Annotated in this window: 623 protein-coding genes, 3 tRNA genes, 7 pseudogenes and 2 riboswitches; of the genes and pseudogenes, 348 read left to right on the forward strand and 285 right to left on the reverse strand. The window is 64.3% G+C overall.

Annotation, left to right across the window (positions count from 1 at the left end; genetic code table 11):
* From ACFZAI_RS20420 to ACFZAI_RS20445, 6 genes are all read right to left on the reverse strand, one after another.
* Positions 1-12,540, reverse strand: a 12,540-nt coding sequence (locus ACFZAI_RS20420) for a retention module-containing protein (protein WP_391568640.1), incomplete at its 3' end; no start/stop codon positions are given.
* A gap of 86 nt (positions 12,541-12,626) precedes the next feature.
* Positions 12,627-13,283 carry a response regulator transcription factor gene (locus ACFZAI_RS20425; RefSeq protein ID WP_391568641.1) on the reverse strand — a complete coding sequence of 219 codons (657 nt, stop codon included), beginning with the start codon at positions 13,281-13,283 and terminating at the stop codon, positions 12,627-12,629.
* An 18-nt stretch (positions 13,284-13,301) separates the two neighbouring features.
* Positions 13,302-14,723, reverse strand: a complete 1,422-nt coding sequence (locus tag ACFZAI_RS20430; protein WP_391568642.1) for an HlyD family type I secretion periplasmic adaptor subunit — start codon at positions 14,721-14,723, stop codon at positions 13,302-13,304.
* A gap of 7 nt (positions 14,724-14,730) precedes the next feature.
* The gene (locus ACFZAI_RS20435; protein ID WP_391568643.1) at positions 14,731-16,896 is read right to left on the reverse strand and encodes a type I secretion system permease/ATPase; all 2,166 of its coding nucleotides are present in this window, start codon (positions 16,894-16,896) and stop codon (positions 14,731-14,733) included.
* Positions 16,880-17,092 (reverse strand): hypothetical protein, encoded by a 213-nt coding sequence (locus tag ACFZAI_RS20440; protein ID WP_006226998.1) that lies wholly within the window; start codon positions 17,090-17,092, stop codon positions 16,880-16,882. Before ACFZAI_RS20440 ends, ACFZAI_RS20435 begins: the two co-directional genes overlap by 17 nt.
* 26 nt (positions 17,093-17,118) lie before the next feature.
* Positions 17,119-18,633 carry a TolC family outer membrane protein gene (locus tag ACFZAI_RS20445; RefSeq protein ID WP_391568644.1) on the reverse strand — a complete coding sequence of 505 codons (1,515 nt, stop codon included), beginning with the start codon at positions 18,631-18,633 and terminating at the stop codon, positions 17,119-17,121.
* Positions 18,634-19,159: 526 nt separating this feature from the next.
* Here ACFZAI_RS20445 and leuC point away from each other — a divergent pair.
* The 9 genes from leuC to ACFZAI_RS20490 all read left to right on the forward strand — a co-directional run bounded on the left by leuC (position 19,160) and on the right by ACFZAI_RS20490 (position 28,950).
* Positions 19,160-20,563, forward strand: coding sequence for a 3-isopropylmalate dehydratase large subunit (gene leuC, locus ACFZAI_RS20450; protein WP_391568645.1), 1,404 nt, complete (start codon positions 19,160-19,162; stop codon positions 20,561-20,563).
* Between the two features lie 27 nt (positions 20,564-20,590).
* Positions 20,591-21,241 carry a 3-isopropylmalate dehydratase small subunit gene (gene leuD / locus ACFZAI_RS20455; protein WP_006226995.1) on the forward strand — a complete coding sequence of 217 codons (651 nt, stop codon included), beginning with the start codon at positions 20,591-20,593 and terminating at the stop codon, positions 21,239-21,241.
* A gap of 31 nt (positions 21,242-21,272) precedes the next feature.
* Entirely contained in the window at positions 21,273-22,349 is a 1,077-nt protein-coding gene (gene leuB, locus ACFZAI_RS20460) for a 3-isopropylmalate dehydrogenase (RefSeq protein WP_391568646.1), read from the forward strand.
* A 278-nt stretch (positions 22,350-22,627) separates the two neighbouring features.
* Positions 22,628-23,758 carry an aspartate-semialdehyde dehydrogenase gene (gene asd, locus ACFZAI_RS20465; RefSeq protein ID WP_391568647.1) on the forward strand — a complete coding sequence of 377 codons (1,131 nt, stop codon included), beginning with the start codon at positions 22,628-22,630 and terminating at the stop codon, positions 23,756-23,758.
* Positions 23,759-24,014: 256 nt separating this feature from the next.
* The gene (locus ACFZAI_RS20470) at positions 24,015-26,012 is read left to right on the forward strand and encodes a FimV family protein (protein ID WP_391568648.1); all 1,998 of its coding nucleotides are present in this window, start codon (positions 24,015-24,017) and stop codon (positions 26,010-26,012) included.
* 3 nt (positions 26,013-26,015) lie between these two features.
* Complete coding sequence (gene truA / locus ACFZAI_RS20475) at positions 26,016-26,825, forward strand: tRNA pseudouridine(38-40) synthase TruA (protein ID WP_391568649.1); 810 nt, start codon at positions 26,016-26,018, stop codon at positions 26,823-26,825.
* Between the two features lie 51 nt (positions 26,826-26,876).
* Complete coding sequence (locus tag ACFZAI_RS20480; RefSeq protein ID WP_391568650.1) at positions 26,877-27,971, forward strand: TRAP transporter substrate-binding protein; 1,095 nt, start codon at positions 26,877-26,879, stop codon at positions 27,969-27,971.
* 61 nt (positions 27,972-28,032) lie between these two features.
* Positions 28,033-28,707 carry a phosphoribosylanthranilate isomerase gene (locus tag ACFZAI_RS20485; protein WP_391569175.1) on the forward strand — a complete coding sequence of 225 codons (675 nt, stop codon included), beginning with the start codon at positions 28,033-28,035 and terminating at the stop codon, positions 28,705-28,707.
* Between the two features lie 166 nt (positions 28,708-28,873).
* Positions 28,874-28,950, forward strand: a tRNA-Val gene (locus ACFZAI_RS20490).
* Positions 28,951-29,125: 175 nt separating this feature from the next.
* On the opposite strand, the gene ACFZAI_RS20495 is transcribed toward ACFZAI_RS20490, so the two are convergent.
* From ACFZAI_RS20495 to ACFZAI_RS20575, 17 genes and pseudogenes are all read right to left on the reverse strand, one after another.
* Positions 29,126-30,367, reverse strand: coding sequence for a tyrosine-type recombinase/integrase (locus ACFZAI_RS20495; protein WP_391568651.1), 1,242 nt, complete (start codon positions 30,365-30,367; stop codon positions 29,126-29,128).
* Between the two features lie 7 nt (positions 30,368-30,374).
* The gene (locus ACFZAI_RS20500) at positions 30,375-30,635 is read right to left on the reverse strand and encodes a helix-turn-helix transcriptional regulator (protein ID WP_391568652.1); all 261 of its coding nucleotides are present in this window, start codon (positions 30,633-30,635) and stop codon (positions 30,375-30,377) included.
* Positions 30,636-31,136 carry a hypothetical protein gene (locus ACFZAI_RS20505; RefSeq protein WP_391568653.1) on the reverse strand — a complete coding sequence of 167 codons (501 nt, stop codon included), beginning with the start codon at positions 31,134-31,136 and terminating at the stop codon, positions 30,636-30,638. It abuts the gene before it with no gap.
* On the reverse strand, positions 31,133-31,498 hold the full coding sequence (locus ACFZAI_RS20510) for a hypothetical protein (RefSeq protein ID WP_391568654.1): 366 nt from the start codon (positions 31,496-31,498) through the stop codon (positions 31,133-31,135). Before ACFZAI_RS20510 ends, ACFZAI_RS20505 begins: the two co-directional genes overlap by 4 nt.
* A complete protein-coding gene (locus tag ACFZAI_RS20515) occupies positions 31,495-33,279 on the reverse strand; it encodes an AAA family ATPase (RefSeq protein ID WP_391568655.1) in 1,785 nt (594 codons plus the stop codon). The genes ACFZAI_RS20510 and ACFZAI_RS20515 overlap by 4 nt, the downstream gene beginning before the upstream one ends.
* Before the next feature lie 9 nt (positions 33,280-33,288).
* Positions 33,289-33,459: pseudogene (locus ACFZAI_RS20520) on the reverse strand (DNA translocase FtsK); the annotation flags it as partial.
* Positions 33,460-33,531: 72 nt separating this feature from the next.
* Positions 33,532-34,437 (reverse strand): annotated as a pseudogene (locus ACFZAI_RS20525) (recombination-associated protein RdgC); the annotation flags it as partial.
* A 10-nt stretch (positions 34,438-34,447) separates the two neighbouring features.
* Positions 34,448-35,521: a hypothetical protein gene (locus ACFZAI_RS20530; protein WP_391568656.1), complete on the reverse strand. Its 1,074-nt coding sequence runs from the start codon at positions 35,519-35,521 to the stop codon at positions 34,448-34,450.
* Positions 35,522-35,523: 2 nt separating this feature from the next.
* A complete protein-coding gene (locus ACFZAI_RS20535) occupies positions 35,524-35,742 on the reverse strand; it encodes a hypothetical protein (RefSeq protein WP_391568657.1) in 219 nt (72 codons plus the stop codon).
* A gap of 8 nt (positions 35,743-35,750) precedes the next feature.
* Positions 35,751-36,557 carry a RecB family exonuclease gene (locus ACFZAI_RS20540; protein ID WP_391568658.1) on the reverse strand — a complete coding sequence of 269 codons (807 nt, stop codon included), beginning with the start codon at positions 36,555-36,557 and terminating at the stop codon, positions 35,751-35,753.
* 14 nt (positions 36,558-36,571) lie between these two features.
* The gene (locus tag ACFZAI_RS20545) at positions 36,572-36,763 is read right to left on the reverse strand and encodes a hypothetical protein (RefSeq protein WP_391568659.1); all 192 of its coding nucleotides are present in this window, start codon (positions 36,761-36,763) and stop codon (positions 36,572-36,574) included.
* Positions 36,760-37,044, reverse strand: a complete 285-nt coding sequence (locus ACFZAI_RS20550; RefSeq protein ID WP_391568660.1) for a hypothetical protein — start codon at positions 37,042-37,044, stop codon at positions 36,760-36,762. The genes ACFZAI_RS20545 and ACFZAI_RS20550 overlap by 4 nt, the downstream gene beginning before the upstream one ends.
* Positions 37,041-37,397 carry a hypothetical protein gene (locus ACFZAI_RS20555; protein WP_391568661.1) on the reverse strand — a complete coding sequence of 119 codons (357 nt, stop codon included), beginning with the start codon at positions 37,395-37,397 and terminating at the stop codon, positions 37,041-37,043. The genes ACFZAI_RS20550 and ACFZAI_RS20555 overlap by 4 nt, the downstream gene beginning before the upstream one ends.
* Positions 37,394-37,603 (reverse strand): hypothetical protein, encoded by a 210-nt coding sequence (locus ACFZAI_RS20560; RefSeq protein ID WP_391568662.1) that lies wholly within the window; start codon positions 37,601-37,603, stop codon positions 37,394-37,396. Before ACFZAI_RS20560 ends, ACFZAI_RS20555 begins: the two co-directional genes overlap by 4 nt.
* Positions 37,600-38,103, reverse strand: a complete 504-nt coding sequence (locus tag ACFZAI_RS20565) for a zinc-finger-containing protein (RefSeq protein ID WP_391568663.1) — start codon at positions 38,101-38,103, stop codon at positions 37,600-37,602. The genes ACFZAI_RS20560 and ACFZAI_RS20565 overlap by 4 nt, the downstream gene beginning before the upstream one ends.
* Before the next feature lie 186 nt (positions 38,104-38,289).
* Entirely contained in the window at positions 38,290-38,646 is a 357-nt protein-coding gene (locus tag ACFZAI_RS20570) for a hypothetical protein (protein WP_391568664.1), read from the reverse strand.
* Positions 38,647-39,089: 443 nt separating this feature from the next.
* Positions 39,090-39,449, reverse strand: a complete 360-nt coding sequence (locus ACFZAI_RS20575) for a helix-turn-helix domain-containing protein (RefSeq protein WP_391568665.1) — start codon at positions 39,447-39,449, stop codon at positions 39,090-39,092.
* 76 nt (positions 39,450-39,525) lie between these two features.
* Between ACFZAI_RS20575 and ACFZAI_RS20580 the strand changes: the two genes are divergently transcribed.
* Positions 39,526-39,804: a YdaS family helix-turn-helix protein gene (locus tag ACFZAI_RS20580; protein WP_391568666.1), complete on the forward strand. Its 279-nt coding sequence runs from the start codon at positions 39,526-39,528 to the stop codon at positions 39,802-39,804.
* A gap of 14 nt (positions 39,805-39,818) precedes the next feature.
* On the opposite strand, the gene ACFZAI_RS20585 is transcribed toward ACFZAI_RS20580, so the two are convergent.
* Positions 39,819-40,013, reverse strand: a complete 195-nt coding sequence (locus ACFZAI_RS20585; RefSeq protein ID WP_391568667.1) for a hypothetical protein — start codon at positions 40,011-40,013, stop codon at positions 39,819-39,821.
* A 148-nt stretch (positions 40,014-40,161) separates the two neighbouring features.
* Between ACFZAI_RS20585 and ACFZAI_RS20590 the strand changes: the two genes are divergently transcribed.
* Together ACFZAI_RS20590 and ACFZAI_RS20595 are read left to right on the forward strand one after the other, a co-directional pair.
* Entirely contained in the window at positions 40,162-40,671 is a 510-nt protein-coding gene (locus ACFZAI_RS20590; RefSeq protein WP_391568668.1) for a hypothetical protein, read from the forward strand.
* The gene (locus ACFZAI_RS20595; RefSeq protein WP_391568669.1) at positions 40,668-42,554 is read left to right on the forward strand and encodes a DNA cytosine methyltransferase; all 1,887 of its coding nucleotides are present in this window, start codon (positions 40,668-40,670) and stop codon (positions 42,552-42,554) included. The genes ACFZAI_RS20590 and ACFZAI_RS20595 overlap by 4 nt, the downstream gene beginning before the upstream one ends.
* A 14-nt stretch (positions 42,555-42,568) precedes the next feature.
* Here the strand turns inward: ACFZAI_RS20595 and ACFZAI_RS20600 are convergent, their stop codons facing one another.
* Positions 42,569-43,174, reverse strand: a complete 606-nt coding sequence (locus tag ACFZAI_RS20600) for a hypothetical protein (protein WP_391568670.1) — start codon at positions 43,172-43,174, stop codon at positions 42,569-42,571.
* Between the two features lie 116 nt (positions 43,175-43,290).
* Between ACFZAI_RS20600 and ACFZAI_RS20605 the strand changes: the two genes are divergently transcribed.
* From ACFZAI_RS20605 to ACFZAI_RS20620, 4 genes are read left to right on the forward strand one after another with little or no spacing between them, the layout of a single operon-like run.
* Positions 43,291-44,406 carry a DUF1376 domain-containing protein gene (locus ACFZAI_RS20605; RefSeq protein WP_391568671.1) on the forward strand — a complete coding sequence of 372 codons (1,116 nt, stop codon included), beginning with the start codon at positions 43,291-43,293 and terminating at the stop codon, positions 44,404-44,406.
* A complete protein-coding gene (locus ACFZAI_RS20610) occupies positions 44,403-44,627 on the forward strand; it encodes a hypothetical protein (protein ID WP_391568672.1) in 225 nt (74 codons plus the stop codon). The genes ACFZAI_RS20605 and ACFZAI_RS20610 overlap by 4 nt, the downstream gene beginning before the upstream one ends.
* On the forward strand, positions 44,627-45,118 hold the full coding sequence (locus ACFZAI_RS20615; protein WP_391569176.1) for a RusA family crossover junction endodeoxyribonuclease: 492 nt from the start codon (positions 44,627-44,629) through the stop codon (positions 45,116-45,118). The genes ACFZAI_RS20610 and ACFZAI_RS20615 overlap by 1 nt, the downstream gene beginning before the upstream one ends.
* Positions 45,108-45,668, forward strand: coding sequence for a hypothetical protein (locus tag ACFZAI_RS20620; protein WP_391568673.1), 561 nt, complete (start codon positions 45,108-45,110; stop codon positions 45,666-45,668). The genes ACFZAI_RS20615 and ACFZAI_RS20620 overlap by 11 nt, the downstream gene beginning before the upstream one ends.
* A 126-nt stretch (positions 45,669-45,794) precedes the next feature.
* Here ACFZAI_RS20620 and ACFZAI_RS20625 read toward each other — a convergent pair whose 3' ends face one another.
* Positions 45,795-47,828, reverse strand: coding sequence for an alkyl/aryl-sulfatase (locus ACFZAI_RS20625; RefSeq protein WP_391568674.1), 2,034 nt, complete (start codon positions 47,826-47,828; stop codon positions 45,795-45,797).
* Between the two features lie 281 nt (positions 47,829-48,109).
* Positions 48,110-48,439, reverse strand: a complete 330-nt coding sequence (locus ACFZAI_RS20630) for a hypothetical protein (RefSeq protein ID WP_391568675.1) — start codon at positions 48,437-48,439, stop codon at positions 48,110-48,112.
* Positions 48,440-48,612: 173 nt separating this feature from the next.
* Here ACFZAI_RS20630 and ACFZAI_RS20635 point away from each other — a divergent pair, with 173 nt between their 5' ends.
* The gene (locus ACFZAI_RS20635; RefSeq protein WP_391568676.1) at positions 48,613-49,404 is read left to right on the forward strand and encodes a DNA adenine methylase; all 792 of its coding nucleotides are present in this window, start codon (positions 48,613-48,615) and stop codon (positions 49,402-49,404) included.
* A 10-nt stretch (positions 49,405-49,414) separates the two neighbouring features.
* On the opposite strand, the gene ACFZAI_RS20640 is transcribed toward ACFZAI_RS20635, so the two are convergent.
* Complete coding sequence (locus tag ACFZAI_RS20640; RefSeq protein WP_391568677.1) at positions 49,415-49,789, reverse strand: hypothetical protein; 375 nt, start codon at positions 49,787-49,789, stop codon at positions 49,415-49,417.
* Between the two features lie 145 nt (positions 49,790-49,934).
* On the opposite strand from ACFZAI_RS20640, the pseudogene ACFZAI_RS20645 reads away from it, so the two are divergent.
* From ACFZAI_RS20645 to ACFZAI_RS20800, 32 genes and pseudogenes are all read left to right on the forward strand, one after another.
* Positions 49,935-50,561 (forward strand): annotated as a pseudogene (locus tag ACFZAI_RS20645) (putative metallopeptidase).
* Positions 50,558-51,082, forward strand: coding sequence for an HNH endonuclease (locus tag ACFZAI_RS20650; RefSeq protein ID WP_391568678.1), 525 nt, complete (start codon positions 50,558-50,560; stop codon positions 51,080-51,082). The pseudogene ACFZAI_RS20645 and the gene ACFZAI_RS20650 overlap by 4 nt, the downstream one beginning before the upstream one ends.
* A gap of 112 nt (positions 51,083-51,194) precedes the next feature.
* The gene (locus ACFZAI_RS20655) at positions 51,195-52,067 is read left to right on the forward strand and encodes a hypothetical protein (protein WP_391568679.1); all 873 of its coding nucleotides are present in this window, start codon (positions 51,195-51,197) and stop codon (positions 52,065-52,067) included.
* Between the two features lie 22 nt (positions 52,068-52,089).
* Positions 52,090-52,563, forward strand: coding sequence for a DUF2280 domain-containing protein (locus ACFZAI_RS20660; RefSeq protein ID WP_391568680.1), 474 nt, complete (start codon positions 52,090-52,092; stop codon positions 52,561-52,563).
* A complete protein-coding gene (locus ACFZAI_RS20665; protein WP_391568681.1) occupies positions 52,517-53,845 on the forward strand; it encodes a terminase in 1,329 nt (442 codons plus the stop codon). The genes ACFZAI_RS20660 and ACFZAI_RS20665 overlap by 47 nt, the downstream gene beginning before the upstream one ends.
* A 4-nt stretch (positions 53,846-53,849) precedes the next feature.
* Positions 53,850-55,220: a DUF4055 domain-containing protein gene (locus ACFZAI_RS20670; RefSeq protein ID WP_391568682.1), complete on the forward strand. Its 1,371-nt coding sequence runs from the start codon at positions 53,850-53,852 to the stop codon at positions 55,218-55,220.
* Between the two features lie 9 nt (positions 55,221-55,229).
* A complete protein-coding gene (locus ACFZAI_RS20675; protein ID WP_391568683.1) occupies positions 55,230-56,240 on the forward strand; it encodes a phage minor head protein in 1,011 nt (336 codons plus the stop codon).
* Between the two features lie 117 nt (positions 56,241-56,357).
* Complete coding sequence (locus ACFZAI_RS20680; protein ID WP_391568684.1) at positions 56,358-57,107, forward strand: DUF6651 domain-containing protein; 750 nt, start codon at positions 56,358-56,360, stop codon at positions 57,105-57,107.
* An 11-nt stretch (positions 57,108-57,118) separates the two neighbouring features.
* On the forward strand, positions 57,119-58,081 hold the full coding sequence (locus ACFZAI_RS20685) for a major capsid protein (RefSeq protein ID WP_391568685.1): 963 nt from the start codon (positions 57,119-57,121) through the stop codon (positions 58,079-58,081).
* A 50-nt stretch (positions 58,082-58,131) separates the two neighbouring features.
* Positions 58,132-58,614, forward strand: coding sequence for a HeH/LEM domain-containing protein (locus tag ACFZAI_RS20690; protein WP_391568686.1), 483 nt, complete (start codon positions 58,132-58,134; stop codon positions 58,612-58,614).
* A 9-nt stretch (positions 58,615-58,623) separates the two neighbouring features.
* Complete coding sequence (locus tag ACFZAI_RS20695) at positions 58,624-58,914, forward strand: hypothetical protein (RefSeq protein WP_391568687.1); 291 nt, start codon at positions 58,624-58,626, stop codon at positions 58,912-58,914.
* Positions 58,898-59,278, forward strand: coding sequence for a DUF4054 domain-containing protein (locus tag ACFZAI_RS20700; protein WP_391568688.1), 381 nt, complete (start codon positions 58,898-58,900; stop codon positions 59,276-59,278). Before ACFZAI_RS20695 ends, ACFZAI_RS20700 begins: the two co-directional genes overlap by 17 nt.
* Positions 59,275-59,724, forward strand: coding sequence for a hypothetical protein (locus ACFZAI_RS20705; protein WP_391568689.1), 450 nt, complete (start codon positions 59,275-59,277; stop codon positions 59,722-59,724). The genes ACFZAI_RS20700 and ACFZAI_RS20705 overlap by 4 nt, the downstream gene beginning before the upstream one ends.
* Positions 59,721-60,092: a hypothetical protein gene (locus ACFZAI_RS20710; protein ID WP_391568690.1), complete on the forward strand. Its 372-nt coding sequence runs from the start codon at positions 59,721-59,723 to the stop codon at positions 60,090-60,092. The genes ACFZAI_RS20705 and ACFZAI_RS20710 overlap by 4 nt, the downstream gene beginning before the upstream one ends.
* A 175-nt stretch (positions 60,093-60,267) precedes the next feature.
* Positions 60,268-60,792 (forward strand): LIC_12616 family protein, encoded by a 525-nt coding sequence (locus ACFZAI_RS20715; protein WP_391568691.1) that lies wholly within the window; start codon positions 60,268-60,270, stop codon positions 60,790-60,792.
* A 62-nt stretch (positions 60,793-60,854) separates the two neighbouring features.
* Positions 60,855-62,213, forward strand: a complete 1,359-nt coding sequence (locus ACFZAI_RS20720) for a DUF3383 family protein (protein ID WP_391568692.1) — start codon at positions 60,855-60,857, stop codon at positions 62,211-62,213.
* A 15-nt stretch (positions 62,214-62,228) separates the two neighbouring features.
* The gene (locus tag ACFZAI_RS20725) at positions 62,229-62,657 is read left to right on the forward strand and encodes a phage structural protein (RefSeq protein ID WP_391568693.1); all 429 of its coding nucleotides are present in this window, start codon (positions 62,229-62,231) and stop codon (positions 62,655-62,657) included.
* Positions 62,657-63,142 (forward strand): phage tail assembly chaperone, encoded by a 486-nt coding sequence (locus ACFZAI_RS20730; protein WP_391568694.1) that lies wholly within the window; start codon positions 62,657-62,659, stop codon positions 63,140-63,142. Before ACFZAI_RS20725 ends, ACFZAI_RS20730 begins: the two co-directional genes overlap by 1 nt.
* A gap of 148 nt (positions 63,143-63,290) precedes the next feature.
* On the forward strand, positions 63,291-65,864 hold the full coding sequence (locus ACFZAI_RS20735; RefSeq protein WP_391568695.1) for a tape measure protein: 2,574 nt from the start codon (positions 63,291-63,293) through the stop codon (positions 65,862-65,864).
* Positions 65,865-65,880: 16 nt separating this feature from the next.
* Positions 65,881-66,510, forward strand: a complete 630-nt coding sequence (locus ACFZAI_RS20740) for a phage baseplate protein (RefSeq protein WP_391568696.1) — start codon at positions 65,881-65,883, stop codon at positions 66,508-66,510.
* Complete coding sequence (locus ACFZAI_RS20745; protein WP_391568697.1) at positions 66,507-66,839, forward strand: phage baseplate plug protein; 333 nt, start codon at positions 66,507-66,509, stop codon at positions 66,837-66,839. The genes ACFZAI_RS20740 and ACFZAI_RS20745 overlap by 4 nt, the downstream gene beginning before the upstream one ends.
* Positions 66,826-67,743: a phage protein gene (locus ACFZAI_RS20750; RefSeq protein WP_391568698.1), complete on the forward strand. Its 918-nt coding sequence runs from the start codon at positions 66,826-66,828 to the stop codon at positions 67,741-67,743. The genes ACFZAI_RS20745 and ACFZAI_RS20750 overlap by 14 nt, the downstream gene beginning before the upstream one ends.
* Positions 67,740-68,435: a Gp138 family membrane-puncturing spike protein gene (locus tag ACFZAI_RS20755; RefSeq protein WP_391568699.1), complete on the forward strand. Its 696-nt coding sequence runs from the start codon at positions 67,740-67,742 to the stop codon at positions 68,433-68,435. Before ACFZAI_RS20750 ends, ACFZAI_RS20755 begins: the two co-directional genes overlap by 4 nt.
* Positions 68,435-68,803 carry a hypothetical protein gene (locus ACFZAI_RS20760; protein WP_391568700.1) on the forward strand — a complete coding sequence of 123 codons (369 nt, stop codon included), beginning with the start codon at positions 68,435-68,437 and terminating at the stop codon, positions 68,801-68,803. The genes ACFZAI_RS20755 and ACFZAI_RS20760 overlap by 1 nt, the downstream gene beginning before the upstream one ends.
* 21 nt (positions 68,804-68,824) lie before the next feature.
* On the forward strand, positions 68,825-70,276 hold the full coding sequence (locus ACFZAI_RS20765) for a hypothetical protein (RefSeq protein ID WP_391568701.1): 1,452 nt from the start codon (positions 68,825-68,827) through the stop codon (positions 70,274-70,276).
* On the forward strand, positions 70,276-70,938 hold the full coding sequence (locus ACFZAI_RS20770; protein WP_391568702.1) for a DUF2612 domain-containing protein: 663 nt from the start codon (positions 70,276-70,278) through the stop codon (positions 70,936-70,938). The genes ACFZAI_RS20765 and ACFZAI_RS20770 overlap by 1 nt, the downstream gene beginning before the upstream one ends.
* A 2-nt stretch (positions 70,939-70,940) precedes the next feature.
* A complete protein-coding gene (locus tag ACFZAI_RS20775) occupies positions 70,941-72,572 on the forward strand; it encodes a hypothetical protein (protein ID WP_391568703.1) in 1,632 nt (543 codons plus the stop codon).
* Complete coding sequence (locus tag ACFZAI_RS20780; protein ID WP_391568704.1) at positions 72,569-73,000, forward strand: tail fiber assembly protein; 432 nt, start codon at positions 72,569-72,571, stop codon at positions 72,998-73,000. Before ACFZAI_RS20775 ends, ACFZAI_RS20780 begins: the two co-directional genes overlap by 4 nt.
* Before the next feature lie 252 nt (positions 73,001-73,252).
* On the forward strand, positions 73,253-73,561 hold the full coding sequence (locus ACFZAI_RS20785; protein WP_391568705.1) for a hypothetical protein: 309 nt from the start codon (positions 73,253-73,255) through the stop codon (positions 73,559-73,561).
* Between the two features lies 1 nt (position 73,562).
* Complete coding sequence (locus ACFZAI_RS20790; protein WP_391568706.1) at positions 73,563-73,841, forward strand: hypothetical protein; 279 nt, start codon at positions 73,563-73,565, stop codon at positions 73,839-73,841.
* Positions 73,838-74,329: a hypothetical protein gene (locus ACFZAI_RS20795; protein ID WP_391568707.1), complete on the forward strand. Its 492-nt coding sequence runs from the start codon at positions 73,838-73,840 to the stop codon at positions 74,327-74,329. The genes ACFZAI_RS20790 and ACFZAI_RS20795 overlap by 4 nt, the downstream gene beginning before the upstream one ends.
* Complete coding sequence (locus tag ACFZAI_RS20800; protein ID WP_391568708.1) at positions 74,326-74,862, forward strand: DUF2514 family protein; 537 nt, start codon at positions 74,326-74,328, stop codon at positions 74,860-74,862. Before ACFZAI_RS20795 ends, ACFZAI_RS20800 begins: the two co-directional genes overlap by 4 nt.
* Here the strand turns inward: ACFZAI_RS20800 and ACFZAI_RS20805 are convergent, their stop codons facing one another.
* Complete coding sequence (locus ACFZAI_RS20805) at positions 74,863-75,039, reverse strand: DUF3606 domain-containing protein (protein WP_082386985.1); 177 nt, start codon at positions 75,037-75,039, stop codon at positions 74,863-74,865.
* Between the two features lie 539 nt (positions 75,040-75,578).
* On the opposite strand from ACFZAI_RS20805, the gene ACFZAI_RS20810 reads away from it, so the two are divergent.
* Positions 75,579-75,803, forward strand: coding sequence for a DNA-3-methyladenine glycosylase (locus ACFZAI_RS20810; RefSeq protein ID WP_391568709.1), 225 nt, complete (start codon positions 75,579-75,581; stop codon positions 75,801-75,803).
* Here the strand turns inward: ACFZAI_RS20810 and ACFZAI_RS20815 are convergent.
* The 7 genes from ACFZAI_RS20815 to ACFZAI_RS20845 form a co-directional block, all read right to left on the reverse strand.
* Positions 75,756-76,223: a CrpP-related protein gene (locus tag ACFZAI_RS20815; protein ID WP_391568710.1), complete on the reverse strand. Its 468-nt coding sequence runs from the start codon at positions 76,221-76,223 to the stop codon at positions 75,756-75,758. The genes ACFZAI_RS20810 and ACFZAI_RS20815 overlap by 48 nt on opposite strands.
* Before the next feature lie 226 nt (positions 76,224-76,449).
* Complete coding sequence (locus ACFZAI_RS20820; RefSeq protein ID WP_391568711.1) at positions 76,450-77,082, reverse strand: hypothetical protein; 633 nt, start codon at positions 77,080-77,082, stop codon at positions 76,450-76,452.
* Positions 77,083-77,176: 94 nt separating this feature from the next.
* A complete protein-coding gene (locus ACFZAI_RS20825) occupies positions 77,177-77,470 on the reverse strand; it encodes a hypothetical protein (RefSeq protein ID WP_391569177.1) in 294 nt (97 codons plus the stop codon).
* Between the two features lie 173 nt (positions 77,471-77,643).
* Positions 77,644-78,594 (reverse strand): hypothetical protein, encoded by a 951-nt coding sequence (locus ACFZAI_RS20830; protein ID WP_391568712.1) that lies wholly within the window; start codon positions 78,592-78,594, stop codon positions 77,644-77,646.
* Between the two features lie 677 nt (positions 78,595-79,271).
* Positions 79,272-79,529 (reverse strand): hypothetical protein, encoded by a 258-nt coding sequence (locus ACFZAI_RS20835; RefSeq protein WP_391568713.1) that lies wholly within the window; start codon positions 79,527-79,529, stop codon positions 79,272-79,274.
* Positions 79,530-79,575: 46 nt separating this feature from the next.
* Positions 79,576-79,791: a hypothetical protein gene (locus ACFZAI_RS20840; RefSeq protein WP_391568714.1), complete on the reverse strand. Its 216-nt coding sequence runs from the start codon at positions 79,789-79,791 to the stop codon at positions 79,576-79,578.
* A 9-nt stretch (positions 79,792-79,800) separates the two neighbouring features.
* Entirely contained in the window at positions 79,801-80,079 is a 279-nt protein-coding gene (locus tag ACFZAI_RS20845) for a hypothetical protein (protein ID WP_391568715.1), read from the reverse strand.
* Positions 80,080-80,250: 171 nt separating this feature from the next.
* Between ACFZAI_RS20845 and ACFZAI_RS20850 the strand changes: the two genes are divergently transcribed.
* The 4 genes from ACFZAI_RS20850 to ACFZAI_RS20865 all read left to right on the forward strand — a co-directional run bounded on the left by ACFZAI_RS20850 (position 80,251) and on the right by ACFZAI_RS20865 (position 83,067).
* Entirely contained in the window at positions 80,251-80,592 is a 342-nt protein-coding gene (locus ACFZAI_RS20850; RefSeq protein ID WP_391568716.1) for a hypothetical protein, read from the forward strand.
* A gap of 165 nt (positions 80,593-80,757) precedes the next feature.
* Complete coding sequence (locus tag ACFZAI_RS20855) at positions 80,758-81,417, forward strand: tetratricopeptide repeat protein (protein WP_391568717.1); 660 nt, start codon at positions 80,758-80,760, stop codon at positions 81,415-81,417.
* A gap of 62 nt (positions 81,418-81,479) precedes the next feature.
* On the forward strand, positions 81,480-81,875 hold the full coding sequence (locus tag ACFZAI_RS20860; RefSeq protein ID WP_391568718.1) for a YbaN family protein: 396 nt from the start codon (positions 81,480-81,482) through the stop codon (positions 81,873-81,875).
* Between the two features lie 250 nt (positions 81,876-82,125).
* Complete coding sequence (locus ACFZAI_RS20865) at positions 82,126-83,067, forward strand: alpha/beta hydrolase (RefSeq protein WP_391568719.1); 942 nt, start codon at positions 82,126-82,128, stop codon at positions 83,065-83,067.
* Here the strand turns inward: ACFZAI_RS20865 and ACFZAI_RS20870 are convergent.
* From ACFZAI_RS20870 to ACFZAI_RS20885, 4 genes are read right to left on the reverse strand one after another with little or no spacing between them, the layout of a single operon-like run.
* Complete coding sequence (locus ACFZAI_RS20870; protein ID WP_391568720.1) at positions 83,059-84,840, reverse strand: IlvD/Edd family dehydratase; 1,782 nt, start codon at positions 84,838-84,840, stop codon at positions 83,059-83,061. The two genes, ACFZAI_RS20865 and ACFZAI_RS20870, sit on opposite strands and share 9 nt — an antisense overlap.
* Before the next feature lie 39 nt (positions 84,841-84,879).
* Positions 84,880-85,896, reverse strand: a complete 1,017-nt coding sequence (locus ACFZAI_RS20875) for a TRAP transporter substrate-binding protein (RefSeq protein ID WP_391568721.1) — start codon at positions 85,894-85,896, stop codon at positions 84,880-84,882.
* Between the two features lie 29 nt (positions 85,897-85,925).
* Complete coding sequence (locus ACFZAI_RS20880) at positions 85,926-87,206, reverse strand: TRAP transporter large permease (RefSeq protein WP_391568722.1); 1,281 nt, start codon at positions 87,204-87,206, stop codon at positions 85,926-85,928.
* Positions 87,207-87,259: 53 nt separating this feature from the next.
* Positions 87,260-87,802, reverse strand: a complete 543-nt coding sequence (locus tag ACFZAI_RS20885) for a TRAP transporter small permease (protein ID WP_054422346.1) — start codon at positions 87,800-87,802, stop codon at positions 87,260-87,262.
* Positions 87,803-87,934: 132 nt separating this feature from the next.
* Between ACFZAI_RS20885 and ACFZAI_RS20890 the strand changes: the two genes are divergently transcribed.
* Positions 87,935-88,960 carry a LacI family DNA-binding transcriptional regulator gene (locus ACFZAI_RS20890; RefSeq protein ID WP_391568723.1) on the forward strand — a complete coding sequence of 342 codons (1,026 nt, stop codon included), beginning with the start codon at positions 87,935-87,937 and terminating at the stop codon, positions 88,958-88,960.
* A gap of 22 nt (positions 88,961-88,982) precedes the next feature.
* Here ACFZAI_RS20890 and ACFZAI_RS20895 read toward each other — a convergent pair whose 3' ends face one another.
* From ACFZAI_RS20895 to ACFZAI_RS20940, 10 genes are all read right to left on the reverse strand, one after another.
* Positions 88,983-89,876, reverse strand: coding sequence for a DMT family transporter (locus ACFZAI_RS20895; RefSeq protein ID WP_391568724.1), 894 nt, complete (start codon positions 89,874-89,876; stop codon positions 88,983-88,985).
* Positions 89,877-89,890: 14 nt separating this feature from the next.
* Positions 89,891-90,955: a histone deacetylase family protein gene (locus ACFZAI_RS20900; RefSeq protein ID WP_391568725.1), complete on the reverse strand. Its 1,065-nt coding sequence runs from the start codon at positions 90,953-90,955 to the stop codon at positions 89,891-89,893.
* Between the two features lie 19 nt (positions 90,956-90,974).
* Positions 90,975-91,265, reverse strand: coding sequence for a cupin domain-containing protein (locus tag ACFZAI_RS20905; RefSeq protein WP_391568726.1), 291 nt, complete (start codon positions 91,263-91,265; stop codon positions 90,975-90,977).
* Positions 91,266-91,304: 39 nt separating this feature from the next.
* Positions 91,305-92,936, reverse strand: a complete 1,632-nt coding sequence (locus ACFZAI_RS20910; RefSeq protein WP_391568727.1) for an ABC transporter ATP-binding protein — start codon at positions 92,934-92,936, stop codon at positions 91,305-91,307.
* Positions 92,937-92,945: 9 nt separating this feature from the next.
* Positions 92,946-93,785 (reverse strand): ABC transporter permease, encoded by an 840-nt coding sequence (locus ACFZAI_RS20915; RefSeq protein WP_391568728.1) that lies wholly within the window; start codon positions 93,783-93,785, stop codon positions 92,946-92,948.
* Positions 93,782-94,789: an ABC transporter permease gene (locus ACFZAI_RS20920; RefSeq protein WP_391568729.1), complete on the reverse strand. Its 1,008-nt coding sequence runs from the start codon at positions 94,787-94,789 to the stop codon at positions 93,782-93,784. Before ACFZAI_RS20920 ends, ACFZAI_RS20915 begins: the two co-directional genes overlap by 4 nt.
* A gap of 87 nt (positions 94,790-94,876) precedes the next feature.
* Positions 94,877-96,451, reverse strand: coding sequence for an ABC transporter substrate-binding protein (locus tag ACFZAI_RS20925; RefSeq protein ID WP_391568730.1), 1,575 nt, complete (start codon positions 96,449-96,451; stop codon positions 94,877-94,879).
* Between the two features lie 186 nt (positions 96,452-96,637).
* Positions 96,638-97,882, reverse strand: a complete 1,245-nt coding sequence (locus tag ACFZAI_RS20930; RefSeq protein WP_391568731.1) for a Zn-dependent hydrolase — start codon at positions 97,880-97,882, stop codon at positions 96,638-96,640.
* Positions 97,879-98,622: a FadR/GntR family transcriptional regulator gene (locus ACFZAI_RS20935; RefSeq protein ID WP_391568732.1), complete on the reverse strand. Its 744-nt coding sequence runs from the start codon at positions 98,620-98,622 to the stop codon at positions 97,879-97,881. The genes ACFZAI_RS20930 and ACFZAI_RS20935 overlap by 4 nt, the downstream gene beginning before the upstream one ends.
* Positions 98,623-98,829: 207 nt before the next feature.
* Positions 98,830-99,096 carry a hypothetical protein gene (locus ACFZAI_RS20940; RefSeq protein WP_175169837.1) on the reverse strand — a complete coding sequence of 89 codons (267 nt, stop codon included), beginning with the start codon at positions 99,094-99,096 and terminating at the stop codon, positions 98,830-98,832.
* 116 nt (positions 99,097-99,212) lie between these two features.
* On the opposite strand from ACFZAI_RS20940, the gene hemN reads away from it, so the two are divergent.
* Positions 99,213-100,643 (forward strand): oxygen-independent coproporphyrinogen III oxidase, encoded by a 1,431-nt coding sequence (gene hemN / locus ACFZAI_RS20945; protein WP_391568733.1) that lies wholly within the window; start codon positions 99,213-99,215, stop codon positions 100,641-100,643.
* Positions 100,644-100,674: 31 nt separating this feature from the next.
* Here hemN and ACFZAI_RS20950 read toward each other — a convergent pair whose 3' ends face one another.
* Positions 100,675-101,418, reverse strand: a complete 744-nt coding sequence (locus tag ACFZAI_RS20950) for a response regulator (RefSeq protein WP_391569178.1) — start codon at positions 101,416-101,418, stop codon at positions 100,675-100,677.
* 185 nt (positions 101,419-101,603) lie between these two features.
* On the opposite strand from ACFZAI_RS20950, the gene rfbD reads away from it, so the two are divergent.
* The 7 genes from rfbD to ptsP all read left to right on the forward strand — a co-directional run bounded on the left by rfbD (position 101,604) and on the right by ptsP (position 109,170).
* Positions 101,604-102,512, forward strand: coding sequence for a dTDP-4-dehydrorhamnose reductase (rfbD, locus tag ACFZAI_RS20955; protein ID WP_391568734.1), 909 nt, complete (start codon positions 101,604-101,606; stop codon positions 102,510-102,512).
* 386 nt (positions 102,513-102,898) lie between these two features.
* Entirely contained in the window at positions 102,899-104,851 is a 1,953-nt protein-coding gene (gene thrS / locus ACFZAI_RS20960; protein WP_054422332.1) for a threonine--tRNA ligase, read from the forward strand.
* A 20-nt stretch (positions 104,852-104,871) separates the two neighbouring features.
* Positions 104,872-105,423 carry a translation initiation factor IF-3 gene (gene infC, locus ACFZAI_RS20965; RefSeq protein ID WP_391569179.1) on the forward strand — a complete coding sequence of 184 codons (552 nt, stop codon included), beginning with the start codon at positions 104,872-104,874 and terminating at the stop codon, positions 105,421-105,423.
* Positions 105,424-105,580: 157 nt separating this feature from the next.
* Entirely contained in the window at positions 105,581-106,552 is a 972-nt protein-coding gene (gene gshB, locus ACFZAI_RS20970) for a glutathione synthase (protein ID WP_391568735.1), read from the forward strand.
* A gap of 17 nt (positions 106,553-106,569) precedes the next feature.
* The gene (locus ACFZAI_RS20975) at positions 106,570-106,971 is read left to right on the forward strand and encodes a PTS sugar transporter subunit IIA (RefSeq protein WP_054422329.1); all 402 of its coding nucleotides are present in this window, start codon (positions 106,570-106,572) and stop codon (positions 106,969-106,971) included.
* 116 nt (positions 106,972-107,087) lie between these two features.
* Entirely contained in the window at positions 107,088-107,357 is a 270-nt protein-coding gene (locus ACFZAI_RS20980) for an HPr family phosphocarrier protein (RefSeq protein WP_054422328.1), read from the forward strand.
* 22 nt (positions 107,358-107,379) lie between these two features.
* Complete coding sequence (gene ptsP / locus ACFZAI_RS20985; protein ID WP_391569180.1) at positions 107,380-109,170, forward strand: phosphoenolpyruvate--protein phosphotransferase; 1,791 nt, start codon at positions 107,380-107,382, stop codon at positions 109,168-109,170.
* Positions 109,171-109,342: 172 nt separating this feature from the next.
* Here the strand turns inward: ptsP and amt are convergent, their stop codons facing one another.
* Positions 109,343-110,581: an ammonium transporter gene (gene amt / locus ACFZAI_RS20990; protein WP_391568736.1), complete on the reverse strand. Its 1,239-nt coding sequence runs from the start codon at positions 110,579-110,581 to the stop codon at positions 109,343-109,345.
* Positions 110,582-110,613: 32 nt separating this feature from the next.
* Complete coding sequence (locus ACFZAI_RS20995) at positions 110,614-110,952, reverse strand: P-II family nitrogen regulator (protein ID WP_006218735.1); 339 nt, start codon at positions 110,950-110,952, stop codon at positions 110,614-110,616.
* A 587-nt stretch (positions 110,953-111,539) separates the two neighbouring features.
* On the opposite strand from ACFZAI_RS20995, the gene ACFZAI_RS21000 reads away from it, so the two are divergent.
* The 11 genes from ACFZAI_RS21000 (at position 111,540) to ACFZAI_RS21050 (ending at position 120,531) form a co-directional block, all read left to right on the forward strand.
* Positions 111,540-111,890 carry a DUF5339 family protein gene (locus ACFZAI_RS21000; RefSeq protein ID WP_391569181.1) on the forward strand — a complete coding sequence of 117 codons (351 nt, stop codon included), beginning with the start codon at positions 111,540-111,542 and terminating at the stop codon, positions 111,888-111,890.
* A gap of 167 nt (positions 111,891-112,057) precedes the next feature.
* Positions 112,058-112,309 (forward strand): accessory factor UbiK family protein, encoded by a 252-nt coding sequence (locus tag ACFZAI_RS21005; protein ID WP_054422324.1) that lies wholly within the window; start codon positions 112,058-112,060, stop codon positions 112,307-112,309.
* Positions 112,310-112,489: 180 nt separating this feature from the next.
* Positions 112,490-114,019, forward strand: coding sequence for a YifB family Mg chelatase-like AAA ATPase (locus tag ACFZAI_RS21010; protein WP_391568737.1), 1,530 nt, complete (start codon positions 112,490-112,492; stop codon positions 114,017-114,019).
* 324 nt (positions 114,020-114,343) lie between these two features.
* Positions 114,344-114,541 (forward strand): 50S ribosomal protein L35, encoded by a 198-nt coding sequence (gene rpmI / locus ACFZAI_RS21015; protein ID WP_006226956.1) that lies wholly within the window; start codon positions 114,344-114,346, stop codon positions 114,539-114,541.
* Between the two features lie 15 nt (positions 114,542-114,556).
* Complete coding sequence (gene rplT / locus ACFZAI_RS21020; RefSeq protein WP_006218741.1) at positions 114,557-114,916, forward strand: 50S ribosomal protein L20; 360 nt, start codon at positions 114,557-114,559, stop codon at positions 114,914-114,916.
* 77 nt (positions 114,917-114,993) lie between these two features.
* Positions 114,994-116,016, forward strand: a complete 1,023-nt coding sequence (gene pheS / locus ACFZAI_RS21025) for a phenylalanine--tRNA ligase subunit alpha (RefSeq protein ID WP_391568738.1) — start codon at positions 114,994-114,996, stop codon at positions 116,014-116,016.
* Positions 116,017-116,029: 13 nt separating this feature from the next.
* A complete protein-coding gene (gene pheT / locus ACFZAI_RS21030; protein WP_391568739.1) occupies positions 116,030-118,447 on the forward strand; it encodes a phenylalanine--tRNA ligase subunit beta in 2,418 nt (805 codons plus the stop codon).
* Between the two features lie 3 nt (positions 118,448-118,450).
* On the forward strand, positions 118,451-118,792 hold the full coding sequence (locus ACFZAI_RS21035; protein ID WP_006218744.1) for an integration host factor subunit alpha: 342 nt from the start codon (positions 118,451-118,453) through the stop codon (positions 118,790-118,792).
* Between the two features lie 58 nt (positions 118,793-118,850).
* Positions 118,851-119,294: a MerR family transcriptional regulator gene (locus ACFZAI_RS21040; protein ID WP_391568740.1), complete on the forward strand. Its 444-nt coding sequence runs from the start codon at positions 118,851-118,853 to the stop codon at positions 119,292-119,294.
* Positions 119,295-119,527: 233 nt separating this feature from the next.
* Positions 119,528-119,604, forward strand: a tRNA-Pro gene (locus ACFZAI_RS21045).
* Positions 119,605-119,784: 180 nt separating this feature from the next.
* Positions 119,785-120,531 (forward strand): PIG-L family deacetylase, encoded by a 747-nt coding sequence (locus tag ACFZAI_RS21050; RefSeq protein ID WP_391568741.1) that lies wholly within the window; start codon positions 119,785-119,787, stop codon positions 120,529-120,531.
* Between the two features lie 130 nt (positions 120,532-120,661).
* On the opposite strand, the gene ACFZAI_RS21055 is transcribed toward ACFZAI_RS21050, so the two are convergent.
* The gene (locus ACFZAI_RS21055) at positions 120,662-120,883 is read right to left on the reverse strand and encodes a hypothetical protein (RefSeq protein WP_391568742.1); all 222 of its coding nucleotides are present in this window, start codon (positions 120,881-120,883) and stop codon (positions 120,662-120,664) included.
* Between the two features lie 270 nt (positions 120,884-121,153).
* Here ACFZAI_RS21055 and ACFZAI_RS21060 point away from each other — a divergent pair, with 270 nt between their 5' ends.
* Positions 121,154-121,906, forward strand: a complete 753-nt coding sequence (locus tag ACFZAI_RS21060) for a hypothetical protein (RefSeq protein WP_391568743.1) — start codon at positions 121,154-121,156, stop codon at positions 121,904-121,906.
* A gap of 146 nt (positions 121,907-122,052) precedes the next feature.
* On the forward strand, positions 122,053-122,850 hold the full coding sequence (locus tag ACFZAI_RS21065) for an alpha/beta fold hydrolase (protein WP_391569182.1): 798 nt from the start codon (positions 122,053-122,055) through the stop codon (positions 122,848-122,850).
* Positions 122,851-122,874: 24 nt separating this feature from the next.
* Here ACFZAI_RS21065 and ACFZAI_RS21070 read toward each other — a convergent pair whose 3' ends face one another.
* A complete protein-coding gene (locus ACFZAI_RS21070) occupies positions 122,875-123,264 on the reverse strand; it encodes a hypothetical protein (RefSeq protein ID WP_054422314.1) in 390 nt (129 codons plus the stop codon).
* 98 nt (positions 123,265-123,362) lie between these two features.
* A riboswitch (yybP-ykoY riboswitch) is annotated at positions 123,363-123,532 on the forward strand.
* An 11-nt stretch (positions 123,533-123,543) separates the two neighbouring features.
* Here ACFZAI_RS21070 and mntP point away from each other — a divergent pair.
* From mntP to ACFZAI_RS21090, 4 genes are all read left to right on the forward strand, one after another.
* Complete coding sequence (mntP, locus tag ACFZAI_RS21075) at positions 123,544-124,107, forward strand: manganese efflux pump MntP (protein WP_391568744.1); 564 nt, start codon at positions 123,544-123,546, stop codon at positions 124,105-124,107.
* Between the two features lie 145 nt (positions 124,108-124,252).
* Positions 124,253-125,167 (forward strand): PhzF family phenazine biosynthesis protein, encoded by a 915-nt coding sequence (locus ACFZAI_RS21080; protein WP_391568745.1) that lies wholly within the window; start codon positions 124,253-124,255, stop codon positions 125,165-125,167.
* Between the two features lie 287 nt (positions 125,168-125,454).
* Positions 125,455-125,889: a GNAT family acetyltransferase gene (locus tag ACFZAI_RS21085; protein ID WP_391568746.1), complete on the forward strand. Its 435-nt coding sequence runs from the start codon at positions 125,455-125,457 to the stop codon at positions 125,887-125,889.
* 167 nt (positions 125,890-126,056) lie between these two features.
* Positions 126,057-127,076, forward strand: a complete 1,020-nt coding sequence (locus tag ACFZAI_RS21090) for a TRAP transporter substrate-binding protein (protein WP_391568747.1) — start codon at positions 126,057-126,059, stop codon at positions 127,074-127,076.
* Positions 127,077-127,080: 4 nt separating this feature from the next.
* Here ACFZAI_RS21090 and ACFZAI_RS21095 read toward each other — a convergent pair whose 3' ends face one another.
* Positions 127,081-128,034, reverse strand: coding sequence for a succinylglutamate desuccinylase/aspartoacylase family protein (locus tag ACFZAI_RS21095; protein WP_391568748.1), 954 nt, complete (start codon positions 128,032-128,034; stop codon positions 127,081-127,083).
* Positions 128,035-128,044: 10 nt separating this feature from the next.
* Positions 128,045-129,043, reverse strand: coding sequence for a Bug family tripartite tricarboxylate transporter substrate binding protein (locus ACFZAI_RS21100; RefSeq protein WP_391568749.1), 999 nt, complete (start codon positions 129,041-129,043; stop codon positions 128,045-128,047).
* Between the two features lie 133 nt (positions 129,044-129,176).
* Between ACFZAI_RS21100 and ACFZAI_RS21105 the strand changes: the two genes are divergently transcribed.
* The 3 genes from ACFZAI_RS21105 to ACFZAI_RS21115 all read left to right on the forward strand — a co-directional run bounded on the left by ACFZAI_RS21105 (position 129,177) and on the right by ACFZAI_RS21115 (position 131,302).
* Positions 129,177-130,052 (forward strand): MurR/RpiR family transcriptional regulator, encoded by an 876-nt coding sequence (locus ACFZAI_RS21105; RefSeq protein WP_391568750.1) that lies wholly within the window; start codon positions 129,177-129,179, stop codon positions 130,050-130,052.
* 172 nt (positions 130,053-130,224) lie between these two features.
* A complete protein-coding gene (locus tag ACFZAI_RS21110) occupies positions 130,225-130,479 on the forward strand; it encodes a hypothetical protein (RefSeq protein WP_391568751.1) in 255 nt (84 codons plus the stop codon).
* A gap of 229 nt (positions 130,480-130,708) precedes the next feature.
* Positions 130,709-131,302 carry a YSC84-related protein gene (locus ACFZAI_RS21115; protein WP_391568752.1) on the forward strand — a complete coding sequence of 198 codons (594 nt, stop codon included), beginning with the start codon at positions 130,709-130,711 and terminating at the stop codon, positions 131,300-131,302.
* Positions 131,303-131,425: 123 nt separating this feature from the next.
* On the opposite strand, the gene ACFZAI_RS21120 is transcribed toward ACFZAI_RS21115, so the two are convergent.
* Positions 131,426-131,659: a hypothetical protein gene (locus ACFZAI_RS21120; protein WP_315528211.1), complete on the reverse strand. Its 234-nt coding sequence runs from the start codon at positions 131,657-131,659 to the stop codon at positions 131,426-131,428.
* A gap of 116 nt (positions 131,660-131,775) precedes the next feature.
* Positions 131,776-132,246 carry an Lrp/AsnC family transcriptional regulator gene (locus ACFZAI_RS21125; protein WP_006226939.1) on the reverse strand — a complete coding sequence of 157 codons (471 nt, stop codon included), beginning with the start codon at positions 132,244-132,246 and terminating at the stop codon, positions 131,776-131,778.
* Between the two features lie 159 nt (positions 132,247-132,405).
* On the opposite strand from ACFZAI_RS21125, the gene ACFZAI_RS21130 reads away from it, so the two are divergent.
* From ACFZAI_RS21130 to ACFZAI_RS21150, 5 genes are all read left to right on the forward strand, one after another.
* Positions 132,406-133,317 (forward strand): DMT family transporter, encoded by a 912-nt coding sequence (locus ACFZAI_RS21130; protein WP_391568753.1) that lies wholly within the window; start codon positions 132,406-132,408, stop codon positions 133,315-133,317.
* A 68-nt stretch (positions 133,318-133,385) separates the two neighbouring features.
* Positions 133,386-133,610 (forward strand): hypothetical protein, encoded by a 225-nt coding sequence (locus tag ACFZAI_RS21135; RefSeq protein WP_391568754.1) that lies wholly within the window; start codon positions 133,386-133,388, stop codon positions 133,608-133,610.
* A gap of 343 nt (positions 133,611-133,953) precedes the next feature.
* Positions 133,954-134,166, forward strand: a complete 213-nt coding sequence (locus ACFZAI_RS21140; RefSeq protein WP_006218759.1) for a hypothetical protein — start codon at positions 133,954-133,956, stop codon at positions 134,164-134,166.
* Positions 134,167-134,314: 148 nt separating this feature from the next.
* Complete coding sequence (locus ACFZAI_RS21145) at positions 134,315-135,424, forward strand: AGE family epimerase/isomerase (RefSeq protein WP_391569183.1); 1,110 nt, start codon at positions 134,315-134,317, stop codon at positions 135,422-135,424.
* Between the two features lie 102 nt (positions 135,425-135,526).
* Entirely contained in the window at positions 135,527-135,742 is a 216-nt protein-coding gene (locus ACFZAI_RS21150) for a hypothetical protein (RefSeq protein WP_025135384.1), read from the forward strand.
* A gap of 130 nt (positions 135,743-135,872) precedes the next feature.
* Here the strand turns inward: ACFZAI_RS21150 and ACFZAI_RS21155 are convergent, their stop codons facing one another.
* Positions 135,873-136,808, reverse strand: a complete 936-nt coding sequence (locus ACFZAI_RS21155) for a LysR substrate-binding domain-containing protein (RefSeq protein WP_391568755.1) — start codon at positions 136,806-136,808, stop codon at positions 135,873-135,875.
* Positions 136,809-136,928: 120 nt separating this feature from the next.
* Here ACFZAI_RS21155 and ACFZAI_RS21160 point away from each other — a divergent pair, with 120 nt between their 5' ends.
* The 8 genes and pseudogenes from ACFZAI_RS21160 (at position 136,929) to ACFZAI_RS21195 (ending at position 144,057) form a co-directional block, all read left to right on the forward strand.
* Positions 136,929-137,921, forward strand: coding sequence for a Bug family tripartite tricarboxylate transporter substrate binding protein (locus ACFZAI_RS21160; RefSeq protein ID WP_391568756.1), 993 nt, complete (start codon positions 136,929-136,931; stop codon positions 137,919-137,921).
* A gap of 2 nt (positions 137,922-137,923) precedes the next feature.
* Positions 137,924-138,802, forward strand: a complete 879-nt coding sequence (locus ACFZAI_RS21165) for an N-formylglutamate amidohydrolase (protein ID WP_391568757.1) — start codon at positions 137,924-137,926, stop codon at positions 138,800-138,802.
* A gap of 160 nt (positions 138,803-138,962) precedes the next feature.
* Complete coding sequence (locus ACFZAI_RS21170; protein ID WP_391568758.1) at positions 138,963-139,298, forward strand: hypothetical protein; 336 nt, start codon at positions 138,963-138,965, stop codon at positions 139,296-139,298.
* 141 nt (positions 139,299-139,439) lie between these two features.
* Positions 139,440-140,471, forward strand: a complete 1,032-nt coding sequence (locus tag ACFZAI_RS21175; RefSeq protein ID WP_391568759.1) for an ABC transporter substrate-binding protein — start codon at positions 139,440-139,442, stop codon at positions 140,469-140,471.
* Positions 140,458-141,474 (forward strand): ABC transporter permease, encoded by a 1,017-nt coding sequence (locus tag ACFZAI_RS21180; RefSeq protein WP_391568760.1) that lies wholly within the window; start codon positions 140,458-140,460, stop codon positions 141,472-141,474. The genes ACFZAI_RS21175 and ACFZAI_RS21180 overlap by 14 nt, the downstream gene beginning before the upstream one ends.
* Positions 141,468-142,283 (forward strand): ABC transporter ATP-binding protein, encoded by an 816-nt coding sequence (locus tag ACFZAI_RS21185; protein ID WP_391568761.1) that lies wholly within the window; start codon positions 141,468-141,470, stop codon positions 142,281-142,283. The genes ACFZAI_RS21180 and ACFZAI_RS21185 overlap by 7 nt, the downstream gene beginning before the upstream one ends.
* A complete protein-coding gene (locus tag ACFZAI_RS21190; RefSeq protein ID WP_391568762.1) occupies positions 142,277-143,461 on the forward strand; it encodes a c-type cytochrome in 1,185 nt (394 codons plus the stop codon). The genes ACFZAI_RS21185 and ACFZAI_RS21190 overlap by 7 nt, the downstream gene beginning before the upstream one ends.
* Positions 143,462-143,524: 63 nt before the next feature.
* A pseudogene (locus ACFZAI_RS21195) lies at positions 143,525-144,057 on the forward strand (OsmC family protein).
* Between the two features lie 51 nt (positions 144,058-144,108).
* Here the strand turns inward: ACFZAI_RS21195 and ACFZAI_RS21200 are convergent.
* Positions 144,109-144,951, reverse strand: a complete 843-nt coding sequence (locus ACFZAI_RS21200) for a LysR family transcriptional regulator (protein ID WP_391568763.1) — start codon at positions 144,949-144,951, stop codon at positions 144,109-144,111.
* A 115-nt stretch (positions 144,952-145,066) separates the two neighbouring features.
* Here ACFZAI_RS21200 and ACFZAI_RS21205 point away from each other — a divergent pair, with 115 nt between their 5' ends.
* Positions 145,067-146,050 (forward strand): bile acid:sodium symporter family protein, encoded by a 984-nt coding sequence (locus ACFZAI_RS21205; RefSeq protein ID WP_391568764.1) that lies wholly within the window; start codon positions 145,067-145,069, stop codon positions 146,048-146,050.
* Between the two features lie 149 nt (positions 146,051-146,199).
* Here the strand turns inward: ACFZAI_RS21205 and ACFZAI_RS21210 are convergent, their stop codons facing one another.
* Both ACFZAI_RS21210 and ACFZAI_RS21215 read right to left on the reverse strand, forming a co-directional pair.
* On the reverse strand, positions 146,200-146,589 hold the full coding sequence (locus tag ACFZAI_RS21210) for a Rieske (2Fe-2S) protein (protein WP_391568765.1): 390 nt from the start codon (positions 146,587-146,589) through the stop codon (positions 146,200-146,202).
* Positions 146,590-146,640: 51 nt separating this feature from the next.
* Complete coding sequence (locus tag ACFZAI_RS21215; RefSeq protein ID WP_391568766.1) at positions 146,641-148,473, reverse strand: ABCB family ABC transporter ATP-binding protein/permease; 1,833 nt, start codon at positions 148,471-148,473, stop codon at positions 146,641-146,643.
* Positions 148,474-148,735: 262 nt separating this feature from the next.
* Between ACFZAI_RS21215 and ACFZAI_RS21220 the strand changes: the two genes are divergently transcribed.
* Positions 148,736-149,563 (forward strand): aldo/keto reductase, encoded by an 828-nt coding sequence (locus ACFZAI_RS21220; RefSeq protein ID WP_391568767.1) that lies wholly within the window; start codon positions 148,736-148,738, stop codon positions 149,561-149,563.
* A 126-nt stretch (positions 149,564-149,689) separates the two neighbouring features.
* Here the strand turns inward: ACFZAI_RS21220 and ACFZAI_RS21225 are convergent, their stop codons facing one another.
* Together ACFZAI_RS21225 and ACFZAI_RS21230 are read right to left on the reverse strand one after the other, a co-directional pair.
* Positions 149,690-149,887: a hypothetical protein gene (locus tag ACFZAI_RS21225; protein WP_391568768.1), complete on the reverse strand. Its 198-nt coding sequence runs from the start codon at positions 149,885-149,887 to the stop codon at positions 149,690-149,692.
* Positions 149,884-151,059 (reverse strand): PepSY-associated TM helix domain-containing protein, encoded by a 1,176-nt coding sequence (locus tag ACFZAI_RS21230; RefSeq protein WP_391568769.1) that lies wholly within the window; start codon positions 151,057-151,059, stop codon positions 149,884-149,886. The genes ACFZAI_RS21225 and ACFZAI_RS21230 overlap by 4 nt, the downstream gene beginning before the upstream one ends.
* Positions 151,060-151,305: 246 nt before the next feature.
* On the opposite strand from ACFZAI_RS21230, the gene ACFZAI_RS21235 reads away from it, so the two are divergent.
* A complete protein-coding gene (locus ACFZAI_RS21235; protein ID WP_391568770.1) occupies positions 151,306-152,019 on the forward strand; it encodes a metallophosphoesterase in 714 nt (237 codons plus the stop codon).
* 139 nt (positions 152,020-152,158) lie between these two features.
* On the opposite strand, the gene ACFZAI_RS21240 is transcribed toward ACFZAI_RS21235, so the two are convergent.
* The 3 genes from ACFZAI_RS21240 to ACFZAI_RS21250 form a co-directional block, all read right to left on the reverse strand.
* Positions 152,159-154,762 (reverse strand): penicillin-binding protein 1A, encoded by a 2,604-nt coding sequence (locus ACFZAI_RS21240; RefSeq protein ID WP_391568771.1) that lies wholly within the window; start codon positions 154,760-154,762, stop codon positions 152,159-152,161.
* Positions 154,763-155,012: 250 nt separating this feature from the next.
* Positions 155,013-155,840, reverse strand: coding sequence for an AraC family transcriptional regulator (locus ACFZAI_RS21245; protein ID WP_391568772.1), 828 nt, complete (start codon positions 155,838-155,840; stop codon positions 155,013-155,015).
* Between the two features lie 150 nt (positions 155,841-155,990).
* Entirely contained in the window at positions 155,991-156,128 is a 138-nt protein-coding gene (locus ACFZAI_RS21250) for a hypothetical protein (RefSeq protein WP_391569184.1), read from the reverse strand.
* Between the two features lie 107 nt (positions 156,129-156,235).
* Between ACFZAI_RS21250 and ACFZAI_RS21255 the strand changes: the two genes are divergently transcribed.
* Positions 156,236-157,333: an MFS transporter gene (locus tag ACFZAI_RS21255; protein WP_391569185.1), complete on the forward strand. Its 1,098-nt coding sequence runs from the start codon at positions 156,236-156,238 to the stop codon at positions 157,331-157,333.
* A 286-nt stretch (positions 157,334-157,619) separates the two neighbouring features.
* Entirely contained in the window at positions 157,620-158,864 is a 1,245-nt protein-coding gene (locus ACFZAI_RS21260) for a GGDEF domain-containing protein (RefSeq protein WP_391568773.1), read from the forward strand.
* Here ACFZAI_RS21260 and ACFZAI_RS21265 read toward each other — a convergent pair.
* A complete protein-coding gene (locus ACFZAI_RS21265; protein ID WP_391568774.1) occupies positions 158,854-160,761 on the reverse strand; it encodes a S9 family peptidase in 1,908 nt (635 codons plus the stop codon). The genes ACFZAI_RS21260 and ACFZAI_RS21265 overlap by 11 nt on opposite strands.
* Before the next feature lie 237 nt (positions 160,762-160,998).
* Here ACFZAI_RS21265 and ACFZAI_RS21270 point away from each other — a divergent pair, with 237 nt between their 5' ends.
* A complete protein-coding gene (locus ACFZAI_RS21270; protein ID WP_391568775.1) occupies positions 160,999-161,454 on the forward strand; it encodes a BPTD_2524 family lipoprotein in 456 nt (151 codons plus the stop codon).
* A 64-nt stretch (positions 161,455-161,518) separates the two neighbouring features.
* Here ACFZAI_RS21270 and ACFZAI_RS21275 read toward each other — a convergent pair whose 3' ends face one another.
* Complete coding sequence (locus tag ACFZAI_RS21275) at positions 161,519-161,935, reverse strand: PaaI family thioesterase (RefSeq protein WP_391568776.1); 417 nt, start codon at positions 161,933-161,935, stop codon at positions 161,519-161,521.
* A 104-nt stretch (positions 161,936-162,039) separates the two neighbouring features.
* Here ACFZAI_RS21275 and dinB point away from each other — a divergent pair, with 104 nt between their 5' ends.
* Entirely contained in the window at positions 162,040-163,122 is a 1,083-nt protein-coding gene (gene dinB / locus ACFZAI_RS21280) for a DNA polymerase IV (RefSeq protein WP_054422277.1), read from the forward strand.
* An 87-nt stretch (positions 163,123-163,209) separates the two neighbouring features.
* Here the strand turns inward: dinB and ACFZAI_RS21285 are convergent, their stop codons facing one another.
* The 19 genes from ACFZAI_RS21285 to ACFZAI_RS21375 form a co-directional block, all read right to left on the reverse strand.
* Positions 163,210-163,671, reverse strand: coding sequence for a GatB/YqeY domain-containing protein (locus tag ACFZAI_RS21285; RefSeq protein WP_054422276.1), 462 nt, complete (start codon positions 163,669-163,671; stop codon positions 163,210-163,212).
* A 66-nt stretch (positions 163,672-163,737) separates the two neighbouring features.
* Positions 163,738-164,178 (reverse strand): excinuclease, encoded by a 441-nt coding sequence (locus tag ACFZAI_RS21290; RefSeq protein WP_391568777.1) that lies wholly within the window; start codon positions 164,176-164,178, stop codon positions 163,738-163,740.
* A 52-nt stretch (positions 164,179-164,230) separates the two neighbouring features.
* A complete protein-coding gene (locus ACFZAI_RS21295) occupies positions 164,231-165,457 on the reverse strand; it encodes a beta-ketoacyl-ACP synthase (RefSeq protein ID WP_391568778.1) in 1,227 nt (408 codons plus the stop codon).
* Positions 165,457-166,188, reverse strand: a complete 732-nt coding sequence (fabG, locus tag ACFZAI_RS21300; protein WP_391568779.1) for a 3-oxoacyl-ACP reductase FabG — start codon at positions 166,186-166,188, stop codon at positions 165,457-165,459. Before fabG ends, ACFZAI_RS21295 begins: the two co-directional genes overlap by 1 nt.
* On the reverse strand, positions 166,185-166,646 hold the full coding sequence (locus ACFZAI_RS21305; protein ID WP_391568780.1) for a 3-hydroxylacyl-ACP dehydratase: 462 nt from the start codon (positions 166,644-166,646) through the stop codon (positions 166,185-166,187). Before ACFZAI_RS21305 ends, fabG begins: the two co-directional genes overlap by 4 nt.
* On the reverse strand, positions 166,643-167,842 hold the full coding sequence (locus tag ACFZAI_RS21310) for a beta-ketoacyl-ACP synthase (RefSeq protein WP_391568781.1): 1,200 nt from the start codon (positions 167,840-167,842) through the stop codon (positions 166,643-166,645). Before ACFZAI_RS21310 ends, ACFZAI_RS21305 begins: the two co-directional genes overlap by 4 nt.
* Complete coding sequence (locus ACFZAI_RS21315; protein WP_391568782.1) at positions 167,839-168,423, reverse strand: hypothetical protein; 585 nt, start codon at positions 168,421-168,423, stop codon at positions 167,839-167,841. Before ACFZAI_RS21315 ends, ACFZAI_RS21310 begins: the two co-directional genes overlap by 4 nt.
* Positions 168,424-168,431: 8 nt before the next feature.
* Complete coding sequence (locus ACFZAI_RS21320) at positions 168,432-169,679, reverse strand: NAD(P)/FAD-dependent oxidoreductase (protein WP_391568783.1); 1,248 nt, start codon at positions 169,677-169,679, stop codon at positions 168,432-168,434.
* Positions 169,680-169,720: 41 nt separating this feature from the next.
* Complete coding sequence (locus tag ACFZAI_RS21325) at positions 169,721-172,054, reverse strand: MMPL family transporter (protein ID WP_391568784.1); 2,334 nt, start codon at positions 172,052-172,054, stop codon at positions 169,721-169,723.
* A complete protein-coding gene (locus tag ACFZAI_RS21330; RefSeq protein WP_391568785.1) occupies positions 172,038-172,640 on the reverse strand; it encodes an outer membrane lipoprotein carrier protein LolA in 603 nt (200 codons plus the stop codon). The genes ACFZAI_RS21325 and ACFZAI_RS21330 overlap by 17 nt, the downstream gene beginning before the upstream one ends.
* Before the next feature lie 134 nt (positions 172,641-172,774).
* The gene (locus tag ACFZAI_RS21335) at positions 172,775-173,218 is read right to left on the reverse strand and encodes an acyl-CoA thioesterase (RefSeq protein WP_391568786.1); all 444 of its coding nucleotides are present in this window, start codon (positions 173,216-173,218) and stop codon (positions 172,775-172,777) included.
* A complete protein-coding gene (locus tag ACFZAI_RS21340) occupies positions 173,211-174,134 on the reverse strand; it encodes a glycosyl transferase (RefSeq protein ID WP_391568787.1) in 924 nt (307 codons plus the stop codon). Before ACFZAI_RS21340 ends, ACFZAI_RS21335 begins: the two co-directional genes overlap by 8 nt.
* Positions 174,131-174,883: a glycosyltransferase family 2 protein gene (locus tag ACFZAI_RS21345; protein ID WP_391568788.1), complete on the reverse strand. Its 753-nt coding sequence runs from the start codon at positions 174,881-174,883 to the stop codon at positions 174,131-174,133. The genes ACFZAI_RS21340 and ACFZAI_RS21345 overlap by 4 nt, the downstream gene beginning before the upstream one ends.
* A complete protein-coding gene (locus ACFZAI_RS21350; RefSeq protein WP_391568789.1) occupies positions 174,870-176,738 on the reverse strand; it encodes an AMP-binding protein in 1,869 nt (622 codons plus the stop codon). The genes ACFZAI_RS21345 and ACFZAI_RS21350 overlap by 14 nt, the downstream gene beginning before the upstream one ends.
* On the reverse strand, positions 176,702-177,250 hold the full coding sequence (locus ACFZAI_RS21355; protein WP_391568790.1) for a hypothetical protein: 549 nt from the start codon (positions 177,248-177,250) through the stop codon (positions 176,702-176,704). The genes ACFZAI_RS21350 and ACFZAI_RS21355 overlap by 37 nt, the downstream gene beginning before the upstream one ends.
* Positions 177,247-177,501: an acyl carrier protein gene (locus ACFZAI_RS21360; protein WP_054422263.1), complete on the reverse strand. Its 255-nt coding sequence runs from the start codon at positions 177,499-177,501 to the stop codon at positions 177,247-177,249. The genes ACFZAI_RS21355 and ACFZAI_RS21360 overlap by 4 nt, the downstream gene beginning before the upstream one ends.
* 17 nt (positions 177,502-177,518) lie before the next feature.
* The gene (locus ACFZAI_RS21365) at positions 177,519-177,779 is read right to left on the reverse strand and encodes a phosphopantetheine-binding protein (protein ID WP_054422262.1); all 261 of its coding nucleotides are present in this window, start codon (positions 177,777-177,779) and stop codon (positions 177,519-177,521) included.
* 5 nt (positions 177,780-177,784) lie between these two features.
* Positions 177,785-178,624: a lysophospholipid acyltransferase family protein gene (locus ACFZAI_RS21370; RefSeq protein ID WP_391568791.1), complete on the reverse strand. Its 840-nt coding sequence runs from the start codon at positions 178,622-178,624 to the stop codon at positions 177,785-177,787.
* Positions 178,621-179,403 (reverse strand): beta-ketoacyl synthase chain length factor, encoded by a 783-nt coding sequence (locus tag ACFZAI_RS21375; protein ID WP_391568792.1) that lies wholly within the window; start codon positions 179,401-179,403, stop codon positions 178,621-178,623. The genes ACFZAI_RS21370 and ACFZAI_RS21375 overlap by 4 nt, the downstream gene beginning before the upstream one ends.
* Before the next feature lie 134 nt (positions 179,404-179,537).
* Here ACFZAI_RS21375 and ACFZAI_RS21380 point away from each other — a divergent pair, with 134 nt between their 5' ends.
* The 7 genes from ACFZAI_RS21380 (at position 179,538) to ACFZAI_RS21410 (ending at position 186,659) form a co-directional block, all read left to right on the forward strand.
* Complete coding sequence (locus ACFZAI_RS21380) at positions 179,538-180,164, forward strand: 4'-phosphopantetheinyl transferase family protein (RefSeq protein WP_391568793.1); 627 nt, start codon at positions 179,538-179,540, stop codon at positions 180,162-180,164.
* Between the two features lie 107 nt (positions 180,165-180,271).
* Positions 180,272-181,489, forward strand: coding sequence for an NO-inducible flavohemoprotein (gene hmpA / locus ACFZAI_RS21385; protein ID WP_391568794.1), 1,218 nt, complete (start codon positions 180,272-180,274; stop codon positions 181,487-181,489).
* A 100-nt stretch (positions 181,490-181,589) separates the two neighbouring features.
* Entirely contained in the window at positions 181,590-182,027 is a 438-nt protein-coding gene (locus ACFZAI_RS21390) for an Rrf2 family transcriptional regulator (protein ID WP_054422257.1), read from the forward strand.
* A 106-nt stretch (positions 182,028-182,133) separates the two neighbouring features.
* The gene (locus ACFZAI_RS21395) at positions 182,134-183,381 is read left to right on the forward strand and encodes a D-amino acid dehydrogenase (RefSeq protein ID WP_391568795.1); all 1,248 of its coding nucleotides are present in this window, start codon (positions 182,134-182,136) and stop codon (positions 183,379-183,381) included.
* Positions 183,382-183,535: 154 nt separating this feature from the next.
* The gene (locus ACFZAI_RS21400; protein ID WP_391568796.1) at positions 183,536-184,462 is read left to right on the forward strand and encodes a DMT family transporter; all 927 of its coding nucleotides are present in this window, start codon (positions 183,536-183,538) and stop codon (positions 184,460-184,462) included.
* Between the two features lie 172 nt (positions 184,463-184,634).
* On the forward strand, positions 184,635-185,705 hold the full coding sequence (locus ACFZAI_RS21405; RefSeq protein WP_391568797.1) for a proline dehydrogenase family protein: 1,071 nt from the start codon (positions 184,635-184,637) through the stop codon (positions 185,703-185,705).
* 18 nt (positions 185,706-185,723) lie between these two features.
* A complete protein-coding gene (locus tag ACFZAI_RS21410; protein WP_391568798.1) occupies positions 185,724-186,659 on the forward strand; it encodes an AraC family transcriptional regulator in 936 nt (311 codons plus the stop codon).
* Here ACFZAI_RS21410 and ACFZAI_RS21415 read toward each other — a convergent pair.
* Positions 186,599-187,273 carry a flavodoxin family protein gene (locus ACFZAI_RS21415; RefSeq protein ID WP_391568799.1) on the reverse strand — a complete coding sequence of 225 codons (675 nt, stop codon included), beginning with the start codon at positions 187,271-187,273 and terminating at the stop codon, positions 186,599-186,601. The genes ACFZAI_RS21410 and ACFZAI_RS21415 overlap by 61 nt on opposite strands.
* Before the next feature lie 233 nt (positions 187,274-187,506).
* Between ACFZAI_RS21415 and ACFZAI_RS21420 the strand changes: the two genes are divergently transcribed.
* Complete coding sequence (locus ACFZAI_RS21420) at positions 187,507-188,403, forward strand: LysR substrate-binding domain-containing protein (protein ID WP_391568800.1); 897 nt, start codon at positions 187,507-187,509, stop codon at positions 188,401-188,403.
* On the opposite strand, the gene ACFZAI_RS21425 is transcribed toward ACFZAI_RS21420, so the two are convergent.
* Positions 188,360-189,655: an MFS transporter gene (locus ACFZAI_RS21425; RefSeq protein WP_391568801.1), complete on the reverse strand. Its 1,296-nt coding sequence runs from the start codon at positions 189,653-189,655 to the stop codon at positions 188,360-188,362. The genes ACFZAI_RS21420 and ACFZAI_RS21425 overlap by 44 nt on opposite strands.
* A gap of 123 nt (positions 189,656-189,778) precedes the next feature.
* On the opposite strand from ACFZAI_RS21425, the gene ACFZAI_RS21430 reads away from it, so the two are divergent.
* From ACFZAI_RS21430 to ACFZAI_RS21445, 4 genes are all read left to right on the forward strand, one after another.
* On the forward strand, positions 189,779-190,669 hold the full coding sequence (locus ACFZAI_RS21430) for a LysR substrate-binding domain-containing protein (protein ID WP_391568802.1): 891 nt from the start codon (positions 189,779-189,781) through the stop codon (positions 190,667-190,669).
* 24 nt (positions 190,670-190,693) lie between these two features.
* Positions 190,694-191,599: a LysR family transcriptional regulator gene (locus ACFZAI_RS21435; protein ID WP_391568803.1), complete on the forward strand. Its 906-nt coding sequence runs from the start codon at positions 190,694-190,696 to the stop codon at positions 191,597-191,599.
* 110 nt (positions 191,600-191,709) lie between these two features.
* Positions 191,710-192,339: a glutathione S-transferase family protein gene (locus ACFZAI_RS21440; RefSeq protein WP_391568804.1), complete on the forward strand. Its 630-nt coding sequence runs from the start codon at positions 191,710-191,712 to the stop codon at positions 192,337-192,339.
* 82 nt (positions 192,340-192,421) lie between these two features.
* A complete protein-coding gene (locus ACFZAI_RS21445; RefSeq protein WP_391568805.1) occupies positions 192,422-193,393 on the forward strand; it encodes a pyridoxamine 5'-phosphate oxidase family protein in 972 nt (323 codons plus the stop codon).
* Here the strand turns inward: ACFZAI_RS21445 and ACFZAI_RS21450 are convergent.
* Positions 193,390-193,845: a winged helix-turn-helix transcriptional regulator gene (locus tag ACFZAI_RS21450; protein ID WP_391568806.1), complete on the reverse strand. Its 456-nt coding sequence runs from the start codon at positions 193,843-193,845 to the stop codon at positions 193,390-193,392. The genes ACFZAI_RS21445 and ACFZAI_RS21450 overlap by 4 nt on opposite strands.
* A gap of 116 nt (positions 193,846-193,961) precedes the next feature.
* Between ACFZAI_RS21450 and ACFZAI_RS21455 the strand changes: the two genes are divergently transcribed.
* Positions 193,962-195,185: an MFS transporter gene (locus ACFZAI_RS21455; protein WP_391568807.1), complete on the forward strand. Its 1,224-nt coding sequence runs from the start codon at positions 193,962-193,964 to the stop codon at positions 195,183-195,185.
* Between the two features lie 54 nt (positions 195,186-195,239).
* On the opposite strand, the gene ACFZAI_RS21460 is transcribed toward ACFZAI_RS21455, so the two are convergent.
* From ACFZAI_RS21460 to ACFZAI_RS21485, 6 genes are all read right to left on the reverse strand, one after another.
* Positions 195,240-195,533, reverse strand: a complete 294-nt coding sequence (locus tag ACFZAI_RS21460; RefSeq protein ID WP_391568808.1) for a hypothetical protein — start codon at positions 195,531-195,533, stop codon at positions 195,240-195,242.
* A 1-nt stretch (position 195,534) separates the two neighbouring features.
* A complete protein-coding gene (locus tag ACFZAI_RS21465; protein ID WP_391568809.1) occupies positions 195,535-196,275 on the reverse strand; it encodes an ABC transporter ATP-binding protein in 741 nt (246 codons plus the stop codon).
* Positions 196,263-197,093, reverse strand: a complete 831-nt coding sequence (locus ACFZAI_RS21470) for an ABC transporter permease (protein ID WP_391568810.1) — start codon at positions 197,091-197,093, stop codon at positions 196,263-196,265. The genes ACFZAI_RS21465 and ACFZAI_RS21470 overlap by 13 nt, the downstream gene beginning before the upstream one ends.
* Positions 197,090-198,100, reverse strand: a complete 1,011-nt coding sequence (locus ACFZAI_RS21475) for an ABC transporter substrate-binding protein (RefSeq protein ID WP_391568811.1) — start codon at positions 198,098-198,100, stop codon at positions 197,090-197,092. Before ACFZAI_RS21475 ends, ACFZAI_RS21470 begins: the two co-directional genes overlap by 4 nt.
* 383 nt (positions 198,101-198,483) lie before the next feature.
* Positions 198,484-200,253 carry an acyl-CoA dehydrogenase gene (locus ACFZAI_RS21480; protein WP_391568812.1) on the reverse strand — a complete coding sequence of 590 codons (1,770 nt, stop codon included), beginning with the start codon at positions 200,251-200,253 and terminating at the stop codon, positions 198,484-198,486.
* 39 nt (positions 200,254-200,292) lie between these two features.
* On the reverse strand, positions 200,293-202,008 hold the full coding sequence (locus ACFZAI_RS21485) for an acyl-CoA synthetase (protein WP_391568813.1): 1,716 nt from the start codon (positions 202,006-202,008) through the stop codon (positions 200,293-200,295).
* A gap of 168 nt (positions 202,009-202,176) precedes the next feature.
* Here ACFZAI_RS21485 and ACFZAI_RS21490 point away from each other — a divergent pair, with 168 nt between their 5' ends.
* Positions 202,177-202,887, forward strand: coding sequence for a Crp/Fnr family transcriptional regulator (locus ACFZAI_RS21490; RefSeq protein ID WP_391568814.1), 711 nt, complete (start codon positions 202,177-202,179; stop codon positions 202,885-202,887).
* Here ACFZAI_RS21490 and ACFZAI_RS21495 read toward each other — a convergent pair.
* Both ACFZAI_RS21495 and ACFZAI_RS21500 read right to left on the reverse strand, forming a co-directional pair.
* Positions 202,884-203,627 (reverse strand): aspartate/glutamate racemase family protein, encoded by a 744-nt coding sequence (locus ACFZAI_RS21495; protein ID WP_391568815.1) that lies wholly within the window; start codon positions 203,625-203,627, stop codon positions 202,884-202,886. The two genes, ACFZAI_RS21490 and ACFZAI_RS21495, sit on opposite strands and share 4 nt — an antisense overlap.
* Before the next feature lie 16 nt (positions 203,628-203,643).
* Positions 203,644-204,111, reverse strand: a complete 468-nt coding sequence (locus ACFZAI_RS21500; RefSeq protein ID WP_391568816.1) for a MarR family winged helix-turn-helix transcriptional regulator — start codon at positions 204,109-204,111, stop codon at positions 203,644-203,646.
* 226 nt (positions 204,112-204,337) lie between these two features.
* On the opposite strand from ACFZAI_RS21500, the gene aceE (ACFZAI_RS21505) reads away from it, so the two are divergent.
* Complete coding sequence (gene aceE, locus ACFZAI_RS21505; protein WP_391568817.1) at positions 204,338-207,031, forward strand: pyruvate dehydrogenase (acetyl-transferring), homodimeric type; 2,694 nt, start codon at positions 204,338-204,340, stop codon at positions 207,029-207,031.
* A gap of 56 nt (positions 207,032-207,087) precedes the next feature.
* On the opposite strand, the gene ACFZAI_RS21510 is transcribed toward aceE (ACFZAI_RS21505), so the two are convergent.
* Positions 207,088-207,711, reverse strand: a complete 624-nt coding sequence (locus tag ACFZAI_RS21510) for a LysE family translocator (RefSeq protein ID WP_391568818.1) — start codon at positions 207,709-207,711, stop codon at positions 207,088-207,090.
* A 173-nt stretch (positions 207,712-207,884) separates the two neighbouring features.
* On the opposite strand from ACFZAI_RS21510, the gene gorA reads away from it, so the two are divergent.
* Positions 207,885-209,243: a glutathione-disulfide reductase gene (gorA, locus tag ACFZAI_RS21515; protein ID WP_391568819.1), complete on the forward strand. Its 1,359-nt coding sequence runs from the start codon at positions 207,885-207,887 to the stop codon at positions 209,241-209,243.
* Between the two features lie 18 nt (positions 209,244-209,261).
* On the opposite strand, the gene ACFZAI_RS21520 is transcribed toward gorA, so the two are convergent.
* Positions 209,262-210,083, reverse strand: coding sequence for a DUF72 domain-containing protein (locus ACFZAI_RS21520; RefSeq protein ID WP_391568820.1), 822 nt, complete (start codon positions 210,081-210,083; stop codon positions 209,262-209,264).
* A 228-nt stretch (positions 210,084-210,311) separates the two neighbouring features.
* On the opposite strand from ACFZAI_RS21520, the gene ACFZAI_RS21525 reads away from it, so the two are divergent.
* Positions 210,312-210,944: a LysE family translocator gene (locus tag ACFZAI_RS21525; protein ID WP_054422234.1), complete on the forward strand. Its 633-nt coding sequence runs from the start codon at positions 210,312-210,314 to the stop codon at positions 210,942-210,944.
* A complete protein-coding gene (locus tag ACFZAI_RS21530; protein ID WP_391568821.1) occupies positions 210,944-211,240 on the forward strand; it encodes a hypothetical protein in 297 nt (98 codons plus the stop codon). The genes ACFZAI_RS21525 and ACFZAI_RS21530 overlap by 1 nt, the downstream gene beginning before the upstream one ends.
* 15 nt (positions 211,241-211,255) lie before the next feature.
* Here the strand turns inward: ACFZAI_RS21530 and ACFZAI_RS21535 are convergent, their stop codons facing one another.
* Positions 211,256-212,989 (reverse strand): PLP-dependent aminotransferase family protein, encoded by a 1,734-nt coding sequence (locus ACFZAI_RS21535; RefSeq protein ID WP_391569186.1) that lies wholly within the window; start codon positions 212,987-212,989, stop codon positions 211,256-211,258.
* Positions 212,990-213,073: 84 nt separating this feature from the next.
* Between ACFZAI_RS21535 and ACFZAI_RS21540 the strand changes: the two genes are divergently transcribed.
* Together ACFZAI_RS21540 and ACFZAI_RS21545 are read left to right on the forward strand one after the other, a co-directional pair.
* Entirely contained in the window at positions 213,074-213,802 is a 729-nt protein-coding gene (locus ACFZAI_RS21540; RefSeq protein ID WP_391568822.1) for a GNAT family N-acetyltransferase, read from the forward strand.
* Entirely contained in the window at positions 213,793-214,683 is an 891-nt protein-coding gene (locus tag ACFZAI_RS21545; protein WP_391568823.1) for a DMT family transporter, read from the forward strand. Before ACFZAI_RS21540 ends, ACFZAI_RS21545 begins: the two co-directional genes overlap by 10 nt.
* A gap of 104 nt (positions 214,684-214,787) precedes the next feature.
* Here the strand turns inward: ACFZAI_RS21545 and ACFZAI_RS21550 are convergent, their stop codons facing one another.
* From ACFZAI_RS21550 to ACFZAI_RS21570, 5 genes are all read right to left on the reverse strand, one after another.
* Positions 214,788-215,684 carry a DMT family transporter gene (locus ACFZAI_RS21550; RefSeq protein ID WP_391569187.1) on the reverse strand — a complete coding sequence of 299 codons (897 nt, stop codon included), beginning with the start codon at positions 215,682-215,684 and terminating at the stop codon, positions 214,788-214,790.
* Between the two features lie 74 nt (positions 215,685-215,758).
* Positions 215,759-216,094, reverse strand: coding sequence for a co-chaperone YbbN (locus ACFZAI_RS21555; RefSeq protein ID WP_100855233.1), 336 nt, complete (start codon positions 216,092-216,094; stop codon positions 215,759-215,761).
* A 174-nt stretch (positions 216,095-216,268) separates the two neighbouring features.
* The gene (locus ACFZAI_RS21560) at positions 216,269-217,543 is read right to left on the reverse strand and encodes a Zn-dependent hydrolase (protein WP_391568824.1); all 1,275 of its coding nucleotides are present in this window, start codon (positions 217,541-217,543) and stop codon (positions 216,269-216,271) included.
* Positions 217,544-217,622: 79 nt separating this feature from the next.
* Complete coding sequence (locus ACFZAI_RS21565; protein WP_391568825.1) at positions 217,623-218,447, reverse strand: enoyl-CoA hydratase/isomerase family protein; 825 nt, start codon at positions 218,445-218,447, stop codon at positions 217,623-217,625.
* A 114-nt stretch (positions 218,448-218,561) separates the two neighbouring features.
* Positions 218,562-218,687: a hypothetical protein gene (locus tag ACFZAI_RS21570; protein ID WP_391568826.1), complete on the reverse strand. Its 126-nt coding sequence runs from the start codon at positions 218,685-218,687 to the stop codon at positions 218,562-218,564.
* Positions 218,688-218,692: 5 nt separating this feature from the next.
* Here ACFZAI_RS21570 and ACFZAI_RS21575 point away from each other — a divergent pair.
* Positions 218,693-219,649 (forward strand): annotated as a pseudogene (locus tag ACFZAI_RS21575) (SDR family oxidoreductase); the annotation flags it as partial.
* On the opposite strand, the gene ACFZAI_RS21580 reads toward ACFZAI_RS21575, so the two are convergent.
* Positions 219,541-220,338: a TetR/AcrR family transcriptional regulator gene (locus ACFZAI_RS21580; protein WP_391568827.1), complete on the reverse strand. Its 798-nt coding sequence runs from the start codon at positions 220,336-220,338 to the stop codon at positions 219,541-219,543. The pseudogene ACFZAI_RS21575 and the gene ACFZAI_RS21580 sit on opposite strands and share 109 nt — an antisense overlap.
* Positions 220,339-220,441: 103 nt before the next feature.
* On the opposite strand from ACFZAI_RS21580, the gene ACFZAI_RS21585 reads away from it, so the two are divergent.
* The 9 genes from ACFZAI_RS21585 to ACFZAI_RS21625 all read left to right on the forward strand — a co-directional run bounded on the left by ACFZAI_RS21585 (position 220,442) and on the right by ACFZAI_RS21625 (position 230,930).
* Entirely contained in the window at positions 220,442-222,064 is a 1,623-nt protein-coding gene (locus tag ACFZAI_RS21585; protein WP_391568828.1) for an acyl-CoA synthetase, read from the forward strand.
* A gap of 141 nt (positions 222,065-222,205) precedes the next feature.
* Positions 222,206-224,062, forward strand: coding sequence for a phosphoenolpyruvate carboxykinase (GTP) (locus ACFZAI_RS21590; protein WP_391568829.1), 1,857 nt, complete (start codon positions 222,206-222,208; stop codon positions 224,060-224,062).
* Between the two features lie 165 nt (positions 224,063-224,227).
* The gene (locus ACFZAI_RS21595) at positions 224,228-224,857 is read left to right on the forward strand and encodes a class I SAM-dependent methyltransferase (RefSeq protein WP_391568830.1); all 630 of its coding nucleotides are present in this window, start codon (positions 224,228-224,230) and stop codon (positions 224,855-224,857) included.
* Positions 224,858-225,083: 226 nt separating this feature from the next.
* The gene (locus tag ACFZAI_RS21600; protein WP_391568831.1) at positions 225,084-225,872 is read left to right on the forward strand and encodes an SDR family oxidoreductase; all 789 of its coding nucleotides are present in this window, start codon (positions 225,084-225,086) and stop codon (positions 225,870-225,872) included.
* A 66-nt stretch (positions 225,873-225,938) separates the two neighbouring features.
* Positions 225,939-227,189: a styrene monooxygenase/indole monooxygenase family protein gene (locus tag ACFZAI_RS21605; protein WP_391568832.1), complete on the forward strand. Its 1,251-nt coding sequence runs from the start codon at positions 225,939-225,941 to the stop codon at positions 227,187-227,189.
* Positions 227,186-227,704, forward strand: a complete 519-nt coding sequence (locus tag ACFZAI_RS21610) for a flavin reductase family protein (RefSeq protein ID WP_391568833.1) — start codon at positions 227,186-227,188, stop codon at positions 227,702-227,704. The genes ACFZAI_RS21605 and ACFZAI_RS21610 overlap by 4 nt, the downstream gene beginning before the upstream one ends.
* Positions 227,705-227,736: 32 nt before the next feature.
* The gene (locus ACFZAI_RS21615; protein WP_391568834.1) at positions 227,737-229,359 is read left to right on the forward strand and encodes a phytoene desaturase family protein; all 1,623 of its coding nucleotides are present in this window, start codon (positions 227,737-227,739) and stop codon (positions 229,357-229,359) included.
* The gene (locus ACFZAI_RS21620; protein ID WP_391568835.1) at positions 229,356-230,252 is read left to right on the forward strand and encodes a transporter; all 897 of its coding nucleotides are present in this window, start codon (positions 229,356-229,358) and stop codon (positions 230,250-230,252) included. The genes ACFZAI_RS21615 and ACFZAI_RS21620 overlap by 4 nt, the downstream gene beginning before the upstream one ends.
* A 78-nt stretch (positions 230,253-230,330) precedes the next feature.
* Positions 230,331-230,930, forward strand: a complete 600-nt coding sequence (locus ACFZAI_RS21625; RefSeq protein WP_391568836.1) for a LysE family translocator — start codon at positions 230,331-230,333, stop codon at positions 230,928-230,930.
* Between the two features lie 52 nt (positions 230,931-230,982).
* Here the strand turns inward: ACFZAI_RS21625 and ACFZAI_RS21630 are convergent, their stop codons facing one another.
* Together ACFZAI_RS21630 and ACFZAI_RS21635 are read right to left on the reverse strand one after the other, a co-directional pair.
* On the reverse strand, positions 230,983-232,014 hold the full coding sequence (locus tag ACFZAI_RS21630; RefSeq protein ID WP_391568837.1) for an AraC family transcriptional regulator: 1,032 nt from the start codon (positions 232,012-232,014) through the stop codon (positions 230,983-230,985).
* Positions 232,015-232,207: 193 nt separating this feature from the next.
* Positions 232,208-233,071 (reverse strand): pirin family protein, encoded by an 864-nt coding sequence (locus tag ACFZAI_RS21635; RefSeq protein ID WP_391568838.1) that lies wholly within the window; start codon positions 233,069-233,071, stop codon positions 232,208-232,210.
* 289 nt (positions 233,072-233,360) lie between these two features.
* Here ACFZAI_RS21635 and ACFZAI_RS21640 point away from each other — a divergent pair, with 289 nt between their 5' ends.
* The 5 genes from ACFZAI_RS21640 to ACFZAI_RS21660 all read left to right on the forward strand — a co-directional run bounded on the left by ACFZAI_RS21640 (position 233,361) and on the right by ACFZAI_RS21660 (position 239,714).
* Positions 233,361-233,483, forward strand: coding sequence for a hypothetical protein (locus ACFZAI_RS21640; protein ID WP_391568839.1), 123 nt, complete (start codon positions 233,361-233,363; stop codon positions 233,481-233,483).
* Between the two features lie 192 nt (positions 233,484-233,675).
* On the forward strand, positions 233,676-234,107 hold the full coding sequence (locus ACFZAI_RS21645) for a DNA-deoxyinosine glycosylase (RefSeq protein ID WP_391569188.1): 432 nt from the start codon (positions 233,676-233,678) through the stop codon (positions 234,105-234,107).
* Positions 234,108-234,683: 576 nt separating this feature from the next.
* Complete coding sequence (gene dsrO / locus ACFZAI_RS21650) at positions 234,684-235,445, forward strand: sulfate reduction electron transfer complex DsrMKJOP subunit DsrO (RefSeq protein ID WP_391568840.1); 762 nt, start codon at positions 234,684-234,686, stop codon at positions 235,443-235,445.
* Positions 235,446-235,464: 19 nt separating this feature from the next.
* On the forward strand, positions 235,465-236,520 hold the full coding sequence (gene nrfD / locus ACFZAI_RS21655; RefSeq protein WP_391568841.1) for an NrfD/PsrC family molybdoenzyme membrane anchor subunit: 1,056 nt from the start codon (positions 235,465-235,467) through the stop codon (positions 236,518-236,520).
* Positions 236,517-239,714, forward strand: coding sequence for a tetrathionate reductase subunit A (locus tag ACFZAI_RS21660; protein ID WP_391568842.1), 3,198 nt, complete (start codon positions 236,517-236,519; stop codon positions 239,712-239,714). Before nrfD ends, ACFZAI_RS21660 begins: the two co-directional genes overlap by 4 nt.
* A gap of 91 nt (positions 239,715-239,805) precedes the next feature.
* Here the strand turns inward: ACFZAI_RS21660 and ccmI are convergent, their stop codons facing one another.
* The 16 genes from ccmI to ACFZAI_RS21740 form a co-directional block, all read right to left on the reverse strand.
* A complete protein-coding gene (ccmI, locus tag ACFZAI_RS21665) occupies positions 239,806-241,155 on the reverse strand; it encodes a c-type cytochrome biogenesis protein CcmI (RefSeq protein ID WP_391568843.1) in 1,350 nt (449 codons plus the stop codon).
* Positions 241,152-241,610, reverse strand: a complete 459-nt coding sequence (locus ACFZAI_RS21670) for a cytochrome c-type biogenesis protein CcmH (RefSeq protein WP_391569189.1) — start codon at positions 241,608-241,610, stop codon at positions 241,152-241,154. The genes ccmI and ACFZAI_RS21670 overlap by 4 nt, the downstream gene beginning before the upstream one ends.
* A gap of 125 nt (positions 241,611-241,735) precedes the next feature.
* On the reverse strand, positions 241,736-242,257 hold the full coding sequence (locus ACFZAI_RS21675; protein WP_391568844.1) for a DsbE family thiol:disulfide interchange protein: 522 nt from the start codon (positions 242,255-242,257) through the stop codon (positions 241,736-241,738).
* Positions 242,257-244,284 carry a heme lyase CcmF/NrfE family subunit gene (locus tag ACFZAI_RS21680; protein ID WP_391568845.1) on the reverse strand — a complete coding sequence of 676 codons (2,028 nt, stop codon included), beginning with the start codon at positions 244,282-244,284 and terminating at the stop codon, positions 242,257-242,259. The genes ACFZAI_RS21675 and ACFZAI_RS21680 overlap by 1 nt, the downstream gene beginning before the upstream one ends.
* Positions 244,281-244,775, reverse strand: a complete 495-nt coding sequence (gene ccmE / locus ACFZAI_RS21685) for a cytochrome c maturation protein CcmE (protein WP_391568846.1) — start codon at positions 244,773-244,775, stop codon at positions 244,281-244,283. Before ccmE ends, ACFZAI_RS21680 begins: the two co-directional genes overlap by 4 nt.
* Positions 244,772-244,957: a heme exporter protein CcmD gene (ccmD, locus tag ACFZAI_RS21690; protein ID WP_391568847.1), complete on the reverse strand. Its 186-nt coding sequence runs from the start codon at positions 244,955-244,957 to the stop codon at positions 244,772-244,774. The genes ccmE and ccmD overlap by 4 nt, the downstream gene beginning before the upstream one ends.
* Entirely contained in the window at positions 244,954-245,727 is a 774-nt protein-coding gene (ccmC, locus tag ACFZAI_RS21695) for a heme ABC transporter permease CcmC (RefSeq protein ID WP_391569190.1), read from the reverse strand. Before ccmC ends, ccmD begins: the two co-directional genes overlap by 4 nt.
* A 56-nt stretch (positions 245,728-245,783) precedes the next feature.
* Positions 245,784-246,449 (reverse strand): heme exporter protein CcmB, encoded by a 666-nt coding sequence (gene ccmB, locus ACFZAI_RS21700; RefSeq protein ID WP_054426287.1) that lies wholly within the window; start codon positions 246,447-246,449, stop codon positions 245,784-245,786.
* Entirely contained in the window at positions 246,415-247,194 is a 780-nt protein-coding gene (ccmA, locus tag ACFZAI_RS21705) for a heme ABC exporter ATP-binding protein CcmA (RefSeq protein WP_391568848.1), read from the reverse strand. The genes ccmB and ccmA overlap by 35 nt, the downstream gene beginning before the upstream one ends.
* On the reverse strand, positions 247,181-247,816 hold the full coding sequence (locus ACFZAI_RS21710; RefSeq protein ID WP_391568849.1) for a cytochrome c3 family protein: 636 nt from the start codon (positions 247,814-247,816) through the stop codon (positions 247,181-247,183). The genes ccmA and ACFZAI_RS21710 overlap by 14 nt, the downstream gene beginning before the upstream one ends.
* Positions 247,817-247,833: 17 nt before the next feature.
* Positions 247,834-248,322: a nitrate reductase cytochrome c-type subunit gene (locus tag ACFZAI_RS21715; RefSeq protein WP_391568850.1), complete on the reverse strand. Its 489-nt coding sequence runs from the start codon at positions 248,320-248,322 to the stop codon at positions 247,834-247,836.
* Between the two features lie 19 nt (positions 248,323-248,341).
* The gene (napA, locus tag ACFZAI_RS21720) at positions 248,342-250,837 is read right to left on the reverse strand and encodes a periplasmic nitrate reductase subunit alpha (protein WP_391568851.1); all 2,496 of its coding nucleotides are present in this window, start codon (positions 250,835-250,837) and stop codon (positions 248,342-248,344) included.
* The gene (locus ACFZAI_RS21725) at positions 250,821-251,135 is read right to left on the reverse strand and encodes a chaperone NapD (protein WP_391568852.1); all 315 of its coding nucleotides are present in this window, start codon (positions 251,133-251,135) and stop codon (positions 250,821-250,823) included. Before ACFZAI_RS21725 ends, napA begins: the two co-directional genes overlap by 17 nt.
* Before the next feature lie 20 nt (positions 251,136-251,155).
* Positions 251,156-251,314 carry a periplasmic nitrate reductase, NapE protein gene (gene napE, locus ACFZAI_RS21730; protein WP_054426275.1) on the reverse strand — a complete coding sequence of 53 codons (159 nt, stop codon included), beginning with the start codon at positions 251,312-251,314 and terminating at the stop codon, positions 251,156-251,158.
* A 227-nt stretch (positions 251,315-251,541) separates the two neighbouring features.
* On the reverse strand, positions 251,542-252,396 hold the full coding sequence (locus ACFZAI_RS21735) for a 3-keto-5-aminohexanoate cleavage protein (protein ID WP_391568853.1): 855 nt from the start codon (positions 252,394-252,396) through the stop codon (positions 251,542-251,544).
* Positions 252,393-253,355 (reverse strand): 3-hydroxyacyl-CoA dehydrogenase family protein, encoded by a 963-nt coding sequence (locus ACFZAI_RS21740; protein ID WP_391568854.1) that lies wholly within the window; start codon positions 253,353-253,355, stop codon positions 252,393-252,395. The genes ACFZAI_RS21735 and ACFZAI_RS21740 overlap by 4 nt, the downstream gene beginning before the upstream one ends.
* Positions 253,356-253,477: 122 nt before the next feature.
* On the opposite strand from ACFZAI_RS21740, the gene ACFZAI_RS21745 reads away from it, so the two are divergent.
* Entirely contained in the window at positions 253,478-254,386 is a 909-nt protein-coding gene (locus tag ACFZAI_RS21745) for a LysR family transcriptional regulator (RefSeq protein WP_391568855.1), read from the forward strand.
* A gap of 60 nt (positions 254,387-254,446) precedes the next feature.
* Here the strand turns inward: ACFZAI_RS21745 and ACFZAI_RS21750 are convergent, their stop codons facing one another.
* The 6 genes from ACFZAI_RS21750 to ACFZAI_RS21775 all read right to left on the reverse strand — a co-directional run bounded on the left by ACFZAI_RS21750 (position 254,447) and on the right by ACFZAI_RS21775 (position 263,967).
* A complete protein-coding gene (locus tag ACFZAI_RS21750) occupies positions 254,447-255,553 on the reverse strand; it encodes a hypothetical protein (protein WP_391568856.1) in 1,107 nt (368 codons plus the stop codon).
* On the reverse strand, positions 255,553-258,282 hold the full coding sequence (locus ACFZAI_RS21755) for a T6SS effector BTH_I2691 family protein (RefSeq protein WP_391568857.1): 2,730 nt from the start codon (positions 258,280-258,282) through the stop codon (positions 255,553-255,555). Before ACFZAI_RS21755 ends, ACFZAI_RS21750 begins: the two co-directional genes overlap by 1 nt.
* Complete coding sequence (locus tag ACFZAI_RS21760) at positions 258,279-259,175, reverse strand: DUF4123 domain-containing protein (RefSeq protein WP_391568858.1); 897 nt, start codon at positions 259,173-259,175, stop codon at positions 258,279-258,281. Before ACFZAI_RS21760 ends, ACFZAI_RS21755 begins: the two co-directional genes overlap by 4 nt.
* The gene (locus ACFZAI_RS21765) at positions 259,172-261,283 is read right to left on the reverse strand and encodes a type VI secretion system Vgr family protein (protein ID WP_391568859.1); all 2,112 of its coding nucleotides are present in this window, start codon (positions 261,281-261,283) and stop codon (positions 259,172-259,174) included. The genes ACFZAI_RS21760 and ACFZAI_RS21765 overlap by 4 nt, the downstream gene beginning before the upstream one ends.
* Positions 261,284-261,392: 109 nt before the next feature.
* Positions 261,393-262,076, reverse strand: a complete 684-nt coding sequence (locus ACFZAI_RS21770; RefSeq protein ID WP_391568860.1) for a GntR family transcriptional regulator — start codon at positions 262,074-262,076, stop codon at positions 261,393-261,395.
* A gap of 115 nt (positions 262,077-262,191) precedes the next feature.
* Positions 262,192-263,967, reverse strand: a complete 1,776-nt coding sequence (locus ACFZAI_RS21775) for an IlvD/Edd family dehydratase (RefSeq protein WP_391568861.1) — start codon at positions 263,965-263,967, stop codon at positions 262,192-262,194.
* A 221-nt stretch (positions 263,968-264,188) separates the two neighbouring features.
* On the opposite strand from ACFZAI_RS21775, the gene ACFZAI_RS21780 reads away from it, so the two are divergent.
* Complete coding sequence (locus tag ACFZAI_RS21780) at positions 264,189-265,184, forward strand: Bug family tripartite tricarboxylate transporter substrate binding protein (RefSeq protein ID WP_391568862.1); 996 nt, start codon at positions 264,189-264,191, stop codon at positions 265,182-265,184.
* Positions 265,185-265,507: 323 nt separating this feature from the next.
* Positions 265,508-267,505 (forward strand): cyclic di-GMP phosphodiesterase, encoded by a 1,998-nt coding sequence (gene pdeR / locus ACFZAI_RS21785; protein ID WP_391568863.1) that lies wholly within the window; start codon positions 265,508-265,510, stop codon positions 267,503-267,505.
* A gap of 134 nt (positions 267,506-267,639) precedes the next feature.
* Here the strand turns inward: pdeR and ACFZAI_RS21790 are convergent, their stop codons facing one another.
* Positions 267,640-268,524, reverse strand: a complete 885-nt coding sequence (locus tag ACFZAI_RS21790) for a crotonase/enoyl-CoA hydratase family protein (RefSeq protein ID WP_391568864.1) — start codon at positions 268,522-268,524, stop codon at positions 267,640-267,642.
* Positions 268,525-269,057: 533 nt separating this feature from the next.
* On the opposite strand from ACFZAI_RS21790, the gene ACFZAI_RS21795 reads away from it, so the two are divergent.
* Positions 269,058-271,094, forward strand: a complete 2,037-nt coding sequence (locus ACFZAI_RS21795) for a TonB-dependent receptor (protein ID WP_391568865.1) — start codon at positions 269,058-269,060, stop codon at positions 271,092-271,094.
* A gap of 61 nt (positions 271,095-271,155) precedes the next feature.
* Here the strand turns inward: ACFZAI_RS21795 and ACFZAI_RS21800 are convergent, their stop codons facing one another.
* On the reverse strand, positions 271,156-271,899 hold the full coding sequence (locus tag ACFZAI_RS21800) for an SDR family oxidoreductase (RefSeq protein ID WP_391568866.1): 744 nt from the start codon (positions 271,897-271,899) through the stop codon (positions 271,156-271,158).
* A gap of 118 nt (positions 271,900-272,017) precedes the next feature.
* On the opposite strand from ACFZAI_RS21800, the gene ACFZAI_RS21805 reads away from it, so the two are divergent.
* Positions 272,018-272,929, forward strand: a complete 912-nt coding sequence (locus ACFZAI_RS21805) for a LysR family transcriptional regulator (RefSeq protein ID WP_391568867.1) — start codon at positions 272,018-272,020, stop codon at positions 272,927-272,929.
* Here ACFZAI_RS21805 and ACFZAI_RS21810 read toward each other — a convergent pair.
* The 7 genes from ACFZAI_RS21810 to ACFZAI_RS21840 all read right to left on the reverse strand — a co-directional run bounded on the left by ACFZAI_RS21810 (position 272,908) and on the right by ACFZAI_RS21840 (position 280,662).
* Positions 272,908-274,302: a GntP family permease gene (locus ACFZAI_RS21810; protein WP_391568868.1), complete on the reverse strand. Its 1,395-nt coding sequence runs from the start codon at positions 274,300-274,302 to the stop codon at positions 272,908-272,910. The two genes, ACFZAI_RS21805 and ACFZAI_RS21810, sit on opposite strands and share 22 nt — an antisense overlap.
* Before the next feature lie 129 nt (positions 274,303-274,431).
* Complete coding sequence (locus tag ACFZAI_RS21815) at positions 274,432-275,241, reverse strand: aminoglycoside phosphotransferase family protein (protein ID WP_391568869.1); 810 nt, start codon at positions 275,239-275,241, stop codon at positions 274,432-274,434.
* 48 nt (positions 275,242-275,289) lie between these two features.
* Complete coding sequence (locus ACFZAI_RS21820; protein ID WP_391568870.1) at positions 275,290-275,760, reverse strand: NUDIX hydrolase; 471 nt, start codon at positions 275,758-275,760, stop codon at positions 275,290-275,292.
* Positions 275,761-275,854: 94 nt separating this feature from the next.
* The gene (locus ACFZAI_RS21825; protein WP_391568871.1) at positions 275,855-277,117 is read right to left on the reverse strand and encodes an ABC transporter substrate-binding protein; all 1,263 of its coding nucleotides are present in this window, start codon (positions 277,115-277,117) and stop codon (positions 275,855-275,857) included.
* A gap of 138 nt (positions 277,118-277,255) precedes the next feature.
* Entirely contained in the window at positions 277,256-277,999 is a 744-nt protein-coding gene (locus tag ACFZAI_RS21830) for a GntR family transcriptional regulator (RefSeq protein ID WP_391568872.1), read from the reverse strand.
* A 2-nt stretch (positions 278,000-278,001) separates the two neighbouring features.
* Positions 278,002-279,618: an AMP-binding protein gene (locus ACFZAI_RS21835; RefSeq protein ID WP_391568873.1), complete on the reverse strand. Its 1,617-nt coding sequence runs from the start codon at positions 279,616-279,618 to the stop codon at positions 278,002-278,004.
* A gap of 3 nt (positions 279,619-279,621) precedes the next feature.
* Positions 279,622-280,662, reverse strand: a complete 1,041-nt coding sequence (locus ACFZAI_RS21840) for a cyclase family protein (RefSeq protein WP_391568874.1) — start codon at positions 280,660-280,662, stop codon at positions 279,622-279,624.
* A gap of 142 nt (positions 280,663-280,804) precedes the next feature.
* Here ACFZAI_RS21840 and ACFZAI_RS21845 point away from each other — a divergent pair, with 142 nt between their 5' ends.
* Positions 280,805-281,860, forward strand: coding sequence for a Bug family tripartite tricarboxylate transporter substrate binding protein (locus ACFZAI_RS21845; RefSeq protein ID WP_391568875.1), 1,056 nt, complete (start codon positions 280,805-280,807; stop codon positions 281,858-281,860).
* Positions 281,857-282,579, forward strand: coding sequence for an SDR family oxidoreductase (locus ACFZAI_RS21850; RefSeq protein ID WP_391568876.1), 723 nt, complete (start codon positions 281,857-281,859; stop codon positions 282,577-282,579). Before ACFZAI_RS21845 ends, ACFZAI_RS21850 begins: the two co-directional genes overlap by 4 nt.
* A gap of 59 nt (positions 282,580-282,638) precedes the next feature.
* Here the strand turns inward: ACFZAI_RS21850 and ACFZAI_RS21855 are convergent, their stop codons facing one another.
* Complete coding sequence (locus ACFZAI_RS21855; RefSeq protein WP_391568877.1) at positions 282,639-283,082, reverse strand: hypothetical protein; 444 nt, start codon at positions 283,080-283,082, stop codon at positions 282,639-282,641.
* Positions 283,079-283,966 (reverse strand): GlxA family transcriptional regulator, encoded by an 888-nt coding sequence (locus ACFZAI_RS21860; RefSeq protein ID WP_391569191.1) that lies wholly within the window; start codon positions 283,964-283,966, stop codon positions 283,079-283,081. Before ACFZAI_RS21860 ends, ACFZAI_RS21855 begins: the two co-directional genes overlap by 4 nt.
* Positions 283,967-284,068: 102 nt before the next feature.
* On the opposite strand from ACFZAI_RS21860, the gene ACFZAI_RS21865 reads away from it, so the two are divergent.
* The gene (locus tag ACFZAI_RS21865) at positions 284,069-284,743 is read left to right on the forward strand and encodes a DJ-1/PfpI family protein (RefSeq protein ID WP_391568878.1); all 675 of its coding nucleotides are present in this window, start codon (positions 284,069-284,071) and stop codon (positions 284,741-284,743) included.
* Positions 284,744-284,766: 23 nt separating this feature from the next.
* Here the strand turns inward: ACFZAI_RS21865 and ACFZAI_RS21870 are convergent, their stop codons facing one another.
* Positions 284,767-285,249, reverse strand: coding sequence for an Lrp/AsnC family transcriptional regulator (locus ACFZAI_RS21870; protein ID WP_175169941.1), 483 nt, complete (start codon positions 285,247-285,249; stop codon positions 284,767-284,769).
* Positions 285,250-285,391: 142 nt separating this feature from the next.
* Between ACFZAI_RS21870 and ACFZAI_RS21875 the strand changes: the two genes are divergently transcribed.
* Positions 285,392-286,015, forward strand: coding sequence for a LysE family translocator (locus ACFZAI_RS21875; RefSeq protein ID WP_391568879.1), 624 nt, complete (start codon positions 285,392-285,394; stop codon positions 286,013-286,015).
* Between the two features lie 65 nt (positions 286,016-286,080).
* Here ACFZAI_RS21875 and ACFZAI_RS21880 read toward each other — a convergent pair whose 3' ends face one another.
* Together ACFZAI_RS21880 and ACFZAI_RS21885 are read right to left on the reverse strand one after the other, a co-directional pair.
* The gene (locus ACFZAI_RS21880) at positions 286,081-287,967 is read right to left on the reverse strand and encodes an ABC transporter ATP-binding protein (RefSeq protein WP_391568880.1); all 1,887 of its coding nucleotides are present in this window, start codon (positions 287,965-287,967) and stop codon (positions 286,081-286,083) included.
* Between the two features lie 540 nt (positions 287,968-288,507).
* On the reverse strand, positions 288,508-289,758 hold the full coding sequence (locus ACFZAI_RS21885; RefSeq protein WP_391568881.1) for a flavin-containing monooxygenase: 1,251 nt from the start codon (positions 289,756-289,758) through the stop codon (positions 288,508-288,510).
* A 360-nt stretch (positions 289,759-290,118) separates the two neighbouring features.
* Between ACFZAI_RS21885 and ACFZAI_RS21890 the strand changes: the two genes are divergently transcribed.
* From ACFZAI_RS21890 to ACFZAI_RS21910, 5 genes are all read left to right on the forward strand, one after another.
* On the forward strand, positions 290,119-291,240 hold the full coding sequence (locus ACFZAI_RS21890) for an ABC transporter ATP-binding protein (RefSeq protein WP_391568882.1): 1,122 nt from the start codon (positions 290,119-290,121) through the stop codon (positions 291,238-291,240).
* 86 nt (positions 291,241-291,326) lie between these two features.
* Positions 291,327-292,325 (forward strand): NAD(P)H-quinone oxidoreductase, encoded by a 999-nt coding sequence (locus ACFZAI_RS21895; protein WP_391568883.1) that lies wholly within the window; start codon positions 291,327-291,329, stop codon positions 292,323-292,325.
* A 15-nt stretch (positions 292,326-292,340) separates the two neighbouring features.
* Complete coding sequence (locus ACFZAI_RS21900; RefSeq protein WP_391568884.1) at positions 292,341-292,955, forward strand: glutathione S-transferase; 615 nt, start codon at positions 292,341-292,343, stop codon at positions 292,953-292,955.
* A 10-nt stretch (positions 292,956-292,965) separates the two neighbouring features.
* Positions 292,966-293,436, forward strand: a complete 471-nt coding sequence (locus tag ACFZAI_RS21905; protein ID WP_391568885.1) for a type II 3-dehydroquinate dehydratase — start codon at positions 292,966-292,968, stop codon at positions 293,434-293,436.
* Between the two features lie 12 nt (positions 293,437-293,448).
* A complete protein-coding gene (locus ACFZAI_RS21910; protein WP_391568886.1) occupies positions 293,449-294,408 on the forward strand; it encodes a 2-hydroxyacid dehydrogenase in 960 nt (319 codons plus the stop codon).
* 44 nt (positions 294,409-294,452) lie between these two features.
* Here ACFZAI_RS21910 and ACFZAI_RS21915 read toward each other — a convergent pair whose 3' ends face one another.
* The 8 genes from ACFZAI_RS21915 to ACFZAI_RS21950 all read right to left on the reverse strand — a co-directional run bounded on the left by ACFZAI_RS21915 (position 294,453) and on the right by ACFZAI_RS21950 (position 301,270).
* On the reverse strand, positions 294,453-295,274 hold the full coding sequence (locus tag ACFZAI_RS21915) for an ABC transporter permease (RefSeq protein ID WP_391568887.1): 822 nt from the start codon (positions 295,272-295,274) through the stop codon (positions 294,453-294,455).
* Between the two features lies 1 nt (position 295,275).
* Positions 295,276-296,130: an ABC transporter permease gene (locus ACFZAI_RS21920; RefSeq protein ID WP_006227652.1), complete on the reverse strand. Its 855-nt coding sequence runs from the start codon at positions 296,128-296,130 to the stop codon at positions 295,276-295,278.
* A 119-nt stretch (positions 296,131-296,249) separates the two neighbouring features.
* The gene (locus tag ACFZAI_RS21925) at positions 296,250-297,275 is read right to left on the reverse strand and encodes a PotD/PotF family extracellular solute-binding protein (protein ID WP_391568888.1); all 1,026 of its coding nucleotides are present in this window, start codon (positions 297,273-297,275) and stop codon (positions 296,250-296,252) included.
* Between the two features lie 25 nt (positions 297,276-297,300).
* The gene (locus ACFZAI_RS21930) at positions 297,301-298,086 is read right to left on the reverse strand and encodes an amino acid ABC transporter ATP-binding protein (RefSeq protein ID WP_391568889.1); all 786 of its coding nucleotides are present in this window, start codon (positions 298,084-298,086) and stop codon (positions 297,301-297,303) included.
* A gap of 37 nt (positions 298,087-298,123) precedes the next feature.
* Positions 298,124-298,813, reverse strand: coding sequence for an ABC transporter permease (locus tag ACFZAI_RS21935; RefSeq protein ID WP_391568890.1), 690 nt, complete (start codon positions 298,811-298,813; stop codon positions 298,124-298,126).
* On the reverse strand, positions 298,803-299,516 hold the full coding sequence (locus ACFZAI_RS21940; protein ID WP_391568891.1) for an ABC transporter permease: 714 nt from the start codon (positions 299,514-299,516) through the stop codon (positions 298,803-298,805). Before ACFZAI_RS21940 ends, ACFZAI_RS21935 begins: the two co-directional genes overlap by 11 nt.
* Positions 299,517-299,638: 122 nt before the next feature.
* Positions 299,639-300,430 carry a transporter substrate-binding domain-containing protein gene (locus ACFZAI_RS21945; RefSeq protein ID WP_391568892.1) on the reverse strand — a complete coding sequence of 264 codons (792 nt, stop codon included), beginning with the start codon at positions 300,428-300,430 and terminating at the stop codon, positions 299,639-299,641.
* 42 nt (positions 300,431-300,472) lie between these two features.
* Complete coding sequence (locus tag ACFZAI_RS21950) at positions 300,473-301,270, reverse strand: Asp/Glu racemase (protein WP_391568893.1); 798 nt, start codon at positions 301,268-301,270, stop codon at positions 300,473-300,475.
* A gap of 318 nt (positions 301,271-301,588) precedes the next feature.
* Between ACFZAI_RS21950 and ACFZAI_RS21955 the strand changes: the two genes are divergently transcribed.
* From ACFZAI_RS21955 to ACFZAI_RS21980, 6 genes are all read left to right on the forward strand, one after another.
* Entirely contained in the window at positions 301,589-302,002 is a 414-nt protein-coding gene (locus tag ACFZAI_RS21955; RefSeq protein ID WP_391568894.1) for a RidA family protein, read from the forward strand.
* Positions 302,003-302,022: 20 nt separating this feature from the next.
* Positions 302,023-302,694 (forward strand): DUF1028 domain-containing protein, encoded by a 672-nt coding sequence (locus ACFZAI_RS21960; RefSeq protein ID WP_391568895.1) that lies wholly within the window; start codon positions 302,023-302,025, stop codon positions 302,692-302,694.
* Between the two features lie 175 nt (positions 302,695-302,869).
* On the forward strand, positions 302,870-303,895 hold the full coding sequence (locus ACFZAI_RS21965; RefSeq protein ID WP_391568896.1) for a LysR substrate-binding domain-containing protein: 1,026 nt from the start codon (positions 302,870-302,872) through the stop codon (positions 303,893-303,895).
* Between the two features lie 51 nt (positions 303,896-303,946).
* The gene (gene argE / locus ACFZAI_RS21970; RefSeq protein WP_391568897.1) at positions 303,947-305,122 is read left to right on the forward strand and encodes an acetylornithine deacetylase; all 1,176 of its coding nucleotides are present in this window, start codon (positions 303,947-303,949) and stop codon (positions 305,120-305,122) included.
* A gap of 244 nt (positions 305,123-305,366) precedes the next feature.
* Positions 305,367-305,753 (forward strand): DUF6152 family protein, encoded by a 387-nt coding sequence (locus tag ACFZAI_RS21975; RefSeq protein ID WP_391568898.1) that lies wholly within the window; start codon positions 305,367-305,369, stop codon positions 305,751-305,753.
* 18 nt (positions 305,754-305,771) lie between these two features.
* Positions 305,772-306,257 carry a DUF6644 family protein gene (locus ACFZAI_RS21980; protein ID WP_391568899.1) on the forward strand — a complete coding sequence of 162 codons (486 nt, stop codon included), beginning with the start codon at positions 305,772-305,774 and terminating at the stop codon, positions 306,255-306,257.
* A gap of 76 nt (positions 306,258-306,333) precedes the next feature.
* On the opposite strand, the gene ACFZAI_RS21985 is transcribed toward ACFZAI_RS21980, so the two are convergent.
* Complete coding sequence (locus tag ACFZAI_RS21985; protein ID WP_391568900.1) at positions 306,334-307,266, reverse strand: LysR family transcriptional regulator; 933 nt, start codon at positions 307,264-307,266, stop codon at positions 306,334-306,336.
* 105 nt (positions 307,267-307,371) lie between these two features.
* On the opposite strand from ACFZAI_RS21985, the gene ACFZAI_RS21990 reads away from it, so the two are divergent.
* From ACFZAI_RS21990 to ACFZAI_RS22005, 4 genes are read left to right on the forward strand one after another with little or no spacing between them, the layout of a single operon-like run.
* Entirely contained in the window at positions 307,372-308,583 is a 1,212-nt protein-coding gene (locus ACFZAI_RS21990; protein ID WP_391568901.1) for an FAD-dependent monooxygenase, read from the forward strand.
* Between the two features lie 42 nt (positions 308,584-308,625).
* The gene (locus ACFZAI_RS21995) at positions 308,626-309,363 is read left to right on the forward strand and encodes a class II aldolase/adducin family protein (protein WP_391568902.1); all 738 of its coding nucleotides are present in this window, start codon (positions 308,626-308,628) and stop codon (positions 309,361-309,363) included.
* Complete coding sequence (locus ACFZAI_RS22000) at positions 309,360-310,313, forward strand: 2-hydroxyacid dehydrogenase (RefSeq protein ID WP_391568903.1); 954 nt, start codon at positions 309,360-309,362, stop codon at positions 310,311-310,313. The genes ACFZAI_RS21995 and ACFZAI_RS22000 overlap by 4 nt, the downstream gene beginning before the upstream one ends.
* A gap of 49 nt (positions 310,314-310,362) precedes the next feature.
* Positions 310,363-311,337 carry a Bug family tripartite tricarboxylate transporter substrate binding protein gene (locus ACFZAI_RS22005; RefSeq protein ID WP_391568904.1) on the forward strand — a complete coding sequence of 325 codons (975 nt, stop codon included), beginning with the start codon at positions 310,363-310,365 and terminating at the stop codon, positions 311,335-311,337.
* Between the two features lie 737 nt (positions 311,338-312,074).
* Here ACFZAI_RS22005 and ACFZAI_RS22010 read toward each other — a convergent pair.
* Genes ACFZAI_RS22010 through pcaH form a run of 3 tightly spaced genes read right to left on the reverse strand, consistent with a single transcriptional unit; the run spans position 312,075 to position 314,805 of the window.
* Entirely contained in the window at positions 312,075-313,502 is a 1,428-nt protein-coding gene (locus ACFZAI_RS22010) for a 3-carboxy-cis,cis-muconate cycloisomerase (protein WP_391568905.1), read from the reverse strand.
* Positions 313,503-313,526: 24 nt separating this feature from the next.
* Positions 313,527-314,099 (reverse strand): protocatechuate 3,4-dioxygenase subunit alpha, encoded by a 573-nt coding sequence (gene pcaG, locus ACFZAI_RS22015; RefSeq protein WP_391568906.1) that lies wholly within the window; start codon positions 314,097-314,099, stop codon positions 313,527-313,529.
* 4 nt (positions 314,100-314,103) lie between these two features.
* The gene (gene pcaH, locus ACFZAI_RS22020) at positions 314,104-314,805 is read right to left on the reverse strand and encodes a protocatechuate 3,4-dioxygenase subunit beta (protein WP_391568907.1); all 702 of its coding nucleotides are present in this window, start codon (positions 314,803-314,805) and stop codon (positions 314,104-314,106) included.
* A 107-nt stretch (positions 314,806-314,912) separates the two neighbouring features.
* On the opposite strand from pcaH, the gene ACFZAI_RS22025 reads away from it, so the two are divergent.
* On the forward strand, positions 314,913-315,890 hold the full coding sequence (locus ACFZAI_RS22025) for a LysR substrate-binding domain-containing protein (protein WP_391568908.1): 978 nt from the start codon (positions 314,913-314,915) through the stop codon (positions 315,888-315,890).
* Between the two features lie 151 nt (positions 315,891-316,041).
* On the opposite strand, the gene ACFZAI_RS22030 is transcribed toward ACFZAI_RS22025, so the two are convergent.
* A complete protein-coding gene (locus ACFZAI_RS22030; RefSeq protein WP_391568909.1) occupies positions 316,042-318,798 on the reverse strand; it encodes an autotransporter outer membrane beta-barrel domain-containing protein in 2,757 nt (918 codons plus the stop codon).
* 113 nt (positions 318,799-318,911) lie between these two features.
* On the reverse strand, positions 318,912-319,859 hold the full coding sequence (locus tag ACFZAI_RS22035) for a LysR family transcriptional regulator (RefSeq protein WP_391568910.1): 948 nt from the start codon (positions 319,857-319,859) through the stop codon (positions 318,912-318,914).
* A 154-nt stretch (positions 319,860-320,013) separates the two neighbouring features.
* Between ACFZAI_RS22035 and ACFZAI_RS22040 the strand changes: the two genes are divergently transcribed.
* The gene (locus ACFZAI_RS22040) at positions 320,014-322,629 is read left to right on the forward strand and encodes a penicillin G acylase (RefSeq protein ID WP_391568911.1); all 2,616 of its coding nucleotides are present in this window, start codon (positions 320,014-320,016) and stop codon (positions 322,627-322,629) included.
* Here the strand turns inward: ACFZAI_RS22040 and cydC are convergent.
* Positions 322,601-326,365 (reverse strand): thiol reductant ABC exporter subunit CydC, encoded by a 3,765-nt coding sequence (gene cydC / locus ACFZAI_RS22045; RefSeq protein WP_391568912.1) that lies wholly within the window; start codon positions 326,363-326,365, stop codon positions 322,601-322,603. The two genes, ACFZAI_RS22040 and cydC, sit on opposite strands and share 29 nt — an antisense overlap.
* A gap of 93 nt (positions 326,366-326,458) precedes the next feature.
* On the opposite strand from cydC, the gene ACFZAI_RS22050 reads away from it, so the two are divergent.
* Positions 326,459-327,403 carry a LysR substrate-binding domain-containing protein gene (locus ACFZAI_RS22050; protein ID WP_391568913.1) on the forward strand — a complete coding sequence of 315 codons (945 nt, stop codon included), beginning with the start codon at positions 326,459-326,461 and terminating at the stop codon, positions 327,401-327,403.
* Positions 327,404-327,440: 37 nt separating this feature from the next.
* On the opposite strand, the gene ACFZAI_RS22055 is transcribed toward ACFZAI_RS22050, so the two are convergent.
* Genes ACFZAI_RS22055 through ACFZAI_RS22065 form a run of 3 tightly spaced genes read right to left on the reverse strand, consistent with a single transcriptional unit; the run spans position 327,441 to position 330,000 of the window.
* A complete protein-coding gene (locus ACFZAI_RS22055) occupies positions 327,441-328,229 on the reverse strand; it encodes an ABC transporter ATP-binding protein (RefSeq protein WP_391568914.1) in 789 nt (262 codons plus the stop codon).
* The gene (locus ACFZAI_RS22060) at positions 328,217-328,987 is read right to left on the reverse strand and encodes an ABC transporter permease (RefSeq protein ID WP_391568915.1); all 771 of its coding nucleotides are present in this window, start codon (positions 328,985-328,987) and stop codon (positions 328,217-328,219) included. The genes ACFZAI_RS22055 and ACFZAI_RS22060 overlap by 13 nt, the downstream gene beginning before the upstream one ends.
* Before the next feature lie 14 nt (positions 328,988-329,001).
* Positions 329,002-330,000: an aliphatic sulfonate ABC transporter substrate-binding protein gene (locus ACFZAI_RS22065; protein WP_391568916.1), complete on the reverse strand. Its 999-nt coding sequence runs from the start codon at positions 329,998-330,000 to the stop codon at positions 329,002-329,004.
* 263 nt (positions 330,001-330,263) lie between these two features.
* Between ACFZAI_RS22065 and ACFZAI_RS22070 the strand changes: the two genes are divergently transcribed.
* Genes ACFZAI_RS22070 through ACFZAI_RS22085 form a run of 4 tightly spaced genes read left to right on the forward strand, consistent with a single transcriptional unit; the run spans position 330,264 to position 333,730 of the window.
* Positions 330,264-331,451, forward strand: a complete 1,188-nt coding sequence (locus ACFZAI_RS22070; protein WP_391568917.1) for an NAD(P)/FAD-dependent oxidoreductase — start codon at positions 330,264-330,266, stop codon at positions 331,449-331,451.
* Between the two features lie 4 nt (positions 331,452-331,455).
* Positions 331,456-332,028 (forward strand): HutD family protein, encoded by a 573-nt coding sequence (locus ACFZAI_RS22075; RefSeq protein WP_391568918.1) that lies wholly within the window; start codon positions 331,456-331,458, stop codon positions 332,026-332,028.
* 23 nt (positions 332,029-332,051) lie between these two features.
* The gene (locus tag ACFZAI_RS22080) at positions 332,052-332,801 is read left to right on the forward strand and encodes an electron transfer flavoprotein subunit beta/FixA family protein (protein ID WP_391568919.1); all 750 of its coding nucleotides are present in this window, start codon (positions 332,052-332,054) and stop codon (positions 332,799-332,801) included.
* Positions 332,801-333,730: an electron transfer flavoprotein subunit alpha/FixB family protein gene (locus ACFZAI_RS22085; RefSeq protein ID WP_391568920.1), complete on the forward strand. Its 930-nt coding sequence runs from the start codon at positions 332,801-332,803 to the stop codon at positions 333,728-333,730. The genes ACFZAI_RS22080 and ACFZAI_RS22085 overlap by 1 nt, the downstream gene beginning before the upstream one ends.
* 11 nt (positions 333,731-333,741) lie before the next feature.
* Here the strand turns inward: ACFZAI_RS22085 and ACFZAI_RS22090 are convergent, their stop codons facing one another.
* The 3 genes from ACFZAI_RS22090 to ACFZAI_RS22100 form a co-directional block, all read right to left on the reverse strand.
* The gene (locus tag ACFZAI_RS22090) at positions 333,742-334,755 is read right to left on the reverse strand and encodes a LysR family transcriptional regulator (RefSeq protein ID WP_391568921.1); all 1,014 of its coding nucleotides are present in this window, start codon (positions 334,753-334,755) and stop codon (positions 333,742-333,744) included.
* 29 nt (positions 334,756-334,784) lie between these two features.
* On the reverse strand, positions 334,785-335,588 hold the full coding sequence (hutG, locus tag ACFZAI_RS22095; protein ID WP_391568922.1) for an N-formylglutamate deformylase: 804 nt from the start codon (positions 335,586-335,588) through the stop codon (positions 334,785-334,787).
* 188 nt (positions 335,589-335,776) lie between these two features.
* Positions 335,777-336,712 (reverse strand): LysR family transcriptional regulator, encoded by a 936-nt coding sequence (locus ACFZAI_RS22100; protein ID WP_391568923.1) that lies wholly within the window; start codon positions 336,710-336,712, stop codon positions 335,777-335,779.
* A gap of 122 nt (positions 336,713-336,834) precedes the next feature.
* Between ACFZAI_RS22100 and ACFZAI_RS22105 the strand changes: the two genes are divergently transcribed.
* The 3 genes from ACFZAI_RS22105 to ACFZAI_RS22115 all read left to right on the forward strand — a co-directional run bounded on the left by ACFZAI_RS22105 (position 336,835) and on the right by ACFZAI_RS22115 (position 339,860).
* Entirely contained in the window at positions 336,835-338,076 is a 1,242-nt protein-coding gene (locus tag ACFZAI_RS22105) for an MFS transporter (RefSeq protein WP_391568924.1), read from the forward strand.
* Between the two features lie 88 nt (positions 338,077-338,164).
* Positions 338,165-338,848 carry a MarC family NAAT transporter gene (locus tag ACFZAI_RS22110; RefSeq protein WP_391568925.1) on the forward strand — a complete coding sequence of 228 codons (684 nt, stop codon included), beginning with the start codon at positions 338,165-338,167 and terminating at the stop codon, positions 338,846-338,848.
* Complete coding sequence (locus ACFZAI_RS22115) at positions 338,835-339,860, forward strand: DUF4105 domain-containing protein (RefSeq protein ID WP_391568926.1); 1,026 nt, start codon at positions 338,835-338,837, stop codon at positions 339,858-339,860. The genes ACFZAI_RS22110 and ACFZAI_RS22115 overlap by 14 nt, the downstream gene beginning before the upstream one ends.
* Here ACFZAI_RS22115 and ACFZAI_RS22120 read toward each other — a convergent pair.
* Positions 339,857-340,492: a TetR/AcrR family transcriptional regulator gene (locus ACFZAI_RS22120; RefSeq protein ID WP_391568927.1), complete on the reverse strand. Its 636-nt coding sequence runs from the start codon at positions 340,490-340,492 to the stop codon at positions 339,857-339,859. The two genes, ACFZAI_RS22115 and ACFZAI_RS22120, sit on opposite strands and share 4 nt — an antisense overlap.
* Positions 340,493-340,659: 167 nt before the next feature.
* On the opposite strand from ACFZAI_RS22120, the gene ACFZAI_RS22125 reads away from it, so the two are divergent.
* Entirely contained in the window at positions 340,660-340,863 is a 204-nt protein-coding gene (locus ACFZAI_RS22125; RefSeq protein WP_391568928.1) for a hypothetical protein, read from the forward strand.
* A 98-nt stretch (positions 340,864-340,961) separates the two neighbouring features.
* On the opposite strand, the gene ACFZAI_RS22130 is transcribed toward ACFZAI_RS22125, so the two are convergent.
* The 3 genes from ACFZAI_RS22130 to ACFZAI_RS22140 form a co-directional block, all read right to left on the reverse strand.
* Positions 340,962-342,098 (reverse strand): porin, encoded by a 1,137-nt coding sequence (locus ACFZAI_RS22130; RefSeq protein WP_391568929.1) that lies wholly within the window; start codon positions 342,096-342,098, stop codon positions 340,962-340,964.
* A gap of 495 nt (positions 342,099-342,593) precedes the next feature.
* Complete coding sequence (locus ACFZAI_RS22135) at positions 342,594-343,880, reverse strand: LLM class flavin-dependent oxidoreductase (protein WP_391568930.1); 1,287 nt, start codon at positions 343,878-343,880, stop codon at positions 342,594-342,596.
* Positions 343,881-343,885: 5 nt separating this feature from the next.
* On the reverse strand, positions 343,886-344,668 hold the full coding sequence (locus tag ACFZAI_RS22140; protein WP_391568931.1) for a 3-oxoacyl-ACP reductase: 783 nt from the start codon (positions 344,666-344,668) through the stop codon (positions 343,886-343,888).
* A 107-nt stretch (positions 344,669-344,775) separates the two neighbouring features.
* A riboswitch (TPP riboswitch) is annotated at positions 344,776-344,881 on the forward strand.
* A 101-nt stretch (positions 344,882-344,982) separates the two neighbouring features.
* Between ACFZAI_RS22140 and ACFZAI_RS22145 the strand changes: the two genes are divergently transcribed.
* Positions 344,983-346,434 (forward strand): sodium:solute symporter family protein, encoded by a 1,452-nt coding sequence (locus tag ACFZAI_RS22145; protein WP_391568932.1) that lies wholly within the window; start codon positions 344,983-344,985, stop codon positions 346,432-346,434.
* A gap of 92 nt (positions 346,435-346,526) precedes the next feature.
* Here ACFZAI_RS22145 and ACFZAI_RS22150 read toward each other — a convergent pair.
* Positions 346,527-346,602: transfer RNA gene (locus tag ACFZAI_RS22150), tRNA-Ala, on the reverse strand.
* Positions 346,603-346,670: 68 nt separating this feature from the next.
* Complete coding sequence (xth, locus tag ACFZAI_RS22155; protein WP_391568933.1) at positions 346,671-347,453, reverse strand: exodeoxyribonuclease III; 783 nt, start codon at positions 347,451-347,453, stop codon at positions 346,671-346,673.
* Between the two features lie 541 nt (positions 347,454-347,994).
* Here xth and ACFZAI_RS22160 point away from each other — a divergent pair.
* The gene (locus ACFZAI_RS22160; RefSeq protein WP_391568934.1) at positions 347,995-348,408 is read left to right on the forward strand and encodes a type II toxin-antitoxin system VapC family toxin; all 414 of its coding nucleotides are present in this window, start codon (positions 347,995-347,997) and stop codon (positions 348,406-348,408) included.
* Here ACFZAI_RS22160 and ACFZAI_RS22165 read toward each other — a convergent pair whose 3' ends face one another.
* Entirely contained in the window at positions 348,409-349,212 is an 804-nt protein-coding gene (locus ACFZAI_RS22165; RefSeq protein WP_391568935.1) for a FadR/GntR family transcriptional regulator, read from the reverse strand.
* 408 nt (positions 349,213-349,620) lie between these two features.
* Here ACFZAI_RS22165 and ACFZAI_RS22170 point away from each other — a divergent pair, with 408 nt between their 5' ends.
* Together ACFZAI_RS22170 and ACFZAI_RS22175 are read left to right on the forward strand one after the other, a co-directional pair.
* The gene (locus ACFZAI_RS22170) at positions 349,621-351,057 is read left to right on the forward strand and encodes an aldehyde dehydrogenase family protein (RefSeq protein ID WP_391569192.1); all 1,437 of its coding nucleotides are present in this window, start codon (positions 349,621-349,623) and stop codon (positions 351,055-351,057) included.
* 113 nt (positions 351,058-351,170) lie between these two features.
* Entirely contained in the window at positions 351,171-351,875 is a 705-nt protein-coding gene (locus ACFZAI_RS22175; RefSeq protein ID WP_054426143.1) for a riboflavin synthase, read from the forward strand.
* A gap of 112 nt (positions 351,876-351,987) precedes the next feature.
* Here the strand turns inward: ACFZAI_RS22175 and ACFZAI_RS22180 are convergent, their stop codons facing one another.
* Positions 351,988-353,481, reverse strand: coding sequence for a M81 family metallopeptidase (locus ACFZAI_RS22180; protein ID WP_391568936.1), 1,494 nt, complete (start codon positions 353,479-353,481; stop codon positions 351,988-351,990).
* A 295-nt stretch (positions 353,482-353,776) separates the two neighbouring features.
* Here ACFZAI_RS22180 and speG point away from each other — a divergent pair, with 295 nt between their 5' ends.
* Complete coding sequence (gene speG, locus ACFZAI_RS22185) at positions 353,777-354,361, forward strand: spermidine N1-acetyltransferase (protein WP_006218930.1); 585 nt, start codon at positions 353,777-353,779, stop codon at positions 354,359-354,361.
* A 137-nt stretch (positions 354,362-354,498) separates the two neighbouring features.
* Here speG and ACFZAI_RS22190 read toward each other — a convergent pair whose 3' ends face one another.
* Complete coding sequence (locus ACFZAI_RS22190) at positions 354,499-356,652, reverse strand: heavy metal translocating P-type ATPase (RefSeq protein ID WP_391568937.1); 2,154 nt, start codon at positions 356,650-356,652, stop codon at positions 354,499-354,501.
* Between the two features lie 45 nt (positions 356,653-356,697).
* On the opposite strand from ACFZAI_RS22190, the gene ACFZAI_RS22195 reads away from it, so the two are divergent.
* The 10 genes from ACFZAI_RS22195 (at position 356,698) to lpdA (ACFZAI_RS22240) (ending at position 367,496) form a co-directional block, all read left to right on the forward strand.
* Positions 356,698-356,970, forward strand: coding sequence for a hypothetical protein (locus ACFZAI_RS22195; RefSeq protein WP_391568938.1), 273 nt, complete (start codon positions 356,698-356,700; stop codon positions 356,968-356,970).
* Positions 356,971-357,050: 80 nt separating this feature from the next.
* On the forward strand, positions 357,051-357,485 hold the full coding sequence (gene cadR, locus ACFZAI_RS22200) for a Cd(II)/Pb(II)-responsive transcriptional regulator (protein WP_391568939.1): 435 nt from the start codon (positions 357,051-357,053) through the stop codon (positions 357,483-357,485).
* 124 nt (positions 357,486-357,609) lie between these two features.
* A complete protein-coding gene (locus ACFZAI_RS22205; RefSeq protein WP_391568940.1) occupies positions 357,610-358,203 on the forward strand; it encodes a nitroreductase in 594 nt (197 codons plus the stop codon).
* A gap of 16 nt (positions 358,204-358,219) precedes the next feature.
* Entirely contained in the window at positions 358,220-358,738 is a 519-nt protein-coding gene (locus tag ACFZAI_RS22210) for a sigma-70 family RNA polymerase sigma factor (protein WP_391568941.1), read from the forward strand.
* 11 nt (positions 358,739-358,749) lie between these two features.
* Positions 358,750-359,703 (forward strand): FecR family protein, encoded by a 954-nt coding sequence (locus ACFZAI_RS22215; RefSeq protein WP_391568942.1) that lies wholly within the window; start codon positions 358,750-358,752, stop codon positions 359,701-359,703.
* Positions 359,704-359,768: 65 nt separating this feature from the next.
* Complete coding sequence (locus ACFZAI_RS22220) at positions 359,769-362,192, forward strand: TonB-dependent siderophore receptor (protein WP_391568943.1); 2,424 nt, start codon at positions 359,769-359,771, stop codon at positions 362,190-362,192.
* Between the two features lie 205 nt (positions 362,193-362,397).
* The gene (locus ACFZAI_RS22225) at positions 362,398-363,630 is read left to right on the forward strand and encodes a 3-methyl-2-oxobutanoate dehydrogenase (2-methylpropanoyl-transferring) subunit alpha (protein WP_391568944.1); all 1,233 of its coding nucleotides are present in this window, start codon (positions 362,398-362,400) and stop codon (positions 363,628-363,630) included.
* Between the two features lie 2 nt (positions 363,631-363,632).
* Positions 363,633-364,676 carry an alpha-ketoacid dehydrogenase subunit beta gene (locus ACFZAI_RS22230; protein WP_391568945.1) on the forward strand — a complete coding sequence of 348 codons (1,044 nt, stop codon included), beginning with the start codon at positions 363,633-363,635 and terminating at the stop codon, positions 364,674-364,676.
* Between the two features lies 1 nt (position 364,677).
* Entirely contained in the window at positions 364,678-366,090 is a 1,413-nt protein-coding gene (locus tag ACFZAI_RS22235) for a dihydrolipoamide acetyltransferase family protein (protein WP_391568946.1), read from the forward strand.
* 2 nt (positions 366,091-366,092) lie between these two features.
* A complete protein-coding gene (gene lpdA, locus ACFZAI_RS22240; RefSeq protein ID WP_391568947.1) occupies positions 366,093-367,496 on the forward strand; it encodes a dihydrolipoyl dehydrogenase in 1,404 nt (467 codons plus the stop codon).
* 46 nt (positions 367,497-367,542) lie between these two features.
* Here lpdA (ACFZAI_RS22240) and ACFZAI_RS22245 read toward each other — a convergent pair whose 3' ends face one another.
* Positions 367,543-369,636 (reverse strand): PEP/pyruvate-binding domain-containing protein, encoded by a 2,094-nt coding sequence (locus ACFZAI_RS22245; protein WP_391568948.1) that lies wholly within the window; start codon positions 369,634-369,636, stop codon positions 367,543-367,545.
* Between the two features lie 577 nt (positions 369,637-370,213).
* Positions 370,214-371,635 carry an argininosuccinate lyase gene (gene argH / locus ACFZAI_RS22250; protein WP_391568949.1) on the reverse strand — a complete coding sequence of 474 codons (1,422 nt, stop codon included), beginning with the start codon at positions 371,633-371,635 and terminating at the stop codon, positions 370,214-370,216.
* A gap of 148 nt (positions 371,636-371,783) precedes the next feature.
* Here argH and ACFZAI_RS22255 point away from each other — a divergent pair, with 148 nt between their 5' ends.
* The 3 genes from ACFZAI_RS22255 (at position 371,784) to ACFZAI_RS22265 (ending at position 375,775) form a co-directional block, all read left to right on the forward strand.
* The gene (locus ACFZAI_RS22255; protein ID WP_391568950.1) at positions 371,784-373,178 is read left to right on the forward strand and encodes a mechanosensitive ion channel family protein; all 1,395 of its coding nucleotides are present in this window, start codon (positions 371,784-371,786) and stop codon (positions 373,176-373,178) included.
* Between the two features lie 53 nt (positions 373,179-373,231).
* Entirely contained in the window at positions 373,232-375,298 is a 2,067-nt protein-coding gene (locus ACFZAI_RS22260) for an NAD(+) synthase (protein WP_391568951.1), read from the forward strand.
* Between the two features lie 138 nt (positions 375,299-375,436).
* Complete coding sequence (locus ACFZAI_RS22265) at positions 375,437-375,775, forward strand: P-II family nitrogen regulator (protein WP_006218942.1); 339 nt, start codon at positions 375,437-375,439, stop codon at positions 375,773-375,775.
* Between the two features lie 86 nt (positions 375,776-375,861).
* On the opposite strand, the gene gspF is transcribed toward ACFZAI_RS22265, so the two are convergent.
* On the reverse strand, positions 375,862-377,067 hold the full coding sequence (gene gspF / locus ACFZAI_RS22270) for a type II secretion system inner membrane protein GspF (protein WP_391568952.1): 1,206 nt from the start codon (positions 377,065-377,067) through the stop codon (positions 375,862-375,864).
* Between the two features lie 201 nt (positions 377,068-377,268).
* Here gspF and gspD point away from each other — a divergent pair, with 201 nt between their 5' ends.
* Together gspD and gspE are read left to right on the forward strand one after the other, a co-directional pair.
* Positions 377,269-379,647, forward strand: coding sequence for a type II secretion system secretin GspD (gene gspD, locus ACFZAI_RS22275; RefSeq protein ID WP_391568953.1), 2,379 nt, complete (start codon positions 377,269-377,271; stop codon positions 379,645-379,647).
* A complete protein-coding gene (gene gspE / locus ACFZAI_RS22280; RefSeq protein ID WP_391568954.1) occupies positions 379,644-381,071 on the forward strand; it encodes a type II secretion system ATPase GspE in 1,428 nt (475 codons plus the stop codon). The genes gspD and gspE overlap by 4 nt, the downstream gene beginning before the upstream one ends.
* 40 nt (positions 381,072-381,111) lie before the next feature.
* On the opposite strand, the gene ACFZAI_RS22285 is transcribed toward gspE, so the two are convergent.
* Genes ACFZAI_RS22285 through gspG form a run of 8 tightly spaced genes read right to left on the reverse strand, consistent with a single transcriptional unit; the run spans position 381,112 to position 386,334 of the window.
* The gene (locus ACFZAI_RS22285) at positions 381,112-381,870 is read right to left on the reverse strand and encodes a type II secretion system protein N (RefSeq protein WP_391568955.1); all 759 of its coding nucleotides are present in this window, start codon (positions 381,868-381,870) and stop codon (positions 381,112-381,114) included.
* Positions 381,870-382,475, reverse strand: a complete 606-nt coding sequence (gene gspM, locus ACFZAI_RS22290) for a type II secretion system protein GspM (protein ID WP_391568956.1) — start codon at positions 382,473-382,475, stop codon at positions 381,870-381,872. The genes ACFZAI_RS22285 and gspM overlap by 1 nt, the downstream gene beginning before the upstream one ends.
* Positions 382,472-383,464 carry a type II secretion system protein GspL gene (gene gspL, locus ACFZAI_RS22295; protein ID WP_391568957.1) on the reverse strand — a complete coding sequence of 331 codons (993 nt, stop codon included), beginning with the start codon at positions 383,462-383,464 and terminating at the stop codon, positions 382,472-382,474. The genes gspM and gspL overlap by 4 nt, the downstream gene beginning before the upstream one ends.
* Complete coding sequence (gene gspK, locus ACFZAI_RS22300) at positions 383,461-384,438, reverse strand: type II secretion system minor pseudopilin GspK (RefSeq protein ID WP_391568958.1); 978 nt, start codon at positions 384,436-384,438, stop codon at positions 383,461-383,463. Before gspK ends, gspL begins: the two co-directional genes overlap by 4 nt.
* Positions 384,435-385,061, reverse strand: a complete 627-nt coding sequence (locus ACFZAI_RS22305) for a type II secretion system protein J (RefSeq protein ID WP_391568959.1) — start codon at positions 385,059-385,061, stop codon at positions 384,435-384,437. Before ACFZAI_RS22305 ends, gspK begins: the two co-directional genes overlap by 4 nt.
* Positions 385,058-385,459 carry a type II secretion system minor pseudopilin GspI gene (gene gspI / locus ACFZAI_RS22310; RefSeq protein ID WP_391568960.1) on the reverse strand — a complete coding sequence of 134 codons (402 nt, stop codon included), beginning with the start codon at positions 385,457-385,459 and terminating at the stop codon, positions 385,058-385,060. Before gspI ends, ACFZAI_RS22305 begins: the two co-directional genes overlap by 4 nt.
* On the reverse strand, positions 385,446-385,934 hold the full coding sequence (gspH, locus tag ACFZAI_RS22315; RefSeq protein ID WP_391568961.1) for a type II secretion system minor pseudopilin GspH: 489 nt from the start codon (positions 385,932-385,934) through the stop codon (positions 385,446-385,448). The genes gspI and gspH overlap by 14 nt, the downstream gene beginning before the upstream one ends.
* Positions 385,906-386,334, reverse strand: coding sequence for a type II secretion system major pseudopilin GspG (gspG, locus tag ACFZAI_RS22320; RefSeq protein ID WP_035214085.1), 429 nt, complete (start codon positions 386,332-386,334; stop codon positions 385,906-385,908). Before gspG ends, gspH begins: the two co-directional genes overlap by 29 nt.
* Positions 386,335-386,617: 283 nt before the next feature.
* Here gspG and ACFZAI_RS22325 point away from each other — a divergent pair, with 283 nt between their 5' ends.
* The 4 genes and pseudogenes from ACFZAI_RS22325 to ACFZAI_RS22340 form a co-directional block, all read left to right on the forward strand.
* The gene (locus ACFZAI_RS22325; RefSeq protein WP_391568962.1) at positions 386,618-387,121 is read left to right on the forward strand and encodes a hypothetical protein; all 504 of its coding nucleotides are present in this window, start codon (positions 386,618-386,620) and stop codon (positions 387,119-387,121) included.
* Between the two features lie 3 nt (positions 387,122-387,124).
* A complete protein-coding gene (locus tag ACFZAI_RS22330) occupies positions 387,125-387,415 on the forward strand; it encodes a hypothetical protein (protein ID WP_391568963.1) in 291 nt (96 codons plus the stop codon).
* 87 nt (positions 387,416-387,502) lie between these two features.
* Positions 387,503-387,664 (forward strand): hypothetical protein, encoded by a 162-nt coding sequence (locus ACFZAI_RS22335; RefSeq protein ID WP_006218955.1) that lies wholly within the window; start codon positions 387,503-387,505, stop codon positions 387,662-387,664.
* A gap of 50 nt (positions 387,665-387,714) precedes the next feature.
* Positions 387,715-387,798: pseudogene (locus ACFZAI_RS22340) on the forward strand (hypothetical protein); the annotation flags it as partial.
* A gap of 51 nt (positions 387,799-387,849) precedes the next feature.
* Here the strand turns inward: ACFZAI_RS22340 and ACFZAI_RS22345 are convergent.
* The gene (locus tag ACFZAI_RS22345; protein WP_391568964.1) at positions 387,850-388,296 is read right to left on the reverse strand and encodes a hypothetical protein; all 447 of its coding nucleotides are present in this window, start codon (positions 388,294-388,296) and stop codon (positions 387,850-387,852) included.
* A gap of 262 nt (positions 388,297-388,558) precedes the next feature.
* Here ACFZAI_RS22345 and ACFZAI_RS22350 point away from each other — a divergent pair, with 262 nt between their 5' ends.
* From ACFZAI_RS22350 to ACFZAI_RS22370, 5 genes are all read left to right on the forward strand, one after another.
* Positions 388,559-390,538 carry a PhoX family protein gene (locus ACFZAI_RS22350; protein ID WP_391568965.1) on the forward strand — a complete coding sequence of 660 codons (1,980 nt, stop codon included), beginning with the start codon at positions 388,559-388,561 and terminating at the stop codon, positions 390,536-390,538.
* Between the two features lie 304 nt (positions 390,539-390,842).
* Positions 390,843-392,834 (forward strand): PhoX family protein, encoded by a 1,992-nt coding sequence (locus ACFZAI_RS22355; RefSeq protein WP_391568966.1) that lies wholly within the window; start codon positions 390,843-390,845, stop codon positions 392,832-392,834.
* 147 nt (positions 392,835-392,981) lie between these two features.
* Entirely contained in the window at positions 392,982-394,991 is a 2,010-nt protein-coding gene (locus ACFZAI_RS22360) for an alkaline phosphatase family protein (RefSeq protein ID WP_391568967.1), read from the forward strand.
* Between the two features lie 21 nt (positions 394,992-395,012).
* Positions 395,013-395,204, forward strand: a complete 192-nt coding sequence (locus ACFZAI_RS22365; RefSeq protein ID WP_391568968.1) for a hypothetical protein — start codon at positions 395,013-395,015, stop codon at positions 395,202-395,204.
* Between the two features lie 35 nt (positions 395,205-395,239).
* Positions 395,240-397,411: a phosphocholine-specific phospholipase C gene (locus tag ACFZAI_RS22370; protein ID WP_391568969.1), complete on the forward strand. Its 2,172-nt coding sequence runs from the start codon at positions 395,240-395,242 to the stop codon at positions 397,409-397,411.
* 85 nt (positions 397,412-397,496) lie between these two features.
* Here ACFZAI_RS22370 and ACFZAI_RS22375 read toward each other — a convergent pair whose 3' ends face one another.
* Positions 397,497-398,399, reverse strand: a complete 903-nt coding sequence (locus tag ACFZAI_RS22375) for a LysR family transcriptional regulator (protein WP_054426085.1) — start codon at positions 398,397-398,399, stop codon at positions 397,497-397,499.
* Between the two features lie 114 nt (positions 398,400-398,513).
* Between ACFZAI_RS22375 and ggt the strand changes: the two genes are divergently transcribed.
* The 9 genes from ggt to ACFZAI_RS22420 all read left to right on the forward strand — a co-directional run bounded on the left by ggt (position 398,514) and on the right by ACFZAI_RS22420 (position 410,060).
* On the forward strand, positions 398,514-400,142 hold the full coding sequence (ggt, locus tag ACFZAI_RS22380; protein ID WP_391568970.1) for a gamma-glutamyltransferase: 1,629 nt from the start codon (positions 398,514-398,516) through the stop codon (positions 400,140-400,142).
* A gap of 49 nt (positions 400,143-400,191) precedes the next feature.
* Positions 400,192-401,706, forward strand: a complete 1,515-nt coding sequence (locus ACFZAI_RS22385) for an ABC transporter substrate-binding protein (protein WP_391568971.1) — start codon at positions 400,192-400,194, stop codon at positions 401,704-401,706.
* A 137-nt stretch (positions 401,707-401,843) separates the two neighbouring features.
* Complete coding sequence (locus ACFZAI_RS22390) at positions 401,844-402,788, forward strand: ABC transporter permease (RefSeq protein WP_054426079.1); 945 nt, start codon at positions 401,844-401,846, stop codon at positions 402,786-402,788.
* Complete coding sequence (nikC, locus tag ACFZAI_RS22395) at positions 402,785-403,663, forward strand: nickel transporter permease (protein WP_054426077.1); 879 nt, start codon at positions 402,785-402,787, stop codon at positions 403,661-403,663. The genes ACFZAI_RS22390 and nikC overlap by 4 nt, the downstream gene beginning before the upstream one ends.
* A gap of 14 nt (positions 403,664-403,677) precedes the next feature.
* Positions 403,678-405,546 (forward strand): dipeptide ABC transporter ATP-binding protein, encoded by a 1,869-nt coding sequence (locus ACFZAI_RS22400; protein WP_391569193.1) that lies wholly within the window; start codon positions 403,678-403,680, stop codon positions 405,544-405,546.
* Positions 405,547-406,529: 983 nt separating this feature from the next.
* The gene (locus ACFZAI_RS22405) at positions 406,530-407,066 is read left to right on the forward strand and encodes a YaeQ family protein (protein WP_054426071.1); all 537 of its coding nucleotides are present in this window, start codon (positions 406,530-406,532) and stop codon (positions 407,064-407,066) included.
* A gap of 136 nt (positions 407,067-407,202) precedes the next feature.
* A complete protein-coding gene (locus tag ACFZAI_RS22410; RefSeq protein WP_391569194.1) occupies positions 407,203-407,802 on the forward strand; it encodes a TetR/AcrR family transcriptional regulator in 600 nt (199 codons plus the stop codon).
* A 109-nt stretch (positions 407,803-407,911) separates the two neighbouring features.
* A complete protein-coding gene (locus tag ACFZAI_RS22415; RefSeq protein WP_391568972.1) occupies positions 407,912-408,616 on the forward strand; it encodes an SDR family oxidoreductase in 705 nt (234 codons plus the stop codon).
* A gap of 7 nt (positions 408,617-408,623) precedes the next feature.
* Positions 408,624-410,060: an MFS transporter gene (locus ACFZAI_RS22420; protein WP_391568973.1), complete on the forward strand. Its 1,437-nt coding sequence runs from the start codon at positions 408,624-408,626 to the stop codon at positions 410,058-410,060.
* A 30-nt stretch (positions 410,061-410,090) separates the two neighbouring features.
* On the opposite strand, the gene ACFZAI_RS22425 is transcribed toward ACFZAI_RS22420, so the two are convergent.
* The 3 genes from ACFZAI_RS22425 to ACFZAI_RS22435 form a co-directional block, all read right to left on the reverse strand.
* On the reverse strand, positions 410,091-410,552 hold the full coding sequence (locus ACFZAI_RS22425) for a GNAT family N-acetyltransferase (protein ID WP_391568974.1): 462 nt from the start codon (positions 410,550-410,552) through the stop codon (positions 410,091-410,093).
* A 69-nt stretch (positions 410,553-410,621) separates the two neighbouring features.
* Positions 410,622-411,719, reverse strand: a complete 1,098-nt coding sequence (locus ACFZAI_RS22430) for a hypothetical protein (RefSeq protein WP_391568975.1) — start codon at positions 411,717-411,719, stop codon at positions 410,622-410,624.
* A gap of 25 nt (positions 411,720-411,744) precedes the next feature.
* Positions 411,745-412,386, reverse strand: coding sequence for a hypothetical protein (locus tag ACFZAI_RS22435; RefSeq protein ID WP_391568976.1), 642 nt, complete (start codon positions 412,384-412,386; stop codon positions 411,745-411,747).
* A gap of 178 nt (positions 412,387-412,564) precedes the next feature.
* Between ACFZAI_RS22435 and ACFZAI_RS22440 the strand changes: the two genes are divergently transcribed.
* The 13 genes from ACFZAI_RS22440 to ACFZAI_RS22500 are packed head-to-tail and all read left to right on the forward strand — an operon-like array spanning position 412,565 to position 426,350.
* Entirely contained in the window at positions 412,565-413,362 is a 798-nt protein-coding gene (locus ACFZAI_RS22440; RefSeq protein ID WP_391568977.1) for a GntR family transcriptional regulator, read from the forward strand.
* A gap of 19 nt (positions 413,363-413,381) precedes the next feature.
* Positions 413,382-414,587 (forward strand): ABC transporter substrate-binding protein, encoded by a 1,206-nt coding sequence (locus ACFZAI_RS22445; protein WP_391568978.1) that lies wholly within the window; start codon positions 413,382-413,384, stop codon positions 414,585-414,587.
* A gap of 8 nt (positions 414,588-414,595) precedes the next feature.
* The gene (locus ACFZAI_RS22450) at positions 414,596-415,468 is read left to right on the forward strand and encodes a branched-chain amino acid ABC transporter permease (RefSeq protein WP_391568979.1); all 873 of its coding nucleotides are present in this window, start codon (positions 414,596-414,598) and stop codon (positions 415,466-415,468) included.
* A 2-nt stretch (positions 415,469-415,470) separates the two neighbouring features.
* The gene (locus tag ACFZAI_RS22455; protein ID WP_391568980.1) at positions 415,471-416,439 is read left to right on the forward strand and encodes a branched-chain amino acid ABC transporter permease; all 969 of its coding nucleotides are present in this window, start codon (positions 415,471-415,473) and stop codon (positions 416,437-416,439) included.
* A complete protein-coding gene (locus ACFZAI_RS22460) occupies positions 416,432-417,187 on the forward strand; it encodes an ABC transporter ATP-binding protein (protein ID WP_391568981.1) in 756 nt (251 codons plus the stop codon). Before ACFZAI_RS22455 ends, ACFZAI_RS22460 begins: the two co-directional genes overlap by 8 nt.
* The gene (locus ACFZAI_RS22465) at positions 417,184-417,894 is read left to right on the forward strand and encodes an ABC transporter ATP-binding protein (RefSeq protein ID WP_054426051.1); all 711 of its coding nucleotides are present in this window, start codon (positions 417,184-417,186) and stop codon (positions 417,892-417,894) included. The genes ACFZAI_RS22460 and ACFZAI_RS22465 overlap by 4 nt, the downstream gene beginning before the upstream one ends.
* A gap of 2 nt (positions 417,895-417,896) precedes the next feature.
* Positions 417,897-419,210: a 3-isopropylmalate dehydratase large subunit gene (locus tag ACFZAI_RS22470; RefSeq protein WP_391568982.1), complete on the forward strand. Its 1,314-nt coding sequence runs from the start codon at positions 417,897-417,899 to the stop codon at positions 419,208-419,210.
* On the forward strand, positions 419,207-419,710 hold the full coding sequence (locus ACFZAI_RS22475) for a 3-isopropylmalate dehydratase (RefSeq protein ID WP_391568983.1): 504 nt from the start codon (positions 419,207-419,209) through the stop codon (positions 419,708-419,710). The genes ACFZAI_RS22470 and ACFZAI_RS22475 overlap by 4 nt, the downstream gene beginning before the upstream one ends.
* A 10-nt stretch (positions 419,711-419,720) precedes the next feature.
* Positions 419,721-421,400, forward strand: coding sequence for a hydantoinase B/oxoprolinase family protein (locus tag ACFZAI_RS22480; protein WP_391568984.1), 1,680 nt, complete (start codon positions 419,721-419,723; stop codon positions 421,398-421,400).
* Positions 421,397-423,460 carry a hydantoinase/oxoprolinase family protein gene (locus ACFZAI_RS22485; protein WP_391568985.1) on the forward strand — a complete coding sequence of 688 codons (2,064 nt, stop codon included), beginning with the start codon at positions 421,397-421,399 and terminating at the stop codon, positions 423,458-423,460. Before ACFZAI_RS22480 ends, ACFZAI_RS22485 begins: the two co-directional genes overlap by 4 nt.
* A gap of 9 nt (positions 423,461-423,469) precedes the next feature.
* Positions 423,470-424,078, forward strand: coding sequence for a cysteine hydrolase family protein (locus ACFZAI_RS22490; protein WP_391568986.1), 609 nt, complete (start codon positions 423,470-423,472; stop codon positions 424,076-424,078).
* On the forward strand, positions 424,075-425,493 hold the full coding sequence (locus ACFZAI_RS22495) for an FAD-dependent oxidoreductase (protein WP_391568987.1): 1,419 nt from the start codon (positions 424,075-424,077) through the stop codon (positions 425,491-425,493). The genes ACFZAI_RS22490 and ACFZAI_RS22495 overlap by 4 nt, the downstream gene beginning before the upstream one ends.
* A complete protein-coding gene (locus ACFZAI_RS22500) occupies positions 425,490-426,350 on the forward strand; it encodes an oxaloacetate decarboxylase (protein ID WP_391568988.1) in 861 nt (286 codons plus the stop codon). Before ACFZAI_RS22495 ends, ACFZAI_RS22500 begins: the two co-directional genes overlap by 4 nt.
* 76 nt (positions 426,351-426,426) lie before the next feature.
* Here the strand turns inward: ACFZAI_RS22500 and ACFZAI_RS22505 are convergent, their stop codons facing one another.
* Entirely contained in the window at positions 426,427-428,154 is a 1,728-nt protein-coding gene (locus tag ACFZAI_RS22505; protein ID WP_391568989.1) for a SulP family inorganic anion transporter, read from the reverse strand.
* Positions 428,155-428,390: 236 nt separating this feature from the next.
* Between ACFZAI_RS22505 and ACFZAI_RS22510 the strand changes: the two genes are divergently transcribed.
* Together ACFZAI_RS22510 and ACFZAI_RS22515 are read left to right on the forward strand one after the other, a co-directional pair.
* The gene (locus ACFZAI_RS22510) at positions 428,391-428,621 is read left to right on the forward strand and encodes a hypothetical protein (protein WP_391568990.1); all 231 of its coding nucleotides are present in this window, start codon (positions 428,391-428,393) and stop codon (positions 428,619-428,621) included.
* Positions 428,590-430,308, forward strand: a complete 1,719-nt coding sequence (locus ACFZAI_RS22515; RefSeq protein ID WP_391568991.1) for a SulP family inorganic anion transporter — start codon at positions 428,590-428,592, stop codon at positions 430,306-430,308. Before ACFZAI_RS22510 ends, ACFZAI_RS22515 begins: the two co-directional genes overlap by 32 nt.
* Before the next feature lie 71 nt (positions 430,309-430,379).
* Here ACFZAI_RS22515 and ACFZAI_RS22520 read toward each other — a convergent pair whose 3' ends face one another.
* Positions 430,380-431,000, reverse strand: coding sequence for a chorismate--pyruvate lyase family protein (locus ACFZAI_RS22520; protein ID WP_391568992.1), 621 nt, complete (start codon positions 430,998-431,000; stop codon positions 430,380-430,382).
* Positions 431,001-431,056: 56 nt separating this feature from the next.
* Between ACFZAI_RS22520 and ACFZAI_RS22525 the strand changes: the two genes are divergently transcribed.
* On the forward strand, positions 431,057-431,788 hold the full coding sequence (locus ACFZAI_RS22525) for a pseudouridine synthase (RefSeq protein ID WP_391568993.1): 732 nt from the start codon (positions 431,057-431,059) through the stop codon (positions 431,786-431,788).
* 68 nt (positions 431,789-431,856) lie between these two features.
* Here ACFZAI_RS22525 and ACFZAI_RS22530 read toward each other — a convergent pair whose 3' ends face one another.
* Positions 431,857-432,762, reverse strand: a complete 906-nt coding sequence (locus ACFZAI_RS22530; protein ID WP_391569195.1) for a LysR family transcriptional regulator — start codon at positions 432,760-432,762, stop codon at positions 431,857-431,859.
* A 260-nt stretch (positions 432,763-433,022) separates the two neighbouring features.
* Between ACFZAI_RS22530 and ACFZAI_RS22535 the strand changes: the two genes are divergently transcribed.
* Genes ACFZAI_RS22535 through adeC form a run of 3 tightly spaced genes read left to right on the forward strand, consistent with a single transcriptional unit; the run spans position 433,023 to position 439,023 of the window.
* Positions 433,023-434,243: an efflux RND transporter periplasmic adaptor subunit gene (locus tag ACFZAI_RS22535; protein WP_391568994.1), complete on the forward strand. Its 1,221-nt coding sequence runs from the start codon at positions 433,023-433,025 to the stop codon at positions 434,241-434,243.
* Between the two features lie 14 nt (positions 434,244-434,257).
* Entirely contained in the window at positions 434,258-437,437 is a 3,180-nt protein-coding gene (locus ACFZAI_RS22540; protein ID WP_391568995.1) for an efflux RND transporter permease subunit, read from the forward strand.
* On the forward strand, positions 437,437-439,023 hold the full coding sequence (gene adeC, locus ACFZAI_RS22545) for an AdeC/AdeK/OprM family multidrug efflux complex outer membrane factor (protein ID WP_391568996.1): 1,587 nt from the start codon (positions 437,437-437,439) through the stop codon (positions 439,021-439,023). The genes ACFZAI_RS22540 and adeC overlap by 1 nt, the downstream gene beginning before the upstream one ends.
* A 99-nt stretch (positions 439,024-439,122) precedes the next feature.
* Here the strand turns inward: adeC and ACFZAI_RS22550 are convergent, their stop codons facing one another.
* Positions 439,123-439,374 (reverse strand): GlsB/YeaQ/YmgE family stress response membrane protein, encoded by a 252-nt coding sequence (locus ACFZAI_RS22550; RefSeq protein WP_391568997.1) that lies wholly within the window; start codon positions 439,372-439,374, stop codon positions 439,123-439,125.
* A 110-nt stretch (positions 439,375-439,484) separates the two neighbouring features.
* Entirely contained in the window at positions 439,485-440,099 is a 615-nt protein-coding gene (locus ACFZAI_RS22555; RefSeq protein WP_391568998.1) for an SCO family protein, read from the reverse strand.
* 328 nt (positions 440,100-440,427) lie between these two features.
* Between ACFZAI_RS22555 and ACFZAI_RS22560 the strand changes: the two genes are divergently transcribed.
* Positions 440,428-441,180, forward strand: coding sequence for a class I SAM-dependent methyltransferase (locus ACFZAI_RS22560; RefSeq protein WP_391568999.1), 753 nt, complete (start codon positions 440,428-440,430; stop codon positions 441,178-441,180).
* A 50-nt stretch (positions 441,181-441,230) separates the two neighbouring features.
* Here ACFZAI_RS22560 and ACFZAI_RS22565 read toward each other — a convergent pair whose 3' ends face one another.
* The 4 genes from ACFZAI_RS22565 to ACFZAI_RS22580 form a co-directional block, all read right to left on the reverse strand.
* A complete protein-coding gene (locus ACFZAI_RS22565; RefSeq protein ID WP_391569000.1) occupies positions 441,231-443,297 on the reverse strand; it encodes a M3 family metallopeptidase in 2,067 nt (688 codons plus the stop codon).
* A gap of 170 nt (positions 443,298-443,467) precedes the next feature.
* Positions 443,468-444,319 (reverse strand): bifunctional methylenetetrahydrofolate dehydrogenase/methenyltetrahydrofolate cyclohydrolase FolD, encoded by an 852-nt coding sequence (gene folD, locus ACFZAI_RS22570; protein WP_054426013.1) that lies wholly within the window; start codon positions 444,317-444,319, stop codon positions 443,468-443,470.
* The gene (locus tag ACFZAI_RS22575; RefSeq protein ID WP_006219003.1) at positions 444,316-444,942 is read right to left on the reverse strand and encodes a response regulator transcription factor; all 627 of its coding nucleotides are present in this window, start codon (positions 444,940-444,942) and stop codon (positions 444,316-444,318) included. Before ACFZAI_RS22575 ends, folD begins: the two co-directional genes overlap by 4 nt.
* A complete protein-coding gene (locus tag ACFZAI_RS22580) occupies positions 444,939-446,693 on the reverse strand; it encodes a PAS domain S-box protein (RefSeq protein WP_391569001.1) in 1,755 nt (584 codons plus the stop codon). The genes ACFZAI_RS22575 and ACFZAI_RS22580 overlap by 4 nt, the downstream gene beginning before the upstream one ends.
* Positions 446,694-447,044: 351 nt before the next feature.
* On the opposite strand from ACFZAI_RS22580, the gene aceE (ACFZAI_RS22585) reads away from it, so the two are divergent.
* The 3 genes from aceE (ACFZAI_RS22585) to lpdA (ACFZAI_RS22595) are packed head-to-tail and all read left to right on the forward strand — an operon-like array spanning position 447,045 to position 453,236.
* The gene (gene aceE, locus ACFZAI_RS22585; protein WP_391569002.1) at positions 447,045-449,753 is read left to right on the forward strand and encodes a pyruvate dehydrogenase (acetyl-transferring), homodimeric type; all 2,709 of its coding nucleotides are present in this window, start codon (positions 447,045-447,047) and stop codon (positions 449,751-449,753) included.
* A 12-nt stretch (positions 449,754-449,765) separates the two neighbouring features.
* Positions 449,766-451,439: a dihydrolipoyllysine-residue acetyltransferase gene (gene aceF, locus ACFZAI_RS22590; protein ID WP_391569003.1), complete on the forward strand. Its 1,674-nt coding sequence runs from the start codon at positions 449,766-449,768 to the stop codon at positions 451,437-451,439.
* Between the two features lie 12 nt (positions 451,440-451,451).
* A complete protein-coding gene (gene lpdA, locus ACFZAI_RS22595) occupies positions 451,452-453,236 on the forward strand; it encodes a dihydrolipoyl dehydrogenase (protein ID WP_391569004.1) in 1,785 nt (594 codons plus the stop codon).
* A 209-nt stretch (positions 453,237-453,445) separates the two neighbouring features.
* Here lpdA (ACFZAI_RS22595) and ACFZAI_RS22600 read toward each other — a convergent pair whose 3' ends face one another.
* The 15 genes from ACFZAI_RS22600 to ACFZAI_RS22670 form a co-directional block, all read right to left on the reverse strand.
* Positions 453,446-453,637 (reverse strand): putative motility protein, encoded by a 192-nt coding sequence (locus ACFZAI_RS22600; protein WP_183011932.1) that lies wholly within the window; start codon positions 453,635-453,637, stop codon positions 453,446-453,448.
* 144 nt (positions 453,638-453,781) lie between these two features.
* On the reverse strand, positions 453,782-454,600 hold the full coding sequence (locus ACFZAI_RS22605; RefSeq protein ID WP_391569005.1) for a hypothetical protein: 819 nt from the start codon (positions 454,598-454,600) through the stop codon (positions 453,782-453,784).
* A 128-nt stretch (positions 454,601-454,728) separates the two neighbouring features.
* Positions 454,729-455,505 (reverse strand): TylF/MycF/NovP-related O-methyltransferase, encoded by a 777-nt coding sequence (locus ACFZAI_RS22610; protein WP_391569006.1) that lies wholly within the window; start codon positions 455,503-455,505, stop codon positions 454,729-454,731.
* The gene (locus tag ACFZAI_RS22615; RefSeq protein WP_391569007.1) at positions 455,502-456,314 is read right to left on the reverse strand and encodes a phytanoyl-CoA dioxygenase family protein; all 813 of its coding nucleotides are present in this window, start codon (positions 456,312-456,314) and stop codon (positions 455,502-455,504) included. The genes ACFZAI_RS22610 and ACFZAI_RS22615 overlap by 4 nt, the downstream gene beginning before the upstream one ends.
* A 36-nt stretch (positions 456,315-456,350) precedes the next feature.
* The gene (locus ACFZAI_RS22620) at positions 456,351-456,851 is read right to left on the reverse strand and encodes an acyltransferase (protein ID WP_391569008.1); all 501 of its coding nucleotides are present in this window, start codon (positions 456,849-456,851) and stop codon (positions 456,351-456,353) included.
* Positions 456,852-456,872: 21 nt separating this feature from the next.
* Positions 456,873-457,628 carry a cephalosporin hydroxylase family protein gene (locus ACFZAI_RS22625; RefSeq protein ID WP_342066592.1) on the reverse strand — a complete coding sequence of 252 codons (756 nt, stop codon included), beginning with the start codon at positions 457,626-457,628 and terminating at the stop codon, positions 456,873-456,875.
* The gene (locus tag ACFZAI_RS22630) at positions 457,629-458,453 is read right to left on the reverse strand and encodes an NAD-dependent epimerase/dehydratase family protein (RefSeq protein ID WP_391569009.1); all 825 of its coding nucleotides are present in this window, start codon (positions 458,451-458,453) and stop codon (positions 457,629-457,631) included. It abuts the gene before it with no gap.
* On the reverse strand, positions 458,450-459,694 hold the full coding sequence (locus ACFZAI_RS22635) for a methyltransferase domain-containing protein (protein ID WP_391569010.1): 1,245 nt from the start codon (positions 459,692-459,694) through the stop codon (positions 458,450-458,452). The genes ACFZAI_RS22630 and ACFZAI_RS22635 overlap by 4 nt, the downstream gene beginning before the upstream one ends.
* Entirely contained in the window at positions 459,691-460,248 is a 558-nt protein-coding gene (rfbC, locus tag ACFZAI_RS22640) for a dTDP-4-dehydrorhamnose 3,5-epimerase (RefSeq protein WP_391569011.1), read from the reverse strand. Before rfbC ends, ACFZAI_RS22635 begins: the two co-directional genes overlap by 4 nt.
* Positions 460,245-461,315: a CDP-glucose 4,6-dehydratase gene (gene rfbG, locus ACFZAI_RS22645; RefSeq protein ID WP_391569012.1), complete on the reverse strand. Its 1,071-nt coding sequence runs from the start codon at positions 461,313-461,315 to the stop codon at positions 460,245-460,247. Before rfbG ends, rfbC begins: the two co-directional genes overlap by 4 nt.
* A complete protein-coding gene (gene rfbF / locus ACFZAI_RS22650; protein WP_342066587.1) occupies positions 461,300-462,070 on the reverse strand; it encodes a glucose-1-phosphate cytidylyltransferase in 771 nt (256 codons plus the stop codon). The genes rfbG and rfbF overlap by 16 nt, the downstream gene beginning before the upstream one ends.
* Positions 462,067-465,474, reverse strand: coding sequence for a methyltransferase domain-containing protein (locus tag ACFZAI_RS22655; protein WP_391569013.1), 3,408 nt, complete (start codon positions 465,472-465,474; stop codon positions 462,067-462,069). The genes rfbF and ACFZAI_RS22655 overlap by 4 nt, the downstream gene beginning before the upstream one ends.
* A gap of 261 nt (positions 465,475-465,735) precedes the next feature.
* Entirely contained in the window at positions 465,736-467,418 is a 1,683-nt protein-coding gene (locus ACFZAI_RS22660) for a flagellin (protein WP_391569014.1), read from the reverse strand.
* 227 nt (positions 467,419-467,645) lie between these two features.
* On the reverse strand, positions 467,646-469,250 hold the full coding sequence (locus ACFZAI_RS22665; protein ID WP_391569015.1) for a methyltransferase regulatory domain-containing protein: 1,605 nt from the start codon (positions 469,248-469,250) through the stop codon (positions 467,646-467,648).
* Between the two features lie 67 nt (positions 469,251-469,317).
* Entirely contained in the window at positions 469,318-470,073 is a 756-nt protein-coding gene (locus tag ACFZAI_RS22670; protein ID WP_391569016.1) for an RNA polymerase sigma factor FliA, read from the reverse strand.
* A 429-nt stretch (positions 470,074-470,502) separates the two neighbouring features.
* Between ACFZAI_RS22670 and flhD the strand changes: the two genes are divergently transcribed.
* The 16 genes from flhD (at position 470,503) to flhF (ending at position 489,439) form a co-directional block, all read left to right on the forward strand.
* Entirely contained in the window at positions 470,503-470,826 is a 324-nt protein-coding gene (flhD, locus tag ACFZAI_RS22675; protein ID WP_006219025.1) for a flagellar transcriptional regulator FlhD, read from the forward strand.
* 31 nt (positions 470,827-470,857) lie between these two features.
* A complete protein-coding gene (flhC, locus tag ACFZAI_RS22680) occupies positions 470,858-471,439 on the forward strand; it encodes a flagellar transcriptional regulator FlhC (RefSeq protein WP_391569017.1) in 582 nt (193 codons plus the stop codon).
* Between the two features lie 118 nt (positions 471,440-471,557).
* Positions 471,558-472,427 carry a flagellar motor stator protein MotA gene (gene motA, locus ACFZAI_RS22685; RefSeq protein ID WP_391569018.1) on the forward strand — a complete coding sequence of 290 codons (870 nt, stop codon included), beginning with the start codon at positions 471,558-471,560 and terminating at the stop codon, positions 472,425-472,427.
* An 11-nt stretch (positions 472,428-472,438) separates the two neighbouring features.
* Positions 472,439-473,428 (forward strand): flagellar motor protein MotB, encoded by a 990-nt coding sequence (gene motB / locus ACFZAI_RS22690; RefSeq protein WP_391569019.1) that lies wholly within the window; start codon positions 472,439-472,441, stop codon positions 473,426-473,428.
* Positions 473,429-473,430: 2 nt separating this feature from the next.
* Complete coding sequence (locus tag ACFZAI_RS22695) at positions 473,431-473,811, forward strand: response regulator (protein ID WP_054425979.1); 381 nt, start codon at positions 473,431-473,433, stop codon at positions 473,809-473,811.
* A 30-nt stretch (positions 473,812-473,841) separates the two neighbouring features.
* On the forward strand, positions 473,842-475,986 hold the full coding sequence (cheA, locus tag ACFZAI_RS22700; RefSeq protein WP_391569020.1) for a chemotaxis protein CheA: 2,145 nt from the start codon (positions 473,842-473,844) through the stop codon (positions 475,984-475,986).
* Positions 475,987-476,003: 17 nt separating this feature from the next.
* Positions 476,004-476,504, forward strand: a complete 501-nt coding sequence (cheW, locus tag ACFZAI_RS22705; RefSeq protein WP_054425975.1) for a chemotaxis protein CheW — start codon at positions 476,004-476,006, stop codon at positions 476,502-476,504.
* Positions 476,505-476,596: 92 nt separating this feature from the next.
* Positions 476,597-478,300 (forward strand): methyl-accepting chemotaxis protein, encoded by a 1,704-nt coding sequence (locus ACFZAI_RS22710; protein ID WP_391569021.1) that lies wholly within the window; start codon positions 476,597-476,599, stop codon positions 478,298-478,300.
* A gap of 8 nt (positions 478,301-478,308) precedes the next feature.
* Complete coding sequence (locus ACFZAI_RS22715) at positions 478,309-479,163, forward strand: CheR family methyltransferase (RefSeq protein WP_391569022.1); 855 nt, start codon at positions 478,309-478,311, stop codon at positions 479,161-479,163.
* Between the two features lie 17 nt (positions 479,164-479,180).
* Positions 479,181-480,239 carry a chemotaxis response regulator protein-glutamate methylesterase gene (locus ACFZAI_RS22720; RefSeq protein WP_391569023.1) on the forward strand — a complete coding sequence of 353 codons (1,059 nt, stop codon included), beginning with the start codon at positions 479,181-479,183 and terminating at the stop codon, positions 480,237-480,239.
* A 49-nt stretch (positions 480,240-480,288) separates the two neighbouring features.
* Positions 480,289-480,678 (forward strand): chemotaxis response regulator CheY, encoded by a 390-nt coding sequence (cheY, locus tag ACFZAI_RS22725; RefSeq protein WP_054425971.1) that lies wholly within the window; start codon positions 480,289-480,291, stop codon positions 480,676-480,678.
* A gap of 8 nt (positions 480,679-480,686) precedes the next feature.
* The gene (gene cheZ / locus ACFZAI_RS22730) at positions 480,687-481,322 is read left to right on the forward strand and encodes a protein phosphatase CheZ (protein ID WP_054425969.1); all 636 of its coding nucleotides are present in this window, start codon (positions 480,687-480,689) and stop codon (positions 481,320-481,322) included.
* Between the two features lie 166 nt (positions 481,323-481,488).
* Complete coding sequence (locus ACFZAI_RS22735) at positions 481,489-483,042, forward strand: methyl-accepting chemotaxis protein (protein WP_391569024.1); 1,554 nt, start codon at positions 481,489-481,491, stop codon at positions 483,040-483,042.
* Positions 483,043-483,152: 110 nt separating this feature from the next.
* Positions 483,153-484,307, forward strand: a complete 1,155-nt coding sequence (gene flhB / locus ACFZAI_RS22740; protein WP_391569025.1) for a flagellar biosynthesis protein FlhB — start codon at positions 483,153-483,155, stop codon at positions 484,305-484,307.
* A gap of 3 nt (positions 484,308-484,310) precedes the next feature.
* A complete protein-coding gene (gene flhA / locus ACFZAI_RS22745) occupies positions 484,311-486,431 on the forward strand; it encodes a flagellar biosynthesis protein FlhA (RefSeq protein ID WP_391569026.1) in 2,121 nt (706 codons plus the stop codon).
* The gene (gene flhF, locus ACFZAI_RS22750) at positions 486,428-489,439 is read left to right on the forward strand and encodes a flagellar biosynthesis protein FlhF (RefSeq protein ID WP_391569027.1); all 3,012 of its coding nucleotides are present in this window, start codon (positions 486,428-486,430) and stop codon (positions 489,437-489,439) included. The genes flhA and flhF overlap by 4 nt, the downstream gene beginning before the upstream one ends.
* A gap of 76 nt (positions 489,440-489,515) precedes the next feature.
* Here the strand turns inward: flhF and ACFZAI_RS22755 are convergent, their stop codons facing one another.
* From ACFZAI_RS22755 to flgA, 3 genes are all read right to left on the reverse strand, one after another.
* Complete coding sequence (locus tag ACFZAI_RS22755; RefSeq protein ID WP_391569196.1) at positions 489,516-489,992, reverse strand: flagella synthesis protein FlgN; 477 nt, start codon at positions 489,990-489,992, stop codon at positions 489,516-489,518.
* 57 nt (positions 489,993-490,049) lie between these two features.
* Positions 490,050-490,343, reverse strand: a complete 294-nt coding sequence (flgM, locus tag ACFZAI_RS22760) for a flagellar biosynthesis anti-sigma factor FlgM (protein WP_391569028.1) — start codon at positions 490,341-490,343, stop codon at positions 490,050-490,052.
* Positions 490,344-490,470: 127 nt separating this feature from the next.
* Complete coding sequence (flgA, locus tag ACFZAI_RS22765) at positions 490,471-491,187, reverse strand: flagellar basal body P-ring formation chaperone FlgA (protein WP_391569029.1); 717 nt, start codon at positions 491,185-491,187, stop codon at positions 490,471-490,473.
* A 177-nt stretch (positions 491,188-491,364) separates the two neighbouring features.
* On the opposite strand from flgA, the gene flgB reads away from it, so the two are divergent.
* From flgB to ACFZAI_RS22845, 16 genes are all read left to right on the forward strand, one after another.
* Complete coding sequence (gene flgB / locus ACFZAI_RS22770) at positions 491,365-491,772, forward strand: flagellar basal body rod protein FlgB (RefSeq protein WP_391569030.1); 408 nt, start codon at positions 491,365-491,367, stop codon at positions 491,770-491,772.
* A 22-nt stretch (positions 491,773-491,794) separates the two neighbouring features.
* Positions 491,795-492,214 carry a flagellar basal body rod protein FlgC gene (gene flgC / locus ACFZAI_RS22775; protein ID WP_391569031.1) on the forward strand — a complete coding sequence of 140 codons (420 nt, stop codon included), beginning with the start codon at positions 491,795-491,797 and terminating at the stop codon, positions 492,212-492,214.
* Positions 492,215-492,234: 20 nt separating this feature from the next.
* Entirely contained in the window at positions 492,235-492,933 is a 699-nt protein-coding gene (locus tag ACFZAI_RS22780) for a FlgD immunoglobulin-like domain containing protein (RefSeq protein WP_391569032.1), read from the forward strand.
* 71 nt (positions 492,934-493,004) lie between these two features.
* Positions 493,005-494,489, forward strand: coding sequence for a flagellar hook-basal body complex protein (locus ACFZAI_RS22785; RefSeq protein ID WP_391569033.1), 1,485 nt, complete (start codon positions 493,005-493,007; stop codon positions 494,487-494,489).
* A 53-nt stretch (positions 494,490-494,542) separates the two neighbouring features.
* A complete protein-coding gene (locus ACFZAI_RS22790; RefSeq protein WP_391569034.1) occupies positions 494,543-495,304 on the forward strand; it encodes a flagellar basal body rod protein FlgF in 762 nt (253 codons plus the stop codon).
* A 63-nt stretch (positions 495,305-495,367) separates the two neighbouring features.
* A complete protein-coding gene (gene flgG / locus ACFZAI_RS22795) occupies positions 495,368-496,153 on the forward strand; it encodes a flagellar basal-body rod protein FlgG (protein ID WP_006224597.1) in 786 nt (261 codons plus the stop codon).
* A complete protein-coding gene (locus ACFZAI_RS22800) occupies positions 496,153-496,842 on the forward strand; it encodes a flagellar basal body L-ring protein FlgH (protein WP_391569035.1) in 690 nt (229 codons plus the stop codon). Before flgG ends, ACFZAI_RS22800 begins: the two co-directional genes overlap by 1 nt.
* A 2-nt stretch (positions 496,843-496,844) precedes the next feature.
* Complete coding sequence (locus tag ACFZAI_RS22805; protein WP_391569036.1) at positions 496,845-497,981, forward strand: flagellar basal body P-ring protein FlgI; 1,137 nt, start codon at positions 496,845-496,847, stop codon at positions 497,979-497,981.
* 5 nt (positions 497,982-497,986) lie between these two features.
* Positions 497,987-498,964: a flagellar assembly peptidoglycan hydrolase FlgJ gene (gene flgJ / locus ACFZAI_RS22810; protein WP_391569037.1), complete on the forward strand. Its 978-nt coding sequence runs from the start codon at positions 497,987-497,989 to the stop codon at positions 498,962-498,964.
* A 73-nt stretch (positions 498,965-499,037) separates the two neighbouring features.
* Positions 499,038-500,711 carry a flagellar hook-associated protein FlgK gene (gene flgK, locus ACFZAI_RS22815; protein ID WP_391569038.1) on the forward strand — a complete coding sequence of 558 codons (1,674 nt, stop codon included), beginning with the start codon at positions 499,038-499,040 and terminating at the stop codon, positions 500,709-500,711.
* 47 nt (positions 500,712-500,758) lie between these two features.
* On the forward strand, positions 500,759-502,018 hold the full coding sequence (gene flgL, locus ACFZAI_RS22820; protein WP_391569039.1) for a flagellar hook-associated protein FlgL: 1,260 nt from the start codon (positions 500,759-500,761) through the stop codon (positions 502,016-502,018).
* Between the two features lie 132 nt (positions 502,019-502,150).
* Positions 502,151-504,145, forward strand: a complete 1,995-nt coding sequence (locus tag ACFZAI_RS22825) for a methyl-accepting chemotaxis protein (RefSeq protein WP_391569040.1) — start codon at positions 502,151-502,153, stop codon at positions 504,143-504,145.
* 109 nt (positions 504,146-504,254) lie between these two features.
* Positions 504,255-506,114: a methyl-accepting chemotaxis protein gene (locus tag ACFZAI_RS22830; protein ID WP_391569041.1), complete on the forward strand. Its 1,860-nt coding sequence runs from the start codon at positions 504,255-504,257 to the stop codon at positions 506,112-506,114.
* Positions 506,115-506,143: 29 nt separating this feature from the next.
* Positions 506,144-506,614 carry a hypothetical protein gene (locus ACFZAI_RS22835; RefSeq protein ID WP_054425932.1) on the forward strand — a complete coding sequence of 157 codons (471 nt, stop codon included), beginning with the start codon at positions 506,144-506,146 and terminating at the stop codon, positions 506,612-506,614.
* Positions 506,615-506,749: 135 nt separating this feature from the next.
* Complete coding sequence (locus ACFZAI_RS22840; protein ID WP_391569042.1) at positions 506,750-508,480, forward strand: methyl-accepting chemotaxis protein; 1,731 nt, start codon at positions 506,750-506,752, stop codon at positions 508,478-508,480.
* A gap of 290 nt (positions 508,481-508,770) precedes the next feature.
* The gene (locus ACFZAI_RS22845) at positions 508,771-510,366 is read left to right on the forward strand and encodes a methyl-accepting chemotaxis protein (RefSeq protein WP_391569043.1); all 1,596 of its coding nucleotides are present in this window, start codon (positions 508,771-508,773) and stop codon (positions 510,364-510,366) included.
* A 72-nt stretch (positions 510,367-510,438) separates the two neighbouring features.
* On the opposite strand, the gene fliR is transcribed toward ACFZAI_RS22845, so the two are convergent.
* The 13 genes from fliR to fliF all read right to left on the reverse strand — a co-directional run bounded on the left by fliR (position 510,439) and on the right by fliF (position 521,871).
* On the reverse strand, positions 510,439-511,227 hold the full coding sequence (gene fliR, locus ACFZAI_RS22850; protein ID WP_391569044.1) for a flagellar biosynthetic protein FliR: 789 nt from the start codon (positions 511,225-511,227) through the stop codon (positions 510,439-510,441).
* Between the two features lie 43 nt (positions 511,228-511,270).
* Entirely contained in the window at positions 511,271-511,540 is a 270-nt protein-coding gene (gene fliQ / locus ACFZAI_RS22855) for a flagellar biosynthesis protein FliQ (RefSeq protein WP_391569045.1), read from the reverse strand.
* Between the two features lie 16 nt (positions 511,541-511,556).
* Positions 511,557-512,348 carry a flagellar type III secretion system pore protein FliP gene (gene fliP / locus ACFZAI_RS22860; RefSeq protein ID WP_391569046.1) on the reverse strand — a complete coding sequence of 264 codons (792 nt, stop codon included), beginning with the start codon at positions 512,346-512,348 and terminating at the stop codon, positions 511,557-511,559.
* Positions 512,349-512,376: 28 nt separating this feature from the next.
* Positions 512,377-512,700, reverse strand: a complete 324-nt coding sequence (gene fliO, locus ACFZAI_RS22865; RefSeq protein ID WP_054426346.1) for a flagellar biosynthetic protein FliO — start codon at positions 512,698-512,700, stop codon at positions 512,377-512,379.
* Positions 512,701-512,711: 11 nt separating this feature from the next.
* Positions 512,712-513,272, reverse strand: coding sequence for a flagellar motor switch protein FliN (gene fliN / locus ACFZAI_RS22870; RefSeq protein WP_391569047.1), 561 nt, complete (start codon positions 513,270-513,272; stop codon positions 512,712-512,714).
* Positions 513,265-514,272 carry a flagellar motor switch protein FliM gene (gene fliM / locus ACFZAI_RS22875; protein ID WP_391569048.1) on the reverse strand — a complete coding sequence of 336 codons (1,008 nt, stop codon included), beginning with the start codon at positions 514,270-514,272 and terminating at the stop codon, positions 513,265-513,267. Before fliM ends, fliN begins: the two co-directional genes overlap by 8 nt.
* A 2-nt stretch (positions 514,273-514,274) precedes the next feature.
* Positions 514,275-514,901 (reverse strand): flagellar basal body-associated protein FliL, encoded by a 627-nt coding sequence (fliL, locus tag ACFZAI_RS22880; RefSeq protein WP_391569049.1) that lies wholly within the window; start codon positions 514,899-514,901, stop codon positions 514,275-514,277.
* Positions 514,902-515,071: 170 nt separating this feature from the next.
* A complete protein-coding gene (locus ACFZAI_RS22885) occupies positions 515,072-516,460 on the reverse strand; it encodes a flagellar hook-length control protein FliK (protein ID WP_391569050.1) in 1,389 nt (462 codons plus the stop codon).
* A gap of 24 nt (positions 516,461-516,484) precedes the next feature.
* Entirely contained in the window at positions 516,485-516,934 is a 450-nt protein-coding gene (gene fliJ, locus ACFZAI_RS22890) for a flagellar export protein FliJ (protein WP_391569051.1), read from the reverse strand.
* Positions 516,927-518,408: a flagellar protein export ATPase FliI gene (gene fliI, locus ACFZAI_RS22895; RefSeq protein WP_391569197.1), complete on the reverse strand. Its 1,482-nt coding sequence runs from the start codon at positions 518,406-518,408 to the stop codon at positions 516,927-516,929. The genes fliJ and fliI overlap by 8 nt, the downstream gene beginning before the upstream one ends.
* Before the next feature lie 44 nt (positions 518,409-518,452).
* Complete coding sequence (fliH, locus tag ACFZAI_RS22900) at positions 518,453-519,196, reverse strand: flagellar assembly protein FliH (protein ID WP_391569052.1); 744 nt, start codon at positions 519,194-519,196, stop codon at positions 518,453-518,455.
* Positions 519,189-520,199: a flagellar motor switch protein FliG gene (gene fliG / locus ACFZAI_RS22905; protein WP_391569053.1), complete on the reverse strand. Its 1,011-nt coding sequence runs from the start codon at positions 520,197-520,199 to the stop codon at positions 519,189-519,191. Before fliG ends, fliH begins: the two co-directional genes overlap by 8 nt.
* Entirely contained in the window at positions 520,189-521,871 is a 1,683-nt protein-coding gene (gene fliF / locus ACFZAI_RS22910) for a flagellar basal-body MS-ring/collar protein FliF (protein WP_391569054.1), read from the reverse strand. Before fliF ends, fliG begins: the two co-directional genes overlap by 11 nt.
* A gap of 330 nt (positions 521,872-522,201) precedes the next feature.
* Here fliF and fliE point away from each other — a divergent pair, with 330 nt between their 5' ends.
* Positions 522,202-522,534, forward strand: coding sequence for a flagellar hook-basal body complex protein FliE (gene fliE / locus ACFZAI_RS22915; RefSeq protein ID WP_391569198.1), 333 nt, complete (start codon positions 522,202-522,204; stop codon positions 522,532-522,534).
* A 103-nt stretch (positions 522,535-522,637) separates the two neighbouring features.
* On the opposite strand, the gene ACFZAI_RS22920 is transcribed toward fliE, so the two are convergent.
* From ACFZAI_RS22920 to ACFZAI_RS22950, 7 genes are all read right to left on the reverse strand, one after another.
* Positions 522,638-523,441 carry a flagellar brake protein gene (locus tag ACFZAI_RS22920; RefSeq protein WP_391569055.1) on the reverse strand — a complete coding sequence of 268 codons (804 nt, stop codon included), beginning with the start codon at positions 523,439-523,441 and terminating at the stop codon, positions 522,638-522,640.
* 24 nt (positions 523,442-523,465) lie between these two features.
* On the reverse strand, positions 523,466-523,804 hold the full coding sequence (locus ACFZAI_RS22925; protein WP_391569056.1) for an EscU/YscU/HrcU family type III secretion system export apparatus switch protein: 339 nt from the start codon (positions 523,802-523,804) through the stop codon (positions 523,466-523,468).
* A complete protein-coding gene (locus ACFZAI_RS22930) occupies positions 523,804-525,183 on the reverse strand; it encodes a flagellar hook-length control protein FliK (protein WP_391569057.1) in 1,380 nt (459 codons plus the stop codon). Before ACFZAI_RS22930 ends, ACFZAI_RS22925 begins: the two co-directional genes overlap by 1 nt.
* Positions 525,180-525,530 carry a flagellar protein FliT gene (locus ACFZAI_RS22935; protein WP_391569058.1) on the reverse strand — a complete coding sequence of 117 codons (351 nt, stop codon included), beginning with the start codon at positions 525,528-525,530 and terminating at the stop codon, positions 525,180-525,182. Before ACFZAI_RS22935 ends, ACFZAI_RS22930 begins: the two co-directional genes overlap by 4 nt.
* A 47-nt stretch (positions 525,531-525,577) precedes the next feature.
* Complete coding sequence (fliS, locus tag ACFZAI_RS22940; RefSeq protein ID WP_391569059.1) at positions 525,578-526,006, reverse strand: flagellar export chaperone FliS; 429 nt, start codon at positions 526,004-526,006, stop codon at positions 525,578-525,580.
* 18 nt (positions 526,007-526,024) lie between these two features.
* Positions 526,025-527,413: a flagellar filament capping protein FliD gene (fliD, locus tag ACFZAI_RS22945; protein ID WP_391569060.1), complete on the reverse strand. Its 1,389-nt coding sequence runs from the start codon at positions 527,411-527,413 to the stop codon at positions 526,025-526,027.
* A 144-nt stretch (positions 527,414-527,557) separates the two neighbouring features.
* The gene (locus ACFZAI_RS22950; RefSeq protein ID WP_391569061.1) at positions 527,558-527,935 is read right to left on the reverse strand and encodes a flagellar protein FlaG; all 378 of its coding nucleotides are present in this window, start codon (positions 527,933-527,935) and stop codon (positions 527,558-527,560) included.
* Positions 527,936-528,077: 142 nt separating this feature from the next.
* On the opposite strand from ACFZAI_RS22950, the gene ACFZAI_RS22955 reads away from it, so the two are divergent.
* Complete coding sequence (locus ACFZAI_RS22955) at positions 528,078-528,815, forward strand: IclR family transcriptional regulator (RefSeq protein WP_391569062.1); 738 nt, start codon at positions 528,078-528,080, stop codon at positions 528,813-528,815.
* A 30-nt stretch (positions 528,816-528,845) separates the two neighbouring features.
* Here the strand turns inward: ACFZAI_RS22955 and ACFZAI_RS22960 are convergent, their stop codons facing one another.
* From ACFZAI_RS22960 to ACFZAI_RS22975, 4 genes are all read right to left on the reverse strand, one after another.
* On the reverse strand, positions 528,846-530,012 hold the full coding sequence (locus tag ACFZAI_RS22960; protein WP_391569063.1) for an acyl-CoA dehydrogenase family protein: 1,167 nt from the start codon (positions 530,010-530,012) through the stop codon (positions 528,846-528,848).
* The gene (locus ACFZAI_RS22965) at positions 530,012-531,259 is read right to left on the reverse strand and encodes a CaiB/BaiF CoA transferase family protein (RefSeq protein WP_391569064.1); all 1,248 of its coding nucleotides are present in this window, start codon (positions 531,257-531,259) and stop codon (positions 530,012-530,014) included. Before ACFZAI_RS22965 ends, ACFZAI_RS22960 begins: the two co-directional genes overlap by 1 nt.
* On the reverse strand, positions 531,256-532,227 hold the full coding sequence (locus tag ACFZAI_RS22970) for a Bug family tripartite tricarboxylate transporter substrate binding protein (protein ID WP_391569065.1): 972 nt from the start codon (positions 532,225-532,227) through the stop codon (positions 531,256-531,258). The genes ACFZAI_RS22965 and ACFZAI_RS22970 overlap by 4 nt, the downstream gene beginning before the upstream one ends.
* Positions 532,228-532,296: 69 nt before the next feature.
* Complete coding sequence (locus ACFZAI_RS22975; RefSeq protein WP_054426340.1) at positions 532,297-532,713, reverse strand: cupin domain-containing protein; 417 nt, start codon at positions 532,711-532,713, stop codon at positions 532,297-532,299.
* Between the two features lie 186 nt (positions 532,714-532,899).
* Here ACFZAI_RS22975 and folC point away from each other — a divergent pair, with 186 nt between their 5' ends.
* The 4 genes from folC (at position 532,900) to purF (ending at position 537,119) form a co-directional block, all read left to right on the forward strand.
* Positions 532,900-534,210: a bifunctional tetrahydrofolate synthase/dihydrofolate synthase gene (gene folC, locus ACFZAI_RS22980; RefSeq protein WP_391569066.1), complete on the forward strand. Its 1,311-nt coding sequence runs from the start codon at positions 532,900-532,902 to the stop codon at positions 534,208-534,210.
* A gap of 63 nt (positions 534,211-534,273) precedes the next feature.
* Positions 534,274-535,080 (forward strand): SPOR domain-containing protein, encoded by an 807-nt coding sequence (locus ACFZAI_RS22985; RefSeq protein WP_391569067.1) that lies wholly within the window; start codon positions 534,274-534,276, stop codon positions 535,078-535,080.
* Positions 535,080-535,568, forward strand: a complete 489-nt coding sequence (locus tag ACFZAI_RS22990) for a CvpA family protein (protein WP_391569068.1) — start codon at positions 535,080-535,082, stop codon at positions 535,566-535,568. The genes ACFZAI_RS22985 and ACFZAI_RS22990 overlap by 1 nt, the downstream gene beginning before the upstream one ends.
* A gap of 30 nt (positions 535,569-535,598) precedes the next feature.
* On the forward strand, positions 535,599-537,119 hold the full coding sequence (gene purF, locus ACFZAI_RS22995) for an amidophosphoribosyltransferase (protein ID WP_391569069.1): 1,521 nt from the start codon (positions 535,599-535,601) through the stop codon (positions 537,117-537,119).
* Between the two features lie 125 nt (positions 537,120-537,244).
* Here purF and ACFZAI_RS23000 read toward each other — a convergent pair whose 3' ends face one another.
* The 5 genes from ACFZAI_RS23000 to map form a co-directional block, all read right to left on the reverse strand.
* Positions 537,245-537,766 carry a M48 family metallopeptidase gene (locus tag ACFZAI_RS23000; protein ID WP_391569070.1) on the reverse strand — a complete coding sequence of 174 codons (522 nt, stop codon included), beginning with the start codon at positions 537,764-537,766 and terminating at the stop codon, positions 537,245-537,247.
* A 39-nt stretch (positions 537,767-537,805) separates the two neighbouring features.
* Positions 537,806-538,291: a disulfide bond formation protein B gene (locus tag ACFZAI_RS23005; protein ID WP_391569071.1), complete on the reverse strand. Its 486-nt coding sequence runs from the start codon at positions 538,289-538,291 to the stop codon at positions 537,806-537,808.
* A gap of 51 nt (positions 538,292-538,342) precedes the next feature.
* Positions 538,343-539,056, reverse strand: a complete 714-nt coding sequence (locus ACFZAI_RS23010) for a MarC family protein (RefSeq protein WP_391569072.1) — start codon at positions 539,054-539,056, stop codon at positions 538,343-538,345.
* A 118-nt stretch (positions 539,057-539,174) separates the two neighbouring features.
* Positions 539,175-541,781, reverse strand: a complete 2,607-nt coding sequence (locus tag ACFZAI_RS23015) for a [protein-PII] uridylyltransferase (RefSeq protein ID WP_391569073.1) — start codon at positions 541,779-541,781, stop codon at positions 539,175-539,177.
* 19 nt (positions 541,782-541,800) lie between these two features.
* Positions 541,801-542,622, reverse strand: a complete 822-nt coding sequence (gene map / locus ACFZAI_RS23020) for a type I methionyl aminopeptidase (RefSeq protein WP_391569074.1) — start codon at positions 542,620-542,622, stop codon at positions 541,801-541,803.
* A gap of 791 nt (positions 542,623-543,413) precedes the next feature.
* Here map and rpsB point away from each other — a divergent pair.
* From rpsB to ACFZAI_RS23115, 19 genes are all read left to right on the forward strand, one after another.
* Positions 543,414-544,163, forward strand: coding sequence for a 30S ribosomal protein S2 (gene rpsB / locus ACFZAI_RS23025; protein ID WP_391569075.1), 750 nt, complete (start codon positions 543,414-543,416; stop codon positions 544,161-544,163).
* 181 nt (positions 544,164-544,344) lie between these two features.
* Entirely contained in the window at positions 544,345-545,223 is an 879-nt protein-coding gene (gene tsf / locus ACFZAI_RS23030) for a translation elongation factor Ts (protein ID WP_391569076.1), read from the forward strand.
* A gap of 179 nt (positions 545,224-545,402) precedes the next feature.
* Entirely contained in the window at positions 545,403-546,119 is a 717-nt protein-coding gene (pyrH, locus tag ACFZAI_RS23035; RefSeq protein ID WP_054425864.1) for a UMP kinase, read from the forward strand.
* Between the two features lie 14 nt (positions 546,120-546,133).
* Positions 546,134-546,694 carry a ribosome recycling factor gene (gene frr / locus ACFZAI_RS23040; protein ID WP_377846709.1) on the forward strand — a complete coding sequence of 187 codons (561 nt, stop codon included), beginning with the start codon at positions 546,134-546,136 and terminating at the stop codon, positions 546,692-546,694.
* 179 nt (positions 546,695-546,873) lie between these two features.
* Complete coding sequence (gene uppS, locus ACFZAI_RS23045; RefSeq protein WP_391569077.1) at positions 546,874-547,638, forward strand: polyprenyl diphosphate synthase; 765 nt, start codon at positions 546,874-546,876, stop codon at positions 547,636-547,638.
* Positions 547,639-547,690: 52 nt separating this feature from the next.
* Entirely contained in the window at positions 547,691-548,548 is an 858-nt protein-coding gene (locus ACFZAI_RS23050) for a phosphatidate cytidylyltransferase (RefSeq protein ID WP_391569078.1), read from the forward strand.
* Positions 548,545-549,744: a 1-deoxy-D-xylulose-5-phosphate reductoisomerase gene (locus ACFZAI_RS23055; protein ID WP_391569079.1), complete on the forward strand. Its 1,200-nt coding sequence runs from the start codon at positions 548,545-548,547 to the stop codon at positions 549,742-549,744. Before ACFZAI_RS23050 ends, ACFZAI_RS23055 begins: the two co-directional genes overlap by 4 nt.
* A 43-nt stretch (positions 549,745-549,787) precedes the next feature.
* A complete protein-coding gene (gene rseP / locus ACFZAI_RS23060) occupies positions 549,788-551,119 on the forward strand; it encodes an RIP metalloprotease RseP (protein WP_391569080.1) in 1,332 nt (443 codons plus the stop codon).
* 53 nt (positions 551,120-551,172) lie between these two features.
* Positions 551,173-553,500 carry an outer membrane protein assembly factor BamA gene (gene bamA / locus ACFZAI_RS23065; protein ID WP_391569081.1) on the forward strand — a complete coding sequence of 776 codons (2,328 nt, stop codon included), beginning with the start codon at positions 551,173-551,175 and terminating at the stop codon, positions 553,498-553,500.
* Between the two features lie 109 nt (positions 553,501-553,609).
* Complete coding sequence (locus ACFZAI_RS23070) at positions 553,610-554,170, forward strand: OmpH family outer membrane protein (RefSeq protein WP_046807180.1); 561 nt, start codon at positions 553,610-553,612, stop codon at positions 554,168-554,170.
* Positions 554,171-554,187: 17 nt separating this feature from the next.
* On the forward strand, positions 554,188-555,285 hold the full coding sequence (gene lpxD / locus ACFZAI_RS23075; protein WP_391569082.1) for a UDP-3-O-(3-hydroxymyristoyl)glucosamine N-acyltransferase: 1,098 nt from the start codon (positions 554,188-554,190) through the stop codon (positions 555,283-555,285).
* 67 nt (positions 555,286-555,352) lie between these two features.
* Positions 555,353-555,808, forward strand: a complete 456-nt coding sequence (fabZ, locus tag ACFZAI_RS23080) for a 3-hydroxyacyl-ACP dehydratase FabZ (RefSeq protein ID WP_006223429.1) — start codon at positions 555,353-555,355, stop codon at positions 555,806-555,808.
* Positions 555,809-556,603: an acyl-ACP--UDP-N-acetylglucosamine O-acyltransferase gene (gene lpxA / locus ACFZAI_RS23085; protein WP_391569083.1), complete on the forward strand. Its 795-nt coding sequence runs from the start codon at positions 555,809-555,811 to the stop codon at positions 556,601-556,603. It begins immediately after the preceding gene.
* Positions 556,600-557,796, forward strand: coding sequence for a lipid-A-disaccharide synthase (gene lpxB, locus ACFZAI_RS23090; protein ID WP_391569084.1), 1,197 nt, complete (start codon positions 556,600-556,602; stop codon positions 557,794-557,796). The genes lpxA and lpxB overlap by 4 nt, the downstream gene beginning before the upstream one ends.
* Positions 557,783-558,391: a ribonuclease HII gene (gene rnhB, locus ACFZAI_RS23095; protein ID WP_391569085.1), complete on the forward strand. Its 609-nt coding sequence runs from the start codon at positions 557,783-557,785 to the stop codon at positions 558,389-558,391. The genes lpxB and rnhB overlap by 14 nt, the downstream gene beginning before the upstream one ends.
* A complete protein-coding gene (locus ACFZAI_RS23100; protein ID WP_391569086.1) occupies positions 558,388-559,176 on the forward strand; it encodes a TrmH family RNA methyltransferase in 789 nt (262 codons plus the stop codon). The genes rnhB and ACFZAI_RS23100 overlap by 4 nt, the downstream gene beginning before the upstream one ends.
* Before the next feature lie 109 nt (positions 559,177-559,285).
* Positions 559,286-559,747 (forward strand): DUF2846 domain-containing protein, encoded by a 462-nt coding sequence (locus tag ACFZAI_RS23105; RefSeq protein WP_391569087.1) that lies wholly within the window; start codon positions 559,286-559,288, stop codon positions 559,745-559,747.
* A gap of 66 nt (positions 559,748-559,813) precedes the next feature.
* Positions 559,814-560,242 carry a hypothetical protein gene (locus ACFZAI_RS23110; RefSeq protein ID WP_391569088.1) on the forward strand — a complete coding sequence of 143 codons (429 nt, stop codon included), beginning with the start codon at positions 559,814-559,816 and terminating at the stop codon, positions 560,240-560,242.
* Positions 560,239-560,709 (forward strand): DUF2846 domain-containing protein, encoded by a 471-nt coding sequence (locus tag ACFZAI_RS23115; RefSeq protein ID WP_391569089.1) that lies wholly within the window; start codon positions 560,239-560,241, stop codon positions 560,707-560,709. Before ACFZAI_RS23110 ends, ACFZAI_RS23115 begins: the two co-directional genes overlap by 4 nt.
* 64 nt (positions 560,710-560,773) lie before the next feature.
* Here ACFZAI_RS23115 and ACFZAI_RS23120 read toward each other — a convergent pair whose 3' ends face one another.
* Positions 560,774-561,601: a pyruvate, water dikinase regulatory protein gene (locus tag ACFZAI_RS23120; RefSeq protein ID WP_054425834.1), complete on the reverse strand. Its 828-nt coding sequence runs from the start codon at positions 561,599-561,601 to the stop codon at positions 560,774-560,776.
* 181 nt (positions 561,602-561,782) lie between these two features.
* Here ACFZAI_RS23120 and ppsA point away from each other — a divergent pair, with 181 nt between their 5' ends.
* The gene (gene ppsA, locus ACFZAI_RS23125; protein ID WP_391569090.1) at positions 561,783-564,146 is read left to right on the forward strand and encodes a phosphoenolpyruvate synthase; all 2,364 of its coding nucleotides are present in this window, start codon (positions 561,783-561,785) and stop codon (positions 564,144-564,146) included.
* Between the two features lie 87 nt (positions 564,147-564,233).
* On the opposite strand, the gene ACFZAI_RS23130 is transcribed toward ppsA, so the two are convergent.
* Positions 564,234-565,019: an AraC family transcriptional regulator gene (locus ACFZAI_RS23130; RefSeq protein WP_391569091.1), complete on the reverse strand. Its 786-nt coding sequence runs from the start codon at positions 565,017-565,019 to the stop codon at positions 564,234-564,236.
* Positions 565,020-565,135: 116 nt separating this feature from the next.
* Between ACFZAI_RS23130 and ACFZAI_RS23135 the strand changes: the two genes are divergently transcribed.
* Positions 565,136-565,900: an alpha/beta fold hydrolase gene (locus tag ACFZAI_RS23135; RefSeq protein ID WP_391569092.1), complete on the forward strand. Its 765-nt coding sequence runs from the start codon at positions 565,136-565,138 to the stop codon at positions 565,898-565,900.
* A gap of 28 nt (positions 565,901-565,928) precedes the next feature.
* On the opposite strand, the gene ACFZAI_RS23140 is transcribed toward ACFZAI_RS23135, so the two are convergent.
* Both ACFZAI_RS23140 and ACFZAI_RS23145 read right to left on the reverse strand, forming a co-directional pair.
* On the reverse strand, positions 565,929-566,774 hold the full coding sequence (locus ACFZAI_RS23140) for a bifunctional transcriptional activator/DNA repair enzyme AdaA (protein ID WP_391569093.1): 846 nt from the start codon (positions 566,772-566,774) through the stop codon (positions 565,929-565,931).
* A 94-nt stretch (positions 566,775-566,868) separates the two neighbouring features.
* Positions 566,869-567,606, reverse strand: a complete 738-nt coding sequence (locus ACFZAI_RS23145; RefSeq protein ID WP_391569094.1) for a glutamine amidotransferase — start codon at positions 567,604-567,606, stop codon at positions 566,869-566,871.
* Between the two features lie 169 nt (positions 567,607-567,775).
* Between ACFZAI_RS23145 and ACFZAI_RS23150 the strand changes: the two genes are divergently transcribed.
* From ACFZAI_RS23150 to ACFZAI_RS23160, 3 genes are all read left to right on the forward strand, one after another.
* On the forward strand, positions 567,776-568,213 hold the full coding sequence (locus tag ACFZAI_RS23150) for an NfeD family protein (protein WP_391569095.1): 438 nt from the start codon (positions 567,776-567,778) through the stop codon (positions 568,211-568,213).
* A 149-nt stretch (positions 568,214-568,362) separates the two neighbouring features.
* Positions 568,363-569,289: an SPFH domain-containing protein gene (locus ACFZAI_RS23155; protein WP_156336837.1), complete on the forward strand. Its 927-nt coding sequence runs from the start codon at positions 568,363-568,365 to the stop codon at positions 569,287-569,289.
* A gap of 25 nt (positions 569,290-569,314) precedes the next feature.
* Positions 569,315-570,508 carry a GGDEF domain-containing protein gene (locus tag ACFZAI_RS23160; RefSeq protein ID WP_391569096.1) on the forward strand — a complete coding sequence of 398 codons (1,194 nt, stop codon included), beginning with the start codon at positions 569,315-569,317 and terminating at the stop codon, positions 570,506-570,508.
* A gap of 1 nt (position 570,509) precedes the next feature.
* On the opposite strand, the pseudogene smpB reads toward ACFZAI_RS23160, so the two are convergent.
* Positions 570,510-570,995: pseudogene (gene smpB, locus ACFZAI_RS23165) on the reverse strand (SsrA-binding protein SmpB); the annotation flags it as partial.
* Between the two features lie 156 nt (positions 570,996-571,151).
* Between smpB and ACFZAI_RS23170 the strand changes: the two are divergent.
* The 7 genes from ACFZAI_RS23170 to ACFZAI_RS23200 all read left to right on the forward strand — a co-directional run bounded on the left by ACFZAI_RS23170 (position 571,152) and on the right by ACFZAI_RS23200 (position 576,675).
* Positions 571,152-571,586: a type II toxin-antitoxin system RatA family toxin gene (locus ACFZAI_RS23170; RefSeq protein ID WP_006219125.1), complete on the forward strand. Its 435-nt coding sequence runs from the start codon at positions 571,152-571,154 to the stop codon at positions 571,584-571,586.
* Positions 571,576-571,941, forward strand: coding sequence for an RnfH family protein (locus ACFZAI_RS23175; protein ID WP_391569097.1), 366 nt, complete (start codon positions 571,576-571,578; stop codon positions 571,939-571,941). The genes ACFZAI_RS23170 and ACFZAI_RS23175 overlap by 11 nt, the downstream gene beginning before the upstream one ends.
* A gap of 207 nt (positions 571,942-572,148) precedes the next feature.
* Positions 572,149-573,303, forward strand: a complete 1,155-nt coding sequence (locus ACFZAI_RS23180; RefSeq protein WP_391569098.1) for an acyl-CoA dehydrogenase family protein — start codon at positions 572,149-572,151, stop codon at positions 573,301-573,303.
* Entirely contained in the window at positions 573,300-574,475 is a 1,176-nt protein-coding gene (locus ACFZAI_RS23185; RefSeq protein ID WP_391569099.1) for an enoyl-CoA hydratase/isomerase family protein, read from the forward strand. The genes ACFZAI_RS23180 and ACFZAI_RS23185 overlap by 4 nt, the downstream gene beginning before the upstream one ends.
* A 102-nt stretch (positions 574,476-574,577) precedes the next feature.
* On the forward strand, positions 574,578-575,468 hold the full coding sequence (gene mmsB, locus ACFZAI_RS23190; protein WP_391569100.1) for a 3-hydroxyisobutyrate dehydrogenase: 891 nt from the start codon (positions 574,578-574,580) through the stop codon (positions 575,466-575,468).
* Between the two features lies 1 nt (position 575,469).
* Entirely contained in the window at positions 575,470-575,907 is a 438-nt protein-coding gene (locus tag ACFZAI_RS23195) for a PaaI family thioesterase (protein ID WP_391569101.1), read from the forward strand.
* A gap of 78 nt (positions 575,908-575,985) precedes the next feature.
* Positions 575,986-576,675, forward strand: a complete 690-nt coding sequence (locus ACFZAI_RS23200) for a VIT family protein (RefSeq protein WP_391569102.1) — start codon at positions 575,986-575,988, stop codon at positions 576,673-576,675.
* A 63-nt stretch (positions 576,676-576,738) separates the two neighbouring features.
* Here the strand turns inward: ACFZAI_RS23200 and ACFZAI_RS23205 are convergent, their stop codons facing one another.
* Positions 576,739-577,737 (reverse strand): YgfZ/GcvT domain-containing protein, encoded by a 999-nt coding sequence (locus tag ACFZAI_RS23205; RefSeq protein ID WP_391569103.1) that lies wholly within the window; start codon positions 577,735-577,737, stop codon positions 576,739-576,741.
* A gap of 153 nt (positions 577,738-577,890) precedes the next feature.
* On the opposite strand from ACFZAI_RS23205, the gene mltG reads away from it, so the two are divergent.
* The 12 genes from mltG (at position 577,891) to ACFZAI_RS23265 (ending at position 590,064) form a co-directional block, all read left to right on the forward strand.
* Positions 577,891-579,102, forward strand: a complete 1,212-nt coding sequence (gene mltG, locus ACFZAI_RS23210; protein WP_391569104.1) for an endolytic transglycosylase MltG — start codon at positions 577,891-577,893, stop codon at positions 579,100-579,102.
* Positions 579,099-579,734, forward strand: a complete 636-nt coding sequence (gene tmk / locus ACFZAI_RS23215) for a dTMP kinase (RefSeq protein ID WP_391569105.1) — start codon at positions 579,099-579,101, stop codon at positions 579,732-579,734. The genes mltG and tmk overlap by 4 nt, the downstream gene beginning before the upstream one ends.
* A complete protein-coding gene (gene holB / locus ACFZAI_RS23220; RefSeq protein ID WP_391569106.1) occupies positions 579,731-580,783 on the forward strand; it encodes a DNA polymerase III subunit delta' in 1,053 nt (350 codons plus the stop codon). Before tmk ends, holB begins: the two co-directional genes overlap by 4 nt.
* 68 nt (positions 580,784-580,851) lie before the next feature.
* Positions 580,852-581,622, forward strand: a complete 771-nt coding sequence (locus ACFZAI_RS23225) for a TatD family hydrolase (protein WP_391569107.1) — start codon at positions 580,852-580,854, stop codon at positions 581,620-581,622.
* A gap of 37 nt (positions 581,623-581,659) precedes the next feature.
* Positions 581,660-582,574 (forward strand): ankyrin repeat domain-containing protein, encoded by a 915-nt coding sequence (locus ACFZAI_RS23230; RefSeq protein WP_391569108.1) that lies wholly within the window; start codon positions 581,660-581,662, stop codon positions 582,572-582,574.
* A gap of 208 nt (positions 582,575-582,782) precedes the next feature.
* A complete protein-coding gene (locus ACFZAI_RS23235; protein ID WP_054425794.1) occupies positions 582,783-583,523 on the forward strand; it encodes an IclR family transcriptional regulator in 741 nt (246 codons plus the stop codon).
* A gap of 129 nt (positions 583,524-583,652) precedes the next feature.
* A complete protein-coding gene (locus tag ACFZAI_RS23240; protein ID WP_391569109.1) occupies positions 583,653-584,396 on the forward strand; it encodes a transporter substrate-binding domain-containing protein in 744 nt (247 codons plus the stop codon).
* A complete protein-coding gene (locus ACFZAI_RS23245; protein ID WP_054425790.1) occupies positions 584,393-585,061 on the forward strand; it encodes an amino acid ABC transporter permease in 669 nt (222 codons plus the stop codon). Before ACFZAI_RS23240 ends, ACFZAI_RS23245 begins: the two co-directional genes overlap by 4 nt.
* Positions 585,058-585,846 carry an amino acid ABC transporter ATP-binding protein gene (locus ACFZAI_RS23250; protein ID WP_391569110.1) on the forward strand — a complete coding sequence of 263 codons (789 nt, stop codon included), beginning with the start codon at positions 585,058-585,060 and terminating at the stop codon, positions 585,844-585,846. The genes ACFZAI_RS23245 and ACFZAI_RS23250 overlap by 4 nt, the downstream gene beginning before the upstream one ends.
* The gene (hutG, locus tag ACFZAI_RS23255) at positions 585,843-586,790 is read left to right on the forward strand and encodes a formimidoylglutamase (RefSeq protein WP_391569111.1); all 948 of its coding nucleotides are present in this window, start codon (positions 585,843-585,845) and stop codon (positions 586,788-586,790) included. Before ACFZAI_RS23250 ends, hutG (ACFZAI_RS23255) begins: the two co-directional genes overlap by 4 nt.
* 316 nt (positions 586,791-587,106) lie before the next feature.
* The gene (locus tag ACFZAI_RS23260; protein WP_391569112.1) at positions 587,107-588,396 is read left to right on the forward strand and encodes a Glu/Leu/Phe/Val dehydrogenase; all 1,290 of its coding nucleotides are present in this window, start codon (positions 587,107-587,109) and stop codon (positions 588,394-588,396) included.
* 552 nt (positions 588,397-588,948) lie between these two features.
* Positions 588,949-590,064, forward strand: coding sequence for a porin (locus ACFZAI_RS23265; RefSeq protein ID WP_391569113.1), 1,116 nt, complete (start codon positions 588,949-588,951; stop codon positions 590,062-590,064).
* A 224-nt stretch (positions 590,065-590,288) separates the two neighbouring features.
* Here ACFZAI_RS23265 and ACFZAI_RS23270 read toward each other — a convergent pair whose 3' ends face one another.
* The 8 genes from ACFZAI_RS23270 to ACFZAI_RS23305 form a co-directional block, all read right to left on the reverse strand.
* Positions 590,289-591,050: a type II toxin-antitoxin system HipA family toxin gene (locus tag ACFZAI_RS23270; RefSeq protein ID WP_391569114.1), complete on the reverse strand. Its 762-nt coding sequence runs from the start codon at positions 591,048-591,050 to the stop codon at positions 590,289-590,291.
* A 264-nt stretch (positions 591,051-591,314) separates the two neighbouring features.
* Complete coding sequence (locus tag ACFZAI_RS23275; RefSeq protein ID WP_391569115.1) at positions 591,315-591,554, reverse strand: helix-turn-helix domain-containing protein; 240 nt, start codon at positions 591,552-591,554, stop codon at positions 591,315-591,317.
* Between the two features lie 148 nt (positions 591,555-591,702).
* The gene (locus ACFZAI_RS23280) at positions 591,703-592,518 is read right to left on the reverse strand and encodes an RsiV family protein (protein ID WP_391569116.1); all 816 of its coding nucleotides are present in this window, start codon (positions 592,516-592,518) and stop codon (positions 591,703-591,705) included.
* Between the two features lie 33 nt (positions 592,519-592,551).
* Positions 592,552-593,328 carry a biotin/lipoate A/B protein ligase family protein gene (locus ACFZAI_RS23285; RefSeq protein ID WP_391569117.1) on the reverse strand — a complete coding sequence of 259 codons (777 nt, stop codon included), beginning with the start codon at positions 593,326-593,328 and terminating at the stop codon, positions 592,552-592,554.
* Entirely contained in the window at positions 593,325-593,600 is a 276-nt protein-coding gene (locus tag ACFZAI_RS23290; protein WP_054425772.1) for a lipoate protein ligase C-terminal domain-containing protein, read from the reverse strand. Before ACFZAI_RS23290 ends, ACFZAI_RS23285 begins: the two co-directional genes overlap by 4 nt.
* Before the next feature lie 26 nt (positions 593,601-593,626).
* Positions 593,627-594,091 (reverse strand): GNAT family N-acetyltransferase, encoded by a 465-nt coding sequence (locus ACFZAI_RS23295; protein ID WP_391569118.1) that lies wholly within the window; start codon positions 594,089-594,091, stop codon positions 593,627-593,629.
* 18 nt (positions 594,092-594,109) lie between these two features.
* Complete coding sequence (locus ACFZAI_RS23300) at positions 594,110-594,811, reverse strand: glutathione S-transferase N-terminal domain-containing protein (RefSeq protein WP_175168462.1); 702 nt, start codon at positions 594,809-594,811, stop codon at positions 594,110-594,112.
* A gap of 211 nt (positions 594,812-595,022) precedes the next feature.
* Positions 595,023-595,928, reverse strand: a complete 906-nt coding sequence (locus ACFZAI_RS23305) for a DMT family transporter (RefSeq protein WP_391569119.1) — start codon at positions 595,926-595,928, stop codon at positions 595,023-595,025.
* A 124-nt stretch (positions 595,929-596,052) separates the two neighbouring features.
* Here ACFZAI_RS23305 and ACFZAI_RS23310 point away from each other — a divergent pair, with 124 nt between their 5' ends.
* A complete protein-coding gene (locus tag ACFZAI_RS23310) occupies positions 596,053-596,520 on the forward strand; it encodes an Lrp/AsnC family transcriptional regulator (RefSeq protein ID WP_006223372.1) in 468 nt (155 codons plus the stop codon).
* 21 nt (positions 596,521-596,541) lie between these two features.
* Here ACFZAI_RS23310 and ACFZAI_RS23315 read toward each other — a convergent pair whose 3' ends face one another.
* From ACFZAI_RS23315 to ACFZAI_RS23325, 3 genes are all read right to left on the reverse strand, one after another.
* Positions 596,542-597,033 (reverse strand): glutathione peroxidase, encoded by a 492-nt coding sequence (locus tag ACFZAI_RS23315; protein ID WP_391569120.1) that lies wholly within the window; start codon positions 597,031-597,033, stop codon positions 596,542-596,544.
* Positions 597,034-597,137: 104 nt separating this feature from the next.
* Complete coding sequence (locus ACFZAI_RS23320; protein WP_391569121.1) at positions 597,138-598,337, reverse strand: DUF1501 domain-containing protein; 1,200 nt, start codon at positions 598,335-598,337, stop codon at positions 597,138-597,140.
* A 9-nt stretch (positions 598,338-598,346) separates the two neighbouring features.
* The gene (locus ACFZAI_RS23325; RefSeq protein WP_391569122.1) at positions 598,347-599,879 is read right to left on the reverse strand and encodes a DUF1800 domain-containing protein; all 1,533 of its coding nucleotides are present in this window, start codon (positions 599,877-599,879) and stop codon (positions 598,347-598,349) included.
* Between the two features lie 284 nt (positions 599,880-600,163).
* Between ACFZAI_RS23325 and ACFZAI_RS23330 the strand changes: the two genes are divergently transcribed.
* The gene (locus ACFZAI_RS23330) at positions 600,164-600,496 is read left to right on the forward strand and encodes a hypothetical protein (protein ID WP_391569123.1); all 333 of its coding nucleotides are present in this window, start codon (positions 600,164-600,166) and stop codon (positions 600,494-600,496) included.
* Here the strand turns inward: ACFZAI_RS23330 and ACFZAI_RS23335 are convergent.
* Together ACFZAI_RS23335 and phrB are read right to left on the reverse strand one after the other, a co-directional pair.
* A complete protein-coding gene (locus ACFZAI_RS23335; protein ID WP_391569124.1) occupies positions 600,459-602,114 on the reverse strand; it encodes a methyl-accepting chemotaxis protein in 1,656 nt (551 codons plus the stop codon). The two genes, ACFZAI_RS23330 and ACFZAI_RS23335, sit on opposite strands and share 38 nt — an antisense overlap.
* Before the next feature lie 127 nt (positions 602,115-602,241).
* Positions 602,242-603,660 (reverse strand): deoxyribodipyrimidine photo-lyase, encoded by a 1,419-nt coding sequence (gene phrB, locus ACFZAI_RS23340; protein WP_391569125.1) that lies wholly within the window; start codon positions 603,658-603,660, stop codon positions 602,242-602,244.
* 368 nt (positions 603,661-604,028) lie between these two features.
* Here phrB and ACFZAI_RS23345 point away from each other — a divergent pair, with 368 nt between their 5' ends.
* Positions 604,029-605,477 carry a CoA transferase gene (locus ACFZAI_RS23345; protein WP_391569126.1) on the forward strand — a complete coding sequence of 483 codons (1,449 nt, stop codon included), beginning with the start codon at positions 604,029-604,031 and terminating at the stop codon, positions 605,475-605,477.
* Positions 605,478-605,525: 48 nt separating this feature from the next.
* Here ACFZAI_RS23345 and ACFZAI_RS23350 read toward each other — a convergent pair whose 3' ends face one another.
* The 7 genes from ACFZAI_RS23350 to ACFZAI_RS23380 all read right to left on the reverse strand — a co-directional run bounded on the left by ACFZAI_RS23350 (position 605,526) and on the right by ACFZAI_RS23380 (position 611,708).
* The gene (locus tag ACFZAI_RS23350; protein ID WP_391569127.1) at positions 605,526-606,071 is read right to left on the reverse strand and encodes a peroxiredoxin; all 546 of its coding nucleotides are present in this window, start codon (positions 606,069-606,071) and stop codon (positions 605,526-605,528) included.
* Between the two features lie 96 nt (positions 606,072-606,167).
* Positions 606,168-607,517, reverse strand: coding sequence for an adenylate cyclase (locus tag ACFZAI_RS23355; RefSeq protein ID WP_391569128.1), 1,350 nt, complete (start codon positions 607,515-607,517; stop codon positions 606,168-606,170).
* Positions 607,518-607,548: 31 nt separating this feature from the next.
* Positions 607,549-607,713, reverse strand: a complete 165-nt coding sequence (locus ACFZAI_RS23360; RefSeq protein WP_175168467.1) for a hypothetical protein — start codon at positions 607,711-607,713, stop codon at positions 607,549-607,551.
* A gap of 262 nt (positions 607,714-607,975) precedes the next feature.
* Positions 607,976-608,383, reverse strand: coding sequence for a DoxX family protein (locus tag ACFZAI_RS23365; RefSeq protein ID WP_006223360.1), 408 nt, complete (start codon positions 608,381-608,383; stop codon positions 607,976-607,978).
* A 201-nt stretch (positions 608,384-608,584) separates the two neighbouring features.
* On the reverse strand, positions 608,585-609,973 hold the full coding sequence (gene dbpA / locus ACFZAI_RS23370; protein WP_391569129.1) for an ATP-dependent RNA helicase DbpA: 1,389 nt from the start codon (positions 609,971-609,973) through the stop codon (positions 608,585-608,587).
* Positions 609,974-610,167: 194 nt separating this feature from the next.
* On the reverse strand, positions 610,168-610,935 hold the full coding sequence (locus ACFZAI_RS23375) for an IclR family transcriptional regulator (RefSeq protein ID WP_391569130.1): 768 nt from the start codon (positions 610,933-610,935) through the stop codon (positions 610,168-610,170).
* 41 nt (positions 610,936-610,976) lie between these two features.
* Entirely contained in the window at positions 610,977-611,708 is a 732-nt protein-coding gene (locus tag ACFZAI_RS23380; protein WP_391569131.1) for a GntR family transcriptional regulator, read from the reverse strand.
* 213 nt (positions 611,709-611,921) lie between these two features.
* Here ACFZAI_RS23380 and ACFZAI_RS23385 point away from each other — a divergent pair, with 213 nt between their 5' ends.
* The 14 genes from ACFZAI_RS23385 to ACFZAI_RS23450 all read left to right on the forward strand — a co-directional run bounded on the left by ACFZAI_RS23385 (position 611,922) and on the right by ACFZAI_RS23450 (position 625,790).
* Positions 611,922-612,785 carry a fumarylacetoacetate hydrolase family protein gene (locus tag ACFZAI_RS23385; RefSeq protein ID WP_391569132.1) on the forward strand — a complete coding sequence of 288 codons (864 nt, stop codon included), beginning with the start codon at positions 611,922-611,924 and terminating at the stop codon, positions 612,783-612,785.
* Positions 612,778-613,776 carry an ornithine cyclodeaminase family protein gene (locus tag ACFZAI_RS23390; RefSeq protein WP_391569133.1) on the forward strand — a complete coding sequence of 333 codons (999 nt, stop codon included), beginning with the start codon at positions 612,778-612,780 and terminating at the stop codon, positions 613,774-613,776. Before ACFZAI_RS23385 ends, ACFZAI_RS23390 begins: the two co-directional genes overlap by 8 nt.
* Before the next feature lie 59 nt (positions 613,777-613,835).
* Positions 613,836-614,936, forward strand: a complete 1,101-nt coding sequence (locus ACFZAI_RS23395; protein WP_391569134.1) for a cupin domain-containing protein — start codon at positions 613,836-613,838, stop codon at positions 614,934-614,936.
* A gap of 44 nt (positions 614,937-614,980) precedes the next feature.
* The gene (locus ACFZAI_RS23400) at positions 614,981-615,472 is read left to right on the forward strand and encodes an aromatic-ring-hydroxylating dioxygenase subunit beta (RefSeq protein ID WP_391569135.1); all 492 of its coding nucleotides are present in this window, start codon (positions 614,981-614,983) and stop codon (positions 615,470-615,472) included.
* Between the two features lie 22 nt (positions 615,473-615,494).
* Positions 615,495-616,763, forward strand: coding sequence for an aromatic ring-hydroxylating dioxygenase subunit alpha (locus tag ACFZAI_RS23405; RefSeq protein ID WP_391569136.1), 1,269 nt, complete (start codon positions 615,495-615,497; stop codon positions 616,761-616,763).
* Positions 616,764-616,765: 2 nt separating this feature from the next.
* Positions 616,766-617,086, forward strand: coding sequence for a non-heme iron oxygenase ferredoxin subunit (locus ACFZAI_RS23410; RefSeq protein ID WP_054425727.1), 321 nt, complete (start codon positions 616,766-616,768; stop codon positions 617,084-617,086).
* Complete coding sequence (locus ACFZAI_RS23415) at positions 617,083-618,357, forward strand: NAD(P)/FAD-dependent oxidoreductase (protein ID WP_391569137.1); 1,275 nt, start codon at positions 617,083-617,085, stop codon at positions 618,355-618,357. Before ACFZAI_RS23410 ends, ACFZAI_RS23415 begins: the two co-directional genes overlap by 4 nt.
* Positions 618,358-618,385: 28 nt before the next feature.
* Positions 618,386-618,793: a nuclear transport factor 2 family protein gene (locus ACFZAI_RS23420; protein ID WP_391569138.1), complete on the forward strand. Its 408-nt coding sequence runs from the start codon at positions 618,386-618,388 to the stop codon at positions 618,791-618,793.
* 45 nt (positions 618,794-618,838) lie between these two features.
* Positions 618,839-619,639, forward strand: a complete 801-nt coding sequence (gene hpaH / locus ACFZAI_RS23425; RefSeq protein WP_391569139.1) for a 2-oxo-hept-4-ene-1,7-dioate hydratase — start codon at positions 618,839-618,841, stop codon at positions 619,637-619,639.
* 76 nt (positions 619,640-619,715) lie between these two features.
* Complete coding sequence (locus ACFZAI_RS23430; RefSeq protein ID WP_391569140.1) at positions 619,716-620,699, forward strand: Bug family tripartite tricarboxylate transporter substrate binding protein; 984 nt, start codon at positions 619,716-619,718, stop codon at positions 620,697-620,699.
* A gap of 164 nt (positions 620,700-620,863) precedes the next feature.
* Positions 620,864-622,675 carry a sulfoacetaldehyde acetyltransferase gene (gene xsc / locus ACFZAI_RS23435; protein WP_391569141.1) on the forward strand — a complete coding sequence of 604 codons (1,812 nt, stop codon included), beginning with the start codon at positions 620,864-620,866 and terminating at the stop codon, positions 622,673-622,675.
* A gap of 149 nt (positions 622,676-622,824) precedes the next feature.
* Entirely contained in the window at positions 622,825-623,754 is a 930-nt protein-coding gene (locus ACFZAI_RS23440; RefSeq protein ID WP_391569142.1) for a bifunctional enoyl-CoA hydratase/phosphate acetyltransferase, read from the forward strand.
* A 186-nt stretch (positions 623,755-623,940) separates the two neighbouring features.
* Positions 623,941-624,333: a nuclear transport factor 2 family protein gene (locus tag ACFZAI_RS23445; protein ID WP_391569143.1), complete on the forward strand. Its 393-nt coding sequence runs from the start codon at positions 623,941-623,943 to the stop codon at positions 624,331-624,333.
* A 23-nt stretch (positions 624,334-624,356) separates the two neighbouring features.
* Positions 624,357-625,790: an NAD(P)/FAD-dependent oxidoreductase gene (locus ACFZAI_RS23450; protein WP_391569144.1), complete on the forward strand. Its 1,434-nt coding sequence runs from the start codon at positions 624,357-624,359 to the stop codon at positions 625,788-625,790.
* Between the two features lie 83 nt (positions 625,791-625,873).
* On the opposite strand, the gene ACFZAI_RS23455 is transcribed toward ACFZAI_RS23450, so the two are convergent.
* The 4 genes from ACFZAI_RS23455 to tauA all read right to left on the reverse strand — a co-directional run bounded on the left by ACFZAI_RS23455 (position 625,874) and on the right by tauA (position 630,304).
* Positions 625,874-627,406, reverse strand: coding sequence for a PLP-dependent aminotransferase family protein (locus ACFZAI_RS23455; protein ID WP_391569145.1), 1,533 nt, complete (start codon positions 627,404-627,406; stop codon positions 625,874-625,876).
* A 155-nt stretch (positions 627,407-627,561) separates the two neighbouring features.
* Complete coding sequence (locus tag ACFZAI_RS23460) at positions 627,562-628,389, reverse strand: ABC transporter permease subunit (protein WP_391569146.1); 828 nt, start codon at positions 628,387-628,389, stop codon at positions 627,562-627,564.
* The gene (locus ACFZAI_RS23465; protein WP_391569147.1) at positions 628,382-629,212 is read right to left on the reverse strand and encodes a taurine ABC transporter ATP-binding protein; all 831 of its coding nucleotides are present in this window, start codon (positions 629,210-629,212) and stop codon (positions 628,382-628,384) included. Before ACFZAI_RS23465 ends, ACFZAI_RS23460 begins: the two co-directional genes overlap by 8 nt.
* Before the next feature lie 63 nt (positions 629,213-629,275).
* Positions 629,276-630,304, reverse strand: coding sequence for a taurine ABC transporter substrate-binding protein (gene tauA, locus ACFZAI_RS23470; protein ID WP_054425703.1), 1,029 nt, complete (start codon positions 630,302-630,304; stop codon positions 629,276-629,278).
* A 374-nt stretch (positions 630,305-630,678) separates the two neighbouring features.
* On the opposite strand from tauA, the gene ACFZAI_RS23475 reads away from it, so the two are divergent.
* Together ACFZAI_RS23475 and ACFZAI_RS23480 are read left to right on the forward strand one after the other, a co-directional pair.
* On the forward strand, positions 630,679-632,370 hold the full coding sequence (locus ACFZAI_RS23475; protein WP_391569148.1) for a methyl-accepting chemotaxis protein: 1,692 nt from the start codon (positions 630,679-630,681) through the stop codon (positions 632,368-632,370).
* Position 632,371: 1 nt separating this feature from the next.
* Positions 632,372-633,718: an amidohydrolase family protein gene (locus tag ACFZAI_RS23480; protein ID WP_391569149.1), complete on the forward strand. Its 1,347-nt coding sequence runs from the start codon at positions 632,372-632,374 to the stop codon at positions 633,716-633,718.
* 180 nt (positions 633,719-633,898) lie between these two features.
* Here the strand turns inward: ACFZAI_RS23480 and ACFZAI_RS23485 are convergent, their stop codons facing one another.
* Entirely contained in the window at positions 633,899-634,588 is a 690-nt protein-coding gene (locus ACFZAI_RS23485; protein WP_391569150.1) for a response regulator, read from the reverse strand.
* Between ACFZAI_RS23485 and ACFZAI_RS23490 the strand changes: the two genes are divergently transcribed.
* On the forward strand, positions 634,587-634,727 hold the full coding sequence (locus tag ACFZAI_RS23490) for a hypothetical protein (RefSeq protein ID WP_391569151.1): 141 nt from the start codon (positions 634,587-634,589) through the stop codon (positions 634,725-634,727). The two genes, ACFZAI_RS23485 and ACFZAI_RS23490, sit on opposite strands and share 2 nt — an antisense overlap.
* A 581-nt stretch (positions 634,728-635,308) precedes the next feature.
* Here ACFZAI_RS23490 and folE read toward each other — a convergent pair.
* The 3 genes from folE to ACFZAI_RS23505 all read right to left on the reverse strand — a co-directional run bounded on the left by folE (position 635,309) and on the right by ACFZAI_RS23505 (position 638,054).
* Positions 635,309-635,854, reverse strand: coding sequence for a GTP cyclohydrolase I FolE (folE, locus tag ACFZAI_RS23495; protein ID WP_391569152.1), 546 nt, complete (start codon positions 635,852-635,854; stop codon positions 635,309-635,311).
* A 125-nt stretch (positions 635,855-635,979) separates the two neighbouring features.
* Entirely contained in the window at positions 635,980-636,636 is a 657-nt protein-coding gene (locus ACFZAI_RS23500) for a response regulator (protein WP_391569153.1), read from the reverse strand.
* Positions 636,633-638,054, reverse strand: a complete 1,422-nt coding sequence (locus ACFZAI_RS23505) for a cache domain-containing protein (protein ID WP_391569154.1) — start codon at positions 638,052-638,054, stop codon at positions 636,633-636,635. The genes ACFZAI_RS23500 and ACFZAI_RS23505 overlap by 4 nt, the downstream gene beginning before the upstream one ends.
* 313 nt (positions 638,055-638,367) lie before the next feature.
* On the opposite strand from ACFZAI_RS23505, the gene ACFZAI_RS23510 reads away from it, so the two are divergent.
* A complete protein-coding gene (locus ACFZAI_RS23510) occupies positions 638,368-640,449 on the forward strand; it encodes a carbon starvation CstA family protein (protein WP_391569155.1) in 2,082 nt (693 codons plus the stop codon).
* Between the two features lie 16 nt (positions 640,450-640,465).
* Positions 640,466-640,678, forward strand: a complete 213-nt coding sequence (locus tag ACFZAI_RS23515) for a YbdD/YjiX family protein (protein WP_391569156.1) — start codon at positions 640,466-640,468, stop codon at positions 640,676-640,678.
* Positions 640,679-640,731: 53 nt separating this feature from the next.
* Here the strand turns inward: ACFZAI_RS23515 and ACFZAI_RS23520 are convergent, their stop codons facing one another.
* Positions 640,732-641,901: an MFS transporter gene (locus ACFZAI_RS23520; RefSeq protein ID WP_391569157.1), complete on the reverse strand. Its 1,170-nt coding sequence runs from the start codon at positions 641,899-641,901 to the stop codon at positions 640,732-640,734.
* A gap of 203 nt (positions 641,902-642,104) precedes the next feature.
* On the opposite strand from ACFZAI_RS23520, the gene ACFZAI_RS23525 reads away from it, so the two are divergent.
* The 5 genes from ACFZAI_RS23525 (at position 642,105) to ACFZAI_RS23545 (ending at position 646,977) form a co-directional block, all read left to right on the forward strand.
* A complete protein-coding gene (locus tag ACFZAI_RS23525; RefSeq protein ID WP_391569158.1) occupies positions 642,105-642,899 on the forward strand; it encodes an enoyl-CoA hydratase in 795 nt (264 codons plus the stop codon).
* Positions 642,899-644,035: a CaiB/BaiF CoA transferase family protein gene (locus tag ACFZAI_RS23530; protein ID WP_391569159.1), complete on the forward strand. Its 1,137-nt coding sequence runs from the start codon at positions 642,899-642,901 to the stop codon at positions 644,033-644,035. The genes ACFZAI_RS23525 and ACFZAI_RS23530 overlap by 1 nt, the downstream gene beginning before the upstream one ends.
* A 39-nt stretch (positions 644,036-644,074) precedes the next feature.
* Positions 644,075-644,986, forward strand: a complete 912-nt coding sequence (locus ACFZAI_RS23535; protein ID WP_391569160.1) for a LysR family transcriptional regulator — start codon at positions 644,075-644,077, stop codon at positions 644,984-644,986.
* A gap of 115 nt (positions 644,987-645,101) precedes the next feature.
* A complete protein-coding gene (locus ACFZAI_RS23540) occupies positions 645,102-646,109 on the forward strand; it encodes a Bug family tripartite tricarboxylate transporter substrate binding protein (RefSeq protein WP_391569161.1) in 1,008 nt (335 codons plus the stop codon).
* A 316-nt stretch (positions 646,110-646,425) separates the two neighbouring features.
* Entirely contained in the window at positions 646,426-646,977 is a 552-nt protein-coding gene (locus ACFZAI_RS23545) for a Dps family protein (protein ID WP_054425669.1), read from the forward strand.
* Positions 646,978-647,083: 106 nt separating this feature from the next.
* On the opposite strand, the gene ACFZAI_RS23550 is transcribed toward ACFZAI_RS23545, so the two are convergent.
* The gene (locus ACFZAI_RS23550; protein ID WP_391569162.1) at positions 647,084-647,506 is read right to left on the reverse strand and encodes a hypothetical protein; all 423 of its coding nucleotides are present in this window, start codon (positions 647,504-647,506) and stop codon (positions 647,084-647,086) included.
* Between the two features lie 149 nt (positions 647,507-647,655).
* Between ACFZAI_RS23550 and ACFZAI_RS23555 the strand changes: the two genes are divergently transcribed.
* The 6 genes from ACFZAI_RS23555 to ACFZAI_RS23580 all read left to right on the forward strand — a co-directional run.
* Entirely contained in the window at positions 647,656-648,531 is an 876-nt protein-coding gene (locus tag ACFZAI_RS23555; RefSeq protein WP_391569163.1) for a leucine-rich repeat domain-containing protein, read from the forward strand.
* A 166-nt stretch (positions 648,532-648,697) separates the two neighbouring features.
* On the forward strand, positions 648,698-649,078 hold the full coding sequence (locus tag ACFZAI_RS23560; RefSeq protein ID WP_391569164.1) for a hypothetical protein: 381 nt from the start codon (positions 648,698-648,700) through the stop codon (positions 649,076-649,078).
* A gap of 65 nt (positions 649,079-649,143) precedes the next feature.
* Positions 649,144-649,845 carry a hypothetical protein gene (locus tag ACFZAI_RS23565; RefSeq protein WP_391569165.1) on the forward strand — a complete coding sequence of 234 codons (702 nt, stop codon included), beginning with the start codon at positions 649,144-649,146 and terminating at the stop codon, positions 649,843-649,845.
* A 256-nt stretch (positions 649,846-650,101) separates the two neighbouring features.
* On the forward strand, positions 650,102-651,583 hold the full coding sequence (locus ACFZAI_RS23570; RefSeq protein ID WP_391569166.1) for a TolC family outer membrane protein: 1,482 nt from the start codon (positions 650,102-650,104) through the stop codon (positions 651,581-651,583).
* A 23-nt stretch (positions 651,584-651,606) separates the two neighbouring features.
* Positions 651,607-652,266 carry a LuxR C-terminal-related transcriptional regulator gene (locus tag ACFZAI_RS23575; protein WP_391569167.1) on the forward strand — a complete coding sequence of 220 codons (660 nt, stop codon included), beginning with the start codon at positions 651,607-651,609 and terminating at the stop codon, positions 652,264-652,266.
* Between the two features lie 84 nt (positions 652,267-652,350).
* A partial coding sequence (locus tag ACFZAI_RS23580; protein ID WP_391569168.1) for a retention module-containing protein occupies positions 652,351-656,486 on the forward strand: 4,136 nt, incomplete at its 3' end.

Raw genomic sequence — 656,486 nt, forward strand, 5'->3', positions numbered from 1 at the left:
CACGGTGATGGTGTCGGTCACCTGCTGGCCAGCCGCCAGGGCTTGGACCTTGGCGCTGGTGTTGTCCAGGTTGTAGGTCCACTTGCCGGTCGCGTCGACAGAGAAGGTGCCGTAGGTGGCCTTGCCATCGCCGGGGATTGACCACGTGTGAGTGTCGGTGGCGTCGACGTCAACGGCCGTCAGTTGGCCGTTGATGGTCTTGATACCGTCCTCAACCACCGCGCCGGTTGCTGCGCCTGTGATAGTGGGCGCGTCGTTTGCACCCGTGATGGTAATCGTGATGACCTGCTGCGCCGTCCCGCCGTGGCCGTCGTCGACGGTCACGGTGATGGTGTCGGTCACCTGCTGGCCAGCCGCCAGGGCTTGGACCTTGGCGCTGGTGTTATCCAGGTTGTAGGTCCACTTGCCGGTCGCGTCGACGGAGAAGGTGCCGTAGGTGGCCTTGCCATCGCCGGGGATCGACCACGTGTGAGTGTCGGTGGCGTCGACGTCAACGGCCTTCAATTGCCCCGAAGTCGTTTTGGTCAGGTCTTCGGTGACGGCTCCGGTTGCCGCGCCCGTGACGGACGGAAGGTCATTGGAGCCGGTCACCGTGATCGTAATGACCTGCGTGGCCGTGCCGTTGTGGCCGTCGTTGACGGTCACAGTGATGGAGTCGGTCACTTGCTGGCCAGCGGCCAAAGCTTGGACCTTGGCGCTGGCATTATCCAGGTTGTACGTCCACTTGCCGTTGGCGTCGACCGAGAAAGAGCCGTATTGGCCCTTGCCATCGTTGCTGACGGACCAGGTGTGCGTGTCGCTCGTGTCGACGTCGGTGACCGCCAATTGGCCAGAGATTGAGGTCGCCGCGTCCTCGGTCACGGCGCCAGATGCCGCGCCCGAGATGGCCGGGGCGTCGTTAGTGCCTTGGATGGTGACCGTGACGACGCCGGTCGTGCCATCGGCAGTGGTGACGGTGAACTTCTCGGTAAGCGTCTCGCCGACGGCGAGGGCTTGCACCTTCGTGTCGGTGTTGTTCAGCGAGTAGGTCCAGTTGCCGTTGGCATCGATCGAGAACTTGCCGTGTTCACCCGGCGCGTTTGTCTGAACCTTGAAGACGGCTTCGCCGGCATCGGGATCGGTGACGTTCAGCTTGCCGCCGGTGGAGTAGGTCGTGTCTTCCTTGACGGTTCCAGCGTCCGCGCCCGGCACCGACGGCGTGATGGTCGCGCCGTCGTCGGCGCCGTTGATGGTGACGGTGATTTTCTGCGAGTCGAAACCGCCGTGGCCATCGCTGACCTGGACCGTGTAAGTCTCGGTCTTGACGTCGCCGGTCTTGAGTGCTTGGGCGGCGTCGTTGTCGAGGGTATAGGTCCACTTGCCGTTGGCGTCCACGGCGAAGGAACCGTAGGTGCCGGTCGTGGCGCCGAGGACGGAGTAGGTGTGGGTGTCGGTAGTGTCGACATCGCTCACGGTCAACTGACCGTTGGCGGTCTTGGTTCCGTCTTCGGTCACCGTGCCTGTCAGTTCGCCAGACAGCTTGGGATCATCGTTAGTGCCATTGATGGTGACAACGACCTCGGCCTTCGTGCCGTCGATGGTGGTGACCGTGAACTTCTCGGTCAACGTCTCGCCGACCGCCAGAGCTTGCACCTTCGGGTCGAGGTTGTTGAGCGAGTACGTCCACTTGCCATCGGCATCGATGGAGAACTTGCCGTGATCACCAGCTTGGTCAGTTACCGAGTTGAACGAAGCCTGACCTGCATCCGGATCAGTCACGTCCAGCTTGCCGCCGGTGGTGAGCGTCTTGTCTTCGGTCACGGAGCCCAGATCATCACCCGGCTTGGACGGGGTCACGACCGCGCCGTCATCGGCGCCGTTGATGGTGACAGTGATTTTCTGTGTGTCGAAACCACCGTGGCCGTCGCTGACCTGGACCGTGTAAGTCTCGGTCTTGACGTCGCCGTTCTTCAGCGCCTGGGCGGCGTCGTTATCCAGCGTGTAGGTCCACTTGCCGTTTGCGTCCACGGCGAACGAGCCGTAGGTGCCGGTGGTGGCACCGAGCACCGAGTAGGTGTGGGTGTCGGTAGTGTCAACGTCGGAGACCAAGAGTTGGCCGTTGGCCGTCTTCGTACCGTCTTCGGTCACCGTGCCGGTGAGTTCGCCGGACAACTTCGGATCATCGTTGGTGCCGTTGATGGTGACCACGACTTCGGCCTTCGTGCCGTCAATCGTCGTGACGGTGAACTTCTCAGTCAACGTCTCGCCGACCGCCAAGGCTTGCACCTTCGGATCGAGGTTGTTGAGCGAGTACGTCCACTTGCCGTCAGCATCGATGGAGAACTTGCCGTGATCACCGTTCTGATCGGTGACGGCATTAAACGAAGCTTGGCCAGCATCCGGATCGGTGACGTCCAGCTTGCCGCCAGTGGTGAGCGTCTTGTCTTCCGTCACCGAGCCCAGGTCATCGCCCGGCTTGGAAGGCGTCACCACCGCGCCGTCGTCGGCGCCGTTGATGGTGACGGTGATGGTCTGTTCGGCAAAGCCGCCGTGGCCATCGCTGACTTGGACCGTGTAGGTCTCGGTCTTGACGTCGCCGTCCTTCAACGCCTGCGCTGCGTCATTGTCGAGCGTGTAGGTCCACTTGCCGTTTGCGTCCACGGCAAAGGAGCCGTAGGTACCGGTGGTGGCGCCGACGACCGAGTAGGTGTGGGTGTCGGAAGTGTCGACGTCGCTCACGGTCAACTGACCGTTGGCGGTCTTCGTACCGTCTTCGGTCACCGTACCGGTGAGTTCACCCGACAGTTTCGGATCGTCGTTAGTGCCGTTGATCGTCACTACGACCTCGGCCTTCGTGCCATCTACCGTCGTAACCGTGAACGTCTCAGTCAACGTTTCTCCGACCGCCAAGGCCTGAACCTTCGGGTCGAGATTGTTGAGTGAGTAGGTCCACTTGCCATCGGCATCAATGGAGAATTTGCCGTGATCGCCGTTCTGATCGGTGACGGCATTAAACGAAGCCTGACCCGCATCCGGGTCGGTCACGTCCAGCTTGCCGCCGGTGGTGAGCGTCTTGTCTTCCGTCACCGAGCCCAGGTCATCGCCCGGCTTGGAAGGCGTCACCACCGCGCCGTCGTCGGCGCCGTTGATGGTGACGGTGATGGTCTGTTCGGCAAAGCCGCCGTGGCCATCGCTGACTTGGACCGTGTAGGTCTCGGTCTTGACGTCGCCGTCCTTCAACGCCTGCGCTGCGTCATTGTCGAGCGTGTAGGTCCACTTGCCGTTTGCGTCCACGGCAAAGGAGCCGTAGGTACCGGTGGTGGCGCCGACGACCGAGTAGGTGTGGGTGTCGGAAGTGTCGACATCGCTCACGGTCAACTGACCGTTGGCGGTCTTCGTACCGTCTTCGGTCACCGTACCGGTGAGTTCGCCCGAGAGCTTCGGATCGTCGTTCGTGCCGTTGATGGTGACTACGACTTCAGCCTTCGTACCGTCAATCGTGGTGACGGTGAACTTCTCGGTAAGCGTTTCGCCGACGGCGAGGGCTTGCACCTTCGGGTCGCTGTTGTTCAGCGAGTAGGTCCAGTTGCCGTTGGCATCGATCGAGAACTTGCCGTGATCACCGGCTTGGTCAGTTACCGAGTTGAACGAAGCTTGGCCGGCATCGGGGTCGGTTACGTCCAGCTTGCCGCCGGTGGTGAGCGTCTTGTCTTCCGTCACCGAGCCGAGGTCATCGCCCGGCTTGGAAGGCGTCACGACTGCGCCGTCGTCGGCGCCGTTGATCGTGACGGTGATGGTTTGCTCGTCGAAACCGCCATGGCCATCGCTGACCTGGACCGTGTAGGTCTCGGTTTTGACGTCACCGTTCTTGAGCGCCTGAGCGGCGTCATCGTCGAGCGTGTAGGTCCACTTGCCGTTGGCGTCCACGGCGAAGGAGCCGTAGGTACCGGTGGTAGCGCCGACGACGGAGTAGGCGTGGGTGTCGGTGGTGTCGACGTCGGAGACCGAGAGTTGGCCGTTGGCGGTCTTCGTACCGTCTTCGGTCACCGTGCCGGTGAGTTCACCCGACAGCTTGGGATCGTCGTTAGTGCCATTGATCGTCACCACGACTTCGGCCTTCGTGCCGTCGATAGTGGTGACCGTGAACGTCTCCGTCAACGTTTCGCCGACCGCCAAGGCCTGAACCTTCGGATCGAGGTTGTTGAGCGAGTACGTCCACTTGCCGTCAGCATCGATGGAGAATTTGCCGTGATCGCCGTTCTGATCGGTGACGGTATTAAACGAAGCTTGGCCCGCGTCGGGGTCGGTCACGTCCAGCTTGCCGCCCGTGGTGAGCGTCTTGTCTTCGGTCACCGAGCCGAGGTCATCGTCCGGCTTGGAAGGCGTCACGACCGCGCCGTCATCGGCACCGTTGATAGTGACAGTGATGGTTTGCTCGTCGAAACCGCCATGGCCGTCGCTGACCTGGACCGTGTAGGTCTCGGTTTTGACGTCGCCGGTCTTGAGTGCTTGGGCGGCGCCGTTGTCGAGTGTGTAGGTCCACTTGCCGTTGGTATCGACGGCGAAGGAACCGTAGGTGCCGGTGGTAGCGCCGACGACCGAGTAGGTATGGGTGTCGGAAGTGTCGACATCGCTCACGGTCAACTGACCGTTGGCCGTCTTCGTGCCGTCTTCGGTCACCGTACCGGTGAGTTCACCGGACAGCTTCGGATCGTCGTTGGTACCGTTAATGGTGACCACGACTTCGGCCTTCGTGCCATCTACCGTCGTAACCGTGAACTTCTCGGTCAACGTCTCGCCGACGGCCAAGGCTTGCACCTTCGGGTCGAGGTTGTTGAGCGAGTACGTCCACTTGCCGTCAGCGTCGATGGAGAACTTGCCGTGATCGCCGTTCTGATCGGTGACGGTATTAAACGAAGCTTGGCCCGCGTCGGGGTCGGTCACGTCCAGCTTGCCGCCCGTGGTGAGCGTCTTGTCTTCGGTCACCGAGCCGAGGTCATCGCCCGGCTTGGAAGGCGTCACGACCGCGCCGTCGTCGGCGCCATTGATCGTGACAGTGATGGTTTGCTCGTCGAAACCGCCATGGCCGTCGCTGACCTGGACCGTGTAGGTCTCGGTCTTAACGTCACCGTTCTTCAGCGCTTGGGCGGCGTCGTTATCCAGCGTGTAGGTCCACTTGCCGTTTGCGTCCACGGCAAAGGAGCCGTAGGTACCCGTAGCTGCGCCGACGACCGAGTAGGAGTGGGTGTCGGTAGTGTCGACGTCGCTCACGGTCAATTGACCGTTGGCGGTCTTGGTTCCGTCTTCGGTCACCGTGCCAGTCAGTTCGCCCGAGAGCTTCGGATCGTCGTTCGTGCCATTGATCGTCACCACGACTTCGGCCTTCGTGCCGTCCACGGTCGTAACCGTGAACTTCTCAGTCAACGTTTCTCCGACCGCCAAGGCCTGAACCTTCGGGTCGAGATTGTTGAGTGAGTAGGTCCACTTGCCATCGGCATCAATGGAGAATTTGCCGTGATCGCCGTTCTGATCGGTGACGGCATTAAACGAAGCCTGACCCGCATCCGGGTCGGTCACGTCCAGCTTGCCGCCGGTGGTGAGCGTCTTGTCTTCCGTCACCGAGCCCAGGTCATCGCCCGGCTTGGACGGGGTCACCACCGCGCCATCATCGGCGCCGTTGATGGTGACAGTGATTTTCTGTGTGTCGAAACCACCGTGGCCGTCGCTGACCTGGACCGTGTAAGTCTCGGTCTTAACGTCGCCGTTCTTCAGCGCTTGGGCGGCGTCGTTATCCAGCGTGTAGGTCCACTTGCCGTTGGCGTCTACGGCGAAAGAACCATAGGTTCCCGTAGCTGCGCCGACGACCGAGTAGGTGTGGGTGTCGGAAGTGTCGACATCGCTCACGGTCAATTGACCGTTGGCGGTCTTCGTACCGTCTTCGGTCACCGTACCGGTGAGTTCGCCCGAGAGCTTCGGATCGTCGTTGGTGCCATTGATGGTCACCACGACTTCGGCCTTCGTGCCGTCCACGGTCGTAACCGTGAACTTCTCGGTAAGCGTCTCGCCGACCGCCAGGGCTTGCACCTTCGAGTCGAGATTGTTGAGCGAGTAGGTCCACTTGCCATCGGCATCAATGGAGAATTTGCCGTGGTCACCGTTCTGATCGGTGACGGCATTAAACGAGGCCTGACCCGCATCCGGGTCGGTCACGTCCAGCTTGCCGCCCGCCGTCAGCGTCTTGTCTTCCGTCACCGAGCCGAGGTCATCGCCCGGCTTGGACGGGGTCACCACCGCGCCGTCGTCGGCGCCGTTGATCGTGACGGTGATGCTTTGCGTGTCGAAACCGCCGTGGCCGTCGCTGACTTGGACCGTGTAAGTCTCGGTCTTGACGTCGCCGTTCTTCAGCGCCTGGGCGGCGTCGTTATCCAGCGTGTAGGTCCACTTGCCGTTTGCGTCGACAGCGAACGAGCCGTAGGTGCCGGTCGTTGCACCGAGGACGGAGTAGGTGTGGGTGTCGGTAGTGTCAACGTCGGAGACCGCGAGTTGACCGTTGGCGGTCTTCGTACCGTCTTCCGTTACTGTGCCCGTGAGTTCACCCGACAGCTTGGGATCGTCATTGGTGCCATTGATCGTCACCACGACTTCGGCCTTCGTGCCGTCTACCGTCGTAACCGTGAACGTCTCAGTCAATGTCTCGCCGACCGCCAAGGCCTGAACCTTTGGGTCGAGATTGTTCAGCGAGTACGTCCACTTGCCATCGGCATCGATCGAGAACTTTCCGTGATCACCGGCTTGGTCAGTGACCGAGTTGAACGAGGCTTGGCCCGCATCCGGATCGGTGACGTCCAACTTGCCACCGGTCGTCAGCGTCTTGTCTTCGGTCACGGAGCCCAGATCATCACCCGGCTTGGACGGGGTCACCACTGCTCCATCATCGACGCCGTTGATGGTGACGGTGATGGTCTGTTCGGCAAAGCCGCCGTGGCCATCGCTGACCTGGACCGTGTAAGTCTCGGTCTTGACGTCGCCATTCTTCAACGCTTGGGCGGCGTCGTTATCCAGCGTGTAGGTCCACTTGCCGTTGGCGTCCACGGCGAAGGAGCCGTAGGTGCCAGTGCTAGCACCGAGGACGGAGTAGGTGTGGGTGTCGGAAGTGTCGACGTCGGAGACCGAGAGTTGACCGTTGGCCGTCTTCGTACCGTCTTCGGTCACCGTGCCGGTGAGTTCACCCGACAGTTTCGGATCGTCGTTAGTGCCGTTGATGGTGACAACGACTTCGGCCTTCGTGCCGTCGATGGTGGTGACCGTGAACTTCTCGGTCAACGTCTCGCCGACCGCCAGAGCTTGCACCTTCGGGTCGAGGTTGTTGAGCGAGTACGTCCACTTGCCATCGGCATCGATGGAGAACTTGCCGTGATCACCGTTCTGATCGGTGACGGCATTAAACGAAGCCTGACCCGCATCCGGGTCGGTCACGTCCAGCTTGCCACCGGTGGTCAGCGTCTTGTCTTCGGTTACCGAGCCCAGATCATCACCCGGTTTGGATGGGGTCACCACTGCGCCATCATCGGCGCCGTTGATGGTGACGGTGATGGTCTGTTCGGCAAAGCCGCCGTGGCCATCGCTGACTTGGACCGTGTACGTCTCGGTCTTGACGTCGCCGTTCTTCAGCGCCTGGGCAGCGTCATTGTCGAGCGTGTATGTCCACTTGCCGTTGGCGTCCACGGCGAACGAGCCGTAGGTGCCGGTGGTGGCACCGACGACGGAGTAGGTGTGGGTGTCGGAAGTGTCGACGTCGGAGACTGAGAGTTGGCCGTTGGCGGTCTTCGTACCGTCTTCGGTCACCGTGCCGGTCAGCTCACCCGACAGCTTGGGATCGTCGTTCGTGCCATTGATCGTCACCACGACTTCGGCCTTCGTGCCGTCGATGGTGGTGACCGTGAACTTCTCGGCCAACGTTTCGCCGACCGCCAAAGCTTGCACCTTCGGGTCGAGGTTGTTGAGCGAGTAGGTCCACTTGCCATCGGCATCAATGGAGAACTTGCCGTGATCACCGTTCTGATCGGTGACGGCATTAAACGAAGCTTGGCCAGCATCCGGATCGGTGACGTCCAGCTTGCCGCCCGTGGTGAGCGTCTTGTCTTCGGTCACCGAGCCGAGGTCATCGCCCGGCTTGGAAGGAGTCACTACCGCACCGTCGTCGGCGCCGTTGATCGTGACGGTGATGGTCTGTTCGGCAAAGCCGCCATGGCCGTCGCTGACCTGGACCGTGTAGGTCTCGGTCTTGACGTCACCGTTCTTGAGCGCCTGGGCGGCGTCGTTATCCAGCGTGTAGGTCCACTTGCCGTTGGCGTCCACGGCGAAGGAGCCGTAGGTGCCAGTGGTGGCGCCCACGACCGAGTAGGTGTGGGTGTCTGAAGTGTCAACGTCGGAGACCGAGAGTTGGCCGTTGGCCGTCTTGATACCGTCTTCCGTGACGGTGCCAGTCAATTCGCCCGACAGCTTCGGATCGTCGTTGGTGCCGTTGATCGTCACCACGACTTCGGCCTTCGTGCCGTCAATCGTCGTGACCGTGAACTTCTCGGTCAACGTTTCGCCGACTGCCAGGGCTTGCACCTTCGGATCAAGGTTGTTGAGCGAGTACGTCCACTTGCCGTCGGCATCGATGGAGAACTTGCCGTGATCACCGGCTTGGTCAGTTACCGAGTTGAACGAGGCCTGGCCCGCATCGGGGTCGGTCACGTCCAGCTTGCCGCCGGTGGTGAGCGTCTTGTCTTCCGTCACCGAGCCCAGGTCATCGCCCGGCTTGGAAGGCGTCACCACCGCGCCGTCGTCGGCGCCGTTGATGGTGACCGTGATGGTTTGCTCGTCGAAACCGCCATGGCCGTCGCTGACTTGGACCGTGTAGGTCTCGGTCTTGACGTCGCCATTCTTCAACGCCTGGGCGGCGTCATTGTCGAGCGTGTAAGTCCACTTGCCGTTGGCGTCTACGGCGAAAGAACCGTAGGTTCCCATAGCTGCGCCGACGACCGAGTAGGTATGGGTGTCGGTAGTGTCGACATCGCTCACGGTCAATTGACCGTTGGCCGTCTTCGTACCGTCTTCGGTCACCGTACCGGTCAGTTCGCCAGACAGCTTGGGATCATCGTTCGTGCCGTTGATGGTGACAACGACTTCGGCCTTAGTACCGTCAATCGTGGTGACGGTGAACTTCTCGGTAAGCGTCTCGCCGACGGCGAGGGCTTGCACCTTCGGGTCGAGGTTGTTCAGCGAGTAGGTCCACTTGCCATCGGCATCAATGGAGAACTTGCCGTGATCGCCGTTCTGATCGGTGACGGCATTAAACGAAGCTTGGCCAGCATCCGGATCGGTGACGTCCAGCTTGCCGCCCGTGGTGAGCGTCTTGTCTTCGGTCACCGAGCCCAGGTCATCGCCCGGCTTTGAAGGAGTCACCACCGCGCCGTCGTCGGCGCCGTTGATCGTGACAGTAATCGTCTGCGTGTCGAAACCGCCGTGGCCGTCGCTGACTTGGACCGTGTAGGTTTCGGTCTTGACGTCACCGTTCTTGAGCGCCTGGGCGGCGTCATTGTCGAGCGTGTAGGTCCACTTGCCATTCGCGTCGACGGCAAAGGAGCCGTAGGTGCCGGTGGTGGCGCCGACGACGGAGTAGGTGTGGGTGTCGGAAGTGTCGACGTCGCTCACGGTCAACTGACCGTTGGCGGTCTTCGTACCGTCTTCGGTCACCGTACCGATCAGTTCACCCGACAGCTTGGGATCGTCGTTCGTGCCGTTGATGGTGACAACGACTTCGGCCTTCGTACCGTCAATCGTGGTGACTGTGAACTTCTCGGTAAGCGTTTCGCCGACGGCGAGGGCTTGCACCTTCGTGTCGCTGTTGTTCAGCGAGTAGGTCCAGTTGCCGTTGGCATCGATCGAGAACTTGCCGTGATCACCGGCTTGGTCAGTTACCGAGTTGAACGAAGCCTGACCCGCATCCGGGTCGGTCACGTCCAGCTTGCCGCCGGTGGTGAGCGTCTTGTCTTCGGTTACCGAGCCAAGATCATCGCCCGGCTTGGACGGGGTCACCACCGCACCGTCGTCGGCGCCGTTGATCGTGACGGTGATGGTTTGCGTGTCGAAACCGCCGTGGCCATCGCTGACTTGGACCGTGTACGTCTCGGTCTTGACGTCACCGTCCTTCAGCGCCTGGGCGGCGTCGTTGTCGAGCGTGTAGGTCCACTTGCCGTTTGCGTCGACGGCGAAGGAGCCGTAGGTGCCAGTCGTGGCACCGAGCACGGAGTAGGTGTGGGTGTCGGTAGTGTCGACATCCGAGACCGAGAGTTGACCGTTGGCCGTCTTGGTACCGTCTTCGGTCACCGTGCCGGTCAGTTCACCTGACAGCTTGGGATCATCGTTCGTGCCGTTGATGGTGACAACAACTTCGGCCTTCGTGCCGTCAATCGTCGTGACGGTGAACTTCTCAGTCAACGTCTCACCGACCGCCAGGGCTTGCACCTTCGGGTCGAGATTGTTCAGCGAGTACGTCCACTTGCCTTCTGCATCAATGGAGAACTTGCCATGGTCACCGTTCTGATCGGTGACGGCATTAAACGAAGCCTGACCCGCATCCGGATCGCTCACGTCCAGCTTGCCGCCCGTCGTCAGCGCTGTGTCTTCGGTCACCGAGCCCAAATCATCGCCCGGCTTGGACGGAGTCACCTGCGCGCCGTCGTCGGTGCCGTTGATGGTGACTGAGACTTGTTGGGTGGTCACCCCGCCGTGGCCGTCGTCGACCGTGACGGTGAAGGTCTCGGTGATTGATTCGCCGCTTTTCAGGCCCTTGACGGTGGTATTGCCGTCGTCCAGGGTGTAGGTCCACTTGCCTGTACCGTCGACCGTGAAGCTGCCAAAGTCGCCCTTGCCGCCGTTGTTGACCGTCCAGGTGTGCGTGTCGTTCGTGTCGACATCGGTCTGGGTCAGTTGGCCGGTGGCGTTGGTGGTGGCGCCGTCTGTGACGGAACCCGAGGCTTGGCCGCTGATGACCGGCGCGTCGTTGGTGCCGTTGATCGTGACGGTGACTTGCTGGGTGGTCACGCCGCCGTGGCCGTCGTTGACCGTGACGGTGAAGGTTTCGGTCAACGACTCGCCTGCGCCCAGCGCTTGCACGGCCGGGTTGGTGTTGGCCAGGTTGTAGGTCCAGGTGCCGTCGGCGGCAATGGTCAGCGCGCCGTACTGGCCGGCGCCATTGTTGTTGACCGTCCACGTGTGCGTGTCGGACGTGTCGACGTCAGCCACATCGAGCTTGCCGGTGGCGGCAAGCGTGGTGTCTTCGGTGACGGCGCCGGCGGCTTGGCCGCTGAGCGTGGGGACGTCGTTCGTGCCTTGGATGGTGACGGTGACCGTGCCGGTGGTGCCGTCGGCAGTGGTGACGGTGAAGGTCTCGGTCAGCGTTTCGCCGACGGCCAGCGCTTGCACGCGGGCGTCGTTGTTGTTCAGGTTGTAGACCCACGCGCCGCTGGCGTCGATCGAGAACGTGCCGTGCTGGCCAGCCTGGCCGGATTGCACGACGAAGCGGGCTTCGCCGTCGTCCACGTCGGTGACATTGAGCTTGCCGTTCGTGGTGAAGGTGGTGTCTTCCTTGACCGAGCCGGCGTCATCGCCCGCGTTGGCGGGGGTGATCTGGGCGGGGTCGTTCACGCCGACGATCGTGACTTCGACCGTGGCGGTGGACGTCGCGCCGCTGGGGTCGGTGACGGTGTAGGAAATCGTGGTGGTGGCGGTTTGGCCAGCCGGCAGGTTCTGGAAGCCGGTGCCGGGCGTGAAGGTGTAGCTGCCGTCGGGCAAGACGGTGAATGTGCCGCCGTTGCTGCCGGTGACGGTGACGCCGCCCGCGGTCATGGGGCGGCCGCTGACGGAGACGATGGCCAGGGGATCGCCATCGGGATCGGCGTCGTTGGTGAGCAGGTTGCCGCGTTGGACGGCGTTCTGGCCGCCGCTGCTGACGTCGTTCAAGGCCGACGGCGCGGTGTTGGCCGCGGCCGGCGGGGTGGTGGCGTCAGTGTTGTCGCCGGTGGCGCCCGCCGCCGAGGCGCGGGGCAGGGTGTCGTCGCCGCGGCTGGGGTTGGGGTAGGCCAGGTCCAGCGGGGTTGTGGTTTCCAGGATGCGGGCCAGGCGCACGAAGCTGCTGCCGCCTGCATCGCCGCCGCCGGCCACGATGGCGGCGGTGGGGTCCAGTTCGTCGAAGGGGTCGCGGCCGGCTTGCAGGGCTGCCAGCAGGCGGTCGGAATCGGTGCCGGTGGGCGGCGTCACGGCCGCTTCGCTCGGATCGGCCAGCGGGCCGGTGAGGTCCTGGTTGATGGCGACCTCGCGGCTTTCACCGATCACGATCGGCATGCCGTTTTCAACCTGAAGGGAAACCGTGGCGCCCGAGGCCGTGACGATGTCACTGCCGGCAGGGACTTTGCTGCCTTGATGCAGTTCAGTCAGCGAGCCGTCGCTATTGCGTATCCACGCGCGGCCGGAAATTTCATTGACAACTGCGGCGGGGGTAAAGGTGGCCATGTGGGTTCCGTTTCAGGGAGTTATCCAAAGATGGCCAAATACTAGGGTTTGCCCCAAAGGGAGGCATATTGTCCTCAAGGACAATATCAAGAGGTAATTTTGCTCCGTGAGTCTGCGGGTGCGGAAATGCCATGGACGAGCAGGGCGAGTTGCAGGCGGTCTGCGACGTTGAGCTTGTCAAAAACCGCCGATAAATGGGCCTTGACCGTGCGTTCGGTGATGCCCAGGGCTTCAGCGATCTGGGCGTTGGACTGGCCGCTGGCGGCGTAGCGGGCAACGGTGACTTCGCGTTCGGTAAGCAGGCCGTTGTCCCAGGAATGGGAATCCTGGGCGCGTTCGGTCATCAGTTTGAGCAGGCGCGTCACCAGCGACCGGCCCATCCAGATGCCGCCCGAGGCCACCACTTCAAGCGCCTGCGACAAGGCCGCGGTCGGGGCATAGCTGTGGCAATAGCCGTGGGCGCCCGCGCCCAGCGCCTGAGTGCCTTGCTCGTCATTTGGGCTGGGGCTGGCCACGACCACATGCAAGCCCGCCAGGGACGAAGACCAGGCCGGGTCTTGCCAGGACGGCAGGCGCGGCACGTCGGCATCCAGCACCGCCACCACGCGGCCTTGCTCGCGCCAGCGTTGCAGGTCAGCCAGACCCCGCCCGCGGGCAGCCAGCCAGCGCGTGGAATCCAGGGAGCGCCAATGCTGCCAAAGCAGGTCGTCGTGCGTAATCAACAGAACGGGAACAGGTTTCATAAAGCCTTCCAGCTCTCCTTAACGTTCGGTAAAGGCGTTAGCCTTGGCACGCAAGATCGGTTTGAGCAGGTACTGCAATACAGTGCGCTTGCCCGTCAGGATATGAACCTCGGCCACCATCCCGGGAATGATGGGCAAGAGCTTGTCGCCCACGGTGCTGCGGTCTGTACGCACGCGCACCACATAGTAGGAATTGCCTTTCTCGTCGGTGACCGTGTCTGCGCCGATCTGTTCGACCTTGCCTTCCAGGCCGCCGTAGATGGCGAAGTCATAGGCCGTGAATTTCACTTCCGCCTTCTGGTCGGCGTGCAGGAAGCCGATGTCGCGCGGCTGGATACGCACTTCCAGCAGCAGCGTGTCGTCCTTGGGCACGATTTCGATGATGTCCTTGCCCGGCTGCACCACGCCGCCAACGGTGTTGTTGAACAACGTCTTGATGGTGCCGGCCAGCGGCGCACGGACTTCAGCCAGCTTCACGCGGTCGGCCAGCGCCAGCTTGCCTTGGCGCAGGGTGGACAGCTTGGTGTTGGTTTCAGAAAGCTCGCTGCGCGCCTGGTTGCGGATGTTCAGCTCGGATTCTTCGAGCTTGCTTTGCGCTTCCTTGATCGACGCCTGGAAGCGGTCGATCTGCGCTTCAGCGCCTTTTTGTTCACCGCAGTAGCGGGCCACATCGCGTTGCAAGCGCAGCAGATCCACTTCCGACACGGCGCCGCTTTTCAGCAGCGGACGGGTCACTTGAAGTTCGCGCGACGTCAGGCCGCAGCTGGCCGATGCCTGATCGCGCTTGGCGATCGTTTCGCGCAGGTCTTCCTGGCGCTGCTTGAGCTGTTCGCGGGCGACGTTGACCGTGGCGTTCAGTTCGGTGTTGCGCGCTTGCCACGCGTTGCGCTCCATTTCGGCCAGACCGGGCGCCTGCTTCAGCACTTCTTCCGGCGCGACGAAGGGCTCGCCAGTGGCCAGCGCTTCCAGACGGGCCGCCTTGGCCAGCAAAGACAGGTATTCCGCGTTGTTCTCGCCCAACGAGGACGCAAAACGTGTGGAGTCGATTTTCAGCAGCGTCTGGCCGGCTTGCACTTCCTGGCCCGGACGAACCAGAATTTCTTCGACGATGCCGCCATCCAGGCTCTGGATGATCTGCACTTGGCGCGACGGCACGACCTTGCCTTCGCCACGCACCACCTCGTCAATGCTGCCGGTTGCCGCCCAGACGAGCAGCAGCGCGGTCGCCAGCAAGGCCACCCACAGCAGCACGCGCGAACTGCGGGCCTGCGATTCGTGGATCACCCATTCGGCATTGCCGACATAGTCAGACCGCTTTTCGACTTTGCCTTTTTCCGTGCCGTCCAGCAGCCGGTCGAAAAAGAATACGAAGACGTTGCGCAGTTTGCGCCACAAGCCGCCCAACAGGCCGTGCTTGGTCTCTCCAGGGTTTGTCTGCATGGCGCTCTTAACTCCCGCGTCCAACGCGTCCCTGACGCAGTGCTTCCACAACTTGCTCCTTGGGACCGTCGGCCACGATGTGACCGTTGTCGATCACGATCAGGCGGTCGACCAGGTCCAGCAACGCGGTCCGGTGCGTGACCAGAAGAATCGTCTTGGTCGCGCTGGCCTCGCCCAGCCGCTTGCGCAGTTGGGCTTCGCTTTGGTGGTCCATGTTGCTGCTGGGTTCGTCCAGCAGCAGGATGGGCGGGTCGTTGATCAGGGCGCGGGCCACGGCAACGGACTGCCGCTGGCCGCCTGACAACGATTCACCGCGTTCGCCAATGATCATGTCGAACCCGTTGGGATGCAGGTTCGCGAAGTCGGTGACGCCGGCCAGGTTGGCGGCCGCCAGGATGCTGGCGTCGTCGGCATAGGGCGCGCCCATGGCCAGGTTGTGTTTCAGGCTGCCGTAGAACAGCGTCGGGTCTTGCGGCACGTGGCCGATGGCGCGGCGCACGTCGGCCGGGTCGATCTGGCGCACGTCCACGCCGTCCAGCAGCACGGCGCCTTCGGTGGGCTGATACAGCGCCAGCGCCAGTTTTTCCAGCGTGGTCTTGCCCGAACCGATGCGGCCGATGATGCCGACCTTTTCACCGGGCTTGAGCTTGAACGACACCTTCTTCAGCACCGGCTGCGTGCTGCCGGGATACGAGAACGTGACGTCGCGGAATTCCAGGCCGCCGTGAAACACCGGGCGATGCAGGAACTCGGCTTCGGCGGGGCGTTCAATCGGCAGCTTCATATAGTTGTCGATGGAACCCAGCGAGGTGCGGGCGTTTTGATATTGCATCAGCAGGCCGGCGACCTGACCCAGCGGCGCCAGGCAGCGGCCGGCAATCATGGATGCGGCGATGATGCCGCCCATGGACATGGCCGATTCCTGTGCCTGGTACACGCCGATGATCACAACGGCGATCGACACCAGCTGTTGAATGGCCTGCACGAAGCCCACGGTGGACGACGAAATCAGCTTGAGCTTGCCGCCCGTCTGCGCGATGAATTCGGTGGCGCGTTCCCAGTTGCGCTGGATGGCGCCCTGGGCGTTGAGCGTCTTCACGGCTTCCAGGCCGGTCAGCGCTTCAACCAAGGTGGCGTTGCGTTGCGAGCTGGCCTGGAAAGACGCCATCGTCAGCGCTTCCATGCGCGCCTGCGCGGCAAGCGACACCAGCAGGATCAGCACAATGGCCACCAGCGGCGGCAGAATCATCCACGGCGAAATCCAGGCCAAGGCGGCCAGGAACAGCACGATGAAAGGCAGATCGACCAGCGTGGTGATGGTGGCTGACGCGATGAAGTCGCGGATGGATTCGAATGAACGCAGGTTGGCCGCAAAGGACCCCACCGACACCGGCCGGCCTTCCAGGCGCAAGTCCAGCACGCGTTCCATGATCTGCGCAGACAGGCGCACATCGACCCGTTTGCTGGCGCTGTCCACCACGTGCGAGCGCGCCGTGGACAAAATCATGTTGAAGATCACCACCAGCGTGATGCCAATGGCCAGCACCCACAGCGTCTCGACGGCGTTGTTGGGCACGACGCGGTCGTACACGTTCATGGTGAACAACGGCATCGCCATGGCGAAGATGTTGATCAGCAGGGCGGCGATGAGCGCGTCGCGGTACAGGCGCCGGTTTTCCATGATGGCGGCCCAGAACCAATGGCGCTCGCGCACCTTGGCGACTTCCGGCGCGCGCGCGTCAAAGCGGAACTGCGGGCGTACAAAGCACACCAGGCCGGTGTACTGCGCGGCCAACGCTTCGGGCGTCATCTCGACCGAGCTGCCGCCCAGTTCAGGGTGGCTGACGATGTATTTGCCGTTTTCTTTTTTGAGCAGCAGGCAGGCGCGCTCGCCTTGCAGCAGCAGAATCGCGGGCAGCAAGTCTTGAGAAATGCTGTCCAGCGTGCGTTTGACGACGCGTGCGGACAGTTGCGCGCGCGCGGCGGCGCGGGGCAGCAGGGCAGGGGTCAGGCGGTGTTCTTCCAGCGGCAAGCCGGACGACAGCGCCTGCGCCGTGGCGGTCACGCCGTGCAGGCGCGTGATTTCAACCAGGCAGTCCAGCAGCGGGTCGTCGTGCGCCGCGCGGGCATCGGCACGCCATTCCCGAGCGGCCTTTTCAGATAACTTGTCCATCTTCGTCATCCAAGAGGTCGAGGTGTTCGGACAGGCGCGCGCGTTGCTGCTTGCGCTGTGAAAGTTTTTGCTGGGCCTGAATAGGCAGGTCCGTCATGCGCAAGGTGCCATTGGCGATCAAGGCGTCGATCAAGTCTTCCAGGACGCGGACAAAGTCCGCGTCCAGCTGCGAAAATTCTTTGCCCTGGGGGGTCATATGGCCTCCTTGCGACCCAACGCCGGTCAGGGCTTGGCGTTGGGTGCGTTCAGCGGCACGAGCGTGGGCGGCAGCGTGCCTTCGTTGTATTGAACGCGCACGGGCGCAAGGCGGGCAGCGTCGGGAACCGTCGAGTTGCAAAGCTTGATCACGTCGTCGGTCACTTCCAGCTTGCCATTTTCCTCGGGCATCTCATTGCGCGCGGGTTGCAGCGACAGCGCAGGCAGCAGTGCATGCGACAGCGCCAGCCAGCGATACTGCGCAAGCTTGAGGTCATACAGGCCGTTGGTCAATGCGCGGCGTGACTCAAACAGCTCGTTTTCGGTGTCCAGCAAGTCCAGGAGCGAACGTTGGCCAATCTGGAATTGTTGGCGATACGCGTCACGCACCTTGGTGGTGGCCACTTCGTGGTCACGCAGGAACGGCAGCTTCTGGCTCAGGCTCTGGATGTTATTCCAAGCCACGGCCAAGTCCTGTTGCACGTTGCGGCAGGTGTAGTCGCGGATGTCGCGTGCGGCGTACGACTGCGCAGCCGTCTGGCGGACGCGGGCCGAATCGGCGCCGCCGCGGTACAGGTTGTAGCTCATCACGACTTGCACGCTGGAGCTTTGGATGTCGCGGGTTTCAGGCGTGGGGTCGTTCTGGTCGCGGCCGGTGGAGGCCACGAATTCAAACTTCGGCGAGAACGCGCCCTTGGAGGACGCCACGCCCGCTTGCGCGGCTTGCAGGCCGGCCTGCTTGGACAGGAAGCTGGGGTTGCGGCGCAGCGACTCATTGAAGTCGCCCGGCTTCACAGGCAGCTTGTCGCCGATGTCGGGCGGGGGCTGCATGGCTTCGGGCGGGAAGGCGCCCGTGACACGCTGGAAGCGCTGCTGCACGTCCAGCAGGTTGGCGGTTTCCGTCATCAGGTTGGTCTGGGCCAGCGACAAACGGCCGCCTGCCTGTTCCAGGTCGACCCGGCGGCCAACGCCAGATTCCGTGCGCTCGCCAATCTGCTTGAGCGTTTCTTCGTGCAAGGAATAATTCTGGCGGGCCAGCAGTTCCATGTCGCGATAGCGTTGCAGGTCGATATAGGCCTGCACGGCGGAAAACGCGGTGCTGTCGCTGGTGGCCAGCACGTCATAGAAGCGCGCGAGCTTGTCGAACCCTGCTTGCTTGACGTCGTTGCTGGTGCGGAAGCCATCAAAAATCAACTGGCGCAGCTCGACGTTGTAGCCGGGGCGGTTCCAGTTTTGCGAGCCCACGGCCGGCACGTTGCTGCGGTATTCGCGGCCCACGTAACCCTGGGCATTGATCTGCGGGAAGTACGCGGCGCGGGCGACCGACTGGCCTTCCAGCGACGCTTGGAAATCGTGGTATTTGGCTTGAATCTCGGGATTGCTGAGCAGCGTCTGTTCAACGATCTGGTTCAGCGTCACGGCGGACGGGGCGCCCGTTGCGGGGGCGGGTACGGCGGCCGGTGCTGCGGACTGTGCAAATGCTGCGGGAACAAAGGCCAGGGCAATGATCGAAGTCGTGCTCTTAAGCAAAAACGAAGCCATAGTGATTATTCGCGAGTCAGGTTGAGATTGAGTGGCCGACATCTTGTATGAAAATGTCATATCTTCCGAGTCAAGATTTGTTAAATCGTGGCCGGCCGATACAAGTAGCCAAAGCATTTCGTCGCGCAACATCACTCATCTTTGCTGAATTTGCACGATCTTCACGGTAGCGGAAATTCTGGTTTTGATTAATACGTTTTATTTCGCATTATTTCGAAAAAGACGCAACCGTAGTGAAACCGGATTATATCGGTTAGATAATTCTGGATCTATTTTCCTTAACAAAGTTTTTCGATGTGATTAATTTTCCACAGTCCTCGCCTGGCTGTCATGAACGGGGCGGAGCAAGGCGTTAAGCGTCCGTTTTTGCCCATCATGGTAGTGGTAGTACTAGTATCCATGGTGCGCTTGTACTAGGTTCAGACCGTGTGCATAATTCCTCCATGCCGCAGTGGCCGGCGCGGGAGCGACTTGCTTTTCAACCGCGTGAGGCACGAGCCGGATTGTCTATTTGCAGAGCGCATCCATGGCCCAAACCCTTTACGACAAACTCTGGGACGCCCACATCGTCCACCAGGAATCAGACGGCACCTGTCTGCTCTATATCGACCGCCACCTGCTGCACGAAGTGACCAGCCCGCAGGCGTTCGAAGGCTTGGCCATTGCTGGCCGCAAGCCGTGGCGCACGGGCGCCAACCTGGCGGTGGCGGACCACAACGTGCCGACGATGAATCGGGCCCAGGGTATTGATGACCCGGTCTCCCGCCTGCAAGTGGATACGCTGGACACCAATTGCGATAAGTACGGCATTACCGAATTCCGCATGAATGACTTGCGCCAGGGCATCGTGCACGTGATCGGGCCGGAGCAGGGCGCAACCTTGCCGGGCATGACGGTCGTCTGTGGCGACTCGCACACCAGCACGCACGGCGCGCTGGGCGCGCTGGCTTTCGGCATTGGCACGTCCGAAGTCGAGCACGTGCTGGCTACGCAAACGCTCTTGATGAAAAAAGCCAAGAGCATGCTGATCAAGGTTGAAGGCGAATTGCCCTTCGGCTGTACGGCCAAGGATGTGGTGCTCCACATCATCGGCATCATCGGTACGGCGGGCGGTACGGGCCACGCCATCGAATTCGCCGGCAGCACGATCCGCGCGCTGTCCGTGGAAGGCCGCATGACGGTCTGCAACATGGCCATCGAAGCGGGCGCCCGTTCGGGCATGGTCGCGGTGGACGACAAGACGGTCGAGTATTTCCGCGGCCGCCCGTTTGCCCCCCACGGCGTGGTCTGGGATCAGGCCGTCAAGTACTGGCGCACGCTGCACACCGACGAAGGCGCCAAGTTCGACACCGTGGTGGAAGTCAATGCGCGCGATATCAAGCCGCAAGTCACCTGGGGCACGTCGCCCGAAATGGTGTTGCCGGTGGACTCCCGCGTGCCGGACCCCGACCGTGAAAAAGACGATGTGCGCCGCAGCGGCATGGAGCGCGCGCTGGAATACATGGGCTTGAAGCCCAACACGCCGCTTACCGATATCCGCGTGGACCGCGTGTTCATCGGCTCGTGCACCAACTCGCGCATTGAAGACTTGCGCGCTGCGGCCGTCGTGGCCCGTGGCAAGCGCGTGGCGTCCAATGTGCGTCAGGCGATGGTGGTGCCGGGTTCGGGCTTGGTCAAACAGCAGGCCGAGCGCGAAGGGCTGGACAAGATCTTCATCGAAGCCGGCTTTGAATGGCGCGAACCGGGCTGCTCGATGTGCCTGGCCATGAACGCCGACCGCCTTGAACCGGGCGAGCGTTGCGCCTCCACGTCGAACCGCAACTTCGAAGGCCGCCAAGGCCAGGGCGGCCGCACGCACCTGGTCAGCCCCGCGATGGCCGCCGCCGCCGCCGTGGCCGGCCACTTCGTCGACGTCCGCACGTTCCGTTAAGCGCTTACAGCTCCGAGTACCGACATCATGCAAGCATTTACCACTCACGAAGGCCTGGTGGCTCCGCTCGATCGCGAAAACGTCGACACGGACCTCATCATTCCCAAGCAGTTTCTGAAGTCCATCCAGCGCACGGGTTTCGGGCCCAACCTTTTTGACGAGCTGCGTTATCTGGACCACGGCGAGCCGGGCATGGACAACAGCAAGCGTCCGCTGAATCCGGATTTCGTGCTGAACCAGCCGCGTTACCAGGGCGCTTCGGTGCTGCTGGCCCGCAAGAACTTCGGTTGCGGTTCCAGCCGCGAACACGCGCCCTGGGCGCTGACGCAGTATGGCTTTCGCGCCATCATCGCGCCGTCGTACGCGGACATCTTCTTCAACAACAGCTTCAAGAACGGCTTGCTGCCGATCGTGCTGTCTGAATTGGAAGTGGCGCGCCTGTTCGATGAGGTCAAAGCCTTCCCGAACTACAAGCTGAACATCGACCTGGACCGCCAGGTTGTGATCGCCCCGGACGGCCGCGCGATGGGCTTCGATATCGAACCCTTCCGCAAGTACTGCCTGCTCAATGGTTTTGACGATATCGGCCTGACCTTGCGTCACGCCGACAAGATCCGCGCCTTTGAAGCCGAACGCCTGGCCCGCCATCCCTGGCTGGAAAGCCGTCCCATCGCCTGAACCCTATTCTGATCACAGGATCGCTTCTTAAATGACTCACAACATTGCAGTCTTGCCGGGTGACGGCATCGGCCCGGAAATCGTCGAACAGGCCGTGCGCGTCCTGAAGGCGCTGGACGTTTCCTTCGACATCAAGCAGGCCCCCGTGGGCGGCGCCGCGTTCGACCAGTTCGAACACCCGCTGCCGCCGGCCACGCTGAACCTGGCCAAGGAATCGGACGCCATTCTGTTTGGCGCCGTCGGCGATTGGAAGTACGACAGCCTGCCGCGTGAATTCCGTCCGGAACAGGCCATTCTGGGCCTGCGCAAGGCGCTGGGCCTGTTTGCGAACCTGCGTCCGGCCATTCTGTATCCCGAGCTGGCAAGCGCCTCGTCGCTGAAGCCCGAGATCGTGTCCGGCCTGGACATCCTGATCATCCGCGAACTGACCGGCGACATTTACTTCGGCACGCCGCGCGGTGTGCGCTCGTCGCCGGACGGCGTCTTCACGGGCGAACGCGAAGGCTACGACACGATGCGCTACACCGAATCCGAAGTGCGCCGCATCGCGCGCATCGGCTTCGAATCGGCCCGCAAGCGCAACAAGAAGCTGTGCAGCGTGGACAAGGCCAACGTGCTGGAAACGTCGCAGTTCTGGCGCGATATCGTCATTGAAGTGGCGCGTGAATATCCCGACGTCGAGCTGTCGCACATGTATGTCGACAACGCCGCCATGCAACTGGTGCGCAACCCGCGCCAGTTTGACGTCATCGTCACGGGCAACCTGTTCGGCGACATCCTGTCGGACGAAGCGGCCATGTTGACGGGCTCGATCGGCATGCTGCCGTCGGCATCGCTCAATGCCAGCGGCCAGGGCTTGTACGAGCCCAGCCACGGTTCGGCGCCGGACATCGCTGGCCAAGGCATCGCCAATCCGTTGGCGACGATTCTGTCAGCCGCCATGCTGCTGCGTTACTCGCTGAACCTGGCGCCCCAGGCTGACCGTATCGAGGCCGCCGTGCGCCGCGTGCTGGCCGACGGCCTGCGCACCGCCGACATCTTCGAACCGGGCACGACGAAAGTCAGCACGGCGGGCATGGGCGACGCAGTGCTGAAAGCCCTGGCCTGATCGTCATGCAAGGGGCGCGCCCTTGCGGCGCAGCCCCAAGATTTTGAAGGGCCGCCCGCAAGGCGGCCCTTTTTGCGGCCAGGCCTTGGGCCGCCCGCGGGCTGGCCATTGTTCCGATGCTGCCCTGTTGTGAGGGCGCTGCGAAAGCGCAGGCCTTATCTTGTGGCCCCGATTTTTTCTAGCTGCGCCGCAACATCTCCCCGTGCATTCTGATAAATTGTTGAATTGCACGTTTTTTTCTACCCGGACCTTGTCTCCACCTTTATAGAGCGATTGAAATGAATCAAGCAGTAGGCCTTGTCGGCTGGCGCGGAATGGTCGGCTCGGTGCTCATGCAACGCATGCGCGACGAGAACGACTTCGCACTGATCGAACCGGTGTTCTTTTCCACCAGCAATGCTGGCGGCGCTGCGCCCACGTGGGCCGAAGGCGCGGGCCCGTTGCAAAATGCCTACGATATTGATGCTCTGAAAAAACTGCCGATCATTCTGACGGCACAAGGCGGCGACTACACGTCCGAGGTCTACCCGAAGCTGCGCGGCGCGGGCTGGAACGGCATCTGGATCGATGCGGCCAGCACGCTGCGTATGGCTGACGACGCCATCATCGTTCTGGACCCGGTCAACCGTCCGGTCATCGACGCGGCGCTCAAGCGCGGCGTGCGTAATTTCATCGGCGGCAACTGCACGGTCAGCTGCATGCTGATGGGTCTGGCCGGCCTGTTCAATAACGACCTGGTGGAATGGATGACCTCCATGACGTACCAGGCCGCATCCGGCGGCGGCGCGCAACACATGCGCGAACTGCTGACCCAGTTCGGCGAGATCAACCAAGCCGTCAAGCCGCTGCTGGACGACCCCGCGTCGGCCATCCTGGCAATCGACCGCGGTGTGCTGGCCAAGCAGAAAGACCCGGCGCTGCCCCACGAACACTTCGGCGTGCCGCTGGGCGGCAACCTGATTCCCTGGATCGACAAGGACCTGGGCGACGGGATGTCGAAGGAAGAGTGGAAGGCTGAAGTCGAAACCAACAAGATCCTGGGCCGTGGCGCGGCTTTCGGCACGCCGGCCACCCCGATCGACGGCCTGTGCGTGCGCATCGGCGCCATGCGCTGCCACAGCCAGGCGCTGACCATCAAGCTCAAGCGTGATGTGCCGCTGGACGAAATCGAAGCGCTGATCGCGCAAGGCACGCAGTGGGCGAAGGTGGTTCCGAACACCAAGGAAGCCACCGTCTCCGCGCTGACTCCCGTGGCCGTGACCGGCACGCTGGATATTCCGGTGGGCCGTCTGCGCAAGCTGTCGATGGGCTCGCAGTACCTGGGCGCCTTCACCGTGGGCGACCAACTGCTGTGGGGCGCCGCCGAACCGCTGCGCCGCATGTTGCGCATTGCGCTGGCCGAAGCCTGATGCCGGTTCGGGCGCCGCGCGGCGGGGCCTGATCGAGTAGCAAGTGAATCAAGGGCACCTTCGGGTGCCCTTGACGTTTGAGCGATAGTGAAAAGGTGTGGCGGATGCGCCCGCGAGTCAATGCCGATGCGCCTTTCAGGTTTGTGAAATGCCCGTCATCCATTACACTTTTCCGGTGAATTGAGGCCTGTTCTCACTGATTTGGTGCGGACGGGCTCTAGCCCGTAATTCGACTACAAGAACGGAATTCCAGCTTATGACCCAGCGTTCGCGCCACGTGAAGCATGCCCGCCGTTTGAAAGCCCTTCAGTGGGCGATCGCCTTGGCGATCGGGTCGAGCATGTGCAGTTCGGCGCTGGCCATGCGCGTGGGGCATTCGCGCGTCGTGTCCGTGCCAGGCGCGCCGTTGCAGGCGGTCGTGGGCTTGCAGGAACTGACGCCGGATGAAGTCGCATCGCTGAAAGTATCGGTGGCGGATGATGCGGCCTGGCAACGCGCTGGCCTGAAGCCGCCGGTGCCGTTGGGCAGCATGGTTGTCCGGGTCGAAGACGGCATGGACGCCACGCGCAAGAATTTGCGCATTCGCGGCACGCAACCGCCCGCAAGCGGCGCGGTGGATCTGCTGCTGGACATCAGCTCCAGTTCGGGGCAACGCCAAGTGCAGGTCAGCATTCTGGTGCCATTGCGCGGAACTGGCGCTGACGTGACGCCCGCCGCCGTTGGCACCCCGCGAGCAGGGGGCACAACGGGCTCGGTCAACGTCAAATCGGGCGACAACCTGTTCGCCATCGCACAGCGCAACGCGGTGCCCAACGCGTCCGTTTATCAAATGTTGGTGGCCTTGTGGCGCGCCAATCCCGAGGCGTTCATCCAGAACAATATGAATCTGGTGCGCGCGGGTCAGAAGCTGAAAATTCCTGATGCAGCAACGGTGCGGGCGATTGACCCGGCCGAAGCACGCCGCATTTTCAATGAACATGCCGAAGCCTTCGCCAAGTATCGCGCCCGTCTTGGCGCGGCCGCGGGTGCAAATCCGTCGGTAGTGAAGGGGCAGGACGCCGCATCCGGCACCGTCGCCCGCCCGGGTGACACGGGTGTCGCCAGTGCCGCGCCGACGCAGGATCGTGTGCGCCTGTCTTCTGGCGAGGCGTCGAACAGCCCGTCCGCGCAAGCCGACGCGCAGGCGGATGCCCGGACGTCGAACGAGCGCGCGATGAAAGACGTCGAAGGCCGCGTCAATCAACTGCAAAGCAATGTGGATGAATTGAATAAAGCCGTTGCGCAGCAGGGAGCGTCGGGTGGTGCGGGGGCGGCGGGTGCTTCGGGTACTGCGGGTGCTTCGGGTGCAGCAGGTACTTCGGGTACGCCGGGTACAGCAGGTACACCGGGTGCAGCGGGTACGCCGGGTGCAGCAGGTACACCGGGTGCAGCAGGTACACCGGGCGCAGCAGGTACGCCGGGTGCAGCAGGTACGCCGGGTGCAGCAGGTACGCCGGGTGCAACAGGTACGCAGGGTGCTTCGGGTGCAACAGGTGCTTCGGGCGCAGCAGGTGCATCGGGCGCAGCAGGTTCTTCGGGCGCAGCAGGTACATCGGGCGCGACAGGTGCTTCGGGTGCAGCAGGCGCACCGGGCGCGGCAGGTGCATCGGGCGCAACAGGCGCTTCGGGCGCAGCAGGTGCTCCGGGCGCAGCAGGTGCCTCGGGCGCAGCAGGGGCCTCAGGCGCAGCGAGTACTCCGGGCGCGGCAGGTGCTTCGGGCGCAACAGGCACTCCGGGCGCAACAGGCACTCCGGGCGCAACAGGCACTCCGGGCGCAGCAGGTGCTCCGGGCGCAGCAGGCACTCCAGGCGCAGCAGGCACTCCCGGCGCAACAGGCACTCCGGGCGCTCCCGGGGCGGCCGGCACGCCCGGCGCAACCGGTACCTCCGGCGCGACCGCCCCGTCGTCTACCGACAAGGCCGTCACGGGCACGCCGCCCTCAAACAGTAAAGATCTCACCTCCGGCATGCCCAGTTGGCTTGCCGACAATTTGCTTGTCATCGTCACCGCCATATTGGCGCTGATTGCCTTCGCCATTGCCTGGCTGCTGCGCCGTGCCGGCGCCCGGCGTGACGACGATGATGAGGAAACGTACGCCTTTAACGAGCCGGCGCTGGACACGGCAGCGCTGAATCGCAAGCTCGATACGATCAATCTCGACCTGGACGAACCGCCCACGGACGAACCGCGCCGAGTCAGCGGGCCTCGAGTTTGAATAATGTCTAGAGTTGCATTGGGGCTGGCGTATGACGGCTCCGCTTGGCAGGGTTGGCAGACGCAGCCGCATCGGCAAACGGTGCAGGACACGCTGGAGTCTGCCTTGGCAAGCTTCTGTGGGGTGAAGGGCGCAGTACCCACGATTTGCGCGGGGCGTACCGACACCGGCGTGCATGGCGCCATGCAAGTGGTTCATCTGGATACGGACTTGGACCGGCGCATGGAATCCTGGGTGCGGGGCGTGAATGCGTTTTTGCCGCCCAGCGTATCCGTGCAGTGGGCGCAGGGGGTGTCAGACGAATTCCATGCCCGATTCTCGGCGCGCGCGCGCACGTATGTGTATCTGTTATGGCGTGGCCGCGTGCGGCCGGCGTTGTGGGCGGGGCGGGCAGGCTGGAGCTTTCAGCCGCTGGATGTCGATGCCATGCGCGCCGCCGCGCAAGCGCTGTTGGGCGAACATGATTTCTCCAGCTTCCGGTCATCGCAATGCCAGGCCAAGCATCCGGTGCGACACATGCATCGTCTGGACATCGAGGAACGCGGCCCGTTCCTGGTGTTCACGCTAAAGGCCAACGCGTTTTTGCACCACATGGTGCGCAACATCATGGGTGCGTTGTTGCAGATCGGCCAGGGCAGGGAAGCCGTGGACTGGATGGCGCAGTTGCTGTCGTGGCGTGACCGCAAGCGCGGCGCGCCCACGTTTTCGCCAGACGGCCTGTACTTGTCCGCGATTGATTACCCCGCCGAGTTTGGCCTGGAAGAGCTTGATGGCGGATCGCTGTTGCTGTCGCCGTTCACACAGACCTATTAGGACGCTGTTGTCATTGAAGGCGCGGCTTCGCGCCTGATGGAGAGGAATGCCATGCAACGCCGCGCGTTTTTGAAGCAAGCCGCACTGGGCGCCGCGGGCAGCGCCGCACTGGCCGCCCCGGTCTACGCGCAGGATGCGCCCACTATCGCGTGGCGGCTGGCATCCAGCTTTCCGAATGAGTCGCCGACCTTGCTGGCAGGGGCCGAGGACGTCGCGCGCTACGTGGCCGAGGTGACTGACGGACGCTTTTCCATCGACATTTTCCCGGCGGGCGATCTCGTGGAATCCGGCCAGGTGCTCGATGCCGTGCAGCATCGCGTTGTCGAATGCGGCCACACGGCATCCACGCGTTACTTCGATATTGATCCCGCGCTGTGTTTTGATGCCGGCGTGCCGTTCGGCCTGAACACGCGCCAGATGAACGCCTGGATGTCGCAAGGCGAAGGCCTGGCGCTGACCCGCGTGCTGTTCGACAAGTACAACATCCTGAACTTCCCCTGCGGGTATACCGGCGCGCAAATGGGCGGCTGGTTCCGGGGCGAAATCAAAAACGTTGATGATTTGCGCGGCCTGAAAATCAAGGCGGGCGGCTTCGCGCGCCATGTGCTGGCGCGCTTGGGCGCGACACCGGTCGACGTGCCGGTCGCGGAAAGCTATGCGGCGTTGGAGCAGGGCACGGTTGACGCCGTTGCGTGGATTGGTCCGTACGACGACGAAAATCTTGCGCTCTATAAAGTGGCGCGGAATTATTACTTTCCCGGCTGGTGGGCGGGCACCTTGCAGCTGTCGCTATACGTCAACCAGGACGCTTACGATGAGCTGCCCAAGCCCTATCAATCGGCGCTGGCCCTGGCGTGCAGAATGGCCTCGGGCAACATGATCGCCAAGTACGACGCGGGCAATCCGGACGCACTGCGCCGGCTGGTATCCCGAGGCGCGCAACTGAAGGCGTTTCCGAAGCCTGTCTTGCAGGCATGCTACGAGGCATCGATGGCGGCCTATAAAGAGATGAGTGCCAAGGACCCGATGTTCAAAAAGCTTTACGACAGCATGACCGCTTTTCGCGACAAGGAAGTGCCGTGGTTCCGCGTGGCTGAAGGCAGTTTCGACAATCTGCTTGCAACGATGGGCCAGCCGGGCGCCTGAACGCGGCCTGCCGGCGCGGCAGATATACTGAATTTTCATGCCGCGATGGGCGGCACAGGTAATGAGTTCCATGCGCACACGCATCAAAATCTGCGGATTGACCCGCGAACAAGACATCGACGCCGCCGTCTCGGCCGGCGTCGATGCGATCGGCTTCGTCTTCTATGCCAAGAGCAGGCGCTGCCTGACGCCCACGCGCGCCGCGCAACTGCGCCGAGCCGTGCCGGCGTTTGTCGATGTTGTCGCCCTGTTTGTGAACCCCGAACCGGCCGATGTGCAGGCAGTGCTGGATCAGGTCGGCCCTGAACTGCTGCAATTCCACGGCGATGAAACGCCTCAGGATTGCGCGCGATACGGCCACCGTTTTCTGCGCGCTTTCCGAGCCGGCGCTCCGGGTCTGGATACCGCCGAAGGTCTAGCCACGCACTGCCGCGCCTACGGGGAAGCGGCGGGGTGGTTGTTCGATAGCTACAGCGCGGGCTACGGCGGCAGCGGCCATGGATTTGACTACGCGTTGCTGGATGACGTCCGCGCTGATCCGGTGTCGCGCCCGCTGATCTTGTCGGGGGGATTGAACGGCGACAACGTCGGCCAAGCCATCGAATTCGTCAGGCCGTGGGGCGTTGATGTGAGTAGTGGCGTCGAAGTCGAGCAAGGAATAAAAAGTTCTGATAGAATCTCGTTCTTCGTTGATGCAGCACATGCCGCAGACACGAAGTTGAAGGGAAAAAAGTAGTGCTTGCAGGTGAAGTTTCTGGCCCCGCGATTCGGTTCAATCCGACCCCATCCCGGCCCGTTTGTTAGTTCAAACGTTGATGCTTCAAACGCAATAAAAACAGCAAAAAATCTTTTAAGACGATTTGCACAGTTTAAAAAAGCACTATATAATTCTTCTTCTTTGCAGGCGGTTAGCTCAGTTGGTTAGAGCGCCACGTTGACATCGTGGAGGTCGTTGGTTCGAACCCAATACCGCCTACCAGAATACTTGCAAGAGGTGCCACGCACCGACATGAAAGCCGCATAAGTCTATGACTTTGCGGCTTTTTTGCATTCTGCGCCACTGTCTGCCACCAATTGCCGCCAAGGGGTGCCAGCAGATTTAAGGGTAGGAATAAGGGTAGGGCTGAATCCGATAAGGGTAGGCCCCCGATTCCTCATTTCCCGGCGTCGGACGCGCAGCTATCAAGATAATCCGACCACCATTGCATTAACTGCCGGCGCTCATCTAGATACTCCGCGTGGTTATACGCGCGCCGGACCATATTGCGTTCCTTGTGCGCGAGTTGTCGTTCGATTACTTCCGCGCGCGCGCCGCTACGCTCGTTCATTATGGTCGACGCCAAACCGCGAAAGCCATGGCCGGTTTGCTCACCTTCAAAGCCCAGTATCTTGAGTGCCTTGTTTATGGTCTCGGAGCTTATGGGCGTGTTTGCCGGATCTCGTAGCCCTGGAAACAGCAGCCGATAGCGCCCCGTGTACTGGCCCAGTTCTGTCAGCAGCGCCAGCACCTGGCGCGAGAGAGGGATGATGTGGTCGGCGCCTGTTTCTTTGGCAATCAACGTACCTTTCATTCGGCCGGCCGGAATCCGCCATAGAGCGTCATCGGTGTGAAACTCGCTCCAAGCCGCCCAGCGCAATTCATTGGTGCGCGGGAAGGTGTGCATCATGATCTGGATGGCGATGCGCGTCTCGGGCCGGCCGTGATATTTCCGTACGCGGGTGATCAGCTTGCCCAAGCCTGCCTCATCGACATGAGGGAAGTGTTTCACTGGAGCTCGCGGATTGAGGAAGCGCTTTAGCCCTTGGGTCGGATCAGCCGGCGCGCGGCCAGTACCCACCGCGTATTGAAAGACCATGCTGGTGGCGCTGATGAACCGATCGGCCATATCGGGAGCGCCGCGGGCCTCAATGCGCTTCGCGGCATCTAAGACTAGCTTGCCGGGGATTTCGTCCACCGCGTGGGTGCCGAAGTGGGGATAGGCGTCGTTCTTGAGCGTGTTGGAGATCCGCGCGTGATACCCATCGCTCCACGTCGGACGCCGAAGCTTAAGCAATTCCGCCGCGACCGCCTGGAACTGTCGGTCCACCTCCGCCTTCTGGGCCTCCGCTTCTTCTTGACGCTGGGCGACCGGGTCCTCACCCTGAGCCAGCAACTGATCAACGCGCGCGCGCTCGGCGCGGGCGCGAGCCAACGGCACTGCAGGGTAATCGCCGAACGTGAGCATGCTCTCCTTGCCCGTAGCCGGGTTGCGGTAGCGCATACGCCACTTCTTGGCGCCGGAGCGGAGTAGTTCCAGGAACAGGCCGCCGCCGTCGAACAGCTTGTTGCCGCCGGTGGGATTGAATTTGGCCAGCCTGCACTTGGGGTCGGTCAGCGGTACAACTTGACGTGCCATTTCGTCCTCAACTCGTTTTTTGGGGAACGGCTTTATAGCCGTCGGGGTCGGCCAGCCATGCCAGGATGTCGGCGCCACGGTAAGCGGTGCAGTTCAGCGATTGGGATGCGGGCCGCGGCGCGCGCCCCTGCAAAATCCGCTGACGCCAGGTCTCTCGAGAAAAGGGAATGAGAAACTCAAAGTGCTGCCAGCGATACAGTCCATCCGGATGAATCGGCTTTGCCTGCACCGGCTCGCGGGTAACGTGTGCTTGAGCTTGGCGTGCCATTTATAAGTCCTTGTTTTCGAGTCGAGTATTTCGTTCGATGGCGTGGATGCAATCCATCAGGCCATCCGTAAGTTGATGCATGGAGCCGACCGATAAAGGCGCGCCGGCATTGCTTCCATTGAGCGGATGGCCCACGTCGATGGAAAGGTGTGCTTTGTCGCCAAAGCCGCCGCTGTGCCGTAGATGAAGCTCACCCGCAGTCCCAAACGACGCGGTAAACGGCACAACGATTTCGATCAGATTGCGCACCCGCGGCGAACGCCGCATTGGCATGGCCAGGGTGGGCCAGGAGCTTGAGCCGGCGCCCGGCGTCGCTGGCGCCCGATCCATCGTGGCATGGCTCAACAGGCCGGTCTGGCGTGCATCGGCTTCCAGCCGGTCGATGACGTAAAGGGCAATGCGGAGATCCTCACGCGACACGCGGCAGCTTTCCGGAGTTTCGCCGGGTACGCGCGATTGCGCGGCCTCGCGCAGGCGCGCGATGGTTGTGTAAAAGCTCATGCTGCCAATTCCCTCCAGGTGACGACGTTGCTTGTGGCTGTGGTCAGGTGCGGCTGCGCAGCGGCGGCACGGGTGAGAGCCTCGCGCATGGCGAGGTCGTACTGCATCGGGCGCCGAACGACGGGCCGATAGGGCGGCGGGGTTACGCCGGCGCGGCACTGGTCCAGGAACCGCTCGAGGAAAGCGAGAAGGTCGGCTGGTGCCGACGCGGGCGCCGGCCAGCCGGTGCGGTCGGCAATCATCGCGGCCATTTGCATCACCGTGGTGGATGCCTTTACCGGCGCGCCGACTTTGCGCAGATGCTCGGCTGTTTGCCGGCGCGCGATCTGCATTTCGAGGGTTTGGTGGCGCGGCGGGGTCATGCAGCCTCCTTGAGCTTGGCCTGGCCGGCGTGGCCCTGCTCGATCCAATGAACGGTGAATGCATCGGAAGGCGCTGCCGGCGCGCCCTTGAGCGTGCCCAGTACCAGGACAGTGTCCATGCGACCATCCGCCACCAAGGCGTCCACCAAGCCGAGAGCGTCGCTGCGGCCGGGCAGATCCAGGCAGTCGAAGCGATCCAGGATCAGGCAGCGGAGACCAGAGATTTCGGCCAGGGCGGCGCCGACGAGCGCGTCCACGCGCCAGCGTTCGGACTCGGACAGCAGGCGGTACGGACGGCCGGCGAAGGTGATAACCATGTCGGCGCCGATGGCGGGCACGCGCCAGCCGGCCAGGTCGGCCAGGTCGGCCAGCTTGTCGTTCACTGGCTGCAACGCCTCGGCCAGGATCTCGCCCGCGATACCGTCCGGCGACAGGGCGTCGCCGATGGCGGACCAAGCCAGCACATCCTGGTGGTACCGCGCGGCATTCGCGGTGCGCTCCGTGGCGCTGGTGGCCGCGCGCTTGGCGTTGAGCAGCTGCTGGACGCGTTCGTCGATCGCCTTGCGTTCGGCGCGCAGCTCTGTGACCTTGGCGCGGGCGGCTTCCACGTCGGCGGGCTGGACCGCCTCGGGCGCAGTGCCTTCCTGCATGTGCTCGGCTGCCGCTTCGGCTGCGACGATGTCGCGCCGGTCGTTTTCGACGCTGCGCGCCATCAGGTCGCGGGCTTCGATGGCCTTGGGCAAGGCGGCAGACGCCTCGGCGTCGCCGGTCGCGTCCAGGTTGCCGTACTTTGCCTCGTATGCCCTGAACGCCGTGAGGATACGCACGTCTAACTCGCCGGGCAGTTTGAAACTTATTTCCTCGATGTTGTAGACATCATCCAGGCAGCGGACCAAGTCGTGAATCAGACCCTCGCGCGGCCCGGTCCCCGCTTTCGCTTGCAGCGCGTCGACCTGCGCGATCAGCTTGACGTGCTCAGCCTGGTCAAACTCCAGCTTCTGGCGCAGCGCGGGCAACTGGGCCGCCTTGGCCTGCCGTGACGCCAGCTGGTCGCGGGCAGCCGCATAGGCAGCGGCCTTTTGCTCCAGGCCGCCCAAGGACTGCGCGGTCGCGTCGATGCGGCTGTCCAGGTCGGTCAAGTCGGCTCGTGCCTTGTCCAGCGCCGCCTGGTCGAACGGCGGGATGTCCGCCTCCCAGCCCTCGGCCTTCTGGCTGCCCCACTGTTCGCCTGTGGCGGTCTTCCAGGCGCCCTTGGCCTCAGTAGCCTGCCCCTTGGCGAAATCCGCGCCGCCGGCAAAGCCGGTGCGGAGGATGGGCTTGATCTGGGTGACGAGCGGGGCGGCGCAGCCGCGCGCCAACAGGCGGCGCTCTATTTCGTCGGCCTTGACGTTGGTCCCGGTGAGCGCGAACAGCAGGCTGCGGCGCTCGTCCGGCTTGGCCGCGGCGAAGCGCTCCGGCGCCAGCACATAGGGCAGGGCGGGCGATTGCGGCACCAGCGCTTCGCCGGACTGCGTTCCTTTGGGCAGGCTGATGCCGACAGCGCCTTCGTCCAGATCGACGGTCACAGCGCCAAGCTTTGCGCCATCACTGACCAGGGCGCCGTATTCCTTCTTCAGCCCCACGCGCTCGGGCGTGCCCAGCAACGCCAGGCGCACGGCCTCGGCAATGCTGGATTTACCGGCGCCGTTCGGGCCAGCGATCAGGGTGGCCGGCGTACGCAGATCCAGGTCCACGGCGCGCGCGCCCTGGAAGTTCTCGGTGGTGATTCGGTTGATTCGCATGGTTGCTCCTTAAGCGCGCAGCTCACGGCTGCCGGTGGGCGCCATGGCGGACACGACCCCGGCCGTTTCCATGGATTCAAGGAGACGGGCGGCGCGGTTGTAGCCAATGCGCAAATGGCGTTGAACAAGGGAGACGGAGGCGCGGCGGTGCTTGCGCACGATCATGACGGCGTCCATGTAGAGCGGGTCGACGGCGTCGTCGGCATCGTCCTCGTCTCCTTCGAGGGAGAGTTGGCCAGACGCTGCTGTCGCGGCAGACTCATGGAACTGTTTTTCGCCGCCAAGGGCATCGACCAGCTCGGCGAGCAGCTTTACGATCTCGCCGGCCATCAGGAGAAACTCCGCATCGAAGACCTCGGCATCCGTGTCTTGGGCGGGGTGGTTCTCTTTCAGCAAATCCAGCGGGCGGATTTTGCGGATATCCAGTTCCTCGGTCAGCTCGAAGGAGATCCGATCCGACCAGGTCATGGCCAGGCGCGTGCATTGCTTGCCGGACTGAATGTGGCGCCGCACGTCGTCGGCGTCGATGGAGTGCTTCACGTAGCGGATGGCCGCGCCGCTTTCACCAGATGAACGCAGTTCGGCGTCCTGGTCGATGCTGAAACTGGCCGGCGGCTCGTCGGCGGCCAGCCAGCCGGTCATGGCGGACGCCGGAGATTGAGTCACGTACAGGTTTTCGATCGGGAACGGGTCGACGCACTTGGCCAACAGCCCGATGACGATGTCGGCCTTCGCGGGCGTGCTGGTGTCGATGATCAGCCAGCGTTCGATAGTGTCAATCCACAGGCGAATATCGTCGTACTGCGTCAAGGCTGTGGGCAGTTTCTCGTCGATGATCGCTTCGCGGATTTCCTTCAATTGCTTCTTGCCGGGCTTGTAGCCCTGCTGCTGTTCAATTTGCAGCGCACGCGCGGTGGTCGCCTGGGCGATCGCCTTGCCCGGCAGCAACTTGGCCTCAACGCGCAGCGTCAGCAGCAGCTTGCCGCTCACCGCGTGGGCCAGCTCGGCGCTCTCGCGTGGCGGTACCCACCCGATAGACTGGCGCTGCAATTCGCCGGCGGGCACATACGCATGCGCCTCCAGTGCTTCATTCAGTTCATCAAGGTTCCAGAAAGGCGCGGCGGACGTGATGCGGTAGATTTTTGCGTTCTTGAACATGGCGGCTCCCTTATTCCGGCGCGGCCACGCGGCGGCGTGGAGTGCGCTGCTGGGCGCTGGTCAGGGACAGGCGCAGCTGCTGATAGATCTGCGTCAGGCGCTGGCGCTCGGCTTCGTCAGAGACGTCTTGGATGAAGTCTGCTGCGACGTCCAGGACCTCTATATCCTTCGCGGCGCGCAGCCGCTCTTCGACCTTGGCCGGGTCAACCTCCGGAACGTCGTCGTCCTTGGGGCTGTCTGCCGGCGCGTCGGTTTGGGCGCCGGCGTGGTGCGTGGGGTCCGATGCAGCAGGAGCTGCAGTTGCCCCGCCGTGCGCCGGGCTGGCGGCGTCGGCATGCGCCTTCGCGGGGGAGGCGTCCAATACTTCACCAGTTTCCGGATTCACGTCGGCGACGTTGGTCGTTTGACGGCGGCTCGTGGTAGGGGCTTTGGGTTGGGTGCCGCGCAATTCATCCACGTTGACGCTGATCGAGCCGTCGGGCTCCGTGCGTGCTTCCAGCGTATCGACCAGCTCTTCTTGGGAGGCCAGGCCCATACTGATCTCCGGCGCATACGCGCGTTGCCAGAAGGCGGCAGCCCGATAGATGAACATCTGATCAGGCATCGTGAGCCACTTGCTCCCGCTCTTCTTGTTCCAGCCCTCGGCCTTGACCATCTTCCAGTCGATCCACGTGCCGTAGAGCTTCTCGCCGGTTGACTTCTCGATCGTCCAGGCACGGCAGCCGTAGTCGTCGGCGTCGGGCTTCCCACGCCATTCGTAGCGCAGAGTCTCGAAGCGGCCGCACGTGTTCACGCTGGCAATGAGGAACTTGCTAGACCAGCCAGGGTTGCCATGGACGATGTACAGGTTCTGCATGACCATCAGCTCGTCAGCCCGCAGGCGCCGCGCCAGGTTCAGCGCGATCATGGAATTGGCGACGTTGTTTTGGTACTGCTGGGGCACCAGCGTGGACGAGGAAAATGCCTTCGCAACGCGTTGCAGCAATTCGAAGCCAGCCAAGTCGAAGAATCCCGCTACTACCGGCGGCATACTGCTCTCAGCGGGCGCGCGAAGCGCCTGGATGTTTGCAGTTTGGGTCGTCATGATCAGCGTCCTTTGGTCTGTTGAGCGCGGTAATCCGCGGCGGTGGCAATGGAAATGGCCTGGCGTTCGGCCGGCTTGGCCTCGGTGTCGTACTGCTTGATCTGGCTGGCCATAAACTCGGCCGGGTCCCAGGCAAGGTGCTGAGTGATGACGGGCGGGCGTTTGCCGTTGGGGTCGGTACGTCGGACGAACACGTCGCGGCTGACGGGGTGCAAGGACATGCGGGCTCCTACTGATGGAAAAGGCAGGTGGACCAGCGCGCGCAATACTTCTCGCTGCAAAGGACGCTGGAGGGGTTCGGGGGGAATAGGCCAGTGCGAAACATGGCGGCGGCGTGCTGGAGCAAGCCCGGGCGGTCGTCTTCGCCGACCATGACGCGGCGGGCGTCAAAGATCGGGCTGACTGCGGTCTCAGCCGTTGCGCCGGTGGAAAGGGCGATGATCTGGGCGCCGACGGTGCGGACGTTCTTCGTGTGCTCGTACATCAGCTGATACGTGCCGGTCTGCGCGGCATGGCCGCGGGTGACCGCCTTGCCATCGGCGATGATCCGCGCGCCAGTCTTGACGTCGGGAATTACGATCCCGCCTTCGGCTTCGGCCACGCGGGCGCGGTCCATCGTGCCGGTCAGGCGCACGGTCAGGCCGTTGCCGCAATCAATGGCCAGCGGCTCTAGCTGCGTCTCCACGTCGATGTAGTGGAAGCGCGGCGCTACGTCGGCGCAGTAGCGCACCAGCAGCGTCAGCGCTATGCGTTCAGCGTCGCGCATAGACAGCTTGTCCGCCGCACGGTCGACCTCAAAGGCGGGGTTATGCAGTTCGTCCACCAGCACACCGGCGGCATCGTCCGGCGAACATTCCGTGCCATCCAGGCGAGCGCGGTCATATGCAGCGGTACCGGCGTGGACGGCAGTGCCCAGCAGCGCACGCATGCCTGAGGGCTTCTTCATGCCCAGGATGTGCGTGGCTTCCCAAGCGTGGGCGCAGTCGAACAGGCGGCCCCAGCTGGAGGCGCGAACGGTGAAAGTCTTGGGTTCCATGTGCACGACTCCCATCAGCGCGCGGCGTGATGTTGTGCCGGGGTCGTGTGGATCACTCCGGCGTCCAAAGTCGGCCCAAGCGCGCCCGTCAGGGCCGCAAGAAAAGCCACACCACCGACAACGGCCGCGAGGTAGCTGACGGCATCGAGATCAGTGCCGGCGCGCCGCGCGCGCCTCCAGATAGCGAGCAAGCGGCGGGCGCTCATGCTTCCCTCGCGTAGTCGGTGTCCGGCACGATCACGACGTCGCCATGGATCGGGCGAGCTTCGCCACGAGATGACGCGTAAAGATGCGACGCCGTGGCATTGATGCGCAGGCCTTTGGCGGCGGCCGATTGGTCAACGAGCATGGCGTGTTGCCGATGCCCAAGGCTGACGATTTCAAGGTCGTCGGCGCCGAGCATCTGGCGAACGTCGATCAGCGCGTGCGGGCCGTGCAATTCGGTATCCGTGCCGTCGGCGCGGACCAGTTTGCGGGTGGGCTTCATGCGCGGGTCTCCTGCTCGGCGTCAAGCGCGGCCTGGGCGAGCCGGGCCAGTTCGGTGTCACGGTCCGAATGACCCGTGGCGCCACCGGCAACCTGCGCCAGTGCGGTGCGCAACCGGGCATTGGCGAGGCGCAATTGGTGATTCTTCGCCTGCAGCACCGCTTCACTGACCATCTTGGGTTGGTCATGCTCGGATACGACGAAGGGGCGGCCCAGTAGAGCGGCCTCGGCGCGGCTGGCTATCCAGCGCAGGCGACGGGTCTGCGTTGAGCTGGCGCGGGCGGTGCGCATGATGTGATCCAGCGCGTCGTGCAGGATCAGCTCGCTTGCGGGAAGAAGGGTTGGGGAGTTCATCGTGGGTGGTTCTCCAGGGTGGGCGAGGCGGCGCGGATCTGCCGGCTGGGCATGCAGGTGAAATCGGTACGGGTGCCAAACGGGAAAACCGCCAGCACGTCGAGGCATTCGGCTTGGGTTGTGAACCGCTCAATGACCATGACCGGCGGGCGGTCGTGAGTGGCGGGCAGTAAGGCCAGGAGGACCCAGAGCGTGGTGGCAGTCATACGCGGCGGTTCCCGAGTTCGAGGCGGCACACTTCGCCCGCGCGGTGGGCCTGGGCTTCGGTGAATATGGCGAAGTGGCAGATCGACTTGGCGATGCCCAGCGCCTGCGCTAACCAGGCGTAAGCCGCGCTGCGGTCGTAGCCGAACCGCGCCGCGGTCAGCCGTTGAAAGGAGGCCTTCGCGTCCTTGCGCGCCGCGACGGTCGCGCGATCGGCCATGATGCCCAGCGGCAGATCCGTGTCCGGATGCAGCCCCACGTAGGCTTGGCATTGCGTGCAGCGATACACGAAGGGCCAGTCGCCGAAGGAGTGGCCGTTGTAGATTTCGCTGTTGTTGGTCAGCTTCACCGGCCCACCGCAGCAGTGGCAGGCCTCCGGCGGCTCGATGCGATCGCGCACGCGCGCCAGGGAGCGGCGCGAGACATGGGGGAGTGGAGCGGGCGGCTGCAGCTTGGTCTTGCTCCGGCTGCGCGGGTCCACGCCGAGGACGGTAATGGTCATGCTTGTGCCCTCCAGGGGTCGGTGCGACGGCGATAAGCTGCGAACGCGTCGATGGCGCGGGCCATGGCGTAGACAACCAGGATCAGGAAGAGGGCGCCGATCATTTGCGGCGGCTCTGGCGGCGGGCGATGAGGTCGCGGACTTCGGCGCAGAAGACCAGCACGCCGACGATGAGGAAGCCGAGCATCAGGCGACCTCCCCGGTGTCCCGCGGTGATCGCTCAATCAGCATGCGCGCGCGCTTCAGCAGCTCGTCCTGCAGGGCCTTCACTCCAGGTGCGCCGGCGCGCTGGTCGAACTGCCACTTGCTTAAAGCCGAGAGCGCGACGCCGGCGGCAGCCTTAGGAGCCAGGTCGCACTGCAGCGTTTCGTTCCACCAGTCCAGGCCCTCGCCGAAGGCGGCGGCGGTGCGACCGGCGAAGAGGTCGAAGAGGACGCTCAAGATGTCGGCGTCGTTCATCTGCGAGGGGCCTACGGACGCTTCGCGGGGGAAGTGACCGTGCGCCGCGGTGCGGGTTGCATCGTCAAGAACATGCGGGGTCATGACTTGGCCTTTTGTTGTGTGTTGCCTTACATACATTGTTAGGCAAATCACAACTAAATGTCAAGCTATACACAACACAAAATATAGGGGTTTACCCTAGTATTTTTGTGAAGTGAGTTGATTGGCCAACAAAAAAAGCCACCCATGAGGTGGCCTTGAATGCAGGTGTTGAGGACGCTAGAGGCTAGGAACCGACAACCCAGACAACTTGAATTGCTCGGTAGCTTGTGTCATTAACGAGCTGAACTGACTGCTTCCGTGGGCGATACGGCATGTTGAGCGAACGCCGGAACGCATAGCGTGGACAGGCTGATCGCAATGACAGGTAGGGGCCAGAGCGTAATCATTTGTCTAAGTAGTAGTGGTTTGTTGCATCGCTGGGAAATTTTTTCCCGAACGGAACCCCATGGACAACATTTCCGCGGTAGTAAATCTTGGGCGTACTAGGCGGCCTTTGGCGGCGAGCTTTTAATACTCGATTCTTCCCATTCCTCGATCTGCGCGAGGACACGCCCCTCAATTTTCCCTTTCACGCGTTCCGGCAACAAGGCCCAACGTGACGGGTCGATATCGGTAAACGGCCAATCAGGCGCTGCGGTGTCGCTCTGGCGCCCGGTAAGAAGGAAGTCGGTTGTGGTGCCCAGGGTGCGCGCCAATTCAACCAGCCGATCTAGATCCGGCCTTGTCTTGTTGTTTTCCCAATCGGAAACAGACGCCCTGTTAATGCCGAACGTATCCCCCACCTGCTGAAGAGTCAGGCGTTTGGCGGTACGTCTTGCACGGATGCGTTCACCAAGGGACATAGGGCAAAGCCTAACACTTGCTTGTTGTGTATTGCCTAACTTAGAATGTTGTGCATAACCTAACATAAGGAACGCCATGGAAGACACCATTGCCTCGGACCGAGTTAAGGCCGGGATCAAAGCGGCTGGAGGCGCAGTCCGTGTCGCGCGTGAATTCGAGATAAATCGGGCATCTGTGTACGAGTGGATTCGAAACGGGCTTGTGCCTTCGGAGCGATGCCCACGCATCGTAAAGATGGCGAAGGGCGCGGCGACGGTCGAGCAGTTGAATGACAAATTCGACTGGGAAGAAGCGCGCGAAATTCTGGCGCACGGCGCCCTGGAACCCGCAGCTGATGCGCAGCCGCGCGGTTGATTGGTTTTCGTCCCCTAATGGACCAGGCCATTGCATCCGCGCACGGGCTCCGTATCCGCTCGGCAGTCCGTCTCCAGGCACAGCCGATCGAAGACCGCCCGCACTGTCGCCTGATCACCATCGCCCACCACCGCATCAGCGATTTCCTTGGCCAATTTCAGCAGCGCCAACGTGGTTTGGGCTGCGCCGTCTTCCATCTTGATTCCCATCTTGCATCCCTCGGTTTGCTCGTTTGGTGGAAATGTAACTGTCCGGAGTATTTGACGCATGCGACATGAATCGCACAAAACTTTGATTGCCATTCTGCGCGATCACACATCAGCTTGGCGCAAGTCCCTCGACTGGTCCAGGGAAACGATGGTCGACACCATCGTCAAGGCACATGAAGGCCTGAATGGTCCGGCGGTGACCGGCATCCGCTTTGAACCGCCCACCGGCGACACGTTTGCCCGTATGAAGGCCAATGCGGACCGCGTGTCCCGGTGGCTGGACGATGAGAGCAAGGACAGCAACCTCTTGCCGGCCAACTTCATGCCGTCGGTGCTGGCGGCCATGCCGCACGACCGGCGCCGGCATTGCGTCGACGATCTTTTGCGCCCGCTCAACTTGGCGGTGCGCACGCTGGCAACCGAAGGCGCCGAAACCTTGTGTGTCGCGCAGTTGGCCAACGTCTTGCGTGAGCAGGCTGAAGCCAGCGCCGCGTTGGCGGCACTGCTGGACGGGCAGGCCACGAAGGACGAGCTGATCCAGGCGCACCGCGAGACTTCGGAATCAATCGTGGCGTTGCGCCAAGCACGCGCGACGGTTGAGCGGCAGATGACCGCCGCAGGCATGCAGATCCCTACCAAAGAGGCGGACCCGTCATGATCCAGGCCGATATCAATCACTTCCATTTGTTCGCTGGCGCCGGCAGTGGGGCAGCGGGGATGCAAGATGCGGCCCCCGCCATTCCGGGGCTGCAGGGCCGCATGGTTTGCCTGGGTGGAATGGACGTAGACCCGGCCGGCGCCGAAGACTTCTACCGGTTCACGGGTGTGCGCTGCGCGGTCCGCGACCTCTTCAGCCGCGACCAATACGTCGCCTTTCATGGGCATGAGCCGCCGGCCGACTGGGTCGAAGCGCTGCCCGCGGACTTGCGCGCTGCAGCTGGCGGCCGCCGCCCGAATATCGTGTTCCTGTCCGCGCCCTGCAAAGGCTTTTCGGGTCTCCTTGCGCAGAGCTTGAGCCTTACGGCCAAGTACCAGGCGCTCAACGCCCTGACGTTGCGCGGCGTTTGGCTGATGCTGGAAGCTTGGAAGGACGAGCCCGCCGAGGTAATTCTGTTCGAGAACGTGCCCCGTATCGCCACTCGCGGGCGCCACTTCCTGGACCAAATCGTCCAGCTGCTGCGTCACTATGGCTATGTGGTGCGCGAGACCGCGCACGACTGCGGTGAAATTGGCGGCCTGGCGCAAAGCCGCAAGCGCTTCCTGCTGATCGCGCGGCACGCCGACAAGGTGCCGGCGTTCATCTACGAACCGCCCAAACGCCCGTTGCGCGCCGTCGGCGAGATCTTGGGCCGAATGCACCTGCCGGGCGATCTGCGCGCCGGCCCGATGCACCGCATTCCGAATCTGAGCTGGAAAACCTGGGTGAGGCTGGCCTTCGTTGAGGCGGGCAGCGACTGGCGCAGCTTGAACCGGTTGGCGATCGAGGGTGGCCATCTGAGGGATTACCTCATCGTGCCGGAAATGCACCGCGGCGCGTTGGGCGTGCGCAGCATGGGAGACACCGCGGGCGTTGTTGCCGCTCGGAGCTACCCGCTCAATGGCGCATTCTCGGTCGCGGACCCGCGCCCAGCGGCCGGCGCCGCGCAATACAGTCAGTACGGCGTAATGCGCATGGAGGACACCGCCGGCGCCGTTATCGGCGTGAAGTCGCCAGGCCAGGGCGTTTTCAGCGTTGCTGATCCGCGCCATGTCGGACCGGCCAAGCACAGCAACGAGTTTCGGATTGTGCCATTCGACGCGGTGGCGCGCGCCGTGACCAGCGCGCATGGCACGGGCCAATGCGTTGCCGATCCTCGCGGCGGCGGCGGCCACAGCAAGTACGGCGTGACGGAATGGGAAGGCGCCAGCCGAACCGTCATATCGGGCAGCACGACCGGGCAGGGCGCCTTTGCCGTTTCTGACCCGCGCCCGGGTCTGGCTCGACAACGCGGCGATCATTATCTGACGGCCGGGCATTACGGAGTAGCCGCCTGGGATCAGCACGCCGGTGCCGTGTCGGCGTCGGCCTGCCACGACAACGGCTCATGGTCCGTGGCCGATCCCCGTTGTGTTCCGGCAGATCCGGCGCTGGTAAAGGGTGGATTTGGTGGTGGAACACTTCTTGATAGTGATGTTCCAAGAAATGTTCCAGAACTTCCGGCCGCCAACGACAAGCTGGTGTGCCGCATCCTGTCGCTCGATGGCACCTGGCACCGTCCCTTCACCACGCTGGAGCTGGCCGCCCTGCAGAGCCTGTACGACCCGGATGACTACGCCGAGGCGGAAGAGCGCGGCGAAGTTTTCCAGATGGACGGTACCGCCGATAGCGCGCACCGCGAGCGCATCGGCAACGCCGTGCCGCGAAAGGCGGCGAAGGCCATGGGCGAGGTGATTGGCCAGACCATTCTGCTGGCGCGCGCGGGCGAATCGTTCCAGCTATCCGCCTCGCCAATTTGGGTGCGACCTATCGCCACGGCGTTGGCAGTCGCCGGGGGGCTGTAATGATATCGAAGACGCTATTTCTTCTCGGACGCTCGCGTCTGCCAATTGACATACCTAGACCAAAAGCGATGTGCGGAAGCCATCAACTGCGGCATGCGGTATTCCTTCCCGTGGTCAATCACGAGCGGCAGCGTCCATTTCCCGCTTTCTTCTGGCTGCCAGTTGATGACCGTCGCGTGCAGCTTGGGATCGGGGTTCGAGGTCAGATACCTGTGCTTCGACGCGTCCGCGATGTACCGGCATATGCGTACAGCCGGCGAGGCCTGTTGGGCACGTGTGCGAAAAATTTTCAGTTGAGCCTGCATAAGGTCTCCGCGCAACTTGAACCACTTCGACGTATCCGGCGTAGCGGCGGCAATCTTGAAGAGGAGCGACTCGGCCGATTGCGGCGTGTACTTCTCTCTTTGCGCTTCGGTCATGAACTGGAACACCCAGTCCGTCATGTGCCAGGCCGACAGAGCGCAATTAATCGATTGGTACACGCATCGGATGTCGAGGTGGTCTTCAAGCGCCCGCAACTGCTCCACCTCCCAACCCAGCTTTTGCAGCATGTGCGCTGGGTACAGCAGCCCGAAGGATTGGTGGCTGGATTGGGTCAGGTGGGTGGGGATGATGTGCACGGCTATTCGGCGCTTCGGTTGCTCGACTGGGCCATTGGACGGCAATGATGACGAAACATCAAGGCGGCCCAGAGCCGTTCACCCCAGCCGACTGCAATCTCCGAGGCCTACCGTTCATGCCTCTGGATACCGAGCGTTTGCTTGATAGCGACATGATGGCGCTCTCGACGGGGGAGGAGCTCAAAACGGCCTTGCGCTTGTGGTGCAAGAGCTGGAATCAGGAGCCGGCCGCGTCGTTGCCGGATGACGACCGCATCTTGGCGCATCTGGCGGGTAAGGATTTGTCGGCGTGGCGCAAGGTTAGGGACATGGCGCTCCGCGGCTTCGTGAAATGTAGCGACGGTCGCCTGTATCACCCCGTCATCGCCGAGAAGGCCATCGAGGCCATGCGCCGGCGTGAGGAGCATCTGGCCGCGAAGGAAGGCGACAACGACCGCAAGCGTGAAGAGCGGGAAGACCGAAAGCTGTTGTTTGCGGCGCTGCGTGAAATCGGGGTAATTCTGCCCGCGAAGGGCACGACGACGTCACATCTGCGCGAGGTGGCGGCGTCACGCGGGATCACTCTAACCGTCACGGCGGGTCACAAAGGTGTCACTGTGACATCAATAGGAAGTCACGAAGAAAGTCACGCGGGTGTCACGGCTAAGACAGGGACAGGGACAGGGACATATAAAAAAGAAGAAGCAGCGGCGGCGTCTCTCGCGCACATGCCCGCGCATGACGACGGCCCTGCGCCGCCGCCGCTCGACGGCGAGAAGACGGAGGAAGAACTGGCCATGGCGGTTGCTGTCTGGCTGCGTCGCAGGGAGCAGGCCCGGGGCAAGCAGCCCCGCGGTACGCAGAGCAATGACCCGCGAATCGCGGCCTGGATCAAAGCCGGCGTCACCGGCCTGCAGCTGGCCGAAGCCTATGACCTGGCCGTGCTGGACCGCGAAGCCTCCGGCGACGCCGGCCCGATTACGCCTGGCTTCCTGGACATCTTCGTCGTCAAGGTGCTGAACCCGCCCCAGGCCACCAGCGCCGTCAATGGCACACGCCCGGCTGTTTCGAAGTCCGACCCGCTGGCGTGGCTTACCACTGCCTCAGGCCTGGAAGCGAAGGGCGCCGAACTGGGCATCGTGCAGGAGCAAGGCGAACCGTTCCCCTCGTTCAAGGCCAGGGTGATAGACGCTGCTGACCTGAGCGAAACCGACAAAGCCCGCGCCCGTGCGGACCTTGGGGTGCACATATGACCGGCACCGTCCAGTGCGTCAGCTGCGTCCTGTTCACCCTGCGGGAAGCCCCGAAGTATGCCCAGCTGGGCCTCGGCCGCTGTGCCGCCATGACCGACCGCCCGGGCACCTTCGTCAGCCCGCAATACCCGCGCGAATGCCGGGACCACAAACCAGCGCCTGCGGCCAAGACCGCCGCGCGTATCGAATGGCTGCGCGACGTGCGTAGCGAGGGAGCATGATGCCGCAACAAATCACTTTCACCGTGCCCGGCGTACCGCGAGGAAAAGGCCGCGCGAAATCCAGCTCGCGTATAGGTCGTGACGCCAAGACAGGCGCCTCCCGCGTTTTCACGCGCCACTACACGCCAGAGGCGACAGTGGCCTATGAAAGCTTGGTCAAGCTGGTCGCGGCCCAGGCCATGGCCGGGCGCGAAGCCTATACGGGGCCTATACGCATGGACCTGGACATTGTCCTGCCGATCCCGCAATCCTGGTCCGGCGTGCGGCAGCGTCGCGCGGCCGCTGGCGAGATCGCGCCGACCGTGAAGCCTGACGCCGACAACGTCGAGAAAGCCATCAAGGACGGATGCAACGGCGTCGCATACCGCGATGACGCCCAGGTGGTCCAGGCCAGCAAGCGCAAGATCTACGGCCTGGTGCCGGGCGTGGCCGTGGTGCTGACCGTGCTGGACATGGAACCCGCGCAAGGAGTGAAGAAAAATGCGGCGTGAAGCAGGGACCTTTGCGTGCGCTGAACACGCGATCGCCGTGGCCTATCTGATGCTGGCCATGCCCATCGAGCCGAAGAATCCAACGCAGTTGATCTGCGAAGCCCTGCAGGAGCGCTTCGACGTCGAGTACGAGCGCAAGGTGTTGTCGGGCCTGACCCCGCATGAGTGGCACGCGCAGGCAGTGTTCATCGTCAAGCTGGTGGAGCGCACGCTGGGCAACAGCATCGGCTTCCATCTGCTGCGCGCCCAACATGCGACGGGCCTGGAAGGTGCCGAGAGTGCCCGAGCCGTCTCGGAGTGGTTGAACCCGGTGGGCGAGGGGAGGGAGCGCCTCGTGACCGATATGCTGGTGTGTCGGATGCTGCGAGGCCGGCCTAGGATTCGCGATCTGTCGGATCGCTTCGATGTGCCGAAATCGACGTTGCATGACGTTTTGCAGGCCTATCGCCAATTGATTGAGCCAGAACGAGAGACGGCCATGGGCCGGCTGGAAGTGGTGATGGCCGATGCCGGCATTGTGGCCAGCGCTGTCGCAGTTCTCGCTACCTGAATTCCTGCGTACTGCTGGGCGGCTGCTATGGGCCCGGATCGGGCTGTGGCGAGCGGGAAGGCGCAAAAGCGACGAGGCCGACGCACATCCGCGTCGGCCTCGTTCTTTTTACCTGATATGCCAGCCCTACGGCGTCACGATGTTGAACCAGAACTCAAAGTCGTCCAGCGAGCCGAACACATCGTTCAGCTTTGACTGATCTCCGGTGATCTTGACATCGCCCTTGGCCATGGCGTCCTTCAACGTCGTCTGCTTCAACATGATGTCGTTTAAGGTATTCCGCGTGAGCGATACGCTGGCGCTCGGCTCCTTTGCCGGCTTGCCCTCGGTGTGATTGAGCACGCTGTTCACCATCTCAAGCGTGTACTGCTGCTTGGTGTCGGTGAAATCCACATTCAGGACGACATGCTTGCCCGCGGCCTTTTCGCGATTCAAACGGACGGCGAAATAGTCGAAGAGCATGTCCAGCGTCATGGCGCGGACCGTGTCGGGGCTGGCGGTGTCGGGCACGGGCAGCTTCTTCACGCCTTCACGAAGCTCCTTGGCGCCCGTCAGATAAAAATTGCGCCATGGGCCGCTTTCGGCCTGATAGCCCATCTGTTCTAGCGCGTCGGCCTGAAGGTCGCGCGCGGCCTGGTTCTTCGGGTCGGCAAAGACGGCGTAATTGACCACCTCGGCCACCCAGCGGTAATCCCCCTTGGCGTAATACTCACGCGCCTTCTTCAGCAAGGCGTCCGTTCCACCCATCATGTCGACATAACGCTTTGCCCCTTGCTCGATAGGCAGCGTATGCAGGGTGGCGGGGTTGCCGTTGAACCAGCCTAGATAAAGCACATACGTGGCACGCACGTTGTGATTCAAAGAACCGTAATAGCCCCGGTTCGAGAACTTGTCGGCGATGGCCTTCGGCAGCTTCACCTGCTCGGCAATTTCCTCTTTGTTGTAGCCCATGTTGGCCAGCCGCAACGTCTCGTCGTTGATGTACCGGTACATGTCGCGCTGCATGCCGATCTGTTCCTGGACCTCCTTCTTGCCCCACACCGGCCAGTGATGCATGGCGTACATGACTTCCACATCATCGCCCCAAAGGGCCAGGGCCTCGTTGAGATACTTCGACCAGGCCAGAGGGTCACGGATCTTGGCGCCGCGTAAGGAGTACGTGTTGTGCAGGGTATGGGTGGAGTCCTCCGCCGTATTCAGCGCCTTCTTTTCCTTGATGTAGTACAGCATTTCCGCGGGGGCCTCGCTGCCCGGCGCGTACAGGAACTGATACGTCAGGCCGTCGATGGTGCGCGTTTCACCAGTCTTTTCAATGATGTCCGTCGGCGCGATCAAGGTGACGGTGCCGGCGGACGTGGTGGTGCCCAGGCCCGCGCCCACCTGGCCCGTCGGGCTGGGCGGCAGCAGGTTCCCGTACATGTAGCTGGCGCGCCGGCTCATTGCCGTGCCCGCCATGACGTTTTCGGCTACGGCGTGTTCAAGAAAGCCCAGGGGCGCATAGATCTTGACCTTGCCGGCCTTGACGTCCGCCTCGTCCACCACGCCGCGCACGCCGCCGTAGTGATCCACATGGCTATGGGTATAGATGACCGCCACCACCGGCTTCTTTGGCCGATGCTGATAATAAAGATCCAGCGCCGCCTTGGCGGTTTCGGTCGAAATCAGCGGGTCCATGATCGTCAGGCCTTCCTTGCCTTCCACGATCGTCATGTTGGACAGATCCAGGTTGCGGACCTGGTAGATGCCATCCGTGACCTGGAACAGGCCCGAGATATTCAAAAGCTGCGATTGCCGCCACAGACTCGGATTGACCGTGTCCGGGGCGTCCGAGCCTTCTTTGATGAAGTTGTATTTGGTGGGGTCCCATACTAGATTGCCTTTCTCGCCCTTGATCATTGCATCGGGCAGCGGGGCGATGAAACCCTTATGGGCAAGCTCGAAAGACGTCTTGTCTGAAAATGGAAGTTCTTTCAGCAGCGCGGTGTTCGCCTGTTTGGTCGCATCTTCAGCTGGTTTGGGTGCCTGTTGTGTCCAAGCCGAGGTCGAGGTAGCAAGAAACAATGTCGCCAATGCGACTGACGCTAAGCGTCCACTCTTCAGCGGCTTGCTAGGGGGATACAGGACTGACGAGGTGGCATTCGCACTGCGGGTGAGCTTCATGATGACGACTTCTCCATACATTGATATCGGCGAACCGGTGTCAAAAAAGGGGTTCTATCGGGCAACAAGGTCACGCAAATACGGAATTCAGCGATCTAGCCTACACAATAAATGAGTAGTGGAATATTAAATTCTGACAGATAACTTGACTGTGACGCCGGGTGTTCGCGCTACACCACTTGACGTGGCCGGACAAAAAAGTCAAAATTTAGCCATACTCGTAGCAAGTACGCCCTAGAGAAACGCCCCGGCCAAAACCCGGGGCGTTTTGCGTTTGGACCTTACGGTAATTCAGAGTCGCGCGTTGCTAGGATCTGAACCACGGCGCCCGGCTGACCGGCGACTTCACCAAGTAGCCGCAACTGTGTCGACTCTGCGACACCTGAAATGACGAGGTCGAATTCGTCGATCCCAAAAATATTGACTGTGTACGCCGAGTGACGTTTGACGTGCACCTTCGCAGTTAGCTTTTCGTCTTGGATGGTGTAGGTGCCAACGAATGAAAAGCCGCTGTCACCGCCATAGATTCGGCCGGCATCGAGCACCATGACACCGGCGCCTTCTTGGACGCCATACCGGCCAAACTTCAAGGTCCAGAGAGCTTCAATCATGTCGCGCTTCATCGCTGGCGGTTGATTGATTCAGCAACGTATTAAGAAGACGGCGACGGCCGAGCAGCTGTAACTGCTCGACCGACAGCCGACCCACGGACTAGGACCGTGAGCGACCCGAGGCCGTCCCACCTGTACAGGCGGGGGCAACGGTAACACATCCTCACGAACCAATGGCATCCCCAATCATTCCATGGCTGGGCGGCAAGCGTCGCCTGGCCGATCGCATTTTTCCGTTTTTCCCCGCGCATGAGTGCTACGTTGAGCCCTTCGCGGGCGGCGCGGCGCTTTTCTTCCTGCGGCCGACGCCGGCGAAGGTGGAAGTGCTGAACGACGTCAACGGCGAGCTGGTGAACCTCTATCGCGTGGTACAGCACCACCTTGAAGAGTTCGTCCGGCAGTTCAAATGGGCGCTGACCAGCCGCGACGTGTTCAAGTGGCTGCAGATGACCAGGCCGGAGACGCTCACCGATATCCAGCGCGCTGCGCGCTTCTTCTACCTGCAGCAGAACGCATTCGGCGGCAAGGTGGACGGCCAGACCTTCGGTACCGCAACGACGACACCGCCGGGCCTGAATCTGCTGCGGCTGGAAGAGAATCTGTCGATGGCGCATCTGCGCCTGGCCGGGGCCTACATCGAAAACGTGCCCTGGCAAAAGTGCCTGGAGATGTACGACCGGCCCCATACGCTCTTTTATATGGACCCGCCGTATTGGGCGACTGAGGGCTACGGCGTGCAGTTTGGATTCGAACAATACGAAGACATGGCGGCGCGCATGCGCAAGCTGCAGGGCCGCGCCATTGTCAGCCTGAACGACCACCCGGATATCCGCCGCGCATTCGATGGTTTCCACATCGAAGCGACTGACATTCGCTACACGGTGGGCGGTGGACGTGGCGTGGAGCGGGGCGAGATCCTGATCTTCAGTTGGGATGTGGCCGCCGCTCCGGCTGGACTGTTTTAGGTCAGGGCCTCTAGCCCGCGCCCGGGTCCATCGATTGAGCGATCCCTTCTTGCACATCGATTAGGAACGCACTGGATTCGGGAGCCTGGATCATCGATGGAACGGCCAGTTCGAGAAGGCAAGTAAGCATCTCGGTGAACCACCATTTGGTATCGATTCCAATCGGAGCGACATGCGTATAGGTCAGATATCTAATCGCGCGCGTAGTTATGTTGGGATCTCGGCCAAATTCGATCACGTCGGCGGCCTGCGCGGAAGCAATTCGCATGAATGCGCCCGCAAGCTCCGCCACGGCGATCTCAGGTGTGCCCTGTTCTGACCATAGGGCTCCTCTCGCCAAGTTGCGGCACGCAATCTGCAATGCAGCAAGGTCAATGTCTTTCACAGGGCATCCTTGCTGGGCTGGTGTGACGGGACTGAAAGTGGCCGGGGTTGGCCGGATGACAGTACTTGTATTCCGGCCCGCTGATTCCGGCAAGTTATTGTTCTGGGCAACAACGTTCGGCGTGCGCGAGCAAGTGGCGGAATAGATGGCTTCAACCAAAAACGATCGCCCTCGGCCTGACTCGCACGCGGATGGCCGTGGTGGTTTTTGTCCCGCTCCCGAGCTGCTGGCGTGGGTTGAGCAAACGATCTTTGCAAGAGGTGGCGCCCTCTACAACGCCGATCACGCCCATCTGGTAGACGCAGATCTGGCGTTCCTATGGGCGCCGAGCTCCTTTGAAAAGGCAGGCCGTGCGGTGTTTGGCCAAGCCGAACAGGTCATGTTCCGCGCGGGTGGCTGGCAGAAGGCGCGCCAAGAACAGCAGATGATCGAATGGTTCGGCCGCGTGCCGGCTTTCCTGATCACGCTTTCGGCGGATTACTGCGCCACCTGCAGCGACGCGGACTTCTGCGCGCTGGTCGAGCATGAGCTGTACCACATCGGGCAGAGCAAGGACGCCTACGGCGCGCCTGCCTTCGATAAGGAAGGGCGGCCGAAGCTGCGGATTGTGGGGCACGACGTAAGTGAATTCATTGGCGTCGTCGCTCGTTATGGCACTGGCGGCCCTGACAGCGATCTTTCAAAAATGGTTCGCGCGGCGAATGCCTGACCGACCATATCCAACCTATCTATTGCACACGCATGCGGAACCTGTCTTTTGAAAGCAGCATGATGGAAGAACGCTGGGCCACCATCCCCGATTTTCCTGATTATGCGATTAGTGACCACGGTCGAGTTAAGCGCTTGACATCGAGAACGTGCGCAAGAGCAGGGTCGTTCCTGAGGCTTTGCCGACGCAGTAGAACTCGGGCCTATCTCACAGTTGACCTCTGTCGAAACGGGGAAAAACAAACGAAGTCGGTCCATATCCTGGTTGCGCGTGCATTCCTTGGGCCCGTGCCATTCGTGGGCGCCGAGGTGAATCACATCGACGGAAACAAGGCAAACCCGCACTTTAGGAACCTCGAATGGGTCACTTCCTCTGGAAATAAGGTGCATGCCTACGCATCTGGACTGTCGGATGCCAAGGGCGAAGCCAATGGTCAGGCGAAGTTGACCGAAGGTCAGGTGAAAGAGATCCGCGCGACGTCGACTGGCCGTCGAGGCGAGCCGGCGATACTTGCGCGCCAATACGGCGTCTCGGCGGGAGCCATTAAAGATATTCTGGCCCACCGCACCTGGGCACACATCTGAAGCCGTGCCGCGTATGAACATCGTCCGGGCTTGTGGCTGTCGCTCGAGCGCAGCGTAAGGTCAGTGATTTTGGACGGTTCGAATTATGATCGCCGCATCTCAAGGAGATCATATGGACGAGTTGAGTTTGCTTATCAAGGAAATTATTGACCTTTTTCCAAGCATGTTTTGGACAGCTGTGGGGGGACTACTTGTTTGGTTGTTGACCACGCTATCGAATAGGCTTAGCAACTCCCACTCTAGGAAGATGCAGCGGGCGCAGCTAGCCCACGATTCAACAGAAAGGGAGCGCGACCGGCAATACGTCGTGAAGCGCGATGTCATACTGCCGGCGTTGGAGGCGGGTGGTCACGCGTTAATGCTCTTGCCGGAGTTGTGCCGGGCTGACGTTGATCCAATAAAGCTGAGCCGCGAAATTGCGAACGCGATCATGAAAATGGGTGCCGCTTCCGCAATCGGGTCACTCGAAACTTGGGCTGTGATTGGCAGGTATCAGCTAGCGATTTCCACACTGCAGTCTGAACTAAGTTTGATGCGTGGTCCGATTGAATTCGAGTACTTAGCTCTCAAGCATGCGCGGGAGCAGGTCAATGTAGCGAATCGCGAGCTCGAGGCGGCAAATGCAGAGCAGCGCAAGGCCCATGGCGAGAACGGATATCGGGCCGAGGATGTCATGCGGGTTGAGCGCATCTTTGAGGCTTCGACGCTGTACTTTTCCAGCATGAACCAGAGGCAGAAGGATGCTGCGGCAAAGCTCAACGCCGCGATGCTCCAGTCATTTCAGCACTTTCGTGAAAAGATGCCTTTGCTCGCAGAACTGAGCTTGACGTGTGCTGTGGCGCTTCGGTCTGAGCTAGGTATGAAATCGGATGTGGCCGCAATGCGGGCAGTGCAGGCCGAACTTCTTGCAGAAAATGACAAATTGCTTGGTGCGGCTGCGGAACGAATTCGGTCTTTGTTCGAGGAATCGCCCGCGCAACCATAATTGACACTGGCTGGGCGCGGATATGGCATTGCTCACGGAATCGCACAAGCGATTCATCGTCCAAGCTCTGGCCTGTGGGGATTCGCCGACTCAGGCCGCCGAAGCCTTGCGCGAAGAATTTGGGGTAGATGTGCCCCGTGGCCAGGTGGCGCAGTACGACCCAACCAAGGTGGCAGGCAGAAGCTTGGCAAAGAAATGGCGCGAGCTTTTCTTTGCGACCCGCGAGAACTTGAAGAAAAGTGCAGGGGAGATCCCCATCGCGCATCGCGCCTATCGCCTGCGGACGCTGCAGCGCATTGCGACCACGGCCGAAGGCATGCGCAACATGGCCATGGTCCTACAGGTCCTTGAACAGGCCGCGAAAGAGGTCGGCGACGCATATGTGAACCGACGCATGGAACCGGTGAGTCCGGCGACTGCCAGTACCCAGATCCCGGAGCAAGCTGAATATGTCCTTGCTCCCGACGAGCCCGCGCCAGGCAACCCCGTCCTTTGATGCGCCTGCGGCGCTGACGCCCAAGCAGGCGAACATCTATGTGTGGGGCTGGCAGCCGAATGCGCGCTTCAGGGATGCAGTGTGCGGCCGTCGATTCGGCAAGACCTTCCTCGGCAAAGCCGAGATGCGCCGGGCAGCACGCCTGGCGGTGAAGTGGGGCGTAAGTGTCGAGGACGAGATCTGGTACGCCGCCCCGACGCAGAAGCAGGCCCGCCGCGTGTTTTGGCGTCGGTTGAAGCAAGCCATCCCGGCCGGCTGGCGGGCCTGCAAGCCCAATGAAACGGACATGCTGATCACCCTGACCACGGGGCATCTGATTCGCTGTGTGGGCCTGGAGAACTATGACGATCTGCGCGGCTCTGGCCTGTTCTTTGTCTTGGTCGATGAGTGGGCCGACTGCAAGTACGCGGCGTGGGAAGAAGTTCTCCGGCCGATGCTGTCCACCTGCCGCTATGTAGTCGACGGCGCCCATCGCGTCGGCGGGCACGCTCTGCGCATCGGCACCCCCAAGGGCTTTAACCATTGCTATGACACCTATCGGGACGGACAGGACGGGCGCCAGCCAGACCATAAAAGCTGGCTGTACACATCTTTGGAAGGCGGCAATGTGCCGTCTGACGAAATTGAATCCGCGCGGCGCAAGATGGACCCGCGCACGTTCCGTCAGGAATACGAGGCCAGCTTCGAAAACTATGCCGGCGTTGTGTATTACTGCTTTGACCGGCGGGCGAACCATACGGACGCGGTTATTCGCCCTGGCGAGGTGCTGCACATCGGCATGGACTTCAACGTCGGGAAGATGGCGGCCGTCACCTTCGTGGTGCGCGGCGGGTTGCCTGTGGCAGTGGACGAAACGATGAAGGTCTTCGACACGCCGGCCATGATCGAGAAGCTGCATGAGAAGTATCCGGGCTTCAGCGTGGTGGTGTACCCAGATGCCTCGGGTGACAACCGAAAGACCAGCAAGGCCAGCGAATCCGATATCTCGCTGTTGCGCAAGGCGGGTTTCACGGTCCGCGTGGACGCAGCGAACCCGGCCGTTCGGGACCGCGTCAACAGTGTGAATGCAATGCTCTGCAATACCGTCGGCGAACGCCGGCTCCTGGTCAACACCGATCGGTGCCCGCTCTTCACCCAGGCGCTTGAACGTCAGATCTACGGCGATGACGGCGCGCCCGACAAGAAGGCCGGATACGACCACCCCAACGACGCCGGCGGCTATTTCATTGTTTCGCGCTACCCGATCCATAGCCGGGTGGCCACGCAATCTGTCTTGAGATGATCCTATGAGTGCTGTTTCGACGCCGCAGGCCGCGTACAACGCCATGACGGACGACTGGGACCTGGTCGACGCTCTGCTGGGCGGGACCGTGGCCATGCGGGACGCTGGCGCGACCTATATGCCGCGCTTCCCTCTCGAGTGCGAGGCGAGCTACAAGGAGCGCCTGGCGACGGCTACGTTGTTTCCGGCGTTCTCGGAAACCGTGAGCAACCTGTCCGGGCACGTTTTCGCGCGCCCGGTGGTGGTGGGCGACGATGTGCCGGCCGCGATTCAGGAGCAGACCAATAACATTGACCTGCAGGGCAGCAACCTGACGGTCTTTGCGGCCACCTGGTTTTATCGCGCGTTGGCCTATGGCATGGCCCATGTGTTGGTGGACTATCCGCGTGTGCAGGGCGCGCGCACGGCCGCTGCCGAGAAGGCTCTCGGCGCCAGACCATATTGCACGGTCTATGAGGCTAGGCAGTTGATCGGATGGCGCTTCGGGAAGATTGATGGCGTCCCGAAGCTGACATTGGCCCGCCTGGTCGAAACGGTGGAGGAGGACGACGGCGAATTCGGGACCAAACACGTCAAGCAGATCCGGGTGCTACGGCGAGGCAGCTATCAGGTATGGCGCTGCTCGGGAAAGGACGGTGCCTGGTTCGTGCATGACGAAGGCCCGATGTCGGTGGCGGAAATTCCCCTGGTGACGCTTTACACCGGCCGAACCGGGCTATTGACCGCAAAGCCGCCGCTGCGCGAGGTGGCGCACTTGAACGTCAAGCACTGGCAGGAACAATCCGATCAAGACACGTCCGTGCGCTTTGCGCGCGTCCGGCTGCTGTGGACGGCGGGCGCCGATGTCGAAACGGGACCAGACGGTAAACCCAAACCGCTGCAGGCTTCGGCAGATTCCGTCATCGGCCTGCCGACCGGGGCGCAGATGGGCGTGGTGCAGGGCTCTGCTGAGAGCGTCAAGGTGGGCCGGGACTCTTTGGACGCCCTGGAACGTCAGATGTCCGAGGCGGGCGCGAAGCTACGTCGCAAGGATGCCCAGTTCACCAAGACCGTACAACAAGCGGCTGACGACTCGGTCACCGAGAAAAGTGCGCTGGGCAATATGGCTCAGGGTCTGGAAGACGCGATCGACCAGGTCCTGCAATTCATGGCCGACTGGCAGAAGCTGGGCGACGGTGGATCGGTCGAGATCAATAAGGACTTCGACTTGGATTCGACCCCGGATCAGTCCATGGCCACCCTCATCACCATGAACGGGGCGGGCAATCTTTCCGATCAGACTCTGTTCGAGGAGGCCAAGCGCCGCAGCCTCGTTGCGGACGGCGTGAACTGGGAAACGGAGCAGGAGCGCTTGCGCTCCCAGCCACGGCTGTAGAGGTGAAGCATGGCCGATAAGCGCGACAAACTGGACGACGCAGCAACCGAGCTCATGCTGGATGCGCTGCGCGTAGCGGCCGGTTTGGACGTCGACGCGCAGGCGCAGTTGCGCAAGCTGGCGATTGAGTTGCGCGGGCTTCTGGGGGCAGTCGACATTGCCCGAGCTACTCCGGCGGCGATCGGCAGGCTGCTGGCAGCCGTCGAGGCCGCGACCAGCAAGGCGCACGCCGCGATAGCGGAGCAGCAGTTGACCGTGCTCGCGACGTTCGCCGATGTCGTCCAGCACGCCACGGCTCAAGCCGTGGGCACGCCCGGCCGTGCTGCGTCATTCAAGATTGCGGACGCGGTGTTCTCAGGGGCGACGCCGAGGGAAGTGTGGAAGCACCAAGGCGCCGCGCTTCAGCGCGCGATCGCCCGCGAGGTTCGCATCGCCTCGCTGGACCCGAAAGCAACGGCGCAGGCGCTGGTGACCCGGGTGGTGGGCAATTCCGACACGCCTGGGCTGATTCGACGAGCCGCAAAAACTGCGAAGACGCTCACGGAAGGTGTAACGCTGGCGGTCGCCGGCCAGGCGCAGCAGGCGCTGTTGCGCAGTGCAGGGGATGTGCTTTCGGGCTATCGCTGGTCAGCTCGGTTCGATAGCAAGACCTGCATGGTGTGTGGCGGCCTGGACGGCAAGCTGTTCACGTTGGCCGGCGAGCCGGTGGAGCATCAAACGCCGCTGCAGGGCGGGCCGCCCCGTCATCCTGGTTGCCGCTGCATCCTGGTGCCAGAGCCGCTGCAGACCGGCGTCGGCGCGGCGCTTCCTGGCGCTGATGGCACTTTCAGCCGCGGACCAACCTTCGAACAATGGCTGTCCCGCAAGTCGGATAGGTTCAAGCGGCAGTACTTCGGGCCGGGGCGCCTGGAGTTGTGGAAGGAGGGCAAGCTCACCCTGACCGATCTGCTGGACATGCAAGGCAACCCGCTGACGCTGGACAAGCTCAGGGCGAAGTACGAGGTTTCTGCTCCCCGTTAAACATCGGGGCGCGTGACGTAGGGCCGTGGTGCGCTGTTGCGCCACGGCCCTTTCTTTTGGCCGCGGCGCGGATGCAAGGCGGCGTTTCGGGCCGGATGGCCCATTGGACAAGGTTGGATGACCATGAAATTGAAGCTCGACGAGAACGGCCACGTGGTGGTTCAGGACGGTAAGCCTGTCTATGTGCAGGACGACGGCAAAGAGGTCGCGTTCGATGCGGCCGGCACCGTGCAGACCATTAGCCGCCTGAATGGCGAGGCGAAATCGCACCGGGAGCGCGCGGAAGCCGCTGAAGGTCGGCTGGATGCTTTCAAGGGCATCGAAGATCCGGCCGCCGCAGTGAAGGCGCTGGAAACGGTCAAGAACTTGGATGACAAAAAGCTGGTGGATGCTGGCGAAGTCGAGAAGGTCAAGTCCGAAGTCAGCAAGGGCTTTCAAGCGCAAATCGACGAGACCCGCGCCCAGCTGGCGCAGGCGAACCAGAACCTGGCCAGCCACATGATCGGGGGCAGCTTCGCGCGCTCGCAGGTGATCGCCGAAAAGTTGGCAGTGCCGGCGGATCTGGTGCAGGCGCGCTTCGGGGCGGCGTTCAAGGTCGAAGACGGCAAGGTCGTGGCCTATGGGCAAGACGGCAACAAAATTTTCAGCCGTTCGCGCCCGGGCGAAATCGCCGAGTTCGACGAGGCCTTGGACTATCTCATCGAGCAGTACCCGCACAAGGACCACATTCTGAAGAGCTCCGGCGCTTCGGGTGGTAGTAGCGGTGCGAATGGAAACGGTGGTGGGCGCCACACCGCAGGATCGCTTGCTGATTGCAAGACCGACGCCGAGCGCGTGGCCTACCTGGACAAGGTTGGTAAACAATAGGGAGCGAAAGCATGCCTTTCGATTTGGTGGTATTCAACAAACAGGTTTCCACGACCATCACGGAGCTAGTGGACCAGGAAGTCAACAAATTCAATGAGGCTTCCGGCGGTGTGCTGGTGCTGGCCTCGGGCGCGAACAAGGGCGATTTCAGCATTGAATCGATGTTCAAGCAGATCGGCGGCCTGGTGCGTCGCCGCGATGCCTACGGCAGTGGCACGGTGCCGCCCAAGCGCCTGGAGCAGTTGGCTAACACGGCGGTCAAGGTCGCGGCCGGCACACCGCCGATCGAGTTTGAGCCGCAGCAGTACCTGTGGATTCAAGAGAATCCGACTCTGGCGGCGCTGAAAATTGGCGAGCAGTTGGCCAAGGCCAAGCTGCAAGACATGCTCAACGCCGTGATTCGCACCCTGGTGGCGGCGCTGAAGGGGAATCCGGCCATCGTGCATGACGGGACGGACGCCGGTCCCAACTGGCGCGTGCTGAACCAAGGCGCCGGCAAGTTCGGGGATCGATCGGGTGCACTCGCGGCCTGGGTCCTGCATTCCACCGTGCTGACCAATCTGTACGACAACGCGCTGTCGAACGCTGAACGTCTGTTCACCTACGGCACCGTGAACGTCATGCGTGACCCGTTCGGCCGCATCTTCGTGGTGACCGATGCCGACCCGCTGATCAATCCGGCCGCGGGCGAGGATGAGATCACGTACAACACGCTGGGCTTGGTCCCTGGCGCGGGCCTGGTGCAGGACAACGGCGATTTCAACGCGGTGATGGTGGACCAAGTCGGCAACGAGAACATTTCGCGGATCTACCAGGCGGAATGGACCTACAACGTCGGCCTGGCCGGCTACAGCTGGGACCAGGCGAACGGCGGGAAATCCCCCAACGATACGGCTCTGGGGACTTCCGCCAACTGGGACAAGACGGCGTCCTCCAACAAGGACACGGCCGGCGTCCTCGTGGTCACCAAGTAGCACATCAGGGGCGGGTTGGGCCTGCCCCGCTTTCCGTGTAGAGGTATCTCATGAAGACAAAGCACAAGCCCAAGCGGGTCTTGCTGTTTGTGATTGGTGTGCCCTCGCCGCAGGACAAGGCGCTCGCGCGGCGGGCGGGCATTCAGTTGCGCGACCCGCGCGCTTACCGGGCGGGTGATTTCGTTGAGGCGTGTGACGCCGTGGCCGGCGATGCGCCGCCGGCGTACCGCGAGCGATATGACCAGTTGACTCAGAATGATCTGGCCGAGCTCCTGCGACCGTTTACCCCGCAGATGTCGGTGGACCTAACGGCATCTGAGGGGCAGGGATCGACTGGCGAAAACGCTACGAATCCCGCTGATACGCAGGCACTGGCGCCGCCGCCCGAGCCCATAGCTGGCGCTAGCGAGGCAGCGGAGGACGGAAAAGCCACGGTCGACAGCCTCAAAGCCGCGCTGGACGCGAAGGAAATTCCGTATCCCAAGACGGCCAAGAAGGCTGAGCTGCAAGCGCTGCTGGCGAACGTTGCATAAGGAGACTCCATGCAGCGCTATATCAATCTCAGTGACCGGCACACGGTCACGGTTGGCGGGGACCCGCCCATCGCACCGGGGGCCAGCGGGGTCCTGGCTTATTCGGCCGCGCTCCGGGACCTATTGGACCGTCGCATCCTGCAGCTGGATCAGTCCACGGTGGAACCGGCAACCGTGGCGCAGCTTAAGCGCTGGCTTGATGACCGAGGTGTTGCCTACGCACGTGGCGCACGGCTCGCAGAACTCCGCGAGGTATATCTCACGGCGGTAGAAGGGAGGAGCCATGGCGGCAACGGTTGAGCTTCTGGACTTCTTGGCGCCCGGCGTCGCCGCCAGGCCTGTCGAAGACAAAGAGCAAGCCCTGGCCGTCGCAATAGGTCATCGGCCTGGCTGCTTGGCGCCAGCGGAGCAAGATGAAGCGCAGGCCCTGTACGCAGCTTGGTTGCTCGCGATGAGGATGCAGCAAGAAGTCGCGATCGTCGTGCCTGCCGGAATCACGATGGAGAAGGAAGGTGACTTGCAGCGTACGTTCGGCAATAGCGCTGGGACGATTGATCCCATGGGCTTTCGTGCTCGCTATGACTTGCTGAACGACAAATGTTCACGAACGGTCCGAGTGGGTGGTTTGGTGCGTGGGTCCAAGTGCTTTGGGGGTGAAGATTGAAGGTTATCGACAAGGGCTTGCAGCGCTATGCAGCTGAAATGCGCCAGCTGAATAAGGTCACGGTCAAGGTCGGCATTCAGACTGAAGACGCGAACACCCCGGGCAGCAACGGCACTCCGCTGATCGATTACGTCGAATTCAACGAATACGGTACCGAGGATATTCCCGCTCGGCCTTTGCACAGGGATGCCGCTCGGGTCTATGAGCAGCAGCTTGCGGATGTGCAGGAGCAGCAGGTGGCCGCTGTCATGGGCGGGAAGAAAACTGCGACAGAAGCCGTGCATGCGGTCGGGGCCTGGTACCAAGGAATTGTCCAGCACCATCTCATCAATGGCCCGTGGGAGCGGAATGCAGAATCCACGGCGAAGAAGAAGGGTTTCGATCAGCCCCTTCTGGACAAGAAGCTGCACTTCAACTCCATCAAATACAAGGTGGTCAAGTCATGAGCAGCTTTCGCCGTCCGCAAACCATACGCACGCGGCTGCCGGGTTCTCGCAAGCGTGGCCGTTGGAAAGAGGGCGAGCCTGACCAGGACAAGACGATCCTTGCATCGGTACAGCCGGCCAAGACTGGAGACTACGACCAGTTGCAGGCGAACCCGGAAGGACGCCGCGTGCGTGCCGCCGTTCGGATCTACACGTCCGAGGTGCTGGATGTCGCCGGCCAGGATTGGACGAACGGCGACCGCCTGGTTTGGGGAGCGGGACCAGTTGAGGGCGAGTACCTGCTGGTGGGCGTGGCGCCCTGGCAGTCGGGTGTGATTCCGCACTACCGATACCTGGCCGTGCTGCTGGCCACCTCCGAAATGCACTAAGCCCAAGGATTCCCGGCCGCCTGGTCCGGGGCCGGACGGGGCTAATCGTCCGGAGGACTCCCCAGGCCCGGCTGGGCATTCCAGGCTACCGGGTAGGGCAGTATCGAGTCGGCGCGCGCGTAGGCGTGGGGTAGCCGATAGTCCCATCGATGCACTACTAATTTTTCGGACTGCCATGCTCCCAGAAGACGCGATTTTCGAACTGATCGAGGGCGCCGCGGGCGGTATGCCGGTGATCTTCGCCGACGACAACGGTCCACGGCCGGAAGGGCCGTACATCATGTTGGCTGTGCGTTGGGCCAACGTCAGCGGCGCCGAGGCTGGGCGGGTGGACGATGAGGGCGCCCAGCCAGTGCACCACCACGACGACGCCGTGGTCGAGCTGCAGAGCTTTCGAGCCGCAGCCTACGACGCGCTGGACGAATTGGCGCTGAAACTTCGACATCCCGTCTACGAGGATCGGGCCGAGGCGCTGGGACTTGCCTTGTTTGAGGTCGGGCGCCTGCAGAACGTTCCTGTCATGCGCGACGCCGTGCGTTTTGAGCGGCGCGGCGTGCTGGAGCTTGGTATCCGGTACACCCGCGTCCATTCCGAGTTCGTCGGCATCATCGAAAGCGTCACCGGCACGGTGACAACGTCTGGCGGACTGAAGCCGGGCATCGAAACCCCCTTTACCGCGACTGTCGTGCCCGCGCCATAGCGGCCGCGACGCGCAATTGCCATCTGGCCGCCTCCTGGCGGCTTTTTCCATTGGAGCCGCACATGGCCAAAATCGACCGGATCGTCAACGTGGCGATCTCCCTGAATACCACGGCGATCAAAGAGCAGAGCTTTTCTGACCTTCTCGTCCTGGGCGCCCACACGATGGGCGTGAATCGCATCATGGTGGTGACCGAGCCCGGCGAATTGCTGGACCTCGGGATTGCCCCGAACGATCCGCTGTATATCGCGGTGCGCGACGCCTTCAAGCAGATCCCCACGGTGACCCGTGTCTTCGTCGGCCGTCGGCAGGTGGACACGTCCCGGCTTACCGTCACGACCGCTTCGCCATCGGATTATGCGGTCGCGTTGACCTGGCGCGATGAGACGGGCGCAATCAAGACAGCGCAGGCGACGGCTTCGGGCGAGGCCAGCAGCACGCCTCAAACCATCGCGACCGCGCTGGTGGCTGCGGTGACCGCTGCCAACGCGCCGGTCACGGCTGTCGCGGTGGGCGCGGAAGTATCTATCACCGCAAACCAAACCGGCCAGGCGATCGGCGTTTCGGTTAAAGGAAACCTCCAGTTGGCGGCGCCGGTCAGCACAGAAACGCCGTCGGCAGCCCTGAACGCATGCCTGCGTGAAAGCGCGGATTGGTACGGCGTGGCGCTGGCCAGCCGCGCCGAGGCCGACGTGCTGGATGCTGCCGAGTGGGTCGAGTCCAACGAACGGCTGTTCGGTGTCTCCAGCGACCAGGCCGGCATCATCGACGCCGCCGTGTCCAGCGATATCGCCTCCAAGTGCCAGCAAAAGCAGTACTTCCGCACGCACGTCTGGTATCACGGCCAGGCGCGCACCGAGGCGCTTGAGGCAGCGATCGCCGCCAATCGTTTCACGTATTACCCCGGCGGTGAAACCTGGGCGAACGCGCGTCTGGCGGGCGTCACCTACGACAACCTGGCCGAAGGCCAAGCGCTGGCCGCGCACGCCAAGAACGCCAACACCTTCGAGCAGATGCGCAATTTCGCCGTCACGCAAAACGGCAAGGTTGCGGCGGGCGAATGGATCGACGTGATACGTGGCCGTGACTGGCTGGCCGAGCAGGTCAAGATCAACGTTGCTACGCAGCTGATCAACGCTGACGGCAAGGTGCCTTACACCGACGCGGGCATTCAGGTCATCGTGAACGGCATCCGGCAGGCATTGATGCTGGGTCAGAGCCGAGGGCTGATCGCGCCGGATGAAATCGACGACGCCGGCCGGAAGATTCCGGGCTTTGTCATCACCGTGCCGCGCGCGGCCAGCATTTCGTCGAACGACAAAGCGAACCGGATCTTACGGGACCTGAAATTCAGTGCCCGCCTGGCTGGCGCAATCCATGTTGCCGAAATCAAGGGCAACCTGACCTATCAACAACTGTAATCGGGGTGCATAAGCATGTCCGTTAAAACCTACGCACCGAATCAGGTGAAGATTGTCATGGGGGCTTTGCCCCTGTCGGGCCTGGCCGAAGACACCTTTGTGACGGTGACTGAAATCGGCGAGGGTATTTCGTCCGTCGCCGGCGTCGACGGCGAGGTGGCCCGTTCCATGTCGCGGGACTCCCGCCTGCGCATCACCGTCACGCTGATGCAAACCAGCGCCAGCAATGCGGCGCTGACTGCCTTGCACCAGGCCGACAAATCGACGGATGGCAACGGCGCTGTGCCGGTGGCCATCACCGACCTGCGCGGTACGTCGCTGCACGCGTCTGACTCGGCCTGGATCGTGAAGATGCCGGACGCCGGATACGGCGCCAAGGTTGGCAATCGTGAGTGGACGATTGAAACCGGACCGTCGATCAACGTTGTGGGGGGTAACACCTAATGAGCGCCAGCAAAGAAGTCACGATCGGCACCACGGTCTTTCGCATTTCTCGATTTGATCCGTTCCGCCAACTGAAGCTGCTGGGCGACCTGCAAAAGGAAGTACTGCCGGCTGCGGGTTCGATGTTGGCGGCAGTGTTCGGCGGCGAGGGTGAAGCGCAAGCCAAGGACGAGCAGGCAATGCTGCAGGCGTTTCGCGATCTGTCGGTACGGCTGGGCGGCGACGCGCTGGCGGGCTGGGCGGACCGTCTGATTGACGCCGAACTGGTCACGTTCGAGCTGGCCGGCCGCGATCCGCAGAAGCTGACGCCGGCCCATCGCGGGATGGCTTTTTCCGATTTTTCGGAAATCCTGGAGCTGCTCTATCACATCCTTGAGCACAACTTCGCCGGCCCTTTGGTGCGTTGGGCCGGCCGCTTTGGTCCGGCCCGCGCGAAGCTGGCGAGCCTGTCGGGCGGTTCGACGCAGGCTTCGAACGAGAGCTGATCATCTGGCGGCCCATTTTGGCCCGCCACGTCAGCCTGGACGCCGTCAAGCGGGGCGACGTTGATCTCCTGGATATCTTGAAGCTGAACGCGCTGATGGACGCGCAGGAGGCCGCACAGGCGGCGGCGCAAAGGAAAATGGGATAGCGATGACTACCGTACGCGAACTGGTGACGCTGCTGCGTTACGAGGTGGATGAGTCCGGGCTGAAGAAGTATCAGCAGGCCTATCAGGCGGCACAGGCAGCGATGGGCGCGGCCAGCGCGAAGACTGTCCAGACCATGCGCCAGGTTGCAGTAGGCGCCGGCGTGCATCCAAGCGCTTGGGCACCTCGGCCTATGCCGGCGCCTGTTGAACCCCAGCGGCCGCAGGCTTCATTGACTCCGGACGCCAACTTGGCCGCTCGGCCGGCGGTGCTGCCGCAACGCTTGCCGCCGGCGCCCGCGCCCGTTGCTCCCGTTGCTCCCCCGTCTATGGGGTTGCCGCGGCCGGCGCCGGTGGCGCCCCGCATGCCGGCCGTAACCGCGGAGCGCGGGCGGCCCGTGTCCTTTCCTGTTGACGTGGCGGGCGCGCGCGGCAAGTTCTCCCAAATTCAGGGTGCTTACAACGGTCTGATAGGGCGGGTTCGGGGCGGGCTGCACACTGTGCGCGAGGTTGGCATCGGCACTTGGCAGGGGATTCGATTGGGAATCCAAGATGCGCGCCAGGCACAGGATCGGATGACGCGGTCTCAGTGGCAAGGCGTGCGCGCAATCAAGGAGCAGCAGAGCGCATTCTCTGGATTGCGCGGGATCATTGGCGCGGTGCTGGGCGTTTCTTTGGTCAAACGCATCTTTGGTGATATCGACGCCTGGGGCCAGATGGAAGCACGGATGCGGCAGGCGACCAGCTCGGCGCAGGAGTACGCCGAGGTCGACAAGGATCTGGCGCGGATCTCGCGCGTGTCCTACAAGTCCTATGCCTCCAACGCTGAGCTATTTGTGCGCACGCGGCGCACGATGGCCGACCTTGGCAAGACGACGCAAGACACGGTGGACGTGACCGAGAGCCTGTCGCTGGGCATGGCGCTATCCAGCACCAAGGCGCAAGACCAGGAATCCGTCATTTCGTCCCTGACCAAAGCCATCATGCAGGGCAAGATGGGCATGGACGAGTACGGCACGCTCATGCGTGCAGCTCCCCGCTTGCAGGTGGCTTTGGCTGATGGCCTCAAAATTACGACGGACAAACTTCTTGAACAGGTGAAAGCGGGCAAGGTCACCACGGACCGCTTCCTGCCCGCGCTGCAGTCTCAATTGGCCAAGATGCGTATCGAGGCCGAGAGCATGCCCGTCACTGTCGCAGACGCGATGACGGTATGGAATGACGCCTTCCAGCGCTTCTTTGGCAAGACGCTGACCGCGGGGCGCACGGTGGTGCTCGGCGTGACCAAATCGATCGAGTTCATGGCTGACAACATCGCCACGCTGGTCAAGGTCTTGGCGTTGACGGGCGCGTCCTGGGGCTTGGTGAAGCTGCTTGGGTGGCTGCGCTTGGCTACGTTCCAATCTGGCGGCCTGACGCGGTCATTGATTGGTGCCGCGCGCGCGGCGTTAAGACTTGATAGCGCCATGGCCTTGCGCCGCGGTCCGGCTGGCGCTTTGCGGATGCTTGCCTTGTGGCGTCGGACGCTGGCCCCGTTGCTGCGCATGGCGGCCATCCTCACCACCATCTATCTGATCGGTGACGACATCGCTGGCTGGCTTCGTGGCGATGTCTCGGTCACGGGCGAACTGATTGGCCGCGTGGAGGAATGGCGCGAGGAGATCGAAGCAGTGAGGGCAGTTCTGGTCGATGTGAAGGACCTGCTCGGTGGCGCTGGCCAAGAGTTAGAGCCGTGGATCAAGAAGTGGGGAACGATGTCCGTGCTCGCCTATGGCCTGTGGAAAATCCTGTCACCCGTTCGCGGGTTGATCATGTTCCTCGCCCGTACGGCGGTGCCGCTCCTGTGGCGCGCTTTTGCGATGACGCCCATCGGTCGGATCGTCACGGGCGTTGTCTTGCTCGCGACTGCGCTCTGGGAAATCTGGAAGAACTGGGATCAGATCAAAGCCCGCATCGCGGCGTCGTGGGAAGCACTGAAGGCCAAGGTGAAGGGGACATTCCTGGAACCCGTCTTGCAGTACTTCGAAGAGCTTTGGGCCTTCTGGACGCGGATCTTTAAAGGCGTCATCGCTGCGTTCAAGGGCGATTGGGACGGTGCAATCAAACACTGGCGCGAGGCGTTCACAGGTGTCTGGACCTATTTTGAAGACATCGGCGGCAAGATGGTCGCAAAGATCAAAGAAATCGGCGCGGCGATCCAGACCTGGATTAGCGACGAGGTGGCAGCCGCCAAGAATTGGTTCAAAGGTTTGGTTCCTGATGCACCTGATGAGCAGACGATGGCCATCATGACCGGTCAAAAGCGGGGACCGGCGCTCGCAAATACGCCGGCGCTTCGGGCAATTATTGGCGGCGAACCGCTCCCATTCGTGTCCGGCGGCACCGTCGCGCAAGCGGGCGTCGCTTCCGGGCGCGGCGCCGTCACGGTGGAGAACAAGACGGACATCACCATCCACGCGCCGAACGCGAACCCCGACACCGTGGCGAATGCCGCGCAACGCGGTATGAACGTCGGACGCCAGCGGACGGTGGACGCGATGAGCCGATTTTTCGTCACGGGCGTTGAAGAAGGCCGGTAACTAAGGGAATCGGAGCATGAGCTTTGTAGCGATGATTTTTGGCTGGAATGGTGGCACCAGCATCGGAGCGGTGCCCCTGGACGCGCTGTTGAGTGAGAAGACTTCGCTCAACAGCCGGGCGACGGATTACGCAGTCGAGGACGGTCCTCCGGTGACAGACCACGTGGTGCAAGAGTCGGAACTGCTGACGCTGGATGGCTGGGTGACGGCAGCGGAGGTGTCACTGCTTGGCGGGTTGGCGGCCGGCGCCTCCACGGCAATCCGCGCCGGCGGTTCGCTCGCGGGCCTGGCCGGAAGCGCGGGCCGCTCCAAACTGATCAGCGCAAAGGACGCGTTGCGAAAGATCCATGCGGACCGCCTCCCGATCACCGTGACGACAGGCCTGGACGTCTACGTGGACTTCGTCATGGAACGGTGCGAGATCGGCCGAACCAACGAGGGTGGTGACCGTTTCGAGATATCGGCGGACTTCAAGAAAATCCGCAAGGTGGCGCTGCGGCAAGCCGATATCCCGCCCGAGAAAACATCGGGGAGCGCCAGCGGCAAGGCGGGGCAAACCAAAACCAACGCTGGCAAGACCAACGGTACCGTGGTGACGCCGAAGCAAAAAACTGATCTCGGAAAACTGACGGGGAGGGGAATTTGAAAGTCATCCCTGTGTTGGACGCGAACGACAGCATCACCGAGGTGGAGCTGGGTGGCCTCACCTATTTCCTGCGCTTGTCTTGGAACAGCGAGGCCATGCTGTGGGTACTCGCGATCGAGAACGCCTATAACGAGCTCATCGTGGCGGGCATTGCGTTGGTGCCAGACACACCGCTGCTCGCGGGCTATCGGCACCTAGACGTGCCGGCGGGCGAGCTGGTGGCGCTCGCGCCGGACCGGCGCGATACGGTGGCCCGCGACGCGCTGCCGGCCGGCGATGTGGTCCTGATCTACGTGGATGCGGAGGAAATCGCAGATGGCTCGATTTAACCGAGTTTATCGGCTACTCGTGGGGAAGGGCGGCGCAAAGGGTCTGGAAATCGTGCCGCCCATCCGGATGACGTTCGACATTGCGAAGGACGCCGACGAGGAGCCGAATGAACACACCATCCGCATCTACAACCTGGCCGCCGCCACGCGCAAGGCGCTGGAAGAGTCGGACCTTCGTTGCGTGCTGTACGCGGGATACGGGGAAGAGGCGGGACCGCTATTGATGGCCTCGGGCAGCGTGGTCTTTGCGTACACGAAGTTTGAACAGCCCGACGTTGTGACGGAGCTGATAGTTAAGGACGGCTTTACGGAAGTTCGGGATACCGCCATTTCTATTGGCCAGGGGCCTGGCGCCCAGGCCAGCGCCATCATCCGGGACATCGCCCGCCAGATGGGGCTGCCCCTGGTCATGGCCGACGACGTGCCCGATCGGCGCTGGCAGCAGGGCTTTTCGTTCTATGGCGCTGCGCGCACCGCACTGCACAAGGTCACGCAGGGAACAGGCCTGGAATGGTCGATTCAGAATCAGCAGTTGCAGGTGGTTCAGCGCCGGGGAACGACACGGCGCCAGGCCGTGGTGCTGGCGGCCGACACGGGCTTGCTGGGCTATCCGGAACGCACGCGCGAAGCCGCGCGTGAAAAGGCGAAGGTCAAGGACAAGACAACCGGCGACGACGTCAATCTTGTCAGTGCGCGGCAGCAGCGTGACGGCTGGAGGGTGACGTCCTTGCTTCTCCCAACGATCAACCCCGGCGATCTGGTGAAGCTGGAGAGCCGGTCGGTGGAGGCATTCCAGCGGGTTGAGGCCGTGCGCCACACGGGCGATAGCGAGGGCGGCGATTGGCAGACCGAGCTGGAGCTTGTGGACCGTTCGGCGCCGCCGAAGAAGAAGGGAAAGACATGAGCAACATGGTCAAGATAATGCGCGCCGTGATCGCGTCCGAGCTGGCCGACGTGTACACGACACTGCCGGGCGAGGTGGTTGCCTACGATGGCACGTTCGTCACGGCGCGGCCGGCACTGGCCAAGCGCTTGGCCAACGGCGAGGCCCTGGCCCCGCCGCAGATTGTCCGTGTGCCGGTGTGTTGGCCCGTCGGCGATGTGAACGGCGCGCGGGCGCTGATCTCGGTGCCACTTAAACCGGGGGACGCGGTGAAGCTGTCGTTTTCGGCCCGCGCGCTGGAGGGCTGGTTGGCAGGCGACAACGGGCCACCGGACGATCCCCGGCAGTTTGATCTGTCGGACGCCTTTGCCTCGCCAATGGTGCGGCCTGGCACGATGGCTGCCGACACAGAAAACGTCAGCATTCAGTACGGGCCGGCGACCATGAAAATATCGCCCTCCGGCGACCTAACGTTTCAGGTCAAGACCTGGACCGTGCAGGCTGAACAGACGACGTTCAATACCCCGCTGACGGTTAACGGCCCGCTGCTCTACACACAGGGCATGGCGGGCGAGGGCGGCGAAGGCGGCGCGTCCATGCGCATCCGCGGCGGCGTGGCCTACGAGGGCGGCGCCATTACGCACAACGGCAAGAACATCGGCGACACCCATCGCCACGCCTACGCGGGCGGCATCACGGAGAATCCAGTCTGATGGCACTCGATCTTGCGCTATCCGCCGACCACGATCTGGACCTGGATCTGCTTGGCCGCGCGACCTTGCTGGATGGCGCTGACCGCATCGCGCAACAGGTAAAGGTGACGCTGCTGGCCTTCCTGGGCGAGTGGTTTCTTGATACGACGTTCGGCGTTCCGTATCTGGAGGACATTCTGGTCAAGGCGCCCGATCGCGCGAGTATCGAAGGAATTCTTCGCGCCCGAATCGGTGCTGTGCCCGGCGTGGAGAGAGTTCGTACCCTGGATCTCCAGATCGAACGGCAACTGCGCATTCTGCGCGTCGCCTTTGATGCCGACACGACCGAGGGGCGTCTACAGCGAGTTGTCGAGCTGGGCACCCCCTAAACCATTTCTATCGAGGTATTTATGGCCTACGGTGTAACGCCGGACGGGTTCGTACGCCCGCGGCTGCCCGAAATCCGGCAGGAGATCGTGGCGGATTTGCGCGCGCGCATGCAAGCCGCCGGCTTTGGCGGCACGGTCGAAACGCGCCCCGACAGTGTGATGGGGCTTTTGATCGACACCTTCGCGGAACGTGAAGCGGCCCTGTGGGAACAGGCCGAGGGCGTGTATTACGCCATGTACCCGGGTTCCGCCACGGGTGTGTCGTTGGACCGGGCGGTGTCATTCACCGGCGTCTCGCGGTACCGCGATGAAGCGTCGCGGGCATACGTGGTCCTTTACGGTTCGGCGGGCACCACGGTGCCGGCGGGCGCGCAGATCCGCCACCGAGTAAGCCAGAACCTATGGGCGGTCTCGGGTGCGACTCAAATTTTGCCGGGCGCGGCCGCAGATATCACCGTTCAACCAGTTGTCGCCCCGAACACGGAGTACCGGGTCACCATTGACGGCGCTCCCTACGTCTACGCCACCGGGCCGACCACGAACCTACCGCAGGTGCTTGCTGCGCTTGTGGCCGTGCTTTCTCCAAGCGGCCTTGATGTGTCAAGCGACGGTGCTGCCGTGCGGCTCCAAACCGACGGCCGCGTGCCAGCCGCCTTCAGTTGGTCGGCCTCGCTTGCATTGGTTCGATTGGGCTCGCCCGCTCTGGCTCAGACATTGCAGGCGTCCACGGAGGGCGCAGCGGTGGGCGACTTGGACGGAATCGTTTCTCAGGTGGATGGCTGGAGCGCAGTAGCCAACCTCCAGGCAGGCGTGGCGGGCCGCCTGGCCGAGAACGGCGCCGAGCTGCGTGCGCGCTACCCCACTGGACTATTCCGGCTGGGCGCAGCGACGCTGCCCAGCATCGCGCCCAACGTGCGGGACCGAGTGGCGGGCGTGCGCACGGTGAAGGTGTTCATGAACAACGGCGACGTTGCGGACCAGCTCGGGCGCCCGCCCCATAGCGTGCACGTCGTCGCAGACGGAGGCCTTGACGATGAAGTCGCCAACGCGATTTTCCGCGTGGTGGCGGCGGGTATCGACACATACGGCCAGCAGCTGGTGGTGGTTCAAGACGATGAGGGGGCCGAGCACGCTATCCGGTTTGACCGGCCGGAACGTGTTTACGTGTGGGTGCGCTGCGTGACCACGCTGCTCCCGCCTTCGGAGCAAGCGTTTCCACCGGGTGGATTCAAGGAGATCGCAGATAACGTGGCGGCCGCTGGCGAGGCGTTCACGATCGGCGAGGACGTCATTTTGCAGCGTCTGTACGGTGCCATTTTTCGCACCGCTGGCCTAGCTTCGGTCGACCTTCGGTTGGCGTTTTCCACCAGCCCCACCTTCGTTCCCCAGCCCTCGGACTACGCGGCGGCAAACATCAGCATCCAGGACTTCCAGGTCGCAGTCTTCGACCTGTCTCGAATCGAGGTGATCTGATGGACCTTCGCCAAGATCACGCCGGCGTCGCCTGGGGGCACTGGCTGGGGCAATTCCAGGAAAAGCCGCTGTTGCAGGCGCTGGTGAAGGCGCTACTCAAACCTGCCCAGGGACTCCAGGGCGCGCTACGGGCGCTGTACGAAGATCGCTGGCTCGATACGGCGGTTGGAAAGCAGCTTGACGGCATCGGCGAAATCGTTGGGTTGCCGCGTGTGATCAATGAAGCGATCTACATCCAGTTTTTCGGATTCCAAGGGCAGCCGAATGTGGGGGGCTTCGGGCAGGCGCGCTTTCGCCGTGCCAATGAACGGCCCGTGGCTGGCTCCGCGACATTGCTGGACGCGGAGTACCGCAAGCTCCTGTACTGGAAGATTGCCCTCAACAACGGGCACGGTACGGCGCCCGAGATTGCCAGTTCGTTGAAGCCCATCTTCGATGTGACTCGCGTGATCGTACAGAACGCCGGCAACGCGAAGATCCGGATTTGGGTGAGCCGGATTCCAGGCCCCAATGACCCACTTATGGCGAACCCCTACAAGTGGGTTCCGCAGGCCGCCGGCGTTGGCGTGCAACTTATCACCGGCTCAACCGAGAAGCCTTTTGGCTTTCGCGAGCAGGGTTTCTATGGCTTTGGCGTCGGCGTGCTGGCGCGAGGAATATGACTATGGCTGATCCCACCTTTTTCGAACTGTTCAAGGCCACCTGGGCACAAAATGGCCTAACTGAAGGCATTACCGACCTGCAATACAAGACCGGCTGGGCCTACATCGGCTCCGTTCCGCCGTCGGTTGAGCAGTTCAACAAGGTCCAGCAGACTACGGACGAGCGCCTCGCGTGGCTGTACAAGCAGCTCGAAGGTCTTGCCGCGGTGACGGGGCAGCCCCTGGTGGCGACCAGCACGGACGCTTTGAGCTATGCGCAGCAGAACCTGAACGCCTCCAACCTGAAGGCCGGCACGGTGCCGGTCGCGCGGTTGTCGGGTACCGCCGCATCCCTGACCGCTGGCGCCGCGACCAAGTTGGCGACGGCGCGCACGATCGCGGCCACGGGTGATGCGACGGGTACGACCACGTTCGACGGCTCGGCCAATGCATCCGTGGCGTTGACCCTTGCCGCCAGTGGCGTAACTGCCGGCACCTATGGGAACGCCAACACTTTGCCGACGTTCACCGTCGACGCCAAAGGGCGGCTGACGTCGGCCGGTTCCGTGGCGGTGGGCAATGCGGCGACCGCGACCAAGCTGGCGACTGCACGCACCATCGCTACCACGGGCGATGCGACCGGCTCCGGCTCGTTCGATGGGTCGGCGAACTTGTCGATGGCCTTGACGTTGGCTGCGAGCGGCGTCACCGTGGGCAGCTACGGCAACGCCAACGCGGTGCCCACCTTCACCGTGGATGCGAAAGGCCGCGTGTCGGCCGCCGGGGAGGTGGCGCTGGGCAATGCGGCTACTGCGACGAAGCTGGCCACCACGCGCTTGTTTTCCCTCACCGGTGGGGCGACGGCCGGTGGCGTGAGTTTTGATGGCTCCGGGAACGTGGCGCTTAACGTAACAGCGCTGGACGTGTCCAAGGCGAATGCCGGCACATTGCCCGTGGCGCGTGGCGGTACCGGCGTGGCTACCGTGGCGGCTGGGTCATACCTGACCGGTGACGGGGCAGGTGCATTGGTCTCCCGTACGCCGGCCGAGGTATTAGCGGATATTGGCGCACCGCCCACCACGTTGAACCTGACGGCCGGTAATGGTCTTACGGGCGGGGGAACCCTCGCTGCGAATCGATCTTTTGCGCTCGGAGTGCCTAGCACCATCACAACCAGCACAACTAACGCTGTGCAGCCCACAAGCCATACGCACGCGCTAACGCTGCCGAATGCGGCGGAGTCAACGGCTGGCATTCTCAAGCTGGCGACGGTTGCACAGTCGCAAGGGTTAATTGATGACGCGACGGCGCTGACACCGAAGAAGCTGGATGACGCGTTTAAGGGCACGAATCAGTCGCTGGGCAGGGACGTTGGCTTCCAGATTTTCCCCGGTGGTCTTATACGGCAATACGGATTCACATCAGGATTTTCTGGCTACACGATCACTTTGCCGATGGCGTTTCCTGGTGGGATTATCGGTCAACCCTCGGCCGTTTGCGTGGGCGGTCAGGCATCATCCCCGGTGGCCGCATGGGCAGAAACGTGTGATTTGATCGGAAACCAATTCAAGGTGTTTACGTACTCGGCGACCGCCGCCGGGGGCACGGTTAACTCCGCGCGCGCAATCGCATGGGAAGCATGGGGCAAGCTATGAAGACTTTTTACTCTGCGAAGACTGGTGGTTTCTATCAGGAAGGATTGCTCGACGCCTACGCTTCGCGTGACGCCCTACCGCTCGACCTGGTAGAAATCGACGCTGTTACGTATCAGCACTGCATGGCTGCTCCAGGGAGGGGGCAATTTGTGGTCGCGGGGATGGATGGAAGACCTGTCTGCGAGTTTCTGCCATCTCCGACCTCAGACGAGATTGCGCGGGCCAATTCCAGCGAGCGGGACGTGAGGCTAAGCAAGGCGGCGCTCCGGATTGCGCCTTTGCAAGACGCGGAGGACACCGGTGTCGCTACGCAAGCCGAGCTCGGCCTGCTCCTGCAATGGAAGCTGTACCGGGTGGCACTTAATCGTCTAAACGTCAATGCAAGCGGCCCCGAATGGCCTAGGGAACCGGGCCCGATCACTGCTTAGTCAGGAGCACCGGCGAGGCTCGCCCATCGGCCGGCGGATGTTAGCGACACGGTTGCGCCGGATACGCCGCGCGAGATTCAGAGTGCCAACCTTTCGACCGGTTCGAACGCCGCCGCAACGATCAGCGCGACAACGAAGGTCGTGAGCGCAACGGTGAGGCGGGCGCTGGGCGCAACGGCTCCGTCCTCACCATGTGCCAAAACTAGTTAACGCCCGCTGACGCGGGCCTTTTTTCGTCTGTAGGGGACGCGATTGAACATCCAAGATTTTGACGCCATTGCGGCCAAGTTCGCCGGCGTGCTGGGCGCGGCGGTATCCATGCGCTACCTGCAAGGCTCCTGGCCAGCGCGCGTCAGCATGGCCGTCAGCGGGTCACTGGTCGCATATTACGCCTCGCCGTACCTGTCGCTGGTGCTTGGTATCCCCGAGGGGCTGGCCGGGTTCTTGATGGGCATGTTCGGCATGGCCATCGTCTCGCGCGCATGGGAGGCAGTGCAGGCCGTGCCTATCCCCGCGCTCTGGCAAGCGGTCATCGATCGCGTGCGCGGCAAAGGGGCATGACATGGACAGCACCATCTATCTGACGCTGTGGGCCGTCCTGGCATTCATCTGCTGGCTTGTGGTTGCCGGCGGCGCCGTGCTGGCGGTGTTCTCTAAGTCGATCAAAGACACGACGCTGGAGCGCGTCGGCTTGGCGGCCGTCTGCCTTACCGCAACCGGTGCGGCATGCCGCATCTTCGTGGCCGGCTGGGCCAGCGCTGGCGATGCCGCGCTCGCGGCTTCGGCCGCCTTCTATGTGGCTGCCGTGACGGCCAAGCACATCAGGACACCGAAACAATGAACCTCTCCGCGATTATTAAAACGGGTATCGAACCGGCGCTGGCGCTGCTATCCGCGAATATGGACTCGCCGGCAGCGCGCGTCATGCTGCTGGCAATCGGCCTGCAGGAAAGCCGCTTTGTGCACCGGCGCCAGATTGGTGGCCCTGCGCGCGGCTTCTGGCAGTTTGAGAAGGGCACGCGCGCCAGCCGCGGCGGTGTGTGGGGCGTGTGCCTGCACGCGGCGAGCAAGGACCACCTGGCGGCATTGTGTAAGGCCCGCAGCGTGACATTCGACCCTGACGCGATTTACGGCGCGCTGGAATACGACGACGTGCTGGCGGCTGGCGTCGCGCGGCTGCTGCTGTGGACCAATCCCAAGGGGCTGCCTGCGATCGGGGATGCTGACGCAGCCTGGGCGCTGTATCTGCGGACCTGGCGCCCGGGCAAGCCTCACCCGCGGACCTGGCCGGCCCTACACGCACAAGCCATGGCCGAGGTGGCCCGATGAACGCGCTACCCAACCCGGCCAGCCTGGCCGGATGGAAGGGCTACGCGGCGGTGGGGCTGGCTGTCGCCGCGCTGACCAGCACCGCGGCTTGGACGGTGCAGGGATGGCGCGCAGACGCGAGGGCCGCAAGGATAGAGGCCGCTTGGGCAGCGGAACGAGAGACCTCAGCCCTTGCCATTGTTGCTGCAGTTGAGGCAGCGCGAGAAGAAGAAAGGCGGCGCACAGCCGCCCTGGAGAAAGTCCGTGACGATGCGACGAAACAAGCTGCTGCCGCGGCACGTGATGCTGCTGGTGCTCGTGCTGAGCGTGACGGGCTGCGCGCCCACGCAAACGCGCTGGCTCGCACCGCAATCGCCCGAGATCCCTCCGCTGCCGGCGGAGGCCCGCCAGGGGCCAGCGCCGTCGATTTGCTCGCCTACATGCTCGGCCGGGTTAGCGACCGAGCTGAAGAACTTGCGAGCGTTGCAGACCGCGCCCGCATCGCAGGACTGATGTGCGAGAAGGCCTATGACAGCGTGCGCGGGGCGCCGTAGCTATTTCTTAAGATGCTGCTTTACTGCCTCGACGGAGACGCCGACCGCCTTTACCGCCTCTTTCAATTGGAGTTCGCTCACGCCCAGTTGTTTTGTCCAGTAGCGCAGCTCGTGATCTTCGTTCACGTTGATTCGGGCACGGTCCTGGGGGCCTCGGTTCGTAAGATCGTCTGACATGCGAATCCTCCTTGTAAGAACCGGCCGAGCAGCAAGCGGTGTTCCCGCGCGTCAATCGACCGGGCGCTTGTGGGCCACTGCCACGGCGATGCAACCATTCGGTAGGCGGTATTTGCCATCGCCAAGCCATATGACTGTTTCGCCTGTGGGGAGGGTGCAAACGTACTGGTGGAGCGGCGTGGAATCAGCGGTACGTTTTATGATTAGACGCCGTTCTACTCGACAAGTTGATCGATCGGGTAGCTTGACGATGACATCGGCCAAACGGGAGCCGGAAGCCATAAATGTCCCCTCCTATAGTTCGCGCCTTCGCATCGGGATGGGTTTCATAGGCCAGCGGCCACCGGTTGTTCCCTGGCACTTCACAGTAAGCACCGCTTTCACAGTTCGGCATATCCGCCATGGGGTTGAGTGCCAACCTGGTACCAGGCCCGAGCAAGTAAAAGCGCCCCAGAGATGGGGCGCCGGTCGAATAGTTGGCTGCTTCAGGCATTCAAATTGCTGCAACGTAGTCGGTTCGGACATTGGGAGGTACCACTATGCTACGAGACGAACTACTTGCAAAAATGATTGTTCAAACTGCCCCTGCTCGCAATTTTGACGACTGGGCTGATGTACTGACGGAGTTCGCAAACTGTGTCGTCGAAGTCAGCCCGAAACTGAGCCGGGAAGAGTGCGAACGGCTGGTTGCCGTCGGGGCTTCGTTCTATCGCACGTTAGCCCGCGCCGAGGACTACCGGCGCACTTCGGCGTTGGGCGACTAAGTGGTGAGCCCGGCCCCTCTCGGCGGACGGGCGGCTCCGCACCTCTTTGCGCCAACCCGCTTCCCATGCGTCCACTTTCTCTCGCCACTCGGCGATCGACCCACCGCAGTGGCCTGGCATCTCCGAAGCGCGCAAATAAGGACAATCCAACAGGCTAAGACCCTCTCGGGCGGCTTGCGCGCCGAGCTTCTGGATGTCATCGCGTTGCATTGCCATTTCCTCCAAAAGAATGGTGATCGGAGGAGCCAGTATTGCCCAGTTGGAATGACGTTCGCAATAGTGTTGCAGGACTACTTGGCAAGTGTCGGGCGCATCACTTGTTGATCCGGTGCACCGCCATCCCCGGTGGTAGCGGTTGCCGTCGATTTCTTCGAAGCCGCAGGCCTTCATTCCTTGGTTGGAAGCGAACGTCGGTAGCATTGGCTCCAGCAGGTCCGGGATGGCGCAGGGCACCGAGGCGGTCAACTCCGTGAGCGACCGATGCCTACATCCAGCGTCTCTCGAGCGTGTGCACGGAGCCCGCGCCGCGCTTGATCCAGCTGCTCGATCGGATTATTTCGTCCTCAGGGCAGGAATCCAGCGAGTGACGGCCCAACTGTCCGCGTGCCAGGCTAGGCAACGCTAGGGCGTCCCAATAGCGAGTTGGTCACTTATCTGAGATCTCATCCCTCTGCGAGCTGTTCTTAACAAAGTCGTTGGGCATGGGGGCCTTCGCCTTATGCAATTGTGCAAACATCCGAGTTATTCCCACTATGCCAAACAGCATCAGGCACAAAGACAAAAAGCTCCCGATGCCGAATGAGTACTTCGTTAGAAAGCCGGCTCGACTCTCGTATTCGGCGACGCTTTCGTCCGATTTGACTGCGATTCCGAGAGGCGCTCTCACGGCGTCGTATGCGCTGACTGAAATATGCGGCGACGCAATACCTACACTGACTGACTCTTTAGGCCGAAGATCCCCAAGTAATACGAGGAGGCGATCACCGTCCCTTTTGGCAGTAAATGGGATCTTGGTCTGGACCGTTATCTGATCTTCAATCGCCCTTTCCGATGGGGGAATCCAGACTTTAGAGTCAAGGATGATGTGGACGTTTTTTTCCGGGTACTTCCCATGGTTCTCCACGTCCAGCCTAAGAGCGGTCAGAGGCGAGACGTCCACTAGGCCAGTAAGCGTGAATTGTAATTGTCGATCCGGATTCAGAATTCCGAACATCCATGGTGCGAGACCCAATAGTCCGACTACGACCGGGATGACCACTAGGTAAATTGAATTGCGCATATGACACCTTTTGGGAGATCACAACTATAACCAGTTGTTTCTCTTTCAGTCGGTGTAAGGCCAATCGCAGTCACGATTGTGGCAATAGCACTCTTCACCGAGGAGCCATGCCTTTGCGCAGTTTGTGTGGCGCCTCCATCAGTTTCTGGGTATCTTGGTCACGTTCTAGGACGCATGGCTCCACGGCAAGCCGTTCACGTAGTTCATCGTAGATGTCACCCATCAGCCCCGCGGGCCGCTTGATGTCATTCGCCACCTGGTGCCAGCGCAGGAATTCGGAACGCATCCGCTTGATCTCCCAGAGCAGGGCGATGACGTCGGGATTCCAGGGCTGACGCTCGCGGATAGCGCGGAGGTCGGCGTGGGTTAGGGGGGCTTTGAACGGCATGATGGAAAACACTGGTCAGACATCCAGTATATTCGCGCACACCGAACTTCTTGAGCAGTAGCTCGGCGTCCTTCAGCGTCTGGTAGTGGCTGCACATCTGCCCCCCTTAAGAGGGTCCAGGACGGGTCTAGTGGTATCGCCGCTTGCCGGCCGCCCCGATCTAGCGCCTTAAATTAGCGGTTCGGTTGAAGCGATTTGGGGAATCTTCGCCACCAGTCACGATATGCCATAAAGCTTGCCATGACAATGTAACCGGCGCCCGCTAAGAGCAACTGCAGCGAAACGTTGGTGATAGAAGCGCGCGGGCCTTCTAGGCCGAAGAACGACATAGCGATCATTGCGACCCCTAAACCGAACGTTATTAGCAACACTAAGGCGCGGGCACAGCGCAAAAGGCGGCGTTTTTTTCGCGAGTGGGGAGCAGATTCCGCCAGCGATTTAGTTACGGTGCCTCTGTACTTGGCTCCCTTGGGGATGCCCCGTACCGTCCCCAGCAGAGATGGCTTTATATCTATGCCAGTGTGTAGCACTTCTATGACCGCGCCGTCATGCCTGTCTAAGAACTTAAAAGAGATAGGGACATCAATGGCGCTAATTGGGTGGGGCACTGCCTGAAAGTTTGTCACCGGTCGGTGGGACGTCAAAACCGTGGCAGCGAGGACTTGTCCGTCGGAATCAAAGTTAATTCGTAGCGGGTCCGAGGGTTCAAGATCGGCATCGTGGATGGTCTTATCGGTCGGGTTCCAGATCCAAACTCTAGTGCGCGTCAAACGCGGAATTGACTGGCCCATGTACATCACCGTAATGCCCTCGGGAAGTTCGGAATTTGCTGTACCTAAGAGCAGCGTTCCGTGATAGCACCAATGCAGCGCTTTCTTTTGCTTGGCAAGAACAAATAGGATCACTGAAACAATGATGCCAAGAACGGCAAAGGCGATCCCTATCCAGGCGTCCCTAGATAGGCTTTCGAAAAACGCCATAACCGTACCGGTTGCCTTCTCGACATGTTCAGTGTTTACCGTACGACCGACTGCCATCGATTTGTCTCTTATGAGGTGTTCTTCTGGAATCACAACCTCGAACGAAAGCCATGATTGCGGAGCAGCATAAACTTTGCGGAGCATAGCGAAAGGCCCGCAATTGCTTGCGGGCCTTGGAATTCTTGGTGGCGCGTCCCAGATTCGAACAAGGACCTGCGGATTCTGATTCCGCCGCTCACAGCTAAGCGAGCAGATGGTATCACGAAAGGTATCAAAATATCTCTAGATCAGTCCTAGACGGCAGTCATTCCTGACGCGTTGAGACTAAGAGTAGAGGGGCGCGAGCGCGGGAATAGTGGCGCAAGAGACCTACCTCCAATCACGGACCAATCGACGGAATTAAGGGTAGGAATGAGGGTAAGGGGGCAGACTCGCAACGATCACTTTCTTATAAATCAGCGGCTTACACCCGGATTCCGCTTCCAATACCGCCTACCAGATTCCTGCAAAGCAGTGCCTAGCACTGTTAAGTAATGCCTAGAAAGCCGCGTAAGTCTTTGACTTCGCGGCTTTTTTGCATTTGCCACTTACGTTCGTCGATTACGTCCGTCGTTTACGTCCGTCGTTTACGTTCTTCGTTTACGTCCGTCGCTTACATTCGTCGCTTACGTTCACCGCGATTAACTAAGCCACCACCCCGGTATTAACTCCAGCCACTCGTCTTGACTCGTCTCGATAATCGGCGGTGTTAAATACCTGACGGAAAAACGCGCTTGAATATGGCGTTGCCCGGACCCGCAACTAGTGCGCTTGTCTTTGACTCACGGTGATTTTTCACCCGGTGAAGAGTGCGCATTTTTCATGACACCGCGAATATTCAGCGCCGCCAACCCCAATTGCAGCGCGATCAGGGCGAATGCGCCATCGTGCATCCCCCATGCGATCCACAGCGCATTGCTCAATAGAAATACCCAGAATCCGGCCTTGCGTTTGCCAGCCCCTTGCGAGGCAACGAGCCAAGCCGCCGCAAGGGATGTGACCATGGCCGGCCATTGAAGAAAATCCCACATCGCTTCCATTGAGCAGTCCGCGTTCCATACAAGAGCAGCCGGTCTGGGCGGGAATTCAACCCGGGCTTAAGCGGTCGATACCGGGGGTTTGTTGCGGGTCTACGCCGGGCATCGGGTTGGGGATGCTATCGGGCGGCCAGGTTTTTCCGCCTTGGCCGCCAGATTTTGAGGGGTCGTCTGCGCCTTCATCCTTTTTCTTGGCGGGTGGGATCTCGGCGGGATGCTGATCGGGTTGTTGATCAGGCTGTGGGCGGGTGTCAGGGGAAGTCATGGTTTGCTCCTAGCTGATTTTCTTTAGCAGCCTGGCGACACGTGCGATGCCGCCTGTGCCGCTGGCAGCGCGTCCGATAAGCGCCGTGCCGGCCGCCGTGAAGGCTGCTCGTCTGAACACGGTGGTGCCACGCATGCCGGCCACGAGCAGAAAGGCGCCAAGTCCGAAGACCAGCAGATGCTCACCAGGAAAGTCCGGCCGGCTTGCGTCGATGTCTTTCAATTCCTGTATCAGCGATCGATCCCCGCGCGCGGGAACGTCGGCTTCGGCGATGGCGTCGGATTTCATGGGGGTCTCCCGGGTTCGATGAGCCGGCTATTCAGCAAGTGCCATGCCACACAGGCTGGACACGCACCGAGCAAATTTTGCCGGTCGAGCAAAAAAACGCCCCGCCAAGCGGGGCAAATCCACGGATCAGGTGGTTGTCGCCGCAGCGGCAGGGGGAGTGCCGGTGTCGCCATGCTTGACCCGAATGGCGACCACCGCCGCGGCGAGGCTGTTCAGCAATTGGCGTGCCTGCTACAGCACGGGCCGGGAAAGAGACTTGCTGACTTTACGAAGACAGTCCCAAAACGCCTTACCGTATGGAGGGTTTCGAAAATGATGATCGAGGTTTTCCAACATACCGATGGCCAGTGGAGTTTTCGACGCATCGCTTTATTAGGCGTGGAAGAAGACGCGGCGCACTATGCCACCCGGGACGATGCCGTTGCCGCCGCCAATCTTAAATACCTGGGGGAGTCGGTATCTACCGTAGAGGCAACGACGGACCCCGCGACCGGCAAGCTCCGTTCGGATTAAATGAGCGTCATTCGGGCCGTGGTCCATGGCTGTTGCGGGCCCATTCTTTGCGACGTTATCTGATATGGTCCGGGTACGTCCCCCACTCCCCAGACCATGCATAACTTTCTGAAGGCAATTCTTTTGACGCCCGCCCTGTGGCTGGCCGGGTGCGCGATCCCGCCGATGAAAGGCAGCCCAGCGGAAAAGCCCTCGCAAGCACGCGTTGATGAGCTGCCGATGTACGGCGGCATGGATCGGTCGGCCGCTGCTGAACTTCAGGCCAGTGACAAAAAGCTCATCGCGGATGCGACTCGCGCATTTGGTTCCGCGGAAAAGGCGTCGCAGGCGTGGGTCGGGCAGGGCTACCGCTTCTATCAAGCTGACCAGTTGGGCATGGCGATGCGGCGGTTTAATCAGGCGTGGCTGCTGAACCCCGACAACCCCGAGGTCTACACCGGCTTTGCCGCGGTGCTGCATGATCAGGGGAAATACTGCCAGGCGATGAGCATGATGGATCAAGCGATCAGCCATGATCCCCCCACGTTTCAAGGTATCTACGCGGACGCCGGGCGCATTGCCGCGCGCTGCGCGGCGGACGACAAGACCTTGCCGCCCGAAGCCCGGGTGGCGGCAACGGCCCGTTCCGACGAGTGGTACCGCAAGGGCGAAGCCGTGGAGCCGGACAAGGGCTATCTGTATGCGTCGTGGGCAACGGCCTATTACTGGCGTGGCCAGTATGACCAGGCATGGGCGATGGTCGTGAAATCGCGTGCGGCGGGCGGCAACCCCAGCCCGAGATTCATGGATATGCTGCGCGCCAAGCAGCCGGAACCCCGGCCGTAACCGTTGGCGCGCGTCTGCCTGCTCGGCTCCGGCCCCGCATTTGCGATATTCTGCTGACCATCATGATCAAAGCTCTATGGTTGGCGTTGGGCTGCGTGATGCTGGCACTGGGCGTCATCGGCGCGTTCCTGCCGGTCATGCCGACGACGATATTTCTGATTCTTGCCGTGGGCTGCTTTTCGCGGTCGTCTCCGCGTTTGGAAAAGTGGCTGCTGGATAGCCCCACCTACGGCCCGGCCCTGCGCACGTGGCGCGAGCAAGGCGCCGTGTCGCGTAAGGGCAAGACCTATGCGTGCCTGGGCATGGCGGCGGGCTACGCGCTGTTCTGGTGGAGTGCGCATCCGTCCTGGCTGCTGGCGGTGGGCGTTGGCCTTTTCTTCATTGCCAGCGCAGCCTACGTGCTGAGCCGTCCCGCGCCGAAAGCGTCCGATTCCGCTTCGCCAGACGCTCGCGGCTAAACGCCGCATCCCTTCCCGCATCCCTCCCCGCATCGCATACATTCAGCCCGTATTTAGCGCGTTGTCGGCCAATGGTCAGGGGATTGATATGCCCTTGAAAGACTTCGGCGTGGCGTAACGCAGCGAAATGCTTCGCGCCTGTTCGCCTGCTCGCAGCGGGCGCCTTCTCTGATGTAATGCCCCACAGTCGGGCTGTTCAAGCAGCGGCGCATCGTTCCGAAGGCGCCCAAGGCCCGGGCAAGGATGCGTCATGTTGAACAAGCGTCGGGAACTTCTATTTGCGGCCATGTCAGGGGCGGCGCTGGGCTGGTCGAGTCCGTCGTCCGCCACCGCGACGCTGGCCTCGCCGCAAGAAACCTTGGACCTGTGGCCGGGCAATCACGCGCCTGACGGGCGCGGCCCGCAAGGGCCTGAACAGGTGAGCGCCAAGGGTTCCATCACGCAGGTATCGCGTCCACGTCTTGTGGTCTACCGCCCGGCGCAACCCAACGGTACGGCGGCGCTGGTGATTGCCGGCGGTGGCTACGCGCATATCGAATGCGGAACGGAAAGCACGCCCACGTGCCTATGGTTGCAGGCGCAGGGCGTGACCGCGTTTGAACTGGTGTATCGCCTGCCGGGCGAGCATTGGCCGGCGATCGCGCCGTTGCAAGACGGGCAGCGCGCATTGAGGGTGATCCGGGCGGCGGCAGGGCGTTTTGGCCTGGATGGCGGGCGTATCGGCGTCATCGGGTTTTCCGCCGGCGGGCATCTGGCGGGCTTTACCGCCGCCACGCCCACCGTGTCGCATTACGCGGCGGTAGACGCCGCCGACAGCATGTCGTCGCGCCCCGATTTCGCAGCGCTGATCTACCCGGTGCTGACCTTCATGCCGCCGTTTGACCACACCCATGCGCGCCGCGAGATCGTGGGCGAACATCCCACGGCCGAGCAAAGCGCGGCGTACTCGGTGGACCATCTGGTGACGGCGCAGATGCCGCCGGTATTCCTGGCGCAAGCGCAAGACGACCCGATCTCGCCCGTGGATAACAGCCTGCTGATGTTCAACGCGCTGCGGCGCGTGGGCGTGCCCGCCGAGATGCACCTCTTTCCCCAAGGCAAGCATGGCTGGGGGCTGGGCAAACCAGGCACGCGCGTGCATGCCTGGCCGGACTTGTTCAAAGACTGGCTGGCGTACAACCAGTCAGTGTGAATGCCGGGGGTCGCCTCGCGTTTCGATCACCTTCAGATAGAGCGTGGCCGGCTCCAGGCAGCCGCCGGTAGATAGCTGGCCGACCAGTTGCCGATACAGCTCTTGCCACGGTGTTTGCGACGGGGGCGCCTGATACGGAGGTTCCTGTTTGCGCCGCGCCATTTCGGCGTCATCCACCAAGGCCGTGACGCTGCGTTGATTCAAATCGACGCGGATCTTGTCACCCGTGCGCAGCAGCGCCAGGCCGCCGCCCACTGCCGCTTCGGGCGACATGTTCAGGATGGACGGGCTGGCCGACGTGCCGCTTTGCCGGCCGTCGCCCAGGCAGGGCAGGGAATCCACGCCGCGCTTGATCAGGTGTGACGGCGGCGCCATGTTGACGACTTCGGCGCTGCCCGGGTAGCCCACCGTGCCTGCGCCCCGTATCACCAGGATGCAGTGCTCGTCGATGTTCAGCGCAGGGTCTTCGATGCGCGCGTGATAGTCCTCGGGGCCTTCGAACACGATGGCGCGCGCTTCGAACGCGTTCTCGGAACCCGGTTCGGACAAATAGGCGCGGCGGAAGGCTTCGCCTACGACCGACATCTTGATGATGGCGCTGTCGAAGAAATTGCCCGACAGCACGATGAAGCCCGCGCGATGTTTCAGCGGCGCATCGCAGGTGCGGATGACGTCGGCATCGTGGGTCTTGGCGGCCGACGCAATGTCGCCAATCGTCTTGCCGGACACGGTGGCGCAGTCGGCATGCAGGCGGCCGGCGGCCAGCAATTCATGCATGACGGCAGGCACGCCGCCCGCGCGGTGAAAGCCTTCTCCCAAGTGTTCACCGGCTGGCACGCAGTTCACCAGCAAAGGCACGTCTTCGCCCAGGCGCTGCCAGTCATCCAGGCTCAGGTCGATGCCGGCGTGCCGGGCTATCGCAATCAGGTGAGGCGGGCAGTTGGTGGACGCGCCCAATGCCGAGGCCACGACGATGGCGTTTTCAAACGCCTGCCGCGTCAGGATGTGCGACGGCCGCAAGTCTTCGCGCACCATGTCGCAGATGCGCAAGCCGGTGGCATAAGCCATTTGCGCGCGCTCCCGGTAGGGTGCGGGGATGCTGGCGCAGGTGGGCAACGACATGCCCAGCGCTTCCGCCAGCGAGTTCATGGAAAGCGCCGTGCCCATGGTGTTGCAGTGGCCCACCGATGGCGATGACGCCGTGGCCAGCGTCATGAAGCCTTCGTAGTCCAGCTTGCCCGCCGCCATCAGGTTGCGCGCATGCCAGATGACGGTGCCGGAACCCACGCGCTGGCCGTCGTGCCAGCCGTCCAGCATCGGGCCGCCCGACAGCACGATGGCGGGCAGGTCGACCGTGGCGGCGGCCATCAGACAGGCGGGCGTGGTCTTGTCGCAACCGGTCGTCAAGACCACGCCGTCCAGCGGATAGCCGTGCAGAATCTCAACCAGGCCCAGATAGGCCAGGTTGCGATCCAGCGCCGCCGTGGGCCGCCGCCCCTGTTCAGCCAGCGGATGCACGGGGAACTCCATGGGAATGCCTCCCGCGTCCCGGATACCCGCCTTGATGCGTTCAGCCAGCGTCAGGTGATGGCGGTTGCAGGGCGCCAGATCGCTGCCGGTCTGGGCGATGCCGATGATTGGCCGTCCGGATTGCAGCTCCTGCCGCGTCAGGCCGTAGTTCAGATAGCGCTCGACATAGATCGCCGTCATGTCGGCGTGAGACGGATCGTCGAACCATTTCTGGCTGCGCAACTTGCGGGGGGTGTGAGACATGAGAGGCTCGCTTGCTTCACTTGCGTCAATCGGGAGGCGTCAGTTACGCGCCTTCTGGATCTCGTCGTTCAACTGCTTGACGAGGTCTGGGCCCAGTTCCTGCGTGTACTTGTCCACCACGGGCTGCACCTTTTGCCGCATGCGCGCCACTTCTTCGGGCGTGACGGTGTTGATCTTCATGCCGGCTTGCTCAAGCGTGGTCATGGCCTTGGTGGAATCGGCGCGGCTGTCCTTGCGTTCAAAGTCACGCGACGCCGCAGCGGCCTGCCGGATCAGCTTTTGTTCGTCAGGCGACAGGGTGTCCCACCATTTCTTGGACGCCAGCACCACCCACGGCGTGTAAACGTGGCGCGTGATGGTCAGGAAGGGCTGCACTTCATAGAACTTGCTGCTCTGGATGGTGGTGATGGGGTTTTCCTGGCCGTCGACCGTGCGGGTTTCCAGCGCGGTGAACAATTCCGAGAACGGCATGGGCACGGCGTTGGCGCCCAGCGTATTGAAGACCCCCAGCGCGATCTGGTTCTGCATGACGCGCAGCTTGATGCCTTGCAAGTCTTCCGCACGCGTGATGGGGCGCTTGGAATTGGTCATGTTGCGAAAGCCGTTTTCCCAATAGACCAGGCCGACCAGGCCCTTGGATTCCAGCTTCTTCATCAGGTCTTGGCCCAAGGGGCCGTCCAGCACCGCGTCGGCTTCCTTTTCGCTGTTGAACAGGAAGGGAAGGTCGAACACGCCGAATTCCTTCACCATGCCCGCCAAGGGCGCAGTGGACCCCACCATCATTTCCTGCGCGCCGCCGGCCAGCGCGCCTTGCATCTGTTCGTCAGAGCCCAGGTTGGCCGAGCCGAACGTCTTCATCTTCAGCTTGCCGCCGCTGACTTTTTCCAGCTCTTGCGCCAGGAAGCGCGCGGCGCGGCCCTGGACGCTTTCTTCATTCAGGCCGTAGCCAAAACGGATCAGGCGCGGCTTGACGTCGGCCGCCGCGGCCACGCCTGCGACGGCGCAGGACAGCGCCGTCGCCAGCACAAGTAGACGAGTCTTGAATCGGGTGATCATGGTGCTCCTCCTTGGGTTTTTCTATGCCGCTAGTGCAACCAGCGTGCGGGTACGGTGATCAGTTCAGGGAAGATCACCAGCAGGACCAACAAAAGCGTGTAGGCCACGACGTAGCGCCACACGCCTCTGCAGATGGTTTCCATATTGATGCGGGCCACGCCGCAGACTACGTTCAGCACCGTGCCGACGGGCGGGGTCAACAGGCCCACGCTGCCCACCATGACGAACATGACGCCGAAGTAGACGGGGTCGATGCCCGCCTTGATGACGACGGGCATGAGCACCGGGCCAAGGATCAGGATGGTGGGCGTCAGGTCCATCACCGTGCCCACCAGCGTCAGCAGGACCAGCAGCGCGAACATCAGCATCTTGGGCTGGTCCATCACGGGTTCCAGCAGCGCGATCAAGTCTTGCGGCATGTCGGCCAGGGTGATCATGTAGGACGAGACCATGGCGGCCGCCACCAGGAACATCACGACGGCAGTGGTGCGCGCGGCGTTGACGAACAGCGGCGCCAGGTCGCGCAGGCCGATCTCGCGGTAGACGAACAGGCTGACCAGCAAGGCGTAGACGGCGGCGACGACGGCGGCCTCGGTGGGCGTGAAGACGCCGCCGCGCAAGCCGCCGATGATGATTACGGGCAGCATCAGCGCCCAGAGCGAATCGCGCAGCGCCTTCAGCCGGCTGGCCCACGGCACGCGCGGCGACGGCTTGATACTGCCGTGCTTGCGCGCCACCCACGCCCACACCGCGATCAGCGTCAGGCCCATCATCAGGCCGGGGGCGATACCGGCGAAAAATAGCTTGGTGATGGATACGTTGGTGGCAACGCCGAAGATGATGAACGAAATGGATGGCGGAATGATGGGGGCGATGATGCCGCCCGCCGCGATCAGCCCGGATGCCTGCCCGGCCTCATAGCCTTTTTCGCGCAGCATCGGGATCAGCAGCGAACCCAACGCGGCGGCGTCCGCCACGGCTGAGCCTGACAATGACGCCAGCAGCACGCTGGCGAAGATGGCGACGTAACCCAGGCCGCCCTGGATGTGTCCCACAAACGAGGTGGCCAGGTTGACGATGCGGCGCGAAATGCCGCCGGCGTTCATCAGTTCGCCGGCCAGCATGAAAAGCGGCACCGCCATCAAGGTGAAGCTGTTGGCGCCCGTAAGCATGTTCTGCGCCAGGATTTGCGTGTCGTAGAAGTCCAGCTGAAACATCATGGCCAGGGCGCTGAGCAGCAGCGCAAAGGCAATCGGCATGCCCAGGGCGATCAGCCCCAGCAGCACAAGCAGGAAGACGGTCAGGATCATTGCGGGTGTCCGGGCGGGAAGGGGGAGGCTGTAGGGGGGAGCTGGAGTCGGGATCAGACCAAGGGGTCTTCGGGGCTGGACTCGGCGGGTAAGGGGCCGCCCATCAAGACCCGTATCAGGTCGATCACCGTCAGCACGCCCATGGCCACGGCTGCGTACAGCGCCGCCGTGTTGAACACCGCCAGCCGCATGCCCGTAACCGGCAGCACCGTGTCCATGCCAATCACGGTCTGCACCCAGCTGCCTTGCGCCATCAGCCACAGCACCCACAGCACCAGCAATTGGCAGAACACGTGGGACACACGGCGCGCACGCGGGCCGAATCGCTCGACCAGCATCGTGACGCCGATGTGCTGGTGGTCGCGCAGCGCAATGACCGCGCCCAGAAAGATCATCCAGACGAACGCCAGGCGGGCGACTTCGTCTGATGCGTTGATGCCGGAATTGAACAGGTAGCGCAGGGCGACGTTGCCGAACAGCAGCACGACCATGACGATCAGACAGGCCACCATCAGCCACGTCTGCAAGGTGAAACACCAGTCGGCGGCGCGGGCCAAAGGCGTACCGCCCGGCCGGCCCGAAGGGCTTGCGTGCATCGTTGTCTCCTATCCGTTTCCCGGAATTTTTTGGATGATGTTGCGGCGAATGTTAGCGCTAACATTTTCTATTTGGCAAGCCCTCTTTGTTGCGTCAGACTACGCGCTTCCCATCCCACGCTGCGAGGGCCAATGTCCATTCGTAAACCCCGAAGCACCCGCGCTGGCCGCGTCACCATGCAGGACGTGGCGCGCCGGGCGGGCGTCAGCGCCATCACGGTATCGCGCGCTTTGCGCACGCCGGACAAGGTGGCGGAAACGCTGCGGATGCGTATTGCGCAGGTGTGCCAGGAATTGGGGTATGTACCTAACCACGCCGCCAGCGCGTTGGCGTCGGCGCGGTCGCAAACCATCGTGGTGCTGATCCCGTCACTGAGCAACGTGGTGTTCGTGGACATCCTCACCGGCATCAAGGACGTGCTGGACCGCCACGGTTATCACATGCTGATCGGGGTGACGGGTTATTCGCCCGATGCGGAAGAAGCCTTGGTGCGCAAGTATTTGCAGCATTCGCCCGATGGGCTGATCTTGACGGGCATCGACCACAACCCCGGCGTGTGGGCGCTGTTGCGCGCGCAGCATATTGCTACCGTCCATACGATTGAAACGCTGCCGGGTAGCGAGGACATGAGCGTGGGGTTTTCACAATTCGATTCCGGCTACGCGGCATGCCGGCATCTGGCCGAGCGGGGGCATCGGCGGGTGGGCATCGTGGGGGCGCAGCTGGACCCGCGTTCTTTGCGCCGCTGCGAAGGCGCGCGGCAGGCGCTGCGTGATGCCGGCTGCTACGACGCATCGCTGGAAATCATGACGCCGGAAAAGTCGTCCATCAGCCTGGGCGCATCGTTGATGGAAGACCTGCTGACGCGGCATCCTGATTGCGACGCCGTGTTTTTCTGCAATGACGATCTGGCCCAAGGCGCGGTATTTCAATGCGGGCGGCTGGGCGTGGACGTACCGGGGAAGATGGCCATCATCGGCTTTCATGACCTGGCCGGCACGGCGTGGACGACACCGCCTTTGTCGACGATCGCCACGCCGCGCTATCAGATCGGCGTATCGGCGGCTGACCTGCTGATGCGGCATTTGGCGGGCGACGCCATCGACGAGCGGCATGTGGATCTGGGTTTCTCGCTGGTGCAGCGCGAGACCAGTTGAGCGGGCCCTTGCCCCATCATCTTCAGGCCGCCCGGCGCATCGCCAGGAACACGCCTGCCGCCATGATCAAGCTCATGCCCGCCAAGGCCAGCGCATCGGGCGGACGCTGAAACCAGAACGTGCTGAACAGCACGGCCAGCAACAGCTGAAAGTAATTCAACGGGGCCAGCGTGGCGGCCGACACGCGTTGGAATGCGGCGATCAGCAGAATCTGGGCCAGCCCGCTGCATGCGCCCAGCGCGATGATGAAGAGGGCGTCGGCCAGATCTGGCCAGGGGTCGGGCAGGAAGAACGGCGCAGGCAGCGCTGTCACGATGAGGCAAATGATGGCCGTATAGGCGTACTGAACCGGCCCGGGAACCTTGCCGGACAGCTTGCGTGTCAGCACCTGAAAGATGGCGTAGCTGACGGCCGATACCGCCATCAGCACCGTGCCCAGCAGCGGCAAATCGGCGCCGGGCCGCACGATCAGCAGCATGCCCGCAAAGCCCGCCGCCACCGCCAGCCATTGCACCGGCCGCACGCGTTCGCCAAGCAGCCACGGCGACAGCGCCACCATGATCAGCGGCGACGTGAAGTAGATGGCCGTGGCTTCCGATAGCGGCATCCAGATCAGGGCCGTCATGAAGCACGTGGCCACCGTCGCCAGCATGACGCCGCGCAGCACCAGCAAAGGTTTTTCCGGCGCATCGCGCAAGCGCACGCCCGCGCCGTGCCGCCACAGCATGAACATGGCCAGCGTGATGACCGCCAGGTAGCGCATCACGTTGAGAAAAGGCGCGGGGTAGCGTTCCAACAGGTGCTTGGAGCCGGCATCAAAGGTGGCGAACGCCACCAGCGCGGCAAAGAACAGCAAGATGCCGGCGTTGCGCGTGGCGGCGGGCGCGGGCAGGATCGCAGAGGGGACGGAGGCCATGTGGGGTGAACGCGTCAGGCGCCAGCGTGGCCCATGCCTTGCAGGAAGGCGTCCAGCGCGGGGCCGATCGCCTGCACCATGTATCCGCCTTCCTGCACGACAACCGTGGGCAGGCGCAGGCTGGCGACACGTGCGCCGATGTCGCGATAGGCGTCGATGTCCAGCTTCAGGACGCTGATGGGGTCGTCCTTGTAGGTGTCAAAGCCTAAGGCCAACACCAGCGCTTCGGGGGCGTAGCCCGTCAATGCGGTCAACGCCGTGTCCAGCGCGGCCAGGAAAGGATCGTTGCCCGAGCCGTGCGCAAGCGGCAGGTTCAGGTTGTAGCCTTCGCCCGCGCCAACCCCGCGTTCTTCCGCATAGCCCGTGTAGAACGGGTAATACGCGCTGGGGTCTGCATGCAGCGACACGGTCATCACATCGGCGCGCTGGTAGAAGATGTTCTGCGTGCCGTCGCCGTGGTGCGCGTCTACGTCCAGCACGGCCACCTTGGACCACGTTTGCAGCAAACGGCTGGCCGCCGCGGCGCTGCTGTTCAGGTAGCAGAAGCCGCCTGCGCGGTCGCGATGGGCATGGTGGCCTGATGGCCGGCACAGCGCATAGGCCATGCCCTGCGTGCTGGCGACGTGATCGGCGGCCGCCACCGCGCTGTGGGTGGAGCGCAGCGCCGAACGCCACGTTTGCGGACCGATCGGGCAGGACAGGTCGCTTAGGTAGTAGCCGGTTTGCGCCACGATGGACGGCGATGGGCACGGGCCGCGGCCGGCCTGTTCGACGCGGCCGTTGTAGTAGGGCGACAGGTTGGGCAGAACTTCGGGGCCAGGGTCCACGCCCGGCGCCTTCAGCGACTGCCAGCGTGAGTACGCCGTTTCCAGGTAGTTCAGGTAGTCGGCGCTGTGAATGCTTTCCAAGGGCTTGCGTCCGTAGTCCGACGGCGCTTCGACCTTGATGCCCCGCGACGCCAGCGCGCCTTGCAGGCTTTCCGCGCGGGACGGCAAATCGGTGGGGGCGCTGAGCCGGCCCAGCCGCATGAATTGCTGCGGCGTGTGCAGCAACTGTTCTTCCGAGAAAAACGCCTTCATGGTGGTCCTCGCTGACGCGTCAAGCCTGCTTGAGTTCGATCTCGACGAAAACGAATTCGGTATCGCTGGGGTTGATGACGTTGTGTTCCACGCCAACCGGTCGATAGTAGGCGATGCCGGTCGTCAGTTGGCTGGTGATCTGGCCATCGGGCGTGTCAAGCAGCAAGGGGCCGGTCGTTTGCGGCACCACCACATAGTTCATGCCATGGCGGTGCCAGCCGGTTTCGCCGCCGGGCGGAAAGCGCCACTCGGTCACGGTGACCTTGTCGTTGTCGATCTGCACGGTAGGCACGGCGGCGGGGCGTTGCACGGGGAAGTCTCCTGGTGTGGTCATGGTCAGGTATCGGAATCAGGCCATTGTCGCCTGGGTCGGGTCCCAGTGCTGGCCGGGCACGGCGGCAATCAGTTGCCGCGTGTACGCGTGTTGCGGGTTATCGAAAATCTGGGCGGGCGAGCCGTACTCAACCACTTTGCCCCGGTGCATCACCAGCACGGAATTGCAGATCTGTGCGGCCACGCGCAGGTCGTGGGTGATGAACACCAGCGCAATCTTCAGGCGCTGTTGCAGGTCGTGCAGCAGTTGCAGCACCTGCGCCTGCACGGACACATCCAGCGCGGATACCGATTCATCGGCCACCAGCACTTTGGGTTCCAGCGCCAGCGCGCGTGCGATGCCGATGCGTTGGCGTTGCCCGCCCGAGAACTGATTGGGGTAGCGGTCGAAGGCGGAGGGGTCCAGCCCCACCAATTGCAGCAGCTCGCGCACCCGGGCTTCGGCCTGCGCGCGCGGCACGCCATTGGCGACCGGGCCGTCGCTGATGATGCGGCCTACGGTGTGGCGCGGGTTCAGCGATGCAAAAGGGTCCTGGAAGATCATCTGGATGTCGTGGCGCATCGGCCGAAAGCGCGACTCCGGCAGCGTAGCGATGTCTTGCCCATTGAAAATCAGCTGGCCGCCATTGATGCCCACCAGTTTCAGCAGGCACTTGCCGATGGTGGACTTGCCCGAGCCGGATTCGCCCACGATGCCCAAGGTTTCGCCGCGGCGCACCGCAAAGCTCACGCCATCCACTGCATGCACTTCGCGCTTGCCGCCCAGCCAGCCGTGGCCGATGACATAAGTTTTCTTCAGGTCTTTCACTTCCAGCACGGGCGCGTCGTTGTCGGCAGCAACGCGTTCTTCGCCACGGCGATGCGGCACGGCGGCAATCAAACGCTGCGTGTACGGATGGCGCGGGCGGTTGAGCACATCATCGGCCAGGCCTTGCTCGACCAGCACGCCTTTTTCCATGACGGCGACGCGGTGCGCAATTTCGGCCACCACGCCGAAGTCATGCGTGACGAACATCACGCCCATGCCTTTTTCTTTCTGAATGCGGGCGATCAGCGCCAGAATCTGCGCCTGCGTCGTGACGTCCAGCGCGGTGGTGGGTTCGTCGGCGATCAGCAGCGCCGGTTCCAGCACCAGCGCCATCGCGATCATCACGCGTTGCCGCTGCCCGCCCGATAGCCGGAACGGATACACGTGATAAAGCGTTGCCGGGTCGGGCAGCCCCACAAAGGCCAGCAGCTCCAGCGTGCGCTTCATGCGTTCGGCGCCGGGGTAGGCATTGTGCACGCGCATGACTTCGCTGATCTGTTCACCCACGGTCATCAGCGGGTTCAGCGCGGACAGCGGCTCCTGAAAAATCATCGCCATGTCCTTGCCGCGCATCGCTTGCAGGGTGGCTTCGTCTTGTTGCAGCAGGTCTTGGCCGCGGAACAGAATGCGGCCTTGTTGCGGCGTCAGATAATCGGGCAACAGGCCCATGATGGCGTTGGCGCTCATCGACTTGCCCGATCCGGATTCCCCCACGATGCACAGGATTTCGCCTGCGCGGATGTCGTAGGAAACATCCTGTACAGCGAAGGGGCGGTCGCCGCCGCGAGGCAGGGCGATGCTCAGGTTCTGGATGGACAACAGCGGCGTGGTTTCGGTCATGTCGGCCTCCTATTCGCCGCGCTTGCGCAGTTGCGGGTTCAGGGCGTCGTTCAGCCCTTCGCCGATCAGGTTGATGGCCAGCACGGTCAGCAAGATGGCCACGCCGGGCCAGACGCTCATCCACCAGGCTTCGCGGATCATCGTGCGGGCCGCGCCAATCATGAAACCCCAGCTCATCAGGTTGCGGTCGCCCAGGCCCAGGAAGGACAGCGACGACTCCGTCAGAATGGCGGTGGCCACCATGAAGGACGCCGACACGATGATGGGCGACATGGCGTTGGGCAGAATCTGCGTGCTGACAATGCGCGCGGGCGTCTGGCCGATGACGATGGCCGCCTGCACGAATTCGCGCTGCTTGAGCGTCATGAACTCGGATCGCACCAGCCGCGCGGCCGGCGGCCACGACACGATGGCGATCGCGCCCATGATGGAGTACACGGATGGGCTAAGAATGGCCACCAGCACGACCGCCATGGCCAGCTGCGGAATGGTCTGGAAGAACTCGGTGAAGCGCATCAGCGCATCGTCCACGCGGCCGCCGCAGTAGCCGGCCACGGCCCCCACCAGAATGCCGAACAGCAGCGCCACCGCCGTCGACAACAGGCCCACCATCAGCGACACCCGCGCGCCCCAGACGAGCCCGGCCGTGATGTCGCGGCCCAGCATGTCGGTGCCGAACGGGTAGTCGGCGTTGGTGAAGGGCGGAATCAGCGGGTCGGCCACCATCATCCAGGGGGATTCTTCGTACAGCAGCGGCGCGGCCAGCGCCACCACAACCACGATCAGCATGATGACAAGGCCTGCCACCGCGCCGTAGTTGCGCATATAACGTCGGGCAAAGGCTTTCATGCGGCGGCTCCTTGCTGCGCCCCGGCGCCGATGCGGGGGTCGATCAGGCGGTACATCACATCGGTCAGCAGGTTGAAAATCACGACCATGATTGAGGTGACCAGGAAGATGCCCAGCAGTAATTGGTAATCGCGTTGGAGCAGGGCGTCGAACATCAGGCGGCCGATGCCGGGCCACGCGAATACGGTTTCGGTCAGTACGGCGCCACCGGCCATCTGGCCCAGCTGGATGCCGGCAAAGGTGATGACGGGCAGCAGTGCGTTGCGCAAGACGTGTGCGCGGATCACGCGGCTGGGGCTCACGCCCTTGGCGCGCGCCGTTTTCACGAAGTCCATGCCGATCACTTCCAGCATCGACGCGCGGGTCAGCCGCACATACACAGCCATGAAGAAGCAGCCCAGCGTGACGGTGGGCAGGATCAGATGCTGCGCGATGTCTCCCGCGCGGGCCCAGCCGGTAAGCCCCGAGCCCACGGTTTCCATGCCAAAGGCGGGCAGCCAGCCCAGCACCACGGAAAACAGCAGGATGCCCATCAAAGACAGCCAGAACAGTGGGGTGGCGTACAGCAGCAGCGCGCCCGTCATGACCGAGCTGTCGATCCAGCGGCGCTTGTTGCGGTAGCGGGCCTTGGCGGCGACCACTCCCAGGAAGACGCCCAGCACGATGGAAAACACAAACGCGCAGGACATCAGCAGAAAGGTCGCGGGCAGGCGTTCCAGGATCAGATCCAGCACCGGCACGTGGTTGCGATAGGAAAAGCCCAGGTCCAGTTGGACCACGCCCTTCAGGTACAGCATCAACTGCGTCAGGATCGGCTTGTCCAGGCCGAAAGCCACACGCAATTGGTCGACATAGGCGGCGTCGCCCGCGCCGGCCTGGCCCGCCAGCACGGCGGCCGGGTCGCCTGGCGCCAGGCGGATCAGGAAGAAATTGATGATCACCACACCCAGCACGACCACCAGGGCATTGCCGATGCGGGATAAAAGAAAAGACAGGAATTTCATGCGGGGTCCTCGCGGGTCCGCCGCCGTGGAACGCTCCACGGCGGCGTCTTGCTGCACTTGGCTTGCTACGTGCCTACGCGGCTGCGCTTACTTCTCGATGTAGACGTCGTCGAACGATTCGTTCAAGCCGATGGCCGTCTTGACCAGGTTCTTCACGTTGGCGCGATACAGCGTGGGGAACTCCATGTCCACCAGGTAGCCGTTGGCCACGTCATTGACCAGCGTCGTTTGCAGCTGCGTATAGAGCGCCTGGCGCTTGGCCGGGTCCACTTCCGAGGCGGCGGCTTCCCACTGCTTGTCGGTCTCAGGGTTGCTGTAGCCCTGCACGTTGGCAAACGGCGAACCCTTGACGATGTTCGACGAGATATACAGGCGCTGCACGCCGAGTGCGGGGTCGCCGTACTGGTAGGTGAACGTCGTCGTTACGTCGAAGTCCCAATTGCCGGTGCGGCTGGCCCAGCCGCCCGCGTCGGTGGATTCCAGGTTGACCTTGAAGCCCAGTTGCTCCAGCGCCTGCTTGGTGTATTCGCCCAGGCGGTCCCACGTGGAGCCGTAGGGGAAGCTCAGTTGGCGGATCGTGTAGTCCTCAGGCTTGATGCCCGATTCCTTGATCAGCGCGCGCGCCTTCTTCATGTCGAACGGCATGGCCGGCATGTTCTTGTCGTAGAACATCTCGGTTGTCACGAAGGGGCTGGTCGACACCTTGCCCAGGCCAAAGAAAATATTGTTGACCACCATATTGCGGTTCATCGCCGCCATGATCGCCTGACGCACCTTCACGTTGTCGAAGGGCGGCTTGCGCATATTGAAGATCAGGTACGCCTGCGGCGAGAACATTTCCCAGCCGGCCGTGGTGTATTCCACCTTGGGCAGCGCGCGCAGGCGCTTGATATCGACGTTGTCGACGTCACCGCCGCGCAGCACGTCCACGCTGCCGCGTTCAAACGCCACCGCGCGCGAGGCCGCATCCGGGATCACGTTGAACACCAGCTCATCCAGGTACGGCATGCCCGGCTTCCAGTATTCGGGGTTGCGCGTCAGCTTGATGTATTCGCCGCGCTTCCATTCCTTGAACATGAAGGGGCCGGTGCCAACAGGCTTCTGGTTGGCGGGGTTGGTCATGTAGTCGGTGCCGGCATAGAGGTGCTTGGGCATCATCGGCGCAAAGCCCGGTTCGAACATCAGCATGAAGGCGGGGAAGGGCGTCTTCAGCTTGATGACGACGGTCTTGGCGTCGGGCGCCGTCACGGAATCAACAAACTTGTTCAGGATGACGCGGGCGCGCGCATGCGTTTTGGGCAGCATGTCCGCCAGCGAGAAGACCACGTCTTCGGACGTGAACGGCTTGCCGTCATGCCACTTCACGTTGTCTTGCAGGTGGAAGGTGTAGGTCAGGCCGTCGGCGGCGGCTTCCCAGGACTTGGCCAGCCCGGGCTGCGGCTTCAGATCGGTGGAATAGGTCAGCAGGCTTTCATAGATCTTGCCTGCGACAAATTGCGTGGGGCCTTGCTGGTTGATGGCCGTGACAATCACGGGCGGCTCGGGCTGAACGATCATGTTCAAGGTGCCGCCCTTGGTCTGGGCCAGGGCTTGGGTCGCGGGCAGCGCGGCCGCAAGGACCAATGCGCCGATGCTTAGGGAGAACCATTTCTTCGATTTCACTGCGAGCCTCCGGGCTGGAAAGGGACTGACAGGTGACCGCCGTTGCGCGGCAGATGCCGCGCAATAACAAGCAAACCTCGTGCCACCTGCGTTTCTCAGGGGTACAACGGGTGAAGCCGCACCATTCGTGCTTCATACAGGTGCTGGGTAAGGCGGCCGCGCACCATTGCGGCGAAATCGTCGGTGCTAACGCGCGGCGTTGGCGCGCGCCACCATGGCGTCAAGCAGGACGTTGCAACCGGCTTCCAGATGCCCGGGCTGCGCGTCTTCAATTTCGTTGTGGCTGATGCCGTCTTTGCACGGCACGAAGATCATGGCGGTGGGCGCGACGGCGGCCATGTAAACGGCGTCGTGTCCTGCGCCCGTCACGATGTTCATGGCGGGCAAGCCCCGGCTGGCCGCGCCTTGGCGCACCTTGTCTACCAGGTCTGTATCGAATGGCGTGGGCGGGAAGGTCTGCACGTCTTTCACATCCACATGTACGCCATGCGCCACGGCGATGTCGTCGCAGGCGCGGCGCCAGGCTTGGTCCATGCGCGCGAGCGTGGCCGCATCTTCGTGGCGCAGGTCGGCGGTGAAGCGGACTTGCCCGGGGATGACGTTGCGCGAGCCCGGGTGCGCATGGATTTCGCCCACGGTGCCGCGCCCGTGCGGCTGGTGTGCGTTGGCAATGTTGATCACCGCTTGCACCAGAAAGCTGGCGGCGAACAGCGCGTCGCGGCGGATCGCCATGGGTGTGGGGCCCGCGTGCATTTCCATGCCGGTCACGGTGACGTCGTACCAGCGCAGGCCCAACGATCCGGTCACGATGCCGATGGTCTTTTCTTCATGCTCAAGAATCGGACCCTGTTCGATATGCGCTTCGAAGTAGGCGTCGATGGGCCGGCCGCCCACGGGGTCCGCGCCCGCATAGCCGATGGCTTGAAGCTCATCGCCCACCGTCAGGCCCTGCGCGTCGCGTGCGGACAGCGCCGTCTCCAGCGGGAATTTGCCGGCGAAGACGCCCGATCCCATCATCACCGGCACGAAGCGTGAGCCTTCTTCGTTCGTCCAGATGGCCACTTCCAGCGGGGCGTCGGTCTGCACGCGGGCGTCGTTCAAGGTGCGCATGACCTCCAGCCCGGCCAGCACGCCATAACAGCCGTCGAACTTGCCGCCGGTGGGCTGGGTGTCGATGTGGCTGCCGGTCATGACGGGGGGCAGGGCGTTGTTGCGGCCGTTGCGGCGCGCGAAGATGTTGCCCACCTGATCGACCCGCACCGTCAACCCGGCGTCGCGCATCCAGCCGGTGACAAGGTCACGGCCCTGGCCGTCCAGCGCGGTCAGGGCAAGACGGCAATTGCCGCCCTTGGGCGTGGCGCCGATCTGCGCCAGATCCATTAACGACTGCCATAGCCGTTGGCCGTTGATGGACAGGGAAGACGATGTCATGGATAGCCTCGGTGGTCGGTGAGTGAATCGACGTCTTCGCGCAGCCGCGCCAGAATGCCCAGCAGATGCGTGTGCATCGCGTGGCGGGCGCGGATCGGGTCGCGCGCCATGATGGCGGCCAGGATGCGCTGGTGCTCGGCATGGGCTGCGGCCCACACCTGTGTGTTCACGAAGTAGTCCTGCATGCGGCTGTACAGCGAGCTCGCCTGCGTCAGATTCCACAAGTGCGCCACGGCCGAGGCCAACGCCGCGTTGCCGCAGGCGATGGCGATGGCGCTGTGGAATTCGCGGTCGTGCTGGCCGGGGGAATCGGTCAGCGACATGGCGGCGTGCGCGTCGCGGATGGTGGCGATCTGCGCGGGCGTGGCCTGTTGCGCGGCCAGCGCGGCGCATTCCGGTTCGATCAGCATCCGGGCTTCGAGCAAGTCAAAGGGGCCGATGTCATCGTGGCCGGGCAGGGCATGGGCGGCGGTGGAGGACGCCGCGGGAAACGCGGCGCCTTCGGGCGTGATCGTGACGAACACGCCCGTGCCGACGCGTACTTCCACATAGCCCTCGATCTCCAGGGCGATCAACGCTTCGCGGATCGACGCCCGGCTGACTTGCAGTTGCTCCGCCAGTTCACGCTCCGAAGGCAGGCGCCCGCCGCGGGGGAAGTCGCCCGCCCGGATGCGGCCGGCGATCTGGTCGGCAATCATGCGGTACAGGCGGGTGACGGCGACAGCCTGGAAGGTGCTCATAACGGATCGGTCTATCGATATGGCCTGGTGGTCAGGCCACCAATATAGGCACGCCGTTATTGAAATAACAGGGAAATTTGTGGATTTCAGGGAAAACGATCAGAGGGATTCCACGTCTTCCTATCTGGTGGTCAGGCCAGTTAGGCGTGCGCAGGGCGCACGCCTGTAGGGCGGCCAGCCGGAGGTGCAGCCAGCCGAAGGTGCACCTTACTCGGCCGCGTCGTCCGGCTCGGGCGTTTGCGTGAAGGCGCGGACCAGGCGGGCGATGCCGTCCAGCTCATCTTGCGCGCCGACGACCCATTCGGGTTTGTCGAACGGGCTGTCGGACGGCGCCTTGTCCATGCCATCCTTCAAATCATTGAGCAGCTCCAGCGCCATGTCGGTCGCTTGCGGGCTGCTGCGGGTGGATAGGGCGATGGCAATGGCCAAGGCTTGGCGCATGGCCAGCAGGCGGCCATCCAATTCGGTGTCCATGGGGTGTCCTGGTTCTGCAACGTGAATGGGCGCATTTTACGGGCGCAAGCAACGCGCGCTTTGAGGTTTGCGCAAGATCAAGGTGCGGGGGCCGCCGCAGGCGAATAATTCGGGGTATGCAAGCCGCCCTCCGCCCACGCGTTTCAGACTCCCCGGCCCCTGCCGCCTCCGAACCTTTTTTTCCTCCCCAGTTGCTGGCTCGGCTGGACAAGAACGGGCCGCGCTACACCTCGTATCCCACGGCCGACCGCTATCACGCAGGCTTTGGCGAACAAGACTACCGGCTGGCGTTGCAGCAACGCCGCGCCACGCAACCGGCAGAGCCGCTGTCGCTCTACGTGCACATTCCGTTCTGTGATTCGGTCTGCTATTACTGCGCCTGCAACAAGGTGGTGACGCGTCACCACGACCGCGCGGCGCGTTATCTGGACGCGCTGGCGCGTGAAGTGGCGTTGCATGTGCAGGAGCTTGGCGCGGGCGTTCCGGTGTCGCAACTGCACTTTGGCGGCGGTACGCCCACCTTCCTGTCAGACGAAGAGTTGACGCGTCTGATGGATGATCTGCGCAGCGCATTCCGCTTCGAGCCGGATGCCGAGATCTCCATCGAAGTCGATCCGCGCACGGCTACGCCCGAGCGCCTGGCGCATTTGCGCAAACTGGGCTTTAACCGGCTGAGCTTCGGCGTGCAGGATTTTGATCCGCGCGTGCAAGTCGCGGTGCATCGGGTGCAGTCTTTCGAGGATGTGCGGGCGCTGATGCAAAGTGCGCGGGCGCTGGGCTATGCGTCGGTAAACGTTGACCTGATCTACGGGCTGCCGTTGCAGACCACCGAATCGTTCGAGCGCACCATTGGGCAAGTGGTGGCGTTGCGCCCGGACCGTATTGCGCTCTACGCCTACGCGCACTTGCCGGAACGCTTCAAGCCGCAACGCCGCATCAACGAAGCTGACCTGCCTGACCGCGCCACGCGCGTGGGTCTGCTCAGCTCGGCCATCGATGGCTTTTTGCAGCAGGGCTACACCTACATAGGCATGGACCATTTCGCGCTGAACACGGATGCGCTGGCCATTGCCAAACAGCGTGGCGAACTGCACCGAAATTTCCAGGGCTACAGCACGCAGCCGGATCGCGACCTGGTCGCGCTGGGCGTGTCCGCCATTGGCCGCATCGGCAACACCTACAGCCAGAACGCCAAGGTGCTGGATGAGTACTACGCGGCGATCGAGGCCGGTAACTTTGCCGTCGAGCGCGGAATGGAACTGAACGCCGACGACCTCGTGCGCCGTGAAGTCATCATGGACATCATGTGCCAGGGTCGCGTGGATTTTGCGCGCGTCGAGACCCGGCACGGTCTGCGCTTTGGCGACTACTTCAGCCGCGAACTGCTGCAAATGGCGAACCTTGCGGAATTGGGCCTGGTCAACCTGCGGTCAGGCGAGGTGCAGGTGACCGGTCTGGGCTGGTATTTTGTACGCGCCGTCGCCATGGCGTTTGACGGCTATTTGCGCAGCATGAGCAGCGGCGCCAGCTACTCCCGCATCATCTGAGGCGGGCCGCGGCGGCGAGGGGAATGAGGATTCACTCGGCAAATTTCTCGCGCAGATAGAGCGCCAGAGACAAATCGTCGGCCAACTGCAGCTTGCGCATCGCCCGCCGTTTATGGGTGCTGACGGTCTTCTTGCTGCGCATCAGCCGGGCCGCTATCTGCGTGACCGACAAGCCCTGGCTGATGTGGCGAAGAATTTCGACTTCAGACGTCGTCAGCAACGCATGGGGGTGGGTGGGTTCAAGCGGGCGTATCTTTCCGTCCTGAACCGACAGAAACGGGTCCTTGCCGCTCAGCACGCCGCGAATCATTTCGGGCAGCAACATCATTCCCCACTGCTTTGCCAGATACCCATTTGCGCCTGCGCGAAACGCCGCGTACTGGGTCTCTTGGCGGTTGCCCGCCGAAAACGTGATGATCGCCAGGTTCGGATGATACCGGCGCAGCCGGCGCAAATAATTGACGCCGTCCCAGGGTTCCTGGGGCAGATAGAAATCAATCAGGGCAACGTCACAGGGCGCATGGGTCAGCTTTTCGAGCATGGCCCGCGCCGACGTTTCGCGGTGCAGCACGCGAAACCCTGGCCGGCTCTCCAGATAGGCATCCACGCCTAACGCCACCACGGGGTGGTCGTCCAGGATGGCCACTTTAATGACGTTGGGTGTGCGCGACAGCAATAGATGCCGGCGGCCGCCCTGACGGCCACCCCCTTCGTTCCCGCGCGGCGGGTTTGATTGGGATGACGCTTTGGTCACACGTATTGAGACAGCTTTCATCGATGCTCCACGAGCCGTAAGGAGGACGTCGGTGGCGGTTTCGCTCGGCGTGAGGCGACATCCGAAGCACGCTCCGCACGTAGTCTTAAATTTGCGAAGGCAGATTACGTTTTCATACGGCTGAGCGGACGAGAAAAGCGTCAAAATCAGACCGTTGCACCCTCGGCCTAGTAGTGAGCGCGAGCATGACCAAGAAGATTCTGCTGTTAGGACGCGACGGCCAACTGGGTTTTGAGCTGCGGCGCAGCCTTGCTCCGCTGGGTGTGGTGGCGGCGGTTGGCCGCAGCGATTGCGACCTGACCTACCCCTTGCAACTGGCGCGTCTGGTGCGTAAAGAGAAGCCAGATGTCATCGTCAACGCCGCGGCGCTTACGGCGGTGGACCGTGCCGAAGAAGACGCCGTCCGCGCCTCGCGGGTCAACGCAGAGGCCGCCGGAGAGCTGGCCGCCCTGGCTGCCAGCCGCGGAGCGCTGATCGTGCATTACTCCTCGGACTACGTGTTCGATGGCGCGAAATCCAGCCCCTATGTCGAAACCGACACGCCCGGCCCGCTGAACGTGTACGGGCGCAGCAAGCTGGCGGGCGAGCGCGCGGTGCAGGCCATGAATGCCGCCCACCTGGTGTTTCGCACCTCGTGGATCTACGGCGTGTTCGGCAACTCTTTCCTGAAGTCGATGTTGATGGCGTTGCGCCAGCCCGAGGCGTTGCGCGTGGTCAGTGATCAGCACGGCGCGCCCACGGGCGCCGCCTTCGTCGCCGATGTGACCGCGGTGGCGGTGGCGCGCTATTTTCTTGGCGGAGCGGGCTTTCCGTTCGGCCTGTACCATGTGACCGCGGCGGGGCGGGTCAGTTGGCACGAGTACGCCTGCTTCATCGCCGAGCAGGCGAGGCGCGCAGGCCTGCCGGTGACGTTGACCCCGGACGACATCCATCCCGTGTCCGCGGATCAGCATCCGAACACGGCGGCCCGGCCGTTGAACTCCTGTCTGGACACGAGCCTGCTGGCCCGGCAGTTCGGTATCCACGCACCGCCGTGGCAAGAGGGCGTGCGCCACGCGCTGGCCGCCCTTGCCGATAGCCGTAACTTGGTCTGATCCGGGCGGATTTGTCGCGCATTTGCGACGGAAAGGGCGCGAATGATGCTACAATCGGCAACGATAAATGCAGTTGATCCGTTGATTTCGCATGTTGACTCGGGCTTTAGCCCGTTTTGTTTTCAACGTTGATCTTGATTGCGCAACATTGCTTCGCGCCGCCTCGGGCGCGCACCAACAGGCTTAGAATCATGTTTTTCCCGCTGGCACGAACTACGACCCGGAACTTTCGCCCTATGTCGCGTTAGTTTTTCGTGCGTCGGGTTTCACCGTGTCAGGTCGGCGGTAGAACTCAGCAAGACAACCAATAGAACGCGGCTCTCAGGCCGCGTTTTTCGTTTCTGATTTTCGATTTTTAGTTCCAAGAACCCCAGGAAGCACTCCCGATGGTACAGATCACATTGCCCGATGGTTCGCAGCGCCAATATCCGGGGCCGGTAACGGTTGCGGAAGTGGCGCAATCGATCGGTACGGGCCTGGCCAAGGCCGCCTTGGGCGGCCGCGTAACGGTTGAAGGCTCGGAATCCAAGCTGGTCGACACCAGCTTTCGCATCGAAGGCGATGCGCGTCTGGCCATCGTTACCGCCAAAGACGCCGACGGCCTGGACCTGATCCGCCACTCCACGGCTCACCTGCTGGCCTACGCGGTCAAGCAGCTGTTCCCGGACGCCCAGGTCACCATCGGCCCCGTGATCGACAACGGCTTCTACTACGACTTCTCGTACAAGCGCCCGTTCACGCCTGAAGACTTGGCCGCCATCGAAAAGAAGATGGCTGAGCTCGTCAAAAAGGACGAAATTGTCACGCGTGAAGAATGGACGCGCGACGACGCCGTTGAATTCTTCAAGAGCATTGGCGAACAGTACAAGGCCGAGATCATCGCTTCGATTCCGTCGAACGAACCGCTCAGCCTGTACCGTGAAGGCGACTTCATCGACCTGTGCCGCGGCCCCCACGTGCCGTCCACGGGCAAGCTGAAGGTCTTCAAGCTGATGAAGGTGGCTGGCGCCTATTGGCGCGGCGACAGCAAGAACGAGATGCTCCAGCGCATCTACGGCACCGCCTGGGCCACGAAGGAAGAGCAGGAAGCCTATCTGCACATGCTGGAAGAGGCCGAACGCCGCGACCACCGCAAGATCGGCCGCGAACTCGACCTGTTCCACTTCCAGGACGAAGCGCCTGGCCTGATCTTCTGGCACCCCAAGGGCTGGGCCCTGTGGCAGCAGGTCGAGCAGTACATGCGCGCCGTGTACAACAACAACGGCTACCAGGAAGTCAAAGCGCCGCAGATTCTGGATCTGTCGCTGTGGAAGAAGACGGGCCACTGGGACAACTATCGTGAAAACATGTTCACGACCGAGTCCGAGAACCGCGTCTATGGCTTGAAGCCGATGAACTGCCCGGGCCACGTGCAGATCTTCAATTCCGGCCTGCATTCCTACCGCGAACTGCCCCTGCGCTACGGCGAATTCGGCCAGTGCCATCGCAACGAACCTTCGGGTTCGCTGCACGGCATGATGCGCGTGCGCGGCTTTACGCAAGACGACGGCCATATTTTCTGTACAGAAGAACAGCTCCAGGACGAATGCGCCGACTTCACGGCCTTGTTGCAAAAGGTCTACCGCGACTTCGGTTTCACCGAAGTGCTGTATAAGGTCGCCACGCGTCCTGAAAAGCGTATTGGCTCGGACGAAGTCTGGGATACGGCTGAACAGGCGCTGATGGAAAGCCTGCGCCGCACCGGCTGCGAATTCGAAATTTCGCCGGGCGAGGGCGCGTTCTACGGCCCCAAGGTCGAGTACACGCTGAAGGACGCTATCGGCCGTCACTGGCAATGCGGTACGATTCAGGTCGACTTCTCGATGCCCGTGCGCTTGGGCGCCGAGTACGTGGACCAGAACGACCAGCGCCGTCCGCCGGTTATGCTGCACCGTGCCATCCTGGGTTCGCTCGAGCGTTTTATCGGTATGCTTATCGAAAACCACGCCGGTGCGATGCCTCCTTGGCTGGCTCCGGTGCAGGCTGTCGTATGCTGCATTTCTGAACCTTCGGCCGATTATGCGGCTGAAATCACACAAAGCCTGAAAAAACAAGGCTTTAGAGTAGAGTCCGATTTGCGCGGTGAAAAAATCACTCGTAAAATTCGGGAGCACAGCCTGCAAAAGGTGCCGTACATTCTTGTCGTCGGCGACAAGGAAAAACAAAACGGCACCGTAGCCGTACGCGGTCTGGGCGGATTGGACCTTGGCGCCATCGCATACGACGAGTTCGTCGCGCGATTGTCCGAGGATGTCTCCTCCCGCCGCGACGTCAATCAACCTGATAGCAGTGCTGCTTAACATTTCTAGGAGCTTTCAACATCGCCACTGAAAAAGCCAATCGCATCAACGGTGAAATCCGCGTCCCCGAGGTGCGCCTGATAGGTCTGGAGGGGGAACAGCTGGGCATCGTCAAGATCGCCGACGCGTTCCGTCTTTCCGAGCAAAGCGACGTGGATCTGGTGGAAATCGCGCCGAACGCCGAGCCGCCGGTCTGCCGTTTGATGGACTACGGTAAGTTCAAGTACCAAGAGCAGAAGCGCCAAGCCGAAGCTCGTTCCAAGCAGAAGGTCATTCAGGTCAAGGAAGTCAAATTCCGTCCGGCCACCGACGAGGGCGACTACCAAGTCAAGCTGCGCAACCTGCGCCGCTTCCTCGAAGAGGGCGACAAGGCCAAGGTGACGCTGCGTTTCCGTGGCCGCGAAATGGCTCACCAGGAACTCGGTATGCGGGTGCTTGAACGTGTGCGTGACGATCTGCTGGAACTTGCCCAGGTCGAAGCCATGCCGAAGCTCGAAGGCCGTCAGATGGTCATGGTGCTGGCGCCCAAGAAGAAGGCCGTGCCTGCGGGCAAGCCTGAATCGGCGGCCTGAGTTCCAGCCGTAGCCTTCCCCGGAAGGCTTGGCCGCTAGACATCCGACCCGCCGTCCACCTCGTGACCGGCGGGTTCGCTTATTGGGCGGCTCTGCGCTACGATGTCATAAAGCCGCCTTCCCGCGAGGGAAGGCGGCGTCCGTTCAGGGTGTCGCGATGCATGTTTTGTTCGTTTTGGATCCCTTGCCGCTGCTCAAAGCGTACAAGGACAGTTCGGTTGCCATGATGCGTGCCCTCGTGGCGCGCGGCCACACGCTTAGCGTGGCCATGCAGGGCGACCTTTACATCGAAGGCGGCACGGTCAAAGCCGTCACCACGCCGATCGCGCTGGTGGCTGATGCCGACCTGCACGGCCATGACTGGTGGACGGAGTCCCCTGCCCAGGATCTGCCGCTGGCGGATTTCGGCGCGGTCGTCATGCGCAAAGACCCGCCTTTCGACATGGAATACGTGTATTCCACGCATTTGCTCGAATACGCCGAGGCCCAAGGCGCCCGCGTGTTCAATAGCGGCGCGGCAATTCGCAACCACCCTGAAAAGCTGGCCATCACCGAGATCAGCGAGTTCACCGCGCCCACGCTGGTGACCCGCAACATGGCTCGCCTGAAGGCCTTCCACGACACGCATCACGACGTGATCGTGAAGCCGCTGGACGGCATGGGCGGCACGGGCGTGTTCCGCTTGCAGCCCAAGGACCCGAACCTGAACGCCATTCTGGAAACGCTGACCGACAACGGCGCGCGCACCATCATGGCTCAGCGTTACATCCCCGATATCGTCAAGGGCGATAAGCGGATTTTGCTGATTGGCGGAAAACCCGTGCCGTATTCGCTGGCGCGCATTCCGCTGGCCGGTGAAACCCGTGGCAATCTGGCCGCAGGCGGCCGTGGCGTGGCGCAGGAATTGTCGCCGCGCGACCGCGAAATCGCCGAAGCCGTGGCTCCCAAGCTGGCTGCTCGCGGCCTGCTGCTGGTGGGCCTGGACGTCATTGGCGATTACGTCACCGAAGTGAATGTCACCAGCCCCACCTGTTTCGTAGAGATTGCCGAACAGACCGGTTTCGATGTCGCGGGCATGTTCGTCCAGGCGCTTGAAGACGCCGTGGCGACCACTGCCATCGCGGCCTGATCTCTCTGGAATCCGTCATGACCACGGGTATTGTTATCGTCGTGCACGCGCCTTTGGGCGCGGCGATGCGCGAATGCGCCAGCCACGTCATGGGCAACCTTGACGGCATGCTGGCCATTCACGATATCCAGCCTGAAGACCGTCCGGACGATTTGGCGCCGGACGTTCTGAAAGACATTCTTGAACAGGACCACGGCGCCGGTGTGCTCGTGCTGACCGACCTGATCGGCGCGACGCCCGCAAATATCTCCAAACGCGCCGTCGCTGATGCGCAAGCACAAGGCATTCAATGCTGCGTGCTGGCAGGTTTGAATACCCCGATGCTGCTGCGCGCATTGACTTATCGCAATCTGCCGTTGGCCGATACGCGCGAAAAGGCGCTGGCCGGCGGAGTGCAGGGCGTCTTGCGTGTAGACTGACGGGCGGGAATTTGCCCTATTATGTCGGCTGGCAATCCAAGCCGAAAAGCGGTTGGCGGTTTGGTTTGTTGCTGCGATCAACACTGCGGCGTAAATCCGCGGTCATAATATTTCCTATGCCTACAAAAGACATCGTCATCAGCAATAAATTGGGTTTGCATGCGCGGGCCGCCGCCAAGCTGACGCAACTGGCCAGCAAGTTCTCAAGCGAGATCTTTATCTCGCGTGGCGCACAGCGCGTGAACGCCAAGAGCATCATGGGCGTCATGATGTTGGCGGCCGGGCTGGGCGTGACGGTCAAACTGGAGGCTTCCGGCGGCGACGCCGATCAAGCCCTTTCCGAAATCGAAACCTTGTTCGACAGCAAATTCGGTGAGCAGGAATAGAAACTCCCATGAATCCGCCAGCCTGAGCGTTGCTGAGGCTGGCGCGTCTACGACCCCGAACAATGCTCACGACGGAGCTGGCCCTGCCAGCCCCGTCGTTTGTCTTTATGGCAAAGGCGTTGCGAAGGGATATGCCATCGGACGCGCCGTCGTCATGGGCGCCGCGGCCTTGGAAGTGGCGCACTACCGGATATCGCCCGAGGATGTGCCCGCCGAAAGCAGCCGTCTGACCGAGGCCCTGGCCTCGGCGCAGCACGAATTGCGGCTGTTGGCCGACACCTTGCCGGCCGATGCGCCGCGCGAGCTGGGCGCCATGCTGAACGTGCACAGCCTGTTGCTAGGCGACCCGTTATTGGCCGAACAAACCCTGGCGCTGATCGCCGAACGTCACTACAACGCCGAATGGGCGCTGACGACGCAAGGCCAGATTCTTGGCCAGCAGTTTGACGCCATGGAAGACGAGTACCTGCGCGAGCGCGGGGCTGACGTCCGACAAGTCATCGAGCGTGTGCTGCACGTGCTGTCCGGCACGTCGGCGATCTTGCCCGACATGTCGCACATGGGCGGAGACGACGCGCTGGTGGTGGTGGCGCACGATATCTCGCCGGCCGACATGCTGCGTTTGCGCGGAGGGCGCTTTGCGGCCTTCGTGACCGACCTGGGCGGGCCCACGTCGCACACGGCCATTGTGGCCCGCAGCATGGGCGTGCCGGCCGTGGTGGCTATGGGCAACGTGCGCGAATTGGTCCGCGACGGCGACATGCTGATCATCGACGGCGCGGCCGGCGCCGTGGTCGTCAATCCGTCGGACCGCATTCTTCAGGAATACCGCCGCCGTCAGACGGTATATGCCGACGAACGCGCCGAACTCGGCCTGCTGCGTGATGAACCTTCGGTCACGCTGGATGGCATCGATATCGTCCTGCACGCCAATATCGAATTGCCCGAAGAGGCCGCGCTGGCGCTGGCTTCTGGCGCGCATGGCATTGGCCTGTTCCGCAGCGAATTCCTCTTCATGGGGCGCCCGGACCTGCCTGGTGAAGAAGAGCAGTACGAAGCCTATTCTTCGGTGGTGAAGGTGATGGCGGGCCGGCCCGTCACGATACGCACGCTGGATATCGGGTCGGACAAAACGCTGGATGGGGAAGCCACCGTGGCCACCAACCCGGCGTTGGGGCAGCGCGCCATCCGGTACTGTCTGGCGCGCCCTGAAATGTTCGCAACGCAGCTGCGCGCCATTCTGCGGGCTTCGGCTCACGGTCCTGTGCGGCTGCTGATCCCCATGATTGCGCACATGCATGAAGTGGTGGCGACCAAGGCGGCCATCGAGTCCGCACGGCGCGAGCTTGATGCGCGCGGTCAGGCCTACGCGCCGCACATGGAAGTGGGCGCCATGGTTGAAGTGCCCGCCATCGCTATCGCCATTGAGCCGTTTGCCCAGGCGCTGGATTTCCTGTCGATCGGCACGAACGATCTCATCCAATACACCTTGGCCATCGACCGCGGCGACCACGATGTGGCCGCGCTGTACGATCCGCTGCATCCGGCCGTGCTGCGCCTGGTCGCCAATACCATCAATGCAGGCGAGCGGGCGGGCAAGCCGGTTGCGGTCTGCGGCGAAATGGCGGGCGATTCGCGCATGACGCGCTTGCTGCTGGGCTTGGGGCTGACCGAGTTCTCGATGCATCCGCAGCAGTTGCTGGACGTGAAGCGGGAAGTGCGCCGCGCGCATTCCAACGCGCTTCGCATCAAGGTGGCGACGGCGCTGAACCGCGCCTTGCCCGTTGATCTGGATGCGCTTGACCCGGCTTGATCCGGGTTGATCCGGGTTGATCCCATTTGATCCGCTCTACCCAGAACCTAAAAACGCCCCGATTCGGGGCGTTTTTCTTGTCCAGGCGCGGACCAAAAAAAAGCGCCGGGATGTGACATCCCGACGCCGTTTTCTTGCTGGCCCGCCGCAGGCGGCGGGCCGAGATACCGCATTAGCTGTGATACGCCGATTCGCCGTGGCTCGTGACGTCCAGGCCTTCGCGCTCCTGTTCTTCCGGCACGCGCATGCCGCACAGGGCATTGGCGATCTTGTAGGCAATCGACGCCACCACGCCGGACCAGACGATGGTCAGCAGCACGCCTTCCAGCTGGACCCACAGTTGGTGGGCGATCATGCCAGGCTCAGCCAGGCCGGGGCCGCCGAGCACTTGCGCGTTGAACACGCCGGTCAACAATGCGCCGACGATACCGCCCACGCCGTGGATACCGAACACGTCCAGCGCGTCATCGGCACGCAGCATGCGCTTCAGGCCGTTCACGCCCCAGACGCAGACGATGCCGGCAACCACGCCGATGATCAGTGCGCCCACCGGGCCAACCAGGCCGGCGGCGGGGGTGATGCCCACCAGACCGGCAATCGCGCCGGAGGCGGCGCCCAGCATCGAGGGCTTGCCCTTGATGGCCCATTCCGTGAACAGCCAGGCCAGCACGGCGCCCGCCGTGGCGATCATCGTGTTGAAGAAGGCCAGGGTGGCGTTCTCGTTGGCGGCCAGTGCCGAACCCGCGTTGAAACCGAACCAGCCCACCCACAGCAGGGCGGCGCCAATAAACGTCATCGGCAGGTTATGCGGCTGCATGGCTTCGCGGCCGTAGCCCACGCGCTTGCCGACCACATACGCGCCCACCAGGCCGGCCACGCCAGCATTGATGTGCACCACGGTGCCGCCGGCAAAGTCCAGCGCGCCCTTGGCATTCAGCAGGCCCGGCGCCGTTTCGGACGCGAACCACACCATGTGGGCGATGGGAATGTAGGCGAACGTGAACCAGATCACCGTAAACACCAGCACCCCGGAGAAGCGGGCGCGTTCAGCAAAGCTGCCCACGATCAGCGCGCAGGTGATGCCGGCGAACGTGGCCTGGAACGAGGCGAACAGCAGCTCGGTCAAGGTGTTCGACATGGCGTACTTGCCGTCAGCCGGTGTGAACATGCCAGAGAAGAAGGCGCGCGACAGGCCGCCGAAGAAGGCGTTGCCCTCGGTAAATGCAAGGGAATAGCCGTAGATGAACCAGAGAACCAGGCCCAGCACAAACGTGCACAGCACTTGGAGCAACACCGACAGCACGTTCTTGCTGCGTACCAGGCCGCCATAGAACAACGCCAGACCGGGTACGGCCATCATCAATACAAGCAGGGTAGAGACGAGCAACCAGGAGATATCTGCTTTATCCATTTTCAGGCTCCAATGAGTCTTTCTTTATTTATTTACAGCGCAGCTTCGCCAGCTTCACCCGTGCGGATGCGGATCACTTGTTCCAGGGGAGCAGCGAAGATCTTGCCGTCGCCGATCTTTCCGGTGCGGGCGGCTTGTTCGATTGCTTCGATGACCTGATCGACAAGGTGGTCGGGCACGGCCGCTTCAACTCGCAGCTTGGGCAGAAAGTCGACGGCGTATTCAGCGCCGCGATACAGCTCGGTATGGCCCTTTTGGCGGCCAAAACCCTTTACTTCGGTAACAGTCAGGCCCTGGACGCCGATCCCGGATAGAGCCACCCGCACTTCGTCGAGCTTGAAGGGCTTGATGATGGCGATGATGAGTTTCATGGCATTTCCTCTCATGGTTGCACGTTGGCCTCGACTATCAAGCAAGATCCATGCCATGTTGGTGCGTACCCGGAAAGGGGAACGGCAGGCGCATGAGTTGTGCCTGGTTGCACCAATATAGTGCGCCATGCACCACACGTCAGCCTCAATGTGGTGCGTAACGTGGTGAATGCGGGTGGTGCAACGAAATATGTTCCGGCGCCAACATTTGTAGCCAGTTGATGCTGCGGCGGTTGCGGTTTGTATTGGATTTTGCATGGCGGAACCGCAAGCGCTGCGCGAGCCGTTCTGGCCGCACAGCCTTGCAGGGCGGGCTTGCGGCGGGAATTGCAGGGCTTTCAGCCGCCTGCCAGGCATGCAACGCGACGCCCAAAAAGGGGGAAGGGCTTGATACCAGGGTTTACACGCATCCGCTTGTTGCGCCTAGCCGGGTGAAGAAGAATCAAGACCAGCTCATGTTTCCCGGTGAGCGAATCGGGCCGCATGAGAGGTTCCGGTATGTGGCTCTTAATAAAAAGTAAGAACGGAAAGAGGACACAATGAAGAGTCAACGCAAACTAATCGGCATGCTGGCGCTGGCGGCGTCAATGGGTGTGCTGGCCGGGTGCAATAAGAGTGATGAAAAGGCCGCTCCGCCCGCGGCTTCAACGACCCCGCCACCGGTAACGACGCCTGCTCCCGCAGCGCCTCCGGCCGCCTCGCCTCCCGTGGCAAGTACGGCAACGGTGCCCGCGGAGTGCGAAGCGTATCTGGCTAAGGTCAACGCGTGCATGGATAAATTAGGCAGCAGCAACCCCGCCGCAGCCAGCATCAAGCAGCAGCTTGATGCGGCCAAGACGCAGTGGGCGTCCATTCCCGACAAGACGCAGTTGGCGGCGCAGTGCAAGCAGTCGTCGGATCTGTTTGCGCAATCGGCAAGCCAGATGGGTTGCCCGTAACGATGTTGGTAGGGGGTTGCCGCCATGGCAGCCCGGTTTTCTCCTGTGCTTTGATGGGCGGTCACCGCATGCGGCCCGCCCTCTTTTTTTGCATAATCCTGTTCGGACTTCTGCGCCGGATCGGCAAAGCACTACACTTGAGGCATCAAGAACACAGAGAGGCCGCTATGAACAATCGCACCCAATGGATGGAAGACATCCAGAAGAATATTTCCGACCTGATCGCCCGCAGCCCGGCCGCCGACGTTGAAAAGAACGTGCGCGCAATGATGGCCCAGGCCTTCACCAAGATGGATCTGGTCACCCGCGAAGAATTCGACGTGCAGGCCGATTTGCTTGCCCGCACGCGCGCCAAGGTTGATCAATTGGCGGCCCAGGTTCAGCAGCTGGAGTCGCGTTTGTCGGCCCTGGACAAATAACCCGGCGCCAGCCGTAGCAAGATCAAAACGACCGCGAATAGCGGTCGTTTTTCATTGGGCGTTGTGGTTCGAACGGGGCGATTATGCGTGGCGAGGGAAGGGATGTTTATGTCTCAGCCGAGTCCACGAGCGCTTGCCGATTGCCGATACTGACGGTCTTGTTCCGCACGGGAGACCATCTTGACGCTTGCCGTTCTAGCCAGCCGGGCGCTTAGCGGCCTGCATGCGCACGCCGTGCGCGTGGAGGCGCACTTGGGTCCTGGGCTGCCGAGTTTCAACGTGGTCGGCTTGGCAGACACCGAGGTGCGCGAAAGCCGCGAGCGCGTGCGTGCCGCCATATTGAATAGTGGCTTTGCGTTTCCGCCCGGCAGGATCACCGTCAACCTGTCGCCTGCCGACTTGCCGAAAGAGTCGGGCCGATTCGACCTGCCGATTGCGCTGGGGCTGTTGCTGGCGTCCGGCCAACTAGCCGCCCCGACGGATGGGGGGGAAGCCGCGTTGCCAGCTCCCGACCCCTCTTTGGCGAATCTGGTGCTGGCGGGCGAGCTTTCTCTGACGGGGGCGCTGGTGCCTGTTGCTTCACCCCTGATCATCGCGCTGAGCGTGGCGCGCGATACGTCCGGCGCCACGCTTATTCTGCCGGCGGGCAGCGCGGAACAGGCGGCGTGGGTGCCGGGGCTGCGGGTTCTGTCCGCGCGTAGTCTGGCCGATGTGGCTGCGCATGCCGCTGGGGTGTGCCTGTTGCCGGACGCTGTGCCCAAACCATGGCCACAAGCGCCGCCGGCGCCATGTCTGTCGGATGTCCGTGGCCAGCCCGCCGCCCGGCGAGCGCTGGAAGTGGCGGCGGCGGGCGGCCATAGCCTGCTGATGATCGGGCCGCCAGGGGCGGGCAAAAGCATGCTGGCCGCGCGCATGCCCGGCCTGTTGCCGCCGCTGGGCCGCGCCGAGGCTTTGGAGGCGGCGGCCGTGGCTGCGCTAGCGGGCTTGCCCGACGCTTTGATGGGGCAGCCGCCGTTTCGGTCTCCACACCATTCCGCGACTGTTGCAGCGCTGGTGGGTGGCGGCAGCCGGCCTCGTCCTGGCGAGATCAGCCTGGCCCACCATGGCGTCTTGTTTTTGGACGAATTACCCGAGTTCAGCCGCCGCACGCTTGAATCCCTGCGCGAACCCTTGGAGGCGGGCAGGGTGGTTATTGCCCGTGCGCTGCACTCGGCGCAGTTTCCTGCTCGCTTCCAACTCATCGCCGCCATGAACCCTTGCCCGTGCGGCTGGCGCAGCCACTCCGGCCGATCCTGCGTGTGTACGCCGGATCAGGTGGCGCGCTATGTGGGCAAGATATCAGGCCCCTTGCTGGACCGGATCGACCTGCATATGGCGTTGCCCCCATCCGACCCCGAATCCATGGGTGGCCCGCCTGGCGAAGCTTCCGCACCCGTCCAGGAACGCGTCATGCGCTGCCGGGCGCGCCAAATGGCGCGCCAGGGAAAGCTGAACGCGGCGCTGGCGGGGCCAGAGCTGGATCAGCACTGCGTGATGGATAAGGACGCGCAAACGCTGCTGTTCCAGGCGATGCGCCGGCTGGCGGGGTCGGGGCGCGCCTTGCACCGGGCGCTGCGCGTGGCGCGCACCATCGCCGATCTGGAGGGGGAGGAAGCGCTGGCCGCTCGGCACGTGGCGCAAGCGGTGCAGTACCGGCGTCCGGGCGTATGATGCGTCTCTGGATTCATCCTGCGTGCGCGGCTGAGCTTTTTGCGCCAGCCGACTCGACAACACCCAGGAAATCACCATATAATCAAAGGCTTTCCCGGATCTCGGCTACCTTTTTGCCAAGACCTGGGAGGAAGCCGTGTCTGGCAGCAATGCTATTTCGCGGATAGTAGTACCCCCGCAGTACCCCAAGAAGTACCTCAGAAGTGGCAACAGGTTTACAAGTTTTGCCGTCGCATCGGTGCTAGCCCTAGGGCTTTTTGCCAGCAACGCCAAACACCTCGCGTCATGTCAAATCAACTACGAGTTTAAGTTTAGGGAATCATCATGCCCAAGATGAAAACCAAGAAAAGCGCCTCCAAGCGCTTTAAGGTTCGCGGCAGCGGCTCCATCAAGCGTGGTCAGGCGTTCAAGCGCCACATTCTGACCAAGAAGACCACCAAGGCCAAGCGTCAACTGCGTGGCTCGGCAGCGGTTCATGAATCCAACGTGGCCTCCGTCAAGGCCATGATGCCTTTCGCTTGATAAGGGAGATCTAATATGCCTCGCGTCAAACGCGGCGTAACTGCCCGCGCACGTCACAAAAAAGTCATTGCCGCCGCCAAGGGTTACCGTGGCCGCCGCGGTAATGTGTTCCGTATTGCCAAGCAAGCAGTCATGCGCGCTGGCCAATACGCCTACCGCGACCGTCGTAACAAGAAGCGCACCTTCCGCGCTCTGTGGATCACGCGTATCAACGCCGCCGTCCGCGAACATGGCGTTAGCTACAGCGTGTTCATCGCTGGTCTGAAGAAGGCTTCGATCGAACTGGACCGTAAGGTTCTGGCCGATCTGGCCGTGCGCGACAAGGCCGGCTTTGCCGCCATCGTGCAGCAAGCCAAGGCTGCCTTGGCTGCCTGATCGCGCGCTTTAACTCATCGCGCATCGCTGCAAACGGGGCTGTAATAGCCCCGTTTGCGTTTTGAAGGCTGGATTTCATGACTCTATTGGTTGACGACCTGGTCTCCCAGGCGCAAGAACGGTTCGCCGCGGCTACGGATGCCGCCGCGCTTGAGAACGCAAAGGCTCGATTCCTGGGTAAGGAAGGCGCACTGACGGTGCTGCTGAAAGGCCTGGGCAAGCTCGATCCCGAGCAGAAGCGCGAGATGGGCGCCCGGATCAATCAGGCCAAACAACAAGTCGAAGAGCTCCTGACTTCGCGCCGCGCAGAACTGGCGCAGGCGGAACTGGACGCCCGGCTGGCCTCCGAAACCATTGACGTCACCCTGCCTGGCCGCGGCCGCGCGCCGGGAGGCATCCATCCGGTGATCCGGACCTGGGAACGTGTGGAAGCCATCTTCCGTTCCATTGGCTTCGACGTGGCCGACGGCCCCGAAGTGGAAAATGACTGGACCAATTTCACCGCATTGAACAACCCGCTGGACCATCCGGCGCGTTCCATGCAGGACACGTTCTACGTCGACATGAACGACGCCGACGGCCTGCCGCTGCTGCTGCGCACGCACACCAGCCCCATGCAGGTGCGTTACGCCCGCATGCACAAGCCGCCCATCAAGGTCATTGCGCCGGGGCGCACCTATCGCGTCGACAGCGACGCCACGCACTCGCCCATGTTCCATCAAGTGGAAGGGCTCTGGATCGCCGAGGACATCTCGTTTGCCGATCTGAAAGGCGTGTACACCGATTTCCTGCGTTGCTTCTTTGAAAGCGATGATCTCGTCGTGCGCTTCCGTCCGTCGTTCTTCCCGTTCACGGAACCGTCCGCCGAAATCGACATGATGTTCACCTCGGGTCCCAACCGTGGCCGCTGGCTGGAAATCTCCGGCTCGGGTCAGGTGCACCCCGAAGTGGTGCGCAACTTCGGCCTGGACCCCGAGCGCTACATCGGCTTTGCCTTCGGCTCCGGACTTGAGCGCCTGACGATGTTGCGCTACGGCGTCAACGATCTGCGCCAGTTCTACGAAGGCGATTTGCGCTTCTTGCGCCAGTTCAACGAATAACAGACGGCTGATCATGCAATTTCCCGAATCCTGGCTGCGTACGCTGGTCAACCCTCCGATCGCAACCGACGAACTCGCGCACCGGCTCACCATGGCTGGCCTGGAAGTCGAAGACACCGCGCCCGCCGCACCCGCCTTCACGGGCGTGGTCGTGGGCCACATCGTCGAGATCGCTCCGCATCCCGACGCCGATAAGCTGCGCGTTTGCCAAGTGGACGATGGTTCCGGCGAACGCCTGCAAATCGTGTGCGGCGCGCCGAACGCTGCCGCTGGCCTGAAAGTGCCGCTGGCCCGCGTGGGCGCGGAACTGCCTGGCGGCATGAAGATTGGCGTGGCGAAAATGCGCGGCGTGCAATCGTCGGGTATGTTGTGCTCGGCCCGCGAACTGGGCTTGTCGCAAGACCACGCCGGCCTGCTGGAACTACCCGCCGACATGGTGCCCGGCCAGTCCATCCGCGAAGCGCTGGACTTGGACGACACGCTCTTCACGCTCAAGCTCACGCCCAATCGCGCCGACTGCCTGTCGATCCTGGGCGTGGCGCGCGAAGTGGCTGCCCTGACGGGCGCGCCGTTGTCCGTGCCCACGGCTGTTGCCGTGCCGGTCACGCTGGATGAGCGCCTGCCCGTCAAGATTGAAGCCCCTGAGCTGTGCGGCCGCTTCGGTGGCCGCGTGATCCGTGGCGTGAACGCCCGCGCGGCCACGCCCGACTGGATGAAGACGCGCCTTGAGCGCGCAGGCCAGCGCTCGCTGTCGGCGCTGGTGGATATCTCCAACTACGTCATGCTTGAGCTGGGCCGTCCGTCGCATGTGTTCGATCTGGACAAGATCGGCGGCGACATCTCGGTGCGCTGGGCGCGCGAAGGCGAAACCCTGGAACTGCTGAACGGCCAGACCATCACGCTCGACCCGAAGGTTGGCGTCGTCGTGGCCGGCGATCAGGTGGAAAGCCTGGCCGGCATCATGGGTGGCGAAGCGACCTCGGTCACGCTGGACACGCAAAACATCTATCTGGAAGCCGCGTTCTGGTGGCCGCAAGCCATCGCCGGTCGTGCGCGCCGCTACAAGTTCAGCTCCGAAGCCAGCCATCGCTTCGAACGCGGCGTAGACTACGCCAGCATTCCCGAGCACCTGGAATTCATCACCCGCCTGATCGTCGACATCTGCGGCGGCCAGGTCGGCCCTATCGACGACCAGATCGTCAACCTGCCGGCACGTCCGCCCGTGCGCATGCGCCTGGCGCGTTGCCATCGCGTGTTGGGCGTGCCCGTCACGCAAGAGCAGGTCGCGAAGATCTTCGCCAGCCTGGGCCTGGAATTCACGGTCGAAGGCGACGACTTCATCGTCAGCCCGCCGTCGTACCGTTTCGATCTGGAAATTGAAGAAGACCTGATCGAAGAAGTGGCCCGCATCTACGGTTTCGAGAGCATTCCCGATGTGCCGCCGATGGCGCGCGCAAAGATGTTCTCGCAGCCCGAAGTGCATCGCGGCGCGCACGCGCTGCGCCGCCTGACCGCTGCGCAGGACTACCAGGAAGTCGTGAACTACAGCTTCGTCGAAGCAGATTGGGAACGCGACTACGCCGGCAACGACACGCCCGTGCGTCTGGTGAACCCGATTGCAAGCCATCTGTCGGTCATGCGTTCCAGCCTGATCGGCGGCCTTGTCGCCAACATTCGCCACAACGCCAACCGCAAGCAGTCGCGCGTGCGCCTGTTTGAACTGGGCCGTGTGTTCATGCGTGACGCCTCCGCACAGGATGGTCCGCTGGAAGTGGCCGGCGTGCGTCAACCGATGCGTTTGTCGGGTGCCGCGTGGGGCCCGGCGGTTGAAGAGCAGTGGGGCGTGGCCACGCGTCAAGTGGACTTCTATGACGTGAAGATGGATGTCGAGGCGCTGTTCGGCGCACGCGGCCGCCGCCTGCGTTTTGAAGCCGCCGCGCATCCGGCGCTGCATCCTGGCCGCAGCGCGCGCATCGAACTGGACGGCAAGCAAGTGGGCTGGATCGGCGAACTGCATCCGCGTTGGGCGCAGCAAGCAGACCTGGCGCATGCGCCGGTCGTCTTCGAACTCGACGTAGACGCGTTGTCCGAAGGTGAGTTGCCGCAGGTGCGTGAGCTCTCGCGCCAGCCGGTAGTGGTGCGCGATCTGGCCTTGTGGGTCGATGCTCCCGTGTCCACGCAAGCCATGCTCGACACCGTTGCCGCCGCCGTCAAAGCGGATGCGCAACTGGCTGTGGTGCAGGATGTGCGCGTGTTCGACGTGTGGCGCGAGAAGGCCCACGGCAACGAACCCGTCACCGAGAAAAGCCTTGCTTTCCGATTCTGGCTACAGGACACTGAAGTCACTCTGGACGAAGCCCGTGTGGCGGAATGCCTGTCCCGCATCAAGGATGCATTGGTCAGTGCTCACGGCGCGCGCCAGCGTACATGAACCATGGGGAACAGTATGCTTGCTGCCGAGCCACGCACCTTGACCAAGGCTGAGCTGGCCGAACTGCTCTTTGAGCGGGTCGGCCTGAACAAGCGCGAGGCCAAGGACATCGTCGATACTTTCTTCGAAGAAATCCGCGACGCCTTGGCGCGCGGAGACTCCGTCAAGCTCTCGGGCTTTGGCAACTTCCAGGTGCGCGACAAACCGCCGCGCCCGGGCCGCAACCCCAAAACCGGCGAGACCATTCCCATCGCCGCACGCCGCGTGGTCACGTTCCACGCGAGTCAGAAACTCAAGAGCGTGGTGGAGCAGGCAACCCCTGCTGCACCCGACGCCGCGGAGTGATACGCTTTGTCGGTAATTGTTATCGGCTCCCGGCGCCTTCGCGGCATAAAATTCGCTTATGACACGTACTGAATCCACCGTTACCCTACCGCCCATTCCCGCCAAGCGTTACTTCACCATCGGTGAAGTCAGCGAGTTGTGTGGCGTCAAGCCTCACGTCTTGCGGTACTGGGAACAGGAATTCACGCAGCTCAAGCCGGTGAAGCGGCGCGGCAACCGCCGCTACTATCAGCACCACGAAGTGCTGCTGATCCGCCGCATCCGTTCCTTGCTGTACGAACAAGGCTTCACGATCAGCGGCGCTCGCAATCGCTTGGGCGATGCGCGCGACATGCCGCACGATCAAGACGCCGCCGTGCGTTTGTCGGGCGCCGAGATGCAAGCCTTGCGCAACGAACTCGGCAACGTTTCGACGATGCTTGCTGATGCGTTGGGCTTGCCTGCCAACGTATCCGCCAACGCAAGCAGCAACGTCAGCAGCAACGCCAGCACCACGGCTTGAGCCTGTTGATTTCGTCGTCGTCCAAGATGCTTTGATTGATCGCAGTACCCGCAACGCGCGTCGCTCTTGAAGCGATGCGCATTGCAAACCGCAGTACGTTGCGCCTCGCGCGCCGCTTTGCACGACGTTAGTGCAAGCGACGAACACGGGGCGCAAATTTTTTTGAGTATTCAGCACTTTTTTTGCACCAATGCGTGCAAACTTATTTTTGTTCTGCTATACTCTTTTTCTTTCGGGGCGTAGCGCAGCCTGGTAGCGCACTTGCATGGGGTGCAAGGGGTCGCGAGTTCGAATCCCGCCGTCCCGACCAGCAATACCCTAGGGGGTTAGTGATAGTAATCACTAACCCCCTTTCTCATTGCCGGCTGCTTTTTCATTTTTCGCGCGAATGCCCTAGCCATGCGCGCGTAGCGTCCCGGCAGATCGAAGGCGGGAATGCGGCTTGCTATTGCATACGCAACAGCAACGTCGATGCCCACTCCCCAATCGAATGCCATACGATCTGACGCTCTCTGACGCAGCCTTTAGTCCCATGGTTCCGAATGGGCCGCTCGTCATCATTTCGCCTCATCTTGATGACGGAGTGTTCAGCTGCGGAAGCTTGCTTTCACACGTTGCAGGCAGCACCGTGGTGACGGTTTTTACCGGGGTTCCGAACGAAGGGGGAATCCTTACTGAGTGGGACCGCGAATGCGGCTTTCTTAGTGCGGCTGAAGCCATGCGTGCGCGTGAAGCCGAAGATAGCCGCGCGTTGGAGGCCATCCGCTGTGGCGGTCGTTCGTTGGGCTTCATTGACTGCCAGTATGTGCAGCATCCCGATCACGCCATGCCTGCGCTGATGGAGTCTCTGCTGAGCACCTTGCTCGACCTGGCTCCGGGCAGCGTGGGTATTCCCCTTGGGCTCTTTCATGGTGATCATCTTCGGGTTAGCGAGGCCGCGCTGCGCGTCAGGCAGCTGCTGCCTGACATTGCCTGGTTCTTCTATGAAGACGCGCCTTACCGGGCGCATCGCGGCGTTGTGCAAGCGCGTCTGGTGCAATTGCACAGCCGAGGGTTGGTGTTGACGCCTGCGTGCGGCGAGGCTGACTTGGGTAGCAAGGAAGTGGCCATTGCCGCTTACGCGTCGCAGCTGAAGGCGTTCAACGGAGTGCCGGACGACTTGCGCAGACCGGAACGGTATTGGCATATCCAGGCGGAAGAATCAGGTTCCCATCAGCTTTTGCTTGATGGCGCCTGACGAGAAGGCCAGCATCCTCCCGGCGCATCGCCATCAGCACTAACAAAGACGCCCCGGCGAAAGCCAGGGCGTCTTGCCTGTTGGCGCATAGAACGTGGGCGCTGAGCCGACGCGTATGCAGCGGACTGGCTTATTCGCTGATGTGGTTGACCTTGATGGAATTCGGGTCAATGCCGCCCAGGCGGAGCCGGGCATCAATGTCTTCGTTTTCACCACCAGACGCGGCAGTGTCGGGAAGGTCCAGCTTATTGGCAAGTTCCCGCTTGGCTTGAAGCGTGCTTGATGCGTCGCCGTCAAGCAGCGCAACACCATCGGAGCCATCGACTTTTTTGAAGCTGATCTGGGTTTTCATCTTGCCTCCTGTTGTGCGGGTGATCCGCAGATAAACCGTAGCACATTGATGAAAGCCGACGGGGAAGGGGGCAACCAAGCCTTAGGTCTTAGCCCATGGTTCTTAGCCCATGGTTCTGGGCCGATTCAATGCGAAGCTGCAGCAGCCGTTCTTCCCATCGCCCAGTGTGGGGGGACCAGTAAGGTATATTCTTCGCGGATCATGCCGGGCGCGGACAACGGGCCCCGGCATGGTTGCCCTAGACCCCTATCCACCAGACCAAGGAATACCGTGTCGAAGCCACTTGCGGCGGGCCGCTATTTTGCTGAGGCGTTCAGTGTCATCCGGCAGCAAGGCCGAAGTCTCGTGGCGGCTGCGCCGTGGTCGTTCGGCCTGTTCGTGCTGAGCTTGCCGTTCGCTTTGCTGGTGTCCCGGTCGTTCGGGTCAATTCAATACGCGTTTCTTGTGGTGGCGCTGGTCAATATGATTGCGTTGGCGCGCATGACCTTTGCCTGGCACCGCGTGATTGTGTTGGGCGACGCCGTGGATGCCGGGGGCGTGGGCAACGCCGAGGCAAAGCATCTGGCCTTGCTGATGCTGTTCATCATTGTGGCGGCGGCCGTGCTGCGGGCAACGGCCGACATGCCGATCATGATTTATTTTGCGATGGGCGGGGTGGGCGACACCCGCTTCTTCGTCACGCTGTTTGCCATTCTGGCGGTGCTGTGGGTGCCGATGTTGTATGCGGGCGCGGTGTACGCGCTGAGCCTTCCGCGCGCCGCGGTGGCGGGCGAGTACGGCTTCCGGGAGGCGCGTGCGGCGATGCCATTCAAGCGTTGGCCGCTGGCCGCCGCGCTGTTCGCGCTGATCCTGTCAGCGGGCTTGGCCAAAGTCATGATGCTCAATGTGGCGAACCGCTTGAGGGTGTCGGACATTGCGTATGGTGTGTTGTTTCTGGCGTGCACCATCCTCATGACCCTCGTCGTGACCGCGATGTGTGCCGTCGCGTATCGGGAATCCGCACGCGGCGTGAAGGCGGCGTAGCGGCGCCGTTCAGCCGCCCCGTTTGTCGTCATCCGCCTGCGATTGCCGCGCCGGATTGTCTGCGCGAAGAGTATATTTTCGACTTCGCCATGCTTTTCACCTTGCCCATGAACACGCTTCGTCATCAGATTCCATCTGGCCGTGCGATGTTGGCGGCCGAGACCGCCGGAAGCGGGGACCCAGTCGTTTTTCTGCATGCCGCTATTTGTGACCGCCGCATGTGGCAGGCGCAGATGCGCGTGCTCAGTTCGAGCAATAAGGTCATTGCTTATGATCGGCGTGGGTTTGGGCTGACGCATTGCACGCCAGAAGATCATTCCGCCGTGGCGGACCTGATGGCGGTGATGGATGCTTTGGCGGATGGCAAGCCTGTGATTCTGGTGGGGTGCTCGCAAGGCGGGCGCGTGGCGCTCGACGCCGCGCTGCTGCACCCGGATCGGGTCCGCGGGCTGGCGTTGATTGCGCCGACGGTGCCGGGCGCGCCTGACTTGGCCCAACCCGCCGCTATTCAAGAGGCGATGGCGACGTTGAAGCAAGCCGAATCCGCTCGCGATCTGGATCGCGTGAACGCGTTGAAGGCGCGTCTGTTCCTGGATGGTCCGCTGGAACCCGAGGGGCGAGTCGAAGGCGCTGCGCGCCCGCTTTTTCTTGAGATGCACGCGGGCATACTGCGGTCGCCGCCAAGGGGGCCGAGCATCGACAACTTGCCGACGTATCAACGTTTGAATGAGATCCAGGCCCCGGCCCTGGTGATGTGGGGGCGCAGTGACTTTCCCAACATTCAGGCGCGCAGCCAGCAGGTGGCGTCGATGCTGGCGAACGGTAGCGGCCATGAGCTGGCGGACACCGCCCATCTGCCGAGTCTGGATCGGCCGGATGAGGTGACGGATTTGCTCGTTACGTTCATCCGGCGTGTGGCTGGCCACGCTGCGGGCGCGGCGTAGCCGCAGCGCTTCATTGCCCGACGATCAACGCTTGCGGCCCGGCCGTTTAGGCGCTGGCGTCAGCGGATCGCCCACATGCGTGGCAAGCCAGTGTTCGATCTTGTCGTCGCGCCGGGCGGCCCAATCCTTGCCCAGCTCCAGCACCAGCATGTTGCGCGTGTCGCCGTAATCCTGGCCAGGTTCCTTCTGGAACATTTCCTTCCAGATCTCCGAGGCGACCAGATCCGTCGTGAGCAGCACGCCGATGCCTTTGGCGTCGATCCACAAGGGCGCGGCGCGTTCGTCGACGTGCTTCTTCAGGTTTTCAAGCAGCTTTTGGGCGAGTGAGGCGTTGTCTTTCGATGCCGCGATCAGGACCAGATATTGACGGTGGTCGATGGCGGGTTCGTCGGAGTCGCCAAAAGGGTTTTCCATGGTGCATTCCTTCCGGGTAAGCCTGCTTCGGGCCGCGAGGGCGGCGCCGTGGTACAGGGTACTCGACCCACGCGCTGGCAAGCGCGTTTTGGTACACTTCCGCCATCTTTGGGGAGTAGCCTGCTGTCAGCCGCGCTGACAGGGTTTGCGTCAACATTCTTGACCTTTCGGTCATGGCGCAACGGCCGATTCGGCTTGGCGAGACCACGGACTATTCCATAGCCTTGTCCGGGCGATATGGAAAGTCTGTGTGTGTCGCCCGGACGGAGCCATCCAACAGTGAACCCCCTTTCCATCCTGATCCTGGCCTTTGCCATGTCGACCGACGCGTTTGCCGCAGCGGTCGGCAAGGGCGCCGCGCTACGCAAGCCGCGCCTGTCCGAAGCCCTGCGCACCGGTGTCATCTTTGGCGTCATCGAAGCGATTACCCCTGTGATCGGCTGGGCGCTCGGTTCCGTCGCGGCGAAGTTCGTTGCTGACTGGGACCACTGGATTGCGTTCTGTATGCTCTGTGTGCTCGGTGGCCTGATGATCCGCAACGGCTACAAGGATGATCCTGAAGCCGCTGCGCCGGTCGCGCGCCATTCGTTCTGGCTGCTGGCGGCCACAGGCTTTGCCACCAGCATCGATGCGATGGCGGTGGGCGTCAGCCTGGCGTTCATCGATAACAACATCTGGATCACGGCGGCGGCGATTGGTCTGGCGACCATGCTGATGGTGACGATCGGCGTAATGGTCGGCCGCCTGGTGGGCAGCGTGGCGGGCAAGCGTGCAGAGATACTGGGCGGCATTGCGCTGATCGGTATCGGGGCCACGATCCTGTACGAGCATCTGTCGGCCTGATTTCAGATCAGGGCAGGGCGCAGTCAAGCCTTGCCGGGTTAGTCCGGCAGGCTGTTATGGGAGAAGTCCTTCCTTTCTGTGTCTGTCGGCGGTGCCGTGGTGTCCGCATACTCGTCTCATTCAACCAGGAAGAGAGACGCTTCTCATGCGCTACCGTTACGTCACCGCCGATGTGTTCACCAGCCAGACCTATTGCGGCAACCCCTTGGCGGTTGTGCTGGACGCCCAAGGGCTCGATACCGCGCAGATGCAACGCATTGCGCGCGAATTCAATTATTCCGAAACCAGTTTCGTGTTGCCGCCGAAAGACCCGGCGCACACGGCCTGGGTGCGAATCTTCACACCGGATCGTGAAGTGCCGTTCGCCGGGCATCCGAACGTGGGCACGGCCGTGGTGCTGGCGCGCGAAATGATCACGGCTGGCCATCCGGCCCCGGACGCCTTTGTGTTTGAAGAGGCCGCGGGTCTGGTGCGGATTGCGCTGAAGCCGGGCGCCAAGGGCATCGATAGCGTCGAGCTGTTGGCGCCCCAGCCGCTGTCGCGCGCAAGCGAGGTGCCGGCGGCGGCGGTGGCGCGGGCGCTGAAGCTGGAGGCGTCTGACATTGATACGTCAGAGCACGCGCCGCAAGTGGTGTCGGTGGGGCTGATATTCCTGGTGGCGCAACTGGCCAGCCGCGACGCCTTGCGCCGCGCGTCGCCAGATTCGCAGGGCTATGCGGCGCTGCTGCCGTTGGACGGGGCAAAGTCCATCTACGTCTACACCACGGACACGGCCTCCGATACGGCAGATGCGCCCACCGACCTCCAGGCGCGCATGTTCACCGGCCGCATGACGGAAGACCCGGCAACGGGCAGCGCAACCGCGGCGGTTACGGCGTTGCGCGCGGCGTTGCGGGGCGAAGGCATGCTTCGCTTACGCGTGGGCCAGGGCGTGGACATGGGCCGCGCCAGCCTGTTGCTGGCGCACGCCGAACCGCGCGCCGATGGCGTGTGGGCGGGCGTGGCGGGGCAGGCCGTGGTGGTCATGGAAGGCACCTTGCCAGCGCCGACTTTGAGCTGATCGCATTCTTGCCGGCGGCGCGAGGCCTCGTGTATGCTTGCCCGCATGAACGAACTGCAATCCGCACCGAAATTCGCGCCGGCATGCCGCGCGGACAACCGACGAGTCACTCGACGTTTACGTTGAGTGGCAAGTCACGTTCAGGCGCTGAAACCTCGGCGCTTCCTCTTGAAGGCCACGATACCCCTCGTGGCCTTTTTTGTTTTCGCGTCCGTTGGCGAATCATTCAGCGGCGGCTATTGAGGGGAATCTTCCGGCCTTCGTTTTCCTACGTTAAGGAACGAAGCATGACCCAACAAGCACTGGCCGTCCGGCCCTACCATTCGTCAGACGAGGCCGCCATCATTCAGTTGTGGCGCGACTGCGGCCTGACGCGCCCGTGGAACGACCCGGTGAAGGACATCGCGCGCAAGCTCACGGTGCAGCCCGATCTGTTTCTGGTGGGTGAGGCCGATGGCGTCATCGTTGGCACGCTGATGGGGGGCTACGACGGCCATCGGGGGTGGATCAATTATCTGGCCGTGTCGCCCGCACACCAGCGGCGCGGTTACGCGACGGTGCTGATGCGTGCCGTCGAACGAAAGCTGCTTGAGATGGGCTGCCCGAAAATCAACTTGCTGATCCGTTCGGGCAATGTGGCCGTGCAGGGCTTCTACGAAAGCCTGGGCTTCACCCAGGACGAAGTGATCAGCCTGGGCAAGCGCCTGATCCCCGATCTTTGATGGCCATGCGGGCGCCGGATGCGGGTGATTCAGTCCGACATACCCGCATGAGATCGCGACTTGGTCCTACAAAACGGCTTGCCGTCTGGCGAGCCCGTTTGATCCTGAGCACACTCCGTTGAATTCACCCAGGCAGGGGTCTGGGAAATTACACGGGGTTGATGATCATGCGGGGTTCGATTCAAGGCTGGCGCTGGGGCGCTTTCATCCTGCTGGCGCTTGCCGGGATGTCAGCGCACGCGGATACCGTCCGGCTCAAGATGTCTCACTTTCTTGGGCCCAACAGCTTTTTCCAGGTGGACCTGGTGGAGCCCTGGGCGCGCGAGCTGGAACGCAAGACGGGCGGCAAGGTGCAGGTGGAAGTGTTGAACGCCAGTTCGCCGTTGGGTAACGTGCGCAAGCAGGCCAGTCAGGTCGAAAGCGGAGAAGTGGATATTGCGCTAGGCCTGCGCGGCGCGGAAGGCGAGCGCTTTCCACGCAGCGCCATCGTCGAATTGCCGTTCGTGGTGGCGGATGCGGGCAGCGGTTCCAAGGCGCTGTGGCGGCTGTATCAAGAAGGCGTGCTCGCCGACGAATACCGGGGCTTCAAAGTGCTGGCGCTGTTTGTGCACAACCCAGGGCTGATTCACACCAAGGCCACGACGGTGAGCGAGCCTGCCGACTTGAAGGGCTTGCGTCTGCGTGCGCCCAACGCCACGGTCGCGATGATGCTCGAGCATGTGGGCGCCGTTCCAAAGTTGCTGCAACCCGACGAAATCATTCCCGCGCTGCGCACCCATCAATTGGACGGCATCGTCACGAACTGGGGGACGCCCATTGCGGGCTTCAACGACGAAATGACGCGGCATACGGCGGTGCCGTTCTATGCCTCTGCCTTCTTCATCGTGATGAAGCAGTCGCGCTTTGACGCGTTGCCTGCGGATGTGCGGCAAGCGATCGACAGCCTGTCTGGCGATGGGCTGGTGGCGCGTTTCGGGCCGCTATGGAATCAATGGGACCAGCCCTTTCACGATGGCGCGCAGGCGCCGGGCAAAGTGATGTTGCGTCCGGACGCGGCGTTGCTGCAACGGTGGAAGGTGGCGCTGCAACCGGTGTCGGAGGCGTATGTCAGCCGGCTCCAGGCCCAGGGCTTTGCGAATGCACGAGAAGTGTACGAACGCTTGCTGGCGGAGCCGGCTGGACGCTGACGGCTTAGATCGCCACGGTCAGGTAGACGGCTTCGCGGCCTACGATCGGCATGCGCGTGGGCATGAAGATGGTGCAGTTGTCGCACGGCGAACGAATTTCTTCGGTGCCGTTCATGGCGATCAGCTCGTCTTTGTTGAAGGTCTCGAAACCGATCACAGGGCGCGTGAAGCGGAAGTCTTCGGACTTCACCATGTGCACTTCCAGCAGGCGGTAGCGCTGCGGGGCGGGCGGCGGCACGGCATCTGCGGGCGTGTCGATCAGGCCGGTGTGGGCCAGGAAGCGCAGCGTGACGTCGGTGGCGAGGTCGGCCGCAGACTTCGCGAAGTGCTGGCCGCATTCCACCACCAGCGCGCCGCCGCTATCGGAGTCGGGGTCGCCGTGGTGGCCGTAGCCCATGACGCCCGTGCCAGGGAACTTGTGCTGCGGCATCACCAGATGCACCAGCGGCGCGCCAACGGCTGCGGCAAGCGCCGTGTTGCGGTCCATCTCGTTATAGACCCAGAAGGGCTGCACCGGCGCACGGGTAGAGTGAATGTCCAGCACGAAATCGGCGGCGTCCAGCACCGGGCGCAGTTCACGCGCGCGACGCAGTTCGGGGCTGTCTTCGGGGCCGTCCAGCATGGCGGCGGACCAGATGCGGTTCAGGTTGTGAACCAGTTGGCGGTTTTCATAGGGCTGGTCGATGTCGAAGGCCTCGTAGGCTTCAACGTGCGCGAAGCTGACGGTCAGTGTGCCGATCTTCGGCCGCACGCCCGAGTCCAGCAGGTGCGTGGCGGCGACCATGCCACAGATCTCATTGCCATGCGTGATGGCGTTGATCAGCACGTGGGGGCCTGGCACGCCGGACTCGAAGCGATGCACGTACGGAATGCCGGTGTTGCCTTCGCGGTAGGCGGAGAGGTCGCGCGGCAAGACTTCAAGCGGCGCGGTGTCGGGTTCAAAAGCAGGGTTTTGCATGGGATAGGGCCTATTCTGGGCGGATGCCGGCGCGGTCGATCAGGTCTTTATACAAGGCCAACCGTTCGGACATCATGGAGGTGAACTGTTGCGGGGTCTGGTCTTCGGGGGGCAGGGCGCCAGCCTTTTCCAACGCTTGCGGCATGCCGTCCTGGCGGGCCACCGCGCGCACGGCGGCCAGCAGTTTTTGGATGATGTCGTCGGGCGTGCCGGCAGGCGCAGCCAGGCCGATCCACGACATGGAGTTCAGCACCGGATAGCCCAGTTCCGCGAAGGTGGGCACATCGGGCAGCGCGTCCAGGCGTTGGGGTGCGGCCACCGCCAGCGCCCGCATCTTGCCCACCTGGATATGCGGCAGGAAGGGCGCCAGGTTGTCCAGCGCAAATTGCGCCTGATTGGACAGCAGCGCATTGATCAACGGCGCGCCGCCCCGGTACGGCACGTGCATAGCCTGCACCTGCACGGTGTTCTTCATCAGCTCGGCGTTGAGCTGCCCCATGCTGCCGATGCCGGCGGTGGCAAAGTGCAGTTCGTCAGGGCGCGCTTTCAGCAAGGCGACGAATTCCGCAAACGTCTTGGCCGGAACGTCGATGTTGGTGACCAGCACATTGGGCGTGCGGGACAACTGCGAAATCGAGGTGAAGTCTTTGATCGGGTCGTAGCCCAAATCGTTGCGCATCAGCGGGTTGGCCAGGTGCGAGCTTTGCGACGACGCAACCAGCGTGTAGCCATCGGGCTTGGCGCGGGCGACGCGTTGGCTGCCGATGGCGCCGCCTGCGCCGTCGCGGTTTTCAATGATGATGGTGGTGCCCAGCGCCTTGCCCAATGCCTCGGCGTAGATGCGGCCGATCAGGTCTACCGAACCGCCAGCAGGAAATGGCACAACCAGCGTAATAGGACGCGACGGGTAGGCATTGGCGCGCGCGGCCAGGGGCAGCAGGGCGGCGCCCAGGCCGGCAAGGACGAGGCTACGGCGAGCCAGGGAGGGCGCCGCGATGGGGTGCTTCATGAAACTCTCTTGTGATGGCAATCGGTTTGGACTATCTTGCAATACGCATTGCAGAATGAAATATAAGATGCAATGAATTTTGTGGAATTTAGGGTTATCACCTAGGTTCGTCTTTTGTCCTGATGCCGCCACCATGAATCTGAATCAACGCATCGCCAGCTACGGCAAGAAACTCAGCAAGACGGAGTGCCTGCTGGTTGAGGAAATGCAGGCCCGCTATCCGCAAAGCCTGCTGGAATCCGCGACGGCATTGGCCAAGCGGGTGGGCACGAGCGCATCAACGGTGGTGCGCTTGTTGGCCAAGCTGGGGTATGACAGCTATCCGCAGGCGCAGATGGAGGCGCGGTCCGAAGTCACCGCGCGCCTGGCCTCGCCGGGCGAACGCGCGGATGCGGTGGGCGCCGACAACTTGTCGGCCCGCGCTTGCCTGCACAACGCGTTGCTGCATGACCAGCACAATCTGCAAGAGACGTTCGCGTCGATTGATGTGGCGGCGTTTGAAGCGGCGGTGCGCGTATTGACCCAACGCAAGGCGCGCGTCCATGTCCTGGGCTTGCGGCAAGCCGCGCCGCTTGCGAGCCACGCCGCGCTGTATCTGAACCTGTGCTTGCCGTCTGTGCGGCACATGGGCGGCGCAAGCCCGATGTTTTTGGAAGATGAATTGCTATGGGTGGACAACAACGATGTACTGTTGGCGTTCACGTTCAGGCGTTATTCAATCGCCACCGCCAATGCGGTGAAGGTGTTTCGTGAGCGGGGCGGCAAGGTGCTGTTGGTGACCGATGCGGCTTCTGCGCCGGCCGCGGCGTCTGCGCATCATGTGTTGATTGCACGGTGCTCAAGCGCGTCGCCGTTCGACTCCTATACCGCGGCGTTTTCGGTTTGCAATGCGTTGCTGGCGGCGGTTGCGCAGCGGCGCAAAAAGGAACTGGGTGCGGCGCTGGAACGCGGCGAAGACTTGTGGGAATCGAAGTGGATTCGGCCGATGTCAGACACACAGACATTTTGAGCCAATTTAAAAATCCGCTTGAAATGGCCTGAATTCAGGCCGATTTTCGCGTCTGCAAGATGCGTATGTACTAGATGGGTTAGTGCCTGATTACCCGCTAAAAGCATTGCTTTTCAAGCGGTTTTTTTTTTGGCATATTGCGGCCGGATAATCAGATTTCAGGAGCGCAAGCATGAACGCGTCCCCGCAACGCCATATCGATGGATTTCAAGTGGGATGTGAAATCGTCAGCTTGGATGCTGGCGTGCTGGCCATCGTCGTCACGGTGAGCCGTACAGGTAATGGCGATTTTCAACAACGCTGGTCGTTGCCCCGATTCGTGACGTTCGCCGACGCCGCCGTCGCGCGGCGTCACGCCGAGTTGGTCTTGTCCGGCATCAAGTCGGTGGACGCCGCAACGGGCGAGCCCCGGTATGGCATTCTGTAGCCACGCCATGATTCGCGGCTGTGGCGTTGGACGGGGCAATTGCCCTACCAAATGTTGCTGTGCCGCCGTCATGGTTTTTCCTCCGGCAGGCGCATGAGTCCTGGAGATCGCTCAATTTAACCGGGGCGGTATCAGGTAGGTTTTGTTTCGTTTATCACAATCGTGTGCCATGCGCCGGAGGGTTTGGCCGGTACATTGGTGGCGGATGACAACAATAAAGGAGAGTTCCATGTTTGACACTTTTCCTGTCCTGCGTCGTGTTGGCCTTGCCGCCGCGACCATCGGTGTGGCGGGTTTGCTGTTTGCGGGTTGCACCACGACCAGTCCCAAGTCCACCGCAACGGCGACTGACAAGCGCGAGTCTATGAACAGCGCCGCCAACGCAACTCTCTCCAAGCTTTACGAAGCGTCGCCGCAATCCAAGGAATTGGTGGCGCGCGCCAAGGGCGTGCTGGTCTTTCCTGACGTCTTGAGCGGCAGCTTCATTGTGGGCGCCGAACACGGCAATGGCGTGTTGCGAGTGGGCGGCTCCAACGCCGGCTACTACAGCACGACGGCGGGTTCGATCGGCTTCCAGGCTGGTGCGCAATCCAAGGCCATGGTGCTGTTGTTCATGACGGATGATTCCCTGAACAAGTTCCGCAACAGCAGTGGCTGGACCGTCGGCGCGGATGCAACCGTGGCCGTGGTGAACATCGGCGCCAATGGCCGTATCGACACCAACACGGCGCAGCAGCCGATCGTTGGTTTCGTGATGAACAACGGCGGCCTGATGGCGGGCGTGTCGTTGGCCGGCACCAAGATTTCCAAGCTGAACTGGTAATCGGTCAATCGGCCACACCAAGCGGCCGCACCAAACGGCTGCACCAAGCGGCCGTACCAAACGGTCGCACCAAATAAAACGCCGCGGAGAATTCTCCGCGGCGTTTTGTTTTGGATGGCTGATTCAGCCGAGCAGGGTGTCGCCGTTGTTGCGGACGGCGTTTTCGCGTTGCATTTCGGCTTCTTCGATATCCGGGTCCAGGCCGCGCCAACGCACGATGCGGCCGCGGTCTTGCTCGGGTTCCCAACCCAGCATGCCGTAGCGCGTGATTTCAGTTTCGCCTGTGTCGAATTCCACTTCAAAGTAGCCCTGACGATCGGGTAGCGTGCCACCTGGGAACCATTCAGTTTCGGGCATGGTTTGCTCCTTGCTAAGCGATGGGAGGGACGCCGGTGCGCAAGCGCGCACCGACGGATTCATTGTGCGGGCGCGGCTGCGATCCCGCAAGTTTCTGAAAGCGTCGCGCCGTATCTTCAGGCGAGCGGAACGGCGGTGGTGTAGAGCACCTGCTTCAACGCAAAGCTCGAGCGGATACTGGCCACGCCGGGGATGCGGGTGATGTGTTCGACGATCAGGCGTTCCAGCGCATCGACATCCGGCACCAGCGCGCGGATCAGGTAGTCGGCATCGCCCGACATCAAGTAGCACTCCATGATTTCGGGCAGGACGGCAATTTCGCGTTCGAAGACATCCAGCGCGGCCTTGCGCTGCTTATCCAGCGAGATCTGGATGAACACGTTGACCTTCAGGCCCAGCTTGCGCGCATTCAGCAAGGTGACGCGGCGATCAATCAACCCCTCGGTTTCCAGCCGGCGCACGCGCGCCAGGCACGGCGAGGCCGACAGATTAACCCGCGCGGCCAGCTCGACATTGGTCAGGCGTGCATCGCGCTGAAGTTCGTTAAGAATTCGGATGTCAGTCGCATCCAGGTTGATTTCCGGCATAAGTCACCTAAGGGCTTTGAATAGACAGTGCATTCGTGCTGTGCGTGCAGTGTATCGAAGTGAATTGAGGTGAAATATGCTGGGGTTTACCCTATAGACTATTCCTTCCTTTGGCTAATCGGCCAAAGCGCAGAATAATCCAGCAGTCGTCGAGCAGTAATGAGTCAGCAAAGCACGTTGCGCAAGTTCTTGCCCTTGGTGGGCGCGGTCATGATCTGGGGCGGCAATTGGCCCGTCATGAAGCTAGGGCTGACGCACATGAGCCCCCTTTGGCTGGCCGCCAGCCGGTTCGGGTCAGCGGCCTTGATCAGTGTGCTGGTGCTGGGCGTGATGGGCCGCTTGCGTCTGCCCACCCGCCAGGAATGGCCATTGGTGGCGGGGGTAGCGCTGCTGCAGATGGGCGCGTTCACCGCGTTGGCGTTGTGGGCCATGCAATATGTGGCGCCGGGCCGCGCGTCGGTGATTGCCTACGCGACGTCGATATGGGTGATTCCGCTGTCGGCGCTGATTCTGAAAGAACGGCTGTCGGCCGGACAATGGCTGGCCACCGCGTTGAGCTATGCGGGTATTGGCGTGATCGTTGCCCCTGCCTTCAGCCCGTGGCAGGCGCACACGGTGATTGGGTTGGTCATGCTGTTGGGTGCGTCATTCGCGTGGGCATGCAACATCATTCAGTTGCGCGGCAATCGTCATGTGCGATTGGGGGCAGACATGATTCCGTGGCAGACGGCAATGGCGACGGTGCCGCTGGCGGCGCTGGCCTGGATGCGTGATGGCGCGCCCACGTTCCTGGCCGTGCCGGATGCCTGGCCCATCATCTTGTACACGGGGCCGCTTGCCACCGCGTTGACGTTCATCGTGGTGTTGGGCATGACGCAAAAGATGCCGCCGGTTGCAACGTCCATCGCCATGCTCTGCGTGCCGGTGATCGGGCTCATTGTGTCGTCCGTGGTGTTCCATGAACGCATTTCGGCTGATCTGGCCTTGGGCCTTTCGCTGATCGGTGTGAGCGTAGTGCTGTCTGCCGTGGCCTCGCGCTTCAAGCGGCCGCTGGTGCTGCGTCCGTCGTAGTGGGCGGATCGGCGAAATGGGGCTTGCCGCGTCGTGCTATCGTTTCGCAATTGAAGAGAGAGTCACGCATGGCATTGCATCGTTTCCAGAAAGGCGAACTGGGTCATTGGCTTCGGGTGGTTGCCGACCAAGACGAACCGGGCGCCGCACCCGCTGAAGTGCCTGCCGAGGTTTCGCAGGCGCTCGTGACGCTGCGTTGCATTGTGGCCAGCGCCGATGGCCGCTGGCAGATCACTGAAAAGGGCAAGCTCGCCCTGCGCATGGAAGAACCGGGCGCCATTCACGTGCGCTGAACGATCACGAGGGCCGCGTTCGACGGCCTATCGTATACATCGCAGCGGCACTCAAAAATCTCATGCGGGTTCGCAGCGTCTTGCATCAAGACGTGCCGGTTTGCTGCATATCTTGCGAATATTTTCGCGTTATGTCGCGTAATCACGGGTAAAAGCCGCGCAGTACGGGAATCTCCTGAGACGGAATGTGCCAATTGGCATCCTCCGGACGTATCGCGCCCATCACGTCGCCAGTAAGATGAACTTGCGTGACACTTTCAGGTCTATTTGTTTACGCGGGAATTTTGATCCCGCCACGTCACGCGTGGTTCACGCGTTTAGGTAACCGACTGGGAGGTAGCACATGCAGCATCGTGACCAGGAAGTACTGATCGACGTTTCCACAGCGGCCATGGATACCGGCGGATATGGCGTTTTGCTGACGGTAACGGCCGAGGGCGGCACCGAAGTAGATGCCGCGTTTTCCCACTTGGGCAACTGCGCTTCCTTGGACGAAGCACGTGATCGCGCGGAAATATTCGCGCAGAACTGGGTCGAGGAAAACATCTTCCGATAGGGCGTACTTCCCTTGACGGAGCTGATCGGTTGAACCGGTCTGTGTGTGCATGACGCTTTGGAGAATACTCAAAAATTTGCGACGAAAATTTCGGTTATCGTTGCTGCTCCAAAACCTGGGGCCCTTTTTGGGTATGCGTCGTTCCAAGATGACTGCCGCACAGACCAACCTTTCTCTGACGGAGCAAATCCGCGCGCTGCGCGAGCATTTCGCCACTGTCATCCTGCCCATGTGGATGGGGCAGGGCTTCAATAGCGCATTAGGTCTGCCATTTGAATCGCTGGATGGCGCAAGCGGCGAGCCCTTGCCGCCCGCGCGTTATCGCGCGATGGCCTGCGCGCGTCAGCTATATGTGTTTGCGCAGGCGCCGGGCGCCGCTGCGGGCCAGCATGCGGATCGCCTGTTCGAATCATTGCGCCGTGTGTTCCGTACCGAACACGGCGGCTGGCGTTACAGCGTGGACGCCCAGGCGCGTCCGCTGGATGACACTCAAGATCTTTATACGCACGCGTTCATCGTGCTGGCCTGCGCCGAATATTTTCAGCGCAGCCGTAACGCTGATGCGCGCAAGCTCATGCTGGCAACGGCCTCGACGATCGAGTCGCGCTTCAAGACGCAGGATGGGCTCTACCATGCTGCGCTCAGCCCCGACTTCGCCCAGCCGCTGCGCCCGCCCGCGCAGAATCCCATGATGCATTTGACGGAAGCGTATCTGGCTGCCGCTCAAGTCGCGGAGCCGGCGCTGTTTGCGCAGCATTTGCGCAGCCTGGCGCAAGGCATCAGCCAGTTCTTCGTGCATGCCCCCACCCAGTGCATTTCGGAAGCGTTGCAAGGCACGGCCGAAAACCGGCTGGAGCCTGGGCATCAATTCGAGTGGCTGTCACTAGTGCAGGGCGCGGCCCAGGTGTTCGAAGGGCTGGACCTCGTTGAAAGTTTGCCGCGCGCCATGCACTGGTCGCGCGCGCATGGCGTGGATGTCGGCGGGCCGGGCGTGCTGGCCTCGTTGGATGAGTCGGGCGCGGTCGTCGATGACACGCGCCGGATCTGGGCGCAAACAGAGTACCTGCGCGCGCTGGCGGTGGTGGGTGATCTGCCGGCGTTGGCGTCTGGCTTGGCGGCTTTCCGGGCTAATTTCTTGCACGCCGGGGGCTGGTACGAGTGCCTGGACGGAGCGGGTGCCGTAGTGCGCAGCGATATGCCTTCGACCTCGCCCTACCATTTGGCGACCTGTCTGGCTGCCTTACCAATCGTTGTTTAATTGCCGTATTAACAATTATTGTTGTTTGATTGACATAAATTGATAGAAAAATATTGGTGAAATCCCTTACAATTTAGCAACACTGTTTGTGGGGAAGCATCAATGAGCGTTATGTGCTTGGCTTGCCAACGCATTAACCCGGGACTTGCGGGCGTTGCGCCGCATTCGCACCTGGGACATCAAGGTTTCACCAATCCGACCCAAAAAGGGCGGGAAGAGAGCCGTGAAGACCACTTTCGATGCCTGAGCTGCGGGGCGAAGTGGTTGCGCGAGACCGATAAGTGGGGCGTAGACCTGGGATTCAAGCTCGCGCCCTGATCGTTTTCGGCTGATTTCGGCCAGATTCCGCTGCTTTGCAAACGAGCCTCTGAAAAGAGGCTCGTTTCATTTGGAAATGGATGTCAGCGGATGAAGAAACTAAATATTTCTAAATAGTTCTGAGTGATGCTTACGCGGCTTGGCCCGCAGCCACGACGTCGGGGTCAGCGCTGGCCGTTTGCAGCAGCCAGTGGCGAAAGCAGGCCAGCGCGTAGTGGTCTCGCCGCTGCGTGGGTGCGCATAGGTGGTAGCCGCGGCTCAGCCGAATCGGCAGATCGGGGAACGGCGCGGCGACCCGGCCAGCTTGAAGCTCGTCCCGCACCAGGCAGCGTTGCAATACGGCGATGCCCATATCAGCCATGACCGCCCGGATCAGGATAGACACCTGATCGAACCCATTGGACAAGGTCACAGCGTCCCGCGGCACGCCCGCCGCGGTGAACCACTGCGCCCAATTGCCCATGCCATTCGTGTGATACAGCAGCGGTTCGCCCAGCAAACCGTGAGGCGTGCTCCACAGCCCTTGCGCCTGACGCAGGGCCAGACGATCGGGGTGGCAGATCACGACCATCTCGCGGCCGATCACGTAGTCGGCATCCCAGCCCGGCCATTGCTCCGGCGTGCCAGACAGAATGCTGGCGTCGGGCGTTGCGCCTGAGAAGTCCTCGTTGCGGCGGTAGGCCGCAAAGCTCAGCTGAATGTCGGGATGGCACCGATGAAAATCCGGCAGGTGCGGCACGAGCCAGGCGCTGGCCAGCGTGGGTACCGTGGACAAGGTCAGGCGCAGCCGGCGGTCGTCGGCGCGCAACTCCGTGCTGAGCATTTCGATGGCCGCCAAGGGCGCTTGCGCGCCGTCGTAAAGCCGTTGGCCCATCTCGGTCAGCGTCAGCCCGTGCGCGTTTCGATGCATCAAAGGCTGGCCGAAATGCGCTTCCAGGCGGGCGATGGCGCGGCTGATCGCGCCTTGCGTCACGCACAGCGTCTGCGCGGCTTGCGTGAAGCTGCCCAAGCGTGCCGCCGTGATGAAGGCATGCAGCTCGGACATGGAGGGCGAGTGCAGCCGCATGGAGCATGACCTTTGGTAATGAAGGCGTGCAATATAGTCGTTTGAAAGCAGACCGTAAAGTTCGGACACTGGCGGCCGTGTTCGCAGACCCGCGAACGACCTCACTTTTGGAGTTGCTCCATGTCTCGCCGCCTGTTTGGCCGGTCCGCGCGTTGCGCGCTTGCCGGCATGTTCGCCACGTTGTCCTTTGCCGGCATCGCGCATGCCGCCGGTTATCCCGAGCGCCCCATCAAGCTGGTGGTGCCATTTGCCGCGGGCGGATCGACCGATATCGTTGCCCGCCTGGTGGCGGAATATGCGGGCCGCGACCTGAAGCAGACCATCGTGGTCGAGAACAAGGCAGGCGCGGGCGGTTCCATGGGCATGGAGCAAGTGGCGCGGTCGACCCCCGACGGCTACACGATCGGCATGGCCACCATGAGCACGCACGGCTCGAACCCGGCCGTATACCGCAAGATGAATTACGACCCCATCAAGGACTTCGCGCCGATCGCGAATGTGCTGGCCGTGCCCAGCGTGTTTGCCATCAACCCGAATCTGCCGGCCAAGAACATGGCCGAATTCGTGGCGCTGTCCAAGAGCGCGCCCGCTGACCGATACAGCTTCGCGTCGCCCGGTGTCGGTTCGCTGGGACACGTGAACATTGAGAACTTCATGATGCTGTCGGGCATCAAGCTGCTGCATGTGCCGTATCGCGGCGCTGGCCCGGCCTTGAATGATGTGATGGGCGGCCAGGTGGATGCGATCACCGACAACCTGTCGTCGACCTTGCCGCAAGTGCTGGGCGGCAAGCTGCGCGCGCTGGCCGTGTTGGGCGCCGAGCGCTCGCCGTTGCTGCCGGATGTGCCCACCTACATCGAGCTGGGTTACCCCGACATGGGCACGGGCGGCTGGTTCGGTCTGGTGGCCCCGGCTGGCACGCCGACGGCGGTTGTCGACCGCTTGAACCAGGCCGTGCGCGCCGCGATGCAAGACCCGGAATTCCGCAAGAAGGCCGAGGACGTGGGTGGTACGCTGATGCCCACGACTCCCCAAGAATTCCAGGTCCAGATTGAACAGGCCCTGGCCCGTTACGCCAAGGTGGCCAAGGCCGCCAACATCCAGGCTGATTGACGATGACACACGCCGATTTCAACGCGGTATCCGTGCATGAACCCGAAGGACCCGCCTTGCCGCTGGTCTGTGATTCGCCGCACAGCGGCGAACGCTATCCCGCAGACTTCGGGGCAGCCGTGACGCAGGCGCAGTTGCGCCAAGGCGAAGACACGCACGTGGACGCGTTGTGGTCGGCGGCGCCCGCGTTGGGGGCGACGCTGATCGCGGCGAACTTTCCGCGCGTCTACATCGACCCCAACCGCACGTTGCAGGATCTGGACCCGGAGTTGTTGGCCGAGCCCTGGCCCCACCCGCTGGACCCGGGCGAGAAGACGCGTCTGGGCAAGGGGCTGATCTGGCGCCGGATGGACAAGGCCACGCCCATTTACGACCGCAAGCTGAGCCTGGCCGAAGTGCGCCATCGCATTCAGGCTTATTACGAGCCTTACCACGCGGCGTTGTCACAAGCGATCAACCATGTCGAACAACGCTTTGGCGCGGTCTGGCACTTGAACCTGCATTCCATGCCGAATGACGCCTACGAGCGCTTGGGCCGGCACAGCGAACATCCGCTGGCCGACTTCGTTTTGGGTGATCGGGACGGCACCACGTGCGAGCCGGAATTCATTGCGCTGATCGAAAAAGCCCTGCGCGACCTGGGCTACACGGTGGCGCGCAATGACCCCTACAAGGGCGTGCAACTGATTGCGCAGATCGGCCAGCCCGCGCTGAATCGGCACAGCCTGCAAGTGGAGATTCGCCGCCCCTTGTACATGGACGAAGCGACGCGTGAACGCAACGCGGGCTTTGAGATTCTGCGCGGGCATTTGTCGACGGTGCTCAAGCAGGTGGCGGACTATGTGCGGGTCCGCATGGAGGCGGTTGCGTCGACAAAATAGAATCGTTTGTATGGGCGCGTGTGGCGCGCCGCACACGGCTAAGCCGGGCTTGATGCACATCAAGCCCGGCTTTTTGCTGGGCGCTTAAGTTTTCTACAGGCAGGCCGTTGTCGCTAACAATGAGCTGCGCCGTTTTTGGCCGCAGCGATTGGGGACCGCAATGCTAGAGAAGACGATCAACGGATTTTCAGTGGTGGCGTACGCGACGCAGCCCGAAGGGCGCACGCCTGCTCGCGCGTTTCTGGAGACCAGGCGCCTGCCGCCCAAAGTGAAACCGGCGGAAGCCGCCAAACCGGAAGCTGCCGGCCAGGAAGACGCCGGCCAGGAAAACACCGACGTCGCAGCGGTGGAGGACAAGCCCGAAGGCCAGCCTTTCGAGATTTTTGTCAGCCGGCGTTTTCGCAGCGCGATCGAAGCGATGTCGGCCGCGCGCAACGCGTTGGACCGCGTGAAAAGCGTGGATGAAGACGGCGTGCCGGACCACTTGCCCGAATAAGGCGAACTAGCCTGGGGCGCGTTGCGCGCACCCCAGGCCCATATTGTTATCCCCACTTTGTATTTGTCGAACGCCTGAGCGCAGGCTGATGATGCCGCATGGCAATCATCGCCATTCACAGTCTGCTCATAAGGAAGGTTGATGAATACGAACGTCCATTCCAGCGCGAATACGTCGCGTGGAGTTTCACGCCGCGCGCTGTTGCGTGCGGCCGGCATTGCGGGATTGGCCGCGCCGCTTGGCATGCTGGGTTCACGCGTGCTGGCGGCCGATGCGTCGCCCCGAACGTTCAAAATTGCCTGGAGCCAAACGGCGGTTTGCCAGTCGCCGGTGTCGGTGGCGCTGGAACGCGGCTTCTTCGACAAGTACAACCTGAAGGTCGAACGCATTAATTTCAGCGGGTCTACCGACCAACTGCTGGAAGCGATTGCCACGGGCCATGCCGACGGCGGCATCGGCATGGCGCTGCGCTGGCTCAAACCGCTGGAGCAAGGCTTTGACGTGAAGCTGGCCGTCGGCACGCACGGCGGTTGCATGCGCTTGTTGACGGCGGAAGACTCGCCCATCAAGAGCGTCAACGACCTGAAGGGCCGCCGCGTGGCCGTGTCTGATCAGGCCAGCCCGGTTAAGAATTTCTTTGCGATCCGTGTCGCGCAGTTGGGCATTGACCCGGAATCCGTGGACTGGCGCCAGTACCCGCAGGATCTTTTCGGCGAGGTGCTGCGCAAGGGCGAAGTGGACGCCATCGCGGGCGACGACCCGCTGATTTACACGCTGCGCGAAGACAACAAGCTGCGCGAGATTGCCACCAACATCGAAGGCGACTACGAGAACCGCACCTGCTGCGTGCTGGGGCTGCGCGGCGACTTGGTGCGCAAAGACCCCGAGTCGGCCGCGGCTATTACGCGTGCGGTGATCGATGCGCAGCGCTGGACCGCATCGAACCCGGATGAAACCGCGCGCATCTTCGCGCCCTACGTGCCAGGCAAGGTGCCCGCCGAACGCGTGGCCGCCATCTTGCGCAGCCATAGCCACGGCCACGCCTCGACGGGCGCCGCGCTGCGCGAGGAAATTGTGGGCTACGCCAAAGACTTGAAAACCATCAAGGTCTTGAGCGCCAACCTGGACATCAACAAGTACGCGCAAGTGGTGGTGCCCAATGTCCTCGGCTGACGCGTCGTTGCCTGCGCGCGGCGCGGCATTGTCCGCTGCGCCGGGCTGGAGGCCATGGAAGACCGGTGTTGCCGCCGCCGCGCTGTGGGCGGGCGTGGGGGCGTTGACGCTGGCGTGGCCGAATGTGGAAGTGGGCTTTTCGTCATGGGGCTACACGCGCGAATTTGGCGTGGCGGCGCTGGTGCTGGCGGTGCTGCTGTTGCTGTTGGCGGCGTCGGGCGCCGAGCAGCCGCGCGCCGTGCGGGCCGTGCGGCGCGCGGGGCCGTGGTTGCTGGCGCTGGCCATTGCCGTGGGCGCGTGGGAAATCGCCACGGCGAAACTGGCGTGGCTGCCCAGCCCGTTCTTTGCCCCCCCGCAGTCGCTGATCGAGGTCTACGTGACCGACTACAAGCGGCTTGCAGACAGCCTGCTGAATTCGCTGTGGCTGCTGGCCAATGGCTTTCTGCTGGGCGCGGCGGCGGGGTTTTTAACGGGCGTGGCTATCGGCTGGTCGCGCGGCTTGGGCTATTGGGTGCATCCGGTGCTGCGCTTTCTGGGGCCGGTGCCGTCTACCGCCTTGCTGCCGATGGCGTTCTTCTTCTTTCCCTCCAGCTGGTCGGCCGCCGTGTTTCTGATTGCGCTGGCGACGTGGTTTCCGGTGACGGTGTTGACGTGGTCGGGCGTGGCGGGCGTGAACCGCGCGTACTACGACGTGGCGCGCACGATGGGGGCGAACGAATGGTTCCTGGTGCTGCGCGTGGCCATCCCCGCAGCGTTGCCGCAAGTCTTCGTGGGCTTGTTCATGGGGCTGGGCGCCTCGTTCTCGGTGCTGGTGGCGGCCGAAATGATGGGCGTGAAATCGGGCCTGGGCTGGTATTTGTCGTGGGCGCAGGGCTGGGCGTCGTACGCAAACATGTACGGCGCGCTCATCGTAATGGCGCTGGTGTTTTCCGGTTTGATCACCTTGCTGTTCCTGGGACGCGACCGTCTTCTGGCCTGGCAGAAAGGAGTCGTGAAATGGTGAGCGCAGCGGCGGGGATTGCGGCGGCAAATGCGGTGAACCCGCAAGCGGTGTCGCGTGGCGCGGCGTTGGCCGTGCAGGGCGTGAATCATCACTTCGATCTGGAAGGCGCGGCGTTGCCGGTGCTGGACAACATCGACCTGGACGTGAAGCCCGGTGAATTCGTGGCCTTGCTGGGCCCTAGCGGCTGCGGCAAGTCGACGTTGCTGCGGCTGGTGGCGGGGCTGGAGCCGCCAGCGCAAGGCGGCTTGCTGGCCGACGGTGCGCCGATTGATGGGCCATCGCCATCGCGCATCGTGGTGTTTCAAGACCCGACGCTGTACCCGTGGCGCACCGTGTGGAACAACGTGGCGCTGGGCTTGCAGGCGCGCGGTTTGTTGAAAACCGAACGCCATCGCGTGGACGACGCGTTGCAGCGCGTGGGCTTGGCGGACTTCAGCCAGGCGTATCCGCATCAGCTATCGGGCGGCATGGCGCAACGTGCGGCGTTGGCGCGCGCGCTGGTGAATGATCCGCGCATCCTGATTCTGGACGAGCCGCTGGGCAAGCTGGATTCGCTGACGCGCATCGCCATGCAATCCGAACTGGTCGAGCTCTGGCAGCGTTCGGGTTTCACCGCCTTGCTGGTGACGCACGATGTGGAAGAGGCGCTGTTCATGGCGTCGCGCATTATCGTGCTGAGCGAACGGCCCGCGCGGATCAAGGACGAGATCATCAACGATCTGCCGTATCCAAGGCATCGCGGTGACCCGCGTTTGGCGGAACTGCGCCATCGTGCGCTGGCCTTGCTGGGGCTGGATGCAACGTGGTGAGGCTGCTGGGGCTGGCGGTGGCGGCGCTGGCGTTGTTGACGCTTGCCGCCGCTGTGGTGATCTGGCGGCAACCGCCTTCCGCGTTGGCGATTTTCCACTGGCCGTTCGCGTGGCGCTACGACCCGGACTTGCCCGTCAGCCCGCATACGTGGCGGCAGCTGTGGCTGGCGTTGGCGCAGAGCGGTGCGGCGCTGGTGTTGCTGGTGTGGGCCTTGTTTGCCCGCCGATGGCGTTATGGCCTGCTGGGCGTGGCGGCGGTGTTGGCCGCAAGCGCGCAGTGGCCGCGTCCGCAAATGCTGCTGACCGAGGCGCATCGCACGTCGTACCAGCGTTCGCCGCTGGCGTTTTCGGATGCCAACGTGTTGCAGGGCGGGCGGCTATACCAAACGCATTGCGCCGGGTGCCATGGCGTGGCGGCAGACGGCCGCGGGCCGCGCGCGGCGAGTTTACCCGTGTGGCCCAGCGTGCTGGGTGCGGCGTTGTTTGAAAACCGTTTGGAAGGGGACTTGCATTGGCAGGTGGCGCAGGGCGACGCGCGTTCGTCGATGCATGGCTTTCACGCGGTGCTGCGTGATGACGAGATGTGGCAAGTGCTGGACTACCTGCGTTTGCAAGCGTATGGCGCAAGTGGCGGCGTGGGCATGCCGGCCATCCCCGCGCCCGTCGTGCCGCTGACGTGCCGTGACGGGCGCGCGCAAGATTTACGCGGACTGCGCGGCTTGCCGCTGCGTGTGGTGGCCGTGGCGGCGGGCGCACCGGAAGCACCCCCAGACCCGCGCGTGCTGACGGTGGCATTGACGCGGGGGGCGGCGGGTGACGTCAACGCCGATTGCGTGGCGTCTGGGGCGGAGGCTTGGGACGCCTATGCGTTGGCCGCTGGTTTGAGCGCGGGCGCGTTGACTGCGGGCGCCAAGGCGGATGCGCGGGCGGCGGGTGTGACGAACGACGGTTTGGCTGGCGCACTGGCCGACGCACTGGCCGGCGCGCAATTCATGGTGGACCGCCGCGGATGGCTGCGCGCGCGCCGTCTGCCCGGGGCGGCGCCCGCCTGGACCAGCGCCGATAACGTTTGCGGGCCGGGCGGCCGGATGGAAGGCGCGTCTGCCCGCGGCCTGGGCGATTTATTGCAGGCGATGGACGACACGCCCATCGCCTTGCCTGACCGGCGGCGGCCATGAAGGTCAACCCCGAGGCCGCCCCGATTTCTCTGCACTTTTCTCACTAAAAGCGAGGGTTGCACGATGAGTACATTGAACGAATACCTGGGCCAGAAACGCGCGGCCGTACTGGTGCGTAATGCGCGCGATCCGCAAACGGTGGAGCTGTAAAGCTGCGAGCCCACGTCAGCGCGGAAGGGCGCAGCGGCGTGCGGCGTATCCGCATTCGCGATCATCAGGTGGTCAGCGACAGCCCTGCCGATTTCGCGGGCTATGACCTGGGCCCGAGCTCGCCGGAGCTGTTGCTGGGGTCACTGGGCAGCTGCCTCACGCATATCTTCCTGATCAAGGCGGCCGAGTTGGAACTACCGCTGGAGTCGTTGGAAGTGGAGATCGAGGGCGACCTGGACCCGCGCGGCGGCAAGCCGGGGTTCGAGAAGGTGCCGTTCTTTCCGCACAATATCCGCTACACCGCGCACATCGTGTCGCCGGCGGATGACGCGGCGGTGCGCGCCGTGCATGACGCGGTGGAGCAGTGGTGCCCGATCCTGAACCTGTTGAAGCAACCGCAGCCGCTGGAAGGCAGCGTGCGGCACACGCGCCCGGCAACGCAATAAGCGCGGGCGCGTATGCCGCACGCGCCCCGCTCCTCAATAAGCACGGGCGCGTCAGGTCAGCGTGCTGCGCATCAGAATCTCGGTCAGGGCGCGCGTGGGTTTGTTGGGCGCAGGGGCCGAGATAACGATGAATTCCACTTGCGGCAAGGCGGGCAGTTGGATGCTGCCTGCGGGCGCCGCCAGGCCCGCTGTCGACAAATGCGACGGCTGCACCGTAATGCCCAACCCTGCGCGGGCGGCCGCCTGGCAGCCCGCGTAGCTGGTGCTGGTGCACACGATCTGCCAACTGCGGCCGGCGCGCGCCAGCGCATCCAGCGTCAGCGTGCGCGTCACGCTGGGTTCGCGCAGCAGAATCAGCGGCAGCGGCTCATCCGGCGCAATGCGCATGCCGTCCTTGGCGCGCCATAGCAGCGCTTCCTTATGCAGCGTCTGGCCCCGGCGATCGCCGCGGCGGCGTTTGCCAATCATCACGTCCAGCCCATCGTCGTCCAGCAGCTTGTAGAGCTCACTGGTGACGCCAATGGTCAGGTCCAGCTCGACTTCGGGATGGGCCAGCCGGAACGCGGCCAGCACATCCGGCAGCGGCCCCATGGCCAAGTCATCAGAGGTGCCCAGCCGCACCCGGCCGCGCAGGCGAGGCGCATCGAACAAACGTTCGGCGCGCTCATGCGCATCCAGGATGATGTCGGCGTGCACCAGCAGGCTGCGGCCGTCGCTGGTCAGCGTCAGCGAATGCGTGTCGCGCAGGAACAGCCGCCGGTTGACGGCCTGCTCCAGCTGCCGGATGTGTTCGCTGACGGTGGGTTGGGTCAGGCCCAGGCGCCGCGCGGCCTCGGTGAAACTGGGGGCGGCGGCGGCGGCCTGGAAGGTCTTGAGCCATAAGGGGTTGAGCATGGCGGCGTTGCCTGGTCATAGGATATTCCGATGACAGTTAAAGTAATCAGTGGCCTTCACGATGGCAAGGGGCGCGCCTATAGTTCGCGGTAACTTTTCTGGAATCGCCTTCGCCATGCGCCGCTTTCTGCCCGACCAATTCACCCTCATCCTGATCGCCACCGTGGCCTTCGCCAGCTTTTTCCCGGCCGTGGGCAAGGGGGCGTCGTTCATGATGGTGGCCAGCAACGTCGCCATTTCGCTGCTGTTCTTTCTGCACGGCGCGCGCCTGTCCACCGACGCCATCGTGGCGGGCGTGAAGGATGTGCGCTTGCACGCGCTGATCCTGGCTTGCACCTTTTTGCTGTTTCCGGCCTTGGGGCTGGGCCTGCGGGCGCTGTTTCCCGGGCTGCTGACGCCGTCGCTGTGGCTGGGCGTGTTGTTCGTGTGCACCTTGTCGTCGACGGTGCAGTCGTCCATTGCGTTCACGTCGATGGCGCGCGGCAACGTGCCAGGCGCCATCTGCGCGGCGACCGCGTCGAACCTGCTGGGCACCGTGCTCACGCCCTTGCTGGTGGCGGTGCTGCTGCATCGCCAAGGCGGCGGCCATGGGCTGGCGGATGCGGGCCGCATTCTGTTGCAGTTGCTGTTGCCGTTCGCGGTAGGCAGCCTGTTGCGGCCGTGGATTGGCGCGTGGGCGCAACGCAATAACCGCACCCTGTCCAAGGTGGACCGCAGTTCGATCCTGCTGGCGGTTTACACGGCCTTCAGTGAAGCCGTGGCGCAGGGCATCTGGCACGCGTTTCCGGCAATTGATCTGGCCACGATGGTGCTGGTGAACGCCTTGCTGCTGGGCTCGGTGCTGCTGATCACCACGTGGGGCAGCCGCAGGCTGGGCTTGTCCAAGGAAAACGAGATCACGCTGGTGTTCTGCGGATCGAAGAAGTCTTTGGCGTCGGGCATTCCGCTGGCGACGGTGCTGTTTGGCACGTCGCAGATGGGCGTGGTGGTGTTGCCGCTGATGATCTTTCACCAGATGCAGCTGATGGTGTGCGCAGTGCTGGCGCGCCGTTATGCGGAACGCCAGCAGCCGGAGCAGGTGGCGGTGGCGAGCGCGTAAAGGGAGTCGGGAGTCGCCCGGGCTGGCCGGCTCAGCGGGGTCCGTTCAACGGGTCAGTGCAGAACTTGCAAGAGGCCGGGCGGTCAGGGCGGAACTGGCAAAGGGCCCGGCGGTCAGGGCCAAGCCGGTCCATCAGGGCCAAGCCAGCTTTAGGCGGCGGTGTCGTCGCGAGGACGAATCTTGCCCGTCGGCTGCCAGAAGACGCTGCCATCGCGTTCATCCACCGACAGTACGGTCAGCCGGCCGTTTTTACAGGGGCCGCCGACGCACAGGCCGGTGTCCGGCTGATACGTCGCGCCGTGGCGGGCGCACATGATCAGGTCGCCCGCGCGGGTGAAGAAACTGCCTTCCCAGTCGAGTTCAACGCCAACGTGCGCGCAGCGGTTCAGGTAGCCGTGCACGCGGTCCTGGTAGCGGACGAAGAAGGCGGTGGTCTGGCCCGCGCCGTCGGTCACCGGCACCTTGACGCCCAGGCCGCCGTTGACAAGCTCATCGGCGGCGCAGACGCGGACTTCGGGGGCGGCGGGGGAATCCAGCATGGCGGGGCCTTCAATGAAAGGGTGCGATCTTCGGGCAGACGAATAGTGTTGTCAATCCGCGGGGGAGTCCGCCGCATCGGCTACACCCGGCGTGTGGGGCGTGCTGTCCTGTTGACGCGCCCACATGCCGGCATACGCGCCGCCTTGGGCCAGCAGCTGCGGATGGCGGCCGCGTTCCAGAATGCGGCCGTCAGACAGCACGATGATCTCGTCCGCGTCGGCCACGGTGGACAGGCGGTGGGCGATGATCAGCGTGCTGCGGCCCTGGCTGACTTCGCGCAGGTTGGCCTGGATTTCGCGTTCGGTATGGGTGTCCAGCGCGCTGGTGGCTTCGTCGAACAGGAAGATGGCGGGGTTCTTCAGGATGGTGCGCGCAATCGCCACGCGCTGCTTTTCACCGCCCGACAGTTTCAGGCCGCGCTCGCCCACCATGGTCTGGTAGCCGTCGGGCATGGTCATGATCAGGTCGTGAATGTGCGCCAGGCGCGCAGCGGCCTGAATCTCTTCGTCGGTGGCGCCGGGGCGGCCATAGCCGATGTTGTAGTGGATGGTGTCGTTGAACAGCACGGTGTCTTGCGGCACCACGCCTATCGCCGCGCGCAGGCTGGACTGGGTGACGTCGCGCACGTCCTGGCCATCGACAAGGATCGACCCGCTGTCGGCGTCATAGAAGCGGAACAGCAGCCGCGCGATTGTGGATTTTCCTGCGCCGGATGTGCCCACCACCGCGATGGTTTTGCCCGCCGGAATGGTGAAGCTGACGCCCTTGAGGATCGGCCGGCGTGCGTCGTAGCCGAAATACACATCCTTGAATTCGACCTGGCCGCCCGCCACGCGCAGTGGTTGGGCGTCGGGGCGGTCGGCCACTTCGCGGTCCTGGCCCAGCAGTTCGAACATGCGTTCCATGTCGATGATGGCTTGTTTGATTTCGCGGTAGATGAATCCGAAGAAGCTCAGCGGCTGGTACAGCTGAAGCAGGTATGTGTTGACCAGCACGAAGTCGCCCAGCGTGTAGCGGCCTTCGGCGATGCCGGTGGCGGCCATCCACATGACGAGCGTCAGCCCCACCGAGATGATTGCGGCCTGGCCGATGTTCAGAATGGATAAGCTCACCTGGCTGCGCACGGCGGCGCGTTCGTAGCGGGTAAGCGACGCATCGTAGCGCCGGGCCTCGTGCTCTTCATTGCCAAAGTACTTGACCGTCTCGTAGTTCAGCAGGCTTTCGATGGCCTTGGTGTTGGCCTCGGAATCCGTTTCGTTCATCTGCCGCCGGAACTTGGTGCGCCATTCGGTCACGGCCAGCGTGTACGCCATGTACGTGATGACGGTGACGCCGGTGGCCAGCGCCAGCCACACGTCGAACATCTTCCACAACACAATGCAGACGAGCCCGATTTCGAAGAACGTCGGCAGGATGTTGAATAGCAGGAACGACAGCAGCGTCTGGATGCCCTTGGTGCCGCGTTCGATGGCGCGCGTCAGGCCGCCCGTTTGGCGCGACAGGTGAAAGCGCAGCGCCAGCGCGTGCAGGTGTCGGAAGATCCGCAGCCCGACCGCGCGAATGGCGTGCTGGCCGACGCGGGCGAAGATGGCGTCGCGCAATTCCGAAAACAGCAATGACAACACGCGTGCCGTGCCGTAAGCCAGGATCAGCCCCAGCGGCACGGTGACGGCCCCGGGCGCGCCTTTGCCGAGTTCGTCGATGGCGTGCTTGTAGATTATCGGCACGTAGACGGTGGCCGCCTTGGCGGCGAACAGGCAGAGCAGGGCGGCCACGACCCGCACCTTCAGCCCGGTCTGCCCGGGCGGCCACAGGTAGGGAAAGAGGGTGCGCAGGGTGGAAAATCCGCCGCGATTCTTGGGCGGCGCGTCAGGGGATTTCATGGTTTTTCAGGGGTGCCGATGCAAGGGCCAGAGGCCGTGTGACGGGCATTATCGGACACGGGCGCTATTATTTGGCAGATAACCCCTGGTACTTGTATACCCTGGCCGGGGGATGAGGTTCCGATATCGTGACGCGGGCGCAGCTCGGCAAGCCCGCTCTTTTTTCTCTTCAATCCTGGGTTAAGCCGGGCTGTGCCCAGGGTTGCGCGACCTGGCGCGTATTCGCCGCGCCAGTGTTGCGGTGCAAGCTTCGGAGGGTCTTATGGCGAAGGTACCCGCAGTGAAATTGAACGACGGAAACAAGATTCCCCAGTTGGGGCTGGGCGTTTGGCAAGTGCCGGACGACCAGGCCGCCGCCAGCGTGAAAGAGGCGCTGGCCGCGGGTTACCGGTCGGTGGACACCGCGGCCATCTATGGCAACGAGGCGGGCGTGGGCGCGGGCTTGCGCGCCTCAGGCGTGGCGCGCAAGGATCTGTTCATCACCACCAAACTCTGGAATGACCGGCACGGCTATGACGACGCCCACAAGGCCATGGACGAAAGCCTGGAGAAGCTGGGCCTGGCCTACGTGGATCTGTATTTGATTCACTGGCCCGTTGCCGGCAGCACGAAGTTCCTGGACGCGTGGCGCGCCATGGTCGAGATGAAGGAAGACGGCCGGGCGCGTTCCATTGGCGTGTCCAATTTCACGCGGGCCAATCTGGAACAGCTGATGGAGGCATCGAAGGTGGTGCCCGCTGTGAACCAGATCGAACTGCATCCGGGCTTTACCCAGCCCGATCTGCGCGCCTTTCATGCCAAGCACGGCATCGCGACGGAGTCGTGGAGCCCACTGGCCCAAGGCGGCATCACGAAGGAAAAGGTCATCCTGGACCTGGCGGAGAAGCACGGCAAGTCGCCGGCCCAGATCACGCTGCGCTGGCACTTGCAAAGCGATTTGATCGTGATTCCGAAGTCGGTCACGTCGGCGCGCATTCGCGAGAACATCGACGTGTTCGATTTTGAACTGTCGGGCGATGAAATCGCGGCCATCGACAGCATCAAGCAAGGCGCGCGCCTGGGGCCTGACCCGGAAAAGTTCGGTAAGTAGGGGGGGGCGCCTAGCTGGGGGGGCGCCTAGCTGGGGCGCCTAGCTGTGGGGCGCCCAGCTGGGGCCGCCTAGCCGGATGCACCAAGCCGCGTGCGCCAAGCCAGATGCGAAGCCCCATCGCCCGGCTTAGTGTTTCAGCGGGAACACCCAGTAGCGCATGATCACCACCAGCAGCACGGTCAGCGTGATCCACGACGCCCAGTGCCAGGCGCCGGTGCCTAGCAGCGCGGCCAGCAGGCCGAATACGCTAAGCACGCCCAGCACGATCGGCGCGCCCCAGACGAACATGAAGCCGCGGCCCCCTTTGTTTTTGCTCTGGCTCATGCAGGGGTCCTTTGCGGCGCGGCGGCGGCCTGGTGCCGTTTCACAAGTTCGTTGATGCGGGCTTCGGTGGCGCGGCGGCGCGCCACCCACAGGTACAGGCCGCTGACGAGCACCACGATGGTGATCAAGTCCAGCAGCGCCCAGATGATCTTCAGCGGCAAGCCGGCGTAATCCCCGAAGTGCAACGGACGCGACACTTCCAGCGCCGTCAGATACCAGGGCATCTTGGCCACGGTGGTGAGCTCGCCCGTCTTGCCGTCCACCAGCACGGGCGTGTTCAGCTTGGACGTGAGCGGGGTGTCGCCGCGCATCCAGGCGATGTAGTGGTGCGGGCTGCCAAAGGCGTTGCCAGGGAAAGCGATGAATGACACTTCATTGCCGGGCATGGCCTTCTTTGCGGTATCGGCCGCAAGCTGCGCCGACGCCAGTTCGGTGGGCACGCTCTGGCCCTTGTAGGGCTCCAGGATGCGGACGAGTTCAGTCGATTGCCACAGGCGGAACAGCGGCGTCGACAGCTCGTTGATGACGCCGGTAAACCCCACCACGAATGCCCACACCAGCGTGACGATGCCCAGCAGGTTGTGCAGGTCCAGCCATTTCAGGCGCGTGGAGCGCGTGGCGCGCACGGTGCCGAATTCCAGTTTCTTCATGAACGGGCCATACAGCACCACGCCCGACACGATGGCCACGCAGAACAGCAAGCCCATGAAGCCCAGGAACAGCTCGCCGGGCAGCCCGGCGAACAGGTCTACGTGCAGCGCCAGCATGATGCCCATGAACGAAAACTTGTCTTCAGCGTAGGGCGGGCCATCGAGCAGCACGTCGCCCGTGCGGCCGTCCATGCGCACGGCGTGGCCCGATATCTGGCCGTCGCCCGGCTTCTTCGCCATGCCGACATAGACCTGCGGTTCATCGGGATCGAAGAACAGGTAATCAATGACTTCGCCCGGGTACATGGACTTGGCGCTGTCGACCAGCTTGTCCAGGTTGGCGGGCGGGGTGCCGGCGGGCACGTCCGACAAGGGCTTGGCGTCGTCGAGCCAGTGTTCGATCTCGTGATGGAACACCAGCGGCAAGCCGGTCAGACAGATGATGAGCAGGAAGATCGTGCAGACAAGGCTGGTCCATTTGTGGACCCAGTACCAAGTTTTGATGGTGGACGCGGCAGTCATGGCGACGGCAGGGGGCGGCGTGCGCAGCCCCCCTTTAAGGTATTTGTGAGGAAAGTGGAAACATTATCACGAATAATAGCGATTCTCGTAACGTAATATTTTGACCCTGATGGCGACAGAGCCCAAAGCCTGCCGCCAGGTAAAGCAGGTTAAAAAGAAGGGTCGTATTTCAACAGGCACGAAACGCCCCGGCGGGCTAGCTAGAGACGGATTGCGTCCGTTTGGCGCCGGTGGCTGCGGATCATCATGGAGCAGCGTTTTTTAAAAGTCCCGCGTAACGAACGCGGCCGCGATTTCGCGGTGGGCGACGTACACGGGCATTTTTCGCGTTTACAGGAAAGCCTGGACCGGCTGGGCTTTGACCCTGCCGCCGACCGGCTGTTCTCGGTCGGCGACCTGGTCGACCGTGGCCCCGAAAGCGAGGCCGCGCTGGAGTGGCTGGCCCGGCCGTGGTTTTTCGCGGTGCAAGGCAACCACGAGGACTACGCGATCCGCCACGTGCGCACAGGGCAGGTCGATGTGATGAACTGGCGCGGATACGGCGGCGGCTGGTTCCTGGACCTGCCCGAAGACCGTCAGAAGGTCTACGCCGAAGCCTTTGCGCAACTGCCCATCGCGATCGAGGTCGAGACCTCAGACGGCGCGGTCGGGCTGCTGCACGCGGACTGCCCGGTGCTGTTCTGGCCGCGCCTGGAATCCGCCTTGCAAGACCGCTACAAGCGCACCAGCGCGGCGTGCCAGTGGTCGCGAGACCGCCTGCGGCAAATGAACCGCACGGGCATCCAGGGCGTGCGTGCGGTGGTGGCCGGGCATACGCCGGTGGCCGCGCCCCTGCAACTGGGCAACGTTTATCACATCGATACCGAGGGCTGGCGCGAGGGGTATTTCACGTTCCTGGACCTGGAATCCCTGGCGGCCTGGCCGCACGAGGTGGTGACGGAGCTGATGGCCGAGGAATAGCCGGGGCCGCCGTGGGCAGTGAATAACGCCTACGGAAAAAGAGCACAGAAAAAAACATGGGCGCCGCAAGGGCGCCCATGTTGTTTGGCGGGGTGCTGCTTAGCGCGGGGGGCGGGAGCGAAGCCTGCCGGGGTGCCGCTTACAGCGGGCGGGCGGTGACGGAGCCTGCCGGGGTGACCGCGCTGGCGCTGGCGGGCGCGCCATCGGCCCCAAGCGGGGCGGCGACGGGAGCCGCTGCCGGCGCCGCGCCGTTGTCCGAGCGCGGCACCTGAATCGGTTGCAGCGGCGCCTGGACGGCGCTGGTGTTCGGATTCTGCGGCACAGCTGCGCCCGGCGTCGGCAGCGGCTTGACCGATGTGTCCACGCCGTCGGTCGAGCGGTTGTTGTTCAGGAAGTCGGTCAGGGCATCGCCCGAAGACAAGTCCAGCGACGCCACGGCCTGGCCCGGCGGGAATTCCGAGAAATAGTATTCGCCGTTATCCACCAGCAGCCCGTCCGGACGCGGCGCGGGCTTGCCTTCCGGCACGCCCTTGAGCACCGGCTGCATGTAGTCCAGCCATGTCGACAGGGCCAGGCCGCTGCCGAATTCGTTGGTGCCCAGCGATTTGGGCTGGTCAAAGCCCATCCAGACGGTGGTGGCCAGCGTGGGCGTAAAGCCCGAGAACCAGACGTCCACGGCTTCGTTGGTGGTGCCGGTCTTGCCGCCGACATCGTTGCGCTTGAGCACTTGATGCGCGCGCGCCGCGGTGCCGCTGGTGGTGACGCCGCGCAGAATGTCGGCCATGACCCAGGCGGTGCGCGGGTCGATTGCGCGCGCGGCTTCGTCGCCCGCGGTGACGGGCTGCGCTTCCATCAGGATCTTGCCCGAGCGGTCGGTGACGTGCGCAATCAGATACGGCGTGACGCGGTAGCCGCCATTGGCGAAGACGCTGTAGCCGTTGACGACTTGCAGCGGCGTGGCGCCGCCCGCCCCAAGCGCCAGCGGCAACACGGCCGGCCAGCGGGATTTGTCGAAGCCGAAGCGGGTCAGGTAGTCCTGCGCGTACTGCGGCGAAATCGCTTGCAGGATGCGGATCGACACCATGTTCTTTGACCGGTACAAGCCCTGGCGCAAGGTCAGCATGGGTTCGTACTTGTTGCCGTCGTTCTTGGGCTGCCAGTCTTTGGAGCCGGTCTGCGCGGCGGTCAGCATGAAGGGCTGGTCCGAGATCTGGGTGGCGGGCGTGAAGCCGCGTTCCAGCGCGGCCGCGTAGACGAACGGCTTGATGTTGGAACCCGGCTGGCGCCAGGCTTGCGTCACGCGGTTGAAGTTGCCGCGGTTGTAGTCAAAGCCGCCGATCATCGCGCGGATCGCGCCGTCTTCGGGAACCATCGACACCAGCGCGGCTTGCAGCGCCGGCATGTTGATGATTTCCCAGTTGTTGCTGTCCTTGTCGCCCGTCTTGTGGATGTAGACCACCGAGCCGCGGCGGATGCGCTGGCTGTCGCTGGCCTTCGGGTTCAGCGCGCGGGCCACCACGGCCAGCGCCTTCTTGTCGGAAATGGTGATGATGTCGCGCGAACTGCGGGCCACTTTCACTTCGGTGGGGCTGGCCGACAGCACAACGGCCGCAAGCAGGTCTTCGCTGTCGGGCGTCTTGTCCTGCACGCCGTCCAGGATTTCGTCCAGCGCCTGCCCGTCGTTTTCGACGTTGTCGGGCAGGTCGATCTGGTCTTCCGGGCCGGGGTAAACGGCGCGGCGCGTGTAGTCCAGCACGCCGTCGCGCACGGCGCGGTAGGCGGCTTCCTGGGCTTTCGAGTCGATCGTGGTGTAGACGTCGATGCCCTTGGAATAGGTTTCTTCCTGGAACACGCCGTACATCAGCTGGCGCGCGAGTTCGGCGGGGTAGTCGCCGTGCACCGCGAAGCCGCGCGCGCTGGAGCCGTCCGCGCCGCGGATGGTCAGGTGCTGCTTCAGGGCTTCGTCGGCCTGTTCGGGCGTCAGATAGCCCAGCGTTTTCATGCGGCCCAGCACATAGTGCTGGCGGATTTCGGCGCGCGGGAAGTTGGTGATGGGGTTGAAACGCGACGGGGCCTTCGGGATGCCCGCCAGCATGGCGGCTTCGGCCGGCGTGACTTCCGACAAGGGCTTGCCGAAGTACGTGCGCGACGCCGCCGCGAAGCCATAGGCGCGGTGGCCCAGATAAATCTGGTTCATGTAGAGCTCAAGGATCTGGTCCTTGGTGAGCTCGTTTTCGATCTTGAACGTGAGCAGCAGTTCGTAGAATTTGCGCGAATAGGTCTTTTCGGACGACAAGTAGAAATTGCGCGCCACCTGCATCGTGATCGTGCTGCCGCCCTGCGTCTTGGACCCCTTGACGACGTTGGTCAGCACCGCGCGCGCAACGCCCATCCAGTCGACGCCGCCATGGCTGTAGAAGCGGTCGTCTTCGGCGGCCAGCACGGCTTGGCGCATCACCGGCGGGATTTCGTCAAAGCGCAGCACATTGCGGTGCTCTTCGCCGTATTCGCCGATCAGGACTTTGTCCGCCGTGTAGATGCGCAGCGGCACGCGCGGCCGGTAGTCGGTCATCGCGTGCAGGTCGGGCAGGCTGGGCCAGGCCAACGCCAGGGCGAGCCCCAGCAGAACGGCGCCGCACACGGCGGCGCCGGCCGCGAGGATGCCCGCTTTGACCAGAAGTCGTTTCCAGGGAAGGCCCGATTTGCCGCCCGGGGTGGCGGTGGATTGCTGGGGGGTGCTCATTGCAGGCGATTCTAGGACAGAACGCTATAGACCGGCCAGGGCGCAATAAGGTTTCGGTAACCAAACTTGCCGGGGGCTGGGTGGGGGCGATTTGCCACGTAAATAAGGGGACGGGGTCTAGCATACGCGCGGCGCGGCGTTCGTGCGCGGGCGCGTGAAAAACCCTGATGAAATGCGCTGTGAAATGTATTGCGCGCGGTGACAAACGGCAAGGGCCGGGGCGTGCTTTTTTTGCGACGGCGCCGCGTATTCAGCTTACGTTCAGCGCATCGGCGTTTTGCAGATAGCGTTGCGGCGGCGCGCCCAAGGCCCGATGGAACATGGCGCTGAAGGCGCTCGCGCTGCGATAGCCCAGGTCGGCCGCAATGCGCGCCACCGGCACGCCCAGCGACAAGCGGCACACGGCATCCGCCAAGCGCACCTGCTGCACCCATTGGCGGTAGTTAAGCCCCAGCTCGGCCTGAAACAGCCGGATCAGCGTGCGCGCGCTGGCGCCCACTTCGCTGCCCCAGGCTTCGATGCTGCGTTGCAGGCCGGGCTGGTCCAGGATGGCCGTGCAAATGGTTTGCAGACGGCGATCGCGCGGCCAGGGAATCTGGATGGGCACCACACGCGCCTCCGCCAGCTCGGACAGGATCAGCGATGCGATCTGCTCGACCCGGCCGCCCAGCGGATAGTCGATGGGCTCGGCGGTCAGCGCCAGGATCAGTTCGCGCAGCAGGCCGCTGACTTCGATCACCTGGCATTGCGGCCAGAAGCTGGCGGCGGCATCGGCCTGGATATAAAGCGACCGCATCGATACCGGCCCCACCATGTCCACCCCATGCGGCATGCCCGCCGGCACCCAGAGCGCGCGCAGCGGCGGCAGCGCCCAGAAGCCGCTGGGCGTGGTGACGCGCATGACGCCGTCCACCGCATATAGCAGTTGGGCGCGGGGGTGGGAGTGCGCGCCGGTCTGGGCGCTGGCGGGAAATTCCTTGGCCATTGCGGTGACCACGCGGGGGCGATGCTGATAGTCCTGCGCATTGACGCTGCGGTCGGGGTCGGGGCGCTGGGGCAAGGGCAGGCGGACGGGCATGATGTCACTTCCGACAAAAGGATGAGTCGAAGGGTGAAAGGAGGGTGCCGGTATTTTGTCACTTAAGCGACGAAAATTGGCAGATCGATCTGGCGGCGGATTCCTACACTGTAGTCGGAGCCCGGCACGGTTGCCGGGCCGTCTTTTCTCTTACGCACACGCCCATGCCCCCCGCCCATAATCCCGTCGCCGGTATGTCAGACGCCAACGTTCTTGCGCCCGCCGAGGGGTCGCCTGCCGCGGGATCGCCCGCCGCAGGGTCGCCCGCCGCAGGTTCGCCCGCCGCAGGTTCGCCTGCCGCCACTGCTTCCACCGCGTTCAAGGTCTTGGGCGCCATCAGCGTCGCGCACCTGATGAACGACATGATCCAGTCGATCCTGTTGGCGATCTACCCGATGCTAAAGGAGTCGTTCAGCCTGTCGTTCGCGCAAATCGGGCTGATCACGCTGGTGTATCAGTTGGCCGCCTCGCTATTGCAGCCCTTCATCGGCTTCTACACGGACCGCAATCCCAAGCCGTATTCGCTGCCGGTGGGCATGGGCTTTACGTTGGCGGGGCTGTTGCTGCTGTCGGTCGCCCCGTCGTTCGGCTGGCTGCTGGTGGCGGCGGTGCTGGTGGGCACGGGTTCCTCGGTGTTCCATCCCGAGTCGTCGCGGGTGGCGCGCATGGCATCGGGCGGGCGGCATGGTCTGGCGCAGTCGCTGTTCCAGGTGGGGGGCAACGTGGGTTCAGCGCTGGGGCCGCTGCTGGCGGCGCTGTTCATCATTCCGCACGGGCAGGGCAGTGTCGCGTGGTTCTCGCTGGCGGCGCTGTTTGGCATCGTGGTGCTGACGGGTATTGGCCGCTGGTATAGCGCTAACCGGGTCCGGCTCAAGCCGCGCGCGCGCAGTGCAGGCGCGGAAAACGGGCTGAGCCGCAATCAGGTGCTGGGCGCCTTGGCCGTGCTGGGCGTGCTGGTGTTCTCCAAGTACTTTTATCTGGCCAGCCTGAACAGCTACTTCACCTTTTATCTCATCGACAAGTTCGGCTTGTCGGTGCGCGAGGCGCAGCTTTACCTGTTCCTGTTTCTGGCGGCGGTGGCGGTTGGCACAGTGGTGGGCGGCCCGGTGGGCGACCGCATCGGCCGCAAGATCGTGATCTGGGTGTCGATTCTTGGCGTGGCGCCATTCACCCTGTTGCTGCCCTATGCAAACCTGTTCTGGACGGCGGCGCTGGTGGTGATCATTGGCATGGTGCTCGCGTCGGCCTTTTCCGCCATCGTGGTCTACGCGCAGGAGCTGGTGCCGGGCAAGGTGGGCATGATCGCCGGCCTGTTCTTCGGCTTTGCGTTCGGCATGGGCGGGGTGGGGGCGGCCGCGTTGGGCAAGCTGGCCGACGCCACCAGCATTGCTTATGTGTATCAGGTGTGCGCCTATCTGCCGCTGCTGGGCGTGGTGGCGATTCTGCTGCCGAATGTCGAAAGAAAGGCATCCCGGGGTAAGCCCGCAAAGTAAAAGTTTTAACTGTCAAATACTGCAAAGGGTGATCCACACGCCCTGAGCTTGGCGTATTCTTCGCTGCATACCGTGCAATCGTCTTGGCGCGGGTAGTAAAGGTTCTGGACACTGACACCGGCCGTCGTGACGGAAAATCGTTGCGACCCCGGTGGTTTCTTTTGTCCTGCTGGTAACAAAAAGCATCAAGCATGCTGACGTGTAACGCGTCCCCACCCATGAACCCAGTGCAACGGCAGATCCAAGCGACGGCGGAACGTTAAAGAGGCGCCCGCCGGCAGAAACCATGACGACTTCCTTATTCTTTTTGATGTGGGGGCTGGCTACGGCGTTGGCGTTGCCGTTGCTCTTGCCTTTCCGCACGCGCGGCGTGGGCGGCATACGCGCATTCACGGCGGCCAATGCGCTGGCCGTGGTGTCTTTGCTGTCTTATGCGTCGGCCGAGATCGTGGCCCCTGGCATTTACATCATGGTGTCCAACGCCGCCTGGGTCTGTGCGGCTAGCCTGGTCTATGTGGGCGTGCGCCAATTCTTTGGCCTGACGCCGCAGATCGGGCGCATGGTGTGCATCACGCTGGCCTGTTTGGCTGGCTTTGCGGTGATGCTGTATGGCCATGACGCCATGAGCGGCCGCATGTTGCTGTTTTCGGCCTACACCTGCGTTGTGATGACCGCCACGGGCCAGATCGTGTTCCAGCAGCGCAAGCGCATCGCCACGCGCGGCGTCACGCTTTACCTGATGCTGGCGATCTTCGGCCTGGCGCTGCTGCATGCGGCGCGCGTCGTGGTCTATGGGGGCGGCCTGGCGGAACCCGTGTCCATCTTGCAGCCGACCGCGTGGGGGCTGTTCTATATCGTCTGCGGGTCGGTGACGGTGCCGGCGCTGTTTCTGGCGCTGCTGCTGATGGTGCAGACCCGCTTGTCCGAGCAGATGCAGGCCGCCTTGACGTTCGACAGCCTGACCCACGTGTATTCCCGGCGCAGCATCCTGGACGAACTTGAGCGCGAATTACAGCGCTGCGGGCGTTCGGGTTGCCAGCTGGCGGTGCTGGTGCTGGACATCGACCATTTCAAATCCATCAACGACCGCTACGGCCATGCCGCGGGCGACACAGCGTTGCGGCATTACGCGAAAGTGGTGCAGAACGCGGTGCGGGGAACCGACCGCTTGGGCCGGCTGGGCGGCGAAGAATTTGTGCTGCTGATGGTGGATTGCGACCCGGCGCGCGCGCTGGTGCACGCGCAGCGCGTGTGCGATGCCTTGCGCGATGCGCCGTTGTACCTGCAAGGGGTCGAGGTGCCGATGACCACCAGCGGCGGTTTGGCGTCTTACCAGCCGGGCGATAGCGCCGACGAGATTCTGGCGCGTGCCGACGTGGCGCTGTACCGCGCCAAGGACGAAGGGCGCGATCGCGTGGAGATGGCGTTCAGCGGGTTGGGCGCAGGCCGCCCGCAAACGGGCGGCCTGGCCAGCGGCGCGGCGGCGAATGCGCCCGTCGCCGCGCAGCAAGCAGCGGGGACTACGGTTTGAGGTGTTCCGTCAGGAACTTCTCCATGGCTTCGTAGAACTCGAACTTGTTCTCGTCGTTGTGAAAGCCGTGGCCTTCGTTGTCCTTGACCATGTATTCCACTTCGACGCCGCGCGCTTTCAGCGCCTTGACCATCTGATCGCTTTCGTCCTTGTTGACGCGGGGGTCCTTGGCGCCCTGGGCAATGAACAGCGGCGTCTTGATCTTGTCCGCATGCAGTGCGGGCGAGGTCGCGGCCAGCCGGTCCTTGTCGCGTTCCGGGTGGCCCACCATGTCTTGCATCTTGTCGAGCATGGGCTTCCAGTACGGCGGAATCGACTTCATGAACGTGAACAGATTCGACACGCCCACATAGTCCACGGCGGCGGCGTACAGGTCAGGCGTGAACGTCACGCCCGCCAGCGTGGCGTAGCCGCCGTAGCTCGCGCCATAGATGCCGATGCGCTTGGGGTCGGCAATGCCTTGCTTGATCAGCCATTGGACGCCGTCGGTGATGTCGTCCTGCATCTTCAGGCCCCATTGGCCGAAGCTGGCTTCCCAGAACGCGCGGCCGTAGCCGGTCGAGCCGCGGAAGTTCATCTGCAATACGCAGAAGCCGCGGTTGGCCAGGAATTGCGTTTCCGGGTTGTAGCCCCAGCCGTCGCGCGCCCACGGGCCCCCATGCGGGTTCACGATGCAAGGAAGGTTCTTGGGATCGCGGCCTTTGGGCAGCGTCAGGTAGCCGTGAATCGTCAGGCCGTCGCGGCTTTGATAGCTGATGGGCTGTACCTGCGACATGTCGCTTTCCGGAATGGCCGGGTTGATGTCGGCCAGCTTGGTCAGCGTGTCGGAAGCGGCGTCGTACAGGTAGCGCGAGCCCGGCGTGCGGTCGTTATACGCGGCAACGATGAAGACGTTCTCGTCGCGGTTGGAGCCTTGCAGGGCGATGTCGTAGCCCTTCAGTTTTTCAGACAGCGTCTTGAACAGGGCTTCGGACTGCGCGTCGAAGAATTTGTATTGCGGCTTGTCGGTCTGGTAGGCCGCCAGCGTCAGCACGCGGCGCTTGCGCGAGTAGCCGGCGCCGTCGAGATCAACGGTGTCGGGCGTGAAGACTTCTTCTTCGGCGTCGGGTTTGGCCGGGTCGATGACCACCAGCGAAAGCTTGTCGCGGCCGCGGTTGCTCAGCGCGTACATCTTCTTGTCGTCGAACGTGAAGAACGACGGGCTGACGCTGGTGCGGTAGTCGGTTGTGATCAGCGGACGGAATTCGGACGCTTCGTCGTCGCGGTAGAGCAGGGTGGTGTTCAGGCCGTCGCTGGTGACGGCGGCGCGCACCTTGCCCGCGTGGTCGGTTTGCCAGCCGACGATATTGCCCGGGTTCTGCGCCACCAGCACGGCGGCGCCCGTGTGGACGTTGACGCGGTACACGTCGAAGACTTCGGGATTGCGCTGGTTGTGGCTGATCAGGACGTGGTCGGGATCATCTTCCAGATCGTCTTCGATGCTGGCGCGTGCGCCTTCGTACGGCGTCAGGTCGGTGACCTTGCCGGTCTTGGCGTTGACGGCCAGCACGTGGTAGTTCTCGTCGCCGCCGAAGTCCTTCTGGTAGAGCACGACGTCGCCGCCCTTCCAGAAATAGTTGCTGATGTCGCGGGCGGTTTCGCTGGTGATCTGGCGCGGCTCGCCGATCAGCTTGCTGCCTTCCAGCGGCTGCACATAGATGTTCATGCGGGCCGGATTGCCGTCCACGCTGGTGGGCTGCATGAAGGCAAGCGTCTTGCCGTCTTCGGCCAGGCGGAAAAAGCCGCGCTCCGGATTGCGGAAGAAATCTTTCAGGGGGTAGGCGCGGGGCGGCGGCTGCGTGGCGCAGGCGCCCAGCGTGGTGCCGACGATGCCAGCGGCCAAAATGGTGCGCGTCATGAATGCAAACAAGGGAAGACCTCCGTGATTTCAATGCCTTAGCTTGCGGTTGGCGCGGCTGCGGCATTGTTGCGGATATGGCGCGGGCCGGCATGTGCCGGCCCCGCGACAGCCACGGGCGCCAGGCGCCAGCGGCTCGTCGATAATGCCATAGTCGCGCGGGCGGTGTCGAACCGGCCCTACTTATGCCGCCGTACGGTTTGCGGGATAATCGCGGCAATTCATCTGGAGAATTACATGTACAGGAATCTGGTCGCGGCATCGGCGCTGGCCCTCGGCCTGGCGGGCTGCTCGCTGGGCATTTCGAAAGACAGCGCGGGGCCTCACAGCGAATTCAAGGCCCCGGTCGCGTTCAAGGACGCCTACGCCACGGTGATTCGGCAGTCGAACAACTGCCTGCGCAGCACCGACAACGCCTATCGTGTGATTTCTGATCTGAACGAAGACGCGCAGTCGGGCGTGGTGCGCGTGCTGGCGCCCTACACCGACAATGAAATGTCGCGCGTTGAGCTGAAAGCGGCGGGCGCGAAAAGCACCGACGTGCGCATTGTGATGTGGGGCAAGGGCACCTGGGACGCCGCGGCGATGCAGGCGATGCAGGACGCTATCTACTACAGCATCACGTCGTGCAGCACTTACATGCCGCTGGACCCGCGCCCGGCCGTGAAACCGTCGCGCGACCTGCCGAAGTAAGCGGCTGGCGGCGTCCGGCCAGACGCCGCCTTTGGCGCGGCTTAATCGCCGCCGTTAGTGCGGCTTAGTCGCCGCCCGGGCGGCGGCGGATGATCTTGAAGGTGGCGGTGGCGCGCGCGACCAGTTCGCCATCGGCGCGGCGGATATCGCCTTCACAGAACGCGATGGACGCGCCACGGCGCAGGCAGCGCGCTTCAATGACCAGATTGCCCGTGGCCGGCGACAGGAACGTGGTGTTCATGTCGATGGTGGCCATGCCTTCGGTGGCGTCGGCCGAGCCCCGCGCCGCCGCGCTGAGCGTGAAGTCCAGCACGCTCATCAGCGTGCCGCCATGCACATCGCCGCGGCTGTTGGTCAAGTCCTGGCGCCAGGGCAGCGTGGTGCGGGCGTAGGCTGGCGCAATGCTTTCAGGCACCAGGCCGATGAAGCTCATGAAGGGAATCGTCAGGCCGAAATAGTCGGTTGGGGCGGGTGCGGTCATGGATAGGCGGGGACGCAAGGGATAAGCGGATAAGCCGGTCATAATATATTTTTTTGGTGTGGGCGCCAGTGCCTGCCGCGGGCGGCCACGTTGTCTTGAACGGAATGTCTGAACTCTTGCGCAAGATCGTGCATGTGGACATGGATGCGTTTTACGCATCTGTCGAGCAGCGCGACAATCCTGAATTGCGGGGCAAGCCGGTCGTCGTGGCCTGGACGGGCCCGCGTTCGGTCGTGTGCGCCGCGTCTTACGAGGCGCGGCGCTTTGGCGTTCACTCGGCCATGTCGGCCATTCGCGCGGAACGGCTTTGTCCACAAGCCATCTATGTGCCGCCGGATTTCAACCGCTACCGCGAGGTCTCGCGCCAGATCCGGCAGATCTTCGCGCGCCACACCGACCTGATCGAACCCTTGTCGCTGGACGAGGCCTACCTGGACGTCACCGTCAACAAATGCGGGTTGCCGTCAGCCACTGAAGTGGCGCTGGTCATCCGCCAGCAGATTCGCGAAGAGACCGGGCTGACGGCCTCGGCCGGCATTGCGCCCAACAAGTTCCTGGCGAAGATTGCGTCCGACTGGAACAAGCCCGACGGCCAGTTTGTGGTCCGCCCCACCAAGGTGCTGGAATTCTTGCAGCCCTTGCCCGTGCGCAAGGTGCCGGGCGTGGGCAAGGTGACGCAGGCGCGGCTGGAGCAACTGGGCATTCAAACGGTGGGCGACCTGGCCACGCACAGCGTCGAAGAGCTGACCCATTATTTCGGCCGTTACGGCAGGCGCCTGTATGAGCTGGCGCGCGGCATCGACGAGCGCGAGGTGCAGACCGATCAGCCCTTGCAGCAGGTGTCGGCCGAGACCACGTTTTCAGAAGATATCCGGCTGGACGCGCTGGGCGACGCCATCGACCGCATGGCGGACAAGGTGTGGGATCAGGCGCTGAAGAAAGGGGCGCTGGGGCGCACGGTGGTGCTCAAGCTGAAGACCGACCGCTTCCGCATCCTGACGCGCAGCCAGACCAGCCCGAATCCGCCGGGGTCGGCGGCCGAGCTGGCCGCGGTGGCCAGATTGCTGTGCGAACGCGTGGAGCTGCCGCCGGAAACGCTGTACCGGCTGGCGGGCGTGGGGATGAGCAACTTTGCCGACCCCGCCGAGCAGTCGCGCCAGCCCGATTTATTCGGCGGCGCGTTCTAGGGGCGGCGGCCGGATTTATTCGGCGGCGCATTCCAGGGGCGTCGGCGCAGCGGCTGCCGCCACGGCCTAAGCCCCCGCGCCAGGCGATCAGGCCAGACGGGCCTTCACTTGGGCCGACAATGCGGTCATGTCGGCGCGGCCGGCCAGCGCTTGCTTGAGCAGGCCCATGACCTTGCCCATGGCGGGCGCGCCCGTCACGCCTTGCGCGGCCACTTCGGCGAACGCGGCGTCGATGGCGGCGGCCACTTCTTCAGGGCTTGCGGCCTGCGGCAGGAATTCCTGCAGCACCAGCAATTCCGCCTTTTCCTGTTCCGCCGTTTCGGTGCGGCCGGCCTGTTCGAACGCGGCGATGGATTCGCGGCGTTGCTTGACCTGCTTTTCGATGATGGCGGTGACTTCGGCGTCGTTCAGTTCGCGGCGTTCGTCCACTTCTTTCTGCTTGACGGCAGCCAGCAGGAAACGCAGCGTGGTCAGGCGCTCGGAGGCCTTGGCGCGCATGGCGTCCTTGACGGCGTCCGAGAGGCGGGTCTTGAGCGTAGCAGTGCTCATGGGGAAACCTTTAATGTGGTGTTGCGGCAATCGCCAAGTGTAAACCGGGCGCAGGCGCCCCGGCGCTTACTTCACCTGGGCCAGGTCGCCGCGCAGCGCCACGCCCGCCACCATGGCGCCGGCATGGCATTCGTAGTCGGTCTTGCTGGTGTATTCGTTCTTGCGATAGTAGCTAACGATATTGGTCACCGCGTTGGCGTTGGCCTTCTTGGCGGCCTCGTGCAGGGCGATCACGGCGGATTGCGCCACCCATTCGCAGGCCTCGGCGTCCTTCTTGGCGAAGGCGTTGGTCTTGCGGTTGGTGACCACGCCCGATTCCAGCACCTTGCCCTTGGGGCCCGTGCCGGCCAGGTAGAACTTGACGCTGCCGTCGATCTTGCCTGCCGCCAGCGCGGCGTCGATGGCGGGTTGCAGCGGCAGGAAGACGGTGCGATCCGCAGCCAGCGCTTGGGCCGAGCAGGCCAACGACAGGGAGAGGGCGCCGAACAGCTTGTAGGAAATCTTCATGACTTCTCGTTCCATAAGTGAAGGTTGAAATGCGCGCGCGCGTCGTCGGCGCTCAAGGCCAGCGGCGGAAAATAAGGGACGTATTTATCCCGCCAAACGCGAAATTGTTGTTCATGACGTATTCGTTATTCATGCGGCGGCCCTCGCCTTGCAGGTAATCGAGCTCGCCGCAACGCGGGTCGATATTGCGCAGGTTCAAGGTGGGGGCGTACCAGTCGCGGTTCATCATTTCGATGCTGAACCACGACTCCAGCACGCCGCACGCGCCCAGCGTGTGGCCCAGATAGCTTTTCTGCGAGCTGATCGGCATGCGGCTGCCAAACAGACTGTGGGTGGCTTGGGTTTCGGCGATGTCGCCTTGCTCGGTGGCGGTGCCGTGGCCATTCACGTAGCCGATCGCCTCGGGCGGCAAGGCGGCATCGGCCAGCGCCATTTCCATGGCGATGCGCATGGTGGCGGCTTCGGGGCGGGTGATGTGCGTGCCGTCGGAGTTGCTGCCAAAACCCACGATTTCTGCGTGGATGCGCGCGCCGCGCGCCAGCGCGTGGTCCAGCGATTCCAGCACCAGCATGCCGCCGCCTTCGCCAATGACCAGGCCGTCGCGGTCACGGTCATACGGGCGTGGCGACAGTTCCGGCGTGTCGTTCTGCTGGCTGGTGGCGTAGAGCGCGTCGAACACCAGCGCTTCGCTGGCGCACAGCTCTTCCGAGCCGCCCGCCAGCATCATTTCCTGGCGGCCGTAGCGGATGGCTTCGTACGCGTAGCCGATGCCCTGGCTGCCTGATGTGCAGGCGCTGGAAGTCGGGATGATGCGGCCTTTGAGCTCGAAGAAGATGCCGACGTTGGCGGCGGTGGTGTGCGGCATCATGCGCACATAGGAATTGGCGTTCAGGTCTTCCGTGACGCCGTTGAGCAGCATGTTGCCGAAGGCGCGGATTTCGGCGGTGCTGCCCACCGACGATCCGCAGGCCACGCCCATGCGGCCATCGGTGATGCTGGGGTCGCCCAAGAGCGCGGCGTCGGCCAGCGCCAGTTCCGCGGCGCGCACCGATAACTGCGACACGCGGCCCATGCTGCGCAATTGCTTGCGGGTCCAGTGCGCGGGCACCTTGAAATCTTCAATCGGGCCTGCCAAGCGGGTATTCAGTTCGGCAAAGCGCGACCAATCGGGCATGTAGCGGATGGCGCTGCGGCCCGATGCAAAAGCTTGCTGGACGCTTGCCCAATCGGAACCCAGCGCGCTGATGCCGGCCATGCCGGTGATGACGACGCGTTTCATCAGCACAGCCCTCCGTTCACCGCAATGACCTGGCGCGTGATGTAGGCCGCGCCGGGCGACATCAGGAACACGACGGTGGCGGCAACCTCTTCAGGCCGCCCCATGCGCTGGGCCGGCACGGCTTTCAAGATTTCTTCCACGGGCACGTGCTCGTCAATCATGTCGGTGTCGATCAGGCCGGGGGCCACGCAGTTCACGGTGATCTGGCGCTTGGCCAGCTCAACCGCCAGCGCCTTGGCCGCGCCGATCAGCCCGGCTTTGGACGCGCTGTAGTTGACCTGGCCACGGTTGCCCACCAAGCCCGACACCGACGCCATGCAGACCACCCGGCCCGCCGCGCGGCGCCGGATCATGGGCATGGCGAGCGGGCTGAGCACGTTGTAGAAGCCGTCGAGATTGGTGCGCAGCACCTGGTCCCAGTCGTCGCCCGTCAGCGCGGGGAACGCGCCGTCGCGGGTCAGGCCGGCGTTCAGCACAACACCGTAATACGCGCCGTGCGCGTCCACATCCGCTTGCAGGACGGCGGCGCATTGGGCGCGGTCGGACACGTCGAATTGCAGGATGCGGGCTTGCCGGCCGCGCGCCTGGACTTCAGCCTGTACGGCTTCGGCGTGTTCGCGTTGCTGGCGGCAGTGCAGCACCAGGTCATGGCCTGCGTCGGCCAGGGCCAGTGCGATGGCGCGGCCGATGCCGCGGCTCGAGCCGGTTACGAGGATGGGGGCAGCGCTCATTGAAGGGGGGCTTCCTGAATAAATGCGGTGGGGTCTTTGGGCTGATAGACGTTCAGCCGGGCCAGGGCCAGCAGGCGGGTCTCGTCGCGCAGTTCGCACTCGAAGACGCTCATGCCGCTGGCGTCGATCAGGCCGCGTTGGACATGGATGGATAGCGCCGCGCCTGCGGGCAGGCGGTCGGTATGGCATTCGTAGCGGCGCGTGCCAAGCAGAAAGCCCAGCTTCACGGCTTCGCCCGCCTGGCGCGCCTGGCATCCGGCCCAGGCGCCCACGGCTTGCGCCATGAGCTCCATGCCCAGCCAGGGCGGCAGCGAGCCGTCGGGCAGCGAGTACGGGCCGGGCCTGACGACGGCGCGGGCGCGCAGGCTGTCATCGTCGTAGCCGTCAACGTGGTCAATCAGAATCATGTTGCCGGCGTGCGGCAACAGGCTGGCCACGGGCCAGGGGCAGGCGTTCATGAGCGGGCTCCCAGGATCAGGCTGGCGTTGTTGCCGCCGAAGGCAAACGAGTTGCTCATGGCGATGCGCGCGCGTCCGCCGGCGTAGTGGTGCTGGCGGGTGCTGAACGTCAGGGCGGGCAATGCCGGGTCGCCTTGGCCGTCCCACACATGGGGCATCAGGCGGCCGTCGGCATTGCGTGATGACAGCGTCATCCACGCCAGCGCGGCTTCCATGGCGCCCGCCGCGCCCAGCGTGTGGCCGGTCAGCGCCTTGGTCGACGCGCACGGCACGCCGTCGGGGAACACGGCCTGCATGGCGTGGCTTTCCATGGCGTCGTTGTGCGCGGTGCCGGTGCCGTGAAGGTTGACCCAGCCAATGCTGGCGGGCGTCACGTTGGCCGATTGCAGGGCCGCCAGCATGGCCTGCCGCGCGCCTGCGCCGGTGGGCTCGGGCGCGGACATATGCCAGGCGTCGGAACTGGCGCCGCCGCCCAGCAGCGCCACGGCATAGGCGTCGGCGGCCTCGCGTTCCATCACGAACAGCACGCCGGCTTCGCCGATGTTGATGCCGCGGCGGTTGACCGAGAACGGCAGGCAAAGCGCGTCGTCCACGGCTTCCAGCGTGGCGAAGCCATTGATCGTCAGGCGGCACAGCGTGTCTGCGCCGCCGCAGACGACGGCGTCGCACAGGCCGGCGGCCAGCAGCCGCCGCGCCGACAGCAACGCGCGGGCGCTGGATGTGCAGGCGGTGGACAGCGTGTAGGCCGGGCCGGTCACGCCCAGGTGCGCCGCCAGAAAAGAGGCGGGCGACGATAACGCCTGGCGCCGATAGTCGTAGCGGGCGGGCCAGGCCCCGTGCGCCGCCAGATGGCGGAAGTCGGGCGCGTTGTCGTTCACGCCCGACGTGCTGGTGCCCAGCACGACCGCGACGCGGTCCGCGCCATAGCGGGCGATGGCGCGTTGCAGTTGCGGCGCGATCTGGTCTGCGCACGCCAGCAGCAATTGGTTGTTGCGGCTGTGATGCTGCGCGGGCAGGGCGTCAGGGATGGCGGGCAACGCGCCTGCGTAGCCGCCCAGCGTCAGGCTGCGGCCATCGACCCAGCCGGTTTGCGCGCGCATGCCCGAGGTGTCGCCGTTGAACGCGGCTTGCGCGACCGTATCGGCGCCCGCGCCCAGCGCGCAAACAATACCGGGGGTGCCCAACCAGCTGTTCATGGCTGCTCCTTGAGCGGCGAGACGCGCCACGTGACGCCGTTGGCGGTGGTGATGGAAAACACCTGCGCGTTGGCGGCGTCGGCGTTTGCGCCGTTGGCATGCGAGGCTTGCGGCCAGCGGACATTCCAGCGCACTGCGCCGCGCTCCAGCAGGCTGCGTTCGGCCGCGCCGTCGCTGCCTGTCTGCGCACGCCAGTGGCCCGCGCCATACGCCGCATCCAGATTGTCTTGCGGCGTCCAGGCGAACATCAGCGCGGCGAACAGATCGCGCGCCTGCGCATTGGGCCGCAGGAAACCGTCATTGCGCCACTGCCCGTGCTCCAGCATCTGGCGCGCCTGCGGCACGCCCATGGGATCAAACAGCGACCAGCGCAGCGCCGCGCCTTCGCGCTGCACGACCAGCATCGCGTCCAGCGCCGGCTGGCCCGGCGCTTGCTGCACCACATGCAACTGGCGCGGAACGGAAAAGTCGGCATCGCGCGCGGGCATGGGCGGCGCGCCTGCGCAGCCGGCCAGCAGGGCGAACGTCATTGCCACGGCCAGCGTGCGGCAAGCGAGCAGGAAGGAGGGCAGGGCGCGCATGGCTGGAATCAGGCCGGTTCCGCTTGCGCGTCGGCGCTGCGGCAAAGCTCGCTCAGCATGCGCAGACGGCGCTGCGGGCTGGCGACAAACGGGTTGCTCGTGTCCCAGGCGTAGCCCGCCAGAATCGAGCTGATCATCCGGCGAATTTCCGGCTGCGCGTTCTTGTAGAACACCACGTCCTGGAATTCGCCGCTGTACCAGCCTTGCACGTAAGCGCGGAACGTTTCCACGCCTACCATCAAGGGGTCGGCGAAGTCCGCTTGCCAGTCGACGATTTCACCATTGAGTTGGCGGTGCAAGGCGTCGGTGGCCAGTTTCGACGAGCGCAGCGCAATGGTGACGCCGGATGAAAACACCGGGTCCAGGAATTCGGCGGCGTTGCCCAGCAGCGCATAGCCCGGGCCATGCAAGCGCGTGACGCTGGCGGAATAGCCGCCGATGGTGTTGGCCGGCGTGTCCCAGACCGCGTTGGCCAGCACGCGCTTCAGGTTGGGGGCGGCGTCGGCCATGGCGCGCAAGGTGGTCATCAGGTCTTCTTCGGGGCCGCCGAACAGGTCTTGCCCGCCCACCACACCGAACGAGCAACGGCCGTTCGAAAACGGGATCAGCCAATACCAGATGCCCGGTTGTTCAGGGTGCACGCTGATCAGGATTTTTTCGCGGTCAAAGCCGGCATCGTCGATGCGGTCTTCGATGTGGGTGAAGATGGCCTTGCGCGGCGGCATCGACGACGGGCGTTCCAGGTCCAGCAAGCGCGCCAGCACCCGGCCATAGCCGCTGGCGTCCAGCACGAAGCGGCTCTTGATCTGGCGGGTGACGCCGTCGGCGTCGCGCACGTCCAGCACGGGGCCGTCGCCGTTGAAATCGGCGGCGGTGACTTCTTGCAGATAGCGCACTTCAACGCCCTGGCGGGCGGCGTCGTCGGCCAGCACTTTGTCGAAGGTGGCGCGCTGCACCTGGAAGGTGGTGCCGGGGCCGGCGGTGAATTTGTCGCGGAAATCGAAGTAGGTGTATTCATCGCCGCGCGCAAAGGCGGCGCCGTTCTTGACTTGGAAGCCCGCGGCCTGAACGGCGGGCATCATGCCGGCCTCTTCCACGAATTCCAGGCAGTGCGCCAGCAGGCTTTCGCCAATGGAAAATCGCGGGAACTGCTGGCGTTCCAGCATCAGCACATCGTGCCCTTGCCGCTTGAGCAGGGCGGCCGCCACTGCGCCGGCAGGGCCTGCTCCGATGACGACGACTTCACGATGTTCCATGCGAGATGCTTCCATGTCAGTGTGATAAGGGGGGGTAAGGGTCAGGCGGATGCCGGTGGGCGTATCCACGGGGCCCACAGCAACGAGAACGCCACGCCTAGCGCCACCGCCAACCCGAAATTGGCAATGGCTGGGGTTTGGCTGATGGCCAGCAGGCCGAACGACAACAGCGTGGTGAGGGCGCCCAGCAAGATGCCGACAAGGCTGGCCGCCGCGCCCGCCACCCGTTCGTACATGAAGATGGCGTAGTCCACGCCGATGGCGGACACCAGCAGCAGGCCGAACAGGCTGAACAGTGTCAGCGGTTGGCCCAGGTATCCCAGCGCCGCCAGCGCGCAGGCGGTGGCGGCCAACGGCACCGCCAGAATGCGCCAGGTGGCCGCGCGCCCCAAGGTCAACAGCAGCAGCACGGCGGCCACGCCATAGGACAGCAGCTTGAGTTCGGCGGCTTCAATGCGGGTGGCGGCGAACATGCGGTTCAGGTCGCCGCTGCGGTCCACCAGTTCCACGCCCGGCAGTCCGTCTGCCATGCCATCCAGCAAGGCGGCGTTGCGCAGGCCTAGCAAGGTGACCATGCCCGCCGCTTCGCCGTTGTGCTCCCCTAGCCACTGGCTGCGCCAGCGTTCGGCCAATGGGCCTTGCAGCGCGTCATCAATGGTGACTACGGGCAGCGTGGCCATGGCTTGCAAGGTCTGCTGCAAGGCGTCGAAAGGAATACCGATATCCGTCAGCGGCTTCCATACGCCGGGCTGCGTGGCAAGCGCAGCCAGGCGCGCGCCTAGCGCTTGCTGGTCCGACTCGGGCGACACCAGCTGGCTCAGCGCGTTGTAGGCGGCAAGGTCGCCGTTCTTGACCAGCGCATCCAGCTTTCGGCCCACTTGCGCTTGACGGCGCAGCAGCTCGTCGGCATTGGCGGCGCGAACCAGGAAGAACTGGCTCGTCGGCGTGAAGCCGGTGATCTCGCCAATCTGGCGCGCCTGTTGCAAGAGCGGTGCGGGCAGGCTCAACCATTGGCGCAAATCATCCTGAATGACCAGCCGGCTGATGCCGCCAACCGTGGCCGCGGCCATGAGCAGCGCGCCGATGCCCAGCAGCGCGCGCCGGCTGGCCAGACGTTCGCGTGCGCGCAGCGCGGCGTTGGCTGCGTGCAGCAGGGGCGGCCAGGGGTGCGGACGCCATCCGTCCATCCAGGCGGGCAGTTGGCAGACCGTGCAGGCGTAGGCGCCCAGCAAGCCAGCGGCGGAAAACACGGCGGTCTGCGTCAAGGCGGGGAAGGGCGTGAAGGCCAGCGCGATGTAGCCGACCAGGCTGGCGGCCAGGCTGATCGTCAGGCCCGGCAACACGCGGCGCAACGCCGGCCATGCTTGCCAGTCGGGCATGCCATAGCTTTTGCCGAGCCAGTGCATGGGAAAGTCCACGGCCACGCCGATGAGGCTGGCGCCAATCACCAGCGTCAGCACATGGATTGAGCCAAACACCGCCACGCAGGCCACCGCGCCCGTCAGCAAGCCCACCGCCACCGGCACAAACGCCAGCAGCGCGCGCACGCGGCGCAAGGCCAGCAGCAACACCAGGATGATGCCGGCCATGGCGCTGGAACCAATCCACGAGCTTTCGGCCACCGCCTGCTGGCGGCCGGACGCGGCGTACAGCGGGCCGCCCGCCACCAGCAGTTCCGCGCCCTTTGCGTGCAGCGCTGCGCGGTCTCGCTCGATTTGCGCCGAGATGCCTTGCGGCGCATCGGTGTCGAAGGCGTCGGCGCGCGTTTCGGCGCGTACCAACACCCAATGCTTGCCGCCGTGCTCGGCTTGCAGCATGCCCGTGCCCATGTCGTACTGCACCGCGCCGCCGGGGCGAAGCGCTTGTTCGGCGCGGCGGGTCAAGCCCAGCCAATCCTGATCCACGGGCACCAGCCCCGATGACGAAAACGGGTCCGACAGTTCGCGCGCGCGCCGTTGCGCGTAGGCGGCGGGGTCGGACATCAACTGATCCCGGTCGGCCGCTGGCAACATGGCCAGACGGCCGGCCAGCAATTGCGCGCGCACGGCGGACAGGTCCACATTCAGCTCAAGCTGGACCGACGCGAACAAGCCGCTGCGCGTCCAGCGTTCGGCGAGCAATTTCGCGGGAGAGGCGGGGTCCGCCACGTCCGCGCGGGCCGCGACCAGCGCCAGCACTTGCCGCGACAAGGGTTCTTGGATGCGAGCTTCCGCCAGTTGGCGCGTGGCGTCGGCGGTGGCGGCGTGCGGCACCAGCTCCATCAGGTTGGCCGACACCGGCCAGCCATGGCGGCACTGCCAGGCGCCTACACACAGCACCAGCAGCAAGCCCAGCTTGAAGAACCGGGGAAGCCAGCGTTCAATCGGCAAACGCACGTTGCTCCTCGGGGGTGAGAGCGTCGGCGGCAACGGCGTCCGTCATTTGCAGCACGCTGCGGTCGCCTTGGGTTTCGCGCAGTTCGATGCGGTCGACGAGCTTGCCGCCATTGATCTGGATGTTGTCGAAAATCTGGCGCAGCAAGGCCGAACGCGGCGTCAGCAGCAATTGCCAGGCATCGGCCTCGCCGGTCAACGCCAGGTCGAAATTCTCTTGCAGCCCGCGGGTGTCGCCCGCCAGCACCGACAGGAACAACCGGTTTTCGCGGCCCGAGCCGGTCTGTTGCGGCAGCGCCTGCCACACGCCCGCCTCGTTGCGCCGCGAAATGCCATTGGCGTTGATGCGCAGGTCTTGGGCGATGGGCGTACGCAACAGCCACAGCAGCCCCTTGCCCGCCGCCAGCGTGAAGTCGCCCCGGCTGGTCAGCGGTTGCGGCAGCGAACGCAGAAATTTCTGCTGCACGAAATGGCCGCGCACGACGGGCGTGGCGCGCAGCTGGGTTTGCAGGTCATTCAAGTCGAATGCGTGGGCGGACCAGGGCAGGGCGGCGAGCGTCAGCAGCAGGGCCTGGAGCAGGAACTGCATTGGGAGCCGCGGCGGGAACCGCAGTATGCGTTGCAGCGGGAGCCGCAATGGGACCCGCAGGGGGAACCGCAGTGGAAACATCCGGTGCAGCACACGCGCCGCCATCCCACGGGGGGCGATCAAGGTGAACATGGTCATGCCGTGGCCTCCAGGGCGTGCAGCTTGCGCTTCACCGCGTCAACAAATACGGCAGGCGAGGCCAGCTGCATTTCGCGTGTCTCGATGCTGACCGCGACTTGTTCGGTGGTGGCGCGCGTCAAGCGCGTGCCGGTGGCTGCGTCCAGAATCAGGTAATTGATCTTCAAGCGGTTTTCCCATTCCACCAATTCGGCGCGCACGGTCAGGCGCTGGCCGAACTGGGCGGGTTGCGCATAGCGCAGGTGCAGATCGATGACCGGCCAGGCGTAGCCGCTGGCGCGCATGGCGTCGTAGTTGTGGCCCAGCAGGTCCAGCAGTTCGCAGCGCGCCTGTTCCAGATACTTCACGTAGTGGCCATGCCAGACCACATGGATGGAATCGACATCGAAAAAGGGCACGCGGATCTCGACTTCGGCGCCGATCAGGCCTCGTTTACGCATCGTCTTTCCAGAAAGGGTAGAAGTTGAACCATTGCAGCGGCGCCAGACGGCAGTGCGCGGCCAGGCGGTCGGCATAGCGTTGCGCCCAATAGGCGATGCGCGCCTGGCGCGTGGCGCGCGTCCACTCGATACCGTCAGATAGCCGTTCCATGGCCACGCGATAGCGCGCGCCGTGGCGCGTGCAGAACAGCACGTTGACGGGGCAGCGCAACAGGCCGGCCAGCAACCACGGGCCTTGCGGCAGCGGCGCGCTTGCGCCCAGAAACTGGACGGGCGTGGTGCGGTCGCCTTGCAGCGGCACACGGTCACCGGCGATGGCGAGCCATTCGCCGCGGTCCAGCCGCTGCGCCAGGTCCAGCATCACCGGCGCATCCAGTTCGCTGACTTGAATCATGCGCAGCCCGCCGCCCGCTTCGCTCAGCAGCTGGTTGAAATGCACGGCGTGCTTGTTGTGCACCAGCACGTTCAGGCGCAGCGCGCCCGAGCGTTCGGCCAAGGCGCGGCACACTTCAATGTTGCCCAGGTGCGAGCCCACCAGAATCTGGCCCCGGCCCGCGCCCATTTGCGCGTGCAGGCCATCGGGGTCGACCATGTCCAGATCCGACAGCGTGATCTTGCCTTGCCAGACGTCCAGCTTGTCCAGCATGGCGTCGGCGAATGCCAGGTACTGGCGGTACACGGGGAACGTACGGGGCAGCGGCACGGGCAGGCCGCCCGATTGCGCCAGCCGCTGCTGGTATTGCGCGATGGCGCGGCGTGCGCGGCCACCGAAGGCGTAGAAGTACAGCACCACCAGCCACACCACAGGCGCAACTACACGGCGGCCTAGCTTGCGGGCGGCCCACGCGGTCAGGCGCATCAGCACCGGGCTGCCGCGTTCGGGCTGAGCCGCCCAATGCGGATCGGCGGCGGTCAACGTGCGAGCCCTCGCGTCAGACGGCGCCATAGCAGGGCCGGCGAGCGGGCCAGCATGCCGAAGAACAGGCGCGCATGCATACGGCTGATCAGCAGGTTGTCTTGCAGGCCCTTGAAGTGCGAGACGCCGCCTTCGGGATAGACCACGCGCGTGGGCAGCCACGCCATGGGAACGCCACGCCAATGCAGGCGCACCAGAATGGCGATGTCGAAATCCATGCGGCGGCCCACATGCGTGCCGTTGATGACGGGCAGCACGGCGGCAAGCGGGTACACACGAAAGCCGCACATGGCGTCGGGAATATCCAGCGACAAGGTGTTGATCCACACCCACACGCGCGTGAGCCAACGGCCGTAAAGGCGGCTGCGCGGCACGTCGTCGCCGTAGACGGGCGCGCCGCAGATAACGGCTTGCGGCTGCGCGTGGGACGCGCGGGCGAAAGCGGCCGCGTCCGGCAGCGCGTGCTGGCCATCGGCGTCCACTTGCAAGGCGTGGGTGTATCCCAGTGCGGCGGCGGCCCGCAGGCCGTCTTGTACGGCAGCGCCCTTGCCGCCGTTTGCGGCGCGGCGGACCAGATGCGTATTCGGCAACGCGCCCAGCGCGTCCAGCGCCGCGGCGCAGCCGGGTTCAGAGCCATCGTCCACCAGCACGCAGGGCAAGCCCTGCGCGGCCAGTTGTGCGTGCACGGCCGCGACGGTGGCGCCGTGGTTGTACACGGGGATAACGGCGCAGAGCTTATAGGCCGTCATGGTCTTCCGCCTGAAGGATGCGGCCCGATGAGCAAGGCGCGTCGTCCACCGTGCACGTGAAATACAGCTTCTGTTTGGCGGCGTCCCAGCGCAGGGCCAACTGCGCCACGTCGCCCGGGCGCAGCAGGCGTTGGAACTTCAACGCTTCCATGCCGCCGAAGCGCAAGCCGGGGCACAGGCCGCGCTGGGCCAGCGACATCGCCCAACTGATTTGCGCCACGCCCGGCACAACCGGCACCGACGGGAAATGCCCGCTGAAGTGCGCCAGGTCGTAGGGGATGTCCAGTGTGTAGCGGCGTTCGTTGTCGGGCTGGCCGGGCAGTTCCACGGCAATGGGCTCTACGGGGCGGGGGCCGGCGGCAATGTCAAAAATGGATTGCGGCAGCTTGCCTTGCGCGTTGGCGGGCAGGTGCCGGAAGAAGCGCCAGGTGCGCGGAATGGCAAGCGATTCAAAGCCCGCGGCCAGATGTGCGCGCAAGGCATCCACCACGGCTTTTCGCCCCTGGTTGCGCAAGGCATGCAGGCCCGCGGCGGATAGCGCGATCAGGCCGGTCAAGCGCGTGTTGCCGGAGGGGGTCGGGTGTTCGGGCTGACCGGCTTGGCGGGGCTGATCGAGGCGTGCGGATAGGCCAGATTGCCCGGGCTGCCCCAGCCGCGCGTCGGCCACGAATGCATGGCGCATCAGCGCTTGCTCCAGCATGGGCAGCGAGATGCGCTTTTCCTCGATCTTTACGATGCGGTCCAGGCGGCCCAGCAATTGGAAGCCGCCGGATGTCAGCTGGGCGCCATCGGACGTTTGCTCATCGGCCGCATTTACCCAGGGCGACTGCACGCGCAACGCGCCGTCTGCATTCACGCTGACGACCGCGCCGGGCAAGGGCTGCCAGTCCGCCGAACCGGTGCGCCACGCCACCGCGCCGGTTTCGGAGCTGCCGTAGATTTCGGTAGGGCGCAGGCCAAGCCCGCGTTCGATATCGTCGGACACATCGGGCGGCAGCGCGCCGCCCGATGAGTGGATGCGGGTCAAGCGGCCACGCAACTGCGCCCAGTCCAGACGCTGCCCTAGCCGGCGCAGCAGGGCGGGGCTGGCGATCCACGTGAAGGACGGGTAACGCAGGCTGGCCTGTTGCAGCTCTTCGGGATAGAGCCGTTGGCGGCGGTCGATCTGGCGGCCCGAACACAAGGGCCACAGCACGCGAAATGGCAGGCCGTACATATGTTGGGCGGACACGCTGCCCAGCACGGGCGCGCTGGAGTCCGGCCATTGCTGTTGCAAGGCCTGAACCTCGGCTGCTAGCTGCCGCCACTGTTTGCTCAACGGCTTGGGCGTGCCGCTGGACCCGGAGGTGCACAGCACCAGGGCCACAGACGGGTCCAGAGCGGCGGGGGGCAAGGCGGCGTGGTCTTGCAGGTTGTCCAAGCGCCATTGACGGGTGGCGGGCAAGGGCAGGTCGATATCGGTCAGCCAGGCGTCAACGTCCGCATCCAGCGCGGCGCAGGTTTGCGCCTGCGCATCGCCGGGAAGCACGGCGACCACGCCCGCGCGCCAGCACGCGAACAGGGCGATGGCCAGGGCGGCGGCGTCGTCGAACCAGAGGGCGATGCGGCCGGGGCCACGCGCCTGCAACGCGCCGGCGGCGACAAGCGCTGCATGCGCGAAGGCCGCGCGCGTCAACAGCGGCTGATCAGCGACCGGCGCGGCCGTGGCGTCAGTGGCGTCAGTGGCGTTAGTGGCGGCAGGCGCGACAGCAGCCGCATCGGCGTTATCCGCGTCCGAGGCCGGCAGCAACAGGTGGGAAAGCGGTGTCCAGCGCATGATCAAACCGCCCGCGCTGCTGCGGGGCGCAGCAGCCATTCGCCCACAACAAGCAGGCCCATCAGGCCGTAGCTGGCCGCGCCGTTATAGGCGACCCACCAGCTCCACGGCGCCCACGCCGCCAACCCCGCTGCGATGCCGCCGTTCACCGCGAAGAACACGCACCATGCGCGCGTGACGTTGCGGGTATAGCGCACGCCTTCGGGCGGCAAATTGGGGTGGCGCAGACGCGCCAATTGTTCGACCACCGGGCGGCCAACGCGCAGGCTGATGCCGAAGACGGCAAGCATCATGGCGTTGACCAGCACCGGGTACCAGCGCAGCCACGCCTGCGAATTCGAGACGGCCAGGATCAGGCAGAACGCCACCGCCACGGCGGGCAGCAAGCGTCCACCGGGCTGGGCGGCGCGCGCCGTGAGCCCGCGCGCGAGCCATAACAAGGCGAGCGGCAGCGCCAGCCACGCCGGGCTGACGCGTCCCAGCGTGGCGTACACCACAAAGGGATACGCCACGCCAGCAACGGCCAACGCGGCCGCGGCCCCGCGCCTCATGCGTCGGGTGCCTGCTTTTGCCACATGGCCTGCACGACGTCCTCAACGGTGCGCACCGTGCGGAAGTCGTTGGCGTCCAGCTTGCGGCCGGTCTGGCGGCGGACGTGGTCGATCAGGTCGATGGCGTCGATGCTGTCGATCTCAAGGTCCGTATAAAGATTGGCCTCGGGCGTGACGCGTTCCGGTTCGATTTCAAAGAGTTCGACCAGCGCATCGCGCAACGTGTTGAAGATGTCCTCGCGGGTATGCATCGTGGACTCCGTATGCGTTAATCGCGCCGTTGCGCGGTGACAAAGGCCGCAAGGCTATTGATGCTGGTGAAGTGTTCGCGCATGTTGCGCGTTTCAGGGTCGATGGTGATGCTGTAGCGCTTTTGCAGCGCCAGGCCCAGTTCCAGGGCATCTACCGAGTCCAGGCCCAGGCCATCACCAAAGAGCGGGGCGTCGGAGGCGATATCGTCGGGCGTGATGTCTTCCAGCCCCAACGATTCGATGACGAGCGTTTTCAGCTCAAGTTCCAATTCATTCATCCCGCTTAGACTCCGCTGCCACCGTCAGGGGTGGCGTGTTCGTTCATGAGAGCGCCGGCCGGCGCGGTGCGCGCCAGTTCGGCTTCGAAATAGGCATGCAGCCAGGCATTCATCTTGCGTCCCGCCGCCGGCAGCGGGTGCGCGCTGCTCCAGACGGCCGGATCAATATCTTCGCCAACCTGAATCACGTAACGCATCCGGCGCGCCGGAATGCGGTACCAGGGTTCGCCTTTGGTCAGGCTGCGCGGGTTCATCTGGATGACGACGGGCGTGACGACCCGCGCGCCGCGCAGCGCAATGGCGCAGGCGCCCCGGTGAAACTGGGGCAAGGCGTCCGGCGGCGTGCGCGTGCCTTCGGGAAAGACGATCAGCGTTTCGCCGTTGCGCAGCACGTCGGCGGCGCGGTCGAACATGTCGAAGCTTTCATCGTTGGTGATGTAGCCGGCGTTGGCGACGGGGCCGCGCGTGAAGGGGTTGGTGGCCAGCCCGTGCTTGACGATGCAGTTGGCGTTCTTGACGTGGCCCACCAGGAACACCACATCAAGCAGCGACGGGTGGTTCGCCAGAATCATCTGGCCTGGCTTGCCCAGGCGTTCCGCGCCCTTGAACTCCACCGTCAGAATGCCCACGCGGACCATGAACCGGATGAACAGCCGGAACGTGCCGTTCAGCGCCCAGCGAGCGCGGCGCTGTCGGTCAAGTTTGTCGCCCGGCAAGAGCCGCTGCGGCGGAAAGACCAGCACGCGCAGCAGCACGCCGCCCAGGCCGAACATCGTGAACGCCATGCCGGTGGCGACCAGGCGCCAAAGCCAGAAATCCTGGCGGGGTTGCGTGGTGCTAGTCATGCAGTACGGGTCCAGGTCCAGCAGCGGGCGTCATTCGCGTGCCGCCACGTGGGCGTGCGTAGCGTCAGATGGCGCAGCAGATTCAAGGGGTTGGGCCAGGCGGGGGGCGATGCGTTGGCCGATGCATTGGCCGATACATTGGCCGACCCATTGGCCGACGCATTGCCCAACGATTCAGCCGCGGTTTTGGAGGATGCCGCCAGCGTCCAGTCCGTGCCCGGACGCAGGTGAAACGCCGCGGCGTAGGTATAAGGCGCGTCGTCGATCCAGGGGGCGTAGGGCGCGGGCGGGCGTTCTTCGGCCAGCACCACCAGCACGTCTTCATGCCCCTCGCCAAACAGCATGGCGGCTTCCAGGAAGGCGTGTTCCAGCCCGTCGTCTTCCACGGAAAGCGCGATGGATTCGGTGGTTTCGCGGCGTATGATCGACCACTGCGCGGCAATGGCGTTGTGCACCGACAAGCCGAATGCCGTGGGCGACAGCGGTTCATCGGCCGCCAGCGCTTGCAGCAAACCGAAATTACGCGTGGTTTCCCCATGGCGCGAGGCGAACACCAGCGGCATGGGGGGGCGTTCTGCGGCTAACGGCCAGGCGCACTCGAACACCGCGCGGGCCAGCGGGCTGAGCCGGCGGCGCTGCATGGGCGGCAGAAAGTCGAGGCGGGGCGCGCGTTGTTCACCAAGGGGGCAGTAAGGATGTTCGGCCCACTGTAACCAGTCAGCGGGGGAGTCAATTCCTTGCGCCCAACCTTGCCATTGCGCGATTGAGAACGTCAACATAGCGCGCGATTCTACTATGGCCGCGCGCCTGGATTTTGTTTTTGATGGTTACGTAGTATTCCGTATCACCTGTGGGTGCGGGATTTTCGTCCAATAATTAGTTACTTATTCCCGTGGAAGTTCAGGAACTATTCATGTATTGGGCGGACCAAAGCGCCGCCGCTCACTATCAAGTGAACGATCTGTCGCCCGAGGACGCCCGCCGGCCCCCCCGCGTCACGCCCCGGGCAATCGCAGACTGGCAGGTCAGCCGTGTGCTGCTGCACGCCGTCAGGCAATCCCATTCCGTATCCGGTGTGACGTCTCTTAGCCACAGCCATGGCCATGCCCTGTGTGGCCGGGCGCCTGCGGGCTGGGCGCTGGGGGTGGACTTGGAACGTCTGCGCCCGCGCGACTTTCTCCAGTTGGCGGACTGGGTGTGTTCCCCGCAAGAGGCGGCGGCGCTGTCCGCGTTGACGGGCAACGCGCAAGCGGAACGGTTCTATCTGCTGTGGACAGTGAAAGAAGCGTTCATCAAGGCTGCCGGGCTGGACTTTCCGGCGGACATGGCCGCGGTGGGCCTGGAAGCGGATGCGCAAGGCCGCTTGCGGCTGCGCGCGCCGGCAGGCGCGTGGCGCGCGTGCAGCTGGCGCGTAGGAACGCAATGGATGGCGTCGGCGGTGTGGCGGGCGCCAGATGGTGACGCGACGTTTCCGCTGTGGCGTCCGGTGGCTGATTGCGGCTTGCCCGCGCTGACACAACTGGGCATCTGGTCTTCCTGAAAGTAGGGGTTTGAGCCGGCGCGACGGGCGTTTTGCCGTTGGTTCTTAAAGATGTATTATGAATATATGTTTAAGAGCGAGCACGATCGCAATCCAAGGAGCAGCAGATGTTGAGCCCCCAAATCCGCGCGCTGGTCAAAGCCACGGCCCCCGTACTCCAGACCCATGGCGTGGCGCTGACGCGCCATTTCTATGCGCGCATGTTCGAGCACAATCCCGAGCTCAAGCACATCTTCAATCAAGGCCATCAGGCCGGCGGCCAGCAGCAGCACGCGCTGGCGGGCGCGGTCACGGCCTATGCGGAGCATATTGACGATCCCTCAGTGCTGATGCCGGTGGTGACGCGGATCGTGCACAAGCACGTCAGCCTGGGCATCCGGCCCGAGCACTACGCCATCGTGGGCAAGCATTTGCTGGCGTCCATCCGCGAAGTGCTGGGCGAGGCCGCCACCGACGAACTGGTGGACGCCTGGGCCGCCGCGTATGGGCAATTGGCCGATCTGCTGATCGCCGAAGAGGCGCGCCTGTACGCCGAGTCGGCGAACAAACCGGGCGGCTGGACGGGGTGGCGCGCCTTCCGCGTGGTGGGCAAGCAGCCCGAAAGCGCCGAGATCACGTCGTTCTACCTGGCCCCGGCCGATGGCGGCGCCGTGCCGGCTTATCAGCCCGGCCAGTATGTGTCCGTGCGCGTCTACGTGCCGGAACTCGGCTTGATGCAGCCGCGCCAATACAGCTTGTCGGACGCGCCGGGGCAAGACCGGCTGCGCATTTCGGTCAAGCGCGAAGCCGCGGGCGCGCAGACGCCGGCCGGGCGCGTGTCCAACGCCTTGCATGACCGTCTGGAAGAGGGCGGCGTGCTGGACGTGGCGCCGCCGCAAGGGGATTTTTATCTGAAGCCAGACGGCGACGCGCCGGTGGTGCTGCTAAGTGGCGGCGTGGGGCTGACGCCGATGGTGTCGATGCTGAATCATCTGGTCAAGACGAACGACGCGCGCCAGATTCGCTTTGTGCACGGCTGTCGCAACCGTTCGGTGCATGCCATGAAAGACCACGTGAACCGCATCGCCGCCGAACGCGGCAACGTGCAAAAGGCCGTGTTCTACGAGGAAATCGGCCACGACGACGAGCCGGGGCGCGACTACGACCACGCGGGCCGCGTGGACTTGCACGCCATCCGCGATCACGCCATCGTGGCCGGCGCCGACTACTACCTGTGCGGCCCGGCGCCCTTCATGCAGGCGCAGCGCGAAGCCTTGCTGGAACTGGGGGTTGCCGCCGACCGCATTCACGCCGAGGCCTTCGGCACCGGAGGCGCGCCCGCCTGAGCGGTGTATCCTGGCGGGCTGATCGGCCTGACCCGAACTGCCCGCCCGAACTGCCCGCCCGGGCTGACCGCCACCCCGCCGCGCCCCTGCCAAGCCTCCCATGCAACTGACCCGATTCACTGACTTCGGCCTGCGCGTCCTGATGTACCTGACGCAATGCCGCGACCGGCCCGCCGCCGTGACCATTCCCGAAATCGCGGAACGGTTCGCCGTGTCGCGCAATCACCTGGTCAAAGTCGTGCACTTCATGTCGCAGCGGGGCTGGGTCAGCACGTCGCGCGGCAAGGGCGGGGGCATGAGCCTGGCGCGCCCGCCCTGCGATTACCGCGTGGGCGACCTGATCCGCGAACTGGAACAGCAAGGGCCACTGATCGATTGCCGCGAACCGCCCTGTGCACTGGACGGCGCCTGCCGTCTGGCCGGCGTGCTGGCGCAGACCCTGAACGCCTTCTACGACGCGCTTAACGGCTACACGCTGGCCGATCTGGTGCGCGACCCGACCGCCGCCGCCATCATCAAGCTGCACCGCGCCGCCTGAGCCGGCACATGATGTTTTGTTATGGATGCTGCGGCGTTTGGCATTTGCCGGGCGGGCGGCGCGCGTTTCAGAATAGCGGCAACTTCCCGTTTTCTTGGATATAGGTATGCGCGTTTGCGTGATCGGTGCGGGCGTCGTCGGCGTGACATCCGCCTATTTCCTGGCGCGCCAGGGGCACGACGTGGTGCTGGTGGACAGCCAGGCGCGTCCGGCCGAGGTGTCCAGCTACGCCAACGGCGGCCAGCTCAGCTATAGCTATGTGGCGCCGCTGGCCGGCCCTGGCGTGCTGCCCAGCGTGCCGGGCTGGCTGCTGCGCCACGATTCCCCGCTGCGGTTCCGGCCCCGGATGGATCTGCATCAGTGGCGCTGGTGCCTGCAATTTGCGCTGGCGTGCCGCGCATCGGTGGCCAAGGCGTCCACCGCGCAATTGCTGGGGCTGTCCTATCTCAGCCGCGACGTCATGCATACGCTGCTGGCGCAGGAAGACCTGGCGTTTGGGCATCTGAAAAACGGCAAGCTGATCGCGTATCGCAGCCCGGCCTTGCTCGACAAGGCGCGTGCGCTGGTGGCGTATCAGGCGGGGCATGGCGCCGAACAACAGGTGCTGGACGCCGCACAAACGCTGGCCATGGAGCCGGCGCTGGCCGCCATGGGCAGCAAGCTGGCGGGCGCCATCTACACGCCCAGCGAAGAAGCGGGCGATTGCCGCCAGTTCACCGAAGCCTTGTTCGACCGCCTGCAAGCCATGGGCAATGTGGAATGCGCCATGTCGAACCCGGTGTCGGGCTTGCAGCGCGAGGGCCGGCGCATCGTGGCCGTGAACACGCGCAACGGCGATATCGGCGCGGATGCCGTTGTGCTGGCCACCGGCATCGGCACGCGCCACTTGCTCAAGCCGCTGGGGCAGGACGTGCCGCTGTATCCGCTGAAGGGCTATAGCCTGAGCGTTCCCCTGGCTGATGACGAGACGGTCGCGCCGCGCATCAGCGTGACGGACTACGAGCGCCGAATCGTTTATGCGCGCGTGGGCGGCGTGCTGCGGATTGCGGCCATGGTGGATATCGGCAGCGCCAACGCCGACATCGACCCTGCGCGTGTGGCTTTGCTGAAAGAACAGGTGCTGGAAGCGTTCCCATCGCTGGATCTGCGCCAGGCCATTCCCTGGGCGGGCCTGCGCCCGGCCACGCCCACCGGCAAGCCGCTGATCGGGCGCAGCGGCGCGGCAGACAACCTGTGGCTGAACGTTGGCCAGGGCGCGCTGGGCTTCACTTTGGCCTGCGGCAGCGCGGCGTTGTTGACGGCCCAGATGGCCGGCGTGGAATTGCCCTTGGACCCGGCGCCGTTCAGGCCCTGAGTCCCAGGGGTGTCCATTTTGCGATAGTCCGTGCCATTTCATCGGGAGACGGGCTGAACGCCGCTCAATAGGATAGCGATCGTCCCCCGCGCCAACGCGCTGACGCACGTTGAACGCGGGCGGGTCCGATCCCCTTCCTGCGAGCGTACGCATCATGTCCTATTTGTTCCCCTTGTTCGCCATTCTGTTCTGGGCGGGCAATGTCATCGTGTCGAAGATGGCCGCCAGCGCCATCTCGCCCACCGCCATCACCTTTTACCGCCTGGTGCTGGCACTGTTTCTGATGGGCCTGTTCACGGCCCGGCCGGCCTGGCGCAACCGCAAGGTCATTCTGCGCCACTGGCCCAAGCTGGCGCTGTACGGCGCGCTGTCGTCGGCGGTGTTTCAGGCGCTGTCGTATCGCGCGGCCGAAACCACCACCGCGACCAACATGGCCATCCTGACGGCGCTGATTCCGTTGCTGAGCATGCTGCTCAGCGTCGTGATCCTGCGCGATCCGCTGACGCTGGGAATGGCGGCGGGCGGCGTGATGTCGTTTCTGGGGCTGCTGTACCTGGTGGGGCAGGGCGACATGCTCAGCGTGTTTCAGCACGGCATCCATGTGGGCGACGGCCTGATGCTGCTGGCCGCCTTGTCTTACGCGCTGTACGGCGTGCTGCTGCGTCATTGGAAGGTGCCGGTCCCGGCCTGGCAGTCCACGTTCGTGCAATCGATTTTTGCGCTGATCTACATGCTGCCGCTGTATCTGCGCGTGCCGGCGGCGCAGGCCGCGCTGGATGTGAACACCATTCCGCTCATTCTTTACGCGGGCATTTTCTCGTCAGTGCTGCTGTCGTATCTGTGGATTGAAGGCGTGCACCGCCTGGGTCCCAACCGTTGCAGCATCTTCATCAACCTGCTGCCGCTGTTCACGGCGCTGGCGGCCTTCCTGATGCTGCGCGAGCAACTGCACGGCTATCACTTGCTGGGCGGCGCGGTGACCTTGGCGGGCGTGCTGTTGGCGCAGACGGTGCAACGCCCGCTGTTTGGCCGCACGCCGGCCGCGCCGCAGGCCGGGGGAAATGTGCCTGCGGCGCGATAGCCGCGGCTGAGCCGCGGGGTGTTCCGATTTCCGTGCGTCCCGCCTCACGCGCGCCCGGCTTCACGCGCGTCCCGCCTCACGCGTGTCCCGATTCGCCGGGCGCCCGATTCACGGGCGTTCAATACGGACGCCCGCCAGCCCGTCATAGTGGTGCTCTCTAGCGGGAGCACCCATGAGCATTTTTCAAAGAACCACCATCGCGCTCGCGCGCAGCCCCCTGATGGGCCGTACGATGCGGGCGATGGCGGCCCGGACGTCACTGGCGCGCCGCTTTGTGGGCGGGGCGGACGTCGATGCCGCCGTTCAGACCGCCTTGCGGCTGCGCGACGCGCATGGCATCCGCGCATCACTCTTCTACCTGGGTGAGTACGTGGCCGACCCGGTCGCGATCGAGCACAACGTGTCGCAAACCATCGATGCGTGCCGCGCATTGGGCGCGGCGGGCCTGGATGTGCATGTCTCCATCGACCCCACCGCCATCGGCTTCATGGCAAGCGATGCGCTGGGCACGGAAAACGCGCGGCGTATTGGGGTGGCGGCTAGTGCGGCGGCCAGTGCGGCGGTGGCGGGGGGGGCGGCTGATGCAGCGGCTGATGCGCCTGCTCGTATTGCGGCTCGTATAGCGGCTCGTATGGCAGCCAGTGTGCCCGCTTCCCCCGCCGCTGGCGCCGCCCGCCATTGGGTCGTGTTGGACATGGAAGACTCCGGCATCCGCGACCGCACCTGCGCGCTGCATCGTACCTTGCTGGAAGCCGGGCTGCCCGCCGGGCTGACCTTGCAGGCGCGCCGCCGCCGCACGCCGGAAGACCTGGCCTGGGCCATCCGGCAGCGCACGTCGCTGCGTCTGGTCAAGGGGGCCTTCCCCGAGCGCGCGCTCGACCACGCAGGCCGCGCGCGCATCGATCAAGCCTATCTGGACGCGGCCGGCATCATGTTGTCGCGCGAGGCCCGCGAGTCTGGCTTCTACCCCGTCTTCGGCACGCATGACGACCGCTTGGCGGGCGCCATCATGACGCTGGCGCGTGAGCGCGGATGGGCGCCGGACGCGTTCGAATTCGAGATGCTCTACGGCGTGCGCCCCGACTGGCAACTGGCCCTGCGCGGCTTGGGCTATAACGTCAGGGTCTATCTTCCCTTTGGCGCCGATTGGTGGCCCTACGCCATCCGCCGGGTGGGAGAAAATCCTCGTAACGCGTGGCTGCTGGCCTGGTCGCTGAGCTCCGACGGCCACTATTTCAGCTAGCCCCAAGATGGCGGTTTCATGGCGGTTTCCCAACACATCTGGCATTGCGGCGCGGGCCTGCCCGGCGACGTGCTGATCGCCGATCTGCGCGCGTACCGCTACGCGCCGCACTTTCACGACGCCTGGTCCATTGGCGCCATCGAACAGGGGCGCTGCTCCTTCACCGTGCATGGGCAAGCTCATGTGGCCGGCGAGGGCGATCTGGTGGTGATCGCGCCCGGCCAGGTCCACACCGGCGGCACCTCGGCCGCGCCGCTGGCGTACCGCATGGCGTATATCGACGCCGACTGGTTCAACGACCATGCGCGCGCCTTGTTCGACGGTGATGCGCGGCTGGCCGGGCCGGTAATCAGCGCGCCCGCTTTGTGTGCGCAGTGGCTGGCCGCGTTGGCGCCGGACGTGATGGCCGGCGCAGAGCGTGGCAAGCGGCTCTCGGCCGCGTTATTCAGCCTGTTGGCGGCCCACGCCCAACTGCCCGGCGCAGCATCGGATGCGCCCAACGTTGGGGATGTGCCACAGGCCGCGCCTTCGGATGCGCCCAACGTGGGCGATCTGCCACGCGCCGCGCCTTCGGGTGCGCCCAATGGTGGCGATCTGCCACACGCTGCGCCGTCGGATGCGTCCGACGTGTGCGCACTGCTGCGCGAGCGCATGGCCGCCGATCCCGCTTGCGCGCCAGACTTGGAAGCCTTGGCGCGCGCGCAGAGCCGCCATCGCACCACGCTCGTCAAACAATTCGCGCGCCGCTATGGTCTGCCGCCGCAGGCGTGGCTGCGCAATTGGCGGGTGGCGCGCGCCCGCGTCTTGCTACGCGATGGCTTGCCGCTGGCGCAGGCGGCGCACGCGGTGGGTTTCGCGGATCAAGCCCACCTGACCCGCGTCTTCAAACAGGTTTACGGCAGCACGCCCGGCGTGTTGCTGCGCGCGGGCGCGGCCGGTTCCCAGACGTTGTGAGGGCGGGGCGTTTCCACGCGGTAGTCTGAATACTTCCGTTCAAAGAACGACGCGCCCAATTGCTCGGCTGCCAGCAGCGGCTGGCGCGGGTCGGCCGCAATTTCACCGCGATTGTTGCCCGCACCATGCACGTAGCCAACAAAGTCCGAATGGGTATAACGGGAAAATTCCTGCAATTGATGCACGATGCCCAACGCCGCGCCGGGGTAGGTTTCCTCGGACGCCACCGCCAGCCCCAGCCGCTTGCCCGTCATGCGCGCCTTGACCCGTTCCGGCTCTGGCCCCGCGCCCGCGTAGTGGCTGAACGAGCGGTCGAAGAACGCCTTGGTCTGCGCCGACATCCCGTACCAGTAGATCGGCGTGCAGAACAACACGCCGTCCGCAGGCAGAAAATGTTCCAGGAATAGTTCGTCGTATCGGTCGGCGGGCACGGGCCGTTGCCGCAGATCGGGCAGGAAACCCTGGATGTAATCGTCCAGGAACAATAGGCTGGCTGCGGTGCCGGCCGCCTGGGCGCCGCGTTGTGCGGCCGCGCCTAATGCCGCGCTATTGCCGTCTTTGCGGGGGCTGCCCACCAGGATGAGCAGGCGCTTTGATTGATGAGGTGAATTCATGTCGATATCCTTGTTTGCTGACGGGGTGCCGTGATGGGGGAGAAGGGCTTGATGTCGATGGATCGCTATCGATGTCCCAATGTAGAAAGTCTGGCTCCCCGCGACAAATGACGATTCCTTGATTAAGATGAATTCATTTCATCTGCATAATTTATCTGCACTATTCAGCAGCACTATTCATCTGCACATTCATCTGCACATTCATCTGCACATTCATCCGCATCAGCCGAGCCATGTTCGCCTCATTACCCGTTACCGCCTTGCGCGCCTTTGAAGCGGCCGCCCGGCTGCGCAGCTTCAAGCTGGCGGCGGCCGAGCTGTCGGTCACACCCACGGCGGTATCGCATCAGATCAAGGCGCTGGAGCGCCAGGCGGGATGCGCGCTGTTTGACCGGGTGCCGCGCGGTGTGCGGCTGACGGACAAGGGCGCGCGCCTGTTTGTCAGCGTGCATGGCGGCTTGCTGGACATTGCGCAGACGCTGGACGCGCTGCGGCCCGCGCCCGCATCCGGGGCGTTGACGGTATCCACCACGCATTCGTTTGCAGCCTTGTGGCTGGTGCCCAGACTTGGCCGCTTCTATCAGGCCTTTCCGCAGTACCAGCTGAATCTGAATGCCAGCGCCGAGCCGGTGGATCTGCTGCAAGACGCCAGCGTGGACGTGGCCGTGCGCTACAGCGCGCACACGTATCCGGCGCTGCACACCGTCTGCGTATTACAGGAGTGGTTTGGCGTCTACGGCGCGCCAGCGTTGCTTGCCCACATGGGCAAGCGCAGCGCACATCGCGCGCCGGCGTTGGTGACCGTGCGCTGGCGGGATTCGGAGCTGTACGAACAGGGCTGGCAGGCATGGTGCGGCGCCGCCGGCTTGCCCGCCTGGCGCAAGCCCTCGGCCCTGCATGCCTATGCGGAAGAGCACTACGCGTTGCAGGCGGCCATTGCCGGGCAGGGGCTGGTGCTGGCCAGTTCCGTGATGGTGTCGGACAGCGTCGGCGCGGGCACCTTGGCCGCTGTGCGGCCCGACGTGCAGGTGCCGGGTTCGGCCTACACCGCGCTGTGCGCGCCGGGCCGTGAACGCCATCCGCCGGTCAAAGCGTTTCTGGGCTGGCTGAACCAGGAATTTCAGGCGTAACGCGCGGCCGGGCCGGCGCGGCTGGCCGGGGCAGCAAGGGCAGCGCGGCCAGCATGCACAGGCCCGCCACCGCCCAAACCAAGGGCCACGAACTTGCCGCAACGCCATGCGCAATGGCAAGCGGCGTCAGGAACAGACCCAGGTAGACGCAGCTATTGGCCATGCCCAGCGCCGTGCCTGCGCGTTGCGCGCCCGCCAGCGTTGCCAGTTCCGTGTACGCCACCCCATGCCAGGCCGACGCGCAGATGCCCGCCGCCGCCAGCAGGCACGCCACTGCCATCACGGCCAACGGCGCCGATGCGGTGTCGGTGATGGCCCAGGCCAACGCGCCCAGCGCGGCAAACAATACAAAGCTCAACTGCACGCAGCGGCGCAGAAAGGCGCGCCGGTTGCCATGGCGGTCGGTCCACCGGCCCGCGGCAATGCGCGCCACCATTGCACCCAGCTGCACGGCCACCATCACCGCCGTCAACGTGCCGATACCGGCGTGGCTGAAGTCGTGAAGGAAGACGGTGGCGAAGGTCAGCACGGCAAATTGCGGGCAGCACATCACCCCGATGGCGATGGCCGCCCGCCAGACGCGCGCATCGCGTAACGGCGTGGCGGTGGACGAGTGATGAGACGGCGCTACGCTGCCTGGCTTTGCCGGATCGCGCAGCCAGCAGACGGCAAGCAGGGCGGCCGTGGCGCACATCCCCGCCAGCACGCCGTACACCGCCGCGAAGCCGGCGTGCGCCGCCAGCCACGGCAGCAATAACGCGCCCAGCCCACCGCCCAACGGCACCGCGGTTTGCCGGATGCTCATCGCCAGGCCGCGTTCGCCTTCGTCGAACCAGGCCATCACCGCGCGGCCACTGGCGCCGTTGACGCTGCCGCCCAGCATGCCCACCAGCAACAGGCCCAGCGCCAGCAGCCACAAGCCAGGCACGTCGGCGCCGGCCGGGGCGGCGTACAGGCTCATCCATGCCAACGCCGCGGCGGTGGCGCCCAGGCCGGTCAGCAGCACCGGGCGGTCGCCCCAGCGGTCGGTCAGCAAGCCCCAGGGCAGCTCGAACAGCGCTACGCCCAGGCCCATCAGGCCCAATGCCAGGCCCAGTTGATCGTTGTCCAGCCGGTAGCCCGCGCGCATGAACACGGCGGTGGTCGGCAAACCCGCGGCGGCGGCGGAGAAGGCGGCGTTGGCGGCCACGCCCACGGCCAGCACTTTCCAGCGGTGGGCGGGGCGTTCGGCGGGGTCAGGGGTGATAGGCATGCAAGGCTCCAGCAGACAAATCAAAAAAGGACCCGGCCAGTCTGCGCCTCTGCTATCGTTCTGAAAATCAGGAAATATTGATTAGATAGTTTTGAAAATCAGGACTATTCATTTAGGACCACCATGCGGCAGATCACCTTCGACCTGGACGTGCTGCGCAGCTTCGTCGCAGGCGTGGACTTGGGCAGCTTCGGGCGGGCGGCGGATCGGCTGGGCCGGTCGACGTCGGCGGTCAGCGCTCAGATGAAGAAGCTGGAAGAACAGGCCGGCGTGCCGCTGCTGCGCAAAGAAGGGCGTGGCCTGGCGTTGACCGACGCCGGGGAAACGATGCTGGCGTACGCCCGCCGATTGCTGGACTTGAACGATCAGGCGGCGCGCGCCGTGCGCGGCGTTGAGCTGCAAGGCATCGTGCGCCTGGGTTTGCAGGAAGACTTCGGCGAAATGCTGCTGCCTCAGGTGTTGGGGCAATTTGCGCGGGCGCACCCGAAAGTCAGGATCGAAGCGCGGGTCGCGCGCAACACGGATTTGCTGGAACGCATTGCGCTCGGCCAGTTGGATCTGGCGCTGGCCTGGGATCACGACGCGCGGGTGCCGCATGCGCAGCATTTGCTGGACTTGCCGATGCGCTGGATCGGCCCCGCACAACCCGCGTCCGCGTCGCTGCGGGATGACGCGGGCGAGGTGCCGCTGGTGGCCTTCGAAGCGCCTTGCCTGTTTCGCAGCTGCGCGACGGGCGCGTTGGACCGCGCCAATCAGCCGTGGCGTGCGGTCTACACCAGCCCCAGTCTGGCGGGGTTGTGGGCGGCGGTGGCGGCGGGCCTGGGGGTGACGGTGCGCACCCCGCTTGGGTTGCCCGCAGCGGTGCGCGCCTTGGCCCCGGGCGAGCACGCGTTGCCGGCGCTGCCATCCATCGCGCTATCGCTGTATCGCAGCCAGGCGCAGCCCGATCCCGTCGCGGCCGCGTTAGGCGATATCGTTCGCCAGTGCATCCAGGACAGCGCCGCCCGCCTGTAGGCCGCGCAACACCGAGACCCCACCATGAATCGATTCCATGAAATGACCGTGTTCCTGGCCGTGGCCGACGCGCAAAGCTTCGCCGCCGCCGCCCGGCGTCTGGCCATGTCGGCGCCGACGGTGACGCGCAGCGTGGCGGCGCTTGAACGGCGGCTGGGCGCGTTGCTGCTGGTGCGCACCACGCGCAGCTTGCGTCTGACCGAAGCGGGCCAGCGCTATGCCGCCGACTGCCGCCGCATTCTGGATGAGGTCGAGCAAGCCGACGACGCCGCCGCCGGCGTCATGGCCGCCCCGCGTGGCGCGCTGCACATCACCGCGCCCGCGCTCTTTGGCGAGCTGCACGTGATGCCGGCGGTGCTGGGCTACTTGCGCGCGCATCGCGAAGTGTCGGTGCGCACCTTGCTTGTTGACCGCGTGGTGAATTTGATGGACGAGGGCGTGGACGTGGCCGTGCGCATCGGCCCCTTGCCGGATTCGTCATTGACGGCGGTGCCGGTGGGGCAGGTGCGCCGCGTGGTCTGCGCGTCGCCCGAATTCCTGCGCGAACACGGTGTGCCGGAAGATCTGGAAGCGTTGCAACGGCGCTGCACGATCACCGCCGCCATGGAAGGGCGCAGCGCGCAATGGCGCTTCATGCAAGACGGCGAACTGCACCGCCTGAGCATGGAATCGCAGCTGACGGTCACGTCGTTTCAGGCCGCCGTGCTGGCCGCGTGCGAAGGCTGGGGGCTGACGCAGGTGGTGTCGTATCAAGTGGCCGGCCACCTGCAAAGCGGCGCCTTGCAAGTGGTGCTGCGCGAATTCGAAGCGCCGCCCATGCCGGTGCATGTGGTGTACCCCGAAGGCCGGCGCAGCTCGGCCAAGGTGCGCAGCTTTGTGGAGTTCTGCGTGGAGGCCTTGCGCCGGGATCTGGCGGCGCTGCCGGTATAGGCCGCGCGTTCTTTCAGTTTCTGTAATAGTGTCTTGCCGCCGCTGGCGGTTCACGGCCGGAGCGCATCGGCTCAAGATGCAGGCATCGCTAATCCATTTGGAACTTCGCCATGTCTGCCGCTCCGTTGACCTTCTACAGCTTCCCCTTGTCTGGCCACGCGCATCGCGTTGCACTGATGTTGTCTTTGCTTGACGTGCCGCATCGCTGCGTTGACGTCGACCTGCGCCAGGCCGAACAGAAGCGCCCCGAATTTCTGGCGCTAAACGCCTTCGGCCAGGTGCCGGTGATTGACGATAACGGCACCGTGGTGGCGGATTCCAACGCCATCCTCGTCTACCTGACCAAGCGCTACGGCGGCGCTGCGTGGTTGCCCGAAGACGCCGTGGGGGCGGCCACGGTGCAGCGCTGGCTGTCGGTGGCGGCCGGCCCCTTGGCCAGCGGACCCGCCGCCGCGCGGCTCATCACCGTATTCGGCGCGGCGTTCGATGCCGACGCCACGCTGGCGCGCGCGCATGCCTTGCTGGCGGTGATGGACAGCGAACTCAGCCGCCGCGACTTCCTGGCGGGCGACGCCCCGACCATCGCGGACGTGGCCTGCTACACCTATGTGTCGCATGCGCCCGAAGGCAATGTGGCGCTGACGGGGTATCCGAACATCCGCAACTGGCTTGCCCGCATCGAGTCCTTGCCGCGCTTCGTGCCCATGGCGCGCACGGCGGCCGGCTTGCAAGCGGCTTGAATGGGTAGTCGCCGTCATCGCCTTCATCGGCTGAACACGTTTAGACGGCTTGAACGCTGTCACCCCCGGCAAGGAACGCATCATGATCCCCGCTGAATCCCACCCTGATACCTCGCCCTGGCATGCCGGCGAACGCGCGCTGCATGCGCACGTTGGCATGGCCGAGCGCATGGCGCAGATTGGCCCCAAGCTGCTGCGCGACTACATGCCGGACCAGCACCGCGCGTTCTTCGCGCAGCTGCCGTTTCTGGTGATGGGAACGGTGGACGAGCAGGGCGACCCCTGGGCCGGCGTGCTGGAAGGCCAGCCGGGGTTTGCGATGTCGCCAGACCCCCACCTGCTGCGCGTGGCGGCCGTGCCGGATGCCGACGACCCGCTGCGAGCCGGCCTGGCGCAGGGCAAGTCAGTCGGCCTGCTGGGCATCGAACTGCACACCCGCCGGCGCAATCGCATGAATGGCCGCATCGCGGCCTGGGACGGCAAGCGTTTCGACGTGGCGGTGGCGCAGTCCTTCGGCAATTGCCCGCAGTACATCCAGTCGCGCGAGTTTTATTTTTCGCGCTCGCCCGCATTGCGATTCGCCGCCGCACCGCAAGAGAAAGCGCAGCTGGACGACGCCGCCCGCGCGCTGATCCAGGCGTCCGACACGTTCTTCGTGGCGACCTATGTTGACGACGACGCAAGCGGCGGCCGCTCGGTGGATGTGTCGCACCGGGGCGGCAAGCCGGGCTTCGTGCGGGTGGACGGCAACGTGCTGACCATTCCCGATTTTTCAGGCAACCGGTTCTTCAACACGCTGGGCAACATCGTGGCGAACCCGCGTGCGGGCCTCCTCTTCGTCGACTTTGAACGGGGTGACATCCTGCAAGTGTCGGGCCGCGCGGAAGTGGTGTTGGACAGCCCCGAGATCGACACCTTCGCCGGCGCGGAACGGCTCTGGCGTGTGGAGGTGCAACGCGTAGTCCGGCGGCCCGGCGCGTTGGCGCTGCGGTGGAAATTCGACGCGTACTCGCCAACGGCGTTGGGGACGGGGGGGTGGCCGCCAGCGGCTTAAACGCCCTGCGCCGTTTTCTGCACCAGCGTGTCGTCCGGTTCCAGCAAGCGTCCGTCTTGCGCGCGGATTTCCAGGCGGCGCACCGGCTGGCCGCGCTTGCGGTCGATCAAGGTGGAGTGGGCTTCTGACGGGCCGTAGTAATGGTCTTCGCCCCATTGACGCAGGCCCACGATGACGGGGAACAGCGCGCGGCCTTTGTCCGTGAGCACGTATTCCTGGTAGGCGCTGCCGTCCGACGCGGGAGCCACGGCAAGAATGCCGTGAGCGACCAGCGTGCGCAGCCGGTCGCTCAGAATGTTTTTGGCCACGCCCAGGCTTTTCTGGAATTCACCAAAGCGGCGCAACCCATCAAACGCATCGCGCACGATCAACAGCGACCACCAGTCGCCGATCGCGTCTAAGGAACGCGCCACCGGACAGGCGGCGCCTTCAAGGCTGGTGCGTTTGACCATGTCGAACCCTTAAGCAAGTAGAAGACGGGGGACTGCGCATCGGACATAACGGTTGCATTATAAAACCTTAAGATCTAGCATTCTGGTTTCGTAATAAAACCACAAGAGGAAACCTGATGCTGCCGCAATCTGACCCTGCAAGGGGGGAATCCGACGCCCGTCTGCCCACGTCGACGGTGTTGCTGCTGGCCGTGGCTTGCGCGTTGAGCGTGGCCAACGTCTATTACGCGCAGCCTTTGCTGGATGCCATCGGCCGCGAGTTCGCGCTGGACGAGGGCGCGGTGGGCGTTGTAGTCACCGCCACGCAATTGGGCTGCGCGCTGGCCTTGCTGTTCGTCGTGCCGCTGGGGGATTTGTTGGACCGGCGCCGCTTGATGATCGGGCAATTGGGCCTGCTGGTGCTGGCGTTGCTGGCGGTGGCGCTGTCGTCCAACACGCCCTGGCTGCTGGCCGGCATGGTGGCGCTGGGCTTGCTGGGCACGGCGATGACGCAGGGCTTGCTGGCGCTGTCCGCCGCGTTGGCCGCGCCCGGTGAGCGCGGGCGTGTCGTGGGCGCGGCGCAGGGCGGGGTGGTGATTGGTTTGCTGCTGGCGCGCACGGTGGCGGGCGTGGTGGCGGATGCCGCGGGGTGGCGGGCGGTGTATGTGGTGTCGGCGCTGGTGGCCGCCGTGCTGGCGGGGGTGCTGATGCGCCGCCTGCCGCAACGCCGCTTGCCCACGGCGAACCTGTCGTACTGGGCGCTGCTGCGTTCGCTGTACACGTTGCTGGCCACCGAACCGGTGCTGCGCGTGCGCGGCATGATCGCCTTGCTGATGTTTGCGGCCATCAGCGCATTCTGGACGGCGCTGGTGTTGCCGTTGAGCGTGCCGCCGCATGGCTTGTCGCACACGGCGATTGGTGCGTTCGGGCTGGTCGGCGTGTTGGGCGTGTTGATGGCGGCGCGGGCCGGGCGCTGGGCTGATAGCGGGTTCGCGCAGCGCACCACGGGCGCGGGCCTGTTGCTGCTTTGCCTGGCGTGGGCGCCCATTGCGTTGCTGGACCACAGCCTGTGGGCGCTGGCGCTGGGTGTGCTGATTCTGGACGTGGCGCTGCAAGCGTTGCACGTGACCAATCAGACGATGATCTTCAGCATCAGCGCGCAGGCGCACAGCCGCCTGGTCGGGGCCTACATGATGTTTTACGCGGTGGGCAGCGGGCTGGGCGGCATTGCCTCCACGGCGGTGTATGCGCGCGCGGGCTGGCTGGGGGTGTGTGCGCTGGGCGCGGGCATCAGCGCGGCGGCGCTGCTGTTCTGGGTGGCGACCTTGCCGCGCAAGGTATCGCAGCCGTTGCGGTGCTGAATTACGCTCGTGATTTCAAGCCCGTAGTTCAAGCCCATCCTTCAAGCCCATCCTTCAAGCCCGCATATACGCCCAGCCGTCCGCTTGACGCTGCGCAATATGCAGCACCGCCGCCGGCACCGTTTGCACCTGCGCCGGGGCCTCGGCGCCGGTTGCGGTCAGCGTGTTCTGGCACAGCACCAGATGTTCGTCCGTGGCATGCGGTTCGGCCAGCGCGGCGGCCACGGCGCCAGCGTTGGCCACGATCTCCACCCGGGCTTGTGGGTCAGCTTTTTTAAGGTTCGCGGCGTTGCGGCGGGCGCGGTCCAGCGAGGCGGGCGTGGGCGCGTGTATCAGCAGTTGAATCATGTCAGTGGTGTTCCAGCGTGTGGGCGATGGCCGCCACCTGCGCGGCAAAGGCCGCCGCGCCACGGTCGCGGGGGCGCGGCAGGCCGATATCGTAACTGCCCACGATGTTGGCGGGATGCCCGCCCAGCACCACGACCTTGTCGGCCAGAAACACCGCTTCTTCGATGTCGTGCGTGACGAACAACACCGCGGCGCCAGAAGCCTGCCAGACGCGGATCAACTCTTGTTGCAGGTTGCGGCGCGTGATGGCGTCAACGGCGCTGAAAGGTTCGTCCATCAACAGCAGGTCGGGTTTGACAGCCAGCGCGCGGGCAATGCCCACCCGTTGCGCCTGCCCGCCCGACAGCTGATGCGGCCAGCGCCGGCCGTAGTCGGCCATGTCCGTCAGTTGCAACGCCGAGGCAATGCGTTGCGACTTTTCTTCGCGGTCCAGCCCCAGGCCTTCCAGCCCATAGCCAACATTGCCGCCCACCGTGCGCCACGGCATCAGGCGGCTGTCTTGAAAGACCACGGCGCGCGTGCGGCGGCCCGGACGCGGCTGCACCTGGAAGCGGACATCGCCGGACGTGGGCTCGGTCAGCCCGGCCGCGGCGCGCAGCAAGGTGGACTTGCCCACCCCCGATCCGCCCACCACCGCCACAAAGCTGCCCGCTTCGATCTGCAACGACAAGCCCTGGATAACCGGCGCGGCCGCACCCGGATGCTGATAAGACAGCTTCGAAAATTCAATTACGGACGCCATTGCAGCACCTTGCTTTCGACGGCGGAGAACGCCAGATCGCAGATTGTGTAGACCAGCGAAATGATCAGCATGTAGACGACCACGGCGTCGTACGCGCCCACGCCGGCGGCCGCGTTCATCTCTTGGCCCATGCCCGGCACGCCCAGCAGTTCGGCCGCGATCAAGGTCATCCAGGCCTGCCCGATGCCGGTGCGCACGCCTGATAATGCGCCGGGCGCGATGGCGGGCAGCGTCACGGAAAACGCGCGCGCTAGATAGCCGCCATGGCCAAACGCGCGGGCCAGTTCGTAATAGCGCGGGTCTACGTTGCGCACGGCGCTGTAGGTGGCGAAGTAGTTCACCCAGAACACGCCGATGGCGATGACGAAGGCCGCGCCCGCGTGGCTGACCTTGAACCAGGCGATGGCGAACACCACCCAGGCCAGCGGCGGAATCGGGCGCAGGATGCGGGCCAGATACGCCTGCATCAGATCAAAACGCGGCAGCGTTGCGGCAGCCAGCCCCACGCCGAAGCCCAGCGCGGTGCCTAACGCCAGCCCCCAGAAATAGTGCACCAGGCTGGACCCGATGGCGGGCAGCAAACGGCCCGATTGCCATTCCTGCGCCAAGGTGCCGGGCAGCGCGAACGGATCGGGCAGGGTGCCGCGCGGCGCCCATTCCCAGATCAGCGCGGCTTTCCAGATGCCAATGAAAATGATCAGCCCGGCAATGCCATAGGCCGCCCGGCGCGCGGCGGCCAGCCAGGGCGGCGGGCCGTTGCGGGCAGCGGACTGTGGCGATGATTGCGGTGTGGCGATCGCGTGTGCGGCCTGGCTCATGGCTTGGCGGCCTTGTCGTAGTAGCGGGTGTCGAACAATTGCTTCACATCCACGGGCGGCGCTTCCACCGTGCCAAGCGTGGCCTGGAACGTTTGCAGTTCGGCCGTGGCGTTGACGATGGCGTGCGGGTTCGCCTCGAACTGGTCGCGCGAGCTGCGGATGGCTTTTTCGACCAGCGCGCGGTCCAGACGGCCGCCGCCCACGTATTTCTGCACGTAGCCCGCGGCCTTGGCCGGGTCATTCTTCAACAGCGCAGTGGCCGCCAGATGCGCGTTCACCAGTTGCTGCACGGTGTCGGGATGGTCGGCGATGAGCTTTTCACGCACCAGCAGCACGGCGCCCGGCTGCTTGGGAAACAGCTCGGACCCCCGCGCCACCACGCGCGATTCCGGGGCGCGGGTCAGCACGGTCGTGACCGTGGGTTCGAGGATGGCCGCGCCATCAATGGCGCCCGTCAGCAGCGATTGCTGGATCTGGGCTTCGCCTTGGTAGATGAGTTCGACGCTGGCCGGATCGGCCTTGATTTGATTGCGCAGCCAATATTGCAACGCGGCTTCGGGCACGGCGCCCTTGGGGTAGCTGGCGATGACGGGCTTGCGGCCGTGATCCTTGGCGAAGCGGGCGAAGGCGGTGGCCGGGTCGCCTGATGCGAAGTAGGGCGCCAGCGGACCCAGCGCCACCACGTTGACCTGTTCAACGATGTTCGACGCCACGACCTTGATCGGCGCGCCCTTGGCGCGCGCCACCAGCGCCGGCCCGATGCCCACGTAGGCGGCGTCCAGCTGGCCGGCGATCAGCGCTTGCGTCAGCGCCGGGCCGCTCTGGAATTGCACCAGCTTGGGCGCGGGGGCGCCCTTGGCTTGCAGCGTGCCTTCTTCCAGGCCGACGAACAATTGCGCGTCGGGCAAGATCGGCAGATAACCGATTTCCAGGACGGGCGGGGCGGACAGGGCGGGAGAGGCGGCGGCAGCGGACAGCAGGGTGGCGATCAAGAGCTTGCGGAACATGGGGAATCCTGTGAATCGCGCCTTGATGCGGCTGGCGCTTTGCCTACGGGCAAAGGGTTTTCCGGTGTCCGTTTAATGATTTTAAATATGTTTATTCCTGTTCTTTATTCTTTCTGGTTATATGCTTAATGACTGGGCAGGCGCGAAACCCGTCCGATCGCGCATGCAAATAGACCGCCAATCAAGGCGGTCTATCTGGGTCATGCACACGCTATCGCGCTGCGGGGCGCGCTTGTCGTTGCGCTACGAGTCGCGGTGTTGTGCCCGCCGTTGTGCTCGTTGTTGTGCCCGCCGTTGTGCTCGTTGATCTGCTCGTTGTTGCGCTCGCTGCGTCGCTCCGTGTCCAAGCGACGCGCCAAGCCACGACCCCGCGGCCTTCCCGCTCAAGGCTGAACGTCGTACTCCTTCGAACCCAGCACCACCGCCGCCAAGCCCGGCGCCTGCGTCAGCTTGTGCAAGGCGTAACACTGCACCGTGGCGATCTTGGCGTCGTGGAACGCCGGGTCTTCCTGGCGATGGTCCAGGCTCGCGAGCAACGCGCGCGCCATCTGCCAACCGGCCAGCGTCGTGCCCGCCAGCAGCAGATACGGCACGGCCGACCCGAAGACGGCGTTGGGCGCGCTGGCCGCGTTGGCCAGCACGAAGTCCACCACATTCGCCAACGCCATCCGCGCCTGGCGCAGCGGCTTGAGCACCAGGGCAGCGGCCGGCTCGCTGCGCGATTCCAGCTCCTTTTCCGTTTGCTGGATGCCGGCCAGCAAGGCCTGCGCCACCGCGCCGCCGTCGCGCAAGGTCTTGCGGCCGACCAGGTCATTCGCCTGGATGGCGGTGGTGCCTTCATAGATGGTCAGGATGCGGGCGTCGCGGTAGTACTGCGCGGCGCCGGTTTCCTCGATGAAGCCCATGCCGCCGTGCACCTGCACGCCCAGGCTGGCGACGTCGATCGACATTTCGGTGCACCAGCCTTTGACGATGGGCACCAGGAATTCCTGGATGGCCAACTGGTGTTTGCGTTCGGTGGGGTCGGGGCTGGCGTGCGCCAGATCGGCATGGCCGGCGGTGACATACGCCAGCGCGCGGCCGGCTTCGGTCAGCGCGCGCATCGTGCCCAGCATGCGGCGCACGTCGGGGTGCTGGATGATGGGCACGGCTTCGCGCGATGAGCCGTCAACCGGGCGGCTCTGCACGCGTTCGGCGGCGTAGGCCAGCGCATGCTGATAGGCGCGGTCGGCGATGGCGATGCCCTGCACGCCCACCGCGTAGCGCGCGGCGTTCATCATGATGAACATCGCGTCCAGCCCGCGGTTTTCCTGGCCGACCAGATAGCCCAGCGCGCCGCCCGCGTCGCCGAATTGCAGCGTGGCGGTGGGGCTGGCCTTGATGCCCAGCTTGTGCTCAATCGACACGCACTCGACGTCGTTGCGGGCGCCCAGCGAGCCGTCTTCGTTCACCAGAAACTTGGGCACCAGGAACAGCGAAATGCCCTTCACGCCTTCGGGCGCGTCGGGCAACCGGGCCAGCACCAGGTGCAGGATGTTTTCGGTCAGGTCGTGGTCGCCGTAGGTGATGAAGATCTTGGTGCCAGACAGCCGGTACGTGCCATCGCCCACGGGTTGTGCGCGCGTGCGGATCATGGCCAGGTCGGAACCGGCCTGCGGCTCGGTCAGGTTCATCGTGCCGGTCCATTGGCCCGAAATCATGGGGCCGATGAAGCGTGCTTTCAGTTCGGGCGAGCCGGCGGTCAGCAAGGCTTCGATGGCGCCGTTGGTCAGCAGCGGGCACAGCGCGAACGACAGGTTGGCGGCGTTCAGCATTTCAGAGCAGGGCGAGCCGATCAGGCCGGGCAGGCCCTGGCCGCCGTATTCGACGGGATGCGACATGCCTTGCCAGCCGGCTTCGGTGTATTGGCGGAAGGCCTGCTTGAAGCCGGGCGAGGTTGTGACCTTGCCGTCGCGCCAGGCGCTGGGTTCGCGGTCGGCGGCGTGGTTCAGCGGCGCCAGCACATCGGCGGCGAAGTGGGCGGATTCTTCCAGCACGGCTTGGGCGGTGTCGGGCGTGGCCTCCTCGTAACCGGGCAGCGCGGCAACTTGCGGCAGGCCGGCCAGATGGTTCAACACGAACAACATGTCTTTCACGGGGGCTTGGTACGTCATGGCCTCGGAGCTCCTGATTGGGGGTGTTGGCGCCGGCGTTCAGACGGCTTTCTTGGGATTGGCCACGGGGGCGGCGCCGGGATTGGCGTTGGGCGTGGCGTCGGACTTCGCATCGGGATTGGCCACATCAATGGCCTGGGTCGCGCCGACCGCGGCGCGCAATTCGAACTTCTGGATCTTGCCGGTGGACGTCTTGGGCAGTTCGCCAAAGCGCACCGCGCGCGGCACCTTGAAGCCGGGCAGCAGCAGCTTGCAGTGCGCGATGATCTCTTCGGCGGTGGCCGCGCAACCGGGCTTCAGTTCGACGAAGGCGCACGGCGTTTCGCCCCACTTCGGGTCGGGCATAGCCACCACCGCCACGGCGGCCACGGCCGGGTGGCGATACAGCGCGTCTTCGACTTCGATGCTCGAGATGTTTTCACCGCCCGAAATAATGATGTCCTTGCTGCGGTCTTTGATGCGCACGTACCCGTCCGCCGTCATCACGCCCAGGTCACCCGTGTGAAACCAGCCGCCTGCAAACGCATCGTCGGTGGCGCGGTCATTCTTCAGATAGCCCTTCATGCAGATGTTGCCGCGGAACATGACTTCGCCCACGGTCTGTTCGTCGGCGGGCACTTCTTCCATGGTTTCGGGGTTGCGCACCGACACGCCCGCCTGCAAGTGATAGCGCACGCCTTGGCGCGCGGTCAGCAGGGCGCGGCGTTCGTCGTCCAGCGCGTCCCACGCTTCCTGGCGGGCGCAGACGGCGGCCGGGCCATAGACTTCCGTCAGGCCATAAACGTGGGTCAGCTCGAAGCCGATGTCGCGCAACTTCGCGATGACGGCCGGCGCGGGCGCGGCGCCCGCGACCATCGTGCGCACTGTATGCGTGATGCCGGCGCGCATTTCGGCGGGCGCATTCGCCAGCGCGCTTTGCACGATGGGCGCGCCGCAGTAATGCGTGACGCCTTCGGCACGGATCAGGTCGAACACGGTCTGGGGATCAAACTTGCGCAGGCACACGTTCACGCCTGCGCGCGCGGCAACCGTCCACGGGAAGCACCAGCCATTGCAATGGAACATGGGCAGCGTCCACAGATAGACCGCGTGCTTGGGCATGTCCCATTCCAGGATGTTGCTGATGGCGTTCAGGTAGGCGCCGCGGTAGTGGTAGACCACGCCCTTCGGGTCGCCGGTGGTGCCTGACGTGTAGTTCAGCGCGATGGCGTCCCATTCATCAGCGGGCGGCTTCCAGTCGAACGTGGCGGGCGCGTCGGCCAGGAAGGCTTCGTAGTCGGTCGCGCCGGGCAGGGTGGCGGGCGCGGATGCCAGGTCGTGCACGGACACGATCTTCAAATGCGGGAATTCGGCGCGGGCGCGCTGCGCGACGTCGCTGTATTCGGTGTCAACGATCAGCGCGCGGGCTTCGCCGTGGCCCAGCATGAACAGCACGCTGGGCGTATCGAGCCGGGTGTTCAAGGTGTTGAGCACGGCGCCCAGCATTGGCACGCCGAAGTGGGCCTCGACCATGGCGGGAATGTTGGGCAGCATGACGGCGACGGTATCGCCGCGCTGGATACCGGCCTGCGCCAGCGCGCCGGCCAGCCGTTGGGCGCGTTCATAGGTCTGGCCCCACGTGCGGCGCACCTTGCCATGCACCACGGCCAGGCGGTTGCCGTATACCTCGGCGGCGCGCGCAATGAAATCCACGGGCGTCAAGGCTTCGTAGTTGGCGTCGCGGCGCGCCAGGCCATGGTCGAACATGCTGCTCATGCGTTGTCTCCGATTGGAACGCGCAAGGCGCCCCTTAATTATTTCGGGGAAAAGGTTGATCCCCGTCGCTTGCGTGAGCGTAGGGCCGGCCGGAAAATACTGTCTGTCGTCTGCATGACAGACCGCCGTCCGCGCCCGCAATTTTCCTGTTTTACACGGTTTTCACCCATGTCCGATGTTTTAAACCCTGTTTCCGCCACGGAGCTTGCGAGCCTGTTTCGGGCCTGTGCCTGGTTCGGCGCGCTGGACGCCCGCCACCAGGATCTGGTGCTGGCGACGGCGCGCGCCGAACACGTGGGCAGCGGGGCATGGGTCGCGCGGCGCAATGCGCCGTCGGACTATTGGCTGGGCGTGCACACGGGCTTGCTGAAGCTGGCGATCTACAACGAATCGGGGCGCAGTTGCACGTTTTCCGGCGTGCCGCCGGGCGGCTGGTTTGGCGAAGGCAGCGTCATCAAGCGCGAGCTGCGCAAGTACGACGTGGTGGCCATTCAACCGTCGCTGGTAATGTCGGTGCCGGCCGCCACCTTTCACGCGCTGCTGGCGGCCAGCCTGCCGTTTTCGCACTTTGTCATCGGGCAGTTGAACGACCGCATGGGCGAGTTCATTGCGTCCATCCAGAACCATCGGCTGCTGGATGCGGATGCCCGCGTGGCGCAGTCGCTTGCGCAGTTGTTCAACCCGCAGCTGTATCCGTCCACGGACTTGACGCTGGCGATCTCGCAGGAAGAACTTGGCTATCTGACCGGCCTGTCGCGCCAGCGGGTCAATCAGGCCTTGCAGCTGTTGGCTGACCTGGGCATCCTGGCGCTGGCGTACAACCAGATCAAGGTGCTGGACCTGGACCGGCTGCGCCAATACGGCCTGGACCAGATTTAGCCGCAGTCAGCGAAGGAGTGGGTGCCGGGCAAGGCCGCGTTGATGGCCGCGGTGAGCGCCGCGCGCGCCAGCAGCCGGGTGGAGTCCAGCGTGGGCAGCACCGAATTTGCGTCGTTCAACACCAGCGGCAGTTCCGTGCAGCCCAGCACCACCGCATCGCAACCGGCATCGCGCAAGTGTTCGATGATGGTTTGCAGCCGCGCCACCGACTCCGGCTTGAACACGCGATAGACCAGCTCGTCCATGATGATGCGGCCCATTGCAATGCGGTCGTCTTCCGAAGGCCGCACGGCCTGCAGCCCCAGCGCGCCCAGTTTTTCCGGATAGACCTCGCTATCCACCAGCCAGCGCGTGCCCAGAATGCCAATGCGCCGACACCCGCGCGACGCGGCGTCGGCGGCCACCGCTTCGGCGATGTGCAGCCAGGGCAGCGGCGACGCCGGCAGCACATGGCCCAGCGCCTGATGGATGGTGTTGTCGGGGCAAATCAGAAAGTCGGCGCCGGCGCGCGCCAGCTTGCCGGCGGACGACAGCATCAGCGCGCCCACGCCGGGCAGGTCGCCCTGGTCCAGGCAAACCACGTAGTCGGCCAATGAATGCGTGTGCAGTGAAATTTCCGGATGCGCGTGCGGCCCCATGCGCGCCGCGCCTTCCGCGCACAGCGTGCGATAACACAGCGCCGCCCCTTCGGCGGAGCAGGCGACGATGCCGATATGCAACGGGCGAGCGGGGGAGGTCATTACGCGGATTCCTGGTTCAAGAGGCGGCGGATGCGGGGCGCGCCGTTTTGGCGCGCACATGGCGGGCGATGTGGCGGAAACTCTCGGCCATGGCGGCCTGTTGCGCTTCGGGCAATTGCGACAGGAAGAGTTCGTCAATGGCGGGGCCGTAGACCTTCCACATCTCGCGCCGCAGGGCGCGGCCCTTGGGCGTCAGCCGTGCGTAGGTTGCGCGGCGGTCTTCGTCGGACCGAAACCGTTCGACCAGCCCAGCGGCTTCAATGCGGTCCATCAATCGCGTCAGGTTGTAGCGCGCGATCACCATGCGTTCGGCCATTTCGTACATGCGTGCGGTGCCATCGGGCGCGCGTTCCAGCGCCCACAGCGCGTCGTACCAGGCCAGCGGAGGCAGGTCGGCGGCCGACAGCCGGTTTTCAATTTCCTCGACGACCAGCGCATGCGCGGTCAGAAAGAGGCTCCACGCGTCAGGCTTGCCCGTGGCCATGCGATCCGTTCCCGTTGATTAAGAAGTGCAGCGGCGATTGTAAGAGCCGGGCGGTCGATCGCACGAGCGTGCGCGCCGATTTGTCCTGAAGTAGTTGCACTTGCAATTGTTCAAGATCCTTTTTACGATTGCAATTGCACATGATGTAATTGCAATTCACGATGTGAAATGCGGGCGCCGTTGGACCTGACCCCGGCGCCAGCCACGCACCCGAAGGAGGACGCCCATGGATACCCCGCTCGACCCGATAGACGCTGACCCGATAGATGCCGACCCGATAGACGCCGACCCGCAGGAAACCCAGGAATGGCTGGAAGCCATGCAGGCCGTGCTGGCGCATGAAGGCCTGCCGCGCACGCACTATCTGCTGGATCAACTGATCAATCAGGACCGCGCGGCCAACGGGCGCTATGCCGCGCCCAGCGTGACGCCGTACGTGAACACCATTGCCCCGGCCGTGCAGGCCGCGTTCCCGGGTGACGTGGGCATTGAGCTGCGCCTGGACGCCTACCTGCGCTGGAACGCCATGGCCATGGTGCTGCGGGCCGGCAAGACCTCGGGCGTGGGCGGGCACATCGCCACCTATGCGTCCGCCACCACGCTGTACGAAACGGGTTACCGCCATTTTTTCCGCGCCGCCACGCCGGAATTTCTGGGCGACATGCTCTACATTCAGGGCCATTCCGCGCCCGGCATCTATGCCCGCGCCTATCTGGAAGGCCGCATCTCGGAAGCCGAGCTTGACCGCTTCCGGCGCGAGATCGGCGGCGGCGGGCTGGCCTCGTATCCGCATCCGCGCACCATGCCGTCGTTCTGGCAGTTTCCGACGGTGTCGATGGGGCTGGGGCCGTTGATGGCGGCCTATCAGGCGCGTTACATGCGTTATCTGGAAGACCGCGAACTGATCCCCGCACAGGGCCGAAAGGTCTGGGGCTTTCTGGGCGATGGCGAACAGGATCAGCCCGAAACGCTGGCGGCGGTGGCCATGGCTGGCCGCGAGAAACTCGACAATCTGATCTTCGTCGTCAACTGCAACCTGCAACGGCTGGATGGGCCGGTGCGGGGCAACGCCAAGATCATCCAGGAACTGGAAAGCGTGTATCGCGGGGCGGGCTGGAACGTCATCAAGGTGATCTGGGGTGCGGGCTGGGATGCGCTGCTGGCTCAAGACCACGACGGGCGCTTGCGCCGCCGGATGATGCAGTGCGTGGATGGCGAATACCAGGTGTTCAAGGCGCGCGGCGGCGCGTATGTGCGCGAGCATTTCTTTGGCGCCGACCCGGTGCTGCGGGAACGGGTGGCGCATCTGTCCGACGACGAGATCGGCGCGTTGAACCGGGGCGGCCACGACCCGGCCAAGGTCTACGCGGCGTATGCCTCGGCCGTGGCGCATCGCGGCCAGCCTACGGTCATTCTGGCCAAGACGGTCAAGGGCTACGGCATGGGCGCGGCGGGCGAGGCCGCCAATACCAACCACCAGCAAAAGAAAATGGCCGACCCGGCCGTGCGCGCGTTTCGCGATCGTTTCTCGATTGCCGTGCCGGACGGCCAACTGGAGCAGATTCCCTACATCAAGCCTGCGCCCGGCAGCGCCGAGCAGGCCTACTTCGATGCGGCCATCGCGCGGGCGGGCGGCCATTTGCCGCGCCGCGCGGCTGGCCCCGGCCCGTTGGCCACGCCGTCGCTGGACGCGTTCGCCTCGCATCTGAAAGGCAGCGATGGCCGCGAATTTTCAAGCACGATGGCGTTCGTGCGGGTCTTGGCGCAGCTGCTTAAAGACCCCGTGATCGGCCAGCGCGTGGTGCCCATCGTGCCGGATGAGTCGCGCACGTTTGGCATGGACGGCATGTTCCGCCAGGTGGGCATCTATTCGCATGTGGGCCAGCTGTATACGCCGCAGGACGCGGACCAGTTAAGCGTCTATCGCGAAGACCGCAAGGGGCAGATTCTGCAAGAGGGCATCAATGAATCGGGCGCGATGTCGTCATGGATTGCCGCCGCCACCGCGCACAGCACCCATGGCGTGGCCACGATTCCCTTCTACATCTTCTATTCGATGTTCGGCTTTCAGCGCGTGGGCGACCTGGCCTGGGCCGCGGGCGACATCCGCGCACGCGGCTTCCTGCTGGGTGCAACGTCCGGGCGGACCACGCTGGAAGGCGAAGGCTTGCAGCATGACGACGGCCATAGCCAGGTGCTGGCCTCGGTCATTCCGTCGTGCCGCGCGTATGACCCGGCTTACGCCTATGAAATTGCCGTGATCGTGCAGGACGGCATGCGCCGCATGTATCAGGACGAGGAAGACGTTTTCTACTACCTGACGCTGATCAACGAAAAAACGGCGCACCCGCCGATGCCCGAAGGTGCCGAAGCCGGCATCCTGCAAGGCATGTACCGCTTGCGCGAAGGCGCGCCGGGCAAGCTGCGGGTGCAATTGTTGGGCAGCGGCGCGATTCTGCGCGAGACCCTGGCCGCCGCCGATTTGCTGCAACAGGACTTTGGCGTGGCCGCCGACGTCTGGAGCGTGACCAGCTATTCGGAACTGGGCCGTGACGGCCACGAGGCCGAGCGCTGGAACCGCCTGCATCCGCTGGAAGACGCGCGGCGCGGTTACGCCGAAACCGCGTTGTCGGCCAGCAGCGGCCCGGTGGTGGCCGCCACCGACTATATGAGGACGGTGCCTGAACAGATCCGCCCGTTCATGGCCGGGCGGCGCTATGTGACCTTGGGCACGGACGGCTTTGGCCGATCAGATACGCGGCAGGCGCTGCGCGCGTTCTTCGAGGTAGACCGCCATCACATCGCGCTGGCGGCCTTGAAGGCGCTGGCCGATGACGGCTTGATCGACCGGGCCCGCGCCGCCGAAGCCATCACCCGTTACGGGATCGACCCCGAAGCGGTATCGGCGGCGCTGCCGTAAGCGTTGCCGTAATTGTTGGCGTAAGCGCTGCCGCCGCACCCTTCGGCGTTCGCTTGCTACACCCGCCGCGCCAGCAACGCCCAGATGCCGGCGGCGGACAGCATGGCGCCGCCGCCCAGGTTGAAGCCGCGCTGTGCGCGCGGCGACGACAGCAAGCGGCGGGCCGATCCGGCAAACACCGCATAGGCCGCCGCGTTGATCCCCGCGCAGGCGACAAACGTGGCCGACAGCATCCAGAGCTGGCGCGTGACGTCACCTGCCGGGTCAATGAATTGCGGCAGGAAGGCCACGAAGAAAATCATGCCCTTGGGGTTCAGCGCCGTCACCAGATAGGTGTTGGCGAACAGCTTCCAGCGCGAGCTCACGGCTTCGGTCTTGGGCAGCGTGGCGGGCGCCACGCCCGCGCGCAGCAGCTTGAAGCCCAGGTACAGCAGATACAGCCCGCCCACGGTTTTCACCACCGTGAACCAGAATGCGGACGCCGCCAGCAGTGCGCCCAGGCCCAGCAGCGACAGCACAAGCGCCGTGGAATCCCCCAGCGCCACCGCCAGCACCAGCGGCAGGCGGGCGCGTTTGCCATGGGTGATGGAATAGCTGATGACGGTAAGAATGGTGGGGCCAGGCAACATCACAAGCAGGGCCGATGCGCCTAAAAAGGCCAGCCAGGTTTCAAGCGACATGAGTGAAACGCTCCGGTGATTGGGGCGGCGTGATGCCTCCGTGGCAACGACTGTAGGCCAATCGTCATGCCTTGGGAATGTCCGGCGTGATCAATCTGCCACGCCGGGTAGTGTTAAATACGGTTTTCCCGGACAGTGACGCGGGCCCGCAAGGCGCACGCGAAGGAAACAACATGGCATTCGATTTTGATCTGTTTGTAATCGGCGCAGGCTCGGGCGGCGTGCGCGCGGCCCGCTTTGCGGCAGGCTTTGGCGCCCGCGTGGCCGTGGCGGAAAGCCGCTACCTGGGCGGCACCTGCGTCAACGTGGGTTGCGTGCCCAAGAAGCTGCTGGTCTACGGCGCCCATTACAGCGAAGACTTCGAACAGGCCCACGGTTTTGGCTGGACGACGGGCAAGCCGTCGTTTGATTGGCCCACGCTGATCGCCAACAAGAATCGCGAAATCGAGCGTCTTAACGGTATTTACCGCAACTTGCTGGTCAATAGCGGCGTGACGCTGCTGGAAGGCCACGCCCGCATCGTCGACCCCCACACGGTCGAGATCAATGGTCAACGCCATACCGCCGAGAACATCCTGGTGGCAACCGGCGGCTGGCCGCAGGTGCCGGACATCCCCGGCAAGGAACTCGCCATCACGTCCAACGAGGCCTTTTTCCTGAAGGCGCTGCCGCGCCGCGTGCTGGTGGTGGGCGGCGGCTACATCGCCGTGGAATTCGCCTCTATTTTCAATGGCTTGGGCGCGCAAGTCGTTCAGGCTTATCGCGGCCCCCTGTTCCTGCGCGGCTTTGACCAGGGCGTGCGCGAACACCTGCGCGACGAGCTCGTGAAAAAGGGCGTCGACTTGCGCTTCTTCACCGACGTGGCGCGCATCGACAAGCAGGCCGATGGGTCGCTTGCGGCCACCTTGAAGGACGGCTCCGTCGTCGAGACCGATTGCGTGTTCTACGCCACCGGCCGCCGCCCGATGCTGGACAACCTGGGCCTGGAGAACACCGGCGTCAAGCTGAAGGACGACGGCTTTATCGATGTGGATGACGAATACCGCACGGCCGAACCGTCCATTCTGGCCATTGGCGATGTCATCGGACGCGTGCCGCTGACCCCGGTGGCGCTGGCCGAAGGCATGGCCGTGGCCCGCCGCTTGTTCCGCCCCGAGGAATACCGCAAGGTCGACTACCAACTGATTCCGACGGCCGTGTTCAGCCTGCCGAACATCGGCACGGTGGGCATGACAACCGAAGAAGCGCGCGAGGCCGGCTACGAGGTCAAGCTCTTTGAAAGCCGCTTCCGCCCCATGAAGCTGACGCTGACCGAGTCGCAGGAAAAGACGCTGATGAAGCTGATTGTCGACGCCAAGACCGACCGCGTGTTGGGCGTGCACATGGTCGGCCCGGACGCGGGCGAGATCGTGCAGGGCATTGCCGTGGCGTTGAAGGCCGGCGCCACCAAGCAAGTGTTTGACGACACCATCGGCATTCACCCGACGGCCGCCGAAGAGTTCGTCACGCTGCGCACGCCGGTGGCGCAGTAAGCGACGCGGCCGCCGCCTTCACGACAAGCGTTCAATCATCGCGCGCGCCGCTGCCGGCGCGCGTTCTTTGGCCCCATTGATGAAGAACGCGTACACGTCTTGCGGGCGCGCCGTACCGGATGGCGGCTGCCCGATGCGCGGCAAATCCGCCGGGTCGGCCCCTCGCGCCCAGGTGCGCAGGCGGTCGGCCCAGGCGTCCAGCACCTTGGGCGCGTAACCGGCCTTGAACGTGGTGCTGGCCCGCATCAGACGCGCGTAGACGAAGTCGGCGGTGCGGTCGGCGATGGACGGAAAGTCTTCACTGTCGGTGTACACCGTGGCCACGCGGTGTTTTCGGGCCAGCGCCAGATAGTCTTCACAGGCAAAGCTTGCGTGGCGCACGTCCACCACATGGCGCAGCGGCAAGCCGTCGACCTTGTCTGGCAGCAGCTCAAGAAAGGCGCCGAAGTCCGCGGCGTTGAACGTCTTGGTCGGCGCAAATTGCCACACCACCGGCCCCAGCTTCGGGCCGAGTTCGGCGATGCCGCTATGCACGAAGCGGTGGATGGAATCTTTGGCGCCCGCCAGTTCGCGGCGGTTGGTCGCGTAGCGCGACGCCTTCAACGAAAAGACGAATCCGTCTGGCGTTTCGTCGCGCCATTTGGCGAACGTGGCGGGCTTTTGCGTGCTGTAGTAAGTGCCATTGATTTCGATGGCGCTTAGCTGCTGGCTGGCGTATTCGAGCTCACGCGCGTGGGGCAGGCCTTCGGGGTAGAAGGGGCCGCGCCAGGGGGCATACGTCCAGCCTCCAATGCCGACGCGGATGATGGGGGAAACCACGGACCGATGACGATGCGGCATGTCCAGGCGCTCCATGCAAACGAACGAACCGGTCCACTGTATTCCTGTGCCGAGGCGGTCGTAAAGCCCACGCCGGTGGATTCGCGCCGCCTGCTTGGGCGTTTGTCGTCGCGGTGATACGGATCGTTGGCCGTTGCCGCCGTGCACAAAAAAACACCTGTTTCGATACAGTTTTGCGATAACGTGTGCGAATCTCTTCCGACATCGCCCGGCGCGCGCCGGCTCATCATGCCTGACTTGACTCATCTGCTGACGTTCGCCCTGGTTGCGCTGGGCATGGTGCTCACCCCCGGGCCCAACATGATCTACCTGGTGTCCCGGTCCATCTCGCAAGGCCCGCAGGCCGGCTTGATTTCCCTGGGCGGCGTGGCGGTGGGATTCATCTTCTATGTGTGCTGCGCGGCGTTCGGCATCACGGCGCTGCTGCTGACCGTGCCGGTGGCGTATGACGCGCTGCGCATCGGCGGCGCCCTGTATCTGCTGTACATGGCGTGGCAGGCGATCCGGCCCGGCGGCCGCTCGCCGTTTCAGGTGCGCGAACTGCCCAAGAGCAGCCCGCGTACCTTGTTCACGATGGGGCTGGTGACCAATCTGCTGAACCCGAAGATCGCCGTGATGTATGTGTCATTGCTGCCGCAATTCATTCAGCCTGATCACGGCAGCGTCTTCACGCAGTCGCTGGTGCTGGGCATGACGCAGGTTGCGGTCAGCCTGTCGGTGAACGCGGTGATTGCCATCACCGCGGGCTCCATCGCCGGCTTCCTGGCGGGCCGCCCCTTGTGGATGGTGATTCAGCGCTGGCTGATGGGCACCGTGCTGGCCGGCCTGGCCGTGCGCATGATCATGGACACGCGCCGCTGATGCCGAAGGAAGACGGTTTCTTTTCATCGCTGGGCGTCATGCTCGGCGAGGCCCTGCGCGCCATCGTCGCAGGCATCAAGTGGTTGCTGGGCGGCCTGGGCGGCGCATTGGGCGACTTCTATTCCGGCTTGTCCAAGGCGATGGGCATGAGCCCGTCGCTGTTCAACTTTGTGCTGCTGGTGCTGGGGCTGATGTTCCTGTGGGCGGCGGTCAAGGCGTTGCTGCGCCGCTCCATCGTGGGTTTCCTGTTCTGGCTCGTACTGGCCGTGCTGGTGCTGGGCGGGTTGGTCGATTAGGACTGGCGGGGGCGTTCAGGCCGGCCTGCGCGCCTGACGCGCCACGTCGCCCAGCCGCTTGATCAGGGCAGGAAAGCGGTCGGCGCTGGTGTTGCCATAGCCAATCACCACGCCGTTATCTTCGGGTAGCGGGTTGACGGCAAACGACGACAGCGAACTGGGATTCATGCCGAGCTTGCGCGCGTCGTCCACAATGCGCTGATCGGGAAATTCAGGCGGCAAACGCACCGTCAGATGCAGCCCGCTATGCCCGCCCAGCACCACATGGTCTACACCCAAGTGCGCGGCCAACGCCTCGCGCAGCGCCGCCTGGCGCTCGCGGTACAAGCGGCGCATGCGGCCCAGATGGCGTGAGAACTGCCCGTTCTCGATGAAGGCGGCCATGGTCAGCTGCTCCAGCCGATGGCCGCCGCGCAGCATCTCGATGATGGACGGCATCGCGGGCTTGGCGATGGCGTCGGGCAGCACCAGAAAGCCCAGCCGCAGGGCCGGAAACATCGTCTTGCTGAACGTGCCTACATACAGCACCGGCGCGTCCGGCAGCAGGCCCTGCATGGCCGCGATGGGTTCGCCCTGATGGCGGAATTCACTGTCGTAATCGTCTTCGATAATCCACGCGCCCGCCTGCCGCGCGCGATCCAGTAATTCCAGCCGGCGCGCCACCGACAGCACCGCGCCAGTGGGGTATTGATGCGTGGGCGTGGTCTGGATCAGGCGCGGCGGGTTCGCTTGCCACGCGCTGGGCGGGATGGCGATGCCGTCGGCGTCCACGCGCATGGCCACCACGTTCAAGTCGCCGGCATTGAAGGCGGACTTGGCGCCGCGGTAGCCGGGTTCTTCAAGCCAGGCCGTGTCGCCTGGGTTGGTCAGCAACTGCACGCAGAGCGCCAGCGCCCCTTGCGCGCCTTCGGTGATGATGATGCGCGACGCGTCGCAATGCACGCCGCGCGACACGCGCAGGTATTGGGCGATGGCTTCGCGCAAGGCGGGTTCGCCGATGGGATGGCCGTAGCCTAAGGTGGCCGCGGGCGCGGCTTGCAGAGCGCGGTCTTGCGCGCGGCGCCACGCGCTGATGGGGAACTGGGTCAGCGCGGGCGTGCCGGGCGTCATCGGCAAGGAGCTGTCGACGGGCGAACGCGTGGAGACGATGCGGGACAGCCGTGTGGCGGTCGCCAGTGCATCGGCGGCCGGTGGCGTGGCACCCTGGGCGGCGCGTGCGGCGCGGCCCGTGGATTGCGGGGGGGCGGAGGATGCGGCGGTCGATACTGCGGCGGCCGTTGCCGCGGCGGTCGATACCGCGGCGGTCGAAACTGCGGCGGCGGTTGATCTTGCTGCGGCCGCTGCCGCGGCGGTCGTTACCGCGGCGGCCGACAAGGGCGCGGCCGACAACGCCGCAACCCGTGTGCCTTGCCGGTCGGCGACCACGTAGCCCTCGGCCGTCAGCTGCTCGTAGGCGATCAGCACGGTGTTGCGGGAAATCTCCAGGTCTTCGGAAAGCGCGCGGGACGAAGGCAGCTTGCCGCCCGCAGGCAATTGGCCGGCCAGGATGGCCTGCTTGAGCCGCTGGATCAACTGGCGCTGGCGGGGCGGTGCGCCGGGGCCGCGCTGCAATGGGCTGGAAAGCAGGGGACTGGAAAGCTGGGGGCTGGAAAGCGAGGGGCTCGCAGGCGCAGCGGTGTCGGCAGGATGGCCCGGGGTTGAGGGTATCATGGCCCTATTAAATTCAGTCGTCGTGGTGCTTTTTATGATGCCACGATTCCGATATCGTGAGGCCATGCGTGTTGCGTCCGCCACGGCCGGCGGCGCGCGCTAACCAGGATGAGGCTCCGTCGCATGCAACCCCGCGTCAATGCATTTCAACAACCGATTGGCCCCGATGTACCCGGCTGGACCCCGCGCGCGCGTCCGCCGCTGACCCCCGCCGTGGGCCGGTATTGCCGGCTGGAACCCTTGTCCGCCGAGCGCCACGCGGCGGACTTGTACCAAGCGTTCAGCCAGGCGCCGGACGATAGCGACTGGACCTACATGGGCATCGGCCCCTTCGCAAACGAGGCCGCGTACCGCGCGTTCGCCGAGTTCGCTCAAGCGGGCAACGACCCGCTGCACCACGCCATCATCGATCTGGAAACCGGGCGCGCCATTGGCACGCTGGCGCTGATGCGCATTGACCCGGCCAACGGCGTCATTGAAGTCGGCTTCGTGTCGTTTTCGCGTCAGCTCAAGCGCACCCGCATCGCCACCGAAGCGCAATTCTTGCTGATGCAGCGCGCGTTCGACGAACTGGGCTACCGCCGCTACGAATGGAAATGCGACAGCCTGAACGCGCCGTCGCGCAAGGCGGCGGCACGGCTGGGCTTTCAGTTTGAAGGCGTGTTCCGCCAGGCCACGATCTACAAAGGCCGCAGCCGCGACACGGCGTGGTTCTCGATCATCGACAGCGAATGGCCCGCGTTGCGCGCCGCTTATCAACGCTGGCTGAGCCCCGAGAATTTCGACGCCGAAGGCAATCAGCGGGCAGGGCTGGCCGAACTGGCCGCCAAGGAAAAGGCCGCGTGCGCCTGATCCCCGTTGCGCTGGCCCTGTTCTGGGGGCTGAACTGGCCGGCGGTGAAGATCATTCTGTCGATCTTCCCGCCGTTTACGTTGCGGCTGCTGGGTCTGGGCAGCGGCGCCGTGCTGCTATTGCTGCTGGCGGGCGCCAAGCGCGTGGCTTTGTTGCCGCCCCGCGCGTCGTGGCCGGGCATCATCGTGGGCGGCATCCTTGCCGTTGCGGTGTTCAACCTGGCGGTGGCGTGGGCGCAGCTCAGCACCAGCACGTCGCGCGCGGCGGTGCTGACGTTCACCATGCCCATGATGTCGGCGCTGCTGGCCTGGGCCGTGCTGGGCGAACGCCTGGACCGGCGGCGCGCGCTGGCCTTGCTGCTGGGGGCGATGGGCGTGACGATTCTGGCGTGGCCGGTGTTGCAGGCGGTCTTCGGAGACCACGACCCGGCAGCCGCCAAGGGCCTGGTGTTTCCGCTGGTGGCGGCGTTTGGCTGGGCGGCGGGCACCGTCTATCTGAAGCGCTGGCCGGTGGCGGGCAACCGCATCGTCATCACGGCATGGCAACTGGCCGTGGGCGCCTCCTGCGCGCTGGCGGGCATGCTGATCGCGGGCGAATCGTTTCCCACGCAGGGTTGGAATGGCCGGGTCGTGGCGGCGCTGGCGTTCCACATCATCTTGGGAACGGCGGTGGCGTATTGGCTGTGGTTCGTGCTGAGCGAACGCGTCAGCGCGACCGTTGCCGCGTTGACGACGCTGATGGTGCCGGTGGTGGGCGTGCTGGGTGCGATGGCCTTGGTAGGCGACCGGCCCGACACAGCGGATTGGTGGGGGTTTGCGCTGGTGTTGGCGGGCGCGGCGTTGATTGTGTTGAACCTTGGGCCGGTGCAAAAACGCGCCTGATCAAGGGATTGATTCGCCGCTTGTCTGGGGCCTGATCTGGCGCTTGCCTGGCGCCTGACCCGCCGCCAGCCTCGGGCCTGAAGCCAGCCCGAGGGGTACCCGCTTCATCGCCTGCGCAGCTTCTCGCGCAGCAAGCCCGCGCCGCTGACCAGCGTGATTCCCGCCAGCACCATCACCGCGCCCAGCACGAAGTGGCGGTCCAGCGGCTCGTCCAGAATCAGCACGCCAAAACTCACGCCAAACAGCGGCGTCATGAACGACAGGATCGACAGCCGCGACGCCAGATACCGGCGCAGCAGCCAGAACCACGCCAGATAGCTCGACAGCGCCACCACCACGGCTTGAAACGCCACGCTGAGCACGGCGGCCTGCGTATAACGGATGCCGTGCTGGCCCGTCAGGGCGGCGTACGCCAGCAGGACGACCGAGGCCACCGCCATTTGATAGAACAAGGTCTTCGACGGCGCGGCTTCCGACAACGAGGTCTTGCGGATGGCCACCGTGGTTGCGCCCCACAGCAAGCCCGCCGCCAAGCCCATGGCGTCGCCCAGCAGCATGTTGATGCCGTCCGCCGCACGGCCGCCCGCCGCATCACTGCCACTGCCGCCACCTAGGAACGCCACCCCAATTCCCCCGAACGCTACCGCCACGCCCAGCCATTGCAGCGGCTGCATGCGTTCTTCGGGCAGCAGCCAATGCAGCCCCAGCGCCGCGAAGATGGGCGCGGTGTACAAGAACACCGACATGTGCGAGGCCGTCGTGTACAGCAAGCCCTGCGCCACAAACAGGAATTCGCCCGCGAACAGCAGGCCGACGATCAGGCCGGGCAGGGCGGTGCCGTCGCGAAACGCGCGTCCGCCTTCCGCGCGGCCCACCACCACCGCCAGCACCAGCGCGGCAAAGGTCGAGCGCAGGCCGATCTGCATGATGGGCGCGATGTCGCCCGCGACAAGCTTGATGGCGATCTGCTGAAAGCCCCAGCACACGCACAGCGCCAGCATGCCGGCGGTGGCCAGCGTGTCCAGCGGCAGGCGCAGGGGCTTGGGAGCGAGGGCGGGCGTGGACACCGGCGTGCTCACGGCAGTTCGGCGGGGTAGCTGTCCAGCGCCAGGCCGATCTGCTGGCGAAGATCCCATTCGGCAAGCGTCGATTGCACCGGACCAAAGAAAGCGCCGTCGCGCGTGACGAACATGGCGGGCAGGTGGAAGACTTCGTAGCGTTCCACCAGGCCGCGGTTGTCGCCCGCATCCACCCAGCAAACGCGTTCGACGGGCAATTCCAGCGCGGGCAATTGCTCACGCGCGATGCGGCAGGTGCCGCAGGTACGGCTATGAAAGACCAGCAGCGTCAGGCCGGGGGCATCCAGCAGGTAGCGGTCGGCGGTGCTGTCGTTGAGTTCTATCTGTTCCATGGGCGGCAAGAATACGTGCGGTGGGCGCCGGACGAACCCGGCGCAAGGCGTCCATTATGGCAGCGCACCGCCTGCCGCCCGGCGATAACCGCAGCGGCGGCAGGGGGGCTGCTCAACCAGCGGCGCTGGCGAAAACGCGTCTCCCCACAACCGGTTTGTCACAATCGCGCGGCCTCAGCCGCCGCGCAGCACGCGGTCCAGTTCCAGCACCGACTGATACAGCACGCGCGTGCCGTCCAGCAGCTGCGCCGGTTCAATCCACTCTTCCGGGCAATGGCTGCGGCCGTTCAGGCAGGGGATGAAGATCATGCCGATGGGGCCGGTGGGCGCCATGTACACGGCGTCGTGGCCCGCGCCGCTGGGCAGGCGCATGGACGCGTAACCCAACTGGTCGGCGGCGGCCTTCACCGCGTCCATCACCAGCGGCGAACAGTCGGTGGGTTGCGCGCGGCTCAGCTGCGAGAAGTGGGCCGTCAGGCGCAGCGCCTTCAGGTCATCGGCCACGCCCGCCATCAACGTTTCAGGAAACGTGTCCAGCACGGCGTTGCTGTCACTGCGCATTTCAAGCGTGAGCTCGACGCGGCCCGGCACCGCGTTGGCGGCGTTGGGCGTCATCGACAAGCGGCCCACCGTGGCCACCACGTAATGCGGGTTGCCGCTGGCCGCACTGGCCTGGCGGCTGGCTGCATCAATAATGCGCGCCGCGCCTACCAGCGCATCGCGCCGGATATCCATGGGCGTGGTGCCCGCGTGGTCGGGCTGGCCTTCCACCACGATCAGCACGCGGCGAATGCCGACGATGTTGGTGACCACACCAATCGGCAGCCCGCGGCTTTCCAGCACGGGGCCTTGTTCGATATGCAGTTCAACGAACGCCGCCGTGTCGCCCGCGCGGCGCAGCGGCGCACCCAACGCGGCCGGGTCGCCGCCGATGCGGGCGATTCCTTGCGCCAGCGTTTCGCCTTCCGGGTTGCGGGCGGCCAGCATGTCGGCCGAGAGCTGGCCGCACAGCGCGCGGCTGCCTACGCACGAGATTCCGTAGTCGCTGGGCTCTTCAGAAAGGAAGTCGATGACTTCAAACGGATGGTCCAGTTCGATGCCGTGTTCCTGCATCGTGTGCGCCACCTCAATGCCCGCCAACACGCCGATGATGCCGTCAAACCGGCCGCCGGCCATGACGGTGTCGCAGTGCGAGCCGGTAGCGATAGGTTTCTTGGCCGGGTTGCGGCCGGCGCGCGTGCCAACCAGGTTCCCGCCCGCATCCAGCCGCGTCGTCAGACCCGCCGCTTCAAACTCGCTGCGCAGCCAGGCGCGCGCGTCGTTGAACAGCGGCGAAAACGCGCGGCGCGTCCAGGGGACGTCGGGCAGGGTGAAGCGGGACAGGGTTTCAACGCGGGACCAGAGGCGTTCGGCATTGAGAGGGGGAAAAGCGGGGGAGGGATGCGGCATGAGAATTCCTGAACGATGCGCCAGGGATTATGTCATGCCCGTCAGGGCCGTCTTCGTGCGGCGTTCCGTGGCAGCGCCGTCAGGAAAGCCCTGGCTCCCGCCACGACGGTTCCCGCTTTTCCAGAAACGCCGCGACCCCTTCGCGGGCCTCATCCGTGCTGCGGCATGCGGCGATGCGTTCGACGGTGTCGTGGATGAGCCCGGCGTTGATGGGCTGCCCTGCGAAGTCTCGCACCAGCCGTTTGCTGGCTTGGACCGCGTCGGGGCCGTTGGCGCATAACGTGCGGCAGATGGCGTCGGTGATGGCGTGCAATTGTTCCGCCGGCGCCACCTCGTGCAGCAGGCCCAGGCGCAGCGCGGTGGCGGCGTCGAAGCGTTCGGCGGTCAGGAAGTATCGGTTGGCCGCGCGCTCGCCCATGGCGCGGATCACATAGGGGCTGATCGTGGCGGGCGTCAGGCCCAGCCGGGTTTCGGACAAGCAGAAGTGCGCGCTGTCTGCCGCCACCGCGATGTCGCAGGCTGACAGCAAGCCCATGCCCCCCGCGTAGGCGTCGCCGTTTACGCAGGCGACGACGGGCTTGGGGCATGACCAGATGGTGTGCAGCATGCCGGCCAGCCGGGCGGCGTCGGCGCGGTTGTCGGCGTCGGAATAGGTGGCCATCTTGCGCATCCAGTTCAAGTCGCCGCCCGCGCAGAACGCCTTGCCCGCGCCCGTCAACAGCAGCACGCGCACGCGGGGGTCTTCGCCCGCCTGCTTGACTGCGGCGGTCAGCGCGGCGATCAAGGTTTCGTCGAACGCGTTGCGCATGTCGGGGCGGTTCAGTGTCAGGCGGACGATGGCGCCGTCGTGGGCGATGTCGAGCGGGGCAGACAGCGGGGCGGACAGCGGCGTGGGCTCGGTCATGCGGAAGCTCCTGTTCTTTTGAATTTGGCTCAATAACGTTGGATCATAAAGCGGGTGATTCCTGGCGTAAATCGGGCCATTCAGGATGACTTCGATAAAAATATTGAGTTATCCTCAAAAAAATAACGGAGCGAGACATGAATCCACTTTCCGGCGGCCAGTCTGCCGATACGCGCACTGATTCCCCCGCCAGGCCCCGCGCAGATTCACCCCACGCAGATTCACCCCGCGTAGATTCATCCCCCGCAGATTCACGCTATGCGTCGGTTTTCCGGCCCGGTTTATTCGACGGCAAGACCGTCGTCGTCACGGGCGGCGGCAGCGGGTTGGGGCGCTGCACCGCGCATGAACTGGCGGCGCTGGGCGCCCGCCTGGCGCTGGTGGGCCGCAAGCAGGACAAGCTGGATGCGGCGGCCGCCGAGCTTGCGCGCATCTACCCGGAAGCCGCGAATCGCATCAGCCTGCATGCTTGCGATATTCGCGATGAAGCCGGTGTGCGCGCCACGGTGTCTGACGTGCTGACCCGCCATGGCGCTATCGGCGGGCTGTTCAATTGCGCGGGCGGGCAGTTTCCCGCGCCGCTGGACCGCATCAGTTTCAACGGCTGGAATGCCGTGGTGCAGAACAATCTGCACGGTACTTTCCTGATGGCGCGCGAGGTCTATACGCAGCACATGCGCCAGCACGGCGGCGCCATCGTCAACATGCTGGCCGACATCTGGGGCGGCATGCCGGGCATGGGCCATTCGGGGGCGGCGCGCGCCGGGGTGTGGAACCTGACGGAAACCGCCGCCTGCGAATGGGCGCATGCCGGGGTGCGGGTCAACGCGGTGGCGCCGGGATGGATCGCGTCCAGCGGCATGGACAGCTACGACGACCACTACCGCGCGGTGCTGCGCGAGCTGAAAACCAAGGTGCCACTACAGCGCTTCGGCACCGAGGCCGAGCTGGCGGCGGCGGTGGTGTTCCTGCTGTCGCCCGCGGCGGCGTTCATTAACGGCAGCGTCATCCGGGTTGATGGCGGGGTGCCCAACGCGCGCCATTCGTGGACGTTGCAGCCCGCCGAACGCGGCGAGGTCTACAACGGCTTTCCTCAGTATGTGGCGCCGTCCTTGTTTGCAGAGCCGGGGGCGGAAGCGGGGCCGTCTGCATCGTCTGATCCGTCCGACGCTTCGGACCCTTCCGACGCTTCGGACGCCTGAAGCCGATGCAGCGCGTCGCGCACTTCGCCGCGGAACCGGGCCAGCGCCAGCGTGTCCTGGCGCGGCGGCTGCAAGGCCTGCCACAGAAAGCCGACCAGCTGGTCGGCGGTGGCGGCCACGTCCACGCGCGCGCCGCGCAGGATGGCGTCCCACAGTACGTGCTCCATCGGGCCATACACGGTGGACCGCAGCAATCGCAACGGCATGTCGCGCCGGATGTCGCCATCCGCCTGGCCCTGCGCCAGAATCCGCATCAGCGGCGCGGTGTAGCGGCGTTGCAGCCCGGCGTAGACCTCGCCGAAATCATCGTTGCGCGCACGCCCTTCAGACAAAATGAACGCGCACAGCCCCGGCCCCTCGGCCAGCAGATGCCGCAAATGCGCATGCACCAGATAATGCAATTGCGCGCGCGCACCCTGCACATGGGGCAGGCTGTCTTCCACCTTGGTGATGATTTCGTCATACCAATCGCTGATCACTCGCACGCACAGTTCCCGCTTGCCGCCGAAGTACGTAAAGATGGTGGCTTCGGATACGCCCAGCCGCTGGGCGATGTCGGTCGTCGTGGCGGCCTGGAAGCCGGCCTCGGAAAAGACCTGGCGGGCCATGTGCAGGATGTCGCGTATCCGCTGCTCGGACTTGGCGCTGGCAGGCGGACGGCGTATCGGTACGGCGGGGGTTTTTTCCATGCGGACGGCGGTGGGGCGGGTAGGCGGAGCTTATTATTGAGCCAGGGTCAAGCCGGTAGAGCAAGCCCCTGGATGAATCCATAACAACATCAGAGACAAAACCATGCTGTCCCGAGCCGGATCTTATAAGCAGCTTGTGTCCGAATTCCAATGGCAGGTGCCGGCGGCGTTCAACATTGGCGTCGACGCCTGCGACAAATGGGCCGACGGCAGCGGCCGCCTGGCCCTGATCTTCGAAAAGAGCGACGGCGCGCAAACGCGCTATTCGTTTGACGACATCAAGGAACAATCCAACCGCCTGGCCCACAGCCTGGCCCGCCACGGCGTGCGGCGCGGCGACCGCGTGGCGGTGTATTTGCCGCAGGCGCCTGAAACGGCCATGACCCATATCGCCGTCTATAAGATGGGCGCGGTGGCGGTGCCGCTCTTTACGCTGTTTGGCGTGGACGCCATTCAGTTCCGGCTGGCCAACAGCGGCGCGGCCGCGCTGGTGACGGACACCGAAGGCTGCCGCAAGCTGCGCGAAATTCGCGCGAGCCTGCCGGATTTGAAAGTCATCTATTGCATCGACGGCGATGGCGACGGCGACGCCGTGCCGTTTCACCCGGCGCTGGCCGCCGAATCCCCCGACTACACCCCGGTGCAGACGGCGGCCGACGACCCCGCCGTGATCATCTACACATCAGGCACCACCGGCAAGCCCAAGGGCGCGCTGCACGCGCATCGCGTGTTGCTGGGCCACTTGCCGGGCGTGGAGATGTCGCACGAATTCTTCCCCGAGAACGCCGCCCTGATGTGGACGCCAGCCGACTGGGCCTGGATTGGCGGGCTGCTGGATGTGTTGCTGCCCGCCTGGCACCACGGCGTGCCGGTGCTGGCGCGCCGCTTCGAGAAATTCGACGGCGCGTCCGCGCTGGAGCTGATGGCGCGCCACGGCGTGACGCACACCTTTCTGCCGCCCACCGCGCTGAAGATGATGCGCGGGTCCGCCTACCCGGAGGGCGCGGGGCCGCTGGCGCTGCGCTCGGTGGCAAGCGGCGGGGAATCCCTGGGGTCTGAACTCATCGACTGGGGCCGCCGCGTGCTGGGCGTGACCATCAACGAGTTCTACGGCCAGACCGAATGCAATATGTTGGTGTCGTCGTGCTCGTCGTTGTTTGACCCGGAAATCGGGTCTATCGGCCGCGCCGCGCCCGGCCATCGGGTGCTTATTGTGGATGACCAAGGCGTTGAAGTGGCCGATGGACAAGAGGGCAACATCGGCGTATTGCGGCCGGACCCGGTCATGTTCCTGGGCTACTGGAACAATCCCGAGGCCACCGCCGAGAAATTCGTGGGCGACGTCCTGCTGACGGGCGACCAGGGCGTGCGCGACGCCCAGGGCTTCATCCGATTCGTGGGCCGCAACGACGACGTCATCACCAGCGCGGGCTACCGCATCGGCCCGGCCCCCATCGAAGACTGCCTGATCGGGCACCCCGCCGTGCGCATGGCGGCGGTGGTGGGCGTGCCGGATGCGCAGCGCACCGAAATCGTCATGGCCTATGTGGTGCTGAATGAGGGCGTCGAGGGCAATGACGATCTTGTCAAGGCTTTGCAGGCGCATGTACGCACGCGTCTGGCTGCCCATGAATACCCGCGCGCCATCCGGTTTGTAACCAGTTTGCCAACCACCGCCACCGGCAAGATCATCCGCAGGGAGCTGCGTGACGGCACCTATTCCTGAACCGTCTCAACCCGTGACAATCTCGTCCATGTGGATGGGTTGACGGGTTGCCCAGCGCTGCAAGTATGATGGCGCAAATTGCATACGGCCCCACACAATTGGGGCCGTATCACCATTAGTCAAAGCATGGAGATAACCCCAATGAATAAGCCATTGGATGGGGGTTTGGCCGCGTTGAACGTGCCAGCCTACGTCAAGCATCGCGGCCTGATCGACTGGGTAGCCAGTTTTGTTGCCCTGGCCAAGCCGGATCGCGTCGTGTGGTGCGACGGCTCGCAAGAAGAATATGACCGCCTGTGCGAACAGATGGTCCAAGCCGGCACCATGCGCCGGCTCAACCCCGCCAAGCGGCCCAATTCCTTCCTGGCGTGCTCGGACCCGTCCGACGTGGCGCGCGTGGAAGACCGCACCTTCATCTGTTCCGACCGGCCGGAAGACGCCGGCCCCACGAACAACTGGGCCGACCCGGCCGAGATGCGCGACACCCTGAACGGCCTGTTCGACGGCGCCATGCGCGGCCGTACGCTGTACGTGGTGCCGTTCTCGATGGGCCCGCTGGGTTCCGACATCGCCCACATCGGCGTCGAACTCTCCGACAGCCCGTACGTGGCCGTCAACATGCGCATCATGACGCGCATGGGCAAGCAGGTGTATGACGTGCTGGGCGCCGATGGCGACTTCGTGCCTTGCGTGCATTCCGTGGGCAAGCCCCTGGCCGCCGGCGAAGCCGACGTGGCCTGGCCGTGCAACCCCACCAAGTACATCGTGCATTTCCCCAAGAGCCGCGAAATCTGGAGCTTCGGTTCCGGCTACGGCGGCAACGCGCTGCTGGGCAAGAAGTGCTTCGCGCTGCGCATCGCCTCCACCATGGGCCGCGACCAGGGCTGGCTGGCCGAACACATGCTGATTTTGGGCGTGACCTCGCCCAAGGGCCGCAAGTACCACGTGGCCGCGGCATTCCCGTCGGCCTGCGGCAAGACCAACTTCGCCATGCTGATCCCGCCGCAAGGCATGGACGGCTGGAAGGTCACGACCATTGGCGATGACATCGCCTGGATCAAACCCGGCCCCGACGGCCGCCTGCACGCCATCAACCCGGAAGCCGGCTATTTCGGCGTGGCCCCGGGCACCAGCGAGCAGACCAACTTCAACGCCATGGCCACGCTGAAGGCCAACGTCATCTTCACCAACGTGGCGCTGACCGATGACGGCGACGTCTGGTGGGAAGGCATGACCGACACGCCGCCCGCGCACCTGATCGACTGGCAAGGCCAGGACTGGACGCCCGCCATTGCGCGCGAAACCGGCCGCAAGGCCGCGCACCCGAACGCGCGCTTTACCGCGCCCGCCGCTCAATGCCCGTCTATCGACCCCGAATGGGAAAACCCGAAGGGCGTCGTCATCGACGCGTTCATCTTCGGCGGCCGCCGCTCCACCACCGTGCCGCTGGTGACCGAAGCGCGCAACTGGGTCGAAGGCGTGTACATGGCCGCCACCATGGGCTCGGAAACCACCGCCGCGGCCGCCGGGCAGCAGGGCGTGGTGCGCCGCGACCCGTTCGCCATGCTGCCGTTCTGCGGCTACAACATGAGCGACTACTTCAACCACTGGCTGAAGCTGGGCAAGCAACTGGAAGCCGCGGGCGCCACCTTGCCGCGCATCTACTGCGTCAACTGGTTCCGCAAGGGCCCGGATGGCAAGTTCGTGTGGCCGGGCTTTGGCGAAAACATGCGCGTGCTGCGCTGGATGCTGGGCCGCATCGACGGCCAGTCCAAGGGCGTGGACCAGGTGTTTGGCGTGTCGCCCAGCTACCAGGACATCGACTGGACCGGGCTGGAGTTCACGCCCGACAAGTTCGAGCAAGTCATGTCGGTGGACGCTGGCGCGTGGCGCGACGAACTCGCGCTGCACGACGAGCTGTTCAGCCAACTGGCGGCGGGCTTGCCTGAAGACCTGCCGACCACCAAGACGAAGATCGAAGGACGGCTGGCGGCCTGATCTGCCGGGCGTAGACCGGTGGGCTGAACGTGCCGCTGGTCGTTCAGCCGCGGCCGCTTAGCTGAACCGTACTCGTATCCGCCCGCGCGCCCCATCGGCGCGCGGGCTTTTTATTGTCCGCTCCGCGGAGCCCCCCCACGCGGGATCACAAGGCACAATGCGTTCATGAAACTCGATCCGGAAGACCTGGCCAAGATCTCTTCATTGACCTTGGCGCATTACGAAGAGAACGCGGTGCCGTTTGAAGCGGGCACGCGCGACCACGACGTCAGCCAGAACATCGCGGCCTTGCTTCGGCATATATCGGGCGCGCCGCCCTACGACATCCTGGACCTGGGCTGCGGCCCCGGCCGCGATCTCAAGACCTTTGCCGCCTTGGGGCATCGGCCGGTGGGGCTGGATGGCACGCCCAGTTTTGTCAGCATGGCGCAGGCGGCCAGCGGCTGCGAGGTCTGGCAGCAAGACTTTCTGCAACTGGCGCTGCCCGCCGAGCGCTTTGACGGCATCTACGCCAACGCGGTGCTGTTCCATGTGCCGGGCCAGGAATTGCCGCGCGTGCTGCGCGAGTTGTGGGCGGCGCTGCGGCCTGGCGGCGTGCTGTTCAGTTCCAACCCGCGCGGCGGCAACCAGGAAGGGTGGAATCGCGGGCGCTATGGCGCGTATCACGACCTGGAAGGCTGGCGCGCATTGATGACAAACGCGGGCTTCGAAGAGCTTGAACACTATTACCGCCCCGATGGCTTGCCGCGCGAGCAGCAGCCCTGGCTGGCGAGCGTGTGGCGGCGCGTGGGGTAGGCTGCGCCGCGCAGGGGGCGGGATCATGCCGCGGCGTCGCGCCGCATCGCGCCCTTGCAGGAATCGGACAGGCGCCGCTAATTTCGGCCAGGTCCGTCGACATTCATCAGACTTTCATCGAATAGCCGCAGTCCGCGGATAGCCGCCGCCGGATCTGGCTACCGGGGCGGCCGCCGGCCGCGCCAGTATTCACCTCATCCAATCAGCACTGCGATGAGGTGATGCGATGAAAGGTCTGGAAAACAAAGTCGCCATTGTGACGGGCGGCGCCACGCTGATCGGCGCGGGCGTCGTGCACGCGTTGCGCGCCAAGGGCGTGCGCGTGGCGCTGTTCGATATCGACGCCGCCAACGGCGAACGCGTGGCCGCGGCCGACAAGACCGGAACGCGCTTCTGGCCGGTAGACATCACCGACGATGCACAACTGGCGCGCGGCGTGGCGGATGTAGCCGCGCACTTCGGGCGCATCGATTATCTCGTCAACCTGGCCGCCACCTATCTGGACGACGGCGCCGCCTCCGGCCGCGCTGACTGGCTGCGCGCGCTGGACATCAACGTCGTCAGCGCCGTGATGGCCGCGCGTGCCGTTCACCCGCATCTGGCCGCCGCAGGCGGCGGCGCCATCGTCAACTTCACGAGCATCTCGTCGCGCGTGGCGCAGACGGGCCGATGGCTTTATCCCGTGTCCAAGGCCGCGCTGCTGCAAGTGACCCGCAGCCTGGCGATGGATTACGCCGCCGACCGCATCCGCGTGAATTCCGTGTCGCCCGGTTGGACATGGTCACGCGTGATGGACGAGCTGACCCAAGGCGACCGCGCCAAGACCGACCGCGTTGCCGCCGACTACCACTTGCTGGGCCGCGCGGGTGACCCGGCGGAAGTGGCCGAGGTCGTGGCGTTTTTGCTGTCGGATCACGCCAGTTTCGTGACCGGCGCCGACTACGCGGTGGACGGCGGCTACTCCGCCATGGGCCCGGAGCAGGCTCGCCCCGCCATTCCGCGCCTGGCCGAGTAAGCCCGGCAGCAAGCCACCACCGGCCCGCGCGCACCGCGGGGCCAGGCAATCCAAAGGAGAGTAATGATGCGTCGAATTGCAATCGTGGGCGGCGGGCAGGCCGGACTGCCCCTGGCGTTGGGCCTGCTGGACAAGGGATACGCGGTGACGGTCGTCACCAACCGCGACCCCGACAACATCCGCAACGGCAAAGTGATGTCCAGCCAATGCATGTTTGATGCGTCGTTGCAGGTGGAGCGCGACCTGGGCCTGAACTTGTGGGAGGCCGATTGCCCCACCGTTGACGGCATCGGCCTGGCCGTCCCGCACCCCGAACAACCGGGCCAGAAGGTCATCGACTGGGTGGCGCGGCTGGACAAGCCCGCGCAAGCGGTGGACCAGCGCATCAAGATGCCGGCGTGGATGGAGCTGTTTGAAGCGCGCGGCGGCAAGCTGCTGATCCAGGATGGGGGCGTTGCCGAACTGGAACTGCTGGCGGCGTCGCATGATCTCGTGCTGCTGGCCGCGGGCAAGGGCGACGTCGTCAAACTGTTTGAGCGCGATGCGCAGCGCTCGCGCTTTGACCGGCCGCAACGCGCGCTGGCGCTGACGTATGTCAGCGGCATGCGCCCCGCGCCGGACTATTCCCGCGTGGCGTTCAACCTGATTCCGGGCGTGGGCGAATACTTCGTGTTCCCCGCGCTGACCACAAGCGGCCCCTGCGAAATCATGGTGTTCGAAGGCATCCCGGGCGGGCCGATGGACTGCTGGCGCGACATCAAGTCGCCCCAGGAACATCTGGCGCAAAGCCTGCACATCTTGCGCACCTATCTACCCTGGGAAGCCGAGCGTTGCGGCGCGGTGGAACTGACCGACGCCAACGGCATTCTTGCGGGCAGCTTCGCGCCCACCGTGCGCAAGCCGGTGATGACCTTGCCGTCGGGCCGGCTCGTGTTCGGGCTGGGCGACGCGGTGGTCACCAACGACCCGATCACGGGGCAGGGGTCGAACAACGCCACCAAGGCCTGCGCCGTTTACCTGGACGCGATTGTGGCGCACGGCGACGGCGCGTTCACCGCCGACTGGATGCAGCGCACGTTCGAACGCTTCTGGGAATATGGCGAAGCGGTTGTGGAATGGACCAACTCGATGCTGCTGCCGCCCCCGCCGCATCTGTTGAAGCTGCTGAAGGCGGCTGAAGACGCACCCGCGCTGGCCAGCGCCATCGCCAACGGCTTCAACCATCCGCCCGCGTTCTTTCCGTGGTGGCGCGACGATGTCGCCTGCGACGCGTTCATCGCCTCGAATGCAGCGCGGGCGGCGCGGGCGGCGGCATGACGGCCCCGCTGGACTGGGGCAGCACGGACCTGCATCCCAAGGTCCTGCGCGGTGTGCTGGGCAGCTATCCGACGGGCGTGGCCATTGTGGCCACGCGCTGCCCGGACGGGCGCAATGTCGGGCTGACCATCAATTCGTTCGCCTCGCTATCGCTGGACCCGCCGCTGGTGCTGTGGAGCCTGGTGAACCATTCGCCGAACCTGGCGGCGTTTCGGGACTGCCGGCACTTCACCATCAGCGTGTTGGCCTGTGGCCAGGAAGCGCTGGCGATGCGCTTTGCCAGTTCCGCCGTGACGGACAAGTTCGACGGCACGCCGCTGCATGAAGTGCCGGAAGGCGTGCCTGCCATCGCTGGCGCGGTCGCCACGTTGGTGTGCGCCAACGATCAGCAAAGCCCGGCAGGCGACCACCTGCTGCTGTTTGGCCGCGTGCTGCGCGTGGCTAGCGCAAGCAGCACCGTGGCCGCGCCACTGGTGTTCCACGCCGGGCGCTTCACCGCATTGACCGCCGCCTAGCAGCGCCTACCCCTATACCCGTTGGAGCATTCATGGCGACCCCGTCAGCGGCGCAGATCATCATCGTCGGCAGTGGCATGAATTCATTGGTGTGCGCGGCGCTGCTGGCGCAGCGCGGCAAATCGGTGCTGGTGCTGGAACGCAACGACCGGCTGGGCGGCTGCATCCGTACCGAAGAACTATTCCCCGGCTATCGGCACGACGTGCTGTCCTGCTGGTATCCGCTGTTTGTCGGCAGCCCCGCCTACGCGGCGTTGAAACCCGCACTGCATGCGGCCGGTTTGGAATTCATGCAGGGCGATTACACGACGGGGCTGGTGCTGCCCGACGGTTCCGGCCTGGCGCTCAAGCAAGACATCGACGACGCCGCGCGCCGGCTGGACGCCTGGGCGCCGGGCGACGGCGCGGCCTTTGCGCAGATGGCGCAACGTCTGTTTGGCGAAGATGCCGCGTTGACCTTCGGCCTGTTGGGGCAGAACCCCTACGGCGCCGGCATGGTGAAGCTGTTGTTCAAGGAATGGCGCAAGCGCGGTGCGGACGGCCTGGCCGCCTTCGCCGCCGATTCCATGGAGCCGTTTCGGCGCTGGGCCGAATGCGCATTGCAGTCCGACGCCGCGCGCGCCCTGATCGCACCATGGGTGTTGCACACGGGCCTGGGCCCGGATGACGCCGCGTCGGCCCTGATCGGCAAGCTGACCTTCGCGGCGGTGGTGGCGGGCGGCATGCCGGTGGTGAAGGGCGGAGGCAGCGGCATCGTCGCCGCGCTGGCCAAGGTGATCGAACAGCACGGCGGCCAATTGATGACCGGCGCAACGGTCGAACGCATCCTGACGCGCGGCGATGGCCGCAAGCGCCGCGCGGTGGGCGTGGTGGCCAACGGCCGTGAGTACGCCGCGTCCGAGGCCGTGGTGTGCAACGTCACGCCCGGCCAGCTGTATGAACAGCTGCTGCCGGATGCGCCCGCGCCCGTGCGCCAGCGCGCCGCTGCGTATCGCTACGGCCGGGGCGGCATGCAGATTCACTTCGCACTGAATGCGCCGCCTGATTGGCTGACGCCGGAACTGCGCCACGTGCCGCTCGTGCATCTGACGGAAAGCATGGAGCAGGTGTGCCTGTCGGTCACCGAGGCCAATAACGGCCTGTTGCCCGCGCGGCCCACCTTGGCCATCGGCCAGCCCGTTGCCGTGGACCCCTCGCGCGCGCCGGACGGCGGCTGGATCTTGTGGGTGCAGATGCAAGAGCTGCCGGTGCGCGTCAAGGGCGATGCGGCGGGCCAGATCGACGTGCCTGCGGACGGGCGCTGGACCGAGGCGTTGCGCGAAGCCGTTGCCGACCGCGTGCAAGCGCGTCTGGAACGCGTAATGCCGGGCCTTGCCGGCCGCATCGTGGGCCGCCGCAGCTATTCGCCCGCCGACCTTGAAGGCATGAACGTCAACCTGGCGGGCGGCGACCCGTATTCGGGCGTGTGCTCGCCCGACCAGTTTTTCTGGCTGCGGCCCTTTGCCGGCAGCCACGGCGCGCGCGGGCATCGCACGCCGCTGCGCAACCTCTTTCATATCGGCGCTTCTACCCATCCCGGCCCCGGCCTGGGCGGCGGCTCCGGCTATCTCGTCGCGCAACAACTGGCGCCCCGTGCGGGCAGGAGCGGAACATGAGCACACACTTTGAACCCCGGCGGCTGGCTTGCGCCGTGGCATTGGCGCTGGCCGGCGGGGCGGCGTCGGCCACGGAAGGGGGCGGCCTGGGCATCTACCCCGATGGCCTGGAAAACTTCATGTCGGGCGCGCTGCCGCCGCCCGGCGTGCACATGCTGGTCTATGGCGGCGGAGCGCGCTACGACACGCTGCGTGGCAACGATGGCGAACGTGTGCCGGTGCCGGGCTTCAAGGTCGACGTCAACGTGCTGGCGCCGCGGTTGATCTGGGTGACCGAGCAGCAGGTGATGGGCGGACAACTGGCCTTTCACGCCATCGCGCCCTTGCTGGACGTGACCTTCAAGGCGGCCGGCGAACGCTACCGCAGCACGGGCCTGGGCGACATGACGCTGGGCGTGGCGCTGGGCTATCACGTGTCGCCGTCGCTGCATTATGTGGTCGGGCTGGATATGTACGCGCCCACGGGCGAGTACCACCGCAACGACCCGTCCAGCCTGGGCAAGAACTACTGGACGGCGCAACCCGTGTTCGCGCTAAGCCGCATCAGCCCCGATGGCTTCAACGCCGACCTGAAACTGATGTACGACTTCAACTTCACGAACTCGGCTACGGACACCCGTTCCGGCCAGGCCATCCACGCCGACTACGCGCTGGGTTGGGGCGTGGGCAAGGGCTGGGTGCTGGGCGTGGGCGGCCACGCCTTCCAGCAGGTAACGGACGACAGCGGGCCGAACAGCGCCGCGGGCCGCGCGCGCGCGTTTGGGGTCGGGCCGTCGGTGCGATACCTGAACGACAAGGGCTGGTTGTTCACCGCCAAGTGGCAGCAGGAATTCAAGGTGAAGAACCGGCCAGAAGGGTCGCAACTGTACGTGAAGCTGGCGATTCCGTTTTGAATGCCGGGCGGCCAGGGTTTGCCCGCCGCCGCGCCCGCGTGATACAAGACGGCCTCTTCAGCTGTCTGCCCTGGCTTCATGTACACCGCTTCGACGCTTGGATTGTTCCTGGCAGGGGTCGCCGTTATTCTGGCGATGCCCGGCCCCACCAATACCTTGTTGGCCGCGGCCGGCTTGCGCCAAGGCTTCCTGAGGTCAGCACGCTTGACCGGCGCAGAACTGGCCGGCTACCTCATCAGCATCACGGTCTGGGGCCGCTTCCTGGAACAGGCGGCGCAGGCGTTCCCGTGGCTGCCGGCCGTGGTGCGCGTGGCGGCCAGCGTGTACATCGCCTATTTGTCCATCCGCATGTGGCGGGCAGCGCAAACCGTGCCATCGGCCGCGCAGCAAGTGATTGGCATGCGCACGCTGTTTGTGGCGACGCTGCTCAATCCCAAAGGCATCCTGTTCGCCAGCGCCATCTTTCCGCCTGCGGCTTTTTTGACCGTGTCCACGTATCTGGTCTTCATGGCGATGTTCGCGGCGCTGCTGCTGCCGATCGGACTGATGTGGGTAGCGTTTGGCGCGTCGCTAGGCAGCCAGAAAATCAAGTGGATCAGCCCGGCGCAGGTGCAGCGCGGGGCATCGGTTGTGCTGGGAATTTTTTCGCTAAGCCTGGCCTGGGCGGCATTCCGATAGCGCGGCGCCCAACCGCGCCGCCTTTCGATAGGGCGCAGTGAGCAGGGCGGCCTTAACCGCCCAGCCGCCGCAAGCTCTCGCTTGGGCTTTCGCCATAGCGCGCCTTGTACCCGGCGCTGAACCGCCCCATGTGCGCAAACCCCCAACGCAGCGCCACGCTGGCGATGTTCTGGCTTTCGCCCGACAGCAGCTCGGCGCGCGCGCGTTCCATGCGCAGGTCACGCAGATAATGCATGGGGCTTACGTCTAGGAATTCCTTGAACCCCGCATACAGGCTGCGCACGCTGACGCCCGCAATGCGCGCCAGGTGCTCGGCGCTGACCGGCTCGTGCGCATGCGCTTGCAGGTAGTCTTGCACGCTGCGCACATGGCGCGGCAGCACCGCGCCGCGACGGCCAGGCGGCACGCCCGTGTAATTGTGGGGATGGGCCGACAGCAGGGTGGCGGCCACCAGTTGCTCCATCTGATGCACGATCAGCTTGTGCGTGGCCAGGTCGGCGTGCTGCGATGAACAGTCCAGCAGATACGTCATCAGGCATCGCCAAGCCGGACAATCGCGCCAGCGGAACCCCAGCTGAAAACGCAGCGGCCTGTCCAGCGTACCGCCCAGTTGCCCCACCAGCGTGCGCTCCAACAACGAGCGCCCCACGCGCAACATGAACTGATCGTTGTCGCTGCTCCAGCACATGGCCAAATCATCGTCGGGGCTGACCACGGAAGCCAGCTCCGATGTGGAATCCACCTGCTGCGGGCCGCTGCGGATACAGGCGGAACCCGACAACGGCATCTGCACCAGGAAGAAATCTTCCAACGGCCCCGGCCGGATCTCAACCTGCGCGCCATAGCGCAGGCGGTTCAGCGAGACCTCGCCCAGCGGCAGATGATGCATGCGCGCGTCCAGCCGCTGCGCCGCGCCCACCACACCCAAATGATGCGGACGCATCACACGGCCCACCATGGAACGCGCCTCGTCCAGATCGCCCGATGCAAATAACTGCTGCGCCGGCAAGCCCAGCACCGACTCGATCCGGGGGCCGGCGGGCGGCCAGGTCGTGCTGGAGGCGGACGATGTCGGGTTGAGCATGGCGGGGCGTCCTTGCGGGGTCTCACGGGCCTTGAAGGCTCTGATAGTAAAGCGGTGCCGGTCCCGGGTGACTGGTGGAAAACCCGTCCCGCAGCCCGGGAGCCTGTCCGCATTTTGCGTACGCTGTCCGCAAAATGCAGAAAACCGCGGAGGACATCCGCGGTTTTCTGACGATGGCAACAATGCCGGCAGGTCAGTGCATCTGGCCGTAGCGTCCGGCGTTGAAGTCCTGGATGGCTTCAACGATTTCCGCCTGCGTGTTCATCACAAACGGGCCGTACCCCACCACAGGCTCATCAATCGGCTCGCCGCTCAAAATGAGGAACACGGCGTCGTTGTTCGCTTCGACCGTGATGCTTTCCCCATCCTGCGAGAACAGCGCCAACTGCGCATCGCGCGCCACCGTTTCCCCATTGACCAACACCGTGCCGCGCAGCATCACCAGCATGCTGTTGCGGCCCGCAGGAATGGGAAACGCCGCCGACTTGCCCGCATTCAAGCGCACGTCCCACACGTCAATCGGCGTGAAGGTATGCGCAGGCCCGGCATGACCCGCGAAATTACCCGCGATCACCCGCACGCTGCCCGCGCCATCCGGCAATTGCGCCACCGGAATATCCGCATTGAGAATGCTCTGGTAACCCGCCGCCGCCGCCTTGTCCTTGGCGGGCAGGTTCACCCACAACTGCACCATCTCAAGCTCGCCACCCGAGCGCGTGAACGCGTGCGAATGGAATTCCTCGTGCAGAATGCCCGACGCCGCCGTCATCCATTGCACATCGCCCGGCCCAATCACGCCGCCATTGCCGGTGGAATCGCGGTGTTCCACTTCACCGCTGTACACAATCGTCACGGTCTCAAAGCCGCGATGCGGATGCTGACCCACTCCGCGCGGCTGATCAGCCGGCTCGAACTTCGCCGGGCCGGCGTAATCCAACAGCAGAAACGGGCTGACGTTCTTGCCCTTGTCGTTGTAAGAGAACATCGAGCGCACGGGAAAGCCATCACCCACCCAGTGGGGGCGAGGGGCCGCATGCAGGCCGAGGATCTTCTTCATGATTCAACTCCAATTGCGCGGCCCCATCGGAGCCGTTCGACATAGCGATAAAGATAAGGGCGGAACACTCGTTTCGGTAGACCCGGAAAGTGATAAGGACTGTTCCATGAATCGGACGATGACCATTCGTTCACATCTACAACTTTATGGCATCAGCCTAATGGATGAGAACGTGATTTTTAGGAAAAGTCCGATATTTCAAGCGCTTGGGCAACCGTAGAGTTCACCCATGACACCGGCAGCGCCGGCATCCCACCTACCACCCACGCTTCAATTGCCTTCCGATCCCATGACCTCTACCGCTCCCTTCCGCTTGCGCTCCATCGCCTCTTTCCTGTCCCTGGCCGCCGTAGGCATCGCCGCCGGCCTGCTGGTCGGCAAGCTCTACCTGCTGTGGCAAACGCTGGCCTGATGCCTAGCCCTGACGCGCTGCGCCAAATGCTGGCCTGATGCTTGCCCTGACGCGCTGCGCCAATTTCCCGGCTGACGTATCCTTCCCGCGATGAAACAACGCGTGGACCCCGCGCCCGCCGGGCGCATCGAACCCGTCTCAGGCTTTGCCCCCGTCGCCACCCCCGACGCGCGCGTCCTCGTCCTGGGCTCCATGCCCGGGGTAGCGTCGCTGAAGCAAGCCCGCTACTACGCCCACCCCCGCAACGCGTTCTGGCCCATTGCCGCCCAAGCCCTGGGCTTTGACGCCACGGCAGACTACCCCCAGCGCCTGCAAGCCCTGCAAGCTGCGGGCGTCGCCCTATGGGACGTGCTGCAAACCTGCGAGCGCCCTGGCAGCCTGGACGCAGACATCCGCCACGACACCCTGATCCCCAACGACTTCGCCGCCTTTCTGCAAGCGCACCCGGCCATCACCCGCATCTGCTTCAATGGCGCCAAAGCCGCAACCCTCTTCCGCCGCCACGTGATGCCCACCCTGACGGCCACCCTGGACTACCAAGACCTGCCGTCCACCAGCCCCGCCCACGCCGCCGCCTCATTCGAAACGAAGCTGGCAGCCTGGAGCAGGGCGCTGAAACCCTAGCAAGTCACCCCGCAGCAAGCAGCAGGCCTCCGGCCCCGTAAAGAAAGCGCCCAAAGCAAAGCGCCAAAGCAAAGCCCCAAAGCAAAGCGCCCAAAGCAAAGCCCACCCTGCGCCAAGCCACCCCCCAAAGCCAAAAAAGGCCGCGCAGGGCGGCCGACTTTGGCGACCCTGCAAGATCTTCCCGCAGCCTCAGCCCCTGGCCAAAACGCCAAGCACACCGCTCGCCCCAGCGCCGGTGGCTCAACGCTGACGCAGCCGGGTGTTCCGTGGGCGGGGCGGTTGCGGCCGTTCGGTGACGCCCGACGGAATCCGAAGGAAGCCGAAGGCGACGAGGATGAGGACGGGGCAGTCCGGCCCCGGCGGGCCGGACCGTCATCGTTGGCCGCGACCGCCCCGCCCACGGAACTCCCGGCGGCCCAAGAACCAGCCCCCGGCAAGCAACCCTGGGACAAACAGCCCCCAACACACCACCCCCATATCTCCGTCCCCCATTTGACCCATATCAACCCTCTATATAACCAGGAGTGATAAGTTCATAACAACTAATAGCTACCCGTCACGAGCACCCCCAAACCCATGCCCCCCGCACCCGAACACCCCCCCTCCAGCAAACGCGGCTTTCTCAAAGGCCTACTGGGCCTAAGCGCCGCCGCCACCATCATCCCCATCCACGCCGAAGCCACCGGGCTGAACAGCCAGCCGCCGCGCCGCCCCGGCATCCCCGGCAAGCGCTACGGCATGGTCGTCGACATGCGTAAATGCATCGGCTGCCAATCCTGCACCGTCAGCTGTTCGCTCGAAAACCTGCCCCCCATCGGCCAATTCCGCACCACCGTCCTGCAATACGAAGTCACCCCCGACGACGGCGGCCCCTGTGCCATGGTCATGTTGCCGCGCCTTTGCAACCACTGCGACAACCCCCCGTGCGTGCCCGTCTGCCCCGTGCAAGCCACCTTCCAGCGCGAAGACGGCATCGTGCTCGTCGACAACGAACGCTGCGTCGGCTGCGCCTACTGCGTCCAGGCCTGTCCTTACGACGCCCGCTTCATCAACCACGACACCCAGACCGCCGACAAATGCACCTTCTGTGAGCATCGCCTGGAAGCCGGCCTGCTCCCGGCTTGCGTCGAAAGCTGCGTCGGCGGCGCACGCGTCATCGGTGACATGAACGACCCCGGCAGCGCCATCTCCAAACTGCTCGTCGAACACAAGGCCGACATCAAAGTCCTCAAGCCCGAAATGAAAACCGACCCCCACGTCTATTACATCGGCCTGCCCGACGCATTCGTGCACCAGGTCGACGGCCAAGCCGGCGTGCGCTTGGCTGGCGGACATTGAGTCACTGAAGGGGACATTCATGCAGATCTCGGAATTGCTCACGCCGGTCTACGACGCCGCCTGGCTGCCCTGGGCCGTGCAGTATTTCTTTCTTATCGGCATCGCCGCCACCACTGCGCTGACCGCCGCCTTTGCCGCATTCGGCCACGCCGGCTCGCCCGCACGCCAACTGCTGCCCGCGGCGGCCGCCGTACTGCTCGTCACCGCCATCGCAGCACCTGTGTCGCTACTTGCCGACTTACATCAACCCGGAAGATTCTGGCACTTCTACGCGCACCTCACGCCCTGGTCATGGATGTGGCTTGGCGCCTTGCTGCTGCCCGTCTTCGTCGGCCTGTCCGTGCTGTTCTGCGCCGCCTGGTGGTGGGGCCGAATCGCCTGGGCGCGACTGCTGGCCATTGCCCTCGCCGTGTCCGCCTTATCCATCCTGGTCTACACCGGCGCCGAAGTCATGGTGCTGCGTTCACGGCCCTTGTGGCACACCGTGTTCCTGCCCATCAACTTCGCGCTGACCGCCTGGCTCGGCGCATTGGGCGCCATGTTCCTGGTGGGCCGCTGGCTGCCGGGCGGCTTGAAGGCGCTGCCGGTCGGCCTGCTGCGCCGCCTGAGCCTGGCTGCGGTTGTCATGATGGCGCTGGGCGCAGGCGCCTGGAGCCTGATGGGCATGCTGGGCCTGGACCCGTCGTTCGACGCCGCGCTGCGCCTGTTTGCCGAATTTCCCATCTGGCGTATCAGCCTGGCCGGCGCGGTCATCACCGCCTTCTGCATGATCGCCTTGCTGCAACGGCCCGCATCGTCGCTAGCCGCGCCGCTGCCGTCCGCCACGCTTGCGCTCACGATGCTGGCCGCGGCATGGATCTTCCGCTGGGTGGTCTTCATGAGCGTGCAAGGCGTACCCAAGTACGGCGCCGGACTCTATCTGTACGACATGCCGTGGGGCAGTGACGGCCTGCTGGGCATGTTCGGCGTGCTGGGCCTGTGCGTGGCGCTGGTCACCCTGGTGACCTGGACGCTGGAACGATTCCCGGCATGCGTACGCGGCCTGCAGAACAAGACATGGAACACAACGCAATGAACAAGCTCCCCGAACACGACAAGCCAGACCCCGCCGCTGACGACCCCCACGAAAATTCCCCGCAAGACGCCGCCCGCCGCAAGCTGATGGTGCGCGGCGGCCTGGTCGCCGGCGGCATGGCCGCCTTTGCGGCCGGCTACGGTGAAACGGTCTCGCGCGCCGTCAAGGGCCTGGCCCACGGCACGGCCGGTGTGCCCACGGCCCACGCCGTGCGCGGCAACTCGCTGACGCCGGAATTCCGCATCGACCCGCTCACCGGCCTGCTCAACGCCCAACCCGGCCAGACCGTCAGCCCCTCCAGCTGTCTGGGCTGCTGGACGCAATGCGGCGTGCGCCTGCGCATCGATACCCAAGAAAACCGCATCCTGCGCGTGGCCGGCAACCCCTACCACCCGCTGGCAACTACGCGGCCCGCCGCCATGGAAACGCCCGTGCGCGACGTCTACGCGCAACTGGGCGGCGATAACGGCTTGGAAGGGCGCGCCACGTCCTGCGCGCGCGGCTCCGCCATGCTCGAACAAATGAACAGCCCGTTCCGCGTGCTGCAACCGATGAAGCGCGTCGGCGCCCGCGGCGAAGGCAAGTGGCAAACCATCTCGTTCGAGCAACTGGTGCAGGAAGTCTGCGAAGGCGGCGACCTCTTCGGCGAAGGGCATGTGGACGGCCTGCGCGCCATCTACGACCGCGACACCCCGCTGGACCCCGACAACCCCGAGTACGGCGCACGCGTCAATCAGTTCCTGTTTACCGATGCCTCCAACGAAGGCCGCACGCCGCTGATCCAGCGCTTTGCCGCGCAGTCGTTCGGCACCGTCAACTTCAGCAACCACGGCTCGTATTGCGGACAGAGCTTTCGCGTTGGCGCGGGCGCAGCGTTGGGCGACTTGAAAGGCATGCCGCACGGCAAACCGGATTGGGACAACGCCCGCTTCGGCCTATTCATTGGCGCGGCCCCGGCGCAGGCCGGCAACCCATTCCAGCGCCAAGCTCGGCAACTGGCCGAAGCCCGCGTGCGCCCGGAAGCAGACAGCTTCACCTACGTCGTCGTGTCGCCCATGCTGCCCGCGTCGTCCAGCTTGTCGGCAGGGTCGGGCAACGAATGGCTGCCCGTGAACCCCGCCGGTGACCTGGCGCTGGCCATGGGGCTGATCCGCTGGATTCTGGATCACGAACGCTTCGACGCCCGCGCGTTGGCGCAGCCCGGCCCCAACGCCATGAAGGCGGCGGGCGAAGCCGCGTGGACCAACGCCACCCATCTGGTCGTGTCCGAACGCGGCCATCCGCGCCTGGGCAGTTTCGTGCGCGGCGCAGACATGGGCTGGCCGCGCCCGGCCGATGCCGACGACAAGTGGGAAGACGTCTACGTGGTGCGCCTGGAAGACGGCACGCTCGCGCCGCACACGACGGCTTCGCCCGCCACCTTGTTCGTGGACGACGCCATCGCCGTACCCGGGCTGTCGGCGCAACCCCTGCGCGTGTGTTCGTCGCTGGCCTTGCTGCGCGAAGAATCGCACCGCAAGTCCCTGGACGAATACGCCACCTTGAGCGGCGTGCCTGCCGGCAAGATGGCGTCGCTGGCCGAACGCTTCACCAGCTACGGCAAACGCGCCGTGGCCGATGCGCACGGCGGCACCATGAGCGGCGCAGGCTTCTACACCGCCTACGCCATCGCCATGCTCAACACGCTGGTCGGCAACTTGAACGTGGACGGCGGTCTGGTGCTGGACGCCGGCCCGTTCCCGCCGTACGGCCCCGGCCCGCGCTACAACATCGCCGGCTTCGCCAACCGCGCGACGCCCAAAGGCGTGGCCTTGTCGCGCAACCGTTTCCCCTACGAGAAATCCAGCGAATTCAAGCGCAAGAAGGCGGCCGGCCAACCGGTGTACCCGGCGTCGGCGCCCTGGTATCCGGCCACCGGTGGCCTGAGTTCAGAGATGCTGGCGTCCGCCTTGGCCGGGTATCCCTACCGCGCCAAAGTCTGGTTCAACCACATGAGCAACCCGGTCTACGGCATTGCCGGCTTCAAGACCGTGCTGGCCGACAAGATGAAAGACCCGCGTATCTTGCCGCTGTCGGTGTCGATCAACCCCTTCATCAACGAGACCAACGCGCTGGCCGACTACATCGTGCCGGACACCGTTACCTACGAAAGCTGGGGCGTGTCGGCGCCGTGGGCGGATGTGGTCGCCAAAGCGTCCACCGTGCGCTGGCCGGCCGTGCAACCCCGCGTAGCGCGCACCGCCACCAACGAGCCCGTGTGCCTGGAAACGTTCCTGATTGCCTGCGCCAAGCGCCTGGGCATGCCGGGCTTTGGCGCCAACGCCATCTCGGACAAGGACGGCGGCAAGCACGCGCTGGACACGCCGGAAGACTTCTTCCTGCGCGGCATGGCCAACATCGCATTCTCGGCCGGCCGCCCCGTGCCTGAAGCCTCGGATGACGACATGGCGCTGACTGGCGTGGACCGCTATCGTGGCCTGCTGGAGCAGAAGCTCAAGCCCGGCGAATGGCGCCAAGTGGCAATGCTGATGAGCCGGGGCGGGCGCTTCGACAAGATGGAAGACGCCTGGGTGCAAAACGGAGCATCGCGGCAGACGCGTCTGGCTTACGCCAAGCCCCTGCAAATCTGGAGCGAAGAACTGGCCGGCTTCCGGCACGCGATGACGGGCGAACGCTATAGCGGCTGCCCCACCTGGTACCCCGCAAGGCTGGCCGATGGCCGCGACATGCGCGCCGAGTATCCCGCGCAGCAGTGGCCGTTCCTGCTTAGCTCGTTCAAGTCGAACCTGATGAGCTCGATGTCGATCGGCGTGAACCGCTTGCGTCAGGTGCATCCGCACAACCCGGTGTCGATCAACCGGCAGGATGGCGAACGGCTGGGCATCCGCAACGGCGACGCCGTGCGCATCGTGACGCCTGGCGGCGCGGTGACGGGGCGGGCGCTGCTGCGCGACGGCATCCAGCCGGGCGCCGTCGGCATCGAACACGGCTACGGCCACACCGAACTGGGCGCGCGCGTGCACGTGGTGGACGGCAAGCCCATGCCGCACGATGCGTCGCTGTCGGCGGGCGTCAACCTGAATGACTTGGGCTTTGGCGACACCACGCGAGGCGAGCACGCCAACGTGTGGATCGATTGGGTGTCGGGGGCGGCGGTGCGCCAAGGCCTGCCGGCACGGATCGAGCGGGTGTAGGGCAGGGGGGGCGATGCGGCGGCCTGCCGCGTTAGCCTGCCCCGTCAGCCTGACGCAGCAGCCTGGCGTCAGCGCCTGAGGCGGGACGGCATCACGGCGCGACCGTGTCGGCCACCAGCTCCAGCCCGCTGGCAGGCACCGCCACGTCAGGCAGCACGCCGCTCAGGTCTCCGGATTGAGCGGCGGCCGTGCCAGACCGGCTGATCCGGATTTCCACCCGGACCTTGCTGGCGCGCGACAGCGTGGCGTCGGGCGACATCGCGTTGCTGTCGTCCAGCGCGAAGGCGCGCGGCAAGTCCGACACGCGCATCCGCAGGATGGCCAAGGGCATGCGCGAGCCTTCGACGGGCCGCGCCAGAATGAACACGGTATCGCCGGGCTGCACCTTCCCGCGCAGCGATTCGGCGATGCGTGCGTGGCCGCTCAGGCGGGGCGTGGAGGCGGCCGCCGGGGACTGGCCTGCGGGTGCGGGCGGGCCGGACGCCGTTGCGCCCGAAGCCGGTACGCCCGAAGCCGGTATGCCCGCCGCCGGTACGCCCGCCGCCGCCGCACTTGAAGCCGCCGCTGGCGCACCTGAAGCCGCACCGCCCGCCGCCATCCCCCGCGCCTGCGCGATGTTCGATTGAATCTGACGCGCGGCTTCCGAATCGGGGGGCAGCAGCGCCTGCAAGCGTTCCCAATGCGCCAGCGCTTCGGCGGCGTCGCCGCGGCGTAGCGCCATCATGCCCGCCAGCGCCAAGGCTTTGGGCTGGTCAGGTTGCGCCGCCAACGCCTGCGCCACGGCGGCAATAGAATTCGCGTCTGGCGCGCCTTGATTGGCTGACAGCAGGGCGTCGGCCAGATCCGCCAGCACGGCGGGTTGTCCCGGCACCAGACGCAGCACCTGTTGATACGCCGCCACCGCATCCGTGTAGCGGCCCAGCGTTTCGTAAGAGCGCGCCAGCGTGTACCAGCCGTCGGCGTCATCCGGCGTGGCGCGCAGCCGCTGCGCCAGCGCGTTGATGGCCAGCGCCATATCGTCGCCCGAGTCCTCGGCATGCGGTTCGGCCGCGCGCGTCATTGCCACATCCGCCGCCGCGCGCGGGTTGCCCAGCTTGCCGTACAACAGCACGGCGGCCACGGGAACCAGCACGCTCAACAGGCAGGCGGCCGCGATGCCGGCGCGCTGCCCGCCGGCAGGCAGCGCTTGCGATTGGCGCAGCGCCAGGTCTTGCAACATGTCACGCTGCAACTCCTCTTCCGCCCGCACGCGCGCGGCCGGGCTCAGGCTGCCGTTGTTCAGGTCGCGCTGCAATTGTTCGCGCTGGGCCAGATAGAAGGCGCGCACATTCGCGTCCGCCGTGATTGACGGCCGCGTCGGCGGGCGGCGCACCAGCGGCGGAATCAGGCACAGCAGCGTGGCCAGCAACAGCAGCAGCACAACGAGCCATAGCGTGGTCATGAGCCGGTGTCCAGAAAGCGGGCGGCGCGGGCGCGTTCGTCGGCGGTCAGCGGCGCGCGGGCGACGGCGCGGCGCTTGAGCGTGCGCACCAGCACCCAGAAGCCCAGCGCCATCAGCGCAAACGGGCCTATCCACAGCAGCCAGGTGATGGGTTTGAACGGCGGGTCGTAGCGGACGAAATCACCGTAACGGTCTTCGAAGAAACGCATGATCTGGGCGTCGCTACGGCCTTCGGCTAGTTGCGCATGGATCAGGTCGCGCATGTCGTGCGCGAGCGGTGCGTTGGAGTCGGCCAGCGTCTGGTTCTGGCAGACCAGGCAGCGCAAGCCGTGCGCAAGTTTGTCGGCGCGTTGCTGATCGGCGGGAGACAGGGCGGGCAGTGGGGCGGTCGGGGGCGTGGCCGCAGTGGCGGCGGGCAGGGCAGTCATCGCCAGCGCCAGGGTCCAGCCCACCATCAACGCCAACGCCAGCCTCAACCTCAACGTCCATGCCAGCGTTATCGCCAACCGCAGCGCCCATCCCAACCGCAGCGCCCACCTCAAGCGCAGCGTCAGCGCCGCTATCCACCGCCCGCGCGTAATCATTTCAGCTCCTTGAGCAGCGGTTCGATCCGCGTGCGCCAGATCTCGGGCGTGATCAGCCCCAACTGCTTGTACCGGATGCGGCCCGCGCCATCGATCACAAACGTTTCCGGCACGCCGTAGACGCCGTACTCGATTCCGACGCGCCCGTCGGTGTCAGATGCCGACGCAATGTACGGGTTGCCATAGCGCACCAGCCAGGCGCGCGCATCGTCGGGTTTGTCTTTGTAGTTCAGCCCGTACAGCGGCACGCCATGGCGCTGCGCGGCTTCGCGCAGCACGGGCAATTCTTCGCGGCAGGGCGCGCACCACGACGCCCATACGTTCAGCAGCCATACCTGCCCGCGCAGGGATTGCACGTCCAGCGTCTGGCCTGACGCGTGCAGCAGCGGCAGGCTGATCGCGGGGGCGGGCTTGTCGATCATGGCGGACGGCACGGCGCGCGGGTCGCGCGACAGGCCCATCGCCAGAAACACAGCCATCGCCATGAAGACGCCCAGCGGCAGCAGGTAGCGCAGCATCAGACGCCCTCCCGCGAGGCGTGAGGGACCGGCCGGTGATCGGAGGGCAAGGTTTTCGGATCGCGCGCGCCCGCTTCGTGCGTGCGGAGATAGCGCTTGTCGCCCGCCGCCAGCAAGCCGCCCAACGCCATCAGCAGGCAGCCCGTCCAGATCCACGTCATGAAGGGTTTGACCTGAATACGCACCGTCCATGCCGTGTCGCCCACGGGTTCGCCCAGCGCCACGAACAGGTCGCGCGTGAAGCCGCTGTCGATATCGGCCTGGCTCAGCGCCATGTCCTGCACCGTGTACAAGCGCTTTTCCGGGTACAGCGTCACCACCGGCTTGCCGTTGCGCGTGACGGGAAACACGGCGCGTTGCGCGCTGTAGTTCGGGCCTGCCGCGGGCGCGATGCTGGCGAACGTGAATTGATAGCCGCCTGCTTCCTGCGTGGCGCCCAGCTCCAGGCGTAGCTCGTGCTTGACCTCATAGCCGTTGGCCAGCGTGACGCCCGCGATGAAGATGCCCACGCCGGCATGCGCCAGCAGCATGCCGTACCAGCTGCGCGGCTGCCGGCCCAGGCGGCGCAGCCATTGGCCGCGCTCGCCCGCGTTGTCGTTCAGCCGTTGCCAGGCGTGCGTGGCGGCGCTGGCGGTGGACCACGCCGCCAGCCACAGGCCCAGCATGATCATCGGCGACCCCAGCCGCAGCGGGCCGGGCATGGCCAGCGGCAGCAGCACGGCGGTGGCCACGCTGACGGCGAAGGCGGCGCGTAAGCGGCGCGCGAGTTCCGGCGCCTCGGCCTGCTTCCAGCGCGCCACGGGGCCAACGCCCATTAGAAAAATGGCGGGCGTCATCAGCGGCACGAACACGGCTTCGAAGTAGGGCGGCCCGATCGAGATCTTGCCCCAGTCCAACACGTCCAGCACTACCGGATACAGCGTGCCCAGCAGTACCGAGCCGGCCGCTACCGTCAGCACCACATTGTTCGACAGCAGCAGCGATTCACGCGACAACAACGAAAACCCGCCGCCCAGCCCGACCGTGGGCGCGCGCCAGGCGTACAGCATCAACGACCCGCCGACGATCACCGTCATGAAGGCCAGGATGTACAGGCCGCGCCCCGGGTCCACGGCGAAGGCATGGACAGAGGTCAGCACGCCCGAGCGCACCAGGAATGTGCCCAGGATGCTGAGCGAAAACGTGCAGATCGCCAGCAGCACCGTCCAGCTGCGGAACGCGCCGCGCCGCTCGGTGACGATCAGCGAATGGATCAGCGCGGTGCCTGCCAGCCACGGCATGAAGGACGCGTTTTCCACCGGGTCCCAGAACCACCAGCCGCCCCAGCCCAGGACGTAGTACGCCCACGCGCTGCCTAGCAAAATGCCGACGGTCAGAAACGTCCACGCCGCCAGCGTCCAGGGCCGTACCCAACGCGCCCACAGCGCGTCCAACTCGCCCGACAGCAGCGCGGCAATGGCGAATGCGAAGGCCACCGAAAAACCCACATAGCCCATGTACAGCATGGGCGGATGCACGATCATGCCGGGGTCTTGCAGCAGCGGGTTCAGGTCGCGGCCGGCCATGGCCGGGGGCATCAGCCGTTCAAACGGATTGGACAAAAACAGCAGGAACAGCAGAAATCCCACGCTGATCCCGCCCATCACCGCCAGCACGCGGGCGACAAAGGGCAGCGGCAGGCGGCGGCTGAAGACGGCCACGGCCAAGGTCCACGCGGTAAGCAGGTACAGCCACAGCAGCAGCGAGCCTTCATGCCCGCCCCAGACGGCCGCGAAACGGTAGGCGGCGGGCAGGTCGGCATGCGAATTGCCCGCCACGTACAGCACCGAAAAATCGTTATGCACGAACGACCAGGCCAGACAGCCAAAGGCCAGCGTCGTCAGCGCGAACTGGCCCACGGCGGCGGGCCGCGCCACGCGCATCCCCGCTTGCCACCCGGTGGCCGCGCCGATCAGCGGCAGCGTCGTTTGCGCCAAGGCCACCAGCAGCGCCAGGATCAGGCTGAAGAGTCCGATCTCGGGAATCATCGCGCCTCCGCCCGCATCGCCCTGTTGGCCGTGGCCGTGGCCGTGGCCGTGGCGTTGGCGGAACCCTGGCTGCCCGCACGTTTCAATGCGTCGGCGGCTTCGGGCGGCATGTAGTTTTCATCGTGCTTGGCCAAGATCTCGGTTGCGCGGAACACGCCGTCGGCATCCAGCTTGCCGGCGGCGACGACGCCCTTGCCCTCGCGAAACAGATCGGGCAACAAGCCTTGGTAGGTGACGGGGACGGTGTGCGCGGTGTCCGTCACGATGAAGCGCAAGGTCAGGCCGTCGGCGTCGCGGCGGACCGAGCCCGGCTCCACCAGCCCGCCCACGCGGAAACTGCCGGTGCGCGGCGCTTCCTTGGCCACCACTTGAGACGGGCTGAAGAAGAAAACCAGGTTCGATTGCAATGCGTTGAGCACCAGCGCAGTGGCCAGCGCCAGCGGGCCGAGCCCGCCCGCGATGGCCAAGGCGCGACGCTTGCGTGGGGTCATGGGCGGTCCTCGTTGGGGCGGTCCTGGTTGGGGCGGGCCGCACCCGCACGCCTGTCGCGGCGAACGCGTGCGCGGCGCCACAGCAGCAGGACTTCCACGCCCATCAGCGCCGCCGTCACGCCGTACGCGCCCAGAATGTACGGGCCATGCCCCTGTAGGGAAAAGATCGCATCCCAAGTCATCGGGCCTCCTTGCGATTCGCGTGCAATACGCCCGGTTCACGCGCCGCGATGATGCCGCGCACGCGCGCCAGCGCCACGGCCGCGCTGTACAGCCAGAACGCCGCCACCATCAGCAGCATGGCGGTGACCATGATGCGCGCCATGCTGGGCGCGGTGGTCAGATTGATCGACGCGCCTTGATGCAGCGTGCTCCACCAGCGCACCGAGAAGTAGATGATGGGCACATTCACCACGCCGGCCAGCAGCAGAATGGCGCCGCCGCGATCGGCGCGCCGGATGTCGTCGGTGGCGGCCTGCAAGGCCATGAAGCCCAGGTACAAGAACAGCAGAATCAATTCCGACGTCAGGCGCGCATCCCACACCCACCACGCGCCCCACGTGGGCTTGCCCCACAGCGCGCCCGTCCACAAGGTCAGGAAGGTAAACAGCGCACCCGTGGGCGCCAGCGCACGCATCATCATGAACGACAGCCGCGTGTTGTAAATCAGGCCCAGCGCGGCATACCCCGCCATCACCAGATACAGAAACATCGACATCCACGCGGCCGCCACATGGATGAAAAGTATGCGGTAGACCTCGCCCTGCTGGCTGTCGGTGGGCGCCACCGCCAAGCCCACCCACAGACCTGCGGCGGCGAATAAGGCGGCGGCCAGCGCCAGCAGCGGAATCAGCCGCCCGGCCAGCGGGTAGAACACGGCCGGCGATGCGTAACGCACCCACCCCGAGCCCGATGCGGCGACGGGTGTTGCCCCCGGCAGCGACGGTGACATCGGCCCCGGCGAGGACGGTGGCGAATGGAAGGCGGGAAGCTTCTGCATGAGGCCTCTTAGTCCAGCGCCACGCGCAGCGCGGCGGACGCGCTCCAGGGGCACAACAGAATGGCCAGGCACAGGCAGGCGCCCAGCAGCGACAATTGCGGCCCGGCGCCCAAGCCCGCGTGCGTGGCCGACACCGCGCCCGCGCCAAAAATCAGCACAGGCACATACAGCGGCAGCACCAGCAAGGGCAACAGCGCGCCGCCGCGCAAACCCAGCGTCAGCGCCGCGCCCAGCCCGCCCACCAGCGCCAGCGTGGGGGTACCCAACAGCAGCGATAGCGCAAGCACGCCGATCGCCTCGGGCGGCAAGCCGAATTGCAAGGCCAGCACGGGGCTGGCAAGTATCAGCGGCAAGCACACGCTGAACCAGTGCGCAGCCAGCTTCACGCCCACCAGCAAGGGCAGCGGATGCGGCGACACCAGCAACTGCTCCAGCGCGCCGCTGTCATGGTCTTGAGAAAACGGGCGATGCAGGCTCAGCAAGATGCCCAGCAGCGCGCAGACCCACAGCACGCCCGGCCCGATGGCCAGCAGCAGCGCGGGGTCCGGGCCAATTGCCAGCGGAAACAACGACCCCGCAACGATGAAGAACAGCGTAGCGCCCAACGTATCGGCGGGCCGGCGCCAGGCGAGCCGGATATCACGCAGCGCTAACTGAGACAGCGTAGCCAGCATCCGCGTAGTCATCCAGGTTGAGGGTTGGCGTGCGGCTTGCGGTGAGGCCTTGGGTGAGCATGGGCGCGCTGGCCGGCACGCGGTGCGAAGCCACCACCGCCGCGCCGCCCCTATCCAGATGCGTGTTGAGCATCGCCCACAACTGATCCAGGCTGGCTGCGTCCAGCCCCGCGTCGGGTTCGTCCAGCAGCCATAACGGTTTGCCGCCCAGCACCACGGCGGCCAGCGCCAGCCGGCGGCCCTGGCCTTGCGACAAGCGCGCGGCAGGCGTATGCAGACAGGCATCCAGGCGCCAGGTGCGCAAGGCGTTTGCGATGGCGTCATCGTCTTGCGGCGTGCCTGCCACGTGCAGGCTATACCGCATGTTCTCCAAGGCGCTCAATTCACCGGTCAGCCCATTGGCATGGCCCAGAAACGCCACGCGGGCGAAGTAGGCGGGCGGGTCCCGCCGGACGTCGCAGCCTTGTGCATACACGGCCCCAGACAGCGGGCGAAGCAGCCCCGCCAGCATCCGCAGCAAGCTCGTCTTGCCGCTGCCGTTGGCGCCTTGCACATGCAGCAGCTGGCCGGCGTGCAAATCAAAGCTGACCGCGCGCGTGCCGTAGGGGTCGCGACGGGCTTGGCAACGGCGTTCGCCGTGGGGGGCGCCATCCTGTTCGCCATTCAGCCCGCCATTCAGTCCCCCGCGCGGGCTGCGTAGCTCGCACGCCGACAGCAGCGGCGGCGGGGCGTCAGCGGGCCGCATTCGCCACCTCTTTCGGCGCGCCGGCGGGCGTGGCGTCGGACGTCTGGCCCGGCGGAATGTGCGGCAGCGTGTGCGCGATGCCCTTGTGGCAATCGATACACGTCTTGGATTTATCGGCCAGATACGTGCTGTGCATGTTCTGCGCGCGCACGCTCTGGCGCGTGAAGTCCATGTATTCGTAGTTATGGCAGTTGCGGCATTCCAGGGAATCGTTGGCCTTGAAGCGCGCCCATTCGTGTTGGGCCAGTTCCAGCCGCTTGTCCATGAACTTTTCGCGCGTGTCGATGGTGCCGAAGATCTTGCCCCACACCTCCTTGGACGCCTGCATCTTGCGCGCGATCTTGTCCGTCCAGTTGTGCGGCACGTGGCAGTCGGAACACAGCGCGCGCACGCCCGAGCGGTTGGTGAAGTGGATGGTGCCCTTCAATTCGGCATACACGTTGTCGCGCATTTCGTGGCAGCCGGTGCAGAATTTTTCGGTGTTGGTCAGTTCCATCGCGGTGTTGAAGGCGCCCCAGAACAGGATGCCGCCAATGAAACCACCGATCGTCAGAAAGCCCAGGCTGAAATGCACGCTGGGGCGGCGGATGATGTTCCAGTAGCGCTTCAGAAGCTTGAACATGGCGGCGTCCTCTTCCCTTACTTCTTCTGGGACGCCGGGGCGGTCAGGCGCTTGAGGATCACGTCGATGTCTTCATACGTGTTCGACACCAGCGGCTTGGCCTCGGCCTGCGGCACGTGGCATTGCACACAGAAATAGCGGCGCGGCGAGACTTCGGCCAGCACATTGCTGTCGCGGTCCATGTAGTGCGTCACGCTCAAGGGTGGCGCCTGCGTTTCCTCGGTGTTCACCCGCGCATGGCAAGCCAGGCAGCGGTTGTAGTTCTTGTCGATCTGATAGCCGTCGATCTTGTGCGGAATGGTGGGCGGCTGCATCGAATACGTCCGCATCCGCTTGATGTCTTTGTTTTCGATGGGGCTGATCAGCGGCGGATTGGTTTCCTCGGCAATCGGCGTGGGGCCGCGCATGGGGTCTTCCACCTCAAGCGGCGGGGCCGCCCACGCGGGCGTAGCGAAAGCGGCGCCGGCGGATATCACGATGGCGATGGCGGTAGCGCGTACGTTCATGGCTGTCTCCCGGGCGCCTTCAGACCTTGACGATCTTGACCGCGCACTTCTTGAAGTCGGTCTGGAACGAGATCGGGTCGGTGGCGTCCAGCGTGACCTTGTTGATCAGCTGGCCGGCGTCAAACCACGGCACGAAGACCAGGCCGCGCGGCGGCTTGTCGCGCCCGCGTGTCTCCAGCCGCGTGCGCATCTTTCCGCGCCGCGACACAATTTCGACTTCCACGCCGCGCCGCAAACCCATCGACTGCGCATCGTCGGGGTGCATGAAACAGACCGCGTTGGGAAACGCGCGGTACAGCTCGGGCACGCGCCGCGTCATCGAACCCGAATGCCAGTGCTCCAGGATGCGTCCGGTGGACAGCCAGAACGGGTATTCCTCGTCCGGCGATTCCGGGGGCGGCTCATAGGGCAGGGCGTAGATGATGGCGCGGCCATCCGGGTTGCCGTAGAACTCGAAGCCCGCGCCCGCTTTGACGTACGGGTCGCTGCCTTCGCGGTAGCGCCACAGCGTTTCCTTGCCGTTGACGACCGGCCAGCGCAGGCCGCGCACGTCGTGGTAGGTGTCAAACGGGGCCAGGTCGTGGCCATGGCCCCGGCCGAATTCGGCGTATTCCTCGAAGAGGCCCTTTTGCGCGTAAAAGCCGAATGCCTTGGCTTCCTGGTTTTCGTATTCGGCGTTCAATTCGCTGTTGGGGAATTTGTTCACCTTGCCGTTGGCGAACAGCACGTCGAACAGCGTCTTGCCGCGGTATTCGGGCTTTTTCGCCAACAAGTCGGCCGGCCACACGTCTTCCACCTTGAAGCGCTTGGAAAACTCCATCAGCTGCCACAGGTCAGAGCGCGCATCGCCAGGGGCGTTCACCAGCTGATGCCAGAACTGCGTGCGCCGTTCGGCGTTGCCGTACGCGCCTTCCTTTTCCACCCACATCGCGGCGGGCAGTATCAGGTCAGCGGAAATGGTGGTGACGGTGGGGTAGGCGTCCGACACCACAATGAAGTTGTCGGGGTTGCGGTAGCCGGGCAAGCCTTCGTTCATCAGGTTGGCGGCGGCCTGCATGTTGTTGTTGACCATCACCCAGTAGGCGTTGATCTGCCCGTCTTTCAGCATGCGGTTTTGCAGCACGGCGTGCGCGCCCACCTTGTCGGGGATCGTGCCGTCGGGCAGTTGCCACAATGCTTCGGCATGCGCGCGGTGCTTGGGGTTGGTGACCACCAGGTCGGCGGGCAGGCGATGCGAGAACGTACCCACTTCGCGCGCGGTGCCACAGGCCGAAGGCTGCCCCGTCAACGAGAACGGGCTGTTGCCCGGCGTGGAGATTTTGCCGGTCAGCAGGTGGATGTTGTAGACCATGTTGTTGGCCCACACCCCGCGCGTGTGCTGGTTAAAGCCCATCGTCCAGAATGACGTCACGCGAATCTTCGGGTCCGCGTACAGCTCCGCCAGATCCTGCAATTGCTTCTGCGGCACGCCGGTCAGTTTGGACGTGTATTCCAGGTCGTACTTCGAGACGAACTTGGCGAAGTCGTCATACGTGATGGGCTTGGAGCCGCCGGCCTTGTCGGCGTTCTTGGCGGCCTTTTGCAAGGGGTGGTCGGGCCGCAAGCCATAGCCGATGTCGGTGTTGCCTTCGTGAAACACCGTGTGCTTGTCCACGAAGTCGCGGTTCACGCGTTTGGTCTGGATGATGTAGTTGGCGATGTAGTTCAGAATCGCCAGGTCCGTCTGCGGCGTGAAGGTCAGCGTCAGGTCGGCCAGTTCGTACGAGCGGTGCTCGAAGGTGGACAGCACCGCTACCTTGGTCTTGGGCGCAGACAAGCGCCGGTCGGTGACGCGCGTCCACAGGATGGGGTGCATTTCGGCCATGTTCGAACCCCACAGCACGAAGGCGTCAGCGTTCTCGATGTCGTCATAACAGCCCATGGGTTCGTCGGCGCCGAAGGTGCGCATGAAGCCCACGGCCGCCGACGCCATACAGTGCCGCGCGTTCGGGTCCAGGTTGTTTGACCGGAAGCCCGCCTTCATCAGCTTGAGCGCGGCGTAGCCTTCCCACACGGTCCATTGCCCGGAACCGAACATGCCCACGGCGGTCGGCCCCTTGTCTTTCAACACCCGCTTGAATTGTTCGGCCATGACGTCAAAGACCTGGTCCCAGGACACCGGCGCAAACTCGCCGTCCTTGGCGTACTTGCCGTCTTTCATGCGCAGCAACGGCGTGGTCAGCCGGTCGTTGCCGTACATGATCTTCGACAGGAAATAGCCCTTGACGCAGTTCAGGCCCTTGTTGACCTCGGCGTTGAAATCGCCATGCGTGGCCACGACCTGGTTGTCTTTGACGGCGACGTTCACGCCGCAGCCGGTCCCGCAGAACCGACAGGGCGCCTTCGACCATTTCAGTTTGGCGGCCTCGGATTCGGTCACGATGTTCTGTGTGTAGCCGACGATGGGAATGCCGGCCACGGTAGCGGCTGCGGCTGCGGCGGATTGCTTGATGAAGTCTCTACGAGCCATGGACATCGCCAATCTCCTCGTTCATCGCGGCAAGCGTATCGGCGTGCTGGTAGACCAGCGCCGAAGCCAGCACGCCATCCAGGCGCTGGATCTCGGAGATCCGCGCCATCATGTCGTCGGTGGAGGGCGCTTCCAGCGTGACGACCAGTTTGCCGGTGTCGGACGCGCCATGGATTTCCGATCCCGCAATGGCCAGGATGGCGGCGCGGACCTCGGGCAGACGGAGTGGCAGGGCGTGCACGACCAAGCTGGTTATGTGCAGCTCGGGCGCCGCAGCGGGCGCAAGGGGGGGAAGCGCGGACATGGGGGTTCCGTCGCGTCTGATCAGCTGCCCGGGGGGCCGGCAAGCAGCTGGTAGAACCAGACGATGAACCCGTATCCCGCGACGATGATGACCGTAAGAACGGGGGCCATGACTGCCGTCAGGAACAGGAAACTGCGCAGCTCCTGCGGCTTGGTATAGCCATCAGACTCGTTTTGCACACACCACCTCACTTGCGACAGTTGGGGTATTGCATTGAACGTGCGGATGTCGAAGTTTTTAGCAGTGCTTTTACATGCCGTCAATGTTGCATCACGGCGAAACAATCTTGAAATGGCGCTGTATAGAAGGGTGCCTGACGCTGGCCCGGACGGGTGTCCGGGGGCGCGTCAGGCAGCCGTACTGATACGCGTTGCGAATCAGTACGAAGGGCGAGGGCTACGCTGAATCAGCCGATTGCGCCGTAGATGCGGCGCGCATCTTCTGCCGTGGCCAAGGGCCGGCCCAGCGCACGCGCGCCCTCGGCGGCCTGGCGCACCAGGTCGGCATTGCCCGCAGCAATCCCGCCGTCGCGCAGCTTCAGATTGTTTTCAAATCCCACGCGCATGTGGCCCCCAAACGCCGCCGCCGTCGTGACGCAGGCGTTTTCTTCAGGCCCGAAAGCGCAGATCGCCCACGGCAGCGAATGATCGTAGGCGGCCAGAAAGGGCAGCAAATCATACGCCGATGAGGTCTGGCCCACGCTGTAGCGGCCCAGCACGAACAACACCGACCACGCGCCCGGCGGCACCAGTCCGCGCGCGCGCAACGACAGCCAGCGCCGCACATCGCCTTCGTCATACAGAATGATCTGCGTCATGATGCGGCGTTCGGCAATCCAGGCGAAGAACGCCGCCAGTTCCGCTTCGGGAATATCAGGCACCGCAATTTCGCGCAGGCCGATCGACACGGCTTCGGGTTGCAGTTCACGCACCAGCGCAATCTGCTCCGCCGCCTGGTAGACGCCCGCGGCTTCGCTCGTGACCTGCACCAGCAGCTCGCGGCCCACGGCGCGTTCCACGGCCGCCAGCGCGTCGCGATAGGCTTGCGCGTCCAGCAAATGGCTGCCGTCGGGCTTGCGCACGTGCATGTGCATCATGCCGGCGCCCGCGTCCAGGCAGGCGCGCGCTTCACGCGCCAGGTCGTCGGCCGTCAACGGCACGGCGGGGTGGTCGGCGGCCTTCTTGTAGGCGCCGTTGGGCGCCACGGTGATGATGACGGGGGAATCGGCCAGCGCGGCGCGCGGCAGGGCGGGGGCGTTCAAGGTTGAATCTCCGGCAGCTCGGGGTTGATCAGGTCCAGGCCAGCGCGCAGCAGGCGGTCGTACCGGGCGCGTTCGGCGGCGATGGTCTCAGGCGTCCAGGTGTAGAAGCCTTCGCCCGCCTTCATGCCATAGCGGCCATCGGCGGCGCGCTCGGTAAGGCAGCGCGCGGGGTGATCCGCGTTGCAGAACGTGGGATACATCGTTGCGCCCGCGGCGGCGTGCACATCAATGCCCGCGTGATCGCGCTGCATGACGGGGCCGGCGGCCAGAAAGCGGAAGCCAAAGCCAAAGCGCACGGCCGCGTCCACGTCTTCGGGCGATGCGATGCCGCGGTCGATCAGGTCAAACGCTTCGCGCGACAGCGCGTGCTGCAAGCGGTTGGCCAGAAAACCCGGCAGGTCTTGCTTGACCTTCACCGGCACGCTGCCGCAACGGCGCATGAAGGCGATGAGCGAATCCGCGCACGCGTTGTCGCTGGCTTCGCCCAGCACCACTTCCACCAGCGGCACCAGATGCGCCGGCATGAAGAAGTGCAGGCCCAACATGCGGCCGCGCGTTTCCAGGCCTACGCCGATGGCGCTGATCGGGAAGCTGGAGCTATTGCTGGCGAGTATTGCGTCAGGACGGGCGCGCCGCACCAAATCCGCAAACAGCGCCTGCTTGATGTCCAACCGTTCAGGAATGCACTCGATGACAAGGTCCACCGTGGACCAATCCACCTCGTCCAGGCTGGGCGCGGTGGCCAGCAGCGCGGCATTGGCTTCGCGGCCAATCGTCTTCAGGTTCTCGGCCACGCGCGCGGGCAAGCCCGCGGCGCGCTCGGCGTTCGATTCGATCACGGTGGTGCGGCAGGCCGCGCGGGTCAACACCACCGCCACGTCGGCGCCCATCGTGCCGCCGCCCACCACCACTGCATGCGCCGCGCCCGGATTGGGCAGCGCTTTTGCGTCCGTCTGCATGGTTTGCTCCTATGTCTGCATCGTCATTGGGGGCGAGTGTAGAGAACCCGCTTTGATTGATGAATCAGATTTTTTGGATAGAATGATCGCCAAATCAGATCAATAGGGCGAGGCGGCAAAGCATGCAGATCAATCTTTCAATGCGCGATATCGACACCACGCTGGTGCTCGGCCGCACGCTCAACTTCCGCCAGGCGGCCGCGCAGCTGCATCTGTCGCAATCGGCGCTGTCTACACAGATCCAACGCATCGAAGAGGCGCTGGGCGTGCGCCTGTTTGACCGCACCACGCGTACCGTGCGGCTGACGGCAGCGGGCGAGGTCTTCATGCAGCAGGCCGCCACCTTGCAAGTGGCCTTCCGTGACGCCATTGCTGCCGTCAGCGGCGTCACCAGCGCGGAACAGGGCCAGGTGTCGGTAGCCGCCTTGCCGTCGCTCGCCGCGCGCCTGCTGCCGCGCGTGCTGATGGCGTATCGGCAGGAGCATCCCAACGTGGCCCTGAAGGTGCGCGACACCTTGTCTGGCCCCGCATTCGATCTGGTGCGCGCAGGCGAGGTCGACTTCGCGCTCACCGCCGCCGACCCCCAACACGCCGACCTGCACTACGTGCCGCTGATGTCCGACAGCTTTCTGCTGCTGATTCCCGAGTCGCACGCCTTGGCGAAAACGCGTGGGCCGCTGCGCTGGGCCGACACCGCCACCGCCGCGCACGTGTCGATGGTGCAGCCCAGCAGCGTGCGGCAATACACGGAATGGGCCTTCCTGCAAAACCGCATCCGCTTCACGCCCGCGTTCGAAGCCGAACACCTGACCACGATTGTTGCGATGGTCGAATGCGGTTTCGGCGTGGCGGCGCTACCGGAGATTGCCGCGGGCGCGGTGTCGCAAACGGCAATCGTCCAGCGCCCGCTGATCGGGCCGGTGGCGGAACGATCAATCGGCCTGGTCACCTCGCGCAACCGCAGCCTGTCGCCGGCTGCGGCAGCGCTGGTGCAGACGTTGCGGGAATATCTGGCGGCGCAGGTGCGGTAAGCGGATAACGGCTAACGGCTAACGGCTAACGGCTGACCGATAACGGCTGACCGATAACGGCTAACGGCTGCGATTCTGCCGGCGTCCTTTTAGCGAGAATCGCTTGGGACGCGGCGGCGGCGAACCCGGCTTGACCACCCATCGATGCACGTTCTCCAGCAGCGCCGCCCGCACATCCGGCGGATAGTCGCCGATGGTCGTCAACGGCGGAACGGGTTTGCCCGGCAGCCCCGCTTCCTGAATGATCTTCGGCCAACGCGGCCGCCAGCACAGCAACAGTGACGCCCAATGCGCCAGGCCTAAAACGACCAACGCGGGCGATACCAACAACATTCCGAACCACGTGATTGGGCCACTGTGCCGCAAGTACGGGCCTAGCGCCTCGAACTGCGCAGCGAACGCTGGCCAGGGCAGCGGAAGATGCGAACTGATGCGCGGCGGGTCAACGGCGTCTAGCCCTCCTTCATCCATGTAGCGGCGGATGTACTCCCATTCGGCTTTCATTTGGGCTTCGCTAGCGCTTTTCTTGCCGACAAAAACCATGTTGGGGAAAGGCAGCGGAGAGTAAGGCGTATACCAACCAACAATAAGATTCACACCCGGGACTTCCTCGTGATGGATGTCATCCCATGGCAGCACGGCGATGCCGCCGCAGCTGGGCGGGCGGTGGAGGTAGACCTGGCGCGTGACGCGGTTGAAGCGAATGAGGAGGTGGCGGGAGGTGAAGGACTCCAGGCGGGTGAAGCGGAAGAGGTATTTGAAGTAGATGTAGAGGGAACCGAGGCCTTGTACGACAAGAATAATAAGCGGGAAAGCCATGCTTATCTTCCAGCTATCCCTTTCAAAAGTAGCGAGGATGGCCTCAATTGCCAGCAAGGGGAGCCAAAAGAAGAGGGCCGAGATCATCGTGATGAACCCGCGCTTTTCTTCCATGCCGCCGCATCGCATTTCCAGGAAGGTGTTGTTGCAGGCATAGATGGGACCCCGCGATTGGGCGCGGTCAAACCTCGCGGCGCGCAATCGTTCATATTCCGCGACGATGAGATCCTCATACACAGGTTCCACAGGTTTGCTGGCGAGCTCGCTTGAGTCGTCGTCGCCATGCTCTTGCAGCCATACATCGGACTTCACGACGGAGAGCCACATCAGCCATTCCATGAGGTACATCAGAGCACCTCCAGCAAGGCGCTATACAACTGGGCCAGCTCCTTTTCCATTTCCTTGTGAGGAGTGTTTTTTTGATAGTCGAGTCCGCGATAGGTTGAGCGCTTGCACCACTTTTCGAGAGCATCGTCGTCAAAGATAGCTATCGCCACCGTGGCGACAATGCCAATCAATGTACTGCGCAGTAGAAGGCTACGTAAGAGCGCTAGGGTGGCGGACCTTCCGAGATAGGCTGAGGCCTTTGCCGCCCCAACGATTACGGATGTCGCTGCATATGATCTTCCACCTCGTTCCGCCATTAGCTTAAGCATCGGCCCAGCGGCGGCAAACGCGATACTGGATTGGCTGCCTACCATCGCAAATGCAGCTCCGAGTCTTAAGAAATACGAGGAAGATAAGCTGCCCTTTCCTTCGCTGTATGCGGCTGTGCCATCTTTCGCGTCATACCTCATCAACACCACTCCCCCCACCGCCGCAAGCGTTCCACCAATCAGCTTCAGCTGACCCAGAAACATCGTCGCTCCCTGCCCGGTAGCACTGGCCTGGCTGTAATGCCCCAGCACCAGCTCCGTGCCCGCCGCAAGAATCTCCGTTCCGGCTGCGCCCGCCAGCAGGCCATGGGCGATCAGTTCACCTGCGCCGCGTTCGTTGTCCGTCATGTCGCGCATCCGCAGAGCGATCAGGGCGGCTTCAAAGAACAGCAGCCAACTGCTGGCGCGCAGCTTGTAGAAATCGCTGCGGTGGGCGTCGACCAGTTCCGTGGCGAAGGCGAACCGAGTGTTCCGGCCAATCTGCGCCCGCAATTGCTTGGGGTCGGTGCTTCGGCCGAGCAGGGCGAGTTCGTCCATTCGCAGGTTGGTGGCGCGTGTGCCGATGCTGGCGGTGAGCCAATTGCGGGTGATCCAGTGCAACACCCATTCTTTGCCCGTCGAGCGGTGGCGCAAGGATTGGCGGCCCAGGCTGGAATACCAGGCCAACGCGCCGCCAGCCAGATTGGTCTCGCCTGCGGCCGACAATGCTTCGAATACGCCGTTAGCTTTGTCGAACAGGTCGGCAAGATGCTGCACGGCGGTGAAACCGGCTTCGACATAGTCGTAGATTCGCGTGCTGGATAAGACGGGCGTGCGAATCGCGTCCTGTGTTTGGTCTGCGCTCTGGCCTTTGGCCTTGTCCAGCGTGCGCTGCAACTCCGCTTGAATTTCCCGCTGATTCAGCGCAAAGCCCCGCATGGCCAGGTTGGCGCGTTCGCCAGGGTTGCCCGACCACCATTTCTCAATCAAGTCAGCCGTTGACTTGCACCCGTCAGCACCCAGTACGCACAACCCTGTCTGCCCTGCGAACCTCCAGCCACTGGGCAAGTCTTCATTGTCATAGACATCCAACGCGGTCAGCAGTTGTTCGCTGGTGAGCCAGGATTCGTGATCTTGCGCGCGGGCCTGGCCGAGGCTTTCCGCGGCGGCGCAAACCGCGTCGAATTTCTCCAGTGCGAGCTTCATGTCCGCCACACGGATGGCTTGTCCGGGTTGCGCGGGAGCCAGGTATTTGGTTTCGAATCTGCGCCGGTACTCACCGCTGTCGAGCTTGGCCTGTACCTTTGCGCGCATGGCGTCTTCGAACTGCGTCAGGTATTGGTCCGCTTCGCGGTCCCATCGATCGCGCTCGTCGTCATTCAAGATCCAGTTGCGGCCGGCCGCCATGCCCGGGTCATGGACTCTGGCGCGTTCGATATCGATATAGTGCTGGGCCTCCAGCGCCGCCGAGCGCGATTCGAACTGCTGCTTGATGTCAATAAAGGCCTGGGCGACCAGGACGTTGCGCTGGTTTTTAACGCCCGCCGCGTCCTTGTCATCCAGATAGCGTTGCACCGATTCGTAGGCCTCGTTGCGCCAGCTGTTGAGCTGTTGGGTGATGGCGATGGCGTCGTTCAGCACGATAGCGAAGCCGCGAGCGCGCTGCGGGCTTTCTTTCAGGTCCAAGGACACCACGCGGCGGGCGTAGCGGTTCTCGGGGTCGGAGTACAGATGACCCGCCAACGCGGGCGCGTGGCCGGGGTGGTCTTGGGCAATGGCGTCCGCCAGCGTTTCGTCGATGATGGCCGGGTCCAGCACGTCAGGCGCGCGAGAACACGACATCATCAGTTGCCGGATATCGAACTTTTGTAGTTGATTGCGCAAGTGGCCAAGATGACAAATCTTGTCCAGCATCCGGTCCGTCAAGGGATCAGGCGTGAACAGCGCACGCAGTTCTTCGATATCTTCAGGCGCTTTCAGGCGCAGGGTCCATCCGCCCGGGCCGCTTTCGCCGGAGCCATACAGCGCATGCGTGCTCGGCTGTTGCGCCAAGAGCGGATTGTCGGGCGGAAAGTGTTTTGGAGCGTATGGAAAGACGCGTTTCAGCAGGCCGCTGTCATAGCTGCGGTAGGCGCTTTCGCATAACCAGTCTTTACCGAGCCGCTTCGTGAACAGGTACAGATAGCCTCTGCGCATCGTGCGTACCGCATAGCGAACCTGGCCCCCTTCAAGCGGCGGTAACGACGCGCCCAGCTGCGGTGGCAGTAGGGGCGCCAAGACGTCCATGGCGTTGTCGTTGTTGGTTATGACGGCGTAGCGCAGGGGCAGGATGGCGACCTCGTTTTTGCATGTGACGGCCGCACTCGGGTCGTCAGCGCAGCGGGTTTTATCGGCAAGACGGAATATCTGCGGCAACAGGGAATCGAGCGTTGGCGTTGTCATGAGGCAGCCTGGTTGCGGAAAACGGATGCCGGGGCGCTTGCGGCCAACGGCGCTTCGCCGCTGGCGGCGCGGCGTAGTGCCGTTTGCCAGGCAGGGTCGGTGTGCAGGCTGGCGGGCGGCCGGGATAGCGACATCACGACAAAGGCGACCAGATCGTCGTGGCGGCTAAGACCAATCTGCTTGGCGGACGCCAGATGTGCGCGGATTTGAGCCAGGCGAACGCCCCGGCACGTGCTGGAGAAAATATCAGCCGAGGCCTGTTCAAGCTCGTGCAGCAGCCTGTGAGGAAACGGGTCGCGCGTCAGGGCGCTCCACAGCGTGTCGGTCAGCGCCAAAGGGCCAGGAGGAAGGGGGGGCGCCTGGGCGCCGCCTGGAATGCAGTGCCATTGCGGCTGCTTCAAATCAGCGCCAAGAAACCACCATGACACGACGGGTGCGAAGACGCTGTCAACCCAGGCGCGATCGGCGTTTCGATACAGCACCGGCGTGATCAAGGGATCGTAGTAGCGCAGCAAGTACCGGTCGCTGTTGTCACCCTGCGCAAAGCTGACGTGGTTCAGATGCGCTGCCAGGTCAGCAGGGCTGAGCACGCTGGTGATCCAGGCCTGGACGAGATCGGCGTCGTACACGCCCGCCACCGACAACAGGCGGTCAAGCGCGGCGTGGCTGCTGTTATCCGGCCCGGCCAGCATCGCGCCCATTGGCTGCAACGCCAGGTAGTCGGGATGCTGCAACAAGGGGTGCAACTGGCCGGCCATATCGCGATGTACCTTTGCGCGCTGGGCCTCCGACAGCATCGCCATATCGATCAAGGTCATCAGATAGCGGGTTTGTCCGGGCGGGGCGGCATGGATGTCTTCTTCCAGGGTCCGCTGAAGCTGGTAGGGGATCATGGGCTTACCTTCATCAAGGCCGAGCGTTCTTTTGCTGCCTTGAGCCAGCAACTCAGGCAAATGGGTTCATCAAGATTCGGCGCTCCGTCTATGTGCAGCGGGATGCCTGCCCCGCCGCCTTGCTGGCTGAGCGGCCCCTTGAGGTTGATCGACACCCCCTCCAGCGTGATGCCGCCATCGTCCAGCGTGATGGAGCCGCCGGGGCTTTGCAGCACGATGCGTTCGCGGGTCTGAAGCCGGTAGGTGGTGGTCTTGCGTTCAATGGCCTGGCCGGCTTCGATACGGTGGTGCCCTTGAACCTGATGTTCGACGTGGCCGCCGGTGTTGATCCAATGGTTGGCGTGCGTCTTGTCGCGCCGGTTGTTGCCGACCTCTTCCGTGCGGTCGTGGCCGGTGAGGATCGTGTGATCACGCACGATCTCCAGCAAGTCATCCTGGCCGATGCGGTGCCGGCGGTCTTGGCCGATGTCCACCTGCTCATCAAGCCCCACGGTCTCGTCGCGGTTGTGGCCGACGAGAATTGTTTCGTCGTTTTCTACCTTTTCATTGCGGTCATGACCCACAAACGTACTCTCGTCGTGGTTGACGTGGATGTTCTGGTCCTTTTGCGCATGGATATAGATTTCTTCTTGATCCCGTTCGTCTTCAAAACGCAGTTCGTTATAGCCAAGGCCTTTATGGGTCTGGCTCTTGATGGTCATGCGCGTCTTGTGGCGGGGCAGTTCATAGGGCGGCAGTTGCAGCGCCATGTGGGTTCGGCCCGTGATTACCGGCTGGTCTGCATCGCCGTCCAGATAGTGCACGATGACTTCCTGTCCTACCCGGGGTATCGCCATGTGCCCCCAGGTGGCGCCCGCCCAGTTTTGCGATACCCGTATCCAGCATGAGCTGTGCTCGTCATGATTTCCCAGGCGGTCCCAGGGGAACTGCACTTTGACGCGGCCGTAGCTGTCGCAATAGATTTCCTCGCCAGCGGGACCGGTCACCACAGCAATCTGCGGACCATCGATGCGGGGTTTGGCCAGCGGCTCGGCGCGCCATTCGGCGTGCTTGGAGACAAGTTCTGCGGTGTAGCTGTAGCGGGTGCCCTGCTGCGCGTCGGCGCCGTCTTCCTGCTGGCTCGTGTGTTGGACGCCGTGGTGGCGCATGCGGATCGGGCGCCAGCCTTGATTCAAGTCTGCTCGGGGATGGCCAACGAGTTCGAACGACAGCCCGGGCACCAGTCGAGGATCATCGCCTTCCACCTGAGCAATGCGCGCATCCCGGCGCAGCCCGCGCAGCCGGTTCTCGGTAAAGGGCTTACCCGCTTCGTCGCGCTTGTACCGGCCAGGATAGTCGTACCGTTCGTAGCGCCGGCTCTGGTGATCCAGGTTGACGCCGTCGAGGCTGTGTTCCTGGCTGTAGCGCGGATGGGTATAGGTGTAGTCGCGGTGCGTCTGCCGGGCGGTGCGCACCTGTTCGGCATAGGAGAACCTGCGCAACGCGGGTTCGGGCTGCGTGCCGCCCGGCGCCGCGACGTAGCGCACGGGTTCGCCGTCGATGCGGCCGTGTATCTGAAGCCGGTCGCTGTGCACCAGCCTGTGGCCCTTGGCATGGTGGTGAAAGACGTAGAAGAAGCCCTCTTCGCGAGCCAGGCGTTCCAGGAAATGCAAGTCGGTGTCGCCCGCTTGCACGCAGTATTCGCGGGGTAGGTGCTCGTTGGTGATGGTCTGTTCGTAGTCGATAATCCCGTGCGTTTTCAGCACGGTTTGCAGAATTTCCGGTACTGACAGCTGCTGGAAGATGCGCCAGTCGGAACACAGGCCGGCGCGGGCCAGCATGGGTTCGACGGTGGCGCGGTAGCGCGTGCGGCGAAAGCCGGTGGTGCCTTGTTCAAAGCGCGACACCACGCCGTGCACGTACCGCACGGCGGTGTCGCCATGCCAAAGCGTTAGCAGCGCGGGCTGATCCAGGACGAGTCCGAAATCAATCGACGAATCATCGCTGGCCAGCTCAAGATTCAGCACGAAAGGCTCGGAAAGCCCTTCGTCCAGCGTGAACTCAACGAGCTCAAACGCCATGCCGCCGACGATGTTGAAACTGAAGCGCAGGTCGCGCTGTCCGGTCACGATGCCCCCCCGAAATTTGGTGCCGATATGGTCGGCCACATTCCGGGAAGGGGCTATAGGAGGACTATGAAAGTGAGAGGGATGGTTTTGGCGCGGTCGGCGCCGAGCATCACGCCCGCAACCGCATCTGCTCCGACGCCAGATACGCATCCCGCGAGGGCAGCAGATGATCTCGGCAGATTGTCATGAGCGCTTCACGGTCGCCGTCGCGTAGCGCCTGGATCATGGCCCAGTGTTCTTGTCGGGCGCGTTCGCGGTAGCCGGCGGCGACGAGCGTGCCGAAGCGGATGGGGTGGGTGCGGCGGGCGTATTCTTCGATGGCTTGGCCCAGCACCGCGTTATCCAGCAGGCCGAAGAATTCGCGGTGAAAGCGTTGGTTGCTGCGGAATACCCGGCGCGCGTCGCCGTCGGTGACTGCGGCGTCGTGTTCGCGTTGCACTGCTACCAGTGCCGCCAGCCGGGCTTCAGGCACAGGTAGCGGCATCTGGCTGGCGGCGTGCACTTCCAGCACTTCACGCAGCGCGTACAGCTCCATGACTTCGCGCGCCGAGAACGTCCGCACGACGGCGCCGATGTTGCGCTTTTTCTCGACCACGCCCAACAGTTCCAGCTCGGTCAATACTTGCCGCACGGCATGGCGCTTCATGGAAAAGCGCGCCATCAGCTCGTCCTCGGTCAGGCGTTCGCGCGGGTGCAGCCGGCCGAAGACGATGTCTTCTTCCAGGGCGGCCACCGCGGATTGCGTGGCGTCGGGGGCCTCTGCTTGCAGGGCGTCGGGCGTGATGGCGTTCATGGCGGCGGTGGGTTGCGAGGGGGCCTGTGGCGTGAAGGCTGACAGCGAGGGGGGCTTGTGGCGTGAAGGCTGACAGCGAGGGGGGCTTGTGGCGTGAAGGCTGACAGCGTGGGGTTTACTTCTTGGGCACGGTGTCGTGCGTGACGCCGGCGCGCAGGAAGTCGAAATCAACGCCCTGGTCGGCTTGCGTCACGGTTTGCAGGAACAGCTTGCGGTAGCCGCGCTCAGCGGTGGGGCGGGTGATGGGCTTTTCCGCCGCGCGGCGCGCCAGTTCGGCGTCGTCCACCAGCAGGGCAATTTCACGCTGCGCCACCGACAGGCGGATGCGGTCGCCATTTTGCACGTAAGCCAGCGGGCCGCCAATGGCGGACTCGGGCGTGACGTGCAGCACGATGGTGCCGGCCGCCGTGCCGCTCATGCGCCCGTCGGAAATACGCACCATGTCTTTCACGCCCGCTCGCGCCAGCTTCTTGGGGATCGGCATGTAGCCCGCCTCGGGCATGCCCGGCGCGCCGGTCGGGCCGATGCGCTTGAGCACCAGGATGTCGTCGGCGGTCACGTCCAGCGCGTCGTCATCGATGCGGCGCGCCATGTCTTCGGCGTCTTCGAACACGACGGCGCGGCCTTCGTGTTCCATCAGCTTGGGGTTGGCGGCCGATTGCTTGATGATGGCGCCGCCGGGCGCCAGGTTGCCACGCAGCACGGCCAGGCCGCCCACGGGGTAGATGGGCGACGCCGCCGTGCGGATCACGTCCTGCTTGAACGGGGCGGGGGCATTGTCCAGTTCTTCGCCCAGCGTGCGGCCGGACACGGTCATCACGTCCAGGTGCAGGTAGGGGCGCAGTTCGCGCAGCAGCGCCAGCATGCCGCCGGCGTCGTGGAAGTCTTCCATATAGTGCTGGCCCGACGGCTTCAGGTCGACCAGCACGGGGGTTTCACGGCTGATGCGGTCCAGGCCCGCCAGGTCGATGTCGATACCCAGACGGCCGGCGATGGCGGTCAGGTGGACGATGCCGTTGGTGGACCCGCCAATGGACAGCAGCACGCGCAAGGCGTTTTCGATGGACTTGCCGTTGATGATCTGGTCGGGCGTCAGGCGCGACGCGGCCATGGCGACCGCCGTGGCGCCCGTGCGTTCGGCCACGCGCACGCGGTCGGCGGTAACGGCCGGGGCGGACGCGCCGCCCGCCACCATCATGCCCAGCGCCTCGGTGATGCAGGCCATGGTGCTGGCCGTGCCCATCACGGAACAGGTGCCCACGCTGGCGACCAGCTGATTGTTGACGTCGGCGATTTCCGGCGCGTCGATCTCGTCGGCGCGGTAGCGGCCCCAGTAGCGGCGGCAGTCGGTGCAGGCGCCTACGCGTTCGCCGCGATGCGAACCCGTCAGCATCGAACCGGTAACAAGCTGGATGGCCGGCACGCCGGCAGAGGCCGCGCCCATCAGCTGCGCCGGCACCGTCTTGTCACAGCCGCCGATCAGCACGACGGCATCCATCGGCTGCGCGCGAATCATTTCCTCGGTGTCCATCGACATGAGGTTGCGCAAGTACATGCTGGTGGGCTGCGAGAAGCTTTCGTGCACCGAGATGGTCGGGAAGTCCATCGGCAGGCCGCCCGCCAGCATGACGCCGCGCTTGACCGCTTCGATCAGTTGCGGCGCGTTGCCGTGGCAGGGGTTGTAGCTGCTGCCGGTGTTGACGATACCGATGATGGGACGCGCCAGCGCGTCGTCGGACAAGCCGGCGCCCTTGATGAAGGCCTTGCGCAAAAACAGCGAGAACCCCTTGTCGCCGTAGTTCGTCAGCCCGCGGGCGACGCCGTGCGCGGTGGCGCTGTCGCTGTCAAAAGGGCCCATCGCGGGCTGCTCGCCCTTGGTCTCGTCCGTCATTTTCAGTCCCGATAATATTATTGATAATCCAGGTGCAAGATCATATCCAGCCTTTGAAAGTGACCGCAAGTGGTTTGTGCGTGCCGATATATTGATCTATTTATCAGATCAGTCGATAGAAAAATTCTGATTCTTCTATCAAGTTTGCACTCCTACACTGGCGCGGTTGACGAGCCGGGCGTCCGTCCTATTCCAATACTCATCCCGGCTGGAGAGACCCTATGTCAGACCTGCGTCTGCGGCCGCGCCGTGCCGTTTTGCTTTCCCTGCTGGCCATCTGTGCCGGTGTGTCCGCCCCGGCGATGTCCGCCGATGCCTACCCCGACAAACCCATCCGCCTGATCGTGCCGTACCCGCCCGGGGGCGCCACCGACGTGATCGGCCGCGTGCTGGCGCAAGAGCTGACGGGCGCGCTGGGCCAGTCGGTGATCGTGGAAAACCGCGCGGGCGCGGCGGGCAATATCGGCGCCGACCAGGTCGCCAAGGCGCAGCCGGACGGCTACACCTTGCTGATGGGCGCGCTCACCAGCCACTCCATCAATGCTGCGCTGTACCGTGGCCGCGTGACGTATGACGTGGAAAAGAGCTTCGCGCCGGTGTCCATCGTTGGCACGGTGCCGCTGGTGTTCGTCGTGAACCCGTCGGTGCAGGCCAAGACGCTGCCGGAATTCATTGCGCTGGCCAAGTCCAAGCCGGGCTACATCACGATGGCGTCGGCCGGCAACGGTTCGCCGCAGCATCTGGCGGGTGAAATGTTCAAGCGCACGGCAGGCGTCGACATCTTGCACGTGCCGTACAAGGGCAGCGGCCCCGCCATGACCGACCTGATGGGCGGCCAGGTGCTCAGCATGATCGAAACCGTGCCTGCCGCGCAGGGCAACATCAAGTCCGGCAAGCTGCGCGCGCTGGCCGTGACCTCGCCCCAACGCGTGGATGCGCTGCCGGATGTGCCCACCGCCGCCGAAGCCGGTTTGAAGGACTTCGAAGTCAGCTCCATGTTCGGCATCGTTGCGCCCGCCAATACGCCGGCGCCGGTGATCGACCGTCTGAATGGCGAGCTGAAGAAGATTCTGGCCAAGCCGCAAGTGCAGGCATCGCTGTTGAACCAGGGCGCCATCGCCACGTGGACAACGCCGGCCGACGCCAGCGCCCGCGTGTCGGCGGAACTGGCCCGTTGGACGAAGGTGATTGATGAAGCGGGTGTGAAGGGCGACTAAGCCCTGTGAGCGATCCGGCGGGGAATCCACCCCCGGTCGTCGCAAATTTGCGCCATTTACGCCACACGCCAGGGATTCCCCGCAGAATCCCTGGCGAAATTTTTTGTGCGTTGCGATGAGGCTTGGCGCAACAAGCCATTCAAGCCGCGCGCCGCTGGCGCATCAAAGCGTCAGGAAAGGCAAAGCTTTGCGCGTCGCCCCGCGACGCCGATGCAATAATCCGTAATACAGCGTTTGACGCCCCTCAAGCGGGTATTGACCCCATTCGGACTAGGCCGTAATGTACTTTTCGGTCCAGCCTTGGACAGTGGGGGGATACCACGATGACTGAGAATCAGGACGAAAAGTCGATCCTGTACACGCATTTCGGTACGCACAGCCCTTATTGGAGGCTGGCGGCTGATAGCGATGCCATAGAATTGGCTGCCATCAAGGGCGCAACGAATGTCGCGATGGGATTGCGCCCGGATCAGGCGGACACCATCCGCGCGCTGACGGGCATTACGTCCAGCGTGCGCATCGATATTGCGTTGTACGGCGATCTGCTCAGGCTCCATCTGGTGGGCCGCAAGATCAATCCGAATGAATGGGCCGGCACCGCATCGGCGCATTCCGATACCGAATCGGTTGCCAAGGACCTGGTCGAAGGCTTGTCGTTCGCCGAAACCGTGGTGTCCGAAGCCAACTCGGTGATCGTCATCGTGGACCAGAACGGCCGCGTGCAGCGCTTCAACAAGCTCAGCGAGGAATACACCGGCAAGCGCGAACAGGACATCGTCGGGCGCAGCGTATTCGAGATGTTCATGACGCGCGAAGAGGCCATGGCCTCGCGCCGCAATATCGCCGAGTTCTACAAGCGCGGGCAGTCCTATGAAGTGGAACGCCTGATCAACACGGTCAAAGGCCCGCGCCTGTTCCTGTTCCGCAATAAGTTCGTCACCAGCGGCAGCGGTGAAAAGCGCGTCTACCTGATCTGCTCGGGCACCGACATCACCGAAGAACGCGCAGCGCAGGAACGCCTGCGCGTGCTGGCCAACACCGACATGCTGACCAACCTGCCCAATCGCCACGCCATCACGGCGCGCTTGAAAGAGGCGCTGGCGGTGGGCAAAGACGGGCACGGCGGCGTGCTGTTCCTGGACCTGGACAACTTCAAACGCATCAACGACCACTACGGCCACGGCTTTGGCGACCGTCTGCTCAAAGCCGTGTCGGTGGCCATTTCGACTTGCTTGTCAGCCGGGCAGACGCTGGCCCGGCTGGGTGGCGATGAGTTCATCGTCTTGCAGGAACAGGCCCAAGCCTGGGAACTGGAAGCCACCGCCGAACGCATCATCGAGCGGCTGCGCGAGCCCTTCCGCCAGGGGTTGATCGAGGTCTACACCAGTTGTTCCATCGGCATCGCCATGTACCCCGACCACGGCGCGGACCTGGACAGCGTGGTGCGCAGCGCCGACATCGCCATGTATGTGGCCAAAGAAGCCGGGCGCCACACCTACCGCGTGTTCCAACCCGAAATGGACCGCCGCAACGCCGACTACGTGTGGCTGGACACCAACCTGCGCAAGGCCCTGGCCGAAAACCACCTGATGCTGTACTACCAGCCCAAGCTGGCAGGGCGCACGGGCGAAGTCGATAGCGTGGAGGCCTTGCTGCGCTGGCGCTCGCCCGAGCGCGGCATGGTCTGCCCCAGTGTCTTCATTCCCTATGCCGAAGAATCCGGCTTGATCTCGCCGCTGGGCGTGTGGGTCATGCGCGAAGCCGCAAGGCAGGCGGCCGCGTGGAAGCGTGATGGCCTGAACATCCGCATCGCCGTCAACATGTCGGCGCGGCAGCTGGACGACAAGGGCGTGGTCAGCGACTTCATGCGCGCCATCAACGACGCGGGGCTGGACCCGTGCATGCTCGACATCGAGCTCACCGAAAGCTGCCTGATCGAAGACGAAGGCGCGGCCATCGACCTGATCAAGCAATTCCGCCAATTGGGCGCGCGCGTGCACCTGGACGACTTCGGCACGGGCTATTCGTCGCTGTCGCAGCTGGCGCGCATTCCGCTGGACGCCATCAAGCTGGACGCGAGCTTTGTGCGCGGCGTGAATGAAAATCCGGTGTCGCAAGCGTTGGCGCGGGCTATCGTGGCGGTGGCGCGTACGCTGGAATTGAAGGTCATTGCCGAAGGGGTTGAGACGGTTGAGGAAACCGCGTTCCTCGATACCCTGGGCGTGGACGCCAAGCAGGGCTATCTGTACGCCAAGCCCATGCCCGCCGCCGAGCTGTCGGCGTGGCTGGCGCATCGGCGCCGGCTGCATTTGATCGCGTGACGCTTATTACCTGACGCGCATCGCCTGACTGCATCCGTTGATGTCTGCGCGCTGTAATCGACGGGGCCGGACGCCGGACGCCAGCCCCGTTATGCCATTAGCGGCTATTCAAAGCCGTGCTGTTGGCGGTGTGATCAATGCATCGTCGCCTCCTGCACGGCGTCCGTGCTGACGGCGCTGCGGCGGTTCTGCGCCAGCACCAGGCGTTCCATGTAGGCGCGGTCCTTCGGATCGATCGAGAACGCGGCTTCGACCCAGTCTTCGGTAATGTCCATCAACTCCGAGCGTGACAAGTTCAGCACGCGCTGGCGCGCCCGCAGCATGGCCCGCATGCCATTGAGCTTGGGCCGCATCACGTCGATGAACGTGCGCGTGGCGCGGTACGCCTCACCCGGTTCGAACAGCTTGTCGACAAGGCCCTTGCCGTGGAACCATTCGGCGGTGTGGGATTCGCCGGTGCTGATCAGCTCTTCGGCCAATTGCATGCCCGACCGGCGCGCCACCAACGAATAGCCGCCCATGCCCGGGAACAGGTTGAACGCCATTTCCGGGAAGCCCATGCGGGCATTGTTCTGCGCCAACACGAAGTGGTGGGCCAGCGCGGCCTCAAAGCCGCCGCCCAGCGCCGTGCCTTCGATCATGGCCAGCGAGATGGCGCCGGTGTCGAAACCGCGCGACGCGGCATGTACGCAGTCCACGCAAGCCCGCGCATAGGCGCGCAGCGCTTCGCGCTTGCCCGTCCGGATGGCTTCGGCGAAGAAGTTCAGGTCGCCGCCCACGTTGTAGATTTGCGGCACCAGCGAGCCCGTGACCCAGAAGTCGATGGGCAGGCCCGAGTCCTTGGCGGCGCGCGCCAGGGTCATGATTTCATCGATGAGTTCGTGGTTAAAGCAAGGCCGCGGCTGCGCCCGGAGCATCATCCACATGACACGACGTCCTTCCTCATAAAACGCAGAAATCTGCTTCATGTTGCCGGCTGCGGTAAAGGGGTGGCAGTCTGTATGAATGAGTTGATTCATGTGCTTTCGTCCAATCGATCAAGGTGAGTCGGAGTACTGCCGGGTCAGCCTAATACAGAGCTTCCGGCTGTCGTCTCATGCAAACCTCGTCCGGCTGGCCAGACTTGTCCGTAGGTCAAAGGCCCGAGTGATGAATGCAAAAACAGTGCGAATGGCGTTGTCGGCTCAACCGGTCGCACGAGCCGCGCATCGGCGCAACGGATGAGCACCTTCGCAAACTCAAGAAGATCCGGGCGTTTGCGGATGACCCGCCAACATCAACAGGACTCATGCGTTGGGATGACACTGTGGCGGAATGCCGACATAAAATAATTCTCATTTGCAAACAAAATTCGTTCTCGTTAGCATCGCGGCTTTCATCAACCTGAATTGTTGAAGGCGTTGCGATGTTTTCCCCGTTTGTTCTGCGGTCTATTCCAAGGCCTGTTCCGCCGGCAGTTCCACCGTCAGTTGCGGCGTCAATTCCGGCGTCAATTGCACCGTCTATTCCGCGCTCCCTGTCGCTGAGCGTTGCGCTTGCCCTGTCTTGCGCCTTGCCCCAAGCCGTTGCCCAGACGGCGCAGTTGCCCGCCATCAGCGTCGAAGGCGCCAATGCCGACGACCCGCGCGTGCCGGAAGTGACCACCGCCACGCGCACGCAGACGCCCGCGCGCTACGTGCCGCAGACGATCGACACCGTCAAGGTTGAAAACGTGCAGAACTACGGCGTCACGACCATCAGCGATGCGCTGTCGGGCATGCCCAACGTGTCCAGCGCGCAAGACACGCGCTTTGACTCCGTGCGCATCCGCGGCTTTGACGCCAGCAATGACTTCTATCTGGACGGCATCCGCGACGACAGCCAGTACGTGCGCGACCTGCACAACATCGAACGCATCGAAGTGCTGAAAGGCCCCGCCGCCGTGTTGTACGGGCGGGGCAGCCAGGGCGGCATCATCAACCGCGTCAGCAAGGCGCCCACGCCGGGCCGCGAGTCCACCGTGGAAGCGCAGACCGGCAGCTGGGACCTGCGCAGCGTGTACGGCGACCTGAGCGCCGACCCCAGCGACAACGTTAGCGTGCGCTTGAACGTGGGCCAGGAAGACACGAACAGCTTTCGCCACAAGATTGGCGGCACGCGCCAACTGGTGGCGCCCGCCATCAACTGGCGCATCACGCCCAACCTGGACTGGCTGGTGCAGTACGAGTACAGCCGCTATGACCGCACCCCCGACCGCGGCATCCCCAGCGTCAATGGCCGCCCGGCCGACGTGGGCCGCAGCACCGTCTATGGCGACCCCGGCCGCGACTACATCGACGACCGCGCGCAGTCATTCCGTTCACGCCTGGCCTACACGCTGGCGCCCGATTGGCAACTGCGCTACACGCTGGGCGTCTTCAAGCTGGATAGTGATTTCGACAACACCTACCTGACCGGCTTCAACGCCGCCACCGGCAAAGTCACGCGCACGCGCTGGCAGCAGAACCTGTCCACGCGCAACATCACCAACAACCTGGAAACCGAAGGCCTGTTCCACACGGGCGGCATCGAACACCGCGTGTTGTTCGGCGTGGAGCTCTCGCATCAGGACCGTTCGCCCACGCTGTATACCGCCGCCGCGAGCGGCCCGGGCGCGCAGCCCGTGCCGGCGCTGGACCTGTACGACCCGAACCTGTCCTTGCAGCACAACGGCCGCATGGCGGTCAGCAGCGATGCGCGCCACAAGGTCAAGAGCCAGGGCTATTACCTGCAAGACCAGATCAAGCTGAACGACGCGTGGCAGGTGTTGATGGGCGTGCGCATGGACCGCTTCAGCATTGATTCCACGAACAAGCTGCTGGACGCGTCGGCCTCGCATGACAGCAGCGGCGTCAGCCCGCGCGTGGGCCTGGTCTGGACGCCGCTGCGCGACCATTCCTTCTACGCGTCCTACAGCAAGACGTTTTCGCCCACGGGCGGCGGCACCATCGGCATCACGCCGAATGCGCGCGGCAATACCAACGACCTGGACCCGGAACACACGCGCCAGACGGAAGTCGGTGTCAAAAGCGATTGGCTGGACGGGCAACTGAGCACGACGCTGGCCGTCTATCAGCTTGAGCTCTACAACCGCCGCACGACGGACCCGAATGATCCGACGCTAGTGCTGCTGACGGGCAAGCAGCGTTCACGCGGGGTCGAGCTGACCGCGGCGGGCCGCCTTGCGGGTAACTGGTATCTGCGTGGGGGCGTGGGCTTGCAGAACGCGTCTATCGTGGAAGACAACAATGACCTGGCCGGCAACCGCATCAGCAACGTGGCGCGGCGCAACGGCAGCGTATTCCTGACGTACAAACCCGCCGAGGGCTTGTATGGCGAAACCGGCCTGACCTTTGTGGGCGAACGCTATGCCGACAACACCAACCTGACGACGCTGCCCGGTTATGCGCGTTGGGACGCGCTGCTGGGCTACCGCACGGGCAAATGGGACTGGCGCCTGGCCGTGCGCAACATCACCGACAAGACCTACTACGGCTCGGCCACCAGCGCCGGCCAGATCCAGTTCGGCGAACCGCGCACCGTGGTCGCCACGGCGCAGTACCGGTTCTAAGCCAGACGGGCGGGTGCGGGCCAGCTTCCGTGGCCCGCACTCGCCCCGATGACGTAAGCGGTCAGGCGATGCCGCCGTTGGCGCGCAGAATCTGGCCGTTTACCCAGCCGCTGTCCGGCCCTGCCAAGAACGACACCACGCCCGCAATATCGTCGGGCTGGCCCAGGCGTTCCAGCGGCGGCAGCTTCGTGAAGTGTTCGATCAGTTCCGGGCTTTTGCCTTTCAGGAACAATTCGGTGGCGACGGGGCCGGGGGCCACGGCGTTCACGGTGATCTGGCGGCCGCGCAGCTCTTTCGAGAACACATGCGTAAAGCTTTCGACCGCCGTCTTGCTGCCGATGTAGATCGCATAGCCGGGCAGGTTCAGCGCAATGGTGGTGCTGGACACGTTGACGATGCGGCCGCCATCGGCCAGCCGGGTCGCTGCCGCGCGCAGCGTGTTGAAGGTGCCGCGCGTATTGATGTCGAAGGTGCGTTCGAACTGTTCGTCGGTGGTGTCGGCCAGCGGCTGCACGCTGAGCACGCCCGCGCTGTTGACCAGCACGTCGATGCGGCCGAATTCGGCCTGCACCTGGTCAAACAGGGCGTTGACTTCGGCGGCCTTCGAGACGTCGGCGCGCACGGCAAGCGCACGGCCGCCGGCGTCGCGGATCTCCGCGGCCAACGCATCGGCTTCGTGGGCGCTCGAGGCATAGTTGATGGCCACGGCAAAACCGTCGCGGGCCAGGCGTTGCACGATGGCCGCGCCAATGCCGCGCGAACCGCCAGTCACCAGCGCAACACGTTGGGGGGCTTGTTGGGTCATGAGGCTTACTCCGTCTACAGGGTGGGGATGGAACGAATCATGAACTATTCCAAACGGAAGATAATTACCCTATATTCGCTAACATAATTCCATCTGCATTAATAATGGGCCGCCCGCCATGGATCGTTTTCAAGAAATGCAGGTGTTTGTGCGCATCGCCGAACGCCGCAGTTTTTCCCAGGCGGCCGAAGACCTGCAAATTCCCCGCGCCACCGTCACCACGCTGATCAAGCGCATGGAAAAGCGCTTGGGCGCGCGCCTGCTGGAACGCACGACGCGGCAGGTGCGCATGACGCACGACGGCGAAGCCTATTACCAACGCTGCGTGCGCCTGCTGGCCGATCTTGAAGAGGCCGATGGCGCGTTTCTGAACACCGCGCCCAAGGGCTTGCTGCGCGTCAATGCGCAAGGCACGCTGGCCAAGAATTTCGTCATGCCCGGCTTGCCCGGATTTCTGGCGCGTTATCCCGATATCGTTTTGCACCTGGGCGAAGACGACCGCCTGGTCGATCTGGTGCGCGAAGGGGTGGACTGCGTGTTGCGCGCGGGCGCGTTGCAGGACTCATCGCTGGCAGGGCGGCAGATTGCGCAGATGCCGCAGGTGACGGTGGCCAGCCCCGCCTACCTGGCGCGCTTTGGCGTGCCGGCGCGGCTGGAAGACTTGGCGCATCATCAGACGGTGGATTTTCTGTCCAGCGCCACGGGGCGCGGCATTCCGCTGGACTTCATGGTGGATGGCCGCAACGTGCAGGTGCGCGCCGCGTCGAAAGTCAGCGTGACGGGGGCCGAACTCTATACCAGCGCGGCGGTGGCGGGCTTGGGGCTGGTGCAGGTGCCGCGCTATCGGGTGGAGCAGGAACTGGCGGCGGGCCAGTTGCAGATCGTGCTGCCCGACTGGCCGCCCGCGCCCATGCCCGTATCGGTGCTGTATCCGCAAAACCGCCAGGTGTCGGCGCGCGTGCGCGTCTTCACCCAGTGGCTCGCGGAGGTTTTCGCCCACGCCTTCGGTCAAACGATGCCGGTCAGGTAGTACACGGCGATCACCACGAACACGGACATCGTCGATATCAGCGTGATGGCGAAGATGTCGCCGTAAGACTGGCGGTGCGTCAGCCCCGTCACCGCAAGCAGCGTGATGACCGCGCCGTTGTGCGGCAGCGTGTCCATGCCGCCGCTGGCCATGGCGGCGATCCGGTGCAGCACGTCCATCGGTATGCCGGCGGCGTGCGCGCCGTCGATGAACGTTTGCGCCATGGCCGCCAGCGCAATGCTCATGCCGCCAGACGCGGACCCGGTAATGCCCGCCAGCGACGTCACCGCCACGGCTTCGCCCACCAGCGGATCGGGAATCGCCTTCAACGCATCGGCCACCAGCAGAAAGCCGGGCAGGGCGGCAATGACGCCGCCAAAGCCGTATTCCGCCGCCGTGTTCATCGATGCCAGCAGCGCGCCCGACACGGCGCTCTTGCTGCCTTCGGCAAAGTGCGCCTTGATGCTGCGAAACGAGAACAGCAAGATCGTAAAGATGCCCGCAATCAGCGCGCCCATCACCGCCCACAACGCCACCTGGTCTTCCACGTTAACGGCCATGGGCTTGGGCAGGCCGGGCAGGTTCACTTCGGAACCGGCCGGATACCAGCCCGGAATCCAGCGCGTCAGCAGATAGTTCATCACGCCCACCACCACCAGCGGCAGCAGCGCAATCAGCGGATGGTGGTTGCGTTCATTGGCGGGCGTGACCGGTTCATTGCGCAGTTCGGTGCCATAGGTTTCGCCCGCAGCCGCCGCGCGCTTGCGCCGCCATTCCAGATACGTGACCCCCACCGTCAGCGTGAATGCCGCGCCGATCAAACCCAGCCAGGGCGCGGCCCAGGTCGTGGTTTCGAAGAAGGTGGTGGGGATGATGTTCTGAATCTGCGGCGTGCCAGGCAGCGCCGTCATCGTGAAGGTGAAGGCGCCCAGCGCAATGGCGCCCGGCATCAGCCGCTTCGGAATGCCGCCTTGGCGGAACATCTCGGCCGCGAACGGGTACACGGCAAACACCACCACAAAGAGCGACACGCCGCCATACGTCAGCACCGCGCACACCAGCACGATGGCGACAATGGCGCGCTCGGCGCCTATCATGCGCAGCACCGCCTGCACGATGGTGCGTGAAAAGCCGGATAGCTCGATCAGCTTGCCGAACACGGCGCCCAACAGGAACACGGGGAAATACAGCTTGGCAAAACCCGCCATGCGTTCCATGAACACGCCGGAAAACATGGGCGCCAATGCCGACGGGTCCGTCAGCAGCACCGCGCCCATGGCAGCAATGGGCGCGCACAGAATCACGCTATAGCCTCGATACGCCGCCAGCATCAGGAACGCCAGCGCCGCCACCACGATAAACAATCCGGTCATTCATTGCTCCTGGAATGAAGAGATAAGGGGTGCAGGGGCTACACCTTACCCGATCATGCCGCGAGGAACGTGACGCGGCTTGCCATGGCTAGCCGCGATTTGACCCGGCGCGACGCCAGGCGGGGCGGTTCAGGCGCGCAGCAGCGCGAGGGCCTGATGCGCGATGTTCAGGTCGACCGCGGCATCGTCGCCGTCGCCCAGGTACCAGGCGGCTGACAGCCCGCACCAGGCCACGACCCATTGCAGCAGGCGGCGGCGCTCCAGGCCGGATTCATCCACGACGATCTGCAAGCGGCGTTCAAAGCATCCAGGCACGGTGGCAACGGGCGGCACCGGGTCGGACAGGTCGGGGTTGCTGAAGAGGTTGGCGTAGTCGAACGCGCGTTCGCCGGTCAGGCGTCTGGGGTCGATGACCAGCCAGCCGCGCTCGCCAAAATCCAGCACGTTGTCGTGATGCATATCGCCATGCAGCACGCAGACGTCGCGCGGGTCGTCCAGCAAGGCGCGCGCGTAACGGGCGCTGTCGGCCAGAATGCCGCCATGCGATTGCGCCATGGGCCACAGATCCGTAAACCATTCCTCCAGCCCGCGCAGGGCAGGCAGCGGTTTGGCGCGCGGCGCGTGCAGATCGTGAAGCACGCCGCAAAGAATGCGGGTGGCTTCGTCGTCGCGGCCGGTGCGGGCATAGGCGGACAGAGAGCGCGTGCCCATCGCACGCTCAAGCAGGATGGCGTCGTCGTCGTGCGCCAGCACGCGGGCCGCGCCGTGGCCGTCCCACCAGCGCATCAGCACGCCGCCTTGCCGTTCGTCTTCTTGCAAGGCGATCTTCAGCATGGCGGGCGCGCCCTGGTGGATGACGGGCAGCAGCCGCGCCGCGTGCGTCTCGATCGGCGCGCCGTCGGGCGAAAGGTTCCAGCGGGACAGGTAAGCGTCGAACATGGTGAGGGTCATCTCCTGGGAATTCGCTCCCGAATTCAAATCCGAAGGCTACGTCGCGGTCTGCGCCGCAGTTTGCGCCGCAGTCAGCCCCGCCGTCAGCGCCGCCGCCTTGCGCGCGAGCCTCGCCACGCCGAAGCTGGTGGCGAGCTCGTGGCCTTCCAGATCGGCCAGCGGTATCCAGCGTGCGTCCCGCGCATCGTCGCCCGCCACGGGTTCGCCCGACTGCCAGCGGCACAGCACGGCGATCAGGATGAAATGCCGGCGCAGGGCGCCTGCGTCGTCGCGGTCAAAGACGTCAACGGCGTCGAACACATGCAGGGGTTCGGCCACGACGCCGGTTTCTTCGAGCAATTCGCGCGCGGTTGCCGCTTCGATGCTTTCCCCGGCGTCGATCTTGCCGCCTGGAAAAGCCCAGCAGTTTTCATCGGGCGGGTTGGCGCGGCGCACCAGCAGCACGTGGCCGTCTCGGATGACGGCGGCGATGGTGGCGGGAATGGGGCGGGCGGGGAGAGAGGTCATCAAGGCATCCTGCGGCAATGCGTGCAGTGTAAAACGCGGACGGGCTTGCGCCTGTCCGCGTGTTCCGTGTGGCGTGCCCGGATCGACGCCTTGCTTATTTTTTCACCAACGGGCAGGTCGATTTCGACAAGGGCATGAAGGCTTGATCGCCCGGCAACGTCGCCACCAGCTTGTAGTAGTCCCACGGCTGTTTGGATTCCGACGGCTGCTTCACTTCAAACAGGTACATGTCGTGCACCATGCGGCCGTCTTCGCGGATGCGGCCATTGGTGGCGAAGAAGTCGTTGATGGGCGTGGCCTTCATCTGCTTCATCACCGCGTCCGGCGCATCGGTGCCTGCTGCCTGCACGGCCTTCAGGTAATGCATCACCGACGAATAGGTGCCCGCCTGGCTCATGTTGGGCATTTTCTTCAGCTTGTCGTAGTAGCGTTGCGACCAGGCGCGCGTCTGGTCATTCATGTCCCAGTAGAAGGCTTCGGTCAGCGTCAGGCCGGCCGCGGCGTCCAGGCCGATGGCGTGGATGTCGTTGATATACAAGAGCAAGCCCGCCATCTTCTGCCCGCCCTTGGTCAGGCCGAATTCGCTGGCGGCCTTGATGGCGTTGACGGTGTCGCCGCCGGCATTGGCCAGCCCCACGACCTGCGCCTTGCTGGCTTGGGCCTGCAACAGGTAGGACGCGAAGTCGCTGGAACCCAGCGGGTGGCGCGCCGCGCCCAGCACCGTGCCTCCGTTGGCCTTGACGACCTCGGTGGCGGAGGCCTGCAAGGTGTGGCCGAAGGCGTAGTCGGCGGTCAGGAAGTACCAGCTCTTGCCGCCTTTTTCGACGGTGGCGCGTGCGGTGGTGTTGGCCAGCGACCAGGTGTCGTAGGTGTAGTGCACGGAATAGGGCGAGCACAGGTCGTTGGTGATGCGTTCGGTGCCGGGGCCGCTGAAGACCACGATCTTCTTCTTTTCGCGGGCCACTTCCAGCACGGCCAGCGCGGGCGCGGAGCCCGCCACGTCCATGATGGCGTCGACTTTCTGCGTGTCGTACCACTCGCGCGCCTTGGCGGCGGCGATGTCGGCCTTGTTCTGGTGGTCAACCACCATCAGGTCTATCTTCTTGCCCAGCACCGTGCCGCCGAAATCGTCGATGGCCATCTGGGCGGCGGTGGCGCTGCCTTTGCCGGTGACGTCGGCATACACGCCGCTCATGTCCAAAATCAAGCCAAGCCGGACGATGTCGTCTGAAATGGCGGCGGGCTGCTGCGCCCAGGCCGGTGCGGCGGCGGCCGCCGACAGGGCGGTGGCGGCGAACAAGCGGGTCATCGTGCTGCGGCAATGCATGGAAATCCGGGGCGTGTTGGCGTAAGCCATGGTTTGTCTCCTCTTGTGCCGGATCTGTCTGAAACTGCTGGCGCTTCAATGGCGCTCTGGTTTGGGGGGGGCGGGCCGCGCAAATGGACGTGGCGTTGGGGTGGGGCTCCTTGGGCGGTTGAACGGCGGGCGCGCGACTCAGCGATGGGCAAGCAGATCGAATTCCATCCGCACCTTGCGGAACGGGAATTCCAGCCGCGCGAAATACACCACGCGGCCGTCGATGCAGGCATAGCGGCGCAGCTCGGCCACGGGCGACGACACCGGAATTTGCAGGGACTCGGCGGATTCCTGGCCCGCTTCGATCACGTTCAGCACCTGGCGCGCTTCGGTGATGCGCGCGCCATAGAACTGATCCAGGACCGGGGCCACCGTGCTTTTCTGGATGCGGGTGCGATGCTTGCGAAACAGCCCGCTTTCCAGAAACACTTCGCTGTAGCAGAAGGGGCCGGCCTCGGTCGTGTGGACGCGGCGCAGGTATTGGAACAACCCGCTGCGGTCGGCCTTGCAAGGCATGCCCAGCGAGTCGGGCAACGGAGAATCAGCGCTGGATTCCACCAGCGACACCGTGCCCAGCTGATTGCTCAGCTCGACGGTTTCGGCCCAGGTCTTGGGAATCAGCAAGGTCGGCGTTTCGGGCAGCTCGGCATTGACGAACGTGCCAGACCCGCGCGACCGCCGGATCAGGCCGTCTTGCTCCAGCAGCCCGAACGCCTGGCGGATGGTCGCCCGCGAGATCCCGTAGGTTTCCATCAGCGATTCCAGCGGCGGGATCTGCTGGCCCGGCCGCCAGGTGCGGTTCTGGATATGGCTGCGGAACAGCGCCGCCGCTTGCAGGTAAAGCGGCTGGGGGCTGCGCGAGAAAAGCTTGGGGGCGGGCATGGTCAGGGGGCGGACGGTGGGGAAAGATCCGAGAGCATAGCCTCCGCCATGTCGCGCAGGCGGTGTTTTTGAATCTTGACCGAATTGGCGCTTTCCACGGACGGGAAGGCGTCCAGCACGGTAAAGCCCACGGGCGTCTTGAAACCGGCCATCGCCGCCTTGCACGCCGCCGTCCAGCCGGCGGGGTCGGCCGTGGCGCCGGCTTGCAGCAGCACAAACGCATACGGCACGATTTTGCCGTGACGGGTGGCGCCCACTACCTGGCAGGCGCGCACGCCGGGCAGGGTTTCGACGACCTGCTCGATTTCCACGGGGTTCACCAGAAAGCCGGATAGCCGCAGCGAATCGCCCATGCGCGTCTGGAAGACGAATTGGCGCGGGGTCAGCGTGTAGCCCAGGTCGCCCGTCTTGAAATAGCCGTCATCCGTAACCGCTAGCCGCGTGGCGTCGGGGTTGTCCAGATAGCCCTGCATCAGGCTGGGTGACAAGATTTCGATTTCGCCGGATTGGCCGTGCGGCAACACTTGCCCAGATTCAGGGTCGCGAGCGCGCACGCGGGCGTCGGGGTAGATCAGCGTGCCGCCCGGTTGATGGCGCGCCGACACGTCGCCCTCTTGCGGGTCGCGCGGCTGGCCCGCCACCAGCGCGATCAGTTCGCTGGAGCCGTACAGCCCCGTCAGCGGCACGCCGGCGTCGCGCGCCAAGTCCAGCATGTTGTCCAACGCGGGGGTGAAGCTGGCGAAGCCGAAGAGGCGCGCCGACGCAAACGTGCCGGGGGCGGCCGCCTGCATCATGCCCACCAGCGCTTCGTTGTTCGCATAGGTGTGCGTGACGGCATAGCGGGCAACGGCCTGCGCGGATTCCGCCGCATTGAATACCGGCGCGCACACCACGGGCACGCCTTGCGCCAGCCCGCCCACCAGCGTCGCAAAGCCGAACGCCCCGCAGAACGGGGCGCTGGCCAGCACGCAGCTGTGTTCGTCGTAGCCAAACGCCTGCGCCACCGCCGCGCCATGACGCAAGAGCGTTTGCTGGTCGTGCAGCACAAACTTGGGCTTGGACGTAGTGCCAGACGTGGTGAAGCACAGCACGCCCGCGTTGCCATGCGCCGCGGGCGGCGGGGTTGCGGTGGCGAGCAAGTCTGCGTAGCGATGCGCCGGTTTGCCATGCAAGGTGGCGGGCGCGTGTTCATCGTCAGCCCCCAGCGTGACGACGCCTTGCAAACGCGTCAGATGCTCCGGGGCGACGCCATCAAGAATCCCGGCGAAGTCGATGCCCTTGAAACCCGGCCAGAACACCAGCCAATCGGCCTGGCCGCGGCCAAGGATATCGGCCACTTCCAGCGCGCGAAATCGCGTGTTGACGGCCAGCACCAGCGCGCCCAGATGCGCGCAGGCCAGAAACGATTCCACCCAGGCCGCGCAATTGGGCAGCCACACGGCCACGCGGTGGCCGGGCTGCACGCCGATGCGTGCAAGCCCTGCGGCCAGAGCGCGGCTGTGTGCGCGCAGCTGGGCGGCGCTGATCCGCTGGTCTTGATCGATCAGCAGCGTGGCGTCGGGCCGGCGGGCGGCAAGCGCGTCCAGGTGCGCGGAAAAGGTCGAGGTTGCGGCGGTCATGGCTTACACCGTGGCGATCGGCGTGACCGGCGAACCCACCGCGCCGGGCATACGCAAGGGCGGGGCGGTCAGCAGGAAGCGGTTGCGCCCGTGGGCGTGCAGCCAGTCCGCCAAGTCCTTCAAATACCAGAGCTCGGCCAGCGGCACGCCCAGCTTGAACAGGCAGTGATGGTGCAGCGGCAAGATCGAATGGCCGGGGCCGGACGTGCGCGCCGGGTAAGACTCCACGGCGTAGTTGTCAGCGCATATGGCGGCGATGCCGCTGGCGGTGATCCAGTCCAGCAGGGCGGAGTCGGCGCCGTCCAGCACCGCGCCCGTCTGTTCCAGTTCGTGGGGATCGGGCTGGCCGTTCATGGCGACGACGCGTTCGGCGAACCCGGTGCGCAGCACCAGCATGTCGCCGGGTTCGACGACGACGCGCTGGTCGCGCATGGCGGCTTGCAGCTGTTCGTGGCCGACGATCGTGCGGCCCGGGCCGAAGGCGCGCGCCAAATCCACCAGCACGCCGCGCCCTTGCATGCCTTTTTCGGCGTAGCGGCTGACGCTGAGCTTGCGCGCATACGAGCCGCCGGGCGGGCAGCAGGCGTTGCCGGACGTGTCCGGGTCCACGCCGCCAAAGACGTCAACGCCCGCCGCAAAGCCGTTGTAGTAGACGCGGCGTGGCTCGCCGTCGCCTTGGATATCGAACATGGCGCCCACATGGCACAGGCCGTCCCACTGCGTGGAATATTGCATGGACAGCGTGACCTGATCGTCCGACAGCACGTCAACGGCCTCGGGCTGCACCTGCGACATCGCAAAGTTCAGGTAGGGCGTGCCTTCGCGGAACGTGGGCTTCAACGTGGGCGCATGGCGGCGCGGGTTCAGCACGTTGCCGCCCGGCAGGTCCAGCGGCAGTGACAGGCAGAACACCTTGCCCGCCTGCACTTCGCGCACGCCCTGAAGCACCTTTTCTTCGGTCAGCAGGTTTAGCCTGCCCAGCTCGTCGTCCGGCCCGAAGTCGCCCCAGGTGGAACCTTCGGGGCGTTGCGTCCAGCGTTTCATCTCTTGTCTCCTGGTGATGTTCTATGTTTTTATAACTATAGTACGTATTTACGTACTTTGAATATTCCCCCGTATCACCGAGCCGTATCCACAAGACTTAAGAAGAAATCCGCAGCCAGCGGATTCAAGAGGAGACAGATTCATGACCCCAGCCGTACCTCCGCGCGCCGGGCGGCGCAGCCTTGCCGTGCCCGCGTGGGCCACGCGGGCGCTGTCCGCCCTTGTTGCCGCCTTACCTGCCGCCATACCTGCCGCGATATCTGCCGCCATTCCGGCCACCGTCCTTGCCGCGGGTTACCCCGAGCACCCCGTCACCGTCGTGGTGCCGTATCCGCCCGGAGGCGGGGCCGACATCTTCGGCCGCGCCATCGCCAACGCGCTGCAACCGGGCTTGAAGCAAACCGTGCTGGTTGAAAACAAGCCCGGCGCGGGCGGCAATATCGGCATGGCCTACGTGGCGCGCGCCAAGCCGGACGGCTACACGCTGGGCTTGGGCACCATCGGCACGCAGACCATCAACCAGTTTCTGTACAGCAACATGACGTTCGACCCCGAGCGTGATCTGGTGCCGATTGCGCTGGTATCGACTACGCCGAACGTGATTGCCGTCAGCGCAAAGTCGCCATACAAAACCGTGGCCGATGTCATCAAGGCCGCCAAGCAATCGCCCGACAAGAAGCTGACTTACGCATCGCCCGGCATAGGCTCGTCGGTGCATTTGACGGGCGCGTACTTCGAGTCGATGGCGGGCGTGACGATGCTGCACGTGCCGTTCAAGGGCACGTCTGCCTCATTGCCGGCAGTTGCGGGCGGACAGGTGGATCTGTTGTTCGACAACCTGCCGGGCGCGCTGGCGCAGATCAAGGACGGCAACCTGGTGCGCGGCGTGGCGGTAACGTCAGGCGCACGCGACCCGTCGGTGCCTAGTCTGCCCACCGTGGCGGAATCTGGCCTGCCGGGCTTTGACGTCACGGCCTGGTTCGCGTTGTACGCGCCGCGCAACACGCCGGCGCCGGTTGTCCAGCAACTGATCGACGCCGCACGCAGCGGTCTGCAAAGCCAGGCCATCGCCACGAACTTCGCCACCATGGGCGCGAAACCCGGTACGCTTTTCGGCGCCGAGCTGGCCGCCTTCGAATCCGCCGAGCGCAAGAAATGGGGCGGGCTCATCAAAGACAAAGGAATCACCGCGCAATGACAACCCCCATCGCACTGGTCACCGGCGGCAGCCGGGGCATCGGGCGCGCCATTGTGGCGCGCCTGCTCAAGGACGGCTATCAGGTCGTCAATTTCAGCCGAGGCGCGCCCGATGACATACTGCCCGGCGAAACCTTCCGTTCGGTTGACCTGAGCGATGCCGCCGCCACGCGCGCCGCGGCGGCGGAACTTGCGGCCGAGCGCCCCGTGCTGCATCTGGTGAACAACGCCGGCATGATTCAGGTGGCCAATATTGAAGACGTGACCGAAGCCGACCTGCTGCGCACGATGGCGCTGAACATCACCGCGCCGGTATTGCTGATGCAGGCATTGCTGCCGGGCATGCGGCAGGCGGGCTACGGACGCGTCGTCAACATCGGCAGCCGCGCGGCGTTAGGCAAAGGCGGGCGTTCGGTGTATGGCGCATCCAAGGCGGGTTTGGCGGGCATGACGCGCACCTGGGCGCTGGAGCTGGCCGCCCACGGCATCACGGTGAACACCGTGGCGCCAGGGCCGATCGCCACGGAACTGTTCAATCAGTCCAACCCGCCCGGCGCGCCCAAGACGCGCGCGCTGGAAGCGTCCATTCCCGTGGGCCGTGTCGGAACGCCGGACGAAGTGGCGCACAGCGTCGCCATGTTCCTGGACAAGCAGGCGGGCTTCATCACCGGGCAGTTGCTGTACGTGTGCGGCGGCATGTCGGTGGGGCTGGCGGGGTAGGGGACGCTGGGTAGGGGCGGCGGGATAAGGGCGGCGGGGAGGGCGTGGCTTCCTTCGGCCTACTTCGGCTTCCAGTGGCGCCCGTCGGTGGACCGGAACACGCCGCCCGTTGCGCAGCAGCCGCCCGCGCCCATCGCCATTTCACCGATCTCGGCTTCCACGGTCTTGCCTACGCGGGTAAGCGATTGGCGCTGGCATTGCATGAATGACGGGTAGAACTCGGGTTCCAGCACGATCGTCCAGCGGCGCGCGCCGGTCGAGGATTCCGGGTCGGCCTCGTTCAGATACACGTCGCAGTCGTGGACGATCAGGTGCACGGGCTGGCCGTTGAGTTCGCCCTTGAACTCGCGATGGGGGGCCAGGTCTTGAAACAGCTTTTGTTCCAGCGTCAGCTTCGGCTGGGAAGGCGTGTCGTCGCAGGCGGTCAGCAGCGTCAGCGACAGCACGGCCGCCGCAGCGGCGGGCCAGCGGGCAAGGCATCCACGGCGATTCGGTTGTGTCATGGGGGTGGCCTGTTGGGTAACGGCCCCACGTGATGTTGGACCGATTTTTTCGACATCTTACCGGTGCTTCGTAGCGCGCTCGCGCGTTCTTCTCGCAGCCGCCGCAAGACTTCCGTGGGCGCCACGCCAAAGTGCGCCGCGAACTTGCGCTGGAACGTGCGGCGCGACATCTGGCAGGCGTCGGCCATGTCGTCCACGGACCAGCGGGCCGACAGCCGCGCTTCGATTTTTTCCACCAGATCGCGAAAGGGCGCCGCCACCCGGTCTTGCAGGCGCAGGCTTTGGCTGTATTGGCGCTGGTCGCCATCGCGGCGCATGAAGACGACGAGCCGCCGCGCCACCTGTTGCGACAGCGCGGCGCCATGGTCACGTTCAATCAGCGCCAGCGCCAGGTCGATGCCGGCAGTGACGCCTGCCGACGTCCAGTACTTGCCGCTTTCAATGAAGATGCGGTCGTCTTCCACGCGCAGCGCCGGGTACAGCTGGCGCAGCCGGTCGGCCGACCGCCAGTGCGTGGTGACGGCCCGGCCATTGAGCAGATCGCAGGCCGCCAGCAGAAACGCGCCCGTGCACACGCTGCACGTGCGCGGCGTCGTGGCATCCCGGTGGCGCAGCCAGGCGCGCGTTTCCGCGTGCGCGCTGGCGCGGTCCACTCCGGGGCCGCCCGGCACCAGCAGCATGTCGATGGGCGTATCCCCATCGGCCTCGAACGTCTTGTCGGCCTGCATGCGCAAACCCTGTTCCCAGGTGCTGACGACCGGCGTGGCGGCGATGGTGCTCAACTGGTACAGCACGCGTCCGGCTTCTTCGTTGGCCGAGCTGAACGCCTGCCACGGACCCGCCAGATCCAGCGGCTGGAAGCCGTCGTACAACACGAACACCACGCGCTGTGGCGCGCGTTCTGGCGCAATCTCTGCATCTTTTGGCGCACGCGACGGGGCGCGTCCGCCTATGCTGGGCGTTGGCGTTCTTGAGGGAGCATCGTCATGCATGTGAATATTCTCTTGTTCGAAGGGCTGACCCAGCTGGATATGACCGGCCCCTACGAGGTCCTGGCGAATGCGCCGGGGTTTACCGTGGATTTTGTCTCAAAAAGCCTGGACCCGGTACGTTGCGATCGCGGCTTGAAATTTCTGCCGACCCAGACCCTGGCATCCGCCTTGCCGTGCGATCTGCTGGTGGTGCCGGGCGGGCCGGGCACGGATGATGCCATCGTTGACGCCGATTGGGTGGCGTTCACCCGCCAGCAAGGCTTGGCCGCGACCTATTTGTTTGGCATTTGCACGGGTTCGCTGCTGCTGGGCGCGGCGGGCCTGTTGCGCGGCAAGCGGGCGTCCAGCCATTGGCGTGCGCGCGAATTGCTGTCGCGCTTCGGCGCCATTCCTACCGACGAACGCTTGTGCGTGGACGGCAACACCTACACCGCGGGCGGGGTGACGTCAGGCATCGATATGGGCTTGAAGGTGGTGGCCGCGCTGTGTGGCGATGATGTCGCCAAGCTGATCCAGTTGCAGATCGAGTACGACCCGAAGCCGCCGTTTCCGGGCGGCACGCCCACGACGTCAGAGCCCGCTATCGTCGAGCGTTACCTGGCCATGTCGCAAGCGCGTTTTGACCGGCGCGCGGCGTTGGTGGACCGGGCGGCGGCGAATATGCCGTAGCCGGCGGCAAGGTGCTTCGCGGGCTACTTGCCCAGATGGTCTAGCGGCAGCGGGCTTTGCCGCTTGACCGTCTGAATGGCGAAGTTGCTGCGGATGTCTTTTACGCCGGTCAGCTTCAGCAGCGTGCCAAGCAGAAAGCGCTCGTAGCCGCGCAGGTCCGGCACCACCACTTGCAGCAGGAAGTCAGACTCGCCCGACACCAGATGCGCCGCAATGACTTCGGGCAGGGCGCTTACCTCTTTGCGGAACTGTTCGGCGTCGCGCTCGTGGTGCCGTTCCACCTTCACGCCAACGAACACGGTCAGGCCCAGACCCACTTCGTCTGGCGCCAACCGCGCTTCGTAGCCCTGAATCACCCCCGCTTCTTCCAGCATGCGCACGCGCCGCAGGCAGGGTGAGGGCGACAAGCCAATCTGCTCGGCCAGTTCCACATTGGTCAGGCGGCCGTTCTGTTGCAACGCTTCCAGAATGCGGCGGTCGTAAGCGTCCAGTTCGTGTTTTGGCATGGAATCAGGAAAAATGTTTTTCTGCTGGTGGAATGTGCCAATCATCATAATTCCATTGGCATGAATCGCAAGCACATGCCAGGCCGATTTTCCTAGAATGACCGCCTTGAAGAGCATGCATGGGAGCGCGGATATGGCCGATATGGCGTTGTTTCTTGGGGCCTTGCTGATTGTGTACGTGGTGCCCGGGCCGGACATGATCCTGTTGCTGGAAACCGGCGTCTTGCGCGGACGCGGGCAAGCGCTGGCGGTTGCGGTGGGGCTGGCGATTGCGCGCGCGGCGCATGTGACTTTGGCCGCGCTGGGGCTGGCGGCCTTGTTCAAGACCCATCCCTGGGCGTTTGACGCCGCGCGCACGGTAGGCGGCTGCTATCTGGTGTGGTTGGGGGTGAAGTTGTTGCTGGCCAAACCGGTGGCGCTTGACGCGACGGGCCAGCCATCGGCGGGCGGCAAGGGCTGGGGCGGCGCGTTGCTCAGCGGCGTGCTGACCAACGTGCTCAACCCCAAGGCCTTGCTGTTTTGCTCGGTGCTGCTGCCGCAATTCGTGTCGCCTGCGCACGGGTCCATCGGACAACAATTTGCCGTGCTGGGCGTCATCCTGGTCAGCCTGGGGCTGACGTTCGATGTGATCTGCGCGTTGGCAGGCGGGGCAGTGGGGCGGTGGATGTCAGCCAGCCCCCGCGCCCAGAAAGTGCAAAGCGTGATCTTCGGCACGGCGCTGATCGGCTTCGGCTTACGCCTGACGTTCGCGCAACGCCCGGCGTGATGCCGGGCGCTGCAAGGCGCGTGGGTTTAGCCAAAGCCGATTCGCCAAACCCAATTCGCGAGTCCCTATTTGCCGAACGCGAACTCACCGGCGTCCACGTCTTCCTCTTTAGCGGGAGGCGGCGTGGCGCCGTCTTGCAGCATCTCGGCTGCCGTCATGCCCTTGGTCAGCTCCAGCGCCTGCCGTTCGAACAGGCGCCGGTACAGGCCGCCCTTCAAACGGACCAGCACATCGTGGCTGCCTTCTTCGATGATGCGGCCGTGGTCCATCACCAGCAGACGGTCCAGCGCGCGCACGGTCGACAGCCGGTGCGCCACCACCAGCGTCGTGCGGCCCACCATCAGGCGGTCCATGGCCTGCTGGATCAGCACTTCGCTTTCGCTATCCAGGCTGGACGTGGCTTCGTCCAGGATCAGGATGGGCGAGTCCGCCAGGAACGCCCGCGCAATCGCCACGCGCTGGCGTTCACCACCCGACAGCTTCACACCGCGTTCACCCACCAGCGTGTCGTACCCCTTGGGCAGCGACATGATGAAGTCGTGCGCGCTGGCCAGCCGCGCCGCCTGTTCGATCTCGGCTTGCGTGGCGCCCGGCCGGCCGTAGGCGATGTTCTCCGCGAGCGTGCGGTGAAACAGCACCGGGTCCTGCTGCACGATGGCGATCTGGCTGCGCAACGATGCCTGTTTCACCTGGGCGATGTCCTGCCCGTCGATGGTGATGCGGCCGTCGTTCACGTCATACAGGCGCTGGATCAGCTTGATGAACGTGGTCTTGCCCGAACCCGAATGCCCCACCAGCCCGACGCGTTCGCCCGGCGCAATGCGCGCGGAGAATTTGTCGTACAGCGCGGTGTTGTGCGAGCCATAGCGGAACGTCACGTCCTCAAAACGAATTTCGCCTGCGGTGACGTGAATAGCGCCTGCGCCCGCGCGGTCAGCCACGCCCAGCGGCTGGCGTTCCATCGCGACCAGCTCTTCCATGTCGTTGACCGAGCGTTGCAGGTTGCGAATATGCATGCCCACGTCACGCAGATAGCCTTGCAGCACGAAGAACATCGTCAACGTGAACGTGATGTCGCCCACCGTTGCCTGGTTGCGCGACCACAGCAGCAGCGACGCGCCCAGAATGGCGGCCTGCATCGCCACCAGCATCGCGCCCTGAATGCCGCCGTTCAGCGTGGCGCGCACCCAGGTGCGGCGCGTGCGGTTGCGCCACTTGTTGACGACGCGGTCCAGCCGCACTTCTTCGCGCGTCTCGGCGCCAAAGGCCTTGACGACCGCGTTGCAGCTGACGGCGTCGGCCAGCGCGCCGCCCATGCGCGTGTCCCAGGCGTTGCCCAGGCGCGCGGCCGGCGCAACAAACCCCAACGACAGCGCGGCGGTGACGGCGATGTACACCACCGAACCCAGGCCCACCACAAGCCCCATCAGCGGCCAGTGCGCGCCCAGCAGCGCCGTGGCGCCCACCAGCATCACGACGGACGGCAGCAGCGCAATCAGCAGCGTGTCGTTCAGGATGTCCACGGCCCACATGCCGCGCGTGATCTTGCGCACGGTAGACCCAGCGAAGCTATTGGCATGCCAGTCCGTGGAAAAGCGCTGCACGCGATGAAAGGCGTTGGACACGATGCCGTTCATCATCTTCAACGTGAAGGTGATGATGTTCTGGAACACGGCCTGGCGCAGCAGCGTGCCGCCCACGCCCAGCGCCACCAGCAGCCAGAAGGCGGTGATGGCGGCGCTCCAGGCCAGCTCGTTGCCGGTCGAGCCCGAGGCCACGGCGTCAACCAGTTTGCCCGCGTACATCGGCGTCAGAATGTCGGCCACGGCCGACAGCAGCGCCAGCAGCACGATGACCAGCGTGCGCCAGGGTTGCATGCCCCAGTGCCGGAAGGTAAAGCCCAGAACATCCTTAAAGGCCTGTCCTCGAAAGTCGATTTTTTTTCTAGCCATAACAATGGCCTGGCGGCACAAGACACGCCAGGATGTCCTTGTGATGAAAGAGGGATAACAAGCCATGCGCCGAATGGGCACAGGCAACTGCGTTCAGGTGGTTGGAACAGGCACGGAGGACCAGTCGCTAGGTAACGGTCTAGCGATGGGTCCGCGCGGGCGACGACTTAATGGCGTCGCGGGGACACGCGCGGGACGGCGTTCGGCATGGGGTGAATCATCATGCGGCCTCCCTGACGGTGAGTTGAGTGGACGAAAAGAAATGGGCACACGCCCGAATTGCTGATTCTATAGAAATGAGTTATGGGAATCAACGGGGCCTGAAGGCGGATCGGGTCTGCTGTGGGTTTTTTTCAACTGTTGCCGACGGCCATCACGCGCTGAACCGCCACCGTTTTGCTCGGGCTTTGCCGCCGGCGCCACGATTTCAATGTTCCAGCGCCGGCGGGAGCATCGGAGCACCGGCATAAAAAAACCCGCATCCTCGATCAGCATGCGGGTTTTTGCGTCACGGCCGAAGCACGCCGCTTGCGGAATTCGTCATTCCTTCTTGTACGCCAGGTAGTCCTGATGAATCCCGATATGGTCGGCGATGTAGCGGGCGTCGTGCCACACCCCCCAGATGAACGAGGAACTGCGGTTGGTCAGGTTGGGCAGGCCCAGGAAGTAGATGCCCTTTTCGGCGGAGATGCCGCGCTTGTGGATGGGGTAGCCGTTTGGGTCGAACGTATCGACGTCGATCCAGCTGAAGTCGACCTTGAAGCCGGTCGCCCACAGGATGGTCTTGATGCCGGCTTCGGCCAGGTTCAGGCTCAGGATGGGATAGGTAAGGCACTCGGGGTCGGGCAGCAGTTTCCAGGCATCGGGCTCGGGCGGAAGGTCAAGGCCGTTCTGCTCGATGTAGGCGTCGGCTTCGCGCAGGACTTCGAAGTAGTCGGCATCACCCTGGGCGACATCGCGGCCAAGGTTGTCTGCGAAGTGCAGCACGCCGTTTTCGTACGACGTCGTGATGCCGACCAACTGGATGCCGTCGTGCGCAAGGCGCCGGAAGTCGACGGTCTTGCCGTTCTCGTAGCCGCTCACGGCGAAGGCGACGTGTTCGCGCTTGGGCTTTTTCTTGACTTCGTCCCACATGCCCAACGCGCCCAGCCACCAGCAGTAGTCGCGTTCGCGGTACGAGCGGGGCGGCCGGTAGTGTTCGCCCACGGACAGGTAGACGGTGCGGCCGGCTTGCCGCAGCTCTTCGGCGATCTGCGAACCGGAAGCCCCCGCGCCAACGACGAGCACGGCGCCGTCGGCCAATTGCCCTGGGTTCTTGTAGGCCGAGGAATGAAGCTGCTGGATGCCGGCGCTTTCGGGCACGATTTTCGGATAGGTGGGAACCTGGAAGGGGCCGGTCGCGGCGACTACGTGCTGGGCTTCGATGGTGCCCGCAGAGGTGGTGACGGTGAAGCCCGGGCGCTTGTCGTTGCGCTGCACCCGCAGGACCTCGACGCCCGTGCGCACGGGCGCATTGAGCATCTTGGCGTAGTCTTCAAAGTACTGGGCCATGCGCTCCTTGGGCGGGAAGACATCGGGCCCGACGTCATCAAACTTCAACCCGGGAAAGCGGTCGTGCCAGGCGGGGCCGTTGGCCACCAGCGAGTCCCAGCGTTCGGAGCGCCAGCGTTCGGCGATCCGTTTGCGTTCGAGCACGATATGCGCAATTCCCATGGCGCCAAGGTGCTCGCTCATTGCGATGCCGGCCTGGCCGGCGCCGATCACCAGCGTATTGGTTTTTTCAATTGACATGTGTAGATCCTAAGGAATACCGAGACCCTGGTGCGTCTCGTGGCTGACACGACGATCCGATTGGCACGCAGTGTGATCCCGAAGCTTCAACTTGATAACTTCGTTTTTCGGACGGCTGACTTAGGAAAAAGCAAAGGTGTCGGTTTGCCCGGGCGGCGCACGCCATCGCGCTTGCGCCGTCATGATTTCTTTTTTCCGATGGCCCCCATCAGCATCGGCAATGCACGGGAAATAGGGCTTTACCGTATTCTTGACTGCACCAGAACGCTGGCGCCGCAGCACTTGCGTGCCATGCGGCCACCGCCTGTTTTCCCCGGAAGCGTCGCGCCGGGAGACCGAACTTCTGTGAGTGCAGCAGCCATGCCGAATAGCCCCTATTCCTCCGATAGCTCCAGCGCGGTCAGCCTGGAGGGAGTGGTCAAGAAATATCGCGGTCACGCGGTGCTTCAACAGGTGTCCCTGAAGATCGAGCGCGGGGAGTTCCTGACGCTGCTGGGCCCGTCGGGCTGCGGCAAGACCACCTTGCTGAACCTGATCGCGGGATTTGCCGACGCGGACAACGGCGAGATCTTCATCGACGGCACGCCCGTCACGGCGCTGCCGCCGTATCAGCGCCAGATCGGCATCGTGTTCCAGAACTACGCGCTGTTCCCGCACATGACCGTAGAGCGCAATATCGCGTACGGCTTGCGGATGCGGCGTGTGCCGGCCGCCGAGATCGAGCGGCGGGTGCGTGAAGCCATGGCGCTCGTCAAGTTGGATGGCTTGGGCGAGCGCAAGCCGCGCGAGCTGTCCGGCGGCCAGCAGCAGCGCGTGGCGCTGGCGCGGGCGCTGGTGATCCGTCCCAAGGTCCTGTTGCTTGACGAGCCATTTTCCGCGCTGGACAAAAGCCTGCGCGGCGCCATGCAGGTGGAAATCCGTGATATCCAGCGCAGGCTGGGCGTGACGACGATCTTCGTCACGCATGACCAGGGCGAAGCCCTGAGCATGTCGGATCGCATCGCCGTGATGAACCAGGGCGTGATCCGGCAAGTCGCCACGCCGGACGAGCTCTACCGCAATCCGCAAGACCCATTCGTGGCGTCGTTCCTGGGCGACGTCAATATCCTGCCCGCGCACTATCACGGCACCAGCGCGGAAACCATCCAGCTGCGCCTGGGCGCGGGGCTGACGCATATCCCCCGTCAGCGCCTGGTGGGCGGGTCGCACGAGGGCCACCGGCTTGATCTTTATGTGCGGCCTGAACATATCAAGCTGGAAGCGCTGCATAGCGGATCAGTCTTGAGCGGCACGGTCGTCAACCACGTGTTCCAGGGCGATCACGTGGATCTGTACCTGGATGTGCATATTCCCGTGGAAGGGCGCCAGCACGTCATGGTGCGCACCTTCGACCTGAACTGCCTCCATGAATGGCCCGTGGGCGCCGTGGCGGGACTTGCGCTGCCCGGCCACGGGGTCAGCGTCTTCAACGCGCCGACCTGACGCCGCTTTCACGCCAGATTCTCCTCTTCCTGGCGGCCGCGCCTGCGCAGCCGCCGAGTGTCCATTCGTCCGCGAGGCGCCTTGCCATGAATCAAATTCCCGCTGAAATGCAAGCCATCATCGCCCGCGAGCCGGGCGATGCCACGGTGCTGACCCTGGCCAGCAGGCCAGTCCCGGCGCCGGGCCCCGGTGAAGTGTTGTTGCGCGTGCATGCGGCCGGCATCAACCGGCCCGACATCATGCAGCGCCAGGGCGTCAGCAAGCCGGCGCCGGGCGTGACCGACGTGCTGGGGCTGGAAGCTTGCGGCGAGGTCGCGGCGTGCGGACCCGGCGTGCCGGATTCCTTGCGCGGGCAGCGGCTGATGAGCCTGCTTGCGGGCGGCGGCTATGCGCCGTGGTGCGTGGCGCGCGTGGATCATTCCCTGGCAGTGCCAGAGGCGCTGGACGACGCGCAGGCAAGCGCGCTGCCGGAAGGCCTGTTCACCGTCTGGCACAACCTGTTCGAACTGGGCCGCCTGCGCATGGGTGAGACCGTGCTGATCCATGGCGGCGGCGGTGGCATCGGCACGCTGGCCATCCAGATGGCGCATGCCGCCGGCGCGCGGGTCATCGCCACGGACGGCGAGCGCGATCGCTTGGATGCCTTGCGCGAACTCGGCGCCGACGAGGTGATCTGCTTTCATGACACGGATTTTGTGGAAGCCTGCGCGGCGTTTACGCAGGGACGTGGCGTGGATGTCGTGCTGGATATCGTCGGCGGCGATTATGTGCGGCGCAATCTGCAGGCGCTGGCCTTCGGCGGGCGCCACGTGAGCCTTTCCTTTTTGCAGGGGTCGGCCGTCAACATCGAACTGCTGACCCTGATGCAAAAGCAGTTGAGCCTGCATTCTTCGACCATGCGTCCGCAAACCGATGCCGAGAAGGCTCGGATGGCGGTTGCGCTCAAGCGCCATGTGTTGCCGTTGGTGGCCGCGGGCCGCATCCGGCCCAGGATGGCGCAAAGCCTGCCCCTGGCCGACGCCGTGCGCGCGCATCAGTTGCTGGAAAGCGGCAAGGTGTTCGGCAAGCTGGTTCTCAAACCCTGACAAACGGAGAATGGATTGAAACTTCTCTATGCCCCGACGTCTCCCTTCGTGCGCAAGGTAATGGTGTGCGCGCACTTGACCGGCCAGGCCGGACAGATTGAATGGCTGGCCAGCGCTGCGCATCCGGTCAATCGCGATACGCGCATCGCCGCCCACAATCCGCTGGCCAAGGTGCCCACCCTGATCCTGCCGGACGGCAGCGCGCTCTACGACAGCCGCGTCATCTGCGAATACCTGGCCCAGGCGGCCGGCGATACGCAGTTGTTTCCGGCGGGTCCGGCTCGTTGGGTGGCGTTGACGCGTCAGGCCCTGGGCGACGGCCTGCTGGACGCCGCCTTGCTGGCGCGCTACGAGCACACGGCCCGGCCGGCCGAGATCCAGTGGCCGCAATGGCGCGAGGCGCAGCTCATCAAAGTCCAGGCCTGCCTGGCGGACATCGAATCGCAGGCGGACGACCTGCCGCGCACGCGTCCAAGCATCGGCGACCTGACCCTTGCGTGCGCCTTGGGGTATCTGGATTTCCGCTTTCCCGAATTGGACTGGCGCACGGCGCATCCGCGCGCCGCCGCGTGGTTCGCCGTATTCAACGACTTGCCTGCCATGCAGGCGACCCTTCCTCACGAAGCCTGAGACTGCCTCTATGACGACGCCAAGCGCCACCCCAATATCTTCCACGGTCTGGTTTCTGAACGGGCCGAACGCCAATCTGTACGGCCTGGACGCCAACAAGACCTATGGCTCCGACAGTTTTCCCGTGTTGCAGCAGCGCTGCGAAACCAAGGCCGCCTCGCTGGGCATCCGGCTGAACTTCGTACAGTCCAACTATGAAGGCCAGTTGGTCGACTGGATTCAGGAAGCGCGTGGCGCTGCGCAGGGCGTCATCATCAACGCGGCGGGCCTGACTTATTCGTCGGTGCCCATCCTTGATGCCTTGTTATCCTTTCCGGGCAGGATCATCGAAGTCCACATGAGCAACATTTGGCGGCGTGAAGCGTTCCGCCATCATTCCTATATTTCCAAGGCCGCGGATGGCGTCATCGCGGGGCTGGGCGGCGATGGCTACGAGCTTGCCATCGAGGCCATGTCCCGCCTGATCCACCGCGGCGCCTGAGGCAGACCGGCCATGCACGCATCCTCCCGCCCCGCCTTGTCGGGCGCAATGATTTTCCATAGCGATTTCGACGACTACACGGCCTGGCGCGACGCCATGCAGGCGCGCCTGCCGGACTTGCGTGTGGTGCACAGCAACGACGCGCATGATCCGGCCGACATCCATTACGCGCTGATCTGGAAGGCGCCGTCGGGCTTCTTCAAGCGCATGAAAAACCTGCGCCTTATCGTGAATCTGGGCGCAGGGGTGGATTCGATTGTCGGCCGCGAAGACCTGCCCGCCCAGGTGCCCATCACCCGCATCACCGATCCCAACATGGCGCGCATGATGGCGGGCTATGTGCTGTTTGCCGCCCTGCGTTATGCGCGTGATATCCCTTATTTCGAAGCGGCGCAGCGGCGGGGCGAATGGGCCTATCGCCATCCGCGCTCGCCAGAGACGGTGCGCGTGGCGGTGCTGGGCCTGGGCGAGCTGGGCGCGTATGCGGCGCGCGAACTGTCCCGCCAGGGGCTGAACGTGCTGGGCTGGTCGCGCAGCCCGCGCAACATCGAAGGCATCGAGTGCCACGCCGGCATGGCGTCGCTGGATACCGTGCTATCGCGCGCCGACATCCTGGTGGTGATGCTGCCGCTTACGCCGCAGACGCGCGGCCTGTTGTGCCGTGAACGTCTGCAACGCCTGCCGCGAGGGGCGGCCTTGATCAATGTGGCCCGGGGCGCGCTGGTGGACCAGGCCGCCCTGACCGATCTGCTGCGCAGCGGTCATCTGGGCGGCGCGACGCTAGACGTCTTCGAGCGCGAACCCCTGCCGCCTGGCGACCCGCTCTGGGCCATGGAAAATGTGCTGATCACGCCTCACCTGGCATCGGTCGCCATACCGGCATCGGCTGCCGGGCAGATCGCCGACAACGTGCTGCGTGTCAGCCAGGGCTTGCCGCCCGTCAATTGCGTGGACGCCGCGCGCGGCTATTGAGCGGCGCCGCCCTGGCCCGCGGGCCAGGGCCTGTCTGACCGGCGCTAGGGGTTGTCTTCGATATTGAGAATCCTGCCCAGCCCAAGGAAGCGGTTGGCGAAGATCAGCAGGGTGGCCGTCACCACGATATACACCACCGACAACGCGGCGAGCGTCGGGTCGGCAAACTCGCGCACATAGTTGTACATCGTCACGGGTAGGGTCTGCGTGCTCTGCGTGGTCACGAACAGCGACGCGGTGAATTCGCTGAACGACATGATGGCCGCGAACAGCCAGCCGCCGAACAAGCCGGGCGCGAGCAACGGCACGGTGATGGTGAACAAGACCCTTACCGGCGACGCGCCCAGGCTGGCGGCGCTTTGCTCCAGGCGTTCGTCCAGGTTCTCCATCGAGACATAGACGCTGCGCAGCACGAAAGGCAGAACAAGAATGACGTGGCACAGGATCACGATGCCGTAGCCGCGATCAATGTTCAGCTGCGCCACCAGTATCAACAAGCCCAGCCCCACCGTGAAGTGCGGGATCACCAGTGGCGACAGCAGAATCGCCTGCAAAATGTTCTTGCCAGGAAACGCCATGCGCTTGACGGCAATGGCCAGGCCGGTGCCGATGACCAGCGCCAGCAACGACGACCAGAACGTGACGACCACGCTGGCGCGAAAGCCGTCGCGGAAGTCTGCGTACGTGAAAACCCGCTCGAACCAGCGCCAGGACCAGGCCTGCGGCGGAAACGTCAGCAAGGCTTTTTCATTGAAGGAAGCCAGCACCACCACCACCACGGGCAGCAGCACGAAGGCCAGGATAAGCGTGATCAGCACGGGTGCGCCGATGCGCAGCCACAGGGGCAGGGATTTACGAAGACCCATGTCAATGTCCTCCAATGACCTTGAGACGGCGCGTGACGCGGCCGAGCAGCATCAGCGCAATCGCCGTCAGGCCCAGGCCCATGACGCTCAGGCTGGCCGCCAGGGGAAAGTTCATGGACGAGAATCCCAGCTGGTAGACCAAGGTGGACACCGTCGGTACGCGGCCTCCGCCGATCATCTGCGGCGTGGCGAAGGCGCTGAACGTCCAGGCGAATGAGGTCGTGATGCTGGCCAGGATGCCCGGCATCGACAGCGGAAGCGTGATGGTCAGGAACGTGCGGACCGGCCCCGCGCCCAGGCTTTCGGCGGCCTTCTCATAGTCGCGGTCGATATGTGAAATGGCGGTGGCCAGCATCAGCACCACCACAGGAACGGTAACGTGCACCAGCGCCACCAATACGCCAAGATGACTGAACATCAACGCAAGCGGCGTATCGATCAGGCCTAGCTTGAGCAGCATCGAATTGATGAAACCCGTACTGCCCAGCACGATGATCCACGAGTAGGTGCGCACGATCTCACCCAGGAACAGCGGCGTGATGGAGACGATCAGGATGAAAGATTTGATGTAGCGGTTTCGCACCCTGACCAGCGCATACGCCAAGGGGTACGCGACGAGCAAGGAGAACACCGTGGTTTCCACGCTCAGGCGCAAGGTGTTGACAAAGGCATCGACGTAGATCTGCTTGCCCATGCCCGAGAAGTTCGAGAGCGTCAGGCCGCCGACATCCAGCGACCCCGGAATGAAAGTGCGCAAGCTGTACTGCAGTACGGCCGCCATGGCGACGCAGATGCATAGCGCGATGAAGCTGGCCGGGGATATCAGCCAGCCTCTCAGGGTGGAACGCGCATCCATGTTGGACCCATCCTTCGTATAGGGTGAAAGCGTGGCGGCGCCGCGGCCGGCAAGACCGCGAGGCCGCGGGGCTGCGGTGGCTGCGAGATTGCGAGGCCGCAGGGCTGCGGTGGCTGCGATCAGTTCATGATGTTTTCGGTAAACCACTTGCGCCATTCAGCGGTCTTTTCGGCGCGCAGCTTGTCATCGATGACGATGGCCTGGGTATCCCATTGCTGCTTGGTCGTGAAAACGCCCGGCAGCGCGGCGTCTTCGGGCGAGACCTTGGCGTCGTCGATGACGGGGCTGGCTTTCTTGGCGGCCACGATCTTGGCCTGCACTTCCGGCGACAGCGCGATGTTCATGAACTTGTGCGCCAGGTCGGACTTGGCGGTGCCTTTCATGATGCCCATGGTATCCACGCCCAGCACCGCGCCTTCCTTGGGCATCGCCACCTTGATCGGCACGCCTTGGCCGATCATGTAATAGGCGTTCATGGACAGCACGATCTGCACGGGCGTCTCGCCCGCCGCGATCAGTTGCTGGCTGTTGGCATCGTTGGTGTAGAAGGCCTTGAAGTTCGGCTTCAGGGCCTTGAGTTTGTCCTGGCCCTTTTCCCAGGTGCTGGCGTCGCCGCCCGAGAGCAAGGCCGAAACGTCGATGATATGGCTGGGGTCGAAATCGGGCGCGGACAGCTTGCCTTTCAGCGCCGGGTTCCAGAGGTCGTTCCAGCTGTTGAAGGTGATGCCTGCGGGCACCAGATCGGGGCGATAGCCGATCGTGTACACATACGCCCAGCTGCCGATATGGTACGGGCTGATCTTGGCGCGATCGACCAGGTGCGAGTAATTGGGAATTTTGCTCAGGTCCAGCTTCTCGTACAGGCCGGCGTTGACGTAGAGCCAGCCGATGTGCGATGTCGTGAACGTGATGTCGCTTTCCGGCTTGGTGGCGAGCTTGGCTTTGTTCAGGCGGTCGATGGTGCCGCCCGTGATGTACTTCACCGGCACGCCGGTCTGCCGCGTGAACTCCTTGCCGATGCTTTCATCGATAAGGTCGCGGAAGCTGCCGCCCCAGGTGCTTACCACCAGGGCATCCTGCGCATGCGCTGCGCCAGTGAGGGCCGCGCCGGCCAGCATGCCCGCGCAAATGAGTTTCTTGATCATGACATCCCCTTGTCTATGTTGTGGACTACAGAACCTGCTCTAGGAAATTCTTCAGGCGCGCGTTTCTGGGCGAGGCAAAGAACTGTTCGGTGGGCGCGGTCTCGATGATCTCGCCCCGCTCCATGAACACACAGCGGTCGGCCACCCGGCGGGCGAAGCCGATCTCGTGGGTGACGCAGATCATGGTGATGCCGGTCTGGGCCAGGTCTTCCATGATGCGCAGCACGGAGCCGACCGATTCCGGATCAAGCGCCGATGTCGGCTCGTCAAAGAGCATGATGCGCGGGCGCAGGCAGAGCGCGCGCGCGATAGCCACGCGCTGCTGCTGCCCGCCGGAAAGCTGGATCGGATATTTGCCGGCCTGTTCGGTCACATTGACCTTGGCGAGATACTCCCGCGCCGTCTCTTCGGCCTCGCTGGCGGGCGTCTTCAACGCGATCTTCAGCGCGAAGGTGCAGTTTTCCAGCACCGTCATGTGCGGAAAGAGATTGAAGCTTTGGAACACCATGCCCAGCTGGCGCCGAACCTGCTCCACGCTTTCCGGGCGCCGGGTCAGGGCGGTGCCATTGACGTGGATATCGCCAGAATCATGCTGTTCCAGATGGTTGATGCAGCGGATCAGCGACGACTTCCCGGAGCCCGAAGGGCCGCACAGGATGACGATTTCGCCGCTGGCCACTTCAAGGTGTATATCGCGCAAGGCGTGGAACGACCCGTAGAACTTGTTCAATCCCGAGATGGATACCGCGGGCGCGCAGTCAGATCCGGCGGAGGACAGCGGCGGCGTGATGCGGGACAGGATGGCAGTCATGATGGTTTGCGCTCTGATGGACGGTCGGCCGGACGGTTCAGACTCTGACGAGATAGCGGTTCAACCTGCGATCCGCGATCGAGAACCCAAGACGTATGCTGTTGGTGATGCACCAGTAGATGGCCGCCGCCGTGATCAGGGGCGTGAACGGGTCATAGGTGTAGTCGAACACCGTGTTGGCGGCCGCGGTCAGGTCAACCAGCGTGATGGCGCTGACGGCCGCCGTGCTCTTCACCATGATCAGCAGCTCATTCTGATAGGCGCGCAGCACATAGCGCGCAACCATCGGGAGCCGCAAGCGGAACAGGATCTGGGTGGGCTTCAGGCCCAGGGTCTGCGCGGCTTCGATCGTGCCCTTCGGAATTGCCGCCAGCCCGCCGCGGATGATCTCCGCCATGAAGCCCGAGTGCGTCAACGCCAGGCCCAGCCACGCGCAGACATATGCGCTGGAAAAAACGTTCCACAGAAAGGTGTCGCGCACGAAAGAGAACTGCGGCAGTCCGCTATAGATCAGGTACAGCAACACCAGGCTGGGCACCCCGCGGAAAAAGCCGATATAGCTGCTGGCGAAGAGGGCGCGCGCGCCGGGCCGGAAGCTTGCCAGCGCAACCGGCAGCGCCAGCAGCAGGCCGATGACAAGCACCGGCAGCAGCACGGCGAACGTCGTGCCGGCGCCGGCCAGCAGTTTGGGCAGGCTCTCCCAGGCCACCTGGAAATCAAAGTGCATGAGAGGCTCCCTGGGTCACGACGGGATGAAAGCCGCGCGCGGCCCACGTTTCAACGCGGCGGGCCACGTAGTAGGTCAGCCAGGTCATCACCAGGAAAAAGCACGCCGCCAGCATGTAATAGACGAAGGGTTCCTTGGTCACGCCCGAGGCGAGCTTGGCGTAGGCCATGATTTCCTTCAGGCCGATCAACGAAATGAGAGCCGTGTCCTTGAGCACGACGATCCACATATTGGTCATGCCGGGCAAGGCCAGGCGCAGCATCTGCGGCAGGATGACCTTTAACCAGATGGCGCTGCGCGGCACCAGCAGCACGCGCGCGGCTTCGAATTGCCCGTGTGGCACGTTCTGGATGGCGCTGCGTATCAAGTCGGCCAGGTAGGCGCCGTACACCATGCCCAACGCCGCCACCGCCGCCATGAACGGCGTGATCTCGATACGCTGGCCGATGCCGAACGGCGCCAGCAAGCCGGCGACGATCTGCGAGCCGCCGTAATAGAACAGGAAGCCCACCAGCAGCGACGGCACGCCCGTGAAGATGGACGCGTACGGCAGCCAGATGATTTTGGCCAGCAGCGTCGGCCGTAGTGTGATCAGGGCAAAGAACGTCCCGATCGCAAGCGCCAGCAGATAGGCGCAGACGGCGACTTGAATCGTCATCATCGCGCCGGTCGCGAGTTGCTGCACGAAACCCATCGAAGGCATGAGGTAGTCCTTAAGCCTGTTCACATTCAAAGGCGTCTTGCACAAACCTGGGCAAGCGTATGAAACATGCCGCCTGCGCCGCCGGCCTCGTGCCGGGCGGCTCAGGCGGGGGGCGGCCGCGGCTAGCGGCAGGCCGCTTCCTCGGGCAGGAGCTCCACGTCCATGTAGGGTTTACGCAGCTTGGTGAAGGTGCAGTCCTTGATGATGGTTTCCAGCGTGGCGTTCATGCGGCCGAGCAGTTCGCCGCTGTCCTTGCGGGCAATCCAGCTTGAGCCGGCTTCCCCGCCACCGGTCCACAAGTCGCCGCCCGCGAATTTCCAGCCCTTGCCCTGGGGCTTGGACAGGAACTCGTTGGTCCAGCTGATCTTGGGGCCAAGGCTCATGTCGAGCCGTCCGTTGGCAAGGTCAAGCCGGATCTGGTCGGGGTTGTCGTAGAACACGATCTGCACCGCGTTGCCGAATGTCTCGGACACGTATTTGGCTTGCGCCGAACCGCGTTGCAGGCCGATGCGCACGCCCTTAAGCCCTTCAGGCGTGAAGGTGTATTGCTTCGATTCCGGCACCACGTAAGAGTCCGGATTGAACAGCACCGGGCGGCCGAACAGCACCTTTTCCTTGCGTTCGGGCAGCGGCTTGGTCTGGCTGACCACGGCGTCCAGTTTTTTCTGTAGCAGCGCTGGAATCAGGGCCTTGAAGTCCATGACGACGATTTCGCAATCGACCTTCATCCGTTTGCACGTCTCGCGCGCCAGGTCGGGTTCGAAGCCCGTCAGGCGCCCCGAGGAATCGACCATGCTGAACGGGGGATAACTTCCCTCGTTGCCGAGCACCAGCTTTTCGGCATGGGCCGGCGCCAGGACGAATAACGAAGCGCTTGCGAGTGTCAGCGCCGTGATGGTTTTGTGCAGATGCATCTTTTTCCCCTTGTTTATTGCTTATCCGCCGTGGCGAAGTGCTTACATCGTTTCGGCCTTGTTCAGGTTTGCGTTGAACAGCGACCCGTAACCGGGCTTGGCGCCTGCCGCGCCGGTGAGTGCCAGGCAGTGCCAGAACGAAGCCTGGATGGCCGAGATCACCGGCTTGCCGAGTTTCTGTTCCAGCGCCTCGATGGCCCCGACAGTGCGGAAGTTGGTGCACGACACGAAGATGGCGGTGGCATCCGGGTGGTCTACCGACATCACGTGGTCATAGACTTTTTCAAGCGAGACCTCGGCCAGCGCGTGATCATCCGAGATGCCCAGGCAGGCGCTTCTGACGACCTCGTGGCCGTTTTCCTGCAGAAAGCGGATGGCGCGTTCATGGATCTCTGGCAGATAAGGCGTAGCCAGCGCAACCTTGCCGGCCTTCACCTGCTTTAACGCCGCAAGCGTGGCGGTGGAGGCCGTGGTGATCTTCGGCCCCGGCACCCATTGCCGCAGCTTCTGGATAAGCGCCTGGTCGTAGGCGGTGCCGTGCAGAAACGAAGCGCTGGTGCCGCCGAACAGCAGCACGTCGATGGGGGCCGCGCCCGCCAGGCGAGCCGCCTGCTCCAGCTCCGGGGCGTTCATCATTTCCTCGATGCCCTGCACGGTGACCTTGGGCAGCTTGATGCGTGCGGTATGGGTGGAAACCCCCGGCGCGGACATGGCCCACATCTCTTCTTCCATCACGACACTGGAGGCGATGTAGATCAGCCCGATGCGGGCAAGGTCGCCAGAGCCGTCGTAGCGGAATTGGGGATAGGCGGCGGGTAGGGGCATTGAGGCGGTGTTCATCCGGTTTCCCTGCAAAGAAAGGTGGCTTCGGCTAGCGAAAACCAATGATGAGAGACGCGATCCGAGCGACCAAGTCGCCTTTTCCGTTGGCATGAATAGATTTTCCTGATGGCCGGGCAGGGCGCGCCAAGGCATGGCGAAGGCGCATCGCCGGGGCCGCGGCCCGCGTCAGGATTTCCGAGACGGGACGCCGGAAAAAACAAATAGGCGGCCGCCCGGCTTGGGCCGACCATCAGCGGGCAGGTCACGGCCTTAAGCGACGCCGCTTGCCAGGCAGGCGCAAGAGGCCCCGGATAAACCCTAATAAAGAGTCGAGCCATGAAGCACAAGCGCATACGCACGTTCAATACCAAGGCAACCTACCCGGAACAGAAACTCGACAACGATCTGTGCCAGGCCGTCGTCGCGCGCGGCAGCACCGTCTTCCTGCGCGGGCAGATCGGCCAGAACCTGGACACGTCCGAGAGCGTCTGCATCGGCGATGCCTCGGGTCAGGCGGAGCAGGCGATGAAGAACATCGACATGCTGCTCAAGGAAGCCGGCGGCGAACTGCAAGACATCTGCAAGATCACGATCTACCTCATTGATCCCCGTTATCGCGAGGCGGTCTATCTTGTGGTCGGCAAATGGCTCAAGGGCGTGTTCCCCGTGTCCACCGGCATCGTGGTGTCGGCATTGGCGCGCCCCGAATGGCTGGTGGAAATCGACGCGATTGCGGTTATTCCGGATTGACGCCACAGGAGGCGCAGGTCATGACTTTCTCCATCATTGCCCGTTGTCCGGCCACCGGCCAATTCGGCGCGGCCGTCTCATCGTCGTCGCCCGCGGTCGCGGCGCGTTGTGTCCGTGCGCGCGCAGGCGTGGGCGCGGCGGTCAGCCAGAACATCACCGACCCCGCCTTGGGGCCGCTTATTCTTGACGCGATGAGCCAGGGCCAGTCGCCCGAGCGCGCGTTGCAGTCCCTGGCCGAACGTCCGTTCATCAGCTACCGGCAACTGATGGCCATCGACGCCACGCAGGCGCCCGCCATCTTCACCGGGTCGAATGCGCTGGGCCGCTTGGCCAGCGCCAAGGGCGAGCACGCCGCGTGCGCGGGCAATATGCTGGCGTCGCTGGATGTGCCGGCCGCCATGCTGTCGGCGTTTGAGAAGACGCCGGGTTCGCTGGCCGAACGCCTGATGCAGGCCATGCTGGCGGGGCAGGCGGCGGGCGGCGAAGAGGGGCCGGTCCATTCGGCCGGGCTGCTGGTGGTGGCGGAGCTGGATTGGCCTATCGTCGACCTGCGCATGGACTGGGTGGAGCAATGCCCGGTCGAAACGCTTTACGAGGCCTGGAAGGTCTACGAGCCGCAGATCCAGGACTACATTACCCGCGCCCGGGACCCGCGCGCCGCGCCCAGCTTCGGGGTGCCGGGCAATCTGTGACAGGCGGCGGCCGGCGGCGAGTGCGAGAAAACCCGAGGAGCGTCCTGCCCGCTGTCCGGGCATAGTGGGACACTTTTTCCTCGGTGCGGCGCATGCCGGCGCCGGGCCATGGTGGCGGCCCGCCAGCCGGAACGCCACCTCCCTCAAGCCTGCTCCAGTTTTCTCACTTCGGACTATGCTCAATCGCATTTCGCTGCGCCAGATGGAGTACTTCGTCGCCACCGCCAAGCATGGCAGTATCGCCGCGGCATCCAGCCAGATCCACATTTCGGCGCCTTCGATTTCGGCCGCCATCGCCCATGTCGAAACCGAGCTGGACGTGCAGTTATTCGTCCGGCATCCGTCCAAGGGCCTGGCCCTGACGGTGCTCGGCCAACAGGTCATGAGCGAATGCGAAGACCTGCTTGAGCGCGCGTCGCGCCTCTACAAGATCGCGTCCGTCTCCAGCAACACCATCCAGGGCACCTTGCGCGTGGGCTGCTTCCAGTCGCTCACGGCCATGATCGCGCCCGAGGTGATCTTCGGATTCGCGCGCGCCTTCGACAAGGTCGAGCTGCACATGGTCGAAGGTGACCAGCAGTTGTTGATCGACAAGCTGCATACGCTGGAGATCGACGTCGCGCTGAGCTATGACCTGAGGCTGGGCGACGAGATATCGTTCGAGGCGCTGGCGCGCCTGCCCCCGCATGTGGTGGTCAGCGAACTGCATCCGCTTTCGCAGCAGATCGCGGTGACGCTGGAGGAGCTGGCCCGCCTGCCCATGGTGCTGCTGGACCTGCCCTTGAGCCGCGACTACTTCATGTCCCTGTTCGCGAAGTTCGGGCTGGAGCCGAACATCGTGGCGCGTTCGCGTTCCGAGGAAGTGGTGCGGTCCATGGTGGCCAACGGAATCGGCTATGCCCTGTTCAACGTGCGGCCGAAGTCCACACAAGCGCTGGACGGCAAGCGGCTGGTGCGGCTGCGCCTGGTCGGTGAACACCGCCCCATGCTGCTGGGCCTGACGACCTACAAGCCGATGAAACCGTCGCGCCTGACCGAGGTGTTCATGCAGCGCTGCCGCTCCTATATCTCGGATCAATACATTCCCGGCATGAGCGAAGGCAGCTTCTTTGATCCCTACGTACTTCCCGAAACCGGGCTTCCCGAAAACGCGCTTCCCAAAAACGTGCTTCCCAAGACGGTGCTTCCCAAAAACAAATGAACGGACAGCGCGCCTGAGCGCCCGCCTTCCGCCTACTTGCAGGCCCATGCCATGAGCAAACCCACTCCTGACAACAGTCCCGACCTCTTGCGCGAATTGCTCGCGTTCCCATCCGTCACGCTGACGCCGAACATCGAACTCATCGAGCGTGTGCGGGCGCTGCTGGCGCAGGCCGGCATCGCGTCCACGCTGGTAGCGGACCCGCAAGACGCCGGGCGGAGCAATCTGTACGCGTCCGTCGGCCCGCAGGATGTGCCGGGCATTCTGCTGTCGGGCCATACCGATGTGGTCCCCGTGACGGGCCAGCCCTGGACCTCGCCGCCTTTCGAGGCGACTCTGCGCGATGGGCGCATCTATGGGCGGGGCAGCGCGGACATGAAGGGCTTCGTCGCCTGCGCCGTGATGGCGATGATTCGCGCGGCCCGCCAGCCGCTTGCGCGCCCCTTGCATCTGGCGCTGTCGTTCGATGAGGAAATCGGCTGCGTGGGCGTGCGCCATCTGCTGCGCGCGCTGGAACATATGGAACCGGCCCCGCTGCTCTGCGTTGTGGGTGAGCCCACGCTGATGAAGATTGGCACCGGCAACAAGGGCAAGGCGGCCTACCGGGCCTTGTGCTGCGGCCAGGCGGGCCACTCCGGGCTGGCGCCGCATTTCGTCAATGCCATCCACACGGCCAGCGATCTGATCAGCGCGCTGCGCGACGTGCAGCGCGACCTGGCCGAACACGGGCCGCGCGAATCCGGCTATGACGTGCCGTACACCACCGTGCATGCGGGCACCATCAAGGGCGGCACCGCGCTGAACATCGTGCCTGCGGAATGCGAAGTCAATTTCGAGATCCGCAACGTCGCGCAGGACGACCCCAACCAGATCCTGGAACGGGTGCTGACGCTCACCAGAACGAAAATGCGTGCCGCGGACGCCCGGCCCGATGCCGAGCCGCCGCAGGTGACGACCGTCAATACCTATCCCGGCCTTGCCACGGCGCATGACTCGGAGGCCGTCGCGCTGCTGGCCTCGTGGCTGCCGCCGGACACGCCCCTCGTCAAGGCCGCTTTCGGCACCGAGGGCGGCTTGTTCCAGCAGCTGTGGGCGCAGACATCGGTGTTGATCTGTGGACCGGGCAGCATCGAAGTCGCGCACAAGGCCGACGAGTACGTCGAGCTGTCGCAGCTGGAGGCGTGCGACGCCATGATGGAAAAATTGACGCAGTATCTGATGGCCTAGAGGTGGCTGCCGGGACCTTGGGGGAGTTTCGGACGCCTTAAGGCCTATCGAAGTGACACGCCTCACGCCGTGCAGCTCCCTACGGTTTACGGGGGCAGTGAAGCTGAAACGGGGTTGGGCATAGCCCATAGCCGCTGTCCGCCGTGGCGGGAACCGCGGCCCCGCTGCTATGCTTGTTTCACTGGCCGCCACGCCGCAATGCCGGGCCATGGCGGCAGCCAAACCGCAAACCAGGAGCATCGACATGAAGCTATCCAAACGCGCGTTGTTGACAGGGCTGGCGCTATCCGCGTCGTTGGCAGTGGCCCCCGCGGCCATGGCGCATCACGGTTGGTCATGGGCGGAATCCGAACAGATGACCTTGAAAGGCACGGTCGAGCAGGTGCAGGTCGCGCCTCCCCATCCGACGTTGAGGGTGCGAGCCGATGACGGTGTCTGGGTGGTCGAACTGGGCAATCCCACCCAGACGAAGGAAGCGGGATTTGTCGAAGACTCCGCCAAGCCGGGCGATGCCATCACCGCCATTGGCAACCGCGACCAGGACGCCGGCAACAAGCGCATGAAGGCCGTCCAGATCATGGTGGGCGGCAAGACCTACGACATCTATCCCAGCCGCATCAAGAAACCCTGAATTCCACGGCCTTTATCCATGCCCGAACTGCTTCGGCTGGCAATGGAACAGCTTACGGCCCTGCCGCCAGCGTTGTGGCTGCGACGGTCCGCAACGCTCTATCTTCTGGTCAACGCTGCCCATATCGGCGCCATCGGCCTGTTGATCGGTTCGATCGTTCCGCTAGACCTGCGGCTGCTCGGCGTCCTCAAGCCCGCTTCCTTGGCGCTTTTGGCGCCTGTGCTGGCGCGCACGGCCGCGGTTGGCCTTGCGCTGGCCGTACTGACGGGCGCCATACTGTTCACCGTGCGGGCGCAGGAATACCTGCAGAATCCGGCATTTGTCGTGAAGATGGGCTTGTTGGGCGCGGGCGCAATCAATGCTTGGCTCGTGCGCCGGGGCGGGGCATGGGGGCAAGTATTACAGGGCGGCCGCCCATCCAGGGCGCTGCGCTGCCAGGCCGCATTCTCGCTGCTGCTATGGGCCGGCTGCCTGGTAGCGGGCAGATGGATCGGGTTCCTGTAGCCCGACGTTCGCCCGAACGGGGCAGCTCAGGGCTGGCGGCATCAACCAATACTTCGAACATTGCCGCCGCATGTCATCACATTCTTGCGTCCGCGGAGTTCGATACTGTCCGAAATTGCCCTCGAAGGGAGTCGATGAGCTTGATAGCCAGGGCGGTCTTTTGGCGGCCCTTCTTGCTCACTACGAAGAATTCAATGGGAACCATAGGCTCGATTAGCGTCTGCACCATGACGTCGTAACGGGCGCAGGCCGGCACCACGAAGGCTGGCAAGACCGCCATGCCGTGTCCGGCTTCCACCATCGCGATGATGGCTTGAATGTTCTGAAGCGCGCCGCTGCGTGCGGGCGCCAGGTCCAGGGCCCGGAGTTGAGCATCAACGAGCTTCTGGATCGGGTTGTCGTTAGGAAGAGAGAGCAGGCAGTCTCCGGCCAGCGCCGACCACTGCGCATTTGGCCCAACCTTTGTCTTACGGCCGGCGGGTGTCTTCGGACGGCGGCTGACAAGAACCATGGGAAAAGTCGCCAATTGTTGACGCTCAATTCCCACCGCTGGCTTGAAAAACGCCCCAAGGCCAAGGTCAATCTCGCCGGATTCTATGCCCGTCAGGATCTGTCGGCGGTCTAGGTCAGCAACCTGGACTCGAATGCTTGGCTGCGCTTGGCCAAACGCTTGCAGCCATTGCGGAAGCACACTGGCGGCAATGAGTGGCGTGGCGGCCAACGTGACTTGCTGTTCGGCCTCGGCGGCAAGTCGCCCAACGTTAGACGTTGCCCGCTCCCAATCCAACAACATGCTTCGCACGGTAGGCAGAAGTGCCTCGCCTACTGCGGTCAGATGGACGGATCTTGTGGTGCGGTCAAACAGGCGGCCACCCACCTGCGTTTCAAAATCCTTGAGCATCAAACTCAAACCCGCCTGCGTGACGAACAGCTTTTCAGCCGCGCGCGTGAAGCTGCCAAGCTGGGCAACGGCAAGGAATGCCTGCAATTGCCGTGTGCTCACATTCATAAGCATTCCCTATTAATTGATTTGATAGTTTAACTTATCAAATCTGTTGGTCCGCGTTGTAATCACTTCGAAGTCAATGCATTCAGCCCTAGAAGGAAATTATTCATGCCGACCCATCACCCACGGATCATCATCGCCGGCGCCGGCATAGGGGGACTTTGCTGCGCACTTGCTCTGATACGGCGCGGATTCCAAGTTACGGTTTTGGAGCAGGCTCCCAAGCTTGGCGAAGTCGGGGCCGGGTTCCAGGTCAGCGCCAACGGCTCACGCTGCTTGGCCGACCTGGGCCTGGGCGACGACCTTCGGCGTATTGCCACGGAGGCCTCGGGCAAGCAGGTGCGCCTTTGGAGTACCGGCCAAACTTGGAAGCTCTTCGACCTTGGCGCTGAGTCAGTGCAGAAGTACGGTTTTCCCTATTACCTGATGTACCGCGCCGATCTCCACGCTCTGATGGAGCGCCACGTGCGCGAGCGTCAACCTGATGCCATCCGGCTTGCCGCGAGGGCGGTGGGGTTCAGCCAGGATGCTGACGGCGTGGCGGTGACGCTGGAGAACGGCGACACCGTTCGGGGGGACATTCTGATCGGCGCCGATGGCGTGCATTCGCAGATTAGGCGAGCCATGTTCGGCCAAAGTGACGCGCAGTTCACCGGCTGCGTGGCCTGGCGTGGTCTCGTGCCGCGCGACAAGCTGCCTGATCATCTGCGCGCGAGCATCGGCACGAATTGGATCGGCCCGGGGGCCCACGTCATCCACTATCCGTTGCGCAACGGAGAACTCGTCAACTTTGTGGGCATCGTCGAACGCGACGACTGGCAGGTCGAATCCTGGACTGAACGCGGAAGCGTCGACGAATGCCTGCGCGATTTTGCGCACTGGCATGAAGACGTCCAGTGCTTGATCAAGGGGATACAGCAGCCCTTCAAGTGGGCCCTGCTGAGCCGCCAGCCGATGGATAACTGGACCGTGGGCCGCGCGACCCTTCTTGGCGATGCCTGTCACTCGACCTTGCCGTTCCTGGCGCAAGGCGCCGTGATGGCGTTGGAGGATGGAATCGTCCTTGCGCGTTGCCTTGAAGCGCACGCTGAAGACCCGATGGCAGGCTTGGCCCGCTATCAGGATCTACGGATGGATCGCACGTCGCGCATCGTGCTTGGCTCTGCGGCGAATGCGGCACGTTTCCACAATCCGCTCCTTGCGGACGCGGCTGAGGCAAGCCGCTACGTGGATCGCGAATGGAACGAAGACCGCGTGCGGGAGCGCTACGAGTGGCTGTTCAGCTACGACGCGACCGCCGTTGATGTCGTTGGCCATTAACCGTCTCGGCCAGCTCCTTGAATTCACAAAACCACTACACCCATGACTAAAGAAATGAATCCCTTGGACACTCTGCTGCATGACTTGGTGCATGCTTTTCAAATCCTCGCCATGGACGGGCAAGGCAGCGGGATTTCCGGTCATCTGACCGCGCGCCTGCCTGGGGCTCGCACCTTCTGGAGCATTCCCTACGGATACGGCTTTGAAGAGGCGACTGCGGATGATCTGATCGAATCGGACTTTGACCTGCGCACCGTTACTGGGACGCTACCTTGCAATCCTACGCTCAACATCCACACAGAGATCTATGAAGCCCGGCCTGAGGTCTGTTGCATCCTGCACACCCATTCCGAGGCCTCTCTGACGCTTGGAATCGTCGGCAGCAATCTGGAGCCTGTGACGCAAAGCGGGGCGCTCTTCTACGAGGACATCGTGCTGTTCGATGAATTCGACGGAATCGTTCTCGATAAAAAGGAGGGCGCGAGCATTGCCTCACAGCTGGGATCGAACCGCGCCATTCTGCTTCGCAATCATGGTTCAGTGGTCGTTGGCGCATCGATCGCAGAAACGACGATTGCCGCCACCGTGCTGGAGTTTGCCGCGCGTGTGCAACTCGGCGCCATGGCGGTAGGGACGCCCAAGCTCCTTCCTGCGGCCGAAATCCGCCAGACCAAGGCGTTCCTGCAAAGACCCGACGTGGTCGATTTGCGGTGGAAGTTGCTGGTGCGTCAGGCGCGCCAGCACAACCCTCGCTTCCGTGCGCAAAGGACTCAAGGATGAGCAAGCCAACCCCGCGGCCTCCGAAAGTCCTGATGCTTCTTACCTCCGATTTCGTCACGGCCCGGTACGAAGCCTTGCGTGCGCGCGCACCCGATCTTGAGATCGTGACCGAGCTAAGCGCGGACACGGATGCCGATGTCACTGCGCTTTTCGCGTTCAAGCTCCCGCAAGGCATTGCCCCGCGTCTTCCCAACCTTCAGCTTGCTGCCTCCGTAGGCGCAGGCGCGGATGGAATCCTCTCAGCCCCGGATCTGCCGGCTCACGTCAGGGTCACGCGCGCCGTGGAACCCGGGCTAGGCCTGAGCATGGCCCAGTTCGTCTCTCTACAAATTCTGCGGCAGTTCCGCATGCTGCCGAAAATGGAGCAACAGCACGCAGCAGGTGTATGGAAACGCTTGCCGGTTCCCGATGCACGGCAGATCACTGTCGGGATCATGGGCCTGGGCTCAATTGGCGCCATCGTCGCTGACGTGGTTGCCGCGCTTGGCTTCAAAGTCATTGGCTGGACTCGCTCGGATTCCCGGGACTCCCGCGTGCCGGTTTTCGTCGGCGAACAGGCCATGGATGCGTTTCTGGCGCAATCCGACTTCCTGGTATGCCTGTTGCCAGGCACGCCGCAAACCGCCGGCCTGCTAAATCGAACGCAGCTTGCCAAGCTTCCCAAAGGCAGCTTTGTCATTAACGTGGCGCGCGGCGGAATCCTGGTTGAAGACGACCTTCTGGCTCTGGTGAACGAGGGGCATTTGAGCGGAGCGGCGCTGGATGTGTTTGCGACCGAGCCGCTGCCGGCTGACAGCCCGTTGTGGCGGCACGAAAAAATCCTGGTCACCCCGCACATCGCAGCGCAACCGTCTGTCGGTCCGGTGGTCGAGCAGTTCATTGAGAATCTCCAACGTCTTGCTAAGGGCGATCCGCTTCTCAATGAAGTAGACCGGCTCACGGGCTACTAGGCCCAAGACGTCACTTCTCCCTCTAACAAAACAAATTACGAGACAAGCCATGCTGCATAAATTCCTGGGCGCGTGCGCCCTTACATTCGGACTGATTGCCCCCTGGGCCAGCGCTACCGCGGCTGATTCCTACCCCTCCATGCCGATCAAATTGGTCGTGCCGTTTTCGGCGGGAGGCCAGTCGGACATCGTGGCAAGACTTATCGCCGAGCGACTGCAAAGCGGGCTAGGACAGCCTGTGATCATCGAGAACGTCGCAGGGGCAGGGGGCATGATCGCGGCGGCCAGAGTGTTACGCGCCGATCCAGACGGCTATACGTTGCTGATGCCGAACGCCAGCACGTTGACGATCGTGCCCTACTTGCAGAAGGACACTCCCGTGAAGCCGGATTCATTCGCGCCTATCAGCACGGTGAGCCAGTTTCCGTTAGTGCTGGTCGTCAACAGCCAATCGCCCTACCAGACGCTCAAAGACGTGGTTGCCGCTGCGAAAGCCGCTCCGCAAGCGCTTACCTTTGCGACACCGGGTTACGGGACGACGCCGCACCTGATGGGTGAATTGTTCAATCGGGAGGCAGGCATCGCCGTGACACACGTGCCATACAAAGGCGGGGCTCCGGCGCTAAACGACTTAATCGCGGGAAGGGTCGATATTTTCTTCGAAGCGCCTGCGACTGTTCTTCCGTACATTCAAACCGGCAAACTTCGCGCACTTGCCGTCACAGGTGACTCTCGAGCCCCCTTGCTACCGGATGTTCCGACAGTAACCGCGGAGGGGATGCCTCAGCTCACATTGGCAAGCTGGTCCGCCTTTGTCGCTCCGCCAGGAACTCCACCCGCCATCATTGAACGCCTACGAGCCGAATTGGATAAGGCCCTGAAGAACGAAGATCTTGTGAAGAAGCTTCAGGAACGTGGATATGGCGTGATAACCAACCATCCCGCAGAACTCGCGAAAATGATCCAAGATGAGGGTGCCCGCTGGGCGCAGCTCATCAAAGATCGGAATATCACGATGCAGTGATCGCGATCTGACAGCGGGAATCGACGGGGGAAATGGAGGTCTGGGGCATTTGAAAAACGATCAAAATCTTGACACTGGCTCCAATTCACCCCGTTGCAATCCGCGGTGTCATTGCATCGGTCTTGATGCAAGCCGTTGGCGAACATGCGACAACTGTTTCGACCTAAACGATGTCCGATAACTAGGGGCTGTTTTGAATTTGTTTGGCTTTGACGTGCGTGGGAAGGCGCCCGATCCATTCGTGACGGTGGAAGACTATCGGAAGGCGGCATCCAAGAAACTGCCCAAGATGGTTTGGAACTACGTAGACGGCGGCGCGGAGGAGCAGCCGCCTTTCAGGATATCAATGCCAGGCAGCTGCAAGAAGCCTTGCGTGAAGATGGCGCGTTGCTGGAGCCTTGAAACTTTCTTCCGTCAAGATATGACGCGGTGTGGCACCAACGCCATGCCCCACCACAGACAGCGTGGTGGGGCATTCGTCGACGGTCTGCGCGTACGCAGCGAGAAAAGTTTGTGCGATCAGACTTCTCGAGGGTTACGCCGCAACCTGTGGCGTTCGCCGACCAGCAGATCAGTGAAGGAGGCGCTGCCTTTCATTGAAACACCTCCTCCGCCAAGTGGAACGCTCCGTCCACGTGTGACGTGCCGAGCACTTCCCGCCGGACTTTCAGGCCGGCGTTATAGCGTTGAATATCGTTCTCGGCGACATGCAAGTCGGTCTCCTTGAATGCGAAGTTCTATCGGGTTCTGACGGCGCACGCTGCTTGCCACTCTTGCAGCGCGACTTCTACGAAGCGGCCCGCCTGACCGGTGTAGCGGGCGGGGTCGGCGAGCTGATTCAGCGTCTCGGCGTCCAGCAGGCCGGTTAGGGCCGGATCCGCTGCCAAGCATGATTCCAAGGCCTCTCGCAGTGGCACGCCATCGCAAACAGCCTTGCGTGACGCGCGCTCCACGAGGTGATGGGCGGGCAGTCGGCCAAGCCGGCCACCCAGCGCAAGCATGTAGGCTTCGCCCAATATCAGTCCGCCCGTCATGTCCAGGTTCTTGCGCATTCGCGCCGTGTCCACCTGCAGCCCTGCGATGACCTCGCCCATCTGCCGCAGCGCACCGCCAGTCAAGATGACAATCTCAGGCAGGGTGTCCCATTCCGCCTGCCACCCACCCAATGCCCGTTCGTGTTCTTGGGTCATCGACGCAAACATGGTTGATACCAGGGCGGGAACCCGCGCGGCAATAGTGAGCACCGCGGCGCACCCTACCGGGTTGCGCTTGTGAGGCATGGTGCTGGAACCGCCTCGGCCGGGTGCCGCCGGCTCGGCGAGCTCCGCGACTTCGGTCTGCATCATCAGCGAGATGTCACGCGCCATTTTCCCCAGGTTGCCACATAGCATCCCCAATGTACTGGCGACCTCGACGATGCGGTCGCGATGCGCGTGCCAGGGGAGGGGCGCGGATGCCAGGGAAAGTTCCTCCGCCAGGCGAGCCGCGACATCTGACGCCTGGGGGCCCAAGCTGGCCAGCGTTCCTACCGCGCCGCCGAACTGCAGGACGCTCACTTCTCGGCGGGTGGTGTCGAGGCGGGCCAGATCGCGGCGCAAAGCGTCGAGCCACCCGGCTGCCTTCAGGCCGAACGTGATGGGCAGGGCATGCTGCTGCCATGTGCGGCCCACCATGACGGTGTCGCGGTGCCGCCGCGCCAACGCGGCGCAGTCATTCGCCAATCGCATCAGCTGCGCGTCGTGTACCTGGAGCGCGTCGACCAATTGCAGCACCAGCGCCGTGTCGAGGATGTCTTGGCTGGTAGCCCCCCAATGCACGTATCGGGCCGCCTCCTCGTCTCGCTTGGCCACGGCGGCAGTAAGCTGCCGGACGAACGGAATCGCCAGATTGCCTGCTTCGACCGCGCCTTGGGCGAGCGTTTCCAGATCGATGACGCAAGACGCGTTGCTGCGCGAGGCGTCCCCGCCGTCGACGCTTCCCGCGCACACCGCCGAGATCCGAGCCGCCGCGTCGGCGGGAATTACACCGCACCGTGCTTCGGCGCGCGCGAGCGCGGCTTCCACATCGAGCATTCGGCGGACGAACCCCGTAGGAGAAAATATCTCCAGCATTTCGGGGCTGCCAAACATGGCCGTTGTGAGGCCGAAGCCTATGCTGTGCTGCATAAATCGCCTTCCTTCGCTAACCCGTCAGATGTCAAAGAAAACGGTCTCGTTATCGCCCTGCAACACGATGTCCCAGTGCAGTTCGCGATCTTCATCTGCTCGGGCGATCAGCGTGTTCCGACGCGCCGGCGGGACCTGGCGCAATACGTCGTCGCTGGCGTTTGCTGCCGCTTCATCGGGGAAGTACATGCGGGTGGCGACATGCTTAAGCAGCCCGCGGGTGAACACCGACACCAGGATGTGCGGCGCCTGCGGCACGCCATTCAAGTCGGGAACCGAGCCAGGCTTTACGGTGACGAAGCGGAACGAGCCGTCCGGGCCGGTCGGGACTCGGCCAAAGCCGGTGAAGCCCTCGATGAGCGGCAACGCGTCGCGCGTGTCTTCGGGGTGGTCGTAACGTCCGTGGGGATTTGCCTGCCAGATTTCCACCATGCCGTCAGGCACTGGCGCTCCCAGGCCATCGAGAACTCGGCCTTTGATGACAATGAGGCGGTCTTGCAGGGTGGGAGCTGAAAGCGTGAGGTCTTCGCAGTAGCGGTCCGCAAGGCCGATATGCAGGTAAGGTCCCACTGTTTGGGATGCGGTGGCATAAAGCATGTGGTCACTCCATCGGCGTGGCATCGCGGCCGCGCAACACTATGTCGAATCGGTAGCCGAGTGCGTACTCGGGCTGAGTGGTCTCCCAGTCGAATGTGGCGATCAGGCGTTCGCGCGCCTTGGCATCCGGCACACAGTTAAAGATCGGGTCGAACGCGAGGAGGGGATCGCCAGGGAAATACATCTGCGTCACCAGGCGTGTCGCGTAGGCGCGGCCAAAGAGCGAAAAGTGGATGTGTTGCGGACGCCAGCCGTTGTAGTGATTGCGCCATGGATAGGCGCCCGGCTTGATGGTTTTGAATTGATAGTGACCGCGGTCGTCCGTGACAACGCGGCCCACTCCCGAGAAATTCGGGTCCAGCGGCGCATTGTGTTGATCGCGTTCATGGAGATAGCGACCGGCGGCATTGGCCTGCCATATCTCGATCAACGCATGGGGAACTGGCCGGCCATTCTCATCCAGCACTCGGCCGCTGACGACGATGCGTTCGCCAATCGGTTCGCCGCCGTGGCCTGCCGTCAGGTCGTTATCATCTCGTTTCACGAAGGAGGTGTCCAACCCCGGTCCTGTCACTTCCGACAAGGTCTGCGGCAGGAGGACCAGCGCCTGTTTCGGCGTCCGGAACTGGGTGGACCCATAGGGATCGAAGCGGTATTCGGGTTGAGTGTCCCAATAGGGACGGCGGTACTGGGCAAGACGCGTCATCTCGCGGGTCTCCGGCTTGGTTATGGTCGATACAGTTTTCCGAGACTATGGAGTGAGAAAATATTCATGTAAATTGAGTTTTTGCGTTTTTTGCATGAAATTTAATTATGAAAAATGCCCGCGCTGCTGTTGCGCCGAGCGTAGATGGCCACTTCCGATCCCGCGTGCGGCTGCGCCATCTTGAATGTTTCGTCGTGGTGGCGCGAACCGGCCACCTGGGAAGGGCAGGGGGGCAATTGGGATTGACGCCACCCGCGGTGTCCAAGACGCTGACAGAGCTGGAGGCCATGGTGGGCCGCCGCCTACTGACGCGGCAGCGCGCCGGAACCGCGCTCACTGCCGAAGGCATGCGCTTTTTGCGGCACGCCCTGGGCGTACTGGAAGGACTGGATGCGGCGGCGGAGAGCCTGGAGGCGCGTAGGCCTCGGCCTGCCGAGACTGTACGCATCGGTGCCTTGCCCAGCATCGTTCCCGCCTTGCTGCTCGACGCCGTCACCGGATTCCGGCTACGTCACCCGGACATTGACCTTATCGTTCGGGCAGACATGAACCGCATGTTGATCGACAGCTTGAAAGCCGATGTCTTCGACCTGGTGCTGGGCCGCATGGATGACCCCGTCTCAATGGAGGGCTTGTGGTTCGAATCGCTGGGGCCCGAACCGCTGCTATTCGCCGTTCGCGCTGGCCATCCGCTCGCAGCCGACGGCCTCATCGGCGGTCTTGCGGACATACTGCATTGGCCGCTGGCCGTGCCGGCGCAAGGCTCCATCCCCCGACACAGTCTGGAGAGCCTGCTCGCGCGTCATGGCTTGGGCCTGCCATCAGGTTGCCTGGAAACTGCGGACGCCTATCTGGGCAGCTTGGTGACGCAAACGACGGACACCGTGTGGGCGGCACCGACGTCGGCCGTCAAGCGCTTGGCGAGCTCAGGCACGTTAACCGTACTGCCCATCGCAACGCAGGGGACGGAAGAGCCTATCGGGGTGTTGCGGCGCGCGGACCGGGAGTTGGGCGCATCGGCGCAGGCATTCATGCGTGAAGTGCGGACGATCGCCAGCGCTACGCAGGAACGAGTACAGGGTTAGGGCTGGCTTTCACGCCGGTACGACACGTTTTTGAACTGATCGAAAAATTGCCGCGCATGGCTGGCTGTCACCAACTGCGCGGCTGCTGCCGCAAAGGCTCCATGGAGGCAGTATCCCACGACCAAACGCGCCGTCCGCCCTCTACGCAGATCTAAAACGTCATTCTGAAGCCCGCGGTCGCGGTGACGATGTAGCTGCCGGAGAAATCCGCGTCGGCGTCGACCTGGGCGTAGAGTGCATAGCGATCGCTCCAACCGTAATTTGTGCCCAGCCCAACGCTGCCCCACGTACGCGCCATGCGGCTGGACGCGGGTACGCCGGCCACGCGCACACGGGTTCCGTCCAGGAATTCATGTTTCACATTGGCGACGCCGTAGACGCTCGATTCCCGATTCACGCCACCCGTTTGCCAATTATTTTTGTAGTCCAGCGCGACACCGATGCGGGCCAGCAGGCTGTCGCCCTTGTTGCTTTCCACGTGCGCGCCGAATTTGTCATTGAAGCTGTCGAAGCGGGTGGATACGTAGGTGAGCTGCGCTTGCGGGATCAGGGCCAGCCGCTCGCTCAATCCGAGCGCTTTGCCCGCTTCGATACCTAGCCCGAAACTGTTGGCCTGGCTGCCGCCCTTCAATTTGCCGGCCAGCCGGGAATTCAGGTCGCTGTCGAACCAGGTTGCTTGGGCCTGGGTGTCGAGGTAGACGCCATTCTTGCCATACCAGGTCAGCGTTGGGGTCAGGCCATAGGCGGTGGTGTCGATTGTGCCGTTGCCATACGACGAATACACGTGTGTGTCGGCCTGGCCGTAATGAAAGGCGATGCCGCCCACCAGACGGGACCCTTCTTCTTGTCCGGCCAGGATACGGTCGACACCAAACTGCGCCTTCCAGGTGTCGATGTCCTGGCGTGCGCCCGTAGTGGACGTGGACGGCTCTAGCCGGCTTGTCGTGCCCTCCACGCGGCTCCATACACCGTTGCGGCCGGCATCCGCAGAATCGTAGAGGCGATTGCCCACGCGCTGGCGCAGCGTGGGCAGCCGGCTCAGGTTAAGCAGTGTGTTGGCGTAGGCTTCATAGACCGGCACACCGGGCTGATACAGCAAGGGCGGTTCGGCGCCCGGCGAAACGCCACCGGCAGGCGGTGTGCCGGTTGGAGGTGTGCCTGGATCGGTAGGAGGTGTGCCGGGATCGGTCATGGATGACCGCAGATACCAGCCGCCGTCAGCTGAGTCCTGTTGCAGGACATAGCCGTAGGCGCCGGCCACCAGCGCGGGACGCCCATTGATGACGTAGTCGCCGTTGGCCAAGTTGAACTGGCCCGCCGAGAGCCCATCGACCTGCACGACCTGTATGCCTCGCAGGGTCAACCCGCCAGCGCCTCCCATGTTCTTCACGGTGACCGGAGTTGCGCCCGCGGTGTCGCCCGTGACGACCAACTTATCGGTTGGGGAATTATCGCCGCCAAGCTGGGTGCGGATTTCCAGGTTGCCGCCCTGCGCCGTGTAGTTACCGGCGACCGTCAGCGTGCCAAAGCCGGTACGTGGCCCAGGAGCGATCGTGCCCTGGTTGACCGTCGCGCCGACGCGTCCCGTGCCGGTCAGCCGTGCTCCCGGCAAAACGTTCACCGGGCCGCCAAGGACGCCATCGACCTGCAAGGTGCCGGCCTGAATATCGGTGGTTCCCGTAAAGGCGGCGCTGTTACCCGACAAGGTGAGCCTGCCGGCGCCCAGCTTGTTGAGGGTGGAGGTGCCCGAGAACGCGGTCATCACGCCCACCTCGTACCCGTTGGTGTCGAACGAGGCGCCCTCGCTACCGATTGCCTGCGTCAGGAAGCCGTTAAGGAAATTGGCCTTGTCACGCCGTGCGCGCAGGACACCGCCATCCAGGTTGAAGGTGGCGTTGCCAGCGCCCTTGATGACCGAACCGGTCTCCAGCACGCCGCGGCCGCTGGCATCGCCAGTGAGGTTCAGCGTGCCTGTCGCGGTGCTGCCGACGGTCAGCCATGTGTCGCTGCTGGCAACGGCTAGCCCGCCCTTGGAAATGTTCAATGTTCCCGTGCCTGCGGAGCCGATTTCGATACGATCGCTTGCGGTGAGCGTCGAGATATCGGCGGTCGTGCTCGATACGGTCACCGTGCCAACGCCGCCGGCCTGGTTGCCGATGTAGATCGACGCGGCGGCGCCTGGCGCGGACGATCCGACGGTGCGCACGGAGGCGCCATCCAGGACGCGCAGGTCGCCCGTTCCTTCGAACCCCACGTAGATATTGTTGAAGGGGTCCCACACTGTGGTCCGGCCCGACACGATAGCGCTGCCATCGCTGCCGGCGACCCAGCCGAGAATGCCCTGGCCGCTGTGCACGGCGCCGCCGTCGTCGATCCGCAGTGTGCCCCGGCCGCTTTCGCCGATGATGAATCCTCTGTTCGCCGAGAGATTCCACGTTGACCCCGGTCCAGAAACGAGAACGCTCCCGACGCTGCCGGTATTGCTGCCGATGGTGCCCGAGTCGCTTTGGGCCATGCCTGCGTTCAGGATCGTCAGTGTGCCGTTACTGCCATCTTCCACCCCGATGACGACGGAGCTGAGGCTGGTCCAGGTGGACGCTGTGCCGCCCGCGTCGCGGCCCGACACCGTCAGCGCGCCCACTGCGCCATTCAGGTTTCCAATGAGCGCGCCGTCATTGCTTACGGAACCCCCATTGGTGATGGTCAACGATCCATTGAGGGCATCGCCAACAATCAGATCTCCTATTACGGTCCAACTCGGCGATTGGACCGCCCCAGGCACAATGTCCCCGGTACCGGTGACCGTCTGGGCATGAGAGGGAGGGGCGACACTGGCCGCATAGAGAAGGAAGACCGCCGACGCCGGCGACGTTAACCAACCTGTCTTCACGCTATGCGTACAGCCCATGACAACCCTCCTCAAATTGATGCGAAATTTTGAGAAAGATTACATTGTGTCGGAGTGTGTCGCCAGAAATAAAAAGTCAAAAATGATCAAGCCGTGCCCGCCTTGCAAGGCAATCAGACGGACGAAGACTGAATGACGGCGTCGCCTATCTGCGCCGACGCGAATTCCGACCAGCACGTTTGCGTGAACGTATACAGCGCGTCTTGCGCCGTGAGCGGCGTGCGCCCCGCAAGGCGCGCCAGCACGTAGTGGCCTTGGCGCTGGCGGTCGGGCGGGATCGGCACTTCCACCAGATGGCCCGCGGCCTGCTCGAGCCGCGTCACGCAGATCACGCCCAAGAGCAGCGTGTCGGTGTGCAGGGCAAGGCTCACCAGCGCGTCCAGATTTTCGCAGCGCGTGGTCACCATGGTTTCGGGCGCGCCGCCCGGCCCGAGCGTTTCGGCCAGCCGCAATGACACCTCGGGGCTGAGCGTGCTGGAGGCCACCGGGTACTGCCGGATCAGTTCAATGCCCACGCGCTTGTGCGCCAGAATCGGATGCCCTTTGCGGCACACCATGCCTGCGCGCAGGGGCGCGAGCGGACGCGTGTCGATATCGGTGGCGTCATAGAGCATGCGCGCGTCGCACACCATGGCGTCGATGCGTTCGGCGCGCAGCATGTCCAGCAACGTGGCGGTGGCGCCGAGTTCCACGCCGACCCGCACCTGCGGATGGTTGGCGGCCATGTGCGTGAGGAATGGGGATAGCAACAAGGAGGCGGGCGTCGGACTTAGTCCTATATTCAGCGTGCCTGATTCGCCGCTGTGCAAGGTTTTGAGTTCACGTTGCAGCTCGGCCTCTTCGAATCGCATGCGCCGGGCGCGTTCTGCGACACACGCGCCGTAGGGTGTCAGGCGCACTTGGCGCGTGCCGCGATCCAAGAGCGGCAGGCCCAATTCGGCTTCCAGCGCCTGGATGCTGCGGCTGAGCGCCGGCTGCGACAGGTTCACTTTTTCCGCCGCGCGGGAAAACGTGCCATGTTCGACCACCGCGAGCAGGTGTTTGAGTTTCTGGAAGTCCATGTCTGAACAGCATCAATGCTATGAAATAAATGCATTGGAATTATAGTTTGCGGCTCCGTATGATGGCCCGCAGACGGTGTCCGACAGAGACGCCGCACCCCGCGCCGGGCGACTCGCACCGTGGCGCGGTTTCAAGAAATTCGGAGACAGATTCATGAAGCAGCACTTGTTGATGGCCGCCATCCTGGCGGCTTGCACGGGCGCGTTCGCCGCCCACGCGCAAACGCCGGCCAGCCCTTCGGCCACCTCTTCCCCAACCGCTTCCCCCGCCGACACCCTTGCCGAGACCCGCGCCGAGACCCCCGCCGCGCGCCCGGCTGGCGGGCAGGTCACGATTCGCCGCGACGGCTACGGCATGCCGCATGTGTACGCCAACACCGTCTACGGCATCTTCTACGGCTACGGTTACGCCGTGGCGCAGGACCGCCTGTTCCAGATGGAGATGGCGCGCCGCAGCACGCAGGGCCGTGTGGCCGAGGTGCTGGGCGAAAAAATGGTGGCTTTCGACAAATCCATACGCGGCAATTTTTCGCCCGAACGCATCCAGCGCCAATTGGCCGCGCTGCCCGCATCCGAACGCCAGATTCTTGACGGCTACGCTGCGGGCATGAACGCCTGGATTGCGCAGGTGCGCGCCAAGCCGGGCAGCCTGATGCCCAAAGAATTCAATGACTTGCAGTTTCAGCCGTCGGACTGGACGCCATACGACGTTGCGATGGTGTTCGTCGGCACGATGGCCAACCGCTTTTCGGATGCCAACAGCGAGATCGATAACCTGGCGCTGCTGACCGCCCTGAAAGACCAGCATGGCGACGCGCGCGCCATGCAGATCTTCAATCAACTGCGCTGGATGACCGACAGCCGCGCGCCGACGACGGTGCCGGAAGAAGAGGGCGTGTATCAGCCGAACGCGACGAAGGCGCAGGCCACGCTGTCTTACGCGTTGCCGCGATACGATGGCACGCCGCCCATGCTGGAACGTATCGCCCGCGACCCGCAAACGCGCGGCGTGCTGGACGACGCTGCGGCCGACGCGCCCGCACGCCTGTTGGCGCAGTTTGCGGAATCGGGCCAGCCTGGCATTGCCGGTTTTCCCACCACCAGCAATATGTGGATCGTCGGGCGCGACCACGCCAAGGACGCGCGCTCCATTCTGTTGAACGGCCCGCAGTTCGGCTGGTGGAACCCGGCCTACACCTACGGCATCGGCCTGCACGGCGCGGGGTTTGATGTGGTGGGCAACACGCCGTTCGCCTATCCCAGCATTTTGTTCGGCCACAACGCGCACGTCACCTGGGGTTCTACCGCGGGCTTTGGCGACGACGTCGACATCTACGCCGAAAAGCTCGACCCCGCCGACCGCACCCGCTACTTCCACAATGGCGAATGGAAGACGATGGAAAAGCGCACCGAGCTGATCGCGGTGAAGGGCGGCGAGCCCGTGCTGATGGACGTCTACCGCACCGTGCACGGCATCGTCACCAAGTTCGACGACAAGCAGCACGTGGCCTACGCCAAGGCGCGCGCGTGGGAAGGCTATGAGCTGCAATCGCTGATGGCCTGGACGCACAAGGCGCAGTCGAAAAACTGGGACCAATGGAAGCAGCAGGCCGCGCGCCATGCGCTCACCATCAACTGGTACTACGCGGACGACCGCGGCAACATCGGCTATGCGCACACAGGCTTCTACCCCAAGCGCCGCGCCGGCCACGACCCGCGCCTGCCCGTGCCTGGCACCGGCGAGATGGATTGGGACGGCATGCTGCCGTTCGCCACCAACCCGCAGGTGTACAACCCGCGCCAGGGCTTCATCGCCAACTGGAACAACCAGCCGATGCGCGGCTACCCGTCCACCGACCTGTTCGCCATCGTCTGGGGACAGGCTGACCGCTACGCCGAAATCGAAACCCGCATGAAGGCCATGACGGCCAACGGCGGCAAGGTCAGCCCGCAGCAGATGTGGGACTTGATCCGCACCACCAGCTACGCCGACGTTAACCGCCGCCACTTCCTGCCGTTCCTGCAACGCGCCGTGGCGGGGCTGCCCGCTGATGACGCCCGTGCGCGCCTGGTGGCGGGTCTGGCGTCCTGGGATGGCATGGGCACCAGCGACAAGCAGCCGGGCTTCTATGACAACGCCGGCTCCGCCGTGATGGACGCCTGGCTGCGCGCCATGCTGAAAGCCACGCTTGCCGACGAGATGCCCGCTGACTTCTTCAAGTGGTACAGCGCCACCGGCTATCCCACGCCCGCTGCGCCCGCCACGGGTTCGGTCAACCTGACGGTGGGGGTGAAGGTGTTGTTCAACGCGCTGGCCGGCCAGAATTCGGGCGTGCCGCAGCAATACGACTTCTTCAACGGCAAGCGCCCCGAAGCTGTCACGCTGGCCGCCCTGGACGACGCCCTGGCCACGTTGCAGAAGACGTACGGGCAGGACCCTGCTACCTGGCGCATTCCCGCGCCGCCGATGGTGTTTGCGCCCAAGAACTTCCTGGGCGTGCCGCAGGCGGACGACAAGGCGGTGCTCAGCTACCCGGCCACGCAGAACCGCGGCACCGAAAACAACATGACGGTGTTTGATGCCAAGGGTGTGCACGCCGTGGATGTGGTGGCGCCGGGGCAAAGCGGCTTCGTCGCCCCGGACGGCACGCCTTCCGTCCACACCCGTGACCAGTTTGATCTTTACAACCGCTTTGGCAACAAGCGGGTCTGGTTCACGGATGCGGAGGTGCGCGCCAACGCTACGTCGGTTGAGACGTTGCGCTACTGACCGCGTAGCCGCCCTGGTGGCTGGCCAGGCGCGCATAGGCCCCTTGCTTGCGCAGCAATTGGTCGTGCGTGCCGGCCTCCGCCAGCGTGCCGCGTTCCAGCACCAGGATCAGGTCGGCGTCGCGGATGGTGGACAGCCGGTGCGCGATCACCAAGGTGGTCCGATGGCGCATCAGCGTGTCCAGTGCGCCGCGCACTTGCATCTCGGACAAGGTGTCCAGATGCGAGGTCGCCTCGTCCAGAATCAGCACGGGCGCGTTCTTCAGGAAGGCGCGCGCAATCGAGATGCGCTGACGCTGGCCGCCCGACAACTGCATGCCGCGTTCGCCCACTTTGGTCGCCAGGCCATCGGGCAGGGTGCGCACGAAGTCCGTCAACGCGGCTTGCTCCAGCGCTAGCGCCAGCTCGTCGGGCGAGGCCTCGGGGCGGGCCAGCCGGATGTTGCCTTCCAGCGTGTCGTTGAACAGATAGGTGTCTTGCGTGACCAGCGCCACCCGTTCGCGCAAGCCATCGAGCTGCAACTGGCGCACGTCCACGCCATCCAGTTTCACCACGCCCTGGCGCGGGTCCCAGAAACGCAGCAGCAGGCTGGCGACGGTGCTCTTGCCCGCGCCCGACGCACCCACCACCGCCACGGTGGCGCCGGCCGGGGCCTTGAAGCTCAGGTCCTTCAAGGTGTCTTCCTGCTTGCCCGGGTAGGCGAAGCTGACATGGTCGAACGCCAACGACAAGCCATGCGTGGCGACGGGCGGCGCCAGCGGCCCGTCGGTGACGGGTTCCGGTTCGTTGGCCACCACATGCAGGCGGCGCGTGGCGGCAATGGTGTCGGCCAGTTGACGGCTGACCTGTGAAATTTCAGACACCGGCAGAAAGGTGGCCAGCGCAATCAGCACCAGCAAGGGCAGCATGCTGGCCGACAGCGTGCCGGCCGCCACTTGCAACGCGCCGACGACGGCCACCGCCAAGCCGCCCAGCCCCATCGCGATTTCAAACCAGGCGGTTTGCTTGGAGAGATCACGCAGAATGTCCAGGCGGCGCACGCGGTACTGATCGGCCACTTTCAGGAACTGGTCGCGCCGGCGGCCGGTGGCCTGGAAGGCCGTCAGGTCGGCCAAGCCCTGGATGGTGTCGGTGGTGTGCGCGCTCATTTCGCCCAGCGCCTGCCGGGCCTTGTCGCCCAAGGCGTCGACGTGACGGCGGCCGCGTACCGGCGACACCAGCGCATAGGCCAGGAAAGGCAGCAGCGCCAGCGCCACGGGCCAGCTGTACACGCCCAGGAAACCCAGCACCGACAGCGGCACCAGCACCGACACAATGGCCGGGGCGATGGTGTGCGCGTAGAAGTATTCAACCATCTCGATGTCTTGCGTGGCCAAGGCGACCAGGTCGCCCGAGCGGCGTTGCAGCAGGTAGGCAGGCGCCAGACGTTCCAGCTTGTCATAGAGCTTGACCCGCATGTCGGCCAGCAACTGATAGGCCATCGCATGCGCCAGCCACGACTCCAGCCAGTGGAACAGGGCGGCCAACGGCGCGGCGATCAGCAGCCCAACCAGCAGGCCGGAGATGTCGCGGCCATCGCGTATGGCCGCCACGATCAGCGCGCTGAAGACGCCCACGCCGATGAAGGCGGCCACACGCGCCACGCCCAGCAAGATGGTGGCGATAAGCGTGCCGCGCCATGGGCGCACCACCGACAGCAGGGTGCCCAGGGTCGCGCGCCAGCCGACCTGTTCAGCGTCCGCATCCAGTGAGCGCAGCACGGGGCCTTGCTTGGTGTCGGGGTCCGCGGCGGGGTTCAAGTCAGTGGTCCGGGCGACGCCGGGCGCGGCGGTGGCCGCAGTATTGGCTACAGTGTCGGCCGCAGTATTGGCCGCAGTGTTGGCCGCAGTGTTGGCCGTCAGCGCCGCGTTTGCCGAGGGGTTCTCATGCGCTTCCGCCTGCTCGTGCATCAGGCGGTAGTACAAGCCGCGTTGCTGCATCAGCTCGGCATGCGGGCCGGCTTCGACGACCCGGCCCTGGTCCAGCACCAGGCTGCGGTCCGCGCCGATCACGCTGGCCAGCCGATGCGCCAGGATCAGCGTCGTGCGGCCGGCCATCAACCGGTCCAGCGCCTGTTGAATCAGGGCTTCGTTTTCGGTATCAACGGAAGATAGCGCTTCGTCCAGGATCAGGATCGGCGCATCGCGCAGCAGTGCGCGCGCAATCGCCACGCGTTGGCGCTGGCCGCCCGACAATTGCAGGCCGCGCTCGCCGATGCGGGTGGCGTAGCCGTCGGGCAGCGCCATGATGAAGTCGTCGATATTGGCCGCGCGCGCCGCGGCGCGCACCTGCTCGTGCGTGGCGTCGGGGCGGCCCAGGCGCAGGTTGTCGTCAATGGTGCCGTGAAACAGCGTGATGTCCTGGCTGACCAGCGCCATCTGCGACAACAGCGTTTGCGTGTCCAGCGTATTCACATCGTGTCCGCCCACGCGGATCATGCCCGATTGCGGCACGCATTCCCGCAGCAGCAGGCGCACGATGGTGGACTTGCCCGCGCCACTCGGGCCAACGACGCCGACGCGTTCGCCCGCTGCGATGCTGAACGCCAGCCCCTGATGGGCGCGGCGCTCGGGCGTGTATGAGAACGCCACGTCATCGAATTCAATGGTGGGCGCCAGACGGGCAGCCGCGGCGGGACTAGACGAAGCACCCGAAGCACCCGAAGCACCCGAAGCAGCAGCGGTAGCCGTAATAACGGATACGGCGGGCTTGGCCGCATTGGCGCCTGCGTCCGGAGCGGGCGTCAGCGGCTGCGCATCCATCAGGGCGTGGATGCTGACCGCAGCCGATTGGCCCAGCATGCCTCGGTGCAACACCGAGCGCAGGTCGCGCAACGGCCGGAAGATTTCAGTGCCGGCCATCAGCACGATCAGCAGCGCTTCAACGCTCATGTCGCCAGCGGCCACGCGCCACGCGCCCAGGGTCAGCGCCAGCGCGGCGCCCAGCGCCACACCCAGGTCGCTGATGCCGCGCGTCAGCAGGCTAACCGACAGCACCCAGAACGTGTTGTCCGACAGGCTGCGTGCGCGGGCGGCCAGACGCCGGCCCCAGGCTTTGCCCTGGCCATACGACTTCAGCGTGGGCAAGCCTTGCACGGCGTCCAGAAAGTCTTCGCCGAAGGCGTTCAGCGATTGCGTGCGCGCCTGGCTGGCGCGGCGATCCAGCATGTGCACCGCCATCGGGCCGAACAAGGCGAACAGCGCCGCCACCAGGAAGACGAGCGCCGTGGGCACGTCCCAGAAGGCGATGACCGCAAAGATGGCGAAGGGCGCGGCGGCCGCAATGGCGACCTGCGGCAGGTACTGGCCGAAGAACGTTTGCAACTGCTCAACGCCGTCCACCACCGTCAGCATGACGCCGCCCGTGCGCTGGTTGGCGAACCAGGCGGGGCCTAGCGTGACGATGCGGTCATACAGTTTGCCGCGCAGCGTCTGCTGAATCTGGGCCGAAGTGTGATTCGCCTGCACGGTGCGCCAGTGGTCAAAGCCCGCGCGCAGCAGCACCATTGCGCCCACGCATAGCGCGGGCGTGATCCAGTCTTGCCACGGCGCGCCGTTGAACACGCGGGCCAGCAGCTGGCCCAGGAAGACATAGCGGGCAATGCCCGCCGCCAGCGCCAGCAGGCCCAGGAAGATGCCGCCCGCCATCCCGGCGCGCAAGCCCGCGGTCAACCGCCACAATCGAGAGTCGAAATACATATCAATGCTCCATCCAGAGCCTGCATGGTCACTGATCCGCCGTACGCGCGAAAGCGATAGTTTTTCAATCATGGGTTGAGATAAACTCAACCGATGTCCGATCTGCCCAACCACACGCCACCACTGGCCGCCTTGCGCGCCTTTGAAGCCGTCGCCCGGCTGGGCAGTCTGAGCCGCGCCGCAGCGGAATTGCACGTGACCAAGAGCGCCGTCAGCCATCAGTTGCGCGCGCTGGAAGCGGATCTGGGCGTGCCGCTGTTGCGGCGGGGCGGCACGGTGCGCCGCGCAGAGACGACGGCGGCGGGCGCCGAGCTGCTGGCGTCCGTACAACAGGCCTTGACCCTGTTGGATACCGCCTGCCGCAATGTGCGCGCCTCGGCGCGAGGCCGCCGCCGCTATACCTTGAACGTGTCCGCCAACCCGTCGCTGGCCGCGCTGTGGCTGGCGCCGCGCATTGGCCGCTTCATTGAATTGCATCCCGACATCGGCGTTCAGGTGTACCTGCACGCCAGCCAGGACCCGGCCTGGAAAAGCCAGGACATTGATCTGGCCTTTCTGCACGTGCGCGCGCGCGGGCCGCATCTGGCCGAGCCGGGCGATATTGCGTTGATGACCGAAACCGTCGTGCCCGTGTGCAGCCCCACACTGATCGCCGAGGCCGACCGCAATGACCCGCGCGTCTTCCTGCGCCATCGCTGGCTTGAAGAAAAGCACATCGACAGCCCTGAAACCGATTGGCGCACGTGGAGCCCGCGGCTGGGCCTGGCCGACTCCGATTGGCAGGAACCCATGGTGCTGAGCGGCCTGAGCACGGTGGTGGCGGCAGCCGCGGCGGGCGTGGGCATTGCGCTGGGCCGCGCGCCGCTCATCGATGAAGACCTGGCCAGCGGCCGGCTGGTGCCGCTGATGCCGCAACTGCGCATGCCGGGGTCGTGGGGCTACGTGATGCGCATCCACGCCAACCGGCCGATGGATGCGTCGTTGCCCGCGCTGGTGGAGTTTCTGGCGGAAGAAGGGCGCAGCAAAGGGGCGTGGTAGTGCGGGCCTGGCGTGTTTAGTCGCGGGCCTGGCCTGCTTAGTCGCTGGCCAGTTCCATGCTGCGCGTCACTTCCTCTTGCACGCGCTCCCAGATCGACCGCTTCAATTCCACAAAGCGCGGCGACAACTGCACATCAGCGCTGCGCGGATGCGGCAAGTCGTTCTGGATGTCTTGCACGATGCGCCCGGGTTTGGAACCCATCACCGCCATGCGCGTGGACAGCGTCAGGGCTTCGTCGATGGAGTGCGTAATGAAGACAATCGTCTTGCCGCTTTGCTCGTAGATCGACAGCAACTGGTCTTGCAGCACCTGACGCGTCATGGCGTCCAGCGCGGCGAAGGGCTCGTCGAACAGCATCACGTCGGGGTCGTTGGCCAGCACCCGCGCAATCGACACGCGCTGCTTCATGCCGCCTGACAGCGCATGCGGATACTTGTCCGCCGCCTGTTTCAAGCCCACCATCTCGATGAACTTGCGGGCAATGGGCGCGCGTTCCTGCTTGGACATGCCGCGCATCTTCAAGCCGAATTCCACGTTCTCTTGCACCGTGCGCCACGGAAACAGCGCGTACTGCTGAAACACCATGCCGCAGGCGGCGGTGACGTCGGTGACGGTCTTGCCGTTGATGGCGACGGTGCCGGTGTTGGGCGTGATGAAGCCCGCCATCAGGTTCAGCAGGGTGGATTTGCCGCAGCCAGACGCGCCCAGCAGCACCAGGAATTCACCGCGCTTGACCTCCAGATTCACCTTGTCCAGCACGGTCACGTCGCCATAGGCCTTGGACACATCGGTCAGCTGGATCATCGTGTCATTCATCGTTGCCATGCCAGCACCCATCGTTCAAGAAGCCGCAAACACAAGTCAGTTACCAGGACGGTGAAACTGATCAGGACCATGCCCAGCACCACGGTGTCGGTCTGGAAAAATTCCTTGCCGTTCATGATCATGAAGCCCAGGCCCTCTTTGGACGCCACCAGTTCGGCAGAAATCACACACGTCCAGGACAGGCCCAGAATGATCTTCATGCCCGACAGAATCTGCGGCAGGCACCCCGGGAACAGCACCTCGCGCATGACCTGCCAGCGGTTTGCGCCCAGGTTGCGCGCCGCCCGCACCAGCACCGGGTCGATGCTGCGCGATGCTTCCATCACGTACAGCAGCGCCGGCACGAACGACCCCATGAACACGATGCTGTACTTCTGCGTTTCGGTAATGCCGAACCACAGGAGCGACAGCGGAATCCAGCTCATGGATGGCAGCGGGCGCAGAAACGAAATGATGGGGTCGAAGACGGCGCGCGCCACCTTCGATGTGCCCAACAGAATGCCCAGCGGAATGGCCGCGATGACGGCCGCCAGAAAGCCCACCATCACGCGGCGCGTGGAGGCCAGCACGTTGTAGAACAGCGTGCCCTGGTCCGACATCGACATGGCGCGCGCCAGCACCTGCGACGGCGCGGGCAGGAAAATCGGGTCGACCGCGCCGGCGCGGCACAGGCCTTCCCACAGCAACAAAAAGCTCAGAAGCGAAAACACGCTGACCCAGATCAGCCGTGTTTCCCTTGAAGACGAACGCGTGGACATGGCGTGCGCCCCGCTTACAGGTACGAGGCCTGGACCCAATCCTTGACGGTGGGCGCGCGGTCGATCTGCTTAAGCGACACCAGCATTTCAGCCAGTTGCTGCATGCCGGTGACGAACTTGCCCGGCTCCACCATCAGCGCCTGCTGGTCCGCAGCCGAATACCACTGCGTCTGCTTGATGACGGCCAGTTGTTCTTCCTTGGACAAGCCCGTCAGCTCCAGCAGCACGCCGGCAGCTTCATCGGGCTGCTCGGTCAGCATGGTGTTGGCCTGGAACACCGCGCGCAGGAATTGTTTCACGGCCTCGGGGTTCTCTTTGCCCAGCTTCGTGTGCGTCAGCAGCACGTCGGGGCCGGGGGTGATGGCGTATTGCTTGTAGAGCGAGAACGCCGTGTCGTCCAACAGCACGTGCGTGCCGGGCACGGCCTTGATGCGGTCAAACGCCGGGGTCCAGGCCACCGCCGCGTCGATCTGCTTGCCCTGGTAGGCAGACAGCAGGTTGGTCGCGGGCAGGTTGATGATGGACACGTCGCGGTCCGGGTTCATGCCCGCCTGACGCAGCACGTCCAGCAGCAACACGTGCGCGCTGGACGCATAGGTGACGCCGATCTTCTTGCCCTTCAGGTCAGCCACCGACTTCACGTCTTCGCGCACCAGCACGCCTTCGGCGCGGCCGAAGTTGTTGGGCGTGGCAATCACCTGAAACTGGCGGGCGCCCGCCGCCATCAAGGCCAGCGACGACACCACGCCCGTGCCGGCCAGGTCGATGTTGCCGGCCATCACGGCGCTCATGCGGTCGGACGACGTGGCGAAGCTCTGCCACTTGATGTCCAGGCCTTGCTTGGCGAACAGCCCCGTCTTCATGGCGATGTAGGCCGAGTAATGGCCCAGCCAAGCCGATCCGCCATACGTGTATGACGCATTGGCGGCGCGGCCGATCATGGGAAAGCCCAGGGCGCTTGCGCCCGCCAACGCTGCGGTGCGCACCAACATGGCGCGGCGATTCATGTTCATATTTTTCCCCTACGTAAAGTAGATTGACTGATAGATGTCATGTCGCCGGCACTCTGTGGTGCGGCAGACGAGACTTTCACCCGGGCATCGCGCCGCAGCATGAATATAAGGATTGGCGATGGTCGAAATTCGTTCTGCTTAATCAAAGCGGACGGAACCCCGGCGTTTCAGCTAGGCTTTTATTCAGTATTCGCGGTGCTTATATTGCGAAGCGCCAGACAGGGCAGGTTCACACTCGCGGCACTTGTCCTTGGAGCCTTGTCGTGAAAAGTTATGACGTGATCGTGATTGGTGCCGGCGTGATCGGCAGTTCGGTGGCGTTCCACCTGGCGGAGCTGGGCGCCAAAAACGTGCTGGTGCTGGACCGCGCCACGATCGGGGCGGGCACGACCTCGCAGTCTTCCGGCATTTTGCGCACGCACTATTCGGTGCGCGAAAACGTCGAACTCGCCCAGCGTTCCTGGAACGTGTTCAACCATTTCGCCAGCTATGTTGGCGACGACGAAGCGTCCTGCGGCCTGGTCAAGTGCGGCTACCTGATTACGGCGGCCGACGACGACAAGCTGGAACCGTTGCGCGGCGCGCTGGATCAGCAGCGCGCGCAAGGCATTGCGCTGGAATTGCTGAACCCTGCCCAAGCCCGCGAATTGCTGCCGATTGCCTCGTTCGATGACGCTGCGCTGATCGGCTATGAACCGGAAGCCGGTTTCGCCGATGCGTATCTGGTGGCGACCAGTTTTGCGCGCGGCGCGCGCCGCCGGGGCGTGACCATTCGCGAAAACGTCGATGTGCGCAAACTGCTGATCGAGAACGGCCGCGTCGTTGGCGTGTCCACTTCCGAAGGCGACTTCGCCAGCCCGCTTGTCATCAGCACGCAGAACATCTGGACGCCCGAACTGGCCGGCTGGACCGGCGTGGCGATGCCCGTCGTGCCGGAACGCCACGCGGTGCTGGCGCTGGAATGCAGCGGCGCGCCCTACACGTATTCCATGCCGGTCTTCAAAGACCTGGCGTCACCGGGCATGCTGTACTGCCGCAGCTATGGCGGCAACCAGATGCTGGTCAGCGAAGGCATCGTAGGCGAGGCGCTGCAAAAGAGCGACGCCGAGCAGGGCGATATTCCGCTGGACTACGTGGCCGAAGTGGGCGAACAGGTTGCCGCGCGCTTCCCGGCGTATGAGACGGCGGGCCTGGCCTCGTCCTGGACCGGCGTGTACGACGTCACGCCCGATTGGAATCCGGTGCTGGGCCGCGTGCCCAGCGTGCAGGGGCTGATCGTGGGGTTCGGCTTTTCGGGTCACGGGTTCAAGCTGTCGCCGACCGTGGGCCGGGTGCTGGCGCAGGAAGCGCTGGGGCTGGCCACCGACGTGTCGCTCAAGCCTTACGACATCGGCCGCTTTGAAAGCGGCGCGTTGTTGACGGGCAAGTACGGCCTGGGCGCGGTGTCCTGATCCGATGCGCGCCGTGCATGTCAACTGGCGGGACTTGCCGCCCGAACCCTGGAAAAACGGCGGCGGCGTCACGCGCACCCTGGCGGTGGATGACGCCGCCAGCGCACGCAAGATGCCGCCGCGCTGGCGGGTCAGCGTGGCCGACATCACCGGCGATGGCGCGTATTCGCGCTTCCCCGGCGTTGACCGCGTGTCGGTGGTGCTGTCGGGGGCGGGCGTGGCGTTGCGTGGCGACGGCGTGGATATCGCGTTACTGCCGGGCAGGGCGGTTGCGTTCGCGGGCGATGTCGCTTTGCAGGCACGCTTGCTGGACGGCGCGGTGCGTGTGCTGAACCTGTTCGTCTTGCGCGGCGCGGTTCAAGCGCAGGTGCGCTGCGGCGGCGCGCAGCCCGTCATCGTCAACGCCGCATCGTGGGAAGACGCCGTCGCCCACGCGTCACATGTGCGCATCGTGGTGGATGCGCAGAATTTCTATATCGACTCGTCCTGTCAGGACGACGCCGCGTCAGCAGACGCGTTGCCGCCGGACGCCGTGCGGATTGATCTGCGCATGGCGGCGCCTGGCGCGTTTTGTTAATTCCTTGATTCAGGAGTGTTCGCATGAAGGTGATAGCCGCGGTCAAGCGCGTGGTTGACTACAACGTCAACGTGCGCGTCAAGGCCGACCAGAGCGGCGTGGAGATCGGCAACGTCAAGATGTCGATGAACCCGTTTGATGAAATCGCCGTCGAAGCGGCCGTGCGCTTAAAAGAGCAGGGCGTGGCGCAAGACGTGGTGGCCGTGTCTTGCGGCACGGCGCAGTCGCAGGAAACCTTGCGTACCGCGTTGGCCATTGGCGCCGACCGGGGCGTGCTGGTGCAGACCGATGTTGCCCTGCAACCGTTGGCGGTGGCCAAGCTGCTGCGCGCGGTCGTACAAAAGGAACAACCCGCGCTGGTGATCCTGGGCAAGCAGGCCATTGACGATGACGCCTGCCAGACGGGCCAGATGCTGGCCGCGCTGCTGGGCTGGCCGCAAGCCACCAACGCCAGCGCGATAGACGTCGACGGCGGCGTGGCGCGCATCACGCGTGAAGTGGATGGCGGCCTGGAAGTGCTGGAACTGACGTTGCCCGCCATCGTCACCGCTGATCTGCGCTTGAACGAGCCGCGCTACGTCACGCTGCCCAACATCATGAAGGCAAAGAAGAAGCCGGTGGATATCGAAACGCCCGAGGCCTTGGGCGTAGACCCCGCGTCGCGGCTGGAAACGCTGCGCGTCGAAGAACCGGCCGCGCGCGCGCCCGGCATCAAAGTGGCCGACGTGACCGCGCTGGTCGACAAACTGAAGAACGAAGCGAAGGTGATCTGATGACGGTCTTGGTTATTGCCGAACACGACAACCGCGCCCTGAACAGCGCAACGCGCAACGCCATTGCCGCTGCCGGCAAGCTGGGCGCGCCCATTCATGTGCTGGTGGCGGGCGCGGATGCGCAAGCGGTGGCGCAGGTCGCGGCGCGTGTACCTGGCGTGGAAAAAGTGCTGTGGGCCGATGCGCCGCATCTGGCCGAAGGGCTGGCCGAAAACCTGGCGGCGCAAGCCGTGGCCGTCGCGGCGCCGTATTCGCATCTGTTCCTGGCCGCCACGACGCAGGGCAAGAGCGTGGCCCCGCGCATCGCCGCGCTGCTGGACGTGGCGCAGGTGTCGGACGTGATCGAGGTGTTGGCGCCCGACACGTTCAAGCGGCCCATCTATGCGGGCAACGCAATCGCCACGGTCAAAAGCGGCTACGCCATCGTGGTGGCGACGATCCGCCCGACCGCCTTTGACGCCGTGCCGGCCGAAGGCGGCAACGCGGCGGTGGACTCTGTTGCGGCGGTGGCTGACATGGGGCTGGCGCGGTTCAAGCGCCGCGAGATCGCCGTGTCCGAACGCCCGGAATTGGGCGGGGCGCGCGTGGTGGTGTCAGGCGGCCGGGGCCTGGGCAGCGCCGACAATTTCAAGCTGCTGGACCCCTTGGCTGAAAAGCTGGGTGCGGCGCTGGGCGCGTCGCGCGCGGCCGTGGATGCGGGCTACGCGCCCAACGATTGGCAGGTGGGGCAAACGGGCAAGATCGTTGCGCCGGAACTCTACGTGGCAGTGGGTATTTCTGGCGCCATCCAGCATCTGGCCGGCATGAAAGATTCCAAGACCATCGTCGCCATCAACAAAGACGGCGATGCGCCGATCTTTGGCGTGGCGGACTACGGCCTGGTGGGCGATTTGTTCGACGCCGTGCCTGCACTGACCGCGTCGCTGTAACTCGGGCGGGCTTAACGCCGCATGCTGCGCCACAGCGTGGCAGGCGGCAGCCCGAGCGCCGGGGCGATGTCTTTCTGAATCAGGCGTTCTACCGCCATCAAAATCACGTCGCGCGCTTCGGTGGGCAGCTTGCCCACTTCCTGCTGGCGCGCGGCCAGATACAAGGTGCGCGACAGGCTGGGGTCATCCGCGCGGGTCACGCCCAGGTACGGCCCCAGCGGCAACACGCGCAGCTGGTCCACAAAATGGCGCGACTGCCAGATGCACAGCGGCGTGCTGATCGCAAAGCCGATGCCGCCCGTCACCAGGCTGAGCAGCGGGTCGGTGTTGTCGAATTCAAAAGTGCGTTCGATCATCACATCGTGTGATTCGATCAGGCGGTCGATCTCGGCGCCGATAAACGAACGCGCGCTGTAGCGGATGAACTGCGTGCGTTTGCCCAGTTCCTTCAGCGTGCTGATGGCCGACATGTCCATCGACCGCGGCACGATCAGCACATAGGGTTCGCTGAACAAACTGTATTTTTTGATGGTGGGCTTGCCGGCCACCGCGCTGGTGGTCACGACCAGATCCAGTTGCCGGTCTTCCAGCTGCTTGTCCAGCACGGGCGTAATGCCCGACCACAGCCGGATCTGGCGCGACGCGCCCGACAGGCCGTGGATCAAGGTCGGCCCGAGCGTGCCGGCGAACGAGTCCACGCAGCCAAAGCGCACGATGTTGCGTTTGGCGCGGCTCAGGTTGCGCACGCTTTCCGTCATGTCGCCCGCTTGCGCGAGCAGGCGCGCGGCATGGTCGAACAGCAATTCGCCCGCGGGCGTGGGCCGCGCGGGGCGGGTGCTGCGGTCAAGCAGCTCGGTCGACATCGCGGCTTCAAGCTGCTTCACGCGCTGCGACACCGCCGCTTGCGACAAGCCCAGGAGGCGCGCCGCGCCGGATACCGACGCGGCTTCCACCACCGCCACCCAGGTCAGCAGCAGGCTCCATTCCGGATAGTTTTCCGTCGTGCTGAAGGAAAAACGGTTCATCGCCTGGCGTTGTCCTGGGTAGGGGAGGCTTAGCGCTGACGCGCCGTGGTTTGGCGCAGCGCGGCTTGCACCATGCCTTCAACGACGGGGATGACCTTGCCAGCCAGATCGGCGCGGTAGCCATAGGGATGCGTTTCGTCCATGTAGGTGGACTGGCACATTTCCAGCTGGATGGCGTGGATGTTGTCGGCCGGCGCGCCGTAGTGGCGCGTGATGTAGCCGCCCTTGAAGCGGCCGTTGACGGCCCAGGTGTAGCCGGTGCAATCGTCCAGCTGTTCGCGGACGGCGGCCAGGATGTCGGGCGCACACGCCGCGCCATCGGACGTGCCGATGTTCAGGTCAGGCAGCTTGCCTTCGAACAGACGCGGCAGCACGCTTGCGATGGAATGCGCTTCCCACAGCAGCACCGTGCCGTGTTCGGCCTTGATGCGGTCGAGTTCTTCGCGCAGCTTGGCGTGATAGGGCTGCCAGTACGTTTGCAGGCGGTGCGCGCGCTCGGCGTCCGTCAGCACGGCGTCGTTCTGATAGAGCGCGTCGCCGCGGAACGTTTGCGTGGGGCACAGGCCGGTCTTGGTCTGGCCGGGGTACAGGCTTTCGTCGTTGGGCGGGCGGTTCAGGTCCACCACATAGCGCGAATAGCGCGCGCCAAGCACGGACGCGCCCAGCGCCTGGGCAAATTGGTACAGCGTGTCCAGATGCCAGTCGGTATCGCCGGATTGCAGGCCCAGCGGCGTCATCTGTGCGCGTTGCGCATCGGGAATCTGGCTGCCGAGATGGGGAATGGAAATCAGCAGCGGCGAGGTGCCGCGGCTGAAATGATAGAGGTCGCTCAAGGGAAAACTCCGGGTCACAAAATCAGTGCGCTGCGGGCTCGGCCGCAGATGACGGGCGCTTGTATGCTAGGCAGCGCGGCCCGTCGCGGTAATTACATCAGTTTAATGGATATTGATAATCAGGAAGGGTGATGCAAAAAATAACGGCAAGGTGGCATGGTTTGCATGGGTTGCATCGGTTGCATCGCTTACGCGTACGGGCGCCACGGCGGGTCCGCGTTCCAGGCCGAGGCGATGTCATCGATCAGCACGCGCACCTTGGGCGACAGATGCCGCCGATGCGGATACACCGCGTACACCGGCGCGCCCGCGCCCGCCACGGACTCCAGCACAGGGGCCAGGCGGCCGGCGCGCAAGTCGTCGGCCACTAGGAACGCGCCCAATTGCGCAATCCCGTCGCCGGCTACGGCGGCATCGCGCAACGCTTCGGTGTGGCCCACCCGTAGCCGGCCCGCCACCGGCACCTGGCGTTCCTGGCCCTGAACGGTAAAGCGCCATGGCACCGGTTGCCCGGTATGCGTGAAGACCAGCGTCTGATGCTGGGCCAGCGCGTCGATGGTGGCGGGCGCGCCGTGGCGATGCAGATAATCGGGCGCGGCGCAGGTGATCAGCCGGTGGGGCGCCAGCACGCGCCGCACCAGCCGGCTGTCTGCTTCGCCGCCAATGCGGATGGCGACGTCGATGCCATCGCGCACCAGATCGGTGTAGTCGTCCGAGAAACTGATATCCGCATCCACGTCCGGCCAACGCCGCAAGTAGCTGCGCACAAGCGGCATCACATGCAAGCGGCCCAACGAGACCGGCAGGTCGATGCGCAAGCGGCCACGTGGCGCCTGCTGCCGGCTGGCCATGGCATCGGTGGCGTTGTCCACCTCGGACAAGATGCGTTGCGCATGCTCGTAGAAGAGGCGGCCGTCGTCGCTCAGGCTGACGCTGCGCGTGCTGCGGTGAAACAGCCGCACGCCCAGGCTTTGCTCCAGACGCGCAATGCACTTGCCGATGGCTGATCGGGACAGGCTCAGTTTTTCAGCGGCCGCGGTGAAGCTCTGCGCGTCGGCCACGCGCACGAAGGCGAGCACGTCGCCGATGTGATCGAGCCGTTGAGGTGGGGGCGGGTTGTTCACGAAAGATTGTCCACGATTCGTCCCTTGTGTTTGGCCTGATGCCTGCTTTATCTGCGAATTGGAAACAGTAGACTGCATAAGGGTCGGCCCTGCAACGGGGCTTTTCTGGATCGCAACACACGATGACCCAAACCTCTACACCGCCAGCCGGCGGATCGGATTCGGCTACCACTTCCACTTCCCTGCGCGCCTGGCTGGGCGTCACCGCGGTGGGGCTGGCCACCTTCAGCGTGGTCACCACCGAAATGCTGCCGGTGGGCCTGTTGGTGCCGATCACGCACGAGCTGAACGTGTCGGTAGGCGAGGGCGGTTGGATGCTTTTCGTGCCGGCAATTCTGGCCGCCTTGTTTGCCCCGCTGATTGTCGTCCGGCCCGCGGGCGCCGATAGCCGTTGGTTGCTTTGCGGGCTGCTGGCCTTGCTGATGGGGGCGAACCTGGCCAGCGCGTTGGCGCCGTCCATGCCGTGGTTGTTGGGCGCGCGCGTGCTGGTGGGCATTTGCATCGGCGGCATCTGGGCGATCGCGGGCGGGTTGGCGGGCAGAATCGTTGCCCCGCACGCGGTGGGCGCGGCCACCGCCATCATCTTTGGCGGGGTTGCGGTGGCCTCGGTGCTGGGCGTGCCGCTGGGCGCCTTCATTGGCGAACTGGCGGGGTGGCGCGCCGCGTTTGCGGGGATGGCGGTGTTGTGCGCAGCCGTGCTCGTGCTGATCTGGCAGGCTTTGCCGCCGCTGCCCGCGCCGCGCGGCTTATCGGCGCGCGAACTGGCCGGGCTGCTTTCGAATCCGGCGTTGCGGCGGGGCTTGCTGATCACCTTGTTCATGGTGGCAGGCCATTTCATGGCCTACACCTTTGTGCGGCCGATGCTGCAAACGCAGGCGGGGTTTGGTCAGCAATGGATAGGCTTGCTGTTGTTCACGTATGGCGTGGCGGGTGTGGCGGGAAATTTTCTGGCGGGTTCCGCCGCTGCACGCCGTCCCGCCGCCGTCTTGATGACAATTGCCGTCACGTTGCTGTTGACCCTGGCGCTGCTGGGCGGGCTGGGCCATTGGCCGCCTGCCAGCGTGCTGTTGTTGGTGGTGTGGGGGCTGGCGTATGGCGGCGTGTCGGTGTCGCTACAGATCTGGATGCTGCGGGCGGCTCCTGACGCGGTGGACGCCGCCACGGCTTTTTTCGTGGCGATGTTCAACCTGGCGATCGCGGCGGGTTCCTTCTTGGGCGCGGCCAGCGTGGATGCGCTGGGCTTGCAGATGAACGCGTGGCTGGCGGCGGCGTGCATGCTGTTGCCGGTAGGCGCGCTATGGCGCCGGCCGCCGAGCAAGAGTTTGGGAGCCGGGATCAATAAGCCCGGGAAATGTGTAAGGTAGAGGGCATTCTGCGATTGAACGTTGAACCAGGCAGGCGGCCCATTACTCCCATTGGGTAAATGGGCCGTCTCCTTTTTCTATGAGCCCCATGATTGACGATCTGATCCAACTCGCCAAACTAACCAGCCTTGGGCTGGCGCTGATGCTGCCCTTGGCCAACCCGCTGACCTCCATGACGCTGCTGCTGTCGCTCGGCGCGCAGATTCCTTATAAAGAGCGCGAACGCCAGGTGACGCAGGCGGCGTATTACGTGGTGGGCATCATGCTGGTGACCTACTACGCGGGTGCGTGGATCATGCACACGTTCGGCATTTCGATTCCGGGCTTGCGCATCGCGGGCGGGCTGATCGTGGTCAGCATTGGTTTCAGCATGCTGTTTCCGCCTGCGGAACCGCGCTCGCTGGCGGCGGAAGCAGCCGCGGACGCCAAAGCGCGGGAGACGCCGAACATCGCGTTCGTGCCCTTGGCGCTACCTGGAACCGCGGGGCCAGGCACCATCGCCATGATCATCAGTGGGGCAGCCTCGGTCGATGGCGCAATCACGCCGCAGTACCCGACGTGGGTGGTGGCGGTAACGCCCATCATCGTGTTCGCCCTGCTGGGCGTGCTGTTCTGGATCTGCCTGCGTTCGGCGGGCCGCATCGTGGCGGTGATCGGGCAAAGCGGCGTGGAAGCCATTTCGCGCGTCATGGGCTTCTTGCTCGTGTGCATGGGGGTTCAATTCGTCATCAACGGCGTGCTGGAAATTGTGGGCAAGCATGTTGGCGGATAAGCCGGTGCGCCGCGCTGGGCGCTTGCGTCGGGGCCTGGTGGTCGTAGGGCGCCTGTTGCTGACGTTGCTGGTGGCCGCGTCTGCGCTGTGGGGGTGTCTTGCCCTGTGGTATCAGGCGCCGGGCGGCGTGTGGGGCAAAGGGGCGGCGGCCGCTGTGTGGGCCGCGCTATGCCTGGGTGCGATGGTGGCGTTGTGGCGCGCGGGGCCGTGGCGGCGGCGGGCAGGGTGGGCGTATCTGATCGGGCTGGTCCTGCTGGCCGGCTGGTGGCAAACGCTTGCGCCGTCGAATGACCGCATCTGGGCGGACGACGTGGCGAAGATGCTGCGCGGCACGGTGCAAGGGTCGACGGTCACGCTTGAGAACGTGCGCAACTTCGATTGGCGCACGGACTCCGACTACACCGCCCGCTGGGAAACGCGGCAATACGAGCTGGACAAACTCGTATCGGTGGACATGGCGCTGTCTTACTGGGCAGGCCCGGCCATTGCGCACACGCTCGTCTCGTTCGGTTTTTCCGACGGGCGGCACGTGGTGTTCTCGGTTGAGATCCGCAAGGAACGCGGCGAACAATTTTCCGAGATCGGCGGATTCTTCAAGCAGTTCGAATTGAGCGTGGTGGCGGCCGAAGAGCGCGACATCCTGTACGTGCGCGCCGGCCCGCGTGGGGAAAGCGTGTATCTGTACCCGGTGCGCATGCCCGAACGCGCGATGCGCGAGCTGTTTCTGTCCTACGTCAACACCGCTAATGCGCTGGTGACCACGCCGCGCTTCTATCACACGGTTACGGCCAATTGCACGACATTGGTCTACCGCATGGTCAACGCTATCGTGCCGGGCTTGCCGCTGGACTTACGCATTCTGCTGTCGGGCTATCTGCCCGAGTATCTGTACGACCAGGGCGGACTGGATACGAGGGTCCCGCTGGACGTGCTGCGAGCACGTGCATCCATTGGCCATCAGGCTCCGCCGGGCGACGACCCGATTGCCTTCTCTCGTCGGATTCGGCCTTAAACCTGATACGCGCGCAGCAACGTATCCACGCCGTAACGGCAGGTGGCCAGCGCTTCGGCGGGCGGCCCGTCGGCGTAACCGCCGACCAGCCGCGCGTGGAACGCGATGCCATTGATCAGGTTGCCTAAGGTCAGCGCCGCCTGGCGCGGATCGTCAATCTTCAGTTCGCCTTGTTCACAGGCGGCGCGCAGGCATTGTTCCAGCGGCGCATGGACTTGCGTGTCGACGGCATGTTGCAGCGACGCCGCCAACTGCGGCATGCGGTGGCACTCCGACACCAGCAGCCGGTGCAGCGCGGCGGATTTCGGTTGCACCGCATAGGTCAAGAGCCGCAGCGCCAACTGCTGCAACGCCGGCCGCACCGCCTCGCCGGGCGGCGCCTTCAGGAACACCGCGGCGCGCATGTTGTCCAACTCGAATTGCAGCACGGCAGCCAGCATGCCTTCCTTGCTGCCAAACAACTGATACGCCGTGGCGGCGGACCCGCCAGCCTGCTGCACGATGCGTTGGATGGACGTTTGTGCGTACCCAAGTTCCAGTAACAACTGACTGGCCACTTCAAGCAGCCGCCGCCGCCTGGCTTCGCCCTTGGTGGTCAGGGCGCGCGTCATCGGATCGGCCGAATCGCTCATCACCTGTTTCTCCCGGTTTCCATGGCATGGACATCACAGGGTTTCACCCCGTTTCGTCATGTAATGTAGAGTACATTACATTCTTGAGCGCTTCAGAAAGCGGGTATTTCCCACGCGAGTTGTTGACCCGGGACGAGTCCGGGCGGTTTTTGTAGGAGGGCGCCCAGATGTCCTGGCTGACCCTGAGTATTGTCTTGATTGTTGCGGCTGCCGTTGGCGCCGTTTTGCTTCGCCACCCCGGCGTGATGTTGTATGACTGGATCGCCACTCGCAAGGCCCACGCCCGTACACGCGTTGCCCTGGCTTCCCCGACAGCGCGCCCGCAAGCCGTTTCGGCCGAGCACACCGAGCCCGCCGCTCTGGCGGGCTAAAAAAATCCACGCATAAAAAAAAAAGCCACCCGTTTCCGGGTGGCTTAAGTCTTCAAGGGCGCCCCGACTCTGCTCAGTTGGGGCGGCCCGCAGCCTGCTTAGAAGCGATGGCGGATGCCGACGCCAACCGTGCTCATCTTGTCACCGTTGATGAAGGCGGCGCCATCGGCGTAGGACGCCAGAGCGTACAGGTTGGTCCGCTTGGACAGATCATACGTGTAGCCCAGGCTGTAGATGTCCATGGCGTACAGGTTCTTGTTCGGATCAGCACGCTGCCACGACGCGAAGACGTTGCTGGCGGCGCCGATGGGGGCGCTTACGCCGACCATGTACGAGTTGATGCGCAGGCCGTCCCACGTGAAGCGGCCATTCGTGAAGCCCTGGCCGTTGGCCGGGCCGCCTGCTTGCTGGCGGCCGCCCATCAACGAGAAATCCTGGCCGGCGAAAACGCCGTCCTCGGAACGGCCATAAGCCAGCGACAGCTTGACCACTTCGAAGTCGTAGGCGGCGCCGATGATGAACTGCTGCGGTTGCGGCTGGTTCGGCTTGCGGTATTGCACGTCATAGGACAAGGCTACCTTCAACGGGCCGTTGTCGTAACGCACACCCGCCGTCCAGGCGCGGTTGTTTTCCTTGGTCTTGAAGCCCGTCGGGCCTTCGACGTCATCGGTCGAGAACGAATAGCCCACGCCGCCTTGGAACCCGCTCCAGACCGGGGTCTGGTACATGACCATGTTGTCATAGCGAACCGTGTTGGCCGCGCTGAATGCCATACCCATGTTGGCGTTCAGGTAGTCGAGCGCGAACGGATCAATGTCGCCGAAGTACTTGGACGCGATGTTGGTTTGGCGGCCCAGTTCCAGCAAACCGAACTGCTCGCTGTTCAGGCCGACAGTGGCTTGACGGCCGAACAGGCGGTCGCCTTGCGAACGGTTGCCGTTATTGGCGGTGAAGCCGCTTTCCAACGTGAAGACAGCCGACAGGCCATCGCCCAGGTCTTCCGTTCCGCGCAGGCCAAAACGGGAACCGTTCTGGATGCCGTCGTTCATGCCGATCCGGGAGGAATAGTCGCCGCCGTTCACGCCACGGTTTGCGTCCGTGGTGCCAACCTTGCCACGTTGATAGGTCAGGCCCAGATCGACAATGCCGTACAGGGTGACAGACGTTTCAGCTTGGGCCGCACCGGCCATGCCAGCCAGAATCGCGCCTACGAGCAAAGTTTTCGTTAGTTTCATATCCACATCCGGTTCTAAGGCTTGTATTGCCTGCTTTCAGCATTGCGAAAGCAGCCCTGGTGTCCACAATAGGGAACACCGCCGGAATACATGAAACTGAAAACTACATAATGGTTCGGAATATACAAATTGGGGTCGTATTCTGATGACTTGCCCCTGACTCCTTCCTTAACGATTAGGATTTAGTTACTCGAGACACATATAAAAACCTGCGATTTATTGCGAGATAACAACAGTTCCTTAGAGAAAGGAACCGGCGTTATTCGCTAATGCAGGGATGTTCACGATTTACAGGGTGCCTGCGTGCAGGGCCGCTTTCATACAAATTGATAAGTTATGCCTAGCATTTCGTTGCGATGAAGGCCCTGAAGGGGCGTTCAGCCGGCGTGCACCTGCGTTCGCGAAACTTGCAGGCGCTGAAGACGCGGCTATGGCAGCCTGTAAATTTCAAGAACGTAACGGTGCGATGACCTTGAACGCGCGCGGCGCGAGGTATTACCGGCCAGGCCTTTCCAGCCCCAAATGACCGCGCAGTGTGTGGTGTTCGTACTCGGTACGGAACAGCCCGCGTCGTTGCAGCACGGGAATCACGTGGTCCACAAAGTCGTCGATGCCGCCGGGCAGAGACGGTGGCATCAGGTTGAAGCCGTCGGCGCCTTCGTTTTTGAACCAGTGCTCCATCTTGTCGGCGATCTGTTCCGGCGTGCCGACCATCGTGCAATGGCCGCCGCCCGCCGCCAACCGGCCCAGCAATTGGCGCACGGTGGGTTGTTCGGTTTCGATGATCCGCAGAATGGTGCCGTACCGGCCCTTGGGACCCTTGAAATCTTCCAGCGGCGGCAGCGGCGGCACAGGCGCATCCAGCTCCCATGCGCTGCAATCCTGTAGCACGAAGGTCCCCAGTTGGCGTAGCGATGCGTCGCTGGGCAGCAGCACGTCCAGCTCGCGTTGCTTGGCCCGGGCCTCGGCTTCGGTGGACCCTACATACGTGACCAGCCCCGGCATGATCGGCACAAAGGCGCTGCGCCCGGCCGCAAGCACGCGCTGCTTGATGTCGCGGTAATAGGACTGCGCGGCGGGCAGGTCGTAGGCCACCGCATAGATGGCCTCCGCGCGGCGGGCGGCCAGGTCCCGGCCCTGGTCCGAGGCGCCGGCCTGGAACAGCACCGGATGGCCCTGCGGCGGGCGCGGCACCGTCAGCGGGCCGTCGACCAGGAAATGCTCGCCTTGATGATGGATGGCTTGCACGCGTTCGGGCACGCCATAGACGCCGTTGCGGTCGATGGCCAGCGCATCGTCTTGCCAGGAATCGAACAAGCGCAACGCAACGTCGACGAATTCTTCAGCGCGCGCGTAGCGCCATTCATGGCCGGGCATGGCCTCATAGCCATGGTTGCGGGCCTCGGCGTCGAACATCGAGGTGACCACGTTCCAACCCATGCGGCCGCCCGAAATGTGGTCCAGCGACGCCACCATGCGCGCCGCGTGAAAGGGCGTGAAGAAGGTGCTGGAAACGGTGCTGATCAGACCGATGTGCGTGGTGGCGCGCGCGATGGCGGCCATCGTCGTCAGCGGTTCCAGATACCAGCGCGGGCCGTCGCCGATGTTGTCCATCCACTGCCCATCCGCAAAGAAAATGGCGTCCAGCTTGCCGCGTTCGGCCGTGCGCGCCAGCGACTCGTAGTAGCTGATGTCGCCCAGCCGTTCGGCCGCCGAATCGGGATGGCGCCACGCAGCGCGGTGATGGCCGCATCCAAAGATGAACAGGTTCAGATGCAGCATGGCGCTTAGTTCTTGACGAGGCCGCCGTCGACGACCAGGTTCTGGCCCGTGACGCTGCGCGACCAGGGGCTGGCGAAAAACAGCACCGCGTCGGCGAACTGTTCGGGCGTGGTGACGGTGCGCAGCGGCGTGCTGGCGGCAATCAAATCGAACACCGCTTCGGGCGTTGCCGCGGAGGCATCGGTCGTGCGCAGCAAACCGCCCGACACCATGTTGACCGTGATGCCATGGGGTCCGAGGTCGTGCGACAAGGTCCGCGTGAACGACAGCAGCGCAGCCTTGGCGGCGGTGTAATCGTGATACGGCACGACCGGGTTCTGGACCAGGTTCGTGCCGATGTTGATGATGCGTCCGACGCCGGCTTCACGCATGCCGGGCAGCGCCGCTTGAGTCGTGTTCAACGCGCCGCGCACGCTGCCTTCGATCTGCTGATTCAGGTTGTCCCACGTCAACGTGTCCGCATGCGGGCGCGCGTCGCCATTGAATTGGAACGCGGGCAGCGCGTTGTTGACGACGGTGGTGACCGGCATGCCGAAGTGGCTTTGCGCCTGCGCCACCAGCGCCTGCACCGCCTGCGCATCGCGCACATCGGCCTGGATAGCCAGCGCGCGGCCCGGCGCGGTGGCGGCCAGCGCCTGCGCGGCGTCAGCGCTGTTCAGGTAGTTGATGACCACGCGCGCGCCTTCGCGCAGAAACGCGCGCACGATGTGCGCGCCCAGTCCACGGGCGCCGCCCGTGACAATCACCAGTTGTTCGTTCAGGGCAGGGGCGGGGTGTGCAAGAGACATGATCGGCTCGTCGGTTTCACCGGCACGCATGCAATCGGGTGCCGCAAGCGGGCGAACTTAGCACATTCCACGCGTTGACATTGCGGCGCCGCTCTCCTACTCTTGCGGTCAATTCCTGGGGGAGCCCTGTCGGGCTGAGATTCCGCTTCATTGCGGTAACCCTTTGAACCTGATCCGGGTAATGCCGGCGAAGGGAAGGACATCGCACGGTTCGTGCGCCCTCCCTAGACTTTTATTCATCAGCGGCCCCTGTTACCAGACGGGCCGCTGCGCTGCGCGTCCGGCCGTCCGCCGGACCAGGGAGGACCGACTTCATGCTGACTCAATCCGCCGCCTTGATGTGGCTGCTGCTGTTCTCCGGCGGCTTCGCCGTCGCCAGCATCCTGTACACGCGGCGCAAGCGCGGCTCGCTGGAAGACTACATCGTGGCCCGCAACAGCCAGGGCGCGTTCGGCACCATCCTGACGTTGATGGCGTCGACGCTGGGCGCATGGATTCTGTTCTCGCCCGCGCAGGCCGCAACCTGGGGCGGACTGGCCGCGGTGATCGGCTACGCGCTGGGCTCGATGTCACCGCGTCTGGTCATGATTCCGCTGGGCCGGCGCATGCGTGAACTGATTCCGCATGGGCATACGCTGACTGAATTCCTGATGGCGCGCTACGGCCGGCCGATGTACGGGCTGGCGTTGTTCATCATGCTGTTCTATCTGTTCATTGCCTTGTCGGCTGAGGTTACGGCGATTGCCAAACTGGTCACCATGTTGGCGCCCGTGCCGCTGTGGGCCACCGCCGCCATCGTGATGGGCACGACGCTGCTCTACACCACCTACGGCGGGCTGCGCTCGTCGATCTTCACCGATCAGGTGCAGATGATGGTCATCGTGCCGTTGCTGGTGATCTTGTGCGGCGTCGGCTGGCAAGCTGCGGGGGGTGCGCTGCCCACCATCGAAGCACTGCAAGCGAAGGCGCCCCAATTGCTGGACCTGACCGACCCCGTGGGCGTGAAAGCCGGGCTGACGTTCTTCGTGGCCATCTTGCTGACCGGCATCTTTCACCAGGGCAACTGGCAGCGCATTTATGCCGCAAAAGACGCTCGGTCGATGCGCAATGGTTTTCTGCTGGGCGGCATCCTGGCCGCGCCGTTCATCTTCCTGATGGGCCTGTTCGGCCTGGCGTTCGTGGGCTTGGCGCCGCAGGGCGACAGTTCCATCGCACTGTTCAGCGTCATCATGCCGCACGCGCCCGCATGGTTCGTGATTGCGCTGATCCCGCTGGGCCTGTCGCTGGTGATGAGCACCGCCGACACGGCAATCAGCGCCGTGTCCAGCATCGTCGCCGTCGACATGCGCCGGCTGATGCCCAACGCCAACGGCATGGACATGAAGCGCCTGGCCCGCTGGGCGGTCTTGCTGCTGGCGATTCCGGTGATGATTGTGGCCTCGCAAGGCTACAGCGTGCTGTACCTGTTCCTGCTGGCCGACCTGCTGTGCTCCGCTGCCGCGTTCCCCGTGTTCTATGGCCTGTTCAGCCGCAAGCACGATGGCGTGACGGCAACAACCGCAACCGTCGCGGGGCTGGCGGCAGGGCTGTTCTTCTTTCCGGCCCCGGGCGACAAACCCACGTTCCTGCTGGAATCGTTTCTGCTGGCGGCGTTTGTGCCGGTGCTGGTTACCGTGCTGATGCGCCTGGCGCGGCGCGGTATACGGGAGTTTGACTTTTCGACGCTGAGCGCGGCGGTGCGGCGGCTGGATAAGGACGCGGTGTAAATCCGGCCTGCGCCCCCAGCCCTGCGGTGCGCCAGGAAAACAAAAAAGCCTTGGAACACGTTGTGGTGTCCAAGGCTTTCTTGTCTGGAATTTGGTGGAGCGGAGGAGGATCGAACTCCCGACCTTCGCATTGCGAACGCGACGCTCTCCCAGCTGAGCTACCGCCCCAATGAAGCAAGAGCAAAACTATACCTGAACTTTAAAGCGCCGTGCAATACGGCGCCAGGCAAAAATTTTCAGACGAATTCCAAGGTCGCGATAACCGGCGCGTGGTCTGACGGCTGCTCGTTGCGGCGCGGTTCCTTGTCGATCACGCAGGCGACGCAGCGCTTGACCAAGGGGGCCGACAGCAGGACGTGGTCGATCCGCAGGCCAGCGTTGCGACGGAAGGCGAACTGGCGGTAATCCCACCAAGAAAACGATTTTTCGGGCTGCTCGAACAGACGGAAGGAATCGGTCAGGCCCAGGTCGATCAGGCCTCGCAAGGCGGCGCGTTCCGGTTCGGACACCAGCACCTGGCCTTCCCATTTCTCGGGGTTGTGCACGTCTTCGTCGGCGGGCGCCACGTTGTAGTCGCCCAGCACGGCAAGGCGCGGGTACTGCTTGATCTCGTCGGCCAGCCAATTGCGCATGGCGTCGAACCACGCCAGCTTGTAGACGTACTTGTCGGAATCCAGCGACTGCCCGTTGGGGCAATACGCGCACACAACGCGCACATCGCCTTCGGGGCTGGGGAAGGTCAAGGCCAGCACGCGCTGCTGCGGGTCTTCATAGCCAGGAATATTACGCACCATCGACGTGCCGGGCACGCGCGAAATGATGGCGACGCCGTTATAGGTCTTCTGACCGGCCCAGACGGCGTGATAGCCGGCTTCCTTGAAAGCGTCTTCGGGGAAGTTCTCGTCGGTGAGCTTCAGTTCCTGGATGCACAGCACGTCGACAGGATTGGCGGCCAGCCAGTCCAGCACTTGCGGCAGGCGCACCTTCAGAGAGTTCACGTTCCAAGTGGCTAATTTCATGTTCTGCGTAGACCGTTTGTTGATGCGGTTCTCAAAGGCGCCGCCTTCCAAAAACCCGGTCTAGCTACGTACTTGGCTACGAATCTGGCTATACATCCGGGGCGTGGCTGGCGGGCGCCGGGATAGGTGCAGATGATACCTGCTCGTGCGGACGGGTTGGCGGCGGGGGCAGGTGGCATATTTCCTGGGGGACGTGAATGCGTCCTATATATCCTGCTAAAGCGGCCAAAGCTCGGTGGAACTGGCTAGACTGCCTGAACGCTTCAAATGGAGGAGCCTATGAAGATTTGGCCTTTGCAGGACGTTCAAGCGCATTACGCGGAATTTGTGGACGACGATTTGTCCGTCGCGTCACAACTGATGACCGGGTGCTTTGTCAGAGTGCCAGCTACGGGCTCGGTAGCACCAAAACCGGCACTGATGGCGCCTAGGTCAACGCTCAAAGCGCTCTTGCTTACCGACTTTGCGCGGACGGAACACTTAGTGCCGCTGCGGGGCGAAGGGCGGCGATCGGCAGCTTCAGGGGGGCGCTGATGGGGTTATGTACCTGTTGGACACGAATGTCATTTCGGAACTGCGAAGGCCGAAGCCTCATGGTGCGGTAGTCGCTTGGCTCGAATCCGTGGATGACAGTCTGCTACACCTGTCCGCGGTGACGCTAGGTGAGATTCAGATGGGTATAGAACGATCCAGAATGCTGGATGCCGCCAAAGCCGAAGCGTTGTCGCATTGGTTGGGCGCTGTCGAGGACACTTATAACGTGCTTCCGATGCCCGGGAAGGCGTTTCGGCTATGGGCGCAATTGATGCATCGCCGCTCTGACACGCTGAACGAGGACGCCATGATCGCGGCTACTGCGAAACTTGGCGGGATGGTCGTCGTGACACGTAACGTCAACGACTTCCTCCCGTTCGATCTCCCGATCCTGAATCCCTTCGAATCCATCCCCGCCTGATCACCCCTCCGAGCCGCTATTCAACATTCGGCTCTTCGCCTTTTCAATATGCGCGCGCATGATGTTCCGCGCGCCGTCGGCGTCTTGTTCCTGGATCAGCCGATAGATATGGCGGTGTTCGTCGATGGCGGCGCGGGTGCGTTTCCAGGGTTCGCTGTGGACCAGGTGGCGCATGACGTTGACGGCGTGGCTGACGTCGTATTCCAGCGACTTCAGCACTTGTACAAAGCGCTTGTTGCCGGTGGCCGCGGCGATGGCGCGGTGGAAGCCGTAGTCGTGGTGGTGCGCGATGGCGCCTGATGCGTCGGCTTCTTCGTAGCCGGTCAGCATGCGGTCCATTTCGCGCAGGTCGTCGGCGCTGCGGCGCAGGGCGGCCAGGTAGGCGCATTCCGGTTCGATCACCATGCGCAGTTCCAGGCCTTCCAGGATGTGGCCGACGCGGCGGGCCGGGTCGATGGCGGGCATGCCGCCCATCAAGTCGGGCTTGGCGCGCACGTAGGTGCCAGAGCCGCGAATGGAGTCCACCAGTTGGTCTTCGCGCAGCCGGTCCAGCGCTTGCCGGACCACGGGGCGCGACACCTCGAACAACGCGGCCAGTTCCAGTTCCGTGGGCAGCTTGTTGCCGGGCGCGATCTTGCCGGTGGCAATCGCGTAGAACAGGCTTTCATAGACGCGCTCTGCGAAGCGTTCGGCGCGCACATAGCCCAGGCCTGACGCCACTTCGGCCAGCACGTCCAGTTCGGGGCGGGGGCGGGCGGCTGCCTCCAGCAGGGATTCCAACTGCGGGTCACGCACATTGCTCATTGGCGCGCTCTTCTAGTAGTGAGTTGAAGCCGGCCCATCAATAGGACCGGGCTTGTCAGTCTTGCGAACAAACCCTGCACCGTCGTAAATGGCTGAAACATAAGGGATTACCCGTATTCATATCCAAATATCCCGAAGCTTAGGACAAAAGCTGTCAATTCAATTGACAAGTTATGGGGGGCTCCCGTAACTTGCCATCAAACCATATCGACCGCGCCTTCGACGCGCGGACGGCGTAACCGGCCTGCCGGGTGCGCCGGGAGACACCACACAAATCCCCACAGCAATCCCTCTTATGGGCACCCGCACACACTTCGCTTTCCGGCACGTCGCTTCGTGCCTGGGATGCTTTGCGCGCGTCGGCGCCTTTTCCGCAACGGGCTATTCGGCCGCTACTTTACTCCGCACATCGTGACTCAGAAGAACTTTATCGCCAACCAATGGGTGGCCTCGGCCACCGGTGAAACCATTCCCGTCCTGAACCCGTCCGATGGCAAGCCCTTCGAGTCGATCGCGCGATCGGGCGAGGCGGATATCGACCGCGCCGTCACCGCCGCCCGCCAAGCGTTTGAAGGCGAGTGGGGCCAAATGGCGCCCGCTGCGCGCAGCCGTTTGCTGATGCGTATCGCCTTCGCGTTGCTGGACCGCCAGGAGGAATTGGCGCAACTGGAATCGGCCGATACCGGCAAGCCCATCAAGCAGGCCCGTGCCGACGCCGCCGCCGTTGCGCGCTACTTCGAGTTCTATGCCGGCGCTGTTGACAAGCTGCACGGCGAGACCATTCCCTACACGCCGGGCTTCACCGTGCTGACCGTGCGCGAAGCGCATGGCGTGACAGGCCACATCGTGCCCTGGAACTACCCGTTGCAGATCTTCGGCCGCAGCGTGGGCGCGGCGCTGGCCGCGGGCAACGCTTGCGTGGTGAAGCCCGCCGAAGACGCTTGCCTGTCGTTGTTGAAGCTGGCTGAAATTGCCGCCGAAGTGGGCTTGCCCGCGGGCGCCTTGAACATCGTGACCGGTTATGGCCACGAAGCGGGCGCGGCGTTGTCGGCGCACCCGGGTATCGACCACATCTCGTTCACCGGTTCGCCGCAGACGGGCAAGATGGTGGCCCATGCCGCCGCCGAGAACCACGTGCCGGTGACGCTGGAACTGGGCGGCAAGTCGCCCCAGGTGGTGTTCGACGATGCCGATCTGGACGCCGCCATGCCGGTGCTGCTGGCCGCCATCATCCAGAACGCCGGCCAGACGTGCTCGGCGGGCAGCCGCGTGCTGATTCAGCGTGGCGTTTACGAAACGGTGATCAAGCGCTTGTCGGAAGCCTTCGCGGCCACCGTCACTGGCCCGGCCGCGCAAGACCTGGACGTGGGTCCGCTGATCAGCGGCCGTCAACATGACCGCGTGCGCGGGTTCCTGGCGGAAGCCGAAGCCGAAGGCCTGAAGGTTGCCGCGCGCGGCAAGCTGAAGGACGGCGCGCCGGAAGCGGGCTACTACCAGCCGCCCGTGCTGTTCCGCGACGTGCCTCCCAACAGCCGTCTGGCGCAGGAAGAAGTGTTCGGACCGGTGCTGGCCGCCATGGTGTTCGACACCGAGGAAGAGGCGCTGGAAATCGCCAACGGCACGTTGTATGGCTTGGTCGCGGGTGTGTGGACGCGCGACGGCGCCCGTCAGATGCGCTTGGCCCGCAAGCTGCGCGCCGGCCAGGTGTTCATCAATAACTACGGCGCGGGCGGCGGCGTGGAACTGCCGTTTGGCGGGTCGCGCCAGTCGGGCTACGGCCGCGAAAAAGGCTTTGAAGCGCTGTATGGCTTCACGACCTTGAAGACCATCGCCATCCGTCATTGATGGCGCGCCGGGTGGCGCTCGCCACCCGCCTGTCGCAGGGCGGCTCCTGGCAAAATATCGGTTAACGTTGATGTTTTGCTTCAGGGGCCTGCCGCCCCGTTTTCAGGAACCGTATGTTCACCGGTATTGTTCAAGGCACCGCGACGATCGCGAAGATCGCGGATCGCGAAGGCCTGCGCACCTTCACGCTGGATTTCCCCCCTGGTTTTTGCGTTGATCTGGCTATTGGCGCCAGCGTGTCAACGGACGGCGTCTGCCTGACCGTGACCGAGCTGCTGTCGGACAACCAGGCGACGTTTGACGTCATGCTGCAAAGCCTGGCCATCACCACGCTGGGCAGTTATGCCGAAGGCGACCGCGCCAACGTCGAGCGCGCCGCGAAAGATGGCGCCGAGATCGGCGGCCACCCGCTGTCGGGCCATGTGGACTTCACCTCTGAAGTGGTGATGGTGAAGTCGTCTGACACCAACCGGCTGATGCGCTTCAGCATCCCCGAACCCTTCCGCAAGTACGTGTTCGCCAAGGGCTATATCGCCATCAATGGCGCGAGCCTGACTGTGTCGGAAGTGAACCGCGCGGAAGGCTGGTTTGAAGTCTGGCTGATTCCCGAAACCCGCCGCATGACGGTGTTCGAGGACAAGCAGGTGGGCGATTTCGTCAACATCGAAATCGAACGCAGCACGCAGGTGGTGGTGGATACCGTGCGCGAAACGGTGCAGGAAAGCCTGGGCAAGTTGCAGCCCTTGCTGGAAGCCATCCTGAAGGAAAAAGGCCTGACCCTGGAAGACTTCGTCAGCCCCCAGGGCAAGCTGAAGTAAGCCGCGATCGGGGCGCCAGCCCCGGTCCCGGGGTTGAAGCCAACGCGCAAGGCCAACCCCCTGGACCCGCCTCTACGGCCCTGGCTTCCCTGCTTACGCCGCAGCCAGCCCGTCAGCCTCCGAACGGCTGACCTTGCGGACGCACGCGAATGCCCGGCTGCAAGCGCGTCCACGGCAGATCCGCGGGGTCAGCCTGCATCGGCCCCGGCGCTTTGGCCACCAGCACTTCGTGCGCGATGGGCTGGAAGTCGGCGCGAAAATGCACCGAACTCTTCACCACCAGAATCCCCATTTCTTCGGGCTGCACGCCGCCGACACGGAACAGATTGCGGTCCAGCATCTGCGCCTTGCTGGCGCTGACGACAACGCGTACCCCGCCAATCCGCAGGCCGGCCACCGCGCCCAGGTCCACATCCATGCCATGCATCATCGGCCCGTCAAAGCGCAGCTTGCCGGGCGATAGCGTTTCGACGACGAAGTCGCCGGTAAAGGCGGAGTCGCCCGGCACGCCCGATTGCCCGCCCAGCTGTAGCGTCACGGTGTTGCCGATGCCGGCGGCGGTGGCGGCGCGCACGGCGTCGGGGTCGTAGAACAGGCCCAACGCGGCGTTCTGCGCATTGGCTTCGACCAGCGCGCGCAGCATGCCAGTGGTGTTGGCGTCGCCACCCGCGCCGGGGTTGTCTTGCGTGTCCGCGATCACGACAGGGCGGGATGCGCCCGCCGCCAGCGCCTGCGCGCGCCGCACGGCTTCGGCGGGTTCAAGAAAGTCGGGCGACCATTGCGGTTCCAGTTCCAGCACCTGGCGATACAGCGTGTCGGTGACCTGTTCCACGGCCGCTGCATCGGTGCCATACGCCCAGACCACCGGGCCACATTCCGGAAAATCCGCCGCCGGAAAACCGGGCGCAAACGAGATGGACGCGACCCCCGGGGTTTGCTCCAGCTGCGCCAGCGTGTCGTACACGCCTTGCGACGGTTGCAGCATCGTGCACATGCCGTTGATCGGAATCAGAAAGGGCAGGCGGCGTTCGCTGCGCGCCCATTGCTTGCCCGCGGCGATGCGGGCCAGCAGCAGCCGCGCCGCGTGTTCGCCGGTATCGGCCATGTCCACGTGCGGATAGGTGCGGAAGGCGGCCAGTGCGTCGGCCTCTTGCAGCATCTGCGCGGTGACATTGGCGTGCAGGTCCAGGCTGGCGACAACCGGCACGTCCGGCCCCACGATCTGGCGCACGCGCACCAGCAATTCGCCTTCGCCATCGTCCAGATGTTCCGTGACCATCGCACCGTGCAAGTCCAGGTAGACCGCGTCAAAGCCGCCCGCACGCGCGGCGTCCAGGATTTCGCCCGCGATGCGTTCGAAGGCGTCGCGCGTGACATGCGCCGAGGGGCTGGCGCCCGCCCAGATCACCGTGTGCACGGTATGGCCTTGCGCCTGCATGGCGTTGATGAAGCCGCCTGCCGGAATATTGACCGAGCGCAGCGCCAGCATGGCTTCACCGCGCACCATGGCGGGAAAGCCTTCGCCGCGGACAAAGTTGTCATACCCCGCCTTGGACGGCGCAAAGGTATTGGTCTCGTGCTGGAAGCCAGCCACCAGGATGTGCATGTCGTTTCCTCTCGGTCTTGAGTCCGTGGGTTCAGGGGTCCGGGAATTATTGGAGACGATGGCAGGTTCAGCAATAGCCGATCACGGTTAAGTTTGGCAGGCGGACGGCCGGTTTCAGCGACGCATGGCGTTACGGTTTTGAGAAAGTATTTGGACTTAGATCAAGCAATGACAATGATTTCCAGGCATTTATGTCCTGAAACCCGCATGAATACTCAAGAAAATTCTGGATTTCCCATGTGACGGGCGTTTGGGGGCGGCTTCGAATACAATGGCAACACTTTCGGAGGTTTCTATGTCGGTCATATCCGATATCAAAATACGCCCCCTGGAGCGCGGCGACCTGCACTTTGTGCACAAGATCAACAACAACGACGTCATCATGCGTTATTGGTTCGAAGAGCCTTACGAGGCCTACGACGAACTGGTCGCCCTTTATGACCGCCACTTGCACGATCAGAACGAGCGGCGCTTCATCATCGAGCACGACACCGGCCAACCCGCCGGCCTGGTGGAACTGGTGGAAATCGACTACATCCACCGCCGTGCCGAATTCCAGATCATCATTGCGCCCAGCTATCAGGGCCGGGGCTACGCCAAGGCGGCAACCCGCATCGCGGTCGGCTACGCATTTCGCGTGCTGAACATGCACAAGGTCTACCTGGTGGTAGACAAAGACAACACCGCGGCCGTGCACGTGTACGAGCGTTGCGGCTTCCAGATCGAAGGGCTGATGAAGGAAGAGTTCTTCTCGAACGGCGCCTATCGCGACGCCTATCGCATGGCGCTGCTGCAACACGAGCACCTGCGCGATGTCGGCCCCGGCGCACCGGATGCGCCCGTACTGCGCGATTGGCCGCAGGAAGAACAAACGGGCTGACGCCCGTTCGCTTTGCCATCCTGTCCTGCTCTGGCTGAACCGTTCTGTTCGAACGGTCAGCCAGTGATTCAATCAGCGATTCAGTCAGCAGTTCAGCTAGCGATTCAGCAAGCAATTCCGCCGGCGATCCCGCCCAGTCAGTTTGCCGCGCGCAGCAGGCGCAGGCCGTTGGCCACCACCAGCAGGCTCGCGCCCACGTCAGCAAACACCGCCATCCACAGGGTGGCGTGGCCGGTCATGGCAAGCGCCAGAAACACCACCTTGATGCCCAGCGCCAGCACGATGTTCTGGATCAGCACGCGGTGCGTGGCGCGCGACAAGCGCAGGAAGGTGCCAATTTTCCGCAGGTCGTCATCCATCAAGGCCACGTCAGCGGTCTCGATCGCCGTGCCGGTGCCTGCCGCGCCCATCGCAAAACCGATGTCGGCGCGCGCCAGCGCTGGCGCGTCGTTGATGCCGTCGCCCACCATGCCGACCTTGCCCTCGGGCGCCAACTTGCTTTCGATGGCGGCCAGCTTGTCTTCGGGCAGTTGATCGCCGCGGGCTTCGTCAATACCGACTTGCTTGGCGATGGCTTGCGCCGTGGGCGTGTTGTCGCCCGTCAGCATCAGCGTGCGCACGCCTAGCGCGTGCAGGTCGGCGATGGCGGCGGCGCTGGTGGGCTTGACGGTGTCGGCTACGGCGGCCAAAGCCAGCACGCGCGTGCCGTCGGTCAGCGCGATGGCGCTTTTGCCTTGGCGTTCCAGCTCGTCCAGCCGGGCTTCCAGTTTGTCGGTGGACACGCCAAGTTCACGCATCAGGCGGCGGTTGCCTAACTGATAGGTCACGCCATCCAGCGTTGCGCTGACGCCGCGGCCGGGCAGGGCGGTGAAGGCGCCGACTTCCAGCAAGGTCTTGCCGGCCTCGCGTGCGGCGTTGGCCACGGCGAGCGACACGGGGTGATCCGAGCGGGCGGCCAAGCTCGCTGCGATCAACGCAGCCGGCTGGCGGGTGGTGTCGGACACGTCCCACTCTTGCAGATCGGTTTGCACCGGCTTGCCGTGCGTCAGCGTGCCGGTCTTGTCCAGCGCCAGCCATTTCAGGTTGCGGCCTTCTTCCAGATACACGCCGCCCTTGACCAGAATGCCGCGCCGCGACGCCGCCGTCAGGCCACTGACGATACTGACGGGGGTAGAGATCACCAGCGCGCACGGGCAGGCGATGATCAGCAGCGCCAGGGCGCGGTAGATCGCGTCAAACCAGGGCTGCGCCCACAGCAGCGGCGGCGCCACGGCCACCAGCACGGCCACGCCCACCACCGCGGGGGTATAGATGCGCGAGAAGCGGTCGATGAAGCGCTGGGTGGGGGCGCGCGCGCCCTGGGCCTGTTCCACGGCGTGGATGATGCGGGCCAGCGTGGTGTTGCCGGCCGCGGCCGTGACGCGATATTCAAACGAGCCGGCTGCGTTTACCGTGGCGGCGAAGACGGGGTCGTCTTGCGCTTTTTCCACGGGCAGGCTTTCGCCGGTGATGGGCGATTGGTCTACGGTAGAGCTGCCGCTGACGATGATGCCGTCAGCCGCGATGCGTTCGCCGGGGCGCACGCGCACCACGTCGCCCACTTGCAATTGCGCAGCGGGCACGTCGCGCCACGAGCCATCGGCTTGGCGGACGGTGGCCGTTTCCGGCGCCAGGTCCAGCAGGCCGCGGATGGCGTTGCGGGCGCGGTCCAGTGAACGCGCTTCGATCAGCTCGGCCACGTTGAACAGGAACATCACCATGGCGGCTTCGGGCCACTGGCCGATCAGCACAGCGCCGGTGACGGCGATGCTCATCAGCGCGTTGATGTTCAGGTTGCCGTTGCGCACGGCGATCCAGCCCTTGCGATAAGTGCTGACGCCGCACGCCAGAATCGCGGCGACAGCCAGCGCCGCCGTGACGCCCAAAGGCCAGCTTGCAAAGTGCGAGAGTTCGGACAGGGCGGCCAACAGGCCTGAACCGCCAATCAGCCACCAGTTCACCGGCTTGGCCCCGGGCGCGGGCGTGCCGGCCGCGCCATCGGCAAGCGGCTCGGGCGTCATGTCCAGCGACTTGATGGCGGCCACGATGCGGTCCAGCGCGCCTTCGGCGTGCACCACCGTCAGCACGCGCTGCATCAGGTTGAAGTCCAGCGCATGCACGCCGTCCAGCCCGTCGAGCTTTTTGCGGATCAGGGTTTCTTCAGTGGGGCAGTCCATCTGGCCGATGCGCAGGCGCGCCAGCACCTGGCCAGGGCCAGCGGTGAGGGTGGCCGTGCCAGAGGCGGATGCCATGAACCCCTGCCCGCCGTGGTCATGCCCGCAGCAGGCCGCCGCGGCATGCGACTGCGCGGGGGCGTGATCGAGATTGTGGCTGTGGTCATGGCTGTGAGCCGCATGGTCGTGGCCCGCATGATCGTGGCCTTCATGATCATGGCCCGCATGATCGTGGCCCGCATGCTCATGGCCCGCATGCTCATGCGCGGCGTCATGCCCCGTATCCTTCTGCCCGTGCGCATGCCCGTGGCCGCCGCAGCAGGCGTCGCCCTGCGTTGCAGGGGAGGGCTGTTGGGATTTGACCGGAGGAAAAGCCATCGTTCTTCGCCTTGTTGAATCGGATGTTGGCATTCCACACCTTGGAGTTACTATAGGGTCAAGCCCAAATTTCAATCGGATGCGATCCAGGAGGCACGATGCGTATCGGCGAATTGGCCACAGCGGCCGGCACGACGGTCGAGACCGTCAGGTACTACGAAAAGGAAGGGCTGTTGCCCGCGCCCGACCGGGGCCTGAACAATTACCGCAGCTACGGGCAAGCCCATCTAGAGCGCCTGCGGCTGATCCGCAACTGCCGGGCGCTGGACATGACGCAGGACGAAATCCGCGCCATTCTGTCCCTGGCCGACAACCACCAGACGGGTTGCGGCCCTATTAACGAACTGTTCGACGAACACATCTCGCACGTGGATGAGCGCATCGCCGAACTGCTGCAACTAAAGGGCCAACTGACCGAATTGCGCCAGCGCTGCCTGTCCGCGCGGCCCGACGCGGAAGACTGCGGCATCTTGCACGGCCTGTCCGAAATGCAGGTTGAAGAACGCCAGGAACGGCATACGCACCTGGGTTGACGCCTAGGCGGAATCCGGCTGTCTACCGGCCGGATGCCCTTGCTGGGGGCCGGGAGATACGCGACCCGGACGCCGCCATCGCTTAATATGAGAATCTATCTCTTTCACATTTGCGCCAGAATCAATGACCGCCACTTCTACTTCGACTCCGTTGCACGCCCTGACCACGCGCCGCTCCTTCAAGTTTCTGCGCGGCCCGGCGCCCAAACCCGACGAACTTGAACAGATCCTGCAAGCCGCCATGTCGGCCCCCGACCACGGCGCGTTGCGTCCGTGGCGCTTTGTCGTGATCCAGGGCGAAGCCATCGGCAAGCTGGCCGACGTGGCGCTGGAAGCGGTCAAGCGCAGTGGCGACCCGCGCATGACGCCCGAGAAAGAAAAATCGGTGCGTGAATGGATGGCCGGCGTGCCGCTGTTCGTTGCCGTGGCGCAGAAGATCGCGCACGACAACACCAAGATCCCCGAGCACGAACAATTGCTGGCCACGGGTTGCGCCGTCATGAACATCCTGAACGCCACCCACATGCTGGGCTATGGCGCCTTCTGGAGCACGGGCGTGGGCACGTATGTTGAAGACGTGCAGAACGCGCTGGGCCTGGATTCGCTGGACTACCGCTTCCTGGGCTATCTGGCCATCGGCACTCCGGCTTGCGCCGTGCCGCCCGCCAAGCGCCCCGACTTCCGCGACTTCGTCACGGAATGGACCGGCCCCGTCTAAGCCCTGCCGTTTTGCCATGACCGCATCGTCGCAGCCTCCGGAGCCTTCCGCCGCCGAGCTGTATGACGCCCACCACTCCTGGTTGCAGGAGTGGTTGCGGCGCAGATTGGGTTGCCGCCATGATGCAGCCGATCTGGCGCACGACACATTCGTGCGCCTGCTGGCTGGCCGGCACACCGGCGCCATCCGCGAACCGCGCGCCTTCCTGACCACGCTGGCGCAACGCACGCTGTTCAGTTTCTGGCGGCGCCGGGAATTGGAACGCGCATATCTCGACAGCCTGGCCAGCTTGCCGCAAGCCAGCGCACCCAGCGAAGAAAGCCGCGCGCTGGTGCTCGAGGCCTTGATGCACATCGACCGCGCCTTGCAGCGCTTGCCGCTGAAGGCGCGTCAAGCCTTCCTGTACAGCCAGCTGGATGAACTCAGCTACGCCGAAATCGCGCAGCGCATCGGCACGTCGGTGATCACGGTGCGGCGCTACATGAAACAGGCCATCACGCTTTGCGTGGCGGCGCGCCTGTCTTTGCCCGTATGACGGCGCCGGCGTTGCCTGCCGATCTGGAATCGGCCGTGGACTGGATGGTGCTGCTGTCTTCAGGCAATGTTGCCGCCGCCGACCGCACCCGGTTTGAGCAGTGGCGGCAGGCCGACCCCCGCCACGCTGCGGCGTGGGATACGGTCAACAGCGCCGTCAAAGCGTCGTTTGCCATGCTGGAAAGAGGCGAGGAGCGGCAGGCGGCCGGCGCCGCCTTGATGACCCCGCCCGCCCGGCGAAGGATGTTGCGCAATGCGCTGGCGCTGGCCCTGACGGCAGGCGGCGTGGCCGCATTGGCGGACCGCCAAACGCCCTTGCGCACGCTAAGCGCTGACCTGCGCACGGCGACCGGCGAGCGTCGCGCCTACACCTTGGAAGATGGCAGCGAACTGACGCTGAATGCGCGTTCGGCTGTTGACGTCGACTTCAGCGCCGGCGTGCGCCGTGTGCGCCTGCGGGCGGGCGCGGTGTATGCGCGCGTGGCTTCTGATGCCGCGCGGCCGTTCATCGTGTCCACCGCCGACGGCGAAGTGCAGGCGTTGGGCACCGTCTTCAGCGTGGCGCGCGCGGAGGGCGCAAGCCTGGCCAGCGTGGTCGAGCACAGCGTTGAAGTGCGCGCGGGCGGCCAGCGCCGGGTGCTGCAAGTCGGGCAGGGCGTGCGATTTGATGTGCACGGAATCGGCCAGCCGGACGCCGCGCTGGCCGATTCCGCCGCCTGGCACAGCGGCATGCTCGTCGTGCACGACGAACCCTTGGGCGCGGTCGTGGACGCGCTGCGGCCGTATCGGCGCGGCCTTATCCGCATTACGCCAGCGGCCGCAAGGCTGCGCGTGTTGGGGGCGTTTCCGCTGGACGACATTCCGCGCACGCTGGAATCGTTGCGTCAGACCTTGCCGATCAGCATCAGCGTTTTGGGCGGATGGTTTGTCAGCATCGACTTGCGTGACGCCCGTGCTGAAAAATAAATGATCACTTTTGTTCGCGTCGTTGGACATCCCTCCTGAAACACCACACTGTTGCAGGAGCCTCCATGTTTCATCGTCACCCGCTGCGGCCATTGACCGCCGCGCTGTTCATTGCCCTGGCCGCGCCCTTGGCGCAAGCGCAATCTCAAAGCCAAAACCAAAACCAAAGCCAAAGCCAAACGCCGCCGCCCGCATCCGCCCGCGCCACCCTGCATTTTGATTTGCCCGCCGCGGCCTTGGGCGACACGCTGACGCGTATCGCACGCCAGAGCGGGCGCGCGGTGTCGGTGGACCCCGGCTTGGTCGCGGGCCGCAATGCGCCCGCCATTGCGGGTGATTACACCGCCGAAGACGCGGCGCGGCGCGCGCTGGCCGGTAGCGGCCTGGAGCTGGCCGTCACCGCCAACGGCACGCTCAGCGCCCGGCGCGCGCCCGACAGCACCACAATGCTTGAGCCCGTCCGCGTGACGGGTTCCCTTGAATCGCCCACCGGGCATGTTGATGGCTACGTGGCGCAACGCGCGTTGTCCGGCACCAAGACCGACACGCCCTTGATCGAGACGCCGCAATCGGTGTCGGTCGTGACCAGCGATCAAATTCGCGTGATCAAAGCGGGGTCGGTGGCGGATGCGCTGGGCTACACGCCTGGCGTGTCATCGCAATCACCCGCCTTCAGCCGAATGGTCGATGACCTGATGCTGCGCGGCTTCAACGTAGCGGCCGGCAACTCCGGGCAATTGCGCGACGGCCTGAAACTGCAATCCAGCGTTTACGACGGCGGCCAGGAACCCTATGGCCTGGAGCGCGTCGAGGTGCTGCGCGGCGCGTCTTCGGTGCTGTACGGGCAGCTTAGCCCCGGCGGCGTGGTCAACAGCGTCAGCAAGCGGCCATCGGCCGACACGCTGCGCGAACTGAATCTGGACGTGGGCAGCTATGGCCGGCGCCAGGTGTCGGGCGACTTTACCGGCGCGCTGTCCGAGGACGGCGCTTGGACGTACCGCTTAACGGGTCTTGCCCGCAACGCCGACAACTGGGTAGACCACGTGCCGGACGACCGGACGTACCTGGCGCCCGCGCTGACGTGGCAGCCGTCGGCCGCCACCTCACTGACCTTGTTGGCCAGCTATCAGCGCATTCGCACACGGTTCGCCGCGCCCATGCCCGCCGCCAATACCTTGAACGGTCAGATTCCGCGCGACCTCTTCATCGGCGAACCGGATTTCGACCGCTACGACACCGACACCTACACCATCGGCTACGCCTTCGAGCACGCCTTCAACGACCGCGTGAAACTGCGCCAAAGCGCCCGCTACTTCACGGCCGATGGCAACTGGGATTACTTGAGCTTCGGCGCATTGCAAGCCAACGGCCAGACCCTGCGGCGCGGCGTGGTCAGCCGCAACGAACATTCGTATGGCGTGGCTACCGATACCTCGCTGGAGCTGAAGCTGGACGGCGGCCCCTTGCAGCACACGCTGCTGGCGGGCTTGGACTATTACCGCAGCGGCTATGACTCGCATCGCCATTCGGGCAGCGTGGCGGCGCTGGCCGACATCTACCACCCCGTCTATGGCGCGGTGCCGGTGCTGAACACCGCGGCCGACTACGGCATCAACACGCGTTCCGATTCGCTGGGCCTGTACCTGCAAGACCAGATCAAGATCCAGGACAAATGGGTGCTGGTGCTGGGCGGGCGCCAGGATTGGGCCGACACCGATCAGACCAACTACGCCAATGGCGCTAAGACCCGGCTGCGCGACACGGCCACCACAGGCCGCGTGGGCGTGGTCTACCTGGCCGATAACGGCCTGGCGCCGTATGTCAGCGCCAGCCAGTCGTTTGCGCCGACCATCGGTGTGGACCGCGCGGGCAATGCCTTCAAACCCACCAAAGGCACGCAGTACGAACTGGGCCTGCGCTATGAACCGGCGGGCGGCAACATGCTGTACAGCGCGGCCGTCTACGACCTGACGCAGACCAATGCGTTGACGAGCGACCCGGCCGACGCCACCTATTCCGTGCAGAGCGGCCGCGCCCGTTCTCGCGGGCTGGAGCTTGAAGCCAAAGCGCGCCTTGGCGCCATGAACCTGACGGCCAGCTATGCCTATACCGATGCGCGCACCACGCGCAGCACCGTGCCGTCGCTGGTGGATCAGCGCATCGCATTGGTGCCGCTGCACAGCGCCTCTGTCTGGGCCGACTACAACCTGACCGCCGCCGGCGTGGCCGGGCTGACCGTGGGCGCGGGCGTGCGTTACGCCAGCTCGACGAATCTGCCCGGTTACCCCGCCAACGTGCCGGGCCAATTCCTGGTCGACGCCATGGCCGCCTATGACTTCGGCGCGCTGGACCCGACGCTCTCTGGCCTGTCGTTGACGGTGAACGCGCGCAACCTGTTCAACCGCGGCTACCTGGCTTGCGCGGGCGCCACAGGCTGCCGTTATGGCGACCCGCGCACGCTCTATGCCACCCTGAGCTACCGCTGGTAAACCAGGGAAAAACCCCTAGTGCGATGCGGGTCGGCGGCACGGCTGACCCGCCTCAACGAGCCTGTCCCCTGTGCTAATCTCGTCGACGGCCACGCATATTTATCCCTATGCGCGGGCCGACGATGGCAGCGCTTAGGGTCACACGCCTTTGGCAATGTCTTGGTAGGAAGAAAACGCGTGACACGATCAAGCGTGGAGACAAAATATGAGCCAATATGGGCCGTTGAAGTTGCACGTCCCCGAGCCTACAGGGCGTCCGGGTTGCAAGACTGACTTTTCCTATCTGCATCTTTCGCCGCCTGGCGAGGTGCCCAAACCCCCCATTGATGTTGCCGCGGTTGATACCGGCGCCTTGGCGTACAGCCTGGTCCGGGTGATCGATGACGACGGCCGCGCCGTCGGCCCGTGGGCGCCCGAGATCAGCAACGATCAGCTGCGCGCCGGCATGCGGGCCATGCTGAAAACGCGCATCTTCGACGGGCGCATGCTGACCGCCCAGCGCAAGAAGAAAATCTCGTTTTACATGCAGAGCCTGGGCGAAGAAGCCATCGGCTCCGCCCACGCGCTGGCGCTTGAGCAGGGCGACATGTGTTTCCCGACCTACCGCCAGCAAAGCATCCTGCTGTCGCGCGATGTGTCGCTGGTGACGATGATGTGCCAGCTGATGTCCAACGAGCGCGACCCCCTCAAGGGCCGCCAGTTGCCGGTGATGTATTCCGATCGCGAAAACGGTTTCTTCACGATTTCGGGCAACCTGGCCACGCAGTTCATTCAAGCGGTGGGCTGGGCGATGGCCTCGGCCATCAAGGGCGACACGCGCATCGCATCGGCCTGGATTGGCGACGGCGCCACCGCCGAAGCCGACTTCCACACCGCGCTGACCTTTGCGCACGTCTACCGCGCGCCGGTCATCCTGAACGTGGTCAACAACCAGTGGGCCATCTCGACGTTCCAGGCGATTGCCGGCGGCGAAGGCGCCACTTTTGCGGGCCGCGGCGTGGGCTGCGGCATTGCGTCGCTGCGCGTGGATGGCAATGATTTCCTGGCGGTCTATTCCGCCTCGCGCTGGGCCGCCGAACGCGCCCGCCGCAACCTGGGCCCAACCCTGATCGAATGGGTGACGTACCGCGCGGGTCCGCACTCCACCTCCGACGACCCTTCCAAGTACCGGCCCGGCGACGACTGGGCGCACTTCCCGCTGGGCGACCCGATTGAGCGCTTCAAGAAGCACCTGATCGGATTGGGCATCTGGTCAGACGCCGAGCACGACGCTGTGCGCGCCGAACTCGACGCCGAGATCGTTGCCGCCCAAAAGGAAGCGGAAAGCTACGGCACCCTGGTGGACGGCCACGTCCCCAGCGCCGCCAGCATTTTTGAAGACGTCTACAAAGACATGCCGGAGCATCTGCGCCGGCAGCGCCAGCAGCTCGGAGTGTGATCATGGCCATTGATAACAACGTGGGTCCGGCCTCTGCGCCGATGACCATGATTCAGGCTTTGCGCTCGGCCATGGATGTGATGCTGGAGCGTGACAACAACGTGGTGGTGTTCGGCCAGGACGTGGGCTATTTCGGCGGCGTGTTCCGGTGCACGGAAGGCCTGCAAACCAAGTACGGCAGTTCGCGCGTGTTCGACACGCCTATCTCTGAAGGCGGCATCGTCGGGGTGGCGGTGGGCATGGGCGCCTATGGCCTGCGGCCCGTGTGCGAAATCCAGTTCGCGGATTATTTCTACCCGGCGTCTGACCAGATCGTGTCGGAAGCCGCGCGCCTGCGCTACCGCTCGGTGGGCGAGTTCATCGCCCCGATGACGATCCGCATGCCTTGCGGCGGCGGCATCTACGGCGGCCAGACGCACAGCCAAAGCCCCGAAGCCATGTTCACGCAGGTGTGCGGGCTGCGCACGGTGATGCCGTCCAATCCGTATGACGCCAAGGGCTTGTTGATTGCGTCCATCGAGAACGATGACCCGGTGATCTTCCTGGAACCCAAGCGGCTCTATAACGGCCCGTTCGATGGCCACCATGACCGCCCCGTCACGCCATGGACCGGCCGCCCGGGCAGTGTGGTGCCCACGGGTTACTACACGGTGCCGCTGGATTCCGCCGCCATTGTGCGGCCGGGCAATGCGCTGACGGTGCTGACGTACGGCACGACGGTGTATGTGTCGCTGACGGCCGCCGAAGAAACCGGCATCGACGCCGAAGTCATCGACCTGCGCAGCCTCTGGCCGCTGGACCTGGAAACCATCGTGAACTCGGTGAAGAAGACCGGCCGCTGCGTGGTGGTGCACGAAGCCACGCGCACCTGCGGGTACGGCGCGGAATTGATTGCGCTGGTGCAAGAGCATTGCTTCCATCACCTGGAGGCGCCTGTCGAGCGCGTGACCGGTTGGGACACTCCCTATCCGCATGCGCAGGAATGGGCGTACTTCCCCGGCCCGCGCCGGGTCGGCGAAGCGTTCAAACGCGCGATGGAGGTGTGAGATGGGGATTCATATCATCAAGATGCCTGACATCGGCGAAGGCATTGCCGAGGTCGAACTGGTGGGCTGGCACGTCAAGGTAGGCGACACCGTCGCCGAAGATCAGCCGCTGGCCGACGTGATGACGGACAAGGCCACGGTGGAAATTCCATCGCCGGTCGTGGGCAAGGTGGTGGCGCTGGGCGGCGACGTGGGCCAGGTGATGGCCGTGGGCGGGGAATTGATCCGCCTGGAAGTGGAAGGCGAGGGCAATGTGCGTGCGGGGGCGCCGGCGAAGGCTGCGCTGCAAGAGGCCAATTCCCAAGAGGCCAATCGCCAAGAAGCCAATCGCCAAGATGCCAATCGCCAAGAGGCTAAGCCGCAGGAGGCCAAGCCGGCAGCGGGCGATGCGCCTGGGGTGACTGCCGGGAAAGCGGGCGGCGGTATCGCCGGCCAGATCGCGGCGTCGATGGCGCCGGCCGCTGCACCTGCCAAGGCACACTCTGCTTCATCCGCGCGCGCAACGCCGGCCGCGCCGGTTGTCCCGCGCCAACCCGGCGACAAACCCTTGGCCTCGCCTGCCGTGCGCAAGCGCGCGTGGGATCTCGGCATTGAATTGCGTTTCGTCGCGGGCAGCGGCCCGGCCGGCCGCGTCATGCACGAGGACCTGGACGCCTATCTGCAATCGCAAGGGGCGGGCAACGCTGCGCGCGGCGGCACGGCGTATGTCGAACGCCATGACGAAGATGCGGTGCCTGTCATCGGGCTGCGCAGAAAGATCGCGCAGAAGATGGCCGAGTCCAAGCGCCGCATTCCGCACTTCAGCTACGTCGAGGAAATCGACGTGACCGAACTGGAAGACTTGCGCGTGCAGCTGAACCAGAAATGGGGCGAGTCGCGCGGCAAGCTGACCTTGCTGCCGTTGCTGGCGCGCGCCATGGTCGTGGCGCTGCGCGATTTTCCGCAGATCAATGCGCGCTATGACGATGAAGGCGGCGTGGTCACGCGTTACGGCGCCGTGCACATCGGCATCGCTACGCAAAGCGATGGCGGCTTGATGGTGCCGGTGATGCGCCACGCCGAAGCGCGCGACCTCTGGTCCATGGCGGCCGAGATCGGCCGGCTGGCGCAAGCCGTGCGCAGCGGCACGGCCGGGCGCGATGAGCTGTCCGGCTCCACCATCACGATCACCAGCCTGGGGCCTTTGGGCGGCATCGTCACGACGCCGGTGATCAATCATCCCGAAGTGGGCATCGTGGGCGTGAACCGTATCGTTGAGCGGCCCGCGTTCCGCAATGGCGCCGTGGTGGCGCGCAAGCTGATGAACCTGTCGTCGTCGTTTGACCACCGCGTGGTGGACGGCATGGACGCGGCGCGCTTCATCCAGGCAGTGCGCGCGCTGCTGGAACAACCCGCGCTGCTTTTCGTGGAGTAAGCATGAGCCAGATCACAAAGACAACGACCTTGCTGGTGATCGGCGGCGGCCCGGGCGGGTACGTGGCCGCCATTCGCGCTGGCCAGCTGGGCGTGCCGACCATCCTGGTCGAAGGCGCGCAACTGGGCGGCACCTGCCTGAACATCGGCTGCATTCCGTCCAAGGCGCTGATCCACGCCGCCGAGGAATTCGACAAGGCGCGCCACTACGCGGGCAAGTCGGCGCTCGGCATTTCGGTGGCCACGCCCGCCATCGATATCGCGCAGACGGTGTCGTGGAAGGACGGCATCGTCGGCAAGCTCACGGGCGGCGTCGGCGCGCTGTTAAAGAAGAACGGCGTGGAAGTCGTGCAGGGCTGGGCCAGCCTGCTGGACGGCAAAACCGCCGAAGTCACGACGGCCGACGGCGGCACGCTGCGCATCCAATGCGAACACCTGTTGCTGGCGGCGGGCTCTGAACCCACGCCGCTCGTATCGATGCCGTTTGGCGGCATCGTGGTGTCGTCCACCGAAGCCTTGTCGCCCACGTCCATCCCCAAGCAATTGGTGGTGGTGGGCGGGGGCTACATTGGCCTGGAACTGGGCACCGTGTACCGCAAACTGGGCGCGGAAGTCGCCGTGGTGGAAGCGCAGGACCGCATCCTGCCCACCTACGACGCCGAACTGACCAAGCCCGTTGCCGCCGCCCTGGTGAAGATGGGCGTGGCGCTGCACGTCAGCCGCAAGGTGCTGGGCTTGAACGGCGCGGGCGATGCGGTGCGTATTCAGGATACGTCCGGCGCCGAAACGCTGTTGCCGGCCGACCGCGTGCTGATCGCGGTGGGACGCCGTCCGCGCACGCAAGGCTGGGGCCTGGAAAGCCTGCAACTGGATCGCAAGGGCAACGCGCTGCGCATTGACGACCAATGCCGCACATCGATGCGCGACGTCTGGGCCATTGGCGACATTGCCGGCGAGCCGATGCTGGCGCATCGCGCGATGGCGCAGGGCGAAATGGTGGCGGAACTGGTGGCGGGCAAACGCCGGCATTTCCAGCCGGCTTCCATTCCCGCCGTGTGCTTTACCGACCCGGAAGTCGTGGTGGCGGGCCTGTCGCCGTCGGAAGCAGAGGGCGCGGGGCTGGACTGCTTGACGGCATCCTTCCCGTTTGCCGCCAATGGCCGCGCGATGACGCTGGAGTCCACCGACGGCTTTGTCCGCGTGGTGGCGCGGCGCGACAACCACTTGATCGTGGGCTGGCAAGCGGTGGGGCGCGGTGTGTCGGAACTGTCGACGGCGTTTGGGCAGTCGCTGGAAATGGGCGCCACGCTGGAAGATGTGGCGGGCACCATTCACGCGCATCCGACCTTGGGCGAAGCGGTGCAGGAAGCGGCTTTGAAAGCGCTGGGCCACGCGCTGCACATCTGATTCGTCTTGGGCGGGTTTGATGATCAGCCGGTGGCGGCAAGCGCCGCTACCGGCTGCCGTCGATGTACGGCCGGGCTTGCAAGACGATGATGTTGTCGCCTTGCACGGCCCATTCGATATCCTGATCCACATTGCCCAAGCGCAGCTTGATCTGGTTGCCCACGGCCGCCAGCCGCGCAACGAGCGCATCATTCAGCACCTGTCTTGATCCTTCAATCGGCACCTCGCGCACGCCACCCGCGGCGTCGGCCACCAACTGCGTGTCCTCGGCCGATCGGCTCAGCACCTGAACCGCCTTGGACCAAGTCGAATACATCAGCTGTTCGGCCTGGCGCTTGCCTTCCACCACCTTGATGCCCAGCCCGCGCTTGGCGGAAATGTACGTGACGTAGCGGCGCGACGCATCAAACGGATCGCGCGTAATCATCACGCCCGAACTGTCTGACGCCGCCGCCTGCTGCACCAGCACCGCCATCACCACGCCATCCTGGCCGATACCGGCCGCGCGACGCGCCTCATAGGCTTCAAAGTTATAGACCGACGCCCATACGGTTTGCACGGCATGCGCCAACGCGTCAGCCTGCGTCACGTTAGGCACGGTGGTGTAAAGACCCGCGCCGCTGAAGCCCGGAAGGTCTTCGGAATTGGACGAGCTGCGCACGAACACGCCGCGCCCCTGCAACTGCTTGGTCCAGCGTTCGCGCCAGGCGGCGGCAAGCGCGGGGTCGGGCGGGGCGGCGATGATGTCTTGCCGCAATGCCGCCAGTTCGGCGCGGCGCACGTTGGCGTCCCGGGCGAAGTCGGGCCGCTGTTCCAGCGCGGCGATGCGTGCCGGAATGCCCAGTTGCTTGATGAATGCCGCGTACTGGGCGAATGGAATGCAGAAGCCGTCGGGCACGCTGGCCAGCGGCGGCAGCGCCGATTTCAGTGCGCCCAGGTTGGCCGCCTTGACGCCGCAGTACCGGCTGTCGCGCGTGGCCATGCCGGTCAGCGGCTTTAGCGCGCGGACAGACAGATCGGGTTTGGGCAGGGCGGCGGCGCTGGGTTTGCCGTCGGGTTTGGTGCCGGGTTGAGTTCCGGGTGTAGTTCCGGGTGTAGTTCCGGGAGTTGGATTGGGGGTTGGATCGGCTTTGGCCTCGGGCTTGGCGATGGGCTGCACCTGGTAGCCATTGCTGTTGACGGTCAGCTCCACCCACTGGCCGTCATACTGGCGCAGCGCCGAGACGGCATTGCGCACGTAAGCGTTGGGAATGCGCCAGCCCTTGGCCAGCAGGTTCACATGCGACAACAAGGTGGACGGCCGCTGGGTGACCAGGCCCGCGACCGGCGAAATGGCGACAGGCACTTCGTCCAGCACCACGATATCGGTGGGCGCCAGATCCGGCGTGTCTTCCACCGACTTCACAATGCGCAGGCGGCCCTGCGCACGGCCGGTGTTCAGCGGCAGAAACGTCTGTTCGCGCAACAGCGCTTCTTGCGTCACCACGGCCAGCCCGGCGGTTTGCGCCGTTTGCTCTTGCGCCGTGGAGTTCGCCTTGAAGCGCACGGGCTCGTAGAAGGTCGCGCGCAGCTTGTCTTCGGTCAGGCGCAATAACGCGGGCGTCACGCGGTCGCCTTCCCAGAATTCGTAGGTGTAGCCGGGCAGATCGCGCTGCCAGCTCAAGGTGCCGAACAGCAGACGCCGGTCGGGGTCCTTGTACTGGGCAATCAGCGTGGCCTTGTCCGCGTCCGGCAACAGCCGGCGTTCGCGCGCAAAGTTCTCGTGCAGCGTATAGCGTGGCGTGTCGATGTAATAGATGCGGTCGCCGTGGCGCCGGTCAATCACGAACAGCACATGCGGAATCTCAAGCGGCGTGCCGGCGTTATACACGCGCGCCAGTTGCTGGAATTCCGCCTGCGTGCGGACATGGTTCAAATACGCCGGCCCGCCGTGCTTGGCATCCTCTGCCTGCTTGGCCGCCCGCTCATCCGGGCGCAGCGGGCGGGCGTTCTCATAGGGAGAAGGCTTGCGCGCCGTCTGCGCCAGTGCTGCCGGGTGGATGCTGGCAGCCAGCAGGCCCAGGGCTGCCAGAACGATCACGGTGGGTTGGCGCAACGGGCGTAGCGCGTGAAGGCGGCGAGTGGCGGGCGATAGGCGCATGGAGGGGCACAACAAGGGGCGCAAATAGGGGGCGCAAATGTGGGAGCAAATAGAGGAGCAAATAGAGGAGCAAATAGAGGAGCAAATAGAGGAGCAAATAGGGGGCAGGTCGCAACGAGTTGCGATCATATCGGAGACCCTGGCCCGGCCCGTAGTCGGATGTGACTGGATGTGCCCATTCCTGTACGAATTGCCTTTCGGGCCGTTCGCGCCTGTCGCGCTTATCGCACGTGTCGCACGTGTCGCGCCTATCGCACCTTGCGCACCTGTCGCCCCTTCCCGCGCTCTACGTGCCTTAAAAAATACCCAGTTTCAGTGATACGCGCCGGTCATCGATTCCCGTGTAATCCAGCCTTGGCAATCAGCCGCGCCGGCGGCACGAGAACCGGCTCGTTTCTGCACGCGCAGGGGCGGGCGAGGTGTCTCGTAGGGCCTTTGCGCAGGGGGAGCGAAAGCTGCCCCTGTTTTTTTTGGGGGGCTTCGATTTTTCAACATTGTTGATGTGCCCCAAACGCAACAAGGCCCCCAATCGGGGGCCTTGTTTTACCTAGCCAACCATAGCCAGCCAGAGCCGGAATCAGCCTTCGGCCGTTTCCGCCAGGACGCGTTTGGCTTCTTCCGCCACGCGTTCGGGGGCGGTGCCGCCGACGTGCTTGCGGGCGGCGACGGAGCCTTCCAGCGTCAGCACCTGGTGGACGTCGTCGCCGATCTGGGCGTGATAGGCCTTCAGTTCGTCGGTGGACAGGTCAGCCAGGTCGCAGCCGCGTTGTTCGCAATCGCGCACGGCGTGGGCGACCACTTCGTGCGCGTCGCGGAACGGCACGCCGCGCTTGACCAGGTAGTCGGCCAGGTCGGTGGCGGTGGCGAAGCCTTGCAGGGCGGCGGCGCGCATGTTGTCGGCCTTGACCTTGATGCCGGCAGCCATGTCCGCAAAGATGGTCAGCGTGTCGCGCACGGTGTCCACGGTGTCGAACAGGCCTTCCTTGTCTTCCTGGTTGTCCTTGTTGTAGGCCAGCGGCTGGCCTTTCATCAGGGTCAGCAGGGCGACCAGGTTGCCGTTGACGCGGCCGGTCTTGCCACGGGCAAGCTCAGGCACGTCGGGGTTTTTCTTTTGCGGCATGATCGAGCTGCCGGTGCAGAAGCGGTCGGCGAGGTCGATAAAGCCCACGCGCGGGCTCATCCAGAGCACGAGCTCTTCAGACAGGCGCGACACGTGCGTCATGATCAGCGCGCCGGCGGCGCAGAATTCGATGGCGAAGTCGCGGTCGGACACGGCGTCCAGCGAGTTGCGGCACACGCCATCAAAGCCCAGCGTCTTGGCGACGCGTTCGCGGTCGATGGGGAAAGACGTGCCGGCCAGTGCAGCGGCGCCCAGCGGCAGGCGGTTCACGCGGCGGCGGCAGTCGGCCAGGCGCTCGGCGTCGCGGCCGAACATTTCGGCGTAAGCCAGCAGGTGGTGGCCGAAGGTGACGGGCTGGGCGACTTGCAGGTGAGTGAAGCCCGGCATGATGGTGCCGGCGTTCTCCAGCGCGACGGCGGCCAGCGCGTGGCGCAGCTGGCGCAGCAGGTCTTGCAGGTTGTCAATTTCATCACGCAGCCAAAGGCGGATGTCGGTGGCGACCTGGTCGTTGCGCGAACGGCCGGTGTGCAGGCGCTTGCCCGCATCGCCCACCAGTTCCACCAGGCGCTTTTCGATGTTCAGGTGCACGTCTTCCAGATCCAGCAGCCATTGGAAGCTGCCGGCGTCGATTTCAGACAGGATCTGGGTCATGCCGCGCTGGATGTCAGCCAAGTCCTGGGCGCCGATGATGCCCTGGGCGGCCAGCATGTCTGCATGCGCGAGCGAGCCCTGGATGTCGTGACGCGCCAGGCGCTTGTCGAAATCCACGGACGCCGTATAGCGTTTGACGAGTTCGGAAACCGGTTCCGAGAACCGGGCGGACCAGGCCTGCGCCTTATTGGCGAACTGGTTTTGATCGGAGGAGGGAGTGTTTGCCATGATGGGCGGAATTATAGGGCCTGCCGAACCGGCGGCGCACGCAAGGGGGTAGCATGGCCCCAATTTCAACGCCCCGGAACCGCGGCAGGGCGCGACTTGTCGGATAATCCCCGGTTAGTTTCAAGACCTTAGAGCGAGTCAGAAGAATATGCCCCTGGAATGGGAAGAACTGGTAACCCAGCTTGATACGCACATGCCGCACGAGGCTTGGGCGCAGACGCTGGTCGGCATTGGCGCACTGATCCTGACGGCGCTGTTCGTCCAGTGGGTGGTCGCGCGCGTCGTGCTGCTGCTGGCGCACCGGGTGCTGGTGCTGAGCGGCCGGGGCGATTGGGACAAGGCCCTGCAACGCCGCCGCGCCTATCAGAACCTTTGGTATGCGGTGCCGTTTGCCGTGGTGTCGATGGGTATCGGCCTGGTTCCGCATGTGGAAAAAGCGGTGTCGGTGGTGGGCCGGCTGGCGCATGCCGGCGCGTGGATCTGTGTGTTCGTGGCGTTCTCCGGCGTGCTGAGCGCCTGGCAAGACACGTATTCCGCCACGACGCGCGCGCAAACCCGGTCGATCAAGGGCTATATCCAGATCAGCAAGCTGGTGTTGATGGCGGTGTGCACTGTGCTGGTGCTTTCCATCCTGATCGACCGCTCCCCGCTATGGATGATTTCCGGCCTGGGCGCGCTGTCGGCGGTGCTGCTGCTGGTGTTCAAGGACACGCTGTTGTCACTGGTGGCCAGCACGCAACTGACCAGCAACGACATGCTGCGCATTGGCGACTGGATCGAAATGCCGCAGTCCAACGCCGACGGCTTCGTCAAAGACATTGCCCTGCATACCGTCAAGGTGCAGAACTGGGACAACACCGTCACCACGGTGCCCACCTACAAGTTGTTCTCGGAAAGCTATCGCAACTATCGCCACATGTTTGAATCGGGCGGGCGGCGCATCAAGCGCACCTTGCGTATCGATGCATCCAGCGTGCGCTTCCTGACCGACGAAGAAGCCCAGCGGCTGATGCGGTTCCGGCTGCTGCATGATTATCTGCAAGCCAAGACGCACGACATCGCGCAGGCCAATCAGACGATGGGCGAGCTGGCCAGCGTGCCGGCCAACCGCCGCCGGCTGACCAATATCGGCACGTTCCGCGCGTATGGGCTGGCGTTTCTGAAGCAGAACCCGGAAGTGCGGCAAGACATGGCGATGATGGTGCGCATGATGGAGCCCACCGCCGACGGCATCCCGGTCGAGGTCTATTGCTTTACGGCGGTGACCGCCTGGGTGGAGTACGAGCGCATCCAGGGTGATATTTTTGACCACCTGCTGGCGATTCTGCCGGAGCTGGGCCTGCGCCTGTACCAGCAGCCGTCCGGCGCGGATATCGGCGCCATGGGCAGCCAGCTGCGTGAAAACGCCATCCAGACGGCGCTGGCCGCTGAACGCGACCGGCAAGGGCTGGCGCTTGCGGATGGGCAAGGCATGCCGCCTGAGCGCGGCCCGGCTGACGGGATGATGCCGCGCCAGGGGCCTGGCGGCCCCGGGGCGCCATGAGATAATCCGCCGGTTGGAACTTAAGTCTTTATTGACTCCAGGCGATCACCCCGATGTCGAACCCGTTCTTCAACCTGTATTCCCACGGCTTCGCCCGGGTGGCGGTCGGCGTACCCGAATGCCGGGTCGCCGATCCGGCCTACAACGCCGCGCAGACCATTGAATTGGCCCAGCAAGCCGCCCAGGGCGGCGCCGTGCTGGTGGCGTTCCCCGAGCTGGGCCTGTCCGCCTACACCTGCGACGATCTCTTCCACCAGAAAGCGCTGCTGGACGAATGCGAAGCGGCGCTGGCCCACGTGGTGGCCGCCACGGCCGAGCTGGACATCGCCGTCATCGTCGGCGCGCCGCTGCGCGTGTCGCACCAACTGTTCAATTGCGCGGTGGTCGCGGCAGGCGGCCGCATTCTGGGGGTGGTGCCCAAGAGCTACCTGCCCAACTACGGCGAGTTCTACGAAGCACGCCAGTTCAGCGCCGCCGATTGCGCGGCCGCTACTGACATCCGCTTGCTGGACCAGACGGTGCCGTTCGGCCCCGAGCTGCTGTTCCAGATGGACAAGCTGCCGCTGTTCCAATTCCACGTTGAAATCTGCGAAGACGTCTGGGTGCCGATCCCGCCGTCGTCGTTTGCGGCCTTGGCCGGGGCGACCGTGCTGGTCAACCTGTCCGCTTCGAACATCGTCGTGGGCAAGTCGGAATACCGCCATCAACTGGTGGCGCAGCAATCGGCGCGCTGCCTGTCCGCCTATATGTATACGTCGGCGGGGCGGGGCGAATCGTCTACCGACCTGGCCTGGGATGGCCAGGCGCTGATCTACGAAAACGGCGAGCTGCTGGGCGAGTCCGAACGCTTTCTGAACCATTCCCATCTGCTGTTCTCGGACGTGGACCTGGACCGTCTGTCGCGCGAGCGCATGCGCCAGACCACGTTCGGCCAGTCGGTGCGCCGCCATCAGGACGAGGTGCGCAAGTTCCGCACCGTGGCGGTGCCGGTGAACCCGCCGCTGGATGACGCCGAGCTGCCGCTTGAGCGGCGCGTGGCGCGATTCCCCTACGTGCCGGCCGACCCGCAACGCCGCGACGCGCGCTGCAAAGAGGTCTACAGCATCCAGGTGCAGGCGCTGGTGCAGCGCTTGTCGGCCAGCAAGATGGCGAAGGTGGTCATCGGTATTTCCGGCGGGCTGGATTCCACGCACGCCTTGCTGGTGTGCGCGCAGGCCATGGATACGCTGGGCCTGCCGCGGTCGAACATCCTGGCCGTGACCATGCCGGGCTTCGCCACCAGCACCCGCACGCTGCAACAGGCGCGCCGGCTGATGGCGGTGGTGGGCTGCACGGCGTCCGAAATCGACATCCGCCCCAGCTGCCTGCAAATGCTGAAAGACCTGGGCCACCCCTATGCCGACGGCAAGCCGGTCTACGACATCACGTTCGAAAACGTCCAGGCCGGCGAGCGCACCAACCACCTGTTCCGCCTGGCGAATTTCAGCAACGCCATCGTCATCGGCACGGGCGACTTGAGCGAGCTTGCACTGGGTTGGTGCACGTATGGCGTGGGCGACCACATGTCGCACTACAGCGTGAACGCCAGCGTGCCCAAGACCCTGATCACGCATCTGGTGCGCTGGGTGGCCGAGTCTGGCCGCCTGGGCGACGAGGGCGCCGCCGTGTTGCTGGACGTGCTGGGCACCGACGTCAGCCCCGAATTGGTGCCGGGCGGCGCGGACGACAAGCCCGTTCAGAAAAGCGAAGATTCCATCGGCCCGTACGAATTGCAGGACTTCAACCTGTACTACACGCTGCGCTATGGCTTTGCGCCCACCAAGGTTGCGTTCCTGTCGCTGGCCGCCTGGCGTGACCGCGAGGCGGGCGCGTGGCCGGAAGCCGGGCATGTCGTGCGCAACCAGTACGACCTGGCCGCCATCAAGCGCAACCTGAAGATTTTCCTGGACAAGTTTTTCCGCACCAGCCAGTTCAAGCGCACCTGCGTGCCGAACGCGCCGAAGGTGGGCTCGGGCGGCTCGTTGTCGCCGCGCGGCGATTGGCGCGCGCCCAGCGATTCGGAATCGGTGGTGTGGATGCGCGACGCCGAACGCATTCCAGACGCCGAACCAGGCGCCTGATCGGGGTTCTCCCGCAATGACGCTGGCGGCCCGCTTGCGCGGCGGGCCCCGGTGTTATTCTCTTATTCATCGCGCTTTGGCCGCCTTGCAAGCGGCGGCCCGGGCGCCGCAACAGATCAAACACCCAGGACGACCAACGTGAAACAAGTCACCGCCATCATCAAACCCTTCAAGCTCGACGAAGTCCGCGAGGCGCTGGCCGAAGTCGGCGTCAGCGGCTTGACCGTCACCGAGGTCAAGGGTTTCGGCCGTCAGAAAGGCCACACCGAACTGTATCGTGGCGCGGAATACGTGGTGGACTTCCTGCCCAAGATCCGTGTTGAAGTTGTGCTGCCCGACGATCAGGTCGAAGCCGCCATCGAAGCCGTCGTCAAGGCCGCGCGCACCGGCAAGATCGGCGACGGCAAGATTTTCGTGTCGCCCGTCGAACAAGCCATCCGCATCCGCACCGGCGAAAGCGACGAAGAAGCGCTGTGATCCGCGCCGCCTGTTGACCGCCATCGCGGCCACGTCATCTTAGTCAAGGCGCTCGCTCCGGCATCGGGGCGAGCGCCTTCGTACTTCTAGCGGATGAGCTGGTTCATTTCCAGAATCGGCATCATCACCGCCAGCACGATCAGCAGCACAAAGCCGCCCATCAGCAGGATCAGCGCGGGCTCCAGCAGCGCCGTCATCGCCATGGCGCGCCGTTCCAGATCGCGCGACAGGTTCTGCGCGCCGCGGTCCAGCAGCTCGGGCAAGCGGCCGGTTTTTTCGCCGCTGGCAATCAAATGCACCAGCAACGACGGGAACACTTTCTGCGCACCCAATGACGCCGACAGCGCCGCGCCTTCGCGCACGCGCGCCGATGCTTCGTCCACCGCCAGGCGCAGCACATCGTTGCCCAAGGTGCGGCGCGCGGCTTCCAGCGCAGTCAACAAGGCGACGCCGCTGCCGCACAAGATGGCCAGCGTGGAGGCAAAGCGCGCGGCGTTCACGCCCAAAACAAAGCGCCCCGCCAACGGCAGCTTCAGCACGCGCGCATGCCAGGCGCGCCGTGCGGCAGGCGCCCGCAACGTATAGCGCCACAGCGCAATGGCCACCACCAGCGCCACGCCCGTCACCGCGCCCCATTCGCGCACGTAGTCCGACAGCCCCAGCATCACGCGGGTCAGCAAAGGCAGTTGCTGCTTGGCGTGGTTGAACGCGGACACCACCTGCGGCACCACATAGCCCAACAGAAAAATCACGATGATGACCGACACGCTCGCCACCACCGCAGGGTAGATGAATGCCGTCATCACCTTGCTGCGCAAGGTGTTGCGTTCTTCGATGTAGTCGGCCAGCTTTTCCATCACTTGCGCCAGGTCGCCGGACTCTTCGCCCGCGCCGATCAGCGCGCGATAAATCTCGGGAAAGTCACGCGGCCGGGCGGCCAGCGCGGTCGACAAGCGATGGCCGGCCCGCACGTCGTCGCGCACGCTGCCCAGCGTGGCGGCGATATGTTTTTTTTCGGCTTGCTCCAGCGTGGCCGACAGCGCGGCATCCAAGGGCAGGCGCGCGGCCAGCAGGCTGGCCAGCTGACGCGTCAGCCACGCCAGGTCGGCGTCGGACAAGCGGGTGCGCAGGCTGGCGCCCAGGCCTTCCGCGCGCGCCGCCAATGCCGTGGACAAGGGCAACAAGCCACGGCCGCGCAACTGGTTGCGGGCGCCGCGTTCGGTGTCGGCATCTATCGTGCCGCGCACGATTTTGCCTAACGCGTCGGTGGCTTCGTATCGAAAGGAAGGCATGGTGAAAGCAGGGGCCGCGCGGATGCAAAACGCATCAGAAAAATGCAAATGCAAAACGCGCAAGAGCCCCGAATTTAAAGGGTTTCAAGCCGATATGTTGCATGTCAAATATGACCGTAGTGTTGCACTGTCACCCCGTATACTCCGACGCGCTTTCACGTTTTTTCACACGATTTCACGTCTCCAGGCACCTACCTCGTCATGCGTCACATCGCGCAATTCAGCCTTGCAGTCTTGCTTGCGGCAAGCCAAATCGGACCGGCAATCAGCACGGCCCATGCTCAACAGGCGGACAACCGTGTCAGCCTGAATTTCGTCGACACCGACATCCCCGCCGTGCTGCGCGCGTTGTCGCTGTTCACGCAGCGCAACTTCCTGGTGGACCCGCGCGTCAAGGGCAAGCTCACGCTGGTGTCGGACCGGCCCGTGGATAGTGGGCAGGCCTTGTCGATGCTGACGGGTGCGCTGCGCTTGCAGGGCTTCGCCATCGTTGATGTGGATGGCGTGACGCGCGTGGTGCCTGAAGCCGACGCCAAGCTGCAAGGCAGCGCGGTGGTGGGCAACACGCGGCCGGCGACGAGCGTGGGCGGCGCGCCTGCGGGGGGCGCTGCGCGCGGGCCGGTGCCGGTGTCGGCATTTGCCAAAGGCGGCGGCAACAGCGGCGAAATGCTGACGCGCGTGTTCCCCTTGAAGTACGAGAACGCGGCGAACCTCGTGCCTGTGCTGCGCCCGATGGTGCCGCCGAACAACCCCATCAACGCGTATCCCGGCAACAACACGCTGGTGGTGACGGACTACGCCGATAACCTGGAACGCATCGCGCAGGTCATCGCGCGCATCGACGTGCCCAGTTCGATCGACACGGACGTGGTGCCGGTGCAGTCCGGCATTGCCACCGACATTGCGATTCTGGCGTCGCAATTGCTGGACACGCAAAGCAGCGACCCCACGCAGCGTATTGCGGTGGTAGCCGACCCGCGCAGCAACAGCGTGCTGGTGCGGTCGGGCAGCCCGGCGCGCACGCGTTTGGCGCGCGACCTGATCATGAAGCTGGACGCGCAGCAGAACCGCGCGGGCAATCTGCACGTGGTGTACATGCGCAACGCTCAGGCCACGCGCATCGCCGAAGTGCTGGGTGGCTTGCTGACGGGGCAGGCGAATTCGGCCCCGGGCGCGACGGGCGGCGCAAGCGGCGGCACGGGCGGCGCCCAAGGCGGCGCGCGCACACAGAACACGTCGGCCACCAGCACGCAGCCGGGGCAGGGCATGTCCGGCGCGACGGGCTCGTCCAAGGGCGGCTTGTCGGGCGAGCAAGAGCGCATTGCGCGTGAAGACAACAGCACGCAGGCCGTGTCGTATTCGGCGGGCGGGGCCACCATTCAGGCCGACCCCTCCACCAATTCGCTGATCATCTCGGCGCCGGAACCGCTGTACCGCAGCTTGCGTGAAGTGATCGACCAGCTGGACCAGCGCCGCGCGCAGGTGCTGGTGGAAAGCTTGATCGTGGAAGTCAGCGAAGAAAAGGCCGCGGAATTCGGCATCCAGTGGATGACCGGCGCGGGCAATATCAACAGCAACGGCACCAGCTTCATCGGCGGCACGAACCTGGGCGGCAGCGGCATCACCGGCACCGGCCCGACGTCGATTGACGCCCTCGGCGGCGGCTTGAGCCTGGGCGTGGTCAAGGGCACGGTGGATGTGCTGGGCAACAAGGTGATCAACCTGGGCGTGCTGGCGCGCGCCATGCAGAACACGGGCGAAGCCAACATCCTGTCCACGCCGAACCTGCTGACGCTGGACAACCAGTCGGCCAGCATCCTGGTGGGCAAGACGGTGCCGTTCGTGACGGGCCAGTACGTAACGTCGGGCAGCAACGGCAGTTCGAATCCGTTCCAGACGATCGAACGCGAAGACGTGGGCCTGAAGCTGAACATTCGTCCGCAGATTTCGGAAGGCGGTGCGGTGAAGCTCGACATCTATCAGGAAGTCAGCAGCATCGATGAAAGCCGTTCCAATTCCACCACCGGCATCGTGACCAATAAGCGCGCCATCGACACCAGCGTGTTGATCGACGACGGCCAGATCATCGTGCTGGGCGGCCTGCTGGAAGAGAACGTGACGCTCACGTCCAACAGTGTGCCGGGCTTGGGTTCGCTGCCGGTGATTGGTTCGCTGTTCCGCTACGACACGCGCAAGCGCACGAAGACCAACCTGATGGTGTTCCTGCGCCCCTACGTGGTGCGCGACGCGAACCGCAGCGCCAGCGTCACGATGGACCGCTACGACTACATGCGCCGCGCGCAAGCCGCGGTGCAGCCGGGCGAACACTGGGCGCTGCCCGACATGCAGGCGCCGATGCTGCCCACGCCGGGTTCCGCGCCGACGGTATCGAACAATGCCTATGACCTGCGCCCCGAGCAGCAGGCGGCCACGCTGCGCCGTCCGCCGCCCGCCACCGTGGAATCGTTTGCGGTGCGGCAGTATCCCAGCATGACGCCCCAGCGTTCCGCATCGGCGCCCATCCGCGTGTCGCAATCGCTTGTGCACAGCGTGGCGGTGGACCCCGAGTCGCTGCTATGAGCGCGCATCCCTTGCCCTATGCCTGGGCCCGCGCCCAGCGCGCCGTGCTGTCGCTGCGCGCGGGGCAGGCGCAGTTGACGGTCAGCCCGCGCACGCCGGAATGGGCGGTGCGCGAGATTCGACGCTGCCATGGCGACGTCGCGCTGGCGCAGGTGGATGACGAGGCGCTGGAAACCTTGCTGACCGCCGCGTACAGCCATTCCGAAGACGCCGCATCGGTCATGGGTGTGGCGGAAAACGAGATCGACCTGGACCGCTTGTTGCAGGACATGCCCGAAGTGGCCGACCTGCTGGAAGCGCAGGACGACGCGCCCGTCATCCGCATGATCAACGCGCTGTTCGCCCAGGCCGCGCGCGATGGCGCCAGCGATATTCACATCGAGCCTTTTGAGACGCACTCGGTGGTGCGTTACCGCGTGGATGGCACCTTGCGCGACGTGGTGTCGCCGCGTAAGGCGCTGCACGCCGCGCTGATTTCGCGCATCAAGATCATGGCGCATCTGGACATCGCCGAAAAACGCTTGCCGCAAGACGGCCGCATTGCGCTGCGCGTGGGCGGCCGGCCGATTGATGTGCGTGTGTCGACGTTACCCACCGGCCACGGCGAACGCGCGGTGTTGCGTTTGCTGGACAAGGAAGCCGGGCGTTTGCAGCTAGAGCGGCTGGGGATGTGCCCCACGGTGCTGACGCAGCTGGATCGCCTGATCCGGCAGCCGCACGGCATTGTGCTGGTGACCGGCCCGACCGGCAGCGGCAAGACCACCACGCTGTACGCGGCGTTAAGCCGTCTGGATGCGGCAACGAGCAACATCCTGACGGTGGAAGACCCCATCGAATACGACTTGCCGGGCATCAGCCAGACGCAGGTCAACGCCAAGATCGACATGAGCTTTGCGCTGGCCCTGCGCGCCATTTTGCGGCAAGACCCGGACGTGATCATGATCGGCGAAATCCGCGATCTTGAAACGGCGCAGATTGCGGTGCAGGCGTCCTTGACGGGCCACTTGGTGCTGGCCACGCTGCACACCAACGACGCCGTGTCCGCCGTGACGCGGTTGACGGACATGGGGGTTGAACCTTTCCTGCTGGCCTCGTCCTTGCTGGGCGTGCTGGCGCAGCGGCTGGTGCGCAAGCTGTGTCCGGAATGCAAGAAGCCGTCGATGCAGGATGGCATGCGCGTGTTTCATCCGGTGGGTTGCCCCACCTGCAACCACACGGGCTATAGCGGGCGTTCGGGCATCCACGAGCTGTTCACGGTGGATGACGAGGCCCGCAGGCTGATCCACGAAGGGCGCGACGAACGCGAGCTGCGCCTGGCCGCCACGGCGGCCGGCATGCGCACCATGCGGCAAGACGGCCAGCGCTGGGTGGAAGGCGGGCAGACCTCGCCCGAGGAAATCGTGCGCGTCACGCGCGACGCGTAGCGCCGCGTCAGCAGGCCGCTATCGTGACGGCGGCGCCGGCCTATTTGCCGGTGCCGAACGTTACGGTGTCGCCCGAACGGCGGCCCAACGTAGACATCAATCCATCCAGCGCCGCCCGTTGCGCGTCGTTGGCTGACGCCGCGTAGGTCGCCTGGCCTTCGAAGCTGACGCCGCGTGCACCCGCATTGCCTTGCCCCGTTACGGTCAACAGCCCGCTTTCGGTGCTGAGCGCCAGCGTCGCCCCTGCCTTGCCCGCACCTTGCACGCGCAGCAGATAAGTGCCAACGGGCGTGACAGAGGTCAGCGCGGTGCCGGCGTTGCGCCAGCGCAGGTCGGCAAGGGGGCCAGCGGGTAAGTCACCCCCCAGCCGCAATGCCTGCCAGTTGATTTCCAGCATGCCTTCGGGCGCCAGCGTATTCCACGGCGCGCCCAGCGCCGGCAACACGGACGCGGGCACGCGCAACGACTGCGCCGGCACCGACAGGCCATTCCAGCTGACGCGCGCACGCAGCGGCCCTTGCAGCCAAGGGTGCGTGAATTCCAGCGCCATCGTGTCCCAACGCCATTGCCACTGCACGGCTTGCGGCAGCACGCGCTGCGCGCCTTGGGGGCCGAGCGCAATCCAGGCGCTGCCGCGCCATAAGGTGCCGCTGGCATCGGCCAGCGCCACGACCGATGCGTCTGATTGCAGCGCCAGCAGCCAGCGCGCGGGCAGCACGCTGACGCCAGCCGCCACGGCGCACGCCGCGCCCGCCAGCCAGAGCGCGGCGGCGCGTTTGTTCAAACGGGGCAACGGCATCAGCGGGCTCCTGCCTTGGCGGGCAGCGCCAGCGTGATCTGGCCATTGACCAGCCCGGGCAGCGGCCGGCCATTGGGATTGGCGGCGCGTGTCAGCGCCACGTTCTGCGTGGCCAGGCCCCAATCGCGGCCCGCGCCATCCAGCCAGCGCAGCAGCGCGGAAGAGGGCGCCTGGTTCAGTGTCAGTTGCACGCCCGTGCCGGATTCCGCTTGCGCCAGCGTCCACATGCCCGCGGGCAGCCCGGCGCGTTCCAGGCTGGCGCCAAGCTCGGCGGGGGACGGCATCGAGGCGGACGGCGCCGCCGAGCGCTGGCGCAATGTGCGCGCCTGGGTGGTCAGGTCGGCCACGGTGGCGGCCTGGCCGCGCAGCACAGGCAGTTCGGCCTGAAGCTTGCGCATCGTGTTCAGGGGCGGGTCGATCAGCGTTACGAACACCACCGCGGCGCCCAGCAGCGCAGCGGCGCCCGTCACCAGGCGCCGTTCGCGCGGCGCCAGGGCCTGATACCGCTGACGCGCGCGGGCAAGCGCGGGGTCGATGGGCTTGCGCAGGGATTGCCAGGCCGCTTGCAGGCGCAAGATCGAAGATTGAAAACGTAGCGATGTCATGGTTGCTTGCGCAGGATGCGCCAAGTGTTGTCGGTGTCACCCCGTTCCAGCTTTAAGCCGAGGGCGGCGGCTTGCTGGATCAGCGCGGGGGTTTCGGCGACGCGTTGGGCGTTGTCGCCGGCGTCCGCCAGTTGCAGGGTCAGCGCCTGATCGGCGTAAGTCAGCTTTGCAACCTTGTCGGCTGCGAACGGCAACGTTTGCGCGGCGGCGCGCGCCAGCGGCAGGAAGTCCGCCGCGCTGGCGGCGCCCCGATTGGCTTGCAGCGCGTCCAAGCCTTGCTGCGCCTGACGCGGCGGGTCCAACACCACAGGCAGGTCAGGAAAGGCGGCCAGCACCTGCTGGCGCATGCCGGCTTTCAACGCGTCGGCTTCGGCGTTCAGCTGAGAGGCATGAATGTTCAGCCCCGCGATCCAGACCACTGCCGCCGCCGCGCCCCAGCGCCACACCGGCCGCCAGCGCGACACGCGGGCGGGCGCCAGCTGCGGCATCGCAAGCGACCACGATGGCGACGGCGCTTGCCAGCGCGGGTCGGCCGGATCGCGTAGCGCAAGCGATGACGTGGGCGCCAGCGTTTGCGGCGCAATCAACGCGTGGGCGCGCAGGCCATGCGCGTTCAGCAGGCCCCAGGCGCGGCGCACGGGCTCGCGCGGCGACCAGGCCAGCGCCACGCTGCCATCGGCGGCGCGTGGGCCAAAGCCGATCGCCAACGCATCCAGGTCGCTCAACACCAGCGGTTCCAGCGCACTGTGCACCGCCGCGGCGTAGCGGGCGCGGGCCACGGCGGGAATCTGCACCGTCGTGGCGATGACATCGGCGGGATGCAACACCGCTTCGCACGCGGCGTTGGGATAGGCGTTGCCCAACGCGCGCAAGGTCAGCTCGCCTTGCTGCGCGCAACGGCCGCGCCGGTCGAACCAGGCAAAGGGTAGGGGCGAGTCGGCGGTGAACTCGTCCAAGGCGGGAAGCGCAATGCGCAGGGAATTCTTCAAGGGTTCTCTCTTGTCCAGATCGTGTCGGGCGCGGCGGGCGGGGCGCTGCGCACCAGGGCTTGCATGGACACCCGGGCGCGTTCGTAGACCACGGTGCCGCTGGCCATGAACCAGCCGCTGGCGGTGGTGACGGCGGGCGCGGCCCCTTCCACACCCGTGCCAGCCAGCCGGTTGGCGAAGTCGCCGGCGTTGTTGAACCAGTTGCCGCGGTCGCGCTCGCCGGTCATCGCGCGCGCCTGGGCCAGCGACAGGCCAGGCACCAGCGCCGCGATGACTTCGGCGGGCGCGGTGTTGACGTTGACGCTGGTGGCGGTGGGCAGCACGGTCATCGTGCGGCGCATTTCATTGCGTACCGGCGTGTCCAGGCCCAGCTGCGCGGCGATTTCATCCACGCCGCGCGGCAGCGGCGCGCGCGCATCGGGCGTGGCGGAGGGTTGGCCGTTGGTGGATGAGGGCGCGTCCGCCGCCAGCGCAGGCGGCTGGGCGGCGGCGATGAGGTCGATCAGTTGGGCGGCCAGCGTGTCGGGCAGCTGCTGCACATTCAGCAAGCGGCGCAGCACCTTTTCCTGCTCGGGCTGCGGCACGCCGTTGCGCGCCAGATTGCTCAGGTTGTACTTGCCTTGCTCGTCCTGCACGCGGCCCGAGAACACGGCCACGCGGTCGTCGCCCGGCCGCTCGATGCGGGTGTCGAGCACGGGCGTTGCCCAGATCTGATCGCCGCGCGTCGTGGATTCGCGCTTGCCGTGGTCGCGGATGACCAGGCGCGCCCAGTCGATGCCGCCCGCCAGCATCACGCGCGCCTGCACACGCGACAGCTCGTTTTCCATGCGCCGGGTGCTGGCGGTCTGGCGCTGGAACAGGCTGGTCGTCAGCGCGGCCACGATGGCCACGATGATCAGCGCGCTGATGACCGCGGCGCCACGCTCGCGGAGCGAGGGGGGGTGTGATGCTGAGCGCGATGATTTGCGCGTCATGGCAGCTCCAGGATGCGCGTGTAGCGTTGCGGCGCCGCGGCCGCGCCGCGCTCCAGTGTGATTTCGATGCCGGTGGGCGCGGCGCCAAAGCTGGCGTTGACGTCGACCCAGCCGCTGCCGGGCACCCAGGCGCGCACGCTCAGCACCCGCACGCCCGGCAACAGCAGCACGCCATTCACGGCGGCAGGCAGCGGGCTGCGCGGGGCGGCGGGGCCGCTCGCGCGCCACAAGCCGTCGGCCCGAACCTGCCACTGCACGCGCTGCCACAAGCCGTTGCCATCGGCATCGGGACGCAGCAGTTCCAAGGTCTGGCCGCCGCTGGTTCGCCGCAGCAGACGCAAGCCGCTGGTCAAGGCCAGGGCGTCTTTACCGGGCGAATCAAAACTTGGACCGGTGTAAGACAGCTCTACATCGCGCGCCATCTGCCCCAGCGTGCGCACGATGGCGTCGGTGTCTTCAGCCTGCTGTTCGATCCAATCGCGTGCGTTGGACACACTGGCCAGCCCGCGCCAGGCCAGCAGGCTTACCAGCGCCATCAGCGCCAGCGCCACCAGCACTTCAATCAGCGTAAAGCCGCCCTGCGCACGGCGGGCGGGAGTGGGGCGCGCAGAGGGCATCGTCATCGCAGGCTGGACAGCAGCCCGTCCAGTTGCAGCAGCACGGCGTCGGGCCGGGGCGCGGCCGTGTCATGCACATTCACCGATACCTGACGGAAGCTGCGGTTCATGGAATTGGTGAAAACCAATTCGCATTGCAGCGCGCGCCCGCCTTGCGGGCAAGGCACCGTCTGCGTACCGGCGCGCGGCAGGCTTTGCTCCAGCCGCAGCTGCGTAAGCGCGTTCTGCGCGGCCAGCAACGCCAGCGTCTTGTCCTGCAAGGCGCGATTGTTGGCCGACATCACGCCTGTCGCGCGCAACGCGGCCGCCATCGCAACGGCAATGATGGCAAGCGCCACCAGCACTTCAATCAGGGTGAAGCCACGCTGGCGATCAGCGGGGCGGAGCGATTCAGCGGATGTCATAGCGGCCGGAGGCGTCGCGTTGCAAAGTGACGGTGGCGTCCCCCGCGCGCAGGGTCAGCGTGATCGGGTCGGCCACCCATTCGGTGTTGAAGACAAGCGGGCGGTCGGGCGCAAGGCGCAGTTGCACCGCACCCGCCTGCCAGGATTGCGGGCGCAGCATCTCGTCCTGTTCCAGGCGGTCAAGCGGCACGGGCACGTCTTCCTGCGCGCTGGGGCCGGGCAAGCGGCCCGCGCGTTCGAACGACCAGCCCTCGCCATTGGCCAGCCAGCGGATGGCGCGTCCATCGCTGCGGGCTTCGCTCTGCGCCACGGTGAACGCGTCCGCCAAGCGCTGCGCGTCGGCCCGCAAGCCGTTGTCGCGCTTGCCGATGGACAGGCTCACCATGCTGGCGGCGATGGCCACAATCACCAACACCACCAGCACTTCAACCAGCGTGAAGCCGCGCTCAGAGTTCCCAGGAACCGATGTCGGCATCGCCGTTTTCGCCCCCGGGCTTGTTGTCGGCGCCGAACGAGAACACATCGATATCGCCCTTCACGCCGGGGCTCAGGTACTGATACGGATGACCCCAGGGGTCGTTGGGCAGCTTGTCCAGATAGCCGCGCCAGTTGTTCGCGCCATCCGGCTTTTCCGCCAGCGCGCGCAGGCCCTGCGCGGTGGTCGGGTAGCGCCCGTTATCCAGCCGGTACAGCTTGAGCGCCTGCATGATGCCCGCGATATCCTGGCGCGCGGCCACCTGCCGGGCCTGATCGGGGCGGTCGAGCACGCGCGGCACAATCAAGGCCGCCAGAATCCCCATGATCACAATCACCACCATGATCTCGATCAGGGTGAAACCTTGCTGGCGGGCAAGCCCGCGCGGTAACTGACGCACTTTACAACTCCGCTCTTTCGGTAGAAGCACGGAATTGTGGACATGAAATATGACAGTAATGCTTGCGGTAGCGCGGCTCCAAGGGATGTTGGAAGGATTTTCTGGTCCGGGGTGTAGTGGGTTGGCTTTCTAATTGGGGACGTTGAAAGTCATCACGAGCCGTGGAGTGTCGGAAAGGTCACGGCTTGCGGCTTCCCACAACTAGTGGGCACTTCGGCTTTGTGTCTATACTTTCTTCATGTTTTTTCACGGCTGCCAAAAGGCCGGCAACAAGGAAGCGGACATGCGTTCCATCATTTCCCATATTGGGTTGGTCGCTTTCATCGTAGAAGGCGCTAAAACCGAGAGCAGCCGTTCTCTGCATCTGCTTCGCGCAATCGAAGACACCGTGGCCGGCAACGAAGTGCTGGCAAACACCTTTGAATCCATTTCCAAGAACGCGGCTGATGTGGCGCACGCCATCTGTAATCAACCCGATCAAGAACGCCGGGCGCTCGACCCTGAGGGCGCCATCCAAGGCGCATTTGACGCCGCGCTGGATGCGGTGGCCGAGCTTGGACGTGCGCTGGAGGCCAAACGCATGGCGGCTGCGGCCGATTTGCAACTGCGGGACGGTGATGGCGTGGTGGAATCCTTTGCCAAGGCCATCAGTCAGGTGAAGGACGCGTTTTCCCATTTGCATGACCTCAAATGGGCCGTGATGGAAAACGACGCAGACGTCGCGTCGGTGGTGGCAGGGGAACCCTACGACGATGTGGAGGCGTTCCTCAAGTCGTTGGGTCAATAAGGTTTGGCCGCCATTCGGATCATGTCTCTATCCAGAAAAGAGACGTTCGACCGCGACTTCCGCAAGGCGCCTCCCGAAATCCAGGCTGCGGCAAAAGCCGCCATCCGTGAGTTGGTCCGATATCCCCAGCCGAACAAGCTACGGCTGCATTCGATCACGGGTTGCTTCGATCCGCGCATTCTGAAAATTGACGTGTTGCCGAACAAATCTTGGCAAATCACGTTCGAAATGGACGGGTCCGTCGCCATTCTGCGTCGCTTGGGCACGCATCGGCATATTGACCGGATGCCTTGAACTGTTCGTGTCTGCGCCATCCCAGTTTGCGCAGTTCGGGGCTTTTCCTTGGGGCCTGCTACCATGGCCCTTCTACAAGGAGCGGTAATGGCTACAAAAGAGAAGTCTTCGACTGGTTTGGCGGCGTTGGTTGAAAAGGCGCTTCAACAGAAGAAGCTGGCTGCCGCCACGCAGAAGCCGACGGGGTCATCCCTGTCGAATATGGCGGGACGCAAGCAAATGGGCCGGCCCGCTGGCCGCAAACGCTGATTGCGGATTCGTTGGCAAATTGATGGGCGCTTGAAAGGACGCGCCGTCTGATTCGCCAACACGTAGCGTTCAACAGTGCGTCGTTCAACAGTGCATCGTTCAACAGTGCATCGTTCAACGACTCATCGTTCAACGATTCATCGTTAAACGACTCCTCGTTCAACGACGCAAGGTTCAACCGCACTTCATTCATTCACCTGCGCAATTCCCGCCGGCGCTACCAACGCGGCGGGGGTGGCCAGGCGATTCATTCTTCCCCCTTGTTCCACCGTCACGGCGTCTATGGCGATATCGCGCAGCACGATACCCGGGGCGACTTCATCGCCCGTGCGCCACGCCAATGGCGGGCCGCCGTCCACACTGAGCACCGCCGCGCCATCCGGGCCGGCTGCAATCAAGCCCAGCACGCTGATCTGCGTGCGCATCACTTCGTCTTTGCCGAACCATAACGCCACCGGCGTGTTGTCGGCTGCGCGCGGCGCGCTGGCGGATACCGCAGGCGGCAGCGGGCCGGGGCGGGGAGCCAGCAGGATGGACGCCCACACGCCCACGCCTGCGGCGAAAGCCAGCACGGCAAGGACGCGCAGCGCGGCGGACGCGGAGGGCAGGGCGGGGCGGAAAGACAGCGGCATGGGGCAGCGAGGGCGCAAAAAAGAAAGCGAAAGAGGAAGGCGGAAAGAAGGAGAAGAGAAGGCGAAGAGAAGACGAAAAGAAGACGAAAGGCGACGCGCCCGACTATAGCGGTTGTTCATGACAAGTCCGCGATGGCCTTTTGTTGCGGGATTCAGGTTCTGTACAGCTTTCTGTCATTGGGCTTACACGGCGCTTATCCAGAATGCGGTCACGCTTCGACTGTGATGGTCGGGCACTTATCCGATCCAACTGGGAACCCGCATGCAAGACACGAATCAAGCCAATCGCCGCCGACTCCTGAAAATGCTGGGAGGCGCGCCGATGCTGCCGATTGGCGGCGTCAGCATGGCTGCGCTGCTGGCCGGCTGTAATTCGAGCGATGACGATGATGACTCGTCGCCCTCGCAGCCCAACCCTGATCCCAACACGCCCGTGACGCCCGGAACGCCCGCGACGTTCACGTCCGCCTCGTTCACGCCCATGGCCGCGCCCACGCTGGCCAACCCGGAACTGATGGCGCGCACGACGGTGAGCTCGGCCTTGTCGCTGACGTTCAGCGATGGCTCCAAGCGCACGGTTGAGCTGGGCTACGAGCCGTTCTTCATGACGGGCGATACCGTGCCGGACGGCAAGGGCGGCACGATGGTCGCGGGCGGCTACTTCAACCTGGCGGGCGCGCCCATCATGGACAACTCGGTGCCTGCGAAGGCGCGCCAGTTCTTCTCGAACTGTCCGGATGGCACGTCGCTCCTGGCCCTGTCGGCGCCCACGACGGTGCCCGGCGTTGCCGGCAATGCCGTCTACGCTGTGGTGCAGTTCGAATACCAATCGATGGACCAGGCCGGCAATGACATGTATGGCTTGCTGCCGTCGCCGATTGCCGTGCTGACGCTGTCGCAAGACCCGAACACGGGCAAGCTCAGCCTGGTGAAGTACAGCAACGTGGATACGTCGTCGGTGCATGGCTTGTGGATCACCTGCGGCGCCAGCCTGTCGCCGTGGGGCACGCATTTGTCCAGCGAAGAGTACGAGCCGGACGCCACCACCGCCCGCACCACGCCGTCGTTCCAGACCTACAGCTTGAACGTCTACGGCGACGCCACCAAGGCCAACCCGTACCACTACGGCCATATGCCCGAAGTGACGGTGCTGCCGGATGGCACTGGCACGATCAAGAAGCACTACTGCATGGGCCGCATCTCGCACGAGCTGGTGCAGATGATGCCCGACCAGCGCACCGCGCTGATGGGCGACGACGCCACCAACGGCGGCCTCTTCATGTTTGTGGCCGACCGCAAGGCCGACCTGTCGGCCGGCACGCTGTACGTGGCGCAATGGACGCAGACTTCCGGCACCGGCCCGGGCGCAGGCACCTTGAAGTGGATCAAGCTGGGCCACGCCACCAGCGCCGAAGTCAAGGAACTGGCTGACCAGCTGACGGCCGCCGACATCATGGACGTGCGCACCGTTGACCCGGCTGACGGCTCGTTCACGAAGATCCGCTACAGCGGCAAGGACAACTGGGTGAAGCTGCAACCCGGCCGCCGCCAGGCCGCGGCCTTCCTGGAAACGCACCGCTATGCGGCGATGGTGGGCGGCACGCTGGCCTTCACCAAGATGGAAGGCACCACCGTCAACGCCAAGGACAAGATCGCCTACAGCGCGATGTCGCGTATTGAATCGTCGATGATCGACGGCAAGGTTGCCGGCCTGAAGGTCGAAGCGAACTCCGCAGGCGCCGTGTACCAGCTGCACATGAAGGCGGGCCAGGTGGATACCGACGGCAGCGCGATCGACAGCGAATGGGTGCCGGTGGACATGGGCGCCGTGACCGAGCTGATCGGCAAGCCCTTGGCCACGCCCGATGCGCTGGGCAACACGCACAACGCCGATTTCATCTCGAACCCCGACAACCTGAAGTTCTCGGAAAAGCTGCGCACGCTGTTCGTGGGCGAAGACAGCGGCGGCCACGTGAACAACTTCATGTGGGCGTACAACGTGGACACCAAGGCGTTGTCGCGCCTGCTGTCCTGCCCCGTGGCGGCCGAATCCACCGGCTTGCAGGCGGTGGACGAGATCAACGGCTGGACCTACATCACCAGCAACTTCCAGCACGCGGCCGATTGGGGCAGCGTGCACGCGGTGGTGCGTCCCACGCTGGAACCGCTGGTCAAGGCCAACTACAAGGACGGCTTCGGCGCAGCGGTGGGGTATCTGACGGGCGTGAAGATCGGCGCATAACACCGCACATAACACCGCACCTAACACCGGCACACCGGCCGCGCAACGCGGCCTTGGCCCTTACGGGCTGACGCCGGGATATCAGGGGACCGGCTTGCCGGTCCCCTGATGCATTTTCAGCCAGGACGCTGGCAGGCCGGATGCCGGCAGAGACTCATTACATGCGTGTAACGGCGTACGCCGCCCCGCGGGCCGCCTCCTACACTCGGCGTCGAAGGCCGCGCCGGGGGCGTTCGGCATCGCAGGCGCGGCACGTGTTGTCTCTGTTTTTCACTGTTGATTCGTTACCGCAAGGAGCGTACACATGAAAGATCCAAGCCATCCCGATCGCCGGCGCATTCTCAAGATGCTGGGTGCCGCGCCGATGTTGCCTGTGGGCAGTACGGGCATCGCGGGCATCGCCGCGTTGCTGTCTGGCTGCCCGTCCGCGCCGCCCGCCACTTCGCCGTCTACCGGCCATCAATCCGCCGCGCCGTCTACCGCCCCTCAATCCGCCACCTTCCTGTCCGCCGAATTCATCTCGATGCCCGCGCCCACGCTGGCCGCCCCGCAACAGCTGGCCCGCACGACGGTCGGGTCGGCGATGGACCTGGTGTTCAGCGACGGCTCGCGCCGCCGCGTGCAACTGGGCTACGAAGCGTTCTTCATGACGGGCGATGCCGTGCCCGATGGCCACGGCGGCGCCGTGATTGCGGGCAGCCTCTACGACATTCACGGCGCGCCCATCCTGGACCGCTCGGTGCGCGGCCGTACGCGCCCGTTCTTCTCGGACTGTCCCGATGGCATGTCCCTGCTGACGCTGGACCGCTCCGAAGGCGAAGCCGACGGCGCGACCGGGCCGCCCGCGCGCACCGTGTACGCGGTGGTGCAGTTCGAATACGTAACGCGCAACCAAGCCGGCGCCGACATGTGGGTGCGGCTGCCGTCGCCGATGGCGGTGCTGACCTTGTCGCAAGATCTGTCCAGCGGCAAGCTCAGCCTGGTGAAGTACAGCAATGTGGACACCGCGCCCGTACACGGTTTGTGGAACACCTGCGGCGCCAGCCTATCGCCCTGGAACACGCACTTGTCCAGCGAAGAGTACGAACCTGACGCCACCACGGCGCACGCGTCCGAATCGTTTCGTGACTTCAGCCGCCATGTGTTCGGCGATGCCAAAAAGGCCAACCCCTATCACTACGGCCATCTGCCGGAGGTCACCGTGCATGCCGACGGCACGGGCACCGTCAAGAAACACTATTGCCTGGGGCGTATCTCGCACGAGCTGGTGCAGGTCATGCCCGACCAGCGCACCGCCTTGATGGGCGACGACGCCACCAACGGCGGCCTCTTCATGTTCGTGGCCGACCGCAAGGCGGACTTGTCGTCCGGCACCTTGTACGTGGCGCGCTGGACGCAAACGTCCGGCGTTGGCCCCGGGGCGGCCACGCTCACCTGGATTCGATTGGGCCACGCCACGAGCGATGAGATCGAAGACATGGCCGGCCAGCTTACCGCCGCCGACATCATGGACGTGCGCACGAAAGACCCGTTAAACGCGGCCTACACGCGTATTCGTTTCGACGGCAAAGACAACTGGGTCAAGCTGCATCCTGGCCGCCGGCAAGCCGCTGCCTTTCTGGAAACGCACCGCTACGCGGCGCTGGCAGGCGGCACGCTGGCGTTCTCGAAAATGGAAGGCACGACGGTGAACGCGCGCGACAAAATCGCGTATACGGCCATGTCGCACATCGAATCGTCCATGACCGACGGCACGTCCCCGCACCTGCATGTGGAAGGCCCGGAAGCCGGCGCGGTGTATCAGATGCGCATGATGGCCGGGCAGTCGGACACCGAGGGGCGGGCGATTGCCAGCGATTGGGTGCCTGTGGACATGGCCGCCGTGCCAGAGCTGGTGGGCGAAATGCTGCCGCAGCCTGACGCATTGGGCAACCGGCATCACACCGACCGGGTGTCGAACCCCGACAACCTGAAGTTCTCGGAAACGCTGCGCACGCTGTTCGTGGGCGAAGACAGCATGGGGCGCATCAACAGTTTCCTGTGGGCGTTCAACGTGGATACGCGCGTGTTGTCGCGCGTGCTGGCTTGCCCCGTCGCCGCGGAATCTACCGGCCTGCATGCGGTGGACGAGATCAACGGGTGGACATACATCACCAGCAGTTTTCAGCACACGGCCGACTGGCAACCCGTGCATGCCAAGGTGCGGCCCGCGCTGGAACCGCTGGTGAAGGCCCGCTACCGCGACGGCTTTGGCGCGTCGGTCGGCTATCTAACCGGGGTGAAAATCCAGCCTTGATTCACATGCGCAAGACAGCTTGAAGGGTTGCGCAAAAGAATCCTGATTCGACGATCAATCTTTCTGCTCTTTGTTTCATGGGTCTTTCACGTTGGGCCGCCACTATGTGCCCAGCGAAAAACCCTGTTCATGAAACGAGAAGAGAAGATGCAAGCATCGAATTGGAGAAGATGGTGCGCCATGTTGCTGGCCACCAGCGCATTGGCGGGCTGTGGGGGCAGCGACGACGACGGCGAAGACGCGGCCCCCGCGCCGCCGACGCAGCCGCCCGTGACGGAGCCGGGGCAGGCCAAGGTCGACAAGGTGTTGTTCATTGGTGTCGACGGGCTGACCTATGACGCCATGCGTCGCGGCGTGGCGGACAAGACGCTGCCGAACATCGGCCAGTTGACCGCCACGCGCGCCTGGACGGGCGGCGTGACGGGCAGCGTGACGCAGCAGCCCACGCTGGCCGCGCCCGGCTGGGCCACGCTGTTGTCGGGCCAGTGGGCCGACGTGCATGGCGTGCGGTCGAACGCGGCGGGCCAGGCGCTGAAGTCGGCCAGCCTGTTCCAACGGGTGAAGACGGCGCATCCTGAGGCGCGCACGGCCGGCGCGTTCAACTCGCCCTTGCTGGCGGGGCTGGTCGGCAGCGACCGCGACGCCGGTTATTTGCAAACCTTGACCGACTGCGCGGGCGTGGACGATTGCGTGGCCACCCAGGCGCGCGACCGCATCACCGAAGGCTATGACCTGGTGGTGGCGCAGTTTGGCGCGCCGGAACGCGCGGCGTCCGACAACGGCTTTGGCGCCAACTACGACGCTGTCATCCGCCAGACGGATGCGGCCGTGGGCGTGCTGGCCAAACAGATCGCCGACCGCCGTGCCGAGCACCCGAACGAAAACTGGCTGATGGTGGTGGCCTCGAGCCACGGCCTGGGCAAGACGGGCGTGGGCGATGGCCTGCCGCTGTCGGCCAACAAGACCATCGTGCTGGCCTCGAACCAGCCGGCCATGCTGGGCGGCACCGCCGACGACGCGTCGTTTGACGGCGTCTGGGACAGCAATTGGTACGCGCTGCCCAGCGCTGCGGATGTGGCGCCCACGGTGCTGGCGCACCTGAGCGCGCTGCCCGCCGCGGGCCAGTACGACATGGCCGGCACGTCGCTGTCCGAGCCCTTGGCCCTGCGCCGCGTTCAAGCGCGCACGTCCATGGACAACAAGACCGTGACCTTGTCGTGGGTGCGCGTGGGCGAGCCGGATGGCGACATCGTGGTCAGCCGCGATGGCGTTGAAGTGGCCCGCCTGCCTGGCACCGCAACCGACTATGCCGACACCGGCTTCACCTTTGACACCGAGGGCGTGCACACGCTGAATTACAGCGTGTCGGCCGGCCGCGCCGTCAGCGCCACGCGCGCGTCGGTGCTCTACGCCAAGCCCGTGCCGCTGCTGGCTTCCTTGCGCACCGGCCTGACGATGTTGTTCCCGTTCGAAGGCAATGCGACCGACCTGGCGGCGGGCGGCGGCGTGATTACGCCGTACGACGGTGTGCAGGCCCCGGCGTTCGCGGACGCCGGCGTGTTCGGCAAGATGTTCCAGAACGAGCGCGGCTCGGCCGCGCTGGGCGCCTTCAAACTGGACTATCCGGCAGGCATGCTGGACAGCGTGCAGGCGTTCACCATCGGCTTCTGGTATCAGTCGGACGGTACGGCGAACGACCGCTCCATCCTGGGCAACAAGGACTACAACTCCGGCGGCAACCCCGGCATCACCATCGCCCAATGGGCCGGCCCCGAGCTGCGCTTCAACCTGGCGGGCGGCACGCGCGTCGATATCAACGGGGTGAAGTTCACGCCGAACAAGCCGGTGTACATCGCCATGGCCATCGACAAAACGGCCAAGACCATGACCGCCTACGTGTACGACAGCGAAATCGGATTCACGCGCCGCGTGACCGGCACGCTGGCGGTGAACCTGACGCAGATTGCTGGCGTGTTCGGCCCGCACATCGGCTTGAACGAAGACGGCCGCGGCACGTATGGCGTGTGCTGCGCCGGCACCAAAGGCCCGTACACGATGTTCTTCGACGACCTGGCCTTCTGGTCCCGCGCTCTGACCGAAGACGAAGTGAAGTCGCTGGCCATGTCCGGCAAGTCCGTTTCCGAACTGTTTCCCTGATGTTTCCTGGATAGAAAAAACATGAGTCATTCCATGATCTTGCGCAACCTGCTGCGCGCTGGCGCGGTGCTGATGCTGACCGCGACGCTGGCCGCCTGCGGCGGCAACGATGACGGCGACGACAGCACGCCGCCCGACAACGGCGGCGGCACCGAGACGCCCACGCCCGTGCCGCCCACGCCGGCCAAGCCCGAACTGCGTTGCGCGCCTTGAGCCGCGCCTCTTACCGAGTCATAGGAAAAGCATCCGTGAAGTCCGAAAAAGACCCGATCCACGCCGGCAAGCGCCGCTTCCTGCGTAACGCCGCCGCTTCCACCGCCGGCCTGACCGCGCTGTCGATGTTCCCGCCCGCCATCCGCCGCGCGCTGGCCATTCCGGCCAACAACCGCACGGGCACCATCAACGACGTTGAACACGTGGTGATCCTGATGCAGGAAAACCGCTCGTTCGATATGTACTTCGGCACGTTCAAGGGCGTGCGCGGCTTTGGCGACCGCATCACGATTCCGCTGCCGCAGAACCGTTCGGTGTGGGAACAGACCAACGGCACCCGCGTGGTGATGCCGTATCACCTGGACAGCACGCAGGGCAACGCCCAGCGCGTGTCCGGCACGCCGCACGATTACGTGGACGCGCAAATGGCGTGGGACGGCGGCCGCATGGACCAGTGGCCGCGCTATAAGCAGAACCAGTCGATGGGCTATTACCGCCAGAAAGAGGTGGCGTTCCAGTTCTCGCTGGCTGAAGCCTTCACGTTGTGCGACGCCTATCACTGTTCGTCGCACGGCGGCACCAACACGAACCGCCTGTTCCACTGGACCGGCACGAACGATCCGCTGGCGCAGGGCAACGGCCCGTCCACCCGCAACCAGTGGGACAGCCTGGGCGCGTCCACCACCGGCTGGACGTGGACGACGTACCCGGAACGTCTGCAAAAGGCGGGAGTGAGCTGGAAGGTCTACCAGAACCTGCCCGAGAACTTCGGCGACAACCCGCTGGCCGGCTTTCAGCAATACCGCCGCGCCAACGAGCAGGCGGGCAACGCCGCCAGCGGTTCGCCGTATCCGGCCTGGACGCCCAGCATGGACGCCGCCAACCCCCTGTACAAAGGCACGGCCAACACCATGCCCGACGGCGGCTTCCTGCAATCGCTGCGGGACGACGTCAATAACGGCACCTTGCCGCAAGTGTCGTGGATCGTGGCGCCCGCCACGTATTCCGAGCACCCCGGCCCGTCCAGCCCCGTCCAGGGCGCGTGGTACATCCAGGAAACGCTGGACGCGCTGACGTCGAACCCGGCCGTCTGGAGCAAGACGGTGCTGTTGATCAACTTCGACGAAAACGACGGCTACTTCGACCACGTGCCGTCGCCCGCCGCCCCGTCGTTAAACGCCGATGGCTCGATGGCGGGCGCCTCCACCGTCAACACCGACCTGGAACGCCACACGCATGCGTCTGCCCAGGATGCGGCGGATAACCGCGTCTATGGCCCCGGCCCGCGCGTGCCGATGTATGTGGTGTCGCCGTGGAGCCGTGGCGGCTGGGTCAATTCCCAGGCGTTTGACCACACGTCGGTGCTGCGTTTCCTGGAAGCCCGTTTCGGCGTTAAGGAAGACAACATCAGCCCGTGGCGCCGTGCGGTGCTGGGCGACCTGACCTCGGCCTTCAACTTCGCCACGCCCAACGATGAAAAGCTGCCCGACCTGAATCTGTTGACCCGTTCGGGCTCGGATCAGGAACGCGCGGCGCAGGAAGCGCTGACCGCCGTGCCGCTGCCGGACACGACGACGCAGGCCAAACCGGTGCAGGAAAAGGGCTACCGCTACGCGCGCGCCTTGCCGTACGAGCTGCACACCAGCGGCCGCAGCCAGCCCAGCACGGGCAATATGTGGCTGCTGTTCTCCAACACCGGCAAGCAGGCCGCCGTCTTCCATGTGTATGACCGCCTGCATCTGGACCGCCTGCCGCGCCGCTACACGGTGGAAGCGGGCAAGCAGCTGGAAGGCAGCTGGGACACGGCCGCTGACGGCGGCAAGTACGACCTGTGGGTGCTTGGCCCCAACGGCTATCACCGCCACTTTGCCGGCGACCTGGCCCTGGCGCGCACGTCGCAGCTGGACCCGGAAATCCGCGTCTGCTACGACATCGCCAATGGCGACATCTATGTCAGCTTCATCAACAGCGGCAAGGACGCCTGCACGTTCGAAGTCACGCCTAACGCTTACTACACCAACAACGAGCGGTGGACGTTGACGGTGCCCGCAGGCAGCAAGGTGGAACAGCACTGGGCGCTGGAAGCCAGCGGCCACTGGTACGACTTCACGGCCCGCCTGGCCGAAGACCCGTCGTACCTGCGCCGCTTCGCCGGCCACGTTGAAACGGGCAAGACGTCGATTACCGACCCGGCGATGGCGAGCTAAGCGCGGGGCAGGCAAGCCCAGAGCAAGTAAGCCCCGGGCAGGCAAGCCCAGGGCAGCTAAGCCCGGGGCAGGCCAGCCCCAAGTATCAGGCGGTGGTTTGCGGTTCGCGCGCCCGGAAGGCCGTGGCGCACGCTTCGCAGATCGCCGCCGTGATGCTTTGGCGCGCATGCTCGCGCCGTTCCAACATGCCGATGGCCCGCGAAAGCGGGCCTAAGTCTTGGGGCAGCGTCAGAATCCGCAGCTCGGGGCTGTGCTGCCAGTTCGATCCGTTGATCAGCGGCAACAGGGTCACGCCGACCTCTTGGCGCACCAGCTCCACCAGCGTCTCGATGGCGTTGAGTTCCAGGAATTCATTCAGCGGCACCGCCAGGCGGCGCAGCAGGCGGTCAATCTGCAAGCCCGTGCGCTGCGTGCGGTCAAAGCGCAGGAAGGGGTTGTTCGCCAGCACCTGACGGGCGTCCTTGCCGGTGGCGGATGCCGGCGCAATCACCACCAACTGCTCTTCATATAGTGGCGTCCAGCGCGTGCTGGCCATCTTGCGGCCGGCTTCCACCAGGAACGCCGCGTCCAGCTCGCCGTCTTCCACCTTGCCGGCCAGCTCGCTTGCCTTACCCGACAGGATGCGCACGTCCAGCTTGGGGTGGGCCTTCTTCAAGCCCGACACCACCTTGGACAGCGTGCCCATGCACGACACGATGCTGCCCACTGACACCGAGCCGGCCAGCTCGCCCGGCACCGTGCGCGGCAGCCGCATTCGGTCGTATAAATCCAGTAAATGCTTGATTTCAGGTAGCAATTCCCGGCCGGCTGCGTTAAGAATGGCAAGTCGGCCGCTACGGTCGAAGAGTTCCCGGCCCAGTTCCGCTTCCAGCGAGCGCATCTGGAAGCTGACGGCGGCCTGGGTCAGCGCCACTTGCTCGGCCGCTTCCGAAAAAGAGCCATGGTGGGCAACCGCCAGGAACGTGCGCAAAAATCGGATGGTGCTCATCGCCGCGACCCATAAAAATTTCTTTTATGACGGAACAAAAAATCAAATTGATTTAATTAGATCACGAGAGTACCTTCGCCTGCTTAACCGTTCAGACCGTTTAGAGACACGCCAATGAAAACCTTTGACTGGGTCAACCCGTATCCTTCCGTTCGCATTCCGCTGTTTGCGCGCAACGTGGTGTCCACGTCGCATCCGCTGGCCGCTCAAGCCGGGTTGCGCATGCTGCTCAAGGGCGGCAACGCCGTGGACGCCGCCATTGCGGCCGCCGCCACGATCGTGCTGGTTGAGCCGGTCTCTTGCGGTTTGGGTGGCGACTGCTTCGCCATCGTCTGGGACGGCAAGGAACTGCACGGCCTGAACTCGTCGGGCGTGGCCCCGGCGGCCTGGAACACCGCGTACTTCAAGGCGAAGTACGGCACGGGCCCCGACGGCCTGGCCATTCAGCCCAAGCGCGGCTGGGACGCCGTGACGGTGCCGGGCGTGGTGGCCGGTTGGGCCGCGCTGCACGAAAAGCTGGGCAAGCTGCCGTTCGAACAGCTGTTCGAACCCGCTATCGAAATTGCTGAACGCGGTTACGCCGTGCCGCCGGTCGTGGCGCACAAGTGGAACGCTGCGGCTGAAGAATTGAAGTCGCAGCCGGGTTACGCGCAGGCGTTCATGCCGGAAGGCCGTGCGCCCAAGGTCGGCGAACACTTCCGTTTCCCGGATGCCGCCAACACGCTGCGCCGCATCGCGCAATCCAAGGGCCGCGACTTCTATGAAGGCGAGCTGGCCGAACGCATCGCCGCCTTCAGCAAGGAATGCGGCGGCGCGATGACGCTGGAAGATCTGCGCAACTACCGTCCGGAATGGGTCAAGCCGATTTCCAAGTCGTACCGTGGCTACGAACTGCACGAGATCCCGCCGAACGGGCAGGGCATTGCCGCGCTGATCGCGCTGGGCATCGTCGAACGTTTTGACATGGCTGACATCCCGGTGGATTCGGTGCAGTCGCAGCACATCCAGATCGAAGCCATGAAGCTGGCGTTTGCTGACCTGTACAAGTACGTGGCCGACCCGCGCGCCATGCAGGTGACGCCCGAGCAGATGCTGTCGGACGCCTACCTGGACAGCCGCGCCAAGCTGATCCGCCTGGATCAGGCCACGCATTTCGAAGCCGGCCGCCCGCATGCCGGCGGCACCATCTACCTGACCGCCGCCGACGAAAACGGCATGATGATCTCGTTCATCCAGTCCAACTACATGGGCTTTGGATCGGGCGTGGTGGTGCCTGGCACCGGCATCAGCATGCAGAACCGCGGCGTGGGCTTTTCGATGGACCCCAAGTCGGCCAACGTGGTCGAAGGCGGCAAGCGCCCGTTCCACACGATCATCCCGGGCTTCCTGACGCGCGGCGGCAAGCCGGTCATGAGCTTTGGCGTGATGGGCGGCGACATGCAGCCGCAAGGCCACATGCAGACCGTCGTGCGCATGATCGACTACCACCAGAACCCGCAGGCCGCGTGCTGCGCGCCGCGCTGGAAGGTCAACCGCGACTTCACGCTGGACATCGAAACCAATATGAAGGCGTCCACCATTGCAGGCTTGAAAGACCTCGGGCATGCTTTGAAGTCCGTTGACGATCCGTACATGGACTTTGGCGCGGGCCAGTTCATCTGGCGCATGTCGGAAAGCGACAACGAACTGGGTTACGTCGCCGCCAGCGACAGCCGCCGCGACGGCCAGGCCGTCGGCTTCTAAGACGGCTCTCCATATTCAAGCATCGCAAGCAACAAGGGGAAATAACACAATGAAACGCTTGACCTTGACCTTCGGCGCCAGCCTGCTGGCGCTGGCCGCGGGCGCCGCGTGCGCCCAGAACATCCGGATCGGCCTGCAGGAAGACCCGGACGTTCTGGACCCGCATCGCGCCCGCACCTACGTGGGCCGCATCGTGTTCACGTCGCTGTGCGACAAGCTGGTGGACATTGATCCCAAGCTGCATTTCGTGCCGCAGCTGGCCACGTCGTGGTCGTTCAGCCCTGATAACAAGGTGCTGACGTTCAAGCTGCGCGAAGACGCGCTGTTCCATGACGGCTCGAAGTTCGACGCCGCGGCCGCCAAAGCCAACCTGGAACGCGCGATGACGCTACCGGACAGCCTGCGCAAGGGCGAACTGGCCTCGGTTGAAAAAGTGGACGCGCCGGACGCCACGACCCTGGTGCTGACGCTGAAAAAGCCGGACGCCACCTTGCTGGCCCAGCTGTCCGACCGCGCCGGCATGATGCTGTCGCCCAAGACCTTCGCCGACGCGGATGTGGCCTCGGTAGGCCGCAAGCCCGTGTGCTCGGGCCCGTACAAGTTCGTTGAACGCATCCAGAACGACCGCATCGTGCTGGAGAAATTCGACCAGTACTACGACGCCAAAGACTACGCGTTCAAGCGCGTCACGTTCCTGCCCATTCCCGACACCACCGTTCGCTTGTCGAACCTGCGCGCCGGCGACCTGGACTTGTTGGAACGCCTGAACCCGTCCGATGCGCCGCAGGTGAAGAACGACGCCAGCCTGACGTTCGCGCCGGTGGCCGGCCTGGGCTTCCAGCAGTTCATGTTCAACGTGGCCAACGGCAAGCGCGCCGAAGACAACCCGTTCAAGAACAAGCTGGTGCGCCAGGCGTTCCAGTACGCAATCGACCGCAACGCCATCAATGAAGTGGCGGGCGGCGGCATTTTCGAACCGGCCCAACAGCCGTTCCCGCCGGCAAGCCCCTATCACAGCGACAAATTCCCCGTCACCAAGCGCGACGTGGCCAAGTCCAAGGCGTTGCTGAAGGAAGCGGGCCTGGACCGCGTGAAGGCGGAGCTGGTGTTCGGCAACAACACGACGACCTCATCCGTGGCTGAAATCGTTCAGGCGATGGCCTCGGAGGCGGGCTTTGACCTGTCCCTGCGTCCCACGGAATACGCGGCCCTGCAAAAGGAATCGTCGGGCGGCAACTTCCAGGTCGTGATGCTGGGCTGGTCTGGCCGCGTGGACCCGGATGGCAACATCCATTCGTTCGTGACCTGCAAGGGCGCGCTGAACGATGGCCACTACTGCAACCCGGAAGTGGACAAGCTGCTGAACGAAGCCCGCACCGTGACGGATGAAGCCAAGCGCAAAGCAATTTACGACCAGGCGCAGACCATCATCCAGGACGAACTGCCGGGCGTGTACAACTACTACCAGCCGTGGCCGTTTGCGATGGGCAAGAAGGTCAAGGGCTTTACGCCGTATCCTGATGGCATGATCCGCCTGAAGGGTGTGACGTTCGCGCAGAAGTAATGACGACGCGCGGCGTGCCTTTGGGGCGCTGCGCACATGGGATGCGGCGACGCATCCCATGGTTCTTTGCGGCGGCCGCGCGCCAGGTGTTGTTGGCCTGACGCCGTCCGCCGTTCCTGTTCTACGGTTTTTCCCACATGCTTAAACTTATCTTGCGCCGCGTGATCGTCGCGATACCGACACTGATACTGGTGTCGATGATCGTGTTCATGCTGCAGAAAATCCTGCCCGGCGATCCGGTGCTGACCTTGGCCGGCGAAGAGCGCGACCCGGCCGTTCTGGACTACCTGCGCGACAAATACCGCCTGAACGATCCGCTGCCGATGCAATATGCGGCCTGGGCCGGCCAGGTGCTGCAAGGCGATCTGGGCAAGTCCCTGCGCACCGACGTGCCCGTCACGACGCTGATTGCGCAAAAGCTGCCCGTGACCCTGCAACTGGCCGCCATGGCCATGTTCTTTGCGCTCTTGATCGGCATCCCGATGGGGATCATCGCCGCGGTGCGCAAGGGCAAGCCCATTGAAATGGGCGCCAACATCGCGGCGCTATCCGGCATGTCGATTCCCAACTTCTGGCTGGGCATCATCCTGATCATGGTGGTGTCGGTGCAGTGGAAGCTGCTGCCGGCGTCCGGTTATGTGTCGCCCGCGGAAGATTTCTGGCTGTCGATCAAGACCATGCTGATGCCGTCGCTGGTGCTGTCTACCGCCATTGCCGCCTACCTGATGCGTCACACGCGCTCATCCATGCTGGAAGCGCTGTCGGCCGATTACGTGCGCACCGCACGCGCCAAGGGCGTATCGCCGCGCCAGGTGGTGCTGCGCCACGCGCTGCGCAATGCGCTGATGCCGATTGTGACGCTGGTGACTTTGCTGTTCGGTGAATTGCTGGCCGGCGCGGTGCTGACCGAACAGGTCTTCACCATTCCGGGCTTCGGCAAGCTGGTGGTGGATGCGGTGTTCACGCGCGATTACGCGGTGGTGCAGGGCGTGGTGCTCTGCGTGGCGGTGGGCTTCATCCTGATGAACCTGCTGGCCGACATTCTGTACATCCTGGTCAACCCCCGCCTGAGGCACTCATGAGCGCACTTCCTGCAACGGCCGCAGCCGTCACGCCGCCCCGCAGCCGCAATCGCGCCTGGGGAAAATTCAAACGCAACCACATCGCGATGCTGGGTCTGGCCATCGTCGCGTTCTTCGTCCTGTTGGCCGTGCTGGCGCCTTTCATCGCCAACCACGACCCCTTGCAAACCAGCTTCACCACCATCCGCAAGGCGCCGTCGGCGTCGTACTGGCTGGGCACCGATGAGCTGGGCCGCGACATTTTCAGCCGCATGGTCTATGGCGCGCGCGCCTCGTTGATGGCGGGCCTGGTGTCGGTGCTGATCGCGCTGGTGGTCGGTGTGCCGTTTGGGCTTGCCGCCGGTTACTTCGGCGGCTGGACGGACAGCATCATCTCGCGCGCCACGGAAGCGCTGCTGGCCATTCCGTTCCTGATCCTGGCCATCGCGCTGGCCGCCTTCCTGGGGCCGAGCCTGACCAATGCGATGATCGCCATCGGCGTATCGGCCGCGCCCAAGTTCGTGCGTCTGACGCGCGGGCAGGTGCTGGCCGTGAAGAACGAAGACTATGTGCAGAGCGCACGCGCGTTGGGCGCATCTGACCTGCGCATCATCGGCCGGCACGTGTTCCCCAACGTGATGCCGCCGCTGATCGTGCAAGCCACGATCACCATCGCCACGGCCATCATCGCCGAGGCCAGCCTGTCGTTTCTGGGCCTGGGGCTGCAACCGCCGACCCCGTCGTGGGGCTCGATGCTGAACACGGCCAAGAACTTCATGACCCAGGCGCCCTGGATGTCGATCTTCCCCGGGTCGGCCATTTTCCTGGTGGTGCTGGGCTTCAATCTGCTGGGCGACGGCCTGCGCGATGCGCTTGATCCGCGTCAGGAAAAGTAATCACTATGGCAACCATGGACCCTAAACGCGTCGTTCAGGTCAGTGACCTGACCGTGCGCTTCAAGACCCCCGAGCGCACGGTGGAAGCCGTGCGCAATGTGTCGTTCCACGTTGACCGTGGCGAAACGCTGGCGATTGTCGGCGAGTCCGGTTCGGGCAAGTCGGTCACGTCGCTGGCGCTGATGCGCCTGGTGGAATACGGCGGCGGCAAAATCGTCAATGGCGATATGTTCCTGCGCCGCCGCAACGGCGAGGTGCTGGACTTGGCCCATGCCCCCGACACCACGCTGCAACGCGTGCGCGGCGCGGACGTGGCGATGATTTTCCAAGAGCCGATGACCTCGCTGAACCCGAGCTTCACGGCCGGCAACCAGATCGCCGAAGCCCTGCAATTGCACCAGGGGCTTGATGCGGCAGCGGCCCGCGCCGAGACGCTGCGCATGCTGGAACGCGTGCGTATCCCTGAAGCCCGCGCCATTCTGGACCGCTATCCGCACCAGTTGTCGGGCGGCATGCGCCAGCGCGTGATGATCGCGATGGCGTTGTCGTGCAAGCCTCAGCTGTTGATTGCCGACGAACCGACGACGGCGCTGGACGTCACCATCCAGGCCCAGATCCTGCAACTGATCCGTCAGCTGCAAGAAGAGATGGACATGGGCGTGATTTTCATCACGCACGATATGGGCGTGGTGGCGGAAGTGGCCGACCGCGTGCTGGTGATGTATCGCGGCGACAAGGTGGAAGAGGGCGGTTCGGACGAGATCTTCGCGCGTCCGCAGCATGCCTACACGCGGGCGCTGCTGTCGGCGGTGCCGCGCTTGGGCGCGATGCATGGCACGGACGAACCCGCGCCGTTTCCGCTGTTGAAGGTGGAAGAGGCCGCGCATGTGGCGGACCCGGCCGCGCTGGTGGATGCGCCGGTGGCGGCGCCGTCAACCGTGCGCCGCGAGAATGGGCCGGTGCTGAAGGTGCGCGACCTGACCACCAGTTTCGACATCACCGGCGGCATTCTTGGCCGGGTGCAGAAGCGCGTGCACGCGGTGGAGAAAGTCAGCTTCGACCTGTATCCGGGCGAGACGCTGTCGCTGGTGGGCGAGTCCGGTTGCGGCAAGACCACGACGGGCCGTTCGCTATTGCAGCTGGTCAAGAGCAAAAGCGGCACGATCGAGTTCGACGGCAAGAACATCGGCGCGTTGCGCGGCAGCGCGATGCAGACGTTGCGCCAGCACATCCAGTTCATTTTCCAGGACCCGTTCGCGTCGCTGGACCCGCGGATGACGGTGGGCTATTCCATCATGGAGCCGCTGCTGATCCATAACGTGGCGCGCGGCAAGGCGGCGCAGGATCGCGTGCGTTGGCTGATGGACAAGTGCGGGCTGCTGCCGGAAATGATCGACCGCTATCCGCATGAGTTTTCGGGTGGTCAACGTCAGCGCATCTGCATCGCGCGGGCGTTGGCGTTGAACCCGAAAGTGGTGATTGCGGACGAGTCGGTGTCGGCGCTGGACGTGTCGATTCAAGCGCAGATCGTGAATCTGCTGCTGGATTTGCAGCGGGAATTGGGCGTGTCGTTCCTGTTCATTTCGCATGACATGGCGGTGGTGGAACGCGTGAGCCACCGGGTGGCGGTGATGTACCTGGGGCAGATCGTGGAAATCGGCCCGCGCCGGGCGATCTTCGAAAACCCGCAGCATCCCTATACGAAAAAGCTGATGGCGGCGGTGCCGATCGCTGATCCCCAGCGGCGGCATCGGGAGCGGTCATTGCTGGTGGATGAGATTCCGAGTCCGATGCGCAAGCTCGGGGATGATCCGCTGGTGGAGCCGTTGGTGGCCGTGGGTGAAGGGCATTTTGTTGCTCGACATTCGATTGGGGTTTATTGAGGCTGGTTTTTTTGTCGTCGCAGTTTGGGGACGTTGTGGGTTCTTAAGACGCGTGTGGCGTCGGGGCGGGGGTGAGCGGGGCTCAACGATTGCGGTCCGGAGCCTTCGCTCCGGACTTGCCCCTGCGTCATCCTCGTCCGCCTTCGGCTCCCTTCGGATTCCCTCGGGCGCATCGACTCGCCCCGCTCACCCCCGCCCCGACGCCACACGCTGCCATAGCGGCCGGTGACGGGCGCTGGGAAGGGTGGTGTGCTTGGCGTTTTTGCCTCGGGTTGTTTGGGGTGAAAGGTCTTGCGGGGCCGCCAAAGCCGGCCGCGCGGGCGGCCTTTTTTGGCGTTTGGGCGGTGGGACGTCGTGGCGGCGCGCGCGAAAAAATCACCACAAGAATTCAGCCGCCACCGCGCGCCGCCCATCTCTACCACCCCCCCACGAAGGCGGCCGCCTAAACAAACGTCTGCCCGCACGCGCGCAAGCCAAACGTCTGCCCGCATGCGCGCAAGCGTCCACCGCCGACGTCCCACAACCGCGTAAGCCGATTTGCCGCCGCCCGGGCGGCAGCAATTCGGCGGGCCCCGCACGCCTCGTCCCTGACCACGGCTCTAACAGCGCATCAAGCCAAGACATCGGCAGCCCGTTGTCGTGGCCGTCATGGCTGCGAGCAACCTCGATGCGCCCGAGGGAATCTGAAGGAAGTTGCCGCAGGCAACAACGAAGATGACGAGGGGGACGTCCGGAGCGAAGGCTCCGGACCGCAATCGTGGGCGCGAGCAGCCATGACGGCCACGGCAACGGGCGACCTACGAAGCCCGCCTCGACGCTAGCCCCTACGAAGCCCTGTTCGACGCCAGCCCGTTCCGCCGCTAGCCCCTACGAATCCCGCCCCGACGCCACGCCCACAAAGTACGCCTTCAACAACACCCCTCGCCAGCAAGCGTTATCATTGCGCCCTTCAAGCAATTAGCAAGACTTCACGGATCATCGCCATGGCCCTGCGCGCCACCATCTACAAGGCCGAACTCAACGTCGCCGATACCGACCGTCATTACTACGGCAGCCACTCGCTGACCGTCGCCCGTCATCCGTCGGAAACCGACGAACGCATGATGGTGCGCCTGGTCGCTTTCGCTTTGCATGCGCAGGAAGAATTGGCGTTTACTAAAGGCTTGAGCGACACCGATGAGCCGGACTTGTGGGTCAAGGACCTGACCGGCGCCGTCAAGCTGTGGATCGAAGTGGGCCAGCCTGAAGAGCGCCGCATCTTGCGCGCCTGTGGCCGCGCGGATGAAGTCATTGTGTATTGCTATGGCGGCTCGGCCAGCAAGATCTGGTGGGATGGCGTGCGTAACAAGCTCGAGCGCACCCGCAACCTGAAGGTCATCAACCTGCCGTCGGACCAGAGTAAGGCGTTGGCCAAGCTGGCTGAACGCACCATGCAGTTGAACGCCAATATCTCGGACGGCATCGTCTACTTCTCGGCCGAGAAGGGCGAAGTCAGCGTCGAGCCGGAAGTCTGGCGCTAAGCCATCCAAAACCCAGCCGCCGCCCGTACCCGGGGGCGGCGCACGTTACAAATCCGCCTTAAAAATCGCTTGCGCGCCGGATTTTTGCGGGATTAATATGACGATCATCATATTTCGACATCCCGAGATCCCCATCATGGCTGGCCCGTCCTCTCGCAAAGAGCGCTCTCACGAACGTATCGTCGACGCCGCCGCGCGCGCGATTCGGCGTGAAGGGTATGCGGGCGTTGGGGTGGCGGACGTCATGAAGGAAGCCGGTCTGACGCACGGCGGCTTCTATGCGCACTTTCCGTCTCGCGAAGCCTTGTTGGCCGCCGCCATGGAGCGCGCCGGCCGTGATGGCGCGGCGCGCATGATGGCGAGAATGGCCGAACGCCAGGCCGAAGGCGCGAGCCCGTTGCGGGCCTGGGTGGAAACGTATCTGAGCGATGCGCATCTGACTGGTTGCGAGAGCGGTTGCCCGGTGTCGGCGCTGGCCTCCGAGATTCCGCGTCAATCGGCCGAAGTCCGCGAAGTGTCGGCGCTGCGCGTGCGGCGCTTGCTGGATGCGCTGCGGCAGGTGCTGCCGCCCACTGCCGGCGAGCATGCCGCGGTGGCCGTCACCAGTACGTTGGTGGGCGCGTTGCAGTTGGCCCGGGCGCTGGGGGACAACGACGAGGGGCGCGCCGTGTTGGCCTCTGCCCGCCAAGCCATCCTGGAACAGTACGACCAGAAGGACGCCGCTCTGTCCGCCTGAGTATTTACCGGTTTTTCCAAGGCCGCAATGCGCGGCCTTTTTACCCAACCTGAATATGATGATCATCATATTTTGATCTTGCAGGCTCCCTTGTTCTAAGGAACGCATCATGGATTTGAAGAATGCAGTCGTTTTGATTACCGGCGCCAATCGCGGATTGGGGCTGGCATTTGCCCGCGAGGCGTTGGCCCGTGGCGCCCGCAAGGTGTATGCCGGTGCGCGTGATCCGTCCACCGTCACCTTGCCTGGCGTGCAAGCCATCAAGCTGGACGTGACGAATGCCGCTGATGTGGCGGCCGCCGCCCAGCTCGCGTCGGATGTGACGCTCGTCATCAACAACGCCGGTATCGCGGCAACAGGCGGCTTTTTGGCGCAAGACAGCATCGAGTCGGCGCAGCGTCATCTGGACACCAACGTGATCGGCTCCTTGCGCGTGGCGCAGGCGTTTGCGCCGGTACTGGCTGCAAACGGCGGCGGCGCGCTGTTGAATGTGCTGTCGATCGCCAGCTGGATCAATGGGCCGCTGCTGGGCGTGTACGCGATGAGCAAATCCGCGGCGTGGGGCATGACGAACGGCCTGCGCAACGAGCTGCGTGCGCAGAAGACGCAGGTGCTGGGGCTGCATATGGGCTTTGTGGATACGGATCTGACCAAGGGCCTGGACGCCCCGAAGTCCACGCCCGAAGCCATCGTTGCCCAAGCGTTTGACGGTTTGGAAGCAGGCGCCGAGGAAGTGCTGGCCGACGAGCTGACGCGCCAGGTGAAGCAGGGCTTGACCGCCGAGCCGGCAGTGTATCTGAAGGCAGCGGGATAAGACGGCCATGCACGCAACCGCTCGTTCCTCTGCGTCGTCCACGGCGGCAGCCACCGCGGGGTCGCCCGCCGCAGCATCGGCTGCCGCCACCTCTCCCTGGCCGATCTTCTGGGTCGCCAGCATCGCCGTGTTCCTGGTGTCGCTCGACAGCACCATGCTGTACGCCGCGTTCGGCGCGTTGCGGGCTGGGTTTCCCGAGGCGTCGGCGGCGGATATGTCGTGGGTGCTTAACGCCTATACGGTGGTCTATGCCGCCATGCTGATCCCGTCGGGCGGTCTGGCCGACACGCACGGCCGCAAGCGCATGTTCATGGTGGGCGTGGTGCTGTTCCTGGCGGCGTCGGCCGCGTGCGGGCTGGCGGGCAGCGTGGGGTGGCTGATCGCCGCGCGCGTGGCGCAGGCCGTGGGCGCGGCCTTGCTGACGCCGGCGTCGTTGTCGATTGTGCTGGCCGCGTTTCCGACGTCGCAACGGGCGGTGGCGGTCAGCTTGTGGGGTGCCGTGGGCGGTTTGGCGGCGGCGGTGGGTCCCAGCCTGGGCGCGTTCGTCGTGGATTGGGCCGGTTGGCCGTGGGCGTTTTACATCAACCTGCCGTTGGGCGCGTTGTCGCTGTGGTTCGGCGCGGGGCTGCTCAAGGAATCGGTGAAGCCGGAATCGCGGCGGCGTGTGGATGGCGTGGGCATGGCCTTGCTGATGGTGGCGGTGGGCGCGCTGGCGCTGGCGATTGTGCAGTCGGAGTCGCCCACGTGGTCGCGGCTGGAGCTGGGCGTGGTGGCGGCGGTGGGCGTAGTGTCGCTGGGCGCGTTTGTGGCCTGGGCGCGCGCCACGCCGCATCCGCTGGTGGACCTGGCGCTATTCAAGCACCGCACCTATCGCTATGTGAACCTGGCCACGCTGAGTTTTGGCATCGCGTTTGCGATGATGTTCTTCGCGTTCTTTTTCTACATGACGGGCGTGTGGCACTACAGCCTGCCGCGTGCCGGGCTGGCGGTCACGCCAGGACCTTTGCTGGTCGTTCCCACGGCCATCCTGACCGGCCGGCTGGCCGCGCGTCTGGGCCATCGGCCATTCCTGGTGACGGGGTCGTTGATCTACGCGGCCAGCGGCCTGTGGTTCTTGCTCATGCCCGGCGAGCAGCCGGCGTATCTGACGCAATGGCTGCCGGGCCTGTTGCTTAGCGGCATCGGCGTGGGGATGGTGCTGCCGTCCTTGTCGGCGGCGGCGGTGAGCCGCTTGCCCGCGCAGCACTACGCGGTGGGCAGCGCCGTCAATCAGGCCACGCGCCAGATCGGCGGGGTGATGGGGGTGGCGATCACGGTGCTGTTGCTGGGACACGGCGCGGTCAGCCACGCGGCATTCTCACCGCTGTACATCGGGCATGTCGCGCTGGCGCTGGTGACGGCGCTGCTGTGCCTGGCGGTGGACACGCGGCCGGGGAAAGGGTGATGGCCGCGGTGCCGTGACCCTTTGCTGCCCTTAGCCTGCGGTTTGAAACTTCAGAAAGCGTTGGCCTTCGTAGGCAAACTCACCCACCAAGCGAAAGCCCAGCCGGGCAAGACCTCTAAGCCGAGTCCGGCTGGGCGGCAGCAGGATGCTGACTGGCCCGATGCCCAGCGCATGGCGTCGGGCCATGACGTGGCGAAAGATCATTGCACCGTGCCCCCAGTACGCCGGCAGCAGAACCAGCGCAAGGTCGGCCTCGTCGCCTTCCTTCTGAAAACCGCCCCAGCCTGCAAAGCTGCCATCAATTCGTAGCGCCCAGGGGCCATACCCGTTCGTGAGCCACTGTGCGTCCTTGCCCTTGGCCCAGTCCGCGACGGCGTCTTCGGTCCACTCGCCGGTGGCAAGCGGCATGTGGCGGATCACGTCGGGGTGGTTCAGCAGGCCGAGCCAGTCTTTGGTTGGAATTTCGGCAAAGGCGTGCAGCGAGAGCGTCATACGTCGTCCCTTTGATGGTTCTGATTCGACGCATGATGCCGCTTAAATGGCGCCCGCGCCGAATAGCGGTCAGCCCGCGCAGGCGTTCGCGGCCGTATTGGCGGGGTCGCTGCATGCCTGCCATTTTTCCGCAGGCATGGCGGGCAGCAGCATAACGCGGCTCATCGGGTCCGCGTAGAAGTACACGCGCCCGGGGTGTTCGCCCATCGCTTGCCACACCGCTTGCTGTTGCGCCGGGGTCAAGACCGCGCCGGCGGGCGTGCTTTGCGCGCCTTCGGCCAGCACGATCTGCGTGTCCGGGTCCCAAGACATCATGTCATCGTCCAGCGGCACGTCGTCCTTGATGCGGACGACGCGCCACGGGTTTTCAGCCACCTCGACGGGCAGCGCGGCCAGCGTTTGCCGCTCCACGGGATACAGGCGTTCACGTTGTTTGGCGGGCGGGTCCGCGTACGCCAAGGGGGTGGTGCCCGCGCCCGGCACAAAGTAGTTGTTGGCCCGGCGCACGTAGCGCGGCCCCGGTTTGCCTTGCGCATCCAACAGCTGAACCGACACCGGCTGCCCCGGCGACACCAGATCGATGACCCGTATCAAGCGCCCCGCGTTGTCGCGCACAAAGTGGCGGCGGGCGCCGGCGCTGTTTGGGTCGCCGCAACCATCATCAATGAACGTTGTCAGCTGGCCTTGCGCGTCGCGTTGCAGGCAGGCGCTGCGCGTGGCGAAGTAGGGCTTCGGGTTGGACGCGCTGGACAGGGAATATTCGGTATATGCGGCTAGCGCGCCCGAGGCGTCGTACGACAGCGTATAGCCCCGCTCAAGCACGGCCTCGCCGCGCATCGAGCGGTAGCGTTCTATCCGGCAGAGCTGGCCTTCCGGGTCGAAATACAGTTTGGTGGGGGCGGGGCGCGCAGGCTTGTTGCCGGCCCGATACGCAGACCAGTCGACCTTGTCCACCCATGTGCGCGGCATCAGCTCACCATCGTCGAGCACGGCCAGCCGGGCGTCCGTTGGGACGCGTTCGCCGCGTTTGCCCAGCAGCACGCGTTCGCCGTCGAGATCAATGGATATCGATACGGCCGGCAATGCCGACGCCACCGAAAAATCGGTATCCGCCGGGCCGCAAGCGGCATGCGCCGCGGAGGCGAACAGCAGGGGCGCAGCGGCCAAGGCAACGCGTAAGACCCGCGGCGGCTTATGCATATTGCAGCGAGTCCATGAACTTCACCAGGTCCCAGAATTCCTTGGACACGCCGCCCAGGCGCAGCTTGCCCTGGGTGTCTTCAAACAGCAGAAAGGGGTAGGCGTTGCGCGCGTAGACGCCGTTGTCCGGCAGCCGGTAGGGCGTGAAGACTTCCGGGTTGTTGAAGTAGCGTTCCAGCCGTCCACCGCCATCCACATGCATGTAGCGCACGCGCAGCGTCTGGGATTTATACGTGGCGTGCGTGTCGGGAAAGACGCCGCCGTCGCCCGCGACCACCGAGTCCGACAAGGCCGCCATGAACACGCGCGCGATGCCTACGAAGTGAATCTCGCCACTGGTGCTGCCGCCCTTCGCCTTCGCCAGTTCCTTCACCAGTTGCGTGGCGCGCGAACCCGGCACCAGCGTGTTGGCGAACATTGCATCCACATCCGCGTTGGCCGGGTCGGGCGACTGGCGCAGCGCTTGGAAGTCTTGCCGGAAGGCTTCCAGCCATTGCTGATAGCGCTGGTTTTCCTGCTGGCGATCAAAGCTTTGGGCGTGGCTTGTGCTGGCGTGCAGCGCAATCAGCACAGTAAAGAGCACGGTGATAGCCAGCAGCCAGACGCGCCGGAACCCCGCGGCGGACAACGGCATTTTTATGTCGGAGTGTGTGTGCATAGGGCGCGATGATATCGCCCAAGATGATGCTGATTTGCGCGCGAACGTGACAGATTGTGATTGGCAAAAAGGTCTTAGTGTTTTCCCGATAGAACAGCCCGCCAGGGTATTTGTTCCATTGACGGTACATTAGGACACCCCTAGAGTTCCCGGCATGGGAACCTCACTACCTCTGCCGAAGTACCACCAGATCTACCTTGTGCTGCGCGAGCAGTTGCAGGAAGGGCGATTCGATCAGGATGGGCTGCCGGGCGAGCACGCGCTGGCCGATCAGTTCGACGTAGCCCGCATCACCATCCGCAAGGCGATGGAGATGCTGGTGGCCGACGGCCTGGTGTCGCGCCGCCCCGGGCTGGGGACGTGGCCGTTGCGCGGGGCGTCCGCCGCCCATACCGCGCCCGCCGCCAATGCGCCACAGAAAGCGCACCTGACCGGGCTGCTTGAGAACATCGTCAACATGGGCCTGCGCACCTCGGTGCAGGTGCTGGACAGCACGCTGGTGTCCGCGCCGCCAACCGTCGCCGAGTCGCTGCGCATCCCGCCCGGCACGCCCGTACACAAGAGCCTGCGCGTGCGCAGCACCGAGGCCGGGCCGCTTTCCTACATCACCACGTACGTGCCGCAAGCCGTGGCCGATTTCACGCGCGAAGACCTGGAGCGCGAACCCTTGCTGATGCTGCTTGAGGCGGCCGGCGTGGAGTTCGGCGGCGCCACGCAGACGATCTCTGCGCGGCTGGCCGACGCGCAGGTGGCGCGCCATCTGGATGTGTCGGTGGGCTCGGCGCTGTTGGCCGTTACCCGCGTCGTGCGTGACGTGAACGACCGCCCCGTTCAGCTATTGCAGGGCCTGTACCGGCCCGACCGTTATCAATACCAATTGCAGCTGTCGCGCGTCGGCAGCATTGACGCCAAGGTCTGGGTCAGCGAAGAGCTGTCGGCCCAATTTCATTGAACCCCTTCGGAGATCTCCCATGAATTCGCGCCGCACCTTCCTCTATCGCTCCGCCGCCGCCGCGGCGCTTGTGTCCACGCCCTGGGTGGCGCGCGCCCAAGGCGCAACGCCCGTGAAGGTGGGCGTGCTGCACCCGGTGACGGGGGCGCTGGCGTACTCGGGCCAGCAATGCCGGCTGGGCGCGCTGCTGGCCATTGAAGACATCAACAAGGCGGGCGGTATCAAGTCCTTGGGCGGCGCGCCGCTGTCGGCGGTGTTGGGTGACGCGCAGTCGCGCCCTGAAGCGGGTTCCGCCGAAGTCGAGAAGATGAACGAGGCGGGCGTGTCGGCCATCGTGGGCGCGTACGCGTCGGCGATCTGCCTGGCCACGACGCAGACGGCCGCCAAGTACAACCTGCCGCACGTGGTGGACGTGGGCGTGGCCGACCAGATTGTGGAGCGCGGTCTGAAGAACACCTTCCGCTTCGGGCCCGGCTACCGCGCCTGTAGCGAACGCGCCATCACCGACCTGGCCGCCTTGAACGACGCGGCCGGCAAGCCGGCCAAGACGGTCATGATCGTGCACGAGGACTCCTTGTTCGGCACGGGCACGGCGGCGCTCTTGTCGAAGTCGCTGCCGGAGCACGGCTTCGAGGTCAAAGAAGTGGTGAAGCACCCGAACCCCACGCGCGACTTCAACAACATCGTGCTGCGCATGAAGTCGGTGAACCCGGACATCGTCATCCCGGCCAACTACTACAACGAATACGCGCTGCTGCTGCGCGCCATGAAGCAGCAGAAAGTGCAGCCTAAGGCCATCTATTCGGTGCTGGGGGGCGCGGCGTCCAGCTACAAGTTCCTGAAGGAATTTCCGGACATCGCCAACGGCATCATTGACTGCAACCACTGGTTCAACCCCAAGGACCCGCGTGTTGCGCCGCTGAAGGCGCGTGTTGAAGAGAAGGGCGCGTACTTCAGCTATGAAGTGTTCATGACCTACGTGGCGGTGCAACTGTTGGCCGACGCCATCGAACGCGCCAAGTCCGCCGACCGCGCCGCCATTACCGACGCGCTGGCCTCCAGCACCTTCCACGACAACCTGATGCCCTACGGCCCCACCAAGTTCGTCAACGGCCAGAACACGGGCGCCCAGCCGCTGTTGACGCAAGTGATCGGCGGCGACATCAAGGTGATCATCCCGGCGGAATACCGCCAGGCCGACGCCATCTTTCCGTTGAAGGCCTGAGGGCAAGCATGCTGGACCCTGCCATCCTCTTTTCGTCGGTGCTCAACGGCCTGACGACCGGCGCGGTGTATGCGCTGATCGCCCTGGGGCTGACCCTGATCTACGGGGTGCTGCACATCATCAACTTCGCCCACGGCGCCGCCCTGATGGTGGCGCTGTACGCGGTCTACCTGCTCAAAGACCGGCTGGGCATCGACCCCTACGCGGCGCTGCCGCTGGTGGTGGCCGGCATGTTTGGGCTGGGCTATGCGTTGCAGCGCTTTGTGATCAACCGCGCCAGCCACGGCAAGGACGAAAACATTCTGCTGGTGACACTGGGGCTGGCCATCGTGCTGGAGAACCTGGCGCTGGTGTGGTTCAAGTCCGACACGCGCAGCATCGACACGGCCTACACCTTGTCCACCGTCGAGATCGGCCCCGCCATGATCGCGCTGCCCAAGGTCATTGCGTTTTGCGGCGCGCTGGCGGTGGCGGCGGTGTTGTTCTGGATCATTCGCAGCACCGATCTGGGCCGGGCGATTCGCGCGGTGGCGCGGGAAAAGCAGGGCGCCAAGCTGATGGGCATCGACGTCGAAAAAGTCTACGCGTTGTCGTTTGGCATCGGCATGGCCTGCCTGGGCGCGGCCGCTTGTTTCTTGCTGCCCGCGTACTACGTCAACCCGCAAGTGGGCAGCGGCTTTGTGTTGGTGGCGTTCACGATTGTGGTGCTGGGCGGCATGGGCAGCTTTGTGGGCGCGCTGGTGGGCGGCTTGTTGATTGGCGTGGTGGAGTCCATTGGGGGCCTGTTCCTGGGCGACTCGCTGGGTCAGATGGGCATTTTTGCGATCTTCATCGCAGTGCTGCTGTTTCGCCCGCAGGGGCTGTTCGGGGCGAGGGGCTGAGCATGAACCGGGATCTTTCCGCAATCGCGTTGTTCGGGGTGGCGGTGGCCGCGTGCGCGACGTTCGCGCAGTCAGGCGTGCTGCTGACCTTCGTGATGATGTCGCTGTACGCGGCGCTGTTGTCGCAGGCCTGGAATATTCTGGGCGGCTATGGCGGCCAGCTGTCTTTCGGCCATGCGCTGTTCTTTGGCGTGGGCGCGTATGCGCAGGCGCTGGGCCAGCTGAACCTGGGCATCAACCCCTGGCTGGCGTTGCCGATAGCCATTGCGCTGGGCGCGCTGGTGGGCTTGGCCGTGGGCGGGCTGACGTTTCGCTACGGCTTGAAGGGCTCGTACTTTGCGCTGGTGACGCTGGCCTTTGCCGAGGTGTTTCGCATCCTGGCGTTGTCGGCGTCCTTCACGGGCGGCGGGGTGGGGCTGATGGTGCCGCTGCAAGAGGGCGCGGCGAACATGCAGTTCGCGTCCCGCCGTGGCTACATCTATCTGCTGCTGGCCTTCGTGGTGCTGGCGTTGGGGGCCACTGCCTGGCTGCGTCATTCGCGCTTTGGCGCTTACCTGCAAGCGGTGCGTGACAACGAAGACGCGGCGCGCGCCATTGGCGTGAATCCGCTGCGCGTGAAGCTGGGCGGCATTGCGCTGTCGGCGGCGTTCATGAGCGCGGCGGGCGCGTTCTATGTGCAGGTGTTCCAGTACATCGACCCGGGTATTGCGTTTGGCTCGGCGGTGTCGGTCGAAGCGCTGGTGGGCGCGATTGTGGGCGGCATGGGCACGCTGTGGGGGCCGGTGCTGGGCGCGGTGGGGCTGCATGGGCTGGCCGACCTGACGCGCAACCTGTTTGGCGAGCTGCCGGGCATCAGCATGGTGATCTACGGCGTGGTGCTGATTCTGATCGTGATGTTCCTGCCGCGCGGCATCAGCGGCGGCGGCCAATCGCTGGGCCGCCTGTTTGGCAAGGAGCGCGCCCGTGCCTGAAATTCTGCTGCAAGCTCGCAATCTGTCGATTTCGTTTGGTGGCCTGAAGGCCGTTCAGGACGTGAACCTGGCTGTGCCGCAAGGGTCGTTGACCGCCTTGGTTGGCCCCAACGGCGCGGGCAAGACCACGCTGTTTGCGCTGTTGTCGGGTTTCTTGAAGCCCGGCGCCGGCTCGGTGCATTTTGCCGGGGAAGACATCACCGGCCGCGCGCCGCACGAATCCGCGCAGTTGGGCCTGACCCGCACGTTCCAGATCGTGCAGCCATTTGGCGCGCAGACGGTGCGCCAGAACATCGCCGTGGGCGCGCATCTGCGCCTGCGTGATCGGCGGGCGGCGCTGGCTGCGGCCGAAGAGGTTGCCGCGCGCGTCAACCTGCAAGGGGCGCTGGACAAGCCCGCGGCGGACTTGACCGTGGCGGGCCGCAAGCGTCTGGAGCTGGCCCGCGCCCTTGCCACGCGACCGCGTCTGCTGCTGCTGGACGAAGTGCTGGCCGGCCTGAACCCGAGTGAGATCGACGAGATGATTCCGGTCGTGAAAAAACTGGTGGACGATGGCGTCACCGTATTGATGATCGAACACGTGATGCGCGCGGTGATGAGCCTGGCTGAACACGTGTGGGTGCTGGCTCAGGGCCGCTTGATTGCCTCAGGCACCCCCGGCGAAGTCACCCGCGACCCGACGGTGGTGGAAGCCTATCTGGGGCATGGCGCGGCGGCGCGCCTGGCCGCGCAAGGGGCGCCGGCATGAGCGCGCTGCTGGAAGTGAGCGGCCTGCGGGCGGGCTACGGGCGCATGGAAGTGCTGCGCGGCGTGGACCTGACGGTGGGCGAGGGCGAAATTGTCGTGCTGTTGGGCAGCAACGGCGCGGGCAAATCCACGCTGAACAACACCGTGTGCGGGCTGTGCAAACCCTGGGGCGGCTCTGTCCGCTTCGACGGCCACGACCTGACCGGCCGCCACTATCGCGACGTGGTCAAGGCGGGTTTGATCCAGGTGCCGGAAGGCCGCCGCATCTTCCCGAACTTAAGCGTTCTGGAAAACCTGGAGCTCGGGTCCTTCACCCGGGCGCGTGAGCATCGCGCCGCCAACGTGGACAAGGTGCTGGATATTTTCCCGCGCCTGCGCGAGCGCCTGACACAGCTGGCCGGCACGATGTCGGGCGGCGAACAGCAGATGCTGGCGATTGGCCGGGGCTTGATGGCCGAACCCCGGCTGCTGATTCTGGATGAGCCGTCGCTGGGCTTGTCGCCCTTGATGGTCGAGGAATTGTTTGGACTGATCCAGCGCCTGCACGCCGATGGGCTGGCGATTTTGCTGGTGGAGCAGAACGTGGGCCAGTCGCTGGAAACGGGGCAGCGCGCCTATGTGCTGGAAAACGGGGCGGTGCGCTATAGCGGATCGTGCCCGGAACTGATGGCCAGCGACGACGTGCGCCGCGCCTATTTGGGGATGTAGCGATGTCTGCTTCTAATGCCCATCGGCCTCAAACCCATCGGCCTCAAACCCATCGGCCTCAAACCCTGGCGCAAAAGCTGATCGCCGCCGCCTGCGGCCGGCCCGCCGTCGACGAAGGCGAAATCGTCACCTGTGCCGTGGACCTGGCGATGTTCCATGATTCCAGCGGCCCCCGGCGCTTGCAGCCCATGCTGGAAGAATTGGGCGCGTCGCTGTGGGACCCGGCCAAGATCGTGCTGGTCATCGACCACTATGTGCCGGAATCCGACGACGAATCCCGCCGCATCGTGCGTATTGCGCGCGACTGGGCGGCCGGGCAGCAATTGCCGAATGTGTATGACTCCGTTGGCATCTGCCACGTGGTGGTGCCGCAGCACGGCCATATACGGCCCGGCATGTTCTGTGTCGGCGGCGACTCGCATTCGCCCACGGGCGGCGCGTTCGGCGCGTATATGTTTGGCATCGGCAGCACCGAAATGCTGGGCGTGGCCGTTACCGGCCAGATCTGGGTCAAGGTGCCCAAGACGCTGATGATGCGGTGGAGCGGGCGGCTGGCCGCAGGCGTCACCGCCAAGGACATGATGCTGCACATGATCGGCCGCTACGGCATGAATGGCGGGCGCTATCAGGCCGTGGAATTCTGCGGCGAGGCCGTGCGCGCGCTGTCCATGCAGGAACGCATGACCTTGTCGAACATGAGCGCCGAGCTGGGCTCGCAAGTGGGGTTGATAGCGCCTGACGACACCACGGCCGCCTATCTGCGCCAGGCCGGCGTAACGGCGGAACTGGACCTTGCCCGCTGGCAGAGCGATGCGGGCGCAGACGCCGAATGGCACGATTTCGATGCCGCGTCGCTGGCGCCGCAAGTGGCGGCCCCGCACAGTCCGGCCAACGCGCGTGACGTGAATGACTACGCCGATGTGCCGCTGCAAGTGGCGTACATCGGCGCTTGCACGGGCGCCAAGCTCGACGACTTGCGCGCCGCCGCCGCCGTGTTGCGCGGCCGCAAGCTGGCGGCTGGCATGCGCCTGATGGTGGCGCCCGCCAGCCTCCAGGACCAACGACTGGCGGACGAGGAAGGCGTGATGCAGGTGCTGCGCGACGCGGGCGCGGAGGTGCTCGCCACGTCTTGCGGGGCTTGTGCGGGCTATGGCGGGTCCATCCCAGACGGCGCTACGGTGATCTCAACCACCGCGCGCAATTTCAAAGGCCGCATGGGCTCGGAGACGGCGCAGGTCTATCTGGCGTCGCCCTACACCGTGGCGGCGTCGGCAGTGGCCGGGCGCATCGCCGACCCCCGGGAGTTCATGGCATGACGGACCACACAAGCACGCACCGCGTCTGGCGCGTGGGCGCGGACATCGACACCGATGCGCTTGCCCCGGGCGCCTATATGAAGTTCGGCATCGACGAGATCGCGCGCCACTGCCTGCAACGCGTGCGGCCGGAATTTGCGGCGCAGGTGCAGCCGGGCGACGTGCTGGTGGCCGGCCCCAACTTCGGCATCGGCTCATCCCGCGAACAGGCCGCCGCCGCCCTGGTGCGCCTGGGCGTGGCCGCCGTCATCGCGCCGTCGTTCAACGGCTTGTACTTTCGCAACGCCTTCAACGTGGGCTTGCTGTTGCTGACGTGTCCGCAAGCGGAATCGCTGGCCGACGGCGAACGCATCACGTTCGACGCCACCGCCGGGCGCGTAGTCCGCGAGCAGGGCGGCGCACATTCTGAATTGCACTGCGAGACCGTTCCCGCCTTCCTGATGGACATGGTGCGGGCCGGCGGACTGCTGAATCTGCTGAAACAGCGTCAAACCTCTTAGGAAGAACACCATGCTTGATCCCGTCACCCTGGCGGTCCTGAAGGGCCGTCTGGAACAGATTGCCGATGAGATGGACGCGACGCTGTACCGCAGCGCGTTCAACCCCATCATTGCCGAGGCCCACGACGCCTGCCACGGCATGTACGACGCGGCCACGGGCGCGACATTGATCCAAGGCAAGTCCGGCCTGCCCGTCTTCGTGGGCGCGATGGCCTTCGCCGTGAAAGCCGCCGCCAAGGTGGCGGCTGAGCGCGGCGGCATGGTGGAGGGCGACGTCTGGCTGTTCAACGACCCCTACGAAGGCGGCACGCACGCCAATGATTTCAAGCTGGTGCGCCCGGTGTTCCGGGGCGGCCAGCTGTTCTGCTTTCTGGCGTCCGCCGCGCATTGGCACGATGTGGGCGGCGCGGTGCCGGGCAACTACAACCCGGCGGCCACCGAATGCTGGCAGGAAGCCGTGCAGATTCCGCCCGTGCGTATCGTGCGAGCGGGCGTTCTGGACCTGGACGTGCTGGCCATCCTGAAGGCCAATACCCGCTTGCCCGACAGCCTGTGGGGCGACTTGAATGGCCAGCTGGCCGCGCTGGAATTGGGCGCCGGACGCTTGGATGGCCTGCTGGATGAGTACGGCGACGCCACCGTGCTGGAGTCCCTGGACACCTTGCGCGAGCGCGCGCGCCGCTTGATGCGTGACCACATCGCGCAACTGCCCGATGGCGAATACGCGTTCGAAGACATGCTGGACAACGACGGCGTGCGCGACGTGGCGCTGCGCATCGCGCTCACGCTGAAGATCTCGGGCGACCGGCTGACGCTGGATTTCACCGGCACATCACCCGCCTGCGCCGGCCCCGTGAATATTTCGCGCGCCACCGCCATTGCCGCCTGCTACGTGGCGCTGAAGCACCTGTTCCCGGATGTGCCGGCCAATGCCGGCGTGCTGGACGCGGTGGACGTGGTGTTGCCCGACGGCCTGGTCATCTCGGCCGACCGCCCGCGTCCGGTGGGCGGCTATACCGAAACCATTCTGCGCATGATCGACGTGATCTTCTGCGCCATGGCGCAGGCCGCGCCCGAACGCGCCATGGCGCAGGCTTACGGCACGATCAACGCGCTGTCCATTGCCGGCTATCGCAGCGACGCGGCGCGCAAGGGCCAGCGCTGGGTGATGTTCAGCTTCTTTGGCGGCGGCCACGGCGGCCATTCCGATGGCGATGGCCTGAGCCACGGCAATGCGCCGATCTCCACCGCCACCATTCCGCCGCTGGAAATTCTTGAGGCCGCCTATCCCGTGCGCTTCACGCAATGGGCGCTGCGGCCGGATTCGGCGGGTGACGGCGCGCATCGCGGCGGCTTGGGCGCCATCTACGAAATCGAATTGTTGGAAGACAGCGCTGAAGCGTTCATCTTCGGTGAGCGCGGGCGCAGCGCGCCCAAGGGCATCGCGGGCGGCGGCGAGGCCGCGCTGAACGTCTTCCGCTATCAGCAGGACGGGCAATGGCGCACGCCGCCCATGCGTTCAAAAATGCTGGGCATTCAGTTGCAGCGCGGTGACCGCGTGCGGCTGGAGACGCCGGGCGGGGGCGGGTATGGCGACCCCGCTGGCCGCAGCACGGCGGCGCGTGAGCAGGATCGCAAGATGGGCTATGTAGGCGATAACGCCCACAACAAGAAGGAGCAGTTGGCATGAGCGCGGCAGATCAAACACCCACGCAAGGATTGGTTGTTGGCGTGGACGTGGGCGGCACGTTTACGGACCTGTTCGTGCTGGACGAGGCGGGCGGCACAGCGCGCGTCGTCAAGGTGCCGTCCACGCGCGGCGAAGAAGCGCGTGGCTTCATGAACGGCATTGCGCGCGTGGCGGATGGCGCGGGCGCCATCGCCACCATCGTGCATGGCACCACGGTAGGCACCAACGCGCTGCTCGAGCGCAAGGTGGCGCGCACCGGCATCATTACTACGGCGGGCTTTCGCGACGTGCTGGAAATGCGCCGCCGCGATCGTCCGCAAACCTGGGGCCTGCGCGGCAACTACGAGCCGGTCGTGTCACGTGACCTGCGCCTGGAAGTCAGTGAGCGCGTGCTGGCCGACGGCACGGTGCATACCCCGGTAGACCTGAATCAGGTCGAGGCCGCGGCGCGTGCGTTGCTGGCGCAGGGTTGCGAAGCGGTGTGCGTGTTCTTCGTGAATGCGTATGCGAACCCGGTCAACGAAGCGCAGGCCGTGGCCCGCGTGCGCGCGATCTGGCCAAACAGCCACGTCACGGCGGCAACCGAAGTGCTGCCCGAAATCCGCGAATTTGAACGTTGCTCCACCGCCGTGCTGAACGCTGCGTTGCAGCCGGTGGTGGGCAGCTATCTGACCCGCCTGGAATCCGACCTGCGCGAACACGGCTTTGAAGGCGAACTGCTGGTGGTGCAAAGCAACGGCGGCGTGATGTCACGGCAGACGGCGTGCGACGTGCCGGTGCGCACCGCGCTGTCAGGCCCGGCGGCCGGCGTGATCGCCTGCGCGGCGATTGCGCGCGCGTCTGGCTTTCCTAATGTGGTCACCGGCGACATGGGCGGCACCTCGTTCGATGTGTCGCTGGTGGCGGGCGGCGAAGCCTCGCTGTCGGCGCAAACCGTGATCGACTTCGGCATGGTCGTGCGCGCCCCGATGATCCAGATCGAAACCATCGGCGCGGGCGGCGGTTCAATCGCCAGCGTGGATGCGGGCGGCCTGTTGCAGGTTGGCCCCGAATCCGCGGGCAGCAACCCCGGCCCGGTTTGCTATGGCCGGGGCAACACCCGCCCCACCGTCACCGACGCCAACGTGCTGCTGGGCCGCATTTCGGCAGACCGCCCGCTGGGCGGCGGTTTGCTGGCCACGATGAACGTGGAGCTGGCGCGCGCCGCTATCGACGAGCACGTCGCCAAGCCGCTGGGCCTGGACGTGCACGCCGCGGCCGAAGCCATTCTGACGGTGGCCAACGCCAAGATGGCGGGCGCGATTCGCGTGGTGTCGATTGAACGCGGGCACGATCCGCGCAAGTTCGCCTACATGCCGTTCGGCGGCGGCGGCGCGTTGCACGTATGCGCCATGATGAATGAAGTCGACGCGGCGCACGGCATCGTGCCGCGTTACCCGGGCGTGACGTCTGCGCTGGGTTGCGTCATGGCCGACATGCGGCACGACGGCGTGCAGACGCTGAACACGGCGCTGGATGCGTTGGATACCGCTGACCTCGTTGCGCGCATCGACGGCTTGGCGGCGGCTTGCCAGGAACGCCTGGACTCCGCAGGCGTGGCCTTTGAAGGCATCCGCGAAAGCATCGAGCTTGACATGCTGTACGTGGGCCAAAGCCACACCGTGCGCGTGGAAGTTACGCGCGATGCATTGACACGCCCGGGCATTGCGGCCGCCTTCGAACGCGCCTACCGCGCGGCGTTTGGCCGCAGCTTGAGCGGCATTGCCGTGCGCATTCTGAACCTGCGCTATGCACGCATCGGCCAGCGTCCCAAATTTGATCTGTCACTGTTGGCGCCGACCTGCCAGGACATGCCCGCGGCGTTGGGCACGCAGCCTGTTTTCCACGCCGGCCAATGGCGCGACGCCGTGCGCTATGCGCGGCTGGACCTGCCGGTCGCCGCCGAGGTGGCGGGCCCCGCCATTCTTGAACAACCGGACACGACCATCTGGATCGAACCCGGCTTTGCCGGCCGCGTCGATGCGCTGGGCAATCTGCTGATCAGGCGTCAAGACGCCTAGGAGACCTTCATGCATCCCTTGGACCCTCGCACGACGGCGTTGCTCATCGTCGATCTGCAAAACGATTTTCTGACGCCGGGTGGCGCGTATGACCGGGGCGGCGCCGTCAGCCGCGAGGCGCGCGCCTTGCCGGCCCGCGTGGCGCCGGTGGCCCGCGCAGTCAAGGCGCATGGCGGCTTTGTGGCGGCCAGCCTGTTCACCTTGTGGCCCGACGCGCACGGCGAACCCATGATCTCGCCGCATCTGAAGCAGTTGCGCCCGTTCCTGGCGAAAGGCGATTTCGCCGCCGGGTCGCGCGGTCAGGCCAACGTGGCCGAGCTGGACGGGCTGGTGGACGTGTCGGTGTGGAAGGTGGCGTACTCGGCGTTTTTCAACACGCAGCTGGACTGGGTGCTGCGACGCGCGGGCGTGTCCAGTGTGGTCATCGCCGGCATCGTCACCAACGGCGGCGTGGCCAGCACGGCGCGCGATGCGCACATGCGCGACTATCACGTGACGGTGCTGGCCGACGGCTGCGCCGCGCCCACGCCAGCCATGCACGATGCCGCGCTGGCTGATTTGCGCACGGTGGCGGACATCACCACCTGCCAGGGCTTTCTGGACCGGCTGGCAGGATGAGCGCACCCGTCGTCAAACAGGGCGCGCCAGATGCCGCGACTCAAGCCGATGCCATGCATGTGCCCGTGCTCATCATCGGCGCAGGCGCTTGCGGGCTGACCGCCGCATTGCGGCTGGCAGAGGCCGGTATTGAAACCGTATTGATCGAGCGCGACGCCACGCCCAGCGGGTCGACGGCGCTGTCTTCGGGCTTCATTCCGGCGGCGGGTTCCGCCGTGCAGCGCGCGGCCGGCATCGACGACGACGCCGCGCGCTTTGCGGCCGATATCCAGGCCAAGGCGCACGGCACCGCCGCGCCGCATCTGGTGGCCGCCTACACCGGCGCCGCCGCCGCGGCCATGGACGCGCTGGCGCGCCACGGTCTGGCCTTCGAGGTGCTGGACGGCTTCCTCTACCCCGGCCATTCCGCACGCCGTATGCACACCTTGCCGGAACGCACCGGCCAGGCGCTGGTGGCCGCGCTGGAACGCGCCGCGACCGCGGCGGGCGCGATGTTGCTGACGCGAGCGCTCGCCCGCGACATCTGGGTGGATGCAAACGGCCGCGTCACTGCCGTCGGATGCGAACGGCCCGATGGGTCGATGGATGTGATCGGCTGCGACGTGCTGCTGCTGGCCTGCAACGGCTTTGGCGGCAACGCGGCCATGGTGGCGGAACATCTGCCCGCCATGCGCGAGGCCGTCTACGGCGGCCACGTGGGTAACGACGGCAGCGCCATCGCATGGGGCAGGCAGTTGGGCGCAAGGCTGGCGGATTTGGGCGGCTACCAGGGGCATGGCTCTTGGGCGACGCCGCAAGGGGCGCTGATATCGTGGGCCGTGATGATGGACGGCGGCGTGCAGATCAACGCGCGCGGCCAGCGCTTTCATGACGAGACGCACGGCTATTCCGAAGCCGCCGTCCACGTGCTGGCGCAGCCGGGCGGCGTGGCCTGGAATGTGTTTGACGACCGCACGCTGGCGCTGGCGCGCGGTTTTCCGGATTTCGTCGCGGCCGAAGCGGGCCATGCGGTGAAGACGTGCGCTGGCCTGGCCGAACTGGCGGCGCTGATCGGCTGCGATGCGGACACGTTGGGCCGGACGCTGCAAGGGGTCGGGCCGCAAGCCTCGGACGCCTACGGCCGCCGCTTCGAACGCAGCCTGCAAGCGCCGTATCACGCCATCAAGGTCACCGGCGCGCTGTTCCATACGCAAGGCGGGCTGGATATCGATGCGCAATGCCGCGTGCTCAATCACGATGGCCAAGCATTGCCGAACCTGCTGGCCGCCGGTGGCGCGGCGCGCGGCGTATCGGGTAACGACGTGTCCGGCTATCTGTCCGGCAACGGACTGCTCAGTGCCGTGGCGGGCGGCCATATTGCCGCCGCCACCGCGGCCGCGCTGCTCGCGCGCACGCTTGTACAGGAATCTTCATGATGCAACCCTTGAACACGCAATTGGCCACGGGCGCCGTGCTGGCGCCCGGCGTCTACGACCCCTTGTCGGCGTTGATCGCCGAGCAGGCGGGTTTTTCCGCGCTGTATTTGTCAGGCGCATCAATCGCCTACACCCGCCTGGGCCGCTCGGACATCGGGCTGACCACCTATTCGGAAGTCGAAGACACGCTGGCCCGCATCACCGAACGCGTGGCCACGCCGGTCATCGTGGACGCCGACACGGGCTTTGGCAACGCGTTGAACACGCAACGCACGGTGCGTGGTTTTGAACGCGCGGGCGCGGCGATGATCCAGCTGGAAGACCAGACGTTTCCCAAACGTTGCGGGCATCTGGATGGCAAAACGGTGATCCCCGTCTCTGAGATGTGCGGCAAGCTGCGCGCGGCGGTGGATGCGCGGGTGTCGTCGTCCACCTTGATCCTGGCGCGCACCGATGCGCTAGCGGTCGACGGATTGAACGCCGCGCTGGACCGGGCCGAATCCTATCTGGAAGCGGGCGCCGACGCGCTGTTCATCGAAGCCCTGCGCACCCCGGAACAGATGCAAGCGGCCTGCGCCCGCTTTGCCGCCCGCGTGCCGCTACTGGCCAACATGGTCGAAGGCGGCAAGACGCCAGTCCAGAGCGCCGACGCATTGACCGCGCTGGGCTTTCGCATCGTCATCTTCCCGGGCGGCACGGCACGCGCCGTGGCGCACACCTTGCAGGGCTATTACGGCAGCCTGCGCCAGCACGGCACGACCGCGCCGTGGAAAGACCACATGCTGGATTTCGATGGCTTGAACGCGGTGATCGGCACGCCCGAATTGCTGGCGCAGGGGCGGCGGTACGAAGGGTAGGGCAGCAAGGGTACGCGTGCACTCCGGCATCTTGATGAAGCCTGCCCCATTGCAGTCAACACGCGACTGCGAAAGCTCAGCTAGTCCCGCCGCGTGTTGGCGAGGGGGCATGCAGCAGGGCGTCCTGGTAGCGGTGAACGGCCCCGTCAAGCGTCTGGAACAGCCGGTCCGCGCCTAAGGTTTCGCCCAGAGGCGACCGCCTTACCGTCGCAAGCACGCCGGGGGTCAGATTGGCCAGCCACAGCGAGACGCCGTCCTGTCTCAGCCGGCTCTCCGCCTCGCTCATCCTCTTGAGCGCGGTGTATTCGATGTCGAACACACTGCCCATATCCAGAACGACCACGTCTGGCCGTGTCGCGACGATGAACTGCGTGATCTTCTGGCCGATGTTGTCCGCATTTGCAAAGAATATGCGTCCCTCGGGCCGAAGCAGCAGGATGCCTGCCAGCGCCTCATCGTCGGGGTGATCCGGCGACGCCGGACGGAACAGGTTGGTATGCGGCTTGCGCAGCAGCCTATGCAGGGGCGGGTTGGAAACCTGATGGGCCAGGGCGGCAAGTGAAACGATGATGGCCACAAGAATTCCTTGCAGCGTGCCAAGCAGCACAACACCGGCAAGTGCAACCAGCGCCCAGACGAGCTCGGTGCGCCGCACTCTGGCAATCGCTCTGAACTCGGCCGGACTGAACAGGCCAACCGAATACATGATGACGACTGCCGCCAAGCTGGTGTGCGGCATCATGCCAATCAAAGGCGCCAACAGCAGCATGACGCCGAGCGTAACGGCCGCCGTGACGCAACCGGCGGCCTGCGTGCACGCGCCAGCGCGCCGGTTCACCGCGGTTTGGCTGGTGCCGCCGCCTGCGGGCATGGCGCCGAAGAATGCGCCGCCCACGTTCGAAAACCCGGTGGCGAACAACTCCTGATTGGCATTGGGCAAGGCCTCGCCCACTGTCGCAAAGGCGCGTCCGGCGGCGATCGTCTCGGTGAAACTCATCAACGCAATGCCAAGCGCCATGGGCCAGAGTTGACCGATCAACGCAGCGTCCGGCAGGGTCAACGACGGTAAGCCCGTGGGCACAGCACCCACCGTCTGCACGCCAAGATTGCCCAGGCCGAACATGCTGGTTGCCGCGATGGCGACCGCGACCGTGACCAGCGGCGCAGGCGCGCGCGGCATGCCGCGTTCAAGCACGAGGAGCAGGCACAAGGTGATGCCGCCGACGGCAGCCGTGGCGATTGACAGGTGGGGAAGCCCTTGCAGAATGGACAGAACGTTGGGCAGAAACGAACCCTTCGGGAAGTGGATGCCAAGCAGCTTGGGGATTTGATCGACCACAATCACAATCGCAATGCCCGCCTTGAATCCGGTCAGTACGGGATCGGAAATAAAGTTGGCCAGATATCCCAGCCGAAACAGGGATGCTGCGATCAGCACGATGCCCACCAGCAGCGCCAGCGTTGCGGTCGCAATCAGGAGTTGAGCGGGCTCACCGCCAGGCACGGCGCGATCCAGCGCGGTTGCGGTCAGAATGGCCAGCGTGGTGGTGGTGCTGACGCTAAGCGGCCGGGAGGTGCCCAGGAACGCATACACGATCATGGGCACGAACGCGGTATATAGCCCCACTTGCACCGGTAAACCCGCCACGGTGGCATAGGCAAGGGACTTGGGAATGACCACGGCAGCCGCCGTCAGCCCGGCGGTGACATCCTTCACCATCCACGGCTTGTCGTAATGGCGTAGCCATTCAGGCAGGGCAAGGTGAGGCCGGCGTCCAGATTTTCCCGGCGTTTCGATTTTCATGGCGGGCCTCCGGGAGCCACCACCTGATGCTGCCGAGGCTGGCAGCCAAGTTTGATTGTGATCCCGGGCAACGCGTGGCGTCCATGATGATCCAGGCGAAAAGCCGTAAGAATCGAACGGGCGCCTTCAAGATTGCGGCCGCCTGCGCTTCGGCGTGATGACGATTCATCGCGTCCTGCGTTCTGCGTTCTCCGTTCTCCGTTTGCGGGGTCTGACGGGTTTTTGCCGAAATTAGCATGGACTTTGCGATCGATCGGCAGCAACAATGCACCGAATATCCGCGCGCGCAGCCGGAGGACGCCAAGCTTGAGTTGGCCTGCGCAGTACAACGGCAAAAAGCCAGCGTGTCTTTCGCGTGGCGCAAGGTTGACCACCTGGGGAGCGGTGATCGTTTGGTTGCTGTACGGGTGATCGTGCTCATCGGCTTGCGCCTTCATGCCTTCCATCATTCCCACACCCACCTCTGACAATGTGCCGGCCCGCGGATGGCTGCGCTGGCTGCCTGGACTTGCCGTCTTGCGGTCCTATGAAGCGGCTTGGCTGCCGCGGGACCTGGCCGCCGGTCTGGCGTTGACGGCGATGCTGGTTCCCGTCGGCATTGCCTATGCCGAGGCGTCGGGCGTGCCGGGGGTCTATGGGTTGTACGCCACGATCGTGCCGCTGGTGGCTTATGCGATTTTTGGTCCGAGCCGCATTCTGGTGCTGGGGCCGGACTCCGCGCTCGCGGCGCCGATTCTGGCGGTGGTGCTGAGCGTGTCGGGCGGCGACCCCATGCGCGCGGTGGCGGCGGCCAGCCTGATGGCGATCATCGCCGGGCTGTTCTGCATCGTGTTGGGTCTGCTGCGGCTTGGGTTCATCACCGAGCTGCTGTCCAAGCCCATTCGCTATGGCTATATGAATGGCATTGCGCTGACGGTGCTGGTCAGCCAGTTGCCGAAGTTGTTCGCGATTCCGATTGAGGATGCCGGCCCCTTGCAAGAACTGTGGCGGCTGGCGCGGGCGGTGGCCGATGGGCAGGCCAACGGGTATGCCTTTGCGGTGGGTGCGGCCAGCTTGGCCGTGATCTTGCTGCTCAAGCGCTTTGACCGCGTGCCAGGCATCCTGATTGCCGTGATCCTGGCGACAGTGGCCGTGAGCCTGCTGCGGCTGGACGTCCAGGGGGTAAAGGTGTTGGGCGAGATTCCGCAGGGGCTGCCGTCGTTCACGTGGCCATGGCTTAGCAATGCGGACTGGGCCACGATTGTGCTGGGCGGCGGCGCTGTGGCGATGATTTCGTTTGCGGATACCAGCGTGTTGTCGCGCACGTACGCCGCGCGCACGCACACGCGCGTCGACCCGAACCAGGAAATGGTGGGGCTGGGCATGGCCAACCTTGCGGCGGGTTTCTTCCAGGGTTTCCCCATCAGCAGCAGCGCATCGCGCACGCCCGTGGCCGAGGCAGCGGGCGCGCGGACCCAGCTGACGGGCGTTATCGGCGCGGCGGCCGTGGCGCTCTTGCTGGTGTTTGCCCCTAATCTGCTGCGCTATTTGCCCAGCAGCGCGCTGGCCGCCGTGGTGATCGCCGCCGCCCTCGGCCTGTTCGAGTTCAAGGACTTGCGGCGCATCTACCGCATCCAGCAATGGGAGTTCTGGCTGTCGATGTTGTGTTTTGCCGCGGTGGCGGTGTTCGGCGCCATACCCGGCATAGGCTTGGCGGTGGTCATCGCCGTCATCGAGTTCCTGTGGGACGGTTGGCGGCCGCATTTTGCGGTGCTTGGGCGTGTGCCGAACTTGCGCGGCTACCACGACTTGAAGCGGTATCCCCAGGCCGCCCTGATCGATGGACTGGTGCTGTTCCGCTGGGACGCGCCGCTGTTCTTTGCCAATGCCGAGCTGTTTCAGCAACGGCTGCTGGAAGCCGTGCAGGCGTCACCCACGCCAGTCCGGCGCGTCGTGGTCGCGGCCGAGCCCGTCACCAGCGTCGACGTCACGTCGGCGGACATGTTGCGCGAGTTGAGCCTACATCTGGCAAAGGAAGGCGCCGCCCTGCATTTTGCCGAGATGAAAGACCCGGTCCGCGACAAGCTCAAGCGTTTCGAGCTGACGGAGATTCTGGGCGACGACCACTTTCATCCCACGGTGGAAAGCGCCGTGGAAAATTATCTGGGTCTATGACCATAGTCTGAGGGCCTCAGACTGAGACTCTCAGCGTGAGCCGCTCAGCTGAGCCCTTCAGACTTAGACCCTTAACGCGCCGTACGCTGATGCGGCACGAGCGGCGGCGCGGGCTGATCGGCGACCACGTTCCAGAAGCCGGGCAGGAAGCACTCCGCCACCAGCAACGGCTGGCCCTGGCGCCAGAAGACCGACCGCCGCGCCCAGATGCGGGCCGCGTCTTGTTCCCGGCGCTCTGCCGGCAGCACGTCGCGCGCCGTGGCGTAAAACGGCACGGGGGAGGCCAGCCGGCGGCACGCGAACGGTGAGCGGATGACGGTGCTGTCGTGATACAGCATGTCGGCCAGCGGACGGGTCAGCAGGCGGCGCATGCCTTGCCAGGCGCCGTGGGAGGCGCGCAGCGGCGTCAGGCTGCGGGCAGGCACGCTGTCCACGCCGTTCACTGACATCAGCACTTCGCGTATCCACACCGGCGAGCCGGGGGCGATGCCCATGGCCAGCGCTTCATCGCGGGGCGCGCCGTCGGCGTACTCGGCCAACACGCGCAGGCGGACCTGGCCAACCTGGCGCAGGCCAGCGGTGAGCGCGCCGGGGCGGAACAGCCAGTGGCGCAGGGCAGGGGGCAGGACGGGCGGCGCGGCGGCCAGCCAGCCTGCGGCAAGAGGGGGGTGATGGGCTGCGGGTTTCATCATGGCTGCGTATTATGCCAAGCCCAGCGGGCCACCCGCGTCCGCATACAATACCGCCCATGGAAAAAGTACGAATCTCCAAGCTCATGTCCGAGCGCGGACTCTGCTCGCGCCGCGAGGCCGACAGCTATATCGAACGCGGCTGGGTCCGCGTGGACGGCGTGGTGGTGTCTGAATTGGGCGCCAAGGCGTATCCCGATCAGGTCATCACGCTGGAACGCGCCGCGCAGGCGCGCCAGACCTCGCGCGTCACCATCCTGATCAACAAGCCGGTGGGCTATGTGTCGGGCCAGGCGGAAAAAGGCTATACGCCCGCGGTGGCGCTTATCGATTCGCGCTCGCGCTTTGCCGGATGCCGGCATCCGCAACGCTTCGAACGCGCGCATCTGGAAGGGCTGGCCGTAGCCGGCCGGCTGGACATTGATTCCCAGGGCCTGCTGGTGCTGACGCAAGACGGCCGCATCGCCAAGCATCTGATCGGTGAAGACTCCAGCGTCGACAAGGAATACCTGGTGCGCGTGCAGGGCGAACTGTCTGACCGCGGGCTTGCGCTGCTGAACCACGGCCTGTCGCTGGACGGCAAGGCGCTGAAACCCGCCCAAGTGCGTTGGCAGAACCACGACCAGCTGCGCTTTGTGCTGCGCGAAGGAAAAAAGCGCCAGATCCGCCGCATGTGCGAACTGGTTGGCCTGAAGGTAATAGGCTTGAAACGCGTGCGCATCGGCCGCGTGTCGCTGGGCGATCTTCCCCTGGGGCAGTGGCGCTATCTGCGCGACGACGAGGGATTTTGAATTGATCGGCTCCGCCGACAAGTGATGTCGGCGGTCAGCAAATTTTTCAGTGTGTTTCCGTGACCCCGCTATTTCATGAAAGCGGGGGTATCCTTCGTCTGCCCGTCGCTGCCCAGGCGCTCCATCAGGAATTCGATGAAGATCCGGGTCTTGGCGGGTAGAAGCCGGGTTTCGGTAACCGCGTAAACGGGAAACGGCCCCAGCTGCCAATCTGGCAGCACGCGCCGCAACTGCCCGGACTGCTGTTCGGCCGTCTGGCCGCCCACCAGCACCGCGATGCCCGCGCCCAGCATGGCCAGGCGCCGCGCCATGGCCACGCCATTGACGGAAAACCGGTTGCCCGGCGTGAACTCGATGTGCTGGTCACCGCAGTTCAGCGGCCAGCGCGTGACGCGGCCGGCGCCTTCTGCGCGGAACTCGATGCACTCATGGCGGGTCAAGTCACTGGGATGTTTGGGTTCCCCGTGCTTCTCCAGGTATTCGTGCGAGGCATACAGATGGGCGGGCAGCATGCCCAGCAGCCTTGCAATCTGCGTTGAGTCGGGCAGGTCGCCGATTTCGATCGAGATATCGCAAGTCTGGAACACGCGCGAGGCGTGGTCCGGATTGGCCAGATCTAGGAAAAACGTGACGTCGGGATAGCGGCGGGAGAACTCCATGAACGATTCAGCCAGGAAGTCCGTGCCGAAATCCGCGGGCATGTTCACCCGCAGCGGCCCGGCTGGCGTATCGACCAGCTTCTGCAATTCTTCATGGGCGATCTGCGCTTCGGCGACGATGCGCTGGCAGCGTTCGAAATACAAGCGCCCGGCGTCGGTCAGTTCCACCTTGCGGGTGGTGCGGCTAAGCAAGCGCAAGCCCACCGAGCGTTCCAATTCGGCCACCTGGCGAGACAAGGTGGATTTCGGGACGCCCAATGTCGCCGCCGCACGGCTAAAACTATGCGTTTTGGCGACTTCGACGAAGAGTTCCATGCCTTGTAATCGTTTCATGGCGAGATTCTGTCATAGACCGGGTGCGCAGAATTGTCCCATAAATGGAATGATGTTTTCTTATCATGCCCCTTTGTTTCTTGGGCGGGATAACTCAAAATGCGGGTTCCGCAATGCAGCAATGCGATAAAGCCCAGCCTGCGTGTTCAACGCGAATCCACCCAGTTGATGCACATGGTCCCGCACATCCGCGAGAGCGGACGCTGCGTGGGGGCCGTTTATTTTTTTCGGGAATGCAATCTATGAATAAGAAAAGCGCTATGTGGCGCAGCGCGGCAGTTGTCACGCTGACGGCATCGGCTCTCACGCTGGCCGCTTGCGGCAAGAAGCAGGACGCGCCGCAGGCGGGCAAGCCGCAAGTCACGGTGGTGACGCTGACGACGCAACCCGTTTCGCTCACCACTGAATTGCCGGGCCGCACGTCCGCATTCCGCGTGGCTGAAGTCCGGCCCCAAGTGAACGGCATCGTCCAGAAGCGCCTGTTCACCGAAGGCGGTGAGGTCAAGGCCGGCGAACAGCTCTATCAGATCGATCCCGCGTTGTACCAAGCCAGCGTCGATAGCCAGAAGGCCGCATTGGCCCGCGCGCAGGCGCAGCAGAAGACGGCCGCCTTGCTGGCCGAACGCTACAAGCCGCTGGTGGCCACGCGCGCCGTCAGCCAACAGACCTATGACAACGCCGTGGCCTCGCGCGATCAGGCCGCCGCCGACGTGCTGTCGGCCAAGGCCGCGTTGGACACCGCGCGCATCAACCTCGTCTACACCAAGGTGCTGTCGCCGATTGACGGCATCATCGGCCGGTCTTCCGTGACCGAAGGCGCGCTGGTTACCGCCAACCAGACGGGCGCGTTGGCTGCGGTGCAGCAAATCGACCCGATCTACGTTGACGTGACCCAGTCCAGCGTGCAGCTCTTGCGTTTGCAGGACGCCTTGGCCAGCGGCCAGTTGAAGCGGGCCGACGGCGAGCAAGCCGCGCTGGTCACGCTGACCTTGGAAGACGGCTCGCAATACAAGCAGACCGGCAAGCTCCAGTTCTCGGAAGTCACGGTCGACCAGGGCACGGGCTCCATCACGCTGCGCGCGGTGTTCCCCAACCCGGATCGCCGTCTCTTGCCCGGCATGTTCGTGCGCGCCCGTCTGGCCGATGGCGTGGCCGCCGACGGCCTGCTGGTGCCGCAACGCGGCGTGACGCGCAACCAGCGCGGCCTGCCGACGGCGCTGGTCGTCAATGCCAAGAACCAGGTGGAACTGCGTGAATTGAAGACCGACCGCGCCATTGGCGACAAGTGGCTGGTGACCGACGGCCTGGCCGCGGGTGACAAGGTCATCGTGGAAGGTCTGCAAATGGTGCGTCCGGGCGTGGAAGTCGTTGCGACGGAAGCCAGCGCCAATGCGCAGCTGCCGCAAGCGGTGAATACGGCGAATGCGGCTAACGCGGCGAATGCCGCGCCGGCCAAGCAGTAATCAGGGAGCCATGCATGGCAAAGTTTTTTATCGATAGGCCGGTTTTCGCCTGGGTGATCGCGATCGTGCTGATGATGGCCGGCGCGCTGTCCATCCTGCAATTGCCGGTCTCCCAGTACCCCAACATCGCGCCGCCGGCCATCGGCATCGCGGTGACCTACCCGGGCGCGTCCGCGCAGACCGTGCAGGACACCGTGGTGCAGGTGATCGAGCAGCAGATGAACGGGCTGGACGGCTTGCAGTACATCTCGTCGGAAAGCAACTCCGACGGCAGCATGTCCATCACGCTGACGTTCAAGCAAGGCACCAACCCGGACACGGCGCAGGTGCAGGTGCAGAACAAGCTGGCGCTGGCGCAGCCGCTCTTGCCGCAGGAAGTGCAGCAGCAGGGCATCCGCGTCACCAAGGCCACGAAGAACTTCCTGATCGTGGCGGGCTTTGTGTCCACCGACGGCACGATGACGAAGGACGACTTGGCCGACTACGTCGCCTCGTACGTCCAGGACCCCATCAGCCGCACGCAGGGCGTGGGCGACTTCCAGCTGTTCGGCTCGCAGTATGCAATGCGCATCTGGCTGGACCCCGCCAAGCTCGTGAACTACGGGCTGACCACGGTAGACGTGGTGGCGGCCATCAAGGAACAGAACGTGCAGGTGTCGTCCGGCCAGCTGGGCGGCCTGCCGTCCGTGCGCGGGCAGCAGCTGAACGCCACCATCATCGGGCCGTCGCGCCTGGAGAAGCCGGAAGACTTCGGCCGCATCCTGCTCAAGGTCAACACCGACGGTTCGCAAGTGCGCCTGGGCGATGTCTCGCGCATTGAACTTGGCGGCCAGACCTACGCCATCGACAGCTTCTACAACGGCAAGCCCGCCTCGGGCCTGGCCATCAAGCTGGCGCCGGGCGCCAACGCGCTGGACACGGCGCAGGCCGTGCGCGACACCATCAACAACTTGAAGCCGTACTTCCCGCCGGGCATGGACGTCGTGTATCCGTATGACACGACGCCGTTTGTCAGCCTGTCGATTCACGAAGTGTTCAAGACGCTGGTCGAGGCCATCATCCTGGTGTTCCTGGTGATGTACCTGTTCCTGCAGAACTTCCGCGCCACCATCATCCCCACGCTGGCCGTGCCGGTGGTGCTGCTGGGCACGTTCGGCGTGCTGGCCGCCTTTGGTTATTCCATCAACACCTTGACCATGTTCGGTATGGTGCTGGCCATTGGCCTGTTGGTGGACGACGCCATCGTGGTGGTGGAAAACGTTGAGCGGGTGATGGCCGAAGAAGGGCTGACCCCCAAGCAGGCGACCCGAAAGTCCATGAGCCAGATCACCGGCGCGCTGATCGGTATCGCCATGGTGCTGGCCGCCGTGTTCATCCCGATGGCGTTCTTTGGCGGCTCCACGGGCGTGATCTATCGCCAGTTCTCGATCACGATCGTGTCGTCGATGGTGCTGTCGGTGCTGGTGGCCATCGTCTTCACGCCGGCCTTGTGCGCGACCTTGCTCAAACCCATTCCGAAGGGCCATCACGGCACGAAGAAGGGTTTCTTCGGCTGGTTCAACCGCACGTTCGAACGCAGCAGCAACGGCTACGCCAACAGCGTGGCGCGCGGGCTGAACCGCACCAAGCGTTTGATGGTGGTGTACTTGGCGCTGGTCATTGCCATGGGCTGGCTCTTCACGCGCATTCCCACGGCGTTCCTGCCGGCGGAAGACCAGGGCATTTTGTTCGCCCAGATCCAGACGCCTGCGGGCGCGACGGCCGAAGCGACCAAGGCCGTTATCGATGACGCCACCCAGTACCTGCTGACCGAAGAGAAGGACGCCGTGACCTCGGTGTTCGCCGTGAACGGTTTCAACTTCGGCGGCCGCGGCCAGAACGCGTCCATCCTGTTCATCAAGCTGCGCGACTGGGAAGAACGCGGCGACGCCAAGCTGAAGGCCGGCGCCGTGGCGGCGCGCGCCAACGCGCACTTCGCCAAGACCGAACGCCGCGCGCAGATGTTCGTGGTGCCGCCGCCCTCCGTGATGGAACTGGGCAACGTCACCGGCTTTGACTTCCAGCTGATGGACCGCGCAGGCGTGGGCCATGAAAAGCTGCTTGCCGCGCGCAATCAGCTGCTTGGTGAAGCGGCGAAGAGCCCGGTGCTGGTGGGCGTGCGCCCCAACGGCATTGAAGATGCGCCCCAGTACCAGCTGGATATCGACCGCGAAAAAGCGCGTGCGCTTGGCGTAGCCGTGTCGGACATCAACAGCACGCTGGCCACCGCGTGGGGCTCGTCGTACGTCAACGACTTCATCGACCGTGGCCGTGTGAAGAAGGTGTTTGCGCAGGGCGAAGCCTCGTCGCGCATGCTGCCGGAAGACCTGAACAAATGGTATGTGCGCAACAGCGCGGGCGACATGGTGCCGTTCTCGGCGTTCTCGAAAGCCACGTGGAGCTTCGGCCCGCAGAAGCTGAACCGCTATAACGGCGTGCCGTCCTACAACATCCAGGGCCAGGCGGCCCCGGGCTATAGCTCGGGCGCGGCGATGGAAGAAATGGAAAAGCTGGCGGCCAAGCTGCCGGTGGGCGTGGGCTTTGAATGGACGGGCTTGTCGTTCGAAGAACGCCTCTCGGGTTCGCAAGCGCCCGCGCTCTACGCCATTTCGCTGATCGTGGTGTTCCTGTGCCTGGCCGCCTTGTATGAAAGCTGGTCGATTCCGACGGCGGTGATGCTGGTGGTGCCGTTGGGCATTATCGGCGTGCTGCTGGCGACCTTGGCGCGCGGCTTGTCCAACGACGTGTACTTCCAGGTGGGCTTGCTGACGACAGTGGGGCTGGCGGCCAAAAACGCCATCCTGATTGTGGAGTTCGCCAAAGAGCACTTTGAGTCCGGCGCGAGCCTGACGGAGTCGGCCATTCACGCCGCCCGCCAGCGCCTGCGTCCGATTCTGATGACGTCGCTGGCGTTCATCCTGGGCGTGACGCCGCTGGCGATCTCGTCGGGTGCGGGGTCGGGCAGCCAGAACGCCATCGGCACCGGCGTGATCGGCGGTATGTTGACCGGCACCTTCCTGGCTATTTTCTTTGTCCCCGCGTTCTTTGTGATCATGCTGCGCATGTTCAAGGTCAAGCGCATGAGCGAGAACCTCGACAAGCACGACACCAGCGCCAATGGCTCGCAGGACGTGTCCGCGGAAGGACGACCGTAATGAAATTTCCGATGAGAACCTTGTTGTCTGTTTCTCTGGCGGCGGCCCTGGCGGGCTGCTCGCTGGCCCCGACCTACGAACGGCCCGACGCGCCGGTCGACGCCGCGTATCCCACCGGCCCGGCCTACAAGGCGGACGGCTCGCAGGCCGCGTTGGGGATGTCCACCGCCGATATCGGCTGGCGCGACTTCTTCAGCGACCCGCTCTTGCAGCAGCTGATTGAACTGTCGCTGGCGAACAACCGCGACCTGCGCGTGGCGGCCCTGAACGTGGAAGCGGCGCGTGCGCAGTACCGCATTCAGCGCGCCGACCTGATGCCCAGCGTGGGCGTCGCCGGCCAGGAATCGGCCCAGCGCACGCCGGCGGATTTGTCCCCCAGCGGCCGCGCCACGACCAGCCACAGCTACCAGGTGGGCGCCGCCATGTCCGCCTGGGAATTGGACCTGTTCGGCCGTATCCGCAGCCTGAGCGACAAGGCGCTGGAATCCTATCTGGCGCTGGACGAAACCCGCACGGCCACGCAGCTGACGCTGATTGCCGAGGTGGCCAACGCTTATCTGACGTTGCGCGCCGACCAGGAGTTGCTGAGCCTGACGCGCGACACCTTGAAAAGCCAGGAAGATTCTTTCCAGCTGACCAAGCAAAGCTACGACCAGGGCCTGGCCACCGCGCTGGACTTGAGCCAGGCGGAAGTGTCGCTGCGCACGGCGCAGCGCAACCTGTCGCAATACACGCGCCAGGCTGCGCAAGACCGCAATGCGTTGACGCTGCTGGTGGGCCAGCCCATGTCGCCCGAAATCAGCGCCGCGCTGGATCAGGCCGTGAAGCTGGACGACGGCATGCTGCCGACGACCTTGCCCGCCGGCCTGCCGTCTGACCTGCTGGCGCGCCGTCCGGATATCCGTGCGGCCGAGCATCAGTTGAAGGGCGCTAACGCCAACATTGGCGCGGCGCGCGCGGCGTTCTTCCCGACCATCAGCCTGACCGGCCAGGCGGGCACCGCCAGCGCCAGTCTGGGCGGCCTGTTCGAAGGCGGCTCCGGCGCCTGGAGCTTCGTGCCTCAGATCACCGTGCCGATCTTCGCCGGCGGTTCGCTGCTGGCCGGTCTGGACTTGGCCAAGGTGCAGAAGAACATCCAGGTCGCGCAGTACGAGAAGTCCATCCAGACGGGGTTCCGCGAAGTGGCGGACGCGCTGGCCGGACGCGGCACGCTGGACGATCAGATTCAGGCGCAGCGCCTGCTGGTCAACGCCAACCAGCGCGCCTATGACGTGTCGGACCAGCGCTTCCGTCAGGGTATCGATGACTACCTGAGCGTGCTGGATTCCCAGCGTTCGCTGTACAGCGCGCAGCAGGCGCTGGTGGATACGCGCCTGGCCCGCCTGTCGAATCTGGTGACCTTGTACAAGGTGCTGGGCGGCGGCTGGACCGAGCGCACGGTGATGGCGCAGCAGTCAGCGGCGCAGCCCGCCGCGCAACCGGCCGCAGCGCAACCGGCCGCAGCGCAACCGGCGGCCAGTCAGCCTGCCGCAGCGCAACCTGCAATGCAGACTGCGCCGGCGGCGGCAACGGGTTCTGGCACCTAAGGCATAGGCCGCCTAAGCCCGGCGCTGATGCGCCGGCATGCAAAACGGGCCGATCTTTCGATCGGCCCGTTTTTTTTATTGCTTACCCGGCAGGAATCGTCAGGTGCGTTTCTTGGCGATCAGGCCCACCACGAACAGGACGATGATGGCGCCCACCACCGACGCGATCCAGCCGGCCGGTTCGCCCTGGGCATACCAGCCCAGCGACTGCCCCAGGAAGCCAGCGACCACCGCGCCGACGATACCCAGAATGGTGGTCATGATGATCCCCATGTTCTGGTCTCCGGGCATGATGGCGCGGGCGATCAGGCCCACGATGAATCCGACGATGATCATGATGACAATGCTCATGCGCTTACTCCTTACCAGGGAAAAAGGGACGATGTGCAGTGATGATACTCATGCTCGGAATCGTTCGGCTGTAACAACTGGTGTGCGGGGGGCGTTCTGAACGGCCCGGGTCAGGAGGTGATATCGATCAATTGACGTACGTCTTTGGTCAGCGCTTCGATGCTGTCGGTGTCGGACGCCAAGAGGCGTGCGCGGCCGTCCTTGTCGAAAATATACACACCGCGGCTGTGCGTCACTTCGTACATGTCGGCGTCATCCCCGGGACGGGGTTTTTCAATTTGATAGGCCACGCGGTAGCGGCGCGCCAGGTCAGCGATCTGTTTTTCGTCGCCCGTGACCCCGATGGCGTTGTTGTTGAACGCATTGACGTAGGCTTGCAGGATGTCGGGCGTGTCGCGGTGCGGGTCCACGCTGACGAACAGGATGCGCACGTTCTTGGCCTTGTCGCCCAGGTTTTGCAGCACGGCCGTCAACTGCGCCATGGTGGTCGGGCAGATGTCCGGGCAACTGGCGTAGCCGAAGAACAGCAGCACCGTCTTGCCCTTCAAGTCGTCACTGCTGACCGTCTTGCCGCCTGCGCCGGGCAGCGAGAATTTCAGGTCGGGCAGGTGGCCCTTGACGTTGTAAAGCGTCCAGTCGACGTTTCGATCGCCGCAAGCCGCAAGCAGCACGCACAAGGCCAACAGCAGGCCGCGCCAGGCGCGGCCGGTAAGAAGGTGTCGCATGAGTCCAGGAGAGGCCGAAAGAGTGGTAGGAGCGATACGCCCAGGAACAAGCCCGGTCAAACCCGTTGATTCTACCTGCATGGGCTCCCACGGCTGGCGTCGTCCAAGGGCCTGGGGGCGTGGCGCGAGCCGGGTTCTTGTCCTGGCGCAAACATTCGCCGCGGCAGCGCGAAGGTTCGACGGGGCGGCAGCGGCAGGCGGTCGCATTTGTGAAGCTTTGTGCAGATAGTGTTAGAGAAGCCTGCAAAGTCATGTCATCAGGGGGGTGTGCAGTCTATATTCAGAGACTTGTCAGTAACGCAGCGATAGGAAGGTCTTGAACGTGGATATGGCATCCAGCACGGCAATTCGTTATCCGTTGTTCCCGTATTACCCGGTAGTCGTCGATGTTCTGCGCAGCCGCAACGCCGATCGGGTGTTGGACGCGCCCTGCGGCACCGGTTGGCTGGGCGACATGTTGTCGGTTACCGGCACGCGCAAAACCGCCGTAGATGGCGTGGGCCTGTGGGAATTTCCGCCCGCTTCGGCCGGCTATCAGTCGGTGACTGAACACGATCTGGACACCCCGTTGGCCGTCAGCACGGCCTATGATGCGGCCGTGTGTTGCGAGGCCATCCACCTGATGACGAACCCGGGCGTGCTGGTGCAAAGCCTGTACCACGCGTTGCGGCCGGGCGGCACCTTGATCATCACCACGCCCAATACGTGGTATTTGCGGTCTCGGTGGCAGTTCATGATGCGGGGGTTTCATTCCGGCTTTCGCCCCATGATCGGCCGGCAGCGCGGCGAAGACTACATCACCTATTTCCCCTTCAGCTTTCCGCAACTGCACCTGCTGCTATCGCACTACGGCTTCACGGACATTACCCTGCACGAGGTCGATGAGCCCAAGCCCAAGCGGATGATCGAACGTTTTTTGGCCGTGCCTTCGCGCCTGTACAACCGGCGCCGGGTCAAGCGCGCCGAGAACGACGACGTGCGCCATTTCTGGAAGCAGGCCGGGTCGGACCAGTCGGTGCATGGCCGCTGGCTGGTTGTGTCGGCGCGCCGGCCGGACGAACCGGCTTCAGCGCAGGCGTAAAAAAGGCCCACAGCAAACTGCTGTGGGCCTTGCGTGAAGAGCCGGCGTGATCAGTTGCCGCTCATGCCGCTGTGGCGCAGCAGCGCGTCGATGCGCGGGGCGCGGCCACGGAAGGCGGCAAACGATTCTGCCGCCGGGCGCGAGCCGCCCACCGCCAGCACTTCGCGGCGAAAGCGCGCGCCGGTTTCCGGATCAAGCGTGCCCAAGGGGTTGCCGGGCTGCTTGGCGGCGGCTTCCTCGAAGGCTTCGTACGCGTCAGCGGACAGCACTTCGGCCCACTTGTAGCTGTAGTAGCCCGCGCCGTAGCCGCCTGCGAACAGATGCGAAAACGCGTGCGGCAGGCGATGCCAGGCGGGCGGGAACAGCACGGCCACTTCCTGGCGCACTTCTTGCAGCAGGGCCAGCACTTCGGTAATGGTGGCGCCCTTGGCGCGGTCATGCATCAGCATGTCGAACAAGGCGAATTCGATCTGGCGCACGGCCTGCATGCCGCTTTGGTAGTTGCGCGCGGCGACCAGGCGGTCGTAGAGCGCACGCGGCAGCGGTTCGCCGGTGTCGACATGGGCCGACAGCTTTTGCACCACCGCCCATTCCCAGCAGAAGTTCTCCATGAATTGCGAGGGCAGTTCAATGGCGTCCCATTCCACGCTGGCGAACGCGGCGGCGCCGGGCTCGTCGACTTCCGACAGCAGGGCGTGCAGCGCGTGGCCGGTTTCGTGGAACAGCGTGATGACGTCGTCATGCGTGAGCACGGCGGCGCGGTCGCCGTTGGGGCGCGAGAAATTGCAGGTCAGGTAAACAACGGGCGTCTGCACCTGGCCGGCGATGACGCGGCGGGCGCGTTCGCTATCCACCCACGCGCCGCTTTGCTTGCCGGAGCGGGCGTACAAGTCCAGGTACAGATAGCCGATCAGGCCGCCATCGGCGCGCTCCACGCGCACACCGCGCGCGTCGCTGTGCCAGGTGGAGACGGGCGTTTCCGTCAAGCGGACGTCGAACAGCTTTTCAATGACTTCGAACAGGCCCGCCAGCACGCGCGGCTCGGTGAAGTACTGCTTCACTTCGTCTTCGGAATAGGCGTAGCGCGATTCGCGCAGGCGTTCCGAGGCAAAGGCCACATCCCACGGCTGAAGCTCGTCCAGGCCGAGCTCGCCGGTGGCGTAGGCTTTCAGTTCCGCCAAGTCGCGCTGGGCGTAAGGCTTGGCGCGGGCAGCCAGATCACGCAGGAAGACGGTGACTTCGCTGGCGTCGCGGGCCATGCGGGTTTGCAGGCGCAGCGAGGCGTAGGTGCCCAGGCCCAGCAGGCCGGATTCTTCGGCGCGCAGCGACAGCAGTTCTTCGATAAGGGGGGAATTGTCGAACTTGGCGTCGCCTTGTTCGGATGCCACCGTGCCGTAGCCGCGGTACAGCGCTTCGCGCAGCGACCGGTCTTGCGCGTATTGCATGACGGGCAGGTAGCAAGGCATTTTCAGCGTCAGCTTCCAGCCGGGCTTGCCGTCTTCTTCGGCGGCGGCGCGGGCGGCGGACAGCACATCAGCCGGAATGCCGGCCAGACGGGCGTCGTCTTCGACCAGCAGCGACCAGGCGTCGATGGCGTCCAGCACGTTTTCCGAGAACTTTTGCGAGGCCTGGGCTTCGCGGTCGGAGATGGCGGCGTAGCGTTCGCGGTCGGCGCCTTGCAGCTCAACGCCGCTCAAGCGGAAATCGCGCAGCGCCATTTCCACGATGCGGCGGCGCACGGGCGACCAGGTGGCGAAATCGGGGGCGGCAGCCAGCCGCTGGTACTGCTTGTACAGCCCTTCGTGCAGGCCGACCCAGGTGGAAAATTCGGTGATCAGCGGCAGCGCGGCGTTATAGGCCTCGCGCAGTTCCGGCGTGTTGACCACGGCATTCAGGTGGCCGGCCACCGACCATGCGCGCCACAGGCGCTCGGAAGCGGTATCCAGCGGTTCCACGACCGCTTCCCAGGTGGGCGCCAGCGCAGCATCGGCGGCGTGGTCGACGGCCTTGCGGGCGATGCCCAGCAGTTCCTCGACGGCGGGCACAATGTGCCCGGGCTTGACGGCCGCATAGTCGACCAGGTCGGAGACGGGAGCGAGCAGGGGGTTCTGGGTCATGGTGTTACCGGCGTAAGACGTAGCAGGCGGCGCGCGGGACAAGCAGCCCGGCGCCGGCGAAAGACATACGAATCAGATAGGGGCGATACGCCCGAATGCAAGGGGCCTTGGCGCCTGCAAACGATAGGGCGATGCGCATCCGTGACGGTGTGCGCATCGCCTTGCAACGATCAGCCTGCGGCGCGTTCCGCGGCTTCAACCGTATTGACCAGCAGCATGGCGATGGTCATGGGGCCCACGCCGCCGGGGACGGGGGTGATGGCGCCGGCCACTTCCTTGGCGGAAGCGAAATCCACGTCGCCGCACAGCTTGCCGTCTTCGCCGCGGTTGATGCCCACGTCGATGACGACGGCGCCCGGCTTGATCATCGAACCGTCGATCATGCCCGGCTTGCCGGTGGCGACCACCAGGACGTCAGCGCGGCGGGTCTGGGCCGCCAGGTCGCGCGTCTTGGAATTGCAGATGGTGATGGTGGCGCCGGCCTGGAGCAGCAGCATGGCCATCGGCTTGCCGACGATGTTGCTGGCGCCGACGATCACGGCTTCAGCGCCGCGCAGCGTCACGCCTTCCGATTCCAGCATCTTCATCACGCCGTAGGGCGTGCAGGGGCGGAACAGCGGCTGGCCGGTCATGAGCAGGCCGGCGTTGCTGATGTGGAACCCGTCCACGTCCTTCTCGGCCGCGATGGCTTCGATGACCTTGTGGGAATCCATATGCTTGGGCAGCGGCAGCTGCACCAGGATGCCGTGAATGGTCGGGTCCTGGTTCAGGACGGCGATGCGGGCCAGCAGTTCGGCCTCGGTCATCTCGGCCGGGTACTGTTCCTTGACGGAATGCAGGCCGGCTTTTTCGCAGGCGGCAACCTTGTTGCGCACGTAAACCTGGGACGCGGGGTCCGCGCCCACCAGCACCACGGCCAGGCCGGGGCGGGTGCCCTTGGCAGCCAGGGCGGCGACGCGCTGGGCGACTTCTTCGCGAATGCGCAGCGACAGTGCTGCGCCATCGATAACTCTTGCGGTCATGCGTGCGCCTCGGGTTTGGCCAAGGCCACTTTCATCAAATCAGCAACGGTAGTCACTTCCAGTTTTTCCATAATGTTGGCGCGGTGCGCCTCGACGGTCTTGATGCTGATGCCCAGGTCGTCGGCGATCTGCTTGTTCAAGCGGCCGGCGACGATGCGCTCCAGCACCTGCTGCTCGCGCGCGGTCAGGCGTGCCAGCATGGCTTCGTGGTCCTTCTGAGCCTGGTGCTTGCTGACGCGCTGCGTGGCTTGCTCGAGCATGCGCGCAACGATTTCGCGCAGGTCCGACTCGTTGAAGGGCTTTTCCAGAAAATCGACCGCGCCTTTCTTCATCGTGGACACGGCCATCGGCACGTCGCCGTGGCCGGTGATGAACACGATGGGCAGCGGCGCGTTGCGGGCGATCAGTTGTTCCTGAAGCTCCAGGCCGCTCATGCCGGGCATGCGCACGTCGGCGATCAGCACGCCGATCTGGCTGGCGTCGTAGTCTTCCAGGAAGGATTCGCCGCTGGCATAGGCGCGAACGCGGTAACCGTTGGCTTCCAACAGCCAGCGCAGCGAATCGCGGACCGCTTCGTCGTCGTCAACAATGAATACCGTGCTCGACAGGTGGGGCGTGTTCATGCGTGCAACTCCTCGGACTGATCATTCTGGGCCTGCGTCTGGGACGCAGCGCAGGGCAGGGTAAAGCGGAAAATAGTACCGCCGGCGGGGTTCGGGTCCGCCCAAAGACGGCCGTGGTGCGATTCAATAATGGTACGGCAGATATTCAGCCCCATGCCCAGGCCTTGGGTCTTGGTGCTGAAGAAGGGTTCGAACAGGCGCTCGGGTTCAGCCAGGCCATGGCCGCGGTCAACCACGGCCACTTCGATGTGCTGCTCGTGCAGAATGACCGCCACCTTGAGCTCGTCGGATTCGCTCTTTTCCATGGCTTCCAGCCCGTTCTTCAGCAGGTTCAACAGCACCTGTTCGATCAGGATGGGGTCAGCCAGGACGTCCGGCGCGTTCGACGGCACGAAGCTGTCGATACGGATGCGGCGCTTGCGGGCGTCAATTTCAGCAAAGCCGATGGCGTTGTCGACAATGCGGCCAATGGCCACGCGCTGGCGGCGCGGCTCGCTGCGCTTCACGAATTCGCGGATGCGGCTGATGATCTTGCCGGCGCGCTCGGCCTGCGACGCGGCCTTTTCCAGCGCCGGCAGCAGCATGTTGGGGCTGGTGTGGCCGGCCTTGACCAAGGCGACGGCGCCCATGCTGTAGTTGGCGATGGCGGTCAGCGGCTGGTTCAGTTCGTGCGCCAGCGACGAGGCCATTTCGCCCATCGTCGTCAGGCGGCTGGTGAGCTGGATCTTTTCCTGCTGCACGCGCGACGCTTCTTCATGGCCGCGGCGTTCGGTGATGTCGCGCGCGACTTGCATGCGCACGCGGCGCCCGTCGGTCCAGGCCAGCATGCGGTGATGCACTTCAAACCAGCGTTGCACCGACGGCGCGAACACTTCCACCGATTCGTCGGTGAAGCGGCCGCGGCGGCCGGCCAGCAATTCGTCGTGGCCGCCCGTCTGCGCGCCGAACACGCGGCGGTAAGTGCGGTTGGCGAACAGCAGCTCCAGGCCGTCGTGCGTATCGGCCGTGACCGAGATGGCGTCGTCCAGGCCTTCCAGCACGGTCATGAAACGCTCGTGCGCGGCGGTCAGGGCTTCGCGGATGCGCTTGGGCTCGGTGATGTCGGTCATCGACGTCATCCAGCCGATCTGGTTGCCGTTGGGGTCCAGCAGCGGCGACACATACATGCGCGCAGTGAAGCGCGAGCCGTCACGCCGCTGCGCTTCCACTTCCAGGCCGCTGCTGGGCGTCTTGCCCGACATCAGGACATCAAGCGTGTGCTGATGCTGTTCGTGGCGGCCGGGCACCCAATACGGAAAGGGCGGGCTGCGGCCGATGAGGTCGGCTTCGTTCCAGCCGATCATGCGGCAGAACGCGGGGTTCACGTAGGCGATGCGGCCTTCCATATCCAGCACGCGCATGCCGGTGGACATGGAATTTTCCATGGCGCGGCGAAATCCGGTTTCAGCGATAAGCGCGGCTTCGGCGGAAGAGCGAAAGCGGGTATAGCGCCACAGCATCAGCAAGCTGATGACGATCACGCATGACAACGCCAGCACCACCCAGATCAGGCGTTGCTGACGCATTTCCTGGTCGATCGTCACAAACATGACGCTATCGTCATGAATGCGTTGCAGCCAGAAGAACACCCCCATCACACAGATGTACAGAATCAGCACCATGGCAGGCGTGACCCAGTACACGCCGCGGCGGCGGGTGCGGGCGTGATCGTGAAACGGCGTAGGAATATTGGACTTGGGCGCGCTGGACATGGAATTCGGGCCAGATAGACCGCGCATTTTAGTGCGTGTTCGGGGTGAAGTCCCGGGAAACACACCCCGCTTTTGGCGTACAGCGTAAAAAGACCGGTCAGGAGGTGTTCAGCTTGCGTTCATAATTTCGCATTGTGAAATGCCGTACCGCAACATGAAATTTTCCTTGCGACCGGTTAATCTTCTTTCTTAGAATGCCGGCTGATAGGGAACCGACCCAAAGCAGGTCTCTAGAAAAACACCCCGACCCATGCCTGACATGGTAGCCCGGATGATCCCGGCTACCATGCAGAGTCCGCGAGTAGAACGAAGCGGGTGTGGTCACGAACGAACCCCAACAGGAGACACACGATGTCCTCTTTCGCCCAGGCTGGCGCCCCGCAGGCTGCCAACGACGAAGACACCCTTGAAACCCAGGAGTGGCTCGAAGCCCTGGCGGCAGTCCTTGATCGCGAAGGGCCGCAGCGCGCGCACTACCTGCTGGAACGCCTGATCGACGAAGCCCGTCGTTCCGGCGCCCACATCCCGTTCTCGCCGAATACCGCTTACGTCAACACGATTCCCCCCGGCCTGGAGCCGGCGCATCCGGGCAACCTGGAGCTGGAATCGCGCATCCGTTCGTACGTGCGCTGGAACGCCATGGCCATGGTGGTCAAGGCCAACAAGCACAATCCGCCGGACGGCGGCGACCTGGGCGGCCACATCGCGTCGTTCGCCTCGCTGGCCACCATGATCGGCTGCGGCCAGAACCACTTCTGGCACGCGGAAGACGAAGGCCACGGCGGCGACCTGGTCTACTTCCAGGGCCACACGTCCCCCGGCATGTACGGCCGCGCCTACCTTGAAGGCCGCCTCACCGAAGACCAGCTGAACCACTTCCGCCAGGAAGTGGACGGCAAGGGCCTGTCGTCGTACCCGCACCCGAAGCTGATGCCGGATTTCTGGCAATTCCCGACGGTGTCGATGGGCCTGGGCCCGCTGATGGCTATCTACCAGGCCCGCTTCCTGAAGTACCTGCACGCCCGCGGCATTGCCGACACCAGCAACCGCAAGGTCTGGGTGTTCTGCGGCGACGGCGAAATGGACGAACCCGAATCGCTGGGCGCCATCGCATTGGCCGCCCGTGAAAAGCTCGATAACCTGATCTTCGTGGTGAACTGCAACCTGCAGCGCCTGGACGGTCCGGTGCGCGGCAACGGCAAGATCATCCAGGAACTGGAAGGCGACTTCCGTGGTTCGGGCTGGAACGTGATCAAGCTGATCTGGGGCGGCTACTGGGACCCGCTGCTGGCGCACGACAAGGAAGGCATCCTGCGCCAGATCATGGAAGACACCGTTGACGGCGAGTACCAGGCGTACAAGGCCAACGACGGCAAGTTCGTTCGCGAACACTTCTTTGGCAAGCACCCGAAGCTGCTGGAAGCCGTCTCGCGCATGAGCGACGAAGACATCTGGCGCCTGAACCGTGGCGGCCACGACCCGCACAAGGTGTACGCCGCGTTTGACGCCGCCACCAGCCACACCGGTCAACCCACCGTCATCCTGGCCAAGACCATCAAGGGCTACGGCATGGGCCACGTGGGTCAGGCGAAGAACCCGACCCACCAGCAAAAGAAGCTGGAGCTGGACTCGATCCGCGAATTCCGCGACCGTTTCGGCATCCCGATTCCTGACGACCAACTGGCCGATCTGCCGTACTTCAAGCCGGCCGAAGACTCGCCGGAAATGAAGTACCTGCACGAGCGCCGCGCCGCGCTGGGCGGCTACCTGCCGCGCCGCCGCGCCAAGGCCGACGAGCAACTGAAGGCCCCCGCGCTGGACGCCTTCAAGGCCGTGCTGGAACCCACCGCCGAAGGCCGTGAAATCTCCACCACCCAAGCCTTTGTGCGCATCCTGAACCAGGTGCTGCGCGACAAGGAACTGGGTCCGCGCGTAGTGCCGATTCTGGCCGACGAATCGCGTACCTTCGGTATGGAAGGCCTGTTCCGCCAGATCGGTATTTACGCGCCGGAAGGCCAGAAGTACACCCCGGTCGATAAGGACCAGGTCATGTACTACAAGGAAGCGGCCGACGGCCAGCTTCTGCAGGAAGGCATCAACGAAGCGGGCGCAATGAGCTCGTGGATTGCGGCGGCCACGTCGTACTCCTCGAACAACCGCATCATGATCCCGTTCTTCATCTACTACTCGATGTTCGGGTTCCAGCGCATTGGCGATCTGGCCTGGGCGGCGGGCGACATGCAAGCGCGTGGCTTCCTCTTGGGCGGCACCGCCGGCCGCACGACGCTTAACGGCGAAGGCTTGCAGCACGAAGACGGCCACAGCCACATCCTGGCGTCCACCATTCCGAACTGCGTGTCCTACGACCCGACGTTCGGCCATGAGCTGGCCGTGATCATCCAGCATGGCTTGAAGCGCATGGTGGAAGACCAGGAAAACGTCTATTACTACCTGACGGTGATGAACGAAAACTACCCGCAGCCCGGTCTGACCCAGGGCGACGAGGAAGGCATCATCAAGGGCATGTACAAGCTGAAGTCGCACGGCAAGGGCAAGAACCGCGTGCAGCTGATGGGTTCGGGCACGATCCTGCGCGAAGTCATGGCCGCGCAAGAACTGCTGGAAGCCGACTGGGGCGTGGCGTCCGATCTGTGGAGCGTCACCAGCTTCACCGAACTGCGCCGCAACGGCCTGGACGTCGACCGCCACAACATGCTGCACCCCGACGAAAAGAAGCCGCAAGTGGCTTACGTCACGGAACAGCTGGCCAAGACGGAAGGCCCGATCATCGCATCGACCGACTACATGAAGCTCTTTGCTGACCAGATCCGTCCGTTCGTGCCCAAGGGCCGCGAATACAAGGTGCTGGGCACCGACGGTTTCGGCCGCTCGGATTTCCGCGCCAAGCTGCGTGAGCACTTCGAAGTGGACCGCCACTTCGTCGTCGTCGCCGCGCTGCGCGCATTGGCTGACGAAGGCAAGGTGCCGGTTGCCAAGGTGGCGGAAGCCATCAAGAAGTACGGCATCAATCCGAACAAAGCCAACCCGCAATACGCCTGAGGGTAAAGAGACATGAGCAACATCGTGCAAATCAAGGTTCCCGACATCGGCGACTTCAAGGAAGTGGAAGTCATCGAAGTGCTGGTCGCCGTGGGCGACACGATCAAGGCCGAACAGAGCCTGATCACGGTAGAGTCCGACAAAGCCTCGATGGAAATCCCCGCGTCGCAAGGCGGCGTGGTGAAGTCCATCACCGTGAAGGTGGGCGACAAGGTCGCGGAAGGCGCGGTCGTGCTGGAAGTGGAAGCAGAAGCCTCGGACGCCGCACCGGCCGCCAAGGAAGAAGCGCCCAAGGCTGCGCCCAAGCAAGCGGCTGCGGCGGCTCCGGCCGCCAAGGCTGAAGCGGCGGCGCCTGCCGCCGCCAGCGGCCCGGTCGACATCGAAGTGCCGGACATCGGCGACTTCAAGGAAGTGGAAGTCATCGAAGTCATGGTCGCCGTGGGCGACACCATCAAGGCCGAGCAAAGCCTGATCACCGTGGAGTCCGACAAGGCCTCGATGGAGATCCCGGCTTCGCAAGGCGGTGTGGTCAAGGAAGTGAAGGTCAAGGTGGGCGACAAGGTCGCCAAGGGTTCGGTCGTCGTGGTGGTGGAGGGGGGCGCTGCCTCGGCTCCGGCTGCGAAGACGGAAGCCGCCGCCGCGCCTGCCGCGAAGGCAGAAGCCAAGGCAGAAGCTAAGACCGAAGCCAAGGCTGAAGCGCCCGCTGCGGCGCCGGCTTCGCGTCCGGCTCCGGCCGCCGCGCTGGAAGACGCCAACCTGAAGCCCGGCCAACTGCCGCATGCGTCGCCGTCGGTGCGCAAGTTCGCCCGCGAACTGGGCGTGAACCTGAGCAAGGTCAAGGGTTCGGGTCCGAAAGACCGCATCACGGCGGAAGACGTGCGCGGCTTCGTCAAGCAAGCGCTGGCCGCCGGCCCCGCAACCGCCGCTGCCGGTGGTTCGGCCGATGGCGCCGCGCTGGGCCTGCTGCCGTGGCCGAAGGTCGACTTCACCAAGTTCGGCCCGATCGAAGCCAAGCCGCTGTCGCGCATCAAGAAGATTTCCGGCGCGAACCTGCACCGCAACTGGGTCATGATCCCGCACGTCACCAACAACGACGAAGCGGACATCACCGACCTGGAAGCGCTGCGCGTCACGCTGAACAAGGAAAACGAGAAGTCGGGCGTCAAGGTCACGATGCTGGCCTTCCTGATCAAGGCCGTGGTTGCGGCCCTGAAGAAGTTCCCCGAGTTCAACGCTTCGCTGGACGGCGACAACCTGGTGCTCAAGCAGTACTACCACATCGGTTTCGCCGCCGACACGCCCAACGGGCTGGTGGTGCCGGTGATTCGCGACGCCGACAAGAAGGGCATCCTGCAAATCGCGCAGGAAATGACCGACCTGTCCAAGAAGGCGCGCGACGGCAAGATCTCGCCTGCGGAAATGCAGGGCGGCTGCTTCTCGATCTCGTCCTTGGGCGGCATCGGCGGCACCTCGTTCACGCCGATCATCAACGCGCCGGAAGTGGCCATCCTGGGTGTGTCGCGCTCGGCGCACAAGCCCGTCTGGGACGGCAAGCAGTTCGTGCCGCGCCTGATCGTGCCGCTGTCGCTGTCGTACGACCACCGCGTCATCGACGGCGCGTCCGCTGCCCGCTTCAACGCCTATCTGGGCGCGCTGCTGGCCGACTTCCGCCGCATTGCGCTGTAAACGGGGAGCCCTATGAGCAATACCGTTCAAATCAAAGTGCCGGACATCGGTGACTTCAAGGAAGTGGAAGTCATCGAAGTGCTGGTCGCCGTGGGCGACACGATCAAGGCCGAGCAAAGCCTGATCACCGTGGAATCCGACAAGGCCTCGATGGAAATCCCCGCGTCGCAAGGCGGCGTGGTGAAGTCCATTGCGGTCAAGGTGGGCGACAAGGTTGCCGAAGGCGCGGTCGTGTTGGAAGTGGAAGCTTCGGAAGCTGCCGCCAAGGACGCCCCGGCCAAGGAAGCCGCCAAGACTGCTGAAGCCCCCAAGAAGGCCGAAGCTGCTGCGGCGCCGGCCGCCAAGGCCGCCGCGCCCGCCGCGTCGACCTTCAAGGGTTCGGCCGACGGTGAATACGACATGCTGGTGCTGGGCGCGGGCCCTGGCGGCTACTCCGCCGCCTTCCGCGCGGCCGACCTCGGCCTGTCCGTGGTGCTGGTCGAGCGCTACGAAACGCTGGGCGGCGTGTGCCTGAATGTGGGCTGCATTCCGTCCAAGGCGCTGTTGCACAACGCCGCCGTCATCGACGAAGCGCGCGAGCTGGCGGCCCACGGCATCAGCTTTGGCGAACCGAAGATCGACCTGGACAAGCTGCGCGGCTACAAGGACAGCGTGGTCGCCAAGCTGACCGGCGGCCTGGCCGGCATGGCCAAGGCGCGCAAAGTCACCGTGGTGACGGGCGTGGGCGAATTTGCCGACGCCAACCACCTGACCGTCACGTCCGCCGACGGCAAGGCCCAGACGCTGCGCTTCAAGCAAGCCATCATCGCCGCCGGCAGCCAGTCGGTGAAGCTGCCGTTCATGCCCAAGGACGACCGTGTCGTCGACTCCACCGGCGCATTGCTGCTGCGTGAAGTGCCGAAGAAGATGCTGATTGTGGGCGGTGGCATCATCGGACTGGAAATGGGCACGGTGTACTCGACGCTGGGCGCCCGCCTGGACGTCGTGGAAATGCTCGACGGCCTGATGCAAGGCGCTGACCGCGATCTGGTCAAGGTCTGGCAGAAGAAGAACGCCTACCGCTTCGACAACATCATGTTGAAGACCAAGACCGTGGGCGCCGAAGCCAAGAAAGACGGCATCTACGTCACGTTCGAAGGCGAGGGCGCGCCCAAGGAACCGCAACGCTACGACCTCGTTCTGCAAGCCGTGGGCCGCAGCCCGAACGGCAAGAAGATCGGCGCCGAGCGCGCTGGCATCGCCGTGACCGACCGCGGTTTCATCGAGGTCGACCGCCAGATGCGCACCAACGTGCCGCACATCTACGCCATTGGCGACATCGTCGGCCAGCCGATGCTGGCGCACAAGGCCGTGCATGAAGGCCACGTGGCGGCGGAAGCCGCAGCCGGCCAGAAGTCGTTCTTTGACGCGCGCGTCATTCCGTCGGTGGCCTACACCGATCCGGAAGTGGCATGGGTGGGCCTGACCGAAGACGAAGCCAAGAAGCAAGGCATCAAGATCGAGAAGGGCGTGTTCCCGTGGGCGGCTTCTGGCCGAGCCATCGCCAACGGCCGCGACGAAGGCTTCACCAAGCTGATTTTCGACGCGGAAACGCATCGCATTCTGGGCGGCAGCATCGTGGGCACCCACGCTGGCGACCTGATCAGCGAACTGGCCCTGGCCGTGGAAATGGGCGCCGACGTCGTCGACATCGCCAAAACCATCCACCCGCACCCGACGCTGGGTGAATCGGTGGGCATGGCGGCCGAAGTGGCCGAAGGCGTCTGCACCGACTTGCCGCCGATGAAGAAGAAGTAATGCCCGGTGGGGCGGCTTGCCGCCTCATGTTTGCCGCCGCATGTTCGCTGCCGCATGTTCGCCGCCTCACGTTTGCCGGCTCGTGCTTGCCAACTCATGCGACCCCTGCCACGGCAAACAAAAAGCGCCGGCTCTGTTCAGGGTCCGGCGCTTTTTTTATCGGCTGGCCGCGCGTGACGGCGGCGGCGCTGGCATTACCGCATCGCGCGTCAGGCGTGGGTATTGATGCGCGAACCGAGTTGGCTGTCGATCGCCATCGGGGCCACGGACTGCATCAGTGTGGCAACCGTATCGGCTTGCGCATTCAGCGCCTTCTTCAGCACGGTGGCCTGCACTTCCTGAACCACATTCGCGTCCTTCAAAGCCAGCGCGGTGTTGACGGTGTTGTTGATGGAATCCATGGTCACAGTGTCCTTAAAAGGAAGGCTGGGCGCGAGCCCGAAGTGTTCGCATTATTGCGTATATTTTCAGTTTGATGCAAAGGATTGTCGTGCCATCACATGGCGGGCGTGTGACATGCCGCCCATCCCTTGCAAGCCGGTGGTCTAAGGACGCGCCGGACATTCCTTCACCACGCCCCAGCCATGGTTCGCCCCGCAATACTGATCGCGGGCCGCCCAGGCGCAGTCGGGACGATCAAAGAATCCCAACGTGGCGCATTGCGCCAATTCGGTTTGCAGCGCCGTGACCCACGCCATCGGGTCCTGCGCCGGAATTTCCGTGATCCGCAACGTCGATTGCGGGCCGCTTGAGGCAGGCGTCGTCGTCGTGGCGGCGGCGTTGGTATGCGGCTGGGGGGCAGGGGCTTCCGGAGCCCTCGCGGGAGGTTCAACAGCCGATGCGGCCGGTTCACTTGTGGCGGACGGTGCGGTCGCGGGCGGCGCCAACGCATCCGCCTCCCAATCGCTCGGCGGCTCCTGGACCGGCACCGCGGTTGGGGGCATCAGCGGCACGCGAACCGGGCTGGCCGCGGTAGCGCCGGTAATCCCATTGTTCGGGGCGTTCCACGACACGACCAGCAATACCAACGCGCCGTAAATGGCCAGCGTGTACAGCACCGTCAACGTGGCGGACCCGACGCGCCGCCCCGTGATCGGCGACGCGTCCTCGCGGCCCAGCAAGCGGCGCCAGCCCACCAGCGCCGCACCTGGCGCCGAAATCAGCCACCAACAGACACGCCGCAACCCACCGGGTTCAGGAGCCGGCGGTGGCAAGGCGGCGTGTACCTGAGCCGCCAGCAATTCGCGCAATGCGCGGTTCTCTTCACGCAGACGCAAGGTCTGCGCATCGACCGGCGCCTGATCATCGAGATCCGTATTGCTGTCGTGCTGCGTAGCGAGTGGATCGGTGGGCGTGGCGGTCATGGTCTGAAAAATATAGATACAAAAGCGTGCGGCGGCAATTATGACGTAAGCAGTGGGCGCCTCAAAAGGGGAATAGAACGGGAAAAGGGTGGCTTGGCTGGGATTCGCCGGCTGGGGGCCGGCGCGGTCTACTCAAGAATGGCGTAGCTGACGTGGGGTTCGTACGTAAACCGTTGAATCCGCAGCTTGTTCAGGCCCAGCTTTTCCATGACGGCCAGCGTTTCGCCCGGCCAGGTGCGGTTGTTCAATTCGTCAAAGACGATGACCGCGCCCTTCGGCATGCGGGGCACGAAGTGTTCCAGGCAGACCTTGGTCGGCTCATACAGGTCCAGGTCCAGATGCAACAGCGACACGACCGTCTGCGGTTCGCGCGCCAGATAGCGCGGCACGCTTTCCGCCACGTCTCCCTTCACCAATTCAACTTTCTGGATGTGACCAATGAACCGGTTCGCGTCGAACAGCTCAATGGCGCGTTGCAGGTCGTTGAAGCTGTCCGCCTCATACCCGTTGACGCGGCGCTCGCTCGTCTGGATGACCGCGTGCTGGTCTTGCTCGGAAATGCCCGAAAAGCCCGAGAACGTATCGAAGCCGACGATGCGCCGTTGCAGGTTGACGGGCTCAAGCGTGGCGCTCAGCTGCGCGAACGTCATCAGGCCGCCGCCCCAGTTCACGCCGCATTCCATGATGTCGCCCTGCACATGCAGCGCCATCTTGAAAAGTTCGGACAGGCACAGGAAGCGCGCGATGCTTTGGCGCGGAACGAAACAGGGAAAATTCTCAAGCTTCTCGACGGCGCTGCCGCGCGCGTCGGCAAACAGATCGCCCAGCTCGGCGCGGTAATTGACTTCGCGGCTTGTGCTGCGGCCGTCCTGGCGAAAGCGGGAAGGGTCAGTGGTGTCGTTCATGCGGCTGCGTTCTCGGATTCTTGCTCGCGGCGTTGCTGGGCGTTGTGGCCCAGGTAGTCCACATAGAAGATGTTGGTGCGGTCGCCAGTGGGAAAACGCTGGCGGCGGTACTCCGCATCGGCCAGGTCGGTGATGCGCAGTTGGGTGGTCCAGCGAATCTGCTGACCCAGGTTGGGCGTGCTGCGATGCAGAAGCATCTGCTTGAAGATGACGATGTCGCCGCGCGCCGCGGTAATCGTCTCTGGCGTGTCGGTGACCTCGACGTCCAGACTCAGATCGCGTTGCAGGAACGGCACGTACGGCGCAATCACTTTGTCGCTGATGCGCTTGAAGGGATAGAGGCCGCGCTTGTGGCTGCCAGGAATGACCTGGATCGTGCCAGAGCGCAGATTGACGTCCTGGAACGGAATCCACAACGTGACAGCGTTTTCCGAGCCCAGCAGGTAGAGCGAATCCTGATGCCAGGCGAACAGGTGGCGCGAGTCCGCCGGCTTGTCCAGGCGCATGTTGCAGCACCCCATCAACGAGGGATGCGCCAAGCCCAGCTCGCGGCACAGGTCATGCACGGCCGGGCTGCCCGACATCCGCGACAGCGCGGGCAGGTACTTCAGGCGGTCATACAACAGTGATTGCGTGGCCGGCTCCAGCTCGTATTGGCCGAAGTCGTGCGGGTTGAATTGCGGTCCCACGATGCGCTGGCCCAACTCGGTCAGCTGGGCTTCCAGCTCGATGAGTTCGCCGTGCTTCCAGAAGTCCTTCAGGACGAGGTAGCCGTCTTCTTCAAAGCGTTCCCGCTGTGTGGTGCTCATGATGTTCCTACTTTGGTCTCGTTGCGTCAGGCGTCTTCAGGCGCCCGTTTCTTCTCGCCAGCCCAGCACCTTCATCGGGTTGCCGCCTTGAACTGAAAACGCCGCCACCTCGCCGCGCACGATGGTGCCCGCGGCAATCACGCAGCCTTCGCGCAGAATCGCGCCATCCAGCAGCACGCAGTTGGCGCCGATCCAGACGTCATCCTCAATGACGATGCCGCCCTTGCTGGGCCGGAATCCTTGTTCACGAATCGGCACATCGCGGCGGCGGAACTCGTGATTGGCGGGGGCGAAGGTGCAGTTCGCGGCAACCGCCACGCGCGCGCCCATGCGAATGCCGTGGCCCGTATACAGCACGCAGCCCGAATTGATCACGCATTCCGGGCCGATCTCGACATCGCCTGAGCCGCCGGCGGGCTTGATCTTCACGAAGGCGTCCACGACCGCCTTGGGGCCGATCACAATGCGCGTGCCGCGCGTGGAGTCTTCGATGTCGGCCAGGGGCGACACGCGTGCGGTGGGGTCTATCTGGATCATGGTGGCGGCTGGGTCCAGAAATCAGGCCTTGCGGCGCAGGAAGCCGTCCGGCGCGGACGTTACCAGCAGGCGGTCTTCCACCGAGCGGTCGATTTCAAATTCGGGATGTTGCTTGATCCATTCCCAGACGGCGGTCTTGGGGTTGTTGCCCTTGCCCCAATGGCGGCCCGGCCAGGGGGTGTCGGCGGGCATGTCTTCAACAAAGGTGTCGAAGACCACGCAGTAGCTGCCCACGCTGACCAGGTCGGCATAGGCGTTCAGTTCCGCCAGCACGTGGTCGTGCGTGTGGTTGGAATCCAGGCAGACGAGGATGTTCTTCTTGCCTTCGGCGTGCGCGCGCACCTGCGCAATCGTGGCCGGGTCAATGCTGGAGCCTTCAATCAGGTGAATGCGCTTTGCCAGCGGATGCGTCTCGATGGCCTTGCGGTTGTGTTCGCGGATTTCGATATCGACGCCAACCACTTCGCCTGCACCCAGCAGTTGCAGCATCGAAGCGGACAGCATCAGCGAGCCGCCGTGCGCAATGCCGGTTTCGATGATCAGGTCAGGCTTCACGGCCCAGATCAGCTCCTGCATGGCCATGGCGTCCATGGGCAGCTGGATCAGCGGCCGGCCTGCCCACGAGAAGTTGTTCATGTACTTGCGTTGCAGCGCCATCTGGCGCCACGCGTTGGACAGCTCGCGGAACTCCTGGTCGCTGGCGAAGCCGGCGATGCGGGCTTCTTTTTCCTGGCGGTACTCGGGGTGCGCGTCGGGCGTGGTTTCAAGGTAGGACATTCAGATTCCTTTGTGCAGACGGTACTGCTCTAGAAAATTCGGGAAGTAATCGGAAAAGGCTCGGGGGCGCTGGCCGCACAGGGCCTGCGTGCGGCTTACATCCACGTCGGCAAATGCCCATTCAGGCGCATCGGCGGCAACCGTCGTGCGGTAGCCCAGCTTGGTTTGAATCCAGCGGGCGATATCGCCGTTGGTCACCCCGGCGCCATGGGCGACGTTAAAGATGCCTGGAGCGCCGGCGCGCGCAATGGCCAGAATCTGCGACACCGCGTCGTCGATATACAAATAATCCTTGCGCGACGACAGCGCCGTGCGCAGCGTGATGACGCCGTCGCGCGCGCCTTCTTCCAGCAGCTGGTCGATGAAGCTGTCAGGCGTGTCGCGCAGGCCCACGATGTTTGACAGCCGTGCGACGTTGGTTCCAGCCCGGCCGCCGTGCAGGCATAGCGATTCGCCCATCAGCTTGGACAGGTTGTAGAGGTCGCTCGGATCGTTCGGGTTGACGGCCAGCGTTGCGCCTTCGCGCGTGTCGCAGGCGCCCGCGTACACACGCGTGCTGGACAGATACGTCAGGCTGTCAAAATCCGCGTCAGCCAGTAGCGTGCGCAACACACAGACGTGCGCCTCTACGGTTTCCAGGGGACGGCTGCGGAAATCCGACGTCAGGCCGATTGCGTAAATGACATGGCCCAATGGGCGTTGCAGCAGGCCGGGGTCGTGGCGTGGCGGGGCGTCGCAAGGCACGCCTTCCGCGCGCAAGCGCGCGACCAGATGGCGGCCGATGAAGCCCGTTGCGCCCAAGACGGTGACCGGCCGGGTGTTCATGTTTGCGGGCTGCTTTCAATGGACAGCGACGGAATCGCGGTGACGAGCTTGGCGTGCCACTCGCGGCGCGCGTAGTCCAGTTGTTCTGACACCTCGGCCTTCAGGTTCCAGGGCAGAATCAAGATGTATTCGGGCTGGTCTTCGCGCAACCGGGCTTCCGCCACGATGGGGATGTGGCTGCCAGGCAAATACTTGTCCTGCTTGGCGGGATTCAGGTCCACCACATAGGGCAGCAGGTCGGGGCGGACGCCGGCAAAGTTCAGCAGGGTGTTGCCCTTGGCCGCCGCGCCATAGGCGGCAATGCGCTTGCCGCCGCGGCGCAGCTCCACCAGAAAGGCCATCAGGTCGTTCTTGACCCGTTCGGCCTGCTGCTGGAAGCGCGAGTAGAAGTCGGGGCCATCCATGCCGGCCTGCTGCTCCAGCGCCAGCGTGCGGGACACTTCGGCGGTCAGCGCATGATTGCCGGTGTCGGCGCGCTGCGCAAAGACCCGCAGGCTGCCGCCATGCGTGCTCAGGTGCTCCACATCAAACACCGACAAGCCGTTGGACTTGAAGACGCGCAAGACGGCGGTCAGCGACAAATACGAATAATGCTCGTGATAGGCCGTATCGAACTGGCTTTCCTGCACCATGCGCAGCAAGTGCGGGAATTCAAACGTCGCCACGCCCTGCGGCTTGAGCAGTGCCGTGAAGCCGGACACGAAGTCGTTAATGTCCGGCACGTGGGCCAGCACATTATTGGCGGCGATAAGATCCGCCGCGCGGCCCTGTTCGGCCAGCTCGTCGCCCAACGCCACGCCAAAGAACCGCTGCACGATCTCAATACCGCGATCGCGCGCGGCTTGCGCCGTGCTGGCGGTGGGTTCAACGCCATAACACGGCACGCCTGCGGCCTGCACATACTGAAGCAGGTAGCCGTCGTTGGCGGCAATCTCGGTCACCATGCTGCCGGCGCCCAGCCCGAAGCGGCTGATCATTGCATCGACGTAGCGGCGCGAATGCGCCAGCCACGACGACGAGAACGAGCTGAAGTAAGCGTAGTCGTCGGTGAAAAGCGCTTCACGCCCGGCGTGGTCCTCGGTCTGGACCAGCCAGCACGATTCACACACCAGGATGCGCAGCGGGAACCAGGTTTCGGGTCCGCGCAGGTCGGCCTCGGTCAGGTAGGCGTTGGACGGGGGCGCGTGGCCGAGGTCCAGGAAGGGAAGGCGCAGTTCGGCCTGGCAATGGCGGCACTTCACAGTGCGACTCCAGAAAAAGCGGTGTCCAGGCTGGGGTGCTGCTGATCGCGTTCGGACACCAGGGTAAGGGGCAACGGCCAGGTGACGCCCACGCGGGCATCCTGGAAATGCAGGCCGGCTTCGGCTTGCGGGGAATACGGGGCGGAATGGCAATACAGCATTTCGGCGTCGTCGGTCAGCGTCTGAAAGCCGTGGGCGTAGCCTTCGGGAATCAGCAGCGCGCGGCCGTTGTCGGCGCTTAACCGCTCGGCATGCCATTGCAAGAACGTGGGCGAGCCCGCGCGCAAGTCCACCGCCACATCCCACACCGCGCCGCGTATGCAGCTGACAAGCTTCATCTCGGCGTGCGGCGGCAACTGATAGTGCATGCCGCGTATCGTGCCGGCCTGCGCGGTATAGGTGTGGTTGACCTGCTCAATGGCGCGTTCCCAGCCGCAGGCGCGCAAGTCTGCGGCGTCGAACAGCCGCGCCAGAAAGCCACGCGCATCGCCGCGTGGATGGCGCTGCACGACTTTCAAACCGGGAAGCGGCGTGTCGATGACATCCAGGCTCATGACTGCGCCTCGTACTGATTGATGTCGGCGTGGCACAGCGCCAACGCGTCTTCGCCCGCATCGAAGCGGCGATACCAGTCCATGCTGCGCGTGACGGCCTGGGCCAGCGGCCAGCGCGGCGCCACGTTCAACGCCGCGCGCGCTTTCGATGTGTCCAGCGACAACAAGCCCGCTTCATGCGGGCCTTCGATCTGGCCGGCGTAGACGGTGCGGCCGCGTCCGTAGGCGCGCTGCGCCACGTCTACCACGGTGCGCACCGAGGCCGCTTCCGCGGCGTCCGGGCCAAAGTTGTACGGCCCGGCAAGCGCGGGCTGTTCCCACAGCGCCTGCGCCAGCGTCAAATAGCCCGCCAACGGTTCCAACACATGCTGCCAAGGGCGTACCGAGTCCGGACGGCGTATGTGCAGATCGCCGTTGTCGCGCCAGGCGCGTACGGCGTCCGGCAGCAACCGGTCTACCGACCAGTCGCCGCCGCCAATGACGTTGCCGGCGCGCGCCGTGGCAACCGCGACGCCTTGCGCTTGCAGGAAGGCATCGCGGTACGACGCGATGACCAGTTCGCTGGCCGCCTTGCTGGCGCTGTAGGGGTCGTGGCCGCCGAGCGTGTCATTTTCGCGATACGGGTGCGGCCATTCGTTGTTGCGGTAGACCTTGTCGGTCGTGACCATGACGGCCACCTTCGCCGACGGCGTCACGCGCAGCGCGTCCAGCAGGTGCGCCGTGCCCATGATGTTGGTCGCGAAAGTCTCAACCGGCTCGGCATAGCTGGGCCGCACCAGCGCTTGCGCCGCCAGATGCAGCACGATGTCGGGCCGGGCGGACAGCACGATGTCGCGCAGCGCATCCGCATTGCGGATGTCTGCATAACGGCTGTCGATCAGGCTGCCCACGCGGGCGGCCTGGTACAGGCTGGGCGTGGTGGCGGGGGGCAGCGCCACGCCCGTCACCTGCGCGCCCAGGCGATGCAGCCACAGCGCCAGCCAGCTTCCCTTGAAGCCGGTGTGGCCGGTCAGCAATACACGCTTGCCGCGCCAGAAGCCGGGGGTGGGGCTTACCAGACTTTCCATGGCGCCTTGCCCGTGCTCCACAGCGACTCCAGCAGGTTCTTTTCGCGCAGCGTATCCATGGGCTGCCAGAAGCCCAGATGTTCGAACGCATGCAGCTCGCCGTCGCGGCTTAGCGTTTCCAGCGGGCCGGCTTCCCAAGTGGTGTCGTCATCGTCGATCAGCGACAGCACGCTGGGCGACAGCACGAAGAAGCCGCCGTTGATCAGGCCGCCGTCGCCGCGCGGTTTTTCGGTAAAGCCCGTTACGCGGTCACCGTCGCGGCGCAGCGCGCCATAGCGTCCGGGCGGCTGCACGGCGGTGACGGTAGCGGCCTTGCCATGCTTGCGGTGAAAGGCAATCAACGCGCTGACGTCGATGTCAGCCACGCCGTCGCCATAGGTGAAGCAGAACGCGTCGTCTTCTTTTACGTAGTCCGCCACGCGCTTTAAACGGCCGCCGGTCATGGTGGTTTCACCGGTGTCCACCAGCGTCACGCGCCACGGCTCGGCCTTGCGCTGGTGCACTTCCATGCGGTTGTCGGCCATGTCGAACGTCACGTCGGACATGTGCAGGAAGTAGTTGGCGAAGTACTCCTTGATCATGTAGCCCTTGTAGCCGCAGCAGATCACGAAGTCGTTCACGCCATGGGCGGAATACGTTTTCATGATGTGCCACAGGATGGGCCGCCCGCCGATTTCGATCATCGGCTTGGGGCGCGTGTGGGTTTCTTCAGAGATCCGGGTGCCCAGACCCCCGGCAAGGATGATGGCTTTCATGCTTGGGATTCGCACCAGGTGTTGAACATGCCGCGCAGCGCGGCTTCGAATTTGCGGGCGAATGCGGGTTCGTCCATCAAGGGGCTTGCCTGCATGTCGCTGCGCAGGTTGGCGCGGATGCGCGCCAGGGCGGGCAGGTCGCGGGCAAGGGCGACGACTTTTTGCACGTATTCTTCTTCGGTCTGGGCGATCCATTCCGGATGGCCGATGCCATGCAAGACCGAGCTGCCGATGCGGCCCACGCTGGGGCGGTCGGCAAGCGTGACGTAGGGCACGCCCATGTACAACGTTTCCACCAGCGTTACGCCCGAGTTGTGCGGGAAGCAATCCAGGCCGATGTCCATGCTGCGCAGCACGTCCCAGGGGGGGCTGTGGCAGCCGATCATGAGCCGGCTGCGGTCAATGCCCTGCGCTTGAAAGCGGGCGATCAGCTGTTCCCGCATGGGGCCGTCGCGGTAGCTGTTGCTGTCTACCATCAGGCGGCCTTCGGGCAGGCGGCGCAAGATTTCGGACCAGACGCTGACGGTGCGGTCGTTCATCCGGATGGCGCGGGTCAGCGTGCCCAGCGTGACGTAGCCGTTGGTGAGCGCGGGCAGCGTGCCGTAATCGCCCATCGCCGGGTTCGGGCGGTAAATGAAATTGCTGTCTTCCAGGCGCCAGGGCTTTTCTGAAAACAGGTGCTCGCTGCCTGAAGGCACCATGACGTCATCGGACATGATGTAGTCGATCGCCGATAAGCCGGTGCTGTAGCCAAAGCCCAGCCACGTCAGCGAGACGGGGGCAGGCTTGCGAGCGAAAGCGCCCAGGCGGTTGCCCGCGGTGTGGCCGGCAACGTCAATCAGAATGTCGATGCCGTCGGCGCGTATGCGTTCGGCCAATTGGGCATCTGTCAGCGTGGTAGTGGGAACCCAGTGGTCGAAATAGGTCTTGAGACGCTGCGTGGTCTGGTCTTCGGTCGTCAGTTCGGCATAGGCCGTCAGCTCGAAATTGGACCGGTCATGGTGTTGGAACAGCGGCTCGATGAAATAGTTGCCCGAGTGTTGACGGAAGTCGGGCGATACGTAGCCCACCTTCAGCTTTCTGGGCTGTTGGCGCGAATTCTTGTGCGGCCTCCAGCTGGCGCGATGCGTGGCGTACAAGTCGGTATCGCAGTCGCGGTATGCCTGGAAGACTTCTTCTGCGCTGCGCTCGTCCGAATAGTTCAGCGCAAACAACAGGTTGTTGCGCGGGGTGGGCTCGGTGGGGAACGCGGCAACCGCTTCGCGCGCAGCAAGCTCCGCCTTCGTGACATCCCCCGCATCGATATAGGTCTTGCACAGGTTGATGCGAGACTTGCGATGCGCAGGGTCCAGCGCGATGGCGAGCAGGTTGCTGGCCTCGGCCTCCTTGTAGCGCCGTTCGGTCGTCAGGGCGTCGGCCAGTGCGGAATGGGTTTCGGCGCTAAGCGGCGCCAGTTCGACCGCACGGCGGCTGGCGCCGATCGCCTCGGACGTGCGCCCCAGCTGCGTCATGATCGCAGCCAGCAGTACGTAGCTTTGCGGGTCGGCCGGCCCCAGTTCCAGGGTCGTCAGTGCAGGCAGCAGGGCCTCTTGCACGCGTGCGGTGCTGAAAAGGGCAATGGTCAGCGCTTCCCACGCATCCCAGAACTTGGGGGCGCTCTTTGTCAGGCGACGCGCGATTTGTTCTGCTTCCAGGAACGCCTTCTTTGTCATCAGCTCGTGCAGGTGAATGGCCTGCGCGGCGATGGCCTGACCCGGATTGGGCTGGTGTCCGCTCGCGGCAAGAATGCGCGCGTTCAGGCTCAGGCACGCGAGCGCGCTGATGTACAGGCCTAGCAGCGGCATATTGCCGTGCGCGGCGGTCATCGCGTCGCGCAGCATCGTCGCCCAGGCGCGCGTGCTGCCTTGGACGAGGGCATAACGCTTGAGCAGCGACAGCGTTTCCGCCACATCCGAAGGGTCTGCGTGCGCGTCACCCGCGTCCCCCACATTGGGTAAACGGCCAGCGGCGAGGTTGCGGATGATGGCAGACTGCGCATCCGACGGTATCAGTTTGACCGGCTCATGCCAGAGGTTAAAGCGCGGCAGGGCTGGCGCCGTATCATCGGCAATCAGAAAGGGCAGCGGCCGCAACGTGACGTCGCCTTCGCGTTCGTAAGGGCCGGCGTCCAGGCTGTAGTGCAGCAGATCGTTTTCCATCAGCGTCTGCAATACGCGGTCCAACACCTTGCGCCCTGCGGCGTCGTCGATCTGGTTCTTGTTCAGCAGGACGGCGAGCAGCGTCGGGTAGGGCAGCGTCGCCGGCCACGCGTGGTTGAGCATGTCCGTGACTGTCACCACGTCGGCGTCCTGGGTGACAAGGGCTCGGCCAAGGTGGTTCACATACGTAGCGCCGCTCTCCTGTCCATTGGCGGCCAGGCGGATCAGGCCGCAGGCAAAGCGCAGGTCGCGCATGCGGCTCAGGTCAGGCTTGCCAGCAACACTGGTTGCGCGCGCTTGCGCGACCCACAGGCTCTGACGGAAGGCGCGGCCCGTGGCGAAGTCCAGGTACTGCTGGCGCACGGTAGCTGGCTGGCCCATGGCCAGCAGGCTGTGATTCAGCGATACGCCTTGTCCAAAATTCAATGCGATTTCGCTAAGCGGCTGGGTGTCGCCCACGTAGGCCAGTCCGACCTCGGTGGCGCGTCCGGCCAGTTCGACAAAGTAACTGGGGTTGCAGCCCAGCAACTGGAGCCCGCCCTCGTCATCGCCTTGTGCGGCATGCAGGTCGCGTTCGAATTGCGCCACGATGCCCGGCAACGCCGCCTGTTGAGGGTTCGCCGCCGCCAAGCCTTCCTTGAACAGGGTCAGGGCGGCCAATGCGCTTTGGCGCAATTCGGCGTTGGTCTGCGCGGCATGGCCATGCAGCATGATGGCGTCGCGCACCACGTCCAGCGCCTTGGCGCCCGGGTAGACGTGGCTATCCAGATAAAGAATGCCCTGGGGCGCCAGCAGGGCGGCGCAGGCTTGCAGCAAGGCCTGAGCGGCGTCGGCGGGCAGGTAGCTGTAGACGCCTGTGACGATGATGTAGTCAAACAGCCCCAACTGTGAGCCCACGTCCGGCGCTTGACCGACATAGAGCGTCAGGTTGGACGCGCCCAAGCGGCGAGCCGCCTCGGTGCCTTGGCTGATCAAGGTTTCCGAAGAATCCAGCCCGATCGCCTGCGCATCTGGGTAGGCCAGCGCGAACGGCAGCAGGGCCTCGCCCGTACCGCAGCCCACGGCCAGCACCCGAGCGCGTTCCAGCGGCGGGGTTTCGACCCCGTATAAGTGCGCGGTGGCGCGCAATCTGGCAGGGGAATGGCTGGGCGACAGCCGGCCCGGATCTGCAATGGCTTGGCGTTGGGTGAAGGCCGGATAGGACATGTGGCGTAAGCGCTGGTCGAAGCTAGGGAATCTGATCCAGGAATTCTACGAATGGCGGCCAGGACTCATTCGTCGAATCAGCGTCGGAATATCCCGCCACTTTGGACAAAGCTCGCTGGCCGCGGACGCCGGGTCTGGACGAAAAAAAACCCGCCGTGAGGCGGGTTTTCGAGGTGGCCAGGGCGGGTGCGAAGGCCCCGTCCTGGCTGCCAGCCAGAGGAAACCGAAGTTTCCTCTGCCGACCGTTGCCGTTGCTGAGAATTAACGCAGCAGGGACAGAACGGTTTGCGGCACTTGGTTGGCTTGCGCCAGAACCGAGGTACCAGCTTGTTGCAGGATCTGAGCCTTGGACATGTTCGACACTTCCGTGGCGTAGTCAGCGTCTTGAATACGCGAACGAGCGTTGGACAGGTTGTTGACCACGTTGTTCAGGTTGGCGATCGTCGATTCCAGACGGTTCTGCACAGCACCCAGTTCGCCGGTCAGCTTGTCCAGCTTCGTGAAGGCGGCGTCCAGCGTCTTCAGCGGATCGGTGGTCAGCGAACCCTTGCTGGTGTCTTCCGTGGTCAGCTTGCCCGAGCTGTTGACCTTGGCTTCAGCGCCGATCTTGGCGGTGTAGTCACCCGTGCCCGTGCCGCTCTTGACCGTAGCCTTGCCCGTGTTCGGGTCAACGGTGTAGGTCGTGTCGTACGTCTTGGTCGTGGTGAACGTGCCCTTGTCATCAACGTACGTGTCGGTCGACGCGCCGCTGGTGAAGGTGACGTTGGCGCTGGTGATGCCTTGACCCAGCTTGACGACCACGCCGCCGGCGGTAGCGTTGGCCTTGACGTTAGCCAGCAGCGCATCGGTAGCGATGGTGTTGGTGAACGACAGAGCGTTGGCGGTGCCGGTGCTGGAGTACGTCTTGCCACCGATCGAAACCGACGACGAACCAGCGGCGCCGGTGTTGGCGGCGGCGGTCAGCACGGTGTTCAGCGTAGCGGCGGTAGCCGATGCGTTGTTGGTGGTCAGGTTGCCAGCGGCATCCAGGAAGGCGTCTTGGCCGCCGATGGTGACCTTGCCCGTAGCGTCGACTTGGAATTCAGTCTGGCCGCCGTTGTTGTGGGTGTAGGTCGCGGTCGTCGTGCCGGTGGCCGGACGCAGCGAGTTGGCCAGCGTGGTGATCGCGCCAGCGTTCGAAGCCGACTTGTCGGTGAACGTGAAGTTCTTGTTGGCCGAGTCGTACGTGTAGGTCGTAGCAGCGGTGCCCGTGCCAACGGTAACGGTGTTGCCGTTTTCCAGCTTGGCGAAGGTTTGGTCAGCGGTAGCTGCAGCGTGCGTCGTGGTCACGGTCCAGTCGTTGCCGACGGCGGTGCCGCCAGCGGCTTGCAGGTCGGACACGGTGGCCGAACGGTTCTGGGTCACGCCCGAGCCGTTGACGTTGAAGCCGTCCAGACCCAGCGTCTTGACGCTGATTTCCGACAGGTTCAGGGTGATCGTTTCGCCGTCGTTGGCGCCAACTTGCAGCGTCAGGGGCTTGGCGTTGGAGGACAGAACCTTCACGCCGTTGAAGTCGGTTTGTTGCGAGATGCGGTCGATGTCCGACAGACGTTGGTTGATTTCGTCTTGCATCGAGTTCAGCTGCTCTTGCGAGTAGCTGCCGTTGCCGGCTTGCACCGACAGTTCGCGAACGCGCTGCAGGTGGGTGTTGATTTCGGAGGCAGCGCCTTCCGTCGTTTGAGCCAGCGAGATGCCGTCGTTGGCGTTACGAGCGGCTTGGGTCAGGCCCTTGACGTTCGCGGTGAAACGGTTGGCAATGGCCATACCGGCGGCGTCGTCCTTGGCGCTGTTGATGCGCAGGCCCGACGACAGGCGTTCGATGGCGGTACCCAGGGACGATTGCGACTTGTTCAGGTTGTTCTGAGCAACGAGCGACAAGTAGTTGGTGTTAATGACTGCAGCCATGTTTAGGCTCCCAAGAGAGAAAGGCTTCTTCAAACCGGGCAGCGGGGCCGCCCATCGTGTTAACGGGAGAATTCGTTTTCTTGCGTCTTCGAATTTCTCCGTTGCCAGGATTACGGCAGTCGCAAATCAATCTTTAGGCTTTTTTTTCGGCAATCGTAAATATGTTGAGGTTTTTGGTGCTTTCCGGGGCTGGCCAGGCGAAGCGCCCGCCCCGGCGGCAATATGTATCAGTTCAGCAGCAGTCCGGCGCGGCGTAAATCAGCCAGCAGGGCGTTCAAGAATTCCTGCGCGACTGGCTCCAGATTGCGGGCGCCTTTATAAGTTTGCCCGTTGGGATGGGCGAGACGGCCCGAGGTCAGCGCGTCACGCACTTGCGTGCGCAGGTCGGTCACGGAATGCGTGCCATCCATTTGAAGGGCGATGAATTGGCTTAAGGCATCGGCCGGCGGGTTCACGGGCTGATGCCAAAGGTTGTACATGCCCACCTGGCTCGGCTGGCGGGTGACTTCACGAAGCAAGGGAAGGGCGCCCGGGATCAAGGCGGGTTTGGTGTCAGCCGCCACATAGGCCGACGGCTCCATGCGGAAGTGAACCGCACTGGATTGCACCAGCGTGATCAGGTTCATATAGACGGCGTTGCACACATCCTCTTGCGTCGCGCCCGGGTTGTGGCGCTGCGCGATGTCAACAATGGCCTCAAAGGGCAGCGCGCGCGGCCAGGCTTGGTTCAGCGCGTCAATCATCCCGACCATGGCCGGGTCCTTGCTGCTGAGCGTTGCGCCATTGGGCGTCATGTAGTGGCGATGCTCTGCCGATGCGCCTGCGGTCGGCGCAGCCGCGTCGAGCTTGGCCGCGAAATGCATGGCTTTGAAGGCGCTGCCTTCTGGCTGGGCCAGCATCTGGCCCGCGCGATCCGCGTGCACCAGCAGGCTCTTGCGAAACGAGCGTCCCACCGCGAAATCCAGATATTGCTCGCGCATTTCGCGGTTGCTATTGGCAGACAGGCCATTCAGGCCAAGCGCGACCTTGGCGCCGTAGGTCGATGCAAAGGTCAAATGCGGTTCGGCGTCCGTAACATAGGCCAGGCCGGCCTGTTGCGCGGCGGCTGCAAATTCCAGGAAGTAGCAAGGCGTGTTGATCGCTTCCAGGTATTCGTGCAGAAGGTAATGGTCGGACTGACCGCGCAGCTTGCCCGCAACATTTTGCAGCGCAGCGTGCAGCGGGTTGTTGTGCCAAAGGCCGTTTTCGATGAGATCCAGCATTTCCTTGGCGCTGGCCAGTTTGTCCTGCGCCGTCTGTGCACCGAAGCTGTTCAGGATCATCGCGTCGCGAACCACGTCGGCGGCTTTCCAACCCGGGTAGGTGTTGTAACTAATATAGGCAATCCCTTCCGGGGCCAGGTTTTCCCGGCAGATGCGCAAGATCGCGTCGCGCACTTCGGGGGGCACCCAGCTGAACACGCCGTGGCAAATGATGTAGTCGAATTGCCCGAATTCGGGAGTGATGTCGGTCAGGCTCATCGCGCGCAGATCGAGATTGCGCGCGCCGACTTTCTCGGCGATCTGCTGGCCGGCCTCGATCTGTTGAGGCGCCAGGTCAATGCCCACTACCTGCGCGCCGGGGTAGGCCATCGCAAAGGGCAGCAGGTTCCCGCCGGCGGCGCCACCCAGTTCCAGCACGCGCGCGTTGTCCAGCGCGGGCGTGGCCAATCCATAAAGACTCGCTACCGCACGTAAGTTGCCTGGCGATGTATAGGCGAACGCATTCGAAATGTACGGGGTTTCGTCGTAGGCGTCAGAAATTGCCTGCGTCAAATTATCGGCTGCGGTCATGACTGAATTCCAGGGATAGGGCGGGGGATGTGCGGCATGCGTGCGCGAACGCGCACGCGGTGTGAACTCAAATAATCTGCGCGATCTGCCCCTCCTGGGGCAGCTCTTGCCAAGCCTGTTCCTTCAGCTTGGCGCGAATGCGAGCCGTTGCTTGCGATCTCAACTGGCACACGCGTGCTTCGGTCACGTTCATGATCGCGCCAATCTCTTTCAGATTCAGGCCTTGCTCGTAACACAGCGACAGCAACAGTTTTTCCCGGTCGGGCAGGGCGTCGATTGCGTGCACCAGCGCCTGGCGGAAATCGCCTGCCAATAGAGAATCCAGCGGATTGCCGCCTGCCGAACCATGGTTCAGTGTTGCAGCCCAATCCGATTGACCGGACGCGGAGTCCGTTTCGGTCGTGAAATCTTCGTAGTGAACGATCTGCACGCCTTGCGCGTCGTGCAGCAACGATTGGTATTCGTCGATCGGAATTTCAAGCTGCTGGGCGATTTCGGCTTCGGAGGGGGCGCGCATCAAGCGCTGCTCCAGCTGGGAAATGGCCTGTTCGATTTTGCGCGCCTTGGCGCGGACGCTGCGTGGCAGCCAGTCCTGGCTGCGAAGCTCGTCCAGCATCGCGCCACGGATACGGGTCGTGGCGTAGGTCTCGAATTGGGCGTCTGCCGTTTCCTGATAGCGCCTTACGGCGTCAAGCAGGCCGATCATGCCGGCCTGTATCAGGTCGTCAAGCTCAACGCTGGCGGGTAGCCGGGCGAGCAATTGCAGGGCCAGCTTCCGCACTAGCGGGGCATATTCGACCAAGCTGTCTTCTGCGTGGGGCATTGCGGGAATGTCAGGCGGTGTCCATCGTGACGCATTGTCGGTCGTTGTCAATTTGCGACATTGTCGACAAACGCGCGGCTGCACTAAAGCTAGCAATCAGGTGATCGTCAAGGTGCCATTGTCGGCACTGCACAACATTTCATTCCCCGAAGTACGCAATGTTTTGAATGCTTATTTGCCAAATTGACGTAAATTCGTCACCGATTTCTATGTCAAGGTGTGTCTATTTTCACAAGTTGCGCAATATCAACAAAGATTTGTCATATAAGTCATAGAAAATGACATCACCTGTGGTAAATTTTACTTAAATTGCGAACAAATGATACATTTCGCATTAAAACAGGATGCAGCAGCAGTCAGGTAACCGTAGGTTGCCGACGCTTTTGGATATCAAGCCCCGTGGGTGGGATCAGGGATAGGGAGTAGGGCGTGCAACAAGTCGAAAATTCTTTGCTGGCAGACATTCGTGAAGTGAATCTGTCATATCTGTTACTTGCGCAACGAATGTTGCGTGATGACTATGCTGCGTCGATGTTCCGTCTGGGGTTCAGCAATGAAGTTGCTGACATCCTGATGCGACTGTCGCCGGCACAACTGGTGAAACTGGCCAGCTCCAGTTCGCTGCTGTGCCGCTTCCGTTTTGATGATTACAGCCTGTTGTCGGCGCTGACCCATGACGTTCTGGGTGGTGCGCTGCAACAAGCCCATGCAACGATCCTGCTGGCCAAGCAACCTGTAGAAGAACTGGCCTGACCGCCACTCGACTCCCCAAACGGAACGTGTAATGGCCTCCAAAAGCGTATCTCAGGAAGCGGACGATATCCTGCTTGCCAGCTCCATGATTACCCTAGGAGCTCGTTTGCAAGTGCTCGAGGCGGAAACCGCCCTCAGCCATGACCGCCTTGCACGCTTGTACCGGGAAATCCGCGGTTGCTCGCCACCCAAGGGCATGCTGCCTTTCTCGGTTGACTGGTTCATGACCTGGCTGCCGAATATTCATTCGTCGCTGTTCTACAACGTGTATTCGTTTTTGAATGCGCGCACCAGCAGCAAAGGCATCCGCGCCATCATCGATGCGTATCGCCTTTATCTGGAGAACGCCGGCCTGGACACGGCGGAAAACGCCGAGCCCGTCCTGAGCTTTACCCGCGCCTGGATGCTGGTGCGTTTCTTTGACAGCGGCATGCTCCAGCTGTCCGCCTGCCGCCAGTGCGGCGGCCATTTCATCGCCCACGCTCACGATCCGCAATCGGATTTTGTGTGCGCCATTTGCCGGCCGCCACCTCGCGCCGGCAAGACGCGCGCCGCGGCAAAAGCACGTGCGGGCAACCGCCCGGCGCCCGCCGTCGACGCCGCGCGTCCTTGACCTCCCGCGTCCAAATACATCAAAAGCCCTGGAAAACTCCCCGTAACCCGCCTTTTTGGGTCGGGGGGAACAGGGGATCATTGACGCCAGTTTTAGACTTCGTTGGCAGGGGCCTGATGTGTTGATTGTTATCGGTTTTCTCGTGGTGATCGTGTCGGTCGTCGGCAGCTTCATAGCGCTGGGCGGCCACTTGGGCGCGCTTTACCAGCCCTTTGAGCTAACGCTGATCTTCGGGGCGGCGTTCGGCGCCTTCCTGGCCGGCAACAGCAAGAAGTCGCTGATGCTGGTGAAGAAAGCGTTGCCCGACGCGCTAAAGAGCTCGCGCTACAGCAAAGACGTGTACATGGAGCTGATGGCTCTGCTGTATGTGTTGCTGAACAAAGCGCGCCGTGAAGGCCTGATGGCCATCGAATCGCATATTGAAGACCCGGCCTCCAGCCCGATCTTCAGCGAATATCCCCGCATCGCCAAAGACGCGAAGCTCATGGAGTTCATTACGGACTACCTGCGCATCATGATCAGCGGCAACATGAGCTCGTTTGAAATCGAAACGCTCATGGACGAGGAAATCGAAACCTACCGCCACGAGCGCGAAGTGCCTGCGCACGCGTTGCAGCAGATGGCCGACGGCCTGCCGGCATTCGGTATCGTGGCCGCGGTGCTGGGCGTGATCAAGGCGCTGGCCGCCGTGGACCAGCCGCCCGCGATTCTGGGCGACCTGATCTCCAAGGCCATGGTCGGCACCTTCCTGGGTATTTTGCTGGCCTATGGTTTTGTGGGGCCGCTGGCCTCGCGCGTTGAGCGCCGCACCGACGAAGCCATGAAAGTGCTGGAATGCATCAAGACCACGCTCTTGGCAAGCATGAACGGCTACCCGCCGCAACTGGCGGTGGAATTTGGCCGCAAGGTGCTGTTCTCGTCCGTGCGTCCGACGTTCGGTGAGCTGGAAGAGCACGTCCGGCAAACCAAGTCGACCGGCAAGGCCTGACGGAGCGGGCCATGAGCACGGTAAACAACCACCGTGTGGTGATTCGCCGCAAGAAGGTCAAGGGCGGCGGACACCACGGGGGCAGCTGGAAGATCGCTTACGCCGACTTCATCACGGCGATGATGGCGTTCTTTCTGGTGATGTGGCTGATCAGCATCGTGCCGCGCGAAGAACTCAAGGGCATCGCGGAATATTTCCGCATGCCGTTGCGCGTGGCCATTACGGGCGGACCCAGCAGCTCCGCCGAAACCAGCGCGGTGCCAGGCGGCGGCCGCGACCCCTTGCGCAGCGAGGGCGATGTGCGCCGCGGCCAGGGCAACCGGGTCGAGTCGCAGCCGATGGGCGACGCCGAGCGCCGCGAACAGCACCGCCTGGAAAACCTGAAAAAGCGCCTTGAAAACGTCATTGAGACCAGCCCTGTCCTGAAGAGTTTCAGGCCGCAGATGCTGATTGACCTGACGACCGAAGGCCTGCGCATTCAGATCATCGACAACCAGAACCGTCCGATGTTCGCCACCGGCCGCGCGGAAGTGCAGCCGTACATGCGCGACATCCTGCGTGAACTGGGACCGGTGCTGAACGAGCTGCCCAACAAGGTCAGTATCTCGGGCCACACCGACGCGTCGCAGTACGCGCGCGGCGAACGCGCCTACAGCAATTGGGAGCTGTCCGCCGACCGCGCCAACGCGTCGCGCCAGGAATTGGTGGCGGGCGGCATGAACGAAAGCAAGGTCATGCGCATCCAGGGTCTGTCTTCCAGCATGAGTCTGGTTAAAGATGATCCGTACGCAGCCGTTAATAGACGTATCAGCCTCGTGGTGCTCAATATGAACACCCAGAAGCGCATCGAAAACGAGAACGCCGCGGCAGCGGACGTCAGCGCGAAAGATGCCCGCGAGGTGGGGACGGCCGTAGAGGCGGTGCAAGCCGCCGCCCAGGCCGCGACGGCAACCAAACCAGGCGACGCGGCCTCTGCGCCGCAAGCTGAAGGGGTTCGATAGCAATGGCGGCAACGATTCTGGTGGCGGACGATTCGGCGACGATGCGAATGATCGTGCAGGCGACGCTGACGGGCGCGGGATGGAAAGTATTGACGGCCGGCAATGGCCAGGAAGCGCTGGACGTGGCCAAGAGCCACCCGGTGGACCTGGTCGTCAGTGACTGGAACATGCCGGTCAAAGGCGGCCTGGAGCTGATTCAGGGCTTGCGTGAAATGGACCAGTACCTGGACGTGCCGGTGCTGGTGCTGACCACCGAAGACGACGTGGATAGCAAGATGGCCGCTCGGGATCTGGGCGTTTGTGGCTGGCTGTCCAAGCCGGTCGACCCTGATGTGCTGGTGGAATTGGCGACCGAACTGCTCGATGAGCAGGCCGGCGCGTAAAGCAGGTTCATTTATGAAGGCGTACGGGTCATGAGTTCTGGTTTGGACCTCAGTCAGTTTTACGAGACCTTTTTCGATGAGGCGGATGAGCTGCTCGCGCAGATGGAGCAGTTGCTGCTTGAGCTCGATGTGGGCGCGCCCGACATCGAACAGCTCAACGCCATCTTCCGCGCGGCCCACTCGATCAAGGGTGGGGCGGCGACATTCGGCTGTTTCACGCAGTTGGCGGGTACTACCCACCTGCTTGAAAACCTTCTGGACGCAATCCGTCGCGGCGAAATGGCGCTGCGCACGGACATGATTGATATTTTCTTGGAAACGAAAGACGTGCTCAAAAGCCAACTGGATGCCTATCGGGCCTCCGAAGAGCCCGATGAAGCCGTGTTTGAGCGTATCTGCGCCGTGTTGCGGCAGCTGGCGCTAGAGCATAAGGACCCCGCCGCCGCGGCGCCTGCGGCAGCGCCCGCACCCGTGGCAGCGGCGCCGGCTCCCGCACCGGCACCGGCTCCCATCGCTGCGCCCGAACCTGTGCAGCAGGCTGCGCCCGTGGCGGATGCCGCGGCTGGCAACCTGCCGCTGAAGGTCAAGATCACCAAGGTGTCGGACAAGGACGCCGCGTCCCTGCTCGAAGAAATGGGCAACCTGGGCAACGTCCGCGCAAGCGAACGCGCCGATGGCGTGCTGACCGTGTGGGTGGACAGCACCTGCACGCCGGACGACATCGAAGCGGTTTGCTGCTTCATCGTTGACGGCGACCAGTTGAGCATCACGCGCGAAGCCGCGCCGGCCAGCCCGGCCGCAGCGGCTGCCGCCGAGGCGGCGCCCGCACCCGCTCCCGCAGCACCCGTTGCCGCAGCCGAGCCGGCCCCCGTAGCGGCGCCCGCAGCGGCGCCGGTGGTGGCCGAGTCCGCCGCCGCAGCCGAAGCCATCACCCAGGCCGCGGCCCGCGCACGTCCCGCTGCGCCTGCCCATGCCGACAAGGAATCCACGTCGATTCGTGTGGGCGTGGAAAAGGTGGACCAGGTGATCAACCTGGTGGGCGAACTGGTCATCACGCAAGCCATGCTGGCGCAAACGGCGTCCACGCTGGACCCGGTGCTGCACGACCGCCTGTTGAACGGCATGGAACAGCTGGAACGCAACGCCCGCGACCTCCAGGAAGCGGTGATGTCGATCCGCATGATGCCGATGGACTACGTGTTCAGCCGCTTCCCCCGCCTGGTGCGCGACATTGCCGGCAAGATGGGCAAGCAGATCGAACTGCAAACCTATGGCCGCGCGACCGAGCTGGACAAGAGCCTGATCGAACGCATCATCGACCCGCTGACGCACTTGGTGCGCAACAGCCTGGACCACGGCATCGAAACGCCTGAAAAGCGCATCGCGGCAGGCAAGGACCCCGTGGGCCAGCTGGTGCTGTCCGCACAGCACAATGGCGGCAACATCGTCATTGAAGTCAGCGACGATGGCGGCGGCTTGAGCCGCGAAAAAATTCTGAAGAAGGCGATGGCGCAAGGCCTGGCCGTCAACGAGAATTCGCCTGATGACGAAATCTGGCAGCTGATTTTTGCGCCGGGTTTTTCCACGGCGGAAAAGGTCACGGACATTTCCGGCCGTGGCGTCGGTATGGACGTCGTGCGCCGGAACATTCAAGACATGGGCGGCCACGTGCAGCTGTCGTGCGAGCCGGGCAACGGCACCACGACGCGCATCGTGCTGCCGCTGACGCTGGCCATTCTGGATGGCATGTCGGTGCGCGTGGGTGAAGAAACCTTCATCCTGCCGCTGAACCATGTGACGGAATCGCTTCAGCCCACCAACGACCAGATCTACTCGGTGGCCGGCAACGAACGCGTGATGCATGTGCGCGGCGAATACCTGCCGCTGGTCGAGATGCACCGCGTGTTCTCGGTGCACGAAGCGCAGACGGACCCGACGCAGGCCATCGCGGTCATCATGCAGGCCGAAGACCGCCGCTTTGCGCTATTGGTGGATCACCTGATTGGGCAGCACCAGGTGGTCGTGAAGAATCTCGAGTCGAATTACCGCAAGGTTCCCGGCATCTCGGCCGCCACCATCCTGGGCGATGGCAGCGTGGCGCTGATTGTCGACGTATTTGCGCTTGCGCGCGCCAACCGTGAACGTTGGTCGCAGCCCGAAGCCATTTTGAATTGATGGAGCACTAAAAAATCATGGCAGCCAAACCGCAAGCGCAATCCGCGCGCAACGAAGATGTCGGCAGCGAATTCCTGGTCTTCACGCTGGGCGATGAAGAGTACGGCATCGACATCCTGAAAGTGCAGGAAATCCGCGGCTACGACGCCGACACGGTGACCCGCATCGCCAATGTTCCGCCCTTTATCAAGGGCGTGACGAACCTGCGCGGCATCATCGTTCCGATCGTGGACCTGCGCATCAAGTTCAACCTGGGCCGCGTTGACTACAACGAGCAAACCGTTGTCATCATCCTCAACCTGGATCGCCGCGTGGTCGGCATCGTGGTTGACGGCGTGTCGGACGTGCTGATGCTGAACGCCGGCCAGATTCGTCCGGCGCCGGAATTCGGCGCCACGCTGTCCACCGAATACCTGACGGGTCTGGGTACGGTGGATGAGCGCATGCTGATCCTGGTGGACATCGAAAAGATGATGACCAGCGATGAAATGGCGCTGGTGGAGAAGGTCGCTTCCTGATCGGAATCCGGCCGGATAGCAGGGTAGAGGCGCCATATTGAATCCGATGTGGCGCTTTCCTTTAACGATTGCAGTCAAGGGATGGTTCTGTGATGCGCAAGTTTTTCGCGAACATGACGATACGCAGCAGCCTGTTGTGGGTGCTGGCGTTCTTCTCATTCATGTTGGTGATCGGGGCGGCGCTTGGCGTGTTGTCTTTGCGCATCAGCAACGGGACCCTCGCCGAAATCAAGCAATCGCAGGAACTGGACGACGCCGTCGGCCGCGTGGTGAACAGCTACAAGGACACCATGAATGGCCTGAGCCGGACCGCCAGCGCCAACTATGCGGACATCGTCGGCAACGTGGGTCAAGCCACCTTGCTGACCCAGGGGCTGTCCTCGGAAGCCACAGGTCTGCTTGAACGCGCCAAAGCGTCCATGAATAAAGGCCAGGCGGAGTTCGAGTACTACAAGACCCTGCCGCAGCCGCCTGAGGCGGCCGAGTCGCTGAAGGAAATCGAAGCGTCCTACGCAGCGCTTCAACAGCAAGGCTTGACGCCGCTTGTCGCCGCGCTGGAAAAGGCCGACATGCCGGCCTACCAGAAGCAGGTGCAAACGGTGCAGGACGCGCTGGAAGGGCGCTTTGCCCGCGCCGTCGAAAGCTTTGATTTCTGGCGCGCCAGCAGAATGCTGGATGCGCACGAAGTGGCGCAGGTGCGCTACCAATTTGTGTTGATCGCCGTGGGCGCGGGCGGTGTGATCGCCGCGCTGCTGGTGTTCGCCACCTATGTCTTCCTGCGCCGCCGCGTGTTGCTGCCGTTGAAGGAAGCCGGCCATCACTTTGACCGCATCGCGGGCGGCGACCTGACGGCGCGCGTTGACGTGCGCAACACGAACGAGATCGGCCAGCTGTTCGCCGCGCTCAAGCGCATGCAGGAAAGCCTGACGCGCACCGTGGCGACCGTGCGCCGCGGCGTGGACGAGATCAACGTGGGCTCGCACGAAATTGCGGCAGGCAACACGGACTTGTCCAGCCGTACCGAACAGCAGGCGGCGTCGCTTGAGGAAACCGCGGCGTCGATGGAAGAACTGGCGTCCACCGTGAAGCAGAACGCCGACAACGCGCGCCAGGCCAATCAGTTGGCGGCGAGTGCGTCGGACGTGGCCGAGCGGGGCGGTTCCGCGGTGTCGGAAGTGGTCAACACCATGCACGACATTTCGGCCAGCTCGCGCAAGATCTCGGAGATCGTTTCCGTCATCGACGGCATCGCGTTCCAGACCAACATCCTGGCGCTGAACGCGGCGGTGGAAGCCGCGCGTGCGGGCGAGCAGGGCAAGGGTTTTGCGGTGGTGGCGGGCGAGGTGCGCTCGCTGGCGCAGCGCAGCGCGCAGGCCGCCAAGGAAATCAAGGGTTTGATCGAAGACTCGGTGACCAAGGTGGGCGCGGGTTCGCAGCAGGTGGAACGTGCGGGCGCGACGATGCAAGAGATCGTGGCATCCGTCAAACGCGTGACCGACATCATGGGCGAAATCTCGGCGGCGTCCGAAGAGCAGTCCAGCGGTATCGACCAAGTGAACCGCGCGGTGTCGCAGATGGACGAAGTCACGCAGCAGAACGCCGCTCTGGTGGAAGAAGCGGCGGCCGCAGCGGGTTCGTTGCAAGAACAAGCCCAACGCCTGGCGGAAGCCGTGGCGGTGTTCAAGATCAATGCGGGCGAAGTCATCGAAGTGCCGGCGCATCGCCTGTCTTCGGTGCGTTCGCCCGATGAAGACTCACGTTTGCAAGCGCCTGACGCGTTTGCGCTTGGGCACTGAGGAACCGAGTGGCCACTGCAGCAACTTCGGCGCCGTCCATTTCGGTGGACCGCCAATTCGATTTTCGTGACGCGGACTTTTCCCGCGTCCGCAAGATGATTCACGCGCGCGCCGGCATTTCGCTGGGCACGCACAAGCGCGAAATGGTCTACAGCCGTCTCGCGCGGCGTCTGCGCGCCCTTGGCCGGCAGGACTTCGGCAGCTATCTGGATCAGCTGGAAAACGAGCCTGACGCGCCGGAGTGGGAAGACTTCGTCAACGCACTCACGACCAACCTGACGGCGTTTTTCCGGGAGTCGCACCACTTCCCGATCTTGGCGGACTTTGCGCAAAAGCGCGGCGGCCCGGTGTCGGTCTGGTGCTGCGCGGCGTCCACGGGCGAAGAGCCGTATTCGATTGCGATGACGCTTGTTGAAGCGCTGGGGCCGCGCGCGGCGTCGTCCACGGTGCTGGCCACCGACATCGACACCAACGTGCTGAACCGCGCGCGCGCCGCCGTGTATCCGGCCGAGCGCGTGGCGAAGATGGAAGACGAGCGCCTGCGCCGCTTCTTCCTGAAAGGCCGCGGCGCGAACGCGGGGCAGGTGCGGGTGCGCCCCGAGATCGCCGACATGGTGCGGTATGAAACTTTGAACCTGTTGGCGCCGTCATGGGCGATCAACGAAAAGTTCGACGTGATTTTCTGCCGCAACGTCATGATCTATTTCGACAAGCCGACGCAGGCCAAGATTCTTGAGCGCTTCGTGCCGCTGCTTAAACCGGGCGGCCTGCTGTTTGCGGGGCACTCCGAGAACTTCACCTACATCAGCCGGGATTTTCGTCTGCGCGGGCAGACAGTCTACGAATGTGCGAGTAAGGCCTGACGGCCCAAGGCATCACCATGAAAAAAATAAGCGTTTTGTGTGTAGACGACTCCGCGCTGGTGCGCGGACTGATGACCGAAATCATCAACAGCCAGCCGGACATGGAAGTGGTGGCGACCGCGCCCGATCCCCTGGTTGCGCGCGAACTCATCAAGCGCCATAACCCCGACGTGCTGACGCTGGACGTGGAAATGCCCCGCATGGACGGGCTGGATTTCCTGGAAAAGCTGATGCGCCTGCGGCCGATGCCGGTGGTGATGGTGTCGTCCCTGACCGAACGCGGCGGTGAAATCACGCTGCGCGCGCTGGAACTGGGCGCGATCGACTTCGTGACCAAGCCCAAGCTGGGCATCCGCGACGGCCTGCTGGAATACACCGAACTCATCGCCGACAAGATCCGCGCCGCGTCTCGCGCCAAGCTGCGCGCGCCTACGCCGCACGCGGCGCAAGCTGCACCCGCGCCGATGCTGCGCCGGCCGCTGGCCAGCTCGGAAAAGCTGGTGATCGTGGGCGCCTCCACCGGCGGCACCGAAGCCATCCGCGAAGTGTTGCAGCCGTTGCCGCCGGACAGCCCGGCCATTCTGATTACGCAGCACATGCCTGCCGGTTTCACCCGTTCGTTCGCGCAACGCCTGGATGCGCTGTGCGCCGTGACGGTGCGCGAAGCCGTCCACGGCGACCGCGTGCTGCCGGGCCACGTGTATCTGGCGCCGGGCGGCGACACGCACATGCGCCTGGGCCGCAGCGGCGCCAACTACGTGATCGAGCTTGAAGCCAGCGAACCCGTCAACCGCCACCGCCCGTCGGTGGATGTGTTGTTCAATTCCGCCGCCGTGGCCGCAGGCAAGAACGCCATCGGCGTCATCTTGACCGGCATGGGCAAGGACGGCGCCGCCGGCATGCTGGCCATGCACCGCGCGGGCGCGCACACCATTGCGCAGGACGAAGCCAGCTGCGTGGTTTTCGGCATGCCCCGGGAGGCCATCGCCATTGGCGCCGCGGATGAAGTGGTTGCGCTGTCGGCGATTAGCGAACGCATTCTGACTCGCCTGGGCGACCGTGGGCACCGCGTTTGACGCGGACGCTGCACGATCGTTCTCAAGCAAATTTTTTCTGGAGTGAAAGATGGTAGACAAGGGCATAAAGATTCTGGTGGTGGATGACTTCCCCACCATGCGACGAATCATCCGCAACCTGCTCAAAGAGCTGGGTTTCGAGAACGTGGATGAGGCCGAAGACGGCGCGATCGGGCTGGAGAAGCTGCGCAACGGCGGCTTCCAGTTCGTCGTGTCCGACTGGAACATGCCCAACCTGGATGGCCTGGAAATGCTCAAGCAGATCCGTGCCGACGCGGCGCTGGCCTCCTTGCCCGTGCTGATGGTGACGGCTGAAGCCAAGAAGGAAAACATCGTTGCCGCGGCCCAGGCCGGCGCCAACGGTTATGTGGTCAAGCCTTTCACCGCGGCGACGCTGGAAGAAAAGCTCACCAAGATCTTCGAGAAAATTGCCGGCTGAGGTGTGCAATGAGCACAACGGAACACGTTGAACCCGCAGCGGAAAACCCTGACCTGATCCACCGCATTGCGTCGCTGACGCGCATGTTGCGCGACAGCATGCGCGAGCTGGGTCTGGATCAGGCCATCAAGGATGCCGCCAACGCCATCCCGGATGCCCGCGACCGCCTGCGCTATGTCGCCCAGATGACCGAACAGGCCGCCAACCGCGTGCTGAACGCGACCGAGCAGGCTGGCCCGATCCAGGACGGCATGTCGCGCTCGGCGCAGGCGCTGGATACGCGCTGGCAGCAATGGTATGACCAGCCGCTGGAATTGCCCGAAGCCCGCGAACTGGTCAAGGACACCCGCGCCTTCCTGGCGGACGTGCCCAAGCAGACGCAGCAGACGCAGTCCAAGCTGATGGAAATCATCATGGCGCAGGATTTCCAGGACCTGACGGGCCAGGTCATCATGCGCATGATGGATGTGGTGGGCGCGATTGAACGCGAACTGCTGCAAGTGCTGCTGGACAACGTGCCGCAAGAGCGCCGCGATGAAGCCAACAGCCTGCTCAACGGACCGCAGATCAGTCCGCAGGGCAAGACGGATGTGGTGACGAGTCAGGATCAGGTTGACGATTTGCTGGCCAGCCTGGGCTTTTAAAGACGTTGCAGTGCCGCAGTGATGCAAGACCGCGCCGCCAGGCATGTCCTCTGGCGGCGCGTTTATAAGAATAAAAAGGGGCAACGCAGGAGACACGGCGCGCGCAATGCGCGCCTGGCCACGGACGCCCAACGCAGGCGAACCGGGCCGCAAAAGGAGGTCTACCATGGCCAGATCCGGATTCCGCCTAGGCGGTATGTGGGGCTTGTTGCGCCGTTTGAACCGGGGCGACGCCATGCTCTCGGAACGCACGCTCTCCATCAGCCCTGCAGTATTTCCATTGCATCGGTTTCTGGCGCAGATTCGCCGGCGCATCATGACCGTGCGCGGCTCCAGCATTGAAATTGCGCTGAACGCGGCGCGCACACAGTTCCAGGCCGGGCGCTGCTCGCAGTTGGCGCAGGAGCAGGCGCGTGCGGCGGGCGCCTTGGCCGATAGCGGGGCGCAGATCGCCACCTTGTCCGCGTCCACCTCGACGCACGCGCGCGAGATCTCGGCCATGTCGGGCCAGAACCTGCAAGCGGCCGAGCAGGCGCTGGCCGAGCTGTCTGACGTGAAGATGCGCGTGGACCGCATGACGCGCGAGATGGCCGCCTTCACCGATGTGGTGGGCAAGCTAACCGTCGGCGCGCGCTCGGTGGCCGATATCAGCAAGCTGATCAAGGACATCGCGTTACAGACGCAGTTGCTGGCGCTGAACGCGGGCGTGGAAGCTGCGCGCGCCGGCGATGCGGGGCGCGGCTTTGCGGTGGTGGCAAGCGAAGTGGGCCGGCTGGCCGAACGGGTCAACGCGGCCACCACCGACATCGGCCGCCATACGTGCGACATGCTGGAGCTCGTGGAAATCACGCAGCGCCAGACCGGCACGCTGCGCAGCGACGTGGATGCGTCGGGTGACGTGCTGGACCGCACGTGCTCGGATTTCGAGCGCTTTGTGCGCGATTTCGACAGCATGAACCGGCAGGTGGGCGACGTGGTGCAGGCCATAGGCGAGGTCGACGCCACCAACCACGGCATGAGCCAGGAAGTGGGGCGCATTGCGGCGCTAAGCGCCGATGTGCTGGAACGCGTGGGCCAGATGTCAGGCGAGATCGACCGCATTCGCCGCCAGACCGAAAGCGTGCAGGAAGTGCTGGCCGACATGCGCACGGGCGACACGGCGTTCGATCAGCTGTCGGGCTTGCTGGTCGACTTTCGCGACGCTGCCGGCGGGTTGCTGCAAGATGCGCGCAAAAGAGGGGTGGATGTGTTTGACCGCCACTACCAGCGCATTCCGGGCAGCGAGCCGCCGCGCTTTCATACCTGCTATGACCGGGTGATCGATGGCGCGCTGACCCGGTTGCTGGACAGCGTGCTGGCTGCCGTGCCGGGCGGAAGTTACACCTTGCTGGTCGACAGCCGCGGCTACGCGCCCGCGCACAACAGCCAGTATTCGCATCCGCCCACGGGCGACCCGAAGCAGGACATCGCCCGGTCGCGCCACAAGCGGATGTTCAATGACCCGGTGGGCGCGCGGCTGGCGGCCAACACCGGCGCGATGCTGTTCCAGACCTATTCGCGCGACACCGGCGAGATCATCAACGATATTTCCGTGCCCCTGTACGTGGGGGCAGAGCATTGGGGCGCGGTGCGTATCGGCCTGGATTACGTGCGGTTCCAGGCGGCGCTGGACGCAGCCGGGCCGCAGGGGGAGCCCGCTTTTGCCCGCATCCGGGAATAGCACCGCTTTCCCCCCTTTTCTTGGCTTATCGCCAAACGCCCAGGCCTCCTAGAATCTCGGCGGGTGGTTCGTGATCCCAAAATCCGCGAACCGCAATTACACCGCAGAGCATGGCCGAAGAAAGCGACCTCGAAAAATCCGAAGCCGCCTCTCCCAGGCGCCTGGAAAAGGCGCGCGAGGAGGGGCAGATTGCGCGTTCCCGGGAATTGGGAACGTTCATGATGCTGGCCGCCGGTGTGGGCGTGATCTGGATGGGCGGCGGCTCGCTCTACCAGGGCTTGAGCGGCGTGCTGCGTAACGGCCTGGCGTTCGACCAGCGCATTGTGACGGACCCGGGCGTGATGGTGGAGCTGGCGGTGGATGGCTTTGGCCACGCTTTGCTGGCGACGATGCCCGTGTTCGGCGTGCTGGTCGTCATCGCCATTCTGTCCAGCGTGCTGCTGGGCGGCATCGTGATTTCGGGCAAGCCGCTACAGCCCAATTTTTCCAAGCTCAGCCTGTTTTCCGGTCTGAAGCGGATGTTCTCGTCGCAGACGGTGGTGGAGCTGGTCAAGGCGCTGGCCAAGGCCATGCTGGTGGGCGGCGTGGCCGTTTGGGTGATCTGGCGTTACCACGACGACATGCTGGGCCTGATGCACGTGGCGCCGTCGGCCGCGCTGATCAAGGCGCTGTCGCTGGTGGCGATGTGTTGCGCGTTCATCGTGGCGTCGCTGCTGGTCATCGTGATGCTGGATGTGCCATGGCAGATCTGGAGCCACCTGAAAAAGCTGCGCATGTCCAAGGAAGATGTGCGCCAGGAACACAAGGAAAGCGAAGGCGACCCGCACGTGAAGGCCCGCATCCGCCAGCAGCAGCGCCAGGCGGCGCGGCGCCGGATGATGTCCGAAGTGCCCAAGGCCGACGTGGTGGTGACCAACCCCACGCACTATGCGGTGGCGCTGAAGTATGACGAAGACAAAAACGGCGCCCCGCGCGTGATCGCCAAGGGCACCGGCCTGATCGCGGCGAAAATCCGCGAGCTGGCCGCCGAGAACCGTATTCCCACATTGGAAGCGCCGCCGTTGGCGCGCGCATTGCATCAACACGTCGAGCTGGGGCAAGAAATCCCGGCCGAGCTATATACCGCGGTGGCGGAAGTGCTGGCGTGGGTTTTCCAGCTGCGTTCGTGGCGCTCGGGATGGGGGGCTGAACCGACAGCTCCGACCAAACTGGCCGTGCCCGCCGCACTGGACCCGCAGGCAACAACCGCAGCACAAGGAGTCTAAGGAATGAGCGCTTTGCTCACCATGTTGAAGAGTAGCGGAGCCGGCCACGCGCGGCTTCTGGCGGGTCCGATCTTGATCGTGATGGTGCTGGGCATGATGGTGCTGCCCCTGCCCACCTTCCTGCTGGACTTGCTGTTCACCTTCAACATCGCGTTGTCCGTGATGATCCTGCTGGTGGCCATGTTCACGCGCAAGCCGCTGGACTTTGCCGCGTTCCCGGCTGTGCTGCTGTTCGCCACCTTGCTGCGCCTGTCGCTGAACGTGGCGTCCACCCGTGTCGTGCTGCTCAACGGCCACACGGGTCCGGATGCGGCCGGTAAGGTGATTGAGGCCTTCGGGCACTTCCTGGTGGGCGGCAACTTTGCCGTCGGGATTATCGTGTTCGTGATCCTGACCATCATCAACTTCATCGTCATCACCAAGGGTGCGGGCCGTATCGCTGAAGTGGGCGCGCGGTTCACCCTTGACGCCATGCCCGGCAAGCAGATGGCCATTGACGCGGACTTGAACGCCGGCCTGATTGGCGAAGACGAAGCGCGCCGCCGCCGTTCGGAAGTCTCGCAGGAATCGGACTTCTTCGGCTCGATGGACGGCGCCAGCAAGTTCGTGCGCGGCGACGCCATCGCCGGCCTGCTGATCATGGCGATCAACATCATCGGCGGCCTGATCGTCGGTGTGGCGCAGCACGATATGTCGATGGCCGATTCGGCCCGCGTGTATACGCTGCTGACCATCGGTGACGGCCTGGTCGCGCAGATCCCGGCGCTGGTGATCTCCACCGCCGCGGGTGTGGTGGTGTCGCGCGTGTCGACCGACCAGGACATCGGCCAGCAGATCATCAGCCAGCTGTTCTCGAACCCGGCCGTGCTGTTCCTGACGGCCGCCATCATCGGCATCATGGGCCTGATTCCCAACATGCCGCACATTGCCTTCCTGACCCTGGCTGGCGCGCTGGCCTGGGGCGGATGGATGCTGAACAAGCGGCGCCAGAAAGCGGCGCAAGCGGCCGAAGAGGTGCCGCCGCAGGCGATCACCCAAGCGCAGGCGGCCGCGGCCGAAGCCAGTTGGGATGACGTGTCCATGGTGGATCAGCTGGGCCTGGAAGTGGGCTACCGGCTGATCCCGCTGGTGGACCATGCGCAGAACGGCGAGCTGCTGCATCGCATTCGCAGCCTGCGCAAGAAGTTCGCGCAGGACGTGGGCTTCTTGCCGCCGGTGGTGCACATTCGCGACAACCTGGAGCTCAAGCCCAACGACTACCGCATCCTGCTGTCGGGCGTGGAAGTGGGCCATGGCGTGGCGATGCCGGGCCAGTGGCTGGCCATCGACCCGGGCGGCGTCACCATGCAGATCAAAGGCACGCCCACCACCGACCCGGCGTTCGGCCTGCCGGCGTTGTGGATCGACGGGGGCTTGCGCGATCAGGCGCAAGTGGCGGGTTACACCGTGGTGGATGCTGGCACTGTTGTCGCCACCCACCTGAATCATCTGATGCACCGCCACGGCTCGAACCTGTTGGGCCGCCAGGAAGTGCAGCAACTGCTGGACCGTATCGGCCGCGATGCGCCCAAGCTGGTCGAGGACCTGGTGCCCAAGACCCTGTCTCTGACCGCCCTGCAAAAGGTGCTGCAAGGCTTGCTGTCGGAAGAAGTGCCGATCCGCGACATGCGCACCATCATCGATACGCTGTCCGAACACGGCCCGCGCCTGGCGGCGCAGGCCGCCGGTTCGGGCGGGCAGCCCGATATCAACGAGCTGATCATGCTGGTCCGCCGTTCGCTGGGCCGCGCGATCACGCAGCAATGGTTCCCGGGCGAGGGCGAGCTGCGGGTGATTGGGCTGGATGTGAAGCTGGAGCGTGTGCTGTCGCAAGCCATGACGACCAGCGGCGGCCTGGAGCCGGGCCTGGCCGATACGTTGCTGCGCGAAACGCAAGCGGCGGTCGAGCGCCAGGAATCGCAGGGCAACGCGCCGGTGCTGCTGGTGTCGCCGGTCTTGCGCGCGCCGCTGTCGCGCTTCTTGCGCCACCACTTGCCGCAGTTGGGTGTGTTGTCGAATACGGAAATTCCCGATGAGCGCATGGTCCGCGTGACCGCGCTGATTGGCGGGAGCAATGGGCAATGAAGATAAGCCGCTTTTTTGGCGTCAACAGCCGTGAAGTGATGCGCCAGGTGCGCCAGGTGCTGGGGCCGGACGCGCTGATCGTGTCGAACCGCAGTGTGGATGGCGGCGTGGAAGTGCTGGCGACGGTTGAAGGGGCGTTCGACGACGCCGCCTCGGAAACGCCGCAACGCGAGGCGGCGCCAGCTCCTGCCATGGCTCCGGCTGCGCCTGGCTTGGCTCCGGCTGCGCCTGGCATGGCTCCGGCCATGGTGCCTGCGATGGCGCCCCAGACCTCCGTGCGGGCGCCTTCTTATGCGACCCCCGCTGCGGCGGAGCGCGCCTATGCCGCGCCTGCCGCGCCCGCCGCGATGCCGCAGACCAGCTATTCGACGCCGTCCAGGTCGATCGCCGCTTACCAATCTGCCTACGCCTCGTCGGCGTCGCCGGAAGAGGAGGGCGCTGACGAGCAGGACGCTGCGCTGCAATCCGCCCCGCAGTCCACCCGATATCCCGCGCCGCTCCAGCCGGCTAAGCCGCCCGTGGCGTTTCAGTCGGCTGCTGTTCAGCCCGCTATCGTTCAGCCCGCTACGGCTCAGCCCGCCACTGCTCAGCCCGCCGCCCCGTCGCCCGCTGCCTTCCATAACGCTGCACCCGCCGCACTTTCCCCGCTTGCCGCCGCGGCAACCCGGGTTGAACTGCCGGCCTTGCCGCCCGCTCGGCCTTCCGTGAGCGCGCCGCCGCCCGCGGCCATGCCTGCGCCGGGCCGGATGGCGCCCGCCGCGCCGGCTGCCTATACCGCTCCGTCGGCTCCCGCGCCCGCATCCGCCTCCGCGCCCGCGCCTTCCATGGCTCGCACGCCGGATGCGCCGTTGCGGCAGTCGCCGCCTGCGCCGTCCGCCGCGCTGCCGACCGATACCGCCGCCGGCTTGCAAGACGCCATCAGCGCCTTGCGCGGCGCGCTGGAAACTCGCATGGACGGCCTGCTCTGGGGCGGCCGCCAAGGCACTGCTCGCGAACCGGCCGCCGCCGCCTTGTTCCGTAGCTTGCTGGACGCGGGCTTCAGCACGAAGCTCGTGCGCGCACTGGTGGATCGATTGCCGCAGGGTATGTCCGCCGACGCCGCGCAAGCCTGGGCGCGCAATGAACTCGTGACGCACTTGCCCGTCGTCGCCTCCGAAGACGAATTCCTGGCAGGCGGCGTGTATGCGCTGGTTGGCCCCACGGGTGTGGGCAAGACCACCACACTGGCCAAGCTGGCCGCCCGCTGCGTGGCCCGTGATGGCCGTGATCAGGTTGCGATGCTGACGACCGACCTGTTCCGGATCGGCGCGTTGGAACAGTTGCAGATCTATGGCCGCCTGATGGGCGTGCCCGCGCATTCGGTGCGCGATGCCGGCGAGCTGCGCCGCATCCTGACCGAACTGGGCAACCGCAAGATTGTGCTGATCGACACCACCGGCATCAGCCAGCGAGACCGCCTGGTGGCCGAGCAAGCCGCAATGCTGTGCAACGCCGGCAAGCCCGTGCGCCGCCTGCTGGTGCTGAACGCCGCCAGCCAGGGCGACACGCTGGACGAAGTGGCGCACGCCTACCGCAACGGCGTGGGCGAGGACGTGGCCGGTTGCATCATTACCAAGCTGGACGAAGCGACCCGGCTGGGCGCGGCGCTGGACACGGCGATCCGCCACCGGCTGCCCATCCACTACATGTCGGTTGGGCAGAAGGTGCCGGAGCACATGGAACTGGCGCGCGCGGACGTGCTGATCGACCGCGCTTTCAGCATGGTGGAACGCGCGCGTGCGCTGTACACGCCCAGCGAGGCCGATCTGGCGTCGCTGATGCCATCGGCCCGGGATGCCGATGCCGTCGACCCGGCGCGCCGCCGCCAGCTGCTGGCCTCGGCGATTCTGCGTCCGCAAGGCGGTTCGGCCTCGATTACCGCCGCCCAGAATCTGGATCACACGATCGCCATGCTGGACAGCGACCCCGCCTGCGTGCAGGCGCGCGCGTCCTGGCGCGAGTATGTCGGCGATGGCGCGGGCGCCAGCCTGGCCGCGCTGGGCGACGAGCCGCTGGCGATGGTGCGCCGTGAATTCTCGGCTCAAAGCAACCGCCATCTGCTGGTGATGCATGGCAAGACCAGCATGAAGGGCGATGGCCTGCCGGGGGGGTCGCTGATGGGCTCGCTGCTGATGAGCGATCGCGGCGTGGCGCTGGCGGCGCCGGCGCAGCAGCTGGCGCTGGCCCACGGCATGCTGACCTCCTTTGCGCCTGCTGCGCCCGGCTTGCCGGATGCCGGCCCGGCGCTGGAGGCGCGGGTGCGCTGGCTGGGCGAGCAGTTGCCGCGCTTGCCGCTGGTGCACATGCTGGAGGCGGGCACCTCTGCCTTGTGGCAATCGCTAAGCGGGCAGGGTGTGTCGTGGGTGGCGCGCAGCCCCGGCGGCATGCGCGTGATTCAGGATGAATGTCCGACGAATTTGAATGCGGTGGGCAAGAGCGTCGGCTATCTGCCGGTGGGCCAGCCGGGCGACATGCCGGGCTTGATCAGCGAGACGGCGGGCAAGCGCGTGGCGCTGGCGCTTTGGGCGTCAGGCACGGAAATCACCTTGCCTGGCCGCGGCGAGAGCGCAACGATGCGTCTGGTTTGCGCGCGCCTGATCGACACGGCCAGCGGCGAGATCGCCGGCCAGTTGTTCGGCCTGACCAATTTGCCGGCCTCCCAGGCGGACGCCGCGACGGTGGCGCGCTGGCTCGTGCTGCAAGACGAAGCCAAGGCAAGCTTCCGGTATCTGGCCAGCGCCTGGCAGGCGTTGCCCGCGGTGGATGGCGCGCACACCTTGGCGCGCCAGTCGCTGATGGCAGGCCAGCTGGCCGCGGCCTGCTGGCAGATGGCGCATTCGCCGGCGGCCGACGTGGTGCGCGGCCCCTTGTCGGGCATCATGGGCTCCGAGCGCAAGCTATCAGGCCGCCTGTTGCCGGTGGCCATTCTGAAAATGTTCGCGATGCTGGAAATGACGGGCAGCGTTTGATGGCCCGCGCATAGAGAAAAGGCGACGCATTGCGTCGCCTTTTTTATTCCCGGGTAAGGGCGGTGCGTCCGCGGAATCAGCCCGCCACGATCGGCTTGCGTCCCGGTGCGCCGCGCGCGCCGCGGCCGCTTGCGTCATACGTGGCGTTCACGCCCACGCCGCTGATGTTGCGCAGCGCGTCCAGCGACTGCTGGGTATAGCGCAGATGCACATCAATCAGCGCGCCATTGCGCATATTGATTTCGTTGGCCGAGGCCGACTTGGCCAGCAGCGCCTGCCAGGTGTCCGACAACTGGGGGTGCAGCACCGCCGCCTGTTCCGTGCCGGCGTGCCCAATCGGCAGTCCGATTTCAGACAGCAGGCCGTCGCGCGTGTCGCTCAAGTCCACCAATTGCTGGGCCACACGGCCCTTGCGCTCGGTGATGGCCTGCAACGCGCCGACATTGCCCGGGCCGACCAAAACTTCGGTCTCTTCTTCCAAGATGGCCGAAAACTCGGTGATCAGGGCATCTTCCTGCCGCATGCAGGCCTGGAGGGAGTCGACGGGATTCATGGTCATGCTTTGAAGGCGTAGGGCGGTAGGGCGGTGAACGGGATGGACTGAGCCGAATTACTTCAGCAGATCGCGCGCGCTGGCGATCAGGCTGTCAGCAATCTTGCCGGTGTCGATCTTCAGCTGGCCGGAGGCAATCGCGGCCCGAATGGCGGCCACGCGCTCGACGTTGATGTCGTTCGATCCGTCTTGCAAGGCCAGCATCTTGCGCGACGCCGAGCTCAGCGCGACTTGCGAGCTGCTGGAGCCCGTCGCGTTGCTGGCGCCATACGCCTGTGCAACGGCGGATTCCGGGCGTTGGCCAACGGCGTCGGCCGAGAGGGGCCGGTTGGAGGTCGAATTGATTTTCAAGGTTTTCTCCGCAGGGCGTCCTGGGTCGGTTTGCGACGGATACGCCTACTTATGTCTCTGTAACGTCAGGTCTGGCGGGAACTTTAGGGCAGTCCGCCCATTGGCGCTGCGCGATTTGTAACACTACCTACAGTTGTATTTCAACCAGCCCGGCGTTGCGGACCACGCCGCTCACCACTTGGCCGTTGGCGGTGCGCACCTGCACGATCGCGCCTGGCGCGCCATTGTCCATCGCCTGGCCTTCGCTGCTGACGACAAAACCGTTGCCGCGCGCGTTGATGCGCACGTTCGACCCGCGCACGACCGACTGCGCATTGCGCAGCGACGAGCCCCGCACCGGCTGCCCCGCATTGATGCGGTAGGCGGCCGTCATGCCCACGACGGTTTGCGGGTCGGTGATGGCGCCGGGCGGCAGCGACACCAGATCGCCGTCGCGGGGGGAAAGGTCATCCGGCGTCAGCGCCTGGCCCGCCGAGATCATCCGCGAGGCGACGTAATAGTAGCCGGGCACGCTGACGGTGGCCTGGACGTACGTGGTCCAGGGCTTGGGCGCGTTGCAGCGCACGCCCACCGTCATCCGCGACCGCAGTTTCATGCCGGACGGCATAAATGGGGACATCGCATCGCACGGCGCCAGCCGCTCGGTGCGCGGCGGGTCGATCGCCACCGACGGCTGGCCGGCCAGACCGGCCAGCTGATCCATCAGATAGCCTTGCGCCGCCATGACGATCGCCTCGGGCGGCTGGCTGGCGGCGTCCTGCGCCAGCGCTGCGCCGGCGTAGGCCATGAGCGCCACGGCGGTGAGGCTTGCGCGCGCGCGGAGGAGTCGTGCGGAGATTTTCATGATGACTGAATTGTAGAAGTCCGCGGCGCTTGGCAATACGTGAATTGGATGAGAAATGGCGGGTTATTTGGCTGATTGTGTTTCACCGCCGGCCCCTATGATTCCGTCATCCAATGGGATAACGGTGTGTCCGGAATCCCGTGCTCGATCCGAATTGCAACGCAAGAAGGCGCCACGATGCTAGACAGGCTTAACGAAGATTTCCGGTTCTACCAGCAGGCTCTCTCGCTGCGCGCGCAGCGCCAGGAAGTGCTGTCGTCGAACATCGCGAACGCCGATACGCCGAACTACAAGGCCCGCGACTTTGATTTCAAGACCGCGATGGAAAATGCCATGGAAGGCTCGAAGCGCCTGGCCGACACCTCGCTCACCTTGACCTCCGCCCGCCACATCCCCGCCAAGGCCGTGTCGCAAGGCCCGACCGACCTGCTGTACCGCCTGCCGTACCAGCCCAGCATGGACGGCAACACGGTGGACATGGATATCGAGCGCGTGCAGTTCGCCGATAACACGCTGCATTACCAAAGCACCATGCAGCTGATCTCCGGGCGCATCCGGACGATGATGTCCGCCATTCAAGAATGATCCATAACGGGAGCCACAGGCAATGTCCTTGATGAGCATTTTCGATATCGCCGGCTCGGCGCTCAGCGCGCAGTCGCAACGCATGAACGTGTCGGCCAGCAATATGGCCAACGCCGACAGCGTGGTCGGCCCGGACGGTCAACCCTACCGCGCCCGCCAGGTCGTGTTCCAGGTCAACCCGGCCGCAGGCCAGGCGATGGGGCAGGAGATCGGCGGCGTGCGGGTGGCCGGCGTCATCCAGGACCCGTCGCCCTTGAAGCAGGTCTACGACCCCAAGCATCCGCTGGCGGATGCGCAGGGTTACATCAGCATGCCCAACGTCGATCCGGTGGCCGAAACGGTCAACATGATCGCTGCGTCGCGCTCTTATCAGGCCAACGTCGAGGTGTTGAACACCGCGAAGTCCCTGATGCAGAAGACGCTGACCATTGGTCAATCCTAATTTTCTGACTGAGTGAATTCATGACCACCGTCGACCAAAACACCAGCACGACCGGCCTGGGCCTGGCGCAAGCCGGCCAAGGCGGCACCATCACGGCGCAGGGCTTGCAGGACCAATTCCTGAAGCTGCTCGTGACGCAGCTGCAGAATCAGGACCCCCTCAACCCGATGCAGAACGCCGAGCTCACCTCGCAGATGGCGCAGATTGCGACGGTGGAAGGCGTGAACAACCTGAAGAACACGATGCTGGCCATCAGCGGCCAGATCGACGTGTCGCAATCGATGAACGCCGTGTCGATGATCGGCAAGGGCGTGCTGATTCCCGGCACGAAGATCAAGGTTGGCGTCGACGGCGACAACGCCGCCGAGCGCGTAGTGACGCCGTACGGCCTGGATCTGCAAGCCGATGCGCAAAAGGTGCAGGTGCGTATTTCGGACGCGAACGGCGCGGTGGTGCGCACGATCGAAATGGGCGAACAGAAGGCCGGCGTGTACACGCTGGATTGGGACGGCAAGAACGACAACGGCGTGGCGATGGAACCGGGCGCTTACACGGTGTCCGTGTTGGCGACGGATGGCGACAGCAAGAAGGTCAATGCCGAAGTGCTGAGCTACGGCATGGTCAAGAGCGTGGCGTATTCCACCAACGGCCTGCGTCTGGATCTTGGCCTGGACGGCCAGACCAGCATGCTGGACGTGCGCAAGGTGATCGGCGCCTGATCGGGCCGCACATGAATCGGTGCCGGCGCATCAGCGGCGGCTTCACTACCTAAAGATTAGCGAGAGAAAACATGGGCTTCGGACAAGGATTGAGCGGCTTGAACGCCGCATCGCAGAACCTGGACGTCATCGGCAATAACATCGCCAACTCCGGCACGGTCGGCTTCAAGTCGGCGACCGCGTCGTTCGCCGACGTGTACGCCAGCTCCCGCGTGGGCCTGGGCGTCAAAGTGGCGGCCATCAACCAGCGCTTCACGGTGGGTACCGTGCAAGGCGGCGGCGGCGAATACGACATCGCGATTGACGGCGCCAAGGGCATGTTCCGCGTCACCGACCAAAGCGGCGCGGTGATGTATTCGCGTAACGGCGAATTCCTGGTCGACAAGAACAACTTCATCGTCAACGCCCAAGGCTACCGCCTGACGGGCTACCCGGCTGGCGCCATTGGCGCAAACCCGGTCGAACTGCAATTGCCGACCGCCAACGTGGCGCCGCAAGCGACCAGCACGGGCACGACGGTGGCCAACCTGGACGCCAACGCCAAGGTCGTCTACCTGACCGACACGATCACGACGCCGGCCGTCAACGGCAGCGTCTCGCTGGGCGGTACGGCCTACTCCTTTACCCGTGACGCCACCGGCGGCCTGGTTTGGGATACCGTCGCTCCGGCGCCTGGCGTGCCGCCTGCCGGCACCTATGGCGCCGCCCCGAACGCCATCGTCATCGATGGCACGGGTGCCATCACCGCTGGCGACATCACCCAAGTTCCGGGCTACGTCAACTACACCGCCGCCGTGACTGAAATCGGCCGTCCGTTCGACCCGACGGTCTCCAACAGCTACACGAACGCGTCGCCCATGACCGTGTTCGACTCCCTGGGCAACTCGCACCAGGTGATGCAGTACTTCGTCAAACGCCCGGCGGACGCCGCCGGCAACAGCGTCTATGACGTGTACTACACGATGGACGGCCAAGCCATGGCGCCGACGACCCAGGCCGCGGGCGCATGGGGCAACCCCCAGCAGTTCACGTTCAACAAGGCCGGCGCGATGACCAGCGCCCCGGTGGTGACGCTGAGCTTCGCGACCCCCGGCGGCACCACGACGCCGGCTGACCCGATCAGCATCGCCATGAACTACACCGGCACCACGCAGTACGGCAGCGACTACAAGCTGGTCGCCAAGCCCAACGGCTACACGTCCGGCGAATTCAGCGGCATCAACATCGGCGGCGACGGCAGCCTGGTGGCCAGCTACACCAACGGCCAAACGCAAGTTGTCGGCACCATCGTGCTGGCTGACTTCTCGAACCTGCAAGGCCTGCAGCCGGTGGGCAATAACGCCTGGACCGAAACGGCGGCCTCCGGCCAGCCGATCCTGGGCCAGCCCGGCACCAACGGCATGTCCAAGGTGGTGGGTCAGGCGACGGAAGCGTCCAACGTGGACATGAGCAAGGAGCTGGTGAACATGATCATCGCCCAGCGCACCTACCAGGCCAACTCGCAAACCATCAAGACCCAGGACGAAATCATGCAAGTCCTGATGAACCTGAAGTAAAGCCGGCATCAGTAAAGCCGGACAGGCAAGCGACGACACCGACGGAATAGGCAATGGACAGAATCATCTACACCGCCATGAATGGCGCAGCGCGTATCACTGAGCATCAGGCCGCGCTCTCCAACAACATGGCCAACGTGAACACGACGGGCTTTCGCGAGCAGATCGCGTTGTACCGCTCGGTTCCGGTGACGGACGGGGTGAGTCTGCCGACGCGCGTTTCGACGGTGGCGTCCACGCCTGGCAACAGCTTTGAAATGGGCAATATGCAAACCACGGGCCGCGATCTGGACGTGGCGTTGTCCAGCGAAAACGGCTGGATCGCCGTGCAGACCCCGCAAGGCGAGGCCTACACGCGCGGCGGCAGCCTGCAAGTGGGCATCAACGGCCTGCTGCAAACGTCGCTGGGCCAGCCGGTGCTGTCCGACCAGGGCGGCCCCATCGACGTGCCCGACCAGGCCGCGCTGACGATCACCTCTGACGGCACGATCACCGCCATCGGCGCCGGCGACGGCCCGAACAATATTCTGAACCTGGGCCGCATCAAGCTGGCCAACCCGAACAACGCGCAGCTGGTGCATGGTGACGACGGCGTGTTCCGCCTGGCGCCGGTCAACGGCCAGCCCGCGCCGCCCGCGCCCGCTGATCCGGGCTTGCGCATCTTGTCCGGCGTGCTGGAAGGCAGCAACACCAACCCGATGAAGGCGATGGTGGGCATGATCGAAAACGCTCGCCGTTTCGAGCAACAGATGCAGGTCATCCAGCAGTCGGACCGCAACGCCGAACGCGCCAACGGGCTCTTGTCCGTTAGCTGATTCAGCCGCTGATTCAAACATTTTTCGCGCGCGGCCCAGCCGCGGCACCAGGAGTTTTTCATCATGATGCGTTCGTTGTGGATTGCCAAAACCGGCCTGGAAGGTCAACAGACTTCCATGGACGTGATCTCCAATAACTTGGCCAACGTCTCCACCAACGGGTTCAAGCGCGGCCGCGCCGTGTTCCAGGACCTGATGTACCAGACGCTGCGCCAGCCCGGCGCCCAAGTCGGCGACGCGACGCAGCTGCCGTCCGGCCTGCAACTGGGTACGGGTGCGCGCGTGGCCGCCACCGAGCGCATCCACACCGAAGGCAACCTGAACAACACGGGCGGCGAAATGGACATCGCCATCAACGGCCGCGGCTTTCTGCAGGTCGAGCTGCCCGATGGCACCCAGGGCTACACCCGTGACGGCGCGCTGCAACGCGACCAGAACGGCCAGCTGACCACCGTCAGCGGCTACGTGATCCAGCCGCCGATGAACGTGCCGGACAACGCCTTGTCGATCTCCATCGGCAAGGACGGCATCGTGTCGGTGACGCAACCGGGCGCCGCCGGCGTGAACGTGCAGATCGGCCAATTGCAGATCGCCACCTTCATCAACCCCACCGGCCTGCAAAGCATCGGCGAAAACCTGTATCTGGAAACCGACGCGTCGGGTCCGGCCAACCTGCTGCAACCGGGCGTGGACGGCGCGGGTTCGATCATGCAGAACTACGTGGAAACCTCGAACGTGAACGTCGCTGAAGAACTGGTCAACATGATCACGACCCAGCGCGCTTATGAAATGAACAGCAAGGCCGTCAAGACGTCCGACGAGATGCTGGCCCGCCTGTCCCAACTGTGATGCCCATGTCTGTCCTGCGTCTGGTTTTGTCTGCGGCGCTGGCTTTGCTGGCGGCCGGTTGCGCCATGATCCCGCCCGAGCCCATCGTGACCGGGCCGACGACGGCCGCACCGCCGCCGCCGCCGATGCCCATGGCGCAGCCCACGGGCTCGATCTATCAGCCCACGACCTACGGCAACTATCCGTTGTTCGAGGACCGCCGGCCGCGCAATGTGGGCGACATCGTCACCATCGTGCTGAACGAGCGCACCAACGCGTCCAAGAACGTGGCGACGAACACGAATCGCACGGGCTCGGCGTCCTTGGGGATCGCTGCCGCGCCGTCGTTCATGAGCAGCTGGGCGAACGCGAATCTGGATACCGACGCCAAGGGCGGCAACGTGTCGCAGGGCAAGGGCGACAGCACCGCCAACAACGCCTTCACCGGCACCATCACCACCACGGTGGTGGGCGTGATGTCCAACGGCAACCTGCAAGTGGCGGGTGAAAAGCAGATCGCCATCAACCGCGGCAGCGAGTACGTTCGCTTTGCCGGGGTGGTTGATCCGCGTTCCATTACCGGCACCAATACCGTGTCTTCCACGCAAGTGGCCGACGCCCGCATCGAGTACCGCAGCAAAGGCGTCATGGACGAAGTCCAGACCATGGGCTGGCTGCAACGCTTCTTCCTGATCGCATCGCCGTTCTGACCATGACACAACCGACTCCGATATCCGCCTTGCTGTCCTTGTTCGCCCGCGTCTGCGTGGCGGTGGGGCTGGTGGCCGGCACCGGCGCCGCGCAGGCCGAGCGGCTCAAGGACCTGGCGTCGATCCAGGGCGTGCGGGGCAACCAGCTGATCGGCTACGGCCTGGTGGTGGGCCTGGATGGCAGCGGCGACCAGGTTCGCCAGACGCCATTCACGCAGCAAAGCCTGACCAACATGCTGTCGCAGCTGGGCATCACGGTGCCTGCCGGCAGCAACATGCAGTTAAAGAACGTGGCGGCCGTCATGGTCACCACCACCTTGCCGGCGTTTGCCCGGCCCGGCCAGACGCTGGACGTGGTGGTGTCGTCGATGGGTAACGCCAAGAGCTTGCGCGGGGGCACCTTGCTGATGACGCCGCTCAAGGGCGCCGACAGCCAGGTCTACGCCATCGCCCAGGGCAACATCCTGGTGGGCGGCGCAGGCGCTTCCGCCGGTGGTTCCAGCGTGCAGATCAACCAATTGAACGGCGGCCGCATCAGCGCGGGCGCCATCGTCGAGCGCGGCGTGCCCACCACGTTCTCGCGCGACGGCTACATCCATGTCGAACTGAACAATACCGACTTTGGCACGGCCCAGAACGTGGCGATGGCGCTGAACAAGAAGTTCGGCCAAGGCACGGCCACGGCGCTGGACGGCCGCGTCGTGCAAGTGCGCACGCCGATGGAGCAGGCGTCGCAGGCGCGCTTTTTGTCGCAAGTGGAAGACTTGCAAGTGGCGCGCGCGCCCACGGTGGCCAAGGTCATCATCAATGCGCGTACCGGCTCGGTCGTCATGAACCGCACGGTCATGATCGAAGAGGCCGCGGTGGCGCACGGCAACCTGTCGGTCATCATCAACCGCCAGAACCAGGTGTCGCAGCCGGACACGCCTTTCACGGAAGGCCAGACGGTGGTGGTGCCCAATACCCAGATCGAAGTGCGCCAGGACAACGGCTCTCTGCAACGCGTGAGCACCAGCGCCAACCTGGCTGACGTGGTCAAGGGCCTGAACGCCCTGGGCGCCACGCCGCAAGACCTGCTGGCTATCTTGCAGGCCATGAAAACCGCCGGCGCCTTGCGCGCCGAACTGGAAATCATCTGACGGCCATGGCAATTACCCAAGACGCGGCGCGCGGCGCTGCCCGCCAGGATTCGGTGTTCGACATGGGCCGCTTGTCGGACCTGAAGCGCGACGTCAAGAAAGACCCGGCAGGCACCGACCAGCAAAAGCAGGTGGCCAAGCAGTTCGAGGCCCTGTTCCTGCAAATGATGGTCAAGCGCATGCGCGAGGCGACGCCCAAGGAAGGGCTGTTCGACTCGCAGCAGACCCAGATGCTGCAATCCATGGCGGATGAGCAGCTGGCGCTGCACCTGGCCACGCCGGGGATCGGGCTGTCGCAGTCCATCCTGGCGCAGATGCAGCAAGGCAAGCCCGCCGATGTCTCGGACGACGCCGTGCGCGCGATCGGGCAGGGCGCTGACCTGGATTTCCGCACGGGCGGTTCGCGCGAAGTGTCGGCGCTGCTGAACGTGATGCGCAACAACCGCGCCAGCGACCGCGCCTTGGCCGCGGCCGAAGGCGCGCCTGAGCACGTTGTGGATTTTGTGTCGAAGATGTCGCGCGCCGCCAATCTGGCGTCGCAGCAAAGCGGCGTGCCGGCGCGTCTGATCATGGGTCAGGCGGCGCTCGAATCGGGCTGGGGCCAGCGCGAAATCAAGCATGCCGACGGCAGCACCAGCTACAACCTGTTCGGCATCAAGGCGGGCGGCAGCTGGAAGGGCAAGGTCGTCAATGTGATGACCACCGAATACGAAGACGGTGTGGCGAAAAAGGTGACGCAACCTTTCCGCGCCTACGCCTCTTACGAGGAATCGTTCGCGGACTACGCCCGTTTGATCGGCAACAGCCCGCGCTACGAAGCCGTGACGCAGGCCCGCAACGAAATCGATGCGGCACGCAAGATCCAGGACGCGGGCTACGCGACCGACCCCCGCTATGCGCAAAAACTGATCGGCATCATGGGCCAGTTGCGTGGTGCGGCGACCAGCGTAGAAAAATCTCGCCAGATCTTGGAAGGACTCTAAATTTCGAGGATCTCCTGCCGTAAACGGAGTATCCAGGAATAACAGCTGTGGCTACATACAGGGCAATGTCAGCATGAATTTGTATAAAACGGCGCTAGGTGGGTTGAATGCTGCCCAGGCAGGCTTGGCAACGACCAGCCACAACATCAACAATGCCACCACGGTCGGCTACAACCGCCAACGCGTGATGACGTCCACCGCGGGCGCCCAGGCAACCAGCAACGGCTACATCGGCCGCGGCGTTCAGGTTGACACGGTCACGCGCAGCTACGACAGCTTCTTGTACAAGCAGCTGGTCGGTGCGCAGGGCAGCGGCGCTCAGCTTCAAGCCCAGTTCGACCAGGTCTCGCAGGTGAACAACCTGTTTGCAGACCGCACGGTCGGCATCGCCCCGGGCCTGACGAATTTCTTCACCAGCATGAACACCGTGGCCAGCAAGCCCGCTGATCCGGCGGCGCGCCAGGATTTGCTGGGCAAGGCCAACAGCCTGACCACGCAGATCCGCTCGGCTTACACCGAAATGCAGAATCTGCGCGAAGGCCTGAACACGCAGATCACCACGACGGTTGAGCAGGTCAACAGCTACCTGGGCCGCATCAACGATCTGAACGATCAGATTTCGCTGGCGACGGGCAAGGGCGGCGGCAGCGTGCCGAACGACCTGATGGACCAGCGCGACCAGGCCGTGATGGAGCTGAATCAGCTCATCGGCATCACGACCTACGAGCAAGGCGACCGCATCAATATTTCGCTGGCCAAGGGTGGCCAGGCGCTGCTGTCGGGCACGACCACGTATCCGCTGCAGGCCGTGCCGTCTTCGAAGGACACGGGCCGCACGGTGCTGGCCTACACGTTGCCGGCCGGCGCCGGCAAGACGGTCGCCGTCGAAATGGATGACAGCGAAGTCACGGGCGGCAAGCTCGGCGGCCTGCTGCAATTCCGTTCGTCGTCGCTGGACGTCATGCAAAACCAGCTGGGCCAGATGGCCGTCGGTCTGGCGCTGTCGTTCAATGAACAGCACAAGCAGGGTCTGGACCAGAGCGGTAACCCTGGCACCGATTTCTTCAGCATTGGCTCGCCCGAAGGCGTGCCTAATGCGCAGAACAAGAGCAACGCGCAGATCTCGGGCACGTTCACGAACCTGTCCAACATCAACGCCAAGGATTACGAGATCTCGTTTGACGGCACCAACTACCAGGTGCTGCGCATGCCCGAGGGCTCGCAGGTGTACAACGGCCCCGCGACCGGCACGCCGCCGAACGCCACGCTGAATCTGGACGCCGAAATGGGTGTCACGCTGACGATCAATGCGCCGCCTCAAGCGGGTGACAAGTGGTCGCTGTCGCCCACCCGCAATGCCGCGCGCGACATCAACGTGCTGATCACGGACCCGGACAAGATCGCTGCCGCAGACGCTGAAGGCGGCGACGCCAACGGCAAGAACGCGCTGAAGCTGGCGCAGCTGCAAACGGCCAAGGTGCTGGGCCACGGCACGATGAGCACTACCGACATGTTCGCGCAGGTGGTGAACACGGTGGGCGTGCAGACGGCGCAGGTCAAGTCGGCCGCCACCGCGCAGGCCAACCTGATCAAGCAGACGACGGCCGCGCAGCAAGCGGTGTCGGGCGTCAACCTGAACGAAGAGTATGTGAGCTTGTCGCTGTACCAGGAACAGTACCAAGCCAGCGCCCGCATCATTGATGTGGCCAGCACCATTTTTGACACGCTGCTGGGCCTGCGCGGCTGATCAGATCGTTGAACTGTGATTACTAAAAAGAATTCCGGAGTTGCACAATGCGCCTGAGCACCACGATGATGTACTCGAACGGCCTGAGCGGCGTTCTCGCTCAGGAATCGGACATGAACCGCCTGGTCGAGCAGGTGGGCAGCGGACGCAAGTTCCTGAGCCCGGCTGACGATCCTCTGGCGGCGTCTTTGTCGATCGGCGTCGCGCAGACGCAAAGCATGAACACCACGTACGGCGCCAACCGGAACACGGCCAAGACCAATCTGGGCCAGGAAAGCAACGTGCTGGATTCGATCACCACTGCACTGCAAGATGTGCGCACGCGCGTCATTCAAGCCGGTAACGGCACGTTCGCCGATAGCGACCGCCAAGCGCTGTCCACCGCGTTAAAGAGCGCGCGTGACGCCTTGCTGGGTCTGGCCAACAGCACCGACGGCAGCGGCCAATACCTGTTCTCGGGCTATCAAGGCGGTGTGGTGCCGTACTCGCAAGACACCACGGGCAAGATCGTTTATAGCGGCGCCACCGGCGAACGCACGGTGCAGGTCGACCAGTCCCGCCAGTTGTCCACGAGCGATGTAGGCAGCGACATTTTCAGCCGCGCCAACCCCGGTTCGCAGGCTTACGTCAGCACCGCCGCCGCCGGCAACACGGGCACCGCGCAGTTCGGCACCGTGTCGGTTACGCCGGGCAGCCCCAACATCGGCAAGAATTTCTCGTTGCAGTTCGAGTCGGACACGACGACGGGTTCGATGGGCTATCGCGTCATTACGACGGACCCCAACGCAAACCCGCCGGTGCCGCCTGTGACGACCCCGGCTCCGCCGGCGTCTCCCACGCCGTACACGCCGGATTCCGCCATTGATTTCGGTGGCGTGTCGGTGGTGGTCAAGGGCACGCCGCAGAACGGCGATGTGATCGATGTGCAAAACGTGCAGTCGGCCGATGTCGACATGTTCAACACGCTCGACAGCCTGATCAAAGTGCTGGACTCCCCGATCGCTGGCGACGAAGTCGCCCTGGCGAAGCTGAACAACGAACTGGCCACCGCCAACAAGAAGCTGGCCAGCAACTACGACAACGTCTTGACGGTTGCCGCGTCGGTCGGCGCCCGCATGAACGAACTGGACGCGCTGGACGCCACCGGTTCGCAAAAGGGCCTGACGTATTCGAAGTCGCTGTCCGATCTGGAAGACCTGGACTACTACTCGGGCGCCAGCCAGCTGGCGTTGCGCCAAGTGGCGCTGGCCGCGGCATCGGCGGCTTTCATGACCATTCAGGGATCAAGTTTGTTCAGCCGCAAGTAATGCGGCGGTAGCCCTGAAGGCGCCCTTGGGGCGCGGCGATTTGCGGACGCTGCTGGCTGTAAGCCGGGGCGTCCGTGGTTGCGTGCAGGGTTGGAAATAGTCGTTTCTGGTTGCCTAACGCTCGGATATTTCATGCTTGTCAATTTGAAAGTTCGCACCTGTATCGTTCTGGTGCTGTTGCTCTTCACGAGCGCCATGTTCATTTCGAACGGCGTGGCGTGGATGGGGTTGAATTCCAGCAATGAAAAGCTGGAACAGGTCAACGACGCCTACTCGAACCAAGGCACCCAGCTGAACCGCGCGTACGCCGCCTATCTGCGTGGCCGCTTGTTGCTGGCGACGTCGTTGATGGATATGCAGCAGGGCAAGACCGAGCAGGCGAACGCCCAGGCCAAGCGCGCCGACGCGCTGATGCAGGAAGGCAGCCAGTCACTGGACGCCTTCCGCAAGGCGCCGCGCATGCCGGGTTCCGAAGCCTTGGTTGCCAAGCTGGAAACGGCCTACAAGCAATTCGACGACGTCTACAAGCGCCAGGCCGCTGCGTTGTCCAACATGGCGATCCAGGAATACCTGGACCTGAATGATTCGGGCAGCAAGGCCAACACGGAGTTCCGCGAAGCCGTCAACGGCGTGCTGGAATTCCTGGATACGCGCACCGACGAACTCGTCGTGCAAGCTGAAACCGACCACCGCATTTCGCGCACGGTCACCATCGCCTTGCTGGCCATTGCGCTGGTGCTGGCGTTGGGCTGCTGGCTGTTCATCAACCGCACCGTGCTGCGTCCGCTGCACCAGGCGGGCGATCACTTCGACAAGATTTCGGGCGGCGACTTCACCGGCCGTATCGAGGTGCGCAGCACCAATGAAATCGGTCAGCTGTTTGCCGCCATCAAGCGCATGCAGGAAAGCCTGACGCGTACCGTCGCAACGGTGCGTCGTGGCGTGGACGAAATCAATGTGGGCTCGCGCGAAATCTCCGCGGGCAATACCGACCTGTCCAGCCGTACCGAACAACAGGCGGCGTCCCTAGAGGAAACCGCAGCGTCGATGGAGCAGCTGGCCTCCACCGTGAAGCAAAACGCCGACAACGCGCGCCAAGCCAATCAGCTGGCGGCGAGTGCGTCGGATGTGGCCGAGCGCGGTGGCGCAGCGGTGTCGGAAGTGGTCAGCACGATGCAGGGCATTTCGGCCAGCTCGCGCAAGATCTCGGAAATCGTTTCCGTCATTGACGGCATCGCGTTCCAGACCAACATCCTGGCGCTGAACGCCGCCGTGGAAGCGGCGCGCGCGGGCGAGCAGGGCAAGGGCTTTGCCGTGGTGGCGGGCGAAGTGCGCTCGCTGGCGCAACGTAGCGCGCAGGCCGCCAAGGAAATCAAGGGCTTGATTGAAGACTCGGTGTCGAAGGTGGGCGCGGGTTCGCAGCAAGTGGAACGTGCGGGCGCGACGATGCAGGAGATCGTGAGCTCGGTGAAACGCGTGACGGACATCATGGGCGAGATTTCGGCGGCGTCCGAAGAGCAGTCCAGTGGTATTGACCAAGTCAACCGCGCCGTGTCGCAGATGGACGAAGTGACGCAGCAGAACGCGGCGCTGGTGGAAGAAGCGGCCGCCGCCGCGGGTTCCTTGCAAGAGCAGGCGCAACGTCTGGCGGAAGCCGTGTCGGTCTTCAAGATCAACGCCGGCGAAGTGATTGAAGTGCCGGCCCAACAGTTGGCGCAGCAACGCAGTGCGCCGCGCGTGCAGGCCTCGCAGGCCGCCGCCCCGCGAGCGCCGGTGGCGCAGCTGAGCAAGCCGGCGCATCGGGCAGCGAATACCCCCGCGAATACCCCCGCGCATTCCGCCGTGAACAAACCCGCCGCGCCTGCGCAAGCATCGCAGCGGGAGCAGGAGCACGAGCAAGAAGCGGAGCTGGCGGCTGATGCGGGCGACGCGCCTGCCGCAGCGAAGCCGGCGCCTGCCGCCGCGCCGCGCAAGACGCAGGTGGCGCGTCCCAAACCCGCCGCCACGGCGGCTACCGTGGTGCGCCCGTTGCGCCGTCCCGCGACCCGGGCGGATGCCGCGGATGCGCCGCCGCCAGCCTCCAGCCGGCGTCCGCCGCCCGCGGACGATGATTGGGAGTCTTTCTGACGCGATCCCCCCGTCAGTGCATTGAATAGGCAGTAACTCACAGACAGTACCCCCTTTTACGGACCGGCGGCGACAGCGCAGCCGGGACGACTACCGGAACAATCGGAACATGTTCAGCAATCTGAAGGTGCGCACGGGCTTGATGCTCGCTCAGTTGGCCGTTGCCCTTGCCGCACTGGTTGCCATTGGTTTGGGCTGGAACAGCATGCGTGCCAGCGCGGACACCATCAACGCCCTGGATTCCCTTAGCGTCCGACAGAGCACGCTGATCAAGGACGCCTACACGCAGATGCTGCGCGCGACGATTCGTGCCGACATCGCGGCTGCTCAACGCGCCGCGGGCGACGCGAACGGTGCGGCCGACAATTCACGCACCGTGCAGCAGTTGATCGCGGATGCGAACAAGAAGATGGAAGCCTTCAAGGGCGTTCCGAAGGTGACGGCGCTGGGCAAGGCCGCCGAGGGTGAGCTGCTGTCTTCGTTCAGCAGCTTCTCGGGTGCGCTGCAAGCCATGATGGGCGCGCTCGACAAGGGCGACGCCGCGACGTACCTGACCCTGAAGAACACCCAGGCTGGCGCCGCCAGCGCCGCGTTCTTCAAGCAATTGAATGAGTTTGCCGGCAACATCAACGCGTTCAGCGAAGATCAGGTGCAGGCGTCTCGTGCACAGGCTTCGACGATGGCCTACGTGTACCTGGCGTTGGCTGTACTGATTGTGGCCGTGTCGCTGGGTGCGTTCCTGTTCATGAACCGCGTTATTCTGCGCCCCTTGCGCGCGGTGAGCGACAGCTTTGACAAGATCGCTGGCGGCGACCTGACGGTGCGGGTGGAGGCAGGCTCTTCCAACGAAATCGGCCAATTGATGGCGGCCGTCAAGCGCATGCAGGAAAGCCTGACGCGCACGGTGACCGCTGTGCGCCGCGGTGTAGACGAAATCAACGTGGGCTCGCGCGAAATCTCCGCGGGCAACACCGACCTGTCCAGCCGTACCGAACAGCAAGCGGCCTCTCTTGAGGAAACCGCAGCGTCGATGGAGCAGCTGGCATCTACCGTGAAGCAGAACGCCGACAACGCCCGTCAAGCCAATCAGCTGGCGGCGAGCGCGTCGGACGTGGCCGAGCGCGGCGGTTCGGCGGTGTCGGAAGTGGTCAACACGATGCAGGGCATTTCGGCCAGCTCGCGCAAGATCTCGGAGATCGTTTCCGTCATCGACGGCATCGCGTTCCAAACGAACATCCTGGCGCTGAACGCCGCGGTGGAAGCGGCCCGTGCCGGCGAGCAGGGCAAGGGCTTTGCGGTGGTGGCGGGCGAAGTGCGCTCGCTGGCGCAACGCAGCGCGCAAGCCGCCAAGGAAATCAAGGGCTTGATCGAAGACTCGGTGTCGAAGGTGGGCGCGGGTTCGCAACAAGTTGAGCGTGCGGGCGCGACGATGCAAGAGATCGTGGCGTCCGTCAAACGCGTGACGGACATCATGGGCGAGATTTCGGCCGCGTCCGACGAGCAGTCCAGCGGTATCGATCAAGTCAACCGCGCCGTGTCGCAGATGGATGAAGTGACGCAGCAGAACGCGGCGTTGGTGGAACAAGCGGCGGCCGCCGCGGGTTCTTTGCAGGAACAGGCCGAACGCCTGGTCCAAGCGGTCGCTGTCTTCAAGATCAACGCCGGCGAAGTGATTGAAGTGCCGGCACGCCAGTTGGCGCAGCAGCCGCAACGCCGCGCCCCGCGCGTGGCCGCACCGGTTGCCGAAGCGCCCGCGGCTCCCGCCGAACAGGCCGCGCCGTCCAAACCCGCGGTGCGTTTGACGCACGCGGCCCGCGCCAAGCCGGCCGCCGCCGCGGAAGGCGCCACGGCGGCGCGTCCGCTGCGCCGTCCGGCGCCGCGTGCGGCAGCGGCGGCGGCCGACGTGAAGCCGGCGCCGGCGGCAAGCCGTCGTCAGGCGCCGTCCGACGACGATTGGGAATCTTTTTGATGCCGGCCATGCCGGCGAATAGGTAGGGTATGCGAGGCTATATACATCTTCTGGCGGCTGCCGCCATCGCGTTGTTGCTTGGCGGCTGCGCGGCAACGGGTCACAACTTCGACCCGGGCAAGTTGTCGACCCTGACGCCAGGGCAGACGACGCTGGAAGAGGCCTCGCGCGCGCTGACCGCGCCGCCCACCAAGCTTTACAGACAGACCGACGGGACGCTCCTCGCCCTGTGGGACTTCAAGATCACGTTTGTCGCCGACGGCCTGTACAGCCGTAAGGAAGCGCTGCTGCAATTCGGCCCGGATGGCCGTCTGATGCGGCTCGTCGACAGCACCAATATTCTGCTGGAACCTTGGGAACGCCAAAAACTGCTGGGGCCTGCGCCCGCGCCTGATTTGAATCAGGCCTGGACGCCGATGCCGTCGGCGGAACCCGAGGTGCAAACGATCTACATTCCTGGCCCGGGTGAACCGGCCGGGTTGGCGCCTGTGGGCAAATAGTCGTGTGAGTCCGGCAGAGCATTGCGGCGCAAGCCGCAATGAACGTCGCCCTGAATGTACACCCCATGTAACAGGGCGTGTCCACAGGGTGGTTTTTCATTTGGTCAGAGCTGTTCCTGAGGGATGGGGAAAAATATGGAAGCAAGTCTCGAATCCGGCGCAAAGGCCGGCAAAGGCGGGAAGAAGAAGGCCGCGCGAGCGCCCAAGGTGAAACGCAAACTGCGCTTGCGCGACGCCCGCGTCGGCACGATGCTGCTGTGGGTCATGGCGTTCTTCGCGATCCTGATCGCGGCCGTCGGTGGCCTGGCGTCATTTTTCTTGCAGCACAATTACGAGTCCATCCGCGAAGTCAACGCGCTGACCGAGCGCGCCAAGCAAGTTGAGATGATCAACAGCGACATGCTGCGCGCCCGCGTGAGCCTGATGGTGGCCGCACGCCACTTGCAGGAATCCGGCTGGGGTAGCGGCGAGAACTCGGCCCGCGACGCGGCTGCCGCGCTCAAGGGCGCGACGGATCTGCTGACCGGCGTGCGCAGCCGTTTTGCCGACTTCCAAAAGAACATGCTGCAAGACGACACGGGCCGTCAGCTGTCCATGAACCTGGTGCGCCGCTATCGCTCGTATATCGACGATGGCGTGGACACCATGGTGGAAGCGCTGCGCAGCGAAGACTATTCGACGTTCTACATGGTGAACAACGAATACGGCACCCCGCGTAGCGCCGCCTTCATCGAGGCGATCAGCGATTTCAGCAAGTACATCGGTGACCAGCAACAAGCCACGATCGATCAGGCCGAAGCCAACTTCAACCGCGCCATGGTGGCGGTGGGCGTGGCCGTGGGCCTGGCGCTGCTGCTGATGGTGTTCTGCCGCATCCTGTTCGGCCGCCTGGTCGTGCGTCCGTTGGTGGAAGCGGGCCAGCACTTCGACAAGATCGCCGCAGGCGACCTGACGAGCCGCGTGGAAGTGAAGTCGCATAACGAAATCGGCCAGCTGATGGCGGCTGTGAAGCGCATGCAGGAAAGCCTGACGCGTACCGTGGCAACCGTGCGCCGTGGCGTGGACGAGATCACCGTGGGCTCGCGTGAAATCGCAGCCGGCAACACGGACCTGTCCAGCCGCACGGAAGAGCAGGCGGCGTCCCTGGAAGAAACCGCAGCGTCGATGGAAGAACTGGCCTCCACCGTGAAGCAGAACGCCGACAACGCACGCCAGGCCAATCAGTTGGCGGCCAGCGCGTCGGACGTGGCCGAGCGCGGCGGTTCGGCGGTGTCGGAAGTGGTCAGCACGATGCAGGGCATTTCGGCCAGCTCGCGCAAGATTTCCGAAATCGTGTCCGTCATTGACGGCATCGCGTTCCAGACGAACATCCTGGCGCTGAACGCGGCGGTGGAAGCGGCGCGTGCCGGCGAGCAAGGCAAGGGCTTTGCGGTGGTGGCGGGCGAAGTGCGCTCGCTGGCGCAACGCAGCGCGCAGGCCGCCAAGGAAATCAAGGGCTTGATCGAAGACTCGGTGACCAAGGTGGGCGCGGGTTCGCAGCAGGTGGAACGCGCGGGCGCAACGATGCAGGAAATCGTGGCCTCGGTGAAGCGTGTGACGGACATCATGGGCGAAATCTCGGCTGCGTCCGAAGAGCAGTCCAGCGGTATCGACCAAGTCAACCGCGCCGTGTCGCAGATGGACGAAGTGACGCAGCAGAACGCGGCGCTGGTGGAAGAAGCGGCTGCCGCCGCCGGTTCCTTGCAAGATCAGGCGCACCGTTTGGCCGAAGCCGTGGCGGTGTTCAAGATCAACGCAGGCGAAGTGATCGAAGTGCCGGCGCATCAACTCAGCGGCTATGCCGCGCCGACGTTGACGCAGGGCTAAGGCGCTTTCGCGCGGTTTGGCAGGACGATCGCGGCCGCGCTGATGCGCGGCCGTGTTCCTTATACGTGGCGGTCATAAGAACGCTTGCGCCTTTACTACGCACGTTAAGTTCTTACGAATAAGACCGTTAATAACAATAACGCCTGAAAAGGGCGGTGAACAGTGTTTGAAAGTCGGCGCAACCGCGCCGGCATGACAAACCAGGCGGGAACAGGTCGATGCGGGGCGTCTAGTCCGGTTTACTCGCTGCTATTCATTCGCTGCTCTATTGTTGTCACTGGAGACTAGCTGTGCGCGTGAACCTACCCGTCAATGACGTGGAAACCAAGCTGCGTGAAGATCAATACCTGATCTCGCGTACCGACACCAAGGGCCGCATCGTCTACGCGAACCCCGCGTTCGTCGAAGTCAGCGGATTCACCCGCGAAGAACTGATCGGCAAGCCGCACAACATCGTGCGCCATCCCGACATGCCGCCCGAAGCCTACGAAGATCTGTGGGAAACGCTGGAAGCCGGCGAGTCGTGGCTGGGGCTGGTCAAGAATCGCCGCAAGGACGGCGGCTACTACTGGGTGCTGGCCAACGCCACGCCCATCGTCGAGAACGGCGAAGTCGTTGCTTATTCCTCGGTGCGCGTGCGCCCGTCGGACGAGCAGATCGACATGGCCGAGGAGCTCTACGCGCGCATTCGCGAAGGCTCGGCGCGCGGCGTGCGTATCTTACGCGGGCGGCCGGTGCGCGCCGGCTGGCGCCGCAGCCTGGATGTGCTGGCGTTTCCCTTCAAGAACAGCGTGCGCAGCCGCATGTTCCGCCATTCGTTTTTGTCCTCCGCCATCATGGCGGCCGCGGGCGCCTATGGGCTGCACGCCAATTGGGACAGCTTGAGCACGATGACGGCAAGCCTGGGCTGCGGCGCGATTGCGCTGGCCGCCATCGCCATTTTTGGCATGGGCTGGAGCCTGTCGCGCTCGTTGCTGGACCCGATGGTGGACGCGGCCAACATGGCGCGCCAAGTCGCAGCGGGCAACCTCACCACGCAGATCATCGCGGACTCCGATGACGAGATCGGCAGCCTGAAGTTTTCGCTGGAAGTGATGCGCAAGAGCCTGATCGGCATTGCGCAGGACGTCTACCGCGGCATCGAAGGCACGACGCACGCCGCCGTGCACATTGCGCGCGGCAACCAGGAACTGGCCGGCCGTACGGAAGGCCAGGCGGCATCGCTGCAACAGACGGCCGCCAGCATGGAGCAACTGACCTCCACCGTGCGCCAGAACGCCGACAACGCGCGGCAGGCCAACCAACTGGCCGCCAGCAGCATGGACGTGGCGCGCCGTGGCGGCGTGGCGGTGGGGCAGGTGGTGAACACCATGCACGGCATCTCCAGCAGCTCGCGCAAGATTGCCGACATCGTCAGCATCATTGAAGGCATTGCATTCCAGACCAACATCCTGGCATTGAACGCTGCGGTGGAAGCGGCGCGCGCCGGCGAATCCGGCAAGGGCTTTGCGGTGGTGGCGGGCGAAGTGCGCAGCCTTGCGCAAAAGAGCGCGCAAGCCGCCAAAGAGATCAAGGGGCTCATCGAGGATTCCGTTGACCGCGTCACCGAAGGCTCGGCGCAGGCCGAACAGGCCGGCGCGACGATGGAAGAGATCGTGGCCGCCGTGCATCGCGTTACCGACATCATCGGCGAGATCTCGCAGGCGTCGCAGGAACAGTCCAGCGGTATCGAGCAGGTGGATACGGCCGTGTCGCAAATGGATGTGATGACGGTGCAGAACACGGCGCTGGTGCAGGAACTGGGCGGCGCGGTGATGCAACTGGGCACGCAGTCGGGCGCGCTGCGCGAGACGATCCGCGTGTTCCGTTTGACGGGTCAGCCGTAGCCGCACAGGCGTGACGGGCAAAAGAGAACGGCCGCTGAAAAGCGGCCGTTTTTTCGTGGGTGGCAAGCGTCGCTACCGCCCCGCCAACGCATCCACCACGCGGCTCATGGCGCCCAGGCCGGATTCAAACAGCGTCTCCAGAAACGGCCCCGCGTGCGGCAACACCACGGTCAGCACCGTCACGCCAATAATGAGCGTGACTGGAAAGCCTACCGAGAACACGGACAGCTGCTGCGCCGCGCGGTTCAGGATGCCCATGGCCAGGTTGATGGTGAGCAGCGCGCAGATCAGCGGCAGGGCCAGCAGCAGGCCCGACACGAACACCGTCTTGCCCCATTCCACGACCACGCCCCAGCCGTTCTGATGCAGCTGGATCATGGCGACGGGTAAGGTGTCGAACGAGCGCACCAGCGCGGCCAGCACCAGCAGGTGGCCGTCCAGCGCCAGGAAGGTCAGCATCGCGATCATGTTGAACAAGCGCGACAGCACAGCGGTATTGGCGCCGGAGCTGGGGTCGAAGAACGAGGCGAACGACAAGCCCATTTGCAGGCCGACGAATTCGCCCGCGGTCTGGACCGCGGCGAACACGATGCGCATCGTGAAGCCCATGGCGATGCCGATCAGCACCTGCTGCATGACCATCCACAAGCCGGCGAACGAGCCCGGCGAGATGGGCGGCATGGGGTCCAGCGCGGGGCTGATGGCGACCGCCAGCACAAAGGCCAGGCCCACTTTGACCTTGACCGGAATGATGGACTCAGAGAACAGCGGCGCGGTGCCGACCAGCGCAAGAATACGCACGAACGGCCAGAGGAACTGGCCGATCCAGCCGTTGAGCTGTTCGAGCGTGAAGGCGATCATGGCGGCGGGGACCGGGCGGCGGGCAGGCGGAAAACCCGGCCGCTCAGGACACCAGCATCGGGATCTGGCCGATCAGTTGGCGGATGTAGTCGACCATGACGCCGATCAGCCACGGGCCCAGCAGCACCAGCACGCCGCACATGGCCAGCAGCTTCGGAATGAACGACAGCGTCATTTCGTTGATCTGCGTGGCGGCCTGGAAGATGCTGATGATGAGACCCACCACCAGCACCACCAGCAGCAGCGGACCCGCCATCGCCAGGACGATCTTCATCGCCTGGTAGGCCATGGTCATGACGGTTTCGGCGGTCATGGCGAGTCTCCGGGCGTTATTGGTAGAAGCTCTGGGCAAGCGAGCCCATCAGCAGGTTCCAGCCGTCGGCCAGCACGAACAGCATCAGCTTGAACGGCAGCGCCACGGTCACGGGCGGCACCATCATCATGCCCAGCGCCATCAGCACGCTGGCGACAACCAGGTCGATGATCAGGAAGGGGATGAAGATGGTGAAGCCGATCTGGAACGCCGTCTTCAGTTCGCTGGTGATGAACGCCGGCACGAGGATGCGCAGCGGCACTTGCGACGGATCTTCCAGCGCCGGCAGCTTGGCCAGGTTGGCGAACAACGATAGATCGTTCTCGCGGGTCTGGTGCAGCATGAAGGTGCGCAAGGGGCCGGCGGCCCGTTCAACGGCGGTCTCGAATTGGATGGAGCCTTCGGACAGCGGCTTGTAGGCGTCGGCGTAGATCTTGTCGAACACCGGCGACATCGTATAGAAGGTCAGGAACAGCGCCAGCCCGATCAGCACGTGGTTGGGCGGCGACATCGCCGTGCCCATCGCGCTGCGCAGCAGGCCCAGCACGATGATGATGCGCGTGAAGCCCGTCATCATCAGCAAGGCGGCGGGCAGGAACGACAGCGACGTCATCAGCAGCAGCGTCTGCATGCTGAGCGAATACGTTTCGGAGCCGTTCGCGCCCGGCGTGGTGGTCAGCGCGGGCAGGGTGGCCTGGGCGACGACACCGGCCGGAAAGAAGGCCAGGCCCAGCACGGCGGCGGCGGCCAGCATGGGCAGCGCGCGCGAGCGGAGAGTGGGGGATGTCGTGCTGTTGAGCAAACTCATGGGTATCGCTTGGATCGCGCGGATGGCGCTAGCGGCGCTTGAGCGCCTGGCCCAGCTTGGCCGCGAACGCTGCGGCGGGCAAGGGCGAACCCTCCGGCAATTGGCCGGCGGGCAGGGTATGCAGGGTGTTGAGCTGGTTCGGGCCAACGCCCACCACCAGCCAGGTGTTTTCAATTTCGACGACAACAATGCTTTGGCGCGGGCCGACCGGCATGCTGGCGACCTGCTTCAACACGTTGCCGCCGCCACGCTGAGTCAGGCCGGCGCGCCGCGCCAGCCAGGCCGAAACCAGGATGGCGGCCACCACCAGCACCAGGCCGATGATGACGCGCAGCAGGGCGGACTCAGTCATGGCGCCAGACGTCAACGACGGTTGTTCAAGCGGTTGATCCGCTCGGACGGGGTGATGATGTCGGTCAGGCGGATGCCGTACTTGTCTTCAACGACGACGACTTCGCCTTGGGCGATCAGGTAGCCGTTGACGAAGATGTCCATCGGTTCACCGGCCAGGCCGTCCAGTTCCACCACCGAGCCCTGGCCCAGCTGGAGCAGGTTCTTGATGGTGAGGCGGGTGCGGCCCAATTCAACCGTCAGCTGGACGGGCACGTCCATGATCAGGTCGATGTCGGTGCCGGCGCCTGCGGTCGCGCCAGCCAGCGGCTTGAACACCGATTGCGACGCCGATTGCGCGGCGGGCTTGGCGGGTGCGGGCGCAGCCGGAGCGGCCGGCGCGGCGGCTGCCGGGGCGGGCGTTTCAGCGGGCGGCGTGGCGGCGGTCTGTTCAGCCATCGCGGCAGCCCAGTCGTCCTGCGGCTTCAGGCCATCGGCCTGGGTGGGCGGATTGGCGCGGGATTGTTCGGCGAGCGCGTCGGCCCAGTCGTCGGCCGGGGACGAGCCGGTGCCAGGCTCGTTCTTGTCAGTCATGGTCGGGGGCCTCGTGTGAATCGGTATCGTAGGTAAACATGTTCTGCACGCGCAGGGCGTACTGGCCGTTGAAGACGCCGTAGCCGCATTCCATCAGCGGCACGCCATCGACGTTGGCAATGATTGTGTCGGGCACGTCCACGGGAAGGACGTCGCCCACCTTCAGGCTCATGAGCTCGCGGATCGACGACGGGATGCGCGCAAATTCCGCGACCACGTCGATGTCGGCGCTGCGCACCTGGCGCGACAACTGCTGCGACCAGCGCTGGTCCACTTCTTCCAGCGTGGTTTCCTGCAACGGCCGCGTCAGCAGATCGCGCACCGGCTCGATCATGGAGTAGGGCAGGCAGATGTTCAGGTCGCCGCCCGTCGCGCCGAATTCGATGTGGAACGAGGTGACGACCACCACTTCATTGTTGCCGGTGATGCTGGCGAACTTGGTGTGCATCTCCGAGCGCACATACTCGAATTCGATCGGATAGACGGGGTCCCAGGACTTGCCGTAGCTTTCCAGGGTCAGGTTGAGCAGGCGCCGGATGATGCGCTGTTCGGTCGTGGTGAAGTCCCGGCCTTCGACGCGCGTGTGGTAGCGGCCATCGCCGCCGAACAGGCTGTCGATGACCAGGAACACCAGGTTCGGGTCATACGTGAACAGCGCCGTGCCGCGCAGGGGCTTCATCTGAATCATGTTCAGATTGCTCGGCACCGGCAGGTTGCGTTCGAAGTCCGCGTACTTCTGGATCTTGATCGAGCCAACCGTGATGTCCGCGCTGCGGCGCATGAAGTTCAACAGCACGTTGCGCATGTGGCGCGCAAACCGCTCGTTGATCAGTTCCAGCGTCTGCATGCGGCGGCGCACGACGCGCTCGGGCGAGCTCAGGTCATAGGCGCGCGCGCCATCCGTGGAGCTTGCCGCCTCTGACTTGCTATCGCTCTCGCCGGTGACGCCAGCGAGCAGCGCATCGACTTCGTCCTGCGAAAGAAATGCCTCGTAGGCCATCTTTATTGCACCACGAACGCCGTGAACAGTACGTCGGTGACATACTGGCCGTCCGGCAGGGGCGAGAATGGGCGGTTGACTGCCTGCTTGATCGCGTTGGCCATGTCGGTCTTGCCTTGCTGGGTCTGCACGCCGGTGGGCGATTGCGACGACAGCACCATCAGGATGCGGCTGCGCACTTCAGGCATGTACTTTTCCAGACGCGTGCGCGTTTGCTCGTCGCTGACACGCAGCGTCAGGCCAACGTGCATGATGCGTTCGGTGTCAGCGTTTTGCAGCGTGACGGTGAAGGCTTCGATCGGCACGAAAATCGGTGCGGGCACGGCGATGGGGCCGGCAGGCGGAGCGACGAACGTCGTCGGCGTGGCTTGCGGGCCTGCGCCGGCTTGGCCGGCCGGACCCGCTTGGCCGGGCTGGCCAGGCTGGCCGCCAGGCGCCTGGCCCACGCCCAATTGCACCGCGGCGCCGGCGGGCGGCTGCTGCATGCGTTGGGTGATGAACCACGTCGCACCCGCGCTGGCGGCGGCGACGATGAGCAGGACCAGAAGGGCCAGCAGCAGGCGAACAATGCCGATGCCACCGGATTTCTTAGCGCCTGTCGGCGCGGTTATGGGTTTGGAAGTCGCCATCTCGGTTTCGATGCGTATTGGGCCGCTGGTGAAAACGGATTCTTAGTGGATGAAAGCATTCTGCCCGAAAAGACGCCTCGGCTTGGAGGCGAAAAACAGGGCGAAAGCCGCGTATCTCAAGCTATTGCTGCACCGCCCGCGTCCATTGCTGGGCGCGGGCCGCTCGTTTATTACGCGAAGGTGTCTACCAGGGCGTTGGCATTGCGCGACGCGGTCACGACAGGCGCTGCGTTGTCGGCTGCGCCATCGGCAACCACCGATGCGCCGCCCGGCTGGCGCTGCGAGCCGCCGTTGCCGTTCTGTTGCGCGAATTCCTGCTGCGCGGTTTGTTCACCGACGCTGGTCTGGCCCAGCGAGATGCCGGCTTGCGCCAACGCCTGTTGCAACTGCGGAATGGCGGTTTCAATGGCTTGACGCACCGACGCGTGCGCCGACACGAACGAGGCGCTGGCCACGCCGTCGGCCAGGTTCAGGCTGACGCGCAGCGGACCCAGATCCGGCGGGTCAAGGCGCAGCTCGGCGGTCTGCATGCCTTGGCGTGCGTTGGTGCTCATCATCACCACTTGCTGGCCGAGTTCCGTGCCCCAATGCGTGCCGCCCACCGGGGTGGCGATCTGCATCACGACGGGCACCGCAGGCGGGGCGATGGCGGCCTGGTTTGCAACCGGGGCGGCCTGACGCTGGGTGGCGGCGGCAAGCGCTTGCGCCAGATGATCTTGCGCCGACGCGCCATGCTGCGGCGCCTGGAATTGCTGAGCCGTGCTGTTCAGCGCGGCGGTCAGTTCTTCTTCGGTATGCGCGGGCAAGGTGGCGGTGTGCTTGGCGTCGGCGTCGGCAGGGGTTGCGCGCGGGGTGCGCGGCAGTGCGATTTCGGGTGCGAGGCGCGGCGTGTCGGCCTTGGCGGCCGGCTTCGCCACGGCAGGCGCGACGTCGGCAACAGCAGTCGCCGTGGCGGCCGTGGCGGCCACGGCGCTGCCCGGCTTGACGGCTTCGGTCAGCACGGGCTGAGCGGCTTGCGCGTTACGCGCGGCAATCGCGGCGGCGGCTTCGGCTTGCTGCGCCGTCGCCACAACCGGCGTTTGCGGCGTGGCGGGGCTATCGGCGGCGGTAAGCGCAGCGGTCAGCACGGCAGCGCCGGTATTCATGGCGGTGGCGGCGGCCTGCGCGTTGCCACGGGCAAGCTGCACCTGTTCGGCGGCTTGCGCGGCGATGTCCAGCGCTTGTTGCGGCAGCACGGGCGCGGCCGGTTGTTGCGCGGCAACGGCCAGCGCGCCCGCTTCGGCAGCGGTCGCCGTCGCGACGGCGTCGTTGATCGCACCGGCGGCAGCGCCTTCCGCGTTGCTGGCGGCGTCGCTGGCGGTGTTCGTGCTTTTGCCGGGCGTCTTGGCGCCGTTGTTCGCCGGGCGCGAATCGGCCGACGGCTTCGGACGTTGCTGAGCGAGCACGTCCGAGAAGCTGGGGCCTTTTTTGTTCGCGGGCGTCTTGTTGGCGCCCAACGCATCAGCGATGGACGTCGGCGCGACCGGAGCGATCGTCGGCAAGGGCAGGGGAGCGGTCATCTTGGGCTTCCTGTTAGGTATTGCTTAATGCATGCCGGCCTGGCGCTGGACCAGGCGGGCGGAGTATTCGTCGTTGGCGCGTTGTTCGCGGCGGGATTCCACCACGGCCTGGGCGCGCATTTCGCGCTGCGCCAAGGCGTCGTAGGAACTGAGCTTGCGCTTTTCCTGCTGCCAGTATTGGCGGCCCTTGGCCAGGTTTTCATCCGCCTGGCGCAGCACGGTTTGCTGCTGGCCGATCGCGTCGTCCAGGGTGCCGATGAAGCGCTGGTAGTTATGGCAGTCGCTGGCCGACATACCCGTCGTCATCGCATGCTGCAAGCGCTCCAGGTAATCCTGGCGGTAATCGTTCAGCATGCCGAGCTGGCGTTCGGCATTGGTGCGTTCTGCGCTGAGCCGGCCCAAGAGGCGCGCGGCTTCATCCGTGCTCTCCTTGGCCAGGTTGATCAGCATGTCCAATGGCAATTGGCTAGGCATAGGTGTCCCTTAACTCGAAACTGGCGCGCAACTGGTTGACGGCGTCTTCGTAGCCGATGTTCTCGCCAATGTCCTGCTGCAAGAAGGCTTCCAGACGGGGATAACGGGCGATGGCTTCGTCCAGCTGCGGATCGTTGCCGGCGGCGTAGGCGCCTACGGCGATCAGGTCGCGGTTGCGCTGGTAGCGCGACAGGTTTTGCTTGAAGCGGCGCACCACGGCGAACTGCTGCGGCGTGATCAACGAGGTCATGGCGCGCGAGATCGACGCTTCGATATCGATGGCGGGGTAGTGCCCCGCTTCGGCCAGATGGCGCGACAGCACCACGTGGCCGTCCAGAATCGCGCGCGCCGAATCGGCGATAGGATCTTGCTGGTCATCGCCTTCGGCCAGCACGGTATAGAACGCCGTGATGGAGCCGGCCTTGCCCGACGGGCCAGGCGCGCCCATCCCGGCGCGTTCGACCAGCATCGGCAGCTTGGCGAACACGGACGGCGGATAGCCCTTGGTGGCCGGTGGTTCGCCGATGGCCAGCGCAATTTCCCGTTGCGCCATGGCGTAGCGGGTCAGCGAATCCATAATCAGCAGCACGTCCAGGCCCTGGTCGCGGAAGTGTTCGGCCAGGCGCGTAGCGTAGGCGGCGCCTTGCAGGCGCAACAGCGCTGACACGTCGGCGGGCGCGGCCACCACGACCGAGCGCGCCAGGCCTTCGGGGCCCAGGTTGTGCTCGATGAATTCTTTCACTTCGCGGCCGCGTTCACCGATCAGGCCCACGACGATCACGTCGGCCTTGGTGTAGCGGGCCATCATGCCCAGCAGCACGGATTTACCCACGCCGGAGCCGGCGAACAAGCCCATGCGCTGGCCGCGGCCCACGGTCAGCAGGCCGTTGATGGCGCGCACGCCCGTGTCCAGCACAGTGTCAATCGGGGCGCGCGACAAGGGGTTGATCGGCTGAGCGGACAGCGGCGCCAGCTCAGCGCCGGTCAAGGGACCCAAGCCGTCCAGCGGGCGGCCGGCGCCATCGAGCACGCGGCCCAACAGCGCATTGCCCACGGGCAAATGGCGGCCCAGCTGCGGTTTGGCGTTGCCGTTCAATTCGGCCTTGCGCGGCAGCGGAATCGCGCGTTGCACAGGCGGTTCGCCCGGCACGACGCGCGCGCCGGGGGGCAGGCCGGAAATATCGGCCTGCGGCATCAGATACAGGGTGTGGCCGTCAAAGCCCACGACTTCGGCGTCGGCCCAGTGATCATGGCCGCGCGCAATTTCGATGCGGGCGGCGGCGCCCACGGGCAGGCGCAGGCCGGTGGCGTGCAGCACGAGGCCGGTTGCGCGCGTGATCTTGCCGCTGACGAGCCAGGGGTCGGTAGAGGCGGCGCGGATCGAGCCGATCTCCAACTGGGTTTTCCAGCGGTCCAGCACGGGAACGGCGGCGGTGGCCGGCGCCAGCGCGGCGGGCGCCGGTGCGGACGCCAGAGGCGCGGCCGTCTGGCCGGGCTGAGCCGGAGCCGGATTGCCGTTCACGCCGGGTCCTCCCACGACACGTTGCGTCCCAGGGACGCCGCGACACGGCGCCAGCGGGTTTGCAGCGTGGCGTCGATATCGCCGTAAGGCGTCTCGGCGCGGCAACCGCCGCGTGCGATGGATTCATCGGCCAGCACGCGCCAATGGCCTTCTTTCAATTCGTCGGCCAGGTGCAGGCGGATCAGCTCGATGTCTTCGGGGTTGGCCCACAAGCGCATCTGGCCGCCCGCGGACGGGTTGATGTGCAGCACGTCGCGCACGGCGGCGGCCACCGTCTCGGGTTGTTCCGACAGGGTGGTGCGCACGACCTGCTGCGCAATGTCCAGCGCCAGCGTCAGCAGGCTCTGGCCCATCTTTTCTTCCAGCTGGCCCAGCGACACGGCGCAGGCTTGCACCAGCGCATGCATACGCTGCGCTTCCGCCGCGCCTTGTTCGCGCGCCTGGGCCAGGCCCTCGGCGTAACCCGCTTCGCGGCCCGCGGCAAAACCCGCGTCGTGGCCGGTTTGCTGGCCCGCTTCGACACCGGCCGCATGGCCTTGCGCGTAGCCTTCTTCGCGTCCTTCGGCCATGGCCTGGGCGCGCAGTTGCGCCATCACCACCGCGGGGTCCGGGCCCGGATCGGGTTCCGGTTCGGGCTCGACTTCGACGGTCGCCGGCTCGTCGAACGACAGCATCTGCCAGCGCCGCCAGGCGGCGCTGCGCGAGATGAGCGTCGTCGCGCCGTTGTCCGCTTCAGACATACGCGTCGTCTCCGGAATTGCCCAGCACGATCTGGCCGCTTTCGGCCAGACGGCGGGCGATCTGCAGAATCTTCTTCTGTTCGGCTTCGACCTTCGACATGCGGATCGGGCCTTGCGCTTCCAGGTCCTCGCGCAGCATTTCGGCGGCGCGGCTGGACATGTTGCGCAGGAACTTCGCGCGCAGCTCTTCCTGGGCGCCCTTGAGCGCAACCATGAGCGTGTCGTTGTCGATTTCCTTGAGGATGAGCTGGATGGCGCGGTCTTCGACGTCGAGCAGGTTGTCGAACACGAACATCTCGTCGATGATCTTCTGCGCCAGGTCGTTGTCGCGTTCGCGCAGGCTGGCCACAACGGTTTCCTCGTCCGAGGAATTCATCATGTTCAGGATCTCGGCCGCGGTACGCACGCCGCCCATCTTGCTGCGCTTGGCGCCCTGGCCGGCCAGCACGGAATTCAGCACTTCGGTCAGTTCGGACAAGGCCGCCGGCTGCACGCCGCCGAAGGTGGCGATACGCAGCATGACGTCGTTGCGCAGGCGGTCGGTCAGCAGCGCCAGCACGCCGGCCGCGCGGTCGCGCTCCAGGTGCACCAGGATCGTTGCGATGATCTGCGGGTGTTCGTCGCCGATGAGCTCGGCCACGGTGTTGGGGTCCAGCCAGTTCAGCGCATCAATGCCGCTGCCGCTGTCGCCGGCTTCCAGAATGTCTTCGATCAGGCCGGCTGCGCGGTCGCTGCCCAGCGCCTTGGTCAGCACGCTGCGGATGTAGTCGTCCGAGCCCAACGTCACGGCCATGAACTGGTCGGCTTCCTGGCGGAATTCTTCCAGCACCACGGCCACGTCGTTGCGGGTGACCTGCTTCAGGCTGGCCATGGCCGCGCCGACCTGCTGGACTTCACGGGCGCTGAGGTACTTGAAGACCTCGGCCGCCGCGTCTTCGCCCAGCGACATCATCAGGACGGCGCTGCGCGTCATGCCGTCCATCGGAGTGGAATCATTTGTCATCTTTGCTCATCCAGGTGCGCAGAACCATCGCGACGGCGCGCGGATCTTTATTAGCCATCGTGCGGGCACGTTCCAGGTTGTCTTCGTAGCGGTTGACTTCCTTGGCGCGGGCGGCGTCTTGCGCTTCGCGGGCGGCTTCAACGCGCTCGGCTTCAGCCACTTCCGGATCAACCACCGGGTACAGGTACTCGGTAACCGAACGGCGGACCTTGCGGTACAGCCACAGTGCAATCACCAGACCCACCAGCCAAGCCAGAATCGTCTTGAACAGGGCGATCATTTCCGGATCACGCCACATCGGCAGCGGCGGCGGGCCATCGTTGAACTGGCTGTTGACCAGGTTCAGCGAGTCGCCACGCGTTTCCGAATAGCCCATGGCTTCGCGCACCAGATTGGTCAGCTTGCTCAGCTCTTCGGGCGGCAGGGCTTGCGGCTCGCCGTCCTTGTCGCGGATGTAGTTCACCACCACGGCCACCGACAGGCGCTTCAGGTTGCCCACGGGCTGCTTGATGTGGCTGATGGTGCGGTCCACTTCGTAGTTCGTCGTGGCGTCGCGGCGTTCGTTCAGGCTGCCACCGGCGTTCTGCGTGCCGGTCTGCTGCTGTTGTTGCTGCTGTTGCTGCTGGGCATTGGCCGGCTGCTGCGGCTGGCCCGGGCGGGGCGGCTGCTGCGCGGGCGGGTTGGCCAGCGGCGCTTGCGCATTGGGAGGCGCCTGGTTCGACAGCGCGCCCGGCACGCCCTGGGCGGGGTTGATGCCGCGCTGGGTGGAGTCGCTGGTTTGCTGGCTGCGCACGGCAGCCTGACCCGGCTCCTGGTTCGGGCGATAGACTTCGGACGTTTCTTCGCGGCGGGCGAAGTCCACGTCGGCGCTGGCTTGGGCGTGGACGTTGCCCGGGCCAACCAGCGGATTCAAGATCGTCAGGATGCGTTCAACGGTGCGCTGTTCCATCTCGCGCACAAAGCGCATCTGGTCAGCGTCCATGCCGCGGCCTTCGCCCAGCGGCGCGGACAACAGGCGGCCGTTCTGGTCAACGATGGACACGCTTTCGGCGGTCAGTTCGGGCACGCTGGAGGCCACCAGCCACGAAATGGCGGACACTTGGGCGTCGCTCAGGCTGCGGCCGGGGTACACGTTCAGCAGCACCGACGCGGTAGGCGCCTGGCGTTCACGCACGAACAGCGACTGGCGCGGCATGGCCAGGTGGACGCGGGCGTGCTGCACCGTGTGCATGGCTTCGATCGAACGGGCCAGCTCGCCTTCCAGGCCACGCTGGTAGTTGATCTGTTCCGCGAACTGGCTGGCGCCAAAGCGGGCGTTGTCCATCAGCTCGAAGCCGACAGAACCGCCACGCGGCAACCCTTGCGAAGCCAGTTGCAGCCGGGCGTCGTAGACGCGGTCGGCCGGAACGAGCAGGGCGGTGCCGGTTTCGTTGTAGCGGTAGGGAACGTTCATCGTACCCAGGGCCGTCACGATGGCGCCGCCATCGCGGTCGTCCAGGTTCGAGAACAGCACCTTGTACTTGGGTTCGCTGCTCCACATCACGGCGGCGGCAATCAGCGCGATGACGGCGGCGGCCGCGCCCAGCAAGATGGGCTTGGGCAGCGCGCGAACCTTTTCCAGCACGGGGAACTTCGCGAGCAGCGACGAGCTCAGAGTGGCTTGCTGATTCATCGACGGCTCCCGCTGGCTACGCGGAGCAGGGAAAATGACTTCATGTCTGGGTGGGGCAGATTACACATGCAACGTGCTTCTGGTCTGGGGAGAGCCTGGATTATTGCCCTTGGTACGACAATCCCAATCGATGAAAACAGCCGGTTTTTGGCGTTACTTATCTTCTATGTCGACGCCAAAGCGGGCTTGGCCGCCATGGTGTTCGCCAGGGGCGGCGGCATTCGTGGAAATGTCGGGGTTTTTGGCGGTTTTTATCGGCTATGGACGCGCGCGAACGGCGTTACGCTTGGCGCAACATTGGCGTCATGCCCCACCAGCAAGGAATCAGTAATGGCTGTATCAGGCTTGTCCGGCATCGAAAGCATGCTCCAGCAGATGCGCACCGTCGTGAGCAAGGCGGAAACCGGCAATCTCGCCGCGGGAGAAATGGTCGGTCAGCCCGACGGTTTCGCCGCCGAGTTGCAGCGCTCGATCCGCCGCGTGACCGCGGCGCAGAACGCGTCGTCGGCGCAGGCGCGCGCCTTTGAAATGGGCGCACCCGATATTTCGTTGAACGACGTCATCATCGACATGCAGAAAGCCAGCCTGGGCTTTCAGACGGCGGTGCAGGTGCGCAACAAGCTGGTTGCGGCCTACAAGGAAATCTCGTCGATGGCCGTTTAAGGCATCGATCCTGGTCCGCTACGCGGGCCATTGAAACATCGATTCTGGTCCGCCACGCGGGCCATGGAAAAAGGGCCTTTCCCGTGGAAAGGCCCTTTGCACATCAATCGCGCTGCGCGCCTTTTTCCAGGCGCCACACCACTTTCTGCAGCCAGTTTTCCTGGCGCGCATCCAGGTTCAAAAAGACAGCGCCCACGTGGCTCATCGGCGGTTCGCCCGTCAGCGATACGTGCCTGGGCGCGGGTTCGTCCGGGCTGTCAGGCTGGATCATCGGCTGGCCCGAAATTGGATAGACGTTGCGCACTTCAAGGTTGGCGCTGAATTTGCCCAAGTCGCCGAAATCCAGCTGCACATCTTCCATCACCGTGCCGCGTTCGGGCAGGATAGGCACCGCAAGTTCCACGCGCAGGCCCACGCCATCCACAGAGATGTCGCGCACGGTGAAGCGATAGGGTTTTTGCTTTGCGTCCGGCTGCCACGTTGCCTGGCACAGGCCGGGGCCGGTCGCAAGCGAGGCGCGGAACATCTTGCGGCGCTGGATGCGGGCCAAGCGGTCAGGGAAGGGCGACATCAGCGCCGCGCTGCCGTCATCGAAATGAATGACTTCCGGGCGCTGCACGCGAAAGCGGATCTGCACGCCGCCGTAGGCGGTGGCATGAAAGTGGAACGTGGTGCCGCTTAGCAGCCCCATGTTGTCCGACTGTTCGAAGTCGGCGCCGGCATAGTCGCGCGGGCGCCAGAAGAATTGGCGGGTCTGCTTGTCCGCACCCAGCACCAGCACGGCCATTTCGCGGTCGGCGGCGTCGCGTACGAGGATGTGACTGTCGGGGTGCGTCAGTTCAAACAGGGCTGAGCGCATGTCTTCCGGCCGGGTCAGCAGGAATTCCGGGTCGCTGGCATCCAACACGATGGTGGTCCTTAGAGAGTGAGATCAGGCAGGTGGCGGCGCTTCAGGAAGCTCGCGAGATTCCAGGCGATACAGCCAGGCCAGCAATTCTGCCACTGCTACGTACAGTTGGGGGGGAATATGTGCATCCAGGTCGACTTGCATGAGCAAGCCGACCAATTCGCGGGATTCGTGCACATACAGGCCGTTTTCTTCGGCGGCGCGGACGATGGTGTCGGCCAGCTGGCCGTAGCCCTTGGCGACAACGCGCGGGGCGCCGTCCTTGTCGTCATAGGAAATGGCGACGGCGGCGTTGCGGTTGGCGTTGGGATTCGCGGGGTTCGCGTCCAGGCCGTCGTCCGGGGAGGGGCTGCGGGGGTTCATCAGATGTCGGTCGGGATGACGGGGCGCGGGTCAGTCACGCTGACGGCCAGATTGCTCAGGGTCAGGCCGGCCGCCAAGAGGCGCGAGCGCAACTGGTCCGACGAATCATTGATTTCGGTAGCGCTAAGCGGCGCAACCAGTTGCAGCACGATCTGATCGCCCGCCAGGTTCAGCCGGGCGTCGACCAGGCCCAGGCGGGGCAGGTCCAGCTTCAGGCGCGTGGCCCAGGTGGGCGTGGCGGAATCGGGGTCGCCGCCGTAAGGGTCGCGTTCCACTTCCCATTCCATCGGCGTGCCGGGCCAGGCTTCGCCTTGCCAGGTCAGGGACTGGTTGGCCAGCACGTCGAGTTGCTGGCGCACCATCACCGTCAGGTCTTGATGGATGCCGGCCACCGGCGTGCCGGGCGCGGGCGTGGCCGATGAACCCGTGCCGGACGGCGCATCGGCGCCGCCACCCGCACGGCTGGCGGCGGGGGCTTCGGCGCGGCTGCGCGAGGCCGCGGCATTTTGAGCGGCGGAGTCTTTGGTCAGGTTCGCCTGCGGTTCATTTCGCAAGGTCGACGGGTTCATCCGGCCGAACACCATGTCGGTCAGATGCGATTCGTAAAAGAGGCCGCTGGTTTGCAGGGCCTGGCGCAGGGCTTGGCCGAGCGCGCGGGCGGACGGGCCGGCGCTCGCCAGTGAGGCGTGCGTGGCGGCATCCGCGGCGCGGGCTGCGTGGGCAGCGGCCTGGCTTGCCGATTGCGCCGGCTTGGCGGCCGTTGCGGGGTCACCCGCGGCAAGGCTTGCCGCAGTGGCGGGGTTGGCGGGGTTAGCGGCGGGGTTGGTGGCGGGGTTAGCGGCAGTCTGCCCGGCACCGGTTTGCGCGGCAGCGCCCGGCTGTCCGGCGGCCGGGTTTCCGGCGCCTGCCTGGCCCGCGCCCGCGGCCGGCTGGCCCGCGGGTTGCCCCGCAGCCTGGCCGTCCGCGCCATTGCCGCTCCAAAGCGGCGCGCGGCCTTGCACGGCGGGCGCCGCTTCGGGGAACTGCGCGAGCAAGGCAAGAATCGTGCGGGCGGTGGTGCCCAGCGTCGTGGGCGCGGATGCGGTCGTGTCGCTGCTGGTGACCAGCCCGCGGGCGGCCAGCGCCAGCGCGGCGGCCGTCTTCGCGTCCACCACAGTATTCTGGCGGTCGCCACGGGCGCCGCCAGTTTGTATGCCTTGTCCGGGGTTGCGGGCGGAGCCGTCCGATGACCCGGGCTTTTCCAGGCCCCCGGGCTGGCTGACGGCGTCTGGCCGTGCGCCCGACACCTGATTGGCGTTCGCGGCGGACATTGTCGTGCCAAGCACGGCGTCCAACCGCTGCACCAGGACATTACCGAGTGCGGCGGGACCTACGCTCATTCTTCAGGCGCCTGGTTGCCGTAAGCGGACAGCAGGGTCTGCTGGCGCTTCATGCGGCCCAGCAGTTCACCCAGCCGGGCGAGTTGGGGCAGGGCCAGTTCGCGTGTCAGCGCATCATTTTCCAGGATGCGCACGAGCAGGTCGTACTTCATGGCGCGGCCCGCATCGTCCAGCGGGACGGTGCGTTCCGTGTGACGCAGCTTTTCCACGAGCTCGCAATACAGCTGGCCGTGGACCAGCGCGGTGTCCCAATCACCGGCCTGGGCGGCCGTCAACATCTCCCCGGTCGCAACGGCGATCTCCTGATACTGTTCCAGGATAGGGGGGTGTTCGGTAAGGGACGTCATAGAAATCTCGGGCAATCGATGGCTGGCTGAATTCATCATATGGGCCATCAAAGCTGCGTACCCGTGGCCGGCCGATCGATGGAAGTCTGCCAAGCGTCCGCCAGATCCGCCAGCAGGCGATCCGCGATGTCGAGCTGCTCGGCGTCCGCCTTCAGATTCGCCATCAACAGCGTCTGGACGATGTAATCGTAAAGGCGGCTGAGGTTGGCGGCGATATCGCCGCCCGCCTCCATGTTCAAGCCCATCTTCAGGCCTTCGTCGACGATCTTGATCGCCTTCGTAATCGCGGCGCCTCGTTCGGCGATGCGATTTTCTTGCAGATGAATACGGGCTTGCCCGATCGCCGCCCGCGCACCGAGGTATAGCAGGGTGATCAGCCTTTCCGGGGTGGCGCTCATGACTTGCGTTTCCAGGCCGATATCGGCGTAGGAGCGGGCAGAGTATGAGCCTGTGGGACGGCGGGCGGCGTACGTCATTAATGCATCTTCTTAAGGTTAAGAGTTCGACTTGTTGATGGCCGCGAATTGCTGCGTCAGATAGTTGGCGGTAACGGCTTGCTGCGAGACGAACTTGTCCAGCTGTACGAATTGGGTGCGCATCATTTCGATGGAAGCGTCGCTGGCGGCCTTGGCGCGCGTGTACTGGTCTTTCACGTTGGTGATCGACTTGGCCAGACCGTCCTGCTTGATCTTGATCGAACCGTTGGTGCCCAGAATGTCGTTGGTGGCCTTCTCGAACTTGGCGGCCAGGCCATCGGTGCCGGCCAGCATGCGCGAGACGTCCGCGCCGTTCGAGGCCAGGGCCTTGTCCAGCTTGGTCTGGTCCAGCGTCAGTTGGCGCGTGGTCGGGTTGGTCGTGATGCCCAGGTCGGCCAACGAGCGCAGCGTGCCTTCACCCGTCACGAATTGCAGCGCGCTGGTCAACGACGACTGGATGCTGCGCGTCGTGCCGTCGCCCGTCAGCGGCTGGTTGGTGCCCGCGTCGGCGTCAAACGCCGTCAGGTTCTTGATCGTGGTTTGCAGGGTGTTGTAGGCGGTCACAAAGCTCTGGACGGCCTTGCTGGCCACCGACGGGTCGCTTTCCAGCTTCAGGGTGATCGGCTTGCCGGCTTCGGTCTTGGCCGTCAGGTTCAGCGTCACGCCGTCGATGGCGGTCGAAATGTTGTTCGTGCCGCTCTTGACGGTGATGCCGTTGATGTCGATTTCGGCATCGGTGGCGGCAGTGGCCGTCATCTTGGCGCTGGTGTCGGCGGCGTCGGTGTTGTAGTTCAGCACGTCCTTGAGCGACTGGTCGCCCGTGACGGTGATCGACTTCACCGAAGCCTGCACGCCGGTGTTCTTGGCGGTCAGCATCAGATAGCTCTTGCCATCGCCGTCAGTGATGACGGTAGCGCGCACGCCCAGCGTGTCGTCGGCGTTCACCGCCTTGACGATGCCGTTGAGCGAGGTGTCGCCTTTCAGGTCGACGGTCTTTTTCGTGCCGTTCGTCAATTCGAGTTCGAAGGAACCGGTGGCGCCATTGGCGGCCTTGCGGTCAGCCACGCTACCCGATTGCAGGGTCTGTGCGGTGGCGACGTTGGTCACGTTGATGGTGTACTGGCCGGCCACGGCGCCTTCGGCGGCCACGGTCGCGGTCAGGGCGTCACCGCCGGTCACGCTGCCTTTCACGGCGCCCATCGTCTCGGGCTTGCCCAGTACGGCGGCAGCCTTCTGCACGGCTTCCACGGCGCTTTGGATTTGGCCGTACGCCGTAACGCGCGTCTCGAAGCTGGTCTGACGCGTGGTGTACAGCTTGAGTTTCGTGTCCTCGGCTGCTTGCAGCTTCGTGAGGATGTCTTCCAGGGGCAAGCCGGAATTCGAACCGAGGTTAGTGATGGTGGCCATGTGAAATTCCTTCCTAGCGATGCGATTCTGTCAAAAATACGGTGCCGGCGATTGGCCGGGTAAGGGCATAAGGCGGGCCTAATTCGACGCTTCCCTCACGGATTGGCGCCAAAGCAGGCGATAAACGCCGTTTTAAGGGTCGTATCAGGCTGTTGTTTTGATGCCGTTGCCTTGCATGTTCACGATCATTTTGGCGATTTTCAGCACCGTTTCGCTGGGGATGGTGCGAATAACGTCACCTGATTCAGCGTCTACGACCGAAACCACGACTTGGTGCACATTGGGGTCAATCTCGAACTGGAGTTGCGTCGACCAGGCTTTCATCTGGTCGTTGATTTCATCCAGCGCCTTATCCAAAGGCAGCTTCTGCGAGTCTGATTGTTCCGACGTGGCGCTGTCGGAGGCGCCGCTATTGGTCGCGGCGGCGGTCGGCGTCACGCTCACCGCCGGATCGGCTGCGATGGGCGCCGGCGCGATCGCGGCAGGTGCGAACGTAGCGGGGGCTAAAGGGGTTACGGCCATGATCACTCCAGCGGCGATGTGGGCGTCTCGGAGGAACGCGCTGTTTTCAGGGAATTCTCAGCTACCATAACGGCATATCCGCAGGGAACTTTAGCCCCCGGCGAGCCATATGTTTCACGTGCTAAATAGTTCGGATCGGGCAATGAGTGTCAAGACGGCGCTGCGAGTCATCGAAATCATCGAAACCTTTGCCCGCGAAAAACGCGCGCTGCCCCTGTCGGAATTAGCCCGTCTTCTGGATGTCCCCGTCTCCAGCTGCCTGGCGCTGATCCGCACCCTGACCAGCCTGGGTTATCTCTATGAAACCGGCCGGCGCCAGGGCTACTACCCCACCGGCCGCCTCCTGGCCATGGCCCAGCGCATTGCGCGGGCCGATCCCGTTCTGGATCGTGTTTATCCCAGCCTGCTTGAATTAAGGGACGCCACGCGCGAAACGATTGTTTTCGCCAAGCTGACCCAGGATGGCCGCGTGGTCTATCTGGATGTGCTGGATTCTCCCCATACCATCCGCTACGCGCCCGTTGCCGGCGAGTTCAAAGACGTACACGCCAATTCGCTGGGCAAAGCGCTGATGTCGCTGATGGACGACGCGGCCCGCAGCGCGATGATGGCGGGCATGACGATGACGCGCTACAACGAGCGCACGCTCGTCACGCCGCAGGCCTTGCAGGATGATCTTGTGCGGTCGCGTCAGCGGGGGTGGTTCATGAACAGCGGGGAATCCATCGCCGACGTGGGCGCCATCGCCTGGCCCGTCACCTTGTCGGGTGAACACTACGCCATTTCAGTGGGCGGCCCGATCTACCGGATCGAGCCGCAGCAGGAAGCCTATGCGCGCATCCTGCGGGCGGCGTGCACTGCCCTGGAACAGCAGGCCTGAACGGCAGGCCTGAACAGCGGGCCTGATCGGCTAGTACGACTTCGGCAGCCCCAGCACCTTTTCCGCGATAAAGCACATGATCAGCTGCGGGCTGACAGGGGCGATGCGGGGAATGAAGCTTTCCCGCAGCAGCCGTTCCACGTGGTATTCCTTGGCGTAGCCCATGCCGCCCAGCGTCATCACCGCCGTCTGGCAGGCGTTGTAACCCGCTTCGGCCGCCAGGTATTTCGCCGTGTTGGCGTAGGGGCCGCAGGGCTGGCCGGCGTCGTACATGCTGGCCGCCTTGAACACCATCAGGTCCGCCGCTTCCAGCTGCATCCAGGCTTGCGCCAGCGGGTGCTGGATGCCCTGGTTCTGGCCGATGGGGCGGCCGAACACGGTGCGTTCGCCGGCGTACTTCACCGCCCGGTCCAGCGCGGCGCGGCCGATGCCCACGGCTTCCGCCGCGATCAGGATGCGTTCGGGGTTCAGGCCATGCAGGATGTATTCAAACCCGCGGCCTTCTTCGCCGATGCGATCGGCCACCGGAATGCGCAGCCCGTCAATGAACAGCATGTTCGAGTCCACGGCCTTGCGGCCCATTTTCTCGATTTCCCGCACCTCGATCTTCTCGCGGTCCAGGTCTGTATAGAACAGCGACAGGCCTTGCGTGGGCTTATCCACCGCGGACAGCGGGGTGGTGCGCGCCAGCAGCAGCATCTTGTTGGCGACCTGCGCCGTCGAAATCCAGATCTTTCTGCCATGCACCACGTACTCATCGCCCTGGCGCACCGCGCGTGTTGACAGCTTGGTGGTGTCCAGGCCCGCATCGGGTTCGGTGACGGCGAAGCAGGCTTTTTCGCGGCCGGCGATCAGCGGTTCGAGCCAGCGCGCGCGCTGCTCGTCGCTGCCGAACACCACCACGGGGTTCAGTCCGAAGATGTTCATGTGCACGGCGGATGCGCCGGTAAAGCCCGCGCCGGAGGCCGCAATGGTCTGCATCATCAGCGCCGCTTCGGTCATGCCGAGCCCGGCGCCGCCGTATTCCTGCGGCATGGCGATGCCCAGCCAGCCGTCGCGCGCCAGATCCGCGTGCAGCGGCTCGGGAAAGCCGCCTTCGCGGTCGCGTTCCAGCCAGTATTCATCGGGGTAACGGTCACAGATGCGCGAAACGGCGTCGCGCAGCGCCAGTTGGTCAGGGGTAAAGGCGAAGTCCATCAGTCGTTTCCATCTTGGGTAATGCCACGGGCGAACAGGCTGTCGATCCGGGCGTCGTCGTAACCGGCTTGGGCCAATAGTTCGCGGCTGTGCTGGCCCAGCGTGGGGGCGGGCCGGCGTATCGAGGTCGGCGTGCCTTGGAACTGGCCCAACGGCGCGGTGGTGCGTATCCGGCCTTCGGTGGGGTGATCCATGTCCCGGATGAAGCCGGTGGCGGTCAGGTGCTCGTCTTCCAGCAGGTCGTCCACCGTGTAGAGCTGCGAGGCGGGGATGTCGGCTTGCGTCAGCGCGTCCAGCCATTCCTGGCTGGGGCGCGTGCGGATCACGTCCGCTACAAACGCATAGACCTCGCTGATGTGCACGGCGCGGGCGCCGTGTGTGCAAAAGCGCGGGTCCTGCGCCAGTTCGGGCTGGCCGATCAGGTTGAAGAAGTTGCGCCAGTGCTTGTCGTTGTAGATCAGCAGGCAGATATAGCCGTCGGCGGTGGCATACGGGCGGCGGTGCGGCGCCAGCAGGCGTGCGTAACCGGTCGGCCCCATCGGCGGGTCGAACGTGGCCCCGCCCAGATGGTCGCCCAGCACCAGATGGGCCATGCCTTCGAACATGGGAATTTCCACCTGCTGGCCGTGGCCCGTGGTCTTGGCGTGCAGCACCGCCGACACCAGCGCAATGCCCACATGCAGGCCCACCGCGCGGTCCGCCAGCGTCAACGGCGCGTAGCGCGGCACATCGCCGCTTTGCTGCGCGGACAGCGCGGCGATGCCCGTCTGGCCCTGGATCAGGTCATCGTAGGCGGGCCGGCCGGCGTAGGGGCCGGCCTCGCCAAAGCCATAGGCGCCTAAATAGACAATGCGCGGATTGCGCGCAGCCACCGCTTCGTACGACAGCCCCAGCCGGGCCATCGCTTGCGGCCGGATGTTGTAGAGCAGGGCGTCGCAGCTTTCAGCCAGTTGCAGGCAGGCTTCGCGGCCTTCAGGCGTTTTCAGGTCCAGCACAATCGACCGCTTGTTGCGGTTCAAGTGCAGATACAAGTGGCCCATGCCCGGGTTGCGCATGGGGCCTACGGCCCGCATGTTGTCGCCCGCAGGCGGCTCGACCTTGATCACGTCGGCGCCCAGGTCCGCGAGAATCTGCGTGGCGTATGGCCCCATCACCACCGAACTCAGGTCCAGGATGCGCACGCCCGACAGCGGGCCGGCGGCAGGGGGCGTATTGGGGCTGGCCTGATCAGGCGTGGCTGCTGTCATTGCTGTTCGATTCCTGCATCTTTGATCAGCTTGCCCCACAGGTCGCGCTGTTCGCTGACGAACTGCGCAAACGCTTCAGGCGTGCTGGAAAAGGCGTCGAAGCCCAGGCCGGCCAGGCGCTTCTTCACCTCGGGTTTGGCCACCACTTGGTTGATGGCGGCATTCAGTTTCGCCACCACTTCCGGCGGCAGTCCGGCCGGGCCGAAGTAGCCGTTCCAGGAGTTCAGGTCAAAGTCCTTCACGCCCGCTTCGGCCATGGACGGCAGGTCGGGCACGATGGCGCTGCGTTCGGCGGTGGACACGGCCAGCGCGCGCAACTGGCCCGATTGCACGAATGGCAGCCCCGAGGCCAGGTCCGTGAACATGAAGTCGACTTGCCCGCCGACCACATCCGTCAGCCCTTGCGGCGTGCCCTTGTACGGCACGTGCAGGATGTCGATCTTGGCGCGGTCGGCCAGCGTGGCGCCCGCGACGATGCCGGTGCTGTTGCCGCTGGCGTAGGTGATGCGGCCGGGGTTCTTCTTCGCGTCGGCCACCAGTTCGCCCACGTTCTTCCAGGGGCGCTTCGGATTCACCACCAGAATGAAGGGCAGGTTGCCGCCGCGGGCGATCGGGGTGAAGTCCTTGACCGGGTCGTAAGGCACGTTCTTCATCAGCCAGGGCGCGGCCGAATGCGACGTGTTGGTGGTGACGAACAAGGTGTAGCCGTCGGGCTTGGCGCGGGCGACATAGGCGGCGGCGATGGTGGCGTTGGCGCCGGGCTTGTTCTCGACGACGATTGTTTGGCCCAGGATGGCCGACAGTTCCTGTCCGAAGATGCGGCCAACGGCATCGGTGCCGGAGCCGGCCGGGAAGGGCACCACCAGCGTGATCGGTTTGTTGGGATAGTCGGCGGCGTGGGTGGCGGGGGCGGCCATCAAGGCCGCGCCGCTGACAAGCGCCGCGGCAAGCAGGCGATACGTGTGCATGGGTTGTCTCCAGTTTTTATATAGGGGGTCAGGCGCGGCTCTGCGGCCGCTGCCTATTGCTGCGCCAGCTCAGGCGGCAGCGGGTGGCGCCGGAAAGTCCCGGATCACGCGGTCGGGGGATTCTTCGTACGGAGGGGTGTAGATCACCAGCAGGCGGGCGGGCTCGTCGCTGGTCACGGTGAACACGTGGGGAATGTCGGGCGGGAAGTAGCAGCAATCGCCGGGGCCCATGTCGGCCCATTCGTCCTGCACTTGCGCGCGGGCGGTGCCAGACAGCAGATAACAGACCTGTTCGATGCCGGGGTGAGCGTGGGGCAGCGCGCCTTTGCCCTTGTCGATCACGCCCAGCAGCACTTCCACGCCGCGCGACCCGACGGTGTCGGGGCCGATCAGCCGGCGGTTCAGCGTGCCGGTGTGGTTGGCGGGGTGGTAGCCCGGAACGTCGGCCTCGCGGACCAGCCAGCTGGGAGTTTTTTGCTGCGTCATGTTCTTCCGTTTAAATTTTCATACGTAAATTTATTTTCACGTATGAGAAAAACATCGGCAAGCGCTTTTTCGGTGCAGATACTGTGTCGCGCCCTAGGGGATTAGGGAAAACACCGGGCGCAGACTGCTAAAATCCACGGCTGATTCAACACGTTCTTCGCCTCAACCTCCGCCCAACCCCCCGCCATGTCCCCTGTTTCCCAGCCTGACGCATCCGCCACCCTGTCTGATTGGCTCCAGTATCTGGAATCCATCCACGCCACCGCGATCGACATGGGCCTGGATCGCGTGCGCGACGTGGCCACGCGCATGGGGCTTGAGCTGTCAGGCGTGAAGTTCGTTGTTGGCGGCACCAACGGTAAAGGGTCCACCTGCGCCATGCTGGAAGCCATTCTGCTGGCGGCGGGGTACAAGGTGGGGCTGTACACGTCCCCGCACCTGATCGACTTCAATGAACGCGCCCGCGTCAACGGCCAGATCGCCTCGGATGAGGCGCTGATCGCCCAGTTTCAGGCGGTGGAAGCGGCGCGCGGCGAGGTCTCGCTGACGTACTTCGAATTCACCACGCTGGCCATCCTGCGCCTGTTCTCGCAATCGCGCCTGGATGCGGTGGTGCTGGAAGTGGGCCTGGGCGGCCGGCTGGACGCTGTCAACATCATCGACGCCGACTGCTCAATCGTTACCAGCGTCGACCTTGACCACACCGATTGGCTGGGCGACACCCGCGAAAAAATCGGTTTCGAAAAAGCCCACATCTACCGCGCCGGCCGTCCCGCCATTTGCAGCGACCCGGTGCCGCCGCAATCGCTGCTGGATCACGTCGAAAAGATCGGCGCCGACCTCTGGCTGTTCGGGCGCGACTACAACTATTCCGGCGACCGCCAGCAATGGGCGTACGGCGGCCGCGAACAACGCCGCAGCGCGCTGGCCTATCCGGCGCTGCGCGGCGCGAATCAATTGTTGAACGCGTCGGCCGCGCTGGCCGCGCTGGAATCCGTGCGCGACCGTCTGCCGGTGCCGGCGCAGGCCGTGCGCCTGGGGCTATTGCAGGCATCGCTGCCGGGCCGCTTCCAGATCCTGCCTGGCCAGCCGTCCGTGATTCTGGACGTGGCGCACAACCCGCACGCCGCCGCCGTGCTGGCGCAGAATCTGGACAACATGGGCTTTCATCCCTATACCCACGCGGTATTCGGCATGTTGAACGACAAGGATCTGGCCGGCGTCGTCGCCAAGCTGGGCACCCGCATTGATCACTGGTACTGCGCAGGCCTGCCAGGCCCGCGCGGAACGTCGGGGCAGGCGCTGGCGGAGCAGGTTGCCGCGGCCTTGCCGCCGTCGCCCGCGGGGGCGGAAAGCCCCAGCATCGCCGCCTTCGACGATCCCGCTCAGGCCTACGCCGCAGCGCGCGAACGGGCGGTCGAGAATGATAGAATCGTCGTGTTTGGGTCGTTTCTCACCGTGGCCTCGGTTTTGCAGGCTCTGGGTCGCAAGGCATAGGCAAATCGGCTCGTGGCGGCCCACCGCCATATTGCCGAAAGGCGCCGCAAGGAATTCTCTTCCATGGGTTTTTTCAAACGCAAAGATCCTGCCGACCAGGCGCAGTCCTCTAAACGGGCGGCAGTGCCTAGCGAGGTTCAGGCTGCGGAGCTGCGCGGGCGCGCGCGGCGCAGGTTGGCAGGCGCCGTGGCGCTGGTGCTGGCGGCTGTCATCATTCTTCCCATGGTGCTTGATTCGCAGCCGGTGCCGGTTGCCGACAACATTCCCATCCGGGTGCCGGACCGCAACACGCCGTTCCAGCCGCAGGTAAGCGAGCCGCAAGCGGCAGCCCCCACCACGCCGGATGCCGCACCCACCGAAGGTTCCGCCGTTCCCACGCCGCCGCCGGTTACGTCCGTGCCGCCCGTGGCAACGGCCCCGACGCCGCAGACGACCGTGCAAGTCACGCCGCCGCTTGTGCCGCCCAAGCCGGAAGCCAAACCCAAGCCCGAGCCCAAGCCGGAATCCAAGCCTGAGCCGAAACCGGCGCCCAAGCCCGAGACGCGTTCCGATGACGGCGCACGCGCGCTGGCCTTGCTGGAAGGCCGTCCGGCGCCAGCCGCGGCCGCACCGGCCGCCAAGCCCGCCGCCGCCAAGGGTAATTTCGTGCTGCAGATCGCGGCTTACACGACGTCGGAAGACGCCCAATCGCGCCGCGCCAAGCTGCATCAGGCCGGCGTCACCAATGCATTTGTGGAACAAGCCTCCATTGGAGGCAAACAGCAGTACCGTCTGCGCGTGGGGCCGTTCCCTTCGCGAGAGGCGGCACAGGCGGCCCAGGCGCGTTTGCGCACCTTGGGCTATGACAATGGTTTCATTGCTGCCCAATAGTGACCGGTTTCGACTTCGTCGTACTGGCCATCCTGGTGGTCTCGGGTGTGCTGGGCCTGGTGCGCGGCCTGCTCAAAGAGGTGCTGTCGCTGGTCGCCTATCTGCTGGCCTTTGTGGCCGCGATATGGTGGGGCCCCACGGTGTATACGTGGCTGGAGCCCTATATTGAAACGACGCTGCTGCGCATGGGAGTCTCATACGCCGTGGTGTTCATCCTAGTGCTGCTCGGTGTGGGTTTGGTCAACATGACGCTAGCCGCCTTGATCCGCAGTACCGGACTCAGCCCCGCCGATCACGGCCTGGGCGGAATGTTCGGGCTGGCCCGTGGTCTGCTGATCGTGCTGGCGTTGGTGGCCGCTGCCGGCTATACGCCGCTGCCCCAAGAGCCGTGGTGGAAGGACGCCATGTTTTCGCATTCGGCCATCGAGGCCATCAAACATATCAAAACGTGGCTGCCGCCGTCTTTGGCGACTTGGCTGCCGTATTGATTAGCTTCAAATCAACCAGGAAATCTCACCATGTGTGGAATCGTAGGGGTCATCGGGCGCGGGCCGGTCAACCAGCTGCTCTATGACAGCTTGCTGCTGTTGCAGCATCGCGGGCAGGACGCCGCGGGCATCGCGACGTCGCAAGGCAACCAATTCAATATGTACAAGGCCCACGGCCTGGTGCGCGACGTGTTCCGTACGCGCAACATGCGTTCGTTGCCGGGTACGTCTGGCGTCGGCCAGGTCCGCTATCCCACCGCGGGCTCCAGCGCCAGCGAGGAAGAGGCCCAGCCGTTCTACGTCAACGCCCCGTTCGGCATCATGTTCGCCCACAACGGCAACCTGACGAACTGGCGTGAACTGCGCGAATCGCTCTACCGGGTCGATCGCCGCCACATCAACACGAACTCCGATTCCGAAGTGCTGCTGAACGTGCTGGCGCACGAACTGCAATCGTCGGCGAACGGTGTGTCGCTGGATGATGACGCGATCTTCCGCGCCGTCTCGGCCGTGCACAAGCGCGTGCGCGGCGCCTACGCCGTCGTGGCGCAGATTTCCGGCTACGGCCTGCTCGCTTTCCGCGACCCCAACGGCATCCGCCCGTTGTGTATTGGCCGCATGGAAACCGATGAAGGCGTGGAATGGATGGTGGCCTCGGAATCGGTGGCGCTGGAGGGCAGCGGGTTTGTCTTCGTGCGCGACGTCGAGCCGGGCGAAGCCGTGTTTGTCGACCTGGACGGCCGCTTCGTCAGCCGCCAATGCGCCGACAACCCGCAACTGGTGCCGTGCATTTTCGAATATGTGTACTTCGCGCGTCCGGACTCGCTGATCGACGGCGTGTCGGTCTACGACGCCCGCTTGCGCATGGGTGAATACCTGGCCGACAAGGTGGCGCGCAACATGCGTCTGGGCGACATCGACGTCGTCATGCCCATTCCGGATTCCTCGCGTCCGGCCGCCATGCAGCTGGCCGCCCGCCTGAACCTGGACTACCGCGAAGGGCTCATCAAGAACCGCTACGTGGGCCGCACGTTCATCATGCCGGGCCAGGCGGTGCGCCGTAAGTCCGTGCGCCAGAAGCTCAATGCCATCGGCATGGAATTCAAGGGCAAGAACGTGCTGCTGGTTGATGACTCCATCGTGCGTGGCACCACCAGCCGTGAAATCGTCGACATGGCGCGCGCGGCTGGCGCCAACAAGGTGTACTTCGCGTCTGCCGCGCCTCCGGTCCGTTTCCCGAACGTGTACGGCATCGACATGCCCACACAATCGGAACTGATCGCCACCGGCCGCAGCGACGAAGAAATCGCCCGCGCCATCGGCGCTGACTCGCTGATCTACCAGGATCTGGCCGACATGCAGCAATCGGTGCGTGACCTGAACCCCAAGATGCAGCGCTTCGAGGCGTCGTGCTTCGACGGCGAATACGTCACGGGCGACATCACCGCCGAATACCTGGCCCGCCTGGGCCAGTCGCGCGCGGAGCCGGGCCAGGACGAAGGCGCAAGCGGCCTGCAATTCAACATGGGCTACGCCGCCAACGACGCTTGATCCGTCGCGCGGTGACCGCTCAATAAAAATGCCGTCCCTGGGGACGGCATTTTTTTCGTCGCGCTATTTTCATCGCGTTATTTTGATCGCGCTATTTTCGCCAAGCCCAGCATATGCGGGCGCGGTCAGCCCTTGGTATCCCACAGCGTTTCGCGCGTGGCTTCCAGGTGCGTCAGATACAGCCGCAAGTCGAACTCGTACTGGTGATAGTGCGGCTCCATGCGCAGGCACAGGTTGTAGAAGGCCTTGTTGTGGTCCTTCTCTTTCAGGTGCGCCAGTTCATGCACCGTGATCATCTTCAGGAACTCGGCCGGCACCGTCTTGAACAGCGTCGCCACGCGGATCTCGTGCTTGGCACGCAGCTTGCCGCCTTGCACGCGCGAGATGTAGGTGTGCTGCCCCAGTGCATGCTGAATGACGTGAATCTTGCTGTCATAGGCCACCTTGTTGATCAGGTCGCCATTGCGCATATAAGTGTTCTTCAAGTCCGTCACGTACTCGTACAGCGCACGGTCGGTGCGGACATCGTGCGGGCCGTCGGGGTAGCGGGACTTGAGCGCCGGACCCAGCTTGCCTTGCTCAAGCAGCGTCTGGGCCTGGCGCAGCAGATTTTCCGGATAGCCGTTCAGGTATTTCAGCGGGGTCACTAGCGGTCAGTCAAAAGCGGGGAAGCCAAAAACTCGATATCACTGCGTCCGGCCGCGTCCGAACACGACCGGCAGCGCCATGAAGAACAGGATCACGAACAGCGCCAGGCTCCACAACGCATACTCGATGCCCAGCACCGGCACCTTGGCGTCCATGCAGGTGGCGAAGATGCCGAACACCCAGGGCACGTTGCCTTCCAGGCCGATGCCGGTCATGAAGCGGTCGGCGAAGGTCTGGTCGCAAGACAGCATGTTGGCGGCAACCGTGTATTGATACCAGGCGGCAACCACGCCAGACAGCGACAGCAGGGCGGCCAGTGCGCCCGCGATGCGGGTCAGCGCGCGTCCGCCGCCAAAGCCCCCGATCAAAGCCACCACGCCAATCACCAGATAGATCAGGCGTTGCAGCACGCACCAGGCGCAGGGCGGCATATCGAAAACGTGTTGGGATATCAGGGCCACACCCACGGCGCCAAAACAGAATAGGGCGATCAGGCGAAGCAGGCGTTCAGAGCGGGTAGTCATTGTTGTTCTACGTCAGGGATGAGTCGGAGCGGGCAGGGCGCCCGGCTAGGCTTAGGCCTTGGGAATTGGAATTGGTTGCATCACTTGCGTCAGCAGGCCCAACATCAGGTCGCGCGCGCCTTCCCAGAAGATCTGCACCCCCAGGCACAGCATGATGAAGGCCGATAGCCGCATGAATACCGCGGTGCCGTTGTCACCCAGCCGGTGCAGCATTTGGGCGGCGAAGCGCAAGCAGATGTACAGCGTCAACGACACGACGATGATGCCGGGGATGGAGCCGCCCAGCCGCACCAGGCTCAGCACGTGGTTCTGGTCGCGCAGCGACACGCCCACGGTGATGGCGGCGGCGATGGAGCCCGGGCCGCAGCTGATCGGGAACGTCAGCGGGTAGAACGCGCGGGCTTTCGCCATTTCGGGGGTGAAGGATTCGGCCATGCGCGCCACGCGTTCCGTGTCGGCATCCGGCGAATTCACAAGCCGCCATGCGCTGGCAATCACCAGCATGCCGCCGCCCACGCGCACGATCGACAGCGAAATGCCGAAGAAGCTCAGCAGCACGTTGCCGGCCACCATGGCCACGATCAGCATCAGGCAGACGTTGATGGCGACGCGCTTGGCCAGCACCATCCGGGTGGACGCCGAAGCGCCTTCGGTCAGCGACAGGAAAATCGGCGCGATGGCGGGCGGGTTCAGGAAGGGCAGGAGCGTGGCCAGCGCGAAGAAAAAGCTGCCACCAAAAAAGCGCAAATAGTCGTTGAGCTGCATGGAGCGGACATCGCCTGGCCGAAAACCCGGATTGTATGCGTTCCGGGTGCTGTCTGGCGATGTCCGTCGCGGGGGCGGATCAATGGGGCGGATCGAAGGGTTGGATCAACGGGGTGGATCAAGCAACCCGCTGTTGCGCCTCTTCACCCGCCAGGGCGTCCAGCACGTCGCGTTCGAACTGCATCTGGCTGCGCGGGCGGGCCAGGGCCGAACCGTCAACGATGAACACGTCTTCCACGCGGTCGCCCAGCGTCATGATCTTGGCCATCAGCAGGTTGACTTCATGTTGCGCGAACACGCGGGCCAGCGCGTGCAACAGGCCGGGGCGGTCGGTGGCGGTCACCGACAAGCGCCACGATGTGCTGCGCTCATCCGGCTGCAATTCGGCTTGCGGCATCACCGGGAACACGCGCGACACGCGCGATTGCCGTCCGCGGCCGTAGTAGCCGCCACGGCTGGGCTGCGCTTGCGCGGCGGCCTGCGGGTCTTTCAGGCGTTCGGCCAGTTCATGTTCAACAAGCGTGGCCTGCGCGCGCAGGTCGCTGGCGCCTTCGGGCAGCAGCACGATAAAGCTGTCCAGCGCCCAGCCGTGGCGTGTTGTGTGGATGCGAGCGTCTTGAATCGACAGGCACTTGGCGTCGAAGTAGCCGCAAATGGCCACGAACAGGTCAGGCGCGTCGCGCGTGTAGACCATGATTTGCAGGCCTTCGCCCTGCTCGGTGGGCCGCGCTTTGACGACGGCCTGAGCGGGCGCCACCTGGTGATAGAGATGGCGCGTGTGCCAGGCGATGTCGGACGCATCGTGGCGCAGGAAGTAGGCCACGTCGAGCTGGTTCCAGAAGGCTTCGCGGGCGTCGTCGCGCAGGCCGGCCAGCCGCGTCAGGCGGGCCGCTTCTTCCTTGCGTTCGGTCAGCACGGTGTGGGCGTCGGCGTGCGCGCCGCCCAACGCCGCCAGCGTCAGCTTGTACAAGTCTTCCAGCAGCTTGCCCTTCCAGGCGTTCCAGACCTTGGGGCTGGTGCCGCGAATATCGGCCACGGTCAGCAGGTAGAGCGCGGTCAGATGGCGCTCGTCTTTCACGGTGGCGGCGAATTCCTGCACCACGGCCGGGTCGGAGAGATCGCGTTTTTGCGCCACGGCCGACATCAGCAAGTGCTGGCGCACCAGGAACTCGACGAGTTTCGTGTCCTCGGGCTCCATGCCGTGGTCTTGCGCGAACTTGCGCACTTCGCGCGCGCCCAGTTCGGAGTGATCGCCGCCACGTCCCTTGGCGATGTCATGGAAAAGCGCGGCGACATACAGCAGCCAGTGCCGGTCCAGCCCGGCGATCAACTGGCTGGCCAGCGGATATTCTTGCGCGTGCTCCGGCATGGTGAAGCGGCGCAGATTGCGCACCACCGCCAGCGTGTGCTGGTCCACCGTATAGGCATGGAAAAGGTCGTGCTGCATCTGGCCCACGATGCGGCGGAACACCGGCAGGTAGCGCGGCAGAATGTTCAGCATCGTCATGCGGCGCAATTCATGCACGATGCCGCGCGGCTGTTGCAGAATTTGCAGGAACAGCTTGCGGTTGACCGGGTTGCAGCGGAACTGCGCGTCGATGCGATGGCGGGAATGCCAGATGGCGCGCAACGTGCGGGCCGACATGCCGGTAAGTTCGGGGTGTTGCTGCATCACCAGGAAGGCGCGCAGCAGCAGGGTGGGATTACGTTCGAAGCCGTCGTCGCGAATGATGTCGAGGCGGTCGCGCAGGTTGCGGAAATCGTCGTCGATGTCGCACGCATCGCTGTCAGGGCGCGGAAACAGGCGCTCTTCGATGTTCTGCACCAGGATGCCATTTAACTGCGTGACCAGCCGCGCCGCCCAGTAATAGCGTTGCATCAGCAGTTCGCTGCTGCGCCGCGTGGCGGTCGCATGAATGCGGTAAACCTCGGCCAACGCCGGTTGCAGATCAAACAGCACGCGGTCTTCGCGGCGGTTCGACAGCAGGTGCAGTTCGATGCGCAGGCGCTTGAAGGCTTGTTCCGCCTTGCGCAGGTCGCGCGCTTCGGATGACGTCAACAGCCCTGCTTGCGCAACCGAACGCCAGCTATTGCCAAAGCCCGCGGCGCGCGCCATCCACAGGATGACTTGCAGATCGCGCAAACCGCCGGGCGACTCTTTGCAGTTCGGCTCCAGCGCGTAAGGCGTGTCGTGGTAGCGCGCGTGGCGCTGCTGCATTTCAACGCGCTTGGCGCGGAAAAAGGCGCGCGGGTCCAGACGCGATTTGGTCGCTGCGTCGAACTTTCTCATCAGCACGCGGCTGCCCGCCAGCCAGCGCGATTCCAGCAGCGCGGTTTCAACGGTGATGTCCGCGTCGGCCTCGCGTTCGCAGTCTTCGATGGTGCGCACGCTGTGGCCGGGCTCAAGCCCCAAATCCCACAGCGCCGCCACCAATTGTTCAATGGCCGATTCGTCTTCGCGCGTGGGCACGTGCGGCAACAGAATCAGCAGGTCGACGTCGGAATGCGGATAGAGCTCGCCACGGCCATAGCCGCCCACGGCCGCCAGCGTGGCGCCGATCGGCAGCGGGTAGTGCTTGACCAGGTCGCGCAGGGCGGCGTCCACGATGCGGCGCAGCTCGGACAACAGCGTGTCCGGGCGTTCGTGCTCGCGGAATTGGGCCACCGCGGCCCGCCGGGATTGCTGGATGCGTTCGCGCAGGGAGCTAAGAAATTCGGCGGTCATGGTGGCGGACGGCGGGGCCTCAGACGGCGGGGATGACGATGGGCTCGGTGATGAAGGCGGGCGGCTGCGGCATGCCGGGGGACAAGGTCAGCACTTCATAGCCCGTATCGGTAACGCATACAGCATGCTCCCACTGGGCGGACAGGCTGTGGTCGCGGGTCACAACCGTCCAACCATCGGACAATTGGCGGATCTCGCGGCGGCCGGCGTTGATCATGGGCTCGATCGTGAAGAGCATACCCGTCACCAATTTCACGCCCGAGCCAGGCTTGCCGTAGTGCAACACCTGCGGGTCTTCGTGAAAGCGCTGGCCAATGCCGTGGCCGCAGAATTCGCGCACGACCGAAAAGCCGTTGGATTCCGCGTGCTTCTGAATGGCGTTGCCGATGTCGCCCAGCGTGGCGCCGTTCTTAACCTGCTGGATGCCCTTCCACATGCACTCGAAGGTGATGTCGGTCAGGCGGCGCGACAGGATGGATTGTTCGCCCACGGCGTACATGCGGCTGGTGTCGCCAAACCAGCCGTCTTTGATGATGGTGACGTCAATGTTCAGCGAATCGCCGTTCTTCAGCACCTTGTCGCCCGGAATGCCGTGGCAGACCTGGTGGTTCACCGACGTACAGATGGCGCCAGGAAAGGGCGGGTAGCCGGGCGGGGCGTAGCCCACGGTGGCGGACTTCACCTTGAGTTCGTCAGTCAGGTATTCCAGGCAGAGGCGGTCCAGCTCTCCGGTTGTTACACCCGGCTTCACGTAGGGAGTGATGAAATCGAGGACTTTGGCGGCATCCTGGCAGGCGGCGCGCATCTTGGCCAGGTCGGCCGGATTGGTAATTGTGCCCATGGAGTAACTTGACGATCTCTCGCTTGAATGTCTGCTTGAAAGAATAGTAGAATTATAGGCTTCCCTAAAATTTTGGGGAGCAATCGGGTTACGGCAAGAGCCGATCCTGGCGAAAGTGGTCGAAAAATGCGCCACATGAGTTCTGCCAGTCTCTTAGCCCCGAGCGATCTTTTCATGAGATCGGCAGCAAGCCCTGAAGTTTCACCGCAAGCGAAGGTTGTGGAGCGAAATCGGGCAGGTTGTCAGGTTCTGAAAAGGCGCGCTTAAGGGCAAGCGAGGCTAAGCAGGATTTATTGGGGCGCATTTGAAATCAGTGGAGCCAGGGCGCGGCGTGCTTGTAAGCCCGGCCATGTTTTTGAGCGGCGATGCAGGTTCGGTATGGACGCCAGTTTAAGTTCTTGAAAACCTTCGGGTTTTTTGAAGAAATGCCCTGGTGGTCTGATGCGCGGGAGGGCGGCTAGCCTAATTTCGCGAAGAGCTGGATTTCGCTGCCAACAAAACAAGTCCGGGTGCGCTGAACCCCGGAAACTTCCAGGAATCTCCTGGAGTGTCTGGCTCAGCGCCATCTCTGTCCAGTACAGGCATGTTCAAGCGTGCAGTGCAAGGCTCTCGTCGTGGCGGCCGTCTGGGTTTATCGCGGAAGCAGTATTTTTATTGCGACAGTGATCGGCCGGCCCGGTTAAAATTTTTGTCCATCCCGCATGTTGCGGGAAATCGCGCGCAACACCACCCAGGGTGTCAGCAATGGCTGATGCAGGTGCGGCGCAAGAAATCAACCCTTGGAGAATTACATGTCTTTGATGCGCGAAATGCTGGAAGCGGGTGTCCACTTCGGTCACCAAACCCGTTACTGGAACCCCAAGATGGCTCCGTACATCTTCGGTCACCGCAACAAGATTCACATCATCAACCTGGAAAAGACGGTTGATAAGTACCAGGAAGCCACCAAGTTCGTGAAGCAGATCGCTGCTCGCGGCGGCAACATCCTGTTTGTCGGCACCAAGCGCGCTGCGCGTGAACTGGTCGCCTCCGAAGCCGCTCGTTGCGGCATGCCCTTCGTCGACGCCCGCTGGCTCGGCGGCATGCTGACCAACTTCAAGACGGTCAAGACCTCGGTCAAGCGCCTGAAGGACATGGAAGCCGTTGTCGCCGAAGGCGGCGCCGAGCGCATGATCAAGAAGGAAGGCCTGCTGTTCCAACGCGAACTGGACAAGCTGAACAAGTCGATCGGCGGCATCAAGGACATGAACGGTCTGCCTGACGCCATGTTCGTCATCGACGTCGGCTACCACAAGATCGCCATCGCCGAAGCCAAGACGCTGGGTATCCCGGTCGTCGCCGTGGTTGACACCAACCACTCGCCCGACGGTATCGACTACGTCATTCCGGGTAACGATGACTCGGCCAAGGCCATCGCGCTGTACGCCAAGGGCATCGCCGACGCCGTGCTGGAAGGCCGCGAACAGAACATCAACGGTCTGGTCGAAGAGCTGGGTGAAGGTCAGGAAGAGTTCGTCGAAGTGCAGGACAACCAGGCCTAAGCCTATTGTCATGTCCGGCGGTTAGCGTTCGGGAGCGGTTTTTGAAAAAGATCCGCTCCCGCCTCGCCGGCACTGCGAAGGTGGGCTCCCATCTTCCGAACCCGCGACTTGCGGGCGTCCCATCGAATCAAATCACTGCCCCGGCGAGCCGGGGCGTGTCTTAGCAAAAATTGGAGCAAACATGGCTGAAATTACCGCTGCCCTGGTCAAGGAACTGCGCGAGAAGACCGACGCGCCCATGATGGAGTGCAAGAAGGCCCTGACGGAAGCCGAAGGCGACCTGGTTCGCGCCGAGGAAATCCTGCGCGTCAAGCTGGGCAACAAGGCCAGCAAGGCTGCTGCCCGTGTCACCGCCGAAGGCCTGATCGGTCTGTTCATCTCCGCCGACGCCAAGCAAGGCGCCGTCATCGAAATCAACTGCGAAACCGACTTCGTCGCCAAGAACGACGACTTCGTGGGCTTCGTGAACAAGCTGGCCGAACTGGTCGCCACGCAGAACCCGGCCGACGTGGCCGCTCTGTCGGCCCTGCCGTTCGGTGAAGGCACCGTTGAAACGACCCGCACCGCCCTGATCGGCAAGATCGGCGAAAACATCTCGATCCGCCGCTTCGAGCGCATCGAGACCCCGAACGCGCTGGCCAGCTACGTGCACGGCGGCAAGATCGGCGTGCTGGTGGAATACTCGGGCGCCGAGGAAGTGGGCAAGGACCTGGCGATGCACATCGCCGCCACCAAGCCCAAGGCCCTGAACGCCGACGGCGTGAACCCGGCCGACATCGCCGCCGAGCGCTCGGTTGCCGAGCAAAAGGCTGCTGAATCGGGCAAGCCGGCTGACATCGTCGCCAAGATGGTTGAAGGTTCGGTCGCCAAGTACCTGAAGGAAGTGACCCTGCTGTCGCAGCCGTTCGTCAAGAACGACAAGCACACGGTGGAACAACACCTGAAGGCAAACGGCGCTTCGATCAGCAAGTTCGTGCTGTTCGTTGTCGGCGAAGGTATCGAGAAGAAGACCAGCGACTTCGCCGCTGAGGTTGCAGCCGCCGCCGCCGGCGCCGCCTGATCTCACGGTAGTGCTTAAAGGCCGGCTCTAGATTAAATTCTAGTCCGGCCTTTTTCGCCGCAGGGCCCCCGAAGTTTCAGGTTGGGGATGCCTGTGTACCCGCGTGGCGGGTGCGGCGTTGGGGGCTTGCCCCATTCTTGTCTTACACTTTCGTCGGATTGTTCTTCGGGATATCACCTATGAGCAGCAGAGCATACAAACGGGTTCTTCTCAAACTTTCCGGCGAGGCGCTGATGGGCGACGATGCATTTGGCATCAATCGTTCCACCATCGTCCGCATGACCGATGAGATCGCTGAAGTCGCCGCCACCGGCGTCGAACTGGCTATCGTCATCGGCGGAGGTAATATTTTCCGTGGCGTCGCCCCGGGTGCGCAGGGCATGGACCGCGCCACCGCCGACTACATGGGCATGATGGCCACCATCATGAACGCACTTGCCCTGCAAGACGCGCTCAAGCACAAGGGTATCGACACCCGCGTACAATCCGCCCTGAACATCGATCAGGTCGTTGAGCCCTACATCCGCCCGAAAGCCTTGCGTTACCTCGAAGAGGGCAAGGTGGTTATTTTCGCCGCGGGCACCGGCAACCCCTTCTTCACTACCGACACCGCCGCCGCCTTGCGTGGCGCCGAAATCGGAGCCGAGATCGTGTTGAAGGCCACCAAAGTGGACGGCATCTACAGTGCGGACCCCAACAAGGACCCCACTGCAACGCGTTATGCGCGTATCAGCTTCGATGAAGCGATTGTCCGCCGTCTGGAAGTCATGGACGCCACCGCGTTCGCGCTGTGCCGTGACCAGAAACTGCCGATCAAAGTGTTTTCGATCAATAAGTCCGGCGCGCTCAAGCGAGTCGTCAGCGGCGAAGACGAAGGCACCTTGGTACACGTTTAAAAAAAGGAAATTCCATGAGCGCAGCAGAAATCCGCAAATCCGCCGAAGCCAGGATGGCCAAGTCGCTTGATACGCTCAAGATCAACCTGGGCAAGATCCGCACGGGCCGCGCCCACACCGGCATCCTGGACCACGTGCAGGTCGAGTACTACGGCTCGCCCGTTCCGGTCGGCCAGGTCGCCAACGTGAACCTCGTGGACGCCCGCACCATCAGCGTGCAGCCCTACGAAAAGCACATGGCCGGCCCGATCGAAAAGGCTATCCGTGAATCGGACCTGGGTCTGAACCCCATCTCGATGGGCGACACCATCCGCGTGCCGATGCCCGCCCTGACCGAAGAGCGCCGCCGCGATCTGACCAAGGTCGTGCGCAGCGAAGGCGAAGACGCCAAGATCGCCGTGCGCAACCTGCGCCGTGAAGCGAACGAAGCGCTGAAGAAGCTGGTCAAGGACAAGGAAATCTCCGAAGACGACGAGCGTCGTTCGCAGGATGACGTCCAAAAGTTGACCGATCGCGCCGTGGCCGACATCGACAAGATGGTCGTCCAGAAAGAAGCGGAAATCATGACCGTATAATCCGTGATTGCTTCGGGGCGGGGCGGCTTTGCCGTTTCGTTCCGGCGTCAGGATTTTCTTGCCTATGCGCCGTCCTTACCATTGCCTTGCAAGTCCCTGTTGCAGCGATGGAATGACGGCGCAGGTTTTTCTCCCGTATTACTGATTTTCGCCGGCCCTCCGCGCGCAGCCCCAGACCCATGGCAACCAGTTCCACCCAGGCGGTTCCCGACACTCGCGACATCCCCGAGCACGTCGCCATCATCATGGATGGCAATGGCCGGTGGGCGACGCGGCGGCTGCTGCCCCGCACGGCCGGACACGCCAAGGGCGTGCAGGCAGTGCGCCGCGTGGTGGAAGCCTGCGGCCGCGCAGGCGTGCGCTATCTGACCCTGTTCGCGTTCAGTTCCGAGAACTGGCGCCGGCCCGCCGAAGAAGTGTCGTTGCTGATGCGCCTGTTCGTGCAGGCGCTGGAACGCGAAATCGGCAAGCTGGACGAGCAGGGCGTGCGCTTGCACGTCATCGGCGACCTGAGCGCGTTCGAACCCCGTCTGCAAGAGCTGATCGTCGCCGCCCAAGAGCGCACCGCGCATAACGACCGTCTGCACCTGACGGTCGCCGCCAACTACGGCGGACGCTGGGACATTCTTCAAGCCACCCGCGCCATGCTGGCCGCCGAGCCCACGCTTGCCGCCACGCCCGAGCTGGTGGACGAAGAGCGTCTGGCTCGTCATCTTTCGATGTCGTGGGCGCCTGAGCCCGACCTGTTCATCCGCACTGGCGGCGAGCAGCGCATTTCCAATTTCCTGATCTGGCAGATGGCCTACGCGGAGTTCTACTTCACGGACCGCTACTGGCCGGATTTCGGCGCCGCCGAGCTGCAAGCGGCTTTTGACTGGTACCGCACCCGCGAGCGGCGCTTCGGCCGCACCAGCGCGCAAGTCAGCGAAAGCGGCGCGCAGTAAACAGACGGCGACAAGCGCGTCTTTCCAAAGCAGCACACGAGGAGACCGTCATATGTTGGGCCAGCGTATCGTTACCGCCGTCATTCTGTTGGCCATTCTGGCCGCCGCAATGATCAGCGCGAACCCCTGGTGGTTTGTTGCCTTGCTTGCCCTGGCCGCCGCGTGCGCCAACTGGGAATGGCTGCGCCTGACGCTGCCGCAACCCCCGTCCCCCCTGATTTCCATTGGTGTCGCCGTGCTGCTGTTTGCCGGCATGCTGGCGCTGGCGTCCGCTTGGCTGGCGGGCGACCGCAGCGGCTGGAGCGACCCTGCCTGGGTGCTGCGTTACGTGGTGCCGGCGGTGTCGACGGTGTGGTTGTTTGGCGGGCTTACGGCGGTGGTGCGTGGCCGTTCCGACGCGCCGCCCGCCAGCCTGGGCTGGTCTGTGTTTTCCGTGCCTGCCGCATTTGCGGCCTGGGCCGTGCTGGCGCAGATGTTCGTCGCGCGCGGGGCAGGGTTCGTCGTGTCGTTGCTGGCGCTCGTCTGGGTGGCTGATATTGCGGCCTATTTTGCCGGCCGCGCGTTCGGCAAGCGTAAACTGGCCCCGCGAGTCAGCCCGGGCAAGACGATAGAAGGCGCCATTGCCGGTGTGCTGGGCGCGGTGGTCTGGATTGGCCTGTCCAGTTTGTGGGCGGGATCTTTCGGCCACGCTTTGGTTGAACGCTGGAGCTTCTGGTTGGCGCTGCCGATCGCCGCATTGCTGGGTGTCGTGTCCATTGTGGGTGACCTGTTCGAATCGCTGCTCAAGCGCCGCGCGGGCCGCAAAGACTCCAGCACGCTGTTGCCCGGTCATGGCGGGGTCTATGACCGCATCGACGCGATTCTTCCGGTTGCGCCGTTCGCGCTACTTTTGTCTGGAGTGTTGTTTTGAGGGCTTTTCAACGCGTCGTCGTGCTGGGATCGACGGGGTCGATCGGTGAAAGCACGCTGGATGTGATTGCCCGCCACCCTGATCGGCTGGCGGTTTATGCGCTGTCCGCTTACAGCCGGATGGAACGTTTGGCCGAGCAGGCGCAGGCCTGCCGAGCCGCTGTGGTGGTGGTCCCCGATGAGGCCGCCCGCAAGAAATTTACCGCCGCCTGGGCTGGCGGGCAGCCTATGCCCGAGATTCGCGTGGGCGCCCAGGCCTTGGCCGACACGGCCGCCGATACGCAATGTGATTCCGTGATGGCGGCGATTGTGGGCGCGGCTGGCCTGCCCGCGGCGCTTGCCGCCGCACGCAGCGGCAAGCGCGTGCTGCTGGCCAATAAAGAAGCGCTGGTCGCGGCGGGTTCGCTGTTCATGCAGGCGATCCGCGATAACGGCGCCGAACTGTTGCCGATCGACAGCGAGCACAACGCCATTTTTCAGTGCCTGCCCCATGGCGGGCGCGCGCAGGCGCCTGACGCGCCCGCGCCGGGTGTGCGCCGGCTGTTGCTGACGGCCTCTGGCGGGCCGTTCCGCGGACGCGACCTGGAAGACCTGCACGACGTGACGCCAGCCCAAGCTTGCGCCCATCCCAACTGGAGCATGGGCCGCAAGATTTCGGTGGACTCGGCGACCATGCTGAACAAGGGCCTGGAAGTGATCGAGGCGCACTGGCTGTTCGCCATGCCTGCCGAGCGCATCGAGGTCGTGGTGCACCCGCAAAGCGTGGTGCATTCCATGGTCGAATACGACGACGGCTCGGTCCTGGCGCAACTGGGCCAGCCCGATATGCGCACCCCCATTGCCTACGGGCTGGGGTTCCCTGAGCGCCTGGAAAGCGGGGTCGGGCCGCTGGACCTGACGCGCCTGGGCCGCCTGGACTTCGAAAAGCCGGATCTGGCCCGATTTCCCTGCCTGGCGCTCTCGTTCGCCGCTTTGCGGGCCGGGCAGGGCGCTTGCGTCGCGCTCAACGCGGCCAACGAGATCGCCGTCGACGCGTTTTTGGGCGGCCGGCTGGCCTACACCTGGATTCCGCGCGTGATCGAGGCCTCTCTTGAGTGGCAGGCGCGGCAAGCATCTGTTACGCTCAGCAGTCTTGACGATGTGCTCGCGCTGGATGCAGAGGCGCGCATCTTCGCAGGTAACCTGGGGCTGGCCTGATGGCTGGCCGCGCTTGCTTCTGATTCCCTAGATTCCGATCCCGATGCTTTTCACCCTGTTGGCCTTTGCGGTTGCGCTTGGCTCCCTGATCATCTTTCATGAGCTGGGACATTACTGGGTGGCGCGCCTGTGCGGCGTGAAGGTGTTGCGGTTCTCTGTGGGGTTTGGCAAGGTCATCCTGCGCCGCACCGACCGCCATGGCACGGAATGGGCCGTCTCCGCGTTGCCGCTGGGCGGCTACGTCAAGATGCAGGACGAAGCGCCTGCGGGCGCCAGCCCCTCCGAGGCGGCCGGCGCGTTCAACAATAAATCCGTCGGCAAGCGCATCGCGATTGTCGCCGCCGGCCCCATCTTCAATCTGATCCTTGCCGTCTTCCTGTATGCGGGCCTGAACATGGCCGGCACCGAAGAGCCGCAAGCGATCGTCGCGCAGCCCGCGGCGGACACCCCGGCGGCGCACGCCGGTCTGCTGCTAGGTGATCGCATCCTGGCCATCGACGGCCAGGAAGTCGGGTCGTGGTCGGACGCCCGTTGGCGCCTGATGGACGTCATGGCCACGGGCGGGCGCGCCCTGATCGAAGTCAGCACGCCTTCTGGCGCCGTCCAGCAGCGTGAACTGAACCTGCCCGCAAACGCCATGGACCCGTCCACGGGCGATCCGCTGGCCGCAGCCGGCATCCGCCTGGCCCAACCCAAGCCTGCCGTGCGCGCCGTCATTGATGGCGGGGAAGGGCAGGCTGCCGGTTTGCGCACGGGCGACCTGATCGTCTCGGTGGATGGCAAACCCACGCCGGATACGGGCGGTCTCGTTAAACAGATTCAGGAAAGCGCGGGCAAGACGCTGGCGCTGACCTTGGTGCGCGACGGCGCTCATATTTCTCTGAACGTCACGCCCCGCGCGGAAACGGTCAACGGCCAGGAAGTGGGCCGGCTTGGCGTCCAGCTGGGTGGCGACATCCCCATGGTCACGGTGCGCTACGGCTTGTTCGAAAGCGTCTGGCGCGGCGCGGTCCGCACCTGGGACACGGCCTGGTTCTCACTGCGCATGATGGGCCGCATGGTCACGGGCGATGTTTCCTGGCGCAACGTCAGCGGGCCCGTCACCATCGCCGACTACGCCGGACAGACCGCCCGAATCGGGATTGTTGCGTACATCGCCTATATCGCGTTGATCAGTATCAGCCTGGGCGTACTAAATTTGCTACCCATACCTATGCTGGATGGCGGCCATCTGCTGTACTATCTCGTCGAAATTGTGCGGGGCAGCCCGCCGCCAGCCAAGTGGATCGACATCGGACAGCGCGCTGGCATTGGTTTATTAGCCGGCCTGATGGGCCTTGCGCTGTTTAACGATTTCACGCGCTTATTCACTTAAGCGCGATTTAGCATAAAATCCCCCGCCATTTGCACGACCGAGGATACTCAAGGATGTCTTTTCGCCGGATGTTTCATCACAAAAAGGGTGTACTGCCGGGTCTCATCGCCGCCTTATTGCTGCCGGCCATGGCCCAAGCCTTCGACCCTTTTGTCGTGCGGGATATCCGCGTAGAGGGTATTCAACGGACTGACGCCGGTACGGTGTTTGGTTATCTCCCCGTCAAGGTGGGCGAGAAATTCACCGAAGAAGAAGCCACCGAAGCGATCCGCCGCCTGTACGGCACGGGCTTTTTCACCGACGTGCAGATCCAGACGGACAACAACGTCGTGGTCGTCGTGGTGCAAGAACGCCCGACGATCGCCTCTGTCAACTTCAACGGCATGCGCGAGTTCGACTCCAAGGCCATCACCACCTCGCTGGGCCAGGTGGGATTTGCCGAAGGCCGAATCTTCGACCGTTCCATGCTTGAACGCGCGGAATACGAACTGAAGCAGCAGTACCTGTCCAAGGGCAAGTACGGCGTTGAAGTGACCTCCACCGTGACCCCGCTGCCGCGTAACCGCGTGGGCGTGAGCTTTGACGTGTTCGAAGGCTCGGTGGCGCGCATTCAGCAAATTCGCTTCGTGGGCAACAAGGCCTTCTCGGAAAGCGATCTGCTGGACGAGTTCAAGCTGACGACACCGGGCTGGCTGACCTGGTACACCGATACCGACAAGTACTCGCGCGAAAAGCTCGAGGGCGATCTGGAACGCCTGCGCTCGTTCTACCTGGACAAGGGCTACCTGGAATTCACGGTTGAGCCGCCGCAGGTCACGATCTCGCCTGACCGCAAAGACATCAACATCACGATCACCGTCCACGAAGGCGAACCGTACAAGGTCCGCAGCGTGAAGCTGGCTGGCAACCTGTTGGGTCTGGACAAGGAAATCAACGCGCTGGTGCAGGTCAAGCCGGACGAAACGTTCTCGGCCGCCAAGGCCAACGATTCGGCGAAAGCCATCACCGACTACCTGGGTGAATTGGGCTACGCGTTCGCCAACGTGAACCCGAACCCGCAGCTGGACCGCGCCAAGCACGAAGCCGACCTGACGTTCTACGTCGACCCGAGCCGCCGTGTGTACGTGCGCCGCATCCAGATTGGCGGCAATACCCGCACGCGCGACGAAGTCGTGCGCCGCGAAATGCGCCAGCAGGAAGCCGCCTGGTACGACGCCAAAGACATCAAGACCTCGCGCGACCGCGTCGATCGCCTGGGCTATTTCAGCGACGTCAACGTCAAGACCGATCCGGTTCCGGGCTCGCCCGACCAGGTCGACGTGAACGTCGACGTGAAGGAAAAGCCCACCGGCATGATCAACCTGGGCGTGGGTTACGGCTCGTCTGAAAAGGCGATTCTGTCGGCCGGTATCAGTGAAGACAACGTCTTCGGCAGCGGCACGAACCTGACGCTGCAATTGAACACCAGCAAGACGAACCGCGCGGTCGTGCTGTCGCACACCGATCCGTACTGGACAAAGGACGGCATCAGCCGCACGACGTCCGCGTACTACCGCGTGACCGAACCCTGGAACAACAACGACGGTGATTACCGCGTCAAGGCAATCGGCCTGGGCATGAACTTCGGCATTCCGATTTCGGAATTCGACCGGATCTTCATGGGCGCGAACCTTGAGCACAACCAGATCGATCTGTTCGACAACTCGCCCGCAGCCTACGACAAGTTCGTGAAGGACTACGGCGATTCGACGAACTCGGTGATCTTCAACACCGGCTGGTCCAACGACACCCGTGACAGCGCACTGGCGCCGACGAAGGGTTCGTACACCCGCCTGAAGGCCGACGTGTCCACCGTCGACCTGAAGTACACGCTGCTCACCGCGCAGCAACAGTATTTCGTGCCGTTGGGCGGCTCCTACACGCTGGCCTTGAACGGCATGGCGGACTGGGGCAAGAGCTACGGCGGCAAAGACTACCCGGTCATCAAGAACGTGTACGCCGGCGGTATCGGCACCGTTCGCGGTTACGAAGGGTCGTCGCTGGGTCCGCGGGATACCAAGACGGGCGACTACCTGGGCGGCACGCGCCGTATCATCGCCAACGCACAGCTGTACCTGCCGTTCCCGGGCGCGTCGAAAGACCGCACGCTGCGCTGGTTCATCTTCAGCGACGCGGGCCAGGTGTCGTCGGATCTGGGTTGTTCGGCCGGCAAGGCGGGCAGCGAAGTGGAAGATCCGTGCGGCTGGCGTTTCTCGGCGGGTATCGGCCTGTCGTGGCAGTCGCCGATGGGTCCGTTGCAGTTGTCGTATGCTCGCCCGCTTAATTCCAAGGCTGGCGACGACAAGCAAAGCTTCCAGTTCCAGATCGGGACCGGTTTCTAAGCGCGCCGTTACGCTTGAAAACAAGGGAGGGGCCTCCTGGCCCGGCTCCCTTGCTGTTTAGTGGCACAATACACACTTTGGCTTTGCCTTACTGGAAGGTGAGATTTTCATGATGTCTGATTTCGCACTTAAATCATCGAATACGCCGCGCGCCAAGCGCCGTGGCAAGCTGGGCGGCTCCATTGCCCTGGTGGGTGCGCTCATTCTCGGTTCGGCTGCTGCGATTCCCGCGCAGGCTCAAAACACCAAGATCGGCTTCGTCAACACCGAGCGGATTCTGCGTGAATCCGGTCCTGCCAAGACGGCGCAAAGCAAGATCGAAGCCGAATTCAAGAAGCGCGACGATGAACTTCAACGCCTGAACAACAGCCTGCGTTCGCAAGCCGAAAAGTTCGACAAGGACGCTCCCGTCCTGTCGGAATCGGATCGCGTGAAGCGCCAGCGCGAATTGTCCAATCTGGATACCGACCTGCAACGCAAGCGTCGTGAATTCCAGGAAGACTTCAACCGCCGCCGCAACGAAGAGTTCTCGGGCATCGTCACGAAGGCTAACGAAGCCATCAAGCGTATCGCCGAGCAAGAAAGCTACGACCTGATCATTCAGGACGCCGTGACGGTCAATCCGCGCATCGACATCACCGACAAGGTGATTCAGAGCCTGGGCAAGTAAGCAGTACCCGCGACGTTATGCCGGTTTTACTGGATCTTGCCCGCGCGCCCACACTCGAAGCACTGCTGAGCGCCGCCAACACCCAGGGTATGGACTGGCGTATCAGCGCTGCGCCCGGGTCGGAGCCTTTCAAGGTCTGCGGCCTCGGGACGCTGTCTTCGGCGGGGCCGCAGGAAATCACTTTCCTGGCCAACCCGCGCTACCAGAGCCAGCTCGGCTCCACGCAGGCAGGGGCGGTCATCGTCTCTGCCGACGTGGCCGAGGCCCTGGAAGCGCCCGGGGCCGCCCGGCCGCCGTTCGCGCTGGTCGTCTGCAAACATCCCTATCTGCTTTACGCCCGTGTGGCGCAATGGTTCGACGCTGCGCGCCGGCCGGTGCTGCCGGGGTCCACGCATTCTTCCGCCGTAATTGCGCCAGACGCCACCCTCGAAGAGGGCGTGCGTATTGGCCCCAATTGCGTGGTGGAAGCGGGTGCGCGCATCGGCCGCGATTCGGTCCTAGGACCGGGCTGCGTGGTCGGTGTGGGTTCGTCCATCGGGCCGGGCAGCCGTTTGCACGCACACGTCACGCTGTATGAAGGCGTGAAAGTGGGCGCGCGAGCCATCATCCACAGTGGCGCCGTGCTGGGTGCGGACGGTTTCGGCTTTGCGCCGGACCCGACGCTGGGCAAGGGCGCCTGGGGCAAGATTCCCCAGCTGGGCGGGGTGTCAGTGGGCGATGACGTTGAAATCGGCGCCAACACGACCATCGACCGCGGCGCGCTGGACGACACCGTGGTGGCTGATGGCGTAAAGCTCGACAACCAGATCATGGTGGCGCACAACGTGCGCATCGGCGCGCATACCGCGGTGGCGGCATGTGTCGGGATCGCGGGTTCGACGACCATCGGCGAACGCTGCACCATAGGCGGCGCCGCGATGCTGTCAGGCCATTTGAGCCTGGGCGACGACGTGCACATTTCGGGCGGCACGGCGGTGACGTCCAGCATTTCGAAACCTGGCCGCTATACCGGGGTGTTCCCGTATGCGGAGCACGGTGAATGGCAGCGCAACGCCGCCGTGATACAACAGTTGGCGCAACTGCGCCGCCGCGTGCGCACGCTGGAAAAAGACTAGGGCGCGCGCATGCCGCCCTGGCGTGCACGCGCCAAAATTATTTCATTTCGCAGGAAAGCATAGAAAAATGGAACTCGACATCAAGGGGATCATGGAGAGGCTGCCGCATCGTTACCCGATGCTGCTGATTGATCGCGTCGTTGAAATGGTGCCCGGTAAATCCATCGTGGCCATCAAGAACGTTTCGATCAACGAACCGTTTTTCAACGGTCACTTTCCTCACCATCCGGTGATGCCGGGCGTGCTCATCGTGGAAGCCATGGCTCAGGCCTCGGCGCTGTTCTCGTTCACGGACGAAAACGGCGGCCTGAAGTGCGAAGGGTCGAAGACGGCTTACTACCTGGTCGGTATTGATGGCGCGCGCTTTCGCCGCCCCGTCGTGCCGGGTGACCAGTTGCGCATCGAAGTCGAGGCCGAACGCTTGAGCCGCAGCATCTGTAAATACGCCGCGCGCGCAACTGTCGACGGCCAGGAAGTGGCGTCCGCCAAACTGATGTGCGCGATTCGCAGCCTGGAAGAGTAAATGGCAGGAAACATCCATCCCACCGCTGTCGTTGATCCGGCGGCAACCATCGACCCGAGCGCCGTGATCGGCCCGTTCGCGGTGGTTGGGCCTGACGTAACCATCGGCGCGGGCACCGAAATCGGCCCGTACTGCATGGTGGACGGCGTCACCACCATCGGACGCAATAACCGCTTCTACCGTTACTGCTCGATCGGCGGCATGCCGCAAGACAAGAAGTACGCCGGCGAGAAGACGCGCCTGACGATCGGTGACGGCAATACGGTGCGTGAATTTGTCACGCTGAACACCGGCACGGTGCAGGATGGCGGCGAGACGACGATAGGCAATGACAACTGGATCATGGCCTATGTGCACGTGGCGCATGACTGCCATATCGGCAGCCACACGATCCTGGCCAACTCGGTGCAACTGGGCGGCCACGTTCATGTGGGCGACTGGGCCATCATTGGCGGCCTGACCGGCGTGCACCAGTTCTCGCGCGTCGGCGCGCACTCCATGACGGGCGGCAACAGCTCGCTCATGCAGGATTCGCCGCCGTTCGTGCTGGCGGCGGGCAACCCGTGCCGTCCGGTGGGCGTCAACGTCGAAGGCTTGAAGCGCCGCGGATTTACCCCGGTGATGATCTCGGCGCTGCGCGAAGCCTACAAAATCATCTTCCGCCGTGGTTTGCCGCTGGACGCCGCGCGCGCTGAATTGCGCAAGCGCCAGCAAGAAATCCCCGAGGCCGCCGAGCACCTGCAAACGTTGCTCGATTTCCTCGACGTCGCATCGCGCGGCATCATTCGCCCATGAACACGCGGATCGGCATGGTGGCCGGCGAGCCTTCGGGCGACTTGCTGGCCGGTCGTATCATTGCCGGTTTGCAAGCGCGCGACGCCAGTGTGCGCTGCGAAGGCATCGGCGGCCCGCAGATGCAGGCGCGTGAGTTCGATACCTGGCACCCCATGCATGCGCTGACGGTGTTCGGCTATGTCGATGCCTTGAAGCGCTTGCCCAGCCTGCTTGGCACGTATCGTGACGTCAAGCGCCGCTGGCTGGCCGAGCCGCCATCGGTCTTTGTCGGCATCGATGCGCCCGACTTCAATCTGCGGCTGGAACACCAACTGCGATTGGCCGGCACGCCCACGGTGCATTTCGTCGGCCCGTCCATCTGGGCCTGGCGCTACGAACGCATTCACAAGATCCGCGAATCGGTATCGCACATGCTGGTGCTGTTCCCGTTCGAGGAAGAAATCTACCGCAAGGAAGGCATCCCGGTCACGTACGTGGGCCACCCGCTGGCGGGCGCCATCCCCATGGAGCCTGATCGCGCGGCGGCGCGCGCGCGTCTGGGTATTGATCAGAACGCGCGCGTGCTGGCCATTTTGCCGGGCAGCCGTTCGTCCGAGATCCGGCTATTGGCGCCGCGCTTCCTGCAAGCGGCGCAGTTACTGCTGAAGAAAGATCCGGCGCTGCAATGCGTGGTGCCGATGGTCAACGATCAGCGCCGGTCGGAATTTCAGGCCATCCTGGCGCAGCATCCCGTGCCGGGTCTGCGCTGCATTACCGCGGATGATCTGCACGGCGCGGGCGGCGACCGCAAGGCGCCCGTGGCGTGGTCCGTCATGGAAGCGGCTAACGCGGTGCTGGTGGCCAGCGGCACCGCCACGCTTGAGACCGCGCTGTACAAGCGCCCCATGGTGATTTCGTACGTGCTGTCGCCGTGGATGCGGCGCATCATGTCGTGGAAGTCCGGGCAGCAGCGGCCGTACCTGCCGTGGGTAGGTTTGCCCAACGTGCTGTTGCGCGATTTCGCGGTGCCTGAATTGCTGCAAGACGACGCCACCCCCGAAAAGCTTGCTGAAGCCACGTGGGCGTCGTTGACCGATGATGCGCTGATCGCGCGCGTCGAAGCGCGCTTTACCGCCATGCACCAAGAGCTGTTGCGCGATACGCCGGCTTTGGCTGCCCAGGCGATTCTGGAGGTGGCAGGTGGAGCAGCCTGATCTGTTCGCGGCCCCGATTCAACCCGCCTTGATCACGGCAGGTGTGGACGAGGCGGGCAGGGGGCCGTTGGCGGGCGCGGTTTACGCGGCGGCGGTCATTCTGCACCCCGATCGCCCCATCGACGGCCTGGCCGATTCCAAAGTGCTGAAGGCCGCCACGCGCGAAGCGTTGGCGGTGCAAATCAAGGAACACGCGCTGGCCTGGTGTATTGCCAGCGCCAGCGTGGATGAAATCGACACGCTGAACATCCTGCGCGCCACCATGCTGGCGATGCAGCGCGCCGTGCAGGGGCTGTCCACGCCCGCGCAACTGGCGCTGGTGGATGGCAACCAAGCCCCCAAACTCACGTGCACCGTGCAGACGGTCATCAAGGGCGATGCGCTTGTGCCGGCGATATCGGCGGCCTCGATTCTTGCCAAGACGGCGCGCGACGCCGATCTGGTGCGCCTGCACACGCTGTATCCCCAATACGCGTTCGATCAGCACAAGGGCTACGGCACGGCGCTGCACCTGCAACTGCTGCGCGAACACGGCCCCTGCGCGGAACACCGGCGCAGCTTTGCGCCCATCAAGGCATTCGGCCTGACCCCATGAAGCACATCAGTTCCCGCGACAATCCCGCGGTCAAGGCGCTGGCCAAGCTGGCCGGCACGGCCGGCAAGCGCGGCGCGCCCGTGCTGCTGGACGGGGTGCACCTGTGCCAAGCCTGGTTGCAGCATCATGGCGCGCCGGATCAGGCTGTCTTTGATGTTGATCGCCTGTCTCAACCCGATATCGCGGCGCTTGCTGCCGCAGTGCCGGATGCGCGCTGCCTGGCGTTGGACGCCCGGCTGATGCAATCGCTGGCTAGCGTGGAAAGCGTCCAGGGGGTGGCGTTTTTGGTCACGCCTGCCGCGATGGAACTGCCGGCAGCGGTCGACGAGAACTGCGTGTTGTTCGACCGCATTCAAGACCCAGGCAACGTCGGCACCTTGCTGCGCACGTGCGCAGCGGCCGGCGTCAAACGGGTGTTCCTGGCCACCGGCACCGCCGCCGCCTGGTCTCCCAAAGTGTTGCGCAGCGGGCAGGGCGCGCACTTTGCGCTGGCCATCCACGAGCACGTCGACCTTCAAGCGCTGTTGCCAAGCCTGCGTGTGCCGCTGGTCGCCACCGCGCTGGAGGGCGCGCAAGACTTGTACGAAGGCCGCTTGCCGCTTCGTTGCGCGTGGGTGTTCGGGCACGAAGGGCAGGGCGTGGACCCGGCCTTGCTGACCGCAGCCCGTCTCAAGGTGCGCATCCCGCACGACATGGCCGCCGTCGAATCGCTAAATGTGGGCGCGGCCGCCGCGATCTGCCTCTTCGAACAACGCCGCCAGGCGCTGACAAGCGCGCCGCGCTGAGCCGTTCGTTTTCTTACAACCCCTGCGATCGGGACTGACCCCGTTTATACTCGCGCGTTGCGCGGGCGTGACGCCGGTTTACGCCTGCTGCGAATCCAAGGGGAGATCAATGAAAACGATGTTCAGATTGGCGCTTGCAATGGCAGGAGCGGTGTTGTTGTTGGCCGGATGCGCTGGGCCGCGTTATGCGGACGTGTCGTCGCAAATTCCCGAGATTGAGCCGGGATTGGGCCGCGTCTATGTCTATCAGCTCGCCAACGCCAAGGATGTCGCGCAGCCAGCCATTATGGTCAATGGCCGCAAAGTCGGACGCTCCAAAGCCGGCAGGTTTTTCTACGTGGACCGGCCTGCTGGCGTGACCACGCTGACCTTGGCGCCGGATCGCAAGAATCCGGATGCAGGGATCAAATTGGAGTTGTCGGCCGGCCAGACGGTGTACGTGCGCGTTGACGTCGAGGCCGGCAAACAGGTGTTGCGCCCGGAAGCATCAGCCGACGTGGCCACGCAATCATTGGCGGACTTGAAGTATTGGGGCGCCGGGCACCGCGACCGGGAAAAGCTGCGCTATTGATGCCGAACAGTTTGTAAAATTCCGTCGCACTCATATACTCCACGCTTTGTATTTCCCGAGGTGGCTATGGCGTCATTGCCGTTTCACAAATTCCAGGGTGTTAAGCGTGCGTGCCGGGCGCTGCTGTTGACGTCGGCGTGCGCGCTGGCGTTAAGCGCATGCATGTCGGTCAGCACGCAAAAAGTCGGCATGGTTCCGGTGGCCGCGGCGGACCCGGTCTACACCATTCAATTGTCCCGGGTTGTCATCGCGGCATTGCCTAACGACAGCAGCGTGACGCTGCCGGCTGGCTCGCAGTGGCGCCGTGTCGGGGCGTTGCCGCAAGGCGATGTCTACCGCTCGATGAACGGGCTGTTCACGATTCAAACCCGCCGCCAGGGCGAAGCGTATCTGGTCGCGTCGTCCGGCAAGCTGCTGGGCTTTTATCTGCCCGGCGAAAGCGCATTCATGCCGCTTTCCCGCCCCGTCACGCTGCCCGTGGAGATGCGTCAATGAGTTCGTGGATCAAAGGATTGGCGGCCGCGGCCGTTGCCGTTTTGCTGGCCGGCTGTGCTGGCCCCAAGTATGACGCGTTGCATGGCCAGCTTCCGCCCATTGCCGAGGGCAAGGGCCGGATCTATTTCTATCAGCCTCAGCCGACCAATCTGGCGGCCGCGCAGCAAAAGCTGCGCGTCAACAATGAAGTCGTTGGCCGCAACAAGCCGGGCAGCTTTTTCTTTGTGGATCGGCCCGCGGGCAGTTACGTGGTCACCAACCTGTACTGGACGGGCGACGGCGTGAGCTTCATGCTCGACCCCGGCCAAACGCGTTACGTGCGAGTGAAGGCCGAAGTGTATGGCGCCACGGGGGCGGTCGGAAAGTTGTCGATGCAGTTGGTCGACCCGCCGGAAGTAGCCGAAAACGAAATGCGCGGGTTGCGCTATTGGGGCGCGGCATCCCCTGAGCGCGCGCCGGGCCTGTAATTCGGCCGCGTTTCCTACACGCGAAAACAGCCAGGGCGCATCCATGATGCGCCCTGGTTTTTTTTTAGCCCCGATCCAGGCCCACTTCCTGCAGCACCGTCGTCGCGATTTCTTCGATGGACTTCGTGGTGCTGGACAGCCAGGAAATGCCTTCGCGGCGCATCATGCGCTCGGCTTCGGCCACTTCATAGCGGCACTGCTCCAGTTGCGAGTAGCGGCTGTTGGGGCGGCGTTCATTGCGCACTTCAGCCAGGCGCTCGGGTTGGATCGACAGGCCAAACAGCTTGGCCCGGTGCGGGGCGATGGTCGAGGGCAGGGTGCCGCGCTCGAAATCGTCGGGCGTCAGCGGGAAGTTGGCCGCCTTGATGGCGTACTGCATGGCCAGGTACAGGCTGGTTGGCGTCTTGCCGCAGCGGGACACGCCCACCAGGATGACGTCGGCCTGGTCCAGCTGGTTCACGAACTGGCCGTCATCGTGCGCCAGGCTGAAGTTGATGGCGTCGATACGATTGCGGTACTTTTCTGAATTGGCCTGCATGTGCGAGCGGCCGATGGAGTGGCTGGACTTCAGGCCCAGCGCCTGTTCGATATGGCTGACAAAGGTGCCGAACAGGTCCATGAAAATGCCGTTCGCCTGGCGAACACGGGCCAGGATTTCGGGGTTGACCAGGGTGCTGAACACAATGGGCGGCACGCCGGCTTCCAGGGCGCTGCGGTCGATCCGCATGGCGACTTCGGCGGCTTTTTCGAGCGTGTCGACAAAAGGCAGGCGGATCGGCTTGAAATCAACCTCTTCGAACTGGGAAAGCACCGACTGGCTGAACGTTTCAGCGGTGATGCCGGTACTGTCGGAAACGATGTATACCGTGCGTACGATCGGGGTAGATGTCATGTGTAAAAAATTCCAACCAGTCAGATAGCCGAGGGTACTCCACCGAGTACAATCAGGCCCCTATAAGTCACCCCAAGGGCGGTCCAAGGCCAGTTTGGTCAGCGTCTGAAAAAGCAGTGTTTTGTGCTTGATTCATGCTTTGACCTAACTCGCTTTCATTCCATTGTAAAAGGTGACTTCAATGTCGTATGTTGTTTTGTTCGAGCAGCTCCGCATGACGGACGTGGACTCGGTAGGAGGCAAGAACGCATCACTAGGCGAAATGATCAGCCAGCTGTCTGGCGCGGGCGTCCGCGTTCCGGGCGGCTTTGCCACGACCGCCGACGCTTTCCGTGATTTCCTGAAAGCCTCGGGCCTGGACCAGCGCATTGCTGAACGCCTGACCACGCTGAACCCCGAAGACGTGCGCGAGCTGGCCAACGCCGGCGCGCAGATCCGTCAATGGATCGTCGAAGCGCCGTTCTCGGCTGAATTCGAAGCACAAATCCGCGAAGCCTTTGCCAAGCTCGACGCTGACGGCAAGGGCTCGTTTGCCGTGCGCTCCTCCGCCACCGCAGAAGACCTGCCCGACGCCTCGTTCGCCGGCCAGCAGGAAACCTTCCTGAACGTTGTTGGCATCGATGACGTGCTGGACAAGATCCGCCACGTGTTCGCGTCGCTGTACAACGACCGCGCCATTTCCTATCGCGTGCACAAGGGCTATGCCCACGCCGATGTCGCCCTGTCGGCCGGCATTCAGCGCATGGTGCGTTCCGACAAGGGCAGCGCCGGCGTCATGTTCACCATCGACACCGAATCGGGTTTTGAAGACGTCGTGTTCATCACGTCGTCCTACGGCCTGGGCGAAACCGTGGTGCAAGGCGCCGTCAACCCCGACGAGTTCTACGTCTTCAAGCCCACGCTGGCTCAAGGCAAGTTCCCGATCGTTGGCCGCCGCATCGGCTCCAAGCTGATCAAGATGGAATTCGACCCGGAGCGTCCGGAAGGCCGCGCCGTGCGCACCGTTGACGTGCCCGTGTCCGAGCGCAACCGCTACTCGCTGACCGACGACGAGGTCAATGAACTGGCCCGCTACGCCGTCATCATCGAACAGCACTACAAGCGCCCGATGGACATCGAGTGGGGCCGCGATGGCGTCGACGGCAAGATCTACATCCTGCAAGCGCGTCCCGAAACGGTGAAGTCGCAGCAGGGCGTGAACGACGTGCAGCAGCGCTACCGCCTGAAGGCCACCGGCCAGGTCCTGATCACCGGCCGCGCAATCGGCCAGAAGATCGGCGCCGGCCCCGTCCGCGTCGTGGGCGACATCTCGGACATGGACAAGGTTCAGCCGGGCGACGTGCTGGTCACCGACATGACGGACCCCAACTGGGAACCCGTGATGAAGCGTGCCGCGGCCATCGTGACGAACCGTGGCGGCCGTACCTGCCACGCCGCGATCATCGCGCGCGAACTGGGCATTCCGGCTGTGGTGGGTTGCGGTAACGCGACGGACCTGCTGAAGGAAGGCCAGGCCGTGACCGTGTCTTGCGCGGAAGGCGACGAAGGCCGCATCTATGACGGCCTGATCGAAACCGAAGTGGAAGAAGTGCGCCGCGGCGAAATGCCCGCCATCGATCTGAAGATCATGATGAACGTGGGCAACCCCCAACTGGCGTTCGACTTCGCGCAGATCCCCAACGGCGGCGTGGGCCTGGCGCGTCTGGAATTCATCATCAACAACAACATCGGCATCCACCCGAAGGCAGTCCTGGACTACCCGAACGTGGACGGCGAACTGAAGAAGGCCGTGGAATCGGCCGCTCGCGGGCACGCCAGCCCGCGCGCATTCTTCGTTGAGAAGATGGCGGAAGGCGTGGCGACGATCGCCGCCGCGTTCTACCCGAAGCCGGTCATCGTGCGTATGTCGGACTTCAAGTCCAACGAGTACCGCAAGCTGGTGGGCGGTTCGCGCTACGAGCCCGAGGAAGAGAACCCCATGCTGGGCTTCCGCGGCGCGTCGCGCTACATCGCTGAAGACTTCGCCGAGTGCTTCCGCATGGAATGCGAAGCGCTGAAGAAGGTCCGTGACGACATGGGCCTGACCAACGTTGAAATCATGGTGCCGTTCGTGCGCACGCTGGGTCAGGCCGAAAAGGTGGTGAACCTGCTGGCCAAGCACGGTCTGGCGCGTGGCGAAAACGGCCTGAAGCTGATCATGATGTGCGAAGTGCCGTCCAACGCCATCCTGGCCGACGAATTCCTGCAATTCTTCGACGGCTTCTCGATCGGTTCGAACGACATGACCCAGCTCACGCTGGGCCTGGACCGCGATTCGGGCATGGAGCTCTTGGCTGCCGACTTCGACGAACGCGACGAAGCCGTGAAGTTCATGCTGCGCCGCGCGATCAAGGCTTGCCTGGCCGCCAACAAGTACGTGGGTATCTGCGGCCAAGGCCCCAGCGACCACCCGGACTTCGCGCAATGGCTGAAGGACGAGGGCATCCTGTCGATGTCGCTCAACCCGGATACCGTTGTCGACACGTGGCAGCGTCTGGCCAAGTAATCGGCTGATTCGCTAGTAAAAAGCCCCGCATCTGAAAGGATGCGGGGCTTTTTTATTCGCGGTGGTGTAGGCAGTGGGCCCGCGTCTTCACGCCGCTGTGCGGACTTCCATGTACTGACCCGGCGTTTCGCCCAGCGCCCGGCGAAATGCAGATGTGAATGCGCTGGGACTGGCGTAGCCCAGATCCAGCGCAACGCGCGTCACCGGTTGCCCCTGGCTTAAGCGTTCGATGGCGGCAAGCAGGCAGACTTGTTGACGCCACTCTGCAAAGCTTGCGCCGGTTTGCGCACGGAACAATCGCGTAAAGGTACGCCGGCTCATGCCGGATTGGCTTGCCATTGCGTCCAGCCCGAACGCGATCGACGGGGTGTCAAACAATTGCTGGCATATACGAACAAGGCGCGGGTCTTGCGGCAGCGGTGCGTGCAGCGAAAGGCGAGGCATGCAGGCAATTTCGGCCACCAGCATCGTCATCAGCTTGCCGGCCCGGCCCTGGGTGTCGTAGAGCGCAGGCAGGTCGATGGCGTCTTGCAGCAAGTGTTTGAGCAGTGCCGAAACGCCATACACGCCGCAATGCTCCGGCATCCGGGCGGCTTGCGCTTCGTGTGGCGACAGAAACGCATTGAACATGGTGACCTGGCCCGACATCGTCATTTCATGCGCGACGCCGGCAGGCACCCAGCACGCCCGCTGCGGGGGCACCAGCCACCGGCCCTCTGGCGTGGCGACGCTGATGGTGCCGCGCAAGGCAAACGCGAACTGGCCCCGCCGGTGCGCGTGCACGGGAAACGTCGACCCGGCCGCATAGTCGTTCGCGGTCACGACCACCGCGCGCGGAATGTCTTCAAACGGATCGACCAGGGTATTTCGCATGGCCCGAATTCTACAGAGAATGACCCAATAACGACGGCGGGCCATGGGGGGCCGGCATACGATCCCTGCCACGTGTCGCCGGATGCCGGCGACGTTTCATCCGCATCGGAGGCGGGATGTCCGGCACTTTTCATTCCGTGGGCAATGGCCCCCACACTGTTCTTGTTCTGCATGGCTGGTTTGGCGACGCGCATGCGTTCGAGCCGATCGAGCCGTGGCTGTCGCAGGAGGCCTATCGCTACGTGTTCATGAATTACCGCGGTTACGGTGGCAGGCGCGACGAATCGGGGGCTTACACCATCGACGAAATCGCTGCCGATGCGCTCGCGCTTGCAGACACGCTGGGATTCGAGACCTTCAGCTTGATCGGGCATTCCATGGGCGGCATGGCGATCGAGCGTATCGCCACCTTGGCGCCGGATCGGGTACGCGCGCTGATAGCGATTGCGCCCGTGCCGTGCGGCGGTATCCGGTACGACGCGGCGACGCGCCAAATGTTGGAGGCGGCCGCAACGCGCGCCGAGCTACGCCAGGCCATCATTGACCGCAGCACTGGCGGCCGTCTGCCGGCGTCGTGGCTGGCATGGAAGGCGGCGTATTCGGCGGCGTGCTCAAGCCCCGAAGCCTTTGCTGCGTATTTGCACGCGTGGGCCGATACGGATTTCACGGATGCGATCGACGGACGCCATCCCGTGAAAGTCCTGGTGGGCAAGCACGACCCGACCTTCAACGCGGCGTTGATGGCGCAAACCTATCTACGCCGCTATCGCCGGGCCAGTGTTGAGGTGCTGGACAACGCCGGCCACTACCCCATGAACGAAACGCCGCTCGCGCTTGCGGCCGCGATCGAGGCGTTTCTGGGGGAGATCGCCACGGCATGACCGAGGCGGGCGGCGCGCGGCGTAAGGATCAGGCCGCCTGCGCCTCGCGCGCGATCAGTTCGCGCTTGCGGTCGATGCCCCAGCGGTAGCCCGCCATGGAGCCATCGGTGCGCACCACGCGGTGGCAGGGGATGGCGAGCGCGATGTTATTGGTGGCGCAGGCGCGCGCCACGGCGCGCACGGCGCGCGGGTTGCCGATGCGTTCGGCCACTTGCGTATACGTGGCGGTAGCGCCTACCGGAATCTCGCGCAGCGCTTCCCAGACGCGGCGCTGGAAAGCGGTGCCGCGCACATCCAGGGGCAGGTCCAACCCGCGCGACGGGTCTTCCACAAAGCCCACCACGGCGGCGACCCAGGTTTCAAATTCCGTATCCGCGCCGATCAGGCGGGCGGCCTTGAAGCGGTCTTGCAGGTTCTGCACCAGCGTTTCGGGATCGGCATCCAAAGCGATTTCGCAGATGCCGGTGTCGCTGGCCGCCACCAGCAGCGCGCCCAACGAACATTGCGCCACGGCGAAACGGATGTCGACGCCTTCGCCGTTCTTGCGAAAGGCGGTGGGCGTCATGCCCAGAATGGCGGGCGCGGCTTCATAGAAGCGGCCGCTGGAATTGAAGCCGGCGTCATACATGGCGTCGGTGACGCTGGCGCTGGCTTTCAGGTGTTGGCGCGCCCGGCCGGCGCGCAGGGCGCTGGCGTAGGCCTTGGGCGTGATGCCGGTGACGGCCTTGAAGACGCGGTGGAAATGGTAGCGGCTCATGCCGGCCTGCTCGGCCAGCGTGGACAGATCGGGCGGCTGCTCGGCCTCGAGTGCGCGGCAGGCGCGCTCGACGGCGGCGGCGTGCTGTTTGCTCAAGGGGGCGACGGCGGGGCTCATAAGGGACTCCTGACATGCGCGTGGAGAAATACGCTATGACTCATGGTCTCAAGCCCCGCCGCGCGCGGCACTCCGGATGTTGCGCGCCGGGCGTTCAGGCGGGCGCGTACGCGTCCAGGAAGCGGCGCAGCAGTTCGCCCGCCACCGGGGTCGCGCGCACGTTCGCCGTCAGGTCGGGCATATCCAGGTTTTCGGCAGCGTAACGGCGGCCGTAACGCTCCAGGTGCGCGCGGACAAATTCGGGGCCGAATTCCGGGTGGAACTGGGTCGAGAACACGTTTCTGCCGATACGGATCATCTGGTGCTCGTCCAGATCCGAGCGCGCCAGCACGGCGGCGCCCGGGGGCGGTTGCAGCACGGTTTGCGCGTGCAGCATCTGGGCGGGGAAGGTGGGCGGCAGGCCGGCCAGCAGCTTGTCGCCCGTGGCCTGCGGCAGCAGTTCCACCGTTTGGGTGCCCACTTCGCGGCCAGACGGGTTGTAGCCGACCTTGCCGCCCAGGGCATGCGCCAGCAATTGGTGGCCGTAGCACACGCCGAACATGGGCAAGCCCGCGGCGGCGGCCTCGCGCAGCCACGCGGCGGTGTCTTCGCTCCAGGGTTCCTTGTCCGTCACCATCGCGGGCGAGCCGGTGATCAGCGCGGCGCGGTATTGCGCGGGCAACTGGGGGCGCTGGCCTTCATGCACGGCCACGATCTCGATGTCGTCCGTGGCCAGGCCGGCCGCCTTCGACAGTTGTTCGGCATAGCCGCCGAACTGGCTTTTAAGCGTGTCGTCCGGGTCCCCGGTGTGCAGGATCAGAACGGGTAGGGCAGGGGAAGTTGCAGCGGTCATGGAGGCTTGATCGAAGAAAAGGCAGACGCGGAAAATCCGGGTGGGACCGCCGCGTCAGGGCACATCATAATCCAGCGCAATTGTTCTTGACCGCCGCCGGCATTCCCGTTGCGTCCCGGAAATACGTACAATCCGCTGACGACTCATCCTTTCAGGCGACTTAAACACCATGTGGATCTGGTTGGGATTGGCCGCGCTGGCCCTTATCGGGGAACTGGCGACGGGTACTTTCTATTTGCTGCTGGTGGCCTTGGGGCTGGCGGCCGGCGGCGTTGCCGCGTGGTTGAACATCGGCCAGGAATGGCAGCTGGTGGCCTGCGGCGTCGTGTTGCTGCTGGGCCTGCTGGTTCTGCGCAAGACGCGTGTCCTGAAAAAGCGTGAAGTCAATTCGGCCCGCAATGTCGATGTGAATCTGGATATCGGCCAGACGGTTAGCGTCGAGGCCTGGTCAGAACACCGCACCGCGCGCGTCTGGTATCGCGGCGCGCACTGGCAAGCGGAATTGGCCCCGGGCAAAACGCCGCATGCGGGCGAACACACCATCACCGAATTGCGCGGCTCGACGCTGGTGCTGACCCCGAGGGGGAAGCCGGATTCGGCGCAATAATCGCGGCGTAGCAATGCCGGCGTAAAAAAGGTCGGCGCAGAAATGCCGGCTCAGAAACACCGGGCCGCGCCTCGCGCAGTCCGAGGCAGGCAGCCTTGCCGGCAAACAGCAGGCTGCCTTCGCACTTACTCCAGGAGAAGTTCCACATGATCATCGATACTTCCACTATCGTCCTGCTCGTTGTCGTCGCACTGGCGATTCTGATCGTCATCAAAGCGATCGCCATCGTGCCGCAGCAGCACGCCTGGGTGGTTGAACGCCTGGGCAAATTCGACCGCGTGCTGTCACCAGGCGCAGGCTTTGTCATCCCGTTTATCGAACGTGTGTCCTACAAGCACTCGTTGAAGGAAATTCCGCTGGACGTGCCCAGCCAGGTTTGCATCACGCGTGACAACACGCAGCTGCAAGTCGACGGCGTGCTGTACTTCCAGGTGACTGATCCGATGCGTGCATCGTATGGCTCGTCGAACTACATCTCGGCCATCACGCAGCTGGCGCAGACGACCTTGCGTTCGGTCATCGGCAAGATGGAGCTGGACCGCACATTCGAAGAGCGTGATTCCATCAACAGCAATATCGTCGCGTCTTTGGACGAGGCCGCGCTGAACTGGGGCGTGAAGGTGCTGCGCTACGAGATCAAGGATTTGACGCCGCCCAACGAGATCTTGCGTTCGATGCAGGCGCAGATCACCGCCGAGCGTGAAAAGCGTGCGCTGATCGCCGCTTCCGAAGGCCGCCGCCAGGAACAGATCAACATCGCCACCGGTGAACGCGAAGCCGCCATCGCCCGCTCGGAAGGCGAAAAGCAGGCGCAGATCAACCAGGCGCAAGGTGAGGCCGCCGCGGTGCTGGCCATTGCCGAAGCCACCGCCAAGGCCATCACGCAAGTGGCCGACGCCGTGCGCCAGCCGGGCGGCATGGAAGCCGTCAACCTGAAGGTCGCGGAACGCTATGTCGAAGCGTTCGCCAATGTGGCCAAGGAAGGCAACACGCTGATCCTGCCGGCCAACATGTCCGACGTGGGCGGCATGATCGCCTCGGCCATGACCATCGTAAAGTCCACGCGCAACACCTGACCTCGCGCCTTACCGCGCGCCGCCCATGATCGCTCCCGTTAATTTGCTTTTGATAGCAGCACTGGCGGGAGTCCTGTCTCTTTGCGTGCTGGGGTCGCTGGCTCGCAGCGGCATGGCGGGCATCCGCGAAACCATACGCGCCAATTTGCTCACGCTGTTGGCGTTTTTTACGTTTGGGCTGCAGAACACGCCGGCGCCGCTGTGGTTGTCGGTGCTGGCGCCGAACGTGGCTGTCGCGCTGGCGCTGTGCTCGTATTACACGGGCGTGAGGCGGCTGCTGGGCTTGAGCGTGCCTCGGCACCTGATGATGCTGGGCTGCCTGCTGGCCCTGCCGGTGTTGCTGGTCTACACCTATATCGACTGGCAGATCGGGCCGCGCATCGTAGCGATGTCGTTCTTGCAGATGGGCTTCATGCTGGCCGTGGCGCACACCGTTCAGCACAACATGCCCGCCCACCGCTCGCGCTACAGCTATCGTTTCCTGTGGGCCGCGGCGCTGATTTCAGCGCTGGTCTGCGCGCTGCGGGCGGCGGTCTACCTGTTTGATCTGACGCTTGCCCAGACCTTGCTGGAACCCACGGTCTGGAACATTGCGTTCCTGACCTTGGGCGTGCTGACGATGCCGTGCCTGACGCTAGGCACGATCATGATCATTCACGATCGCATGCTGGCGGATCGCGAGCACGAACTGAATACCGACTTCCTGACCGGGCTGATGTCGCGCAAGGCGTGGTGGATGCAGGCCGAGCGCTACTGCGCGCAGGCGCTGCGCACGCGGCGGCCGCTGACCTTGCTGCTATTGGATGTGGACCACTTCAAGCGCATCAACGACATGCATGGGCACGCGGCGGGCGACGCGGTGCTGCGCCATTTCGGCCTGCTGGCCACCGTTACGCTGCGTACGGGAGACCACGTGGGCCGCGTGGGCGGCGAGGAATTCGGCGTGCTGTTTCCCGACCTGCGCAGCGACGCGGTGATGGAAGTGGCGGCCAGATTGCTGGACTCCACCCGGCGCACGCCTTGTGCGCATGGCGGCAGCACCATTTCATACACGTTCAGCGCGGGCGTCGCGGATTGGGTGCCAGGCGAGAACTTCGAGGCCTTTTTTGAACGGGCCGATCGCAAGCTCTACGCCGCCAAGGCGGCGGGGCGTAACCGTATCGTCGGGCCGGGTGAGCCCGCCGAAACGCTGGCGCTGCCCGTGCCGGCCGCGGCTTGAATCAATCGTCTTTGTCTTTGCGCGGCGCGCGCGTGTCGTGCTTCATGATGCGTTCTTTCTCGCGCTGCCAGTCTTTTTCGCGCGCGGTGTCGCGCTTGTCGAACAGCTTCTTGCCGCGGCCCAGCGCAAAGTCCAGCTTGATACGGCCGTTCTTATAGTGCAGGTTCAGCGGCACCAAGGTATAGCCGCGCTGCTCGACCTTGCCGATGAGCTTGCTGATTTCTTCGGCTTTGAGCAGCAGCTTGCGCGTGCGCATGGCGTCGGGGTGGATATGGGTGGACGCCGTGGGCAGCGGGCTCACGTGCATGCCCAGCAGGTACAGTTCGCCATCGCGTACGATGACGTAGCTTTCCTTGAGCTGCACGCGGCCATCGCGAATCGCTTTGACTTCCCAGCCTTGCAGGACAAGGCCGGCTTCGTAGCGGTCTTCGATGAAATAGTCGTGCGTGGCTTTGCGATTGTCGATAATGCTCATAACGCCTTTTTGCTCATATTGCTTTTTTGCCCCTTGTGTCGTTTGCCCGGGGCTTGTTTTTTGCCTGAGGTTTTTGCCTGGGGCTTCATGGCCCGGTGGATACCCACATTAGGCTTAGGTCGTGCAGTGCCGGTAAAATCTTGCCATTCTAGCCATTTGCGATAGTCGATGCACAAAGTACAACGATCCGTCCTGGTGCCTTACAGCGCCGCCCAGATGTTTGACCTGGTTGCCGACGTGGAAAAGTACCCCGAGTTCATGCCGTGGTGTGGCGGCGCCGAGGTGCAGAGCCGCGACGAGCATGGCATGCAGGCCTCTATCCTGATCAGCTTCGCGGGGATGAAGCAGCGCTTCACCACGCGCAACACCCACGTCTATCCCGACCGGATCGACCTTGAACTGGTGGACGGGCCGTTCTCCAGCCTGGTCGGCCATTGGGAATTCCAGCCCCTGGCCGAAGACGCGTGCAAGGTGTTGTTCACCATGGAGTACGCGTTTTCGAACCGCGCATTGGAAATGGTGGTGGGGCCGGTGTTCAACCGCATCGCCACCAGCTTTATTGATTCCTTCACCAAGCGGGCGCAGGCCAAGTATGGCGAATGAGCCGACCGCCGCGCCGCGGGGCGACGCAGACGCTAACGTCAGCGTCAGCGTCTGCTACGCCTTGCCGGGCCACGTGTGGATGCGCGAACTCAGCCTGCCGGCGGGCGCCACGGTGGCGGACGCCTTGGCGGCCAGCGGCTTCGCGCAGGCGTTCCCGGTGGTGCAGCCCTGGGAGCGCGGCGTGGGTATCTTTGGGCGCGCCACAGAACCCCAGGCGCGGCTGGCGGATGGCGACCGCGTTGAAATCTATCGGGGCTTGAGCTTCGACCCCAAGGAATCGCGCCGCCGCCGCGCCGAGCACCGCCGCGCAAAAACCGCCGTTAACGGCAGGGTCCGTCCGGCCGGTCTGTTGTAAGCGGGGGGCGAGCCAGCCGTCTGCCGGACCCCGATAACCGGGGCGACATTGTCATCATCGCGACAAGTGGCGCCGGGCCTTCCGGCGTAACATAGGCACCGTTTCGTACTTACGTTTACGTTAACGTCATGTCAAAATTGACGGGCTGGCGTTCACGAGACGGCAGCAACGCCAGCAGACAATACTGATGACAACAGGAGACAGGCTGTGGACTTGGAACTGACTGACGAGCAGCGCGCCTTTGCGCAAGCCGCCCGCGACTACGCCGAGGGCGAGCTCGCGCCCCATGCGGCGCGCTGGGACGCCGAAGGCATCTTCCCCCGCGAGGCCTTCGCCCGCGCCGGCGAAATGGGCTTTTGCGCCATCTACGCCAGTGAAGACATCGGCGGCCTGGGGCTGCCGCGCCTGGACGCCACGCTGGTGTTCGAGGAAATGGCGGCGGTGGACCCGTCGACCACGGCCTTCCTGACGATTCACAACATGGCGACCTGGATGGTCGGAAAATGGGGCCAGCCTGCCTTGCGCGACCAGTGGGGCCCCTTGCTGGCCAGCGGCCAGAAGCTGGCGTCTTACTGCCTGACCGAACCGGGCGCTGGTTCCGACGCGGCGTCCTTGACCACGCGGGCGCAGCGCGAAGGCGACGACTATGTCCTGAACGGCGCCAAGGCCTTTATTTCGGGCGGCGGCGACACCGATCTGCTGGTGGTCATGGCGCGCACGGGCGGCGAGGGCGCCAGCGGCATCAGCGCCTTCGCGGTGCCGGCCGATAGCGCGGGCATCAGCTACGGGCGCAAGGAAGAAAAGATGGGCTGGAACAGCCAGTCCACGCGTCCCATCACCTTTGAGAACGTGCGTGTGCCGGCCGCCAACAGGCTTGGGCAAGAGGGCGAAGGCTTCAAGATCGCCATGAAAGGCCTGGATGGCGGACGCATCAACATTGGCACCTGCTCGGTTGGCGCGGCGCAGGGCGCGCTGGACGCCGCCCGCCGCTACATGGACGAACGCCGGCAATTCAACCGCCGGTTGGCCGAATTCCAGGCACTGCAATTCAAGCTGGCGGATATGGCGACGCATTTGGTCGCCGCACGCCAGATGGTGCGCCTGGCCGCGTGCAAGCTGGATGCCGGCTCGCCCGACGCGGCCACCTACTGCGCGATGGCCAAGCGCTTCGCTACCGATATGGGTTTTCAGATTTGTCTGGATGCGCAACAGATTCATGGCGGCTATGGATACTTGCGGGACTATCCCTTGGAGCGTCTGGTGCGCGATACTCGCGTTCATCAGATTCTGGAGGGCACCAACGAGATCATGCGAGTGATCATTGCCCGCCAATTGTTGGAAAAAGGAGCCGACATAAGATGAATGCACCGGTGTTGTTCGAAGAAAGAAGCGCGGCGAACGGCATGCGGTTCGGGATTGCGACGCTGAACGCGCCGCAGACCTTGAACGGCCTGTCGCTGGAAATGGTGGACTTGCTGGCGGCGCGGCTGGACGAGTGGGCGCGCGACCCCGGGGTTGCGCTGGTCGTGCTGCAAGGCGCGGGCGAAAAGGCGTTTTGCGCAGGCGGTGATCTGCACGGCCTGTATCGCAGCATGAGCGAGAACCCGGGCAAGAGCGGCTGGAGCAACGCCTACGCGCGCCGTTTCTTCGAGCACGAGTATCGGCTGGACTACCGCATCCACACCTATCCGAAACCCGTCCTGTGCTGGGGCCATGGCATCGTCATGGGTGGTGGCATCGGCCTGATGATGGGCGCCAGCCATCGCGTGGTCAGCGAATCGTCCCGGCTGGCCATGCCCGAAGTATCGATCGGCCTGTTCCCGGATGTGGGCGGCAGCTGGCTGCTGAATCGCATGCCGGGCCGCATTGGGTTGTTCCTGGCGCTGACCGGCGCGCAGATGAATACGGCCGACGCATTTTTTGCGGGGCTGGCGGACTTCCGCCTGAACCACGCGGATTGGCCGAAGTTGCTGGCGTCGCTGGAAGAGCAGCCTTGGGCCGGGCAGGCCGGCGGCGCGTCGGACGAAGCCATTGCGCCGCGTTCGCTTAACGATGGCTTGCTGCGCCGCGCGCTGACGGCGCTGGAACCCCAGGCGCCGCTGGAACCCGGCCACCTGCGCCAGCATTCTTTCCTGATCAACAACCTGTGCAACGGCAACCGCTTGGACGAGATCTACGAAGAACTCGCCTTGCTGAAAGACCACGCCGACCCCTGGCTGGCGCGCGCCGCCAAGACGATGCTGGCCGGTTCGCCCGGTTCGGTGCGCCTGGCCTTCGCCTTGCAGCAGCGCACACGCCTGCGTTCGCTGGATGACGTGTTCCGCACCGAGTACATCGCCGCGCTGGCGTGCACCGCGCATGGCGATTTTGCCGAAGGCATTCGCGCCTTGCTGGTCGACAAGGACAAGAACCCGCGCTGGAATCCCGCCGTCATCGATATGGCGACGGACGCCTGGGTGCAGAAATTCTTTGAAGAGCCGTGGCCCGAAGGCGAGCCGCATCCGCTGGCCGACCTGGGTCAGGAAGGGCGCTAACGCGCCAGCCGGTTCGAGAGAGGCGGACCGGCCACCCCGTCATGCAGATCACGATGGTTCCACACCTACAGCAATAGCAATAGCAACAGGAGACAAGACATCATGAGCAGTATTGCGTTTATCGGTTTGGGCAACATGGGCGCGCCCATGGCGTTGAATCTGGTCAAGGCCGGACACAGCTTGACGGTGTTCGATCTGGTGCCAGCGGCTGTCAAGTTATTGACTGATGCGGGCGCGCGCGCGGCGGCCTCGGCATCTGAAGCGGTCAAGGGCGCCGACGTCGTGATTTCGATGTTGCCGGCCAGCAAGCACGTCGAAGGGCTGTATCTGGGCGAAGACTTGCTGGGCAAGATTCCCTCCAGCGCGTTGGTCATCGAATGCAGCACCATCGCGCCGGACTCCGCGCGCAAGGTGGCGCAGGCGGCCGACGTGCGCGGCATCGCCATGATTGACGCCCCGGTTTCCGGCGGTACGGGCGGGGCGGCGGCAGGCACGCTGACGTTCATCGTGGGCGGCCAGGCCGCCGCGCTGGAACGCGCGCGTCCCGTGCTGGAAAAGATGGGCAAAAACATCTTCCACGCGGGTCCGGCGGGTGCGGGCCAAGTCGCCAAGATCTGCAACAACATGCTGTTGGGCATTCTGATGGCGGGCACGTCCGAAGCGTTGGCGCTGGGCGTGGCCAATGGGCTGGACCCGAAGGTGCTGTCCGACATCATCGCCAAGAGCTCGGGCCGCAACTGGGCCACCGAACTCTACAACCCGTGGCCGGGTGTTATGGACCATGCGCCCGCGTCCAAGGGGTACGCGGGCGGTTTCGGCGTGGACCTGATGCTGAAGGACTTGGGGCTGGCGGCCGAAGCGGCGCTGTCGGCGCGTGCATCCATTCCGCTGGGCGAACTGGCGCGCAATCTGTATTCGCTGCACAGCTCGGGCGGCTCGGGCAAGCTGGATTTCTCCAGCATCGTCAATCTGGTCAAGCGCGAGCAAGACTGACATGAGCGAGCATGCGTCATCGCCTGACCCGGCCGCGCGGGTCAAGGCCAGCTTCGACCAGCAAAGCGTGATGCGCTTGCTGGGCGCAGGCCTGGATGTGGTGGAGCGGGGCAGGGTGGACATCGTGCTGCCTTACCGGGCTGACCTCTGCCAGCAGAACGGCTTCTTGCACGCGGGCATTTCCACCACCATCGCCGACAGTGCGGGCGGTTATGCGGCCTTCACGCTGTTCAACGCGGGCGAGGACGTGCTGACGTCCGAGTTCAAGATGAACTTCCTGGCGCCGGCCAAAGGCGACCGCTTCGTGGCCAGCGGCCGCGTGGTCAAGCCGGGCAAGCGCTTGTCGATCTGCCAGGTGGAAGTTCACGCTTACGAAGGCGAACAGGCCACGCTTTGCGTGATAGGCTTGCTCACCGCGGTACGCGTGACGCCGCGATGAATTCAGCGCGCGGTGCGCTCAGCCCTGGACGGGGCGGGCGCGCCGCGCGCTTGTCGCGTGTCGCTTGGGTATCGGGCAATGCCAGCAAAAGAACACCATCGAATTTTTCGCAGCAACTGGCTGCGCGCAGCCGTCTTGGGCGCCAATGACGGCATCGTGTCCACGGCCAGCCTGATCACCGGCGTGGCGGCGGCGCAGGCCACGCATGGCGCCATCCTGACATCGGGCTTGGCCGGTTTGGTTGCCGGGGCCTTGTCGATGGCGGCGGGCGAGTACGTATCGGTGCGCTCGCAGGCCGATACCGAGGCGGCGGACTTGCGGATGGAGCAGCGGTCGCTGAAAGGCAACTCGGCGGAAGAACTGGCCGAGCTGATCGATATCTATGTCGAGCGCGGGCTGACGCGCGAACTGGCGGCGCAAGTGGCGCGCCAGCTCACGCAACACGATGCGCTGGACGCCCATGCGCGCGACGAACTGGGCATATCCATTCATAACCGGGCCCGTCCCGTACAGGCGGCGGTGGCGTCCGCCGCCTCGTTTGCAGGGGGGGCGGCGCTGCCGCTGGCCGTGGCGCTGATGGCGCCCGGGCCGCAGTTGATTGGGTGGGTGATTGGGGCGTCGGTGCTGTGTTTGGCCGGACTTGGGGCATTGGCCGCGGGGGCGGGCGGCGCGCCCAAATGGCCCGCCGCGCTGCGCGTCACGATACTGGGTGCGCTGGCGATGGCGGTGACCGCGGGCGTGGGGGCGTTGTTCGGCGTGGCGGCGTGACGGCGTGACGCGCCGTGGTGGCCACCCTCTGTTCCGGTGGCCACGCACGACGCCAGCGATGGCTTACGGGGTGATGGAGTAGGGCAGCGCCGCGGTAGCGATGCGCGGGCCGTCGGCCGCGCCCAGCCGCAGATCGCCTTCAGGCAAGGCGGCAAGCGTCGTTTCGAACAAGACGGAGGCGACCCCGCCCAGGCTTGCGGCATCCACCACGCGGCCGATCGGCTCGCCCGGCTGGGTGGCGTCGAAAACATCCACGCCTGCCAGCGTCGCGCCTTGCTCGCTGGCGTCGGCAACGGTGCCATACGCCATGCGGCGCTTGACGGTGCCACGGTAGTGGCTACGCGCCACGACTTCCTGGCCGGGGTAGCAGCCTTTGGTGAAGCTCACGCCTTGCACCAGTTCCAGATTGACCGTTTGCGGGATAAAAACGTCCTGCGTGGCCGTGGCGATCCAGGGGATGCCGGCCGCCAGATCGGCCACTTGCCATTGGGCGGCGGGGGCCAGGCCCAGCACGGCGGACAACGCGGCCGACTGTTCCAGCTGTTCGTCGGACGCAATCCACCACCAGCGCAGGCGCGCATCGGGCGTGGGCGCGGCGATCCAGGTGCCGGACGCCAGGTCTACGCGCTGCCAGGCGGCGCGCGGCAAGGGGCCGGTTACGGCCTCCAGTGCAGCGGCATCTTCCTCAGCCACCTGCACCCCGGCTACATTCAACGCGGTGGCGGCAAGCTTGACCTTGGCGCGCAGCACAAACATGGACAAGCGCTTGAGCAGCGCCTGCGACAGGTCTTTGCGGATCAGGCCATAGAGCTGCGGGGCGTCTTCGCCAGCGGGGGCGGCGCGCCACATGACCAGCGTGGCCAGCAGGCGGCCCTTGGCGGTGCAGTAGCCCGCCAGGCGGGCGGCGTCGGCGGGCAGGCCGGTAACGTCTTGCGTCAGTTGGCCATGCAGAAAGGTCAGGGCGTCGGCGCCCGATGCGCTGAAGACTTGAAAATCTTCCAGCGGCGCGCATTGCGCGCAACCTTCGGCGCGGACAGGAATCGAAGAGTAGAAAGCGTGCATGTCGGCGGGGTTATCGCGTCATCAAAGTGCAGATGATAGCCGCCTTCCCGTGGGCAATGGGCCATCCCCCCGACGGGAAAAGGGCCGCCCCGTGCACTCTGGCCCCTCTTTTGCCGCGACAGGTCCGCCTGATCCATTAAACTTCCGGGACTTATGAAGAAGCGACTCCGTTTTTACGTCTTGTGGTCTTTCCTGCTCATCGTGATTGCCGCCGCGGCAGCCGTGGGCGCCGCCTGGAGCTGGATGCACCGGCCCATGCATTTACCGGCCGACAGGATCGATTTTGTAGTGGACCCGGGCAGCAGCCCGCGTACGGTCGCGCGCGCGCTGAACGCGGTGGGCGTGCCGATGTGGGAACCGGGTTTCGTCTGGATGGCCCGGCTGACCGAGCAAGACAAGCTGATGAAGGCCGGCGGCTATCAAGCCATTAACGGCGACACGCCATGGCTGCTGCTGGAACGGCTGGCGCGCGGCGACATGACGCAGCGCCAGATCACGTTCCTGGAAGGCTGGACGTTCCGCCAGATTCGCCAGGCGCTGCGCGAGAACCCGGACGTCAAACAAACCTTGGGCGACACCAGCGACGAAGCGCTGATGGAACGCCTGGGTTCCGACATCAAGCACCCGGAAGGCCTGTTCTTTCCGGACACCTATATCTTCACGCCCGGCAGCACCGATTTTGATCTGCTGCGCCGCTCGTACCAGGAAGGCCAGCGCATCTTGCAGGACACCTGGGCCAAGCGCCAATCGGACCTGCCGGTCGCTACGCCGTACGAAGCCTTGGTGCTGGCGTCGATCATCGAAAAGGAAACCGGCCATGGGCCGGATCGCCGCCGCGTGTCGGGCGTATTCACCAACCGCTTGAAGATCGGCATGCTGCTGCAAACCGATCCCACGGTGATCTACGGCATGGGTGAGGCCTATCAAGGCCGCATCCGCAAGCGCGATCTGCAAACGGATACGCCGTGGAATACCTATACGCGCCCGGGGTTGCCGCCCACGCCCATCGCAGCGGCGGGCCGCGCGGCGCTGCTGGCCGCGGTGCAGCCCGAGCAGCACAAGTACCTGTTTTTCGTTTCGCGCGGCAATGGCACGAGCGAGTTCGCCGAGAACCTGTCAGGGCATAACCGCAATGTGTCCCGCTACATCCTGGGGCAGGGCGCGCGTCCGAACGCGACGCCGGCTCCGGCCGGGGCCCCGGCTGCCGCGCCGGCCGCTTCCACGAACGCGGCGCCTTCCTCTGACGCCGGCCCGGGCCGTGGCACGGGTACAGGCACTGGCACTGGCACCGGCACCGGCACCGGCACCGGCGCCAGCGGCGACTCCGATTCCGATTCCGACTCAGCACAAGGACAAGATCAATGACCTCACGCGGACGCTTCATTACGCTGGAGGGCGTGGACGGCGCGGGCAAGAGCACGCACACCGACTGGATCGCGGATTTCTTGCGTGCGCAGGGCGTTGAGGTCGTCTCGACCCGCGAACCCGGCGGCACGCCGCTGGGTGAAAAACTGCGCGCGCTGGTGTTGACCGACACCATGGGCCTGGACACTGAAACCCTGCTGATGTTTGCGGCGCGCTGCGAACACGCGCGCCAGGTGATTGAGCCGGCCTTGGCGCGTGGCGCCTGGGTGGTGTGCGACCGCTACACCGACGCCACCTACGCCTATCAGGGCGGCGGGCGCGGCTTGGGCGCCGAGCGCGTGGCGGTGCTTGAGCAATGGATGCAGGCCGGTCAGCCCGACCGCACCTGGCTTTTCGATGTGCCGCTGGACGTGGCCCGTGCCCGCCTGGCCAATGCGCGCGAGCCCGACCGCTTCGAGCGCGAAGGGGCCGCCTTCTTCGAGCGCACCCGCACGGCGTATCACGAACGCGCCAAGGCTGATCCGAACCGTATTCACGTCATCGATTCCACCCAGTCGATTGCGCAGATCCGCACCGAGCTTGAAGCCGGGCTGCGGGCGCTGCTGGCCGCGAAGGCGTCAGCACCGGCATGAGCGCACCTCAATTCCTGCCCTGGCAGATGGAGACGGCGCGGGCCTGGCTGGGCAACCGCGACCGCTTCGCCCACGCGTGGCTGGTGCATGGCCTGGCCGGCATCGGCAAGCTGGATTTTGCAATTGCCGCCGCCGCCAGCCTGCTCTGTGAAACGCCCGACAACGGCCTGGCCTGCGGCCATTGCGCCGCCTGCGCCTGGTTCGCCAGCGGCAATCACCCCGACTTGCGCCGCATCCGGCCCGAGGCGGTGGCCGTGGAAGAGGGGGCGGATGCCGCCGCCGATGCCGCGGAAGACGCTGAACCCGCCACGGGCGCGGCCAAGCGGGCGCCGTCCAAGGAAATCCGCATCGATCAGATCCGGTCGCTGGAATCCTGGTTCAATACCGCCACGCACCGGGGCGGATGGCGCGTGGCGCTGCTGTATCCGGCGCATGCGCTGAACGTGGTGTCGTCCAACGCCTTGCTCAAGGTGCTGGAAGAACCGCCGCCGCACACGGTTTTCCTGCTGGTGGCCGATGCGCCAGACCGCTTGCTGCCAACGCTGGTGTCGCGCTGCCGGCGCTTGCCGCTGCCCGCGCCCGACCCCGATACCGCGTTGCAGTGGTTGCGCGACCAGAACGTGGAGCCTGCGCGTGAATGGCTGGCGGCGGCGGGCGGTGCGCCGTTGGCGGCGCTGCGCCTGGCGCAAGCGGGCGACGCGCCTTGCCCGCCGTGGTTGCAGCAGCTGATCGGCCCCTTGGCGCAAGGCCAGGCGCCAGACGTCGGCACGCTGGCCGAGTCGCTGGAAAAAGTGCCGGCCACCGAATGGATCGACGCGCTGCAACGCCTGTACACCGACCTGATGCTGGCCAGCGCGGGCGCGCCCGTGCGGTACTTCCCGGCCTTGGCGGAGGGCGTGGCCCAGGTCGCCACCCGCATGAATACCGCGCGCGTGGCGGAAGCCGCACGCTGGCTGACGCGGCAACGGGCGCTGGCCACCCATCCGCTGAACGCCAAGCTTTTCGCGCACGCCACCCTGCAACGCGTGGTGCTATCCTGCCAGGCGTAAGTCTCTGATCCAGCGGCGTTTTGCCCAGAAGCGGGCAGGGCGCCGCGGTCTCTTTGTGTAGTCAAAACATGTACGTCGATTCCCACTGTCATTTGAATTTTCCCGAGCTGGCGGCTGATTTGCCGGGCATTCTTGACCGAATGGCCGCCAATCAGGTCACCCACGCGCTGGTCGTCAGCGTCAACATGCCGGAATGGCCTGGCCTGATGTCGCTGGTCGAGCCGCAGCCCAATCTGTGGGCCTCGGTGGGGGTGCACCCCGACTACGAAGACACGCCCGACCCCGAACCCGAAGAGCTCGTCCGCCTGTCGGCCCACCCCAAGGTGGTGGCCATTGGTGAAACCGGGCTGGACTATTACCGCTTGTCCGAGCCCTTGGATTGGCAGCGCGAACGCTTTCGCCGCCACATCCGCGCCGCCCGCGACACCGGCCTGCCGCTGATCGTGCACACACGCGCCTCGGCCGAAGACACGGTGCGCATGCTGAAGGAAGAACGGGCGGCCGAAGTGGGCGGCGTGATGCACTGTTTCACCGAGACCTGGGAAGTCGCGCAAGCGGCGCTGGACCAGAATTTCTATATCTCGCTGTCGGGCATCGTCACGTTCAAGAATGCGCAAGTGGTGCATGAAGTGGCGTCCAAGGTGCCGCTGGACCGCCTGCTGATCGAGACAGATTCGCCGTATCTGGCCCCGGTGCCGTATCGCGGCAAACTGAATGACCCGTCCAAGGTGATCCACGTGGCCGAGAAAATCGCTGACCTGCGAGGCATCACCGTGGCCGAGGTGGCGCGCGCATCAACGGATAATTTCTTCCGTCTTTTCAATAAGATAAAGAAATAAGTTCATCTAATTTATTTAAAGTCACTCCAGGATAGCCATGACCGCCTACGCTCCGACCGCCCGTCACGTCTTGTTGTCGCATTGCCGCGGCGCGTTGCTGGCGCTGGCCATCGGGCTGGCCGCGCCCGTGGCACACGCCGCCAATCCTGGCGATTGGTGGGTCTACGTGGCCAACGACTATCCCGACGACATCAAAGACTTGCTGGCTCACGGGTCCGATCCCAACGTGCGCTACAAGAATGGCCAGCCGGCGCTGATGCGCGCCGTGGTGGATGGCGCCTGGAAGGTGTTCGATGTGATCGCCGCCGACAAGCGCACTGACGTCAACGCCGAGAACCCCGCGGGTGAAACCCCGTTGATGTACCTGGCGATTGCCGGCCAGACCGAGCGGGCGAAGAAGCTGATCGCGCGCGGCGCACAGGTAAACCGCCTGGGCTGGACGCCGTTGCACTACGCGGCGTCCAAGGGCCAGATGGAAATGGCGCGCATGCTGCTTTCCAAGAAAGCCATGGTCAATGCGCCCGCCCCGGGGGGCGAGACCCCCTTGATGATGGCGGCGCTGGGCGGCAATAAAGACATGGTCGATCTTCTGGTGAAGGCGGGCGCCGATGTGACGACCCGCGATCTCAAAGACCAAAGCGCCGCCGACTGGGCGCGCAACGGCAAGTCGGCGGCGTTGGCCACCGAGCTGACGGCCATGGTCGCGCGCGCCGACGACGCCAAGCGCGCGCGCCGCGCGACGAATCCTGTGCCGGCGGAAGCCGAGCCGGTACCGGTGCCGGACACGGCCGCACTGCCGCCCGCCGTGTCGCCGTCGGCCGATGCTCCCGCCGTTCCCGCGCCGGCCGCTTCTGCCCCGGCCGCCTCCGCTCCCGCCCCCGCCACCCCCAACGTGGGCGGCGTGTCGGGCGTGCGCCTGAACAACTACGACGACAAGCCAGCCGCGCCTTAAGGCAGACGCGGCGGCAGCGGCCCGAGTCCAGACTTGGCGCCGCCCTGCTTGAACTGCCAAAAGGGACCGATTCAAAGACCGCGACGCGGTCTTTTTTTCGTACTCATCCTGGGGTTTTCCCTGTTTATTCTCAATAGTCGGGAATAAAACAAAGGATAACCACCATAAATTGATAATCTCAGCGCCTTATTGCTAGGAGTTGAGTGTGATGTCGGATTCCTCGGTGGGGGCGGGCGCAGATCGCGTTCTCTACGTGTTGGCCACGCTGGCCCGGCACGATGGCCCCCTGACGATTGCCGCGCTGGCCGAGAAAACGGGTCTGGCTCAAAGCACCCTGTATCGCCAGGTGGCGCTGCTCAAGCGCTGGGGCTTCGTTGCCGAACACGAAGGGGAATACGGGCCCGGCCCGCTGTGCGTGCAACTGGCCTGGGGCTTTGATCAATCGTCGTTTCTGATTCACGAAGCGCAACCCGACATGGCGTCGCTGGCGGCGGCCTCGGGTGAAACCATCGGCTTGCTTGTGGCCGTGAAAGACCAGGCCGTCTGCCTGGACATGGTCGAAAGCCAGCATCCGCTGCGTTGCTCGTTCACCAAAGGCCGTGGCCTGCCGCTGGCGCGAGGCGCTTCGGCCAAATCCCTGCTGGCCTTCATGCCTTTGGCCCGTTTGCAGGCCGCGCTGGCGTACCTGGCTGACGAAGCCGGCGTGGATGCCGCGCGCTTGGCCGATGAGCTGGAAGCCATCCGCGAGCAAGGCTACGCGGTAACCGATAGCGAAGTGGATGCCGGTGTTTGGGGCGTCAGCGTGCCGATTTTTCAGCGGCCCAACCAGGCCGTCGCATCCATCACGCTGATGGCGCCGTCCACCCGCGCCGCCCAGCGTCCCGACGCCTTGATCGCCATGACGGTTGCCGCCGCCCGCCGTATTTCCGAACGTTTGAAGGTGCATTGACGCGCCATTCGCCACGCCATTCTTCACGCGATTCTTCACGCCATTCGTCACGACATTTCTGCCGCCTCACTTTTCGCTATTCATCTTCCGCCGTACTCATCGCCGTACCTCTTTCCCATAGGACTGACCATGACCACTCGCCGCACACTGCTGACTGCCGCCCTGACGCTGGGCCTGGCCTGGAGCGCTGGCTCCGTGCACGCCCAGGAAACCATCCGCGCCGTTACCGACGCCACCTTCCCGCCGATGGAGTTTGTCAAAGATGGCAAGCGCACCGGCTTCGACATCGAACTGGTTGAGGCGCTGGCGGGCGCCATGGGCAAGAAAGTCGAATGGATCGACATCGACTTCAAGGGCCTGATCCCCGCGCTGCAAGCCGGCCGCGCCGACATCGCCGTGTCCGCCATCTACATCACGCCCGAGCGCAGCAAGGTCGTTGACTTCACCGACCCCTACTACGCGGGCGGCCTGGTGGTGCTGACGAAGACGGACAGCCCCATCAAGACGCTGAAGGATCTGGACGGCCGCAAGGTGTCGGTGCAGGTGGGCACCAAGTCGGTCAACTATCTGAAGGAACACTTCCCGGCCGTGCAGCGCGTGGAAGTCGAGAAGAACCAGGAAATGTTCAACCTGGTGCAGATCGGCCGCGCGGATGCCGCCGTGACGGGCAAGCCCGCCGCCAAGCTGTTCGCACAAAGCACGACCGGCCTGACCGTGTTGAATGATCAGGTCACGACCGAGGACTACGGCATTGCCGTGCCCAAGAACAAGCCCGAGCTCACGCGTGAGCTGAACGCCGCGCTGCAAAAGCTGAAGGCCGACGGCAGCTATCAGGCCATCGTGAACAAGTGGTTTGAGGCCCCCGCGAAATGAACCTTGAATTCGCCCCCGTCTTCGCCGACTTCGACAGCCTGATGCGGGGCGCGGTGGTTACCGTTGAGGTCACCGCTGGCGCCTTGTTGCTGGGCTGTGTCATGGGCCTGCTGGTCGGCGTCGGCCGCCTCAACCCCAAGCGCTACATCATCTACAACCTGTGCAGCACGTATCTGCTGTTCTTTCGCGGCACCCCTTTGCTGGTGCAACTGTTCATCTGGTTCTTCGGCCTGCCGCAGTTCGGGGTGACGCTGCCGGCGTTCGCATGCGGCGTGTTGGGCCTGGGCATGTATTCCGGCGCGTACGTGTCGGAAATCGTGCGCGGCGCAATTCAGTCGGTTGACCGCGGCCAGACGGAAGCGGCGCGCTCGCTGGGCATGTCGTCGGGCCAGGCCATGCGCATCATCATCCTGCCGCAAGCCGTGGTGCGCATGATTCCGCCGCTGGGCAATGAGTTCATCGCGCTGATCAAGAACTCGGCGCTGGTGTCGCTCTTGACCATTCACGATCTGATGCACGAAGGGCAGAAGATCATCAGCGTGTCGTATCGCTCGCTGGAAACGTATCTGGTGGTTGCTTTGATTTATCTGGTCCTGACCACGGCCGCCATGGTGATTTTGCGCAAGGTGGAACAACATCTGCGCGCCGGGGGGATGGTGCAATGAACCAATTTGGCACTCCGCAGGAAATGATCCGCATCCGCGGCCTGCACAAGTCTTATGGCGATCATGCCGTGCTCAAGGGCATTGATTTCGACGTGCTGCCTTCGCAGGTGGTGGTGGTGATTGGGCCCAGCGGTTCGGGCAAAAGCACCTTGCTGCGCTGCTGCAATGGCTTGGAAGTGGCGCAGGCCGGCACCGTGGACATCTGCGGCCAGACCTTGCTGGACGACGGCGAGCTGCTGCCCGAGGCGGCGCTGAACCAGTTGCGCATGCAGGTGGGCATGGTGTTTCAGGGCTTTAACCTGTTCCCACACCTGTCGGTGTTGGACAACGTGACGGTGGGGCCGCGCAAGCTGCGCGGCATGGGCCGCGACGAGGCCAATGCGCTGGCCGAAGACCTGCTGAAGAAGGTGGGCCTGTCGCAGAAGATGGCCGCCATGCCCGCCAGCCTGTCTGGCGGACAGAAGCAGCGCGTGGCGATTGCCCGCGCGTTGGCCATGCAGCCCAAGGTCATGTTGTTTGATGAGCCGACCTCGGCGCTGGACCCGGAACTGGTGGGCGAAGTGCTGCAAGTGATGAAGCTGCTGGCGCGCGAAGGCATGACCATGATGGTGGTGACGCACGAAATGGGCTTTGCCCGTGACGTGGCCGATGTGGTCGCCGTCATGGATGGCGGGGTGATCCTGGAATCCGGCACGCCGGAAGTGATCTTCAGCCAGCCGCGCGAACCGCGTACCCGCGAATTCCTGCAAGCCGTGCTGAATGCGGGGCAGGGGGCAGCGGCATGAGCGCGGTGCAGTTGGACAAAACCCTGTGGAAGGCGCGCGACGACAGCGCCGAACAAGGCGACACGCGCCGTCTGGCGCACATTGTCGAAGCGGCGGCTGACCAGGTGGAAAAGGGCGAGCCGGTGTTGCTGGGCTTTGCCTGCGACGCGGGCGTCGCCCGTAACCAAGGGCGTATCGGCGCGGCGGAAGGCCCGGCTGGCATCCGCAAGTTCATGGCGGGCTTGCCGGCGCATGGCCTGACCCGCTTGCTGGATGCGGGCGACGTCGTCTGCGAAGGCGACCAGCTGGAAGCGGCGCAGGAGCAACTGGGCCTGCGCGTGGCCGACCTGCTGGCGCAGGGCGCTCGCCCGCTGGTCTTGGGCGGCGGACACGAGATCGCCTGGGGCAGCTTCCAGGGGCTGGCCCGCTGGCTGGAATCCCAAGACGACAACGAGCCCGTGTTGGTGCTGAACCTGGATGCGCATTTCGACCTGCGCACAGGCCGCCCGGGCAGCTCCGGCACGCCGTTTGACCAGATCGCCCACTACTGCGAGGAACGTGGGCGGCCCCTGCAATACGCCTGCCTGGGCGTGTCGCGGCTGGCCAATACGCCGGCGCTGTACGCACGTGCGGCTGAAGTGGGCGCCGTGTGGGTCGAAGACCGTGATATGCAGGAACGTCACCTTCAAGCCCGCCTGGCCAACGTCGACGCCTTGTTGGCGCGGGCGCGCCACGTGTACCTGACGATCGACCTGGACGTGCTGCCGGCCGGCGTCATGCCCGGCGTCTCGGCGCCTGCGCCTTACGGGGTGCCGATGGCCGTGGTTGAGGAAATCGTGCTGCGCGTGAAAGCCAGCGGCAAGTTGCGGCTGGCCGATATGGCGGAATACAGCCCCCGATTCGATATCGACGGGCATGGCGCGCGCGCGGCTGCGCGGCTGGCCTGGCAGTTGATGTCGGCGTGATGGTGTGATGGCGTGGCGGAATTCGCATCGCTTTTCGTAGCGATGCGGATGGGCCTGACAAAAGGGGCAGCTTCTACCGAGGCTGCCCCTTTTTTCATCAATGGCCGCAACGCCAATACTTGCGCGACTTGCGGCTGGCCGAGGGTGGACGCGTCCGAAATGGCGGCTTAGGATAGGGGCAGTTTTAAGACCGGGCTTGTGACCCGTACGGTATCCACAACATAGATGCGTCCCCATTTAAAATATTTTAGTTTTAAATGGGGACGCTATAACTTTCGTGGATAAAATGGCGCAACTTTGTCAGGAGATCATGCTCATGTCTCAAACTCCCACCCATGCCTTGCCGTCTTATCTGAATGCCGATGACCTCGGCCCCTGGGGTAATTACCTGCAACAAGTCGACCGGGTCACCCCGTACCTCGGCTCTCTGGGACGGTGGGTTGAGACCCTGAAGCGCCCGAAGCGCTCGCTGATCGTCGACGTGCCGATCGAACTGGACAACGGCACCATCGCCCACTTCGAGGGCTATCGCGTGCAGCACAACGTGTCGCGCGGCCCGGGCAAGGGCGGCGTGCGTTTCCACCAAGACGTGACCCTGTCTGAAGTGATGGCGCTGGCCGCGTGGATGTCGGTCAAGAACGCCGCTGTCAACCTGCCGTACGGCGGCGCCAAGGGCGGCATCCGGGTCGATCCGCGCAAGCTGTCGCAATCCGAACTCGAGCGCATGACGCGCCGCTACACGACCGAAATCGGCGTGATCATCGGGCCGTCGAAAGACATTCCCGCCCCTGACGTGAACACCAACGCCCAGACCATGGCCTGGATGATGGACACGTATTCCATGAACGAAGGCGCCACCGCCACGGGCGTGGTCACCGGCAAGCCGATCGCGCTGGGCGGCAGCCTGGGCCGTGTCGAAGCCACCGGCCGCGGCGTGTTCGTCGTGGCGTGCGAAGCCGCACGCGACCTGAACATCGACGTCTCGAAGGCCCGCGTGGTCGTGCAGGGCTTCGGCAACGTGGGCGGCACTGCTGCCCGCCTGTTCCATGAAGCCGGCGCCAAGGTCATTGCCGCGCAAGACCACACCGGCACCGTGCACAACGCCGAAGGCCTTGACGTGCACAAGCTGCTGTCGCACGTGTCGCAACACGGCGGCGTGGGCGGCTTCTCGGGCGGCCAGGCCATGGACAAGAACGAGTTCTGGACGCTGGAAACCGAATTCCTGATCCCGGCAGCCCTGGAAAGCCAGATCACCGTCGACAACGCCGCCAAGGTGCGCGCGAAGATTGTGGTGGAAGGCGCCAACGGCCCGACCACCCCGGAAGCGGACGACATCCTGGCCGAACACGGCGTGTATGTCGTGCCGGACGTGCTGGCCAACGCTGGCGGCGTGACGGTGTCGTACTTTGAATGGGTGCAGGACTTCTCCAGCTTCTTCTGGAGCGAAGAAGAGATCAACCAGCGCCTGGAACGCATCATGCGCGAAGCCTACGGCGCCGTGTCGCAAGTGGCCAAGGAACACAAGGTCACGCTGCGCACCGCTGCGTTCATCGTGGCTTGCACCCGGATTCTGCAAGCGCGCCAAGTGCGCGGCCTGTATCCGTGATGTCTGAATCGGCGGTGCGTTCCTGAACGCGCCGCTGAGGAGGCAGAGGAAGACAAAAACAGAAATCGCCCCGAAAGGGGCGATTTCTATTGGGCGGCCGGAACCCTTCCACTTAGGCATATGGGGGCCGTACCCGGCGCGCCACCCCGTTCCCCGAAGCGCTTGCCCAGCGGCTGGCGCGCAGCGTGGAAGAACATGCTGCACATCCGCTGCCGAAGGAGTATCGTCGGTTTCTGCCGTAGAAGGGCGCGCGCTGACACGCTGCCTTCCTGGCGCCGGTCTTTTCCCGTTTCCTTTTCAGCAGTTGCTGTTCTGGCAGTTGCCTTCCTAGCACGATGACATGACGCCTTTGCGAAGCCGCCGCGGTTCGCGCAGAGTGTGGAGTTCAGGCTACAACGATGCACTTTTTTTCGAGTTCCGGGACGGGTTGTCCTTGCGTCTGGAAAACTGACACATTGCGTCCCTAGAATTTGTTCCTGCCATGTGCCGCACGCCGCTTGCCATGCAAGCCAAGCCACCTGCGCATGTATGTTCAATCAAAGGGAATATGTAATGAAAAAGACTCTGCTCGTCACCGCGCTGTTCGCCGCCTTGTCCGGCGTGGCTCAAGCCGAAACCTCGGTGACGCTGTATGGCCTGATCGACACGGGTATCGGTTACCAGCGCATCAAGGGCAACAACGGCTACGAAGAATCGAAGTTCGGCATGGTCAACGGCGTGTCGAGCGGCTCGCGTTGGGGCTTGCGTGGCGCCGAAGATCTGGGCGACGGCCTGAGCGCCGTGTTCACCCTGGAAAGCGGCTTCAACTCCGGTAACGGCCAGTCGGGCCAAAGCAGCCGCCTGTTCGGCCGCCAAGCCACCGTCGGCCTGAAGGCTGATTCGTGGGGCCTGCTGGAATTCGGCCGTCAGACCAACATTGCGTCGAAGTACCTGGCAGCGATCGACCCGTTCGCCGGCAGCTACGGCCAAGCTAACGTTGGCGTGGCCTTCAGCGCCGCCAACACCGTCCGCTACGACAATATGGTGCAGTACTCGACCCCGTCGTTCAGCGGCTTCCAGTTTGGCGTTGGCTACTCGTTCAACGCTTCTGACACCACCGCCGCCCAAACCGGCTTCAAGACCGCCGACAACACGCGCGCCATCACGACCGGCCTGCGTTACGTCAACGGCCCGCTGAACGTGGCTGCCACGTACGACCAACTGAACCCCGCCAGCCAGTTGAACAATGACGCGACGCCCAAGTCGTGGTCTATCGCAGCCGCCTACGACTTCGAAGTGGTCAAGCTTGCGCTGGGCTTCGGCCAGACGCGTGATGGCTGGTTCACCGGCCAAAGCATCAACTCGTTTGGCAGCGGCAGCCCCACGGCCACCAGCTTCGGCACGAACGTCGCCGTCTCCGGCTTCAAGGCCAATTCGTACCTGGTCGGCCTGACCGTGCCGCTGGGCGCCAGCAGCATCCTGGCGTCGTGGCAGCGCGCTGACCCGAACGGCAGCAACCCGCTGACCGCCGGCGCGGATTCGACGATGAACGTCTACAGCATCGGCTACACGTACAACCTGTCCAAGCGCACCAATCTGTACGCGCTGGGTTCGTACGCGACCGACTTCGCGTTTGTTGACGGCCTGAAGAGCACCGTCGGCATCGTGGGTATTCGTCACCGCTTCTAAGCGCCTGACGTGAGCGGGCGGCGCGGCCCATCATCGGTGCGCGCCGCCGGCTCCTTCATGCCGCGGTTGTATTGAGCGGACTGGGCGTCTTACCCGGCCACAGACGCGAAAAAAGCGGCCACCTCCCTAGCTCCACCCTCAGTCCGCTCACCCGAACCCCGGCCTCGAAGAGGCCTTGCCATTTCCCCCACGCGAGCGCAATCCGATTTTTGCGGTGTTGCCGCTCAGTGGGGCCGCGCGTGCCGCTCAAAGGCGGGCGCAAGCCGCTGAATCTGCGCGGCCGCGACACCCGCGTCGGCCAATGCGCCGCGCCATCCCTCATGCGTGATTTGCCACACTTCGGCGATGATTTCCCAAGCCTGAGATTCCGTCAGGGAAAACTGCCGAGCGCTGGAAACAGCATTACGAAATGTCGACAGGGCACCTTCATCGCCCACCAGCATGCCCTGATAGATGCGCTGGTTGGACAACACGGATGGGACAAGGTCAAAGGCGGGCGCAAGCTGAAGCGTGTCGATGCTCGAGACGTCGTCGCCGTCAAAGAAGCCGTGGTTGAGTTCGTGATCGTCCGTATTGGTCGTGGCGATATTGAATGCCAGCCGCCTGAACCATTGCCGGCGGTCGCGGGCAGGTTCTTCACACCATTTCGGCATTTGACGCGCAACGCCGGGATAGCTGCCGTGCGCCGCAGGAGGTAAGTCTGGCACTTCCAGCGCGGAGCGCGCGGATGCGTAGCGCAGGCGGCCAAACCCGCCTTCCGGAAGCACCGTCACGTCGAAACGCCGGCTCAGGAAAACCGCGCCTTGCGCCGTTTCGATCAATTGGCATTCGGGCACATCGATGCCTGCCTTGCGCGCAAGCGCATACATCGCGTATTCCTGACGGGCATTGTCGGGCAGGTCAGGTGAGTCGCTGACCGAAGGAAATTTGGCGATCCATATGTGGCCCGCCTCAAGCACGGAGCATTTGGGGCGCGCGCCGCCCAAGCTACGCCCCGGACGCAATAGTTGTTCGGCTTCCGCTGGCAAGGGTTGGCCCCGTTCGATCGCGGCGGCGGCATGCTGAATCACGCTTAATTCAGAGACGGACGCCAGCCAGGTGGTGTCGTCGACCTCGGACGCCATAGACGAAATAGCCCACGCCTGCGTGGGATGTGATCTCTTCATGACGGAACAGCCCGGCAACCACGGGCGTTGCCTGACCAGGCAGGTAGATCCAGACATAGAGCGTTCGCGCCATGGTGACAGCCGCTAAAAATTGTTGTCCAAGACCGGCTCGGCCAGGGACGTGGGGCGCTGAAGGCTGGCAAGCCCGTCGATGCTGCTATCCAGATCCAGCGCCCAGAGCACGGCCAGGTAATTGCCGATGGCGGTGGCTGCTTCGCCTTTTTCTATTGCACGGACAGTGGAAAGCCCGATGCTGGCTGCTCGGGCGAGTCGCTCCTGGGTCCACCCGCGCTGTTTGCGCGCCGTGCGCAGGCGTGCGGCCAAAAGTTGTAGGCGATGTTGGCTGCTGGGAGGAAGCGATGCCGCTAGATTCATTGCCATAAGAACGAAAAAAGACCGGATTCGTTGTTATACAAACGATTCCGGTCTTTAGCAATCGCCGTGGCTGAGCTGCAGGCTAGCGGCCACTACGCTACGACTTCGGCAACAGCTCCGGCTTCAGAATGCCGCGCAGGTCCGCGTATGGAATATTGAGCTCCGGCTCGCCGTGCGAGTAGGGCGCGATGGAGTACGCGTCGTACTTCACCACGATCCCGTCGCGGGTCAAGGCGTAGTTGTCGCTTTCCTGGAAGGGCCACATCTTGTTGTAGCTGGCCGGGTCGCGCTTGGCGTCGGGGTTGCTGGTGAGCCATTTTGCGTGCGCGCGCTGCAAGGCGGCGACGTACTCCGCGCGGCGGCCCGGAATCAAGGCTTCGTCCAGGCTCATGACGCGGCCCCGCGAACGTTCCCAATTCAGATATTGGGTTGCCGGGATGCCGTGCGCGGCGCCGGTCAGGAACTGTTCGGTGTGCAGTTCGATCGACACGATGTCGCCCACGGTGTCCTTCACGCTGGCCTTGAAATAGGTGGCGTCGCGCGGGCGCGCCGTGGACCAGAAGTACTGCGTGTATTCCGACAGCGTGTCGTAGGCGCCGCGCCGGTTGGCGTCGGTGCCGGTCATGTAGGCCAGCACGTGGTCAACCAGCGCCGTCAACTTGGGGTTGCCGGGAAAGGCGACGCTGTCGATTTCAATGTGGGGGCAGTCGCCCTCGCAGCCGGGTTTGTTCGATGCCCACTTGATGCGTTCGGTGGACAGGTCGCCCACCTTTTCCGCCGTGGTGCTGCTGGTGGCGGGCGTGGCGAGCGTGATGTTCGCCGGGGGCGAACTGCCGCAGCCGGCAAGCGCCAGCAGGGCCGCGCCCAGAATCAAACCGCTTATCGCGCCTTGCGGCGTGAACGTGCGACGCATTGAACTACCTCCACAAATTCATGGCCTGCCGCGTCAGGGCACGACGCCGGTCCATTCGGCCGAAGAGAACTTCTCGTCAGCCTGTTGCTGCGCTTTGGCCAGCGTATCGCTGCCGATCTGCCCGGGGGTCAGACGATGCAGGCTGCCGAAAGTTTCCAGCATGCGGTCGATGATGACCTCGCGCGCCAGGCCCGTTTGCGTGCGCAGCGGGTCTACGCGTTTCTTTGCGCTGGTGGTGCCTTTGTCAGACAGCTTCTCGCGGCCGATACGCAAGACTTCGACCATTTTATCGGCGTCGATGTCATAGGACATGGTCACGTGGTGCAGCACTGCGCCCGCGCGCCGGGCTTGTGCGGCGCCGCCGATCTTGCCGATGTCGGAAGCGATATCGTTCAACGGCTGATACCAGGCCTTGATGCCCAGGCCTTGCAGCGCGGTCAGCACCCAGGCGTCCAGGAAGGCATAGGATTCCTGGAAGCTCATGCCGTGAACCAGGGCTTGTGGGGCGCTGAGCGAATAGGTGATGGAGTTGCCCGGTTCGATGAACATCGCGCCGCCACCGCTCACGCGGCGCACGACTTCGATGCCGTGGCGCTTGGCGCCTTCCGGGTCGACTTCATTTTTCAGGGATTGGAAGCGGCCGATCACGACGGCGGGGGCGGCCCATTCCCAGATGCGCAAGGTGGGCGGGCGCTGGCCGGCGCCGACCTCATCGGTGATGACGGCGTCCAGCGCCATGTGCAACGCGGGCGCCTGGGGGGCTTCGTGGATCAGTTGCCAGTCGTAGTCGTTCCAGTCAGTGCGCGTCATGCAAGCGCCCTCCGCAACACCACGGCCACGGCTTCGGCGGAAAAACCGAACATCTCGGCGTCGGCGGGCAGGGCGGATTGCACGGCAACAGCCAGTTCCAATTCGCCGGCATCGGCCGGCATGCCGTTCAAGCCGGCGTTGATGGCTTCCAGCGCTTCGGGCGGCTCAAGAAAGAAGTCGCCGCTGATGCGCACATTGGCCAGGCGGCCGTCGCGCACTTCGAGATCCGCAACGACCAGTTTGCCGCCGGGGACTTTGTATTCGCCATGCATGGGCTTTCCTTGAATCTATACAAACACTACAGGCTGAGTTTCATGCCGTCATGGGTGGCCACGAAACCCAGGCTTTCATAAAACCGGCGCGCATTCGGGCGGGCGCGGTCGGTGGTCAGTTGAACGATGCCACAGCCTTGCAGGCGGCATTGTTCGATGGCCCACTCGAACATGGCGCGCCCCAGGCCCTGGCCGCGTGACGACGACGCGATGCGCACGCTTTCGATTTGCCCGCGCCATTGTCCCAGCCGGGACAAGCCGGGTATGAACGATAACTGCAAACAGCCGACCAGGTGTGAATCCTGCTCAACCACGGCCAGGAACTGATTGGAATCCTGCGCGATGGCCGCGAACGCCGCGGTGTAGCGCGGGTTCAGCGGCACCGAGGCGTCCTCGCGCGTGGCGCCCAGCTCGTCATCGGCCAGCATGGCGACGATCTGCGGCAGATCTTCCTGGCGTGCGCGGCGAAATACCCGTTGCGGATGAGACATGGCGCGTGCTCCAGAGGGTTAGCGGGGCAGGTTCTGCGAGGTCTGGCCGAACAGGATGCGGCGCGATTCCTCGTCACTGATGGACGGCGCGGTATTGATGGTGTCGGCCAGCGCATAGGCGCGTTGGGTGGCCGGGCGCGCGGCGATGGTGTTGAACCAGCGTTGCAGGTGCGGGAAGTCGTTCAGGTCTTGGCCCTGCTTGGCGTGCGGCACGATCCAGGGGTAGGCCGCCATGTCGGCAATGGAGTAGTCACCCGCCACGAATTCGCGGTCGGCCAGGCGCTTGTTCAACACGCCGTACAGGCGGTTGGTTTCCTTTACGTAGCGGTCGATGGCGTAGGTGATGCGTTCTTGCGCGTAGCCGGAAAAGTGGTGGTTCTGGCCGGCCATGGGGCCCAGGCCGCCCATCTGCCAGAACAGCCATTGCGACACTTCGGCGCGGCCGCGCACATCGGCGGGCAGGAACTTGCCGGTTTTCTCCGCCAGGTATTGCAGGATGGCGCCCGACTCGAACAGGGAGATCGGCGCGCCGCCATCGGCCGGGTCTTGGTCGACGATGGCGGGGATGCGGTTGTTCGGCGCGATGGCCAGGAATTCGGGTTTGAACTGATCACCGCGGCTGATGTTGACCGGGTGAATCTGATAGGGCAGGCCGGTTTCTTCAAGGAACAGCGTGATCTTGTGGCCGTTGGGGGTGGTCCAGTAGTAGAGATCGATCATAGGGTGCGTCCGCAGAGTCATGGCGCCGCCGGCTCAGCCGGCGGATGGAAAGGCCATGATAGCGGGGCCGTATGCGCAGCCCCCCGAATAACCGGGGCCGGGGGCGGGTTTCTACGTGTGCGGGGCGGGGGATTCGTAACGCCGGTTCAGACCGCGGCTTCACACCGCGGCTTCAGGCGGCGAATTCACACCGCGAACTCACACCGCTATTTCACACCGCACCCGGCCGCGCCCGGCCCGGCAGCCGCCACGTCCAGTTCAGGCTGACGCCTGCCGCGGCCACGAAGATCAGCGCCACCCCGATCACCTGCGTGGCGTCCATGCGATGGCCATAGACCGCGAAGTCCAGCATGATCGCCACGGCCGGGTAGATGAAGCTCAGCGCGGCGGTCGACGTCGTCGGCAGCTTCTGGATGGCCGAGTACATCAGGATGTACATCAGGCAGGTATGGATCACGCCCAGCGCCACCAGATACCCCCATTGCAAGGGCGCGGCCGGCAGGGCATTGAAATCCGCCATCGGCAGCAGCATGATGGCCCCAAGCGTGACCTGCACCAGCGCCAGCACCTGAGGCGGGATGCCCTTCAGCCGCTTGACGATGATGGCGGTGACGCCATACAGCGCAGCGGCCCCCAGGCCCAGCATCAGGCCCGATAGATAAGCCGCGCCGCCCGCGCCTGCGGTGTCCGTTAACCGCAGCACCAGCAGCAGGCCGGCAAACGCCACGACGGACCACGCCAGCTTGCCGCGCGTGGGCCGTTCACCCAGGAACAGCACGCCCAGGCCGATCAGGAAAAACGGTTGCACGTTATAGACAGCGGTGGCCAGCGAGATCGACGCCAGCCGGTAGGCGGAAAACAGCAGCACCCAGTTCAAGACCAGTGCGGCGCCGGCCGCCAGCGCCAGGGCCAGCGTCTTGGCGGTGAACAGGCCGGGCTTGAGCAGGCCGCGCGCCCAGCAATAAATGAATAGTGACAGCGCGCCGAAGACGCAGCGGAAGAAGACGACGTTCCAGGCGCTTTGCCCGGACTCCAGGACGAAGACGCCCAGCGTGCCGGATAAGGTCATGGCGGCGGCCATTTGCGCCAGGCCAAGGCGTTCTGATGCGGGGTTCATGAGGGTTCTCCGGCGGGCCAGTCGGCCACGAGGTGCGATGGAGAAATTATCCCAGGCGGATCAACGCGGTTATATGATGTTCGCGTGGTGCTTTTAACGTCAAACCTTGTTTTAGGTGGAATTTATGCAAAACGACCTAAAAAACGAAAGCCCGGTCTTGGACGGTATCGACCGCCGTCTGGTAGAGACCCTGTCGGCCAATGCGCGCACCACCACGGCCGACCTGGCCCGGCAGGTGGGCATGTCGGCGCCCAGCGTGGCTGACCGCCTGCGCAGGCTGGAAGAATCGGGCGTGATCCGCGCCTATACCTTGGACGTGGACCCCGTGGCGTTGGGGTACACGCTGGAAGCCATTGTGCGCATCCGGCCGCTGCCCGGGCAATTGCGCCACGTCGAAGGGCTGATCCAGGAGATTCCGGAATTCGTCGAATGCGACAAGGTGACGGGCGATGACTGCTTCATCGCCCGCGTGGTGCTGCGGTCCATCTCGCACCTGGATGGCATTCTTGAACGCGTGACCGAGTTCGCCGAAACCAACACCGCCATCGTCAAGGCGCATACGGTGCGCCGCCGGCTGCCGCCGTTGCGCTAGGCGGCGGGCTGGCGGCGTGTGTCAGACGGGCGCGGACAGCGCCCGCACGATATCGTCCTTCAAGCCGGCGGGCGTGTCGGTGGGCGCATAGCGCTTGATGACCTGCCCGTCGCGGCCCACCAGGAACTTGGTGAAGTTCCACTTGATGCCTTCGGTGCCGAAGACGCCGGGTTTTTCGCCCTTCAGCCAGCGGTACAGCGGATGCGCGTCGGCGCCATTGACGTTGATCTTGGCGTACATCGGGAAGCTGATGTCGTACTGCGTTGCGCAGAAATTGCGGATTTCCGATTCGTCGCCGGGTTCCTGATGGCCGAACTGGTCGCAGGGAAAGCCGAGCACGGTCAGCCCGTCATCGCGCAGCGAGCGGTAGAGTTCTTCCAGGCCCGCGTACTGCGGCGTGAATCCGCATTTGGACGCCACATTCACCACCAGCAGCACGCGGCCCCGGTAGGTGCTCAGGGACTGTTCGGCCCCGTTGATGTCGCGGGCGGAGAAATCGAAGATCGTGCTCATGCGGGCTCCTTCATGCGGGCTACGGTGTCAGGCGCGGGACGCGATTGCGTCAATGCGCCGGATTGCCCGCCGAGTGTAGCCCCTGCGCCCTGACTCCGGGGCGCTTAGACCAGCTTCAAGTCCACGGGCGCAACCCCCGGGAACACTTGCGCCAGCCGCGCCTTGTCCAGCCCGTACAAGCGCGCAAACAGGCCCGCAAAGACGGCGCGGTACTCGTTCAAGACCGGGTAGTCGCGGTCCTGGAACAGGGTGTCGTGGTTGACGGGGACTTGCCGCCCCGCGATGCGCCCGCCATGCACGTTGCCGCCCATCACCCAGTACACCGTGCCGTGACCGTGGTCGGTGCCTTTGTTGCCGTTTTCGCGAAACGTGCGGCCGAATTCGCTGATGACGACGACTGTGGTCTGCTTCCACGCCGGCCCCATCGCGTCCGCATACGCCGCCAGCGCGCGGCCCAGTTGTCCAAGGCGGCCCGCCAATGCTCCCTTGGCCGCGCCCTGGCCTACGTGCGTGTCCCAGCCGCCCACATCGACAAAGCCCAGGTTGTAGCGGTCGGTCATGAAGCGGGCGATGCGGCGCACTTCTTTTTCCAGCTTGTCTGTTGATACGGCATTGCCATTGGCCGCCTGCATTTCGGCATCCAGGTCTTGCCGCGTGGCGCCCATGATGCGCTGCCCTTCGGCCACCGAGGCGTCCAGTTCCGTGTGCTGGTACATCGCTGCGATGGCGCGGTTGTCGGCCTCGCTCAGGCGCGATTTGCGGTTCGCGCCGCCCAGGTCTATGTTGGGAACCCGCGCGTCGCCGCGCAGAATCTGTGGCACGTCGGACGTGAAGGCGGCAGGCTGCGCCGCCGACCCGTTCAGCGTGGCGGTCAGCCGGTTAAGAAAGCCAGAACGGTAATTGCCGCCGCCTTTTTCGCCGCCTCGTCCCAGCTCGATGCTGTTCTGGGTTTCGAAATGGCTGCGGCTCAAGTCGTCCGTGCCTGCAAACGGCACGAAGGCCAGTTGCTTCTTTTGATAGAAGGGCATCAGGCTGTCGGCCAGGGCCGGATGCAGGCCCCAGCCGTCTGACAGCGGCAACGCGGCATCCGCGCCGCTGCCCGGCCGGCCAATGGCGATGCTGGGCCGTGATTCGTAATAGAAGTCGCTGGTGGTGGGCACCAGCAGGCTCGCGGCGTCGTACGCGCCGCGCATGAAAACAACTAGCAGGCGGTTGCCCGATGCGGCGGGCGCGGCGTACAGGCGGCTGCCGCCCAGTAGCAACGGGGCGGCGGCCATCATCTGAAGCAGGCGGCGGCGGTCCATGGGGTTCTCCTAGCGGCGCATGAATTCGGGTGAGGCCAGCAGGTAGGTATTGGCATCTGCGGGCGTTTTGGCTTGCGCGATGGCCTCACGCGTGGCGGGTGCTAGTGTCGTGAACAGGCTTTGTTCGGACGCCGACGCCAGCAGGTTCGGCAGGCGGGGCAGCACAAACGGCTGCGTATCGTCGGGAAGGCGATAAAACCCCTGCGGGGCGGCGGCGATGGTGCGTGCAATTTCAAAGCGCTGCGTCATCTGGCCCGAACCCGACCAGTCAGACATGGCCAGCGGATAGCCATCGGGCGTGGGCCGCTGGTATAGCCCTTGGCCCATCTGGCGCAGGATGGCCATTGCCGCTCTGGGATTACGCACAGGCGGCAAGTCGGCATAGGCCAGGCGCAACGACGAGAACACGTAATGCACCGGGTCCTTGAAGACGCCCGTCTTCAGCGATGCCGTGAATTCTGCCGACGTAAATAGCGTTTGCAGCGTGGCGGCGATATCGCCGTCTTGCGCCAGAAACGTCTTGGCCATCCGGTCGGCCAGCGCGGGCGAGGGCGCATCGCCCACGAAGAACGCCGCCAGTTTGCCGCTGACGAAATGCGCCGTGGCCGGATGGCGCGCCAAGAGGTCAAGGGCGTGGTCCACTTCGGCCAGGCCACCGCCGCGAATCTTCTGGCCTAGAAACACCTTGTCGCCCGGGTCGTGGCGCCCCGGGTGGAACAGGAACACGCCGTCTTGCACCAGTTGGCCACGCAGCTCGGGCTTCACCTTGGGCGGCTTGTCGCTGTTGTGCACGCCCAGCCCGGTCAGGATGCGGGCCAGTTCCTGCACATCGGTCTGCGTGTAGCCGCCCTTGACGCCCAGCGTGTGCAGCTCCATCAATTCACGCGCGTAGTTCTCGTTGATATGCCCAACGGTGTTGCGCGTGTTGTCCAGGTAAACCAGCATGGCGGGCGACCGGGTGGTGGCGCGCAACATGTCGCGGAAATTCCCCAGCGCATGCGGGCGGATGGCGCGCGCTTCGTACTGGGGCAGATAGGTGCCGACGTCGTTCTTGCCGGCAAAGACATTGAAATGGTTCATCCAGAACCACGTCATCTGTTCCTGCAACTGATTCGGCGAATACAGCGCGCGCCAAATCGTGCGGTACGCGGTCTCGTCGGCGCGATCCCGCGAAATCGCCCGTGCTTCGCGCTGCGCTTTTTGCTTGGCCTCGGCATCCAGTTCGCGCGCGTCTTGGCGGATCTTGCGCTGCCGGGCCTGCGCATCTTGTTCAGACTCGTGATTGATCGACAAGTCGTTGATGCGTTGCTGCACCTCAGCGGGCAAGGCTGCGTGGGCGTCGGGATGCAGCTGGCGATGCAGATATGCGTCGGCGCCCAGCTCGTGGATGCGCGCAAGCTCAGATGGCGTGGCGCCCCAGGTGATGCGGTTGACCAGCGCTGCGTCATGCGCGGCGTTGCCGGCCGACTTGGGGGGATTCCCGCCGGGCGGCTGCGCCAGCGCGCGGGTGGCGGGCGGCAGCCACAGCAGCAGCGGCAACATTGACGAGCGCAGCAAAGACCGGCGAAGCGCAGAGGGGCGCGTAAGCATCATCGAAACTACACCTTTTTCATCGGGCGGCAACGTGGGGCGATAGGCAGTGTGACAGCATCATCGCGCAAGCGTTCGCTGCCGTGCGCATCTTGAAACGCAAGGAAACCGTTGCGTCAGCGGGCCGGCAGCAGGCGCGTAAGCATATCCCGGCACGCGCCGGGGCCATTGCCGCCGTGACGGCGGCGCCGTCCTATCATGGCGTTCACTATTTGCAGACTACCGGGAGCCCGCGCATGGAAGGAATGATTGATCGCCTGGAAGGGATGCTTGCCAAAGGCACCGACAACATGCTGTTGCGGTTTTCGCTGGGCAAGGCCTACGCCGAGCAGGATTGCTTTCGCGAAGCTGAAACGCATCTGCGCGCGGCGCTGGCGTTTGACCCCGCGTACTCGGTCGCGTGGAAATGGCTGGGCAAGGCCTGCCTGGGCTTGGGTGACAAAGCGGGCGCGCGCGCCGCGTGGGACAGCGGGCTGAAGGCGGCCCAGGCGCGCGGCGACAAGCAGGTCGAAAAAGAACTACAAGTCTTCATCAAGCGGCTGGATAAGGAAGCTGCCGCGCAAGGCTGAGGGGGCGGGCCGGTTGCTCGGGGGCGCTGCCGCCCACTCTGAACACCTCAATCGCGTGACGCAACTGTGCGCCGCGCGTGCGCAGATTGTCTACCGCCAGCGCGGCTTGTTCCACGCGCGCGGCATTGCGTTGCGCCGCATTGTCCGTTTCCGAAATGGTGCGGCTGACGTTGTCGATGCCCGTGTGCTGCTCGGTGGATGTGGCCGCAATCTCGTTCATGATCTGCGTCACCTGCTGCACCGACGCCACAATGTCCAGCATCGCTTCGCCCGCACGTTCCACATGCCGCACGCCGTCGTTGACGCGTTCGTTGGACGCTTCGATCAGCGCCTTGATTTCGCGGGCGGCCGTAGCGCTTTTCTGCGCCAGGCTGCGCACTTCGGTCGCCACCACCGCAAAGCCCTTGCCGGCTTCGCCCGCCCGCGCGGCTTCCACTGCGGCGTTCAGCGCCAGGATGTTGGTTTGGAACGCGATGCCGTCAATGATGCCCACCACTTCCGCAATGCGTGATGAGCTTTCCACGATGCCGTGCATGGCGGCCGTGGCGTCGTGCACCACCTGGCCACCGCGTTTGGCCACATCCGACGCCTGGTTTGCCATTTGATCCGCGCCCAGCGCGTTCGACGCATTCAGCTTCACCGTGGCGGCCAATTGCTCCATGCTGGCCGCGGCCTCTTCCAGCGAAGCCGCCTGGCGTTGCGTGTGGGCGGACAAATCTTCGTTGCCGTCGGCAATTTCGGCGGCGGAGTGCAAGGCGCTTTCGATGCCGTTGTGTACGTCGCGCGTAATGCTGACCAGGCTTTTGCGCATCACTTCCAACGAGAACTTCAGCGCGCCGATCTCATCGCGCAAGCTGGCAGGCGGCATGGCCGTGCTGAGGTTGCCGGCGGCGATCTGCCGCGTGAAGTCGGTGGCCGTCACCAGCAAGCCCGTGATCGACCGCGCAAAGCCCCAGCCCGACGCGAATATCAGCACCACGCCCGCGGCCAGCGCGCCCGCCGCCATGGCGAGTTCTTCGGGCGGCAGACGGTCAATCATCCCGTACAGCGCGACGCCGCCCGCGCCTAGAAAGAGGGTGGACGCCAGCATCGCCCAGGCCAGCATGCGTGAACGCACGCCGGTCAGGCGCCAGAATTTCAGCCGCGCCAGCACCCCCATCAGCCCGGTGGGCCGCGCTTGGCCGCGATGCAGGCGCACGTTGCGCGTGGTGCCGTTGCGTATTTGCGCGTAAAGATCCTCGGCCGCATCAATTTGTTCTTGAGTGGGTTTGACGCGCACCGACGCATAACAGACCGTGACGCCGCGTTCGATGATGGGCGTGACGTTGGCCAGCACCCAGTAATAGCCGCCGTCTTTGCGGCGGTTCTTGACGACGCCCGTCCAGGATTCCCCACGCTGGATGGTGCGCCACAGGTCTTCGAAGGCCGCCTCCGGCATGTCGGGGTGGCGCACGATGTTGTGCGCCGCGCCCACCAGTTCTTCGCGTGCAAACCCACTGACTTCCACGAACGCAGGGTTGGCGTAGATGATGCGGCCACGGGCGTCGGTGCGGGAGATCAGGTACTGCTCGTCGTGCAGCGTGTATTCCTTGTCGTAAACCGGCTGATTGTTGCGCATGCGTCTGTCGTCCTGTGATGGGCGGGGGGCGAGTTGCAGCCGGGCATCATCGGGGAGGGGGGCGTGCGCAGGGTTGATCTACATCAAAATATTGGGACGTTATGCAAAACGTAAATCGGGCGGCGGGTCACGCGGCGGGCAAATTGCCAAACGCTTCCAATGCGCGCAGCCGGCTTTGCGCCAGATCCACAATGGCCGTGGGGTAGCCGGCCGCCGCGCGTTCCATCGGGCTGGGGTCATGAATGGCCTGGTCGTCCAGATGCGCCAGCTCGGGCAGCCATTCGCGCAGGAACGCCCCGCGCGGATCGAAACGTCGCGATTGCGATAGCGGATTGAACACGCGGAAGTAAGGCACGGCATCGGCCCCGGTGGACGCGCTCCATTGCCAGCCGCCATTGTTTGCCGCCAGGTCGCCATCCACCAGGTGCTGCATGAACCAGGCTTCGCCCAGCCGCCAATCGATCAACAGGTTTTTCGACAGGAACATGGCCGTTACCATGCGCAGGCGGTTATGCATCCAGCCCAGCGCCAGCAGTTGCCGCATGGCGGCGTCGACGATGGGGATGCCGGTTTTCCCCTGTTGCCACGCCTGCAAGTCGGTAGGCGCATCGCGCCATGGCACGGCGGCGGTCTCCGGTTTCATGGGCTGGTGCATCGACAACGACGGGAAGGCGGCCAGCAGATGCTGATAGAACTCGCGCCACAGCAGTTCGTTGATCCAGGTGGCGGCGCCCGCCTTGCCGCTGTCCAGCTCGCCGTGGTTGGCGGCCAGCGCCGCGCGCAGCGCCTGGCCGGGCGACAGCACGCCCGCCGCCAGGTACGGCGACAGGCAACTGGTGCCCGGCAACGACGGAAAATCACGTTCGTCTTTGTAGGCGTCGATGACGCCATCGGCAAAGGCTTCCAGCCGGTCGCTGGCGGCGGCTTCGCCCGCCGGCCATAGCGCGCGGATGGCCTCACTGGCAGGCGCAAAGCCGTCGAACGCCTCCGGCAGCGGGTCGGCCTTCCAGGCGGGCGGCGTCTGCGCCTTGGGCGGGGGCAGGGCGCGCAACGGGGCGCTGCGCAAACGCTCGCGGCAGGTGCGCGCATACGGCGTGTAGACGCGGTAGCACTCACCCTTGCCCGTCAGCACCGTGCCGGGGCGCAGCAGCGACGCGCCATGGTGCAAGGTCCAGTCCACGCCCATCTCGGCCAGCGCAATGCCCACGGCCGCATCGCGGCGGCGTTCATTGATGGCCCATTCCGTGTTGGCATGAACCTGGGCAATGTCGTGCTGCTTGCAGAACGCGGCAATGGCGTCGGGCGCGTGGCTCCAGTCATCAACGGTCAGCAGCTTCAAGGGGATGCCGATGCCGCCTAGATCGCGCTGCAATTCGCGCAGGTTGCGCAGCCAGAAATCCACCTTGGCCGGTGCGTCATCATGCTGGCGCCATTGCGCGGGTGACGCGATGAACAGCGCCGTTACCGTGCCGTTTTCAGCGGCGGCGGCAAGCGCCGGATTGTCGTGCATGCGCAGGTCGGTGCGGAGCCAGAGCAGCGTATTCATGAAGGGCGATCCAGGGCGTGGGTAAGGGCAGGCGGCAGCGCTATCAATGCGCTGTCCCGGCGTTTTTCATTGAGGCTGGCATTCTATCTTGGCGCCGCGCGTGGAAGACGATGTAAAAACTACGAGTAGATGTGACGGCCGCGTGGGCGCAATTCGCTCGTCATACCGCTGCAAAGATGGACCTTATGGTTTGCGTCAGCCGCCCGCTGCCCCGGGCGCGGGCGGCTGACCCGCTTTCCCTGCAAAGCGTGTCCGGCGCGGTGCGCAGGGCGGTCAAACCATGAAACACGCTGAGCTCATATACGTATTGACGCGCTATGCGCCCGCGCCATGTAATTCATTCAACGACTAGAGCAAAGTTGAACGCTATGGGAAATCTGATGGATTTACGCCCGTCCTTTCTACGGGGACGCACACCCGCCAGCAAGACGTCTCGCGACGTTCTGCAGAAACTCTGGCGTTCATTCGATTTGCCGGACGAATCGCTTGAGCATGTGCTGTTGACCGGCGCCGACCCCGTGCTGCCGTCTTCATTTGCCGTGGGCGCAGCGGCGCAGTCCAGCATGGCGGCGGCTGCAATGGCGGCCGCCGAGCTCTGGCATCTGCGCGGTGGCGCGCGTCAGCAGGTCAGCGTCGACATGCTGCACGCCGCCCAGGAATGCCGCAGCCACTTCACCATCAACGGCGTGACCCCCAACCCCTGGGACCCGATCAGCGGCTTGTACCGCTGCGGCGATGGCGGCTGGGTGCGCATCCATGCCAACTTCGCGCATCACCGGGATGGGGCGCTGGCCTTGCTGGGATGCCCGATTGGCGAAGACACCACGCGCGAAACCGTAGAGCTTGCGTTGTCCCGCTGGAAAGCCACTGACTTCGAGCAGGTGGCCGCGGATGCCGGCATGGTGGTGGCCGCCATGCGCAGCTTTGACGACTGGGACCGCCACGGCCAGGGCCAGGCCATTGCGGCGCAACCGTTGATGACGATCGAACGCATCGGTGAGGCCGACCCCCGGCCCTTGCCGAAGCTGGGGCACGACGCCCGGCCGCTGAAGGACATTCGCGTGCTGGACCTGACGCGCATCATCGCTGGCCCCGTGTGCGGCCGCGCGCTGGCGGCCTATGGCGCCGACGTGATGCTCGTGAATTCGCCGAACTTGCCCAACATTGACAACATTATCGACACCAGCCGCGGCAAGCTGTCCGTGCTGGCCGACCTGGACACGGCGGATGGCCGCATCGCGCTGGGCAACCTGCTGCGCAGCGCGCACGTGTTCGTGCAGGGCTATCGCCCGGGCGGGCTGGCGGCGCTGGGTTTTGGCCCCGAGGACGCCGCAAGAATTCGCCCTGGCATCGTCTATGTGTCGCTGACGGCGTACGGCAATGCCGGGCCGTGGGCCAACCGCCGGGGCTTTGACTCCCTGGTGCAGACGGCCACGGGCTTTAATCACGCCGAAGCGCAAGCCGCGGGGCAGGAAGCGCCCAAGCCCTTGCCGATGCAGATTCTGGATCACGCGTCCGGCTACTTGATGGCGTTTGGCGCGCAAGTGGCGCTGGCGCGGCAGGCCACCGAAGGCGGCAGCTGGCATGTGCGCGTGTCATTGGCGCAAACAGCGCATTGGCTGCGCAGCCTGGGCCGGGTGGATGGCGGGTTGAGCTGTAAGATGCCCGGCTTTGATGGCTTGCTGGAAACCGAACCCTCGGGTTTTGGCGAGCTTGTGGCCGTGCGCCATGCCGCCCAGTTTTCCGAAACGCCGGCGCGTTGGACGCGTCCGTCCAGCCCGCCCGGCTCGCATCCCACCGTCTGGCCATTCAACTGAATCACGGCCGGGCCGCGACGGCCCGGCCGCAGCCTTTGGCGATCCGATCTATTGCTTGGCCTTCCAGTCGCGCAATGCGCGCATGGTGTTGGCTACGTGCGACTCGGGGTTCATGTCCGTGAATTCATACAGGATCTTGCCTTGCGGCGAGATCACGTATGACACGCGCTGCGCGAAGTCCGGGCGCTTGTCGTGCACGGCGTCATAGGCCTTCATGATCTTGCCGTCGCCGTCGGCGGCCACCGCGAACTTGCTGCGGCATTCGCTGACCGAGAACTTGTTGAGCGTGTCGATGTTGTCGGTGGACACGCCGATGACGGTTGCGCCCAATGTCTTGTATTCGTCCGTGGCCTCGGCGAAGTTGTGCGCTTCAATCGTGCAGCCTTTCGAAAAGGCGGCGGGGAAGAAATACAGCACGACCGGGCCTTGCTTGAGCGCCTCGTTCAATTTGAAGGTGAAGACATTACCGCCCAGCGACGCCTGCGTGCTGAAGTCAGGCGCGGGCGCGCCGACATTCAGGGCGGCGTGAGCCGACGTGGCGGCCAGCAGGCCGCAGAACATCAAGCAGGGGGCAAGGCGCTTCAGGCGGTTCATGGGTGTCTCCAATAAGTCGATCAATGCTGCGGCGGGTTGCGGCAAGACGCCTACTGTAGTCCTGCCGCTACTACGGGTCCAGTGCAGGGGGCTCGTTCAGTCGCGATTCGGTCCGCCCCGGCCATCGTTGCCCCGCGGCCCATCGCGGCCCAGTTGCTGAGCGGCTTTCGGCTGTTGTTGTTGCTGTTCGCGCGCTTGTTGCTGACGCTGCTGTTGTTGTTGCTGCTGCTGTTGCTGCTGATGTTCACGGTTCAATTGCTGGGCGGCATTTTGGTGCTGCTGTTCGCGCGCCTGTTGCTGGCGCTGCTGCTGTTGCTGCTGTTGCTGTTGATCTCGGGCTAGCTGTTGGCGGGCTTGCTGCTGTTGCTGCTGATCGCGCATTTGTTGATCGCGAGCTTGTTGCTGGCGCGCCTGATCCTGCTGCTGCCGTTGCAGGTCTCGCGCCTGTTGCTGCTGTTGCTGACGTTGCTGCTGCTGCTGCTGCTGCTGCTGCTGGTCTCTGTCCTGCTGCTGACGCGACAGTTGATCCCGGGCCAGTTGGTCACGCGCCTGCGGCGGGCGGGCCTGTTGTTGCGCCTGCTGATCCCGCTGTTGATTGCGCCACTGTTCTTGCTGTTGATCCCGCTGTTGCCGGGTCTGCCCGTCGCGCGACAACTGCTGCGCGGCGTTCTGCGGCGGCCGACCATTACCCGGATGGTCCACAAACGCTTGCGGCGGGCGCCCTTTGTTCTGGTCATAGAACTGCGCGCGGTTGTTTCCGGCGTCGCGGATAAAGCCGCGCTGCATGTCGGTGGGCGGCGCGTGCCGGTCGTTGCGGGCCGCCAATTCGCGCGGGTCCGCCGCACGGCGGATGCCATCCGGGCCGCCGTGATAGCTCACCCGCCGGTTGTCGACGTTGTTGATGACGACGTTGTGGTTGTAGACGTTGGTGACGCGCGTCACGTTCACGTTCGTGACGGAACGGTTGTAGTAGAAGCGGTCGCGCTTCCAATAGCCGCCCACATAGCCCAACCCGACATAGCCGAAGCCGTAATTGATGCCGCCGTAGAACCCCACATGAGGCCCCCAATAGCCGGGGCTCCATACATACAGCCCGTTGGTGAAGCTCCAGTAGCCGGGCGTCCAGAGCGCGCCCGTGTAGGGGGCCAGCACCCAGGCGCCAGGCACCCAGAAAAAGCCGTAGCGGTTGCGGCTCCAATAGCCTGGCACCCACATGTAGCCGTCGGCGGGCGCTGGCGGCTGCACGTAGACGGGCAGCGGCGGCGGCGGTTCGGGGCTGCGGTCCACCAGCGCCAGGTTGGCGTTGGCGGGGTCGCCATTGTCATAGACGGGCGCGGCGGGCGGCGGGGGCGGCGCATAGGTCTGCGCCGCCGCGCTGGCGCCGACAGCCAGCAGCACGACGGCGGCCAAGGGTTGCAAACGGGAAATCCGGGCTAAGGATGTCATGGCAGTTCCTCATCGCATCCGATGCGAGGGCTCAATATCCGCGGTAGTAATAATGCGGCGCGGGATACGCGGGGTAGTAGTAGTGCGGCGTGTAATAAACCGGCGCGGGGCGATAGTACGCCGGCCGGGCCGGCACCACCACACAACCGGTCAACGAACTGGCCATCACCAGCATCAGCAGCAGACTCTTTTTCATTTCGGTAACTCCCAACCTTGCGCCAGGCGTGGCTCACGCCCTTGGTGCGCTGGTAAGGATTAGGCCATACCAACAGGCAGGTAGTTCTTCGTTGTAATCGTTCCGAAACAGCTTTCGCGTGACCGATGTTTGCGCGGGCGTGACCGCCCATGTCGTTGGTATCAATCCTTGCTGAAAAAGCAACGGGGCCGCCTGAGCGACCCCGTTGTCTGGTATCACTTGGCGTCGTGTTGTGTCACGGCGCCAAGCTCCGCCCAAGCTTTTAGTTCCAGCGGCCGCCGTTGCCAGCCAGGCTGAAACGGCCCGCGCCCATGAAGGCGATGGCCAGCGCGGTAAAGAGGAACATGCCTTGCAGCTCCAGCGCCCAGCCACCGGTGTTGGTGATGGTGCCAAGCTGGCCGGTGTGCGCCAGCAAGATCGCCACCACCATATTGATGGCGATGATCAGGCCGCCCAAGCGGGTGTAGACGCCGATGATGAGCAGCACGGGGGCGATGATTTCGCCCACATACACGCCATAAGCCAAAAAGCCGGGCAGGCCATGGGACGACAGCATGCCGCTGATGCCCGTGACGCCGCCGCCCATCAGTTTGGACAGGCCGTGAAGCAAAATCAGAATGCCGAGGGTCAGGCGCAGGATCAGCTTGCCGGTATCGTCGGACTTGATCATGGTGAGTTTCTCTTGTGATGGTTAAGGGGACAGCGGCTCGTTGGAGCACGCCGTTAACCTTTGGTTCCGCGTCCTGGCCCCCGCCGTTTGGGCGGCGGCCAGATCAGCCGGGGCCATTATGGCAAAACCCAAGCAAAATCATCAAGCTATCGCCAGCAAAGGGCGATGGCAGGCATGAACATATTCCTGCCTGAGCTGAAATCAAAACTCTTCGAGGAACCGCATGCGAAAGCGGCGGCCCTTGATGTTGCTGTTGGACACCCGCGAAAACACCTGCTTGGCGATCTGGCGGTCAAGTGCCACATAGGAATTGAATTCCGTGATGTTGATCTTGCCGACTTGTTCGAACGTCAGGCCGCCATCCCCCGTCAGCGCGCCCAGCAGGTCGCCCGGACGCAACTTGTCTTTCTTGCCGCCCTGAATGCACAGCGTGACCATCGGGGCGCGCAACGGGCGGTCGGCCTTGGGCTTGAGCGACTTGATGTCGCCCCACTTCAAGGGCGAGCCCTGGTATTGCTCAACCAGGTTGGCCCAGCGCATTTCATCGGGCGAGCACAGGCTCAGCGCCAGGCCTTTTTGATCACCGCGGCCGCTGCGGCCGATGCGGTGCACATGGACTTCAGTGTCTTTTGTGACGTCGACGTTGATGACCGCGCCCAGGTTCGAGATGTCCAGGCCACGCGCGGCCACGTCGGTGGCGACGAGCACGGCGCAGCTCTGGTTGGCGAACTGGATCAGGATTTCATCGCGTTCGCGTTGTTCAAGATCGCCGTTCAAGGCTTGCGCGCTGATGCCGTCGGCTTGCAGGCGTTCAACCAGGTCATGGCTGCGAATCTTGGTATTGCAGAACGCCAGTGTCGACACGGGGCGGAAATGCGCCAGCAGACGGGCCACGGCGTCCAGGCGGTCTTTGCCGTCGATCTCGTAGAAGATCTGTTCGATGCGGCTGGCGTCGTGCTGCGCTTCCACCTTGACCTCGGCGGGGTTGCGCAAAAAGCGCGCGCTGAGCTTGCGGATGTTGTCGGGGTAGGTGGCCGAGAACAGTAGCGTCTGGCGCTTGGCGGGGCAGTGCGACGCAATGGCCACGATGTCGTCGTAGAAGCCCATGTCGACCATGCGGTCGGCTTCGTCCAGCACCAGCGTCGTCAAGCCAGCCAGGTCCAGGCTGCCGCGTTCCAGGTGGTCTTGAATGCGGCCAGGCGTACCCACCACCAGATGCGCGCCGCGCGCGAGCGATTCCGCCTGCGGGCGGGCGGCCGCGCCGCCGCACAGGGTCAGAATCTTGACGTTGGGGATCAGGCGCGCCAGACGGCGCAGTTCTTGCGCTACCTGGTCAGCCAGTTCGCGCGTGGGGCAAACCAGCAGCGCTTGCGGCGTCAGCCGGGCGGTGTCCAGCTTTTGCAGCACGCCCAGGCCAAACGCCGCGGTCTTGCCGCTGCCGGTCTTGGCTTGCGCAATGATGTCGCGGCCTTCCAGGATAAGCGGCAGGCTTTGCGCCTGGATGGGCGTCATTTGCTCGAACCCCAGGCTTTGCAGGTTGTCGAGCAGGGCGGGCAAGAGGGGCAGGGTGGAGAAGGGCGTGTTGGTCACAATAGAGCGGATCGCAAAATCCGCGAAAAACGGAATCGACCGACAGTGTAAGCCCTGGCATGCATTCGCCGCTGCATTCACCCCTGTGTTCGCCGCTGCGGGCGGCGCGCCTTCTGCATGCAAGTCGCGCGTAGGGGGCCAAATAATTGGGGACGCACAAGGCATCAACCCCGCGCGCCGCCATGTCGGCTGCGTCAGGCCGTATCCTCTTGCGGCTCGTACGTGCCGGCCAACGCGTGGGCAGCCTCTTGCATGCGTGGCAGCCAGGCCCGCGCGCCATCAATCGACAAGCGAGCAACCGGCGCATGCAAGGCTACGGCGGCGATCACGCGTGCGCCATGCACAATAGGCACCGCCATGCACACGATGCCCAACAGAAATTCTTCGCGGTCAAAGCTTGCGCCTTCTTTCTTGATGGTGCGCAGTTCCTGTTCCAGCGACGCCACATCGCACAAGGTGTTTGGCGTATAGCGGGGCAAGGGGGCGGCGGCCAGCAGACGGGCGCGCGCTTCGCGCCGCATGTGCGCCAGAAACAGCTTGCCGCTGGCCGAACAATGCAGCGGCACGCGCGACCCGGTCTGCAGGTTCACGCGCAGCGGCCACGCGGTTTCCACTCGATCCAGATAGATGACCTCGTCGCCATCCAGCATGGTGCAGTTGCAGGTTTCGCCGATTGCATCGACCAAGCTGTCCAGGATGCGATGGCGCTCGCCGCGCAGCGGGGAATTCAGCAGCGTCTCGCGCGCCAAAGCACTAAGCCGCGGGCCGCTGACATAGCTCTTGCCGGCAGGCTCGCGCAGCAGCATGCCGGCATCGACCAAACGCGTCAGGATGCGCAGCACCGACGGTTTCGGCAAACCGGTGGCGTCGGTCAAGGCGGCCAACGACACGGGGCTTTCAGATCGGGCGACCTGTTCCAGCAAGGTCAACGCCCGCAAGGCGGCGGAGGATTCGTCTTTCATCTTTCAGGGGGTGAAAGTGATCGGATGGGGAAGCAGACAACTCACGCGCCATCATCGCTCAGCAACGGCCGCGCGCATAGCGCGCCACGCAACGACTCCAGCAGCACCCGCTTGTTTTCGCGGCTGCGATACGCGTGTTCGCGCATCAGGTTTTCGGCGCGCACGGCTTCGCGCCGGGTGATGGCGCGCAGCAGGTCTTCGTGGTCGGCTTGCGCGCGCAGCACAAATGGCGTTTCCAGCAGCGACGGGGTCGACGGCAGCGTCAGCGCGGCGGGGCCGGCAAGCGGGGTCTTGTTGTTGTGTTCCAGTGCGGACAGCAGGGCGCGATTGCCGGCGGCTTCGCACAGAATTTCGTGAAACCGGCGGTTGATCTGGCCCCAGGCGCGCGCGTCCACGGTGGTGTTGGGGTCGCGCCGCGCGGGGGCCAGCAAAGCGCGTCCTTCCTCTACCGCTGCCGACAGCGCATCCAGCACGTCTTGCGGCGCGCCGCGCTCGGCCAGCAGGCGGGCGGCCATGCCCTCCAGCACGCCGCGCACATCCACGGCGTCGCCAATCTCTTCCACCGTAAAGGCGCGGACCCGGAACCCCCGCGAGGGCAGGCGTTCCAGCAGGCCTTCTTTTTCCAGCTCGGTCAGCGCAATGCGCAGCGGCGTGCGTGACACGCCCAGGCGCGCGGAAAACTGCAATTCCACCACGCGTTCCCCGGGCTGCAACGCACCGGAAAGCACCATGTCCCGAAGTTCGGAAATAACTTTGTCGATCTGAGCGGCCATAGCGTGGCAGGGGCTGAATAGGGTCGGAAGGGTTCTCAGTGTACCTAGAAAATTGCATGCAATACGCCAAAAAATAGATCTTCCTGTCTTGCGATTTGTCAAAATTGCATGCAATAATTCGGAAAAACAGCGATGCAAGGCGTTTTAAGCCTTGAAATGCATGCAAAGACGCAAGGTATTGCATGCCATTGAGCCGCAAGCACAGGAGACAACATGAAGCTCATCAGCTTCGTTGAGGCAGGCCGCCCCGGTTGGGGCGTGGTGCGTGACGCAAACGTCGTGGTGCTGACTCCGGTCTGGCCTGACGTGATGACGGCGTTGACGGCGGGCGTGGACCAGATTGCGCAAGCGGCCGACGTGCCGGGTGCGCCCTGTACGCCCTTGGCCGGACTGCAATGGCTGCCGCCCATCCCCGCGCCGCGCAAGATTCTGTGCGTGGGCCTGAATTACGGACGGCATGTGGCCGAAGCGGGGCGTGAACTGCCGGCGCATCCGTCGTTGTTCGCCCGCTTTGCGGACAGCGTGGTCGGGCACCGCGAAGCCGTCTGGAAGCCGCGCGTCTCCGACCGGTTCGATTACGAAGGCGAACTGGCGGTGGTCATCGGCCGGGGCGGACGCCACATTCCCGCAAGCGAGGCGTTATCCCACGTGGCCGGCTACACCTGCATGGCCGAGAACTCGGTGCGCGACTTTCAAAAGCACAACGCGCAAGTCACGCCGGGCAAGAACTTCGAGCGCAGTGGCGCGATTGGCCCGTGGCTGGTCACCGCTGACGACATTGGCGACCCCGCGCGGCTACGCGTCATCAGCCGCTTGAACGGCGAGGTGATGCAAGACGGCGACGTGTCCGACCTGATCTTCCCCATCCCCGAACTGATTGCCTACATCAGCACATTCACGCCCTTATCGCCGGGCGACGTCATCGCAACCGGCACGCCGGAAGGCGTGGGCTCCAGCCGCAAGCCGCCGCGCTTCATGGCGGCCGGCGACACGCTGGAAGTCGAGATTCCTGGCATTGGAACGCTGATCAACACGGTGGCGGACGAACCCGCCCAACAAGGAGCTGCGCATGGCTGACGCGCTGCGGTATCTGACGGAACGGGACGTGGTCTCGGTGCTGAACATCCATCGCGCCATTGATGCGCTGCAAGACATGCTGGTGGCGCAAGCCCGTGACCAGGCGCGCAACCTGCCCAAGACGCTTGCCACGTGGGGCGACGGCAGCTCGATGCATGCATTGGGTTCCGTGCAAACGGGTGCAGGCGGATACGCCGGTTTCAAGACCTGGGTGCACACGAAGGCGGGCGGCGGTTCGTTGTTCAGTTTGTTCGATGCCGCCACGGGCGCCTTGCGCGCCATCATTGAAGCGCGCGCGCTGGGCATGTTGCGCACGGCGGCCATCAGCGGCGTGGCCACGCGAGCACTCGCCCCGCAAGACGCGACGCGTGCTGCGCTGGTGGGCACCGGCCCGCAAGCGGTCACGCAATTGGCGGCCTTGGCTGCGGTGCGTGATCTGCGTCAGGTGCGGGTGTACAGCCCCACGCCGGAAAAGCGCCGCGCGTTCGTGGCGAATGTGGCGGGCAAATATGCGTTCGACATCCAGGAGTCGCCCAGCCTGGAGCACGCGTTGGCCGGCGCCGAGATCGTCACGCTGATCACGCGCGCCGTTGAGCCTTTCGTGGATGCGGCGCTGCTGGCGGATTGCCGGCACTTGAACGCCGTGGGCGCGATCTTGCCGTCCAAAGCCGAGTTTGCGCAAGACGTGTTCACGCTGGCTGACCGTGTGGTGGTGGACGACCTGGAGAACGCGCGCAAGGGGTCGCGCGAACTGCGCGAACGCTATGGCGCCGACGCCGCGCCGTGGACCGATGTTGCCGTGCTGGGCCAACTGCTGGCGCAAGGCGAAGCGCGGCCGCTTCAGGCGCGGCTGACGATTTTCAAGGGCATGGGCATGGGCCTGTCCGACCTGGCGATGGCCCGCGTGGTGTTTGAGCACGCACGCGAGCATGGCTTGGGTATCGAGCTCGCCCCCCAAACCCGCGAGAACCTGCTGCTGGCGCAGCCCTGAACCGCATTCAATCAACAGACACAGCCGGCCGGCAGCGCCGGCGGCAAGAGGAGACAAGCATGTTCGTGGATATCAGCGGGGCCGCGCCTCGCGAACAAAACAAGTGGCCGTCGATCGTGATCCCGAAAGAGGATATTGATCTGGAAATCGCGCGGCTCATCGATGCGCCCCGGCCAGACAACGGCCGCCGCGCGTCGCTCATCACGCATCCCGAGGCGACCGCGCCCGGCTTAGGGCTGGCGCCCGGCACGGACGTCACCATCAATGTGGTGAACCCTGGCGAACGCACGTTCAACCTGCGCAAGAACTCCAACATGCTGGAAATCTGTATCAGCGGGGAAGGGGTGGCGACGGTGGCGGGCCGCGATATCCGCGTGGGGCATTGGGACGTCTGGAACACGCCCGCGATGCAGGTGCATTCGTACCGCAATGACGGCAAGACGCCGTGGGTGCGCTTGTCGTACTCGAACGCGCCGCTGCTGGAAAAGCTGGAAATTCATTACGTTGAAGAGTTCGAAGGCGCCGTGCCGCCCGCAGACGCGAACACCAAGCCCGTGCCGGCCCGCGCACCCGACGCCGCCCGTTCCCGCGACCTGGCGCTGCGCGAACAGATCACGCCCGAGGGCGCCTGGCTGATGGGATACGAGTGGCTGATCGATATCGACGTGCTGGAATCGAAAGCGCTGCATTGGCCCTGGGAGGCGGTGTCGCGCTATTTGCCCACCGTGGAAGACATGGCGCGCGGCTACAACGGCCGCCGTCTCTTCGTGCTGTACAACCCGGCGACCGAACGCCGCATCGGCACCACGCATAGCTTCTTCGCCACGATTTCGTCGTCGCCGCCCGACAACCACCACGTGCCGCACCGCCATAGTTCGTCGGCCATCAATTACTACCTGCGCGGCAACGGATACAGCAAGGTCAACGGCACCCGGCTGGACTGGAAGGCGGGCGACTTGATTTTGTCAGCGCCCGGCTGGGCCATGCACTCGCATCACTCGGGCACGGAAACCACGTCCGCGCTGACGGTGCAAGACCACCCGCTGCAAATCGCCATGGAATCGCTGATCTGGCAAGAGCGCATGCAGGAACCCATCCTGGCGCTGGGCAGCCAGAGCGGCTTTGAAAGCAACCGCGCGCAATTGGCGGCGGCGTCCTGAGCGCCTGCCGGCCCCGTTCACACGACTTGATATCTGGATTTCCCATGACCTTGATTGAACTGTCCGACGCCCCGGCATTGCGCGCGCAACTGCGGGATTTTTACGACGACTACGCCTACTGCCTGGACGAAGGCCAGCTGGAGGCGTGGCCCGATTTCTTCACCGAAGACTGTCATTACCGCGTGCTCTCGCGCGAGAACCATGACGCCGGCCTGCCGCTGGGCCTGATCTATTGCATGAACAAGAACATGGTGCGCGACCGCGTCACGGCGCTGCGCGAAACCACGATGTTCGAGCCGCGCGCGCTGCGCCACTTCATCAGCGGCGTGCGCGTCATGGAATTGCAGGGCGACCACATCGTGTCGCAGGCCAACTTCGCCGTGATGGAGTCGCTGTCTGACCGCGAGCCCACCTTGAACATGGTGGGCCGGTATCTGGATGTGCTGCGCGTGACGCCCGACGGCCTGTTGATCAGCCGCCGCGACTGCGTCTACGACAACTACCGCGTGCGCACCTCGCTGATCGTTCCCATCTGAATCCGCTGCAAGGAAACCCATCATGACCTGTTCCGATTCCGCCGTGCTGGACACGCCTGCCGCGGCCCCCATTCATCTTGAACGCCGCTGGCCCAAAGAGGGTTACACGCGCATCCCCAACTGGGTCTACACGGACCCGGCCATCTTCCAAAAGGAAATGGACGTGTTCTTTGCCGGCCAGACCTGGAACTACGTGGGCCTGGAATGCGAAGTGCCCGAGACCGGTTGCTACAAGCGCAACTGGATCGGCAACCGTCCGGTGGTGATGGTGCGCACCGAAACCGGCGAGATCAATGTGCTGGAGAACCGCTGCGCGCATCGCGGCGCGCAGATCTGCTGGCACAACACGGGGAAGGTGACGGACTTCACCTGCCCGTATCACCAATGGAATTACGACCTGCACGGCAACCTGCAAGGCGTGCCGTTTCGTCGCGGCGCGATGGGCAAAGGCGGCATGCCGAAGGACTTCGACCCCAAGCAGAACGGCATCCGCAAGCTGCGCAGCGTGAACCGGGGCGGCTCGATCTGGGCCACGTTTTCAGAAGACGCGCCCAGCTTCGAAGACTATTGCGGCCCGGAAGTGCTGGCCGAGATCGATCACATGCTGCCGGGCAAGCCGCTCAAGCTGCTGGGCTATAGCCGCCAGCTGATTCCCAGCAACTGGAAGATGTACCTGGAAAATCTGAAAGACCCGTACCACGCCACCTTGCTGCATACGTTCTACATCACGTTCGGGCTGTGGCGCGCGGATTCGAAGTCGGAATGCATTCCCACGGGCGGCGGCGCGCACAGCGTCATGGTGTCGCACAACGAAGGCAAGAAGAAGACCGAAGCCACCACGGAAATGAGCCGCTTTCGCGACGACCTGGAACTGCTGGACCTGGAAACCGTGACGCCGCGCGCCGAGTTCAACCGGGGCCGGGTGGGGGGCGCGTGGGTGTTTCCCGCCGCGCAATTCGGCATCCAGGCCAATTCGCTGAAGACCCGCCACGTCATCCCGCGCAGCCCGACCGAGCACGAACTGGTGTTCACCTATTACGGCTACGAGGACGACGACGAGGAAATGACCCGGCTGCGGCTCAAGCACGCCAACCTGCTGGGGCCGGCCGGCTTTGTGTCGATGGACGATAGCGAAATGCTGAACCAGGTGCAGATCGGCGTGACGGGCTACCCCGAGGCGCGCGGCATCGTCGAGATGGGCGGCCGCGACACCGAGCCCGCCGACTACATGGTGACCGAAGTGCTGATCCGGTCTTTCTATGACTACTACCGCAAGGCGATGGGGCTCTGATCATGGATATCTGGAAACCCGTTGCCTTGGTGACGGACATCTCGCCGGACACCGGCACACTGCGAGTCGTGCATGAAGGCGAGGGCGTCTGCCTGTACGACTTGCAGGGCGAAATCTGCGCCACCCAAGACCGCTGCCCCCACGGCAACGCCAGCCTGGCCGACGGCTATCTGGAAGACGGCACCATTGAATGCCCGTTGCACCAGGGCGTGTTCGACATTCGCACGGGCAAGCCGCAATGCCCGCCGGTCACCACCGACCTGCGCCGCTACGAGGTACGCGTCGAAGCCGACACGGTGTATCTGAAGGCGGAGGCCGCGTGAGCGCGCGCGCGATCGTCATCGTGGGCGCAGGGCAGGCGGGCGGCTGGGCCGCTACCACCTTGCGCAGCCGCGGCTACGACGGCCGCGTGCTGCTGCTGGGCGAAGAACCCCATGCGCCCTATGAGCGGCCGCCGTTGAGCAAAGCGGTGCTAGGCGGGCAGGCTGCGGCTGAGAGCACCGAACTGTTTTCCGCGGCGCGGCTGGCGGAGTTGGACATCGAGTTCCGGCCGGGCATCGCCGCCACGCGCTTGCGGGTAGACGACAAGCAGGTGGACTCGTCAGACGGCGGATCGGCGGCCTATGACAAGCTGATTCTATGTACCGGCGGGCGGCCTGTGGTTCCGGCGTTGCCCGGCGTGTCCAGCGCCGCCGTGCATGTGCTGCGCACGCGCGACGATGCCTTGCGCCTGCGCGCGCAGCTGGGTCCGGGCAAGCATGTCGTCATTGTGGGCGGCGGGTGGATTGGCCTGGAAGTAGCCGCCACCGCGCGCCAGTCAGGCAGCCGCGTCACGGTGCTGGAACAGGCGGCGCGTTTGTGTGCGCGCAGCGTGCAGCCGGGCGTGTCCGCGCACCTGGCCGCGCTGCATGCGGCGCATGGCGTTGAGGTGCGTCTGGGCGCCAGCCTGTGCGCGGTGCACCCGCAGCCAGACGGGCGCGCCGTGGCCGAGCTGGCCGACGGGTCCGCGATCGCAGCGGATGCCGTGGTGCTGGGCGTGGGCCTGCAAGCCAATGACGCGTTGGCGCGCGCGGCAGGCATTGAATGTGATCGCGGCGTGCTGGTCGACGCGTATTGCAGAACGTCCGCCCCGGACGTGTTCGCAGCGGGCGACGTGGCGGTGGTGGTGTATGGCGGGGCGGCCCATGCCGGGGCGGTCCATACCGGGGCGGCCCATGCCGGGGCGGCCGGCCGGGTGCGGCTCGAATCCTGGCAGAACGCGCAGGACCAAGGCGCCGCAGCCGCATTGTCGGCATTGGGCGAGTCCGTGCCGTATACGCCCAGCGGCGCGGTCTGGTCCGAGCAGTACGACGCCATGGTGCAGATCGTGGGCTTTCCCGCGCTGGCGGCAAGCGAAGTGCTGCGTCCGCAAGCAGAGAGCCGCGCCTTGCTGTCGGTAGCGCTGGATGCCGGGAGCCGCATCGTGGCGGCCGTCGCAGTTGATGCGCCCCGGGAGTTGCGCCAGTTGCGTAAATGGATCGCGCAAGGCGCGGTTCTGGACCCGGCGTTGTTGCAGCGGCCTGACGTGCCGCTGGCCAACGCGCAGATCGGATAACGGAGCACAAACCCGCATGGACCATTCAATGCAATCCCTACACATCAAGGCCGCCTGCGAAGCGGTGGTGCTGACGTTCTTTCATGCGCTGGACACGCGCCGCCATGACGCGGCCGCCGCCTTGATGGCGGACGACGGCGTCTGGATGCGGCAAGGCCGGCGCCTGGCTGGCCGCCAGGAAGTGCTGGACGCCCTGAACGCCCGGGCCGCCGAGCGCAGCACCTGCCACGTCATCACCAATTTACGGCTCGTCGATGGGGACGAGGCGCGCGCGACGGTCGGCTACTTCCTGACCGCCTACGACAGCGTGCCGCAAGAGCAGGGCGGCGCGCCCCGGCTGGTATCCATCCGCGAATGCCAGGACGTGCTGGTGAATACGGCGGACGGATGGCGTTTGGCTGACAAGCGCAGCCGGCGGCATCTGCCGCCGGAATAAACCCAATCCGATCCATCCCAAATAAAAAGCCCCCAAGGAGACCCTATGGATGCCGCAACCATAAAAACACTGGCGCTGCGTCTGGACGAGGCCGAGCAGCGCCGCAGCCAGGTGCGTCAGCTGTCGCTGGACCATCCAGACATCACCATTGCCGACGCCTATGCCATCCAGCGCGAATGGGTCGCGCACAAGATCGCATCGGGCCGCCGGCTGGTAGGCCACAAGATCGGCCTGACCTCGCGCGCGATGCAGCTGTCGTCGCAGATTGACGAGCCGGACTACGGCGCGCTCTTGGACGACATGCTGTTTGCCGATGGCGCCGAGATTCCGCGCAGCCGCTTCATCGTGCCGCGCCTGGAAGTAGAGCTGGCGTTCATCCTGGACCGCCCGTTGCAAGGCCCGGGCGTGACCTTGTTCGATGTGCTGGACGCGGTGCGCTATGTGATTCCGGCGCTCGAGATCATCGACGCACGCTCGCATCAGATCGACCCCGATTCCAAACGGCCGCGCAAGGTGTTCGACACCATCGCCGACAACGCCGCCAACGCGGGCGTCGTGATGGGCGGGCGGCCCGTGCGCGTGGGGGAGGTGGACCTGCGCTGGGTAGGCGCTTTGCTGTCGCGCAATGCCGTGATCGAAGAAACCGGTCTGGCGGCGGGCGTGCTGAACCATCCGGCCAACGGCGTCGTGTGGCTGGCCAACAAGCTGGGCGAACACGGCGTGGGGCTGGAGGCGGGGCAGATCATTCTTAGCGGCTCGTTCACCCGGCCAGTATTCGCGCAAGCCGGCGATACGTTTCATGTGGACTACGGTTCGCTGGGCGCGGTGAGCTGCCGCTTCGTCTAACGCGTTTTTAGTAAGCGCGCCGCATACACCTACAACAGCGCGAGCGCGTGGCATGCATCCCCTCAGGAGACAACAAGTGAAACCACTCAAGACCTTGATTTGCATGGCGGCCGCCGCCTGCGCAGCCTTACCTTCCACCGCCGTTCTGGCGCAACAGGCCAACTGGCCCACCCACGCCATCACGCTGGTCGTGCCGTTTGCGGCGGGCGGCGGCGGCGACACGCTAGCGCGTCTGGTCGCCGAGCCGCTGTCGCGGGAACTGGGCCAATCGATCATCGTGGAAAACCGCCCGGGCGCGGGTGGCAACATCGGCACGTCGATTGCCGCGCGCGCCAACCCGGACGGCTACACGCTGTCTTATGGCACCAACGGCACGCAGGCCACCAACCATTGGCTGTACAAGTCGCCGGGTTATGCGCCGGGTGACTTCGAACCGATATCGCGCTTTACCGTCATCGCGGCCGCCTTGGTCGTCAATGGCGCGGACGACCGTTTCAAATCGCTGGCGCAATTGCTGGACTACGCCAAGTCGCACCCGGGCGAACTGACCTGTGGGTCGGCCGGCAATGGCACGTCGTCCCATCTGGCCTGTGAACTGCTGAACCAGATGGCGGGCATCAAAGTCATGCATATTCCGTACAAGGGCGGCGGCGCGGCCATGACGGATTTGCTGGGCGGGCGAATCTCGTTCCTGATCGACGTGATGCCCAACGTGTCGGGCCAGATCGCGGCGGGCAAGTTGCGGGCCTTGGCGGTGACGACGCCTGAGCGCGTGGCGTCCAACCCCGACATCCCCACCATGAACGAGGCTGGCGTGAAGGGCTACGAGTTCTTCGCCTGGGATGGCTTGTATGCGCCCAAAGGCACGCCGGTTGCCGTGCTGGACAAGCTGAACGCCGCCGTCAACAAGGCGCTGCAACGGCCGGACGTGAAGAAGGCGCTGGAATCGCGCGGGGCCATTCCGTCGCCCACCACGCGTCAGGTGCTGGGAGAATTTGGCGCCGAGGAATACACGCGGCTGGGCAAGGTCGTGAAGACCGCCGGCGCGGCGATCGACTAAGCACTTCCAATATCTGCAATTTCCGCGGCGGCCTGAAGGCCGCCGTGCGGATTTTGCAGAAAATGGAACGCGGTGGGCTGTGACCCGCCGCCTTTCTCCGGCAGTATCGGTTCACACCGGCCACGATGCACGCACGCAAGCGCCGGCCTGCCAGGAGAGAGACCATGAGCAGCAAGCAACACATGACCCCCAGTGAAGCGTTCGTTGAAACGCTGGTGGCGCAAGGCGTCAAAGACGTATTCGGCATCGTGGGTTCGGCCTTCATGGATGCGCTGGACCTGTTTCCCGCAGCGGGGATTCGCTTCGTGCCCACCGTGCACGAGCAGGGCGCGGCCCACATGGCCGACGGCTACTCCCGCGTCACGGGCCGCCACGGCGTCTGCATTGCGCAGAACGGGCCGGGCATTACCAACTTTGTCACGGGGGTGGCCGCCGCCTATTGGGCGCACAGCCCCGTCGTGGCGATTACGCCCGAAACCGGCACGGCCGGCATGGGGCTGGGCGGCTTCCAAGAGACCGAACAGCTGCCGATTTTTTCCCGCATTACCAAGTACCAGGCGCACGTCAACCGGCCAGACCGCATGGCGGAGTTCACCGCCAAGGCGTTCGATAATGCGCTGGCCGAACGCGGCCCCACGCAGCTGAACATTCCGCGCGACTACTTCTACGGCGAGATCGACGTGGCCATTCCCGAGCCGCGCCGCGTGCGCCGCGGGCCGGGCGCGGAAGAAGACCTGGAAGCGGCGGCGCGCCTGCTGGCCGAGGCGAAATTCCCTGTCATCGTCGCGGGCGGCGGCGTGTTGTTCTCAGAGGGCCAAGCGGAATGCGTGGCGCTGGCTGAGCTGCTGGGTGCGCCAGTCGTCACCAGTTATCTGCACAACGACGCGTTCCCCGCCAGCCATCCGCTGTGGTGCGGCCCGTTGGGATATCAGGGCGCCAAGGCCGGCATGAAACTGTTGTCGCAAGCCGATGTGGTGCTGGCGCTAGGCACGCGGCTGGGGCCATTTGGCACCTTGCCGCAACACGGGCTGGACTACTGGCCGCAAGGCGCGCGCATCATCCAGGTGGATGCCGACCACCGCATGCTGGGCCTGGTGCGTCCGGTATCGGTGGGCATTTGCGGCGACGCCAAGCCCGCCGCCGCCGCGCTGACCGAAAAGCTGAAAGGCCGTGACGTCGCCTGCGTGCGCACCAAGTCCGCGCGCGGTGACGCCATTGCCTCGCAGAAAGCCGAATGGGAAAAAGAGCTGGATAGCTGGTCGCACGAGCGCGACGACTGGAGTCTGGACATCATCGAGCAAGGCGGCGGGCGCATGCATCCGCGCCGCATGCTGCGCGAGCTGGAACGCGCGATGCCCAAGCATGTGATGGTGTCGACAGACATCGGCAATATCTGCTCGGTGTCCAACAGCTATCTGCGTTTTGATGAGCCGAACTCGATGCTGGCCGCCATGAGCTTCGGCAACTGCGGCTATGCGCTGCCCGCCCTGATCGGCGCCAAGCTTGGCCGGCCCGACCGCCCGGCCGTGGCCTATGTGGGCGACGGCGCGTGGTGCATGAGCTTCCAGGAATTGCTGACCTGCGTGCGCGAAAAGATTCCGGTCACGGCGGTGGTCTTTCACAACGGCCAATGGGGCGCTGAAAAGAAAAACCAGGTCGATTTCTATGGCCGCCGCTTCGTGGGCAGCAACCTGCTGAACCCGAATTTTTCCGAGCTGGCGCGGGCCATGGGCGCAGAGGGCATTCGGGTGGAGCACGCGGACCAGGTGGGCGCGGCGTTGCAGGCCGCGTGCAAGGCGCAGTCCGAAGGCAAGACCACCGTGTTGGAAATGATGGTCAGCCAGGAACTGGGCGACCCCTTCCGGCGCGACGCCTTGAAGCAGCCGGTGCGCTTCCTGGACAAGTACAAGTCCTACGTGAACCAGCCGTTCCAGGCGGGCGAGGTGCCGCTGTCGATCGAGCCCGTCAAGCGCTGATCGCTACGCGAGCGGTGCGGCCGTTGCCGCACCGCATGTAGCTCAGGGCATGTAGCTCAGGGCATGTACCGCGGGGCGCGCGAGCCAGGGGACACATCCCAGGACATGCGCCCCGGATTTCTCCGACGTCCGCAGCAGGAGGCTCCCCCATGGCAATCGACCGATTGTTCGCACCGCTGCGCGAGGCCGCGCTATCGGGCGGGCGGCTGCGCACGGCGGTGGCTTATCCCTTGTGTCCGGCGAGCCTGGGTGCGGCGATCCAGGCGCGCGAGGCCGGCTACATCGAACCCGTGCTGGTGGGCCCCGCGCGCCGGATTCAGGCCGTGCTGGCGGAAATGGGCGTGCGCGCGGGCGGTTTGGACATCGTGGACACGCCAGACGATGAGAAGCTTGCCGCGCGCACCGCCGCCGCCCTGGCGCGCGACGGCGCGGCCAGCATGCTGATGAAAGGCAGTTTGCACACCGACCATTTCATGTCGGCCGTGGTGGCGCGCGAATCGGGTTTGCGTACCGAGCGCCGCATCAGCCATGCGTTCGTCATGGCGGTGGCCGCGTACCCCAAGCTATTCATCCTGACCGACGCCGCCGTCAACATCGCACCAACCTTGCAAGAGAAGGCCGACATTGCCCAGAACGCCATCGACCTTGCGCGTGCGCTGGGCGTTGCGCGCCCGAAGCTGGCGGTGTTGTGCGCGACCGAATCGGTCAACCCGTCGATGCCGGCCACGCTGGATGCCGCCGCATTATCAAAAATGGCGGATCGCCTGCAAATCCGGGGTGGCGACATCGATGGCCCCTTGGCGTTCGACAACGCGATATCCCGGGAAGCGGCCGACCAAAAGGGCATTGTGTCGCAGGTAGCGGGCGATGCCGACATTCTGCTGGTGCCCGATATCGAAGCCGGCAACATGCTCTACAAAGAGCTGACCTGGCTGGCGGGCGCAGGCGCCGCGGGCCTGGTGCTGGGCACACGCGTGCCGGTGTTGTTGACCAGCCGTTCCGACTCGATGGAGGCGCGCGTCAACAGCTGCGCCATCGCCGTGCTGCACGCGCGCGCATTGGCGGCGGCTGTCCTCTGATGCGGCTGCTGGAACAGGGGCAGGCGATTCTGGTGCTAGCGATTCCGATGCAAGCGATTCTGCCGCAAGCAATTCTGGTGCAAGCGATTCCCCGCGTCTGGTTCTAGACCCTGCCTGATGGCCCACGTACCTTGAGTCCAGACGCCCGCGCGCGCTTCGCGCCGGCCTTTGAGAAAGGGGTACGCAATGCACAAGACCGTCACCGTGGACATGCTGGCCGACTTTGCCGCGGCCTGGAACCGCCACGATATCGACGCCCTGATGCGCTTCATGAGCGAAGACTGCGTGTTCGAAACCGTGGGCGGGCCGGACGCTTGCGGCAGCCGTCACAGCGGAACCGAAGCGGTCCGCGCGGCCTTCATGGCGGCGTGGAAAAACTTTCCTGATGCGCAATGGAACCACGGCCGGCATTGGGTGGCGGGCGACCGTGGCGTGTCGGAATGCACGTTCACCGGCACCGCAGCCGACGGCTCGCGGGTAGAGGCCGATATGGTCGATATCTTCACGTTCCACGACGGCAAGATCCGCGTGAAGAACGCGTTCCGCAAGCAGCGTCCGGCCTTGCCGGCCCGCGCCTGAGCGTTGCGCCACGGAATCGAAGCATGGATACCCAAATGCCCTTCGACACGTCTGTCCCGCAGGGTGCGCACGCCGCGCCCGCCGCTTCCTCCGTGCCGGTCACGGCCTACAACCCGACCTACGACCCGCTCGTGTCGCCGCCCGGCCAGGGCCAGGACTACGCGCCCACGTACTGGGTTGCGACCGCGGGCGAACCGCCCGAAGACGACGGCCCCATCGGGGGCGATATCGATGTCGATGTCGCCATCGTGGGCTCGGGCTTTACCGGCTTGTCGGCCGCGCTGACGCTGGCGCGCGACTTCGGCGTGCGGGCGGTGGTGCTGGAGGCGAACCGCGCGGTGTGGGGCTGCACCAGCCGCAATGGCGGCCAGGGGCAGAACGCGTCGGGCCGGCTGTATCGGTCGCAATGGATCAGCCGATGGGGCCTGGATACCGCCAAGCGGCTGGATGCCGAGATCCGCGAAGGGTTTGAATACTGGAAGAGCCTGGTCGCGCAGGTGGATTGCGATGCGCAGCCGGGCGGCCATCTGTACACGGCGCATCGCCAGAAGAAGATGGCGTTCCTGGCGAACGAGGCGCGTGTGATGCGCGAGGTGTTCGGCTACGACGCGAAGATGCTCAGCCAGGCCGAGCTGCGCGAACGCTATGTCCACGACTACGAGGCCGTGGGCGCCATGCACGAACCCGATGGCGTGGGCGTGCATCCGCTGAAACTGGCCTACGGCTATCTGCGTCAGGCGCGCGCGTTGGGCGTGCGCGTGCATCCGTCCAGCCCGGTGCTGCGATGGCGTAAAGAGCCTGGCGCCATCCTGTTGGAAACGCCGGGCGGGGTGGTGCGGGCGCGGCGCGTGGCCTTTGCCACGGGCGGCTACACGGCGCAGGGCGTGAACCCGCTGCTGGACAACCGCATCATGCCAGTGCTGTCGAATTCGCTGGTGACGCGCGTGCTGACCCCGGCCGAGCGCGACGCCGCGGGCTTGAAGAGCACGGTGTTCATCACCGACACCCGCACCTTGCGGTTCTATTACCGCTTGCTGCCGGATGGCCGCATGCAGATAGGCAGCCGCAGCGCCTTGCATGGCGCCGATGCGCAGCACCCGCGGCATCTGGCGTTGCTGCGCGAAGGGCTGGCCTGCAAGTTTCCGTCATTGCGCAATGTGGACGTGGCGTATTCCTGGTGGGGGTGGGTGGATGTCAGCCACGACATGATGCCGCGCGTGACGCAGCCCGATCCCGCCCAGCCGGTCTATTACGCCTTTGGCTATGGCGGCAATGGCGTGGCGTTCTCCGCGCAAGCGGGTAAGCGCTTGGCCGAGAGAATGATGGGCAAGGACGGCGTTGCGTGGAATCTGCCCATCTACGATTCGCCGCTGCCGGGGCATCCGTTCGCGCCGTTCCGGCGTATTGGGCAAGCGTTGCTGTACCGCTGGTACCACCTGCGCGACGAACACCTGTAACGCCCGGCGCGATGGGCTACTGCGCCACTGGGCCACTGCGGCGCCACGCCGCTACACCGCTACACCGCTACGCCCCTGCGCCGCTACGCCGCCGCCTGCAAGCGGTAGCGGCGCACTACCTGCGCCAGCTTCTCGATGCCCGGGCCGATCAGTTCCGGCCGGATCGACGTGAACCCCACGCGCAGGAAATTCCGGGGCGCATCGGCGCCGTCCATGAAGAAGACGTCGCCCGGTTCCACCACCACGCCTTCGGCCAAGGCGGCCTCGGACAGGTCGGCGGCGTTCAGCCACGGCGGGCCTTCCAGCCAGCACGACGACGACCCGGTGATGGGCGTGGGAGTGAAATCCGGCAAGTAACGGGCCAGCGCCTGGGCCAGCTCCGCCCCGCGCCGCTGGTACGCTTGCGACTGCTTGCGCAGCAAGGAATGGTGGTGGCCCAGCGAAATGAATAGCGAAAACGCCCGCTGGATGTAGGCGGAAGGATGGCGCAGCATCAGCCGGCGCAGCGCGCGCAGCTCGCGCGTCAATTCGCGCGGCGCAACGATATAGCCTATGCGCAGGCCCGGCGCGAACGACTTCGCCAGGCTGCCGACGTAGATGACGCGGCCATCGCGGTCCTGGCTTTTTAACGCAGGGATCGCCCCTTCGCCCCAACGGCTTTCGCTTTCGAAATCGTCTTCGATGATCATGCTGTCGGCTTGGCGCGCCAGCGCCAGCAGGCTCTCGCGGCGTTCCATCGACAGCGTGACGGTGGTGGGGCATTGATGGCCGGGGGTGACGAACAGATAGTCGCAGCCCAGCAAATGCGTGCCGGTGCACAGGCCGCGTTCGTCAACGGGCATGGGCAGCAGGTTGCGGGTGTGGCTGGCGAAGATGTTGCGGGCGTCGGGGTAGCCGGGGTCTTCCATACCGACCACGGTGTCTTCGTTGACCAGCAGGTCGGCCAGCAGGTACAGCGCATGCTGCGCGCCGACGGTGATGACGATTTCTTCGGCGTCGGCCCACACGCCCCGGCGCGGCAGCACCTGCGTGCGGATCTGTTCGATCAGCGCGGGGTCGTCGTGGGTGATCAGGTCGGGCGCCCAGCTGCGGATGTCCAGCACCGATAACGCCTTGATGCAGCATTCGCGCCATTCGGCGGTGGGGAACAGGTCAGGGTCGAACTGGCCATACACAAACGGGTAGGGCTGCTTCTGCCAGTCTTGGGGTTTGGTGATATTGCGCTGCCGCGACGGGCGAAAGCGCAAGCGTTCCTCCCAGCGCACGCGTTGCGGGGCGTCGGCATCGGGCTGCGCGGCGGCTTCCTCTGGCGCGGACCCCGAATGCCCCTGCATGACGGAGTCGCACACGAAATGGCCGCTGCGCTCGCGCGATACCAGATACCCTTCGCTGACCAGTTGCTGGTAGGCGAACACGACGGTGTTGCGCGCAATGCGCAACTGGTCGGCCAGTTGCCGGCTGGAAGGCACCGGCGTGCCAGGTGGCAGGTGGCCGCTAAGAATGGCCGACACCAGCATCTGGCGCACGCGGCCTTGCAGGCTGAGATTGGGCGCGCTTTCCCGTTCAAACAGGCGTTCCCACAACACAGGCTTGAGCATCGAGGCCTGGCTGGACATGACGGCTCCTTGAGTAGACGACGCGGCGCCCGGCGCGCATGAGGCAAACGCGGCCGGGGCGGGCTTGTGAGTCTGGGTCGGAGACTCAGAATAGAGGAGCGGTCTGGGTGGCGAAATGGGGGATTGCCCTTTAGATTGCCCTTTGGCGTGCCGCCTCAGATGCGTCCCTTCCACGGGATGGCGAATTTCTCCACGTAGCGCACCAGCAGATCGAATGCGAAGGCGAACACGCCGATCACGATGATGCCCATGATGACGATGTCGCTGGCCAGAAACTGCGCGGCGTTCAGCACCATGAAGCCCAGCCCCCGGTCAGCGGCCACCATTTCGGCCGCGACCAGCGTGGTCCATCCCACGCCGATACCGATCCGCAAGCCCGTGAAGATTTCCGGCATGGCGGCTTTCAGGATGACGTGCCAGACGATCTGCATCCGCGTGCCGCCCATGGCGTAGGCCGCATGGATCTGTTCGATGGATACCGACCGCACGCCCGCGCGCGCCGCAATCGCCATCGGCGCGAAGATGGCCAGGTAGATCAGCAGGATCTTCGGAAATTCGCCGATGCCGAACCAGATGATGATGAGCGGCAGGTAGGCCAGCGGCGGCAGCGGGCGGTAGAACTCGATGGGCGGGTCGAAGATGCCGCGCGCATACCGGTTCACGCCCATCAGGATGCCCACCGGCACCGCCGTGACGCAGGCCAGCAGGAAGGCCGAGAACACCCGCGTCAGGCTGGCCATGGCGTGTTCGGCCAGCGTGGAGTTCGCCACGCCGTCGGTCATGGCGGACACGAACTTGTCGTACACCGCAAAGGGCGAGGGCAGGAACAGCGGCTTGACCCAGCCGGCGCTGGTCACCAGAAACCACAGCGCGATCAGCGCAATGCTGGTGATGAGACTGATGTGGCCGCTGTAGCCCGCGCCCGGGGCGCCATACACCTTGCCGGGCGCCGCGGGCTTGTGCCCGCCGCGCGGCCTAGGCATGGGCGGGCTCGTGGGCGGCAAGCTCGTCGCCGTAGATGATGCCAAGGACTTGTTCGCGCATGGCGATGAAGTCGGGACTGGATTTGATACGGCGGCCATCGCGGGTCTCCAGGTAGCGCCGGTTGAAGTCCGGCGTGAAGGTGTGCGTGATGCGCCCCGGGCGCGGCGACATGACGATCAGCCGCGACCCCAGGAACAGCGCCTCTTCCACGCTATGGGTAATGAAGAAGAACATCTTGTTGGTCTGGCGCCAGATGTCCAGCAGCAGCTCCTGGATGGTCTCGCGGGTCAGCGCGTCCAGCGCCGCCATCGGCTCGTCCATCAACAGCATGGCGGGGTCGCAGGTCAGAGCGCGGGCAATGCCCACGCGCTGCTGCATGCCGCCAGACAACTGGTAAATCATGTGCCGGTGAAAATCCTGCAAGCCGACCAGCTCCAGGTTGCGCCGGGCGCGGGCGCGCCGCGTTGCCTTGTCGACCCCTTGCAGCTTCAGGCCGAACTCGGTGTTCTCCAGCACGTTCAGCCAGGGCAGCAGCGCGTGCTTCTGAAACACCACGCCCCGGTCGGCGCCGGGGCCGATGATGGGCCGTCCGCCCAGCGTGATCTCGCCGTCGGTGGGCGACAGAAAGCCGGCCAACAGGCTTAACAAGGTCGTCTTGCCGCAGCCTGATGCGCCCAGCGCCACGACGAACTCGCCGGGCTCGATCGTCAGGTTGACGTCTTGCAGCGCAATCACCGGGCCGCTGTCGTGCAGGCCGGGATACGTGACGCTGACGTGATCCGCACGCAGGGCAAGTGCGGCGGACATGGGAGGGTGAGTCATGCGTTTTCCCCTGATGACAGGACGCCCGCGGCCAGGCGGGCGCCCTTTGCCAAGACGGCGCGCTTACTTGGCCGCGGCTTTGGCGTACTGGTCGGTCACGTGCGGGCTGTAGTCGCCCAGCGCCCGGTCGATCTGCTTCTGGTCTTTCAAGAACTTGGCGCTGGCGTCCAGCGCGCGCACCGCGCCCGATTCCTTGCCGCCGCCCAGCCACGTGTTGGACGCCTGTTCCTGCGCGGTCGGGAACACCAGCAGCTTGAGCGCGCTGACGATGTCCTCGGGTTTGCCGCCAATCAGCCGGACGATGCCCTTGACCTGGGGCGAGTCGGCCGTCCACTTCGCGCCGTTGGCGTGATAGTCGGCATACGACTTGGCCAGAACGCCCGTGAAGGCGGCCATGAACTTCGGGTTCTTGGCGGCCCAGGCGCGGTCGACAACGATGCCGTCAAACGTGGGCACGCTGGCGCGGCCGATGGCTTCGGAGTCGGCGATGATCTTGCCGGTCTTTTCAATTTCGGTCAGCGCGGGCGGCCAGACGTAGGCGGCGTCGATATCGCCGCGCTGCCAGGCGGCCACGATCTGCGGGGGCTGCATGTTCAGGATGCGCACGTCGCGCGGATTGATCTTCCAGACCTGGTCCATACCGACCAGCAGATGAAAGTGCGAGGTCGACACGAACGGCGTGGCCACGCGCTTGCCCTTCAAGTCGGCCGTGCTGTTGATGCCCGAGCCGTTGCGCGCCACCAGCGCTTCAGACTTGCCGATGTTGTCCAGAATCCAGAACAGCTGCAAGTCGACCCCGCGGGTGGCGGCGGACGTCATGCCCGTGGAACCCAGCACGCCGACCGGCACATTGCCGGATGCCAGCGCCGTTGAGATATCGCCGCCGGAGGTGAACTGGCGCCAGTCCACCTGGTAGCCGGCCTCTTTCAAGGCGGCGTCGAAACTGCCATCGGCGATGGAAGATAGGAAGGGGCCAACGATGAGCTGGTAGCCGACGACCAGTTTGGTCTGGGCGTAGGCGGGCGCGGCAAGCAGCGCGGCGGTCAGGCCGGCCAGGGTGCAGCGGCGGATGAGGCGGTAAATCGCGTTCATGGTGATCTCCGAAAGAGAGTGGGCCGCGCCCCGACGCGACCGGCTTTGTGCCGGTGCGGCCTGGTGCCAGTTTGCCCGGATAGGGGCAGAACGCTAGGTCCAGATGGGCGGATCAGTAGGAGCCACACGCTGCCGCCGCCTCCGTGCCCTCATGGTTAATCCCGGGGGCGTGAGCAAGGTATCGGCCAAATGCCCGAGGACCAGGCCGCCGGGGGGCATAGCACTACTGCACATGCCGGCCAGTGACGGAAATGTCATTCATTTGTTAACGATTTGTTCGACGTGTCGGCATACATTGCATTTGTCCGGCCTGCGCTACCGCCACCGCGCCATTCTGGCGGCCGGATTCCGCCGCAAAAATCCGCTGAGGTCGTATGTTCAACAATCTAAAAGTCCGCACCTGTCTGGGGCTCGTGCTCGCGCTCTTCTTTGTCGGCATGTTGGCCGCCAACGGCGCCGCCTGGATGGACACGCGCTCCAGCAACGCCAATCTGGACCAGATCAACGACGCGTACTCCAGCCAGGTAGTGCCTGCCTACGAGGCCTACACCTTGATGTTGCGGGCGCGGCTGGCGATGGACGCGGCCATGATCAACCGGCAAGCCGGCCGTACGCGCGAAAGCGCAGCGGACGCCGAGCGCGCGGAAGAGCTCTGGCGCCGCTCGCGCAGCCGGTTCGAGGCCTTCGCAAGCGAAGTCCGCACCCCCGAACGCGAAGCGCGGGCGGCGCCCGTGCTGTCGGCGTTCAAACACTACGACGCGTTGGCGGCTGAGCAATTCGAATCCATGCGGGGCCAGGACGCCCGCGCGTTCGCCTTGCAGATGGATGCCGTCCAGAGCGCGCATCTGGCTTTTGACGCACAGGTGGCAAGTTATCTGGACCATGTCGACCTGCGGACGGATGAGCTGGTCGCCGCAGCCGCTGCCCGGCACCTGCGCGCCAATCTGGTGATCGTCGCGTTTCTTGTGGCGGCCGTGCTGCTCAGCATCGGCGCGGCGCTTTTTGTCAGCCGGTCGGTGCTGCGCCCCTTGTTGCGCGCGGGCACCCATTTCCAAAGCATCGCCGACGGCAACCTGACCAACCACATCGAGATCAACTCCCACAACGAGATCGGCCAGCTCTTTCTGGGGCTGCAACGCATGCAGGCCAGCCTGGCCAAGACGGTGGCCGCCGTGCGCCAGAGCGTGCAGCAGATTGGCGTAGGCACGCGCGAAATCGCCGATGGCAATGTGGTGTTGTCTACGCGTACCGAGCAGCAAGCGGCCACGTTGGAAGAGACGGCGCTGTCGATGGGCCGGCTGGCCGTGACGGTGAAGGAAAACGCCGACAACGCGCAGCGCGCCAATGAACTGGCTGAAGGCGCCTCGCAAGTGGCCGGGCGCGGCGCGGCCGTGGTGGCGGATGTGGTGGGCACCATGCAGGACATCAGCGCCAGCTCGGCCAAGATCACGCAGATTGTGTCGGTGATTGACGCCATCGCGTTTCAAACCAACATCCTGGCCTTGAACGCCGCCGTGGAAGCCGCGCGCGCGGGCGACCAGGGCAAGGGCTTTGCAGTGGTGGCGGGTGAGGTCCGCGCGCTGGCGCAACGCAGCGCCACGGCCGCCCGCGAGATCAAGCAGCTGATCGCCGATTCCGCTGGCCGGGTGCAGGCCGGTGCGCAGCAAGTGGAGCTGGCGGGCGAGACCATGCGTGAAATCGAAAACGCGGTGCATCGCGTGACCGACATCATGGGCGAAATTGCCGCGGCCTCCCGCGAGCAGGCGCAGGGCATCAACCAGGTCAATCTGGCGGTGTCGAGCATGGACGAGGCCACACAGCAAAACGCCGCGCTGGTCGAGCAGGCCGCAGCTTCCGCGCGCGCCTTGCACGATCAGGCGGAAAAACTGGCGGAAACCGTGGCGGTCTTCACGGTGGCGCGGCAGCTTGTCATCGACATGCCCGCCACGCGCGAGTCCGACGCCGCGATGCCGGTTGCGGTAGCACACGGCGGCCGCTCTGCGTTGCCGCGCGCCCGGGCGGCCAGCACCGGTCCCGATTTAACCAACGACTGGCAGGTGTTCTGATATGAGCGACTTCGACATGGTGATACGCGGCTCGCTGGTGGGGGCCGACAGCATTCTTGAAGACGGCTGGTTGGGCGTCGTGGACGGCAAGATCGCGGCGATGGGCACGCATAGCCCGCCTGCGGCGCGAGACTATGTGGATGCGCGCGGGCTTTGGGTGCTGCCGGGCGCGGTCGACAGCCGCACCTACATCGGCGGCTGGGGCGACGGCGAAGGCATCGTCCGCGCGTCGCGCCACGCCGCCGCGGGCGGGGTGACTACCTTGGTGGACATGCCCTATGAACATGCCGAGGTCGTGGCCAGCCGCGCACAGCTGGATGCAATGGTGTCGCGCATTGACCACGGCGCGTACGTGGATGTGGCGGTGGCCGGCACCATCAACGCCGAGCACGGCCTGCGGGCCACCCAGGCGCTCGCCGACGGTGGCATCTGCGCGTTCTCGATTCCCACATTCGAGGTCGAGCGGTCTCGCTATGCGCACCATGAAAACGATCTGATCGAGGCGTTTCGGAACGTCGCGCGCTTCGGGCTCGCGTGCAGCATGCACAACCATGCGCGCCTGACTGCGGGCCGCAACGCGCGCCAATTACTGGAAGCCGGCAAGCCGGGCAAAGAGGTGCTGGCCCGCGCCAACCTTGCGCTGATCGAAGGCTTGACGACGCGTTTGCTGTGCCGCGTGGGCGCGGCGGCCGGCGTACGGATGCAGGCCGCCGATGTCTGGTCCGAGCAAGGCCATACGCTATGCGCGGATACCCGCAAGGCGGGCCATTGGGTCACGATCGAAACCTGCCTGCGCAGCCTGATGTTGTGTACCGAAGATGCCGTGGCCTTGCTGGGCGGGTCGGCGCAGGACTATCCCTTGCTTCGGTCGCGCCAAGAGGTGGAAGCGCTATGGCAGCGGCTGGCCAACGACCCCTGCACGTTCGTGTCGACGGGCTATCACGCGCGCGTGGACGATACGCTGCAAGGGCCGGGCCGTACGCCCGACTATGGCCCCAAGCTGCTGCTGCCCACGCTGTGGACCGGCTGCGAAGCCCGAGGCCTGTCGCCTACGTTGGTGGTGCGCCTGCTTTGCCTGAATCCGGCGATGCATTTTCTGTTGGATGACCGCAAAGGATCTTTTGATATCGGCAAGGATGCCGACATCGTCGTGCTGGCCCGGGGGCCGTCGCCGGTGCAGCCGCTGGCCAGCATCGGGCGGCCGCATTCCGTGCATGTATTCGGCACGTGGCGGCGTGGCGAGCTGGTTTATGACGGCAGCCGCGTGCAAGGCGAACCCGGCAGGGGCCGCTATCTGCGCGCCCGCGCGCCCGTGGCCCGAGATGAGCGCAGCGCCAAGGCGGCTTGAAGCGCCTTGATAAAGCCAAAGTGGAAAAAGGGGGGTGATCAGCCCCCCTGTCTTTTCAGCACATCTTCTTTTCAGCCCCTGTTCTTTTCAACACCTCTACTTTTCAACGCCTTTGTTTTCAGCCCGTTATATTTTCAGCCCCTGTGCTTTTCAGCCTCTTCTTTCCAGGCCCTTTTTCTACTACTGCGGGTCCCGCTGCTCCATGACGTAGCCCAAGCCCCAAACGGTATGCAGCAGGCGCGTTTCAAAAGGGTCGTCCATCTTCATGCGCAAGCGGCGCACGGCGACGTCAATGGCGTTGGTGCCGCGGTCGAAGTTGATGCCCCACACGTGCGCCGCCAGATTCATGCGGGATTGCACTTCGCCATGCTTGCGCATCAGCCGTTCAAGCAGCGCGAACTCAATCGCGGTGAGCCGGATGCGCTGGCCTTCGCGCAAGGCCTTGCGGCTGAGCAGCTGAAGCTCAAGGTCGCCCACACGCAAGATGTGCTGCGACGAGAGCTCGTCTGGCGCAACGGCCCGCCGGTTGATGGCTTTCATGCGCGCGACGAGTTCGCACGTGGCGTAGGGCTTGGTGACGTAGTCGTCCGCGCCTTCGCTCAGGCCTTGCACGCGGGCCTGGAGTTCGTCGCGCGAAGAGACGATTACCACCGGCACATTGCTTTCCTTGCGTAGTTCGCGCAAGACGGTGAAGCCATCCATGACAGGAAGTTGGACTTCCAGCAGGATCAGATCGTAGGGAAAGGTTCTTGCGATGCGCAGTCCGGTAGCGCCATCGACGGCAATGTGGACGACCTGGCCGTGTTCGGCAAGGGTGTTGCGCAGGGCCTGCGCCGAGGTATTGTCATTGTCGATTACGAGAACTTTCATGGGTGACAGCATCGAATGGACACCGTTGTTTTGCCTGGTGGGCAAAGGCGCGACCAGCAGCCTGACGGCGTTCTGCAAACGAACTGGCGCGACGAAAAACAGCGGTCAAAAAGGCGAGCCAGGCGACCCGTCATGCTGACCGCTAATAACGCTTTTGTGAATGAGACGACTACTAAAAAAATACCCCGGCCAGCCGGCAGACCGGCCGGGGAAAGCTGCTGCTGACGGTGCGCCAGATCGGGGGGAAGGCGGGCGTCACCGTTCGTGCTGCGACAACTGCAACTGCAAACAACAACCAGACATCACGGCGTTTGCTTTCGGAAGCTGTGGCGGAATCCGATCGCCAGGCCGTGGTTCGCAGCGTAATGATTGTGAGGGGGCTGCGAACAACTTCAATGTAAAGCGCCTGTGCACGCGCCGTTCAGGCGAGAACAGCTGCTTGCCACCGGGATTTGCGGCGTTTCAATTGAGCGTGATCGGCACCGTTTTTTTCGGGATGCGGCGGCATGGCGCCGCCTGGTTTCCAAGCGCTGCGGCTTAGCGGGCAGCAAATGAAAGAGCTGCAGGCAGAGCAGGGCGCATCTCTGCGAATTGAATTGCAGGGGATACGACGCCCGATGCAAATCTAGGACCAAAGGAAGCCCATGCAAAACGGGCGGCAAGACCGTTTTGGTCTTGCCGCCCGTGTTGGCGTGTAGGCGGGTTGGCGAGATCAGCAGATCAACGGATCAAGCTCAGGAATTCGGCGCGCGTGGAAGGGTTGTCGTGGAATTCGCCCAGCATCACCGACGTGACCATGGACGAATTCTGTTTTTCCACGCCGCGCATCATCATGCACATATGCTGCGCTTCGATCACGACCGCCACGCCGGCGGCGCCCGTCACCTTTTGCACGGCTTCGGCCACCTGGCGGCTCAGGTTTTCCTGGATTTGCAGGCGGCGCGCGTACATTTCGACAATGCGGGCCACCTTCGACAAGCCCAGCACCTTGCCCGCAGGCAGGTACGCCACGTGCGCCTTGCCGATGAACGGCAGCATATGGTGTTCGCACAGCGAGTAGAGCTCGATGTTCTTGACCAGCACAATTTCGCGCGTGTCGGACGTGAAGAGCGCGCCGTTGACGATTTCATCCAGGTTCTGCGCGTAGCCGCGGCACAGGTGGCGCATGGCCTTGGCCGCGCGGGCGGGCGTGTCGGCCAGCCCTTCGCGGGACGGGTCTTCCCCCAGCGCTTTGAGAATTTCGGTGTAGTTCTTTTCCAATGACATGGGGGACTCCTGGGCAGCGCGCGTATCGTGGCGTGTTGTTGTGTCGTGTCGCGTCAGGGACGCGGGAATGGAGGCAAGTCTACCGCAGGGCGGGGGACGGGTCAGCCGCGCAGGGCTGACAGCGTCTACACCCCCCGGTTCTCCACGGCGTACTTGATCAGCTCGGCCTGGCCGTCGATGCCCAGTTTGCGCTTGATATTCAGGCGATGGGTTTCAACCGTGCGCACCGACAAGCCCAGGGCCTGGGCGATCTGCTTGTTGGCCTGGCCGCTGGCGATGTGGCGCAACACATCGCGTTCACGCTGGGTCAGCAAGGTGGCCGGCGCGCTTGCCGATGACAGCCGCACCGCCGCCGCCGCGCTGAAATAACTGCGCCCCTCCATCACCGCGCTGATCGCCGTAATGATCTCTTCGGCCGGCTCGTCCTTCAATAGATAGCCGCGGGCGCCGGCCTTGACGGCTTGCACCATGTATTCCGGGTTGTCGTGCATGGACAGCACCAGCACGGCAATTTGCGGATAGCGTTCATGCAGTTGCGCCGTCAGCTCCAGCCCGCCCACGCCGGGCATGTTCAGGTCCATCAGCACCAGATGGGGCAGGGTGTCGCCCTGCGGATCGTCGGCGTGGCAGCTGGCCAGGAAGGCGAGCGCCGCGGCGGCGTTGCCCGCTTCGCCCACGACCCGCAGGCGCGGCACGGTTTCCAGGCGCAGGCGCAGACCGTCGCGCACCAGCGGGTGATCGTCGATCAGCAGGAGTCGGATGGCGTCGGGGGTGTCGTTCATGCTTGGATCGTCGCGGTAGGGGCGGCTGCGCCCGGCAGGGGCAGCCAGGCTTGCAAGGTGGTGCCTTGGGCGCTGGAATGAAAACTCAGGTTGCCCGACAGGGCGTTCATGCGTTCGCGCATATTGCGCAGGCCGATGCCGCGCCGGGGGTCCTGCTGGACCTCGGCGTAGTCAAAGCCGCGGCCGTCGTCCGAAATGGTCAGGCGCAGGTCTTGCGCGCTGTAGGCCAGCGTCATCTCGGCGCGCGTGGCGCCGGCGTGGCGCATCACGTTGGTCAACGCTTCCTGGGTGACGCGAAACAGCGCCGTGGCGTAGGCGTCGGGCAGCTTGACCGGCCTGCCCGTGGTGTGCAGCCGCACGGCAAGCGGCGGCGCGCCATCGGCGCTGGGGATGGCGAATTCGCGGCCCAGGTGTTCCAGCGCAGCGGGCAGGCCCAGATCATCGAGCAGCGTCGGGCGCAAGTTGTGCGAGATGCGCCGCACTTCGCCCACGGCGGTATTCAAGCGGTCCAGCGCGCCGCCCAATGGCTTATCAATATGGGCGAGCGTTTGCGGATCGCCGGGCAACGCCTGCCGCACCCGTTCGCGCGCCGCCTCCAGCGACAGCTTGATCGACACCAGCACCTGGCTGATGCCGTCGTGCAATTCACGCGACAGCCGCGCGCGCTCGTCTTCCTGCGAGCGCACCAGTTGTTGGGCCATCAGCCGCAGCTTGGCGTCGGACTGGCGGTGGTCGCTGATGTTCAGCGCCAGGCCGCAGGCGGCCACGCCCAGGATGGACACCGCGGCAATGCCCGCCACCCAGGCGAACATGCTTCGAATATTGGCCTGCGCGGCGGCGTCGATGCGCACCAGCGCCTGCTCCACGTCGTCCAGATAGATGCCGGTGCCCAGCATCCAGCCCCAGCGCTCCAGCACTACCACGTAGCCCAGCTTTTCCACGGTCTGATGGGTAGACGGCTTTTCCCACAGGTAATGCACCACTTCGCCTTGCTGGCCGCCGCGCCGGGCGGCCGTCAGCAGGTTCTGGATGACAGACTGGCCGCGCGTATCGCGCAGGTTCCACAAGTCTTGTCCGACAAGTTCGGGCTGGCGCGGGTGCATCAGATTCTTGCCGTGCAGGTCATAGACGAAGAAATAGCCGTCGTGGCCGAACTCCATTTGCGCCAATAGATCCAGCGCGCGCTGCCGGGTCGCCTCGTCATCAGCGGCCGCCTGCAAGGGGGCCACCGCGCTGTAAGCCAGGCTGACGTAGTGGCGCAGTTCGCTTTCCTTGCTGCCCAGCCACGCGCTTTCCACGACCTGCTTTTCGCGCTGGGCCAGTTGCAGGCCCTGCACGTAGACGGCCACCGTAATGGCGGCCACGGCCACCAGCAGCGGCACCGCGGCAAGCAGCAGGATTTTCAGGCGGAGCTTCATGACGTGGGGTTCGGCCCGGATGGAGATTGGTGCAACGCACCAAGGCGCGTTCCCCAGGGGGACGCGGGGTTCATGACGACGATTTTACGATTCCCACAGGAATATGCTGCGGCGCATTGCGTAGTAACACGTACGCGGTTTGCGTAGTTCCGCGCTTGTTGCCCCCGGAGCAAAACGAAATACTAACGCCCGCGTTCATCGGACGCAGCGCGGGCGCTTGCGCGCCCGCCACCCCACAACAATGAGTCTGCCTTCCGCGGGACGAAAAAAGCGTTTCACGCCACAAGCATGGCGGGAGGCAAGAGGAGCACTTATGCATACCAGCAGTAAGGGACTGGGTCAGCACCTGGTCTGGCTGGCGGTTGCGGTACTGGGCGCGTTTGCGCTGGGCACCGTGGCGCTGGCCAGAGGGGAGACCATCAACGCGCTATGGGTGGTGATTGCCGCCGTTTGCGTGTATTTGATCGCATACCGCTATTACAGCCGCTTCATCGCGAAGAACGTTTTCCAGCTGGATGCCTCGCGCATGACGCCGGCCTGGAAGCACAACGATGGTCTGGACTATGTGCCAACCAACAAGCACGTGCTGTTCGGCCACCACTTTGCCGCCATTGCTGGCGCCGGCCCGCTGGTCGGCCCGGTGCTTGCCGCGCAGATGGGCTATCTGCCGGGCATGCTGTGGATTCTGGCGGGCGTGGTGTTCGCCGGCGCCGTGCAGGACTTCACGATTCTTTTCATCTCGACCCGCCGCGACGGCCGTTCGCTGGGCGATCTGGTCAAGTCCGAGCTGGGCAAGATTCCGGGCGTGATCGCGCTGTTTGGCGCGTTCATGATCATGGTGATCATCCTGGCCGTGCTGGCGCTGATTGTCGTGAAGGCGCTGACGCATTCGCCGTGGGGCACCTTCACGGTGGCCGCCACCATTCCCATCGCGCTGTTCATGGGCGTGTACCTGCGCTACATCCGCCCGGGCAAGATCGGTGAAGTGTCCATCATCGGCTTCGTGGGCCTGATGGCCGCCATCACGTTCGGCCAGGACGTGGCCGCGCACCCGGTGCTGGGCCCCATGTTCGACTTTGACGGCAAGGGCCTGACCTGGATTCTGATCGTCTACGGCTTCATCGCCGCCGTGCTGCCCGTGTGGCTGCTGCTGGCTCCGCGCGACTACCTGTCGACCTTCCTGAAGATCGGCACGATCCTGGGTCTGGCGATCGGTATCGTGGTCGTGGCGCCTGAACTGAAGATGCCCGCGCTGACGCAATTCGTGGACGGCACCGGCCCGGTGTGGTCGGGCAACCTGTTCCCGTTCCTGTTCATCACCATCGCCTGCGGCGCGGTGTCGGGCTTCCATGCGCTGATCTCGTCAGGCACCACGCCCAAGCTTATCGAAAACGAAACCCAGGCCCGCTACATCGGTTACGGCGGCATGCTGATGGAATCGTTTGTGGCCATCATGGCGCTGGTGGCGGCTTGCGTGATCGAGCCGGGTATCTACTACGCCATGAACAGCCCGGCCGCCGTCATTGGCACCACGCCGGACCAGGTGGCGCAAGTTGTGTCCAGCTGGGGCTTTGTGGTCACGCCGCAAGACCTGATCCAGACGGCCAAGGACGTGGGCGAAAGCACCATCATTTCGCGTGCGGGCGGCGCGCCGACGCTGGCTGTCGGCATGGCGCACATCTTGCATCAGGCCATTGGCGGCCCGGGCATGATGGCGTTCTGGTACCACTTCGCCATTCTGTTCGAAGCGTTGTTCATCCTGACCGCCGTGGACGCCGGCACGCGCGCCGGCCGTTTCATGCTGCAAGACCTGCTGGGCACCTTCGCCCCGTCGCTCAAGCGCACTGACTCGCTGCCCGCCAACCTGATCGCCACCGCCTTGTGCGTGGCGGCCTGGGGCTACTTCCTGTATCAAGGCGTGGTCGACCCGCTGGGCGGCATCAACACCTTGTGGCCGCTGTTCGGCATTGCCAACCAGATGCTCGCCGCCATTGCGCTGACGCTGGGTACGGTGGTGTTGTTCAAGATGAAGCGTGACCGCTACGCCTGGGTCACGATCCTGCCGACGCTGTGGCTGCTGGCATGCACGTTGACCGCTGGCTGGCAGAAGCTGTTTGACGCCGACCCGCGCGTCAGCTTCCTGGCTCACGCCAACAAGTACAACGCGGCAATTGATCAAGGCCAGGTGCTGGCGCCAGCCAAGTCGCTGGCCGAAATGGGCCGCGTCGTCATGAACGACTACATCAACGCCGGCCTGTGCGCGATCTTCATGTTCGTCGTGGTCAGCATCGTGGTGTTTGGCGTGAAGTCGGTGCGGCGCGCTCGCGCCGAGAACAAGCCGACCTCGCGCGAGACGCCGTACGAGCCCCTGCCCATGCCGGCAGGCGCGGACTGACCCCGGGAGGCGCCGCATGCTGTTTTCCAACATGAGTTCGGCGGCCGGCGCCGCCGGCCGTTACCTGGGGCAGACGCTCCGGCTGATGGTCGGCGTGCCGGATTACGAAACGTATGTCGAGCATATGCGGCGTACCCATCCTGATCAGGAGCCGATGACGTACGAAGCGTTCTTCCGCGAGCGCCAGGACGCGCGCTACGGCGGCAAGAAACGCATCGGCTGCTGCTGATAACCATGAAAAAAGCCACCGTTCCCCGGTGGCTTTTTTCATGGTGGATATCTTTACCCCCGCCGCACCTTCTCCGCATACAGCACCAGCGGAATCGCACATGCCGCGCAGCCGGCCATCACCATGAAGCCGCCCGGCGCATAGCTGCGGTACAGCGCGCCGCCCAGCTGAATGCTGGCGAACATGAACACGCCGCCGGACAGCAGCGCATACAGCGCGATCGCCGACGTCTTGCACGCGGCCGGCACGTGGCGCGTGATGTACCACATGATGGCGGCGTTGTTGCCCGCCAGCGTGAAGCATTGCAGCAGTTGCAGCGCGGCGATCCAGGCCGGGTCCGTGGTGGCCGACAGGCCCGCCCAGCGGATGGCCGTCATTGCCGCCGACGCCAAGATCAGCCACTGCGCGCCCGTGCGGGCCAGTATCTTTGGCGCCAGGAAAAAGAACAGCACTTCGCTGCTGACGCCCACCACCCATAGCATGGAAATCAGCGCGGTGGACAGGCCGCTGGCCGTCCAGTAAAGCGTGGAATACGAATACAGAAAGCCGTTGCTGGCCTGCACCAGCGAGGCCGCCGCAATGCACAGCAGCAGCGGGCGGTCGCGCAGCACTTCCCGCATGGGCAGGCGCACGCGTTCTACCGGCGCGTCGTCCGCGGCAGGGCGCGCGGCCTGCGGCAGCAGCCGCACGCAGGCCAGGCAGGCGATGATCAGCAGGATCGACAGCCACATGACCCAGTTGGCGTCAAAGGTCTTGATCAGATACCCGCCCGCCACGGTGACCACCGCAAAGCCCAGCGATCCGCACGCCCGCATGATGGTGTAGGAATTGCCCTGCGTCCGGCCGCTGGCGATCGCCATGCGGTCCATCAGCGGCAACACGGCGGGAAACACGGCATTCAACAAAAGGGTGATGGCCAGCAGCCACGCCGGCGTCTGCGTGAACGGATAGCAGACAAACAGCACCAGCGACGCCGCCAGCGCCGACGCAATCAGGGCATGGGCGCGGCCGGTCTGGTCGGCCACATGCGCCACGACGGGCGTCGACAAAATCTTGGGCAGGAACGAAGTGGCGACGATCAGCCCGATGGTGGCGGGGTCCAGCCCACGGCTGGCGAACCAAAGGGGGAGAAAGGGGATGCTGACACCCTGCAAGCCGTAATACAGGAAGTAGAACCCGTGCAACGCAATGGCGCCTTGTCTGGCGTCGGGATTACCGCGCATAGCGATGAGTGAATCTGGCTGAGACGAAGCGCCGTAGGATACTCCTTTGCGAGGCAGTTCCCGGATGCCGCAGCAGTGTGGGATGACATCCTGACAGACGGGCCATTTATTCCATTCCAGACTTATTCCATGAAAATAACTTGTTTGTTGTGATCAAACCTCGCCTTTAGCATCGGTAGTCACCCCTTTTAGCTGGAGCTTTCATGACTGCGCCCATCCCTTCCTTTGCCCACGCCCGCGTCACGCGCGATGAGCGCGGCGTTTATACCTTGCAGATTCACGACGCCAAGAGCCTGAACATTCTGGCGTCGGCGGTCACGCTGAGTCTGACCGACGCCGCGCGCTGGATTGGCGCGCAAGAGGATGCCCGCGCCGTGGTGATCCGGGGTTCGGGCGACAGGGCGTTCGTGGGCGGCGCCAACATCTATGAAATGGCCGAGCTTGACCCCCAAGGCGCGCGCGCTTTCATCACGCGGCTGCGCGATCTTTGCGAGGCCGTGGCCGCCATTCCGGTGCCTACCATTGCGCGTTTGCCGGGCTTTTGCCTGGGCGCAGGCATGGAGCTGGCGGCAGCCTGCGACATCCGGCTGGGATCGGCGGACGCTGTGTTTGGCATGCCGGAAGTGCGCGTCGGCATTCCGTCGGTGATACACGCCGTGCTGCTGCCGGCGCTGATCGGACCTGGCCCGACCAATTGGCTGCTGCTCACCGGCGAGACGGTGGATGCGGCCCAGGCGAAGCAATGGGGCTTCCTGGAATTCGTGTGCGAGACGGGCGAACTGGATGCACTGGTGGAACGCACGGTGGCGCCCATCGCAGCCAGCGGGCCGCGCGCGGTGCGGGCGCAAAAGGCGCTGCTGCGCTACTGGAGCGAATCAAGCATTGAAGCCGGGCTGGACCGCAGTGTTGACGCCTTTGGTGACGCCTTCACCACCGATGAGCCGCGCCGCTACATGGAGCCGTTCCTGACGCGCAAGCAGCACGGGGAGCCCAAGTAATGGCAGGTCCGCTTCACGGCGTGCGCGTCATCGACATGACTTCTGTCGCGATGGGGCCATACGCCACGCAGATACTGGCCGACATGGGCGCCGAGGTCATCAAGGTCGAGGCGCCCGAGGGCGACGTGTTTCGCACGTCGGCCCCCGCCGCGCATGCCGGCATGGGGCCCGCCTATCTCAACCTGAATCGCAACAAATACAGCGTGACGCTGGACGCCAAGACGCCGGCCGATCTGGAAAGCCTGCTGCGCCTGATCGACGGCGCCGACGTCTTTGTATCGAACGTGCGTCCGGCGGCGCTGGCGCGCTTGGGGCTGGATGCAGCCGCGCTGTGTGCACGCAACGCCCGGCTGATCCATTGTTCGGCGGTGGGCTTTGGCCAGAACGGCCCGTACGCGGCGCGCCCCGCGTTCGACGACATCATCCAGGCCATGAGCGGGCTGGCGGATCTGCAAGGCCGCAACAGCGGCGCGCCCGCCTATGTGAACACCATTCTTGCCGACAAGGTGGCGGGCCTGACGCTGGCCTACGCCATCCCGATGGCGCTGTACGAGCGCGAGCGTTCGGGGCAGGGGCAGGCAATCGAAGTCCCCATGTTTGAAACGCTGGTGTCCTTCACGCTGGTCGAGCACTTGAGCGGCCACAGCTTTGTTCCGCCGCTTGGCCCCATGGGTTACAGCCGGGTGCTGTCGCCACAGCGCCGGCCTTACCGCACGCGGGATGGCTATCTGGCGCTGCTGCCGTATACCGACGCGCAATGGCGGCGTTTCTTCGCGCTGGCCCAGCGCCCCGATCTGGCGGCCGATGCGCGCTATGCCGACGCCGCGTCGCGCGCGCGCCATTTCGATGCGCTCTACCAGGTCTTGGCCGATATCGTCGCCTTGCAGAGCACAGAGCAGTGGCTGGCGCTGCTGGCCGACGCCGACATTCCGCATTCGCGCGTCAATACGCCCGAAGCCCTGTTTGACGACCCGCACTTGCAGGCGACCGGATTTTTCCAGCGCGTGGACCATCCCACCGAAGGGCCGTTGATGGCTTGCGGTATCCCGGTGCGCTTCTCGCGTACGCCCGGCGATATCAGCCGGCAGGCGCCGCGCCAGGACGCCGATCGCGATATGCTCGTGCCTGCGCGCTAAGGCCGGCATGGCCGGCGGCGCCACGCGGCGACTTCGACCATGAACATCACACTCAAGCAATTGCGCGTCTTCTGCGCGCTGTACGAACTGCGCAGCTTCACGGCGGCCGCACGCGCGGCCTTCGTGACGCAGTCGGCCGTCAGCAAACTGTGCGCCGAACTGGAAGCCGAAGTCGGCCAGCCATTGTTCGAGCGTTCCACCCGCAGCGTCACGCCGTGCGACGGCGCGGCGGATTTCTATGCCTATGCGCAAGAGATCCTGGGCACCGTGCGCGCCGCCGAGCGCAGCATGGCGGGGCTGCGCACGCTGGAACGCGGCACCGTGGGCGTGGCCACGTCGCCGCTCATGATGGCCGGCCTGCTCGGTGAGGTGGTGGCGGACTATCACCGCGCCCATCCCAGCGTGAAGCTGGACCTGTTTGAGCTGTCTACCGACGACACCATCGAACACGTGCGCAATGGCCGCGCCGACTTTGGCATCGTGTCGCTGGAGACGCCTTCGGAAGAACTGAGCACGCGGGTGATCTATCGCGACACCATGTTCGCCGTGTGCGCGCCACGCCACGCGCTGACGCGCAAGCGCGCCATCACATGGGCGGACGTGGCCGCGCACGACCACATCATGCTGCGCAACGTCTATAGCGTGCGGCGCAGCCTGGACCGGGTGGCGGCTGACCTGAACCTGGAGTTCCGGTATCGCATCGAGGCCGGCATGCTGATTTCGGTGCTGAAACTGGTGGGCGCGGGGCTGGGCATCACGGTGGTGCCGGGCTACGCCTGCGATCTTGCGCGGCAACTGGGCTTGCGCATTCTGGACATCGATGGCGCCCGCAAGCATGGGCATGAACTCTGGCTCATCCAGCGCCGCAACGCGCGCCTGTCGCTGGCGGCGTCGGCCTTTTTGCAGCGCACGGAAGACTATCTGCGCCAACGGCAGCACGCGGATGATTAATCCTTGATTGGAATAAGTCTATGAAAATTAGTCCCTTGTTGGGATAAGCGCCGCGCGAGCATCATACGGCCATGCATTCAAGAGGGCCGACCCGCGGCCCCAACAGGAGACAAGCATGACTCGACCTTCCGGCCTCCAGCGCCGCCGCCTGCTGGCTGCCAGCACCTTCACTGTTCTTGGCGCCATCGGCGCTCTTGGCGGCATGCTGCCCTGGGCCGCCGCGCAAGCGCAGTCGCCGTATCCCGACAAGCCGATCACCATCGTCGTTCCGTTCTCGCCGGGCAGCGCCACCGACACCAGCGCGCGCATCATTGCGGAAAAGCTGGGCCCGCGCATGAACGTGCCGGTGGTGATCGAGAACAAGCCGGGCGCCTCCGGCACGATCGGCTCGTCGTTCACCGCACGCGCGCAGCCCGACGGCTACACGCTGATTCTGACCAGCAGCTCGACGCACTCGGCCACGCCCGCCTTGTTCCGCAAGCTGCCGTTCGACCCCACGGGCGACTTCATCCATATCGTGCGCATCGCCACCATTCCGATGATGCTGGTGGTGCGCGATGACGCGCCCTACAAGACGCTGCCGGAACTGGTCAAGGCCACGCAGGCCAAGCCCTTGAACTACGCCTACGGTTCGCCCACCAGCCAGATTGCAGGCGCCACGTTCAACACGGTTGCCGGCGCCGCCGCCAACGGCGTGCCCTACAAGAGCCAGCCGCCGGCCGTGACGGATCTGCTGGGCGGCCACGTCGATTATCTGTTCGCCGACCTGTCCGTCGTGACCTCGTTCATGCAAAGCGGCAAGCTGCGCGGGCTGGCCTACACGGGCTATGAGCGCGCCAAGGCATTCCCCAGCGTGCCGACGCTGGCCGAGCTGGGCTACAAGAATTTCGACCTGGTGGTGTGGGTGGGCGTGGCCGCGCCGGCCAAGACGCCGGACGCCGTCGTGCAGAAGCTCAACACGGAAGTGGCGGCGATTCTGCGCGAGCCGGACGTGTTGCAGCGCTTCGAATCGCTGGGCATGCAGGTGTCCCCCAACACGGTCGCCGAACATCAGGCGTTTGCCCAGGCGCAGCGCAAGATCTGGACGCAGCGGGCGGTCGACGCGAAGATTGAACCGCAGTAACGGACGTGTCTGCCCATTCCCTAAGCGGTGTGAACACGCCTGGTGCAGTGTTCATCGGCTTAGGGGGGGGCGAGGCCAGTGCACGCGGCAAAGCACACCGGGCAAGCAGAGCCGACAATCACACCCGGCAATCACACCCGGCAATCACACCCGGCAATCACACCCGGCAATCACACCCGGCAATCACACCCGGCCAGCAAACCCCGCTTGGCCGCCGCGTTGGCAAAGTTCGCTTTCAAATCAAGCGTCTAGTACCACTCATGCAGGCCGGTAGTTTGCAGTAGCATCAGATTTCCTGGAACTCATCTGGACTGCCATGGCCAAGAAACTGAATGAGAAAACCACCAAGACGCTGAAAGAGCGGCGCAAGCTGCCGCTGGCTACGCCCACCGATCTGGCGGCGGCCGCTACCCGCGATATCTCAGCCGCGCTGAACCAATTGCTGGCCGACGTGTTCGCGCTGTATCTGAAAACGAAGAACTTCCATTGGCACGTCAGCGGGCCGCATTTCCGTGATTACCACTTGCTGCTGGATGAGCAAGGCGACCAGCTGTTCGCCATGACCGACCCCCTTGCCGAACGCATCCGCAAGATTGGCGGCACCACGCTGCGGTCGATCGGACATATCTCGCGCATGCAGCGGGTGTCTGACAACGACGCCGATTACGTTCAGCCGCTGGATATGCTGGCCGAGCTGCGCGAAGACAACAAAATGCTGGCGGCCGCGTTGCGCGAGGCCCACAACATTACCGACGAGCACCGCGACATCGCCAGTTCCAGCCTGATCGAAAACTGGATCGACGAAACCGAACGGCGCACGTGGTTCCTGTTCGAAGCCAGCCGTCAGGGCGATTCAACGGGCCATTGATACCGGGCTATTCGCGGGGTCACGTGGTGGCCCCGCTTTACAGCTCAGCTTCAAAGGCTCGCTTCACAGCCCGCTTTTCAGCCCCGCTTCAAGCGCATTACTTTGATTACCGTGCCTTGTCCTGCGATTGGCCGGTCATCATGTAGTACTTGGCGCGCGCCACCCCTTCGTCGGCGTGCGGCTTGCATTGCCAATCCTTCAACCCGCACCAGGCTTGGGTCGAGATGCGATACCGGCCATTGCCCATCGGCTCGCGGGTGATGCGATACGCCAGGCCGTAATACCCTTTGTCGGGATACTCGGTCTCGATCAGGTTCGAGGTTTCGGCCATGACGCGCCACCGGGAATTATTCGCTACGTAGTAAATGCCGCGTTCCCAAACCAGTTTGCACTCAGACGCCTCGCTGCAATACAGAGGGGTGTCCAACGCTTTTTGCAGTTCAGGGGAAAGTGTGGCGGGACGAGGGCCGACCACGCAACCCGACAGCAGGGCGGCGGTAGCAAGCATTGCAAGACGGGGAAGTGTCACGGATATCTCCTAGTGGCGGCACCGGCAGCATTCTATAGAAAGACGGTTAAATGGGGGACCGGTTGGTAACTAAATGACATACATCGGCCGCGTAATGATGTATCGATGATGAACGTAAACTGGTGCTCCAAAATTCACCGGATCGCCGCATGTCATTCGTCCCGTTTTCGACACCGCAGCCCGGCCGCGATAAAACCTGGGGGCTGATACATAGCCGTCAGGCCGCGCAACTCCAGGTGCCGAACAAACCCGTGGTGTTTTACGATGCGCCGCCGGATGAGGCCACGCTGGCCCAGATCGAATCCGTGCATGTCTGGGCGCCGCATGACGATCAATTGACCGAAATGCCCGCGCTCATCGCGCGGCTGCCATCCTTGGTGGATTTATCCATGGGGCCGGGCGCCATCGACCCCCGCGTCATGACCGGCTTGCGCGCGGACATGTTTCCCGACAGCCTGCGGCACTTGTCCCTGCATCCCAGTCAAAATTCCTACACGTGGAAGGGCGGTCCTTTACCCCAGCTGGAGTCCCTGACCGTGGGGGCGGCGTTGCGATTCGAACCGGAAGATTTTCCCGCGTTGATGTCGCTGTCGGCGGTTCCGGATCGGCGCGGCATCACGCTGGACCGCGCGCTGCAACTGCCGCTGAAGGAACTGAACCTGTGGAATGTGCCGTTCGACACGTCCGTGTTCGATCGGCTTGCGGCATTGCCGCTGGTCGCGCTTGGCATCGTTAACGGCCGCAGCTTGGACTCTCTAGCGGGTATTGAGCAGCTTGCTGGTTTGCGTTCGCTGCTGGTGAAGAACCAAGGCATCTTGCACACGATTCGACCCATTGCCGCGCTGTCGAACTTGCAGAAGCTGAACATTCAATACTGCAAGCGCATTGCGGACATTGACGTGCTGGGGGAATTGGCTCAACTGCAAGAGCTGACGCTGGTGGGTTGCGGCGATATCGGTCTGGGAAAACTGGAAGAGACGTTGCGCGCGCGCTTGAGGCGTTCGAATATCGCCGCAACGCAATAAGCGGATGGGCTGCGGGTGATACACACTGTTGCATCGATTCATAAAGCCATAACAGGGCTTCAGGCATATTGCTCCCGCTTCGTCGGCACTACCTTGGCGAAGAGAACGGCGCATTGCGGCCTTTAACGGCCGTGGGCGCGTAAACCTTTTTGCATTGGAGCTCTAATTGCCTATTCTCAAGCAAGCTTGCGCCGTGTTTTCGCGCCGTCATCAAACCGTTCTTTTCGCCGCCGCGCTCACGTTAAGCACCGGCGCCGCGCTTGCGCAGCAGGCCGTGCCCGGCCAGATGCCCAACCTGGCTGCGCTAAGTGGTCAGATGCATGCCGCCGCCGAATATTGCAGCGCCTACACCAGCGCGCAGCTGGAACAAATGAAGCAACAGCAGAAGGCGGCCACCAGCGCCCAGGGCATGTCCGCTGCCGATTTCGATTCCGCTTTCGCGCAGTCGTACACCACGGCCAAGGCCCAACTCGGTTCGCTGAGCGCGGCCGACAAGGAAAAGACCTGCGCCCAGCTTAAGGCCATGTCGGCGGCGCGCCAGCAATAACGCGTGCCATCACGCGCGCCATCACGCGTGCCATCACGCATGTAATAACGGCCACATCGCGACTCATGGATTGCATTAACGGCGCCACCTTCGACAAGGCATTCGACAAGGGCAGATCGCATTTTCGCGATCTGCATTTGCAGGACTGCACGTTCGACAATTGCGCGCTGTCGATGGCGAAGATCCCCGAACGGATGTCGCGCGTGCAACAGGTGCGGATATCAACGTGCCGTGCCGTGAATTCCGAGATCCTGCCCTGCATCTTCGAGGACGTAGTGGTGGAAGAGCTTTCTACCAATCCCATCCTGCTGGTGTGGGGTTCATTCTTTCGCCGGGTCAAACTGGCCGGCAAAATCGGCAAGCTCAATCTGAACCTGCACCCCACGGCGTTCTGCACGAACGCCGCGCTACTTCAGCAATTCGAGACCGCGCGTGCGGCGTTTTACGCGCAAACCGATTGGGCGTTGGACATCAGCGAAGCCAAGCTGCTTGGGCTGCGCTGCGAAGGCGTGCCATTGCATTTGATCAAGCGCGATCCGCAGACGCAGGTGATCGTCGACAAGCGGGGCCGCTACCCTGGCTGCCACGCGCTGGAGCCGGGCTTTGCCCAGGCTTTTCCCTTGTTTCACAGCATCTTGCAAGCCTTTGATGAATCGAGCGATACCACTCACCTGCTGACCGTGTCGCTCGCGGCGCGCAAGGCGCGGCGCGACGAAGAGAAGGGCACCATCGCTGAGCTTCGCACCTTGGGTTTTCTCGAAGACTGATATTAAACAGAAGAATAGATAATCAATTAATAATATCTGCAGGCATGTTTGGCAATAATGGGAAATAAAACGAATTATTAGTATTACCAAATAATGCCAAGTACAATCCCGGCCTGATCAGCGATGTTAAGCATTATTGCGCGACAAAGTCAGCGTTCTGAAGGCGGGTAGGGCCAGGCATTTAACGGTTCTGTTTGCATGGGCTGGGTGCGCGTAATTTCCACCATTTCAATTGGTTTACTTGCGCATACTTAATATGAATTCGCCTTTGCTCAAACGTTCGGTTTCGGTGTTTGCCCTGGTCATGGCTCCCACCGCCTTTGCACAAACTGCGGCGTCCCAAGCAGCGCCCAGCGTCCCGGCTACCGTGACGCTGAATCAGATCGTTGAGCAGACCCTGCTTAGCAACCCCGAAATCCAGGCCAAGTACCACGACTTTCAAGCGTCGCTGGAAGGCCAGGCCGTGGCGCGTGCCGCTTTCTTTCCGCAGATCAATGCCCAGGGCTACATCGGCCGCGAATACCGCAGCAACGTGCCGGGCGTGGGTTCGCAGAACTGGAGCCGCCCTGGCTACAACGTCGAACTGCGCCAGCTGATTTTTGATGGCTTTCGCACCAGCAACGACGTCAAGCAGGCCGGTTTCGACAAGCTCGCACGCTTTTACGACGTGCTGGCCACCAGCGACAGCACCGCGTTTGCCGCCGTGCAGGCCTACGTCGACCTGCAACGCTATCGCGACATGGAGCTTCTGGCCCGCCAGAACTATTCCCTGCACGAGGAAACGCTCAAGCAGATTGGCGAACGCACCGAATCGGGCGTGGGCCGCCGGGTTGACCTGGAACAGGCAGGCGGCCGTTTGTCGCTGGCGCAGACCAACCTGATGACCGAAACCGCCAACCTGCTGGATGTGCAGCAGCGCTTCCAGCGCGTTACCGGCGCCTTCCCGCCTGAAGCCATGCAGCCGCCGCCCGACATCGGCGACAAGCTGCCTGTGAAGCCGGGCAACTTCAACGAATCGCTGCGCCGCAACCCCAGCTTCCTGTCCAAGCAAGCGGGCCTGCAAGCGGCCGAAGCAGGCGTGGCCTCGTCCAAGGGCGCGTACTCGCCGAAGTTTGAATTCGTGGCGTCTACGGGCCGCGACCAGAACGACCCCACGCCGCAAAACCGCGACATCCAGAGTTCCAGCGTGCAGGTGGTGGCGAACTACAACCTGTACCGCGGGGGCGCCGATGCCGCGCGCATTCGCCAAACCACGGCGCAGTCCTACGCCGCGCGCGACATTCGCGACTACACCTGCCGCAACGTGCAGCAAGACCTGGCCGTGGCCTGGAACAACATTCAAAGCCTGAGCCAGAAGATGCCGTTCCTGCGTGACCACGAACTGGCCACCACCAAAGTGCGCGACGCCTATCGCCAGCAATTCCAGATCGGCCAGCGCTCATTGTTGGACTTGCTGGACACCGAAAACGAATTGTTCGAATCGCGCCGTGCGCTAACCAACGCGCTGTACGACCTGAAGCTTGCGCAGTACCGCTGGCTGGCGCTGTCGCACGCGCTGTTGCCCGCGTTGTCGCTGCAACCGGCGCGCAACGAAATGCCCGAAGAAAACGGCCAAATGGTGGTGGCCGACGAAGTGATCAAGCAGTGCAACTCGACCGTGCCTGACGAGGCGCGTCTGGCTCCGGTGCGTATGCAAACCAGCGAAGCATCGTCGCCAAAGGTGGCGCGCGCCCAATGAACACGCCAGCGCAGGGAGCCCTGATGAAGCCCATTCCTGTTCTGTTGGTCACGCATGACGATCTGCTCTGGCGCCACTGGAGCGCGCTTGACGCTGCGCGCTGGCAGCCCGCGCGCGGCGCTGCGCTGTCGGATCTGCAAGGCTGGCGTGAACAGGGCCGCACGCTTGTTGTACTGGACACGGGCGTGCCTGGGCTCCCGCCTTGGAACGCGCCCGAGTGGAACGCCACGATGAAAGGCTTGCGGCTGGTGGTCGCAAGCCCGCATCCCAGCGATGAAGAGGGCACGCGCGTTTTGGCCGCCGGCGCGCACGGCTACCGGCACAGCCATGCACCCGTGTCGTCGCTGGCGCAAACGCTTGAGGTGGTGGCGTCCGACGGCATCTGGATGGGCCGCTCGTTGGTGACGCGTCTGCTGAAGATGGTGTCCGAGCATGGCGAAGATTCTGAAGAAGCGTGGGACGGCGGCCTCTTGACCGACCGCGAAATCACCGTCGCCGAATGCGCCGCGAACGGGCAGGCCAACGCGCAAATCGCCGATCAACTCGGCATCACCGAACGCACGGTGAAGGCGCATCTTTCGTCGGCATTCGACAAGCTCAAGGTCTCGGACCGTTTGCAGCTCGCGTTATTGGTGCATGGAATTTCTGCACGTCCCGCGCCTCGCGCAAGGGCCGTCACCTGACATTGTCCTTACGGACAATATCGCAATCCTGCGGGACTAAGTAGTATCCGGTCATCTTCGATAACCTCCTGAAATGGAATCGTTATGGCCAATACTTCTCCCGCTGTCGTCAACGAAATCACCGGTCGTGCCTGGATTCGCAATAGCGACGGCTCTCTGACCGAACTTCACCAAGGCAGCAAGGTTCCGGCCGGCAGCGACGTCGTCACGGCGTCGGGCGCAACGGTTTCGCTTCAAGTTGAAAATGGCATGCCGATCGTGATCGGCGAAGGCCGTGAAGTCGCGATGAGCCCCGACATGGGCGGCCCGCTGGCCGACCCGTCCGAAGCCGCCGTGACGCCGCCTTCGGGCACGGATTCGGATCGCTTGCTGGCCGCACTGCAAGCGGGCCGCGACCCGTTCGATGACCTGGACCCCACCGCCGCCATCGTGGCGGGCGGTGGCGATGCCGGCGGCAGCAGCTTCGTGCGCCTGGCCCGCATCCTGGAAACCACCACGCCGCTGGATCTGGCGTATCCCAACCCGGCGCGCGGCGACGATACGCTGAACCGCGTCTCGGGCGCAGGCGCGACCGGCGACGGCAACGGCGACGCCGCCGCGACGCCTGCGGTGAACAATGCGCCGGTTGCGCTGGACGACGCCGGCCGTGGCGAACAAAGCGCCGTGGTGCGCGGCAACCTGCTGTCCAACGACACGGACCCCGATGGCGACCCGCTGGCGATCGTGTCCGTCAGCGGCCGCCCGATGACGCCGGCTGGCGTCACCGTGACGGGTTCGAATGGCGGCACCTTTACCGTGCTGCCCGACGGCAGCTATGTGTTCACGCCGGGCAACCAGTATGTGTCGCTTGCCGCTGGCGAAACCGCCACCAGCACGATCTCCTACACGATCACCGACCCCAGCGGCGCGACGTCCACGGCCACGCTGGTCGTGACCATCACTGGCACCAACGACGGCCCAGTCTCCACCGCCATCACCGACGTGTCGGGCGTGGACGCGCAGACGGGCATCAGTGTCGATGTGTCGAGCCACTTCTCCGACATCGATACCAGCGACAAGCTGACGTATTCGGCCACCGGCCTGCCGCCGGGCCTGAGCATCGACCCCAACACCGGCATCATCACCGGCACCATCGACCATTCCGCCTCGCAAGGCGGCGCCAACGGCGTCTACACGGTGACCGTCACCGCGACCGACCCTGCCGGCGCAAGCACCTCGCAAGCGTTCGAGTGGGACGTGACCAACCCCGCGCCCACGGCCGTGAATGACACCGGCAGCACGGACGAAGACGTCACGCTGAACGTCAATGCGCAAAATGGCGTGCTGGCCAACGACACGGACCCGGACGGCGACACGCTGACGGTCTCGCAAGTGAACGGCAACGCCGCCAACGTCGGCACGGCCGTGGCCGGTTCCGGCGGCGGCACCTTCACGCTGAACGCCGACGGTTCGTACACGTTCAACCCGGGTTCGGCCTTCAATACGCTCGCGGCTGGTCAAAGCGCCACCTCGTCCTTGACCTACACCGTGTCGGACGGCGAGGGCGGCACGTCGACCGCGACCCTCACCGTCACGATCACCGGCACCAACGACGCGCCGACGCTCGTTCCCGACGTCATCCTGGCCAACCAGAACAGCAACGACGGCCAGGCGATTACGCCGGTCGACATCTCCGGCCAGTTCACCGACGTGGACAACGGCGACGTCCTGACGTATTCGGCCAGCGGCCTGCCGCCAGGCTTGAGCATTGACCCCGCCACCGGCATCATCAGCGGCACGCTGGACCGTTCGGCGTCGCAAGGCGGTACGGATGGCCTGTACATCGTGACCATCACCGCCACAGACAAGAGCGGCGCCTCGGTCTCGCAAGACTTCGCGTGGGACGTCAATAACCCGGCGCCGACCGCCGTCAACGACGAAGGCGATACGGAGCAGGGCGTCACGCTGACGGTCGATGCAGCCCACGGCGTGCTGACGAACGATACCGATCCCGACGGTGACAACCTGACCGTCTCGCAAGTCAACGGCAACGCCGCCAACGTCGGCACGGCCATTGCCGGTTCTAACGGCGGCACGTTCACGCTGAACGCCGACGGTTCCTACACCTTCAACCCGGGTTCCGCGTTCAACTCGCTGGCCGCCGGCCAAACGGCCACGTCCTCGATCACGTACACGGTGTCGGACGGCGAGGGCGGCTTCAGCTCGGCCACGCTGACGGTTGAAATTACCGGCACCAACGATGCGCCCACGGCCATCGCGCTGGATAACCGCGACAACATGGACGGCGACACCGTGACGGTCAGCGTCGCGGGCGCATTCAGCGATATCGACACGGGCGACGTCCTGACGTATTCGGTCGACCACATCCCCGGCGGCCTGACGTTCGACACGGCAACCGGCACGTTCACCGGCACGTTCGCGAACTGGGCGTCGGACCACACCAACACCGGCGTAAAGGGCGAATATCTGATCACCGTCACGGCCACCGACAAGTCGGGCGCATCGGTGACGCAGACCTTCCTGTGGAAGGTGGGCAACCCCGAGCCGATCGCCACCGACGACAACGGCGCAACGTTGCAAGACAACGTGCTGGTTGTCGACCACCGCACCGAAGGCGTGCTGGGCAATGACGTCGACCCCGACGGCGACGCGCTGAGCGTGTCGCACGTCAACGGCAACGCGGCGGGCGTAGGCACGGCCGTGGCAGGTTCCAACGGCGGCACCTTCACGCTGAACGCGGACGGCACGTACACCTTCAACCCGGGCGGGGCATTCAATTCGCTGGCCGCCGGCCAAACGGCCACCACGTCGATCACCTACACGGTGTCGGACGCGCAAGGCGCGACGGACACGGCGACGCTGACGATCACCATCACCGGCACGAACGACACGCCCACGCTGACCCCGGGCGTCACGCTGGACAATCAGAACAGTGACGACGGCCAGGCGATTACGCCGGTCGATATCTCGGGCCAGTTCACCGATGTGGACTCGGGCGATGTGCTGACGTACTCCGCGACTGGCCTGCCGCCTGGCCTGACGATTGATCCCGCGACCGGCATCATCACCGGCACGCTGGACCGCTCGGCCTCGCAAGGCGGCGTCGACGGCGTATACACCGTCACCATCACCGCGACCGACAAGGCTGGCGCTTCGGTCACGCAAGACTTCTCCTGGGACGTCAAGAACCCCGCGCCCACCGCCATCAACGACGAAGGCAATACGCAGCAGGGCGCATCGCTGAACGTCGACGCCGCGAATGGCGTGCTGACGAACGACTCCGACCCGGACGGCGACAACCTGATCGTCTCGCAAGTGAACGGCAACGCCGCCAACGTTGGCACTGCCATCACGGGCTCCAACGGCGGTACGTTCACGTTGAACGCTGACGGCTCGTACACGTTCAACCCCGGTTCCGCGTTTAACTCGCTGGGCGTGAACCAAACCGCAACGTCGTCCATCACCTACACCGTCTCTGACGGCGAAGGCGGCACGTCGACCGCGACGCTGACCATCACGATCACCGGCACCAACGACACGCCGACCCTGACCCCGGGCGTCACGCTTGACGACCAAAACAGCAACGACGGCCAAGCCATCACCCCGGTCGACATCTCGGGCCAGTTCACCGACGTGGACAGCGGTGACGTGCTGACGTACTCCGCTACCGGCCTGCCGCCTGGACTGACGATTGATCCGGCTACCGGCATCATCACCGGCACGCTGGACCGCTCGGCGTCGCAAGGTGGCATCGACGGCGTGTACACCGTCACCATCACGGCCACTGACAAGGCTGGCGCCTCGGTCACGCAAGACTTCTCGTGGGACGTGAAGAACCCCGCGCCGACCGCCGTCAACGACGAAGGCAATACGGAGCAAGGCGCATCGCTGTCTGTCGACGCCGCCAACGGCGTACTGACGAACGACACCGACCCGGACGGCGACAACTTGATCGTGTCGCAAGTAAACGGCAACGCCGCCAACGTCGGCGCTGCCATCACGGGTTCCAACGGCGGCACGTTCACGCTGAACGCCGACGGCTCGTACACGTTCAACCCCGGCTCCGCCTTCAACTCGCTGGGCGTGAACCAAACCGCAACGTCGTCGATCACCTACACCGTCTCCGACGGTGAAGGCGGCACGTCGACCGCGACGCTGACGGTCACTATTACCGGCACGAACGACACCCCCACGCTGACCCCGGGCGTGACGCTGGACGA

It is taken from the genome of Achromobacter sp. NPDC008082 (genome assembly GCF_042957345.1).
Taxonomy (GTDB): domain Bacteria; phylum Pseudomonadota; class Gammaproteobacteria; order Burkholderiales; family Burkholderiaceae_B; genus Achromobacter; species Achromobacter kerstersii_A.

What these genes read in the sequence shown, in the direction of transcription:
- ACFZAI_RS20425 (WP_391568641.1), bottom strand. Translation starts at nt 13,283, where the DNA reads ATGAAACCTGTTCCCGTTCTGTTGATTACGCACGACGACCTGCTTTGG.
- ACFZAI_RS20430 (WP_391568642.1), bottom strand. Translation starts at nt 14,723, where the DNA reads ATGCAGACAAACCCTGGAGAGACCAAGCACGGCCTGTTGGGCGGCTTG.
- ACFZAI_RS20435 (WP_391568643.1), bottom strand. Translation starts at nt 16,896, where the DNA reads ATGGACAAGTTATCTGAAAAGGCCGCTCGGGAATGGCGTGCCGATGCC.
- ACFZAI_RS20440 (WP_006226998.1), bottom strand. Translation starts at nt 17,092, where the DNA reads ATGACCCCCCAGGGCAAAGAATTTTCGCAGCTGGACGCGGACTTTGTC.
- ACFZAI_RS20445 (WP_391568644.1), bottom strand. Translation starts at nt 18,633, where the DNA reads ATGGCTTCGTTTTTGCTTAAGAGCACGACTTCGATCATTGCCCTGGCC.
- leuC (WP_391568645.1), top strand. Translation starts at nt 19,160, where the DNA reads ATGGCCCAAACCCTTTACGACAAACTCTGGGACGCCCACATCGTCCAC.
- leuD (WP_006226995.1), top strand. Translation starts at nt 20,591, where the DNA reads ATGCAAGCATTTACCACTCACGAAGGCCTGGTGGCTCCGCTCGATCGC.
- leuB (WP_391568646.1), top strand. Translation starts at nt 21,273, where the DNA reads ATGACTCACAACATTGCAGTCTTGCCGGGTGACGGCATCGGCCCGGAA.
- asd (WP_391568647.1), top strand. Translation starts at nt 22,628, where the DNA reads ATGAATCAAGCAGTAGGCCTTGTCGGCTGGCGCGGAATGGTCGGCTCG.
- ACFZAI_RS20470 (WP_391568648.1), top strand. Translation starts at nt 24,015, where the DNA reads ATGACCCAGCGTTCGCGCCACGTGAAGCATGCCCGCCGTTTGAAAGCC.
- truA (WP_391568649.1), top strand. Translation starts at nt 26,016, where the DNA reads ATGTCTAGAGTTGCATTGGGGCTGGCGTATGACGGCTCCGCTTGGCAG.
- ACFZAI_RS20480 (WP_391568650.1), top strand. Translation starts at nt 26,877, where the DNA reads ATGCAACGCCGCGCGTTTTTGAAGCAAGCCGCACTGGGCGCCGCGGGC.
- ACFZAI_RS20485 (WP_391569175.1), top strand. Translation starts at nt 28,033, where the DNA reads ATGAGTTCCATGCGCACACGCATCAAAATCTGCGGATTGACCCGCGAA.
- ACFZAI_RS20495 (WP_391568651.1), bottom strand. Translation starts at nt 30,367, where the DNA reads ATGGCACGTCAAGTTGTACCGCTGACCGACCCCAAGTGCAGGCTGGCC.
- ACFZAI_RS20500 (WP_391568652.1), bottom strand. Translation starts at nt 30,635, where the DNA reads ATGGCACGCCAAGCTCAAGCACACGTTACCCGCGAGCCGGTGCAGGCA.
- ACFZAI_RS20505 (WP_391568653.1), bottom strand. Translation starts at nt 31,136, where the DNA reads ATGAGCTTTTACACAACCATCGCGCGCCTGCGCGAGGCCGCGCAATCG.
- ACFZAI_RS20510 (WP_391568654.1), bottom strand. Translation starts at nt 31,498, where the DNA reads ATGACCCCGCCGCGCCACCAAACCCTCGAAATGCAGATCGCGCGCCGG.
- ACFZAI_RS20515 (WP_391568655.1), bottom strand. Translation starts at nt 33,279, where the DNA reads ATGCGAATCAACCGAATCACCACCGAGAACTTCCAGGGCGCGCGCGCC.
- ACFZAI_RS20530 (WP_391568656.1), bottom strand. Translation starts at nt 35,521, where the DNA reads ATGACGACCCAAACTGCAAACATCCAGGCGCTTCGCGCGCCCGCTGAG.
- ACFZAI_RS20535 (WP_391568657.1), bottom strand. Translation starts at nt 35,742, where the DNA reads ATGTCCTTGCACCCCGTCAGCCGCGACGTGTTCGTCCGACGTACCGAC.
- ACFZAI_RS20540 (WP_391568658.1), bottom strand. Translation starts at nt 36,557, where the DNA reads ATGGAACCCAAGACTTTCACCGTTCGCGCCTCCAGCTGGGGCCGCCTG.
- ACFZAI_RS20545 (WP_391568659.1), bottom strand. Translation starts at nt 36,763, where the DNA reads ATGAGCGCCCGCCGCTTGCTCGCTATCTGGAGGCGCGCGCGGCGCGCC.
- ACFZAI_RS20550 (WP_391568660.1), bottom strand. Translation starts at nt 37,044, where the DNA reads ATGAAGCCCACCCGCAAACTGGTCCGCGCCGACGGCACGGATACCGAA.
- ACFZAI_RS20555 (WP_391568661.1), bottom strand. Translation starts at nt 37,397, where the DNA reads ATGAACTCCCCAACCCTTCTTCCCGCAAGCGAGCTGATCCTGCACGAC.
- ACFZAI_RS20560 (WP_391568662.1), bottom strand. Translation starts at nt 37,603, where the DNA reads ATGACTGCCACCACGCTCTGGGTCCTCCTGGCCTTACTGCCCGCCACT.
- ACFZAI_RS20565 (WP_391568663.1), bottom strand. Translation starts at nt 38,103, where the DNA reads ATGACCATTACCGTCCTCGGCGTGGACCCGCGCAGCCGGAGCAAGACC.
- ACFZAI_RS20570 (WP_391568664.1), bottom strand. Translation starts at nt 38,646, where the DNA reads ATGACCCCGCATGTTCTTGACGATGCAACCCGCACCGCGGCGCACGGT.
- ACFZAI_RS20575 (WP_391568665.1), bottom strand. Translation starts at nt 39,449, where the DNA reads ATGTCCCTTGGTGAACGCATCCGTGCAAGACGTACCGCCAAACGCCTG.
- ACFZAI_RS20580 (WP_391568666.1), top strand. Translation starts at nt 39,526, where the DNA reads ATGGAAGACACCATTGCCTCGGACCGAGTTAAGGCCGGGATCAAAGCG.
- ACFZAI_RS20585 (WP_391568667.1), bottom strand. Translation starts at nt 40,013, where the DNA reads ATGGGAATCAAGATGGAAGACGGCGCAGCCCAAACCACGTTGGCGCTG.
- ACFZAI_RS20590 (WP_391568668.1), top strand. Translation starts at nt 40,162, where the DNA reads ATGGTCGACACCATCGTCAAGGCACATGAAGGCCTGAATGGTCCGGCG.
- ACFZAI_RS20595 (WP_391568669.1), top strand. Translation starts at nt 40,668, where the DNA reads ATGATCCAGGCCGATATCAATCACTTCCATTTGTTCGCTGGCGCCGGC.
- ACFZAI_RS20605 (WP_391568671.1), top strand. Translation starts at nt 43,291, where the DNA reads ATGCCTCTGGATACCGAGCGTTTGCTTGATAGCGACATGATGGCGCTC.
- ACFZAI_RS20610 (WP_391568672.1), top strand. Translation starts at nt 44,403, where the DNA reads ATGACCGGCACCGTCCAGTGCGTCAGCTGCGTCCTGTTCACCCTGCGG.
- ACFZAI_RS20615 (WP_391569176.1), top strand. Translation starts at nt 44,627, where the DNA reads ATGCCGCAACAAATCACTTTCACCGTGCCCGGCGTACCGCGAGGAAAA.
- ACFZAI_RS20620 (WP_391568673.1), top strand. Translation starts at nt 45,108, where the DNA reads ATGCGGCGTGAAGCAGGGACCTTTGCGTGCGCTGAACACGCGATCGCC.
- ACFZAI_RS20625 (WP_391568674.1), bottom strand. Translation starts at nt 47,828, where the DNA reads ATGAAGCTCACCCGCAGTGCGAATGCCACCTCGTCAGTCCTGTATCCC.
- ACFZAI_RS20630 (WP_391568675.1), bottom strand. Translation starts at nt 48,439, where the DNA reads ATGATTGAAGCTCTCTGGACCTTGAAGTTTGGCCGGTATGGCGTCCAA.
- ACFZAI_RS20635 (WP_391568676.1), top strand. Translation starts at nt 48,613, where the DNA reads ATGGCATCCCCAATCATTCCATGGCTGGGCGGCAAGCGTCGCCTGGCC.
- ACFZAI_RS20650 (WP_391568678.1), top strand. Translation starts at nt 50,558, where the DNA reads ATGATGGAAGAACGCTGGGCCACCATCCCCGATTTTCCTGATTATGCG.
- ACFZAI_RS20655 (WP_391568679.1), top strand. Translation starts at nt 51,195, where the DNA reads ATGGACGAGTTGAGTTTGCTTATCAAGGAAATTATTGACCTTTTTCCA.
- ACFZAI_RS20660 (WP_391568680.1), top strand. Translation starts at nt 52,090, where the DNA reads ATGGCATTGCTCACGGAATCGCACAAGCGATTCATCGTCCAAGCTCTG.
- ACFZAI_RS20665 (WP_391568681.1), top strand. Translation starts at nt 52,517, where the DNA reads ATGTCCTTGCTCCCGACGAGCCCGCGCCAGGCAACCCCGTCCTTTGAT.
- ACFZAI_RS20670 (WP_391568682.1), top strand. Translation starts at nt 53,850, where the DNA reads ATGAGTGCTGTTTCGACGCCGCAGGCCGCGTACAACGCCATGACGGAC.
- ACFZAI_RS20675 (WP_391568683.1), top strand. Translation starts at nt 55,230, where the DNA reads ATGGCCGATAAGCGCGACAAACTGGACGACGCAGCAACCGAGCTCATG.
- ACFZAI_RS20680 (WP_391568684.1), top strand. Translation starts at nt 56,358, where the DNA reads ATGACCATGAAATTGAAGCTCGACGAGAACGGCCACGTGGTGGTTCAG.
- ACFZAI_RS20685 (WP_391568685.1), top strand. Translation starts at nt 57,119, where the DNA reads ATGCCTTTCGATTTGGTGGTATTCAACAAACAGGTTTCCACGACCATC.
- ACFZAI_RS20690 (WP_391568686.1), top strand. Translation starts at nt 58,132, where the DNA reads ATGAAGACAAAGCACAAGCCCAAGCGGGTCTTGCTGTTTGTGATTGGT.
- ACFZAI_RS20695 (WP_391568687.1), top strand. Translation starts at nt 58,624, where the DNA reads ATGCAGCGCTATATCAATCTCAGTGACCGGCACACGGTCACGGTTGGC.
- ACFZAI_RS20700 (WP_391568688.1), top strand. Translation starts at nt 58,898, where the DNA reads ATGGCGGCAACGGTTGAGCTTCTGGACTTCTTGGCGCCCGGCGTCGCC.
- ACFZAI_RS20710 (WP_391568690.1), top strand. Translation starts at nt 59,721, where the DNA reads ATGAGCAGCTTTCGCCGTCCGCAAACCATACGCACGCGGCTGCCGGGT.
- ACFZAI_RS20715 (WP_391568691.1), top strand. Translation starts at nt 60,268, where the DNA reads ATGCTCCCAGAAGACGCGATTTTCGAACTGATCGAGGGCGCCGCGGGC.
- ACFZAI_RS20720 (WP_391568692.1), top strand. Translation starts at nt 60,855, where the DNA reads ATGGCCAAAATCGACCGGATCGTCAACGTGGCGATCTCCCTGAATACC.
- ACFZAI_RS20725 (WP_391568693.1), top strand. Translation starts at nt 62,229, where the DNA reads ATGTCCGTTAAAACCTACGCACCGAATCAGGTGAAGATTGTCATGGGG.
- ACFZAI_RS20730 (WP_391568694.1), top strand. Translation starts at nt 62,657, where the DNA reads ATGAGCGCCAGCAAAGAAGTCACGATCGGCACCACGGTCTTTCGCATT.
- ACFZAI_RS20735 (WP_391568695.1), top strand. Translation starts at nt 63,291, where the DNA reads ATGACTACCGTACGCGAACTGGTGACGCTGCTGCGTTACGAGGTGGAT.
- ACFZAI_RS20740 (WP_391568696.1), top strand. Translation starts at nt 65,881, where the DNA reads ATGAGCTTTGTAGCGATGATTTTTGGCTGGAATGGTGGCACCAGCATC.
- ACFZAI_RS20750 (WP_391568698.1), top strand. Translation starts at nt 66,826, where the DNA reads ATGGCTCGATTTAACCGAGTTTATCGGCTACTCGTGGGGAAGGGCGGC.
- ACFZAI_RS20755 (WP_391568699.1), top strand. Translation starts at nt 67,740, where the DNA reads ATGAGCAACATGGTCAAGATAATGCGCGCCGTGATCGCGTCCGAGCTG.
- ACFZAI_RS20760 (WP_391568700.1), top strand. Translation starts at nt 68,435, where the DNA reads ATGGCACTCGATCTTGCGCTATCCGCCGACCACGATCTGGACCTGGAT.
- ACFZAI_RS20765 (WP_391568701.1), top strand. Translation starts at nt 68,825, where the DNA reads ATGGCCTACGGTGTAACGCCGGACGGGTTCGTACGCCCGCGGCTGCCC.
- ACFZAI_RS20770 (WP_391568702.1), top strand. Translation starts at nt 70,276, where the DNA reads ATGGACCTTCGCCAAGATCACGCCGGCGTCGCCTGGGGGCACTGGCTG.
- ACFZAI_RS20775 (WP_391568703.1), top strand. Translation starts at nt 70,941, where the DNA reads ATGGCTGATCCCACCTTTTTCGAACTGTTCAAGGCCACCTGGGCACAA.
- ACFZAI_RS20780 (WP_391568704.1), top strand. Translation starts at nt 72,569, where the DNA reads ATGAAGACTTTTTACTCTGCGAAGACTGGTGGTTTCTATCAGGAAGGA.
- ACFZAI_RS20790 (WP_391568706.1), top strand. Translation starts at nt 73,563, where the DNA reads ATGGACAGCACCATCTATCTGACGCTGTGGGCCGTCCTGGCATTCATC.
- ACFZAI_RS20795 (WP_391568707.1), top strand. Translation starts at nt 73,838, where the DNA reads ATGAACCTCTCCGCGATTATTAAAACGGGTATCGAACCGGCGCTGGCG.
- ACFZAI_RS20800 (WP_391568708.1), top strand. Translation starts at nt 74,326, where the DNA reads ATGAACGCGCTACCCAACCCGGCCAGCCTGGCCGGATGGAAGGGCTAC.
- ACFZAI_RS20805 (WP_082386985.1), bottom strand. Translation starts at nt 75,039, where the DNA reads ATGTCAGACGATCTTACGAACCGAGGCCCCCAGGACCGTGCCCGAATC.
- ACFZAI_RS20810 (WP_391568709.1), top strand. Translation starts at nt 75,579, where the DNA reads ATGCTACGAGACGAACTACTTGCAAAAATGATTGTTCAAACTGCCCCT.
- ACFZAI_RS20815 (WP_391568710.1), bottom strand. Translation starts at nt 76,223, where the DNA reads ATGCTACCGACGTTCGCTTCCAACCAAGGAATGAAGGCCTGCGGCTTC.
- ACFZAI_RS20820 (WP_391568711.1), bottom strand. Translation starts at nt 77,082, where the DNA reads ATGCGCAATTCAATTTACCTAGTGGTCATCCCGGTCGTAGTCGGACTA.
- ACFZAI_RS20825 (WP_391569177.1), bottom strand. Translation starts at nt 77,470, where the DNA reads ATGCCGTTCAAAGCCCCCCTAACCCACGCCGACCTCCGCGCTATCCGC.
- ACFZAI_RS20830 (WP_391568712.1), bottom strand. Translation starts at nt 78,594, where the DNA reads ATGCTCCGCAAAGTTTATGCTGCTCCGCAATCATGGCTTTCGTTCGAG.
- ACFZAI_RS20835 (WP_391568713.1), bottom strand. Translation starts at nt 79,529, where the DNA reads ATGGAAGCGATGTGGGATTTTCTTCAATGGCCGGCCATGGTCACATCC.
- ACFZAI_RS20840 (WP_391568714.1), bottom strand. Translation starts at nt 79,791, where the DNA reads ATGACTTCCCCTGACACCCGCCCACAGCCTGATCAACAACCCGATCAG.
- ACFZAI_RS20845 (WP_391568715.1), bottom strand. Translation starts at nt 80,079, where the DNA reads ATGAAATCCGACGCCATCGCCGAAGCCGACGTTCCCGCGCGCGGGGAT.
- ACFZAI_RS20850 (WP_391568716.1), top strand. Translation starts at nt 80,251, where the DNA reads ATGCTTGACCCGAATGGCGACCACCGCCGCGGCGAGGCTGTTCAGCAA.
- ACFZAI_RS20855 (WP_391568717.1), top strand. Translation starts at nt 80,758, where the DNA reads ATGAAAGGCAGCCCAGCGGAAAAGCCCTCGCAAGCACGCGTTGATGAG.
- ACFZAI_RS20860 (WP_391568718.1), top strand. Translation starts at nt 81,480, where the DNA reads ATGATCAAAGCTCTATGGTTGGCGTTGGGCTGCGTGATGCTGGCACTG.
- ACFZAI_RS20865 (WP_391568719.1), top strand. Translation starts at nt 82,126, where the DNA reads ATGTTGAACAAGCGTCGGGAACTTCTATTTGCGGCCATGTCAGGGGCG.
- ACFZAI_RS20870 (WP_391568720.1), bottom strand. Translation starts at nt 84,840, where the DNA reads ATGTCTCACACCCCCCGCAAGTTGCGCAGCCAGAAATGGTTCGACGAT.
- ACFZAI_RS20875 (WP_391568721.1), bottom strand. Translation starts at nt 85,896, where the DNA reads ATGATCACCCGATTCAAGACTCGTCTACTTGTGCTGGCGACGGCGCTG.
- ACFZAI_RS20880 (WP_391568722.1), bottom strand. Translation starts at nt 87,206, where the DNA reads ATGATCCTGACCGTCTTCCTGCTTGTGCTGCTGGGGCTGATCGCCCTG.
- ACFZAI_RS20885 (WP_054422346.1), bottom strand. Translation starts at nt 87,802, where the DNA reads ATGCACGCAAGCCCTTCGGGCCGGCCGGGCGGTACGCCTTTGGCCCGC.
- ACFZAI_RS20890 (WP_391568723.1), top strand. Translation starts at nt 87,935, where the DNA reads ATGTCCATTCGTAAACCCCGAAGCACCCGCGCTGGCCGCGTCACCATG.
- ACFZAI_RS20895 (WP_391568724.1), bottom strand. Translation starts at nt 89,876, where the DNA reads ATGGCCTCCGTCCCCTCTGCGATCCTGCCCGCGCCCGCCGCCACGCGC.
- ACFZAI_RS20900 (WP_391568725.1), bottom strand. Translation starts at nt 90,955, where the DNA reads ATGAAGGCGTTTTTCTCGGAAGAACAGTTGCTGCACACGCCGCAGCAA.
- ACFZAI_RS20910 (WP_391568727.1), bottom strand. Translation starts at nt 92,936, where the DNA reads ATGACCGAAACCACGCCGCTGTTGTCCATCCAGAACCTGAGCATCGCC.
- ACFZAI_RS20915 (WP_391568728.1), bottom strand. Translation starts at nt 93,785, where the DNA reads ATGAAAGCCTTTGCCCGACGTTATATGCGCAACTACGGCGCGGTGGCA.
- ACFZAI_RS20920 (WP_391568729.1), bottom strand. Translation starts at nt 94,789, where the DNA reads ATGAAATTCCTGTCTTTTCTTTTATCCCGCATCGGCAATGCCCTGGTG.
- ACFZAI_RS20930 (WP_391568731.1), bottom strand. Translation starts at nt 97,882, where the DNA reads ATGACATCGTCTTCCCTGTCCATCAACGGCCAACGGCTATGGCAGTCG.
- ACFZAI_RS20935 (WP_391568732.1), bottom strand. Translation starts at nt 98,622, where the DNA reads ATGAGCACCTTCCAGGCTGTCGCCGTCACCCGCCTGTACCGCATGATT.
- ACFZAI_RS20940 (WP_175169837.1), bottom strand. Translation starts at nt 99,096, where the DNA reads ATGGACACCGAATTGGATGGCCGCCTGCTGGCCATGCGCCAAGCCTTG.
- hemN (WP_391568733.1), top strand. Translation starts at nt 99,213, where the DNA reads ATGCAAGCCGCCCTCCGCCCACGCGTTTCAGACTCCCCGGCCCCTGCC.
- ACFZAI_RS20950 (WP_391569178.1), bottom strand. Translation starts at nt 101,418, where the DNA reads ATGAAAGCTGTCTCAATACGTGTGACCAAAGCGTCATCCCAATCAAAC.
- rfbD (WP_391568734.1), top strand. Translation starts at nt 101,604, where the DNA reads ATGACCAAGAAGATTCTGCTGTTAGGACGCGACGGCCAACTGGGTTTT.
- thrS (WP_054422332.1), top strand. Translation starts at nt 102,899, where the DNA reads ATGGTACAGATCACATTGCCCGATGGTTCGCAGCGCCAATATCCGGGG.
- gshB (WP_391568735.1), top strand. Translation starts at nt 105,581, where the DNA reads ATGCATGTTTTGTTCGTTTTGGATCCCTTGCCGCTGCTCAAAGCGTAC.
- ACFZAI_RS20975 (WP_054422329.1), top strand. Translation starts at nt 106,570, where the DNA reads ATGACCACGGGTATTGTTATCGTCGTGCACGCGCCTTTGGGCGCGGCG.
- ACFZAI_RS20980 (WP_054422328.1), top strand. Translation starts at nt 107,088, where the DNA reads ATGCCTACAAAAGACATCGTCATCAGCAATAAATTGGGTTTGCATGCG.
- amt (WP_391568736.1), bottom strand. Translation starts at nt 110,581, where the DNA reads ATGGATAAAGCAGATATCTCCTGGTTGCTCGTCTCTACCCTGCTTGTA.
- ACFZAI_RS20995 (WP_006218735.1), bottom strand. Translation starts at nt 110,952, where the DNA reads ATGAAACTCATCATCGCCATCATCAAGCCCTTCAAGCTCGACGAAGTG.
- ACFZAI_RS21000 (WP_391569181.1), top strand. Translation starts at nt 111,540, where the DNA reads ATGGGTGTGCTGGCCGGGTGCAATAAGAGTGATGAAAAGGCCGCTCCG.
- ACFZAI_RS21005 (WP_054422324.1), top strand. Translation starts at nt 112,058, where the DNA reads ATGAACAATCGCACCCAATGGATGGAAGACATCCAGAAGAATATTTCC.
- rpmI (WP_006226956.1), top strand. Translation starts at nt 114,344, where the DNA reads ATGCCCAAGATGAAAACCAAGAAAAGCGCCTCCAAGCGCTTTAAGGTT.
- rplT (WP_006218741.1), top strand. Translation starts at nt 114,557, where the DNA reads ATGCCTCGCGTCAAACGCGGCGTAACTGCCCGCGCACGTCACAAAAAA.
- pheS (WP_391568738.1), top strand. Translation starts at nt 114,994, where the DNA reads ATGACTCTATTGGTTGACGACCTGGTCTCCCAGGCGCAAGAACGGTTC.
- pheT (WP_391568739.1), top strand. Translation starts at nt 116,030, where the DNA reads ATGCAATTTCCCGAATCCTGGCTGCGTACGCTGGTCAACCCTCCGATC.
- ACFZAI_RS21035 (WP_006218744.1), top strand. Translation starts at nt 118,451, where the DNA reads ATGGGGAACAGTATGCTTGCTGCCGAGCCACGCACCTTGACCAAGGCT.
- ACFZAI_RS21040 (WP_391568740.1), top strand. Translation starts at nt 118,851, where the DNA reads ATGACACGTACTGAATCCACCGTTACCCTACCGCCCATTCCCGCCAAG.
- ACFZAI_RS21050 (WP_391568741.1), top strand. Translation starts at nt 119,785, where the DNA reads ATGCCATACGATCTGACGCTCTCTGACGCAGCCTTTAGTCCCATGGTT.
- ACFZAI_RS21055 (WP_391568742.1), bottom strand. Translation starts at nt 120,883, where the DNA reads ATGAAAACCCAGATCAGCTTCAAAAAAGTCGATGGCTCCGATGGTGTT.
- ACFZAI_RS21065 (WP_391569182.1), top strand. Translation starts at nt 122,053, where the DNA reads ATGTTGGCGGCCGAGACCGCCGGAAGCGGGGACCCAGTCGTTTTTCTG.
- ACFZAI_RS21070 (WP_054422314.1), bottom strand. Translation starts at nt 123,264, where the DNA reads ATGGAAAACCCTTTTGGCGACTCCGACGAACCCGCCATCGACCACCGT.
- ACFZAI_RS21080 (WP_391568745.1), top strand. Translation starts at nt 124,253, where the DNA reads ATGCGCTACCGTTACGTCACCGCCGATGTGTTCACCAGCCAGACCTAT.
- ACFZAI_RS21085 (WP_391568746.1), top strand. Translation starts at nt 125,455, where the DNA reads ATGACCCAACAAGCACTGGCCGTCCGGCCCTACCATTCGTCAGACGAG.
- ACFZAI_RS21090 (WP_391568747.1), top strand. Translation starts at nt 126,057, where the DNA reads ATGCGGGGTTCGATTCAAGGCTGGCGCTGGGGCGCTTTCATCCTGCTG.
- ACFZAI_RS21095 (WP_391568748.1), bottom strand. Translation starts at nt 128,034, where the DNA reads ATGCAAAACCCTGCTTTTGAACCCGACACCGCGCCGCTTGAAGTCTTG.
- ACFZAI_RS21100 (WP_391568749.1), bottom strand. Translation starts at nt 129,043, where the DNA reads ATGAAGCACCCCATCGCGGCGCCCTCCCTGGCTCGCCGTAGCCTCGTC.
- ACFZAI_RS21105 (WP_391568750.1), top strand. Translation starts at nt 129,177, where the DNA reads ATGAATCTGAATCAACGCATCGCCAGCTACGGCAAGAAACTCAGCAAG.
- ACFZAI_RS21110 (WP_391568751.1), top strand. Translation starts at nt 130,225, where the DNA reads ATGAACGCGTCCCCGCAACGCCATATCGATGGATTTCAAGTGGGATGT.
- ACFZAI_RS21115 (WP_391568752.1), top strand. Translation starts at nt 130,709, where the DNA reads ATGTTTGACACTTTTCCTGTCCTGCGTCGTGTTGGCCTTGCCGCCGCG.
- ACFZAI_RS21120 (WP_315528211.1), bottom strand. Translation starts at nt 131,659, where the DNA reads ATGCCCGAAACTGAATGGTTCCCAGGTGGCACGCTACCCGATCGTCAG.
- ACFZAI_RS21125 (WP_006226939.1), bottom strand. Translation starts at nt 132,246, where the DNA reads ATGCCGGAAATCAACCTGGATGCGACTGACATCCGAATTCTTAACGAA.
- ACFZAI_RS21130 (WP_391568753.1), top strand. Translation starts at nt 132,406, where the DNA reads ATGAGTCAGCAAAGCACGTTGCGCAAGTTCTTGCCCTTGGTGGGCGCG.
- ACFZAI_RS21135 (WP_391568754.1), top strand. Translation starts at nt 133,386, where the DNA reads ATGGCATTGCATCGTTTCCAGAAAGGCGAACTGGGTCATTGGCTTCGG.
- ACFZAI_RS21140 (WP_006218759.1), top strand. Translation starts at nt 133,954, where the DNA reads ATGCAGCATCGTGACCAGGAAGTACTGATCGACGTTTCCACAGCGGCC.
- ACFZAI_RS21145 (WP_391569183.1), top strand. Translation starts at nt 134,315, where the DNA reads ATGACTGCCGCACAGACCAACCTTTCTCTGACGGAGCAAATCCGCGCG.
- ACFZAI_RS21150 (WP_025135384.1), top strand. Translation starts at nt 135,527, where the DNA reads ATGAGCGTTATGTGCTTGGCTTGCCAACGCATTAACCCGGGACTTGCG.
- ACFZAI_RS21155 (WP_391568755.1), bottom strand. Translation starts at nt 136,808, where the DNA reads ATGCGGCTGCACTCGCCCTCCATGTCCGAGCTGCATGCCTTCATCACG.
- ACFZAI_RS21160 (WP_391568756.1), top strand. Translation starts at nt 136,929, where the DNA reads ATGTCTCGCCGCCTGTTTGGCCGGTCCGCGCGTTGCGCGCTTGCCGGC.
- ACFZAI_RS21165 (WP_391568757.1), top strand. Translation starts at nt 137,924, where the DNA reads ATGACACACGCCGATTTCAACGCGGTATCCGTGCATGAACCCGAAGGA.
- ACFZAI_RS21170 (WP_391568758.1), top strand. Translation starts at nt 138,963, where the DNA reads ATGCTAGAGAAGACGATCAACGGATTTTCAGTGGTGGCGTACGCGACG.
- ACFZAI_RS21175 (WP_391568759.1), top strand. Translation starts at nt 139,440, where the DNA reads ATGAATACGAACGTCCATTCCAGCGCGAATACGTCGCGTGGAGTTTCA.
- ACFZAI_RS21180 (WP_391568760.1), top strand. Translation starts at nt 140,458, where the DNA reads ATGTCCTCGGCTGACGCGTCGTTGCCTGCGCGCGGCGCGGCATTGTCC.
- ACFZAI_RS21185 (WP_391568761.1), top strand. Translation starts at nt 141,468, where the DNA reads ATGGTGAGCGCAGCGGCGGGGATTGCGGCGGCAAATGCGGTGAACCCG.
- ACFZAI_RS21200 (WP_391568763.1), bottom strand. Translation starts at nt 144,951, where the DNA reads ATGCTCAACCCCTTATGGCTCAAGACCTTCCAGGCCGCCGCCGCCGCC.
- ACFZAI_RS21205 (WP_391568764.1), top strand. Translation starts at nt 145,067, where the DNA reads ATGCGCCGCTTTCTGCCCGACCAATTCACCCTCATCCTGATCGCCACC.
- ACFZAI_RS21210 (WP_391568765.1), bottom strand. Translation starts at nt 146,589, where the DNA reads ATGCTGGATTCCCCCGCCGCCCCCGAAGTCCGCGTCTGCGCCGCCGAT.
- ACFZAI_RS21215 (WP_391568766.1), bottom strand. Translation starts at nt 148,473, where the DNA reads ATGAAATCCCCTGACGCGCCGCCCAAGAATCGCGGCGGATTTTCCACC.
- ACFZAI_RS21220 (WP_391568767.1), top strand. Translation starts at nt 148,736, where the DNA reads ATGGCGAAGGTACCCGCAGTGAAATTGAACGACGGAAACAAGATTCCC.
- ACFZAI_RS21225 (WP_391568768.1), bottom strand. Translation starts at nt 149,887, where the DNA reads ATGAGCCAGAGCAAAAACAAAGGGGGCCGCGGCTTCATGTTCGTCTGG.
- ACFZAI_RS21230 (WP_391568769.1), bottom strand. Translation starts at nt 151,059, where the DNA reads ATGACTGCCGCGTCCACCATCAAAACTTGGTACTGGGTCCACAAATGG.
- ACFZAI_RS21235 (WP_391568770.1), top strand. Translation starts at nt 151,306, where the DNA reads ATGGAGCAGCGTTTTTTAAAAGTCCCGCGTAACGAACGCGGCCGCGAT.
- ACFZAI_RS21240 (WP_391568771.1), bottom strand. Translation starts at nt 154,762, where the DNA reads ATGAGCACCCCCCAGCAATCCACCGCCACCCCGGGCGGCAAATCGGGC.
- ACFZAI_RS21245 (WP_391568772.1), bottom strand. Translation starts at nt 155,840, where the DNA reads ATGCCCGTCCGCCTGCCCTTGCCCCAGCGCCCCGACCCCGACCGCAGC.
- ACFZAI_RS21255 (WP_391569185.1), top strand. Translation starts at nt 156,236, where the DNA reads ATGCTAAAGGAGTCGTTCAGCCTGTCGTTCGCGCAAATCGGGCTGATC.
- ACFZAI_RS21260 (WP_391568773.1), top strand. Translation starts at nt 157,620, where the DNA reads ATGACGACTTCCTTATTCTTTTTGATGTGGGGGCTGGCTACGGCGTTG.
- ACFZAI_RS21265 (WP_391568774.1), bottom strand. Translation starts at nt 160,761, where the DNA reads ATGACGCGCACCATTTTGGCCGCTGGCATCGTCGGCACCACGCTGGGC.
- ACFZAI_RS21270 (WP_391568775.1), top strand. Translation starts at nt 160,999, where the DNA reads ATGTACAGGAATCTGGTCGCGGCATCGGCGCTGGCCCTCGGCCTGGCG.
- ACFZAI_RS21275 (WP_391568776.1), bottom strand. Translation starts at nt 161,935, where the DNA reads ATGACCGCACCCGCCCCAACCGACTATTTCGGCCTGACGATTCCCTTC.
- dinB (WP_054422277.1), top strand. Translation starts at nt 162,040, where the DNA reads ATGTCTGAACTCTTGCGCAAGATCGTGCATGTGGACATGGATGCGTTT.
- ACFZAI_RS21285 (WP_054422276.1), bottom strand. Translation starts at nt 163,671, where the DNA reads ATGAGCACTGCTACGCTCAAGACCCGCCTCTCGGACGCCGTCAAGGAC.
- ACFZAI_RS21290 (WP_391568777.1), bottom strand. Translation starts at nt 164,178, where the DNA reads ATGAAGATTTCCTACAAGCTGTTCGGCGCCCTCTCCCTGTCGTTGGCC.
- ACFZAI_RS21295 (WP_391568778.1), bottom strand. Translation starts at nt 165,457, where the DNA reads ATGAAACGCGTCGTCATCACCGGCATGGCCGGCATCAGCGCGCTGGGT.
- fabG (WP_391568779.1), bottom strand. Translation starts at nt 166,188, where the DNA reads ATGAGCGCTGCCCCCATCCTCGTAACCGGCTCGAGCCGCGGCATCGGC.
- ACFZAI_RS21305 (WP_391568780.1), bottom strand. Translation starts at nt 166,646, where the DNA reads ATGAACGCCTGCCCCTGGCCCGTGGCCAGCCTGTTGCCGCACGCCGGC.
- ACFZAI_RS21310 (WP_391568781.1), bottom strand. Translation starts at nt 167,842, where the DNA reads ATGAACAGCTGGTTGGGCACCCCCGGTATTGTTTGCGCGCTGGGCGCG.
- ACFZAI_RS21315 (WP_391568782.1), bottom strand. Translation starts at nt 168,423, where the DNA reads ATGCGCGCCCTGCCCTCCTTCCTGCTCGCTTGCCGCACGCTGGCCGTG.
- ACFZAI_RS21320 (WP_391568783.1), bottom strand. Translation starts at nt 169,679, where the DNA reads ATGGAACATCGTGAAGTCGTCGTCATCGGAGCAGGCCCTGCCGGCGCA.
- ACFZAI_RS21330 (WP_391568785.1), bottom strand. Translation starts at nt 172,640, where the DNA reads ATGCAGTTCCTGCTCCAGGCCCTGCTGCTGACGCTCGCCGCCCTGCCC.
- ACFZAI_RS21335 (WP_391568786.1), bottom strand. Translation starts at nt 173,218, where the DNA reads ATGCGTAAACGAGGCCTGATCGGCGCCGAAGTCGAGATCCGCGTGCCC.
- ACFZAI_RS21345 (WP_391568788.1), bottom strand. Translation starts at nt 174,883, where the DNA reads ATGACGGCCTATAAGCTCTGCGCCGTTATCCCCGTGTACAACCACGGC.
- ACFZAI_RS21350 (WP_391568789.1), bottom strand. Translation starts at nt 176,738, where the DNA reads ATGGCTGCTGCGCCCCGCAGCAGCGCGGGCGGTTTGATCATGCGCTGG.
- ACFZAI_RS21355 (WP_391568790.1), bottom strand. Translation starts at nt 177,250, where the DNA reads ATGAGGCGCGGGGCCGCGGCCGCGTTGGCCGTTGCTGGCGTGGCGTAT.
- ACFZAI_RS21360 (WP_054422263.1), bottom strand. Translation starts at nt 177,501, where the DNA reads ATGCATACCCGCGAGGACATCTTCAACACGTTGCGCGATGCGCTGGTC.
- ACFZAI_RS21365 (WP_054422262.1), bottom strand. Translation starts at nt 177,779, where the DNA reads ATGAATGAATTGGAACTTGAGCTGAAAACGCTCGTCATCGAATCGTTG.
- ACFZAI_RS21370 (WP_391568791.1), bottom strand. Translation starts at nt 178,624, where the DNA reads ATGACTAGCACCACGCAACCCCGCCAGGATTTCTGGCTTTGGCGCCTG.
- ACFZAI_RS21375 (WP_391568792.1), bottom strand. Translation starts at nt 179,403, where the DNA reads ATGTTGACGTTCTCAATCGCGCAATGGCAAGGTTGGGCGCAAGGAATT.
- ACFZAI_RS21380 (WP_391568793.1), top strand. Translation starts at nt 179,538, where the DNA reads ATGTATTGGGCGGACCAAAGCGCCGCCGCTCACTATCAAGTGAACGAT.
- hmpA (WP_391568794.1), top strand. Translation starts at nt 180,272, where the DNA reads ATGTTGAGCCCCCAAATCCGCGCGCTGGTCAAAGCCACGGCCCCCGTA.
- ACFZAI_RS21390 (WP_054422257.1), top strand. Translation starts at nt 181,590, where the DNA reads ATGCAACTGACCCGATTCACTGACTTCGGCCTGCGCGTCCTGATGTAC.
- ACFZAI_RS21395 (WP_391568795.1), top strand. Translation starts at nt 182,134, where the DNA reads ATGCGCGTTTGCGTGATCGGTGCGGGCGTCGTCGGCGTGACATCCGCC.
- ACFZAI_RS21400 (WP_391568796.1), top strand. Translation starts at nt 183,536, where the DNA reads ATGTCCTATTTGTTCCCCTTGTTCGCCATTCTGTTCTGGGCGGGCAAT.
- ACFZAI_RS21405 (WP_391568797.1), top strand. Translation starts at nt 184,635, where the DNA reads ATGAGCATTTTTCAAAGAACCACCATCGCGCTCGCGCGCAGCCCCCTG.
- ACFZAI_RS21410 (WP_391568798.1), top strand. Translation starts at nt 185,724, where the DNA reads ATGGCGGTTTCCCAACACATCTGGCATTGCGGCGCGGGCCTGCCCGGC.
- ACFZAI_RS21415 (WP_391568799.1), bottom strand. Translation starts at nt 187,273, where the DNA reads ATGAATTCACCTCATCAATCAAAGCGCCTGCTCATCCTGGTGGGCAGC.
- ACFZAI_RS21420 (WP_391568800.1), top strand. Translation starts at nt 187,507, where the DNA reads ATGTTCGCCTCATTACCCGTTACCGCCTTGCGCGCCTTTGAAGCGGCC.
- ACFZAI_RS21425 (WP_391568801.1), bottom strand. Translation starts at nt 189,655, where the DNA reads ATGCCTATCACCCCTGACCCCGCCGAACGCCCCGCCCACCGCTGGAAA.
- ACFZAI_RS21430 (WP_391568802.1), top strand. Translation starts at nt 189,779, where the DNA reads ATGCGGCAGATCACCTTCGACCTGGACGTGCTGCGCAGCTTCGTCGCA.
- ACFZAI_RS21435 (WP_391568803.1), top strand. Translation starts at nt 190,694, where the DNA reads ATGAATCGATTCCATGAAATGACCGTGTTCCTGGCCGTGGCCGACGCG.
- ACFZAI_RS21440 (WP_391568804.1), top strand. Translation starts at nt 191,710, where the DNA reads ATGTCTGCCGCTCCGTTGACCTTCTACAGCTTCCCCTTGTCTGGCCAC.
- ACFZAI_RS21445 (WP_391568805.1), top strand. Translation starts at nt 192,422, where the DNA reads ATGATCCCCGCTGAATCCCACCCTGATACCTCGCCCTGGCATGCCGGC.
- ACFZAI_RS21450 (WP_391568806.1), bottom strand. Translation starts at nt 193,845, where the DNA reads ATGGTCAAACGCACCAGCCTTGAAGGCGCCGCCTGTCCGGTGGCGCGT.
- ACFZAI_RS21455 (WP_391568807.1), top strand. Translation starts at nt 193,962, where the DNA reads ATGCTGCCGCAATCTGACCCTGCAAGGGGGGAATCCGACGCCCGTCTG.
- ACFZAI_RS21460 (WP_391568808.1), bottom strand. Translation starts at nt 195,533, where the DNA reads ATGATTCAACTGCTGATACACGCGCCCACGCCCGCCTCGCTGGACCGC.
- ACFZAI_RS21465 (WP_391568809.1), bottom strand. Translation starts at nt 196,275, where the DNA reads ATGGCGTCCGTAATTGAATTTTCGAAGCTGTCTTATCAGCATCCGGGT.
- ACFZAI_RS21470 (WP_391568810.1), bottom strand. Translation starts at nt 197,093, where the DNA reads ATGAGCCAGGCCGCACACGCGATCGCCACACCGCAATCATCGCCACAG.
- ACFZAI_RS21475 (WP_391568811.1), bottom strand. Translation starts at nt 198,100, where the DNA reads ATGTTCCGCAAGCTCTTGATCGCCACCCTGCTGTCCGCTGCCGCCGCC.
- ACFZAI_RS21480 (WP_391568812.1), bottom strand. Translation starts at nt 200,253, where the DNA reads ATGACGTACCAAGCCCCCGTGAAAGACATGTTGTTCGTGTTGAACCAT.
- ACFZAI_RS21485 (WP_391568813.1), bottom strand. Translation starts at nt 202,008, where the DNA reads ATGAGCAGCATGTTCGACCATGGCCTGGCGCGCCGCGACGCCAACTAC.
- ACFZAI_RS21490 (WP_391568814.1), top strand. Translation starts at nt 202,177, where the DNA reads ATGTCCGATGTTTTAAACCCTGTTTCCGCCACGGAGCTTGCGAGCCTG.
- ACFZAI_RS21495 (WP_391568815.1), bottom strand. Translation starts at nt 203,627, where the DNA reads ATGACCTCCCCCGCTCGCCCGTTGCATATCGGCATCGTCGCCTGCTCC.
- ACFZAI_RS21500 (WP_391568816.1), bottom strand. Translation starts at nt 204,111, where the DNA reads ATGGCCACGGGCAAGCCTGACGCGTGGAGCCTCTTTCTGACCGCGCAT.
- aceE (WP_391568817.1), top strand. Translation starts at nt 204,338, where the DNA reads ATGGATACCCCGCTCGACCCGATAGACGCTGACCCGATAGATGCCGAC.
- ACFZAI_RS21510 (WP_391568818.1), bottom strand. Translation starts at nt 207,711, where the DNA reads ATGTCGCTTGAAACCTGGCTGGCCTTTTTAGGCGCATCGGCCCTGCTT.
- gorA (WP_391568819.1), top strand. Translation starts at nt 207,885, where the DNA reads ATGGCATTCGATTTTGATCTGTTTGTAATCGGCGCAGGCTCGGGCGGC.
- ACFZAI_RS21520 (WP_391568820.1), bottom strand. Translation starts at nt 210,083, where the DNA reads ATGCCGCATCGTCATCGGTCCGTGGTTTCCCCCATCATCCGCGTCGGC.
- ACFZAI_RS21525 (WP_054422234.1), top strand. Translation starts at nt 210,312, where the DNA reads ATGCCTGACTTGACTCATCTGCTGACGTTCGCCCTGGTTGCGCTGGGC.
- ACFZAI_RS21530 (WP_391568821.1), top strand. Translation starts at nt 210,944, where the DNA reads ATGCCGAAGGAAGACGGTTTCTTTTCATCGCTGGGCGTCATGCTCGGC.
- ACFZAI_RS21540 (WP_391568822.1), top strand. Translation starts at nt 213,074, where the DNA reads ATGCAACCCCGCGTCAATGCATTTCAACAACCGATTGGCCCCGATGTA.
- ACFZAI_RS21550 (WP_391569187.1), bottom strand. Translation starts at nt 215,684, where the DNA reads ATGCTGGCGCTGTGCGTGTGCTGGGGCTTTCAGCAGATCGCCATCAAG.
- ACFZAI_RS21555 (WP_100855233.1), bottom strand. Translation starts at nt 216,094, where the DNA reads ATGGAACAGATAGAACTCAACGACAGCACCGCCGACCGCTACCTGCTG.
- ACFZAI_RS21560 (WP_391568824.1), bottom strand. Translation starts at nt 217,543, where the DNA reads ATGCCGCATCCCTCCCCCGCTTTTCCCCCTCTCAATGCCGAACGCCTC.
- ACFZAI_RS21565 (WP_391568825.1), bottom strand. Translation starts at nt 218,447, where the DNA reads ATGACCGAGCCCACGCCGCTGTCCGCCCCGCTGTCTGCCCCGCTCGAC.
- ACFZAI_RS21570 (WP_391568826.1), bottom strand. Translation starts at nt 218,687, where the DNA reads ATGAATCTACGCGGGGTGAATCTGCGTGGGGTGAATCTGCGCGGGGCC.
- ACFZAI_RS21580 (WP_391568827.1), bottom strand. Translation starts at nt 220,338, where the DNA reads ATGGAAAAAACCCCCGCCGTACCGATACGCCGTCCGCCTGCCAGCGCC.
- ACFZAI_RS21585 (WP_391568828.1), top strand. Translation starts at nt 220,442, where the DNA reads ATGCTGTCCCGAGCCGGATCTTATAAGCAGCTTGTGTCCGAATTCCAA.
- ACFZAI_RS21590 (WP_391568829.1), top strand. Translation starts at nt 222,206, where the DNA reads ATGAATAAGCCATTGGATGGGGGTTTGGCCGCGTTGAACGTGCCAGCC.
- ACFZAI_RS21595 (WP_391568830.1), top strand. Translation starts at nt 224,228, where the DNA reads ATGAAACTCGATCCGGAAGACCTGGCCAAGATCTCTTCATTGACCTTG.
- ACFZAI_RS21600 (WP_391568831.1), top strand. Translation starts at nt 225,084, where the DNA reads ATGAAAGGTCTGGAAAACAAAGTCGCCATTGTGACGGGCGGCGCCACG.
- ACFZAI_RS21605 (WP_391568832.1), top strand. Translation starts at nt 225,939, where the DNA reads ATGCGTCGAATTGCAATCGTGGGCGGCGGGCAGGCCGGACTGCCCCTG.
- ACFZAI_RS21610 (WP_391568833.1), top strand. Translation starts at nt 227,186, where the DNA reads ATGACGGCCCCGCTGGACTGGGGCAGCACGGACCTGCATCCCAAGGTC.
- ACFZAI_RS21615 (WP_391568834.1), top strand. Translation starts at nt 227,737, where the DNA reads ATGGCGACCCCGTCAGCGGCGCAGATCATCATCGTCGGCAGTGGCATG.
- ACFZAI_RS21620 (WP_391568835.1), top strand. Translation starts at nt 229,356, where the DNA reads ATGAGCACACACTTTGAACCCCGGCGGCTGGCTTGCGCCGTGGCATTG.
- ACFZAI_RS21625 (WP_391568836.1), top strand. Translation starts at nt 230,331, where the DNA reads ATGTACACCGCTTCGACGCTTGGATTGTTCCTGGCAGGGGTCGCCGTT.
- ACFZAI_RS21630 (WP_391568837.1), bottom strand. Translation starts at nt 232,014, where the DNA reads ATGCTCAACCCGACATCGTCCGCCTCCAGCACGACCTGGCCGCCCGCC.
- ACFZAI_RS21635 (WP_391568838.1), bottom strand. Translation starts at nt 233,071, where the DNA reads ATGAAGAAGATCCTCGGCCTGCATGCGGCCCCTCGCCCCCACTGGGTG.
- ACFZAI_RS21640 (WP_391568839.1), top strand. Translation starts at nt 233,361, where the DNA reads ATGACCTCTACCGCTCCCTTCCGCTTGCGCTCCATCGCCTCTTTCCTG.
- ACFZAI_RS21645 (WP_391569188.1), top strand. Translation starts at nt 233,676, where the DNA reads ATGCCCGGGGTAGCGTCGCTGAAGCAAGCCCGCTACTACGCCCACCCC.
- dsrO (WP_391568840.1), top strand. Translation starts at nt 234,684, where the DNA reads ATGCCCCCCGCACCCGAACACCCCCCCTCCAGCAAACGCGGCTTTCTC.
- nrfD (WP_391568841.1), top strand. Translation starts at nt 235,465, where the DNA reads ATGCAGATCTCGGAATTGCTCACGCCGGTCTACGACGCCGCCTGGCTG.
- ACFZAI_RS21660 (WP_391568842.1), top strand. Translation starts at nt 236,517, where the DNA reads ATGAACAAGCTCCCCGAACACGACAAGCCAGACCCCGCCGCTGACGAC.
- ccmI (WP_391568843.1), bottom strand. Translation starts at nt 241,155, where the DNA reads ATGACCACGCTATGGCTCGTTGTGCTGCTGCTGTTGCTGGCCACGCTG.
- ACFZAI_RS21670 (WP_391569189.1), bottom strand. Translation starts at nt 241,610, where the DNA reads ATGGTGGGCTGGACCCTGGCGCTGGCGATGACTGCCCTGCCCGCCGCC.
- ACFZAI_RS21675 (WP_391568844.1), bottom strand. Translation starts at nt 242,257, where the DNA reads ATGCTGCGCTACCTGCTGCCGCTGGGCGTCTTCATGGCGATGGCTGTG.
- ACFZAI_RS21680 (WP_391568845.1), bottom strand. Translation starts at nt 244,284, where the DNA reads ATGATTCCCGAGATCGGACTCTTCAGCCTGATCCTGGCGCTGCTGGTG.
- ccmE (WP_391568846.1), bottom strand. Translation starts at nt 244,775, where the DNA reads ATGACCCCACGCAAGCGTCGCGCCTTGGCCATCGCGGGCGGGCTCGGC.
- ccmD (WP_391568847.1), bottom strand. Translation starts at nt 244,957, where the DNA reads ATGACTTGGGATGCGATCTTTTCCCTACAGGGGCATGGCCCGTACATT.
- ccmC (WP_391569190.1), bottom strand. Translation starts at nt 245,727, where the DNA reads ATGTCACCGTCGCTGCCGGGGGCAACACCCGTCGCCGCATCGGGCTCG.
- ccmB (WP_054426287.1), bottom strand. Translation starts at nt 246,449, where the DNA reads ATGCTGGCTACGCTGTCTCAGTTAGCGCTGCGTGATATCCGGCTCGCC.
- ccmA (WP_391568848.1), bottom strand. Translation starts at nt 247,194, where the DNA reads ATGCGGCCCGCTGACGCCCCGCCGCCGCTGCTGTCGGCGTGCGAGCTA.
- ACFZAI_RS21710 (WP_391568849.1), bottom strand. Translation starts at nt 247,816, where the DNA reads ATGTTCAAGCTTCTGAAGCGCTACTGGAACATCATCCGCCGCCCCAGC.
- ACFZAI_RS21715 (WP_391568850.1), bottom strand. Translation starts at nt 248,322, where the DNA reads ATGAACGTACGCGCTACCGCCATCGCCATCGTGATATCCGCCGGCGCC.
- napA (WP_391568851.1), bottom strand. Translation starts at nt 250,837, where the DNA reads ATGTCCATGGCTCGTAGAGACTTCATCAAGCAATCCGCCGCAGCCGCA.
- ACFZAI_RS21725 (WP_391568852.1), bottom strand. Translation starts at nt 251,135, where the DNA reads ATGTCCGCGCTTCCCCCCCTTGCGCCCGCTGCGGCGCCCGAGCTGCAC.
- ACFZAI_RS21740 (WP_391568854.1), bottom strand. Translation starts at nt 253,355, where the DNA reads ATGCAGACGGACGCAAAAGCGCTGCCCAATCCGGGCGCGGCGCATGCA.
- ACFZAI_RS21745 (WP_391568855.1), top strand. Translation starts at nt 253,478, where the DNA reads ATGCAGATCAATCTTTCAATGCGCGATATCGACACCACGCTGGTGCTC.
- ACFZAI_RS21750 (WP_391568856.1), bottom strand. Translation starts at nt 255,553, where the DNA reads ATGTACCTCATGGAATGGCTGATGTGGCTCTCCGTCGTGAAGTCCGAT.
- ACFZAI_RS21755 (WP_391568857.1), bottom strand. Translation starts at nt 258,282, where the DNA reads ATGACAACGCCAACGCTCGATTCCCTGTTGCCGCAGATATTCCGTCTT.
- ACFZAI_RS21760 (WP_391568858.1), bottom strand. Translation starts at nt 259,175, where the DNA reads ATGATCCCCTACCAGCTTCAGCGGACCCTGGAAGAAGACATCCATGCC.
- ACFZAI_RS21770 (WP_391568860.1), bottom strand. Translation starts at nt 262,076, where the DNA reads ATGAACGCCATCACGCCCGACGCCCTGCAAGCAGAGGCCCCCGACGCC.
- ACFZAI_RS21775 (WP_391568861.1), bottom strand. Translation starts at nt 263,967, where the DNA reads ATGACGGACGAGACCAAGGGCGAGCAGCCCGCGATGGGCCCTTTTGAC.
- ACFZAI_RS21780 (WP_391568862.1), top strand. Translation starts at nt 264,189, where the DNA reads ATGTCAGACCTGCGTCTGCGGCCGCGCCGTGCCGTTTTGCTTTCCCTG.
- pdeR (WP_391568863.1), top strand. Translation starts at nt 265,508, where the DNA reads ATGACTGAGAATCAGGACGAAAAGTCGATCCTGTACACGCATTTCGGT.
- ACFZAI_RS21790 (WP_391568864.1), bottom strand. Translation starts at nt 268,524, where the DNA reads ATGAATCAACTCATTCATACAGACTGCCACCCCTTTACCGCAGCCGGC.
- ACFZAI_RS21800 (WP_391568866.1), bottom strand. Translation starts at nt 271,899, where the DNA reads ATGACCCAACAAGCCCCCCAACGTGTTGCGCTGGTGACTGGCGGTTCG.
- ACFZAI_RS21805 (WP_391568867.1), top strand. Translation starts at nt 272,018, where the DNA reads ATGGATCGTTTTCAAGAAATGCAGGTGTTTGTGCGCATCGCCGAACGC.
- ACFZAI_RS21810 (WP_391568868.1), bottom strand. Translation starts at nt 274,302, where the DNA reads ATGACCGGATTGTTTATCGTGGTGGCGGCGCTGGCGTTCCTGATGCTG.
- ACFZAI_RS21815 (WP_391568869.1), bottom strand. Translation starts at nt 275,241, where the DNA reads ATGTTCGACGCTTACCTGTCCCGCTGGAACCTTTCGCCCGACGGCGCG.
- ACFZAI_RS21820 (WP_391568870.1), bottom strand. Translation starts at nt 275,760, where the DNA reads ATGACCTCTCTCCCCGCCCGCCCCATTCCCGCCACCATCGCCGCCGTC.
- ACFZAI_RS21825 (WP_391568871.1), bottom strand. Translation starts at nt 277,117, where the DNA reads ATGGCTTACGCCAACACGCCCCGGATTTCCATGCATTGCCGCAGCACG.
- ACFZAI_RS21830 (WP_391568872.1), bottom strand. Translation starts at nt 277,999, where the DNA reads ATGCCCGCCCCCAAGCTTTTCTCGCGCAGCCCCCAGCCGCTTTACCTG.
- ACFZAI_RS21835 (WP_391568873.1), bottom strand. Translation starts at nt 279,618, where the DNA reads ATGACCGCCGCAACCTCGACCTTTTCCGCGCACCTGGACGCGCTTGCC.
- ACFZAI_RS21840 (WP_391568874.1), bottom strand. Translation starts at nt 280,662, where the DNA reads ATGAAACGCTGGACGCAACGCCCCGAAGGTTCCACCTGGGGCGACTTC.
- ACFZAI_RS21845 (WP_391568875.1), top strand. Translation starts at nt 280,805, where the DNA reads ATGACCCCAGCCGTACCTCCGCGCGCCGGGCGGCGCAGCCTTGCCGTG.
- ACFZAI_RS21850 (WP_391568876.1), top strand. Translation starts at nt 281,857, where the DNA reads ATGACAACCCCCATCGCACTGGTCACCGGCGGCAGCCGGGGCATCGGG.
- ACFZAI_RS21855 (WP_391568877.1), bottom strand. Translation starts at nt 283,082, where the DNA reads ATGACACAACCGAATCGCCGTGGATGCCTTGCCCGCTGGCCCGCCGCT.
- ACFZAI_RS21865 (WP_391568878.1), top strand. Translation starts at nt 284,069, where the DNA reads ATGCATGTGAATATTCTCTTGTTCGAAGGGCTGACCCAGCTGGATATG.
- ACFZAI_RS21870 (WP_175169941.1), bottom strand. Translation starts at nt 285,249, where the DNA reads ATGCCAAAACACGAACTGGACGCTTACGACCGCCGCATTCTGGAAGCG.
- ACFZAI_RS21875 (WP_391568879.1), top strand. Translation starts at nt 285,392, where the DNA reads ATGGCGTTGTTTCTTGGGGCCTTGCTGATTGTGTACGTGGTGCCCGGG.
- ACFZAI_RS21880 (WP_391568880.1), bottom strand. Translation starts at nt 287,967, where the DNA reads ATGGCTAGAAAAAAAATCGACTTTCGAGGACAGGCCTTTAAGGATGTT.
- ACFZAI_RS21885 (WP_391568881.1), bottom strand. Translation starts at nt 289,758, where the DNA reads ATGTCAATTGAAAAAACCAATACGCTGGTGATCGGCGCCGGCCAGGCC.
- ACFZAI_RS21890 (WP_391568882.1), top strand. Translation starts at nt 290,119, where the DNA reads ATGCCGAATAGCCCCTATTCCTCCGATAGCTCCAGCGCGGTCAGCCTG.
- ACFZAI_RS21895 (WP_391568883.1), top strand. Translation starts at nt 291,327, where the DNA reads ATGAATCAAATTCCCGCTGAAATGCAAGCCATCATCGCCCGCGAGCCG.
- ACFZAI_RS21905 (WP_391568885.1), top strand. Translation starts at nt 292,966, where the DNA reads ATGACGACGCCAAGCGCCACCCCAATATCTTCCACGGTCTGGTTTCTG.
- ACFZAI_RS21910 (WP_391568886.1), top strand. Translation starts at nt 293,449, where the DNA reads ATGCACGCATCCTCCCGCCCCGCCTTGTCGGGCGCAATGATTTTCCAT.
- ACFZAI_RS21915 (WP_391568887.1), bottom strand. Translation starts at nt 295,274, where the DNA reads ATGGGTCTTCGTAAATCCCTGCCCCTGTGGCTGCGCATCGGCGCACCC.
- ACFZAI_RS21920 (WP_006227652.1), bottom strand. Translation starts at nt 296,130, where the DNA reads ATGGATGCGCGTTCCACCCTGAGAGGCTGGCTGATATCCCCGGCCAGC.
- ACFZAI_RS21925 (WP_391568888.1), bottom strand. Translation starts at nt 297,275, where the DNA reads ATGATCAAGAAACTCATTTGCGCGGGCATGCTGGCCGGCGCGGCCCTC.
- ACFZAI_RS21930 (WP_391568889.1), bottom strand. Translation starts at nt 298,086, where the DNA reads ATGACTGCCATCCTGTCCCGCATCACGCCGCCGCTGTCCTCCGCCGGA.
- ACFZAI_RS21935 (WP_391568890.1), bottom strand. Translation starts at nt 298,813, where the DNA reads ATGCACTTTGATTTCCAGGTGGCCTGGGAGAGCCTGCCCAAACTGCTG.
- ACFZAI_RS21940 (WP_391568891.1), bottom strand. Translation starts at nt 299,516, where the DNA reads ATGCCTTCGATGGGTTTCGTGCAGCAACTCGCGACCGGCGCGATGATG.
- ACFZAI_RS21945 (WP_391568892.1), bottom strand. Translation starts at nt 300,430, where the DNA reads ATGCATCTGCACAAAACCATCACGGCGCTGACACTCGCAAGCGCTTCG.
- ACFZAI_RS21950 (WP_391568893.1), bottom strand. Translation starts at nt 301,270, where the DNA reads ATGAACACCGCCTCAATGCCCCTACCCGCCGCCTATCCCCAATTCCGC.
- ACFZAI_RS21955 (WP_391568894.1), top strand. Translation starts at nt 301,589, where the DNA reads ATGAAGCACAAGCGCATACGCACGTTCAATACCAAGGCAACCTACCCG.
- ACFZAI_RS21960 (WP_391568895.1), top strand. Translation starts at nt 302,023, where the DNA reads ATGACTTTCTCCATCATTGCCCGTTGTCCGGCCACCGGCCAATTCGGC.
- ACFZAI_RS21965 (WP_391568896.1), top strand. Translation starts at nt 302,870, where the DNA reads ATGCTCAATCGCATTTCGCTGCGCCAGATGGAGTACTTCGTCGCCACC.
- argE (WP_391568897.1), top strand. Translation starts at nt 303,947, where the DNA reads ATGAGCAAACCCACTCCTGACAACAGTCCCGACCTCTTGCGCGAATTG.
- ACFZAI_RS21975 (WP_391568898.1), top strand. Translation starts at nt 305,367, where the DNA reads ATGAAGCTATCCAAACGCGCGTTGTTGACAGGGCTGGCGCTATCCGCG.
- ACFZAI_RS21980 (WP_391568899.1), top strand. Translation starts at nt 305,772, where the DNA reads ATGCCCGAACTGCTTCGGCTGGCAATGGAACAGCTTACGGCCCTGCCG.
- ACFZAI_RS21985 (WP_391568900.1), bottom strand. Translation starts at nt 307,266, where the DNA reads ATGAATGTGAGCACACGGCAATTGCAGGCATTCCTTGCCGTTGCCCAG.
- ACFZAI_RS21990 (WP_391568901.1), top strand. Translation starts at nt 307,372, where the DNA reads ATGCCGACCCATCACCCACGGATCATCATCGCCGGCGCCGGCATAGGG.
- ACFZAI_RS21995 (WP_391568902.1), top strand. Translation starts at nt 308,626, where the DNA reads ATGACTAAAGAAATGAATCCCTTGGACACTCTGCTGCATGACTTGGTG.
- ACFZAI_RS22000 (WP_391568903.1), top strand. Translation starts at nt 309,360, where the DNA reads ATGAGCAAGCCAACCCCGCGGCCTCCGAAAGTCCTGATGCTTCTTACC.
- ACFZAI_RS22005 (WP_391568904.1), top strand. Translation starts at nt 310,363, where the DNA reads ATGCTGCATAAATTCCTGGGCGCGTGCGCCCTTACATTCGGACTGATT.
- ACFZAI_RS22010 (WP_391568905.1), bottom strand. Translation starts at nt 313,502, where the DNA reads ATGCAGCACAGCATAGGCTTCGGCCTCACAACGGCCATGTTTGGCAGC.
- pcaG (WP_391568906.1), bottom strand. Translation starts at nt 314,099, where the DNA reads ATGCTTTATGCCACCGCATCCCAAACAGTGGGACCTTACCTGCATATC.
- pcaH (WP_391568907.1), bottom strand. Translation starts at nt 314,805, where the DNA reads ATGACGCGTCTTGCCCAGTACCGCCGTCCCTATTGGGACACTCAACCC.
- ACFZAI_RS22025 (WP_391568908.1), top strand. Translation starts at nt 314,913, where the DNA reads ATGAAAAATGCCCGCGCTGCTGTTGCGCCGAGCGTAGATGGCCACTTC.
- ACFZAI_RS22030 (WP_391568909.1), bottom strand. Translation starts at nt 318,798, where the DNA reads ATGGGCTGTACGCATAGCGTGAAGACAGGTTGGTTAACGTCGCCGGCG.
- ACFZAI_RS22035 (WP_391568910.1), bottom strand. Translation starts at nt 319,859, where the DNA reads ATGGACTTCCAGAAACTCAAACACCTGCTCGCGGTGGTCGAACATGGC.
- ACFZAI_RS22040 (WP_391568911.1), top strand. Translation starts at nt 320,014, where the DNA reads ATGAAGCAGCACTTGTTGATGGCCGCCATCCTGGCGGCTTGCACGGGC.
- cydC (WP_391568912.1), bottom strand. Translation starts at nt 326,365, where the DNA reads ATGTATTTCGACTCTCGATTGTGGCGGTTGACCGCGGGCTTGCGCGCC.
- ACFZAI_RS22050 (WP_391568913.1), top strand. Translation starts at nt 326,459, where the DNA reads ATGTCCGATCTGCCCAACCACACGCCACCACTGGCCGCCTTGCGCGCC.
- ACFZAI_RS22055 (WP_391568914.1), bottom strand. Translation starts at nt 328,229, where the DNA reads ATGGCAACGATGAATGACACGATGATCCAGCTGACCGATGTGTCCAAG.
- ACFZAI_RS22060 (WP_391568915.1), bottom strand. Translation starts at nt 328,987, where the DNA reads ATGTCCACGCGTTCGTCTTCAAGGGAAACACGGCTGATCTGGGTCAGC.
- ACFZAI_RS22065 (WP_391568916.1), bottom strand. Translation starts at nt 330,000, where the DNA reads ATGAACATGAATCGCCGCGCCATGTTGGTGCGCACCGCAGCGTTGGCG.
- ACFZAI_RS22075 (WP_391568918.1), top strand. Translation starts at nt 331,456, where the DNA reads ATGCGCGCCGTGCATGTCAACTGGCGGGACTTGCCGCCCGAACCCTGG.
- ACFZAI_RS22080 (WP_391568919.1), top strand. Translation starts at nt 332,052, where the DNA reads ATGAAGGTGATAGCCGCGGTCAAGCGCGTGGTTGACTACAACGTCAAC.
- ACFZAI_RS22085 (WP_391568920.1), top strand. Translation starts at nt 332,801, where the DNA reads ATGACGGTCTTGGTTATTGCCGAACACGACAACCGCGCCCTGAACAGC.
- ACFZAI_RS22090 (WP_391568921.1), bottom strand. Translation starts at nt 334,755, where the DNA reads ATGAACCGTTTTTCCTTCAGCACGACGGAAAACTATCCGGAATGGAGC.
- ACFZAI_RS22105 (WP_391568924.1), top strand. Translation starts at nt 336,835, where the DNA reads ATGACCCAAACCTCTACACCGCCAGCCGGCGGATCGGATTCGGCTACC.
- ACFZAI_RS22110 (WP_391568925.1), top strand. Translation starts at nt 338,165, where the DNA reads ATGATTGACGATCTGATCCAACTCGCCAAACTAACCAGCCTTGGGCTG.
- ACFZAI_RS22115 (WP_391568926.1), top strand. Translation starts at nt 338,835, where the DNA reads ATGTTGGCGGATAAGCCGGTGCGCCGCGCTGGGCGCTTGCGTCGGGGC.
- ACFZAI_RS22120 (WP_391568927.1), bottom strand. Translation starts at nt 340,492, where the DNA reads ATGAGCGATTCGGCCGATCCGATGACGCGCGCCCTGACCACCAAGGGC.
- ACFZAI_RS22125 (WP_391568928.1), top strand. Translation starts at nt 340,660, where the DNA reads ATGTCCTGGCTGACCCTGAGTATTGTCTTGATTGTTGCGGCTGCCGTT.
- ACFZAI_RS22130 (WP_391568929.1), bottom strand. Translation starts at nt 342,098, where the DNA reads ATGAAACTAACGAAAACTTTGCTCGTAGGCGCGATTCTGGCTGGCATG.
- ACFZAI_RS22135 (WP_391568930.1), bottom strand. Translation starts at nt 343,880, where the DNA reads ATGCTGCATCTGAACCTGTTCATCTTTGGATGCGGCCATCACCGCGCT.
- ACFZAI_RS22140 (WP_391568931.1), bottom strand. Translation starts at nt 344,668, where the DNA reads ATGTCTCTTGCACACCCCGCCCCTGCCCTGAACGAACAACTGGTGATT.
- ACFZAI_RS22145 (WP_391568932.1), top strand. Translation starts at nt 344,983, where the DNA reads ATGCTGACTCAATCCGCCGCCTTGATGTGGCTGCTGCTGTTCTCCGGC.
- xth (WP_391568933.1), bottom strand. Translation starts at nt 347,453, where the DNA reads ATGAAATTAGCCACTTGGAACGTGAACTCTCTGAAGGTGCGCCTGCCG.
- ACFZAI_RS22160 (WP_391568934.1), top strand. Translation starts at nt 347,995, where the DNA reads ATGTACCTGTTGGACACGAATGTCATTTCGGAACTGCGAAGGCCGAAG.
- ACFZAI_RS22165 (WP_391568935.1), bottom strand. Translation starts at nt 349,212, where the DNA reads ATGAGCAATGTGCGTGACCCGCAGTTGGAATCCCTGCTGGAGGCAGCC.
- ACFZAI_RS22175 (WP_054426143.1), top strand. Translation starts at nt 351,171, where the DNA reads ATGTTCACCGGTATTGTTCAAGGCACCGCGACGATCGCGAAGATCGCG.
- ACFZAI_RS22180 (WP_391568936.1), bottom strand. Translation starts at nt 353,481, where the DNA reads ATGCACATCCTGGTGGCTGGCTTCCAGCACGAGACCAATACCTTTGCG.
- speG (WP_006218930.1), top strand. Translation starts at nt 353,777, where the DNA reads ATGTCGGTCATATCCGATATCAAAATACGCCCCCTGGAGCGCGGCGAC.
- ACFZAI_RS22190 (WP_391568937.1), bottom strand. Translation starts at nt 356,652, where the DNA reads ATGGCATCCGCCTCTGGCACGGCCACCCTCACCGCTGGCCCTGGCCAG.
- ACFZAI_RS22195 (WP_391568938.1), top strand. Translation starts at nt 356,698, where the DNA reads ATGCGACTGCGCGGGGGCGTGATCGAGATTGTGGCTGTGGTCATGGCT.
- cadR (WP_391568939.1), top strand. Translation starts at nt 357,051, where the DNA reads ATGCGTATCGGCGAATTGGCCACAGCGGCCGGCACGACGGTCGAGACC.
- ACFZAI_RS22205 (WP_391568940.1), top strand. Translation starts at nt 357,610, where the DNA reads ATGACCGCCACTTCTACTTCGACTCCGTTGCACGCCCTGACCACGCGC.
- ACFZAI_RS22210 (WP_391568941.1), top strand. Translation starts at nt 358,220, where the DNA reads ATGACCGCATCGTCGCAGCCTCCGGAGCCTTCCGCCGCCGAGCTGTAT.
- ACFZAI_RS22220 (WP_391568943.1), top strand. Translation starts at nt 359,769, where the DNA reads ATGTTTCATCGTCACCCGCTGCGGCCATTGACCGCCGCGCTGTTCATT.
- ACFZAI_RS22225 (WP_391568944.1), top strand. Translation starts at nt 362,398, where the DNA reads ATGAGCCAATATGGGCCGTTGAAGTTGCACGTCCCCGAGCCTACAGGG.
- ACFZAI_RS22230 (WP_391568945.1), top strand. Translation starts at nt 363,633, where the DNA reads ATGGCCATTGATAACAACGTGGGTCCGGCCTCTGCGCCGATGACCATG.
- ACFZAI_RS22235 (WP_391568946.1), top strand. Translation starts at nt 364,678, where the DNA reads ATGGGGATTCATATCATCAAGATGCCTGACATCGGCGAAGGCATTGCC.
- lpdA (WP_391568947.1), top strand. Translation starts at nt 366,093, where the DNA reads ATGAGCCAGATCACAAAGACAACGACCTTGCTGGTGATCGGCGGCGGC.
- ACFZAI_RS22245 (WP_391568948.1), bottom strand. Translation starts at nt 369,636, where the DNA reads ATGCGCCTATCGCCCGCCACTCGCCGCCTTCACGCGCTACGCCCGTTG.
- argH (WP_391568949.1), bottom strand. Translation starts at nt 371,635, where the DNA reads ATGGCAAACACTCCCTCCTCCGATCAAAACCAGTTCGCCAATAAGGCG.
- ACFZAI_RS22255 (WP_391568950.1), top strand. Translation starts at nt 371,784, where the DNA reads ATGCCCCTGGAATGGGAAGAACTGGTAACCCAGCTTGATACGCACATG.
- ACFZAI_RS22260 (WP_391568951.1), top strand. Translation starts at nt 373,232, where the DNA reads ATGTCGAACCCGTTCTTCAACCTGTATTCCCACGGCTTCGCCCGGGTG.
- gspF (WP_391568952.1), bottom strand. Translation starts at nt 377,067, where the DNA reads ATGCCTTCCTTTCGATACGAAGCCACCGACGCGTTAGGCAAAATCGTG.
- gspD (WP_391568953.1), top strand. Translation starts at nt 377,269, where the DNA reads ATGCGTCACATCGCGCAATTCAGCCTTGCAGTCTTGCTTGCGGCAAGC.
- gspE (WP_391568954.1), top strand. Translation starts at nt 379,644, where the DNA reads ATGAGCGCGCATCCCTTGCCCTATGCCTGGGCCCGCGCCCAGCGCGCC.
- ACFZAI_RS22285 (WP_391568955.1), bottom strand. Translation starts at nt 381,870, where the DNA reads ATGCCGTTGCCCCGTTTGAACAAACGCGCCGCCGCGCTCTGGCTGGCG.
- gspM (WP_391568956.1), bottom strand. Translation starts at nt 382,475, where the DNA reads ATGACATCGCTACGTTTTCAATCTTCGATCTTGCGCCTGCAAGCGGCC.
- gspK (WP_391568958.1), bottom strand. Translation starts at nt 384,438, where the DNA reads ATGACGCGCAAATCATCGCGCTCAGCATCACACCCCCCCTCGCTCCGC.
- ACFZAI_RS22305 (WP_391568959.1), bottom strand. Translation starts at nt 385,061, where the DNA reads ATGACGATGCCCTCTGCGCGCCCCACTCCCGCCCGCCGTGCGCAGGGC.
- gspI (WP_391568960.1), bottom strand. Translation starts at nt 385,459, where the DNA reads ATGACATCCGCTGAATCGCTCCGCCCCGCTGATCGCCAGCGTGGCTTC.
- gspH (WP_391568961.1), bottom strand. Translation starts at nt 385,934, where the DNA reads ATGCCGACATCGGTTCCTGGGAACTCTGAGCGCGGCTTCACGCTGGTT.
- ACFZAI_RS22325 (WP_391568962.1), top strand. Translation starts at nt 386,618, where the DNA reads ATGCGTTCCATCATTTCCCATATTGGGTTGGTCGCTTTCATCGTAGAA.
- ACFZAI_RS22335 (WP_006218955.1), top strand. Translation starts at nt 387,503, where the DNA reads ATGGCTACAAAAGAGAAGTCTTCGACTGGTTTGGCGGCGTTGGTTGAA.
- ACFZAI_RS22345 (WP_391568964.1), bottom strand. Translation starts at nt 388,296, where the DNA reads ATGCCGCTGTCTTTCCGCCCCGCCCTGCCCTCCGCGTCCGCCGCGCTG.
- ACFZAI_RS22350 (WP_391568965.1), top strand. Translation starts at nt 388,559, where the DNA reads ATGCAAGACACGAATCAAGCCAATCGCCGCCGACTCCTGAAAATGCTG.
- ACFZAI_RS22355 (WP_391568966.1), top strand. Translation starts at nt 390,843, where the DNA reads ATGAAAGATCCAAGCCATCCCGATCGCCGGCGCATTCTCAAGATGCTG.
- ACFZAI_RS22360 (WP_391568967.1), top strand. Translation starts at nt 392,982, where the DNA reads ATGCAAGCATCGAATTGGAGAAGATGGTGCGCCATGTTGCTGGCCACC.
- ACFZAI_RS22365 (WP_391568968.1), top strand. Translation starts at nt 395,013, where the DNA reads ATGAGTCATTCCATGATCTTGCGCAACCTGCTGCGCGCTGGCGCGGTG.
- ACFZAI_RS22375 (WP_054426085.1), bottom strand. Translation starts at nt 398,399, where the DNA reads ATGAGCACCATCCGATTTTTGCGCACGTTCCTGGCGGTTGCCCACCAT.
- ggt (WP_391568970.1), top strand. Translation starts at nt 398,514, where the DNA reads ATGAAAACCTTTGACTGGGTCAACCCGTATCCTTCCGTTCGCATTCCG.
- ACFZAI_RS22385 (WP_391568971.1), top strand. Translation starts at nt 400,192, where the DNA reads ATGAAACGCTTGACCTTGACCTTCGGCGCCAGCCTGCTGGCGCTGGCC.
- ACFZAI_RS22390 (WP_054426079.1), top strand. Translation starts at nt 401,844, where the DNA reads ATGCTTAAACTTATCTTGCGCCGCGTGATCGTCGCGATACCGACACTG.
- nikC (WP_054426077.1), top strand. Translation starts at nt 402,785, where the DNA reads ATGAGCGCACTTCCTGCAACGGCCGCAGCCGTCACGCCGCCCCGCAGC.
- ACFZAI_RS22400 (WP_391569193.1), top strand. Translation starts at nt 403,678, where the DNA reads ATGGACCCTAAACGCGTCGTTCAGGTCAGTGACCTGACCGTGCGCTTC.
- ACFZAI_RS22405 (WP_054426071.1), top strand. Translation starts at nt 406,530, where the DNA reads ATGGCCCTGCGCGCCACCATCTACAAGGCCGAACTCAACGTCGCCGAT.
- ACFZAI_RS22410 (WP_391569194.1), top strand. Translation starts at nt 407,203, where the DNA reads ATGGCTGGCCCGTCCTCTCGCAAAGAGCGCTCTCACGAACGTATCGTC.
- ACFZAI_RS22415 (WP_391568972.1), top strand. Translation starts at nt 407,912, where the DNA reads ATGGATTTGAAGAATGCAGTCGTTTTGATTACCGGCGCCAATCGCGGA.
- ACFZAI_RS22420 (WP_391568973.1), top strand. Translation starts at nt 408,624, where the DNA reads ATGCACGCAACCGCTCGTTCCTCTGCGTCGTCCACGGCGGCAGCCACC.
- ACFZAI_RS22425 (WP_391568974.1), bottom strand. Translation starts at nt 410,552, where the DNA reads ATGACGCTCTCGCTGCACGCCTTTGCCGAAATTCCAACCAAAGACTGG.
- ACFZAI_RS22435 (WP_391568976.1), bottom strand. Translation starts at nt 412,386, where the DNA reads ATGCCGTTGTCCGCCGCGGGGTTCCGGCGCGTCTGGCTGCTGGCTATC.
- ACFZAI_RS22440 (WP_391568977.1), top strand. Translation starts at nt 412,565, where the DNA reads ATGGGAACCTCACTACCTCTGCCGAAGTACCACCAGATCTACCTTGTG.
- ACFZAI_RS22445 (WP_391568978.1), top strand. Translation starts at nt 413,382, where the DNA reads ATGAATTCGCGCCGCACCTTCCTCTATCGCTCCGCCGCCGCCGCGGCG.
- ACFZAI_RS22450 (WP_391568979.1), top strand. Translation starts at nt 414,596, where the DNA reads ATGCTGGACCCTGCCATCCTCTTTTCGTCGGTGCTCAACGGCCTGACG.
- ACFZAI_RS22455 (WP_391568980.1), top strand. Translation starts at nt 415,471, where the DNA reads ATGAACCGGGATCTTTCCGCAATCGCGTTGTTCGGGGTGGCGGTGGCC.
- ACFZAI_RS22465 (WP_054426051.1), top strand. Translation starts at nt 417,184, where the DNA reads ATGAGCGCGCTGCTGGAAGTGAGCGGCCTGCGGGCGGGCTACGGGCGC.
- ACFZAI_RS22470 (WP_391568982.1), top strand. Translation starts at nt 417,897, where the DNA reads ATGTCTGCTTCTAATGCCCATCGGCCTCAAACCCATCGGCCTCAAACC.
- ACFZAI_RS22475 (WP_391568983.1), top strand. Translation starts at nt 419,207, where the DNA reads ATGACGGACCACACAAGCACGCACCGCGTCTGGCGCGTGGGCGCGGAC.
- ACFZAI_RS22480 (WP_391568984.1), top strand. Translation starts at nt 419,721, where the DNA reads ATGCTTGATCCCGTCACCCTGGCGGTCCTGAAGGGCCGTCTGGAACAG.
- ACFZAI_RS22485 (WP_391568985.1), top strand. Translation starts at nt 421,397, where the DNA reads ATGAGCGCGGCAGATCAAACACCCACGCAAGGATTGGTTGTTGGCGTG.
- ACFZAI_RS22490 (WP_391568986.1), top strand. Translation starts at nt 423,470, where the DNA reads ATGCATCCCTTGGACCCTCGCACGACGGCGTTGCTCATCGTCGATCTG.
- ACFZAI_RS22495 (WP_391568987.1), top strand. Translation starts at nt 424,075, where the DNA reads ATGAGCGCACCCGTCGTCAAACAGGGCGCGCCAGATGCCGCGACTCAA.
- ACFZAI_RS22500 (WP_391568988.1), top strand. Translation starts at nt 425,490, where the DNA reads ATGATGCAACCCTTGAACACGCAATTGGCCACGGGCGCCGTGCTGGCG.
- ACFZAI_RS22505 (WP_391568989.1), bottom strand. Translation starts at nt 428,154, where the DNA reads ATGAAAATCGAAACGCCGGGAAAATCTGGACGCCGGCCTCACCTTGCC.
- ACFZAI_RS22510 (WP_391568990.1), top strand. Translation starts at nt 428,391, where the DNA reads ATGGACTTTGCGATCGATCGGCAGCAACAATGCACCGAATATCCGCGC.
- ACFZAI_RS22515 (WP_391568991.1), top strand. Translation starts at nt 428,590, where the DNA reads ATGCCTTCCATCATTCCCACACCCACCTCTGACAATGTGCCGGCCCGC.
- ACFZAI_RS22520 (WP_391568992.1), bottom strand. Translation starts at nt 431,000, where the DNA reads ATGATGAAACCCGCAGCCCATCACCCCCCTCTTGCCGCAGGCTGGCTG.
- ACFZAI_RS22525 (WP_391568993.1), top strand. Translation starts at nt 431,057, where the DNA reads ATGGAAAAAGTACGAATCTCCAAGCTCATGTCCGAGCGCGGACTCTGC.
- ACFZAI_RS22530 (WP_391569195.1), bottom strand. Translation starts at nt 432,762, where the DNA reads ATGGAACTCTTCGTCGAAGTCGCCAAAACGCATAGTTTTAGCCGTGCG.
- ACFZAI_RS22535 (WP_391568994.1), top strand. Translation starts at nt 433,023, where the DNA reads ATGAATAAGAAAAGCGCTATGTGGCGCAGCGCGGCAGTTGTCACGCTG.
- ACFZAI_RS22540 (WP_391568995.1), top strand. Translation starts at nt 434,258, where the DNA reads ATGGCAAAGTTTTTTATCGATAGGCCGGTTTTCGCCTGGGTGATCGCG.
- adeC (WP_391568996.1), top strand. Translation starts at nt 437,437, where the DNA reads ATGAAATTTCCGATGAGAACCTTGTTGTCTGTTTCTCTGGCGGCGGCC.
- ACFZAI_RS22550 (WP_391568997.1), bottom strand. Translation starts at nt 439,374, where the DNA reads ATGAGCATTGTCATCATGATCATCGTCGGATTCATCGTGGGCCTGATC.
- ACFZAI_RS22555 (WP_391568998.1), bottom strand. Translation starts at nt 440,099, where the DNA reads ATGCGACACCTTCTTACCGGCCGCGCCTGGCGCGGCCTGCTGTTGGCC.
- ACFZAI_RS22560 (WP_391568999.1), top strand. Translation starts at nt 440,428, where the DNA reads ATGGCATCCAGCACGGCAATTCGTTATCCGTTGTTCCCGTATTACCCG.
- ACFZAI_RS22565 (WP_391569000.1), bottom strand. Translation starts at nt 443,297, where the DNA reads ATGACCCAGAACCCCCTGCTCGCTCCCGTCTCCGACCTGGTCGACTAT.
- folD (WP_054426013.1), bottom strand. Translation starts at nt 444,319, where the DNA reads ATGACCGCAAGAGTTATCGATGGCGCAGCACTGTCGCTGCGCATTCGC.
- ACFZAI_RS22575 (WP_006219003.1), bottom strand. Translation starts at nt 444,942, where the DNA reads ATGAACACGCCCCACCTGTCGAGCACGGTATTCATTGTTGACGACGAC.
- ACFZAI_RS22580 (WP_391569001.1), bottom strand. Translation starts at nt 446,693, where the DNA reads ATGTCCAGCGCGCCCAAGTCCAATATTCCTACGCCGTTTCACGATCAC.
- aceE (WP_391569002.1), top strand. Translation starts at nt 447,045, where the DNA reads ATGTCCTCTTTCGCCCAGGCTGGCGCCCCGCAGGCTGCCAACGACGAA.
- aceF (WP_391569003.1), top strand. Translation starts at nt 449,766, where the DNA reads ATGAGCAACATCGTGCAAATCAAGGTTCCCGACATCGGCGACTTCAAG.
- lpdA (WP_391569004.1), top strand. Translation starts at nt 451,452, where the DNA reads ATGAGCAATACCGTTCAAATCAAAGTGCCGGACATCGGTGACTTCAAG.
- ACFZAI_RS22600 (WP_183011932.1), bottom strand. Translation starts at nt 453,637, where the DNA reads ATGGATTCCATCAACAACACCGTCAACACCGCGCTGGCTTTGAAGGAC.
- ACFZAI_RS22605 (WP_391569005.1), bottom strand. Translation starts at nt 454,600, where the DNA reads ATGACCGCCACGCCCACCGATCCACTCGCTACGCAGCACGACAGCAAT.
- ACFZAI_RS22610 (WP_391569006.1), bottom strand. Translation starts at nt 455,505, where the DNA reads ATGAACGACACCACTGACCCTTCCCGCTTTCGCCAGGACGGCCGCAGC.
- ACFZAI_RS22615 (WP_391569007.1), bottom strand. Translation starts at nt 456,314, where the DNA reads ATGAGCACCACACAGCGGGAACGCTTTGAAGAAGACGGCTACCTCGTC.
- ACFZAI_RS22620 (WP_391569008.1), bottom strand. Translation starts at nt 456,851, where the DNA reads ATGATCCAGATAGACCCCACCGCACGCGTGTCGCCCCTGGCCGACATC.
- ACFZAI_RS22625 (WP_342066592.1), bottom strand. Translation starts at nt 457,628, where the DNA reads ATGTCCTACCTTGAAACCACGCCCGACGCGCACCCCGAGTACCGCCAG.
- ACFZAI_RS22630 (WP_391569009.1), bottom strand. Translation starts at nt 458,453, where the DNA reads ATGAACACCCGGCCGGTCACCGTCTTGGGCGCAACGGGCTTCATCGGC.
- rfbC (WP_391569011.1), bottom strand. Translation starts at nt 460,248, where the DNA reads ATGAGCCTGGATGTCATCGACACGCCGCTTCCCGGTTTGAAAGTCGTG.
- rfbG (WP_391569012.1), bottom strand. Translation starts at nt 461,315, where the DNA reads ATGGAAAGTCTGGTAAGCCCCACCCCCGGCTTCTGGCGCGGCAAGCGT.
- rfbF (WP_342066587.1), bottom strand. Translation starts at nt 462,070, where the DNA reads ATGAAAGCCATCATCCTTGCCGGGGGTCTGGGCACCCGGATCTCTGAA.
- ACFZAI_RS22655 (WP_391569013.1), bottom strand. Translation starts at nt 465,474, where the DNA reads ATGTCCTATCCGGCCTTCACCCAACGCCAAGCCATTGCAGATCCGGGC.
- ACFZAI_RS22660 (WP_391569014.1), bottom strand. Translation starts at nt 467,418, where the DNA reads ATGGCTGCAGTCATTAACACCAACTACTTGTCGCTCGTTGCTCAGAAC.
- ACFZAI_RS22665 (WP_391569015.1), bottom strand. Translation starts at nt 469,250, where the DNA reads ATGACCGCAGCCGATAATTTGACGCAGGCAATTTCTGACGCCTACGAC.
- ACFZAI_RS22670 (WP_391569016.1), bottom strand. Translation starts at nt 470,073, where the DNA reads ATGCCCCACGCAGAAGACAGCTTGGTCGAATATGCCCCGCTAGTGCGG.
- flhC (WP_391569017.1), top strand. Translation starts at nt 470,858, where the DNA reads ATGGCCTCCAAAAGCGTATCTCAGGAAGCGGACGATATCCTGCTTGCC.
- motB (WP_391569019.1), top strand. Translation starts at nt 472,439, where the DNA reads ATGAGCACGGTAAACAACCACCGTGTGGTGATTCGCCGCAAGAAGGTC.
- ACFZAI_RS22695 (WP_054425979.1), top strand. Translation starts at nt 473,431, where the DNA reads ATGGCGGCAACGATTCTGGTGGCGGACGATTCGGCGACGATGCGAATG.
- cheA (WP_391569020.1), top strand. Translation starts at nt 473,842, where the DNA reads ATGAGTTCTGGTTTGGACCTCAGTCAGTTTTACGAGACCTTTTTCGAT.
- cheW (WP_054425975.1), top strand. Translation starts at nt 476,004, where the DNA reads ATGGCAGCCAAACCGCAAGCGCAATCCGCGCGCAACGAAGATGTCGGC.
- ACFZAI_RS22710 (WP_391569021.1), top strand. Translation starts at nt 476,597, where the DNA reads ATGCGCAAGTTTTTCGCGAACATGACGATACGCAGCAGCCTGTTGTGG.
- ACFZAI_RS22720 (WP_391569023.1), top strand. Translation starts at nt 479,181, where the DNA reads ATGAAAAAAATAAGCGTTTTGTGTGTAGACGACTCCGCGCTGGTGCGC.
- cheY (WP_054425971.1), top strand. Translation starts at nt 480,289, where the DNA reads ATGGTAGACAAGGGCATAAAGATTCTGGTGGTGGATGACTTCCCCACC.
- cheZ (WP_054425969.1), top strand. Translation starts at nt 480,687, where the DNA reads ATGAGCACAACGGAACACGTTGAACCCGCAGCGGAAAACCCTGACCTG.
- ACFZAI_RS22735 (WP_391569024.1), top strand. Translation starts at nt 481,489, where the DNA reads ATGGCCAGATCCGGATTCCGCCTAGGCGGTATGTGGGGCTTGTTGCGC.
- flhB (WP_391569025.1), top strand. Translation starts at nt 483,153, where the DNA reads ATGGCCGAAGAAAGCGACCTCGAAAAATCCGAAGCCGCCTCTCCCAGG.
- flhA (WP_391569026.1), top strand. Translation starts at nt 484,311, where the DNA reads ATGAGCGCTTTGCTCACCATGTTGAAGAGTAGCGGAGCCGGCCACGCG.
- flhF (WP_391569027.1), top strand. Translation starts at nt 486,428, where the DNA reads ATGAAGATAAGCCGCTTTTTTGGCGTCAACAGCCGTGAAGTGATGCGC.
- ACFZAI_RS22755 (WP_391569196.1), bottom strand. Translation starts at nt 489,992, where the DNA reads ATGAATCCCGTCGACTCCCTCCAGGCCTGCATGCGGCAGGAAGATGCC.
- flgA (WP_391569029.1), bottom strand. Translation starts at nt 491,187, where the DNA reads ATGAAAATCTCCGCACGACTCCTCCGCGCGCGCGCAAGCCTCACCGCC.
- flgB (WP_391569030.1), top strand. Translation starts at nt 491,365, where the DNA reads ATGCTAGACAGGCTTAACGAAGATTTCCGGTTCTACCAGCAGGCTCTC.
- flgC (WP_391569031.1), top strand. Translation starts at nt 491,795, where the DNA reads ATGTCCTTGATGAGCATTTTCGATATCGCCGGCTCGGCGCTCAGCGCG.
- ACFZAI_RS22780 (WP_391569032.1), top strand. Translation starts at nt 492,235, where the DNA reads ATGACCACCGTCGACCAAAACACCAGCACGACCGGCCTGGGCCTGGCG.
- ACFZAI_RS22785 (WP_391569033.1), top strand. Translation starts at nt 493,005, where the DNA reads ATGGGCTTCGGACAAGGATTGAGCGGCTTGAACGCCGCATCGCAGAAC.
- ACFZAI_RS22790 (WP_391569034.1), top strand. Translation starts at nt 494,543, where the DNA reads ATGGACAGAATCATCTACACCGCCATGAATGGCGCAGCGCGTATCACT.
- flgG (WP_006224597.1), top strand. Translation starts at nt 495,368, where the DNA reads ATGATGCGTTCGTTGTGGATTGCCAAAACCGGCCTGGAAGGTCAACAG.
- ACFZAI_RS22800 (WP_391569035.1), top strand. Translation starts at nt 496,153, where the DNA reads ATGCCCATGTCTGTCCTGCGTCTGGTTTTGTCTGCGGCGCTGGCTTTG.
- ACFZAI_RS22805 (WP_391569036.1), top strand. Translation starts at nt 496,845, where the DNA reads ATGACACAACCGACTCCGATATCCGCCTTGCTGTCCTTGTTCGCCCGC.
- flgJ (WP_391569037.1), top strand. Translation starts at nt 497,987, where the DNA reads ATGGCAATTACCCAAGACGCGGCGCGCGGCGCTGCCCGCCAGGATTCG.
- flgK (WP_391569038.1), top strand. Translation starts at nt 499,038, where the DNA reads ATGAATTTGTATAAAACGGCGCTAGGTGGGTTGAATGCTGCCCAGGCA.
- flgL (WP_391569039.1), top strand. Translation starts at nt 500,759, where the DNA reads ATGCGCCTGAGCACCACGATGATGTACTCGAACGGCCTGAGCGGCGTT.
- ACFZAI_RS22825 (WP_391569040.1), top strand. Translation starts at nt 502,151, where the DNA reads ATGCTTGTCAATTTGAAAGTTCGCACCTGTATCGTTCTGGTGCTGTTG.
- ACFZAI_RS22830 (WP_391569041.1), top strand. Translation starts at nt 504,255, where the DNA reads ATGTTCAGCAATCTGAAGGTGCGCACGGGCTTGATGCTCGCTCAGTTG.
- ACFZAI_RS22835 (WP_054425932.1), top strand. Translation starts at nt 506,144, where the DNA reads ATGCGAGGCTATATACATCTTCTGGCGGCTGCCGCCATCGCGTTGTTG.
- ACFZAI_RS22840 (WP_391569042.1), top strand. Translation starts at nt 506,750, where the DNA reads ATGGAAGCAAGTCTCGAATCCGGCGCAAAGGCCGGCAAAGGCGGGAAG.
- fliR (WP_391569044.1), bottom strand. Translation starts at nt 511,227, where the DNA reads ATGATCGCCTTCACGCTCGAACAGCTCAACGGCTGGATCGGCCAGTTC.
- fliQ (WP_391569045.1), bottom strand. Translation starts at nt 511,540, where the DNA reads ATGACCGCCGAAACCGTCATGACCATGGCCTACCAGGCGATGAAGATC.
- fliP (WP_391569046.1), bottom strand. Translation starts at nt 512,348, where the DNA reads ATGAGTTTGCTCAACAGCACGACATCCCCCACTCTCCGCTCGCGCGCG.
- fliO (WP_054426346.1), bottom strand. Translation starts at nt 512,700, where the DNA reads ATGACTGAGTCCGCCCTGCTGCGCGTCATCATCGGCCTGGTGCTGGTG.
- fliN (WP_391569047.1), bottom strand. Translation starts at nt 513,272, where the DNA reads ATGACTGACAAGAACGAGCCTGGCACCGGCTCGTCCCCGGCCGACGAC.
- fliM (WP_391569048.1), bottom strand. Translation starts at nt 514,272, where the DNA reads ATGGCCTACGAGGCATTTCTTTCGCAGGACGAAGTCGATGCGCTGCTC.
- fliL (WP_391569049.1), bottom strand. Translation starts at nt 514,901, where the DNA reads ATGGCGACTTCCAAACCCATAACCGCGCCGACAGGCGCTAAGAAATCC.
- ACFZAI_RS22885 (WP_391569050.1), bottom strand. Translation starts at nt 516,460, where the DNA reads ATGACCGCTCCCCTGCCCTTGCCGACGATCGCTCCGGTCGCGCCGACG.
- fliJ (WP_391569051.1), bottom strand. Translation starts at nt 516,934, where the DNA reads ATGCCTAGCCAATTGCCATTGGACATGCTGATCAACCTGGCCAAGGAG.
- fliH (WP_391569052.1), bottom strand. Translation starts at nt 519,196, where the DNA reads ATGTCTGAAGCGGACAACGGCGCGACGACGCTCATCTCGCGCAGCGCC.
- fliG (WP_391569053.1), bottom strand. Translation starts at nt 520,199, where the DNA reads ATGACAAATGATTCCACTCCGATGGACGGCATGACGCGCAGCGCCGTC.
- fliF (WP_391569054.1), bottom strand. Translation starts at nt 521,871, where the DNA reads ATGAATCAGCAAGCCACTCTGAGCTCGTCGCTGCTCGCGAAGTTCCCC.
- fliE (WP_391569198.1), top strand. Translation starts at nt 522,202, where the DNA reads ATGGCTGTATCAGGCTTGTCCGGCATCGAAAGCATGCTCCAGCAGATG.
- ACFZAI_RS22925 (WP_391569056.1), bottom strand. Translation starts at nt 523,804, where the DNA reads ATGAACCCCCGCAGCCCCTCCCCGGACGACGGCCTGGACGCGAACCCC.
- ACFZAI_RS22930 (WP_391569057.1), bottom strand. Translation starts at nt 525,183, where the DNA reads ATGAGCGTAGGTCCCGCCGCACTCGGTAATGTCCTGGTGCAGCGGTTG.
- ACFZAI_RS22935 (WP_391569058.1), bottom strand. Translation starts at nt 525,530, where the DNA reads ATGACGTCCCTTACCGAACACCCCCCTATCCTGGAACAGTATCAGGAG.
- fliS (WP_391569059.1), bottom strand. Translation starts at nt 526,006, where the DNA reads ATGACGTACGCCGCCCGCCGTCCCACAGGCTCATACTCTGCCCGCTCC.
- fliD (WP_391569060.1), bottom strand. Translation starts at nt 527,413, where the DNA reads ATGGCCACCATCACTAACCTCGGTTCGAATTCCGGCTTGCCCCTGGAA.
- ACFZAI_RS22950 (WP_391569061.1), bottom strand. Translation starts at nt 527,935, where the DNA reads ATGGCCGTAACCCCTTTAGCCCCCGCTACGTTCGCACCTGCCGCGATC.
- ACFZAI_RS22955 (WP_391569062.1), top strand. Translation starts at nt 528,078, where the DNA reads ATGAGTGTCAAGACGGCGCTGCGAGTCATCGAAATCATCGAAACCTTT.
- ACFZAI_RS22960 (WP_391569063.1), bottom strand. Translation starts at nt 530,012, where the DNA reads ATGGACTTCGCCTTTACCCCTGACCAACTGGCGCTGCGCGACGCCGTT.
- ACFZAI_RS22965 (WP_391569064.1), bottom strand. Translation starts at nt 531,259, where the DNA reads ATGACAGCAGCCACGCCTGATCAGGCCAGCCCCAATACGCCCCCTGCC.
- ACFZAI_RS22970 (WP_391569065.1), bottom strand. Translation starts at nt 532,227, where the DNA reads ATGCACACGTATCGCCTGCTTGCCGCGGCGCTTGTCAGCGGCGCGGCC.
- ACFZAI_RS22975 (WP_054426340.1), bottom strand. Translation starts at nt 532,713, where the DNA reads ATGACGCAGCAAAAAACTCCCAGCTGGCTGGTCCGCGAGGCCGACGTT.
- folC (WP_391569066.1), top strand. Translation starts at nt 532,900, where the DNA reads ATGTCCCCTGTTTCCCAGCCTGACGCATCCGCCACCCTGTCTGATTGG.
- ACFZAI_RS22985 (WP_391569067.1), top strand. Translation starts at nt 534,274, where the DNA reads ATGGGTTTTTTCAAACGCAAAGATCCTGCCGACCAGGCGCAGTCCTCT.
- purF (WP_391569069.1), top strand. Translation starts at nt 535,599, where the DNA reads ATGTGTGGAATCGTAGGGGTCATCGGGCGCGGGCCGGTCAACCAGCTG.
- ACFZAI_RS23005 (WP_391569071.1), bottom strand. Translation starts at nt 538,291, where the DNA reads ATGACTACCCGCTCTGAACGCCTGCTTCGCCTGATCGCCCTATTCTGT.
- ACFZAI_RS23010 (WP_391569072.1), bottom strand. Translation starts at nt 539,056, where the DNA reads ATGCAGCTCAACGACTATTTGCGCTTTTTTGGTGGCAGCTTTTTCTTC.
- ACFZAI_RS23015 (WP_391569073.1), bottom strand. Translation starts at nt 541,781, where the DNA reads ATGACCGCCGAATTTCTTAGCTCCCTGCGCGAACGCATCCAGCAATCC.
- map (WP_391569074.1), bottom strand. Translation starts at nt 542,622, where the DNA reads ATGGGCACAATTACCAATCCGGCCGACCTGGCCAAGATGCGCGCCGCC.
- rpsB (WP_391569075.1), top strand. Translation starts at nt 543,414, where the DNA reads ATGTCTTTGATGCGCGAAATGCTGGAAGCGGGTGTCCACTTCGGTCAC.
- tsf (WP_391569076.1), top strand. Translation starts at nt 544,345, where the DNA reads ATGGCTGAAATTACCGCTGCCCTGGTCAAGGAACTGCGCGAGAAGACC.
- pyrH (WP_054425864.1), top strand. Translation starts at nt 545,403, where the DNA reads ATGAGCAGCAGAGCATACAAACGGGTTCTTCTCAAACTTTCCGGCGAG.
- frr (WP_377846709.1), top strand. Translation starts at nt 546,134, where the DNA reads ATGAGCGCAGCAGAAATCCGCAAATCCGCCGAAGCCAGGATGGCCAAG.
- uppS (WP_391569077.1), top strand. Translation starts at nt 546,874, where the DNA reads ATGGCAACCAGTTCCACCCAGGCGGTTCCCGACACTCGCGACATCCCC.
- ACFZAI_RS23050 (WP_391569078.1), top strand. Translation starts at nt 547,691, where the DNA reads ATGTTGGGCCAGCGTATCGTTACCGCCGTCATTCTGTTGGCCATTCTG.
- rseP (WP_391569080.1), top strand. Translation starts at nt 549,788, where the DNA reads ATGCTTTTCACCCTGTTGGCCTTTGCGGTTGCGCTTGGCTCCCTGATC.
- bamA (WP_391569081.1), top strand. Translation starts at nt 551,173, where the DNA reads ATGTCTTTTCGCCGGATGTTTCATCACAAAAAGGGTGTACTGCCGGGT.
- ACFZAI_RS23070 (WP_046807180.1), top strand. Translation starts at nt 553,610, where the DNA reads ATGATGTCTGATTTCGCACTTAAATCATCGAATACGCCGCGCGCCAAG.
- lpxD (WP_391569082.1), top strand. Translation starts at nt 554,188, where the DNA reads ATGCCGGTTTTACTGGATCTTGCCCGCGCGCCCACACTCGAAGCACTG.
- fabZ (WP_006223429.1), top strand. Translation starts at nt 555,353, where the DNA reads ATGGAACTCGACATCAAGGGGATCATGGAGAGGCTGCCGCATCGTTAC.
- lpxA (WP_391569083.1), top strand. Translation starts at nt 555,809, where the DNA reads ATGGCAGGAAACATCCATCCCACCGCTGTCGTTGATCCGGCGGCAACC.
- lpxB (WP_391569084.1), top strand. Translation starts at nt 556,600, where the DNA reads ATGAACACGCGGATCGGCATGGTGGCCGGCGAGCCTTCGGGCGACTTG.
- ACFZAI_RS23100 (WP_391569086.1), top strand. Translation starts at nt 558,388, where the DNA reads ATGAAGCACATCAGTTCCCGCGACAATCCCGCGGTCAAGGCGCTGGCC.
- ACFZAI_RS23105 (WP_391569087.1), top strand. Translation starts at nt 559,286, where the DNA reads ATGAAAACGATGTTCAGATTGGCGCTTGCAATGGCAGGAGCGGTGTTG.
- ACFZAI_RS23110 (WP_391569088.1), top strand. Translation starts at nt 559,814, where the DNA reads ATGGCGTCATTGCCGTTTCACAAATTCCAGGGTGTTAAGCGTGCGTGC.
- ACFZAI_RS23115 (WP_391569089.1), top strand. Translation starts at nt 560,239, where the DNA reads ATGAGTTCGTGGATCAAAGGATTGGCGGCCGCGGCCGTTGCCGTTTTG.
- ACFZAI_RS23120 (WP_054425834.1), bottom strand. Translation starts at nt 561,601, where the DNA reads ATGACATCTACCCCGATCGTACGCACGGTATACATCGTTTCCGACAGT.
- ppsA (WP_391569090.1), top strand. Translation starts at nt 561,783, where the DNA reads ATGTCGTATGTTGTTTTGTTCGAGCAGCTCCGCATGACGGACGTGGAC.
- ACFZAI_RS23130 (WP_391569091.1), bottom strand. Translation starts at nt 565,019, where the DNA reads ATGCGAAATACCCTGGTCGATCCGTTTGAAGACATTCCGCGCGCGGTG.
- ACFZAI_RS23135 (WP_391569092.1), top strand. Translation starts at nt 565,136, where the DNA reads ATGTCCGGCACTTTTCATTCCGTGGGCAATGGCCCCCACACTGTTCTT.
- ACFZAI_RS23140 (WP_391569093.1), bottom strand. Translation starts at nt 566,774, where the DNA reads ATGAGCCCCGCCGTCGCCCCCTTGAGCAAACAGCACGCCGCCGCCGTC.
- ACFZAI_RS23145 (WP_391569094.1), bottom strand. Translation starts at nt 567,606, where the DNA reads ATGACCGCTGCAACTTCCCCTGCCCTACCCGTTCTGATCCTGCACACC.
- ACFZAI_RS23150 (WP_391569095.1), top strand. Translation starts at nt 567,776, where the DNA reads ATGTGGATCTGGTTGGGATTGGCCGCGCTGGCCCTTATCGGGGAACTG.
- ACFZAI_RS23160 (WP_391569096.1), top strand. Translation starts at nt 569,315, where the DNA reads ATGATCGCTCCCGTTAATTTGCTTTTGATAGCAGCACTGGCGGGAGTC.
- ACFZAI_RS23170 (WP_006219125.1), top strand. Translation starts at nt 571,152, where the DNA reads ATGCACAAAGTACAACGATCCGTCCTGGTGCCTTACAGCGCCGCCCAG.
- ACFZAI_RS23175 (WP_391569097.1), top strand. Translation starts at nt 571,576, where the DNA reads ATGGCGAATGAGCCGACCGCCGCGCCGCGGGGCGACGCAGACGCTAAC.
- ACFZAI_RS23185 (WP_391569099.1), top strand. Translation starts at nt 573,300, where the DNA reads ATGAATGCACCGGTGTTGTTCGAAGAAAGAAGCGCGGCGAACGGCATG.
- mmsB (WP_391569100.1), top strand. Translation starts at nt 574,578, where the DNA reads ATGAGCAGTATTGCGTTTATCGGTTTGGGCAACATGGGCGCGCCCATG.
- ACFZAI_RS23195 (WP_391569101.1), top strand. Translation starts at nt 575,470, where the DNA reads ATGAGCGAGCATGCGTCATCGCCTGACCCGGCCGCGCGGGTCAAGGCC.
- ACFZAI_RS23200 (WP_391569102.1), top strand. Translation starts at nt 575,986, where the DNA reads ATGCCAGCAAAAGAACACCATCGAATTTTTCGCAGCAACTGGCTGCGC.
- ACFZAI_RS23205 (WP_391569103.1), bottom strand. Translation starts at nt 577,737, where the DNA reads ATGCACGCTTTCTACTCTTCGATTCCTGTCCGCGCCGAAGGTTGCGCG.
- mltG (WP_391569104.1), top strand. Translation starts at nt 577,891, where the DNA reads ATGAAGAAGCGACTCCGTTTTTACGTCTTGTGGTCTTTCCTGCTCATC.
- tmk (WP_391569105.1), top strand. Translation starts at nt 579,099, where the DNA reads ATGACCTCACGCGGACGCTTCATTACGCTGGAGGGCGTGGACGGCGCG.
- holB (WP_391569106.1), top strand. Translation starts at nt 579,731, where the DNA reads ATGAGCGCACCTCAATTCCTGCCCTGGCAGATGGAGACGGCGCGGGCC.
- ACFZAI_RS23225 (WP_391569107.1), top strand. Translation starts at nt 580,852, where the DNA reads ATGTACGTCGATTCCCACTGTCATTTGAATTTTCCCGAGCTGGCGGCT.
- ACFZAI_RS23230 (WP_391569108.1), top strand. Translation starts at nt 581,660, where the DNA reads ATGACCGCCTACGCTCCGACCGCCCGTCACGTCTTGTTGTCGCATTGC.
- ACFZAI_RS23235 (WP_054425794.1), top strand. Translation starts at nt 582,783, where the DNA reads ATGTCGGATTCCTCGGTGGGGGCGGGCGCAGATCGCGTTCTCTACGTG.
- ACFZAI_RS23240 (WP_391569109.1), top strand. Translation starts at nt 583,653, where the DNA reads ATGACCACTCGCCGCACACTGCTGACTGCCGCCCTGACGCTGGGCCTG.
- ACFZAI_RS23245 (WP_054425790.1), top strand. Translation starts at nt 584,393, where the DNA reads ATGAACCTTGAATTCGCCCCCGTCTTCGCCGACTTCGACAGCCTGATG.
- ACFZAI_RS23250 (WP_391569110.1), top strand. Translation starts at nt 585,058, where the DNA reads ATGAACCAATTTGGCACTCCGCAGGAAATGATCCGCATCCGCGGCCTG.
- hutG (WP_391569111.1), top strand. Translation starts at nt 585,843, where the DNA reads ATGAGCGCGGTGCAGTTGGACAAAACCCTGTGGAAGGCGCGCGACGAC.
- ACFZAI_RS23260 (WP_391569112.1), top strand. Translation starts at nt 587,107, where the DNA reads ATGTCTCAAACTCCCACCCATGCCTTGCCGTCTTATCTGAATGCCGAT.
- ACFZAI_RS23265 (WP_391569113.1), top strand. Translation starts at nt 588,949, where the DNA reads ATGAAAAAGACTCTGCTCGTCACCGCGCTGTTCGCCGCCTTGTCCGGC.
- ACFZAI_RS23280 (WP_391569116.1), bottom strand. Translation starts at nt 592,518, where the DNA reads ATGCGTCGCACGTTCACGCCGCAAGGCGCGATAAGCGGTTTGATTCTG.
- ACFZAI_RS23285 (WP_391569117.1), bottom strand. Translation starts at nt 593,328, where the DNA reads ATGACGCGCACTGACTGGAACGACTACGACTGGCAACTGATCCACGAA.
- ACFZAI_RS23290 (WP_054425772.1), bottom strand. Translation starts at nt 593,600, where the DNA reads ATGCATGGCGAATACAAAGTCCCCGGCGGCAAACTGGTCGTTGCGGAT.
- ACFZAI_RS23295 (WP_391569118.1), bottom strand. Translation starts at nt 594,091, where the DNA reads ATGTCTCATCCGCAACGGGTATTTCGCCGCGCACGCCAGGAAGATCTG.
- ACFZAI_RS23300 (WP_175168462.1), bottom strand. Translation starts at nt 594,811, where the DNA reads ATGATCGATCTCTACTACTGGACCACCCCCAACGGCCACAAGATCACG.
- ACFZAI_RS23305 (WP_391569119.1), bottom strand. Translation starts at nt 595,928, where the DNA reads ATGAACCCCGCATCAGAACGCCTTGGCCTGGCGCAAATGGCCGCCGCC.
- ACFZAI_RS23310 (WP_006223372.1), top strand. Translation starts at nt 596,053, where the DNA reads ATGCAAAACGACCTAAAAAACGAAAGCCCGGTCTTGGACGGTATCGAC.
- ACFZAI_RS23315 (WP_391569120.1), bottom strand. Translation starts at nt 597,033, where the DNA reads ATGAGCACGATCTTCGATTTCTCCGCCCGCGACATCAACGGGGCCGAA.
- ACFZAI_RS23320 (WP_391569121.1), bottom strand. Translation starts at nt 598,337, where the DNA reads ATGGACCGCCGCCGCCTGCTTCAGATGATGGCCGCCGCCCCGTTGCTA.
- ACFZAI_RS23325 (WP_391569122.1), bottom strand. Translation starts at nt 599,879, where the DNA reads ATGTTGCCGCTGCTGCTGTGGCTGCCGCCCGCCACCCGCGCGCTGGCG.
- ACFZAI_RS23330 (WP_391569123.1), top strand. Translation starts at nt 600,164, where the DNA reads ATGGAAGGAATGATTGATCGCCTGGAAGGGATGCTTGCCAAAGGCACC.
- ACFZAI_RS23335 (WP_391569124.1), bottom strand. Translation starts at nt 602,114, where the DNA reads ATGCGCAACAATCAGCCGGTTTACGACAAGGAATACACGCTGCACGAC.
- phrB (WP_391569125.1), bottom strand. Translation starts at nt 603,660, where the DNA reads ATGAATACGCTGCTCTGGCTCCGCACCGACCTGCGCATGCACGACAAT.
- ACFZAI_RS23345 (WP_391569126.1), top strand. Translation starts at nt 604,029, where the DNA reads ATGGGAAATCTGATGGATTTACGCCCGTCCTTTCTACGGGGACGCACA.
- ACFZAI_RS23350 (WP_391569127.1), bottom strand. Translation starts at nt 606,071, where the DNA reads ATGAACCGCCTGAAGCGCCTTGCCCCCTGCTTGATGTTCTGCGGCCTG.
- ACFZAI_RS23355 (WP_391569128.1), bottom strand. Translation starts at nt 607,517, where the DNA reads ATGACATCCTTAGCCCGGATTTCCCGTTTGCAACCCTTGGCCGCCGTC.
- ACFZAI_RS23360 (WP_175168467.1), bottom strand. Translation starts at nt 607,713, where the DNA reads ATGAAAAAGAGTCTGCTGCTGATGCTGGTGATGGCCAGTTCGTTGACC.
- ACFZAI_RS23365 (WP_006223360.1), bottom strand. Translation starts at nt 608,383, where the DNA reads ATGATCAAGTCCGACGATACCGGCAAGCTGATCCTGCGCCTGACCCTC.
- ACFZAI_RS23375 (WP_391569130.1), bottom strand. Translation starts at nt 610,935, where the DNA reads ATGAAAGACGAATCCTCCGCCGCCTTGCGGGCGTTGACCTTGCTGGAA.
- ACFZAI_RS23380 (WP_391569131.1), bottom strand. Translation starts at nt 611,708, where the DNA reads ATGGCCGCTCAGATCGACAAAGTTATTTCCGAACTTCGGGACATGGTG.
- ACFZAI_RS23385 (WP_391569132.1), top strand. Translation starts at nt 611,922, where the DNA reads ATGAAGCTCATCAGCTTCGTTGAGGCAGGCCGCCCCGGTTGGGGCGTG.
- ACFZAI_RS23390 (WP_391569133.1), top strand. Translation starts at nt 612,778, where the DNA reads ATGGCTGACGCGCTGCGGTATCTGACGGAACGGGACGTGGTCTCGGTG.
- ACFZAI_RS23395 (WP_391569134.1), top strand. Translation starts at nt 613,836, where the DNA reads ATGTTCGTGGATATCAGCGGGGCCGCGCCTCGCGAACAAAACAAGTGG.
- ACFZAI_RS23400 (WP_391569135.1), top strand. Translation starts at nt 614,981, where the DNA reads ATGACCTTGATTGAACTGTCCGACGCCCCGGCATTGCGCGCGCAACTG.
- ACFZAI_RS23405 (WP_391569136.1), top strand. Translation starts at nt 615,495, where the DNA reads ATGACCTGTTCCGATTCCGCCGTGCTGGACACGCCTGCCGCGGCCCCC.
- ACFZAI_RS23410 (WP_054425727.1), top strand. Translation starts at nt 616,766, where the DNA reads ATGGATATCTGGAAACCCGTTGCCTTGGTGACGGACATCTCGCCGGAC.
- ACFZAI_RS23420 (WP_391569138.1), top strand. Translation starts at nt 618,386, where the DNA reads ATGCAATCCCTACACATCAAGGCCGCCTGCGAAGCGGTGGTGCTGACG.
- hpaH (WP_391569139.1), top strand. Translation starts at nt 618,839, where the DNA reads ATGGATGCCGCAACCATAAAAACACTGGCGCTGCGTCTGGACGAGGCC.
- xsc (WP_391569141.1), top strand. Translation starts at nt 620,864, where the DNA reads ATGAGCAGCAAGCAACACATGACCCCCAGTGAAGCGTTCGTTGAAACG.
- ACFZAI_RS23440 (WP_391569142.1), top strand. Translation starts at nt 622,825, where the DNA reads ATGGCAATCGACCGATTGTTCGCACCGCTGCGCGAGGCCGCGCTATCG.
- ACFZAI_RS23445 (WP_391569143.1), top strand. Translation starts at nt 623,941, where the DNA reads ATGCACAAGACCGTCACCGTGGACATGCTGGCCGACTTTGCCGCGGCC.
- ACFZAI_RS23450 (WP_391569144.1), top strand. Translation starts at nt 624,357, where the DNA reads ATGGATACCCAAATGCCCTTCGACACGTCTGTCCCGCAGGGTGCGCAC.
- ACFZAI_RS23455 (WP_391569145.1), bottom strand. Translation starts at nt 627,406, where the DNA reads ATGTCCAGCCAGGCCTCGATGCTCAAGCCTGTGTTGTGGGAACGCCTG.
- ACFZAI_RS23460 (WP_391569146.1), bottom strand. Translation starts at nt 628,389, where the DNA reads ATGCCTAGGCCGCGCGGCGGGCACAAGCCCGCGGCGCCCGGCAAGGTG.
- ACFZAI_RS23465 (WP_391569147.1), bottom strand. Translation starts at nt 629,212, where the DNA reads ATGACTCACCCTCCCATGTCCGCCGCACTTGCCCTGCGTGCGGATCAC.
- tauA (WP_054425703.1), bottom strand. Translation starts at nt 630,304, where the DNA reads ATGAACGCGATTTACCGCCTCATCCGCCGCTGCACCCTGGCCGGCCTG.
- ACFZAI_RS23475 (WP_391569148.1), top strand. Translation starts at nt 630,679, where the DNA reads ATGTTCAACAATCTAAAAGTCCGCACCTGTCTGGGGCTCGTGCTCGCG.
- ACFZAI_RS23480 (WP_391569149.1), top strand. Translation starts at nt 632,372, where the DNA reads ATGAGCGACTTCGACATGGTGATACGCGGCTCGCTGGTGGGGGCCGAC.
- ACFZAI_RS23490 (WP_391569151.1), top strand. Translation starts at nt 634,587, where the DNA reads ATGGGTGACAGCATCGAATGGACACCGTTGTTTTGCCTGGTGGGCAAA.
- ACFZAI_RS23485 (WP_391569150.1), bottom strand. Translation starts at nt 634,588, where the DNA reads ATGAAAGTTCTCGTAATCGACAATGACAATACCTCGGCGCAGGCCCTG.
- folE (WP_391569152.1), bottom strand. Translation starts at nt 635,854, where the DNA reads ATGTCATTGGAAAAGAACTACACCGAAATTCTCAAAGCGCTGGGGGAA.
- ACFZAI_RS23500 (WP_391569153.1), bottom strand. Translation starts at nt 636,636, where the DNA reads ATGAACGACACCCCCGACGCCATCCGACTCCTGCTGATCGACGATCAC.
- ACFZAI_RS23505 (WP_391569154.1), bottom strand. Translation starts at nt 638,054, where the DNA reads ATGAAGCTCCGCCTGAAAATCCTGCTGCTTGCCGCGGTGCCGCTGCTG.
- ACFZAI_RS23510 (WP_391569155.1), top strand. Translation starts at nt 638,368, where the DNA reads ATGCATACCAGCAGTAAGGGACTGGGTCAGCACCTGGTCTGGCTGGCG.
- ACFZAI_RS23515 (WP_391569156.1), top strand. Translation starts at nt 640,466, where the DNA reads ATGCTGTTTTCCAACATGAGTTCGGCGGCCGGCGCCGCCGGCCGTTAC.
- ACFZAI_RS23520 (WP_391569157.1), bottom strand. Translation starts at nt 641,901, where the DNA reads ATGCGCGGTAATCCCGACGCCAGACAAGGCGCCATTGCGTTGCACGGG.
- ACFZAI_RS23525 (WP_391569158.1), top strand. Translation starts at nt 642,105, where the DNA reads ATGACTGCGCCCATCCCTTCCTTTGCCCACGCCCGCGTCACGCGCGAT.
- ACFZAI_RS23530 (WP_391569159.1), top strand. Translation starts at nt 642,899, where the DNA reads ATGGCAGGTCCGCTTCACGGCGTGCGCGTCATCGACATGACTTCTGTC.
- ACFZAI_RS23535 (WP_391569160.1), top strand. Translation starts at nt 644,075, where the DNA reads ATGAACATCACACTCAAGCAATTGCGCGTCTTCTGCGCGCTGTACGAA.
- ACFZAI_RS23540 (WP_391569161.1), top strand. Translation starts at nt 645,102, where the DNA reads ATGACTCGACCTTCCGGCCTCCAGCGCCGCCGCCTGCTGGCTGCCAGC.
- ACFZAI_RS23545 (WP_054425669.1), top strand. Translation starts at nt 646,426, where the DNA reads ATGGCCAAGAAACTGAATGAGAAAACCACCAAGACGCTGAAAGAGCGG.
- ACFZAI_RS23555 (WP_391569163.1), top strand. Translation starts at nt 647,656, where the DNA reads ATGTCATTCGTCCCGTTTTCGACACCGCAGCCCGGCCGCGATAAAACC.
- ACFZAI_RS23565 (WP_391569165.1), top strand. Translation starts at nt 649,144, where the DNA reads ATGGATTGCATTAACGGCGCCACCTTCGACAAGGCATTCGACAAGGGC.
- ACFZAI_RS23570 (WP_391569166.1), top strand. Translation starts at nt 650,102, where the DNA reads ATGAATTCGCCTTTGCTCAAACGTTCGGTTTCGGTGTTTGCCCTGGTC.
- ACFZAI_RS23575 (WP_391569167.1), top strand. Translation starts at nt 651,607, where the DNA reads ATGAAGCCCATTCCTGTTCTGTTGGTCACGCATGACGATCTGCTCTGG.